Source organism: Methanothermobacter sp. DP, assembly GCF_026692625.1.
Classification (GTDB): domain Archaea; phylum Methanobacteriota; class Methanobacteria; order Methanobacteriales; family Methanothermobacteraceae; genus Methanothermobacter; species Methanothermobacter marburgensis.
The window spans coordinates 235001-1157746 of the sequence record NZ_CP113501.1; the positions used below are offsets into that span (position 1 = coordinate 235001).

A 922746-nucleotide genomic window follows, 5' to 3' on the forward strand; every position below is an offset into this window, starting at 1 on the left:
CTGTGTGCACATGAATATAGCTTCACTGGCGCCAACGGTTACTATTATTGACTCAGGTTCCACATGAACCCGATTTTCTGTTTTGAGTTTCTCTGAGATGGCCTCCCTGAGTTCATCCATGCCCATGTTTGAGGTGTAGTGTGTTATTCCCTCATCCACCGCCTCCTTGAGGGCTTCCCGCACATGTTCAGGTACATTGAAATCAGGTTCACCTATCCCGAGGTTTATTGTGTCGTCACCTGCAACTTCAAACATTTTCCTTATCTCTGAGAGCCTTATGTTCCTTATTCTTGAAGCAAATTCTGTCATCTTAATCGCCCTTCCTCTGCCATGAACAGTGATCCATGCATCCATGGCATCCTGACTCCTCACACCATGGTGTTACTTTCTCCTCCTCCATCCTAATGTATTCTTTCATGAGGAAGTCCTCCCTCAGCCCAAGGTTGATGTTATCCCATGGGAGAGCATCGCCAGGGTTTCTCCTGCTGCAGTGGAGCTCCCATTCCCTGAGGGGCACCTTTGAGAGCGAGGCCCTTTCAATGAGTTTTCCGGTTTCAGGTCCGCCTGTGGAGAGCACATACTGTATGAGTCCACTGCGGGGACTTCCAAATTTAACAGGAATCCCTCCGGTGAGCTTCCTCAGAAGTTTGATCTTCCTCTTCATTTTTCTCATGTCATATTCCATCCACTGGAGGGGGGTGTGCGGCTTGGGAATGAGGGGGTTGATGCTGAAACTCACCATTCCCCTTCTTATTTCATGGAGTCCACGTATGAGGCGCGCCAGGTCCTTTAAGTCTTCCTCTGACTCCCCGGGAACCCCTGTAAGGAAGTACATTTTAACACGAAGACCCATTTTTATAGCAGCCTCTGTTTTTTTAAATATCATGCTATCGCTTATGGGCTTGTTAAGTTTTCTTCGCAATTTAAGGGTTGATTCGGGTGCCACTGTAACTGTTTTAAGTCCCCCTTCAATCAGTGTATCCATGAGTTGGGGTGATAGTGATTCTATTCTGAGTGACGGCATTGAAACCATGAAATCCATATCCACGAGTCTGGAGGAGAGTTCATCTATACGTGAATAGTCAGAGGCAGCGGCACCTATAAGTGAGACCTTACTGTAACCCGTGGCATGGCGGCCCCTCTCTGCAACATCAAGGAGCCTGGGGAGTGATGTCTCACGTTTGGGGCGGTATAGGTAGCCGGACATGCAGAAACGGCAGCCCCGTGAACAGCCCCTTGAAACACCCAGAAGGAATGACCTCCCCAGGGAGGGGACCATCTTTTTATCCTCGGTGACTGGAACTATCTGTCTTACAGGGTGGCATGCCCTGTCCATATCCTCAACAATGACCCTTTCTGCGGAGTTGTCGGGAATGTAAACACCCCTTATGTCCATGAATTCATCAATCTCACGGCGGGGATCATCCAGCTCAAGGTACCGATCGATTAATCTGTTGAGAACCGGCTCAGCCTCACCTATTATGAAGAGGTCAATGAAATCTGAGAGTGGAATGGGGTTGGATGTTATGCAGGGCCCCCCTGCGATTACAAGGGGACCATCACGTTCATCTCTCCTCGGCGAAACACCACCATCCCTCAGCATCTGGAGGATCCTGAAATAGTCCTCCTCGTAGTGCACAGTGAAGCTGATTATATCAAAGTCCCTCAGCGGACTTCCAGATTCAAGGCTTCGTTCGTAGGGGTGTATTACCCGCTCACACCATGCATCATCCCTTGAATTTATAAGATGGTAGATTATATGGTAACCGAGTGAGGATATGGCGGTCCTGTAGGGCCCCGGGTAACAGGATGCGACCCTGACATCAACCCTCCGGGGGTTCTTGATGATGACATTGTATTCCCGAAGCTGCATGATCTATAATTTATAAAGTCATCGCACTTAAAGTGGCCATAACGGGCAGGCTGTCCGCATAATATAAATTTAACTCCAACATAATTAGGGTATTGGCTTCTGAAGATGATAGGATGAAGGTAAAGAAGTACTCACTTGTTGCTGTTGGAGGAACCTTTGACAGATTTCATAAGGGCCACAGAAGGCTCCTTGATGAGGCGTTCCGTGTAGGGAATACCGTGATGATTGGTGTAACATCAGATGAATTTGCATCCGCAAAGGGAGACGATATAGAACCCTGCAGTGTCAGAATGAAGAACCTTGAGGAGTATCTTTCAGATAAGGATACTGAGTACCATATAATGAGGCTGGAGGACCCCTATGGCACTACAGTTACAGATGAACGATTCGATGCCATAGTGGTGAGCAGGGAGACCGAGCCGGTTGCCCATGAAATAAATGAAATAAGAAAAAGAAAGGGATTCAGGGAACTTGATATCATAACCATTGACATGGTGCCCGCAGATGATGGTATACCCATCTCATCCACCCGGATAAGGAGGGGAGAGATAGACAGGATGGGCCATCTGCTTGAGAGGATACGCCATGTCATAAAGAGGAAGAGAAATCAGTGAATCCCGGGGTGTTTACATGAGGGTTAACGTGGGATCAACAAACCCTGTTAAAGTTAAGGCCACAGAGAACGTCCTTGGAAAGATATTCCATGAAATTGAGGTCAGGAGTGTTGAGGTTGACTCAGGAGTATCTGATCAGCCAGTAGGTCTTGAGGAGACTGTTGAGGGGGCCATCAACCGTGCAAGGGGGGCTTTCAGCAACTGTGAGCTGAGTGTTGGCATCGAGTCAGGTCTCCACAGGGTGCCCGGGACAATCACGGGATTTGTGGATCTCCAGTGGTGCGCCATCTATGATGGTGATCATGTAACACTGGGGGTGAGCGCAGGCTTTGAATACCCTCCCCTGGTGGTTGAGGAGGTCCTCTCAGGTAGAGAGGTGGGGGACGTTATGGATGAACTCACAGGTGTGGATGAACTGGGCAGGAAGAGGGGTGCTGTGAGTTTCCTCTCCCATGGGCTACTTGACCGTGTTGGAAATACCGAGCAGTGCGTCCTCATGGCAATGATACCCCGCATGAACCCCTCACTTTATGGTCTTGAATAGGTGGTGTTTTTCCTGGAACTCAATGAAAATGTGAAGATCTTCCTTCTGATGGTACTCATATTCTTCACAGGTTTCATCCTGAGAGCTGACACTGTTCATCTTGGAGACCTCAATGGGACTGAAAGAGCATATCTCACAGATGATCAGGGCCTCCCCTACATGTACGAACTGGACTCCTACTACAACTACCGCATCACAGAGAACTACCTGAAAAACTGTCATCCGGGGGATACACTGAGAGCCGGGATTCCATGGGACTCCTATTCATATTACCCCCCTGGAAGACCCGCTGTCTACCCACCAGTGATATCATGGGTTTCGATAATGCTCTACAGGCTTCTTGACCCCTTCACAGATATGAGTCTCTACGAGCTCTGCTTCTGGTTGCCGGCTGTTGTGGCACCCTTTGCAGGTACTGTGATGTTCTTCCTCATCAGGAAGTATGCTGGTGACGCCGCAGGGTTCGCCGGGGGCATCCTGATGGTCACAGCACCACTCTACTTTGCAAGAACCATCCCCGGGTTTTTTGATACAGACATGTTCAACTGTCTGATGCCCGCTTTAATTGTGCTTTTCTACACGGGTGTGGTGGAATCCCGGGATAAATATGGATACATCACTTCTGGGCTACTCTTTGCGGTTTCCATGCTGCTTTTCTCCCTTTCATGGACAGGATGGCCGTTCATGCTCTATGTTACCCTTGCATCGGCCTTTATCTATACAATCATATCATGGAGGATGGGGGAGCTTGATTTATCGTGCATCAAGAGGCTCTTCCTTCCAGTTTTTCTGGCAGTTCTTCTAATAGGATTATTCAATGGCCCACAGCATCTTTCAGGGATCAACCCCCTCGCCATCCTTGACTCAACATCATCGACAGGACCATGGCCAGATATCTATGAGTCGGTCTCAGAACTTGGCCACCCCTCAGTTGAGGTGTTCCTCTCTGCTGCAGGACCCCTCAACCTGGGGTTCGGTGTTTTCGGGGCTCTTGTGATTATCAGCATCTTCATAAGGGGAGATATGAGGAGGAAACATCTCCCCTCATTCAACCCATTCATCCTCACCCTTTCACTGGTATGGATGATGGCAGGGCTTACCGCATATTATATAAGTGTTCGCTTCGGTATTCTCGCAATAACCCCCCTCACATTCATATCAGGCATATTCCTTGGCGTCATCCTCTCATATATGAGGACCATCAGTGGTAGCTGGAACTTCAGGGCGGATATTCCTGTGATTCTTCTAATGTTCCTCATAATCTCAGTTGCCACCATCGAGGCTGCTGAGATTGGCAGGATTCCCTTTATAAATGATGACTTCGCGGATGCTGCGGCTTTCCTGAAGGATGGGACAGGAGAGGGCACCGTTGTTGTGACTGAATGGAGCTATGGCCACTATATCACAGCCGCCGCAGAACGCCCAGTTCTTTTTGATGGGGGATCACAGAATACCCCGCGGGCCTACTGGATTTTCAGGGCATTTGAGACAGACAATGAGAGTTTATCTGCCGGGATATTAACGATGCTCACATCTTCGGGGGACTCAGCAGTATCACTTCTTGAAAACAGGACAGGAAACACGTCACTAACGGTTCAGATACTCAACGATATCCTTGGTGTTAACAGAAGATCTGCGGAGGAAATCCTCATCAGAAAGTACGGCCTTGACAGGGGGTTTGCAGATAAACTCCTTGGATACACCCATCCCGAGAGAAGGAACTATGTTATTCTAACAACAGAGGGTATGAGGTACATAGGTTACTGGTACCTTTACTATGGATCATGGAACTTCACCTCGGTTACCCCCAGACCCCTCTACGAGGTTGTGGATACCGGGAGGTCTGAAATGCTGAAATCAGTTGATGAGGGCTCCTGGAGGGGTAAGAGACCCTATCGTTTCATAATAAAAGACGGTAACTCTGTGAAAAGGGTTGATGTGGATGAATCCAGCAATTTTTCTGTTATATTCCTCCCAGATGAGGGGGAGGTCATAATTATAGATCGAAGATTTGATGATTCCCTATTCGTGAGACTGGTACTCGAGGAGAATTCCAAATACTTCAGGAAGTTATATAATAATGACAATGTAATCATATGGCAATTAAAATAGATTGACAATTTTAAAGTAATGGTGGATGTGTTATGCAAGAGTCTCTTAAGGTATTCTTATTTATAAGCATAATATTTTTCACTGGATTTATTCTAAGGTCTGACACCGTTAATCTTCATCACTTTAATGCAAGTGAAAAGGATTATCTGACGGATTTTCAGGGTCTTCCATATATGTATGATGCGGATTGTTACTACAATTATCGTGTCACCCTAAATTATTTCAAAAATGGTCACCTGGGAGATAAGTACAATGGAAAATTCAGCTGGAATATTTATTCATATTATCCAGAAGGAAGACCTGCAAATTATCCCCCATTCATCGCATGGTTGGCTGTTTTCTTTTACAATTTTCTTGCTTTATTTGTGAATATAACCCTCTATGAGGCATGTTTTTGGTTGCCGGCAATTATAGCACCATTTACGGGTATAATGCTATTTTTATTAATGAGAAATCATGTTGATGACATTTCAGCATTTATTGCTGGTATTTTGGTGGTCACAACACCCATCTACTTCTCAAGAACAGTAGCTGGTTTCTTTGATACGGACATGTTAAATGTTTTAATTCCTCTTATAATAGTATTATTTTTTCATGGAGGCATTAGAACTGAAAATCTGTTTAAAAAGTATATTAAATGCATTCTTGCAGCGGTTTTTCTACTCCTCTTCTCGCTAACATGGAATGGCTGGGCATTTATTTTTATAATCATAGTTCTAACGTCTTTAATCTATGTCATAGTTCTTAAAGGTAGCGACAAGAGCTCAACGCCTTTCATTCAATTTTTCGCGGTTTTTATTTTGTTTTCTATTTTATTTATAGGGATGTTGAAATTATTCGGCGCGGGTATTTATTTAAATTTTCCCAACACTTCGCTTTTTTTAAAATCGAATTTTAATAATAACTGGCCAAACGCTAATTTATCAGTCTCAGAACTTTCGAAACCATCTTTCATTGAGTTTGTTTGGTTTTTAGGCGGTTTGAATATAGGTTTCGGTATTTTGGGTGTAATTGTAGTGGTCTTAAATTTATTATCAGCAAAGCTGAAGGATAAATCAGATTTGTTTTTCTACCTACTGATGTCAGTATGGCTTTTTGTGGGTCTGATTTCTTATTCTATGAGTATAAGATTCGGCATAATTTCATTCATACCCCTTGTAGCCTTTTCATCGATTTCTATCAACAAAATAATTGGAACTGTTTTTAAATTGAAAAATAACTTTATTAGAATTTTTATATTATTTTTAATTATTTCATCCTTTTTTGTAATTTCAGTAGCTCAAACCCAAGTATTTAAACTGCGACCAGCAGTAAACGATGATTTTGTAGATGCAGCAGCTTTTATAAATAAAACATTTTCATCCCCACCTGTTTTAGTAATGGACTGGAGTTATGGTCATTATTTCACTTCAGAGGGCATCCCAGTTTTAATGGATGGGGGGTGCTTAACTCCTCAAAGGAATTACTGGGTTAGCAGAGCACTTTCTACAGATAATGAGACGCTTTCAAAGAACATATTAATAATGTTATCCTGTAGTGGGGATATTCCTATAGAAATGTTATATAAAAAGACAGGGAATATTTCTTTGACAGCCAATATATTGAATGAGATACTTTCTATGGATAAAAAAGATGCAAAATTAATTCTAATGGAAAAATATGGTATGGATACTAACTTTTCGAATCAATTACTAAATTTCACCCACCCCTCTCCAAAGAAAAGAATTGTTATTCTTACAGGTGACCATGAGATAAAAAGTGGCTACTGGAATTTTTATTATGGATATTGGAATTTTGCTAAATCTCAACCTCAGAAATTTGTTTATTCAGAAGGCGAGATGACATCAACAAATGATACATTAAAACATTATTCAAATAATATGTCTTTGGACTTAAAAAAAAGGTTCGCCTCTTGGAATGGAAAGAGACCTTATGAGGTTATATTAGTATATAAAGACCATAAAGATGAATTTATGGTTTATAATGAGAGTAATCTAGTTTTCATAGTTTTCATGGAAAAAAATAGAGCTTTAGTGGTGGACAAAAAATCTAAAAATTCCCTTTTTATAAAAATTTCTGTCTTAAATGAAGGTACAGAACACTTTAAAAGAATCTACACCAATGGACATGTTAGTTTATGGGAACTTAGATATACTTAATTATATCCATATATTTCGAGGAAAAAGTAGGTCAATCACAGACTAAATAAAAAAGAATTTTTCAAAGTTTGTTGATCGTGGAGTCACGGGCGGTGTTGATTACTTCGCTGATATTTCCCGCTATTGAGCCTGAGATGTTGAAAATGTAGGAGCCTACGGCTATGACTATTACCAGTAACGCTCCTACGATAAGTATCATTTCAGCGCTTATCTGCGCCTCTTCCTCGATCAACAATTCAATCGGCTCTTAAATTGATGCACCCGTTCTGGCGTTCTTCCTAACTTCGTCTATGTCCTGTGCGGCGTTTAGGTTTGATTTGCTGAAGTATGCTCTGTAGATTAGTAGTGCGACGATTGCTATTACAATCACACCACCGAAGAGCAGTATGTATTCAGCTGCGCCCTGTCCGGCTTCATCTTTCAGGAACTTCATAATTTCACACCTCCATTAATTCACCAGTTCTGGCTTGTTCCATCTTATGTTGTTAACCACTTATAAATTTAGCGGATAACCTTTCCGTTTTAACCATCCATTTCACATCGATATAAATATATTTAAATGGTTTTGTTCATAATATCACAAAGGTGATGCTATGCCATGGAAGTACAACATTGACAGGGTAATACTTGAAATCCTCCAGGACGGGGATCTTAGCAGGGCAGAGATTGTGGATAGGATAAGATCCAGAATCGAGTTCAGCGTCACCGATAAGACAATAAATGAGGCCATCTTCAAACTTCTAAAGGCCAGCAGGATAACCGTCACGGGCTATGACCTTGGCATATACAATGGTGTCGATAGGGTGCAGTCCCTTAAACCTGACGGAATAATATTTGGCCTTGTGCAGAGGGATCCCCTTGAGATGAACCTGTTAATAAGAAAACTTGAATCTGAAAACCTGCATGAATCTGAATCCGCGCTTAACAAACTCAGAAAGATCTTCAGGGCTAAAACAGCCGAGATTGGAGTTGACGCTGAGGGTATATTTGGAATGATAGTAAATGAAATACTGTCCCTGGACCCTGACCAGAAGCGTATCATGACACAGAAACTTGCCTATGCCCTGAGTGACGAGGATGATGCCCCTGAGCAGCTCAGGCACCTTATAACATACTTCGAGATCAGGGCAGGGAACATGTGATTATCCAAACATGTTATTATCCGCTGTTTACGCTTTCCCTGACATTGTTGAGGTCCGTGGTCACATTAAGAGGATTTGTTGTTTTTATGTACTCTGTATAGATAATAAGAGTTGCTATAGCAATAACAATCACACCACCAAACAGAAGTATATACTCAGCGGCTCCCTGACCGCATTCATCGAAAACTATGATCACTGAAATCCACCCCAATTATATTTTATACAGCATTTTATAAAAACCGAATCATATAAACTTTCACCCTAAAAAACCTTTTATAAATGAATGCAGATAATAAAATATTAATTTAAACCATAGTAATTCCTGGGAGCGGGAGGCATTCAATGATATATTTACTGGTTACATTTGCTGGAATCTTAATGATATTTGCTGGCCTTTACTTCATGTCCCTTGGCTTTGCAACACCACCAGATATTTTCATGTTCTTTCTGGGGCTCATTCTCTTTGTACCTGGTCTTATAATCACCCTTCTATTTGCAGGAAGAATAGATCTTGAATCTATTAAAGCTGCATCAGAGAAAAAAACCCCTAAAAAGAAGGTTAAACCTGCTAAAAGGGCTCCTGTTAAAAGACAGCCAGCCTTTAAGGCCCCTGAGGCTGTTGAGGGGGCTCCTGAGAAGAAGGTTGTTGGTGTTGGGCGTTCAACTTTGAAGGCTCCTGAGGCTGTTGAGGGGGTTTCAAAAAGGAGAATCCCTTCGATCCTTAAAGAAAAACCAGAAAAGATATCTGAAGTTTCGGAAAAGAGCGTCCCTGAAACATCAGCTGGAGCCAAACCGGTCACAGCCGAAACACCCCGGAAGGAATCAAAGGATATAAAACCCTCTAGTGGTGGGTCATTGGCATCAGAGTCCATAGCTTCAGAGCCGTCAAAGATAGCCCCTATCAGGAAAATCACTCCTGAAAAGGCAATAAGACCTGCTCCCAAAAAGAAATCTCCTGAAATGATTTCAGAAGGCGTTTCTAAATCTGAAAGTACTGAAACTCCCCGTAAAAGGCTGTTCAGCCTTCCAAAACTGAGAAAGGGTAAGGAGGATGTATCTGAGAAGGGCAAGGGTTTACCACCTAAAAAGAAAACACAGAAACCAGCAAAACCCGCCCCGGCCAGAAAAACACCCTCAAAGACAGATAACAGCTACGTGACAGAGAGGCTCAAGAAGCTCAAGCAGGAGTACATCGAGAATGTTGATGATGTTGAGGACCTCCTGGAGGAAAGGCTGGATTCATTCAAGGGGGCCATAAACAGGATAAGGGCCGAGACAAGGGAGCCGAGCATAATATGGTCATTTGATGCATCAGATGTGCAGGATGCAATGAGGGAAACCATAACGGCTGCTGAAGAGAGCGTTGTCCTCATGTACCCCTGGATAAGGAACATAGATGTCTCGGTGCTCAAGAAATTCATGGATACAGAGAGCCGCCTAATAATACAGGAGGCCAGTCTTGATGATGAGGCCTCAGTGGAACTCATAAAGGTCTTAATGGACAATAACGTTGATATAAGGACCATGCCCCATATACATACCGTAGCAGCGGTTGCAGATGATAAGAACGGCCTCATAATATCAACTGACCCGATATATGAGAGTTTTGAGGTTGGTGTTATCTACAAGGACAAGAAATCCATATCTGAAATTAAAAAACTCTTTGAGGAGGCATGGAATCTTTCAGATGAAATCAACCTGGAGGGAGTTTAGTGAAAATTCAGTGGTTTGGACACTCGGCATTTGAGATAACATCAGAGGACACAAAAATACTCATAGACCCGTTCATAAGCAACAACCCTGTCTGCAGCACTGCGGTGGAGGAATTTAATCCTGACATCATCTGTGTAACCCATGGTCACGCAGATCACCTTGGCGATGCGATGGAAATAGCCGATAGGTCAGGTGCTATCTTAATAGCTAACCACGAGCTCTCGGTTTTCTTTGGAAGGCAGGGGCTTGAAAGTAACGGTATGAACATCGGCGGAACTGTTTCTGTTGATGGAATCACCATAAGGATGGTGGATGCCAAGCACTCATCAGATATAGACTTCACAGAGGAGGTCACATCAGGTGGAAGCGCCTGCGGTTACATCATTGAAACCCCTGAGGGGAAGGTGTACCATGCAGGTGACACAGGACTGTTCGCGGATATGAGGGATGTTATAGGTGCCATTTACCGGCCCGAAATTGCACTTCTACCAATAGGGGACCGCTACACAATGGGGCCAGAGGATGCATCCATCGCCGTGGAATGGATAAAACCTGAAATGGTGTTTCCCATGCACTACAACACCTTTCCAGTGATTGAACAGGACCCGGAGATCTTTGCTGAAATGGTAGGGAGAACCTCCCCTGACACAGAGGTCGTTGTCCTTGAGGTTGGGGGAGTCTATGAAGATTAATCATAAAGAAGTGATAAGGATGGCAAATTTTTTCACCAATTTCCTTGATAAACTGCTCGGAAGGAACAAGAAACTGAAGATAGGACTCTACGGTCACCCGAATTCCGGTAAAACAACCCTTGCAAACAGGATGTGCGAGGACTGGCTTGGAAAACCCCTTGGGCTGACCTCAGAGATACCACACGAGACAAGAACGGTGTATAAACAGGAAAGAATCACCATAGAGAGGGATGGGGCGGAGCTTGACTTTGACATCATTGACACGCCTGGAATAGCAACAAAGGTTGACTACAAGAACTTCCTTGAATTTGGGTTGTCAGAGCAGGAGGCCAAGGAACGGGCCAAGGAGGCCACCAAGGGGATAATTGAGGCAATAAAATGGCTCGATGATGTTACTGGCGTACTCCTTGTCATGGATTCATCACAGGACCCTCTGACACAGGCGAATATAACAATAATAGGGAACCTTGAGGCGAGGAAGATACCATTCCTCATAGTTGCAAATAAGATAGACCTTCCAGAGTCATCTCCGGAGAGGATCATATCGGTTTTCCCCCAGCATACAGTTGTCCCTATCTCAGCACTGCACGGTGAAAACACAGAGGACCTTTACATGCAGATGGTTAAAAAATTCAGGTGAGGGGTTAAAATGGATGGCTTGAAAATGGATTTTCTTTCATCAGAGGCTCTTGAGGATAAAAGCAGCATGGAAAAGATCTCAATGATCATAGACCGTGTGAAGGATGGGGACATACTGGTTCTGGAGGGAAGTCTTTCACCCTCAGAGGAGGCTGAACTCATAGAGACCACAATGAGAGAGATCGACATTGAAAACTTTGTGGGAATAGACATATATACACTTGAAAAGGATGAGAAGGCATTTCTGGGACTCTCAAAAAGAAGGACTGTTGGACTCACCATAATAGGACCTGCAAATGTCATGCGGACGGTCAAAAGGAAGTCAAACTTCCTCTCAATGATTGCAGAGATCGGTGATTCAGGTGCATCAGTGCATTAAGTGTGGGGAGAAGTTCAGGTCTTCAGAGGAACTAAAGAATGGATGTCCAAAATGTGGAAGCAGGTACTTCAGGTATGTGGCCGACAGGCGGGACCCTGAACCGGTTGGGGACCCCATTGAGACCATAATGGTGAGGAAGAACGGTATATATGAGGTTAACCTAACCTCCCTACTTGAGGATGACTCAATAATCGTCTCTGATGAGGAGGGCAAATACTTCATTGATCTAAACTTCCTGCTCAAGAAGAATCTTAAGAGAAGGGTTAAATAACCTAATCTCCCGTAACAATGTCACCCTTTCCAGGTGGAAGGACCCTTACAAAGTCCTCAAGCTGGAATAGATTCTCAGGATCAATTTTTGATTTTATGGCCTTTGCAAGGGCCTCTTTTTTGGTGTAACCTGGTTTTACCACGACAAAATTATCTGTTCTTTTTTTCACCGCCGATGGGGGACCGCACATCACTCTTTCCCCATCGTGGTCCACCACACCAACAGCCACCTTAAGGGGAACACCCCTTATGTAATTCCTGGCGCCCCTTATGATGAAGGCTCCCTTTGCAACGAATTCCCCGGACTTGGGAGTCTTCGAAACCTGCTCGGGGTGAACCCAGTAAACATCCAGTGACGTGAAACCCCGGGTCCATGCACTTGAAAATGATGCTGCAAAAACCGCGGCTTCCTGAATGGTTGTTTCGGGGACCTCCCGGCCCTCACTTTTTATAACCACTGATGGGGCCCCATGGATATCTGAGTGGAGGTATATGTCCCTTGGCTCCATATGTCTCTTCACCACCATCTCGTTGGTGCCGGCGTCCCTTCCCCCAATTACAAGGAAGTCGTCTGATGAGATGAACCAGCGGAATTTTTCAAACCAGCGGAGTTTCCTCTTAACCCTTTTCTGCGGGACCATGATGTTTCTGAGGGCATCGTCCCTTCTCTTCTCAACCCTCTCAATTTCTTTCTTTGTTTTCTCGATTGCCTGGAGCACGCCCTTTATTTTCCTCTTGGCTTTCTTGGCCTTTTCATAGTAGACCTCTGCGTTTTCTGGAACCCCCAGCTTCGGGTCAATCCTTATCCTTTCACCGTCAATAAGGAGGGTCATGTTTCCCATCCCATCGATCTCCTGAATCATCTGGGCCTCCGCCATTCCCTTACTGCGGGCATCCGCTATTATCTTCTGTATTTCCTTCCAGGAGTATTTTTCACGGGCATCCCTTATTGTTCTGAGTACTTCCTCAACGGCTGAGTAGTGTGCATATAGGAGGTCACCCTTTCTTGTTGAGGTATCTATTGTGTCCTGGAATTTCTGGAGGGTCTCCCTCTGTATCCTGAGTCGCTTTCTGAATTTCTCAACCTCTTTCTCCCACTCGGCCTCATGGACCTTCCTGAGTTCCTCCCTGAATATTGAACTGAAGAACTCGTCTGCAGCCTCGTTGAAGGTTTCAAAGTACTCCCTCTCCCTATCATGGTACACCCTGAGTTCAATGGGGAGCACGTCACCCTCACCGTTCTTTATGATATGGGGGTTGAATTTGAGGTCACTCAGCGGCTTGAAGAGTTCATTTATTGCAGAGTCGATTTTTTCTATCTCATCTCTGCTCAGGGTGCTGGCTGCTCTGTTCTTGTCGAGACCGGACCTCAGGATGATCTCCTCTGCATAGAGACCCCCAAACCCGTTTCTTGCAAGGGTCCTTATGAGGTCGGTGTCTGAGTTTTTCAGCATCTCCTCAAGTTCACCTATCTCATATCTGAGGGGGTGGAGGCCCCTTGATGGGGGGTACTCATACCTTTCACGGGACGCTATTCGACGGTCACTCCAGGTTTTCCGTTTGAGGGGCAGTATTATCTCCCCTTCCTGGTTCAGGAGTATTATGTTCCCCTTTGAGAACAGTTCCACCACGAGGATGTATTTCTGCTCCTTCTCGATTTCTATCTCCACTATCCTGTCAAAGCTGTGCTGCCGGACCTCCCTCACGATTCCACCCCTGAGGTGCTTTCGGAGGAGCATGGGGAATGATGGGGGAATCTTTGGATTTTCAGGGGGATACTCTGTTCTGTGTATCCTGACACCTGCCTGCATAACCACATCAACCCTTCCCTCGCCTGGCACATGGAATCTGATTATCACAGTGTCCCTGAGGGGTTGATAGGCCTTATCCACCCTGGCACCTGTTAGAATATCATTGAGTTCCCTGGTAACTGCAAAAACATCAACGTTTGACATTGTCTTCATATTCAACACCTCGCAAGAAACAGAAGTCCGACGGCTTTAAGTATTTAATGATGCTATAATAATATCTTTCCATGGTTCAATGGAAAAGTTTTAAGACCATCAATATAATAAAAACTCTCTGGAGGTTTTAATATGGATACTGATGCTAAAATGACTGCCCTTCATGTTCCTGCAGGTATAGTGGCTGCTGTGGTGTCATTTTACCTTTCAAATGGTTCAATAGCAGTTCTTGGAAAAAATCAGGCACTCGGCACCTTCGCGGGCCTTGTGATTCTGTTGATTGTCGGAAATATTGCAGAAAGGTTATTCGGTAAGGAAGAGGTTGGGGGATTCAAGGGGTGGCTCTGGAGTGGTATAGTGCCATTTCTCTTCATCTGGTTCGTTGTATGGGCAATACTCATAACTTCAACCACAATAACCCCATAGATTCCTTTCAACCACCATAACTCTATAGATTCCTCTTTTTCAACCACCATAACTCTATAGATTCCTCTTTTTCAACCACCATAACTCTATAGATTCCTCTTTTTTCAGGCCCAGTAGAATATCCAGGCAAAGACGAATATAAGTGCAAGTACGAATATGAGGGGGGCTATCACACGGCTCACAGCAACGATTGAACTTATGGTTGATACAAGTTCCGTTGAATTGGTGGGGCCGAGGGTATTCAGACACCTTATTCTGACGACCCGGCACCCTGCCCTTACCTCCTCAAGGTCATCAACCGCCTCTGAAACCGCCTTTTTGATCTCCTCTATGATCTCACTCCTTCTGTGTTTTCCGATGGGGTTGTGGCCTCCTGAAAGGGTGTTCACAAAGTGGGTGTCGGTTGTCATCACCTCGGCTTCATCTATGTCCAGCTTCAGAAGTTCCTCCAGTATCTGGTCCCTGAAGCCCATGACCATGTTATTGGCGTCAAGGAGCACGTAGGCGGTCCTCTGTTCTCCGGCCTCAACCACCATGACCATAACTCCACTCTGGCCAATACCATCCTCCTTTGAGAGTCCATCCATTTTCCTCTGGGCACAGCCAACCCTCAGCCTATGGCGGCGTGGAGGGCACTCAATGGAGTCCACAGCATCAAGTAGGTCGAACATTTCAGGGTTACCTGCAAGTATCCGGCCTGTTTCGCCCTGGAATGAGTTGTGACAGTCCACAACAACCACATTTTTTGATCCGCAGCGGCCCCCTGCAAGGTTCATCATTGAAAGCCCCACAGCAAATTCTATGTCATCGAATCCACTGGGGGCCATTGTTGCAAGGATCAGCATGCCATCGCCGAGGAACTGGACCCCGATGGTGGCGCTGTTTCTGGTGTATCTCCTGAATTTACTGGCGCCCTCATGGTACTCCATACCATCAAGTGCCTCCCTGACGGCACCCTCAACCTTTTCCAGTTCCCGCACGGATACCGGGTTGAAGTCATGGGTTGAAGGGCCATGGGCCACCATTGTGAATGTGTCAAATCTCTCAGAGAGTATGGTGGGCATGTTGGCACCGCCTATGGTCCCTATTGGGCCCGGGTGTACAGAGGGGCTTATGAATAGGGCCTTTATATCAGAGCCCCTCTGGAATGCCACCACACCCGCAAGGGTGTCCACGGGTTCACCGATCTCACTGAAGATGCTTTCAAGTTCAGGCGAATCCTCGGTTATATGTGAGAGAAAGAGGCTCAGGAACTCCAGTGAGCCGACCCCAAGGTTCTTTCTCATGGGTGACTCAACCACCATGACAAATGAGTAGATGGCAAGTATGAGCATTGCTGAGGCAACAAGTATCTTCAGTAGAAATCCTATCACACTGAAGTAGCCAATGTTTGTGGCGAGGCTCAGGAATGCCACAACGATGTTCATGCTCACTATGAGAACTGGTTGCACAGAGGATATCAGGGTTGAATTTGTGAAGCTTATGTTTGAGGTTCCCCAGATCACCAGCAGGCGGAAGGCGAATATAACAGCAGAGGCGAGTATTATGGAGTTGAGTATGAGATCGCTCTGCAGTAGGGATGATGCCAGGCACCCCCCAAGGTAGATGAGGGAGAAGATCATCATGGAGAAGAATGCCAGGAACATGGACTGCTTCATCTTCATCCTTCTACCACCCAGCGAGTTGACCCATGGCTGGGTGATGGCACCGGCCATTATTGATGAAAATCCAAGGACAAGCACACCATTGGTTCCCCCATAGAGTATGTCATGGAGTACGCTTATCCCAGGGACCATATCGATTATAAACCCCACAGCACCCACAACGAAGCTTATAAATATCATTGAGAGGAGTGATATTTCGGTTTTCGGGAGGGTCATGATGTACTTTGAGAGATCAGTCACATTCTTTGTGCTTGACATATTCTACCTCAACTAGTTCTGGGATCTACTGGAGAAAGATATTTAAAAATTTGATCCATATTAAATTTATTCAGCAGCATCACTCTTGGCATGCTCTGGAGTTTAACTTTAACTGATGAATGATCCACGTCGTTCTGCAGTGCATCCACTCATAGCTCTCAGAAGGGGAGATGTTTTTATGGAGATAAAACTTAAAACACCACTTTCAGATGAGGTAACCGAACTTAAAGCTGGTGACATCGTTTACATCACAGGAAAGATATTCACGGCCCGTGACAGGGCCCATAAAAGGATAATTGAGAGGGGAGCCCCCTTTGATATTGAGGGCTCTGTTATATTCCATGCAGGACCCATAATAAGGTTTGAAGAGGAACCTGATACCAGCGCTGAGTCGATAACTGAACCACCCGCACGACTCGTGGTTGTGGGGCCCACCACAAGCGGGAGAATGAACCCCTTCCAGCCAGAGGTTATAGAGATGGGTGTGAGGGCGGTTATAGGTAAGGGGGGAATGGATGATAGAACCAGGAATGCCCTCAGAAAAAAAGGCGCTGTTTACCTTGCAGCCGTGGGGGGCTGTGCGGCACTCTATGGCTCGGCAGTTAAAGGTATAGCAGCAGTGCACTGGCTGGACCTGGGGGTGCCTGAGGCTGTATGGGAGCTTGAGGTTGAGGAATTCGGACCACTCATAGTTGCCATGGACTCCGCTGGCAGAAGTCTCTATGAAACCTCAGATGATGAATACGACCTTGAGGTCCAGAGGATACTCGATTGAGCTGTGTGAGCGGAATGTTTGACTTCAGCCTCTCTGAGAACATTAAACTCAATGGACTTGTGGACACCCATATCCACACAGCCCCCGATGTGAGGGATAGATTCATGAATGACATTGAACTTGCTTCCGCCGCACTCAGGGAGGGTATGGAGGCTGTTGTGATAAAGAGCCACACTGAACCCACCTCAGGGAGGGCGGCGCTGACCTCTGAGGTTACAGGGATGAGGGTCATTGGGGGCGTTACACTGAACACTTCGGTGGGGGGCCTCAACCCGGACGCGGTCCATGCTGCCGCCATGATGGGCGGAAGGTTCGTCTGGTTACCCACGGTTTCGGCCGGGAGGGCTGAGGGTGACCTTGATGGTGTTATTTCTGCTGTTGCTGAACATGACATGGTCCTGGGAACCGGGCACCTGAAGCCCCCTGAGATATTCCATGTTCTTGACCTTGCTGCAGATTATGGGGCCGGTAAAATTATCATCAACCATCCACTGACGGGTGTTGTGGGTGCCACCCTGGAGGAGCAGAGGGAGATGTCAAGGCGGGCTTACCTTGAGCACTGCCTTGTGGCCTGCATGCCCCGCCATGATGGGCTTGACTTTGAACGCATAGTCGAATCTGTGAGGTATGTTGGTGCTGAAAGGTGCATAATGGCTACTGACTTCGGGCAGGGCCACAATCCATCCCCCATTGCCGGCATGAAGCAGTTCATATACCTCATGAAGGGGCATGGTTTCTCCCACTCAGATATAATGAGGATGTGCCGGGATAACCCCCTTGAACTGATATCCTGACGTTTTTTAAGAAAATCAGCTTTATTAACGTTATCTTTCTGCTATCAAAAATTATATATGAGAAATTGGATTAAGGGTGAAATCAACCTTTATAACTGTGCGAGTGATATGATGTCCGATAAAAAGATTGAGAATGAGCTTAAAAAGAGAATAAATCAATTTAAAAAACTTTTGAAGAATGATGATGAACGTGAGAACTTTTATAACAACATATGTGGTTCCGAAATCCTTGTGAGGATTGAAATATTTCTCCCCTCAAGCAACCCTGAAAGGTACTATGACGGGCTTTTCCTTTACCTCAATGATGAGGGCAGAATAGTGAACGCAGAGTACTACTACAATGAGGGCGGTGAGGGGGCCATCACACAGCTCGACGATAAATCCCTTGAGGTTGTAAGGGAACTCTTTGAGGATGAACTATCACTTGAGATCGAATAATCAGGGGATTTTCGGGGGGCTACACCGGACTTAAGAAACTTTAACTTTATTTATAATAACTTCAATAATTATTATGATTAAATTTTTTTAGTGGAGGATTCAATACCATGCGAAGTTTTGAAAAACTGACTTCCCTTAAGGAATACATTCCCATCAAGAAAAAGGAGGGCGGTGAAAAGAACATTGGCCTTCTTGTGGATGGGCCGAACATGCTCAGAAAGGAATTCAGTCTGAACCTGGACCTTGTAAGGAAGATAATGTCTGAATACGGGAATATGCGTGTTGGAAAGGTTCTTCTGAACCAGTACGCCTCTGATAAACTGATAGAGGCCATTGTGAACCAGGGCTTTACACCAATTGTCGTGGCTGGAGATACGGATGTCTACATGGCTGTTGAGGCCATGGAACTGATATACAACCCTAATATTGATATAATAGCCCTTATGACACGCGACGCTGATTTTCTACCAATAATAAACAAGGCAAAGGAAAACGGTAAGGATACAATTGTGATAGGCGCCGAGCCAGGTTTCAGTGCTGCACTTCAGAATTCTGCGGACCATGCCATAATCCTGAAACCAGAGAATGGCAGACCAAAGAAGGGGCATGTTGCCGGGGAAACTGATTGAATGGGTGATTTGATGTTCCATGATCACCTGAATGAAGTTAGGCGCAGGGAACACGCCCTCCAGATAATAGGGGAGCGTATTGCCAGCGGGGGCCGTGAGGGAATATATGATCTCACGGGTCTTTCAGGGGGCTTTCCCCTTGAGATGGAGGATATTGGTCTCCTTGAGACGTACGTGGGGCCGGCGGTCTTTGAGGAGAGACTCCAGATAGCTGGCAGAAAGCACATGGGCGGTGAGATGGTGGCCGCCTTTAACAGGACAAGCAGCGCAATACTTGCATCCATCCTGGAACTTGCAGAACAAGGTTCACTGGTTGTGCACTACCTCCCGGAGCTCCCATCCCACCCATCCATCCCGGCAAGCACCCAACTGGCAGGAGCAAGGTACCATGAGACAGATGACTTCACCGAGGATATACCCGAAAACACATCTCTCGTGGTCGTGACCGGTTCGACAATGGACCACCGGGTGATTGATGAATCGGAGCTCAAGAATGTAATTGAAAGGGCCCACTCGGCCGGGGTACCGGTACTTGTTGATGATGCATCAGGCGCCAGGCTTAGGACGGTTCTATTTAACCAGAAGAGGGCATGTGACCTGGGAGCGGACCTTGCAGTTACAAGCACAGATAAACTGATGCACGGGCCAAGGGGGGGTCTTCTCGCAGGAAGATCCGACCTTGTGGAGCGGGTTAAATCAAGGGCCTACCGGTTTGGACTTGAGGCCCAGCCACCACTTATCGCTGCAATGGTGAGGGCACTGGAGAGCTTCGACCCATCTGAAATTCTCAACGCCCTTGAGAGGAAGGAGTACCTTTTTGAGGCTCTGAGGGACCTCAATGTGGAGGAGACACCCACGGGTATCATGATAAAACCGGATTCACTTGAGAAACTCTATGATTCCACATACACCGGTGATGAAATTGGCGTGGCCCTTTCAATGCTGCTCCTCTCTGACCATGGAATAATAACCATACCCGCTGTGGGGATGCCAGGGGCATCAAAGACACTGAGGTTTGACCTGGCATCAAGGGACGCAGAGAGGCTTGAGCCTGAACTTCTGAGGGAGGCAATTGAGGACGCAGTGGATAAACTTTCTGGCATCATCAGCGACAGGAAAATGATGGAGAAACTTATCTTAGGGTCATGAGGTTTTTGTGGGCCTTCATGCGCTGAATGGTTTCTCAATGCCAGGAATAATTTTTTTTATCAAATGAAATTTTTACAGTTTAGCACAAAAACCGAAAATGGGCACATCTGAAAGATTCTGAGTTTATCAGGGAGGTGTCAGGCTGATAGTTATTGATGGATCAGAGGGCGAGGGTGGGGGAGCCGTTGTAAGGGTTTCCACAGCCCTTGTAGCCCTGGAATCATGCAGGATACGGATATACAATATCAGGGCCCGCAGGCCAAGGAAGGGACTGTCACACCAGCACCTCACTGCTGTGAGGGCAATTGCAGAGATAAGCAATGGCAGACTCAGGGGGGATGAACTCGGGTCAATGGAACTTGAGTTTTCACCGGGACGTGTTGAAGGCGGGAAATTTGAATTTGACATAAAAACCGCTGGAAGCACGGGACTTGTCCTCCAGGCCATAATGATCGCTTCCACAGCCTCCAGAGGGGAACTGGATCTAACCGTGAGGGGCGGCACCGATGTCCTCTGGGCACCCACAGCAGACTACCTCAGGGAGGTGACGCTCCCCATCCTTGGTATGATGGGTTACACCGCAAAACTTGAATTAATTGAGAGGGGCTACTATCCCGAGGGTGGAGGTGTGGTCAATGCAACCATTGAGCCATCCACCCTCAGACCCCTGGTACTTGAAGGTGCAGAAATTCACTGTATAAGGGGTGTTTCCCACTCCAGGAACCTTCCGATCCATGTTGCTGAGAGGCAGGCGGAATCAGCCAGAAAGATCCTTGAGAGAACAGGACTCGATGTTGATATACGTGTTGAGGACGCCTCCGGTTCACTGGGAAGGGGCTCGGGTATCACACTCTGGGCCGAGGGTAACACAAGGCTCGGTGCCACTTCACTGGGAAAACCAGGAAAGAGGGCGGAACTGGTTGGGGCGGAAGCCGCAGAGGAACTTCTGGGTTTCATAGAATCTGGCAGAGCCCTTGACAGGTACATGGGCGATCAGATCATCCCCTACATGGCCATCGCAGGAAATTCAAGAGTTTCAACTTGTGAACTCACACTTCACGCAGAGACCAATATAATGCTTGCAGAAAAGATAACAGGAAGGAAATTCAGGGTGGATGGTGAACGCGGGGGGCCAGCCATAATCGAGGCCCTCTGATGGGTATTCAAAAAATCAGGTTAAAGGTGGCACCTGGAGGGCCACCACTATCAGAGGTGTATGCATTCACCGGATATTACTTTGCGGAGTGTTCCATCGTCCAGTTCCAGTATGAGGGCGCCCTCGCTGTTTATGCCGATGGCCTCACCACGGACGATCTCACCCAGCTGCTTCCTTATTTCAACACGCCTGCCGATCGTCTTTGACATCTTCCTCCATTCTCTTAGAATTTTATCCATTTTGCCCTCCTTGAAGGAATCATAGACATCCTCAAAGTTTTTAAGGAACCTTGATATCAGTTCACTGGATTTTATGTCCCTCTGGAGTTCATTCTTAATGGAGGTCGCCCCTTCCCTGAGGTCCTCCGGGAAGTGGCTGATATCCACGTTGGTATCGATCCCCACACCGACAACCACGTATTCGAGGGTATTGAACCTTGCATGGGCCTCTGTGAGTATTCCGCATACCTTTTTATCTCCGATGAGTATATCATTGGGCCACTTTATTCCCACGTCCAGTCCACATTCCTCCTTCAGTGTCCGGGCAACTGCAACACCGGTTACCAGTGTTAGGAGGGGGGCCGTTGATGGGTGAACCTCTGGCCTGAGTATGATGGACATCCATATCCCGCCCTGGGGTGATATCCAGGGTTTACCCCTCCTACCCCTTCCGCGGGACTGGGTCCTTGCAATTACAACTGTACCCTCCGGGGCGCCATCCTCTGCCATCCTCTTGGCCACATTGTTTGTGGAGTCCACCTCATCGAAGCATTTCACTTCATGCCCTATGTACCTGGTTTTTACCTCAACTTCGCATGGATCATAGTAATCCTCCATACCATCACCCCCTTCTTGAGTGCATGTATGCCCCTATGGCTGCAGATATTGCTGCAACCTTCTTTGGTGGTAGAAATGTTGAGTGGAGGCGTTCGACCATCTCCTGGTCCTCTTTGACAATCTTCTGCATCTCAGCGTCTATACCACGCCTGTATTCATCCACAAAGTGTGTGTGAAGTTCCCCCCTCTGGAATGCCTCATTTTTCATTATTGCCTTGTGGAAGGGTATTGTGGTTCTGACACCCAGTATGATGTACTCGCTGAGGGCACGCCGCATACGGTTTATTGCCTCCTGACGGTCCATTCCCCATACTATGAGTTTGGATATCATGGAGTCGTAGAATGGTGGTATCTCATAGTTCATGTAAACCCCGCTGTCAACCCTGACACCTATTCCACCCGGGGATCTGTAACCTGTGATCTTACCGGGGTTCGGGGCGAAATCTGATAGGGGGTCCTCTGCATTTATCCTGCACTCAATTGCATGGCCCCTTATTGTTATGTCCTCCTGTCTGCAGGAGAGTTCCTCCCCTGAGGCTACCCTTATCTGTTCCTTAACAAGGTCCACACCGGTGATCACCTCGGTTATTGGGTGCTCAACCTGTATCCTGGTGTTCATCTCAAGGAAGTAGAAGTCCCCGTTTGAATACAGGAACTCAACTGTCCCTGCATTCTCATAACCTATATACTCGGCGGCCTTAACTGCGGCTGAACCCATTCTTTCCCTCAGTTCAGGGGTCATGATGGGTGATGGTGCCTCCTCCACCAGTTTCTGGTGCCGCCTCTGTATTGAACACTCCCTGTCTGCAAGGTGGATAACGTTTCCATGTTCATCTGCCATCACCTGGAATTCAATGTGACGGGGCTTTTCAAGGTACTTCTCTATGTATACCGTCGGATCCCCGAATGCTGATGCCGCCACAGACTGGGTGGATTCCATAGCCCTTATGAGTTCGTCCTCCTCGTAGACGGTCCTCATGCCTATTCCACCCCCACCTGCTGAAGCCTTTATGATGACAGGGTAGCCGATTGAATCAGCTATCTCAGCGGCCTCGTCAGGGTCACTCACACCCTTATCGGTTCCAGGGATGACAGGGACCCCTGCCTTCTTCATGAGCTTCTTTGATGTTATCTTATCCCCCATGGCCTCGATGACGGAACTTTTGGGACCTATCAGTTTGATTCCGTGTTTTTCACACTCCTCCCCGAGGCCCGGGTTCTCTGCCAGGAAACCATAACCTGGATGGATGGCCTCGGCACCGCTTTCCTCGGCCACATCTATTATCCTGTCTATTCTCAGGTAGCTCTGGGATGGGGATGGTTTACCTATTTCGTATGCCTCATCGGCGTACCTTGTAAAGAGCGCATTCTTATCGGCTTCGGAGTAAACAGCCACGCTTTTTATCCCGAGCTCCCTGCATGCGCGCATAACTCTTATTGCTATTTCACCACGGTTTGCAACGAGGATTTTGCTGAACATCTGACTGCACCCTGAAATTTATAACACATATATATTATATTGGGGTAACTCTTTTTAAGTCTACCACCTTCAGTTATGGTACCATGAGGAGAAAGAGACACCTTGAGATGCTTCTTGAGCGCATCCCTCCCCACCCCCACCCTGACCCGGGCCTTGAACAGTACCTCACCCCGGCACATGTGGCCGCGGAGGTCCTCTGGGCAGCCAGGGCCATGGGGGATATCGAGGGAAGAACCGTTGCGGACCTTGGATGCGGTACGGGTATCCTGGGTATTGGGGCGGCGCTTCTTGGCGCAGAGAGGGTTTACTGTGTGGATGTGGATGCAGCTGCACTTGAAGTTGCAGAGGATGTGGCTGAGGATCTGGGCCTGGGAAACATCCAGTTCATCAAGGCAGATATCCGTGATCATGGGGATCTGGTTAAGGTCACAGGGAGGGTTGATACTGTAGTCCAGAATCCCCCCTTTGGTTCACAGGAAAGGGCTGATAGGGGTGCCGACAGGGTTTTCATGGAGGCGGCATCGGTCATGGGGAGGGTTGTGTACTCATTCCACATGGCAGGCTCTGAGGACTTTGTGAGGCGCTACTATGAGGGTCTGGGGGGGAGGGTGACCCACAGACTCCCTGTTGAATTTCCGATACGCCGCACCTACAGTTTCCACAGAATGGAGGTCTCCAATGTGGGTGTTGTGGTGGTGAGGGTTGTTTTCGGGTGATCTGTTGGTTTGGGGTGGTTTGCTGGTTGAGGGTGTGGGTGTTGTGGTGGTGAGGGTTGTTTTCGGGTGATCTGTTGTTTCATGTGGCTGCTGGTTGATGATCTGCCTCTGGAGTTTAAGCATGGGATTATTTTAGCGCCACCTGTGGGACCTCCAGCGGAAACTTTAAATATGGTTACTGTACAATTTTTAGTACCTATTGCAATCTGCGGTGGATCCGCTCACATTGTATAACGGGATATACGATGTGGTCTGTGGTTTTACTTGCCCAGTCTGCATTGTGGAAATATTTATAAAAGATTAGGACAAAGATTAATAAATGAATAGAGTAGATTTGTCCATATTTATCCCGGATTCGCTGACGGCAGAGACAGGGGATCTCAAAATAAAGACCTACAAGGTGGGTCTTATTGGAAGGGCTGCAGCGATATTCGGGGTTAACCGCATAGTGATCTATCACGATGATGCAGACGGAGAGGCAGGATTTATCAGGGATATCCTGAACTATATGGATACCCCCCAGTACCTTCGCAGGAAGGTTTTCCCGATAATGAAGGAGTTGAAACATGTGGGTATACTCCCACCTCTGAGAACTCCTCATCACCCAACTGGAAAACCCGTGGCTGGAGAATACAGACAGGGATTAACAGTCAAAAGGGTAAAAAAAGGAACTCTTGTGGATATTGGCGCAGATAAACTTGCACTGTGCAGGGAAAAACTCACTGTAAATAGGGTAATGAGTTTCAGGGTTATCCGGCTGGGTAAGGAAATACTGATAGAGCCAGATGAACCAGAGGATAGATACTGGGGATATGAGGTTCTGAGCACCGAACAGGGCCTCTCAAAGAGCCTGAAAACAGTGGATGCCGATGTTGCGGTGGCAACATCAAGGTATGCTTCGCCCATTACTTCTATTCTGGATGAAGTAAAGTCAAAGGTGGAGGGCGCCCGCAGGGTGGCCATCCTGTTTGGCGGTCCTTACAAGGGATTACCAGAGATCGATGCGGATGTGTGGGTTAACACCATTCCAGGACAGCGTACAGAAACTGTAAGGACTGAAGAGGCTGTTTTAGCTACTCTCTCAGTATTCAATATGCTAACTCAGATTGATGAAAAATGAATATGAATGATGTAAGGAGGTAAACTTAAATGGCTAGACATCATCAACCAAGAAAAGGATCAGTTGCATTCAGTCCAAGAAAAAGGGCGGCAAGGGAAACCCCCAGGGTCAAGTCATGGCCCCAGGTGGATGAACCTGGACTGCTTGCCCTGGCAGGCTACAAGGCAGGGATGACCCACGTAATGATGGTTGATAACCAGAAAAATTCCCCCACAGAGGGGATGGAGGTTTCAACTCCAGTCACAATACTTGAGGTCCCACCTCTAACCGTGATGGCCGTTAGGGCCTATGAAAAGACAAGCAGGGGCCTTAAGACCCTTGGAGAGGTCCTGGCCACCGAGACAAAGGAGGACCTCAGAAGGAAGCTCACCCCACCTGCAGAGGACTATGACCAGGAGGCCGCAATCGAAAGGATAAGGTCAAACATGGAATACGTTGCAGACGTCAGGGTTATTGTACACACGAACCCCAGACTCGCAAGCGTACCCAAAAAGAAACCTGAGGTCTTTGAGTGCGGCCTTGGAGGTAAGATCCCTGAGGAGAAATTCGAATACGCGCTGGAAATACTCGGCAAGGATGTGAGGGCATCAGAGATATTCTCCGAGGGAGCCTTCGTTGATGCCATAGCCGTGACAAAAGGTAAGGGATTCCAGGGTCCCGTTAAGAGATGGGGTATAAGGATACAGTACGGTAAGGCTGCAAGAAGCAGTAAGGGAAGACACATAGGGTCACTGGGTCCATGGACACCATCAAGGACCATGTGGACAGTTCCACAGGCAGGGCAGATGGGTTACCACAGGAGGACCGAGTACAACAAACAGATACTCAAGATCGGTGACGCCAGCGAGGCAGACCAGGTAAACCCCAGCGGTGGATTCGTAAGGTACGGTCTTGTCAGGAACGATTATGTAATGGTTAAGGGGTCAGTTCCAGGCCCAACAAAGAGGCTTGTGGTGCTCAGGAAGGCCATAAGGGCTGCAGGTAAGCAGGAAGAGGCACCCCAGATAAACTACATCAGCACAGCATCAAAACAAGGAGTATAAGAGTGGTTCAAAATGAAGATCAAGGTTTATTCCCTAGAAGGTGAAGCCATAGATGAAATGGAACTTCCTGAAATTTTCAATGAGGAGTTCAGGCCCGACGTGATAAAGAGGGCTGTTCTATCAGCACAGACCGCGAGGGTACAGCCATGGGGTCCAGACCCAATGGCAGGTAAAAGGACCTCTGCCAAGTCCTATGGTGCCGGACGCGGTGTTGCAATGGTTCCACGTATAAAGAATGGTTCAAGGGCAGCCTTCGTTCCCCAGGCAGTTGGCGGTAGAAGGGCCCACCCACCGAGGCCACAGAAGAACTACCATGAGAGGATAAACAGAAAGGAAAGGAGACTGGCAATAAGGTCCGCCGTTGCAGCAACAGCCATGAGGGACCTTGTGGAGGCAAGGGGCCACCGCATAGAGAATGTACCCCAGGTGCCCCTGGTGGTTGACGATGAACTCTCCAGAATCAAAAGGACAGCGGATACAAGGGAAGTCTTCAGGAAACTTGGAATCATGGACGACATCGTGAGGGCAAAGGAAGGTAAAAAGATAAGAGCTGGAAAGGGAAAGATGAGGGGGAGGAAGTACAGGACACCCAAAGGTCCGCTCATAGTTGTTGGCGAGGATAAAGGTATTGCGCTGGGCGCAAGAAACCACCCTGGTGTGGACGTTGTTACCGTGGAAAACCTCAACGCAGAACTCCTCGCACCTGGAACCCACCCTGGAAGACTGACCGTCTTTACAAGATCAGCAATAGAAAAACTTGAGGGACTCTTTCAGTAAAAATTAGGTGACGGTGTAATTATGGATCCATATGCTGTTATCATGAAGCCACATGTCACAGAAAAGAGCATGAACCTTATAGATCAGAACAACGAGCTGGCATTTGTGGTTATGAGAAAAAGCACAAAAAAGGATGTTAGAAGGGCATTCGAGGAACTCTTTGCAGTTAAGGTTGAGAGGGTTAACACCCAGGTAACCCCAAGGGGCCAGAAGATTGCCTACATAAAACTGGCAAAGGAACACAGTGCAGAGGATATAGCTGTTAAACTGGGAGTATTCTAGAATAATGAGGAGGATATTCAGATGGGAAAAAGGTTAATATCACAGAGGAGAGGAAGGGGAACTCCCACTTACAGAAGTGCATCCCACCGCTTCAAGGGCAAAATAAAATACCGTGCATACGACTCCCTTGAAAGTGACGGATGTCTCAGGGGAAAGGTCGTTGACATAATGCACGACCCTGGAAGGACAGCCCCTGTTGCCCTTGTGAAATTTGAAAACGGTGAGAAGAACCTCATACTCGCACCTGAGGCTTTAATGCTTGATGAAGAGATTGAGTGCGGGGCAAAGGCAAAGGTCAAACCTGGAAACTCACTTCCACTCAGTGAAATTCCAGAGGGGACACCCATATACAACATTGAAAACAGACCAGGAGACGGAGGCAAACTGGTGAGGTCCTCCGGTACCTACGCTTCTCTAATCACCCATGATGCTGACAAGGCGGTTATTGAACTCCCATCAGGTGAACTCAAGGCACTCAACCCACAGTGCCGGGCAACCGTTGGTGTCGTTGCTGGAGGAGGAAGAAGGGAGAAACCATTCCTCAAGGCAGGTAAGAAGTACCATGCCCTCAGGGCCAAGGGTAAGAAGTCAGTTACAGTCAGGGGTGTTGCCATGAACGCAGTCGACCACCCACACGGTGGTGGAAACAGACAGCACCCAGGTAGGCCAACAACTGTCTCAAGGCATGCTCCTCCAGGAAGGAAGGTTGGTTCAATAGCTGCCAGAAGAACAGGGAAAAGGAGATAAAAAAAGGAGGTGACCTATTGGCACGTAAAGAATTTAGGTATCGCGGCTACACCTTGGAAGAACTGCAGGAGATGCCACTTGACGATGTAATCAAGTTGTTCCCATCAAGGCAGAGAAGATCCCTCAAGAGGGGATTCCTACCAAGGCAGAAGAAGGTACTTGAGAAGATAAGGAAGATAAAAAAAGAGGGAAAGACTGAGGGAAGACCACCGGTCATCAGGACACACTGCAGGGACATGATAGTGCTGCCTGAGATGGTTGGGATGACCTTCGGCATCCACAACGGAAACGAATTTGTGGAGGTCACAATCCAGCCAGAAATGATCGGCTGCTACTTCGGTGAATTTGCACCTACAAGGAAGAAGGTTGAGCACGGAGATCCCGGTATGGGAGCTACAAGATCCTCAATGTTCGTGCCTCTTAAATAAGGAGACTAGACAATGGCTAAGGTTAAATACGCTTATAAAGAGGAAGACAGGTCAAAAACAGCCAGGGCTTCAGCGACTCACCTCAAGATTTCACCAAAGCACGCTGTGGAGATATGCAGGGAGATCCGGGGAATGGAACTCGAGAAGGCCAAAAGATACCTTGAGGAGGTTATCAGGATGGAGAGGCCGGTGGCATTCAAGAGATACAACCGGAAGGTCGGCCACAGGAGGGGCCTCAGCGGATGGGCCAGCGGCCGTTACCCTGTTAAGGCAGCAGGTCAGATACTGAAGGTCCTTGAAAATGCCGAGGCCAACGCAGAGTACAAGGGACTCGACACCGAGAAACTCAGGATAGTCCACATATCCAGCCACCGCGGGCCAGTTATAAGGGGCTGGATTCCAAGGGCCTTTGGAAGGGCCACACCATTCAACACACCAACAACACACGTTCAGATAGTTCTGGGGGAGGCATAGATTTTGATAGAGAAAGATTTTGTCGTTGAAGGGCTCAGAAGGACAAGGATAGACGAATACCTTGAAAAGGAACTTGAAAGGGCAGGCTACGGTGGCATGGATGTTCAGGTCACCCCTATGGGTACAATGGTTGTCGTCTACGCTGAAAGGCCAGGTATGGTAATTGGACGTGGCGGTAAGACAGTGAGGGCAATTACCCAGAAACTCAAAAGCAAGTTCAACCTTGAAAACCCCCAGGTTGAGGTCAAGGAGGTTGATGTGCCTGAACTCAACCCCCGTATAATGGCCCACAAGATAGCTGCCATGCTCCAGAGGGGCATGCACTTCAGGAGGGTTGCATACACCACAATGAGGAGGATCATGGCTGCAGGTGCCCAGGGTGTTGAGGTTACCATCTCAGGTAAGATAAGGGGTGCCCGTTCAGCCACAGCCAAATTCACAGACGGCTACATAAAGAAGTGCGGCGAACCCTCAACCAAACACGTCAAGGAAGGATTCGCAACAGTGCAGCTCAAACCAGGTGTTCTGGGGGTATACGTCCGCATAATGCCTCCCGAAGTTGTACTTCCAGACAAGGTTGAAATAGAGGCTCCTAAAGTAACTGAAACTCCCTCAGAAGAACCTGCAGAACAGGTTGAATCCGTTGAGGAGATTGAGGATCTTGAGAAGGTCGAGGATCTCGAGGAGATAGAGGAGATTGAGGATCTCGAGGAGATAGAGGAGATTGAGGATCTTGAGGAGGTCGAGGATCTCGAGGAAGACCTTGAATCAGCGGAAGAAACAGAGAAAGAGGACACAGATGGTGAAGAATCTGAAAAGTAATATATATGGACAGATTCATATCAGTGAATAATAGAAAGGGATTGAAATGGCGATACTTAGGAGCGAAGAGATAAGGGAAATGGATAGGGAGGAACTCCAGAAGAAGCTGGATGAACTCAAGGCAGAATATGCCAGATACATTTCCAAGAGCGCTGCTGCCGGGATCCATGAAAACCCCGGCAAGATGAGGGAAATCCGAAGAACAATAGCCCGTGTTCTCACCATCATGAATGAAAAATAGAAGGAGAAATAAATGAAAATCTGCGATGTTTGCGGTCTTCCGGAGGAACTTTGCGTCTGTGAGGAAATAGCACGCGAAGTTCAGACATTAAAGGTATACACAGTGAGGCGAAGATTCGGTAAAGTGATGACCATCATAGAGGGCATCGATGAACACGATATTGACATAAAGGAGCTCACAAAGATACTGAAGGCAAGATGTGCCTGTGGAGGTACTGCCAAGAAAGGCCAGATAGAACTTCAGGGGGACCATAAGAAGAAGGTCAAGGAAGTTCTAGCGGATATGGGCTTTTCATCAGACACGATAGAGATAAGGTAGGGGTTTACATTGATAACCCCCCGTAACATTTTCAGACATGAGCTTATTGGCCTTTCTGTGAGAATAGCCAGGAGTGTTCACAGGGACATTCAGGGAATATCGGGAAGAGTCGTGGATGAAACCAGGAACACCCTTAAAATTGAACTGGAGGATGGCAGGGAGATAACGGTTCCAAAGGGAATAGCCGTCTTCCATTTCAGAACACCAGAGGGTGAAGTGGTTGAGATTGATGGTGGAGCTCTGGTAGCTCGTCCTGAGGAGAGAATAAAGAAGAAATTTAGAAAACCATAGTGGTGATAGAATGGTCGGCATTGATGTTCCAGAACCTAAATCTAAATGTAGTGATCCTAACTGTCCTTTCCACGGGGACCTCCCATTGAGGGGTCAGATACTGGAAGGAACTGTCGTCAGTGACAAGGCAGAAAGGACAGTAACCGTTGAAAGGAGTTTCTACAAATTTATACGCAAATATGAGAGATACGAAAAGAGAAAATCCAAGATAAAGGCTCACAAACCTGACTGCATAGATGTCAGGGTAGGGGACACAGTGAAAATTGCTGAATGCAGACCCCTCAGCAAGACTAAGAACTTTGTAGTGGTCGAGGTGAAGGGGGAAGAGTAAGATGAAGGCAATAGCATCCAAGGTTACAAGGGCTTTACCTGTAGGGGCCAGACTCCAGTGTGTTGACAACACAGGCGCAAGGGAAGTTGAGATAATCTCTGTCAGAGGATACAAGGGTGTTCGCAGGAGACTCGCAGCAGCCGGTGTTGGCGACATGGTCGTGGTCTCTGTGAAGAAGGGAACAGTGGACATGAGGAGGGAAGTCCTCAACGCTGTTGTTGTGAGACAGAAAAAGGAATACAGAAGACCTGACGGATTGAGGGTGAAATTCGAGGATAATGCTGCAGTTATAGTGAGCCCAGAGGGAGTCCTCAAGGGTTCAGAGATAAGGGGTCCTGTTGCAAAGGAAGCAGCCGACAGGTGGCCCAGCGTGGGAAGTGCAGCCAGCATAATAGTATAGGGTGATAGAATGTCAAAACAACCCAGAAAGCAGAGGAAATACATTTATGAAGCACCATTACACGCTCGTCGCAAAATGATGAGCGCAGCCCTAAGCAGAGAACTCAGGGAGGAATACGGTAGAAGGTCCCTGCCAGTGAGGAAGGGAGATAAGGTTGAGGTTCTCCGCGGTGACTTCAAGGGACACGAGGGTAAGGTGGAGAAGGTGGACCTCAAGAGGTACAGGGTCTACGTTGAGGGCGCCACAATACAGAAGGTGGACGGAACCTCAGTTTACTTCCCGATACACCCCTCAAACATCAGAATAATTGACCTCAACCTTGACGATGAGAAGAGAATGAAAATATTAGAACGGAAGGGATAAACATGGCGATAATGGCATCAAGAAAGCACCTTAAACGTTTCAGATCACCAAGTCACTGGCCCATTCATCCCAAGGAATACAAGTGGACCGTAAAGCCATCCCCGGGTCCCCATGCAATTGAGGCATCATTGCCCCTGATGATCATTGTGAGGGACATCCTTGGGGTTGCAGACAATGCAAGGGAAGCCAGGAAGATCATAAACAGCGGTGAGGTCCTGGTGGATGGAAGGCCAAGGAAGAACTACAAATTCCCTGTGGGGTTCATGGACGTTGTGAGCATACCCCGCACAGGTGAGGTCTACAGGGTTCTCCCTGATGAAAGGGGAAGGCTGGTCTTACACCCCATTGGTGAGGAGAACGCGGGCTTCAAGCTCTGCAAGATAGTTAACAAGACAACCATCAGGGGCGGGAAAACCCAGCTCAACCTCCACGACGGCCGCAACTACCTCTCAGAGGACGAGTTCCGCGTGGGGGATGTTGTGAAGCTGGCGGTGCCTGAACAGGAAATCCTTGAGAGGATACCCTTTGAGAAGGGCAGCCTTGGCCTTGTAACAGGGGGCCGCCACACAGGTGAAATTGGAAGAATCAAGAAGATAAACATAACCAGGTCATCAATGCCAAACACAGCGGTCATTGAGACCGAAGCAGGGAAGACATTCCTCACACTCAAGGATTACGTGTTTGTCATTGGAAAGGACGAGTCAGTGATCTCACTTCCAGGAGGTAAATAGATGAACCCCATGGAGGAAGTAAGGATATTCAAGGTCACCCTTAACATAGGTGTCGGTGAAGGGGGTGAAAGGCTTGCAAGGGCTGAAAGGCTTCTTGAGGAGATGACAGGCCAGAAGCCTGTGAGGACCCACTCAAAGGTCACAAATCCTGAGTTTGGTATAAGGAAAAAGCAGCCCATTGCATGCAAGGTCACCCTCCGCGGTGAAAGGGCCGAAAAGGTACTCAGAATGTTCCTTGAGGGAATAGGGAACAGATTGAAGGCCAGCCAGTTTGATGAATACGGTAACGTTTCAATGGGTATCGAGGAACACATCGACATACCTGGAATGAAGTACGACCCTGAGATAGGGATATTCGGTATGAACCTTTCTGTGACCTTTGAGAAGCCAGGTCACAGGATAAGCAGACGAAGGATACAGCGCAAAAAGGTTCCTGAAAAGCACAGGGTCAGCCGGGAAGAGGCAATAGACTTTATGAAGGAAAAATTCCAGGTTAAAATAGTCTGAAGGTGATTGTTTTGCCAAGGAAATATGGAAAGGCATCAAGGAAATGTTCAAGATGCGGGGATCACTCTGCCCTGGTCAGAAGATATGGATTAATGCTCTGCAGGCAGTGCTTCAGGGAACTCGCACCTAAAATCGGGTTTAAAAAGTACAACTGAAAGAGGTGTTTACTGTGACTCTTATGGATCCTCTCGCAAACGCCCTGACCAACATAAGGAACAATGAGATAAGGGGTAATGTCAAGTGCAGGATAACCCCTGCATCAAAGCTCATAGGGCGTGTGCTGAGAACAATGCAGAAGGAAGGCTACATCGGGGAATTCGAATACGTTGATGACGGCAGGGCCGGAAAATTCATCGTTGAACTTGAGGGAAACATAAACCAGTGTGGGGTTATAAAACCCAGACACGCTGTTAAAAAGGACGAATTCGAAAAATTTGAGAAAAGATATCTGCCAGCTAAAAACTTCGGGATAATAATCGTATCAACCCCTGAGGGAATAATGACCCATAAAGAGGCCAAGGACAGGGGTATCGGCGGTAGACTGCTGGCTTACGTCTACTAGGTGATAACATGGTTCTAGCAGCTATGATCCGGGAAGAAATACCCATCCCTGAGGATGTTAACGTCACCATAGATGGTGAAGTTAAGGTTAAGGGTCCAAAGGGTGAACTCTCCCGAAAATTTAACCACTCAGAGATATCAATGGCCGTTGAGGACGATAAGGTGGTCCTTGAGGTTAAATTCCCAAAGAAAAAGGACAAGGCAATGATAGGGACAGTTAAGGCCCATATAAACAACATGATAAGGGGCGTCACCGAGGGATTCACCTACCGCATGAAGATAGTGTACGCCCACTTTCCAATGAGTGTGAAGGTGGCAGGGGATAAGGTTCTAATAGAGAACTTCCTCGGGGAACGCCACCCAAGGACCGCAAAGATAGTGGGAGATACAAAGGTCCAGGTAAAGGGCGACGAGGTTGAAGTAACAGGCATCAACAAGGAACACGTGGGACAGACAATGGCGAACCTCGAACAGGCCACCAAGATTAAGGGAAGGGACCCAAGGGTTTTCCAGGACGGCATATACCTTGTGAGCAAGGAGTAGGGATGGTGATTCGATGAGGAAAAAATTTAAACGACAGGAATACGCCCGATACAAAAAACTGGGGGAAAAATGGAGGAGGCCCAGGGGTAAAACAAGTAAAATGAGAAGATATGAAAAGGGCAAACCTGCAATGCCTGCGATTGGCTACAGGAAGCCAAGGGACCAGAGGGGTCTCCACCCATCAGGATATGAGGACATCCTTGTTTCCAGCATGAGGGAACTTGAGGAACTGGACCCTGAAAACCAGGCTGCAAGGATAGCATCAACTGTGGGTGCCAGGAAAAAGACACTCATGCTTGAAAAGGCAAGGGAACTTGGCATAAAAGTTCTGAATCCATAAAATGGGGCTGGAAGGGGTCTTATTTTCCAGTCCAGGGAAAACACTTTAAGGGGATGCCCGATTTTTCGGGTCTATCAGCAAATTGCTGAACACAAGGAGGTTTCTTGAATGAATCTTACTACTCAGAAAAGATTAGCTGCAGACATACTGAAAGTAGGGGTTAACAGGATATGGATTGACCCTGAGAGGATCGACGAGGTCTCAAGGGCAATAACCAGGGACGGTGTAAAGCAGCTAATAAAGGACGGCGCAATAAAGGCTAAACCAAAAAAGGGCATAAGCAGTTACAGGTCAAAAAAGATAGCCCAGCAGAAAAAGAAGGGAAGAAGAAGAGGACCTGGAAGCATAAAAGGTGCTAAGGGCGCCAGAAAACCAAGGAAAGAGGAATGGATGACCACGATAAGGGCTCTGAGGAAGGACCTCAGGGAGATGAGGGACAACCGCGAAATAAACAAGAGCACCTATCGTAAACTCTACAAGATGGCAAAGGGCGGAGCCTTCAAGAGCAAATCTTACATGAAAACCTATGCCCGGGACCACGACATGCTCAGGTAGGAGGGATCTGATTGGCACATGGACCGAGATACAAGATGGCATTTAGAAGACGAAGGGAAGGTAAAACTGATTACCGGGCCCGCTATAAGATGGTGGAAACAGGCAAATCAAGGCTTGTTGTCAGAATAACCACGTATCATGTTATTTCACAGATAATCAACGTGGGAATGGATGGGGACGAAACACTGGTCTCAGCCCACTCAAAGCAGCTCCAGAAAATGGGATGGCTTGGAGGCACAAGCAATACAGCAGCAGCATACCTGACAGGATACCTCTGCGGTAAAAGGGCTCTGAAGGCAGGTATAGAGGAAGCTGTCCTTGACATAGGACTCAGACCTGCCATAAGGGGTTCAAAGGTATTCGCAGCACTTAAAGGGGCTGTTGACGCAGGGCTCAAAGTACCACACGGTGAATCAGTACTTCCCGACGAATCAAGGATAAGGGGCGAACACATAAAGGAATATGCAGAATCCCTTGACGAGGAAGAACGCAAGAAGAGGTTTTCAAGGTACCTTGAAAGGGGTCTTTCCCCTGAGGACCTGCCTGAACACTTTGAAGAAATAAAAAACAGGATAGATGAAGAGGTATGATTATGAACTTCAACATGGAGGAATGGGAGCCAAGGACCAACCTTGGACGCCTTGTGAAGGAGGGTGTCATAACAAGTATCGATGAGATCTTTGAAGAGGGACACCCAATAATGGAACTTGAGATAATCGATGCACTGCTTCCTGACCTCGAGGAGGAGGTCATTGACGTTAACCTTGTCCAGAGGATGCACAAATCAGGAAGGAAGGTCAACTTCAGGGTCATAGTGGCAGTGGGCAACAAGGACGGATACGTTGGACTCGGACAGGGCAAGGCCAGAGAGGTTGGACCTGCAATCAGGAAGGCAGTTGACGATGCAAAATTCAACCTTATAAAGGTCAGAAGAGGCTGCGGTGACTGGGGATGTGTCTGTGGAAGGGAACACACAGTACCCTTCAAGGTCTCAGGCAAGAGTGGAAGTGTCCGCGTAACCCTCATACCAGCACCGGGTGGTGTTGGACTTGCAATAGGTGACGTTGGCAAGACCATAATGAGGCTTGCAGGTATAGATGATGTATGGTCACATACACGTGGACAGACACAGACCACAGTCAACTTTGCCAGGGCAACCTTCGATGCCCTCAAACAGCTGAGCAAGGTAAAGGCAAGCGAAAAGGACCTTAAAAACCTGGGTGTTTGCAGTACCTGAAGGTGATTCCAGATGTTCGCAGTAGTAAGGGTAAGGGGATCAGCGGGTGTCCGAAGGGACATAGCTGACACCATGGAGATGTTAAGACTCAACAGGATAAACCACGCAGTACTGGTTGAGGACACACCCAGCTACCTTGGCATGCTCCAGAAGGCCAAGGACTACATAACCTGGGGTGAAATTGACCAGGAAACCCTGACAGCCATGATAGCCAAGAGGGCAAGAATCATCGGAGGGGAAAGGTTAACCGATGAATACATAAAGGAAAACACAGAGTATGATTCAGTGGAAGAATTTGCAGGGGCTGTCTTCAGGGGTGAGGTTAAACTTGAGGACGCAGGAATAAAACCTGTGTTCAGGTTACACCCCCCGAGAAAGGGATATGAGGCCATAAAAAAGGCCTTCAATGAGGGAGGAAGCCTCGGATACCGTGGCGAGAAGATAAATGACCTCTTGAAGAGGATGATCTAAGCGGAGGAATTACTCATGATCCGAAAAAGACGAAAGATCACAAGGATGAGGGGCTCACGTACCGTGGGTGGAGGATGCTCCAAGAAGAGAAGGGGAGCAGGTCACCGCGGAGGTAGAGGACAGGCCGGTGGACACAAACACCACTGGACATGGATCGTCAAGTACGACCCGAAACACTTTGGAAAGTACGGTTTCAAAAGGCCCCAGAAACTCATAAAGAGGCTGGAAACAGTTAACCTTGCCTACATCGACGAAAGGATTCCTGACCTCCTTGAGAAGGGAATCGCATCTGAAGAGGACGGAATTGTGGTTCTGGATGTAAGGGATCTTGGCTTCGAAAAGGTCCTTGGAAGCGGAAGGATCACACGACCCGTCCACATCAAGGCCCTTGAGTTCTCTGAGAGTGCCGTTGAGAAGATCACAGAGGCCGGGGGAAAGGCTGAAGTGATAGAGTAAACCAGCATTGACAAGGAGTGGAGCAGTTGAAGGAAAAATTTGAGCCCATATTCTCAGTCCTGCCCCAGGTAAAATCACCTGGCTACAGGGTACCATTCAGGGAGAAACTCAAATGGACAGGTATAATCCTTGTCCTCTATTTCTTCCTGGCCCAGATACCACTCTACGGTTTAAGCCCAAGGGCTGTGGACCAGTTCGCCCAGCTGAGGGCTGTTCTTGCAGGAAACTTCGGTTCAATACTCACACTGGGTATAGGACCCATTGTGTCAGCATCAATCATACTCCAGCTTCTGGTTGGAGGTAAGATACTGAAACTGGACCTCTCGAAGCATGAGGATAAGGCCTTTTTCCAGGGACTGCAGAAGCTCCTTGCCATCGTATTCACCTTCTTTGAGGCACTGATCTTTGTACTGACAGGGTCACTGGCACCATCAGCCCCCCAGTTTGTCTGGATACTCATACTGCAGCTCACCATTGGAGGAATACTCATAATATTCCTCGATGAGGTTGTATCCAAATGGGGCTTTGGTAGCGGTGTTGGACTTTTCATTGCAGCAGGCGTATCCCAGGAGATAATTGTGGGTGCCTTCAACCCCCTCTCTGCACCCACACAGCCAGGGGTACCCGCCGGTAGAATAACAGGTTTCCTCTACCTCCTCTTCACAGGGCAGAGTCCTGACTTCCAGTACTACGTCCTGCCTGTACTGGCCCTCATTGGAGTTTTCCTCGTCGTTGTCTATGCCGAGAGTATGAGGGTGGAGATACCCATATCCATGGGAGGGGGTAAGAGGCTCTCAAGGGGCGCTGTCGGAAAGTACCCCCTGCGTTTCATATACGCCAGTAACATGCCGGTTATACTGACAAGCGCACTCCTCCTGAATGTTCAGTTAATGGCGAACGTGTTCCAGAAACTTGGCTACCCCATACTTGGTACTGTAAGCAATGGGCAGGCGGTTGATGGGCTCGCATATCTTCTCACAGCTCCACGCTCAATCGACGCCCTCATACTGGACCCATTCAAGGTACTGTTCTATGCGGTTGTATTCATAGGGCTCTGTGTCCTCTTTGCCTGGCTCTGGGTTGAGATAAGTAACATAGGTCCAAAGCATGTTGCAAAACAGCTTTACCAGATGGGTATGCAGATTCCTGGTTTCAGGAGCAGCAGGGGGCAGTTCGAGAAGATACTGAAACGCTACATACCCACAATAACGATACTGGGAGGGGCATTTGTGGGGCTCCTTGCATTCGTGGCTGACCTGACGGGTTCTCTTGGCGGAGGTACAGGTGTCCTTCTAACGGTGGGTATAGTTTACAGGCTCTATGAGGAGATTGCCCAGGAACAGCTGATGGATATGCACCCCATACTCAGAAGCTTCCTGGGAGATTAGGATAATCTTTTAATCCATGGGAGTGGTACAATGAAGGTTGTTGTAGTTGCAGGTATACCCGGTTCAGGAAGCACGACGGTCCTTGAGAACACCCTCAGGGAGCTTGACTACCTCAATGTGAATTACGGGGATGTCATGCTTGAAATAGCCCGTGAAAGGGGACTTGTTGAAAACAGGGACCAGATGAGAACCCTTGAACCTGGAGTTCAGAAGGAGATACAGAGGGCGGCTGCGAAAAGTATAAGAGAAAGGTCACTGGAAAATAATATAATCGTCGATACACACTGCACCATAAAGACGCCTGCTGGTTTTCTGCCAGGTCTTCCAGTATGGGTTCTTGAGGAACTGGAACCTGACATGTTTGTGCTTGTGGAGGCTGATCCAGAGGAGATCTTCACAAGAAGAATTAGTGATACTTCCAGAAACAGGGATATGGAATCCCTGCAGGAGATCGACCTCCATCAGCAGATGAACAGGGCGGCTGCAATGGCCTACGCCACCCTCACAGGCGCAACAGTTAAGATTGTTAAGAACCACAACAACCAGCTTGAGTCTGCAGTCAGTGAGATGAAGAACATTCTGGAGTAAGATAAAGAGGAAACAAAATGGTTCTTGAAGTCGTATACGGGGCACTGAACGCTGTATTCGGTCCATTCATTGCAATGGACCCGAATCCACAGAACCCCATCCTCACGGTATTCCTGATATCAGCAATAGTGGCCTTTATCATCACACTGGCAAACAAGTTGCTCGTGGACCAGGAAAGGCTCGAAGAACTTAAAGCTGAAATGCAGGAATTCCAGCAGGAGATGATGGAGGCAAGAAAGAAGAATGACATGCAGGCGCTTGAGGAGATCCAGAAAAAACAGATGGAGTTCATGGACAAACAGCGCGAAATGATGACCATGTCATTCAAGCCAATGATAGTCACTTTCGTGCCCATAATCCTTGTCTTCTACTGGATGGGACAGGAACCACACATAGTCAAGACACTGGTGATATTGCCCCAGATTGCATACTATGTCCTTCTTGTCCCGCTGTGGCACATGTTCTATGGCATGCCACCAAACGCCCCATCCTATGCCATAGGATGGCTTGGCTGGTACATCTTATGCTCCTTTGCAATGTCCCAGATATTCAGAAAGTTCATGGGACTTAAAGGTGGAATGTAACTTTATGGAGAGATTGAAATGCCAGAGTTAAGATACAGATCCAGATCATATAAGAGAATCTTCAAGAGAACTCCTGGAGGAAGGACGGTTATACATTACCGCAGAAAGAAACCATCAAAGCATGTATGTGCTGGCTGCGGAAAGCCACTCCATGGTGTTCCAAGAGGAAGACCATACGAGATAAGAAAACTCTCAAAGTCCAAGAAGAGACCCAACAGACCATACGGTGGTTACTACTGTTCAAGCTGCGCACGCAAAGTCTTTAAGAAAGAGGCAAGGTCATAATGATCATAACCATCGGTGGTCTGGCCGGCACTGGCACAACAACCGTTGCCAGGATTCTGTCTGAGAGGACCGGGATACCCTGTGTATCTGCAGGTGATGTATTCAGGCAGATGGCTGCTGAGAGGAAACTTGACATACTGGAGTTCAGCAAACTTGCAGAGGAGAATCCAGAGATAGACATAGAGATCGACAGGAGACAGGCCAGACTTGCAGATGAACATGAGGACCTCATACTTGAGGGAAGACTCTCTGCACACTTTGCAAGGGCGGATCTGAAGGTCCTGCTGATGGCACCCTTTGATGTGAGGGCACAGCGAATAAGTATCCGGGAATCCAAGGACCTGGAGACGGTCAAGAATGAGATCCGGATACGTGAGGCCAGTGAAGCCCAGAGGTACAGGGAGATTCACGGTATAGATGTGGATGACCTTGAGGTATACGACATTGTGATAAACACCAGCCATTTTGACGCTGAAGGCGTGGCTGAAATCATACTAAAAGTTACCGAGGTGATTTAATGGCAGCAATAGAAGTTGGAAGAGTATGTGTGAAAACCGCAGGTAGAGAAGCCGGTGAAAAATGCGTGATACTTGATATCATCGACAAAAACTTCGTTGAAGTTGTGGGTGTCAATGTTAAGAACAGGAGGTGTAACATAGGACACCTTGAACCAACAGAGAAGAAGATAGAGATCAAATCCGATGATGTCGAGGAAATAAAGAAGGAACTGGAATCCCTTGAATAAACCCACCTCTTATTTTTGCAGGTATCCCTCATGGCAGAATTCATAGAGTTAAAGGAGTCACGCACGGACCCTGCATATGGGTGTCCACCCCACGAGAGGGACATTGAGACCCACATATCACATGGCGTTGTTAACCTTGATAAACCATCTGGCCCCACCTCCCACCAGGTGGATGCATGGGTTCGGGACATGCTCCACGCAGAGAAGGTGGGGCATGGGGGCACACTGGACCCCAAGGTTACAGGTGTTCTGCCCCTGGGCATAAACAGGGCGACAAGGGTCATGCAGCTCCTCCTTGAGGCCCCCAAGGAATACGTATGCCTCATGAGGGTTCACAGGGAGGTGGATGAGGACAGGATAAGGGAGGTACTCGGGGAGTTTCAGGGAAAGATCTTCCAGATACCCCCCCTCAAGTCAGCTGTTAAAAGGGAGCTCCGTGTAAGGACCATCTACGATGTTAATATACTTGAGATTGATGGGCAGGATGTTCTCTTCAGGATAGCCTGTGAGGCAGGGACCTACGTGAGGAAGTACTGCCATGATGTGGGTGAGGCCCTTGGTACAGGGGCCCACATGGCTGAACTCAGACGGACACGTGTGGGTCCCTTCACAGAGGAGGGGCTGGTAACCCTCCATGACCTCAAGGACGCCTACCAGTTCTGGGTTGAGGATGGGGATGAGGGATTCCTGAGGGAATGCATCCTCCCAATGGAGTTTGCAGTATCCCATCTTCCCCGTGCCGTCATCCTTGACTCTGCAGTTGATGCAGTATGTCATGGCGCCGACCTTGCACGTGGGGGCATAGCAGGGCTGGATGATAACATAAAGAAGGGCGACACAGTTGCGTTGATGACCATCAAGGGGGAACTCGTGGCTGTTGGTGAGGCACTGATGCCGTCCCTTGATATTGTGGCCGCAGACAGCGGCCTTGTGATTGAGACAGATAAGGTCTTCATGAAGCCCGGAACCTACCCCAGGATGTGGCGCCAGTCTCCATAGCAGTACGCTGGATGTGTTGTCATTCCACACACAGCAATACTTAAATAGGCTTCAATCCATACACTTAAAATGATACATCATATGCCGGGATAGCCTAGCCAGGTAAGGCGCAAGACTGGAAATCTTGTGGAGCTTTGCTCCTCCTGGGTTCAAATCCCAGTCCCGGCGTCGGTTAAAGCAACAATGTTGCACCTACGACTGTTATCTGGAATTCGCAACCCCCGTCCCGCGAATTCACTCTTACTGGAGGTTAATGAATGGAAGAAGAATTCAAACATATGGTTCGTATTGCCAGAAAGGACATTGATGGTAATAAGACCATGGAAAATGCCCTTACAAGTATAAAGGGCGTTGGAAAGGCTCTTTCAAGGGCAATAATCATGTCAGCAGGATACGATCTTAACCAGAGGATAGGTTACCTTTCAGATGAGGAAATAGAGAGGCTTGAAGAGGCCATAAAGAACCCTGCAAAGTACAACATCCCATCATGGATGATCAACAGGCGTAACGATTACGAGACAGGCGAGGACAAACACCTCATAGAGTCAGACCTTGACATGTGCCTCAGAGAGGACCTGAACCGTATGAGGAAAACAAGAAGCTACAAGGGAAGAAGACACGAACTTGGACTACCTGTCAGGGGACAGAGGACAAAGTCCACATTCAGGAAGGGCTCCTCAGTTGGTGTGAGAAGGAAGAAAAGGTAGATAAGGAGAGGTTAAAATGGGACACCCACGTAAGGCAAGAAAAAAGTATGATACTCCACCTCACCCATGGAACGCTGAAAGAATAAAGGAAGAAAACAGGCTCGTGGCAAAGTACGGCCTCAAGAACAAAAAGGAAGTCTGGAAAGCAGAAACAATGGTGAGAAGATACAGGAGGGATGCAAGGTACCTCCTGGGTATATCAGGTGAACACACAAAGAAGGAGAGGGAACAGCTCCTGGGACACCTTGTGAGGGCAGGAATACTCAACGAGGGCGCAAACCTTGAGGACGTCCTTGACCTCACAGTGGAGGACGTGCTCAGGAGGAGACTCCAGACACTGGTTCACAAGAGGGGACTTGCAAGGACAGTGAACGAGGCCAGACAGATGGTGGTTCACGGCCACATAGCCCTCGACGGCAGGAAAATCGACGCCCCAGGATACATAGTTAAAAGGGGAGAAGAGGACAAAATAGGTTTCTACCCATCATCCCCAATGAAAAAACAGATCGAAGCAGCCCAGAACGCTGAATAAATTCAGGGAGAGATAAAATGGCTGAAAAGGAAAAATGGGGAATCGCAAATATTTACTCATCATTCAACAACACAATAATCACCATTACAGACATAACCGGTGCAGAGACCATCACACAGTGGTCCGGTGGTAAGGTTGTGAGGGCTGACCGTCAGGAGTCATCACCCTTCGCTGCCATGGAGGCTGCAACAAGGGCGGCTGATGATGCAAAGGAGAAGGGTATTGTCGGCCTGCACATCAAGGTGAGGGCCCCAGGTGGAAACGGCCCAAGAACACCGGGACCAGGTGCACAGGCAGCCATAAGGGCCCTTGCAAGGGCAGGAATGAAGATAGGCAAAATTGAGGATGTAACTCCCATACCTCATGATGGCACAGGAAGACCTGGAGGTAAGAGGGGAAGAAGGGTCTAAAATGGATATTGCTCTTAAGGAAAAAACTGATACCGAAATGGTCTTTGTGGTCACTGGCGTAACCGTTCCATTCATAAACGCCATAAGGAGGATCTGCATGATGGAGGTCCCCAAACTGGCAATCGAGTACGTTAACATGTACAGGAACGACGCCAGGATGTTTGATGAGGTACTCGCCCACAGGCTTGGACTGGTACCCCTCAAAGCTGACCCTGAATTCATTGAGGGCCTGAAAATGCCTGAGGAGTGTGACTGTGAGGAATACTGCTCCGAATGCAGTGTATCATTCACACTCAAAAAGAAGGGCCCCGGTGTCGTCTACTCCAGGGATCTTCTATCAGAGACACCTGCAGTTGAACCGGTATATCCAGATATACCCCTGGTGAAGCTGGGGGATGAGGATGAGGTTGAACTGGAGGCTGTTGCACAGCTTGGCGTGGGAAGGGATCATGCCAAGTGGGAGCCCACAACAGCATGCGCATACAAGTACTACCCGATGATAACATTCACAGAGGAATGCGATGAGTGCCTGGAATGTGTGGATGCATGTCCAAGGGGAGTCCTTGGGGATGAATCAGGTAAACCTGAGGTACTTGACGTTGAAAACTGTTCAATGTGCAAGAGCTGTGTGAGGGCATGTGATAAAGGGGCCATAGTTGTGGGATATGAGGAAGGCAAGTTCATATTCAGGATAGAGACCGACGGATCAGTTGACCCTAAGGATGTCCTTCTTAAGGCATGTGACATCCTCAGAGACAAGGCAGAAAGGGTAATAACATTTTGTGAAGGAGGCTAAGCCATGGCTAGGAAGATTACCAAGACAAATCCCAATCTCATAAAACTCATACGCAACCTCAGAAAGAAATCATCCCAGGAGGGCGCGGCGATCTGGAAGGACGTTGCAAGGAGGCTCGAAAGACCCACAAGGAACAGGGCCGCGGTTAACATTTCCAAGATAAACAGGTACACAGATGAAAATGAAACCGTCGTCGTACCTGGAAAGGTCCTTGGAAGCGGGAGCCTTGACCATAAGGTTCAGGTTGTCGCCCTATCGTTTTCACAGACAGCCAGGGATAAGATAGAGGGCGCTGGTGGAGAGTGCCTGACACTCGGAAAGATCGTTGAAGAGAATCCAGCCATAAAGAACATCAGGATAATAGAATAAAGGTGTTGCTCATGATCATCAATGGAGAAGGACATATCCTTGGAAGACTGGCAAGCGTGGTCAGCCAGAAACTCCTGGAAGGGGAGGAAGTGGTTGTCCTCAATGCTGAGAAAATCATAATCACAGGCTCAAAGCAGTGGGCATACAGCAAGTACAAGCAGAGGATTGACAGGGCCAGCATATCAAACCCCCGCAGAATGGGTCCAAAGTACCCGAGAAGACCCGACGACATATTCAGAAGAACAGTGAGGGGAATGCTCCCCTACAGGAAATCAAGGGGCAGAGAGGCCTTCAAGGGACTGAAGGCATATGTTGGCGTTCCAAGGGAATTCAAGGACGAAGAAATGGTTGAAATACCTGAGGCCAGGGCAGGTAACATAAAGAAGGGAATGGAGCTTGGAGAGATCTCAGAACTTCTGGGCGCTAAATTCTAACTTAGGGAGTGTAATCATGAGGAAGGTTATTCACACAAGCGGCAAAAGGAAAACCGCCATTGCAAGGGGAACCATCAGCGAAGGTAAGGGTAGAGTGAGGATCAATAAGGTGCCTGTGGAACTCTACACCCCTGAACTTGCAAGGCTCAAGATCATGGAACCACTGCAGCTGGCCGGTGATATCGTTAATGATGTTGACATAAACATCAAGGTTGTCGGAGGCGGAATCGTGGGTCAGGCAGAGGCTGCAAGGATGGTCATAGCCAGGGGCCTCGTGGAATGGACAGGTGACATGGACCTCAAGGAGAAATTTGTCAGGTACGACAGGACAATGCTTGTAGGGGACCCCAGGCGTTCAGAGCCCAAGAAGTACGGTGGACGCGGCGCCCGTGCAAGGAGACAGAAGAGTTACAGGTAGATCAAGCGATAACTTTATATATTTTTATTTTATAAAATTAAAGAGTAGAATGATTCAGTATGATTCCAGTAAGATGTTTAAGCTGCGGAAAACCGGTATCGGCCTATTTCGATGAGTATCAGAAAAGAGTGGCTGATGGAGAGGACCCAAAGGATGTCCTTGATGACCTGGGTCTTAAGAGGTACTGCTGCAGACGAATGTTAATTTCACATGTTGAGACATGGTAGGGGACCGTAGGGTAGCTTGGTCCATCCTCCCAGCCATTGAAGAAGTTTCAGTGCTTTTCAACTGGAACGGGGATGGTCAGCACCGGAACGCTGGAGACCCGAGTTCAAATCTCGGCGGTCCCATCAAAACAATCCAAGAACCTCTATTTTAAGTTTTTCTTGGAGGCAATGAAATGGCGTCAAAAAAACTCACACGTTTTGAAAGGGCTAGGTTGATAGGTGCCAGGGCACTCCAGATATCAATGGGTGCAAGGCCCCAGGTTGATATTCAGGAGTCACTGGACCCTGTTGATATAGCCAGGAAGGAACTTGAAAAGAAGGTAATGCCACTGGATGTTAGAAGAGACAAATAAACTCTAATAAACCACTATTTTTCCATGTAGAGTTTATTGTGAGGTGTTTTTGTGGAAAGTATAATTGAAGATGTTCGAGTAAGAAAAATTCTTGATAGCAGGGGAAACCCAACGGTTGAGGTTGATGTTATAACCTGGAACGGCTTTGGAAGGGCAGCAGCCCCCAGCGGTGCAAGTACAGGTTCCAGGGAGGTCACCGCCTTCCCATCAGGTGGGGTTGATGAGATCATAACAGAGGTTGAGGATATAATCTCATCAGAACTCATAGGAATGGATGCCGTTGACCTGCAGGATATAGACCTCGTTTTAAAGGAGATCGATGGAACCGAGAACCTTTCATCACTTGGTGGAAACACTGTGGTGGCTGTCTCAATGGCAACCGCCAGGGCGGCTGCGTCATCATACAACATGCCCCTCTACAGGTTCCTGGGCGGCAACCTTTCAACCGCCATACCATACCCTCTGGGTAACATGATAAACGGGGGAGCCCATGCCGGAGAGAACGCACCTGACATACAGGAGTTCCTTGTGGTGCCTGTGGGTGCAGAGGACATAACAGAAGCGGTATTTGCAAATGCAGCAGTCCACAAGAAGATAAGGGAACTAATACAGAAAAAGGACCCCTCCTTCACAGGGGGTAAGGGTGATGAGGGAGGATGGGTGCCAAGCCTATCAAACCATGATGCACTGGAGATACAGGTAAAAGCCTGTGAGGAGGTCACAGATGAACTCGGCGTTGAGGTCAGGCCATCACTGGACCTTGCAGCAAGTGAATTCTGGGATCCTGAACTTGAAAAGTATGTCTACAAACAGGAGAAGGTCCAGAAGGACACCGGTGAACAGATAGAGTTTGTCAGGGAGATCATCGAGACCTATGACATGTACTATGTTGAGGACCCATTCCATGAGGGCGACTTCGAGGGCTTCGCGGAACTCACATCACTTGTGGGGGACCGCTGCATCATCTGCGGTGACGACATCTTCGTAACCAACAGGGAGATACTCAGAGAGGGCATAGAGATGGGTGCCGCCAATGCAATAATCATTAAACCAAACCAGATAGGTACACTCACAGACACCTACCTGACAGTCAAACTTGCCCGTGAGAACCGTTACACCCCTGTGGTCTCCCACAGGTCAGGTGAGACAACAGATGATACAATAGCCCACCTTGCAGTGGCATTCGGCGCACCACTCATCAAGACAGGTGCCATAGGCGGCGAGAGGATAGCCAAACTGAATGAACTCATACGCATACAGGAAGAGATTCCATATTCCACCATGGCTGAACTGCCATTTTAACATCAAACTTACTGAGGTGATATATTGTCAGAACTACTGATACCACTAGACAAATACCTTGCAGCAGGACTGCACATTGGAACACAGCAGAAGACAGCTGATATGGAGAAATACATCTACCGTGTAAGATCAGATGGACTCTACGTCCTTGATATAAGGAAAACAAATGACAGGATAATAGCGGCCTCAAAGTTCCTTGCAAAGTATGAACCAGATGATATACTGGCCGTATCAACGAGGCAGTATGGGCAGGAGCCTGTCAGGAAATTCGGTGAGGTGACAGGTGCAAGGACAATACCGGGCAGGTTCATCCCGGGTACACTGACAAACCCCAACTATGCAAAGTTCATTGAACCACAGGTGCTGGTTGCCACTGATCCAAGATCAGATTCACAGGCAATAGTCGAGGCTAAACAGATAGGCCTGCCTGTTGTGGCACTCTGCGACACAGAGAACCTCCTTGGAAATGTTGACATTGCAATACCCGTCAACAACAAGGGTCGTAAGGCCATAGCCCTTGTTTACTGGCTCCTGGCAAGGCAGCTGCTCAGGGAGAAGGGTGTGCTCAAGGAGGATGAGGACCTGGATGTGCCTCCCACTGAATTTGAACTGAAAATTTAGAGTGGTTCTATGATAAGAAGACCTGCAGTGGCGGGAGCTTTCTATGAGCGGGACCCTGCAGCGCTCAGAAGGCGAATTGAGTGGTGCTTCAACCATGAACTGGGGCCAGGTGGTCTGCCAGTCAGGGGTTCCGCCAGGAAAATAAAGGGGGTGATCGCCCCCCACGCAGGTTACATGTATTCAGGACCTGTGGCAGCCCACGCATACCATGAGCTGGTATCAGACGGTATACCTGAAACATTCGTGATAATCTGCCCCAACCACACAGGCATGGGGTCAGGCGTCTCACTGATGCAGAGGGGAGCATGGGAAACACCCCTCGGTGTCGTGGATATTGACAGTGAACTTGCAGAGGCCATTGTAAGGGAATCAGGCATCATTGATATTGAGGGGACAGCCCACCTCGGAGAACACAGCTGTGAGGTCCATGTACCATTCATCCAGTACTTCACAGATAAATTCAGGATAGTCCCCATCACCATGTGGATGCAGGACCAGGAGACAGCCACAGATGTTGGACATGCAGTGGCTGCAGCGATTGAGAGGACAGAAAGGGACGCGGTTGTCATTGCAAGCACCGACTTCACCCACTACAGCCCCGCCGATGTTGCCGGATCCATTGACAGCAGGATAATCGAGAGGATAACCGAAATGGATGATACAGGTATGTACGGTGTTATCACGGAACTCAATGCAACCATGTGTGGTTACGGGCCAGTGGCCGCCAGCATCACAGCATCCAGGATGCTCGGAGCCAGTGAGTGCAGGCTGTTAAAGTATGCCACAAGTGGTGATATAACAGGGGACCAGAGTTCAGTTGTGGGCTATGCCTCCCTTGTCCTGAGAGGCTGAAGGTGAAACCTTGAAGTCACGGGCATCAGCACCTGCCAAGGCCATTCTTTTTGGTGAACATGCAGTTGTATATGGGAAACCGGCGATTGCAGCTGCAATAGATAGAAGGGTGACCGTAACCCTGGGGGATTCATCTGAAAACCGGGTTACCATACCATCCCTGGGAGTTGATTTCAGGTCTGAATCCAGCCCAAGTGGGGGTATTCTTGACTACGTTGGCAGAGCTCTCCAGCTATACCATGACGGGTCACCACTCAGTATCCAGATCGAAATGGAGATACCTGTGGGGTCGGGCCTTGGCTCATCAGCAGCACTCACAGTTGCACTCATAGGGGCCCTTGACGGATACCATGGAAGGGAATCGGAACCTGAGGATACCGCAGCGAGGGCCCACAGGGTTGAACTAGAGGTCCAGGGAGCCGCAAGTCCCCTTGACACCACAGTGAGCACATATGGCGGTCTGGTGTACCTTGACAGTCAGAGGAATGTGGAAAAGGTTAATGCGCGGCTTCATGATCTTGTAATAGCGCACCTGGACCATTCAGGTGACACCGCAGAGATGGTTGCAGGAGTCGCAGAGCTCCGAAGCAGGTTCCCTGATGTCATGGATGGAATCATGGATGCGGTTGAGATGATAACCATGAGGGCATACAGGGCACTTCTGAGTAACAGCCTGGAACCCATAGGTGACCTCATGAACATAAACCAGGGGCTCCTTGACGCCATGGGCGTGTCCACAGGGGAACTTTCAATGATGGTCTATGAGGCCAGAACTGCAGGTGCAGCCGGCTCCAAGATCACAGGTGCCGGGGGAGGCGGAAGCATAATAGCATACTGCCCTGGCTGCGCAGAAGATGTTGCTGAGGCCCTTAACAGGAACTGGAATGCAATGAAGGCCAGGTTTTCAGAAGAGGGTCTGATCCGGTAATTCTTATCAATTAAAGGGGCATCTTGATGATCATTCTTAAAGTAGGTGGAAGTGTAATTACCAGAAAGGACTCTGAGGAACCTGAAATAGATTCAGAAAACCTTCAGAGGATAGCCTCAGAGATTGCAGACGCTTCACCATCATCACTCATGATAATACATGGGGCCGGATCATTCGGCCACCCATTCGCAGGAAAATACAGGATAGGATCTGAAATAAAAAATGAGGAGGAATTCAGAAAGCGGAGATTCGGATCCGCACTCACACAGAACTGGGTCAGAAAACTCAACACACACGTCTGTGATGCGCTCCTTGATGAGGGAATACCGGCGGTCTCCATGCCCCCATCAGCATTCCTGAGGGCAGAGAATGGCCGCATCAGGGATGCTGATCTTTCAATGATAAAATCCTACCTGGAGGAGGGGATGGTCCCTGTAAGTTACGGTGACGTGGTCCTTGACTTAAACACCAGTGTGAGGTTCTCTGTGATATCAGGTGACCAGCTCATAAACCACTTCTCCATCAGGTTAGGGCCAGAGAGGGTCATACTGGGAACAGATGTGGATGGGGTTTACACCAGGAACCCAAAGAAATACCCTGATGCGAGGCTTCTTGACGTTATAGGATCCCTTGATGACCTCGAATCCCTTGATGGGACAGTTAATACTGACGTTACAGGTGGAATGGTTGGTAAGGTGGGGGAACTCCTGGCCCTCGCAGAGAGGGGTATAGAATCAGAGATAATAAATGCAGGTGTACCTGGAAATATCCTGAGGGCCCTCCGTGGAGAGGTTGTGAGGGGCACCAGGATCAGAAAATAGATCATTCATATCACGATCATAACCTGATATTTCAGGGTTACACTTAAGGGAAAATTTGAAGGCCAGATCATAACGATTCAGATCATCAATTAAGGGAATTAAGACACGATCATAACCTGATAGTTCAGGATTATCAATTAAGGGAAATTTGAAGGGCGTTAAAATGATTTCGGATAGAAAACTGGAGCATTTAATCCTGTGCACAAGCTGTGACGTGGAGTACAGGAAGAGCACAGGCTTCGAGGAAATTGAAATAGTTCACAGGGCCATACCTGAGATAAACAGGGAAAAGATAGATATAGGTCTGGATTTCCTGGGTAAAGAGCTTTCATCACCCATAATGATAAGTGCAATTACAGGCGGGCACCCGGCAGCCCTTAAAATAAACAGGGAACTTGCAAGGGCCGCAGAGGAACTCGGAATTGCACTTGGACTTGGAAGCCAGAGGGCAGGTATTGAACACCCTGAGGTTGAAGAGACCTACGCCATAGCAAGGAAAGAGGCCCCATCAGCGATGCTCGTGGGAAACATTGGAAGCTCCCACATTGAATATGCGGAAAGGGCAGTTGAGATGATAGATGCAGATGCACTTGCAGTGCACCTCAACCCCCTCCAGGAGTCAATACAGCCAGGAGGCGACGTGGACTCAACAGGGGCCCTTGAATCCATATCATCAATTGTGAAGTCCATGGATGTCCCTGTAATGGTCAAGGAGACAGGCGCAGGTATATCCTCAGAGGACGCCATAAAACTTGAAGCATGTGGGGTGGCGGCCATAGACGTTGCAGGTGCAGGCGGAACCAGCTGGGCCGCAGTTGAAACCTACCGTGCAGACGACAGATACATGGGTGAGCTTTTCTGGGACTGGGGAATACCCACCGCTGCAAGCACCGTGGAGGTTGCAGAGTCAGTAAACGTGCCTGTGATTGCATCAGGGGGTATACGAAGCGGACTTGACGCTGCAAAGGCCATAGCCCTAGGTGCAACAATGGCTGGAATAGCACTCCCGGTACTTGAAGCTGCAGGCCAGGGTTACAGGTCCGTCATAAAGGTAATTGAAAGGTTTAACGAGGCACTTAAAACCGCCATGTACCTTGCAGGTGCAGAAACACTTGACGATCTTAAAAATTCACAGGTCATAATAATGGGCCGAACCAGAGAATGGCTAAATGAAAGGGGCTTTGAAACAATAAAATACGCCAGGAGGTAATAATTTGAGCGTAGAAGTAATAGCGATCGGCGGATACGAAGAAGTAGGTAAGAACATGTCCGCCGTTAAGGTGGGGGATGATGTTGTAATATTTGACATGGGGATTCACCTTGACAGGGTTCACATACATGAGGACACAGACATTGCAAGGATGCACAGCCTGGACCTCATAGAGAGGGGTGTCATACCCGATGATACACTCATGAAGGATGTTGATGGAAAGGTCAGGGCAATAGTGTTCACACACGGCCACCTGGACCACATAGGGGCGGTTGCAAAGCTGGCCCACAGGTACCAGGCCCCCATAATAGCAACACCCTACACAATAGCACTCATAGAGAGGACCATAAAGGCAGAACGGAAGTTCAATGTCCTCAACACACTCCAGGTCCTCAATGCAGGGGAGAAGTGCCAGATATCCCCCGGGATAACACTGGAGTTCATACAGTCAACCCACAGTATACCACAGTCAGTTATAGCAGCACTCCACACACCGGAGGGTATAATAGTCTATGCACTTGACTTCAAATTTGACGACCACCAGAAGATATCACCACCACCGGACTACCACCGCCTCAGGGAGCTTGGAAGGAAGGGCGTCCTTGCAATGATAGTTGAAACAACCAGGGCCAACGAGAAGCAGGAGGTCAAGACACACTCAGAGAAGGTTGCAAGGATAGTCCTTGAGGATATAATGAAGAACCCCCTTGAGGAGAGGAACGGGATGATAGTGACCACATTCTCCTCCCACATGGAGCGTATACAGGCCATAAGTGACATAGCATCAAAGAGCGACAGGCAGATGCTCCTCCTTGGAAGGTCAATGGAGAGATACTGTGGACTCGCAGAGGCCATGGGCATACTCAAACTCCCGGAGAATGCCAGCATATATGGAAGCCCCAAGGCTGTTAACAGGGCCCTTGCACGTGCAGAGGCAAAGCGTGAGGATTACCTCCTCATCACAACAGGTCACCAGGGGGAACCCGATGCTCTGCTGCCTAGGATAGCCAATGCAAAGACCCAGTTCCGGATAAAGAGGGGTGACAATGTGGTGATATCAGCCCCTGTCATACCCAACCCCATGAACGTTGCAAACAGGAACCTCATGGAGCGTCGCCTGGCATCAAGCGGTGCAAGGATCTACACAAATGCACACGTATCAGGGCATGCAGGTAGGGAGGACCACAGGGACTTCATAAGGATGCTCAACCCCATGCACATAATACCAGCCCACGGAGACCTCAGCATGCTCTCGGCCTACGCCGAGATAGCAGAGGAGGAGGGCTACAAGCTGGGTAACGACATACACATCTTGAGGAATGGACAGGCACAGGTATTTAATGGAGGTATCCGATGACGGAAGTATTAGATATTCTCAGAAAGTACTCTGAAGTGGCCGATAAGAGGATAATGGAGTGCATCAGCGACATAACACCTGATACGCTCCTTAAGGCATCAGAACACCTCATAACAGCAGGTGGTAAGAAGATAAGACCTTCACTTGCACTCCTTAGCTGTGAGGCTGTAGGCGGAAACCCTGAGGACGCTGCAGGGGTGGCTGCGGCCATAGAACTGATACACACATTCTCACTCATCCACGATGATATAATGGATGATGATGAGATGAGGCGAGGGGAACCCTCAGTCCATGTCATATGGGGTGAACCCATGGCCATACTTGCAGGGGACGTCCTCTTCTCCAAGGCCTTCGAGGCCGTCATCAGGAACGGGGACTCAGAAAGGGTGAAGGATGCCCTTGCAGTGGTGGTTGACTCATGCGTTAAGATATGTGAGGGCCAGGCCCTTGACATGGGCTTTGAGGAGAGGCTGGATGTCACAGAGGATGAGTACATGGAGATGATCTACAAGAAGACCGCAGCCCTCATTGCAGCAGCAACAAAGGCAGGTGCCATAATGGGGGGCGCATCAGAGAGAGAGGTTGAGGCCCTAGAGGACTACGGTAAATTCATCGGCCTGGCATTCCAGATACATGACGACTACCTGGATGTGGTAAGTGATGAGGAATCTCTGGGCAAACCTGTGGGCAGTGACATAGCAGAGGGCAAGATGACCCTCATGGTTGTAAAGGCCCTTGAGGAGGCATCAGAGGAGGACAGGGAGAGGCTCATATCAATTCTTGGATCAGGTGATGAGGGTCGTGTCGCTGAGGCCATAGAGATCTTTGAACGCTACGGTGCAACCCAGTATGCCCATGAGGTGGCCCTTGACTATGTGAGGATGGCCAAGGAGCGCCTTGAGATACTTGAAGACTCAGATGCAAGGGACGCACTCATGAGGATAGCTGACTTTGTACTTGAAAGGGAACACTAGGTGATGATGGTGGAGGACCTCGTCTACCGCTACGCACTCATGAATGCTGTTAAGCACAAGGGAAAGGCAAACCCGGGCGCCGTCATGGGGGCCGTTATGAGCAACGAACCTGAACTCAGAAAGAGGGCCCCCGAGGTCAAGGAGGCTGTTCAGGCTGCTGTTGAGAAGGTTAACAGTTTAACACCTGAAGAACAGCAGAGTGAAATGGAGAGGTTAGGCCTTGAAATCAGGGAGAGGAAGCAGAAGAAGAGACAGGGACTCAGGGACCTCCCGGATGTTACGGGTGAGGTTGTACTGAGGTTCGCCCCCAACCCAAGCGGCCCACTCCACATAGGCCATGCAAGGGCAGCCATCCTCAACCATGAATACGCCCGGAGGTATGATGGCAAACTAATACTCCGAATCGAGGACACCGACCCCCGAAGGGTTGACCCGGAGGCCTATGATATGATCCCCTCTGACCTGGAGTGGCTTGGTGTTGAATGGGATGAGACCATCATCCAGAGCGACCGAATGGAGATCTACTATGAGTACACAGAGAGGCTCATAGAGAGGGGTGGGGCATACGTATGCACATGCACCCCCGAGGCATTCAGGGAATTCAAAAATGAGGGGAAGGCCTGTCACTGCCGTGACCTGGGGGTCAGGGAGAACCTCCAGCGCTGGAGGGAGATGTTTGAGATGCCAGAGGGCTCAGCGGTTGTGAGGGTTAAGACAGACCTTCAGCACCCCAACCCCGCCATAAGGGACTGGGTTTCAATGAGGATAGTGGAGGCCGAACACCCCCGCACAAGCACCCGCTACAGGGTGTACCCCATGATGAACTTCTCGGTTGCTGTGGACGACCACCTCCTTGGGGTGACACATGTCCTAAGGGGCAAGGACCACCTTGCAAACAGTGAAAAACAGGAGTACCTCTACAGGCACATGGGCTGGGAGCCCCCTGTATTCATACACTACGGGCGCCTTAAGATGGATGACGTTGCACTGAGCACATCAGGGGCAAGAGAGGGAATAGTCGAGGGCAAATACTCTGGCTGGGATGACCCCCGCCTTGGAACCATCAGGGCCATCGCAAGGAGGGGTATAAGGCCTGAGGCAATAAGAAAACTCATGGTTGAGATCGGTGTCAAGATAGCGGACTCCACCATGAGCTGGAAGAAGATCTACGGCCTCAACAGGAACATACTTGAGGAAGAAGCCAGGAGGTACTTCTTCGCGGCAGACCCTGTTAAGTTTGAAATAAAGGGGTTGCCAGGACCCATCAGGGTTGAAAGACCCCTGCACCCTGATAAACCAGAACTGGGTAACCGCATCCTCGAGCTGAATGGAGACGTGTACCTCCCCCGCGGGGACCTCAGGGAGGGCCCTCTCAGGTTAATAGATGCTGTTAACGTGATCTACTCTGATGGTGAACTCAGATACCACAGTGAGGGCATCGAGGAGGCAAGGGAGCTGCAGGCAGCCATGATACACTGGGTTCCAGCTGAATCAGCCCTCAAAGCAGTGGTCGTGATGCCTGACGCCTCAGAGATTGAGGGTGTCATTGAGGGAGATGCCTCAGAACTTGAGGTTGATGATGTGGTACAGCTTGAAAGATTCGGGTTTGCCAGGGTTGATTCATCAGGGGAGAGACTGGTATTCTATTATGCCCATAAATGAATGGGAATCTCTTTTCAACCATTTTTTGAAGGCCTTTCCAGTGGACAGATTAAACAGTTAGACATCGAAGACGCACGGCTTGTCTGTGAGCGAGATCGTCTTTCAGTGGACAGATTAAACAGGTAGACTCTACTGGGAGCACACATAAATTTAATTATAATGGCGAAAAGATCTGAAACTGTCAGTAGCTCTTCGGGTTCACACTTCGTTCTGGGGGGGTAATGATGAACAGACTTGAACTTGCCAGGAAGTTTTCAGAGTCACTGAATTATCCTGAAATAGAAAAAATAATCCTTTTTGGGTCCGTTGCCAGGGGGGATGATAGAGAGGGCTCTGATATAGACATAATCATAATCTCCACAAAAAAAACTGAAATAAAGGATAAGGTCATAAGGAAGGCGCGCGATATACTCCTCAGTACAGGTGTCCATATCTCAGTTAAGGTCATTTCCCCTGAGGAATACAGGCTTCTGGGGGACACCCATTTCATCTCCAGAATAAGGAAAGAGGGTGTGGTGCTTGGGTGATGAGGAAATTTTGATGGAAAAGGCAGTCAGGAAACTTGAGGCTGCCAGAACACTGTGCGAACATGGATTCTATGGAGATGCTGTAAGCAGAGCATACTACGCAATGTTCTTTGCAGCAAGAGCGCTGCTATCACGGAGGAACATTTACCCGAAGACTCACAGGGGATTGATTTCACAGTTTGGACTCAAATTCGTAAAGAATGGGGGATTCCAGAAGGAGATATTTGACATACTTCTGAGGGCATATGAAGATAGGGAAGAGGCTGATTATGGCATTCTTTCAGAAATAGATCAGAAAGAAGCAATTATTATAATCAAAGGAGCATGGAAGTTCGTTGAGGAATGTAAAAACTTCAGATAATAGCTTGTTGATTGCCCCAGGCACCTTTTATGAGGACTGAAACTGTTTTTTAGTCCCTCGGACTAGGCTGCAGCTGTTTATACAGCAATTTTTATTAACTCCCGCAGACTACATGATAATATCATTCTTCTTCAGGGACCTACCTGAAATTAGTTTCTGAGAGGTTAAATTATGGTGACGGTAAACGAAAACTACCTGCTACTTAAAAGCAGTTACATATTCTCTGAGATAAACAGGAGAGTGGAGGACTTCCAGAGGAAAAACCCCGACGCTGATGTGATAAGGATGGGTATAGGGGATGTTACAAGACCCCTCCCATCCGCGGTGGTGGAGGCCTTCCACAGGGCCGTTGATGAAATGGCACAGGAGGAAACCTTCAGGGGATATGGGCCCGAACAGGGCTACCCATTCCTCAGGGAGGCCATAGCAGAAAACGACTACGCCTCCAGGGGTGTTGAGGTTTCACCCGAGGAGATCTTCATAAGTGACGGTGCAAAGTGTGACACAGGAAACATCCAGGAGATCTTTGGACAGGACAATGTGGTTGCTGTAACAGACCCTGTCTACCCTGTATACGTTGAGAGCAACGTGATGGCGGGAAGAGCCGGCCCCGCAGATGAGACTGGAAGGTATAGCGGTCTGGTGTACATTCCATGCACAGAGGAGAACGGATTCATACCAGCCCTCCCTGAGGAGAAGGTTGACCTCATATACCTCTGCTACCCCAACAACCCCGCAGGAACAGCACTCACAGAGAAGCAACTCGCAGAGTGGGTTGACTATGCCAGGGACAGTGGCAGCATAATACTCTTCGATGCAGCGTACGAGGCCTACATACAGGAGGATGGAATACCCCACAGCATCTATGAGGTGGAGGGTGCAAGGGAGGTTGCAGTTGAGTTCAGGAGCTTTTCAAAGAACGCTGGCTTCACAGGTACAAGGTGCGCCTTCACTGTGGTACCCGAGGAACTGGAGGTCCCCGACAGTCAGGGAAGGATGCACTCCCTGAAGGAGCTCTGGAACAGACGCCAGACAACAAAATTCAACGGGGTCTCCTACCCTGTGCAGAGGGCCGCTGAGGCCGTCTACACACCTGAGGGTCAGAGGGAGATAAGGGAGTCAATAGACTACTACATGGAGAATGCACGGATAATAAGGGAGAGCCTTGAAAGTGCCGGTCTGAGGTACTATGGCGGTGTTAACGCACCATACATCTGGATAAAGACACCCGAGGGCATGGATTCATGGCAGTTCTTTGACATGCTACTCAACGAGGCAGAGGTCGTTGGAACACCGGGTTCCGGCTTTGGACCGAGCGGTGAGGGATACTTCAGGCTAACAGCATTCAACTCCCTTAAAAATACCGTGAGGGCAATGGAGAGGATATCTGAACTCAGCTTCTAGGCTGGTTCTGAAATATAATTTTTTTGATTATTTACCTTCATCAGGGACCGGTTTAAGGTCTCTGGAGTTCTGAAAATATAAATTATTTTTTTGATGGAGATGTCTGGTTTCATCTTCCAGAAAAAATAAATTAGGGGTTTTAATTCATGGCAATGTTTATGGCCCTGTAGGCCACACTGGTCCCCATATTGAGGTCCCTCTGGACTATCGAGCTGCTCTTGGTTTTTGTCCACCGTGACCAGTCGCTCCTTCCATTGAGGTAGCCCCGCTGCATGAGGCTGTAGATGTCCCCTGAAACGTAACTTATTCTGGGTGCAAGGTACGTGGCCTGTTTTTCGTAGCTGTTGTGAAGTGTGGATGACTCTCCACTTACACAGTGAGGTGCTGAAAAAGTGTCTATGATATAGTGGCTTGCAACACCGAAGCAGTAACTGGCATAACTGTAATTCTTGCTTCTGTAGGCGCTTCTACCCCTGTCAAGCCATTTTTTAGCCTCTGTAAAGCTTCTTGGGAAGCTGTGTCTCACAGTGTCATGGAACTTTTCGTCAGGGTCATTGGATCCGTCGATCATGGCGTTAATGTTGATCTTTGATCTCTTGGATGATGGGAGCTTCTCATAGATGGCCTCGGCGGCGTCATAGTGGGTGACGGTCTTCCATGCATAGGAGCAGGGCATCAGCATGAGGACGAGAACGAGAATTAATGACACACCCCTCTTCATTTTAAAACCTCCATGATAAGATGAGGGATGCACATGTATAAATTTTTCCTTAACACGGATTGATGAAAAAATAGAAAAAATAGGGGAGTCACTTTCCTGCTCCGCCCCTGAGGAATCCAAAGGCCACAAGTCCAGCAGCCACAAGGACACCCATGATACCATAGACGTACCATGAGGAGTCAGAGCCGCCGGAAGTGGAGGTTGCATTTGTAACCTCATAGGCCTTCTTACCCTCTGTTGCAGGTTCCTCTGAAACCTCAGATGCTGCACTAACATCAGCCGGTGAAGCACTGTAATCAGCACCAGGTGTGTAACCGGCATGACCTGCGGTACCCTGGGAACCTGAGGGTAAACCACCGGTTGAACCACCCGTGGAGCCACCGGGTATACCTGGTACACCACCCTGGTTTCTGTTCTGGCTTCCGCCATTGTTCACAGGGATGAGGTCTTCACGTGTCCTGTTTGCTGGGATGCTGAATATGTACTGGAGCGCATTCATGGACCCTGTACCCCCTGAGAGGAGTATGTTGAGTTCTTCCCTGTTTATGAAGCGCTCAGCCGCTTTACTGACCGTCGGCAGGGATAGCAGGTTAGGTGATGAGTAGTCGTGCTTGTAGAGCCTGATGTATTCCTCATACATGTTGGATCCGGCTGCGAAGCGTGGGCCCTGCCATGTGATGATTGCAACCCTTCCTGTGTTGGTCTTCTCATCCCATACCACTATGTAGCCCACCATTCCATTCATACCGCCCTCTGTCTCGAGCCTTGTCTCCTCAGTTGTCAGCCTCTGGTTGGAGTAGGTTCCCTGTCCAGCTGAAACCCCCAGGAGCATGAAGAGGATGTCATCCTTACAGTTGTCCAGCGTTGTGACGTAGATGTACTTCTCGTTCTCACCCTTGGGGTAATTCTGGAATATGTAGTCTGCTATGAGGTAACCTGGTGAGCTTCCACCACAGACATGGTTGTGGAAGAGCCAGCCCATGAGGACGTCGAATGGCGGATCGTATGGGAGCACATCCTCTATTATGTAATTTGCTGAACTCTGAACAGTGAATGTTCCTGTTGTGAGGTTGTAGTACATTGACCTGATTATCTTCTGGGTCCCGTTGATTAGGCAGAAATCGAACTTCAGCTGACCCCAGAGTGGTGCATGGACAGGCAGAAGTGTCTTTCTGCTTAACCTTGATCCCAGCACATCGAATATTCCATCCCAGACCGCGCCTGTGTCCTGGCCGTTTATCCTCACATAACCTGCGGATGTCAGCACGAAAAGGTGATAGTCATCCTTTTCAAGGTTTATACCCATTGCCCTGAAGAGCTCCACAGCCTTCTCGGCTGCAAGGCGCCCGATGTTCTTGAGGTCACTGTAGGTGAGGTTTCCTGTGCTGTATGTCCTGTTTGCCGGTGTTGCATTCACGAGGTTTGTCTGGTTCAGTATGTAGTTGAGGTCGAGTCCGGCTGCACTGATGGTTGTATTACCCTTGGTGGGTTCATATCCCATGATATAGTTGACCTGGTCCTGTGTGAGGTTGTCAAATGCGTAGAGGATCTTCACAAGTGATTCAGGACTTGTTGTGAGTTTTTTAACTGCCCATGCATTGAACTTGAGTTCAGAGACCGCTGTGGTCCCGGTTTCCTGTTTGTATTTGTTTATCAGTTCCTGCTGACTGTAGGCCATTATTATGAGGGTTCCTGTCTTTGTCTTTGAGTTCCACCTGATGAATCCAACAATATTGGTGTCCGCCGTTGTGTTGAAACCAACGTAGGCCCTCTTACCTGGTGTTGCGTCCATGGCATATATGAAGACATCATCGTCTGATCCACCGGGCACACCAACAACCTGGTAACTGACACCCTCCAGTGGAAGTCCGAATTCATTGGTTGCAGGGTAATATTTTAGGAGTGTCTCTATCATTGCGTATCCGCTGATGGTACCGAGGCAGACGTGTCCATGGAATGCCGCCTCCCTCAGTATGTCAGGTGATAGTCCGATTGCCCATGCGTTGGCAAGGCTTGCTATGGGGAATGTGTCGCTTCCAAGTTTTTTCTGGAGTGCCTGGTACTGTGCCAGTGTCATGTTCTGTGACACGGTTCCAACGTAGATGGGTGTCATGCTGGCGTTTTTGAAGTATGCGACTATGAGGTCGTTCCCCTTCCTTACGATGAATGCGAAGTCCAGGGGGTCTAGGCGTGTTTTTCTGAGCATCAGGAGGTTACCCTTCCCGTAGCTCACCCTGCCGCGGGCCTGATTGAGTATACCCTCAAGGACGTCCTCTGATGTCTGGTTCCTGTAGTAGGCTGTCCCTGCGGTTGTTATAACCAGTACATCACCTGTTTTTGTGAAGTTCAGGATCTGGTCAGCCTTCTTTGTGATTTCTCTTCCCAGCTTGTAGGCGTCTGTGGCGTTCATCCTGAGGGGGAGGTAAGCGGCGTATTTTGTCCCGTAATCTGCAAGCTGGAATGTGTGTGAGAGTTCCCTGTAGCCGGGGGCCCTGATCTTTATTGTGAACCTTGTGGTGTTTGTGATGTTCCCGTAGGTGAAGAGGATCTTTGTGATGTTGGCTGCCGGGTCAAAGGTCCTTGTGAAGTTGATCCTTGTCCCGTTTTCGTCTGTGAGTTCCTGTATGTCTGGGTTTATCTGGCCGTTGTCGTCGGCGTACTCGTACTTTACATCCACCCCCACCTCACATGCTGTGTCCGCTGCACTCACCGAACCTGTCAGTGTTACAGCAATGAGAAGGGCAATGAAAGCCATGAAATACTGTCTTCTCATAACAATTTTCACCTCCTTCAATTCTTTCATAAAAAATAATGATATTACTAACATATAAATTTTAGTTATTACTAAATTGAGGTAGCAATGGCCAAAAATAATACTCAATTCTGCATGATGATGGAGTATTCGGTGTGAGAATGAAAGACGTTTAAATGGTTTAAAAATATTAAAAATAAAAAGGTGTTTGGAGAAGACGTTTAATGCCTTTATTTCTTTCTTTCTATCCTGATTGAGATTGGGGGTTCAATTTCCTTCTTGCGAATAACCCAGATCGCGGCTCCAAGCACAATGAGGATTATAAGCCATGCGGGTATCACTATGACGGTATCAGATGTCTCTATGGTTTTTGTCTGGTGGTAGCGGCCATAGTTTATCTTTGTCTTTGCGATGTAGGGTCCGAATTCTATCCAACCTGGCTTCCAGGTCTCAACCAGTGTGTAGTTGTCCTCAGGGTATACCACACCCTCGATGGGGACCCTCTGTGTCCCTGTTATACCGGTGAGTTCAATGGCCCCTGTCATGTTTGCCTGCACCGTACCAGTGTTTTTTAGGAGGTAGGTGAATTTACCTGGCATGAAGCTCAGAAGCACCTTGGGTGCGCTGTGGTCTTCAAGTTTCAGTGACTCGATTATTGGTCCCGGGAGCCCCACGTATATGGGCACAACGAGTTCAACGCCCTGGACTATCTGGATGCCACCGGTAACATTCTGCACAGGAAGACCCTTTATGATGATGGCCCCTGCAGCGTCAAGGTAGTTTATCTTCCCTGGTGCATTCACTGTGAATCTGATCTTCCTTGACTCGCCGGGTTTCAGTTTGAATGACGTGTTGCCCTCTATGGTGATCCACTGGGCTATCCCCCTGTCGGAGTATACCAGGTTAACGCTGTCCATGAGGAGCCTCTTCTTTGTTACGTTAACGTTCACCTCTTCCTTACCAATGTTTCTCACTGTGATTTCGCCACTCACTGACTGTCCAGGTTTAAGGTTGTATCTGAAGTCTGCGGGTGAGGCCCAGAGTCCGGTTGCAATTACCGGTGCCGCTGATCCCAGGATGAAGAGAAATATAAGAATTGCAGTTAGATGTCTGGGTTTCATGGTTATCAACCTCTCTAGAAAAAGTTTGACGGTATTTATTAAATAGTTAATGAATGGAAAATGAAAAGGTATTTCTCCAAAAAATAAAGTGGAGATGTTTAAGGTAGTGCAGCGTTGTGTTTAACTGCTGTGTAGAGCAGGTTTATTGAGTATGCCCCGTCTTCTGTGAATGATGGCACCACGAGTTTCATGTTTGTTGTCCAGGTGGTAGGTGTACCTGATCCCTGGGCTGCCTTGTTCATGTTGTCGTATATCTTTATCGCTGAACCATATGGAATCTGGACATAGTTGCCGCTGGCAACGTTGCTGCTTATTGTGAGGTTACCTACACCAATGATATCTGTTGCAGTTCCGCTTCTAAGTGCTGAATCAGTTGCATTGACATATAGGTCGATCTTAACGTTACCAGTGTTCTGTATATCGAAGTTAGGGCTTGTTCCTGTGCTTCCTGCACTTACTGATCCGAAGTTAACGTTAGGCACTACTATTGAAATGGCCTCTGGCACTGTGACGGTCACTGTCTGTGTTGCCGTTGCCGCATAGGATGGTGAACTGTATGCACCGAGTGCCACCACAAACATCAGGGCAACCATAAGCGGGATTACTCCCATTATTTTTTCCCTCATATATATCACCAGTTAATTTTCAGATAAGATTAGTTGTCACGGCCCAGTATATAAATCTTTCGAGATTTGGTGACAGTGGAAACATATAATTAATGTATTTGTGACTATTTTCACAAAATCAGGTTGCGGTGTAGGTAAGGGTCGTTAAGTATGTGCCTGGATCAGTGTATGGTGGCACAGTTATGTAAAGGCTGAGGGGGACACTCTGGGCTCCTATAAACCCTGAGTATGTCATTATGACCTGGTTGGATGTCGTAAAGGACCTCTTGCTTAGGCTGGGTGTGCTGAACTTGAAATTGGTGAGGGGTATTGTGAGTGAACTGTTGGCTGTATTTACAAGGGCACCCGATGCCCTCACAGAGAGGGTATCATCGGATGCAAAAAAGTATATGACGGTTGCTGTTACAGCGTTGCTGTAGCTCCTCTCAATCCCATCGGGGGGTACAGTGCCGAGACTGATGGTGGATGGTTCAACACTTAATGACAACACTGCAAGTGGCTGCACCACACCCCCACGGGGAGTTGAGGTGTTATTCACTGATGAATTGTTTCCTGTCTCATTGACCGCAGCTGCAGTGAAAACACCCATAACCAGCAAGAATAATGTCATAACCGGAATCAGCGCGTTTTTCATAAGATCCCCAACCTACTGTCAATATAAACGGTCGGGTCATATATATTTTTTGATTTTAATCGCAGAGGAGCACATCTGATGGAGCATAGTCTGGTCAGATGCCTCAAATGGGAAATGCTATCCAGAACACCCAAAAACATCTGATGAGTATCGTCTGTTTAGATGTGGTCAAGGACCATCCTTCTCCTCTTATGCCTCCGGAAGTCCAGTGATGTTGAGACACTGCTGAGGTACTTCCTGCTTATCTCCGCAGCCCTCAGTATTTCATCATTTCCTGGCCTCCTGGCACCCAGGCTGTTGTTGTAGCCGACATAACCTGTTATTCTGTAGGGGACGTCCCACTCTGAGAGGAACTCTGCTATCTTTTCAATCTCATCAACATCCACGATTCCAGGGACAAGGACAGTTGAGACCTCCAGTTTACCTGAACCAGCGAGTTTCTCTATGCACTCAAGAACCGGCCGGTTGGATCCCCCTGTGAGCTGCAGGTGTTTCTCATCATCGAGTGCCTTGAGGTCAACATGGACCTCGTGGAATGTACTCTTCCTCAGGATTTCCCATCCTGTGCCATTGGTTGAGATGGTCACGTGGAGGTCCCTGCTGAGGGCCTCTGTGAGTTCAGGGAGGTCCCTCTGCAGTGTGGGCTCACCACCGGCTATGAGCACCCTGTCTATACCCTCCTCTGAACTGATCTTCAGGACACTGTCTGCTATCCTCCCTGCATCGTACTCATGGCAGTTTCTTGGGGTGAAGAAGCAGTACCTGCACCTGAAGTTGCATGTTGGAGTGAGCACCGTTATGATGTCGCTTACAGATATGTGTGATAGCTGGATATCTTTCACCTCGGTATACTATGTTGTCACTTACATGACTGACCCATCCTTCCCCATCTTCCTGATGAGCATCGGGTATACCATGTTGTCACTTACAGATATCTTCGATGGCTGAAAAATTTCAACCCAAATTTACGGTTTATTGCTGTTGTGGTATATATGTGGCGGTCCAGATATGGCATTTCTGGCCATTTTTCCACACGAGGGAACCAACTTCATTATACATCTATATTACGAAGTTATCTCTGTCTGACACAGAAGTACTCAGATACATCAGCCTCAGATAACCTGTGCTCACGCCAGACCTCACACCCACTGCAGAGGCATTCCTCATGGGGATCTATATCCCTGCAAATGGCTTTACCGGTGGAACAGTAGACCCCTGGAACCCGGTCGGTGTCCATGCGCATGGCACTGTCAAGGTCCTGCTGGGTTATGAGGAGCATTATCTTCTTCTTATCTGCCACGCACTGACTCCTGCTCTGGACGGGACACTCAAGGCAGAGGCACCTTCTGATGTTTTCCATACTGAAGTCAACCTGCATGCCATCACCGTAGCTGTATATGTGTCTGCTGCCACTTCATATTTACCCCAGTCCCGAAAAATTTCAATTAATAATCATGATAAACTGAATTTTTTCAAGAAAACAACCTTTATTTAAAACTTTTGTCTTGTAACTTTTAGAAAGTGATATTAATGAAGGTGATCTATTTAATATTGGTAGAATGTGGTCAACCGGGGACTGATCCGGGAGACATTTCTACCGAAGGTGATCTAATGGCTGAGTTATATGAGAAAATGGTAAAAGAGGCCATGATGGCCCAGAAAGCCGATGTGGAAACCATAAAAAAGAACAGAGGAAAGGAGTTTAAAATAAAGGATACAAAGGCCTACCTGGACGTTGTGCAGGACATGAAGGCTGTGGGAGACCAGAGCGAGGCGGTGATAAACCTGCATAAGGACTCAGTGAAGGCCCACTATGAGATACTTGACAGCCTTACAGACACCATAAGACCAGAGGATGACCCCTTCGTTGAACACTACCAGACACCCGTGGTCCTGGAGATACTGAGGGACGAGGACAGTGAATTTGAGAAGAGCCTTGAGGCATTCATAGATGCAATAGGAAGGGCAGAGGCCCTCATCGGAAGGGAGGCAATAAGAAGGTATGGGGGATTCTATGGGCCAACCTGCGTGGTTGACTTCGCCCTCATGCCGGGAAGCACAAGCAACGTGGTGAACAGGATCCTCAGGGAGACAGATATACCTGAGATGCACAAACAGGCGATCCTCTCAGCAAAGTCATGGGGTATGAACACCTCCTATGGTATTGGAGAGGTATTTGCAAATGAGATCGAAAACGGGGCAACCGCTGCAGAGGCGGCAGAGAAGGAAATAGAGATGGTGAAATACATCTACCATGAACCTGTTGAGGCACAGGCAAAACTCATGGACGATCATGGACACGAGTCCTTTGATGTGAGGGAGTACATGTCCCGCTACAGGAAGGAGATGGAGGGGACGGTGAAGGCCGCCATTGATGATGGGGTGCACTACGGCAACATACTCACGGTGCCGGCATACTGCGTCGGTGACATATCACACCACATAGCCCAGTCCACCTACAACATGTGCAAGGATGATGTGGTGATGGCCATAATCGAGGCAACAACCGGGGTTATGGAAAGCACACTTAACAGCGCGGTCAGCTCATTTAAGAGCGAATATGATGTGCTGAGCCTTGCAACCGGTTCATCTGCATGTGCAGTTGAGTACATACTTGAACTCGACGGATTCAATGCAATCGGTGTTGTTGACCTCCTCACCAAGAGGTTCCACAACTATGTCCAGTTATACCCCACAAGGGGGGCTGCAGCAGAGCTCCACAACAGTGACTTCATGGACATGATATACCGTGGATGGACCCACCTGGATGAGGCAAGGAGGATGCTCAACGGAGCAGAGGGTCCCCTTGAGCCAATGGTTGCTGGACATAAGGTTGACCTCTCACCGATACATGAAAACGAGGTTATAATGAACCCGCAGCGCTACACATACCCTGCCTGCGCAATAACCGTGAGGTTCTCAGCCCTCATGAGACTTGCCGATTACCCATGCCTCCTTACAAGTGAACCCGTAACAGCAACCCTCATGACCAACATAATCGCACTCCATAAGGAGAGCGCAGCATCACCTGCAAGGACCTGTAAGAACTGCGCAGCGGCAGCACTGGTGGACTTCAGGCACAACCACTGCCAGTGGAGAGAGGCTGTATAGCCTTAAAACACTTCTTTTTTCGGGTGATAGTATGAAATGCTATGTATGTGCAGAGCAGGGAAAGGACACCGATGCTGTGGCCATATGCATTGTCTGCGGCATGGGCCTCTGCACAGAACACGCAATACGTGAGGAAACCGAGGTATGGAGTGGCGGCTACCCCTTCCCGGCAGAGAAGGTTGGGGGTACCCTGCCAAGGATACTCTGCCCCTACTGCTACAACGTTATGAAGGAGGAATAGCATGGTATCCCTTACAAAAAGGTGCATCGCCGAGTTTATAGGGACCTTCATTCTTGTGTTCTTTGGTGCAGGGTCAGCCGCGGTGACTCTCATGATAGCATCTGGTGGCACATCCCCCAACCCATTCAATATTGGAATAGGGCTCCTGGGGGGACTCGGGGACTGGGTTGCAATAGGTCTCGCCTTTGGTTTTGCAATAGCTGCCAGCATATATGCCCTGGGAAACATCTCGGGCTGCCACATAAACCCGGCAGTCACCATAGGGTTGTGGTCTGTTAAGAAGTTCCCTGGACGTGAAGTTGTACCCTACATCATCGCACAGCTCATTGGAGCTGCATTCGGGAGCTTCATATTCCTCCAGTGTGCAGGTATTGGTGCAGCCACCGTTGGTGGGCTGGGGGCAACGGCACCATTCCCTGGGATCAGCTACTGGCAGGCAATGCTTGCAGAGGTGGTTGGTACATTCCTCCTCATGATAACAATCATGGGCATTGCAGTTGATGAGAGGGCCCCTAAGGGATTCGCAGGGATCATAATTGGTCTCACGGTTGCCGGTATAATCACAACACTGGGTAACATAAGTGGAAGTTCACTGAACCCGGCACGTACCTTCGGCCCCTACCTCAATGACATGATCTTCGCAGGCACTAACCTCTGGAACTACTACCCCATCTACGTCATAGGCCCCATTGTGGGGGCGGTTCTTGCAGCACTCACCTACCAGTATCTCACATCGGAATAACCCACCTTTGTTTTTAGGAGATAAATATCATAGACTCCTCCTGGTTCTTGGGAGGGTTTTCAGTTGGGGTGTGTTGATAAGGAGGAGTGTTGTCAGTAATATGATGGGAACATACCGTTTAAGGTGTTTAGCGCTGGTTGAAGTACCAGTATGATGTAGAGGGGGAGTGCTGTTAGGACCGTCTCAACAAAAATTTTAAGCTGCCCTTTGTGCTGGTTTGAAGTTCTATAACCATAGAGGGAGAGCATGGTAAGCATCAAGAGAAAAACCATGAACTCTGAGGCTCCATGGACATCCAACACATAGAGGAATGAAATTACCATCAAAACCGTGAATAGGCCTAAAAACCTTCTTTCATCAAACATTATAAAACCTCCTGAATAAGGAGGAATGGCGGTACTTTAATACCACCACCCACAATGTGTACGAGGCCCTTTTGAAGGTTCAAAGATGAGATGGGGGCATCCATTGCCCCGGGGACCCCCATACACTGTCCCGGCAAACCATGTAATAAACCTTCCACCAGTTAAACTCCTCACCATGCCATTCATCTCTCCTCTTCAACCGATACTTTCAGTTTTTTTGCTTGCTGTATTTTAATGATGCTTTTTTCTCAATCTTTTGAATTAGTTACTGGCTTGATGGTTAACAGTGTAAAGGCGATATATGCGGTGGCGGTTACTGTAATAGCGATGCATGTGGTCCCCACAACATTTTTGTTGATGGGTGTTTCTGTGAGGATGGCGTTTGTCAAACCTATGAGGTTGAATCCCAGTGTGAACAGGGTGCTGATTAGTAGTGTCCCGGTAAAGTCATGGTCATAGCATCCACCCGTGTCTATGATAACCCCCTTCAAACCAGTCACGAATAGCATAGCAATGACATCTAAAATGAGAATATAGGCTGCTGAATCAACAGGGTCCCCTGAGACAGCATAGAAGAATGGGGCCAGCTCATCCCCCCGCAGCCACCCTGATAGAACTATAGCCGCGGTTATGGCAAAAACCGCCAATAGTGTTAATATAAACCTTTTATATTTCATAGCTTTTCCCCTCTTTTAAAAAATAATTGGTTACTGTTGTATTTAACTAGGAATGTTGGAGTGTTTTATGTTTCCATGTGTTTGATGTATCAGCTGTTTATTTTCTCAATGTAGACGACTTTTATCAGAGGGAGTTCTTTATTTTTGAGTTCAGGTGTGGTTGTGTCCTCTGCAGGGTAGAAGTATTCACCATATGCTTTTATATGGTCCCCCTTTTTTATTGGGGTTGTTCCGGCGTAACTTAGGAGTATGTAGTCTGGTGTGGTGTTGATCTTGAGGGCAATGAAGGTTTCCTGTGGTTTGACACCGTATGATTCCCCCTTTTTATACACTGTTCCCTCAACCCAGACCTTCTGACCGTTGAGGGCGTATGGATCCTCCCTTGAAGTGGAAAGGTCAAGTGCACGGCATTCCTCCTTATATTTCACGGCTTCAGCGCCTGTTAAGGGTTTAGCGAGATCATTTCCACTGGATGGAAGGGGAATACCTGCTATAAGAAGCTCACTCACCCCGTAACCCACAAAAAAGCCAGCAAGCAGACCAAGAATCAGAAAATGCCTTCTATCCATACTTTTCACCTCTTAATGGCTATGACTCTTAGTTCATAGTGCGGATCATAGACTCTGTACCAGCCCCATACTTCTCTGTAAAGTGGAAAAGTTCCAAATATTGTATGTATACCCCCTACAACCTCTTTGTGCCACCCACAGACCCACCGATATTCTACACGCACGTATACTTTCCTGTATTCCGTGTAGCTTGTGTGATATCTTCCTTTTATGTTTTCAATTTCTTCTGGCGATGGTTCTTCTGTGGTGTTTTCTGAGAGGTTATCTCCTGTTCCGTCCGCTGATGTGTTGTTTCCACTTATAAGTAGTGCCATACCACTGTATTCATCTTTAAATTCTTCAAGTGGTCTTGATATCTTCCCGAGGCTGGGGTCTGCCAGTGAAACTGTCTCATTATCCACATCTCTTATGACACTGTAATGACCGTCCATGTAGACTATCATCCCAGGTTTCAGGTTTTCTACAGAAACCCTCTTTGCGACTGCATTCACGCCTTTGGCCTTTGCTGCTTTGATGAGTCCCTGCATTGTTGTTCCGTCTTCTGTGGTTTCGGCGAGGTCTGCGAGCTCATCTTCGGTTGTGTTTATTCCAAGGTTCTGGAGTAGTGTGGCAAGTGCTGCCGGCCCGCAGGTGTAGTTCCTGGTCTGCATAACCACTCCTGTGGTGTCGGCTGTGATGTTATCGTCTATGGTGAACTCTGCTGGATCCGTGAAGTTCCCTTCAGGGTTATCTGCTGTGGATAGTTCCATGGGATCGGTGGGGTTGTTGCTGTTATCCTGTGGGGTTTCTGCGGCCGCAGCAGCGTTAAAAGATACCGTGAGTGTGAGGAGGATCAGCAAACCCCAAAGACACAACTTTCTCATCCATTATCACCACCATAAATTGATAATAAATCTATAAGAAAAACTCATATATATATTATGGTTCACTTTTAATGTATTAACACATGAAGGATCTTTCAGCATCACTCAGCTGGACTCTGGTGATAATCAGCAAATAGATATTAAAATTCTCAGAGAATCCCCCCAGTGACCATCCTGCCCCTTGAAGTACTGGACTGTTATATTGATATTTCCAGTGTCTTTTTCCGGATTTGATGTTATTGGCTCTTTTTCTCATGTAAAAGCCGATGGCTGAGTGTCTCAATTTATTTTTCTGTGTTCAGCCTTGGGATTTTTACTGAAATCAGAAAATAAGGTGTATGTTCCCTGGAGATTCAGGGCATGGTAATTAACCGAATTATTATCCTGGAGACATGATTTCAATAACTAAATGTTCCTTTTCATGGTAGCAAGCTGTTCTTCCCTTCTCTTGAGGCGTGTTGATAGGAGGAAGATCGTTATGGCGACAAACACAAGGAGGAGGAATGAATATCTGTAACCACCGGTTCCTCCAATGGATGCCACAACACCCCCGATCATGGCACCACCCACCAGCTGACCGGCACTTGAAAGTATATTCAGGAGGGCCTGGCCGGAGGCCCTGTGTTCAGGGGAGCCTCAGAAAGCATTATGTACCTCAGAGGGGCCCCTATAACTGTTATGAGGCCAAGGGCCATGAGAACCTCGGCCAGTATGAAGAGTCCCAGGGTGGATGATAGAAGGGCCATCATCAGGCACCCAGTTATAAGTATGAGGCTACCTGAGACCATCACGGTCCTTGACCCAACCCTGTCAAGCAGGAAACCGATAACAGGTGCCCCAAGGGCCATTGTCATCACAAATGGAAGTAAACTGAAACTGGCCATTGATTCTGATAGTGAAAGGGCCAGGAGGGCATAACTTGGTATGAAGACGATGGCCGACTGTGACAGGCCATTACCTGCGGATATTGCAGTTGCAATCCTGACCTCCCTTTCCCTCAGGAGGTCCACCTGTATTATGGGATCCCGGGCACTGTTTTCAACACGCCATAGGATGGGTAGAAGTGCCATGGCGATTAAAAGGGGAAGTGAAACGATTGGTCTTGTGATGCTCCCTGGGATATCTGCTGTATCAAGCTGGTTTATGCCAATGGCCAGTGATGTGACAAGTAAGGCGAGTATGATGGTCCCCAGGACATCAAAACCACCCTCATCATCCTTAACCGTGACGGGGAGTATGAAGAAGCCTGCTATAACAATGATGGCTGCCACCGGGATGTTGATGAGGAACAGCCACTCCCACCCGTAGGGGAGTATGAAACCTGCAAGCACGGGACCTGCTATTGATGAGAAACCGAACACAGATCCAATGATACCGAGCGCCCTGCCGCGGCTTTCAGGTGGGAACGTGTCCCCTATGAATGCACTTGCAACAGGGAAGATACCCCCTGCACTGAATCCCTGAAGGGATCTTCCGAGGATGAGAAGGGGATATGATGGTGATAGTGCTGTTATGGCGGATCCCGCTGCAAAGAGGGTTATGTCAAGGGTGTAAATGTTTCTCCGACCGTACCTGTCTGAGAGCTTTGCCATGACAGGTGTTCCCACCATGAAGAAGAGTATGTATGATGCAAACATCCATGATGCAAGGCGGGGGTCCACATGGAACGATTTCTCGATTGCAGGAAGCGCCGGGCCGATTATTCCTATATCCAGCGCCCCCATGAAGACCCCTGCAAAGAGTAGCACCAGTATAATGTTCCTGCTTTTTGTGTCCATGTGAAATATTCAGTGTTCAACTGATAAATCCTTTGTCAATTTCAGCGGGAAAAGAAGGTTTCTTAAAATTTTGTGTTTAGGATTTGTGAAAAAGAAAGTTTGGGGATTGAAAAGAAAAAAGTTTCAGCGAATCTCACTGGTTTATGAGTTTAAGTCCCGTGATCTCCGCTGTATTGGTGTCCAGTGCACGCAGGTCATCGGGGCTGAATTTCCTTATGTCGTCGTGGCCTGCAAGCTGTGCCAGCATCTTGGCCTCCTCGGTCATGGACTTTATGTAATTGGCAACCCTTCTGGCTGCAAGGTCCACGTCCATCCTTTGCCTGAGGACGGGGTCCTGTGTTGCCACACCAACAGGGCACTTACCTGTGTAGCACATGCGGCAGGCACGGCATCCCATGGCGATCATCGCACCTGTACCTATGTAGACCGCATCTGCACCCATTGCCATGGCCTTGGCAACATCGGCACCGCTTCTGATACCACCGGTTATGATGAGGTCAACCTCATCCTTGAGACCGATGTCATTGAGGCCGTTAACTGCCTGCACAAGGGCAGCGAGGGTTGGAACACCTGTATGCTCTATAACAACCTCAGGTGCAGCACCGGTTCCACCCTCCATTCCATCAACTGAGATCACATCTGCACCGGCCTCGGCTGCGATCTGGACGTCCTCATAGACCCTTCCAGGTCCAAGTTTGACAACGATCGGCACCCTCCAGTCGGTGACCTCCCTGAGGAGTTCTATGTGCTTTGCAAGGTCGCCCTCCCTTGTGGCGTCAAGGAAACGGGCAGGGCTGAGGGCATCTGTTCCTTCGGGTATTCCACGGATCTTTGCAACCTCAGGGCTCACCTTCTCTGCCAGGAGGTGGCCTCCCATTCCTGGCTTTGCGCCCTGACCTATCTTGACCTCTATTGCATCTGCCACGTTGAGGTAATCTGAGGATACACCGAAGCGGCCGCTGGAGTACTGTACCATGAGGTTATCTGCAAGTTCCCTTTCCTCCGGTAGCATTCCGCCCTCACCTGTGTTGGCGCAGGATCCCACGAGGGATGTACCCTTGGCCATGGCCAGTTTGCTCTCCTTGCTGAGGGCACCGAAGGACATACCTGCGATGAGTACGGGTGTCTGGAGGACCAGTGGCTCCTCTGCGAACCTGTCACCCAGCACCACGCTGGTGTTGCAGGGCTCCCTGTACTTGTCAACTGGGGGAATTGATGCCTGGGCAGGGAGTATTATTATATCGTCAAAGTTTGGCAGTCTCCTCTCTGTACCGAATCCCCTGAGGACATATTTACCTGCCTTGGATGTGTACCTGATATCTGCGATTGTCCTTGGGTCCCATATGCTGCCTGCACCGGTTGGCAGGAGAACAGGACATGCTGCAAGACATGAACCGCACATGATACACTTGGCCTTATCGATCTCGGCATGGTCCTCCACAATCTCTATTGCGTCTGTTGGACAGACGATTTCACAGGTACCGCAGAATACACAGAGCCCCTGTGTTGCTGCTGCAAGGTCTGATGATGGTGATGATGGTGTTATTGAGCTTGTACTTGGTTTTTTGATTTCAAAGCCCCTCTGGATGTCGCTCACGTACTCCATAACGTCGAGGGCCTCCAGGCAGCCAGGCTCACAGGCAGCCACACATGCGGGTGTATCCCCCGGCTTTTCCATGCACTGCTGGTCACACTTAACCATCCCATCCTCTGTGTAGGTTATGGCACCTATTGGGCACATGAGCATGCAGAGTTTGCAGCCCACACATGACTCCTGGTCGATCTTCACCGCACCGTTTTCCCTCTGGATGGCATCCCTGAAGCATCCCCTTGCACATGACGGGTCAACACACTGCTGGCATACGATTGCATGGTATCCTGTGTCCATCTTGTTGAGGAATATGGCACTCCTTCCGAGGACCTCCTCACAGGCCTCCACACACTTGTTACAACCATCACATTTTTCAGGTTCTGTTAAGAGTATCTGCACCATTTAAACCACCTAACCGTAGAATGGACGTATCTCCTTGCGCTGTATTTTTTTGAATTCCTCTGGAGAGGCGTCTATTGAGTATCGGCTGAAGAGTGAGGATAGCTTGTCCAGGTCTTCCCTTTCAGGTTCCAGGACCTTTGCATTGGTCCCGGTTTCAAAGTCTCCACCAACGTATATGTTGCCGCCGATTATCCAGTCACCTATATCCCTACCGGTGTCACCGGTTATTATGAGGTCTCCGCTCAGCATGTAGAGACCTGCAAGGTCACCTATGTCTCCATCGATTATGATTACACCGCCCTTGTTGAGCTGCCCTATTCCGTCACCTGCGTCTCCATGGACGACTATTGTTCCGTTGTAGGTTCCAAAACCCACACCATCGTCTGCATCTCCGTGGACGATTATTTCCCCTGCAGTCATGTTGTTGCCAACGTATCTCCCGGTTTTTCCATGAATCTCTATCTTTGGTCCGTGGTTTAGGGCCCCAACGAAGTCACCGAACCTTCCACTGAGGATGAACTCTGCCTCCTCCCTTATCCCCACAACAATGGAGTCAAGTTCAGCGTTGCTCTCTATGCTGAATTTCTTTATGTTCTCCCTCAGCCCTTCCTTTATCTTCCTGTTGATGTCCCTTGTTGAGAGATCATCACCTGCGATTTTCATCTCCTGAACAGTCATCTAACATCCCCTGTTGTTTAATGTTCTTTGATGAACATTTTCCACATGTGATAATTTAAGGATTCCCATTTCTGGAAATCAGACATATACAATTATATATTATAATGAGATTATTATCTACTATACTGAGATCTGTAAATGGTGATGGTATGAAGACACTTGTGAGCAACCTGCGGGGAAGGTGCCTCTTTGATGTGGCTGTGAAGGCCCAGATAGATGGGCTGATATCGGTACAGACAGAGGACTTCAATGACTCATGTCTCGAGAAATTCATAAAGGGAGGCATTATTCGGGTTGAGGGGAGAAACCCCATTGAGGCCGCCAGAAAGATAGCAGAGGTCATAAGGGGGGCTAAAAAGCATGGGGAGGTCTATGTTGCATTTGATGGAAGTGACCTTGGAGGTTTACTCTCGTTTTTAGCCCACCGTGAGGGGGTGGATGGTATCTACACGTGCTTTGGGGATTCTGCGGTGCGTCTTCCCCCACTGAAACTTGACATATCCGATACCAGGCTCAGGATACTAGAAGCTCTTGAGGAGGAAAGCCTCAACGCGGTTTTAATTGCAAGGAAGGTCGGCATTTCAAGGGCTATGGTCTACAAGCATCTCTCCGGTCTGATGGAAATGGGGCTTGTGGAGCAGTCCCAGATGTTTGATAGATACTCCATTACAGATGCAGGTAAACTCGTTATAATCTAATGGAGTTAAGGTACAGGTTTACAAAAAAAGGAGTTGGTTTAAGTTGTGATTATCAACTTACAAAAAAGGAGGTTTGGTTTGAAGTTTGCGGTTATTACCAGAAAAATGTTTATTCCATGGGGTATCCAACCCTGAGCCTGTAGGAAGCCCTCTCACTTATAAGCACAGTACCCGGCACAAAGAAGTCATCGAATTCCGCAACCTTCTGCTTCATACAGGGCTTCAACTCATCCTTGCTGGCATAGGAAGCACATTCATCACTCTCAAGTATACCCTTCCTGACAAGTTCAATGTACCTCATCTTCAGAGTTTCATCATCAAGAACGCTCATCATAATCACCAATATCTACTATATTCCAGCAATATATATATTTTTTGCAGCGCAATCTCCATGAGGTATAAGTATTTATACTACATTGGACAATACTATATACAATGTTCAGAAAAATAAATTTCTGGCATCATGATAAAAAAGAGTTAAGGGGCCTGAAATGATTAAAAGACCTTTAAATTACAGTAAAAATGAGGATAAATATTCCATAATGTTAAAAACGGTTGTTGAACACCTCAGAGATCAGGGATACGATTTAAAGGTGAATAACGGTAAAAAGAAACTCAGACCACGCATGCTGAAGGGGTTCCTGCCTGATGTCCATGCCCTTAATGGCTCCGATGAAATTGTAGTTGAGATAAGCACCGATAATAGTGATATAAGAAAATGGAGAAGATTTGCATACACCGATGGCATCAGGTTCTGGATAGTTGCACCCTACCAAATTGCAGATTCTGTGAAAACATGTGTTGAGACATTTTCAATACCTGCAGAGGTTTACGCCTGTAACGGTACCATGAAACTCAAGCGTGTACTTTAAATTTTTTTTTATTTAGGAGCATTCATCATAAAAAAGTTAAGCTGCACCATAAATTTTTTATTAATTCACACACTATCTCACAAAAGGTTTATATGTGGAGAACATAATTTATTCTATAAAAATTCTCTGATTGTGAGGTTGAGATGAGGTCTATTTTTATAGCCGCGCTCCTGATTCTTATGGCATCACAGATTCAGGGGGCATCGGCCTGGTCTGTAAATAATCACCATGATATTGCAGAGGGGGTCTATCATGCAATGCCCGCTGATGTTCAAAACCGTCTGAGCCTTGATGAGATGAAGAATGGTGCAGACGACCCTGACACGGTTTTCTTTGATTTTGAATATCACGTATATCCATATAACCTTGAAAAGGCCAGGTTCTGGTTAGATCAGGGTAAGATCAGCTATGATTCAGGTAACTACAGTTATGCCAGCTACTGCTATGGTGTTGCAAGCCACTATATCTCTGATGGCATCTGCGGTCCACACACATCCCCTGGATCCAGCAGGTACCTCCACACGGTCTATGAGATACGTGCAATGATGCTTGAACCTGTAATGGTTCCTGTCCCTGATGACCCTGAAATGGAGGCAATGAAACTCTGGAGTTCCTGGGTTTCCGAGGGTGACGACTCATGCATATCTGGGGCACTTGACCTGGCATGCAGTGCATCATATAAGGAGATCATGGAGTCCATAGAGTCATAATACTGTTTTTCTCAAATTTTGAGATTTTAGTGGTGTATGGGCCTAATGGATCTGCTTTAATACTTGTTTTAGCCAAATGTTGAGGCTATCCAGTCACCTGTGTAGTGTGTTATCACTATAATCAGGATTGCCACCATGAGATGCTCACTAAGCACCCTCCAGAGGGGAGCATTCTGTGACCTTGCAATATGCAAACTCAGGATACCCAGAAGTAGAAGGCCCCAGATTACTGACACTGCAATCGCAACTGTCAGGTCCAGTAAAAGAACAGGTAAGAGGAATGTGATGGCAAAGACGAATTTGCTTATGAAGGTTGCAATGGTGGACTCCCACACCTCAATTTCGCTGTGCCGGTTCTCGGACTCCTCGGCGATGTGTATGCCCATGGCATCAGAGAAGGCGTCGGCTATTGCTATTGTGAGCACACCCCCAATCACCGCAAGCCTGGAATGGGTACCTGAATGGAGTCCCACCATAAGTCCAAGGGTGGTTATTATGGCTGATGTAAGACCGAAGCTGAAGCCGGTCTTTAATGAGTGTCTCATGGGTTTATTGGTCCTTTTTAATCATACTATGCTGAAGCCGGTCTTTAATGAGTGTCTCATGGTTATAACTTTATTATTTCATCATTATATCCAGCACGCCTGGTTTTGATTTCTTCTTTTGCCCTCCGAGGATTCCAGATTCGAGAAACTCCCCGTTGGCCCTCCTGTTGATCTCAGTGAAGATCATCCTGTAGGCCTGGCACTGATGGTCGACACCATCTATCCTCCGCACTCCATTTTCGACTGTTATGGCATTGTATGGGCAGCCACCGAGGCAGTATCTGTAGAATTCACAGTCACCGCATTCATCATCAACCATTTTTCTCCAGTCATAGAGGGACCTGAGGGCATCACTTTCATTGAGATCCTCCATGCTGGGCCTGTCAGATACGTTACCCATTATGTAATCCTTCATGCCAACGAAGCGATAACAGGGGTATATGTCCCCATAGGGGTCAACTGCAAAGGTATTTCCCACACAGTCCGCGTGTGTGCACACAACACCCCTGCGGAGGAACGCGCTCTTTGCAAAGTGGTCAATGTTCTGTATTTCGATTTCACCAAAATGCTCAAGGTACCTCTCAAGGAGGTAGAGGAGGAGATCCCCGTACTCCTCTGCGGTTATGGCCCACTCCTCAGGGTCGGGGTTCTTGAGGGATGGGAGGGCCGGGTGGAGCTTCATGTTCATCTTATTCTCAAGGAAGAACTCGAATATATCCTCCTTTCTCCGTATGGAGTAGGAGGTGAATGTGCTTATGAAGCTCACCTTCAGACCGTGCCTCCGGGCTATCCCATAGCCCTTCATGGTTTTATCGAAGTAACCATCACCCCTCTGGTGATCATTTATCTCCCGCGGACCATCAAGGCTTGAGCCGATGGGTATGCTGTACTCTGCAAAGAGCTCAGCCAGTTCGTCGGTCATGAGCCAAAGGTTTGTCTGGATGGCAAACGCGGGCTTTAGAAAATCGAGTTCAGTGGATATCAGCTGCAGGGTTTTTTTGTAAAATTCGTAGCCTGCAAGGAGAGGCTCTCCCCCATGGAATGTGAACGTGGCTGGTTCTCTCCTGAAATCCCTCAGCCATGAAACCATTTCCCTCACGGTTTCAGTGTCCATCACCTTTGAGTCCCGGTCAACACCCCAGCAGTAGCTGCAGTCGGAGGGACAGTTCATTGAGGGGATGATCATAACATGGAATGCCATTCCATCACCTAATCAGCGGTTTCAAAGACATGGCCACACCTTTCACAGACGATTTCCTTCAGGGACGTCCTTGACTTGTGCTCATCCATGAATCTTCTCTTAACAACCTTGTCCCTGCAGCCGCACACAGGGCACTCCTTCAGAAACTCCTCCATCTTCATGTTCAGACCTCTATTATCTCTTCCACCACATATTTACCGCCACAGGGACACTCCTCTATTCTATCCCCAATGTGGTAGGGTGGTGTTTTACCTTCAACTTCAAAGGTTCTCTTAGCCCTGCAGAGGTCGCAGTAAGCTTCGACTATCCACATCATGTACCTAGATATATATGGTCTGATATATAAGGTTGTAAGGGGGTCGTTTTTTTGACTGAGAGTCCAGATTATGAGGTTGAAGTGGAGGACGGTGACTTTGAGATAAGGCGCTATCCAGGGTACATACTGGCGCAGGTGGATGTTGAGGGGAACTTCAGGGATGCGATGCTTAAGGGATTTTCCATCCTTGCAGACTACATATTCGGGAATAACAGGCGCAGGGAGGAGATTCCAATGACATCCCCAGTAACTGGGGTCAGACTGGGAGAGAAGATACCAATGGCAGCGCCGGTAACAGAGGAGAAACTTGATGATGGGGGAGTCTACAGGATATCGTTTACCATGCCATCATCCTACACCCTTGAAACACTTCCAGAGCCCAATGACACACGTATAAGGTTCAGGGCTGAGAAGAATCAGAGGTTTGCGGTCTATAAATTTTCAGGAAGGGTGAATGAGAGAATGGTGGAGGAAAGAACTGGTGAATTCAGGGAGTGGCTCAGAAAAAATTCCATAAAACCCAGATCAGGATTTATAGTTGCCCAGTATAACCATCCTGCAGTCCCCGGTTTCCTGAGAAGGAATGAGATCCTTGTGAAGATATAAGTGGGGGATTCTGATGAATGAGATTGAAAGGAACCGTTACTTCCTGAAGGATAGTATAAGGAAGAGGATAGATTTTTCAAAAACACCCCAGAGCATGGGTGTGGCTGCACCACCATTCGAGAAGCCATGGCGAGAGGATGCTGAAATGATTGACCTCCCGGTACTTGACTGGGCCGAAATGGTGGATGCGAATATTGTAAGCTGCATAAGAAACCGTAAGAGCCGCAGGAGTTACACTGACAGGCCCCTGAAACTTGAGGAACTTTCTTTTCTTCTCTGGGCCACCCAGGGGATAAGGATGGTTGCAGGTCACAGCGCCTTCCGCACTGTCCCATCAGCCGGCTGCAGGCACACTTTTGAAACCTATCTTGCGGTCTTCAATGTGGAGGGCCTTGAGGTGGGTCTCTACAGGTACATACCATCGGTGCACCGGTTGCTGGTGGAGTACCTTGACGATAACCTCTCCCAGAGAATAGTGGAGGCGTCCTTCAATCAGCGCTTCACCGGAGAATCCGCTGTGACATTCATCTGGACCACGATACCCTACAGGATGGAGTGGAGGTATGGTCTTGCGGCCCACAGGGTGATCCTCATTGACGCAGGACATGTCTGCCAGAACCTCTACCTTGCCTGTGAGGCCATAGGTGCGGGTACATGTGCGGTTGCAGCCTATGACCAGGAGTACCTTGATGAGGTGCTGGGGGTTGATGGTGTGGATGAATTCGCCATTTACATGGCGCCGGTTGGAAAGGTTTAAAAAATTGAAGTGTGGTGTTACCTTCACCTTATGAGGAGCCACTAAAAAAATTAGATTTTCACGGATGATGGTAGCTGCATTTTTTTACTGGATGTGTGGGTCCTTGTAATCCCTGAGTACATTCTGAGGAGGTCCCTGTAACCTATTATTCCATTTTCAAATCGTACATAATTCGGTGCCCTCAGATACCTTCTCATGTACCTGTTGACATCGGCTGCAAGTTTCCGGTATTGGGTCCTTGAGAGGTAACCATGGAATGTGCTCTTAACACCAGGATTTGAGGGTCCCCTTACCTTCAGGTATCTTATGGGCCCGTTCATGTAGTCTGTTACCATGAGAAGGAATGTCTCTGGTCTGTAACCATTGTAGGTCCTTTTGAGTTTTCTGCCGTTTTTCAGGTCAGTGTGTATTCCATCAGCCACACGGGCCATAACTGCAGGGTCAATGCTGTGGTAGGCTATGAGTTTGCTGTTGTAGAATCTCCCATTCTTCTGGGTCATCCCGGGGGTTTCATTCAGGATTCTCATGATCTCCGATGCTATGAACCGGCACTTTTCTTCCCAGGAGGCACCGGGACAGTCAATGTTTGGCTGTATGATCCTGACACCTGCGGAGGTGAGGAACCTGTAGGGGTACCTGATACCTGCAAAGTACCTGGTGGAGAAGTTATCGTCCCATGCCCTCCTCAGCATGTAGGTATTTTTGAGGTTGAGTTTCCCGGTGTTTACGAATATCACACCCTTGGATGTGGTTGCTGCAAGTTTAGCGACTTCCCTCATTGCCCCCGGGCAGGAGGCTGCAAGGTAAACCGCTACTCCACCCTGAGGAGCGCAGCTTATTGCACGGCAACCCTCACCAGGTTTCGGGGCTTTGGGGTCCACTGTAACATTGTGTTCACTTTCGTTTTCAATGCAGCTCTTGATGAGGTTGAGGTTTTCAATATCAGAGGAGCTGTTGCCTGTTATGCAGTCTGAGGTGAGAAATATATCAACTGCAGCCGCGCCACTGATATTCACTGAAAAAAGGACAAGGGCTGTCATGAACAGTATAATTCCCTTTAATTGCAAACTATCACCTTTATAAAACTCTATTCGCGGCCCTTTAAGTAATTTTTCAGGAAGATTTATATAAGATGAGGTTCTACATATTAAGCCCCGAATTTTTTCTTATAATCCTTTAATGGTGATAATTTGGTTCCTGAGATAAAACAGAAGTGTTTGATCTGCGGTGAGCAGTGGATTGATGGGAAGGATACATGTCCATACTGCGGAGGCAAAAATAAGACTGCAAGTATAGATTCCAAGAATGATCTTGCTCTGCTGAGATCACTTAACAGCATCCTGAAAAAGGAGAAGGTTTCAGAGTAAACCTCTCAAACCTTTTTATTTGTATATCTGAAAACAGATAGTCCATATCTGCACTGTTTTACGTTTTCCCGTACTGTTGCTGATGCTCTGAAGATTATCTTATGTACTGTTTTATGTTTTCCCGTACTGTTGCTGATGCTCTGAAGATTGTTTTATGTACTGTTTTATGTTTTCCCGTACTATTGCTGATGCTCCAAAGCCCTTTATCTCTTCAAGCATTTCAGGGAATCTCCTTTTATCTATGAGGACGTTGATCTGTGAAAATTCCCTGCCTGGAACGACGGTCGGCTCATCTGAGCAGTACTCCATCTTCATGAGGAACTCAACCACATCCTCTGCCCTGTGGTTTGCTATGTTGAACTTAACATCAAAGTAGTTCCTGGCCTTGGTGGCGCCGTAGAGCTGTTTGAATATCATCTCAGCCTTTTCAAGTTTTTCACCGGTGCATGATGGTCCGGCATAGAGCCCGGCGCTTGATTCCATTATGGTATCAATTATCTTGAGGCCAGCCTTTCTAAGACTGCTTCCTGTCTGGGTGTTGTCCACTATGAGGTCTGCACCCTTGGCGATGTAAACCTCGGTTGCACCATCAGAGTTTATTATCTGGACCATCTCATTGTCGCCATCCCTGAGGCCCCTTATCTGCACCACTGGTCTTGAGTCACCGAAGAGTTCCCTGTAGCCGGGATTCTTCATGAAAAAGTCCCTTGTGAGGTTGGGATACTCTGTGAAGCAGAGTATGGGGGTTTTCCTATCAGCATTTTTCAGGAAGAAGTCCTCCAGTGAGGTGTAGGGTTCCTCTCTGGGAAGTGCCACTATAAGCCTTGTCTGACCGTAATCAAGGTCCCCTATCTTTTTTATGGACTCATCGCCACTGTTTATGGATTCCTCACGCACCCAGTCCTCGCCGATTATTGCAATATCAAGCATTTCACGGTTGAGCTCCACCGGGGCACTCTGGGGCCTTGTGAGGTAAGCCTTTATCTCAGGATCGTTGGTGATCTCTATTTCGTTCTCTTCACGCCCAGGTTCGTAGCCCTTAACCTCATAACCGGCGTCCTTGAAGAGCCTGTAGGTGTTTCCACGATTAACATTGTTTAAACTACCCTTGGGTAATCCCAGAACTATCTTCATAGTTTCACCTGTAATCAGTTGATGATCTTAACCTTTGCAGATCTTTAATGTCCAGTCACCAATTAAGGTGATTTCTTACCATTTCTCAATATGTATCCTTTCAGGGTCAAAAAGGTCCCTTGTACCCGGGTCCTCTGCAGGGTAACCTATGGGTATCACTGAGAAGGGTATAACATGGTCTGGGATCTGGAACAGCCTCCTTATACCCTCAACACGGTCTTCAAGGGGGTATACGCCTGTCCATACCGCACCAAGACCAAGGGAGTGGGCTGCAAGCAGAATATTCTGTGACGCAATGGAGCAGTCCTGCACCCAGAATCCAGGGAATTTTTCAAGGCTGGTGTCACAGCATACTATGATTGCAACGGGGGCATCCTTTACCATTGCCCCGTAGGGATGCACCTCCGGTATCTTCTCAAGCATATCCCTGTTTTTCACCACTATGAAGTGCCAGGGTCTCTGGTCAACCGCTGATGGTCCGCACATGGCCGCCTCCAGGATTTTATGGAGCATTTCATCTGGCACGTCTCTCTTGCTGTATTTCCTTATGCTTCGTCTTGTTTTAATTGCTTCGAGGACTTCCATTTTCCTCACCCTAAAACCTATATGGATGGCGACCTTTATATGTTGGAAGGTTCATAATAGTTCTACAGAATACGAACGAGTGATACCATGAGGGTTGAGGATTTAAAAAAGCCATGTCCTGAGTGCGGTGAAGTGGATAAGGACGTTTCAACGGTTAAATACCCCCAGAATAAGGAAAAACTGAAAGAGGCAGGCATACCTGAGGACCAGGAGATAGTTGGGGCCATAAAGTGCAGTAAATGTGGATATGTATTTGAGTACTGTGAAGGAGGAAAGTGCAGCATAGAGGTCAAGAGGGTTTCCATTGATTAGGAGATTTCAATCGGTGGATGTTTAAGAGACCTTCAGATTCATTGCCTTAGGAGATTTCAATCGGTGGATGTTTAAGAAGCCTTCAGATTCAGTTCCTTCTTATGAATCCAAGAATATCCCTGAAACCTGACCTTTCACTTTTTCTTTCTACCTTTATGTCCTTCACAAAGTCGGCGAGCCAGTCTGCAAGTCTGTATTTCGAAAGACCAGCCGGTTCAACCCATGCAAAGCCCTCATGTTCGTGGCTCAGCTTCACATTACCCGAGGCCTTGCATCTGATTATGATATGAACAGCGTTTATTATCGGGAACTTCTGTTCAACAACCCCCATAACATCACCAGGGGTTATTTCAAGGCCGGTTTCCTCCCTGACCTCCCTTTTAAGGGCCTCCTCAAGGGACTCGCCGGTACCCACCTTTCCACCGGGAAGCTCCCAGGTGGATGGATTGGTCTTTGAATTTTCAGATCTTTTGATTATGAGAACCCTTCCGTTATCATCCTCAATGAATGCCCTCACAGCCAGTATATAAACACTTCCCACCATAAAAATCCCTGTTTATGATTGGGGCTCTAAATATATAAACTGGGTATCGATTGCAATGTTTGCTGGGCTACTTCCAGTCCCTGAACTCAATTGAGAAACGGGTCCCACCCTCTGATTCAACTTTGAGGTTACCATTCAGCTGGTCAGTAAGGCTTTTTACAAGCTGCATACCCATACTGGATGTGCTCTGGAGGTCAAAGTTCTCTGGAAGACCCACCCCGTCATCTTCCACTTCAAGATTGTAACTTTCACCAGTTCTTTTAAACGAAACCCTTATTTTACCTTTCCTTCCCTCAGGGAATGCGTGTTTGATTGCATTTGTGAAGAGCTCATTTACAATGAGTGCCAGGGGGACAACCGTGTTTATATCGAGTTCGGCCTCATCTATATCTGTCTCAAGGGCTATGCGGCCGGGATCCGATAGGAATGTCTGGTAGAGGTCCCTCACAAGTCCCCTCAGGTATTCACCGAAGTCCACCCTCCTGTGTTTACCTGAAGTGTAAAGCCGCTCATGAAGCATGGCCATTGCTCTGGCCTTTGACTGGGCCTCCCTGAAGAGCATGAGATCATCCCTATCCTTCACATACCTTGACTGGATATTGAGGATGCTTGAGATTATCATGAGGTTGTTCTTGACCCTGTGGTTTATCTCCCGGAGGAGCATCTCCTTCTCCTTGAGGGCTCTCTCCAGTTCCATGTTCTTCTTTAGAAGTTCTCTTCTGGCTGCAGAGAGCTGGTTGTTTAGCCTTGTGAGTTCATCAAATAGTTCTTCTCTCACATCCCCACCGGCAGATGGACCAATTTCTGGTGTTTCAGGCAGCTCAGTATCAACAAGGCGGTAGATTTTTATCATATCCTCCTTTCTGGCCGCACCAACAGCGTAGATCCTTTCATCAGCCATGAAACCTGAAAAGTGGTAGGTCTTAAGGTTCTTTAAATTCAGTTCCCAGTTATAGGCGGCCCCTTTATCATTGATTTCCTGGATGAAAAGGGAGGCCTTTGCCTGGCTACCTATGTCCATGAGATCAACGAAGGATTCCATGTTGAGGGGTATGTCGGAGCCATGGTCTATTATCTTCTCAATGGATCCATCCTTCCTCAGGATAAGGAAAACACCCTCAGGTCCATTATTATTCATTCTATAACCTTCAATAGCTTAAAGTCTAAACAGAATCTTCTATTCTGTTTTCAGGAATTCTTCAGCCACCCTCACGGCGCTGGAGGCACTGGCGGCGTGCAGATCGGCTCCGACCTTCCTCCAGAGTTCAGTGTCCACATTGAATGGGTATCCACCCACCATTACAGGGGGAGAATCATCCAGCTCCCCAAGTATTTTTATGAGACTTCTCACGTGTCCAACGTTGAAGGTCATGGTGGCTGATACAGCAACAAGGTCAGGCTTCAGTTCATCCACCATCTTCCTGAAATCCTCCGGTGGTGTGCTGGCCCCCAGGTAAACAGAATCCCAGCCATTGATTTCAAAGAAATCACTGACCATCCTTATTCCTATCTCATGAAGCTCATTGTTAACGCATGCAGCAACAAGCCTGAGGTTCTTCCGCTCTGATGCCTGGTATATGTACGGGTAGAGTTCTGACATTATCATCTGCGTCACTGATGTTGCGTAGTGTTCATGGGCAACCGATATCTGGTTGGTCTGCCATAGCCTGCCGATTTCATGCTGGACAGGCTCAAAAACATGTAGGTATATGTCCTCAACATTCACGCCGGACTTCAGGGACGAGATTATGAGGTCCCGGGCCTTTTTTGCCTCTGTATTCAGAACAAGTTCAAGGTACTTCTCTGCAAGATCCCTCAGGGGCTGATCCCTGATGTAGCTTGGAGGTTTATGTTCCATTTCAAGTTTCCTGAGGGAACCTGAGATGTAACTGGAAGCAAGGGAAGCGGTTTCATCGTCCAGAATTTCCAGCATAACCTTTTCCATACTTTTAAGTGAACCCCTGAGGCACTCTTCAGGAAGCCCAAGGTTCCTCAAAAGCACATCGGCCCAGAGAACGTAGTCCTCAAAAAGTTCTGGACTTGAATTTCTTATCGCCTCCTCCAGGTAGTCCAGATGGTAATTTATGTCCTGTATGCACAATTCCCTATCTTCAGGTCTTACAAGCCCCCTCCCCTTAAGATCGTCATATATGGCGGATACAAGGGATTCCCTTGGGACATTGATCCCCATTAATAACACCCCAATATATTTAAGTTTGGACCCCAATAAGAGATTTATCATTTTTTTGCCGTGTTAAATATGAAGTCATCGGAAGGTTTCAGAATAATTTCAACCACAGGAGAATGTCCGGAATGTGTCTACAGATGCGAGGTTGTCCTTGAGGATCCTGGAGAGATTAAGCTTTACTGCAGGCACCCCCTGGGACCTGGTAGCCCCGCACACTGCATATACTTTAAGAGGGATAGGAAAATCAGCAGATGATCAGCTTTTAAGATTTATTAATTGATACAACATAAAAAAACATATTAATTAAAAATAATTATAATTATTATTCATAATAGATCATCAGGTGTTAAGATGCTTACCTCTGTTCAGAAGGAAATACTCCAGACACTCATCAACCTCTACAGGAATTCAAACGGCAAATCCATTAAGGGTGAGGAGATAGCAGCCATAATGAACCGCAATCCGGGCACAATAAGGAACCAGATGCAGTCCCTTCGAAGCCTGGGACTTGTGAAGGGCGTTCCCGGACCTCGCGGGGGATACAAGCCAACCATAAAGGCCTACCATCAGCTGAACATATCATCAACCGGAAGGGAAACTGCCGTCCCCATCTACAGGGGTGGCGAAAGAATCGATGACCTTTCGGTTGCAAAGATAGAGTTCACAAGCATCCCTGACCCCGGGGAGTGTGAGGCCGCAATAAAACTGGTTGGCAGCATAAGAAAACTTGATCTGGGGGATAGAGTGCGCATAGGCCCAACACCTGTTAACAAACTCATTGTTGACGGGGTTGTAGTGGGGAGGGATGATATGGACAACATAATCCTCCTTGACACCACCGCCATAAGGAGCATACCCAAGAGGACGGTTGAGGAGGTTGCAACCCATGAACTTGTGACACTCCCCCCTGATATCAGTGTGAAGGATGCCGCGGTTAAACTATCATCACTGGGAATCGAGGGGGCCCCGATAGTGGAGGACGATGAGGTGAAGGGCATAGTGACCCTCAGTGACATAACAGCATCCATAGCAGAGGGTACCGAGAACCTGCCTGTTTCAGAGATAATGTCAAAGAATATAATAACGGTTAAACCTGAAATGATGATCTCTGATGCAATAGAAATCATGAACAAACACAATATAGGGAGACTGATCGTTACAGACAGCGAGGGTAAACTTTCAGGTATAATAACCCGTACAGATATCCTTGACAGCATAGCGGGTCTCGATTGAGGCTCAGTTTGTCCTGATTTTTAAGTAAAGATACCGGAAAATCAGATACTGGAGATCTGAATATATTATAGAGATCTGAATATATATTAATGTGCAACAACTCTGTAGTTCTCTGGGTGCTCATGCAAGTTAACTGCATTTATCACTATAACGGGAAGTGTTACTTTTGAATGTGAATCATATGAATATAAAACCTGACATGAAGGCAGGGGACCTTATAAGGGAGATGGGGCGGTCCGGGGTCCTTGGAGCAGGCAGGGTCCACAGGGCAGCAGGACTGCTCCGTGAGATGATTGATGACAGTGAAATGGGAGTATTTATGAGTGTGGCAGGGCCACTGGTTCCCGGCGGGATGAGGAGAATCATAAGGGATCTCATAGATCAGAAGGTTATATCAGCACTCATAACAAGCGGGGCTAACCTTACCCATGACCTCCTTGAGGCCTTTGGAGGGGCCCATTACAGGGAATACGGGTTCGATGATGAAAGGCTTCATGAGGAGGGGATAGGCCGTATAGGTGACATATACACAAGGTCAGAGGACTTTGAGGTCTTTGAAGCCAGGATGCAGGACATCTTTTCATCCATATTTAAATCAAAACCCCATATTTCAATTCAGGAGCTCATTGACGAGATAGGGGCACATCTGAAGGATGAGATGTCCATCATAAGAACGGCCCACATGAGGGGTGTTCCCATCTATGCCCCGGGGATCATCGACAGCATGCTCGGCCTCCAGCTCTGGATGTACACACAGGACAACAGGGTATGTCTAGATGCTGTGAGGGATATGCACAGCCTCTCTGACCTTGTATTCAGCCATGAGAGGATAGGGGCTGTTATACTTGGAGGGGGACTTCCAAAGCATTACACACTGGCATCCACACTCCTAAGGGGTGGTGTGGATGCTGCGATCCAGATAACCATGGATCGAAGTGAAACCGGAAGCCTCAGTGGCGCCCCCCTTGAGGAGGCCAAGTCGTGGGCCAAGGCACAGGCTGGTTCGAATCTTGTAACGGTGATTGGGGATGCAACAGCCCTGTTTCCACTTATACTTTCAGCTGCACTCACTGATGGGGATTGACGGAGGTTTGAGGTCCTTTCATGATTGAACTTCTTTTTCCAGTTTCAGGTTTCCTGATGAAGGTTGCAGATGACGCCGAGGATGAGTGGGGAAGGCCCCTCACAGGCATGGTGGCCGGTGCCCTCTGCGGGTTTTCCTCTGGTGTTCTCTCCACTGCTGATATGGCTGCTGCATGCATATTCCTTGGGATATTTGCAGGCACCCTTCTATCATGTAAGATAGACTGCCCCAGCCACGTGCTTGCCGCAGTGGTATTCCTTCTGGTCCTTTTTTTTGGCGGAGTGCCCTCATTGAGCATCCCTGCTCTTGTTGCATGCACAGCGGGAGCCTACATTGATGAATATGGCAATGATAACCCCAGGGTATACGAAAAGGGCCGTTTTTTCAGGTTTTTCTTTGATTACAGGTTCTCCCTCAAGGCTGTGATAGTCCTCCTTGCTGTTATTTCAATGCTTGGAGTTTCAGATACAGGTTTTGGTCCTGCAACGGTCCTTTTTTTCATACTCTTTGAGGTCGCCTACGAAATTGCAGGAAGAATCAGGATTTAGGGGTTCGCTTGGCCCCTGATTGCATGTTATGTAAACTGTTATGGTGGATAAATAGTCTTGCAGGCTGTTTTTATGGACATTAAAAGTTAAAATGAATTATTTATTTCCTATTGAATCCAGAATCTCACCTGCAGCAGCAGCGGGATCCTCTGCAAGGTAAATTGACCTTCCAACGATCACAGCATCTGCAAATTTCAGTGTTTCAGAGGGGTCTCCACCCTGGGCACCCACACCGGGGGATATGAGGAATGCTTCGGGGCCGATGATCTCCCTGATTCTTGAAAGCCTCTCTATCCTTGTGGAGGGGCCCACATAGTTTTTAACACCCAGTTCAACTCCCATCTCTGCTATTCTATCTGCAGATTTCTGTATGAACATCTCTGCACCTGGATGTGACATCTCTGTCAGCAGGAAAACGTCTCTTTTCATTTCATCTGCAACATCCAGGCATGCACTTACACTATCTGCACCTGTGAATCCATGTACTATCACAGCATCGGCCCCTGCCCTGAAGGTGGCCCTGCATATCTTCTCATTGGTTTCAGGTATATCCGCCACCTTGAAATCGGCTATCACCCTGCACCCAAAGTTCTCCCTGAAGTCCCCGATAACCTCAATACCTGCAGAGAGTACCAGGGGGTAACCTATCTTAACCGTGTCAATGTATTCGGCGACCTCTTCTGTGACCCTGAGGGCTTCACCGGGGTCCATGAGGTCCATTGCAAGGATGAGTCTGTTTTTGATTTTCATGTTAACCACTCTATTGGAGTTATGTTATCTATTTTTCTGGGATTATGTGTTTGATGGTGTGTGGGTATGTGGAATAACAGGGGTTATGTCATTCATCTGGGCAAACACACCTCTCAAGAAAACTTTAATTTAAATCAGAAATTATAGAAAATATTATATACTCATATCTTAAAGTTTACTTTAGAAAGATTCAAGAAGGTGATAAATTGCATATCATGGAAGGATTCCTGCCACCGGAGTGGTGTCTCTTCTGGTATCTACTATCGGCACCGGTCATAGTTTATGGTTTAATCAGGATAATAAGGATTTCAGATGAGAGACCCGAGGCAAAACCGCTTCTTGCAGTTAGCGGTGCGTTCATGTTTGTTCTATCATCCCTTAAACTTCCATCTGTAACTGGTAGCTGTTCACACCCCACAGGTAATGGACTCGGGGCCGTGCTCTTCGGCCCTGCAGTCACATCTGTCATGGCACTCATTGTTCTCATATTCCAGGCGCTGCTCCTTGCCCATGGTGGCATAACAACCCTGGGTGCAAACGTGTTCTCCATGGGTATCATTGGCCCGGTCTGTGCCTGGGGAATCTACAGGATCACAAGGTCAGCAATACCCTCATCTGCCGCGGTCTTCCTTGCAGCATTTCTGGGCGACCTTATGACCTATGTGACAACATCAGTCCAGCTTGCAGTTGCATTCCCAAAACCCGGTTTCATGGAGGCCCTTATGAAGTTCATGGTGATATTCGCCTACACCCAGCTTCCACTGGCGGTTGCTGAGGGTCTTCTTACCGTGGTGATATTTGAGAACATCCTCAAGCTCAAGCCTGATATAATGGAGAGACTTCAGGTTATAGGAAAACCTGCTGTGGAGGGTTAAAATGGATAAAAGACACATCATAATGCTTATTGCAGTTGCGGTGATTGCCATAGCACCCCTTGTAATCTACAGTGGCCTTGGAGAGGATCAGGGATACTTTGGGGGGGCAGATGACAGTGCAGGAGAGGCAATATCTGAAACAGGGTATAAACCCTGGTTCCAGCCAATATGGGAGCCACCAAGTGGTGAGATAGAGAGCCTGCTATTTGCTCTCCAGGCAGCCATAGGTGCCCTCATAATAGGATACGTCTTTGGCTACTACAGGGGGAGGGGAGAATCCCCTGAATAAAAATTTTTTCATGGTGAAGGACGATGAACATATCTGTTGACCACTATGCACATACAAATGGCCTCAGAAACATGAGCCCTGGCTTTAAGATGGCCCTGGCCATTATCACAATGCTCATTTCGGTCCTATCACCAAACCCTGTTATACCCCTCATCATCGCATTTTTAATGACACTCCTGATTCTCTTTGCAGCGGATATACCCGCCTCATACTACCTGCGGTTTGCCGCCATCCCTGTGGGATTCGGTGTCCTGACACTCGTGCTCATGGCGCTGTTCTTTGGTGTGAACCCCCTTGTAACTTTTATGGGTCTCACGGTCTACAGTGACGGCCTGCAGACTGGTATTCTGGTCTTCTCAAGGATACTCGGCGGGTTTTCATGTCTTGCCTTTCTTGCACTCACAACACCCCTCAATGAGGTCTTCCATGAACTTGGAAGGCTGGGTCTTCCAGCGGCTTTCATTGAGGTAGCCCTCCTCATGTACAGGTCAATATTTGTTTTCATTGAGGAGGCATCGGTTATGTACCATGCCCAGGATTCAAGGCTGGGCTACAGTGGTATTAAAAATTCCTACAGGTCCCTGGGGCTCCTTGCAGGTAACCTCTTTATAAGGTCCTGGCTGAGGGGTGAGACGGTGTACCGTTCCATGGAGGCGAGGTGCTATCAGGGGACCATGCCATCCATCAGAAGGCAATCCATTGGAGCCCGTGAAGCGGTTATGATAGCATTATTTGATGGTTTACTTTTAGTGGGGCTTCTTTTCACATCAAAGGGTGTCATCTTCTAATCTGCTTCTGTGAGAATACCACCGGGGCACAGTTAAATATTAAATGAACACTATTCATCATATGGTCAGTTTCCAGTGGTGTGAACATGAAGATTATTGAGGCAGTAAATATCAGGTACACCTACCCGGATGGCACCGAGGCACTGAAGGGTATAGATTTCCATGCAAAAAAGGGTGAGGTGGTGGCCCTTCTTGGCCCCAACGGCGCAGGAAAGTCCACACTATTCCTTCACTTCAATGGCATACTGCAGCCAACCAGCGGGAAGGTACTGGTAGATGGGAAAGAAATCGACTACAGCAAATCAGGGCTCATAGAAGTCAGACAGAAGGTTGGAATCGTATTTCAGAACCCTGATGACCAGCTGTTCGCACCAAGGGTTGACGAGGACGTTGCATTCGGACCCCTCAATATGGGACTTGATGAGGACGAGGTTGAGGAGAGGGTTAAGGACGCCCTGCGGAAGGTGGGAATGTCAGGCTACGAGGACAGACCCCCCCACCACCTGAGCGGGGGTGAGAAGAAGAGGGTTGCAATAGCAGGTATACTTGCCATGAAACCTGATATAATGATACTTGATGAGCCAACCTCCGGCCTTGACCCCCGCGGGGCATCGCAGATACTCAGACTTCTCCATGACCTGAATGAGGAGGGCATGACCATAATCATATCCACCCATGATGTTGACCTGGCACCCCTCTACTCAGACAGGATATACATAATAAGCGGGGGAGAGATAATAAGTGAGGGAACACCCGGAGATGTTTTCTCAGATATAGATACCATAAGGGGCGCCAACCTCCGCCTTCCAAGGATAGCGCATCTGGTGGAGATACTTCAGAAGGAGGATGACCTCCCATTCAGGGAACCATACCCCCTCACGATCGGGGAGGCCAGGAGAAAACTCCGTGACCAGCTGAAATAGGGTGATATCATGATAAAGGTCGGGATCTGTGACACAACCTTTGCAAGGTATGACATGGGTGGTGCAGCCATCGATGAGATTAAAAAGCATGCCACAGGTATAAAGATCATAAGGAGAACGGTCCCGGGGATAAAGGATCTTCCGGTTGCCTGCAAAAAATTAATCGAGGAGGAGGGCTGTGAAATGGTCATGGCCCTCGGAATGCCCGGTCCAGAGGATAAGGATAAGGTATGTGCCCATGAGGCATCCACTGGCCTTATACAGGCTCAGCTCATGACAAACACCCATATACTTGAGGTATTTGTCCATGAGGATGAGGAGGATGACCCTGAAGATCTAAAGGTCCTTGCAGATAACAGGGCAAGGGAACATGCCCAGAACCTCATCATGATGCTCTTCAGGCCAGAGAGGCTGACACGTGATGCAGGGATGGGTATGCGTGAGGGCAAACCTGATGTGGGGCCCCTCTAAATAGGATAGGAGGTGAATCTGATGGTTAAGGTTATTGGAATCTGTGGAAGTCCAAGAAAAAATGGTAACACTGAGATTCTGCTCAGGGAGGCCCTTGAGGCCGCTGCCAGTGAGGGTGCTGAAACCGAGCTTGTGAGGCTCGCAGGCAGGGATATAAACCCCTGCCGGGCCTGTGACTCATGTAAGAGTAAAGGGGAATGCGAGATCGACGATGACCTCAATGAGGTGATTGAGCTTGCAGCAGACGCTGATGGGATAATAATCGGAAGCCCGGTGTACTTTGGCTCTGTAACAGCCCAGACAAAGATGTTCATGGACAGGACAAGGCCCCTCAGGAGCAATTTCAGATTATCAGATAAGGTTGGTGGGGCCATAACTGTTGGGGGCTCAAGGAACGGTGGCCAGGAGACAGCATGTGGCGACATACACAACTTCTTCCTTATACACGAGGCTGTTGTTGTGGGTGATGCGGCACCAACAGCCCACTATGGTGGCACCGGTGTCGGCGGTGCAAAGGGGGAGTCTGCAGAGGATGAAACGGGTATCGAGACATCCAGGAACCTTGGAAGAAAAGTAGCGTCCCTTGCAATGAAGATTCATGGTTAATCAATATATGAGTGAATTTCAATGGTACCAGGGAATGTCACTGTGGTTGTGCCGGCCTATAATGAGGAGAAGACCATAGAGGATGTTCTGAAGGCCCTTCTTGAAAGGGGTTACAGCGTTCTGGTGGTTGACGACGGCTCAAGGGACTCGACGCCAGAGATACTCAGAAGGATGTCCTCCAGGAATGACAGGTTATCTGTCTATACCCACGTCATAAACAGGGGCCTCGGGGCGGCCCTCAGGACGGGTCTGCGGGCTGCCCTGAAGGAGGGGGCAGACTACGTGGTGACCTTCGATGCCGATGGGCAGCATGACCCCGATGACATTGAAAGGGTCTTAAAACCCCTCCTGGAGGGTTCTGCAGATGTGGTTATTGGAAGGAGAGATTTCTCAGATATGCCCCTCTCAAGGAACCTTGGGAATACCATAATGAACCTTCTCACCCTCCTCTTCTATGGGTGCAGAGTCTCGGATTCCCAGTCAGGTCTCCGGGCATTCACATCCAGGGCAGTATCACTTATTGATATAAAAAGCAGGGGCTACGGTGTTTCATCAGAGATAATCGGGGAGATCCGCAGGAATGACCTCAGAATGTGTGAGGTTACCATAAGGACCATATACACGCCTGAAACAATTGCCAAGGGAACAAGCACGTCGGTGGGTATAAGAATACTCCTGAGGCTTCTGCTCAATATATTCCGGAAGATTTAGGTTTTTTATCCATGAATACTTAAAAAGGTGGCGAATTCATGATATACCAGGTTCTGGGAATTTTAATTGGAATTGCAGGGATACTCATCTCTGTTCTGAGGTTCAGGGATTCAAGGACATCCCCTGGTGGCCTCATACTGTGGCTGATACTCTGGGTTTCTGTCATATTCTTCTCACTGAGACCCTCCTTTTCGACTGAAATTGCAAACATCCTTGGAATAGGCCGGGGACTTGATTTCCTCCTCATAATAGGCATACTCGGGGCCTATTATCTCCTCTTCAGGATATACTTAATGGTGGACAGGCTGCAGCAGGAGATAACAGAGCTTGTACATGAGATTGCACTCAGAGGGGATGATGATTAGATCCACTTCCACACTTCAGTGATAGATATGAGAATATGTATCGTGACAGAGTACTTTCCAGCAGGTGAGAAACTGGACATAAGGGGCGGTGCAGAGGCCTGTGCATTCAACGAGGCCCTTAAATTATCAGAGAAGCATGATGTGACGGTTCTAACATCAAGGACGCCTGAAAATCCTGATGGATACACCAGCGGAAATATGAAGGTTATCTGCTGCGGTCCCATGAGGTCCTATGTTCAGGCAGGCTCCATAGGTGAGAGGCTATCATTCATGCTGTCGGCCTACAGGGAGGGCCTGAAACTTGAACCTGACGCTGTTATAGGGTACAATTTCATAACACATCCTGTGGCCTGGATGATAGCAGGGAAAACGAATGCGAAGGCCCTGGCACGTTACCATGATGTCTGGATCGGTGAGTGGCTCAGAAACATTGGTTTTTCAGGAATACTCGGTGAGATACTTGAAAGATACACCCTCTCAAGGAGGTTTGACAGGATAATAGCGGTTTCAGAGTACACCGCCAGGAAGATACTTGAGAGGTACCCCTGGCAGAGGGTCTCAGTAGTCCACAACATGGTGGACTTCAGGCCGCCGCTGGTTGAGAAAAGCACCAGCCCATCCATTGCATGCGTTTCAAGGCTCGTTGAATATAAGAGAGTGGGGGACCTCATAAAGGCGGTTTCAGTTCTCGCAGACGAGTTTCCTGACCTGAAGTGCAGGATAATAGGTACGGGTCCACTGGAGGGGGAGCTCCGGGACCTTGCAGCTGAACTGGGAGTGGATGATAGGGTTGAGTTTCTGGGGTTCGTGGAGAAACATGAGGATGTCCTGAGGGTTATAGCAGAGTCCTGGGTCTTCTGCCTTCCAAGCGTGGTTGAGGGTTTCGGCATAGTTGTTGTGGAGGCAATGGGCTGCGGGACACCCTTCGTGGCTTCAGGTATACCCCCTGTAATGGAGGCAAGCAGGGAGATGGGGGGACTCTTCTTTGAACCCTGCAACTGGAGGGACCTGGCAGATAAACTCAGAGCACTTTTATCTGACACAGAACTCCACGGAAGACTCACAAAGGAGGCAGCAGATGTTTTCAGGGATTACAGTGCAGATGCAATCGGAAAAAAACTTGAGGAGATCCTGAGAGAGGTTACAGGTAACATTTAGATCTTTTCTCTGAGATTGTAGCATCTCCTTTTAAATCAGAGGACATTTCATTTTTTCTGAAAACTCCAACATATTAATAGAGCCGTTGGCATAACTGATATCATGGTTATCTACTTCAGGGGATGTCTTGCAAGGGAAAGACTCACAGAAATAGAGAGGGCTACAGAGAAAATCCTCCAGGCAGCGGGGCTTGAATACAGGGTTATGGATGATGAAACTTGCTGTGGATCAGTACTCCTTAGAACAGGATTTCTTGAGGATGCTGAAAGACAGATTAAGAGGACAGGGAAAATGCTCCAGGGAAGGGAAGTTATCGTATCATGTGCTGGATGTTACCGCACACTCAACGAGGACTACAGGAGTATGGGTTACAGCATAGGGGTGAAGCACATCTCACAGGTTATCCTTGACCTTGTAGATGCAGGGAACATTGAATTTGATAAAACCGCACTTAGGGTGACATACCATGACCCCTGTCACCTATCAAGGCACACAGACGAGAAGGACGCCACCAGGGAGATTCTAAAGGTGTTTACAGATTTCAGGGAAATGGAACACCATGGGAGGGACTCAAGGTGCTGTGGGGCAGGGGGTGGCTTGAGGTCAGCCCACAGGGACATATCAGCCAGGGTTGCATCATCACGTATAGATGAGGCTGAGAGGACCGGGGCAGATATACTCTGCACATCCTGCCCGTTCTGCCGTCTGAACCTTGAATCCACCTCCATGAGGGTAATGGACATAACAGAGCTTCTATCTGAAATTATCAGGGAGGATAAAGGTTGAACGATGATGAAATCCGTCAGATGAGGATATCCTTCAGCAAACTTGACGAGAGGCGTACTGAACTCCTTGACACTCCAGAACTTGATGGGCTGAGAGATAGGGTGGCAGGGATACGTGAACTGGCAGTTGAAAAAATGGAGGAGCTCCTTGCAGAGGCACAGAGACGCTTCAGGGACAACGGTGTTGAGTTCCATCTTGCAGAGGATGCAGAGGAGGCCTGCAGGATAATTCATGAGTCAATTGATGGGGGTCCTGTTGCAAAGTCCAAATCCAACACCCTATCTGAGATAGGCCTTTCCGATTATCTTCAGAGGAAAGGCGTGAAGGTGATTGAGACAGATCTGGGGGATCGGATACTTCAACTTGGAGGAATTAAGAAACCCGCACATCCCGTTGGACCTGCACTTCACCTGGGAGTTTCTGAAATAGCTGAGATAGTAAGGGATAAGCTGGGGGTTGATATTTCAGATGATCCATATGAGATAATGGCGGCTGTAAGGGAGGATATTCTCAGTAAAATCGAATCCTGCACAACGGGAGTGACAGGGGCAAATTCCGTGGCAGCACATGATGGATCGGCTGTGATAGTCCACAATGAGGGTAATGTGGGAAGGTTATCCCTCATGGACACCCACATACTAGTATTCGGGATAGATAAGTTTGTACCTGAAATAGAGGATGCGGTGTCGGTTGTGAAACTCGAGACAGCCTATGCGACGGGTACAGGGGTTCCCTCCTACATCAATGTGATATCAGGACCATCAAAGACCGCGGATATAGAAAAGATGCTCCTCAGGGGCATGTACGGGGCATCAGGGGTCATTGCAGTTGCGGTGGATAATGGCAGATCCTCGGCTTATCCTGAGGCCCTCCTTTGCATAGGCTGCGGCAGCTGCATAGTGACCTGCCCGGTTTACAATGCAATTGGGAACAGATTCGGGTACAGGGGGTACCTCGGCGGCAGGGGAGTTGTTATGAGTTCCTTCCTTGCAGATAGAGAAACAGCGGTTGAATCAGGGCTCTACATGTGCACCCTCTGTGGCCTCTGCACAGAGAAGTGCCCGGTGGGAACGCCAACAGCCTCGCTCATGGAGAGGCTAAGGGGAGAGTGCAATGCCGCGGGCCTCTACCACAGGTCACATCTGAGGGTGGCTGAGAGGATAAAAAGAAGGGGTTCACCACTCTGAAAAGAAAGGTATAAAAGGGTGCTATTCTAGATAAATTAAAAAAATTATCATGTAATGTTTCTTGGGATATCATTCCATAATTTTTACCAGGAGGTTATTGGTTTGCTTCTATTGATAAGTCCAATTAACACAGAGGAGGCACTTGAAGCCATAGAAGGCGGTGCAGACATAGTTGACGTTAAGAACCCCCGTGAAGGATCTCTCGGGGCCAACTTTCCCTGGGTTATCCGCCGGGTCAGGGAGATGACACCCGATGAGATGCTTGTGAGCGCCACCCTGGGTGATGTGCCCTACAAGCCAGGGACCGTGGCGCTGGCAGCCATGGGGGCCCTTGTATCAGGTGCAGACTACATAAAGGTCGGCCTCTACGGGACAAAGAACTACGAAGAGGCGGTTGATGTCATGAAGAACGTTGTGAGGGCAGTTAAGGATGAATCCGACGCAATCGTCGTTGCAGCCGGCTACGCCGATGCCCACCGTGTGGGTGCAGTGGACCCAATGGAGATACCACGTGTTGCTGCAGATTCAGGGGCTGATCTTGCAATGCTTGACACCGCTGTGAAGGATGGTAAGTCACTGTTTGATTTCATGGACATGGAGCAGCTGGAATCATTTGTCTCAGAAACCAGGGACCATGGACTGAAATCCGCCCTTGCAGGGTCAGTTGGAAGGGAGCACCTCAAACCACTCTATGATATTGGATGTGATGTGGTCGGCATAAGGGGTGCTGCATGTGTTGGCGGAGACCGCAACACCGGTAGAATCCACAGGACAGCTGTGAGGGAACTCAAGGAACTGATAGATAGCTTCTAAAATAACCCTGGCGGCCTCTCAGGTGGTTAATAATGTACACGAAAAAATTGAAGGAAGCAGAAACCGGTTACACATTTGATGATTTTCTCCTTCTTCCCCAGGCATCATATGTGGAACCGAAGGATGTGGAGACATCTGGAAGGGTATCAAGGAATATCAGACTCAAAATACCCATAATAAGCTCTGCGATGGACACCGTTACAGAGTACGAGATGGCCATCGCAATGGCCCAGGAGGGCGGAATGGGTGTTATCCACAGGAACATGAGCATCAAGGACCAGGTGGAGCAGGTCAAGAAGGTCAAGAGGTCCGGTGACCTCACCATAAGGGATGTTATAACCATATCACCGGACTCCACCCTCAGGGAGGCCCATGAGATAATGGATCAGGAGGAGATCAGCGGGCTGCCCGTGGTTGAGGATGGAATACTCATAGGTATAATAAGCCGGAGGGACATTGAGCCCATATTCAACTCCGAGGCCGACAGGAAGGTTGACCAGGTGATGACAAGGGATGTCGTCACGGTTGATGAATCGGTAACCCCATCAGAGGCCCTTGACATAGCCTACGAGAACAAGGTTGAAAGGCTCCCTGTTGTGAAGGACGGGAAGATCGTTGGTATACTCACCATGAAGGATATACTTGAGAGGAAGAGGTACCCCAATGCATCAAGGGACAGTGAAGGTTACCTCATGGTTGCAGCAGCCACAGGGCCATTTGACCTTGAAAGGGCCCATGCGCTTGATGAGGCAGGGGCAGATATACTGGCAATTGACAGCGCCCACGGACACAACATGAACCTTGTTAAGAGCGCCGGGAAAATGAAGAGGGAGATAGACGCGGACCTCATAGTGGGTAACATCGCAACCAGGGAGGCTGCAGAGGACCTCATCGCACAGGACGTTGATGGCCTCAAGGTTGGTATAGGTCCCGGGTCAATGTGCACCACCAGGATAATTGCAGGTGTGGGCGTGCCGCAGCTCACCGCCATAGCCGAGGTGGCTGATGTGGCAGCAGAGTACGATGTTCCTGTGATCGCCGATGGTGGTATAAGGTACTCAGGGGATATTGCAAAGGCAGTGGCAGTTGGGGCGGACTGTGTCATGCTCGGAAACCTGCTTGCAGGTACCTATGAGGCCCCGGGAGACGTTGTTGTTATGAATGGCCGTAAGTACAAGCAGTACCGTGGAATGGGGTCCCTGGGTGCAATGACAGGCGGTATAGGTGCCGGGACAGACAGGTACTTCCAGGAGCCCAAGGGCCACATGAAACACACCAAGGTCGTCCCTGAAGGTGTTGAGGGCGTTGTCCCCTATAAGGGAACGGTGAGCGAGGTCCTGTTCCAGTTAATCGGAGGTCTCAGGGCCTCAATGGGATACTGCGGCGCCGCAGATCTCGGTGAGATGAAGGAGAAGGCAAAGCTTGTGAGGATAACCTCAAGCGGTATCAAGGAGAGCCACCCCCACGACCTCCTCATAACCAATGAAAGCCCAAACTACCCCACCCTCAAATAAATCATTTTTTCTGTAATTTCAGATCAATGAAGAACCGTGAACTGAACTCCGCTGTGGTCCTCTGCGGGGGAATGGGCAGGAGAATGGGATCAGATAAGGGCCTTCTTGTGATGGATGGAAGGACCTTCATTGAGATAATAACAGATAGGCTGCTGGAATATTTCACTGAGGTTGCCGTGGTCCTCCGTGACAGCAGGCAGGCAGGTAATTACAGGGATCTTCTTGATTCCAGTATCAGCGTCCTCACAGATGAGGTGCCGGGTGTCGGCCCGCTGGGGGGTATATTCACGGCCCTTGGAAGAATATCAGGTTCCGCGGCCCTCTTTCTCCCCTGTGACTCCCCCCTTGTTACCCGGGAATTTCTCCTGAATATGAAGGATGCCTTCAGGGTTATGGGGGATAGGTGTGATGCCATTGTACCCTGCAGGGATGGTTTACTTGAACCACTGCACTCAATCTACTCGGTAAAAGTAAGGGACCATATAGAGGGTCTGCTCGCCAAAAATGAAAGGAGAGTTAGGGTTCTCCTTGACTCCATTGAATCCTGCCGCCTAGACGCTATCAGTCTGGATCCAACCCTTCGGAGTTTCAGGAACTTCAACCGACCGGAGGACCTCAGGATCTGATATCAACTGTGCGGGGATTCCTTCCCATCTCAAGAACAAACTTATTTACCCTCTCGATCATGTCGATGTAGTGTTCTTTGTGGATTTTCTTCCCATCGACGAGGGCATATTCCGGTAAAGACCCGTACAGATTCTTGAATTCAATTATCTCATTAACCATTTCCCTATACTGCTCAAGGGTCAAACGTTCCATGGATACCAACCATTGGAGTTTTTTTATAATCTCTCCGTCATAATATATAAGTTATGCGATTTTATTTTCAAAACAAGGCATTATTAAAAATTTAAATTAAGATATGAATACATGAGTATCCTTATATTCCTCTTTATGGTGTCTCCGTGCCATGGTAAATTCTCCAGTGTACTGAGATCATCACTCAAGAATTTCCACCCTTGCATCCCTGTTGAAGGGGTTCTTCCTCACGGCAAGTGAGAAGAGGTAGGGGTAGTTTTCACTGAGGTGTTCCATGTATCCCAGCCACTCAGAAACAACGGCAGAGTAGGCCCTCTGGAGGTCACCGGCCAGGTGCTCATAGTCTGTGGGAGGTAGAGATGAGAGGTCCTCTCGTGCCTCGAGTTCCTCCATGAGATGAAAGACCGCCCAGAGCATGTCTGTGAAGCTTTCATGCTCAAGTAGATTGGGGTTTTCAAGAAGCCCCAGAAGAAACTTCCTCCGGGACGTTAGGAAAACTTTCAGGTACTTGAGGAGTTCAACACTTTCAGGTGAACCCAGCTCAAAATCAAATTCGCATCCCCTTATCTCACTGAGCATTCCCTTAAAGTCATCTGGACTCCATGATGCATCTATCTTAAGTTTTGATGCAATCCTATCTGTATTTGACTCGAAGGGGGATACCCTCTTGAGGAATTCGGTGCCCACCTCACTGAAGAACGCCCCCACGACCATGTTGAGTTTCTCGAGTCTCTCAACAAGTTCCCGCCGGGATATGGCGGCCTCCACGATTATGACCACTATAAGAATTTCCAGGGGCACAAATGCAAGGTCTATACCGATATAGAATAGTTCAGTCTCGGGTTTATGGAATATGAAGTAGAGGAGAAGGTAGATGGATGATGATACAAGTACAAGCAGAATCCCCAGCCTGAATTTCCAGTTTAGCCTTGAGTTCCTACCATCACCCTGAGAATCTTAATCTGAATTCTCCGTGTAAATCACTGCAATGGGGTTCTTTGAAACCATCATGGTCCCTCTTTCAAGCACACGACCCCTTGTTATGCTCAGCTCGGTTATGTTAACGTCAAATCCAAGCTCCTTCAGGTACTTAACGGCCTCGCACCTTGTCTCAAGGAGTATTGCGGTTATAAGGATCCTTCCACCATCTCTAAGTTTATCTGTAACCACTTCGAGTATTTCCCCCAGTCTACCGCCGCTTCCCCCGATTACAGCAATGTCCAGTGCATCAATTTCAGAGAGAGCTTCCACCGCATCACCACATATCAGTGTGACGTTATCCCCCAGCCCATGCTTTTTAAGGTTCATCTCCGTTGTTGAAATTGCATCGGGGCTTTTATCGATTGCATAGACCCTTCCAGCCTTCCTTGAAAGTTCAAGGGTCACTCCACCGGTTCCACACCCCACATCAACCGCTGTGTCCCCTTTCCGGGGCTCTGCAAGGCACATGAGGAGGCACCTAACCTCCATGGCTGTTGGTCCCGGTACAGAGGGGTTCTTTATGAATTCATGGTCAGGTATCAACTCACACCACCGTTGCATTCGCTTTAAGGCCTTTTCATATCCTCACTTTTCTGTGAATAAGTGTATTGTGAACAGGAAGTACTGGCTTTAAGGCCTTTTCATATCCTCACCGCTCCACCTTCTGAAGAGTTCATTCTCTATCCCCAGGACGTCCAGCACCTTACCAGCTATGAAGTCGGCGATTTCCTCTATTGATGATGGTCTGTGGTAGAATCCGGGCATTGCAGGGAGTATTATACCCCCCTCCCTTGAAACCCTCAGCATGTTCTCAAGGTGCACGCTTCTAAGTGGAGTCTCCCTTGGCACAAGGACCAGCTTACGCCTCTCCTTGAGACACACGTCAGCGGCCCTTGTGAGTGCATTGCCTGCATATCCATTGGCTATCGCTGATAGGGTCTTCATTGTGCACGGCGCTATGACCATGGCACTGAAACTGGAGGAGCCACTGTTAACTGCTGATGTGAAGTCATCAGAATCAAAGCACTCATCAGCCATCTCCTCCAGGGTTTCAGGGTCTCTTCCAAGTTCGTATCTGATTATATCACGTGCAGTATCGGTTATCATGAGTCCAACATTTTCCCCGGCGTCCTTCAGGGCCCTGAGTATTCTATCCCCGTAGATAACGCCACTTGCACCTGTCATTGCCAGTATTATCATCTGAATCACTTCTGAGTGTTTTTATGTATGATCATTCTTTTTTGATGAGAATTTATCTGATTGAGGTATCCTGGAGGGTTTTATTTTGTTATCCGCCATGATAGGGTATTATTTATCGGAATTTGAGGTAATCAGGTACCGTGAGGCGGAGCTGCCTGGGGTGTGATGGTCTTCTCTCAGGGAGATCCATGTAGTCGTGGAGGCTGAATTCCCTGAATGCTGTGGCGGATTCACGGGGCACGTAGACACAGATATCTGCATGGTTGAACCTCGCCTCCTTCAGCGCCCCCACGAGACTTGATATATGGCTCAGGTTCACAATGGAGTCCCCAACAGAAACCTGGGTCCTCATCTCATCAAACGCAGGGTACTCGGGAAGGTTAACCACAACATAATCAGGGTCCAGGTCCATGTCATCTGCAATTTCCCTCTCGGCCTTTCTTATCTCAGCATCTGTGATCCTGAATACCCTGTGGGGGTCCTCGAGTTCATTGAGTTTCACAGAGTCCACGGTCTTGAGGAGGTCACGGTTATCCAGTCTCCGTATCATATCACCTGCAAGTCCATCCTGCTCCCTGCACATTACGATGAGGTCCATGTCGTCATACCGGTATATCCTGGACTCATCAAGCACCCCCTCAGATATGAGGCTCCTGAGGCACCTCCTGAACATGGAGTTCACGATCCTCGTGGTGTGGTGCTGGTAGACGCTGGGATACATGAAGTACCTTGCAAGCAGGGCAGACTCTGCGGCCTGAACACCCTTCCTGTCAAGGACAAGGTCGTTCTCCATCTTCATATTGTATATCAGCCTTTCAACGTCTATTATACCGTAGGCCACCCCTGTGTAGTGGGAGTCCCGCAGCAGGTAATCCATCCTGTCAACGTCAAGCTCCCCGTTGATTGCCTGTCCAAGGACCCCCTCACCCCTCAGTATCCTCATAACCTGTTCAAGGTCAAACTCCTCTGATATTATCTCACCGAGCACAGATTCCCTTATGAGTTCTCTTGTGAGGCTCTCATGGGACCTTTCAAGGACGCCCTCTGATACATGGGAGAATGGACCGTGACCCACATCATGGAGGAGGGCGCAGAGCCTCAGTATGCTCTTCTTTTCAGGTCCAAGGTTGAGGTGTTCTGCCAGTCTCGATGCCAGGTACATGGCCCCTATGGAGTGTTCGAACCTTGAATGGTTTGCCCCGGGGTATATCAGATTCGTGAATCCCAGCTGCTTTATCCTCCTGAGTCTCTGAAACTGGGGTGTGTCAACAACCCTCACCTCAAATTCGGTGAGTTTCAGGTTACCGTGGACGCTGTCCCTTATGAATTTCATTTTAAGACTCCTAGCCGCCTGACATGATAACGTTCCTGCCGCTGGTGGTGTACTCCTCCTTTTTGAAGTCTATTTCATATTTTGTCCTCTCGATTATCTCTTTAAGGGCATCAAGGGTTTCCCCGCGGTGGGGTCCTGCAACAGCCACCATGAAGAGGGTCTCTGATACGTAGAACTCCCCAACGTAGTGCACAACCGCCACGTCCCTCACAGGGTACTTCTCCATCACATCCTCCACTATCCCCTCCAGTTCCCTCTGGGCCTTTTCAATGTCAGGTGTTGTGAGTACAAGTTTCTCTGTCCTCTCATCATCAACACCACGGACGATACCCTCAAAGGTGAACACTGCTCCGCATTCATCAAGGTAGGGGCTCTTCTTCACATGTTCAAGGAGGTCATCCATTCTGAAGACCTCCTTTTCATCTGTCACCATGACCATCATCTCTGACACCTACACCAGTTCACTAACTTCCTTTTTTGCAAGGTGTTTTATTCTTTCAACACCATTTATTTCCTCTATAACCTCAACCACCGAGTCTGGAAGGAGTGAGCGCCAGTCACCATCATCCAGCATCCTCCGCCTCACCTCTGTCCCTGAGTACCTGTCCCTGTAGAAAAGGGGGGGTGCAGTCACCTCATAGCCGTCCTCACTGAAGAGCCTCTGGACAAGGGGGTTTCCACTGTATACCCTGTCAAATGGGGGTGTCAGCATCTTTATATGTGCAACCCAGAGGGCGTTGCACTCTATATCCTGGACAGGTATGATGTAGTAGCTTGATGCGGGGATACCGTTCTCACTGAGTGCCTTGGTCAGCATCATCACCCTCTCACCGGCGGTGAAGGGGTCCCTGAGGCTGTGGCTCAGCTGGGCGCTCCCGATACATATTATGAGTTCATCAACCTCCCCGAGCACCCTCTTTATAACCTGGAGGTGTCCCCGGTGGAATGGCTGCATCCTTCCAACCAGCAATCCCCTCATTCATATCACCGCATAAAGGTTATTATGTCAGTAAAACTATTAGAACTATAGTGGTTCTAGTATATATTCATGGCAGCACGTTGCTGTAACGATTGGATGAAATTTTCACTGGCAGTTTTTCAGTCACTGCCATGAGATCTGGTATCTTTGAACCTTGAAGGAATGGTTGCGGTGATGCAATGATAAGGGTGGAGAACCTCACAAAGACCTATAAACTTGAGAATGGAGATGAATTCAGGGCACTTTCTGATGTTAACCTTGAGGTTTCTGAGGGCGAAATACTGGGAATACTTGGAATGAGCGGTTCAGGTAAGACGACACTTCTGAGGATCCTGAGGGGTGTTGAACCCTTTGATTCAGGGAGGATAACCCTGGATGATGTAACCGTTGAGGCTGATTCTGGACAGTACTACTTCTCAAAGCTCAAAAAGAAGACTGCGATTCACCTCCAGAGGTCATTTGGGCTCTGGTCGGAGACCGCCCTTCAGAATGTCATAAGGAAGCTGTACGCTGCAAAATATGGTGACGAGTCCATGACGGACTTTGACTTCGCCTATGATGAATTCGGTGAAGAGGCAATGGAACTCCTAAGGGTGGTTGGACTCGACCACAAGGCCGAGCACTTTGCACCTGTCCTCAGTGGTGGCGAGAAGCAGAGGCTCATAATGGCCAGGCAACTTGCAAAAAAACCCAGGGTACTCCTTCTTGATGAACCCGCAACCATGTCATGCCCGGGGACAAAGCAGGAGATACTGGATGCCATAAAGAACATCAACAGGGAACTGGGGGTCACGGTGGTGCTGGTTTCACACCTTCCTGAAGTCCACGAGTACCTTGCAGACCGCCTGGTTCTCATGGAGGACGGGCGCATCGTTGATGAGGGGGAACCCGGGAGGATTATAGAGAGGTTCATGAGGGACATTGAGCCCCCGGTTGACTACACACCCCCCAGCTCAGAGAGGGAGATCCTCAGGGTCAGGGACCTGGCCAAGAGGTTTGTACTCCTCAAGGGCGGGGCAGTTCTTGAGATGAGGGATGTTAACCTTGATATCAGGGAGGGTGAGATAGTATCCATAATAGGGCCCAGCGGGGCCGGCAAGACGGTGCTCCTCCGGATGATCGGTGGACTGGATCTTCCTGATGAGGGTACGGTGGAGTTCAGGCTCAACAGTGAATGGGTTAACATGCATGAACCTGGCGTTAAAAGGATGGGTGTAAGGAGGAAGATGGGTTTCATGCATCAGGAGTTTGCCCTTGTACACCACGCCACCATAAGGAGCCAGATAGCTGCAAGGCTCGGTGTTAAGGGTGAACATGTTGTTGCAGAGGCAAGGAAGAGGGCCGAGGAGCTTGGGATAAGCGATATGGTCCTTGATGTGCTCTACCAGCTCACGGATCTTCCTGAAACAGAGGCCCGATACAGGCTTGAGAAACTTGGCCTCTCACCTGAGATACTTGAGGAGCTCTTCCCGAGTTTCCCTGACAGTGAGGTTAAGAAGTACGCTGAGCCCATATTCAGGGCCCTGGACCTCCCCATGGACATACTTGACAGGAAATCCTATGAGCTCTCAGGGGGTGAGCGGGTGAGGGCGACCCTTGCACTTGTCCTTGCATCAAGGCCCGATGTCCTTGTCCTTGATGAGCCGTTCGGGGACCTTGACCCCATAACACTCAGGATGGTTTCAAATTCCCTCAAGAGGATCAACATGGAGTTCGGGACAACCATAATCATGGTGAGTCACCATGTGGATTTCATAAGGGAGCTCAGCACGAGGGCTGTGATGGTTGAGGACGGCCGTCTTGTAATGGACGGGGAACCAGATGGCCTCTGCGACGAGTTTGTTGAAAGGAGCCATGCAAAATACCTTCAGAGGGTTAAGGGGTGATATAGTGGAATTTGAGAATTTTCCCGTTGAGAATGCACACAGAATACTTACTCCAAGGCCAACGGTCATTGTAACAACGGTGGATGGGGATGGGAATATAAATGCGGCCCCATTTTCCTTCACCATGCCGGTGTCAATTGACCCCCCAATCGTGGCGTTTGCATCTGCACCTAACCACCACACTGCAGTGAATGTTGAGGACACACATGAGTTTGTACTTAACATAACGCCGGTGGATATAATTGATGAGATGTGGATAACCGCCAGGGATCTCCCGGCGGGTGAGAATGAACTTGAGGCCGCGGGTCTTAACTGGATTCCCTCAGAGAGGGTTAAGCCCCCTAGGATAGCCGAGGCGGTTGCGCACCTTGAATGTGAACTCCTACGGATGTGTGAGGTTGGCGACCACAACCTCATAGTGGGCTCAGTTGTGAATGCATCGGTCTGCTCTGGGTGCATAAGGGATGGGCTCCTTGACGTTGAATCGGTTAAGCCAGTCCTCCATGTGGGTGGCACAGTGTTTGTTGTGGGGGATCATGTGAGGCGGATTGAATAGGTGATCTGTGATGTTTGAGAGGATCATGGTTCCAACCGATGGTTCAGAGTATGCAGCAAAGGCAGAGGACCTTGCCATTGAACTTGCAGGGCGTCTGGGGTCCGTGGTTGTTGCTGTGCATGTTATTGATGAGAAGCTGATCTACCCCTTTGATGTCCTTGAGGATGAGGGAAAGGAGATCCTGGCGGCTGTGCAGAGAAAGGGCAGGGAGGCCGGTGTCCAGGTGGATGAGGTCCTGGTATTTGGGAGCCCGGCGCATGATATGAAGAAGATCTCTGAGAAGACAGGGGCGGATCTCGTGGTTATCGCATCCCATGGGCGTTCAGGTCTTGAAAAGCTTCTGATGGGCAGTGTGGCCGAGACCACCCTCAAGACGGTTGAGGTACCGGTACTACTTGTTAAATAAACCTTCCTTTTTTGCTCACCGAAAGGTATATATAAAGGGTATATCATTATTTGATATATCAAAATTTGATATATAGTATTTCGATGTATGAGGTGTTATGTTGAGAAGAGTGTTTAGAGGAATCAGGGAGTACCTTACGGACTGGAAGAACCTGTTAACCCATACCGTTGTGGGTGTGCTTATACTTGCAGTTGCGGTTTATGCCCCTGTAAGTCCCTATGTGAGGATGGGTTTTGTTGGGTGTGTTGTGGGCTTCAATGTGGTGAGGATGAAGTATTTTGACTGAAAAAATTAACATTTCATTTTTATTCTGTTTTCCTGATAAAAAAAATGTAAAATGGGGTTTTTTAGATACTCACGTAGCTGGGGAGTTTCCTGTAACTTCCATAAAATCCCAGGACTTTGCTGTAGAGGTAGACGAGTCTTGTGAAGGGTATTTTCCCATGTCTGGTTGTTGCGTATTTGGGTGCCGTTCCGTATCTGTTTATTGAGTTTCTTATGGTGATTGCTGTGGATATGTAAAGTGATTTTGAGAGTCTGATTGATCTGGTGGTTCCTGTTGAGCCTGTGTAGCCTACGGTTCGTGTGCTGAGTGGTTTCAGGTTGCCTGCGTTGATCTGGATGGTTGCACGTACAAGGAGGTCCAGGAGCTGTGCCATTGTGAATTTTTTTCCTGAGATTGTCACTGAGGATGGGAGTCTTTTGTAGCGTGCATAGTATTTTATGACAGAATTTGCAGTTCCTGAAAGCTGATTTATTGTTATACCTGCAGTTACCAGTTTAGGTGGGAGTGTTCCGATGGTTACATTGTAATGGCCAGGTTGGGTGATTGTTAGTGTGAATTCGATTATTTTTGTTTCTCCGGGGTTCAGGGTGGTTGTCTGGTTTTGTATGGATCTCTGGTTTACCTTGAGGATTGCTGTATAATCGCCTGCAAAGTCTCCTGTGTTGGTGATCATGGCTTTGATTCTGATGTTTAGTGGTGTTATTCCGGTTGTGGGTGTGACTGTTAAGTTGCCTAGTGCGAATGTGGCTGGTTTCAGGACTGTGACTGTGGTGTTTACTGTTTCGTTGTCAACTTCGGCACATACCGTGGCAACACCCCTCGTGTTTAGGCCGGTTAGTGTTGAGGTGGCGGTGCCATCTGTGAAGTTTGTGTCTTCTATCGAACCGAGGGTTGTGGAGAAGTTTGCGGGACCTGTGTACGGGATTAATCCTTCAGATGGATCATGCAGTGCTCCGTTACTGTCGTGCTGGAGGTCCGCGGTTATCTGTGAGTTTCCACCTATTAGGACTGTGCCAGGGTTGGCATTGATTCTCAGGACGATCCATGGGTTGTATGTTACACTTCCTGAGACAAGGATTGAGAAGTCTGGAGTGTTGGAGCCCCACCAGTTGAATCGGGCATCCACAGCACTATTATTTGCGTAGACGTTTATCCCGGTCTGGTCCGGGTTGTTGAATATCCGGCAGAACATGATTCTGGCGGGTTCTGGGCAATCACGCACAATTATTGCTCCAGCAAGGGGTGCTGTGTTGTTGGTGAGTGTGGTGTTTGTTATTGTTAGTGTGGAATTAGTAACTACTTCTATTGCTCCTCCTTGTCTATTTGCTGTGTTGTTGGTGAGTGTGGTGTTTGTTATTGTTAGTGTGGAGGATGAATATGTGATTATTGCTCCTCCTTGTCTATTTGCTGTGTTGTTGGTGAGTGTGGTGTTTGTTATTGTTAGTGTGGAGGATGAATATGTGATTATTGCTCCTCCTTGTCTATTTGCTGTGTTGTTGGTGAGTGTGGTGTTTGTTATGTTTACGTTTGAGAAATTATCTGCGTATATTGCTCCCGCTACATTGGTTGCTGTGTTGTTGGTGAGTGTGGTGTTTGTTATGTTTACGTTTGAGAAATTATCTGCGTATATTGCTCCCGCTACATTGGTTGCTGTGTTGTTGGTGAGTGTGGTGTTTGTTATTGTTAGTGTGGAATAAGTAACTACTTCTATTGCTCCCGCTACATTGGTTGCTGTGTTGTTGGTGAGTGTGGTGTTTGTTATTGTTAGTGTGGAGGATGAATATGTGATTATTGCTCCTCCTTGTCTATTTGCTGTGTTGTTGGTGAGTGTGGTGTTTGTTATTGTTAGTGTGGAGGAATAAGCTGCTTCTATTGCTCCCCCATAGTTTGCTGTGTTGTTGGTGAGTGTGGTGTTTGTTATGTTTACGTTTGAGAAATTATCTGCGTATATTGCTCCCGCTACATTGGTTGCTGTGTTGTTGGTGAGTGTGGTGTTTGTTATTGTTAGTGTGGAATAAGTAACTACTTCTATTGCTCCCGCTACATTGGTTGCTGTGTTGTTGGTGAGTGTGGTGTTTGTTATTGTTAGTGTGGAGTATGAATATGTGATTATTGCTCCTCCATAGTTTGCTGTGTTGTTGCTGAATGTGCTGTTTGTTATTGTTAGTGTGGAGGAATAAGCTATTTCTATTGCTCCTCCATAGTTTGCTGTGTTGTTGGTGAATGTGCTGTTTACTATATTTACATTTGCACAACCTGCGTATATTGCTCCCGCTACATTGGTTGCTGTGTTGTTGGTTAGTGTGCTGTTAATTATCGTTACTGTGCAGAACTCTGCTAATATTGCCCCCCCATTTTTTGCTGTGTTGTTAAAAAATAGGCAGTTTTCGATTGTTAGGGTTGGGTTTTCTATTACTATTGCAGATTTATCGTTTGAGTAAGCATCCCTGATTGTTAAATTTGATAATTTGGAGTCCTTTGTGATTGTGAATAATCTTGGAGTTCCCTCCAGTTTTATGACGGTACCCTCTTTGACTGGCCAGTAATTGTCAGTTTCTTGTCGATGTTCACGTTCCTGTTATCTGGACCGGTGTATTCGCCGTCTGCAAGCCATATAACATCATTGTCTGCGGCCGATCCAGTTGCATTCCTTATACTGGCCTTTGCTGCTGCCCATGAGAGTCCGTCATTGTTGTCATCCCCCCCAGTGGCATTAACATAGATATCCACTGCACTGGCCGTACCAGAAAAGGCTATCGCAATAAGACCCACTAAAATTAAAGGAAGATATCTTTTCATTAAATCAACTCTAAGTCTTGCCCGTACCTTTGGTACAATGTATAATATCGTTTCGGGAACTATTAAAGTTTTTTAGAAACCTTTAAATTTAGCCAGAATATTAGAAGGATTTTTTCGCTGAATTTTTAAACCATGTTACTGTTCAGCAATTTATTTTTAGTTTCTCTGACCTCTTGATGGGTCTCCCCTTAAGAAGGCAATTAAAGGTTTTCATGGAAACTCCATAGATAATTTTAAATTTTTAAAGAGTAATAATAATATAGTGTCCCTAAAATTGAAGAGAAAGGTGTTAAACTTGAAAAGATACAAATGCAGGGTTTGTGGATACATCTACGACCCTGAGAAGGGCGAACCAAGGACAGACACACCACCAGGAACACCGTTTGAGGACCTCCCTGAGACATGGAGGTGTCCGTCATGCGGTGCAAAGAAGAAGATGTTCAAACCACTTGACTGAGAGGTGAATAAATGGACAAATACGTCTGCCAGATGTGCGGATACATCTACGACCCTGAAGAGGGAGACCCCACATCAGGGATAGAACCAGGAACAGCGTTTGAGGACCTCCCCGACGACTGGGTATGCCCTGTATGTGGCGTTGGAAAGGACCAGTTCAAGAAGATGGATTAAATGAAAGCCAGAAGAATTGCAGATGGGGTTTACTACACCGGTATCCTTGACTGGGACCGGAGGACCTTTGATGAGCTTGTAGCCCTCCCAAGGGGCACAAGCTACAACTCATACATCGTCTCTGGAAGCAGTGCCACGGCACTCATTGATTCTGCAGAACCCTCAAAGAGCAGTGAATTCCTGGGGATCATAGGGGAAATGGAAACTGACATCGACTACATAATCTCCCAGCACGCAGAACAGGACCACTCAGGTACAATCCCGGAGCTCCTTGACATGTACCCTGACGCAGAGGTCCTGGGGACACCTGCCTGCATTGAACTCCTAAGGGAACTTTTAAGGATCGATGGAAACTTCAGGGCGATTGAGGATGGCGAGACACTCTCCCTGGGTGATAAGACACTGAGATTCATTGTAACACCCTGGGTGCACTGGCCTGATACCATGGTAACCTACCTTGAGGAGGAGCGGATACTCTTCACCTGTGACTTCTTTGGATCACACCTTGCAACATCGGACATCATGGAGGTGCCTGAGGGTTTCCTGAGGGAGGCCAAGAGGTACTACGCCCATATCATGATGCCCTTCAGCCAGATGGTCACATCCAACCTAAGGAAGATCTCGGACCTTGACATATCACTCATAGCACCATCCCATGGCCCACTGGTACCCATACCAGACCTCATAATCGATGCATACAGGAGATGGACCTCAGGGGGCAGTAAAACGGTGATCGCATACACCACCATGCACAGAAGCACAGAGATCATGGTTGAGAGACTCACAGAGAAGCTCATGGAACTCGATGTGAGTGTAAGACCCATCAACGTTGCAGAGTCCGATACCGGGGAATTCCTCACGGAACTCGTGGATGCATCGGTCCTGGTTGTCGCATCACCCACGGTGCTCACAAGGCCCCACCCGGCAGTTGCATCGGCACTCTACCTTGTGAATGCACTGAGACCCCCGGTGAAGCACATTGCATTGATGGGATCCTACGGGTGGGGGACACTCATTGAATCCGAGGTCAAGGGTCTGCTATCCAATCTGAACGTGGAGTACCTTGAACCAGTCCTTGTGAAGGGCCTTCCACGTGAGGAGGACCTTCAGAGGATAGATGAACTTGCCATTCAGATAAAGGAAATAGGGGGTGAATTAAATGGTAAGTGAAAGGATGCAGGAGGCCCTAAACAGGCAGCTCAACGCTGAACTCTACTCAGCATACCTCTATCTTTCAATGGCCGCCTACTATGAGGCCTCTGACCTCCCGGGATTTGCAAACTGGATGCGTGTCCAGGCCCAGGAGGAACTTGCACACGCAATGAAGTTCTACGACTACCTTGTCCAGAGGGGTGCAAGGGTCGTGCTTGAGGAGATAGAGAAACCACCATTTGAGTGGGAGTCCCCACTGGAGGTATCCAAGCATGTCCTGGAACATGAGAGGAAGGTCACGGGACTCATAAATGACCTTGTTGACCTTGCAATCTCAGAGAGGGACCATGCAACCAACAATTTCCTCCAGTGGTTCGTGGCAGAGCAGGTTGAGGAGGAGGAATCCGCGGGTTCAGTGCTCCAGAAGGTGCGCCTTGCATCGGATTCACCAAGCGGTCTCCTCATGCTCGACGCGGAACTTGGAAAGAGGGTTTATAACCCACCAGCAAATGAAAAGGGGGAATAGTTTATGGGGGAGAAGGTATACGAAGTCAGAAAGGTTAAGAAGAAGGGGCGCGGCATGCCCCTCATAGGGGATAAATTCCCTGAGATGGAGGTCCAGACAACCCACGGGTTGATTAAACTCCCGGCCGAATTCAAGGGAAAATGGTTCATACTCTTCAGCCACCCTGCAGACTTCACACCTGTCTGCACAACAGAGTTCGTGGCTTTCCAGGAGGTTTACCCTGAACTGAGGGAACTTGACTGTGAACTTGTGGGCCTCAGTGTTGACCAGGTATTCTCACACATCAAGTGGATCGAATGGATAGAGGAGAACCTTGATACCGAGATCGAGTTCCCTGTGATAGCGGATACAGGGAGAGTGGCGGATACCCTTGGACTCATACACCCTGCGAGGCCCACAAACACTGTGAGGGCGGTATTTGTGGTTGACCCTGAGGGGATAATCAGGGCGATACTCTACTATCCACAGGAACTTGGAAGGAACATCCCCGAGATCGTGAGGATGATACGCGCCTTCAGGGTCATAGATGCCGAGGGTGTGGCTGCACCTGCAAACTGGCCCGATAACCAGCTCATCGGTGACCATGTGATAGTCCCACCGGCATCTGATATTGAAACCGCCAGGAAAAGGAAAGAGGAATACGAATGCTACGACTGGTGGCTCTGCCATCGCAGCATAGGTGGTGATTAGATGGAGAAAAAATTCTATGAACTCCCTGAACTTCCATACCCCTACGATGCCCTTGAACCATACATATCAGAGGAGCAGCTGAGGATACACCATGAGAAGCACCATCAGGCCTACGTGGATGGGGCCAATGGCATCCTCAGAAAACTCGATGATGCCAGGGAGAATGACGAGGAAGTTGACATCAAGGCGGCCCTCAAGGAACTCTCATTCCACGTTGGTGGCTACGTCCTGCACCTATTCTTCTGGGGTAACATGGGACCCGCAGATGAATGCGGTGGGGAACCAGGTGGACGGCTTGCAGAGTACATAGAGAAGGACTTTGGAAGCTTTCAACGCTTTAAAAAGGAGTTTTCTCAGGCTGCTGTGAGCGCGGAGGGCTCAGGATGGGCTGTCCTCACCTACTGCCAGAGGACCGACAGGCTATTCATAATGCAGGTTGAAAAGCACAACGTCAACGTGATACCCCACTTCAGGATCCTCATGGTCCTGGATGTATGGGAACACGCCTACTATATTGACTACAGGAACGTGAGACCCGACTACGTTGAGGCATTCTGGAACATCGTAAACTGGAAAGAGGTTGAAAAACGCTTCGATGACCTCTTCTAACTCCATTAATTTTTTAAGAACCTTTTATTCTAACTCCCGGGTAGCATTCCGTGATGCATAACATTTATTTTTAAATCACCATAAACATCTAAGAGTTACACTGATTCGGGAATGATTCAGATGATCTGGAACAGGGAAATGGAATGCATAAGCAGGGAGGAACTGGAGGAAATTCAGCTTAAAAGGCTTCAGGACACAGTAAGGAGGGCATATGAAAACGTACCCTACTACCATGAGGCGTTCGAGAAGGAGGGCGTGTACCCCGAGGACATAGAGTCACTGGACGACATCACAAGGTTACCCTACACCACCAAGGACGACCTCCGCAAGGTCTACCCCTTCGGGATGTTCGCTGTCCCCAGGAAGGAGATAGTGGAGGTCCACACATCCTCAGGGACCACAGGAAAACCCGTTGTCTCAGGCTACACCAGGAAGGACATAGAGATATGGAGTGAGGTCATGGCCAGGGGCCTCACAATGATGGGCCTCACAGAGGATGACGTCATCCAGAACACCCATGGCTATGGCCTCTTCACAGGGGGATTCGGGGTCCACTACGGTGCCCAGAAGATCGGGGCTACCGTTATTCCCATCTCAACAGGACAGACAAGAAGGCAGATAGAGATAATGAAGGACTTCGGGACAACGGTCATGATATTCACCCCCTCCTATGGCCTCTACCTCTCTGAAGTTGCAGCCGAGGAGGGCTTTGACCCTGCCGAATCCCAGTTAAAGGCAATAGGATTCGGGGCTGAGATGTGGACAGAGGAGATGAGGGCTGAGATAGAGAGGAGGTTCAATGCACCGGCCTTCAACATATACGGCCTCACTGAAATCATGGGCCCAGGGGTTGCAATGGAGTGCGGTGAGAAGAATGGCCTCCACGTTGCAGAGGACCACTTCTACCCTGAGATCATAGATAAGAACGGTGAAAGGGTCGGACCAGGTGAAAGGGGGGAGCTGGTACTCACAACCCTCACACGGGTGGGGATGCCGGTTATAAGGTTCAGGACAAAGGATATAACCTCAATAGATTATGGGCCATGTGCCTGTGGCAGGACCCTTGCAAGGATCTCAAGGATCACAGGCAGGGTCGATGACATGCTCAAGGTCAGGGGAGTTTCAGTGTTCCCCTCCCAGATAGAGAAGGCGCTCCTCCGCATAGATGGTATTGAGCCCCACTACCAGATAATAGTGACAAGGCCCCACCTCATGGATGAACTTGAGGTGAGGGTGGAGACCTCCCCTGAACTCTTCTCAGATGACATCAGGCAGATGGTGGAGACCAGGGACCGGATCGAGGAGTTCATAGAAAACGAGATAGGCCTCAGGGTTAAGGTGACCCTGGTTGAACCAGGTACGATACCAAGGAGTGAGGGGAAGGCAGTAAGGGTGATAGATAAGAGGAACCTTTAAATTTATGGTGATACCATGAGGGTTAAGCAGATATCAATATTTCTTGAAAACAAGAAGGGAAGGCTCTGGAAGGCACTGAGTACACTTGCAGAGGCAGGTATAAACCTGAGGGCACTATCACTTGCAGATACATCAGAATTCGGGATACTCAGGCTCATAGTCCCTGAACCTGAACGCGCGGCAGATGTGCTTGAGAAGAGCGGCTTTGTTGTTAAGCTGAAAGATGTCGTGGCAGTTGAGATGGATGACAGGCCGGGGGGCCTTGCATCAATCCTAGGGGTCCTCAAGGACTATGACCTGAACCTTGACTACATATACGCATTTGTCCATGAAAAGAAGGATAAGGCGATACTCTTCATGAGTACAGAGGACCTGGATGCCCTTGAAGGGGCCCTGAGGGATGCAGGGATCCGGATGGTTCCACCGGAGGAGGTTTACTCTCTCTGAGCGGAACATTCAACCATATCAGCTGGGGGTCTACTCCCCCTTAACCCTGACATCCTCAACCGAGTACTCTATGCCCTCCTCTTCCAGTTTCTTTGTTATGCTTCTGCTCATCTTACCAACTGCAAGTACGAGGACATTCAGGCCCCTCTTTGCGGCTGCAAGGGCAGCATAGGGGGTTGCAAATTCAAAATCAACATTTAAGTTTAACCTGGTCGCCGCGGCCCTTGAAACTGTCCCCATTATACCTATCCTGTCCTGGCCATGCGTGAGTTCCCTTATCCTTTCAAGGTCGGCTGCCCCTGAACCGCCCTCGGATATCCCCGGGAGAACCGCGATGGTCACCTTTCCCCTCTGGAGGGGTATGGTGCCGCTGAGTTCTGTGAGGGCCACATCCTCGCCCTCTGAGGCACTTTTCATGACTGTGGCGTGGGCTTCCCCGTTGATCCTCCTCCGTGCGTAGAGGACGCCGTCGTGCATGAACAGTTCGACCTCATCACCTGCGTTGAGGTCCTCCCAGGCGATGGCTGGCCAGATGGACTTGTAGGAACTCATGTACTCCAGGACCTCATCGGCGTATTGCCTGAGGCTCACAGCAGCACTCTTGAGCTTCTCACCACCCCTCCGGGTTATCTTGTAGTGGGATCTTCCGCTCCCTGCCTCAACAAGACCCTCTGCTATGAGGCTCTTTATGTTCTCAGACACCGCCTGGACCGTTATTCCCAGTTCATCTGCTATATCCCGTTGCCTCACATAGGGCTGACGCCTTGCTATCTCACTCAGCACCTGGAAACGTGTAAGTTCACCCTTCTTCCTGAAAGCCTTCATCCATTCACCTTCACATTTTCTATGGCCCGGTTAAGGAGTCTGAGGAATTCTTCCTCATTTTCAGCCGGTATATATGCTCCGCAGGCAGTGGCATGACCACCGCCGCTACCTCCCGCCTTCTCCGCCACCCTCTGCATGATTGAACCGAAGTGTATGCCGTCAAATGCAAGGAGGCGGGAGCACCTAAGTGAAACCTTGAGCCCATCACCGGTTTCAGCAAGCCCTATCATGGGCCTCCTCCAGTCACCGTAGCCCAGGAGCATACCTGCAACCGTACCCACCACCGCAGTTTTCACATCTGGGGCATGGAAGTACTGGAGGTTATCCATATCCCTTATGAGTTCCTCCTGCATTATCCGGTCGAGGGTGACTGCCAGGTAGGCCCGGTGTTCCCTGAGGACATACTCGAGTTCCTCCAGTTTTTCATGGCGATCACCCCCGATGATATCCATTGCAAGCTTCCATCTTGAGTTCCGGTTACAGGCGTTTACTGCGGTTGAGAACTCTGATAGGTCCCTGAATACCGTGTACCTCTCCTCTGATTTTAACTCGTAGACCTCACCGAGTATGAGCCTTGGGAGGTATTTATGGTACCTCCTTGGGACCTCATTGACCATCATACGGTATATCTCGTTGAAAAGTTTCCTTTTCTCGTCATCTGTAAGGTCACAGAGCCTCCTCTGGGTTTCACCATTTTTCAGGGGTATGCCCAGGTTCTTAAGCCTTGCTATGCACTCGTTGGTATTGTTTGTTGTTGGCAGGGTGACATCCCCGAAGTATGAGAGGGCACTTACGATGGACCTGGTGTGTCTACCGTAGATTGTAAGGTCACTGCAGCACTCAACCGCACCCTCCCTTATGCTGTCCTCCAGGATCATCCGGTTGGCACCAACCATCTTACCGGTCCTGATGTTCTGCATGTCACCCACTGCGGCAAGGAGACCCATCCAGCTGAGATCAGTGTATCCAAACTGCCTTGCAAGTAGATATGACAGGCCCCCACCTGAGATGCTGGTTGAACCATCCATTCCATAGAAGATGGGATTTATTTCAAGGAGCTCACCCCGTGGAGGTTCAAAGTTCCTCTTCCGCACCGGGGGGTGGTGGTCGAGTATTAGAACACGGGAGCTCCTTTTCATGTTTTCATGGACCATCTGTCCGGATCCAAGGTCACTGAACACTGTGAGATCCGTACCATGTTCAACCTCAGGGACCTCATTGATGTTTATTATGCTGATTTCATGGTCCTTCCCGAGGCCCTCAAGGAGTTTGCTGAGGATGGTTGCCGCTGTTATACCGTCACAGTCTGTGTGACTGTAGACTGTAACCGTCTCAGCATCATCAATCAGTTTACGGGCCCTTCTGAGCGCACCTTCAAGTTCGTCCATGTTCATTATCCCATACCCTCAGTTCTTCTTTGAGGACCTCACAAGCCTTGCAAGTTTTATGAGGAGTTCCCTCTTGCTCCCCTCATATTCAACAATAACCCTCCCTGATGATTCCCACCAGGAGGAAGGGTATGACTTATCAGATTCCATACGGGCTTCAAGCTGGAGTTTTTTTGCGGCCCTGAGTATTTCACTGGCACTTGGGGATTCAACCGCGTATTCAAGGGGCACCCTTCGCCCCTGGCTCCTTGACTTCCGTGAATCGAGATAGGCTGGCCATATTATCATTGTTCACCCTCCATCATCCTCTCTGAAAGTTCGGCTAGCATGTCCCTGACCGTGTACCTCTCTGGGATGACTGCATCAAGACCATACTCCTCAAGTTTCCTGAGGGTTATGGGGCCTATTGCAGCCACTTGTATCCCCCTGAGGGCATGGATAAGATCCCCCTCCTTATCACCTGCAATTTTAAAGAGGTTTTCCACTGTGAGGGGACTTGTGAATGTAACAGCATCCACCTCCCCCTTGAGTATACCCTCTATCATTTCCTCTGCAGGTGCCGTGTCCTCTGGTATCCCTGAGTAATAGGCCTCTGCAACGAGGACCTCTGCACCCATTTCCTCAAGTCCCATAGGGAGGACCCTCCTTGCAGAGAGAGTCCTTGGAAGGGCCACCTGCATCCCCCTGAGGTCGTATTTTCTGAGGGCCTCAAGGAGACCCTCTGCGGTGTAATCTTCAGGCACCAGGTCCACCCTGAGACCCATCTCAGATGCTGCACGGGCGGTCTTGGGCCCTATGACCGCGACAATACAGTCATCCCTGAGTTTTTCATGAAAGTCCCTGCATGTGCAGAAGAGGGATTCAACAGCCGCCGGGGAGGTGAATATAACCAGGTCCCATTCAGGGGCCCTCCGGCACACCTCCCTTAGGGAATCTGTTTTCAGGATCCTCAGCTCGAGGGTTGGGGCGACAAGGGCCCTTCCACCGGCACCCTCGATCAGTTTAACAGCAGCAGATACCCGCTCAGCGGGCCTTGTGAGGGCGATGGTCTTACCCCTGAGACCCTCTAATTTCCCGGTAGACATTAACAACCTCACCCACCACTATGATTCCAGGCGGCCTCAGATCCTTTTCTGCTATGTCCTCAAGGGTGCCGAGGATAACCCTCTCATCCTCTCTTGTCCCCCTCTCAATCACACAGACGGGGGTTTCAGGGGGCCGGTGCTTCATGATCTCCTGCATGTTCTCCCGCACGTTACCCACACCCATGAGTATTATGAGGGTGTCGGCCCTGTAATCCCAGTGAACCTGTTTTTCAGGTTTTGTGGGGTCCTCGTGTCCTGTGACAACAGTGAAGGATGTTGCAACGCCCCTGTGGGTCACGGGAAGCCCTGCAGATGTGGGGACGCCCACAGCGGAGGTCACGCCTGGAATGACCTTTGCCTCAACGCCGGCCTCCCTGAGCGCAAGGAGTTCCTCGCCACCCCTCCCGAAAACGAATGGGTCGCCGCCCTTGAGCCTCACCACTGTTTCATGCTTCTTACCTTCCTCAACAAGTATTCTGTTTATCTCATCCTGTGTTTTGTGGTGTTCACCGGCCTTCTTACCCACGTATATCAGTTTTGCATCTTCAGGGGCGTATCCGAGTATCTCCTCACCTGCCAGTCTGTCATACACTACCACGTCAGCCCTCTCAAGAACCCTTATGGCCTTCAGTGTGATGAGTTCAGGGTCCCCTGGACCAGCCCCAACAAGATAAACCACCATGATAATCACCTTTTTGCTCTGAATCAGATCTTCATTATGCCCCTGAAAAATTTGAAGCCGTCCTCTGATCCGAGTATCATCTCTGAGGCCCTTTCAGGGTGGGGCATCACAGCACATACCAGTCCTGATTCATCGCAGACCCCTGTTATCCCATCAAGGGAGCCGTTGGGGTTTTCACCGTGGAACTGCAGCACGACCTGGTCGTTATCCCAGACCTCGCTGACGTTTTCATGGTAGTATCTCCCCTCTGCATGGGCAACAGGCATCCTTATAATCTCATCCCGTCTGAATAGCCGTGTGAAGGGGGTTCTCGTGGTCTTAACCTGGAGGCTGGTCCACTGGCAGTTGAATTTTGGGTGCTCATTGACGGTGAAGACCCCCGGGACAAGTCCGACCTCCGCCAGGATCTGTGCACCATTACATATTCCAAGAACCGGTTTTTCCTCCTTCACAAGCTCCTTAACAGCGTCCATAACGGGGGTTATGGCTGCAATTGCACCTGCACGCAGGTAGTCCCCGTATGAGAATCCCCCGGGGATTATAACCGCGTCCAGGTGTCCCAGGTCCCGCTGATTCCACCATACATATTCGGGCTCTGCCCCGGCAAGTTCCAGGACATGGTAAACGTCACGGTCACAGTTGGATCCAGGAAACCTTATAACTCCCACCCTCATGTTTCAGCCTTCCATTTCCGTTATACTGAATTCGTAGTCGTGGATAACAGGGTTGCAGAGGAGGCGCTGGCACATATCCTCCACCTCCCGCCTGACATCCTCGGGGCTCTCCTCATCCATGGTGAATGTTATTATGTCACTTGTATCGGTATTTTCAACCTCATATCCAAGGAGTGCCAGGGCCCTCTCAATGGTGGACGCCTCCGGGTTGAGCATACCCTTCTTGAGCCTTATTCTGACCTCAACCATAAATTTCATCCCATCACCTCAGATCTTAACGTTCCATCTTTCAATGTCTTCCCTCTCAAGTATCATCTCAGCAACCCTTCTGTAGGCGCTCACAACGCCCTCCTCTCCCCGGCGGAATATGTCCTTGTCCAGGGGTTTACCGGTCTCCATGTCCCAGAGGCGGCAGGTGTCAGGGCTCACCTCATCCCCCAGACGTATCCTTCCAGAGGAATCCCTTCCAAATTCCAGTTTGAAGTCAGGCAGAATTATGCCCTTTTCTCTGAAGAACTCCACAAGGACGTCGTTTATCTTAAGTGTCATGCTCCTTATCTCTGAGATCTCATCACTGGTTGCTATACCAAGGGCGAGGATTATGTCCTCATTGAGCATTGGGTCGCCGTGCTCATCGCTCTTGTAGTCCATCTGTATGATGGGGGGCCTGAATTCCTGCCCCTCAGTGAAGGGGAACCTTCTAACAATACTTCCCGCTGCAATGTTCCTCAGTATAACCTCTATGGGTATCATGTCAAGTTTCCTTGCGAGCATGCAGCCGGGTTCCGGGAGTTCCAGGTACTGGGTTGGTACACCGGCCTCCTCAAGGACCTCAAATATTTTGGCTGAAATAACAGAGTTATAGTAGCCCTTCATTTCAAGGGTGTCCTTCTTTTCACCGTCACCTGCGGTTATATCGTCCCTGAACCTCACGGCAACGATTTCAGGGTCATCTGTCATGAGAACATCCTTTGCCTTACCACTGTAGAGTGGGCCGTCTATTTTCACGTTCATACTATCACTTTTAAAGCCTTGAGATTAAATCTCTCCTCTAAGACTTATATATGTGTAAATCTTATTAGAGTTATATTACGATTCAGTTTATATAATCTTGTGAACCTTATCATGCTTCTAAGGGTGATTGAATGTGTGGCATTGTGGCTTGTATACTCAAAGATAACAGGGCGGCGCCGGTACTCCTAGAATGCGTCAGAAGACTTGAGTACAGGGGCTATGACTCTGTAGGTATTGCAACGGCAGACCCAATGATAAATATCAAGAAGGACAGGGGTAAAATCGACGAGGTGGACTCAGAACTGGATCTCGCTGATCTACCAGGCAGCATGGGGATAGCCCATGTCAGGTGGGCCACACATGGCCTTCCAACCGCTGAGAACGCCCATCCCCACACAGACTGCACTGGGGAGATAGCGGTCGTTCACAACGGTATAATAGAGAACTACCTGGAGGTTAAGGAGGAGCTTGAATCAGAGGGCCATGTCTTCAGGTCCGAGACAGACACAGAGGTGATACCACACCTCATAGAGAAGTACATGGATGAGGGTATGGACCTTGAAGCCGCAACAGCCACAGCACTCAGAAAACTTAAGGGCGCATATGCCATTGCAGCCATATCCTCCAGGGAACCCGGCAGGGTGGTGGGCGCAAGGAAGGAGAGCCCCCTCATAGTCGGTGTTGGTGATGGCGAGTTCTTCCTGGCCTCGGATGTCCCGGCCATCCTGAACCACACCAAGAACATCATATACCTGGATGACGGTGAGATGGTCATAATTGACGGTGATGTGAGGGTAAGGGACCTTGATGGTAACACGGTGAGTAAGGAGGTCCATTTAATTGACTGGACAGCTGATATGGCTGAAAAGGCAGGATACGATCACTTCATGATCAAGGAGATACATGAGGAGCCAGGGGCCGTCAGGGACACCCTCACAGAGATGGAGGATGTTATGCGGGTGGTGAAGGAGATAGGTGAGGTTGAAAGGGTATGTTTTGTTGCCTGCGGAACCTCCTACCACGCATCACTGGTGGGCAAGTACCTCTTTGAGAGCATCCTGGGCATACCCACTGATGTCATCCTTGCAAGTGAGTTCAGGTACTCTGCACGTGCCCTTACAGACAGGACCCTTGCAGTATTCATAAGCCAGTCAGGTGAAACAGCCGACACCCTCAATGCCCTGAGATCCGCAAATTCAAGGGCCAAGACCCTGGCGATAGTCAATGTCCTTGGAAGCTCAGCAACAAGGGAGGCCCAGCATGTCCTCTACACGAGGGCGGGTCCTGAGATAGGTGTTGCAGCCACAAAGACCTATGTGAGCCAGCTTACCATTATATACATGCTTGTGGCTGCCATGGGGGCCCCTGAGCTCATTGAGAAACTTGAAAGGGTCCCTGCTATCATGGAGGAGGCCCTTGGGGATGAGGATAATATAAGGGGGCTTGCATCCCGCTATAGCAACGTGAGCGACTTCTTCTTCATAGGGCGCGGATTCTCATATCCAACAGCCCTTGAGGGCGCACTTAAACTCAAGGAGATAACATACATCCATGGGGAAGGTTATGCTGCAGGGGAACTGAAACATGGGCCCCTGGCACTCATCGATGATGGGGTGCCTGTTGTTGCCATATCACCCCCAGGGCCATGCCATGACAAGACCCTGAGCAACGTTGAGGAGGTCAGGGCGAGGGGTGCGAGGGTTATAGGTGTTGGGAGCACCCTTGATGAGGCCCTAAGGAAGGAGGCCGATGACTTCATAGGTCTGAGCCCTGAGGTCGATGAGGTGCTCTCACCCCTTGTGTACATCGTTCCCCTGCAGCTACTCTCATACTATGTGAGTGTTGAGCGGGGACTTGACCCTGATAAGCCAAAGAACCTTGCAAAGTGTGTAACCGTTGAATGATGGAGATGACGGGAACCATAAAGAAGTACTATGGGGTCCTGACGCTCTTATGCGTCCTCACAGGTCTATTGTTCCCTCAGTTTTCAGTTTTTTCAGGTTACACGCCCCTGCTTCTTGCATTTCTCGTCTTCTCCCTTGTCATTGAACACAGCCTGAAGGGCTTTGGGAGGATTATACAGCACCCCCAGTTTCTTGGCCTGGTCTCTGTGTCCAATTTTCTGTTATACCCTCTTCTGGGGTCCATTTTTATTAAAATATTCAACTTCAGCGGCGATATGGTTGCTGGAGTCATACTCCTCTCATTTGCACCATCCCCGGTTGTCGCGGCCCTCTGGACCGAACTATCCGGTGCTGACGGCACCCCTGCCCTTTCCGCTGCCCTTACATCCATGCTCCTATCTGTTGCTGTTTACCCCGCTGTCCTCTACCTAATGGGTGTGGCATCACTTTCGGTGGCTTTCAGGGTATTTGAACTCCTTGTATTCACAGTGTTCCTGCCTGCAGTGATTGCCCTCATTCTGAGACTTGAGGAGGAGAGGCTCGTACCTGCAAGGAAGACCCTTAACTTCCTCTCGGCGATACTCGGGCTTGTTATAATCGTTGTCGCGGTTGCCCACATGTCAGGTTCAGTGAGAAATGGTGGGGTCATGGAGATTGTCATTACGGTGTCTGTGATGCTACTTGCAGGTTTCACCTACGGCTTCATTCTCGGGAGGCTGAGAGGGGATGATGGGGCAGCATATGTTTACACGGCGGGTATGCGTGATGGTGTGATCCCTGTTGGTGTGGCCCTCACCTACTTTTCACCTGCAGTCGCACTCCCTGCCACGATTTTACTTGTGGTGATGCCGGTATTCACTGGAATTGTTTACTATCTGGTTAGAGGTGGAGAATAGTAGACAGCCTTTGAGTAACAGTTATTCTTCAATTTTTGGGGACCCTTACATTCCACCTCATTATAAGATACTCTTCAAGGTCGCTATCCTGAACCATTTTCACTTTTTTCCTTTTACGTATAATATGGCCTAGCTTTCTGTATGCATCATACTTTGCTCTGAGGATGACGAACTTTCTTCTCTTCAGATTCAGAAAAACCTGCAGGATCTCTGTGAAAAGGAAAAGTGGAAAATACTTCAACAGAGGTTTGGGGGGCATATTTTTGATGAAGGTCCATGTGTAGTTTCTCCAGTTATGATAGACTGTGAAATCACTTATGAATGGGTTGGTACCACCCTTGTAGTGGTATACTATGGCATCTGGGGTGTACCAGGAGTCCCACCCTGCATTCCTGAGTCTGAGTGCAAGATCAAAGTCCTCATAATAGGCAAAGAAATCCTCATCGAAATATTCGCCATCAACCTCGATATCATCGAGGGCCTCCTTCCGGTATAAACATGCACCGGCACAGCACCCAAGGATTCTGCTGTGTTCATCAAAATTTTCCACGGGTTCATAGGCGCCCCTGTTGAACCCAAGACCGTTCTTTGAGTATTCAAGGCCCGCTGAATCAATGAGATCCTTCTTCTGACCCCATATCATCTTTGCCTGAACGCTACCTGTATTCTCACTTCTTTCGACTTCTTTGATGAGGTTTTCTAGGAAATCCGGGAGAACCACGGTGTCATTGTTGAGGCAGACTATGTACCTGCACTGGGGGTCAGCCATCGCAACCCTTATCCCCTGGTTGTTTGATGCTGCAAATCCGAGATTTTTATCATTTTCAATTAATAGGATCTTCTGATTGATTAGATCCCCAAAATTCTTTTTTACAAAATCAATGGACCCATCTGATGATCCATTGTCAATGAAGACTATTCTGAAGTCAGTGTACGTCTGTTTCATGATTGATCTGAAATATGCGTCGAGAAAGCTGAGCCCATTGAGGTTGGGTGTTATTATGTACGTTTCTGGCATAGGATCACTCTGTATGTGTTTTCAAGTGTACTGACAATTTATCCGGGTTTAATTTTGCTTCAACAACCTTTCTTCAGATTTACTGTAAGTCATTTCGGCAGTATCTGCATTTATGGTACTGATATCCGCCCTTTGCAGTGTATCCCGCTTTAATGTACTTATGCACCAGATTAAGTTGCGATTTAAGACTTAACAGCATGGATTATTCCAACACCTATAATTTCATTGTCCACACGTTTTTTTAGTTTAAAGCCTTTACTTTCTAATGTCTCTATTAAACACGCAGGACCCATTCCTTCTAAAGGATGGTATTCAAGGATGATTTCATTAAAGGGGGATAGATCTGCATTATTTATTATTTCATATTCGCATCCCTCACAGTCCATTTTCAGTAGATAGGGATTACTCACCGGATAATCATTCAGAATCCGTTCTAATGTTATGCTTTCCACTGTAATTCGCTCATCAGCTTCACCATAAGCACTGGAATTACCGCTCCTGTTTATGCCAGGATAGGATAACTCAAGGTATCCTTCACTGGCGCTTACGGCTTTATTCACAAAGGTAATTCGATCGGCTAGATGGGGATTCAGACCTATATTCTGCAGGGCTGTCTGGTAAACTTCCGGGACGGGCTCGAAGGAATAAACCCTGTATCCTTTGCTGGCGAAGTACAGTGCAGTATCACCAACACTCCCACCGATGTCTATGATTATCCTCTCATTTTCTGTAGGGGGGATGTCATATGGTTCTTCAACAAAGGTCTCGAAAATTAGGGATAGGCCCACATTATTCACTCTCAGGGATTTTAAATCTATTATATCCTCGTCTTTTTGATCAAAAAACAATTTAGCTGTTTTTTTAGCGTCATTTCCAAGGTCTTGAGAACAGATGTACAGAATAGCCTCAAAAAAGGAGTTTTTCAGATCATTTTCTGTGAGTTTCACAGCTCCTATTCCTCTGACACCACATTCACATTCTTTAAAAATTCCCAAACGAAATAGTAACACTTTGAAGGGACTATCAGTCACATCAAAAATTTTCCTTGTCCAGTATAACTTTTTGCTGAGGTAATCTATCACAGAATGCCCTCCCCCAATGGATTCAGACGAAATGTTCACTGAGATCAAAAGCCTCAAGAACAGCTCATGTTAATTTTACATACTCAGATATTTAAACTTCAAATCAAATCATAGGTCTGTTGCAGGGATATCTCACAATTAAAAAGAAGGGCAAGCCCTGCCTTGTTTCATGATTGATCTGAAATATGCGTCGAGAAAGCTGAGCCCATTGAGGTTGGGTGTTATTATGTACGTTTCTGGCATAGGATCACTCTGTATGTGTTTTCAAGTGTACTGACAATTTTATCCCATACGAATTTCTCTTCGACAATTTTCCGCCCTTTATATCCCATATTATTCCTTAATTCGCTGTTTGAGAGGATGATATTTATTTTTTCCTTGAGGGAATCTCTATCACAGGGTTCCACAAGGAATCCATTTTCGCCATCATTTATAACCTCAACAACGCCCCCTGACCTGTATGCCACAACGGGCACAGAGCAGGCGTTCGCCTCTGCAAGAACCATCCCGAAGCCCTCCCTTGTTGAGGGAAGTACAAGCACCCTAGCCCCTTTAATCATGGATATGACTTCCCTGTAGCTCAGGTTGTGATGAAATGACACCCTCGTACTGATCCCATATTCATCAACCATCCCTTTCAGCCTGGTTCTCTCAACTCCATCCCCAATTATTTTGAGTTTCAGACCTGGAAACTCACTGCTAAGGGATCTGAAGACTTCGATAAGGTGGTCGACATGTTTGTGGGGGGCTAGTCTGCCCACGAATATTATGTAGTCCCCATTGGCGGGGGGCGTGGAATCAATAAGTTCAAGGTCCACGCCATTGGGAATGATATGTATCCCCTCAGGGGACCTGCCATATAGTTCCATCAGCGCAGATGCAGTGCTCCTGCTCACAGTGACGACACCATCGTAGGGCAGCCTCATGAGGATCCTCTCGAGGACTGATGCTAGTCCTGATGACTGTAACCACTGGTCTCCATGGGAGGAGCTCACATCATGGATGGTTGCAACCATTGGGATCCCACGAAGTCTTGCTGCGAGGAGGGATGGTAGGAGCGGCGAGTATGTCTGGGCGTCTATTATATCGTAATCATTCCTCCATATCCATAGGAATACAGCCAGCATGAACCTCATAAAGTCAAGGGGTTTTCTGAGGGGAGGCTTCCTTATTTTGGGCCCAACATGATACACCTGGATACCCTCAATTTCCTCATGATCAGGGACACCGTGAATCCTCATGGAAACCACGTCAACCTCGTGTCCCCTGCTTACAAGTCTCCTTGCAATTTCAAAGTATCGCCTTTCCCCTCCTCCATTGTAATGGGGTACAAAGAAATCTGACACTATTAGAATCCTCATAAAACCCACTTCTCATTTCCTAGGATTGATTCACTTTCCTTAACTATATATCTATGATGGATAAATAGTAATAATAATACCCGGGTGGTCCTATGAATCCACTGGCCCTGATTTCAATCACTGCTTTTGTGACTGCAACCCTATCTGGAATATACATCTTTGTGAAGAACCCTGAGAGCCGTTTCAACAGGACACTTCTTGCTTTTTCGGCACTCGTCGCATACCTTTCACTCACAGATTTTGGCCTTTACATCTCTGAATCCTATGGGATGGCAGCCTTCTGGGTCAGGATGGGGTTCCTCTGGCCATTCGTGGTTCCGGTGATCCTTCACATGGTAATGATATTCACGGGAAGAATGAGAAGATGGTACACTCTCGCAGCACTCTACGTACCTGCATTTATATTTTCAGCCCTTGAACTGACAACCGGCCTCATAACAGCCGGCCCACTGCTTACAACATGGGGCTGGACCTTCGCAGCATCCAGATCTGCAGCGTATGACCTTTCAACCATCTGGGGACTCGCCGTTGGGATAATTGCACTTATACTTGTTGTGATTCACCTAAGGTCCTCCTCACGTGAAGGGAGGACCCAGGGACTCTACCTTTTCACTGGCCTCATACTTCCCATTGTAACAGGATTTTTGACTGACCTCGTGCTCCCATTGATGGGCATTGAGACCCCATCACTCACAAACCCTGCTGCTGCAGCTGGAGTCTCCATCATAGCCTACGGGGTGCTGAGGTTTCACATACCAGTACTCAGTCCAATAAATGCAGCGATGGACATTGTGAGGAGCATGAACAGTTTTCTTATCATAACAGACCTTGAATTCAGGATATCCTATGTTAACCCGGCAGCCGAGAGGTTAACGGGTTTCAGTGCAGCGGAACTTCTGGGGAGAGGGATAGATGAGGTCATTGAATTTGAGGGTAAACTACCTGAAATGATGGGCTCCATGGTGGAGTCAGCCCTGAAATCAAGGGATGGGCTGGTACCTGTTGTTGTATCCGCCGGGCACATCCATGGAAGTGGGGGTGAACACGTCGGCCTCCTCTTCACAGGCTCAGATATAAGGCCGATAAAGGAGATGGAACAAAAACTTAAAAGGAGGGAGGAACGCCTTGTGCTGCTCACGGAGCACATGGCTGATGGCCTCGGGGAATTTGACAGGGACTTCAACTTCAGATACCTCAGTCCATCAGTGAAGAATATAACCGGTTACGGCCATAGGCACCTCCTCAACAGGTCAGCCATCGAGTTCCTGGATTACGTGCATCCGGATGACCGGGAGAATGTCAGGGACCTTATCATGAGTGATGAGGAAATGCACAGGGCAACATTCAGGATAAAAAGGCCAGATGGAAGCTACAGGTGGGTGGAATACGTTGACAGGCCCATCCGCAGAGATGGTGTTATCAGTGGCTATGTATTCGGCCTGAGGGATATACATGAGCATAAACTCGCAGAGGAGGCCCTCAGGGTGAGCCGGGAGAAGTTCAGGGAGCTTTTCAGGAACATGAATGCAGGGGTAATCGCTTTAGCTCCTTTTAAAGGAGGTTTCAGGGTTTTATCCATGAATCCCGCCGCTGAGGAGATGGAGGGTGTCGTCTGCGGGGACGTGAAGGGAATGGAACTTGAGAGGGCACTTCCAGGAATCGCAGAATCCAGCATCAGAGAAGCCCTTGAAATGGTGACTGAGAAGGATGAGCCACTGCACCTCCACGAGGTTAAACATGGTGAGAGATGGCTTGAAGTGTACATATACAGGCTCTCAACAGGTGAGATTGTCATAATATGCGGGGATATAACCCTCAGAAAGGAGTATGAGGAGAGGCTGAGGTCCTCCATAAGGGAGAAGGAGGCGCTTCTGAGGGAGGTGCACCACAGGGTCAAGAACAACTTCCAGATAATATCCAGCCTCATAAACCTCCAGTTATCTGAGATCCAGGATCCGGCACCCCTCATGGACCTTCAGACCAGGGTTCAATCCATGGCCCTCGTACATGAACTCCTCTATGAATCTGAGGATATAACCAGAATCGACATGAGGCGCTACATTGAGAGGCTCGCATCATCCATCCTGGACAGCTACCATGCAGCGGGAATAGAACTGAATGTCTCGGCCAAGGACGTGACTCTCCCCATCGAGACAGCCGTGCCCCTCGGGCTCATAATAAATGAGCTCATCACAAATTCCGTGAAATATGCATTCAGTGATGGGGGAGAGATCACAGTGGAACTGGAATCAGAGGGTGATGACTTCATACTCACCATCTCAGATAATGGTGTGGGACTTTCACCTGACTTTGTACTTGAGAACTCTGATTCACTGGGCCTGAAACTTGTAGGTGGCCTTGTGGATCAGCTGGACGGGGACCTTGAAATGGATATGGAGGATGGAACCCAATTCAGGGTAAGATTCTCGGTTGTGCCCTACAGGCCCAGAATATAGAAGGGCAAAGTTTAAGTTGAAATGCACTGGATCATTTAACATGGTACTCACACCAAGGGATGATGTTCTGAGGGCTGTTAGAAATTACTTTGAAAGTGAGCGCCGGGATGGGATAAACAGGCGAACTGAAGCATGGCGTTCACTTTCAGATAGTTTCATAAGAACTTCTGATGGCTCATACACCCTGGAGTCAGATTCCGGACGGGAGGCCATGCACACCCGGAGCGGCGCCATAACAGAGTCCTTTGAAAAATTTGTAAGGCCCTCTATACCACCTGATGCAGAGGAAATCAGGGTTCTTGACATCTGTTCTGGCCTCGGGTATAATACAGCGGCTCTCCTTGAATTCACATCTGCCGGTGAGGTTACAGTGGACATGGTGGAGGTTTCCCCTGAGACACTGGCAGCGGCCCTCATCGTCCCATCACCGGTAAAATCCCATGAAATTGTCAGGGCTGCCTATGAGGTCCGCCTTATGGATATGGGAATCATAGGCATGAGGGCATCTCCCCCACCGCCCCCTGAGGTCACCCTGCGGGTTCACTGCGGGGATGCAAGGGAGACGCTCCAGAAACTTGAGGCTGAATACTATGATGCCATCTTCCTTGACGCATTCAGTCCCGGTGTTTCACCTGAACTCTACACGGTGGAGTTTCTATCACAGATAGCCCGGGTTATAAAGCCAGACGGAGTCCTTGCAACCTACACCTCCGCGGCTCCCCTGAGATCCGCCCTTATAGATGTGGGGTTCCATATTGGTGCCGGTCCGGTATTTGGAAGGAAATCTGCAGGCACACTGGCCTCAATGGATCCCTCAAAGATTAAAGAGCCCCTGGACTGGAGGGATGAGAGAATGGCAGCCCTCAGTGATGCAGGGGTACCCTACAGGGATCCCACACTTTCTTCAGATGGTGAAACCATAATTGATAGACGTAGACTTGAGCGCATGGTAGTTCGTGGTGTTACAAGGATTTCATCTGCAGTCAAAACCCCGATCTACCTTGGGGGTTCCGTTGAGGGGGACAGGATAGGGCGCAGAGTCCGGCGGAACCTTGAGGGGATGGGCATATCCGATACGAAGGGAGGGAAGGCACTCTACATAATATGCCCACAGATGGATGAATGTGTATGTGGCTGTGGAGAGGAGAGGGTGGCAACCTCAAGGGAAAGGATACTCTCAATGAGGAGGAGACTACTGGAAGTGGCCAGTTTCAGAGGGTGATACAGGAGAATTCAATCTGATAGTTTCATCGGGTTTTGTAGAGTTCTACTGTATTATTAAAGGATTCAATGCGTTAATATAAGAATTGATAATTGCATATTTATTTGCGGATTCACTGAGTTTAATGTTAACCTTAAGGTAATTTCATATTTTTCAAGCGGATTCGATGAGTTTAATGGCTTAATACGGGAGGATTTCATGTTTGAGATAAGATCAAAGGACAACCTGGGAAGAACAGGTGTACTCAAGACAGAACACGGGGAGATTAAGACACCGGCGCTCATGCCTGTTATACATCCGGGTAAGCAGACCATTGACGTTAAGAGGTTCGGCGCTGAGATCGTGATAACCAATGCCTACATAATCTACAGGAACCCTGAACTCAGGGACGAGGCACTGAGAAAGGGTGTCCATGGACTCATAAACTTTGATGGACCTGTAATGACGGATTCGGGTTCATTCCAGCTATCAGAGTACGGCGACGTTGAGGTTGAAAACCATGAAATAGTCCGCTTCCAGGATGAGATAGGAACAGACATAGGTACATCCCTGGATATACCAACGCCGCCTGGTGTGAGCCACAGAAGGGCCCTTGAGGAGGTTGAAATCACACTTCAAAGGGCCAGGGAGTCCCTTGAGTACAGGGAGAGGATGATGCTCAACGCTGTTGTACAGGGATCAACCCACCCTGACCTCAGAAGGTACTGCGCCTCACAGCTTGCAGAGCTCCCGGTGGAACTCCACCCAATAGGTGCCGTCGTACCTCTAATGGAGTCCTACAGGTACAGGGAGCTGGTTGACGCTGTACTATCCTCTGTTTCAGAACTTCCGCCATCAAGGCCGAGGCACCTCATGGGGGCTGGGCATCCCATGATATTCGCCCTCGCGGCCTCCATGGGATGCGACCTCTTTGATTCGGCGGCCTACATACTCTATGCAGAGGATGGTCGTCTTCTGAGCACAGAGGGGACATATAAACTTGAGAACCTCCAGGAGATGCCGTGCTCATGCCGGGTATGCACGGATTATACCCCATCTGAGCTTCGCGGGATGGAGGCTGAGGATAGAAGGAACATCATAGCTGAACACAACCTTCATGTGAGCTTTGCAGAGATAAGGAAGGTCCGCCAGGCAATTTATGATGGGAGCCTAATGGAACTTGTTGAGGAGAGATGCAGGGCACATCCAAGGCTCCTTGAGGGATACAGGAGGATGTCGGCTTACGTTGAACTCTCTGAGAGATTCGAGCCAAGGTCCAAACGCTCAGCATTCTTCTACACTGGACCAGAATCACTGGGGCGTGTTGAGGTTCACAGGCATCTTCAGTGGGTTAAGAAAAACCTGAAGGGAAGGGTGGCAATCGCAGGCCCATCAAGGAAACCCTACTCATCCAGTTTACCCTCCAGTATCAGTGGTTTTCGCTCAATGAAGCCCCAGTCTGATGGAGAATGGAGTGTGGTGGTTGCAGACGTGCCCTTTGGCCTCATACCCCTTGAACTTGACCAGGTCTACCCACTCGCCCAGAGCGATGCGCCGGGTATCATGGACCTGGAGGCCAGGCACTTCCTGAGGGAACTGATACTCGACCTTGAGGGGGATGTGATCATAAGTGAGGACCTCTGCAGTGAACTCGGACTTCAGCTTCCACACATCTATCCAGGGGAGGTGGAGACCTATGTTGATGACCTTGACCGTATAAGGATGATTGCAGACTACCAGTTCGGTGAGGGATCGGGTAAAGTGCTGTTCCCTGATGATGTGAGGATTGAGAGGAGCCGTAACACAGGGAAGATAAGGCACATATACTCAGGAGAAAAACTGATATGCACCATGAGGGCATCTGACGGCCTCTTTGTGCTCTCAGCCGAGGGTGCCAGGAGACTTCATGATGGCACAGCCTACCCCCGCTGCAGGGTGGCCGTGAATGAGGAGTCTGAACCATTTGCAAGGGAGGGCAGGAGTGTATTTGCAAAGTTTATAATTGACTGCGACAATAATATAAGGGCCGGCGATGAAGTTTTAATTGTTAATGCTCATGATGAACTTCTGGCCACAGGCAGGGCACTTCTCTGTGCCGAGGAGATGATGGACCTCAACCATGGCCAGGCAGTGAAAACCAGGAAAGGAGGATTTTAAATGATACCGGGCATGGGAATGAACCCGAAGCAGCTGAAACAGATGCAGAGGGCCATGAAGCAGATGGGAATGGATATGAAGGACCTCCGTGGCGTTGAGGAGGTTGTGATCAAACTCAAGAAGAAGGAGATCATAATAAAAAATCCCCGCGTGAATGTCATGGACTTCATGGGCCAGAAGACCTATCAGGTGACCGGCAAGGCCCGTGAACGTGACCTTGAAGCTGAGGTTAAGATACCCGAGGATGACATTGAACTTGTCATGAACCAGACCGGTGTAAGCCGGGAAGAAGCCACCAGGGCCCTTCAGGAAACCGGGGGTGACCTGGCAGAGGCCATTATGAGGTTGAGCTGATGGTCTTAATAGCCCATATCTCGGATCTTCATGTGGGCGCACCCAACTTCAAGGAGGACATACTCCTTGAGGCCATAAGACAGATAAATGAGCTTAAACCTGACGCAACCGTTATAACCGGTGACCTTACAGATAATGGCTACTATCTTGAATTCCTGCAGGCCGCCGAGTACCTCAGCGACCTCAGGGGACCCCACATATTTGTTCCAGGGAACCATGATGCAAGGCATGTGGGAAACGAGACCTTTGAGGATGTCTTCAGGTACAGGAAGGGGACCTTTGTTATGGATGACCTCACAATAATAGGACTTGACAGCAGTGAGCCTGACCTCGACTACGGCAAGATAGGGAGGTCCCAGCAGATCTGGATGGAGGAGGAACTTGAGAGGGCCTCAGAGAGGGGACATTTCAGGGTTATAGCCCTCCACCACCACATAATACCTGTTCCCAAGACAGGCCGTGAGAGGAACGTACTTGCAGATGCAGGGGACATACTCTATTCAATAATCAGGAAGGGCGCTGACCTGGTGATATCGGGCCACAAGCATGTCCCCCATGTCTGGAGGGTTGAGGACACTTTCTTTGTAACCGCCGGGACGGTTTCATCCCTTAAACTGAGGGGTAAAGATATTAATTCATATAATACATATTACATTACTGAGGATTCTATAAGAATAGTTCTCAACCAGGTTCAGGGAGAAAGGATTGAACTGGCATCCCACAGCCTGCGGGAATAATCTCATTCAGGTGGTTACTTGAGGGTAATTATAGATGCATCGAACGTCGCCCATTCAAGGAAAAACGACGATGATAGGCCATGCATAGAGAATATACTGTCAGCGGCAGAGGAGCTTGAAAAACTCGGCTATGAACCTGTTATAATTGCCGATGCATCCCTGCGACATGAGATAGATGATAAGGAGAAGTTCAGGAAACTCCTTGAGGAGGGGAAATTCCAGCAGGTTCCCTCAGGTACCACGGCTGATCACTTCATACTCAAGATGGCAGAGGAGGAAGATGCCAAGATACTCTCAAATGATGTATTCAGGGAGTACAAGGACGAGTTTCAGGACATAAACAGCAGGAGGATACCCTACACATTCAGGGATGACAGGATCCTCATAGGGACCTCTGGAAAGCCAAAGAAGGTTAAGAACATCCTCCAGAAAATCTGTAACGAGGCCCTCAAGGAATTCGAGAAAAAGAGGATAGACTCATATAAGGCCAAAAGGGGCAAGAAACTAAGCGGGATAGCCATAGCCAAGGAGGCCATTGACAGGATAAGCAGGAGTCAGGAGGAGGGTCTTGAACCCAAGCTTGAGGGTATATTCATGAAGCTCCCCCTCTTTGAGAAGTTCATGAGCATGGTGGAGGAGGTGGAGCGGACCAGCAACTACATAATATTCGTACTGGTGCACCCTAGGGACTACAGGGAGGCGGTGAAGTACGCAGGTAACATTGCTGTAACGGTTGGTGACAGGCTCAAACTGGAGCACGCCCCCCTGGTGGCTGTAAGGAACGACCTCTTCCTGAAACCAGGCACATTTGAGTTGAACATAATGTACTCTGAGGACGTCATGGAGGAGGCCCCCTACAACGTTAACATAACCATAAATGATCATGATTACAGTTTTGTTAAGAAGAACTCAAGGAACATAGCAAGCACAATCGCAGCCAGGATAGGATCATGGAGGTTCCCCATAGTATCTGTTAAACCCAGCATGCTGCTTGAGAAGCCAGGGGAATTCGATGTGGTTCTTGAAAAGGGAGGCAATGATTGATGGTCATGGATTATCTGCTAAGGAAGATACTGGGATTTTTCATAGGACACAGGGTTCTGAGTATCGGGACCAAGTACATGCCCACCAACAGTACAGAAAGGGAATACGTGGACATGCTCAACTACACAAAGACGATGCTCATAGAGATAGAAAGGGCCCATATCAACACCAGCAACATCTTCGATAACCTCACAAGGGAACTTGGAACCGACAACATCCCCAAGAACAGAAAGTTCATTGAACTCAAACCTGCAGAGAACAGGGTTGACGAGTATGCGCTCCTCAGCAACATAATAATGGGAAGCGACCGCTACCTCTACATTGAGGTCTTCAACGGCGGACGCATAATGGATGAATTCGTGTCCATAATAGAGAAGGAGAAGGGGAGGATCATAGAGAAGAGTTCAAGCGAGATACTCGCAAGGTTCCTCTCCAAGAACGACGCTATAAGGGTCGCCATAAAACTGATAGGCGCAGGGAGCAAAAGGGGGATAAATGTCAGGGCCGCCGCCGGAATGACGGGGGCCGCGGCAATTGAGAGGGCCATAAACCTCAACAGGGAGATAGGTGAGGTTCCGGGTGTTGGTTTCACAAAGCTGGGAGGTGAATTTGCCATAATATTCACCAGTGAATTCGAACCGCTCTCAGGCAGCCCATCATACCGTGACAACTACCTCTTCATTGACATGATCGACTCAACAGGATTCATAGAGCGGTTTGGCCGTGACAGCCTTGTTGAGATAATGAACGATATAAAGGCCTACATGGAGAATGACTGCAGGGGAAAGATCGAGGGTTACCGTGAGGGTGGGGACGACCTCATAGCAAACTTTCCCACAAAGGACATGGCTCTGAGGGCGGGGATAGATTCCGCATGGCATGCAATGGACAACGGAGCCAACATAAGGGTGGGTATCGGAAAGACCAGGCGGGAGGCCGGTGAGAGGGCCCAGATTGCAGACAGCATAAAGCTCTGGAACCCAACATCAATCATGATATTTGATGTTGCAGATGGAATATACGGCTACTTTATCCCCTCACCCTTCACAAGGTCTGTTATTGACTTTCTGATGCATAGGAAGTCTGTGGCGCTCCTGGTGTTCGTATTTGTGTTCGTGGCCACCTTCCTTGGCTGGAATATGGGGCACTGGGAGTTTGGTCTTATCGCAATCCTCCTTGCCGTTATCTATGCTGCCACGGCATGAAAAGGAAAGTTATTTAAGGGTACTTCAAGATAATAATAAGGGGAATTGAAATGAGACCTGAAACCGAGGCTAAAATTATTGTTAGCTTCCTGATTTCCCTCATAGCATTTGGCTGCGGGTCAGGTCTGGGCATTGTTATAGGTCTTTCCAACGATAATATTACTGCAGTGGATATTAACGATACTCCATCCAGTGATGTCCAGCTCTCCCCCAGCAGCACCAACCACCTGCCCCTCAACGGGATAAAGGAGCGCGGCAGGGAGGAAGCCCAGAACAGTTACGGGGAAGTCAATGTTGTTAACAGCAACCAGGGGTCCTCCAACAATACAACATTCTGAGGGGATCCCAATGAACTTTTTTTGGTAGGAGTGGATACTGTGAAAATCAGGTTTATTGAAGGCGGGGTCTGCGCTGTTGATGGAGTGCTCGCTGCAGGTTGCCGCGAAGGTAAATATGGCGTTGGGCTTATCGTCACCAGAAACGCAACTGCAGCGGGTGTTTTAACATCCAACAGGGTCCGGGCAGAACCTGTTAAACTGACAGAGAAGGTCCTTGAGGGCGGCAGAATTTCAGCCATAGTTGCAAACAGTGGAAACGCCAACTGTTTCACAGGAAGAGACGGGATGGATGATGCCCTCAGGATGGCCAGGGTAACAGCAGAATCCCTCCAGGTGGATGCCGGTGAGGTTGCTGTTGCATCAACTGGTGTTATAGGAAGGAGGATGCCCATCGGGAAGATAGGATCCCTCATAAGAAGGGCTGCAGATCAACTTGAAAACTCCCCTGAAGCCTCAGGAAATCTTGCATCTGCAATAATGACCACAGACACATTCCCCAAGGAGGTTGCGGTGGAGTTCCAGCTTGAAGGCGGTGAGACCGCCCGTATAGGTGCTGTTGCCAAGGGTTCAGGTATGATAGCCCCAAACATGGCCACCATGCTCTCCTTCATAACAACTGATGTTGATGCATCACCTTCAGAGCTCAGGGAGGCCCTCAGGAGGGCTGTTGACGAAAGCTTCAACATGCTCATAGTGGACGGGGATGAGAGCACCAATGACATGGTTATAATGACATCAACCTGCAGATCAGGGAGGATAGATGATAACTTCACTGAGGCCCTTGGGGTCGTCTGCAGGGAACTTGCCCGTATGATGGCACGTGACGGTGAGGGGGCCACCAAGTCATTCCAGGTCGATGTTGTGAATGCCAGGACACGGGAGGATGCAAGGAGGGCCGCCAGGGCAATCGCAGGTTCATCCCTCGTTAAGACGGCAATATTTGGGGCCGACCCAAACTGGGGACGTATAGTTGCAGCTGCAGGATATTCAGGTGCAGAATTTGACCCCGATAGGATAAGTGTGACACTCGAATCTGAGAGCGGATCTGTGGGAATAGTTGAGGAGGGGAATGTCCTGGCCTTTGAGGGTACACCTGAACTTGAACTTGCAGAGAGGATAATGGGTGATGATGAGATAAGGATAACTGTTGACCTCAACACCGGCAGTGAATCGGCAACTGCATACGGCTGTGATCTCACCTATGACTATGTGAGGATAAATGCTGAGTATACTACTTAAATTGATGTATTATATTGTGGTGAAGGGTGTTTGAATGAAGACCGTTAACATTCTGGTGGAGGCACTCCCCTACATCAAGAAGTTTCACAAGAAAAAGATAATGATAAAGTATGGCGGCCACGCCATGATAGATGAGGCTGCAATGGACTCGACCGCACGGGATACTGTGCTGTTGAAGTATGTGGGCATGGAGCCGGTGGTTGTCCATGGAGGCGGCCCTGAGATTTCAAGGGCCATGAACAAGATGGGCAAGGAGCCAAGGTTCATAGAGGGACTCAGGGTTACAGATGAGGAGACCATGGAGATAGTCAAGATGGTCCTTGTGGGTAAGATAAACACGAGCATCGTCTCAAAGATATGCTACCATGGAGGAAGGGCCATAGGACTGTCAGGTAAGGACAGCAACCTTCTCCTTGCAAAAAAGAGGGCGCCACATGTTGTTAAGGATAGTGAAACAGGTGAGAGAAGGGAGATAGACCTTGGACTTGTGGGTGAAATTGAATCAGTGGACCCAAGCATAATCAACATGCTCACAGATAACAACTACATCCCTGTGATATCACCCATCGGTGTTGACAGGAACGCCAACACACTGAACCTCAATGCAGATACGGTTGCAGGTGAGGTTGCAGCGGGTATAGGGGCAGAGAAGCTTATAGTCTTAACAGATGTGCCTGGAATACTCGAGGACCCCTCAGATCCCGACACCCTCATAAGGAAGGTGAGTGTTGATGAACTCAGCGACCTTGTAAAGAGCGGTATAGTGGAGGGGGGGATGCTCCCCAAGACACTCACATGCATACAGGCCATAAATGATGGTGTCTCATCGGCCCATATAATAGATGGAAGGGTTGAGCACTCACTTCTACTTGAAATATTTACAAAGAAGGGTATTGGGACTATGATAACCAAGTAACCCTTGGATTATCCATCCAATTCCCCTCTTATGGCCTTGGCCATCTCCATGGTACTGGCACTCCCCCCAAGGTCAGGTGTCATTATCCCCTTAAGCAGTGTCCTTTCCAGTGCTTTCTGTATTTTCTGTGCTTCCTGTGTTTTGTTGAGGTGTTTTAGCATGAGTGCTGTTGTGAGTATCATTGCTGTGGGGTTTGCTATGTTTTTTCCGGCTATCTGGGGTGCTGATCCGTGGACTGGTTCGAATATTGCGTTTTTTTCTCCTATGTTTGCTGATGGTGCCAGTCCGAGTCCTCCGATGAGTCCTGCTGCTTCGTCTGAGAGTATGTCCCCGAATAGGTTTGTTGTGACCAGGACCTGGAATTCCTGGGGCTGTGTTATGAGGTACATGGCTGTGGCGTCCACGTAGTAGTCCTCTGGCTCCATCTCGGGGTAGTCTGATGCCACCCGGTAGAATTCCTCCCTGAACACCCCATCGGTTTTTTTAAGGACATTGGCCTTGTGCACCGCGGTCACACGACTCCAGCCCTCCCTCTTAGCATACTCAAAGGCAAATCGACTTATCCTCCTGGACGCAGAGCGTGTTATGACCCTCCTTGCAACCGCACCATCAGCGGTGAACTCCTCATCACCCACATAGAGGTCCTCAGTGTTCTCCCTCACTATGACAAAGTCAAGGTCCGGGTAAAGGCACGGAACACCCGGAAGGGACTTAACAGGCCTCAAATTCGCAAAAAGATCAAGCTCACGCCTCAATGTAATAATGGCACTCTTCTGGCCGGGCACGGTTGTAACTGCACCAAAGAGTGTTGCATCAGACCTTCTGACGAGTTTCACTGTTTCCTCTGGTATGGTTTCACCGCACTTCATGAAGCACTCATTACCTGCCTCTGCATACACAAATTCCATTTCAAGGTCCAGTCCCCCAAGAACGTGGAGAGCGGCCTCCATAACCTCCTTACCGATACCATCACCGGGTATAACTGTTATCCTGTACATCTGAACACCTTAAGTTTAATTCCATGAATGCAGATTCCATGTGAGATGGTATAATATTTAAGGATCCTATGATAAAAGTATACCCAAGTGGGGGGAATTTTTTCATGCTCAACGTTCTCAGTATCTTTGATTCCCTGAGGGATGATAGAAGCGCACTCAGACACTACAAGAAGAAGCTTCACGAGTACCAGGAACATGAGGCTGAGGTTCTCATAGATATAGGGGTCATCTACCTTGACAGGGGGGAAATAGAGAGGGCAGTGGGAAGCTTTGAGGAGGCCCTTGAAACCTACAGAAAACTCAAATTCCCTGAGGGCGTCGCATATGCCTCTGAACTCCTCGGGGACTCCCTGATGGCTCAGCGGGAATTTGACAGGGCCATGAAATGCTACTCAGAGGCACTCTCAATATACTCGGAGATCAATGGCAAGGTTGCAGATGAACTGAGGGATAAGATATATGAGGCGAGTAAGATAAGGGAGGCGGTGAGTTCAGATGATACTGAACCTGAACCCGTCCAGCACGATTCACAGTCCACAGACATTCAATCTGAGGCCCAGAAAATCTTTAGCCTTGCAGATGACCTCATGGGTATCATTGACGCCTTTGAATCATACGGGAAGTGCTGGGAGGACCGTGACATAGACACCCTCGATTCCAATCTGGAGTCTGCCACAATTATACGTGACCGCCCAACGGAGGCCCTTCTCAATCTTCTGATAGGTCGCTACAGAATGGAGGAGGGTGAGCTCTATGATGCCCTGAAGTTCATTAAAAGGTCCAACAGGATATTCAGGGAGAGTGGAGATTCTGCAGGGCTTGCGGTATCCCTCGTGATCCTTGGAGTTCTCTTATTCCTCATTGATGAGCGTGAAAATCTCTACGATGTATTTAAGGAGGCTCTTGAGATGTTCAGGTCACTTGGACTTGAAGATGCTGAGAAGGTTACAATGAATATCATAAATACCCTCAGCAGGACCTGAAACTCATTTCTTCCCTACCTTTACCTGCATCATGACATTTTAGCCGTATTTTCTGTTTGATAACTGTAATTCATGAAAATCCATGGGCTTCAGCCCACCAGTTTTCCAGGATAAGTATTATGTATCCATGCGAACATAACGAATATAACAGGTGATAACATGCAGAGGAGAGAAAACGTTGCGAGGCTCATTGAGCAGTTAAGGGAAGACGATGAACTCATGAGGGTTCAGGTTATTGAACTCCTCAGTGAGATAGGTGAACCAGCGGTTGAACAGCTCATTGAGGCCCTCGACGATGATAACAAGTTTGTGAGGAGGGGGGCCGCGGCGGCACTTGGTAAGATTGGGGATCCCCGGTCCATAGAACCCCTCATAGAGGCCCTGGCCGATGAGAATAAATGGGTTCGAAGGGACGCATCAACTGCCCTTGCAAAGATGGGTGAAGAGGCAGTGGAGCCCCTCCTTGAGAGCCTCTCAAGTGACGACTGGAAGATAAGGGGTGCTGCCGCATGGGTCATAGGGAACTTCAGGGATGAGAGGGCTGTTGAACCACTCATTGAACTCCTGGAGGATGACAGTGGCTTTGTGAGAAGTGGTGCTGCAAGGTCACTTGAGCAGATAGGTGGTGAACGGGTGAGAGAAGCGATGGAGAAACTGGCAGAGACCGGGACAGGATTTGCAAGAAAGGTCGCCCTCAGCTACCTTGAAACTCACCAGGAGGAGTGATTTTTGAAGGTAAGTATAATTGGGTCAACAGGGCGTGTTGGAAGGGCAACGGCACTGTGCCTTGCAGAGGAGGAGGCTGTGAAGACACTGCACCTCATATCAAGGAGAGAGAGCCTTGAGCAGAACATTGGAGAGGTCCTTGATATGAGCGATGCCCTTGCAGCCAAGGGGGTTTCGGTTAAACTGGAGAACTCTGCTGACATAGAAAATGTCCATGGCTCAAGGATAGTTGTTATAACAGCAGGTGTTCCCAGAACCGCTGATATGGACAGGGATGACCTTGCATTCCAGAATGGGGTTATCGTTGCCGAGTATGCAAGACAGATTGCCAGGTTCGCCCCGGATTCAATTATACTTGTTGTGACCAATCCTGTTGATGTGATGACCTACGTTGCACTCAAGTATTCGGGTTTTCATCCCAGCAGGGTATTTGGCCTTGGAAACCACCTCGACTCCCTCAGGCTCAAGAATTACATGGCAAGGCATTTCAATGTCCATGTTAGCGAGGTTCACACCAGAGTTATCGGGCAGCACGGCCCCTACATGGTCCCCCTTATCAGCTCCACATCAATAGGGGGTATACCCATTGAGCACTATGCAAGGAGGGACTACTTCTCTGGTTACCGGAGGTTCGACCTCAAGAAGACCATAGAGAAGGTTATCAATGCAGGTAGCAACATCATAAGCAGGAAGGGGGCCACCGAGTATGGTCCGGCCTTCGCCATCTCCAACATAGTGACAACGATACTGAATGATGAGCGGAGGATACTCACGGTTTCAACCCTCATGGAGGGCGAGATTGATGGTATCAGGGACGTGTGCCTGGGTGTGCCGGTGAAGCTTGGTAAGAATGGTATAGAGGGTGTTGTGCCAGTCCTAATGGACAGGGATGAGAGGGAAGCATTCAGGGAGGCCGCAAACCATGTCAGAAACTCCACAATGAAGGTTATGGAGTTTCTGGATGAGGAATTCCCACTTTAGTCTCGCTGGTTTTTTTGCTTGATCACGGGCTTTCAGGGTGAAGGTTCTTTCATCCACCCATTTCATTTCACGGGGCCCCATTGTGCGCTGGTTATCTTTCAGGTCAGTACCCATAAGGCTGGACCTGCACTGGCAGCAGGGTCCAATGGCGCCGGTTATCTTTCAGGTCAGGACCCATGATTTTATGGAACCCTTTTAGAGGCACCATGGAAATATTTATATAACTGTTCAATTATAAGTTAATTCAAGACCTGGTTTCTGAACATTGTACATTGAGATTCTGCCGGGTCAGGGTTCAGAGATAACCGGCAACACTTTTCCGGTATATTTATATGGTCATGTGCCAAAAACCTAATCAAAAAAACTGAAAGGAGACACCATGATAAGGATAGGCATTCTTGATCTTCAGGGCGATGTTTCCGAGCACCTCGAGATGACCCGGAGGGCAGTTGAGAGGCTGGATGTGGATGCAGAGGTAGTGAAGGTGAGAACAGCGGAGGACGCATCAGCTGTAGATGCAATAATAATCTCCGGCGGTGAGAGCACCGTCATCGGTAAACTCATGGAGGAGAGAGGGATAAAGGATGTTATCCTCACCGAGAACAAAGCGGTCATGGGGACCTGTGCCGGGATGGTTCTTCTTGCAAGGGAAACAGACTATGAACAGCCCCTCCTGGGACTCATAGACATGAAGGTTAAGAGAAACGCCTTTGGAAGGCAGAAGGATTCCTTTGAGGGGGACATAGAGATACTTGGAAGAAAATTCCATGGAATATTCATAAGGGCGCCAGCTGCCGTCGAAGTGGGTGAGGGGGCCGAGGTACTATCCAGAATCGATGAAGGGATCATCGCAGTGAAGGAGGGCTGCAACCTTGCACTTGCCTTCCACCCTGAACTGGGAGAGGACACCGGACTTCACGAATACTTTATAAAGGAGGTATTGAATTGTGTGGAATAGCAGGAGTGGTCTACAAGGATGGTAAACTTCACAACGTCGGGGCAGACATGACTAGGATGCTCCATGCGCTGCAGCACAGGGGCCCCGACTCAGCGGGTTTCTCAATCTATGGAGGTCTTGGTCTTGAGGAGAACGAGTACCTCCTTAACATTGAGGTTAAAGAAAAGAAGGGGCTTCTTGAGAGGGTCAAGGAAACCGTTGAAACGGTAAGCCCCATAAGGAAGGATGAGGTCATCCCATCAGTTGAGGACTACATAATATACCGCTGCAGGATCACCCTTGAATCATTCTCACAGCTTAAACCACTCATAATGGAGATAGACAGGATAGAGGATGTCATAGTACTCAATGGAAGCCACTCCTTTGAAATGATAAAGGATGTGGGATCTGTACTTGAAATAGCAGACCGCTACGACACCTGGTCAAAGAAGGGCACACATGCCATAGGCCACACAAGGTTCTCAACAGAGAGCATAGTTGACAGGTACCATGCACACCCCTTCCAGAGCTACATCATCCCTGACATAACCGTGGTACACAACGGCCAGATAACCAACTACTGGAAGATAAGGGAACCCCTTGAGAGAAAGGGACACATATTCGAGACAAACAACGACACAGAATGCATAGTCCACTACGTTGCAGATAAACTGGCATCAGGCTACAGCCTTGAGGAGGCACTTGAACAGTCAGTGAAGGACATGGACGGACCTTTCTCATACATAGTCGGAACACCCACCGGCGTGGGAATAGCAAAGGACCAGCTCGGCCTCAGGCCAGGGGTGATGGCAGAGAACGATGAGGTATTCGCGGTTGCATCAGAGGAGGTCTCCCTGAGGGAGGTCATGGATACAACCGAGGTTGAACAGATATCCCCCGGCGAGGTCAGGGTATACGAGATATAGGGTGATATGATGAGGGAAGCAGTAGTTGATGCAGAATCAAAAACCCCCAGGGAGGTTAACAGGGCCATAAAGAGCCTGGCAAAGGACCACGACAGGATAGTGGTTAAAAACCCCAACGCCATGCACTACATCGGCGCGGGACTCACAGAGGACGTGGAGCTCATAATAGATGGTTCAGCCGGATACTTCGCCGCGACAATGATACACGGCCCAAGGGTTAAGATAAATGGTAACGCAGGATGGTTCCCTGCAGACAACATGACAGAAGGTGAGGTCATAATAGAGGGATCCGCTGGAGACGGAGTCGGACAGGGAATCTACGGCGGAACGGTCGTTGTAAGGAAGGGCGCAGGGTCAAGGACAGGAGAGATAATGAAGAACGGAACCATCATCATAGGTGGAAACTCAGGTTTCATGACAGGCCTATTCATGATGGGCGGCCGCATAATAGTCCTGGGGGACCTTGCAGAGGACGCCGGGGAGTCCATCATAAGGGGAACGATATACGTTGGTGGAGAAATAAAAAGCCTTGGAAAGAACGCAAAGGTTGAGGACATAACCCCCGAGGAGGAAGAGGAACTCAGAGGTATCCTCTCAGAATACGGATTTGAACTTGAGGATGAGGAATACCATTCCTTCAGAAAGATTGTCCCAAGAAGCAAAAGGCCATTCTATGGCGAAGAATCGGAGGAAGGATAATGAGCAGATATGCAATGGTCGGAACACCCTGCCAGATAACAGCAGCCACACTGATGAAGGAATATAACGGGGAATCCCCCGTTGAACTCAGAATCGGACTCTTCTGCATGGAGAACTTCTCCTACACCTACCTTAAGGAACTTGCAGAGGAGGAGGGTGTTGACCTCAGGGATGTTTCAGAGTGCCGGATAGAGAAGGGCAGGCTCTGGTTCCACATCAACGATGGAAGCACAGTATCCATACCACTTGAAAGGGCTAGATCCGCAATGAGAAAGAACTGCTCTGTGTGCATGGACTTCACATCAGAACAGTCAGACGTTTCAGTGGGATCTGTGGGTTCACCCCAGGGATGGTCAACACTCATAATAAGGACAGAGAGGGGCCGAGAGCTGGTTGATGGGGCCGCAAAGGCAGGATACATTGAGACAGCGCCCATAACAGGGAAGGGCCTCAAACTTCTTGAAAAACTTGCATCAGGTAAAAAGGAGGAGAACCTTGAGGAGATACAGAGAAGGGAATCAGTTGCAAGGCCCGTCCTATACTGGCGGGTGATGCCCGGGGACCTCTACCTTGAGGAAATTAAGGACTACCAGTTCGATGACCTTAAGTCTGACGTCATCGATGTTGGCGCATGTGTGCTCTGCGGGGCCTGCGAGGCGTCATGCCCGGAGGGTATCGTGAGGATAGAAGACAGAAAACCCGAGGTTAAGGGCGAATGTCCCGAGGGCTGCAACGCATGCTACGTGGCATGTCCCAGGACCTACGTACCCGACAGCATAATAAGTCACGAGTCCGCGGCCGAACCCCTGGGGGAGTACACTGAGATACTCTCTGCAAGGGCCCCCATGTTCAGGGGCCAGGATGGTGGTGTTGTAACCGCACTCCTGATCTATGCCCTCAGGGAGGGAATCGTTGAAGGGGCACTGGTGGTTGACAGGGACCCTGCAATGCCATGGAAACCCGTACCTGTACTGGCAGATGATCCAGAGGATGTTGTGAGGGCTGCAGGTACCAAGTACTCAGTATGCCCGATATTGAAGGTATTAAAGGAGTAAGAGGGGTTAAAGATGCCTTTTAAGGTTGAGAGAAAGGAAGATGTATGTAAGAGGAACTTTGACCGTCCCGGCTGCTGCTGGTACATGTGTGATAACCGGGACGAGTCACTCTGTGCAAACTGCTACTCATGCTATAACAACTGTCCACACGATGTTTACGAGATAATAAACGGGGAACCAGTACCCCTGAGGCATGAAAACTGTGTGGGGTGCCGTATCTGTGAGGAGATGTGCCCCAACAATGCAATAGAGGTCAACGCCGTTCCAGAGGACCGGAGGAATGTATGGTCATTTACTGACCTGCTTGAGATACAGAGGAAATCCAGGGAGGGTTCCTACAAGGTCAGGGGCTGCGGTGCAGTGAGGAGGATACCCACCTTTGACGACCTTGTGATCATACCGGCCCAGGTCTCAAGACCGCCCATAGACAAGTACAGGGAGCCCTGCAATACCCGGGTGGTCCTGGGTGACAGGTTCGCCGAGAACCCCCTTGAACTTGACACACCCATCATGATAGCGGCCATGTCCTTTGGAGCCCTCAGCAAGGAGGCCAAGATAGCCCTTGCAATGGGTGCAACCCTCGCAGGCACAGCCACAAACACAGGTGAGGGGGGAATGCTCCCTGAGGAGCGTAAATACGCCTCAAAACTCATTGCACAGTATGCATCAGGACGCTTCGGTGTCTCTGCAGAGTACCTCAACAATTCAGAGGCCATCGAGATCAAGATAGGTCAGGGTGCCAAGTCAGGTATGGGCGGACATCTGCTTGCAGAGAAGGTAACAGCGGAGGTCTCAAGGATAAGGATGATACCAGAGGGTACCGATGCACTGAGCCCGGCAAGGCACATGGATATAGTCGGGCCAGAGGATCTCAGCATGAAGATATCCCAGCTCCGTGAGATAACCGACTGGAAGGTCCCGATAATGGTCAAGTTCACATCTGGCCGTGTTGCCGATGATGTGAAGATAGCTGCAAAGGCAGGGGCCGATATAGTTGTGGTTGATGGTATGCAGGGAGGTACAGGTGCAGGGCCTGACGTTGTAACCGAGCACTCAGGTATACCCACAATAGCAGCCATAGTGGAGGCCGATGAGGCCCTCAAGGAAGTCAACCTCCGTGATGAGGTGAGCCTTGTTGCAGCAGGTGGTATAAGGAGCGGGGCTGACGTTGCAAAGGCCATCGCACTTGGCGCGGATGCAGTCTACATCGGTACAGCGGCACTTGTCTCAATTGGCTGCCGTGTCTGCCAGATGTGCTACACAGGCACCTGCAGGAAGGGTATTGCAACCCAGGACCCACGCCTCAGGAAGCGCCTTGACTATGTTGAGGCAGGTAAAAATGTTGCAAGGTACATAGAGGCCATGACAGAGGAGGTGTGCATGCTCACACAGCAGGCGGGTAACACTGACGTGAGCAAACTTGAGAAGGATGACCTCAGGGCGCTCACCGTGGAGGCCTCGGCACTTACGGGAGTTAAGATGGCTGGAATGGAGGCACCGGCCCGGTTTTAGCCGCCAGAACATTTAACTTCCCTGATTTTCATTTTTTAAATTTTTCCATTTTTTCTTTTATGAAACCTATTTAAACATGGCAACCCATAGAGTAATAACAGATTTTTTCTGGAGGGAATAACTTGAATGAGTACACCAACAGGTCACTCAGGGTCTATGTTCTCATAGCCGCAACACTATCATCCTTTTTAACGCCATTCATGGGGTCATCCATCAACGTTGCACTCCCTGTGATAGCACTTCAGTTCGGGATAGATGCAATACTGCAGACATGGATTCCAACGGCATTTCTCCTTGCAGCGGCAATCTTTGCCGTACCCTTTGGGAGGATTTCTGAGATATACGGTATGAAGAGGATTTTTATCTATGGAAACCTGATATTCACTGTTTCATCGGTCCTATCAGCATTCTCACCATCTGCCCCTGCCCTCATAGTATTCAGGGCCATCCAGGGTGTGGGATCAGCCATGATATTCGTCACAGGCCTTGCAATGCTCACCCGCGTATTTCCTCCAATGGAGAGGGGTAAGGCCATAGGTATAAACACAGCCGCAGTTTACATTGGCCTTTCGATGGGCCCGGTTCTCGGGGGTTTTCTCACACATTTCCTGGGCTGGCAGAGCATATTCCTTGTCACGGTCCCGGTAACACTCATTGTTCTTGCTGTGTGCCTCCTTAAGGTTGAGGGGGAATGGGCTGATGCCTCAGGGGAAAGTTTCGATGTTCCCGGTTCAATCTCCTACTGTATTTTCCTGTTTCTTTTAATGTATGGATTCTCCGCCCTTCCTGAGGTTGCAGGGGCGCTTATGATAGTTCTGAGTATCCTGGCGTTCGGGATATTCCTTAAAATTGAACTATCATCAGATAGCCCTGTTTTCAATGTGAGGCTCTTCAAAAATCTCAGATTCAGTTTCTCAAGTCTTGCAGCCCTGATAAACTACAGCGCAACCTTTGCAGTTTCCCTGCTTCTGAGTTACCACCTTCAGTACATTAAGGGACTGGACCCTGGCTCCAGCGGACTCATACTCGTCACGCAGCCCATTGTCATGGCCTTCGTGGCCCCCCTGGCAGGAAGGGCCTCTGACAGGTTCAACCCCCAGATACTTGCAGGTATAGGGATGGCAATAAATGCAGCTGCGCTCCTGAGCCTCAGCATCCTTGATAGGGGCACGCCCCTATTTATGATAGTGACATCCCTTCTTGTCCTTGGCCTTGGTTTCGGGTTTTTCTCATCCCCCAACACCAATGCAATCATGGGGTCCGTTGAGAGGAGGGACTACGGTATTGCATCTGCCACAGTGAGCTCCATGCGCCTCATCGGCCAGGCCTTCAGCATAGGTATAGTGACACTCATCTTTGCATTCCTGATAGGGAGGGTTCCAATATCCCCTGCAAATTATGACCTCCTCATAGAGAGCACAAGGATATGCTTCCTGGTGTTCGGGGTCCTATGTTTCATAGGGGTTTTTGCTGCAACAGCCCACAGGAATGACGGCTGATGAGCAGACCCCTAAACTTTTCACAAAAAGTGATTTAATCTACACTTTTTTCATTTTTTTGGAAAATTATTTAAACTATTTTTTATTTAATTTTTATTGAGGGGGGAAATTTTTGAAAGATGATCATCTGAAGGTTTATGTGCTATGCGCAGTGACCCTCTCATCATTCCTTGCACCATTCATGGGTTCATCAATCAATGTGGCCCTCCCCCTTATGGGCGAGAGCCTTAATATGGGACCCTCCCAGCAGACATGGGTTATAATGGCATTTCTTTTAACTGCAAACGTCTTTCTACTGCCATTTGGAAGGTTATCTGAAATATACGGGATAAAGAGGCTCTTCATTTCAGGTAATATCATATTCATCACAGCATCGGTCCTCTGTGCACTGGCACCTGATGCAGCTTCAATCATCCTTTTCAGGGCATTTCAGGGAATCGGGGCCTCCATGGTACTGGTAACAAGGCTTTCCCTAATATCAATGGTGTTTCCGGCATCTGAGCGTGGCAGGGCCATAGGTGTGAATACCGCGGCAATAGATATGGGACTGTTTGCCGGTCCCATCCTGGGAGGTTTTCTGGCAGAGATCATGGGATGGGAGTCCATATTCTTATTCACGGTTCCAGTGGGAATCCTTGTTATACTCATCTCGCTATCCAGAATTGATGACGAGTGGATGGCTGGTGGAAGCAAAAAGTTCGATCTGGAGGGGTCACTCACCTACTGCACATCACTTTTTCTCTTCATTCAGGGATTCTCAACACTTGCAAGTATAAGGGGGCTTCTGCTCCTTGTTCTAAGTTTCCTGGCGTTTTCTCTCTTCATCAAGACAGAAACGCAGGCAAGGAACCCCCTCTTTAATGTTGAGTTATTCAAGAACAGAAGATTTTCCTTTTCATCCCTTGAAGCCCTCGTGGTATTCACATCAACATTTGCGGTTTCCCTGCTTCTCAGCTACCACCTCCAGTACGTCAGGGGACTCAGCCCATCTGCCAGTGGACTTATACTTATAGTTCAACCCCTCATGATGGCCCTGATCGCCCCCCTTGCAGGGAGGATGGCCGATATGGTGAAGCCCCATATTCTGACATCAGCGGGTATGGTGCTGATCTTCATGGCACTCATGGGATTTGCAGCACTGGGCCCTGATACACCTGAAACAGCAGTAATAATGGGACTCATGCTACTTGGAACTGGTATGGGACTTTTCTCATCCCCAAACACAACAAAGATTATGTGTTCAGTTAAAAGGGATCATGCCGGGGTGGCATCTGCCACGGTGACCTCCATGCGACTCATCGGCCAGGCCTTCAGCATGGGTACAGTGACACTCATCTTTGCCTTCCTGATAGGGAGTGTTTCAGTATCCCCTGCAAATTATGGCCTCCTCATGGAAAGCACAAGGATATGCTTCCTTTTATTTGGTATTATCTGTTTCATAGGTCTTGCTACAGCAATCCACAGAAACACTTATTAAATGATCTTATATTGTTTGAGAGTTAAAGGGATGATCTGGGGGTAGCCGCATCAACCGTGAGTTCGATGAGGCTTATAGGCAGATTCTGAAGGGTTACCACCATCTTTTTGATTTTTATGGGGGAGTCACATATTTTACCCTCAAGGATAAATATATTGATTAGGGAACAGGGATCTGCTTCATCATATTTGCCTTGCTATGTATGATGGGGATACCTGCTCTCTTGTGGGTGTTAAAGATGAGGATAAGGGTTCTTAAGGACGGACCATACCTTGTGGAGGGCTCGGTACCACTCTATGAGGAGGTAATTGTAACCGATGAGGATGGACACACAAGGGAATTTGTTGAGAGAAGGGAGTTCCCGCTGAAGGAGAGGTACCTCCTCTGCCGCTGTGGCGCATCAAAGAACAAACCCTACTGTGATGGAACACACACCGAGGTGGGCTTTGATGGTACCGAAACAGCATCAAGGAAGCCCTACATTGAAAGGGCGACCGTGTTCAGGGCGGGGGACCTTGAACTCACCGATGTTCCTGAACTGTGCGACCACTCAAGGTTCTGCCTAAGGGCGGGGGGTATAAGGGAACTCCTCAGGAAAGGTGACGCTGAGAGCATACAGATCGCCATTGAGGAGGCGATGATCTGCCCATCAGGGAGGCTCGTCCTGTGGGACAGGAGGACCGGGAAACCCTATGAAAGGGACTATGAAAAATCAATAGTGGTTATCCATGATAAACAGAAGAAGTGTGAGGGGCCACTCTGGGTCAGGGGAGGTATAAAAATAGAATCAGCCGATGGAAGGGAGTATGAGACCAGAAACAGGGTCACCCTCTGTCGGTGCGGTTTATCTGAGAACAAACCATTCTGTGATGGTAGCCACTGGATGAGTGCAGAGGAGAAACTTGAATTTAAGAGGAAGTGGGGTATTGAGTAGTTTTTTTGTAGAGAAAAAAAGGAAGTTTGAAACCGAGGAAATTTCTACTCCATTTTCCTTTTCATCCACAGGGCCCCTATCAAAAGGCCAACTATGACCCCTATCAGTGCCCCTGAAAGGAAGGGCGTCATAAAGCCGCCGCCCATCTTTTCTGTATTCACTGAGTTGAGTTCAAGTAGTTTCTCCCTGATTGACGCCTCATCGGCACTGCAGTACGTCACCCTGGTTGCAAGTTCTGGATGCCTCTGGAGGAAGGCCCTCACAGTGTCCTGGTAGGCAACCGCAAGTATCTTCTTGTTGGGGTTTCCAAGGGCGTGTTCCAGTTCATGCTCCACATCCGATGGGCTCTGGAAACGGTACACGGTGACGTTGACCCCGGTCTCATCGGCCACTGACCGCGCAAGTTTTCCTGTGGAGTTATCTGCTATTACAATGAATGACTCTGGGGTTATCTCCATTCCATGGGCTGAGACACCGCCGATAAGAAGAAAAATTAATATGAATGCGAACTTTTTCACATGAACCACCTAGACCTTTTCCATTTCAATGAGCTCAGGTTTCATCCTCTCAAGGAATGAGAATATGAACATGCTTGCAGCACCCTCCACGACACCCACGAATATGTAGAAGGGTATGAGTGTTGACATGAGCATTTCAGGACCTGCAACACCCGCTGCCAGGAGTATCATGATGTGGAACGCGGTTGCAATCATTATGCCCAGGAAGGTGGCTGAGAATACAGCAAGGCCCCTGTCAAGTTCACTTAGAACCCTGTAGACCCCATAGGTTCCGATTCCAAGGCTGATACCCATTGTCAGTATATTGGCCCCCATGCTGGTTATCCCCCCCATTCCAAGCATGAAGAACTGGACGAGGAGGCAGAGAACAGCAACCATAACCGCTGTGAGGGGGCCGAGTATTATGGCTGCAAGGGGTATCAGGAAGAAATGCACCGGGACACCGAAAGGTGATGGCACAGATATGGAGGATGCAACCGCAGCGGCCGCTGCAAAAAGTCCTGTTCCAGCTATCCTTTTTTCCTTTCCGGGTTTCTTTGAGAATATGTAGAAGAATATGCCAATGTTCACGAGTGCAACAGCCCAGTAGACTGCTGACTGCCACAGTGGTATGATTCCATCGGGTATATGCACTGTTGAACCTCCGTTAAGTGTTATCGAGTATATTCACTTATTTTGGATATTCAGTTGCGTGGGAACCTGAATGCGGTTAAACCAAAAACCAGGCACAGTCCTGCAAGTGCAGGTATGAATCCGTAATCTGGTTTATTCACATTAACATCTGATGTTTCTGTGGTATTCTCCCTTTCATCTGTAACGTTCTCTTCAGGCAGGGCACTGCTTTCAGCACCGGACTTTCCTGATGAATCTGATGAGTCCAATTTACTTTCATGGGTGGTTTTATGGCCACCTGATGTGCTTGCTTTGCTGCTGCTCTGACCTGAAGGCTTATTGGAAGTGCTGGATGAATCTGATGTGGTGGATGAATCTGATTTACTGTCACCTGAATCCGATGGCTCCTCAATGTAGTAACCATGGCCCGGGTGGGCCCATGCATGATGCGAGAGACCTGCAATCAGTGCAACAGTTGCTAAAATGATAAGGAACCTTCTCATTATATCACCACAGATTAGTTAAAACATCTTCAATATATAAAATCTTTTATTACTGAGAATACTTATAAGAATCTGAAAGTAATACCGAAATGGGGATGTGGTCTCAGAACTCCCATTGATGAGGAGATCTATGATCAAAGGTTAAATGCTCTATGTGATCTAGAAAATTAAAGGAATACAGGGCTGATAGATCAGCCTCTATCCATAAAATAAAAATAAGCCTCTTCTACTTTGAGGACTCCAGAACATCCAGAAGGGCATGCGAGATATCCCTGAAACTGTAACCCTCACTCACAAGGTTTCCCAGGAGCTCGGAGTCACCGTAACTCTTGGATTTAAGGTTTCTACGGAGCACCTCCACAAGGTCCTCCTCGTAACCCCTCCTTATCTCCTGTGGGGATGGCATGTTGCTCTTCTTTATCCTTTTACCTGTGAATGACTGGATTCGCCTTAACCTGTGGACCTCCCTTCCAACAACCAGTGTGAAGGATTTTCCACTTGAACCGGCACGCCCGGTACGCCCTATCCTGTGAACATAGTACTCGTTCTCGAATGGGAGATCATAGTTGACAACGACCTCCACATCGGGTACATGTATACCCCGTGCAGCAACATCAGTTGCAATGAGGAGGTTGAACCTTCCCTTCCTGAAGCGTTCCATGACACGTTCACGCTTTGACTGTGATAGGTCCCCGTGAATTTCATCCACAGAGTAACCCATACGGCTAAGCTGCTTTCTGAGCCTCTGAACCCTCCTTTTGGTGTTGCAGAATATGAGGCCCATTCTGATGTCATTGGATGTCAGTATCCAGTCAAGGAGCTCAACCTTGTCCTCCTCCCTGGTTTTGAAATAGAATTCATCTATCCTGGGGCTGTGCTTTTTCTCTACACGGAGAATCTGGGGGCTCCTCATATACCTCTCTGCGATCCCTAGCACCGGCTTTGAGATGGTTGCAGAGAACAGCAGGGTCTGTCTCCTTTCAGGTACGTGGGATAGTATCCTCTCTATGTCCTCTATGAAGCCCATGTTGAGCATCTCATCTGCCTCATCAAGCACGACCGTGGATACACTTCCAAGGTCCACGGTACCCCTCTCGATATGGTCTATGAGCCTTCCTGGTGTTGCGACTATAACATGGACACCCCTCCTGAGCTCGGCTATCTGACCTCCAATACCCTGGCCACCATAGACCGCAAGCACCCTCACATTAAGGTACTTACCTATCCTCCTTATCTCATCGGTGACCTGCAGACAGAGTTCACGGGTCGGGCAGATCACAAGTGCCTGGGGGACCCTCTCTGGTTCAAGGTTCTCAAGCAGGGGTATGGCAAAGGCTGCGGTTTTCCCGGTCCCGGTCTGGGCCTCCCCAACAACGTCCATACCATCAAGTGTAACAGGTAATGTAAGTGCCTGGATTGGGGTTGTACCCTCAAATCCCATATCATCAAGGGCCCTGTTAATCTCCCCTGAGATATCAAATTCACTGAATTTCAATTCTTTCATTTTTATCTTTTCCTCAATTCTTAAAAATCGATTATTCAATTATCAGCTGCCAGCCGGCAGATCTGAAACATGATAGCCCCAAAATTTCTGCCAGGCACATGATAATTAAAAATCAGCACATATCCATGTTGAACTCCACACTATTTAAAGTAATGGTTTTGGTGTGAATTAATTTTCAGGATTTAGTTCATTCCAAGAACCTGTAATCTGGTTTCAGACGACTCGCGGGATTTTTTCATCGAGAAATAGCCTTATAACACGCATGGGCGTCACTATCATGTTTATCCCTTCATCGTGGCCCTCAACAGGGACACTTTCAATGATCTGCAGCTCATGCACCGTTGTGGCTATGGGGGTATCCCCGCCTATGGCCCCCCGGTCCCTGAGTTCAGATATCTCCCTGTCACCGTATCCTCCCCCCTTACCAAGGCGGTTTCCCTCCAGGTCAACGGCCACGGATCCCTCAACAACAAGGTCAACCTCAGGGAATCTGCTTATGAATGAACCATACCTGTAGGCCCCCCTTATGGTTGATGCGGCTTTGGCATCTGGAACATCCCCTGAGATTAAAAGGTAACCATCCTTTATCTTCGGTGTGGGCATTACAAGGTCCTTTCCATCATCAAGGGCCAGTCTTCGTACTGGGCGCTGGGCAGAATCAGGGGATGAGAATACAACATCTGCTCTCTCCCATTCTATGGTCCTTGAGAGCCTCTCTGCGGCTGCAACTGACCCCTGAAAATCTGGTATGCGGCCATGGGGACGGCTGCTTACACCCCTATCCTTCAGGAGTTTCCAGATCCTCTCCCTGATCATGTTCTTATCCATCATCATTTTTCTCTGCAGACAGATTCAAATGGATCATAGATCCTGTTCAGCATCGTCGTCCACATTCTTCGCTGCACTGACAACCCGTGTACCTGCAATTGCGTCGAGGATCCTCAGACGATTCCTGAGGCGTCCCAGGATAACGTCCAGGATGAGGGGGAACCAGAGTATCCTTGAAAGGTTCCTTATGACAACCTGCTGCCACCTGAGTTCACCCTCCTCTGATATTACAGCGAGACCCATCATCCTCTTACCCACTGTTCCGCCATGGTACTCAAAATAGCTGAAATACAGAAGGGTTATGATGCCAAGGAGGGGGAGCCAGTACCTGTAGATTGAGAAAAGGTTCAGGAGAAGTGCTAATGGATAAAAAAGGACTGTTAAGAGGTACATCACCCCTGTAACCACAAGGAAGTCCAATGCAAATGCACAGAGCCTCTTCTTCTTAAGTTCCATAACACTCCTCCTGTATCAGATCAGCACACCCTTGGAACAGGATCAGCAACAGGGGCCTCAAGTATCCTCCTGCCTCCAAGGCTTGTTTCAAGGATCACATGACTGTCCTGATTCGCTTCACCTATTATCCTTGCGTTTTCACCGTATGGTGCCTTCCGGACGGCTCTGAGGACATCCTCAGCGTATTCAGGGTCGACACCAATGATGACCTTGCCCTCGTTGGCAACCTCATAGGGGTCGATGCCCAGCATCTCAGAGACAGCCCTCACCTCCTCCCTCACAGGGATCATGTCCTCATCAACAACCATCCCGACCCCTGATTTATCTGCGAGTTCGTTGAGGGCATTTGCTATACCGCCCCTTGTGGGGTCCTTCATTGCGGTAACACCACCAACCTCAAGGGCAGCCTCAACCATACCCCATACCGGGGCAACATCCGATTCAAGGTCGGTGTCGAATCCAAAGCCCTCACGGAAGGCCATGAGTGCCATCCCATGGTCCCCCACGCTACCTGTGAGTATGATCTTATCACCGGGCCTCAGTCCTGAGTCCCTTATTATCTCACCACGCTTCACAACACCTATACCCGTGGTTGTTATGACCATCCTGTCCAGTTTACCCCTCTCCATGACCTTGGTGTCCCCGGTTACGATTGACACCCCGGTCTCCCTGGAGACAGCGTCCATTGACTGCACGATCCTCTCAAGATCCTCGCCAGGGAACCCCTCGCTGAGGATCATTGCACTTGCAATTGCAAGGGGCCTTGCACCCATAACAGATATGTCGTTGACTGTACCTGCAACCGATATCTTACCTATGTCACCGCCGGGGAAGAAGAGGGGGTCGACTGTGTGGCCATCGGTACTCATAACTATCTCATAGTCGCCGAGGGGTATGCTTGCACCGTCGTCAAGGTCCTCGAGGCCAACTCCGCCGTTAACCCTCGTGTTATGGATATTGGATAGTATTATGTTTGATATGAGGTCCTGCATCACTTCTCCGCCTGCACCATGGGACATGCCGATCTTCATAGATTCACCTGTACAATCTCTTGCTTATAGGGTATCTTGCTGATGGTATAAAACCTTTCATTGGTGTAATCCCATATTGATTAGGGCAGAGGTTTCCATCAGGACAATATTTTATTTAAAGGAGTTAGGATAGATGGATTCAGTGATCCATAGCATACCCTGGAAGCACAATCTTTTTAAATGGGGGATCCTATACTATAGATAAATTTATCTATACCGAGTCACTGAGTTTCTTAAACTCAGCATTACTGATTCTGATAGAGACTTAGATTGAGGTGAAATAATGGCAATCTGGCAAGGTAAATCAATGAAGAAACCAAGCGGTGGAAGAGCCAAGATGAACCGCGGAAAGAGGAAATACGAACTTGGAAGGGAACCCGCCGAGACAAAGATCGGTGACAGGCGTGTCAGGATGATAAGGACACGTGGGGGCAACACCAAGGTCAGGCTCGCTGCAGATACCAAGATAAACGTTGTTGATCCTGAAACAGGTAAGGTTGAGGTTGCAGAGATAAGGAATGTTGTTGAGAACACAGCAAACCCCCACTTTGTGAGAAGGAACATCATAACAAAGGGCGCTGTTGTTGAAACCAGCCTTGGAAACGTGAGGGTCACATCCAGGCCTGGACAGGACGGCGTAATAAACGGCGTACTTATAAAGGAATAGATTTCCCACCAGAGCCCCTCAACCGGACCCATGGGGTGTTATATGTCAGATAACCTTGAGGCCGAGATACTATCCCAGGTGGAAAGGTTCCTCAAACACATAAACAGCAACCTGCCTGAGGGCATGGAGCTGGAATTTGAGGGCTTTTACAGGAGGGGCTTCTTCGTAACAAAAAAGAGATACGCCTTAATAGAGGATGACACGATTGTTGCAAAGGGTCTTGAACTTGTGAGGCGTGACTGGGCACCGATAGCTAAAAAGACCCAGCAAAAAGTTTTAATGGCCATTCTAAGAGACGGATCCCCTGAGAAGGCTAGAAAGATAATAAGGGATGTTGTACGGCGCATAAGGGGCGGCGAGGTGGAACTGGATGACCTTGCAATCCACACCCAGATAACAAGGGACCTCTCTGAGTACAAACAGATAGGCCCACATGTCATCGCCGCAAAACGATCCCTTGAGAAGGGAAGACGCATTGAGCGGGGATCCATAATCAGGTACATCATAGTTAAGGGAAGGGGCCCCATAAGTCAGAGGGCCTTCCCACTTGAGGATGCTGAGGGCCTGGAGTACGACCCGGACTATTACATTGAAAACCAGGTCATGGCCGCTGTATCAAGAATAATGTCATCTCTCGGCTACTCCACAGAGGATATAAATTCACTCTCATGTGGCGAAAGGCAGAGCAGCCTCGATGCCTTTTTCTAGAAAACAGGAACTTTATTTTTTCATCTGAGATTTCTATTGTATGTTCTGGACCTCCGCTCAGAGTTATAGGCAGAACAGTTTTACATATATTTTACATCATAATATTATCCGCAGAGAAACCAACACTGTTATAATTGATTAACTATAGAGTTTCATTACAGAGAGTAAGGTGGGAAGATGCTGAAGGCGGTTTTCTTTGATATTGATGACACCCTCTATGACACATCAGGATTTGCCAAACTTGCAAGAAAGGCTGCCCTGAATGTAATGATAGATGCGGGTTTACCCCTGACACAGGATGAGGCATACAAACTTCTGAGGGAGATAATCGCTGAGAAGGGCTCCAACTATGATAAACATTTCAATGTACTCACAAAGACGGTTTTCGGTGAGGAAAAACCCCTTCTCATTGCCCTTGGAATGATAACATACCACAACGTCAAATTCGCACTTCTCCGGCCATTCCCCAATACAACATCAACGCTCATACACCTCAAGAGCAGGGGATACAGGCTGGGGGTCATATCAAACGGTATAACAATAAAGCAGTGGGAGAAGCTGATAAGGCTCGGGATACACCACTTCTTCGATGAGGTCGTCACCTCAGATGAGGTTGGCTTTGAGAAACCAAACATAAGGATCTTTGAGGAGGCCCTCAGAAGGATGGGCTGCAAACCTGAAAGGTCCATCATGGTGGGGAACAAGTTCAATGAGGACATACTGGGGGCAACCAACGCGGGAATGTCAGCCATACTCGTCAACTCGGAGCTTACAGATGAAGAACGGGATCTCATTGAAAAGAGGGGCCTTGATGTTACGGTCATCGATGACATCAGCGAACTTAAGGAGATTCTCTAGTTAGGATCTCCACATTTATTTGGGGGGATGGACATGATTTCATGGATAGGGGGATGAGTGATGAACTGTGATGACTACTACCACGACGAAAACATGGTAGAACTCTTTGAGGAGCTGAAACAGCCAAAGACACTTGAGGAACTGGGTTTATCCTACTTCTTTGTGAGGGACCTTGTCCTGAAGATTCTTTTAACATACGGAACGGTTAAAACCCAGCGAATAACTGATATTACCGGCATACACCTGGATATAATTGAGGATGTCCTTGGCCAGATGGAGAAGGATGGTTTCTGCGCCCAGGTGGGCGGAAGCTTCCTCTTCTCCAGTGTTGAGTATACACTGACAAAGAGGGGGGTTGAGAAGGCCCGCCTTGTAATGGAGGAAAACCCTTATATTGGAATGGCCCCTGTGCCCTATGAGAGATACTTTGAGCTGATGGCTAAACAGCTCAGGAACCGTTTCCCAATAAAGATACCCCCAGAGGTTATTGAAAGGGCCTTCAGGGATGTTGTCGGCCTATCATATGCAAAGGAATGTCTTGTTGAGTCATGCACCATCGGGAAGGGGCTTTTTGTTTATGGCGCTCCGGGAACAGGTAAAACCTTCATCATAAGCAAGGCATCGGACCTTCTACCCCCCGTTGTGATTCCCCGCTTTATAGAGTTCAGCGGGAGGGTTATACAGATATATGACCCTGACTTCCACAAGCCCTGTCCCGAAGAACCGGATGACCCCCGCTGGATAAAGATACACGCCCCATTCGTTTTCACAGGTTCTGAACTGAGCCTCAATGAACTTGAGACCACCTACAATATGAATAAGGGTGTGTATGAGACATCCCCCCTGATAAAGGCCAATGGTGGAGTGCTCCTCATTGACGACCTTGGAAGGCAGAGGGATGACCATGAGGTGATCCTCAACCGCCTCATAGTGCCCCTTGAGAACAAGAAGGACGTCATATACATAAGGGGGGTTCCTGTTATATTCCACACACACTTCATCCCCGCATTCTCAACCAACCTTGATGTGAGCATAATGGACGAGGCACACCTCAGGAGGGCGCCCCTCCACATATTCCTCAGAAACCCCCCTGTTGAGAATGTTGCGGAGGTATTCAGGCGCAACCTTGATGCCACAGGTGAGGATTACGATGAAGAGGTTGTGGAAAGAATTAAGATGGTGTACACTCCAGTTGCCGATGGCGGCGAGGGCCTGCAGCCAAGCTATGCGCATGCCCGTGACCTTGCACAGATTGCCCAGGCAGTGAGGATAAACATGGAAAAGGATAGGATCGACCTTGAGGTCATTGAAAGGGCCCTTGATAAGCATGTCCTCATAGCACTCCAGAGGATGGATATCGACATCAGTCAGGTGCATCACAGTGTAAGGACATTCCGTGTTGTGACCCCTGAACCTGAGAGTGCCGAGAGGGTGCTTAAACTCTACGGTGCCCTCACGGTTGCACTGGAGGATGGGGGTGTTCTGGCGGACTTTGAGGACTCAATAAGCCCATCTCAGCTTCTGGCCCATCTGCAGGGCGAGGGTGTTTCTGTGGGAAGGGTTGAGGTGGTGGCTGAAACCAACCGTGAAATCAAGAAGGCCATACTGGAATACAGTGGATGATACTTATGGAGCCGCTCCTGGTTGATGTGCTGGTGGCTGCAGCTGTATCCCTTGGTGTCTGGACGGTACTTGAGCTCCTACCCTCATTGTTTCCCAGGGAGGCGGGGAGGCTTGCAGCACGCATCAGGCCACTCCCATCCAGTGCAGTTGAGATATCCCAGTACCTCAACCTCCTCAGAAGGGGAAGGCCATGGCAGGTCTTCCTGGCCCTTGAGGTTATAGGAGGGCTCTTCAGGATTAAGATCCGTGAACTTGAGTCCCTGAAGTATGAGGAATGGAGGGGGGAGGTTGAATCCCAGAAGGAACGAATGGAGAGGAGGGGGCTCAGTGACGATGAAATACTCCACCTTGAGGCTGGAAGGGAGATGATTCAGAACTCCAATAAAATGAATCTTAAATCAGGGGGTGGTCTTTATTCCAGCCCTGAAGAGGAGGAGTTCATAAGGATCAGAAATCATAAAAAGGACCTGTTACCTGATCTGAGGGATAAGTATTCTGATTTCAGGATATGGGCACTGAAGAACAGGGACATTCTGAGGTATGTGCAGGAGAGGGTCTTCAGAAGGGAGGAACTTGACCTTGAAAACCTGAGGGACCACAGCAGGGAATGGGCCCTCGTGAATATATGGGGGATGGAGCCACCTGAGAGTTACTCTGAGGATGAAATCCTTGAGGATATTCTCCTGTACATTGAAATAAAGGATGATAACATTATCAGTAAATTCGCCCACGGTCTGAGCAGTCACAGCGACTCCCTGAGGTACCTTGATAAGGTTATATCCGCTGTTTCAGCCTGGAAAAGGGAGGGTAGCACCTGAAGATCATTAAACCTCTATCTCAAGTCCTATTGGGCAGTGGTCTGAGCCCATCACCTCTGAGAGTATCCATGACCTTTTAACGTTCTTTGCGAACTCCTCATTCACAAAGAAGTAGTCGAGCCTCCATCCCACGTTTCTCTCACGGGCCCTGGTCCTGTAACTCCACCATGTGTACTGGCCTGGCTCCTTATTGAACATCCTGAATGTGTCAACGTACCCGTTTTCAATGAATTTGTCTATCCAGGCCCTTTCAACCGGTAGAAACCCTGATACGTTGCTGTTCTCCTTTGGCCTTGCCAGGTCTATCTCCCTGTGGGCTGTGTTGAAGTCACCGCATATCACCGTGTTCCTGCCAGCGTCCCGTTCCCTGTTGACGTCTTCGAGGAATGCGTCATAGAATTCAAGTTTGTACTTCAACCTCTCATCTGACATCTTCCCGTTGGGGAAGTATATGTTGTAGAGCAGAAAGTCATCAAAATCCGCAACCTGTATGCGACCCTCAATGTCGAATCTCTCCACACCAAAGCCCTCCCTGAGGGATTTTGGGGGTATCCTTGTGTACATGGCGACTCCACTGTATCCCTTCCTTTCTGCGGGGGTGAAGAAACTCCTGTAACCCTCGACATGCCTTAGCCTTCTGGGGAGCTGGTCGGGACTCGCCTTGGTCTCCTGAAGACATAGGATATCCGGTTTCTCGTCCATGAACCAGTCAAGGAAGCCCTTACGGTATACGGCCCTCAGACCGTTAACGTTCCAGGATATTATCTTGATTTCTGCCATGGTACCACGGGATTATTTCTGTCCTCAGCACCTTAAGTATTGATCATCACATGATGAATGGCAGTATCCTTGCAAAGAGGCCCCCCAGGAAGAGGGCGGTTCCAAGGTTTGCAAGGGTTATTATGGATGTGGATTTCCACCCGAATTCCCGTGCAAGTACTGCTATCGTTGAAAGGCAGGGGAAGTAGAGCATTCCCACGAGGGTGAGTACAAGGATCTGGGGTGCTGTAAGGGCCGCCCCAATATCTGTTCCAACCAGTGAGACAAGCCCCAGGAGGATGAACTCCTTCCTTACAGCCCCAAGGATCAGGAGTATTCCGGCAAATACCGGTAGGTGTAACCAGCCAGCTGTGAGCGGAGCCATGATATTGCTTACTGGATTTAAAAGTCCGAGGGCGTAGAGGAGCTGTATGAGGGCGCTCCCGATTATGTATATGGGGAATACAAGGTATATGAGGGACTTTGTCCTTGTCCAGGTCTGCCTTGCTATGACCCTGAAGGATGGCATCTTGAGGGAGTGCATCTCCATTATAAGGCCTGTAGTCTCCCCGGGAAGCGCCTTCAGTGCAAGTTTACCCATTATGAATATTATGAGGAGGTCCAGGGCGTATAACCCTATGGCCCACCATACACTGACAAAGAGGGCCACAAGCCCAAGTATCAGGATTGTTCTTGCGGCGCAGGGTGCGAAGGATATTGCAAAGGCTGCAAGGAGCCTCTCCCTGGGGGTTTCAAGTATCCGTGTACTGTCGATTGCCGGTACACTGCAACCGTATCCGAGTATAAGGGGTATAAGGGCTTTGCCATGGAGACCTATCTTTCTCATGAAGGCGTCCATCATGAAGGCGACCCTGGTGAGAAGCCCCGAATTTTCGATGTAGGATAGCATGAGGTAGAAGGGTATGACGAAGGGTATCACGAGGGTTAAACCCGCCACTATACCCCCGAAGGCGCCGTTCCATATTATGGATTCAATCGAACCTGAGAACTGGGGGTCAACTGGCTGGAAAAATCCGAATATATTGGTGAGCGTATCTGATAGGAATTCACCCACAACGAAGGTCCAGAGGAGGAGACCTCCAACAACGAGGACCGATGAGATGTAACCGTAGATGGGGTGTGTGAGGAAACTGTCAAGACGCTCTGAGAGGGATGTTTTTATCTCTGATTGTTTCTGCGCCCCTGCTGCTATCATATTTGAGAGCGCGTATCTCTCAGAGGCCATAACAGAGAATGATGGCTCATTGTGTATCCTTTCAACCTGGGCTGCAAGTTCAGCTGCAAGTTTTTTCACGTCGGATGGCATCATGGCGGTTATTTCAGGGTCGTTTTCAAGGAGCTTTATGGCAACCCATCTCTTTGAATAGCCCTCTGGAATTTCAGGGAGTGCTTCCATAAGTGTTCTTATGCGGCTTTCAACCTCCTCCCCGTATTCTATGACCTCTGGTTTTATCTTCTTATCAGCCACTTCAAGGGTTTTCCTGAGGAGCTTCTGGAGTCCCTGGCCCTTAACCGCCACCGTTGATACAACAGGCACACCCAGGGCACCCTCAAGTTTCTTCTCGTCTATCACTATCCCCTTCTGTCTGGCCATGTCCACCTGGTTGATGCAGATAACCATGGGGACCTCCATCTCCATGAGCTGGAGCGTGAAGAAGAGGTTCCTCTCAAGGACAGATGCATCAAGCACGTTTATGACGACATCTGGCTTTTCGTTGACTATGAACTCCCTGGAGACTATCTCCTCCATGGAGTAGGTTGAAAATGAGTATATGCCTGGGAGGTCAATTATGTGGATGTCCCGGCCCTGAAATTTAAGGTAACCCTCCGCCCTTTCAACGGTTTTTCCTGGCCAGTTCCCGACTATCTGGTTTGACCCTGTCAGCTGGTTGAAGATCACACTTTTACCCACATTGGCGTTTCCTGCAAGTGCAACGGTTATCTCAGATTTTTCCATCAGTAAACACGTCCCGGTTGAAATTAGGTTAACAGAAATTCAGCTTTCTGTATCTATGAATACATTGTCTGCTATATCCCTTCCAAGGGCCACCCTTGACCCGCGGACCTCCACCTCGATGGGCCCACTGAGGGGGGCCCTTTTGATCATTCTTATGGGGGCTCCAAGTGTTATTCCCATGTCCATGAGCCTCCTTAAAACCCTGTAGTCCCCCCGTATGAAGGAAACCCTCCCGGCCTGTTTTTCATCCATCTCTGTGAGTGATTTGAGGTTACCCTCCCGGCACCCTATTTCCTCAACATCTGCATCCTTCAGTTCAATGCATTCCCCGCATGTCTGGAATTTGAAGTCGCAGGCAGGGATCGGGTTTGCGTCGGGGCACTCACCTGGCATGTTGAGGAGCTGGCAGAGGGCCCTCTCTGCATCATCTGAGAGCGAATGTTCCATCTCACAGGCCTGTCTGTGTATCCTGTCCCTCCTGATTCCAAGTACATCGTGGAGGAATCTCTCCAGAAGGCGGTGCTTCCTTGTTATTCTCCGGGCTATCCTGTACCCCTTTTCTGTGAGTACCGCCCCTCGGTAGGGGGAGTATTTAACATATCCCTCAGAATCAAGTTTTTTAAGCATCTGGGTTACACTGGCAGGGGCTATTCCCATTTCCTTTGATATTTTCGTTGTGCTGGCATTTTTACTGGATTCTGATAGCCGGTAGATGGTTTCGAGGTATTCCTCTATATTTTCGCTGAGATGCTTCATTAGGTTCACCTAAATGGTTGCTGTTAATTTAGTTAAACCTAATTCAATATAAGGTTTTCTGAATGTTGGCGGTAAGAAGTCTTTCGCAGTTTATCATCAAGTGCTGGTGTGAAAATTAGAGTTTCTGATTGTGGTGTATCTGGAAGGAATTTGTGGGGGTTTTGTTTCTCTGGAGGTCCTGGTGTCACATTCTGACATATAAAGAAAAGAAAAAGGTGGGTTGTTCCTTCCCTGATCATATGGGCAGGACATCCCTTCCATGGGTTTCATTTATAACCTCTGCAAGGCCAACGTACATTGCAGCGGCCCCTGTGAATATGCCCTCATAACCTGCAATGGTTGTTATGATGGTGGAACCTGTGATTTCACCGGCTGTGAGCAGGAAGAAGAGCACTGCGAGGCTTATGAATATCACCTGTATGCCCCTCTTGAGTTTGAGGGTTGCAATGAACATCACCAGTGTAAACAGGCCCCACATGAAGAGGTATGATGCCATTGCAACAGGGTCGGCTGCTGCCGCTGCACTGCCGGCTGTTTCAATGAACTTCAGTTTGGGGATCACAAGCAGAAGTACCAGTGACCACCAGAAGAGTCCATATGAGCCGAATGCAACAGTACCAAAGGTGTTGCCCTTCCTGTATTCCATCACACTTGCCAGTATCTGGGCTATACCCCCGTAGGCGAACCCCATCGCAAGTATCATGCTGTTTATGGGGAAAAGCCCTGCGTTGTGCAGGTTCAGAAGCACAGTGGTTATACCAAAGCCCAGAAGTCCAAGGGGAGCCGGGTTGGCAGTTTTATCTGATATAACCACTTCTTTTTCAGTCATTTTTTTGCCTCCTTCTATTCTTCAAGGGTTGAGGTATCACCTCATCTTCCACGATCTTGAAGTCCTCAATCTCTGTCATTCTATTCTTCAAGGGTTGAGGTATCACCTCATCTTCCACGATCTTGAAGTCCTCAATCTCTGTCATTCTATTCTTCAAGGGTTGAGGTATCACCTCATCTTCCACGATCTTGAAGTCCTCAATCTCTGTCATTCTATTCTTCAAGGGTTGAGGTATCACCTCATCTTCCACGATCTTGAAGTCCTCAATCTCTGTCATTCTATTCTTCAAGGGTTGAGGTATCACCGAGGTCCTTTCCTTCCTCCCTGGCCCTCAGTATTCTCCTCATTATTTTTCCTGACCTTGTTTTTGGGAGCTTATCAACCTGCACCATTTCCCCGATAACAGCCACGGGTCCCAGTTCATGGCGCAGGTGCCTTTTGAGTTCCTCGATGAGGGCTGCGTTTAACTTATGGCCCTTCTTGAGTATGAGGAATGCCTTTATGACCTCCCCCTTGATGGGGTCAGCCTTACCGATGACCGCTGCCTCGGCAACTGCAGGGTGGGCCACGAAGACGGATTCAACCTCCGCTGTACCTATCCTGTGCCCGGCTATGTTGAGGACGTCATCTGATCTTCCCTGTATCCAGAAGTAGCCGTCCTCGTCCTTCCTCGCCATGTCACCTGCGGTGTAGACTCCACCGGGGATCTGTTTCCAGTATACGTTGAGGTACCTCTCCTCGTCGTTGAAGAGTGTCCTGAACATTGCAGGCCATGGTTTCTTTATTACAAGGAATCCACCCTTACCAAGTGGCACAGGGTTGCCCTTCTCGTCAACCACATCCGCCTCGATACCAGGGAGGGGTTTGGTGACGGATCCCGGTTTAAGGGGGGTTACAGGAAGTGGCGCTATGAGGTGCATTCCCGTTTCTGTCTGCCACCAAGTATCGATTATCGGGCACCGTTCCCTTCCAATGTGTCTGTAGTACCACATCCATGCCTCGGGGTTTATTGGCTCACCAACGGTTCCAAGGATTTTGAGGGAGTCCAGGTTGTAGCGTTTCGGGTGTTTTTCACCGAACCTCATGAGGTGCCTTATTGCTGTGGGGGCTGTGTAGAACTTTGTGACACCGTATTTTTCGACTATGCTCCACCAGACCCCGGGGTCCGGGTAGTCCGGGGCCCCCTCATAGAGCAGTGTCGTTGTTCCAAGAAGGAGGGGTCCGTATACAACGTAACTGTGCCCGGTTATCCACCCTATGTCTGCTGTGCACCACCAGAGGTCTCCGTTATGGATGTCAAAGGTCATCTCAAGGGTTGATGCGACCCCCACCATGTATCCACCTGTCGTGTGCAGCACACCCTTTGGTTTCCCGGTACTTCCTGAGGTGTAGAGTATAAAGAGGGGATCCTCTGCATCCATCACCTCTGCCTCGCACCGGTCCTCCTCGCCCTCTATGAGCTTGTCGAACAGCATTTCGCGTCCGCTTATATCTGACATCTCTATGTCTATGTCTGTGTGTTTCACAACAACGGTTGTCTCTATTGTGGGGCACTGGAGTATGGCCTCGTCAACGATTGGTTTGAGTTCTATCACCCCACCCCTTCTGTAGGTTCCGTCTGCTGTTATTATGACCTTGGCCTTTGCATCGTTGAGGCGTTCCACAAGTGCTCCGACGCTCAGACCAGAATAGATGACGCTGTGCACGGCCCCTATCTTTGCACAGGCCAGCATTGAGATAACGAGTTCCGGGCACATGGGTAGGTACATTGCAACGGCGTCGCCCTTTTTGATTCCAAGGCTTTTCAGGGCATTTGCTGTCCTGTTGACCTCTCTGTGCAGTTCATAGTAGGTCAGCTTCTTTTCCTCTCCCCTCTCGTTCACGTAGAGAATGGCGACCTGGTTTCTCTTGTCTGTGTCCAGCCATCTGTCCACGGCGTTGTGGGTCATGTTGATCTTGCCGTTCACGAACCACTTGTAGAATGGCTTGTTGCTCTCGTCAAGTACCTTGTCCCATTTCCTGAACCATTCGAATCTTTTTGCCTTTTCGGCCCAGTATTTCTCATGGTCCTTTCCCTTTTCCAGCTCGGCCTCCCAGTTTTTTATATGGGCCTCCTCCACAATGGTGTAGTGTGGTTTGAAGACCCTTGTTTCCTCCAGGAGAACTGAGGTATCCTTTGACATTTTTCATACCGCCATTTTTTCTTGGGTGATAGTAGTAAGTTTTTCTGGACTTATATATTTTACTATTATTAATCATGATAAATAATAGTAATTTAATAATTTTTATTAAATGCATTGAAAAAAAATTTATTGGGTGTTACATCATTGGGGGCATTCCGCCCATTCCGCCCATTCCGCCCATTCCTTCCATATCCTCTTCGTCCTTTGATGAAACATCAAAGCCCTTAGCTGCTATCATGTCGTCTATGCGGAGGATCATCTCAGCCGCCTCTGCAGCGGACTGGATGGCCTGTTTCTTGACCCTCTGGGGTTCAAGAACACCCTCCTCCTTCATGTCAACGACTTCACCATCGAAAACGTCAAGTCCCATGTAGGGTGACTCCTCGTGGGCAGCCCTGAGGTCCACCAGGACGTCGATGCTGTCGAGTCCAGCGTTCTCTGCAAGGGTCTTTGGAACGATCTCAAGGGCCTCTGCAAAGGCTGAGACCGCAAGCTGCTCCCTGCCACTTATGGTGTCAGCGTATTCCCTGAGTTTCCTTGCTATTTCCACCTCAGGTGCTCCTCCCCCTGCAACAACCTCGCCGTCCTCAATGGTTGAGGCCACAACGCCTATGGCGTCCTCAAGTGCACGTTCCATCTCCTCTGCAACATGCTTTGTGCTTCCCCTGAGGATTATGGAGATGGCCTTCGGGTCCTTACAGTTCTCGACGAATGTCAGCACATCATCAAAGATCTTCTTCTCGTATACAACCCCGGCCTCTCCCAGGTCGTCCTCTGTGAGGTCATCAATGTTCGTAACAAGCCTTGCGCCTGTGGCCTTCTCGATGCGTTTAATGTCGGATTTCTTGACCCTCTTGAGTGCAAGTATGCCCTCACGTGAGAGGTAGTGGAGTGCAAGGTCATCGATGCCCTTCTGGCAGAAGACAACGTTTGCACCGGAGCTCTTTATCTTATCCACCATGTCCCTGATCATCTGCTCTTCCTGTTCAATGAAGGCCTGCATCTGTGATGGGTCTGTCAGCCTTATCTTGGCGTCGGTTTCAAGGTCCTTGACCTCTATCGGGTACTTTAGGAGTGCTATTCTGGCATTTTCGACCCTCTTTGGCATTGAGGTGTCTGCCCTTGCCTTGTCTATTACTATACCGTTCACTATTCTTGACTCGTTAACCGATGCTCCCTGTATCCTCTGTATGTTGATGTTGTCCCTGTCGATTTCACCATCCTCTTCCACCTGCATGACCGCATCCACAACGAGTTCAGCCAGTTTTTCCTTGGCCCTTTCTGAACCCTTACCTGTCATGGCGGTCACCGCAACCTTCATGAGGGTGTCCCTGTCACTTGCCTTGATGGATATATCTTCGAGTATCTCCTGGGCCCTGAGGGCCGCCTGTCTGTAACCCACAGCTATTATTGTTGGGTGAACACCCATTTCAATGAGTTTCTCGGCTTCCTTGAGGAGTTCCCCTGCTATGATGACGGCTGTTGTTGTACCGTCCCCGACCTCGTCTTCCTGGGTCTTTGCCACCTCAACAAGCATTTTTGCGGCAGGGTGGGATATGTCCATCTCCCTGAGGATTGTAACCCCATCATTGGTGATCACAATGTCTCCAAGTGAGTCAACAAGCATCTTGTCCATTCCCTTGGGACCGAGAGTTGTCCTCACTGTCTCTGCGAGAACCTTACCTGCAAGTATGTTGATTCTCTGAGCTTCCTTTCCAACGTAACGGCTTGTGCCCTGTGGTAATATTAATATGGGCTGCTGTCCCTGTGCCATTAAATCACCTCTTAAATAAGTATGCAATTATCGATGGGTTTAAGGTTCTATAAATAATTTGTGCAGGATGCAAGTTACAGCCCGTATTTCAGTTGATGTGAACTGAAAGAAAAAAATGAATGGTTCGAGTTTCTACTGGTTGGGGAAGATCCTTGGAAGGAATGTCTGGCAGAAGTCAGGTGTCAGCTTTGAGGTCTCATGTTCTATCTTTTCAACAATCTCCTCCTCAAGTTCAGGTGTCTTTGATGCCTCAACAGCAAAGCCCTCAGCGTCAATCCAGACCCTCAGTGACTCCTCACCCATCGTCATCTCAAATTCAACCGTTTTACCCCTCTCAATATCACCGAGTATATCATCCATGATCTCATCTGAGAGCTTGAGGAGTTTCCTGCCCTCGGGTTCATAGGTGTTCTTTGATGTTCTGATCTTTTTGATCCTTACAGGGGCGCATCCCTCCTCCCTTATGGTCTTTCGAACCGTCCAGAAGAGGCTCACAACGATTTTCTTCTCAGGGTCATGGCTTCCCTTAAATTTAACGGACTTCATCAGTTACATCTCCTTTATCCTTTTGCCGATCGATTTTCCGATGCTGTAGCAGCGTGCCAGGTCATCATCATCCGGCACGTAGCTGACCTCAAGGGTCTCTGCAACCTCAAACCCTGCGGCGCTGATTTCGTCTTTGAGTGTCCTCACTGCACCTCCACCCCATCCCTTTGATCCGAATACAACTGCCAGCCTCCTGAATCCGGTTCTATCGAATGTGAGCCCCTTGAGGTAGTACATTATGTCCCCGAGACTCGGGAATGGCCCGTTGAACATTGTGGGGCTTCCAATGAATACAGCCTTACTTTCAAGGATGTTCTTTACGATTTCACTCCTTTCATCCTCGTGGAGGAAGTGCATTGAAACATCCACGTCTGCGGCCATGAGCCCCTCTGCGAGTGCATGTGCAAGTATTCTGGTTGAGTAGTGCATGGTATCATAGATTATCGTGGCCTTATCCCTGCACTCCCCTGTTGCCCATGCCGTGTATGCCTCTATGATCTTCATGGGGTCTGTCCAGATCTGCCCGTGGGATGGTGCGATCATCCTGATCTTCTCGAGAAGCCCAAGGTCCTTTACTTCACTGAACTTCCTGAGCACAAGGGGTGATAGTGGTGTTAGCAGATTGGCATAGAACTTCATGGCCGCGTCCATCAGCACGGCTTCAGGAACGTCGGTGTCGAACCTTCTGCTGATGCAGAGGTGCTGGCCAAAGGCGTCATTTGAGAATAGGATCCCATCCTCACCAAGGAGGGTGAACATGCTGTCTGGCCAGTGGAGCATGGGGGCCTCAAGGAATGTTAGGGTCTTTCCCCCGAGGTCAATGGAGTCCCCTGTTTTAACGGTTTTAAATACGGCTTCATCGGGGATGGGATAGTGTTCCCTTAGTCCCTCAGAGGCCTTTTCTGTGCAGATTATTTCTGGTCTGTGGCGCTTCCATACCTCCAGGATTGAACCGCTGTGGTCCCTCTCTATGTGGTTCTGGATTATGAGGTCTATACTTTCATCCCTTCCCTCCCTTTCAAAGGCGTCACTTATCCTTCCAAACATCTGGGGGGATGTTCCAGGGTATGTGTTGTCAATAAGGGCGACCTTATCGTCTCCAAAGACGAGGTACACGTTGTATGTTGTGCCTCCAAGGGTGTAGCCATGGTAGTTCCGTATATCCCAGTCCATGACACCAACCCAGTAGACACCATCTGCAATCTTTACTGCATCAGCCTTCATCTTATACACCATGTACCAGTTATGTCTGCCATTATTATTAAATTATGGCATTTTTTTATGGCCGGGTTTTTCTTGGAGCTGTTTTGCTGATGAGCTGATAGGTGCTGAATAGTAAGCCAGATAGTCTACCCTTGAGTTTTCGCTGCTCTCTTAAATGCTGATCTTATATCTTCATAGTCCTTCCTGTAGAATGGGCAGCTCTCTATGCAGCGGGTGCATCCATCACTGCAGCCGGTGCATCTATCATCAAGTAGCAGAACCGTGGATCCGCAGCACGTCTCAACCTCCACTAGGGCGTCCTGTGGACAGGCCCTTATGCACTTGCCACATCTCCTGCAGTAGGAGGGTATCCATTCATGGTCACCGGAACCATAGGGAAGGTCCGATATTCCTGTGAGGATCGCCGATATCTTCTGGGCCGGGCCTTTCCCTGGGCTTATAAGAAGACCGTTCCTGCCCTTAAAACCTATACCTGCATCCTGTCCAAGGAGGGGGAGGTCTATGAGGCCGCTCATGGGGTGAATGGCCATGGCACCATATCCGTTAATCCTGAGGTAATCAGCCACCCTGAAGGTTAAGTCCGCAAGTTTCTGGTATAGCCTGTCATTCATTTCCCTCGCCTCTCTGCCTGGGGGAGTCAGCACGGCATCGTCGTCCATGTCCACTGTGAGTACCACGGCATTCCGGTAGGGAGGGTCACCGGCAAGGATAACATCGGGTGTCAGCCTGGCGTAGCCAATATTATTGATGCCAAGTGAACGTGCATATTCTTCAAGGCGACCTATGAATTCATCGCCTGCCTTTTCTGATGGATCTTCCGGCTCCGGAACCCTGCATTCATCAGGATACTCCAGAAACCCGCAGCTGCAGCTGCATTCACATTTTTCACCATTGACTGCGGCTGTATCTTCACAGCAGCCAGAGTTTTTGTTCTTCACTGTTCATCACCATCCATAACCATATTCTTATATTTACATATATGAATATATTGGTGTGTGGGTTCAGGGCATTTCTATCGAAAATTTCAGTCGTTCTCTATTTCATTATTTGAATTCTGGGGGGTTTTTCTGGTACTTTCCTGAAATTTAATCGTCCTCTATTTCATATTCGAATTCCCAGAATGGGGTTCCCCGGGACTCCCTGCCCTCAAGGTGCTCCATCTCATGTGAAACACCATAGGCCCCTGAACCTGTGAATTTAAGGGGCTTCCTGAGCCTCTTAAGTTTAATCTTAAAATCAAGGGGATCAAGCACAGCCCTGAGGATGTAATCACCATCCACCACGACCCGGTAGGGTCTCTTTACAAGTTCCCTCTCATTTTTTGAGCCGCACTTCTCGAGCCGGTAAACGGTACCCTCCTCCCTCACCACCCTGGGATTCAGGAAGAGGTAAACTATCTCAAGGGTCCGCCCTGTCATCTCATCCTCATCAAAGCGGGTGACCTTCTCCTTCACAGCCATGAAACGCCCGGAGTTCTTCCTGAGGCTCCAGTCACCACCATACCTGATGGAAAAAAGGAGGGGTATGAATGCATCAGGGGGTATCTGAAGCTCCTCTATAACCCTCTTTTCACTGAGGGTGAACCTCAAGAGTTTCCTGATCTCGGAGTCATCCAATATACCACCTGCTCCCTATGGGGTTCTTCTGAGGTTGAAGTCAGCTATGGCGCTCTCCACCACCCTGATTATGGCGTCATCAAGTTCATCCTGGGAACCGTCCCGCGCAATGGGTATGTTGTCGCAGTAGATGACCTCAAGCCCCGCCTCAAGGGCGTCCTTCGTTGCAACATCAACCGCAGCCGCCTTGAGTTCTGTAAGCATCACATCAGCGTCATCTATGTACCTCTCAATGTCCCGCTGGAGTAGCGGCCTGTTTGAAAGGTGTGGGGTTGTCCCGACGACCCGGCAGCGGTACTCAGACTCAAGGTATTCAACCAGGATATCCTTCACAGAGTCGGGGGCGGTGGTTGCAAATAGGACATTCTTTCCGCTGATATCCCCCAGTGGCTTTGGCCTGAAGACTGTGGTCACAACCTCTGCCTCTGGGTTCACGGATTCTATGAACTCAACGATCTCCTTAACCTTCTCATCATCTGCCATGGGCTCCTCGCACATTGTGAGTATCACAAGATCCGCCAGCCTTATCCTGAAGGGCCCGAAGAAGTTCTTTATATTTATGATGGGCTGGTTTGCGCCAACAAGGACTATGTGTCTGTTGGACTTCACTGGAGGTATTGCAGCCCCGCTTCCCTCGAGGATTATGAAGTCGGCGTCCAGGCTGTTGGCTGTCTCAGCACCCCTCTTCATGTTGGTTATGAACACATCCCCCACCATACCGCCACCGCAGCGCCTGCAGCCAACCGTGAGTATCCGGCTCATGAGGGCGTCCTCCCAGTGGTCAGAGGCTGCATGAACCCCCCTGTCTGACTGCTCCATCAGGAACTCTGGGGTTATTTCTATCCTGTCACCCCTGACTATCTCAGGCTCCTCAGGGCCCCCCCGACCCATCGCCACAACACAGGGGTTGTATTTACGTTCATGGATCAGGCGGGCAGCATAGGCGGATACAGCGGTTTTACCTATCCTCTTACCTGTCCCGAGAATCTTGAGGGACGGTTTTTTGAGTATATCATATTCTGTGAGGGGCTGGAACTCAAAGTCAGGGCCCCTGTAGACAGCACCCTCCTCAAGGACAACCGATGCTATCCTGAACCTCTTTGAGTAGTCCAGGACGGGTTCATCGCTGAGGTCCATAACCGTGTCTGCACCGTACTTTCTGATGAGCCTGGCTATGAGGTCATAGGGTATCCTGTGGGGATCATCACCGAAGTAAACGGGTCTTCCCATCATCTCGGTGTACTCCTCAGGTGATGATGTCCTGAGTTTTTCGGTTCCCCCGATGAAGATCAGTGCCCTGACATCAATGTGCTCCATTGAGTCAAGGGTCTCAACAGCCGCCCTTGTCACAGGGAGGTAGTGCTCTCCATCAACAAGACAGATCATGCTTTCTGTGGCCTTCATAAAAAACACCGTTTATGATATAAGTTGAAGGGAATATTAAAATAGTTGGTTTAGATGGATTAAACGAATATTTTATAGTTGGTTTCTGGCTGGCACCATATCTAAATTAGAAAAATTTAGATTTTGGAGAATGGATTGATGGTCTATTTTGCCTCCAGTTTGGCTTCCATCTTCACGACTTCCTTCCTTGACCGCTTTGCAAGTTCTGAGAGGCCATTTACAACATTTGGTGGGAGGTTGTGCCCTTCCTTTTTTGCAAGGATCTCGGAGATGGCGCTTGAGAGTACAAAAATAGCGTATTTATGTTCGGCCTTTGTGCGGTGGATGTGGTGGGGGCTGATGTTGAGGGAGAAGTACTCTTCGCATTCATCCTTTATATCGTATCCATTCTCGAGGTACTTCAGAACATATACCAGAAATTGGTGCAGTTGTATCATTTCGTCCTTATACATGGTTACCAGCCTCAGTCTCCTTATAAGTGTGTATTAAATTTATTATTTAAAAATTTTGGTGGAGGGACAGCCCCTTTATCAAAATTAAAGATATAATATGAATTAATGTAAAAATTACAGCAGATCGGCGGATATCCCTGAATATCTTCTCTCATCTTCCCATAGTTAAGTTAAAACTGATAAATAAAGTTTTATATTACTGAAACTTTTTAAATTATTAATCATGTGCGGGCGTGGCTTATCGTCTGCAAATTCTTAAAAGTGATGGATCCATAAAACTAACCATTCACCTTAACTTTTCCATGGAGGATCATCCTCATGAGGATAATAGAATTTGATCATGAAAGAGTCGATGAGCTTGTTGAGAGAGCAAGGATTGATGTTGATGAGGTCCTGGGGCCGGTGGCAGATATCATCTCAATGGTGAGAGAGGGTGGTGATGTGGCCCTCAGGGAACTCACAGAGAAATTTGATGGCGTCTCACCTGAAAGCCTCACTGTCAGTCAGGAGGAAATAGAGGCGGCCCATGAAAACCTGGACCCCCAGGTCAGGAAAGCGCTCACTGAAGCTGCAGGGAACATTGAGGAGTTCCACAGGCTCCAGCTGCCCTCTGAGTGGATGGACGAGATCAGACCCGGGGTCAGCGCAGGGCAGATAGTGCGGCCCCTTGACAGTGTGGGTTGCTACATACCCGGTGGAAGGGCCGTTTACCCCTCAACAATACTCATGACCGTTATACCGGCCAGGATAGCAGGGGTTGAAAGGATAGTGTGCTGCACACCCCCGGCATCCGATGGCTCGGTTCCCGACGCTGTCCTTGTGGCGGCCGACATTGCAGGTGCACATGAGATATACCGTGTGGGGGGCGCCCAGGCGGTGGCTGCAATGGCCTACGGTACAGAGACAATCGGGGCGGTGGATAAGATTGTGGGACCCGGGAACATATTTGTTACCGCAGCAAAGAAACTGGTATACGGTGAAGTGGACATAGACTTTCCGGCAGGCCCATCAGAGGTACTCATAATTGCAGATGAATCTGCAGACCCTGAGTACATTGCCCTCGAGATACTGGCACAGGCAGAGCACGACCCCCAGGCTGCAAGTGTCCTTGTGACAGACTCAGAGAATCTTGCAGCCAGGGTGGATGGGAAGGTACGTGAAAATATTAAATACATGGAAAGGGCCAATATCATAGAGGAGTCCCTTGAAAGATACGGAATGATAGTTTTAACTGAGGATATTGACGGGGCCGTGGACTTCAGCAACACCTACGCCCCTGAGCACCTTGTTATAATGACGGATTCTCCTGAAAAAACACTCAAGGGTATCCGTAACGCAGGATCCATATTTCTGGGTGACCTCTCACCTGTGGCGGCAGGGGATTACGGTTCAGGGACCAACCACGTGCTGCCAACGTCTGGCTGCGCCAGGATGTACTCTGGCCTATCAACGGAGTCATTCCTCAAAAAACCAACGGTGCAGATGATAACCAGGGAGGGGCTCCGGAACATCCAGGACACAGTCCTGCGTCTTGCTGAATACGAGGGCCTCTATGCCCATGCCGAGTCATTCCGCAGGAGACTTGAGAGGTGACCTGAATTTACTCTGATAATTCACTTAGCGACAAGAGGTGATCTGATTGTTACTTGGAGATCTTAGAAGGACTCACTACTCAAAGGACATAAAACCTGAAATGGATGGAGAGGAAGTCACTGTCATGGGATGGGTCCATGAGATAAGGGACCTTGGAGGAATAATATTCGTGCTCCTCAGGGACCGTGACGGGCTCATCCAGATAACAGCACCCAGCAAGAAGATTGAGAAGGACCTCTTCAAATCCATTAGAAAGCTCAAAAAGGAATCTGTTGTGGCATTCGGGGGAAGGGTGCAGGAATCAGATAAGGCCCCTGGCGGCTTTGAGATAATACCATCATTCCTGAGGGTTCTGAACCCATCAAAGCAGCCACTGCCACTTGACCCCACAGAGAAGGTGAAGGCCGAGATAGATACAAGGCTCGACGCCAGGTTCCTTGACCTCAGAAAACCATCAGTGAGTGCAATATTTAAAATAAAGAGCAGGATGCTGCACTCAGTCAGGGTATTCCTTGAAGAGAATGGTTTCCTTGAAATCAACACCCCCAAACTTGTTGCATCTGCAACAGAGGGGGGCACTGAACTCTTCCCCATAACCTACTTTGAAAGGGAGGCCTTCCTGGGACAGAGCCCACAGCTCTACAAGCAGATGATGATGTCAACGGGCCTTGACCGTGTCTATGAGATAGCACCCATATTCCGTGCAGAGGAGCACGACACCCTCAGGCACCTCAACGAGGTCATATCCATCGACATAGAGGCCTCCTTCGTTGACCACGAGGATGTCATGAAGATACTGGAAAGGCTGGTTGTGAGGGTCATAGAGGATGTTAACGAGCACTGCAGTGATGCCCTTGAAACCCTGGGCAGGACCCTTGAGGTGCCCGAAACTCCCTTCGAGAGGCTGGAATACGATGAGGCAGTTGAACTGGTAAATTCCAGGGGAGTCCCAATGAAACACGGTGAGGATCTTCCAAGGGCTGCTGAGAAGGCCCTTGGTGAGGTCATGGACGGCTACTACTTCATAACCTCATGGCCAACCGCAATAAAGCCGTTCTATGTGATGCCAGATGAAAACGATCCTGAAAGAAGCTATGCATTCGACCTCATGTACCGGGACCTTGAGATATCCTCAGGTGCCATGAGGGTCCACCAGCATGACCTCCTGGTTGAGAAGATAAGGAGGCAGGGATTGAACCCGGACTCCTTTGAGAGCTACCTTGCAGCCTTTGAGTACGGAATGCCACCCCACGCAGGCTGGGGTCTCGGGGCTGAAAGGTTCAACATGACCCTCACCGGTGTGAATAACATAAGGGAGACCGTGCTCTTCCCGAGGGACAGGAGGAGACTCACACCTTAGGTGATAGCATTGATGGGTGCATCCACAGGCCAGGGCTATGAGATAGCCAGAAAGAGCAGGGAAATAGTCAGGAAACTGATATCTGAGGATCTGGCCTCTCTCAGGGATGAGGAGGCGGCCATAGTTGAGCGCATAGTTCATTCAACCGCTGACCCCGAGTATGCCAGGTTAACAGAGTTCAGCCAGGACTTTGTGGATGCAGCCCTTGATTCACTCAGGACCTCAGGCGAGATACTCACCGACATTGAGATGGTCCGTGCAGGGATATCCAGACCTGCCACCTGCCACATCAGGGACCCTGAGGTCAGAGAGATCGCAAAGAGAAGGGATATCACCAGGGCAGCTGCCTCAATGGAGTACGCTGCAGAGAGGGGCTTCAGGGGGATTGTGGTTATAGGTAATGCCCCAACAGCCCTCATGAAGGTGATTGAACTTACAGCTGAAGGCATAATGGATGTAGAGGCGGTTATAGGGGTTCCTGTGGGATTTGTAGGGGCTGCAGAATCTAAGGAGGCCCTAAGGAAAACCGAAATACCCCACATGATAACCAGGGGCCCCAAGGGAGGCACACCGGTCGCGGTGGCAGCTGCAAATGCTCTTATAGCATTATCAGGGGGAGTGGAGGTTTAGAGGTTCTCCTGAGGATAAGTTTGAAGGGTCCTTAGCATCATCGAGGATTAGAAAGGTTTAGAGGTTCCATCATGAAGTCGAAAGAACTGTTTGAAAGGGCACAGAGGGTTCTTCCAGGTGGCGTGAGCTCACCTGTGAGGAGGTTCGATCCATACCCCTTCTTTGCGGCGGGGGGTAAGGGGTGCATACTGGAGAGTGTTGATGGTAAGAGCTACATTGACTACTGTCTGGCATATGGACCCCTGATACTGGGACACGCACACCCCAGGGTGGTTGAGGCGGTTGAGAGGCAGATAGAGAGGGGCACAACCTATGGTGTACCATCTGAGGGGGAAATAGAACTTGCGGAGACAATAATAGACAGGGTACCCTGTGCCGAGATGGTAAGGTTCATGAACTCAGGCACGGAGGCCACCATGGCCGCTGTGAGGCTTGCAAGGGCATATACAGGGAGAGACAAGATTGTCAAATTTGAGGGATCCTACCATGGGGCCCACGATTACGTCCTTGTAAAACCAGGTTCTGGTGCCGCTGCTGCACCCGATTCACCGGGTATACCTGAGGATACCGTGAAAAATACTCTAACCACGGTCTTCAATGACGAGGAGGCGATGGTTGAGCTCATTGATGGGATGGGGGATGAGATAGCATGCATCCTTGTTGAACCTGTGATGGGTAACATCGGGTGCATAGAACCTGAAAACGGCTACCTGAACTTCCTCAGAGATGTAACGAGGGAGAACGACATCCTACTCATCTTTGATGAGGTCATAACAGGATTCAGGCTGGCAGCAGGTGGCGCCCAGGAGTACTACCGTGTAAAGCCGGACCTCGTGACACTTGGAAAAATAGTCGGGGGGGGCTTTCCCATGGGGGCACTGGCAGGTCCAAGGCAGATAATGGAGAACATTGCACCGGCTGGTAGCGTATACCAGGCAGGCACATTCAATGGAAACCCGGTATCTGTAACTGCAGGTCTTGAAACCCTTAAAATACTTGATGATAAAGTGTATTCCAGTCTTGAGAGGATGGGGTCCCATCTGAGGGCAGGTTTGAGGGATCTCCTCTCTGACATGGACCTTGAGTATCAGGTTGCAGGGCCGGCTTCAATGTTCCAGATATATTTCACTGAGGATGAGGTCAGAAACTACGCCGATGCTAAGAAATCAGACACTGAGCTCTTCATGAAGTACTTCCAGGGACTGCTGGAGAGGGGTGTCTTCATACCCCCATCACAGTTTGAGTGCTGTTTCATATCCGCTGCACACGAAATGGATCATATAAACAGTACACTTGAGACTGCAGAGGATGTGCTCAGCCATTTAAAAAATTAATAATTTCTTTATTTTACGGGCCTTATCTTAACAGTTGGCCGCACTTTACTTGATATTAATTTTTATGTGAATTTTACGGCTATAAAGAAGTATAGGAAGCATATAACCACAAAGATGAGGAGAACCGTGACGGCGGTCCTTAAAAATCTGCTGTTAAGCGTCTTTCCCTCACGTTCAGCAAGGAACTCCCTCTGCTCACGTACCTGTGATATGAAACTCTCTGCCTCCCCTCTGCCACCGGTTATTAGATTGCTGTCTATTATCTCCTCATCAAGGAGTTCGTCCACAATCTTTTTCTGTTCCTTCACATCGTCGATTATTCTCTTCTCGGCCACGAATTCCATGAGGGACCATTTGCCGCTTTTTATCTCCTTAAGTGTTCTCTCCTCATTGTCTATGCTCCTTGAGAGGTTTTCAAGGAGGACTCTTTTCCGGTCACCTTTTCCTGGAATTTCAGGTTCTGGTTCATCTGGTTCCTCATAGAACTCTTCTGGTTCTTCATAGAACTCTTCGAGTGTGCTGTAGTATCCCAGTGAGCCCCCACATTCACAGGAATCAAAATCAGATGGGTCCTCACCAGCTTCCAGCTGGTAGTAGCCCCCGCATTGTGTACATATAAGGTAGCCCCTGGTTTTTCCCATGTTTTCATCGGACAAGGAGATCCCCCAGACATAATATATTACATTATAGTAGTTAAGTTTTGTGTTGAATCATTTATCTTTTCATGCACTGAGGTATCCTGTGATGTTTTTTCAGAAAAATAAATAGTTTTTTATCAGCTGGTCACCCTTTCAAGTCCTGTGGATATGAGGAACTGTATGAAGGCACCTTCGGGTACAACAACGATGTTTCCCTGCTGATACTGCTGTATCCCCGCGTTTACCATGGCCATGTACTTTGAACGGTCCTTTGTGGCATTGAATATTGCCCTCATGAGTGACTGAACCGCAACGCCCCTTGCGGATCCCTGCTGCTGTTCCTCCCTGAGGAATGTTATGCTGTTTCCTGAGACATAACCCTGACCCTCCACATATACAGGACCTATTGCCTGTAGGATGCCGTCCACTGCCTGGGGTGTCACTATCACGACGATATCTGTTTTCACACCGGTATTGTATTCCACTATCTCCTGCGCAAGTCTGGCACCCTTCTCTGTATCGTTTTCCCAGAGGGCGTCATGCAGGAGCCACCTGTTTACTCCCTGCGCCCTCAGTGAAGCCGGGGGTTCTGCTGTTGGATGGGCCATGTTGTGTGGGTAGACAGCCGTTACATTGGTTATGTTACCCTCGTTCATGGTTATTATGAAGGCCATGTCAACGGCCCCTATACCAGGCCTTGGTTCACTGGGGTCTGCGCATAGAAGCAGCACATGTTTTTCTCCCACAAAAACGTTCTGTGAGTTTGTGATGTAGTTTTCATAAGTTACAACTGAAAGACCCAGTATAACTATGAAGAGACCGAGGATTATCTTATTTTTTGTATCCATATTCTTACCTTCCTTTAGCTGATCTGGGGTTCTGGATCACGTAAGAAGTTAACATTGAAAAGCACTGCTCCACATGATTTACGTTAACCTAAATTTTGCCACAATTTATATATATACTTTGGTGTTTATGTATCATGCAGAACTGAATATTTAATACTTCTCAACACATATATTAATGTTGCTGTGGGCCAAGAAACATTCTTAAAAAAGGAGGATGTCACCCCATGAGGATAGTGGCAGGGGCCGGTGAGAACAGGAACATCGAAAGGGCCGCTTCGTCAGTGGAATTTGATGTTGAACTGGTTTACTCCGAGGACGAATTCATAGAAAGGTTAAGAATGGGAAAGGACGCCTATGTGAGGGGTTCCCTCCCATCAGCAGGTATAATGGCGGAACTCAAGAATCATGGGCCCCTGATGAGGGCTTCATGGATAGAGACGGGGAAGGGGAGTTTTTTCCTTGCACCCGTCGGGATAGATGAGGGTGAAACAGTTACCGAAAGGCTCAGAATAGCCACTGCCGCAGGTGACTTCCTCATGAAAACAGGAACCGAGCCATTCATCGGTATAATATCAGGGGGACGGCCAGGTGACCTTGGAAGGTCCCCTGCAGTGGACAGTTCAATCCGTGATGGTGAACTTCTGGCATCAATGGTAAAGGATAAATATGAAGTGAGGCACTACCATATACTGATAGAGGAGGCCGTAAGGGATGGGTGCAACGTCATCATAGCACCCGATGGGATAACAGGTAACCTCATATTCAGATCACTGGTTCTCGTTGGCACGGCCAGAAGCCACGGAGCTGTGGCCCTTGGATTTAATGGGATTTTTGTTGACACATCTAGGTCACAGACTACTGCGGGTTACAGAAGGGCACTTAGATTCGCCCACTGGCTTGCCACCAGTTGGAGAGATTAGATCATCAATTTATAGAATAATTAAAAACTCCAGTCAGGTAGATGGGAAATGTCACCTTTAAAACCTCTTTACAAACTGTATGAGTGGTACATATCGCGCAACCTCAAAAGGGAGAGAATGCCAAGGCACGTTGCCATTATAATGGATGGTAACAGGAGATACTCACGACTCCAGGGCAGCGTCGACCCCATAGAGGGTCACAAGAAGGGTATTGAGACACTGGAAAAGGTCCTGGACTGGTGCGTTGACCTTGGAATAGAGATAGTAACAGCCTATGCATTCTCAACTGAAAACTTTAAAAGGCCAGAAAACGAGGTTAAGGGCCTGATGAAGCTCTTCAAGGAGAACTTTGAGGCCATAGCAAGCAATAAGAAGATCCATAAAAACCGTGTCAGGGTCAAGGCAGTCGGAAAACTTGAACTGCTCCCTGAAGATGTTAGAAAGGCTATAGAGGTCGCTGAGAGGTCAACTGAGGGATACTCTGATCGACTTGTGAACATCGCCATAGGATATGATGGCAGACAGGAGATAGTGGACGCCGCAAGGAAAATCGCCGAGGACGTCAGGGCCGGCCGCATTGACCCTGAGGACATAGACGAGGACATGATAAACAGGAACCTCTACACCGCTGGACTGGAGGACCCCCACCTCATAATAAGGACCAGTGGTGAGGAGCGCCTCAGCGGTTTTCTCCTCTGGCAGTCATCCTATTCAGAACTTTACTTCTGCGACAGCCTATGGCCGGAACTTCGAAAGGTCGACTTCTTAAGGGCCATAAGGTCCTACCAGCAGAGGGAGAGGAGATTCGGTACCTAGATACATTTCAGGCGACTTTTAAGGCTATAAGGTCATACCAGCAGAGGGAGAGGAGATTCGGTACCTAGATACATTTCAGGCGACTTTTAAGGCTATAAGGTCCTACCAGCAGAGGGAGAGGAGATTCGGTACCTAGATACATTTCAGGCGACTTTTAAGGCTATAAGGTCCTAACATGGATATATGGACCTGATACCCATCAAGCTATCAATGGAGGGATCAATATAATAGATGTTCACTGTCACCTGGACTTCAAGGACTTCAACAGGAACCGTGAAGAGGTTATTGAGAGGGCAAAGGGGAAACTCAGGGCAATTATAGATTCGGGTGTTGGACTCGGGGGCAACAGGAGGGCCCTTGCCCTTGCCTCAGATTATCCAGGATTCATATACCCCACCATGGGTTTCCATCCCGCCGACGCATCAAAGGCAAGGCCTGAACTCATAGAGGAGGTGGCGGGGCAGATAGAATCACACATTGACAGGATCGTGGCCATAGGTGAGACAGGGATGGACTTCCACCACACCAGCGATGCTGAGGGAAGAAAAAGACAGGAGGAGGCCTTCAGAATCTTCGCCAAACTTGCAGAGGAACATGAGATGCCCCTGGTCGTCCATGCAAGGGACGCCGAGGAGAGGGCCCTTGAGATAGTACTCGAGCACAGCATACCAGAGGTGGTCTTTCACTGCTACGGTGGCAGCCTATCAACTGCAGAGAGGATAATGGACGCCGGATACCACATATCAATATCCACACTTGTGACCTTCTCGGATCACCACATGAAACTTGTGGCGGAACTCCCGCTGGAGAGCATGCTTACAGAGACCGACAGTCCATACCTCTCCCCTTTCAGGGGGAAGCGGAACGAACCAGCATTTGTGGCTGAAGCGGTTAAGAAAATAGCAGAGATCAAGGAAACCGATGTTGAGGATGTTGACAGGGTGACAACATCCACTGCAGAAAGAATTTTTGGCCTCTGAGGCCATCTGAATTTATTCATCCATCTCCCTGAAAACCTCAGCTGCCGCGGTGACACCATTTATGGCTGCAGGGAACCCTGCATAAACCGCCATCTGGATGAGGACCTCAATTATCTCCTCCCTGCTGCAGCCGGCATTGAGGGCACCCTTCACATGGCCTTTTAACTGTTTTTCAGCCCCAAGGACGGTGAGGGCAGCCACGGTGACAAGTTCCCTTGTTTTAAGATCCAGCGCATCCCTGGAGTAGATGTCACCGTATGCAAATTCAACCACGAACCTTGAAAGATCAGGGGCAACATCCTCAAGTTCATCACGCAGCTTCCTGTAGGAGTCCCTGTGTATCCTCTCAAGTATCTCCATTCCAGCAGTGTATCTGTCCATACTTCAACCTCCCGATCTGGAAACCCCACATGGTTTCCACACTAATTTATAGTATGGTGGCTATAAACCTATAGACTGGAGGAGAAGGTTCATGAGACCATACGTTATACTCAACGCAGCAATGACACTGGACGGTAAGATTGCGACAAAGACAGGTAGCTCTGAGATATCCGGTGAGGAGGATCTCAGGAGGGTCCATGAGCTTCGGAGGGAATGTGACGCCATAATGGTGGGGATAAACACGGTACTTGCAGATGATCCCCGACTCACCGTCCACAGGGTTGATGCAGAGGAAGGGGATAACCCTGTGAGGGTGGTGGTTGACAGCAGGGCAAGGACACCCCTGGATTTCAGGGTCCTCAACGATGAGGCCCCCACTGTGATAGGTGTCTCGGAGAGTGCCCCGATATCAAGGGTTAATGAACTCAGAAAAAGGGCTGAGGTTGTGGTTGCAGGAAAAGACAGGGTGGACCTCCGCCTGCTCCTAGAAAGACTCCATGAGATGGGTGTCAGGAGGCTGATGCTCGAGGGGGGCTCAACCCTCAACTACTCCATGTTGACGGAGGGCCTTGTTGATGAGGTCCGGGTGTGCATAGCCCCCATGATCGCCGGTGGCAGGGAGGCAAGGACACTGGTTGATGGTGAGGGCATAGACGATATGTCCGATGCCATAAAACTCGAACTTGAGAGGTTCTACACCCTGGGGGAGGACCTCATCGTTGAGTACACCGTAAAGAGGTAGATGTGGTTTTCATGCTGGAGAGGATCTATGAGAGGATACTGAGGATAAGGGAAGATGGATGCAGGGACTGCCTGAAGGTTGTCTGCCGTATGGATGACTTTCAGTTCAACCAGCTCATGTCGAGGCTACAGCTGCAGATTGAGATAACCTCCAGGTATAATCCGCCTGTGAGGCCCGCCCTGGATCCCATGATATCCACGGAACTTGGTGTGTACAGGGGTGATGATGAGAACATAGGGAGACTCCTTGGCTACCCTGAGTGCTGCATAAAGAGCTTCTCTGAGAACACCAGGTATGCGATTGATGAGGATCACCTTGCAGAGGTGGATGAACTTGAGGTTCCCCAGGATAAATGCGCCCTTGTGCTCCCATCAGGTTTCATACCATGCAGCCTCAGATGCAGGGAGGCATGGGAGAGGAATCTCATAGCCTTTGCAGACAGGGAGGAGTTTAAGAGGATACTTGAACTTGAGGATGAACTCCGCATGAAGCTCCCCCACTTTCACCTGGCATATGATGAGTATTTTGAGAAGATAATCCTTGATTGAATCCTTTTTTGATTTTTTAGGTTGGATGGGTATTTTGAGAAGAAATAAATTTCCTCGGATGAATCCTTTATTGGAGTGCCAGACAGGAAATCATCTTTCATTTAAAAAATGAATTGAGTATTACTTTTAACACCCTTCTTTTTTAAATTATTCATACTTAAAATCTTTTAATTAAGATTTAAATAGAATCCCATCAAATCTCTTTACGATATTGAATCAGCAAATTATTAAAAAATTTAAAGGAGGTGAAAAAATGAAGAAGTTTCTACTGATAGCACTTATTCTGCTCATTGTTTCAGTTCCATCAGTCTCAGCAGCAGACAACGACACCAACACAACAGAGTCAAAGATGCTGAAGGATACAAACATGGTGGTGCTCATCACAGGATGCGTGGTGGGAACCGTTGACCCCATAATGAATGACGCCTACCGCAACGACCTACTGCCCAGCGGATACAACTTCAGCCTGAAGATATACACCATGGACACCTTCAACCTCAACTCAACGGCATCCAGCCAGTTCAAAAATGACGTGAAGAATGCGGATATATTCTTCCTCTTCACAAGACCCGGTTACCCTGTGACCGGGATGAGCTATGGGACAGAATTCGATGCAGCAGTCGACTTCCAGACCCTCGCAGCCAGCATGAAACCCGGGGCACGAATATTCGTCCTGGGTCCTGTAAAACCCAACGTCACAGGTGTTAATGTGACCAACCTTCCAGCCCATGGTCCGGTCGCAGCACCTGCACTCTCACGGGAGAACATAAAGAGGACGCTCCTGGAGGTCCTGAGGCTCAGCGGGGCCGTTAACCTCACTGCAAACGACACAAAACTGGTTCCTGGAATGCAGGACTTCCTCTACCATCCACTGGCACCACGTGTTTACACAGACAGGGCAGCCTACACAGAATGGTACATGAACACCACCCTCTACAGGCCAGGGGCCCCATGGGTGGGGGTTGCCATACTGAACCGATACTACCTATCGGGTAACATGGACGTCTATGAGACCCTCATACAGAAACTCGAGGTAGAGGGACTCAACGTGATACCCTACTTCTACTGTTCAGACCCCATAGGGGCCTCAAGGCGCTTCTTCATGGTCAACAACAGTTCAGTGATTGACGCCCTTGTTGCCTGTGTACAGTTCGGGTACTGGCCAGACAACCAGACCATAACCTTCTTCACTGACCTCAACGTGCCTGTTCAGGGTCCACTGCCAGTGTTCCTGCAGACCTCCCTGGATGATTACATAAACAGCAGCAGACAGCAGGGCCTCAGGGGTCTGGAGTACTACTGGCTCGCAATGTTTGAGATGCAGGGACGAATAGAGCCAATCCTTATAGGTGGTAACAGGGTATCGGACCCGGACCCGGTAACCGGGGTCACACTCAAGGAATACGTGGCCTATGAGCCCGGGGTAAACCAGCTGGTGGAGCGGACACTGGCCTGGGTGAATCTCAGGAAGAAGGTGAACAGTGACAAGAGGGTGGCCATAGTCTACTTTGACAGCACCCATGATGAGGGGATGCCGGCAACCAATGGCCTCAACCTCTATGGCAGTCTGAGCAACATACTCCTTGCAATGAGGGCAGCAGGTTACACCACAGGAAACGGAAATCTGACCCCCGAGTACATCTATGAACTCATAAACAGGGCTGGAAGAAACCCCAGGAACATGACACAGTCAGAACTCCGGAAACTGGTTGAGGCTGGATGCATCACAGTACCTGTTTCAGAGTACCTCAGGTGGTATTCAAAGCTCCCATTGACCCTCAGGCGCCAGGTTGAGGCAATGTGGGGTCCGGCTCCAGGTAACATCATGGTCTACAACGGCAGCATTGTGATCCCTGGCTTCATGCTCGGCAACATGTTTATGGGTCCGCAGCCGGTCTGGAAGTGGAATGGCACACTCAACAACGGCACGCTACCACCAACACACCAGTTCATAGCCTTCTACCTCTGGCTTCAGAATGGATTCAGGGCCGACGCAGTGGTACATATAGGACAGCACGGCACACTGGAATTGCTACCGGGGCATGTGAATGCCATGACAGAGGATGACTGGCCAAACACCCTCATAGGATCCATCCCCAATATACACCTCCTCAAGATGGAGGACCCCCTTGAGGCTGTTATAAACCCTGCCAAGAGGAGGGCATACGCCGTTACCATCTCATACCTCATACCACCGGTTATGAGGACGGAACTCTACGGCGTATACCAGGAACTTGCAGACCTTCTGGGATCCTACAGCACTGCAGAGACATCAGGGGATAGGGACAGGATGAACGTCCTGGAATCCCTCATAAGGGATGGTGTGAAGAGGGCGGGCCTTGACGTGAGGCTCAACGTGAGTAACTCAACCCCCTTCAGTGTCCTCAGACTGAGACTTGAGGATTACCTCCATGAGCTCACAGAGATCCTCATGCCCTATGGGCTCCACACCTTCGGGGAGCTCCCTGACAGTGAAACCCTTGAGAGGTTCCTGGATGCAATCATATCCTTTGACCCTGCAAACAGGACGGCAAGGAGGGATGAGATAAGAAACCTCCTCATCATGAGTGCCAGCAACGAGATTAACTCACTGCTCAGGGCACTCAACGGGGAATTCATACAGCCAGCTCCAGCGAGAAGCCCCATAATCAACCTTGCAGCGCTTCCAACAGGCCGGAACATGTACACCTTTGACCCATCAGCCATCCCTGACCCCGCCGCTGTGGTAATGGGATCAAGGGCTGCAGAGGAGATGCTTAAACGCCACAGGGAGGCAAACGGTGGAAGGTACCCTGAAACCGTTGCCGTGGATATAGGTGACGTTATATCAACCGGCGGCCAGAGCATCGCAGCCATATTCTACTTCCTGGGTGTTAAACCGGTCTATGAGAGCGGAGCACTCATCGGGACAGAGATCATCCCACTCAGTGAACTTGGAAGGCCAAGGATCGACGTTGTGATAAGCGACTTCCACAACTTCCGCGGGGCAATCCCCGGGGCAATGGACGTCATAGACAATACAATTAAGAGGATAGCGAATCTCAACGAGTCAGCTGAGATGAACTATGTGCGAAAACACTACATTACCCTCAGATCAGGTATCTACAGTGAACTGGTGGCCTCAGGGATGAACAGTTCAGCGGCCGATGCAATGGCGGACAGGCTTGCAAGGACCAGGATCTTTGGGCTGCCACCGGGTGCAGACCCCCATGGTGCGGGTGTCGACAGGATACTCTGGTCACGGGATGACTGGACAGCCGAAGAGCTTGCAGAGACCTACCTCAGCTACTACTCTTATGCCTATGGAAGGGACCTCAACGGCCTCCAGAGCCCGAAACTCCTGGAGTCACTCCTTCGTACAGTTGACGCCAGCATGGTGATAATGCCCTACAGGGCACCCGGAGAGGGAACCTGCCTCTACAGGGTCTCGGTCACCGTGAACTTCATGGTGAACTACCTCACAGGGAGAAACATAAACAGCTACATTGCAAAAACAGCCTACGGAACACCCATCATAAGGACCCTCCAGGAGTCAGCCTACGATGACCTTGCAGTGACGCTCCTCAACCCCACATGGATCCAGGGCAAACTGCGTGAGGGACCATCCGGCAGCGCATCAATAGCACTGCAGGTGAGGGACCTCTTCATGAGTGATGCCCTCGTGGACGTGGCATCAGCAGATGTCTGGAGGAGGATTGCCGACACATTCCTCTTTGACAGTTCTGTGAGGTCACAGCTTGATGCATCAGCCATCCAGATGATAGCACGCTATGTGAGGCAGGCCCATACCAGGGGGCTTGTATCCCTCTCAGGGGCTGAACTTGCAGCAATATCCGAGATGCTGGGTGAGGGGACCTCCACAGACACAGACCAGGGAGACAACCAGGGTTCAGATCATGGAACCACCACAGGATCCCATGGAACAACGGGAAGGGGAGGAAGATCTCCAGGCACCCATGCAGGGGTTCCGGCACAGTCCTCCGCCTCAGAGTCAGGCGCATCATCCCCCGGGGTTGCAGGAGCATCAGAACAGAAATCTGGAAGTGCCTATGAGATCTCAACCCCACAGGCAGAGGAAAAATCAGGCAGCACACAGCTCTACGCTGTTCTTGGCATACTTGGAATCTTCTGCCTTCTCGGAGTTGGCTACTACTTCGGACCCCTCAGAAAATAATTTCATCCCCCTTTATTTTTTTAACGTGTGGCGATCATTGAGTTTTCTGTATAACTCTCTTAAAAGCTGGCTTTTTCATTTACGTCATTGAATTCCACAGATTTCTCAATAGGCCTAATACCTTTCCATGGATCCAGGACTTCCAGAATTAAGATTATAACAGGAATTCCCTATTCCCATCAGGTCCTTAGACTTCATCTTATCTTTCTGTAAATGTAGAGGAGAATCAGGGGGATGGCGATGAGTATGGCGTAATCCAGCGCATGGAACAATGGCCTCAGGGAGGTCCAGCGAGGACCGAGAAGATAACCGGAATATGCAAGGACGAGGCACCATGGCAGGGAACCGGCGAATGTGTAGATAACGAATTTCTTCAGATCCATCCGGGCTATACCTGCAGGGAGGGATATGAAGGTTCTGATAACCGGCAGCATCCTCGAGATGAGGACGGCCTCGTGCCCGTACCTTTCAAACCATTCATCGGCCATCCTGAGTTTACTATCTGTTATCATGATGTAGGGGCCATACCTCTCGAGTAAGGGACGCCCTCCCTTGAAACCCGCAATATAGGCGAGAAGAGAACCCAGAAGGTTACCCAGCGCACCTGCAACTACAACGCCAGTGAGGGTCAGATTCTGCTGCCATGCTATGTATCCACTGAAGGGCATTATAACCTCACTTGGAACTGGAATACAGGCACTTTCAAGGGCCATGAGAAAAACTATACCGGGATACCCGCTTTCCTCTATGAATCTGATCACAGAATCTGTAAGGGTCATGGTTATATCAAGCATGCTGACCCTTTCTCTCATTGACTATATAATTTTTCGGGGGGGATCTGGTTATTCTATGAAAACCTATGGAATAACTGTGGCCTGAAACCCAGTCCCAGCAGGATTTCCTTGTCCTCATCCTTTAATTCGTGCTCTGAAGTTGGGGGGACAGGTTTCCCGTCCCTTGCAAGTATCACTCCACCCTTCCGCTGGGCTCCCATGAATTTACCTGCACTTCCGTTCACTATGAGGTAACCGTCCCTCATATCTATGCCAGAGAAGTCGTCACAGTCACCATCTATGATAACCGTGCCACCACTGAGGAGCGCCCCAGTATTTTTACCGGCGTTACCATTCACCCGGACCGTCCCGTGCCTCATGAGTATCCCGGTTGATAGGTCCACGTCCCCGTTGTGAATCACCTCGGCGTCAACATCAAGCCTGGCGCAGAGGGTGTCTCTGATATGACCATCATCTATGACCATCCTGCCGGGGGTGAATGTAAAATTAACAGGTTTTTCACCCCTGAGGCCCGATTTGAGAATGTCAGTTACTGATAGGAACTTCTTATACCCCCTCCTATCGGATTTAACCTCAACCACGTTCCCCACAGGGTCCTTAACCTTCCCCTTAACGTAAATTGTACCTGAGACCATGCTGATACCCATACGGGTGTCCACATCCCCCTCAACGGTCAGGACACCTACATCCAGGGCGCCGCCGGTTCCCCCGAAGTATGCAAGGTCCGCCCCCATGCTTGAGGCGAGCCTGTGGCCGGCATCCCCCCTCACAACCACCTCACCTCCACCCTTGAGGTGTTCAACAACATCCCTGAAGGTGCAGGATGTGCCCGGGATCCTGTCCTCAGGGTCAAGCTTCTCACCCCTGTGCTGCCAGTGGAAGTTATAGGTGAAATCCGCGATGCAGTCCACCGGCCCGTCGGGTTCAAGTTCAATAACTTCCCTTTCATCCCTCCTCCTTCCAAAGAGTCCGAACATGAGAGCACCTCCACATATTTATTACTCCAACCACAGATTTATATACCCATGCGATTAAGTTCCCTTCTGTTCTATCAATCAAGAGGATGGTAACTTGCCCGGTAAAATGGAGATACTCAGAGCCCTATCTGAGCTGGGAGTGGATACAAGGTTTGTGAGTGTGACAGACAGTGAGGTCCTCATAAACAACCTGCGGTTCTCAAGGTTCTCAAGGAGGAGGGAGGAGGAGTTCAGCTCAAGGTACCCTGAGATCAGGGTTGTAAGGTCAGGGGTCTTCCAGAGGATATGCTCAAGGGCATCCAGGGTCCTGGCATCAACCCTGAGGCCCAGGCTTGGTGTTAGGATCCAGGCCGAAGGTGAGATGGCCCATGCGCTCCATGTGATCCTTGAGCCCTACACAAGAAAGTACGGTATAAGAATCGGTGAGGGGGAGGTCACCGCACTCCCAGCCACACTGGACCACTCCATTGCAGCGGCACTTGAGGATATGGTGAAGGGTGAGCCTATAAGGTACCATCACAGGTCAACATCCAAGGTCATATACCCCCTCTCAACTGTACCTGCAGCGTGGATTGAGTCCTGGCTCGGCACTGAAATCACCATCACCACCAACCCAATCGTGGCGGAGTTCATGGAGTTCTTCAATGAGAATGTACCCCAGTTCAGGGATAAGATGCGGAAGTCCCTTGAGTTCATAGGGGAAAATGGCTGATTTTTACTTATAGATTGCAGCTGTGTGCATGTCTGGAGAAAAGAGGTTTATTGGGGGGGCTGATTTTTACTTATAGATTGCAGCTGCGTTCATGCTTGAGAAAAGAGGTTCCTTGGGGGTTGATTTTACAGGGAAAATAAGGGGGTAAATGAATTCAATGATCACCCTGAGAACTGGAAGAGTGAAGTCTGCTTCTCACGGGGCTTATCATCACCGGAATCTGATCCGGGGGATTTATCATCACCGGATTTACCGGTTTTACCCTTAGACGACTTACTGTCCTTATTCGCGCTCCGGGACTTCTTCTTCTGGGTGTAAAGTGGTCCAGTCTTATCAGATTTTTTACGTGTCTTCTTAGCTTTGGGAGCCTTTATTTTCCTTTTCCTGAACAGTTTAACCTCTTCATCTGTGAGTTCAAGGAATTCCTTCATCTCATAGGCCATCTCATCGTTCTCGAATATTATCTCCATGTAGGGGAACATTGAAATTGCAACCTTGGGTGATATGTGCATCCTCTCAGCCATCTTACCTGCAACACTGTCACGGAGGTTCCTCTGCTTCCTTGTTCTCCCAAGTAACCTGAAGGAGGATGAACCTGTGTACCTGACGAATTTCTTGTAGGTCTTCTCCTTGGCGAGGGCGACACCGGGACCCATGAGATCAGAGGCGTAGCGCCAGTAGGTGTAGTTCCTGCTCCTCACAGCACGGCCAAAGAATATATCTGCATGTGATATCATGTCATAGGCCCTGCTGATCTCATGGGGTTTTTCATATTCCCTTGGAACATTCTCTGCAATGAATTCAAGTACAAGTGTCGGGTCATCATCCACCCTCATGGCCTCCCTGATCTTTGCGAAGTCGCGGCTCTTCAGAACGGCCCTAACGGCGTCGAAGAGATTGGATGCGGAGTCCTTCTCACCCATGCTGAGGAGTTCCTCACCAACCCGCTCCTCACCACTGGCCACCGCCTCAAGGTCATTGATGGCAGAACGCAGATCCCCATGGGACCTCTTTGCAAGTTCCTTGAGGACATCGTCGGGGCACTCGATACCCTCTGCCCGGCATATCCGTTTCAGGGCCGCGGCTATGGATGATGTGTGAACCTTCCTGATGTTTATGACCTTACACTTTGGCTTGATGCTCTGAAGCCTCTTGCTGTAGGGGTCATTGGCGGTTAACACAATCGGATGTCTGCTCTCCCTTAAGATCTTATTTATGGCCTGGACACCCCCCCGGTCCTCGTTGCCGTGTATACCATCCACCTCGTCTAGGATGATCAGTTTGAGGTCATGGTTGAAGAGGGAGTGTGTGGCTGACGCCTCACCGGCAGTCCTCATTATGGCATCCTGTGAGCGCTTGTCACTGGCATTGAGTTCAAGGGTGTCTGAGAACTCCCTACCTATTATGTGTGCTATGGTTGTCTTCCCGGTACCTGGCGGGCCCACAAGGAGGAGTGGTGACTGGGGCTCGCCGGCCTTCCACCCCTTGATCCATTCCTTTATCTCGGCTATTGCCTTCTGGTTCCCGGCCACCTCCTCAAAGGTCCTGGGCCGGTACTTCTCTGTCCATGACATTGATCTACCCTCTCAATGTTCCAGGAACCTTGCGAGGAGGGCTTCAAGCTGTATCCTGGGGTTGGCGCCCTCTCTTATCCTGAAGTCGTACTCTCCAACAGCCTCGATGAGTTTTATGTACCTCTCGCCCTCGATGGATCCCTCCATGGCGAGCCTTGAGAGTTCCTGGTAGATCTGGGTGACCATGTCCTCGCCGCTTATACCCTGGAGGACCATGATCTCCCTGAGCATGTCCCTGGCCTCCATGAACTTCCCGTCCAGGATGGTCATTATCATCTTCCTCACATCCTTTGGCCTGGCCCTTGAGACCACCTCGTAGATGCTGGATTCTGTTATCCTCTCACCCAGTGAGGCCGCTGACTGGAGGATGTTTATGGCCTTCCTGAGGTCACCCTCTGCAAAGTAGACCACCGTGTCAAGGGCCTGGGGCTCGTATTCCAGGCCCTCCTGCTCTGCGATGTACTCCAGGCGGCTTATTATGTGGCGGCCCTTGAGGGGGAGGAACCTGAAGATGGCGCACCTTGACTGTATCGGGTCTATGATCTTTGAGGAGTAGTTACAGGAGAGTATGAATGAGGATGTCTTGGTGTACATCTCCATCTCCCTCCTGAGGGCGTGCTGGGCGTCCTTTGTCATGTTGTCAACCTCGTCAAGGAATATTATCCTGAAGGGCGCCCCCACAGGTTTCAGGCGGCAGAAGTTCTTTATGCTGGTCCTCACGGTATCTATGCCCCTGGCATCTGAGGCGTTCAGCTCCAGGAAGTTCTGCCTCCAGTACTCCCCGAGGATCTCCCTTGCAAGGGCAAGGGCCGTTGTTGTTTTACCAACACCTGCCGGCCCGGTGAACATGAGGTTCGGCATGCTCCTCTCTTCAACGTAGCGTTTGAGGCGTGGTATTATGTGTTCCTGGCCAACGATATCATCAAGTTTCTGTGGTCTGTACTTCTCTACCCAAGGTCCATTCATAAGATCACCGGTAATGGTTAAGAATTATCTTTTCAGTAGGATCAGGATGGGGTTAACATTTCTGGATGATGTGGTATATTCCTCTTTCTGAAGGGGTTAATGGTTACCCACCCCTGCTGAAACATCAGTGAAGGAGTTACACCCCCTGGAGGGCATCAAGAAGGGCCTTTTCCATAACATCCAGGGGAGGCTCCCTCCCGGTCCATATCCTGAAGGCCTCAGCACCCTGATAGAGGAGCATCCTGAGACCTGAAACCGGAACAGCGCCTGCTGCCCGGGCCTCCCTCAGGAGGCATGTCTCCGGGGGGTTGTAGACAAGGTCGTATACAACGAGGCCCTCATGCATGAGTTCAGCTTTTACGAGGGGTTCATCGTCCATGTGGGGGTACATTCCGATGGGTGTTGTGTCTATGAGGATATCGGCCCCCTCCAAACAGGCGGGTATGAGTTCATAGCCACCATGTTTTACCCTGATATCAAGGGCCACCTTAATATCCTCTGCAAGGGCCCTGGCCCTTTCAGGGGTCCTGTTGAGTATGGTTACACTGGCCCCCTCCACTGCAAGCTGGAATGCGCAGGCCCTTGCAGCCCCACCGGCCCCGAGTATGATGACGGAGGACCCATCAACGGATTTCACCTCCTCAAGGGCCCTCAGGCAGCCAGAGGCATCTGTATTGTATCCCCTTATGGTTTCCTCCTCAAACTTCAGGGTGTTCACGGCCCCGATGAGTGAGGCTGTCTCATCAACCTCATCGATGTATTCAAGGACAGACTCCTTGTGGGGTATTGTGACGTTCACACCCCTCACGTTGAGGGCTCCGAGGCCCCTAACAGCTTCTTCAAGCCCTGATGGTTTCACAGGGAAGGGCACATAGGCCCAGTCCATTCCAAGGGCTTTGAACGCCGCGTTATGCATCTGTGGTGAGAGGCTGTGGGTGAGGGGGTAACCTATTATTCCCGTTAGCTGTGTATTGCCTGTTATCAGTTTATCACAACCATCATCCCGTTAATGGCCCGTTTATGGCTCCATTTCAGAATCCTGTTATCAGTTTATCACAACCATCATCCCGTTCCTGACCTGTTTCTGGCTTCATTTCAGAATTATTCCCATCTCTCAGTTTAACACCTTTTCCTCTGCAATATTTATTTATCATCAGCGATAAATATTGTTTCCATCAGTTACCCATCTTGAGAGGGAGGGCGTGACATGCTTGCCAAGCAGAGATTTGTCCTTGATACAACGGCCTTTACAGATAACCAGCTCCGGGAGATGCTGGGTGACGGTGACCTCAACAGGTCAGTGGATACCATGCTCGACATCATCGCAAGGAGCAGGATAAAGCTCAACATAAGCTGTCACATGCCCCCCATAACCTACAAGGAATTCACCGACTACATGACACGGTATGAATGCCCCGAGGAGACCCTGGTGAAGGCCGAGACATGGATAGTCAAGAAGACACCCAACCGCTACGACACCCAGATACCCTCCCAGATATTCTATGAATACGTCCACGATATAAGGGAGAGGATGAACAAGGGGCTCCGGATTTCAGAGACCCTCCTCTGGGAGGCCGGGATACAGTCCATAATCATGGCATCCCGTGGCGTTAATAAGATTGAAATCGAGGGTGAGGTGCTCGGAAAGGCCATAAAGGACCTCAGGAAGAAGTACCGTTCAGCCCTCAGGAAGGGGACCCTTGACAGTGCCCCGGACCTTGACGTCCTCCTTCTTGCCAAGGAGCTCGGTGCCGGTGTTGTGGCTGCTGATGACGGTATAAGGGTCTGGGCAGAGCGCCTGGGACTGAGGTTCCTGAATGCCACATCCTTCCCCAAGATGCTCAAGGAATACCTTAAATATTATGAATGATGAATCTCCTATCATCCCTTTATCATTTTTACTGGAGGAATTACTGCCATGGATATATCAAGACCGCGAGGAACCAGAGATTTTCTTTTCGCTGAGATGAGAAACAGGAAAGAGGTTGAAAACGTACTCAGAAGGACATTTGAGACCTACGGCTACCATGAGATCAAAACACCCATATTTGAGGACCTCAAACTCTTCACAGTAAAATCCGGTGAGGAGGTGGTGAACCAGATCTACCACTTCACAGATAAGGGTGGCCGGGAACTTGCACTGAGGCCGGAACTCACAGCACCGGTCGCCAGGCTCTACATGAATGAGATGCAGCGTGATCCCAAACCGATAAAGATGTACTACTTTGGGAGCTGCTTCAGATATGAGAGGCCCCAGGCGGGCCGCTTCAGGCAGTTCTGGCAGTTCGGCTGTGAACTCATAGGGGGAAGGTCTCCGCTGGCGGAGGCAGAGGTCATAACCCTCGCAGCCGATTCCCTCAGGAGGCTTGGACTTGAGGGGTTCGAGGTCCACGTGGGCCACCTTGGAATCCTCAGGGGAATCCTTAGCAGGGAGAAAATAGAGGATGAACTCCAGGACAGGATAATGGGCATAATAGATAAGGGTGACGTTGATGAACTTGAATCCTGCCTTGACGGGGTTGAAATATCCTCCAAGAGCAGGGATCTCCTCATGAGCCTCATAGGCACACATGGCGGTCCCGAGGTACTTGATGATGTCAGGGGGCTCCTTGAGGGTTACCCGGAGTCCCTCAGCGCCCTTGAGGAGTTCGCTGAACTTGTGGATACCCTTGAGTACTTCGGTCCTGGGGAGTACCATGTGAACCTTGGAATCGCAAGGGGACTCGACTACTACACCGGCGCAGTATTTGAGATTTATGTCCCCAGACTCGGCGCCCAGAGACAGATCTGTGGTGGCGGCACATACAACCTTGTTGAAACCTTTGGGGGCGAAAGGGTTGAATCAACGGGCTTCGCATTTGGCTTCGACCGCCTCATGAATGCCCTTGAAATGGACGAGGGGGACATGAGGATGGTTGACGTCTTCGTGATACCCATACATGAATCAACACTCCCCGAGGCGGTCAGGATCACGCAGGAGATCAGAGGTGTGGGTATAGCGGCTGACATGGATCTTGCAGGGAGAAAACTCCGAAAGGCACTTTCATATGCCGATCACCTTGGGGCAAGGTTCGTGGTCCTCACAGGTGAAAGGGACCTCCAGGAGGGTAAGGTCACATTGAGGGACATGGAGGACGCTTCACAGGAGGCTGTGGATAGGGCTGAGATCGTGGATAGGTTGAAGAAGATCTGCTGTGAATAGGTTGAATCTCAGGTTTAGGTTGTGTATCTTGAAGAAGATAAAAGAGAAGAATAAATGAGTTTTGAATGTCAGGTTTAGGTTATGGATTGGTTGAATATAAAGAGAAGAATAAATCAAGGGAGATGTTAACATTTTAAATTTCAGACATAATATCAATGGCGAGGACCTCATAATTGCAGTGGCACAGGACCACAGGACAGGAGAGGTCCTCATGGTGGCCTACATGAACCGTGAGGCCCTCGAGAGGACACTGGAGACAGGGCTGGCCCACTACTGGAGCACGTCCCGTGGGAAACTCTGGCTCAAGGGTGAGAGTTCTGGACACCTGCAGCGTGTTAAAGACGTCCTTGTGGACTGTGACGCCGACGCAGTTGTGCTGAAGGTGGAACAGGAGGGAGGCGCCTGCCATACAGGTTACAGGTCCTGCTTCTACCGCAGCATTGATGGGGATGAACTCAGGGTCAGGGAGGACGCCGTAAGGGTCTTTGATCCTGATGAAATATATGGAGATGGTTAGATGAAGATCGTTCCAGATACAAGTGTTATAGTTGATGGGCGTATCACCGGCATAGTTCAGGAGGAGGAGTTCAGGGGCAGCGAGGTGATAGTGCCCGAGGCAGTTGTATCTGAACTTGAATACCAGGCCAACCGTGGAAGGGAAACCGGGTTCAATGGCCTTGAGGAGCTGAAGAACCTCCAGAAGCTCCACAAGGAGAACATAATATCAATGATCTTTGTAGGGCGCCGCCCCACAGTGGATGAGATTTCACTCTCAAGGGGCGGTGAGATAGACGCCATGATAAGGGCAACCGCAAGGGAGTACGATGCGCTCCTCATAACCAGCGACAGGGTGCAGGCAGAGGTCGGGAAGGCCCAGGGACTTGACGTCTTCTACATTAAACCAGAGGTCCTGGAATATGAGGAACTTGAGATAAGCAAGTACTTTGATGATTACACCATGTCGGTGCACCTCAAGGAGAACGTCGTGCCCATGGCCAAGAAGGGGCGGCCAGGGGAAATAAGGCTGGTTGAAATAGACAGCAAGCCGCTCAAACATGCAGATATAAACAGGATGGCCCGTGAAATAGTTGAAAGGGCCAAGAGCGACTTCAAAAGCTTCATTGAGATAGAGATGGAGGGCGCCACTGTGGTCCAGTTCAGGGAGTACAGGATATCAATAGCGAGGCCGCCCTTCTCAGAGGCCTTCGAGATAACCGCCGTGAGGCCGGTTGCCAGGGTCTCCCTGGAGGACTACAGGCTCTCAGAGAGGCTGATTGATAGGCTGAGGGACACTGCTAAGGGTGTCCTCATAGCAGGGGCGCCCGGGGCAGGTAAGAGTACCTTTGCCCAGGCCGTGGCAGAGTTCTACAGCAGGGAGATGAGGGCGGTTGTGAAGACCATGGAGTCCCCCAGGGACCTCCAGGTGGGTGACGAGATAACCCAGTACGCGCCCATCGAAAGGGATATGCAGAAGACCGCCGACATACTGCTCCTTGTAAGGCCCGATTACACAATCTACGATGAGCTAAGGAAGACCCGCGACTTCAGGATCTTCGCGGATATGAGGCTTGCAGGTGTGGGTATGGTTGGTGTTGTCCATGCCACAAGGCCAATAGATGCCATACAGAGGATCCTGGGCAGGGTGGAACTTGGTGTGATACCCTCGGTGGTTGACACAACCATATTCATTGAGGACGGAGAGGTGAAGGCTGTCTACGATGTATCCCTCACTGTTAAGGTCCCGACGGGTATGCAGGAGGCCGACCTTGCAAGGCCGGTCATAGAGATAAGGGACCTTGAGTCAGGGGAGCTCATGCATGAGATCTACACCTACGGTGAGCAGACGATAGTCATGGATGTCTCAAAGGCATCCCCTGGTGGACGGAAACCCTCGGCCCACAGGATAGCCGAAAGGGAAATCGAGAGGGAGTTCCGCAAGAGGCTACCCGGTGCAAGGGTCAGGGTTGAACTTGAATCCGATGAAAGGGCAAAGGTCTGGATAGAGGAGAAGTACATCCCCCAGGTAATCGGCAAGAAGGGAAAGACCATCGAGGAGATCGAGAAGAACATCGGTATAAGTATCGGTGTTGAGCCACTTGAGGAGAGGGAACTTGAGGAGACCATTGAGGTTCCGGTGGAACTTGCAGGAAACTACGTGGTCCTCAACTTTGGCAGGGATGCCGTGGGCGTGTCATTCGACATACTGGTTGAGGACGAGTACCTCTTCACAGCAACTGTGGGTAAGAAGGGCACCATAAAGCTCAGAAGGGACATAGAACTTGCAGATATAATCATGGAGGCAGTGAAGCACAACATACCTGTGAGGGCAAGGGTGCGGCCTGAGGCCTAGGTGATCTGGATGAGGATAGGTGTCTCAACACTTGCACTCTCCCCGCTTTCACTGGGGGAGATGCTCACCTGGATTGAGGATGCAGGGGCAGATTGCTGTGAGATAATCTATGAGTACCCCCTGGATGATGTGGAGGTGGCTGACTCCTTCAGCCTTGATTTCACGGTGCATGCGCCCATCTCGGACATAAACATAGCATCCCTCAACAGGGGGATCAGGGAGGCGTCAATAGCTGAGGTTAAATCCGCGGTTGACCTTGCAGTTGAACTGGACTCCGAGGTGGTTGTTGTGCACCCTGGCAGCGTCCCCTTCCTTGGAAGACCCCACAGTGACCTCATAGTTCAGCGGAACCTTGAATCGCTTTCAGTGATATCTGAGTATGCAGAGGACAGGGGTGCCGGAATCTACCCTGAGAACATGCCCCGCCTTGAGGGCCCCCTTCTGAGGGAACTTGAGGATCTCTGGCGGGTTGCAGAGGAACTTGAAATCCAGGTGACACTGGACGCTGCCCACGCAGCAACCATGGGTTACAGTGAAGGGGAGATGGTGTCCCCGAGGGTTGGGCACGTCCACCTATCTGACAACAACGGCGAGGTTGACAGCCACGATGCCCTCGGCGATGGTTCACTGGATTTCAGGGCCATTATTGAGGGTTTAAGGGGGATCGGTTACAGGGGTATTCTCACGGTTGAGGTTAAAACACCCGGTGAGGTTGAGAGGAGTATTGAATTCCTTAGAAGATTATTGATTAGTAATCATGTCTGAGAGAGGTAACCATGGTGATATTATGAAGATCGCAGTTCTTGGTGGAACAGGTGACCAGGGCCTTGGACTTGCCCTGAGACTTGCATTAGCAGGAGAAGAAATAATTATAGGTTCAAGGGACGCTGAAAAGGCTGTAAGTGCAGCTCAGAAGGTCCTTGAAATTGCTGGAAGAGACGACCTCAAGGTTAAGGGTGCCACAAATGCTGAGGCCGCTGAGGAGGCTGAGGTGGCAATTCTGACAGTTCCACTGCAGGCACAGATGGCCACACTTGGCTCAGTTAAGGAGGCAATTAAGGGCAAGGTTCTCATAGATGCCACAGTCCCCATTGACAGCTGTCTTGGGGGCTCAGCGGTGCGTTACATTGACCTCTGGGATGGCTCAGCTGCCGAGAGGGCTGCAAGGTTCCTTGAGGACCAGGGCACAAGGGTAGCGGCGGCATTCAACAATATAAGTGCATCAGCCCTCCTTGACATAACAGGACCTGTGGACTGTGACTGCCTCATTGCCTCTGACCACAGGGATGCCCTCGATCTTGCATCTGAACTCGCAGAGAAGATAGATGGTGTGAGGGCCATTGACTGCGGCGGCCTTGAAAATGCGAGGGTCATTGAGAAGATAACACCGCTGCTTATAAACCTCAACATCAAAAACAGGATTAGGAATGCAGGTATAAGGATCACGAACCTGCCAGAATGATGGAATATCAAAAACAGGATTAGGAATGCAGGTATAAGGATCACGAACCTGCCAGAATGATAGAAATAATATAAAGTTGATTGAAATGGAGATACTCAAAAACACTGTCCACAAGATAACTGAACATGCCATAAACGCAATCGAAAAGGTTGACGAGTCTGAACTTGAGGAGATGATAACCAGGATAATGGATGCCCGTGCCGTTTTCATCGTGGGAACAGGGAGGTCAGAGCTTGTTGGAAAGGCCTTTGCAATGAGGCTCATGCACCTCGGGTTCACGGTTTACGTTGTTGGGGATGTTACAACACCTGCAATAAGTGATGAGGATTGCCTGATTGCCATTTCAGGGTCAGGTGAAACAAAGACCGTCACACTGGCAGCCACCACATCAAAGTCGGTTGGGGCAACGGTCATCGCGGTAACCGCAACTCCCCAGTCAACACTGACAGAGCACAGCGACGTTGTAATATGCATACCAAGCAAAACAAAGGAGGCCTGGAAGTACTACACCTCCGGTGTTTTAAGGGGCGACTACGATGATCTCACACCAATGGGCACACTATTTGAGGACAGCACACACCTCTTCCTGGATGGGCTCATAGCAGAGTTCATGGCAATCCTTGGGAAGAAGGAGAGGGACCTTAAGGAGAGGCATGCTATTATTGAATAGGTTTCTCCTCGGAGGGTCCTTAAGGAGAGGCATGTCATTGTCCTGATATATTCCTTTCCAGGCATGCGTTAATCTCCAGAACAGGATTATCTGTGTATATAAATTATTCCATAATTTAGATATTCCATAATTTAGAGGGGTTTATAGATGGAGGGACAGCTGGGAGACGAGGTTGTAACAATAAAACCGGACTCGGATGCAAGGAGGCTGCACGGCAAGAGCCACTACGGTAAACTCTATGAGGACAGGCTGCAGATTTCACTGATTGAGGCAGCGCACCTCATGGAGAGGGGTAAACTCAAACTTAAGAGGGACGACGATGAGGTATCAATGGAGGAATTCATATCACTCCTGGCTGAGAGGGGCCTCTACAGCAAGTACCTGGTCTACAGGGACCTGAGGAACAGGGGTTACATAGTCAAGACAGGCTTCAAGTACGGTGCAGAGTTCAGACTGTATGAGAGGGGAGGGGCCCCGGGCAGGACACACTCAGCATACCTTGTGAGGGTTATATCAGAGAATGACACCATCCATGCCCTGGACTTTTCAAGCTACGTCAGGGTGGCCCATGGGGTGAACAAGAAGCTCCTCCTGGCCTTCCTGGACGATGAGGAGGATGTAACCTACTACCTCGTTGACTGGATAAGACCATAAGTGCAGGTGATATGATTGATAGACCCGTGGGGATCAGCAAACCTTGAATACATGGATCTTATTGAAAAATTCGGTGTAAGGCCATTCAGTGAAGTCCTTGAGGATGTACCTGAACCCAGCTGGCTCATGAGGAGGGGTATAGTCTTCGGTCACAGGGACTACGACAGGATACTTGAGGCCATAAGGAGTGGCAGCGACTTTGCAGTGGTAACAGGGATGATGCCAAGCGGCAGAATGCACATAGGCCACAAGATGATCGTGGACCAGCTCAGGTGGTACGATAAACTGGGTGCCGAGATATTCATACCCATAGCCGACATGGAGGCCTACTCTGCCAGGGGCATCGACTTTGAGACCTCAAGGAGGATAGCCATCGAGGAGTACATTGCAGGCTACATTGCACTGGGGCTTGACCTCACAAAGGACAACATACACGTCTACCTCCAGTCAGAGAACCTCATGGTGGAGGACCTTGCCTATGTCCTTGCAGGAAAGGTCAACTTCAATGAACTGAGGGCCATATATGGCTTCACAGGATCAACAAGCATGGCCCACATGTACGCCCCCATAATACAGGTGGCAGATATACTCCACCCCCAGCTTGAGGAGCTGGGCGGCCCCAGGCCCACCGTTGTCCCTGTGGGCCCGGACCAGGACCCCCACATAAGGCTCACAAGGGACATAGCCGGGAGGTTCAGGGAGAAGTACGGCTTCATCCTGCCATCATCAACCTATCACAGGTTCATGGGCGGCCTTACCGGGGGTAAAATGTCAAGCAGCAGGCCAAAATCTGCTATATTCCTTAGTGATACCCCTGAGGAGGCTGAGGAGAAGATAAGGAATGCCAAGACCGGTGGAAGGGAGACCCTTAAGGAGCAGAGGGAACTTGGGGGTGTTCCCGAGGACTGCATAATCTATGAGACCCTCCTCTACCACATGTCGGGCTCTGATCCTGAACTTGAGGAGATCTATGAATCCTGCAGAAACGGTACACTTATGTGTGGGGAGTGCAAAAATAATACTGCAGAGTTCATCAGGAAGTTCTTTGAGGAACTTTCCAGAAAAAGAAAGAAGGCCCTTTCCACTGCGGGGAGGGTGCTTGAGGGGTAAAATGAAGAAGGAAAAGTATGAGGGGACACTGGCTTACCTTATGAGGAGCAATGAGACCTTCCTTCTGGCCTCAACCTTCCTGTTCCTCATATCCCTTTTTGCAGGATACGCTTTCTCAGGGGCCATCGAGCCGCTACTGAAGCCAATGATGGACGAATTCAGAAGGAGCATAGCGGAGGGTGAACTGAAACTCTCAACAGTTTCCATATTCCTCCACAACCTCCAGGCCGCCCTGCTCATCTATGGGGGAGGCCTGCTTCTGGGGGTTTTCACGGCACTGTTCCTTATAATAAACGGCCTTTTTATAGGCTTCTTTGCTTCACAGGCCCCACTGGGGGACTTCATAATCCTGACGGCCCCCCATGGAATATTTGAGATTCCAGGGCTCATAATTGCAGGTGCGGCTGGTTTCAGGCTTGCAAGTTTCACCTACCACTTCTTCAGCGATCTATTCACCGAGACATGGTACGGGTCCTTCATAGAAAGGATGGGTCACTTCTTCAGCAGAAACCAGGATGAGCTTCAGGAGTCCCTCATGCTCCTTGGTATAGGGGTTCTGTTCCTTGTGGTGGCGGCATTCGTTGAGGCGAACGTGACACTGGGAATCTACAACTACATAAAGACATCAATATAGGCAGGGGATCCGCAGAAGGACCCCCACAATTTATTCTGATTAATACATTCAATGGATGGTGACTATGTGATAAGGTGCATATCATGCGGTAAGGAGTATGAACTAAACGAGATCATATACACCTGCAGTGAATGCGGGTCAGTGCTGGAGGTTGAATGTGAAGTCGAGGTTTCAAGGGACACATTCAGCTGCAGAAGGCAGAACATGTGGAAGTACAGGGAATTCATGCCTGTGGACCCCTCAAAGATAGTGAGCCTTGATGAGGGTGGAACACCCTTTGTGAGGTGCGATAACATTGGCAGGGAACTCGGCATTGAACTATACGTGAAGGTGGAGGGCTCCAATCCCACAGGTAGCTTCAAGGACAGGGGTATGAGTGTCGGTATCACAAAGGCCGTTGAACTGGGTGTTGATACGGTGGGCTGTGCCTCAACCGGCAATACCTCCGCTTCCCTGGCAGCCTACGCAGCAAGGGCCGGTCTCGGTTGCGTGGTACTCCTCCCTTCAGGTAAGGTTGCCCTTGGCAAACTTGCACAGGCCATGTTCCATGGTGCCCAGGTTTTATCTGTCAGGGGAAACTTCGATGAGGCCCTTGAGGCGGTAACGGAACTTGCCCTCATGGGGGAGCTCTACCTCCTCAACTCGGTTAACCCCTTCAGGCTTGAGGGGCAGAAGACCATAGGCTTTGAGATAGTGGATGACCTTGGCTGGGAGTCCCCGGACCGCATCATCCTCCCGGTTGGTAACGCAGGGAACATATCAGCCATATGGAAGGGTATCTCAGAGTTCCACAGGGCAGGGTTCATTGAGGAGAGGCCAATGATGACGGGTATACAGGCAGAGGGTGCTGCACCTGTGGTTGATGCTTTCAGGAAGGGTAAGATGGAGATTGACCCTGTTAAGAACCCTGAGACGGTTGCGACCGCCATAAGGATCGGGGCGCCTGTGAGTTACCTCAAGGCACTGAGGGCCATCTATGAGTCAGATGGATATGCCGAGACAGTGACCGATGAGGAGATACTATCTGCCCAGAAACTCCTTGCAAGGAGGGAGGGTATAGGTGTTGAACCGGCGTCTGCGGCATCCATAGCAGGCCTCCTGAAACTGGTGGATGAGGGTGTCATTGACAGGGGCGAGCGAGTGGTCTGCGTTGTAACAGGTCACGTACTTAAGGATCCTGACACCGCCATAAGGGCTTCAACAGAACCAGTTGAGGTTGAACCCGATATAAACCAGCTCAGGTCTGTTATAAAGGAAAAGAGGGCGTAATAAACATTTAAATTTTCCATGAATATTTTTTCTGTTTTAAGTTTTTCTATTTTTCATTAGGACACTCTGAGGTTAATCTCTCACCCTCCCGCCACTTGTGAATATACTGATTCTGTTTAGGTGCCACATGAACCAATCAATGAGCCAGAGAGACCTCCAGATTAGCGATATATTTATATAGGATAATATGGATAGATTATAGTACATAAAATGAGGTGGTTAATTATGGAATTGCCAATAGCTCCAATTGGAAGAATAATAAAGAATGCCGGTGCAGAGAGGGTAAGTGATGATGCAAGGGAAGCCCTTGCAAAAGTCCTTGAAGCCAAAGGTGAAGAGATCGCCCTGAATGCAGTTAAACTTGCAAAACATGCTGGAAGGAAAACTGTTAAGGCTTCTGACATTGAACTGGCAGCTAAGAGGATGTAATTCTCACATACATCCATCATTCATTCCCTTTTTGCCTGCGGCAAAACTTTATATGTGATGAGCCCACAATTTTATTTAATCCTTGTTTTCCTGGGTGTCTAACTGGATTATCCGGGATTAATCTAAGTACGATTTCTGATGAAAATCTGTATCCAGCAAGTTTTATATACAGAGAACATATAAAGGGTACTACCCACCTCATGTTAATCCATAACTTGGATTAGTTGTCCAGATTGGTGTAATTACCGATGGATGGTAGAAAAACCAGATGAAAAAGGAGGTAAATAACATGGCAAAGGCAATCTATGTGAAATTTGATGTACCAAAGGAACTGGCTGACAAGGCCGCAGAGGCACTTGAAATAGCCAGGGAAACAGGTAAGATATCAAAGGGTACAAACGAGGTTACCAAGGCAGTTGAAAGGGGAGTCGCACAGCTCGTACTTATAGCTGAGGACGTTGAACCAGCCGAAATAGTGGCTCACCTCCCACTCCTTGCAGAGGAAAAGGAAATACCATACATATACCTTCCAACCAAGGATGAACTGGGTGCAGCCGCAGGTCTCAACGTCGGCACAGCATCAGCAGCCATAGTTGAAGCCGGCGACGCCGAGGACCTCATAAACGAAATAATAGAAAAGGTTGAAGAACTTAAAAAATAGAGGAAAGGCAGAAAAAGCCTTTCACCTTCAATTTAATATAAAGGTGGTTTAATGGAGGAAGCAACTCCAGCAGAGGTTATTGAGGTTCTGAAGAGAACCGGAATGACTGGAGAGGTAATGCAGGTCAAGTGCAGAATCCTTGATGGAAGAGATAAGGGAAGGATACTCACAAGGAACGTCATGGGTCCAATAAGGGAAGGCGATATCCTGATGCTTCTTGACACAATCAGAGAGGCAAAGGAAATCAGGACCCCCTGATCAGGCAGGTGTTTGTAAATGAGAGTCTGTTCATTCTGCCATGAAGAAATAGAACCAGGTACAGGAAAGATGTACGTTAAGAAGGACGGCACAATCTATTTCTTCTGCAGCAGTAAATGCGAGAAAAACATGATCAAACTGGGAAGGGTTCCAAGAAAAGTTAAATGGGTTAAAAAATGATGGAAAAAAGCTTTGTAATGCTAAAACCTGACGCAGTAAAGAGGCGCCTCGCAGGAAGGATAATATCCCGCTTCGAGGATAAGGGACTCAAGATAGTCGCCGCCAGGATGCTCCAGATCCCGGAAGACCTTGCAATGGAACACTACCAGGAACACAGGGAAAAACCATTCTTTGGGGACCTTGTGGACTACATAACATCAGCACCAGTCCTTGCAATGGTCATAGAGGGTAAGGACTGCATCTCCATCATAAGGAAGATGGTGGGCGCAACAAACCCTGCAGAGGCAGAACTTGGAACAATCAGGGGAGACTTCGCCCTTGAAACAGGTAGAAACATAATCCATGCCTCAGATTCTCCAGAATCAGCTGAGAGGGAGATTAAACTTTTCTTTAAGGAATCAGAAATTTGCAGCTACGAGATGCCTGATAGGGAAATGGTATACGAGGAATGAACGCGGAGATTTCAATGAAGATCAGATCACCCATAGTTTCAGTACTCGGACATGTGGATCACGGGAAAACCACCCTACTTGACCATATAAGGGGCAGTGCAGTTGCCGCAAGGGAGGCGGGTGGTATAACCCAGCACATAGGGGCCACAGAGATACCCATGGATGTCATTGAAAACATATGCGGAGATTTCCTTAAAAAATTCTCAATCAGGGAGACGCTGCCAGGACTCTTCTTCATAGATACCCCTGGTCATGAAGCGTTCACAACCCTCCGTAAACGTGGAGGGGCCCTTGCAGACCTTGCAATACTCATCGTTGATATAAATGAGGGATTCAAGCCCCAGACACAGGAGGCCCTCAACATCCTGAAGATGTACAGGACACCATTCGTGGTGGCTGCAAACAAGATAGACAAGATCCACGGCTGGAGGGCCCATGAGGGCCGACCCTTCATGGAGACCTTCAGCAAACAGGACATTCAGGTCCAGCAGAAACTGGACACAAAGGTCTATGAACTTGTGGGCAAACTCCACGAGGAGGGCTTTGAATCAGAGAGGTTCGACAGGGTAACCAACTTCGCCTCACAGGTCAGCATAATACCCATAAGTGCGGTGACCGGAGAGGGAATACCTGAACTCCTCACCATGCTCATGGGACTTGCGCAGCAGTACCTCAGGGAACAGCTGAAGATTGAGGAGGATTCCCCTGCCAGGGGGACCATCCTTGAGGTTAAGGAGGAGACAGGTCTCGGAATGACCATTGACGCTGTTATCTATGACGGCATACTCCGTAAGAACGACACCATTGCCATGATGACATCAACGGATGTCATATCCACCAGGATAAGGTCACTTCTCAAACCCAGACCCCTCGAGGAGATGAGGGAGTCCAGGAAGAGGTTCCAGAAGGTGGACGAGGTGGTGGCTGCTGCAGGTATAAAGATCGTGGCACCTGACATCGACGATGTAATGGCGGGTTCACCCCTCCGTGTGGTGACGGATCCCGAGAAGGTCAGAGAGGAGATACTCAGTGAAATAGAGGACATCAAGATAGACACCGATGAGGCTGGTGTGGTTGTAAAGGCCGATACCCTGGGGTCCCTTGAAGCAGTGGTGAAGATACTGAGGGACATGGATGTCCCCATCAAGGTGGCTGACATTGGGGACGTTTCAAGGAGGGACGTTGTGAATGCAGGAATATCCCTCCAGGAGGACAGGGTCTACGGGGCCATAATAGCCTTCAACGTGAAGGTGATCCCATCAGCGGCCCAGGAACTCAAGAACTCAGACATCAAACTCTTCCAGGGGAACGTCATCTACAGGCTCATGGAAGAATATGAGGAATGGGTCAGGGCCATTGAGGAAGAGAAGAAGAAAAGGTGGATGGATGCGATTATAAAACCTGCAAGCATAAGGCTCATCCCGAAACTTGTCTTCAGGCAGAGCAAACCGGCGATTGGGGGTGTTGAGGTCCTTGCAGGTGTCATAAAGCAGGATTATCCCCTCATGAACGAGGAAGGAGAACCTGTGGGCACCGTTGAAAGCATGCAGGATAAGGGTAAAAACCTCAAATCGGCATCACGCGGCCAGAAGGTTGCAATGGCAATCAAGGACGCCGTTTACGGGAAGACAATCAATGAGGGCGACACGCTCTACGTTGACATACCCGAGAAGCACTACAGAATCCTTGTGGATGAGCTCTCAGGGGATCTCACAGAGGAAGAACTTGATCTTCTGGAGAGGATAGCTGAGATCAAGCGGAAGAAGAATCCTGACTGGGGAATGAAGGCACCATTTTAATTGAAGAAAGGAGGAGATATATTGGCATTTAAGGTTGTGATTTCAGATAAGGAGAAAAGTGTCCAGATGGAGGTAGAACCATCAGAATCAAAGGCCCTCATTGGCCTCACAATAGGGGACGAATTCGATGGTTCAGTAATAGGCCTCAAGGGATACAAACTGAAAATCACAGGTGGAAGCGATAAGAACGGTTTCCCTATGAAGAAGACAGTACCAGGTGCAAGGAGAGTTAGAAGCCTTGTATCAGGTGGCGTGGGATACAAACCTGCACGTAAGGGTGAAAGGAGAAGGAAAACATTCAGGGGAAACACTGTATCAGAGGACATAGTACAGATAAACACCGTGGTCATCGAAAAGGGTGAGAAGCCACTTGAAGAGCTCCTTGGCGCCGATGAGGAATAATAAAAGATTTTATAGGTGTAATCCGTGAAAAATCAATCTGAAATAAACATTGGTCTTGTGGGGCACGTGGACCATGGTAAAACAACCCTTACAAAGGCCCTTTCAGGTGTCTGGACAGACACCCACAGTGAGGAAACCAAGAGGGGCATATCAATCCGTCTGGGCTACGCTGACATAACCTTCAGGAAGTGCCCCCAGTGTGAAGCCCCCATGTGCTACACAACTGCAGAGATCTGTGAGAGGTGCGGCACAGAGACAGAACTTCTGAGGAAGGTATCCTTTGTGGATGCCCCGGGACATGAAACACTCATGGCAACCATGCTCTCTGGAGCCGCCCTCATGGACGGCGCCATACTGGTAATAGCCGCCAATGAGCCATGCCCCCAGCCCCAGACAAAGGAGCACCTCATGGCTCTGGATGTGATAGGGGTTAAGGATGTTATCGTTGTCCAGAACAAGATAGACATAGTCTCCAGGGAAAGGGCCCTTGAGAGTTACAGGGAGATCAAGGAATTCGTGAAGGGTACATGTGCCGAGGATGCACCTATAATACCTGTATCTGCACAGCAGGGCGCCAACATTGACATTCTCATTGAGACAATTGAGGAGAAAATCAAAACACCCGAAAGGGATGTTGATAAGCCTGCCAGGATGTACGTGGCCAGGTCCTTTGATATAAACAAGCCAGGGGTTGACCCTGAACACCTTGCAGGTGGGGTTATAGGTGGCTCACTTGTCCAGGGTAAATTCAGGGTCGGGGATGAGATAGAGATAAAACCCGGCATACAGGTTAAAAAGGACGGTAAACAGTCCTGGATGAGCCTCCACTCCACCATCACAGGCCTTGTGGCAGGGGGAGAGGAGATGGACGAGGTTGGTCCCGGGGGCCTTGTGGGTGTCGGAACCCTCCTTGACCCCTCACTGACCAAGGCAGATTCACTTTCAGGTTCAGTGGCCGGTGAACCCGGCACCCTGCCACCTGTGAGGCACTCCTTCACCATGGAGACCCACCTCCTTGAGAGGGTCGTGGGTACCAAGGAGGAGACCAAGGTGGAGCCCATAAAGACAGGGGAGCCCCTGATGATAAACGTGGGTACCACAACCACCGTGGGTGTTGTTAAATCAGCGAGGGCTGATGACGCTGACGTCGTCCTGAAACTACCCGCCTGCGCAGAGGAGGGTCAGAGGATAGCCCTATCAAGAAGGGTTGGAGCAAGATGGAGGCTGATAGGATATGGTATCATCAAATAGGGTGGTTATAGACACCAATTTTTTATGATACCCCACCAGCTCAGGGTCGACATAGTATCTGAGCTCCGGAGACTCTTCCCGACCCATGAGCTCCTTGTCCCCTCCTTTGTGATAGGGGAACTTGAGGGTATAAGGAGGCATTCAGGTGGTGATGCAAGGATAGCCGCCTCCATTGGCCTTGCCCTTGCACGAAGACCACCATTCAGGGTGGTTGATGAGAAACTCCTTGAGGGCGAATCTGTTGACGATGCGCTTCTCAGGATCTCAGACGTGCTCTGCACCGCTGACCGGGAGCTCAGGGAAAGGGCGAGGTCACAGGGCATACCCGTGGTGTACCTGAGGCAGAAAAAATATCTTGCAGTTGATGGGCATATATAAATAGGAGGTTTTTTATGAATCTGTGGAAGGATATTGAACCTGGACCATCAGTACCAGAGGTAGTATATGCAGTTGTTGAAATACCCAGGGGTTCAAGGAACAAGTATGAATACCACAAGGACCTCGAGGCATTCGCACTTGACAGGGTACTCTACTCACCGGTATTCTACCCTGCAGAGTACGGTATAATACCCAGGACTCTCTATGATGACGGCGACCCCATGGACATCATGGTACTCATGGATGAACCAACATTCCCTGGATGCATCATAGAGTCAAGGCCCATAGGCCTTCTCAGGATGATCGATGGTGGGGACCAGGATGACAAGATCTTGGCGGTGCCCGTGGAGGACCCCCACTACAGTGATGTTAATAATATATCAGACCTACCTGAACACATCCTGAAGGAGATAGCACACTTCTTCCAGGTCTACAAGAACCTTGAAGGTAAGGAGACAGAGATAATTGGATGGGAGGGCGCCGAAAAGGCACTTGAAGCCGTAAACCACTCCATAGAGCTCTACAGAGAGAAATGTATGGAGTAATCTTTTTAATGGGGGATCCCATTGTATTATATAACAAAAATTGTTGATACAGTCAGAATACCTCCAGACCGCTTTGAGGAGCCACTGGAGGAGGTTGCCATAGAGGTTCTCAACGAAACCTACGTTGGAAGGATGGACAGGAACCTCGGCCAGATGATAACCGTAAAGGAAATAGAGGACATAGGAATCGGAAAGGTCATAATGGGTGACGGCGCTGCCTACCATGAGGTGACATTCACAGCCCTCTTCTTCAAACCAGAACTCCATGAGATCGTTGAGGGCGAGGTAATAGAGATTGCAGAGTTCGGAGCATTCGTGCGCATTGGACCGGTGGACGGTCTTGTGCACGTTTCACAGGTTACAGACGATTACATAACCTATGATGCCAAGAAGGGCTCCCTCACAGGTAAGGAGACAGGTAAACGCCTGGATGAGGGCGACCTTGTAAGGGCAAGGATAGTCGCCCTGAGCCTCAAGGGCCGAAGAGAGGGCGTGAAGGTTGGGCTCACCATGAGGCAGCCCGGTCTTGGTAAATTCGAATGGATTGAAGAAGAGAAGAGGAAGAGTAAAAAATGACTGAGAAGGCATGCACAAGGTGTAAGAGAATCACCAGCGACGAACGCTGCCCGGTCTGCAATGTTCCAGCATCCACCAACTGGAGCGGACTGCTCATAATCATAGATCCAGAGAAATCAGACATAGCCAGGGAACTGGATATAAAACTTCCTGGTGAATACGCACTGAGGGTCAGATAGTGTACATTCTACCGGGAAAACTCAGGGCAGAGCTCAAGAAACCCCTTGGAGAGCTCCACGAATCCTTCAGAAACATTGACGTGGGGGATTCGTTTCTCATAACGGTTGGTGATGTCACAACACGCAATGCACTGGAGCATGGCCTGAAACCGGACATCAGCATAATAGATAACAGGATCCAGAGAAGGGATTCTGACCATGAATTCAATGACACAGCAACCATTATCAGATCCACAAACCCGCCAGGTACCATAACAGAGGACCTCTGGAACTCCATCAAAAAGGCCATAGATGGGGCCAGAGCCGGTGAACGCTTCATGATAGTCGTTGATGGAGAGGAGGACCTGGCTGTTTTACCATCAATCTTAATGGCCCCGGCAGACACCGTCATCCTTTATGGACAGCCAAATGAGGGTGTTGTGCTGGTGAGGGCCATGGAAACACGGAAAAGAGCTGAAGAACTCATAAAAAACTTTGAGGAGGCATAGAATGGAGATCAGAATAATCGAGGAAAAGGAAAACCCACTCTTAAATAGAAAGGAGATAAGGTTCGAATGCTTATATGAGGGTGAATCAACACCAAAGGTCCTTGATGTTAAGAACAAACTCGTCGCAATGCTCGACGCCGATAAGGACCTCCTTGTGGTCGACAAGATCGACCAGGGATTCGGCGAGGCAAGGGCCTCAGGGTACGCCAAGATATATGATTCAATGGATAAACTCACCGAGATAGAACCTGAACACGTCATAAAGAAGAACACAGAGGCACAAGAGGAAGAGGAGGAAGAATAGATGAAGAAGTTCGAACTCTACGAGGTAAAGGGGGATAAACTCGTAAGGAAGAACCCCTTCTGTGTGAGATGCTCAAACGGTGTCTTCATGGCTGACCATGGGGACAGGTACGCCTGCGGTAAATGCGGATACACCGAATGGAAAAACAGGGAATAGGTGGAAACTTGAACCTGAGGGCTGGCAGATTAAAGAGAGGTATGGAGGATGAGGCAGCGGAGTTCACCTCATCCCTCACATTCGACCACCACATATTCGAGGCGGATGTTGACTGTAACATTGCACACACAACGATGCTGGCCCATGAGGGTATAATACCTGAGGAAGTGGCAGATAAGATCATAGAAGCCCTTGAAACCCTCAGGGAGGAGGGTGTTGAGGCCCTTGACATGGACCCGTCGGTGGAGGATATCCACATGGCTGTTGAGAACTACGTGACAGCCAGGATAGGTGAAGAAGCAGGGTTCATGCACACAGGTAAATCCAGGAACGACCAGGTTGCAACTGACCTTCGCCTGGCCCTGAGGGAGAAGATAAAAATAATCAGCCACGAACTCCTTGATTTTATTGATAGGATAGCTGAAATGGCACTTGAGCACACAGGGACTGTCATGGTTGGCTACACCCACCTCCAGCATGCCCAGCCAACAACCCTTGCCCACCACCTCATGGCCTATGCCCACTCCCTGAAAAGGGACTATGAGAGGCTCCAGGACACCCTGAAGAGGATTGACATCAACCCGCTGGGTTCCGCGGCCATGACAACCACAACCTTCCCGATAAACAGGGAACTCACAACGGAACTTCTGGGGTTCTCTGATTACATGAGGAACTCCATGGACGCGGTGAGTGCAAGGGACTTCATAGCGGAGGCAATATTTGACCTCTCAGTGATGGCGGTGAACCTCAGCAGGATCTCAGAGGAGATGATACTCTGGAGCACCTACGAGTTTGGTATGATAGAGATCCCTGATGAATTCTCATCAACATCATCGATAATGCCCCAGAAGAAGAACCCTGACGTGGCCGAGATAGCCCGGGCAAAGACCTCCACGGTTCAGGGGGCACTATTCTCTGTACTTGGAATCATGAAGGCCCTCCCCTACACCTACAACAGGGACCTCCAGGAGATCACACCCCACCTCTGGAGGGCCACCGACACGGCACTGTCAATGATCCGTGTCGTGAGGGGGATGCTCCTGGGCATCAGGGTTAACCGGGAACGGGCACTTGAACTTGCAGGGGCCAACTTTGCAACCGCAACGGACCTTGCAGATATCCTTGTCAGGGAGCGCGGCATACCCTTCAGGGTGGCCCACAGGATAGTTGGAAGGCTGGTCACAAGGGCCATTTCTGATGGTCTCAGGCCCTCTGACATAGATTCAGAGTACCTTGATGAGGTGAGCCTTGAGGTCACCGGGAAGAGACTTGAACTTGACCAGGAACTTGTGAGAAGGGCCCTTGATCCACTTGAGAATGTCAGAATGAGGATGGTTCCAGGTGGACCGGCACCTGAGATGGTCAGGGCGGCCATTGATGAAATCAGAGCCTTTGTGGAGTCTGAGAGGACAACTTAAGGGTTATTTTTTTCCAGTGGCCAGAAATTTTATATATTGGCGTATTAGAGGGGCTTTTAAGGGTTATTTTTTCTCACTGAGCAGAAATTTTATATATCATTTTTGACATATAGTTATTACATGAAATCTGAAACTGAAACAAGGGTTGTTGGACTTCTGGCGGTACTCATCGGTATACTGATGATAATATACCCTCAGCTTGTCGGGTATCTGGTTGGTGTGTTCCTCATAGCCTACGGTCTTCTCAAGATATTCAGTTAGTTCTCCGGGAGCCGCAGATACTCCATACGAGTTCCAGGGCCTCACCGGGTTCAAGAACACCGGCACGGGTCTCCCTGAGGACTCTCTGGATTGAGTAGCGCCTCATATGAGGATATCTACGATGGACCTCCCCCAGAAGGGGACAGCCAAACCCTGAAGCGGCCCTGAGACCATAAGGGGATACAGCGGACTTCAGCTCCTGCTTTGAGGCTGCAAAGAGCGCCGGTAGATTAACACGGAGTATACCATCGGTCACCTGGAGGGAACCGTATCCTGTTGAGAGGAGATCACCGAATATCACAGTATCAATTCCCTCATTCTTTATTTGCTCCATGATGACTTCCTCAATCATGGATGAGCACCTGCCGCAGGGGTGGAACCTCCCCTCGAGTGCAGCCCTCTGAAATTCACTGAAGTCCATGCTGATGTACTCGTGCCTCACCCCAAGGGAGGCTGTGAGTTCATCAACAGCCCTCCTGACGTGGCCAGGGAGTACTATGGTGCCGGGGTCAGCAGTGAATGCAGCAGGTTTTAAACCAAGTTTAACGGCCGCTATGAGTGAAAATGAACTGTCAGTACCCCCTGATAGTGCCACAGCAGTGTCGGGCTCTCTGATGGAGTTGCGGGGTGCACTGTCACTTTCTGTGAGAAAGTCAAGTCCCGCCGGGTATTCAAGGCGTTTCTTCAGCGGTTCCTCAAGCAGGGAGAGCACCCTGAAGGATTTCCTGAGTTCAGCCAGTCGCTCAAGTGCAAATTTAACCCGTTCCCTCCTCATGATGAGGTCAATCTCTGATTCAACGTGGATCCTCCTGATACCAAGTCTCTCCCGTAGCCTGCCCACAACCCATCCACCCTTCCCTATTATGATGGACTTATCTGAACGGTCAGGTGCGACTATGAGGAGCTCGTCCCTTTCCCCATTGAATATGACCTTGGCTATCCGCACCTCTGTATTCTCATGGCCTATCTCGGATCTCACTTCCCTTATGAGAACCGCAAGTTCATCTGCATCCATAGAATCCTTCCCGGGATTATTCACCTAGGTGAAGTACCTTTTTATGGTCTGATTAAATGATGGATGATCTGCATGAAGTAAAGTATATTATAGATACGGTCAATATTTAATATAAAGAGTGGATATGGATTTCATCTCCAGGTAGTACCTGAACTTTAATAAAACCGTGTTGGGGGATGTACAGGCAAATGCCAAACATTAAAAGCCTTCTTTTTGGCGATCAGGAAGAAGAATGGGGTTATAAAAGGGAAAGTGAGAATATAATAGTGGGGTATGGCTACAAGAAGTTCAGTAAACCCCCTGTTATAGGTAAAAACCCCCTTCTGCGCTCAAACACCGTGATATACAATGATGTTACCATAGGCGATAACCTCAGAACCGGCCACAACGTCCTAATAAGGGAGAAGACGACCATAGGTGATGATGTACTCATAGGTACAAACACGGTCATTGAGGGCCACTCAAAGATAGGGAGCAATGTCAGCATCCAGTCAAACGTGTATCTGCCCAAGAACAGTTACATAGAGGATAACGTCTTCATAGGACCCTGTGCCTGCTTCACCAACGACCGTTACCCCATAAGGGTCAAGTACAAACTCAGGGGCCCCATAATAAGGCAGGGGGCATCCATAGGTGCAAACTCCACCTTCCTTTCCAGGATCGAGGTTGGTGAGGGTGCAATGGTGGCAGCAGGGGCGGTTGTAACAAGGAACGTGCCCCCATGGTCACTGGCAATCGGTGCACCGGCCCGTATAAAGGCACTTCCTGCCAAGCTTAGGGTTCCCAACAATATTTAGTTTTGTTTCTTTGTATTAACCAGTTATCTTTCCAGTCTGCAGTGACCTCTAGTGATTGAATGAGTTATTCTCTCCTGTAGAGCCCCACTATCCTTGCCTCAGCAAGTACATGACCCTCCATTGCCTCGAGGACGTCCTCCTTACCAGCCCCGGGTTCAAGGTCCAGCATGGTGTCAAGGGCATAGAGTTTGAAGAAGTACCTGTGCACACCGGATGGGGGGCAGGGGCCCCTGTAGCCTAGGGTTCCAGAGTCGTTGTAGCCCTGGACTGACCCATCTGGTAGCCTCCCCATTTCTGGAACATTCTCATCAAGGCCCCCTGTGGCGGGGGGTATGTTGAATATCACCCAGTGTGTCCACACCTTTGAGGGTGCATCAGGGTCGTCACATATGAGTGCAAGGGACCGGGCCTCCTCAGGTACACCATCCCAGGAGAGGGGTGGTGATATGTTTTCACCATCACACGTGTACCTGGAGGGTATCCTTCCACCATCATTGAATGCACGGGTCTTGAGGTTCATGGTATCACCTAACAGATTATATGTTTCCTATCATTAATTATTATTATGGACTACAAGGTTAACTCGGTATCTGATAACAGCGTCTTCGTTGAGACGGAGTCCTACAGAAGGCTCCTTGAAGCCCTTGAGGTTATCAGGGAGTGCCGCGGCAACATACTCCATGTTGTGGGCGCCCCCGGGACGGGTAAATCAGCCAACCTCTACAGGGGTATCCAGGAGGTGGGGCTTGATGTATATGAAGTGCCATGTAACCTTGAGTCAGCGGATGTGGACGCAGATTATGTGTTCAGGCACCTCTTAGATGAGATGAAGGCGGAGCTCGGTGCAGATAACAGGGGGGATCTTTACAGAAAACTTGCTGAATTTGATGCTGTGGTCTTTGCTGACAGGTTCCATGACAGCCACGATTTCTCAGAGTTCACGGGTTTCAGTCAGTGGACAGCCACGGCGGGATCTGAAACACTGAAGTTCTACCTGAAATGCATTCTGGAGTACATCAGAAACAGGGGTGCATTTGGGAACATGAACATAATCTTCCAGACGGCCTGGAGGTTCTACTTGAGGGGTAAAAAGCTGGACATCTTCACAGACATACCCATCCTCTCGTCAGTGCTCTTCCACACCCTCAGAATCCCCTTCAAAGCTGTAAGGATAGATTACACCGTAACTGAAACCTTAAATATAATAAGGGCCCATTCAGGTGCTGATGAGGAAGAGATAAGGCGTTACATAGAATTATATGGATGCAGACCAAGAACTGTTCTGGAGAAGATGAGATCATGCTGAGTACACTCCTACGTTCAACGAGAATGAGCTGGTGTGCAAAGAACATCCACATGTACCTTCTGGCACTCACCTATGCCTCAGATGCAGACCCCATCAGGTTCATTTCAGGACTCTTCACCGTGACGCTCCTCTGGGGGGCTCTCTATTCACTTAACGACTTCACTGACATTGAAAGTGACAGGAACGACCGCATGAAGAGGAGAAGGCCCTTCATAGAGAACCATGTTGAGCCCAGGGAGGTCCTGCTTTTTATAGGCGTCCTTCTCGTGGTATCCACCGTGGTGGCATATATTATCCAGCCGGTATTCTGCCTGATACTCCTTCTCATGGTCCTCAACCAGTTCATCTACACACTCCCACCCCTCAGACTGAAGGACACGCCGCTTGCACCACTTGCAAGTACCGCTACAAACACTGTTCTGAGGCTGGCATCCGCCGCTGTCCTCCTGGGGGGTATTCTCGTTGTCCCGGTCCCGGTCTATGTTTTAATGTACCTTGCAGGTATGGGCACATACCTGATGTACAAGGAGAGAAAGGCCCCGACAACCCTGGTTTCTGTCCTGTTCTGTGTCCTCCTTGCCTGGAGCTACACTGGAGGTTACATCAGTATGCTGCAGGTCCTCCTTGTGATAGTCCCACCCTTCATAGCCACTGTACCACTTTATCTATCCAACTTCACAGAGAGGGAGCGGATGGTGGAGGTGGCTGATCTGATTTACCACAGGGTTCTTGTGGTATTCTACCTGGTATGCATAGCGGTGCTTCTGGTGGGTTAAGATGCTCTTCAGATTTTCTTTTTAGAGTGGAGAATTATTCTGAAAAATCAAATTAGATAAGTTTAGCTAAAATTCTTCCAGAATAGATTAAAAAGATAGTTTGAGTTGGTGGGTTCTTCACTGCCACCCAATATAAAAATTAGAAGAGTTTGCCCAGTTTAATGAGGGCCTTTGGTGAGACCTTTATGAGCTTTTTAACAAGTTCTGTGGTGCTCACCTTCTCAAACTCGACATCCTGGAATGCCTCTGCGATTGAATCGAGTTCACTGTCACTGAGTGTGAGCATGTAGTCCTTGACCTTGAGGTACCTGTCTATCTCCTTCCCGATCTCCTCACGGCAGAGCCTCTCGTATTCACTGAGCCTCTTTTTGCTGACATCACCCTCACTGACCGCTGCAGCAGCAACCCTTCCTGCCAGCATACCACCGGTCATACCGCTTATTATACCGCCACCTGTGAGGGGGTTCACCTGACCTGCAGCGTCCCCAACAACCATGAGGCTGTCTGCCACAAGTTCCTTTGGCATGCCACCAACAGGGTCTCCGCCGATGTTGAGTTCAACAGGCTGGGCGTTCCTTGTTGCCGGGCATGACTCAACGAATTCAAGCAGGTGCTCATAGGCGCTCTTATCGGTCTCTGTTGAGAGAACACCCAGGCCCACGTTGGCGATATCATCACCCTTCGGGAAGATCCAGGCGTATCCACCTGGGGCCACGCTTCCAAAGTAGAATTCGATGCAGTTATTGTCCTCCATCTCCACTCCGACCATCTCGAACTGGGCGGCTGACTCCATGTCCTTGGGTCTTGTGGCTGTGTTGAGGCCGGCCCACCTTGCAACCCTTGACTCGGGGCCGTCGGCTGCAATGACTATCCTGGCCTTTATCTCAAACTCCCTGCCCATGCACTCTGCGCTGACAAGGTATCCATCACCGGTCTTCTCCATCCCGGTTGCAAGGGTCTTCACCATTATCTCTGACCCTGCCCTTGCAGCGTCCATTGCCATGTGCTTGTCAAAGACCTTCCTCTCAAGTATGTATCCTGCCTCTGGCAGCTCCACCTTATCTGAGGTCAGCCATACATCTGTGCCGTTGGGGGAGACCAGACGCACACCATCAAGTTTCTTTGTGATCCAGCGGGGGTTTGGCTCTATCCCCAGGGACTCGAGGCCCCCAACAGAGACCCCCTCGGCACACCTCTTTGGGGCACCTATCTCTGATTTCTTGTCAATGAGGAGTACACTTGCCCCACCCATGGCGGCATGTTTTGCTGCTGTTGAACCGGCTGGTCCAGCGCCAATCACAAGGACATCAACTTCAGTTACCATGTCAATCACCTCTCAAGGGCCCTAACAGGGCACACCTGTATGCATATGTTGCATTCCCTACACTGGTCCTCTGAAAATTTCAGGGAATTCTCCCTGACCTCTATGAGGTTCCGTGGGCACACACCTGCACATTCCCCACAGAACATACACCATTCCTTCACCTTCATGGTTATCAACCTAAAATCAATTCTACAGATCATGAATCTTTAATCATGCGGGTGTTTATACTTTGGGGAGGAAGTATATATATAGTTTCCCAAAAACCCTGACCTGGTAGCCACCTGGCCCACACCATAGTTTCTGATCTTTCAACAGCCTATTATTTATATGTTGAGGGGTGTTGGGATAATTATAAATCATATCCCTGACAATATACTATTATGGGAGGTTGAATATAAAGAAAATTTTATTTCTGTTTCTTGTGGCCGCAACGGTCCTTGTATCTGGTTGTGTGAGTGAGGAGCCACAGTATAAGAGCTTCTCTGACGGAAAACTGAACTTCACATATCCTGCATCATGGGAGACCCTTGACCCTGCAGGGGCGCAGGGGGCCTTCAAGAAGGAGGTGGGAATCTCCAAGGATGTCATAGTTTACCTTGGTAACAGCACCTCAGAGCTTGCAGTTGCAGAGGTAAGTGCAGGCGCGGGTTACTACCTGAAGGATCCTGAAACCGTCAGGAAGGAGATGGCCAGCAATGAGGGTGTTGTATCATCCAGCATAATAAAGGTCGCCGGGCGTAACGCAGCAATGGTGAAGGCCACCGATTCAACGACTCAGACGGTCTTCGTGTACCTGAAACTCAACAGGACAAGCGGCTATGCATTCATGTACAGCGGACCAAAGAATGACGCAACATTTGACTCCATACTTGAGACTGTGAAGTTAGAGTGATCCCATTGGGATCCCTCCTTTTTTATTCCTTCTCACTGGTTATGTGATCTCTCCTTTATGAGCTTCCTCACCTCGCCCATGAACTTTTCTTCACCGACACGTTTCATGGTTGATGCGAGCCTCTCCCTCTGCGGCTTACTTGCATACCTGGTGTAGACCCTGATAACAGCGTCTATGTATTCCAGTATCTCATCAACAGTGTCAACACGGGTCTTTATACCCTCAACCAGTTCCCTACCAGCCTTACCGCCTATGTAGAGTATGTAACCCTCTTCTCTGGCCCTTCTTGCAGTGTGTGGGCACTCCCTTATGCATTTACCGCAGCCAACGCAGAGGTCATGGTTGGTGTAGGATGTCTCACCACGCACGCTTATGGCCTCAACCTTGCAGACCTCGAAGCACCTGCCGCAGCCGTTACAGATTTGCTCAACCGTCTCAGGGAATTCAACACCGGCGACGCCCACATCGTGGATCTGGGGCCTCATGCACCTGTTTGGACAGCCACTCACCGCTATCTTGAACTTGTAGGGTGCCGGCATCTCCCTGAACCTCTCCTCTATGGCACTGCAGATTGCTGTGGTGTCTATGATCCCGCTTCCACAGTTCTCCCTACCTGGACAGGCAAGTGTGGCCCTTACAAGGGGGCCCTCTGAGCCTGTGAGGAGCCCTGCGGAGTTGAGTTCATCAACGGCGTCCTCAACGTCAAAGCCACTCACATCATGGAGCTCATAGGATCCCCTGTTGGTGACCTTGATCCTTGCACCGTATTTTTCGGCGATCCTCACAAGTTCCTTCACCTCTGAGGGGCTGTACCAGCCTGATGGCCGGGCCCTGACCCTTAGGAAGTAGGTGCCATCGGCCCTCCTGGATACACCAGGGTAATCTGAGGTCCAGTAGAAGGAGATGTATTCACCATTCTTTCTCCTTCTCTCAAGTTCCCTCTGGAATCTTTTGAGTTTCAGGTCCCTCATCTTCTCTATTTTTGCAGTGTCTGCACCCTCCATGAGTTCAACCGCACCGACTATTTCAGCGCCCCTCCTGGTTCTCACTATGATGGTTGAGTAACCTTCGGGGCTTCCAGCGGAGCCCACAGAGACGTCTGCAAGGTGGGCGTCAAAGTCCCTGCAGGATCTGCAGCCCTCTGAGATCCTGATGTCCCTGAGGTTCAGGGTTTCCCTCCTATCACCAAGGTCAACCTCAAGTTTACCCCTCCTTATGTTGAATTTTTCAACGTCCTCCATTCTGATACCATTTTCCCTCAGCACCTTTCTGAGGTTGCCATATTCGAATTTCTCGGTGCAGAAGAGGCCTATGAGGTAACGTATCTCAGGGAGTTTCACGGGTTTGCCCTTCCTTCCAAGTTCCAGGTCATGCTTTGCAAGGTAGGGGAAGTACTGGAGTTTTCTGAGGCCGTTTATCTGGCAGGGAAGCCCAACAACCGCTACCCTCTCAATTCCGAGTTCTCCGGCTGTTCTCAGTGCTTCAAGGGTGGATATGCTGTACTTTGACCCGCTTGTTTCCTCAAGGTCCTCTGCCGTCTGCACAAGGAGTGATACAGGTTTCCAGTGTTCGTCACCCACAACGATGGCTCCGTCGATTTCACCCTTCTCAAGGAGGTGCTTTAGGAAAGAGGTCACCACGCCACCGTCCTGGCCCCTGATGGGTCCCCTTCCATGGTAGACCTTTTCCTGGAACTTCTCCCTTATGCTGATCTGATAACCGTCTGAGGAGACCCTGGGGCATACCTCGAAGCACATACCGTGACCGTTTCTGAGGCACTCCTCTCTGAGCTCCGGGCGTCCGTCGAAGGATATGATATTGTTGGGGCATATAACGGCACAGGTACCGCACCTTGCGCAGATTCCTGACTCCACGATCTTTCCAGGTTTCCATTTCCTCTCTGATGGGTACATCTCTGCTATTTTCTCTGGTGGGCCCATCCTCTCCAGGGCCTCGGCTATCACCTCCTCGGTGACATCGGTTTTTCTTGATGCGGCTATTGCCTCTGCACTGTCAAGTATGTGGGTTTTGAGTTCACGGGCAACCTCCTCCCTTTCCTCTGGGGCTAGTCTAAGGGTCGCCCTTTCTATGAATTCATCAAGTTTATTCATTGATATTCCTCCATTATGGTTTCAATTTCATTGAGGGCCTGATTCACTGCCCTGAAAAATTCAAGCCATTTTTTTCTGACCTTCTTACCGTAATCGGTGATTCTGTAATATTTTCTGGGTCTTGCCTCACCTGTCATCCAGCTGCTTTTGAGGATTCCCTCCCCCTCGAGTCTCCTCAGAAGGGGGTAGATGGTTCCCTCTTCGACCCTGAACCCGGATTCTTTGAGTTTCCTGACGATTTCGTATCCGTAAAGTTCCCTTTCAAGGAGACAGACCACTGCGAGCTGTATGGCCCCGCGTCTTATTTCCTTTTCGAATCTTTCACATATGCCACCCATCTCATGACCCTCATATTACACAGATATGTGTTGTGCACATTACTGTGTAGTAAACAGTATATAAGCTTTGTGTCCTCACCCTACACAGATGAATCGTATCAGGGGTAAGGGATAACTGGACACCTGTAACCGGTAAAATGACTCTTTTTGTTCATTGCCATGATGAATGCAGTCTCAGTGATTCAATAACCACAGTTTTATTGTTTTTTCAAAAAATTTTTATGTTTAACCTCCTCAGATAGGTATGAGGTGTTCAGATGGAGTTTGTCCCCTTTAAAAAGGATCTCAACATGAAAAATACTGTGTCCCATCTGATGGGGTTCTTTCTGATTCTCTTCTCATCCGTGGCACTCCTCATGATGGCTGGAGGTGGATGGTCCCCCTGGGACCTCCCCATTCTCCACATGTCTCTTGTGCTGCTTGGTGCATCGATAATTCTCGCCTGCTTCTCCCACAGAAGAACAGCACTTTCCCTATCCATAATGATAATCCCACTCCAGTTCATTCAATTTGCGGGATTTCAGGGTCTGCATACAGTTTTACCTCCACCCCTGCTGGCGGCCTATTCGGTCAGCCTGATTCTACTTATCCGCAGACACTACCATGCCGGGCAGACACTGGCATACATCACAGGAATCATAGCCTATGCCCTGGTGATGACCCACCTCACAGGTGTGGTGGAGGTTGTTGAGGCACTCAGGGTGGACCCCACCATTTCAGCCGAACTCCTCATGGCCGCTCTGGGGTTACTGGGCCTCTATCCCCACAGGGGAGTCACTGAGCCACTCTTCTCAGGAATGATGGGGGGATACACGGCACGGGTGCTCCTTGCAACCATGCTCACAGCCATAACGGTCACAGGAATCCTGATCCTGAGGGGCCGGGACCAGCTACCATTCCCGGCAGAGATATTCCTCCTTTCACTGACAGTGGCGCTCATCATAGTTACCATAACCTTCACAGCCTACAGGCTCAACACAGTTGACCATCAACGCCTCATGAATGAAAGGGGGCTCAGGAGGACACGCAGATTCTTCAGGGATGTGGTTGAGAACCTTGAGGAGGCCGTTGCAGTCATCGATGAAGACGGCAATCCACTGCACCTCAACAGGGCCATGAAAAAACTTGGAATTGACTGCAGATCCATTCATGATAGATTCATGGATGCCAGGGCACCCTCGCACATCAGGAGCCTTAAAGCAGGGGACAGAAACTTCACCGGGTGGTACATTCCCCTGGATGAGGGGGCAATAATCTCCCTCACCGACATAACAGACCTAATGAGGACACAGGAGGAACTCGAGCGGAACATCATGGAGAAGGATGCGCTGCTCCGGGAACTCCATCACCGGGTGAAGAATAACCTCCAGATAATCCTGAGCCTCATAAACATGCAGATAAGATCCGCCGGTGAGGATGCAAGGGAGGCTCTCATCCGGACATCAACCAGGGTTCAGACCCTGGCCGCCATCCACGAATCCGTCTATGGGCTGGGGAGCCTTGCAGAGGTGAAGATGCATGAGTGCATAAGGAGGATAGCAGAAAACCTCAGATCAGTATTTGATGCACTGGATGTTGAATTCCACATAGAAGCCCCACATACCTTCAACGTTGAGACAGCCATGCCACTGGCCCTCATAGTAAATGAACTGATATCCAACTCACTTCAGCATGCGTTTCCTCAGGGCAGAGGCACCGTGAAGGTTGAAATCAGCAGAATGAACTCAGAGTACTGTCTGAGGGTAATGGATGATGGTGTGGGGTTTTCAGGTGAAAAGAGGATGGGCCTCCAACTTGCACTGAACCTCGCCAGGCAGATAGAGGGGGACCTCAGGATACTCCTCAGGGAGGATGGAGGGGGTACAGAGGGCACTGTACCCTTCAGGGAGCTTCACTACAGGAGGAGACTTTAATAGGTGTGCTCTGTAACATTGATTTCTGCACGTCCTGAGGATTATAAATGTGTCCTGCAACATAACATGGCAGGGGATTCATATGCACGTCTATATTCTCTTTGCACATCCATCCAGGACGTCCTTTTCAGGGGAGGTTCTGGAGGCATTTACAGAGGGCCTCAGTGAATCCGGACACACATATGAGGTGGGGGACCTCTACAGGATGAACTTCAGGTCGGAGCTGAGTCAGGAGGAGTACCTCAGGGAGATCAGCCAGGAGGCGGGGTCACCATTACCAGAGGATGTTATGGAGGAGCATGAGAGGATCGGGAGGGCCGATGCCCTTGCGTTCATCTATCCCCTCTGGTGGAGTGACTGCCCTGCGAAACTCAAGGGATGGTTTGACAGGGTCTGGACCTACGGGTACGCCTACTTCTATGAGGATGGAGAGCGGGGTACGAGGATTGATATTGAAAAGGCTGTGGTGCTCTGCTCTGCAGGTCACACAGAGGAAGACCTTGAGGGTACAGGCATTGCAGAGAGCATGCGCAGTGTCATGTTAGGTGACAGGCTGCTGGGGGTTGGTGTTAAGAATGTCACTATGGAGATCCTTGGGGGTATGGTGCCTGGGGATGACTCCTGCAGGGAGATAAACCTCATGAGGGCCCGCAGGGCAGGGAGAAACCTCTGAGGAGAGTATTTCATTTTTAATGGACTAATCTGACCGTGATTATCCTATCTTTCAAACCAGGAATTAGGCCCTCCAGACACCTCCATGGATGGAGTTATAAGATCGGATGTAATTATAGTAATACACATATTATGCTATTCTGAATTTAAATAATATTTAACTATTTATACTTCATACACAGATTTTAGGGTGTCACAGATCAGGGGTGATACCATGAACACAATGACCAGGATAAGCATGTCTCTTCCAAGTAAACTTCTTGAGGAATTTGATGAGGTACTGAGGAACCGTGGTTACCAGTCAAGGTCCAAGGGTATAAGGGACGCCATAAAGGACTACATTGTCAGGTACAGGTGGATGAATGAGATGGAGGGTGAGAGGACAGGGATAGTCTCGGTGATCTACAACCACCACACAGGGGCAATGGAGGAAATAGCCGACATACAGCACCACTACAGGGAGTATATAGACGCTGTCATGAGGGTTCACCTCACAGAAAAACATCGCCTTGAGGTCCTCGTGGTGAGGGGTGATGTTGCAGAGATACGTGAACTCACAGAGAGGACGATGGGTCTACGGGGAGTTGAACACGTGCGACTCACCAGTGTCTCAGCTGAAGAGGAGGTGGAATATGAGAGGTGAATGGTTTAAGAGTTGGATAACTGCAGGGTTCTGAATTTGATTCTGACCTGAGTCACTTATCCTTTCAGGGAAATGCAGGGATGTTATGTAGGTTCAGAGCAGTGTTTCAGGGATTAGATCCGTATCTCCCCTCTTATCAAGTGCTCTATATTTAATCCTCCGGACCCTGAGTTTACAATAACTTCACCCATTCAACAGATTTTATATATGTTCATGAAAAATATTATAATCAAATAAATAATAAATGACATGAAAAAGGGAGAGCTACTGGAGTGTAAAAAGAGCATTTCAATCTTTCAGAAATTTGACACCTCAGTACAATGAAATCAGCAGTTTCATGGAATCTCCAGTTCCCTAAAAAATTAGAGGATGGGGGTGTGTATGAATGCCTGTTCCTGAGGAGGTAAGGGATATCTCTGCATGCTGCTGTACAGTTGGAATTTTGTTCCTCATGTGCCTGGCGATATCCCTCTTTCTCACCCTGCTCCTCACATGATGGAAAGGAGCACATCAGACCATCACTCTATCTCCACCCCACATAAAGTCCCTGAGGGTGTTAATAGGTTACCCCTGGCTGTTAAACCAAAGGAGACTATATCCTCAGGGTAGTATCCATCCTCAAATGCCCAATCTGTTGTTTTAAAGTAGGCGGTTTCTCCAGGTCTCAGAGTCTTCACTGTGGATGAATTGGTGAAGACCGGAGCCATTCCAAGGGCAATGACCTCCCCATATGAGTTATAGCCCTTGACCCATACATAGTCCAGTAGGAGTGTGGCCCTGTACCTGTTCTGGACCACCCCCTCCACCACGTAGCCTCCGCTGGGATCAACCAGCACTGTATAGTTGAGCACCTCTGCCTGAACATCCCCCATGTGGAGGTTGTAGAAATAGGATGACCCATCGCTGTAACCGATGATGAACATCAGGAGCCCCCATATTATGATGAAGGATACCACTATGCTTGCCTTTGTGAAGGTCCCCCTCCTTCTCCACCAGCGCATGAAAAAGTTTCCATTATTTTCTTCTTCACGGAAATCCTCAGCCATTCAGATCACCTTTCTATGCCCATCCGTAACCGGAACATTCTGTTTTAATCCCAATGATGATATCATCGGGGTCGTGACCATCCAGTATGGGTCCCTCCCCCCTGAACTTCACCTTCTCACCTGGCCTTATCTCCCCTGAAACGGTTATGAATGCGGGGACATACAGAACCATTTCTCCACTGGAATCAAAGCCCTTCACTTCCAGGCTCGGGTTGAGCAATATGGGTTTATCATAGTTGTTCTGGATTACCCCCTGGATCTCATATAATCCATCCTGGCCCTTCTGGATTGTGTAGTTTACAATGCTCACCTGGAATGAGTGTTTTTCGTATTCTATTGCTCCATCAAGACCCTTATCGTAACCATAGGAATAGGCGGCGGCTGACCAGATGATTACCCCAAGGACAATGATGGCTGCCCTTGTTAGTGGTCCCCTGCGGTTCCACCAGCCAGCAAACTTTCCAGTTTTCCTATCACTACCATTGGAATCCATCGACATTTAACCACCTTATAACTGAACAGTAATAGTATCGAATCATATAACTTAAATTTTTATATTTTTATTTCATCATTAAAACTTAACATGACAAATAAAAATCTGTGATTGGAGGACGGTGATGGTCCGTGGAAACCTGACCTGCGTAATAGTTCTCTATTACGAAGTTAATCCCTGGCCGGCACCTTATATATGATGTGATTCAGAATTATCAGTGGAACCATGATGGGCATTGACGACCAGAAAATTGAAAAACTTGTGGAACTTCTGGAAAAAAGGGATGAGGTCAGCATTGCATACCTCTTTGGCTCCACTGCAAGGGGGGATAAGGGACCCCTCGGGGACTTTGACATCGGTGTTCTCCTGAAGGAACCCCTGAAGGGATACGATGACCTCAATTTTCAGCTGGAACTCATAGATGAACTTGTATCCTCACTCCGAACAGACAGGGTGGACCTTGTCATAATGAACCGGGCGCCACTTTCCCTGAGTTACAGCATAATCAGGGATGGAATAGTCCTGAAGGACAGTGAGGAGGAGAGGGTGAGGTTCGAGGGACGTATCATGTCAGAGTACCTTGATAGAAGGTACCATAACGACAGGCACATCAGACTGGCGCTCAGGATGATGGCACGTGAGGGTTTGAAGTGAAGGATGAGGTACTATCAAAACTCGAGAAACTCCGGGAGTACCTGGGGATACTCAGGAATTACAGATCACATTCACTTGAGGACCTTAAAAAGGACGTCACCCTCAGGGGGGCAGTTGAAAGGTACCTTGAGGTTTCCATAGAGTACCGTCTCGAGAGATGATCATATCATGGGAGAGGGCGAGAAAACCTGAGACATACAGGGAAGTCATAGAGATACTTGGAGAAATAGGGGTTCTTCCAGGGGATTTTGCAGATAAATTTGCACCAGCAGCTGGTTTCAGGAACATACTGGTTCATATGTATGCGAATAGATGTTGAGAGGGTTTATCTCTACCTTCAACGGGACCTGGAGGATATAGAGAAGTTTGCTGTAATGGTTGCCAGGTATCTGGAGGGGACCGACTGATTAAGCATCCATTATTTGTTATCTGGAGGATCAGTTAACTGCTCTTCAAAATTATTTAACCATATTATGTTATGTATTTCCATCATTTAAAATTTTCAGCTTGCTTTTTTGAAAAAACCTTTAACCAGATTAAACCATAGTATATATATGCACATTCAATGTGCAGATAGCAGGAGATAGGTAAATGATGAAACATCTGTATTTAATAGCTGCCATTGCAGCGTTCCTCATTTTATCAGGAACCGCCTCTGCAGCTGACATCTATGTTAATGCGACTGGGGGGTCTGATGATAATGATGGGCTCTCATGGGCGGCTGCCAAGGCAACCATTGGAAACGCGACCCTCTCCGCGGCCTCAGGCGACTGGATCTGGCTTGCGGATGGTGAATACAGGGGTGTTGGTAACAGGGACGTAGTGATAGACAGGAACCTCACCATCACCGGACAGTCAACCACTGGCACAGTGATTGACTGCGAGGGCCTGGGCAGGGCCTTCAGCGTCCAGCAGGGTGTCAGTTTCACCCTCAGAAACCTCACAGTGAAGAGGGGAAACGAAAACCATGGTGGAGCCATCCTGAACCAGGGTAACCTAACTGTCGAGGGATGCAGGTTCCTTGAGAATATAGGATCCTATGGTGCTGTGATAACAAACAACGGCACATCCTCTGACCATGCTACTGCGAGGATTTCAAACAGCCACTTCGAAAACAATTCCAACACAGGAAACTTTGTAGGGGGTGCTCTTTGCAGTTTACAGTATACTTCAATGGTGGTGGAATCATGCACCTTCATCAACAACACAGTCACCAATAGTGGAGGGGCCATATACAGCACTTTAAGTGATCTCAAAGTAAGGGACAGTGTATTTACAAAAAATGGTGCAGGTGCAGGTGGTGCCATATACAGTGAGTCAGGAAATGCAGAGATCATAAACTGCACATTCTCAGGCAACACAGCATGGTATGGCGGCGGATTCCTTGCAGACAATGCCAATGCAACCGTTGAGGGATGCACCTTTGAGGAGAACATGGCATCAGCACACGGCGGCGCAATCAGAAACAACTACGGCAACCTCACAGTTAGAAGAAGCACATTCACAGATAACAGTGCAGGCTTCGCCGGTGGAGGTATAAGCAATGTCCGGGCCGCCCTGGCAAATATCACAGAGTCCACGTTCACAGGTAACGTTGCAGAGACCTGGAGTCAGGGATCAGCGGTACTCAGCTATTTCACCATTGCGCTGGTCAACTTCTGCCGCATCCTGAACAACCCTGGCGCCGATGTGTTCTGTGAGGACGGCCCGCAGGTGGATGCCAGATTCAACTGGTGGGGGTCCAACACACCGGACTTCACTGAACTCACAGCAGGTGACGTTGCTGCAACGCCATGGATCATCCTTTCACTGGTTGCAAATCCATCAACCGTTACGGTGGGGGGCACCTCCCTCATAAGGGCGGACCTTCTCCATGACAGTACCGGCACACTCCATGCAACCAGTGTACCATACACGGGTGTTGTGGGCTTCGAAACAACCTATGGTACAATCACCGATGCTCTGATGAGCGGTGGGGTTGCATCCTCAACCCTCAGGAACCTCAATGCACCGGGGGTTGCAGTGGTGTCCGCGGTTCTGGACAACCAGGTGGTTAACACCCAGGTAACCGTTAGACCAGCTCCACCAGCAACGGGTATAACCATCAACCAGCTTGTCGCAGCAGCCGTGAACGTCAGGAACCACTACCTGCGCTACCGTAAACTGCCAGCCTCTGTCACAATTGCATCAAAGAGGTACTCCATGGCCCAGTTCCTGGATTTACTTGCACGTGCAACTGTGCAGCTCAACTCAGGAAACCAGAACCCGTTAAGACCACGTGCTGTTGGTTACGCCGGTAGCACTGGCATCTGGAGGTCAGGTAAACTCTCAAGGCCAGCCTACGTGTCAGTGGCAGTAAGTATCAGGAACTTCATAAACAGCCAGGGAAGGGCACCCAGGTATGCCTCAACGGTTTACGGCAGGGTGAGCTTTGCGGGCCTCGTGTACAGATACAGTGAGGTCCTCAGGTTCTACGGTAACAGGGGGAGGCTTCCAAACTACCTGATAATCTAAAACCCAACCCCTTATTTTTTACTTTTTTTTGAATCTCCGTAGAGTTCTAACCTTCTGGTAATAAGTTAAACATGAACACTGTTTCATGGGAGTTCAGTGAAAATTTTTTATCCTATAATCATTATATATACCCAAGGGGGTTTACATGATAAAGATAACCACATGGCTCTTTCTGTTTCTTGTGGGGATAATGCTTATCCCTGGATGTGTAAGCGCAGCCGATATCTATGTCAACGCCACTGGGGGGTCCGATGATAATGATGGGCTCTCATGGGTGGCTGCCAAGGCAACCATTGGAAACGCGACCCTCTCTGCGGCTTCAGGTGATAGGATCTGGCTTGCGGATGGTGAATACAGGGGTGTTGGTAACAGGGATATGCTGATAGACAGGAACCTCACCATCACCGGCCAGTCAACCACCGGTACGGTGATTGATTGTGAAGCAATGGGCAGGGCCTTCAATGTGTCCTCCGGTGCTGTCCTGGTCCTCAGGAACCTCACATTGAGGAATGGCAGTGCATTTGAGGGCGGGGCGGTGATGAACCACGGCGAGCTCCAGGTGGAGAACTGTATCCTCACCTGCAACACCGCAGCCGGGGGCGGCGCCATCTACAGTGACGGTACAGTGAAACTGACTGAAAGCCACCTCATGGAGAACAGCGCAGAGGATGGTGGTGCAGTATACAGTAAGGGGGTCCTTGAGGTTACAGAATCAACCTTCAACGGTAATGAGGCCTCAGGGTGCGGGGGGTCCATATACAGCGCCCCATACTCATCCCTTAACATCAGGGACTCATCATTTGCACTTGGCCATGCAGGGACTGGTGGCGCGATTTACACCGGGGGAGATACAGTTATATGCGACTCCACCATTGCAATGAACACCGCAGACAGCCATGGCGGCGGGTTATATGTGTGGGCAGCAGACGCCACGGAAATCACGGTTACTGTGACCAACTCCATGTTCATGTACAACAATGCAAGCTATGGTGGGGGAATCTCAGGATTCAGAAACCCTGATGATTCATCACTGAATTTACAGGTTTCAGACTCAATCTTCAAGTCAAACCTTGCATATTACGGTGCCGGTATCCATGCAGAAAATGTTAACACCACAGTATCAGGGTGCACCTTTGAGGAGAACGTGGCATCAGCACACGGCGGCGGAATCAGGAACAACTACGGCAACCTCACCGTTAGCAGAAGCACATTCATAGATAACAGGGCAGCATACGCTGGTGGCGGTGTAAGTTCTTTCCTTGCGGTGCTTGCAAATATTACAGAGTCCACATTCACAGGTAACCTTGCAGAGACCTGGAGTCAGGGATCAGCGGTACTCAGCTACTTTACCATTGCGCTGGTCAACTTCTGCCGCATCCTGAATAACCCTGGCGCCGATGTGTTCTGTGAGGACGGCCCGCAGGTGGATGCCAGGTTCAACTGGTGGGGGTCCAACACACCGGACTTCACTGAACTCACAGCAGGTGACGTTGCTGCAGCACCATGGATGGTCCTCACATTAACCACAAATCCAGCGGCTGTTGCTGCCGGGGCCACCTCGGTCATAACAGCCGACCTGAGGCATGACAGTGCCGGGGGATACCATGACACATTCTTCGTCCCCTACACAGGTAATGTGGACTTCTCGGCCACCGCAGGGAGCATCGATGATGCTGTGATGTCCCATGGAACTGCATCCTCAACACTCACAGGTCTGGCAGCACCGGGTACAGTGACAGTGAACGGGGCCCTTGACGATGAAAGCGCCTCAGTGGATGTGGATGTCCTCAAGGTTCCATCAGCCATCACAGTGGAGGACACTGAAACTGTTGAGGGCGACGCATTCAATTTAAGGGCGCGTTTAATGGCACAGAACCCAATCCAAGGTAAGATCATCATTTTCAGAATAAATGGGGTTCAAATGGGGGGTTCAACCACCGGTTCAGATGGATGGGCAACCCTCAACCTTCCAGGCATATTCCCGCCGGGTCTCTACAATGTGACTGCAGAGTTCCAGGGTGATGAACTCCTCAATAACAGTTCATCCAGGGCAGACCTCAGGATCCTCAGGAAGGCTGCATTTGAACTCTCAAACCTCACCGTAGTTCCACTCTCAGGGGCAGCTCCCCTCAGGATCAGTGTCTCCGCCAGGGTCAGGAATACCGGTGAGGCCCCGGGCGATTACCGTGCAGAGCTCCTTGTGAATTCGGTGCCTGTCGCATCAATGGTGATTTCACTTGCCCCCGGCGAATCAGGGGATGTGAAGTTCAACTACACCATCATGAGGGATGGTATGTACCTGGTGACAGTGGGGGGCCTTTCTGCAAGGACGGTTACGGTTAAATCCCAGGGTTTGACTATTAAACAGATTGCAGCTGCCGCTCTGAGTGTGAGGAACCACTATGCACGCTACCGTAAACTACCGGCATCTGTAACAGTGGCCGGTAAGGCTTACAGCATGGCCCAGTTCCTGGATTTACTTACACGCGCCACGGTACAGCTCAGCTCAGGAAACCAGAATCCACTGAAACCACGTGCTGTTGGTTACCTTGGTAGCACAGGCACATGGAGGTCAGGTAAACTCTCAAGGTCGGCCTACGTGTCAGTGGCAGTAAGTATCAGGAACTTCATAAACAGCCAGGGAAGGGCACCCAGGTATGCCTCAACATCCTACGGACAGGTGAGCTTTGTTGGCCTTGTGTACGTATACAGCAGGGTACTGGCGTTCTACGGTACAAATGGTAGGTTACCGGGTGATATAACAATTTAAAACCCTTTATTTATTTTTTGTCTTCAATGATAAGCTCTTCATTTATTCTCAAGGGTCTCAAGGGTTTTTCTGATCTTTTCGGTGAATTCATGAAAATCCCTGAGGTGTTCCCTGAGGATCTGAATGTTATACGGTCATCTATCTTACCATACCTGGACCACGATGTTTCTGAATCCCCTCATTGCCTTTACTTTCCTGAAGGTTTCCTCGTCTATTATTCCGGCTCCAGGGAGGTTCTCAAGCACATCACCATCTGATCCGGGGACACCGAGTTTCAGGTCGGAGTTGAGGATGGAACATATGTCAAAGACATTTTCAACAGCAAACTCAAGCCTCCTGTACATCCCATCCCTTACAAGGCCAAGACCCTGGAACTCCTCAAAGGTTTCAGGAAGGTTATCATCTATAAGATTTACGCTTTCCTCAATCTCACTTATCTTCGTGAGTATGATGGCCTTTCTTATCATGATATTCACCTCATGGGGGCCATGCCGATGTAATCATAGAAGCGGTGTTTGAAGTCATCGAATTCCTTCACTGTCTCCCATGCAATGTCATGGAGGAACCTTTCACTGTCACAGTATATGACCTCACCCCTGAGTACCTGGACCCTCACATAGAGTGGGAGCTGCTGGAATATCTGGACATCGAATATTTCATCCACCTCACAGAGGACCCTCAGCCTGAAATCCGCTGCCTCATCAGGGGTTCCATCATAGTACACTGCAAGGTCTATATCAGACCACCCCTCCCCCCTGAGGGCTGAACCATAGAGTATTATGAACCTGACCCTCTCAGCGTCCTTGAAACTCCTGATCACACCGAGGATCTCATCAATGCGGGTTCTGATAGATTCGTCCATATGGTTACTATGATCCTCATATATCTTAAATTGCTGGTCATGTACTTTCACAGCCAGATAATGATAATAATGCTGCTGATTGAAATGATCAGATCCATGTTCAGAGGGCCAGTGAGGCAAATTGGGAACTCAAATCTACAATCCCGGAATATCGGTGAGGCTGTCGTGGCTGGACTCATGGTACCGGTCCCTGCTATGGTGAAGATAGGTGAATTCACAGGCAAGCTGTCTGGTGGAGACCAGGACGTGGAGCTATAGAATTGGGGAATAGGAATGTGACTGCTGTGAACAAGCTGTCTGGTGGAGCAGGACGTGGAGTCCATCTGGCGTGGGATGAGGGGTAAAGGATAAGTATCATCATGGCCAAGAGAATTACAGTGGTTTCCATGACAGAGGCAGATTTTAAGGATTTCTATGATGTGCTGGTTGAGAACCTTGAGTCCTCCAATGGGGAATACGCATCCTTCATAGACCATGGCCCGAAACTCTTCAAGCTCCTCACGGACTTTCTGGGCTATGAGCACCTCAAGAGCCAGCTCAAACTCAAAATAAGCGCGGCAATAGCCTACTATGTTGTACCCATGGATGTCATCCCCGAGACGGTCCATGGTGCCTACGGGTACATTGACGATATCTTCATAACAGCCTACGTCATAAGGATCCTGGCGGATGTCTATGGCTACGAGTTCCTCTCAGAGTACTGGGAGGGAGAGGAAGACCTTGAGGAGGTTGTTGAACTCTGCTATGAGAGGTCAAAGGAGGTTCTCAGGGAGAAGACAAGCGATGTGCTGGAATATGTGGGTTTGATCTGATCAGCTGTTTTCCCGGACTCTGTTCTCCCAGTTCATGGCCTCAAGGACCCCAAGGATGTCATCAACTGATTCCTTCTCTACAGTCAGTTCAATGAGTAGTTCAAAACACTCATTATTCCTCAGGATCATGCACTTCTTCATTGATGGTAGTAGGTCCCCCAGTTCATTCATGGTATCCATGAGACCGTTACCACTCACAAGTCCGTTCATCATGAGGTTGAGGCTTTCACCGGTGGGGTTTATGTAGATTATCTCCTTTCTGTGGGTAGTGTCCTCTGAGGGGATATGTTCTGATGTTATTTCTTGTTCTGTTGCTGTAACCGGGGTTTCTTCTGACTTCACAGTCAGTGTGTCCAGGGTTTCTTCAGCATCTGATCCATGGTACCTTAGGTAGAGCTCCTCAATTTCGGGATTGTGTTTAAGAATGAATCCTTCGGGGCTCTCCTCAAGGAGGTCATGCTCCTCGAGGGTCCAGATCCCGGCATCTAGGGTTCCGGGTTCATCAAAGTATTCGGCCAGGTCCTCCCTTCTGAAGGGCCCTTCACCAACGACCTCCATGATGTCCCTGAATATGTCCCATGCCAGTATCCGGTCATAGCATTCCCTGCACTCATCTCTTTTCCCATCAACTGTACTGTAGAAGCTGGATTTTTTGAGTTTTCTGCCGCATATTGGGCAGGTTCTGATCATATCTGATTCTGTAACAAGTTCCCCTTCACCATAGGCCTTGTGGAAGGCCTTGAGTTCCTCGTCCGGTTTAAGGGTGTAGGTTTCGAAGGCAGGGTTGCTCTCGATGAGGTCAAAGTCCTGCAGCAGCCAGATATGGCCGGTGATCATAAACCTCTCATCCTCATTTTCTATGATGTCGTCAACAGCGAATTCAACGCCTGGTTCAACAAGCTTTCTTATCTCAGCGAGGGCATCTGCAGCGCAGCGCCTTCTTGAGCATTCCCTGCACATGGGGGAGGTTTCATTGGATGAATTGAATTCTGTGGCGGGCTTCACCTCCCCGCACATTGAGCACTCCAGTTCACCCTCTTCAGGGGCGGCGGTGCTTTCGGTCTGTGCTGACTCATCCTGTACTGATCTGAGCCCTTTAAGCTCCACGTTCTCTATGATGAACTTCTGGACCTCCTCTTCGGGTTTTAACCTGCAGGTACCTGATTCCCCGTCCTGCTCAAGGAGGTTGAACTCTTCGAGTATCCAGATCATGGCTGTGAATTCTGTTCTCTCCACGTCATCCATCCCGGCTGTGTAAACGTCAACGTTAATCTCATCACCGGCTTTAAATGTTCTGAGGATTCTTTCAAGGGATTCAAGGGCATATAGTCTCCTTGAGCATTCCCTGCAGATCCCCTGGGACCTCTCAGTTTCGGTTTCAAGCTCTTTCTGGCAGCCAGAACAGAGTTCAAGGCCACTGACGGGTACTTTAGGTAATAAATCTTTTCGCTGATGGGATTCTACCGCTGGAGCTTCTTCATCTATTTTATCCGTTTCCTCTGCTTTGGTGTTGGGCACGGGTTCATTCTCCAGTATCCCCGTTTTTAGGGCTTTGGGGTTACCATCAGATCCGGCTTCCTGGGTCCATAGGTCATCATTCAGGTTTTCAGGGTGAGGTTCATCCCCGGTTGAATCATGAGATTCGTCCATGGATTCTTCAGGTGTCAGTGTGGCCCTGAGAAGTGATTCGGCTGCAGATTTGAAGCCCAGGTTGAGTTCCATGAAGTCATCGCATTTTTCAGATAACACGTAAAGGGTTCTGAAGCTGTTGAGGCCATGATTCTTTATGAACATCTCCCCTCCACCGGTGACATGCTTCTTTATGAATCCCTCCCTTAGGAGAATCCAGAATAGCAGGGAGCCGAGTTCCTCATCATCCTTAAAGTCATCGAAGTTGAAGGGTCCCCTTCCCTGAAGTGTTTCAATGGCCTTTAAGATTCGATATTTATCGTAGCATTCCCTGCAGACGCCCAGGTTCTCAGCGCCGCAGTTTTCACAGGATGAAGAAGATGATTCACTGCCGCAGGAGAGGCATAAAAGTTTATCTGATTCTCTACAGCAGAGGACGCAGTTATTCATATGGCATACTCCCCTCAATACAGTATAATTATAATGTTTTTACAGCTACTTAAATCATTAACATTTACAGGGTTATAAAAAAATTTATCTATCAATTTTTAGAAACATTCAAATGACTTTAATGCCGTAAAGGGGGTTTTTACATAATAAAACAGAAAAGGCTGGTCCCCATGGGTAAGTCCCGATACTGGCTTCACAGAATAGATGATGATGTCCTTGAAGATATATCTGAGAACCTCGTGATTGGCTCCGTGAGGAAGAGGGGTAAACTTATAAATGAAATCCGATCAGGTGACAGGATATTCTTCTTCAAGCCGATCCCCCTCAATGGTCGGAGGACACTCTCATTTGTTGCATACACCATGGTTGATGAGGTGTACAGCGACCCGAAAACCCTCTATGATTACTATGAATCCCCCAGGAAGCTGAAACTCAAGGGTATAAAATTCTTCAACCCCCCCATACCCTTAGTTAAATTCAAGGATAAACTCGTTTCCCTGGATTCTAAAAAATGGTCATCAGCAACGAAATCTGAGTACAGAAAGATAGATGAGGTCGATTTCAGGACCATAAGGTCCAGGGCAAAGTTCATAGAGAAATTCCCGGCCTACCTTGAGGAGGTATCCTTCAGCATGGATGAATTCATTCTGAACTCCATCATGGGCCTCCACAGCATGCTCAGAAAGGCCGATGGCCGGAAGCAGATGGAGATAAAATCCTTCATAAAACTCCTTGATGAATTCATCCAGTCCTATGGAATTAACAAGTCATATGATGAACTCGAGGAATTCTACTCAATCAACGCCTGGAGGACCGGTATAAAACACTACCCGTCACGGGATCCAGAGAGGATAGTAACACTCTACAACAGCAGAGGGGCTGGAAGAGACTTTGGATTGATATCCCTGGAATAGGAGGCTTAATATGAATGCAGAGAGTATCATAAATGCCCTTAAAAACGGCAACGTCCCCCCGGAGGGGGTGGGCGAGATATGCGTGGGGCGTGAGAGGGAACTGGAGGAGTTCGACAAGATATTCGGTAAGGTTAAGGAGGGGGCTGCGGTAACAAGGTTCCTCAACGGTGAATTCGGGTCGGGGAAGTCCTTCTTCCTGAAACTACTTGAGGAAAGGGCCCTTGCAGACAACTTCGCCGTCGCAAAGGTGACACTCAGCAGGAACGTCCCCTTCAACAAGTTCGAGGTAGTCTACAGGAGCATCGTTGCCGCGCTCCGCTGCAAGACAGGCACATCCCTTGAGCATATAATTGAAAAGTGGACCACACAGCTCCGCATGATGGCCCTAAGGGAAACCACGGACCCCTACCAGCAGGAGAGGATAGTGATAGACAACATAAACAATGACCTCAAGGAGGTCCGTAAACACGCCACAACCTTCGCTGCTGCAATAGAGAACTATTACAAGCTCTCTGCACGGGGTGACCAGGAGACAGCAAAGTATGCCATGGCCTGGCTCAGCGGTGAGAAGAACATACCCTACACCATAAAGAGGCAGTTCGGTGTCAAGGGTGACATTGACAGGGAAAACGCCTTCAAGTACCTTGAGGCCCTCTCCTCATTCCTCAGGGCACTGAAGTACTCAGGGCTCATAATACTCATAGATGAGGCAGAGCACATAATGACCCTACACACAAAGAAGCTGAGGGACACAGCCTACGACTACATGAGGTTCATATACGATGAGTGCAGCCTCGGCAGATTCCACAACACCCTCTTCATATTCGCAGGGACCCCAGAGTTCTTTGAGGACCCCAAGATGGGTGTACCATCCTACACCGCACTGAATGAGAGGATAGAGGACGTCCTCAACACGGAATTCAAGGACCTCAGGAAACCCATAATAAGGCTTGACGGCTTCAAGAAGGACAACCTCATGGAGCTGTCAGATCGCCTCATAACGATGCACGAGGAGGTCTACGAGTGGAAGGCAAAACCTGTCAGGGAGTCCCTTGAGGGTATAATAGCAAGGCATGAGGCCAACGCGGAACTCACAGGTTACATTTCACCGAGAAACTTTGTTAAATCATTCATAAGTGTCCTTGATGTTGTCCAGCAGAACCCTGAACTCCACAGCGAGGAGGAGATCCTTGACCTCTTTGAGGAGAAGGAGATGGAGTTTGAGGAGTTCGAGGACGAGGACTGGGTTTAGTGAGGGTGTAATCTGATGTCCTCCGAGTCACTCAACCCCCGCCTCAGGCACTTCCTCGCCAACAGACTGGGATGGAGGAGCCTGAGGGACGTGCAGAAATCCGCCATTGAAGCCATAGGGAGGGGGGAGGACACCCTCATAGTTGCACCCACAGCCTCTGGTAAGACCGAGGCCGCCATGATACCCGTCTTCAACTCCATACTCACAGAGGGTCTCCCACCGGTCAGCCTGCTCTATGTCTCACCCCTCAAGGCACTCATAAATGACATGCACAGCAGACTGGAGTACTGGGGCAACCACTTCAACCTTGAGGTCATGAAGTGGCACGGGGATGTCCCGCCGGACACCAAGCGGAGGTTCATCAGGAACCCCGCGGACATCCTCCTCATAACACCCGAGTCCCTTGAGGTCATCATGGTGAACAGGAGCCGGGATGAGAGGGAGAGGATCTTCAGAAACCTCCGCTACATCATAGTGGATGAGATCCACTACTTCATAGAGTCAGACAGGGGTGTCCAGCTGAACTCCCTCCTTGCAAGGCTTGAAAGGTACACCGCTGCGAGGCCCCAGAGGATAGGGCTCTCTGCGACGGTTGGAAACCCCGAAGACGTCCTTGAGTGGATGAGCCCCTCGGGTGTTGTTGTAAAGGAGAGCTCTGATAGGAGACTCCAGTACAGAATATTCTCTGGTGGAGAAGCGGGGGTCATTGATGTTTTAAGGAGGTTAACCGGCAGGAAGGTCCTCATCTTCGTCCCATCAAGGAGGGAGGCCGAGAGGTACTACAACATCATAAGAAGGTGCCTGGATGTGGACGTCTTCATACACCACTCCTCCCTGAACAGGGAGTCACGGGAGGAGGCAGAGGAGAAATTCAAATCCATCTCAGCGGCCTTCATGGTTAGCACCAGTACACTGGAACTGGGTATAGATGTGGGTGACATCGACGTGGTGGTACACCTGCGGAGCCCAACAACCGTGAACCAGTTCCTCCAGAGGACCGGGCGGAGCGGCAGGAGGAGCGGCAACCAGAGGACCATCATATTCCATGAGGGTGAGGTGCTCCTCGCCCTCTCGGTTGTCTCACTGGCACTTTCAGGTAAACTTGAGATGCTCAGGATACCTGGAAGGCCCCTTGACATATACTTCCACCAGATCCTGAGCTCGGTGTTTGAGATTGAAAAACCGGGGCCCGCCGAGATATACAGGGGCCTGGGGAGGGCCCATGTATTCTCTGATATAAATCAAGGGGACTTCAGGCACCTCCTTGAATTCATGGGTGAGAGTGACTTTATAAGGAAGCACGGGACCTACCTCTACCATGGCTTCAACTTTGAGAAGGTCTTCGGTAAGATGAACTTCCTGGAGTTCTACTCTGTATTCTACCCAACCTATGAGTTCACTGTTAAGCACGGCACAAAGACCATAGGAACCCTTGACGCATTCTTCGCTGTAAAATACCTTGAGGAGGGTAGGGGCTTCGTGCTTGGCGGTGAAAACTGGATTGTGAGGGAGATAGACCATGAAAAATTCATCGTTAAGGTTAAGCCATGCTCAAGGAAGGCGAATATACCTGACTGGAGTGGTGGCGGCGCCCCTGTGAGCTTTGAGGTTGCAAGGCACGCCTATGACATCCTCCTTGGAAACTTCAACCGGGACATCCTCAGGTGGCTAGATGACGCATCAAGGGAGAGGGTCCTATCTGAGATGGCAAGGGCCTCTGCCGCAGGTTTAACCAGGGATGTTATCCCTGTGAGTGTCGGGTCGGATGTGGAGATCCACACCTTCGGAGGGGAGAGGGTTAACGGCCTCATCTCCGATATATTCAGGATGGAGCATGATGCATACCGTGTCAGGGATGATGCCTTCGCGGCGCGCTTCAGGGCAAAGGTCGACTACGATGACGTGGTATCTACTCTGAATGAGATCCCATCCATCATCTCTGAGGATGACTTCCCCCTCAGGCTCCATGACAGGCTTGACAGGATGGTTAAGAACAAGTTCATAGAGCACCTCCCTGAGGATGTGGCGGCCCATATAAAGTACAGCCTCCTCTACAGGCCGGATGAGCTCATGGGGCTGCTTGAGGCCAGCAGACCTGTTGAGGTGGAGGGCTTCAGGATTCAGGTTTTTCATGGTTCTAAGAAATAGACATTCATGTTCTTTTTCTGGAATTCATGAGCTTCATGAATTCTGGATATGTGAGCTCAGCCTGTTTAAGAATTGATTTCAGGGTTCCGGGGGCGATTTCATCATGAAGAGGTATGATCACAATGAGTTTCTTCCCATTTTCATCTATCTTTTTGAGTTTCACATGACTACCCTTTCCTCCAGAATACGTAAATCCCTCTTTCTGGAGGATCTTACAGAGCTTCACTCCTGACAGTTTTCCTTTTTTGCCAGCCATCTATCTTAACGCTCACATGTTCCTCTTTTTCAGGTACAGTGTAACTGCTTATAAGGTCCTGATACATTTCAAGAACATCCTCGTCGCTAAGGAAGAGTTCAAGCGCCTCCTGGATGTTCTCAAGAGCAATTTCTTTGCTGCTGCCCTGACTGGCTATGTTGAAGGGCTCACATATCGCCACGAACAGGTTTCCCTCTTTTTCAATCTTTACTGGAAGCTCAAGTTTAACTGAGGCCATCCCATCTCACCTGCAGTTCACAGATAACTATTTCTGCATTATTTGATATGAATTGATGGCTTAATATATATTTATGTTGCAGCTGCAACAGTTGCCATGACAACATTTATATGGTGCCATCCAGATAACTTCAGCATCAGAACATTGAGGATGAAGTGATGATCGACAGTGACATACCATTCAGGGGGCTCCTATCAATCATACTCAGAAGCCACCGCGTATTTGTGGCAAGGGAGTTATCCAGCCTGAAACTCACAGACGCACAGGTGGCCTGCCTCTTCAGGATCCACAGGCAACCAGGGGTTACCCAGGATGAACTCTCCTGGTTCTTCCAGGTGGACAAGGGAACCATAGCCAGGATCACAAGGCGCCTGGAGGAGCGGGGACTCATCATGAGAAAACAGGACCCCCAGAACAGGAGGAGGTACATGCTTAGCCTCACAGCTCAGGGGGAGGAACTCATACCCCTCATAATGGAGGTTGAGGACAGGTGGACGGACCTCCTCTTTGAGAACCTCACAGATGAGGAGAGGGATACTCTAATGGAAATGTGCAGGAGACTCGCAGAGGATGCAATGAAGATAAGGGGCGTGGAAGATGACAGAGGGCGTTAAGATAATGAGGGGGGACCCGAGGAGGGCCCTCCTGAAACTCTCAGGGCCGATGATAATCGCGATGCTGCTCACATCCATCTACAACCTGGTGGACGCCATCTGGGTGGCTGGTCTCGGTGGCGAGGCACTGGCAGCCATAGGGTTCGTGACACCCCTCTACATGGTACTCGTGGGGCTATCCAATGGCCTCGGGGCCGGGGCGGCATCATCGGTCTCAAGGTACCTTGGTGCAGGTGACCCCGAGGGCGTCAACAACAGCGCAACCCACACGGTTATAATAACAGCTGCTGTTTCAGTTATCATCACGGTGATCCTTGAACTCCTCCTCGGAGATATACTCCTCTCCCTGGGGGCAGGGGATGCCCTCAAACCAGCCTTCCAGTACGGTAGCGTGGTATTCGCGGGTACCATATTCACACTCTTCACAGGGGCCGCCTACGGGATACTCAGATCCGAGGGTGATGCAAAGAGGCCAATGTATGCCATGGGAATCTCAGCGGTCCTCAACATGGTCCTTGACCCCCTCCTCATATACACTGCAGGGTGGGGTATAGCTGGGGCGGCCTGGGCAACGGTGATATCCCAGCTTGTGGTCTCACTCATTGTAATCTACTGGTTCATGGGGGGAGGGACCTACACCTCCATCGGGATGAAGCACTTCAGACCCGACCGTGGGGTTGCACTCTCAATACTCTCTGTGACTGTACCTGCAAGTGCAGAGTTCTTTGTCATGTCCCTGGTAACAGCGGTACTCAACGGGATACTTACGAAAGTGGGGGGTACCAGTGCAGTTGCAGTGTACTCGGCCGGGTGGAGGATAGTCATGATGGCCATCGTCCCGGTGATATCGGTTGCAACTGCCCTTGTGAGCGTCTCGGGGGTTGCCTATGGTTCAAGGAACTTCAGAAACCTTGAGGTGGTCCATGGTTACTCCATAAGGCTGGGACTTGTAATAGCCGCTGCCACTGCACTTCTCACATTCGTACTTGCCCCCTGGATCTCATGGGTATTCTCCTACTCCCAGGCATCTGCGGACCTGGCACCAAGGATAACCTGGTTCCTGAGGGTCATCTGCCTCTTCTACCTCTTCCTACCACCGGGTATAATGTCAGGTTCCATCTTCCAGGGGGCAGGGAGGGGACTCACATCCCTCACACTCTCGGTTATAAGGCAGGTCCTCCTGGTTGCGGTATTCGCCTACCTCCTTGGTGTGATCCTGGGATTCGGTGAGGTTGGAGTCTGGTGGGGTGTGGTTGCAGGTGACATCGGGGGAAGCCTCATAGCCTACCTCTGGGCAAGGCTCTTTATAGGGAGGCTCAGGAGGTACGGGGACTGATTCCCCCTTTATGAACCCATCATGGTGCTCATGGAGTCTGGCATCCAGCCTCTTCTAGGGCTGCGGCCCCTTGGAGTGGTGGGCCCTGATTTTCCCGAAGGTCCTCTCGTATTCCTCAACCTGCTCCATGAGCCACACTGCAAGTTCCTTCGCTGTTTCCGGTGACATCCTCACCTCATTCTCCACGACCCGGCAGGCACTGATCTTCGAGATTTCTGTTTCCTCGTCCCTGGGGAATAACTCCTCAGAGAAGAGGAGGACGCGGAATTCATTTGATGAAAACCCCCCAAGGGCACCTGTTATGTAGATGGTATTGAGTTCTGAGGATATCACAATGGGGACTTCAACCACATTTCCCACCCTGGCCGCTTGATGAGATGGTCAGTGTGTGTTTTCCTGACTCATTAAGGCTGTAATGTGCAGGGGACGTTCTTCCGGCAGTTGTCTCCATGGGTTCTTCATTCATTTTCCCGGTAATCTCATCGATTTTCCTGATATACTCCTCACTTTCAAGGATTGCAAGGCACACGGCCCTCCTATCATCCATCTTCAGTCTGTAGGCTGCAGCCTTTCCCTCCCTCTTTTCAAGTAATCCAATCTCCATGAGTTCATTCACATGGTTGTAGACGGTCTTTTCGGTCGCGTCAATCATCCTTGCGATCTCCGGGACCTTCAGGTAGTGGCCCCAGTTTTCCAGGAGCTCCTCAAGTATGGATACTCTGTTTGTATCCCCGAATATTTCCCTGAGCACACAGGTCACTGAAAATCACCTTCAGTAATTTATTTTCAATTTATCATTCACTACACATATATCACGGAATTTATGTATAAATTTATCTAAATTTATTTCATTTACTGAAACCAATATTCAGAACACATACGATAATATATATACATATTGAATTATGATAACAGTCCTCATGGATGAGGTTGAGCTGATTATAGATTCAATGGATCCTGCTGAAAGGGAGGTCATGACCGTTGTGGGCCGTATAGGTGGATCCGCCAACAAGAACTTCACAAGACAGACAATCAGGAAGAAGCTGAGGGATGATACACTTCCTGAGGCCGATAGGGCAATTGATTCACTGAGGAGAAAGGGTCTTATAAGGTATTACAGAAAACCAGACAATTTTGCAACTACAAAGCTCGGATTTCTGGTTGCAAGGAAACTCAAAGAAGAATTTCAGAGGCGAAACTTTCCGGATATGCGTATTCTGCTGCTATTCTAATTAAATTGTTATTTTATGGATTTCAGTATGGACTTTTAGCCCTCAAAAAAATGAATGTTTAGGGGAGGACCCTATTCACTGATGGGTGAACCTCTCCCCATCTTCTTCCTTATGTAGACCGCCAGGAGGCCCCCCACGAATGCTGCAAGCACCAGTGAAATGACCATGAGTATCCCTGATATGAGCTGAAGGTAGTCTGCTGGTGCGTATGTGGGCTCAGATGCCAGTCCCATGGGCGCTGCTGCACCTGTCATGTCCCCGCCGGTGTCAGGGAATATCTGTGATATGGCCATGAGGGCCATCATGCCACCGGTGGTTGTTGCCATTAGACCAAGCACACCGACGGCGAGATAGATGAGTACCAGGAACCCTGAGTTCACCAGGGATTCACTGTAGGTTTCAGCACCCAGACCCGCAACGAAGGATTCCACAAGGAGGAAGACGAAGGCCACAATGAATACGAAGAATATTGGCTCCACAGATCCACCCATGAGGGCACCGCCAAGGATTACCGCGGTGAGTGTCCCGGCAACTGCACCCACAAGTATACCAAATACCGAGCTTAAAACATTCAGCTTACTGTTCAGCCACTTCAACAGTGGTTCACCATTTCTATTCACATTGAGTCTCAAATTTACCACCATAAACACTTAATAATTACATTCATGTTTTTTGCTTCATAAAAACCTTTCCGGTTCAGGGAAAACTACTAATAATAAATCAACATATCTGAATTTACTGATGTGTAACCGGTGATGTCATGGAAAGTGAAGAGATGGGAATATTCGAAAGGTACCTCACAGTCTGGGTGATACTCTGCATAATCACAGGGGTTGGGATCGGACAGTTCATACCAGCCTTCCCGACCCTCCTCAACAGGTTACAGTACGCCCAGGTATCCCTCCCTGTGGCGGTGCTGATATGGCTCATGATATACCCCATGATGCTCAGGATAGACTTCTCAAGTATAATAAGGGCCACCAGGGAAATCAGGGGGCTTGCCGTTACCTGCGGGACCAACTGGCTCATAAAACCATTCACCATGTACATCGTGGCATCATTCTTCCTCCTCGGAGTTTTCTCAAATCTGATACCACCTGAACTCGGGAGGGAATACCTTGCAGGCGCGGTACTCCTTGGGGCAGCACCATGCACGGCAATGGTATTCGTCTGGAGCAGCCTCACACGGGGTGACCCGGCCTACACACTGGTGCAGGTGGCGGTGAACGACATAATACTCCTCTTCGCCTACGCCCCCATAGTGGCATTCCTCCTAGGAATCGGTAACATCCAGGTACCCTACGATACCCTCATACTCTCGGTGGTGCTCTTTGTGGTGGTACCTCTACTTGCAGGCTACCTCACAAGGAGGAGGCTCATCACCTCAAGGGGGCCAGAGTACTTCCAGGAGTTCCTGGGTAAATTCGAGAACATAACGGTCATGGGACTCCTCCTCACCCTAATCATAATATTCTCATTCCAGGGGAGGGTCATAATTGAGAACCCCCTCCACATTGCCCTGATCGCGGTGCCCCTCATACTGCAGACCTTCCTGATCTTCACGGTTGCCTACCTCTGGGCCCGCATCTGGAGGCTGAGGCATGCGGTGGCTGCACCGGCAGCCCTCATAGGTGCAAGCAACTTCTTTGAACTTGCAGTTGCGGTGGCAATATCACTCTTCGGCCTCCAGTCAGGGGCGGCCCTCGCCACGGTGGTGGGGGTCCTTGTGGAGGTCCCGGTGATGCTTGCACTTGTGAGGATAGCCAACGCAACACGGGACAGGTTCCCGGCCTGAAAAATTAATTTTTTTGATGTAAAGTAGCCCATTTCTTAGAGGATGTGTTTCATATCCTCTCGGGTCTGAGTCCCTTCCTTTTGAGGTAAGTGTTCCACCTTAAGGCAATGCTGCGGTAGTAGCTGTCCCCTGTTGCCTTCCAGACCCTGTTTGCAAGCTGTACATGGAGCCGGTGGTAGCCCTCACTGGTGAGCCACGCCGGTTTGTAGTATGGGCCGCTCAAAGCATAATACGTCCACCTGCCGCTGTCAAACCTCCAGTTCATCTTCCTGAACGTTGATACGCCTGCCCTGAACAGCCAGTGTGCCCTTGTGTTCCCTGTTTGGGTGTATGCGTTGTGGAGTCCCAGTGTGCAGATCAGGTGGGCGTTGAGGATGTAGTGCTGCCTCAGGAAGTTGTAGTGCAGGTAGAAGTAACCGTAACGTGTATATTTCATGAGACCTGTTGGGGCCTGGAAACTGTTTATCAGTGAATCTGAGATGTCCAGGTACTCCCTGTTACCTGTGAGTCTGTATGCCCGGGCATAGTGGCCTGCGAGGTTTCCCTGGGCGAAACTGTCAAGCCACCCAGGCGCCGAGCCAGAGTATTCGAAGTACATGGGGAATACCGCGAAGCGCATACCCTGGTATGTTCTGAAGCTCACCATGAGTTTCTGCTCATCGAGTACCTCAAGGAATCTGGTCTGGTTGCTTGCACCTGCAAGGTTTGATGCTATGACAGGGTACGGGTTCCAGCCCTTATATTTGTAGTACATGAAGGGCAGGCTGCTCTCATAGTCTGATGGGAAGTTCCTGTAGTATGAGGTGGTGTTGCCGAATACGATTGCCGTGTAACTCTTTGCCGGCGGCAGGCTCCTTGAGAAGTAGGCGTTATTTGCCTGTATGGTTTTGATTTCAACTATCTTCTCATCACTCCTGAGGGGCCTCTTACTCTTGATGCCTGAGAAGACTTTAACGGCGTAACCTGCATCTACGTATGCCTGGTAGTACCTCCTATCACCTGTTGAGGTGTAGCGTGTATAGAGGTGGTTCCTTATTTGCGTGTTATTTTTAACCGCCCCCTTGAGGAGGGAGAGGGACGCCCTCCTAAGTGAGGTGCACCACCGGGTCAAGAACAACCTCCAGATCATAGTGAGCCTCCTGAACATCCAGGCAATGAATGCAGATGAGGATACCCGCCAGGTCCTGATGGATGCCCAGAGCCGGGTGAGGGCGATGGCAATCATCCATGAGACCCTCTATGACAGTGGCGACTTCTCAGGTGTTCTCATGTCCTACTTCATAACCAGGCTGATTGAGAGGCTGATAAGCGCCCATTCGGTCTACGGGGTGGACTTTGAGGTGGATGCCGATGTGAGGCTGAACCTTGAGACCGCAATACCCCTGGCCTGTTCATCAATGAGGCCGTCACCAACTCCATAAGGCATGCGTTCCCTGATGGTAGGGGCATGATACGTGTAAGTATTGATCCAGGTGATGTGATGCACCTCACAGTTGAGGATGATGGTAGGGGTATGGGTGAGGTCCCTGAGGGTACAGTGGGTTTATCCCTCATGAGGGCCCTTGCTGATCAGCTTGACGGGGAATTTGAGATAATCTCTGATAATGGGACTGTGGTATCACTGAGGTTCAGGGAGCTTGAGTATGCCCGTAGAATCTAGCCCCTGGGGTTCATGGAACCTGATAATCAGCTGATAAATAAAAAGAAATAAATAATTGGTTTTTTCAGAATGGTAGTTCTGCATAGTAGCCCTTTATGGTTGCACTCTTCCAGTTCCTTATAACTCCAAGGGAGTTCATGTTGCTTGATGCATCGGCGTTTACCCACTGCCCATTCACGTATAACTGGGCCCAGACATGACCGTAGCTGTTACCAGAGAGGAATGTGCAGGTTGCATGGACGTACCTCGCCTCTATACCTGAAGCCCTTGAGAGGGCCACAAGGAGGTGGGTTATATCCACACAGTTCCCGGTCCTGGTTTTCAGCGTACCGGTGGCACCGTACCTTGTATTGTAGTAGAAGCTGTAGTCTATATGGTCACGCACCCAGTTGAATATGGCTGTTGCCTTCTGCAGTGTCGATGAAAGACCCTTTGTTATGCTAGCTGCAAGGGACCTTATCTCCTGGTTGTAAACAGGACAGTTGGCTGATGATGCAAGGTACTTTCCCCTGAAAATTGAACTGTCGATGGCCACGTTGTCGGGTAGCCTTCCGTTTGCACCCTCAAATGCAACGACCTTTGATAGCAGATAAACCATTGTATTGAAGCTCAGACTCCCTGCACTGGAGGATATGCTGGATGGAGCCCTGCCGTTTGCTGACATGTAGTTCCAGACTTCCGATGCAATTCTAAGGTAGCCGTCCCTCTGAATTGTCCCTGCTGCCACTAGGGTTGTGTTTGATCCCTCATTGAATGACCTGATTTCCAGGTCAGCTCCTGTGAGAAACCCTGCCAGCAGGTAGAGGAACTCAGAGTTTTTGATCTGAACTCCATCTATACTCACGTAACTGGGGAGCCTGTAGTTTGACTCCACAAAACTCTTGAACCTGCTGGCGGCATCCCTTAACATCTCTGCGGTTACTGAATTGGCGGCAGAGGGCATTGTGGTTGCGGATGGTGTTCCACCCAGAAAATCCCTGTCTATCAGGCCGTACCTGAAGAGGGCATATCCGTCTGCACCTCCACTCAGAACCGCGTTTATGTCGGCCCTGAGTTCATCTGCAGGTACTGGTGTCACATCATTGTCTGACCGGTAGGTCTGAAGTCCAGTCCAGACCCGGGCGTTGAGGCTTTTGCTCTTGATGTAGGCCGTCACATTCCCTATCCATGATGTTCCTGTCTTGTATTCGCCCCTGTAGGCCATGGGCACCAGTACGTCAAGGTACTCTGCAAGCTTTGTGTAGTCCTGTCCATAGTAGTAGGCGTTTGAGGCCTTCTCTGGCATCATCGCCGCTGATAGGAGCAGGTCGGGGTTCACTGATTTTATGGCTTCACTTATTTTCTTCACGATTCCTGTTATTGTCTCTGTGGAATTGGGGACCTGGTAGGCGTTTCCCGGATATCTGATGTAGTCCAGGTGCACCCCGCCAACGCCAGGTACACTGATGTAGGAGAGGGCGCGCTTTGTCAGGTTATCTATGAAGTTCTCTGCGTAGGTCCTGTTGTAGCTGTACACTGTTTCGGTGGTCTTAACAGTTTTTGTAACTGTACGGTACTTTATGGTGTACCTTGTCTCCTTAACGTACCTGTAGTATGTCTTTTTAACGTAGCGGTACTTCCAGGTGTATTTCAGTTTACCGCCGTACCTGTACCATACCTTGTACTTCTGTTTCACATACCCTGTGTAGGCCTTCTTCACTGTTACTGTGTAGTAGTACCTGTATGGCTCCTTTACTGTGACCTTCTGTGTCTTTGTAACATTGTAGGCGTATCTTCCGGTTGGGTCAACCCATTTTCCACTGGCATCCTTGAGGCAGATCACCCAGGCGCTCACCCGTATCCCCTGCTCTGATGCATTGCCGAGGAACGAGGTGAGGTTCCTGCTGAACCTTGCGTCATTGAAGGCTAGCTGCTCAAGGAAGACATCCTTTATACCCATCTTTTTGAGTTCTGTGAGGTTCACCCTCCCCATATCGTAGGCCTTAACCCAGATGGCCCCATGGGGTGCGTCTGTTTCCTCTGTCTGGGTGGATGTCCGGTTACCTGTATCATTTGATGTCTGGCTGTCACTTTCCGTTAATGTCATGTTATTGCTGGCTTCTGTCCCATTGAGTGTCCCGTTATCTGATATCTCAACGGCACCTGCTACATTTGAGCCCAGAAATGATAGCACCATAACTAGGGCTATTAGTAGATTCAGTTTTCCCGAAATTTTACCGCCTCCACTGGGGTTTCGGAAACCCCACATACACTCTTAAAAACTGCATTGTATATAAATATTGTGGTCTAAAATCAGGAAAAAAACAATATTAGAGCCTTTTAAATCAAAATAAACACTATGACGTCTTTTTTTCTGGGCCATGCACCGGTGTGGTCTGAGCACGACGTGATTAACTGGGGGACAGATATGAAGGCCCCGATTCAACTTTAGAGCTCTAAAGAGGGCGTATTTTCGGGTGCATGAACCCATGGTCCCCATGGAATTGTCTGTAAATCCCACAGGAAGTCACTGTGGTGCCTCCAGCGGGTGCATGGATTGATCCGAGCACCTTCCAAGGGGTGCTCACTCCTCAAGTTCACAGACACCACTGTAGCAGCTGAATATCTCCCCTGATATTCTCTCTGTTGCTTCACGTTTCTCTGAGACAACGACATCTGCCCCTGCAGTGTATAAATTCTCTGTATTCTCGAATCCCCTTATACGAGCGATTATCTTCATCCTCTCATTCAGTGCCCTGGCCTCATGGATCGCGTGGACCGTTGAACGGTAGTCTGCAATGGCCACCACCATAACTGCGGCTTCCGGGACATTGAAGTGCCTGAGGACACCCACGTGGGTGCCGTCCCCATAGTATACGTTGAGGCCCTCATCCCGGGCCCTCTTGACGGTTTCAGGGTTAACGTCTATGCCTATGTAGGGTATGCCGTGGTCCTCAGAGGTCTCTGCAAGCCTCCTCCCGGTTATGCCCATACCAATGATGATAAGGTGGTCCTCAAGGTTGACCTCAGGTTTACGGTACCTTCTACCGTTCTTTATCCTGGGATGGATATCCGCCTGGATGATCCTCTCTGAGATCCTGGGTGAAAGGGATATGAGGAAGGGGGTGAGGGCCATGGTTATGAGTGAAACCGAGAGGAAGGCCTGGAATGTGAAGCGGTCCATGAGGCCGTACCTGAGCCCTGACTCAGAGAGTATGAATGAGAACTCACCTATCTGTGCAAGGACAACCCCGGTTAGCACCACAACCCTTGCTGAGAACCCCATGATGAAGCCCACGAAGCTGTTGAGGGCAAGCTTTATCATCATAACACCAATGAGTGCAAGGATGATGAGGGGCAGATGCTTGATAAAGAACCCAACATCAAGGAGCATCCCCAGGGATACAAAGAAGAAACTCAGAAAGACCTCCCTGGAATGGCAGTATGGTCCCCTGGGCCCTGTGGGCGTAGTCTGTATTTGCAACGATGAGGCCTGCGAGGAAGGCCCCAAGTGCCGGTGATAACCCTGCACTCCCTGTGAGCCAGGTTACAGATGCACATACGAGTATCACGGTGAGGAGGAATATCTCCCTGCTCTTTGTGGCTGCAACGACATCAAAGAGCCTCGGGACGATCCACCTGGCAGAGAGGAAGGTTCCAAGGAGGACCGCGCCACCTGTAAGCAGGGTGTGAAGGGGTGTCGAACCACCGGCCCCTGAAAGGAATGGTATGGTGAGTATCATGGGCACCGCCGCCACGTCCTGGAATATGAGTATGGCAAGGGAGGCCTGGCCGTGGGGTGTCTCTGTCTCATGGAGGTCCTGGAGGACCTTCAGTACAACCGCTGTACTGCTCAGGGCGATGAGAAAACCCATGAATACCGCCTTTCCAGGGCTCAATCCAAGTATCAGTGTGAGGAATGCCACCATCAGTACTGTGAGTCCTATCTGCAGTGTACCCCCGATGAGGGCGGTCTTCCTGAATTCACCGAACCTCTCAGGGGACATTTCGAGTCCAATGGTGAAGAGCAGGAGTATGACACCGAGTTCTGCGAGGCTCTCTATGCTGCCAGAGGATATGAGGCCAAGGACCGAGGGGCCGGCTATGACCCCTGTTACAAAGAATCCCAGTATGGTTGGAAGTTTAGCCCGGTTCAGCACAATGAGGACGATCAGCGCAAGGCTGAATATGATGACTATTTCCCTGATTAGTGGAACCTCCATGATAACACCCTTTTCTATGATGACCCTGTTCTTATCCATAATCTGCACTTAATCTATAAGTCTTAATTAATAAATTGAAATGGGGATTTTTTTGGCTGGTGGATCCTTTAATGTTTAAAAAAAGAAATAAGGGTTTTTAACCCTTAAAATGGTAAACTCGCGTATATGCCCTTTATCACTGCGCTGGAAGTGTTCCAGTTGTTTACAATTCCAAGGCTGTTTCTTGAGCTCGTTGCATCTGCAGCGTACCATGTATCGCCAACAAGGAGCTGGGCCCACACATGACCATAGGTGTTCCCTGATGTGAAGTTACAGGTTCCATGGACGTACCTTGCAGGGATCCCTGAAGCCCTTGCAAGGGCCACAAGGAGGTGTGAATGGTCCACACAGTTGGCTGTCCTGTTCTGAAGTGTACCCAGGGCACCGTACCTTGTGTTGTAGTAGAAGCTGTAGTTCACATTGTCACGCACCCAGCAGAAGATGGCCGATGCCCTTGAAAATGTTGATGTGAGTCCACTGGTAATGCTCGCTGCAAGGGACTTTATCTTCTCGTTATCCACAGGACAGTTGGCCGATGATGAAAGGTACTTCCAGGTACTCTCGCCCATGTAGGGGTCGTTCTCTGGCCGGTTTTTCAGTGAGGACGCCAGCTTTGTCACGGTCACAGTATTTGGAAGTCTCCTGTTGCTGCTATAGAAGCTCAGAATCCTTGAAACTGAGTATACAAGGCTCTCATACGAGATTCTACCTTTACCTGAACCTGCATAGTTCGGGGCTCTCTGGTTCCTTTCAATGAACCCCTGAACCACGGATGCAATCCTCAGGTACTCATCCCTTTTTATGGTACCTGTCGCATCCCCTGCAGGGTTTGCTGCCTCACCGGCGTTAACCGGTGTTATAGGGGTGTTCTTCCCCAGATTTATCTGGTTGAGGCATTTAACCATTAGATGCAGGAACTGGGCTATACCAAGCCTCTGGTTTGACACCTGCACATACCCGGGTAGGCTCTGATTCTGGTCAATGTACATCTTCAGTGATCTGGCCGCGGAAAGTATCTGTTCCCTTGTGAACCCTGAGTTGCCACTGGCAGCATCGCTGCTGCCGGAATTGTTACTGGCAGGGGTGGATGACTTTACAGAATTCAGTGTGTCAAGTCTGATGTAATTTGGAAGGCGTTGATTTGTCACTTTAAAATTAATTGCCCTTGCAAATAGCCACACAAGTGATTGGAATCCTATCCTCTGGTTCCTGAAGCTGATGTATCCAGGCGCGCCTCCACTCTGGAGCACTCTGCCTGCAACTTCAAGGTAGTCCTTCAGGTAAATTGAGCCTTTGAGCACGGTTCCGGATGTTGCTGACGGTACCTGTACCTGGTTCACTGTGGGTGTCCTGTTGAGGACGTACTGTGCTTCAAGCTGCAGTAGCTGTGCCATGTTAACCTTCACATTCCCCACCTCCACGGTGAGGGGTAGACGCCTGTTCTTCGCAATGAAGGCATTGACACGGACTGCGGCGTCCTCAACATCGGCCCTTGAAACTGATGGGCCCGCTGCAGAGTCCAGAGTTCTCTCATCCCCTGAACTTGCATTAACCTCTGCAACTGTGGAGTCTGACTCCATCACTGTACTGAAGGTCTGTACTGTCATGTTATCAGGAAGCAGTGCTTCTTCACCTTGTGTGTTCTGGGCATAGATCTCTCCGGTATTGAGTAACACCATGCATACAAATAGCAGCATGCACAGCATTTGCATACCACGGGATATACTATCGCCTCCAGAATGCAGGACGGAATCCTGCAACCATATCTCTGTCCCTGATTTTATTTATAAATTGTGATCCTTTCGCGTATGATCAGCTGTGATTTCAATGAATTTGATCCCTCTATTTTATAACATTCCCTTTGGAGTCTGGGAGGCGTCTGCGTCTGCAGGTGATCCATGAATTTTTGATCCCTCTATTTTCAGGCTAAGCAGGTTAAGCCTATACTCTGCTTTCAGGTTATGAGTTAAGAAAAGCGATCGGGACCCCCTTGGGCTCATGTAGTAAGAAAAACCGTCAATGTATCCTGAGGATCCCTTTCCTGAACATTAGAATCTCTTCCGGTACTGTATCTCTGAGAACCTCACCCTGAACTCGGTTCCACTGTCTGAACTGTAATCCAGCTCACCATTAAGCTGATCAGTCAGATTCCTCACGAGGAGCATTCCAAGGCTCTTGAGATCATCCAGATTGAAGTCATCAGGGAGGCCCACACCGTTATCGGCAACCGTAAGGAGGAATCCTTCGCCTTCACGGCTCAGTGAAACACGCACCTCACCTTCACCATCAGGGAATGCATACTTCAAGGCGTTTGTCACAAGCTCATTCACGATGAGGCCCAGGGGCATTATGGTGTCAACGTTGAGGTTGATGTCATCAATCTCAAATATTAGATCCACACTCTGCTCCGGTTTCATGTAGGAGAACATAATGTTCCTTACAAGACCCTCAATGTAACTCCTCACATCGATATCTATGAGGTTTCCTGAACGGTAGAGCTTTTCATGTATCATTGACATGCTCATGATACGCCCCTGGCTGTCCCTCAGCACACCCCTGATTTCAGGGTCATCAATGTAACTGCTCTGAAGGTTCAGGAGACTTGATATCACCTGAAGGTTGTTCTTGACCCTGTGGTGTATCTCCCGGAGGAGCAGCTCCTTCTCCTCAATGGACTCAATGAGCCTCCTCTCATAGAATATCCTCTTCAGTGTTGAGGCGGCCTCACCACCCAGGGTCTCAAGAAACCTCAGCTCATACTCATCAGGTTCATGGCCGTTCATGATGGCAAGGAAACCCAGGTTTCTATCATCGTGCCTCAGTGGAACAGCTATCATATCATCCCTCACAGCCACACCATCCTCAAGGTCCGCCAGGATACCCTCAGGGTCATCAACCCTGAAACCATCACCCATGGGCCATGGGACCCCATCCCTCAGGAGGTAGATAGAACCCTTTGAGAGGCCAAGGTGCTCGTTTACAAGGCTCATGATATTCCTGAAGAGTTCCTCGGGGCTGTTACTGTGGTTTATCATGACTATAGCCTCGTTGAGTGTCCTGAACTCATGCAGGCGCATCCTGGTAAGTTTCTCGGATTTCTCTGTTTCCTCTATCCGGTCCCTCAACCTGATGGTGTGGCGGAGGTCCTGGGCCACCAGGGAATAACCAACGGTATCTGCGCCCTCCCTTATGAGTGAGATGAACAGTTTCACAGGGAGCCGATCACCATCCCGCCTCATGTAATTGATGGATAATGGCCTGTGATGGTAGTCTCCACTGGAGTATGAGGCCCTCGCAGTTATGTCCCTGAATTCTACCTCAATGGTCTCATGGTGTTCGGGTGCAACGATCTCCCTCCAGTCCACTGCAGAGTCCATCCCCAGTTCCTTCTTCGCCCGGTGGTTGAGGCAGATCACCCTTCCATCAGCATCCAGGAGGATGACCAGGTCTGTGACCTTATCTATTATGCTCTCCCCTGCAAGGGATGGGCTCATGGTAACCGGCCGGTAATTGATTATTGCGTGGCATATACCAGCGGATCCCATCATCCCCACAATCTGGCCCAGGGCATTGGTGGTCTGTGGACTGGTGGAGGTGATGAATGAGCTCAGGATCCAACCTGCAATGATGCTGAAGGATGATGAGAGGAATATAAGAGTTGACATCTGCCTCTCACGTTGGGAGGGCGCCCTCCTTGCATGGTTCCATATCATGGAGACGGCGACGGTGAAGTAGCTGACCATGTATATTTCAGGGAATATTCGGATGCTCCCTGCCCATGATAGGGGGCCATGGATGTTCAGGGGTTTGATGAGGGATCCCATGAGGAGTATGTAAATTAATATAAGGGGCGGGATTACTGTCAGCACCGTGAACTTATGGATCCTTTCCTCATCCGCAGAGAGCACAAGGGCAAAGTTCAGGAAAAGGGCGGGCATGAGGATCCAGGCAATACCTGAGAGCATGTAAAGAATGGTTGCATGCATGATGGATTTGGTGGCGTAGATGAGGGCGGATGTGATGGACCATATTGCCATTGTAATGGCTATGAGAAGAAAGATCCACTCAAGATTACTCCTTCTTTCAGTGAGGGGATAGATTCCCACGGTAAGGTACAATACCGATGCCAGTACAGATAGGGTTATGTAGATGTTCATCCTCCCACATCACTCAAGGTATACATAAAATGAGGTGGTATACTGGTATATCATGGTTACCTAACAATAGCTTTACGCTTTTCAGTTAGGTATACTGGTATATCATGGTTACCTAACAATAGCTCTGGGCTTTTCAGTTAGGTATACTGGTATATCATGGTTACCTAACAATAGCTCTGGGCTTTTCAGTTAATTAAATATTGGTGCCGGCAATACAGTTCAATGAAGTCGCTGAAAGTATCAGGTGAGAGCCCTGACCACAGCACAGGGAGCCCTGATTTCAACCGACCTCAAGGTTAATGCACATTAACACCTACAGCCAAGGTAATATCGTTGATATAGATCGGGTCCCGCTTCTGATTTGGAGGATGGATTGATATGGATGTACTTGTGATGGGATACTATGGATGGAATAACACGGGAGACGATGCGATGCTTTATTCACTCCTCGATGGACTCAAGGAGACACTCAGCGATGTGAGATTCAATATAACAGCAGCATCAGAACCCTTTCTGCCCGGCGACCTGGATGTGAGGATCGTACCACCGGGAATATCACCAGCACTTCTGATGGCATTTTTGAGGTCCTCCATGGTTATACTTGGAGGGGGGACACACTTCTTTGATTATGGAAAGACATCCTCAAGGATCATGAGGCTGGCTCAGATATTGATCATGACACTGACTGCAAGATTAACGCGTAAAAGAGTTTACTTCATGGGAGTTGGTATTGAGAGACCCGTTCACCGGTGGAGCAAATTTCTAATTAAGAACACCTGTAGACTTGCCAGTAAAATAGTTGTAAGGGATTCAAATTCCATGAGGGTGCTCTCTGAAATGGGAGTTAATGAGAGGGCTGAACTCTCTCATGATCTGTCATTCTTTCTTAAATATGAAAAAAGGAGGAGAAAGAGGGGATTGCTTGGAGTCTCAGCCATGCCCTACTTCAGGATATATGGGGGGGATGAAAAGAAGGATGAACTCCTGGTGAGGGCCTTTGCCGATGCAATACGCAGCTGGCTGGCACTGGACGATGAAAACACCGCCAGGCTCTTCATATTCAATGGGAGGGAACCCAATGATGATAGGAGGATATCAATGAGGATAGCCAGGGAGGTTAACGATGATAGGGTCCGTGTGGAGGACTACAGACCTGATCCACGCGAAACCATTGCTGCTGTGGCATCATGTGATGCATTCGTGGCCATGAAGTTCCATGCAGCCCTCTTTGCATATCTGAATGATGTGCCTGAAATTATAGTTGAGTATGCAGCTAAAAACAGGGCGCTTGTGGAGGATGCGGGTTTCGGGAGGAATGCAATCATAGATCTGGATGACGTTTGCAACGGGGAACTCTCAGGGAGGGTGGAGGATCTTTACAGAAATCCTGAGGATTACATGGCAGCCAGGAGGGCTTCAGAGATCAGAGGGGAATTCCCGTCATTATCTGATGATTTGCCCTTGGAGGGTCGCTGATGCTACCATTCAGATATCTGAGGTGCTCCGATGAGGGTTATTAACGTTGTTATGCAGAATTATATCGGCGGACCCCAGGTTAGGGTTGTTTCGGTTGCTGAGAAACTTCTTGCTAGGGGAGTGGAGACTGTGGTATGCGCACCATCAGGGCATGATAATCCCCTGGAGGAATACGTAAGGACTCATGGTCTTGAATTTGAGGGGTTCTTCATGCCGGGCCTCAGGGAGTTCAGGGGATTTGGTGATGTAATTAAGAATTTGATATGGGTCCTGAGCGTTCCACTAACTGTCATTCAGATGATAATGATAATAAGGAGGACCCGTGCAGATGTGGTTCATGTGAATGGTGTTCTGAACTTCCAGGCTGCTGTGGCAGGATTCATCTGCAGAAGGAAGGTTGTGTGGCACCTTATGAGTTCCCTCTACCCTCCAGTGGTTCTGGGGATCATGATGCCCATTGTGAGGTTCATCGCCGACGAAATTGTTGTGATTGCCGAGGGACTTGCCACATACTATCTCTCGGAGGGTGATAGGTACACAGTCATATATGAACCAGTTGACCTTGAAAGATTCAGACCGTCACTTTACAGTGATAGACGTGATCATATCAGAGAATCCATTGGACTGTCTCCATCAGATACTGTAGCAGTCTGCATTGCCAATATAAATCCCATCAAGGGGTATGAGTACCTCCTGAAGGCTGTTCCATCGGTTTTGAAATCTGTGAGGGATTTCAGATTACTTGTGGTGGGTGATGTTCCTGAAAGCCAGGGGGAATATTACCGCAAACTCAGGGAGATGGTGAGTTCACTTGAAATTAAGGATGCGGTGAAATTCCTGGGTAGGAGGGAGGACATACCTGAGTTGCTCGCAGCCTCTGACATCTTTGTGCTTCCTTCAATTGCTGAGGGAACTCCCATATCAATTCTGGAGGCCATGGCCATGGGTAAACCGGTAATCGCGACAGATGTGGGTGCAGTGGATGAACAGGTCATTGAGGGTGAGAATGGATTCCTGGTGTCCCCGGCTTCTCAGGATCAACTGGCTGAGAGGATAATTGAACTCTCCCTTAACCAGGACCTGAGGGCATCCATGGGGAGGGCCTCAAGGAGGCTCGTGGAAAAATTTTCACTTGAACGCTGCGTGGAGGAACACATGCGCATCTATGAATCATGAAATGCTATTAATAGCCCTTGCCATGTTGGAAACACGACCTCCTGCCAGTAAATGGAGTGCATATCCATCAGTTCACAGGTCACTTTTAGGGTACAGAGCCTTTAATCTGAATGGATGGGGATCAGCGGGATATGAATCCCCCATGGCTGTTTATTTCAGTGTCATCCTGTCATTTATAGACAATGACTGTTAGATGATCTGGTTTGGATTAAATGTGCCGTCCACCCAGGTTTCTGTAAACTTTATTAACCCCTTTGGCTTATGTTTGATTGATCATCAAGCTAATACATCTCTGATGTATGTGACTCCCCTACCAGTAAAAGGTTAGAACTGTGATATAATGAGGATTTTAAGTGTTATCATCGGAACACCTGATGAAAATTCTTCAATGTGGATGCGGATAAAGAGGCAGGCGGAAATTCTGTCTTCGCTGGGGCATGAAGTTGAATTATGCTTTTACAGTTTCTACAGCAGACATGAGCTGTCATTTGAACCACCCTTTAAGTACTCGGTCATGAGGGTTTCTCCCATCACTGTTCATCTCAAGCACCTTATTAATATTTCACGCGATAGTTACGATCTGCTTTTCTGTAACCTGGCGCCTTCAGCCTTCATATCATCCCTATCGAGGATAAGGGGGATTCCCATTGTACTGGATAATCATGGGGATCTTATAAGTGAAAGGGAATTGTATGAGCCGGGTATTCTGAGTAAAATTTATTATAGCATCGTTTCTTCACTGAGCTTCCGGGCTGCTGACAGGATAATCTGTGTCTCCAGTTCAATGATGGAGGATCTAAGGGAAAGGGGGATTCCAGGTAGAAAGCTGTACTATGTAACCAACGCCACGGATCTGGATCTCTTCAGCCCCCTGGATGAGGAGGAAACAGATAGGGTGAAGTCAGATCTGGGTCTGGAGAACAGGTTAACATTTGGATACATCGGTGCTGATAGTAAATGGCAGGGTGTGGATAATCTCATTGAAACAGGCAGGCGTATTGATGATGATGACCTTCAGTTTCTTTATGTGGGGTTCTCAAGAAACACGGTGAGATCCCATAATGAATTATACCTGCCAAGGGTCCCCTTTGATGAAGTTAAATATTACTATGGGGCCTGTGATGTCCTGGTTCTTCCAAGGCCACCACATAAATCTGCTGAAGTCGCTGCTCCAACAAAATTCGCTGAATATGCAGCCATGGGCAGACCCATATTAACAACTGACGTGGGGGATGCTGCAGATCTGGTTAGAAAATATGAATGTGGCATTGTCGTTGATGACAACAGACCTGAAAACCTTTTGAGGGGTAGAAACGTTTAAATCCCTACCAGAGGATGAACTTGTAAGGATGGGTGAAAATGCCAGGAGGATGGCTGAAGAGGAGTTCAGCATGGAAAAAATGAAGCAGGATTTAAAAAATGTGATTGAATCTCTGGGGGTTTGAATGATATTTAGCATTTATATGTTCTTAGCTGTGTTTACACCAAATCTCTGGGGGTTTGAATGATATTTATTTATACCTATGACAGATCTATAGAGGGTAGCAATGAAGTTTATGAAGGACGGTTCTCAGGACATGATCCTATAAAATTTACAGGACATCTGATACACAGGGTCCATATGGGGCGTTTCACATGATATCAAAGACTAAAAAGATGGATATCATAATATACACGGTTTTACTGGCCTTTACATTGTTCATGGCCCTTAAATTGTTCCAGCTACAGACAGACATAGGAATCTACTACATGGACATATTCCTCTATGTTAACAATGCCATGAAGATGGCTCATCTGGGCCCCGGGGATGCCCTCTACCTTCCCCCATTCTTCCCTGCCATCCTGTCAATCCTGTTCAGGCTGGGCTTCACCGGTGAGAGAACAGTATTTGCAGCTGCAGCAGCCTTCTATGTTCTTGGAATCAGCGGCATGTACCTTCTGCTGCGCCTGAGGTTCAGTGAAATGGAGAGCCTGGCAGGCGCCATCTCACTGGCATCCTTCAGTCTGATCCTGGCATGGGCAGCAACCGGAGCCCTGGATGTTCCTGCAATGGCACTGTCCATATGGGCGGTTTATCTTGCACTCCTTGCAAGGAGGCATGACAGCCGGTTCTACTACCTTGCCTTTCCGGTTTCAATGGCTGCATTCCTCACAAGGTACACATCTGGTCTCATGCTCCTCCCCCTGGCAGTCATAATACTGACTGATCCATCCCTCAGATCAAAGCTGCCGGATATAGGTAAGGGGATCGTGCTGGGAGTCCTACTCTACATCCCATTCGGCTACTTATTCTACAGTTACACCAGAACACCCCTGCCCTTCACGAAACAGTTATCATCCACAGTCACAGGTTCAGCCACCTCCCTAAACCCTGGCTACAGTACCGACACCCTTTACTACCTCAGGCACCTTCCAGAGTACATCTCAGCCATACCCTCACCATCCTATTACCTGGGAGTGATAAATCCGTCCTATTCCGGACCGACAGTCACAGGATTCATAATACTGGCCATCATAGCAGCAGGACTGATCGCACTCATATGGAGGAACAGGGACCTGATATCCATTCATAACTCTGAAAGGAAGATATTATTCATTTTAATATCCGCAGTACTCATAGTAGCCTTTGGAAGACTATCATTTGCACTGAGTGAGGTCCTCATACTCATATGGGCGCTTTCAATCCTGTGGATGAGGGGGGAGACTGATAACATCGACCTGAACCTTGCAATGGCGGTCTGGTTCCTGGCCTACCTCTACATGCACAGCTTCCATCCGGTAAAGGTTGACAGGTACATCATAACTGTCCTGCCACCCCTCGCCTACTCAATATCCCTCTCAGTGAACCAGCTGTCAGCTTCAATCAGATCCATGAGGGCTTCAACCATTCTCTCTGCCGCCATCGCAATACTGATGGTCTCATCGGCACTCCATTACACTGCGGGGATGCCCCATGAGGATGGTACAGTTAAGGCTGAGAAGGAGGCAGCCGCCTGGCTCATGGACCATGACCCATCATACAGGGACAGGGTTATAGCCTCCGACAGGGGTCCTGCCTTCACATGGTACATGAATCACTACGTCTTCACAAGGATAATCCACCATCAGATGCGGGAAATGAGCCTCAGGTACTTCTATGAACTTAAACCATACTACTACATATTCTCGACCGGTAAAACAGAGATCCCCTCAGGGTACAGGGTCATCTATTCAAGGGATGGGGTCTCCATTGCTGAGAGGATCTCATAGGACATGGCGGGAGCACATCCACATTGAAATATTTATATGCTGCGAATTAATATTAGTTTGAGTTAAAAAGGAGGGCATGGATGTTTGAGGCCTGAAGAAGATCCATGTCATTGGTTCATCAGGACATCATGTTAGGTTGAACCTTATTCTAAAAGGTGATTACTGAGATAATATGGAGTGATGCTGATATGGAAACTCAGAGAATACTCGTAACCGGTGGCGCCGGATTCATAGGCACAAACCTTGTCAATGAACTCAGGAACAGGGGCCACGAGGTCCTGGCGGTTGACCTCATGCACACAGAACGCGAGGACTACATGAGGGCCGATGTGAGGGAGTACAGGCAGGTTGAAAGGATCTTTGAGGATGACAGATTCGACTACGTCTACCACCTGGCGGCTGAGTATGGCCGCTGGAACGGCGAGGACTACTATGAGAACCTCTGGAAGACCAACGTGATAGGTACAAAGCACATGCTGCGGATGCAGGAGAAACTGGGCTTCAGAATGATATTCTTCTCCTCTGCAGAGGTCTATGGGGACTACAGTGGAGTGATGAGTGAGGATGTCATGGTCAAAAACCCCATCAGCGATACCTACCAGATGAACGACTATGCCATAACCAAGTGGGCCGGTGAACTCATGTGCATGAACTCTGCAGAGATGTTCGGCACAGAGACAGTCCGTGTGAGACCCGTGAACTGCTACGGTCCCCATGAGAAGTACTCACCCTACAAGGGATTCATACCCATATTCATCTATCATGCACTGCACAGAAAGCCCTACACGGTCTATAAGGGTCATAAAAGGATAATAGACTACGTGGAGGACTCTGTGAGGACCTTCGCAAATATCGTGGACAACTTCATCCCGGGGGAGGTCTACAATGTTGGTGGGCGTACCGAATGGGAACATGATATCAAGGAGTACTCCGACATGGTCCTTGAGGCAGTTGGGATAGATGATTCCATAGTTACCTACAGAGATTCAGAGCCATTCACAACAAAGGTGAAGACCATGGATTTCTCAAAGGCCATCAGGGACCTCAAACACGACCCCAGGGTGCCCCCTGAGGATGGTATCAGGCGCACCGTTGAATGGATGAAGTGGTACTACAGGATAGAGGACTGAAAATGAGGATAGTCGCAGTCATCCCTGCCTTCAATGAGGAGGTGGCCATCGGCTCGGTTGTGCTGCTAACAGGGGAGCATGTTGATGAGGTTATAGTGGTTGATGACGGATCCTCCGACAGAACAGCCCACGTGGCTGAGATGGCGGGTGCAAGGGTCATAAGGCACCACAGGAATATGGGCAAAGGAGCAGCCCTCAAAACAGGATTTGAGGCGGCAGATGCAGATATAATAGTCACCCTCGACGCTGACGCCCAGCACAACCCGGCCGAGATACCCAAACTCGTTGAACCCATACTGAGGGGGGAGGCCGACGTTGTTAATGGAAGCCGCTACCTCCATGGGAGGGACCGGAACACCCCCAGATACCGGAGGGTCGGCCAGAGGATACTTGACAGGACCACCAACATATCAACTGGCCTGGATATAACCGATACCCAGAGCGGTTTCAGGGCATTCTCATCAAGCAGCATACCCCACTTCAGGTTCAGGGACCCGGGTTTCGTGGTTGAAAGTGAGATGCTTGCAGACGCTGCAGAGGCCGGCCTTAGGATAGTTGAGGTTGAGGTCGGCGTGAGGTATGATGTGGATGGATCCACAAGGAACCCCATAAGCCACGGTGTCTCGGTGCTCCTCAAGATCATAGGGGACCTTGAACTCAAGCGCCCCCTCTACTACTTCACACTCCCCGGCCTCATAATAGGGGTTGCAGGGGCAATACTCAGTTTGATGTTCATAAGGGACTACATAAACGGTGCAAGTGTGAATATGGGTCCCACAATAGTGGCTGTGATGCTTACCCTCTTCGGGACATTCTTCATCTTCACCGGCATAATCCTGGATTCCATGAGGCGGATGATAATCCACTATGGAAGGTGACTGAAGACAGATAATGTTAATGGAAGGTGATTATTATGGATGAATTCAGAGCTTATGATGGTAAATGTATTCTTGTAACGGGTGGAGCAGGATGTGTTGGAAGCAACCTCTCAGCGCGCCTTGCAGAGGCAGGAGCCCGTGTGATCATACTCGACAACCTCTCATCGAGCTATGAATGGAACATTCCTGAACATGATAACATAGAATTCGTTAGAGGAGACATACTGGACGACGAGGTCCTGAAACGTGTATTCAAGGAGAGGCCAGAGCACGTCTTCCACCTCGCCGCCCACTTCGCCAACCAGAACAGTGTCGACAACCCTGAAAAGGACCTGCTGGTCAATGGACTCGGCATACTGAAGGTACTTGAGTATGCACAGCTTGTGGGTGTTGAGCGGTTCGTTTACTCATCATCAGGATGCGGTGTCTATGGCCTTGACTCAAGGATACCCTTTGAGGAACATGACATCTCAATATCACTCCACACACCCTACCAGGTTACCAAGCTCCTGGGAGAGCTCTACACCAACTACTTCCACAACCTCTATGATATGCCCATCGTCAATGCAAGGTTCTTCAATGTCTTCGGGCCCGGTGAGGTGCCGGGAAGGTACCGCAACGTGATACCCAACTTCTTCTACTGGGCCATGAACCAGCAGCCATTACCCATAACAGGGGACGGCTCAGAGACCAGGGACTGGACATTCGTGGAGGACATAGTCAGGGGACTCATGGCCATGGGTGTGAGGAGGAAGGCCATAGGCGAGGCCATTAACCTGGGATCAGGTACCGAGCACCAGGTTATTGAGATGGCGAGCATCATAAACGAGCTAACAGAAAACCCTGCGGGTGTTGTCTACAGGCCGCGGAGGGACTGGGACGCCAAGACAAGACTCCTATCATCAATAGACAAGGCCAGAAGACTCCTGGATTATGAGCCCCAGGTGTCCTTCAGGGAGGGACTTGAGCGGACCCACCGGTGGTTCACCGATAACTGGGACCTCATAGTGAAGAGCGCGGAGTTCTGATTTACCAAACTTCTCTTAATGGATGATCACATGAGGATACTGGTCGTACAGGAATCAGACTGGCTGGAGAGGAATCCTCACCAGCAGCACCACCTCTTTGACAGGTTATCTGCAAGGGGCCATGATGTGAGGGTCATAGATTACCCCATCGACTGGAGGAAGGATGACCCTGATGGCCTGATGAACCCCAGGAGGGTCTACAGGGGGGTCCACAAGGTCAGAGAGGATGCCGGTGTGGATGTGATAAGACCCGCTCACATCAAGGCCCCGTTACTGGACTACCTCTCAATACCATTCAGCCATGGCAGGGAGATACGGAGGCAGATAAAGGAGTTCAAACCTGATATCCTAGTGGGATTTGGTCTCATAAACTCCTTCATAGCATCCATTGAGGCTAGGAGGAGGGGGATACCCTTCGTCTATTACCTCATCGACGTGCTATACACCCTGATACCCGAGAGGGCCTTCCAGGGTCTTGGCAGGATGCTCATGAGGAAGACCATCCAGAGGTCTGACCTTGTCCTCACCATAAACCGGAAGCTCGACCAGCTGGCACTGGAGTTGGGGGCAGGGAGGACAGAGGTCATAGACGCTGGCATAGACCTTGCAGAATTCGACCCTGACCTTGACGGTTCACGCATAAGGGATAGGTACGGTGTGGGGGATGATGACATCCTCCTCTTCTTCATGGGTTTCCTCTACAACTTTTCAGGTCTCAGGGAGCTTGCAGCTGCAATGGCTGAGAGGCGCGAGGAATACCCCAACGTGAAGCTGATGGTCGTTGGGGATGGGGATGCATATGATGACCTCAAAGGTATAAGGGATGAGAACAACCTCGATAGCCTCATACTGACTGGAAGACAGCCCTACAATGATATACCTGAATTTTTGGCGGCCTCTGACATCTGCATACTCCCGGCCCACATTGATGAGGAGATAATGCAGGACATAGTCCCCATAAAGCTCTACGAGTACCTTGCAATGGCAAAGCCCGTCATAGCCACAAGGCTCCCGGGCATATACATGGAGTTCGGGGAGGGCAACGGAATCCACTACATAGAGAGGCCTGAGGAGACCCTTGAGGTTGCAGTGGAACTTGCAGACAGGCTCAGGGAGGAGGGCCAGATGGGAAGGCGCTTTGTAGAGTCCAATGACTGGGAGACCATAACCGACAGATTTGAGGTTATACTCCAGGAACTTCTGGAGAATGATAATTAGAATCTGCTGGTCACAATGCAGGGATGCTTTATGAGGATAGTTACTGTGATACCCGCCTTCAATGAGGAGAGGGCCGTTGAGTCAGTTGTGAGGGGCGCCCTTGAACATGGTGATGTGATCCTCGTTGATGATGGCAGCACAGACGGAACAGCAGAACTGGGTGAGGCTGCAGGTGCAAGGGTCATAAGGCACCCTGAAAACCTCGGGAAGGGGGCGGCCCTGAAGACAGGTATAAGGGCGGCACTTGAAGGTGACTATGACGTCATTGTCTTCATGGATGCCGACGGCCAGCATGACCCCTCCCTGATACCTCAACTCGCATCTGCGGTCAATGGTGGCGACTTCATAATAGGATCAAGGTTCCTTGGGAATAAACATGACAGCATGCCCCTCCACAGGCAGCTATCAAACAGGATAACAACGTGGATACTGAGGATGGCCACCGGGTATGAAATAACAGATAGCCAGAGCGGCTTCAGGGCCATATCAGCCAGATGCGCCCACCTGATACTTAACATACCTCACAACGACTACGTTTATGAATCAGAGGCGATATGTAAGACCTCAAGGCACAGATTGAGGATAGCTGAGGTCCCGATAAACTGCACCTACGGTGATGAGAAGTCCTACATAGGAGCTGGGGATGTGCTGAGGTACATCAGATTCATTTTGAGGCTCTTCCTCAGGAGATTCTCTGCTGTTAGAACATGACATGCGGTGTATCCAATGAAGAGGATTTACATCCTTGCACTGAGCATCCTCCTCATAATTTGCCTGATAATATGGATTGGACCCTTCAGGATCATCAGGGCAGCCTCCATGGCTGACTGGAGGATCATAGCCATTGCTCTACTCATCCACCTGGCAGTTGTGGCTGTCAGAAGCCTCAGGTGGGGCTTCATAATAGGTCAGCCCCGCAGAATGGGTGTCAATTTCAAGGTAAAGACCATAGGTCTCTTTGCAGGTAACCTCAGTCCCATGAGAAGCGCCGGTGAGGTTATGAATGCAGTTGCAGGTAAAAAGTTGAATGGCATAGAGCTCTCTGAGGGTTTATCAGCAGGGTTAACCGAGAGATTCTTTGACCTCGGGATAGGGGGGGCTCTGCTTCTCATGGCTGCCGTGATGGTCCCTGTGATAAGGATACTGGCCCTTTTCGGCGCTTTCCTCTCGGTCCTTATAACCTATCTTATCTACATTTTTAACTGGAGGGAGGAGAAGGGATTGAGGATATACCGCAGGATGCACAGGGTCATGGAGAGACTGCCCATCTCTGAGGAGATACTTGAAAACCTCTACACGCGTCTGACAGCAGGTATCAGGGGGATGATAGGTTACACGAGGTCCTACTCAAATTTCAGATCCATGGGTTTAATATTCATCCTCTCACTCCTCTCCTGGTTCATGGAGTGCCTCAGGCTCTACCTGGTCTTCATGGCCTTCAGGGTGGAGATTGCATTCTCAGCGGTTATAATAATATTTCTCCTGGCAAACCTTGTTGGTATACTCTCCGCCCTCCCCGGAGGTATGGGCTCCATGGAGGTCTCTATGACAGGTTTATTTGTAATATTCGGTGTTTCAGAGGTCATGGCAGGCAGTGTAGCCCTTTTGGACCGTATAATATCATTCTGGACAGTCACAGTACTTGGAGCTATACTCTCATCATTCTATGCAGGGGAGATATTTGATGAGGTGAGGTCATATGTCCTTGACATCAGGTCATGACCTTTATGGTGGGTTTGGTCTATATTGACTTTGGTCTGGACTTTCCTATTACCTCTCCCTGATGATTGACCTCAATATATCCCTGTCCACAGAGTCCAGGGCCCCGGTAATGAGTATCCCTGCGATATATGCACCCAGGGCCAGGGGGGCCATGATTGTTATGCTGATGGGTGTTAGAAGCAGTACGATTGAAACTGAGGCCGGCAGGAGGATCCTCCAGGCAGCATGGAGGTCCCTCCATGATGGGCCGAAACCGAGTTTCCGCACTGCGATGAGGAAGAGTATGGTCATGAAGACCTCCGTGATCACTGTGGCAGCGCTAGCACCCATGAAGTCGAATCTGGGGATCAGTATGAGGTTCAGAATCACGTTGAATATGGCAGCAGTCCCTGTGATCTTTGTGACGGTTGTCTGCCTGTTGACTGACCCAAGGAGGCTGGAGGTCACACCGTTTACAAACATGAAGGCGGTTGCGGTTATGAGTACCCTGAGGGCCGCTACAGATTCAAGGTACTTGGCAGAGAAGATCAGCTCTATAATAGGCACTGCAAGGGCAAATACCATGAATATTATGGGTAATGCGATGATTACGAGGTACTTGATGGATCTCCTGTAGGTGAAGCGCAGCGAATCCTCACTTTCAACGTGGAACCGGGACATCACAGGAAATACCGCCGCAGTGTAGACACTGTAGAGTGATACGATCACCGTGAGTAGCCTGTAGGGTGCATTGTAGAGACCCACCGAGACATCACCCTTAATGAGTGAGAGCATCACAGAGTCTATCCAGAAGTATATCATGGAGAAGACACTTGTTATGCCAAAGGGAATGGCCTCCATGATCATTTCACGGCTGAAACTTAAACCCGGTGTGAAGAAACGCCTGGTGAAGATGGTAATGGAGTACAGCAGCGAAAGGATGGCTGCAACCAGGTAGGCCACTGCAACATGGACCACATTACCCCCGAGCCAGACAACGGCGAGGACACCCAGGAGTATAAAGAGGCTGTTGAGGATGTTCCATATGGTCTGATACTCCATCCTCTGGAGGCCCTGGAATAAGCTGTTAAAGAATGAGCTAAAGGAGCTCATAAGCATGTAACATGCTATGATGATGATTACAGCGACTGAGGTGCCGTGGTAGAGGCCTGTGAGTGGCAGGAGCAGTATCATCAGAAATACGATGCATGATAAGATGATACGGTTACCAAGACCTGCAGCCACAAGCTCCCCCGCCCCTGTGGGGTCCCTGGCAATCTCACGGGTGAGGTAGGTCCCGATGCCCAGATCAGCCAGTATACTGAATATTCCTGTAAGTGCGAGGGCGGTTGAGAGTATACCGAAACCGGCGGTTCCAAGGTATCTTGCAAGGTAGACATTCCATACAAAGGCCGCCACGTTTGTGAAGACCGTTGCCAGGAGAAGGAAAAGGGTGTTCCTTGCAAGGGTTCTCACCTGGCTCATTTCAATCCCTGATCACCTTATTCCCGCTCTGAAGTCTTTCCCTGAACCACTCAACGGTCCTCATGAGACCATCCTTAAGTCCAACTTCCGGTCTGAAACCGGCTGAAACGAGCCGTGATGTGTCTGCAAGGGAGTGGCGCACATCCCCGGGCCTCTCATCAAGGTACTCTGGCTCTACATCTGCCTCAAGGATTCCGGAGATTATATCAAAGAGTCTGTTAACTGTAACTGAAGTTCCACCGGCCACATTGTAGATCCCTGATTCAGGGGACTCTGCAAGGTGGATGTTGACCCTTACAACATCCCCAACGTATATGAAGTCACGGCTCTGCTCCCCATCACCGTAGATTTCAGGTGACCTCCCCCTTAGGAGGGAGTCGATGAACCTTGGGATGACAGCGGCGTACTGTGAGTCAGGCCTCTGACGGGGGCCATAGACATTGAAGTACCTCAGTGAAACCGTGCTGAGACCGTAATCCTCAAAGACCTGGCAGTAGTACTCCCCCGCGACCTTTGACACAGCATAGGGTGATAGGGGCATGGGCCTTGCGTCCTCAGAGAGGGGCATTTCGGGGTTGTTCCCGTAGACCGCGGAGGTTGAGGCGTTCACAACCTTCCTGACCCCTGCCCTGCAGGATGCCATGAGTACCCTGAGGGTCCCGGTGGCATTTACCCGGTGACACCTGAGGGGGTCCCTCACACTTTCAGGGACACTGGCGAGGGCCGCCTGGTGGAAGACATAGTCCTTACCCTGAAATACCGCCTCAAGGTCCAGTTCATTGATGCTTCCCCTGATGATTTCAAGGTCATCATGGTGGGGATTACTCAGGTTATCAATTCTCCCTGTTGAGAGGTCATCGATTACAGTGACCCGGTTCCCCCTATCAAGGAGTTCGTCTGTGAGGTGTGAACCTATGAATCCAAGTCCTCCTGTTACAGCTACATCCATATCTCTCATATTTTATCCCTGTCCAGTACTATTAAGTCAACTTTTACATCCATCCATGTTATGATCATTGTCAGATCGCATGGTAGATAAGACTCATAATTTAGGTGTTCGGTGGATGTGAGGGTGTCATGTTACGTTTATGAATAAATGGAGGGACCTGTAGGGTTTTTCTGTTTCAGGTAACCTGTAAAGAAGGAATTCAAGCTTCTGGTCCTCTCCAGCCTCTGTGACAGTGAAATTCACCCTCCTCTCCCACTTCTCACCATTACCCAGTTTTATGGTTTCATTCCTTAAAACATCTCCGCCAAGACGCACCACCATGAGGTAGGTCTCGTTGCGGTACTCACGGTTAACCACACCCACAATTACACCGGCACTTTCACCTGCTGTGAGGTTCTCGGGGTACCCGTAGGCCTTCCCCCCGGGCCCCAGGATATAGAACTCTGTGAACCTCTCAGAGGGTGCCGGGTTGAGGGTTATGTAAACCGTTACCGCAATTAGCACCAAAAGTATGATTGAGAGGAGGAGTGAGATCTTACCGTCCCTTGAGAGGTTACGGGGTGAGGGTATCCTCCTTATGTCAGCAGAGTAGGCGAGTTCCCCGCGCCTCCACCTCCTTATGAATGCGGCTGGAGTGAGTGCAAGGCTGAGGCCTGCCACTGTCCTTGCAAGGAATGGTTTGAATGTAACACCTCCCCCCATGAGGAGTGCGATGACCGAGGTCATGATGATGCTCGTGGAGAATGCCAGAAACAGCCTCTCAGGGATACTGAGCTGCACCCTTTCAGGTGCGATGGCCGAAATCAGTATGTAGCCCGGGATGAAGAGCACCTGGAGGTAGAAGAGCGCCTCACCTATGCCCCCCCTGAAAATTATGATGGTCAGAATGCTCAGGATGGATAGAACCGCAAGGTCACTGAAACCGCCGGTGGAGGTGGTTTTTTCAGGTTCTGAGGAGAATCCATGTTCTGAAAATGCCTTTTTGAGTTCCCCTTCAACATCATCACCTTCGATTTTTTCAGGGGCCCATTCTTTTATTTTTCTCATTTTAAGGGCCCTTTTCTTTATGAGGGAGGGGTCACCCACATAAAGGTCCTCATCTGATATTTCAGGCATCTCAAGGGTGATTTCATCCTCCACTAACCCATATTTCTCCAGGATGTCCATTTCTGACTGCTGAAGGGACTCTATGATTTTTATCCTCTGTCTGGACCTTCTGATGTAGGCTGCAAGGGCTGCCAGTATACCTGTGACCCCAAGGAATATGTGACCATAGCCCCTGGGTACAGGTAAGCATGCTAGGGGTGTCAGGATGGAGACGAAGAGGGCTATTAATCCCACCTGCTTAAGTCTTCTCATCTCCCGCAGCCCTGTTAGGAAGGCTGATGCCACCAGATAGGATGTGCTTACTATGAGGATGAGTGCAAGGAGGAACCTCACATGCCTGAGGTGTATGAGGTGTATGAGGATGGGTGTTGAGGATGATATGATACCTGCAATCAGGAGGTCCCTTGAGGAGAGGCCGAGTCTGATGACTTCATCTTCCTCAGGTCCTTCGCTCTGTTTTTCGCCGGACATTCTTGCAAGTTCCCTTGCGGTTCTTGTCTGGGTATCCTCCTCAGGGGTATCCTTCTTTCTCAGGCGGATTATGAGAGCAATGAGGGGTATAATTATGGCCGGGAGTGCATAAAGTGATCTTGAGTTCCTGAGGGGCGTGTAATTAAGGATGAGGGCGTTGAGTGTGATAAGGAGCATTCCTGCCACCGGGGTGATCAGAATGCTGTCGAGGCCTGTGATGATGAGTATGGTGTAACCTGACACCACTATGGATGATGCTATTCCAAGAACCCTGAGATGAAATAATGGCATGTTTATGAGGATCGCTGATATTATGCCTGTAAATAATAATATAATCTCCCGCCTGAACTTCAACTGAGATTCTCCCGTATGCTGATTGGACTATTTATTATGGGTCGTGGACTGATAAATATTTTCATGTCTGTCACATGTGCCCTTAAGCAGACATATTTCAGTTCAGATGGCGATGCAGATTAAAATAAGGTTACGTGGCTGATTTTATAGCCAGGTGGTATATTCTGACCCTGTATTCCCCGGGCGCGGTGAAGGGTGGAATTGTGAGGTAGATGTCAGCCGGGACAACAGCGTTTCTTTCATCTCTTGCGGTCCAGTTTTTTCTGACGGGCGTGTAGGTTGTTGTGAGTGGTGTTTTGGGGAGGTTTGTGCCGTAGTTGGCGTATTTGAGGTTCTGTATGGGTATGGTTTCTGGTCCCTGGAGGTCTCCTTCTGCTTTTATGTAGAGGTCGATGGGGACGTTGGATAGGTCCTTTATCTGGAGTCCCTGGGGTCCTCCGGGTCAGGTGTATTCTTTTCCGGGTTCCACTGTTGCTGTGAGGGTGAATGAGTTTCCGACCTCCTCTCCCTTCCAGAGGACCATTATCTCCACACTTTCGGGTACGGTTACCCGGACCTCCTGCACTGCTGAAGCCCCACTCACGGGGTTTGTGAGAATAATTAAGAGCAGCATGGGAACAGCAAGGGTTTTTAGATGGATGCCCATACAGATCACCCCATTTTTCTCCTGGAGGTTTCTCTTGTTTCACATGAACTTACAGTTTATCGTGAAATATGTCACCAAAGTGGCTATTATTTAAGCAAATAGTTATTACATAATCTGGAGGAGTACAGAGGCATTCTCTCCTAAAAACAGCGAAAATCGTATTAAAATTCCTCTTCAATACCCGAAATCGGTTTTTAAAAAGATTTATATATGTTGGATTATTATTCTTTTATCATGATTATTCATGTTACATATCTTTCAGGTTACATAACAGGCATTATTTCCTCAATAATCATTTCAGCGATACTGGGGCTGCCTCTGGCACCTGAAAGACCGGCCAGACATTCCTGGACCCCGTCAGCCATCTTCCCGGCACCCATAATTGCCATGGGTCTTGTGGCTATATGCATAAAACTTGGTGTCACAGGTATGTACGGTGGGGTCGATCTTGGTGTGGTTTCAGGGTTTCTGGCAGCTCTCATGACGGCCTACTTCCTTGAGGACATATTCCCCAGACCGGAGGACTTGTGATGAATGAACTTGTTGGAGTTGCAGTCGCAGCAGCAGTATCCTGGCTGAACTTTGTTATCATAGATACATGGATGGGCCTTCCAGAGAAACCAGGTGTCAGGGGGGCCGATTACATTGGAAGGGATATAATGAAAAGGGGGGGAGACCTCGCAGGGGGTTTCTTCCAGGGAAACATAGTCTGCTCACCTGACGCATCTGCAGGCACACTCCTGGGGGCAATTGGCTGTTACCTCATGGGTGTACCTGAGGGAGGCCTTATAGCTGCCCTGCTGGTGTTCATAGGGAATAGACTATGCGCAGACCCTGGATATGCAGGTACGACAGGGGCACTTTCAATTACAGTCATAATAGCAATCTCATCGCTCGCTGGACTGAAACCTGAAATGTTTATTGTGGGAATGGTTATTGCGATAACCACAATACAGGGTTTGAACCACAGGAGATCATCAAGGCTCCTTGGCGCCATAGCCAGGAGGATGGACAGGTACACAGACCTTGAATAGAAGGTGTTGATCATGCTACTCCAGATAACAGGGATAATAGTTGTTCTCATGGCATTGAGGGCACTTCTAGCACAGGACAGGGCAGAGAGGCTGCTTTACCTCAATGCAATGGGTTTCGGGATATCTGCAATGATTGCCCTCTACATTGGAACGGCATTCGGGGCTATCCTTGCAGCTGTCTACTTTGTGGCATCAACAATAACATCCAATGCTATTGCACACACCCTTGACCGTGTAGGGGAGGAAATATTAATCGAGGATTAGGTGAAGATTTGGCTGGTGATGTTTATGAATCCGCTTGACCTCATTAAGGGATTAGGTGAAGATTTGGCTGGTGATGTTTATGAATCCGCTTGACCTTATTAACCTTACAAACACAGGAATTTTCGTGATATTCACAGGTGCCGCAGGCATCATACTACTTCCAAAGCCCCTTGATAAGATAATAATGTTCTCTCTGCTGCAGGGGGGCTTTGTGATGGTCCTTGCGGCGGCCAGATACCTTGACGTGGCCATGGCAGCGGCCCTCTTTGACCCCATATCAACGGTGATACTGCTCATGGCTGTTATGAGGATCAATGATGTGAGGGTAGCGAGGGGTGAGGATCTTGTCTGATGTTCATGTTTACTCTGATGTGAGGGTAGCGAGGGGTGAGGATCTTGTCTGATGTTCATGTACTGGATTTAAGGGGTGGGAAACTTGCTTGAAACCCAGATATGGTTCTACGCAGGGGCCGCACTTGTAATAATAGGCTCCATTGCAACCGTCGCAGGTCCCGGTGTAAGGGACCCCATCGTCAGGATACTGAACACCGAGATACCTGCGGTTGGTGTTTCACTGATATTCCTCACCTACAACCACACACTGGCACTCCTCACCTTCATCGCGGCCACAACAATCATGACACTGGTACTCCTAAGGGCCGTTATAAGGCTCGAGGAGATGGGGGTGGAAGGATGAGCCTTGGAAGAATCCTCAATGAACTGGCAAACCCCAAGAGGATACCCCGTCTATTCGCATTCTCACTTGGACTCGTGCTCCTTGTGGGGTTCCTGGTTCCATTAACACTGAATGAGAACCAGCTCTACCCGAGGCCACTTCCACAGGAGCAGATTAACAGCAAGGACCCCCTGGCACCCTACGACCGCGGCGGGGTTCCGCTCAAGGAACCCGGTGACGTGAAGTCCCAGTACCCCCAGTTTGAGGTTAACCTGGGTAAGATCACGGCCTACCTGTCACCGATAGCGATAGCCATAAAGGGCCTCACCTACTACTTCGGGACCTCAATATACTCATCCCCAGGGGGCCTCATAGATGAGATACTCTACTACACCAGGGGCCTTGACACGGTCCTTGAGTCAAGCATACTCATGATGGCATTCACCATAGCGTCATGGGTCGCCCTTAACTTCACTGTGAGGAGGCGTAAACCATGATGGTACCGGAATTCACAGTTTCACTCTTCGTCCCGGCGGTCTACACGGGACTCATAGCAGGATTCATAGCGCTCCTCGGAATATCATTCCAGAAGAATGACCTCAGCGCACTCATAATCACCGATATAGTGGGAATAGCCATGCTAGTCATCGTTGCAGCGGTTGGAACCGACCTGGCAGAGGCCCTTATACTCCCAGGGCTGGTGGTTGAACTGGCGGAGATAATGGCCATATCAGAGATACTCATCTCAAGGGAGATGAGGATCCGTGGTGAGGTGGAGGAGATTGAACACGTCCCCATGGAACTTGAGGTCTTCAGGACAGCCCCCAACTTCCTGGCCCTTGTACTCATAGCCTACGGCGTGTTCCTCACAGGTTTCACTGGTGGTGCGGTTGCAGGTGCAGGTGTGCTGTTCTACGCCGCAACCAGAAAGGCCCGTGGCCTGCCAGTGGCTGAGTGGAATGGTATAGCGGGTGTCTCAGGTATAACCTGGTGTCTCTGGCTTGCAGGTTTCATAATATTCTTCACGGCACCACAGCTCTGGCTCCCCGCACTATTCCTCTCAGGTTGCGGTATACTCATAAAGGTGGCGAGCAAGATGGGCCTCATCGGGGTCCTTGCGAGGGAGGAGATCAGGGAAGCAGGGGGTGATGAATGATGGATATAGCCTCCCTTGGCGGTGAGCTGCTGGGCCAGATACCCTTCGGGGACATAGTGCTCTACCTCACACCATTCAACCTCTTCATGTTCGCATCTGTCCTCATATTCACATTCCTCATAGCAATAAGCCGGACAGAGACCCAGGTTGAGACAGAGTTCGGGACACTGGGTAACCGGAGGGTTGAGGTTGACACCGCCGAGTTCAGAATCAGGAGATTCCTTGCAATCGTCTGCGGACTTGCAACCGCAGGTGCGATGGTTACAGGTGACCTCTTCAACTTCACACTCTTCGTGGCACTCATAGGGATAGTGAACATAGGGATAGTCTCAGCAGTGAGACAGGTGGATGTGCTTGACGCGGCATTCCAGTATGGACTCATAGCCATGATGGCCTCACTCCCCCTCTTTGGGGGTGCGGCCATGGTGCTTGGTTCATCTGGTACACTGAGCCTCCTTGAACTATCCCACATCGGGGGAAACCCCATGATAAGCTTCGCAACCCTCCTCCTTCTCATGGGGGTTATCGGCGAGACCGGTGTTGCGCCGTTCTATGCAACCAAGGCGGAGATGTTCAGAACACCGGGTTCTCCATTCATACTCATAATACACCTCAGCTCCCTCCTCGTGATTGTGAGGGCAATTGAGGTTTTACTGATAGTTGCACTCTGAAGGTGAGATAATGAATAAACTTAAAGCAGGAAGCCTTACTGCACTCATACTCTCAGGAGCCGGGATAATCTATGCCCTCATATTCAACCCACCGTCATGGGTGGTTTATGGTGTGGCCATATTCCTCATTCCGGTCTTCATACTATCGATAGGGATACTCTCCATGGCTAAGCCAGAGAAGGATGAGGCCGATGAGAGGGTTAATGAACCATTCATAGGGTACTGATGATCATGGAACCATACGTTGCGGTGATGAGATGAATCTGATGGGCAATATCATAGTTAACATTGCAATAGCATTTCTGGTGGGGAGCCTGCTTCTGGGGTTCCAGAGGAAGGTGATGGCGAGGATACAGAGGAGGCCAGGCCCACCTATCATACAGCACCTCCTCCACACCCTCAAGTTCTATATAAAGGAGTCGTCGTTCCCCAGGACGGCTGCCATGCCATTCTATGTGGCTATAGCGGCGACACTCTGCGGTATCTGGGTGAGCGCTGTCATTGTGGGGCCTGTGCTTGAGGGTTCACTGCTGCTCTTCTTCGGGATATACGCCCTCCACAAGATCGTTGAGCACAATGCGGGATCATCATCTGGTTCACCGTACGGTAAGCTCAGCTGTGTCCGTGCAGTGTTTTCTGCTGCAGCCGAGCTACCACTCTTTGCGGTGCTCGCCATCATATACCTGGAGACCAGGACGATGATAATATCTGACATCATAGGCTACCAGAGCATCCACGGGCCACTCCTACTCAAGCTCCCACTGGCGGCCATGATGTTCTTTGTCCTCATACTATCAAAGGCACCCTACTCACCGTTCTCCATAACCAAGGGTAAGGACATAATATCAGGGTATGAGACAGAGCACTTCGGGGTCCTCAGGGGTTACCTGATGATCTCAGAGTCCATAGCATGGTACATGCTCCTCTGGATATTCCTCACGGTATTCGTTGGGGGACTCAGCCTGCCGCTCTACATCCTGGGAATGGTGATAATCACGGCGGTGACGGCATTCATAAACGCAACAACACCCATGCTGAACCCCAACCACTCTGTGGCCATACAGGTCATCCTGGCATTTGTAGGTATAGCAGGGTCCATCATTCTTATGCTCGTAATGTGATAGTAATATTAGAGAGGGGATTTAATGGAGAAAGGTCTAACGGTACTCACGGCACTTGTTGCAGGTGGAGTAATAATCGTGAGCCTGCTTGCAGCCATCATGCAGGGGATATCTGTAATGCCGGTCACAGTTCTTGCAGCAATATTCATGGTTCTCCTGCTCATGTCTGGCAGTGAAAGGTTCTCTGAACTCTCAGAGGAACTTGAAAGGGTTGCATTCTTCGCGGTACTGGCACTCTTCATAATTTCATTCCTGGTCCTCTACAGACCAGTATAATCAAATTCACTGGTGATAACATTGTATGAAATGTACCTGGTATACACGGTTTCATTTATCGCTGGCTCGGTAATCGGTTTACTCTTAAGTTACAGGAAGTACAGGGAGCCATTTGTGAAGGAAAAAATAGACCCACTGGCACTTATAGTGGCCCTCGTGGGGTGGGCTGTGCTTGTGAATGCGGCCCTGGCACCCTTCACCCCCCTTTTAAGGACAGCGGGGTTCTTCATGGTGGCCCTGGTCGCCGGTATGAGGCCAGGGTATGGTAGATACGAGACGGTCATTGGGGCTGCGGTGTCATTCATCATATGGCTCCTGGCCGGGACCCCGGGGTGGTAGTTATGGATGAAGGAGAACTCATGAGGCTCATGAAGAGGAGAATAATTGAAAGTTACCGGTGGCAGGAGGATGTTGTGAAACCACTCTCCAGGGAACTTGAACTTGACCTGGAGGAGTTCCAGGAGATACTCATGGATAAACTGGACATGTCCAGCCTTGAGGCCCTCCACCCCAGATTCGAGTCTGCAAGGCCAAGGTGCATAAAGGAGAGGCTGCACAGTGACCTCCAGCTCTGCTGGCTCGTGGATGTCATGGAGATCGTGGATGCTGAAGATGCGGAAACACTCAAGGATGAGATAACCGAGATGATCCTTGCGGGAGCCGAATACCAGGAGGCCCTTGCCGAGGGGAAGAGGAGGCTCCATGAGATACTCCGAGCTAAAGATTAAAATGATCATAGAAGAGGTAAAGAAGTGCTGGATGCCCTTAAGATTAAGGTGATCATAAAAGAGTAGATGTAGAGGTAAAGAAGTGCTGGATGCCCTTAAGATTAAGGTGATCATAAAAGAGTAGATGTAGAGGTAAAGAAATGTTGGATGCTCTTAAAAGTATTCTGAGGAAAACATCAATCCATGTGTGTCTTGTGAACACAGGGGGGTGCAATGGCTGCGACATAGAGGTCCTTGCACTCCTCTCACCCAGATATGACCTTGAACAGTACGGTATATACGTCCACCAGAACCCCAGGGAGGCTGATGTGATACTGGTGACCGGTGCCGTTACAGAGCAGTGGAGGGAGAAGCTTCAGAGAATATACAGCAAGGCACCTGAGCCAAAGATAGTGGTGGCCCTGGGCAACTGCCCCATCTCAGGGGACGTATTCAACCAGGAGGGCGGGAGCGTCTATGCACCGGTCTCCGACTTCATACCTGTGGACGCAGAGGTCCCTGGTTGCCCTCCGAGGCCCTCCGAGATACTTGAGGCCATACTATCGGTGGCGCCCGATGCAATAGCAGAGAGGGGGAGGAAGAGATGATACTGCCACTTGGACCCATGCACCCCGGCTACAAGGAGCCAATAAGGCTCAAGGTGAAGACCAGGGGTGAGAAGGTTCTTAAGGCCGAGATAGAGTACGGATACGTTCACAGGGGAATAGAGAGGGTCATGAGGAACAAGACCTGGCAGAAGGCCATATACCTCTCTGAGCGGGTCTGCGGGATATGCTCATATATACACACACAGACCTTTGCAGAGGCATTCGAGGCCATATCTGAGGTGGAGGCCCCGCCGAGGGCCCAGTTCCTCCGTGCCCTGACAAACGAACTTGACAGGATACAGAGTCACCTCATCGCAAATTCAACCTACTTCAAGGCCCTTGACCATGAGACCATGTTCATGTACATGCTGGCCCTCAGGGAGCCTGTCATGGATGCCATCGAGTTACTCACAGGTAACCGTGTCAACATGGGCTGGAACGTTGTGGGGGGTGTGAGGATGGACGCCTCAGAGGATCACCTCTCAAGGATAAGGGAGATCATAGTGGACCTTGAAAGGGAATTCGACCGCTACGTTGAAATGTTCGAACACGGGCCACTCATAGGGCTCAGGTCAAGGGACGTGGGTTACATGAGCCAGGAGGAGGCAGAGAAGGCCCGTGCAGTGGGGCCCATAGGAAGGGCCTCAGGTATAAGGTATGACTTCAGGGAGGACCACCCCACCTACCGGGACCACCTGGACTTCAGGACAGTCTGGAGGGACGAGGGAGACAACTTTGCAAGGGTCATGAACCGCTTCGATGAGATAAGGGTCTCAATTGACCTGATAAAGCAGGTGATAGACAATATCCCATCCGGCCCTGTGAGGAGGAAGGTGGATGTGAAGGCGGGCTACGGGGAGTGGAGAAACGAGGCACCCCGTGGCGAGGTGGCCTACATGATTGAGACCAACGGCAACCTCATAAAGAACATCTCCATAAGGACCCCCAGCATCATGAACATCGATGCCTGTGCAAAGTACATGCTACGGGACGTTGCAACCGTTGCAGATGCCGTTGCAACCTATGCCAGTGCAGACCCATGCATAGCATGTGCAGAGAGGGTCGTGGTCCTGGATGAAGATGAGGGAAAGAGGGAGATAATGCTCTAAAAAATTGATCATGTTGATGTCCTATGTCCTCTGTAATATGGTACCTCTACGAGTTTGCCCGTAAATCATGGGCAGAGAAATTTGCAAATGCACATACAGAACACGAGATCCTTGAAAAACCCGAAAGGTTCAGGGATTTCCCCACAGTACATAAGGAGTACTGTATAGGCTGCGGAGCCTGCACCACAGCATGCCCTGCCCCTGGCGCCATAAAACTGGTCCGGGATACTGATACCTCTGAGGAGGAGGGCCTGACCTACCCGGTGATAGTGAGGGGGGCATGTATCAGGTGCGGATTCTGCGCCGAGGTCTGCCCAACCGACCCCAAGACCATAGAATGCGGTGAAAACCACCTCATAAGGGAAGAGTTCACAATCGTACCCTCCGAGAAGCTCTACGTGATAGACGATTACCTCTGCATACGCTGCAAGAAATGCCTGAAGGCCTGCCCGGTTGACGCCATCGTTGAGGAGGACGGCAGGGTCGAGATTGACCAGAGCAGGTGCATAGCATGCGGTGACTGCCTCGAGAAGTGTCCCGTGAAGGGCGCCCTCAAGAGGATACACGTGGCATACGTTGAGGAGCAGAAGATGGTTATAAACCTGGCTGTCAATGAACTGGAGGCGGCCATCGAGGAGCGCAGTGATGATATAAAGAAACTCGGGGCCGGTGAGGTCTACAGGATGAACCAACCCCTGGCACCCCTCCTTGAGAGGGCCCTTGAGATTCTGCCCGATGAGGAGATCACCAGGGACATCCTCGAGATGATAACGGATCGCCTGAAGATGAGGATCATAACATGGAGCCCCGAGAAGTGTGTTCAGTGCAGACTGTGCGTCGATGAGTGCCCATCAGGTGCCATAACCTACTCGGAGGATGAGGGAGTCGTAAGGGACCCTGAAAGGTGCCTCAGGTGCAGCACATGCTACCAGACCTGCCCATTCGGTGTTGCCGGGTACTACGTTGCAAGGTTCCTCATTGACGAGTCCAACGGTGAAGAGGTAATCAGGATCACCATAAAACCGGCGGCGCTTCCTGTAAAGTGATGAGGAGATGATAACATCAGAATCATAATAACTTGCGGCGCTTCTGTAAAGTGATGAGGAGATGATAACATTCCAGCTGCAGCAAAACCCGTAAAGCCCCTGAGGGAAGTTGACGTTGACTATGAAATCGACCATGAGAAATGCAGGAGTTGCCCTGATAAGCCCTGCCTGAATGTATGCCCCGTGGATGCCGTGCACATCGACCCGGACACAGGGGAGGTTGAAATCGATGACCGCTGCTTTGGCTGCGTCCTCTGCAGGGAGGCCTGCCCCTACGATGCCATAAAGATGAAGACAATCCTCGGGGAGCCCATAAGGGAGAATGTCCCTGTGATAAACCCCAGGATCTGCCGTGGCTGCGGTGCCTGTGTATCTGCCTGCAGGACAGGGGCAATACACCTGGCTTCATCAGGGGAGACAGGGGTTCACAGTGAGATAGACGAGGATAAATGCGTAAGGTGCGGCTACTGTGCAAGGGCATGCCCCACAGAGGCCATAAAATACGGTGAAATCCTGCCACGATCCGTGGTGGGTGGAAAGGCCGTTGTGGTTAACCAGAGGGACTGCATAGGCTGCATGACCTGCACCAGGGTCTGCCCATCCAGGGGCGCCATAAAGGTGGGTAAGATCAACAGGCTCCCCTACATAGACCCATCATACTGTGCAAGGTGTGAGGAGTGCATGGATGTCTGCCCATCAGCAGCCATAAAGTACTCCTCCAGAAAGAGGGCCTACGAAAACTTCTCAAAAATCAATAACATGGAGATAGCAGGGGAGATCCTTGAGAGGGAATCAGAGAAACTCGTGAGGAACCTTGGAAGGATAGACTCGGTTCTGAGGAGCGTGAAGCGGAGGTTCACCAGGGATGAACCCGAGTTCAGGGTGGATGTCACAGATGAGATAAGGGACGAAATAGAGGAACTCGTTGACTCGGACCTTGAAATCCTTGAACTCAACCATATAGTGGACTTCACAAAGCCAAAGAGAAGCATAAGGGTCCTTGAGGATAAGTGCATCGGGTGCGGACTATGTATCGATGAGTGCCCGGTTGGAGTTATAGAACCGGTAACACCAGCCCCTGTTGAGATAAAGGATGGATGCGTCTTCTGCGGCCGCTGCAGGGGGGTCTGTCCTGTTGACGCGATTGAAATAACAGAGGAGGGCTTCAGGGCATCTGATGGTCGGATATACCTTGAGAGGAGAATCCTCAGGGGGCCAAGAAGCGGTTCAGTGGAGGTGGATCATGTCATCTGCCAGAGGTGTGGCGTCTGTGTCAACCACTGCCCCGTTGATGCAATGACACTGGATGGTGAGGTGGAGGTTGATGATGAGACCTGCATACTCTGCGGTGAATGCCAGGACATATGCCCGGTCACCGCAGTGAAACTTAACCTGGAGGATGATAACCTTGAATAGGGTCTTTGTGACAGACTGCGAGGGCCCGGTTTCACTGAACGACAACGCCTTTGAAGCCGCGGCCCACTTCATGCCCGAAGGTGACAGGTTCTTCAGGAAGGTCAGCGAATTTGATGACATACTGGCAGATGAGATAAAGAGGCCAGGCTACAATGCCGGGGACACCCTGAAACTCATAGTACCCTTCCTGGTGGCCTATGGCGTCACCGATGAGAAGCTCATTGAGTTCTCAGAGGAGACCCTCAAACTTGTACCCGGCGCAGAGGAGACCCTCGAGCTTGCCATGCAGCTCATGCCATCCTACATCATAAGCACAAGTTACAGGCACTACATAGAGGCCCTCTGCAGGCGCACAGGCTTCCCAGTTGAGAACACCCGCCACACAACACTCACCCTCAACGTCCCGATAGGGGATGATGAAAGGGAGATGCTCATGAAACTCAGGGAGGAAGTCATTGATGGGGACTTCCAGGACCTGGATGAGATATTCTTCCAGAAAATACCACAGATGAGGATAGGGAGGCTCCTGGATGAGGTCAGGACTGTTGGTGGGGACGGTAAGAGGGTCGCCCTCAGGGAGATACTATCTGAACTTGGTTTAACAGCCAAGGCTGCCATGTACGTGGGTGACAGCATAACAGACGTCGAACCCCTCAGGGAACTGAGGGGGAAGGGTATACCCGTCTCCTTCAACGGCAACAGCTACGCCCTCAGGGAGGCCGAGGTTGCCGTCATATCCGAGGATGCAAGGGCACTCCTGCCACTCGTGGACCTCCACTCAAGGTTCGGGAGGAACTACGTAATGGAATTCGTTAAGGCATACTCAGATGACCCTGAAAGGGCCCTTGAATCCTTCAGGGTGGACTTCAGGGTTGCCGAGAGATTCAAGAACATATTCCGGGATTCCTACCCCACCATCACACCCGTGGATGATACCGATGAACTCGTTGAGGAGAGCCTCGCAGTCAGAAAGAGGATCAGAGGGGAGGATGTGGGGTCCCTGGGCTGAATGGATCGTCAGGTGTTGATTATGGAGATTAACGGAACGGTGATCGAGGATACATTCTCAGAGGCCTTCACCGGAAGGTGTGTGAGGGCCACCATAACGGCCCGTGACATGGAAACCGTAAGGAGGGCGGCCTACGATTCAACTGCAACCCCAGGTGCGGTTATAGGTAGAGTTGAGGGTGGTGTTGAATCATTCCTTTCCGCTGATGAAACACCAGATGGAAGGCCAGGGGCCACTGTACAGTTCTACTACGCCCTCCCCGACCTGGAGAAGTTCCAGGTTGAACTCTCCTACAGGATCAGGCAGGACATACTGGTGAAGCCATTCACAGCCCTCTACGATTCCACACCCGACCCTGAGGGGTACATGGATATGATGAAGCATGTGGGCCACTGCGGGGACGGTTATGAGTGGATTGAGGAGTTCAATGGTCGTGAAATGATCAACATCCCAATAGCGGTCCCGGACTTTAAGATCGAATCAAAGCTGGGTTACAGGGATGCGATCATGGGGGCCAACTTCTGGTACATGTGCAGGGACCCTGAAACCGTCCTTGAGGCCGGAAGGGCTGCCATAAATGCTATAGGTGAGGTTGAGGGTGTTGTGACACCCTTCGATATCTGCTCGGCCGCCTCCAAGCCTGAGACCAATTACCCCTGGATAGGCCCCACAACCAACCACCCCTACTGTCCAAGCCTAAGGGACCTCCTTGGCGATGAGTCAAGGGTCCCTGAGGGTGTCGGGTACATACCCGAGATAGTCATAAATGGCCTGTCCCTTGAGGCCCTTGAGGAGGCCATGAGGGTTGGTATAGAGGCTGTCTGCCGCTACGACGGCGTCCTCATGGTGTCAGCAGGTAACTATGATGGTAAACTGGGGGACCACAGGATAGACCTTCATGGTGTTCTCTGATGTTATTCGATGCAGTGGGCCTCGGGGCCCTTAACATGGACCAGCTCCACATGGTTGAGAGGATAGCAGGACCCGATGAGGAGACCTTTGTCCGTGATACAGTGGAGTCCTGCGGTGGATCAGCAGCCAACACCATAATAGGCCTTACGAGGCTCGGACTGAGAACGGCCTTCATAGGCAAGGTCGCAGCTGACAGGGAGGGTTCCATCCTCAGGGAGAACCTGCAGGGGGAGGGTGTCGCCGATTACGTTGCCGTCTCAGGGGAGGGAAGAAGCGGCCGGGTCATGGGATTCGTTGACCCCCAGGGAAACAGGGCACTCTACGTGGACCCCGGGGTTAACGACACGCTCACCATTGATGAGGTCCAGGAGGAGGCACTGAAAACCAGGCTACTGCACCTCACATCCTTTGCAGGATCAGGTATCAGGGTCCAGAGGGAGGTCCTGGAGGTCATCGATGACTCTGTGACAGTGAGCCTCGACCCCGGCCACCTCTATGCAGAGCGGGGCGCATCTGAACTTGAGGGTATCCTTGAGAGGACAGACATCCTCCTGATCAACCGGAGGGAACTGGAGCTCATGACAGGATCCCCTGACCCTGCCATGGCATCGGCAGAACTGGGTGTTGACGTGGTTGTCATGAAGATGGGCTCTGAGGGTGTCAGGGCCTTCGATGGCTCTGAGGTGATGGTTGAGGCACTCGAGACCACCTGCAGGGATACAACAGGTGCCGGGGATGCATTCAATGCAGGTTTCCTCTATGCATGGCTTTCAGGATATGGGCTTGAGGTGTCATGCCTCTTTGGAAACTACCTGGCATCAAGGTGCATAGAGGGCTACGGTGCCATATCGTCCCTCCCAGGTAGGGAGGCCCTTGAGGTTCTGGAGGGGTACCTCAGGGGGGATGTCAATCCGAATACACGCGGCGATTCTGGAAAATAATTTAAGTGAACATGTTTAAAGTAATAGAGGAGGATCATGTTAATCTCTTTAAGGATTGAACAAATACCGGGGTTGTATCATGGATATTGTCTTTAAAAAGAAACTTGATGATCTCCAGAGGGACGTTGCACTGAAGTCGATGGACCTTGAGGAGAGCCCTGAGGAAGTCGGGGTGGAACTTGGAAGGTGCAGTGTTCGCGATAAATTCATAGACATAACACCAAAGTGCGTCAGGTGCAACCTCTGCGTTGAGGAGTGCCCTGTTGACGCAATATCAGATTCATCTGCCTCACGGGCTGCCAGAATACTTGATAACTGTGTTAAATGTGAGATATGTGCCCAGACCTGTCCCGTGAGATGTATAAATGTTGTTGAGAGCACAGCCACAATTGATGAGGATGTCACATACAACCTTGAATACGTGACGATTCCCCACAGAACACTCCGCATGAGGGATATTCAGGTTACAGATAAATGCACCGCCTGCGGCACCTGCGAGAGGTTCTGCCCCACAGGCGCAATAAGGGTGGGGGAAACTGCAGTGGTCGATGAGTCCATATGCATTGGATGCGGTGCCTGCGTCAACGTGTGCCCCTCAGATGCCATAAAACTTGAAAGGGAACTCGGACCTGTCATTGAGACCCGTAGACTCATGGTTGATCAGGATGCATGTGTTGAGTGCCTTGTATGTGAGGAGAACTGCCCCACCGGAGCCATAAGGATTGAGGATGGGGAAGTTGTTGTTGATGGAGATAAATGTATCCTCTGTGAGGTCTGTTCGTCTAAGTGTCCTGTGGCAGCACTTAAACTGGAGAGGTTGTCAGATGAAAGTTAAGGAGATAATGGATAAGGAGTTTATAGCCGTCTCCCCTGGGGACCGGGTTGTTGATGTATCCCTGAAGATGGAGAAGACAAGGAAATTCACAACACCTGTTGTTGATGATGAGGGGAAGCTTGTTGGATGGGTTACAAGCTTTGATGTTATGAGGGGACTCAGGGATGGAGTTGAACTTGTATCCGATGTCATGCAGCCCCCTGAGAGGATAGTCCACGTCAATGAGAACGACCCGGCGCGGCTGGCGGTCCTTGAAACAGCCCACCACAAACTTGTTAGTGTCCCTGTACTGGATGATGAGGGAAGGGTTGTCGGTGTTGTGAGGTCCTTTGACATCGTTGAGACCCTCTCACAGCTCTATGAGATCAAGGTCTACAAGATATTTGAGGCCATGAACAGTGAACTCAAGGGTGTTAGCTGGGACGAACTCATGGAGGCAGCCGCAATCATCACAAGGAGGCGCACTGGTAAGAGGATCAAGCCGAAGGAATACGAGGAGAGGATCAGGAACTCCACATTTGGCGAGGCCATATGGGCTACAGGTGGCCTTGAAAAGTTCTTTGTGGGTCTGATAGCCATAGGTGAACTTGTGATTGCAAGAAAGATTGCGAGGGCAAGGAAGTAATCCCCTTCTTTTTTTATTTCACTAATTCCCTTCTGGACTTTTGAGGGTTTTTTACTGGCGCCTTCTACAATTACTGATATTAAGGAAAACTTATATAATATGACTACATATGAATGTGTATTCATATGTTCAGGTGAATTGTATGGGATGTGAATGCAGCTCATGCTCCCCTGAGGAGGGGGATAAAGATATACAGGTCATCGCAGCATCAGGCGCACTCCTCACAGCAGGAATCATCCTCAGCTTCACAGGCAGTGTGATCTCAATTCCACTGCTACTTGCCGCAGTGGCAGCTGCCGGCTACAGGATATTCCCGGCAGCAATCAGATCAGTCCTCAGGGGACGCTTCACAGTGAACTTCCTCATACTCATAGCAGTCGCCGGTGCCCTTGCACTCGGTGACTACACAGAGGCGGCCCTGGTAACGGTCCTGTATAATATTGCAGAGTACCTTGAGGAGTACGCCCACAGAAGATCCCACAGATCAGTGGAATCGCTCGTAAGACTCAGGCCAAGAACAGCGAGGGTCCTCGGTGATGGGGAGAAAATTTTTAAGGTTGAGGAGGTGACTGCTGGATCAATAATCGGTATAAAACCCGGTGAAACCATTCCACTCGACGGAACAGTCATCAGGGGCAGGTCAAAGGTGGACCAGTCAAATATAACAGGGGAGTCCCTTCCAATAACTGTCCAGGAGGGCAGTGAGGTATTTGCAGGTACCCAGAACCTTGACGGATACCTGGAGGTTCGGGTTATCAGGGAAGCAGATAACACGGTGCTTGCAGGTGTTATTGAAACCGTTAAAAGGGCTGCCACCAGAAGGTCCCGCAGGGAGAGGTTCATAGAACGCTTCGCATCAGTCTACACCCCGGCTGTCATAGCCCTCGCGGTTCTAACAGCAGCGGTTCCCATCATAATGGGGGGATCCATCGGGACATGGGTGTACAGGGCCCTTGTCCTTCTTGTAATCTCATGTCCATGCGCACTCCTCATATCAACACCGGTTGCAATGGTCTCAGGGATGACCGCCGCTGCAAGAAGGGGTATACTCATCAAGGGCTCGGAGTTTCTGGAGGCAATGGCCTCGGTGAGAAACATAATCTTCGACAAAACCGGAACCCTCACAGAGGGATCCCCCAGGGTCACCTCGGTTGAACCCGCTGAGAGGAGGGAGGAGGTCCTCAGGATCGCAGCCTCCCTTGAGAGGAGGTCAGGTCACCCCATCGCAGAGGCCATAGTGGACTCCTACCATGGAGAAACAGATGAGGTCAGTGAATTTGAGTCCATGCCCGGGAAGGGTGTTTCAGGCTACATCAACGGGGTGAAGTACACCATTGGAAGCCCTGAACTTGTCGGTGCCAGTCCAGGTAAGGGGACCACAGTCTACCTTCAGGGGCCAGGGGGAATAGCAGGGAGGATAACCCTCGCAGATAAAATCAGGGATTCCGCCAGTAAGACAATCTCAGAACTCAGGGACAGGGGAATCAGGGTCATGATGCTGACAGGGGACAGCGAGGAGGTTGCAGCTGAGGTTGCAGGTGAACTTGGAGTTGAAAGTTACCATGGAGGTCTTCTCCCTGAGGATAAGATGAAGGTGATTGATGAGGTCAGAAAAGGGGGACCCGTTGCAATGGTGGGTGATGGTGTTAATGATGCACCGGCCCTTGCAGCTGCAGATGTGGGGATAGCCATGGGTGTCCGGGGGTCGGATGTTGCACTTGAAACAGCCGACATAACCCTTGTGGAGGATGACCTTGAGAGGATAGATGAACTCATGGATCTAAGCCGGAGGACCATCCGCACCGTGAGGATCAACACCGCTTTAACGGTTACGGTTAAACTATCCCTTGCAGTCCTCTCTGTCTCTGGCTCGGTGCCCCTCTGGGTCGCGGTTGCTGTGGGTGATATGGGCCTTTCGCTCTTTGTTATAGTGAACAGTCTGCTCATTGCAAGGTACTGAGGCCTATTCAGAATCATTATTATTTTTAGTGAATAGTCTGCTTATTGCAAGGTACTGAGGCCTATTCAGAATCATTATTATTTTTAGTGAATAGTCTGCTTATTGCAAGGTACTGATGTACTGCCGTATTTTTAGATTTTCATGACTCAAATCAGCACTAAAAAAGAATAAAATAGTGGTTTAAAAACCACTAGAAGGGAAGACTTGCGTATGTTCCCTTAATCTTTGCTGTTGCAGTGTTCCAGCTTGATACAGCGCCGAGACTGTTTCGTGAACTTGTGGCATCTGCAGCGTACCAGGTGTCACCCACAAGTACCTGGGCCCAGACATGGCCGTAGGTGTTACCTGACGTGAAGGTGCATGTACCATGCACATACCTGGAAGCGAGCCCTGCAGCCCTGAAGAGGGCCACCAGAAGATGTGAATGATCCACACAGTTACCTGTCCTGTATTTAAGTGTCCCTGTTGCACCGTACCTTGTGTTGTAGTAGAAGCTGTAGCTGATGCTGTCGCGTACCCAGTTGAATATCGCTGTTGCCTTGTCCCATGCAGAGCTGAGACCTGAGGTGAGGCTGGCTGCCAGTGACCTTATTGCCGGGTCATTCACCTGGCAGTTTGCTGTTGCCGAAAGGTACCGGGAGGTGCCCTCACCGCTGTATGGGTCATTCTCAGGTCTCTTCTTAAGTGATGATGATGGGGTCGTTGATGTGGCACTGATCTTCTTCACCGTGACGTAGTTGGGGAGTCTGCCACTTTCAGCGTGAAATGCAAGGATCCTTGAAACCGCGTATATGAGGTTATCACAGGATACCCTGCCGATGGCAGAACTCACATAGTTGGGTGCCCTGCTGTTAGTGTTTATGAACTTCAGCACATTCTCTGCAAGTTTGAGGTAGGCTGACTTTGAGAGCTGCCCCGTCGCTGACCCTGATGGGTTCGGCGCGGCTTTCACTGAACGCACTGTGAGTGAAGCTGATTTTCCTGCACTTTTAAGGAGGTCCTTTAACATCAGGTCAAGGAACTGTGCAACTGTCAGCTTCTGGCTTCCCACTGATACTGTTGATGGCAGCTTACCGTAGGTTTCAATGTACTTCCTGAGGTTAACTGCAGCGCTCAGTATGTTTGCATGGTTCACACCTGAATTATCACCTGCAGCCTGGAACTGGCTGCCTGAATTGCCACTGGCGTTTTCCATGTCTGCATCTGCCACTACAGGTTTTGTGGTGTTAGGTGTATCCACTTCTCTGTCCACTGAAACAGGGGGCTCGGTGTTATCTGCACTCAGATGATCGGCCCCACTAGGCAATGTGCCGTCGCTGTCCGCCATGTCTTCACTGTAACTTTCATTTAAACTGGAGCACTGATCCAGTGACTCTCCAGATTCCACTTCAATCTCGAAAGCTGTATCATCAGCTGCCACTGCATATCCTGCTGTATTCATGAGGAGGATGCATGCAGTGAGCATGCACACCAGTCTCATGTTTACCGAAATTTTACCGCCTCCAATCCACAGTGCCCGGTAGGGTCACTGTGACATTAAAAACTTGAATTTAAGGTTATATATAAATATTTTGGTTTATTTGACTCAAAAAAGCCTTATATGAACCTTTTAAATCAAAATAGGCTTTATGAAATCTTTTTATTTTCATGATAGATGAATATGCTCTCTCCATCTCCATCATGGGCTGAATGACAATTTCCAATCCTTTATCCAGCTGAAAGGCACATATAGAACCTAATATTGCAGCCGGATTTTAATGGGATTCCATTTTAAATATAGGGGCTCTCCAGAGGTGATTTAAGATGCTATGGCGTCTGGCCCACATAATCCTCAAGGGGCACGCGCGATTCAGGAGGCATTAGAAAGGAGCTTGATGCTTTATAGGCCTATTTAACGTCTTATAACGGTTTAAAACGTATTCAAGGGCACAATAGAAATCCTGAAGAACGGGGTTAACTTTATCTACTGATCATTGAGTAATAGGTAAATGGTGATATTATATGATGAGTCGTGAGATGATGGATGCCATCGAAAAGGAACTCGTTTTTGTTGCAACCGCCGATGAGGAGGGCACACCAAACGTGGTCCCCATAGGATTCGCAAGGCCACTTGATGAGAAGACCATCCTCATTGCAGACAACTACATGAAGAAGACGATAAGAAACCTCCATGAAAACCCAAAGATAGCACTGATACCACAGAACGCCAGGGAATGCCCATACCAGTTCAAGGGAACAGTTGAAATCTTCAAATCAGGCAAATACTTTGACATGGTCGTTGAATGGGCCCAGAACGTCATGACAGAACTTGAACCAAAATCCGCCATACTCATGACTGTTGAGGAAATATACTCAGTAAAACCGGGCCCAGAGGCCGGTGAAAAGGTGGCCTGAAGCCCCCAGAGTGACATGGATGTGTGGTATAGCAGGGTTCAGGGGATCGGGCGCCAGGGATAAGGTCGCCGCAATGCTCAACACCATCGGACACAGGGGCCCGGATGCAAGGGGCCTCTACCATGACGGCAGGATCACCATAAAAACCGGTGAGGGGGAGGATGTGCTTGAGGCCCCTCCCTCAGAGGACATTGCACTGGGCCACAACCTCCTCTCAATAGTGGGCGGACCCCAGCCGGTTGCAGGTGATGGTGTTCTGGTCTTCAACGGTGAAATCTACAGTCATGAGCCCACATCTGGAGGGGGTGATGCCCACATCATACTGGACCTCATAGAGGGCCACGGCGGCGACCTTGAGGATGCAATCCGATCTGCAGTCAGTGAACTTGACGGGGACTACGCCTTCATCTACACCGATGGAAAGAACCTTGCAGCGGTGAGGGACCCTGTGGGTGTTAAGCCCCTCTACCATGCAGGGGAGGCCTTTGCATCGGAGAGAAAGGCCCTATGGAGTATAGGTCTGCGGAACGTGGAGAGTCTTCCGCCTGGACACGCCATTATAAATGGAAGGATGGTGAAGCTGCGGGGACTCCCCCGGCCCAGGACATGCACTGAAAGCCCCCATGAACTTAAAGGTCTCCTGAAATCTGCCATCAGGGAGTCGGTAAAAAAGAGGACCCGCGGACTTAAGAAGGCTGCACTCGTATTCTCAGGTGGTGTGGACAGCACCCTCCTCGCGGTGCTCCTCAGTGAATACCTGGACCTCACCCTCTACACCGTGGGCACACCTGGATCGGCGGATGTTGAATTCGCATCAAGGGCAGCAGAGGACCTTGGCATGGACCTCCAGGTAATTGAGGTTACAGAGGAGGCTGTGAGGGGTGCACTCCCCCATGTCCTCGCTGCGATTGAGGTCTACAGTCCAATGCAGATCGCCATTGCCATGCCCCTCTACCTTGCATCCAGGGAGGCGTCGGCTGCAGGCTTCAGGGTTATGTTTTCAGGGCAGGGAGCCGATGAGCTCTTCGCAGGATACCACCGCTACAGGAGGCTCCTTGAGGATGGAAACCTTGAAGAGGCGCTGATGCATGATTTGGAGAACATCTACCATGTCAACCTTGAACGGGATGACGCTGTTACAATGGCAAACTCGGTGGAACTCAGGGTCCCCTTCCTTGACCTGGAGGTTATAGAGTTGGCCCTCAGGGTCCCCACATGCCTCAAAATAACGGGCCCCGATGATGAGATGAGAAAGCATATACTCAGGGAGGTGGCGGCTGAGATGGGAGTCCCTGAGTACATTGCAACAAGACCCAAGAAGGCAGCCCAGTACGGTTCAGGCGTTGATAGGATACTTAGAAGGAGGGTGCTCCCTGGATTCGACCATGAGGCCTTCCTGAGGAAACTCATGAATGAAGGTGGGGTCGCTCAGAGATGAACCCATCAGGGGTTCGCCTCTACGGATTTTGTGTTTCTCCAATCTAAGCATTTATATCCATGCACATCAATAGTAGACTCATATGTTCACATTCACGATTACCTATCACACCAGGAGGAATCAGGCATGAAGATAGAGAAAGAGGCTGAGAAGATCCTCGAGGAATTCTCAAGGGCACTTGAAGACGTCCCCGAACTTGAGGAAACATATTACATCGTCGATAACCTTAACAGGACAAGTGAGGATGAGGTTGAGAAGACCGACCCTGAGAAGATCCTCAGAAACGCCCCGGTGGATGAGGACGGCAACATAGTTGTTGAGAGGGGTGAATGGACCCAGTAGGTGTTAAGGATGCGGTTAAACCTGGTGATTGAACTCCGGGATGCCCCCGGCCAGCTTTTATCCGTACTGGAGCCCCTGGGAAGCTCCGGTGCCAATATAGTGACGGTTATACATGAAAGGGACCGTGAATACGGGCCTATGGTACCTGTACAGCTCACGGTGGAGGGTGACAGGGAAACCCTTGACGCTGCCATCAGCAAACTCCAGGAGAGGGGTGTTAACATAATCGAGATGGACGGCGCCCCCCTCAGGGAGAAATTCACAAGCATACTCGTAGGCGAAATTTCAGAGGGAGACCTCCATGAGGCTGTGGAGGCAATAAACAGCGTCAGAGGGGCCTCAGTATCTGACCTTTCACTCAGAATGTCGGGGGAAAGACAGTCAGCCAGGATAACCGTTGAAGTAGAACATGGGACCAGGGAGAGTGTCCTTGAGAGGATCCAGGAGGCCGCCAGGAGGCATGACCTCCTCCTCATAACAGAGGTCTAGGGGTGATGAGAGTGAGGATATGTCTGATTGGTCTTGGAGCGGTGGGTCAGGGATTCCTCAGGGCGGCCCAGCTCAAGGGTGAATACCTCAAAAAAAGGTATGGTCTGGAGTTAACCTTCACCGGGATTGCTGATTCATCAGGGGCAATTCATGATGGAAATGGTCTTGATATAGCTGAAATCCTCAGACACAAGAAGATGGATGGTGTCGGCAGACACCCCATGGGAGTTGAAGGTATGAGCGGCCTTGAACTCCTGGATGAGGTTGAATATGACTGCCTGGTTGAGGCAACCCCCACCAGCATAATGGATGGTGAACCCGGCAGGTCACTCCTCATGAAGGCCCTCGGGGATGGTAAACACGTTGTAACATCCAATAAGGGGCACCTGGCACTCTTCTACTCTGAACTCATGGAGCTATCCTCAGAGGCCGGTGCCGAGCTCATGTTTGAGGCATCGGTTGGGGGGGCAATGCCCATAATAAACCTTGCAAGGGAGACCCTCACATCCTGCAGCATAGAATCGGTTATAGGGATACTGAACGGCACCACAAACTTCATACTATCTAGGATGACCTCAGAGGGTTCATCCTATGAGCAGGCCCTCCTTGAGGCACAGGAGCTTGGTATAGCAGAGACCAACCCTGCACAGGATGTTGAGGGTACAGACGCCGCATGCAAGGCGGTGATACTTGCCAATGCAATTCTGGGGAGGCCATGCACCCTCAGGGATGTCAGTGTGGAGGGTATCACAGGCATAACCCAGGGGGCCATTGAACTGGCGGCCCAGGAGGGTTACCTCATAAAGCTCATCGCTGAGATATCAGATGATACACTGGAGGTGGGCCCGAGGCTCGTTAGGATGGGGTCCCCCTACGCTGTTGACGGGACGCTCAACATGGCAACCCTCAGGACGGACCTTGCAGGTGAGGTCACAGCCGTTGGGAGGGGTGCCGGGTCCCTGGAGACAGCCTCGGCAATGCTAACAGACACCCTTACCATCTGGCGAAGGCACAGAGAAGTCAGATAATATTTTAATATTTTTTAATGCCAGCAGTAATGATAATGGATTACGTTTTAATCCCTACAGTGATGATCATGAAGTATGTTATTCTTGTTGGAGATGGAATGGCAGATTATCCCCTTGATGAACTTGATGGCAGAACACCGCTCCAGGTTGCGGATAAACCCAACATGGACCAGCTTGCAGCTAGAGGCGCATGCGGACTCCTCAGGACGGTACCTGAGGGCATGGAGGCGGGCTCAGATGTGGCGAATCTAAGCATAATGGGTTACAGCCCCAGGAGGTACTACACAGGGCGGGGACCCCTCGAGGCCGCAAGTATAGGTGTGGAGCTCTCCCCTGAGGACGTTGCATTCAGGTGCAACCTGATAAACGCAGATGAGAGGATAGTGGACTTTAATGCAGACCACATTGAAACAGATGACGCATCAAAGCTCATAGACGCCCTCAACACCCACCTTGAAACCCCCGGAAGATTCTATGCTGGAGTGAGCTACAGGAACCTCTTTGTCATCACGGGACCCAGTTACGCCGATGTGCGCATAGAACCCCCCCATGACATCGTGGGTGAACCCGTGGACCAGCACCTCCCACACGGGTCACCTGAGGCCGACCATATAAGGGGGCTCATGCTCAGCTCAAGGGAGGTCTTTGAGTCACACCGGGTCAACAATGAAAGGATGGCCAGGGAAAAGAGACCGGCAAACATGATCTGGCTCTGGGGCCAGGGTACGAGGCCATCAATGGAACCATTCAGTGAAAAATATGGCCTGAAGGGCGCCACGATAACAGCCGTTGACCTCATAAAGGGTCTCGGTGTATACGCGGGCCTTGAGAACATCCATGTCCCCGGTGCAACAGGTTACCTTGACACAGACTACAGGGCCAAGGGGAGGTACGCAGCAGATGCCCTTGAGGAATACGACTTCCTCTTTGTCCATGTTGAGGCACCCGACGAGGCCGGACACGCAGGTGACGTTGAGGAGAAGATAAGGGCGATAGAAAACATAGACCACTTCGTACTGGGAAGGATACTTGATGCTATAACAGAGTACGATTGCAGGATATCCGTGCTCCCGGATCACCCGACACCCGTCGAGGTGAAAACCCATGTACCTGACCCTGTACCCTACATACTTGCAGGTGATGGTGTTGAACCTGATGGTGTAAAATCATACGATGAATTCTCTGTCAGGGAGGGTTCACTGGGCCTTGAGGAGGGCCACAGACTCATAGAGGTCATGAAAACACTTTAGATTCCGGCTTCAGGGCACGAATTTTTAATAGTGATGAGGCACATAGACTATTCCATTAATCTTATTCACTCAAAGACACATACGCTATTCCATTAATCTTATTCAACCAATCAGGAGTTGGTTCATCTGGCCAAATACATTGTTGTAACAGGAGGAGTTGTAAGTTCTATAGGAAAGGGGATAACAGCAGCATCAATTGGAAGGATACTTAGATCATATGGGCTTTCCGTGACAGCCATCAAGATAGATCCCTACCTAAACTGGGACTCGGGGACCCTCAACCCCTACCAGCACGGTGAGGTCTTTGTTACAGATGACGGTATGGAGACGGACCTTGACCTGGGCCACTATGAGCGCTTCCTGGACGCAGACCTCCCCGGTGAGGCCAACATAACCACGGGTAAGGTTTACCTCTCTGTCATCAACAAGGAGAGGTCCGGCGACTACCTGGGCTCATGTGTGCAGATAATACCCCACATCACCGATGAGATAAAATCCATGATAAGGAGGATTGCAGATAAAAGCGGGGCTGACGTCGTCCTGGTGGAGGTTGGCGGAACCGTTGGTGACATAGAGGGACAGCCGTTCCTGGAGGCCCTCAGGCAGCTCAGAAATGAGGAGGGCCATGAGAATGTCATGTTCGTCCATGTAACCTATGTACCCTATCTGCGGGCTGCAGGGGAATTCAAGACAAAGCCAACACAGCACAGCACAAAGGAGCTCAGGAGTACAGGTATCAACCCTGATATGATAATCTGCCGCAGTGAGATGCCCATAGACTCGTCACTCAAAAAGAAGATAGCCCATTTCTGTGACGTTGAGAAGGAGGCGGTCGTAAACGCACCAGACGCATCATCCATATACGAGGTCCCCCTGGTCCTTGACAGTGAAAATGTCGGCGAATACATAGTGAGGAGGATAGAACTGGATGTTGAGGGTAAAGCGGATCTTAAGGAGTGGAAGGGAATCGTGGAATCCCTCATGATAGATGAGCCTGTGGTGACAGTTGGAATAGTGGGCAAGTACGTGGAACTTGAGGACTCCTACATAAGCATAAGGGAGGCCCTGAAGCACGCCGCAGCCCACCTGGGAATCCGAGTTGAAATTGAATGGATAAGTGCAGATGATGACGTCAGTGTGGATGACCTCAGACACCTTGACTCCATACTTATCCCGGGCGGCTTCGGTGAGAGGGGTATCTCAGGGAAACTCGATGCTGTAAGATTCGCCCTTCAGGAGAAGATCCCCATCTTCGGTATATGCCTGGGGATGCAGTGCATGGTTATAGAATTTGCAAGGCTCAATGGAATGGAGGGCGCCAACAGTACAGAGTTCGACCAGGACACACCCTACCCCGTGATTGACATGATGGAGGAGCAGAAGAGGATAAGGAAGATGGGTGGAACCATGCGGCTCGGCTCCTATGAGTGCAAGGTCAGGGAGGGCACCCTTGCATATGAGGCCTACGGGAAGGAACTTGTAACCGAGAGACACAGGCACCGGTTTGAGGTAAACAATGAATTCAGGGAGGAACTTGAGGAGAAGGGCCTTGTGATTTCAGGGACATCACCCGATGAGTTTCTGGTTGAGATGGTTGAAATCAGGGACCACCCATGGTTCCTTGGATGCCAGTTCCACCCTGAGTTCAAATCAAGGCCAAACAGGGCACATCCACTCTTTGTATCATTCCTGAAGGCGGCATTTGAAAATAGGGAGTCCTGATTCCTTTACTTTATTTTCCCCCATCGATGGGCTCCCATACCGTGACGTCCCCACTCCTCATAACAGCCCTGAACACACCCCCACCATCACCCAGAAGCACCAGCCTCACAAACATTGACCCCTCATACTTCCTCTGGAGTACCACGGTCCGGTTTCTCTGAAGGAGTGCGAATGCAACGATATCTGAATCGGGGTCACCCTCAATAATCCTTGAGATCCCATTCACCAGGTAAAGCCTCGAAACATTCACACCATTTTACACTTCCACAATCATATACAATGCCGCCGCTACTTCTTAGTGGTTCAAGTTAGGTGATGGTACCTGTGGAGTAGAGTGTCTCTGTTCCTGTGAAGTTCCAGCTTCCATACTAGAGTATCCAGTAACCTGTCTATGAGGCGATCGTAGGTTACGGGGACATAATCTGATTTCCGGTTGAGTATGGATTCAACCTTTTGCAGTGCCATCATGGAAGCCATGCCTCTCAATGAGGTAATCAGCACGTTCACCCCTTTCAACACCCAGAACGTCCCCAAGGATAATATTACAAGCATGATAACAGATGTTCTTCTATCAGGTTTTCTAGATTCTGGTTGATTTTTTGTCCTGACGCAATCTCTCCGTATCCACTGTTTGGTTTGTAACCTCTGCATACAATCTGAGATCTCCTCACAAAAACTTAAATATCCTCACTCTGAGAATTAATTAAAAACGAGTCCTGAAATATGAGATTCTCTTACGATGTTTACCATTAGAGGAGTGATTTTATGGTCATGGAACTGATCCCTGTTTTCATAGCGCTTATCGTATGTTTCTATGCCTCATACAGTGATATAAAGAGGGGTTTAATACCCAACCGCCTCACATTTCCTGTTATTGGCCTTGGTCTTGCCTTTAACGCCCTGAGGGCCTACACCGAGGCGGACCCCTGGATATTCATATACACCGCCATCTTCACGGCGGGTATATTTGCCCTTGGCTACATCCTCTGGAGGATGGGTGCCTGGGCCGGTGGTGATGTCAAGCTATTCACAGCCATCACGGCTCTTCTACCATTCCAGCCATCCATTGTGGGTTACACCCTTGGAGGGGTGGCTTTTCCTGTGACAGCAGCTTACCCGTTTCCATTAACACTTATAATAAACAGCATACTATCTCTATTGCCATTCCTTCTGGTATACGTCTTCTTCATAATCTACACATCAAGGAGAGACCTCATGGATGAATTTATGGAACCCCTGAAACAGTACAAGACGAACATGGTCCTCGCCCTTGTGATCACATCGGCGGTGACGCTTACATTCATTGTAACGGACTTCCTCCCATTCCAGATAATAGTGCTCTCACTTATACTCATTTACCTCCTCACCATGGTCATATCACGCCTACCCAACAGGGTGAAGGCGGTGATAGTATCCGTGATAATTGTCTACTCCCTCTACAGGAACTTCGAGTTAACCGTGAGTGGCATTGTTGTACTGTGGGTTTCAATAACCGCAATACAGCTCATAAGAAAGCTCCTGACCTCCATCACAAAGGAGGCCCTGCAGGATACCATGCACCTGGATGAACTCAGGGAGGGCATGATACTCGCCCACACACTCTACAGGAAGGGTGACGAATACTACTTTGATGACACCTCATTCACCGACAGGTTCAGAACCGCTGCAAAGACAGGTGACGTATCCACGCTGACCTACAGGGGCGAACCTGTAATTTCGGCAATGGCCGCCGGCCTAAGGGAGGAGGAGATCCAGACACTAAGGGACCTTGTAGCTGCCGGGAAGATCCGTGATGAGTTCCGTATAAGGAGGGGTCTGCCCTTCGCCCCCGCGATATTTATAGGACTTGTGATATCGCTGCTTGTGGGTGACCTTGCAGTCATACTCTTCAGGGCATTTGACCTGGTATTTTAGCCAAGTATTTAAGAGGCCCTCCACATAAACAAATATCAGTTGAGATATTAAATGTTGAAGGTGATCTGCATGGATAGCAGGGGACAGGTTTCCCTGGAGTACCTCCTACTCATACTCGTGGTCCTCCTTGTGCTGGGTGGTGTGACCATACCCCTCATAGGGAGCTCAATAGAGGCGAGTACAGATGTATCCCGGGCATCGGATGCGAAGGTGGCTGTTCAGACATTATCAGATGCAGCAGATATAGTCTATTCCAATGGTCCAGGGGCAAAGAGGACCGTGAGTTTCTACATACCCGTTGACGGTACACTCATCTTTGCCAATAACAGCGTGATATTCACGGTTACCTACAGTAACGGTACAAGGTCAAATATAACAGCACCCACACAGTACAACCTCACGTCACAGTCAGTGAATGTTCAGAGGGGATGGTACCGCGCGGTGGTTCAGTGGCCACTTAACTCCACAACCGTACTCATAACAAACATAACAAGGACCTAGGAGGGATTTCATGAGTTTCTTCTCAAGACTCGGCAGTGCAGTGATAACTCTATTCACACTCATCGGATCAGCAATCTTTGGAATCATAAGGCTCCCATCTAAGATAAGGAGCATTACATCAGATCTCCGGAAGGGAATCTCAGAGGTTGATGTTGAGGACGTGAGGAAAAGGATTAGGGATAGGGCTGAGTCAATAGGGGAGCGTATCCCAGCCCAGCAGGATGAGGAGGTTCAGGAAATCCTCGAGGAGGCAAGAAACCATGACATCAAAATACCTGAGGACGACGCCCCAATAATCATCAAGGCAGGGCGCTTTGACCCGGCAGAGAAGGAAAACGCGGTCCTCAAACTTCAGCTAACAGCGTCTGGGTTCATCGTGCTCTCGATAATATACGTCTTCAATTTCATCTCCCTCCTTGTATTCATGCCAGCTGCACTTATTCTGCTTGGACTTCTCCTGTACATACTCTATCGCCAGATAAGGGTCATGTACCCCGGGGACTTTGAGGCCTACAGGGACTTTTTCCTGATGTACGTGGCTGTTGGGGTCGTTATAATCTTGGTATCAGGTAATTCTGCCCTCACAATGGCCTTCCCATTTGTATTTTTCCCGGCGCTCACAACACTCCTCTTTGCTGTGCTGGCTGTGGCTGTGGTTTTCCTCATATTCAGAATAAGATATGTGCGGGACTACACCTTCGGTGAGGTTATAGAGACTGGTGAAAACACATCCTATGTCAGGGTTGACTATGATATAAGGAGCAACGTTAAACCAGACGTCTACATCGTTGAGAATGGCGGCTTTGATGTGAAGGTTGGGGATACAGTGAAGCTTGCAGTTGAGGGGTCCGTCATGAGCATGAGGGGTAACAGGCCTGTTAGGATAACCGGTGTGGAAGGGACGTAATCGAATAATAATAATTAATTTTTTCTAGACATGTACCGTGGATGTAACTGGGAAAAGTGGGGAATAGTTTTTCTAGACCTGTACCGTGTATGTCTTATCCCCCAGCCTGACGGTGGTGCTGTTAACAGGCTTTACCCCATTGAGACTTAATAGGGACTCAACGGTCCTGTTTATCACAAATGCCCTGTAATTTGAGGGAATGGGTGTGTCAAAGTACAGAGTTATGGTCCTGTTCTTTCCACCTGTTATGGTTGTCTTTGTGACCTTTACTGGCTTCATGGATACATTGGTGTAGGCAATCTCAGCAACCGCAGATGAGGCACCCTCCCTTGCAGCGGCTGCTATACTGTTCTCCTGGGACTGGGGACCTGCAATTGACGAGAAAACGAGCACGATTATCACTATGAATGAGACGATCAAGAGAAATTCTGCTGAGATCTGACCCCTGAAATCCATATTATATCACCCTCCTACTGATATATGAATGAGCAACTATATATAACATTCCCGGCATAAATAACCACATATAAAGAGAAGGGGATAAAATTGAGGGGTATACTGGCTGATAAAAGGGGTTTTGCATTTTCACTTGACATACTTCTGGCTCTCATACCATTAACCATCATGCTGGGCATACTTGCCGCTGATATGGATAACATAATGTATTTAACACAGAGCACCATCTATCAGAGCGCCATTGACCGTCAGGCATCGGATATAGCAGACGCCCTCGTTGAAAGCTCGGGTGTTCCCCCAAACTGGGAGCAGCTCGGAAACCCCCAGAGCATAGGACTTGCAAGGTATGACCCTGTGAGAAACATGCCCCAGAAGAACTACCTCTCCCCTGCAAAGATAGCTGGGATGAACACGACCAACATGGGGGAACTTGTGGGCCCGGAGTATGGTTACTACATCAACATAAGCACAACTGAGGGCCTCAGTGTTAGAACCCTTGGAACCCTTAACACAAGCGCCCCTGACATTGCAAGGGTTGAGCGTTACGTCCTCACCACCAAGGTGGAGCGTGTGGGTTCAATAGAGGGCCTCATAAGGGATGCGGGGCAGCCAAGGACCTACACAACCAACTTCCCAACCAATGATGCATATCTTAGAATCTACGACTACTGGGTTCTTGTAGTTAACAGGGGATACGATTCAGCATTTGTGGATGTTAACAACAACCGTGTTGTACCCCCCAATGAGATAAACAAGCACATCACAGAGATCAAGAAACAGATAAATGAGACCTACCTCTACAATAACACAACATTCAGGGATAACATACTGAGTGTGAGGACCCAGAGTAACCCGGGGGCATCAATGGATGTCTACATCCTTGCAGCGCCCAAGGGCACCCCCGCAGATCAGATAACGCTTGATAACGTGAGGTTAAGGCCCGCAAAATTTGTCCTGTACCTCTGGTTAAAATGATAAAATTATGATTCGGGTGATCCGTTATGATCCGTGATTTCGGTGATGATGAGGGAGGATTCATATTCACAACCGATGCCGTCCTGGCACTGGTTGTTGTATTCATATTCACAGCATCAATTGTGACATATTTTGCACTTCCAAATTATATGGGGGCCGACCACCAGCACCTTGAGGCGCTGGCAGCGGACGCCCTGGATGTCATGAGACAGGACGGGACGCTGTACTCTGCAGCTGCCATGTACTCCAGGAACAACACGGCAGGTGCCGAGAGCGTGATAAGGTCTGAACTGAGATCGCTACTACCACCAGGTGTTGGGTATGAGTTCAAGATGGGCCCGTATCCGACTCTAAGGAATGACAGCGGGATACTCGTATCAAGGGATACCGCATCCAGGGCCATAGTCATTTCAGGTCCTGAGGAGGGCTGGCTTGGGCGTGCATGGTACAAGATGGAGGAGGTCACACTGGAGGATCAGCAGATAAACTCCACCACAACCGTATGGAACTTCCACAACTGGCTTACCAATTTCTGGAACAGTCTTTACTTAAGACCATACTGGGGATACCAGACCGCACCCCAGAACATTACCTTCTCGGTCCCATCAAGTAACATCCAATGGGGTAAATTTCTCCTTGGCTCATGTAACCGGCGGAACAAGGCATCATACGGGGCCAACATGGTGATAAACAACGTCCCCCATATTGTCAGAAACGATAGTTTCACCTTCCTTAACGTCAGACCTGGAACAACAACTGAACTCATGTACAATTATCAGGGAAACATAACGTCACTTGTGGGCGGCTCAAACAGGTTCTATGTCCAGTTCACCAACATGACCACAACGGGAACCCGGGATTACGATTTGCCATGGTTTTCAATAATAGCAAACTATACAAACACAATAAAGGTGCCGAGGGGTATCATTACCCGCACATACCCCTTCAATGACGCTGCTGGCCTTGCGGTGCCCGAATTAACGGGGCTAGATAAAAATGGGACCATGGGTTACGGCCGTATATATGATCTCAACACGGGTACTGTTACCAACCTCAACACGAGGCGTGTGATAGCATGGAACAGTATGGTGAGACAGAACCATTCGTACTCTGATGGTCTTCCATTTGTAATTACTAATGTTAATGGGGGTGGCGATGATGGATGTGCGGTTAGCGTCACCCGTGACATCCCAATACCTGCGGGTTCAAGGATACTCGATGCCTACACAGTTGTCAACCCATACGGTGGTGTTGACAATGCCCTCGTGGAGGTGTGGAATGGTACCGCCTGGAACGTTGCATTCTGTTCATTCAACTATGGGGGAGTGACCTACAGTGCTGGTGACGGTTACGGTAACGTGCCGGGTATCATATACATCAGGGACTACCTGAGGGCCGGTCGGACAAATAAGGTCAGGGTTACAATATGGGACAACGTCCCTCGCCAGGACTACGACCTTGTGGGTCTTGTAGACTGCTACTCCACGGTCTCCTACACATCACTGCCCATCCAGTGGAACAACTACCCATTTGCAAGCTACCAGAACTCAACCAATGTATCAGCACCCGTAAGGCAGTTCACCATTGGGTCAGATGCCAAGAAGGTTCTGCTCTTCGTGGGGGCTGGACTTGACACCAAAACTATTAAGGTTGAGGTTAAAAACTCAACGAGCGCCTGGACCCAGCTCTACACTGGTCCTGTGCCATTTTCACTGGATATAGGGGCCATTGATGTTGCAGGAAGCAGGATATTCACAACAGGCGGTAACCCTGGAAACTACAGTGCAAGGCCTGGAACCTATAATATACGTGTCACCATAAATTCAGGGCAGGGCTGGGAGTCAGGGGACTCCAATGCAGAGATATACTCAGGTACACGTGTCGCCGTCATATACCCGAAATTCCTTGCAAACATGTGGGCCACAGAATATGCCAACGACGCGTACACGGCCCAGGCCCTTGCAAGGCAGGAGCTCATAGAAATGCTCCAGGCATCAGGCTACAACATAGACCCATCACTTATAAGGACCGAGGCCCTCTACACAGGGGACATACCCAATTCATTACCTGTTAGACTAACACTGTGGAGGAGTTAGATATGAGCATAATCCGTGACGAGGATGGATACGCATTCACACCACTTGCAGTACTCCTCTTCATACCTGTTATTGTAATTGCCATATCCTATGGAAGCATAGTCAATGAGGCCAACATGCTGGCAGCCCTTACAATGGGTGGAGATGTCACTGTAACGGTGGTTGGCTCAATATACACGACAGTTGAAAAGGCTGCGGCGGATGCAGGGCGTAACGCGGCATACAATGCATCAAGGAACGTTATAGATAATGCCGAGTTCTTCCCGGCCGGCACAAGTAAAGCCAACATAACAAGGAACATAGTTGATGCCATAAACGACAACGTCATAAACACCTCACAGGAGCTTGAAAGGCAGACAGGCCGCCAGATCTACATCAACAATATACCCATAACCAATTACACCAACGCCACATTCACCACCTCAGACATTACAATAACACAGAATGACCCCTTCGGGTTCTCAGTGGAGATACGTGGCGGCATACCTGTGAAGGTTGTCCAGAAGGACCAGGTCTATGAGTTCCGGCTGCCACAGGTGTCATCCTATGTGAGCCTCGAGGGTATAGAGGACCCTTACATATGGATAAACACCAAGTTCCGTGCAAGTAACGTGATCTACAAGTACCCCTACTATGCAAGTAATGGTACATATGCAGACTACAGGCTCAATGAGAGCGTCGACAGTGACGGAAGGCTTCAGAACCTCTGGTACTGCCTCAACGGGACCGACAACCCCAGCAACATAACACCAAGACCCTACTACTTCGTGGACCCATATGGCCTTTCATTCTTTGACCGCCTCGAGAACAGGTCATCATCTGCAGATCCTCAGTACACCAGGATGAGCACCTTCATAATAGGTGACCCCCTCCTTGAGGACCACGACGGCAACCAGTACATATCAAAGGTTGACAGGGAGTACTTCCTTGGAATCGCCGGGACAACCATCAAGGTGAGGAACAATGTCATGTACGACCCCCTTGGATGCCCATTCTGCCTCTCAGCAACCTACAAGAACCTTCTGGGGCTTGCAGCAAACAATTACAGTTAAGGTGATTTAATGGATGATGCTGGTGTTTTAAGCATAGACTTCCTCTTTGCCACCCTGATAGCCCTCATCATAATCGCAGGGATGGTAAGCATAGTGGACAGTGAACTCTCAAGGACACAGGCTGGTGAACTTGGGGAGGCCAGGATGATGGGTGAGCGTGTTGTGGGTGCAGTGAATGCAGCCTACACCAATGGCCCTGGATATGCTGTTAACCTCACATTAACCTCTGATTTTCCATACACCATTGAGGTGAGGAATGGCAGGGTCACCGTGTTCTACAATTCAAACACCATCAGCCTCAACCTTATACCCAAGGTCAACGTGACCACCACCAACATGACCCCAGGATTCACATACACTGTGAGGAACCAGAACGGCACAATAACCATAACTAGACTCACCTGAGCAATCAAAAAAGTCTGGAGGATATCTCTTGTTCAGTGATCTCAGATGGGAGTATAAGGCCCTTGCAATCATTGCCATCATAGCGGTTCTTGTAACGGTGTACTCATACAGCTCATTCAATGAGGGGGAGAGGGTGAGGCTCTCTGATTCCACACAACCCGAACCCCAGCCACAGCCTGTACCTGTGAGCGTACCCAACATGACAGATAACAGAACAAACACAACTGAGAATGTTACGGCCGAGGAGGCCAGACAGATAGCCGTAGAGTCAGGCTACACTGCAGGCCAGCCCACAAGGGGCTCAATAAACCTGAACGGCACGGATGTGGAGGTATGGGTTGTCCCCCTCCAGAGGGGTGGGAGGACGGTTAAGGAGGTCTATGTCAGCGTGGGGGGCGGACAGATTGTTGGAAGCAGGGAATTCACCTGAAGCGGTTCTGCAGAATTCGTATTCTATCTCTTTAAGGAGGGAATTCACCTGCCGGGGATAATCACAACATATTTAAGGCCAGCTGAGATACTATTGTAAGTGATTAAAGAGCCCCTCAAAAGGATTCACGGTGAATAAAATGGATGTTCTGAGTGTAATTGTAATGCTGGCCCTATTTTTACTCCTTCTTGCATTCATATTCTCTGCTGGTCTCATGACTCCAGTAATAGGAAGGAAAAACCTCCTTTTTGTGGTATTCATAGGCTTCATTGCAGGGACCGTCGGCGGCGCATTTCTTATTTCACCGGTCTACGATGAGATTCCTGAAATTGCAAGAAGCATATACCTCTCAACATCTGGAGCCACAGAAACAGTAACCGCGGATGTCTCAACAAGCACCGATATAGAGAGGCTCAAGGCGGATCTCGCCTCCCAGGAGGGGGTTGTGGATGTCCACTCTGAGGGGATCGTGATAAAGACAGATAAATTCACAGAGGAACGTAAAAGAATAATAGAGGATAAAATAGCGGTTATAGACTCCAATATAACCTCATGGAAGGTCTACACGAACGGTACCATAATCCTGCAGGTTAAAAGGGGATACAACCCTGTGAATGCCCTTGAGAACCTTGCAGAGTGGCTCATGTACACTGGAGGTATAAACACAAGGTACAGCACGGTCAAACTGGTGGTGGAGGTGAAACCAGAGAATGTCGATGCAGTTGTCTCCTACCTTGAGGCGAGGGACATCGTTGTAACAGGTGTCAGGGGTCCTGCAGAGGATAGGGTGGCTGAGCTAAAGAGGTCTTTACCGGCTAAGTCCAATATAGTGCTTTTCTGCGGGGTTCTTGGAGTGCTGACTGGTCTTGCAGGTGTTTTCATAGATTCCATCATGGGTTTCTTCAGGAAGATTTACATGAAATACAGAGGTGGAGAATGAGATCTGCAGTTCTATATTCCGGGGGTAAGGACAGTACAATGGCCCTCTACCATGCACTCCAGGAGTCTGAGGTCCGATTTCTGGTTTCCATGGTATCAGATAACCCCGAGTCCCACATGTACCACGTGCCAAATATCAAACTCACATCCCTCCTTGCAGAGGCCCTTGGAATACCCCTCATTGAATCCAGGACTGAGGGTGTTGAGGAAAAGGAGGTTGAGGACCTTGCAGAGACCCTTTCCATGCTGAAGGAGAGGGGTGTAGATGCAGTTTACTCAGGGGCACTCTACTCTGAGTATCAGAGGTCAAGGATAGATGAGGTCTGCAGGAGGCTTGGCCTTAAGTCAATGGCACCACTCTGGCACAGGGATCCCATTGATTATATGGAGGAGGTTGTTGACCTCGGATTCAGGGTCATGGTAACAGCGGTTGCAGCTGAGGGCCTGGATGAGTCATGGCTTGGGAGGATTGTTGACAGAAGGATGATCTCTGAACTCGCTGATCTCAGTGAGAGGTACGGTATAAACCCTGCCTTTGAGGGGGGTGAGGCAGAGACCCTTGTCCTTGATGGCCCAATATTTAAGAAGAGACTTGAGATACTTGAATATGAAAAGAAGTGGTTCTTTGATAACGGATTCCTGGATATAAAGAGGGCCGTGCTTGTTGATAAGGACTAGTTTTAAGGGTCGTCCTTGAAGGATTAGTTTTTATATTTTTTATTAGTATCCAGCTGTGCTTGTTGATAGGATTAGTTTTTATTTTTAATCCACACTTTCATCAAGCTCCCCGGATACATCAGGTGCAAGCCAGTCAATGATCCCCATTAGATCATCTGATTCAATCTCGACTATTATATCTCCAAGGGGTGTGATGGGTTCCTCAAGAACATTGACACGTCCTATGAGGGCCGCCTGCTTGTTTATATAAATACGGGTTGATTTGCCCCTCATGTTCTTAATCAGGATTCCCCGGGCGGTTAACCGTATCCTCCGCCTTTCAAGGGCCTCCCTGAGTTCACTGAGACTCTCAGTATTGCCTTCACCCTTCAGGAAATCTCCATCACTCTCAATTTCAAGGTCTGGAAATACGTTCATAACGGCCTCCCTGACCTTTTCAGGGTCCTCTGTTGCTCGCACCGGAACCTCAACCCTCACAGAATCCATCATCTTCCCTCCTCACATAGTTTTCTGAGTATCTTTTTTGCCTGGTTCTTTATCTTCCAGATGGGGCCCTCATTGACTATCATGTAATCTGAGGTTGCTATCACATTCCCTATTCCGAATCCAAGTTCCCTTTCATCTCTTTCAATGAATTCACTGTAACTTGATGAATCATCCTCTCTTCTACGCTTTTTGAGACGTTTGAATCTTGTTTTTCGGGTTGAAAATACAGATATCACCCTGAATCCGGGAAAGTTCTTCCTGAATATTTCAACCTCGTGGGGGCTTCTTATCCCCTCTATAAGGAACCTCTCAGATTTTGCCTTCTGTATCCTTTCAACACACTTCTCGGCAACAACGTATTCACCGTATTCCTCTCTGAGGCGGACAGCCGTCACCCCAGGATCCTCACCGCGTTTTCTGGCTTCATCCCTTATAACGTCACCCATCCTTATAACCTGAAATCCCATGGACTCGGCGACCCTTGATACGACACCCTTACCTGCTCCCGGCATCCCTGAAACTCCAATAACCACCATGTTCACACCTTATGTATTCTTAGGGGGACTCAATCTCTGGATTGTAACGCCTTATATCAAGCAATTTTATGGTTTCCCTCAGGTTTTCTGTGTTATCAAATTTCCTGAGGATCCCCTCAAGTTCCTCCCTTGGGGCATCCCTGAGTTCCCTTACAGCATCTATGAGGGCAGGCAAGGCCCTTACAATGTTATCTGTTATGCTTATACTGGCCCTTCGTGATGTACGTGATAGGGGGTTGAGGTCCACTGTTATGACGGTTTTCCCGGATTTTCTCAGTATCTCGGTCCTGTCGCCATCTTCGAGGGGTACAAGGACTGTATCAGCGCTGTATATGCCATCAGGACTTGCTGTTGCCCTCGGGCTCATTATACCATCTATGTGCATGAGTTTACCTGTTCCAAGGACCTCTGATGCTCCATGTTCCCTCAGAACCTCCTCGATGAGTTTCACTCTTTTCTCTGTCCTGTGAAAGAGGTTTATCTCGATTTTTCCTCCAATCTCCCCTGCAAGTTCCACAACCTCTGCAGGGACAAGGGCCGCAGTGTTGCCGTTAACTGAAATTACAGGGTTCTCTGCAAGGATAAGAGCTGCTGCAGCCGCTTTTATGGCCTTTCTGGCAGGTTCTGTTGTCTCTTCACCCAGCAGGTAGTCAAAGGCTTCACCCCTTCCATGGGCGATCATCCCTGAGTCTGCAAGTATGCCCTTTCGCCAGGCATCTGTTATTTTCTCTCTCTGTATAAGTGAATGGTAGCGTGGATGGTCCCTTGAAATCATGGTACTCTATTGTACCGGACATTTAATAAGTTTATTTCATGTGGTTAAGTGGGTGTCAGCCAAATATTTTATACCAGCTTGAAGATAGAATTAGGAGGAGGAATCCATAATGGAAGAGGAAGTTGAGATCAAAAGAAAACCCAGAAAGCCGGAGTATGGGAGAAGCCTCTGGGGGATCTACCTTGGGTCAATCCTGGTGGTCATAGGTGTTATATGGTTTGCCTTTGCATCAGGCCTTATACCACCCCAGTACTCAAGGTTCTGGCCCCAGGCCCTGCTGGTTATTATCGGGGTTCTTATAATCATAAAATCCATCAGGAACTGAACGGTGATTGTATGAAGGAACTCATGAAGCGTCTCTCACTTGCCAGCGGAGTCTCTGGATTTGAGGGAGAGGTAAGGGATATCATAGCATCTGAACTTGAAGGTCATGTTGATAAGATAGAGGAGGACAGGCTCGGTAACATCATCGCAACCAGGAATGGATCCGGTCCATCGGTCATGCTTGCAGCCCACATGGATGAAATAGGCCTCATGGTGAGGCACATCGATAAGAAGGGCTTCATAAGGTTTTCAAAGATAGGTGGAATCAGTGACCAGATGATACTCAACCAGGCAGTCTGGATCCACGGGGAGAATGGCCCTGTGATGGGTGTCATTGGATCCAAGCCCCCCCACCGGATGAAGGCCGCTGAGAGGAAGAAGGTAACAACCCATGATAACATGTTCATCGATATAGGGGCAGAGTCCCGTGAGGATGCAGAGGAACTTGTCTCTGTGGGGGATCCCATTACATTCCATGCACCCTACAGTGAACTTCCCAATTCCCGATTCACAGGGAAGGCCCTTGACAACCGTATAGGGTGCCTTGTGATGGTTGAGGTCCTTAAAAGGGTTGATACTGATGCAACAGTTTACGGTGTTGGAACGGTCCAGGAGGAGGTTGGGCTGAAGGGTGCCAAGACCTCGGCCTTCAAGCTCAACCCTGACATGGCCCTTGCCCTTGATGTCACAATAGCCGGGGATCACCCCGGTATGAAGGAGGAGGAGGCACCTGCGAAGCTTGACGGTGGCCCTGCTGTCATCCTCACAGATGCGAGTGGTAGGGGTATAATAACCCATCCGAGGGTTAAGGACTGGCTCCTTGAGACCGCAGGGGAGGAGGATATACCGGTGCAGATAGAGGTGAGTGAGGGGGGCACGACCGATGCAACAGCCATTCACCTCACACGGGAGGGTATACCCGCGGGTGTGGTCTCTGTACCCACAAGGTACATCCACACGACGGTGAGCATGGCAAGCATGAAGGACATCGAGATGACCGTTGACCTTCTTGTTAAGGCAATCGAAAGACTGTAAACCCCCCACACCTCTTTTACTATTATTTAACGTTCATTTTTCCGTCAACATAGAATATGTATGGGCTGTCACACCAGTTTTCATATACCTCCACCACATATTTGCTGTCCATAACCACATCGCTGGTCATGATTTTATTCAGAAACTGGCTGACTGTTTCCTCTGAAATTTTCACCCGGCAAGGAAATTCGCACTGTTTTTTCATTTCAAAGACCTTTATTATGACCTTTCTCTTCAACATGCAAACCTCCTTTTGAATAACTTTGATCAATTATGTAATAATGTAATATATAAATTTATCTAATTATTATGTCATGAATTCAGTACAGAAAATTGGTAAACAATGCGAAGGCTTAAAGCTTTAAATAAATGTCCTACTACAAATAATGGCATCATGATAAAATTAAGATAAAATTAATCACTGAGGCTCTCCAATTCATGTAGAGGTAATTTGATTGATGGTGTCTCATTCCTCAGGATTTTCAATGACCTCAAGGCCATTATCTGATATGATGTACGGTACAAATTCAATCGGTGTCCTTGTGCTCCTCATCTTTATAATATCCATAACCCTTTCCCTTCTACCTGTGTAGGGGTTCTCCCTCTTTATCAGTTTTATGGCCCCGTATACCGCGTAGAGGGCTATCTCATTGAACTCCATGGAGGTGGCGCTGTCAAGGATTATCAATGCAGTTATACCCCTCTTCTTTAGTTCGTAGATGAGGAGGTCAAACTGGTCCCGGAACTCATGTGTTGTGAGTTTCTCTGTATGGCTACCTATACTGTCTATCACAAGTACCTCTGTATCCTCAGGGATCTCAGCCAGTATCTTCTGAAGGTTTCCCTTGACAGATTCAATGCCTATGTGTATCTCTGCCTCTGTGAGCCTTGCCCTTATTGCAGAGAGTCCTATGATCTTCAGGGTGCCTGATTCTATCAGTTCATCTATATCCCACCCAAGTGAGGCGCACTGGATCCTCAGGTCAGTCTCGTCCTCCTCTGTTGTAACATAGACTGTCTTAAGGCCCTTTTTTGCGCTCTCAATGGCAAAATGGAGCGCCATGATGGTTTTACCAGCCCCGGCGTCACCTGTTACTAGAATACTCCTCCCCTGAGGGTATCCCCCTATTATATCGTCCAGTCCCTTAACCCCCGTACCTAACCTGGGTATAGCATCCATTATTTACCCCCCTTAATCCATTCAGATACCTTCTATGAATTCGATGTGAGATCCCTCATTACTATACCATATGGAATTCGAATGTGAGGTTCTCGTCCCGGCTCCGCAGTGTTGAGGTCTGTATGACGCTTCCCTTGATGCCGGTCCAGGTGAAGCTCCTCATCAGCATGGCCCTGAATATGAGTGAGAAGATGGGATTCTGACGTGCCTCATTGAGCCAGGGAAACGTTTTAAATTCAAGCACATACCTTGACTTCTCCTTTCGGAGTGTGGTCTCGATTCCAAGGTTCCCGAGAAACCCTGAAAGCCACTTTATGTATGCATTGAAAACCCTCTCGGGCGCCCTGCCAGACCGGATATCCTCAACAACCCCGAGCTTCTCCATCATCCTCTGGAAGTTGGGTTTGAGGTTCTTCTCAAACCTGTCTGCAAAGTTCTTTATGATGGCATTTCTGAGCTGTGGGGGGATTGATGATGCAAAGACTGGCACAGCCGAAACAACGAATCCATAAAGCTGGGCCTTTGACCTCTCACGGATGAGTTCCTCTCTCCTTTTCTCGGCCTCAACCCTCCCTGTGATGTCGTGTCCTATTATCTGGAGGAGGTTCTTCTCGGTTGTTGTCTCAATGGTGGTGGAGTGTATCTCAAAATGGTGCTTCCTTCCCTTTACGTCAACAAGTTCGATTTCAAAGGTCTTATGATCGTGGTTCATGAGGTCAAGGATCTTCTCAAGGACCTCCCTTGATAGGAAACCCTTCCTTTCGAGGATGGAGAGTTTCTTACCCTTTAACTTCTTTCTGTCAAGCCCCGTTAACTCCTCAACGGTTCTGTTTGCAAAGAGTATCCTTGAGTCAGAGTCCAGGAGAATTATGGGGTCGGGTGATGTTTCAAGGAGTGCCCTGTAGCGTTCCTCACTTTCACGGAGTTTACTGTCCATCCTGTGTTTATAGAGGGCCACCTCGATTGCACTGTGAAGCTCACGGTCCTCAAAGGGCTTTATTATATACCCGAAGGGCCCTGTGAGTTTCGCACGGCTGAGGGTCTTCTCATCAGAGTATGCTGTGAGGTAAACAATGGGTATATTCATCTCCTCTCTTATGACCTCTGCCGCCTCTATCCCGTCCATTTCACCCTTAAGCACTATATCCATGAGTACAAGGTCAGGTTTCTCCTCACGGGCAAGTTTTATTGCCTCCTCACCTGAGGCTGCCATGCCAACCACGCGATAGCCGAGGCCCTCTGCCCGGTGCTTGATGTCCATGGCCACTATACTCTCATCTTCCACAACGAGTAAACTTGTAGGTGACATTCAATCCTCCCTGGATATCATCCATCCCCCAAAGTAAGGTTCACACAGTCAATCAGTATTATGTGGATGATCAGTATAAATAATTTGCTGGAAAATTCCGTTATCACCCCATAAAACACTTCCAAACTGCAGAAAACCCTATGGGGGGGATTCAGCCATTATCAACCCTTCTGAAGTGTCTGTATATTCTCTCTGCCACCGGGCGGTTCATGCCCCTTACCGCAGCAAGTTCCTCCACACTGGCATTCCCTATACCCTCAACACTTCCAAAGTGCTCCAGGAGGGCCCTCTTCCTCCTGGGACCAACACCCCTTATACTGTCGAGTTCTGACTCAAGGGATTTTCTGTCCCTGATCCTCCGGTGGTATTCAACTGCAAACCTGTGGGCCTCGTCACGGAGGTGTCTGAGCAGCTGAAGGGCGCCGTCTGATACCTCAACTGGCTCTGAAAGCCCGGGAAGGTATACATCCTCCTCCCTCTTTGCTATGCCCACAACAGGCAGATCCAGACCACATGACCTGAGGGCATCCAGTGCTGCTGAGAGCTGCCCCTTACCCCCGTCAATCAGCACGAGGTCCGGTTTTTCAGTTTCATCACCTGAGTACCTCCTCATGACGAGTTCCCTCATCATGGCATAGTCATCCGGGCCCCTGGTCCTTATACGGTAGCGGCGGTACATTCCAGGGGCGGGTTTACCATCCAGGAAGACGGCGACTGAACCTGTTGCGTGTTCACCACCAATATTGGATATGTCAAGGCCCTCAATCCGTCTGGGAATGGAGGGGAGCTTGAGTTCACCCTTGAGTTCAAGGAGCGCATCCTTCACCTTACCCTTCTGTTGGAGGATGACGGAGGCGTTCTTCCAGGCAATGTTCAGGAGTCTCCTGCCTGAGCCCCCCTCTGGTGAATGTATCCTGACCTCACCACCCCTGAGCTCAGAGAGCCACTCTGCTATGACCTCATCCCCTATGGGGTACTGCACCAGGATCTCTGAGGGGATATAACGGGGGATTGCATAGTACTGCTTGAGGAAGGACTCAAGGATCTCCCTCCTATCTGCTGAGCCCCTCAGCATGAAGTCATCCTTCCCTGTGATCTTACCGTCACGGATCTGCAGAACCACAACGACGGAGTTATCACCACTGGTCTCCAGGGCCACTATGTCCTGGTCGATAGAGTCTGTGAAGGCCGCGTACTGCCTCTCCATAACCTCACGTATTGATTCAATCTGGTCCCGGATAACCGCAGCCCTCTCGAATTCCAGCTTTTCTGAGGCATCGCGCATCTCTGCCTCAAGAGCCTCAATCACCTCCCTGTATCGGCCCTGGAAGAAGAGGTCCACCCTTTCAATGATTTCAAGGTAGTCCTCTCTGCTTATCCCACCATCGCAGGGGGCATGGCAGAGGTCTATCTGGCTGTTGAGGCAGGGCCCATCCATCCTTCTGCAGCTTCTGATTTTGAAGAGGGACTTTATGAACTTCAGGGTCTTCCTCACGGACCCTGTATCGGTGAATGGCCCGTAGTACCTTGCACTGTCACCCCCGATGGTCCTTGTTATGATTACACGGGGGTATTCCTCGTCTGTTATCTTTATGAATGGGTACCTCTTATCGTCCTTGAGGCGGACGTTGTAGGGGGGCCTGTACCTCTTTATTAGGTTGGATTCAAGGATGAGGGCCTCCTTTTCATTCTCTGTGAGGATGTACTCTATGCTGTCAAGGTGCCTCATCATGACCCTGAGGCGGGGGTTCTCGTGTTCCCTGAAGTAGGATGCGACCCTCTTCCTTATTGAGACCGATTTGCCGACGTAGAGGACCCTGTCGTTTTCATCACGGAATATGTAAACGCCTGTCCTGTCTGGAAGTTTCCCTGGATCCCTGACCCTTGTCAACCTATCATCCCTTTAACATTCTAAGACTGCAGATGTATACTCGATGTATCACTCTTCTAACTGCAAAGGTATATATAATGTGACCTGAAAATATATTTTCACCATAAATGGAGTTTCTCATTTTAAGTGATTTGTGATGAAATTTAAACTGGTATCAGATTACAGACCCCTCGGGGATCAGCCAAAGGCGATAAGGTCCCTTGTTGAGGGTATAAACTCCGGAATGAGGGAGCAGACCCTCCTGGGGGTCACAGGGTCAGGTAAGACCTTCACCATCGCCAATGTCATCGAGGAGGTCCAGAAACCAACGCTGGTCATATCCCACAACAAGACACTGGCTGCCCAGCTCTACGAGGAGTTCAGGGAGTTCTTCCCTGATAACGCGGTGGAGTACTTTGTGAGTTACTATGACTTCTACCAGCCAGAGGCCTACATACCACAGACAGACACCTACATAGACAAGGAGGCCTCAATAAACGATGAGATAGACAGGATGAGGCACTCAGCCACCCAGGCGCTCCTATCAAGGGACGACGTTATAGTGGTATCCAGTGTATCCTGCATCTACGGCATAGGGGCCCCCGCAGATTACGGGGAGTTCACCCTCCACCTTGAGGTGGGCTCAACCATCGGGAGGGAAGAGATCCTCTCAAGCCTTGTCAGCATGCAGTACGAGAGGAACGACGTGGAATTCGACAGGGGCCAGTTCAGGGTTCGCGGCGACACCATAGAGATAAACCCTATCCACGGAACACCACCAATCAGGATAGAGCTGTTCGGGGATGAGGTGGACTCCATATCAACCGTCCACAGGGTAACAGGTAAGAGGCTCCAGAAACTGGACCGCATAACCGTATTCCCTGCCAAGCACTTCGTGATCCCTGAGGACAGACTCCAGAGGGCCATAGAGTCAATAGAGGAGGAACTCGAGGATCGCCTCAGGGAACTCAGGACCCAGAATAAACTCCTTGAGGCCCAGCGCCTGGAGCAGAGGACAAGATTCGACATGGAGATGCTAAGGGAGATGGGCTACTGCCAGGGCATAGAGAACTACTCAATGCACCTAAGCGGCAGGAAGTGGGGTGAGAAACCCAACACCCTCCTTGACTACTTCCCCGATGACTTCCTGACGGTCATCGACGAATCACACGTGACCGTCCCCCAGATAAGGGGAATGTACAATGGTGACCGGGCAAGGAAGGAGACACTCGTTGAGTACGGCTTCAGACTCCCCAGTGCAAAGGAGAACCGCCCGCTACGTTTCGACGAATTCCAGGAGAGCATAAACCAGGTGATCTATGTCTCTGCAACCCCGGGTAAATATGAACTCTCCAGGAGCCAGAACATCGTTGAACAGATCATAAGGCCCACTGGCCTCGTGGACCCGGAGGTCAGGATCCGGCCTGTTAAGGGACAGGTTGACGACCTCCTCTCTGAGATAAGAAGGAGGGTTGAACTTGGCCAGAGGGTTCTCGTAACCACCCTCACCAAGAGGATGGCAGAGGACCTCACCGACTATTATTCACGGGTTGGTGTGAGGGTGAGGTACCTCCACTCAGAGATAGATACCCTTGAGCGTGTTGAGATCATAGACGACCTCAGACGTGGTGAATTCGACTGCCTGGTGGGTGTGAACCTCCTCAGGGAGGGACTGGACCTACCGGAGGTTTCACTGGTGGCGATCCTCGACGCCGACAGGGAGGGCTTCCTCAGATCAGAGACCTCCCTCATACAGACAATCGGTAGGGCCGCCAGGAACGTCAACGGCCAGGTGCTGATATACGCCGACAGACTCACGGACTCTGTTAAGGCCGCGGTTGAGACCACCAACAGGCGGAGAAAGCTCCAGATGGAGTACAACCGCAGGCACGGTATAAAGCCAAGGAGCACAAGAAGGACCCTCAGGGAGAAGAAGGAGAAAGAGGAGCTTAAGGCTGAGGAGATACCCCGGGATGAACTTGAAGTCATAATAAAGGACCTTGAGGCCGAGATGCGTGAGGCCGCAAGGAACCTGGAATTCGAGAGGGCCGCGAGACTCAGGGACCAGATAATGTCCCTTAAGGGGTCCTCATCAAAATAAAACCGAACTTCATATGGAATGAGTGGAGATTCTGAGAGTTATGAGTGGAAAGATAGTTATTAAGGGTGCAAGGGAACACAACCTCCAGAACATTGACCTTGAACTCCCAAGGGATAAATTCATCGTTATAACAGGTATAAGCGGGTCAGGGAAGTCTTCACTGGCCTTTGACACCATATACGCTGAGGGCCAGCGGAGATACGTTGAGTCCCTCTCGGCCTATGCAAGGCAGTTCCTGGGGCAGATGAAGAAGCCCGAGGTGGACTACATAGAGGGCCTCTCACCTGCAATATCCATAGACCAGAAGACCACAAGGGTCAACCCCCGCTCAACCGTGGGGACCATAACAGAGATCTACGACTACCTCCGGCTCCTCTTTGCAAGGATAGGTAAACCCCACTGCTACCTCTGCGGAAGGGAGATAGAGCAGCAGACATCAACCCAGATAGTGGACCGTATAATGGAGGACGATGAGGGCACAAGGATTATCATACTGGCACCGGTGGTGAGGGACAGGAAGGGCGAGCACCAGCGGGTTTTTGAGAGGCTCAGGGAACAGGGCTTCGTAAGGGTCAGGGTTGACGGTGAAATAAGGGACCTTGACGAGGAATTCAACCTTGACAGAAACCGGAAACACTCGGTCGATGTGGTGGTGGACCGCCTTGCTGTTAGAAAGGACACGGAATTCAGGAAGAGACTCGCAGACTCTGTTGAAACAGCCCTGGAGATGGGTGAGGGTACACTCCGGGTTCTCTACCATGACACAGGCCAGGAGAGGGTCTACAGTGAACACTTCGCCTGCCCTGACTGTGGCATAAACTTTGAGGAGATAAGCCCACGGATGTTCTCATTCAACAGCCCCCATGGGGCATGTCCAGAGTGCAATGGGCTTGGAAGCAAACTTGAAATCGACCCTGACCTCGTCGTACCCTACCCTGAGCGCTCCATAAATGAGGGGGCCATAGTACCATGGAGCAGGTCAGGTAAGAGGGACAACTACTACCACCAGATGCTGAGGGCTGTGGCAGAGCACTACGGCTTCAGCCTGGACACCCCCTTCGGTGAACTGGACGAGGAACACAGGAGGGCCATCCTCTACGGGACAGATGAGAAGATCCAGTTCGTATTCCAGCGGAAAAACAGAACCTACCGTGTTAACAGGCGTTTCGAGGGTGTTATACCCAGGATGGAAAGGATCTACATGGAGACCAAGTCCAACTACATGAGGACCTACATAGGTAAATTCATGAGCAACCATGCATGCCCGGTCTGTAAGGGTAGCAGGTTGAGGCCGGAGAGCCTATCGGTCACTGTGGGTGGAAAATCAATACACGATGTTGTTGAAATGTCAGTGAGCGAGGCCTACAGCTTCTTTGAGGGCCTTGAACTCACCGGGAGGGAGGAGTACATCGCAAGGGAGATCCTCAAGGAGATACGTGAGAGGCTACGGTTTCTGATTGACGTGGGCCTGGACTACCTTACACTTTCAAGGTCCTCAGGCACACTCTCAGGTGGCGAGGCCCAGAGGATAAGGCTTGCAACCCAGATTGGATCGGGCCTTGTGGGGGTACTCTACATCCTGGACGAGCCCAGCATAGGCCTCCACCAGCGGGATAACATGAGGCTGATTGAGACACTCAAGAGGCTCAGGGACCTGGGGAACACCCTCATAGTGGTTGAACACGACGAGGAAACCATACTCTCCGCTGACCACGTGGTTGACATTGGACCCGGTGCCGGGGAACACGGTGGACACGTGGTTGCAGAGGGGACACCCCAGGAGATAATGGAGGACCCGGCATCCCTCACAGGGGCGTATCTGTCGGGCCGGGAAACAATACCTGTACCCGAATTCAGGAGGGGGCATTCAGGGAAGTACCTCACGGTGAGGGGGGCCAGGGCCAACAACCTTAAGGACATTGATGTGAGGATCCCCCTGGGTGTCTTCACCTGTGTCACCGGCGTATCAGGTTCAGGTAAGAGCACACTGGTCAACGAGATACTCTACAGGGGAGTCTATGAGAGGCTCCACCATAAGCACATGAATGCAGGTGAGCACACCGACATCGAGGGCCTTGAGCACATCGATAAGGTTGTGATGATAGACCAGTCACCAATCGGTAGAACACCACGGTCAAACCCCGCCACCTATACGGGAGTATTCACCCATATAAGGGAACTCTTCGCCCAGACCCCCGAGGCAAAAAAGAGGGGCTACAGGCCAGGCAGGTTCAGTTTCAACGTCAAGGGGGGCCGCTGTGAGGCCTGCAGTGGTGACGGGATAATCAAGATAGAGATGCACTTCCTTGCAGACGTCTATGTCCCATGCGAGGTCTGCAGGGGTAGAAGGTACAATGAGGAGACCCTTGAGGTAAGATACAGGGGTAAGAACATCGCAGAGGTCCTTGATATGACCGTGGAGGAGGCTCTTGAGTTCTTTGAGAGCATACCCCAGGTGAGGAAGAAGCTGCAGACACTCTATGACGTGGGCCTTGGCTACATAAAGCTGGGTCAGCCAGCCACAACACTCTCGGGTGGTGAGGCCCAGAGGGTCAAACTGGCAAAGGAACTTGGGAGGAAGAGCACCGGGAAAACACTCTACATCCTCGATGAACCAACCACGGGACTCCACTTCGATGACATCAAGAAACTCCTCAATGTCCTGGGAAGGCTTGTGGACGCAGGTAACACAGCCGTTGTGATAGAACACAACCTTGACGTTATAAAGTCTGCGGACCACATCATAGACCTTGGACCTGAGGGAGGTGACAGGGGAGGCCTTGTGGTTGCTGAGGGGACACCTGAGGAGGTTGCTAACTCAGGAACGCACACAGGACGGTTCCTCAGGGATGTCCTCAGTGGGGTACAGAATGAGAGGGTCCCTGTGGGACAGGACACTGGAAAGTAGCAGGTTTTGTCTGCTCTCAGTGAGCAGTTTTTATGTTAATTTTTTTATATGGTCTTTTTTAAACCACATGCCTCTTTTATATTCGCTTTTATATTCTTTATCGTAAGATAAAGGTGTTTTACTCTGCTTATCGTAAGATAAAGGTGTTTCACTCCACTCCTTTAAAGGAAATTTTTTATATGATCATCCCCATAAATTTTATGTGGTTATCATGAAATACCGTGAAGACCTTTTGATGATGATTGCAGCGGCAGTTATGATGTTATCCTTCAACTGGATACATGGAATTTTTCTGATTTTACCTCTCATCGCAATCCCAAAACCCTCAGGAAGGGTAATTAAATGGGCTCTTTTTGTTTTTGCAGTATTCATGGCTCTACTCATAATTCAGCCAATGACACGCGCAGTTGGATTCAACATATCAGATGAACTCTTCAGGATAGTCCTCCTGATGCTCTTCACAGTAATGATCGCACTGCTCATTGAAAGGATTGAGAAGGTCCGCTCCCTCAGAAAACTGAACCGTGAACTGGCAAAAAAGGCCGCGGAACTTGAGGATGCCAATAAGGAACTCGAGGCATTTGCATACTCGGTTTCACATGACCTCCGCGTCCCTTTAAGGGCCATTGACGGATTTTCAAGGATACTTGTTGAGGACTATGAGGATAAACTTGATGAGGATGGTCTCAGGGTCATTGGAATAATCAGGGAGAACACGAAGAAGATGGGGCAGCTCATCGATGACATCCTCCTCCTGTCAAGGGCCGGAAGGCAGGAGATGAACCCTGTGACTCTGGACATGAGGGAACTTGCAGAGTCAACCTACCGGGAACTTGCCGCACAGGAAGAAGGAAGGGTCATAGAGTTTTCGGTGGAGGACCTCCCCCCTGCAGTGGCAGACAGGGTACTCATGGGGCAGGTGATGGGTAACCTCCTCTCAAACGCCATAAAATTCACAAGGGACAGAAACCCCGCAAGGATTGAGGTGGGATACATGGACGGGGGCGATGAGCACATCTACTATGTCAGGGATAACGGGGCAGGATTTGACATGAAATATGTGGGAAAACTCTTTGGACTCTTCCAGAGACTCCACAGTCAGGAGGAATTTGAGGGAACCGGCGTGGGCCTCTCAATAGTCCAGAGGATAATAAAGAGGCACGGAGGAAGAGTCTGGGGTGAAGGTGAGGTTGATGCCGGAGCAACAATATACTTCACATTACCAAAGGCGGTGGGATAAATGACAGATGCAGATATACTACTTGTTGAGGACAACCCGACAGACGCTGAACTAACAATAAGGGCACTGAAGAAAAACAACCTTGCAAACAAGCTCCACTGGGTCAAGGATGGTGCAGAGGCCCTTGACTACATATTTGCAAGGGGATCCTACTCTGAGAGGGACCCTGATAACCTCCCGAAGCTCATACTCCTTGACCTCAGGATGCCCAAGGTTGATGGGCTTGAGGTTCTCCAGGAGATTAAGAGAAATGAAAGCACATCCAGAATCCCGGTGGTGGTTTTGACTTCATCCAAGGAGGACCGGGATATAGTTGAGAGCTACAAGCTTGGGGTTAACAGCTACGTGAGCAAACCCGTGGAATTCGATGAATTCATAAACGCGGTTTCAACCCTGGGATTCTACTGGATGATCATAAATCAGCCACCTGAGTAGTTCGCATGGTTTATATTCAGAGGATTTCCAATGTCAGAAAAGGTTAAGGTGCTGATCCTTGAGGATGTCCCCCTTGACGCTGAACTTGTCATAAGGGAGCTTGAGAGGGATGGTATAGACTTCCAACATCTCACAGTTGACAGTGAGGACTCCTTCAGAAGGGCCCTTGAGGAATTCCAGCCAGACATCATCCTGGCCGACCATACCCTCCCCGACTTTGACGGTGTATCAGCCCTGAGGATAGTGAGGGAGAGAGATAATATCCCCTTCATATTCGTGAGTGGAAAGATTGGGGAGGAATTTGCCGTTGAGATGCTGAAGGCGGGGGCAACAGATTATGTACTCAAAAATAACCTTTCAAAGTTACCCCTGGCTTTCAGAAGGGCCCTTCAGGAAGCAGAAGAGGAGAGAAAGGTCCGTGAGGCTCAGAGGGCCCTTAAAGAGAGTGAAAGGAAGTACAGGGCCCTCTTTGAGAAATCAGGTAACCCCATATTAATATGTTCACCCGACGGCACCATAATTGATGTTAACCCTGCTGCAGCGGGATTTCTGAAATCATTTGCTGATGATATAATCGGCAGAAACATCAGTGAATGGATCAGTGAGGAGGACTTCAAGAGGCTCATGGGGGACTGCGAGGGTGGCCCTATGAAGTTCACGGTGGGTCTACGGGGCCGCACCCTTGATGTATCCGTAACAGCGGTTGAGGTGGATGATGAGAAACTTATATACCTGATGGGTAAGGATATCACGGTCCAGAAGAGGATTGAAAAGGAACTTAAGGCCAGCAAGGAGGAGTACAGGGTAATATTTGAGAATACAGGTACCCTCACAATTATCTGTGGCAGTGATATGGTGATAGAGCTTGCAAACAGTGCCTTTGAAAGGTTTTCTGGCTACAGCAAGGGGGAAATACAGGGTTACATGAAGCTCACGGACTTTGTGGATCCCTCTGATGCAGGGCGTATAGAGGCATACCACAGGTTAATGTCCGTTAACCCTGATGCCATACCAAAGAACTTTGAGCTCACACTCAAAAACAGGAGGGGTGAGGAGAGGAACTTCTTTGCAACGACGGTCACCATCCCGGGAAGCAAGAAATGTCTCCTCTCCCTCATGGATATAACCCATAAGAAGTCGGTTGAGAAGCGCCTTCGAGAATCCCTCAGGGAGAAGGAGCTGCTCCTCAGGGAGATACATCACCGGGTCAAGAACAACCTCCAGATAATCTCAACTCTCCTGATGCTGCAGGCATCCATCACAGGAGACCCCCGCCTGAGGGAACTCTACATGGATAGCCAGCACAGGATAGAAGCCATATCGCTCATACATGAAAAGCTCTACGAGTCAAGGGACCTATCACGGGTCAACCTCAGGGACTACATCAAGACACTTCTCAGTGACCTCCTTGACTCATACGGTGCAGATAGAAGTGAGATAGATGTGAGAATCCGCGTGGATGATGTTATGCTTAACATCGAAACAGCAATTCCCTGTGGTCTCATAGTGAATGAACTTGTAACCAACAGTATAAAGTACGCGTTCCCTGATGATGGAGGAGAAATCACGGTGGAGGTTCACAGAAATGGTGACCTTTACACCCTCATCGTTTCAGATAATGGTGTGGGATTGCCAGAGGACCTTGACCTTGAGAATACCAGCACTCTGGGTCTAAGGATTGTGAGGAACCTTGTGGATCAGATAAATGGTGAACTCAGGATAGAGAGGCCTGCCAGGTTCACTGTGAAGTTCCGTGAGGTTGAGTACAGTAAGAGGTTTTAGGTTCAGGATGTGCCCTGCTTTTAAACTGCCACAGGCGGCTTAAAGGTCAGATTTCACATCAAATTTTAAGTTTCAGTGATTCCAGAATGATTGAGGATCATCTGAATTAAAAAGACCTTGGGGAGATTTTATGGCAAAAATTCTTGTTGTTGAGGACGAGGCCATAGTTGCGATGGGTATAAGACACAAGCTTGAGACAATGGGCCATGAGGTGGTGGATACCGTCTCAACAGGCAGGGACGCCATAAGGGCAAGTAAGATACATGAACCGGACCTTGTCCTCATGGATATAGTTCTCAAGGGTGAAATGGATGGGATAGAGGCCGCAAGGGAGATAAGGGACCGCTTTAACATCCCCATAATCTACCTCACAGCCTACGCCGATGAGGAGATGCTGGCACGTGCAAAGATAACGGAGCCCTACGGGTACATTGTGAAACCCTTCAAATCGTCTGAACTCAACGCCAACATTGAGATGGCAATATACCGGCACAGGTCTGCCATGAGGGAAATGGAACTCATGAGGAAGAGGATAATCTCAGACTTCTACAACTTCATCCTCAATGCAATGCCCTCACCAGATGCCGACCGGGATGAGATCAGGGAATTGTTATCAGGGATATTCAGGGATAGGATCATATCTGAACTTAAACCCGGATTTGAATCATATATGGAGGAATCCCCCTACGAGGACACACTTGAGGCATACCTTGCGTGGGTTGCAGATGTATTTGAGAACTTCACTATCAGGGTGGGCTTTCTTGAGGATGATGAGAATGTCTACGTTGAATTTGAGAACTGTCCATGGATTGATGATGCAGGGAAGAACCCTGGATTCTGCCTCAACTGTGAGGCCATTCTCAAGCTGAGCTGGGACTGGAGTGGACTTCCTGGTGATTTCAGGGCACTTGACCATATTGCTGATGGATCAGAGAGGTGCCTCTTCAGGTTCAGCGTGAAGTGATCGTTTCGCTGGACTCAAAAACCATATACCCCACACAAACCTTTCAAAGGTTCAGGTTGAAATAATCTTCTAAGTGGTCTTTAATGAGGAGAACGGGTATCGCAAATCTCCCCCTCCATGGGGGTCATCCACCTGCCTGGCTCATGAGGAGGATGGTCGAACTCTCAGGTGCCATAGCTGAGGTTATAATTGAGGAGTACGGGACCTCTGAGTTCATATCAAGGATATCCGACCCCTTCTGGTTTCAGGCCTTCTCCTGCACCATCGGATTTGACTGGCACTCTTCAGGGACAACAACAACTACTTGCGGGGCCCTAAAATCTGCACTTGACCCCAAAAGGCACGGTATACTGGTTGCAGGTGGTAAGGGAAGGGCGTCCCGCATGACACCAGGGGAAATTGAGGCTGCAGGGAAACTCTTTGACCTTGATTCCTCTCAACTGGTTTATTCCAGCAGGATAGCTGCCAGGGTGGATGGTAACTGTATACAGGACGGTTTCAGCCTCTACCAGCACACCTTCCTTGTTGACGCCGATGGTGAGTGGGCTGTTGTACAGCAGGGACTCAACCCTGATGGAGGATATGCCAGGAGGTACCACTGGCTTGGTTCAGGGGTTGGGGATTATGTTGACTCACCCCACAGCGGGATATCATCGGATAGGACCATGGGGAAGGTCCTTGACATGACCTCACCCACAAGTAGTGGCGCCCGTGAAGTTAGTGTTGACATCGTCTGCGATGGCCCCTCACACCTCAGGGGTTACCTAACAGGACAGAGGACACTCTTTGACTTCAATGTACTTGACATGCCCGGACACCATGAGGTTCTACCTGTGGACCTCACAGAGAGGGACATGGCTGTCCTTGAAAGGGCACACGAGATCCAGCCTGGAAACTATGAGGAACTGGTCATGATTGACGGCCTTGGACCCAAAAAGATCAGGGCCCTGGCCCTTGTTGCCGACCTCGTATACGGTGAGGAGGTAAGCTGGAGGGATCCTGTGAAATACAGCTATGCACATGGCGGCAAGGACGGATACCCGTACCCCGTGGATAGGGATACATATGACAGCACAGTGGATTATCTTAAGGGTGCTCTTGAGGAGGCCAGAATTGACAGAAGGGATCGCCTTAGGGCACTTGAGTCACTTGAAAGATTCTTGAGGGTTTAGTTTTTTTCATTCTTCAGGGTTTAGGTTTTGATGTTCGTCTTCTCAGTAAGTTTTAAGTTTTACTCCAGAAAGATTATATTATTCACTGTTATGACCTATGAGGTGATGGTTTGGTTCAGCGAGTTCTTGTGATTTCAAACATGTATCCAGGTAAGGAAAATGTATCCTTCGGTAGTTTCATCAGGGTCCATGTGAATGCATTCAAACGTTACACGGATGTTGAACAGTTCGTTGTTGCAAACACAGATCAGAGGAAGGGTAAGGTCAGGCTGATATGCAAGTACAGCTCCCTGCTGATTAGATCCATATGGTCTTCCATTTCAAAGAGGTTCGATGTGATCCATGCACATTATGCCTTCCCAACTGGCTTCATAGGGTTAATATGTCACTGGATAACCAGAAAACCCCTGGTCATAACTGTCCACGGCGGCGATATTAACAATCTTGCAAAAAGGAATCGTCTTCTCTTTAAGATCACGGCTTTTGTCCTCAGAAGGGCAGCTGCAGTTATAGCTGTAAGCAGGGACATAAGGGATAAACTCGTGACAGAATTCAACGTTGATGAGGATAGGGTTCATATAATAAATATGGGGGTCAACAGAGAAATTTTCCGGCCAATGGAGAAGAGTGAAACCCGCGAAAAACTTGGTTTAAATAATGATAAAAGGATAATCCTGTTTGTTGGTAACATTATACCCCGAAAGGGGGTTCTGTATCTCCTTGAAGCCATGAGGAATGTTGATGCGGCTGATGTTCAGTGCATAGTTCTGGGGGCCCCTGTGGATACAGGATACATGAATAGGCTCACAGAAATCGCTGATTCACTGGATGCTGATGTGAGGTTCATGGAACCTGTGCCATACGAGGAGGTCGCCCTCTGGATGAACGCGGCTGATATTTTTGTTCTACCCTCCCTTGAGGAACCCTTTGGTCTTGTGGCCCTTGAAGCCCTTGCCTGTGGAACCCCAACCATTGCAACATTGGTTGGAGGTCTCAGGGAATTTGTAAGGGACTCTGAGACAGGCTACAGTGTACCGCCCAGGGATTCTGCTGCAATTGCAGAGAAGATAAACCATATCCTTGACCCTGATAACAGAGAGGAGGTTGAGGCGATCAGAGAGAGGGGCCTTGCAGTGGCAGATTCATTCAGCACAGAGAAGCAGGTGAGGCGGATACTTGAAGTTTACAGGGAGGTTTCATAGATCTCCCTCTGATAATTTATATCAGGTTATTTCATTCTGAAATTAGTGATATGTTTGTTTTTTAGCTGTCTTCTTTGTTTTTGCGTGATTCTATCCTGAAGATCTTTCGCTGCCAGATTCACGGGAATTTAAAGAGAAAAATTTTTATTACTTTTCTAGATTTCATATGCTTATAAGTAATACTTGGATTTTTTTAGTAATTATTAAATACCCTGCTGAGATACACCCAGATGGTGATAGGTTGGATACAGCATACTTTCCGTTTACAGCAATCACAGGCCAGGAGATGCTGAAGAAGGCCCTCGTCCTCAACGCAGTAAACCCTGCAATAGGCGGTGTCCTGATACGGGGGATAAGGGTACAGGAAAGTCAACTGCAGTGAGGGCCCTGAGTGACATTCTTCCAGAAAGAAACATCGTGGATGGCTGCAGGTTCGGATGCGACCCTGATGGATCTGAACTATGCATGGAGTGCCAGGAAAAACTTAAAATGCATGGGAAACTTCAGGTGAGGTCCGCGAAGATGGAGGTTGTTGACCTTCCTGTTTCGGCAACAGAGGACATGGTGGTGGGAACCCTCGACATAAGGAGGGCGCTCCATGATGGTATAAAGGCCCTTGAGCCAGGATTACTTGCAAGGGCCAATGGAAACATCCTCTACATCGACGAGGTCAACCTCCTCGATGACCATGTGGTCAACGTTTTACTTGACGCAGCAGCCATGGGTGTGAACATAGTTGAACGTGAGGGCATATCTGTGAGACACCCCTCAAGGTTCATACTTGCAGGTACCATGAACCTGAGGGGACCTCAGGCCCCAGATAATTGACAGGTTCGGTTTGAGTGTGGATGTGGAGGCCCTCACTGACCCAATGAGAGGATAAATGTCATAAAGCAGGCACTTGATTTCCAGAGGACCCTGAGGACAACCACATCCTGAAGCACAACCTTGAGGACGGGCCGGCGAAGGTTCCCGCAAGGATATTTGGACCGGCACCATCAGAGTATGCAAGCACACTACCCGAAATCATCGATGACGGAAGCTGGAACTCTGAGGATGAACTTGCATCCACCTACATGGAGGAGATGTGTTACGCCCACCTTCCTGGCGGTGTCAGGGAGGCCGGGGATGAGTTCAGGAGGAACCTCCAGAGGGTGGAGGTGGTGGCCCAGGAGAGGGACAACGTGGAGTACGAGGTGACAGACCTAGACCACTACTATGAATTCATGGGTGGCCTCACATCATCCATAAGGAGCCTTGGAGGTTCATGCAGCGTGAGGGTTGTGGACTCAACTGAGGACGAGCTCTACGTTGAGGGCCTTGAGGAAGTCATAGGGAGGGCTGCAAGGTGCAGGGTCCTCAACCCCCGCTGGCTTGACGGGATGCTGGCCCATGATTATCACGGGGCAAAAAACATCAAGGACCGTGTGGAGCACCTCCTGGGCTTCTCAGCCACAACAGGGGCTGTGGAGAACTGGGTATATGATGATGTTGCAGAGACACTGATACTTGACGATGAAATGAGGAGAAGGATCACAGAGAACAACCCCTTTGCAGCGGTCCGTATGGGTGAGATACTCCTTGAAACGGCTGAGAGGGGCTACTGGGACGCACCGGATGAGGTGATTGAGAGGATAAGGGAGATGGTTCTCAACATTGAATATGAACTTGAGTAATGGGTTCATATACGGATTCACTCAATATTACCGGGAAAGAAGAAGAACATTCATTGAGGTACCCCTTTTTTTCTTTAACATAGAAGGTTTAATATACCAAGAAAAGCAATATACATATACAGGCCATCTGCCCTTGTCGTTGAGGATGAGGCAGTGACCGCACTTGAACTTGTAAGGCTGCTTGAATCATGGGGATATGATGCGGTTTCTGTGAGTACCGGGGAGGAAGCCATTGAAACCGCCCTCAGGATGAAACCCGACATCATCCTCATGGACATAGTCCTCCAGTCAGAGATTGATGGAGTAAGGGCCGCAAGCGCCATAAAGAGGGTCATTGATGTGCCTGTGGTGTTCCTCACAGCATATTCCAGCCGCAAGATATTCGAGAGGGCATCTGAAGTTGAGCCGGACGCCTATCTCCTGAAACCCTTCAATTCAAGGGAACTTGCATACGCCCTTGAACTCGCCCTGTACAAGAACAAGATGCAGAAACTCCTCTCCCATGCCAACAGAAGGTACCAGCAGATACTGGATACAACGGGTGAGGGAGTCTGTATATTCAGTTCAGATGGAATTATACAGTACTGCAATAAGAGGATGGCTGACTTTTTATCCTGCAGACGCGGAGATATTACAGGAAAAAGCATCTTTGATTTTGTCCACCCTGGAGACAGGAAAACAATGGAGCGTATTTTTGATTCCTGCCGTAGGGGCGTATCAGGGGAGCGTGAGATCCGCTTCAGGGCATCTGATGGTACCACGAAATGGATGATCCTCTCAGGCCACCCCATAACTGAGTCGTCCCAGTTCAAGGGCGGCTTCTGCATGTTCCGGGATGTAACAGGGCAGAAGATGGTTGAGAGACGTCTTAGAAAGACAAACAGATGCCTGGAGCTTCTGAGCAGAATTAACCTTAAGGCGGCGGTTTCAACCGATCCATCTGAACTCATGAAAGGTATATGCAAACTCCTGGTTGATGGGGGATACTCCCATGCATCATTCAGGACACCTGATGGTGTTACTGAAGGTGAGGGCCCAATACATGATGTCGATCTGAGGGAAGGCATCCACAAAGGTAAGGGCGGGTCAACCGCGGTCATCCAGCTGGAGAACTGCAAAAACCCACTCTACCTCGTGGTTTCAGCGATGAGGATAATCGATGATGCGGAGATGAAATTCCTCAGGGAAATTGCCTCAAGCACAGCAGAGACCCTCAGGAGAATCACCTCAGAAAGTGAACTTGATTCCATTTCAACCAGATACCGTGAGATCTTCGAGAATGCAGGGGACGCCATATTCCTAGCGAAGGATGAAAAAATAATCGATTGTAACAGAACCGCCTTGGAACTCTTCAGGGCCGAAAAGGATGAAATAAAGGGCAAACACCCATGGGAACTCTCACCTGAGTACCAGAGGGATGGGAAGTCCTCAGAATTGGCCCATGCCATTATTGAAAGGGTAATGTCCGGTGAGAGGTGTGAATTCGACTGGCTCCACAGGAAAATCACAGGTGAGGTTTTCCCCACAAGGGTTACCCTCAACAGGTCAGGGGACCTTGTTATGGGCATAGTCAGGGACATGACAGACCTCTACAGAGCCCATAAAAAACTTAGAACTGAACACAGAAAATTCAGGGACCTCCTTGAGTCAATACCAGACCCCACATTCGCAATTGACACCGATGGAAGGGTTATAGCCTGGAACAGGGAAATGGAAAAGCTCACAGGTGTAATGAAAGAAGAAATAATGGGTGAGGGTGACAGGGCATACGCAATTCCATTTTACGGTAAAAGAACCCCGGGACTTCTTGAGTTCATTTTAAAATCTGAAGATGCCCCTGAAAGGTACAGGAATATCAGAAGGGATGGGAATTCAATCTACGCTGAGGTCCATGTGGGGCACATGGGAAGGCACTTCCAGATCAAGACATCTCCCATCTATGATGAACATGAGAAGGTCATAGGTGCCGTGGAGATACTGCGGGATGTTACAGATTACATTGAGACCAAGAAGAAACTCGAGAAATCAAGGGAAAGTTACAGGACAATATTTGAAAACAGGGCCACCCCAACTGCAGTTACAGACGCGGACTTCAATATTCTGAGGGCAAACAGGGTCTTTAAAGAGATCTTCGGCAGATCTGAGGGAATCAATATGGCCGATATCATCCATAAGGGTGACCTTGAGAAACTCCATGAACTCCAGGACAAATGCCGGGCACTCCTCAGGATGAAGGCCGATGATAGGATTCTCCACATGATAGTCCACAGGGGTGATATTCCAGGTTCAGGTCAGGTTGTGCTGAGCTTCAATGATATAACAAAACTCAAAATGTCCCAGCACAAGCTGAGGGATGAACTAAGGGTCAGGATGGTTCTAAGTGAGATATACCCCCATGCGGTTTCTGCTGAGAGTATAGAGGAATTCACAGAGTACATACTTGATGCCGCATGCCAGGTTACAGGTGCAGAGAAGGGTGCCATAAGGCTTAAAAACAGGAGGGAACTTCTGGTATCAGGCAGCCTCAGTAATGAGGAAATTGAGGCAATTTCAGAGGATGGAATCTCATCTGCAGGGGACAGCCTGCGTGTCAGTTCATCATCAGGGGATATGAAATCCGAGATAATCCTCATGGGCGAAAATTTCCATAAATCAGACCTGAGAGCTGTTAAGCACCTATCACAGTATTACCTCCTGGCCGTGAGGCAGCTGGCCTACAGGAAGAGGATGATGGAACATCAGAATCATCTGAGGCTCATAAATGTCATACTCAAATCTGCGGAGACAGATGATCCAGGTATCTTCATGGAACGGGTTCTTGATGCCATCATAAGGTGCCCTGAATTCAGATCAGCGGCAGCCTACATTGAACCCGACCTGCGACTGGAGAGGGGAATGGATGCCCCTGAAGAACTTCCTGATTTTCCTGAAATTAAACTGCATGAAAATTTCGCTGAAATACCCATAATAGTCGATGACGAGGTTAAGGGAACCCTTAAACTGGGTTTAAAGGACGATGAAATCCCAGAAAAAACTGAATTCCTTGAGATACTTGGAGCTGAAATCTCTGATGGAATTCAGAGAATAATGGTGCACAGGCAGATCGTCGAATCCCTCTATGAAAAGGAGGTGCTTCTCCGGGAAATACACCACCGGGTCAAGAACAACCTCCAGATAGTTGCAAGCCTACTCTCACTCCAGTCAGCCTACACAGACAACCCTGAAATCCTGAATATCCTCAGGGATAGTCAGCTGCGGGTGAGGACAATGGCGGTCGCCCATGAAAAGATATACCAGTCAAAGGCCATATCCACCATAAACCTCGGGGAATACCTCAGAACACTTGCAGATGAGATGGTCACACTCCAGTCAAACGACAGAAGATTCATAGAACTCGAGTTTGAATACGACGATATCATGGTGGAGATGGAGAGATGCATCCCCCTTGGCCTCATAACAAATGAGATAATCTCAAATTCGGTGAAACATGCATTCACAGGGGATAGGGGTAAGATAAGCGTATCCATCAGAAAAACCGGTGATAACTGTGTCCTTGAGATATCTGATAATGGCAGGGGCCTTCCAGCGGACTTCAACATAGAGGAACTCAAATCCCTTGGAATGCAGCTTGTGGCAAACCTCGTAAGACAGATCGACGGGGAACTTGAATACGGAAACCGTGATGGGGCCTGCTTCAGGATAACCTTCCCAATTATTGATAGTGCCTCATAATAACCTGCTTTTTGCTGAGTATTGGCGCTTTTTTAACTGTTTCTTCCCATGCCTCTTAGTATCAGTGAGTCCTCCACCTTGGCGATGAATGATCTCATCCTGAGGACCTTATCGGGGCTTGTTGATACGGCGTCGACACCCATCTCAACGAGTTTCCTCACCAGAACGTAATTTGTTGCAGCGTATCCAGCAGCATAGACCTCCACACCCCTTTCATGGCACGCAACAACCACCTCCTCAACCATTCCCAGGACCGCCGGGTGTGATAGATTGAAGATACGTGCAACACGGGTGCTCCTTCTGTCGGCTGCAAGGCTGCACATGGTGAGGTCACTGAGGCCAAGTGAGACAAAATCCACGCCTTCATCAAGGAGTTCATCTATCTGGAGTGCCATGGATGGTGTTTCAACGGATGCACCCACCCTGAGGTCCCTGTGGGGTCTTATGCCTGATTCATCAAGGATTTCAACTGCCTGGACATATTCAGGAATATCCCTTATGAAGGGAAACTTCAGCTCAAGGTTACTGTATCCAGAATCCAGGAGATTTCCCACGGCCTCAAATTCTGCTTTCAGGACCTCAGTATCCCTTAGATCCCTTTTCATGGCCCTCATACCCAGGAAGGGGTTTCTCTCCTGGGGCTCAGTATATCCACGGAGGTGTGTGAGTTCATCTGTCGGAATGTCGAATGTCCTGAAGCATACCGGTTTCGGGTGGAATGCTTCAAGTATCTCCTCAAGACCACTTTCAAGGACCCTGGAGAGTTCACCTTCCTTCAAAAGCAGGTAGGGGTGTTTTCCTGTCTCTATTACCATATTCTCTATTCTTACAGAGCCAACGCCGTCGGCGAATTCAGCAACCCTTGCTGCGAGCCACGGGAAATTCAGGTTCACCATGACCTTTGTGGCTGTCTCATGGAAGCCAATCACATCATCCCTGGACGCCCAGTCCATGACGCCCCGGTAGATGTTCCCGGTTTTACCATCCACAGTGACTATCATGCCCTCCCTGAGGACTCTGGTGGCGGTCTCTGTTCCAAGTACGCACGGTATTCCAAGTTCCCTGAGTGTTATTGCGGCGTGACTCGTGAGTCCACCGTAATCTGCTATAACAGCGGCTGCCCTTTTGATTTCAGGGAGCATATCCCTGGCTATCTTTTTGAGGACAGCCACCTCTCCCCATTCAAGACTGCAAGCATCCTCCAGGTTCCTTATTATACGCACCCTGCCGCTTCGCCTTCCGGCACCGGCACCCACACCCCTCAGGATCTGCATATGGTTTATATATGTTTAATCATGTTAAAATAGTATGCTCAATCTGCACCAGAATTCCTTCCAATTTGAACATTCCAGTAAATTAAAGGAAAAATTAATAAATTTTGGGTTTAGGTAAGAGAAATAATTAAATTTCAGTAGTCTATGTAGTCGAATCTGCTCTCAAGTATCATGACGAGGGCAAATCCGATTATACCAATCACCAAGGATATTATGATGGAGGTGGTATCCACCATCGCTATCTTGTTGTAGGGGAGCCTCAGGGTACCTATCATGAGGCCCACAAGAAATGACATGGTAACGGCCTCATGGTTCCTCAGCAGGTAATCCAGAACCCTTGAGAAGCTCATTATACCGATAGCCGCCCCTGCAAGGAATGTGAATATTTCAACGATGGCCATACGGTTCAGGACACCCAGCATGTACTCATACTGGTTCAGCAGGAGAAGTAGAAATGCACCTGAGATACCCGGCAGTATCATGGCACATATGGCCACGAATCCAGATATGAAGACAACAGGGAGGGTGTGGTTTGCCTGTATCGGGTTGAGGCCCACGAAGAGGTAGGCGAATATGAGACCCAGAGCACCTGATGCCAGGTTTTTGAGTGAAAAACCATCTATCTTCTGGTAGACCACATATGCAGAGGCGAGTATGAGGCCTGAGAAGAATGCGTAGGTGAATGCCACGTAGGTGGTTATGAAGAAGAGTATAACCTTTGATAGTGTGAGAATCGCACAGGCTATACCTGCAAGGAGGGGTACGAAGAGTTCAAAGTCGACCTCCTCCCTCAGGGACTTCCGGGCACCATCAAGGTCGCCGGTGATGAGGGGCTTTATGAATCCGAACCTTATCTTACTTATTGCATGTACCAGTCTCTCATAGATACCTGTTATGAGTGCGATTGTCCCGCCCGAGACACCGGGCATCACATCCGCGCTTCCCATGAAGAGTCCCCTGAGGAATATTGCCAGGAACCCCCTGAGTCTGTCATAGTAATCCATTTGAATCCTCCATGATAATGAATTGAAGAAGATATTTATAACCAGCCACCTTATAAATGTAACCCTACCAGACCTCTGAGGCATGTTTTCTCAGGGCATCCACTATCCTTTTCACCTTGCTCTCACCCAGCATGAGGCGACTCTCCATTATATGCTCCGGGACCTGGCAGGGCTTAAGGATCCTGCAGTGCTCATCCTCCTCCATGATGGTGCAGGATTCGCTGAGGAATGCAACCACAGCATTAACCCATGAGACATAGATATCCCTGGATTCAAGGAATTCCTTGAGGGCTGCGGCATTCCTCTTGGCCTGGTTGGACGGTGACCTGACCTCCTCCTTTCTGAGTTCATCGTTAAGGAACCAGCGGTCACCCTTCACGATGTAGTTCCCTGAATAGGACTTTGTCTCTATCACGTAGACCCCTGTTGGCCCCACAACCACGTGGTCCATGTTCCCGTATGCCCCTGGGAGCTGGATGTCGTTCAGGATGTGATACCCTTCAGGCAGGCGTCTGAGGCAGTTCGTTACTATGAGTTCACCCTCATGTCCCTTTCTCCAGCCCACACCCCTTCTTTCACTGGCCCTGCTCAGTGGTACAGAGAGGGCCATGAGAATGATTCCCAGCAGAAATGGTGTGATGCCCCATGCCGTGCCTGTGACTGTAAGTAATATTCCGGCAGGGGTCATCAATGCCCCTGCAATGAGGATCAGGCGCCCGCCCCTCCAGAGCCTCAGGTATTTATTGGCTTTCCTCTGGGTGTGGGTTTTTTTGATGGATTCAGGGACAACTTTGGTGATTTTACGGTATTCATTGAAGTTTTTAACGTAGAGGAGTGGTGAGCCGCATTCATCACACGTGTGGAATACCCAGAATTCATCCTCACTGTTGATCTGCCAGTAGTGGTTACAGTTCTCGCATATGAGGTAGGCCATGATATCACTTGAAAGAGATTTCCCTTTCCTACTTATAGGGGGGAGGTGATTATATTCTTTTCCATGTGTGCTGTTTTGTGTGCTTATGACAATACTGTCAGTGAATGATAAACAGTGCGGCAACCAGTACCCTTCGAGAGAGGTGGTCATCTACAACATGCCAGGCGGATCAATTAAAACCAGATTTCATATTTGCCCCTTATCTGAATTCATCGGAGTATTTATCCCTAAGGAACCTTAAAATGGATTCTGAATAAAATTCAAAGTCATGAAGTCTTTCATTGAGGATCTCGGCTATGATTGACGGGTCAACGTCGGTGTACATGTGGACGAGGATGTTCCTGAGACCCGCGGCTTCAGAGAACCTTTCTGCAAAATCAGATGGGAGTATGTCGTGTTTTTCAAGGATTTCTATAATGTCCCTGTAGGTTTCTGGCTTCTCAAGGTCTTCCATTGAGATTACCATCTCTCCGACATCAAGAGCTGATTCGATTGCAAGCTGGAGATTTCTTTCTATGGCGGATCGCAGGATATAATCATCCAGGAGTTCCCGCTCTGATACCCTGTGCTCCCGGAGGAAATCAACATAGGATGTCATGGTTTTTATCCGCTCAATTATTCTCTCAGTTTCATTCATTTTTCCATCTTCTCCTTTTCAGGTAATTCCTGAACCATCTTCTGTCGTAGTATCTCCTGTCAAGGTAATCTGAGAGTATCCTCTGCTCGAAGCCCACCTTGAGGGTGGGGTTTTCAGTGAGTGGTCTTCGTGCCTTTATTATCTCATAGTTCAGTTGGGGTGGTGCATCGTTCATTATCACGAGGTCTATCTTGTCGGAGCCGAGAATGGATGTGAGTTCTGATATCATCCTGAGTTTCATCCTGGCCCTTGCGTTCCTGTCAAGTTTATCTTCGAGCAGAACCCCTATGTCTATGTCACTGAGTGGTCCCTCTTTCTCATCTGCAACCGAACCAAAGAGGTATGCCAGCCTGACCTCATCCTTATCCTTAAAATAATTTCCAAGTTTTTTCTGGAGTTCTCTCATGACGCTTCATATTATGTCATGTTTCATTTAATAATCTTTAGGCTGGTGCAGATTCGGTGCGAAATGCAGGTATCTCCATCGTATGAGGTATATGTGGCGATGAATCCGGAGGTTTTTCGGGGCATTTTATTTTCATCACGCAAGACATTAAGATGACCCGGAGCTTTTGAGTGGGACTTCATTTTCATCAGAGCAATATCTTCGTTAAACGTCACTATTACGAAGGTATGTTTAATGGCTACAACCTATTCATCCCTGTCCCTGAAAACCATACTGAATTTCGTACCACCCTCCACATCCAGTGTCATCTTACCGTTCAGCTGGTCGGTGAGGAGACTCACAAGTTTAAGTCCAAGTGTATCGGTACTTGAGGGGTCAATATCCTCTGGAAGACCCACACCATCATCTGCCACCACCAGTTCTACTGAACCGTCGGCCTTTCTCATACCTATGGTTATGGTGCCTCTTCCATCAGGAAATGCATACTTGATGCTGTTGGTTACAAGTTCGTTGATGAGCAGCCCCAGGGGAATGGCGGTGTCCAGGTCAAGTTCTATGTCCTCAATCTCAAGATCTTTCCTGACACTTACCCCATGGGATATGATTATGTCCCCAACCAGTTTCTCCACGTATTCCCTGAAATTGACCCTCTCCAGTGACTCTGACTGGTAAAGGTGTTCATGTATCATGGCCATGGCCTTTATCCTTCCCTGACTCTCCCTGACTATTTTACGGAGTTCTTCATCCCCTATCCTTGAAAGCTGAAGGTTCAGGAGGCTTGATATTATCTGGAGGTTGTTCTTGACCCTGTGGTGTATCTCCCGCAGAAGAACCTCCTTCTCCCTGAGGGACCTGAGTATCTCCTCTTCAGCCTCCCTGATATCTGTGACATCAACAAGTGAAGCCACGATCATTGTGGTTCCGGGGATGGGATCCGCGTTCATCCTTATGTACTTTATGTTACCATGACGGTCACGGAACCTGAAGTTATAGATTCTTGGTGCAAGTGAAGGGTCTTTCATCCAGAGATGGTAATATTCTTCCATTCTCTTGAGGTCCTCGTCTGCTAAGAATTCCCTCCAGCTCTTCTTGCCCTCTATCTCTTCCCTGGAGTAGCCGCTGAGTCTCTCAAATTCCCTGTTAACCATCAGTATGGTGGTGTCCTCATCAACTATGGTTGTCGCAGAACCGGTATTCTCGAATATGCTCCTGTATAAGCGCTCATTCTCCTTAAGCTTCTCTTCGAGCTGTTTACGTTCTGTTAGATCCCTGTAAACCGCGACCACCTCACCTGATGGGAGGCGGTAGACGAAGTTCTCCTTCCATCCGCTTATTCTATCATCACTGTAAAAGGCAAGAGGAAAGTGCTCTGCCCTTCCAGTCCTGTATACTCTCCTTAGAACCTCGAGGAGCCCGAAATCATCCAGACCTGGAAAGACCTCAGTCACCCTCCTTCCCAGTATTTCCTCACTCTTCACGCCCTCAACACGTTCAGCGGCACGGTTGAAATCCCTGATTACGAAGTCCTCGCCATCATCAACCGCCTCATAGACGGCCACGCAGCTATCGATGTACTCGAAGAGTTTCCTGTAGCGCTCCTCCCCAAGGATGATCCTGCTCATGACAAAATCAATGCAGCTTTTAAGGTCACCATCATCCACGGGCTTCTCAATGCAGCCATATGGACAGGTTAATACAAGATTCCCTTCATCCTCAAAGTCTATGAGGTACATGAGGGGGATCCCGGTGTCTCCAGGAACCCAATCACCCACCCTCTGGGGGGTTGTGTATATGAGGATCAGGTCTGATTCAGTTTTCTTGGCATCTTTAAGACTTGTGGCCACATCCACACTGAAACCATGGCGCCTCAGTTTTTCCTCTAAGTCAGGAGCACCATCGCCATCCTTCACGAGAAGAATCCTGAACATTCACCTCAGCCCTTGAGCAGTAATTTATGTTTCATCATCAACCCCTGAATAGCTTTTTGGTCCTCATCTCCTCAAGGTTCAAGACGATACGCTGCAGGTCACCTCCGGGGATGCTCACCATGACATCATCATCCCCCAAGCCCATGTACCTCCTTGAGCCCACATCCCCGAAACCATAGGTCACCTTAGCTGTGAGGTAGGGGAGTGCTGCCATTGAACTGCATATGGGTCCAGAGTCGGCCCCAAGGCCATGTGAACCTGAGTCATAGGCGTTGGCATGGAGGACCTCCATTGCCTGCCTGGCATTGCAGAGGATAAATATGACGTCTGGCTCATATTCAGCAAGTTTAAGGGGGGCGAATATAAGGGCTCTGAAGATACCCGCTTCAACGTTCATGTTACCCCTCCATGAGCGCTGCACCGCCGGTATGTTCCTGTAGACCCCCATGGGCACAAGGAAAGCGCCGCTTCGCATGTTCGCAGGGAACTCGGATGGATCCCTCAGGCCAGTGTACCTTGCACCCCCCATGCACTCCTCCTCATCACTGGTCGCATAGAAGACCTCCCCATTCATTGCCTTCACGAGTTTTTCACAGAACCTTGATTTACCATTCTCCCTTTCAATGTCGGCTGGCTCCCTGACGGACCATTTTATGGCCACAGGTTCATTTTCAAGTTTTAAGAGTTCCTTAAGTTTCTCCCCCAGTTCAATGTGATTCATGGTAACACCACGTTTATCTATATCATGACTGTTCTTATTAGTTTTACCAAAAAATTACAAGTCAAATCAAATTCAGACCTTTTAAAGTTTTTGAATGGATATCAAATATAAAAACTTAAATGTCACTATTTGATTTATAATCTTAGATAAATCATTCTCCCAGACCTTCAGTTACATGTTTAATGTGAAATAAACATCAGGTAATATTAACGGGGGTAATATGGCATTAAAGAAAATTTCCCGGATAAATTTTGGTCTCATGTCCCCTGAGGATATAAGGAAGATGTCCGTTACCAATGTTGTGACACCGGACACCTATGATGAGGACGGGTACCCCATCGAGAACGGGCTCATGGACCCGAGGCTTGGTGTCATAGACCCCAGCCTCAGGTGCAGGACATGTGGGGCCAAGGGTGGTGAGTGCCCCGGGCACTTTGGAAGCATAAACCTGGCAAGACCCGTTATACACGTGGGGTTCGCGGATACAATACACAAGATCCTCAGGTCAATCTGCGGAGAATGCGGCAGGGTCCTGCTTACAGAGGTGGAGATTGAAGAGTACAGGCAGCGGATACTTGAGGCGATGGAGAAGGAGGAGAGCCTCACGCCCATAATAGAGGAGATATACACAGAGGTCAGGCGCTGGGAGTGTCCACATTGTGGGGAGGAACAGGAGGAAATAAAACTTGATAAACCAGTCTCCATCGTTGAGGGTGACTACAAGCTAACACCCAGCGAGGTGAGGGAGAGGCTTGAGAGGATAACCGACGACGACGCACTGATCCTGGGAGTCAACCCCGAGGTTGCAAGGCCCGAATGGATGGTCCTCACAGTCCTCCCGGTTCCACCTGTCACTGTGAGGCCATCAATAACACTTGAAACCGGTGAGAGGTCAGAGAACGACCTGACCCACAAACTCAGGGATATACTCAGGATAAACCAGCGCCTCAAGGAGAACATGGAGGCAGGGGCACCCCAGCTGATCGTCAAGGACCTCTGGGAACTCCTACAGTACCACGTGACAACCTACTTCGACAACGAGGCCTCCGGTGTCCCCCCTGCAAGGCACCACTCTGGCAGACCCCTCAAGACCCTCGCCCAGAGGCTCAAGGGTAAGGAGGGGCGGTTCAGGAGCAACCTCTCAGGAAAGAGGGTTAACTTCTCTGCCCGTACCGTCATCTCACCGGACCCCAACATAAGCATCAACGAGGTGGGAGTCCCTGAGATCATAGCCAGGGAGGTCACAGTACCGGTCTACGTTACAGAATGGAACATAGACCGCATGAGAGAATACATAGAGAACGGGCCCGACGTACACCCCGGCGCCAACTACGTTATAAGACCAGACGGCCGCAAAATAAGGATCTCCACCAAGAACAGAAAGATTATTACTGGAAACCTGAAACCAGGTTACATTGTTGAAAGGCACCTCAAGGATGGTGACATAGTCCTGTTCAACCGTCAGCCCTCACTCCACAGGATGTCCATGATGGCCCATGAGGTCCGCGTCCTGCCCTACAAGACCTTCCGTCTGAACCCGTGCGTCTGCCCCCCATACAACGCAGACTTCGACGGGGACGAGATGAACCTGCATGTACTCCAGACTCAAGAATCAATAGGAGATGCAAGGACACTTATGATTGTCCAGGAGCATTTTCTGTCACCAAGGTTTGGCGGCCCTATCATAGGTTCTATAAATGATCATACCTCAGGTTTATATCTGCTGACAAAAAATGCGGAATTTGATGAAGAGGATGCACTCCAGCTACTAAAAAGGGCTGGAATACCATTACCATCCAGAGAGGGTAGGAAATGGAGTGGGAAAGAAATATTCAGCCTTATACTCCCTGATGATCTTAACACGACCTTCAAGGTAGACTCATGCAAAAAATGCAAGGAATGTCTTGAAGAGGAATGTGAACATGATGCTTATGTTATAATAAGAAATGGAGAGCTCAAGGCTGGAGTAATTGATAAAGACGCTTGCGGAGCATTTTCAGGTAAATTGCTTAATAAAATAATAAGAGAATACGGTGCAAAAAAGGCAAGCGAATTTCTGGAATCCTCAATGAGGCTGGCACTAACATACCTGATGAAAACAGGATTCACAGTAAGCATCAGGGATTTTGAGATTACAGAGAATGCCGAAGATATGATAACTGAAGAGCTCAGAATAGCAGAGTCAAGAATTGACCAGATGGTTGATGCATATGAGAACGGAACGCTTGAACTTCTGTCTGATAAAAGCCCTGAGTTGACCTTGGAGATAGAGATAATGGACATCCTTCGGAATGCAAGGGAAACCTCAGAAAAAATAGTGGAAAACTGCTTGGGCATGGACTGGAATCATGCATTCATAATGACCAGAACCAGTATTAAGTGCTCCATGATCAACCTCACACAGATATCAGCCTTTCTGGGGCAGCAGTCAGTGAGGGGTGGTCGAATAAGCAGAGGATATGATAAGAGAACACTTCCACACTTCAGGAAGGGAGAAATCAGTGCAAAGTCCCGTGGATTCATACACTCAAGCTACATGAAAGGCCTAGACCCCATAGAATTCTTCTTCCACGCTATAGGTGGAAGGGAAGGCCTTGTTAATAAAGAAATTCGCTCTTCACAGAGCGGTTACATGCAGAGGCGTCTTGTAAACGCCCTCCGGGACCTCAAAGTCAACGAGGACGAGAAGGTCGTTGACAACAGGGGATTTATAATACAGACAAGATTTGGTGAGGACGGTGTTGACCCTGCTAAGAGCGACTACGGGAAGATCGTGGACCTTGACAGATTAGTGGAGGAAATAAGGATATCTTCTAAATCGAAGTAGATGATTCCTCAGTTATTTAAGAAAGTGGGCGAAAAGATGTTTTTTGCTGGGGACCTCGCGGAATTGAAATATGAAACTTCTATGGAATGGCCATGATCATATCTTCATGTATTCCTCCTTCTAAGGGCCCCGTACACCCCAATTATGAGCACTGACACCAGGAGAGACACCGCAAGCCATGTGTAGTCATATCCTCCCCTCATTCCCGTGGGTGTAACGTTAACCATTTCAGTGGGTGGTACCACAGCCCTTGAGGGGACCTCACTCACAGCACCTGAAACAGTGTACACAGCTGTTACAGCTGCAGTCTCCATTACACCGCCGTGTTCACCCTCCTCGCCGTGTTCACCCTCCTTGGGTGGCTTCACAGGTGAAACCCCCTGTATCATGAAGATCACTGTACTGTAGACCACGTTCACTCCATCGGTGGCCCTCACAACCAGTGTGTAAACACCCGGTGAACTTACCGGGCCCCCTGTGTAGAGTTTACCGTTGAGTGTTGCGAACCACCCCTCAAGGTTGTCATCGGCAACTGATATGAGGGGTTTAACTGTACCGGTGTACCTTCCACCACCTGATACGCCTGTAACCCTGATAACCGGTGCCCTGCCATCGTATTTGTAGGTTGAACCGTACTGGTCTATGAGGATGCTGAAGAATTTATAGACACCGGGGGTTATGTTACCGGTCCACTCTGAACCTGAGATGGGGTTTCCATCCTCATCGAGGACCTCAACGGTTATCCTGTAAGTGTCTGTGTCAACCCCGAAGGCCTGTATCCTGAGCTCCCCTATACCTGCAGGTATCACCATGACCTGGGGTTCACTGTAGGGGCTGTTGTAGAATGCACTGGCACCGAAGTCGTTGACTATTCTCTGACCCTCAGGGCGTGTGGGGTCATATCCTATCCTGCGGCCGTCAGGTGCTGTTACAAGGAGTGCCACAGGTGAATGCGCTCCAATATATATGCTTGAGGGTTTACCTGCCGTACCCACCTTTATCAGCGGCAAGAGGTTCATTATGTCTGCAGTGGATGTTAGAACCTCTGGAATGAAGTTACTGCTTCTTTTGAGGTAATCCGTCGCACGAATCTCATAACTGGCTATTGCTTTATCCCATGATTCCCTGTCTGAGGTGGGCCAGTTTCTGACTATTCTTCCTATTTTAACCATAGCATCGTAGAAGTTTCCACCTGAAGCGTACCATAGCCTTGATGCCAGAGCTGGAAGTGATGTATCATAGACCGTGACACTGTCTGAGGGTATTAACTTGAAGGTGTTAACATGACCCAGCCATGCACTATAGAAGCTGTCCTCTGCATTGGCATATGCAAGGGCAACATGTGTTGATGCATGTACATCATCCCATCTGGTGAACTTTGTTGCAAGGGCGAAGAAGACCTTGAATGTTGTTATCACCACCATACCATATGGGTTCTTTGAGATTACTTCAAATACCTTATCTCTTATTATATTAAATGACTGGACCCCAATGTGCTTGATGACCTTTAAAGCGATCTCATTCTGGATGCTGTTTATATCGGCGGATAGCATATCCTCTATTGCCTCATGGGTGCTTCCATAAGTGTATGGCAGGATGGCTTCCAGCTGGGGCCTGTAGGCTTCTGTAACCCTGAGTTGCCACATGCATTTAAATAGAAACTCCCAGAGCTCCCTCTGAAACTGCAGTTCTCCAGTTACCAGCTCCGCTATCTTAAGAACATCCTTAACCACCGTGGCCTGGAATGGTTTGCCTGCCTTCTCTGCCTGCATCTTTCTGAGCTTTTCAACAAGATCATTTACCTTGCTGGAACCTGAAATGCCCATTGAGAACCATGATAGGGCTTGCTGGACTCCTGTGAGTGTGGTGGCGGTTGATCCATCACCCAGGATCATTGCGATCATATCCTTTATGACGTCCTCATCATCTGGGATGGGGGCAGGGTTTGAGAAGAGGTAGCTGAGGAATCTGAGGGCCTCACCACTCCATGTATCTGCCCTGTCCTCAACCCATTCGGTCAGTGAGTCGCTTACAAGTTCAGAGTATCCTGGTATGAATTTGCTGTAGAATGCCTTCCTCTCGGCTGCCTGAAATATCGTATATGCAAGGTCAGGGTCCCCCAATTCATAGTAATTGTCTCCAACCTTCTTCAGGACATGTATCTGAAGCAGAGTTCCATATGTTGATTGAAGCGCTGATCCTGAGGGGAGATATGAGGGTGAGCCACCACTTCCTGCCGCCCAGAGGAGGAATATGCAGTAGTCCTCTCCGTTGTACCTGATGGTCTGCCATATTCTTGCCTCACCAATTCTTGTTTGGAATTCCCATCTGTAGGGATCTGGTTTTGGAAGTATTCTACCGTAAATTGTCCTTATATCTGATCCAATATATCCAAGGTAGTTCCTGAGACCTCCAAGTTCCTCTATGGGCGTGAAGTATCCTTTATTCGTTGAGGTGTCATAATATGCTGTACCATTTATTATTCCTCCCTGAGGGGTTCTTATCTGGAGGGTGTTGCCTGTGAAATTTCTAGGATCTAGTGGAACCTTGAAGTGGGCCCATATAGTGGGTCTAAGCGGAACATTTTCTTCTCTTGGGGATGGGTAAACACTATCCACAACTGATTTGATGAATTCAACATTGTCTATCTTTGAGGATACAGATACCGTTTTTTTCAACACAGAGCTCCAGTCTCTTATACTGCCCTGGAACCAGTTAACTGTCTCCCAGACAAATATAACTCTTATATGACCCCTGTTGAGTCCATGGGGTATCTTTAGAATGTAATTATTCCATAACCTTCCATCTGCGCCTCTGGCTGACGCTACACTGTCGTGGACTATTCCACCCCAGTTCACCCAGGGCGCCTCGTGTTTTGCGTAAAGTATTGCAGGGGGATTCAGGGCGCTAAGGAGATCAAAGCCCAGTATACCTGCGGTTCCATTTACCAGGAGACTGTATCCACGGCCATCATCAAAGTATGCCAGTATGGCACCACCCCATCCCCAGTTAATATTTGTTTCAACAGATATGTCAGTCATCCAGAGTGAGAGGAACTCTGCGCCGCTTGCATCAACGAATGGTGTTTCCGCGACGGTGAATGAGAGCTGCCCCCCCATTGGAAGAAATCTGTTTGATGATCTTTCATTGCTTGTTGTAAGAAGAGCTTTACTGGGTCCATCCATGTCACAGTAACCATAGAGGGCACTGCTTCCAGGGAGGAACCTGCTTGATGGGTCTATTCGCAGCTGATGTGTGTGGTTTCCTGAGTAAACCATGATGTCCGGTATGTACTCATACCTTGGAGTAACTGAGGAAAGGTTCACAGGCACCCTCTCAAGGTGATAGAAGCCTGTTTCAAGGGTGTTTCTGTAGCCCCTTCTATCAATGACAGTTAAACTTACCGTATGCGGACCTTCACTGAACTGCCTCTTTATAATGTATTTGAGGGTACACTGATAGAGCTCCGGCCCGATATTTACATTTGGGATTGAATCTATCTCCTTCCCATCGATTTCAAGTATGAATTTATCGAAACCCCCATCTGAGTTTTCCTGAACATTAAATATCATTGTGAGGGTCTCATTTTCACCGGAAGTCATGCCCATGTCTATCTCAGTTATATCTGGTATGGCTGTTATGGTTGAGAAATGGATCTCATCACTTGCCTCATTCCCTGCCCTGTCCCTCACTGTAACCTTCAGAACATGCAGACCAGAGTTAAGGTATTCGTAGGGTACGGGGTTGTACCCAACAAGAACGCTTCCAAGGGATGCGAGGTAATCATATCCATATGGTGTGTTCCCACTCACAACATCTATATAGGTTCTCTCACTGTAGATGAGTCTGTCTGTGATGTTCTGACCGTCCAGCAACACCTCCAGGTTTGCAGGGTTGGGGGCAGGGTACTTCCTTGACTTATGCATTAGATAGGCCCTTGCAAGACCTGAGCATGTGTTATCGATCAACCTGAAACTAAGGAATGTACCTGGACGTGTCGTATCGTTCTCCCGTGGGTTGATGAATTTTATAACGGGTTTTATGGTATCTACCAGTATTTTATGGGCTACGGTTCTGCTGTTGCCCAGTGTATCCGTGAGGTTGAAGAGAAGGGTGTAGTAGCCGTCTGATGGAACTTCCATATTTACATGGAAACTTGTGGATGAGAAGCTGTAACTCACAGTGCCAGCTGAGGACGTCACATTGAAGCCCCCGATTCCAGCGGGATCTGAAAGGAAGCCTGTTATCTCAGGGTACCTTGTGTTGAAAATGTCCGGTCCGGATATGGTAATTGATGGGCCGGTGCTGTCTATAACCGTTGAGAAATAAACTATGTTTGAAAAATAACCATCCATCCCCACGCCCACCATATGGAAAGATACTGGACCATCAGGGAGCCTGATATTATTTACAGATCCATCCCAGCACTTTGTGATATTTTCATTAAAAGTCCCAATGTTAAGGGGTCCCTCATTGAAGTAGAGATAGACACTACTCAATGGTTCAGTGATATTAGCAAATATATTCATGAACCCGTGGATGGGTGAAAATACAGGGGATACGGAGGCATTGTATATCCGTGGCCCATCCTGATTGCTAATACATATCTTCCACTCATAGTCTGAGTAGAGTCCCTGAAGGTCAAATGCCCTTACCTTGATGGTGTGCCAGCCATCTGATAGTGGCCATCTTCCTGGTTCTGCTGTGACTTCAGACATTATCTGCCAGCTACCTGTTAGAATATTGCCTGTTACAGTCCCTGGAATTACAACTCCATCAAAAGTTATGTCAGAGTAATCAGAGAGACCGTTACCAGGGTCATTGATTAATGTGGCTTTTATGGTTAGGGAGGATGGTTTTCTGAAAAAGCTTCCATCGGCTGGGGTTACAGATGTAATAACTGGTGGATTACTTGTTGGTGGCAGGTACTGGAATGTCCAGGTCGCTGTTACCTCACCTGGCACCTCAACCCTGGCTGTGCAGGGGCCCCTGGGGGGCATTGAGGAGGGTGTGAATATCAGCCAGTCCCCTGTCCATGAGAGTATCCCCGGGAGTGGTGTCCCTGTGGGGGCTGTTCCAGGGTAGAGGTTCAGTGTGGCTGCAGCACCATCCCTTCCACCGAAGAGCCTCACACCCACACTCTGAAGTTCCCTGAGGACCTCACCTGGTGAGGGGTACCTGTCCATTACGAAGGTCCTGAAGACAACATCCTGGTGGAGGTGCTCCCCGTTTCCAAGGAGGAAGTAGACGGACTCTGCCCAGCCACTCACATAGGCTGTGAGTACATGGTAGCCAGGTATGATATCGGTGAACTCGAATCTGCCATCGGGGCCCGTGACCATGCTGATGGCACCATCAAGGAACACCTCACCCTGAAGTGGCCCGGCCCAGCAGAGTATCTGGCCCTCAACCATCGTTGATAGGAGTGGCTGAAGCACCTGATCGTGTTCGATATCCTCTCCAGGTCCAGGGAAGAACCAGAGGTCCCTCACAGGTACGTAGCCTGCTTTTTCAAAGTCCAGGGTGTAGGTTCTCCATGGGTACAGTGACTGGAAGCTGTATGATCCATCTGAACCTGTGAGCACTTCAATTTCAAGGTCAACAAATTCACCGATGTAACGTCTGAGGGTCACGGTGACGCCCCCCATGGGAAGGCCGGTTATGGCATCTGTTACTGTACCATGGATGCCTGAGTATGGACCAGGATACAGTATGATCTCCCTGAATAGGGCTGAGTTTTCCTGGAGGTTAACTTCTTCTGATGCAGGCTCATACGGGTGTAGTGCCGCTGTAAGGTTATATGATCCTGATATGGGGGCGGCTATTTCATACCTTCCCTCAGAGTCTGTGATGGTGGATGCAACTGATGTACCATCCATTAAAAGTTCCACAACAGCCCCCTCCAGAGGTGAGGGGTCCCTGTCAAGGTTCGCATGGAGCACCCTACCATAAACTGAGTTTTTAAGGTGCAGTTCAAAGTCCACAGGGATTATGAGGTTGGGTGCAACCGTTGTGGCCTTACTCACGGTTATATGGCTGGGGCTGGAGGTTGTGAAGATGTAGTTTCCGGCTGGAAGGTCGAAGCTGTAGAAGCCGCTGGAATCTGTGATGTTTGAGATGCTGGGGTAACCTAACCTTGATGCTGTGACGGTTATCCCTGAGAGCGGCTCACCCAGGAAGTTCCTTATGTAACCCTGCACCCTGCCTGTTTCCTCCACATCAAGCTGAAGGGTGAAAATTCTGTTCACAGGTAACTCCCAGGGCATAATATCCACGGTGAGGTTCCTGTAACCATCCTTTGAGAATACGAGCCTCATGAGGTTGGCTGTTGTTGCGTAAAGGTTACAGGCAAATTTACCTGAGCCATTTGTCCTTACTGAACTCCATACAACCTGCTGGTCTGCGTTTATGTAGATGAGGTCCACCTTAACATTGAATACTGGAACCCCCACGTCATCAACCACGGTACCCTTTATCTCAAGAGGAACTGTAGTTGGAACCAGTGTGACATTGACAGTCAGGTTCCGGTCCTCTGTGAGGGTGTACCAGTAGCCGTCCCAGTAGTAGTAGTTAGTGGGGTAGATGCAGACATTCCAGTACTCTGAGGCCGGGCAGTGTTCAAATACAGCAAGACCATCTGCACCTGTGGTGCCGCTGAACCTGTCCGGACCATAGAGGTAGACGGTTTCACCGGCCACAGGGTTGCCATTAATGTCAGTAACATTAACCGTGATATTTGAGGGCCAGAGGTCCAGGTGGATGTCCTGGGTTGTGACACCCTCACCCATTAACAGGTAGATGTCTGCGTCACGGTAGTGTGACAGGTAGGTTTTGAGGTGACCTGAGAGGCCTGATACCAGTTCAGGAAAATTCTGGGTTGTGAAGATGTAGAACCCCTCTGAATTCGTGTCGCCCCATATGGATGTGTATCCAGGGTGTGTGTCAGGCCAGAAGTTCAACCTGACACCCCGTAGCGGTGCGCCCATTGAGTCATAGACGTGACCCTGCAGTGTCACAGGAAGCCCCATCCTTATGAGCCTCACAGTCAGTGACTCGCTGCTACCATCAGTGATTGTGAAATTACCGGTGACCGGTACATAGCCGTAGGGCCCCATGGTGTAGGTCCAGAGGCCATCGGGGATGTGGTTGAAGAGTGCAACCCCATCCGCCCCGGTGACCCTGTAGAGGTAGGCGGGTCCATCAAGCTGGATGCCCACTCCACTCAGCGGCTCTCCATCCCAGTTCACTACCTTGAAGGATGCTGAGCCGTCATAGTAGCCCATAACGATGTTATGAACATTTTCAGATGACATGTTCAGGGCTATGACCGCATGGTAGGGTCTGTAGAGTGGGTGATACGCGCGGATGTCATATGTGCCTGTATCTGAGGGTCCAACACCATAGAAGAGGTAATGGCCTCCCTCATCAAGACCCGCTGTCAGCTCAACAGGTTCACCATTCTGGGTGTAGCTGAGGGTAACATCCACGTATACGATGTTATCATCGGGGTCACTCACATAACCCCCAGTGTGGTTTCATGTTCAAGTTCAATTTCCCTGTAATCCCCTGCCTCAGGGACTGTGAAGGTCTCAGCGTAGGGTTTATACATCCACATCTGCACACTGAGTGTCACAGGAACACCTGATGTGAGGAGGGGGTGGTCATCTGTGCTGAAGGCGTACTCCCCACTGGAAGTGGTGTACCTGCTTAACCGGAATGAGCCTGATTCAAGGACAACCTCGGCGCCCTCAATGGGTATTCCCCTATCAACCACGGTTCCCCTAACCTCAACCGGAAGCCCGAGCCTTATGAGTTCAATGCTGAGGGTGTTTTCACCATCAACAACCTGAATTGTTCTGGTTTCAGGGGCGTAGAGTGGATGTGAAACATGAAGGGTGAGTTCTCCTGTTTCGACGGCCAGTTTAACTGAGCCATCCTCACCGGTGTATCCCTCCATTCCAGCGAATGAGATAACAGCATTTTCAACGGGCTCCCCACTTGAGTTGGTGACGTTAACCGTGAGGAGCGCCCTCTCATTCAGGACGATATTAAGTGAGATTTCATCACCTGGCTGCAGGGTGAGGTCACTGCTCCAGGGGTGGTAACCATATGCTTCCACCATCACACCCCTCACGAGGGGGACCTCATCCTCTCTGAACTCAAAGTAGAAGTTACCATAGGGGTCGGTGTACTCTGTGCGGTTCTCGCCCTCAAGAAGGACTGTTACAGGGATACCTGATGGCAGGGTTTCCTGGCCCCTCACAGTGCCCCTGAGGGAGGTGCGGTACTCCATTTCAAAATCAAAGCGTGATGATTCACCACGGTCCATGAGGATGTTGTACCTCTCTGTGAAGAGGTCTCCGCGGAAGGCCACGAGAGCAAGGTAGGCCTGTATTACTCCGGGGTGTTCATCAAAGTATCTGCCGTAGTTCACCATGTATCTGCCAGCAGAATCTGTGTAGTTCTCTGCAATGGTGACGTCCAGCTGGTCACGGACCTCAACGATGACGTTCTCCAGTGGCGCGCCGGAGGCGTCATGGATTGTGCCGTAGAATGAGTTGGGGTATGCAAGTTCAAAGTTAACCTCGAGGGGTTCATTCACGTCAAGAATAAGTGATGATGGGGTGTAATTTTCGGCTGATGCCACAATTTCATAGGTGCCTGGAGGTAGAATAAGGTTGTAGGTTCCCGATGAACTGGTGGTGTTCTCTGCAACTGTCGCACCACCCTGAATGGCCTTAACGGTTGCATTTTCAATCGGGTCCCCATTCCAGGACTTCACTGTCCCGTATGGGTCAATGCCGGGCGGCGGTATTGCCGAGTCGTTGAGTTCAGCGGCGGAAGTTGAGCCTGCCAGGGCAAATAAAGTGAGTAAAAGTATAAGAATTGCAAATCCAGTGCATGCAGCTTCTTTTAAGGAGGATGTTCCATAAAGAAAATCCTTCAAAATTTACCCCCCCCAGAACCCCTTTAATGATTATATTATTCTATCTAGCTGTATTTAAAATTTTTTAATTTAAGATTAAAAAATAAAATTTCTTAAAACAATAGGGCTTTTCATATAAAAATCATATTAAAGTAATATTGGAAATCATAAAACTTAGACCTTTCACCTCAAACCGGCATATGAGAGTATTTCCTCTGTTTTCTCCCCCAGTATCTCCGAGGCCCTCTCCATGCACTCCTCAATCACGTATTCAAGGTCCTCATCACCGGCCCAGTACTCCTCCAGGAACCCGTACCCGTGCCTGGATGCAATTTCCTCAATAACCACGGCGCAGAGGTACACGTCGTCTATGTATCCATGTGGACCATAGATCTCCTCGGGTATCACATCGTAGGGGGCCACCAGGTAGCCCATGGCAGCGGATATCCTCAGCCGCTCATCACTCCCCAGCTCATCATTCCTTAGCACGTCAGCCAGCAGCCGGAAGAGATCCGGGGCGTAGTCCACTATCTTCTCATATTCTCCACGGTAACTGTTAATGTTCTCCCGTAAAACATCATAGAAATGCGTGAAATCCATAAGAAACACCTCAATCACCCATATGCGTAAATTCCATCAGCTATACCCCACAGAAGTTCCTGAATACACACCTTGAGCAGAACTGATTCCTGCGGGGCTCGAAGCACTCACTCCTTATTTTCTCAACTGTCTCCTCTATCCTCTCCCTCACAGTGAAGTTGGGGTCGGAGTCAAATGACATCCTCATGGAGTCCCTTATTGCGTATGCAGAGAGCCTGTCAAAATTGTATCTGTCCCTCAGTGCATACTCATAGGTCCTGAGCTGGTATTCGAGTCCCATCCTCTCAATCCCCCCATGTTCCCGGGCCTTGAAGTCCACAAGCTCCAGTTCACCCTCAGAGTTCCTGATGATGAGGTCGGTCCGACCCTCAATTATTATATCATCGTCGGGTATGGAGAATGGCTCCTCCACCGATACAACCTCCGCTATATGGTCCCTGCTGTCATGGTAGTAGTTGAGGAGTTCCCTTTCAAGGCGCCTCTTTTTCACCTCATCGTCTCTCCCCATGGGTATCCAGCACCTTTCAACGAGTTCCCTTATGAATGCCCCGTTTATGTCCTCTGAATTCTTCATTGCAAGGTGTAACTCTTCGAGGCACCTGTGGAGTATGATACCGTAGCGCTGCATGAATGTTTCAGGGTAGACAAAGCCGTAATGGTAGATCATCATGTACCTGAAGGGGCACTCCTCGTAGGTGAAGAGGGCCGAGAAGTTGATCCTCAGGGGCTCCTCTGACCACTCCCTCTCAAGGCACCCCTCAATGGATGTGCACTCACACTCGTATATCCCGCACTTCTCCCTTAACTCGGTGATGTATGGGGAGATACCCACCTTCCTCGTGTTGATTCTGGGTGCGGTGGAGATGATCAGTGCGTCCTGTGCCCTCGTCATTGCAACGTAGAAGAGCCTACGGTCCTCATCCTCGGGTTCCCCAGATGAGAGAAGCAGTTCCTGGGGGATGGGCACCAGTTCCTTTCTCCTTCTCTTTATACCAGGGAACCTTCCTTTTATGACCGAGCAGATGAACACAACCGGGAACTCAAGGCCCTTTGCCTGGTGGACTGTCATCACCTTCACTGATGCCGGGTCCTCCAGGACGGCCTCGTCGTGGTGGAGGTGCTGGGGGAGGAGGTATAGGTACCAGAGGATGTCCTGTATCCTGGCCCCCGGCTTTATGGTCTCGTACTTGTCTATGAGTGAACTGAGCTTTGCGAGGTTGAATATCCTTGCCCTGCTCTTGTCACTACCATCAAGGAGTAGTCTTCTGAGGTAACCCGTCACCTCCAGTATTCTGTAGAAGGTCTGGAGGACACTCAGTGAGCCCTGTTCAATTTCCTCCCGGATCCGGTTGAGGCCGAGTATCTTCTCTGCATCCTCACCCCTGATACCCGCATCCTGGAGTTCCTGGATTGAGGTGAAATCCGAGAGTTTCACATCCCTCTCAAGGGATTCAAGGGCCTCCAGTGTTTCCTTACCCAGATCAAGGAAGTCGCCCCGGAACATGGAGATGTTCCACCAGCCACCCCATTTCTTACTGAATTTACCATCATAATTGGGGGGGTCCACGTAGGCCAGGAAGTAGAGCATCCTCCTTACCTCGTACCTTTTGAGGAATGACCCGTCACCGCGGACTATGTAGGGGATCCCCTCCCTTCTGAGCTCCCTCAGTACCTTGTCTGCATGGTAGCGCACGCTCCTGAATAGAAGTGCAACGTATCCATAGTCGGGGATTTTGCCTGTGGATTTGAGTTTCTTTATTAAGGATACTATGTTTCGGGCCTCGGAGTTAACATCACGGCTTTTGAGTATCACAACGTCTGTTCCGCCGCCCCTCACAGGCTTTATGGTTTTCCTGTAGTGTCTCTCCCCCCTCATGAACCTGTCGGCTGTGAGCACTATCCCGGCCCTTGACCTGAAGTTGTCCTCAAGGAACACCACCTCTGCATCGTATTTGTCCCTGAACCTTATGAAGTTCTCGGGGGTGGCGCCCCTGAACCCGTAGATGCTCTGGTCCTCATCCCCAACAACGCATATGCTTGATTCGGGTCCTGCTATCCTCCTGAATATCTTCTCCTGGATGGGACTCGTGTCCTGGTACTCGTCGATCATTATGTACCTGTATTTATTTCTGACAGATTCAAGAACATCCTCGTTTGATTTAAGGAGGAGGCAAACCTCCTTTTCAAGTCCAGGGAAGTCTATCTTCTTCTCATCCCTTAGGGCCTTCAGGTATTGGCTGTAGCAGGCTGCCATGCCATGGTATCTCCTCTTATCAGGGTAACGTTTTTTGAGGGCCTCCCTGAGTTCGTCAGGGTCCACGCAGTTCTCGGTGCACCTGTTGAAGAATTCGATTGCCTCATGGACCTCACCCATATTCATGAAGCTGTTGAGGCCGATCCTGTAGAAGACCGATCTGAGGAACATCAGCTGGGACTCCTCGTCCAGGATCTCAAATCCGGCTCCAAGGTCATGTTCCTCGGGGTGCTCCCTGAGTATGGTGCTGCAGAATGAGTGTATGGTTGATATCTGCATGAGTTCGGCGTCCAGTCCAACGCAGTTTATGAGCCTTGACTTCAGCTCATCTGCCGCCTTCTCTGTGAAGGTTATAACAAGTATATTCTCCGGGCTAACACCCTTTCTTTTAACAAGGTAAGCTGTCCTCTCAACAAGAACCCTTGTTTTCCCGGCGCCGGGTCCTGCCACAATTACAAGTGGCCCGTCGGTCTTCTTAACGGCTCTCTTCTGGCTCTCTGTACACGCCTCCCCTTTCCTGCAGAGTGATCCTGTCATCGTGACTGTTTCATAGATTGGGTGGTGAATATATTAATGTTTTCCCCGGTAACAGTGCAGCAATCCCGGTGGTGATATTCTAGTCACCGATTTCTCAAGATGTGTTTTCCTGTGTAACTTTATTAGCTTACCACAGACATACAATCTACAATGAACCCTGCGGACCCCATCCTCAACGCATTCCTTGCAACTGTCTTCACCTGGCTCATGACACTTGCAGGGGCGGCCCTGGTTTTTCTGCCTGTAAGGGCTGAGAGGAAACTCCTTGACTCCTCACTTGGCTTTGCAGCGGGTATAATGATCGCTGCAAGTTTCTGGTCGCTCCTGGTCCCTGCAATTGAACTTTCAGCCCTCAACGGGTATGCCGAGTGGTTACCGCCGGCCCTTGGTTTCCTTGCAGGGGGACTCTTCCTTTCAGGTGTGGATAAGATCATACCCCACCTTCACCCTGGATGCGACCCTGAGGATGCAGAGGGGCTCCCCACCACCTGGAAGAGGAACAGGCTCCTTCTTCTTGCCGTTGCCATACACAACATCCCGGAGGGACTTGCGGTTGGCGTTGCCTTCGGGGCCGCTGCAGCCACAGGTGAACTTGCAGCCCCCATCACCCTGGCCCTGGGTATAGGTATACAGAACCTGCCTGAGGGGGCCGCGGTCTCCCTGCCACTGAGGGGTGAGGGTTTATCCGAATGGAGGAGTTTCACCTACGGCCAGGTATCGGGTCTAGTTGAGATCCTCGGGGGTCTTGCAGGCGCTATTCTGGTTTACTCATTCTCATGGGTCATGCCCTACGCCCTGGGCTTTGCTGCGGGTGCCATGATATTCGTTGTGATAGAGGACATCATCCCCGAGTGCCAGAGTGGTGGTAACACGGACCTTGCAACGGTATCAGCCCTTTTAGGCTTTGTTCTCATGATGATACTTGACCTGGCCCTTTCCTGAAATTTTTTCAGAAATTACCCTGGAAGGATATTCACTATCACATTTTATTAGGGATGTCCTACATAATATTCAGAGGTGATAGTATGGCCAGGGTTACCCGTGAAATGGTTGAAAATTCAGGTATAGATGTGGATGAACTCGTTGAACTCCTTGTGAAGAACGCCGCGGCGGAACTCACAACCTTCTACTACTACACGATACTCAGGGCCAACCTGATAGGCCTTGATGGTGAGGGAATAAAGGAGATAGCGGAATCTGCAAGGATAGAGGACCGTAACCACTTTGAGGCACTTGTCCCAAGGATATACGAACTTGGAGGTGAACTCCCACAGGATATGAAGGAATTCCATGATATCTCAGGCTGCCCCCCGGCATACCTCCCTGAGAAGACCACTGACACCATGAAGATACTTGAGGTCCTTGTTGCCGCAGAGAGGTGCGCTGTGAGGCAGTACACCCACATATGCAATATAACGGCCGGTAAGGACCACAGAACCTATGACCTGGCACTCTCCATACTCCACGAGGAGATACAGCATGAGTCATGGTTCTCAGAGTTCCTGGGTGAGGGCCCATCAGGGCACTTCATGAGGCGCGGTGAAACATCACCCTTTGTGAGGAAATTCCTTGAATAGTCTTTCCCATGGTGCTGGGATGGCTGAGTTAACAACGGAGTATCCTGAAGAAAATGGGGCCAGAAGTGAAGCGGCTGGGTGGTGGAATGAGGGAGTTCACCCCTGATGATCTCAGAAAATTTGATGGAATTTCAGGTCCCGCATACGTTGCATGTGACGGGATTGTCTATGATGTATCAGAGAGTTTCCTATGGAGGGATGGCCGTCACCAGGTCATCCACAGGGCAGGAGGGGATCTCACCCATGAGCTGGAGAAAGCCCCCCATGGCAGGGAACTCCTTGAAAGGTTCCCTGTGGTTGGTACCCTGAAGGTGAAATGAGGGCTTCAGATGGCAGACTTCAGGTGCACGGTATGCAATTACATCTTCCATGAGGAAAATGAGGGTGAATTCGACTCACTCCCAGTGGAATGGCGCTGCCCGGTATGCAACGCACCAAAGGACGCGTTTGTGAGGCTGGGTTCCAGATCCATGGGGACAGGGAGGACGGTCTCTGATGTTTTTATAGAACAGCTTGCAGCCTGGGGAGTCAGGTACGTCTTCGGGATCCCGGGTACATCAACACTGGGACTTGTTGATGCCATAAGAAGGAACAGTGACGTGAAGTACATACAGGTGCGCCATGAGGCAGCGGCGGCATTCATGGCCTCAGCCTATGGCAAACTCACAGGAAACCCTGCAGTCTGCCTGGCAGTCGCTGGTCCGGGGGCATCGAACCTCATAACCGGGCTTCTGGACGCGGCCCTTGACAGGGCACCTGTTATAGCCGTGACCGGACAGGTTGAGACCTACAGGATCGGGACAGGTGCAAGTCAGGAGATAGACCAGCACAGCCTCTTCGAGTCCCTGACAGTGTACAACATGACCCTCATAAGCCCTGATGAGACCCCGGAGATTGTGAGGGAGGCCCTGAAACACGCCATCATCGAGAGGGGTGTTTCTCATATTGATGTCCCCAGGGACGTCCAGACAATGGAGTGCACTGCCGATGTGAGGCCGCTGGCCGGTTCAATCGCCCCGGTATCGGTGACCGCACCCAGACCTCAGCTGAAGGATGCTGCGAGACTAATTGATTCTGCAGAGCGTCCCATAATAATCGCTGGTTTCGGGGCGCTGGAAGCCGCTGAAGGCGTTGTTGAACTTGCAGAGAGGATAGGGGCCGGTATTGTGACCACATTCAGGGGCAAGGGGGTTGTTGACAACGACCACCCCCTTTACCTGGGCTGTCACGGGAGCCTGGGGTCCACTGCGGCTGCAGAGGCCGTCAGGAAATCGGATCTCCTCATTGTTATCGGTTCATCCTTTTCTGACCTCACACAGCTACCCCCTGGGAGGATCCTGCAGATTGACATAGACCCCCTCATGATCGCAAGGCGCCACCCGGTTGAGATGGGCCTTGAGGGCCGATCCTCACTCACAGTACCTGAGCTTCTCTCCATGACCCGCAAGAGGAGGAGGGAGTCCTACAGGGCAGAGCTCAGGGAACTCAGGGAGAGGTGGCTGGGTCTTCTTGAATCTGAAATCGACTCATCCTCAACGCCCCTGAGGCCACAGTACATAATGGCCGTCCTCAATGACCTCCTTGATGAGGGGGCCATCATATCACTTGATGTTGGTGAGAACGGCTGGTGGTTTGGAAGGAACTTCCAGATGAAGGGCACCCAGAGGCTCGTCTTCTCGGGGTACCTTGGCTCAATGGGATTCGGGCTTCCGGCTGCGATTGCGGCGCAGCTGGAGTTCCCCGACAGGGAGGTGGCATGTATAACAGGGGATGGGGGGTTTTCCATGGTCATGGCTGAATTTCTCACCGCTGTGAAGTACCATCTCCCTGTGAGGGTATTCATACTCAACAACAGGAGCCTCGGGATGATAATGCAGGAGCAGCTGGTTGAGGGTTTTCCCACCTGGCAGACCGAACTCCAGAACTGTGACTTCGCAGGGTTCGCTGAAAACTGTGGCGGCCAGGGAATCCGGGTCACCGAACCAGACAAACTGGAGGATGCTGTTTCAGATGCCCTCAGAACAGATGGACCGGTGGTAGTGGACATCGAAACCGACCCGAGACGCTTCATCTGATTACATGGACCGCGGATGCCTTGAATTCAAGCCAGACCTCTGAGCCTGTGGTGATCCCCATCTCATGGAGTGACCCTGCTGTCATGTGGACGGTGAATGTCTCACCACCACACCTGACCTCCAGTTCCTGCAGGGAGCCTGAATCACGTATCGCTTTAACTGTACCGCGGAGCTGGTTCAGTGCACTTGACTCCACCCTCCCCCAGGATACAGTTATATCCTCGGGCCTCACGGTGGCTGAAACCATGCCCTCTGCCTCCTCAGAGGAGTAGATACTCACACCGTCACATTCTATGATGGTTACACCGTCGGGGGTGACCATGGCAGTACCCCTGAGTATGTTCTCTGCACCGACGAACTCTGCAACGAACCTGCTCGCAGGCCTCCTGAACACCTCCCAGGGTTCACCCACCTGGAGGATCCTCCTGTTGAGTATGGCGATCCTGTCAGAGAGTTTCTGACCCTGGATGAGGTCATGGGTTGTGAGTATCACCGTAACGTCAAGCTCAGCTATGACCTCCTCCATCCTCCTTGTGGATACAGGGTCAAGGCTCGATGTTGCCTCATCCAGGAGCACGAGTTCAGGACGGTTTATGAGTACCTGGGCAAGGGCCAGGCGCTGCCTCTCACCACCAGATAGTTCAGTGGTCTTCCTTGAGGCGTCCTCAAGGCCCACCAGTTCAAGGACCTCCTGGACCTCCCGGGCCTCTGGTTTCATCCCCCTCACATGGGGGCCGTAGAGGATGCTCTCCCTTATGGTACCACGAAATACGGGGGTGTTCTGGAATACCATCCCCATCATTCTTCTGACATCCACCTCCCTCTTCTCAGCCACTTTTTCACCCTTGAAGATTATCTCGCCGCTGTCCGGCCTTTCAAGGAGGTTTATTATACGTAGGAGTTTGGTTTTCCCCGCCCCTGTGGGCCCTATGATCCCCAGGGTTTCACCCTCCCTGACCTCAAGGTTCACATCATCCAGGACCCTCACATCCCTGTAGGTCTTTCCTATCCCGTGGAGTTCAAGCACGTTCATGACTATTTCTCCTGGAAGTGGTTCAGTAATGTGTTAACTGCCAGTGATATGATGAGGAGTATTATCCCCAGGGCTATTGAGAGTTCAAGGTTTCCCCTTGAGGTTTCAAGTGATATGGCGGTTGTTATGACCCTTGTGAAGCCCCTTACGTTTCCACCGAGCATTATGGCGACCCCGACCTCTGAGATTGCCCTCCCGAATCCCAGGATGATGGCTGCCATGACAGCGTATCTTGCCTCCTCCAGGACCTTCAGCATGACCTGGAACTCTGTGGCGCCCAGGGATCTTGCAAGGTCCCTGAGCTCCGGTTTAACACTTCTGAGGGCTGTGATGCTGAAGCCTGTGACCAGCGGGAGGATGAGTATGGTCTGGCCGAGTATCATACCGGCAGGTGTGAAGAGGAGGTTGAGCGGACCCAGGGGCCCTGAGCGTGAGATGAGGAGGAATACAAAGAGGCCCACAAGTACCGTGGGGAGGCTGTAGAGGGTCTGTATGATGTTAAGGATGGCTCTTTTTCCTCTGAACTCCCGCAGGTCAATCATCGCCGCCACTGGAACTGCAATTAGAGATGCCAGGACCGTGGATGAGACTGAAATCATGAGGGTCCTTGCTGTTATGTCAATGAATTCAGGGTCAAGTGATGCCATGAGTTCAATGGCCCTTAAGAATCCAGTTAGTATCTCATTCAATTCCCAGCATCTCCTGGAAAATTAAATCAGTTGAAATCTGTAAGTAAAAAGTAAATATTAAGTATTCCTATTAGCTTTTTGGTTCATCCCCTCCAAAGAGGGCTGTGAAGAGTGACTGACCGTATTTATCCTTTCCGTAATCTGCTATGAGTTTCTGGCACTCATCGCTCAGGAGGAAGTCAACAAATTTCTCTGCAGCCACGCTGTTCACACCACTCACCTTCTCTGGGTTCACGGGTATTGCTGCATAGACATTCAGTAGCGCCTTATCCTGTGTGAGGTATGTCACAAGTGTGATGTTGCTTCTGTAGGCAAGGTATGTGCCTGAATCTGTGAGTGTGTAGGCGCCCTTCTGGTCTGCAACCCTGAGTGTGTCCCCCATTCCGCTCCCGGTTTCAATGTACCATGCTGATCCATTGACTGTTGCGTTGTAGTCTGTTACGTTTTTCCAGATCTTTATCTCCCTTGAATTGGTGCCTGAGTTGTCCCCCCTTGATACGAATTTCACAGAGGGGTTTCTGGCTGCTGCCTCAAGGATCCTCCTGAATGCGTCCTCTGCAGATTTAGCTTCACTGATATTCGCGGGGTCACTCTTTGGTCCCACAATGTAGAAGTAATTGTAGGCGAAGGGGTATCTTCCTGTACCGTAACCCTCCTTTATGAACTCCTTCTCCCTGGTTCTGTCGTGCACTATGACGAGGTCGGCGTCGCCCCTTTTTCCCCGCTCAAGGGCTATACCCGTACCACCTGAAACTATCTGCACATCGATGTCAGGGTATTTTTTCTCGAATGCTGCCTCCACACTCTCAAGGAGCCCTGTATCTTCCAGGCTTGTTGTTGTGGATATTCTGAGTATCTGCCTGTTTCCATTGTCTGATATCCCATAAATGGCTGCCCCTATGATCACTGCAATAAGAGCCGCCATAGCAACGTATTTTTTCTCCATGCTTGGAACCTCCATTACAACAGATATACTGTATCGACATGCAATATATATGCATATCGGTTTTATGACGGAATAGGTCGTGTCAGCTATTCAAACAAAAGAGTGGTGATCCTCAAAATCTTAAACTATCGTTACATTTTCTCAAAAAAAGTAAAAAGCAGACCCTAACCCTTATACTTCTTCTCAAATCCTCAAAAAAAGTAAAAAGCAGACCCTAACCCTTATACTTCTTCTCAAATCCTCAAAAAAAGTAAAAAGCAGACCCTAACCCTTATACTTCTTCTCAAATCTTCTCCAAGACCTTGCAATGTAGGGCTCGCACTTATCAAGCTCGGTTAAAAGGCACATCCTTATGGTATCGGTTTTGATCTCCTCCTCACCCTTTATCTTCTCTGTAACGGTCTGGTAGACCTTCTCAATGATCTCCCTCTTCTCCTCAGGACTGTAACCTGCATCAATGGCAGCCTTCTCAAGTGAGGCCCGTATCTTTGATGGGTCGTAGGCCTCCCTGGAACCCCTTCTCTTTATCACATTCATAATGATCACCCTGTATATTATGTTCATCTTTCAATAAATTTTTTTCCAGTTAAAAAAAGGAAGGACCTCATAAAGCTTATTCAGAACAGATTACATAAAAATAAAGGTATTCAAAACACATGGTACTGGAATGACTCCCGGGAAGGGACTATCTGATGATGTATTGTGTACTCGATGAACCTGAATCACCTGGGGGCCTCCTCATGAGGCCGAGAAGTACATCATGGAGAGGTTGAAGGATGAATGAATGCAGAGAGAACGGTTCATGGAAGAGAAAGCTGCTTACGGCAATGAGGATATTCCTTGTGGTTATGGGCCTGATAATAGTGGTCTTCGGGGCCGGGGGCACAAAGGTCTTCGGCCTCATGACGCTCCTTGCGGTGGCCGTGGTGTACCTCCCGGCCCTCAGGCACCCCGATGGCCTCAGCGTCGTCCCTGTTGAGATAGAGATCCTCTTCCTCACCGTGGTTGCACTGGAGTATATACTGGGCAATACCTTTGGCCTGTACGGGAGAATAGCCTACTATGACAAGTTCATGCACTTCACAGTCCCCTTCATAGTGGCCCTAATCGGGATGATGCTCCTCTACACAGCCTACGTCTACGGGAAGATAAGGACCAGTCTCTTCATAATGGCGTTTCTCATAATATTCGTGACGCTGGGCATAGGGGCCCTACTTGAACTGGTTGAGTACGGCTACGACCACCACCTTTACAGGCACATAGAGCACTTCCTCCCCACTGGCCCCACCCAGGGCTCACCTGTCATGGATCCGCTCACCGACACCATGATGGACCTCCTCACAGATCTCATAGGCGGTATATTCGGGGCAGTTACGGGTATAATACTCATAAAAAGGGCTGAGGAGAAGAACTACTGCCTTGATTGGGTTGATGAGATCGCAAGGTTTGAGGGGATAGATGAAGAGGAGGAATAGCTCTGGTATAAAGTATTCTCTAACTTACAGGGATAGAAGACTATCATATGGGTTTCAGTATGTCCCTGTTAAGCTCAAATGACGCTGCAAGGATGAATGCCATCATAACAGGGAGAAGGCAGATTTTAACCACCTCAAACTCCATGAGGGGTATGAACTCCTTTATGAACCTCACACCGATGATTATGGCGCCACTTACAAGTCCCATGGACATAAACCCCCAGACCCCTGATGCGAACCTTGTGAGCATGTAGTTCCTCACAGAAACCACCGCTGCAAGGGTTATGAAGATCAGGGCAGCTGCTTTGAGGAGGATTATTATCATGTCTCAGCCTCCAGTTTCCTGTTGGACCTCAGTGATGCGTAGAGGAATATTGTCGCTGAGAGCATGATGAAAACCCACTCAATGGTCCTCATAAGATCAAATGCCATTATCTCCCTCATAAAACCGAATACGGTTGATATGAAGAGCAGTAAAACTGCAATGGTCATAGGGATCCATCTACCATCACGAGCAGAGACCCTCAACATGTAGATGAGGCTCAGACCTGTTATAAGTGTGGATATGAGCTGGGCCACCTGGAATTCACGTCCATAGGGGATCATGCTATCACCATGTACATATATGTCCCCCAGACAATTTAGTCATTTCCATCATAGTTCAGGACCCTCTCTCAGGGAAGGTTACCCTGAAAACCGCCCCTCCCTCATTGAAGGTTTCAAGTTCACCGTCAAGCTGGCCAACAAGGGCCCTCACGAGGGTCATCCCCAGTGAATCCGATGAACCTGAACTGAAATCCTCTGGAAGCCCCCGACCAGTGTCCCTGTAATCCAGGAGGTAAACCCCACCCTTCAGGTTGAAGCTGATTATGATTCTCCCCTCACCATCAGGGAAGGCGTACTTTACTGAATTTGTGATAAGTTCACTGATTATGAGGGCCACGGGGACCGCCAGCTCAATATCGAGGCTCAGATCATCCACTCTGATGTCCGATACGATACCCGAGGCCCCGTAGGTTGAGAGGAGTTCAGTTGCGAGGCGTGAGATGTAGTTCCTCATGTTTATCTCTGAGAGGGTCTCTGACTGGTAGAGGTTTTCGTGTATCATGGCCATGGATTTTATACGGGTCTGGCTCTCCTCAAATATCCTGAGGTCCTCAGCGTCCCTTATGTAGGGCTTCTGCAGGTTCAGGAGGCTCGATATTATCTGCAGGTTATTCTCTACACGGTGGTGTATCTCCCTTATAAGTGTCTCCCTCTCCCTGAGGGCAGATATCAGTGATTCCTCATAGCGCCTGGCCTCTGTAACATCCCTCACAAGCACAGCCCCGAGACCTGGCATGATACTGAACCTGTAGATCTGAACAACCCTATCACCCTCTATGAGGAACTCATCGTTTCCACGGGCCTCGAGGATCACCTCAGAGCATATATCAGGCATCCTTCTTCCCAGAGCGTCATCCCTTCCAGTGGATGTTATCTCCTCGAGTGCCCGGTTCCAGTAGATGACAACATCTGATTCATCAGTTATTGCTATGCCATCTGATATGTTATCTGCAACTCCCCTGAACCTCATCTCGCTCTCACGGAGCCTCTCTGTGGCCCTCCTCTGGAGGCTTATATCGGTTGCAATGAATACGAACCCAATGGGCTCCCTGAAGCGCCCCCTTATGGGGGATGCTGTGAGAAGAACGTCAGTTGTCCTTCCGTCCGCTGAGGTTATCCTGGTCTCCATCTCAGATGAACTGAAACCCGAGACCACCTCCCTCAGCATCTCCCTGTCGGAGGGGTCAAAAAGATTCCAGAATGGTTTACCCCTCAGGTCTTCGGAGCTGTAGGAGAGCTTCTCATGGATGCTCCTGCCGCAGCTTGTAACCCTCCCCTCGAGGTCCGTTATTATGAGGAAGTTGGGCATCACATCCGATATGCTCCTTGCAGCTATGGCAGGTGAGAGTTCCGGAAAGTCGTACCTCCAGACGCCATAGGCCATGAAGAGCAGTCCAATGGAGAGCATGGTCTGGGTGAACTCCGGGAAGACCAGCCCCATAAGATCCCTGAAGATGAAGTCAGTTGTAAAGCTCACAATAAGAGGCACAAAAAGGCCCATGAATATGTAAAGGGACTCCCTCTTCATGTATCCCTCAGATCTAAGGTAGTCACTGAGGGTGATGGCTGCCGCTGTCAGTGTCACGGTAACCGTCCATAGCGAGAAGAGTGCAAAGACCACAGGGGGTTCAGGGAGGGCGTAGGTCCAGCCATAATATGTGAGTATCGGGCCTGAAATGAAGAGGTCACTTAGAAGCCCCGTTAATATGAATATAACCGCCGGTGCATAGATTACTGCAAGTGCCGGTTTACCCACCCTTCTTCCTGTGTAGGTTAGGGCTGTGTGGAGGAGAATTGCAGGTATAATGGGCCAGAGGAGGCTCAGCCTTAGCCATATGATGGCATCCCCCTGTGCTGACACTGTCCGGTAGACGAACTCGGTGAAGGCCATGAATGATACAGCAACACCAAGGTTGGATACAAGAAGATTGAGGTTATTGCGGGGGTTCCTGTAGTAAATGAATACTGATGTGTAGAATGCAATCACAGATGCAAGGAGGGATATGATTGAGTAGGGGTTCATATACGCCTCCATGCGAATCTAAATGGCGGTATGCTCGCATCACCCAGGCCTGATGGTATCATCCTCAACCACAACCTCACCCCTCCGGGCCATCTCCTCTATGACCTTTCTGATACCTGTGGCAGTCTTCCTGCTGGTATTTTTGAAGCCAAACATCCTTGAGACCCGTGTTACAACCTCATCCATCTCTGAGGTGGACCTCAGGGCTATCCTCACAGCCTCCTCGATCTCCATGGGGGATATGAGTGAGATGTCAACCCTGCCAGTCCTCCTCCTCACCGTGACCGGCATGGACTCTGTGAGGAGCAGGAAGTCGCCGCTTCGCTTGATGTTACCGTTGTTCTCTGCCATCTCAATTGCAGAGTTTATTATGCTCCTGACCCTCCTTCCTGCCCTTCTAAGCCCGCATAACTCCCTTATACGCCTTATAACCTCCTCGACGTGCACAGGACCCTCCATTGATACTATCTCACTCACAACGGATGATATCACAGGTGTAGGGTTTTTGTAGAGGTCTTCTGGTTTTCTTAACTTATCGGTGCTGTACTCAACGTAACTGGCAACATCCTCTCCCATGGATTCATCTGGAAGATCCACTGGTTCTGCTGCATCCTGCTCTTCTATGGTGGACTCAGATGAACCCTCATCAACCTCCGGGGGTTCAGGTTCATCAACCTCCACCTCGGTCCCCTCATGTAGCTCCCTGGATTTCCTGGTCTTCTCAACTATCTCAGAGAGCCCATCTGCGACCTTCCTCTGTGTCTCATCCCTGTTGCGGTACCAGTCCGAGGACCAGAGGTGGATGATGTTCCAGCCCAGGTTCCTGAGGATCTCCTCCCTGAGCCTGTCACGGTCCCTTGCAACCTCCGCCCTGCTGTACATCTCACCATCGGTGAGGATCCCTGCAATGTACCTGCCAGGGTCATCAGGGTCCTTAACCGCGAAGTCAACCCTGAAACCTGCACACCCCACACCCCGGTCAACCTCGAATCCCTGGTCAACCAGGAACTCGTATACCGAATCCTCAAAGAGGCCCTGTGAATTACTGGCGGAATCTGAGTCAAGCACACCTGTCTCGGCGTACCTGAGGAACCTCTTAAGTGCCCTGACACCAAAGGGGGTGCCCGGTCCGGTTTTAAGGTCCGATGCCCTGAAGTTGGTGAAAACCACGCACTTCTCACGGGCCCTGGTTATGAGGACGTTCAGCCTCCTCTCACCGCCCTCCTGGTTCAGTGGCCCGAAGTTGAGGGACATCCTTCCGTTCTCATCAAAGCCGTAGCCCACACTGATGAAGATAACGTCCCTCTCATCCCCCTGTATGGTTTCAAGGTTCTTTATGAAGAATGGCTCATCGGTCTCCTGGTTTATAAGCCGCTCAAGTTCAGGGTTCTCCCGAAGCCTATCCTCAAGGGCCTCGAGGATGGCGTTCATCTGGGCAACAGAGAACGTGCCCACACCGAGACTCCTTGATGTGCCGTACCTCATGAAGTGCTCCTCTATGGCCTCAACAACAGCGGCGGCCTCAAGGGGGTTTGATGAGGTTCTTCCACGTTCATATACCGTGTCTGGAAGGTATCTGAGGTGGAGTCCCAGTTCCTCATCCTCCCTTGAGGGGGAAGGGTACACCAGGAGCCTGTTGTCATAGAACTCCTGATTTGAAACCGCGATCAGGGACTCGTGCCGGCTCCTGTAGTGCCACCTCAGCATCCTCACAGGGAAGCTCCTCTTGCAGAGGTGGAGTATGCTCTCAATGTCAGCCGCGGTGGCCACATCCTCAGAGTCCTCCTCTGATGTGAGCATCTGGTCAAAGAAACTGGTTGGTGGGAGCTGGTTGGTGTCACCCATCACCACAGCGGTCCTGGCCCTGAGGAATGCCCCCAGGGCGTCCTCTGGTTTAACCTGTGATGCCTCGTCGAATATCACAACATCGAACTGAAGTTCGCTGCTCCTTGGGTCAAGGTACTGGGCAATGGAGAGGGGGCTCATCATGAAGCAGGGCTTTATCCTCTTTATAACGCCACCTGCAAGTTTAAGGAGCTTCCTGAGGGGCATGTGCCCCCTCTTACGTGTGAATTCACCGCTGAGGATGCTCTCCTCAGAGTTGGGAGCCGCCCCTCCAAACACGGTGGGCATGTTACTTGTGAGCTGATGTATTAGCCTCTTCCTGTTGAGCTCGATTATCCTGGAGTCAAGCTCCCTGAACTCCCTTATCCTGGCCTCATGGAGGTCACCAATGAAGGTGTAAAGGGAGGGTATCTCCCTGAAAGCCCTCTCAAGGAGCGCATCTGCAAGGTTACCCTCCATTGCGGGCCTTATATCCTCCATGCTGATTATCCCTGACTCTATGAGTGGTATGAATGCTGCGCCGCGGGTCTTCATGCAAAGCCTCTTCTTCTCGAGGTACTGGGACCAGAGGGGGAGGAGGTTGAGGGCCTCCCTCCAGGCCTTAACCCTTGACCTCCATGCCCGGAACGGGACCTCATCCGGTGCTGAGTTGAATATGACATGGGCATGGGTGTTTATCCTTGTCTGGAGCTTTGAGAGTTTATCCTCGAGTTCACTGTGGATTTCGAGGATTTCATGGAATTCGGTGAGAAGTTTATCACCGTCAAGGCCGTCAGAGATGCACTCGAGTGTCCTCTCTGATATGAGGCCCTCAGTGTGGAGGTCCCTGAACCTGACTATCCACTCTGCGGTGGCCCTCAGGTCCTGGATGGATGGGTTTTCCGGGTTCCACATTGAACCGAAGAACCTCTCGGCCACCCCACTGTACCTTTCAAGTTCCCCCCTGAGGCTCATGACATCAATCAGGTTTTCAAGGTCCTCCACAACCTCATAGTCATTTTCAGGGGCCCTTCCAACGTAGAGGGCGTCTATCTCATTTCTTACCTTCCTGTACCTTCCGCTGAGGAACTTTATCCTGCTGGATGACTCCTTTAGGTACTCCCTGAGGAGTGCCTCCAGGTCCACGCTGTGGACAGATTCATGGAACCTGTCGAGTATCTCCCTTCTGCGGGTGTAGGCCTCAAGTTTATCAAGGAGGGTGAAGGCGTCTGCCCTGTAGCGGTCCCAGATCTCTGATTCAAGGACGCCAAGGTCGAAGGGGCGTGACTCTGCAACCACAGAGACAACCTCACCGAGCCTCTCAAGGTCCCCGCTGGTCTTAACGGGGCTGAAACCGTACCTCTCCTGGAATTCCCTTAGTGCGGCCATAAGTCTATCGGTAACCTTCATCACTGACTCCAGGAGGACCTCGAGTTCCCTCACATCGGAGGGTAGCATCATCCCCGGGTCTGTGCCTGACCAGGGGTTCTCATGGAGGGGTGGGAGGAGTTCGGCCAGCTTCGCAAGGTTCCTCAGTTCCACGAGGGCCTCGTCCCACTCATCGGGGGTTATGGTCTCAGGTGAGGGTATCCTGACGAATGGCAGCTCACCATTGAAGTACCTCTCTGAACTCTCCTTCATCCCGAATAACTGGAAGGGTGAGAGCTGTATACTGTACAGTGGCTCATGGAGGGCCCTCCTGTACTCGTTGAGCTCATCGCGCAGTTTCTCAACCCTCCTGAACTCCCTCTCAGCGTCGGGCCTCTCTGCCTCGGCCTCCATGAGTGTTGACTCCAGTTCATTGAGTACGTCCTTCTTCCGGGCCTTGTGGGAGTGGAGTTCAAGGCAGAACCTCCCGAGGCCTATGGAGTCCAGTCTGCTCTTCACAACCTCAAGGGCAGCCATCTTCTCACTAACAAAGAGCACGGTCTTTCCTGCGGCCATGAGCTCGGCTATAAGGTTCACTATGGTCTGGGACTTCCCTGTCCCCGGTGGCCCCTCAACCACAAGGTTCTTACCCGCCTTGACATCCTCTATAACCGCGATCTGGGATGAGTCGGCGTCAACCACGTGGTAGAGGTCCTCGTAGGGGATGCTGTCTATGTCCACCTCCCCATCGTCCTCATCTATTTCGATGGAGAAGAGGGCCTTGATGAGTGGGCGTTCAACTATCTCATCCCAGTTTGAGTAGGATGCCGGGTCAAGGTCCATGTACATGAGGAACTTGGTGAATGAGAAGAAACCCAGCTGGACCTCATCGGTGACCCCCCAGCCATCCATGGATTTCACCGCATCCTCAACCTTCCTGAGGTACTCTGAGATCCCTGATGGGCCCTGGGGCATCCTGAATTCGGGTAGTTCGATTCCCTCCTCCCTGAGCCTGGCCTGGAGTGACATGTTGGTTATGATCTCGCTGCCATCCCAGCGTAGTGAGAATGATGAGCCGGCCCTGCGCCTCTCAAGGACCACCGGAACAAGTATCAGGGGTGCCCTCCTGATGTCAGGTTCATCCGCGGCCATCCACTCAAGGAAGCCCAGGGCGAGGTAGAGTATGTTGTAGCCCTGTTCCTGGATCATCGTCCTGGCCCTCTGGTTGATGTAGAAGAGCCTCCTCTGGAGTTCAGATTCTGTGAGGTCAGTCAGGAGGATGTTCTCATCATCGGGTTTAAGGTCCTCCAGGTCATGGCCGGGGACAACCCCCACTTCACCTTCAGGGTCCTCCAGCTGGTTAACGGTATCCAATTCACCTTCAGGGTCCTCCAGCTCGTTACAGGGGTCAGTCTCCTCTTCAGGTTCCCTCCTTGGGGCCAGTTTCATCTTACCCCCGTTGAGGACAAGGTATGTGTATATGTATTCAGGGTCGTGGTTCACAACCTCAACCGTCCTTGACCTTGGCCTGAAGTTCAGGAGCTGGTTTCGCATTGTGAGGTCAAGGAGTTTCTCCCTCAGGTTCTCAAATTCCCTCTCGATGATCTTCCTCGCAGATTTATCCATTCAGATTCTCCCTCAACAGTTATATCCCGCACCGAGGCACTGGGCCCTACATTCAGATTCTATTATAAAGATCATTAGCTGTCTGCACTCATCCCATCAGATCTTCTTCTCCTGGGGCGTTGTTGTGGCGGCAACCCTGTAGAAGACATAGACGAGGACTATGTCAACCACCCATAAGATGGAGGCTATGATATCATCATTCCAGGGTATCGGGTGGAAGAGGTCAATGAGGTCCATCACCCTCGTGGCTGAGAAGAGTATCATTGAAACAGCGAATACCCTCAGGAGGAGTGTGGTCTCATTGATGTTGGAGAAGAGCATCCCCAGGGCCGCCTCACTGTATCTCAGGTTGTTGAGGAGTATCCTCGCTGCAAAGTACAGGGTCAGGATGGGTGGTATCATGATGAGCCAGCCAGGGACCATCAGGCATCACCCCCCATGACCGCGGCAAGAAGACCAACCGCTACAAGGAGGAAGAGGGCGTTGAGGTTCAGCAGGCCCTCAACCACGAACTCTGACTGTCCTCCCGCGATTGTGAGGCCCACGAGTACCGTGAAGATGGATGATATGAATATGGACGCAGCTATAATCCTGGACTCCCTTTTCTTAAGGAAGAGCATGGAGACCGCAAGTTCCCTGGACCTCAGCTCCGAGATTATCCTGAGACATGAGACTATTATCATGGCACCCAGGATGAGCCCCACCACGTTGTTTACAAGAATCAGGATATCCATCTAAAACACCATCAGATACTATGTTAAAGGGAATATTTATCTATTGGGTTTTTCACCTCCAGAATCCCCATCTGCACCATAACCGTTCAATCAGTGGACCCGGAGTTGATGTGTGAGAGCAGGAGGGCCATGTTGATTATATCCTCCCTGTTGTGCTCCACCACAGGTACAATGGGGCCCGGGTTACCTGTTGAGAGGTAGGTGTGGTAGTAGTCGGGCACATATGCCCCTGGAATGTCAAGGTCCCTCTCCACCCCCAGGATGTGGCTCTCAACCGTGCAGAGCTTGCAGTCAGGGAGACTGCCACCCCAGAGGCGCCTTGATACATGGTAGAGGTCAATGTGACATTGCTCCAGCCGGTTACTCAGGTTATGGAATTCTGACCTTCTCCTTATATATGGGATGTCGAAGCTTGCCCCGTTGAATGTTACAAGAACTGAATCGGGTGGGATGTGCCGGAATATCTCAAGGACGGCGGCCTCCATGGAGGGTTCAGGGGCGAGGCGCTGCCTCACATGGATCTTACCATCCTCAATCTAGGCCATACCTGTGAGTATCACAGGTTCCCCTGAGAGCCCGAGGGTCTCGATGTCAAGGAAGGTGAACGCCCCACCATCAAGGAGTCCTAGAGCAGCGAGCACCCTCTCATCGGATGACGATGCATTGAGGTAACACCTGAGGCTGTGCAGATCCCCTGACTGGATCATGGAAAGGACCCTTGAGGCTTCATACCGGTACCTTTCATGGTCAAGGAGGTCTGGGACCGTGAGGTACCCCTCAGACTTCAGCCTCTCCTCGGTGACGGGTCCAACACCCCTGAGGAGCTTGAGGTCGGAGAGGATGTTATCCGCTGATTCGCGGACCCTGAACTTCACCCTCCTGGTGAAGGATACCTCAAGTGCCTCTGAACCAGCCGCGGTCACCCTGGATGCCCCGATGGCCTCCTCCAGTTCCACCCCATCATACTCCATCATGAGGTCCCATTTGAGTTTCTCAAACATCCAGTATCCCCCATTCAATTCATTCCATTCCTGGCCCTCTCATGGAAGTAATCTGCCATCTCAGCCTCCCCCTGCTCCCTGAGGATGGCCCCCATGAGGTAGCATGCCCCCGCATTACCTGGTTCCTCCTCGAGGATCTCATGCAGCTTCAGCTTGGCATCAGATAGCCTCCCCTCACTGCAGAGGAGTTCAACCTCCTCAAGTACACCAGGGGCCTCCTCACTGCTTTCCTCCTCGGCAACCCCCGAGGCCCTCCCCATGAGGTGTTGGAGTATCATTACGGTGGCGTCTCTGTGGAGGGGTGAATTGTCGTTGCCGCATTTTGGTGAGTAGATGCATGACGGGCACCCGTCACTGCAGCCGCAGGATGAGACAAGTTCAAGTGTGGACTTAAGGAGGTCCTCGAAGACCTCAACACCCTTCTCAGCAAGTCCTATGCCGCCCTCAAAGCCGTCGTAGATGAACACCGTTGCCTCCTGTGTGTCCTGGTGCCATGGGGTTGACAGTCCCCCTATGTCCATCCTGTCGCAGAGCACATGGAGTGGGAACAGTGCTATGAGCGCATGCTCAGCGCCGTGGAGTCCTCCCTCGAATGTTTCATCATCACCGTACCTCCCTTCAACCATCTCCCTGAGAGTTTCTGGTACCGTGAACCAGAGTGCCCTGGTCCTGAACCTGATGGGTGGAAGTTCAAGGTCCCTCTTACCCAGGACCTTACTGTAGTTCATGACCCTGTAGCCGGTGTAGTGCTCTGTAACCTCAACCTCCCCGAAGTTGACCTCAAGGCTTCCCACCCGCCGCCTTCTGAGTTTCCTGATCACCCTGAGCTCTGTCTCCCTGAGAACCGATGTGTGGTACTCCACGTCCCTCCTCTCAACGGTTATCCTCCTCTTCTCCAGATCAAAGTCCCGTACGATGTAGGTGTTGCCGTGGTTCATGAGGACAGCGCCCTCATGGGCCTCCCTGTATGCCTGGGACCGGCTCATGGTCTCAAGTGTCCGGCCCTCACATATCACCGTGAAGGTATCTGATGAGATATCATCCAGGCCATACCTGAACTGGGGGTCGGTGCTGCACACCAGTCCCTCATGTGAGATTTCAAGTTCGCCCTCCCCAAGCATCTCCCCTGCCACTGCCATGCTGAAGTCGTGGTCCAGGAAGTCGTCGAGGGTGAGGGGTAACTCTGAGGCCGCGCAGGCAGTATGGTTCCTGAGTATGAACCTGTTTTCAGGGTTGATTATGGCGTTCTCATGGGGCCTCTCGAAGATGAAGGAGGGGTTCTTCATGATGTACTGGTCCAGGGGGTTCTCGAATGCCACCAGGATAACAAGGGAGTCATTCCTGTTCCTCCCTGCCCTCCCTGCCTGCTGCCAGGTGGATATCATGGTTCCCGGGTACCCTGATATTATGACAGCATCCAGTGAACCGATGTCTATACCAAGCTCCAGGGCATTGGTGGTGGTTACACCCAGGAGCTTCCCGGATCTGAGCCCTGACTCTATCGTCCTCCTCTGATCTGCAAGGTAACCTGCCCTGTAGGATGTCACACGGTTAATGAGCTTCCTGTTTTCCCTGTCAAGCTGCTCCCGGGTCCACCGCGTTACAAGTTCAGCCATCTTCCTTGAAACCGTGAAGCAGAGGGTCTGAACATCCCTCAGAACAAGGTAGGTGAGTATGGATGAGGTTTCAAGGTGCGCCGATGGGTCACCCCTCTTACTGTAGGGGTTGTAGAGTACGAAGTGCCTGGGACCTGAGGGTGATGTGTCCCGTGAGATAACATGGAAATCCAGGCCAGTCAGTTTGCCTGAGAACTCCTCAGGGTTGGCGAGGGTTGCACTTGCAAGGATGAACCTGGGATCTGAACCGTAATGCCTGCAGATCCTCCTGAGCCTCCTTATGAGGAGCGCCACACTTGATCCGAAGACACCCCGGTACTGGTGGGCCTCATCTATCACCACGTACCTGAGGTTACTGTAGAACCTCCTCCACTGGTGGTGCCATGGGAGGATACGGTGGATCTGGTGGGGGTTGGTGAGGACTGCCCGTGAGTTCCCACGTATCCATGGCCTCATATCCCTGGGGGTGTCCCCATCATAGGTTGCCGGGTTCAGTGTGATTCCAAGCTCAGATTCCAGGTGCCTGAGTACCTTCAGCTGGTCCCTTGAGAGTGCCTTGGCAGGGTAGATGTAGAGGGCCGTTGCACTCCCATCAAGGGTTAGGGTCTCCATTATGGGGAGGTTGAAGGCCAGTGTCTTCCCTGAGGCCGTCGGGGTTGTTATGAGGATGTTTTTCCCCTCCCTTATGGCCTCAAGGGCCTCTGCCTGGTGGCGGTAGAGTCTGATACCGTGCCCTTCAAGGTACTCAGTGATGTTGTCAGGTAGGTCGGTGACCTCCGCGTATTCAGCGCGCCTTGCGGGGACCGTCTCAACGTGTTCCACTGCATCCCTGAAGCGCCAGTCCCTGGTGAACCTCTCAAGCACCCTTTTAACCATGTTAATAGAATTGGGGGACGATCCTATTAAATGTTTTTTCAGATCTCAGAATATCCGCCAACTCTGAGTCAGGATCAAGAGACCAGATACTATTAAATGTTTTTTCAGTTCATTGCCCCCTCCCACATGATTCAAAATTAGTATATACATGTAAACTCATATTATTTAACAGTGAAGAGGGGAGTGTTAATATCAGGAGAGTGATTGTGATTATCCTAGCACTTGCCGTTCTTGCGGTGGCAGGCTGTGTCTCAGAGGAATCAGAATACCAGGATCAGGACCTCAATAATTACTCAGATGTGAGTCCAGAGGATTATATCACCTCAGATACAGGTAATGCCTCGGGAACAGGTGAATATGATGCCAGTGGTGTCTGCACCTACGTTGTTGATGGGGACACCATCGATGTTTCAGGCACAGGGAGGATACGCCTTGTGGGTGTCAACACCCCGGAAAGGGGGGAACCAGGCTACAGGGAGGCGAAGGACTTCATGAAATCCATGTGCCTCTCAAGGACAGTGCAGCTCGACATAGACGATGCAAAAAGGCATGATAAATATGGGAGGGTCCTCGCCGTGGTCTACGTTGACGGAGTCAACATAAACAGGGAACTACTGAGGAGAGGGTATGCGGAGGTCATGTACATTCCACCATCCGAGTTCAACCCATATGAATGGACCTGAAATGATAGAGATGGTGTCAGGTACAATGATGCTTAACATTTGAAATTTACATGCAACCTTTAAATGTAATCTTTGATATAAACATGATATAACTGAATTAATCGGGAAGGTTTGTTGATGTCAGAGACAGCATTGATTGACCTGTTTGCAGGTGCCGGGGGACTCACCGAGGGTTTTTTAAGAAATGATTATGAATTTGTATCACATGTTGAGATGGATCTGAACGCAATCAGGACACTTGAAACCCGGTGCCTCTACCATTACCTGAAAAGGGATGGTAATTCTGACGATTACAGCGCGTATCTGATGAATGAGATAAGCCGCGATGAACTCTTTGAGGAACACCCTGAATTCAACAGGGATCTCTACATGAATCTAGAGCTTACAGAGGGAAATAAGAATTGTGTTATAGAACATATTAAGTCAAAAGTGGAAGTTCTTGGATTTGAATCAGTTGAGGGTATCATTGGCGGTCCCCCATGCCAGGCCTACTCCTACGCTGGAAGGGCGCGTAAGAATATGGCGAATGACAGGAGAAATTATCTCTACCTCATCTACCTCTCATTCCTGAAGGAATTTCAACCTGAATTCTTTGTCTTTGAAAATGTCCCGGGAATGATTTCAGCAAAGGAGGGTCTAATTTTATCTGATTTTCAGGAGAAGGTCATCAATCTCGGTTACAATCTTGATGTCAAAATTCGTGATGCCTCGGATTTTGGTGTTCCGCAGCGAAGAAAAAGGCTCATAGTTATAGGACATCGTCTGGAAATGGATGGTGAAATAAATTTTGAAAAATACAGATACAGGGGTACTGTGTGGGATTTACTATCAGATCTACCTCCCCTTGAACCCGGAGAAGGTTACGATGGACCGCAGCGTTATGCAGGAAAGCCTGCACAGCCTCTGAAAGAATCAGGTATAAGGACAGATGGGGATGTGCTGCTCCATCATCAGGCGAGGAATCATAACTCAAGAGATCGTGAAATTTACAGACGAGTGATTGAAGCATGGGAATCTGAAAGAAGAAGACTGAAATACACTGAGCTTCCGCCGGAACTCAGGACTCACAGGAACACCAGCTCATTTCTTGACCGCTACAAAGTCGTTGCAGGTGACCTCCCATTTTCACATACACTTGTTGCTCACATATCCAAGGACGGACACTACTACATCCACCCTGACAGAAAACAGGCCCGTTCTCTGACCGTAAGGGAGGCTGCAAGGATTCAGTCATTTCCTGACAGTTACATATTCGAGGGGTCCCGGACATCGAAGTATCAGCAGATAGGAAACGCTGTGCCACCATTAATGTCAGAGGGGATTGCCCGCAGGATCCGTGAAATATTAAGGGGGGGTCTCTGATCTCTGAAAAAAACCAGCTCATTGATATCCATGCAAAAATCTGTGATTGGGGAAAAAGTAATTTAAGAAAATTTCCCTGGCGTGAACGAAATGATGATTATGGAATCCTCCTGGCTGAAATAATGCTTCACAGAACACGTGCGGAGCAGGTTCTTGAGATCTATGAAGACTTTGTTGAAAGATTTCCGGATTTTAAGTCTGTGTGCGAGGCAGAACCTGAAGCCATAGAAAATGAACTCTCATCACTTGGTCTCAGATGGAGAGCCAGAAATCTCCATAAACTCTCATGTGAGATCGAACGCAGATACGGTGGCGTGGTTCCAAGAAACAAAGGGGAACTGCTTGAACTTCCAGGTGTAGGGAATTACATTTCATCAGCGTTTTTATGTTTTTCAGAGAACATTCCCGAACCTCTGCTGGATACAAACACCGTGAGAATCATCGGTAGATTATTCAACCTTAAAATTAACGATTCATCCCGCAGAAAAAAGGATTTTGAAACACTAATGAGGAGGCTTCTTGAATTTGGTGACTGCAGGCATTTTTCATTTTCCATGATTGACCTCGCAGAGGCTGTGTGCAGACCTTCCAGTCCACTCTGCCATGAATGTCCCCTGAAACTTTCATGCAGCTTTTACAGGAGATCCCATGATGAGACAGATAATGATTGAAGAAATAATAAAGGAGGTTCTTGGACCGCGCGATGGTCCTCAGGAACTTCTGAAGAGTGACCCCTACGATGAATACATAACAGGTGTTATTATTCCAGAAGAATGGAATCCTGTTATGGAAACTGGCCCCGCTGACCCTGATTCTGAAGGTGTTAATGATGGCATGAATTCATCAGAAGAGGACGATCTTTCGGATAACGAAGTATCACCGTCCTCGGAACCATTTATCAGACCCCGATCATTTGGCATGTCATTCATGGTGCCCTCAAACACAGATAAAATGGATGTGTGTGTTACGTGGGGCAGATACACAAAGGACGAAGACAGGAAAATGTGGAGAAGAGAAAGCCATTTCCGCATCAAAAAGATTTCACTTGAAGGTGACAGCACCCATGAATGCATCTATGAAGGGGATGACGGTCGTATAATGATCAGTGTTATGGTTCGCCACGATGGAAACTTCAGAAAGAATGTGCGAGTGATTCTTGTAAACGAACTTCATACCACCAGACGTTCTTACAGACCGGAAACATCATCCTGTATTTTTCAGCCGAGCATCCGTGTTAATGTGGATGGGTGCCCGGAGGCTGCGGGTCATGCCGAAGATTACAAGAATGAGATGAATTTCATCTACAGAAACAGAAAAATTGACGTTATGGGGATTCAATGTTCAGCCGTATCAAAATCCTGTGAATATTCACAGCACATCAATGAAAGCGTTATATGGTCTGATGGTGTTGAGCTGGCTGAAAAGTTCCCTGAAATTCAAAATTTCAGAAAACCAGATTTCAGGACAGAATTTGTACCCCTCTATTCTATCCCAATACCATCCTTTGATATAGAGAATGTTGGTGAACTATCCGCAACGGAACTTTCAGAGGCATGGGATCCAGCTTCACTTTCAGAAATCATAACTCCGCTCATAGATTCATATGAAGAATGGATAGAATCCAACAGAGAAGAATATCTGTCCATGGATGATGAAAAGAAAAAATTTGCATCAGATATAATTGAAAGACAGGAACATGCACTGCAAAGAATCAAAAAAGGATTGGAAATTCTCATAGACCATGATGAAGCAAGACTGGCCTTCTGTTTTGCAAATAAGGTTATATCACTTCAGCATAAATGGGCTGATAGAGACGATGATTTCCTATGGAGACCATTCCAGATTGCATTTTTCCTCATGAACATCGAAGCGATATTCAATCCACAATCTGAAGATCGTGATGTGCTGGATCTCCTGTGGATACCAACAGGAGGCGGGAAGACAGAAGCTTATCTTGCTATCATGGCCTTCACAATCTCACTTCGCCGTCTCAGAGGTTCTCTGGGTTCAGGAGACAGTGGCATATACTATGGGACAGCAGTTATATCGAGATACACCCTGCGACTCCTCACAGTACAGCAGTTCAGAAGAACACTTAGAATGATAACTGCGGCGGAGTATCTTAGAGTTTTCGTGTGCAGGGATGGTCTTCGTGGGTGGAGACCATCTGCCTGTGATATTAAAAAGGACTGGCTTTATGGATCTGTCAGGTTTTCGGCTGGCCTCTGGGTTGGTGGAGGTGTATCCCCACTTCATCTCAGAAAAAGAAATACAGGGGCCATGGACATACTGTTATCCTCTGATGAGAACAGATCTGAAAGTGAGCCAGCACAGGTCATCAAGTGTCCCGCCTGCAATGCCTGGTTGAGTCTTCCCTCATCCTTCAGATGCTTCACTACCTGCCCATGATAACACGATAATCATCGTTGTCAGAAAAAAGAAAGATGATGTGATTTTCGAACCTTCAAAAATCAGGGAGATGTTTCCCGAAATTGTGGATATTATAAGTTCCAGAGAAAACCTCAGGGAAGATCACGAAACACTCACCATAAAATTTTATGAAGGGGATGTTGATCTCTTCCGGATATCCGAAATCATGGAATGTATCGGAAAGTACTTTGAATTCTCTTCACTGAGCTGGCGCAGACCCGGATACTTTGGAAGCTCCTATGATGAAGGCAGAAAAAAAAGAAGATACTCTGACTTTGAAATATGGTGCCCCAACCCTGAATGTCCTCTTAATACAGGAGTTGAATGGATGGAGGGCATTCCCTCAGATGAAAAAGCAGAGTTCCCTGACGGGAACACCTTAAGGAGGTTTGAGGGTCCATTTAAAGAGAACCGGAGAATTCCAGTTCCCGCATACACAGTCGATGAGCAGGTTTATGCAAGATGCCCCACAGTTATCATAAGCACGGCAGATAAGATTGCAAGGCTATCCTTTGAACCAAGGGCAGCTGCAATCTTCGGGAATGTTGATAAATTCAACAGATTTTACGGTTATCACAGAGATGGACTGTATCCTGAAGAGGCTACAGAAAGGAGTAAAAAATATGATACTGCTGTTGACAGGTTTCTGCCTCCCGAACTGATAATCCAGGACGAACTTCACCTCCTGGACGGTCCTCTTGGAAGCATGTTTGGGATCTATGAGGCAGTCGTGGAGTCACTGCTGTGCAGTGGAGGGGTGAGACCAAAATACCTTGCATCCACTGCAACGATAAACAATGCAGGTGACCAGACAAAACTTCTCTTTGGAAGGGATCTGTTCCAGTTCCCCCCAAATGGTCTTGAAATAGAGGACTCATTTTTCGTTAAGGAGGATGATCCCGCCAGCGCATGGGATGAAAAAAAGGGGGGCAGACTTTACATGGGAATCGCAGCACCTGGAAGAGGTCCAATAACACCCCAGATAAGGCTATGGGCCCGTGTTCTCAAAACATCGGCAGAAAACACAGATGATGAGGCCATCAGATATTACTGGACAGTTGTGGGGTACTACAATTCAATAAGGGAACTGGGAGGGGCAATTGCATTTTACAGGGAGGACGTCGTGGAAAGGTTGAAGGAGATTTCAGGTGATGATCCCCGTGATATAGGGCCCGATCCCCTTGAACTTTCAAGCAGGATTGATTCAACTGCTCTGCCACTTGTACTGGACGGAATAGAACGTGATGGGGAACAGGAAGGAACTCCTGAGTATGATGCCATATTCACAACTTCAATGTTCGGTACCGGTGTTGACGTGCCCCATCTATCCCTCATGATTGTCAACGGTCAGCCGAAGACAACCGGATCCTACATACAGGCAACTGGAAGAATAGGACGAAAATATGGCGGTCTTGTTCTGACATTTCTGAATGCTGCAAGACCACGTGACATGAATCACTATGAGATGTTCATGAAGTATCATGCAAGGATTCATGAAAATGTTGAACCCGTGTCCGTTTCACCGTATTCAGAGGGAGCCATGAGCAGGGCCCTTGGACCCGCAGCAGTCGCATTTCTCAGGAATATGCCATTATCCGCCGCCAGCTGGACAGAAAACAAGGAAGGTGACATAATACTTTCTGAAAAAGCCTCTGAAGACATTCAGAAACTCATTGAATCCATGGTGAAACGTGCTGAGAAAATATTTAAAGACAGGACGGAGTCCTCGATCATTAAAACTTCTCTTGAGGAGTGTATGAAGCGGTGGAAAGCTGTTGCCAACGAATCCGATGAACTCCATTTTTCGGAATACACGCAATTTAAAAGACCAGAACACGACGTGGTTCTAGCCACTCCAGCACATGAATATGAAAAACTCAAAACAGTTTTCAGGAATGCCCCGAATTCACTGCGGGATATTGAAGAAACAACAGGTTTTAAGGTGTGAAAATGAGTCATGATGTGCAGCATCTGAGGAGATCCCAGTTCATATTTACCTATGGACCCGGAGCCATACTGGAGGGAAAAAATGGACCCCGGATAATCCCTTCACTGAATCAGGGACTAAGGAATTTATTTACCAGTGAGTACCTCGAAAAATTTGAGGTTACTGACAGCAGGCTTTCTGAGTTCCTCAAGAAAAATGAGGAAATTAATAAGATAAGGCTATTTTCAATACCTAGCAACGCAGCTCTTAACCGTGATGAAAGCCTTTACATCTACAACACATATCCATTTCCTCGCTGGAAAATATGTTATGGAAGAGACAGTGATAAGAATCATTCACCAGTCCTTTACAAAGATGAAAGAGGCGGATGTCCCCTATGCGGATCAGATAAGGCTTCAGCAACACGATTTGTTGCCGCATGTCCTGATGGACATCTTGATGAGGTGCCCTGGCACTATCTTGTTCACAGTGAAAGGACTGGCTGCAATTCGCGGTATTTTTACTGGAAAATTGAGGGACCATCCATTGCACACATAAAGGTTGAATGCCCCGAATGTGGACAGTCATCATCCCTGCGTGATATTTACAGGAAAAAATTCCGATGCACCGGCAGATTTCCTGAAAATGGAGATGGGAATCGTGGAAGTGAAACATGCGAACTTGAAATGAAAACTATTCAGAGACAGTCAACCTCACTGAGGATACCTGTAACACTGACCCTTGTTAAAATTCCCTATAAAAACAAACTCGATGAAATACTGGAGGATCCTGAATTCAGGGGCGGTCTGATTTCCCTGATAAAAACAGGAGTGAATAAAGAAGATCTGCTTTCATATGTTAGAGAAAATAAAGGAGAATATTATCATGACATTGAACATTTTATAACGGAAAGGGGATACGGCGAATTCTGTGAATATGTGCTGAACTTCACTGAGAATAGAACAGCAGATCCTCTTGCAGATGAATTTCAGGCCCTCAGAGAGATGCAGAGCTCTGAAATCCTATCAATGGGAAGACCGGTGGATTTTTCAGTTGATTCTCAGCTTTCTCTTAAAATTATTCCTGTCAGAAAATTGAAGCTCACAACAGTTCAAATAGGTTACTTCAGGAGTCCCTATCTCAAAAAAAATGAAAATTCAGAGGTGCTGCAACCAAGAATTGTAAGAACAGGAGCACGGGATGCACTGTCAGGAACATGGTGGTATCCTGCATTTGAGAGCGCGGGTGAGGGTTTGTTCATAACGGCTGATGTAAGTACAGGTGACCTTTCATCTCCGGATGTGCTGCAGGAGTGGAATGAAAAAAATCTGATTCATGATGAAATTCTGAGAAAAAATAGAAGTGTGACCCCTGAATTTGTATGGTGGCACACACTTTCACATGCTCTTATAAGGGCCGTCTCACTGTATTCTGGCTATGCATCAGCCTCGATAAGGGAGAGGGTCTACTCAGACGGGTGTCATGGAGGCATTCTCCTCTATTCATCATCCATTGGAGATGAGTGCAGTATGGGGGGCCTCTCGGGATGTGCTTCGGAATCCAGATTTGATGAGATATGGAAAATGGCAATGAAAGATCTTGAATTCTGCTCCAACGATCCAATATGCCATCAGAACAGAATTTCAGAGGGAAATTACAATGGTTCAGCATGTCACAGTTGTTTAATGATCTCTGAGACGTCCTGTGAACACAGAAATAGATGGCTGGACAGGCATGTGGTTCTTGGAGATTGATGATTCGTCTGATCCGTCAAAATGGTGAATTAATATGGAACCTGCATATTACTATCATGACTACCCTGTATGCCCAAACTGCAACGAACCTGCGATTACAGGAGCACCTCTCCTGATGGAGGATGATGAAACATTCATGTGCTCCTCCTGCGGCGCTTTCTTCAGCAGGACAATGTATCTTCATAGGCAGGAAAAACTCTATAATCTCCTGAAAAAGTTAAAAGGACCCATAAAAAAGGATCTATCTTTACTCTGGTCAATAAAAAATAATCCAATTGAGAAATCGTATCTGAAATGGCTTCCCCAAATTAGTTCAGGTAAGTACCTGATAACATGGCCCTGGAAGGACGTCAGGTTTATCCCCCTTCTGATATGCGAGTACCTTAGGATTAAGAAAAATGCGAAAATCATTGTTGTTGGAGAAATCCATGATAAAACTGATAGAACTGAATTCGGGCTACCTGACCCCTTCTCAGCATTTGAAAGTCTCCATTACATTGAAAATATGTCCTTTAAATTGAATTCAGAGGATTATAGAGAATTTAAAAGGATAATATCAAAAATAGACAGAAAAAATATCTTCAAAAAGAAAAAAAAGATTCATTACAGAATAAAGGATTTAAAAAACAAACACGTGACAGAAATATCGTTTTATAATCCTGAAATGACCCTGAGAAAATGCAGAAACCGCATTCTAAAACATTACAATAATCTCTATGGCATGGATGCTGTAAAAAGTATTACTCTAAAAAATGAAAAAGGACAGAAAAAAAAGGAAATGATAAACGATGCTGGAATAATCAATATAACAATTGAGGAAAGGTGCGAATGGACTGGGGAAAGGCTTCGTTTTCCAAAATTTGACATGTTCAGTGCAATACTACATTCTGACAGCTTGATAAAGGTCAAAGAGCAATTTAAATATGATTGCATAACTGAAGTCATAAATACTGACATTTCAGGAAATTCAGCGGTTTTTATCTCGCAATTTCTGGAACCTGATTATCTTTTTGGTCTCATTGAAGAATTTAATCCAGATATTGTATTCTTCACCGATTCCGATTTTTTCGTCAATGAAAGGCTTTTCAGGGGACGAAGATGGCGAAAATTTCAGGAATTTATTCTTTCAACGGATCATACTATTCTGATGTTTTCCATCAGACCAGATAGCCGCCACCTTTACAGGGATCTAATGGACAGTTTAACGGCACACACATGGGACTGTGTACCAATCCTTGATATTCTTTTCAGAGAGAAAGATAATTCAATACAATCCCCATTTTCATCATCATTAAGTGAACTATCTCTTAACCCCCAGGATGCTAAAATAGAGTATGTTCATGTTGATGAACTTGATAGAATAGAAGAGACATCCGAGAGGATTCTTAAAGTGAACAATGACAGAACTCTCCGCAAATACCTGAGACATCTTCCAGAAACACCACTCCATCTTTCTGGGCCATACAGGTATTCAATGAAAGGATGGGTCATTGATAACATTCTCAATGAACTTCTGGATACGCCCTTATTTGATGAAGTAAAAAACACATTCGAAGATGTTTATTCAGTTTCATCAAGTTCACAGCAAAATCCGATATTGAATTCAATGAAAGACATCATTGAATCAGAAGTGGCAGCAAATGGAAATCAATCCATATTTGTCGTCTTGAAGTCACGTGAAGAAACAAAAAAACTGAAAAGGATTTTTGAGACTGATGAGGAGAATTCCATAGTTAAAGCTGTTGAGGTATGCACATGGAACGATCTTCCCAATCATTACGAAAAGAATAATTCAGTTGTAATTACAACATCATATCCACCTATAGACTACTCGATGAATGATACACAGGTAACTAAATTCTACTTCATAGGGGGATCCCGCAATCTCAAGAAAATAAAATCAATAGTCGAGAACAGAATCACAGAACAGGTAAAAAAACCTCTACATATCCCAGCCAGAGATGAAAATGCGCCGGCACTGCTATTTGATGTTACAGAAAAGATCAGTGATCAGAAAACTGTTAAAGAGGAAATTCTGAAGTTTGAGAAAGCCCTTAGATCCGAATCGCATAACAGATCATCGCTTCATGAAAGAACCCCTGAAAGACGTAAAAGAACCATAAAGCCCGGTACTGAATGTGTACTTGCCATAAATGAAATGAACGAGGGAATGTTCATACCTCCCCACAGAATCCTGTTTTTTAAGGATGAGTATGCTGATAGAATAGAGCACATCAGAGCCGGAAGCAAAGCAGAAAACCTTCAGAACAGATCCTTGCTGCTGGATGAACATGGATTTTATGCATCATTCAAAATTCTCTTCACACAGTTCATGATAGAAATTGCTCCTCATCTGCAGATAAAAAGATCCTATTATATATGGAACGGATTTGGGGAACTGGTTGAAGATTCCTATGAGTGGCTCAAGAATATGAAAACCGCCGTGGAAAAACTTATGAATACCCATGGCTGCCATGAGGAGCGGGCAAAGGATTACCTTTCAAAATATCTTGTCAAATTTGATTTAAATGCCAGAAATCATGAATATATAAAAACTCACTGGTTGTCTGAGCCAGAGATCATAAAAACGTCAGGGGGTTATGTTCCCATTTTCGACGTTGAACATCCCAAGGGACTTGCAGATGTTGAAAAAATATACATGGCCCTCAATGAACTGTTCCCTGAAATGGGACTCGATGAGGAGCAGGCAAGGAAATCCTACATCGCCTCACTGACACTTCAGGAGATGAGAAGGAAATTCTTAACCGACGGAAAACAATCATTACCTCTAAAACATCACAGACTCTATGATGAACTCTGGAAAGAAATAAAACACGTTCTCAAACGTTCAGGCAAGTTTAAAATAAAGCAGGCAAAAAATGTTAAGGTTAAAATAAGTGCACCGTCAATGAAGATACTCCCAGATTATGAGAGATACATCAGATGAGTTGCAGCTGGTTTTCTTTCCATCTCTCAAGAATTTCCTTTTTAATTTCCATGAGTTCTGCATCATTAAGTATCCTTCCATATCGTGTGATATGACCCCTCAGGACCCGCAGTATAAATGACACCACAGCATGCCCTATCATATCACCCTTAAGGCCATATGGTGGTTCTGAGAGAAACCGCATCTCTTCAACAAGATCAACGTTCTCCTTTTTTGAGAGTTTATCAACGGTGACCTCAACCATTGCCTTAACAGGATGGTATGTGCCGTTCTTCAGGTTGAGTTCCTCATCAACGATCCATTTCCCATTAGTATCACGGAGAAGGTGGGATAGAAAGCGGAATAAACCCTTGCTGGACTTCCCCCTGAACTCATCAAGTGTACTCGAGAGGAAGAATATCTTGAAAACATTTGGATAGTCCTTCCCTATTTTCCAGAGGTTCCTGTTTCCACGTATCTCGGGTATATTCTCAGGGCCGAAGGGGAAAATCCTTCTTGAGAGTTCACTGTTTATCAGCTCACTGACACCGTAGAGCCTATCGCCACCACCTGATTCACCGTTGAGGTACCACCGGAAACCTGACTGCATCATGTCCCCGATCCAGGTCGCGATTATCCTCTCAGCAATCCTTCTGTGCTCACCCTCATCTCTGGTCTCTGCAAGTGTCAGATGATCAAGCAGCAGCTCAAACCTCTCCCCTGCTGGGGCCACATCCGGGCAGATGACTATGACGTTCCTTAACTCATTAAAATTGATTTTAAAATCTGTGTCATCAATTCTAATTAAAAGAAGAAGAGGTATGGCTGAGCCTGGCCCTTTGAACCTCTCTGATGTTAAACCGCGATCTGCGGTCGCACACACTGTGATGAGTTCTCTGAGTGAGGCGCCCCTTATAAAACCATAAATGTCATGAATCCTTTCACCGAATAGCCTCTCAGGGTTCTCCATGAGCGAATCACGTAAGTTCTCCCTTAATCTGATCTCATCAGGGGTCAGGTCCGGCCTATCGGTGTTAAATGTTTTGAGAAAGGTTATATAGATGTCGAGCACTTCAGTGGATGGTGTTTTTTTAAGGTAGATAACCCCCTCGGCAATATTCAGGAGTCCGTAATCCTCAAGTTCTTCAAGAAAACGCTTTAGTGGTTTCTCCTCCAGTCCAAAAACCTTCAGTGGACATCCTGGAACTTCACCAGTTAAAAGATCATTTATCTTTATTTTCCCTGTTTCCAGCTCCTCTGAAAGCCTGTAGAGGCAGTATGCCACCACATGAGGGTCAATATCATTGAGGTGAACCCTTTTAATCTGTCTACCCCTTTTATTTCCTCTGAAAGTAATGAGTTTCCCAAGATGGGAGTGCTCAAACATGTTAATGATGGCTGAGACAGGGTTTTTCAGGGTTGATTCTGTGAGGTCTGGCTCCTCAGATTTCAGAATACCTGTGATCTCATCCTTACCGAGGTACTCGTCAAAACCGATACGATCACAGAATATTCTAACTGCAGGGGAACCATGGTACAGTTCTGCCCATATTATCTGCCAGGCTGATTCAGGTTCCATGAAGTAGATATCACGGATTCTCCTGAAGAGGGGCGTTACCCTTTTTCCTACTATGAGCCCGGCATCCTCAAGCCAGGACTCAACGGCATTTACCTGGATGGGACCGAGGTTATTCCTTTCAGTCCACTTCTCCTCCCAGAGGAAGATGGATGGTAGCCATTCATCCCTCAGACCAAATGTGGAGTATCTGTCAATGCCCCTTTTTGAATTCATCATAGATTAAATACTGGATGATAAAATAAATAAATTTGGGGTGGCTTTCTTGGTTAGATATGTTAATTTGAGGATAGTATCTGATGGGAAAGAGATAGAGGGGCTTCAGGAGCGAATGAAACGTATTCTCACTGAAAGGGCTGACAGAGTCGTTGAGGGTGGAGCGGGTTTTCAGGGTGGTGAAGAGAAGGGGAAGGTTTACTGGATCTCGGACCTCAGGATATGGTACATGACCCGTTTCATCAAGGAAAGCAGGTACTGGAACGGTTTTGGGACGGATGAACCTGCTGAGGGTGAAAACAGGACAATAGTCTGTGAGATAAACTTTCCCCCTGAAGGCATAGATCGTAGAATAGGAGCTGCCTTTGCACGTGACCCCCTTGGAAACTACTACGTGGTTCACAGGGGCAAACTTGGCGGTAATTACAGTAAAAAATTTTTTGAGGATAATTATAATGGCGAGTGGACAGAGGTGGCTGATGGTGACAGAGAAAGCAGGGTTGTGGTGATAGGACCCTTGGACGAGACACTCCCCGAGAATATAAGGGAATTTGTATATGAGGTTAAAAGGATGAAAACAGCTGGAACTGTTTTCAGGGTTTTATCAGATAAAGAAGAGATAGCAAGAACTCAGAAAACCCTTGACAAAATACTGAAATCCCGTGCCAGTGAAATCGTGGAGCCATCAATGGTAAAATTCACATGGCCAGATGCAAAGGAGGCATACTGGATTCCTGATCTTAAAATGTGGTATGTATACAGAGACAGGGAGGGAAGCCATAAAAATGCTTTCGGAACAAATAGGCCGGGAAGCTCCGAAAAACCTGTTGTCTGCACACTCAATATACCCAAGGAGGGTATCAACAGGTATGTTAAGGGCGCCTTTGTAACTGACTCTGATGGCAATCACTACCTCATACACCGTGGAGGCATTTCAGGAGTCAGTAAAGAAAAATTTAAGGAAATATTCCATGAACAGTGGATCAGAGTCACCGATGACGAAGGCCATGACGAAGCGGTTCTCATAGGAAAAATTGATGAAAACATCCCTGAGATGATAAAGAATTTCGTAGACAGGTTCATATGGATAAAAAACTGCGGTTGGGGAATCAGCTTCCATGATTTTCTGAAACTCAGGGGCTACCACTTCAAACCTGAACTCATCGAGAACTTCCTCCTCTCACTCAAGGTGAAGCCCTTCGTGATCCTCACAGGTAACTCAGGGACAGGTAAGACGAAGCTCGCCCAGCTCTACGGCCAGTACATTTCAGCCCCTGAGAGGAAGAGGTACCTCATCGTACCCGTGGGCGCCAACTGGACCGAGAAGAGGCACATATTCGGTTACCTCAACATCATGACAGGTAAATACCAGAGCACACCTGCACTGGACTTCATCAGAAAAGCCTCAAAGGACCCCGAGAATCCATACATACTCATACTCGATGAGATGAACCTCTCACACGTGGAACGCTACTTTTCAGACTTCCTCTCAGCCCTCGAGAGTGGTGAACCCGTACCCCTCCATGACGACCCTGACTGTGACTTTCACTCAGAGATAACACTCCCAGAGAACCTCCTGGTTGTCGGTACCGTGAACGTGGATGAGACAACCTACATGTTCTCACCCAAGGTCCTTGACCGTGCCAACACCATAGAATTCGAGACCCTGAACCCCAGGGAATACCTCCTGGAGGAGGGGGAACCCGGGGAACCTGCTGGGGACCTGGAATTTCTGGAGGACCCCCTCAACCATGACGCCAGTGACCCCGGGGACCTGGGTGGCATCCGTGATGAGCTGGTCCGTGAACTCAGCTTCTTCCATGAGAAACTTCAGAGGGCAGGATTTGACTTCGGTTTCAGGGTAACCATGGAGGTACTGGAATTCATGCGCGCCGCATGGGTGTACGAGGGAAAACCCGCAAAATGGGAAAACTGGGAGCGCTACCTGGACGCCCAGATCAAACAGAAGATCCTCCCCAAGATCCACGGCCCGGAGAGGCTCCTGAAGGACACCCTCAATGAGCTGAAGGACCACTGCGAGGGGAGATTCCCTGACTCCCATGATAAACTGGGGGAAATGGTGGAGACACTGAGGATCCAGCGCTACGTATCATTCATAAGGTAGTTGAAGATGGACTCCGAGATTATCATAGAGTTTCAGATGGGCACCCTGAGGATCAGGGGCGGCCCGGCCCCCAGGGAGATACCTGAGAGAACCATCGAGGTTAACGGTTACCCTGTGAGTCTCATAAACGTCCCCGAGGTTGAAAGACCTGGTCTCAACGCAATCGAGTACTGCCCATACTATGATAACCTCTCAGAGATCATGCTGCTTGAGGAGACCCAGTACCATGTGCTCTTTGAGGGTTCAGGTGAATGTGATGTCCTCCCCTCCCTGAAGAGGGATGCTGTATTCCAGGAGCTCATGTTTCAGTTGGAAGAAAAATCAGCGGGTTTCCTCAACTTCAGGAGCTACGCAGGCAAGTCCTTCCTTGATGTCTCCTCCGGCGACCTCCATGAGACGATACCCGTCGAGGTGCGCTCAAAGAAGATAAACTACCATGAACAGTACCCTGCAATGCTCTCAGACCTTTCAGATGAGATAACCTCCCTCATACTGAACTCCGATTCCCCAATATTCCAGAGGTTCACCGTGGATGAACACTCAGCAAGAACACTGTACGAGGACTTCCTCATCCTTGAGCATATCTTCAGGCCTGAGAACCTCCATGCCGATGCAGAGCACATAAATCAGATGTACTCATCTGGCCTCCGGCGGGAGGTTGAACTGGTGCCTGCAGGCCTGGCAGCCACCGTTGACCCTGAGGAGATCATATCCGTGATTTCAACCCCGGGCAGCATTGATGGGGGTATCCCCAGGGTACTCCCCGAGGTGAGACTCCGTGAGACCCCTGACATCCCCGAGAACCGGTTCTACAGGTACTTTCTTGAGTCAGTTGAGGACCTTATCCTGAGGTTACTTGAAACAGCCCCTGAGGGTTACATAAGGGACTCCCTTGAGGGGTTCCTTGATGATGTCAGGGGATTCCTCTCTGCCCGCTGGCTCATGGATGTGGGTGAACTCAGTGTTCTCCCCCTCAACTCACAGGTCCTCCAGAAGAGGGAGGGTTACAGGGATATACTCAGGTACTTCTTCATGCTGGACCTCTCACTCAGGTTCACCTGGGATGAACTTGAGGATGCCATCAGGGGCTTTGAGAGGAAGCTCAGCGAACTCTACGAGTACTGGTGCTACTTCAGGCTCATAGGGATACTCGAGAATATAACCGGGGACTCCGTTAACCCCTGTGATATCTTTGACCTCAATGACTGGGGTGTGAGGCTCAGGAGGGGGATGTCGGTGCTGAGGTTCAGTATGGGGGATTTGGAAATCGCATTATCCTACAATGGTAGATTCACGAGGAATACCCGTTGCAGTTCCTATTCACTGCCCTTCAGACCAGACTATTCACTTCTCGTGGATGTGGGGGAGTGCACCTACTTCATCCACCTCGATGCCAAGTACCGTTCAACCGTTAACCCTGAGGACTTCTATGATATCGACCTCCGGGACGCCGAGGAGGAACTTGAAAGCCGGTACAGGGATGGGGATGTCTACAAGATGCATACCTACAAGGACGCCATACTCCACAGCATGGGGGCCTACATCCTCTACCCTGGCAGCAGAAGGGTGATATTCAATGAGGAAACCGGAGAGGTCCCTTCTGTGGGTGCATTCCCCATGCGACCCGGTGACTCTGCTGCGGATGAGAAGAGACTCCGTGATTTCATTGAGAGGGCCATCAGGAGAATAGCTGAAGAAAAATAAAGAATTAAAATGGATCATCCGAGAAGGTCACTTAGCCTCTCGGCGCTCCTCTTCATCTCTATCCTGATCATTCCCAGGTTCACATCCACGTCGGTTATCACGACGAGGATCCCCTCACCTGCGTCGATCATGAGGGTCTTACCACGTTTACCCTCAATCATGACCTGCTCGAGGGGCTCATGCTTTATCTCCTCGGCCGACCTCTCGGCTGTACCGAAAACCGCTGAGGCCATTGCACCCACGAGTTCCGCGTCGATGTCACCTGAAACCTCACTCTCTATTATGAGACCGTCCTTTCCAACAACCAGGGATCCGTTAACACCGTTCACCCTTCCAAGGTCCTTGAGTATCCTCTCTATCAACTTCAAACCCCCTATTCAAACATCTTCCTCATGCACCTTCTTATTGTACCCTCAGCTGCACGGTCCCCCATGACGGTTTTGAGTTCACCTGTGAGGGCCTGTGCAGCCACAAGGTCCGTGTGTTTAACATCGGCACCCTCGATCCATTTCATGACATCATCGTTGAGCTGGGAGATCTTCCTGAGGGCTGCGTCCAGTTCCTCCTGTTCATCAAGGAGGTGCATTGACTTTGCGCTTTTCACCAGGAGTTCAGGGTTCATGGCCCTGGCCATTCCATCAACACCTGATGTTTCAACGAGGGATGCCATGGTCTGGAGTGTCATGAGTATCTGCTTCTCAACCATCTCCTCAGGGGCCTTTATTATCTGGGTACCCACGTAGTAGTAGTCCAGGACACCTGCAAGTGCCACCGCAGTGACCAGGGAGCCCATATCTGCAACTGCTGATGTCACATCTGCCGGGACCACGTAGGCTGTCTTACCAGTGCTCTCTGCGAGTTCAGCGCACCTTGAGATCTGTTCATCTGTTGCAATGTCAAGTTCCGCTGTGGGCCTTCCGCCTATAACGTAGTGTTCGTGCTGCGGTGTCCCTGGCACAGCCGCAGGGTGCATTGAGGACACACCTATATCTGTTCTGTCCATTTTTAATTCTTTTTCAAGGACATAGTACAGCACCACCGGTGATACCGTGCAGGTGTTGGCTATAACCGCACCCTCTGGTAGCTCAGGAAGTATATCCCTGGCTATCCTTACGGTTCCCTTTCCGAAGGGTGTGAATAGCACCGCAACATCGGCGTCGGCTGCGGCCTCCTTATCGTTATCTGTGACGGTTACACCTGCTTCCTCAACAAGGTTCCAGTGTTCATCTTCCAGTACGTCCCTTACAGGTTCTGCAAGTGTAACCTCGTGTCCGGCCTGTGCGAATTCCATGGCCATTCTGCTTCCGCCGTATGGAGCCTCCCCGCCGTACTTTTCAGGGAGGTTCAGTTCCTCAGTATATAATTTCTGATTACCAGCACCGTAAACTGTCACCTTCATTGTTATCACTCTTTCATGTGAAAGTCTCCAGAAGAAAAAATAGGTTATGAAAACTCACCCTATTAAAGTTTTTCCATGAATGGGTGGATAATATCATGTTATTACTCATTCAGAACATTGATATTCTATTATTACTTATTCGAAACATTAAATGGAGTTTTAATCTGAAAGATTTCATTTTTCACGCGTGAAAGGTTATAAATAATCCATAATATAGAATTAGTATCCAGTTCATGCTTCCTTAAGGGGGTTTCAATGTGAAAGATCTTCAGAAAGGTGTCAGGGTACTTTTTGAGGTTATAATACTTGTTCTCCTTGGACTTGATGGGCTATCACTGCTTGTCAGCACATTCCTTCCCCTTCAGCCCGGGACATTCTCAAGGATAGTCCTCCTGGACCTCCTCACCAGTATCACGGTTGTGACAGCCTACATACTTCGGCCAGGAGTCCGCGACAGGTGGAACATTCCCGTTGTGATGGTGCCCTTCTACTTCATTGGCGTGAACCTCCTGGGGGCGAACCCTGATTCTGTCATACTTGCAGTTCTGAACCTCATAAAGGTTGTGGGGCTTTTCATTGCATTCAGGGACCTTGCGGGGTCTGTGGGGGAGTTCATAAGGACCAGCCGCCTCGGCTATGGTCTGGGACTCTTTGTATCTGTGCTTTTCGTATTCACAATCGTCTTCTACCTGGTTGAAAGTCCTGTGAACCCCCTTGTGAGGACATATGAGGACTCATTATGGTACGTCCTCCAGACCATCACAACGGTGGGCTACGGTGATATAATACCTGTAACAGCCCTTGGCAGGCTGACCGGTGTGATCATAATGATCAGTGCCATTGCATCCACAAGCCTCATAACCGCTTCTGCGACATCCACCCTCCTTGAGACCCTCAGGAAGGAGCAGGAGAGGATAGAATCTGCACGAAGGGATGAGTTCAGGAGGCTCAGTGATAAGCTGGATGAACTCGAGATGAAACTTGAGAGAATAGAGGATATGCTTGAAAAGGCTAACCTAAAAAAGAGATAAATTAACCCTTCACCGCTGTCCCTGTGGCCGTCACAGCAAGAACCTCTCCACCGAGGCCCCTGAGCACCGTGACCTCAACATCGATGTCAACCACTCCAACGGCCCCCATGGCCTCAGCATTCTGCAGCATGCGCTCAACAGCCAGCCTTCGAAGTTCGGTGATTTCATCAGGTTTCCCCACAGCCTCCCCTGCGGCTATACCAAGCATTTCACCTCCGGCATCATAGCCAAGGGGTATGCTTCCGTTTTTTGGCACCAGAAGGTCACCCACACCCTTACCTGCGAGTCCAAGGAGGTATGTTATGATAGCTGCGAGGAGGAAGTTCACTGCTGTGGGGAAGGCCGCCTGGAAGGCCAGCATCAGACCCCCCACCGTGAACACATTCCACTCAATGGGTTCGGCCGGGAAGAACCAGCCGTAGATGTTCACAGCAAAAAAGACCAGGATCGCGCTTACAGCACCGGTACTTGCCCCGTACTTCCTCCCTGCAATGTATGACTCGACGAATCCTGCAAGGAGGGGGGATACTATGTACATGATGTTGAAGCCGAATACCACAAGCTGGAACCTTACAGAGAGGATGGCTGATAAGAGGCCCGCTCCAAGGCCCGCTGCAACCGCAATGACGGCCCACCTGTACCTCCCCACAGAAAACACCCCGGTTCACTCCTCAAGGGACACCGCTGTCCCGGTGGCGGATACGAGGATCGTGTTACCCATTGTACCCCCGAGGTTGTGGTAGTCAATCCTCACCCCTATAACTGCGTCAGCCCCCAGCTTCTCGGCGGCCTCCCTCATGGAGGATAGGGCCAGTTCCCTTGCCCTTGCAAGTTCCCTCTCATAGGCCGATGTCCTGCCACCAACCACGTCCCTCACACCCGAGAAGAGGTCCTTGTATATGTTGGCCCCTATGAGCGCATCCCCGGTCACGATACCATGGTACCTGCCTATCACCTTACCCTCAACGGTATTCGACGTTAACATGAGCATCACCAAAACCCCCTTCTAACCATATCCAGCTCGTAGTCCCAATATGCAAGGTGTCCCTCCATCATCGACACCCACTCAAAATATATCCACAAGGGGATACATAGTTAACTGTATAGATAAAGGGGGGTTTATATGAGGGAATATTTTTTTCTGCTCCTCATCGTTGTGGCCGTTGCTATCTCAGGATGCACCGTCACAACCGAGGGCAACAATACGGTCCCGGACATACCATACAGGACGTACTCTGACAGTGAGATCTCATTCAGGTACCCTGCGAAGTGGACCTCAGAGAACCTGACGGTTGCAAGTCCAAACAGCATCGCAGCGGTCGCTGACCCATCAGGGGTGGATGAGGCAGGTAACCTTGAGACCCTGGTCATCATACAGAGCATTCCGCTGCCATCAGGGAGGACCCTGAAGGACGTCTATGATGAAACCTACCGGGCCTTTTCAGGTGAGCCAGGTTACAGGCTGATCTCCGAGAGAACGCTCACCGTTGACTGTGTAACCGCATATGAAAACATACACACCATCAACGTGGATGGGGTGACGAAACAGGAACGTGCAACCTGGCTTGAGAAGAACGGGAAGATCTACGTCATACTCTGCGGAACAACGCCTGAGAGGTTCGAGTCTGAAAAGAGGAACTTTGACCTTATCACCTACTCCTTCCAGGTGAAGTGATGAGAACCCTCACATCATCTCCTATCACTGCAACAACATCCAAGTGAAGTTATGAGGCTCATCCCCATACTTTTTCTGGTTATCGTATCTTTATCGTGCTGCACAGCAGGCTACAGGGTCTTTGAGAACCATGAGATCATATTCCACTACCCCGCATCCTGGAGGCAGGTCTCCTTCATTCACCCACCATATGAGGTGGAGCGGGGCTACGAGTATGCAATCACCGTTGCAGAGCCCGGCGGAGACCTCAGGACTATGGTCACAGTTGAAAAGCTGAAGGCCGGCTACAGGTTCCCTGTACCGGATAATCTCACCGGAGAAAGGAAGGTCACAGTGAACGGCTACCGTGGGGTTGAGTTCATTTACCCTGAAAATAGGAGCATGGTGAGGGCCACCATAATTGTCACCCCCATTGGGCAGTATGCGGTGATATGCAGGGCAGAGAGGGGTGACTTTGAAATGGAGAAGGAAAACTTCGACCTTGTAACGTACTCATTCAGGGTGAAGCAGTGAAAACCTAAAAGGTCCCATAGAGCCCTGCTACATGTTCACATATGGAGTGGAAGGTGCACCACCTGCAGAAATCGTTCTTCCTTGCAGGGAATTCCTCCCTCCTCACCCTACCCGCAACCTCAATGAGAACCGCTTCAACATCATCCAGCGGCTCTATCTCATGCCACTCCGAATCCTCAAAGGTGTAGGCCAGAAAGCCATCAAAGTCCTCTTCAAGGGCGTGCCTGTAGAGTCCAAGCTGAAGAGAGATATCAGTTGCCTCTATTCCCTCCCCTGTCATTGCCTTGAAGTCAACGAGTTCCAGTCCGCCATTGGAGTTTTCTATGATGAGGTCTGTCTGACCTGTCAGCATGAAACCATCCCTCATTATACTGAAGGGTTTCTCTGCAGAGATTATTCTGGCTGCACAGGACCTTATATCCTCAATGTAGCGTTTAAGTTTGGATTTGAAGGCATCAAATGCCTCCCTGCTTAAATTCAGATCCCTGAGGGTTTCTGATGCCAGTTCATGTATGTAGCCATCGGTTATGGCCTCACCCCTCATGAGGCGCCTGTTTATCCTCCTGAGGCACTCATGGACCGCCATACCATAGAGCTGGTTCCTGGTTGACGGGACATCGAAGCCGTACTCATAGAGCATCATGTACCTGAATGGGCACGTGAGGTAGGTGTTGAGTTCTGTGAAGCTCATCCTGAAGGTCTCCATGGATTCAATATCCTCCACCTCACAGGTGTTCTTTATGACCTCTATCCGGGCATATTCAGGGTCTATCCTCCCCAGTTTATCGCTTGTTATCCTTGAAGCTGATATGAGGTCCTTTATGAATGGAGAATACCCCATCCTTCCCCGGTGGTTCTCTGTCGCAGAGATTATAAGTATGTCCCTGGCCCTTGTCATACCCACATAGAAGAGTCTCCTCTCCTCAAGGAAATCCTTCCTTTCTGTGCCCTTTCTGAGTTCTTTCGGGATGAACAGGTCCTCCTGATCTTCCCTGTTCCTGCGCAATTTATCATCGGAGGCTTCCTTATGATTCCCCCCATTCCTGGGCAATTTACCATTGAACACTGAGCAGATTATGACAGCAGGAAACTCAAGGCCCTTTGCCCTGTGCATGGTCATGACATTGACCGAGTATGGGTTGTCAAGGAGGATCTGGTCGTACTTCTTAACGCTTCCTGTCATCGCCATCCTCACAAACTCCATGAGGCCCTCAACGGTGGGCTCTGATGACACCCTCTCATAGTCCTTGATTATTGAACTGAACCTTGCAAGGTTGTAGAGTTTCTCCCTTGACTCATCATCACCCATCTCAAGGAGCCTGTGGGGGTACCTGCTGATCTCAAGGATCTCATAGTACCTCTCAAGGACGCCGAGTTCACTGTCTATGAGTCTGTTGAGGGCTACGAGTTTTTCGATGTCATCCTGATGGGTGAATCCAGCTTCCCTGAATTCTTCATGGGTTCTGAATGATCTGAGGTCCTCTTCATCCATATTCCTGATTATCTCAATACTTTCACCCGTTATATCCATGAAGTCGCTCTCGAAATGCTCGGTATTTTCAGGGCTCAGTTTCTTGATTATCCTCCTCCTTATACTCCTTGTGTGGTGGAGGAGCTGTATGATGTAGAGTATCTCCTCCCTGTCAAAGAATCCGCCCTCGCCGTAAACGTTGAAGGGCATTCCCTCCCTTCTGAGTTCATTCATTATCTCGCCTGCATCGTGTTTGACACTCCTGAAGAGGAGTGTCACGTATCCCTGATGGGGAACCACATTGTGATCAACAAGGGCCCTTATTATGCTGACTATGTTGCGTGGCTCGTCCTGGTGGGTGGGGTTGTCAAGGATGAAGACCCTGTTTTTTGAGTTCCTCACGGGTTTTATGGTCTTTGGGTAGTCCCTGTACCCCTCCATGAACCTCTGGGTGATGTCCACTATGCTGGGTACTGAGCGGAAGTTCCTCTCAAGCATCACAACCTCTGCATCGTACTTGTCCTCGAAGCCCAGGAAGTTCTCTGGCGTGGATCCCCTGAAGCCGTAGATGCTCTGGTCCTCATCCCCAACTGCGAATATGTTTTTTCCATCACCTGCAAGGAGCTCCAGGAACCTCTCCTGTATGGGGTTGGTGTCCTGGTACTCGTCAACCATGAGGAACCTGTACCTTGTCCTGAGGTCCTCGAGGACCTCCTCATCACTTTCAAGAAGTTTTACGACCTGCCACTGCATCCCTGAGAAGTCCAGGACCCTCTTTTCCTCCATGAGTTTGAGGTATTTACCATATGCCTTTGCAGCGACGATTTCCATTCTTTTTGAACCATGGGAGCGGTGGTATTCCAGCAGGGCCTCCGGTTCAATCATGTTCTCCTGGCATTCACTGAAAAAGGTCTGGATTTTAAGAAATCGTTCCCGGGGTGTGTGCCTCAATCCAAGTTCTTCCCTGTGGTCGTAGATGAACATGAGCTGTTTTTCCTCATCCAGGACATGGAAGTGGGAACCCAGGGGGTGGTGGTCAGGGTACATGCGGAGTATGCGGTTGCAGAATGAGTGTATGGTGGATATCTGCATCTCCTCTGCCCTTGAACCCACACGCCCCAGTATCCTCTCCTTCAGCTCATCGGCAGCCTTCTTTGTGAAGGTTATCACCACGAGGCTTCCTGGATCAACCCCCCTTTTCTCTATGAGATGGGCCACCCTCTCAACTATGATCCTGGTCTTCCCGGCCCCTGGCCCTGCAACAACCAGCATGGGGCCGGTGAAGTGTTCCACAGCCCTGCGCTGTTCATCTGTGAGCTGGATCTCCCCTCCCATTCACTGCACCACCTGGATGTTATTTCTATGCTATCCCTTTACTTTTATAGTTTTTCTGTTGAATAAGAGCGTATTACAAATTTACTTTAATTAATTAAAAAAATTAGGTGTTTAATTTTCAGGAAAAATCTAATCAATAAAGAGATGTGAAAAATGCGTGTAAAAAACACATTGCAGTGATGCTATTTCTGGTGCCGTTTGCACTAAGAGCACTTTATTAGCGACTAATAGTACATATTGTGAAAACAGAGGCATAATCCAATTTTAAAGATGTTAAAGATTACTTTAAGTCATATAATCTCGCAGCATCAAGTAAAAGCAAATCATGGTCCACAGAAACCTGCTCTACTCCATATATTGCATGGTTTAAATCCGGGCACTCCTCAAAGCAGGTTAACCTGGGATTGCCAGCAGCTGTGGTGTGGCATCCCCCTTTTATTTTTTAGAAAATCAGAAAAATTTAGTTATACTTTTTAATCCCATGGTTTAATAAATAAACTCTTTTCATCAACTTAACCGCAACCTTTATATTCAATAAAATACATATACATTGTTACATATATGATTGTTTTATTCAGTATATTTGTGTATATGGAGGCTCAGTGACCTCCCTCTCTCTTTTAGAGGTGGTATGTTGGACATATTTGAAGGCATAAAATATAATGAGGCTGCAGAGAGAATCCTTAAATCAGGATACACTGGCCTTGAGGGGTGGGAGGAGTTTCTGAAATGCCATCCCTCCCTCTTGGACACCCCGATGGGGCGTAAAACCGCCGAGGATATCCGGATAAAATACTTCACCGACTGGACGTCCCACATACGGTTACGGGACATTATCCTCTTTGAGGCCTTCCAGGAGACCCGTGAAGACCCGGGAGAACATGATACAGAGGAGCTGAAGATGGAGATGAAATCCAGATACCCCCACTTCTTTGACCTCACAGATAAACCCTTTGAGATTAGGAAGGTTGTGGAGGCAACGCTGAACGACCTCGAAGACCCCCAGAGCGGCTGGATGAAGACCTCACTGAAGAAACTGCTGGAGTCAAGCCTGGGGGTTACAGGCAACCTGAGGTCAAGTCCATCGGCGGTATCCCACGGTATTCTATCCATCATATCAGGGTACCTTGAGGGGGCAGAGGATAAGAGGGGGTTCATCCTGGGACTCTTCAACTGGGAGTACGATATCTTCACACCCGCGGTGATAATGGATGATGAGAGGGATGTGGATGCCCTTGAATACCAGGAGACCCTGAGCTCATTCATATCAAACGCCAGGAAATGCCTTAAACTTTCAAGATCCCTTGTTAAAATCCTTGATACCACCTCACCACAGTTTCAGGTGCTTGCAGAGCTCTTCAGGGTTGCCATGTGCCTAACACCTGAATCGACACTTGCATGGCTCCAGAGGGTCTGTGAAACATACGATGTACCTGTTGAGGACCTGAGGGCCGCCCTCAGGGATAACAGCTGATATACCCTCAGAATACCTTTAATTTTTTTATTAAATGCTTACAGGCTCTCAGAGAAGAAATCCAGAATCACGGCGCGTCCCTCTGAAAACTTCAAATCTTTCAGAATACCGGGTTTTAAATTCAATTCTTTCATTAAACAGCTATTTCACTCATATTTGGATAAAATATTTTCAATTATTCAGTAAAAATATTTATATTCAATAATTTACATATACATTACTAGAGTCGGAGTGAATTATCTGGCTGTTAACATTGAGAGGTGATGTTTTGAATGAGATAGTTAAGAGCTGGCTGGAAAACCTGGAGTTCCTCAAACCCCAGGTTTCAGGGCAGATGGAGGTCATCCCGGTAAGGGCACCTGAGGGGAACCAGAACTACCTTACACTGAGAGAGGCAATGGGCAATGACCTCATAAGTATAGGTGAGGTTGACGAATATGGCTCAGTACCAAAGGTACTTGCAGTTAACCGGGCTAATGAACCCGTACTCATAATTGACGGGGAGGAACTGGAGGGTGCCAAACAGAACCGTGTGGCCAACGTCACCGTTCTGGTGCCTGAGAAGTCAGAGACCCTGATACCCGTAAGCTGCGTGGAGCAGGGCAGATGGTCCTACACCTCAAAGGAGTTCAGGGACCCTGAAAGGGTCGCTGCACTCAACGTAAGGGTTACCAAGACAAGGACCGTGACAGAGAACCTTGAGAACATTGGCAGAAGCGCTGAAATAGATGATACACCTGCAGATGAGCATGTCATCCGTGACACCTTTGGGGATAACCGGGAGGTCAACATCAGGAACCAGGAAGAGTTACTGACGGCGTACTGCTCACGCCAGAGCAGCGTATGGGATGAGGTTAACAGGCTTCACAGGAGGACCGGCTCAACCTCAAAAACAGGTGCAATGGCAGATGCCTACAGAAAGAAGAGAAAGACACTGGAGGAATTCAAAAAACCATTCAAACCAGTGAAAGAGCAGAACGGAGTGCTTGTTGCAATTAACGGTAGAATTGCAGGATTTGAACTTGTATCAAGAAGTTCATCCTACAGGAAACTCCATGATAAGATCATAAAGAGTTATGCAATTGAGGCCATGCTCCATGATGAGGTAAAATACGACCCTGTGGACCCTGAAGGCTTCATTGAGAGGATTATGAGCGCAGAGGAACACCGTTACCCCTCCCCAGGCTACGGGATAGACCACAGGTACACTGCCGAGGGTCTTGTGGGCTCAGCCCTGACACATGCAGGTGAGGTCATACACTCGGTGTTCTTCAACCTCCAGGAGGAGAGCAGGAGTATTAGAGGCTACAGGGAGAGGGCTGAGACCATGAGGAGGAACAATCACCAAATTTAACTCCAATAACCCTTTTTTATTCTCAGTGGGAAAAATCCCTGCCCAATAATCTAAAACCCCATCAAATTCTTTTATTATCACTAAACGGCTAAAAAATCCCTCAAGAATAACCGGAAAACCCCCATCAACTTCTTTATTATCAGCAGAATCATTTAACCGGACATCTGAATAACCATATTTAAAATTTGTTTTAAAATAATTAAAGTTAATTTTAAATATTGCCTCCCTTAAAGTAAACCTGAATAAAATTAAAGGGAGGTGAAAATATTAAAAGATTCATCACAGTAATGGCGGTGATACTCGCAGTTGCACTGACGGGCACAGCCAGCGCAGCGGAGGTTTCAGGACACATAAAGGAGATCTACAATGAAACATCAGGAGGATACACCACACTCCAGGACGCGCTGCCAGTGAAGAATGCCACCATCACCGTGATATACAATGGTTCGGTTATCAATGAAACACGAACAGCAGCAGACGGATCCTACAGGGTCACATTCAATGACACATTCCCAGTTGAGGTGAGGATAAGCTACCACACCTACCGTCCGGTGACATACACCGTAACCTCAAGCCGAACACTGAACCACACATTCATGCCGGATATAGCCATCATAAGCTCGGTCCCTGAGAAGGGACGCATACTGAAATCAATGGGTAACAGGAGGATAATCTACCATGACATGTGGGACCCATCCTCGGCGGCCAGTGACTGGATCATGGAATACGTGAACTTCGCCTACCTGGACATGGCAATGCCAGGGACAGGCTGGGGCGACTCCTGGTATCCATACCTCCTGAGGAGTCCCGCGAACCAGAGGAACATGATAGCAGCTGCCTTCGGTTACCCCACAGACACAGACAGCGACCCCTACGGTGGAACAGGCCTGAACCTCCTCGGTGGAACACCGGGAAATGACACGCCCGACACAGTGGAGAATACCTACATTGCAAGTTACTACGCCCTTGCATCAGGAGGGGCAGCCAGGGAGAACCTGGAGAACATGATAAAGTACATCCAGTACCTCCTCGGTGAGACCACCTTCAACCCTGTTGAGAACAATCAGGGGCCGGTTATGGCAGCCCCTGACTGGGGACTCTACCACCCTGACCTTGGAGTCATGAGTGTGGTTGCAGAAAGATCCAGAATAAAGGCCTGGATAGAAAGCAACCCTGGTCTCATACCACCATATGACAGCCTCAGATGGATAGACCAGAACTTCTCAGCATGGGCGGAAGACCAGAGGGCAGATATCTACAGACAGTTCGAGAACTGGTACACTGCAAACAAAAACATGACAGGACCATTCATCGTCGTTGTAAGCTACAGTCCATCACCAACCGTGGACGCGATAATACGCCAGGCAGAGAAACAGGGAAGGGCCATATTCAACCTGTACCAGGGGGCCACAAACCCTGCTGTGAGTTCACTCCTTGAGGAACTGGCCCTTGGTGTTAACGGTAAGGGACCCCTCACAAGGAGGATAGACGCCGTGATATCCCTCTACTCCTGGTCACTCAACTACGCCAACCTGCCATCAGGTGGGGCGCTTGCAGAGTTTGAGAGGATAAACATCCCTGTGATCAAGGGGGTGCAGCTCTACAGCAACTCAAGCCTCACAAACCCGCTGGGTGCCCAGTACGAATGGACATGGCAGGTCACGATACCCGGGTTCGAGGGTGTCTTCTCACCCATCGTTGTGTCCTACACCGACGCATCATGGAACGAAGTTGTGGTACAGCCCGGCGTTGAGAAGATCGTCAAACTGGCCGATGGATGGGCAAGGCTCAGGGAACTCAGTAATTCAGATAAGAAAATCGCGGTGATACTCTACAGTTACCCGCCGGGTAAGGATGGGTTCACGGCATCATACCTGGACGTCTTCAGGAGCCTCCACGACCTCCTGGTGAAGCTCAACGAGACAGGCTACAGGGTTGAAAGGATACCCGACGTGGAGGAGCTCTACAGGATAGTCTCAGAGTTTGGTAACAAGGGGACCTGGGCACAGCCACTCCTTGAAAGGTACGTGAGTGAGCACAGGGCAGAACTGCAGGCCAGCGGACAGCTCCTTGATGTGCAGAAATACCTGGAATGGTTCAGCAAACTCCCTGAAAAACTCAGGTCAGAGGTCCTATCAAAATGGGGTGCCGCACCAGGCAACATAATGACGGTGAACGGCAGCATCGTGATACCAGGTATAATGCTGGGGAACATCTTCGTGACGGTCCAGCCGGCACGTGGATGGGACGAGGTCACAGACTACCACAACCCATACCTGCCGCCACACCACCAGTACATAGCCTTCTACAGGTGGCTGGAGAACGTCTTCAGGGCAAATGCAATGATACACCTTGGAACCCACGGGACACTGGAGTTCCTCCCTGGAAGGATGATAGGGCTCATGGAGGATGACTGGCCATTCCAGCTCACAGGGATACCCAACATCTACCCCTACATAGTCTCAAATCCAGGGGAAGGTATGGTTGCAAAGGACCGGAGCGGGGCACTCATAATCGACCACATGACCCCTGCAATGGTCGAGAGCGGACTGTACGGTAAACTCATTGAGATACATGACCTCATCCACCAGTACGAGAACGCCCTGAAGGTTGGTAACAGCCAGATACTCCCGGCCATTGAGTCCCAGATCAGATCCAGAGCCTCAGAGATGGACTTCAACATGTCAGGAAACTTCACAGATGCCCTGGAGAGGCTTCACCTCAGTCTCCATGAGATAGAATCAGACATAATCCCCCTGGGACTTCACAGCCTGGGAAGGGTGCTTGAGGGTGAGGAGCTGGTTGAGGAGGTTCTCACCATAGCATCATCAAGGTCAGAGTTCCTGGAGAACATCAGAAAAACCCTTTACCCCTCAAAGCCAGTCTACACTGAAATGCTTAAGGACCCCCTGAGATACAGTGACGAGATAGCCTCGGTTAAGAACCTTGCACGAACCTGGATCAGGAACATCATAAACGGCACTGCCCCTGCAGGTATAAACGGCACCGACCTTGAATTCATCAATGAGACAATCAGAAAGATACGTGGAAACACCGAATGGCAGAGCCTGCTTTCAGCCCTTGGAGGGGGCTTTGTGAGGCCAGGCCTTGCAGGTGACCCTGCATGGTGTGATGTGCTTCCAACAGGCGCCAACTTCTACGCCACCAACCCCAAGAAGATGCCAACAAGGGCCGCCTGGGAGACCGCAAAGAAAATCACAGACACCCTCCTTGCAGAGTACTACATGAAGCACGGAAAATTCCCTGAGCTCATCGGAATGGTGATGTGGGGTACCGAGCTTCTGAGGACCGATGGGGTTGCCATTGCAGAGTTCATGTACCTCCTTGGGGTTAAGCCCCAGTGGAACACCAACGGTGACGTCAAACCTGAACCTGTCCTCATGGACGCATCAGAACTCATGATCACAGTGAACGGCGTTGAGATACCAAGGCCACGCATCGACGTATTTGTAACTGCTGTCACAGGTAACCAGCTCTGGATAGACCTCATGAACGCAGCTGTTAAGATGGCTGCAGAGGCAAATGACACCGAAAACTATGTTAAGAGGCACTACAGTGAATGCGGCTCACTGGACCGTGTCTTCGGACTCAGGGGCCTTGTGCTTGAGGGTACAGGGGTATCAGATATGACACCCGCAACCTCAAGGTGGAATACCAGCGCTGAACTTGCAGACGTCTACCTCTCAAGGGTCTCCTATGCCTGGAGGTCAACCCCCGGGGGAGTGGATATACAGCAGAACAGGGGCACCTTCCAGTACCTCCTGGGTAAGGTGAACCTTGTTACACAGAACCTTGACAGCACCTGGAGGCTCATTGACACAGACGACTACTATGACTGGTTCGGTGGAATGGTCCTTGCATCACGCCACCTCGGCGGCAACCCTGACACAGCACTGGTGGATATACGTAACAGAAACACGGTCACAGTTAGGACGGTTGCAGAGGAGATTGAACTTGAGGTGAGATCCCAGCTACTCAACCCGCGCTACATGGACTCACTCCTCAGCTCACCAAGCGGCTGGCTGGAATATGCCTCAAGGTACAAGAATGTGTTCGGTGTGGCCGTCACAACCGGTGCTGTGAGCAATGAATTATGGAAGCAGCTTGCAGTGAACCTCCTGAGTGACAGGTTCAGGGCATCAAGGGACTATGAGGCTGTTGCAACCCAGTCAATGATTGCCTGGGTACTTGAGGCTGCAAGGCGGAACATCTGGAATGCAGATAAGGCTGTCCTGCGGGACCTTGCAAACCGCTACATTGAACTTGCCGGGCAGTATGGTGTGGTGTGCTGCCACCATACCTGTGCAAACATAGTCTTCAATAACTGGGTTGTTAAGGTCTCCTCAGTCAACCAGGCGTCCCTCAAAAGGTTTGCCTCTGCCCTTGCAGCTGCAACAGGCGCATCAGTCAATGTACCGCAGGAAGGAGGTTCAGGGAATCCAGGCCATTCAGGTTCAGACAGTAATGGTGAAAGTGCCGGGATGACAGGACAGAAACCCTCAGGTTCATCAGGTGAATCATGCAGTGGATCATCCGGTTCAGCGGCTGAAAGTCAGAGTTCAGCTACCAATGGTGAAACAGAAAAGGGTGCTGAATCAGGTAAAGCCTATGAGGTTTCAGCATCAACCCAGAGCGGATCATCAGAAACCCAGGTGCCACTTTACGCACTTCTCGGTGTTGTGGCCCTTGTGTTCCTGGTGGGATTCGGTTACTGGAGGGGCAGATAACCCTATTTTATTTTTTTTATTGAATGAAAACTAGATACACCCCATCTGATTCTCAAATTCAACCATGGCCCTTCTAAAAGAAAACTAGATACATCCCGTCTGATTCTCAAGTTCAACAATGACCCTTCTGAGGAGCTCTGAGTCGAGATTCCATTTATCCCCCTGAAGCTCAATGAGGCCCCGGAGTTCAAGTTCCTCAAGTTCGCTGCTACTGGCAGGTATTTCATCCCCTCCAAGGGGGCCCTCCTTTAAAAGACTCAATATATTCTTTTCCCTCAGGGTTAGGCTGTTAAGTTCAGCGATCCATGGGAAGGCTATCTGCTGAAACTTTGCCTTGAAATTCTCCTCAAGGAGCGCGGGACCATATATGATTCCATCGGATAGTACATTCAGAAAGCTGTCAATGAATAGAGGCATGCCCTCTGTGATCTTGTGGATGTATTCTATTCCTGCCCGAACAGCCCTGAAACCAGGTGCCCTGCACCTTATGTACCTTTCTGTGTCTCTTTCTGTGAGGGGTGGCACATCAACAACAGCCGCCCTGGGTAGTTCCTCCTGAATATCCCTTATAAGTCTTCTGCTGTACCTCGCTGCCACAGCACACCTCATGCAGTGCATCTGTGACATCTTCCATGCATCTGTGAAGGTAGATTTTTCAGGGGGCATGCTGTCAAGGAGCAGATTCCACTCCACGGTTCTTGCAAGAACAGTTATCCTCCTGAAGTCAGGTATGCCCTCATGGGTCCTTCTGATATCGGTGCACCTCATATCAATGAAGGTTGTTCTTGCGGGGTTTTCCTCCTGGATTCTCCTGAGAATAGCAGTTTTACCGGAGCCCATCTTACCCGTCACAACCACAAAGCCGGGGTCATTGAGGGCTTCATTAATCCTTCTTATCTCCTTTTCTCTTCCAAAAAAATCGTTTGTCTTGTTTAAAGAGATTATGGGCATTGAGGACACTTTAATTCCTTATAGGTTAAGATGTGTCCATGAAAATGATTTAAAGCACTGCAAGTTCGCCTGCAGAGGTTATCTCAAGTTTTTCACGGTCTATGAACCCCATGTCACGGAGTTCCCTTATGTGGTTGTATGTCATCCCCCTGCTTATACCTATCTTGACTGCAAGGTTCTTAACCGATGTTTCACCGGCCTTGAGTTCCTCAAGGACCTGTTTCTTGGTCTTGGAGATCCCGAAGCTCAGTATTGGGAGGTCTATGAGTTCACTGTCCTCCTCGGTCACGTACACTATGCGCTGGACATCATGGTTCCTGGCATAGCAGCCGAAGAGTGCGCCGAGTGCCTGGGTCTTCCTGCCACCGCTTATGTTAACCACCACGCGCCTTCCGTTGGCCCTTTCCTCATCTATGATCTCAACCATGTCCTTTGCAATGGTGACAACATCATAAAGGCTTGTCTCAAAGGTCGTTATCTCAACGAAGTTGCCCAGGGTGTCTCTGAGGACCTGTTCGACCTGTTCCTTCTCCCTTGGCGCCTTGTCCTCCTTGAGCAGTACAACCTTCTTTGGTGAGAACTGTGTTATGCAGAACATCACCGGCTCAATGGAGTATATTGTGGATATCAGCGTTGTATCCATTATTATCACGTCCCTTAAGTTTTCCTATCCCAAAGATTTGTTCAGGGAAAACAATTCATTAAATATGGTGTTATCTTATTCTGATCATTCTATATATATTTTCCTCTATACAGATTGACATTCAGAAATGACTCCTTTTTTATTCTCAATCATGGGATATCTTGTAAGGTGTCAGTTAAAAGAGGGATATACCCCATTACATTATACCGAATTTGCTCATACCATTCAGATGATGGGTGCTTTATGATGATTGCGCCATCATATGTCATGAGGTATAATGAAGTTAATGGGTGAATGCAGAAAATTCATGATGAAAAATTGTACCACAATTCTTAAAAAATTTATTAATGTAAATGAAAAAAGTAAACATTTAAATATAATAACATGCTTACTGAATAGTTGGCTGAATTGCCATTATTAGAGATGGTGTTGTCCATATGAAGCTAAAGTACTTGTGTCACAGAAAACCAGAGAGAACATTTTCAGTAAGAGGTCACTATTTTCCTGTATGTTCAAGGTGTACAGGCATATACACAGGTGCATTTGCATACTTCCTATACGCATACCTCACAGTGATTGAATATGACATCACTCTGATAATAGCGGCGTTACTTATGATGGTGCCAACATTTCTAGACGGATTCACACAGCTGCTTGGTTACAGGGAAAGCAACAATCTGCTGCGATTTTCAACCGGTCTTGCAGCCGGTGTGGGAATGGGTATACTCACAAAGGCACTGAAATACTTCATACTCCATCTCTGAACAATTCTGGATCAAAAAAGAGGTTGATAAAATGAGCTGGTGGGATGAACAGAGTTCAGCAACCAGGGCAGGTGTTATCATTGGAGCACTGTGTCTTGGTTTTATACTTGTTGTTGCAATAGGCGGGATGATGTCGCCAGACAACACCGCTACTGAAGCTCCCAGTGCAGAAAAATCAAACACACAGGCCCAATCTGAAATCAGGGTTGAGGATATTGAAGTCGTCTCAGAGGGCTATGGAAGTTACTCTGTGAAGGGAAAGATAACGCCACTCAAGGACTTCTCCTACCTTGAGATGCATCTTAAGTGGTATGACTCAGAGGGAAACCTGCTTTACGACAATCCACTCGCATGGAACATCAATGATGCGAAAGCAGGTCAGCCAGTTAAATTCAGCACCATGGACATCATTGACTCAGGAACCCCCATGAAGGTTGAACTGCTGATATTCACTGATCTGGCGGCTGACGATGACTCGGCCATATACAGAACAACCCTGAATGTCTGATGGAGGTGAATTGTAATGAGTGATGCTTTAGAAACATCAAGGACACTTGAACTTGTCCTCGGGATAATTGGGGTAATCTTCGGTTTGCTTGGAGGTCTTTTTGCCATTGTACTTTCGGTTTTCGGCTCTGAACTCCTCTATCTGGGTATCAGTGCAATACTGGCCTCCATTGTGGGGATCATAGGATCAGTATACGTGAGGAACAACCCCAGAAGGGGCGGTGTGATCCTAATAGTCAGTGCTATCTGGCTTCTTATAAGCATATCTGCCTATGCAATCCCTGGAACAGTTTTCCTTGGTATCGCAGGTATTCTCGGGCTGATAAGATAGCCCCCATTTTATTTTTTTAACTGGAGGTGTGCATTTGAAAAGGTGCTCAAACTGTGGATCAGAAAACAGGAGAAATGCTGTCTTCTGTTCCAGCTGCGGGTTTAAACTTAACTCAGGGGGGAGTAACAGCTGGTGGAAAAAGCAGAGCCAGACATCAAAGGTCCTAATAGCGATTACAATCCCATTTATCCTGATTATTGCCATTGCGATTTCAGCAACCGTATTTAGCGATTACGGTACTGAATCCAGTTATGATGGTGTCGATGCAACTGGAGGGTCATCGTTAACAGAATCATACCTCAATAAGTTCAAGGGCAATGGAATCTCATTCAGTTACCCCAAGACATGGACTATTTACACACCAGAAGATAGGAGTTCAGATGCCGTCGTTGATCTTAAATCTTATGATATGGGTATAAACTCCATCATGACCGTCTATAAAAAACCCTACACCCTTGATGCTGAAGCACTAAGGGACATCTGGCTTGAGGTATGTTATGAAAAAGGGGACACCGTGGAATATGTGAAGGAAATCAAGGTTGATGGCAACCGGGCATATGCCATAAAATCATTTTATTATTCAAATGGATGCGGAGAGCATGAGTACATTGTATTCACAGACGGCACATATGAATACTCCCTCCTTTTCACATCTGATGACATCTCACTTATACAGGATGATATAGACACAATTATAAGGAGTTTCAGGGTTGAGTGATATGGATTCCGACAGGATGATTCCGGTTATTGCAGCGGTTATGGTGGCTCTTCTGTTGACAGCCGGTGCACTGCAGCTACTCAGGGGTAGCAGTGTTGCAGACGATAAAGGTGAAGCGGCAACAGTTGAAAAAACCTCAGACGGATACCAGCTGAACCTTCAGGCTGTCCTTGAACTTGCAGAGATGGACTCAGGTAACGGTACAGTAGAATACAGGGGATTCAACTTCACAGGTCCCCAGTTACTGTACATCTTTGCAAGGGGGGTTGTGATGCTGGAACTCAATGAGACAGGAAAGATCCATGTGGGTGAATACAGTGGCCCTGAGGACCCCTATGGATTCATGGATACCGTTACCCTTACAAGGAGCGAATACACCGATATGGCGGAGCGCACATACACATGGATGGACGCCAATGGCAGAAGCCCCAACCATGTTGGTATCTATGTTGAGGGATCCCCCGACATAACCCCATCCCTTGCAAGGAAGATCTTCAGACAGGTTCTGGTTGAATACAGGAGGACAGGGACTCTACCTGAAGTGGTGAGTGCCTAATACCCTTTTCTTTTTATAGAAAACTAATAACCATTGTTGAATAAACAAACTTTTATCCTCAAACTATCAAATGGGAAAATAGTGTACTAATGGAAGTTCAGTATGCAGAGAAAATTGATCCTATCACTCATAATCACAGGAGCCCTAATCACGGTTTACCTGCTGAACCCCTCCCTCCACAGCACAGATAGGAACGAAGCTGTGGTTCTCGGCTCTGATAAGATGGGCACAGTTGAGAAACTTGGACCCTACGGGAACAGGGACTCAGAGGTGAAAATAGCCTACATAACAGGAGTCCACCCCCTTGAGAGGGACTCCCACAGGGCATTGCTGCAGGCCCTTGAGGAGAACCAGGATAAACTGAGGTACACGTACTTCGTATACCGGGTCAACGTTACATTTAAGCCGGAGGACTATGAAAAGGGGAGGATGGCAGGACAGCTCCTTGCACGAAGATACGTGGTTCCCGATGTATCCCGGGACAACTACAGCCTCGCAGTTGATGTGCACTCCAACAGGGGCAACTATGGTATGAGAAGGTTCGTTTTCACGCCACTCCCCCATGAGCAAAGCAGGATGATAGCCCTGAAACTTGCATCCAGGATCAGCTGGCTATCCTACTACTTCCCTGAGTCACAGACAAGCCCCGCCTACGTAACGGAACCCATAATTCAGGGGGGAACACCCGCCATACTGTATGAGAACTACATGTACCAGGACTACTCAAGAACCCTGGAACATGCCAGGGAGTTTGTAATAACCCTTGACTCCACTGACATCCCCTCATAAATCTGACAGAGACCATCCACAATCAGTGCCAGAGAAACCCTGAAAAAACGGGAGATCAGCATGAATGGATGACAGAACCGAGAAATTAATATACTCTTTTTTACATATATTACACTGTGGTTCTGATGATACACTACAGAATGGATCAACCAGATAGGGTGAGGTGCAGTGTCTGCGGTGGAGTTGCAGATGAGGTTGAGGAGACATACCCTGAATCAGGAAATTTCATCCTGGTGATCTACAGGTGCCGCGACTGCGGCCATCTCGAGAAACGACAGTACGGTAAACCCGTGAAGATTATTGATTGAGGTGATCTTGTGGTTGATGTATGCGCTGCGAATGGATATGATGTGATATCAGAAAAACTGAAGACCCTCCTTGGACTTGAAAAGTCCCCGGTGGCTATAAAACTCGTTCTGAGGGAGGATGACCTTCCTGAGGGCGTTGAAAAAATAGAGAAACCTGCAAGGCACTGTGAAATGGTCCAGATGGCCGCTGCAGGAAAATCCTTCTATGCAACTGCAGAGGCCCAGGCATGCAAGGGTGGTGCAGATGCCCTTGGAATAGATGAGGCACCAGAGAAGGTCAAAACAGGGGAGTTCTACTACAACCTTGGCCGCTTTGCAAGCTTTGCATCCGCCAAGAGAACCTTTGATGAGATACCATCCGTTGACCTCAGGTTCTACGCCGCAGTATACGCGCCCCTTGAGGATGCAACCTTTGACCCTGACGTCATAGTCATCATCTGCAACCCTGCCCAGGCAATGAAGATCTCACAGGCCCTCGTCTACACCCTGGGTGGCCGCGTTGAGGCAGACTTCTCAGGTATACAGTCACTCTGTGCAGACGCAGTTGCAGGCCCCTACATGAGGAAGAGGCCAAACATAACCATGGGGTGCAGCGGTTCAAGGCAGTACGCCGGTGTAAGGGATGATGAACTCATCGTGGGGCTCAACGGTGAGAACATAGGTTGTGTTGTCAACGCTCTTGAGGCAATAAGCCAGTAGGATCAATCCATAAAACCGTGGGGTGATGATTGTGGTTGAGACAAAGACCTTCAGGATCCTCGAGGACGTTGCTGACCTCGAGGAGAAGATAAAAAAGTATGAGAGTGAGGCAGACCAGGAACTTGTTATAAACTGGATCTATGACACCCTTGAGATCCTCAGGAGTGTGGGTAAGCTCCTTGAGGAGATTGAGGATAGGCTGGATCTTCTTGAAGAGGAGACCGAGGAAAAAGAATTCTAGGCGCAGTGTCCCCCCTATTTTTTCTTTTAAATGAATAGTTCCAGACCCTGCTACACCTATTTCCTTTTAACTCCAAAATATCCCCTTATTCTGAGGTAATCACTGTAGTGGTTTATATTTACAAGTTCAATGGGGTCTGATGCCTCAACACCGTACAGCCTGATGCCATCATCCACCATCAAACGGAGCAGAGGATTTATATTTCCATCACCCATTGGAAGGTACCTTTTAAGGAGCTCTGAGCTCGCTGCAAGGGGCATCCCGAGGCCCTCGGCGCTATCAAGCCAGCCACTCCTTCCCCTTGCAAGTACCGAAACCGTCTCAGGGTCAGCGTGTTCACTGATCCTCCCCATGGTCTCAGGGGATACTGCAGGCTGGTCTCCGGCGATACAGAGTATGATTTCGCCGGAAGCAGATAGAACACCATTGAGGAGTGATGCCGAGAGTGGAACATCAGGAGGATCATTCCTCACGATCTCCACATCCATACCTGCTATGGCAGCCTCCACCTCCCCTGAATGGTGGCCTGTTACGACGATGCACTCATCCACACACGCCCTGAGCACGGAATCCAGAGTTTTCTCTATTACAGTAACTGAGTTGAGGGGGAGCAGTAATTTGTGGACCGGCTCAAGGCCGAGTTCCTGCATGTCCCTGCACATACGGCTACCCCTCCCTGCCGCTGTAACAACCGCTGAGATCAACTCCACCACCTATGCCGGTTCAAGTCTGTAGATTCTGGCGTATATGGTTGTACCTGCACCTGAACCCGTCGTCCACATCTCAATGAGTACCGGGTACCTTCCTGTGTTTCTGACCTTTATCCCGGTTGCCGGGTTGAATCCGAATAGAACCGCATGGAACTCCCAGGTCATTCCCCTGGGGAGTGGCATCCCTGCGTCAGTTACAACGGCCCTGAGGGCCCTTGCAGGTGGACATGAGCCGTGGGACGCGTATCCACCTGGGGCCTTGGGGTCCCTTGATGCAGTGAACCTGACGGTCTCCTTACCTGAACCCTCACTTCCCGGTGGAATCACAGTGCCATTCCATGCCGCCGCGAATGCCCTTGCATTGAAGGCCCTCTTGTTATCATCGTACTGGGGATATGAGCCCAGGTAGCTCACTGCAGATGATACCAGGACCTTCCTGTAGCCCCCCGTGTACACCATGACAGGCGACCCTGAGGGGTAGTTCTCCATGTACTCAAGGACATCCCCACCGAAGAGTTCCTCTATCCTCGCTGGTGGAACAGGGAGCCTGCCATCGCTGAAGTTGGAGAGCTGGTAGTCCAGAACTATCTCTTCACCCTCATCAGCCCTTCTGAACCACCTCTTTATTCTGTTAACTGATTTGTACCTGTGGGGGACGGTGCTGTTGCTTATACTATCTGCAGGGACAAATCTAACCTTCCTTCCGTTCTCAATGATATCCATACCATTCTCTCTTTTCACCCCATAGGTGTAGGGTGTCTTGTAGGCCCAGAGGAAGACAGGTGGCTCCTGCACCACCAGTTTACCCCCTGAAACCCTCAGTACCCCCGGACCATCCACAGTGGATCTTCCTGAGGGGTCTATCCCGGAGGTCATCTCGGATATCGGGACATGCACAGCCCCTGTGAGGACAGCCTGGAGGAGGTTTCCAGGGTCCATGTAGTTGAATTCATCAAGTATGTAGTCCGGGTGGAGTATGAGAGGGACGCTCCTCACCCTGGACTCATCGATGACGTCCTGGCCCTTCAGTACCGTGCTTCCAGGCTCAAGGGCTGCTATCTCCAGCGGGTGCTGGGGTTCAACACTTCCCTCGATGTATGCACCTGATGCTGTTATGATGGCTGCAAAAATAACCAGTAAAATGATGTGCTTACCTGATATAATCCTCTGCATATCTGAATCCCCCCTCACCGATTATGAGTACGGTGTCATCTGGTTCTGCAATTTCAAGGGCCTTACCGACGGCCTCCTCAACCTGTTCACGGCTCGCTCCAAGGGTCCCCGCCCCAGCACGTTTTCTGCTGGATTCTATATGGACCACCCTCTTACCCAGGATACGGGAGGCTCTCCTTGCAGCATAGGATGCCGGTATAACTGTGTATGCATCCTTCAGGAGCGATGCGATTTCCAGATCACCATCTATTCCGCTCTCAGATGCCACGGTGTTTACGACCATCAGCCTTCCATCGGTACCTTTAAGTTCCTGCATCACCGCCCTCACACCGGCAGGGTTGTGGGCGTAGTCAAGTATGACCCTTGGTGAGTCCATCAGCTTCTGGAACCTTCCCCTCACACCACCGAATGACTCAATTCCCCTCACTATATCATCCATGTCCACGCCAAGTGACCATGCAGCGGCAGCGGCTGCCAGTGCATTGTAGACATTGAAGATCCCTGGTGTCCTGAGTTTCACATTCCTCATCTCGGAGCCTATCACCAGTTTGAATCCATCTGCAGATGCCTCCAGTGCCATAACCTCAGGCTGGGGTCTCCGGTAGCCGCAGACACACTGATAGTCCCCCAGGTGCCCCATGGTCCTGCGAGTATATTTGAGGTTGTTGCCACATTTGGGGCATTCCCTCCCCTCTGGCATGACCGGGGCCGACTCCATACTCTGGATACCATAGAGCACCGCTCTCTCCTCCCTCAGTCCCTCTGCGAATGATGCGACGATGGGGTCATCGGCGTTGAGTACTATGACCTCTGCTGTATCAATGATCTCCCTCTTGCATTCAATGTAATCAGAGAACCTCCTTCCACCTGAAAGGTGGTCCCTTGATATGTTGGTTATGACGCCCACTGAGACCCCTGAGAGAAGGGCTGATTGCCTTATCTCACCCCTCCGCCCGAATGTCCCTATCTCAACCACCGCCACGTCCCCAGGGAGTCTTGCCTGGAGGGCCGGTACCAGTTCGGTGTTGCCCTGTATGTTGAGGTGGTGCTCTGGCACAGTCTTTCCAGCAGCCCTAATTATGGATTTGAGAATACCGGTGGTCGTGGTCTTTCCATTGGTCCCTGTAACTCCAACCACCGGTTTCTCAACAGGGCACATGTTGAGGACGTCCTCAACGCCTATCACATCAGCGTCAAGTCCCCTGATAAGGTCAAGAACCTTCCTGTTATTCTCGAGGGCTGGTGTGATGGCTATGGTGCCAGCGCGCCTGAGGACCTCCATGCTGTGACCCCCAAGGTCAAGTTCTATTCCCTCCTCCCTGAAGACATCCTCGAGGGGTGTGCTTTCCTTGAGATCCGAGACTATTACCCGGTAACCCCTCGCCCTGAGGTTCCTTGCCATGAGGCTTCCCACATTTCCGCAGCCTCCAAGAACAACTATGGAGTCCCTCATTGACTCTATAGCCCTCTCAATATCATTCCTCACATTTTCATAGGCGTTGACAACCCCGGGACCCAGGTGTAGTACCGTATCCCCCTTTTCTGCGATTTCAAGGGCCCTCCTTATGCTATCATATACACTCTCAGTCTTTATGGTTTTATCCCTGCCGGCACCCCTTTCAACTTCAGAGGCCGCTTCAATGTCAATCTTACCTGTTGTCTCATTCTTGGCGCTCACAATTAATACATCAGCTCTTTCACCCAGTATCTGGCCTATCCTGTACTTGTCCCTCACTGTGAGGGTGTCGGGGTTGTCCAGGCTTATTATCAGCCTTCCCTTGAATTCAATGCCTTCAAAGAGTTTCTCCATGCTCTCAGGGTTGTGGGCTGCGTCCATATAAACAGACACACCATCAACCTGATCTATGAATTCAAATCTACCCTTTATACCCCTGAATTCCTCTAATGCATTTTTAATATCCTTAATGTCAAATCCGAGTACCAGTGCAACGGTTATGGCTGCAAGGGCGTTCTCCACGTTGAAGAGACCCGGTACCCTGAGTTTTATCCTCTCTGTAAGGGGGCCGACATGGACCACCCCATCATGTTCCCCACAGTTTAAAGATCCGCAGGTGCTGCAGAGGGCAGTAGGTATCTCTGATACCTTGAGGGTGAACTCTGAGCCCTCAAGACCCCTGAGGTCTATGTCTGTTGCGCTGACCTGTGGTTCTGCCGAGCCACTGAAGGTTCTATCCATGAACTCAACCTTCCTTTCATTCCCCAGACCATAGACCACACTTTTAACCTCAAGGTCATCCAGGAGCCCCGCAATTACCGGATCATCTCCACAGAGCACCAGAATACCCCCCAGGGCTATGAGGTTCTTTATTGAAAAGTTTCTCTCAATGTATTCGTCGTAGTCCCTGAACTCATCCATGTGGTCTGGTGTGAGGTTTGTCACAACACCAGCCACTATTTCAAGGCCATCAGCCATCCTTATGGTTCCATGTGGGAGTTCAAACACGGCCATGTCCCTGTTTCTCACATCACCATTCACCACAAGTTCAACGAGTCCCTCGATGACCAGTGAGTCCTGGATCGATGAGAATGACACCGTCCTGTGGCGTGATGAGAGTATGTGGTCTATCATGTTGGTGGTTGTTGTCTTTCCGTCTGTCCCTGCAACTCCCACCATGGGGATGCCTATGAGCTGGTTCAGGGCCCTCCCTATGTCTGATGTTGTTATGTGAATAAGATCCTTCTCCACACTCTCCAGCATCCCACGTACCGGTGCATCAGAGGGTATGCTGGGTGATACGAAGACGGCGTCGGCCCAGAGCATGTCCTCAATCCTGTGACCCCCGAACCTGAACCTTACACCCTCCCTTTTCATCTCATCTATTCTCTTTCTGGCCTTGGGGGGCAGTTCATCCAGTTCCCTGAGGTCATTCACAAGCACACTGTTTCCAAGGTGTCTCAGCAATCTTGCGGCGGGTCTACCAGCGTTTCCAGCTCCAAGCACAAGCACGTTCATGTTCCTGATCAATTTATGCACCCATAGATCTGTTTTAAGTTAAAAGTATTCATGCTCATGAAGTAATGGTTATTATCAATCCAGGATTTTCCCGGATGCTAAAGAATATGCGGTCCAGTTATTATTATGGGTTATCCATATATACCACTTACGCAGGTGATGCTGTTCATTCACAGGAGGAGATCTCCTCGAGTTTTTCCTGGACCCTGATTATCCTGTCCTGACCGTTTCCGCCCACGAAGATTCTCCGGTATTTCCTGGAAAACTCAAGGACCATACCTGGGATTTCATCAGGGTCATCAACCGTAATGACCTCTGATGGGATTTCAAGGCCCTCGAGGTAGTCCAGTACCATGTCAACCGTGTCATCAAGGCCCGGGAATATCACAAGGACCTCCGGGGGTGACTCTGCAACCTCATCAAGGATATGGAGGCGCCACCTCTCTGACCTCCTGGGGGTCCCGATGAACATGACATCAAAGTCTGATTCTGAGAGCACTGCCCTCAGGGCATGGGGGTTGTCGGTTTTACCTGCGACAACAGATGCTCCATTGATGATGAAGGACCTTATACGGCCCCTCACAGGCTCGAAACTGCCAAGTCCTTCCCTTATGATATCCTCTGGAACCCCAAGATACCTCAGGGCCTCTGATGCGGCCCCTGCGTTCAGTCTGTTGAATCCGCCCTCAACCCTCAGGGGCCCGGTGTACTCGCTGTAGGTCCTGAGAATCCGGGGGGCCTCCCTGAGTTCTCCATCTGACTCCCCGGGGCCGACTACAGCATCCCTTCCCTTCAGGAATTCTGCCATCGTCCTCCTGTAATTCTCCATTGACCCGTGGAAGTCCATGTGGTCCTCGCCAAGGTTTGTGAGGACCACGAGGTCAATGTTGAAGCACTCTGATGCGAATTCCAGGGTCATATCGCAGACCTCCACCACAAGGTAGTCGAATTCCTCCTCAGATGCCCTTAAAAAGAGTTCTGTGTAACCCTCAAATCCGCCGCCAGCATTTCCGCCAAGAAGCACCCTTTCACCTGCACATTCAAGTACGTGTGCTATCATTGTGGCTGTTGTGGTCTTTCCATTGGTCCCTGTGACCACAATGGTTTTGGGCTTCCTGTGGCCCTCAAGGACCCTGCAGAGGAGTTTATCCCTGAACCGCTCCATGAATTCAGTTTTTATCATTGACGGGCTGATTACAACCGCATCTGCAGCCTCTATCTTTTCCGTGTCATGAAATCCAAGGTCAAGGTCAACTCCCTCAGGTTTTGCAGGGATTTCGCGCCGTATGTCACTGGCGTATACGCTGTGACCCCTTCTCTTCAGTGACTCAACTGCCCTTAAACCCTCAGCTCCAAGTCCCAGCACCGCAACCCTCATTGGTTCACCGATATTAACTGTTAATCGTCTCCTGAATCCTCATCATCAGAAACCCCGTATTCCTCCTTGAGCTGGGCTATTATATCCTCGTTCTTTGAAACCTCTGGCCTGAGAGGTTTTTCCTCTTCCTCCCTTGACCTCTTACGTTTACCTATAAATACAATCAATAGGATGACCGCTACAACCGCAAGGGTCACAGCCACCGCAGTCAATATAACCTCCATGCTCACAGGCGGAGTTTCAGAAGCTGCCCCGGGTCCCATTACCACACCTCAGTTTTATATAAATAATCATACAATATATATCTTACATGATAATGAAGGATAGATGTGGACAGGGGGGTGCAGAGTACATACTTCTTTTTGCAGCCATCATAATAATCGCGGTTGCAGCCCTCTACATATACAGCTCCTACTTCAAAATCCCGGGAAACGAGACAGTTGAGGTGAAACTCACAATAACCAACATCGGCCCATCAAAGAGCAAGTTCATCTATGAGGCCAATAACACCACCGGTGGTGGTAGCAGGCACATCGTATCGGGGGACCCTGGTAATCGCTTTTTCCTCCTCCAGCCAGGGTCAAGCAGGACCTTTGACCTTGGCCGGATGAGTGCCGGCACCAGCTTCACGGTTGAGGGTGGTGTCGGTGACCCCAAGGGGGGTACTGCTGACCTTAGGGGTATAGGCCAGATGGGGAGGTGGACACTGAAGATAGGAAACCAGACCTACTCCTGGACCATCAGCGGCCCGTTTGACTACCGTAAGAACCCCACCGGAAGTGTCCTCATGTCATTCTCCATAGCAGGGGGCGGCGGCGCACCCTTCAAGTTCACCGCAGACCAGGCCCAGGTGCGGGGTAACGTATCAAGGTAGGTGCTAGGGATGGAAAAATACAGGAAGGCCACCTTCGGTGCCGGATGCTTCTGGGGAGTTGAGGATGCCTTCAGGAGGGTCAGGGGTGTTGTATCCACCCGTGTGGGGTACATGGGGGGCCACATGGAAAACCCCACCTATGAGGATGTCTGCACCGGACTTACAGGGCATGCCGAGGTTGTTGAGGTCACCTTTGACCCTGCCCTTGTAAGCTACAGTGACCTCCTTGATGTCTTCTGGAGCATCCATGACCCCACCAGCCTCAACAGGCAGGGGCCGGACGTGGGTGAGCAGTACCGTTCGGTGATATTCTACCATGACGATGAGCAGAGGAGGCTGGCGCTGGAGTCAAGGAGAAAGCTTGAGGAGTCCGGAAGGTTCACTGGGAAGATCGTGACGGCCATTGAACCGGCAGGTACCTTCTATGAGGCCGAGGACTACCACCAGCAGTACCTCGAAAAGAACAGGGAGCAAAGGTGCTACCTCAGGAGACTAATCTGAGGGCACTGCACTGAAAGAGAATGTGAAAATAGAAAGGGGGTGAATCTCTAATGAAGGAGGTCAGGGATGATGTTGCACTGGTCCTCTGCGGTGAGGCAGGGCAGGGGATACAGACCGTTGAGGCACTCCTTATAAGGGCCTTCAGGGCCACAGGTTACCATATATTCTCCTCCAAGGAGTACATGTCCCGTGTGCGTGGCGGTGAAAACTCCACCCTGATAAGGGTCTCATCAGGGCCTGTGAGGGCCTTTGTGGACCGTATCGATGTTCTATTTGCCCTGAGCCCGGGGGCGGTGGACCACCTGAGGGAGAGAATCAATGGGACGCTGATTATTGCAGATAAGAGCCTCGGTGAGGAGGACGCCATTGACCTCCCCATACTTGAGGAGGCTGAGAAGCTGGGGGGGCGGATATTCGCTAATGTTGTGGCTGCAGGCGCCGCAGCCCGTCTCTTCAGGGTAGAGGAGAGCGTTTTCGATGATGCCGTAAGGTCACTGTTTGAGCGTAAAGGGCCTGAGATCCTCAATGCAGACCTTAAGGCTGGCAGAAAGGGGTATGAACTTGGTGAGGAACTAAAAGAGCACCTGAAAGTCTCTGTTGAACCGGACCCCTCTGTCAGGAAACACGTAATCCTCAACGGTACTGAGGCCGTGGGTCTCGGGTGTATATCAGGGGGGTGCAGGTTCATGTCATCCTACCCCATGACCCCCTCAAGTCCACTCCAGATATTCATTGCAGAGAATGCCGATGAATTTGACATGGTATTTGAGCAGGCTGAGGACGAGATTGCGGCCATAAACATGTGCCTTGGGGCTTCATATGCAGGTGCCAGGTCACTTGTTGCAACCTCAGGGAGTGGTTTTGCCCTCATGGAGGAGGCCGTGGGCCTTGCAGGGATGATAGAGACCCCTGTTGTCATATACATTGGTCAAAGGCCCGGGCCGGCGGTTGGTCTACCCACGAGGACAGCCCAGGAGGACCTGAACCTGGCTCTCTACTCGGGACCAGGGGAGTTTGCAAGGGCCATATTCGCCCCTGGAAAACTGGAGGATGCCCCTGAAATAGCGGCCCATGCATTCAACCTTGCAGAAAGGTACCAGATACCCGTCTTCATACTATCAGACCAGTACCTGGCAGACCTCTACTACAACCTCCCGGCACCTGAAATCGGTGTGGAGCCAGAGTATCATATCATAGAGACGGATGCCAGCTACAGGAGGTTCAGCCTCACAGAGGACGGTATCTCCCCCCGGGGGATTCCCGGCTACGGCTCTGGACTTGTACGTGTTGACTCAGATGAACATGACGAGGACGGCTTCATAACAGAGGACCTCAATATAAGAAGGAGAATGGTCGAGAAGAGGAATCTGCGCCTTGAAATGCTCAGGGATGATGCACTCCCACCTGAGGTCTGGGGTGACGACTCCAGTGCGGTGATATGCTGGGGCTCCACCTACTGGCCTGTGAGGGAGGCCATTGAGTCATCTGATGCCGAGGTCACCATGGTGCACTTCAGTCAGGTCTACCCCCTGGCACCTGATACCCTTGAGCTTCTCGAGTCATTTGATGTGACAGCTGCCATTGAGAACAACTACCGGGGACAGTTTGCTGATCTCCTTAAACTTGAGGCCGGCTTTGAGGTTGACCATCGACTCAACAGGTACAATGGTATGCCCTTCAGTGTTGAGGAGATAAGGAAATTCATAGGGGAGGTTTTTGTATGAAACCCGAGGACTACGACCTTGAGGCAGACGTGGCATGGTGCCCTGGTTGCGGTAACTTTTCGATTCTCCGGGCCCTCAAGATGGCCCTTGCAGACCTTGATATACCACCTGAGAGGCTGGTGCTTGTCTCAGGTATAGGTCAGGCAGGCAAGCTCCCCCAGTACCTCAAGTGTAACTACTTCAACGGCCTTCACGGGAGGTCCCTCCCGGCTGCTGTGGCAGTAAAGGCTGTGAACCCTGAACTCACAGTTATCGATGTGAGCGGTGATGGCTGCATGTACGGTGAGGGCGGCAACCACTTCATCCACAACATAAGGAGGAACCCTGATATAACAAACATCGTCCATAACAACATGGTCTATGGTCTCACAAAGGGGCAGGCATCCCCCACCAGCCAGCCTGGTTTCAGGACCCCTGTGCAGGTTCACGGTGTCTTTGAGGAGCCCTTCAACCCCCTCGCAGTGGCCATTGCCCTTGGGGCCACCTTCGTTGCCAGGGCCTTTGCAGGTGATATTGAGAGGACAAGGGACATTCTCGTTGAGGCCATCAGGCACCATGGGTATGCCCTCGTGGATATCTTCCAGCCCTGTGTGACCTTCAACCGTGTCAACACGTTCCAGTGGTTCCGTGAGAACACCTACTACACCGACCATGACACCTCAGACAGGATGCTTGCCTTTGAGAAGTCCCTTGAGGGTTACGGTTCAGGGAAGTTTCCGCTGGGTATAATCTACCGTGCTGATGGTGGAGCCACATTTGAGGAGAACCTCAGTATATACCATGGGGATGCAACTCCACTGTGGAGGAGGAGGCATGATCCTGGTAAGCTGAAGGCCCTCCTTGAATCAAAGAGGATGCTTTAACCTGCAGTTTAATTGACCATAATTTTAATCATTGCATTGGAGAATCATGATATGGAAATCAGGCTTTACATAACAGAGGGTGACATTGAGGACCACCATGTCTTCAGGGAGAAACTCAGCCTTTCGGGTCTCAGCTGGAGAGAGACTGACCTCGAGGATGCAGATGCTGTGATAATCCTTGCAGGCCTCTGGGGAACCATGAAAGAAAAGATAATGGATGATGTTAAAAGGGCCCTAAAACTCTCCAAGCCCATAATAACGGTGAGGCCCTATGGCCTTGAGAACGTGCCTGTGGAACTTGAAGAAGTGAGTTCCGAGATTGTTGGATGGAACCCCCACTGCATAGGGGAAGCCATTGAGGATGCAGTTAATCCAGAGGAGAGGAATCAAACCTGAAAATTGATGCAGTTAATCACAGATTAAAATCAGAGTTAAATGAAATCATGATATGGTGAATCCAGAGAATAAGAATTAAACCTGATGAAAAAATAAAGGGGGTTGGCCTCTTTAGGCCGATGATTTAACCACAAACATGCCGGGTTTGCTTGATGTGGGGTGATATATCTTGTTGTAGCCACTGTAGTCATAGTCCACCCATCTACTGCCGCTGTACACCTGTACTGTGCGGTGTCGTGGTGACATGCTCGTGGCGTACTGTATTATACGCACCTTCTTCCCGGCTGATGTGAGTTTTTTATATAAGTATTCACTCATAGCCCAGCAGTCCCCTATGTCTGGATCATAACGGTACGTGCTGGTGCTGTAGGCCGCCCGTACCCTCTTTTTCTTGTAGTACTTATATTTCTTGTAGTACCTTTTCTTCACACTGGTACGGTACGTAGCCTTGACCTTCTTCCTGTAGGTCTTTTTATATTTCTTGTATTTCTTGTACTTGTATGCGGCGTCAACCTTCACAGGTTCCGCCTTTATGGTCTGTGTTTTTGCCACTATTTTTGCGTTTTCTGTTCCAGTATTTGTTGCCTCACTGATGGGCACTGAACCCACAGTGAACATCAGTGCAAAGAGCACTGTGACTGCTTTGAATCGCGTAATTCTATCGCCTCCATGTCCAATACTAACCCTTCAGGTCACTTAGGACACTGAGTCAATGGTTACATCATCATAGTATATAAATGTTTCCATAAAATAAAAGCTCTGAAAGCTCCTTTAATCAAAAAAAGCCACCAGAATCCTTTTCTAATATTCAGATATTCTCTGAGAATCCATCCCACTTTATTTGAAGATAGGGACCATCATGGAATCCCATTTGGAGTTTAGGGGCAGAGGGGCTCCCCGATACGATGGAGATTCAGAAGGTAAATACTGTATAAAGAGTCACTTACAGGGCTTATTTCTGTTAAAGGAAGAACTAGAATGCTCAATAAATTAAAAGCAACATTAAAATGAAAATTTGAATTTAAAATGATTTTAAAGGCTTATATAAATCTAAAGAACTCTTTAAAGTGTCAAAAATGGAAATAAAATTATCTACGGGCTTTTAAAAATTTAGCCCGCCTTCTGTATGGTGGATACCCCATCGGACTTTTCAACCCGGTATATGTGGTCTGCAAGGTTTTCAAGTTCCTCCTCATGGGATACCAGGATTATCTGTCTGGCTTCAAGTTCATCGAAGATGTCCCTGAGCTTGTAGAGCTGCTCCTTGCTGAACCCATCGGTTGGCTCGTCCAGTATGAGTATATCAGAGCGCACATCGGTGAGGCTCTGGACCACCATGTTGAGGGCGAGTCTGTAGGCAAGTGCTATGCTGGTCCTCTCACCACCACTTAGATACTCCAGGTTCTGTTCGTAGCCGTCCTGCTCCACGATGGGTGTGAAGTCCTCGTCAATCCGCACCGATTTATCCGGGTCATCCACCAGGACCCTGAACCATTTCTGGAACCTCTCATTGAACTCATGGTTTATCTGTGCCATCACATGGGTCTCAATGTCAGCTAGTGCAGGGATAAAGTATGATTCAAGCCAGGTCACATGGTCCTTCAGTTCACTGGCACGTTTTCTGAGTTTCTTCTTTTCATCAATTTCAGCGTTAAGCCTTTTGATCTGATCCTCTTTTTCCTCGATTTTTCCCCCAATGGATCCTATCATGTGTTTTCTCTCATCCCTTGATTCCTCACTTTTACTAAGTTTTTCACGGAACTCCCGTATGCTGGCCTCCACCTTATCCCTGTTTTTGAGTGCCTCCTGGTTTTTCTTTATTTCCTCTTTCTTTTCAGCGATGATTGTAGCATTTTCCTCAATCTTCTGGAGGTTCTCTCTGTATTCCCTGCTGGTTTCAGGGTTGAGTTCATGAATTCTTTTTTCAAGGTCCTCTATCTTCGAATCTGATGCTGAAAGTTTGCTTGAATAGTTATTCTCCCTTTCACGGAGGGCTTCCAGGTCCTCCTCAATCTTTCTGAAACGGGATCCCACACCCTCCAGGTCATTGATTATCCTTTCATTTTTATTTATATCTGATTCAATTTTTCTGATTTCTTTCTTCTTATTCTCAAGGTCCTTCTGCTTTTTCCCACATTCGGCTGTCTTCTTCTCAAGTTCCTCCCTGAGTCTACTGAGTTCTGCCCTGGACCGCATGTATTCTCTTACACGTTCAAGTAGTTCTTTTTTATTTTCGATTTTCGCGTCAAGCTCCTTTATCCGGGATTCAATTGACTTTTTCATCTTTATGGCATCTTTGAGTTTATCCTCTATGTACTCAGGGTCCACATTCTGGTCACATGTGGGGCAAACACTGACATCTTTGATGGACATGTAGTCCTCTATCTTCCCAGAAATGGCGCCCACCTTATGCTGGAGATTAGATACCTCTCCCTCAAGTTCCACTATCCCAGCTTTCACTTCATCCTCAGTGTACCCTGGATCCTCCAGGGACTCCAGTTTCCCTATCTCTGATTTGAGGTGGTCAATCTCACCCTTAATTGTGTTGATTTCATGTTCCACATTGTCCCTAACACTTGAAAGGGTATCAAGTTGATTCCCAAGGACTTCAAGCTTGGTAGAAGCATCTCTGAACCTTTCATAGTCCTCTCTGATGGATTTTTTCTCATTATTCATCTTTTCAATATTCTTTCTGAGTGAATCAAGTTCCTTCTGAAGCTTATCTTTCACTTTCTGGCATTTCTGAAGTTCATCAATGGATTTCTTATACTTTTCCTCTATGTCCCTGTTTTTTTCCTTGAGACTATCTGAGAATGAACTCAGGTTTTTAATTTCATTCTGAAGGGATTTTATCTTCTCATCCGCAGCATGGATCCTGTTTTCCTCCTTTTTGAGCTCTTCAAGTTCCAGTTTGAGTTTGCTGATCTCATCCTTGATTCCACTGAGTTCAGCTTCGAGATTTTCCCTCTCAGATTCCAGTTTCCCCTTCTCAGTGATAATATTCTTAAGCTCCCTTTTCTTATCCTCAAGGTCGTAGGATTTATCCGCAAGGCTTTCTACGGATCTATTGATTTTCCGCGAAAGCAACCTGGCATTATCCACTGCTCTGCTGTACTTCTCAAGGTCGAATGCCTTTCTGAGCCTTTCAAGCCGCTCAGTTTTCCCGGTCTCTATTATGCTCTTCATCTGCTCCTGTGGGGTGAAGACCGCGTAACGGTATATCCTGCTCCTGGCCCTTGGATTCAGGGGTTCCCTGTAACCCAGGATGTCAAGTACCTCCGCCTTCAGTTCCTTTGCAGAGAGTTTCCTTCTCCCTGTGGGTGTTCTGATGTAGAGTTCCCCCTGCTGCACCCCCGAGGTGGTCCTTTTAAGTTCCCGGTAGATGGTGTACTCTGCACCATCAACCGTGAAGGTGAGTTTGACTGAACCTGAATTTGCTGTGGCCCTCAGAAGGCTGTCACCCCTCTGGTCACCCAGCCCGAAGAGCGCGAATTCTATTGCAAGTAGAAGCGTGGTCTTACCTGAACCTATATCCCCCTCAAAGAGGGTCACCCCTTCATCAAACTCGACAGTTCCTGATTCATAGCTCCTTATGTTCCTGAGTTCAAGTGAATTGATAATCAAAGAGTATCACCACCAGGATATCAGTTATCTGGATTCACCCGAGAGCAGGTCAACAACATCATCTCTCCTGAGGTCATCGGTTATCATCATCCAGATTCACCCCCATGACGGCCTCTGCTTCCTCAATGATCCGCCTCTCATATTCTTCCTTCTTCTCACCGGGGGCAATCTCATTTTCAAGTTTCCTGAGGAGTTCAAGCGCCAGTGAGTCGCCCGTCTTCATGAGACTTTTGTTTCTGATGTCAAGTCCGGCGAGTTTCTCCCTGAAGATCCTCCTCTCAAGTGCGGGGATGTCACTCTCAGCGACCCTCACCTTCTGTATCTCACGGGTGCTGAGGCCGTGCCTGTTGATCTGGACAACACGGGCCCCCCTGGATTCAAGTTCCCTCCTTATCCATGCCGAATCTATGTCCGAGGTCCTCCCTGAGCTGAGCTCACCCCGGATCTTGAACATCACAACCTTTCCCTTGACATCGTGTTCCCCAATTTCCCTGCCTATGAGGAGGGATGCGTCCTGGGAGTTCTTACCTGTCACATCACATTCCATGTATTCAAATTCAGCTGGCCTTATTGTCCTGAACTGGGGAGTTTTTGCCTTTTCCCTGAATTCAACAAGGTAGTACCCCCTCTCCTCTCCCCTGGCGTTCTCCTCAAGGTCCCCTGCATATGAGCCGAAGAGTGCCCCGGGGTATACTATGGGGCCGTAGCCCTCCTCCAGGTAGCAGCCCTTCCTGTGGACGTGACCCCCTGCATAGTACTCAAGGCCACGGGGGAAGAGGTTGAGGTCAATGGAATCCATCTCTGCAAAATCAACGGGTTTGAACTGGGTTATGGCGCTGTGGAACAGAAATATCCTGAAGCCGTCCTCGGCCTCAAGGGCCTCCCTGTCAAGGTTCCTGAAGTAGTCAACCTCCAGTGCCCTTGACCTCCCTGATAAACCCGTGATCTTTGCCCCGGTCTTCTCATCCACCGTGAACTCCAGCCCCAGCTTCTTCCCGGGGATGGGGCGCACAACCTTCTCTATGACCCCCGCAGTTTCCAGGATGTCTATCATGGAGGTGTTTGATGGGCTGTAGTCGTGGCTCCCATAGTTGACGTAGATTGGGACCCCCTCATCCCTGACCCTCCTGAGTTCCATTGTGGCCCTCTTGACGGTCTCCATGTTTGGGATGTTGGAGTGGAAGAGGTCCCCTGCTATTATCATGAAGTCGACGTCATTCTCCAGTGCATCATCCAGTGCCATCCTGAAGGCCTGGAATTCCAGTTCCCGGAGTTCAGGCTGTTTCTGGGCCCCCAGGTGGCAGTCTGACAGGTGCGCGAATCTGTACATCAGTTTCACCTCATCCTATGAATTCAATGTCATCCTCATCATCCTCATGATCCGTGGATTCAGTGAACTCCTCAAAGAGTGGTATCTTCACGGGTACAGCGAACTTTGTGAATATGCTGCTCACTATGGCCTCACCCTTATCAAGGCTTGCTATTGCCCTGTTATCATCCGAGAGGTCCTGGGATGCGCTTCCTATTATCTCAGCCCTCTCCTGGGCCATCTCATTCCCCAGGATTATCTTGGTGTTCATGTTTGCAAGGACCGTCCTGGGGATGAGGCTTACGAGCTGGGTTATGGCGACCAGGCCTATGTTGAATTTACGGCCCTCCCTTGCAATGGTGCTGTAGATGTTGTTTCCCTGCCTCTCAATGACCTCCTTTCCAAGGACACGGGGGGCCTCCTCTATCACTATCCCTATGATGGGTTTTCTCCTGAGCTCCCCTGTGGACTTGTACTTCTGGTACCTCCTGAAGATCTCACCGGATATCACGCTCCCAACGAGGAGTTCCGCCTCGCCCATGAGCCGGGATGTGTCCACCACAACTATCTTTCCATCCTCGAGGTGTCCTGCTATGTCCTTTATGGTTGATTCGCCACCCACATCCCTGAATACGCCTCCACGGGACTTTATCTCGCCTGTGTCCTCATCCAGGTAGACTCCAAGGATAACATCGAACACCCTTCTAAGTACACTGAGTGTCACAGATTTGACATCGGAAAGCTTCTCCCCTTCAACAATTTTGATGATCCATCTCTCTTTGTAGCAGTTGTGGTACTTTGCAATTGCCTGCTCCTGGGCCTGTGTGAAAGGTATTATACCCTCAAAGTGCTCCGGTCTCAGGGCCCTCAGGTTTATTGCGAGGGTGTTCCCGCCGACCGGTGCATCCGGGGAGTAGTAGACCACGTTACCTGATGGGTGCTTTCCGAGTCCTGCCTCGTTCCTGCCATAGTACTCGTCGTGGGGGTCCAGCACCAGCATGCCCACACGGTCCATATCCGCCAGGCTCCAGAGCATGACCTTCACCAGGTTACTCTTACCCCTACCCGTGGTTGCAGGTATGAGGATGTGGTGGGTTATGGCGTCCAGGGCGTCGATGTAGACCGGTGTCTCAAGGACCTTTGAGCCGCTCCTCACATTCCCCAGGAATACCGGGTTGCGGGGCTTTTCAAGAAAGGCCAGGTCCCCATCCCTTATCCTCCGGACCTCCCTGAAGAACCCCGGGAGGCGTTTGGGTAGCATTGGCTCCCCATCCCTCACATGGAGTATGGGGCGGGCCTCTGCGATGATGTAGTTCCGCAGTTCCGGTTCAAGGAACTCCACGTCCCCCCTGTAACCCTCAAGGTTGAAGCCTGATGCAAGCTCCCTCATCCCCTGGGGTATCTGGGACCTGTATTTGAGGTCCTTGACCTGGAGTATCGTGTAGCCTTCTCCCTCAGCAACAAGGAGGTCTCCCAGTTCCACCGGTTCATCCGATTTCTGCCTTATGAGTACCGCGGCTGTTTCGCCGCCTATTATCTGTCCTGCGATTTCCATCAATCCTCACCTGCATACCTGTTAAGTGTATCGTGGTAATCGAGACTTTCTGTCTCATATTTTATGCCCCTAAGTACTTCGCCATCTCTGATCTGTGACAGGACCCTTCTCCTGTAGATTTCAACCTCATCCCCTGAGACACGGGCCCTCATGTCCACGTCCACCAGCCCGTAGGGGTAGCCAGGGAAGCATGCGTCCCTAGCGTTCAGTGAGAGGGTGGATGCCACGTCCAGTGCCTCATCCCCATCATACTCCCCCAGTATGTCCATGCGGAATATCCTCCCTGCAGGGTTCAGTTTAACCGCCGTGAGGGTGGTGGGCCTGTCTGTCCGGATGGCTATGGGGTGGTAGCACCATGTCCCCTTCACGCCACCCTCTGATGCAAGCCTTCCGATGGCTGAGAGGAGTGAAATTGAAGTGGTGGTGTAGAGGGTGCAGGTCTTTGAGAGCCCCGTCACATGGATCTCACCTGCCCTATCCCCGAGCTTGTTGATGTAGCTGTTTTCCTTCTCGAATGACGCCTGCAGTGAGCCGTCCCTAACCAGAATATCCCCTGCATCGAGTTCATCAAGGGCAGCCAGGGCCATGCTCCACTCTGCAAACCGCCTGGGAAGGCCCTTGAGGGTTGACTCATCAACGGTATCCGTGTCTTCAAGTTCAAGGTGCATGTCATCCTCATCCGGGAGGAATTCCAGGTACTCCTCCCTGATGGGGTGTAGCTGGAATCTGCACATCTCCTCCTCCGGGTTCATGGTCATGACAGAGAAGAATTCAATCCTCGATGGCATCTCTGGCTGGACCCTCTGACCTCCCCTGAAGAGGCCCAGGGCAACCCTGTTGAGCTGGACCGATATCCCTGGTCCTTCCAGTATGGGGCTGTTTCCGCCGTCTATGAAGGCAATGAGCCTTTCATCTCCCCCCTCGATGGGTGTGAAGTTAGCGGTGCTGAATTCATGCGCCCTGTATTTCGCTGACCTGAAGTAGGGTCTTCCAATCCCCGACCTCACTCTATTCTCAAGGGTCTGTGCAATCCTATCAAAAATGTCCAATAAAAAATCCCCCATGTAAATGTTTACTATTGAATAAAAAATAAATATTATAAATAGTTTGTGGTTTTTAATTGAATGGTTCCGTCATCTGAGCGGTCCGGGGATATACCGGGCCTTACCTACTCCTCCGGTTCAACTATGACTGCTGTGCCGTAGGCCAGGATCTCCTGCATTATGTCAGATATGGAGTCTGAGTCGAACCGGACACTTATAACCGCATTGGCCCCGAGTTCACGGGCATGGTCAAGCATCCTCTCAAGGGCCTCCTGCCTTGAGTGCTCCATCATGGTGACGTACTCCTTGATCTCACCACCAACAATGGACCTTAAACCGGCTCCTATCTGACCCCCGAGTCCCCTGCTCCTCACTGTCAGCCCATAAACAAATCCAAGTGTCTCAACAGCCCTGTATCCCGGGACGTAGTTGCTTGTAACGTATACCACGTCACCATGCTTTTCAACTGCAGGTGCTTCTCTTCGCTCCTCAAGCCTTGTGCCGCACTCGTCACAGAAGTTTGAGTCAGCCCCATACTCCTTACCGCAGTTTGGACAGAATTTCTCTGCTGATGGCTCTTTAGTGGAAGCTGAAACGCTACCACCTCTCCTCTCAGCCAGTCTCCTCTTCATCTCTTCACTTGTAACCATAATAACACCACAATTATTTTTATTGCAGATGTATAATAAGGTTACCATGAAATCCGCCATCCATGATTCAGGGGCCGGTGGGATCAGGGAGACGCTCAGGGCACGTATCCCCCCATCGATTCTACCATACATCCCCCTCGTCATCATAGCGTTGCTTTTAATCATCAAACCATACTATCTCTTCCCCACGCATGGTGATCTGGACTTCCACCTCGTTAGGGCAAGGGAGATAATGATTAAACCGCTCCACGGTCTTCTATGGGACTACCTGGTCTACCATCCCATGGGGAGGCCCCTGGGTCATCCTCCCCTACTTCATCTTATATTGGCGGGTCTCTGGACCCTGGGTGGTGTGAGGTTTGCCCACTCCTTCATGTGCATACTGCAGATACTCCTCACCATGTTTACAGCATCATGGGTGTCCTCCAGGTGGTATGGCTGGAGGGCCGGGCTTGTCGCAGGGGCCCTGGTACTCGCATCCCCGCGCCCTGACACCCTCTCTGTTATAATGCCAGCAGCCTATATACCTGTCCTTGTGGTCCTCACAGTTTACCTCTTGTCAGAGGATCGGCTCTCTGCAGCGGTTACAGGGACCCTTGCACTCTGGACCCACTTCATAGCACTCATAACGGTCATCCCGGTGGTACTGGCAGATGGTGTGAGGAGAAACCTCAGGGTGCTTCTCCTGCTCCTGCCATCCTTCATTTTATGGTGGGCATACTTCCTCACAGCGCGGGGGGCCCCCTCTGAGTCCATGAGTGGTGGTTACTTCAGCATCGGCTGGTTTGTGTTCCTGGTGCTCCTCTACTTCGGGGTGCCGGGTCTGTATCTTGTGAGGAATCGGAGGGAGTTCAGGCCCCTGGTGGCCTACATTCTCATAGTACTCCTTGCTGAGGTCCTCTTTGATGATTTATCGAGGGGACTGCAGTACGTGGCACTCCCCCTGGCGGTTGTGGGGGGATACACCGGCTCAAGGTTACTTGAGAACCCCTCATGGGCTGTGAGGCTGGTTACCGGGATTCTCATAGTCTCATCTGCAGTGGTCTTCACTGAGCAGCTCCTGCTCACAGATATAGACTGGTCAGATATTGATATACCCTTTGAAAACCGCTACTACCCCCTCAAGGAGTACCTGGATACACATACGGGTCCCCATGATGTGGTGTGGGCCTCGAATTCAGTTGCAGATAAGGTTGCCTGGATGACAGGTAGGAGGGTCTCCAATGGACGCTACGGTCCCCCACCAGGCTTCAGGGAGACCCCTCAGGAGGTGAATATCTATGAGGAGAATGGAAGGTTTGTTGTGAGGGACCTGAAAAACAGGACCGTGGCCGTTATAAATCCACTCTAAATCCATGATAAATGGGATAGGACCCTGAATACTAATAGATAAACTCTAAATCCATGATAGGGAGGGATCGGTGGATTTTCCATGTCCACCGGGATATCTACTTTCGTATAATCTTCAACTCGATTCCGAGCTGTTCAAAGGTTTCAAGGATCCTATCATACTTCTCCTCTTTCATCTCCCCATCACTGGCCACCATCCTTATCTCTGCCACCGCATCCAGGTTACTGAAGTCCTCGCTGAGGGTCCTCTTGATCTTGATGATATCGAACATGTTGTCGAGGGGGGCTCTGAACTCCAGTTCAATTCCCTTAATCGGTCCATCTCCATTTTCTTCCATGGGGTGCAGTTTCTCATCCGGTGTGAACTCTGGCACTTCCCTGCCATCGACCCTGAACTTACCTGCCCTCACACCCTCCGCTATTGTCTCTCTGAGTTTCTCCTCAACCCTTTCAGGTTCACATCCCTTCTCCTTATACTTCTCTGTATACTCCTCCAGTATTTCACGTGTTGCCCGTTCCTCCCGGGCCAGTTTTTCAAGTTCACTGACATCCACTTCTATGGTATCAGGGGGGCACTTCTCGCAGAGCTCTGGATTCACTATTATCTCAGGTGACTTCAGGGATACAGTGCAGTCCTCATTGAGATGTGTGCAGTGGGGTTCGCCGTCAAGGACGCCGAGGCCAAACAGTCCCCTTCTCACACCCAGCCTTATTGCGTCCCCGAGTACCTCAGGGGAGGTTATCCTCATGGCACCTGGTGTGGTGTAGAGGCTCTTCAGTATCCTCTCGGTCTCAATGTAGTCACCCTCAAGGTACCTCCTCTCAATTATAACTGGCTCCATGGATTCGAGGAGCTTGTCCTCCTCCATGAGCTTGCTCTTTATCTCATAGTCCACCTTGATGTCTGCACCGTAGCTTGCCATTCCCAGGTCCAGTCTCTCGAGTCCTGCCCGTGATGGTACAAGGACTATCCTGTAGAGGTTCCTTATCTTCTCCCTGTCCTCGGCTGAGAGTGCCTTTATCCTCTCCCTGACCTCCCTCTTCTGTTCATCTGTGAGGGATAGCTGCCTGTCTGACTCCACTGCCATCCATGCGAGTCTCGTCTTTATATGGTCAACAAGCTGGTGCCTGTGGGCATCGTCCTCCACCAGGAATATCATGGTATTCCTGTAGACCCTTGGATTTCCACCCTTGGCCTCCAGGAAGCTGCTGCATTCTGTGGAGTCCACGGGTATCACGAGTTTGAGTTTCATGTCATCCGGGACGTCGGATGTTGATGAAGGCCAGATGTAGACGCTGAATATCTTCTTCCCTGTTATCTCACCCAGGAGTCTCCTCTCCTCCTCAGTGACATCCTCGTCCTTTATGTTCTCCTTCTTCCTGAGGACTATGGAGTTGAGGTTGGCCTCCCCTGAGAAGTAGTAGAGGTCCACCTGCCTGTGTATGTAGAAGAGCCTCTCGATCATGCTGTTGAGGGCCTCGTCTATGATGGACATCGGTATCTCCGGTTCAAGGCAGGCCATCTTTATGTCCCTTATGGTTGCCCCGTTCCTTGTTCCGCCACCTGAGAACGAGTATAGGAAGATTGATGTGGCTATCCTTGTGCCTATCCTGTAGGGCTCGTAGCCCTTGAGTTTATGGTCGATGATCCTTGCGCCGGCATCAGGGGATGTTATATCTGAGGCTATGATACTCTCAAAGTTGCTGCCTGTGAACCTGAGGAACTCCCTTTTGAGGTTACCTGAATCGAGTGGGAAATCGGATAACCTTATGACAGGTATGTTCAATGATCTGAGCTGGTTCACCACCATTGCCAGGAGTCTGAGCACCCCCCTTGTCCTCTGGAACTCGGGGAATGAACCCCAGCGCTCATAGAGGACGTCTATGACCTCAGGCTGGAATGGGTAGCTCTTCCTGAATACCTCACGGTACTCTGCTGCATCAATGCCCTCAGGGAGTATCCCCTCAGATTCTGCCTTTTCAATGAAGGTTTCTATCACCTCAGCTGCCGCTGACTCATCTATCCTCCTAAAAAGCCTCGTCCTTATGACAGAGTAGATCTCATCATCCTCCACCGGTGTGAAGATCTTCTCGGTCCTCCCCAGGATCTTTGTGAGCTGATGAAACATCCTCTCTGCTGATTCATCGTAGTGTTCAAGGGAACTTGATGGGAGTGTTACCACCAGTGCAACCCTTTCAAGGGCTGATGCCGCCTGGCTGAGCTCCTGCATGAATGCCAGTAACTGGGCGGCCAGTGTGGACTCGCCCACGGTGACCCCGCTGGCCTTCACGGTGTACTCCAGGAGCTCATCGATGAGTATGAGGACAGGCTGGTTCTCATCCAGAAGCCTCTTTATCTTATCCATACCAGGGGAGGTCATCCCTGAGAGTTCCCTCACCTCTCCACGTAGCTGTCTCTCCATTTCAGCCCAGAGTGTGGTTTCACTTGCGTCCAGGGCGTCGCCTGCCAGTACAACCGTCCTGGCCCCCATCTCCGCTGCCCTGTGGTAGAGGGATATGAGGGTGTGGGTTTTACCCCCACCGAAGGGTGTCTGGAGCTGTATCACCGGGTCGCCGCCTCTGCCCTCGAGTCTGTCACCAACGATATCCATTATGTTCCTGAGTCCACGGGTCATGTAGGTTTTCCTGAAGAAGACCTCAGGGTCCCTGTACTCTGCTGGAGCATCCCCCATGTGGACGCTCCAGAGGTTGGCTGCGAACACGTCGAGGGGAAGTTTTTCCCTCATTATATCCTCATGGGGTTCAGCAATTCTCACAAATGGTTTCATCTCAACCTCCTCCTTAATTTGATTTATACCTGGTTTTTCTTCTTTGAGGGTTTTTATTGTGTTTTAATAGTCCCTGAGTGTTTTCTGTCTGGTTTTTTCTTTGAGATTTTTTATCATGGTGTCCCTGTTCACTATCAATCCCTCGAGCCACTGTTTTTCTTTGCAGTCTGGTAGGAATTCTATTATGGCCTGGGCGACGCGGTAGAATCTTTCATCGGTACCGTAGCCGGTATCAAGGAGCAGTTCCTGGAGTTCCTCCCTCCTGCCCTCACTCCATAATCTGGCTGCCAGGTGGAGTGCGTCTATGAGTTCTGTGGTGTCATGGTCGTCACCCCGTTTATCGGGGCCCAGGACGGTAACCTTACCCCTCTGTATCCTTATGAAGCCTGCCCTGGTGTTCTGGAGGTCTATACCAAGGCTGCCGGCGAGTTTCCTCGCCTCATCGAATTCCACTGTGGAGTTTCCGAAGTTCCACCGGTAGAATAGGTAGAACCTTGTGAGGGCTGAGAGGCCCTCTGCGAACCCATTATCCAGGATCCTCCTTATGGCGAAGTCAGCTGCAACCGCACGTATATCATCCAGTAACCTGGACCCCCGTATCACCTCACCATTGTACTTGAGGATCTCACTGTACTTGCCTATAACCTCCAGGCCGGCCCCTATAGCTGCTATGAAAAAGTCCGGGCCACTTATACCCTCACCCCACAGGTAATCCAGCTTCTCACCCAGAACCTCCTTCAGCTCACCCAGAACCTCCTCATAATAACCTGTGCTCTTCTCAAAATCAGGCTTACGAGCCACGATGTAAATTGAAGAGGCAAGAGCCGCGGATCCCTGGGCACGCATCCGGGCCTTCATCTCGGTGAATATGGGCCATGAAGCCGTCACCATCAGACCAGAATCCAGGAGGGAGTTTATAACGGTCTCCCAGCCATGTGTGGTTTTATGGGCATAGACGATATTGGCTATGCCGCCAGGTTTGAGGACGCGGTGTATCTCCCTGAAGGAGTTCCTGAGCATGGACTCGAACTCCTCCCGGGCCTCATCCATACTCTTATTATTGGTGTAGGCAACCATCTCACCCCTCTTAGGGGTGAGGGGTGTCATGAAGAGGTCAGGGTAAAGATCACCCAGCGCCCTCTTCAACCATACATAGAAGAAATCTGAAAGATACGAATAGGGGACATTATCATAATATGGGGGATCAGTGAAAACCGCGTCGAAATAATTATCATCAAAGGGAAGAGAAACCGCAGAACCCTGAACAACATTAGAAATGGGGTTGGAACTTCTTGAAAAAAATCTTGAAATTTTTTCTAATGTATTTATAGTATATGAAAACTGTTTTACCCAGCCTTGAACGCCTTTTATAACATTAGTTTCGGCATAATCCCAAACCATTGGCAAAGCTTGTCTGCCAAATGTGTGTTCTTGTTTTTCAGCTATGTTATTCCATATAGAGAGAGAACCATTTCTATCAGCCATCCTGTCCAGTCCTAATCCAAGGTAGCTCACCACTGCCTTTGCGTAGTCTTCCGGGTATCCTTCTTGCAGCATTTCCTGGTGGGCCTGGCGGATTTTCTCGGTGAAGGTGATGAGGGCAAGTTTCTGCCGGGCATTGAAAAGATCACCCCAGGTGTCAAGGCCATAATTTCTAACAGAAAATGCTCTTTCAGCCCCACTACCCTTCCCCAGGGGTGTTGGCTCATCAGGGACCGGGTCTATTCCCCAATCCTCCATGAGTTCACTTCTTTTATTTTCCAGGTATTCCCGGGCTTCCAGGTAGGCCTGCAGGTCCTTTTCAGTTGCGAGGCGGTAGGTTTTACCCCTCCGCTTGGGATGCGTGAGTGCCACGGCGATGAGCCTCTCACCCGCCTTACCCTCCTGGAAGAGGCGCCTGGTATCAGAGGCTGGTATGGTTGAACCGCAGACCGGACATTCTACGATGGCCCTTGAAATGGTCCCCTTAGAAAGGTCAAAGTCAGGGTCCTCCACGATCTCAAATTCAACCCCACCACCGGATACCACAGGTTTAAGGGCTATGCTCCTGTTCTTCTTCCTGGCAAGCCAGAACCCTGGCTTTAAAGGTATCTCTGCCTCACAGTCAGGATTCTGGCATGGTAGTGTCCTGGCCCAGATATAGGCCGCGGGGATTGAACCATCATCATCCTCCGGGTAGAAACGTGAAAGCTCCTCACTGGCCTCCCTGAGGACCCATTCCCCCCACCTCTTAACATCCCTCAGAAGCCGGGGTTCAGCATCAGCCCAGGACTCATCAACCCCATACCTCTGGGGGTACTCAAGGATGCACTTCTGTATCAGGACAGCCACCGGGTTAAGGTCCATACTGTAGGTCTCACACCCCAAACGGAGGGCCTCAAGGGGTATGCTGCCACCACCACCAAAGGGGTCCAGTACACGGGGTGGGCGGCCATGATAATCCCTTATATCCCTACGGGCCCTCTCAATCATCCCCTGATTCAAGCTGTTCTCCCATTCACTCAACTCCTCAATGAACCCCTTAACCCGGACCTCCTCCAGGTCATCCTTCGCTGAGGGGATCAGACTGGCGTAGATGGTGGCCCGACTGCTACCCAAGGGCTTTCTTGACCACCAGATATGAAGGGTGGAAATATGACCATGCCTTATATTCTTCTCACGGGCAGAATTCTCCCCAACCTTTGAAACAGGGAAGGTCCTCTCGATAAATCTCTCATCCATGATTATTCCTCCGTTCTCCTTATCTGTTCACCGGGTACGATGTACCTCACTTCCTCTCTCCTCACCGGTTCAAGTTTACCGTATGGGTCCTGGATGGTGATGAGTTCAGGGTCCTCAGTGGCATTGTAGACCACGTAGAGCCAGTAGTTCTCCCTGAACCTCCTGGCCTTGAGCCACTCGTTCTGTGTAAGCTCAATATTATCCCTTCCGCTTCTCGCCTTGACCTCAATGTACCTCACCTCTGACTCTGATGTTGACCTCACATCGAATCCAAGGTTCTCACCTGATACGTCCTCGGGTATCCTTCCATTGCTCCTCTCATATTCCATGGTAACCTTCATTCCTATCATCTCTATGTCCTCCCTGCCAGGGATCTCCGGGGCATCGACGTGTATCATTCCAAGGAGTTCGGGGGGTGATGCTGTGAGGGTCTCCTCCATCTCCATCTCCCTTTCGAGTTCCCTCTTTCTGTGCCTGTAATCCTCGAGTCTTTCCTCCTCGTTTCTTATGGCCAGGGCCATGTCCTCCCCCTCCTCCAGGCGCCTGTAGTATTCGATGAGTTTTGCCTGGGAGGTGTCTATGAGGTACTGTATGGACCTCAGGCCGTACTTCCTCTTTATACCTGTTTTCTTCTTTCTCTCGGCCCTCAGTTTATCCATGTACCTCATCACGGCCCTGGTTGCGGCTGCAGTGGCCCGATCCTCGCTTACATCATCCTCCACCGGGTGGCTGTCTGGTACCAGGTCCCAGAGGATCATTGGGCTCACCTCCACAACCTCCTCTCCGGTGTCGTGGAGGGCGAAGACCCTTTCACCTGCGGTTTCGTTCCTTCCATCTGTGACCCTTCCCCGGTAGAACCATATTGTCCCCCGGTACCTTCCGGATGGGTCCCTGAAGGTTGAGCCCTGGAGGAGCGCGTCTCCAAACCTCTTACCGGTGTACCTTATGGTGGCCTCCAGGAGGGGGTGGCCGAAGGATATGAACTCGTGTTCATCTGTCCCGGGGTTGAAGGTGAGGTTCCTGTATTCTCTCCTCAGTGTCCCGTACCTCCTCCTGAGTTCATCGTTCCAGGTGCGGAAAAGTTCCCGGGGTGTTCTGAGGGTGTAGAGGCCCTTCCTTTCGGTGTACTTCCAGCCCATCCTTCTGAATACCGTTCTGAAGAATTCCTCGACGTACTCGGGTGCGAGTTTCCGCTCCTTTATTATGCGCTGTATGTCCTTCATGCGGGTGTAGTCGACCTCAACTGCAAGCTGCTCATCCATTATCCTCTCAAGGATATCCTCGGATGGTTTGAGGAGTTCATCTATCTCTTCGTCCCTCAGTTCACCCCTGAGGGTCTTCTCTATTATGCCTGAAATGTCGCGTTCGGTGTATATCTCGCCGATTACATCGTAGACCTTATCTGATCCTATGTCCTGGCGGATGCTGTCAAGTTTCTCAAGTAGCCTCCTCATCACGAGGCCCTCGCGGGTGTTCCCCGCTACCAGGTTGTATATGTGGACGTCCCTCCTCTGCTTGTAGCGGTGTATCCTCCCCATCCTCTGCTCAAGGCGGTTGGGGTTCCAGGGGATGTCATAGTTGACCATTAGGTGGCAGAACTGGAGGTTTATACCCTCACCTGCGGCCTCGGTTGCAACCATGACCTGGCAGTTCCTCCGGAAGTCATCCTCGGCGGCTATGCGCTCATCCATGCTCATATCACCGTGGATGGTGCACGCGCTGTACCCCCAGGATTCTATCCTCTCAAGGAGGTAGTCGACGGTGTCCTTTGATTCGCTGAAGATGAGTATCTTCTCATCGCCTATCTCCTCCAGGATCCTCTGAAGCTCCCCGAGCTTGGTCTCGGTCCCTGATTCCAGAAGCCTCTCTGCATCCTCTATAAGTCCCTCCAGGGTCCTCACTTCTGCTTTGAGTTCAGGTAGGGAGTCAGCCAGTGTGCTTCCCTCGAGGATTCTTTCGATTTCCCAGATCTTCCTTTCCTCCAGGTCGCTGTAGTCGCCGGGGACCTCTATCCGGGACACGGATTCAAGGTCCTCCATTAGCTGGAGGCACCTTTCCCTCTTCCTCCTGAGGGACATCATAACAGCGTATATGCTTGATGCCATCCTCCTCTGGAGGAGCATCATTGCAAATGCATGGGCCCTCCTGTCGGTTGAGATGGCCCGGTTGTACTGTTCTGTTATGTAGCGTGAGATCTTATTGTAGAGTTCCATCTCCCTGTCGCTGAGGTTGAAGCTGTGGGTGTGGGTGTACCTCCTGGGGAATATGGGTTTCCCATTGAAGTCCCTGAGTTCCTCCTTCATCCTCCTTATGAAGAGGGGGTTGTCCCTGTTTCTCCTTGCCTCCTGTATGAGTTCAGGGTTTGCGAAAAATCCCGGTCTGAGGAGGTCAAGGAGAAGCCTGAAGGCATCGGGGTCCCCGCTGTGTGGGGTTGCCGTCAGAAGCAGCATGTGGTCTGATGTCCTGGAGAGTATCTGCCCGAGCCTGTACCTCCTTGTTGCATCTGTCCTGTTCTCTGATCTGACCCTCGCACTCATCTTGTGGGCCTCGTCAACCACCACAAGGTCCCACCTTGTTGATGATAGTGATGCCATCACGTCATCCTGCTTTGCAAAGTCAATGGAGGTTATGTAGCTGTTCTCAACCATCCAGGGGTTTTCGCCCTGCCTTGACCTAAGGTATGATCGGTCCACGACAGTGAAGTGCTCCTGGAATTTTTCCCTCATTTCGCGCTGCCACTGGGCCTTGAGGTGGCCCGGTGTTACTATGAGGACCCTGCTGGCGGCGCCCCTGAGTTTCAGTTCCTTTATGATCATCCCGGCCATTATGGTTTTACCTGCTCCGGGGTCGTCGGCTATCATGAACCTCATCTGGGGCATCCTGAGGGCGTAACTGTACACCGCCTCAAGCTGGAAGGGGAGGGGGTCTATGCGGGAGGTGTTCATTGCAAGGTAGCCGTCAAAGAGTGAGGCGTTTCTGAGGCGGTATGCCTCTATTACCATGAAGAATTCGTGGGGGTCGGCCCTGAAGTCCGCTGTTCTCACGGATTCAACCCTTTCAAGGTCATCCATGGTCAGTATGGTGGCTACAGGGGACCCGGTACTGGTTGTAACCCCGTAGACTATTATGTTTTCTCCCTCATCCTCTGCCTTCAGAACCCTGACCGGTTCCGGCCAGAAGGGGCCCCTTATTACAGATCCCTCCTCTATCAGACTACCACCCCTGTAAATGTAATATCTTAATACCTTAAGCTCAAGGTTAGAGTGTCCAATTTTTTCATTTATTCCCTGCATCTATAAATGTTTCCATCCGGTTTTTGGGAACAAGATATTAAGGTGGAACCACTCTAATTTAAATCCATGAAATCCCAGCTGCAGAGGGAGCTGACCCTCTTTGACACGGTTAACCTTGTAATCGGGACCATAGTGGGGGCCGACATCTACATCGTGGCTGCCTATGGTGCAGGTAGCCTTGGCCCGGCCTCCATACTGGCCTGGTTCCTGGCCGGCCTCATGGCTGTGGTTATTGCACTTGCATTCTCTGAGGCCTCCAGGATCCTCCCTGTGACCGGGGGACCCTACGCCTATACATGTGAGACCCTTGGACGTTTCGCGGGTTTCATAACCGGATGGTCCCTCTGGGTTTCCTCGTGGATAGCCATAGCGGTGTTCCCCATAGCCTTTGTCTATTACCTTGAATACTTCATCCCCCTGAATGTCATGTGGGAGGCCCTCGTCAAGGTCCTCTTCATAGCCTCACTCACCCTCATAAACATTGCCGGTGTTGGGAGGGCCGGTAAGGTGAACGATATCCTGACGGTCCTCAAGGTGGCGCCAGTGCTCCTCTTTGCAATCCTGGGGGCGGTGTACCTCGCCCTCAACCCATCAACCCTTGCAGCTAATTACACCCCCCTGGCACCCATGGGCCTCGGGGCCCTTGGCGGTGTCACCGTCCTGGTGTTCTGGGCCTACGTTGGATTTGAACTTGTAACGGTCCCTGCAGATGAGGTTAAGAATCCTGAGAGGAACATACCCCTGGCCATAACCCTCGGGATGGTCTTTGTGATGCTATTCTATCTCCTCACCAATGCTGTTATCCTTGGGCTTGTGCCATGGAGGGTCCTTGCGGCCTCAAACGCGCCCCTCACGGTTGCCGGTTACAGCCTCATGGGTGGATTTGGGGCCCTGATACTAACTGCAGGTGCCGTGTTCTCGATTGCGGGTTCAGAGGAGGCAGGGATGCTCTCAACCGCCAGGCTGCTCTTTGCCATGTCCAGGGATGGTTTCCTTCCCCGTGCCCTCTCCAGGGTGCACGGGAGGTTCGGCACACCCCACGTCAGTATCCTGGTCCAGAACCTCACGGCCCTTGCAGCCGCACTCACCGGTACGGCGGCCGGGCTCATTGAACTATCTGTTTTAACACTTCTACTCCCCTACGCGGCAACCTGCGTTTCACTGGGGATACTTCAAAGGAGAGATGGCGCTAGGGTTCCTGTGAAGAGTGTCCTGGGTGTCCTTATCTGTATTTACCTCCTCCTGAATACAACACCGGGGACCATCATCGCCGGTTTACTCCTGATCATGGGGGGTGTGCCATTATACCTCATATTCAGATGGAAGAACTCAAAGAATAAGGGATGGGGGAAATAAATAAAAGTAGAATTTTTTCCATTGGGGTCTCTCAATGCTGAAAACCCTTAACATCCCTGTAAACTCCCTCAGTGGCTTTCTAGGTGTCACCGTTTTCATGATATTCACGCTGCTTTCAGTTTCAATGTACCCAGAGCCCTACAATCCACTGTACCACTGGCTCAGCAATCTGGTAAAAGTCAATCTACTTCAAGCATGTTTTCTCAGGAAACAGAGACATTCTAGCCGTTTTAAATCCCTCAGTGCCCATCAAGGGCTTGAATTGGCATCTCTACTCCTCTCACCGGGTGGGTGCTTCTGATATCATAAAGCATGCTGGGTCTGGATTCTTATGATTCCACGAAAAACCGGTGAGGCATCTCTAACCCTCCCCCCTGTGGACAGTCTTGGCCCAGCGCCTCTCGCGCCTCCTTAGCATGTGAACTGCTGCGGCCACAAATAGTGGGATGAGGTATAGACAGTAGGCCCAGTACTCAATGGATAACAGTATGGTGCGGGGTATGCTGTAGCCGTCCATCCTTATACCGCTCATTGTGAGGGGGAAGAACGCCACTGTTGATATGAGGCCTATTATAAACGGGGCCTCCATCCTGAATCCAAATCCAGCAAGGTTGAGGATGAATACAATGTACCCCAGCATGACGAATCCTATGAAGATCATGGAGAAGAGGTAGAATATGGCGTCAAGCTTCCTGTGGAGTGCTATGGGGGCATCGATCATCGGGGCAAGGTAGACGAAGAGGGTCTCCAGGTTGCCTGTGAGCCAGCGGGTCCTCTGCCTGAAGAAGGCCGGCCACTCACTCACGGCCTCCTGGAAGACCTCCGCCTCCGGGGAATACCTGACATGGTAGCCCCTGAGCATCAGCTTGACGCTGAGGTTCAGGTCCTCTGTAACCGCGTAACCATCCCAGCCACCTATCTCCTCAACAACCCTCCTCTTAACCAGCTGGCCGTTACCCCCAAGGAAGGCCGGGACATCCATGTTCATCCTTGACCTCATTATCACGTTGCCGAATATGGCGAACTCAAGGTCCTGCATCCTGGTGAGGAGGTTCTCATCTGCATTGTACATCCTCACCCGGGACTGGGCGCCGGCCACATCATCACCGTCAAGGTAGGGGACTATATTCCTGAGGAAGTCCGGTTCAACCCTGGCATCGGCGTCAAAGACCGCTATGATGTCACCATCGGCCAGTGCCACCCCATCGTTGAGGGCGTAACCCTTACCGTTGAAGGCGAAGGGGGCCCTCCTTGTTACAACCTTCAGGTGCCTGTACCTCTTCACCAGTTCCTCAAGGATCTCACCGGTACGGTCAGTTGACCCGTCGTTCACCACTATGATCTCGTAGTTCCTCCTCCCGTTGACATGGTAGTCCAGGGATGAGAGGGTCTCAACGCACCTCTCAATGGTGTTCTCCTCGTTGTTGGCGGGGACTATGATGCTCACCATGGGCATTGAATCTGAAACAGGTTTTTTGGGTTTCCTGTAGCTGAATGAGAGATGCAGGAGACTGTAGACCACCGGTATGAATAGGGTGTACATGAGCCAGGTCATGCTCCGTGTTATGAAGCCGTAGGCTGCAAGTCCGAGTATCACCGATGATACAAAGAAGACTCCGGTCTTCTCTATCTTCATCTCCTCTGCCTTGGTGACTATGACCTCGTGCATCCTCCTTGAGTAGTCCTCCATGTCCCTGATGGTCTGTAGTACCACCTCGATCTCGGCCCTCAGCTGCTCGGTGCTGAAGGGCTTGAGGAGGTAACCGTAGGGTTCCGTCTCCAGTATCCGGGATAGGGTCGAGTCATCTGAGTAGGCTGTCAGGTATATTACGGGGATCCCGTGTTCACCCTGTATCACCTCAGCGGCCTCTATACCATCCATCTCACCACGGAGGTAGACGTCCATGATGACAACATCGGGCTGGAGTTCCGCGGCCGCTGATACGGCGCCCTCACCTGTATCCTCAACCCCCACAACCCTGAACCCTGCATCCTCCAGTTTATGGGAAAGGTCGGCTGCGACGATCGCCTCATCCTCAACCACAAGGACAGCGGGGACTGCCCCTGTCTTCCTCTCCTTCGGAACCTTCAGAAGGTCCCTTATATCCGCACGGTACCTTTTGAGGGCTGTTTCAACTGTCACCCTGAGTGTCCGGTCATCGTAGGGTTTGAGGAGGTAACCGTAGGCTCCGGCCCTCCTGGCCCTCCCTATGGTCTCAGGGTCAGAGTAGGCTGTGAGGAACACCACCGGGACCCTGAGTTCCTTCACCCTCCTAGCCACATCCACACCATCCATCTCACCCCTCAGGACTATGTCCATGAGCACAAGGTCCGGCCTCTTCTCTGCTATCAGCTTAAGGGCCTCTTTACCTGTGGCTGCAACCCCAACGACCCTGTAGCCCATATCCTCCAGTCTCATCTGGAGGTCCGATGCTATGAGTGCCTCGTCCTCCACTATCAGAATTGACGTCATAGACCTCACCTTCAGTTACCAAGCCACCTTCTGAGTTTCCTGATGCCCAGAGTGTTTATTACATCGTCTGGCTCTGCCCAGCCGCGCCTTGCAGTTATAACACCCCACCTGATGTTCTCAAGGGCCCCCCTTGAGTGGGCGTCACTGTTTATTGCGACCCTGCAGCCTGCATCAACCGCCATCCTGACATGGGTGTCCCTGAGGTCCAGGCGGAGGGGGTTGGAGTTCACCTCCAGGGCGACTCCCAGTTCAGAGGCGAGTTCAACCACCCTCTCCATGTCAACCAGGGGGTCAGGTGACCCGAGTATGCGCCCGGTGGGGTGGCCTATTATATCCACAGGGTCATGCTCCATTGCCCTGAGTAGCCTCTCTGTGATGTTCCCGGGGTCATGGATACTTGCAACAACCAGGTCAAAGTCCTGCAGGATTTTATCAGGGACCTCGAGGCTTCCATCATAGAGTATGTTGACCTCGACACCTGCAAGGACCTCAACGTCCTCGATACGCTCGGCGGCCCTCAGGTATGCATCCACATCGTCGATGTACCTTGCATGGTCAGTGAAGGCAATGTACTCCCTCCCAAGGATGGATGCGTACTCTGCCATGTACTCCATCGCATCGATGCCGTCACTGAAGAGGCTGTGCATGTGGAGGTCCCCCCTGATATCTGAGAGGTTTACAAGGTCCGGGAGTTTCCCCTCTGCTGCAGCGGCCACCTCGCCACGGTTCTCCCTGAGTTCAGGTTCAATGTAGGTCAGGCCAAGTGCCTCCAGGACCTCGGCCTCTGTCCTCCCGGCGACCCTCTCATCCCCCCTGAAGAGGCCGTACTCACTGAGCTTCATTGAGGAGGAGATTGCTATCCTCCGTAGCTCCACGTTGAACTCCCATGAGCCCGTGAAGTAGAGGAGTGCCGAGCCAAAGACCTCGTCGTCGAAGACCCTGAGGTCACAGTCAAGGCCCTCCCTGAGGCGCGCAGTTGACTTCCTGGGGCCCTTAACCACGACATCCTCAACAATGTCCATGGAGGTGAAGTGGTCCATGACCCTGCGGGGGTCGGTGGCCGTCACCAGTATGTCGATGTCCCCGACGGTCTCCCGGCCCCTCCTTATGGAGCCCGCCACCTCAACCCTCCTGACACCCTCAAGTTCAAGGAGCTCTGATTTTATCCTGGATGCCAGGGGGACCACGTAGGCGAGGGGTCTCCTGGAGATCCTTGACCTTGCAAGTTCAATGTTACGGAGTATCATTGCCTCCCTCTTCTCACCCATCCCCCTTAGCCTCCTTATACGGTGCCTCCTTGCCTGCTCCTCAAGGTCGTCCAGTGTCTTTATCCCCAGCTCCTCGTAGAGGAGTTTAACCGTCTTTGGACCCACACCCTCCACCGAGAGGAGGGAGTCAAGGTCCACCGGGTATTGCCCTGCCAGTTTCTCAAGGAGTGAGAGTGAACCTGTTGATAGTATCTCCTCTATCTTTGCAGCGATGTTCTCACCTATACCCGGGAGTTCCCTGAGTCTCCCCTGGGCTGCCACATCCTCTATGTCCTCCCCTAGAAATTCCACTGTCCTCGCGGCCCTCCTGTAGGCCTTTGTCCTGAATTCATCGCCCCTGAGTTCCATGTAGTCAGCAACACGGTTCAGAATATGGGCCACCAGATGGTTCTTCATAAGGGCATATATATTGTGCATATTAGTTAACCGTTTTTGCTTTCAGAAAAATGGCAACGCCCTCAATACAACCATGTTTTCGTTGAGTGAATAGATGGTTTACATGCAGATTAAGATGCGGACTCTGAGCTGGGTGAAGCGAGACATCTAGTTTGAAGAAACCAGTGGGAAATTAAAGCATTTATGAACTGATGATTGGCCCATAAGTAGTAGACCTCCGATCCACGAAAGATCAGTAAAATCAAATGGAAGGCCAAAAAAATATTAGAATTCATGAATTACTGGGGACAAAAAACATCAAAAAACTGAATCTTTAGATGTCAGCTACTCTGGATCAGTTAAAAGATAAAATATGACTAGAAAGACTTAGATGCCAGCTATACTCTGGATCAGTTAAAAGATAAAATATGACTAGATGGACCCCATACCCTCAACGATCTCACGGATCTTATCCTCAACGTTTGAACTGTTCTCAACCACGGTACCCGTGACTATGATATCTGCACCTGCACCTGCAACCCTTGCGGCATCAGCACCGGTCCTTATACCGCCACCCACTATGAGTATCTGGTCTGTGCACCTCTTAACAAGGGATATCATCTCCTCAGGCACATGCTGTGGGGCACCTGAACCCGCCTCAAGGTAGAAGAGCCTCATACCAAGGAACTCTGCGGCCATGGCATATGCTGCCGCAATGTCCGGTTTGTTTCTGGGAACAGGCTTTGTATCTCCAACCCAGCCCACCGTACCCCCTGGTTCAACCACAAGGTAACCCATTGGGAGGGCCTCTATCCCCATCTTCTTAACGGCTGGCGCGCCCAGGGCCTGGGCACCTATGATCCAGTAGGGGTTGTTTGAGTTGAGGAGACTCATGAAGAATATCGCATCTGCGTGGCGGCTGACACCTGTGGTGTTCCCGGGGAAAAGTATTATCGGGACATCTATGTTCTCCCTCAGAGCCCCTGCGGTGGCATCCAGTTCACTGGAATCGGTGGTTGACCCCCCGAGCATTATACCATCGGTACCGCCCCTTATGGCGGCCTCTGCGATTTCAACGGCATCCTCAGGGGTCTGCTCCTCAGGGTCGATGAGGGTAAGGTGTATCTTCCTCTCCCCAAGAATATCATGGAAATAATCTTCAACCTTCATTTTGAACACTCAGAAAAGTAATAAATGGGGGAGTGGGGCTGTTTAACCCCTTGGTTCCTTTGCCTTGTACCTTAATCCCTTGTAACCGCACTTCCTGCATGTCTTTGCAGTTGGTGGGTTCCTGGCGTTACATTTAAGGCAGATCTTGATATTGAATAGTCTGTTTTCTGCTTCCTCAAATCTTGCCATAATTAGCCTCCTATGTATTTGTTCTGAATCTCAACAACCTCACGGCTATCCCTAGCCCGGGAGTAAGCTTCAAGAAGTTCACGGTTGAGGTCCAGGAAGTGTGGACCCCACTTGAAGTAGGACATGATGTCAGACGCTATATCTTTCAGTCCAACTATATAAAGGGTTGCCGCCACCGCCTCTGCAGTTGATAGTATGCAGGGCTTTCCATAGTTGGTGGGGTTTGCGGCCACCAGGAACGGCAGCGACCTGTGGTTCCCTGCGGTCTGGAATATGACCGATGACTTTCTTACCTTTTTCCATGAGCAGTCCAGGGCTGCGATGCCCCTCCTCATGACCATGTCACGGTCCTCGGGTGAGACTGCCTTCTCAGAAAAAGGGTTGAGGACAAGTGCACCTCTGGGTATCTGGTTGAGACTATTTACTATTTTAAATTTTCCCTTCCTCCCCAGTTTGAGGCTGGTGCACTTCTTCCTGTCACACTCCTCTGCATGGTATACCACGATTCTCATCAGGGTGATATTGGAATGTCCATGTATAAATAATTTGGATGGATAGGGGATCCTAAGTGGTCTGTCCTAGAACATCTCCCTCTCATGCTCCAGATGGTGTTCCGAAGTAACCTCTGCTAGAACATCTCCCTCTCATGCTCCAGATGGTGTTCCGAAGTAACCTCTGCTAGAACATCTCCCTCTCATGCTCCAGATGGTGTTCCGAAGTAACCTCTGCTAGAACATCTCCCTCTCATGCTCCAGATGGTGTTCCGAAGTAACCTCTGCTAGAACATCTCCCTCTCATGCTCCATTATCCTTGGAACAGCTATGGATGGGTCCTCAAGGTCATGGAGGTCATAGTAACTGCCACCTGAGGCCAGGGCTATCTCCATGTTGAGGTCCCTTCCACCCCTTGAGCCCTGCTCAAAGTTTATGACAGCGGAGGGTATATCCTCCTCCCTGAGCCTGGCTGCTGCTTCAACCGCCTCCCTCTTGGGGTTCCTCTCAACCCCCACGTTTGGCATACCGTCGCTGAGGATAACCATGAACGGGACGTACTCGCTGTGTCTCTTCTCCTCCCTGAGTATCTCAAGGCCCCTCTTTATGCCCTGTGCCATTGGTGTTGTACCACCAACCCTTATGCTGTCAACCGTATCCCTGAATGATGATGCCCGGGCTGTTGAGGGTATTATAACCTTCGCGTCCCTTCCACGGAAACCCACAACACTTATCCTGTCCTTATGCCTCTGGGCGTCCTCTATGAACCTCTCTATGAGGCCCTTGACCCTGGCGGCCTTCTTCTCAGAGAACATGGACCCGCTTATATCCACCACCAGGACGATTGATGCCCTTGCACCGTGTTTGCGTATCTTCTCCCTTATATCGCCGGGTTCTATTTTAAGTTCCCCCCTTGAGGCGGCGGCCCTCAGTGTGGCGTCAACAGCAACGTCACCTGAGCCCCTGGGGAACCTGCTCTTCACGTACCTGCCCTTGGTGGTCTTTGACTCAACCCTTGAACCGTAGAGGCGCTCCTTCTTCTTACCCCTGATCCTGAGGAGCCTCTTTATATCAACGTCCATGTCCTGGGTTTCAGGTTCCCTGCCCTCCACGTCAGCGGCAAGGGCCCCCAGGGATGATGCCGAAGGTGAAGCACCTGAATCTCCACTGCTACCTTCCCCCGGTGAACCCTCTGCAGGGGTTTCATCCTCTTCACCCTCACCTGGGCCACTGCCTGAGTCACCACTTTCTGATTCAGACTCCTCCGACTCCCTTTCACGCTCCATCTCCTCACGGGCCCTCTGCATCTCCCTTCTCGTGTTTTCACGGTTATAGGTCCTTCCAGGTATTCTCTCCCCCAGAACCAGTATTATTGCATCCTCGACGTCCTCCTCACGGACCCTCCTCCTGCCGTTGAAGGCCGCTATGGCCTTTGAGGTCCTCACGATTGCAATATCGGACCTGTGCCCATCGACCCCTGCATCGACACAGACCCTTGCTATCAGCTCAAGGAGGTCGTCGTCAATGGTGACCGCTGGAAGGAGCTTCCTGGCCTCCATTATCCTCTCCCTGAGTTCCCGCTGACTTTCAGCGAACCTCTCAACGAATCCCTCAGGGTCATCCTCGAATTCATCCCTCCGCTTCATTATGAGGATTCTCTGCCTGATGTCGGTGACCGTGCCAACATTTATGTGTATACCTATCCTGTCTGAGAGCTGGGGCCGGAGTTCGCCCTCAGCGGGGTTCATGGTCCCAACCAGGATGAACCTTGATGGGTGCTGAAGGGATATTCCCTCCCTCTCAACTGTGTTCACACCGTAGGCAGCCGCATCAAGCAGGACATCCACCAGGTGGTCGTCCAGTAGGTTTATCTCGTCAACGTAGAGTATGTTCCTGTTGGCCTCTGCAAGTATACCCGGCTCAAGGGCCTTTATACCCTCTGTGAGAGCCTTCCCTATGTCAAGGGAACCCACCACTCGATCCTCTGTTGCACCCAGTGGTAGCTCAACCACCCGCATCTTCCGGTACTCCACCTCCAGGTCACCTGAACGGCACACCTCACATGCCTCTTCAGGTTCATCAGGGTCACAGTTGAAGGGGCAGCCCTTAACTGTCCGCAGCGATGGAAGAAGGTCTGCCAGGGCCCTCACGGCGGTTGTTTTACCTGTCCCCTTATCACCCTTTATGAGTACACCGCCTATCCTGGGATTTATTGCATTGAGTATAAGGGCCTTTTTCACCCTTTCCTGTCCAACTATAGCTGTGAATGGAAAAATAAGGTTCTTCATTAACTCACCTGGTTTTTATAACCATATAATTCTATCTTTATTCTCAATAATAAGTTTTTACGTGGAATGGTATTAAAATGGGGTTCTGGTTTAGGAATCAATCTGGATATGGTGGATGATGGTATTAAAATAGGGGTCCGGAGTAGGAATCCCTCTGGATAAAGTAAATAAGGGATGCCGAAGATAGATTAGGCTGGTGATAGATATGTGCACTGTTGGAGGTCCAATGGCTGATATTGACATCAAGAAGATGAAGACCCGTAAATGTAAGTGCCTTGACTGTGGAAACGAGTTCAAGGGTGTTGGAAGGCGGATAATCTGCCCATCATGCCAGTCAGATAATGTTGAATGTGAAGGCTAGAGGGTGAGTGGTCTGGAATTCAATCTGAGGGATGACAGGATACTCTTTGTGGAGTCGGATTCAGGTACACTTGGCATAATACCGTCCGGCAGGAGGAGAACCCTCTTCATGAATACCCCAGATGACGAGGTCGCCCTGTTTCTTGAACCAGATGACCTCATAGTCATATCCGCATTCAGCTCAGGGGAAAAGGCAAGGAGGGGTATAATGGCCCTCGCCTACCTCCTCCTTGAGATAGAAAATCCCCTTGTTGTTCTCCCTGAGAACCATCCAGGGTCCAGGAGGCTGAAGATGGTGGTCTCTGCCTCAGATACAATAAGACTGAGCTGCGAGATAACCCCTGGCACCCACCCGGACCACCACCTGCTCTGCTCGGTGAGTGAACTCTCAGGGATGGAGATAGTCTCGGAGAATGGCCTGGTTAAACTCTTAAACACGCCACCGGGTATCAGGTCGCGGGTGACAAAACTTGAGTGGTGAGGCGGGAAAACTATTTTTAAGTACACCCACATAAACCATCAACGTAAATGATTATGATCAACGAATTCTATCAGGGAAACTATTTTTAAGTACACCCACATAAACCATCAACGTGAATGATTATGATCAACGAATTCTATCAGATATTCGGGCAGCTGGTATTCATCGCGGGTCTGGGTCTCATTGTGATGCTTGCCTCAAGCCTCTTCCTTGGAAGGCTTCTTCTCAATGAGGACCGCTTGATATTCCCCAGACTCCTCCTTATCACAGTGGACATGTTCTACGGTCCATTCAAGAAGTTCTCAGAGACACTGGGACTCAACAGTCGTATAGTGGACCAGATAGGGGTTGAGGTGAGGAACAAGATCAACGAGAAGAGGTTCCGGTCAATAGACCCCCATGAGAAGGCACTTGTACTGCCCCACTGCCTCAGGAACCCAAAATGTGAGGCAAGGCTTGACAGGACAGGGCTGGTCTGCACAGGGTGCAACCGCTGCATAATAGGTAAGATCAAGGAGCGGGCCGAGAGCATAGGGTACACGGTATTCGTGATACCGGGATCAACCTTCATAAAGAAGATAATGGAGGAGCGGAGGTTCAAGGCGGTCCTCGGGGTGGCCTGCTACCAGGACCTCAACCTGGCCATGATGAAGCTCTCAAGGTTCACACCACAGGGTGTCCCCCTCCTCAGGGACGGCTGCTTCAAGACAAAGGTGGACTTCCGGGCCGTCCTGGAGAAGATGGGGCTTGAAGGTGAGATGAGAAGACCACGTGGTTGCATGAACCAGGTACCCGAGAAAACCCTGGAGCGGTGATAGATTGGACATACCCATCACCGATAACCACATACACGTCGACCCCATCAACGGTGAGGGGCCGAAAGCCGTGGCCCTTAAATTTCAGAGGTCCGGCGGTAGGAGGATGATAATCCCCAACAAGCCATCCTGGACCATAAACGCCGGTACAGACTACAAAAAAACCATGGATACGGTGCTTAGGTACGCTGACATCATCAACCAGGAGACAGAGGTTGAAGCATATGCTGTGGTGGGACTCCACCCGGCGGAGCTATCAAGGCTCCTTGAGGCCGGCCACGACCCTGAGAGGGCCGAGGAAATGATAAGGGAGGGCCTGGAATATGCCCAGTCACTGGTCCTTGAGGGGAGGGCCGTTGCAATAGGTGAGGTTGGAAGACCCCACTACCCTGTCCCCCCTGAGGAGATGGCCATCCACAACAGGCTGATGGTGTATGCCATGGAACTTGCAGCCGAGGCCTCATGTCCTGTGCAGCTCCATACCGAGACCTCGGGACCTGAAGAGTTCAGGGAATTCGCAGGGATGGCCTCTAAAGCAGGTATAAAGAAGCACATGGTTATAAAGCACTTCTCAGGCCCCCTGACAGGAAGGGATGAGAACCATGGACTCACACCATCCCTCATTGCATCCGGGGATGTCATAAGGGAGGGTATCAGGAAGGGGTCAGGGTTCCTCATGGAGACCGACTACCTTGATGATAGCAGCAGACCAGGCGCGGTCCTCGGACCCAAGACCGTCCCCCGGAGGACAGTTGAATTCCTGAATAAGGGTATCTTCACCGAGGAGGACGCCTACAGGATACACCAGGAGACCGTTGAAAGGGTCTACGGTTTATAAATCGCCAAGTTCTGACCTCAGATGTACTCAATGAAATCATATATCACGTCCTCGCCTACGGTTTATAATCGCTAAGTTCTGACCCAACAGTTAATTGTTTATGGATAAAGCATTTCAGAAAAAATAAAATCTGTTAATAACCTTTTGCATCTACCAAAAAAATCTTTTTCAGTGGGATCCCCCAAGGAAGATGCTTACAAGGCCTATCAGGATCCCTATCACAACAACCTCAAGGCTCGTCCTGTAGATGTTCTCCCTTGAAACCCTCCCGAGATAGACACCAAGGACCAGGAGGGCCGCAAGGCACAGTACAACGGTCACAATGGTTGCTGTCATCCTCTCAGATAACACAAGAAATGGGAGTACAGGTACAAAGGAGCCAAGGAAGCTTGAGAATCCATGTGTGAACATGCTCATGTACACGCGACGCCTTGCCTGCTGGTGGATGATGGTATCATCCAGTTTACCCTCATCCATCATCATCTTCCTCTCAAGCTCACGCATTGTCCTTGTTTCTTCAGCCCTCTCACCTATGAATGAACCGAAGGCATTGGACATTGCAAGGGCCACGCCCCCGCTGAGTCCTGTAAGGGCTATGAGGTGGTTGTCCACACTGAGACCACCGGCACCTGCAACTCCACTGGCGGTCAGTGTAACACCCATCACAGCCAGTATACCGTCAAGTGTCCCTAGAGCCACATAGCGGCTCATGTTGATGTACTCATGAAGAAATTCACGTATATCCATCTCTGATCATCCATCATTTCAGTCAATGAGGGCTAACCCCTCCCCAGTTCACTGTGCGCACGTGCAAGGTGGCCGGCTGCAAGGGCACCCATGAGGGATAGTTCACCTGCAAGGACAGCGCCCCCCACGATCTCTGCAAACTCATGGACACCCCCTGAACCCCGGACACCCATGATATCAAGGCACTCGGATGCCGTCTCAAGTCCCGTCCCACCTCCAACAGTTGCAAGGGGCACATCAGGGAGGTTAACGGAAAAGTAAAGGTCACCGTTTTTCTCCTCTGCAACGGTAACCCCGAGGCTACCCTCAACAATATGGGCCTCGTCCTGTCCTGTTGCAAGGAATATGGCGCCTATTATGTTGGCGTAGTGTGCATTGAATCCCATGCTCCCAGCGAGGGCTGATCCCAGGAGATTCTTTGCGGTGTTAACCTCAACAACAGCCTCGGGTGTTGTCTTGAGGACCCTCTCAACCATCTCCCCGGGTACAGTCACCTCTGCACTGATGCTCTTACCCCGGCCCTCAACCAGGTTTATGGATGCGGGTTTCTTATCGGTGCAGAGGTTTCCGCTCAGGGCAATCACATGGGCGCCTGTTTCCTCTGTGAGGAGTTCAAGGGCCTTCTCTGTGGCGATGGTGACCATGTTCATCCCCATGCTATCCCCTGTTGTGTATACGAACCTGGGGTAAACGTAGGGCCCCGCCACGATGATGGGATCTATCTTTATGAGTTTTCCGTGGCTCGTTGTTGACTCAGCCTCCTCCCTGAGGGCATCAATGTTCTCCTGGATCCATTCCCTGAGCTTTAAAGCCTCAACAGCAGAACCAGTCCTTATTACAGGCGCCCTTGTCATAGAGTCACCTGTTATCCTGACAGATGCGCCCCCGGCTCCTGTGATCACAGAGCAACCCCTGTTCACAGAGGCCACCAGTGCACCCTCTGAGGTTGCAAGGGGTACATAGTACTCACCGTCTGCATGTTCACCCTTAACCAGCAGTGGTCCGGCAACCCCCAGGGGGATCTGAACGACACCTATAGGGTTTTCAATGTTCCTCCTTGACGCCCTATCCATGTCAATTGTATAGTGGGATACATGCTCAAGTCTGGCACCTGAGACCCTCTCAATGAACTCCCTTCTTATCCTGACAGCCTCATCAACAGGTACTTGCCTTTCAATTTCATAGAGTTTTATCTTACCCTCAAGGAGGTCATCCATGAGTGACATCAGAGAGCCCCCTCCATGCGCCTGAGTTCCCTGACTATGGCGGATGGCCTGTCAACAACCACTGCACCTGCGGCTTCAAGGGCCTCCCTTTTACTCTGCGCGGTTCCTGCACCGCCCTCTATGATGGCCCCTGCATGGCCCATCCTCTTACCTGGAGGTGCAGTTGAGCCTGAGATGAAGGCAAAGACCGGCTTTGACATGTGGTCACCTATGTACTCTGCGGCCCTCTCCTCGGCGTCTCCCCCTATTTCACCTATGAGGACAACGGCGTCGGTCTGGGGGTCTTCCTCAAACCTCTCAAGGACATCCACAAATCCGAGACCCGTGACAGGGTCGCCCCCTATCCCCACACAGGTGCTCTGGCCGAAGCCCGCCTCTGTGAGCTGGGCAGCGAATTCATAGGTAAGTGTCCCGCTCCTTGAGACTATCCCTATGTTGCCCTCGGTGAAGATGTTTGTGGGCATTATACCCAGTTTACCAACACCGGGGGTTATTATACCCGGGGTGTTGGGCCCTATAACTGTCTTACCCATCCTTTCAGCGTATTCCATTATCTGCATTGAGTCATGGACCGGTATGTGCTCTGTTATTATAACCACAAGGTCAAGGTGCCTTATGGACTCAAAGGCCGCGTCCTTGGCAAAGGGTGCCGGTACGAAGATTATGGATGCATTGACATCCATCTCCTCCCTGACCTCCTCAACCGAGTTGTAGACGCCGAGGCCAAGGAACTCCTGCCCACCTTTACCCGGTGTCACGCCGGCCACTATCCTTGTTCCATATTCAAGCATCTGTTCCGTATGAAATGATCCCTGTTTACCTGTTATGCCCTGAACCAGGCATCTGGTATCCTCATCAAGCAGTATCATGATAAATCCCCTCAATACTATGTTGGTGAAATCTAAAATACTTGGTGATCAGTCAACCCACCAGTGGCCCTGAAAGCCTCAATTCCAGACCCATCGTAACCCCTGTGAGGTACAGGTTCAGACCATGAGTATTCTTGTTCTCTCCTCAAATGGCACCGAAAGGTCGATGAGGTTGCCGTTGAGGAATGCTGTGGCAGAGACTATTACACTTCCGGGTATCACATGTGAGGGTGAGCCCCTCCTTACAAGGTACACGTTCTTGTGTCCAAGGGCTGCCCCCAGCATGGCCCCTGCAACGACCCCGACACTCTCCATATCCTCTATGGTCGCCACAACAACCGGGTCATCGGTCTTATCTGAAACATAACCCACTCCCGGAATCCTGCGGACCCCCGGTTTGATCTCCTGGCTCACATCTGTAACGCCATCCATTCCCCCAGCAGCCTTTATGGCTGAGTTCGCAACATCAGCCACGAATTCTTCACCACCATAGGTGTCAAATGCCAGTATAACCGCATCAGGGTAACGATCCTGCCTCACAAGTGCCTCTGCATAGGATATACCCTCACCTGCACCGTCAGGTTCATCTGATATCCCCTCAAGGTCGCCGAGGCTCTCTGATGAGTCCCTGAGTATCTCAACTATTGCCCTGTTCACGTCCTCCAGCATATCATCCTCTACAAATGCGCTTATAACCACATCGTCGCCTGTTATGTTTGTGAGTGCTGCGCTCTCTGCACCCGCGTCAAGGAGGCCCGGTATCGAGGCCTCCAGTGCATTTATAAGTTCCCTGCTGCAGCTCGTATCATTATCTGATATATCTGCACCTATGGAAGTTATCCTCAAATCAATCACCTGATACCTAATTTGAGGTGCGGGAATAAATAGGTTACAGCAGAACCCTGTGGAATGTGGGTGTTCCTGAGTACCGTGGCGTATGATTGGAATGAAACTGTTGCGATAGCCAGACGTCCCATGCAAAATTTAATTACCAGAAATAACATATAGAGGTTAGTGTAAACTATTGGTTCTCGAGACTCCACAAACTAAGGAGAAATAATTAATGGAAACCATGATATGTGTCCCCATCTTTGAAAGGACATGTGAAGCTGTTATTAAATCCGCGGAAAGGGCCATAGAGGCAGGAGCCGATATCCTGGAGCTCAGAATAGACGCCCTCAAAGGGGCATCGGGGGCTGAGGTGAAAGGGGTCATAGAGGATATTGGCTTTCCTGTAATAGCAACAAACAGATCCCCAGAGGAGGGAGGCCACTTCAGTGGCACTGAATCTGAGAGGATAGAACTCCTGAGCTCCGCTGCCGAGGTGGCCCGATATGTTGATGTTGAACTCAGCACCGACCCTGAGTACATCGAGAGGGTCACGTCCGTTGCCGCCAGGAGCATCATATCCTACCATAACTTCACCGGGACACCATCACTTGAGGCCCTCCTGAGGATAGTCCGGATGGAGAAGGAATTCGGGGACATTGCAAAGGTGGCGGTCATGCCCCGGAACATGGCAGACACCATAGTGGTTCTCCAGCTGCTCTCGGTTGAGGACAATACAATAGCAATATCCATGGGGGAAGCCGGGAAATACACGAGGGTCGCAGCTGCCCTCTTCGGTGCCCCAATAACCTTTGCATCAGCGGACCGTTCAACAGCACCAGGACAGATGGACGTCCGTATCACCAGGAAAATGATTGATGAACTCATGCCGGAGGATTGAAGATGAAGAAGGTTCTGATTATCCTTGCAGTGCTTGTCATCGCTTTTGCAGGTGCATTTTACTATACTGAGAACGCCAATTCGGTTGATATCACAATAAAGACTGACGGGGTTAACATCACGGTCGAGGCAGACACCATATTCTTCCAGAAAACTCCACCTGAGATGGAGCAGAAGATCGGTGAATACATGGCGGACGTCATTAACGACCCTGACAGTACCGTTGAGACAATAAAGGCCAATGTTACAGATATAGCAAGGAGTTACGGCTACAGTAAGGTTGATGTGACCATTGAGTCACAGTTCGGTGTTGACCAGCTCCCCATGCCAGCCGTTGTGAGCGGTGACTCCATGTACCCGACGCTCAGGGATGGGCAGGAACTCATAGTGCTCAAGACAGACGACTACAAGGTTGGGGATATAGTTATAGCCAAGCACCCAGAGTATGGCCTCATCGTGAAGAGGGTGGGTAAGATAGAGCCCACCAGGGTGTACCTTATGAGCGACAACAAGAAGGTTGAGCGCATCTACACACCAACATCTGTGATCGTGAGGACGCCCCTCAACACATGGGTTCCGAAGTCAGCCATTGTGGGTGTTGTGAAGAAGTACTGAAAACACACACTTTCTCCCTAATTCCTACGTACTGAAACCCCAGACCTCCTCCCTAACCCCTTCTACGTTTTCTACTACCTGGAACGATGAAGCTGATGAAGAAACCCGCCATTAGTATCAGTGAAAGTGTTCTGAATGTCTGCCTCATTGCTGAACTCACAGCTGCATTCACGATTTCCCTGTAATCCCCGGTTACCTTGAGCTTTATCTTAGGTCTTTCTGTGTGCATCTTATCCACGTAACTGATTATTGATGCCTCTATCTCCTTCTCAGTTGCACCTGGAGCTAAATCCGAATCCTTCACCGCATCGACAGCACCGTAGAATATTCCTGTGATGAGCAGAACCCCTATGAGGGCCGTTCCAATTGAATACCCCAGATTCTTGCAGCAGTTCAAAAGACCTGAGGCGTCGTTCTCCATGTCAGAGGGCACTGCTGACATGGTGAGGTTCGTGCTCTGTGAAAGGAGAAGCCCAATACCCGATCCAAAGAGGACCGCCCCCGGATGGATGGCCGATACTGTGGTATTGATATGAAGGGTGTTTCCCAGAACGAACGCCCCCAGTGCGGATATCAGGAATCCCACCATTAAAACACTCCTTGCCCCTATCTTAACCGAAATCCTGGATCCCCCTATTGAGAGGATGAAAACCGCCATCGCCGCTGGGAGAAGCGTGACACCGGTCATGAACGGATTCATGCCAAGGACCATCTGGAGGAAAACAGGCATTACAAACAGAAAGCCCGCCAGAGGTATCTGCTGTATAACTGTAATAAGGTTCCCCAGTGCGAATCTGTGGTTTCCAAGAAGTGTAACATCTGATAATGGTTCCTTCCCGATTTTAATCCTCCTGAGTTCCCATAAAAGGAATATTGAAAAAAGAACTATGCCCGCTGCAAGAATTGCTGATGCATAACCCCAGTGACTTGGTCGGTTCATGAGGAGGATGCCCATGACGATCATGGAAAGGGATACAACTGACAGGACAGCCCCCATAATATCAAATTCGCTCCATGATAGCCCCGGTTTTGAATAGGTGATGTAACGCCTTAAAATCAGTATAATAGCTATGAATATGAGTTCAGAACCGAATACAGCCCTCCATGAAAGGTATGTTGTGAATACACCCCCAACTATTGGCCCCAGCGCCGCGCCCATTGCGGCTATACCTCCCCATATGCCAAAGGCAATCACGCGGTCTCTTCCCTCGTAGCGGCTACTGACCATGGTGGTTGTGGCTGGCAGGATAAGGGCAGCGCCCACGCCCTCAAGGATTGACCAACCAAGGAGGAGCATGGCTGCATTGACGCTGAGGGCTGCAATTATGGTACCTGATGCATAGACCATAAGCCCGGTGAAAAAGGCCCTTCTTCTTCCAAGTATGTCCTGTAATTTGCTTCCTGTAAGAAGAAATGATGCTATTACAAGTGCATAAATTGCTATGATGGCCTGCAGTGTTGAAAGGGTTGTATCAAGGTCAACCACGAGTGTCCTGATGGCCACGTTCATGGCTGAAGAATCCAGGACTATTATGAATACCGCTATGCAGGCTACTGATACTACCCCCCATTTTCTGTCTCCATCCAATTTAACCCCCTCCTATCCCCCTAAACTAATCCTGCACCAAAAAATTCTGATACCGAGATTTTTCAAGCACTCTAAATTTAATTAATTTACCATTTATTTAAAATTAGTGTATTAATAATCATTTTTCAGAAAAAATTTGAATTCCAGGATAAAAAATTAATTAGGTGAACTCAGAGAGCCTCTCAATCCTTCTGAGCATGTTTGGGTGTGTTGAGAGAAGTTCAAGTATCCTTGCACCCACACCAACCTTTACTCCACTGTACTTCACTCTCTGAAGCTCGGCCATGCTTATGGTGCCGTCCATGTCAATGTCAAGCTGGCTGAGATCATTTATCTCATTTCTGGCATCGGACACATCGTTAAGGAAGAACGCCTTAACACCCTCAACCTGCTTCAGCTCATCCCTGTCAAATGCAGCGGAGCCATAAACCAGTTTGTAGAGCGCACTTGCAAGTTTGTGTGGCTGACCACCGATCTCCACACTGCCCTGGTCCGCATAGTACTCCCTTGTCCTTGATATGAAGAGGACTATCAGCTGGCCAAGGAAGTAGGCTATGAGTGCCGCGATTCCAACCAGGGTTGCATCGTCGTCCCTGCTGTATATGGTGCTCCAGAATATGTAGTAGCAGATGAGTGGAACCGCGCTCACAAGGGTCATGACTATCATGTCACTGTGCCTTATGTGGGATATCTCGTGTCCAAGGACGGCCCGGAGTTCCTCCTCATCAAGGAGGTTCAGTATGCCCCTCGTTACACATACCCTGCCGTCTGATTTTGTTCTCCCGAAGGCAAAGGCGTTGGGCACTGCAATCTCTGCAATTCCAACCCTGGGTTTGGGTATTCCTGCATTCCTTGCAAGTTCATCCACCATGGCGTGGAGTCTGGGGGCCTCGGCCTCACTGACGTAGTGGACGTTCATTGTGAGTTCCACTATCTTGGGGGAGAGGAGGTACTGAAGGAACACTATGCCAAAACCAAGCAGGGCATAGAACAGTGGACCGCCGAATCCCATGAGGGCCCCTATTGCTATGAGTATGGCGTAGATTATACCAAATAAAAGTGCTGTTGCCAGGAACATCCTTAGCTTCAGTTTCCATGTGCTGAGTTTTCTCATTTTGGCTTTTTCCTCCATCATGGTATTAGTTACAATGAGTTATTTTATTCTGAGGGGATATAAACTTTTTGTTATTTATTGACATCAAATTATTAAAAGTCGGATCACTGCGTTCAGTTATATGGGTGCAGATATATAACCCCAGAGGTGCAGCTAATTAGAAATATTCTTATTAATTTGCCATCATTCCTTTTATCCCTTACTTTTATTTCAACGGTCCATACTGTGATGGCGGGTAACAGAAGGTATTTGGTGAGAAGACATTTTTAGGGTAACAGCTCACGGTGTTGTGTTCCTTCTCTGGGAGGATGTTATCTGGTCGCTGATCTAAATCATTATCACAGTATTTATATATCTTCTTTGACATATTTTCCATTAAATGAGTTCCAGTTGATCAATATGAAGCATCTATGGAAACTTTTAATTATTGTGATGGTATTTGCCCTCATGGGATCCTCACAGGCCGTGCATCTTGGAAACAGGACCTACGGGTACGTTGAAAAGGATTACTACGGGGATCTCAACTCAAACGAAACCATTGCAGTCATCATAGGCGTCCACCCCCAGGAGTCAGGTATACACAGCGCAGTGAGAGAGAAGATTCAGACATCAAACCTCACAAAGAGGTATGTCCTCTACAGTGTCCACGTAACCCGAGACGTGAATGATTACTCAAGGGGCCGTATGAACGGCCAGCTCCTTGCAAGGGACTTCATAGTACCAGATATAAAGAACGAGAAGCCCATGTTCGTCATAGACTGCCATGAGAACCACTACCATAACAGTGGATACGCCTATCCACGATTCCTGGACATAATATCAGAGAACACCGCAACCATCAACTACACTGACCAGATAATAGCCCGCATGAATTTCCTGAAAATCTACAGGCCCCCAAAACCAACAAGCCCCCAGTATGTCACAATACCAATAGCGTCACAGGGTTACAATACAGTGATCTATGAGACATACTTCTATGACACCTACTCACGGAAACTCAGCGACGCGGGTCTTCTGGTAAAAGCACTTGACGGCCTTCAGAGATACACGGCAACCGGGCCCAGTGTAACCTCAAGCAATCCCAAATGGGGGGGTATGACCACAAGAAGACCCCTCATCAGGGTCACATTCTCTGGTCGCATAACACCGGGCAGATACTGGAACAGCATAGCACTCAGGAACCAGTTCGGGAAAACCGTGAGGATTAAAAAGTGGGTGAGCGGCAACACCCTCAATGTGAAACCCCTATCCAGACTCTCAGGAAACAGGTGGTACACCCTCGTGGTGCCCGCTGCAGCACTGGTGGATTCCCCACAGAAGAGGTGGACCCTGAAGTTCAGAACGGGGCGAAGGTGAAGACACATTAAAAATTCACTTATTAAATTCTTTTTTCTAGATCCCCTATCGATTTACCATCATTCACCAGTTTTTCTAATCCTGAAAAAATAAAATTCTTTTTTCTAGATCCCCTATCGATTTACCATCATTCACCAGTTTTTCTAATCCTGAAAAAATAAAATTCTTTTTTCTAGATCCCCTATCGATTTACCATCATTCACCAGTTTTTCTAATCCTGAAAAAATAAAATTCTTTTTTCTAGATCCCCTATCGATTTACCATCATTCACCAGTTTTTCTAATCCTGAAAAAATAAATATAAAGCTCAGAAAAAACCAATCTATTAATCAAATGGCTCAGATGATGCCATTACCCTTAAGAAGTTTTCTGGGGTTCTTAACAAGGGCATCCTCAACCTCTGATTCATTGAGTCCAGCTCCAAGACCCACGCGGCGTGCCGTGTCATAGTCAAGGAGGTCCCCAGGTGCATGGGTGTCGGTGTCAATGACAACCGGAACCCCCACCTCACGGGCAACACCTGCAACATGCCCGTTACCCAGGCAGTGCCCCTTCCTTGCGCTTAGCTCAAGTGTAACACCATTCTCACGGGCAAGTTCAGCATCATCCACCGTTATGAGGCCAGGGTGTGCCAGTATATCAACCTCCGGGCAGCTCACAGCCGCATGATTGGTGCCTGGAATCACAGGTTCAACGATTGTTTCCCCGTGCACAACAATGATCTCAGCCCCCAGGCCCCTTGCCCTCACTGCAAGCTTTTCAATTATCTCAACAGGAGCATGTGTTATCTCAGCCCCCGGTATGACCCTGATGTCCCAGTTATCTCCAATATCCTCAACCGCGTCTATTAGGGATGTTATGGTGTTTATATTCGAGGCGTCTATGTGGTCTGTGATGGCTATGGCCTCATGTCCCAGGACACACGCCCTCCTTGCAAGTTCGGATGGCAGGAGCTCACCGTCACTCAGGAGGCTGTGGGTGTGAAGATCAATCCTCTTTCTGATGTCAGGTCCTCCTTAAAAATCATTATATTTATGTTACAATATACCAGTGAACAGTTAGAGTATGTCCAGGGAAGTATTTAAATGAAGCCCACCGTCTTTGTCCCAGCACATATAACCGGATTCTTTGAGGTTGTAAGGGCCGATGATCCCCTGAGAACAGGTTCCAGGGGCGCAGGGGTAGTCCTTGACCGTGGAGTTGAAACCTCCATAAAGGTCAGGGGTTCCGAAGATAAAACGATTGTTAGGGTCAACGGAAAGAAAGAACACGGGGAATCAGTTAGCCTGCGTTCCCTTGAAATCCTCAGGGAAATCACAGGGTTCAGGGAGGGTGTGAGCATACACCACAGGGTTGATGTCCCCCTAGGGTGTGGTTTCGGAGCATCCGCAGCCTGCGCCCTGGGGAGCGTCCTTGCAGTTGTAAGGGAACTTGAACTCCCTGTCACGGTCAACACTGCAGGTTCAGTGGCCCACAGGGCCGAGGTGGAACTTGGAACAGGGCTGGGGGACCTGATAGCCGAGATGACCGGTGGGATAGTCATAAGAACCCGGGAGGGCCCGCCTGGATACGGGAGGACAGACAGGATCACTGACAGGGGCCTATATGTCTTAACAGAGACCCTTGGGGAGCTTGACACGGCATCGGTCATCGGTGATGAAGCAAAGGTTGGGGAGATAAACCGGATGGGTGCCGGGATGATCCGTAGAATCCTGAGGGAGCCGACACCCAGGATGTTCATGGAACTCTCCCATGAGTTTGCCACAGGAACCTCACTCATAACCCCTGAACTCAGAGAACCCATGGAGGCCCTATCTGAGGGGACGCTGGGGGCATCCATGGCGATGCTGGGTAACACGGTATTCGCCCTGTCAGAAGACCCTGATGCCGGGGGCGATGATGTGTATGGAATTGACTTTTCAGGTGCAAGGTTTCTGTGATGCTGGAGTTAAAGGGTAGAAGACCATCTGGGGGGTTTTATGGGTGATAATGAACATATCTGTGGATTTAGGGGGAAAATACTTTAAATTAAAAGATTATATTAATCACTGTTCCTATCTCTGCATCAGGGGCCCCTGATGAATTGTGTTAAGGGAATGCTCAGGTGAGGCCATGATAAGACTGGTATATGATATAAAAATCTACCGGGACGTCCTCAGGGAGGTCCTGAGGCCCGGGGACACCGTTGTTGAACTGGGGTGCCACATAGGAAACTCAACACGCATAATATCTGACCTTGTGCAGGATGGCAGGGTGGTGGCGGTTGATAACAGCCCAGAGGCGGTTGATGTTATGGAGGCCCTGAGCAGGGAGAGGGATAATGTTGAATTCATATCAGGGGATGTTCGCCTCCATGAAACCCTTGAAGAGGTCTGCAGTATGATTGAATCCTGCGATGTGCTCAGCGTTGACCTTGGAGGGGGTTACCATCCAGATACAACCTTCAAGGTGTACTTCATATGGTCATCCACACTCAAACCAGGGGTCTCCATCATAAGGAACCGGGGCCTCTTGGATTTTGTATGCTCATCCATCACCGAAGAGTCATTCACCTCAGGGTATGGATGGCTTGAGTCAAGTGGGGACGCTGGAATCCCACCAAGGCTCAGGGAATTTAAACTCTGGTCCAGTAAAATCTACAAGGAGGGTGCCCATGATAGGCAAAAGGATTAGAATTGAGAGGATAATCAACAGAAAGACGGACAGGACTGTCATAGTACCCCTTGACCATGGGGTCTCAATTGGACCCGTTAAGGGGATAATAGACATGGCAGGGACCATTGATGAGGTGGCAAGCGGCGGAGCCAACGCCGTCCTCATGCACAAGGGAATGGTGAGGAGCGGACACAGGGGGTACGGGAGGGACATCGGCCTCATAATACACCTCTCCGCAAGCACGGGCCTCGGCCCTGACCCCAACCATAAGGTGCTTGTCACCTCGGTTGAGAAGGCCCTCAAGCTGGGCGCCGATGCAGTATCAGTCCACGTGAACGTGGGATCCGAGAGGGAGCCAGAGATGCTCATAAAGCTCGGTACCGTGGCTGAGATCTGTGACGACTGGGGAATGCCACTCATAGCCATGATGTACCCCAGGGGTGACAGGATAAAGGACGAGCACGACCCTGATGTTGTTAAGCTTGCAGCACGTGCAGGTGCAGAGCTGGGTGCAGATATAATAAAGACCAACTACACCGGTGACCCTGACACCTTCAGGGAGGTTGTGAAGGGCTGCCCTGTCCCTGTGGTGATAGCGGGGGGTCCAAAAATTGAGACAGAGGAGGAACTCCTCCAGATGGTCAGGGACTCCGTCGATGCAGGTGGTGCCGGTGTCGCCATTGGAAGGAACATCTTCCAGGCAGATTCCCCCGCAGATATGACAAGGGCCATTGCAGGTATAGTCCATGACGGCCTTGAAGTTGAGGATGCCGTCAGGATACTCAGAGGTGGCGACTGAGATGAAATTCGCATGGCTGATGGCCCCCGACACCTACTGGGATGAGAAGAAGGCCTTCATAACAGCAGCCCTTGAATCAGGGATAGACCACATAGTGGACACCTCTGATGGCGAGAGGATAAAGAAGCTTGGAAGCCTAACCCTGATATCACCTGAGGAAGAGGCAGACATAGTACTCATTGGAAAGGATGGGGAGGGCGACGGAACCCTGGAACTCCCCGAGACCCTTGATTACTCAAGGGACCTTGAAATGGCAGCTGAGCTTAAATCCGGGGGTAAGGAGGTTGCGGCCTACGTTGAGATAAGGAGCAAGGCCCACGAGAAACTCGCAAGGAAACTGGGCCGTATCGTGGACTACCTCATACTCGTGGGTGAGGACTGGAAGATCATCCCCCTTGAGAACATAATAGCGGATCTCCAGGAAGAGGACGTTAAACTGGTCGCTGCGGTGGCAGATGCCGATGAGGCGAGGGTTGCCCTTGAGACCCTTGAACACGGAACCGACGGTGTACTCATAGAACCGGTGGACATCTCACAGATAAAGGCCATAGCAGAGCTCCTCGAGGAGATTGAAAGTGAAACCTATGAACTCAAGCCCGCCACGGTAACCAGGGTTGAGCCCCTGGGCTCCGGTGACAGGGTCTGCGTGGACACCTGCTCAATGATGGACGTCGGTGAGGGTATGCTGGTGGGCAGCTACTCACAGGGTCTCTTCCTGGTGCACAGCGAGTCCCTTGAAAGCGAGTATGTGGCTTCAAGGCCCTTTCGGGTGAACGCCGGACCTGTCCAGGCCTACGTCATGATACCCGGTGGCAGGACAAAGTACCTCTCTGAACTTGAAACCGGTGATGAGGTCCTCATCGTTGACAGGAACGGGAGGTCAAGGACCGCGGTTGTCGGCAGGGTTAAGATCGAGAAGAGGCCCCTGATGCTTGTTGAAGCAGAGTACGAGGGCGTGAAGGTGAGGACACTCCTGCAGAACGCCGAGACAATAAGGCTCGTGAATGATAGGGGTGAACCTGTATCTGTCAGTGAGCTCAGTGAGGGTGATAAGGTCCTTGTCTACTTTGAGGACTCTGCAAGGCACTTTGGTATGGCCATAACAGAGACCATAATCGAGAAATGAGTCCGGTAGATGGTGGGTTGAATCGCCATCAGCAGCCCACCCCCCCAGATGGGATACTATGTACAGCGTCAGGCTCATAACGCCCTGGGAAAAGGATGAAATCCTGGCTGAACTCTCCAGACTCAGACTCTTTGAGAGGAAGGCCAGCCTCCATGGGGCCTGCGTCAAGCTCCTCACAGATGACGTGTCATTCAAGGAGGAGTGGGAGGACAACTTCAGATTCATGAGCGAAGATGTGAGGCCCCATGCAAAGGTATTCGCTGTGTCAGATGGTGGTGACCTGGAGGTTCTCTACGAGGCAAATTCAAAGACAGTCATAATCAAAAACTGTGATTACTATGGCTGGGTTAAGAGCATAGCCCTTGCAGCGGTTGCCGACTTCTTTGAGGAGTACCATTCAGAGCACCGCCGCTACTCGGTCCATGGATCAGCCCTCGACCGTGAAGGGGAGGGAGTTGCGATCATAGGGCCGCCGGGTACAGGTAAGACGACCCTCACCTATGGCCTGCTCCTTGATGGGGCCTACAGTTATGTTTCAGATGACTGGTTCTTCACCCGCCTCCTTGAGAACGGGGTCCTCGTTTATGCATCCGAGAAGAACTCCTACATCCGGGACGATATGGGGATGGTGTGGAAGGAGTACTCCTCCCTCCTGGAATCTGTGAAACTGGATGCCAGATCCCGGGGAGTCGCAGATGTTGGGATGCTCTTCGGGGGGCGGATAAGGGAGTCCACCACACTCAAGAGGGTTGTTCTCCTTGAGAGGAACCCTGATAACCCCCCAATGAGGAGGCTGGATCCAGATGAGGGTCTGAAGTATCTGCTGGAAAATGACTTCTGCAACCCCCACCAGCTTGTAAGGGATGAGAGAAAGATGGGGCTTCGCAGGAGGTTCTTCAGTGAACTCCTGGGTAGGGTGGACCTCCACATACTCAACACCATTGAAACACCGGCCAGGAGCCTTGAAAGGCTGAAAAAACTTGACAGGTAATACACGGAGGATCATGAAATGAAGGTCAGGGCCTTCCTTGCAGTTGATGTTGACGATGAATTAAGGGAAAGGGTATGTGAGATACAGGATATCCTGAGGGGCGCCGATGCCCAGATAAAATTCGTTGAACCTGAGAACCTCCACTTCACCCTGAAATTCTTCGGTGATGTGGGTGAGGGCAAACTGAAGAGGATAAGGGGGATAGTTGAGGAAACCCTGAAGGGTTATGAACCATTCGACCTTCACGTGATGGGGGCGGGTGTCTTTCCCAGCCCGCGCTACATCCGGGTGGTGTGGCTTGGTGTTGAAAACCCGGGGGTATTCTCAGAGCTGCAGAGGAACCTGGACCTGGAATTTGCCAGGCTAGGATTCCGTAAGGAAAGGGAGTACGTACCCCACCTGACCATCGGCCGGGTCAAGGGTCCGAGGAACCGTGAGAAACTTGCAGCCCTGATAGGGGAGCTTGAGAATGTGGACGCCGGGACCCTCAGGGTTGACAGTGTCTCACTTAAAAGGAGTGAGCTCACACCGGAGGGACCCGTCTACAGTGACCTCGAGGTCTTCAGAATCTGATTAATTTTAATTGATATGGTGGACAGGCAACAGTGTGCACTGAGAATATTAAATGGATAACATGGTGAATAAACATGGACTACAGCAGGATACTTGAGAGTATAAAACCCAGAGGAGAAGAATATCAGCGGGTCATGGAATTATCAGAGAGCCTTGTTGAATGTATAAATGAACTTGCAGCGAGCAGGGGGATCGATGCTGAGGCCTTCCTTGTGGGTTCAGTTGCCAAGGGGACCTGGCTCTCAGGCGGCGCCGACATCGACATATTCATCCACTTCCCCCTGGACACCCCCGAGGATGAACTGAAGGAGAAGGGCCTGAAACTCGGGTACCTCTGCATAGAGAGGTTTCAGGGAGAGGCCGAGGAGAGGTATGCGTCACACCCCTACGTTACAGGACACATAGATGGTTACGAGGTGGACTTCGTCCCCTGCTACAGGATATCCAATGCCTCAGAACTCAGATCCGCCGTTGACAGAACCATACTCCACACCGGGTATATCCAGAGGAACCTTAAGGAGGAGCAGATGGACGAGGTTCTTCTCCTCAAACAGTTCATGAAGTCAACAGGGACCTACGGATCCGAGTTCAGGGTTGGAGGGTTTGCAGGTTACCTTGCAGAACTCCTGGTTCTCCACTACGGGGACTTTGAGGGGGTGCTTAAAGGCGCCCTCAGCTGGAGGCCCGGGTACATCATAGACCTCGAGGGTCATGGTACCGGTGGGGGCTTCCAGGAGCCCCTTGTGGTGGTTGACCCTGTAGACAGGAACAGGAACGTTGCGGCGGCACTCACACTGCAGCGGATGGCTGAATTTGTAACTGCAGCCAGGAATTTCCTTAGGGACCCGAAACCAGAATACTTCAGAAAACCACAGTACACCTCAGATCCCGGTGAAATACTTGAAACCATTGAAAAAAGGGGCTCAAAGGTCATCCTGGTATCCAGCGGGGTGCCTGATGTCCCGGCGGATGCCCTCTACCCCCAGCTCAGGAAGACCCTTGATTCCATAGTCAGGAACCTGGAGAATGAGGGTTTCTCGGTTCTTGGGGCCGACTACTGGAGCGACGAATCAAGTGTCGCTTCTATGCTCATTGAAATGGAAATCTGGACGCTTCCATCCTACAGAAAGAGATACGGACCCCCTGTCTGGTCCAGGCGACACAGTGAGAGGTTCACAGAAAGGCATGAGAGAGTATGGGTTGAGGGCCCAAGGCTTGTGGTGGAATCCCCAAGGAGGGATAGGAACGCGGTTGACTACATTAAAAGGCTCCTATCAAAACCTGAAAGGCTCAAAATGGGAAAACACATACGCAAAGAACTGATAAATGGCTTCAGTGTTGATTTCCTTGAGAATGCCATTGAATCACTGGACCCTGAATTTCTGATGTTCCTTGACGCCTTCCTGAATCCCTGGAAGGCCATCAGAAGATGACATTATGATTCCCTTTCATAAACAAATTTCGGAACGGCACTCTTAAGGGGATCAAACGTCTCAGGGTTCTTAACCTCCATGCATATCATGCTGACCTTTGAGTGGAGTGATGTGGGGAGTCTCAGTATCCTCTTGAGGTCAATTGTGACCTTGGCGTCCACCATCTTCATGTTTATCCCGGCAACCCCGGCAACCAGCCTCGGGTAGACCCTGGGGCCTATCCTCCTCTTGAACTCCCCCCACCTGTCCTCAAGGAGGAGCTCCCTGTTCTTCACAACTTCACGGACCGTCCTTGCTGTGACATTCTCTATCCTCTCATCACCCCTCATGTGGAGGAAGACGTGCTTCGCCCTCTCTGTGAAGACCCTGTGGTACCCGAGGGGGATGGAGAAGTGTTCCATCTCATAGGATTCGCCGCTGTGTATGAATTTCCTCCTGGGCCTGCGTGCGCCGGCAGTGTACCTCAGGATCTCAGCCCTCACCTCTGATCCGAGTTCCATGACCCCTGGGTCAAGGACCCTTATATGGTATCCCCTCCCCGAGTATACCACGTGCACGTCCCCCAGTCCCAGGTCTCCCCTGAGGGTGTCAACCATCATGAGGACCAGTTCCCTTGCCTCATCAAGGCACGTTTCACAGACACCCTCACAGTCACATGACCTCACAGGAAGGTCCTTGGCGTCCACGTCAAAGATGAGTTCAGATCTCTGCCAGCCCCTCCTCTTACCCGGCTCCCTGTAGAAGGCCACGGAGGAGTAGGCTGCAAATGGGAACCTGGCCCTCATGAACCTTGAAAGGCGTTTCTCATCATCGAATACCCTGTACCTGTCGCTGGGGCCCCTGCCTGTATGGTCAAATCCGAACTCCCTCATATGGATGTTCCTGGCTATGAAGTCCGGGAGTTTCCTTACATCCCACTCTTCACGGTAGTATCTCTTCCTCTCAAGGGGTGTTGCGGCCTCAAAGATCCTATCAGTCCTCCCCTTTCTGTTCTGACTTCCCCTTCTGGAGCTCCCACCTCTTCCTGTTGTAGTAGGTGAGGGGGTTGTTGATCCTCCTGCAGAGCTCATCGGGTCTGCAGAGGTCGGGTAGGTGTATTTTGATCTTCTCGCAGCTCATGGGGGTGTACCATTTACTCTCACCCTCATGTTCGGGTTCAGGTTCATCATGGACACCGAACCCCAGCTTCGCGGTTATGTTCAGTTTCTCCTGGGGGTCGTCCTCAAATAGGGGTGGTTCGCACCTTTCTGCTGCCTCGTATATTATGGGGAGTATCTCCTCCCGGATCACCCTGAGGTCGGGGTCAAGGTCTGAAACCTTGAGGGGTGTCCTGTCCCTGAAGACCGAGGGGTATAGCCTTGCATAGGATATGAATGAGGTGAGGAGGAGGACTATGGCGTCGTTCCTGTTACCTGACTTCACACCATCCATGGTTCCCCTTATGCATGGGGGGAATGCTTCCGGGACGAGTTTACCTGGCCCTGCAGATTTAACCGGCCCACCCCTGAATGGTGTGGCCTCATTAACAGTCTCCCTTATCCTGTCTGCTGTTTCAAGGAGGATTGGGTGGGGTTCCACTGTGGAGCTCATCTCAGAGACTCTGGCGATGTATTCCTCTGTCTTCTGCATTATTATGCGGGATATCATTGTCTCCTTGAGTTCCAGGCCCACAAGTGCCTCGTAGAGGCTCCTGGGGTCCCTGTCGGTTATCCGATCATGGAATGTCATGAGGAATTCGTCCTCATCAATCACCACCCTGCCCCTGTGGAGTATGAGGTCCGTGAGCCTCAGCTTACCTGATCCGATGAGTTCTGAGAGTTCCATCCAGCTGGTTCCTTCGGATCCAAGTTCAATGAGGACTTCCTCGATTATTTCATCCCTTTCACTTCCAAGGACCCTGAAGCGGTCCTCCACAAGGGCCCCTGTAGATTCAACGACCAGTCTTACCTCCCGTGAACCCCTTCTGAAACCCGCCCCTGCCGCCTGTGCAAGGACATAGAATGCAATTACATCGTACTCCTCTATCCTGGGGTTCATGAGGTATGCGTAGTCCCCATGATCAAAACCCCTCCTCTGCCTCCTGAGGTACCATTCCAGTCTCTTGATGGCAAGTTCACCTATGCTCCCTGGGAGGAGTGAATTGTCATCAAGGTTCTGGCCCCTTGTACGTTTAACTGTATCCAGGAGCGCATTGCTGGCCTCGAATACCGTGTCAGGGGATCCATAGTTTCTTACAATTTCCCTGGCATCCTCTGAGAATGGGTTTATGAAAAGTGAAGACACCATGTTTAAACTGTTTACCGATGTGACCCATAAAGATATGGGTCCATGCTTCACAGTTACCCATGATATAGCAGTTCAGCAAGGATTCAGCCCAGAAGCCATGAAAAGGCACATATAAACCTTGATGTTCTGAAGGGGCCCCTGAACTGGTTCCATGAAAATGGAGATGGTTTTAAATTCCCTCACATAAATTTATATAGAGGTAAACCGTAAATCTAAACTGTATCTTAATGATATTACTCATCTTATTCTAATCCGTTTCATGATTCAAGGAGGAGTTGAGTTGAGCAAAGTATTTATCACCTGCGCACTTCCCTATGCCAATGGGCCCACGCATCTCGGTCATCTGAGGTCAACCTACATACCTGCAGATATATATGCAAGGTACAGGAGGCTGAGGGGTGACGATGTCCTGTTTGTGTGCGCCACAGATGAACATGGGACACCCATAGCCGTCAAGGCAGAGAGTGAGGGCCTGGAACCCATTGAAGTTGCCACAGAGTACCATGAGATGATAAAACGTGACCTTGAGGAATGCGACATATCCTTTGACAGTTTCACAAGGACAACCGATGATCTGCACTACGAGATAGCCCAGAACTTCTTTCTGAAACTCTATGAGAAGGGTTACATATACGAGAAGGACATAAAACAGCTCTACTGCAACAGCTGTCAGCGCTTCCTCCCGGATAGATATGTTGAGGGGACCTGTCCCCACTGCGGAGGTGAGGGTGCCCGTGGAGACCACTGCGAGAGCTGTGGAAGGCACCTTGAACCCCTCCAGCTTGAGGATCCCGTGTGCATGGTGTGCGGGTCAGAGCCCGTGGTGAGGGATTCAAGGCACTACTTCTTCCGCCTCAGCCAGTTCCAGGATGAGATCAGGGAATGGATTGAGGAATCAGATATGCCCTCAAATGTTAAGAACTACGCCCTGCAGTGGCTGAGGGAGGGCCTCAGGGACTGGATACTCACAAGGGACATGGACTGGGGGGTCCCTGTACCCCTTGAGGGAAATGATGGTAAGATAATCTATGTCTGGGGTGAGGCCTTCCTTGGATACATATCATCTGCTGCAGCCTGGAGCAGGAGAACCGGGAAGCCCTGGAGGGAATACTGGGATGCCGGCGCGGTTCACTTCATAGGAAAGGACATAATATACCACCACGCCATATTCTGGCCAGCCCTACTCATGGCCTACGGGTGCAGAACCCCTGAGAACATAATAGCCGGGGAGTACCTTTCACTTGAGGGGAGGAAGATGTCCACGAGTAAGAACTGGGTTGTCTGGACATCAGATTTCCTTGAAAGATTCCCCAAGGACCTTCTGAGGTACTACCTCACAGTCAACGCCCCCCTGACCAGGGACACCGATTTCTCATGGGACGACTTCCAGAGGAGGGTCAACGATGAACTGGCGGATGTCCTTGGAAACTTCCTCCACCGTACCTTCTCCTTCACAGGGAGGTTCTTTGACGGCAGGGTACCTGAACCATCAGAACTCACAGCAGAGGACGAGGAGTTCCTCAACTCCATAAGAAGAGCCCCTGATACTGTGGGTGAGCTCCTGGAGAACTTCCAGTTCAGGGACGCCCTGATGGCAGTGATTAAACTTGCAAAGAAGGGTAACAAGTACTTCAACGATCAGGAACCATGGAGGGCCATTAAGGAATCACCTGAGAGGGCCTCAACATGCCTCTACCTATGCAACCTCCTTGCGGCCAACCTAGGGAAACTCCTAATGCCCTTCATGCCGTCCTCAGCAGAAAGAGTGCTCTCCATTATGAACATGGAGGATGAATCATGGGGCTTCCATGAACTTGAACCCGGCTGGGTCATAGAGAGGGCCAGGCCCCTCTTCTCAAAGATAACCGATGAGGTAATTGAAGAGGAGAAATCAAAACTCATCAAGGAGGAGGATAGTGTGTCTGAAACCGTGACAATCGATGACTTTGCAGCCCTGGACATCAGGGTGGGTATTATAAGATCCGCTGAGAGAATAGAGGGGTCAGATAAGCTCCTCAAACTCATGATAGACGTGGGTGAAAGGGAAATGCAGGTGGTTGCAGGCCTTGCAGAGAAGTACAGCCCCGGGGATCTCCTTGAAAGGAAGGTTACGGTCCTTGCCAACCTCAAACCCGCCAAACTCTTTGGTGTTAAATCCGAGGGTATGGTCCTTGCAACCGGTGAATCACTGAACATACTGGACCCCGGTGATGCAGGTATCGGTGAACGGATAATGTAGACGTGATACAACCTTCTGATAATTCGGTATGCTGTGCCTGGCTGGAGAATAGTATGAACGAATCAGGTCTAATTGCAAGGTCAGAAAGGTTTCTGGAGAGTATAAGGGATAGAAGAATCTCTGACGACGATCTTAAGTCGCCGGAAGCACTCCTTAATCTCTACATCTACCTCCGGGGAAACCTTGAGGAGCTTCAGGATCTGAAGGAGGCCATGGAGCTGAGGGGCTTCAAGTACCCCTTCAGGTCAATATCCGGGTACAGCACCCACCAGTCCCCTGAAATCGCTGAGGACATCCACGACATAAAGAGGCACGCCCAGTACTTCCGCATGAAGGCATCTGTAAAGAAGAACCTCCTTGACAGGGTTAACTCTGCAATCTCATCCCACAGGATAGCCCTCGGTAACATTGAGGAGTACGTTTTCCTCAAATGCCATGAATGTTCAAGGACCCTGCGGCTGGGGGAGGTGGAGCTCCATGACCCGGAGGGGAGTGTTGAATGCCCCTGTGGATCAGATAACCTGAAGGTCAGGTTCAATGACCGGGCACTATGCAGGCCAGAGATAATACCGCACCTCCCCCTCTCAGGGGATTACATGGTGAAGATGTCCGAGCTGAGCCTCTGGGCCAGGAAGGCCCTCAAGAAGATAATGAGGCTCCTTAAAAATGAAAAGAAGGGGGCTGTAAGATCGGCCACACTGGTTATAAGGGTCCTTGAGGATGGTAGGTGGATCAGAAGGCGCATAACCCTTGACAGTGAAGATGATGACTACGAGAGGATGCTGAGGCAGAGGTATGGGCCAAATGTGAGGGTGGAGCTGATACAGTTCCACAGGAAAAAATCCAGCATAGTGAATGACAGGTACACCAGGACCGCCCTTGCACTTGCATATGCCGGGCTATCCCAGAAGATAATAGATGAGATACGGGATGCGGTCTACAGGGAGAACCTCAGGGATTACGATGCCGTGGAGAGGTACCGGGAGATAGTCTTTGATGCCAGAACATATTCGCCTGATCTCAGGATTTCCGAGGATGAACTCAGTGAGGTACGATTGCAGAGGATGCACAGGCTAATCCATGAAGCAGGTCTTGGTGATGAGAACGGTAACCTGAACCCCCTGCTAAAGGAGGACCTTGAGACAATGGAGGAACTCAAGAGGGAGATCTTCAGGGATGTTCCCGTGAACCTCATTCTCTGGGATGTTGCCTTCTACTACCTTGGAACATCCCTGGACCGCCGCTCCAAGTACTCGGGTCCTTTCCCCAACCTCAGACCCGTACTTGACAGAACACAGGTGAGGACCTTTGATGAGTTCAGCGAGGACGCCCTGGAACTCCTCAGAGGGTACTGGAACTGTGGAATGGTCTACATTGAGAACATGGGGGATGTTCTCATGAGAAAATTTGAAATTGAGGAGAAAATGAAGGGGCTACACATGAAACCTGACCCCCTTGCATTTGGGGCCGCTGTGCTGCACATGGAGACGGATATTGATGCTGAAACATGCGCTGAACTCTTCCATGTGAGTGTGGAGGATTTGGCCGAGGAGGAGAGGAGCATTGAAAACCTGGGTAAGCCATCTACTGACAGGGCTAAAATGTTTCTTAACCTTATAAAAGGTGATTGAGTGGTTTTATGGCAGAAAAGATCCATTTAAATCAGCCTCTTACTTCAAGGCGGATAATTGAGATCCTTGAGAAGAACCCTGACCTCAAGAAGATCACATGTCCCATAAGCCTCTATCACCGTACATCAAAGAGGTACCTTGAGGCCCTTGAGGAAATTGGAGTGGAGGTTGAACCCGTTAAGAGAATTGGGAGACCCCGGAAGTACACAGAAAAGGACGTTAAGATGGTGCAGAACCTTTTAAGGGAGGGTAAGACCCCAAAACAAATTTCGGGTATCACAGATATTCCTCTGAAGACTGTCTACTACCTCAAGGGCGATATGAAACTGAAGAGGGGTAAGAAGAGGAAGTATGATAAGAGTACACGCCTCAGGGTCCGTGAAATGGCCAGAAAGGGCGTTCCAGCCAGAAAGATTTCTGAGGAGCTGGGGATACCCCTCAGAACAGTATACTATATACTCAAGAATGGCTGATTATCTGAAAATTTTATAAACGAATTTATGCAGTTAACTAGTATAGGATAAATCCGGTGATTTTATGGTTCTGAACTTTACACCTGAATATTCATCTGTACTTATCGTATCAATAATCTGCTGTATCATCTCATTTACATCAACATATACAGTTATGCCAAGGCTCATAAGTAAGCTCAAGGATGCCAACGTCGTTGGAAACGACATACACAAAATCTCAAAGCCCATCGTGGCAGAGATGGGTGGTATCGGGATACTCTTTGGGTTCACGATAGGAATGTTTCTGGGGATGTACTTCTTCCCGCGTCTCCACTATGAACTCATGGTGACGCTCCTTGTGATACTACTCGTGGGTATAGTGGGGATGGTTGATGACCTTGTGAGGCTCTCCTCACGTGAAAAACTCTTCCTTCTATTTCTTGCAGGTCTTCCCATAATATGGGTGGCTCCCCCCAATGTTGGAATACTCTACATGATCATGATGCCCATTGCAGTCTCAATAGCATCAAACCTCACAAACATGCTTGCTGGGCTGAATGGTATTGAATCTGGCCTTGGATCAATTGCAATGACGGCCCTTACCGCCTCATGTATCATAATGGGCAAATACAATGTCTCCATAATAACCATGGCGATGCTGGGGGCACTCCTGGCGTTCCTCATCTACAACAGGTACCCCTCAAGGGTATTCCCCGGGGACGTGGGAACCCTAATAATAGGGGCCTGCATAGCCTCCGTTGCATTCATAGGTAGGATCAAGATAATAGCACTCATCGTCCTCCTCCCCAACATCATAGATGGCCTCCTGAAGTTCTACAGTGCAGGTGTCGTTGAGAGACACAGGCACAGGCCCACAGAAATCTCAGAGGACGGTAAACTCATAGCTCCACCTGAGGGATTCAACTCCCTCATAAGATGGATACTTAGAAGACCCATGACCGAGAAGAGGGTTGTGATGATAGTGTGGTCAATTGGGGTATTCTTCGGGGCCCTTGGGGTTCTACTTGCATTCATACTCCCTCTGGACCCATTCTAAGAATCTTTGTGGTCAGAAACTTTAGAACCTTAAGTGGTCAAGTACGTATAAGGAGCCCTAGAACCTTAAGTACGTATAAGGAGCCCTAGAACCTTAATATTCCATGATCTTCCAGAGTATCTGACTTCTTGACCTCAGAAACTGTAGAGTTTATTGAGGAGCTCAAGGGTCACGGACTCCATCTCCCTCTCATCCAGTTTCTGGAAGATCTCAACAGCCCCCCTGAAACCTGATGCAACACCCTCAGGGTTGTTCTCTATGAAGTCGAGGACACCCATGAGGACCATTGCGACGGCAAGTCCCATATCATTGTTTGTCTTTTTGAAAAGATCCTCGGCCTTCTTAAGGTACTTCCTTGACTCGCTGAAGTCCTCATTTTTAAGTGAATAGGTCCCTAGGAGCAGGAGCAATGACGCCTCTGTGGCTGTATCACCAATATCCCTTGCAATCTGGTAGGCCTCCCTTATCTGGGCTATGGAGTCCTCATAGGACTGTGACTGGTACATTGTAAGTGATTCAATCCTTTCCACGAGCCTGTCCAGAAATGGCTGAATGGCACCGAGATCCGCCTCTGCCATCTCAGGTTCAGCTTCCTCCTGGAGGCGGTTGAGGCTTGCTATATCTATGGCCTCCCTGATCTTTTCGACCTCCTTGATCTTTTCCCTCAGATCCTTTCTGAGTGGTGAGTTAACAGAGTTATAAATCCGGAGCGCCTCCTTAAAGTACTCCATTGCAGTTTTGATTTTTCTATCACTGAGGTAGACGTCACCCATGGAGTCGAGGGCAAATGCCATGAGCTCCTCGTCATTCATGTCAGAGGCTACCTTGTAGGCCCTTTCAAGGTAATCAAGTGCCTCCCGGCTATCCCCTTCATCAGCATAAAAGCTGGCTATCCTTATTAGGGTATCAAATTCCTCCTCAAGAAGTTCTTCAAGTTTACGCAGGTACTTCTCCAGTGATTCGCCACCCTCATCCCCCTTGAGAAAATCAAATATGCTCAGAATAATTAATATCATCTTCACAGCCCCGGATGTTCTAATAGAAATTATGTGGATATTAATTTAAATAGATATCCGCTAAAGGGAATCTGACAGTTAAGCATCAGCCCTTGGAAATCTACAGCCAGAATCACCCCACAAATAAAAAGATATTAAGGAGTACCATCAGCCCACCAGAAGGCCCTGTTCACCTATCCTGTAGGGCGCCTCCCTGGTCCCTGTGGGGGTACTGGCAGATATCATGGAGCCATCCATGCGGATGTGCACATCGAAGAGTTCAGGGATCCCCTTCTCTATTTCTGGATCAGCAACCCCATCTGTGTATGCCACCAGTGCTATTCCATTGGCCTCCCTCACACGGTTATTGTAGGCCTTGAGCACCCTGAGCACAAGCCGTGGGGGGTTGAATGCCAGTAGAATTGATGCAGAGTCAAAGGCTGAAAGGAATATTCCAGACTCCTGGTAGAGGCTCCTCGTGGCTATACCAACCTTTACCATGAGGTCTGTGGTGTTTTGAAGGGCTGAATATCTTATGTTTCCTGAATCCTGGGGTTTACCACCCCCAAGTCCGGTTGGAAGATCGATTACATGAAGCTTATCACTGAAGGTCTGTATGAACCAGTTAAAGGCCATCGTGTTCCTCTGAAGGTCCCTGTAGCCGTATTCCGCTGCTATGAAAAGGCACGGGGTTCCTGCCTGGAGTCCCCTGTAGATGAACTCCGTTGCAAGTACGGATTTACCTGCCTTGGGGGGCCCGTGACCAGCATGACTGAACCAGGCTCCAGTTCACCCAGGATATCATCAAGTCCAGCTATACCGGTGGTGTAGTTCTCACTCATGATATCCCTCATGGGTTGACCTTAAGGCCATTATCGTCTATGGTGTAGGGGGCGCTGACCCTTCCAACCCCTATCATGGCCTCAACTGTAAGTTCAGATCCATCGAGGTGTATTATGTTATCCACAACTGCCTTGAGCATGGTCTCAACCTTGGGGTCTGCTGATCCCTCGGTGTAGGTGACAATAGCAGTTCCGCCGGCGTCCTTGATTCTCATTATGTATGCTGTGAGGACTCGGACTATCAGCATCTCATCATTGAATGCCATTAGCGTTGTGAGGGAGTCCAGGACAGACCTGAACATGCTGTAGGCTGCAGTTATGTTCCTTATGGCAACCCCCAGTTTCACCATTATATCGGTAGGGTTATGCACAGATGATGAAAGGTAGGTGTTGCCAGCATCAGATGCCGCTCCTGAGATGCTTGATATCGCGTCTATCACATATAGAAGTTCATTCTCCATGTAGCTCTCAGCATCCATACCAAGAACCTGCATGTTCCTCTTAAGGTCCGCCAGACCATAATCTGTGGATATATAGAGACAGGGTTCACCCCCCGCAGTGAAACCATAACTGAATATGGATTTACCAACCTTCGGGGGCCCATAGACAAGTGTAACAGTATTTTCAGGGATCGCCCCCCCACCAATAAGCTCATCAAGACCCCTTATTCCTGAGGGAATTTTAACAATCATTTAACCACCATAGAGAAGTCCAAGGAGGGTTTCAAGTGCTTCCTTCACTCCCCATCCCTCTTTGAGTGAAACAGGTATTATGGGGACATCACCTCCAAGCTTCATCCTTGTTCTTATCTCATCAGGTGAGAGTGCGCCTGGAAGGTCCTGTTTATTGGCAACCACAACCTTCGGTATCGCCTCTGCCCTTGTCTTTCTTATCATCTCCTTGGCCCTTGCGAAGGTTTCAGGTGCGGTTGAGTCCACCAGTATGAATGCGCCGACAGCCTCCCTTGAGAGGACATCCAGTATGAGGTCAAATCTCTCCTGTCCCGGTGTCCCGAAAATATCCGCCATGAAGCCCTTATACTCGAGGTGACCTATGTCCATTGCAATGGTTGTCGGAAATGCCGAAAGGGCCTTTCTGTCAACCGAAACTGCTTTTGTGGATATGGACTTCACAAAGGTGGATTTTCCTGAATTATAGGGACCAGTCACCAGTATCTTGGGCACATAGACCTTAACGCCACCTGGCTGTACAACAAAGAAGAGGACCATGGTTTCAGGGGGCTTGGACCAGTCAGAATGGGCAACCATGAACCCCTGTCCTATTATGACCCTCTCCTCAATGGTCCGCAGGTCAATGACACAGTCCATGAGTGATCTCAGTTTATCCATAAGCTCCCTTTCATAGTCCCATTCAGTGAAGAGGTAGACAAGGTTGACATCCAGTTCAGAGGCCCTTTTGTTCCATGCCTCAACAATTTCAAGGGTGTCACCATTGCCCAGGTAATCTATGATTACAGATAGGCAGTTTATTACCCCCACACCACCGGGAATATCCTCTATTGCACTCAGAACTGTTTCCTTTATCTCTGAGTAATCACTGACGGTGTAACGCTCCTCTGATGGCATTCCAAGGAAGGGTGAACTTCCATCAACGAAGAACATGTCCCCTTTCTCAATGTGGGGCTCGATGTCCCAGCCATAGGATCTGAATTCATATATTATGCTCTCAGGTTCCTCAACGTTGGTGAATACGAATCCCTTCTCACCCTCAGCAAGTCGTCCGTTGAGCATCTGGTAACCGAATGCCTCATAGTCCACTCCGGGGGATGCTGAGAACATCACAGAAGCCCCCTCCCTCACTCCACCGCCCAGGAGGTCGTCGAGTTTCGGGATGTAAGTCCTCTTCATGTTCACATCTCCCTTAGAATTTCATCGACCTGTGCTGCCCTTGAATCCATTTCAAAGAGCAGCAGACCAAGCTGTGCCTCCGGTTCTGCCAGGGCCGTGAATATGGCCTTCTCACCTGCAGGTTTGAGAATGATTATACCCTTCTCGGTCCTCACGGTTATCTCAGAAACGCCGCCAGTGTTCATCTGCCCTGATGCCGCCTCTGCAGCACCCATTATGGTTGAACAGAGGGCTGAGAATATCCTGGCATCAACATCTGGAGGTGTCCGTGCGTTTATAAGCAGCCCTTCCTTTGAAACAATACCCGCAGCCCTTATCTGACCGACCTGCATAAAAGCAGAGAGCACATCATCCAGTTTTTCCTTCTTTGTTTTGGCCATCAATACACCCCAGTGACTCGGTAACCGGTATCAGGAAGTGTCCCCGGCGATGAGTATTACAGTTTAATTATGTTGTTAACCCTTTATATCAGTTTACATCTGGTCGCGGTGTAATCTAAGGAGGAACCCACACCGCCTCAGATGTTGTGAAAACGTAGTGATCTGAAAGGGCAGGGTTGTGGTAGGTACCTGTAAGGTTCTCTGTCCTGAAGGTCCGTGAGATGGATCTCCTCATGCAGAAGTTCACCCTGTCAGAGAGGGACTCCCTAAGGGAAGGCTCCATAGGTGGGCCAGAGAGCCATGCCCTCAGACGGAACTTCCTCCGTCCGTATGTGCTGTTGTAGCCCTCGTCAATCATCTCAACCCTTAGAACCCTGACATCAGACGGTCTGAGGAGGGCTGGCTTCTGATTCTGGTACTCCTCAAAGGTAACAGCAGGGTAGACTGCAAGGGTGTCAGTAGTAACCCCCTCCAGGGCCCCGGTTTTTGCAGCGGAATGGGCTGCCAGGAGTTCAAGCTGCATTCCAGCCTGAACAGAGATGAGTGTGGCAATGAGGAGCCCGGCACCTGTAAGTAGCAGGTACTCAATGGGTACCTGCCCTTCAGTGCAGCCATAGATATGACCTGCCCTCAAATTTGTCACAGATGAACCCCCCAGGGACTCCTCGTAGATACATCTAAACTCAGAGCCTCACCTCCGAGACCATGATAAGGGTCCTGTTATTCCTGCAGGTGTTCCTTATTGAGTATTTCCTGCCTGCCTCAAGGTTAATTGATGCAGGGGTACCCTTCGAGTCCACTATAAGAACATTGGACATATTTGAGAATCCCCTGTAACCATCTGCCCACCCATAGACCCCTGTTGAGTTGATCCTCAGCCTGTAAGCTGATGTGTGGTTGAGACGGGGAGGGAGTTCAACAACAACCTCACGACCCGGACCCCCTGCAACTGCAAGGTCAACGGCACATGCCACATCATCCATGAGTATGCGGAGTTCAAGAAGTCCATCCTCATGGTTAACACCATCAATCCTTGAACCAGCAATGGCAACCATGATGGATAAAAGCAAAACCATGAAAAAGGTTGATGTTACGGCGTCAGCTGCCAGAACTCCATGTGAATCCATGAGGGTAATTAATAAATTTTTATATATAAATATTACTAACTGGTGTATAGATATAGTTTGATGCACATAAACCTTTACATGTATTCCCTAGTGGTCTTCACAGGGGGGCCCCATAACTTCCATGAAGTTGAGGAATTTGTTGAGGATGCCGGTGGCCTTATAATCCAGAGGGACACATTCAGCGTTCACAGGGGCCAGTACTTCCTGAGAAATGAGGTCAGAGTCCTGTGCATCATTCCCAGCACAGATGAAGACACACTCAGAGAGACCGCCCGCAGGATAAAGGGGGAAATAGAGGGCCTAGATGTTAATCAAGATGTCCTTGAGAGGATACAGTCCCTTCTTGAGGTCTATGATAGGCTTGCAGAAGAACCCTCATGGACCCCCGAAGATGAGATTGCGGCTGATGACGGCCTCCTTGATGAGATGGTTGACATGGAACTCATTGAAAGAAGAAAGATGGGCCATAGGGTCGAGTACCGTCTGCTATGAGATTCTATGCTGACAAAAATTTAGGGGTCCATCCTGCATCAGAGGATCCATGTCATCCAGATTTATGTAGGTGGTCTTTCAGATTAGTATAGGAGCTGGAGGATTTAATATGGCAAATGAAATAAAACAGCTTGTGATAGGTATAAGCAGAGAGGGAGAGATAATCGTAAAGAGTAACAGGGGGAGGATTTACCCGGTTAAGGTATCGCCCGACCTCAGTTTCAGCTGTGAGGACCTCTTCAGGCACACTGATAGGGAACTCTACGCAACAATAAATACTGAGGTTCAGCCATGGGAATGCGTGTCCATTGAATACGTGGAGCCAGAGTAAAATCACCGACCATTTATTTCATTCAGAGACATGGGTTTAGCAGCCACTGACACATGACATGCCACTTAAATAAAATGAGGAGTACAATAGCTGTACTGAAACCAGATACACGAGAAATAGGAGTACAACAATTCAGTGGAGGATATTATGAGGGGAGAGATTCTCATAACCGCCGGAGTAATCCTTATAATCACAGGCATACTCTTAACATTCATTGGAGGAGCCCTCAGCGCCTCCCAGACAAGGGATAAGGGGGAGGTTAAGGCCGCGGGAGTTGTAATGATAGGGCCCGTGCCCATAATCTTTGGCAGCGACAGAAACATGGCCATCACAGGGGTTGTGCTTGCCCTGATCCTCATGGTGGTTGCATACATACTGTTCTACAGATAGGTGTGCTTCCATGAGGATCATAATGGTGGCCTGTGGAGAATACGGCGCCAGGGTGGTTAATACCGTTGCTAAACATGGGCTGGCACCGGACATAGTGGCTGTATTTGATTATGATGACTATTCTGGTGAATTTCTGGATGATCCATCATCACTTCTTCCCCCAGAAATCCCTGATGCAGATCTCACAGTGGCTGCGGGGCTCTTCGGTGACCTTAACCTTGTAGCAGCTGAAATAGCCGTTGAATCGGGATCGAAGGCCATCATAGTGGAATCCCATGCGCCAGGTCAGCTTCCTGAAGGCCTTAAATCTGAAATTTCCGGGATGGTTGAATCAGCCGTCTTCCCATCACCCTTCTGTTCACTTGATACTACAGGAAATCCCTTCATTGACTCATTTGCATCAGGATTCGGGAAGCCTGAGGTGGAGATGGATGTGAAGGAGAGTGTCCTTGCGGTCAGGGTTAAAAGAAGCACTCCCTGTGGTTCCACCTTCTACGTTGCAGAGAGGATAAGGGGTGTTCCCCTCCATGAGGTGGATGTGGCTGCAGGTGAAGGATTCCACAACTACCCCTGCCTGGCATCCATGGAAGCTGACCCTGCACTGGGGGATACACACCTCCACGTTGCAGGTTACCTCACAAGGGAGGCCTTCAAGAGGGCTGCCGGTGTGCCCGGGGTTCATGCCCACGTCGACCCCCGGGAATGCCTGGGAGAGGACTGTGGCTTCCTCTGCATGGATGTCTGCCCCCTTGTCAGGTTATCCATGAATACCATAAGGAAGGGTGGGACTGCAGAGGTGGATCCCTTCTCCTGCGGTGCCTGTGAGAGGTGCGCCAGGGAATGTCCCCACGGAGCCATAGAAATAATAAACCCGCGGCCATGATGGGATCCACAAGGTCATCCATGCCTCCGACGTAAACCTAAATAATGCAGAGGAGATGATAATCTGAAAGGTACAGAAAACCCTGAAGTTAAGGAAAAAATTACAGGTGAGGTTGTATTCATAGGTGCAGGTCCAGGGGACCCTGAACTCATAACACTGAAGGCCATACGGGTTCTTGAAAGGTCCGATGTTGTGATATACGCCGGTTCACTTGTAAACAGAAAGATCCTGGAATACGCGCCAGGTGCAGAGGTCCACAACAGCGCCCATATGGACCTCGAGGAGATAACAGAAATCATGGTGAATGCCTGCAGGGCCGGTAAAACCGTGGCGAGGGTTCACACAGGAGACCCCTCTATTTATGGGGCCATCAAGGAGCAGATGAGGGTTCTTGATGAAAAAGGAATTCCATACAGTGTTATACCTGGCGTCAGTTCCGTTTTTGCAGCCGCAGCCGCCCTGGGGGCCGAGCTTACACTCCCTGAGATTTCTCAGACCGTCATAATAACACGTCCTGCCGGGAGAACACCTGTGCCGCCTTCAGAGAGCCTCGAAGAGCTTGCAAGACACGGTTCAACCATGTGCATATTCCTGGGTGTCCACATGATAGGGGATGTTGCAGAGAGGCTGATGAAGCACTACCCTCCTGACACCCCCGTTGCCGTGGTTAAAAGGGCCTCCTGGCCTGATGAGGAGATTGTGAGGGGCACACTGGCAGATATATCCATGAAGGTGCATGAGGCCGGTATAAAGAAGACAGCCATGATAATCGTGGGAAGGGTTCTTGATCCAGGGGAGTTCAGGGCCTCCAAGCTCTACGACGCCGGATTCAACCACGAATACAGGCCCTGAACAAATCTTATCCTCAAAAATTACTCTTTCCAGCCGGATTCAACCACGAATACAGACCCAAAACAAATCTTATCCTCCTTTTTTAAGTATACCAGAAATCAAAATGTGAAGAGCTTTATGTGGGCCATTCTACCGCAGGCAATGAACCTCTCTGTGAGTTCCCTCACCCTTGAGGACTCTCCCTCAATTATGAAGAGTTCAAGGCATTTCCCGTCCTTGAGGTGACTGTGTATCTGGGTGCTGATTATATCCTCATAGTCATGTTTTATCTCTGTGACCATGTCCTCAGCATTTCTCTGGTGTATGAGGAAGAGAACCGCGTTTATATCTCCCCTCAATTCCTGCATGTTTCTTTTCTCATCTATCAGAAGCCTTGCAGCAGCCCGTATAACATCGGATCTCCCTGAGAATCCCATCTCATCCCTCAGTGCATCTATATCTGCAAGGAGCTTTTCACTGAGTGAAACACTGACCACGACCATGGACTACTCTATTTTAATAAGAATTTATATACTTTATGCTAAATTTTATTAAATTGTGCCCCAAATATTAACAATTTTTATATATTTTCAGGGACATAGATTGGATGGGTGGTTGGATGGAAAAATGGAAGATAGGCGCAATTGCACTTATAACCATACTCTCAGTGGCTGGAATGTACGTCTTCACATCAAAGGCGTCAGAGGAACCCCATCAGGGAAAGCTGATTGTGGCGGTTACAGTAATGCCACAGAAGGAGTTTGTGGAGGCAGTTACAGGTGACCGGGCAGAGGTGGTTGTCCTGGTGCCAGAGGGCGCCGATCCCCACACCTATGAACCTGAACCAGAGACACTCAGGAGGGTGTCAGAGGCCAGAGCATACTTCATTGTTGGATCCGGCCTTGAATTCGAAAACCACTACCTTGATAAAATAAGGACACTTAACCCCAGTATGAGGATAATAAACACTTCAGAGGGGATAAAGTTTATTCCCTCAGCCATTGAAGATTCACATGAATCAGCCGAGAGCCCATACGACCCCCATGTATGGACATCACCCAGAAACGCAATGGTGATGGTGAACAACACACTGAGGGGGCTCCAGGAGATTGACCCACAGCACAGCAGATACTACAGGGAAAACGCTGCGACCTACCTTGAAAGGCTGCATGAACTGGACATGAGGATCAGAATGGAGCTTAAAAACAGAACCGGTGAGAGCATACTGGTCTACCACCCCGCATGGGGCTACTTCTGCAGGGAATACGGGTTAAAACAGGTTGCAATTGAAAGGGAGGGAAAGGAACCCGGCCCGGCAACATTATCACTGATAATCCAGGAGGCCAGAAGAAAGAACATAAGGGTTGTAATTGCATCACCACAGTTCAGCAGGAGGAATGCAGAACTCATTGCAGACGAGATAGGGGCAAGGGTTGCCGTCGTGGACCCGCTGGGGGGAAACTACACCCGAAACATTGAGGAGATACTGAGGGCGCTTCAGGGGTGATGGAAATGCTGGCGGTTGAGATGAGGGATGTCAATTACCACGTGAATGGCAGGCCCATACTTGAGGACATCAACCTTGAGGTACCTGAAGGTGAAATCCTTGCAGTGATCGGACCCAACGGTGGGGGTAAAACAACACTACTGAAACTCATAACAGGACAGATAAGGCCATCCTCAGGGACTGTGAAGGTTCTGGGAAAAAATCCTGAGGATGCCAGGAAAAGGATTGGATACCTCCCCCAGAGGAGTCACTTCAAAACAGATTTCCCCATAAACGTCCTCCAGACAGTCCTGATGGGCACATACAGGAGATTTGAGGCATATACAGATGATGATAGAAAAAGGGCCCTCAGATCCCTGGAAATGGTGGGGATGCTTGATTACAAGGATAGAAAAATTGGTGAGCTCTCAGGGGGAGAGCTGCAGAGGGTTTTCCTTGCAAGGGCCATTGTAAGGGACCCTGATCTTCTCCTCCTTGATGAGCCAACTGCAAGCGTTGACCCGGCCTTCAGGACCTCATTCTACAACCTCATAGATGACCTCAGGGAGAGGATGACGGTGATCCTAGTATCCCACGATATCGGGACGGTCGCACAGCACGTGGACAGTGTGGCGTGCCTTAACCACAGGCTATTCGTCCATGGGACAGTAGAGGAGGCCGTCAGCTGCCTTGAGGATGCATACGGCTGTCCAGTGGAACTCATCGCACATGGGATACCCCACAGGGTGCTCCATGAACACAGGGAGGGGTGATTGCAGTGCTTGAAATCCTCCAGTACCAGTTCATGAGGAACGCCGTGGTCGCAGCGGTACTCGTCAGCATAGCCTGCGGTATAGTTGGAAGCTACGTTGTGACCAAGAGGATAGTCTCAATAAGCGGGGGTATATCACACGCAGCATTCGGTGGTGTGGGGCTGGGGTACCTACTCGGTGTGAATCCGGTGACAGCGGCCATCCCCTTCACCGTTGCAGCCGCTCTCCTTATGGGTAAAATCACGAGAAAAACAGATATAAGTGAGGATACCGCGATAGGTATGCTCTGGTCAGCCGGTATGGCCCTGGGTATACTGTTCGTAAATCTCAGCCCTGGTTATGCCCCTGATCTCTTCAGCTACCTCTTTGGTAACATCCTCATGGTAAGCAGCACAGACCTCTGGACCATGCTCCTCCTTGACCTCATTATAATATCAAGTGCATTCCTTTTCAACAGGGAATTTGTGGCCCTATGCTTCGATGAGGAGTACGCAGAGGTCCTTGGTGTGCCTGCTGACACCTTTTACCTTTACCTGCTTTCACTGGTGGCCATAAGTGTCGTTGTGCTCATAAAGGCAGCGGGCATAATACTTGTGATGGCACTGCTCACGGTTCCGGCGGCTGTTGCAAGGGACTTCAGTACCGATATGGGTGACATAATGGTTAAGGCCTCAATCACAGGTATATTTGCAGCCATGCTGGGCCTATGGGTTTCCTACTGGTTCAATATATCCTCAGGGGCCGTCATAGTCCTTATACTCACACTTCTATTTGGTGCGGCCCGGATACTGAAATCACTGAGGAGTTAATAAGAACCAGATCTATGATCCTATCAAAAAAATACAAAAAATAGATAAAACCCAGGATCACAGGAAGCATATCAAAAAATACATTAAAGAATAGATGAAACCCTAGATTATGAAGTGCGGATCAGACCTCAGGGATACACTGAAATCAGCAATCGGTGACTACCTCAGCATCACACTCATAACCGGGAAGACGTACTACGGTGAGGTCAAGAGGGTTGAGACCGATTATATGAGCCTTGAACTAAAATTAAGGGGTGGTAAAACAACCACCACTGTCATAATACCCCTTGCGCATATTGTGACGATCACCCTCTAGGCGTGAGGACATCAACACCAGCAGTAGTCCCCACGATAACCATATCTGCAAGGCCGGCGAAGATACCATTCTCCACAACACCAGGTATACTGTTGAGATCCACCTCAAGACCTGCAGGGTCATCAATAGCACCAAATGACGCGTCAAGGACAAAGTTGCCGTTATCTGTTACAACGGGGCCGTCCTTTCCCTCACATGATCTGAGGGTTACACTGGCCCCCATGGACTCAAGTCTCATCATAACGGGCCTGCAGGCTGCAGGGATAACCTCAACAGGGAGAGGGAAGGCGCCCAGTCTATCAACAAGTTTTGATTCATCCACTATAACCACGAACCTCCTTGCAGAGGAGTCAACTATCTTCTCAAGTGTATGGGCAGCCCCACCACCCTTTATAAGGTTGAGTTGAGGGTCCACCTCATCTGCACCGTCGACCGCGACATCAACATCGTGTTCTGCAAGACTTGTAACCCCTATACCTGACTCCGCTGCAAGGAACATTGACTGGTAGGATGTGGGTACACCCATAACCTCCAGTTCCTCCTCCCTGACGCGCCTTCCAAGTTCCATTATGAAGTGGTGGGTTGTTGAACCGGTGCCGAGGCCAACGATATCCCCATCCCTTATCTCCTCAACCGCCCTGAGGGCGGCCATCCTCTTGAGATCCATTGTGAACTCCCATTCATTTTTTATTCAGGGGCTTCAAAAGAACCCTTCTCAGTTCATGACCGCCAGGGCACTGTTTTCCAGGTTTTCCAAGATTTTTTACAATCCTGCACCTGTCACCCTCCAGGATGCCCTCTGGGAAACAGAGATCATGCATGCCGCACTCCAGGTCACATTCAGGAAACTCAAATGATATCACTGATCCTTCAAATGCTCCCTTTGCATCTATTAGTGCCTCAACGTTGGATTTTTCAACTTCAATTACCTTCACCTTCTCTCCAAGATGAACCGGGCACTTCTGGTACCTGTCCTTAACATCGGTTATCCTGTAGAGCCTCCCCTCCTCGAGGGGTCCTATGCATGTTGAACTGAACCTGCAGTCCTCGCATTCCTCTGCAGGTCCGCAGAAGAGGAACCTTGACCCCTTCTTTGCAAGTTTTTCGCCAATAAGGGTTATCAATCATATCACTTCCGTTATCTTTGCAAGCCTTTCAGCGGCCTCGCGGGTTAAACCCCTGTCTCCAAGGATGGTGTACCTTTCCTTTCTGATGGTGTGGGCCACTGTAAGTGCCTCTATGATGTATTCAGAGTCGATACCGAGTTCGGCTGCTGTTGTCGGGGCGTTTATCCTTGCCAGGGCGTCCCTTATGAACCTCCAGTCACCGCCGTGGAGGTGCATCATCATTATGGTCCCCACCCCGCACTGTTCGCCGTGGAGTGCAGGTTCAGGTGCCACCATGTCAAGGGCGTGGCTGAACTTGTGCTCCGAGCCACTGGCAGGCCTGCTGCTCCCTGCTATGCTTATGGCTATGCCACTGCTTATGAGTGACTTCACAGCCAGCCGTGCGCTCTCCTCAAGGCCCTCCTTTATTGCGTCGGCAGAGTTTATAATCATCTTGGCTGTCATGAGGGAAAGTGCTGCTGCTGATTCACTGTACCTCTCATTAAGAAGCCTGTGGGCAAGTTTCCAGTCCATTATAGCCGTGTAATTGGATATTATATCTGCACAGCCAGATGCAAGGAGCCTGAAGGGTGCCTTCCTTATGACCTCGGTATCTGCTATCACACCGATGGGTGAGGAGGCCTCAAGGGATGCTGTGCCCTCACCGTTCCTTATGGATGCCCTCGGGGACGCTATTCCATCATGGGATGCTGCGGTGGGCACACTTATGAAGTGCACACCCTCAAGCGTGGCGGCCATCTTCGCAACATCGATAACCTTACCCCCACCCACACCGAGCACAAGGGAGGTGCCATTGAGGCCATCCTGGACCTGGGCCACCGAGGCCATGGTGGCATCCCCAACCGTGACCTGGTCAACCTCGAACCCGGCATCCTGCAGACTATCAATAGCCGTTTCACCGGCAATTTTAAGGGTTCTGGGGCCTGTAACCACCATAACCCTTCCCTCGAATCTGAGGTCCCTGCATATCCTCCCGGTATCCTCTATAACACCGGGCCCTGTGTGTATCTCCCTTGGTAGCTGAATTTTCCTTGGATCCATGTTAACCCTCTGATGGAGTATATTATTTAAGTAGGAGTAATAAAATAATTTTTGATTGGTGTTTATCTCCAGAGAAAAATATACTTTTGCAGAAATTTATCAGAAAAGACCCTAACTGTTATCATGGTGAAAAAATGACAGAGTTCAGTGAATGGTTCCACAATATTTTAGAGGAAGCTGAGATTATAGATCAGAGGTATCCGGTCAAGGGTATGCATGTATGGATGCCCCATGGATTCAGGATAAGGAAAAACACCCTCAATATCCTGAAGAGGATACTTGACAGGGACCATGAGGAGGTTCTCTTCCCGCTTCTTGTACCGGAGGATGAACTGGCAAAGGAGGCCATACACGTAAAGGGCTTCGAGGATGAGGTTTACTGGGTTACACATGGGGGACTCAGCAAGTTACAGAGGAAACTGGCCCTCAGGCCCACAAGTGAAACCGTCATGTACCCAATGTTCGCACTCTGGGTGAGGTCACACACGGACCTCCCCATGAGGTTCTACCAGATAGTTAACACCTTCAGGTATGAGACAAAACATACAAGGCCTCTGATAAGGGTACGTGAGATAACAACCTTCAAGGAGGCCCACACAATACATGCGACCGCCGAGGAGGCAGAGGAACAGGTTGAAAGGGCTATAGATATCTACAGGGAATTCTTCGACTCCCTGGGAATCCCCTACCTCATAACAAAACGGCCCCCCTGGGACAAATTCCCTGGCTCAGACTACACCATGGCCTTTGACACCCTCATGCCCGACGGTAAAACCCTCCAGATAGGTACCGTCCACAACCTCGGGCAGACCTTCGCGAGGACCTTTGAGATAAAATTTGAAAACCCTGCGGGTGAGCATGAGTACGTCCACCAGACCTGTTACGGTTTATCAGACAGGGTAATAGCCTCGGTTATAGCGGTCCACGGGGATGAATCAGGTCTATGTCTCCCCCCCGAGGTTGCAGCCCACCAGGTGGTTATAGTGCCGGTTATCTTCAAGAAGGCCGCGGATGAGGTCATGGAGACCTGCAGGGACCTCAGGGATAGGCTTGAGGATGCAGGTTTCAGGGTGCACCTTGATGACCGTGACCTCAGGGCAGGGAGGAAGTACTATGAATGGGAGATGCGCGGCGTCCCCCTGAGGGTTGAGATAGGGCCAAGGGACCTTGAAAATAATTCCGCGGTTATCTCCAGGCGGGACACCGGTGAGAAGATAACAGCAGACCTTGATGGTATCGAGGACACCCTCAGGGATCTCATGGATGACATCCTCGAAAACCTGAGGAGCAGGGCCTGGGAGAGGATGGAATCAGAGATCCGTGAGGCAGGGACCATAGAGGAGGCCAGGAACATAATAGAGGAGAAGAGGGGTATAATATCCTTCATGTGGTGCGGTGATGAGGATTGCGGCATGGATGTTGAGGAGAAGGTCCGTGTGGATATCCTTGGGATACAGGAGGGTGGAAGCGGTAAATGCATGAACTGTGGTAGAGACGCCCCCTACAGGGCATACCTTGCCAGAACCTACTAGATGGGAGATTGGATGAACGCAAGAATCCTTCTTGTTATCAGCCTGATATTCATCTTCGCATTTGTGAGCGGAGGGATAGGCTACATCACGCTGGGAGGCCCAGACCTTGCATCGGCCTTCAGGGAGGGTAGTGCGGAGGTGATACAGAAGGGAAGCGCCGGTGACGTCCCGAATACGGTTGAAGTAAGGAACACCGGGAACAAGCCTTTGAGGGTGGATACCGGCACCCTTCTCGCCTCAAATACCTCAGGAGACGTTGTGATCGCCACAGATACCCGTGTGAGTCCCGGTTCCGTGGAGGATGTTCCCGCATACTCGGTGGAACCTGAGGAGAGAACCGTGCAGGGGGTTAAACTGGAACCTGCCGGCAAAGCCCCGGCACTCATGGTGGATGTCCTCTCATCATCGAACCCTGCAGATCCATCTGAGGCGTTCACCACACAGCTCAAGCTCTGGGTGCTTGCAAGGGGCGATGAGCTCAACATATACCGTGGAGAAGTTTACGCCATGGTCAAAAAGAGGGATATGCGTTTCTACCAGCTCAGGGAGAACATCACAGCCGTGAGGTCAGAGCTCATGGATGAGTACGGCCTCACAGAGGAACAGCTTTCGGAACTGAACATCACCAGCCCTATCCTCAACCAGACAGAAAGTCCCTTTAAACTGTTCTCAGTACTTGATGCTCTGAAGAACCAGATTGGAGTAAGACAATGAAGACCTGTGCCATAATACCGGTTTCAAGGTTTGCACATGCGAAGACACGCTTATCCCCCACACTTTCACCATCGGAGAGGGAGGGATTGCTCAGGGCCATGCTGATGGATGTCTCAGAGGCCCTCAGGAGACACGTTGACCGTGTGCTGGTGATCAGTGCAGATGCAGATGTCCTTGAATACGCCTACAGCCTTGGAGCTGATATACTTGAGGAGAGGGGTAGAAAGGACCTCAACGGTGCCCTGGAACAGGCTGCTGAGTTCTGCATACCCGAATTTGATAGGGTCATGATAACACCCTCAGACATACCCCTCATAGGGAAAACTGATATCAATGAACTCCTCCACAGGGCATCCCACTTTGATGTTGTGATAGCCCCTGCCAAGGGTGGCGGGACCAACACCCTCATATTCAGACCTGGATCCATGAGGTTGAGGTTCGGTGACTGCAGCTTCTTTGAGCATTTGAGTGAAGCTGAAGGTAGGGGTCTTAGCGTCTCAGTGTATGATTCATTCTACCTTTCACTGGACGTTAACACAGCAGAGGACCTCGGGGAGATAATACTCCATGGGGAGGGGACCCATGCAAGGGAGTACCTCAGAAAACTCAGTTTCACTGTGAGGCCCTCAAGGGGTTCTGACAGGCTTGAGGTTTCAAGATCATTCTAGGTGAGATCATGATGGCGCTTTCAATAGCTGGTTTTGATCCATCGGGTGGGGCTGGGATCCTCGCCGATATCAAGACATTCTCTGCCCTTGGAGTTTACGGTGCAGGGGTTATAACTGCACTCACTGCCCAGAACGTGATTAGGGTTTCTGGTATAAGGCCTGTGCCCCCGGAATTTGTTGCCGAGCAGATCGACCTTGTGATGGAGGACCTGGATATAGTGCATGCCAAGACAGGTATGCTCTACAGTGAGGAGATAGTGCTGACCGTTGCAGAGAGGATCAGGGAGTATGACCTGGGGGTTGTGGTGGACCCTGTGATGGTGGCGGCCTCAGGCGGCAGCCTATCTGCAGGTGGTTTTTCTGATGCGCTCAGAGATCATCTGCTCCCTGAGGCACTCATAGCAACACCCAATGTTTCAGAGGCAGAGAGGCTCTCCGGGGTCTCCATAAGGACCGTGGATGATGCGGTGAGGGCCGCAGGGGTCCTGGGTGAAATCTGCGACGTGATAATAACCGGCGGCCACCTGGGTGGTAATAATGTGCTCTGCATTGACGGTGACGTGTCTGTGCTTGAGGGTGAACTCATAGAGAGCGGGAACACCCATGGAAGCGGGTGCTCATTCTCGGCTGCGACTGCGGCATACCTTGAGATGGGCCTTGAACTGGTTGATGCCCTGCGTGAGGCAGGGGACTTTGTAAGGGAGGCCATAAGGTACGGGCACCATGGTACCCTCAACCAGTTCTGGATGTACGGTGAACAGGTAAGTGCTGAAGACCCGGAAGACTGATTCAGAAGTTTCATATTATTCCTACCACATAAAGCTGTAGAAATGGTTGTTTATCTGCAGAAAGGCATAAACCAGCATATCATTCCAGATAATCATTACACACTCTTTTTTCATGGAAAACTGAAACATTCCAACTTCTTATTCATCAAAACACCTGATTCATCCCCCAAAAAAATTATTTACTCAGAAGTAATTTACCTGAAAGTAAACTAATTTATTCCAGTTCCATGAACCAGAATAATAAAAAGTGATGCCATGATCTGGAACCAGAATGAGAATGATGGGGTGAAAATCAGAGGAAATGCCCAAGGTAACCAGGAAAATTGGATTAGAGCAGCTCATCCCTGAGGTCAATGGTATCCTCAAGGGATGGACCAGTGGATATTATGGTAACCGGAACACCGGTTTCAGATTCTATCTCCTCTATGAAACGTTTCACTTCTGCTGAGAGGTCAGAGTACTCCCTGACACGTTCACATTGAGGGTAGAGTCTGTCGACACATGTAACAGCGATCTGTGTGGCCCCATTGATCATGCAGGACTCCCTGGCCATCTCCATATCAAATAGGCCAATCCTCCTTCTTCTCCCGGTGACTGTCCCGTACTCCTCAAGGCCGAGCTCCTCTGCCTCCTCCTGGCTTATCTCGGTCGGGAAGGGACCCTCACCAACCCTTGTGATGTATGATTTGAAGACCGCTATGACCTCATCAACCCTTGTGGGTCCAATACCCACATCAGCCGCAGCTGTGCTCGCTGTGGTGTCCTTGCTTGTAACATAGGGGTATGTGCCGTAGTAGAGTGAAAGACCGAACCCCTGGGATCCCTCCACAAAGACGTCCTCCCCCTCATCCAGGGCCTCGTTGACCTCCAGGGGGACGTCTGTAAGGAAATCCTCAAGTTCACTCACCTCACGTGCAAGTTTCGCTGTCCTCATGACGCGGTCTGCATTGGCGGGTCCGCACCCTGTACCCGTGCTCCCTATCTTCTTGGAGAGGTAACTGGATGACTGGTCCTGCTCCTTGTGCTTCTTCTCTATTATGGCGCACCTGTAGTCGACACCTGTCCTCTCTGCCACACTGTACTTTGAGAGGTACTCCATTTCATGGAGGAAGACCTCAGGGTCAACCAGGACCCCGGCACCTATGAGGAGCCTTGCATCCTCATGGAAGAAACCTGAGGGTGTGAGGCGGAGTCCGTACTTATCACCCCTGAATTCAACTGAATGGCCCGCGTTGGGTCCCACCCCGGCCCTTGCTATTATTGATGGCCTGTCATTGTAACATAGATAGGTTATGCATTTACCTTTACCTTCGTCACCCCATCCTCCTCCAACTAAAACGGTGCACGTCATACTGATTCTCCTTAAAATTTCTGCCTCTCATATATTAAGGGGTATGCAATAAAAGTTTTTCCCAAAGTGCCACTGAGTTACTCATGCCTTCTTTCTTATTATCCTCTCAAAGAGCATGGGGGTGAATCTCCTCTGGAGTGCTATAAGGACATGCTGCTGGAGGGCCTCCTCCATGGTTTCAAGGGTCAATCTGTCCTCACCCTTCCTTATCCTCACTGCCTGGGCTATCTGGGCTATATCCCTTGCATGGGCAAAGGTTGGCTGGAGGCCCTCGCCTCCCTCGGTCATCGGCCGGTAGACCTTTGCAAACCTTTCAAGGACCTCGGGATCGTATTCCTCCCCCATTGATTCAAGGTTGCGCCTGAAGACCTCCACTATCTCATCCACACTGGGTTTTTCAAGGTGCACATGCAGCGGCGCCCTCCTGAGGTGGGCCTCGTCCATTATTGTTATGTCAAGGTTGGTTGAAAATGCCGGTATGAAGTGAGTGTGGACGACTATTGGGGACCCCTTAACGTAGATCATGTCCTTCTTGTTCTCCAGTGGGACGATGAGGCGGTTCAGGAGGGCGTTGTGGTCCTCCTTCTGCCTTCCAAGGTCGTCGATGAGGAGCACCCCACCATTGGCCTTTATTATGGGTGATGTCTCATAGACACCCTTGTTGGGGTCAAATCTGGTTTCAAGTTTCTCACTTGTAAGTTCGGACCCTGTGAAGACAAATGGGGCGTATATCTTAACCCATCTCGGGTCCTCTGGCTGTTCAGGGCATGCACGGTGGAAGTCAGGGTCATAGAACTGTATGACCTGTTCACTGAACTCCACATACCTTGGTATGACCAGCGGGGGCAGAAGGTCCGACATCTTGCTTGTTATGAAGGTTTTACCTGTACCCGGCGGCCCGTAGATGAATAATCCCTTACCACCTATTGCGGCCTCGATGAGTGTCTTCTTTGCGCTTTCATTTCCCACCACGTCACTGAAGGCCTTATCTATGACCTCCTGGGGAATCATAATAGGGAATCTTCCCTCAAGCTGCCTGCCCATTATTTCAAAGTAGCTGTCATAGCTTACAGGTGCCATCCCCATGTACGGGTTCTCCCTGAGGAGTTTATCCGCCTGTTTCCTTCCCTGTTTCTTGATGGTGTAGGTTACACTGGGGAAGAGGAAGCCCCCACCTGTGGGGGCGCAGAGTTCATCCTTCTCCATCTCCTTGAGGCACTCCTCAAGTATATCCACATGGAGACCGGTTATCTCATGTATCCTGTTAACCTGTATGCTACCGTAGGTTGCTATGATCTTCAGAAGGAGATTTTTTATGAAGTTAACTGAGAGGTCTATCTCATCCAGTGTCTTTGGCTGTTTGAGCAGCTCAAAGAGTTCCTGCATCTTTTCATCATGGTAGTAATCCATTCAACCACTCCTCACCTAAGAATCTGTCTCTCTCATAATATAATAGGTTGGGTAACTTAAGCTTTGGCCATCAGTGAATCTGCCGCCGTACATTATGAGGAGCGGTTATGATTGTACCACTGCAGTTATGTGCCTCACGAAGAGGAATGCCTCAAAAAAAGTATTTTCTGAAGTTCTCTCACATGTAAATTTCAGTTCATCATATTTCAAAGCCATTGCTGACTGGGCCGTCCTATCTGGCTCACACACATATGAATTTCAGTTCATCGTCCAGTTCAATGTTTATCATATCCCTGTTGAGGTAGATCTCCTGGAGGATATCGTCTTCCATGTGGAGGACGTATATGTCAGGCTCTATTTTTTCCATGAAGTCCTCAAATGTGTTATCTGCGAATTCTGTGAGTTTATCAACCACCGTCCCCATAACATTCACCGTGAACTCGTATTCGGCTTCAAGGGGATCCACGAATTCAAATACCATGTCCACGTCCAGCCAGCCCGGTTCCTGGAACGCCTTCGAGATGACTATGAAGTACTCCTTATCAACCGAGATCGAGTCCCTCAGGTAGTCCCTTTTCTTTTCATAGATCCACCACATGAATGATCGGTGTGGCTCAGGGTACCTCTCCTCTATGGCCTCCCTTACGAAACGGTCCATGAGTTCGGGGAGCTTTTCTAGGAAGACCGCCTCATAGAGTGTGTTGAAGACGGTTATGTACTCATCACGGAACCATATCTCCTCTATATGCCTGAGGTACCTCTCCATGATTGCCTGCTTTTTCTCATTATCCAGTTCAGCCAGTCTCAGAAACATCCAAAGCCTCCTTTAATTTTGACGGGACCTCCCCGCCCACCTGTGTGCTGCATAACCCCCATAATAAAGGTGAAAAAGTAAATAATTATCATATATAAGTTTTCTGGTGGTTCAGGTTACTCATGGAACCCGACATGAATGAACGGATTAACTGCGTTAAACTTACCTATTACGAAGATGGCGGTTCTTTAAAAATTTTTACCCCAAAGTTAATAGTAAGGATAGGAGGTGCCAAGCGATTAAGGTGCCCGGAAGAAAACACCGGCCCCATATCAGAGAGGAGAAACTGGATAACATCAGAGGGAATATGAAAATTGTATGTGTAAACTGCGGGGCAGAGAACCCGAAGGACAGTAACTTCTGTTCAGGGTGCGGGAGAAACCTCAAAAGAAGAATCTGCGTCCGTTGCGGTACCGAAAATGCCGATGATGCGGTATACTGCAGAAGATGCGGTATGAAACTTGAGGGTGATGTCGCGGAAGGTTACAGTACTTTCCCCTACAAAAATATGGAAGGCCTCACAGCCCTTGAATTCATAGTCATACTCCTATTCTCACCCCTCGCCGGTTTAATAGGATTCCTTCTATGGTACGGTGAAAAGCCAAGGAAGGCGCGGCAGTCCCTCTCCATAGCCCTGGTGATGTTCCTCTTTGCAATGATCATATTCCTCTTCTAGGGGCAATTCAAATCATTTCTTTATCATTAAGCCGGACACCCTCCATTTCAAGGAGCCGCCTCTTAAGATCGGTGCCCCCCTGGTAACCCCCAGGGCTTCCATCGCCTCTTATAACCCGGTGACATGGGATGATAAGTGGAAAGGGGTTACCTGCCAGTGCCCCTGCCACGCTCCTTGGACTTCCACCTGCAGACTCTGCAACCTCAGCGTAAGAGAGTGTGGAGCCCCTGGGAATGTCAGATACCACAAGGAGGACCCTCCGCTGGTACTCTGTGCATACCCCCCAGTCAAGTACCGAGAGGTCAAAGCGGACGTCCTCACCATCAAGGAACCTCCATATGGAAGCTGTGAGTTCCGCCATGAATTCAGATTCCTGGCCACTGGAGGTGCCATTATCCCCCTCAGATGCAAAAAAGATCCTCTGAACCCTGCCATCTCCACATAAAACAGCGACACATGCAAGTGGATGCCTCAGAATATACATACACTTAAATGTTCTGCTGTTATTATGTATTATACATGGGGGTGTTCTATGGACAGAAACCTCAAGATATTCATCGCAGCAATGATCATTCTTTCGGTTATATCACAGTTTTCAGCCTTCAAAAATGACATTGTATCCCTGATAACTGTAATAACAAACCTTGCAGCATTTCTGGGACTTATATACGCCAGTATCTACGCCAGAAAGGTCTATCCCCACCTCTACCTTACCCTGATACTTTTATCCGCTGGCCAGTTCTTCTCCTTTCTGGGTGACCTTACCTGGTTCATTCTTGAAAGCATACTCCTGCAGAGACCATTCCCATCAGCTGCCGACGTATTTTACCTGATATACTATCCCGTATTCGCAGCTGGAATCTTCAGTGTGCCTGTAAGGAGGTATTCCGACCTCAAATCAATCACGGATCTCATGATAATCCTTGTGGCATCCCTATCAGCGAGCTGGGTTTTCCTTGTGAAGCCAACAGTTCTTGCAGGGGAGAATCTCCTGGAGCTTGCTGTCTCAACACTCTACATCATCGGTGACCTTATCATAATTTTTATGCTCATGGACCTAATTGTAAACAAGCTTGGAAAGTTCCGCTCAAAAACACTCTATATATTCCTCATGAGCATCATCATCCTTATCATCGCAGATATATTGTTCGTTTACCAGGGCATCATCGGAGCTTTTTCTGGAGGTCTTCAGGATCTACTCTGGCCTCTGAGCTACCTGTTACTCCTGGTTGCGGCGGACGAGTTCTTCAGGGAGGACTGGTCAAAACCCGTCTATGTCGAGAGGAGGCTCTCAATTATCACATACCTCCCCCACATATTTATAGTGCTATTCTACCTTTTAACAGTATACAGCATCCTTGAAATTGGTGTTTATCACTCGAATGAACTCATTCTATCTCTTGGGGTCATCATAGTACTTTTCGTCTTAAGACAGCACCTCTCCATGAGGGAAAACCTCACCCTTCTGAATGAGGTTGAAAATGAGAGGAAAAGAACTGAGAATTACCTAGAGGTGGCAGGCTCCCTCATAATGGTGCTGGATGCCAGGAACCGGGTGAAACTCATAAACAGGAGAGGGCTTGAAATCCTTGAATGTGAACGTGGAGAAGTTGAGGGCAAAAACTGGTTCACGGGCTTTGTACCCCCTGAGGACCGTAAGTGGCGCGAGGAACTCTACAACAGTAAGATCAGTTCAGGTGAGGACGGTTACCACCTGACAGGAAATATAATGACCTGTAAGGGTAAAAGAAAGACCGCGGCATGGCAGGTGAGGTTCCTGAGAGAAAATGGTGAGTTCGCAGGGAGCATAATCTCAGGTGAGGATATAACAGAGATTCAAAGGGCCAGAAAAGCCCTTGAGATGAGTGAGAAGAGGTACAGGGAGATATTTGAACTTGCGCCAAGCCCAATAATCTCACTGGGAGAGGAACTCACCATAAGGGACTGTAACAACCGGGCGGAATCCGTTCTGGGATACCAGAAAGAGGATCTTGAGGGAAGAAACCTCAGGGAATTCATCCATCCTGAGGATTCAGATGAAGAGATTGAGGGAAGCCGTCGCCTCCTCAAATCCGATGGTGAAATCATATATGCGAACCTCAAGCTTACACGTGTCGGGGATGAACTCATCCTCATAGTGGAGGACCAGACCGATATAATCAGGTCCCTCAGGGAGAAGGAGCTGCTACTCCGGGAGATACACCACCGTGTCAAGAACAACCTCCAGATAATCTCAAGCCTCCTCAGCATACAGGAGCGCAAGCTTGAATCAGAGGAACTCTCAAGGGTCCTCAGGGAGAGCCGTGACCGTATAAGGTCCATTGCCCTTGTCCACGAGCACCTCTACCGCTCAACAGACCTCACAACAATAAGGATAAGGGACTACCTCATGAACCTTATCTCAAAGATAAGCCAGGGGCAGGTGGAGAAGGGCTCTATCATGATCGAGACAGATATAGAGGACCTTGAATTCAACCTTGAGACAAGTCTCCCTGTTGGACTCATAGTCAATGAACTCGTCACCAATTCACTGGAACACTCAGGTGCAGAGAACATAAGGGTGGAGTTGAGGGGCCTCAATGGATGCTTTGAACTCTTGGTCTCAGATGATGGGAGGGGAGTTGAGTCCCCAGAGGTACTTGAGGGATCAGGTAACATGGGATGGTACCTTGTAAGGGCCCTTTCAGATCAGCTTGACGCCGACATGAACATTGAAACAGGAGGTGGTTTAACCGTCACCCTCAGGTTCAGGGAGCTTGGATACACAGAAAGATACTGAGTGGTATCATGAAGTTTCGAATAACAGACAGGATCCCATCAGCCACCCCAGACATGTCCACGGCTGATGTCCTCAGAAATATAAGGAAAAAAGTTGGGGAATATGACAGCATAGACTACGTCTACGTCCTTGAGGATGGTAAACTTCTGGGTGTCGCATCCATGAGGGAACTTCTCTCCACCGATGGAAAACTCGGTGACCTCATGCGGAGGGACATTATATCCTTAACCCCTGAAGATGACCCGTTTGATATACCCTACCTGGCACTTTCACATGGAATTAAGGCCATTCCCGTGGTTGACTATGAGGGCAGATTTATGGGTGTGGTGACCCATGATGAGATCATAAGGATACTGAAGATGGAGGCCGACCGGGACATCCTGCACTTCGGGGGAGTATTCCACAGGGTCATCGACCAGGAGCCAGGGGCACTGAACATGGTGAGGTCAAGGGTTCCCTGGCTGGTGGTGGGGGTCATAGGTGGTACCATCACAGCGGCACTCATAGGGAGCTTTGAGGACCTCCTATCAGAGTTCATAGCACTGGCATCATTCATACCCATAATGGTTTACATGAGTGACGCCGTCGGAACCCAGTCAGAGGCCCTTATAATACGTAAGATCGCTGTGGACCCCTCAATGAGGCCTCTCCTCTATATTAGAAGGGAGGTTATGGTGGCGGCAGGGATAGGGGCTCTTTCCTCTGCCTTCGCTGGTTTGATGGCGGGTCTTACAAGGATGAACCCTTCACTGGGGTTGATCGTCTTCATATCAATGTTTTTCAGTGTTCTTGCAGCTGTCTTCATATCCACAGCATCCCCCCTGGTATTCCGGAGGCTCGGCTTCGACCCGGCGGTTGCAACAGGTCCCCTTGCAACCATACTCAGTGACTTCACAACAACACTGATATACCTGAGTGTTGCATCATCACTCCTCTAACTAGTAGGGTGGCGAAGGTGGAGGAGTTATGCCAGCATCATCACTTCTGTAACAGGAGGCCTTTCATGGATCATGAAGAGAAAATTGAAGAACTGAAGTTTGAGATAAAGGAGAATGATAAAAGGATAAGGGAACTTGAACTGAAGCTCGCCGATTGCAGGGGACGTGTCGATGAGCTGAGGTCCGAGAAGTCGGAACTGCAGGAGGAGGTCAACAGGCTCCAGGTCATGAAGCTTGACCTCAAGCTCAGGAACATCCAGGAACTCGAGGATGAAAACAACCGCCTCAAGCACAGGATAGAGATAACCAAGGGCCTCCTTGACGATGCCCGGGAAAGGCTTGAGGTTCTTGAGGGCGTTGTGGACGAGTTTCTGAATCAGGGATTAACCGGGAGGTTGATGGGGAGGGAACCTGAAGGTCTACTCTACTACAGGAAAAGGTTCGGGGACTGAAAAATTGCATGAGGATTGAAAATTATTCATCCCTTAGCGGCATTTCCATTAATTTTTTCATAATTTCAATGAAAAGGTGTATATCCACCATGCAACATAATCTATATATCAGATGTTAGGAGTGATTCATATGGAACCATATGGTGGGGGAGATGGCCGCGTAAGGTGGGTGACACCTGCATGGCTCATGGAGAACCTGGAGGATGTTGCAGTAATTGACTGCCAGCCCAACATCCACGACTACATACTTGAGCACATACCAGGGGCAGTTTACCTCAACGAGGGTCTCTTCAGGGAGCCACGTGGTATTGCACCTGCGATGTACATCCCAAAAGACGCCGCAGAAGCAATATTCAGACAGGCCGGTGTTGAAAACAGGCAAACCGTTGTATACACCGCCACCGGCGGAGTCAAGGGATGGGGTGACGGACTCGAGCAGACCATGGTTGCCTACAGCCTTGCAAGGTTCGGACACGAAGAGGTCCTTGTGCTGAACGGGGGATTTGCAGAGTGGAAGAACGCCGGGGGAGAGGTTACAAAGGTCTTCCCTGAGGTGGATGAATCAGATTTTGCTGTTAGAGAGCAGGAGGACTTCTACATAGAGTACCCTGAGTTCAAGAGTATAAAGGATGATGATGACGTCCTGGTACTTGATGCAAGACCAGCAGAGGTCTATGAGGGTCAGGGGCCCTGGATAAAACCTGGCCACATCCCGGGTGCGGTTAACCTTCCATGGGCCAGCCTCATGGACGATGAAAACAAGACACTTCTGAAACCAGAGGATGAAATAAGGGAAATAGTGGAGTCTGTGGGGGCAACACCAGACAAGAAAATCATCTGCACCTGTGGAACCGGAAGAGAGGCCACCAACGAGTTCCTCCTGTTTAAGTGGTACCTCGGATACCCCGATGTGAGGATATATGAGGGTTCATTCACCGAGTGGACCCAGATAGAGGACAACCCAACGGTTACAGGTCCAAACCCATACTGAAACCTCAAATTCCTTTTTTTGTTTTAACTAAAGTCTGTTTTAAGCTCAGTCTTGTATTAACTGAAGTCTGTTTTAAGCTCTGATCCTGCAAAGAGGAGCACCGCCAGGGCTGCGGATACATTGAGTATCATTAGGAAAACTCCCCCTGCGATGGTTGACTGGACAGGGAAGAGGAAGTAGGATAGGTTACCGGTTGTGTGGATTATCATGGTGGCCAGTATGCTCCCTGTTGAGTTGTAAACCCATGTGTATATCACCGAGGCAGATATTATGAGGATCATGAAGCTCCAGAAGGGTACCTGTGACTGTATACTGCCCTGTATAAAGAACAGGGGTATGTGCCAGAGGCCCCAGATGATCCCAATTATTATTGCCGCGTAGATGGGGGAGTGCCTCTCCTGGAGCCTTGGAAGTGCATACCCCCTCCACCCGAATTCCTCCTGCAGAGGACCTCCAAGGAAGAGGATGTAAAGGAACACCAGAGGAACAATTAGGGGGTTAGAGGTCCAGTAGAGGAATGGCTGTGGGTCACCCCAGAGAACACCCAGGTAAAGTGAAAGAGCCGTTATAACAGGGAAGAGGAGGAGGATTATGGCCCACCAGATCCTCGGGAAATCACGTTTAATTCCCTTCCTCAGGAATGCGACAAGCTCATCCCTTCCCCCATACCTGTAGGTCAGGATGATTGCAGCAAGGGTTGGCCCAAAGGCTGCAGGGTTGTAGGGGCTTCTGAGAAAGGACTGAATGGGTTCAGGGAATGTGAAGCCATTTGAGATCATTGCAACGGGTATCCAGAGTATCCATGAAAACAAAAAGGTGACCATTAAAAAGTCTGATATACGCTCACTCTTCAATGCAATCTCCTCCTGGACTTAAAAGGTCATCCATTAACAGAACAGGGTATCTCAGATCATCCTCAATAAAGATACACATTATAGGTTCCACTGATACGGCATTTATAGTTTTTCCGGTTAAAGCGAAGGTTAACCTGAATACAGGCACAATAACCCTTCCATCCACGTTCAGGGCCTCAGCCGAATACGTGAAATCAACAATCTTCATTGACCACCACCACATGAAATTCCTGTAAATCCACAAAGCAATCAAAAATCCGCATAAATCTCACAAGTTCATTATAATTTCCTGAATCCCATAACAAGGTCCCTGAATGGTTTCCTAAGGAGAAACATGGTAAAAACCAGGACAGGTTTCAGTGGCCTGATGCTCATTTCAAGTTCGATTTTTCCGTTCATATCTCCACTGAGGAAATCCGGGACCGCATTTATTTCAATGTTCCTTAAGGAGGATGTCAGTGCTGAAAGGGTCCAGAGGTAACCTGTAATGATTGCTGTGTCAGATGCATCACCGGTTCCCACTGAAACTCTTATCCCGAGCCTCCTTATGGTTATGGAGGATATTGTGGTCCTTAAAAGGTCCATTATGTACCTCCTTGCCCTCCAGGTACTTCTGAAAATCCATTTCATGGCTGCAGGCTTCACTGCACCCCCATCCCCCTTCTTACTTCCCCCATTAAAGCTTCTGGTTAAAATTCTAACCCTCCATAGAGTGACCCCTATTCTGAAGTCGGTTCTCCCCCCATCCCTGACAATCCTCATGATAACAGTATACCTTGATATAAGGGCCAGCAAAACGGCTGCAAGTGAAAATGAGATGATTATGAGGAGGATATTCATGGGCTATCTCATTCTTCGCTCTCAGTTTCAGGTTCACTTTTATCTGAAATCTCCCGTATTATATCTGTAACGGTGGATCCAAGTTCCTGTATGATCCGCCCTGTGCTCCCTGATCTGAGGTCAATCACCCTAACACCCTCCGGGCCCTCAACACCCTTAAGGAGAACTATCATGGCCACTGGTTCAGCTCCAGCAGCAGCACCTGCACCGCTTCCAGAGCCCCCCTCAGACTCAGAGGATGTTCCCTCACCCATACCGGCACCGAACCCGACGCCCATCTTCATGAGTGGTATTAGAACCTTATCCTCTGTCTCGATTGCCTCACCCACAAGGTTCTTCACATCCAGGAGCTTGCGGAGCTCTTCAACTGTTGTTTTAATTGGTTCTTCAATTTTCATTTTAAATCACATTACACTGTATGTATGTTCAACCATATCAGCCTTACCTAGATCAAAACACTTATATGTGCCCCTTTTACAAATTATTAACATTGGAGACGGTAAGATGGATACGAAAATCGTTGCTTTAATTGCTGTGCTTCTCATTGCAGGTGTCTCAGCAGGTGTTTACCTCTTCACCCCAACAGGGAGCACGCATAACATGGGACTTAAAGAAAATGAAAATTTGAGTGAGAAAAAAAATAATACCCCAGGTGCAGCCAAAATCATTGCAACCCAGATCGGCCCCAAGTCTGCAAAGCCAGGTACAAATGTCACCATTAAATGCAGGATAAAAAATGAAGGTACAGGACCAGCAAAGAACGTTACGATCGCATCACAGGACTTTGAAAGGTTCTTTGATGTTATAGCCGCGGGAAAAGAGGTGGAGTTCGAGGCACAGATCTACATACCCACCGAGGAAGAGATTAAGATTGAATTCGGGGAAGAAGCCAGACTAACAAGCCCATACTTCATAGGTGGTTTCGGCGTAACCTACACTGACTTAAGGGGAAAACACAGTTTAACTTCCAATCCTGTGGAGATACCCCTCCAGATCTAATTTATTTTATAACATTCTAAAATCAGGGCCAAAATTTATTTTATAAAAAAGAAAGAACCCATCAATCATAAAAAAAGGGGGGAAATGAATCAATCAGGTTTTTTGACAGGAATCTGAACCTCTGTGAGAAGTTCCGATTCATCCACCTCCAGTGGACTGTTGAGGTAGATCTCAGTTACCGGACCTGCAATTTCATAGCCATTTTCAGTGGCATAATCGATTAAGGCATGGATTGCAGGACCCACCTCAGTGTATGGCCCCTCATGAAGTGTTGCAAGGACCCTGTGGGCAGGTAAATTCTTTATCTTAATTTTTTCAGACGGCTCCGCCTCACCTGCAATGGAGACCCCAATCTCATAGACGAGTTCATCCTCACTTACATCCTCTGGACTGTTATAGTAGGTCCCGTATACACGTCCCATCATCTGCAGTCCATTCCCTATGACCCACTCTGCAACCTCAGCTATGTACTGGGGTATACGGTCATAGCTACCAGAACACTCCCTGTAGGCAACCCGAACCCCTTCAACCATCTTCTCAGTTATCTCCATAAAAGACCTCCCCTTGAGTTATAGTTATGCGTCAAATGATAAAAATTTATCTAAAATGTGTTACTCCACTTCACATCCGGACAAGCACCACGCCCCCAACAACCATTAACAACCCGATGGCCTTCGCCGCCGTTACCCTCTCACCCAGCAGGAAAGCCGCAACTATGAGGGTGAATATGGGGAATGCCGCAACCACGGGTACAACTATTGATGCCTCCCCTGATTTGAGTGCATAGTAATAAAATAGCTGTCCCAGAAGTGCTGCTGATATACCATCCAGTGCCAGGAAGAACCATCCCCTCGGACCCACATCTGAGAGAGCATCGAAACCGCCGCTGAACATCACCCATGAGAGCATGACCACTGTTATGACGGAACTTCTTATTGTAAGCGCGATACCAGGGTTAACGCCCTCAAGTCCTATCTTGCTGAAGATTGGAGCCAGACCAAACATCAATGCTGCAAGGAGCGCAAATAGCACGTAGTTCAATACATCACCTCTGAGGATATGTAACTCAAAGATATGTTGGATTTTCCAATAAAATAATTTTAAGGAAAAGTCTGGATGGATAAAAACAGTGCAGAATACCAGAAAAAAATCAATAAGAGAGTCATAACCTAATTAGAACCCGGCATCAATATTTATCTGCTTCCCCAACAGATATGTTTGATGTGTGGTGTAACAATGATACTCATAGTCGGTGGAGCAGGTTATATTGGTTCACATGTCAATAAGTTCCTCTCAGAGAGGGGATATGAAACCCTCATCCTGGATAACCTCACAAAGGGGCACAGAGAATCTGTAAAGTGGGGCAGATTCATTGAGGGTGACCTGGGCGACAGGAGACTTCTTGGAAGGATTTTAACCAGATACGATGTTGAGGCAGTTATGCACTTTGCGGCGTTCACAGATGTGGGGGAATCTGTCCAGAAACCAGGGGACTACTACAGGAACAACGTGATGAATACCCTGAACCTCCTTGATTCCATGCGGGAGAATGGTGTCAGCAAATTTATATTCTCATCAACATGCGCCGTCTACGGCAACCCATCCGAAATCCCTATAACCGAGGAACACCCCCTCAACCCCATAAGCCCCTACGGAAGGTCCAAACTCATGGTTGAGGAGGTACTCAGGGACTACAGTGATGCATATGGCCTCAGCTATGTATCACTCCGCTACTTCAACGCAGCAGGTGCAGACCCTGAAGGGGAAATCGGGGAGCTCCACGACCCTGAAACCCACCTCATACCCATAGTACTGGATGCCGCAATGGGTCTGAGGGACTCTGTAAGGATCTTCGGGACAGACTATCCCACACCAGACGGGACATGCATAAGGGACTACATACACGTTATGGACCTTGCAGACGCCCACTGGAGAGCCCTTGAATACCTTGAAGGTGAAAGGAGTGGCGTATTCAACCTTGGAAACGGGAACGGGTTCTCTGTGAGGGAAGTCATAGAAACCTGCAGAGAGGTTACAGGTGCCAGTATAAGGGCTGTGGAGGATGAAAGAAGGCCGGGAGACCCTCCAGAACTTGTTGGAAGTTCAGAAAGGGCACTTGAAATCCTCGGGTGGAGGCCCGTTTTCACTGAACTTGAGGAAATCATCAAAACAGCATGGAACTGGCATAGAACTGCAAAAAAATGATTTGATGTGTCCTTATAATTCTCAAGGTGATTGAGATGAAAATTACCGTAACAGGGGATGTAACAGTTGACTGGATCCAGTGGCCTGTCAGGCAGGACGCTGGGGGTTCCATGTTCAACTGGAAAACCCACCTGGGTTTCAAAAGAAGGGCACTTGAGGGTGGTGCCCTCCTCACCGCAAGGATGCTCAGGAGCCTTATGGATGTCAACCACCCATCACTATCGTGCAGACCTGAAAAAACGGATCCTTCAGAGTTCATACACTCATTTGCAGAGTTAAAGCCCTCAGGTGACGGCTACCACGTTAAGAGATTCATGGGCTACACAGGACCAGATGATGGTCTCCCATCGATGCCATTCAGATTCAGGGACGATGATGCAGATATTGTCGTCATCGATGATGCGGGAAATGGTTTCAGAGAAATGAAGGAAAAATGGCCCTCATCCATAATTGATGGTGACCCAACCACAGTACTCAAAATGTCATCCCCCCTATTCAGCGGCAGCCTCTGGGAGCACCTCCTTGAAAGGAAGCGAGAAAACCTTATCCTCATAATAACCATGGAGGACCTCAGGGAGTACGGTGCCAATATAAGCAGGAGACTCTCCTGGGAGAGGACAGCAGAGGACTTCATGTGGCAGATGAAAAACAACCCGACACTTAAGGACATACAGGACCTCAGGATGATCGTCCGCGTTGGACTGGAGGGCGCCATATACTATGATAGGGGTGATGCCAGGTTATTCTACCACCCACAGATATTCGAGGGCAACCTCATCGAGAGGGCCCCAGGTAAAATGCAGGGATGTGGATGCGCATTCACAGCGGGATTCACATCGGCACTGAGCGAAGGACTCGGAATTGATAACTCGGTGAGAAGAGGGATGGCTGCTGCCGCTGAACTCCTTTCCCTGGGGTTTTCTGAGGAACCTGACTACCCCATAGGTGATATATTCAGTTCAGGGGGTGAGGATATCGGCGCCGTTGACATACCCCACCACTCGAAGGGTCTCTGGACAATCGCCGACTCACCACCACTCTTTGATATAGAGGCCGTTTCAAGGTACATCGTGATAAACGGTTACAGGAGAAGAAAATGTCCACTTCCTGTTGCACACTTTGGTAAACTCATAACAGCGGACCGGAGGGAAATTGAGGGTTATCAGAGCATAAGGAATCTCCTGATGGAATACATGAAAAATGAGAACCCTGAAAGACCCCTCTGTATCGGGGTTTTTGGTCCTCCAGGGGCTGGTAAGTCATTCGCTGTGAGCCAGCTGGCTGCAAGTGTGGATCCTGAGAGAATAAAACCCCTGAACTTCAACATATCCCAGTTCAGGGATGAGGATGACCTCATAGACGCCTTTCATCAGATAAGGGATGTGGTTCTTGAGGGTATGGTTCCCCAGGCATTCTTTGACGAATTCGACTCACCCATGATGGGTAAAAGGCTTGGATGGATCAGGTACTTCCTGGCGCCCATGCAGGACGGGGAGTTCCGGGAGGGGGACAGCATGCACCCCCTGGGTAAATCCATACTTGTATTTGCCGGTGGTACAAGCAGCACATTCCAGGAGTTCGAGTCACAGGACCCTGAAATTCTGAGGGAAGCCAAGGTGAGGGACTTCATAAGCAGGCTCCGGGGCTATGTGAATATCATCGGCCCCGATCCACAGCACAGGCGAGACAAATTTTTTATGCTGAGGAGGGCAATACTCTTAAGGTCCATGTTTGAGAGGAAGACCCCACACCTCTTTGATGGGGACGGACGCCTCAGGATCGATGATGGGGTGCTGAATGCATTCCTCAGGATCCCAGAGTACAGGCATGGTGTGAGGTCAATGGAGGCCATACTCGAGATGAGCATGCTGCAGGACGTTAAGAAGTTCGAAAAGGCTTCCCTTCCATCAGCCGGACAGCTGGACCTTCACGTTGATGGGGAACTATTTCAGAGGATGGTCATGAAGAATTAGGTGGTAACTTGGAGAGGCGAAGGATTCTCAGACCAGAGGATTACATTGACAGGATCAGGTACCTTAATCTAAGGGCCGAGGAGTATGCAGAGGCAGGGGACGTGAAAAGAACCGCTGATACACTCTTCAAAATGGGGAGAGAATACCATAAACTTCAGAAGACTGATCTCGCCCTTGAGAGTTACAGGAACGCCCTTGAACTCTACAGGGAGGAACACGACCCGCGCGAGGCTGATGTATCATTCTGCATGGGTAAAATCTATGAGAGGAAGGGTAAACTGAAGAGGGCAGGGTGGTTCTACAACCTTGCAGCGTCAGGTTTCAGAAGGGTAAGCGATCTCAAAAATGAATCAGAGGCTGTTCTACACAGTGCAAGGGTTCTTGAAAGGCTCGGGAAGCATGATGAGGCGATTGATGCATATAAACGTTATAATGAGATCTGTCTAAGGAACCAGGAGAAGGTCAAGGTACTTGTTGCATATGCAAAGATGAAGGAGCTGGAGGATCAGCTCAGTGATGAGTTCCTCAGGTACAACACCTCGGTGCTCCTCCTATACCTTTCCATCCTCGTTATTGCAGAGTACACAACAACCTTTATAAGCATGAAACTGGGGCTTGTGATTCACACAGTGCTTCTCTTTGCCCTCTTTATCCACTCATCACTCTCAAAGAAAAAGATGAAGGTTCTCCTTGCCGCCATGATGATGCTTCCCATCATAAGGATCGTGGGACTTTCAATGCCCCTCACAGTTGTAAAGCACCTCTACTGGTACATAATAATAGCGGTTCCGCTTTTTGCAGCATCAGCAGCCCTCATGAGAACCCAGAAACTCACAAGGGACGATGCAGGATTGAACTTAAGGAGGTTACGGTGGCAGGTTGCAGTTGCACTTACAGGTTTTCCAATGGGGTACATTGAATACCAGATACTCAGGCCAGAGGCCCTCATCCCCCATCTCTCAGTTCAGAATTTTATTCTGGGCTTTACTGTTATGCTCATAGGGACTGGACTTGCTGAAGAACTCCTCTTCAGGGGTATTGTTCAGAGGAACGCCGAAGATGTTATGGGAAAGGTTCCAGGGCTCCTCTATGCATCACTACTATTCACGGCGCTTCATGTGGGCTGGAAATCCGGTTACGACCTTATATTTGTGTTCAGCGTTGCATTGGTGTATGGTATTGTATTCCAGAGAACAAGGAGTATTGCAGGTATAACGGTATCACACGGGATATCAAATTCCATACTCTTCCTTGTAATGCCGTTTCTATGAGTAAAAAAGGACCTTAAAAAATTATATTTTTTTTAGTACTTGGAAATGAGGTCCCTGAGGTAATCAACCAGTTCTGACCTTATCTCATCATCCCTCATGGCAAATTCAAGGGATGTCTTAAGCCAGTCAACCCTGTTACCTATATCATAGGTTTTGCCCCTGAAAACACAGCCATAGACTGTTTTAAGTTCCCTCATGGCATCAGTCAGCTGGATCTCACCCCCAAATCCTGGGGGAACGTTCTCTATGTGATCAAATATTTCACTTTCAAGAACGTATCTTCCCATTATGGCAAGATTCGATGGAGCCTCACTGACGGCGGGTTTTTCTACCATATCCTCTATGCTGTAGATTCCAGCGCTGACCTCCCTCCCATCAATGATACCGTACCTTTCAACCTTATCCCTTGGGACCTCCTCAACGGCAATGGCAGAGGCACCGTACCTTTCATATATGTCCATGAGCTGACGGGTGCATGGGACATCAGATGAGGTTATTGTATCACCAAGGAGAACAGCGAAGGCGTCCTCACCATCTATGTGTTTTCTCGCACAGTATATCGCATCCCCCAGTCCCTTCTGCTCCTTCTGCCTCACAAAGTATATGTCTGCAAGGTCCGAGATGGCCTCAACCTCGTCAAGGTACTCCTTTTTGTTGTTCTTCCTGAGGAAATATTCAAGTTCAAAGGACCGGTCAAAGTGGTCCTCAATTGACCTTTTACCCTTACCTGTTATTATGAGGATGTCGTCTATGCCTGAAGCCACAGCCTCCTCCACAACGTACTGGATTGTTGGTTTATCAAATACCGGTAACATCTCCTTGGGCTGTGCCTTGGTTGCAGGAAGAAAACGGGTCCCAAGACCAGCTGCTGGTATAACTGCCTTCATGAAAAAACCTCCATTTAATAAAAAGAAAAAAAGTTTTTTAACCACCCGCTGCAAGTGTGCATAGAACCGGAGGTGCCAGCTGTGTTATTGTAACGGTTCCGTCCGCGTTTACTGTGATGAGAAGCTCAACATAAACTGACCTTATACCCTTGAGGAACTCAGCGCCCTTTGTGGGATCCTGTGTTATGTTAACCTGGTTTGATGTTATACTGGATAATGAATAGAATACGTGTGAAGCTGTGAGGAGATAAGCGTTTGTCTCATCAGATATTTTATCCTCTGTGCCTGCATTGACTGTCATATTGAGTGTTGCGTTTCCTGTTTTGTTTCCGTGCGGATCAAGCCACATCTTCATGGTGAATGTTGTTCCGGCGGGTAAGGATCCATTGTAGCCAAGTTCCTTGGATAGGTCCACTGAGACCTTTCCGCCAGGCTGGGTCCATGAGTCAATGTAAATGTTTGTAAGTGATCCATCAGCCTTTGATACGTTCTCCGCCACTGCCACGGCATGTACCTGGTGGTCAGTAGCGTGGTTGCTCATTGCAAGAAGTGTGTCGCCTGCTGCAGGGGGTGCCACCGTTGGATTCCTGGTCATAAGGGCTGCTGCGCCCACTATGACAAGAATAGCCACAATTACCAGTATTAAAGCGTTTCTGTTCATTTTAAACCCCCTAGACTATTGTTAGAACCCTGTATATTACGATCGCTGCGAATACTATGAGTAGCGGCAGGATTGCCACATTGGACCCCGAAACCATGGCCTTTATTGTTTCGTTTCCTGTTTCGTCCGAGCTTAAAATCTCCTTGAGAGCAAGGAAACCGATCAGTGCAATCACTGCTATTATGCTGTATGTCATTACATCAGCGGTGGTTACGGTGGTGGTTGTTGTCGTTGTAACGGTAGAAATCATTTCTAACCTCCACTTAATTCTTTTTTTATGGTAATTAATAAAGTTTTCTATTTCTAACCTTAACTTCTTATTTTTTTATGATAATATAATAAAGTTTTTCTATACAGTTAAAATCTTCAATCTATGGAAAGATGAATCCAATTTTAGGTTTTTTTATATAAAGTTAACATCATCATGGAACTATAAGTCCAAATTTCTCTTCCAGAAGACCCCTGAATGTCTCAGCATCCATTCCATGGATCTTCAATGTTTTATGTCTGCTTTTATGACCTGATACTATATCAGTTTTCGTGTTAAAGGCAGATGAAAACTCCTTTATTATCTCCCTGTTGGCTCTGCCCTTCTCTGGGGGTGCCCTTATCTTAACCTCAATTCTCTTCCTCCACTCATTGTAAGATCTGACCTCGAATCTACCTGAAGCAGGGGAGACTTCAATATCCACAAGGAGATCATCTCCCACCTCTCTAAGACAGGACAAAAATAATCACCTCCATTGATTCTGAAGCTGCACTCATAAACGATTTCTTTTCACTGCATCCTTAAAGAATGATTTGCTCTCTTTTCCCCATCAGACCGCAAAGTTTAAATAGTAAAACATAGATAATTTGTTCCACTCCCCGTTAAGCACTGATTTTTCCCATGCAGGGGTGGTCGAGCGGTCAAAGGCGCTAGGTTGAGGGCCTAGTGGGGGAGTCCCTTCGCGGGTTCGAATCCCGTCCCCTGCACTCCTATTTCATGATTAGCACTTTAAAATTCCATCTGAATTCCAATTCATTGGAAAACTGGCAATTGTTAAAAAACAATCGGAACTAATCAGAATCATCATATTCAACTATTATTTGTTAAAAAACAACCGGAACTAATCAGAATCATCATATTCAACTATTATTTCAACAGTGAGGTCCTTGCCCTCCATTAGATCCTTCACTAACCTTCTGTCAAGGTCGCATGCAGCCTTATCAGCCCCTATCATGAGTGTTCTGCCACAGATGTAATTGCTTTTACGGCACACGATATCCGTTGGGTGATCCAGAGTGAGGTCGGGGTGTCCGTAACCAATTATTTCATCAAAACCATTTTCAGTGCGCAGCACGACCCTCACACGCGACGATTCCCCTGCTATGGCAGACCTCATCTCATCAGGAATTGTTGAAACAGAATCCGATGATGAAACACCTATTATACAGTCTGCGGTTTTACCTATTTCAGGGTCAGCTGTGACCTCAAATGTTGTCCTGTGCTCTGCAGTGACGTTGGGGTGACCCCTCGCCCTCAGAGTGTACCTGACCTCAGCCATTCCACCACCACGTGAGTTTGAGGTCCCTGCAGGGCCCCGCAAAAAAAGTTCGACTGGCAAAATCTACTCTGCCTTGGTACCTCCCCATAGGGCTACAAGCCCAACGATAATTTTAAGGGCAGCGTGCCATACCGGGTCCTTGAGAGCCGGGTACGGGATCCCAAGGTAACCCAGTATACCCATGAGTACGAGTATTATACCAATTATGTAAAGCAACCATTTTGCCACTGCCATGGTATCACCCCCAATACCTGGGTGCCCTGCAGAAACCAGAATATAATTAAATTATGAAAAAATATAAATTTTACTAAAAATTTCTTGCAATGATAATAACAGATGGATTTATTACTGGATTCTATGATGAGTGACGTTGATTGATAAAATAAATATTAAAATTATTATGAAGTCACATGAAGGGTACCTACTGCCCTATTTATGGAGGGGTTCTATGAATGATATTAGGAGGCCAAGTCACCATGAAGGGTACCTACTGCCTTATCATAAGGTGCAGCGGAACTGAAACCAGAATCGGAAGCCTCGGCAGGATAAGGTTTCCTCCAGGCTACTACGTGTATGTTGGATCAGGTTTTGGTTCACTGGAGGCCAGAATAAAAAGACATCTGAGGACTGAAAAGAGGATGAGATGGCACATAGACCACCTCCTGAGTGATGCAGAGGTTGTGGGGGTTCTCTACTCCACAGATAAGAGGAGACTTGAATGTGCAGTTTCAGAAAAACTTGAGGGAGACCACTCTGTGAAGGGTTTCGGATGCTCCGACTGCAGATGCAGATCACACCTCCATCACTTCGAAACAAGGGAGGAAGCTGAAAAGGCCGTTGAAAGGGCCTTCAGGGACCTGCATGCTGACCTGAAAAGATGGGATGAAATCTAGGACCTCAAAAGCTTCACTCCAGCCCCCAGCATGAGGACTCCGAATATGATCTTAAGGGCTGCATGCCACCCGGGTTCAGACCCAAGGGTACTTGCAGGGTACAGTGCCCAGACTCCCATTAGGATTATCACAGCACCCACCAGAAGGTGGAAGAGTCCAAGCTGCACATATCTCTCCATATCAATCATCTCCTTTGAAGTTTCTAAAGAACTCCTCAAACTCCTCAGGGTCCATGGGTTCAGGTACCGAGAATTCAGTGTTAAGGTAAACCTCATCTGCCAGTTTCCTGTAAACCTCTGCCTGTTCAGATTCAGGGAACCTCTCAATCACGGTCTTTGCCTCAATTTCACTCTCCTGGACAAGGGGGCTTCTTGGAACCACACCAACAACACGTGAACCTATCCTTGAGGCGAATTCAGAGACAATATCAACCTCATTTCTGATGCCACGGCAGTTACATATGACACCTCCAAGTTTACCCCTCAGTTTCTTTATACCCCTTGCAATGTTGTTTGCAGCGTAAAGGGACATGTACTCCCCTGAGGTTACTATATAGACCTCATCTGCAAATTCCTCACGGAGTGGCACCGCGAATCCCCCGCAGACCACGTCACCGAGTACATCGTATATGACCACATCAATCTCCTCCTCGAATACTCCAAGTTTTTCAAGGAGGTTCATTGCAACGATCACACCCCTCCCGGCACATCCAACACCGGGTTCAGGGCCCCCTGACTCCACACACCTGACACCGCCAAAACCCTCATGGATAACCTCAGAGGCGTCAGGTTTACGGTTCTCCTTGAGTATATCAAGTACCGCAGGGAGCCTTTCACCGTAGAGTGTCCTGGTTGTATCAGCCTTTGGATCACAGCCTATAACGAGTACCCTGTGCTCGGAGGAATAGGCAGCGGCCATATTCGATACAATCGTGGACTTACCTATACCACCCTTACCATAGATCGCTATCCTCTTCATTAAGACACCGATTCAGATTTCATCACTTAACAAATGCGCCTATTATATCGCCCCTTGTTATGATACCCACCAGTTCACCATCTTCAACCACAGGAAGCCTCTTTACATCATGACGGTCCATGAGTTCAGCTGCATCAGAGATGGATGCATCAGGGTGCACCGTTACAACCCTATCACTCATTATCTCCTCCACCAGCATCATGGCAGCCTTCCTGATACCCTTTGCTATCTCATCGTATTCATGTTTCATCCTAACTGGAAGTTCAAGCAGGTCCAGGGGGGATGGCATGAGGAGGTTCAGACTGGGTGAATGGACCTCAATCAGCCTCATTATATCACCCTCACTGATAACACCCACGAGCTTACCCTCATCATCAACAACAGGGGCCCCGCTGATCCTGTTCTCCCTCAGTACCCGTGCGGCATCATGTATCTTACTGTTCCTCTTAACTGTTATGACATCTGTCTGCATGGCATCCTTTACCCTTATCATTAACTCACCCCTCTTTAATATGTGGAGCATCACTTTTAAAAATAACAGTTACTGACGCATACCTGGACATAACAGGATACATAGAGCCATAAGCCCGTTCCCAGGTTAGATGAGTACATCAGAGACATTTAATGTACTGGACCGCACACCAGAATTACCGGCCGCAGTTACGCGCATCAAAGAAATGATTCTGAACCCTGATAACCTCAATCCCTTCTAACCCTGCGGTATACGAGGTCCCCGGGGCGGACCCTATCCTCCACGAGTAGACCAGCCCTGCCAGATTCAACCCTTTCCACAGGATCTCCATCAACCTGAAGGGATTCAACACGCTGTATGAGGGCCCCCGTTGTTCTGCCCTGTATTATGATCTCATCCCCAACCTCAAGTGGCCTCCACAGCCTCACCTCAGCGGCCCCCACCTTCCTGTAGTAATTAACAACCTCCCCCACATCCTGCTTCACATAACTGGATATGTTACCCCCACTACCGGTATCTGGCTCAGAGAAGTACAGACCTGTGCCAAAGCCCCGGTTAAAGGCACCCTCAAGTCTCTCAAGCCACCGGGAATCAAAACTCCATTCGCCTGAAAGGTAAGTGTCAATGGCCTCCCGGTATACTGAGGTAACGGTTGCAACGTAATCCGCTGCCCTCCCACGGCCCTCTATCTTGAGGGCGTCGACACCGGCATCCAGGAGTTCAGGTATATGTTCAACCATACACAGATCCCGGGGACTCAGGATGTAACTCCTTATATCACCGCCAGGGGTCACCTCAAGGTCAAATTCTCCGTCCTCAGATACCAGCTTCCACCTCTTTCTGCATGGCTGAAGGCAGTCCCCGCAGTTGGCGCTTCTACCATAAAGGTATGAGCTGAGGTAGCATCTACCAGATATTGCTGTGCAGAGGGCCCCATGGACAAAAACCTCGATTTCAATGGGTGATTTTGCCGCAATGTCTGAGATCTCACAAAGGGAGAGCTCCCTTGATAGTATGGCCCTGCTGGCGCCCATCTCCCCCAGTATCCTCAGCGTCCTTGTATTTGTAACATTCGCCTGTACACTGACATGGACGTCCAGGCCGCATTCAGATGCAAGCTCCACAGCCGCAAGGTCAGATGCTATCACCGCATCAACACCCGCAGAGTAAAGCTCAGGGAATAATTTCTCGAGTCTCTCAACATCAGAGTCCCTGAGGGCCGTGTTTGTGCATACATAGAGCCCTGCATTGTAGCTGTGGGCTATCTCCGCTGCCTCAGCGACTTCACCGATGCTGAAATTACCTGCCCTTGCCCTCATGTTACAGCCCTCAAGGCCCACATAAACCGCGTCAGCACCCGACTTAAGGGCTGCCATCAGGGATGGGAAGTCACCTGCTGGTGATAGAAGCTCAGGCATTTAGATCACGTTGAAGGATTTATTGAAAAAAGAAACAGTGAAATCAGACATCATGTTCACGTTAAATTTTTATGCTGAACTAGAGGCAGGACCTCAGTGCCTCATATTCCTCTATATCCGAGGGGAGAGGTGTCGGGTAGTCCCCATCCAGGCACCCTGTACACAGGAAGCCCTTCTTGATACCTATGGATTCAACGAGTGACTCGATACTCAGGTAACCCAGGGACTCAACCCCTATTATCTTCCTTATTTCCTCAACATCCCTGCTTGATGCTATAAGCTCCTTCCTGGTTGCCATGGCTATACCATAGTAGCAGGGGGACTTTATGGGGGGGCATCCTATACGGAGGTGTATCTCCTCTGCCCCGGCATCCCTGATTATGTCGATGAGTGCCCTGGAGGTCGTGCCCCTCACTATGCTGTCATCGATGAGCACTATCCTCTTACCCTCAAGCTCCGACCTTATGGGGTTCATCTTGAGTTTAACCGCTGTTTCGCGTTCCTCCTGTGTGGGCATTATGAATGTGCGGCCAACGTACCTGTTCTTTATGAGCCCCTCACCGTAGGGTATCCCTGATGCGCGGGAGTAGCCTATGGCCGCCGGGATTGAGGAGTCAGGTACCGGTACAACCACGTCGGCATCGGCGGGGTGTTCACGGTAGAGGGCCTCCCCTATACTGAGCCTGACCCTGTAGACGTTCCGGCCGTCTATGACGCTGTCGGGTCTTGCAAAGTAGACGTACTCAAACATGCAGTGGGCCCTCCTGGTGTTGGGTGCGTTGGCAACCCAGTAGGACTTTCCCCTGTTGAGGTGCAGTATCTCCCCTGGCTGAACATCCCTCACATGCTCGGCCCCTATAACATCAAAGGCAACGGTTTCAGAGGCAACCATCTGGGTGTTTCCCTTCCTTGCAAATGCCAGGGGCTTTATACCAACAGGGTCCCTTATGACGTAGAGGTCCCCATTGAAGAGGACCACGAGGGAGTAGGACCCCACAAGCTGCTCTGAAACCCTCTTTATTGCACCTATCATGTTGGGTTTTTTTTCGTATTCCCTGCTCAGAAGGTGGCATATCACCTCTGAATCGGTGGTTGATATGAATGAGTGGCCCTCATCCTCCAGTTCATCCCGAAGTTCCATTGAATTTATTATGTCGCCGTTGTGTGCTATGGCGATTTTACCTCCCTGAAATTCACTCCAGAATGGCTGGGAATTCTCAATCCTGGATTCACCGGTGGTTGAGTAACGGACATGACCTATGCCAACATTCCCCTCTAGTTCATCCAGTTTCTCAGGGTCGAAGACGTCACAGACAAGCCCCATCCCCCTGTGGGTCAGCATGTCACATCCGTTAAATGTTGAAATCCCTGCGGATTCCTGTCCCCTGTGCTGGAGTGCATAGAGTGCATAGTAGATCTGGGAGGCCACGCTGATGTTTTTATCCTGTGAGTAAATCCCTACAATACCACATTTGTCTCTCACTTCAGATTCTCCCAACAAGAAGGTTTTAAGTTCCCGGGTCTAGGATGATTCATCATCGGTTTCAGTGAACACCAGGGCCGATTTAACTATTCTGAGCCACTCAACAGCATCCTCCCTTGATGGTGCCGCGATGAAGCCCTGGCCAAGGATTATGCCTTCAGGTTTGATGTGATCAGTTACAAAATAAATCTTCTCAGGGTCATCTGGTTCCTCTCCAAAGGTTTCGCTCCAGAGTTCCCCTATTGAGAAGGTCTCAAGAAGTTCCTTATCTTTAATTTCAGAAAAACGAGTTTTGAGCCGGGAATAATCCTCCTCGAGGACCTTTAATTTCTCCTCGAGGACCTTTATCTCCTCTTTGAGGGATTCTGCTTCCCTCTCACCATCCTCAACTTCACCGAGGAGTTTGATATTTTCATCCCTGAGGGCGCTGTTTTCGGCTACCAGTTCATTAAGCCTCTCCTGACACTCTTCAAGGCTCTCCTTCATGTTCCTCAGATTTTTAACACTGGAGAGTGTCTGGAGTCCGGCCCTTATGATGGCGTTTTCTATTTCCTCCCTTATGAGGTCAGGGTCGAGGTACTCGACGTCATGGCCGTAGGGGAGTTTCATTCTCTCAATGTGCCCTACATGACCCTTAAGGGCTTCACGGAATTTATCAGCCAGTTCCCGCCCTGTCTGGTCAACGTCAGTGGCTATGAGGACAATATCCGCGCCCTCAACAGCCCTCATGGCTATTTCAAGGCTTGTTGTTGGCACTATGGATGATATGGTTATATGGTATTTGGCGCCGAGGGATACCCTCTGCAGTGCCCTTGAAACACTCTCAACGTCAGAGGCTCCCTCAACAATTATCCGCACATCAACAGGGCCCTTGTTATCCATTTATTTCAACCTTTGGCCTGTAATTTTTTTATTCTGCCAGCTGTAGCGCCTTATACGGCGTGATTTCCCGAAGCCGCATGCTGCACATACCTTCTTACGCACGTGGTATGAGTTCTTACCGCAGCGCCTGCACCTTATATGGAGATTCTTGTTACGCTTACCAAATGATGGAGTACCTTTCATGTTCTAATCCTCCTGAAAATCAGTTAAAACTTGTTAATTTAAATATATGCTTTCTTTAATCATATATAAATCAAAGCTGTTCCCGGATCACGGGGATATGTAGACTATGTTATCTCCACGTATAAGGACGGTTCCGAGCCTTCTTGTGACCTCTCCGTCCTCCAGTTCCTCTGCATCATTCAGCACGAGGTTCATATGGAGATCAAAGCTTTTTAAAACTCCCCTGAATTCCCTGTCACCCTTAAGTTTAATGATCACAGGGGAATTCAGTGAATTGCCCAAAGCATCAAGTGGTCTCTGTACGTTAACTCTCTGTGAACTCACATCTATCACCTATCCTAGATTAAAATATGGTCAGATTATATTTAAATCTAACTAACAAGCCAGAATCTTCCAGTCAGATACTCCATTTTTCTATTTTACTAGTATATAAGTTTTCTCACAACGATAATGGCATAAATCTTACTCTTTAAATAAAGGTGATTGCAGATTAGAGGGTAAACTGGTTTAATGGATTAAACCATATAGATATGTAAGGTTCTCATGAAATTTCCAGGGTGTGAATGTGAAGATAAAAAAGAGGTACCATATAAAGAAAAAGAAGATGAAGGAGATTCTCGACCAGATAGGGGAATTCTCCCTGCTCATACCCAGAAAGGCCACCGTTGAGATAATAGAAACAGATGAAAACGACATAATACTCATCAATGGAGAGCCGCTCCTCATGTTCATGGATGAAAGGGTCGTTCCCACCCTGAGGGGGGCCATCCATATGAGGGATATAGAAAAGGGTTATGTGGTGGTTGATATGGGGGCCGTGAGGTTCCTTGCAAACGGGGCCGATGTGATGAGTCCAGGCATAGTTGATGCTGACCCTGAAATTGAGAGAGATGACATCGTCATCGTGGTGGATGAAAAACACCGAAAACCCCTTGCAGTGGGAATAAGCCTCATAAGTGGACCTGAAATGATAGAAAATGACTCTGGAAAGGCCATCAAAACCATCCACCACATTGGAGATGCGATATGGGACCTCGAGGTGTGAAGGGTGGTTGAACTCAACCTTGATGCCGGTAACGTAATCTCAGGGGATGTCCACAGGGTGGGTATACTCGCACTGGGATCACACCTTGAGAACCACGGCCCGGCCCTCCCAATCGACACCGATGCCAAGATAGCATCCTACGTGGCCCTGGAGGCATCCCTCAGAACAGGGGCAAAGTTCCTGGGGATAATCTACGGTGCAACCGAGTTTCCATATGTTAAACACGGCATCCATATTGACAGGGACGAACTCCTGCAAGGAGACCTCAAACCTGTCCTTAGAAAGGCCAGGAAACGCCTGAACATCGACGCGGCTGTTATTGTAAATGGTCATGGCGGAAACCAGCTTGAGGACTGCGTTGAGGATCTCATGGATGAACTTGACATGGAGATAATCTGGAATAACAGGATCGTTGAGATTGAGGGTCCCCACGCAGGAAGCGGTGAGGTGTCCGCTGGAATCATACTGGGCATAGCGGACCTCACGAGACTCGGGGAATGCAGACCAGAACTTTATCCTGAAATAGGAATGATAGGCCTCAGGGAGGCCAGAGAGGCCAATAAGGGGATTGATAGGGCCGCAAGAATCTGTGAAAAGGAGGGTATAAACCCTGACCCTGTTCTTGGCCAGAGAATACTTGATGATGCCATCGAGAGTGTCGTATCCGATGTTAGGGAGCTCCTGGAGATGCTACCCTAGAGGTCCCCATATAACTCTTAATGATGATAAATTTAACAAAAACCGCCCTGAAGGTACTTGAGGAGAGGTACCTCCTGAAGAACGAAAGGGGTGAGGTTGTAGAGACCCCTGAGGAGATGTTCAGGAGGGTTGCCCTGGCAGTTGCATCTGCAGATGAGATGTATGGTTTCGACAGCCATAGGGCAGTGGAACTCTTCTATTCGGTTATGCGGAATCTTGAGTTCCTCCCGAATTCACCCACCCTCATGAACGCAGGTACGCCAATAAACCAGCTCTCAGCATGTTTCGTCCTCCCTGTTGATGATTCAATTGAGAGCATATTTGAATCCCTCAGGAACATGGCAATAATCCACAAATCAGGTGGGGGCGTTGGATTCTCATTTTCCAGACTCAGACCCAGGGGGGACACCGTTGCATCGACGATGGGCGTGGCCTCAGGTCCCGTGTCATTCATGAGGGTATTCGACGTCGCAGTCGAGGTTATAAAGCAGGGTGGACGGAGACGTGGGGCCAATATGGGGGTGCTCCATGTCAGCCACCCGGACATATTCAGATTCATAGAGGCCAAGACATCAGAGGGGCCCCTCAGAAACTTCAACCTCTCTGTTTCGGTCCCTGACAGGTTCATGGAGGACGGGATGGTTGACCTCATAAACCCGAGGACCGGTGAAACCGTTGACTCAGTAGCATCCAGGGAAATATTCAGGAGGATTTTAAAGGCCGCCTGGAGGTCAGGGGACCCCGGGATGATATTCGAGGACAGGATAAACCAGTACAACCCAACACCATCCCTTGGAAGAATAGAGGCAACCAACCCGTGCATATCCAGTGACACCCTGATAATGACCTCTGAGGGTCCTCTCCCTGTAAAGGAACTGGAGGGCAGAGCATTCATGGCGGTTGTCAATGGCTCAGAGTATCCCTCCAGTTCTGGTTTCTTTAAAACAGGTTACAGAGAGGTTTTTGAAATTAAAACCAGGGAGGGTTACAGTTTAAAGTTGACCAAAGATCACCCCTTACTGGTAATGGAGGATAAACCAGTATGGAAGGCCGCCTGCGACCTTGAAAGGGGTGATGTGCTTGTTATGGATTCGGAAAGCAGCTTTAACTCAGGGGAGACGTTCTCCACATTCCTTTATCTTAAAAGTAAGGGTTATGAGGATGTCTATGATGCCTGTGTTGCAGGTGCAAATGCCTTCACTGCCAACGGTTTCATTGTCCACAACTGCGGTGAGCAGCCCCTACTCCCCTATGAGTCATGTAACCTCGGCTCAATCAACCTCTCATTAATGGTCTCAGCTTCAGGTGTGAACTGGGAAAGACTCAGAAGAACCGTCCATACGGCGGTGCACTTCCTTGACAACGTCATAGACGTCAACAGCTACCCTCTCCCTGAGGTCAGGGAGATGACGCTGAAGACAAGGAAGATCGGCCTTGGTGTAATGGGATTCGCTGATATGCTCATAAAGCTGGGTGTCCCCTACAATTCAGGGGAGGCCCTTAGGGTGGCTGAGCGGGTCATGTCCTTCATAGAGGGTGAAGCCAGGAGGGCCTCACTTAATCTTGCAGATGAAAGAGGGTCTTTTCAGGAATTTTCAGGAAGCATGTGGGATGAAATGGGCTTTGAGGGGATGAGAAACGCCACACTGACAACCATTGCACCCACAGGTTCCCTCAGCATAATAGCAGGTACAAGCAGCGGGATTGAACCCCTCTTTGCGGTCTCATTCACAAGAAACATTCTGGGCAGAAAATTCACCGAAATCAATCCCCTGTTTGAAAGAATCGCCAGGGGGCAGCTGAAAAGGGATGCATTTGAAATGATAATATCGAAGGGAAATCTGCAGGGAGTCTCGGGGGTTCCAGATAGAATCAGGAGGCTCTTTGTAACCGCCCATGAGATCGACCCTGTCTTTCATGTTAAGATGCAGGCCGCCTTCCAGCGCCATGTGGACAACGCCGTCTCAAAAACCGTTAATCTGCCGCCTGATGCGTCCATAAAGGACGCTGAGAGGGTATTCAGGGCAGCATATGAACTTGGATGCAAGGGAATAACCATCTACAGGTATGGAAGCAAAATGAATGAGGTTCTGAGGTTTCCTGAATATGCAGGTTCATGCAGGGATATGAGCTGCCCCAATTGATATTATATGGGAGGAGTTCAAGGTGATAAAATGGACACCATATGACCCTGAATCCTCCCTATTTTGATCTAATGGACAGTATATATAGTCTTTCTCATTCAGCTAGACCACCCTGTAGACAACAAAGTCGCTATTCTCATAAACCTTCTCAAGATAAGGGTATTTCAGGCTTGATACATCAACCTTTGATGGATTATAGAAGAGAAAACTGCTGGAAGCATCAAAAGTGAAATTTCCGTTCGCCCTAAGTCTTTTATCAAATACCAGAAAAACGATTCCATTTTTAGTCAGCTCATTCCTCTGAGGGATTTCAGGTTTCTCATATAATAAAGGATTCACGGGTCTGTTTGTATAAGCCATTATAAACCCTGCTGCGAAATAATTTGACATTGAAATGGTGCCCTCTTTATCCTGCTGGCTGAACCATTCTGCAAGTTCAACTTCTGAAGGTGTGGGAGGCGCGATCTTAATTCTTCCATGAGATGTCATAGCACCATAATCAACAACTTCTGTACTTGATAGGTTGCTGAACCCTTGGAAAACAGCAAATAAAAGTACAGCTGCCATTAAAATGCATGCAATATTTTTATTTTTAATTTCAATGATTTCTGCAGTGTATCTTAACCCATGAGCCGCCAGAATGCTCATAGGAATCATTATGTAGATGAGTACCCTATAGGTTATGACATTAACCCCAAAGTAGTATGCCTTTGAGAGAAGGAACATCGAAATAACCCATAAAAGTATAAAACGATCTCTTAAACCGAATCTTTTAATGGAGGGTGTGAGACCAACAAGGGATAGCACTATAACAAGGTAACCCAAGAGATCAGGATATTTCATTATACTGAGGTTTCTTGAAGTCTGTAGTGATGTGCTTACACCACCAGGTCCACCAGTACTTTTAAGGTAAAATGCCGGTGCCCACCATACCGCTGCAATTAAGCCCGCAGTCATAATCAGGATCCCATAACCTTTCAAAGCCTTTTTTATGATACCGACATCTCTTTTAAAGTAGAGTTCAGTTATTATAATTCCGGCTGTGATGAAGGTAATCGCAAAGCCAAGGCAAAAGGTTGCAGCTGGGTGTATAAGTGCAACGATGCCCATTAAAACTCCTGATATGAATGAAGATAGTAATTTATCCTCTTTAAAGAATTCATAGTAAAAGTAAATACTTAAAGGAAGGAATATAAGCGCCATATTCTCTGGCAATGGTGAAACAAGCCTCATTGCAATTGCTCCTGAGAAAAGTATTAAACCTGCAGCTAAACCCACGATTTTATCCTCATAGAACCTTGAGGCAACCAGAGTAACTGATAAAGCAACAAGGCATGCCAAAAATGGCTGTATTATCCTTGCCACGTCAAACATGTTCATTCTAAAGAGATATGCCAGTGCAAGAAGTGTCATGTGAAAAACTGGTGGGTAGTTAATAATAGCTCCCTCAGGTGCATTGTAAACAGGATCAAAAAATGTTGAACCCTTTAACATGTAAACCTTTGCCAGGTGAATATGGTAGAATATATCCCACCCAACTGGCCATGGGTGCCTGAAAGTTACCATAAGAGCCATTAGGAATACTATGAATGACGGTACAAGGTATAGTACTCTCTGATTTGAATTTTCCATTTAATAATCCTCCTTCATAAGGAAGTTGTGATCATGTTATATTTTAAATAAGGTCTATTACCGACGGCATTTAAGTTTTCTTCTTCAATGTGGAATTTGTTGTGCAAGCAGTTAATCGCAGATCAAGAGAAGTATGGTATTAAATGTATATCAATATGAAAAGTTAATCCACATCATAAGTTAAATAACTAGAAAGTTAATATTTACTCAAGTCTAAATGTCTTCAACTGTAGCTGCAGACTCTTAAATTTCTGCAATTTAGTGATAAGCAACTGCTAGAATACTGGAATGGGAGAGATAAAAAATGAAAATCGGTAAATTAACCGTGATCGATGTCGCAATCATTTTATTCCTCGCTTCACTTGTTTTATACGGATTTCTTAAAACCTCAGATATTGATTCAAACATACAGACATTCACATTCGATTCTTCAGAAATGACCAAAGTCCAGATAAAGTACAACGATCTCTACAGTAAGGGAAAAATCATTAACAGTAAAATCAATGGTTATAACTCCTTAACACAGAAAAGAGGGGTAATAAATGGTGAGGTTCTATGGGTAGGAACCATCAATGGGAGGGTAGAAGTTCTCATGAATGTCAGTGGAAAAAAAATACTTGCAGGGGAATACCAGGACAAATTCGCAGATTATTACATAGACTCAATAACACTGGAAGCCACGGGAACCCGGAACGCCACTGATATTATCATAGAACCCATAAAAATCCGGAGAATGTCTGATCTGCTCCTTGATATTCCCTCAAAGTATGAAATGACAACAAACATACCCATAAGCAATGTGGATGTATCAAGATTTCAGGAGCTTTCAAGAGAACTGTACAGCAGAGAAAAACATGTGTCAATAACCCTGGACATCCAAAATGGTAGAATAGAGATCCTCCAGGCAACTCCCGAGGCCATAAAAATATCTGATGAAGTTCTAGGAGATCTAGATGGCCAGACAGATTTCATAACAATAAGAGTATACAATGCAGACAGTAATGTCCTAGAAAAAATAAAAAGCCGCTACAAGATCATCAAGGTAATTAATCTTAGCACATTATAAACTTTTAGTACAGTATAAACTTCGCAGGTATCTTTTATGAGTCATCTTTACAATGCAGCAAGGAATCTATGCAGAAAGGTGGAATTTAACGTCAGGAAAGCATTGATATTCAGATTAATGCTGGGAGTCTTTCTAACTGTTGAAGAAATATGGTTAAAGAGCTTTTTCAGGAGAATATTCCCTTCAAGTAATTTTATGAATTTCCTCAAAAAGAGCAGAATACTCAGAAACCACATATTTTCACCTCCAGCTTTCATCGTGTTTTTCTCAGTATTCATGGGCCTCGCTGCCATTCCTGTCACAGGGCTCCTGCATGTTAACATAATAACTGGTTTTGTATGTTTCTTTGTTTTTTCAATGGTAATACCCGACAGAATTTTGAGGGGAAACAGATACCTGAAAGTTGACATGGAAGATATAAGATCAATTGGCCTTACCCTCTTTCTTATTGGCTTCGCCTTTTTCGCCATAACCATCACATCCGTGAATGGCATTCCTCTCATGAAACCCGCCCTTAGATATCTCCTCAACCCCAGATTAACTATTCCCTCTTTTTTAATGATCCCTGGAACAGCACTGCTATCATCTTACATAATAGATGAAATGCAGAAGAAGCGTATAGAGAGACCAGCTGCTAGGTTTAGAGTCATGATTCTGAACATAATCTGCATTTTTCTCCTGGCTTTACTTGGGTACAGAACACCCCTTGTTGCAGTTATTCTCATAACTGTCATAATGGGCTATTACACAGAGTTATTTGAAGTATGGGAAGTCCTGGGTTTCTTGATGGTGACTTTACTTGTAATCATGGGTATAGGTTATTTCAGATCAGTCGAGGAGTATTCCTTAAGTAACTTGAGCGCTTTAACGTTTTTACAGATGAGGGCTGCCTTCACAATGGGTGTGCTCGACAGATTATCCACCCTTTCAGGGATGACTGGCGTTATGCATGGTAAATTAACCTTGAGTATGGTTCCCGGCCTTGGCAGTGGACCAAGAACACTAATCGGGAAACTGATCTGCTGGAGGACAGGAGTTACAATCACACCCACAATATTTGGACAGATGATCGTGGAATTCGGCACAGCTGGTGTGGCAGCTGGAATGAGTTTGCTTGGCTTAATTTTAGGGTTGGGCTACAGAATAATGCAAAAAACAAGGGATTCCTTTTATGTCATGATCTACTCCCTTATTATGGCCTACTGTCTCATCTCAGTTGAAACCGGAATCCTTGATCAGCTTGTGGTGATTTATATCCTATCTGCAGCTATCGTATACCTTTACAATATATATCTAAATCTATAATGTTCTAAATACGTTTACCCTTTTCGATGGCCCTCGCAATACCTGAACATTCCTTCAAAATAATTCTCTCTTTAAATGCAGAGGCAACCCTTCCAATGGACTCAACTGTTCTCACCATTTTGTCAAGCCAGCTGAAAATATCTCCAGGATACGCCTGAATCTGATATCTTGAGAGAAGCCCCTTACTTATATCCCTGGGGTCCCTGCCACTCATTCTCTCCCAAAGTATATATTCCGACAATTTTCGCTGAATACACCCACAGAAGGGTCTGTCCATGCATTCACAGGAAAGAAAATCCATCTGTATTCCAAGAACAGCCTCCTGTAGATTTTTATCAAGTTTTATGAGATTATCCCCATTGGATATTATATCAAGGGTTGAATCCGCTGTCAATCGGATTGAAACATTGGCGCCAACTGCCCTCGTTAATCCCCTATGCATTCTTCCTGAGAGATACGCGCCCTCAAATGGTTCAAGTTCAACCGCAATATCAAGAGGCTTTTTAGTGGATTTGAGGTTCCTCCTTATGTACTCCGCATCCTCCACATTTAGGAATGATCTTGAGACGGCCATCCCATAATCAGTTGCCCTGAGTTCTCCTTTCCTGCTTATAAGGCCAGATGACTCAAGGAAATCAAGCGCCATGTCTCCACCCATGGTCCATGGCACATCAGGGGTGATGTCATGCTCTGATTCAATGGCCCCCGAGGTTATATCCGCCAGAAGATTTTCAAGAATGTTTTCATCTGTATGTTGAACCTCAACAGGTTCAGGACCGCTTTCAAGGAGCTCAAGGGCCACAGATTCCTCTGAATCACCATCAAATTCCATGCCAATTTCTGCAAGAACATAGACAGCACCCCGGTCATGGTAGGATGGCCTGCCAGCACGTCCAAGCATCTGTGAAAACTCATTTGGGGTGAGCCAGCGGTTACCCATGAGGAGCGTTTCAAATATAACCTGTGATGCCGGAAAGTCCACTCCCGCTGCAAGTGCCGCTGTCGTCACAACTGCGGCGAGTTTCTGGGATGCAAAGGCCTTCTCTATTCGCTGCCTCTCAGAGTAGGATAAACCTGCATGATATGCGGCTGCACTCACCCTGTTCCTTGTGAGGTACTCTGCAATGAGCCTTGTTTTCCTGCGGGAGTTTGTGAATATTATCGTCTGTCCCTGGAACCCCTTCCTTGACTTCGAGGAGAACTCACGTTCTGCAAGCCTCAGTATGATGTTCTTCTTTTCCTCACCGCTCCTTGAGAATATGAGGTGTCTTTCAAGTGGCACTGGCCTTTTATCGTATTCAACCAGCTTCAGGCCAAAATCTGATGCTATTTCCGCGGAGTTTTTGACTGTTGCAGAGAGTGCTATGATCTGTGCGTTCGGGAATAACCTTTTTATCCTCCATATCATGCCGTTGAGCCTTGCTCCCCTATCCTCATCCTCAAGGGTATGTATCTCATCAACCACGACCACGCCCACATCACCGAGGATACCTGCCTTTCCTGACCTCAGGATGTAGTCGATTCCCTCGTAGGTACCAACTATTATATCGGCGTCAGCCACATCGGTATCAGGAATCCGCAGCTCGCCCTTTGCCTTTATCCTGCTCATACCAACCTTTATGGCTGTTTTAAGTCCAAGTGAAGAGTATCTCTTCTTAAAGTCCCTGTACTTCTGGTTTGCAAGGGCAACGAGTGGTGTGAGGTATATGAACCTTTCACCCCTCATTGCCCGGGGGATACCTGCAAGTTCCCCCACAAGGGTCTTTCCACTGGCTGTCGCAGATACAACCATAAGACTAGCGCCCTCAAGGAGACCAGCATCAACTGCCAGTACCTGCACTGGCCTCAGCACCCTGCTGCCCTCCCTTCTTAGAATCCGCTTAAATTTCTCAGGAAGCCCAAGCCTGTCAATGGGCACCTTTGGGGTTCTGTCTGCTGTTGCTGTTACCCTATCATAGAGTGTCAGTTCCTGGTTCGCCAGTGGGTCGAACCTGGGTGACATCATCTCAAGGACCCTCTCAAGGCTTACACCCCTCCTGATCAGCCTCCTGAAGTTTCTGAATGCCGATTTATCCATGCCTGCCAGTTTGAGCTCCCTTCTTATTACCTCATCAACGCACCTTGAGCATATGATCTGGCCCTCATGCTTCGTTGATGCCCTTGAGCTCACAAGGGTCACATAGCCCTCATGGAGGCAGTGCTGGCATACCCTTGCATACCTGTACCTGATACCGTGATTCTCAAGCAGTTCTTCAAGTTCCTCATCCCGCCCTGTTAGAAACACGGCCTGTTTCCTCAGGAGTTTTATGGCCTCTGAGGGTTTTCTGAGGGTTTCCCTTTCATTTTTCTCCACTGTGAACCTTGCTATTCTGGGGCCAGAGGAGGTTTTTTTGATTTTCAGCTTTCCCCAGTAACCTGGCTTTCTTCGGGTGTTTAAGGCACCCCGGGGACTTCCGGCGGGTATAAAATCAACTGATCTTTTCCTTCGATTCAGGACTATCATTATATCTCTCAAAAAATTAAGGGTCAGGAGCCTTCCTTCTTCTTGAGGAGTTCAACTGCCAGCTCCCTGAGTTTGAACTTCTGGACCTTCCCGCTTGCGGTGAGCGGGAACTCATCAACAAAGAAAACGTGTTTCGGGACCTTGTACCTTGCTATCCTCTGGATTGCATAGTCCCTGACATCCTCCTCGAGTATGTCTGCACCTTCCTCCCTGATCACAAAGGCACCGACTATTTCGCCGTACTTCTCATCGGGTATCCCCACAACCTGCACGTCCTTTATACCGGGCATTGTGTGGAGGAACTCCTCGATCTCCCTCGGGTAGATGTTCTCGCCGCCCCTGATGATCATGTCCTTTATCCTTCCAACGATTGAGTAGTATCCATCCTCATCCATCACCGCAAGGTCCCCACTGTGGAGCCAGCCGTCCTCATCTATGGCCTCAGCTGTCATCTCAGGCATCTTGTAGTAGCCCTTCATGACGTTATAGCCCCTGCAGCATATCTCGCCGGGTTCGCCGGGGCCCAGCTCCTCGCCGGTTTCAGGGTCCACTATCTTGACCTCAATGTGTGGTAGGGGTGTTCCAACGGTTTCGACACGCTTCTCGATGGGGTCATCCACACTTGTCTGTGTGAAGACCGGGGATGCCTCTGTGAGGCCGTAGGCTATGGTGACCTCCTTCATGTTCATGTCATTCATGACACGCTTCATTGCCTCTATGGGGCAGGGTGACCCCGCCATGATCCCTGTTCTGAGGGATGAAAGGTCGAACATGTCAAACATCGGGTGTGTGAACTCTGCTATGAACATGGTTGGCACGCCATAGAGTGCAGTGCACCTCTCCTTTTCCACCGCTGCAAGTACCAGGAGGGGGTCAAAGAGTTCTATCATGACAAGTGTCCCCCCATGTGTAAGGATGGCCAGCACCCCCAGAACTATTCCAAAGCAGTGGAACAGTGGCACCGGTAGACACAGACGGTCCTCCTCGGTGAATTTCTGTCTCTCACCGATGTAGTAGCCGTTGTTGAGTATGTTCCTGTGGGTGAGCATTACCCCCTTGGGAAAACCTGTGGTCCCCGAGGTGTACTGCATGTTTATGACATCGGTGTTCTTGAGGGTTGACATCACACTGCGGAGTTCACTGTCAGGGACGTGTTTACCCAGGAGCATCAGTTCATTGGTGTTGTACATCCCCCTGTGCTTCTGGGCCCCTAGGTATATGACGCTTCGAAGTTCAGGGAACCTTTCACTCCTCAGGTGGCCCCTCTCCTGGGTTTTGAGTTCAGGTACCAGTTCATAGAGTGTCTGCACGTAGTCAACGTCCCTGAAACCGTCTATGATGGCTATTGCCTTCATGTCAGACTGTTTCATGACATATTCAAGTTCATGGCTCTTGTAGGCGGTGTTCACCGTTACAAGAACCGCCCCTATCTTTGCTGTTGCAAAGAGGAATGTCAGCCAGTCTGGTACGTTGGTGGCCCAGATACCCACGTGGTCACCCTTCTTTATCCCGATGGATAACAGGCCCTTTGCAAGGAGGTTGACCCTCTCATTGAACTCCCTGTAGGTGAACCTTAGATCCCTGTCAGGGTATACTATGAACTCCTTATCAGCGTACCTTTCAACCTGTTTCTCAAAGAATTCCCCTATTGTTTCCTCAGTGAAAACCATAAATCCACCCTTTCTATGTTAATCCTCTTCCACAAGGTGTTCTTCAAGCTGTGACCTTATATCAGGGGGTATTGGCTTTTTCCTCTGTTCAATGAAATCGTAGTGGACCAGGACAGCCTTCCCCTTTGCCTTTAGTTCCCCGTCCTGCCATGCCTCGTGGCCTATGGTGAAGGATGAGTTCCCTATGTGTGTTATGTAGCTTCTTATCTCCACGTCACTCCCATAGTACATCTGTGCAAGGAAGTCGAATTCTGTCCTTACAAGGATGAGTTTCCACTTCTCATAGCTGAGGTCAAGGTCAGGTGTGAACATCCTGAAGATTGGGTTCCTTCCCTTCTCAAACCAGACCGCCAGGACAGTGTTGTTAACGTGTCTGAGACCATCTATATCCCCAAAACGTGGTGTCACCGTGATTTTGAACATCCTATCAGCCACTAGAATGGTGTGTAGACAACTGCCAGTATCCTTGCATCATTTTCCCCTGCTGCGTGGAGGTGGTGGGGTACCACAGAGTCATAGTATATGCTGTCCCCTTCACCAAGCCTGTACTTCTCCTGTCCATAGATGACCTCTATTTCACCCTCAAGTACGTATATGAACTCTTCCCCCTCATGGGATGATAGTTCGAAGTCGTCGCTGTGGAGTTCAACATCGATCAGGAATGGCTCCATGTGCCTGTCGCTTTTGCCGGCACCGAGGGAGTGGAAGTTGAGGTTGCTTGTATCCGCACTCTCCTCATAGCCTGAGAAGTGTATGACCCTCTGGGTTTTTCCCTTTCTGACTATAACCGGTTCATCCTGAACCCTGTCATCAAGGAGTGTGCCGAGCCTCACTCCAAGTGTCCTTGAGATCTTTATGAGGGGTGTGAGTGATGGTAGAATGTCTCCTTCCTCTATTTTCTTAATGAGTTCCCTATTAACTCCACTTCTTTCTGCAAGTTCCTCCAGTGTGATGTTCTGGTTATCCCTGAGCTGTTTTATTCTTTCTCCCACAGTGTTTGCTGGCACGTGATCACCTTAAAATATGGTCATATGTATCTATTTACTAAAATTTCAGTTTAAAAAAATTGCTGTTTAAAAATGTTCATGAACATAATCTGCCGGTGGATTACTGATCCTGGTTCTGGTCCCTGCTGGCCGTTGCTGTTCTGTTTGTTCTGTTATCAGTATAGAATGTGACCTCTGTCTCATTGGTTGTGTTGTTGGTGACGTTCATTATGTGTTTCCTCAGGATTACCGGCTGAAAATCTGGGTTTCCCATGGGTTCTATTTTCTCATCGGAGGGAAGGATGTCTGTGGGAAATTCAACTGCAAAGGATGGTTTTATGAAGATACATACTGTGGATGAGAAGCCATATGCAATGAGAGCTATCATTAGCACTGCAAAGAGCCTTCCCTTTTTTGTTGAGTTCAATGAAACACCTCTTACTGTTTTTCTCATTTTTCTGATATTTTAATGTTGGCATGGTGCCCGGAAAAAGGTTACCGGCATCCTTATATAGTCTTGTTTATCATATGGATAACAAAAAAAGGAGTGTGATAAGAAATGTTAAATTCCGGTGATACAGCCTGGATGCTGATATCAACTGCCCTGGTAATTCTTATGACCATACCCGGCGTTGCAATGTTCTATTCAGGCCTTACAAAAAGGGAAAATGTCCTTAATACAATTTTTCTATCATTTGTCTCCTTCGGAGTGGTCAGTCTGCTGTGGTTTTTATTTGGCTATGGCCTCATCTTTGGAGGCGACATTTCAGGGATAATAGGAACTCAGATCAGCAGCATAAGCCTTACAGCCCTCAACTCAGCTTCAGAATATGCTCCAACAATTCCAGGGGGCCTTTTTGCAATTTTCCAGATGACATTTGCTGCCATAACCGTTGCCCTGATATCAGGTGCTGTGGTTGAGAGGATCAGGTTTTCATCGTGGATCATCTTCATCCCCCTCTGGTTTACATTTGTTTATGTGCCCGTGGCCCACTGGGTATGGGGCGGTGGATTCCTGCAGAGCCTCGGTGTCTATGATTTCGCAGGGGGAATAGTGGTGCACCTCACAAGTGGTATTGCCGCACTTGCACTCGCACTGGTCATTGGCCCAAGGCACGACCAGAAACTGATGCCACACCATCTTGGATACTCGGTGATAGGCACCGGTCTTCTATGGTTTGGATGGTTCGGATTCAACGCAGGTTCAGCCCTTTCAGCGGGCAACCTTGCCACAGATGCCATGATTGTGACCAACACCTCTGCTGCCGCAGGGATGCTCGGCTGGATGCTGATGGACAGAATCAAAACAGGTAAGCCAACCCTCCTCGGCGCCCTTTCAGGTGCAGTTGCAGGTCTTGCATCAATAACCCCTGCAGCTGGCTTCGTGGATATAGGTGCATCGATTTTCATTGGGTTTCTGGCATCCATGATCTGTTACCTTGCTGTGTCCTGGCTCAAGCCCCTCCTGGGGTATGATGACGCCCTGGATGTTTTCGGAATTCATGGAGTCTCAGGTGTCATAGGAACGATAGGTGTGGGCCTATTTGCAATACCCGCTCTTAACCCCGCCCTCAGTGGTGGTGGTCTCATAACAGGAAGCACCGCACTCCTCACCAGTCAGGTTATCGGTGTTGTTACTGTGGTCATCTACACCTTTACAGTTACATACATTATAGCAAGCCTGCTTAAGAAATGGAGGGGGCTCCGTGTTGAAAGGGAGGATGAGATTCAGGGACTCGACATAAACCTACACGAGGAAACCGGTTACAGACTGACATAATCAGTGATTTAAATAGGAGCAAGAGAATATACATAAAAAGCTTTTCACAGAGAGGTGAAGATCAATGAAGAGGATCACAGCCATTATCAGAAGAGAAAAACTTGAGGATGTGAAGGATGCCCTGGAACTGGTGGGAATTCACGGGATGACCGTCACAGATGTGAGGGGAAGAGGTCAGCAGATGGGTATCCGTGAGAGTTACCGTGGTATGGATTACTGCGTCGACCTGATCCCCAAGGTCCAGATTGAGGTGGTGGTTGACTCAGGGGACCTTGAGAAGGTGATTGAAACAGTGACAGAAAACGCAAGAACAGGAGATATTGGGGACGGTAAAATCTTCATAAGTGATGTGCTTGATGTTGTGAGGATAAGGACCGGTGAAAGGGGAAAAAAGGCCATATAATGATCAAAAATCATGTAAAACCCCTTTTTTAAGGATAATGACAGGAAAAAGGGGGAAAGGCTGTCCAGTGACCAATTAATCCAGAACTCAGCCCTCCCCTGATCTTTATTTAACATTTTGCTGTAAGTTACATTCTTATTTGAACTTATTTTAGTTTCATCCACTTTACCTGAAATTTCAACCGAAATCTTTATATATGAGCATGATCTAAGTGATAGTGTCGGAAGTTGATTTCCGCCTTCCGGTATTGAAGTATAAGATTGTAAAAAAACAGAATAATAACAACAAGTATATGGAGGATGACTCTGATGGACGCGGTTTTAAACTCCGGTGACACGGCCTGGATGCTGATATCAACGGCCCTCGTGATGCTCATGACGGTTCCAGGCGTGGCACTATTCTATGGGGGTTTAACAAAAAAGGAAAACGTGCTCAACACAATGTTCCTGTCACTGATAGCCTTTGCAGTGACAAGCCTCATATGGGTACTCTACGGCTATCAGTTTGCATTTGGAGCAGATATAATGGGACTCATAGGAAGTCCGGCGAACCTATTCATGAATGGCATAGGTGTCGATAAACTCGCAGAACTCGCACCAACGATACCAGACTTCCTTTACATAGCATTCCAGCTAACATTCGCTGCAATAACAGTTGCACTCATATCAGGTGCGATAGTGGAGAGAATGAAATTCTCAGCATGGCTTGCATTCGTTGCACTATGGGTGAGCCTGGTGTATGTACCGGTGGCCCACTGGGTATGGGGCGGTGGATTCCTTGCCCAGCTGGGTGCCCTTGACTTTGCAGGGGGTACAGTGGTCCACATAAACTCAGGTGTGGCTGCACTTGCACTGGTATACCTACTTGGCAAGAGGAAGGACACAAGGCTGCTACCACACAACCTGGGGTACTCAGTGATAGGCGCTGCGCTCCTGTGGTTCGGCTGGTTCGGATTCAACGCAGGTTCGGCCCTAACAGCAGGTGGACTGGCAGCATCAGCCTTCCTTGTGACCAACACCGCTGCAGCAGCAGGTATGATCTCATGGGTGATAATAGACTACCTAAAAACAGGTAAACCCACAGTGCTCGGCGGCATATCAGGTGCCGTTGCAGGTCTTGTTGCAATAACACCTGCAGCAGGATTTGTAACGGTACCCGCAGCAATAATCATAGGCCTGGTCACAAGTGCCATATCATACCTTGCAATATCATACCTCAAACCAAGGATTGGATACGACGACGCCCTGGACGTGTTCGGAATACACGGGATGTCAGGTATATGGGGATCAGTGGCAACAGGTATCTTCGCAGCGCCATTCATAAATGAACTGGGAACAGGCCTCATCTACGGAAACCCTGGGCAGATGACGGCACAGGTAATAGCAGTTGTGATCGTCGCTGTATACTCATTCATAGTTACACTGGTGATAGGAAAACTCCTGGACCTCACAGTGGGCCTCAGGGTAACCGAGAAGGAGGAAATAGAGGGACTCGACACACACCTCCACGAGGAGACAGGATACAGAATCTAGGGGTGATAGGATGAAAGAAGTGGTGGCCATCATAAGACCCGAGAAACTCGAGGAAGTTAAAAATGCCCTTGAAGAGGTAGGGTGCCATGGGATGACAGTGACCGAGGTAAGGGGCCGCGGGAGACAGCTGGGTATAACCGAGAGCTACCGTGGAAGGGACTACAGGATAGACCTCATACCCAAGACAAAGATTGAAATCGTGGTGAATGACGAGGACCTTGAAAAGGTCGTTGATACGATAGTGAAAAGCGCCCAGACCGGTGACATAGGCGACGGGAAGATATTCATATCAGGGGTTGAAGAGGTTGTGAGGATAAGAACCGGTGAAAGCGGTAAAAAGGCCGTTTAAAATCATGAAATTTTTATTTTTTAAAATTTTATCTTTATGAACTGCTGATTTTTCTCTGACTCAATCAATTAACTATTAATAATATAGATACCATACCCCTAATCAGAGAAAAGAGGAGTTGGGGGTTCTTGAAGGGCCAGATAATGCTCATAACACTCATAATGTCAGTATTCTTTCTTGGATGCGCATCTGCAGACATGCAGAACAACACAACCGCTGAAAATATTACACCCAGCAAAATTAGCATGACAGCAGTGGAACCCCTGGGAGTTGAAGTTTATATAGCAGTTAATCCCACAACCCTCAATCTTGGGACCGTCTATCCTGATGGGGTTGAAAGAGAATACTATTCTGCAACAAATGTAGAGATAAAAAACAATGCAGGAAGACTCAGAGTCTATGTGAGAGCCAGCGGCGACCTTAGAGATATTGAAAACAGTTCAAACACAATACCACTCTCAAATCTGAAGTACAGTATAAAATATGATGGACCATATGGCCACATCGACGTTCAAATAAGAAACTTTACAACATCAGACTTTCAGATATGGACACACGTTGGTAGTGTAGATGGTATAATATTACCCGTGAATTATTATCTCACAGTTCCACCCTACACAGACCCCGGTACATACAGCACTGAAGTCATTTACACTGCAGTTTAAACATTCAAAATAAAAAAGGGGATTCACCATCCCCTATCCTGCATTCTACCCTCTTCAGGGATCTCACTGATTTCAAGGCCCCTCATGGCTGTGCCAAGTCCCCTTGAAACCTCCGCTATGACCTCAGGTTCGTCGTAGTGGGCTGTGGCCTCAACAATGGCCCTCGCATATCCCTCAGGGTTATCTGACTTGAATATACCTGAACCAACAAACACGCCGTCGGCACCAAGCTGCATCATGAGTGCTGCGTCTGCTGGTGTTGCAACACCACCCGCTGCGAAGTTGACCACCGGGAGCTTTCCAAGACGGGCTGTTTCCCTCACAAGTTCAAGTGGAGCCTCAATCTTCCTTGCGAATTCCCAGAGTTCCTCTTCCTCCTTGTTCTGGATCTCCCTGATCTCACTCATCATTATCCTCATGTGCCTTACGGCCTCAACGATGTTACCAGTTCCAGGTTCCCCCTTGGTCCTTATCATGGCTGCGCCCTCATCTATCCTCCTGAGGGCCTCGCCAAGGTTTCTTGCACCGCACACAAATGGGACCGTGAACTTCTTCTTGTCTATGTGGAAGCGTTCATCTGCAGGGGTTAGGACCTCGCTCTCATCTATCATGTCAACCCCAAGGGCCTCAAGGACCTGGGCCTCCACGAAGTGTCCTATCCTGACCTTGGCCATCACAGGTATGGACACTGCGTCCATTATCTCCTGGACCTTATTGGGATCGGCCATCCTTGCAACTCCACCAGAGGCCCTTATATCCGCGGGTACCTTCTCAAGGGCCATTACAGCGACTGCCCCTGAGTCCTCTGCAATTGCAGCCTGTTCAGCATTGACAACGTCCATTATAACGCCGCCCTTGGTCATCTTTGCAAATCCCTTCTTGAGTACTTCTGTACCATGCAGCATGATCAATCTCCTCCTGTTAGAATAAACAGCATATTTATATCTGAAAACCAACTGTTAAATATCTTGCCCGGGTTGCTGCTCCCGAAAATATTTAAGATAATGAATCATAACATAAGCAGAGGATGATGAATCATAGCTAGACCAGCAGGTTTTCCGTGATAAAAATGGTGGCAGGAACATTCACAGGGTCTGTGATTTACTCACATGCTGTACCCGCAATTCTTGGATTTACAGGAATGATACTCATATGTAACGGTATGATGGATGATAAGAGGGACCAGGTGCTTGCAGGTCTCGGTTTATTCTTTGCAGCAGGGCTGCTTCCATTCATCATACTTCCCCTGATCCTTGGTATCTAAACCCATATATAGGATTTCTCCTTAAATTTTTCCCTCAAGCTTTTTTGTGGCCATGAGTGATGCGAAGTTTCCGGCAGCCTCAGGGTCAGAGGTCCTCCTCATATGGACATAGGCAGCCATGTATGTATCCCCCAGCCCGGTTGGGTCAAGTTCCCTTTCTGCAGTAACAGCCATTATCCTTATGAGGGACCCCTTATGGGATATCAGGGAGCCCCGGGGTCCGCAGGTTACTATGACCTCACCGCAGTGTTCACTGAGTATCCCAATAGCCCCCATGATGTCACTGGAAACTGTCCGAAGTTCGTTGATGTCAAGAAAAGCTCCACTCCCTGCCTCAAGGACCCGGAGAATTTTCTTCCTGAATTCCAGTCTGACCATGTCTCCCTCAGGGTATCTCAGGTAGCCCTGAAGTCCTGTGTAGAGCCTGTGCCTTTTTCCCAGGAACTCCAGCGTCTCCAGGGGTATGTCTGAGGGCAGAAGAGGCCCTGCAAGGACGGCGGTCCACTCCTCCCCTGCAATTGTTTCAATATCCCCAATTTCAATTGGGTTACTGGCAAAATTGGACCTCTGGATCCTCCTCGAGGTATCCCCGTTATCATAGATATTCTCAAACTCAACCGTTGAGTCCCTGTAAAGGGGTATTATATTTGTACTGGACGGGAATTCACCGAGAAGATACCTGTCAGCCTCTGACAGGGTTACAACTGCCGTGTGGTCAACCCCCAGGTGCGAGAGTAGCCGGGAATAGTAGTAAACGGCGCCCCCCACCCTGGACTCCGTGGAGTTCCTCCTCACTATCCGGTCCCTGCTAACAGGACCAATAAGGAGGTACCTTTCTGTGTTCACCCAGGCCTCACCATCCCCTCATGGAGAGCCCTTCCAACAAGAACCTTCCCCACACCCATGGCTTCAAGTTCAGGTATCTCGTTGGGTAGAACGCCGCCGCCGGGTATCACCCTCCTGATGATTGGCCTGAAGAGTTCAAGGAGGTCCCTGTTGAACCCTGAGGATGTGCCAACCGCCCCCAGGTCAAGGAGTATAACGTCAGACTCATAGCCGAGGAGGAGGTCCCTGAATTCTTCAAGTTCAAGGTCAATGTTCTCTGAGTGGAGTTTCATGTCCTTAACATCCACGCTTACAACGGTCCTCTCTGGGGGATATGCTTTAAGGATGTATTCAAGTTCCTCTGTACTCTCAAGGGTCTCTGTTGCGGCAACAACCCGTGATGCAAACTGGAGCATGAATCTGAATGTCTCCCTGTTTTTTACCCCTGCGTCGAGGGTTACCGGCAGCACATGGTTAACCCTTCCTACGATATCAAGATTGGATCCTGTGCCCTCGATGGCGTCAAGGTCGGCTATGTAGATTGACCGTGCCCCGGCTGCCCTCAGGGAGAGTGCTATGTCCACAGGGTCAGGGGATGATGAGAACACAGTCTCGAGGGGCCTGTAATTTTCACGTTCACCTGATTTGCCGGCTACCGCTATACCTCCCCTCAGATCAATAACAGGAATAACCTCAATCATATGGATACCTCTAAGAAGAAGTTAAATACCAGAACTCAGTTTGAGTTTGAGATATTTAAAGTTTTCAGAGAAAATGGTAAGCCATCATGAACCATTACCATTTGAAGTTTTCAGAAAAACCAAAAATGGGATGGGTGAACTACCTGCACCATTACCATCAAACTTCCAGGAAAAACTGAAAATTAGAAGGTAAGCTACCCCTGTACCATTATCAGCTTACCTGTCTTGGGGTCCCTGTAAACTGTTCCCATCTCAACGTATCCCTGGCCAGATCCCGAACTGGTCTCGGGAGTGTTGTTGAGCTCCTGGCCCTTCTGAACCTCAACTGCCCTTTTCATTGCCTCCATGGTTTCCTGACGCTCCTGTGGGGTCATGTCAGCGAATACAACATTCTGCATGTTCCAGGAGAGCACAAGGAATATGAGGAAGCCCACAGACAGAACCAGCATGGCATCAACCAGGTTTGCACTTCCGGCCATGGGGTCCTCTTCATTTTGATCCGACAGGAGCCTTCGCCGGCGTCTGAGCGGCATTATCCATCACCTCCAGCACTGCCTCGGCCATGGTCTCAAGGTTTGAGAGGTACTCCTCATACCATCTGCGCCTGACCTTTGAGATTACGTAGGCTATACCCCCTGATGCCAGGCCCACGACTGTTGTGTCAAAGGCTATGATGATGGCCTGGGCCAGTGTATTTATATCCCCTGCACCGAGGGCTGCCAAACCTGGCCCCATGGGTATGAGTGTCCCCATAAGACCAAGGGTTGGTCCGAGCCTTGTCACGATGTCCGTCTTCTCGAGGCTCTTTGCAGCCCTGAGCTCCTCGTTCTCTATGAGTTTCCTTGCAAGGGCCTCCCTTGATTTGGGTCCCAGTTCTGAAGTCTCCGCAATATTTGTAAGGACCTCCTTCTGGCTCTTGGGTATCTCCATCGAATTTACAACCTCAATTATCCTCTCAGGGGTTCCTGGATTGGAAATTGATTTTATAGCGGATTCCAGTTCCCTGATGTCAGTCCTTATTCTTCCAGAGTACTCTGACATTAGCCCGCCAAGGGTTATTATTGCATAGACCATGAATAACAGGAGCCCTGCTATAACAGGTATGAGGAGACTCTGGGAGACAACGTGTAGTGCGCCGCTCAGTATTTCACTGCCGGGTACTGCAACCATATCATATCACCTCTCCTTATTCTATGAAAGTGCTCTTTCTCTTGTTAAGGTAAATTCCAAGTCCCATGAGCGCCAGTGTCCCCAGCACAACATAGATTATGGTGTTTATGCCTGGAACCGTCAGTGGCGTCATTTTCATGCTCATGGCGCTGTTCACATTTGGAAGCACAATGGCAGCTGTCAGGAAGTAAAGACCGGCAAAAAGCATGAAGTTGCCCAGCAGAACAGGGTAGGGTTTGTTGATTGCCGATGCGACTCCATTGGCGAAGACATAGAAGAACGCTATGAAGGCTGCCAGAATTATCCCGGAATATTTGCCGAGTGTGATTGCTGATACACCGAGTATGGGTGATACAAGTATTATGCTGACGATCACCGCCCCGAAACAGCAGGGGCAGGGCGCCACCATTGCAACGCACGCAGTCTTTGCTGTGTCCCTCCTGTGTTCCTTCCATTCACGGAGGGTGTGCACACCGGCAAATATCAGAATGGATGCCATTATGATTGTTATCAGTGAACTGTAGGTGTTGAAGAAACCCTGAATCGAGCTCATGTAGGCATTTGCAAGGGCTGAAAGGCCATATATGCCAAGGCCGTAACCCGCAGTTATCAGGGCGGCCATCTTCCTTGATAGCCCCGCGAAACCCATTGCCAGTCCAATCTTCACGCCGAATATCAGTAAAACCGATAGGATTCCCGCCTGCCACAGTAGGTTTGCCATGTCCATGTTCCACACCTTCTCTTTTCAACTTTATAATAATTACTATATAAATTAAATTATTACTATTTCGCAGGATTAAAGCAGTATTTTAATACCATATTTCTTATTACTATTAGGCGCTAATGAGTAATAACTCATTCAAACAATTTTTATTAGAATTAAAGTAAATCTGATATTTAATGTTTTCTAAAAAATAAATTATGGTGGGCCTACCTCCTTCCAGGTCCAAGGAAGTATCCCACACCCACAAGTACCAGTATGGCCGCTATACCTGCCACTCCATATAACGGGAACTCTGTTCTCTGATTGACCGCTGAATGAGTTTCTTTCACCTCATAGGACTTCTGCTGACCTGCCTCTTCACCGGCTGAATCCTGTGAAGATGTTGAAACAGCTGCCTGTGAAGCCACAGAGGTTCTTCCAGCAGAACCATCAGCGGATGTTCTTCCAAAGGATCCGCCACCTGTGGCTGAAGGGCCTGTTGTGGGCCCTGTGGATGGATTCTCACCTGGATTCACATCACCGGATGGTTCAGGTGCAAACACCGAGGCCCCTGTTGCCGCATAGAGTGCTGCAGTGAATTTTTTCCTGAGATCAGAGGACATGTACTGGCTGAGCCACTTCATCAGTTCCCTGTCACCACAGACCGATCCTGAACATGAAACACCATTCTCGGCAACGTAATTTCCAAGGCACTCTGCAATGAATGCAAGCTGCTCACTCCTGGCATTCCACTGGCCCCTGTTTGCCATCTCGGCAAAGTGCGCCAGTATGTCCATTGCGGCGTAGGGGTTCTTTGAATAGGCTGTCTTCAGTCCAAGATTGTATTTATCTGCAACCACAGCGTCATAGTACTCGTCCCAGAAGCCACTGTCAAGGAGTTCAGGAACCGTGTATTCCCATCCCACCAAGTGGGATGTGTACTTGGCTATGGTCCTTGGCCCCTGATACCCCTCATTCATGATTGCCCTGATCCACTCGGGATTCAGATACCTTGTTCTGTATTCAATGGCTATGAACTGCTTGAGTGACATGACCCTGGGATTGCCTGGGTTTGCATATCTCAGTACGTAGAGTTCCGGTGCCCTTCCATTGTTCATCATCTCGATGGCCATTGATAGGCCGCCGAAGTAGTCGAAGTAGTCGTCGTTATCAACAACCCCATACAGGTTGGTGTTTCTGCTGTGGTAGGCCGTTTGAATACCCTTGAGGAGTTCCTTGAAGGTTTCTGGCATTGAAACGCCCCAGGAACGTTCACTGTATGCATGGCTCATCCTGTTGAAGTAGATGTCTGCAAGTTCGCTTCTGTTGTTCCAAGTCCATGACACCTCTGTACCCTTACTGACACCGGCACCGTAATCACCAACAGGCGGTGCGAAGATCCTTGTGATGGCGATTTCACCTGCATCCGTGGCGTTAAGACCCGCCTGCATGTACCTCAGGGTATCATTGATCCAGTGGAGTGCAATGTAGTTGGTGCGCAGAGGCTCGCTTCCCCTGAAGTTTGTATACTTGGCATCGACAAGTGTCTGCAGCACATGGTCAAGTGAGGTTTTAAGTGACGGATAGGTCGCGACGATCTCACTGTATGAAGCGGCAAGGGCAATCCTGTAGGCCCTGTCCATGTTGATGAGGAGCCTCGGGAACAGGTCCCTGAAGAGTCCGCTTGTTGTTACAATCGGATCCACCCTGGGCCTTTCTGTGAAGTTTGAAAGTCCAGATGCTGATCTTACTGCATTGATATCTGCAAGTAACTGTGAGAGTGGTGTGGCCTTAAGGTTGGAAGCTGACCCTGTGGATGACCATGTTGGCTCCACACCCATCAGCCTAAGGACAAATGAGACCATGGTACCGTCGTCACGAACCGTCTCAACACACCAGACAACCGCAGCCACCTTCTCAGGGATCCTGTCAAACTGTGCAAGTGCCATGTCAGCCAGGCGTTTACCCAGATTCCATGCTGTCTTTGTTGGCATCAGGTTCTCTGAGACCGCATAGAAGTTGCTGCCTGTTGGAAGTGCTGAGGGGTTCCTTACAGGGTCATTTCCTGGTCTTGGTGTTATAAATCCGCCTTTCAGTGCATCGAGAAGCGAGTTCATCTCTGAACTGAAGCTCTGGCCTATCAGTGCTGCGTAATCACGTGCCCTGTTGAGAAGCTCAATTACCTGTGAATTGTTTGTAAGGTCCGCTGGTGGTGTGCCACCCATGACCTGCAGTATCCAGCTTATGGTGATATTGTTGAGCTCCTCTGCCTGCAGTGCCGTGAGGTTGTCAAAGTTCCATCCCTTCAGAGATGCTATGAGCCTCTGCAGTGAGGGACTTGATGGGCCGCCATCAGAGGATACCATTGCAGCAGCAAGGAGGGCTATCTCCTCATCGGTCCACCTTAACCCGAAGGTATGGAGACCCACAGGCATGAGTGTCTGCTGGAGCACCACAAGGTAATCCTCAACCCTTTCAATGTCCTCTGCAGTGAAGTTATCTGGACTGATACCAATCTCTGCGGCTATGTTGAGTTTCATGACCATCTTTTTTATTGAACTGAAGTACTCCTGCTTGAGTGGGCTTGCATCCGGTGTCTTTGTATAATCATCGATAAGGGCTCTGAGTTCTGAGAGGTCCCCGTAGAGCTGTGTTGTCTTCATTGGGGGTGTGAGGTGGTCCACTATAACCGCATATCCCCTCCTCTTGGACTGTATGCCCTCACCAACGCCATCCATGATGTAGATGTAGACTGAGGGCTTTGTACCGGCACAAATCTGTGAGAAGTCAAAGTTACTGAGTGCGACCTGCTTTCTTGGGAGCCACTCGTATGTTGCATGTCTGCCTATATGGACCTGGGCATCCGCATTGAACACCGTGTTAACCCATGCATACCATGCAAGGTACTGGTGTGGTGGTGCCACGACCGTGCTGTGGTAGAGTTTATCAACGTCTGCCTCCCATCCCCTCTGGGGTTCAGGGCCAATGAAGACATTGCCAAACATTATACCTGGTATGACGATGTACTTTCTGCCGTTTCTCTCCACTGTCATGACATTACCTGGCGGGGCGCCCCATCCATTGAATCCAGGGACTGCAAGGGACTGGAATTCATTTTTGAAGTTATAGAACATGTTCCATGGTGCATCTGTGCTCTGACCTGTCCTTGCGTTGTTGAGAACTGATTTCAGTGCTTCTGTCATGTTTCTTATGAGAACTGATGCCTGCTGTGCCTTCTCAGGGTAGGTATTTGCAAGTGATATCATCTCAGAGGACCACTTATCAAGGGTATTCAGGGCTGCGGTGTATGCGGTGTCACTGGAGACGTAGCTGAGCGCGAGCTTAACCATCTCCTCAATGTAACCCACAGGACCCTCCACGACCTGTTTTCTCGCAATCGGGTTCAGGCTCTGGAACCATGCATAGTATTCCTCCGCATCCCAGAGGATGATGGAGGTCTTATTTGCAAGTTTCTCGAGTTCCCCCGGTGCCCATGTTGCAACGTTTATTCCCCTTTCGGTGAGGAGCTTCACAAGGTCGTCTGCACTCTGGGGGAAGCCTGAAACAGTGTACCCTGAGCTCTGGAGTGCTCTTAGTATTTCAACGAGAGTTTCAGGTACGTTGAGGTAACTGGCACCTATGTTACCCTTACCTGGAGGGTAATTGTAGTAGATGAGTGCTATTCTTTTCTGGGAGTTTGCCAGGTATCTGAGCCTGACCCAGTTGCTGATTCGCTGCACCAGGTAGTTCATCTGCTCATCTATCGGTGTGTATGCGACTATCTCAACCCCTGTTACACTGTCAATACTCTTTGCCGGTGCGGCAACGAATATGGGCTCTATTATCCCCTGGGTCTCTGGAATGGCTATCTGGTAGTAGGTGTCACTCCAGAGAAGCCCGTCCTCTGATACTATCCATTCACCCTCTTCCCTCTTGGTGGATATCATCGCCCTGAAGACGGGTACATTCATTCTCTCAAGAAGAGCTGCGGTCTGGTTCACAAAGCCAGAACCCAGTGTGAATGTTGTGAAACTCACAAGAGCGTCTATCCTGTACCTGTAGGCTGAGGGGTTGGCCTCATACTCCGCTGCCGTGACCACCCTTGATGGGTTTGCAGGGTCATAGACAAAGAACTTGACCATCGCCGAATAAATGTTGAGTGGCTGTGTACCGTTAACACCGGAATACGCCCCAACAACGGGTATCACGTTCATTCCACTGGCTGTGAGCCTGGCTATTATGCTGTCAAAGTGGGCCATATCCCCTGAAAGGAGCACACTGTCAAGGCCCGCTATTCCAACAGTTGGCCGTGATGCGTTGAGTGGGTATGCTGCAAGGTAATCAGCGAGGCTTGTAAAGACCCTGCCGTCACGGTAGAGCATCTCCGCTGGAATGGTTATGGGTGCTGCAGGTTCCCATTCAGATGGCCAGGTACCCCCATTCATTACTGTGAAGTTCTTAAGAAGCAGCTTGAACTGGTTTTCATAGTTCACGGTTCCCTTCTTTGCATAGTAGAGACCGTAGGTCACCCAGGGTGCAAGCTGCGGGTAAGTATTAACATAGGCCTTCAGACGTGCCTCGTTGGAGTTTTTGAGGTCATAGAGGATTGTGTTCTTTGTATCGGTATTACCAATCACCGCTGCATCTATACCCTGGAATATGCGTACACCGTTGATCTGTGACATGTTTGTGAGGTCAGGGTCACTTTCAAGGACCAGGAATATCTTGTTTGGCCTGTTAGATGCGATTTCAGGGTAGTCACGCATAACATTCCTGAAGTTACCTGAGTCAAAGAGCCACTCTGCAATAACGATATCAGCAGACTCAATGAGGCTTTTAAGTTCAGAGGAGTTCATCCTTGATATCTGTGTGGTGGTTCTCACCTCAAACCTGACCGTCCATGTTGACCTGTTCTGGGGATTGTACCCTGGCTGTGAAGGGTTTATGAGGTCCATGACCTTCTTTGCCGCATCGTTGGTCATCTTGGAACTGGTTGACGAGTGTATGACAAGTACGACAGGATCCCTGATCTCCTGTGTGCTGTTCACTGTCAGGTTTCCGGAATCACCTCCTGCGGTGCTGTTATCTGCAGCTGCCACTGTCTGGCAGAGCATAACCATGAAGAGAACTGCTATCAGTGTAAGTAGCTGTTTTCTCATGACTTTTCACCTCCTTTTATTTTTTTAAATTTACAGTAACCCTCTGAGTTATGTTATTAAAATAAATTATTATTACATAATGGAGAATACTTTAAAAATGAATTATTACTTGAATTGGAATATTACTTAATTTAAATATAAATTGAGAAAAAGTAATAATCATCAGGACAAAAAAATAAAAGGAAGGATGGTCTATTTTCCTGCTCCACCCCTGAGGAATCCGAAGGCCACAAGTCCAGCAGCCACAAGGACACCCACGATACCATAAACGTACCATGAGGAGTCAGAGCCGCCAGAATGGGAGGTTGCATTTGTAACCTCATAGGCCTTCTTACCCTCAGCTTTTGCAGGTTCCTCTGAAACCTCAGATGCTGCACTCACATCAGCCGGTGAAGCACTGTAATCAACACCGGGTGTGTAACCTGAATGCCCTGCAGTACCCTGGGAACCTGAGGGTAAACCACCGGTTGAACCACCCATGGAGCCACCGGGTATACCTGGTACACCACCCTGGTTTCCGTTCTGACTTCCGCCATTGTTCACCGGGATGAGGTCCTCAAGTGTCCTGTTTGCAGGGAGCCCCTTCACATAGGCTATTGGCTGACCACCGGCACCTGAGAGGATCATCTGAAGTTCACTCTCAGTGATGTACCTCTCAGCGTCATAGGTTACAACCGGCCCTGAAATCATATAGCTTGGTGTTTCACCCTTGTAGAGGCTTATGAAACCTGCTATCTGTTTTTCCCTCTTCGCATCGCTGGTCACGCAGTCGTTCACATCGAAGGTCGGCCATTTGAAGTCCAGGACCACTGCCTTTCCAACCTTGTTCTTGCTGTCCCATATAACAAGGATTCCCTCAATGTTACCTCCGTATGCATCCCCGTTTTCAGGGTCGTTATCTGATCCAGGTACACGCAGGTTGAAGTAGGTTCCCTGTCCAGGTGAGACCCCAAGTCGATAGACTATGGCGTCGTCCTTGCAGTAGATGGTGTTACCCAGGTAGATGTAGTTCTCGTTTTCCTTAAGGGGGTAGTTCTTGAATATGTACTCTGTTATCAGGTACCCTGGTGATACACCGGGACAAGCATGGTCGTGGAAGAGGAACGTCAGTACCTGGTCGTATGGTGGATCGTTTCTCCATGCGTTTGCTATGCTCTGTATGTTGAACCAGCCATCCTTTGCAAAGACCTTTGAGACCTTGCTGCTGAGCTGTGTGCTGTTAAGGGTTCTTGGTCCGATGTCATTCACAAATTTACCGTCTGATGCATTGCTTGCAATCAGCTGCCCGGTTGTTGGGTCATAGTAGATGTAGACTGCATCCATTGTCACCCCATCGTAGCCCCTCAGGACGAATGTGAACCAGAGTGGTTTCCAGAGTGGTCTGTGAACCGGGAGAAGTGTTGCCCTGCTGAGCCTTGAACCAAGAACATCGAATACTCCGTCCCAGGCGGCACTCATATCCTGACCGTTAACCCTTGAGTAACCGGCTGATGTGAGTACCACAAGGTCCCTGTCGTCCTTTTCAAGGTTTATACCCTTCTCTGTGAGGAATAGCTGTTTTGCAAGGTTGGCTGCGTCAGCACCGATCTTCCTGATCTGCTCGTATGTCAGGTTACCCCATGTGAAGGTGCTGTTTTCACGGGTCGCATTTGGAAGTCCAAGGCTGTCTATGTAGGCCATGTCAAGTCCATGGGCCACCTGTGGTGGAATCTGGTAGGTTATGTTGTTTACCCTATCTGTCACGTTGGCACCGCTTTCGCTTCCCAGGAGATAGTAGTAGTGGGTCACATTGAGGCCCTTAAGTTCCCTGACTATGGTCACAAGGGATGTTGGGTCCTGTTTCACCCTGGATATGAGCCATGCGTTGAATTCAAGTTCTGTTTTTTTGCCTGTCTGCTGCTGGAACTGTTTCCTGAGTGCCTCCTTGTCGAACTTCATCACTATGAGGTCACCCTTGAGGGTGTTGGGGTTCCACCTTATGAAGCCAACCAGGTTTGTGTCGGCACCTGTGGCCGTGGTGTTGAACCCGCTGTAGGATCCTCCCTTACCTGGTGTGGTGTCAAGGAACATGAGCAGTGAATCGTCATCTGAGTCCCCTGGGACACCCACTGTCACGTAACTTGTTATCTCACCTGGTGAGCCAGGGTTGGTGAAGTCCATGACCGGTGGATAGTACTTTAATAGTGTGAGGCTCATTGCATAACCGCTGATGGTACCGAGGCACATGTGACCATGGAATGCTGCAGCCCTGAGGAGATCAGATGGTGCGCCCTGCATCCATGCGTTTGAAAGGCTTGCAACCGGGAACGCGTAGTTTCCGTATTTGCTTACCAGAAGGTTCCAGTTTGCCTCAGTCATGTTTTTCAGAAGGTCGATTGTGTAAACTGGTTTTCCGTTGACTGTTTTAATTACAACCGGTGATGTGCTTGCATTCTTGAAGTAAACACCCACCAGTGTGCTGCCCCTCTGTAGTATGAAGAACGTGTCCAGGGGGTCAACAGGTGACTTCCTTATTACAAGCAGGTTCCCCTTACCATAGGTTACACGGCCACCTGCCTGGTTTAGTATTCCCTCAATGACGTCCTCTGTGGTATCGTTCCTGTACTTAACAATACCAGCAGTTGTTATGACGAGCACGTTTCCCTTCGAGAAGTTCAGGATCTGATCTGCCCTCCTGGTGATCTCCCTTCCCAGTTTGTAGGCGTCTGTGGCGTTCATTTTAAGTGAAAGCAGTGCATAGTATTTGGTATCCAGTGGATTCGCCGGGTTGGTTGATAGGGTGAATTCATGTACTAGGTCCCTGTAGCCCGGTGCTGTTACCTTTATCCGGAATTTTGTGGTGTTTGTGACGTTCTGGTAATTGAAGATGATCTTTGTCCTGTTGGCTGCAGGGTCAAAGGTCTTTGTGAAGTTGATCTTTGATCCGTTTGCATCGGTGATACAGTTTATGTCAGGGTTGATGCGGGGGTTGTCGTCTGCAAATTCGTACTTTACATCCACCCCCACCTCACATGCTGTGTCTACTGCGCTCACTGAACCCGTCAGTGCGACAGCAACGAGAAGAACCATGAAAACCATGAAATACTGTCTTCTCATAACATTTTCACCTCCTTTAAGTTCTGTAATGTTTAATAATGTACAGAATGAGTAGGAGTAATAACATATATAATTATTTTGTTAATACTTTAGAAACTGATAAAAGGCAAAATGTAATACTTAATTTCAATTAAAAAGGAGGGGATTCATGGGAAGGTCCCATGAACTGATTGCTGGAGGGAAAATTTATTATCAAACACCATAATGGTGTTATAGTTAAAATTGCAAACCAGCCATATTTAATATTTTCTATTTTAATATTCATAATAATTATCGGGCCTAGACTGCCGGAATGGTAATAAAGAGATAATGTGATCTTTAAAAAAGTTCAGATGTTACTGATTTGATCATGACAGAAACATCACGGGCACTTAAAAACAAGCACTGAGGTATTGTTAACCTTACCCGAAGGAAGCACAATCCCCGCCCTTCTGAATCCCGCCACATCCTCATCAGTCACGGGGGCATAGAGAATCGCCCTCATTCCCGTGTAAGTCCTGTATATAACCCTGGTATCAGGGTTCACATACCTGTGGATATTCCTGAAGACCCTCCTCTTGGGTTCTGCAAGGGCAGCCACCATAACAACGTCAAAGTCAAGATCCGCCAGTGCGGTCTCATCACCAGTGATCACATCCACATCCCCAGGTTCAAGCCTCTCTATCACGCCACGGGAGATATCAGCTATCTCAGGTTCAATCTCAACAACATGGACCCTCATACCATAGATATCTGCAAGGAGTATCCCTGTGAGTGGTAGTGGCCCTCCCCCAATGAATACAGCGCGCTCCCCACTCCTGAATTTTCCAAGGGCAGCCTCATTTTTGAGGAGCTGGAGGTACCTTGGGTAGAAGTAGAATGATTCCAGGGTCTCCCATGGCGAATCTGAGTCTTTAACCTCCGCCGCCTTCTCCAGTTCAAGTCTCATGCCAAGGTTAACATAGAAGGTTCTTATGACCCTGAGGGCATGGTTCATATCAGCATCGTCAAGTATGTGCCTGGCTGATTCAAAGTCAATGGATGAATCATGGGCTATCTCCTCGATCTCGTCCAGGAGGGGTATGACCCTGGATGTGTCCATCCTGTCGAAGTGGTGGTCCATCCCCTCAAGCCTCGAGGCTATCCTCTTTATCTTATTCCAGTAGATGTAGCAGCTCATGTGGGGTTCTCCATGATGGTAATTAATTAAACAGCAGTCTTTATAAGACTTCACAGCATATATAATATGTGTACGAAATCAGGTATTACTATGAAGCATGCATGCCCTTAAAAATTAATACTGAATGGTGGTTGATATTATTCTGATTACCATTCCCCAAACAGAAAGTGAAATTGAATCCATAAGAAGATTCCTGTTTGATATGATCAGGCGGGAATTTGGCTACGGGTACATACCCGATTACCACCGGGATATCATGGAATTCAGGGAACACTATCTCAATCCACCGGGGAACACCTTCATCTCTGCCTCTCTGGGTGGAAAGGTAATCGGGACCCTGGGACTCCGCGCCTATGACCGTGAATTTGAGGGCTTCAGTTATGATCCTGAGACAGCAGCAGGTCTGTGGAGGGTCTTTGTGCATGAGGACTACAGGAGACGGGGGATCGCGTCACTCCTTGTTGGTATCGCAGAGGCCCATGCAGCCAGAATGGGGTACAGGAGGATGTACCTCCATACACACAAACATGTGAGGGGTGCACTTGAATTCTGGCTCTCCATGGGCTACAGGGTGACCCTTGACACCGGGAACGAACTCAACACGGTCCACATGGAAAAACCCCTTAAACCTGTTGGAAGTCCAGATAAACTCAGCACAATCCACATGCAGAACCCTTTAAAACCCACAGAGTACTTCAATACTGATGCCTGGAGTAGATATCAAATCTTATTTTGATTAGAAAAGAGGAGGAACAGGGCATCAGATGACATTTTTTTTGAGCGAAAGGATTGTAGCTGGATGCCCTGTTGAGCTGGCTTACTCTGGTAAGCTAGGAGGAATTCATGCTCATATGATGGTTGGCACAGGATATATAAATACTTTTTGAAATAAAATTATTACTTATATTTAAATGATCCAGATCTTAGTATTAATTAATCAGCCTAAATAATTATGAAAAGCCCGTAGTCTAATCATTCCCTGTACCCTTCAAGGAATGACTCCAGTGCCTCGTAAGCAGCATCCACTGCCTCGTCAACAATTCGGGGGTCTGCATCTGAGAGTTCGTCGAGATGAAGCTCGGCGGTGATATCAACATCCAGCCTGTCGGTGTATTCAACGCTCACAGTTATCTCAATATCAACTATCTCCTTTGCTGAGACCCTCTCAAGTATAAAATCAGAAATGGTGTTATAAAGGAAACTGGATATCTCATCCAGATCCCTGTCACTGAGTTTTTTAAGGCTCAATTAGTTACCCATCCCTGGATTGATCCCGGCGCCCTTCATGGCTTCCTGGATGTTAACCTGCATCTCCTGCAGCTTTTTCATCACACGTTCTTCCTGTCGCTGGATGGTTTTCTCCCTTAACTGGAGAGTTTCAAGTTTTTCCTCAAGTTCAGCAGTGATTTCACCCTTATCTACCTTTATAAGGATGTTTCCTGAACTCTTAAATACCTCAGCGTCATCTGCAGCCTTTGAGAGTTCATCAAGGGCCTTCTGTGTTTCATTAATCTGCATTTCAACCGTCTGTTTCTGCACAGATATTGCCTGTGCCTGCTGCTGCAGCTGCTGGAACTGGGCCAGCTGGTGCTGTACATTCTGTGGAAGTTCCATATTATCACCTTTCATTAATTCAATCATGAATCCTGTTTATCTGGAGAAATTAGTTCCATCATATCCAGTGAGAGCCTCACCCAGCGAAGCGACGAGTTTAGGGCCGCCCTGAATGATGCCGGGTCCCGGGCACTGATACTTATGGTTATCCGGCCATCCTCAAGGTCCACTGAAACTGAAGACCTCCCTGATGGAGAATCCATGAACTCTGGCTTAACTGCCCTGTAAACCACTGAAGCGGATTCAGGGTTTCCTGTGGATATGTCAATGAATCCCTGAATTCTCTTAAGACCCACATCACTCACCGGCCTTAAAGTCCCTTATCAGCAGTTTGAACCCTGCAGGTTCGCCAGTGGCATCAAAGAACTCCATAACCCAGGGGTAATCCTCGCCCTCCCTGAGTTCCCAGACGCTCCCTGATGCCCCGGGATCAACCTCAAGGCCCATGATCCTGCAGATACCTTTAAGCTGAGGGGGGCATGATCTTATCCCTGCAGCAGGAGAATCCCGCTCTGATCCCCTGATGTCAAAGGATGGGTTGAACAGGATGTATCCCCTCTCGTCCCCCCTATCACCAAGGAACGTTATCCGGGAGGGGTTTCCGTGTCTTTCAGATACAAGAGCCACGGGTCCTGATGCCTCGATGAGCACGTCCCTGATACTCATCTTGCCCCTGTTGACATATCTCCAGCCCATTATCCTGGAGAGCCTCTGAGAAAACGACCTTGTTCGCTGGGAAGGCTTCCTGGATGTTGTAAGAAGCATCCTACCGTGCCCTTATGGTCCTCTTAACAGGAGGCACCTCCTTGAAGAGGATCCTGTACCTGCACCTCGGGCACTTATTCTCCATGTACTTCTTGGGGTCGATCAGGGTTCCGCACTGGGCGCAGCGGTACAATCTACTTACCTCCAACTATCCTCTTGATGTTACGGGCCGCTGTTTTACCCATCGGGGTTACAGGCAGGTACGCGCCGCCTGTGAATACAGCGCCACACTTTCTGCACTTCCATATGCCCCTGCTCTCCCTTTTAACACCTGGCCTGTCACAGCTGGGGCATACGTGCTTCCTCTTCATCTCTTCTTCAATCTTCTTGACAGCTCTTTTAGCTTTACGACCGTAACGTGGACCGAAACGTCCTGTAATACCAACTTTCTTTGTTCTTGCCATTTTATCACTCCAGTAAATATGATGTTATAGGTATTGTAAGGCGAGTATTTAAGATTTGGGGAGCCACCAGAATATGGTGACCTCCGATTCATCCCAACCATAACTCCTCATGAGAACAGAGCCACCGGAATATGGTGACCTCTGATTTCTCCAGGGGATTCATGGTGCCATTGACTTATCAAGGTACTCGATGAGCTGGGGCACCTTCTCCCTTGCAATGGAAACCGCCCTCAGGACATCATTCCTTGTGAGGGCTCCCTCACCGCCCTTCTGCATGGCGCATATGGAGCCATCCTCTGTCACCCCTATGGACAGCCTTGCAGTGAGTATGTCCTCCTCCTCAAGGCAGGGATCCAGTATTATCTCATCACCAATCTTTGCAAAGGTGCACATGAGGGCCTTCCTGTTGATGGGGAGTGGCTGCATGTTCTCCCTGTCAACCAGGACCTCACCATCCTCAACCTCCGCTGCAGGTATCCTTGTATCCAGGAGCGCTGCCACAGTGGCAAGTACCGCGGCATCAAAGAGGTTGCCATCGTAGTCGATTATGTGAAGGTCCAGGAAGAGCATCCAGACCTTGCTACCCTCTATTATGCAGAGATTTTCAAGGTCTATCATCTGACTCTCCCTTATGCAGCGGTCAACAACCCTTGAGAGTTCAACCGAACGCTCATCAGGGGGTCCCGGCTCAAAGGTTGGTGATGCCATTGGTAGTAGTTCGGAGTTTGTGAGTATCACTCCCATCTCAGGGGTGTCAGGGAATGGTTCGCCTATCTGCGGCTTGACACCAACTATTATCTGTGTGTTGCCGAGTTTGACCCTTGAGGAACCCTCAGCCTTGGATATCACCCCTGTTTCAATGGATATGTCCCTGAACTCATGGAGTGACCTTCCATCAATTCTCTCCTTGTTATTTATAAGGTCTGTTATGCTTTTTCTTGTAATTTCAGGTATTATATCCATTTTATTCACCATACCTCTTTCTGAGGGCCTCTTTCTGAACCTCATGTATTCTGAGGCAACCCTCCACTGCCAGGTCAAGGGCCCTTTCAAATTCATCCTCTGACAGGTTTCCATCGCTCTGGAGAAGTGTGATCTCACGTGTCCTTGGTAGGATTGCAACCGGTACATCTGCCTGTCCGGCCTTGTCCTCCTCCTCAGAGAGGTCAAGGACAACCTGGTCGTTTACCTTACCTGCGGCGCAGGCGACAACCATGTCCCTCATGGGTATCCCGGCATCTGCAAGGGCCACGGATGCTGCTGTGATGCCCGCACACCTTGTACCGCCCTCTGCCTCAAGGACCTCTATGAAGACGTCTATGACGGACCTTGGAAACTTTTCAAGTATCAGTGCAGGCCTAAGGGCCTCCGCGGTTATCTTGGAAATCTCAACAGAGCGCCTGTCGGGACCCGGCCTCTTTCTCTCCTCAACAGAGAATGGTGCCATGTTGTACCTGCACCTTATAACTGCCCGGTCAGGTCGCTGCAGCTTCCTTATCTGTGCCTCCCTTGGCCCGTAAACAGCTACAAGTATCTTGTTGCCTCCAAATTCAAGGTAGGATGAACCGTCAGCCCTTTCAAGTATTCCTGCCTCAATTTTCAGGGGCCTGAGTTCATCAAATGCCCTTCCGTCCTCCCTGACACTGGGGGAGGTTTTCAGCTGATCCTGTGTGATGATACAAATCACCTCGGTTCTTCGGAATTATTTTCATCCTCAACTTCTTCATTCCCTGATTCTTCGCCCTCGGATAATTCCTCTTCATCTTCTTCTACTTCATCAGGGTTTTCTGTTTCTTCTTCCAGCTCTTCAGCATCCTCAACTGGGGTCTCTGCTTCAACCACTTCAGACCCGTCATCCTCATCCAGCTCAGTGGGTTCAGTGCCCGTTAGTCTGTCCAGAAGTTCCCTTACGCGGTCTGTGAGTCCTGATGTGTGGGCCTCACGGTCTATCATCAATATAACCCTCTCGGCTATCCGCTCCATGTCGGGTTCGCCCTTTATCCAGACGACTCCATTCTGGCCCACAACGATATCGCAGTGTGTCTTCTCCTTGACCATGTTTATCATGGATCCCCTTTTGCCTATGAGCCTTGGAACCTTTGTTGGTGTTATGTATACCAAAATTCCGTCCCTGAACTTTCCAAGCCCGCGGCCCTTAAGGCCCAGTTTAACCTTCTTGACCTCGTCCACATCAACTACCCTTAAAAGGAGCACGTCGCCTATTTCAAAGACGTTCTCAAGTTCCCTTTTCTCCTTGCCGAAAACCTCAGATGCTGGCAGGAGCCCGCTGTAGGGGGAGTTTATATCGAGGCCCCACATTGAGAACCTTATATCCGTGATTTCGCCGATCACCACATCTCCCCTCTTGGGGATGTATTTGCTCTGAAGTGGTATCACATTTATCTTCTTATTTCTGACAGAAACAAGTCCAACAAATGACGAACATATTTTTTTGCCCTCTTTGAAGGTTCCCCTGCCTGGGTAGTAATCATTTTCTGCCAGAACCTGACCTGGGACAACCAGGTCCTTTTCATTTACGAGTAACACATTATGCCTCCCTGTTTTTTGAAGGCGAAAAAGGAGAGGAGGGTTTACTTGATAATCCTGGTTTCAACGTTACCGCCGGTGAGTTCATTGATTTTCTGGTAGAAACTATCCTGAAGACCCCCCGGTATCTCAACCACCGCTATCCATGACCCGTCACTCTGCCATTCCTCATTCTTTATTTTCCCGAAATTGGATATCACGCCGTAGGCTGGGCCGGCCCTGTCGCCGGGTATCTTTATGGCAACGGTGACCTTCTCGAATTTTATGGGTATCTTGGTCCTTATGGCCTTCAGGACAATGTTGACCTGCTCATCAACTGTTTTGAATGGATCAACGTGAACCCTTGCTTCCTCCATTGCCTTTTCAATCCTCTTTGGAGGATGAGGAAGTCCGTTCTGGGGGTTTATAGCTTCACGTGCAATCTTACTGATGATTTTTTTGCGTTTATCCTCTATCATCTGTCTTCTCTGTTCTGCAGTGAGCTGTATTGTCCCCCTCTGAAGTATTATGGGTGTTACCTCAAGAGGATCTGCTGTTTCAAAGACCTTCCTCATGGCCTCCTCAGATGCCTTATCACCCTTTCTGGCGTCCCTGAAGACCTCCTGGACCGCCAGAACATCCTCAACACTGACCTCTGAATCCTCTCTCCGAAATTCAGCTGCAAGGTCAGGGTCCACTAGAATTTCGAATCGCTCGCCATGGGATTCGAGCCGGGCGATAACCGCATCTTCAAGGCTGACCATTTTTTACTCCTCTTCCTCCTTTTCCTTCCTGATCAGGAGTTCCTCAACATGGTCCCTGATCTCATCATCAGGAAGCCTTCTGTACTTCTTATCTGCGGCTTCTATAACAGCTATCTCAACACTTTCAGGTGTTGTTTTACCCTCTGTTGCCTCATAGACCGCATCAAGGGCCAGTTCTATTGCCTGGTTAAGGTTCATGTCATCGGTGTATTTCTTCTCAAATTCCTCCATGGCCGCTGGCCTACCGGCCCCTATGGCTGTGGCCTTGTACTCTATTAGGGCCCCGCTGGGGTCTGTTTCAAAGAGTCTGCAGCCCTTCCCGTTTACACCACCTATTATGAGGGCCGTTCCAAAGGGCCTGACACCTCCATGCTGGGTGTACATCTGTTTCATGTCACATATCTTCTTGGCAAGGCTTTCAACCCTTATGGGTTCATTGTAGGTTATCCTGTTTATCTGGGCCTCGAGTCTTGCCTTTTCAATTATGGCCCTTGCATCTGCCACCAGCCCAGATGTTGCGGCCCCTATGTGTTCATCTATCTGGAATATCTTTTCTATGGATTTTGGCTCAACCAGTTTACTTGTGGGCCTTTTGTCCACAACAAGAACTATTCCTTCCTTTGATTTTACTCCCAGAGAAGTGGTTCCTCTCTTAACTGCTTCCCTTGCATACTCCACCTGGAATAGCCTGCCATCCGGGCTGAATACCGTAATGGCCCTATCATATCCTGCACTTTGAAGTGGTTGCATTTTTCTAACCTCTCTTTATTGATGGATAAATCTGGTAATCATGAAACATGTGAACAAATCAGTCAGTATTTATCTTTCTTGGAAGGTTTAATAAACTTTTGTGTTGCAGAGCGCACCGTCCCTGAGAGTCCCAGTATATGGAATACCACCCTTGCCCCGCTGTGGTGGTGTGCCGCTGTGAGGGCAGCCATGACCTTTCCCTCGTAACCCCTCTGGCACTGAAGCACCCCCCTCATCCTTACTGCATCCGGAAAATCACATCGCCAGAGTTTCATGAGCCATAAACGGAAATTTGATGTCTCACATTCACCGTGGAGTTTGAGGCAGCTGTCCCATATGAGGGATACGATTTCATCCCTTGAGAGCTCCCTCTCAGATATCAGTTCAAAGGCGATGTACCTCTTTGGGTTCCTGAGTGTGGGGGGGAGTATCTTCATTCTCATGTCTTCACCGGGGTTCAGTCCTGTTCTTCGTAATCCACAAGCCTTTCCTTCCTATTCCAGTTCTTCCGTTGGCTGTGTTCAGTCCTCTTCCTCATCCTCCACAAGCCTCACACCATCTGCAATCATAAGGGGGCGTTTGCGTGAGTATTCGATTATGGATGATGGTGTTGATGATAGCGCCCTCCCGGCCTCCTGGGGATCCATGCCAAAGCATCCTGCAAGGTTTATGAGGTCACGGGGTGTGCGGAGGTCATATATTGATGATGCCCTGCTTGAGAGTAAGAGTGGAAAATCGAATTTTCTGTGGAGTTTAAGGATGTCCCTGAAGTACTCAAGAACCCTCGCCCTTACCTTGAGCCATGAGCCCATGATATCAGTGGTGACAAGTTCAACTGCAACCCTGTTTCTTGCAGCCTCCCTTGCAAGGACATGGTTCATGCCAGCGTCCCTCCTTGAGGAGTAGGGTGCAGAGAGGACATCCACCTGGGGGTTCTCACAGGCGGCGCGGTTCACCTTCAGGTCACCCCCTGAAACGTATACAACGTCGGCCTTCCTCCTGAAGCGGTTAACCTTGCGCCTCATATCCTGGGGCTTCGAGGCGTTTATCATGACACCGGCTGCCACCTCAAGGCCCCTGATTTCAGGGTTATCCCTCAGGAGTTCAATCTCTGCCTGGAGTCGGCTGTAGGTCTCATAAGGGCATACCAGGACAGCCCCCTGGTAACCGAGACGGGAAGCCTCACTAAGAAGTCTCAGACTGGAATCATGGTCCCCTGCCTGGATGTGGAAGTCAAAGAATTTCATCTGCCTGGATGACCCAGTTATTCGAGCATCCTCCTTGAAGTCAAAGGATTTCATCTGAACCCTGCTGAAATCGGTTATTTGAGCATCTAATGGAAGTTAAAGAATTCATCTGGCTGGATGACCCAGTTATTCAAGTAATTTCCTTATATTCTCAGCTGCAACATCCCTCTTTGCAGGGTAGGCCTCCACCTTGATCTTGAGGTGTATTGCATCACCGTGCCTTACAGGTTTCCAGATCCCCTCAAGGGCCTCCTGTTTATCCAGGCGGATGAACAGGTTACCGTTTTCATCGAAACGGTCCTCGAGTTCATCCATTCTGCCCCTGAAGACCTCAATGAATTTTTCCATGAATTCTCTCAGAGCCCTTCTGCGGTCCACCCTGCCCCTTAAAACCGTGATGGGGTTTCCATGGTAGCCCTCTGCCATTTCCCTTTCAGGTGCTGCTCCGGGTATTATGTTTCTGAGGGCCTCAAGGACCTTTTCCTCGTCCTCGGTACCGTAAACCATGAGACGGTAGGAGATGTTGTGTATCATTTTCCTCTAAAATTAATTAAGTGGGGCTTTACCTTACCTTTTCAGCCCCTTTACCCTTGTTTCGGAGGCCCCTGTTCTTCTTACCTTCACTTGTGAGGCCCCTGAACACACGTCCCCTGTGCTGCTTTTCGCAGATCCAGTTTATTTTGGGGTCATTCTTTATTGCAGGGTGGTTTGGATCAACAAGGATGACCTCATAGAACTTGTATTTTCCGTCCTCCCAGACCCAGTAGGAGTTGAGGACCTCCATGTTGGGGTATTTCCTTGCAACCCTTTCCTCTGCGATCCTCTTTATGCTCTTTGCAGTTGTGATCTTCTTAACACCCATTCTCTTGGGTCTTCTACCTGCCTTGAACCTTGTTTTTCTCTGGCTACCGCGCCTCACACGTGTCCTCACGATTATGTATCCAGGTTTTGCCTTGTAACCAAGTGATCTTGCACGGTCTATTCTTGTTGGCCTTTCAATCCTTTTAATTACAGGGTCCCTTCTCCATTTTGGGGCCCTTTCCCACATAAGCTCCCTTACATAGGAGTCCTTTGGATTTTTCCATGCGTCTTTAACATATTTGTACATTATTTACACCTCTATTTTGTTCGGCTTTACGCCACATCCATGGGATCGTATCCCTTAAAAATAGCGGTTTATGTACTACTACATTTGATGTAGTCACTTAAAAAGTTTACTGTGGATTCCATGAAAAAATCTTTTTATACACGATTTTAGTGTCATTAACCATTTGTGTATGTCTTAATTTAAGTCCATTAAACTAGATTAAGCTGGAATTTAGATCCGGTAAACATGATGCAGATGATCCATAAAATCAAAAAACCATTTTAAATACCATAACATATGTTACCGGTTATTGATTTTGGTGCTAATCTATATCCAAATGGAGGTATATATAATACAGTGTTTGTTTCGGGGGGTTGAATGTGAAGTACGTCAAATTTTGCTCTTTGCTGGTTATGGCTTTTTTGTTTGTTTTGTTTTTTTCTGGAACTTCAGCAGCTGTTTCACGGAATGAAAGAACCGGAAAAACTTATATGACAATCCAGGAGGCTATAGACGATAGTGAAGCCCAGGATACTATAGTGGTGGACGCTGGAACTTACGAAGAAAACATAGTGATAAACAGAGAAAATTTAACTCTGAAAGCAAATGAAACCGTAATAATAGATGGATGGCGTGAAAGAGAACCTGTAATAAATATAATTGCCAACGGATCGAAAATAAATGGATTTACACTGATCAATGGTACTCATGGAATATATTCATCTGCTGGCTGGTGTAACCTGACAAAGAACGTCATAAGACACAACGATATAGCAATCTGGCTAATTGACTCCGATAACAGCGTGATCCAGGAAAATGAAATAACTGATAATACTGGTGGAATAGTTCTAATATCATCAAACAGGAACATTATATCCAGAAATAATATAAGCAGTGAGGGATCTGGAATTTCTCTTGAATCCTCAGCTGAAAACACAATTTCCAGTAACATTATAAGAAACTGTCTCAACGGAATCGAAGCTGGGTTCTCACCTTCAAATGTAATCAGAGAAAACAGAATAGAGGACATAACAGAGAATGCTATTTGCCTTCTGACCTCACTCAACAGTGTCTTAAGGGGTAACTCCATCATCAACGCATCTAGAGCCATTAAAATTGGGGGAGGGGACAACTCAGTTGGCCATTTTATCCAGAACATAGATACCTCAAATACCATTGACGGTAAACCAGTCTATTATCTCACTGGAATCTCCAACAGGGTCTACAATGGAATCCAAATGGGCTACCTTGCACTCGTGGGCTGCAGGAATGTAACCATAAAAAACGTTGCCCTCTCAAAATGTGGTAACGGAATAATACTTGCAAATACAAACAGTTCAAGGATCGAGAACTGCAACATAAGCGATGATGACTATGGTATCTTCCTGTTGCAGTCCAGTAAAAACACTATTCAGAGTAACAGGATACACATGGCCAGGTATGATGGTATTTTTATACACTATTCCAGTAACAACACCATTTTGGGAAATAAAATAAGCTTTAGCGGCAATAGGGGCATACATGTCACAGGTTCATTCAATACAATCTATGGTAATCTTTTATTGAACAATTCCGTGGGATTACTTATATCAACTTACAGCAAGAGTAACAGGATCTATGGAAACAGCTTCATATACAATGGTATTCAGGCGGAAAATGAAGGTGATTTAACCAATCTTTTCAATCTCACGCCACCCACTGGAGGTAACTACTGGAGCGACTACACCGGGAATGATGAAAATGGGGATAACTTTGGGGACACTCCCTACACCTTTAGCGGCGGAGTCGACAGCCTTCCCCTCATCAAAGATCCTCTGCAAAAACTTAAAGTGGTATCCATGGATCCCCCAAACGGTTCCATGAGCATTTCAAGGACAAAAAGCCTTGTAATAACCTTCAGCTCCATTATCATAGCCGGAACTAACTATTACAGCATAACAGTCAGAAAATCTACAGGTGCTCTGAAATCAATCATCCAGAGTATAAGCGGCAACAGGCTCATCATAACACCCGTTGGGGGCTGGGATCCCGGTGTTAAGTTCACAGTCAGAATACCCTTGAATGCCATAGAAAATATTGCAGGGAACACCCTGGAAATGGAATTCACATCACATTTCACATCTGCCATTGCAGTAACAGCCATTGATCCCAGAAGTGGTGCAACAGGTGTTTCAAGGACCAGGGCAATTGTCATAATATTCAGTAACAGCATACTTGCCGGCCCCAGCTACAGATCAATAACTGTAAAAACATCCGCCGGCCGGCTGAAGCCCATCAGTAAGAGAATCATCGGTAACAGGCTCATCATAACACCCGTGGGGAGCTGGAGTGCCCGTACAAGGTACATCATAACTGTTCCAAGGACTGCAGTTAAGACCAGCAGCGGTAACATGATGGCAGCGGATTTCAAATCAGCATTCACAACAAGATAAATAAAAAAATACTTCTTTTCTATTTTTAAATTTTAAGAATACTTATTCTCTATTTTATTTTTGCAAAAGGTGATTTTCAAGAGCTGATTAATAAAAAACTGAATATGACCTTTTTAATTTAAAAAAAGAATTTAATCAGTCCCCAAGGACCTCATAAAGAATCCTCATTGCCTTAACAAATGGTGGGTTACCTGATGTGAGGAGAACAACACGGAGAACGTCAACAATCTCATCCCTTGTAACACCAAATTCATTTATGGCACTCTGTATCTGCTTTTTAACTGCACGGTCATCTGAGTTTGCAGCTGTTATCCCGAGGGCTATGAGTTTCTGTGTCTTGTAGTCAAGAACCTTCCCTGTGTAGGCGGCCTCGTTGAGTTTAACAACTGCCTCGTAGATATCAGGATAGTCCTCCTTCACATGGACCATGCCCTTTCCATAGAAAACATCCTCTTTCATACCTTACACCTCCCGAATCTTATTATGTTCAGCTTGATATTTATAACTAACACCAGCTAAAAAAATAAAAGGTGATTATTCACTGTTTTTCCTGAAATTCTGGGGATTCTGATTTTTTATCTGCTTCTGATGGCTCAGATTTTTTCGATATTTTTTCAGATGCCCTTGAGGGGTCAGAGAGCATCTCTGAGATCCCTGCAATTGAACCCAGAATGCCTGTGGCCTCCACAGGGAGAAGTATCTTTGTGGCCCTTCCATCGGCAACCTTCTCAAGGGCCTCAAGGTACTTGAGTGCTATTATATCATTCGTCGGGTCCCCCTCGTGCATTGCCCTGAAAACCGAGAGTATGGCCTTGGCCTGACCCTCTGCTATGGCTATCTCCTGGTACTTGTTGGCGTCTGCAACCTTCTTTATGGCCTCAGCCTTACCCTCTGCCTCGAGGATGGCTGCCTGTTTATCACCCTCAGCCCTCTTTATCTCTGACTGCTTGTAACCCTCTGCCTCGAGGATGGCCGCCCTCTTCATGCGTTCGGCCTTCATCTGCTTTGACATGGCCTCAACTATGTCTCCCGGTGGCTCTATGCGCTGTATCTCCACACGGACAACCCTGGTACCCCACTTGTCTGTGGCCTCATCCAGGACCTCACGGAGCTGGGTGTTTATCATCTCCCTTGATGTGAGGGTCTGGTCCAGTTCAAGGTCCCCTATTATGTTCCTGAGGTTCGTCTGGGCCAGCTTGGTTATGGCCTGGTAGAAGTCAACCACGTTGTAGACCGCATTGAAGGGGTCAACCACCTCATAGAATATGACGCAGTCCACAACAACGACTGTGTTGTCCTTGGTTATAACCTCCTGTGGTGGTACATCAACCACCTGCTCCCTCATGTCAACCTTTTTTATGGCCTCTATGAAGGGGATTATAACCACGAGGCCGCTTTCGACTGTCCTCTGATATTTACCGAGTCTTTCAACAACACCCTTCTCGTAGGGTCTAAGTATTTTCAGGCTCTTGAATGCCAGTACAAGGAGTACAAGTACAATTATTATTTCAAGCAGCATCTTTCATTCCTCCAGTTTTTCAACGACGAGTTTAACTCCCTCAATTGCCTTCACCTTCACCATGTCACCCTCTTTAAGATCCACGTCTGACCTTGCCCTCCAGGTTTCACCGTCGACCCTCACAAGACCAGAGCTCCTGGGTGTGATTGCCTCTGTCACGGTTCCCTCTCTTCCTATGAGTCTATCTGCAACCGCTTTCTTTGATGGTTCTCCTGTTATGCGCGCGGCGAATGGCCTCGAAATACCAAGGAGGATAACTGAAACAACGATGAATGTAACAAACTGTACCGTTGTATCGAATCCAATGTATCCAAGTGCCGCTGCTGCCAGTGCCCCGAAGGCGAACCAGAGAAGAAAGAATCCTGCTGTCAGCATTTCGCCTATGAGGCATATGGCAGCTATTATCACCCATGACTCAGGTCCCATGATCCCACCACCAGTTAATAATCTACTCCATGTTCATATTATTCACTGTTACCCAGTGTTATTCAACTATTAAATATTGTCACAGTCATGGATATAATCATTTATAATATAAATTTTGAATATAATTATTACATTTATTCAATTAATTTAAATTTTAATAATATTTTTTTATAAAAAAGTATTTATAAGGTGGGTCTCATAATAAATTCAACGGAGGTGGAATTATGAGTGAAGATGAACTGAAATTTCTTGTGCTGGGTTACAGGATCAGTGCGGGTAAAACCCAGAGGGAACTTGCGGATGAACTCGGTGTCCCTGTGGACATTGTAATAGCGATGGAGAACGGCACCTACAGGCACCCAACAAGGAGGCTTCTTAACAGAATCCATGAACTCACCGGGGAATATGAGGTGAAAAGAAGGTACTTCATAAACATTGGAAAGGGTTACAGGCTGAGGGAGAGGCTTGGACCCCAGTTCAGGTACTTTATCCGTGGCCTTGATAAAATGAAGTACATAAGCATGGAAGAGCTTGAGAAGATGCCAGAAGCTGAATGTTACAGCACCATCGGCACTGTGGACCTGGACGCATTTGAGGTTCTAAGGGCAGGAAAGATGTCCTGAAAACCACCTATTTTTTAATATTTGCCATTTTAATCCCTGAAATCAGAAAAAGTGTCCTGAAACCCCTCAAATTATTTATTTTTTGGATTAGTCAACATTATTAAGGTTCGGCTTCATATACCTAAACATGAGGTTCATAACACTCATTCTGAAGAATCCGTTCAGAAGCCGTGCAAGGAGTCTACTTGCAATAACAGGTATCGCGATTGGAATTGCAACCATTGTAACCCTTGGAGTGATAACCGAGGGCCTGAAGGCATCAACAGAGAACACCCTCAAGGCGGGTGGCGCCGACTTCACGATTGTGGAGTCCAATGTCTCGGACATGTTCTTCAGCAAGATAGATGAGGAATACGTGGATAAGGTGCGGAACGTGAGCGGGGTTGAGGACGCCGTTGGAATACTCATGGCTGTACAGCCCCTTGACGACAACCCCTACTTTGTACTGATAGGTATAGACCCTGCCAAGATAAACATGAGCCAGATAAAGATAACTGCCGGCAGGACCCTCACGGATCCAGATGCAGATGAGGTCATAATCGGTAAGGTGGCCTCAGAGAACCATGGCAAGGGTGTTGGTGATACAATAAAGATAAAGAACCGTGAGTACAGTATCGTCGGGATATTTGAATCCGGTGACATGCAGCAGGACGGAGGGGCCTTTATTTCACTCAAAAAGCTCCAGAAAATAGAGGAGAAGGAGGGTAAGGTCACCATGATCTACGTTAAGATGACCAGAAATTCAAGGGTGGAGGACGTCACAGACCGCATCGAGAAACGTTACAGTGACCTCACAACCATAGCCTCACTTGAGGACCTCCAGAGCGTTGACCAGGGCCTGCAGACCATTGACACCGCAACCTGGGCCATATCACTCCTCGCCATAATAATAGGTGGAATTGGAGTTATAAACACCATGATAATGTCTGTATTTGAGAGGACAAGGGAGATTGGAGTTCTGAAGGCCGTTGGCTGGAGGGACCGCAGGATTCTCGTTATGATACTCGGGGAATCTGTGGTTCTGACTGTTATCGCCGGTATTGTGGGTTCAGTGCTTGGTGTTGCAGCCATACAGGTGCTCCTTGAGCTTGGAATGAGGGGATTCATAGAGCCAGTATACAGCACTGAGATCTTCATGAGGGCCTTTGCAGTCGCCCTCAGCGTGGGTGTTCTCGGTGGACTGTACCCTGCCTACCGGGCATCACGGCTCGCCCCCACTGAAGCACTGAGGTACGAGTAGGTGGTTCCATGAAGGCCATAGAGGTGAGAAACCTTAAAAAGAGCTTTGACGGGGGTAAGATAAGGGCCCTTAATGGTGTTGACCTTGAAGTTGAGATGGGTGAGTTTATCTCAATCATGGGGCCATCTGGTTCAGGTAAATCCACCCTCCTCAACATGATAGGCGCCCTTGATGTCCCTGACTCAGGCACCATCAAGGTCGCTGGAAGGGATCTCTCAGAGGAGAGGGACCTGAGTCGTTTAAGGGCCGAGGAGATAGGCTTCGTGTTCCAGCTGCATAACCTCATACCCAGCCTCACTGCCCTCGAGAACGTTGAGATACCCATGTTTGCTGTGAAGCATGTTAACATGGAGGAGCGTGCAATGGAGCTCCTTGAACAGGTGGGTCTGGGGGATAAGGCTGACCGGAGGCCCACGGAACTCTCTGGTGGTGAACGCCAGAGGGTTGCAATTGCCAGGGCCCTGGCCAATAACCCGTCAATAATCCTTGCGGATGAACCTACGGGGGCTCTTGACTCAAAGACAAGCAGAAATATACTCCAGATGCTTCAGAAGCTTCAGGATGAGGAGGGGGTTACCCTTGTTGTTGTCACCCATGAGCCCCATGTGGCTGAAATGGCCTCAAGAACCATAAGGATACTTGATGGTGTGATCGTGGATTGACATAAGCGTAGCCAGGGCGCTTCATAGGCTCTGGAATTTATAAGAAGGTGACTTTAGCTGGACACCACATCAGCTACTGAAATGTAATTTCAGTGCCCCTGTGCAGTAGGCCATTTAAGGTATTAAAAGTACTTATTAATTTTTTAGAGTTTAATGGTCATGAAATCATTTCAAAATCCCTGAATCCCACTTCAAGGTTTTTCCTGGCTGAATGCCAGACCATGGAATCGTTGATTTATCCTCAGATCCCGGGTCAAAGCTCTCCATGCTATCACCATGATCATGCCATCATATGCAATTGTCCTGGGAATCTTGATGATGCGAACTGTTTATCATCATGATCATGCCATCATATGCAACCCAAATTTGATTAATAAGTTCCAACATATTATGAACCATGACTGAAAAACTGACTGTTGCCTGGTGTATCACCGGGGCGGGGGAAAAGCTTACTGAAACCTACGAAATAATGAAGGACATCAAAAAGATCTATGGGGACCGTATCAAAATCGACGTCTTCATATCCAAGGCAGGTGACCAGGTTGTCAAGTACTATGGCCTCTACAGGGACCTTGAGACCAGCTTTGACAGAAAATGGGTTGAGATAAACGCCAATTCACCCTTCCTTGCAGGCCAGGTCCAGCTTGGTAAGTATGACTTCATACTTGTGGCTCCCTGCACCTCCAACAGCACAGCCAAGATATCCCTGAGGATAGGGGATACCCTGGTTACAAATGCCGTTATAATGGCCCAGAAGGCCTCTGTCCCTGTCTACATCATGCCATCGGATTACAGTGAGGGGAAGGTCATCACGACACTTCCAAACGGTAAGAAACTGGAACTCAAAATAACCAGGGAGGACGTTGAACACGTGAAGAGGATATCACGGATGGACAAAACAGAGGTTTTCAGTGACCCTGACAAAATCTACAAGATCTTTGAGGAGTGGACCTACCCAAAGGACCAATGAAAATTTAAAAAATGAATTTAAATTTTTACTCCTGCAGTTCCTGGATGGTCACACCGTAGGTGTAGACCGTCATTCCCTCCTCTTCGGTCTGACTGAAGGGTGCTGTCCCCTTGAAGTAGGCCTTAACCTCACCGGTATCTGCAATGTTCATTGTGAGAGGTTCCATGTCGGTCATTGATTCAAAAAATGCCATTGCGGCCTCTATGTCCCCCTTATCCGGACTTTCAAAGGTTATTGAGAGTGTACCTTTCTGTTTTTCCTTCATCCGGACCCTGCTCTGGTTTATTTCAAAGATGTTTTCGCCCTTATTTTTGTTTCCGCTCTCCTTAACAAAAACCACCGTATCTGACATTTAAACAACCCCCGTATTATTATTGGGCGGGGTGTTTAATATAATTTTGGCCCTCCCTGATTATGTGGCTCCCTTAAAACTTGTATCCGATAAGGCGGAGGAACCTCTTTCTCTCGGCGATGTCCTCCTCATCCTCTATACCCTCAGGTCTGCTGCCATCTATGACCCCCAGGATCCCCCTCCCCTGCTCTGTCTCGGCAATGATGACCTCAACAGGGTTTGCGGTGGCACAGTAGATGTTAACAACCTCAGATACATCCTTTATCCGCTGCAGCACGTTTATGGGGAATGCTTCCCTGAGGAACACTATGAAAGAGTGTCCTGCCCCAATTTCAAGCATGGTCTCTGCTGCAAGCTCCTCAAGTTCCTCATCATTTCCGGCATGCCTCACAAGGCAGTCCCCTGATGCCTCGGCAAATGCAACCCCAAATTTTGCCTGGGGAACCGTGTTCACAATGGCCTCATATATGTCCTCAACAGTCTTTATGAAGTGGCTCTGCCCGAGTATCAGGTTCAGGTCCTCCTGGGGCTCTATTCTGACCGTCTTTATCTCCATGAAAAGACCTCCTTTCAATATATTTTTATTATGTGTAACTTAAATCATTAAAGGAGGAGAAATGTATTTAAGGCAGAAGACATTTATCATTAATAATCATTATTATTTTTTTCTGGCACTGATGAGGTGTAACCATGAAAGAGAAAAGTAAGGAGATTGGTTCCCGTGTAAGGGAACTGAGGGAACTCTCAGAAATCACAGAAGATGAAATGGCCACTTACCTGAACATTGACGTGGAAACCTACCGCCGCTATGAGACCGGAGAGGAGGACATCCCGGCAAGCATACTCTTTGAGATAGCCCATAAGATGGGCGTTGACATGGGACTTCTGCTCACAGGTGAGGAGACAAGGATGCACATCTTCACCGTCACCCGCAAGGGCAAGGGGGTGGAGGTTGAGAGGAGAAAACAGTACCGCTACGAGAACCTGGCAGAGAAGTTCATACACAAGAAGGCCGAACCATTCATAGTCACAGTGGAGCCCCGGGACGGAAAACCAAAGACCAACAGCCACCCAGGACAGGAATTCAACTACGTCCTGGAGGGGCGCATAAGGTTCTACATACACGACAATGAGATAATACTGAATGAGGGGGACTCCATATTCTTTGACTCATCATATGAACATGCCATGGAGGCCCTGGACGGTAAAAGGGCCAGATTCCTTGCAATAATAATGTAGAGGTGTGCCAATGACTGCTCTCATACATGAATTCGTTAACCGTGTTGAATTTGACTCCTACGAGGATTTCCGTGATAATTTCCAGATAAAGATACCTGAAAACTTCAACTTTGCATACGACGTGGTTGACCGCTACGCAGAGATTGAACCCGACAAGACAGCCATCGTCTGGTGCAACGACAGTGAAGATGAAAGGAGGATAACCTTCGGTGAACTCAGGGAACTCTCAGACAGGGCGGCCAGTTTCTTCACCAGGGAGGGTATAGAGAAGGGTGACACTGTCATGCTGACCCTAAAGGCAAGGTACGACTTCTGGTACTCCCTCCTGGGACTTCACAAAATAGGCGCCATTGCAATACCAGCCACACACATGCTCAAGGAGAAGGACATCATCTACCGTATAAGGGAAGCCGATATAAGGATGGTTGTCTGCATAGCAGAGGACGGTGTGCCTGATGTATTTGACAGTGCCATTGATGAAATGGGGGCAGACGTTAAAAGGGTCATCGTCGGTGACCTGGAAAGGGAAGGATGGATAAACCTCAGGAAGGAACTCAGTGATATCCCGGGGGACTTCCAGGTCCCTGAAGACCGCCCCGGTGGAGAGGATACGCTGCTTGTGTACTTCTCATCAGGTACAACAGGTATGCCCAAGATGATAGAGCACGACCACACCTATCCACTCGGCCACATAATAACCGCAAAGTACTGGCAGAACGTCAGGGAGGACGGCCTCCACTACACGGTCGCAGACACAGGCTGGGCCAAGGCCATGTGGGGGCAGATCTACGGGCAGTGGATAGCTGGAAGCGCCGTCTTTGTCTACGACTACGACCGCTTTGACCCCGAAAGGATGCTTGAGAAGCTTGAAAAGTATGACATAACAACCTTCTGCGCCCCTCCAACCATATACAGGTTCCTCATAAAGGAGGACCTCTCACGCTACGACCTATCAGGCATAGAATACGCGGTGACAGCGGGGGAACCCCTCAACCCCGAGGTCTTTGAGAGGTTCAAGGAGCACACAGGCCTGGAGCTCATGGAGGGCTTCGGCCAGACAGAGTGCGTTGTGTGCATAGCAAACTTCCCCTGGATGGAGCCAAAGCCCGGCTCAATGGGCAAACCATCACCGGGCTACCTGGTTGAACTTGTGGACAGGAACGGCGAACCTGTGGATGTCGGTGAAGAGGGTGAGATAGTTATTAAAACAGAGGATGGTAAACCGATAGGGCTCTTCAACGGCTACTACAGGAACCCCGATAAGACATCAGAGGTATGGCACGACGGTTACTACCACACAGGGGACACAGCCTGGATGGATGAGGATGGATACATGTGGTTTGTCGGGAGAACCGACGACATAATAAAGAGTTCAGGTTACCGTATAGGGCCCTTTGAGGTTGAAAGCGCCATCATATCCCACCCATCGGTCCTTGAATGTGCAGTTACAGGCTACCCTGACCCCATAAGGGGACAGGTTGTCAAGGCAACCGTGGTGCTTGCAAGGGGATATGAACCATCAGAGGAACTGAAGAAGGAGATACAGGATCACGTGAAAAGGGTGACAGCACCCTACAAGTACCCCAGGATAGTTGAATTTGTTGATGAACTGCCAAAGACCATAAGCGGTAAGATAAGGCGTGTTGAGATCAGACAGCATGACCTTGAAGGAGACGGTGAAAACCAATGAAGAAGGCCTACCCGGTAATAAACAGGGTCGAATGCAAGGCATGCGAGCGGTGCATAATCGCATGCCCCAGGAAAGTGCTTTACATGAGCAATAAGATCAACGAGAGGGGCTACCACTACGTTGAGTACCGTGGAGAGGGATGCAATGGCTGCGGGAACTGCTACTACACCTGCCCCGAGATCAACGCAATAGAGGTCCACATAGAGAGGTGTGAAGATGGCGACACAGATGGTTAAGGGTAACACCGCCGTGATAATAGGGGCCATGTATGCTGGCTGCGACTGCTACTTCGGCTACCCGATAACACCAGCAAGTGAGATACTCCACGAGGCCTCAAGGTACTTCCCCATGGTGGGAAGGAAGTTTGTGCAGGCGGAATCAGAGGAGGCAGCCATAAACATGGTGTACGGTGCAGCCGCAGCCGGCCACAGGGTAATGACAGCATCCTCAGGGCCAGGTATGAGCCTGAAACAGGAGGGAATATCCTTCCTTGCAGGTGCTGAGCTTCCTGCGGTCATCGTGGATGTCATGAGGGCCGGTCCTGGACTCGGGAACATCGGGCCGGAGCAGGCAGACTACAACCAGCTTGTGAAGGGTGGTGGACATGGAAACTACAGGAACATCGTCCTTGCACCCAACAGTGTACAGGAGATGTGCGACCTCACAATGGAGGCCTTTGAACTGGCAGACAGATACAGGAACCCTGTTATAATACTTGCAGATGCCGTCCTGGGGCAGATGGCAGAGCCCCTTCGTTTTCCTGAAAGGGCCGTGGAGCACAGCCCGGACACATCATGGGCCGTCTGCGGCAACAGGAAAACCATGAAGAACCTCGTAACCTCCATATTCCTTGACTTCGATGAACTCGAGGAGTTCAACTTCTACCTCCAGGAGAAATACGCGGCGGTGGAGGAGAATGAGGTGAGATACGAGGAATACATGGTTGAGGATGCTGACATTGTACTCGTGGCGTATGGTATAAGCAGCAGGGTTGCGAAGAGCGCGGTTGACACAGCAAGGGCAGATGGCATAAATGTGGGACTTCTGAGGCCCATAACGCTATTCCCATTCCCATCAGAAAGAATCAGGGAACTTGCAGAGGGCGGCTGCACCTTCATATCGGTTGAGATGAGCAGCGGCCAGATGAAGGAGGATATAAGGATGGCCTCCGGCTGCAGGGATGTTGAACTCGTAAACAGAATGGGTGGAAACCTCATAGAACTGAGGGACATCCTCAGGAAGATCAGAGAACTCGCGGGGGAATCCAATGACTAAAAAGGTGATCAGGAAACCAGATTCACTCCACGATGTGTTCGAGAGGAAGGGTGGAAGTGCACCCACAGCCACACACTACTGTGCAGGCTGCGGCCATGGAATACTCCACAAACTCATAGGCGAGGCCATTGATGAACTGGGTATACAGGAGCGTTCAGTAATGATAAGCCCGGTTGGCTGTGCGGTGTTCGCCTACTACTACTTTGACTGCGGAAACGTCCAGGTGGCCCATGGAAGGGCCCCTGCAGTGGGGACAGGGATATCACGTGCAGAGGACGATGCCGTGGTCATACTCTACCAGGGCGACGGGGACCTCGCATCCATTGGACTCAATGAGACGATACAGGCCGCGAACCGTGGTGAGAAAATGGCGGTCTTCTTTGTCAACAACACCGTCTACGGTATGACAGGCGGTCAGATGGCGCCAACAACCCTCATAGGTGAAGTGACAGTCACATGTCCCGGTGGGAGGGACCCCCAATATGCAGGTTACCCACTACATATGTGTGAACTCCTCGACAACCTCCAGGCCCCGGTTTTCATAGAGAGGGTCTCCCTTGCAGACCCAAAGAGCATAAGGAAGGCTAAAAGGGCTGTTAAAAGAGCCCTTGAAATCCAGAGGGATGGGAAGGGCTACGCATTCGTTGAGGTACTATCCCCATGCCCCACAAACCTCAGACAGGACGCAGAGGGTGCCGAAAGGTTCCTGAAGGAGGAAATGGAAAGGGAATTCCCTGTGAAGAACTTCAGGGACCGCTCATCCGAGACAGAACCCCTCATAAGGTCAGAGAGTGACTTCTCAAGGGAGAGCCTGGACCGCATATTCCAGATAAAGGAGGACTCGGTTCCAGACCCTGTGGATGACCCGGAATTCAAGGAGGTAAGGGTTAAGATTGCGGGTTTCGGTGGTCAGGGAGTCCTCAGTATGGGACTGACACTGGCACAGGCAGCCTGCAGTGAGGGAAGACACACATCATGGTATCCTGCCTATGGACCCGAACAGAGGGGTGGTACATCCAGCTGCGGAGTGGTTATATCCGGTGAAAGGGTGGGGTCACCGGCGGTTGACACGCCAGATATCCTCGTGGCCTTCAACCAGCCATCCATAGATGAATTTGCAGGTGATGTCAGGGAGGGTGGTATTGTCCTCTACGACACTGCCACCGCAGATTTCAGGAAAAAGGATAATGTCAGGGCCATAGGTGTGCCGGCACTTGAAATAGCAAGGGAACACGGTACAGGGAGAGCTGCCAACACCGCCATGCTGGGTGTTATGATGGCCCTTGGAATCACAGGCCTCGATGAGGAATCCTTCAGGGAGGCCATAAGGTTCACCTTCTCTGGTAAGGATAAGATCATATACATCAACCTCAAAATACTGGAGGCCGGGGCAGAGTGGGCCAGAAAGAACCTTGAGGGGGAATTTTAATGTCATACCGTGGATCAGCCAGGAGATTCCTTGAATCAGCCTCCATAGATGTGGGGGACACCGTTAGGGTGGAGAAACCCGATGTGACCTATGAGGGTATGGTGCTGGACCGTGCAGATGATGCAGATGACCGGCACATCGTCCTGAAACTCAAAAACGGATACAACATTGGGGTTGAAATAAGTGAAGCGAAAATAGAGCTCATCAAGAGGGGTTCAGAGCCAAAAATAGAGCTACCCCCGGTTGATGTGAGTGAGGACCCCAACCTGCCAGATGTGTCCATAATATCAACGGGAGGTACCGTTGCGTCAATAATAGACTACCGTACAGGTGCAGTGCACCCGGCCTTCACCGCAGATGACCTTCTCAGGGCAAACCCCGAACTCCTGGACATGGCAAACATAAGGGGTAAGGCCGTCCTGAACATTCTCAGTGAGAACATGAAACCAGAATACTGGGTTGAAACCGCAAGGGCCGTATACCGGGAGATAGATGATGGTGCAGATGGCGCTGTTGTTGCACATGGAACCGACACCATGCACTACACATCCGCCGCCCTGAGCTTCATGCTCAAAACTCCAGTCCCTATAGTTCTTACTGGCGCCCAGAGGAGTTCAGACAGGCCATCATCGGATGCAAGCCTCAACATACAGTGCTCGGTGAGGGCCGCCACCTCTGATATAGCTGAGGTCACGGTCTGCATGCATGCAACCATGGATGACCTCACCTGCCACCTCCACAGGGGGGTGAAGGTGAGGAAGATGCACACCTCAAGGAGGGACACCTTCAGGAGCATAAATGCCCTCCCCCTCGCAGAGGTAACACCAGGGAGCATCAAAATACTTGACGCTGACTACAGGAAGAGGGGTTCAGCTGAACTGGAACTCCGTGACAGTGTGGAGGAGAGGGTTGCCCTCATAAAGAGTTACCCTGGTATGTCCCCTGATATCATAGAATGGCACCTGGAGAGGGGCTACAGGGGACTGGTCATGGAGGGTACAGGCCTCGGGCACTGCCCCGACACACTGATACCGGTACTCAGGGAGGCCCATGATATGGGGGTTCCTGTTGCCATGACATCCCAGTGCCTTAATGGAAGGGTCAACATGAACGTCTACAGCACAGGAAGGAGGCTCCTCCAGGCGGGTGTCATACCCTGCGCAGATATGCTCCCGGAGGTCGCCTACGTCAAGATGTGCTGGGTCCTGGGACAGACATCTGAACCAGGAGGGGTGCGTGAAATGATGATGGATAACATTGCAGGAGAAATCAAGGATAGGACATCAATAGCATACTTCAGGGGTTGATCAGATGAACTGGGATGAGATAGGACTCAAAATGGGCCTCGAGATACACCAGCAGCTTGATACAGAGAGCAAACTCTTCTGCCCTTGCAGAACAGAACTCATTGACTCAGAACCTGACCACGACATAGTTAGGAACCTCAGGCCAACCCAGAGCGAACTCGGGAAATTTGACAGGGCAGCCTTTGAGGAGGCCATGAGAAAACTTCACTTCCACTACGAGAACTACGATGATGGAACATGCCTGGTTGAGGCGGATGAGGAGCCACCCCACCCCCTCAACAGGGAGGCCCTTGAACTTGCAGTTACAATCGCACTCCTCCTCAACATGAGGGTTGTGGATGAATTCCACACCATGAGAAAGCAGGTCATTGATGGCAGCAACACCGGGGGCTTCCAGAGGACGGGCCTTGTTGCAACCGACGGTCACCTTGAAACACCACAGGGGACTGTTAAAATAGAGAACCTCTGCCTTGAGGAGGACGCCGCAAGGAGGATCAGGGAGACAGAGGATGGTGTTGTATTCAGGCTGGACCGCCTGGGCATACCCCTCGTTGAGATAACCACAGACCCATCCATCAGTGACCCCCAGCAGCTCAGGGACGTCGCATACCAGATAGGCCAGGTGCTCAGGAGCACCCGTGTTAAGAGGGGCCTCGGGACCATAAGGCAGGACCTCAACATATCCATACGTGAGGGGGCCAGGGTCGAGGTGAAGGGTGTCCAGGACCTTGACCTCATCCCCGAGATAGTTGAGAGGGAGGTCAGAAGGCAGCTGAAACTTGTTGAGATAAGAAACACCCTCAGGGAGAGGGGCGCCTCGGTTGAGGAGGATCTGGTTGATGTCTCAGAGGTCTTCGGGGATACTGAGTCAAAGATAATATCCTCGGCAGAGTCAGTGCTCGCTGTTAAACTAAGGGGCTTCCATGGACTGATAGGAACTGAAATACAGCCAGGAAGACGTTTAGGTACAGAGATGGCTGATTATGCAAAGAAGAGGGGCGTTAAGGGGATATTCCACACCGATGAACTCCCAGCCTACGGCATAACCCCCGAGGAGGTTGAAGCCCTCAGGGATGCTGTTGACGCTTCAGAGGATGATGCTGTGGTCATCGTGGCCCATGCTAGGGATACAGCAGAGAATGCCCTCAGGGAGGTCATCAAACGTGCCTGGATGGCCATTGATGGTGTGCCAGAGGAGACCAGGAAGGCCCTTCCCGACGGAAACACCCAGTACCTCAGGCCACTTCCAACCTCAAGCAGGATGTACCTTGAAACAGACATACCGCTCTTCAGCATAGAAGAGGAATTCATCGAAGAGATCCGAAAGAACCTCCCTGAACTTCCATCAGAGAAGAGGGAGAGGCTCATAGAAGAGTACGGTCTCAGTGAGGACCTTGCATCCCAGCTCGTTAAGAGGAACCTTGTTGAGGAATTCGAGGCCCTCGCAGAGTTCAGGGTTGATGTGACCGTGATAGCATCACTCCTCGCCTACACCCTCAGGGAACTTGGAAGGGAGGGCCATGATATGGACAGTATTGGCATTGAGGAACTCAGAGACGTCATCAGACTCCTTGAGGAGGGTAAGGTGTCAAAGGATGCCCTCAGGGACATAGTTGCCTGCATGGCCGATGATGGTCTAACAGCAGGGGAGGCTGCAGAGAAACTGGACCTCCTGCTCCTCACAGAGGATGAGGTTGAGGCTGTGATAGATGAGATCATTGAACTCAACCACGAAATGATCCAGGAGAGGGGTATGGGTGCAATGGGGCCCCTGATGGGTCAGGCCATGGGTAGGCTGCGTGGTAGAGCCGATGGTAAGGTTGTAAACAGGATACTGAACTCAAAAATCCGCGAAAGACTCTAAAAACCCCAACTTTCAAATTTTTTTTAGTTTCTAAAAAGCATGGCCCACCTACTTTTTAATGCAATTTAAACGCCTTAGTCCTGTGAACTCCGCATACTCTTTCTGGTAAGTAATTACTGAAACCCGGGAGCTGAAATTTATTGTGGAACCCGCGGAGATGCCTCAATAAGTCATTTACTGAAAATTATTAGAGTAGAGTTTAGTGCAGGCTTCATGGATGCATTCATGAACCATTTTACTGAAATCTTTATCTCAACCAAAAACCAAGATAAACCGTGAAGGTGGTATGATGACTGATTACGATATAATAGTTATAGGGGCTGGCCCCGCAGGACTAACAGCAGGCATCTACGGTGGAAGGCAGGGAAGCCGTGTCCTAATGCTTGATAAGGGACCTGCAGGTGGACTGGGCCTTGAGGTCCCCATGATGGAGAATTACCCTGGATTTGAGATGATAGCCGGGATGAGCCTCGTCACAAAAATGAAGAAACAGGCAACCAAGGTTGCTGAACTCAGGGAAATGGAGGAAGTGAAGGAGATAGAAAAGGATGACATATTCACAGTCCGAACCTCAAGGGACACCTACACAGCCTCTGCACTGATCTTTGCAACAGGGAGCAAACACAGGCAGCTGGGTGTGCCAGGGGAGAACGACCTCCTTGGGAGGGGTGTTTGTTACTGTGCAACCTGTGACGGCCCACTCTACAAGGGAAGGAAGGTCCTCATGGTTGGTGGAGGAAACAGCGCAGCCCAGGAGGCAGTGTTCCTCAAAAACATAGGCTGTGACGTCAGCATAGTCCACAGGAGAGATGAGCTGAGGGCTGACAGGTACCTCCAGGACAAGCTGAAGGAAATGGGCATCCCTGTGATATGGAACTCTGTTGTAACCGAGATAAGGGGTGATGAGAGGGTTGAGGAGGTCACAATACACAACCGTGTAACAGGCGAGGATGAGGCCCTGAAGGTTGATGGGATATTCATATCGATAGGTGAAGAGCCCCTCAATCAGCTAGCAGTTGAACTGGGTGTTGAGGTGGATGATGGTGGCTACATCATAACAGATAAAAGACAGAGGACAAACATCCCCCTTGTATACACTGCAGGGGATATCACAGGGGGCCTGAACCAGTGGGTAACGGCATGTGCAGAGGGTGCGATTGCAGCAACCTACGCCTACAGTGAAATACAGAGACTCTAAGAATTAAATTCCTTTTGGACCTATATCATTCAGAAAAATAATCATTATCAATCTTTTTAACAGAATAGGAAGCCACCTCGGTTACACCCACACCATGTTCAATCATGAAGTTCGCCATCTGCATACCATCAATTAGCACTATCCTGCTGTCAATTTTGGAGACATATTCCCTTGCACCTTCCGTGAAATTCGATGTAGTTATGAATATACCCTTTCCTGCCCTCTTACCCTGCAGTGCACCCACAAATTTCTGGATCTCGGGACGGGACACTGAACTGTTCCAGCGCTTTGCCTGTATGTAGATAACGTCAAGGCCGAGCCTGTCCTCCTTTATTATTCCATCGACGCCACCATCGCCCTGCCTGCCAATGGCACTTCCTGCATCCTCCCTGGAGCCGCCGTACCCCATCCTCACAAGTAGATCCACAACAAGTCGTTCAAAGAATTCTGGTGAACTGTTCCTGACGATATCCAGGATTTCTGCTGCAAGACCCTTCCTGAGTTCATCATAGGCCCTTTCAAGTCTCTCCTCGGGGGTGAGTCTCTCCCTCCTCGAACCGGCTCTTTTTCGACGCTTTTTACGGGTCTTTCTTGGTTTCCCTGATCCTTCGCGAAACTCTGCAAATTCAGGGAACTGCATCAGAAAATCAACGTCAATGACGGATGGATCCTCTTTGAGAACCTCCAGTCCACGCTCTGTGATATTAAAAAATCCCCTTTTCCTTGATTCAAGGAGACCCGCCTTCTTGAGGTATGTCTTGGCCCAGGAAACCCTGCTTCTGAACTTTGGGGAGCCACTTGGCATGAGTTCGTTTAAATCGTCCGGGGATAACTGGAACTCCTCTGCAAGTTTTTCCATTGCCCCATTTAAACTCTGCTCTCCCTCACCTGCCAGCCTCAGGAGGGGTAACATTATATCCTGAAAATCAGGGACGGCTATATGCACCCCTCCGGTGTCATCTTCCCTCTCTGAGGAAGACATATATCACATAGGCGATTATAAGAACCACTATAACCGGCAGCAGCCAGACAAGAACATAGAATGCCACAACCGCAAGTACAAGTGCAACCAGAATGTAAATTATATCCATGGCCTCCATAATATTTAATTATCCAATGAAATATAAATAGATTTTCAGAATCAGACAGGGAGAATGTTTATGATACTCATCATCAACAATCACGGCCAGTACAACCACAGAATACACAGGACACTCCGGTATCTCCAGATACCATCCAGTCTCGTGCCCAACACAACACCACTGGATGAGATAATCTCAATGGAACCAGATGGCCTCATACTCGGCGGCGGCCCATCACTTGAGATGGCAGGTAACTGTGTTGAATACATCCAGAAACTCGATATCCCGATACTGGGTATCTGCCTGGGCCACCAGCTCATAGCCCTTGCATATGGGGGAGAGGTTGCAACCGCCGAGGCAGAGAGCTACGCCCAGATAGAACTGGAGATACTGGACGAGGACGACATATTCAGGGGCCTGGGCCCCAGGATGAGCGTATGGGCCTCCCACAAGGATGAGGTTAAGAGGCTCCCCGAGGACTTCGATGTGCTTGCAACCTCAAGCATATGTGAGGTGGAGGCCATGAAACACCATGAGAGGCCAGTATACGGTATACAGTTCCACCCTGAGGTCCACCATACACAGGATGGTCACAGGGTCTTTGAGAACTTCCATGAGGTCTGTAAGAACCTCTAAGAGAATTCATTTCATGGCAGACCTCAACGTCAGTCCAAGAGTAAGGTTTCATGGAAAGGCTGACCTTAACATTAAATAGGAGCCGCACAAATAATTAACCAATCATTTTTATCCGGTGATATTAATGCTGAATCCATCTGATTTTATTGAGGAAGCTGTTGAAGAGATAAGAAATACCGTGGGTGATGAAAAGGCAATAATAGCACTCTCAGGAGGAGTTGACAGTTCCGTGGCCTCTGTACTTGCAGGTAAGGCCATAGGTGATAACCTGACAGCGGTCTTCGTTGACCATGGACTCCTCAGGGAGGGTGAGGCAGAATACGTGAAGAAGACCTTCAGTGAGAGGCTTAACTTCCGCTACATTGATGCATCAGAAGAGTTCCTGGGGGAACTTGAGGGTGTAACAGACCCTGAGGAGAAACGTAAGATAATCGGAAGGGTCTTCATTGAGGTCTTTGAACGGGTGGCAGAGGAGATAGGTGCAAGGTACCTGGTGCAGGGTACCATAGCCCCCGACTGGATCGAGAGCGAGGGTAAGATAAAATCCCACCACAACGTTGCACTCCCCCATGGACTGGTACTTGAGATAGTGGAACCCATAAGGGAACTGTACAAGGATGAGGTGCGGGAAATTGGCCTTGAACTCGGCCTTCCCCGTGAGATGATCCAGAGGCAGCCATTCCCTGGGCCTGGACTTGCAGTGAGGATCGTGGGTGAAATAACCAGGGAGAAAATAGAGATATGCAGGAGGGCCAACGCCATCGTGGAGGAGGAGGTCCTTGAAAGCGGACTCCATGAGAGCCTCTGGCAGTACTTTGCTGTGCTTACAGACACCATGGTGACCGGTGTCAAGGGTGATGTGAGGGACTTCGGCTACCTCGTGGTCATAAGGATGGTTGAATCCCTTGATGCAATGACCGCCAGTGTCCCTGAACTCCCCTGGGACCTTGTGAAGAGGATATCAAAGCGTATAACCTCCGAAATACCTGAGGTTACACATGTGGCGCTTTCTGTGAGTGATAAGCCACCAAGTACCATTGAATTTGCCTGAATTAGATTTTTGAAATTTTTGGGACATCCTCTTTTATTCTTTAGTTTCATCCAGGTAAGCTCCCCCTACAAAAGTTCCTTTTATCATGTGTTATGATCCGGTTCTGCAACGCTGCCAGTCATGGATCTGAGATCCCTCTAAAAAGATGAATGATTATAATATAATCTAATATACATTTAAGAACATATTTCCAGTCATGAGTGAAAAAATACCCATATTCTCCGCTGCAGGTGGAAATGTTGAGATGGTTGAAAAAATCCAGTTAACCGTTGAGGAGTGGCGGGAGATACTTGAACCCGAGGCCTTCCGTGTTGCAAGGTGCGGAGGCACGGAACCCCCATTCACAGGTAAATACCATGACTTCCATGGTGACGGTATATACCGCTGCGTGTGCTGCGGTACGGATCTTTTTGACTCAGAAACCAAATTTGATTCAGGCACAGGATGGCCAAGCTTCTATGAGGCTATATCAGAGTACAATGTGGAGTTCAGGGAGGACCGGAGCCTTGGAATGGTGCGCTGTGAGGTCCTCTGTGCGAGGTGCGGCGCCCATCTTGGCCATGTATTCGATGACGGCCCCCTGCCAACAGGTAAGAGGTACTGTATGAACTCAGCGGCACTTAAATTCATCCCAAGGAGCCAGATACGCTGAGGTTCAAATATAGAGGCCTGGAGGCATTTAATGGCTGAGGACTTTGGAAGGTACTGGGTGGCCGGACTCATAATGGCCGTTGCCGGTGGTATGCTGAACACCCTCACCTACATCATAGGAACCTGGAGACCTGAACAATACCCTGAGTGGCTGCTGGGAATACTCACAGGTGCAATAGGGGTCATCATGTTCATCCTGGTACCCTGGATCTACGGGAGGCTAGTGGAGTTCATATACATGAGGTTCATAGCCAGGAGCTGAAGAAAAACCCTAGCTAAACACCCCTGAGTAAGGCCACCCCTGAAGAGCTAGAAGAAACAGAGCTGAAGAAAAACCCTAGCTAAACACCCCTGAGTAAGGCCACCCCTGAAGAGCTAGAAGAAACAGAGCTGAAGAAAAACCCTAGCTAAACACCCCTGAGTAAGGCCACCCCTGAAGAGCTAGAAGAAACAGAGCTGAAGAAAAACCCTAGCTAAACACCCCTGAGTAAGGCCACCCCTGAAGAGCTAGAAGAAACAGAGCTGAAGAAAAACCCTAGCTAAACACCCCTGAGTAAGGCCACCCCTGAAGAGCTAGAAGAAACAGAGCTGAAGAAAAACCCTGGCTAGACACCCATCATTGAAGCTGCCTCGTTGAGGAGCTCATTGGCCTCATTTATCATGAGACCCGCATGGACAAAGTGGTCATCATCACCATCATCATAGAACCTCATGAACTCCCTCAGAGAATCCCTGTAAATCCCCGCCGCCCTGAGGATCGTGCTGTGCACACCCTCCAGTCCAGGATCCGGGACTTCAACCCTTATATCATTGAATATTTCACTTAAGGAACGTTCGATATCCATAAATTCCTCTTTGAGTTCCTCAGGATTCTTCCCGCCCTTCAGAAGGAGAAGGTTACCCCTGAATCGGTTCACATTGTACCCTATCCTCTGGACATGCCTCTGCATACTTTCAGTGTACATAGGACCTCCCCATTTCAATCTAAGTGTCCTTCTGAAAAAATAGATTTCCATTTATTCCCTATATTCAAGTGTACCATGTTCCTGCAGTAGTATCATATGGATGACGTGTATGAGAAGGAGGATATGTTGTGCCGTTCAATCTTATCCCCATCATTTATTTTTTGATCCATATGAGTGTTATGGCGATTATTGTGCCGAACCATACAGCTGCGGGCACTATAGGCTATAAGGCCTGATAAATCCATCTCATTTTTAGGTATGTGAGGAAGGCGAGTATTCCTGCGAAAACCATCGCTGGAATCATTATGTCTATGATTTCATCGTCTGGGTCGCTTAGAACCGCCATCTTATCTAGCAGCCTATATGATATCTGTCTGTTCTTCTCTGATACTGCAGAAAACTTGTACATGTTCTATACAAGAATATAACGAAATAAAATACACCTGAAAAACCAACTCCATAACTCACATGTCAGTAATGGCCGTTATACCCGCCCACCCGTCCAATAGTATAGTCTGCGTCCTCTGCTCCGGGCGCGGGATTTTCATCTATAAAGAGTATCTTATGTAACTTTGTATTTGTCATAAAATGATTCTTGTTTACATAAGATTCTTGAGGAGTTTATTTTGTCATGCTTGAAAATAAAATATGTGGAGGTTGAGAAGAAAACTTTGATAGTCGCTTTTTTGGGAACCTGATATTCCCTTTTGGGTCTGTGCAGTGGGTGTTGATCCACTTTCAGGTTATCTGGGAAGAGGGGGATAAGATTGGGCTGATGGGGGGCTGCTATTTGGAGGCCAAAAATGCCCTGAACCTCTTTATTTTGGTGTTGGCTTGTTGTTGGGTTTAACGCTCCTCAAATATATAACCGAGAAAGAAAAAGTACACCTATTAGGGACATTATAACAAAAAGTGTTTTGATCACCCATTTTCCTCGCCTCTAAACACATTCTTCGACAGAAAATAGATTAGCAAAAACATATTTCCCAGTAAAAGACACGTTAACAATATAATAGGTAGTTTAGGCCCAGTAGGCAGTAAAGCCAACTTACTACCCGTAAACAGTAAAACCAACAAAATTGTAAAACACGATAACGACGCCAAAAACTGAAAAAGCTTAGATGTATGCTGCATCCTCCCACCTCAAACTACCATCAGGGTCTTTGGCGTTCCATGTTGTATGCGATGGGATCCCTCATACTGAAGTCTTGGATTCTTTGATTAAAAGGGTTGCCACTATTAGAGCAAAAATACCTATTAATATTCTGTTTAGGATTATCATTGTTAAAGCAAAGATGTATACTAATATTATGGAGGATTTGGCTAACCATTCCATGTTGAGTTTCCCTATCTTATTTAAGAAGATGAAAGAGATTATGAGGAATGCGAAAGCCCCCACATCCCCTTCATTGACGAAAAAAAATCCAATGGCAAGCAACACACCACCTATAACTCCATATAAGAGAAAATCCAACCTCTTTTTCCGTTCTCCTAAACCTCCTAATATCAGTAATATACAACCTATAAATACTAATATAAAAAGTATACAGCCTATGATTATTCTTGAACCTAACATAGAACCACCCCTTCTTTTTCTCCAATCATTCACTCCACCACAATCGCATTTGAACTAAAGCCAAAACCAAACACAGCTTAGTAGATCTGCCACTGAACCCAACACCCTAGGTAATCAGCACAAATAAAGCTTATCAATCCAAACAAACCACCACCTTAAATATATACTGCCTCATCCCACCGTAGAGTACCATCAGGATTATTCGGTATTTCAATATAGTGTATACAATGATCCTCACCAACATAACTTCTCAACTCATAACCATAAGCCCAGCTACGATGAATCGAAATATACTTCCAGTACTCTTTTGGAAGATAATGATCTCTAAATCTCAATATGTTCTCACCTATCCACATACAAGACCCAATTGGCACTAATATTACACTAGCACCTCCTTTTGACACGTATCCAAAAACAATAAGTAAAATATCTATAATGTCTCTTGGAATGTATGTTTGGTGTTCTATGATGAATTTTTTGATATCGTCTGTGATGAGTTGTGATATTTTTTTATAGGTTTAATATTTTTTCTTTAAGATTTTCCAGTTTTTTTGGGCGTGGGGGGCTGGGGATTCTTTTATTCCCGTATATTAAGGTTACTATGAGTGTTAATGCTGCTAGTATCTTGAAGGGTTCTGACATATAATAAATAAGGATGACGCATGAAATTAAAGTTAGTATGTATATAATGGCTTCTAATCTTTTCTTTTTATCAGGGTATTTTCCAGCCGCCTCACAACCTAAATAATCAGCCACCCCTACCAATATTAGCCATGGAAACGCCAGATTAAAACCTAAAACAATATAACAAGCAATGAAAAGGGAACATAAAATTCCTTCGATGATAAATAACGACCATTTCATATCTTCACTCATGCTTTCAGCCTCAAGGCATCATCATATTTATAGCCTTCACTCTTGTACCATTGCTCATATTCTCTCAGTCCATTAACCAATAAATCCAAACCACCACCCAAACTTGACAAACGAGAGAACCATCCTCCACTTTCCAATCCTCCTAGTATTGTTACAGCACCCAAGAATATCAGTTTTGCATGTTCAATCCTCTCTTTGACAATTTCCCATCCATCAAACCTGTACACCATCCTCCAATTGCATGTTAAATTTTCTAGAACTCCTCTAAGCGGTTCTATAGAACCTAAATAATAATATATGATGCTGGAGCAACAAACAATATACATTTCACCTGGGAAAACAGCCGCCAACAAAGGCCCAAAAGGCAAATCCATAAACCTCTCAACCTCCATAACAATCAGACCAAGTTCTTTGGCCCATTCTGTTTGTTGGTGGTAGTAGCAGTATGCTCCCATGAAAGCATAGATCATGTCCCTTACTATCCCTGTTGCATGGTCTATGATGAGGTATCTTCCCTGCCCGTCACTGATAAGCGCATACTTCGTTTTCTAGGATGTTTAGTGACCTGCCGTTGAGGAGTGTTAGGCCTATTCCTGTTGTGCGGAGGTTTTGATCCTGGGATTTGGGTTTATGGTTGATTTTTTTGGATGGTGAGTTCTTTCAGGGCTTTTTTGGCTTTTTTGTATTCTGGATCTATTTCCAGGGATTTTTCGTAGCATTTTAGTGCTTCTTTGTGTTTGCCGAGTTTTTGTAGTGCTGCTCCTTGCATGTACCATAGTGTTTTGTTTTGCGGGTCTAGTTTGAGGGTTTTCTTGTAGCATTTCAGGGCTTCCTCTGCTTCTTTGAGGTCTTCTAGGATTATGCCTTTCCATTTCCATGCATCAGCGAATTCTGGGTTTATTTCAAGGGCTTTTTGAAAGCATTCCAGTGCATCCTCATATTTTCCAAGTTTCCTGAGGAGTACTCCCTTATTAGCCCATGTTCCATCATCTTCTGGATCTATTTCTAAGGCTTTTTCATAGCATTCTAGTGCCTCATCATATCTCTCAAGTTCTTCAAGGACTACTCCTTTGTTGTTCCATGCTTCTGCTAGTTTTGGATTGTTTTTGAGGATTTTTTCATAGCATTCTAAGGCTTTCTCTGGTTTTTTGAGTTTTAGTAGTGTTATTGCATTGTAGTGGAGGATTTCCGGGTCGTTTGGTCTTGCTTTGAGGGCTTCCTGAATTCTTTGAGGGCTTCTTTGTAGTCTCCACGTTCTAGGCTTGATCGGCCCCCAGCAAGGTGCCATCCAGCCTTTCCCTCGGCTATCCAATCCTTTATCTTCTTAAGGGGGGTCATGCTCCAGCCTCTCTCAACTTCTTTTTCATGTAATCGTTGGGTCCTAGTATGCAAGTTTTTATCGTCTCATGATTCTGATAGGCTTCCTATGCTTGCAGCGGAACCTATTATGGGTTGATTCTTTATTTATCTGTTAGTATAGGTTTACATAAGGTTTTTTCATGTCTTAAGGATTCTAATCGTAAGAATTGCGAGCATCATTAGCCCAAAAATTCTGATCGCCTCTTGATGGCGAATTATCCAATCTTCTTTTTTTCTGAAAAAATACAATAAAACGAAAAGGAGCCCCACGACTAACCAGTCAGTCAACTCAACCTTTGGGCTGTTTAAATATAACAGTTCAAGGAAAAAGATTATGAAAGTAACCATAAAAAGTATATCAAATTTTCTTTCACCTTTTTCAGACCTTTCAATCATTACAACCCCTCTATTTACCTAAATGTATATTGTTTCATTCTCTCTTAGCGTATCATCTGGATTTTTAGGAATCTCCTTGTAGTGTATACAATTATCCGCACCAATGTATGCTTCCAGTTTGTATCCATATATCGGGCCACGATGAAGGGATATATACTTCCAATATTCCCTAGGTAGGTAATGATCCCTTATATTAAGAATCAAATCCCCTTCTGCAATAATACAAAAAACAAGGCTACAGTTGCCACAAAAGATCCTCCTTCTAACATAAAATAACAGCCACCAACCACACCTACTGCATCTAGAATATCCTTTGGGATGTATGTTTGATGTTCCACGATAAATTCTTTGATGCTACCTGTAATGTTGTTGAGTTTGGAGTCTATGTAGGCTATTGTTGTTGCGTATGCTGCCATGTTAACTCTTATGAGGCCCTGACCCACCAGGCCATAACTGATGATTTCCAAAGGTCATGGGATTGTGTGGGGCGGGTTGTATTGGGCTAATAAGGCCTCTTGAAGGCTTTTCTCGCGTTGTCCTTTAAGCCTTCAAAGGTTTGCTGTGCTGTTATCCTAAGAGTGACTTTAGCCTTTCATTTGGAGTTCTTTCAGGGCTTTTTTGGCTTTTTTGTATTCTGGGTCTATTTTCAGGGCTTTTTTGTAGGATTTTTTGGCTTTTTGGTGTTTTCCAAGTTTTTGTAGTGTTTTTCCTTGCATGTACCATAGTGTTTTGTCTTGGGGGTTTAGTTTGAGGGCTTTCTCGTAGCATTTCAGGGCTTCCTCTGGTTTTTTGAGGTCTTCCAGGATTATACCTTTCCATTCCCATGCATCGGCGAATTCTGGGTTTATTTCAAGGGCTTTTTCAAAACATTCCAGCGCCTCCTCATATTTTCCAAGTTTCCTGAGGAGTACTCCCTTGTTAGCCCATGTTTCGTCGTTTTCTAGGTTTATTTCTAAGGCTTTTTCATAGCATTCCAATGCCTCATCATATCTCTTAAGTTCTTCAAGGACTACTCCTTTGTTGTTCCATGCTTTTGCATTTTTTTGGTTTATTTCTAAGGCTTTTTCATAGCATTCTATTGCTTTTTCAGGTTTACCGATTGTGTCAAGGAGCGCTCCTTTGTTGTTCCATGTTCCATCGTCTTGTGGATCTATTTGTAGTGCCCTTCCATAGCATTCCAATGCCTCATCATATCTCTTAAGTTCTTCAAAAATTAGTGCTTTGTTGTACCATGCCTCTACGAATTCTGCGTTTATCTGTAATGCTTTTTCATAGCATTCCAATGCCTCCTCATATTTTCCGAGACTGCGTAATCCGTTACCTTTATTATACCATGCTTTTGCATTTTTTTGGTTTATTTCTAAGGCTTTTTCATAGCATTCTATTGCTTTTTCAGGTTTACCGATTGTGTCAAGGAGCGCTCCTTTGTTGTTCCATGTTCCATCGTCTTGTGGATCTATTTGTAGTGCCCTTCCATAGCATTCCAATGCCTCATCATATCTCTTAAGTTCTTTAAGGACTACTCCTTTGTTGTTCCATGCTTCTGCTAGTTTTGGATTGTTTTTGAGGATTTTTTCATAACATTTTAAGGCTTTCTCTGGTCTTTTGAGTTTTAGTAGTGTCATTGCATTATAGTGCAAGATTTCCGGGTCGTTTGGACTCGCCTTGAGGGCTTTCCTGAATTCTTTAAGAGCTTCTTTGTATTTTCCCTGTTTTAGGCTTGATCGGCCCCCGCTGAGGTGCCATCCAGCCTTTCCCCTGGCTATCCAATCCTTTATCTTCTTAAGGGGATTCATGCTCCAGCCTCTCTCAACTTCTTTTCCAGGTAGTTTTTGAATCCTAGTATGCATGCCTCTATCGCCTCGCGATTCTCATATGTTAACAGGGCCACAACGCCCATTCCGGTGCCTATTATAGTGCCTCCATGTTTTATGGCGCCCACAACATCCCCATCCTTTAAAGCCTCCTTGAACAGCTCCCATTCATCCCTCATGAATTTACCTAAATTATTTATAGCCCTTTCTATATCGTCGGGATCGCCACCAACACTACCACTGCTAACCGCCCTTAGAGTATCTACGGCTTCTCTATACTCATTTACCATTCTACGGGTCCATCCGTCTGACTGTCTTGATAGTATTTCAAGATAGTTTTGTATTGGTTCTGTGTCTCCTGTTAGTAATGTGTAGGTGATGAATGTTGGCAGACCACCTGGTGTTAGTAGTAGTGTCATTATTGCGGCGTCTTTGATGTATGGTAGCCATTCAGGATGCTCCATGATAATATATGTGGCCAGGGTAACAGCCAAACTCAAACCAAGGGTTTCTGGGGCTGAAAGCACACCCAGTTCAAGCACAGCAGCCTCGGCTGTTGAAACACCAGCAACACCAATAAATTTCCACCAACCACTCCCATTCAAAATTTCATTCCCAAGTTTTTTGGCTAGTTCTGTTTGCTGGTGGTAGTAGCAGTATGCTCCCATGAAAGCATAGATCATGTCCCTTACTATCCCTGTTGCATGGTCTATGATGAGGTATCTTCCCTGCCCGTCACTGATAAGCGTGTAATTCCCGCTTTCGAGAATGTTTAGTGACCCGCCGTTGAGGAGTGTTAGGCCTATTCCTGTTGTGGGCGCGCTTGTGGGGTCTGATCCTGGGAAGAGGGCCTCCATCACATAGTATTCTATTGGATTTATAGCTGATGTTCTCGCATAATTGAATGCTTTTATGTTTTCGGGTGTGCCTTCTGCTTTCACGGCCATGTTGTGGTTGCATTCGAGGCTTATCCATGTCCCTGGGCTGTGGTCTCCTGCTGAGACCATCACTGGCATGGTCCTGGTCCATGTTACATTATAGCGCGTGGCTGCTTCTTCTGCGATGAGATCGTGGAGGTATATTACTTCAAGGCCTGTTAGGAATGTTCCGTGGGCTGCCTTTAATGGTCCGGGCTCGTATGTCCTGTTTAGCCACTTTTGTAATGTCTGGTTTGTTATCTTCCCTGTGGCGAGGGTGTAGGTTATGATGGCGTCGTAGTTGCTAGCCTCCCAGATGAGAGTGTCGTTTATTATGATATTGGGTCCTGTTTCTCCTGGTGGGTGTATGTATTGGCCGTTTGTGTAGAGTAGGAGGAGTGTTCTTGTTGATTTGTTCCCTGGGAATGTTATATTGGCTATTGTCACCTTTTCCTCGCCGGGATACTCCACACTGACCTGTAAAGGGTCTATGCACTTGTTATAGTTTGTGAGTATGAATGTCTTTTCTGCCTGGGTTAAATTGAAGTTGTTGAGATATTCATTCACTTGAGGTTCTGCTCCGAGCTTTGTGTAAATTTCTATGAGTCTGTTCAGGCCAGCTATGACTTGCCAGACTATTTCTCTTTGGCTCTGGCTGTTAGCCTGGTAGAATGGGTTAGTGACCTCGGCTAGTTTGTATGCTGTGCCATCCTCCACAAGGAATATTGTTTCATTGAATAGGCCCGAAGCTATAGCCCCTATACTAATCCATTTAACCGTGTCATTGAGCGGAATTTTAAATGTTAAATTTAGGGGCTTCCCAGAGGATGTTGCCGTGGAATTAACATGGACCGTTGCAAGCATAACCTCCAATGTCATAGTCTTCGTGTCTGTTATGCCATAGCCTTGGACTGTTAGGGTTACTTTGTAGGTTCCTGGTTTGTAGGCGTGTACTGGATTCTTCTGGGTGCTTGTGCTTTGGTCTCCGAAGTCCCATTTGTAGTATTGTATTGTCCCTGTACTTTTATCCTGGAATTGGACATTATAGCCTTGTATTGTGTAGGTGTAGTCTGCCCTTGGCCTTACTATAATTCCACCCTTACCTGTAACATATTCTACTGTTACATAGTTTGGTAGTCTTCCTGTGCTGTTGTAGAAGTTTATTATCCTTGCATTGGCATATATTAGGCTTTCTGGGCGGACTTGTCCGATGGCTGTGCTGGCATAATTCGGCGACCTCCCATAGGATTCCATGAAAGCCTTAACATTCTTTGCCACCTGCAGGTATCCTGCTTTTTGGAGTGTTCCTGTTCCTGTTCCACTTGGACTGGGCGGGGAGGCCATACTATTGAATGACAAGCCAACTCTCCTAGCCTGATCGAGGTTTATGATGGTTGTGGATGAGGCGTAGAGGTAGTCGTCTGCCGACACATTCTTACCGTTAATCGCAACCTGTGATGGTATTTTTTCATGTTGTGCGGTGTAGTTTCCGATCAGCTTTGAAGCGTCACAAATCTCATTATAGGATAAACTCACAGCTGAAGAACTGCCCAAAAGACAGAAACAAGAGAGGATTGCCAGAAGAAACAATAACCTCCTCATAAATAACCACCACCATAATATGATAATACATTATAGTATAAAAAGATTACTATCTCTTTTAGGGGCGAAAAATATAAAAGGTGGGGTTTAAGACGAGAGCATGAATCCCATCATTACAAGCTTAAACAGGAAAAAATAGGCACTTACCATCCCCCCCAGATGGGCAAAGAGAAACCTCATTTCTTTACATAATGATTCTTCTAGGGAAATACAGAATTTTTCCTGCTCCCCCATTCTTAGGTGTTCCTACAATATGCAATGGAGAAGTATGAAGTAGGAAGGAAAACACAGGGTAAAAAGATATTTTGGTGAAACCGTGAAAAACACCTATACAAAAATATACTATAAACGATATTGTACATGAGATCAGAAGAAAAAACAAAAACAGGGAAATACTCATTATCTTTAACGAAGTACAGCAGATGTCAAAAAGCACAATGCGAATTTTCTTGATATAAAGAATAAGTTTCAGTGAGGTGTCATAAAAACAATAAATATCCAGAAACCCAGTCCCTCCAATGGGATATGATGACGGGTCAGGTGTACCATAAAAACAATAAATATCCAGAAACAGAGCTTTAACAATGATACGGTCAAAGTACGCCTTCCTCAAGAGGCTCACCAGGGACCTCAAAATGAGGTCCGTGGAGGTGGGAGAGGAGCTTGAGGGGGCCACACCCCCATCGGTATTCATAGGGAGCTGGAACTACCCCAGGGTCTACGCTGGACCCATGATAGCACCCATCCAGGGTGAGGTGGAGATATTTGACTCCCCTGAGAGATGGATACCCGAGAGTAAAACACAGGAGGAGATCATAGACTACCGCCTCAACCTCATAAGGGGCAAGCAGCTAGTGGGAGTCAGGGACCTTGATAACCATCTCGTGGAGAAGCTCCAGGAAATATCCCTCTCATCAGGGGCCATTGAAAGCGAGGCCCAGTTCAGGAGAAAACCAAGAGGCCTGTTTTTCAGTGAGGAGCAGACACCCCACGGCCCCAGCGCAGTCCTTGAGAACTTTGAGATAGAGAACGTCAAATGGGACCGTGAACTTGAAAGGGCCCACTACGACACTGACCTCAGGGCAGATGAGGCAATAGTGGAACTCCACAGAAAGGGAACCCCATTCTCTGCCATCCAGAAGGCCCTCTCAGTTGGTGCACTTGGTGATGCCATGAAAAGGAGGCTTGTCCCCACAAGGTGGTCAATAACAGCCTGCGACAGCACCCTGGCGGACCACTTCCACAGGAGGGTTCTTGAATATGATATCCTGGACACCTACAGGGTCCATGAATTTGAAAGCCTCAAAAACAGATACCTCATACTCCTCACACCCTCAGAGTGGCAGTATGAGTGGATGGAGGCCTTTATAAAGCGTGACGGGCGTGCAATGATATTCTCAGACCATGAAACACTGAAGGGTAAGAGGGAGTACTCAAGGGTTGGTGGCTGCTACTACAGCGCCAGGATGGCTGTCCTTGAGGCCCTTGACAGGGAAGAGAAACAGGCAGGTGCAATCATACTCAGGGAGGCCTACCCGGGCTATGTGCCCCTGGGTGTCTTCAACGTCAGGGAGAACGTTAAAAACGCCATGAATGTAAGGCCACATGAGTTCAACGGCCTTAAAGAGGCCCTTGAATTCATGGACAGCAAACTTAAACTTGGACTTGATGCATTCAGAAGGAGGAGTAACCTGCTGCGGGACATCAGTTCTTCAAGGCAGACAACCCTGGACTCCTTCTTCAGGTGATATCATGAATTCAGAAACCCCAGCAGAGATGATGGAGGATCTTGAACCCCTTAGACTCAGATTCAGAGAACCATCACCTGAAACAAAAAGAGCCATCTGCAAAGCCGCACTCTACAGGGAAATACCAGACCCTGAAAAGAAAATCAGGAGGATCACAGGACACAGATACGCAAGACTCCTCAGCAGCGGGAATGCCGCAATCCTCCTCACTGTATCCCGGCTCGATGGTCCCATCCTCGTGCCTGACCAGGGCGGATGGCGGGGCTTTAAGAGGATACCTGAGATCCTTGGCAGGGAGGTTTTCACGGTCAAGACAGAGATGGGAATCATTGACCCTGAAGTCCTGGAATCACGTCTTGAAGATACAGGGGCCAGGGCAGTTTTTGTCACAAGCTTCGCCGGTTATACAGCGGAGCAACCCATCGCAGAACTCTCAGATATCTGCAGATCCCATGATGCAATCCTGGTTGAGGACGCATCCGGGAGCGTCTCTGACCCCCTTGAAAGGCTATGCAATGGTAAAAAAAGTCACATTATAATTGCATCCACTGGCTCTCCAAAAACCGTTAACGCAAGTGGTGGCGGGTTCATCTCAACCTCCATTCCAGAGTTTGTGCAGCAGGACATGCTACTATCCGCCCTCAAGGCGGATCCATATGTGAGGGCTGCCGTTGCCGCCGAACTTGATGTCGCCAGGAGGAACCTCACAGAGACCCTCAGGGCATGCAGTTACCTCAAAGAAAAACTTGAGGGGGCATTCCACCCTGAAAAAAGAGGTATAAATGTTATAATCCCATCCAGCACCCCCAGGGAGGATGTTAAAACTCTGAGAAAACTTATAACAGCAGATGGCAGGAGCATATTCACAGCATGCCCCTCACCTGACAGGATACTTGAGAGTGCAGTTGCAGTGGAGGTTAAGAACCTGGATGTGGGATGCCTCACCCATGAGAACCTTGAGAGGATGGCGGAGATCATCTCCTCTGTTATATGAAGGTGGAGTATCCTCAAATCCCCATCATAAACTATAAAACCTGGAGCATCGTCGTCCTCTCCATGAGTGCATTCTCAACTCCAACTGTTTTTACCTCCTCCCCAAGACCATAGAGGCTTCTGAGATAATCCTCATCTGGTTCAAGGACCCTGTCATCCCTCTGGAACCGGGAATCAAGGAATTCCTGGACATCAGTCTCGCAGTCCACAAGGATCGCGCAGATCTCCATTTCACCCTTCCTGACACCTAAAAGTTCAAGGGCCCGGCTTATCTGCCTGGTACCTGCAATACGTAGGCATATCTCAATTCCAGGGTCGCTGGAAATATTCTGACCCCTCTCAAAGGCCCTGAGGGCGTGGAGTGCACCATGGAGTGCATGGTCACTCCCTGCAACGGCCCTTGCATCAACAAGCTGGAGTGTGCATGGGAACCCTCTTATCTCATTCAGGAGTTCATCCAGGTCTTCAATGGTTCCACGGTATCCCCTGATATCTATATTCACCTAACCACCCTTCTGATTCTGAGCTGCCTCATTTGCCAGCAGCCTGTTAACACCGCTGAGGAAGGCCTCCACACTGGCCATGATGATGTCAGGCTGGGTGCTCCTGGCACTTATTATCCTGTCACCGTGCCTCAGCTTTATAACAACATCGATGAGGGCATCTGTACCCCCTGTTATGGCGTCCACATGGTACTCCTCAAGGGTGATATCTGCAAAGTCCTCAAGGCTCTTCTTTATGGCAACTATGGCAGCATCCACCGGACCAACCCCTATACCTGCCTCAAGGACCTCATTACCATCCACCCTAAGTTTGACCGATGCTGTGGGTGTCACCCGGTTACCTGAGACTATGGTGACCTCCTCAAGGTCCACAACCTTGTCCTCCATGACCCCGAGAACATCCTCTGCTATGGCCTGGAGGTCCACGTCGGTGACACATTTACCCATATCCCCCAGTGCCTTGACCCTCCTGAATATCTTCATCAGCTTATCCTCATCGACCTTCATTCCAAGCTCATCAAGCCTCTGTCTGAGGGCATGGGTCCCTATGTGTTTGCCCATGACGAACCTTCTCCTGTGGCCAACCATCTCAGGTGTTATTGGTTCATAGGTTTCCGCCTTCTTGAGGACTCCATCTGCATGTATCCCCGATTCATGGGCGAATGCGTTTTCACCGACTATTGCCTTGTTTGGCTGCAGGTATACCCCGGTCATCCTTGCGACCATTCTGGAGGTCTCATAGAGCATCTCGATGTTGATGTTTGTATCAACATCATAGAGTGATTTGAGTGCAACCACAACCTCCTCAAGGGCTGCGTTACCTGCACGTTCACCTATGCCATTGATGGTTGCGTGGACCTCGGATGCTCCTGCCCTTAAACCGGCGAGGGAGTTTGCAACTGCCAGTCCAAAGTCGTTGTGGCAGTGGACACTCAGTGGGACCCCAAGTTCTGAGAGTTCACCGTAGAATTCATAGGAGCGTTCAGGTGTGAGCATCCCCACGGTGTCACAGGCGCATATCCTCTCTGCCCCTGCAGCTATACCCTCAGTGAATACCCTCCTGAGGAATTCCATGTCGCTACGTGTTGAGTCCTCTGCTGAGAGTTCAACCAGGAGGCCATGGTCAACTGCGTACTCTGTGCAGTCCACCGCCTGTTCAAGGACCTCCTCCCTTGTTTTTCTTAGCTTGTGTTCAAGGTGCAGGTCAGAGGTGGGCACAACCAGGTGCACACTGTCAACTTCACATGAGAGCGCGGCGTCTATGTCATCCCTGACAGCCCTTGAAAAGCTGCAGATCTCAGCGTTCAGACCCTCTGATGTGATTCTCCTGATACCTTCCCTTTCACCCTCTGATGTGATTGCTGAGCCGGCTTCGATGATGTCAGCCCCCAGATCATCGATTTTTAGTGCTATTCTGAGTTTCTCCTCCGGGGTAAGGGAAACCCCTGGTGTCTGTTCTCCATCCCTCAGTGTGGTGTCAAGTACTCTAACCTGCAAATTAATCCCTCTTTCAGGTGCTCAGAAAATAGTTATTTTAGATTTTAGTTCCGACACTTATATATGGTTAAGTGTTCAGTTCTGTGCAAAGGATGACTATGGTTAAGCGTTCAGTTCTGTGCAAAGGATGACTATGGTTAAGTGTTCAGTTCTGTGCAAAGGATGACTATGGTTAAGCGTTCAGTCCTCTGCGGTGGAGGGCGCCAAACCGTACCTGTTCACTTCGTAAAATGCGTTGATACCGTTACACGGTTTCAATAACCCTTATAATCCTTGTGAGGCTCCTGTGCATCCTCATGGAGTATTTTTCTCTTACTGTGAACCTATCATCGATGAGTCCCTCAAGGTCAATGTAGTGGGGTGCTGCCATGCATATCACACCATCCTCTTTAAGATTTGAGTATGCTGAGTTCAGGAACTCCCTGTAGAGTTTCTCGCTCCTCTCACCTGCAGTTGATGCTGATATTCCATATGGGGGGTCTGTCACTATTGCATCCACCCCTCCCTCAAGCCTCAGATCCCTGGCATCGGATCTTATAACCTCAAAATCAGTTATACCATAGTGCTGAAGGTTTTTCCGTGTGCCCTCAACCATCCTCCAGTCTATATCCGCACCCATCACCCTCACACCCATGAGGCCTGCCTCTATGAGTATCCCCCCTGTACCGCAGAATGGGTCTAGGAGTCTGTCACCGGACCTCACACCTGCGAGGTTCACCATACACCTTGCAAGTTTCGGACTCATCGAGCCCGGATAGAAGAATGGTCTTCTGTGTGGTTTGGCCTTGTTGAAGTGATCCTTACTTATCTCTGCAAGGCGCAGTGTGAGGATGAATCTGTCGTCAATGAGTACCGGCCTTACAAGGGTCCAGGGATTCTCAAGATCAACCCTTGCTCCTGTCTTATTTTTTATGATGGCCCCAAGTTCTCTCTCAAGTTCCCTTGCATCAACCTCGCCCCTGAGCTTTTTTATCCTCACCGCAAAGCTACCCTTAATATGACTCTTCCAGTCAATTTTCTCTGCAGTCCCTTGAACCTCACCGGTGGTGGAATATCCGGCGACCCGGCAGATTTCATGGGCGTATGCAAGCCTCCCCTTAAGGATTTTCCATGCAGATGGGGGGGCATCCAGAATCACATATCCCATTCCATCCTCAACCAAACTGAATTCTATACCCTCTGACCTCAGAACAGATTTGAGTTCAGCAGAGGGGAGTTCAGGGTGTTCCTGTGAGAGTATGACCATTATTTCCATATGCTGGCCACCTTCCTTGAGATGATGGATGGTATTATCCTGAAGAGGAGGCCACTCTTAAGGAATTCCATTATGAGCGGTGTCTGTATGTCCATGTCCCCGTACCTCGATATTATCTCCTCAGCACCGTACTCCTTCATCTTGAGGAAGATATGGTCGAGGTCCTCATCGGATAGTATCCTGAAGGTCCTCTGCACCCTCATCTGGTTTTTCATCTCAGCCATGTAGAGCTTCCTGCAGGCTTCCGGGTAGTTCTCAAGTAGCCCCATATCATCCTCGAGGGCCATCTGGATGACCTCTGCCGCCACGTGGGCAGCCCTGGATGCAAGAACTATGCCTCCGCCGGTTGTGGGTTTAACCTGTCCTGCGGCATCACCTATCCTGATGCACCTTCCTCCTACAAGTTCCATATCAGGGTCTGGTTCCGGTATGAATCCATGGTGGCTCTCCATGATCCTGAAATCTGTGCTGAGATCTGAAATGAATCCCTTAATAAGATCCTTGAGATTTTTATGGTGTCCGAATGCACCCACACGGGCTGTTTTCTCATCAAGGGGTATTCTCCAGAGGAAACCTGGTGAGAGGCGTGAGTCGACCCTGAGGTCAACAAAGTCTGTGTCCATTTCCTGGTCCCTGAACCTCACAAGGAACTGCCTTGCCGGGTACTTGTTGCGGATAGCGACCTGACCCCTTGCATCCACAAGCACACTGGCCCTAAGAGTTCTTCCATTTACCTCAACCTCGCCTGTGGCCTCACTGAAGTCCCTAACGGCTGTTCCTGTTCTCAGCTCAGCACCTGCTTCGCATGCAAGGTCTGCAAGGTACTGGTCATAGGCTGCCCTGTCAATCACATGTGCCTCGGGCCTCTTCCTGGAAACCCTGAGTTTTATGCCTGATGGTGAATGCAGCACCGCACCCCTTACACTGTTCAGTATTAAGTTGTCCGGGAGTACATTTGCCTCGGTTATCCTGTGGGATATGAGTCCTGCACACTGGAGGGGAACACCCAGTATTTTTTTCCTGTCAAGGACGCCCACCCTGAATCCCATGCTGGCAGTGAGCCTTGCAAGCGTTGAACCCGCCGGCCCGGCTCCCATGATGATGACATCGTATTCAGTCATTCTCATCCTCCTCTCTGGACCTCCTGAATTTCCGTGAATGCCTCTTCATTACTGACTCTTCACTGCCTCCCATTTCATGGGGGGATTCTTCAGGAGTGTTTTCATCAAATCCATCTGTATCCTCCCAGAACTTGGGGTCTGCGAATCCCCGCCCTTTCTGTCTTTCTGATGATAGTTCCCTGAGTATCTCCTCTGCCTCATCAACTGATCGGTGTTCTGTGAAGCGGTTAATGTGGTACTCGATCCTGGCCGGGAATGGGGCATCCTCAAGGATTATGTGGGTATCCTCATGGCCGCCGTGGATCTCTATATCCGCAGAGTCCAGGAGCCTCTCCATGATACCCTGTGAGAAGGATATGTCCACTATCTTGCTGTGGTTCATGTAGAACCTCCTCTTCCTTAAAACTCCACTCTCAACTATAACCCTGTGGTCGGTGATTATGTAGCGCCTGCTCCTCCATGAGATCACATCCCAGAGCACACTGAGCACCAGCAGGATAAAAGCAGCAGTTAAAATCCAGACAACCTTATCTGCAACCGTGAACCCGTACCTCATAATGAGAAGGTTATCAAGGTCCCCTGCAAATTTAACCGCCGCCGGGAAGATGTATATGATGAGTGCAAGGAACAGGATTTTTATGATGGATGACTTTGAGTTGAGGATGAACCTTGGCCGTGTTTCATATAGAACCCTTTCACCTGGATATAACCTCTCCCTGCCAAACATGTTATCACAGTGAACTTACATAGATTAAAAGGAGTTAACTTCACTTTACATTAATTGTATGCATGTGTTTTTATATCTAATGGTTGGTTCAGAAAAGAACTCAGGAATTGAGCATAGGAAGAGGGGCACTGATTAAATGACAGCGGAGAATATAAACATCGGGGAAACCCATATAAGGCTCAGAACCGATATCGAGGACCATGGAGTTGCTGGTTTCATTTTGGGGGAGAGAATGAAACTCATAGGTCATATACAGAGAAATCACGAGTTTTTAACATCCCTTGAACCCATCCATGTGAGTGAGGGGCCCCTGATAGTGAGGATGATGTCCCGTGCATCAGGGAAGGCTGATGTGGGACCAATGGCTGCTGTGGCGGGAACAATAGCCCAGCTATCCCTCATGCACCTCATGGGCCTAGGCTCCAGGTGCAGTATAGTGGACAATGGCGGGGACATCGCCCTCGTGAACAACCGTAAGGTTACCGTGGGACTTTATGCCGGTTCATCATCACTTTCAGGGACCGTGGGTTTTCTCCTGAAGCCAGGTTCCCCCAGGGGTATATGCACGTCCTCTGGTACAGTGGGTCACTCCATAAGCTTTGGCAGGGCCGACTCTGTGACGGTATTCGCATCTGAGGCCAGCACCGCAGATGCCCTTGCAACCTCAATAGCCAACAGTGCGGATGGCCCCGATGATAGATCCGCGGTTGAGAGCGCGCTTGAGAGGGCTGATGACTTTCGTGAGCACTTCAGAGGGGTTATGATTGTGGTGGGTGAGCATGCAGGCACGGTGGGGAAGATACCGAAACTCGTAATGACCGATAGAAAAGCCGTGCTTTCAGACCTCTGGGAGGAAGTCTAACTGAAGATCCTAAAACTAAGCCTTACTCTGGAAGAAATCCAGTTGATAATCAATTAATCTCAGAAAAAAATAATAGGATTACAGCCTCAGATCGCCCATCATTCATCACCTATTCAGAGCTCATAGGGTTCATCACAGGCTGCAGTGTATTTAACCGAACATTACGCCGGTTTCCTGCTTGTATTCCTCTTCCTTCTCGACACCCATTATCTTATCAACGGCGTCCATGAAGTCATTCATCGTGACCTCATCACGTTCCTCCCTTATGGCGAACATACCTGCCTCTGTACATATCGCCTTGAGGTCCGCGCCGGATGCGCCGTCTGTGATCCTTGCAAGGAGTTCAATGTCAACCTCCTCTGCAAGGGCCATTCCAGATGTGTGTATCTTGAGGATCTCCCTCCTGCCGTCCTCATTTGGAAGTGGAACCTCAATGAACCTGTCAAATCTTCCTGGCCTGAGGAGTGCAGGATCCAGGATGTCTGGCCTGTTGGTTGCAGCGACTATACCAACGTTACCCCTGGATTCAAAACCATCAAGCTCTGCAAGGAGCTGCATCAGTGTCCTCTGAACTTCCCTGTCACCGCTTGTTGAACTCTTAAGTCTTTTTGCTGCCACAGCGTCAATTTCATCTATGAATATTATGCTGGGGGCCTTCTCCTTGGCCAGTTCAAAGACTCCCCTCACCAGCCTTGCACCTTCACCTATGTACTTTCTGACGAACTCTGATGCAACTATCTTTATGAAGGTTGCGTTGGTTTCATGTGCAACTGCCTTTGCAAGGAGTGTTTTACCTGTACCCGGGGGTCCATAGAGCAGTACACCCTTTGGTGGTTCTATACCTATCTTTTCAAATAGTTCAGGTTTTTTAAGTGGTAATTCCACTGTCTCCTTGACCTCACGTACCTGTTCCTCGAGGCCGCCTATCTGCTCGTAGGAGACGTCAGGTTTTTCTTCAACTTCCATACCCGTTACCACGGGGTCCTTTTCTGATGGAAGCACGTCGACTATGCTGAATGTCTGCTGGTTGAGTGCAACCCTGGCACCTGGCTCCAGCTGCTTCTTATCAATGAATCTTGAATAGTTTATTACGAAGTGAGGGCCTGTGCTGCTCTTAACTGCGACCCTGTGATCATCAAGAACCTCTGTGATGGTGGCTATGACCAGTGGCGGGGTTCTGAATCTTTCAATCTCACCACGGAGAGATTTAACCTCCCTGTCAAGCCTTGTCTTTTCATTTTCAATTAAAAGTTTATCCTTCTCAAGTTTTCTGATCTTCCACATCAGATTCCTTTTTGTCTTGGAATTCTCCTCTTTAAGCATTCTAATTTCTTTTTTGAGGTCCTCAATCTTTTTTAATACATTCTGGGAGTTATTTTCCATGATTTTAGAACACTCCTATTTAAATTTTGTTGTATACTATCTTGTTTCTAGTAATATTTAAATATTGGGGTGAGATAAAACTAGTATAAAATAAAAAGGGATCTTCATGAGATGCGAGATTTGCGGCAAAAAGATTGTTGGAAAACCTGTGAAGACCAAAATCGACAGTTCAGTGATGGATGTATGCAGAGAATGCTCTAAGTTCGGTAAAATCATCAGGGAACCTTCCAGACCAAGACCCACCAAGGCGGGTGTTAGGAGAGCCCCTAAGAGGTCAAGGAGGCCAATGGAAACCCTATATGAGGTTGTTGAGGGTTACGGTGAGATCATAAGGGCTGAGAGAGAGTCCCGGGGATGGTCAAGGGAGGATCTCGCAGAGAGAATCAATGAGAAGGTCTCAGTCATAAACAGGATTGAATCTGAGAGAATGGAACCCGACATCAAACTTGCAAGGAAACTCGAGAAGCTCCTTAAAATAAAGATCCTGGAGAAATTCGAGGCCGGTGAAGAGGAAAGGATTGAGGTTGGAGGGTTCCGCGGAGCAACCATAGGTGATATAGCAAGAATAAAAAGGGGTTGAATGATTCCCCCTGTGGACACTCACCTCTTTTTATATGAATAATAACCCTTGAGGACCTTCAGAGTGCCGAACATTTCCCTGAGGTCCTCATATTCATCATATTCGCTGCTCACAACAATTATGTGGGCCGGTGGATGTATCCTCCTCACAGCCATTATGGTCTCTGTATCACCCTCCTCAACCTCAACTGCGGCTGCAACCCTGGATCTGGTCCTGAGGTTACCTCCAAGTATGGATGCTGCCATTTTATCTGCGATTTCATGTTTCATTATTCGGGGCCTGCCCCTTACCCTCAGGCCAGCATGTCTTTCAAGATCCGCAAGGGCATTCAGGATCTTATCTCTGCTATCAGCCCTTAATATTATTAGAGACACATTAACCACTTTTTAATGGATTTAAACCCTTCTGAATGAACTTATCAGGCTGCTCCTGAAGAGTACCAGGAGTACCATCACAAAGCCCAGGGCGGTCTGTATGTTGCCCAGGAGATCCAGAAGATTTGAACTTACAGGCAGCTCCATTGGTGGTGCTGTCCGATCGTCTGGTAGTGGTGTGTAGTAGACACCAACCGCCCTTGAACTTGGTTTAACATTTATATCCTTGGGTTCAACGTAGTTCACGCCCACAAGGAATCCGTTCTTTATTGCCCTGTTTATGGATCTTGCTATGGCCTCTGCACTGTAACCATTCTTTCTGACTGAGACCCTCACAATCTCCTGAGTGGTCTGCACAACACCTGCCTCCTCTGTTCCGTACACTGAAACTGAAACAGAGCCGTTGGTCACTGTTATGGCGTCCTTAAGGGCTTCGTATGCATAGATCACCCTGAGTTTACTTCCATCAATCGGGCAGACCTGATAGCTTTCGGCTGCAGGGTAACCTATGCTCCATCCGCACTCATCGCATACCTTGACGTAGGGCTCATCCATTGGATAACCCGTCTCATTGAGGTTCTCAGGGGTGAACATGTCCCCTGTGGATACCCCTGAAACGAGGTTCACTGCACCACCACCGTATTTTTCACCGGCGTCCTTTGCCACCTCCTCGAAGACCTTCCCAACTATGTAGGTGGCTGGGTAACCATCCCTTATCATCTTACCTATGTTCACCGCTGTCTCCTGGTGCACCCTCGTTGCGGTACCATACTTGGGGTTACCATGTGTGTTCCTGAGGTGTATTATTGCACCCTTCTTCCCTGGTGGGAGGACAGCAAGCCCGCCTGAGTATGGTGTCACCGTTATTGTACCATCATTCTCCACGATAACCACATAGGCATCGAAGGATCCGCCAACCGCCGCACCCATACCCGGGCCTCCACACATTACCCTGATCCCCGGGTAACTGTTGGCTGCTGATGCAGCCTCCGCAGCTGTGGCCCCATTCTCAAGGCGGTTTATAACATCCATTATCGCCATGAGCCTTGGTATGGACGCACCTTCACCCCCTGAGAGTACAGCGAATCGTTTCTCCTTGGACATGAGAAATGTGGACTGGAACATGTTCTGTGCAAATGACATACTCCCTGCTGCTGCGCCGTTGGGATCTGCGCCGTTGGGGTCCGTGATTACGATGACGTTCATCGTGGCGGATACAGGACCTATGAGAAGGTTGAATATGAATATAAGGGCGATTAGCCTTGAAATTTTATGCACCGGTTACCCTCCTGTTCTGTTAGTGATTTTAACTGTTGAAAAGTCCTCAATGACATTGACAGTCACTATACCCGTTCTGGTGTCCACCTTCACATCTGCAGCCGCTATTGGCGTGACACGTGTACCTGGAATTGTTGTTCTTTTAACAAATTTCTCCGCGTTTTCTATTGCCTCGCTCAGCGGAACCTTCCTCTTGGATGTTACGAGTATATCCCCCTTTATGTAGCTCCCCGGTCTGAATCCAGCAGCATACACGTTGGTCTTTATGGATGAGAGTGGGACTATATCGTTACCCTTCACTATGACACCAGATATTGGAACTCCCCCCTCATCCTCCATCGATGAGGCATAGGCAAGGTATGTCATCACGCGCCCCGACAGGATGAGTATGAATGCCAGGAGGAGTATCACAAGCGTGTCCCTTCTGATCTTTATGAGCATTACACTTCACCTTTAAACTGCAGTTTCTTACAGTTACTGAATATTAATTCTTGGCTCAAGGTTTATAAAGATTGAGCAACGGCGAGTAACCACCATCAAGTACAAACTGCAAGGCAGCCATGTAAGGGTTTATAAAGATTGAGCAGCAGGAGATGGTGCTGATTGAGATGCTGACAAAATATCCAGCGCCCCTGAAAAGTTAATTCAGGAGCTTTTACGGGTTAAATCTCCTATAACATCCGCTGCAGGGTCCATTCCCTGGGCACCAAGGAGGAGAACCGTGTCAGAGGGTTCTGCATTTTCCAGGACTCTTCTGAGTGCGTCCCTCAGATTTTCAATATGGGTATACCCTATCCCGTTCTCATCCAGGACATGCAGGAAGACCCTCCTCTCGTTTTCAAGTACCCTGTTCTGCTCATCAACAAGGTCGCTGCTTGATGTTACTATGAGCTCCACATCAAGGTCCTTCAGTGACTCTGCCAGGGCCTCCGCATTCATGATGTTGATGTCCTCTCCCCTGGATCCCCTGATGGCATTCACGACCCACAGTCTCCCCTTGAGGTCACAGGCTGCGCTTCTGACCGTTGCCCTTATGCCGTCTGGGTTGTGGGCGAAGTCATCGATGACCCTGGGATTATCCATGAGATGGGTGAATCTCCTTTTAAGTGCCCTGTAAGTTTCAACACCCCTCCTCACATCCTCATATGAGAATCCCAGTTCCAGTGCTGCTGTGATCGCTGCAAGGGTGTTCTGTATGAAGTGTTCACCTGTGAATGGGAGTTCATCTGTCTGAATTATAAGATCATCTCCGCAGTGGATCCCATTCCCAGTGTACCTCACAGGTCCATGGGATCCATAGAAGACCGTCCTGAGGAGGGGGTTGATATCTGCCATTGCCCTGACCCTCTCATCATCAGAGTTCAGTACAGCAACCCCTGAATCCATCGCCCTGAGGGCTCCTGAAACCTCCCTGAAGACGTCATCCACCGATTCAACCAGTCCTATGTGGTCCATAGCAACGTTGGTTATGACAACCATCTCTGGCTGTATTGCTGAGGTCATGAGTTGGGCGTGGTCCCTCATAACCCTTCCAAGCCAGCCCTGAACCTCTGAAACCTCGATGACCATGAATTCCAGCTGCTCCCTGCTGGCGGCCTCTGCTATATGCTGCGCGACTACAGGGTCGATGAGGGTGTTGAACTCGGACCTTGAATCTGTATTGGTGTAGGATGACCTGCCGGCTGTGGTTATGATGTGGTTGATCATGTGGGTGGTGGTTGATTTCCCGTTGGTACCTGTTACAGCTATCCTCCTGGAGGAAGATGCAAACCTGTTTATCGTCCATGATAGTGCAAGGGCATTTGCGATTTCAATACGATCCACAAGGATGATGGGGACATCAAGAACCTTTGAGGCATCGGACCTCAAATCCTGGGTTATTATGGCTGCAACACCCCTTTCTGAGGCAATCTGGATCCCCCTATCGTCAATCCAGTGCCTTATAACAATGTCACCTTCCTCTGCAGCCCCCAGGGTTGTGAATTTACCCCTGAACTCCCCGCCATTTCCCAGGAGTTTTCCTGAAATCCTTCCTGCGATTTCCTCGATGTCCATCCTATCCACCATCCTCTGAGATTTCTGATGAGGGGGACAGCAATCTTGAGAGTTCCACAATGTCCACCCCATACACCATCAGAACGTGAACCCCTGAGAGTTCCACAATGTCCACCCCATACACCATCAGAACGTGAACCCACTGAGGTAGAGTCCAAGTCCGCAGACCGCTGCGGTTATCAGCCAGTATAGTAGCACGATCATCCTTTCAGACATTCCACGGTAGTGGAGTGTGTGGTGCAGTGGCTCCACAGGTAGCCTGATGACTCCTGCACGGTGAAGGAGGCTGATTATAACTGAGACCACAGGGACAGCTATGGCGAGAACACCGAAGTACACCGTATCTGTGAGCATCACCGCCGTTGCATAGCCAGCCCCAAGGGCAAATGAACCTGTGTCCCCCATGAATATGCTGGCAGGGTGCCTGTTGAAGACAAGAAACCCTGCAGAGATCCCTGCAAGAACCACGAATGGAAGCGCGGCTGCAGATAATCCCAGGAGCAGTGCACATGATAGGGAGGCTATGAGCATTATCCCTGAGGCCATACCATCCATACCATCGATAAGGTTGACCGCGTTGATGGCACCCACCATCCCCCCGATAACAATGGGTGCCGCTGCAAGACCCAGATTGAATCCTCCAAGTTTGGTGACAGCGCCACCAATAACAAGGAATACCCCTATCATGAGCTGGGCGAGTATCTTCTCACCCTCACTCACCTCGCTCTTTATGGGTGCCTCACCCACCACCTCAACAAGCCCCCTCTCCAGGAGCTCCTCCACATCCCTTTTTGCCTTATCTGTGGCCGCCCTTGCCTCCTCCCCTGGCTTCAGCACCAGCTGACCAACCTCAAGGGGACCTTCAGATACGTTCCTGATTATCTTCTGGACCTCCTTAACCTTAAGTCCAATGAGGTCGTCGAGGAGTCCCACAATGGCAGATGTGAGGATTATGAGGGCTGTAAGGACAAGGTATGGGTTGTTGCGGTAGATGATGGTTACAAGAAGCACTGCAAGAAGCATGCCAAGGCCCCCCATTGTGGGTGTCCCTGCCTTGTGGCTGTGCTCTGTAACTATTGGCCTGTCCCCGATACCCGCACTTCTCAGAACGTTCCTTATAAAGAGTGTGAAGGCCGCTGACGCGGCGGCACTTATAATGAATGCTGTTAATCCAATCTCCATCATATCACCCTGATTCTCTTCATGATCAGATCAAGCTTCTCCATATTATCAGCCCTTGCTGTGAGTCTCATATGATTCTGAGGCCCGTGCAGCAACCACTTTACCCCCTCAGGCATTAATGATTCAATATTCCCTGGATTGCCCAGTGGTATCTCCACCGCATGGTAATTCTCTCTTTTAAGTTTATTGGGGTTCCAGTCCCCAATTGCCATGTCCACAAGGCTGTGCATTGGATTTATTCCTGTGGCGGCCTCGGAGATGTACCTTGTACCGCTGGGCCTTGTGTTGACCTCTATAGCATAGAGGATGCCCTCCTTGGAGAGTATCATGTCAACGTCCGTGTTCCCCTCGGCTCCAAGGAGTTCAGTTATCCTGGAGGCCATTCTAAGGGCCTCATCTCCACTGAAACCCTCAATGACTGAGGGGGCCCTCTTAACCTTCCCCAGTGGGTGGATTCCCTCTGTACTTGTGGGGCCCTTGTCCACAGCCACAAGGGGGAATGTTTGCCCATCCCAGCGGAGGACCTCCACTGAGATCTCAACTCCCTGTATGTATTCCTCCATGATTGCAGAGTCATGGGAGCTGAGGTATTCATCCACATCAGTATATGAAGATGCAACCTTTATGTTTGATCCCCCCTGCCCCTCCCTCTGTTTAAGGACTGTGGGGAACCCCTTTACCTCATCTGCACTCCCTATCAGAGCATAGCCCGGTGTGTTTATACCATTTTCAGTGAAGAACTCCTTGGTTTTGAGTTTATCTGTGGAGATTTCCGCCGCCCCTTCGCCAGAGGCAACCACTGGAATCCCGTAACTCTCCTCAAGTTCCGTCTTAAGCCTGGCGACGTCCCTCAGGGGACCGTCGACACCGATGAGGGGTACAACTGCGTCAACATCCTCCCTCAGTGCAATTTCCAGGGGTGCCTCCATACCACGGGGCACTATGAAGCAGGAGTCTGCGAGTTCAAGGTTGGGTGCCTCTGGATTTGACTCTGAGAGTATTGTGGTAACTCCCCTTGATGAGGCGTAGTCTGCAACGTCATTGAATAGCCTTGAGCCAATGAATAGGATCCTCATGTTATCACTTAAAAATCAAGAACTGATTTACTGTTTGGGAAGCTATTATAAATAATTTAATACCCTTTAAGTTGGGAGGCTATGATCTAGATCTGGTTTAAATTAGAGGGGCTCTTCTCACAGGATGCCTCATCGATTGCCGAGAGGAGTAAATCTCTGAGTTCATATGCAGCCCCCCTGACCCCTTCAGATAGTTCCATTCCAAATTCAAGGTTTTCTGGCTGAACCCCTATCAGGGTTATCCTGCAGTCGCCCTGCTCCTCAAGGTACCTCACCAGGAATGAAAGGGGCATGGCATGGGTGGATATGCTGTAATCTGATATTCTATCCCTATCAATCAGCATGATGGTCCCTGGCTCTTTACCCATCTCCACCGCGTCGACTATGATTATGTGGCTGGGCCTCTCTGACCTTATCATCCCTGTGAAGTTTTCAGGGACTGTACCTGCATTTATGATCAGATGGCCCCTTTCACTCACATCCCCGGATATGATTGATGCGAGGTATGGTCCGAATCCATCGTCGGACCTCAGTTCATTTCCAACTGTAAGTACAAGGAGCCTGCTGCAGCCCTTCAGAAAGTCACTTAAGCTCTGCTTTAACTGAATCAAGACCACCGCCCATTTTGTATGAGAGCTTCACCCTGAAATAGCCAGCTTCAAGGGTATCCCCCAGGGGCAGGATGAGTGGAGGGTTCATCATGGGTGTTGGGCCACAGATTATATTCTCTGCGGGGACTGTGAAGGAGGTTATCCTTATGGCGTTGAAGGAGTCTGATGCCAAAAGTTTCAGGGTTCCTCTGAATTTTTCAGGTATCCTCCCCCTGAAATCAACCCTGTCATAGACACATAGAGGGCCCGATGAGGGGGCTCTGATGTTTTCATCATATGATATGCTTCCACCCTTAATCATCACAGGCTCCGCCGCATTTATAACCGCGGCGGGTATGACGTTACCTCCATCCTTAAGGAATCTGAGGGCCCTCCTCAAAACCGGGACCTGCTCCTCATCTATCAGTGCAGTGTCCAGCATTTCGCAGATGATTGTATCTGCCCTCTCCTTGAATTCATACTCCAGGGCATCCTCATTCACGACCGTGACATTCTCAAGACCCGAGAGATTCTCCCATGCACATGCCGCTATTCTTGGGTCCCTTTCAATTGCAATGACATGATCCGCGTATTCTGATGCAAAGAATGAGAGGACGCCGCTTCCAGCGCCAAGATCATATGTGAGTCCATGGGCAGCGGAGGCTATTGCCTCATAAAATGCTGAAAGGCGTTCATGGTCCCGCAGGAGGTGCTGGTGGTACGCTGTGACCCTGAATTTCATCCGACCCTTGCCTAGTGTTCATGCTCCACTTTCTGTTCGGTTGATGTGCTTGTGAGCCTTACGTGTTCAACACCCTTGAGCCTCATCATCTTCTCTGTGAGTTCACGGATCTTTGAAACGTCACCCTTGACAACGATCACCTCAAGGCAGTGCTTCTCTGTCATGTGCACATGCATAACCGCATTGATGTATTCACGGTAGTCGTGCTGGATATCCGCAAGATCCTCCATGACCCCGGTGTAGTGGTGGTCATAGATAACTGCAATTATACCGATTCGCTCTCCTTCCATTTCATTCATCCACTGGTACCTGACAATGTAGTCCTTCAGGGCATCCCTTATACCCTTGGACCTTGACTGGTAACCACGATCCCTTAAAACTTCATCAAACTCATTCAGGAGCTTTTTTGGTAGAGACATGCTTATTCGCATCATGGCTATTACCCCACAAGTAATTTTATATGAATTTATGATAGTATTAATCTAAAGTCATATTTAAACTTTTTTTAAGGCATGCAGTATTGTCTGTATGGAACAATCAGTTATTACATGAATAATTAACCTGAATATTTAAATGCATCGGAATGAAGGTCCGGTGCAGCGTCAACTCCAAGGGGCATGCATGGTATCCCGCCACCGGACAGTGCCAATGGAACAACAAAACATAAAAAGATGCCCCATCATAATATTATCCAGTGGAGTTTTTTGAGGGATTATCAATGAAAGTTAAAGAAGCAATGAACCCCGAAATAATAACGGTGAGCCCCGAGACAAGGCCCCTTGAAGCCTTTGAAAAGATGTACAAACACGGTGTCAGAAGACTCTTTGTGCTTGACGATGACGGTAAACCTGTTGGCGTTGTATCCTACACAGACCTCATAGGGGTCCTCGGATCAATAAAACCCGACAGCGAACACCCTGAGAGGGACCTCAAGGTGAGTAACATCATGGTGGATGAGGTTATAACCATCTCAGCCGACGACAACATAGAGGACGCCGCCAACCTCATGCTGAGGGCCGATATTTCAGGCCTCCTTGTGATGGATGACGATAAACCTGTGGGTGTGATAACAAAAACAGATATCTGCCGGCTGGTTGCGGCGGAGATACTGGTACCCTCCTGATTCAGAGGTACAGCAGAGGTTAATACACGATTCCCCTTTCATGATCGGAGATAATCCATACAGAGAATGGTGTGGACACTCCACACATCCATCCCCCTCTGATCAGAGATAATCCATACAGAGGAGGTAACCCTTGAAGATTATAACAAGAAAGGAGAACATGGTCTACAGGGAAATACGGTACATGCAGCTTGATCTCAACGCCCCTGTATCCGAGGAGATGCTTAAGAGGAACCTTGACCTCCCTGAACACGAATACCATGACATAGCAGCGAGCCTTGAGAAAAAAGGGCTTATATCAAGAGAAAACGGGAGGATAGCTGCTGAGAACCCTGATGAAGATGTGCAGGTAATGGAAAGTCAGGAGGAAGTCCGGGAAGCCGAGCTGAACCAGATAGAGGAGAAAACCCTGAAGACCATTAAGGAACTTGGAGGTGGAGGACCTGTTCCCCGTTACCTCCTTGAGGGCCACCTCCTCTATGGTCCCCTGGGGCTCAGCACAAGGCGCATGTACAACGTACTCCTTTCACTTGAAAATAAAAAACTCATAGAGATGGTGGTGCTGGATGACGGGGAATATTACCGCCCCTCAGCCCCCCATGATATGACCAGCAGCTGAACCATCATTTAATCCCCTGCAGGTCTAGAGTTTCAGATCATCCGTCACAGGGAGGCCCCTGAGCCAGCCAAGGTCGCTCTGGTATAGCATCCTTATATCCCTTATATCAAATCGTATCATTGCAAGCCTCTCGATACCCAGGCCAAATGCAGCCACAGGGGTCTCAACACCCAGCGGTTCGAGGACCTCTGGCCTGAACATACCCGCCCCTCCAAGTTCTATCCAGCTCTTCTTCTCAGGGAGGTATATTTCACATTCTGTTGAGAGGTAGGTGTAGGGGAAGTAGGCCGGCCTGAACCTCACCTCAAATCCCAGTTTCCTGTAAAACTCCCTTAGTATGCCCAGAAGGTTTCTGAAGTTAACATCCTCACCTGCGACGATACCCTCAACCTGGTGGAACTCAGGCAGATGCTTGTAGGTTATGGTCTCCCTCCTGAAAACCCTGCCAACAGAGAACATCTTGAGGGGTGGTTCATTCTCCCTCAGGAACCTGGCAGATACACAGGTTGTGTGGGTCCTGAGAACGCTCTGCATTGCAACGTCCCTGTCCCATTCATACTGCCAGCCCTCTGATCCGGTGGAGCCCCCTGTTTCATGGGCACTCTGCACCGCCCTCACAAGATCCTCATCCGGGAGTTCGGTTACTGGGGGATTTTTAACGTAGAATGTGTCCTGCATCTCCCTTGCAGCGTGGTCCTGGGGCTGGAAGAGGCAGTCAAAGTTCCAGAAGGCTGATTCAAGAAGTGGACCCCTTGACTCTGTAAACCCCAGTTTAAGGAATATGAGCCTTATCTCATCAATTATGCGCCTCAGTGGGTGCATCTTACCGGGATAAACCACAGGGTACTCTGCATCAATATTGTAACCCCTGTAGTGAAGCTTCCTCCAGGAGCCTGTCTTCAGGTGCTCGTGGGTGACCTGGGTGGCCTCCTCAGCAATCTCCACACCCCTCTCAAGGAGTTTCCGGCCCTCAGGTGTGAGTTCAATCCTGTGTTTCCTGACCTTTTTAATATCAACTATGCCCTTTCTCCCTGCAAGGTCCTTAAGGGCACCCTTTAAGTGTTCAGGAAGTTCCGCGCCCCTTATAGGCCCTTTATCAAGGAGCATTTTAAGGAGTTTCTCGTCATCTCCACTCTCAGGGGGTTTCTCCTGGGTGGGTGAAACCTTCCCATCGGCTATCCTTGCCCATCCCTTTCTCACAAGCCAGCCTATGGCGATCCCTGATTCAGCCTTATCAAGGCCTGCCCTTCTGGAGAGTTCGGACATCTCAAGTTCCCCCTCCCCGGAGATGATATCGATGACCCTCCTCTCTGGAAGGCCTTCAGTTGCATACACCTTCCCGTCATCTGTGAGTGATATTGCTTCATCTACCTCCTTGATGACCCTCACAAATCCCCTTGATTCAAGTGCGCCCGCTGCACTCATCACGGATTTGATATCCATATTCTGTGACTCTGCTATCTCCTCTGGTTTAAGGGGTTTATCTGAATCTTCAAATGCCTTCAGGACCTTTTTTTCGTAAATGTGAAGCTGATCGATTACCCTATCAGGATCCATATCGATTCCTCCGTAAACTGCTCAATCCAGTTTTTAATCTGTGTTCTGAATAAAATAATCAAGAAGACCCACCATTATGGATGACGCTGTAAGATCCGCTGTTGTGCCCGGGTTTAAACCGCTGCTGTGGAGTTTCCTGTCAAACCTTTCAACACGTTTAAGCCCCGCCTCTGTGAGCACACCGCCCCTGTCAACAATCTCGGCGGCCTCCTCTGAAACCTCCTCTGCTATTTTTTCATCATACTTCCTTGCTATGAGGGTGTCCGGGAACCTTGCAAGTATTGTGAGGAATGTCTGGACAACTGCCCGGTTCATCCCATGTTCCCTGACGGTCGCCTTGAACACCGGGAACCCGACATTGAATGTGACTGGCATCCCCGACGTGAGTTCCCTTGCAATGAGGTCCCAGTCAGAGGACATCTTCAGTGTATCGAAGAGTGTGATTTTCTCATCGAGTATCCTCTGCTGTGATGCAGGGTCATTAACATCGAGGCCTTCATGTTCACCCATACCCCCTGGATTCGCAGCAGAAATGGCTCTGTAGAGATTAACAGCATCTTCAGGTGTTGTCTGAAGTATTAACCTGTTCACCTGTTCCCTTAACCCCTGCAGATCCCCTTCATCAACCATTCCTGCGGCTGCTGAGAGTGGTGTAAGGAGCATGACTATACCCAGGTTTGTGTTGGTGGAAACCCATTTCCCGGTATCCTCCACAGCCCTCAGTATGAGTTCCCCCAGTCCAATGGCTGAGAGATCCAAACTATCCCTCAGATCGACACCCCTTCTAGCTGCAAGGCGCATGGTATCCCCGATGACTATCCCGCTCACCAGGAAGTCCTCATAGACCATGTCATCAAAGTCGCGGGTTCTGTGGACGTTCCCTGGTTTCGGATAGCCGCTGACCTCCAGTACAGATGCTATCTGGGCTATCCTTGAAACATAGAGGGGGTCCACTAGATCACCCCCAGAAGTTCCGGTGCGAAGTGTGAGATTATAAGGTCAGCGCCTGCACGTTTTATTGACAGGATAGACTCATATATCGCCTCTTCAGTAAGGTATCCGTTATCTATGGCCGCCCTCAGCATTGAATACTCTCCGCTCACATTGTAGGCTGCAAGGGGGACCCTGAATCTGTCCTTCACAGCCCCTATCACATCCAGGTATGCCAGGGCGGGCTTCACCATCAGTATATCGGCGCCCTCCTCAAGGTCAAGTTGCGCCTCCATGAGGGCCTCGCTGACATTTGCAGGGTCCATCTGATATGACCTGCGGTCACCGAATGCTGGGGCTGAGAAGACCGCTTCACGGAATGGTGCGTAGAATGCGGATGCATACTTGACGGCATAGGACATTATCAGCGTGTCACTGAAACCTGCATCATCCAGGGCCCGCCGTATAGCTGCAACACGCCCATCCATCATATCTGAGGGGGCAACCACATCTGCACCGGCCTCTGCATGGGAGAGGGCTATCCTTGCAAGGACATCAAGGGTTTCATCATTGACAACCTCCCCATCAACGACGATACCGCAGTGGCCATGGGTTGTGTACTGGCAGAGGCAGACATCTGTCATAACAACGAGTTCTGTCTCCTCCTTCAACCTCCTAACGGTCCTCTGCACAGCGCCATCAGGGTCATATGCTGATGAGGCAAGCTCATCCTTGGTGGATGGCATGCCAAATAAAAGGACAGCTGAAAGCCCCTCATCCTCAAGTCTGGATGCCTCAGAGACCGCATCATCCACAGAGTACCTGTACTGTCCAGGCATTGTGTCTATGGCCTCACGTTCACCCCCTTCAAGTTTTTCACTCACAAAAATGGGGTAGATGAGGTCTGATGAGTGCAGCCGTGTTTCTCGGAGAATGTCACGTATCTGTGGACTCTTCCGCAATCTTCGCATCCTTTTTGTGGGAAACTCCATAATATCACTCACAGGTAACTCTTAAAAGATTGAACAGAATAAATATTACATTTTCACCGCTAAAAAACATAACGCCCGGACGCTGTACTGACCTGAAGGACGTTTCACTGACATCACGATTCAACGTCCACAAGGACCTCAACCCTCCTTACAGCCTCATCAACAGCATCAGGATCCATAACTACTTTCAGGGCATCTTGGGGGCACCTCTCAGCGCATCTTCCGCATATGAGGCACCTCCCGGTATCATGGTGTGCTCCCCCTTCACTGATGGCACCTGTAAAACATGCCTCCTCACAGCGCCCGCAGAGAACACAGCTTTCAGCGTCCCTTACGATACTGACCCCCTCCATTGGTGTTATGGACGACGCTATGTCCTCAGAGAGGAGGGGAGTCATCCTCCAGAGACAGCAGCATTCACAGCAGTTGCAGACAGAAAGTAATTCATCGTGTGGGCCTGAATTGAGCCAGACAGAGTCTATCCTGTTTCTACCTATTATATGGACCAGGCCCGCCTCCCTGCACCTTTCAATGTGATCAAGGGCCTCCTCCTTTGATATGAGGCCTCCAACCTTATCCGATATCCTCAGTGCCCCGGGGCCCAGGAAGAGACAGCCGAGATCATGGGGATAGTCACTGCAACCGGATGAAACCCTGCATATACAGAAGTCCATCCTGAATATGTGCTTTGAGCGAAGTATCATCCTCCTTAAAACATCTGATGGCAGCACGGTACTCTCCGGTGGCTGAAAACTCCTATTTACTTCAACCGACGCGTCCCTGGGTATGACCTGTATATCGTCCCCCTCAAAGAACAGTCTCCTGACAATTTTCCTGAAGGTATCTGACCTTTTGGTGATCCTTGCAAGTTCAAATCTCCTCTGGAACGTTCTTTTTATTATTGCAATGCTCAGATCAGTGAAATCAATCACCTGAATCACCATAGAGTCTCTGTGGGAGGGGATCCCCCTCACCATGAACCCGCCCCCGGTAATACAGTTTTCCGTGCCTCACAATGAGGGCATGGTACTCCTGAAAGACCCTGAAATCAGGTTCAAGGTTTTCTTCAAAGATCCCCTTTATCACCGAATAGCCCTCATCCCCCTCTATAATGCCGGTATGGGATAACATCCTCCTTGTGTACGCATCAACCACGAATTCAGGTTTTCTGTATCCATAGAGGAGGATGGAATCCGCGGTCTCATATCCAACACCCCTTACCCCCAGGAGCTCCTTCCTGGATGGGCTGGTGCCCTCAAGGGAGATGAAGAACTCTGAAATCCCCCTCAGGTATGATGCCTTCTGTCTGTAGAAACCGGCACATCTGATGGCACCCTCAAGTTCATCGTCATCAGCTGCAAGTATATCCTCAGGGTCAAGGGCACCCATTGATGCGAGGTTGCGGAGTGCAGCTGCAGCTGAGTCCCATGACGTGTTCTGGGTGAGTATTGTCCCCGCCATCACCTCAAAGATTTCGGTCTCAGATGATGGTGGAGTGTAGTCGCCAGGGTGGTACCTGAGTTTGAGGGTATCCCTATCAAGGAGCGGCCACCACCCCTGGGGACCATAGAGTTCCATGAGCACCCTGTAGATATCCATGAGCACCTTCATGTATAGGGATAAGTATGGAGACCACAGTTAAAGGTTTAGGTTACAGGCACTGATAGCATGTGGAGGTGTCGCGCCGACTCACCATACTGGAATAGAATGCTGCACCATCACACACCACACACCTCAGATTCTTCAGATCCACAAACACACCGGCCTCAGCTAAGTCAGTTCACAAATTCTCTGGAAAATCTGCACACATCGGCTTCAGCTGATCAGTTTATTAATTAAAAGCTACACAGATAAGTGCATGAAATATGAAATCATAAACAGACCAAGTTACAGTATGGCAAATATCCAGCTTGCAAGCGGTGAAGCCATAAAGGCAGAGGCCGGTGCAATGGTGAGTATGAGCTCCAACATAGAGATCCAGACCGAAACAGGGGGTCTTCTGGGGGCTGTTAAGAGATCCATGCTTGGAGGGGAAAGTATCTTCCTCAACACCTTCCGGTCACAGGGAATGGGTGAGATACAGCTTGCACCATCATATCCAGGAGATGTTGAGGTCATTGAAACCCATGAGACACTCTATGCTCAGAGCGGCTCATTCATGGCGGCTTCAGAGGATGTGGAGATAGATACCAAATTTGGGGGTTTCAAAACATTCTTCGGAGGTGAGGGCCTCTTCCTGCTTAAAGTGAGGGCCTCCGGACCCATATTCCTCTCAAGTTTCGGGGCAATATACCACAGGGAACTTGTGAATGAGAGGTTCGTGGTGGACACAGGCCACATCGTAGCCTTCACAGAGGGCCTTGACTTCCATGTGCGAAAGATCGGAGGACTTAAAAGCACATTTCTCAGTGGAGAGGGACTTGTAGCCGAATTTGAAGGTACAGGAACCGTTTACATGCAGACAAGAAGTGTTGATAGCTTCGTTGGATGGTTAATACCCATGCTCCCCTCAAGGGATTAAATCGATGAATTCATAACTCCATGGTGGTGATTCGGTGGCTGGGAACAGTACCGGCAAAGTATTCAGGGTTACAACCTTCGGGTCCAGCCATGGACCTGCACTTGGGGCGGTTATCGATGGCTGCCCCGCAGGCCTTGAACTGAGTGAAGAGGACATCCAGAGGGAACTAGACAGGAGAAGACCCGGTACGAGCAGTTTAACCACCCCCAGGGGTGAAATGGACAGGGTTGAGATACTTTCAGGGATATTCAAGGGTAAAACAGACGGGACCCCCATAGCCGGAATTGTCAGGAACCGTGACGTTGACTCTGCAAGTTACAGTAACCTCAAGTCGGTGCCAAGACCCGGCCACGGCGACTACACCTGGAGGGCCAGGTTCGGCCACTATGACCACCGTGGAGGTGGCCGTGGAAGTGGAAGGGTAACCATTGGACACGTGATTGGCGGGGCGGTTGCAAAGAAACTCATCGGAACCCATGGTATCCAGGTGAACGCACACGTGGTACAGGTGGGTGACATCAGGGCAGACCGGGTAAACCTGAAACTGATAGGGGAGTACGCAGAGAGAAACCCCGTTAGATGTGCTGATCCCGCTGCGGCCAGGTTGATGGAGAAAGCCATCCTTGATGCTAAGGAAATGGGTGACTCTGTTGGTGGAGTCGTTGAGGTTGTGGCGCTGGGGGTGCCGGCCGGGCTTGGAGACCCTGTCTTCAGTAAACTTGACGCTGACCTTGCAGCCGCACTCATGGGTATCGGGGCTGTGAAGGGTGTGGAGATAGGAATGGGATTTGAGGTTGCAGAACACCATGCCAGTGAAATAAACGACGAGTTCTACATCGCTGGCGGTGAAATAAGGACAACCACCAACACCTCAGGGGGTATACTCGGGGGTATATCCAGCGGCATGCCCATAACTGCAAGGATAGCTGTGAAGCCCACACCATCAATATCGCTGCCCCAGAGAAGCGTCGACCTTGAGAGGATGGAGGAGACCGGGATTGAGATCCATGGAAGGCACGACCCCTGCATATGCCCGAGGGTTGTGCCGGTTGCCGAGGCCGCAGTTGCGATGGTCCTTGCAGACCACATGATAAGGGCAGGTTTCATCCACCCCACAGATATAAGCAAGCAGAAAAATGACGGATAAACTGGTGGAATTCCTTGAGGAGCTCAGCAGGGCGCTTATAGCCTCAGGAAACTCTGTTTCCGAAACTGAAAGAATTTTAAGGGGCGTTGCAGAGTCACAGAATGTGGAGGTTGAGGTTTCGGTCCTCCCAACCATGCTGATAATCAAGGCTGGCGGGGAGACATCACGGATGAGCCTTGCAGCCCAGTCACCCGGTGTGATGCCTCTCCACCAGGTTACAAAGATTTACAGGCTCATTGACGATGTCAGGTCAGGCGGGACTGAAATCAGCGACGCAATTGATGAACTCAGGGAAATAGTGGGTGGACCCCACAGGTTCGGGCGCATGGAATGTTCCTGGGGTACCTGCTTCTCTCGGTGGGGATAGCCTTCCTGATACAGCCTGATCTGAACCTTGTGGTCTACTCCTCCCTTCTAAGCGTGATATCAGGCGCGCTGATAGTGCTGGGTTACGGTAACAGGAGGCTCTCCCTAATCATGCCTGTACTTGCCTCCTTCACGGTTTCAGGTGTTGCATTCTTTCTGATAAGGGCAGGGGCCGTCACAGGTAACCTCACCCTCATTGTACCCCCACTCATATACTTCATCCCGGGGGTCACCCTCACAACGGGCATATATGAACTTGCAAGCGGTGAACTGGTATCAGGATCCAGCAGGGTGATATACGGCTGCATGCTCCTTCTGCTCCTGGTATTCGGTGTTCTGATGGGTATGCAGATCAATGGATTTCCCCAGGAAGAATTCGCGGCAATCAAAATTTCAACACTTAGTTACAGTCCCTACATTGGCGCTGTGCTCTTTGCGGCTGGAATATACCTCTTCCTATCGGTTTACAGAAGCGATTTTCCCTGGATACTCCTTGTGCTCTACACGGCACTTGTTGGTCAGCAGCTTGGAAACACCATGGGGGGTGGGCTTCTTGGGGCCTTTCTGGGTGCCCTCTCCATGACCCTGGTGGCGAGGGCCATTGAGATGGCCGGTAAAACCCCACACTTTGTCACGCTCTACCCCGCCTTCTGGTTCCTTGCACCGGGGTCCATAGGGTTCATAGGACTTGCCAATCTCCTCGGGAAGAACTACCTGACCTCCATTGCTGAGATAACACTCTTTTCAATGACGGTGATTGCAATAGCCCTCGGACTCCTGGTTGGAGCCCTTCTGACCGAACCATTCCATGAAAAAATAAGAGCCCCGAGCGGGGATTGAACCCGCGACCTCGGGATTACGAATCCCGCGCTCTCCCACCTAAGCTACCGGGGCATGTCAAGAATTAATGCATTTTTATTATATAAAATTTTGGTGCTCCAGGTTCTCACCTTTCAGCACCATCTCAGGCAAAATCAGCGGATCATGTTAAAAATGCCGCTCTCATCCAGTTCAATTTTCATCCCATCCCTCGCTGCCAGTGTACGGATCCCTGTGACCTCCTGAACCCTGAATGCCTCCATTTCAGGGTCATTGAGTATCATCTTCATTCCAAGGTGGCTCATCACCGCAAGTCCCGGTTCAACCTCCTCAACGAGTTTTATGAAGTCATCGGTGCACATGTGACCCCTTATATGGTCATTCCCGGGCCTTATGACGCTTGCTATGAGAACATCCGCGTCCCTGTGGTATTCTGAGAGCCCATCAAAGTATTCTGTATCCGATGTGTAGGATACTGTAAGATCACCAGCCCTCAGTTTGAATCCCACCCCTGTGGGGTCTCCATGCACGGTCCCTGTACCCATCACCTCAATCTCCCCTATCTCCACGGTCTCGCCGGGGGATAGTGTCAGGCAGCGAGATTTTCTCTTGTGATAATCTGATATGCAGGGACCCCAGTCCCTGTAGCCATCTATGACACTCACACTACCCACAACAGTCCCGTTCTGGCGGGTCATCCCCCTTGTCATCGCCTCTATGAGTACCTCGGCGTCGGTGTAATGGTCAGTATGTGAATGTGAGACCATGACTGCATCCAGTTTTCTGGGGTCAGCATCGAACTGGTAGGACCTCACAAGGGCACCCGGGCCGGGATCCACATGGATGTTCATTCCACCGATTCCATCAATTCTAAGTCCGCCGGTCATCCTCTTCTGTGTTATGGTGGCGAAATCGTCCGCCACCACTCCCCAGAAATGTTAGCCTCATTTTATATCACCTATCTATGTAATGGGGGGAGATTATAAAAATCTATTCCCCTGACGCATTTCCTAAAACCCTATTCCTCAGTGCGGCAGATTATGACGTCGCACTCAAGTTTTATGTCCCTTCCGTCCACGCAGAGGTTCTCGTTCCTCACAGCGACCCTCTCACCTGCAGCCACCGCAACATCGTCTGAGAGCCTCATGAGAACATTCTCACCGGGGCCTGCAACACGTTTCCATCTGGTGTCGTAGGCCTCGACACCATCTGAAAGTTTTACCTCAACATGGTTGCCGTCCTGACTGATTACACGGCCAACCTCCCCCTCAGTGAGTATTCTGGATGCCAGTTTCATCTCCTCTCTGCGATCAAGCATCTCCTGTTTAAGTTTAGCCCTCCACTTCTGGAGGAGCCGGACGTCCCTAACGATTGTATCGCTGAGAAGCTTATGTGCGCTCCTCTTATCCAGTGAGGGGCTCTTCATGAATATATCATATTTACTGCCAACTGAGGGGGTTCTGGATGAAACGTAATCCATGAGTTCCCTGAAAAGATTTTCAACCTCCTTGAGGGTCGTCTTTGTCTTCCACCTCTTCTTAAGGAACCTGTTTGTCAGTTCCTTGGCCACCTTATTTCCAAAGACGATTATCGCAGTTTCACCCTTCTCCATGCTGGTTATCCTTGAGCCTGTGAGATCTATTATCTGATAGGCGCCTGTTGTTGCGTATATCCTTCTCCTCTTTGTCTCGAATGGGGTTTTCTGGCTTATCTCACCAACAACCACATCCCCCAGGCTTCTCACCTTGGCTGTGTCATCTGTGACCTTTATACTGACACCAAGCTCCGACGCCCTCCTGTGGAGTTCATCGTCACTCTTTATCTTCCCACTGTATAGTTCCTCTTCAAGCTTTTCCCTCTTTGATTTATCCCCAAAGTAGGCTATTCTGCGTTTGTCTCCTGCTATCACGCATCCCCTGGTACTTATGTATGTTATGATGAGACTCATTGTGGATCACCCAACAGGTACCATATTTGATTGGGGAAATAATAAATGATTCGAATCCCCACAGCAGCCTGCCTCTTAATATTAATAAAGCCGGATCAACATAATTGATGTTGAGGGGAGGAAATGAAAGGTAAAGAATTCACTAATTCTCTGATAAATGAAAAGAGTCCCTACCTGCTTCAGCATGCCCACAACCCTGTTAACTGGTATCCTTGGGGGGATGAGGCATTTCAGCGGGCAAGGGAGGAAGAAAAACCCATATTTCTATCCATAGGCTACTCAACATGTCACTGGTGCCATGTGATGGCACGGGAATCCTTTGAGGACCCTGCAATCGCAGACATACTCAATGAAAACTTTGTTGCCGTGAAGGTGGACAGGGAGGAGCGCCCTGACATCGACGCCATATACATGAAGGTCTGCCAGATGATGACCGGGACAGGTGGCTGGCCCCTCACAATCATCATGACACCTGAGGGGGAACCATTCTTTGCAGGAACCTACTTCCCGCCCGATGACCGGGGCGGTGTACCCGGTCTCAGGACAATCCTCGAAAGGGTGGTTCTGCTCTGGAAGAACGACCCGGATGGAATAGCAAAAACCGCCATGGAGGTTGTCAGTGCCCTTAAAAAGTCTGTGGCGAAGGCATCCAAACTCAAACCCGAAACCGTGGATGCGGCGTATGAGTATCTAAGGAGGAACTTCGATACCCGGAACGGCGGTTTCGGATCCTACCAGAAGTTCCCGACACCCCACAACATCTACTTCCTCCTGAGGTATCACCTGAGGCGAGGGGATGATGAGGCCCTGAGGATGGTTAACCTGACCCTCAGGAGGATGAGGTACGGGGGCATATATGACCAGCTGGGCTACGGATTCCACAGATACGCGGTTGAACCCACGTGGACTGTGCCACACTTTGAGAAGATGCTCTATGATCAGGCGCTGATACTGAAAGCCTACCTGGAGGCCTTCCAGGTTACCGGTGATGATCTCTACAAAAAAACCGCCCTTGAGATTGTTGAATACGTTCTTGGAAACCTCCAGTCCCCTGAGGGGGCTTTCTATTCAGCTGAGGATGCCGAGAGTGAGGGAGTTGAGGGTAAGTACTACCTCTGGAGGGCCTCTGAGATACGCGAGGTCCTGGGGGATGACGCAGACGTTGTAATGCGCTACTTCAACGTCCTTGAGGATGGAAACTTTGCAGGTGATGTGAGGGGGGAGAACATACTCCACATCGGCTCCCCAGAGAGGGTTGCAGATGAGTTCAACCTCACGCCTGGTGAGCTCAATGAGATCATAGAGACTGCAAGAAGGCACCTCCTTGAGAGGAGGATGGAGCGACCGGCCCCCGCACTGGACGATAAGATATTAACGGACTGGAACGGCCTTATGCTTGGGGCCCTTGCAGCGTGTGGGAGGATCCTCGACAGCGAAGAGGCCCTGGCCGCCGCAGAGAGGTGCCTCAAATTCATCATGGACAACCTGCACGTGGATGGTGAGCTTCTTCACCGCTACCGTGACGGGGACGCTGGAATAGACGGGAAGCTCGATGATTACGCATTCCTCATCTGGGGACTCCTTGAGATGTATGATGCCACCTTCAGGGAGGGTTACGTTGAGATGGCCCTTGAACTATCAGAATCCCTTGAGAATAGATTCGGTGCCCCTGATGGTGGATTCTATTCAACCGATGACCCCAAGCTAATAGTAAAACCCATGGATGCGACTGATGGTGCTATACCCTCAGGAAACTCTGTGCAGATGCTTAACCTCCTGAGGCTGGGGGGCATCCTCGAGGATGATGATCTAACAGAATCTGCCAGGGACGTAATGAGGGCCTTTGCCGGTGAGGTTGAATCTGCACCGGCAGCCCACACATTCCTTCTCTCCAATTTAGAGTGGGCCACCAGTGGCGGGAGGTCACTCACCGTCGTCTGCAGCGGAAACCCCATTATACCCCTGGAGCTCAGGAAGAAACTGATACCCGACTTCACCATTACCGTTATGCCCCATGACTGGCCCATTGCACCTCCGCACCTCAGGGATAAGGGGGCTCCGTCTGAGGGCTGCGCCTACTACCTCTGTGATGGCAGCAGATGCTATCCCCCGCTGAATGACCCCAGAGACGTCCTGAAACAACTGGGGGTGATCTAAATGGAAATGCACAGACACCATGAAATGGAATACAGGAGGCGGTTCATTATATGCCTCATCCTCACCATCCCTGTTATCCTGCTTGGTGAACTTCCCACAGGGACCGTTCTGGTAAGCTTTGAGGGTAGTGAACTGGCTGTTCTCATCATATCATCCATCATATTCTTCTATGGGGGCTACCCCTTCCTGAGGGGATCCCTGAGGGAGATCTCATCCAGAACACCCGGTATGATGACCCTCATCGCAGTGGCCATAACCGTGGCGTACATCTACAGCCTGGGGGTACTGGCGGGCCTTGATGGTATGACATTCTTCGTTGAACTTGTAACCCTCATTGACGTCATGCTACTGGGGCACTGGATCGAGATGAGATCCGTCCGAAGCGCCTCAGGGGCCATTGAGAGGCTTGCAAGGCTTATCCCCAAGAAGGCCCACCTCCTGGTCGACGGGAAGGTTGAGGATGTGGATGTGGCCGACCTCAAACCAGGTGACATTGTGCTTGTGAGGTCAGCGGAGAAGATACCCACGGATGGAACCGTGATAAAGGGGGAGTCCCATGTAAATGAGGCGCTGCTCACAGGGGAATCAGTTCCCGTCAGAAAGTCCCCCGGTGACCGGGTTATTGGGGGTTCCATCAATACCGGAGGCTCCCTGACCGTGGAGGTGGAGCGTGTTGGTGAGGAATCATTCATCTCCCAGATAATCCAGCTTGTGGGAACGGCCCAGGAGGGAAGGACAAGAACGCAGGTGCTGGCAGACAGGGCGGCATTCTGGTTAACACTTGTTGCCCTTACAGGGGGGGCCCTCACATTCACAGCGTGGTACGCACTTGGTATGGGAGCCTTCTTCTCACTTGAAAGGTCAGTGACGGTCATGGTCACCGCCTGCCCCCATGCCCTGGGACTTGCAATACCCCTTGTGATAGCGGTATCCACCGCAATCTCAGCAGGAAGGGGGATACTCATAAGGAACAGGGAAGCCTTCGAGAACGCCATGAACCCTGATGTTGTTGTCTTTGACAAGACAGGAACACTGACTGTGGGTGAACTCGGAATAACCGATGTCATATCCTTTGACCCTGAAATGGATGAGGGGGAGATACTATCCTATGCTGCAGCCGTTGAGTCAGCCTCCAGTCACCCCATAGCCAGGGGTATAGTTGAGGCCGTGGATGAGGTGCTCCCTGTGGAGAACTTTGCGGCGATAGGTGGAAGGGGCGTCATGGGGCATGTGAACGGCTCAAGGGTGAAGGTACTCAGCCACAGTTACACAGAGGAACTCGGACTCATGGTCAAGGACCCCCGGGTTGATGAACTCATGGAGCAGCCAAAAACCACGGTCTTTGTAACCGTGAATGATGAACTCAAGGGCTGCATTGCCCTTGCAGACGTCATACGCCCAGAGGCAAGGGAGGCCATCAGGATTCTCAAATCAAGGGGTATAAGGTGTATGATGTTAACCGGTGACAGCCAGAGGGTCGCCGAGTGGGTTGCCTCTGAACTTGGCATTGAAGAATACCAGGCCGAACTCATCCCCAAGGAGAAATATGAGGTTATCAGTGATCTGCAGGGTGATGGGCTGAGGGTTGCCGTGGTGGGTGATGGTGTCAACGACGCCCCTGCCCTTGCACAGGCAGATATAGGAATAGCCATAGGTGCCGGGACCGACGTGGCTATTGAGAGTGCCGATGTGGTGCTTGTGAGGAGCAACCCCCTGGATGTTGTTGACCTCATGGACCTTGCATCGGCCACCTACAGCAAGATGAAGGAGAACCTGATCTGGGCCACAGGTTACAACGTCATAGCCCTCCCCCTTGCTGCCGGGGTGCTGTATGGTCAGGGCCTTATCCTGACTCCGGCCATGGGGGCCATTCTCATGTCTGTAAGTACCGTCATAGTGGCCCTCAATGCCAAGACATTCAGCTTCAGGGGACAGAGCGGTTAGGTTCACATGCAGAGAACATAAAATGAAAGGATTTAATATGAGTTGGTGGCATATATTAGATGGGTGAAAAAAATGAAAAGGACCCTGGAGAACCTTACAAAGGCCTTCATTGGTGAAAGCCAGGCTAGAAACAGGTACACCTTCTATGCGAAAATTGCAAAGAAGGAGGGATTCGAGCAGATATCCGAGATATTCCTGACCACCGCGGACAATGAGAGGGAACACGCCAAGTGGCTCTTCCGCCTCATAAATCAACTCAGAGAGGAAGCAGGGGATGAGCCCGAGTCCATTGTTGTGGATGCCGAGGCCCCCCTCATACTTGGAAGTACCGATGAGAACCTGATAGCTGCCATTGCAGGTGAGCACTACGAGAACAGCGAAATGTACCCTGAATTTGCCGATGTTGCAGAGGAGGAGGGGTACCCTGAGATTGCCAAGAGGCTCAGGGCAATAGGAGAGGCAGAGAAGCACCACGAGGAACGCTACAGGAAGCTCCTTAAACTTGTTGAAACAGGCAAGGTTTACAGGAAGGATGAACCTGTGGTCTGGGTCTGCAGGAAGTGTGGCTACGTCCATGAGGGGACAGAGCCCCCAGAGAAGTGTCCATCATGTGACCACCCCGCCAGGTACTTCCAGGTGAAATGTGAGGAGTACTAGAAGGGAAGCCACATGACAGAAAGGAACCAGATATTCCGGTGCAACGTCTGCGGGAACATCGTTGAGGTGCTCAACCCCGGTGCGGGTCAGCTCGTATGCTGCAACCAGCCAATGGAGCTCCTCGTTGCAAGAAGGACAGATGTTGGGCCTGAAAAGCACGTGCCCGTTGTTGAGAGGAGCGGCGATGGAATCAGGGTTAAAATTGGCGAGGTACCCCACCCAATGGAGGAGAACCATCACATACAGTGGGTAGAGGTCATAGCAGGGGAAGAGGTCCACAGGAGGGATCTCAGTCCAGGTGACAGGCCAGAGGCTGAATTCCCTGTTGACCCTGACTCAGAGTTCATGGTGAGGGCCTACTGCAATATACATGGACTCTGGTACTGAGATGGTCCAATCAACCCTTAATTTTTTTAATCCATAGAATGAATTTTGCTGCTCTAAATTTAAATAGGAAGTATCTGGGCATGTATTAGTATCTACGGGATCCTCTGGAGAGTTTTTATGGAAGGAGGCTTTATTTTATGAAAATTAAGTATGTAACAATGATAGTTGAAGATATGGATGAATCCGTCCAATTTTACAGGGATGTAATGGGTTTTGAGGTGGATAGCCACTATGACCTCGGAGATCATGGCGAGATAACCCTCCTCAGGGGTGATGGAGAAACCATGGTGGAGCTCATAAGGAATCCCATCAATAAACACGGACTATTCTCAGTGGGAATGGACGTTGATGACCTTGAAGTCACACTAAGGGAGCTGAGATCCCGTGGGGCAAAGGTTGTAATGGAACCAACACCCATAACGGTGGGAAAACTTGCATTCATAGAGGACCCCAATGGGGTGAGGATAGCCCTGATTCAGCACATGGACAGTGAGTGAAGATTAATTTACAGACTATCTGACTCCATACCAGTGAAGAATCCTGACACCATAAACCCATAGTTACAGACCATCTGGCTCCATAACCACCAGAAAAACTGACCCCTAAACCCAAAACTTTTATTTTTCAAATTATAAAATCCTCTCCATGAAGCGGATCTATCTTATGGCACTCCTTCTTCTTACCGTGAGTGTGAGTGGATGCATAACTTCAGGAAACAGCAGCATCAACCAGCTCACCCCCCAGATAAATGACCATATAAAGAAGGGTGATGCTTATTTCAATGAATCAGCACTTGCAGCAAACAGCTTCAAACTGGACGAGGCGCTTTCAAAGTGTGAACTTGCAGAGAGTGAGTACAGTTCCGCAAGGAGCCTTGCATCCGAGGCCCTGGGTCATGCTAAGGATGCAGGTGACCCCATAGTGGTCAACTACATCGAACTACTGGTCTCTGAGCTGGAGGCAAAACTCAACGCCACCTACCAGCTTAAGAATGCCATACAGATGTTCACACTGAACGATACCGAGAGCGGGAACTCCAATATAGAACTTGCAAATGGTTACATGCTGAGTGCAAAGGAATTTGAAAGAAAAAGACAGGAAATTGTAAATAAAAATCCTGAGAGGTTCAGTTAACCCACAGTACACACTTTTTATAAACCTGAAAGGTTCAGGTCCCCTTATGGGGCCCCTTCAACCTCCAGGAACCTTTCCCCTGTGATCCTAACAGCCAGCGATCCCACGGGTGCTGTGAAGAGTATGGCAAGCACCGCCATTGCGAGTATTGTCTGACCCGCTGCAACCCCCGCAGCAAGGGGTATTGCACCCACAGCTGCCTGCACAGTAGCTTTTGGTATGTAAGCTGCTATACAGAATACCTTTTCCCTCAAATTAAGGTTGGAGCCCCTGAGTGCCAGTAGCACACCCATACTCCTTGCTGCAAGTCCCAGGAGTATCACTGCAAGTCCCAGGAGACCCACCTGGAATATGAGTTTAACGTCAACCGCTGCTCCCACAAGCACGAAGAGCAGTATCTCTGCAAATATCCATACCTTGTTGAATTTCTCAGAGAGTTTGAGTCCTGTTTCAGGCATCCTCTCAAGTATAACAAGTCCCGTTACCATCACACCAACAAGTGCGGCTATCGGGACATGGGCACTGAGTATATCCCCTGCATTTTTAAGAAGTATTGCAGCGCCCAGGATGATGAGCGTCTTCTCAGTGTTTCTTATCTCAAATTTCCTGAAGAGATACACCAGGGCAAGGCCCAGGGCAAGACCTGCAACTATACCTGTCAGAATGGATATCGGGACCCCAAGGGCTTCAACAAGGAAGTTAACCTGCTGTCCCTGATACATGCCCAGGAACACCGAGAAGAGGGTTATTGAAACAACGTCATCCACAGATGCACCTGTGAGTATAATGGTGGGTATGCCCTTGGCTGTCCCCATCCTCCTCTCAATGAAGGAGAGCATCTGTGGGACTATAACCGCAGGTGAAACCGCTGCTATAACAAAACCAAGGATACCCGCCTCTATGAGTGGAAGCCCCAGTATGTAGTGGGCCGCGAACATCACGGCGAAACCCTCAACCACGTCGGGTATGAAACTCATCTTAACCGCTGTCATACCCACCTTTCTGAGGCTTTCAAGGTTTATACCGAAACCAGCCCTCAGAAGGATTATTATGAGTGCTATGACCCTGAGGTCCGGTGAAACGTCCATTATACTCTTTGATATCAGGTTCAGTCCATGAGGGCCTATCAGCATACCAAGTACAAGCATCCCCAGGATTCCAGGTATTCCGATACGGTTGAATGCCCTGCTGAACAGAAGGCCAAGTAAGATAATAACAGCTACGCTGAATGCAACATACTCCAAATTGATACCTCCATCTGGAGGATAGCTCCTCCTACATTTTTTCTGCAGGAGTCATCAGCCAGAAAAAGCGTTTAAAGGTGGACTCCATCACCTATAGGTTGAAGTTTCAGACTGATTTTATATAAGTTTTGCGGTTGCTTTTATCTGGAACCTTCCCCCTATCTTTTCAATACCACCTGCCTTTATCTAGAATCTTGCCCTCCATCCTTTCAATACCAGCTATTACAGCTATGGCAGCTGCCTGGGTTATAACTGAAAACAGGACAACCGCGGGTATCCATACACCATAGAGGTAACCCATAAGAAGGCTTCCTGAAAACCAGGCAACCCCGAACACCATGTTGAAAGTCCCGTAGGCTGAGCCCCTCCTCTCCGGTGGGGAAAACCTTGAGACTGCAGCCCTCATAACAGACTCCTGGGCACCCATACCCACACCCCAGAGTGCCGCGCCAGTAACCGCTGCCAGTGAGCCGCCAAGGAAGGCTAGGGGGGCATAGAGCATGGATATGAATACTGCAAGGGCCATGACCCTGAAACCATACCTGTCAAAGTACCTTCCAAAGATGAGCGCTGATACGGCATCTGTAAGCATGGCAAGGGAATAGAGGACAGGAATCATTGAGGGTTCCAGAACCCCGCTCACTCCAAGGTGGTAACCCACAAGGGGAAAATCAGCGTAACCGAGGGCTATGAAACATACAGCGAGCATATAAATCCAGTAGGAGCCCCTGAATGATGTGTAATCAATCCTGGTTGAGGTTTCAAGTTCACCTGGACGCGGGAAGAGGAGGTAACCTGCAGTTAGAACTGAGAGCGCCATGACCGCTGGAACTGCAAGGACCAGGAACCCCTCCCTGAAGCCTCCGCCAAGTGCCAGAACCATGAAAACTATGAAAGGTCCTGCAACAGCCCCGATCTGGTCAAGTGCCTCATGTATCCCAAATCCAGTTCCATGACCCATAGTGGAGGAGGCATATGATAAAATAGCATCCCTGGGTGGTGTCCTGAGGCCCTTACCCATCCTCTCAATTATTATCAGGAGAACCGCCACCTGCCAGTTACCTGCAAATGCAAGTAGAGGCACGGCGATCAGGTTGATAATGTAGCCTGCAAATGTTATGAACCAGTACCTCCCTGTTCTATCTGAGACATACCCTGAAAGGAACCTTATGAGGTACCCGGAGAGTTCACCGAACCCTGCCGCAAATCCAACCATGAATGCGCTGGCGCCGAGGAAGGCCATGAATGGCCCTGTTATTCCCCTGGCACCCTCATAGGTCATGTCAGCAAGGAGACTCACAATTCCAAGTATAATTATGAATTTAGTTGCCCTATTCATGATAAAGCCCCATCAGAAAAATGAATTTCCCTCCTCTTCCAAATTTAACTGCTTGTAAATCCTGTAACAGAAAATGATAATCACCACTCAACGCCCAGTGAAAAGCATGTAAACCGCCCTGTAGGTGTACTCAGGTTCAGATATACCCATATAAAGTGACCTCCTGAACCCGCCATCAGGGTTTCTCAGTTTCAATATGAAGTCCTCCACGTCATATTTCCTTCCCCTGAGGATCTCATTGAGTCTGAATCCTGCGTAAACCGTCTCAAGGTAGGGTGGATAGGATAGGGGTGTAAAGTTCCACCCACCATCACCCCAGCAGGAATCAGTAAATTCAAGCACATCCTTCCTGCTGAAACTCACACCATGGGCCTCCAGTATCTCAACTGCGAAGTGGGTGTTTATGATGTCTGAGCCGTACCTTCCAAAGCCGCCGTCATCGTTCTGAAGCGAAAGAACCCATTCAGGGACCCCCTCAAGGTACTCGCCATGGAGGCGGAGGACCGAATCCATATAATACGTTATCTCAAGCTTTGATTTCCTGTAGGACCTTCTGAGAAGATCTAGAAACCTCTGCTTTACCCTGAATTCCCTGCCATAATCAGCCAGCAAACTGCACCTGTAGAAAAGTCCCTGTGCAGCAAAGCTACCCCTTGAGTGCAGCTCCTCAAGCCAGTCAAGGGTTCTCCCAATGTCAACAGGGAGAGAATCAATCACCTCAAGGGACTTTATGGCGTAATACGTGTTTTTAGAGTCAGGAAGCCCCTCATAAAGTGTGTAACCCCCTGATTGGTGTCTCCTCCTGTCAAAAAAGTTAATTATCCCCTCAGCTATGGGTGATGTCCCCGACATGTTATTCCTCCGGCTCCACAACAATCAAATATAAATAATGAACACCGCCATTATATAATAAGTTCCTGTTATTTATCATTAAATAAATCGTTTCTATGAGGAATACCATGATCCAGTCATGTAGTGAATGTAAGGGTAAGGGTTACCGTGTTAAAAGTTACAAAATATGCAGCGCATGCCATGGGACAGGCTACCAATCAACAGAGGATATTAAGGACCACTTCAAGGGTGTGTCAAACACTGCAAGGCAGAGATTCGACCTTGAGGAGGCCCATGACGTACCCTGCGAGGTATGCAGGGGAAAGGGTGAGGTCGAGGTGAGGGAACCCTGCCCCGCCTGTGGGGGTAAGGGTGAGGTTAACATATGCCCCTCATGTGGAAAGAGGATAAGTGGCAGGGACGAGTACTGCCCTGACTGCCAGAAGAAGGAACACGTCTACGTCCTCCACCCTGCGTGCACCATCGACGACCTTGAGGTCGGGAGCGTATACAGGGGAAAGATAACGAGGATAGAAAAATATGGCGTATTCGTGAGCCTCAACAGCCATGTCTGGGGGCTCATGAGGGGCCTGTTCCCTGACCACAGGATCGGTGACGAAATATTCGTCAGGGTATCCCATGTGAAGCCCTATAAGGGCGAGGTTGACATGATACCTGCCAGTATAAAGGGACCATATGAGATCGTTAAATTAAAAAAGGACCTCCCAAGGACAAGAATAGCTGATATAGACACCAAGAGTCTTGGTAAAACAGTGAGAATAGTGGGTGAGGTCATACAGATACAGCAGACCTCGGGACCAACAATATTCACAATCTCAGATGAGACAGGGACAACCTGGGCAGCGGCCTTTGATGAGCCGGGCATAAGGGTCTACCCCCACATCCAGATAGGACACATAGTTGAGGTTATAGGTGAGGTTAACCAGCACACCGGCAAGATCCAGATAGAATCAGAGTCCGTTGAACGCCTCATAGGAAAGGATGCCGCTGAGGCAAGGAGGCTCATCGATGAGGCAATTGACAGGAGGGCAGAACCTGAGAGGAAGGACCTGCTCATAGAAAGCGAAACCCTTGAAAAACTGAGGCCGAAACTCATTGAAGCAGCCAAGGCCATAAGAAGGGCAATATACGATGGAAGATCCATACTGGTAAGGCACCATGCAGACGCCGATGGTATATGTGCTGGTGTGGCCATAGAAAAGGCAGTTGTGCCCCTGCTGAGGGAACTGAACCCCAGCACAGATGCAGAGTGGCACTACTTCAAGAGGGCCCCAAGTAAGGCCCCGTTCTATGAACTGGAGGACGTGGTGAAGGACCTCTCCTATGCACTTGAGGACCTGGAAAGGCACGGGCAGAAACTCCCCCTCCTTGTGCTCCTTGACAACGGGTCGACAGAGGAGGACATACTCGCCCTCATGAAGGCAAAGATATATGACATCGAAATAGTGGTCGTGGACCACCACTACCCAGGTGAGGTCACCGATGGAAGGGTGGAGGTTGATGAATACGTTGACGTGCACGTGAACCCATACCTGGTGGGTGGGGACTCCCAGATAACGGCTGGTGCCCTTTCAGTGGAGATAGCCAAGATGATAAACCCTGAGATCACCGAGAGGATCCTGCACCTCCCTGGCATTGCTGCTGTGGGGGACCATGCAAACTCCCCTGAAGCCGAAGGTTACATTGAACTCGCAGGTGAGCGGGGCTATGAACGGGATGAGCTTGAAAAAATAGCAGCCTGTGTTGACTTTGAGGCTTTTTACCTCCGATTCATGAATGGAAGGGGCATAATAGACACCATCCTCGGCCTTGGAAATCTTGATAAGCACAAAAAACTGGTGGACGCCCTCTACAGGGAATACGAGAGAAAGGTTGATACCCAGCTCCGGGCCGCGATACCCAACCTCAAATCCACGAGGCTCCCCAATGGTATACTCTTCAATGTCCTTGACGTTGAGAAGTACTCACACCGCTTCACCTTCCCTGCCCCCGGCAAGACCTGCGGCTTCGTCCATGACTACATGGTCCAGAAGCACGGCGAGGAGACACCAATAATCACCCTTGCCTATGGACCGGATTTCGGGGTTATAAGGGCAACTGACGCTGTGAATGAGAAATTCGGGTTCAACCTCAACGAGATAGTCTGGGAACTGGCAGAGGAGATTCCTGAGGCGGTGATCGATGGGGGTGGACATGAATGCGCAGGGTCACTCAAGTACATTGAGGGCCTCTCAAAGAAGGTTTTATCGGCCTTTGCAGAGAAGGTGGCGTCCCTCAGGGAATAAAAAATCAATTAAAATTTGATATTTTTTCCCTGTAACGCTCTGGGAAACTAGATCTCTAGATTTTAATTTTGAAAGTAGATTGATTCTAAATCTTATTTTAATTGATCAGATATCCTTCATATGCTGAAAAAGTAAAAAATTAGATTGATTCTAAAGCTTATTTTAATTAATCAGGGATTTCTCATGAATGCCTGAAAAAAGTAATTACTCCTAAACATCAGGTTTTTCCCTTTCGTCCATCAGGCTCTTATAGTAGTCGCATTCATCTGCAATGGGACATTCCTCATGCCTTGGACCCACTGGCCTGCAGATGTCCTGTCCGAACTGGACCATGAGGTCATTGAGTTCTATCCAGTATTTCCTGGGTATGACCTCCATGAGGGCCCTCTCGGTCTCCTCAGGTGTCCTGGTGTTCACGAGACCTATTCTGTTTGATATCCTGTGGACATGTGTATCAACAGGGACCGCTGGCTTATTGAATGCATATACAAGCACACAGTTTGCTGTTTTCCTCCCAACACCTGGAAGTTTAAGGAGTTCAGCAATGTCATCAGGGACCCTCCCCCCGTATTCCTCAAGGAGAATCCGCGAAACCTCCCTGATCCTCCGTGCCTTGACGTGATAGAATCCAGCCTTCCTTACAAGCTGCTCCAGTTTCTCAACCGGTGCATATGCAACGTCCTCCATGGTGGGGTACTCAGAGAACAGCCTGGCGGTTGCCTCATCGGTGTTCTCGTCCCGGGTCCTCTGGGAGAGTATTGTCCTTATGAGGACACGGTAGGGGTCCCTGTCCTCAAAGACCCTGAGGGAGTAGAGGCTCCTAAGACCCTCCATTATCCTGTCAATATCCCTGATGGATACCACCGGAAAAAAGAATCAGTTAAGTTTCTGGAGCAGAAGCTGAAGACCGTCCATCAGCCCCTCACCCTCGGTTGCAATGGTGGGCAGAACATCCACATCCCTGTCAATCTCAAGTTCAGAATCATCAAGGTCCTGTTTATTTGAGAACACAACGTATGGGATGTTTTTCTCCTCAAGTTCTGCCATTATCTCCTTCTCAGCCAGGGTTACCCCCCTTGAGTTATCCACCACTATTATGGCGGCATCAAGGCCATTGGAGATGATCTCAAGCATGAACTTGAACCTCTCGTGGCCGGGTGTTGCAAAGAGGTGTATCTTCTCACCGTTAACGATGCAGTTACCATAATCCAGTGCCAGTGTTGTGCCCTTGTACTCAACCTTTGTTATCTTATCACAGAGCTGCTCAAGGGTGGTTGTTTTACCGGTATCATAATCCCCGAAGATTACAACCTTTGTCTCCTTATTTTTCATTATAATCAACTCACACTCAATTTATAGTTAAGTATAATGTCTGAATGCTGTGTCCCTATTTTATGTACCATATTTTATATATTTAATGCTGTGGGAGGTTTATCCGACACCCAATTGACCTCATCCTCTCTGGAAAATCAGGAAACGAAACACTGAAGACCTCACCATCCATTACTGTTATACCCTCCCTGAGGCCTATGAGGGTGAATGCCATTGCAAGTCTGTGGTCGCCGTGGGATGAGACCACCCCACCCCTCACACCACCTTCAATGACCATGCCGTCCCTCAGCTCCTTAACCTCCACTCCCAGTTTTCCAAGTTCAGTGGCGCATGTCCTTATCCTGTCTGTTTCCTTGTACCTTGCATGTTCAACCCCCCTTATCTCGGTTCGTCCATCTGCAAGGGCCCCGAGGACCGCTACAGTTGGGAGGAGGTCCGGGGCGTCATGGAGGTCCACCTGGACACCTGAAAGTTTCCCGGTGGATGATACAACCACGTGGTCATCTCTCACCACAACATCGGCCCCCATCTCCCTGATTATGTCAAGTATGATACGGTCCCCCTGCCTGGAATCCCTGAAGAGGTTCTCAATTCTGACCTCTCCGCCTGCAACTGCAACTGCCCCTGCAAGGTAGGATGCAGAGGAGTAGTCCCCCTCAACCGTGTACTTCCTTCCCCTGTACCTGGATGGTTCAACAGAGAATACCCCATCAGAGTATTCAACCGGGACAGAGAATTTCTCCATCACATCAAGGGTCATGTCAACGTAGGGCCTTGATATGAACTCCCCCTCAACCTTCAGGTCAACACCCTCTGAGAGGGGTGCTGCTATGAGGATCGACGATATGAACTGTGAACTCAGACTACCATCTATTGATGTCTCGCCGCCCCTGAACCCTCCCCTTATAATAACAGGTGGGAGGCCGTTCATCCTTGAGGATACTGCCTCAACACCCAGTGGTTTGAGGGCGTCCAGGAGGGGCTGCATGGGTCTTGTCCTGAGGGACTCATCACCGGTGAGTACAGTGTAGTTCTCTGCAAGGCCAGCCACCGAGGTCATGATGCGCAGTGTTGTCCCTGAATTTCCAAGGTATACAACATCGTCGGGTGTTTCAAGTTCGCCCCCGCTTCCGGTGACAGACCATTTCTCACTGCCCTCTATGTCAACCCCGAATGCCCGGCAGGCCTCCACTGAGGAGAGGGTGTCCTCCGCCACAAGGGGGTCCCTGATCTCTGATATGCCATCTGCAAGAGCCGCCACTATAACTGCCCTGTGTGTGTAACTCTTGGATGGCGGGGCCTTGACCGTTCCTGAAAGTTCAGATGACACATCAACTTTAAGTTCCATTGAAACACCTCGAGGGGATCATCGCACGATTTCTATTATGATCTCAGGTTCATCCATGTTGAGCACGTCGACCCTTTCGCCGGCTGTTCCCACAACCTCCTTTCTGAAGCTTATGTATTCGGCTGTGAGTCTTCTTCCAGCAACCTCTATTTCCCCATTCTCCTGGAGTTCATCGTAGACATCCTGGGGGTCAGATCCCTGGAGATGGGAGATTATGGCGGGGGCGTCTCCCCTGAACTCGGGCCCTATCCTGTCCATTCTCGGTTCAAGTTCCACGACCCTCTCTGTTATTTCAGGTTCGCCCGTCTCAAGGCCCACCTCAGATATATTCATTGTCCCGGCTATGTCCTGGAGGAATGGTTCCAGCATTGCCGCTGAATCCTCATCCGTGTATATGGTGGCTGATCGGAGGGGTGCGTTAAGGGGCATCTTTGATGATGACTTGAACCTCCTGATTTCACCTATAACCGCAACTGCAAGGTCACCCATCCCCTCGATTTCAGGGTCAACCAGCTCAGGTCGGTACTCTGGCCAGGCTTTCACATGTATTGATCCCTCACCGATGTGCTGGTGAACCTCCTCTGTGAAGTGGGGTGTCACCGGGGCAAGGAGCCTGAGGCATGTCTCGAGGACCATCCTGAGGGTGGTCTGGGCTGCCACCCTTGAGGCCTCATCCCCCTCTGAGTACAGGCGGTACTTGACAGCCTCTATGTACTCGTCACAGAAGTCATGCCAGACGAATTTCTGGATCCTCCCCACCGCTGCGGCGAAGTTGTACTCCTCCAGACTCTCTGTAACGTCCCTCACCAGGTTCATGAGCCTGGAGAGTATCCAGCGGTCAAGGGGTCTGAATTCCGCCTCCCTGTCATCTCCCAGGTGGATGCTTATGAACCTGAATGCATTCCAGAATTTCCTGAGGAACTTGTAGCCGTACTTCACGTCCTTCCAGGCAAATGGAACGTCTGACCCTGGCACACTCCCTGCGGCCCAGAGCCTCAGTGCATCGGCGCCGTAGTCCTCAAGGACCTCCTCAGGTGCTATAACATTTCCCCGGGACTTGCTCATCTTGTGTCCGTCCTCCCCGAAGACCATCCCGTTTATCACTATCTCACTGAAGGGTTTCTCACCGGTGAGTGCCATGCATCTCAGTATGGTGTAGAATGCCCAGGTACGGATTATGTCGTGTCCCTGTGGCCTAAGATTTGCTGGGAAGAGGTCCCTGTAGGATTCATCTGGCCATCCTGCAACCGAGAGAGGGGATATTGAACTGTCCATCCAGGTGTCAAGGACGTCCTCCTCGCCAATGAATTCTGTGCTTCCGCATTCACATTTTATCCCTGGATCGTCCCTTGCTGGGTCAACTGGCAGCATATCCTCATCTGCAACGTGGACCCTTCCGCATTCCTTACAGTACCACACGGGTATGGGTGTTGCGAATATCCTCTGCCTTGATATGCACCAGTCCCAGTCCATGGACCCTGTCCAGTTGAGGAGCCTCGTCTTCATGTGTTCGGGCACCCATTCCATTTCCTCAGCAGCCCTTCTAACATCGGGTATGAGTTTCTTTACCGCCACAAACCACTGCTTCTTGACCAGGATCTCTATCGGTGTCTTGCACCTCCAGCAGGTGCCCACGTTCTGCTTGACAGGCTCCTTTCTCAGGAGGAAGCCCTCCCTTTCAAGGTCCTCAACTATCTGTTCCTTGCACTCCCTTATGGTAAGACCCTTATATTTGCCTGCGGCCTCTGTCATATATCCCCTTTCATCTATCGCCTCTATAATGTCAAGGTTATGGCGGTTGACCCAGGTAACGTCCGTCTTGTCCCCGAAGGTACATATCATAACAGCACCGGTACCGAATTCAGGGTCAACATCAGGGTCCTTTATCAGTTTAACCTTCTGGCCGAAGAGGGGTACCTCTATCTCCTTACCCTCAAATTCACTGAATCTCTCGTCATCAGGGTGCACAGCCACAGCCACGCAGGCTGCCATGAGCTCCGGCCTTGTTGTGGCTATCTCTATATCTTCACCACCATCGACAGGGAACCTCACATAGTTGAGGTTTGTCTCGTTCTCAACGTATTCGACCTCTGCAAAGGCTATCGCAGTCTCACACCTTGGGCACCAGTTGACCGGATGCACACCCTGGTATATGAGGCCGTCATCGTACATGCGGAGGAATGAGAGCTGGGTTCTCCTCATGTACTCAGGGGTCATGGTCACGAATTCGTGGCTCCAGTCCTGGCTGAAGCCAAGGCGCTGCATCTGTTCCTTCATCATCTTGATGTTTTCCTGTGTGAGTTCCACACAGAGGCGCCTGAATTCTTCACGTGACACGTCACTCTTCTTTATGTTGTGGGTCTCCTCAACCTTGACCTCCGTTGGGAGACCATGACAGTCCCAGCCCTGGGGGAAGAGGACATCGAATCCCCTCATTCTCCTGAACCTTGCTATTATGTCCATGTAGACCCAGTTGAGTACGTGGCCCATGTGTATGGATCCTGTTGGGTATGGTGGTGGCGTGTCTATGATGTACCTGGGCTTTGTCCCTGACCCTATGAAGCGGTATATGTCATCTTCCTGCCATTTTTTCTGCCATTTAACCTCGTTTTTATGGTTGTAATCCTTTGGGATCTGGTTATCGGTCATCTTATTCTCTCCCTGATAGAAGCTGTGAAGTGCTGGAAAAGTTATATGATAATATTCACTACCCAATCTTTATAAAGATGTTTGAATACTCTAACTTTGTGGAGAAATAAAAGGAGAGCAAGTTCTCATATGGTGAATGCCAATGGAGTTGATCTGGTTCTACATAGCACTCTTCCTTGCAATAAGTGATGAGATACACACGAGGATTCTCTGGAATGTCTTCTTTGACTTCTACATACTTCTTGCCGGGATAATAAAGGAGACCGTCTCATCGAACATCCAGCTGTGGCTGGTCCATGAGGGTCTGGAGGCCCTCTTCCACTTCATAGTGCTGTCCCTTGTGTTTCTCTCATTTGAGATAGGGTTCCTTGCAGCCCTCATACACCTTGTTGTGGATCTTTACCATCAGCTGAGCGGGGTGGACCATGGGTGGCTGTATCACAGGGCCCTCCACTTCACCGTGGAATCGGTTTTCTTCATAATGGTCTTCTCTGCCCTCTAGAAATCCCATTTTCCTTTTAAAACAATTTGATCTGTATTTATCAGTTTCTCTTCAGTGTCACGGAGCCTATGAATTTTGTGTTGGGTATCCGTGGGAGTGATGATGCTGCCACATATTTTCCAAGGAATATTATGTTATCGGGCCTTCCCCTGTTTCTTCCAAGGAGCCTGCCTCCATCAAAGGTTGCGTGAACCCTCAGAAGTGTTGAGTTCTCCCTGCTCAGGGTCTCGTAGAGAAGTATGTTTCGTCTGTTGTATCCCCAGCGGTCTGTCCCGGCAGCATAAACCGCTGCCTTAAGGGGATTTTGACTCCAGCGTGAATAGTAGCCTCTCCGGTAATACGAGGGGCTGTTGGGTACACTTATGTACTCCCCATTCCTCAGCCTGAATACCGAGAGCCTTGAGTATCCCCTCCTGTAAATTGAAACCCCTACCTGACCCCCCGGGCCCCTTATAACAAAGTGTCCGAGGCCGAGTTTCCTCACGAGGCTGTGGGCCCTCTTCATATCATAGGATGTCACGTTGCCGCGCCGGATGATGTCTCCCCCTATAGCCTCAAGGGCCCGGTTTATCCAGACTATATCGGGTCCGCCGGCCCCCATCATCCATCCGCCCTCTGAGATTATAGTGTGGAAGAAGTATCCGTTGACGGTCTTGTATTCCTTCAGGGTTTCCCTGCCATTCCAGACCGTCTTCTGAATCCTGAGGGTGGCGGCATAGGTGGAATCCCGCCTGTAGGCAAAGACAGCGTCACTCTCATTAACATTAACCACCACCGAGCAGCAGTCAGAGTCCACCTCATGGTGATGGGTCCCTGATGAACCCCAAGTACTCCAGCTCTTATTTGCAGGTGTCTGATTTACAGCGGCGGCTGATGCTGCACCCATGAGAATCGCGATTACCAAAAAATATAGCAAAAAAATGTGTTTCAACTTCACACCCCCTTTCTATGTATTCTGTTTCCTTGACTATATGAATTTTGAGATGGGGGCGGGTTAATTATTTATTGGATACCCATGATAATTTGAACCATCATATTTACCGGAGAGATCACCATGCCTGTTATAACGTTGGATTACGATGACCTGAAGGAACTGGGCATTGACATTGATAGAGAAAGGCTCATTGAAGTTCTGCCGATGATGGGGAGTGACATTGAGGACTTTGATGATGAGGGTATTAAGGTTGAATTCTTCCCCAACCGCCCTGACCTCCTCTCGGTTGAGGGTGTTGCAAGGAGTCTCAGGGGATTTCTGGGGATTGAAACAGGCATGCCCCGTTATGATGTTCTTGAATCAGACATTGAGGTGACCGTTGATGAGTCTGTCCTCAATGTGAGGCCCCACCTTGGAATGGCTGTCATTGAAAATGTGAGATTCACAGATAAGAAGCTCAAACAGGTCATGGAGTTTCAGGAGGACCTCCACTGGGTTATTGGACGTGACCGGAAGAAGGTGGCCATTGGTATACATGACCTTGACCGTGTTGAGCCCCCCTTCGTATACAGCGGAGTTGAACCTGAGGGTGTCACCTTCACCCCCCTTGAAAGTGTATGTGAAATGACACCCCGGGAGATACTGGAGGAGCACCCCAAGGGTGTGGCCTATGCACATCTCCTGAGGGACCATGAAATGTATCCCCTCATAACCGATAAGAATGGAGATGTACTCTCCCTCCCCCCCATAATAAACGGGGAACTCACCAAGTTAACCACAGAGACAGAGAGGATACTCGTTGATGTCACAGGCACCGATGAGAGGGCAGTTAACCAGACCTTGAACATCATATGCACATCATTTGCAGAGTCCGGTGGTGTCATAAGGTCAGTAATAGTGAGGCGTCCTGATTCTGAGTTAAGGCTCCCTGACCTCACACCAAAGGAGATGAGTGTCTCTGTATCAACAGCTTCACGCATAACAGGCCTTGAATTTGACGCTGCTGAGATTAAAGGGCTCCTCATGAAGGCCCGTATGGATACATCCGTCGTCTCCCCTGACGAGGTCCTTGCGGTTATCCCTGCCTACAGGGTGGACATCCTCCACGAGGTTGACCTTGTGGAGAACATAGCAACCCAGTACTGTATAGGGAGAATCGAACCCCTAATCCCTGAGGTTGCAACCATTGCAGAGGAGGATAACTGGAACAGGGCCGATAAATTCATAAGGGAGGTTATGGTTGGTCTGGGCTTCCAGGAGGTTATGAGCCTCATGTTAACGAGTGAGGAAAGCCACTACCAGAAGATGAGGCTCGAGGAGGATGAAAGGGTGCAGGTTGCCCAGCCGATTTCACAGGATCGGACCATGATCCGCAAGAGCCTCCTGAATGGTCTCCTTGAATTCCTTGAGGATAACAGGCATGAGGATCTCCCCCAGAGAATATTCGAGGTTGGGGATGTGGTATACATTGACGCTGAAGCCGAGACCCGTACACGTACCGTGAAGAAACTGGCATGTGCAGTCACCCATTCAAGCGCTGGTTTCACCGAGATCAAGTCAATTGCGGCTGCAGTGGTCGAGAACCTTGGATATGAGTTTAGAGTGGAACCCCTTGACCACCCATCATTCATAAGGGGAAGGTGTGCTGCCATTGAATCTGAGGGTGAGTCATCGAGAATAAGAGGGTTCTTCGGTGAGGTTCACCCCGAGGTTGTGACAAACTTCAACCTGGAGTATCCTGTCATTGCCCTTGAAATTGAATTTAAGGAGAAGTGAATATCAACCCAAGCTGAATCCCAGGTCGTTGGGTGTTGTGATCCTCCAGTAGGAAAAATAAATAACCGGGTTATGGTTTACACTGAAACCCTGACACCCATAACCAACATTCAGGGTTTGCCAGCAACCGAAACCCTGATCCTCCTGTTTCTTGGTCCGTCAAGTTCAGCAAAGAATATGCTCTGCCATGTACCCAGGTCCATCTTCCCATTTACCACTGGAATCGTCTGGCTCCCACCAAGGAGCACGGCCCTCAGGTGGGAATCGGCATTGTTATCTATTACATTATGGCCATATGAACCGCCTGAAGGCACCATACCTGTGAGCATTGACTCTATGTCCCCCAGAAGCCTCGTCTCATTTTCATTTATGAATATCGCTGATGTGGAATGCCTTGAGAATACGTTCAGTATTCCCTCCTTTATTCCGGATGCCGCGAGGACCCCTGAAACCATGGAGGTTATATCAATGAGTTCAACCCGCATGGAGGTTCGCAGTGGAATCTCCTCTGTATAAAATTCCATGAAAACACCGGTTTTAGTTATGGCCCTATATCAATAAAAGTTTTGGTGTTCGCCTCACCAGATCATGGGTTTGTGGGGTTCCCCCAGAATCAGATATCAATAAAAGTTTTGGTGTGCACTTACCGCCAACTTCATAAAAAAAGCTATTTGAGCACCCCCGAGAACAGACTGGTAAGCCTGTAGAGGAGGCTTTTATCCTGGTAGAAAGCCCTGTGTGGGCATACCTCCATGCAACAGAGGCAGTTTATGCAGCTGGAGTAGTCAAACTCTGGTACCAGCGCCCCGGACTTCAGGGCGTCGGCAGGGCAGCTCTCAACACATACATTACAGTTCCTGCACCTTTCAGGGTCTATGGCGGGCCTTGACCACCAGAGCTTCATGAGCGCACGTGCAAGGCCCGATGGGAGCAGGTCAAGGGTGTAGTATATGTTGGAGGGCCACTTGAAGTCATCCACCACTTCAGCCTCAAATCCCAGAATCTCTATATCTGAAGGGTCAGGAGCAAGGTTCCTTCTCCGTGCAGCCTCATTCACAGGTACCCTGAACGGATCCATCCCAAGGAGCAGGGGTATGTAAGTGTCAAGTGCCAGTGCATCCTCGGATGCCAGAAGAAGGCCTAGGTGTCTTGGGTCACCTCCTGAGGGACCATTGCCCTCCATCCCCACCACCCCATCCACCAGGGTGAGTGCAGGATTAGTAATCAGGTAGATCTCAAGGAGCTTCTCAGCAAAGTCAGATGGCCCCGGGTGTTCCCTGTGATAATCCGCCTTCCTGAAGCCGGGTACAGCACCGTACATGTTCTTTACAGCACAGGTGAAGATGGTCATGGAGTGGGTCTTGAGCTTGGGGAGGTTGACAACGATGTCGCTGTCTACAACCGGCCTTGAGATGGGGTAGCCCTCCCCTCCCATTATGTATGACCCAGATGCCTCAAAGTTTATGAGTTCAATATCAAGCCTCTCTGCCACGTCAAGTATCCCTGTGGCCCTCCAGAACTTCTCTATATTCCTGAAGGATCCTCCTGGACTGTCCCCAACTCTGACCTCCGCCCCGGTGTCTATGAAGAGCTCTGCAACCGCCTCGATAACCGCTGGATGTGTTGTGACGTGTCTTTCAGGAGGGGCCGCCATGAGCATGTTGGGTTTCAGAAGGACCCTGTCACCGGGTGATGCGAATTTTTTAACACCCCCAAGGTGATCCAGGCACTCCCTAACACCATCCCTGACCTCCTCAGGGTCATAGGACTGGCAGTGAGTTACTGATACTGATGGCATGAACTGCTGCTCCAGAAAAAAAGTTAAGAAAGAAATTAAAGTCCAAAGGACTTCATCAGGAGTTCTTCATTGACGAAACCTGCCCTGAAGACCTCGCCGGTTCTGAGGTCATTTATGACGACCTCTGCTGGTGCGAACATGCCCTTGTCTATCTTGTAGAAGTCGTAGTCCGCTTCCTTGAATACGTCGTAGAATGGTTTACCGTAGCCCTCAGAGGCTGATGATGGCAGGTTCTCTGCAAGGGATTTTATGTCGTCGCCCTCCTCTGATTTTATGTAGTAGTAGGTCCTGCCTCCAAAGAGGACGGCGTCATTGGTTTTACCCATTGCCTTCAGGCTGTCAGGGTCAACGGGGGCTATTGGGGCGATACCTGCGGCGTATTTGACCTTGTTAACATCAAAGTGGAGTGCCTCAAGCATCTTGTAGGTACCGTTCTCCACCACACGACCTGAGATCTGTATTGAACCCACAAGGGATGATGTTGGGGCCACGAGTACGTAAACATTCTCCGGTGAAACATCACATTCCTCTGCAATCTTGTCTGTGACGTCCTCCCCTGGAAGTTTATCTGCTTCAAGGGTGAGAACTGCGATGTCAGCCTCATCCTGGTAGCCTATTTCCTCATAGGTCTCTGCCGGCTTAAGTGCAAGTGCCCTTGCAGGTCCTGACCCAAGGGCAAAGAAGTCACCAACACTGACTGACCAGCCTGCCTTCTGGGCACCCAGTGTTGAGATGGCCGGGAAGTCTGTCTTTATCTTGACTGAGGGCAGGGCGAACCTCTCTGACAGGTCACCGGGTATTGATATGCCCACATCTGCAAGGCCTCCAAGGCACACCGCGGTGTAGAGTTCACCGGCCTTTATGCTACCATCAACGTTAACACCGCAGTCTATGACTGTTGAGCCATTTTCAAGTTTATCAACGCTTATTTTAAGGTCATCTGCACCTTCGATCATCCGGTCAACTATCTTTTTTGCCTCAATGTTCACACTAACCATTTTCAATCACCTCTTTTGCTTCTTTGAAGTTAACCTCATATATATGAGCGCTAATGGAGTGGATGGTTATATGCCCCACCTCAACCCCCACCTCCGATGCAACGTGATCTGCAAGGTAGGCGAGGCCAACGGCGTTGGGGAACCATGCCCCGTAGATGTCGTGGCTGCGCCAGAGTGCCGCGGTGAAGAGCCTCCCCTCTCTCACCTTGAAGTCCACAAGGATCATGCACGGGACCTCATCACTTTCAGTATCTATTTTGGGGTCCCATGTGACCATGGTGGCCCTCCTGGACTCTTTACAGTTTTTCAGTCTCTCTATCGCCCTATCCACCTGGTCCACACCGAAGTGTGCCCTGAGACGGTTACCATAGGTGTATACAAATCCCTTCCTGTCATCTGAGAGGAACTGTTCTGAGTACTTCTCAAGTTTCTCCCCGCTCCAGAAGTACCCCTCAGGGACCCTTATATTGATGAGTGATCTGGCCGGGAGGTGGTAGAAGTCTCCTGACCTGCCGAGGGGGTTTTTTATTGTCACAACCGTATTCATGACCTCCCTTGTGAGGGACCCCCTTTCATCCCTTATCTCTCTCCCCTCACTCATTATCTTCCTAACCAGTTTAAGCCATCCCTCTGCAATTTCATCAACGCTTATCTCATAGGCCATCTTTGAACCCCCTAAAACTCTGATGCGGCCTTCACCATGTTTCTGAGTTTGGCGAATGCCGCCTCCCTTGGAAGTTTCCTCATTCCACAGTCAGGGTCTATGTAGAGGTTATCCTCCCCGACTATATCAGCACCCCTTTCAATAAGGTTTTTTATGGTATCAGTGGACTCAACAGCCTCAGTTGATGTGTCAACGCAGCCGAATCCCAGTTTTTTATCGCCCCTCCATTTATCTGCCAGCACTTCAAGGTTTGATGGTCTTCCTGCAAACTCAAGGTCCAGCATATCAACTGGGAATGTGAGGAGTTCCCCAATAACCCCGCTGATGTCACCGCATACATGGAGGGAGACATCCACATCGAGGGCCCCTGAAATGCGTTTAACAGCCCTTCTTGCTGTCCCCATATCCACCATACCCGTTGAGAGGAATGGTTCATCTATCTGTATCATGACCGCCCCTGCATCCTGGAGGTGTTCGGCCTCAACCCTAAGGGCCTCTGCCATATCCATAATTGCCCTCTCCCTATTCTGGGGGCTGTAGAATCCCTCTATCCTTGATGCGTGCACCATGGTGGATGGTCCTGTGATTATCCCCTTAACACCCTTTGATTCGTCATCTGTAAGTTTTCTGAGTATTTTCATCGCATATATCAGGTCATCTGATCCTATGGAGCCTGCAGGGGGTGTTATCCTTGAAAATATGATTGATACTCCATCCTTTACCATCATGCCACCCATTGCCTCTGCAAAGTGGCCCACCATGTCCCCCCTCACCTGTCCATCTGAGATGATGTCAACACCTGCCCTCACCTGGTCCCTCACTGCAGTCTCTATGGCGGGTCTGCAGGCATCGTAGGCGCCGATGAAACTTGAAATTCGCTCCCTTAATGTTTCAGGTTCCCGGGGGGTTGCTGGGTAGCTTCCAACCACCGTTGTGATCACTCTATCACCGTCAGTGCTCTGCAACTTCAATTATTCTATCTATTTCATCCTCATCCACGGGTATCTCTATGACCGCTGTCCCATAACAGGGCTTTGTGTAGGGTATCATCACGGTTGAGCGTTCCTTATCTATGCCAACAGGTACCGGGGGTATGCCTATTATCCTTGCACCCAGTATCTTCTCGCCGGGCCTTATGTGGACGACCCTCTTTGCCTTTTTCTCAATGAATGCCGCGCATTCCCTGAACCCTGAACGGGTCATGTGGATCTCATAGTCGTCGGACTGCTGCAGGTAGGTCTCTATGCAGAATGACATCATAGCTCCTCCAGGAATCTGTCTATCCTGACCCTCAATGGGGCCGGGTTGTGGTGTGCCCTCGCGGCTATTATCTCGGCTTCTGTACCTTCCATAACAGCATCAACCAGTTTCTCAAGGGTTTCAGCATCCCTTTCAAATACAACCGCCAGTGTTTCTGTATTAAGTATTCCTGCAAAGGTTGCAAGGTACGCTGCGGCGGCATCATTGGGTACAAAACCCACAAGGAATTCATAGTCCCCCTCAGAGAGTTCATTAAGGCAGGAGTCAAGGTCAGTGAGTTCACCAGTGTATACACCCTCTGGATCCGCAACCTGCACAAGCCTTATTGCAGCGGGATTTGCTGTTATGGTAACACTGAACCCCTTCTTCCTGAGTTTATGTGATGTGTAAATTGCCAGGGGAACCTGCACCGGGGACTCCGGGCATCCGAGTATCATCAAAGCTTTCATATATACACTCCCTGAATACTGAATTATTCCTTCACCCCGAATGAAGTGGCGAATATGAGTGAGCTGAGAAATATGAATGTCATGAGAGCTGTTCCGTTTATTGTCCTGTTTATTATGAAGAGTCCTATGAGTGCCTGGGACATGAAGGCTGCAAGTGCGCCTGTGAGGAGGACCTCCCTTCCAAGGTACGTTTTTGAGCCATTTTCCCTCATATCCCGGTACATGTAGAGCATCCTGAGGCCCATGATAATGATGCCCACACACCAGATTAAAAGGAACACCATTGTAATGTAACCAAAGTCGTATGCCCATCCAAATATTCCAGGCACCATGTAATCTATTACATCCTTCTTGTTGACCAGTATGCCATAGAAGACCGGGAAGGGAAGGCCAAAGAAGAGTATCAGCTGGAGTGGCAGTGAAATGTAGCCGTCTGCAAATCCACTTGAGAGTTCACCCCAGTAGGATGACATGGGGTTATGTCCAAGGAGGGTGGTGTTCTTGAGTACAAGTTTGAGGCTTGGAAGTGAAAAGGTTTCAAGCCTCTCTATACGTAGGAGAGGACTTAAAACAGGCATCTGGAGTATTCTTGAGAGTAACTCCAGGCCCCCGAATCCTGCGACCGCGATGAAAGCGAAACCCAGAACCCTCTTAACTGTTATGATGGATTTCTGCCTCATGGACTTGGAGATCAGGAAGAAGCCTATCAGCAGCCCAAGGAGCCACAGGAGAAGGAATGACCTGTGCATGAGACCCCCAAAAACGGTTATGCCCGCCATGAGGATATAAACGAATCCCCTGAGTCCACCCACCTCAACCCCTGAGTCCTCCATGATTGCAAGGGCTGCAAGGGATGATATGGTAACAAGAAGTGCTATGGGGCCAAATGGGTGCGTGAATTCACTCTGCCCGAAGGACATGAAGAGCGCCACAACATCAAGGCCAAATATTATATTGAATCCTATCCCCAGCACAAGACAGAGGAACAGTATCATGCTGAGGGAAAGGGGTGCCAGGTTCAGCAGGAATATCATGGCCGCATACATGAGGATGCCGACCTCTACTATGAACTGAAGGTGATTCTGTGCTATGAGGGCCAATTTAATCCTCCAGAAATTTATCAGATTATCAGATACATCCTTATATTGGGGGTCATCTTAAAAAGTTTTTCCGGAGCCAGAGCACCCGTTGGGGATAGCAGGGATGCATTCCCATGGGTCTTTTAGCATCAGATGAGTCTTCTGAATACCACCATGTCCTCACCGGGGCCATTGTAATCTGCCACCGCCTTCACAGGACCAGCATCGACTGTTTCACCCTCCTCCACCGCCCTGAACCCATTTTTAAGGTAAAATCTTATCGCCCTCTGGTTCACTGGTTTTGTTATAAGGTATATCACATTAACCCCCTTCTGCCTCACAGTTTCTGTGAAGACCTCAAGAAGCCGGGATGCCACGCCCCTTCCCCTGAGGTGTGGTGAGACACAGAGAAGATGAATGTATGCCTCATGAGGGTCGTCCTGGGATATGAATCCCAGGAGAAAGCCAGTGATCCTTCCATCCTCCTCTGCAACAAAGGAAGTGCTGCTGAAGAACCTTGTGAATATATGGTAGATTGAGTTCCTCTCTGTAACCATGGGGGGACATCTGAATGCCAGTTCCGCTATAGCAGTGAAATCCTCCTCCCTCACATTCCTTAAGATCAAGCAAACCACCGGAGATATTAATGAACTGGAGAACTTTTAAGGGGTTAAGTTTAAATATGAAAAGACTTAATGTATACTGTGTTAGGGCTGGTAGCTCAGGTTGGTAGAGCGTCGCCTTGGCATGGCGGAGGCCCCGGGTTCAAATCCCGGCCAGTCCATCAATTCTACTTTTTAGGTCCTGAATCAGCGGCCTCATAGACACTGTCAATTATTATTCTGAAAAGGTCGTCTGTTTTGATTTCCTTCATACCCTTTCGTGAAACAAGAAGCCTCAGTGCCATGTTGACTATCTCGTCAACATCCGTTGACCTGTACATCAGCCCGTTCTCAATGTAGAACCTGTCAACCGAAAGCGGCTTTCCAGGGTAACATGATATGACGGGTGTGCCCAGTAGGGCGGCCTCCCTGTTCATGGTCCCCCCTGCACCGATTACAAGGTCGCACCTCTTCATGAGGCTGAATGTGTCAACCGGCGGCTTGATTATGGTGACATTGTCGTATCCCCTGAAGATCTCTTCCTGTTCCCTGAACCGTGGGATGATGAGGATGTTGGCGTAATCTTTTAGAACCTCCACTATTGGTGTGAGCACAGATTCATGGCAGTCGGCATCCAGGTAGGAGGCCAGCGATGGTTCTGGCCTCATGAGTATTGTCTTCTCCCTTTCAAGTTTCAGGTTCAGGTCCTCGAAGATGTTCTCATTGTACTCAAAGTTCTGGAAGTGGATTATCTCAGATGTCCCCCTGTACCTTGTTATCCTGTTGGGGTCAGCCCCGGTCTTCATTATATCCCAGAGGTCAATGACCTCAGGCATGATTATATGATCACAGAGTGGGAGTGTCAGCTTGTTGGCTGCAATGGCATGTTCATTGTCCAGTACATAGACACTGGGAATTCCGAGACCAAATGTGACCCTCGGAAGCTCTATTGAATGTTTTGAAAGACCAACATCAGGTTTCTCTTCGGCTATAAATTTTGAGAGCTTGTAGGCCCTCTTGGTACTCTCAAGGAGCTTTTCAGCGAGTGTCACACCGTGTTTACCTATCGAGGTGAATTCAAAGCCAAAGAGGTTCATGAGTCTGTGTATATCCCCGAACTTCCTTGCGGTTATGATCACATCCTCCCCCTCGTCCTGGAGGTGGGTGATGATGTCCCTGAAAAACCTCACGTGTGGGGCGTTTGTAATGTCAATCCATACCTTCAAGGGGACCACCATAAAATTTTAATCGGCCATGGCATCCTCAATGGCATCAATTATCTCCTGAACACCTTCACCGGTTTTTAAACTGGTTTTAAGTACCCTTACATCGGGATTGATATGTTTAACATCCTCAACCATCTTATCGAGATCTGCACCAACGGCATCTGCAAGGTCGGCCTTGTTGATAACCACAAGGTCGGCCTCCCTGAATATGAGGGGGTGCTTCTCCACCGTATCATCGCCCTCTGTGGAGCTCACAACAACGACCCTCATATGTGATCCAAGGTCAAAGTCCACTGGACATATGAGGTTACCAACGTTTTCAATGAAAAGGATGTCCACCTCCTCAAGTGGAAGATCCTCAAGTGCGTGTTCAACTAGATGAGCGTCAAGGTGGCATTCCTTACCTGTGTTCAGCCCGACAACCGGCACGCCGTACCTTTCGAACCTCCCGGCGTCAAATTTACTTATAACATCCCCTGCAATGACCGCAACCTTTCTGTCCATGTTCTCAATGAGCCTCTCTATGAGTGTTGTCTTTCCTGATCCTATTGCACCTAAAAAGTCAACTGCAAAGACGTTGGACCTGTCAAGGCGCCTCTGGTTTTTCTTGGCAAGTTTTCTGTTTGCAAGGAGAATATCATTCTGAATTTCAACCTCTGCTATCTTATGCATGGAATTCCTCCTCTATTCCCTCTTCTCAATTTTTATGTTCCTGACGTTGCATTCCCTGCCAGCCATCACCTGGAACTCATGTCCCCCGCATTCAGGGCAGCTTATGACTGGGGCGAAGTGGTCAAGTTCATCGGCCTCAACCACGCCCTCATACCCACATTTGCATTCTATTTCAACCGGGACAACCTCAAGGTTAAAATCTGCCCCTTCAAGTATTGTGCCCTCGCTGAGGACCTCCAGCATGAATCTGATCTGTTCAGGGTTAAGTAGAGTGAGCTGACCGATCTCAACTGTGACCTCCAGGACCTCCACTGCATCGTTTTTCTCTGCAGCATCGATTACTGTCCTTACAATTGCATCGGCCATGGATAGTTCATGCAACCATTTCACCTCTCTGGTCTGACAAAATTTTATAATTAGAATTAATAGAGTTATCTATATAAAAATTGTTAATCATGCATGGTGATTTTTCATGATAATAGGTTGTTCAGCATCACAAAAACTGGCTGCAAGCGTTGCAGATTTGCTTGATGATAAACTGTGCCCAGTTGAAACCCGTAAATTCCCTGATGGGGAGCGTTACATCCGTGTTAAGAGCGAGGTTGATGGTGAGGTCACCGTTGTCCAGTCAACAGGTTACCCCCAGGATGAGAACCTCATGGAACTCCTCTTCATGATGGAGAACCTTAAGGATCTTGGGGCGGATTATGTACGGGCTGTGATACCCTACTTCGGTTACGGGAGGCAGGAGCGGCGATTCAAGAGTGGAGAGGCTGTGTCAGCCAGGATAGTTGCCCGCTTCCTTGAGGCCGCTGGTGCAGATGAGATCATAACCGTGAACCTCCATGAGAACTGCCTCAGCGAATTCTTCAACGTACCTGTAACTGAACTCTCTGCCATGCCCCTCATAGCCAGGCACATCTCATTCCTGGATGACCCTGTGATCATCGCACCCGATAAGGGTGCCATGGGCCATGCCAGGGAGGTCAGCAGCATACTTGGATGTGAATGCGATTACATGGAGAAGGTGAGGCTTTCCCCTGAAACCGTTGAGACCCGGGTTAGGGACCTGGATGTTGAGGGGATGGACGCTGTGGTGGTGGATGACATCATAAGTACCGGGGGTACGATTGTCAACGCCACGGGAATTTTAAGAAACTGTGGGGCCTCAAGCATAACCGTGTGCTGCGTCCACCCTGTCCTTGTGGAGGACGCCCTGCTCAGGATATTCACTGCAGGTGTTGAGAGGGTGATTGCAACGGACACCCTGAAATCAGAGGTGAGTGAGATTTCGGTTGCCCCTCTGATTGCGGAGGCAATAAAATAATTTTTTCATTTTGACCTTAAAACGTGGACCCTCTATAAAAGTAAAAAACAATCAGCTACTTCGAAAGCCCTTCAAAAGTCAAAAAATGGGAAATAAGCCCAGCCCTGAAAAATCAGTGCATGGCTGGCTTCTTCATGATTGATGGTACTATATCACTTATCTTCTGCATCCTCTCAAGGAGGCTCTCCTTGCCCTTACCAATGAGGGCGTGTTCCAGGACGTCACCGAGGGTCTCAACGGGTATTATCTCAACCTTATCCTCATACCTCTTCTCAATCATGACGTCCCCCATGTTGGAGGCTGGTATGAGTACCTTCTTTATCCCTGCCTCTGCAGCCGCCTCTATTTTCCCTGTAACCCCACCCACCGGGAGCACATCTCCACGTATGCTCAGTGAGCCTGTTAGGGCGACTGACTGATCCACAGGTATCTCCTCAAGGGCTGATATGACGGCTGTTGCCACTGAGACGCTTGCACTGTCACCCTCCACACCATCGTATGCCTGGAGGAACTGGATGTGTATGTCATAGTTTGATATGTCTGTACCTGTGTATTTCTTGATGAGGGCGCTTACGTTCTGAACAGCTTCACGGGCAATCTCACCCAGTTTACCTGTGGCGATTATCCTGCCCTCCTCCTTGCTCTGAGCGGGGGCTGCCTCTGCAGCTATCGGGAGGATGATACCGCTCCTGTCACCGATTATTGCAAGTCCATTGACGCGTCCAACCTCGCCGCCCTCTGATTTGAAGACACTGTACTTCTTCTTCTGTACAATGTATCGGTCAGCGATCTGCTGTTCGAGGGTCCTTGAAAGTTTCTTTGCATCCATCACATCCCTGGTCTCAACCAGTTCCGCGCCACGGCTCTTGGCAATGTCCCCTGCAGCCCTCACAAGACCCCCAAGTTCACGGAGTTTGAGTGTGAGTGAATCCTTCTTACCGGCCCTCCTCTGGGCCTCCCTTATTATCTCCTCTATGGCCTCCCTGCTGAAGTGGGGGATCCTTCCATCCTTTTCAACTTCCTGTGCAACGAACTGGACAAGTTTGTCCCTGTTTTCAGGTGTATCAGGCATTGTGTCCTTCATGAAAACCTCGTACCCGTATCCCCTTATCCTTGACCGGAGGGCCGGGTGCATGCCCTCAAGCACCTGAAGGTTACCTGACGCCACGAGAACAAAGTCACATGGGACAGCCTGTGAGCGCACCATTGCACCGCTGCTTGTCTCGCTCTGACCCGTGATGGAGTACTTCTTCTCCTGCATGGCTGTGAGGAGTTCCTGCTGGGTCTTCATCTTCATTGTCCCTATCTCGTCTATGTAGAGGACACCCTTGTTGGCCCGGTGTATCATCCCGGCCTCGACCCTCTCATGTGCCGGTGTGCCAAGACCTCCTGACTGGTAGGGGTCGTGCCTCACATCCCCCAGGAGCGCACCTGCATGGGCACCTGTTGCATCAACGAATGGGGCAATCTGCCTTCCCTCGTTGTTGACCAGGAGCTTGGGCACCATGACGGTGGTCCTTGGCCTGAACTGCTGGAGGGCCAGGAAGACTATACCCGCCGCTATTATGGCTGCAAGGAACTGGTTAACCATGAACCCTAGGACTAGGATGAATGATATTATGAGCATCATGAAGAGGTTCTTCTTCTCATCCTGTGCCCTTGCCCTGTTCTTGTGGTTCATGACTATTTTCCTGCCCTCTCCTGCCGGTACAGTACCTATGAGGGGGTTATTTGGGTCATCTATGTTGGGGTAGACCAGTATATCCTGGAGTTTCTCCCGGGGCAGGAGTTCCGCCATTGCCTTTGCCAGCATTGATTTGCCGACACCGGGTTCACCTATCAATAATACGTTACGCCTCTGTTCTGCAGCCTTTTTTATGGTCTCAACTGCCTCTTCCTGACCTATGATCTGATCTATGAGTCTTTCAGGGACATCTATATCCTTTGAGGTTTCATATGAAAGGCTCCTTCCTGATTCCTTCTTATCGTCAGTACCTTCATATGAAACAGATCCTTCAGTTCTGAAGTTTTTAATGGTGGTTTTCATTTCTATTCAAATGCCTCCATTAAGTGAAGTGGTTAAAATAAAATCACAGTTTATGGTTATCCCTTCTGCCTAAAATATTTTACTTACAAATTTTTATTTTAATATATGGTGATGTCACTTATAAAGGTATCTCCAATTGGTCAGCGGTTTATCTCGGATATGAGGGCAAGGGCATTCTGGATAAATTTCTCAACGATTTTACGGTACTTCTCCTCGCTTGCCCTGAGGGCCTCCTGTGTCCTCTTCATCTCAGTTATATCCCTTGCAATGGTGGATACCCCTATAATCTCGCCATTAACGTCCTTGAGTGGTGAGAGTGAAATGGAAAGCCATATCTCCTCCCCATCCTTCCTGAGCCTTCTGGCCTCAAAGTTTGAAACAAGTTTACCGGATCTCACCTCAGATATGAGGCCCTTGAGCCTTTCAAATTCCTCCTCATCCATGAGAATAGAGACGTTCTGTCCCCTGATCTCATCTGCGCTGTAACCATATATCCTCTCAGCACCCCTGTTCCAGTCAATTATGTTCCCATCAAGGTCATAGCTTACGATGGCATCCCCCGAGGACTCCACGATGGAAGCCAGTCTTTCGAGTTCACGCTGAAACTTCAACCTCTCTGTCACATCCCTGAAGATTGCCCGGCTGTATTCAACCTCACCATCCCTCATGCGGACGTTGACGTTTCCCTCCACAAAGATCTTCTCACCATCCTTTGTTATGAATGCGGTTTCAACCAGGGGAATACTCTCCCCGCTCATTACACGGCTGAAGATCTCACGGCACTCATCCAGCTTGTCGGGGTGTATCACATCAAATATTGTGAGATTCTCAATGTCGTCCTCAGTGTAACCCAGGGTCTCCATCCATGCCCTGTTCACATATACGAATCTGCCCTCAGTGTCAACCGCCTGTATCATGTCATTGGCGTTCTCAAAGAGGTCCCTGAACTGCTCCTCCCTTCTGTGAACCTCATCCTCCATTCTCCGCCTCTCTGAGATATCCCTGATTATTGAGGTCAGGAAAAGATCCCCTGATGTCCGTGCAGGGTTCAGGCTCATTTCAACAGGAAACTCGGTCCCATCTGATCGGAGGGATGTGGTTTCAAAAACCCTCCCTGCGAGTTCGTGCTCCCCCTCCATCCGGTATTCCCTCATCTTGGCCTGGAGATCATCCCTGAGGGATTCCGGAACAAGTAAATCAACCCTTTTACCCTCAAGGGATGTGTATCCAAACATCCTATCTGCAGCAGGGTTTGAGAATACGATAATGCCCTCAGAGTCAACTGTGATCACCCCATCGGGGCTGTTATGTATAACTGTCTCAAATACTGATTTAAGGTCCTCATCAGACAGTAAAGGGCTTTCAGGAGAAACACCGGACATCCAACCATCTCCACATAATAAATCAAATAGACTCAAATAATATTTATGCAGGCAAGGTATTTAAGATTTTAGTGATCAATAGATCTTAGGATCACAGCAGCCCAGAAGTGGTGAAGAAATGAGTTCAAAATGTATAATGGTGCAGGGGACATCATCAAGTGCCGGTAAGAGTGTCCTTGTGGCTGCACTCTGCCGCATATTCTCAAAGAGGGGCTACCAGGTTGCCCCCTTCAAATCCCAGAACATGTCACTGAATTCCTTCACAACCCATGAGAACAGAGAGATAGCGGTGGCCCAGGTCCTCCAGGCAGAGGCTGCAGGTATCAGGCCATCATACCATATGAACCCCATACTCCTCAAACCCAAGGAGGACTTCACATCCCAGGTCATAGTCCACGGTAGACCCGCAGGGAACATGAACTTCCAGGAGTACCAGACAGGGTTCCGGGAAACCGCCCTAAAGGCCATAAAGGAGTCCCTCGATTACCTTAAGGAGCGATATGATATCATCGTGATTGAAGGGGCCGGATCCCCTGCAGAGATAAACATGAGGGGCCGGGACCTTGCCAATATGGAGATAGCCCACCTTGCAGACGCCGATGTTATACTTGTTGCTGATATAGACCGTGGAGGTGTTTTTGCCTCAATTGCAGGCACCCTGATGCTTCTCGATGAACGTGACAGGTCCCGGATAAAGGGTGTTGTCATAAACAAGTTCCGGGGAAACCTTGACATCCTAATGCCCGGTATAGAAAGGATTGAGGAGATCACCGGTGTGCCTGTTCTTGGCGTGCTCCCCTACGATGAGAGCCTGAAGCTTCCTGAGGAGGATTCAGCCTCGCTCGCAGAGCGGAAGTACCGTGGAAGGGGGGATGTGAAGATCGGTGTCATGAGGCTTCCCCGAATATCCAACTTCACAGACATAGACCCCCTTGAGTACGAGGAGGACGTTGCTGTGAGGCTCATAGAGGCCGGTGACAGCCTTGATGGCCTTGACGCCATCATAATCCCCGGCACCAGGAATACCATAAGTGACCTCATGTATCTGAGGGAGAATGGCTTCGCCGATGAGATCAGGGATCTGAGCCGTGAGATACCAGTATTCGGTATATGCGGTGGTTTTCAGATGCTTGGAAGGAGGATCATTGATGAGGGGCTTCAGGAGTCAAAACTGGGAAGCGTGGATGGCCTCAACCTCCTTGACTGCAAAACCACATTCACAGGTGATGGTAAAATAATATCCCAGAGCGCCGGGGAGATAACCGGTTCAGGACTGTTCTCAGGTCTTGCAGGGGAAACCGTTGAGGGCTATGAGCTTCATGAGGGAACCACAGTCCTGGGTGATGTTAAACCCTTCCTGAAGGTGAAGAGGGGCTTTGGTAACACATACACCATGGGATTCGATGGGGCCGCTGATGGGAACGTTGCTGGTACCTACTTCCACGGCATATTCCACAACTTCCGATTCAGGAGGTACTTCACCAACATTCTGAGGGAGAGGAAGGGCCTTGAAAAGCTTGACTATGTTGACGACCACTTCGATGCCTCAAGGAGGTTCTCAATTGACCGCCTGGCTGAGATAGTCGAGGAGAACATGGACCTATCCATCATTGAGGACATCATAGAAGGGGATTAGAAGAAAAAGGGCCCTAATGCATATCCTCCACAAATCCCTTTTTCTTAAAACCTATCCAAAAATTAAGGAATATTCTTAAAAAAATTAAAAAAAGCTTTTTTTATTGGACAGAGTCCAAATCGTTGATTCTATGCTATGAACGGCACCGCGAGTGTTGTAATCACAAGGACCGTCAGGATGATACCCACCACTATCACCGGAATCCCTGCCCTGGGTATGTCGCGGAGCTTAACGTAGCCAGAACCATAGGCCATGGCAACGGTTGGATCAGCCATTGGTAGCATGAAGGACAGCGAACATGCTATGGCAACCGGAACCGCATATATACCCACCGGCTGATGCTGTGCACCTGCAAGGGTCACTGAAAGCGGAACCAGGATCGCTGCAAGTGCTATATTTGACATCACCTGAGTTATAAGCACTGCAAGGACCATGAGGACCAGCATGACAAGAATCGTTGATGGATCAGATCCCAGCATCCTGACAAGGTCATTTATCAGCCATGCGGCGGCACCAGTCTTGAGGAGGGCGCTTCCAAGGGAGAGTGCACCCCCAAAGAACACAATGAGGCCCCAGTCAATATTCTTCTGGGCGTCCTTCCAGGTTATAACACCGGCGAAGATGAACATCACCGCGGCTATCAGTGAAACCGAGTAGCTGTTGATGCCTGTCCATCCAGCTGTCACCCAGAGCAGAATTGCAAATAGGAGTATTCCGGCGCTGACCTTCTCCTCCCTTTTAACCTCGCCAAGTTCCATGAGTTTCTTCCCTATAACTGCGTCACCGTCACATAGGGCTGTGACCTCACTGGGGAATATCCTCATGAGGACAAACCATATTACAAAGAGCATTGCAACTGCAAGGGGGAACCCGAAGATCATCCAGTTGAGGAAGGGTATCTGGGTGTAGGCAGCCGCCATAAGGTTGGGGGCTGTCCCTATCTCCGTCCCGAAGCCACCTGCAAGGGACCCGAATGATGCCCCCAGTATCATTGCCTTTGCATAGTTACTCCTACCCCTCTCAGGCTCAGAACATCCCATTATATCAACTATCTCCTTTATGATTGGAAGGAGCATTGCAAATGCCACCACGTTCTCTATCCACGCTGAGAGGAGGCCCGTGGAGAATATGCTCACAAAGAGGCCCCTCTCGGGTGATGTTCCAAGCCTCCTCAAAAGGTAGTAGGTGAATCTCTGTGCAAGGCCACTCTTCCTTATGGCCTCAGCCATTATGAAACCACCTATCATAAGGAAGAGTATGGGGTTTGCGAATCCTATAACAGCATTTTCAAAGCTCTCAACGCCGATAAGTGGCTGTGCAAAGAGTATTATAAGGGATGTTACCGCAAGTGGAACTGCCTCGGTTGCCCACATTGAAACCGCGAAAACAAGTAAGGATATTGCTGCGTGTCCTGAGGCCTTAAGGCCAGGTAATGGTATCAGGTACACTGCAAGTGCAAGAAGAAAACTCAGAATAAATCCTTTCTTTGCATTCGTAATATTACCTCCTCTTGTTGGTAACTGTAAGTTTCCAGTAGCTTATAATTTTTTACCATATATAAAGAGATTGCCTGTAATACTAAGCCCCTCATTTTGCTGACTACAAGTCCATAGGGAGGTATGCACAGACATAGGTCCTGATGCTTGCAGGTTTCTGCTTGCAATCAATCCATAAGGATGGTCAGCAAAAACTTACATCAGAAAGAGGTAGTGCTTTAACATTTAAATATTCATCAAAAACCATATGAAAGCCAGTATTACAGGCTGGTGGATAAAGTAAATGGCCAGTGAGTTTTTTCCCAGAAATTCAAGTGTATGGTTTCTTCGTGGAAACTCCCAATTCCATCTTCTCCTGTACCCCAGATAAAGAGTATCCCCTGTGAAGATACCAAGGAGTACAACACCAATCCAGGGAAGCATGGGAAAGTAGTCAAGAGTGTAAAATCCAGGGGGCTTAAGCCCAAGCCAGACAAAAAATGGTGTTTCCACCCGCAAGCCTGAAACCCACATACCGGCTGCCAGTGCCAGGAGCGCCCCGATAACCGAGAGTACCCTTCTTCCTGCAAATGGGTATGTGATGATAACAGCAGCACCTATGAAGTGGAGCACCCCGAACACTATGAATCCCTCATGGGGGTATATCCAGGTGGCAGCAGTTATCAGGAGGCCGTAGCTGAATATCCTGATACCCCTCTTAATGTAATGTCCAGGGCACCCAGAACCCCTTCTGGAGTGGCTCAGGCTGAGTGATACTCCCACAAGGAATATAAAGAGAAATGCGGCCAGTCTCCCGGTGAGCCAGATCAGCGGTGAGTTCATATCCAGTTCCACCGCTCCAAGGAAGTTGAGGTCAAAGATCACATGGTATATGATCATCATCACAACAGCGATGCCCCTCAGGGCATCCACCTCATGAAACCTCTCGCTGGACGATGCTTCCCCCATGAATAACCTCCATTTATAAATTGTGTGAGGCCCCGTAAAAGCAGTTCCCACTGCAGGGAGGGCCTCCACAGGGAGTGTTCTGGAAGAAAATAGAAAATTTTATATATGATGATTTCAAACCTTTTCTATGCCTACGAATTGCGGCGTTAGTCCAGCCTGGTTAAGACACTGGCCTGCCACGCCAGCGACCCGGGTTCAAATCCCGGACGCCGCATAGCGGTTGTAGTCTAGTCTGGTTAGGACTCGGGCCTTCCAAGCCCGCGACCCGGGTTCAAATCCCGGCAACCGCATAAAAACTGTTTCTGATGTCAGTAACCTGTTAATTCTAGTGTATATGATAAAATGTTCTTTTACAGTGCCCCATTAATTCACCATAAACCTGTTTCTGGCTGATTTTAACTGTTTATTCCGCTTGAAACTCCATTAGATGTAATCTGCACCTCCCTCCCAGTGGAAGTGACCAGGCATATATCAGCTATATATATTAGAAACCCCGATAGTAGAGCAAAGGATAAGTACTTTAATTCTAGATAATAACAGGATCCAGACTAATATTAATGGTGTGATACTCATGGCTGGAATCGTTGGATATGGAGTTTACGTTCCATCATACAGAATAAAGGTTGAAGAAATAGCGAGGGTCTGGGGAGACGACCCCCAGGCCATATCAAGGGGACTGGTTGTTGAAGAGAAATCAGTTCCAGGTCCAGATGAGGACACCGCAACAATCTCAGTGGAGGCTGCCCGAAACGCCCTCAAAAGAAGCCAGATAGACCCCTCAAGGATAGGGGCCGTCTATGTTGGTTCAGAATCCCACCCCTATGCAGTCAAACCAACAGCAACAATCGTCGCAGAGGCCGTGGAGGCAACTCCTGAAATGACAGCTGCTGACCTTGAATTCGCATGTAAAGCAGGAACCGCAGGTATACAGGCCTGTATGGGACTTGTTGACTCAGGAATCATTGAATACGGCCTTGCTGTTGGCGCAGATACAGCCCAGGGGGCACCGGGGGATGCCCTTGAATACACAGCATCAGCAGGCGGGGCTGCCTACGTCATAGGAAATGAGAACTGTCTTGCAGAGATAAAGGAAACCTACAGTTTCACCACCGACACCCCCGACTTCTACAGGAGGGAGGGAATGCCCTACCCAAGACACGGTGGAAGGTTCACAGGTGAACCAGCCTACTTCAAACATGTTCTTGGCGCTGCAAAGGGCATGATGGAAAAGACGGGCCTTTCTGCAGGTGACTTTGACTACGCGGTTTTCCACCAGCCAAACGGAAAGTTCTACCTGAAGGCAGCAAAAAAACTTGGATTTGAAAGCGAACAGGTGAAACCGGGGCTTTTAACACCGGTAATAGGTAACACATACTCCGGTGCAACACCAATAGGTCTCGCAGCAACACTGGACGTTGCAGAACCCGGGGCAAGGATACTTGCAGTTTCCTATGGTTCAGGGGCCGGGAGTGACGCATTCATAATAGAGGTCACAGACGAGATAGAGAAAAAGAGGGACCTCGCCCCAGCCGTTTCTGACATCATCAGCAAGAAAAAATACGTTGACTATGCACTCTATGCCAAGTTCAAGGGCAAACTCAGGATGGCTTAAGATGGTGATAACATGAGGGATGTAGCAATTATTGGAGTCTCACAGACAAAATTCGGAGAACTCTGGGACGTCTCATTCAGGGACATGATAACCGAGGCCGGCCTCGGTGCCATAGAGGATGCTGGAGTTGAAGGTGCAGACCTCGAGGCCATGTACGTTGGTAACATGTCAGCTGGCCTCTTCATAAAACAGGAGCACATTTCTTCACTCATCGCAGATCATGCCGGTCTAACACCAATACCCTCAACAAGGGTGGAGGCCGCCTGTGCATCAGGTGGACTCGCCCTGAGGAGCGGTATAATGGCCGTGGCATCAGGATACCATGATATTGTGATATCAGCAGGTGTTGAGAAGATGACCGACGTTGTTGACCCCACACCTGCAATTGCAACGGCCTCTGACCAGGAATGGGAGGCCCAGCAGGGTGTAACCTTCCCATCACTCTACGCCATGATGGCAAGGAGGCACATGTATGAGTACGGTACAACGAGGGAACAGCTCGCCATGGTCTCCGTGATAAACCATGAAAACGCCTCAAACAACCCAAGGGCCCAGTTCCCCATGAAGGTCACGGTTGAGCAGGTCATCAACTCAACCATGGTCGCTGATCCGCTCAGACTCCTTGACTGTTCACCCATCTCTGATGGTGCAGCAGCAGTCATACTCTGCCCCGCCGAGATGGCCAGGGAATACACCGATACCCCCGTCTACGTGAAGGCATCTGCACAGGCATCAGGTACCATTGCATTGCACGATAGAAGGGATATAACCCGGATTGACGCCACCGTGAATGCTGCAAGATCCGCATTCAAGATGGCAGATCTTACACCAGGGGACATAGACCTTGTTGAGGTCCATGACTGCTTCAGCATAAATGGTATACTGGCTGTTGAGGACCTTGGATTTGTCGAGAAGGGTGAAGGTGGAAGGGCCTTTGAGGAGGGCATGACCCGAATCGATGGTGACATACCCGTAAACCCCTCAGGGGGTCTCAAGGCACGTGGTCATCCACTAGGGGCCACAGGTATCGCCCAGGCAGCTGAGGTGGTCTGGCAGCTACGTGGTGAAGCCGGTAAAAGGCAGGTTGAGGGTGCTGAGGTAGGTATGACCCACAACATCGGTGGAACCGGTGGTACAGCAGCTGTGCACATATTCTCAAGGTAGCCACCACCACCCCTTTTTTCTGCACTGATAAGCTAAATGACTTTTTCAATTCTATAATAACTCTTTTTATGCTTATATCCATGAAAAACTAAACTGCAATGCCCCTTTTTTTCTCTGAAGGTTCATTATTCCTTAAACCCATAGAATAAGTTCTTACATAGAGAAATGAAAAGTAAATTCCATCTTTGAGATTGTCTTAACTGATGGAGTCAGCAGACTTCCAGCACAGGTTTGTATTTAGAAAACTTAAAAATACTCGAGGTTCAAAAACCTGAAAGTACCTCTATTCTGAATTCACAAGCACATGAAAAGCCTTGTAAAAAAAGAGTATATTATGGGGGTGCCTACATTGGAGGCATTCCGCCCATGTCGCCCATATCCATGTCCTCATCGGATCCGGAGGATGATGCGGCTATAACGTCGTCTATGCGGAGGATCATCTCAGCTGCCTCTGCAGCGGACTGGATGGCCTGTTTCTTGACCTTGTGAGGCTCTATTACACCAGCCTCTTTCATGTCAACGATTTCGCCATCGAAGACGTCAAGTCCCATGTATGGTGACTCCTCGTGGGCAGCCCTGAGGTCCACCAGGACGTCGATGCTGTCGAGTCCAGCGTTTTCTGCGAGGGTCTTTGGAACGATCTCAAGGGCCTCTGCGAATGCTGAGACTGCAAGCTGTTCCCTTCCGCTTATTGAATCAGCGTAGTCCTTGAGCCTCTTTGCGACCTCTATTTCAGGTGCTCCTCCACCTGCAACGACCTTGCCGTCCTCGACTGTTGCTGCAACGACTCCTATTGCGTCTTCGATTGCCCTTTCAACTTCGCTTACAACGTGTTCTGTTGAACCCCTCACAAGTATTGTGACTGCCTTTGGCTCCTTGCATTCCTCAACGAAGATCATCTCTTCGCCTGAGATCTTCTTCTCTGAGACAATGCCTGCTTCGCCTAGGTCGTCCTCACTGAGGTCCTCAATGTTTGTGACTATGCTCGCACCGGTTGCCTTGGAGAGTTTCTCCATGTCTGATTTTTTAACCCTCCTTACTGCAAGGACGCCTGCCTTGGCCAGGTAGTGCTGTGCAAGGTCATCGATACCCTTCTGACAGAAGAGCACGTTTGCGCCTGTCTCGACTATGGAGTTGACCATGTCGCGGATCATCTGCTCTTCCTGTTCAATGAAGGCCTGCATCTGTGATGGGTCTGTTATCCTGATTTCTGCGTCGACTTCTGTCTCTTTGACTTCTATTGGACAGTTCAGGAGTGCTATTTTGGCGTTTTCAACCTTTTTGGGCATTCCTGGGTGAACCCTTTCCTTGTCGATGATGACACCCTGGACGAGTGTTGAGTCGTCCACGGCTGCGCCTTCCTTCTTCTCTATCTTTATGTGGTCCTTCTCGACTTCGCCGTCTTCCTCAACCTGCTGGACAGCGTCAACTATGAGTTCAGCCAGTGGTTCCCTTGCCTTTTCTGTTCCCTTACCGGTCATTGCGGTCATTGCGACCTTTATGAGTGTGTCTCTGTCGCTTGCGTCAATTGCAATGTCGTTGAGTATTTCCTGGGCCTTTTCAGCGGCCTGTCTGTAACCCATTGCAATTATTGTCGGGTGAATCTCCATTTCAAGGAGTGTTTCAGCTTTTTTAAGAAGTTCACCTGCTATTATGACGGCTGTTGTTGTACCGTCACCGACCTCGTCTTCCTGGGTCTTTGCCACCTCAACAAGCATCTTTGCTGCTGGGTGCTCTATGTCCATTTCCTTGAGTATTGTGACACCGTCGTTTGTCACCACGATGTCCCCAAGGGAGTCAACCAGCATTTTGTCCATTCCCTTTGGTCCAAGGGTTGTCCTGACGGTTTCTGCCAGTATTTTACCTGCAAGGATGTTCATTCTCTGTGCGTCCCTTCCAAGGTACCTGCTTGTACCTTCAGGCAGTACAAGAATTGGCTGCTGTCCCTGTGCCATTTAATCACCTCAATTTTTATTATCATTAGTGCATTTATCAATGGGTTAGAGGTTCTATAAATATTTTGCGGTCAATGTATTTATTCAATGGTGACCCTATTTAAATATGGGTAGGACAATGTTTAAATCAGTAGTCCCTGTCTGCCTTTTGGCATTCATGATTTTAATTTTATTAACTGAAGGCTCTTATGCCATTGAAGAAGTTGAGGATCCTCTGAATAGCTCTGATGTTCTCGCTGCAAGTGCCAGAGTTTCCAGTTTTATGGAAAAAAATAAGAGGCTCCCTGAAAACGTCAGTGTGGGTAACAGGACACTTGACACCCCCTCCTATGCCTATGCCCTCAGCAAGGTACTTACAGGTTCAAAGGTGGTGGAAAACCAGACCATTAATGGGCCCCAACTGGATATAAGGCGCATATCAGTGAAACTAACAAAAAATCAGTACCTGGAGATAGCATCAAAATTCCGTAACTTCACATCCAGGACACAATGCTGTCCAGCAACCATCTCCTTCAGTGGGGGTAGGATCGACTTCTACAATGCAGTCTATCTCCTATCAAAGATCGGGCGCTACAGACAATTTCATGGGAAACTTCCCGTGGCCATGCAAATCAGCACCCCACTGCCTTTAAATGCATACCGCATCAATTCCAAAGCCATTGACACAAGGATAAAGAACCTGAAATCCCAGATCAGAAAAACAATTAACCTCATGAACCTTATTAATAAGAGAATCAGATATTCTGGAAACAAAAAAACCATCATGAGGCTTCAGGGAAAACTGAGGTCACTTGAAAAAAAATACAGTTATCTGAATGGTCAGCTCAGATACTATGAGGACCTCAGGAGCAGCCCCTGGTACGTCCCAGCATCCCTCCGACGTTACATAAGGTCCACAGCCCACTGCAACATCAATGATCCCAATATAGTTTACCTTGCCAGGGAACTCTCAGGAAACACCACCCACTCCAATGCACTGAATCTCTTTAGCTGGGTAAGGGACAATATTGACTACTCCTTCTACTACAGGACCCGCTACGGTGCCTCAGGCACACTCAGGTACAGGACAGGAAACTGTGTGGACCAGGCCCACCTCATGGTTGCCCTTGCAAGGACCAGCGGTATACCGGCCCGTTATGTCCGTGGATACTGCAGGTTCATAAGCGGAAACTGGTATTCCCATGTGTGGGCCCAGGTATGGATAAGGGGTCGCGGCTGGGTGACAGCAGACACCACCCACACCATGAACAACCTTGGACATGTTTATAACTGGAACACCAGTGTGTCAGAGGTCAGGGAAGTGCTTCTGGAATATGATCTGCACTGAAACCTTATATCCCCCCATGAGATATCATGATCCATGAAAATCATTGATATGACCCGTAGAATTGAGGATTCCATGCCAGTCTTTCCAGGGGATCCTCCAGTCAGAATAAAGACACTTGAAAATGGAGATTACATTAACTCAGAGATAGAGACAGGATTGCACGCTGGAACCCACATAGATGCACCGGCACATTTAAATTGCTGTGGTGAGACCGTTGATAGGATAGGCCTTGAAAGACTGACAGGGCAGGGCTTCCTTATATCACCCAAAACAGTTAAAATTCCTGATGGAGACATTGCGATTCTGAGAACCGGGTGGGACTCAAAGTGGGGTCTGGATGAATACTTCAGAGACTACAGAGGCATTCCCATGGGTCTTGCAGAGAAACTGGTTGACCATGGAGTGAAGGGGGTGTGCACAGACGGGCCAAGCGTTGACATGCCTGGAGAAACAGCTGTACACAGACTTCTCCTTGAAAACGGGATCTGGATAGTTGAAAACATGAAAAACACGGGTCTGGTTCCAGAAAGATTCAGAATATTCGTTGTTCCCCTGAACGTGAGGGCAGAGGCCTCGCCCGTAAGGGTATTTGCCGTTACAGACTGACCATCATTGAATATGATACTATTTGCCGTTAAAGATCCATCATCTTTCTATTTTCTCCCAGAGCACCCTTCCATCATCTCTCACTGACCTGAAGTAACCCTTCCTTTCAAGGTTCCTCAGTATCTGAACCATGTTCTCAAGTTTCATGTCCCTGAACCCTATTTCATTTAAAAAACTGAGCAGTTCCTCTGCTGTGGATCTTTCATCAGGTAGCAGACGGTAGATCTGTGACTGGAAGGAGGTCAGATCCCTTTCAGGTTTCTGGGTAAGCGCATGGAAGTACTCCCTGTACCTTTTAAGGTCAGATATGCGGGATTCCTTCTCGGCTATGATTGCATTGAGGTCCTGTATTATTTTATCCTTCTCAGCCATGAGACCCTCAAGTTCAGCTATCTTCTGTTCCCTGAGTTTGAGGGTCTCCTCAAGTTTCCTCACCTTCCCTGAGTTCTCTGAATTCTCCCTGCACTTCCTGAGATCCATCTTGAGCTTGCTTATCTCAAGCATGCATGCCTTGACAAGAAGCTTGAGCTGTTCCTTTTCCGAATCCCTCATGAACTTCATGGTACCCCTTTCCCCTTAATTAAATATCACATGGAACCTTAAAAACCTTCCTGAATTCATCCCGGGATACCAGATAGAGTTATATAGCGAAAGAATCTCCACATATTCCCTAAAATGGGAACGAAAACAAAACAATAAGTCCCCCATAAGCATCATTCAAGCCTTTCAAAATTGCAGAGGCCAAAACACTTAACCCTCTCCTCCACCTTCAAAGCCGCAAGGGCACATAGAACTCCAAGGAGTGCCCCTGCAATGACATCACTGGGGTAATGCAGACCAAGGCACACCCTTGAAACACCAACAAGGGAGGCAAGCAGCATGAAAAGCCATAGTCTCCCAAATTTAAAGTAGAGTGCCAGGAACCCGCTGAATGCTGCCACTGTGTGCCCTGATGGCATGGAGTAGCCGCCAACTGTTGTGGTGTGCTTCACCCAGCTGAGAACCTCATAGGGCCTTGGCCTTGCAATAACAGCCTTCAGGAATTCACTGAGAAAGAAGCCCATTAAAAGGGCTGTGAGTGCAATGAACGCGGCCTCCTTCTCATTCTCACCCCCAAAAATGTAGAGTGTGAGGCACAGAAGCACCCAGAAGATCTGGGTTCCGCCAAGGGTTATGATCTGCATCAATGAATCAATAATTGGTGAACTGATTGCTGAATTAAAAAAATAGAGAATGGAGGTATCAATACCCGTAAATGAAAGAAAAGGATGCATCACAAAATAGAGAATGGATGCATCGACACCAGGAAATAAAAAAAATGGATGCATCATTTACAGTATCTCATTTATAAGTTCTGCATTCAGGATCGATGCCCCCGCGGCCCCTCTCACAGTGTTGTGGCCAACAAGGACATATCTAAGACTGTTACTGAATGCCGCATCCTTCCTGAGCCTTCCAACAGTTACAGACATTCCACCATCCCTGTCCCTGTCCATCCTTGGCTGAGGCCTGTTCTCCTCATCCAGGACCATAACAGGTTTTTCAGGTGCTGAGTAGAGCCCCAGTTTCTGTGGGAGCCCCTGGAATCCGTCCATGGCCTCCTTTATGTCCTCAATTACAAATTCATCATCCAGTTCCACGAAGACAGCTTCTGTGTGGCCATCAACAACAGGTACACGGTGGCATGATGCGCTCACACCGAAACTTGCAGGTTTAACCACACCATCATCAAGTTCACCGAGGAGGTGGAGGGTCTCGGTTTCAATCTTCTCCTCCTCGCCTCCGATATACGGGATGATGTTGTCAAGTATAGCCATGGATGGCACCCCACTGTACCCTGCACCTGAAACCGCCTGCATGGTGGAGACATAGACCCTCTTTATGGTGTAGCTGTCATAGATGGGCTTCAGTGTAAGGGTAAGTGCTATGGTGGAGCAGTTGGGGTTGGTTATGATGAACCCATCCCATCCCCTCCTCCTCTGCTGAACCTCTATGAGGTCCAGGAACTCCGGGTTAACCTCAGGGATCACAAGGGGAACATCGGGTTCCATTCGCATTGCACTGGCATTTGAAGCCACGATGTACTTCTCAGCAAATTTTGGCTCAACCTTCCGGGCCACATCTGCGGGAAGTGCAGAGAATAGTATGTCCACGTCCCCCACACTTGCAGGGTCCGTTTCAACAACCTCTATATCCCTTACAGACTCAGGCATCTCACTGTCAAGGTACCAGTTTGCAACCTCCCCGTAGGGTTTCCCCGCGGACCTTGAAGATGCCGCGAGGGTTGTAAGTTCAAATTCAGGATGATTCTCAAGCATCTCAATAAACCGCTGCCCAACCATCCCTGTTGCTCCAAGAACACCAACCTTAACCATAATACCACCTTATCATTTTATTCCAAGCACGTCCCCCATATCCATTATCTTTCCGGGTTCTGCGTGTTCAATGAACCTCACTGCCCTTATAACTCCACCTATAAATGCGTCCCTGCTGTGGGCCCGGTGGACTATTTCAAGGCGTTCACCATCACCTGCAAAGAGGACTATGTGGTCCCCCACTATGTCACCGCCCCTCACAGCATGGACACCTATCTCATCACGGGTCCTCTCACCTGTAAGGCCGGACCTCCCGTGAACCGCTACCTCATCGGGTTTCCGGGAGGTGGCCTCTGCGATAACCTCAAGTGCACGCACCGCGGTACCTGAAGGGGCGTCCTTCTTGTGTCTGTGGTGGGCCTCTATGATCTCAACGTCATAATCAGAGAGTATCGGTGCCAGATCAGAGAGTACCTTGAAGAAGACGTTGACACCCACTGCCATGTTTGGTGAGATAACAGCCCTCAAACCTGTCCTCTCAATGGATTCCCTGATGGTCTGCATCTGTTCATCTGAAAATCCTGTTGTTCCAACCACAAGGTTAACCCCTGCTTCGGTCGCTGTCTTTATGGTTTCAACAGCTGCCGGCGCCACTGTGAAGTCAACGAGAACGTCGGGTTCTGTCTTTCTTAGTGTTTCGGCAAGGTCAGATGCGTCGCTTACCTTAACACCCACTTCGCCTGTGGCTGTGAATTCACCTATATCCCTTCCCTTAAGGGGTGTTCCCGGGGCCTCTATGGCAGCCACAAGCTGCATGTCATCCTCTTCAAGCACCCTCCTTATTATTCCAGACCCCATGCGCCCGCAGGCGCCGGTAACCGCAACTTTGATCATCATAACACCTCAGGGGTTCAGATGAGTGCCAGTTCCTCAAGTACCAGCCTCAGTTTCTCACGGCTGCTGTCCTTTAGGGGTGCTAGCGGCATCCTGACATGACCTGCGGGCCTTCCCATCATGTTGAGGGCCTCCTTGACAGGTACAGGGTTGCTCTCGATGAAAAGGACCTTCATGAGGCTGTAAAGTTCATAGTGGGTTTTCATTGCAGACTCAAAGTCCCCTGAGAGGGCCTCGTTGACGAGTCGGCTCATACGGGCTGGATCGACGTTCGCCACAACAGATATGACACCCTCTGCACCCATTGAGATCATTGGGAGTGTGAGGTTATCGTTACCTGAGAGTATGATAAAATCATCGGTGCCCTGGTCCATCAGCCGTGATTTCAGCATGGAGATCTTATCCAGGTCGGGGCTCGCCTCCTTTATACCGATTATACCGTCGAGCCCTGCAAGTTCAGATACCGTGTCAACGTCGATATCCGTACCGGTCCTTGAGGGCACATTGTAGATTATAAGGGGTATTTCCGATGCCTGCTCCAGCATCCGGTAGTGTTCAATGAGCCCATGGGGCTGGGGCTTGTTGTAGTAGGGTGTTATTACAAGGGCCGCGTCTGCACCTGCGTCCCCTGCATACCTTACAAGGCCAAGGGCCTCCCTTGAGGAGTTGCTCCCTGCCCCAGCAATGGTCTTAACACGCCCGTTAACCTCATCCACAAGTATGTCAATCATTCTCCTCTGTTCCTCATGGGTTATGGTTGCTGATTCACCTGTTGTGCCAGCAACCAGCAAACCATCAACCCCATTCTCAATCAGGTAGTTTATGTTTTCCCGCAGCCCGGCCTCATCCACCCGGTCATCATCTGTGAATGGAGTCACCATGGCCACTACTGTGCCTTCAATCTTCATTCAAGAACACCCCTTACAAGTTCATACGCCTTTTTACCATCATTCCAGTCAACAAATATAACCACAGATGTCTGTGAGGATGAAATTTCAACTATGTTAAGGTCATTATCCCTGAGGGGCTTGGTGATCTCGGATATTATGCCCGGAGTGTCTATGAAGTCAGGGCTGGATATGGTTATCATGGCAATATCCCTTCCCAGGGAGAGTGAACTGAGGTTATCATCTGCAATGACCACATCATGGAGGAGCCTGTGCGCCTCATCGGCGTCCTTCTTATCAACGAATATTGTAACGGAGTTCTGGCCTGTTGAAATTCCTATGATGTTGATGGAGTTCTCTGCAAGCTTTGAGGTTAACTTTGCCAGTATACCGGGCTTGTTGAGTATCTTCTCCCCCACAACCGCAACCACAGATATTGGTTCAGGGTTGAGGGTTGTTGTCTTGACCATCTTATTCTTTGACGGGCCTATGATTTCAGTGCCCGGGGCTGAGAGATCCCCGTGCTCAAAACCTATGATCTTTGCATTGATATCCGGGTCCTTGTATTTCAGGGCATGTGGATGTAGTACCTGCGCCCCATGGGTTGCAAGATCCCTCATCTCCTCAACAGAGATCTTATCAAGCTTCTTTGCGCCCTGCAGTTTATTTGGATCCGTTGACATTACGCCCCCAACATCGGTTACGATTATAACCTCATCCGCCTTCAGGCAGTGTCCCAGGAGGAAGGCTGTGATGTCACTTCCACCCCTTCCCAGGGTTGTTATGTAACCATTGGGGTCCCTACCAAGGAACCCGCACACCACCGGTATTATTCCCTGGTCGAGGAGTTTGAGGAGTTCCTTTGACTTCTTCTCGGTTGCCTCAAAGTCCACCTTAGCATTTAAAAGGTTGCTGTCGGTTATTATTGGCCATTCATCCATGAATGGGTCTATGTATTCAGATTTAACTCCAAGTGCCTCTATTGCAGAGGAGAATATCCTTACACTGGTCATTTCACCCATGGATACTATTTCAGCCAGCTGCTTTTCTGTAACAGCATCTTCCATTGCCTCATCAACTATCTGAAGGAGTTCATCGGTTGTCTTATTGATGGCAGATACAACAACAACGACCTTCTTGCCCTTCATGTACTCCTTCACGACAGAACGGGCAGCTTTTTTAATTCGTCTACCATTTCCTATAGATGTACCGCCAAATTTAGCAACTATTAACTCCATTAACCTTCACAACCTTTTAAATGTTGAAAATGGAAAAAAAATCAAAATTATTTCTGCTGGCTGATTATCCTTGTGATGTAACCTGCTATCTTGTTCCTGAGGTGTTTTGTGCTGACTGTTGAGAACTCCTCCACAAGTTTCTTGTTTTTATCAAAATCAGATGTGAATTTACCTGGGTGAGTTTCTATCAGTTCTTTCGCGATTCTTTTTACAAAGGAAGTTCTTATGTTTCCCATTTCATTGCCTCCTTAACAGTTCTTTCTGTTCAGTTTTGCTTAGATCCATCAGAATCTTCATCAGCTGTATGAGCTTATCCTCATTGATACCATAGGCCCTGGCGATTCTCCGGGTCCTCTCTATGATCTCAAGCTCCCTCTCAGGGTCGAATATTTCCATTCCCAGGGCAACTTTGGCCTCAGCTATCTCACGTGCAAGGGATGTCCGTGAGGATATGAGGTCAAGGATCTCCCTGTCTATTCTATCTATTTCCCTTCTGGACCTTTTAAGGGTTTCCAGTGCTCTGGATTCGTCCATAAAACATTCCCCGAGCTTCAAAGCTTTAAGGGTCACCGGGATCAGTCAAGCACATGTGTACCCTGGTTATCCACTGATGTTACAGTAACATTGCCCTCAAGGTTCTCCCATGAATCAATGACCTTCCCTGCAGAATCCTCATCAGCCAGCGCCACAAAGGCCGGTCCTGTGCCTGAAAGACCCGCTGAGAGGGCACCTGCCTCAAGGGCATCGAGGGCTATTCCCGGATCGAATCCCAGGGATGCACAATAGAGTATCCCGTTGAGTGTCAGTGCACTGTGCACCCTGCCCTCAAGGACCTCCCTGAAGGCCATGTCAACCCAGGGGGCCAGCAGTTTCATCCTCGGGACATCTGATTGTGCAGTCAGTGATTTTCTGTCCGGCATGTATATTAATACCTTTTGATTTTCCATTTCCCTCCTGCAGATTATACGCCTTGCCATGTTATCTGTCACGGTGAGGCCCCCATAGAATGATGCGCTTGCATCATCATAGGCCCCTGTCACCGTCACCCCTGCCCTGAGGGATGCGTCCACTGCCATGTTGAGCATCTCACTTCCATCCATGGGTTCCAGCTGAAATTCCTCTGATATGAGTTCAGAAACCGCCATCACGGTGGCATTGGATGCCGCGCTGCTGCTTGAAAGACCGCTCGCAACGGGTAAATCAGAGGCTGTGACCACCCTCACGCCAGTATCGGCGCCGTAATGCTCGAGGACCATCTCTGTGCATAGCTCTATGAGTGCTGTGTCCGCACCCTCAAGGGAGATACACTCTATACCGGAATCTATGAGTTCTGCCTCTGCCCTGACACTGAGGCCTATCCCGAATGCCGAGCCCCTCCCTGTTGCAATGGCATTTATAACCGTGGCTGATCCAGGTGCTCTTACTGCTTTTCTCAACCTATCACTCCAAACAGTTCATATACCTAGATTATATAAAACTATTTATATAAGGGGTTGCAGTCTAATTAATACAAAAACAGGAAAGTTTAGGATGGGAGGTAACTCTGAAGGTCTGATATCATGGACAGAAACGGTAAGATAGTTGTTGGTTTAATTGTGGTTCTATCAATTGCAGGGCTGGTCATGTCAATTTCAGGGCTCATTGGAGGACCTGAGGGTACTGTGGCAATCATACCGGTTCACGGGGCCATAGCCTATGATTCAGCGGGGTTTTCTGATGCTGTAAGCCCTGATGACATAAAGAATCTTATCGAGGAGGCCAATAGTGATCCGTCAGTTAAGGCCATAGTCCTGGATATAAACAGTCCAGGAGGGACTCCAGTTGCGAGTGAGGAACTGATGGATGCCATAAAAAAATCTGAAAAACCTGTTGTAAGCTGGATAAGTGATTCAGGGACCTCAGGAGCATACCTTGCAGCCTCGGCATCTGACAGGATAGTTGCAAGTCCATCTGCATGGGTCGGAAGCATAGGTGTCATACTTGACCTCACAGACCTCTCTGAGATGTACAGACAGATGGGTATAAACAAGTATGCAATAAAGGCCGGGGAGTACAAGGATATGGGTGCTGATTACCGTATGATAACCGATGAGGAGAGGCAGATGCTCCAGTCAATGGTGAATGAGGAGTATGACTACTTCATAAGGACCGTTGCTGCCAACAGAAACCTCAGCGTATCATATGTGCGTGGCCTTGCAGAGGGAAGGATATTCACTGGAAGACAGGCCCTGAAGAACCGGCTTGTGGATTATACCGGTGGAAGGGACTATGCTGTTGATGTGGCGGCTAAACTTGCAGGTTTAAAGAACTATGACACCGTAACCCTTGAGCCGCCAGGTGGATTCGTGAAGATCCTCTCAAGCATGTTCTCAAAGCTTGGATCTGCAGGTTCAGCAAATACAACAGAACACCTCAAGATCTAAGAAAGAAAGGACAGTACTGGATCCTCAAGTTCAGCAATACAACAAAACAGCAAAAGATCTAAGAAAGAATAAAAGGATAAGTATTTATCCTAAAAGGAGTGAAGAATTATATATCATTCTCACGGAGGTTAGGAAATGGTTGTTAAGATAGAGGTTTTCACATCCCCAACCTGTCCCTACTGTCCAATGGCGATTGAGGTTGTTGATGAGGCCAAGAAGGAATTCGGGGACAAAATAGATGTTGAAAAAATTGACATAATGGTTGACCGGGAGAAGGCAATTGACTATGGTCTCATGGCAGTCCCTGCAATAGCTATAAACGGCGTTGTGAGGTTCGTTGGGGCCCCTGGTAGGGAGGAACTCTTCGAAGCCATAAGCGACGAAATAGAATAGATTACTTTTTCTTCATTAAATTTTAAAGGATTTTTCTGATGAAGGATGAGAGGGTATTCGGGATCACTACGGGGACAGCTGCCACTGCAGCGGCCCTCGCATCACTTCTATGTTTAAGGGGTCGTGTGGTTAAAAGAGTAAATGTTGAAACCCCTTCAGGAAAAATCGATGTGGACGTTGATTCTGTTGAAAGGATCTCCCAGGACACGGCAAGGGCCAGTGTAATAAAGAGGCCCTACGGAGACCCTGATGTTACAGTGAACATCAGCATCATGGCAGAGGTTCAGATCACAGGAACATCTGGAGTCTTAATCAGGGGCGGTGAGGGTGTCGGTACCGTGACAAAACCGGGTCTCCAGGTCCCCCCGGGTGAGGCTGCAATAAACCCAGTCCCCAGGAGAATGATAGAGGATAATCTGAGGAGATACCTCAAGAATGGCGAGGGGGCGATTGTCACGGTTTCGGTTCCCGAGGGGGAGAAAATCGCATCAAAAACCATGAACCCCCGCCTCGGGATTGAAGGAGGTATCTCCATCCTGGGGACAAGTGGCATTGCAAGACCCATGTCCTCCTCAGCCTACAGGAGATCCCTTGCATGTCAGATTGACATTGCAGTCGCCCGTGGATTCAGGGAACTCGTATTCGTCCCTGGTAACATAGGGGAAAGGTTTGCCAGGGAATACTTCAACCGGATTGAGGAGGAACGGATAATACAGATGGCCAACTTCCCGGGCTACATGCTGGGTGAGGCCGCCAAAAAGGGTGTGAAGAGGATCATACTGATGGGCCATGCAGGTAAACTCATAAAGCTCTCTGCGGGGATATTCCAGACAAAGAACTCCATTGCAGATGCCCGTCGCGAGATAATGACAGCACATGCCGCCATCAGCGGTGCAGCGCCAGAGGTTACAGAAAGGATCTTCAACCTTGCAACCGTTGAGGAGATGATCGGTGAACTCGAAAGGGTGGGATTGAGGGAGGATGTATTCAACAGCATCAGCAAATCAATAAGGGAGAGGTGTTCTGAAAGGTTCCCATTTGAAACCGACGTTTTGATCTTCAGCCTGGATGGTAGAATACTCAACTCCAGCTTTAAAACCGCACCTGCCCACAGATTCAGGGACGGCGATCATAATCGTTAGATACCTTCAATAATAGTGATACGATTAGATGTAGACTTTTATCAACTGATGGTAGTGGTTCGCATGAAAGGATTTACCCACACAGATGGAAAATCTGTACGTATGGTTGATGTGGGCTCGAAGGCGGTTGTCAGAAGGACGGCGACCGCTGAAGGTCACATATCACTCACAGAGGACACCCTGAAATTGATCAGGGAAAAAAGGATTGAGAAGGGGAACGTTCTTGCAACGGCCCAGATAGCAGCCATAGCTGCGGTTAAACGGACCTGGGACCTCATACCCCTCTGTCACCCGCTTCCTGTAACAGGGGTTGATGTTGAATTCGATGTAATGGAGGGCGGGATCACCGCCAGGGTAACTGTAAGGTGCGATGGAAAAACAGGTGTTGAAATGGAGGCCCTCACAGGGGTTTCTGTGGCGCTCCTCACAATCTGGGACATGGTCAAAAGTGTTGAGAAGGACGAGCATGGACAGTACCCTGAAACTGCAATCAGTAATATCAGAGTCCTTAAAAAGGAGAAGGCAGAACTGGAAGAAGTGGTTGAATGAAATTTCTGATGCCCGAAATAAGAAAGATCATCACCGACTGCTACCCATATATAAAATCCCTGAACCCAGCCCAGATGAGTGCTGTTGAGGCCGGTTACCTGGAATCAGATGAAAATTTCATCATAGCCATACCAACGGCCAGTGGAAAGACCCTCCTGGGAGTTCTGGCTGCCATTCAAGCCATAATGGACGGTGGGCGGGTTATCTACACCGTACCACTCATATCAATACAGAACGAAAAGGTAAAGGAGTTCAGGGAGCTTGAAAAGCACGGTATAAGTGTGGGTAAGGATCCCCGAACCTCTGACCTGGCGGTGATGGTCTTCGAATCCTTTGATAGCCTCACCCGATTCTCATGGAACACCCTGAGGGAGATTGACCTTCTCATAGTGGACGAGTTCCATATGATCGGGGAGTACAGCAGGGGCCCTGTAATAGAATCCGCCATCACAAGGGCCAGAAAACTGAATCCAACGATGCGCATTGTGGCCCTCTCAGCAACCCTCTCAAATATGGATGAAATAGGGGAGTGGCTAGGTGCCAGAATCGTTGAACACGACTACAGGCCGGTACCCCTCCACCGGGAGGTGCTTGACACCGAGATGTTCGGGGCCCGGGACAAGAATCAGGTTGTCCTGAAGATCCTTGAAAGGTCCATCAGTGAGGACAGCCAGACCCTGGCATTCGTATCCACAAGGAGGTTCACAGAATCCCTTGCATCCTACCTTGCAGATAGGATCAAAAAGAAGATCCCGGGGGACCTGCTGGAGAGATTCGATGAGGTGGCAGAGAGGATACTTGATGTGCCGAGGTCCAGCGGCTCACCCCCAACATCCACCTGCCTGAAACTTGCAGACTGCATCAGGGCTGGTGTTGCATTCCACCATGCGGGCCTCTTCAACAGGCAGAGAGAAATAATAGAGGACGAATTCAGGAGGGGAAACATCCTCATGATCACAGCAACCCCCAGCCTCATGTACGGGGTGAACCTCCCCTCAAGGACCGTTGTGATAAGGGACTACACTAGGTGGACAGGGCAGGGCCCCCAGAGGATCCCTGTATTTGATTATGAGCAGATGTCAGGGAGGGCCGGGAGACCACTCTATGATGATATCGGCTACTCCTACCTCATAGCAAAGAGCCATGACGAGGCCATGGAACTCGAGGAGTACTATGTGAATGGTGAGGTGGAGAGGACCAACTCGAGGCTCATGGAGAACCGGGATGCCCTCTACAGGCAGATAATCGCACAGGTCGCCTCAGGACTTGCATCCACAACTGAAGATCTTCTTGAATTCTTCAGGGAAAGCTTCTACGGCTATCAGATGAGTGAGGGTCCATTCAGCAATGCATTCGGCCTGGACAGTATTCAGTATGAAATAGAAACCGCCACAGAGTTTTTAATGAAGAACAGGATCATATATCCTGGTCCCAGTGGCTTATCAGCGACAGAATTCGGGCTTTTGATTGCAAAATCCAGTTACTCTGTTGAAACAGCCATAAAACTCCACCAGTTCGCATCTGAGATGGATGAACTCGACATCTACCGCCTCATCTACGAGCTGGCAGGGACCCCCGACATTCCACTCATACCGTTCAAGGGGCGGAAGAGCCGTGACCCGGTACGTGAGAGGCTCATGGAACATGGAATATTTGTCATGGATGCAGGTAACAGCGAGGCAACAGCAGCAGCCCTCATTGAGTGGATAAATGAGAGGACGGAGTATGAGATTGAGAACGCCTTCAATGTCTATGCTGCATCAACAAGAAGGACCGCATACGAGGCATCAAGGCTCGTTAAGTTCTTCAAGAGGATCTGTGAAATCCAGGGTGTGTATGGTTACGCAGGGAAACTTGATGTTCTGGCTGCAAGACTCTACTATGGAGTCAGGGATGACATCATTCCACTGGTGGTTGGTGTAAGGGGCCTTGGACGTGTCAGGGCCCGTAAGATTGTTGAAACCTTTGGGGAGGACCTCAGACATGTGCGGAAGGATGAACTCAAACGTATCGATGGTATCGGGGAAAAACTCGCCGAGGCCATTAGAGGATATGCTGAGAGATCCTGCCAGTCTTAAAACCATTTTAAGGGATTGCGCAGCGTCCATCAGCATATTTGACATCATGAGGATCCGTGAATTCATTGAGAGGGAATGCGCCCACGTCCCCAGAGGGTACAGGGAGGCCTATATAAAAACCTATACTGGAATTGCTGTTGAAGCTGTTCTTGCTCTTAAAGGTGGTGTGGGGGATATCACTGCAGATAGAAAAAGCCTTCTGAGGACACTGAAAAGACTATATGATACCTCCAGCCCCCTTATTGTGGTTTTAACCGTTATTTACAGGAATTTTATCCTTTCAGAACCCCTCCACCCTGTGGGGACTCCTTTTCCCGGTGGATACTCAGTCACAGAGGAACATGGGACATACTACTGCCCTGTGAAGGATAAGCAGAAGGATAATCCATCAGCGCTGTGTGATATCTGCATTGCAGAGCAGACCCCCATGACTCAGGAAGATGACTTCTGATCGTGAGAACATGTGAAAACCTAAAGGAGGACCTCAATGATCCGGGCGGATGAGATTCCAGAGAAACTGACAAAAATGGAGCTCCTTGAGATGGTTAAAAAGGAGGCCTCGTCGGTACATATAAAGGATGTGATGGACGCATCGGTTTACCTGAGGGAGGATGCCAGATACATGCCACCAAGGGAGCAGAAGGAGTTCATTGAAAGGTTCACCAGGGCCTTCTTCAACAGGATAAGGGATATAAAGAATGATAAAAACATCTACCCCGGAGAGGTTGACACTGAAAAACTGGCTGAATTCATAGGGTTCCTTGATGAACAGTTAAGGCGTGCCAGGTCACGGCCTGAAAGGTGTTTCCAGAGGATCGCCCGTATAATAACCATCTACGTAACCTTTGTGAGGGAGGAACCAGTCCACCCCGTTGGAACCCGCTTCCCCGGAGGCTTGAGGGTTAGAAGGGTGGGTGATGTCTTCTACTGCCCTGTGAAGGACAGGCAGATCAGCACCCCCACCGCCCTCTGCCGTTTCTGTGTGAGCAGGCAGGACCCTGATGTTCCAGGCGGTCATTCATAGAGAAGAAGACCGATGCCATCAATGACCAGTGAAAGACCAATCAGCCAGGCAAGGAAAACAGGGTTTCTTACGAATACTCCCAGAATGATGTAAAGGACTCCCAGAACCACCACTGATAGACCTGCAACCATTCCTGCTCTGTGTTCCCTGGAGAATAAACTTGCAACACCTGCGATTATGAGGATTATACCTGTGAGGTATATCCAGAATGCCGCAAGGAAACTGAATAGTGTCACGTTACCTGCAAGGGCAGCTGCAAGTATCACACCAAGTATTCCCAGCACAACATAAAGCACACCTGCCCCCTTGCTAACCTTCCATGCGTTCACGCCAAGAAGGAACAGCCAGAGCGCCAGAAAGAGAACCGCAACACCTGTGAGGACACTCAGTGTGAATATTGAAAACACCGGAAAGATTATCACAAGAATACCCAGAATCAGTGTTAAAAGACCTGGAAGTTTTGTCTCAGCCACAATTTCACCCCCTTTAAATTTTTTTATTCTAAACATATATGAATTTAATATACCTGTTTGTATTCAGATATAAATTTCAATATAAATTCGCCAAAAAAGGATTTGGTGGAGGTTCATCCCCCTCCATCACAGACCTCTGAACCCATATCAATGTCTTCAAAGTCCTCTTTCATCCTCTTAAGCTTTTCAACGGTATCAGTTTTTCTTCCTTTTCCAGATCCCCTCTTAAGCTGGGATCTGTCGATTAACTCCAGGTAATTCGCGTTGTACCATAAATCAGAATCTTCAAGGCGGACCCAACCATCACCATCTTCAACCTTGATGGCTGAGATCTCACCCGTCGTTCCGGTACCTGTGTAACGGACAGCCATACCAACCGTCAGTACATTCCCGTTTAAGTCCTTAACCTCCATTGTATCCACCATCATTCAGGGGAAACTTCATTTGACTCATCTTCAGGAGCCTCTTCCGCCTCATCAGCGGCTATTTTAAGTACCACATAGTCTCCAACCCTGCTCACGTTGTCCATGCCAACAATGAATGTCCTCTGTTTAAGGGACAGCTCCCCCTTGGATATTGTAATGGAATTCACAACACCCTTTTCAGGGTCCAGTTCAAGGTCAGAGACCTTCCCTATCTCCATCGCATTCTTATCCAGCACCTTACGACCCAGGAACTCCGTTACCTTCATTTTAACACCACTAAAATCTATGTACCTCATGGTATAAAAAATGATTTATTCATAGCACTCCAATATAATAGCATGGCTGCCGTGAAGATATTCCGGGTTCTTGGAATACCCGTTGAACTCGACATCTCATTCCTCATTCTGATGGTATTCATATACCTCCTCACCTACCTGGGTTTCCTATCACTCAACCTTGCTGTGCTCATAACCCTCGTCTTCGTGGTGGTGGTGATACATGAACTGGCCCACTCCTATGTCGCCCTCAGGTTCGGTGTGAAGATAAGGAGCATACTTCTCCTTCCCATAGGTGGGGTTTCAAGGATGGAGGAGATACCAAAGGTGCCAAGGCAGGAGTTCCTCATATCCATCGCCGGGCCCCTCACCAACATCATAATGGCCATGTTAACAGCGGTACCCCTCCTCCTGAACCTCACTGGACCCATCAGGCCATTCCTTGGAGATTTTCTGGTCGTGAATCTGGTCCTGGCACTCTTCAATCTTATACCCGCCTTTCCAATGGATGGTGGGAGGATACTGAGGGCCATACTCGCTGAACGTGTGAGTTACCTGAGGGCAACCAGAATAGCGGCGAACCTTGGTAAGACCATCGCCGCAATGATGGCTGTCACCGGCCTCTTCTATAACCTCTTCCTGATACTGATAGGACTCTTTATCTACATAGGTGCGGAGCAGGAGTACCAGTCAACCCTAATATCCTCGCTTCTTGAGGGCGTGACGGTGGGGGACGTGATGACCCCGGATCCTGTAACACTCAGACCCGATATGACGGTGGGGGAGGCCCTTGATGTCATGTTCAGAAAGAAGCACATGGGTTACCCTGTAACCACCGGGAATGAACTTGCAGGAATAGTGACATTCCATGACATATCAGAGGCTGCCAGAGATGTGATGGTGGGAGATGTGATGACCACGGAGGTTGTGACTGCCACAGAGGACGAGGAACTCACCTCCGTCCTTGAAAAAATGAACCGCCACCAGCTTGGAAGGCTCCCTGTGATGGGTGACGGTAAACTGAAGGGTATAATTTCAAGGACAGATATAATAAGGACGCTGAATCTTATGAGAAAGGGAATTGAATGAAAAATGCATATTAAGGACGCTGAATCGAATGAAAACATATCTACAGTGAACCTTTACGGTGAAGATAATGAGGGAAGCTTGTCGCCGGATAATCGATGATATAATATCAGGTGAAATAAAAACAAGGAAGGACCTTGAAAGGGCTAAACACAGGGTTTGCCGTGACTTTGGACTTGAAAAATTCATGAGTAACTCAGAAATCCTTGAACATGCTACTCCAGAAGAAAAGAAATTGATCGAAAATCTCCTGAGGAAAAAACCCACCAGGACAATATCAGGTGTTGCCGTTGTGGCAGTCATGTGTCACCCACATGAATGCCCCCACGGAAGGTGCCTGTACTGCCCTGAAAGTGAAAAGGCACCCCCCAGCTACACAGGAGAGGAACCAGCCGCCCTGAGGGCCAGAATGTACGATTTCCACCCCTACAGGCAGGTCTACAATCGCCTTGAGCAGCTCCACAGCATAGGCCACCCTGTTGACAAGGTGGAACTCATAGTCATGGGGGGCACCTTCCCGTCCCACAGCCTCTGCTACCAGGAATGGTTCATATCCAGTTGCCTTGAGGCCATGGTGGACTTTGGAGCTAGACTGAGTGGTGTCAAGGTGGATATGCCCAATCACCACGGTTATGTGAAGGTGGATGACGCCCAGCGGTTCAACGAGACATCGCCGGTTCGTTGCGTTGGGATGACATTTGAGACAAGGCCAGACTACTGCCGGGAGGAGGACGTTGACAGAATGCTCAACCTTGGGGTTACAAGGGTTGAGCTTGGTGTACAGACCATCTACAACTACATCTACCAGCGCATCAGGAGGGGCCACAGCATAGGGGACGTTATAGAGTCCAACAGGATACTTCGGGACTCGGGGATAAAGGTTGCGATGCACCTCATGCCCGGCCTCTTCTCAGACTTTGACCGGGACCTCCGGATATTCAGGAGGATATTCCAGGACCCATCCTTCAGACCTGACATGCTGAAGATATACCCCTGCCTTGTTACCAGGGGCAGCGAACTCTACAGCCTCTGGGAGAGGGGCCTCTATAAACCATACTCCACAGAGGAGGCCGTTGATCTAATCGTCGAGATAAAGAAGATGATGCCCCCCTGGGTGAGGACCATGAGGATACAGAGGGATATACCCTCCCAGCTTATAGTTGATGGTGTCAGAAAGTCCAACCTGGGTGAACTGGTCTACAGGCGCCTTGAGGAGGAGGGTGTCCGATGCAGGTGCATAAGGTGCCGTGAGGTTGGCCATATGAGCCGCAGGGGTGTGAGTGTCAATGAGGATGCAGTTACAGTGATGGTTGAGGAGTACGATGCCACAGGCGGCAGGGAGTTCTTCATCTCAGCCGAGGACCCTGAAAATGATGTCCTCATCGGATTCCTGAGGCTAAGGTTCCCATCAGAAAATGCCCACCGCCCTGAAATAGATGATAAGACCGCCCTTGTGAGGGAACTCCATGTCTACGGTTCAATGATACCCATAGGTGAGCGTCGCGATACCGTTGGACAGCACAGGGGCTACGGTGAGGAGCTACTAAGCCGTGCAGAGGCAATAGCATACGATGGGGGGATGGAGAAAATTATGGTCACAAGCGGGATAGGGGCCCGTGAATACTACAGCAAATTTGGCTACAGAAGGGAGGGCCCCTACATGTCAAAAGAACTCCAGGAGGGTTAAAATGAAGGTTGAAACAGCAGAGGAACTTGCATCACTCATAGACCATACAAACGTAAGGGCAGATGCAACGGTTGCTGATATCGAGAAACTTTGCAGGGAGGCCATTGAGTATGGGTTCAGGTGCGCGGTTGTCACCCCAACCAATGTCAGGCTGGCATCTGAACTCCTGAGGGACAGTGATGTCATGGTCTGCTCTGTTATAGGATTTCCGGCAGGTGTTAACACGCCGGCGGTTAAGGCCTTCGAGGCATCAGAGGCCGTGGATAACGGTGCAGAGGAGGTTGACATGGTAATGAACATAGGGGCACTGAAGTCAGGGCTGAGGGAACTTGTCTATGAGGATATAAGTGGAGTCGTTGATGCCGCAGGCGTCCCTGTCAAGGTTATACTGGAGACAGCCTACCTCACAGACGAGGAGAAGGTGGAGGCATGCCTCATAAGTAAGGATGCTGGTGCCGCATTTGTTAAAACATCTACAGCCTATGGTGGGCTTTCAGGTGCCACAGTGGAGGACGTGAAACTCATGCGTGAGACTGTGGGTGATGAGATGGGTGTTAAGGCAGCCGGCGGTATAAGGGATGCTGAAACAGCCCTTGCAATGATAGAGGCCGGTGCAGACAGGATTGGAACATCAACCGGGGTCCAGATCATGGAGGGGTGGAAGTAGGAGAAAAAGATCGTTTTTCGATCCCGAAAACATTCTCAGAAGGTGATCTGACATGAGGATAAGGATAACCGTAGAGGGGAAGGGTTACGCTGAGGCCGAATTTGATGAGAGAAACCCTGAATCTGCAGAGAGGATCTATGAGAGCCTTCCGCTTGAGGGCCGGGCTCTCCTGTGGATGGAGGAGGTCTACTTTGACATACCAGTCACCCTTGACTATGAGAACCCCTCTGATACCGCCGGTCCGGGGGACATATCCTACTGGCCGCCGGGGTACGCCCTCTGCATATTCTTCGGGTCAACACAGCCCTACTCCCCGGTGAATCATATAGGGAGGGTGACCAGAAACCTTGACCTTTTCTTCAGTGTTGATGAGGGCGACAGGATAATAATAGAAAGAATGGACTAACAAAAAATCAGCGGCCGGAAACGCTAAACGTCCTCTATTTCCCTGTAAAGCGTATCCCTGCTTGCTGGAATCCTTCCCAGGTCCCTCACAACCCTTATTATTTCTTCGGGTTCCGTTCTAACACCATGTGAGGCGCCCGCGGACCTTGATATGTTCTCCTCACCCAGTGTACCCCCAAGGTCGTTGGCCCCTGACATGAGGGCAACCTGTGCAAACTTAAAGCCCAGTTTAACCCATGAGGCCTGTATGTTCCTGATAAGGCCCCTGAACATCAGCCTTGAAACCGCGTAGACCTTGAGGTCATCTGCACCGGTTGCGCCTGCAGCCGCCTTTCCCTCACGGTATATGGGGGCCCTTGGATGCATGAATGGTAATGGGACAAACTCTGTGAATCCCCCTGTTCTCTCCTGAATCTGCCGCAGTATGTCCATGTGTTCAACCCTGTGCTCGGGTCCATCGATGTGACCGTACATCATGGTGCAGGTTGTTGGTATCCCAACCCTGTGTGCTGTCTCTATAACCTCAACCCACTCCCCGGTACTCAGCTTTGTAGGGCATATAACGGCCCTTATATCATCATTGAGTATCTCTGCCGCCGTACCGGGCATTGAACCAAGACCAGCCCTTTTAAGTATCTTGAGGGCCTCCTCAATGGATAGCTCCGCATTACGAGCACCATAGTAAACCTCCATTGGGGAGAATGAGTGGAGGTGCACATGGGGTAGCTCTGATTTTATGGTCCTCACAAGATCCTCATAGAAGTAGGTGTCAAGGCCCGGGTAGAGGCCTCCCTGTATGCAGAGTTCACGGGCACCGTTTTCCACGGCCTTGCGGGCAATTTCAAGGATCCTTTCAGTTTCAAGATAATATGCGTCCCCATCCAGATCATCCCTCTTAAAGGCACAGAACCCGCACTGTCCCGAGCATATATTGGTGAAGTTGATGTTCCAGTTCTCAATGTAGGTTACCCTGTCACCCGCCTCGGACTCCCTGACAGTGTCCGCGGCTATTAAAAGGGCCTGGAGGTCCCTTCCCTTCACATTCATTAAGTAGAGGGCCTCCTCATTGTTGATTGGCTCGTCCATTGCCTTTTCAAGTATTTTTTCTGTGCGGGTTTTGATGTCCATGGTGCCAAACATGCGATTTAGTATCTGGTTCTCCAAGTTTAAAATTTTTGGTTTTGGTGAAATCCATATCCATTTACCCCCATGGGCCCTATGTGGTCCATTAACCCGGCAGAACCAATAAATTTAAATATTAGAGATTACCAGCTTAATTTGGAGGTGAAATTATGGCTGAATTACCAATCGCACCAGTAGGTAGAATAATAAAAAATGCCGGTGCCCAGAGAATAAGTGATGATGCAAAAGAGGCTTTAGCAAAGGCCCTCGAAGACATGGGTGAGGAAATCTCACGCAAAGCCGTTGAACTTGCAAAACACGCCGGCAGAAAAACTGTTAAAGCCACAGACATTGAAATGGCCGCTAAACAGTTATAGGTAGACCCGATAATTCTACCTATTTATTTTTTCAGGGACCAGGTGCCCCCTACCAGATTTAAGCTGTTATGATTCTGTACTGGTTCATGTTTTTTCTTTATAAGCTCAGACTAACATAATAATAAGATGAGGTGATTTTTGATGTCAACAATGGATAACCTGAAGGAAGCATTTGCCGGGGAGTCACAGGCAAACAGAAAGTACCTTGCATTCGCAAGGAAGGCTGATGAGGAGGGTTACCACCAGGTTGCAAAGCTCTTCCGTGCCGCAGCAGCGGCAGAGACAGTCCACGCAATGAACCACCTTGAGGCCATGGAGGCCATCAACAGCACAGAGGAGAACCTAAGGGAGGCAATAGCCGGAGAAACCGCGGAATTCAAGGAGATGTACCCTGGATTCATAGAGGAAGCAGAAGCAGAGGGTGAAGAACAGGCGCGCTGGAGCTTTGACGTTGCAAATAAGGTTGAGAAGATCCACGCTGAACTCTACCAGAATGCCCTCGATAACCTTGGAAGGAACGTTGAGGTGGACTACTACGTCTGCAACTGGTGCGGTAACACCGTTGAGGGTGAGGCACCCGAAAGGTGCGCCATCTGCGGGGCCCCCAAGAAGGAGTTCAGAAAGATAGAATAATTTTCTATCACCTTACTTCTATTTTTCATCAATAACGCCCTTCTCTGTGAAGGTTATCCTGAATGTTGTACCCCCATCTGAAATCATCTCTGCAGTCCCGTCAATCTGGTCGGTGAGGTTCCTTACAAGCTGGAGGCCAAGGGATGGACTGCTCTCCCAGTCAAGATCCGGTGGAAATCCGACCCCATCATCACTAACCTCAATCAGAACGTGTTTATTGCTTCTTTTAACCGAAACAGACACAGTACCTTCACCATCAGGGAAGGCATGCTTCACAGCATTTGTTAAAAGTTCATTGACGATGAGGCCAACGGGTATGGCGGTCTCCACGTCAACTTTCAGTTCATCCACATCCATATTCAGCCTTATCCTGGAATCTGCAGAGTAACTTCTGAACACCTCAGATGCGAGTGTCCTTACGTATTCACCCATATCAATGTTCTTGAGATCCTCTGAACGGTAAAGCCTTTCATGGATCAGGGCCATGGACCTTGCCCTGTTTTCACTCTCCCTGAAGAGGTCCAGGGTCTCTTCATCCTTGGCCTTCCTTGACTGGAGGCTGAGGAGGCTTGAGATTATCATCAGGTTGTTCTTGACCCGGTGGTGTATCTCCTTGAGGAGGAGTTCCTTCTCCTCGAGGGACTTTTCAAGCATCCTCTGTGTCCTCTTGAGGTCTGAGATGTCATGGAGGACCACCAGGGCACAGTCCCTCCCCTCCACATGTACAAGCTTATTGTATATCCTTACGGTGTACTTCCTCCCAAGTGGGTTATGTCCCTTGAAACCGATACAACCACATTTCTACCGCCAATTTCAATAAGGCGGGAGTTCACCTCAACCGGGATCCGGCGGCCGTCCTTTGATATGTAGGTTCTCTCAAACCTTGCGGCCCTACTTTCAAGGAGTGTCCTCATATTATCTGAGATCTCCTCCTCTGTGGGTCCAAGGTCCATGGGGGTCATGTTGAGGAGTTCATCCCTTGAGTAGCCCAGTTTCTCCACAGCGGTCCTGTTCACCTCAATGTAGTTACCTGGCAGACCATTATCCCTTAACTCAACGATGGTTATTATATCATCAACCCCATTGAAAACCGCCCTGAATTTCTTTTCACTTTCCTTCAATGCCTCTTCAGCCTTTTTTCTCTCTGAAATGTCCCTTATAACCGCTGTTACAAAGTTTTCCCCCAGGTAATGCCATCCTGTAATGGATATATCCACAGGAACCCTTTTTCCATCCTTTCTGAGTGCCTCTACATCTGTGATCATCAGAGAAATGTCACTATTTATATCCTGAAAGTTGTGCATGTCCCGGTTTTGCTCTGAGATTATTTTATTGATTTGTTTTCCCTTCATCTCATCTGCAGTGTACCCAAAGATCTTCTCAGCCCCGTGGTTCCATGAAACCACCCTTCCCCGCTCATCAGCGGTTATAATTGCATCCCTTGCTGTCTCCACTATTGTCCTGTATTTCTCCTCGGTCTCACGGACAACCTCCTCTGATTCTTCGATGGACTCTGCCAGGAGTACTGTCATGAGGTTAACAAAGAGCATCACTGAAACCCTCAGAAGGTCCTCATAGAAACCTGAAAGAGATGCCATGATGTTTGTTACAATAAGCACCGTGCCAAGTAATGCCGTTACAAGAAATGACTTTCTCTTAAACCAGAGGGCTGCAAGGACTATTGGTATGTAAAAGATATGTGTGAATACAACCTCAACCCTGAGAAAGATGTGGAAATAGACCGTTGCAGCAACACAGAGAGCTGTGAGTGATGCTACAATAGCCAGCCGGGTTCTTCTATCCCGGTAGTACTGTATCTTCTCAGTAGCAGTAAGAGTCCTATTAACCAATGCCCCCACCCTATCAATAAACCTTGTGTATCTATGTAAAACCATCAATCCCATGATGGTTTCACATTCAGTTATTATTTAAGTTATCAGATTCACTAAAAAGTTTTCCATGAATAGTATGTATGAAGTATTAGAAATACATTTATGGTATATAATAATTGAAAACTTTGTGCTGGAACTCCTGAAACCCCTGATTTTTAACCATTATCATGCCGATGGGGTTTCATTGGGCGTTTCAGGTTCATGGTGCCACCCCATGCCTGTAAGGAGGCTTTTATTCCAGAATCCCCAACCCAGAATGGAAAAGGTTATATATGACTACTTCCATACTTTAGAAGGAACATGGGCCGGTGGTCTAGGGGTATGATACCTCCCTGACACGGAGGTGATCACGAGTTCGAATCTCGTCCGGCCCACTATGCCGTGGTAGTTCAGTTGGGAGAACGCCAGACTGAAGATCTGGATGTCGCTGGTTCAAGTCCGGCCCACGGCACTTATAACCACCTCTTTATCCAGAAACTAATTATATAGTTATTTTTAAGGACATTAAAACATGAGACAAGTCTTAACCTATTTACTTGGTTTTAAAGACCTGCAAACACTCAAGTCAGTTAAGAAATAAAATAAAACCTTACTGGAGGCTATTACTCTTCTGATTCTGCTATAAGGTATGTTCCTGTGGCCCTCTTGATCCTCACACTCCTGAAGGATCCCACCTCGCCATCATGTGTGACAACAGGTATGTATGAGTCTGTTCTGCCTATGAAGCCGCCCTTCCTTCCCCTCTCAACTATGAGGATGTTCTGGGTGGTTCCAACAAGCCTCTTATTTTCCTCCTCTGTGATCCTCCCCTTGAGTTCCTCAACGGCCTTTGATCGCCTCCGCAGTTCCCTGAAGTCTATCTCATCAAGGGAGGATGAGAGGGCGCGTGGCCTGTGTCTGTACTTTGAGAGGTGTATGAAGCCGGGTCTCACCTCCTCAAGGAGCCTGCAGGTGTCAAGGAAGTCATCCTCGCCCTCAGTGGGGTAGCCAACGATTATATCGGTTGCAATGGAGATTTCAGGAATCCTTGACCTGAACCTGTCAACTATCATCCTGAAATCATCCACAGTGTGCCCCCTCCCCATATCCCTGAGTACACGGTCACTTCCACTCTGAACAGGGAGGTGGAGGAAACTGTACACCTTCTCTGATCTGAATGCCTCAACAAGACCATCAAGGTCCCTGAGGACACTCGCAGGGTGCATCATGCCAACACGCACCCTGAAATCACCGGGTATTTCAGTTATTTCCATTATGAGGTCAGAAAGTCTCTCACCTGTATCAGAACCGTATGCTGCAGTATCCTGTGCCGTAAGCTGGATCTCCCTGCACCCAGCCTCAATGGCCTCCCTGGCCTCCTGGACGATGATATCTGATGGGTAACTCTGTATACTCCCCCTTGCAAAGCGTGTGCAGCAGTAGCTGCAGCTTCCACTGCATCCCTCACATATCTGTATGATGTGTATCAGGGGGTTCGACCTCACCCTGGGGACCCCCACCTTCAAATCAGATGTGAAACCGGTTATCCGTTTAACATGACCCTGGTAGGTGGCACGCACAACCTCCGCCGTTCTCATGAGCTGGTGGGGTCCAAGCCATGAGGCATCACCTGATATGGATTCAAGTTTCTGTGGGTCTATTTCAACCATGCACCCGGCAACGATGAGGCCCTTATCAGGGTACATCTCCCTGATCCTCTTTATCCTGTTTATAACCTTGTGCTCAGTGGGATGCTTAACATAGCATGTGTTAAGAATTATCACATCCGCCTCATCAATCCCTGTAAGGAGAGCCCCTGCCTCACTCAGGACGCCCGCCATGATCTCTGAGTCTGCCTGGTTGAATGTGCATCCAAACGTCTCTATGTAAACCCTGATATTGTCCATTAGGAATCCCCTTTAAAAGTCATCTGTAAAATTCCCGCCTAAATACGGGTTCAGTGGAATTTCCAGCCATGTTTACCTATCAATGGAACAAATGCAACTCCCCCCAGGTTCCTGGACCTGTAATCCCCAGAGGAGAGCCTCTCAACAAGAACAAGTTCCTGGTAGAATTTATCAGAACCAACAGGTATTAAAAGTTTTCCCCCAACTTCCAGCTGTTCCCTGAGGGGGTCAGGTATGTGGGGTGCTGCCGCGGTCACATAGATCCTGCTGTAGGGGGCCTCAGGAGGGTACCCCCTACTTCCATCCCCATGTATAACCGTGATGTTATCGTATCCCAGGGCCTCAAGTTTTTGCCTTGCCCTCTCATATAATGAATGTATCCTTTCAACGGTGTAGAGGTGCCCCTCCCTCCCTATTATCTCTGCTATGACCGCCGCATTGTAACCGCAGCCGGTTCCAACCTCAAGGACCTTCATTCCCCTCTCAAGGTCCAGTAGCTCGGCAATCATGGCGACCATGTGGGGTGCGGATATGGTCTGTCCCTCACCTATCGGGAGGGGCATGTCAAGGTAGGCCCTGTGCCTTTCATCTTCGGGGACGAACTCATCCCTTGGAACCTTCTCCATCGCCCTTCTCACGGACTCAGATTTTATGTAGCCCTTATCTATGAGGTCCTGGACCATTCTAAGTCTTTCATTCATCATTGGACCACTAAAAACGATTATGTTCTGCCAGATATCACACGATCATGTCTGTGAGGTCCTGTCTGAACCTGAGGTTTACAGGATAACCATACACCCTCTTAATCCTCCGGGCCGGTACGGAGCCCCTCCTTATCATGCCATCCTCTGTCTTTATGCTCCTGATCTTGAAGACGTGCTCATCTATCTTCATGACATCCCCCACCCGAAACTCAAAGTCCCTGTCCACCTCAACCTTCCTTGAGTAGACCTCACCATGGAGGTCCACGGATATACCAACACGGGCGGGGGCCTCGAGTGAAACAGCCCAGAGAGTCTTAACATCAGCGGCAGTGGCTTTATCAACCCTCTTGCCGCTCTTAAGTTCCAGTGATGTTATTTCAACGAGTTTTCCTGATACGGTGATTGCATCGCCTGTTGATACCTCCTCATTGGGGTATAGATCCACCTCATCCCTGTAGGAGCTTCCATGCTCACTTATTATTATCCTGTGGCTTTCGGGCTTTTCAATCACAAGGCTATCCCTGAAGACCGTCCCGCATTCCTCACATTCAAGTACAAGGTGCTTGACCTTCCTTGATCTGGACTCGTCTGTTCTGCTCTTTAAAACCCTGAATGCCTTTGACCCGCAAATCGGACACTGCATCTATTACCCCTCATACACTTTCCTGTGAATTTAAATGTTTCTCCTATCCTGAACCTTCCTTCAGCGTCCTGATGTAGTGGTTTACAAGGCCGCCGTCCTGGAGTATCGATAGCATGTAGTCGTTGAAGGGCTTCATCTCATACCTCTTTCCAGAGGTGAGGTTCTCAATGAAACCACCCTTGAGATCAACAGAGATTTCATCCCCGTCCGCCGCATCCACACGAGCCATTATAACGGGAAACCCAATGTTTATGGCGTTCCTGTAGAATATCCTGGCAAAGGATTCTGCAATGATCGCGGCGACACCTGCATGTTTAAGGGCCAGCGGGGCCTGTTCCCTCGATGATCCGCATCCGAAGTTGCGCCCGGCCACTATTATGTCGCCCCTCTTAACCTCAGAGGCAAACTCTGACCTTGCACCCTCCATTACATGGGATGCGAGTTCATCAAGGCTGAAGGTCCGCAGGTAACGACCTGGTATGATCATGTCAGTATCTATGTTATCACCGAATCTCCATACTCTTCCCCTTATAACTTCTTCCATCCATATTCCCTCCTGCACTCAGTATCTGATCACAGAGGCCCCCCTGTTACGGCCGCCTGTTGCAAAGGCCTGACCTGAATCCATTATCTCCAGAACCGCATCCACCATATCATTAGCTTTCCCATCTGTGACTGCGTATACTGCGGGACCAAATGAACTCATGCCCGCCCCCGCGGCCCCTGCAGACAACATAGCATCTATTAATCTGTCAATCAGTGGGTCCTGAAGATCCCTTTCAACCTTCTTGAATCCTATCTTCTGTATTTCATTAACAGATTCCCCAAAGGCCTCAATGTCCCCTTCAATGACTGAGGGCATCATCTTCATGAGAATTATGTGTGATAGCCTTTCAACCTCCCTGAGGGGGATGGGGCAGTATTCCTGGAATATGTTAACCTCCTTTTTCCCTGAAACGGATCTCTCAATGTGGGGTATGGCAACCACGATATTCCAGCCCTCAGGAAAATCATATCTTGCAATAACCGGTGGTGGAGAGGCATGTGAGGCAGATGACGGCAGGAAGTCAGACTTTTCACGGGTGCTGTGTCCTGCATCCACTATGAATCCTCCCTTTTCAAAGGAGGCGACACCTATACCTGATGTTCCACCCCTACCAACAATCGCTGCCAGTTCCCTTGCCCTTATACTGACGCCGTGGTACTCTGCGATGAGCTTTGCGGCTGCAAGGGATATCTGGGTTCCCGATCCCAGACCCGAGTGGGCCGGGAACATGCTTTCAACCTTGAAGGCAAATTTTTCATCACTGCCAATGTAACTGAGGGTTCTCTCTGCAGCCGCTGTTATCTTTGAAACATATTCCTCCCTGAGTGAGCTCTCCACTTCACCAGTGAACTCCACAGTGATTTCATCTGAGGCCTTGAGGCCCATGATGAGTTCAGGCTCCCTGAGGGTGATTCCCACCCCTCCATCGAGGCGGCCCCTCCTCCCATTGAGGTCTATGAGGGTGAGGTGTAACCGGGACGGTGTGTTGATGATCAATTCAATTACCACTCCTTCGATTATCCTTTTAGAGGTTTTGAGAACTGTTTTTCAACCTCTGCCCTGTGTATTGAGTTCATGGTACAGAATGGGACTATGCGCCCATCAGGCAGGGCGTAGTGTATGACGCACCTTCTAACCCTCTCAATATCAAAGTTCCATGGGTCCATGAAGTGCATACATGATACCAAGAGCGTGTTGTAGTGGAACTCTCCCAGGGCACTGTATGATCTCTCCCTGAATACTGATGTGAGTATGCTCTTTATATCAACAGACTCCGGCGCCTTTGATTTGTCAAGGGTTTTTGGAAGTTCTATTGTTGATTTTGCGATCAATTTGGCCTTTGCTGCTATTCCACCCTTCTCAAGTTCCTCCCGGCCCTTATCGAGTATCTCAAAGAACCTGTCAACATCGATGAACCTTGTTATTGGGATTATTTTTCCGTCCTCTATGAATATGTATGTGGCTGTACCGCAGTGCTGGTGGCATGTGAATGTAACCTGGGGTTCGCCCTCAATGGCCGCAACGAAGTCGGATATTGGGCGGACAGATGATGCCGGGTAGAAGTCGTCCACCGCTATCTCTGAACCTGTCTGTTCCTCCACGAGTTTCTGGAAGTCGGGTATTGTTATGCGCTGCTCCTCAACCCTGTCGGCCGGGGTTCTTCCTGCAAAGGACACCGGCTGGAAGTTAACGCCCCTTATTATATCAATGTTTTCAATGGCAAACCTTATTATGTCCCCCACCTGGCTGTCGTTGAGGCCCCTGACGAGTGTGGGGACCAGTACTATTCCAAGACCTGCCTTTCTGCAGTTTTCTATTGCCTGTAATTTCAGTGGCAGCAGATTTTTACCCCTGGATACAAGGTAGGGTTCCTCTGTGACCCCATCGAACTGGAGGTAAACCGTGTTGAGCCCTGCTTCCCTGAGTTCCGCTGCGAGTTCAGGTTTCCGCGCAAGTCTCACTCCATTTGTGGCTATCTGAACATGGGTGAAGCCCTCCTCCCTTGCGAGTTTAACGAGCTCCACTATATCCTTCCTCACAGTGGGCTCACCACCCGCGTACTGAATGGCTGGGGTGGGTACGGGTCTGTTTCTGCGGAGATTTCTTAGCATCTCCCTTATCTCTTCATAGGTCGGCTCATAAAGGTACTTTGAAACGGCAGCATTGGCAAAACAGATGGGACATTTAAGATTGCATCGATTAGTAACATCAATAAGACCAAGAACAGTGTGGCTCTCATGTTCGGGGCAGAGACCACAGTCAAGTGGGCATCCCTTCAGGGGATCCGTCTGCGGGTTCAGTAGCCCCTCACCTTCCTCATCATAATCTTCTGCCTTATGGTAGACCTCGGAATTGCTCCAGTAAACACCCTCAAAGTTTCCGTGCTCCGGGCATTCCTTCCTTATTAGAACCCTGCCCTCGTCCTCAAAGACCTCTGCATCGACGGGTCTGAGGCACTCAGGGCAGAGACTCCTTGTTCTCTTTATTACCACAACAGTCACCTGTTTAATTTGAATATTAAAATCATTGAATCAGTTCACTGGCAAATGTTATATACTTGATGTATGAAATTACAAACCCATGCATCCTCTTCTTGGAGCCTGAACTGACAGGTTCTTACGGTATCTCAAATTAAATAATTTTGCGAGGTGTACACGTGAATACCGATATTATCAATATTATAGATGTTCTCTATGTAATATACTTTATGTTACCTGCCTACATGGCAAATATAAGTGGTCTCGTATTTGGTGGGGGCAGACCCCTTGACATGGGTATCACCCTCCGTGATGGCAGGCGCCTCATAGGGGACGGGGTAACCTGGCGTGGCACCGCGGCTGGTACCCTTATTGGACTGCTTGTGGGATTAATTCAGGGTCTTCTTTCAGGTTCAGTTATAATTGGAGCAATAACAGGTATTTTACTTGGATTCGGAGCCCTTATGGGAGATGCTGCGGGTAGTTTCATAAAAAGAAGGCTCAAAATAGATAGGGGTAGGCCTGCGCCCATCCTTGATCAGCTTGACTTCGTTGTCGGGGCCCTGATACTGGTATCTCCCCTGAGGGTACTGCCAGTTGATTACATCATCCTTATAATGCTCATCACACTGGTCCTTCATCTTTCAGCAAACATCATAGCATACCTCATCGGTATGAAGGATGTCTGGTACTGATAATTGGAACAACTGCCCCCAAAAAAGTTTAAGGGTCATGAAAAATGACCCCCACCATTTAATTAAGATAGAACAGAACTGCTTGCCCTCAAAAGTTTAAGGGTCATGAAAAATACTTCATATGCTGATGACCACTCAGGGACCTCATAGACAAGTGTGGGGTAACCTGCGGCAGCAAGTGGTCTTGAGAAGAGTCTTGCAGATGAACTCCTGTACCTTGCTTTTCCTGAGACCGGGTAGTAATTGAAGCCTTCCTTCCTTAGGCTTTCAGCGATCCTCACTGAGGGTTCATCCATCTGTGGTGTTGCAACATAGAATCCTTCCCCATAGCCCGGTGCATGGGCATGGGCGATTATCACAAGGTCATAATCAGATTTCATTACATCAGAGAGGATGTAGGTGGCTGCAAGGCCCTCACCACTGGCCCTGCCCCTGCTGTAATCCATTGGACTGTCCTCAACATTTATACTGTAAAGTGCAACCTCCACAGGGAGAAGTGCGAATGCCCTGCTGGCCCACTGGACTGGCGCAACTGAAACCTCCTCCCGCGGATGTATCCCTGTTACAACGGCCACCTTTATGTTCCGCTCCCCGTAATGTGCATAGACATCCTTTGTAACATATCCCCTGGAATCCGAGCCGATGGTTGAATGGTCAGATAGGTTCATGATTACAAGGGGGGTTACAATGAGGAGGAGAATCCCGGCAATTAAAATCCTTGATTTCAATTCAACCATCCGTCTATATGTTCTGGAGGTAATCTTCCATCAGGAGTGCTGTGCCGACTGCAGGGGCCACTACACACTCCTCCTCTGTCAGGAATTCGTCCATGGTTCTGCATTTGAGGTCAAGAATCTCCGCGGCCCTTTTTGCAAGAACATTCATTCCAAGGCCAGTGGCGATCACCTCATCAAGGTTCTCGCGCTCTGAAACCTCTGCGATTCCCTCTGCTATCTTGAGTATCTGCTGGTGGTAGATGTACTCTGACACCTCAAGTATATCCTCTGGTTCAAGGAGTTCCAGATCTGCGCATAGGACGCGGGCTATCCTGAGCATGCAATCTTCAATGGATCTCCCCGAACCATCAGGTGTGCTGCAGGTGTAGTCGGATTCCCTGATATTGCCGAGTACCCTGTGAACATCGGCCGTTATTGCAAAAAGTTCAGATGAAACCCTGAACCATTTATCATGCAGGGGAACCCTGTCGACTATCGTTGCCACATTGGTTCTCAGTGTACCCGTGTAGACAAGTTCACCAGTTGACAGTCTTTCAAGGTCATTCCTTCCCCTTGCAGCCTCGAATCCGTCCTTCACAGGTATTATGTCCGTTGTTGTGCTTCCCACGTCCACCATTATGCAGTCGCTGCTCATTGCAGAGGCTATCTGTGAGGTGGCAACCCAGTTGGCTGCAGCCACATCCATGGGGTCCCTGACCGCCTCGGAGGCATCCACCATACCAGAGAGGCTCACGTATGCCACTGGAATATCAAATGCGCTCTGGACACTTTCAACTATGTCAATAACTCCCTCTGCCTTGCTTGGGTAGGCGTCCACCAGTTCCGCTGTCATGCACACGCCAACGCCATCAAGATCATCAAGATCATCCCCTGCAAGCTCAATCAGGGTCTCTGAAAGTTCATCACGTTTAAGCCACATGGGGAGGTACCTGAAGTCCACACGGACTTTCTTCATTTCACCATCGGCTCCAAACTCTATTAATGCCATGTCAGTGTTTGCTCCTCCAATATCAAATCCTGCGATCTTCATCAAGGTCAACTCCATACTCTTAATTCCCGGCTTCAGCTCCCCTGCGGATATCCACAACCATGCCGCTGGAACCTTTTCTGAAGTATGCTGTCCCATTAAATTTAATACGCTCTGGAAGTTCACCCATAACAGATTGAAGGACCATATGGCCCAGGTTTCCCTCTGAAATCCTTCTGAGTCCTATGTAGGGTGTCGTGATCCTGGAGTTTATTTCAACAACATAGGGTTTATCTGCAAGTATCATGTCCACACCAACATAGCCCCTCAAACCCTCAATGGATTCCACAGCCCTTCTGGCAACCCTGAAGGCCTCATCCCTCATCCTGTGATTCACAGGGGTGACGCCCCCATTATACTCCAGTGAATCCCCCCTTATGAGGATATTCTGCCTGTTGAGGCTCAGTGGAAGTGCTCTTTTTCCATCAGAGAGCAGGCTCACGCTGACGCTCTCACCCTCAACAAATTCCTGTATTATCATATTCTCAGGGATTTCATGGAGGTTCTCCGGCTCAAGTATCCTTATACCCTGGCAGGCAACACCGTCTGCGGGTTTTATGAGAACCCTTGATGGTAGTTCTTCAAGATCATCACGTTCATAGGTCCTTATGAGGGGAACCACGCCCCTGAGGGCCCTGTAGGTCATCCTCTTATCTGAGCATATGCGGACCGCCTCACTGCCTGAGCCGATAAGAAGTACTCCTGAGTCCTCAACCAGTTCTGTGAGTTTATAGAGTTCCATATCCTCCTCTGCTGCGATGAATATGCAGGCGTCAAATCTATGGAGGTTTGCTCTGAGCCATTTCCTGAGGGAACCTGTGATGATTGTTGGCCTGCAGTTGGACTGGATTTCAATATCAGCGAACTTCTCAGAGAGAAGAAAGTCAATTTCAAGGTTACTGAAGTCAGCAAGAAGAGCCTCAAGCATTGAACGGCCCTCAAGGAATATCTCGGGATCTTCAATCCCTGAGGCAGTTGCATATTCAAATATTAGAAGTTTCAAGGGCGCCCCACACCCCGGAATACTATGCCATGTTCTCTGAATTCTTCAGGATCCAGAACAGGTCTGGTGCAGATGAATATCCCACCAACTATCATCTCAGGGGTTATTTCAAGATATTCAGAATGATCCGTCATGAGAACCACACAGTCAGATTCAAGTGCCTCTTCAAGTGAGACAGGTTCAACACCCATTTTCTTTATCAGCACAGGGTCAACATGGGGGTCGTTGACAACGACCTCAGCCCCCTCTGATATGAGTGCTGCCACAAGGGGCCTTGTTGGTGTCTCCCTTGCATCTGCAACATCACCCTTATAGGCCACTCCAAGAACACCCACCCGTGACCCTGCAAGGTCCCGGCCAGCTGATTCAAGTGCATCCCTTATGATGTTAAGGACATGGAAGGGCATTGATTCATTGACCTCCCTGGCCGTCCTTATGAGTCTTGCTGGTACACCATGTTTCTCTGCCATCTCAACTATGAAGTAGGGGTCTATCGACAGGCAGTGGCCCCCAACACCGGGTCCTGGTGTGTGGAGGTTCACCCTGGGGTGGTGGTTTGCTGCCTCTATGGCCTTTATGGCGTCTATGCCAAGTGACTCGCATATAACTGCAAGTTCATTGGCGAGGGCTATGTTGGTATCCCTGTAGGTGTTCTCCATGAGCTTAACCATTTCTGCTGTTATGATGTCATCCACAACTATTACCTCGCCCCTTGTGACCTTACCGTAAAGTTGAGCTGCCATCTCTGCACTTTTCCCATCTATGCCCCCTATGACCCTTGCATTGTTCTGCATCTCATGGAGTGTGTTGTTTGGAAGGGCCCTTTCAGGTGTGTATGCAAGCCCAAAGTCCCCTGACGCGCGTAAACCTGTTTTTTCAAGTATTGGAAGCACCACGTTCTCGCAGGCCCCTGGAGGTACGGTGCTCTCTATAATCACAAGGTCGCCCTTCTTAAGACCCTCTGAGATGGTCTCTGTCGCGGATATCACAGCAGAAAGGTCAGACGTGTTGTCGCTGTTAACAGGTGTCGGTACCACCACAACCATCACGTTTGATTCCTCTGCAGCGCTAACACCATCGACTGTTGCCCTCAGTTTACCTTTCCCAACAACCTCAGCAACGAGTTCGTCAAGACCCGGTTCAGGGACAGGTGATTTTCCTATGTTGACCTTTTCCACCGTTTCTGTGCTTATGTCAACCCCTGTAACATCAAATCCTGCCCTGGCAAAAAGTGCTGCTGTTGGAAGACCTATGTGTCCAAGGCCAAATACTGCTATCCTGTAATCGTCCATGTCAATTCCTCCATCACCTGTACTCAATCAAAACATCCTTATCCTTCAGGTTAAGTGTATGGGATGGAAAAACCGGTTCTCCTCCAGCATAAACCATCCTTATAACTGCATCATTCCTTTCAGCGAATTCAGCCACCGTGATATTTTCATCCACATGTATAAGCCTTCTTGATGGTGCTTCCATGACCTCAGCGGGTGGTTTCATTGTGAGCCTGCCCTCCATGTGTAGCCGAAGGGTCTCATCCAGTATCCTCTCTGAGGCATGGCCGTCACCGTAGGGATTATCTGCCCTCATCATCCCCTCTCTGAAATCAGGGTCCTCAAGGAGCCTCCTGGCTGTTGCGGTTATCCTGTTCTTATCAGCCCCTACAAGTATGTTACCCCCCGCCTCAACAGTTTCAGGGCGTTCAGTATTGTATCGCAGGGTCAAACAGGGCACATTGAATGTTATGGCCTCCTCCTGGAGTCCGCCGGAGTCCGTGAGTACCATGAACGAGTTTGAAAGGAGAAGAAGGAAATCAAGATAACCCATTGGCTTTTTTAATGTGACGTGCTCCGCCTCGAGCAGTCTGGTGTAGAGGCCAGATTTTTCCAGGTTCTTCCTCGTCCTTGGATGAACCGGGAAGACTATCCTGAATTCATCAAGCTCAAGTATGGCCTCCACTATTGATCTGAGCCTTTCAGGGTTATCCACATTTTCTGCGCGGTGAAGGGTCAGCGCAACAAGTTTTTCGTCCCCCTGAAACTCTGAGAGGATATCTGATTTCTTTGATGCTATCTCAATATTCCTGAGGCAGGCGTCAACAACCGTGTTTCCGGTTACAAATACTGTCTCTGGATCGGCACCCTCCATGAGGAGGTTAATGGCAGATTCCTCGGTGGGTACATAGTAGAGTTTTGAGCAGACATCTGCCACCATCCGGTTTATTTCCTCGGGCATGGTCCTGTCAAATGATCGGAGGCCCGCCTCCACGTGTCCAACGGGTATGTGGAGCTTCACTGCCGCAAGGGCCCCTGCAAGGACAGCGTTTGTGTCCCCCTGTACCATCACGATATTGGGTTCCTCCCTCATGAGGACATCCTCTATACCCCTTAGCATCTCTGCAGTCATGGCCCCATGGCTCCCTGAACCTGCACCTATATTGTAGTCCGGTGATGGGAGTTCCAGGTCAATGAAGAACTGGTCTGACATTTCATGGTCATAGTGCTGACCTGTGTGTATGAGTGTGAAGTCAAGGTTGCGCCTTTCTATCTCATCTATGACAGGGGCCATCTTTATTATCTCTGGCCGCGTTCCCAAAACAACTGCAATCTTCATTTTAACCACTTGAAAAGTCTCATTAATGATTTCTTCTTCTCTGAGCCCTGTATTCAGTTATTACCCTCAGAAGCTCCTCTTCTTCTCTTTTCTTTCTCTTTTCATTTAATCTGTGTTTCCATTTTTTAATTTCTCTATTTAAATCTTGAGTTTTAACTGAGCCGAAATCATCATGTATCTGAATATCAAGGGATTCCCTGGATATGACAGGCACTTCGGCCTCCTCGAAAACCTCAAGGGCCTGGTGGGACATTCTGTCCTCTGTTATAATGGCACAGGGTTTCAGGTCCCTTAATATCCTTGCAGTCTGTGAGCCCCCGCCCTCGGAACTTCTGAGTAGAAGCACGTCACCCCTCTTTATCTTCCACCGGGAACATGCGCTCCTTATACCCTCCCTTGTGAAGCTATCAATTATCTTCACAGGTGATGTGTTTTCCGATGACTCCATGTCCTTTATCTGAAGCAGTGCGTCAAGGTCCCTCTCAAGGGCTTCCCTGCGTTCCCGCTCCCTCGTGTATTTCCTCTGAAGCTTTTCAATGACCTTGAGTTTATGTGATAACTCCCGGTTAAGTAGAAGGTCCCTTGAATATTCATACTGTAACCTTTCAAGCTTTGACTTCAGCTTTGACTTCTCCTTCTCGAGTTTGCTTATCCTTTCCTTAAGGGACCTCCCCTCCCTTTTGAGTTTTTCAATTGTCAGCCTCTGGTGCCTTATAGTTGAACGCTGAGTCCTTATGGTCCTCCTGAGTTTTTCAACGTCTCCGTGGGATTTTTCATCCTCAGCTGAAAATTCGGAGGTTTCTGTCTCAGAAAACTCACCCATAACCCCAGAAGAGATTTTATTTGGCTCTCCAATTTCTTTAAGTGATCTTATTGCTTCTGCAACTGGTTTTCCCATTATAACCAGGCCCTTGACCTCAAGGGTTTCCCCTGCTGTGAGGCCAGCCCCCTCGACCTTCCTATCGATCTGTCTCAGTTTCTTTTCATAATGCCTGTAGGCCCTCAAAGCCGCTGCAAGGGCGTCCCTTTCATGGGAGTTTTCCGGTGCATTCTCAGATTCCCTTAGAAATTCTGATACCAGTTCATTCTTGAATGATACCGTTAAAACCTTCTCCGGAGTATATAATTTAGCGTTGAGCATTGAAGCGATCCTTTTAACCGCTCCGGGAGGGGGATATACGTCCGATGCGACAACTATGGGTTTTCCATATTCTATTATCTCCTCTATTATGCTGGACCTTGAGGCCTCCTTCATGCTTCCAAGGTAGAGAAGTCTCCCCTCCAGGTCTAGGACTGCCAGGCCAACCGTGAGGCCAGGATCAACACCAACTATCGTTAGGGGTTTCGCAGCACCCCTATCAGAATTTCCATTCTGCTGCAGATTATGATCCTCCAGAATTATCGCTTCCCTGGTTACTATATTTATTAATAAATTATTTAGAGTTTTGGATAAACCAGAGGGGAACTCAGTCAGAGTCGCGTATATGTTTCAGGGAATCTCCCATAACCCTCCTGACCATTGACATGTCACGGTACCTCCGGAATTCCTCTTCAAGAAGGGATCTGAAACGTTCAATGGCATATTCATCATGCCTGAGTTTTATCTTAACCCCATATTTGAGGTCCATGAGGATGAGGTTCTCAGGGGGCGCCGGGTCTATGAAAACCCTTTCTTCTGTATCCAGAAGTTTTGCAACATCCTCTGGAGATAGTTCCCCCTCTGAAACCAGTAGGAGGACTCTCACCATTTTGCGTACCATCTGCCAGAGGAAGCTTTCACCGTAGACGTCCACCAGGATGGAGTTCTCATCTTCTGATACTCTGACATCATTTATTTTTCTTATGGGATTCCTGTCCCTCCTCCTCGAGAAGTTGCTGAAGTCGTGGGTGCCTCTGAAGTGTTCAGCTGCCTCGTTCATTGCATCAATATCCATGGACTCCCCCCTGTGTAGAATGTAGCGGTAGTGTCTCTCAAGGGGGTAGCGCACCTTGAACGGGTACATTACAGATGCCCAGGCAAGGACCTTTATGTCAGGGGGGAGGAGGTCGTTTATCTGGTTCACATGGATCTCCTCTTCTGTAAAGAAGCTCACGAAATTCCCCAGTGCATGGACACCCCTGTCAGTCCTGCCTGCTATCTGGAAGCGGGACTCTCCAGGACTTCTGATTACACCGGCCTCTTTCAGGGCATCAAGGAGTTTTCCCTCCACAGTGGGGACATCAGGCTGTCTCTGAAACCCGTGATAGTTGGTACCGATATATGCAACCTTAAGTGCTATCTTCTTCATATTAGATCCCCCTGAACAATGTTACAGAGCAATGGATGCTTTAATTCGTTATTGATGAACATCTGACTATGAAGCATGACTCCTGAAATAACATACACTCCTTTTATAGGCTGCGTCAGCGATATCTGAACCATGATATCATGCCATGTTTTATATGTGATCCACAAGTTATATTTTGATGATTCACTCACTCCGGGGTGGAGGTATGCGACGGCTATGGGGTTATCTAAGTATCATAACTGCAACGGTCTTCTTTGGTATGTCAGCAACCCTTGACAAGATAATGTTATCTGAGATGCACCCCATAACCATCGGGGCCTACACATACCTCATTGCGGGCATTTTTCTTTTCATGGTGAGGCAGTCACCCCTAAAAGAGAATATACTTGACGTGTTAAACAGAACAGGTGGGATAGAGAGCAGAATAACCGGAAGGGATTACCTTTTACTCCTCCTCACAGCACTCCTCAGTACGGTTATTGCACCTGTGCTTTTCCTTACAGGTCTTGGTGAGACAACAGCCGTTAATGCATCCCTCCTTAAACATTGAGGTCCTCTTCATTATTATCTTAGGTTACCTGATTTTCAGGGAGACGCTTAAATTTAAGGACCTCCTTGGAATAATGCTTCTCATAGGTGGCGCCGCCTACCTCGTCAGTGAGGGTGAGTTTCAGAGCCTCTTCAACAATGTGGCGCTGAGCGGCAACCTCCTTGTTATCTCGGCGGCCTTCTTCTGGAGCCTTGACACAGTCCTCAGTAAATTTTTAAGCAAAAAAAGAGACCTCATCCTTCTTTCAGGTATCAAAAGTTCGGTGGGGGGCTTTCTGCTCCTGATTATCATGCTGATTCTCGGTTTGAGCACAGCTCTTCCAACTGAAATGCTCCCCTATGCACTCATGGTTTCGATTTTCAGTATAGGCTGCTCATTCATCCTTATCTACATTGCAGTAAGGGAGATAGGCGCGGCGATGGTGGGGTCCCTGTTCCCCCTATCGTCACTCTTTGGGGCCATATTTGCGTTTTTAATCCTGAATGAACCCTTTTCAGCCATGCAGGTGGTTTCTGGAATTGTGATGCTCACCGGGGTTATAATTCTCTACTGGAACGGCATGAAAAATAGTTCAAGTTGATTTATAATTCTCTACTGAAACAGCACTTGATCAGATTCTGGCCCTCACATCAAACTGGCAGAACGAGTAGCCATTGGTCCAGCAGCGCCTCTCATATGCATCAACCCTTCCCCCAAGTATCTCAGAGAGGGCCCCTGCTATTATGCCTGCCTCAAAGAAGCAGATGGGACGTCCGATGTTTGGAAGGCCCGAACACTCGATGCACTCATAGACCCTTATATCCATCGTGAGGTGCCTTCCGTCCCCCTCTTCAGATATCACGTCAAGTATCCCGAGTTTATGCTCCAGCATTAACTCCCCCAGTGATCTCGTGTCATCTGCAAGGCCCTCCTTTATGAGCGCCCTTCCAAGGTTCATGCCCCCAATGTATGAGACACCTGCAGCTGACCCCGCGATTATATCAGGGATATTGAAGTGGCCTAGGCGGAAGCTGGATACATACTTATCATCCTCTTTGAAAGCTGAAAAATACCTTCTACTTGGATTCAGGAGGTCTCTGAACTCTATACTCTCCTTCAAGGGGCCCCTTGGACCCATAAGAGTTCCATTTCCTGTTTCAGATTTGATTTCATTGTCTGTGATCTTCCTGTATTCCCTGATGAGGGCCCTTAAACCGCTCATTGCAAACACCTATCTATGTCCTAATATATGTTGGTGAAATTCTTAAATATTTTCAGTGAAAACTGGGTATTAGAACAAGAGGATAATATTTCAATGGATTTTCTAATACCCCTCTTACATTACATTGCATCCGTGATTAATATGACCTTCAGAAAGGATAGAATGCTCATAATTCCAGCTGTTGATATAAGAAACGGTAAATGCGTCCAGCTTGTGCAGGGAAAGCCAGGTACCGAGCAGGTTGTGATTGATGACCCTGCTGGTGTGGCAGAGAGATGGGAATCCCTGGGTGCTGAGACCATCCATGTGGTTGACCTTGACGGTGCCCTGGGTTCAGAGAGGAATACCGATATCCTTAAAGAAATCACAGAAAGGGTCTCTGTACCACTCCAGATAGGTGGGGGAATAAGAAGTAAGGTATATGCCTCTGAACTCCTGGATATGGGCTTTGAGAGGATAATACTCGGCACCATGGCCATCGAAAACCCTGAGGTTATAGGGGATCTCTCAGGGGAATACGGTTCAGACCGTATAATGGTCTCACTCGATAGCAGAAACTCAAAGGTTGTTATAAGGGGATGGACAGAGAATATAGAACATACAGCAGTGGAAATGGGCAGAAAACTCCAGGAGAAAGGGGCTGGAAGTATACTCTTTACAAATGTGGACTTTGAGGGTCTTCTCTCTGGATTTGATCCAGAACCTGTGATTGAGCTTGTGAATGCCGTTGATGTACCCGTTGTTTACTCAGGAGGTGTTAGCAGCATTCAGGACATTGATAAGCTCCAGAAAACAGGTGCAGCGGGTGTTGTTATTGGTTCAGCGATTTATAAGGGCAAGATAGACTTCAGGGAGGCCTTAAAATATCAGGAACTGAAATGAACGGATCCATTGATAAGCGAACTGAAATTAAAACCGTCATGGCAACAGGCACATTTGACATAATCCACCCTGGCCACGGGTTTTTCCTTGAGGAGGCAAAGAAACTTGGGGGAGAAAACGCCAGACTGGTGGTTGTACTTGCAAGGGACTCCACAGTAAGGGCGCGCAAGAGGACGCCCATCATAGGTGAAAGGCAGAGACTTGAAGTTGTAAGGATGCTCAAACCCGTTGACGATGCCTACCTTGGAAGTGAAACCGATATGTTTGAGATAGTCCACAGGCTAAAGCCTGATATAATTGCCATAGGCCCCGATCAGAAGTTCGATATCGATGAACTGAGGGATGAACTCAGGAGAAGGGGCCTTAAGTGTGAGGTTAAAAGGGTGGGCAAATACAGAAGATCAGAACTTGACAGTACTTGTAAGATAATAAAAAGGATACGGAATATGGAATTTAATGAGGACGCCCTGAAAAACTGCTAAAAAAATAAAAAATTGGATATTTGAGATTCTAGAATGGTAATTCTGCGTAAACACCCTTTATGAATGCGCTGGAAGTGTCCCAGTTTTTTATTGTGCCGAGCGTGTTTGAGAAGCTTGTTGCGTCTGCGTCATACCATTTTCCGTTGATATATAACTGTCCCCAGACGTGTCCATAGGTGTTTCCGCTTCTAAATACGCATTTGCCATGCATGTACCTTGCGGGTATGTTTGCAGCCCTTGAAAGAGCAACCAGAAGATGTGTGTGGTCACAGCAGTTGGCTGACCGCTTGTGGAGTGTCTCAACCGCACCGTTTTTTGTGTTGTAGTAGAAGCTGTAGTCTATATTATCCCTGACCCAGTTGAATATGCGGACAGCTTTCTCATAGGTTGAAGTGCATCCTGAAGTCAGGTTAGAACTTAGAGAAGAAATTTCAGGATCCGAAACCTGGCAGTTTTCTGTTTCCCTGAGGTAATCACCCATCTCAGCATACCCGATCCGAGTAACCTTTCTGTAGCGTGTCTCTGTAACCCATCTGTAGGTTTTACGGTACTTGGTCACATAGGTGTAGCTGTAGACGTACCTCACCCTGTACTTTCCCTTCCTGTAGTAGTACCTCTTTATGGGTGTCTTAACCTTCACTGTGTAGGGTTTCATGTAGGAAACCTTCACCCTCACAGTATACGGGACATAGTCGTGGTAGGTGTAGCTCACTGTTGTTGATGGAGATACCTTTGTGTACGCAGATGTGCTGGCTGCTGTGCTGTTAACCGTTGCATTGGATGTTACATTTGAATCAGCTGCACTCACATACCCTGCAGGCAACACTGCCACTCCAAGAAGTAGCAGCACTGCAAATATCGAGTGACGCTTAATTTTACCGCCTCCATTGTGGGGGTAACTCTCCCCCGTGGACATTCAAGAATTCTATGCCACTCCATTTATAAGTTTTTGGTCCATTTAAGCAGAATACAACCTTATTTAAATGCATTCCACCAAATTACTAATAAATTAGCAAAGGTGATTGACGTGATCAGTGCGGGTATTATTGGAGCCAGCGGATATACAGGTGGTGAACTCCTCAGATTACTTTATAACCACAGTAAGGTGGAGGTGGTGGCTGCAACCTCAAGGCAGTACAGGGGTCTTCCTGTATCGCGGGTACATCCCCACCTCCAGGACACTGACCTGAAATTCGAGGAGTCCATGGAAAAAATGGACGCGGATATCGTTTTCACGGCCACCCCACATGGAGCCTCCATGAAGATCGTTCCTGATCTGCTAGAGAGGGGTATGCGGGTTGTGGATCTCAGCGGGGACTACAGGTTCCAGGACACAAGTACCTATGAGGAGTGGTATGGGATCAAACATGAAAAACCCCTTGAAGCTGTCTATGGTCTTCCCGAGATTCACCGGGAGGAGATAGAATCTGCAGATCTTGTGGCGAATCCCGGATGTTTTCCCACAGGTGCAATACTTGCATGTCTCCCCCTGGTTTATGAGAAGCTTGCTGACACATTCATAATTGATTCAAAGACAGGTGTGAGTGGTGCCGGTGTGAAGCCAACCCCCCTCACTCACTACCCTGAATGCAGTGACAATGTTACCGCCTACAACGTGACAAGACACAGGCACACACCTGAAATAAGGCAGGAACTTTCAAGGTTCAACCCTGTGAGGCTCAGCTTCACCCCACACCTTGTCCCGGTAACCAGGGGCATCCTCACAACCGCACACGCCTTCCTCAGTGAGGACCTCAGTCAGGATGAACTCAGGGAGATATTCCAGGGCTTCTACGATGGAGAACCCTTTGTCAGGGTTGTCGATGGGATGCCTGTGCTCAGTGCCGTGAGGGGTTCAAACTTCTGCCACATAGGATGCTTTGAGGTGGATGATAACCAGAGGGCCGTTATAGTCTCTGCCATAGACAACCTTGTGAAGGGTGCCTCAGGTCAGGCCATACAGAACATGAACATAATGTGTGGATTCAGTGAGGTGGAGGGCCTTGACTTCCCTGGAATGCATCCATGAGATTCTGGATTCAAGGGAAATATTAAGTGAACAGAAAATTATATTATAAATAAATGGATCAGATTATCTGTTAGGTGATGAAGCTGAGTGATACGATGAAGACATGTGTGATCTACTATTCACGCACAGGAAACACTGCAATGGTGGCAAAGACACTTGCAGAGGAATTGAATGCTGATCTAATTGAAATCAAGGATCTTAAGGATAGAAAAGGATTTTTAAGTAGTTTTAAGTCCTCAATAGATGCGCTTAGGGAATCAAAAACCCCGATCAGTCCAGAAAGGGTTGAACTCTCAGAATATGACCTCATATACATTGGCACCCCAACCTGGGCCGGAAAGCCCTCACCTGCAGTGATAACATTCATTGACAGGGCAGATTTCATGGGAAAGGACGTGATACCCTTTACAACCATGAGCAGACAGGGTGGTGAGGGGGTAATCGAACGCATGTCTGAAAAGATAAGGGCCCGTGGAGGCCGTATAGTGAACTTCTTCATGCAGAAAACCGGCGGAAAGGAACTTATCCAGGTAAGGGAGGATACACTCAAGATTATGGCAGAAAAGGACCTGAAGATATACAGCTCCAGGTGATGAACTGCCAGAGAGATCAGGTGATAACATTGTTTGATAGGATATTCAGATCATACAAGCCGCTCATAGCAATACCTGCAGCAATAACACTGCTGGCCCTTCTCCTTGTGGTTTTCCATGGTCTCAATGAAAGCGTGGACCTCAGGGGCGGGGCGCTCGCAGACCTCACCCTTGAGAAGAGCATCAGTGGTCCGGAACTGGAATCACTCCTCAAGGGTGAACTGGGCCTGGATGATGTGAAGGTGCTCTCTGTGACAGGTAAAAGGGCGACGGTACAGTTCGGTACCGATGTGGATGTTGTCAGGGTGAGTGATGCCCTTAAGGGAACCGCAACCATAAACAGTTACAAGTCAGTAGGCCCTGTCCTGAGCAAGCAGGCACTGAATCAGATATACTGGGCCGTTGGATTTGCATTCCTCTTCATGTCGATCACCGTCTTCATAGTATTCCGGGACCCGATACCCTCCATCGCTGTTATCCTTGCAGCAGCTTCCGACATAATAATAGCGGTTGGTGGGATGTCACTCTTCGGCATACCCCTCTCCCTCGCCTCAGTGGGGGCCATACTCATGCTCATAGGTTACAGTGTGGACACGGATATTCTCCTCACAACAAGGGTCCTGAAGCAGAAAAAGGGGGACATCAACCAGAGGGCTCTCGGGGCCCTGAAGACAGGGCTCACCATGTCCATATCAGCCATAGCCTCAATGACAGCCCTGTACCTGGTCACTGTCTTCCTTATGCCAGAGGCACAGGTCCTGAGTAACATAGCCGCTGTGCTCATAATAGGGCTCCTTGCAGACATCATAACCACCTGGCTCATGAACCTTGGAATTCTGAGGTGGTACCTGGAGGTTAAAGCATGAACAGGAAGGTTTCAAAATTCCTCAAAGATTACAGGGTTATACTTCTCCTTGTCCTTGTTGCAGGCAGTATAGCTGCGGTGTCAACCCTGGGGATCCAGCAGGGTCTTGACCTCAAGGGGGGTTCGCTCATACAGATACAGCTTGAAAAGCCAGTGGATGCTGCCACAATGAATACAGTGACAAGCGTGCTGGACAAGAGGCTCAACATATTCGGTGTCAAGGACGTGAAGGTGCGTGCCAGTGGCGATCAGAACGTCATAGTTGAAATTGCAGGTGTCCAGCCTGATCAGGTTGCAGACATAGTTGGGAAACCCGGTAAATTTGAGGCCAGGATAGGAAACGAGACCGTCCTTACAGGGGCGGATATTGTGAGTGTCCAGGCACCCATAATCACAGCCAATGAATGGGAGGTGCCCTTCAAGCTTTCAACTGCAGGGGCTCAGAGGTTCGCTGAGGCAGCCAGGGGCAAAGCAGGGCAACCAGTCAACATGTACCTGGATGACCGTCTGATCACCTCCCCTGAGATTTCACCGGAGGTTGCAACAGGAAAACCAACCACAGATGTCCGGATAACAGGGGCTGAGAACAGCAAGGAAGAGGCTGAAGCCCAGGCCAAGGAGATAGAGACCCTCCTGAAATCAGGGTCTCTTCCTGTGAAGGTTAAAATTGTTGGTGTGAGCAGTGTATCTGCGGAACTTGGAAAACAGTTTGCAGAGGGTGCACTCATCGCAGGACTCCTCGCTGTCCTTGCAATTGCCGTCATACTCATAATACGCTACAGGACCCCCCTCCTGGTTGTGCCCATCTTCATGACGACCCTTGCGGAACTCATAATCATACTGGGCGCGGCTGCTGTTATAAGGTGGAACATTGACCTTGCTGCAATAGCAGGTATACTGGCAGCCATAGGTACCGGGGTGGATGACCAGATCATCATAACAGACGAGGTGCTGGCAGGTGAGGGCAGGAGAACCAGACGTAAGTTCAGGATAAAGGACGCCTTCTTCATAATATTCGCATCTGCAGGTACCCTGATAGCCGCAATGCTTCCGCTGGCCTACGTGGGCTTTTCAAGGGGTGCCACCGGTATAGGTCTCCTTTCAGGTTTCGCATTCACCACCGTCCTTGGGGTGCTTATAGGTGTGTTCATAACAAGGCCGGTGTATGCAAAGTTCATTGAAACCTTCAATCTGGGGAGAAGGTGATCTGAAGGTGGGTATAAGATGAAGAAACCCTTTGAACTGCGGGTCAAACCAATAAAGAACGGGACGGTTATAGACCATATAACCGCCAACAGGGCCCTCAATGTGCTCAATATCCTTGGATTACCCGATGGAAGGAGCAAGGTGACGGTTGCCATGAACATGGATTCATCCCAGCTTGGCTCCAAGGATATTGTTAAGATAGAGAACAGGGAACTTGAGTCATCCGAGGTGGATCAGATAGCCCTGATAGCCCCGCGGGCCACCATAAACATCATAAGGGATTACAAGATTGTTGAAAAGGCCAAGGTGAGGCTTCTGGATGAGGTTAGGGGCATTCTGAGGTGCCCCAACCCCAACTGTATCACAAACAGCGATGAGGGCGTTGAGAACCGGTTCTATGTCATATCAAAGGAACCTGTGATGCTGCGATGCTATTACTGTGAGCGCCTCATTGAGAGCGAGGAGATAGAATCCCAGTTTTAGGGTGATTCCATGAGAGAGATTAAGGTATCTGCACTGGTCATCATGTTCCTGTTTCTTGTATCACCTGCAGCCGGTGCTGTTTTTGTAACCGATTCATCCCATGCCATTATAACGGCACCTGCGGCAGCCCATACAAAAAGCGGGCTTGTGGTGAGCAGTTACAGTCCAGAGAAATCCGTCCTCAAGTATGTTAAGGGGATGGACACAGTTGTTGTTGGTGACGTCAAGGTTAACGGAACCCGTATCCCTGCAAGGACATCCTCACTTGCACGTTACTGGAGCAGGAGCAACGTGGTTGTCCTTGGAACGGGGTCAGACATCTCAGCAGCCTATGCTGCAATAAAAAATGATGCCCCCCTTCTTATAAGTGGAAAGACGCTGCCATCAGCCACAAAAACAGAGATAAAGCGTTTGAAGCCCAAGAAGATAATCATATGCGCCCCAGCATCAGCCATACCCTCATCATCACTGAAGGGTCTTGGCATACCCTACCAGAGGGTGTGGTATGGCAGTGATTCAGCCACACTGAGCGCCCTCCAGCCAAAATCAGGACCCAGTGTCATGGCACCCAGGTCGCTTCTCCCCGTGGCGATGACACTCTGGAAATCAGGCGTATTCTCCACATCCGCATCAGTTAGAGTCAATGGAACGGTTCTCTGGTCATCATGCTATCCAACCACATCTGTTATAATGAACCGCTACGCTTCAGGTACGCCAGAGACCATATATATAAGCTCAGACAGGTTGAATGGTGTTAATGGAAGAACACTCATGGAATCCATAAAGGCAGAGATAGCAGGGTCAGCCAGGGTTATAATAGATGAGAGGTCACCGGCCCCCGGGGAAGCCGACCGTGCCATTAAGAATGCCCCCCCAGGCTCCCTTGCCGTTTACATAGCAGCCGCATGTCCCGGGACGATGTACAGCACCATCTCAGGGATAAAATCAGGTTACCTCAGATCATACGCCTCCAGGCTCGACGGGGTGGCCTATGTGAACTACGGTAGCCTCAATCTTGAGAAGACCAGCTACCTATCAAGGGCCTGGGATGATAACTTCTCAAACGTCTACTTTGCAGGTATCAGTAAACCCTCAGAGTACCTCAAGACTTCGGGTATCCTTCTCCTGGAACCAAAGGTTTTACCCCAGAGCCAGCAGATTCACTTCACAGCAATGAACCTCATCGACCACGCCTACTCTGCAGATGGTGAGCACCTGAGGACAGTGAATTCATCAGTGTACATCGCAAGGCATGAAATCGATCCAACCACACTCTCAGCAGATGCCCGCCGCATAGTCAGTGGTAACACGACCGAAATGGCTAGGGAGGAGTGGGTCTACCTTGCATCCCAGTACATAGCAGGGCTTCCCATCAGAAAGAACACAACTGCAATATGCGACGCCAGTTCATCAAGCAACACCTACACCGGGACACTCACAAGGGCCGAGTACCGTGACGCCGCAAGGAGGGTCTATGAATTCACAAAGACCAACAGGAGGCTTCCAGCCTATGTCTCAGTGGGTGATAAGAAGCTTGGAAGGGACGAGTACACACTGATGTTTGCACAGATAATCCAGAACCACACAGATAAGAGCAAGATGGTGTTCCCATCATCTGTTAAGGTGGGTGAGAGTCTCATTGACACTGTGGTCCAGTTCATAAAGGACCTCATAACATAGATGTGTCAAAAATCTCTTTTTTAATTTAACCTCTTCATCTCTTTAATTGATATGTTTTTTCTGCAAAAAACGAATGCAGATAATGTTCCATTAAAAAGGAAGGAATAGGTTATTCCTAGATGCCTTTGTCTAAGACTTCGGCTCTGGAAGTTCCCGATAATTACCTCTTTCAGAAGCCTTGAACACCCGATATTTTCCCTGCATGACCTCATCAGATGATGCCGTTGTACTTCAGGAAGGCTATCATCTGGGTGTAGGATTTTGTAACACTCCCCGATGCAACCGAACCATGGGGGGATCTGACCTCAGCTGTAACTGCGGGGATACCTGCAAGGTTGCAGACATCCTCAAGGGCCCCAGGATAATCCTTACCTGCCACCTGTGATGGTATGAGGGCTGATCCGCTGTAGCGGCTCATATAGGATGCCATCCTGTAGCTCTCATAAGTGGGTATCCTTGTGCAGAGAATCGATGTTTTCCCCGGCACTCCACCGGGCCTTGTTGAGTGGAAGTCCCCCACGGCACACACACCCCTTGAAGCAGCCAGCTGAACTATCCTGTTGGATGGTGTGCCCCTCACATTTGCAATGCTGTTGAGGTTCTTACCATTCCAGTACCTGGAACTTCTGGCAGTGGATGAGGGTATGAGGAACGGTACAACGTAGACCGTTCCGTTTATCCTTTTACCTGAAAGATAATTTATGAGTTTAACAGCGGCAATTGAAGCTGGAAGTTCATTTCCATGGACCCCTGCAACCACTATAACTTTCCTGCTACCATTTCCAAATGTGAACATTGGCGTGCCCTTTTTTGCGGCCTGAAAAACCTCTGATGTTACCGATGTGTGAGGGGAGTAGTGCCTGATGTAATAGTTCTTTGATACATCCCCACCGGTACCAGTATAGATGATCTCAGTTTTGAGTGCCGAAGCCACGGGCACAGATGAAAGGAAAAGTGCAAGTGTAATAAGAATCGTTAGAAATTTCAACGGTACTTTCCTCATAATCTTCACCTGCCCTACATTATATTCAGCATCCTATATTGATTTTTGGTTCCAGAAAAAGACCTTTAAAAAAATTGTGTCTCCAGTAGATCCATAGAGCAGAGAAAAAGAGGGTCGTTTAAAAAGATAAAATGTTATATATCAGATGTCAGGTGCCTTGCAAGGCGCCTTGCAAGTGCCATGAGGGTGAGGATCGGCGGAGCCCCTGGTGCCTCAGGCAGAACACTGGCATCGGCCACGAAGAGGCCCTGAATGGATGTTTGAAGGTTTGCGTCCACAACATCCCCTATGGCAGCTGTACCCCCAGGGTGGGCTCCGCGGGGGCGGGTGGATCGTAGGGTATCCGCCCTTACACCTGCCTCAGATAAAATCGTCCCTGCAAGGGCAGCGCCCTCAGCGAGATACCTCACATCCCTCTGGGTGTGGTGCTTCACAACCCTATCGGCCTCCACACGGCCGCAGGCCTCATCCCTTATCTTGACCATGAGCCCCAGGACGTCACCCCTATCCCTATCAGGAAAGAGGAGGGTTGAGAAGTGGGGTGAGAGTATGAAGCCGTCCATTTCAATGAGTGCATTCATCTGGACCTCATCACAGAACCCGATCCCATCAAGTAGGCCCCCCACCGTAACGAAGGTGTCCATGAAGAACTTTCTCCCTGCATCAATACCTGCCCTCATTAGGATTCTGGGGGTCTCAACTGCCCCTGCTGCCAGGACAACGGTTTCATCATGGAAACTGCCTGCTGATGTTTCAAGACCCCTGACCCTCCCCCCTTCCAGAATCAGATCCCTTGCCTCTGTCTCCTTAACCAGCACCGCGCCGTGTTCAATGGCCTCATCCATTAATTCCCTTGCAGACCATTTGGCACTCCTGGGGCAGCCAAAGGAGCATTTACCGCATGGTCTGCATTTTTCGGGCCTTATGAACTTTGGCATCCTCCTGATTTTAAGTCCAAGGGACTCTGCCGCATCCATGATGAGTGCAGTCCCCCTCCCAATGTGTGTATCAGGGAGTTCCCGCACATCAAGTTCCCTCTCAATGGCATCGAGATCATCTGTTATATCAACACCATAATCCTTCAGCGTGTCCTCAAGGACTCTTACGGCGTTACCTGCTGCCACGAGTGTCGATCCACCCACACAGCTTGTTTTAAGGATGTCAGGGTCATCTGAACTCTCATCGTAGCACAGAAATGCATCCCCATCCTGAACGTAGGGACCCCTTTCTATTACGGTAACATCAAATCCTCTCAATGCAAGTTCCCTTGCAAGGGTTGCCCCTGAGGCCCCTGAACCGACTATGAGAACCATAATTCACCTGTTCTTCAGGATCTGAAAACCGGATCCTTGTTTCATTCAAATAGCATTATGGCCCTTGTAGGGCATGAGTTCACACAGAAGCTGCATCCTATGCACTTCTGGTCGTCAATTCTTATCTCCCAGTCATCCTCGATGCATATTGCGCTCACAGGACAGAGCGAGACGCAGGCCCCACAGTCAACGCACTTCTCCCTGTCCTTCTTCACCACCCTCATTGCAGGGTGAACCTCAATTCCAGCATCCTCTATGAACTCTATTCCCTCCTTCTCCTCCGGACCGCTTATCTCAACGAGCATCTTACCCCCGCGGGGTGTGATGTTGGCACGGAGTATGTTGAAGTCAATGTCGTACCTCTTTATTGCCTCTGAGATTATGGATTTGTTAACGATATTAGGTGAGAATTTAAGCCAGGCCTTCATATTGACTCTCCCCTATTCTCCAGTTTTCCTATCAGCCTTGAAATATCCTCTGCTGTGATTATACCCTTCACACGGTTTTCCTCATCCACTATCGGTAAACCTGATATGTTATATTTATCTATGCGTCTTGCAACAACGTCAACGGGTTCATTTTCCCGTGCTACGATTACTCTACGGGTCATTACATCCTTAAGGCTTCTTTTGCCCCTTGCGACCGCATCTGCAATGTCCCATGATGTCACAATACCCCTGAGGATGCCCTGGCTGTCAACAACAGGTATATGGTTTATGTTGTTGTCAACCATCTTCCTCGCCACCTCCCTGAGGTCGTCATCCTCATGGGTCATTATCACAGGTTTGCTCTCGAGTTCCCTCACCATGATGGAGGGCCTCCTTATTTCAAGTGGCTTTGTGGAATGGCCCCTTGATGGTAGGGGTTTTAGGGGTTCTGTGAGGAAGAAATCTCCCCTTTGAATCCATGATTTAAGTTCCTCTGCAATCTCCCTCGCCTTTTTAAGTGATGAAAGTGGGGATGTTGGGACCTCAACACCATTTATTTCAATTTTACCTGATTTGAGCTCCTTATAGTTTGTTTCCATGACAACTGGTCTTGATCTTCTTGGAACACCGTAATCTATCACCCTGCAGACTATTTCCTCATCTGATATTCCTGTTGCCGCCGCTATATCCTCATTGAGCACTGGTATGGGTATCCCCGCCCCAACATAGAGTGTGGGGCCGTACCGTGGCATGGTCGCCCCCCTCACGTATTCAGGGTCCATCTCCTTCATATCACCCCTGACCATGAGGGTCCCTGCAGCTGAAACAGGAACACCATTCTTCCTATCCACATCTGTTGAGTGCTGTGTGCCCTCCCCGATTATATAGCCCTCTGCACCGCAGAGGAATATCTTTGTGCCCACACCGATCGTCTGGAAGTATGGGTCATTGAGGAGGGGGCTCAGTTCCCCTGCACTTGAATATGTCACATTACCGTAATTTGGGAGGAGTGTTCCCATGTAGGTGTAGAGGGTCTCCTGGGTTGAATTGACGGCAACCGCATAGTTCTGGTAGCAGTTTCTGGGGTTCACCATTACCGCCTGGTTTATCGTATCAAGGCTTATGAGGGTCTCCACACTCTTCAATGGGTAGCAGTCGGTACCGTAGGCCTCTGCAACCAGTTCTATCTCCTTTCCCCTTATGAGGTCCTCTATGACATGTGAACCCCCATAGCTGAGGCCTATCTCAGGGTCCCTGTTGGGCTGTGTTGCCCCTATGTATGCGTCCACAGCTGCAAGTCCTGAATATGCCTCCACACCATTCAGGTACGTTTTCGACATCTTTATTGGTGGATCAGAGTGACCAAAGTTGAGGAAAGCGCCTGATGAACACATAGCACCAAATGTACCGGTTGTAACAACATCAACTTCCCTTGCAGCAGCTTCTGGTCCGGTTTCAGCCACAATTGCCGTCATCTCAGCTGCAGTCACGACGACAGCGTCCCCATCCCTGATCTTCTGGTTTATTTCCTCAATTGTTTTCAATATACCACATCCGGTGCTATCTGTAAAATGAACTGATTAGTTGGTATATGGGTGTTCATTTAAATAATTTATCTAATCCACTGAACCTCCCAATCAAGATCTGCCTACTTGCAATGGCATTCTAAACCTTAATGATACCATTCAACTAAACAGGCAAAAGAATCATAAGGCTCCACTTACAGATAAACCTAGAGAAACTTCTTGAAGGCTGATGGGAAATGGATATCGATATGGATCATCTGGAGAGGGTAATCAGCGGTATAGCTGAAAAGGTAGAATACGCAGATTTAAGGGCAGGGACCTCATCTTCAGGTTCAATTATACTCAAGGACGGCAACGTACAGGAGGTCAAGTCAGGAGAGGCTGCCGGGTTCAGAATAAGGGTGCTTAAGAATGGTTCATGGGGATTCGCCTTCACCGATGAACCAGAAGAACTGGAGGGAATGGCAATCCATGCTTTAAAGATGGCAGAATCACTGAGGGGCGATGTTGAGGTTGGTTCACTGCAGCCCAAACAAGATAAGACAACCGTTAAATCATCAAGGGTCCCCTCAGATGTTCCAGCAGATGAGAAAAGGGAGCTTGTATTTGAGGCCCACCATGCGGCATTGGTTGATGGGGTTGTGAGCACCACCGTGAGCTACGTTGATATGGAGAGTTCAACCATTTTCATCAACTCTGAGGGATCCTGCATAGAGATGAACGATTCAAAGGTTGCCCTGTTCCTCAATGCCGTTGCATCCGACGGTGCCAGCATCCAGTTTGGCCATGGTAGCTGCGGCGGCACAGGAGGATTTGAGATACTTGAAAGGGAGGACATCGAAGAATTCGGGCGCAGGACAGGTGAAAAGGCTGTGAGGCTCCTATCAGCAGATTCACCCCCATCAGGACGCTTCCAGGTAATAACAGACCCTGAACTTACAGGTGTCTTCATACATGAGGCCCTGGGGCATGCCGCAGAGGCTGACCTCATACTTCAGGGTGACTCAATCCTTGAGGGCAGGCTCGGTGAGAGGATCGCCTCAGAGTCTGTGACCATAGTTGATGATCCCACCATAGAGGGTTTTGGTAGTTACAGCTACGATGCAGAGGGTGTAGAGGCATCAAGGACCGTTCTTGTGGAGGATGGCACCCTCAGATCACTCCTGAATTCCAGGGAAACAGCCTTCAAGCTCGGGCTTGAACCATCAGGAAATGCACGTTCAGCCATAGGGGACCAGCCCATTGTCAGAATGAGCAACACATTCCTTGAACCAGGGGACCTATCATTTGATGAACTCCTTGAGGATGTGCGTGACGGAATCTACCTCAGGGGTTCAAGGGGAGGTCAGGTTGATACAGGTAAGGGAATATTCCAGTTCAATGCAGCTGAATCATTCAGGATAAGGGATGGTGAGATATGTGAACCCCTCAGGGATGTTTCACTCTCAGGAAACGTTCTTGAGACACTGATGAATGTTGATGGTGTTGGGTCAGATTTCAAACTTGGTATCGGCTTCTGCGGTAAATCCGGACAGAGCGTCCCTGTGGGTGATGGGGGGCCCCATGTGAGAATACTCAATGCAATGGTTGGTGGAACATGAAATCCATATCAAGAGAGGAGGGAAAACTGCTTATTGAAATTGCAAGGAGTGTTATTGAGGAGCACCTGTGCGGCTCCGAAACCTTCAGATTACCATCGGATCTTCCTGACAAATTCAGGGAGAAGAGGGGAGTATTCGTTACACTGGAGAAGAATGGTGAGCTCAGGGGATGCATAGGTTACCCTGAACCGGTAAGGCCCCTCATAGATGCCCTCATCGACGCCGCCATCTCCGCGGCCACACGTGACCCCCGGTTCCCTCCTGTTGAACCCGAGGAACTTGATGAGATAGAGGTTGAGGTCAGCGTACTCACACCACCCAGCCCCATCAGGGTTGAGAATCCTTCTGATTATCCCCAGAGAATAAGGGTTGGTGTTGATGGCCTCATCGTTGAGAGGGGATGGGCCAGGGGCCTTCTCCTGCCACAGGTTGCAACAGAGTGGGGATGGGATGCTGAGGAGTTCCTCTGCAACACATGTATGAAGGCTGGACTCCCACCTGACTGCTTCTATGACCCCCAGACAAGGGTTTACAGGTTTCAGGCCCAGATATTCAGTGAAAGGGATTATGAATAAAAACCCCAAATCATACCCCTGAGCTTCACCACGCATAAATACATATCCAAAGTTATCAATAGAGAAGAGTGATTTTCATGATAATACCAACAGTTCCAACAGCAGATGAACTCCTTGATAAGGGATTCAGGAGGGCCAGAAAGGCCGCATCCCTCAAGAGGAGTTCAAAGATCCCTGGACAGAAGAAGGCCAAGATAATTGAATCCACACGCATCCAGACAGCATGCCAGGTTATAAGGGACCGTCTGAAGATGATCATCCAGCGCATACCCGATATAGAGTCACTGCCAGAGTTCTATCAGGACTACATCGATGTAACAGTGGGTGTGGATGACCTCAAAAAGTCCCTCGGCGCGCTTAACTGGGCTGTCGGAATACTAAATCAGCTTGAATCCGATTACATGAAAAAAATCAAACGTTCAAAGCCATCAGATGCATCCAACCTAAGAAGAGAGGCCTTCGGGAGGATATCATCAGTTGTGAGAAGAATTGAAGGGGACCTTGACTTCCTTGACTTTGCAAAGAACAAACTCAGGAACATGCCAACCGTGGACTTCGATGCATTCACGGTTGTTATAGCGGGCTTCCCAAATGTGGGGAAATCCACGCTCCTCAGGACACTGACTGGTGCAGAACCAGAGGTTGCTGATTACCCCTTCACCACCAAGGGTATACAGATAGGCCACCTTGAACGTAAATGGCGGAAAATCCAGGTAATAGATACTCCAGGTCTCCTTGACCGGCCGGTTGAGGATATGAACAATATTGAACTCCAGGCCATGGTTGCCCTTGAGAACATAGCAGATGTCATACTCTTCATATTTGACGCCTCAGAAACCTGCGGGTACACGCTCGAAAGCCAGTACAGCCTCTACCTTGGCATAAAGGGCGTCTTTGACACCCCAATAATCACGGTTTTCAACAAGATGGACCTTGCAGAAAATGTTAAGTATCTGGAAGAATATATTAATATGGTTGAGGAACCACTGATGGTGTCTGCATTCCAGGGCAGAGGGGTCTCCGAGATAGTAAAAAAACTGGAGGGTTTATATGAAAAAGAAACTGGAAAAACCTATGACAATGTTTGAGAAGAGAAGGCTGATGGCTGAGAAGATGATGGAGGATATGATAAAGAACATGAAAGAGATGCAGAAGGAGTTCGAGAAGAAGATATCAGAGTACACCGAGAACATACCTGAAAAGCTGAACATGGACGTCATAGAAACAGATGATCAGATAATTATAAAGACGGACCTTCCCGGTGTTAAGAAGGAAGATATAAACATAGAACTCACAGAAAATACCATATCCATATCTGCAGTCTTTGAAGAGGAAATTGAGGTCAAGGAGGCCAATTTCGTCAAAAAGGAAAGGAAATACGGTGAGGCAAGAAGGGAGATGAGGCTCCCTGAAAAGATAAAGGTCGAAGAGGCCAAGGCCAAATTTGAAAATGGTGTCCTTACAGTTGAGCTCCCAAAGGTGGAGGTCAAAAAGAAACAGGTCCTCAAGGTGGAATGAACCACCTACTATTTTTTGTTGCCACTGGAACTTTAGGCTGATTTTTGCTGGCTAACTAAAGAAAAAATCGGTTCACGGATTACTTTAAAGAAAGTAATAATTCATTAGTATCTGACCTTGCCGATATGCCTCGTGCTTCCAGGATCCTCACCATTGAAGTGGGCAAGGTAGTATACGAACCACTCAAGGGGAACTGCAAGCACAAATGGTGAGAGCAGTGGACTGAGGTCAGAGTAATCAGACATCCTGAATACTATATTCAGAGCTCCAAGACTCTCACAGAACCTCAAAGCCCGCTCTGTAAGCTCATCACCCGGGAAGCCTGAATCAAGGAATATCACCGGCACCCCCTTCTCCACCCTCTCAATGAGCCCATGCCTGAATTCACCTGAATATAGTGGGCAGGCATGTTTCAGGGCGCCCTCCATGAGCATGGTCATGGCAAGCTTGTATGCCAGTCCATAGTTTGGGCCGCTCCCCATACAGTAGAATATATCCTCCCCTGCATGCTCCTCTGCAAGACCCCTGCAGTCATCCTCGGTGTCCCTAAGGAGCCTCCCGATCTCATCAGGTAGCTCGTCCAGTTCTGAGAGTATCCCCTCAGATAACTCATCGGTGCGCATGTCAAATAATATCCTGTAGAGGGTCAGGAGCTGTGTCATGTAGGTCTTGGTGCCAAGTATGGCCTCCTCTCTGCCGCAGCGGGTTATTATGGTGCTCTGGGACTCAGAGGCCATGGTGCTTTCAGGTTCATTTGTGATGGTCACCGTTTTAAGTCCAAGTTCATTGGCCCTTCTAAGTGCCGCGAGGGTATCTGCTGTCTCCCCGGACTGGGACGTGAATATAACCACAGAGTCCCTTTCCTCAATCTTTCTGTGGTAGTAGAATTCATAGCCTGTCATGACATCAATGTTAAGCTCATAGTTCATTGCAACTGCATCCCTTGCACTGTAGCATGTGGATAGTGAACTTCCACAACCAACAAGGTATATGCGTCTGCAGTCAGCAATATCATTTGATATCTGGGACATTCTGTCCCCTTCAGCTTTAAGGGTCCTTTTAAGTGATTCTGGCTGTTCCATTAGTTCTTTGTACATCCGGTACTTCATTTCATCTCCCCAAAAGTTTTTCATAATCCTCAGCTATTCTAAGGGCCGCCTCTGCAACTTCAACGGCATCTCCTCCAGTGAGTACGATCATTGGCTCCTTACCCCATGCACCCCTGTGGTATATGACATCAGGGGGTGATTCTGAATTTCTTATGGCCTCCTCAACACCCCAGGGTATGGTGCCGCCCTCAACCTCCCGCATCTCTGGGGGTTCCCGGCTACGGTCATATGATGAGACCACCATTCCATGGTCCCCACAGATATCAATTATACTTTCATCAAATTTAATATTAAGTGCGCTTCTCTTCCAGGGAAAGTGCCTGTTGAGGGCTATTATGAAACGGGCCATGTGGGATGATGCCCCAAATTCAGGTTCCCTGCATGCGAAGGCCCTCCCACGGAACTCAGTGATTCTGCCAGGTATCGCCACAACATCTTCGATATCGCGGGGGTTTTCCCGTGCCATTACAAGGTTGGACCTCACCTCGGGTATTAGAATCCCGAAGCATTCAGATGATGAGAGCATATCAAGGGCCATCTTAACGTTCTCTATTTCCATGATATCACTCAAAGAGAATATTCCAGTAAAATAGTTATAGGGAGACCATTAATTTATAAGTATAAGTTTCGAGGTGTCAGTATGGAGAAGGTGAAGGAATTCAGGGGTATAAAGGAACATCTCGGCGTATTCCGGGAGGCTGTTAAGGATGCTAATAGGATCGGTTTTGCAGGTGTACCAGGGGTCTGCACACCCTTTGCCCAGCTATTTGCATACGCCTCAAGGGACAAGGATAACATATTTATACCCAACACAGACTTTAAAAGGGCAAGAACACTGGAATTAACAGAGTACGGGGTTGAGCTTGGTGAAATGAAATCAGAAAAGGTCGATGTCCTCGTGCTGCTGGGGGGACTCTCAATGCCAGGTATAGGTTCAGATATTGAGGACGTTAAAAGGCTCGCCGATGAGGCCCTTGTTGAGGGCGGGATGCTCATGGGAATATGTTACATGGACATGTTTGCAAGGGCCGGATGGTACGACCTCCTTAACTTTGACTGTGTCATAAACGCAGATATAGAGGGTTTCGTCCTCAGAAGGTGATATTTATCGATCTGAAGAGAAAACCTGAAGATGATGGGACATCTGAGGGCACAGGGTACACACAAGAATCCACTCTGACTGCTTTAGATATGGTCCCCGGGCAGCTATATGAGACCATAGTTGTGACATGGGATGAATCAATGAGGGGGAATGCCGCCCCCATTGGGGTCCTCTGCACCGGTGAGCGGAGTGTGACCCTCTACCTGTATCCTGGAACCCACACACTTGAGAATATACTCAGAAACAGAAAATTCACGGTGAACGTGACCCTGGATCCCCTCATCTTCACCGAGGCCACCCTGGGTGATCCTGGTGATGAGATGTTCTCATCCCACAGGGGATACCTTCACCTCGAGGGCACCGATGCATTCTTCACCGCAGAGGTTGAATCCGTTAAGAAGGTGGTGAGGACTGACCGGTACGGTGAAACAGAGATCCACATCGTAAATGCCAGAACCCCTGAGATTTTCAGGGGTGAAGATTTCAGGATCGTCCTCAACAGGGGAATATATGCTGTTATAGAGTCACTCATAAATTACACCCGGGCCGGCTTCATGGACCCCCAGGACCTCATGGGCCGAATCCGTGAAATGAACCGGATTGCAAGGAAGGTGGGGGGACCCCGTGAACGGGAGGCCATGAAAAGGATAATAAGAAAACTTGAATCGAAGGGGTTTAAGTGATCACCCACTGAATACATCCAGAAAAGGCCAATCATCACCCAACAATAACATCTACGAACCGGAATTCATTCACACTGAAGAGACCCCTATCACCTATTTTCAGTTCAGGGATAACCAGAAGTGAGAGGAAGGACATCGTCATGAATGGGGCACTCAGAGTGCAGCCAAGTTCACGCACAAAATCGTTGAGGTCCTCCATCCTGGATGCGACCTCCTCTGCATTTCCATCTGACATTAAACCTGCAACCGGGAGTTCAAGGGTCCTCTGATCATCCTCTGAAACAGCCACAAGCCCCCCGCCTGTTTTTTTGAGTATATCGACAGCCCTCTCCATGAGTTCTGAATCTGTGCCCACCGTAATGACGTTGTGTGAGTCATGGGCCACAGTTGAGGCAATGGCCCCTTCTTTAAGTCCGAAGCCATGAACGAAACCATTGGAGATGTTCCCCTTACCATAACGATCTATAACCGATACCTTAAGTACGTCCAGGGATGGGTCAGGGGCTACGAAACCATCATTTACCCCAAGTCTCTTCTGTAACTCCCCTGTCACTATCTGGCCATCGAATACATCAATTACCCTGACAGTGACCTCATCATCATCTGATTTCACCTTAAGATCCTCTGCAGTGAAATCTGCGATATCAAGACGGTTCATGTTCCTGTGACTGGTTTTAGGGGCTCCCAGGTATCTTCCATTCTCTGCAACAACCCTTCCATCAATGTAGACCCTCTTAACATTGAAGTCCCTTAGGTTATCAACCACCACCATGTCGGCTGCCCTTCCAGGTGCTATGGCCCCTGTGTTGAGATTGTAATGGTCTGCAGGGTTCACGGTGGCCATCTGCACAGCTTTAACAGGGTCAACACCGTATTCAACAGCCCTCCGCAGTATCCTGTCCATGTGACCCCCCAGGAGGTCTGCTGGGTGGATATCATCTGATACCAGAAAGTCACAGTCGACGGCCGCAAGGTCCCTGAGGTTCCTTGCACTGGAGCCCTCCCGTGCCATTATCTTCATTCCAAGTTCCCTCTTCTCAAGGGCCTCTTCGGGGCTCACACATTCATGTTCTGTGGATATACCGGCCCCTATGTATGCACACAGTTCATCACCTGATAGTAGGGGTGCGTGGCCGTCCACCGGCTTATTGAGTTTTTTTGCAGCATCTATCTTCTCCATTACTTTCTCATCCCCTGATATCACACCTGGGAAGTTCATCATTTCGCCCAGTGCCACAACAGAGTCCCTTGAAAGGAGATCATCTATCTCCCTGGCCGAGAGCTCTGCACCTGATGTTTCAAAGGGTGTTGCAGGTACGCAGGATGGTGCAGTGAAGTAAAATTTCAGGGGTGTGTGCGAAGCATCCTCCAGCATGAACTCAACACCCTCAACACCCATAACATTGGCTATCTCGTGTGGATCAGAAACAACAGCGGTGGTACCATGGGGGATTGCGGCGGCTGCAAAGGATGATGGGGTGAGCATTGAGCTTTCGATGTGGACATGGGCATCCACAAATCCCGGGAGGATTATATCGGTGAAGTTCCCCTCCACCCTCCGGACACATGTTATCACGCCACCTGAAAATTCAACCTCTGCAGGGTATATGTCCCCTGTGAAGACGTTGAGGATGTTACCCCTTATCATCTAATCCCCCAGGTTGTTCATCTTTTTGAGTTCATGGAGGAGTATGGGGATGAAGGCACCCACATCTGTAACAACGCTCACAGCCTGTGAACTGCCCCTATCAGAGAGCTTCGTTACGGTTGCCGGGTTTATATCAACGCATATTGTCTTTACACGTGATGGGAGTATGTTTCCAGTGGCTATTGAGTGGAGCATGGTGGCTATCATTATGACCATGTCGAGGTCCTGAACGTACTTCCTCATCTCATTCTGGGCCTCCATGACATCGGTTATGACGTCAGGAAGCGGCCCATCATCCCTTATTGAACCTGCAAGGACAAATGGCACGTCATTCTTTATGCACTCATACATTATCCCTGACCTGAGGACCCCCTTCTCCACTGCATCCCTTATTGAACCGGCGCGGTTTATCTCGTTTATTGCGTTGATATGGTGTCTGTGACCCCTGCTTACGGCCTCACCCCTCTCAAGGTTAACCCCGAGTGAAGTGCCGTACAGGGCTGACTCTATATCATGTGTGGCAAGGGCGTTACCTGCAAAGAGCACATCTATAAAACCACGCCGTATCATCTCTGCAATCACAGGTGCAGAACCTGTGTGCACAATTGCCGGGCCACCGACAAGGCCTATCTTACCCCCCCTCCTTTTAATATCGGTTATCTCAGAGGCTATCTTCTTTATGGTGGTCACAAGGGGTTTCTCACTTGAAACATCACTGCCCATGAATTCAAATACCCCCTGCTTACCCCTGGGCCTCTCGGGTGGTACCACCTTTATTCCTTCCCTTCCAACAACAACCAGGTCCCCCTCCCTTATGTCCCTGATGGGTTTGCACCGGGCAGTTTTTGCCTCAGGGTCAACGACTATCATGCAGTCCATCTCTATCCCCTCAACCTCCAGCCATTCGCCTCCGTGGTAAATGAAGGTCTGATGGTTGGTTGTGGAGTAGAAGTCATCAGGGAGAACCCTGTCCATCGGGGCCCTTTTCAGTTCAACCTCCCTTATCTCTGCTATGGACGCCCCTATCTCACTGAGTTCATCCAGGATCTGGTTGAGGAGTGATGGTGTCTCCGCCTCCACAAGTATCCTTGCATGGCTTGGATCAGATTTTCTCTTTCCTATTTCGATTTCAAGTATCTGGAAATCCCCGCCCATATCCATTATTATATCAAGGGCCCTGGGGAGTATGAGACTGTCAATTATGTGACCCCTGAGTTCCACCTCTCGAGTATTCATGATTTACACCACCGGGATTGATAATTAAATGGTTGGCCAACAAAGTATATAAAATCTGCTGGGATCAGAAAGGGAATCCGGGCTTTTAGATGCTTTAAAGAATTATAAAAGTGTCAGAAGGTCATAGATTATCTTGGCCGCATTCACAGATGTCTGATCCCCAAAGCCGGTGGATGAAACCTCCATCACATCAAAACCAACCACATCCTTCCTGGAGAGAACCTCAACAATATCCTCAAGAACCCATGGTGTGAGACCGCAGGGTGTGGGGTTACCAACGGATGGTGCATATGCCGGGTCAAGTACATCCATGTCGACTGAGATATATACAGGGTCCCTGATACCCTTGAGGGCATCAAGCGTCTCCTCAGGGTTTCGCATTACATCATGGGCCATTATGCATCTTATACCTTTCTCCCTTACAAATTCAGCCTCAGGGGCTGATGCCGAGCGAACCCCGATCTGTATGACCTCTGCCCCGAGTTCATGAACACGCCTCATGACGGTTGCATGGGAGTACCTCTCGCCTGCATAGCGATCCGCCATATCCATATGTGCATCGAGGTGGATAACCACGGGAGCTCTATCCTGGGATATGAGTTCCTCGACCACGGGTAGTGTAACCGTGTGCTCACCACCCAGGGTGATGGGTTTGAGACCCAGATCCAGCACCCCACCTATGGAGTCACCTATGAACTCTGCGGTTCTCTGGAAATTACCCGGCACCACATCCACGTCACCGAAGTCGAAGCATTTAACGCCTGGCTCTCCTGAAAACCTGAGGTTATATGATTCAAAGCTGTAGGATGCCTCCCTCACCGCCAGGGGGCCGAAGCGTGTCCCTGGAACATAGGTGGTTGTGGAATCAAAGGGGACCCCCACCATCCCAAATGAAAGTTCAGGTATCCTCTCAGGGTCCGTTGTTGAAAAAGCAAATTTTAGGGAGTCTTCTGTATGTAAAAGCATTCAGATCAAAAACCTGATTTTATCAGATTGTAAAAAGGAGTTTGTGGGATTATCCCTTGGTCCTCATGAGTTTCCTCTGACCGAGGGCCTCTATGTATTCCACCTCAACACCCTCAACCAGCTGGTCGCTCAGTTCATCAGGTATGGGTGTTTCAAAGGTCTCATAGGTTTCAAGGTCCATCAGCTGGACGTCTCCACCCATTATTGCAAGTACCTGGGCTGTCCTCTTGTCGATTATGGGTATGTCAACCTTTGAGTCAACAGGCTTAACAAAGCTCCTCTTCTGGTTGTCAAAGATCCCAACAGCCTCAACACGGGCCTTTGCTGATCCATGCTTGCCCGGAGATGATGTTGAGATGTTTGTAATCTTTGATGCCTCACCATCAATGATCACGTACTTTCCAACCTTAAGTGTCTTAACTTCAACCACTTTCTTTGACATTAATTTTACCTCCTGTTAGAATGAGTGATATGAGACAGATGTATATCTATTAATCTGGCACATATATAAAAGCTTTATAGAATCATTATCTCCGAATTGTGTGATCGAATTGAATCTGATAAGAAGTGATTGAAATGAAGGTTGCTATAACATCAGGTAGCTCTGAAGGGCCCACCAGGCTCAATGCCTTTGACAATGCACTCCTTGAAGCTGGAATAGGTGACGTGAACCTCATAAAGGTTTCAAGCATACTCCCCCATGCCACGAAAATAGTTGAACTTCCACCCCTTGAACCCGGGTCCATGGTGAACTGTGTGCTCTCATACAAAATATCAGATACCCCCGGTGACCTCATATCCGCCGCCATAGCGGCTGCAACTTCAGATGAGTTCGGATGTGTCGTTGAGAACTCTGCGGTTAACAGAAAACCTGAGGATGTGAGGGAAGAGGCCATCTCAATGGTCAGATACATGATGTCTGTGAGGGGACTTGAAATAAATGAATTAATAGTAGAAGAAACAAACCATGTTGTTGAAGAGTGTGGGGCTGCTGTATCAGCGCTCATCTACCTTGATTGAACTCAAGAAGGGGGTTGAATGGAAGAATCAGACATCTACTACTGGAAGAGCATCGCAGTTAAAATGGCCGAGCAGGTTGAAAAGGCTGTTGCTCCCCTTGTAGGAACTCCAGATGCCGGGGAGATAATCAAAATGGGGGCCGATGGAACACCCACAAAACTCATAGACCTCGTGGCGGAGGATGAGGCCATAGGTGTGCTTGAGAACACCGATCGGCCAGTCACCATAATAAGTGAAGAGATCGGTATTCTCCACATAAACCAGGAGCCCCCGGATGAACCCAGAATAATCTTCGTTGTGGACCCCCTCGATGGTACAAGCAATGCCATAAGAAACATACCCTTCTACGGGATCTCTGTGGCTGTTGCGGAATATATCCCTGGAGGCGACCTCCCCTCCCTCAACAATGTCCTCATGGGCTTCGTGAAGAACTTTGCAACTGGAGACCTTTACTGGGCAATAAGGGGTCAGGGAGCCTTTCTGAATGATAAAAAAATCTGTGCATCAAGCCAGAACTCCCTGGATAGGACCTCCCTCGGTGCATTCATCTACGGCACGAGATTCAGGAGGGTTGATAGCATCTGCAGGGTGATCCGCAGGATGCGCATTCTGGGCTCCGTGGCCCTTGAACTCGCATACGTTGCAAGCGGATCATATGACGCCTTCATGGACCTTAGGGAGAATCTGCGAATAGTGGACATAGCCGCATCCAAGCTAATCGTGGAGGAGGCCGGTGGAGTGGTGACAAATGAGCGGGGCGAATCAATAGACGGTCTGCTAAATGTCAAGGCAAGAACCTCACTTATCGCTGCAGGAAACAAGGAACTCCACAAAAAGATAATGCAGACCCTGGAGGTCATATGATGCGTATAGGTATAATAGCCCGCTTTGATGTGCCCGAAGCCGTTGAACTTGCAGGTAAGGTGGCCTCATTCCTTCTGAACAGGGGTGTTGAGCTGAGCGTTGACCTTAAAATCACAGAAGAACTTCCTGAGCTCCGTGAATACGGAAAGGACATCAGGGACATGGAGGTCGACATGATACTGACCATTGGGGGGGACGGGACAATACTCCGGACCCAGAGCCTCATAGAGGGTAAGGAGATACCGATACTTGGAATAAACATGGGCACAGTCGGTTTCCTCACGGAGGTTGACCCCGAAAATGTCTTCTCGGCCCTGGAGGATGTTCTTATTGGCAACTATGCCGTTGAGAGGAGAACCCTCCTCAGCGTATACCATAACGGTGAACTTCCATCAGCCCTCAATGAGGTTGTTATGATGACCAGGAAGCCCGCCAAGATGCTCCATATAGAGATATCCGTTGACGATGAGGTGGTCGAGGAGCTCAGGGCGGACGGTATAATCATAGCAACACCCAGCGGTTCAACAGCCTATTCCATGTCCGCTGGGGGTCCGATAGTGGATCCCCGTGTGGAGGCCTTCCTTATAGTCCCCATCTGCCCCTTCAAGCTTAGCGCCAGACCACTGGTTGTCTCCAATAAAAGTGTCATCAGGGTCAAGCTCTTGAGGAAGGGTAAGAAGGCCATCGCGGTGATTGATGGGCAGTACGAGGAGGAGATCAACCACATGGAGGAGGTTGTATTCAAAAAGTCAGATCACTGCGCCCACTTTGTAAGGCTCAGTAAGGACTTCTACAGGAAGGTGCGTGAGAAGCTCATAGAGGGGGGCATAGACTCAATAAAGAGTTAAAGCTGATTTTAAGGACCTTTATGATCTCAATGGTTAACCAAAGCCATTTAACTGGACTAACGTTATACAGATGACCAAAGACCTCAAAACCATCTCAAAACCCAAAAAAGGTTAAAAAAGGTTATACAGATGACCAAAGACCTCAAAACCATCTCAAAACCCAAAAAAGGTTAAAAAAGGTTATACAGATGACCAAAGACCTCAAAACCATCTCAAAACCCAAAAAAGGTTAAAAAAGGTTATACAGATGACCAAAGACCTCAAAACCATCTCAAAACCCCTTGTTGTTGACCTCACACATGGTGGAGTTACCATTGCCCGTGAACTGAAAAAAATATCGGACCAGGTCCTGGCATGGGACATATACGGGACACTGAAGGGCTCTGACCATGAAATGCTCCTTGAAATGGGCATCGATGAGGTCGATGGTCCCATAGCCGATTCAACCATAATAGCACCGGTCCACTGCCCGGTTAAAGCTGATATAACCCACCATGAGATAACAGGCCTTCTGCTGGGCCCCTGGAAGGAAGCACGTGGGATACCTGTGGTTGAGGTTACAGGGGTTAAGGGTAAGACAAGCGCAGTGTGGATACTCAGAAAGATCATGGAGAACCTGAATCCCCTCATCCTGAGCAGCCTGGGGTCCTATGCGGGTCCTGAACTCCTCAGGAGGGATATAAGCATAACCCCTGCCAGTATGATTGAGACCGTGAAACTCGCTGGTCCCCGTGATTATGGTTCAGCCATCTTTGAGGTCTCCCTTGGTGGTACGGGCCTTGCAGATGTGGGTGTGCTGACAAATATAGCCGAGGACTACGCCATAAGGAATGGCACATCAAGGGCCAGTTCCGCCAAGAGGCAGATATTCAAAAGCAGGATGGTCTGCTGTGACCTTCAGGCATTCAACAGATACTACCGGAATTTTGGGGATAAGACAAACACATTCTCGGTTGACACCGGTGCCAGTGTCCATGCCACCGATATCAGGTACGGTCTCGATTCCACGGTGGCCACTGTCACTGTGAAAAACCTTAAAACCATTGATGGTAACCGGATCAATACAGAGTTTGGAATTGAAACATTTGCACCTGCAGAGCACCACCTATCAAACGTCCTTGGCGCAGTCAGCGCCGCTCTCACACTTAACCTGGATTTGAAGGACATCCAGCGGGGGGTTAAGGGCTTCCAGGGAATACCTGGCCGCACATCAATCAGAAAAGTGGATGGCACCTGCATAATAGAGGAGGTGAACCCCGGTCTGAATGTGAAGGCCGTCGAGTACACACTGAAAATGGCCGAGGACCTCCCTGATCCTGTGGTGATCATAGGTGGAAGATACGGGGTTACCTGTGAGGATATAGATGAGGACAGACTCTCTGAAATTCTTAGAGAATTCAGTGACCTCAACATCATGTTCACCGATGAACTGGGGTACAGTATAATGAGAAAAACCCATAAAAACAGCCCCTACTTTAAGTCCCCTGATGATGCACTGAAGGCTGCCCTTGAACATGAAACCGTGATCCTGATTTACAGGTCAGAGTACCGTGACCTCTCAAGAAGATGATGAGTAACGCAGTGTATGTAGTCAGAAATTGGGTTTTTTTAATAATCGTGAGTTTTTAAAAACTTATAAATAGGATGCCATAAATTTTTCAAGTGATTAACGTTTACTGGAGATGATTCATTGATAGCTGGAACAAGGGGGAGTCGCCTGGCACTGGTACAGACCGACCACGTCATTGATATGCTCAGCGAAATCTGCGGTGAGAGGATCGAAAGGAGAATCATAAAGACAAAGGGTGACAGAATAAAGGATTCCCAGCTTTACAGTATGGACTCAAGGGGCCTCTTCACAAGGGAACTTGACATAGCAGTCCTTGAGGAGGAGGTTGACTTTGCTGTCCATAGCCTCAAGGACGTCCCCAGTGACCTTGACCCTGAACTTGTGATTGCAGCGGTACCCCCACGGGAATCCCCCAATGAGGTCCTTGTATCCCGTTTTGACTGGGATGAACTTCCCCCCGGTGCTAAACTTGGAACAAGCAGTCTCCGGAGGGAGGCATTCTGCAATCATCACCAAAAAAATTTTAAGATGGAGCCCCTAAGAGGAAATATAGATACTAGGATAAGAAAGGTGATGGAAGGGGAGGTCCATGCAACCATAATGGCCGAGGCGGGTTTAAAGCGTCTAGGACTCGAAAATTGCATTAAAAAAAGATTCACACTGGAATACTTCACGCCCGCCGCTGGGCAGGGGGCCCTGGCTGTTATAACAAGAAGAGACAGTGAACTGAGGGAATCAATTGATAGGATAACCCACTACCCCTCCCAGCAGGAGGTCGCAGCCGAGAAGGCTCTCCTCCGGGAACTGGGTGCCGGGTGCCAGTGCCCACTTGGCGTTATAGCAAGGGCCTCTGATGGAGAGATCAATCTCTATGCTGTTCTTCTAACAAGAGATGGTGAGATACTCAAAAGAGTTAATGTTAAAGGATCTGTTGATAAAGCAGAGGAAATCGGTAAAAAAGCTGCCAAAGAAATGGAGGATTATATTTGAGAAAGATAAATGTGGGTGTAATCGGCGTTGGAGCCATGGGTTACAACCATGCCAGGGTTTACTACAGACTTAAAAATGCGAATCTTATGGCCGTATCCGACATAATGAAGGGAACACTCCAGAAGGTTGCCAACAAGTACGATGCTGTAGGGTATGTGGACTACGAGAACCTCCTTGAGATACCAGAGATAGAGGTAGTCAGTGTCTGCGTGCCAACCACCCACCATTACCGTGTGGTCATGGATGCCCTTGAACACGATAAACACGTTCTTGTGGAAAAGCCCATTGCATTCACACTTGAAGAGGCCAAGGAGATGGTGAAAACAGCCCGCAGGAAGGGTCTGAAGCTGGGGACAGGGCATGTTGAAAGGTTCAACCCTGCTGTTCAGAAGGCAAAGGAGTTAATTGAAAATGATGTGATAGGGGACGTGGTTTCTGCATCTGCAAAGAGAGTCGGCCCATTCCCCCCGAGGATAAAGGACGTTGGTGTTACAATTGACCTGGCGATACATGACCTTGATGTCATGCACTACCTCTTCAGTGAACCAGTGGCAGAGGTATACGCGGTCATGGGGAGCATACTAGAGAAGTGTGAATATGAGGACCATGCAGAGATAATGACAAAGTTCAGAAGCGGGATCACAGGGATGCTTGAAGTTAACTGGCTCACACCCTACAAGAGGAGGAAGCTCGCCATCACAGGAACAGATGGCATAATAAACGTTGACTATATCGATCAGAAACTGGATGTGTACGGAAAATTCGCCCAGGACATCCAGATCAAACATGAGGAACCCCTCAGGAATGAAATCAAATCGTTCCTCTCATCGGTTATCAACGATGAGGAGCCTGAGATAACAGGTGAGGACGGCATATACGCCCTTAGAACTGTACTTGCAGCCATGAAATCTGCGAGGGAACACAGGCCCGTGAAACTTAACGGCGATATTTGAGGTGCTTGTAATGGAAAATGAACTTATAAAGAAAGCTAGGGAACTGAGGAAAAGGGGTTTTACAACAGGGGAAATTGCAGATGAACTGAACGTATCAAAGGATACTGCCAGGTGGCTGACGCTTCAGACCACCAGTTCAGTTTCCCCAAAGGAGGTCCCTGTGGATTTTGCCATCAACTGGGAGAGCCTCGGCGGCAGTTCATCCCGTATGAGGTATGTTTCCGCTGCAATGGCAGACATGGCACTCAAGTATGGTGTTGCAGATGTTGTGCTCGGTATAGCCATAAGCGGCATACCCTTCGCCACCCTCATGGCCGATGTCATGGGGGCTGAGACAGGTCTTGAAACATCCCTTGCCGTTTTCCACCCTGTGAAACACCGGAAGGATGAGGGGGCAGAGGGCGCCATAAGCAGCAACTTTGCAAAGGTCAAGGGCAAGAGGGTTGTGGTTGTTGATGACGTGATAACCAGCGGGAGGACCATAGGTGAGGTTGTAAGGGTCCTCAGGGAGCAGGGAGCCAAACCCCTGGCGGTCACCGTCCTCATAGATAAGAAGGGGATCTCTGAGGTTGATGGTGTACCCGTTGAGTCACTCATAAGGGTCAGCAGACTTGGATGATAAACATCCCAATTTCATTATCCCCACCTTACCCATGAGCACATCCCTAAAGACTTTTTTCATTCTCTAAAAACCTGAAATTTCACTCTAAAGCCTTTTATGGTTTTTATACCCTATTTAACCTTTTAAATGGTTTTAAACCTTAATATCATCCCATTCGATTAAATGTGCTCTCCAGCACCTGTATACTGAACTCCATTTTTTAAATGCATTCAGTGTTCTGCCTAATACTGGGCTGCAGATCAGATGATTGATTAAAAGATTACCACAATCCCATCTAATTTTGAATTATTTTTTCAGATAAAATCGTCAGATATCGATAAGATTTCATTTAAACATAGTTAATACTATGTCAGGCCATGTATATGAAATCGGTTTTCTGAAAAACGTCAAAATTTTAAGGGAATTTTTTTCAGCCCTGAAAGACCTGTTCATTTATGGTGGAATTCTCCCAGCGCTCTGGGGGCCATCACTCCTTCTGGCATCGTCCGCACTTCTTGAAAAACAGTGCAGCCCCATAAACGCAGCGATATCCTTCATGCTCCCCCTAACTGTGTACTCCTACGACTACCTTGCAGACTCCAGAGTGGATTCCCTCACAGACCCCCGGAGGTCCCTTTTCAGCGAGCGGTGGGGTAAATCGATTATTGCATCATGTGCAGTCACACTTATCGTGCTGCTTGGCATATGCAGGGACCCCTTCATAACAGCTCTTACCGTGGTTCTTCTGACAGCAGGGATCCTCTACACAGGATTCTTCAAGAACCTCACAAGAAGAATTACTGGCTTTAAAAACATCTACTTGGCCCTCATATGGAGTTCATGGACCGTTCTACCGGTAGATCCCTGTACCCTCACAGCATCGCACCTCGTGGTGTTCACCTTCATCTTCCTGAAGGTATGCGTGAACACTGCCTTCAGTGATTACAAGGACCTTGAATCAGACAGACTGCAGGGACTCAGAACACTTCCTGCAGTTTACGGTGAAAATGGAAGTTCAGTTATCCTGCAGGTTATAAACGCCACCAGCGCTGTTATTCTGTGTGCAGGTATCCTCCTAAGGCTTGTATCTGGAACCGGTGCTGCTGCAGTGATCCTTGCCATCTACACTGGACTCTACCTGCACTTGAAGGGGGAGATGGATATAAAAAGAGCCACACTCATTGCGGACCTGGAGGGTCCCCTTCATCTAATACTTATTCTGGGATCCCTCAAGGTACCTTTAACCCTCTGAATGCTCAGGGGCGGTACCTCAGTATCGCCCCTATACCCCCAAAGGCCCTCAGGAGCTGCATACCCTCCTCTGTCTCTGTTGATATGATCTCAACCTCGGTTCCAACCTCCTCAGCCATCTCAACCAGGTCATCGATCATATCCCTCCTGTCTGAGAGCCTCATCTGATCGTTACATTCTGGACAGGTTTCAGTGTCCGGTAGATCCTTACCTGTCTTCTCCATGCTGTGACCACATGAGGCGCACTCGTAGGTTCCCCTCTGGTATTTGAGGTCCTCTGAGAGCAGTAGAACCTCAACTGCGCCCATCTGGAGGTGCTGTCGGACCTCCCTCTCACCATAGGATGCAAGTCCATCCTCATTTATTAGTTCCCTGAGGAAGCGCTGGACCAGTTTCTTCTCCCTCATCACATCAATTTCACTCAGGACGTCCATTGACTTGTCGATGACCTCCCTGATACCGAATTCCCCTGTGTATGATGTGTCCACCGTGGTTATGACCTTCTTCTTGAGTTCATGGTGAAGGTAGTCCCCATTGAGGAACTCCTCCTTGGTGTGGCCAGGGCCCCCGAGGATGATGCCCTTGAGGTCCTCTATCTGGAGGAAGGCCTCGTTCATGTGCTCCCCTATCCTCTTGAGGAACTCGTGGGCTGCCAGGTCTATGAGGCGGTCGAACCTCCTCTGGGACTGACCACCCGCCTTGTGCTTACCCGGGACACCGCTTGTGAGGGTCTTTAGGATGTCTATCCTCTTACCCCTGAGGGTTGCGATGGTCGCCTCCTTCCTGTCAAGTACAGCCAGACCATAGGTCTCCTTCTCCTCAAGCATCTCCTTCAGGGGTTCGAGGTAGAACTCCGAGTTACAGTGGTATATGTAGGTCTTTATGGGTTCAGGTGGCTCGAAGACGTAGGTTTCCATCTTCTCTGTACCGGGGCCTCCCCTGGGAACCATCCCCACGAACATCACAAGGCCCTTCTCGGGTGGTCTCGGGAAAAGCTTCAGCCTCTGCATTATAACCTCAATTGCGGACTGCACATTCTTCTTGGTCTGCTTGCTCTTGATGTTGGCGCTCTGGCTCAGCTCCTCCCTCATATGCTTTGCAACGTCACTGATCTGCCTGTCGGGGGGTATGTATACCGATACAAGCTCTGTCCCCCTTCCCCTCTTATCTGAGAGTTCCTGGAGGGTTCTCTTGAATTCGAAAAGCTCCTTTGATGATGGTTCACTCACTATGAATCACTCCTCATGAAAATGATAAAATAAACTGTAACTGTATATGGGGCGGGGTAATTATAAAGTTTACTGGATGTCGGGAGAAAAGATATAAGTGGATTCAGCCATAACTGGAAAGGAAGAGTCAACTAATTTTCACGGTGGATCGTTATGAGAATTGTTATTACCATTGGAGGATCAATCCTGATAAGTGAATTCACACATGAAATGTTCAGGGCATACGCCGATATTCTGAATTCACTGAGGAATGAACATGAACTGTTTGTGGTTGTGGGTGGGGGCAGACCAGCCCGTGATTACATAGGGCTTGCACGAAAACTGGGGGCAGGGGAGGCCCAGTGCGATGATATAGGAATCGATGTCACAAGGTTGAATGCAAGGATCCTGATAACAGCCCTCGGTGAAAGTGCGTACCCATCTGTACCTGAAAACTTCAGGGAGGCCGTCAGGTTTGCAGCGTCGGGCAGAATAGTTGTGATGGGTGGTACCGAGCCTGCCCACAGCACCGACGCAGTTGGGGCGATACTGGCCGAAACAGTTGGGGCCGACCTCATGATAAACCTCACGTCGGTTGATGGTTTCTATGACAGGGACCCCCAGAAGTACCCGGACGCAAGGTTCTACCCTGAGATCAGCGCCAGTGATATGCTGGAGCACCTCAGCGAATCCGATGTGAAGGCCGGTACCTACGAGTTCTTTGACCATACAGCCCTCAAGATGATAAAGAGGTCAGGGATAAAGACCATCATAGCCAATGGCAGTGACCCTGAGAACCTTCTGAGGGCAATCGATGGTGGAGTAGGAACCACTGTTATCCCTGAATAAATGTGGAAACTTAAATTCATCAAAAAATGGAGGTAAAGAGAATGGTTGAACCGCACAAGCACTGTCCTGTATGCAGCACTCCCATACCCATGGACGAGGTGACCTGTTCAGAGAGGTGCCAGGAGATTCTATCAAAGAATCAGCAGAGGGTGAGGAGAACAAGGACAATCTTCTACCTTGTATTCGCGCTTTTCATTGTGGTGTGGGTTGTGCTCTCCATAAAAAGGTAGCTGATTTTATTCGGGTGGCTCACGGTGACCTCAGCACCGCCACCCCATAAACAACAAGTATAAGACCAACTGCGACACCCACGAAGGCAGGGTTGAACGAGAGCGCCCCCATAAGGATGTATATGACCCCCAGGATGGCGCTGATTATACCAGCATTTCTTTTCAGGTAACTCTGGGAACCTGCTGCAAGTATCAGTATCGCCGCAACAAGCAGGAGGATGCCCGTAACGTAAAGCCAGACCCCGGCAAGTTGATTTATGAGGAAGACCCTGAAGACAAGCATGAGGCCAACTGCAAGGGTTATAACTGCAAATATCATCCAGAGTATCCCCACCTCCATGTACCTCCTGGCCATGATGGCATTTGCAAGCATCCACAAACCAAGAGCCGAGAGCACAAGACCCGTGAGTATGCTTATGGCTGTTACACCTGAGATCGGAGATACAAGAAATACAATACCGAGAATAACCGAGAGGAGACCCATCCATTTTTTCAGCATCATCTCACCGGTCTGTTATTATGTTCATCTGATTTTATATATTTTATGAAATTTCATCTGATTTTTACATAAACCTGAGGATCATCTGGATTCGTAACACGTAGAAAGCCATGTAAACTTAAAGGATCATCCTGAAGCCCGTGACAAGAAGCAGGACTATGAAAAGGTACCTTATGTACCTCACATCAATCCTGTGGGCTACCATAACACCAAGACGTGAGGCCGGGACACTCATGAATGCAATGGCCGTGAACTGGACCAGGTTAACGTATCCCACAGAAAACTGGCCCCCCGGTCCGCTCAGGAGATAGGAGACTGTGCCCGATGCTGCGGTCATCGCAATCACAACCGAGGATGTCCCAACAGCCTCAAGGACATCGAAACCTCCAACCAGCACGAGGAGTGGTACGAGGACCACTCCACCACCTATGCCAAGGAGACCTGAAAGGAAACCAGCGATGAAGCCCAGTGAAATGGCGGCATTCCTCTTCCCATGGGAGGGCGAAATCCGGGACGACAGGAGGAGCTGCAGTGAAACAAGGATCAGGAGCAAACCGAATACCGCCCTTAGGACCCCCGCAGGTGATGATGTGGCAGTCAGAACCCCCAGGATGCTTCCGCATACACCGAGAGTTCCCATGGGTATGGCCCTGCCTGCATCAACACAGCCCCTCCTGTAATGTGAGTAAGCCCCTGTTAGGGCAGCTGGGAGAATAACTGCAAGGCTTGTTGCAAAGGCTGTCCTTATTGCTATATCCTCTGGTGTGCCTGAGGACTCCATTAAAAAGAAGAGCACCGGCGCTATTATGAAGCCTCCCCCGACACCCAGGAGGCCTGTTGCAAGTCCAGCCACTATGCCTGTGAGAAGAAGTGCCGCAATATAGAATACCGGATCCATCTTATAACCTGAGGTGTTCAGTCATCAATCATTACCACGATTAATTTATAAGTGACAAGATCCATATCTCTCCCTGCTAATTAAATTAATTTCTTCTGGTGAGTAACTTTGAGATCAGACAGATTCATGGCAGCCGGCATAATCTTCATTGCACTGGCAATCACACTCTTCACCACAGACATCCTCGACCCCATAATAACACCATTCACACATGTATTCCTCATGGGCTCCTCAGAGGGCAAGGATGTGATATTCTTCACCATAATGGGGACCATGTTCCTCCTTGCACCCCTCTTCAGGGAGGGTGGAATTTTTGGCCCTGAAGGCCTCGATAAGAACACCTACCTCTACATCTCGGCGATTGTAGCATTTGTAACATACCTCACCGGCCTTGCAGTTGAGTTGGCACTCCGCCTTCAAATGGGCGTATCACCATTCACGACCTTCATATCAATGAATCCAGCTGCCTCAACAAGCCTGACACACTCCCATGTATTCAAGGCAAGCCTCAGCCCCCTCACCGGCCTTGTAGTGCCTGCCTCATCAGACATCCATACAGGTTCATCACTGGCAGGTCACATCCCATTCCTTCTCCCGGTTACAATCATCTCAATCACAATGATATACATCTTTGGGCTTCTATCAACAGGTGACAGGAGGGATTTCCATGTGGCGATAGTCATATTCGCCACAGCATCCACAATAATAGGTATAATAGACGGGGGACTCTTCTCAACCCCCGCACTTGTCGGGCTATCCGGGATTATAGGTATGAGCGCCCTCAGGGTCCCCTTCAGCCCAGGGAACCTTAAAATACCGGCACTCATAATAGCCTCACTGGTGGTTCTGAGGGTGCTCCTTGGAATCCTGGGGTCAGTGCCCGGGTACTATGAGGTCACCATCATTGAGCCATCCGGCAACCCCAACCTTGAGGGGCTCCCTGTTCTCTCAGAGGAGAGAAAGGGTGATACGCTGGTACTGAAACTTTCACCGGATCAGAACGAGATGGTGCTCCTTGATAGGTTAACCCGCCGCCTTGATGGTAGATGCAGCGGGTTCTTCATGACATGGAACTTCTTTTCATTCTTCTGAAGGAGGATAATGGATGAAACTCAGCATAATCATACCCACATACAATGAGGAGGAATATCTACCGGCGCTGCTTGAGAGCATAAGGAAACAGGACTTTACAGACTACGAGGTTATAGTGGCAGATGCAGACTCTGAGGATAATACCAGGAAAATCGCAGAGGAGTACGGCTGCAGGGTGGTTGAGGGTGGCATGCCCGCAGCCGGTAGAAACCGGGGGGCTGAGGTCGCCAGGGGAGAACTCCTCCTCTTTCTGGACGCCGACCTTGTCCTCACCGACGGGTACCTCAGGGATGCTGTAGAGGAATTCGAATCAGAGGAGCTGGGAATCGCCATAACCCAGATGATACCCCTCTCAACAAGAAGGCGTGACAAGATACTCCACGAATTCGCAAACAGATTCATGATACTCGTTGAATCCATTAAACCCCACGGGGCAGGCTGCTATGGAATACTCACCCGTAAGGAACTTCATGAAAGGGTTGGTGGTTTCGATGAATCCCTTGACTTTGGAGAGGATACCGACTACATTGAGCGCATAGGTAAGATAAGCAGGTTCAGGGTTCTGAGGAAGCCGAGGGTTCTGGTATCCATAAGAAGGCTTGAAAAGGAGGGCCTCAGGAACCTGGCATTCAAGTACACAAAGAGCACGATATATGACTTCATGGGAAAGAAGGTGAGTGCAGGTGACCTCAAATACGAATTCGGGCACTCCAAGAAGAAGAGGGTTCTCTACTCTGTCTGCGGTGAGGGGATGGGACACGCCATAAGGAGTGGTGTGATCCTGGACAAGCTAACGGAAGATCATGATGTCCTCATATTTGCAAGTGACCGCGCCTACAGGTACCTGAGCAGCAAATTTGATAATGTCCATGAGATATACGGCTTCAACACGGTCTATGAGGATAACAGTGTAAATGACATCAAAACATTCGTAAAGGCCATGAAAACATTCCCCAGGGACCTCAAGGAGAACCTCAAACTCCTCTACAGGATAGCGAAAGATTTCAGGCCGGATGTTGTGGTGTCTGACTTTGAGTTCTATGCCAGTGTCATAAGCAACATGCTCAGGATACCCCTGATAAGCATAGACAACATGCACGTCATAACCCAGTGCAGGATAGAGTACCCTGAGAAATTCAGGCGGGACAAGATCAAGGCCGCGGCTGTTGTGAGGTCATTCATTGTGAGGCCCAGGCGATATCTAATAACCAGTTATTTCTTCCCTGAGGTCAAAAACCCCGAGAAGGTATCCATGTATCCCCCTGTCCTGAGGGAGGAGATAATGAATCTTGATCCTTACTATGGGGACCATGTGCTGGTCTACCAGACCAGCAGGTCAAACAGGAGGCTCATTGAGATCCTGAAGAACCTGGACAGGGAATTCATCGTATACGGCTTTGACAGGGATGAAGTGGATGGGAACCTCACCTTCAGGAGATTCAATGAGGACCAGTTCTTCAGGGACTTTGAGTCTGCGGCTGCTGTTATAACAAACGGCGGCTTCACACTGATAAGTGAGGCCCTCTACCTGCGAAAGCCAGTCTACAGTGTTCCTGTTAAGGGACAGTTCGAGCAGATACTCAATGCGGTGTACCTTGAGAAGCTGGGCTACGGCGAATTCCATGAGGAGACAGAAAGGGAGACTCTTGAGGGGTTCCTTGGGCGACTTGACATCTACAGACGGAACCTTGAGGACTATGATGGGGGTAACAACGAGATAATAGATGCCCTTAGGAGGGCAATAGATGAATGTTCAAGGGGATGTTAAACCGCAGAACCGTTCCTGAAGGTTCTTTAGCTGTTTTTCTTATTTTTAAGTTCTGAAGGACTATAAATTGAAAAAAATAGAAGATTATAGTGTCTATCTGAAAATCCATGATTTCAGAACAAGTATACAGAATATAAAGAAAAAATTTATTCTGAATTTCCCAAAAAACAGTGCAAAGAAAGATCCTGATAAAAACTCATTAAAAATTGTTCCTGGTGTAACTAGAGTGTCACACCAAGATCAAGCTGCTCTGTGAGCTCCTTGTACCTGTTCCTTATTGTCACCTCGGTTACACCTGCAACCTCTGCAACGTCCCTCTGGGTCTTGCGCTCCCCTAGGAGGACCGATGCTATGTACAGGGCTGCTGCTGCAACACCGGTGGGGCCCCTACCTGATGTGAGGCCGTTTTCCATTGCCATCTCTATGATCTCAATGGCCTTGGACTGGACCTCCCCTGAGAGTCCCAGTTCACTTGCGAACCTTGGTACGTAGTCAACAGGGGATGTTGGCGGCAGCTTTATGTTGAGTTCCCTTGTTAAGAACCTGTAGGTCCTTCCAACCTCCTTCTTGCTGACCCTTGAGACCTCCGCGATCTCATCAAGTGTTCTGGGGACATTGCAGCTTCTGCATGCCGCGTATAGTGACGCTGCAACGACTCCCTCAATGCTTCTTCCCCTGATGAGTTTGTTCTCAACGGCTCTCCTGTAGACCATTGATGCGGCTTCCCTGACGCTTCTCGGTAACCCAAGTCTTGAGGAGTCACGGTCGAGTTCGCTCAGGGCAAATGCGAGGTTTCTCTCTGTGGCCCCTGAAATCCTTATCTTCCTCTGCCATTTCCTGAGGCGGTACCACTGGGCCCTGTTCCTTGCTGGGATGTCCCTTCCGTAGATGTCCTTGTTTCTCCAGTCTATCATGGTTGATAGACCCTTGTCGTGTATGGTGTAGGTTATGGGTGCCCCCACCCTTGTCCTCTTGTCACGCTGTTCATGGTCAAAGGCCCTCCATTCTGGACCCATGTCAACCAGGTTATCGTCTATGACAAGACCGCACTTTCCACATACTATTTCAGCCCTTTCGTAGTCGCCCCTGAGATCCTCAGAGCCGCACTCAGGGCATTTTGTTTCCTTCTCTATTTCAGAAACATCAGACCTCATTTTCTCCTTCGTTTCCTTCGCCCCCATTTTTTCACATTCTTTATACCCACGTATAAAGTCTCTCCAGCTCGGTTCTCAAACTTTTCAGGTTTTATTGCACGAACTGGTTTTACTGATATGTATGGATTTCGTGTTGGACCGAAGATGTCGTGCACTTTCCCTATCATTCTCCCTTCAGAAGTAAAAACGGGTGCTCCAAGCTGCGGTGTTCTGGCGGAACGTACTATGATTCTTCCCTTGCTGGAGACATGTGAAATATTCCCTAAACTCTTCATAATTCACCGAAAATTTTATATAGTGTACTCTTTACTTACTACTATATAAATGTTTCGATAATTTTATATTAAAACAGTGTTTGATGTACAGGGATGTGCATGGTTTTCTTGAGTCAATCCCCAGGGGCCATTATGTATCTCCCGTAATACAGCGCTGCGAGAAAACCTATAATGGTGGGTGCAAAGTAACTTGCGATTCTATCAACCACACTGGCAGCCATGACATAATCAGCCCCTATCCCTGCAACAGCAAATAGACCCACAAGTATACCCTCCCTCAGTCCAAGGGATCCCGGTAGAAGTGGTAAAAGTGATATCAGGATCCCCACGGTGTATATTATTATAAGGGGCACTGCAGGTGGTGAAACCCCAACTGCCAGGAAGCAAATATAGATGCGGCAAACATCGAGGGCCCACATTCCAAGTGAAACAAAAATGCCCGCCATAAAGACCCTCTTATCAGTTATCGCTGTTGAAAAGCCCTCACTGAACCTGTTTATATAGAATATGACCCTCTCATGTATTCTGGAGAAACTGACATCCCCCTTCCTGAACCTTGAAAACCACTCCACAGCTCTTCTCACAACAGATAGGGCAAGCCTCTGGGCAATATCACGGTTCATTCCGGCATAGATTGCAGCGGAAAAAAATGCTATTGTGAAAAAGATCAGGACACTCACAACAACCCTCGTCCAGATGGATATGCTCCAGGTCATGATGAGGACCGCTGAGAGAATTGATATAACCGCAAAGGGTATGAACTCAAAGACCCTGTCTGCCGTTGAAGACGCGAAACCTATCTCAAATGGCGTCCCTTCAACCTCCCGCAGGAGGTATGCCCTTAGTGGCTCGCCACCTGCGGCCCCTGGGGTTATGTTGTTACCGAAGATGCTTGCAAAAAGAAGCATCATGAGCCTGGGAAACGATGGAGCATCATCAACCAGGTTCAGTATAAGCCTCCATCTCAACGTCCACAGCACAAGTATAAGTGCCTCCAGGAGAAAGTTCAATGCAAGAAAATAGGGGCTGGTCCTCTCAAGGGCCCTCAGAATATCCCCAAAGCCTGCAAATAATCCTATAATGAATATGAGAACAGCAACAGCAATGAAGGAGAGAACTATGGTACGCTTATTCTCCCCAATGTAAGCAAAAACGTCCCTCTCTCCCATGGAAACCCACTACTTCAATCCAAGAATCTCAGAAAGGGTGAAGCCCTCGGCAAGTTTCTCCTTGATGGATGATTCCTTCTTTTTGATTTCCATTGCTGCACGAACAACTTCAGGCACAATCTCAGCGGGAACCACAACCACTCCAGATTCATCTCCAAATATGAGGTCTCCACTCTCAACTCTGACACCGTCGCACTCAAGGGTCACGTTGAGCCCCCCCTCTGCCAGCGGTTCCCCTGCACAGGGGACATAATCCCTGGAGAATACCGGAAATTCAAGTTGAAGAAGTGCATCCCTATCCCTGCAGGATCCGTAGATCACAGCACCTGCTATGCCCTTAGTCATGGCGGTTTTTGATGTGAGCTCTCCCCAGACGGCCATATCATCGCCATCAGTCCCTATGAAAACAACATCACCTTTACCTGCAGCGTCTATGGCCAGTACAGAGGTCCCCCAGTCACTGCTTGATGTGCTTGCGGTCACAGCCCATCCGCAGAGCCTGAGGTTGTTAACAGGCTTTATGGAGTGTATAACCCCACTTATACCTGCCACCGCCTTGAGTGCATCTGAAACCTGGGGGGCTGATATGTCAGAAAGGAGCCTCAGGGGATCCCGCGGGCTGCGGAAACTTCTCAGGCGTTCAATGGGTTTTATGCCCTTTATGGCCATGTAATCAATCCTGAGGAGTTGTAACCTCTTCCACCATGGTTTTTCCAGCTACAACTTCGTCAACGCTGTGAATGGAGCCCCCATAACTCTCAATGGCCCTTGTTATCTCATCAAAATCCAGGTCGTTTCCCTGAATCGTGACCTTGATGTTCTCTGTCTCCTTATCGATCTCCATGAGGGTTATGTTAACACCCTCAACGCCCCTGAGTTCACTCAGGTACTTGGCATATTCAGGTATTATGGGTTCGTGTGGTTTTAGTATATCCAGAACAATTCTTATAAGGCCCTTAGCCACCATCTTTCCTCCATGATTCTTTAAAATGATATGGGTATTATGATAGAAAGGATATTTAAATATAGTCCCATTCCAGCAAGGGACATCTGTGATTATTTTATATATCAGTATCTCCATATAAAATATAGATATTATCAAGCTACTGAAAGGGCTCAATATGTCTCTTATAAAGCTTCAGCAGATAACACATGAAATAAATGAACTTAAGTACCAGGGAGAACTTGGAGTACCCATTCTCATCGAGGGCCGGAAGGACGAGGAGGCCCTCCGGGAACTGGGTGTCGAGGGACCCTTCATAAAGGTTTCAGGATCCATGATGGGACTTTCTGAAATCGCCCTCAGGGCAGCCAGAGCCTCGAGGGTTATCATACTTACAGATTTTGACCGTAAGGGCAGTGAACTTGCAAAAAGATTGTACACTGATATACAGAGCCTTGGAGCAAATCCAGACCTCAGAATACGACGAAGACTCATGGGGATGACCAGAAGATACATCAAGGACATACAGAGCCTTCCTTCATACATCGAAAGGCTGAAGCTGGAGGTATGCCCGTACCCCCTTGATAATATCTGAAAACTGTTATCATCATATTTTTTCAATTTGATAACCAGTTCATTCCTCAAAGGAGGGTTTACATGGGAAAAGAAGAAATAAGTACAACCAAATACCTCATTCACGCTCAAATTAATGCTAACGGAATCGTTGAGAAACCTGATGTTGTTGGGGCAATATTCGGACAGACTGAAGGTCTTCTCAGCAATGACCTGGATCTCAGGGAACTCCAGAAGACAGGTAGAATCGGCAGGATCAAGGTCAACATCACATCAAGGGGTGGTAAATCAAAGGGGGAGATAATCATCCCATCAAGCCTTGACCGTGTTGAAACCGCCATACTCGCAGCTTCCCTTGAAACAATAAACCGTGTCGGACCATGTGAGGCCTACATACAGGTCACAAAGGTTGAGGACGTCCGTGCGGTTAAACGTAAAAGGGTCGTTGAGAGGGCCAAGGAGATATACGCCAGCATGATGGAGGAAGTGACCCCTGAAAGCCTCAGAATGATCGAAGAGGTCAAGGAGGCCATGAGGGTCCATGAAATCACAGAGTATGGTGATGAAAAGCTTCCAGCAGGACCCAACGTTGAGACCTCAGACGCCATACTTGTTGTGGAGGGAAGATCCGACGTCCTCAACCTCCTCAAGTACGGTATAAAGAACGCCATCGCAGTTGAGGGGGTCAGTGTGCCCAAAACCGTTGCAGAGCTCACAAAGAAGAAAACGGTCACAGCCTTTGTCGATGGTGACAGGGGCGGGGAACTGATCCTCAAGGAGCTCCTCCAGGTGGGGGATATAGACTACGTCACAAGGGCACCCAAGGGCAAGGAGGTGGAGGACCTTGAGAAGGATGAGATCATGATGGCCCTCAGAAACAAGGTGCCCGTTGAGCAGTTCTACCATGACCTGGGGATGCAGAAGGAGAAGAAGAAATCAGAGGACAAGATGGTGCTCCTCCGGAATATCCTGAAGGAACTTGAGGGGACAGGAAATGCCGAGATACTCGATGACGCCCTCAATATACTGAAGGAGGTCAAGGTGGAGAACCTCTACGATGAACTAAGTCGCGCCAACAATCACCCCTACGCTGTGGTCTTTGATGGTGTGATAACACAGCGCCTCGTGGACCTTTCCTTTGAAAAGGGGCTCAGATACCTTGTGGCTGTGAGGAGCGGGGACATTGTCAAGAAACCCCACAACCTCAAACTCATAACAGGCCACACCTGAACCCATGGAAGGCATAAAAATGTATGTCGACATGAACCGTGAGTACCTGAAGGATATAAACACAACAGAAGACGTTAAGATACCTGAAGACCCCCTTGAGAGGGTCATAGGGCATGAGGACGTCATGCCCATGATAAAGATAGCTGCAAAGCAGAGGCGGCACCTGCTTCTCGTGGGACCGCCAGGTATAGGAAAGTCCCTCCTTGCACAGGCAATATCATTTCACCTCCCTGAACCATCAGAGGAGATAACAGTTGTCCATAACCCTGAAAGACCTGAAAGACCATTCGTTGAGGTTAAAAACCGCAAGGAAATAGAGGATGAAATTCTTGAGATTGAAAGGGCTGAGGGTGAACTCATAGATCCCCATAGTGTCCCTGAGGCGGTTGCAGAACGCCTGGGATTCAAGTGCATACACTGCGGCGAGTACAGCAGCGCCTACAACAGCATCTGCCCCAAATGTGGCGGCGATAAGTTCTCCCACATTAAGGCAAGGAGGAAACACATCGGAGACCTCCTCGGAATGTTCGAGATGAGTTCAGGGAGCCTCAGCGTGCCCCAGAAGAGGGTCACAACCACCAGGATCATGGATGGTGTTGAGGAGGTTGTGATCTACGAGAGGGTTGGTGGAGACAGCATCAAGGTCCTTGATCAGAGGGCCCTTGAAAAGAGGAGGCAGATGGTTGAAGAGAAACCCAGGAACGTCATAGTCCCCCTTGAGAGGAAAACCTTCATTCAGGCCACGGGGGCAAGTGAAACCGAACTCCTGGGTGATGTCCGCCATGACCCCTATGGGGGACACCCTGACCTGGGTTCCCAGCCCTATGAACGTGTGGTCCCGGGCGCAATCCACGAGGCCCATGAGGGCGTGCTCTTCATAGACGAGATAGTCCACATAGCAGGCCTTCAGAGGTTCATATTCACTGCCATGCAGGATAAGACATTCCCAATAGTCGGCAGAAACCCCCAGAGCGCCGGGAGTTCCGTTAAGGTTGATGAGGTCCCCTGTGACTTCATATTCGTGGGTGCCTGTAACATTGCTGATCTCCAGTACATACTCCCCCCTCTTCGCTCAAGGGTTCAGGGGGAGGGCTATGAGCTTCTCCTGAATACCACGATGCCCGATACTGAGGAAAACAGGGCAAAAATCGCGCAGTTTGTTGCACAGGAGATAGAGCTTGATGGAAAGATACCCCATGCACGGGCTGCCGCTGTGGAACTCCTTATTGAGGAGGCGAGGAGAAGGGCCAGGGCCGTTGATGACATGGATGATGCCCTTACACTCCGCCTCAGGGACCTTGGTGGTGTTGTGAGGATGGCCGGGGACCTTGCGGTAATGGATGGCAGCGAATACATCGAGACCAAGCACATGGAGGTTGCAATAAGGAAGGCTGTTTCCATTGAGGACCAGATCCTCAGGAGGTACAAGAGCTATGAGAAGGCCCTTGAGAAGGACCTCTCAAGTTCACAGAGGATGTCACATCAAAGTTATAACAGTGAGAACATAGATCGAAGCTACATGTGATATGCCACTGATCCGCAAGATTTAAGTGGGCATTTATGGTAGATACCATGAACATGAAGAGAGAGTCAGAGGAAAAACAGGGTCTTCTTGAACGCTACAATTTCCCGGAACTCATTGAGGACTACCTTGTGGAACTTGAAATCAGGAACTACTCCCCCAACACCATCAAAACCTACAGGTCAATTGTTAAAAATTTCTACGAATTTCTGATGGAGGAGGATGACCTCTACGATGATAGAAGGGTTCTGAGGTCCTTCAAGAGGTACATACAGTACCTTAAGAGGGATAAGAACGTCACCCAGAACTACATTTATCTTGTTACCGTTGTTATCAAGAAGTTCTTTGAGTTCAGTGAAATAGACTGCTTGCAGGAGGTCAAGGCTCCCAAGAGGACGAAGTCCCTACCCAAGTCCCTCAATGAGGATGAGGTTATGAGGCTCATAAATGCCGTTGAACTCTCAGATGATGGTTCGGCCATTAAGAGGTTCATAAAGACCAGGGACAGACTGATACTCTCGCTCCTTTATTCTTCGGGTCTCAGGGTCTCTGAGCTTGTTTCACTCAAGGTCAATGATATTGACACCGGTGAGCGGACAATTAGGATAAGGGGTAAGGGTGATAAGGATCGTATAGTCCTGTTTGATGAGAGCACAAGGGACCTCCTTGTGGAGTACCTCAGGGGGAGGATCCATGAGAGTGAGTACCTCTTCCTAAACCGCTTCGGGGACCCCCTCACACCAAGGTACGTCCAGATGATGATAAAGAACTACGCCCGGAAGGCAGGTATAAACAAGAAGGTGACCCCACATATCCTCAGGCATTCCTTTGCAACCCATCTCCTAAAGAATGGTGTGGACATAAGGGCCATACAGCAGCTTCTGGGGCATTCAAACCTTTCAACAACCCAGATATACACCAGTGTGGATATGCAGACCCTTAAAAATGTTTATGACCGTGCAAAGCTCCTCTAGCTTCAATCTTATTTTTCCAGTGGGTTATCCTCAGTGAGTGGTGTCTGATACCAAAAATTATATAAACTACAACAGCAATATATCCATAGATTTGAATATATTGATCTGGAGGTTAAAGGTTGTTACAGGAATTTGCCGATTATGTGACCTACAATCTTATTGGGCTTGAACCCGCATCACACCTGGGAAGCGCTGTTAACTTCTTCATATACGACACCATAAAGATATTCATCCTCCTTGCAACACTCATATTCGTCATATCATTCATAAGGACATACATACCCCCCAACAGGGTCAGAGAGATCCTTGAAAAAAGGCACAAGTATACAGGAAACTTCATTGCAGCCCTTGTAGGTATAATAACACCATTCTGTTCATGTTCTGCGGTCCCGCTATTCATAGGGTTCGTTGAGGCTGGCGTGCCTCTGGGAGCCACATTCTCATTCCTCATATCCTCCCCTATGATAAACGAAATAGCAATAGTGCTCCTCCTGGGACTCTTCGGGTGGCAGATAACCGCATTCTACATCATATCAGGGTACATAATAGCGGTAATTGGCGGTGTGCTCATAGGAAAACTCAAAATGGAAAGCCAGCTTGAAGACTACGTCTATGAGACACTTGAGAAGATGAAGGCGCTGGGCACAGCAGATGTTGAGCTCCCTAAACCAACCCTCAGGGAAAGGTACATCATAGCAAAAAACGAAATGAAGGATATACTCCGCAGGGTCTCGCCCTACATAATAGTCGCGATAGCCATAGGCGGATGGATACACGGCTATCTACCATCCGATTTCCTGCTGCAATATGCCGGTTCAGACAACATCCTCGCAGTCCCCCTGGCTGTACTCATAGGTGTCCCCCTCTATTCAAATGCAGCAGGGACCATACCCCTCATATCAGCACTCATAGAGAAGGGAATGGCTGCCGGAACCGCCCTGGCACTTATGATGTCAATAACAGCCCTATCCCTTCCAGAAATGATAATCCTCAGGAAGGTTATGAAGTCCAGGCTCCTTGGAACATTCATAGCAATACTCGCAGTCTCCATAACACTTACAGGTTACCTATTCAACCTGATAATATGATTGAGGTGATAAGATGAAGATACAGATATACGGTACAGGATGTGCAAACTGCCAGATGCTTGAGAAAAATGCAAGGGAAGCCGTTAAGGAACTGGGAATAGATGCAGAGTTCGAGAAGGTGAAGGACATGGACGAGATACTTGAAGCGGGACTCACAGCTCTCCCGGGACTTGCAGTTGACGGTGAACTCAAAATCATGGGAAGGGTCGCCTCAAAGGAGGAGATAATGAAGATCCTCTCCTGATCCACTTTTTATGGTGAATTCAATGGTCAAGGAAGAAAAGGGTTTTGAGGGTAAAATAAAGGCCATGATCTCCTCAAGGGCCTGCGCATGCCAGACAGGTATCCTTGAAAAGAAAAAATCAGGACTCAGATATGTTAACTGTAAGGGATGCGGCAAACTATTCAAAACCGACAGGGACACAGATTACTGTATGGACTGTGAAAGAAAAATGAAATGATGATCTAAATGGAAATATCATTCATAGGTGGGGGGCGGGTAGTAAGAATAATCATTGGAGGCCTTCAGAGGGTCGGGAGGACTCCAGAGGACGTTATGGTCTGTGACACCGATGGGGGAACACTGAAGAGTCTGGAGGAAGAGTTCAGTGTTAATACATCAACCGACTGCAGAAACGCTGAGGGGGACCTGATCTTCCTGGCGCTCCACCCACCTGTCCTGAAGGATGTCCTCGCCAATATAAAGCCGCCCAGGGATTCCCTGGTGGTATCCCTTGCACCAAGAATAAGCATGGGTTACATGCAGAATGCCATGAACCACCCAAAGGTTGCGAGGGTTATATCCAATGCCCCATCAATCATCAACAGGGGATACAACCCATTCTGCATAGCCACTGAAGCATCCCAATCAGATAAAGAAAATCTGAAATCAATTTTTGACGCTTTAGGAGACTTTCCAGAGGTTGATGAGGAAAAACTTGAGGCATACGCAATTATAACTGCAATGGGCCCCACCTATCTATGGTTCCAGCTGGATGAACTTGAAAGGCTGGCCGTGGACTTCGGGATGGACACCGAAGAGGTCAGGACGGCAGTCTCATCAATGACCCTTGGTGCGGTTGAAGCATTCTACAGCTACCCTCAAAGAGATGTGCTCATGGACCTGATTCCCATAAAACCCATCACCACTGAAGAAGACCATATAAGATCCATTTACAGGGATAAACTCACGGCACTCTACCGGAACCTTAAGGAGAAACTTTAAAGTATTTATGGATGAATTATCTGGAGGTAAAAGATGTATAAACGGATACTGCTTGCAACAGATGGATCCGAATGCTCAAATCAGGCCGCGGAATACGCCATTGAAACCGCCAGGCAGAACCAGGCAGAACTCATAGCACTCTCAGTCACCGAAACAAAGGCACTCCAGAATCTCCCGGTTGAGGAACTAACAAAGAAGGTTACAGAACTCTTCAGAAGGGAATCCGAGGAAGCTCTGGAGAGGGTCGAGGAACTCGCAGGCTCCATGGAGGGTCCTGCTAAGGTTCGGAAGATGGTGCTTGAGGGTCAGGCGGCAGATACCATCCTCAGGGTCGCTGATGAGGAAGGTGCTGATCTCATAGTCGTTGGTGCTTCAGGAAAGCACGCCCTTGAAAGGTTCATTCTGGGGAGTGTCTCAGAGAAGGTTGTAAGGCACTCAACCGTCCCTGTACTGGTGGTCCACAGCAAAAAACAGAAATGCTAGGTAATTGTTATGAGGACATGTTCAGCAGATAAACCAAGCCCTGAACAGCTTGAGAGACTTAAGGAAAGACTTGAAAGGCTACCTGATGATGATAAAATAGAAAGGGATGCAAATGCCCTTAAGGCCCTCGCCGACCCGACGAGGCTCAAGATAATCCATCTCCTATCTGAAGGGGAGCTGTGTGTCTGTGAAATCATGGCAGCACTCGAAAAGCCCCAGCCAACGGTCTCACATCACCTCAACATACTCAAAAGGGCAGGTTTCCTTAAATCAGAGAAGATAGGGGTGTGGGTCCACTACATGCTATCAGATGACAGCCTCCCCTCAAAGGTCGAATACCTCCTGAATGACCTGGAATACTGAAATGGTTCTGGGCATCCAAAGATTTCTTTTATCATGACATTCTGTCACTGTAGACCTGTTCAGTGAATTCAAATGTAAATTTAACTCCCCTTTCAGGTTTTTCCACCCTTATATTCCCCCCAAGCTGCATGGAAAGGTTTTCAATCATCCTGAACCCAAAGGATCCCCCATCCGGGAATCTTACTCCCTCTGGAAGTCCCCTTCCATTATCAGTGTATACCAGCAGGTAGGAGCCATTCATTTTTTCAATGGAAATCGTTATCCTCCCCTCACCCTCAAATGCATGTTTCAGTGAATTTGATATCAGTTCCGATATTATGAGTGCCAGTGGGACCCCAGTGTCCATATTCAGGCACACATCATCTGCCATTATATCCAGACGGACAGATGATGATGCACCATATGATTCTAGAAGCTGGGAGGAGATGCTTCTGAGGTAATCACCAAAATCAATAATGTAGCTGCCACCTGATGGGTACGCCCTCTCATGTATAACCGCGATTGACCTCAGCTGGTTAACGTAGTCCCTGAAGAAGTGCTCCATGGCGGGATCCTCAGCATACCTTATCTGAAGTGAAAGAAGGCTTATGATAAGCTGAAGGTTATTCTTGACCCTGTGGTGAAGTTCTCTGAGAAGAGCTTCCTTCTCAGCTATTGACCTTTTAAGGTATTCATTCAGGGTTCTTTCACGGATGAGTTTAAGTCTGTTCCTCTTTGCCTCATGCTTGTGGATTGCCATCTCAAGGTTGACCTTGAGGTCCCTCTCATGGAATGGCTTCAGCAGGTATGCATAGGGCTCTGTTTCACCGGCCCTCTTGAGGATATCGTTGCTGCTGTAGGCTGTGAGGTATATGATGGGTACGTCCATCTTCTCTGTTATGATCCTCGCAGCCTCTATCCCATCCATTTCACCTGCAAGCATGATGTCCATTATTATGGAGTCTGGCTGGAGGTCCTCAATTCCCTCAAGGAGATCCTCAGCCGAATGAAATATCGCAGGAACCTCATAGCCCTCACCTTCAAGTATAACCCTGATATCCTGGGCCACCAGCTCCTCGTCCTCCACAATGACAACCCTTCTCCTCATCATCAACCACCAAGATCGAATGTGATCCTGAATACCGCGCCATTCTGATTTTCTGCCGAAATTGAGCCCTTAATTCTGCTTAACATGAAATTAACCAGCCTTAGACCGAAACCTGGAGGATCTGAAAGATCAAGGTCCTCGGGTAAGCCAGAACCATCATCGGCAACCATCAGGACCCCTGAACCTTTGAATGATTCAAGTTCAACTTTTATCTCCCCTGAATCTCCGGTACCGTGCTTTATGGCATTTGTTACAAGTTCGTTGACTATCAGACCTATGGAAACCGCGGTGTTGATCCCTGCCTCAATTTCAGCCAGGTTCACCCTGAACACCACATCCCTGCCGCGGCACATGCCCTTAAGTTCACCAATGAGTTCCTCAATGTAGTCAGATAGGTTCACGGCCATCCCGTTTCTGGAGCCATAGAGCCTCTCATGTACGAGGGATATCGACCGCACCCTGTTCTGGCACTCGGTGAATATCTCAAGGGATTCCTCATCATCTATGTACCTGGACTGAAGCCTCAGGAGGCTTATGATAAGCTGAAGGTTATTCTTGACCCTGTGGTGTATCTCAGACATCAAGAATTCCTTCTCCCTAAGAGAGGCCTCCAGGGATTCTCTGATGTTTTTGTCCTCTGTTATATCCTGCTTTATTCCTATCATGGATATGGGGTTCCCGCGGGAGTCAGAGAGTACCTTTGCCCTGAAAAGTACATATGCCACTGAATCATCCCGCACCACCCTGTACTCCGCCTCAAAGGGCTCCTTTTTTGTGATTGAATCAATGAATGACTCCCTGTCTTCAGGGTGGATCCTTGATACCATCTCATCAAGGGTGCCCCCAAAATCATCCTTTCTGATTCCAAGTATCCTCAGGGCCTCATCGGAACATGAAAGTGTTTCTGACTCAAAATTCCACTGCCAGCTTCCGATCTTACCTATCCTCTGAGCCTCCTTCAGCTGCCAGTGACTTTCTGCGAGGGACCTTCTTGTCCTCTCAAGTTCCCTCTCCTTTTCAACCTCCCTTAGGGCTCTTCTTATTGCAACGGGAACCTTTGAGAAGTTGCTCTTAAGAACATAATCAGTGGCCCCACTCTTAAGTGCCTTCACAGCGAATTCCTCACCTATCTTTCCACTCACGAATATGAAAGGCACATCTGGACACAGCTTGCGTGCTATTGCCAGGGCAGAGAGGCCATCAAAGGATGGTAGTGAATGGTCAGCCAGTATAACATCCGGCCTGAATTCATGAAGTGCCCTTACAAAGTCCTCCTCACTTTCAACAGTTTCTGAGATGAAATCAATTCCTGAGCGACTTATCTCCCTCTCCATAAGTTCAACGTCAAGGGGGACATCCTCAAGTATGAGAATCCTGCATGTCATCCTATCCTCTTTTAGCTATGATTCCTAAATGAATGTGTCGAAAAGGTCATATTTATGCGCCGCAGTCATGATCTATAACACCTAAATCTGCTGGGCAAGTCTTATTTATCTGTCTCCCTATAATATACTTATGAGAAAATTCAGAAGACCCCTCGTTGTACTCAGCCGCTGCATCGAACATGATCACTGTCGCTATGACGGCTCAATGATATCCAGCCCCTTTGTGAGGCAGTTCTCTGATTACGCGGATTTCATCACAGTGTGCCCCGAGGTTGAGATGGGTCTGGGTGTTCCAAGACCACCCATACATATAATCATGAAAAACGGGGAATTCAGACTTTTTCAACCCGAAACCGGCAGGGATCTGACAGAGGAGATGAATTCATTCATAAGCTCCTTCCTGGATTCCCTGGATAAAGTCGATGGATTCATATTAAAGAACAAGTCTCCATCATGTGGTATAAGGAACGTTAAGGTCTACATGGGCGCCGGTAAAAGACCTGGCAGCCATGGGGTGGGGTTCTTTGGAAGGGCTGTGATGGAAAGGTTCCCCCACCTCCCCCTTGAGGATGAGGGGCGCCTCAGGAACCTTCAGATAAGGGAGGATTTCCTCATAAAGCTCTACCTGGTGAGGGACTTCCGTGCGGTGAGAGACCTGGCTGACCTCATAGAGTTCCACACGTCAAACAAGCTGCTCCTCATGTCCTACAGTCCAGAGGGGCAGAGAACACTCGGGAGGATAATAGCAGATCAGAAGAACCATGATGACACCCTCAGGAGATACTCCGAAACCCTCTGCAGCGTTATAAAAGACCCTCTGAAACCTGAAAGAATCATAAACAGCCTCCTGCATGCCTTTGGCCACTTCTCATCAGAACTAAATGGAAGGGAGAAGAGTTATTTCCTTGAATCAGTTGAGGGGTACCGTAAGGGGATCATGCCACTTCTTGTGCCCCTCAGCATACTGAGGTCATGGGTCGTGAGATTCAGGGATGACTACCTTAAGGGCCAGACTCTCTTTGAACCATACCCCCGTGAACTTGTTCCTGTAACCCTCATCGTTTGAGGTGGCGGTGATGATACATGATGAGAGGATAAGGAGCCTCAACACTGAAAAACCAGCCAGGGATGGTAAGTATGTCATCTACTGGATGCAGGCCTCGGTGAGGGCACACTGGAATCATGCCCTTGAGTATGCAATTGAAACTGCCAACAGCCTCCATAAACCGCTGATTGTCATATTTGGACTCACAGATGAATTCCCCAATGCCAACTCCCGCCACTACAGGTTCCTCATAGAGGGCCTGAGGGACGTGGAGGATGCCCTCATGAAGAGGGGTGTGAGGCTCGTGGTTGAAGGTGAAAGGCCCCCCTCAGCTGTTATTAAATACGCGGATGAGGCCTCTGCAGTGGTGGTGGACAGGGGATACCTTGACATTCAGAGGGAATGGGTGGATGAACTCGCTGAATCACTCCACATCCCATTGATGCAGGTTGAAAGCAACGTTATAGTACCCGTTGAAACAGCCTCCCCCAAGGAGGAATACTCTGCAGGGACCTTCAGACCAAAGATAACAAGGGAGCTTGAAAGATTCATGGTCCCCCTCCAGGAGCGAAGGCTGGCTGTGGATTCCCTTGACCTTGACCCGGGCCCTGAACTTGATGATGTCACCGGAAAATTCAGGGCCCCTGAGGAACTGGAGCCCTCCAGATTCAGGGGTGGGACCTCTGAGGCAATAAGGCTATTTGATGAGTTTCTTTCAGAGAAACTTTCATGCTTTGAGAAGTACAGGAATGACCCTGTGAAGAACTGCCTATCAAATATGAGCCCGTACCTTCATTTCGGACATATATCACCGCTTTACCTTGCCATGAAAGCATCAAAGACGGGTGAATGCCCTGAATTCCTTGAGGAACTCATTGTGAGAAGGGAACTCAGCATGAACTTTGTGCACTACAGTGAGAATTACAGCAGCATAAGCTGCCTTCCTGACTGGGCCCAGAACACCCTCATGGAGCACGCAAGGGACCCCAGGGAATACGAGTACACCCTCAGGGAATTTGAGGAGGCCAGAACCCATGACCCCTACTGGAACGCAGCCCAGAAGGAGATGGCTATCACCGGGAAGATGCACGGTTACATGAGGATGTACTGGGGTAAAAAGATTCTTGAGTGGACAGATCACCCTGAAAGGGCCTATGACATAGCACTTTGCCTCAATGATAAGTATGAGATAGATGGAAGGGACCCCAATGGCTTCACAGGGGTTGCCTGGTGTTTCGGTAAACATGACCGGGCCTGGGCCGAAAGGGAGATATTCGGAAAGGTCAGGTACATGAATGACCGTGGACTTGAACGGAAATTTCAGATAGGTGAATATGTGAGGAGAGTTCAGGAGCTGGAAGAGTAAATGATGCCAGACATTATTTTATCACAGAGAACATTCCACAGAACAAACACCTAATGAAAAACCCTCACCCAGCAAAACTTTTTTATCATCCTACACCCAATTATCTAAGGGATTCCAATTATTCTCACTCCATGGAGGTTATGATATGAACATTGACCTTGAAGGATACTACAGGATACGTTACAGTCTGTTCAGATGGAGACACAATCAGACATGGATCAGCAAGACAGTCATGGCATTTTTCATGGCCTGTGTAACAGGGATAATGGCCCAGGTTGTGATTCCACTACCCTGGACCCCGGTACCCATCACAGCCCAGACACTGGCAGTCCTCATGTCCGGTGTTGTCCTTGGAAGGTACTGGGGTGGGCTGAGCCAGGTCATATACGTCCTTATTGGTGCCGCTGGAGTGCCCTGGTTTGCCGGTATGACAGGTGGAGCCGCTGTACTGATGGGTGCAACAGGGGGATATCTCATTGGATTCGTTCTTGCAGCGCTGCTGCTGGGCCACTTCGTTGACAGACACATAAGATCAAGGAAATTCACACCGATGCTGGCACTGATGCTTGTTGCAAACTTTGGCCTTATCTACATCCCAGGACTTCTTGTTCTGGGCCTCTGGACCCTGCAGACAACAGGACACATGCCATCAGCATGGGAACTTCTTGTCATGGGGCTTTTACCGTTCATACCCGGCGATCTGCTTAAGATAACAGGGGCTGCAGCAGTTACAAGGGCCATAACACCAAAGGAGCCCTACGGTGAAGAGGTTGACGTCCATAAATTCCCTGAATGGAGGCTGCCCTGAACTGATAATCAGGGCACATCACCTCCTCTGTATGCAGGGGTTTCAGGGATACGGCTACAGCAGGGAATTCATTGATAATATGGAGAGGATCCTCAAGTGGATCCATGATAATCCCAAGAAGCCAATAATGATTGTTGATTTTCCAGATGATATCTGTGCCGCATGTCCATTCCTTAATGGATCCACCTGCCTGCGGGCCGAAGACACCGTGAGGCTCATGGATCGGATGCTCATGGATTTACTGGGTATAAAGAGTGGGGATGAACTGACATCCACAGAAATCGATGGCCTCATCTCCCCCCTCATAGATTCCCCTGAATTAAGTGAGATATGCGGTGAATGTTCCTGGATTGACGTCTGCCTGGTACACAGAAACCCAAGGTGAAAAATAATGATCCGGCGAAAACTCGGTTCAACTGACATATCTACTTCGATACTGGGGATAGGTGTCATGAGGTTCCCCGAGGTGAATGGAAGACTTGAAAGAGGGTCTGCAGCGAAAATTATGGACTTTGCCCTTAAGAACGGCATAAACTACATTGACACCGGTTACACCTACCATGGCGGTGAAAGCGAGGTCTTCGTTGGTGAATTTCTCTCAGAAAATAGTGACTACAGGGACGATGCGGTGGTGGCAACCAAGCTTCCCACCTGGCTCGTTAACAGGAGCGAGGACATGGATGTCTACTTTGAGGAGCAGATGAAGCGCCTCAGAGGCAAAATTGATATATACCTCCTTCACAACCTCAAAAAGGATTCCTGGCTGACCCTCAAGGATATGGGGGTCCTTGATTTTCTTGACTCACTCAGGGATGATGGAATCTATGTTGGATTCTCATTCCATGATACAGCTAACGTATTCTTTGAGATAGCAGACTCATATAGCTGGGATGTCATTCAGGTCCAGCACAATATAGTGGATGACCACCAGGCAAACCCCACCACCCTTGCATATGCCCGCGGACTTGGTGCCGGTACTGTGATAATGGAGCCGCTGAGGGGAGGCTCACTTGTACGTAACATCCCACAGGAGGTCAAGGAGATATATGAAATGGCCAGGACCCCCCGAAAACCTGTGGAGTGGTGTCTTAGGTATCTATGGGATATGGATGATGTTGACGTGGTTCTAAGTGGTATGGGAAGTGTATCAGAGATCAGGGAAAATGTTGAAATTGCATTGAATTCCCAAAAGCTCACGGAAGATGACCGCGAAATTTTGAGGGAAGTTAAAAGGGCCTACCGCATGAGGAAGAGTGTTCCCTGTTCAGAATGCGGATACTGCATGCCCTGCCCTGAGGGTGTTGACATACCCCGCAATTTCAGACTTATGAATGACGTATACAGGTTCATGAGCACCGGGGGCGTGGAAACTGAGTACAGGAAGATCATGGATGCCAGGGAACGTGCATCAAACTGTTCCGGCTGCGGCTCATGCATGCCCTGCCCCCAGATGATCGATATACCCTCTGAACTCAGGAGGGTCCATGAAAAACTTGGATAGGTGAACCCCTTGATTGAAAGGATCAAGTACTCAATCAAGATTGCGGTGATACTCGCTGTGCTTGGCTCAGCCGTCCTCTTTATATGGGGGATGATTGGGAGGATGGCTGTGGACTGGAACGTTCTGAGATCAGCCATTGAAGGTTTTGTTGCATTTGGAATATTCGGATTCATACTGGGATTTCTGATATATGACCTTGAACCCTAAATTTAAATGGAGTTACAGAAGGGCAAAATGGACCTAAAATCTCTGATATGTGACCTTGAATCATAGCTACATGGATAATGACTTATATATCCCCCAACATAGTATTGATAGGGGGTGTGATTTCTTTGAAGGTTCCTGAAAATTTCAACCTCATCGTGACCCTAAGCGGTCAGAAGGGTGGCCCTGCAGGTGAGGAGATAGTTGGCATTGAAGAGATCGATATGGCGCTTTCAAGGTACGAAGGCGAACTCAGGGTCAGGGATTCTGATTTTCCAAATGTCCTGAAATTTGATCTTGATATGGACCCATTTGAGGCTGTTAATATAATCAGGAATTCTCCAACAACTGTAATATCCAAGGTCGTCCCTGTTGAGGCTGTTGTGAGAACAAGGCTGGACAGTATAATCGAAAGGGTTGCGAGCCTGGTATCTGAGAAGGTTAATGCAGGAGAGAGTTTCAGGGTAATCTGTGACCTCCGGGGGCGCAGGTACATAAAGTCTCCAGAGGAGGTCGTTGAAGCAGTTTCAGAGTTTTTAATGGAGAGGTTTCCAGTTAAGGAGTCTGAGGATCCTGACTGGATTATACAGATAGAGGTTGTCGGTGAGGCAACAGGTGTGAGCGTACTCAAGCCCCATGATGTTCTGAAGAAGGGGTGAAATTCACATTTTGATATTAAAAATTAGAAAGGAGGTTTTTTCATGAAAATGAATGCGGGTGTCGTCATGGTTCTTTTTGCCATGGCGGTACTGGCTGGAACGGGTTGTGCTGCGGCTGCTAATGCACCCTTAAAAGTTGCCGTGGCTGGAAATACAGCTATAGAAGATGGTGTTTACTACACCATCAACGGTGCCATGCCCACTGTAAAAAGTACCAAGTACACAGCCCCAATTGTCCTCAACAGGTCACTCAACATAAAGTACATGATAATCAAAAACGGCACAGTGAAATACGGCATAATAAACCACGCACTAACAGGAAACATCACCAACAGAACATACCCCAAACTGATATTCAACCAGACACCAATCATAGAACTTGAAAACGACACATACTACAGGATCAAAAACGGCAACATGACACTCTACAGCGGACCAATCGCCCTGACAGGAAACACAATCCTGAAATACTTCAAAAACAGCACAAACACAACAATGATGGGCATAATCAAAAACACGCCTGCAAAACTGGTCAACAAGGTCAGGATATCAAAGGTTAAGGTCAAGAAATGGTACAAAAAATGGTACAAGAGAGGCGGTAAGTGGAGATACACTTGGAAGTACAGATGGACCTACAAACAGGTGAAACAGGCCTACCAGGAACTTCAGGCCACAGCCTGAGTTCCACAAAAATCTCTTTTTTGGTTAATACTGGATTCTGAAAATTTATATTCAGGATCCAAGATAATGTACATTCACAGGTAATAAAGGAGGTTTAATTATTAAAAAACTAAGAACACTGCCCCTTATTCTCCTCATATCATTCATGATGGCAGGGTGCAGCTGCGGTGCAGATTACACCGTGGACAACACGACCTACATGCAGATATTCACGCCCACAGGGGTCTCAGAGAACTTCACCCTCAACGGTACGGATTACACCCTCCAGGATGGGGATACCATCACATTTCTTGAGGGAATATATGAAAACGTTAACATCTTCATTAACAGGGCCATTAACCTTGTTGCATCGGGCATTGTGCAGCTCAACGGGTTCATTGACGTAAGTTCCTCAGCAAACATAACAGGTTTCAGTGTTAATGGATCAATTGAGTTAAACGGTAACAAAAGCTTCCTTAACAGGACAAACATCACAGGCACACTGGTGGTAAACGGTAACTCGTGTGCAGTCAATGGCTCAGGGATATTCAACTCACCCACATCACTTACCGTGATGGGTGATAATGTAACCATAAGCAACAGTCTCATAAACGCTTCAGCATCACATGGTATCCTTGTGACCGGGAAAAACGCAACAATCACAGGTAACACCATAACGAACAGCAACGGAAGCGGAATTTCAATAAGGGGGGATGGCTGTGTGGCCAGCGGTAACACCATCTACCTCTCAAAGGGGGATGGGATAAGCTCAAATGCATCAGGTGTTTCAATATCAGGCAACAGCATATCCTTCAACTCAGGGCACGGTATAAATTCCTCAGGTAATAGTACAAGGATCACCAACAACACGGTGCTCCGTAACAACCTCACAGGAATCCATTCAACAGGCGGATGGGCAAATATAACCCAGAATACCGTCAAGTACTCAGGTGCCGACGGCATCTATGTTTCAGGGAACGGATCCACTGTGCAGGGATCCTATGCACAGAACAACACCCGCAACGGCATACATGTGGCTGGTCCTGGCTGCTCTGTTATCAGTTCATACTCATATTACAACGGTGAAAATGGGGTTTACTCCACAGGTTCAAATGCATCATTCAGTTCTGTGGATGCAAGTTTCAACAGAAAAAACGGTATATATTCCAGAGGAAGCAATGCCAGCTTCTTCTATATAACCAGCGCATCCTACAATGGTGAGAATGGCATACTCTCAGCTGGACAGAATGCAAGCATGCAGATAATACTGGACGTCTCCTCAAATTCCCATAACGGGATCTCAAGCCTCGGGGACAACGCATACATATGGTTTGTTGAGGTTAAAAATAATGGTCTCAACGGTATCTACTCCGCAGGTAAGGACCTTTACCTTTCATATGTGAGGAACGCCACCAACAACACCCTCAGCGGTATCAACTCAACGGGGATCAATGCCAGGATATTTGACGTCACCGTGAAACTCAACAGGCTGCATGGGCTCTATGCTTCAGGATACAACGCCACGGTGGCATACTTCGAAGCACTGGAAAACCTCAAAAACGGCGTATACCTTACAGGGGCCCGCAGCTACATCGTATCAGGGAACGCCAGCTCAAACCATCAGAACGGAGTTCAGGTTAACGGTGCCGATACAATCGTGAGATCTGTGAATGCAACAGACAATACTGCAGCAGGAATAGCTGTCTATGGTAAGAACTCAATCGTATACAACTGCACATCCCTCAGAAACACCGATGGGATATACACTGCAACAAATTCCAGGATAATCCTGACCAGGGTCTCTGGAAACAGAAACTGCGGTGTAAACGCCAGAGGAACCACAGGTGTGGAGGAAAGCACGGTAACAGGTAACAGGTACGGTGTTTATGTCGCCGGTGCCGGTTCAGTTGTCTACTCATCAACCATAAGCAACAACAGGGGCTACGGCATATACGTCGGGGGCTCATCTGTAACCATCTACCGCAACACCCTGCAGTACAATGGTGGCGACGGCATAACTGCAAGGGGAGGCTATGCAAAGATCTACTACAACACTGCAAACAGAAATAAGGGTTCAGGTATAAACTCAGCCTCATACAGGGCAGTTATAGCATACAACAGGGCTTCATACAACAGTTACTACGGCATATATTCCGCAGGCAAGCGTTCAACCCTTGCAAAGAACACAGCAATCGGTAACAAAAATAGAAATATAAGGAGACTCTAAAATTTTGGGATGACCCCCTCCCCTCTCATTTTTTCAGATACTATGCCCTTGGGTATGAAAATCATCCACTATTTTTCCATTACGGGATCAAGAACCCTAATACCCTCCTCCTTAAAGATCATGAACTCCTCCCTGTTCCTGGTGTGAATGGGATATATGGCCTCCGGTTCCACGTCGAGTATCATCTCCACAAGGTCAGATCTTCCTGCATGACCTGAGGAGTGGAACCTCCTGTACTGTGCTATGCCGAAGTGCCTGAGCCAGTTGCTCTCCCTCTCTGCATCAATTTCCATCTCCTCATTGAAGGGTTCAGTCTTGGACTTGATGTAGGCCGCGCCCTCAGGTTTGATGTCTATGAACTCCTTAAAGTCAAAGTAGTCGCACTGGAAGAGGTACTCCCCTGGTTCCTCCTGGAGGTCCCTGTAGGTTATGATGTTATCCAGTTCAAGGAATTGCCTTTCCCATCCCCTGTAATCCTGAACGATGTATTCCTCAGGAAGGTCAGCTGCAGGTATCCATTCGCCATCAAAGCAGACAGATGCATCCTCACCGATGAGTCCCCATGTTTTACGGGGCATATAGACTGCAAGGTCACTCAGAGGTGGGTAACCGAGATCCTCAAAAAGTCTAATTATGTATGCCTGTTTGAGGCTCACTGCAAGTGTCCTATCTGAGTTTCTGGCGGCCAGATAAAATGTCAGGAACCTGTCAAGGTCTCTTATGGGGTAATTGACAATGACAAGTCCCCTGTGGTGTGAGGCTATATCAGCTGTTCTCCTCTCAATATCCTCCTCGAAGGTGCTATTATCCTGGTCTATCCTTGTCCCCTCTGTTATGAGGATGTTTGGGGAAAACTTCCTGGCCTTTTTAACGAATTTTCTGGATTCATGATCCCTTCGACCCTTAAATCTGATGTCTCCGGTGTATACTATTGCCTCCTCTGATTCTATCAGATACGCGCATGACCCTGGAACCGAATGGTCAACCGGTGCCGGTGTGATGCTGAACTCACCAGCCTCAGACTTCCTGTAAGGCTTTAGAATCCTCAATTGCCTTTCCATCTTAATTTTATCCCTCTTATGTGTTGTGCCGCCACTCCTGGTCTTTTTTTCAGAAAAATGAAATTTGGGTTTGTAGTGAAGAAATTCGCCACCACCCTGGGATGTTTCATCAAGGGCCTTCAGTATAAGAAAGCTCTCCTCCATCATGTAGAAGGGTATATCGTGGCGTATGTACCTGAGGCATCCTGCATGGTCGAGGTGGGGGTGGCTCAGAAGCACCCCTGACACCGCCGGCTCCTCCTCAAACTTCATTCCAAGGTACCTCACCTGGTCCTCACGGTAAACCCCCCTTATCCTTGGGAGGGCCCCAAGCTCCATGAGGTCACCGAGACCGTTGAAGCTCCTTGGCTGCAGGAACTCATCAAAGTAGAGTTCCTCAATGTTGAACCTCATCCCAAAGTCCAGGAATATCCCATCACCGTTGCAGGATACCTCTATCCTGTTACCGCCTATCTCATCAACTCCACCATAGAACCTGAAGTCCATATAAACCACCAGGGGTCAGTATGTGAGGAGTGCCAGGAGAATCAATAAGCCCACCATGCAGAGCATGCACCCAGCGACTCCACCACAGCAATCATCATCCATTCAATCACCTTTATGAGTACCCTACCCCATACCATCAGAGAGACAGCAGAGGCGAGTCCAGATTAAACCATGATGGCTCAATAATATTAATTAATATTAAGCATATTTTATAAATATTTTGCTCATCAGCTTTACATTTAAATGGTTTTATAGATCATGGCTGTGAAGGCGCCACTGACTGAACTTCGATTTTTTTATGCTCGAATATTCTGTAAAGCCTTCCGTCTATAAAAGGTCTCATCAGAAGGCCCCTGCTTGACCTGCGGGCGACTTCATGGGCTGGCTGTTAACAGCCTCGATGATCCCACCGGAGCTGAAACTCTTAGCATCTGGAGTGTGAGCTGGACCTATTTTAGCGGAGCAACTGGACCTTCTGGGATCAGAATGAACGCTGCCAGGGTCCCATATAGCTGCAGGTCAGTTTTTCTGCATTGGCCCCTTTTTAAGGAAGAGAGCATCAATCACTGCACATCATCCTGTGAATTAATTTTTTATATTCGTAATAGTGACCTATTACGAAGGTAGCTGTAGGTCCACACGGACATAAGACCCTGAAAATTAAAACTGACATCTGCATCATTCAGTTCATAAAAAAAGAAATAGGTGATGGATTATTTGCCCGGTTGCCATGTTGCCTCGTTGGATCTGCTGGCCCTTCTCCTAAAGAGGTACATGCCCAGACCCCCGACAGCCAGAATAATTGCCGCATACACAGGTATAAACCAGCTTGATGATGCACTGCCGGGATGCTCCGCTGGATTTACTGGTGATGATGTTCCCTGACCGGTAACCTCTTCGACCACAGCACTGGAGTCATCAGATCTTATTCTTTTCATGATCCACGAAATCACTGAAGCTTTTCCTGCTGTCACTGATCCATAGGAAACTTCTGGTGTGTTCTGAGCCTGGTTTTCTGGAACACTTATACTGCCTACCTGATGGGCATTTCCTGCAAGATCAACAGCATAGTAATAGACTGTCTTTACATGCTTACCCAGTTTGACAGGTGCACTGTAAACATTCCATGTTCTGCCATCAAAGGAATAGAAGATCGTCCCTTCCTCATTGATATCCATGTACAGTGTGGAGTCATCTACTCGCACATTTAAAGATGGTGCTGTAACATCTTCAAAGTCCTTAATATAGCTCACTGGATCACTGGCAGCAATTAATGACTTGAACTCTCCTGATGTCAGAGTTACTGATTTTGCAATGGAATAAGCAGACGTCACTGTACCATAGAGTTCTTTACCAGGGAATGCCTGTGTAATGTACCAGAGAGCCCAGTACATTGTTTTGTAGTAACTGTTAGATGCTGGCTGTATGGCGTTGACTGCATCTTTATTGTAGGATACAAGTATGGCCTTTCCCGTGTTCTTAACAGGATCCCACCTTATGGCAATACCAACTGCACTGGCATCTGATGCTGTTCTGGTTCCTGTCGTGAAATAGTTACCTCTCGCTGCTGAGAGTCCCAGGACCTCCATGAGCACCTGTTCCTTACAGTGAGCAGGCACACCGATGTATGCATAGTACTGCCCATCTGATAGAGGAAGCCATGATCGGATTATGTTGGCAAGCACGTATCCCTGTGCCAGACCGGACCCTGGACATCCACCCCCGGTGGCAGCCAGAGCGAACTCGTAGGGCATAGCATAAGCCCATTGGTTCGCCAGACTCACAATATAGTAGTCCTGCTGTGCGTACTGGGGAATGCTGTATCCATAGGTTGACGCGACTGCGAGGGATTTCTGATAGCCTTCGGTTCCCGTAGCACCGGCAAGGTTTACAGCGCTGATATCAAACACATTGAACTGTGTCCCTCCATATGTGACCGGTCTTATGGCTCCATTACCATCAACAAAAACCGCGTGGAGTGGACCTGTCGTTTCGTCTGGTTTTTTAACGAACACGTACCAGAGAGGTGTCTGCGTACCTCTTTTGAGGGAGTATATGTTTTTAAATTTTATGCCTGTTGCTGATATTATACCATCAATGGCGCCAGCAGAGATTCCCTGTGTCTCTGAGTAACCTGCAGATGTTATTAGAAGATCATCACTGTCAAGCGGTTCAAAACCAGCAGCTTGAAGGGCTCTATTGGCTACCATGACAGCATTAATACCACTGGCATACATTGCACTGTACTCCTCACGTGGGATGACACTGACTGTGCTTATCCACTCAATTGGAGTTACCGGGATGGATGAAATGTATTCGCTGTCAATTCCAGTATCCCATAGTGTTTTAAAGGTCTGATAGTCGATGTTTGTTGCTTTAAGTAACTTGTAGAGTGCTGATGGATTAGTTGCGAGCATTCCTATACACTGAGCATTCTTTATAAGTCCCTGAAGTGTCTCCCCACCATTATATGTCATATCTGAGAGGGTCCAGTAAAACATCACACCTGTCCTTGAGAGAGAATCCCATCTTATGTAAATGTTCTCATGGGAATCATCCGTGTATGCTGATTTGAAGTTATAAAATGTGTCTGAACCTACTGTAACCCACTTCAAAGGCGTTGAATCCATGAAAAACATTGGCAAGTCATCATCACCACCCCCAGTGGAGACTATCACATGATATGATGTTGCATTTGAAGTTAGTGGATAGTTGGCCATGAACTGTTTTGAAGCGGAGTATGCCCCTATAAGACCAGGGCTAACGTTTCCAGTCCACGCAGCCACCTTTAAAAGATCACTGGGTGCGCCAGCATTCCATGCACTCAGCAGGCTCAGCACATCATAACCCAGATTCGCCTTTGCCTGCTGGAACTGGTTTTCAGTCATGTCAAGACCTATGTATACTACGGGTGTTTTTAGCACTTCCCCTGACTGAAGAACTGTGTATTTCCTTGCATAATATCCCTTGCTGTTTTTCACGGCAAATGTGAAGGTTGGGTCATGGTCCGGCTGGTTCATCTGAAAAATCTTTGAATATTTTATAGGAACTGTTTCCATCACGGTCTGTATCGCGTCTTCTGTTGTGGTGTTGGAATACTTGCTGAACCGGCATTTGTTATAAGGATCATATCATCTGCGTTTGATATGTTCAGGGAAGTCTCCGCGTCATTTGAGATGTGGTGTGTAATATCTTCCAGTGGTGTCGCTGAGCTGATACCGGTAAAAAGAAACACTGTTAGCACTGGGATCACTAGAGTCAGAAGTTTGTTTTTCATTTCAATTTTCACCTCCATTTAAATCATAAATATCGAGTTACATTTTTATGTAATTCGTGTATAAATAGGTATGTGAATCCACAGAACTGCAGTACTCTGCCGAGGAGAAAGATCAGTTTTAAAAGAATAACTGGGTGTGAAATGCAGATATGATGATTCATGGATTTAAAAGACTTGAAAGTAAGAGAAACCATGTATACTTAATCCAATCAGGTACAGAAAGTTTCATCGTCAAAGTACACAAAACCAGCGAAAAATCTTACCTCGAATCAGAAAATGTGAAACTACTGAGGGATAAAGGAGTCAGAGTGCCTAGAATACTTGGTGTATCCAAGAATATCTTGATTGAGGAGTTCATCGAAGGAAAAACCATTGGAGACCTGATATCTAGGGCAGACACAACATGGACAGAAAGCCTTGGAAAGTGGTTCTCAGAAATCCACAGTATAAAAAAACAGTCAAAGACCCTTTTAAAAGGTGACTGCAATCTTAAAAACTTCATATTCACAGAAAAAGAAATTTTTGGGGTTGATTTTGAATATATACACTATGGGAATCCCTATGATGATCTTGGAAAACTATGCTTCTTCATAATGGATAGTAACTCACAGATGTCCATGAATGACAAAAAACACCTTATAAAAAGGTTTCTGAGTGCCTATGAAGATCACTCAAAAACTGTTGTAAATCCAAAAATTGTGGCTGAATACATGGAAATCGAGAAGAAAGGGGCCCTGATAAGGAGGGAACGTCATACTCCTAAATGGTTATAATTTGAATAATCGAGCTAGGAGGGATAATTCTGAGTAAAAAAACTTTCCTAACCGAAAGACAGAAAACCGTTCTTGAAATGAGGGAGAGGGGATGGTCCCAGAAGAAGATTGCAAGGGAATTGAAGACCACAAGACAGAACGTGTCAGCAATAGAAAGAAAGGCCATGGAGAACATAGAGAAATCCCGGAACACTCTAGATTTTGTTAAATTCCTAAAATCACCTGTAAGAATACTTTGCAGACGCGGGGATACCCTTGATGAAATTATAAAGAGATTATTGGAAGAATCAAATAAAGAGGGCATACATGTAATACATGACTCAATTACACTCGCATTTCTGATAAGGGAAAAGGCCAGCCACAGGATCGTTCACAGGGTTGTTAAAAGCGATTTTGAAATAGGAGTGACAAGGGACGGAGAAATTATCGTCGATCTAAATTCCTAGAATTTATAAAAAAATTTTTATAGTACCTCCCATATACAACGAGATGCAGATATATGCATATCGTGTGGTGATCAAAGGTGGGGCAGGTCAGAGAATACCTTGATTTAATAAAAAATTTCAGTGGGTTCGCAAGCCCGGGCAGTGTCATAGGAGCTCATATGTTACTAATAGCCAGGAAGGTCCTTGATTTTGAAGTCGATGAAGAAATTTATGTTACATGTGAAACGACAAACTGTTTACCCGACGCATTCCAGGCCATATGCAAATCAACAATAGGAAATGGGAGACTGAATATCCTGGACACTGGAAAAATGGCTGTCATCATCAACAGAAAGGGTATGCCTGGAGAAACAGTCCAGGCTCTTAGAATAATACTGGATCCTGAAAAGACCGTCAATTACCCGATCATACATGAATGGTACATGAACACCCGCAAGGTATCCGCAGAAGAAGTGAATCCAGAACTCATAAGAGCCGGTGAAAATCTATATTCCTGGTATTTTGTTGATGTGATCGTTCCAGAAAAAGAAAAGAAGATAATTGAAATCTGTAATCTTTGCAACGAACCTTTCATAAAAAGAAATGAGCTGGATCTCTGTCCAGCTTGTCTGAAAAGATAAACATGAGGTGAAAAAAGATGGGATTTGTGTTGGTACCAAAATCAGATTTCCAGATACCTCTGGAAGCAGATACCATAAGACCCGATCTGTTTGAAGGGCTGGATCTTGATGAAATTCGTTCCCTTCAAGTATACGAAGGGAACATCAAAAGACCCCTAGGCGAATTTTTTGAGATAGCAGAGACATCCCATGAAGATCAGTTAATACGGATCGATGGGGATGTCAGCAGGGTGAAGTATATCGGTTCAGGGATGAAATCCGGAAAAATCATCATAAACGGCGATGTCGGACTCCAGCTTGGCTGTGAAATGAAAGGCGGTGAAATAGAGGTAAATGGAAATGTTTCTTCATGGATCGGCATGGAAATGCATGGTGGCACCATAAAAATTAATGGAAACGCGGGGGATTATGTTGGCTGCGCATATAGGGGAGAGTGGCGTGGCATGAAAGGAGGTAAAATCATTATACAGGGTAATGCAGGGAACAATATTGGGGGTGGTATGATGGCCGGAGAAATTTATATAGGTGGAGATGCAGGTAATTTCTGCGGCATCCGAATGAATGGGGGTGAAATAACAGTACGCGGGGATGCTGGAAGGGCCCCCGGAGCAGAGATGGTATCAGGTATCATCAAAATTCATGGACGGATCTCCTCTCTCCTCCCGGGATTCAAGGAGATCTCAACATTCAAAGAAGATGGATCCCTTATGATCCTATTCAAAGGAGATCTATCCGAAAAAAATCCGGAGGGTAATCTATACATCAATTATAATAAGAACCTTCACATTCTAGAGAATGAGACCGATGAAGGGAGAGTCATCACAAAAAAGGGAATTAAAGTAATCTACAACAGTGGAAGTACGATCCGTGAAGGGCAGATAATAAAGGGAGGCAATAAACTCACAGATGATTATATAGATGAATGTGCACGCTGCTGTATTAGTCCTGAAGACTATAAGCTCCTAGGTGAACCCGAAAATGTTGTCGTATCATCACATGGAAATGAAGTTGTTCTGAGAGCTGTTGAGGACCCTGGAATCCAGATGGGAACAATATTCATACCCAGAGGTATATGGGCCAATGTGCTAACGCCACCGTATACCGAGTCAACCGGTTCCCCAATGTATAAAGGAGTGCCGGTTTATCTTAGAAAGGCTTCACAAGGTGAAAGGATCCTGAGTGCCGAGGAACTTGTAGAGGAATACGGGGTGGGAAAATGAGCGTCTATAAAAATGTGACATGTCCCGTCTGCGGAGGGTCTTGTGATGACATAGAGGTTCTCTATGATGGGAAAACAATAAAAACAAGGAATGCTTGCAGGATGGGGAATGCAAAGTTTCAGGAGATGGTCAGCTCCCACAGAATACTTAGACCCCAGATTAAAACTGAAAGTGGTTTCAGATCCGCAGAATGGGATGAAGCCCTTGACGCTGCAGCAGAGATACTTACAGAGTCAAAAAGACCAACCCTATTCATGGGTAGTGAGATGTCAACTGAAGCCATGGCTGCAGGTCTTGAACTTGGTGAGTATCTAAATGCCATGGTGGATTCAAATGCAACCATATGTCATGGCCCCACATTAATGGGAATCCAGGAAGCTGGACAGAGCGCTGCTACGGCAGGTGAGATAAAGAATAGAGCTGACGTCATCATTTATTGGGGTACAAATGTTATGGACTCCATGCCTCGCCACATGTCACGTTACAGCATATTCATGCGCGGATTTTTCAGAGAACGTGGTAAAAAAGATAGAACTGTCATCTCCGTGGATCCCCGTGAAACAGCAACAACTAAAGCCTCCGATATCCATCTGCAGCTGAAACCAAACTCAGATTATGAACTTTTTTCAGCACTGCTTACAGTTATAAGGGGCAATGAACCGCACAGGAGTATTGAGAGTATAACAGGGATATCAGTTGAAACCATAAAGGAAGTCGCAGACATAATGCTGAATGCGCAGTTTGGAGCCATCTATGGAGGTCTTGGACTTGCATCATCAGAAGGTAAGCATAGAAACGTTGAGATGGTTCTCAAACTGGTAGCTGCACTTAATGAACACACCAAATTTACAATAGGAGCCATAAGAGGTCATTGTAATGTCGCAGGATTTAATCAGGTGGCTTCATGGGAATATGGTTTCCCCTTTGGTGTTGATTTTACAAGGGGTTATCCACGCTACAACCCCGGAGAAACAACTATAGTCGATCTTCTCCAGAGAAAAGAATCCGATGCAGTCCTCGTTATATGTTCAGATCTTGGAGCTCACCTCCCCAAAGAATGCGTTGAGTATATGAAAGAGATTCCTGTAATATGCATAGATATTGCCCCATGTCCAACAACACTTGTATCCGATGTTGTGATCCCTGGAGTTATTGATGCTATGGAGTCCAGCGGCACCTTCTACCGCTTTGACAATGTTCCCATCCACCATAAGGCATTCACAACATCACCATTCCCTGAAACAGAGAGCAACGAACATACTCTTAGACAGATCCTTGAGAGGGTTAAATCAATTAAAGGCGAATAAATATCTGCTAACCATTTTTATTTTTTTCTCCTATGATACGGACATTCGTGGCTTTAATCAGAACTTGAAACTCTTCGCCCGTTCTTATACCAAGCTCAGTGACTGCGCCTGGAGTTACAGCCGAGGTCAGAACTATATCCCCTATCCTCAAGTTTACATAAACAATCCTTGAAGTTTCTATAATGTCTTCAACTGTACCCTTGAAGATATTCTGTGCAGATGCCATAAACGGATCAGCTGCTATCATTATATTTTCTGGTCTGATGGAAAGTATCACAGACCCCTCCCCGCAGTCAACTGTCCTGAAGATATTTGAATTAACATTTACAGAGGTGAGCCCATTCACCTGGCCTTCAACAGTCCCTTCAAGTATATTAGCACCCAGAAAATCTGCAACAAAGTAGGGCGATGGTTTATTGATGACTTCCTCCTTTTTACCCATCTGAATGATTTTTCCATGATTCATCACCGCCACCTTATTTGAAAGCCACCATATATCATCAAGGTCATGTGTAACATGGATCACAGTGGTTTCAAAATTATCCCTGATATCTGCGATAAGTTTTCTTAGGGATATCTTTGTTCTCTGGTCAAGGGCACTGAATGGTTCATCCATCAATAGCAATCGGGGATTCACTATGATTGCCCTTGCTATCGATGCCCTCTGGAGCTCACCTCCACTGAGGGTTCCAGGGTATCTATTCAGTACGTGATCTATACCCATCATAGCTGCGATTTCATGGACTTGTCTGTGAATATTTTCCTTCATCTCTGTCTGCTTACGAAGGCCGTAGGCTATATTCTCCTCCACGGTCATGTGAGGGAAGAGACAGTGGTCCTGATATACTATGCTAACATCACGTTCCTCAGGTGGGAGGGTGGTTAGATCCGCCCCATCAAGAGATATCGTCCCCGAAATCGGTTCAAAGAATCCCATGATGGTCTCAAGAAAGATAGACTTACCACTACCAGTCGGGCCGATTATAACAAGATAATCTCCCCTCGAAAGGTGGAGTTCATCTACCCTGACTACAAATTCGCCAAGGTCGATTTCTAAATTATCTATATCCAGAAAACTCATTCCCATAAGCCCCCATTTTTTCAAGGAAAAATATTGTTATGAATGAAATTATCATAAGGAAGATACCGGATGCCACAGCCATCTCCACGTTTCCATAGGATAAATTAAGATACAGAGATATAGGGAGAGTATCTGTTTTCTGATAGGTACCTCCGGCAACTATCAGTACCGCTCCAAAGCAGCCTATGCACCTTGAAAAGGTAATTATTGTTGCAGCTAATATTCCATCCCTGGATAAAGGGATCATGATATTTCTGAACGTCTCAAATTCTGTATATCCAAGGGAACGGGAAACAAATTTGAGTCTCCTATCGATGTTACAGAATGTTGAGTAACATATTCTGACCGTATACGGTAAAGAGACAAAGAACTGTGCACAGATGACTCCAAGATCCGTGAAGACTATCTGAATACCGAGTCCATCCATCATATAATTTAGAGGGGTGTTTCCAAGAAATATGAGAAGCATTATACCTATAAGAATTTCAGGGAATGCTATAGGAATATCCAGCACTGTTTTAACAATGGATTTCCCTCTGAAGGAGTCCTCTGATAGTGAATAAGCAATGAGCAGCGCAGATAACATCACAATCAGTGTTGTTATAGTGGATGTTAAAAGAGATAATTTCACTGAGTGGATCATATCAGCACTTCTGAATGAATCCAGGATGGATTGCGGAGAGGATACTGTCCAGAGTGAAATACATATTATAAAAAATGCGGCCACAAAGATGACCGCAAAGAATCTGCAAGTACCTCTGAAAATACTCACTCGCTCAATGGACAAAACCGTTCAACTCCCATCAGTGCTGCTAACCCTGCTATCGTTGTTCCATAAAATATTACTCTTTTATCTGATGCCATGGCCATGATATCTTCAAATGTACCGTTAGCTACAGTAGAACCGGTTACCACTAAAACATCAGAATTCTGAATTATCTTCTTATTGCATTTTTTTGCATCAAATACATCTACACCATATTTTTTACCCTTATTTCCAGGATTCAGATCTGTAACCCGCAATCTGTCTCCAAATGTCTCGTGAAGTTTCCTTACAAACGCCGGTTGAAACCCAAGCAAAGCAACTCTGTCATATCCCAGCAATTCAAGGTAATCTGAAAGTAATTCAGCACACCTTTCAGGAGTGTTTCCAGTGCAGTGAACTGTCCTATCAATGAAACCCTTCTTCCTCATGAGTGCATTGAAAGTAGCTATCAAACACGATTGTTTCCCTTTTACTAAAAGTTCCCCGAGGGTTCCTCTGAAATGAGTGGGAGTAGCTGTGAAGCACTCCCCTACAGTACCATCTTCAAGAGTCGCTCTGAGCATGACCTCTCTCCCCTCAACAAGAGGATAATCCTTGATGGTTGATGTATCAAGGAGAGGGTTCTTCACAGAGATCTCGACATATGTGGACTCCATGGCTGACGAATGTATCAGATAGTTCATCTTATCCCTGATAAACTCATGTATCATGGTATCAGATCCTGGTTTAAATCAGGAAATGACTCTGAACCCCCATTTTTCCCATATAACCCTTGCCTCATCTGATTTAATGTATTCAACGAATTCTTTTGATGTTTCAACGTTTCCTGAAATTGAAGTGACCGCTGCGGGTATTGTCTGGTTCTTTGCTCCCTCGATTTCAATCATTTCCAGCTTTGATTTACTGTTGTTCCATGTCAACATGTCCTCCCATATTATAACTGCATCTACCTGTCCTGAAAGGATGTATGTTAAGAGCTGATTAACTGTTGGAGTCTTTGCAACTAAATTTTCATTTATATTTACGCCCTCTTTATCAAACATTTTCTGGGCGACTTTGCCTATCGCGCATGCCTTGGGATCTCCTATCGCAACTCTCACGTTCTCTTTACCCAGATCTTTAAGGGAGGTTATGTTCTTCGGATTTCCCCTTTTAACGGCTATGACCGGTTTATGCGAGGTCACATTCACAATGGTATCATTGATTATGTAACCCTTTTCTTTTGCCTTGTCCATTGTCGTATATTCGCCTGTTATGAGTACATCGCCCTTTTTTGATGTCATCAGTGTTGCAAGAAGTTCTCCTGAACCCCCATACTGAACATTAACCTTTTTTCCTGTCTTTTTCTCAAAATTAGTTATTATCTCATTCATTGGTTTCATGAGCCCTGCCCCTGCAAGGACTGTGATCTCTGATCCCTTCATAGTCTTTGAATTTCCTGTGATAAGATACGCTCCTGTAACCGCTGAAAGGATCAGCAACCCTATTACAAACGCCATTATCTTCTTATCCATGATCAGGCCTCCATTACCCTGTAGATTATTCCTCCATCTTTTTCATGTAACATACCCTCATTGAACCTTATTTTCTTTAGAATATTAACAGGATCAGTTATTTCAACCCCGGCAATCATATCAACCCCGTATTCAAAAAAAACATCTGTCATTGGCGTTGTGGGTCCTATGATAGCCACAAAAGCATCAAGTTCTGCCAGTGCAAGGTAACGTTCTGTGCTGTGATTGACCAGTGTGCTGCCAGTCACTGCAAGTACATCAACCCGGGGGATAATCTGTTCAGCCGCTGTTTCAGGAAAAACACCCCTTTTAGGATTGACCTTAAATGGATTGATCTCCAGAATATAGAACTCGTCCGAAACCGTCCTTATCCTGTCAGTGTAGCGGCGTGGGAATTCACCCACCATAGCGATTTTTCGATTTCGGCATTCCTCCATCAGTATATCAAATGCATTGCATCGTTTACCACCTCCCTCGATCACTGAGTTAACAGTAGCAATTCCCAGGCTGGAATAAAATGGGTCCCATGACCTTGAAAGTTCAAGTAATTCATGAGTCATCTCTGGAATTTCAAAATCTCTGATGAATCCATTATTACTGGCTATACCGCAGGAGCTGCTCCAAACAGCCGTCCATGATCTGCCTATGGCCACATCCCTTACTCTGATTTCAGGCATGTTCTCAATCTCATCCAGTATATCATCAAGTATCATAATAGCACCAGTATAATGGCAATTTCGGGCATTTATTTCTGGAGTGCCGTCTTTATGATGTGTTCCCATGCCACTGACTTTAGATTCCTGATCCTTAGTTCAGACCTTTCAATAGAGAGGAGTCCATCGGGACAGACACTGGAGCATGCTCCGCAGAATACGCAGAATTTCTCATCGATCCGGGCAGTACCATTTATTATACTGATTGCATTACAGGGACAAACATCCACACACGCGTGGCATGACTCACCCCTGCATCGCTCATCTGCCTGGCCTATGGTTCCTCTGATGGGTTTTTTAACGGTGATCGCATTTGCCGGGCATATTTCCATACACCAACCACAGTGAGCACATTTTTCATCAATTGTTATGACAGCACCCTCAACAGTGGCCTTCAGTTCCTCCTTATACATGCATGTCAGACAGCTCATACGGATGGCGCCAACAGGACATATCCTTTTGCATATGCCGCAGTAGAGACATTTATCCTCATCCACCCGGATTCCATCGGCTATCGCCATATTTGATGAATCCGGGTCTCTCCAGCTTATTTCAATGGCTGATACAGGACACATAGCTGCACATTCACCACAATAGATGCATTTTTCCATTGATACATTTATCTCCCCTTTTACAAGGGATTTACGTTCAGGAAGATCCCTGATGGTTAAGAGTGCATTCCTTGGACATGCATCGGCGCAATTACCGCATAAAAAGCATTTTTCGTCATCAATTTCAAGTTTAAAGTCCCAGAACGGATATTCATCGGCGCCCCTTATGCTTTTACCATCCTTCTGGAGATCTATGGCTCCGAAGATGCATACTGAAGCACATAACCCACATAGAACACACTTCTCCTTGTTGAAGGACACTCTGTTCATTTTGATTAAACCCCTAGCTATTGGGAGAAGAGGAGCTATATCTATAGCGTCCACAGGGCATGTCTCTGAACATAACCCACAACCCGTGCATAGATCCGGATTGTAATTCAGTGTCCTCCTTTCAGAACCCATCCTTTCATTAACCAACATCAGTATCTACCTCAGAAATAGCGCCGTTTGGGCAGTTAGAGATGCAAAGCCTACAATTATCACATTTATCATTTATCACAAGGGGAAATCCGTTGTCCTCAATTATTGCATCCTTTTCACAGATGAGAATGCAGAGGCCTTTTCCCGCGCAGTTTTCAACACCGCTACATTTCTCCCTATTGATGACTATCATAGACCAACCTCGAAATGTAATTTTTTGCATATCGTATATTCCAAAAGTCCATATATAAATCTTTCTTAATGGACCTCATGAAAACAGTACTGTTTTACATGGCAGCTGAAGACCCCCGCAGTTATAATGGATATCCTCACATATTTCCTGAAAAATAAAAAATTAAAATTAATCTGTTCTTCCAGGTCCAAAGAAGTACCCCAGACCTAGAAGGCCCACTATCGCCACTATACCAACTATGGCATAGACAGGTAGCCCGGTCTCCGGGTTAGCTGAACCTGAGGCGCTGCTGACCTCATAGGCCTTACCCTGGTTTTCGCCCGCTGAGGAATGAGTTGCTGCCTCCACTCCAGGTGCTGATGTTGAAACATCTGAACCCTGTGATTCCTCGTGATGTGGCTCCCCCTTGTCTGCTGATGTACCCGGTGCCTGTGGCTGTCCTGGATTTGATGGTGCTGTCGGTGTGGATCCTCCATCGGGGGATAGTGCGAATGCTGAGCTCTTCGTGGCAGCGTAAAGCTTCTCCCTGACCCTTGAGAGAAGGTCCGGGTTCATGTACTGCATGACTCACTCATTAATACACGCATAATAAAGGTTAATCTGGAAAGCCCTTTAAATGTTCAAAAAATCGGAATCGATCAATCAACTGAAGAGGCCATTTAGTGCCATTCAATGCACCGGTTATGTAAAATTATATTTAATAAATTAATCACAGGGTGCTAGATCTCCAGGGTTACCCTGAGGGGTATATGATCAGATAACCTTGGCCTGGTCTCTATAATTTCACCTGCCGGAGGGTGCCAGACGTCAAGGATCTTCACTCCTTCCGGGACAAAGAGGTAATCAATCTGGTATTTCCCCCCGTTAGGTGTCATGAATGTGAATGGATCTTCCTCCTCCCTGAGAACATCCCTGAATCCAAGTTCAGAGAGTCTTCCGGTCATCTCCTCTGCAAGGAGTGCTAACCTCCTCAGGGATGGGCTGAAGTTTTTATTGATGTTGAAATCACCGCCAATTATGATCAGGTCCTCTCCCTCCTCAATGTAGTTATACAGGAGGTCAAGGAACTCAGAAAAGTCACTATCTGCTGGCCCAATGTAATTGTATATGCTAAAGAGGGAAAGACTATTTCCTCCGATTTCTATTCTGCAGGAAACATAAAAATCTTCTATACAGTGGTTGTCTGAGATTTCAAGGTAGTTCCTTTTCATGGAATCCAGCATGAGATCCTTATGAAGAAGTAATGTGTTCATCTCCCCGCGGAAGGTATGGTAATTCCACCTTACCTCATTGGGTATCATGTAGACCTCCTGGAAAAATCCTGCATCAAATTCCAGTTCCCCCATATAACTCCAGAGTTTCCTCCGCCTGTAGGATGCCCGGTTCAGGTTCCATGTCAGAACCTTAAGTTCCATTCAATCACCCCCAGGTTCAGGTTCCATGTCAGAACCTTAAGTTATCCTATAGAAAATTGTGATGCCCATTAATTTAAACACAACCGGAAACATTTATATGGGAAGAATGTAATATATTACCTAAACATGTAATATATTACCATAGGAGTTTTTGAGAAGATGAAAATAAATAAGATCCATACACTAACAGCCCTCATAACACTTATGGGGCTCTTTGCAACACTATCTGGCCTCCTGGACCAGAATACATACATCAACGACTCATTATCAGCAACTGCACAGATGATGGGCCAGGACCTCGTGACACTCACCACAGGGATCCCCCTCCTAATCATTTCAGCATACCTTAGCCGTTCCTCGGCCAAAGCCAGGCTGCTGTGGATGGGTGGAATGTTCTACTTCACCTACACCTATGCCTCCATGGCCTTCCTCGCATCCTACAACAGTCTCTTCCTCCTGTATGTGGGCATACTTGCCTTATCACTCTACGGCCTCATGGGAGAGCTGTTCACAACCACCTACAGGGTTAAGGTTGATGAAAAAAAATCAGGCTTCACAGCCATCTACCTCACCCTCACCGGATTAATGCTGGCAGCCATGTGGATCAAGATGATCACAGATTCCCTGATAACCGGCATGGCCCCGGGGGCCCTTGAGGGCTACACAACCCTCGTCATACAGGCACTCGACCTCGGCGTCGTGGTTCCAGCGGCCCTCCTCACATCATACTTCCTCCTGAAGAGAGAAGTGTGGGGCTACATACTTGCACCGGTATTCCTTGTCAAGGTATCATTACTGGGAACAGCCATACTCTCAATGGTGGCCTTCATGGCCATGGAGGGGGTCCCATTCAGCTGGGGGCAGGCTGCCTTCTTTATGGTCCTCACCTTCACAGGCCTGGCCGTCACCGGGATTTTCTACCGGGGAATGGCAATCACATCAGGGAGGTTGACACTGGATGAAGGATATGCAGGCAATACGGGATGAACACCGGGAGACAAGGGAGTCCATGGAGAGGTACATACTGGTAGCCCTCTTCCTCATCGAGCAGCGCTGGAGCTACATAGTGAGCCGCGAGTTCCGCGAAGATGGCATAACAGCAAAGCAGTGGCTCTTCATGGTGATCCTTGGAAACGTCTTTGAAAGGCCCCCCTCAATGCAGGAGATGGCTGATGCCATGAGCACCACCCACCAGAACGTCAAGCAACTTGCAGTTCGCCTTGAGGATAAGGGACTCCTGAGAATAAAAAAGGACCCTGAAAACAGGAGGATCCTGCGCCTCGAGCCAACAGGGAGGTTCCATGAGTTCTGGGCTGGTAGAGATGAGAGAGACTCCGCCACCCTGAAATCCCTCTTCGATTCACTTGACGATGAAGAGGTCAAAAGCCTGTTTAACGTATTTTCAAAGCTTGAGGAAGCCTCAAAGCAGCGATATATGGAATACCGTAAGAGATGAGCATATGCTAAGAAAAAGATTTGAAATGGAAGTTAGAGAAGAACTCAGAAAGGTTTATAATCTGAATGAGAGGGAACTACCAGGGTTACTTGCAGGATACCTTGAATCCTCCGGTCTCCCCCATGACCCTCAAAACCTCCTGATCAGGTGGGCTGACTCAAAAATAAGGAGAGGACCCCGCTGGATGAATGTGGACATGACCCAGATCAACACTCCAGCACCCTTCAGGAGCGTTTACATAAAGGGCCGTTTTTTAGGAATACCCCTTGAGGGCCTTGACATATATTCCGGAGGCCATGGAGAGATGACCATCAGGGCACTGAAATTTCTGAAGGTCGCAGAGGAGCGTGGAGATCCTATGGACGTGTCAGCCCTTGTAACTCTACTCTCAGAGGCCCCATTTCTCCCATCCCTATTCCTTGCAGAGTGTACGGAATGGTCACAGCTGGATGATGAAAGGGTTGAGGGTAGAATCAGGGACCATGGCATCACTGCCAGTGGTCTGTTCACCTTCGATGAGCATGGAAGGTTCCTGAAATTCTATACAGAGGACAGGTACTGTGTAGAGTTCAACATGGAGCAGCACCCCTGGAGTGTTGAGGTGCTATCATACAGGGATGCCGGGGGTTTTATCTATCCCGCGGAGTGCACAGCAACATGGCACCTCCCGGAGGGTGACCTGAAGTACTTCCATGGAAGGATCAGAGACGCAAAGTTCAACATAAGGACGCTTTAACTGTCCGGATCACTCCAGGATTGAAGAAAATTCAGGGCACTTTAAATATATTATGAAACATAGGAGATACTGTTATGAAAGAACTCTATCCATTCATTTTCAGAAGAAAGTCCACGAGAAAGTACAGGGGCCCTGCATCAGAGGATGAGCTCAGGGAAATTGAGGACCGCCTTGAGAAACTTGAACCCCTGCTGGAGGATGTTGATACCGAATTCAGGCTCCTGGAGAGGGATGATGTGAGGACCCGGATGCAGCAGCCGGCCCCCCACTATATAGCAGCCTTCTCAGATGGCTATGTGGGGAAGGTGAATGTGGGATTCATGCTCCAGCAGATGGACCTCAGAATCTCAGGCATGGGCCTCGGGAGCTGCTGGCAGGGGATCCCACGGCTGAGGGCTCATGTGAAGTCTGAACTTGATTTTGTCATACTCCTGGCCTTTGGTGCTGCAGCTGAACCCGTCCACAGGGAGCACTCCGAGTTCAGGAGGAAGCCCCTCAGTAAGATAACGGACATGGAGGGGATGGATGACGTCCTCGAGGCCGTGAGACTTGCACCCTCAGCTGTCAACAACCAGCCATGGTACTTCACCGGTGGAGATGGAAAGATCCATGCCTACTGCCAGGTGCAGAGCCCCCTCAAGAGGCGCCTTGTGGGGAGGTGGAACCCCATAGATATGGGGATAGCCCTTGCACACCTCAGGATCTCACTTGAATACCACGGGTACCGGTCTGAATTCAGAATCCTCGACGGGGTGGATGAACTTAAAAACTACAGCTACACCGGTACATTCATCTATGGGGACTGAAAATGGAGAATAAAGCTCTGGTGGAATTCCTGGGGGATAAGGAATTTAGAAACTCTGAGTTCGTGGCTGGCATTGTAGCCAACCTCGTCCTCCTCTACATCATAAACAGTGTGATGAACTGGGATATCTCCTTCATTGCAGATTCCTTCAGGGACCTTATACCATTATTAAATGCTGTGATAGGAGCCAATCTGGCTGCGAATGCCTGTTTCCTCATCTACGGGAGGCAGTGGTTCTGGACGTTCATGCAGATCATCCTGAGTGCACTGGGGTACCTTATGGTCTCATCCCTTTACAGTGTATTCCCCTTCACCTTCAGGAACATCTATGTGTTCTACTCTGTCAGATTCGCCCTCCTTGTTGCAATGGTCGTCCTTGCGGTCGCCGTATTCCTTCATGGCCTCAAATTTGTGCTGAAGTTCGTCCTGAAGATTGACCTGGAATAGAATTCGGGAATCAGTCCCTGAATATGGCTGAGGCCGTGTTCATTGCAGAGCCGGCCCTTATCAGTGCCGCCACCGCCGCGGCCTCTGCCAGTTCCCCCTCTGTTATACCTGCCTCAAGGGCCTCCTCTGCGTGTCTCCGTGTGCATGCATCACACCTGACTGCAACCGAACATGCCACCGATATGAGAAGTTTCTCCCTCTCTGTGAGTTTACCCTCAGATCTAACTGCTTCCCTGAAGTTTTTGAATGATTCTGCAACTTCAGGTAGTTCCCCAAGAAATCTGTCTGCTCCTGTCTTCATGTTCCTTAAGCTGACATCATCACTTAAATACCTTCAGGGTATGGGTATGCCGTGGGGGCACCTTGCCGGGTTCCTCAGGTACCTCATGAGTGCCAGCTCTGTTTCCCTGAAGAGCTCGTGCTTCATGCGGGAGGCCTCCTCATAGGATGAGTCGAGGTCCATTCCAAGGACGTTGTGGAAGAAGCACTCCAGGATCATGTGCCTCCTCAGAACCATCTCTGCAATCTCCCTTCCCTCATCTGTGAGTTCAGCCCCCAGGTATGGGTGGTAGATGACAAGGCCCATTTCATGGAGTCTCTTGAGCATCTGGGTTACACTGGCTGGTCTGACGTTCATCCTTGATGACAGGTCAGAGGTTTTAACGATCCCGTGACTACTTAACCTGTATAATGTCTCGAGGTAGTTTTCCATGCTCCTTGTGAGTTCCATAAAGACACCAATTGAATATATATTCAAAACCTATTTAAGTTTTGTCATTTATATTCATGAAAGGTGATGGATGTGCTTGAGATACGCGTGCATGAGATAAGGGGTAAGTGCCCGGTGCACCGGGAGGGGGACCGGATAACAGTTGACGACCCTGAGATAGACCTTGAAAGGACAGACGCCCTCTGCACACACGCCCTATCCACGATCCTGCACTACACCACAATCCTTGAGAGGAACTGGTGTCCTGTGGAACTTGGACTCACAGTGGACGGCGACGAGGAGCACGCCTACATGCAGTGCGTGGACCCTGGCGAACCCTACACAGATGGCGGCACAGTCATATTCCAGGTTAGGGGACTCAGATAAGCTGGAAGGGAAACCATGTTCTCAGACTGCAGATTCGGCTCCGTGACCTACAGGGGACGTGAATACAGATCAGACATCGTGGTGCACGTTGATGGGAGTGTGACACCAAGGAGGAAGGAGATATCAAGGAGGAAATACGGGACATCCCATGTCATGGCAGAGGAGGAACTTGAGGAACTCCTGGAAGAGAAACCTGAATCCATAATCATAGGCTCAGGGGTCCATGGAGCCCTTGAAACCGGGTTCAGATCAGATGCAACAGTTCTTCCCACCTGTGAGGCCATAAAGAGGTACAATGAGGAGAGGAGTGCCGGTAGGAGGGTTGCGGCCATAATACATGTGACCTGCTAATCGACAAGGCCCTCCATGTAAAGCCGGGCCCAGTAGTACCTCAGCATCCTCCTCCTTTCGGTGCAGTCCGGCATCTCAGATTCGAGGATACCCCAGAACCTCGGGCTGTGATTCATCTCCCGGAGGTGGGCCAGTTCATGGAGCACCACGTACTCCACCATCCTGTCCGGGAGATGGGAGAGGAGGGTGTTGAAGCTCAGATTGCCCCTGGAGCTGCAGCTACCCCAGCGGGACCTCATCCTCCTGAAACGGACCCTCCCATATTCGACGCCCAGGACATCAGAGTAATGGTCCAGGAATCCGCTGACCAGTGATCTCAGTTCCTTATCCCGCCGGTACTCCAGTTCCATGTCAGATGCCCTCTCAAGCATCTCATGGAACTCATGGATCTTCCTCTGGATCCAGTCACTCCTGGATGATAGAACCTCCATGGGGTCCCCGGTGAAATCTGCGGGGAGTATCAGGCGCAGGCTGTCGAATCTCAGCTCAATCCTCGGGTTCTTAACCCTCCTGTATATGACCTCACATCTGACCTCCAGGTCCCCGGCCATGAATCTGTCCATTTTATCACTGATACCTCTCAAATATTTTCATAAGATCTTCCTGTGCTTCATCGGCGATCTGCCTTCTTTTGGGCGCATCCTTCGGGAGGTTCCTCAGGAGGAAAACCCTTATGATTCTCATAACATTCCTCTTAACGCTCTCCTGGGACGTCCATCCAGGGAATATGTTCCCATCAACCTCCTCTGTAAGGGCAACAGCATATTCCTTCAGTTTATCCTCTGGTATACCTCTACCCCTGAGGGTCATCAGGACCGCGAACTCCTTCTCGTCAAGACCGAGCTCCTTCATTCTGCGCTCCTCCTTCCAGATCTCTCTTATGATGGCAGCGCCCTCCCTGTAGAGTTCCTCGTAGTCCATGGTTTTCTCCCTCCACTGTTCCAGGAGGCGTTCAACCTTTTCAGCCACCGATTCATAGATGGGGTTCCTTGTGCCATTCCTGAGGACATATGAGTTGAGTGTGTAGACTGTTAAGGCAGCCTTATCCCTTATATCCCTGACCTTCCTGAGGTTTTCAAAGTAATCGGAGTCAAATTCTATTACCGGGAGTTTACTTTCTATTTCCCTGAACTCTGTGGTCCTGTGGATGTATTTGAGGGTTTTCTGGTAATACCTTTCAGTTTCGGCTTCAACTGATGGTTTCCTTGATACGACTCTCTGATAGTATGTGTAGATGACCGTGAGCCACCTGTAATCCTTGAGGCCATGCCTTATGAAGGGCTGGTCAGAGAGCAGCTCGAAGAGCCTTCTGAGTTCACGGTAATTCTCTGTGAATTTCTTTTCGAGTTCTTCATCAGAGGTTATGAGTTCAACCGCGTCGGAGAGGACCTCAATATCCATCCCATCCCATTCAAGGTCGCTGAAGATCCTGAGGGTCTCCCTGAGTAGCTCCTCGTATTCCCTCTTCATGGATTCCATATCGTATACTGCGCCCTCATACTCCTCCTTACTGTAGAGCTCAAATGCGCGCCTCAGTTCCGCCCCCATGACTCCAATGTAATCTATTATGAGGCCTGCCTCCTTGACGTCCCTGTAGGGTCTGTTTGTTCTTGCAACTGCCTGCAGCAGTCTGTGTTCCTTCAGTGGCTTGTCGAGGTACATGGTCTGGAGTATGGGTGCGTCGAATCCTGTGAGGAGCATATCCGTCACTATGAGTATCCGGGGGTTCCTATCAGGGTCCCTGAACCTTTCCAGTACCAGGTTTTTAATCTCATGGTGGTTCCTGCCATGGTATTTATCCATGAGTTCCTCATCATAGGCCCTTATTATCTCCTCGTCCCGTGGAGTGTAGGTCATTACGATCTCAGAGTACTCTGGTGGGAGGTGCCTGTCGAGTTCCCTCTTGTAGAGGACGCATGCCCTTCTGCTTGGAGCCACAACCATGGCCTTGAATCTTCCATCGATGTTCTCTTTGAAGTGTTTCGCGATGTCCTCTGCTATTAGCTCTATCCTGCGAGGGTTCTCGAGGATGGTTTTTATGGTGTCCAGTTTCCTTTTAACAGATTCCTCAACGTCCTTCCTTATGGATTCTGGCAGTTCCTCGAATTCCACACCGATGAATGCCTCCAGGTGCTTCCTGTCAAGGTGGACGTCACCTGCGAGTCTCGGCTGATAGGTTATCTTCACGGTGAAGCCGTCCCTTATGGAGTCTGTTATGAAGTACTGGTGGATGTATTTCTCTTCGGGGGGGTATGCGAACCTATCATAGGTGTCGCGTTCCCTCTTTGATATGGGTGTTCCTGTGAAGCCGAAGAAGAACGCTGATCTCAGCATGTCCTTCATCTGGGCTGCCAGGAGGCCATACTGACTCCTGTGGGCCTCATCAATGAAGACTATGACGTTCTTCCTGTCCATTATGGTTTCTCCTCCATGTTCCCTGAGTTCGGCTGTTATATCATCAAGTTTGTCTGTGAATTTCTGTATGAGTGTTATGAAGAGGCCCCTCTTTCCCCGGTAGTCATCGCTGGCTATTGTTCTCTTTAATTCTGCTATGGATTCTATTCTCTCAGGCTGGTGGATTTCCAGTGCCGCGAGTTCTGCGTATAACTGTTCCTCAAGTTCTCTGCGGTCCACTATGAAGAATACTGTTGGGTTCTCCAGTTCCTTCATCCTGTAGAGTTTACTGGCCGCGAATATCATTGTCAGGGTTTTGCCTGATCCCTGCCAGTGCCATATAAGGCCCCTGTTCCTTTTATCTTCTCCCCTGATGTTCCTCAGGACCCTTTCAACTATCCTCTCAGCTGCATGGTACTGCATGTGCCTTGCTATTACCTTGGTTGTTGATCCGAATTCTGTCCTTATGTAGATGTAGTTCCTGATGAAGTCGAGCACCCGTTCTGGTCTGAGGAGTGGGAGTATATCTGCGGCAGGGAGTCCTGTATGGTGCTCATGGTCCTGTTTTCTGGATTGTGGAGGGAGTTTACCATCCGTCTCATTCCACTCGAAGGTGGGGACCTCATCAAGCCAGGGAACTACCGGGAAGTACCTTGCAAAGTCTTCAGCAGCGACACCCATCTGTACGTATTTGTAGAGTTCCGGTACTGTCTTCTCATAGTCCTTTATCTGCCGGTAGGCGTCCGCCCATGTCTCTGACATCCCCACGGGGTTTTTGAGTTCTATGTTCACGAGGGGGATGCCGTTGATGAAGAGCATTATGTCTGTCCTTATGGTCTGGTCACCGCGACGGAATACGACCTGCCTTGATGCTGTGAATGAGTTGTGGCCCGGGGTATCGTGGTCAAGGATTTTGACCTTCCTGGGTTCCCCTGTTGTGGCAGATTTTATGTAAACGCCATTTTTAAGGTATTCAAGTATCGATTTGCATCCCTCAATGCTTGCTGCTTTACCCCGGAGCTCCTGGATGACCTGCTGTATATCATCATCCTCTATATACTGGTTGATCCTTCTTATGGAGTCTATCAGCTCAGATTCTATGAGGGGGTTTTCAGGGTCATCCCTCCCAAGTTCGGCGGCCGGTATATCATTCCAGCCCATTCCCCTCAGTTCCTTCATGAAGTAGTCTTCAAGGGCCTCCTCATTTAATTTCATGTTCTATCCCCCCTATGATGTTATTCTGACCCTCCTTTTACCTGTCAGGAGGTCGTTCATGAGCCCCCTCTTTATATTTTCAAGTTTAACCTTCCTCTCCGTGAGGAGCTCGAGCCTTCTGTCCACATCCTGGAGTATCTCTGAAATCCTTTTCTGCTCCTCAAGAGGGGGAAGAGGGACTTTAAAGTTATTGATGAATGTTTGAGTTATAATAGGGTGAGTTGTCTTTGTTGCAAATCTTTTAAGATCTTTAAATTTAATTAAATAAAACATGAAATGCACATTGACACGCTTTGAATCATAGGATTCAGTATAAATAGCATTATCACTGACCCAAACACATCCTTTTGAGAGGTGGACCTCGCCAGAGGATCCCACTCTCCCAAATATCAGTGCCTTATCCTTAGTTTTCAAATAATTGGAAGTTAATCCCATTTTTCCATTAGCACCATATATTGGTATTTCTCCCTCATTCAAAACAGGGGGCCTTTTTCCATTTTTAAAAGTGAATAAATCACCTAACTTAACAACATCCCAATCCACAGGAATCCTGCCAACAGGGGAATCCTTAAATTCCGTATGGTTGATGCCCTCCATCAGAAGCCTCTGCATGAGACCCCTCTTAAGTTTCTCTGTAACCCCTATCTCCTTATTAACCTTCTCTATCGCACCATCAACATCCTGGAGTATCTCTGAAATCCTTTTCTGCTCCTCAAGAGGAGGAAGAGCCATCCTAAATTTACTAATTGCTTTCCACGATGTCCTTGGATGGTTAGTTCCTGAAGTCGTAGATACTGCTCTTTGAATAAATTGATTTGTATGAATAAAATAGATAAGAAATTCAGGAATTATCCTATCGGAGGGTGTTAAGACTATTAAATCCGTTGAACAAATTCCATTTATATCCGCTAATACTGCTTTATCGAGATACGGTCTCAGTTTACCATATAAAATATCTCCAGTGTAAAATCTGTACTTTGTACTGCGGATACCTTCATCAGACACATATTCACAAAGTTTAGTTTCTCCAGATCTTATATGTTCTAACCCAACAAAATTATTTTTACCTTCCCCCGCGGGTTGAATGGACTCTCTTCTCTGATCCACAACCTCACCCAAACTGACAACATCCCAATCCACAGGAATCCTGCCAACAGGAGAATCCTTGAATTCCACAGTATTCACATTTTCACCCCCATATACCCAAGTTCATCCAGGTAACCCCTTATCCTCTCATCAACTTCGGCGAGTTCCTCCTCGATCTCGGAGAGGCGCATCCACTCACCTGCCACATCAATATCCTCGAGCTCCTCCTCAGGGAATGCGTAGAGCGGCACGTTCAGATTATAATCATTCTCACGGATCTCATCAAGGTCGACAACCCTTGAGAATCCATCATCACCCTGGAACTCCCTGTAGGCCTCAAGTATCCTCTCAATGTTCCCGTCAGATAGGATGTTCAGCTTCCTGACCTCAGGGTGCTTCTCATACTCCTCACCTGCATTGATGAAGAGGACCTTACCCCTCCTTTCCTCATCCTTATCCTTGTTGAGGATTATTATTGCCCCCGGGGCACCTGTATTGTAGAATAATTTTTCAGGGAGAAGTATAACCGCCTCTATGAGGTCGTCCTCCAGTACAGCTGACCTTATACTCTTCTCACGGCCACCCCGGAAGAGGCAACCATTATCTATAACCACACCTATCCTCCCGTCATCCTTGGCAGAGGCTATCATGTGCTGTATCCATGCCCAGTCAGCGGACTGCTTGTTCACAAATCCGTACCTGAATCTCTCCCTCCAGTAATCTCCCTTCTTGAGGGTGTCCTCACCGTAACCATCCTGGTTCCATGGTGGGTTGGCTATCACTACGTCGAACCTCATGATCCCGTCTGATTCCTTGAATTTGGGGTAGAGGAGTGTGTCACCATGGGCTATGTGGTGGTCCTTTATGTCATGTATGTACATGTTCATTGATCCTAAGGCCATTGTCTTCCTGTTGACCTCCTGTCCGTAGAGGAAGAGCCTTTCGGCCTCACCATAGGTCTCCTTAACGTACTTGTGGGATATTATGAGCATGCCATTGGACGCTGATGCCGGGTCGTAGACGCTTTCGCCGGGTTTTGGGTCGAGTATCTCGACCAGTAGCCTTATAACCTCCCTGGGTGTGTAGACCTCGCCCTCCTTGGCCTTGGTTGGGGCGAAGTATCTCAGTATCCATTCATAGGCGTCTCCAAGGATGTCGGGGTCAACGTTTGTGAGTTTCTTCTCACTGAATAGTTCAACGAGCTGCCTGAGTATCTCCCGGTTCTCCTGGCTCTGTGTGAACTCCACGAAGTCAAAGGCGTCCACCACGTCCTTGAAGGCGGGGTTGAGTTCTGCGAGGTTCTTGAGGGCCCCTGCAAATTTTATGGGCAGGTTCTCAACGTCCTTCCTTATGTTGTCCCAGAGGTACTCCTCCTTTATGTCAAGGTCATGGTATGCACTGTTACGTGCCTCAAGCCTCGCCTCCTCCTCACTGAGGCCATACTCCTTTATGGCATCCTCATATGCCTTCTGGTATTCCATCATCCACTTGTCACTCATCTGTTTCATGAACAGGAGGACCAGGATGAACTTGTAGTCGACCCTTGTCCTTATGAGGTCTGCTGCCCCCTTGAGTATCCTCTCTATGTCTGCACGGCCAAGTTTATCGTCCTTGAGGGTGAGGTAATCCTGTATGATCTCTGATTTGGGTCTGAGCATGTAGATCCTTCTTCTCTCATCATCGGGATCCTTTCTTGTCTCTATCCATCCCTTCTTCCTCATCTCGGATATTGCAGCTGAAAGGGACTTTTCATCAATTAGATGTTCCTTTCCAAGTATTTCAAGGGCCTCGGTGCTCCTGAATTCCCGGTCCTCAAATTTATCCCAGAGGAGGTCATATTTTTCTTCAAGCCATTTTGGTAGTTTCATATTATCACCTTCAGTTAAGGTGGCAGTCCTGCCTGCAATGATCCCGGTCCAGATTATACAAGCTAATTGACTTACCACTTGTATAATTTATACCTTTTAATATAAATATCTTTGTGCGGTATGGCGCTGTAAACCCATTACATAGCATGTCATTTCAAGGTCCAGGTTCATTATCCTCATCATCATCCTTATATTCCAGTCCACAGAAATATCACCCCGGAGTGTTAAACATGAAGGTTCCAAGATGCATGAGTACACAGCATCCAGACAACGTTAACCCGCCGTTCTTTGCAGAAGAACCTGAACTGGGTGGTGAAGACGAGATAAGGGAGGCATACTACGTCTTCTCACACCTGGGATGTGACGAACAGATGTGGGACTGCGAGGGCAAGGAAGTGGACAACTACGTTGTAAAGAAACTCCTCACAAAGTACCAGGCCTTCTTCAGGGACCATGTCCTGGGTGAGGATCTGAGGCTCACCCTCAGGGTGCCCAACCCCACAGTTGAGAGGGCCGAGGCAAAGATACTCCTTGAGACCCTTGAGAGCATACCCAGATCCTATGACACCGCAAGCCTCTTCTACGGGATGGACGCAGCCCCGGTCTTCGAGGTCATCCTCCCCATGACCTCATCAAGCAGCTGCCTCAACCGGATCCACAGCTACTACCTGGACTTTGTGAAGGGTAAGGAGAGGCTGCAGCTCGCAGATGGTGTGACCGTCAAGGAGTGGATAGGTGAATTCCGGCCCGACGAGATCAACGTTATCCCCCTCTTCGAGGACCATGAGGGGATGCTGAACGCCGCCAAGATCACAGGCGAGTACCTTGATGGTAAGGATATCCCGGAGCAGAGGGTCTTCCTTGCAAGGTCAGACCCCGCCATGAACTACGGTATGATATCAGCCACACTCCTCAACAGGATAGCCCTCTCAGACTTCCGGGACCTTGAGGAAGAGTCAGGAGTTAAACTCTACCCCATAATAGGTATGGGCTCAGCTCCCTTCAGGGGTAACCTCCGCCCCGATAATGTGGAGGACGTTACCTGGGAGTACCGTGGCGCCTACACCTTCACTGTCCAGTCATCCTTCAAGTACGACCATGAACCATCAGATGTCATCAGGGGCATAAAGAAACTCAGGTCTGTTAAACCGGGCAGGGCAGCTGAAATCGAGCGTGAAAGTGTCCTGGAGATAATTTCAGCCTACTGCAGGGAGTACAGGAGGCAGGTCATGGACCTCGTGGACATCATAAACAGGGTTGCGAGGTACGTGCCCGGCAGGAGGAAGAGGAAGCTCCACATCGGACTCTTCGGATACTCCAGGAGCATGGGAAACGTTTCACTCCCAAGGGCAATAACCTTCACAGCGGCCCTCTACTCGCTGGGGGTTCCCCCGGAGCTGCTCGGGTTCAACGCGCTATCATCAGGTGACCTTGAATTCATTGAGGAGGTCTACCCGGGTCTTGGAAGGGACCTCCATGACGCTGCAAGGTACGCCAACCCTGAATCACCATTCCTCAGCCCTGAGGTTAAATCATCCTTTGAGGAGTACCTTGAACCTGAGTATGATGAGGGACACATGAAGACCACAGAGGAGATCATAAGGGCCCTCAGAATCAACAGGACAGCCAACCTCCAGGAGCTCATCCTTGAGGCTGCAAGCCAGAGGAAGTTCCTCGGCTGAAACCCTCCACCATTTTTTGTGCTGAGCAGAGAGCTGCCCCCCATAAACTATTTTTTCAATTCTGAAAGCATCCATACACATCCACTGTAAGACCACCCGGCCTTCCCACGGGTTCTGGCATCAGTCTACCCACTGTTCCTGACGGACCCGCTGATATAGAATTCTGGCATCACCATCCCCACCCTTCCTTACTGACCTGTTGATACATTAAAATAGCTTCACTGACATAACAATAATGTGGGGGTGTTTTATGGACAACATTGAAAGAATTAAAATGATTGAGAAGTCCCCTATAAGTTTTGAGGGGCTGAGGAAGCTGAACATAGCGGCCGGGTCCCTGCACCTGATCCAGGGGCTTCTGATGGTTGCGCTGGGTTACCTGCTCACCTGGGACAGGGACATCTACACGTTCTACCTGAAGTTCAAGATACTCTCACTGAATCCGCCGTCATTCCAGGTCCTTCCCAGCCCTGAGGTGGCATTCACCGTGAGCTACCTCGGGGTGATCCTTGCATCCTTCCTCCTGATATCTGCGGTGGCCCACTTCACAATAGCCTTCCTCAGGAATGAGAGTTACGTTGAGAACCTGAAGAGGGGTATGAACCCCTACCGCTGGTACGAGTATGCTCTCTCAAGTTCAATAATGATAGTGATACTGGCCACCTTCGTGGGGGTCTGGGACCTCTGGTCACTTGTGATGATCTTCGTCCTCAACGCATCGATGATAATGTTCGGCTACCTGATGGAGAAGATCAACCAGTACACCGAGAAGATCGACTGGTCACCCTACCTCCTGGGGTGCATCTCCGGCTTCACCCCATGGGTGGTCATTGCAGCCTACTTCATCGCCGCCCTGGGCTCCGCCGAGACACAGCCACCGGACTTCGTCTACCTCACACTGCTCATCTACTTTGTGATGTTCAACACATTCTCCGTCAACATGCTGCTGCAGTACAGGGGTGTCGGTAAATGGAGGGACTACCTCTACGGTGAGAGGGTCTACATCATACTGAGCCTGGTTGCAAAGACCCTGCTGGCCTGGCTGGTGTTCATAGGGGTGTTCTCACCCTTCTAGTTCTATTTTTTAACCCCTTTTTCTGGAGGCATCTGGGGGTCAGCCACCACACTTTAAGAACCGCAAAGTATTTATAGGGGTTCCATGTAACCTTATCTTGCCGATATAAGCTCTTTTTAAGCATAGTCCCGTGGGGTAATGGCAATCCTGATGGACTCTGGATCCATCGATAGCGGTTCGACTCCGCTCGGGACTATCCCCCCATAACACCCCCTTTTATCGAAACCTATTTATGAAGAACATCACCACCTAATAACTGTTATAGTCCCGTGGGGTAGTGGTAATCCTGCTGGGCTTTGGACCCGGCGACAGCGGTTCGACTCCGCTCGGGACTATCAAACCACTGATTCTGTGTCCAAAATGGAGGAAATACTTGTAATAGGCGTCAACACCCGACCGGTGGTTGAATCAGCCTTCAGGTTAGGGTACAGGGTCTACTCTGCAGGTTACTACTGCACAGCAGACTTCAAGCACTACACCGAAAGAAGGTGCATACTGAGGGAGCGTAGCGGTGAAAGCTGCGGGAGATTCCATGAGAACTTCACTCAGGAGAAGCTCCTTGAAGCAGCCTCAGATTTCATAGAAAGGGCTGATGGTATAATCCCCCTCACAGGCGCACCCCCCATTCCAGGGAGGAAGGTCCTCGGTAACTCCAGGGTTGATCACGTGGAGGACAAGTACCGCCTCTACAGGAGGATCAGGAACTCATACCCCACACCCGAGACACACCTCATCAGTGACCCTGCCGAGGCAATGGAGATTGTAGCTGCAGGGGAGAAGAAATACATCGCAAAGCCGGTTTCCGGTGCTGGAGGCTTCGGTGTCACCGAGTTCCGCGAAGGTGATGGGGAGTTCCTCCTCCAAGAGTACATCGAGGGTGTCCCTGTGAGTGCCTCTGTTCTTTCAACCGGAGAGGAGGCCATCACGGTTCTGACGAGCAGGCAGATCATTGACAGGGGCGTCCCTGGATTTGAGGGGCAGTTCGTCTACGCCGGTAACATGACACCAGGGCCCTCAGGGGAGATTGAGGATCTTGCCAGTGACCTCATACTTGACCTCTCCCTGCGCGGATCCAACGGCGTCGACCTCATAATGAGGGACTCCGAGCTGTATGTCATAGAGGTCAACCCCAGGATACAGGGGACCTTTGAGTGTGCTGAAGCCTCCCTGGGGATAAACATGGTGGATGCCCATATCAGGGCATGCATGGGCGAGCTTATAGAAAAACCGGACCCGGTGAGGTATGCTGTTAAGAGGATACTCTATGCCCCGGCAAGGTGCCTGGTGGGTGAGATAAAAACCATGGGGGTCCATGACCTTCCGGTCCCGGGGGCCATAATTGAGGAGGGTGAACCCCTGCTGACCGTCCTGGCCTCCCATAACTCCATGGAGGCCGCTGAGAACCTTGCATCAACCATCTGCTCCAGGGTCAAGAAAGAACTCCATTACCTCCAATGCCCCACACCTCGACCACAGGGAGCATGAGAATATATTGTCAAGAAAGAACTCCATTACCTCCAATGCTGAGAACCTTCTGCTCCATTAAAGAACCCTACTTTAAGGGGACAAACTGCATATCCTAGGGTTAAGAAGAAGGTGGATTTAAGATACCTCTGGAGCAGATCCTTAAGGTATCTTCCATGAATTTGCAGCTGCTTATCCGGCTCTTGCAGTACCCATACTATCCAATGCCGCTTATATATCCCCCTGTTTTTCAGTGTCCATGTACTCTCCAGTGCCCATTTTCCCCTGATATGATCATCTCAGGTGACTGGATCTGGTGTCCTGCACTCAGAACCCTGTGCATGGAGATCCTCCGATAACATGAATCACCGCGGGACAGGGCGGGCATCAGATTATGCCAAGCAGTAGAAGTATCAGTATTATGGTACCTATCGTTATGAGCACTGTGCTCAGAATCATGCCACCTGTCATTAAAAGGAAAAGTTTGGCCCTCCTATCAGGGTCCTTAAGGTACTCCTTAAGCGGATCCCTGCTCATTCCATCAACCTCCTTAGAGCTCCCTCACAAGGAACATGTACTGTGTAACCGTTGGAAACCTCGCCCTCAGCACCCTCATCTCAGGTCTGTAGATGTAGATCTCATCACCCTCATCATCCCTCTCAAGGACCTCCGAGACCACCTTCACCTCAATATCACCGGCGATCCTTGCACCCGAGGTCTCAGATTCTATCTCGATGTATATCGGGAGCCTCAGCCTCCTTGCCTCATCCTCAGTCAGCATCCCCCTGAGGTCTTCAAGTTCAGCCCATTTGAACCTGTGCCTGGTGCCATCAGCCCCTGTAACATGGGGCCTGTCCTCCCTGAGGAGCTCCTCCAGGGTCTTCCTCCTTGAGGGGAGATGACGGTTGAGGTTAAAGATCTCCTTCTTCATCAGCCTGTCTGATCTGTCACCTCTCATCCTATTAGGCTATGTTTTATATTCTATAAAACATTAATATCTTAGTGGAGGGTGTACCTTGGATATCGATATCGAGCAGTGCCGGGAAAATGATAAGATAAAGGAGATAATAAGCGGCAGCGGACTCCCCATAAAGTATATAAAACTTCTTTTAAGGCTCTCGGACGGGATATACATAAACGGCGTCAACTACAATGTGAAGATAGAAGATGACATGGTCTCAGTCATCCTCATATCCTCCAAGCCCGAGAACAGGACAGGGGTTTTCAGGACAGGGGCCCTCACCAACATATTCTACCGTGTACGTGAAATGGAAAAGGAGCATGAGGAGATAAAGACCGAGACCCGGGCCAGTGGTAACCTCATAGAGTTAAGGATACATCTCCAGTAGGGGTGATGGTTGATGGATCCTGAGGACTATCACAGGATTCTCACCGAACTTGCAGACTTCCGGGACCTTGACACGTCCACGATAGCCTCCATAAGGAGTTCCCTGGTGGAACTGAAGGATAGAAGGGACCAACTCCTTGAGATCAGAAAGAACCTGAAGAGGGATATCAGGGGCGTTGAGAGATACTACCTTGAACGGATGACCGAGGTAAGGAATGATGTTGAGGAGCTGAGGGAGGGCTCATCAAGACTCAGAAGGATCATTTCAGGTAACCCCGCCACTGCCCAGGCCAGGGCCATGAAACAGCTGAAGATGAACCGTGAAGCACTGGTGGAAACCTACCGGGACCTCCTGGAGTACACAGAGGAACTCACCGAGCACATTGAGGACCTGATGATTGAACTCTATGAGGAAATGAAAGGCTTCCTGGGATAAACCATTTCTGGAAGAAAGGCCTCAGGATTCATGGGACTCTATCCAGAGAATGGAATTATCTGCACGGCCCAGTATACGAATGGTACGTTTAATACGACGAAATCTATTCCCTATGCCGAATCCGGATAAGTGTAGTGAAGTGAGAGAAAATCAGGGGTCACTCATCACATAAAACATTCTCTGAGCGTTGGAACTGGAGCAACTTTAAAAATAAATATTAGTGGGTTAATTCAACCGGTAGAATTATGAGGACACCCAGGAGGTCGTTCCTGCTGATTTTCCCGTCTGCAGCAGCTACGAAGGTTGCATGGTCTGCCTTACGGTCCATGCTTATGGGTAGGGGTGTCTCCTCCCCTGCAGCTATCGGATGACCCAGGGGGTTCGTGGCGTAGGCACACATGAAGACTATGTGGTTTGCCGGTATACTGACCTCCTTGATCTTAACCGGCTTTGCCTCGCCGGCCCTGACCTCAACGTCCTCGTCTGCAATGATGGCCCTGAGGTTCCCGTAGACCTCACCCATCCTGAAGTCCACGAGTTCCCTCCTGTATTTCTCCTCGGCCTCGCGGACCTGGCCGAGCCTTGTAAGTATTCTAACCATCACTCCATCTCCATGGATTTTTTGATCATCTTCAACCTGACAAAGTTCTCCCTCTCCATCTCCTCGAGCCTCATCTCAATGTACTTGACGGTGTTCTTGAGCCTCGGGATTATGATGTGCTCAAGGGCGTTGACCCTTCGCTTGGTTGATTCTATCTCACCGGCAAGGAGCCTTATGGTCTTCTCGATCTCACCGAGTTCTATTATGAGTGCCAAGGACTCCTCGAATTTCCTGGCTGCCTCGTCAAGTTTAACTGATGTGTCCACAAAGCCATAGCCACGCTCAACCACCGTCCTCCTGGTTGCACGGGCATCCACAACAGGGACCACGACACCCATTATGCTCCTTGAGTCTATGTCAACCTCCACTGACTCCCTCACTGACATGGCGGCCCTCTCAACTGCGGCATCACCCATGAGTACCTGGGCCTCTGTGAGGTCCATGAAGGCCTCCCTGAGGTGCTCCTCCACCTTTTCACGGGAACCCTTAACCCTCTCAAGGATGTTGAAGAACTCCATTATAAGGGCGTTCCTCTTCTCCTTGAGGAGACTGTAACCCTTAACAGCGAGTTTCTCCCGCTGCTTGAGTTTCAGGAGCTCCATCCTCGTTGGGTTGATCCCCTCAATCATTTCCTGTGCCATCTGCTACCTCTCCTGAAAAAATATGTTGGGTGTTTATTCTGCACCCGGGAGGTACTTGGGTATGTGCTCCTCGCGGACCCTCTTGAGTTCGGATCTTGGCAGGAGTGACAGGAGCTCCCAGCCAAGGTTGAGGGTCTCCTCTATGGAGCGGTCCTCATCACGTGCCTGGGTGATGAAGCGTTTCTCAAATTCATCGGCGAATTTGAGGAACTTCCTGTCCCTCTCTGTGAGGGCCTCCTCACCCACAACAGCCATGAGGTCCCTTAAATCACGACCCTCGGCGTAGGCACTGTAGAGCTGATCAGAGACACCACTGTGGTCCTCACGTGTCCTTCCCTCGCCGATACCGCCACTCATGAGCCTTGAAAGTGATGGCAGCACATCCACCGGTGGGTATATACCCTTACGGTGGAGGTCACGGCTAAGCACTATCTGGCCCTCTGTGATGTAACCTGTGAGGTCAGGTATCGGGTGGGTTATGTCGTCCTGTGGCATCACAAGTATTGGCATCTGGGTGATTGACCCCTCCTTGCCAACTATACGACCTGCCCTCTCATAGAGGCTTGCAAGGTCAGTGTACATGTAACCAGGGTACCCCCTTCGACCTGGGACCTCCTCCCTGGCAGCTGATATCTCCCTGAGGGCCTCACAGTAGTTTGTAAGGTCAGTGAGGATAACCAGCACGTGCATGTCGTGTTCAAAGGCGAAGTACTCTGCTGTTGTCAGAGCCATCCTCGGGGTGATGATACGCTCAATTGCAGGGTCGTCTGCAAGGTTCATGAATACTGTAACCCTTTCAAGGGCGCCTGTCCTCTCGAAGTCCCTCATGAAGTAGTTTGCCTCTTCGTGGGTGATACCCATCGCCGCGAAGATAACCGCAAATTCACTCTCCTCTGCAAGCACCTTTGCCTGCCTTGCGATCTGTGCAGCCAGCTCGTTGTGGGGAAGCCCTGAACCTGAGAATATCGGGAGTTTCTGACCCCTCACAAGGGTGTTCATCCCGTCGATTGTGGATATACCTGTCTGTATGAACTCCGCAGGGAACTCCCTTGCAGCGGGGTTCATTGGGCTACCGTTGATGTCGAGTTCCTTCTCAGGGATGATTTCAGGGCCGCCGTCTATTGGTTTCCCTGTACCGTCGAATATACGACCCATCATGTCAAGGGATACGCCGATCTTGGCTGTTTCACCTGTGAACCTTATCTTTGTGGTCTCTGTGTTGAGGTCACTTGTACCCTCAAAGACCTGGACGACCGCCAGGTCCTCCTTTACCTCAAGGACCTGTCCCCTTCTCTTCTCACCTGTGGGTGTTTCAATCTCCACTATCTCACTGTAGGCAACCCCTTCAACACCCTCAACAATCATCAGAGGCCCTGAAACCTCTGTGACGGTGGTGTATTCTCGGGTTTTGATGTTAACGTTCATCTTCACACCTCACCACATTCCTTGACGATCCTCTCCTGGATCTCCTTGATTCTTGCCGGGAATTCATCTTCGGGTATGTACTTCATACGCCCTATGTCCTCCTTGACCGGGAGGGCTATGATGTCCGCTGCTGGCGCACCCTTCTCAAGTGCTGCTGTTGCATTCTTGTGGAACATTATGATTGTCCTTAGCATCTCGAACTGCTTTGATGGTGAGCAGTATGTGTCAACCTCATGGTAGGCGTTCTGCTGGAGGAAGTCCTCCCTTATCATCCTTGTTGTCTCAAGGGTTATCCTCTCCCTGTCTGGAAGTGCGTCGGGTCCCACGAGCTGGACGATCTCCTGGAGTTCTGCCTCCTTCTGGAGGAGCGCCATTGCCTCGTCCCTTGTGGCCCTCCATTCAGGGTCAACGTTTTTGGCCCACCATTCCTCGACGCTGTCAACGTAGAGTGAGTAGCTCTGGAGCCAGTCAATGGATGGGAAGTGACGCTTGTCTGCAAGGGATGCGTCAAGTGCCCAGAAAACCTTACAGATCCTGAGTGTGTTCTGTGTGACAGGCTCTGAGAGGTCACCACCTGGTGGTGAAACCGCACCAACGACTGACACGGATGCAACCTTGTCCTCTGAACCCACGGTTGTAACCCTTCCTGCACGCTCATAGAACTGTGCGAGCCTGGATGCCAGGTACGCCGGGTATCCCTCTTCACCGGGCATCTCCTCGAGCCTTCCTGAGATCTCCCTCATGGCCTCTGCCCACCTTGAGGTGGAGTCAGCCATGAGCGCAACATCGTATCCCATGTCCCTGAAGTACTCTGCTATGGTTATACCCGTGTACACACAGGCCTCCCTTGCAGCCACAGGCATGTTTGATGTGTTTGCTATGAGAACAGTCCTGTCCATGAGGGGGTTACCTGTCTTTGGGTCCTCCAGTTCAGGGAATTCCTTAAGGACCTCTGTCATCTCGTTACCCCTTTCACCGCATCCAACGTAGACGATTATGTCTGCGTCGGCCCATTTTGCAAGCTGCTGCTGGGTAACGGTTTTACCTGACCCAAATGGCCCTGGTATTGCGGCTGTACCACCCTTGGCGACTGAGAAGAATGTGTCCTGTGCCCTCTGACCTGTTATGAGTGGCACGTCCGGGTCAAGTTTCTTCTTGTATGGCCGGCCCTTCCTCACAGGCCACTTCTGGAGCATCTGCACCTTAACGGTGCCCTTATCGGTTTCCACCTCTGCTATATCATCAAGGACCGTGTATTCGCCCTGGGGCACTATCTTTGTGAGTTTACCCTCAACGTTTGGTGGGATCATTATCCTGTGGGTTATTGAGGATGTCTCCTCCACCTCACCGATTATGTCCCCACCCTTAACCATCTGACCCTCCTGGGCCACTGGCTTGAAGGTCCACTTTTTATCCTTTGGGAGTGATGGTACATCCACTCCCCTTTCGATGTAGTCTCCGGTGAGTGCCTTGATGTCCTCGAGGGGCCTCTGTATCCCATCGAAGATTGAACCCAGTATTCCAGGTCCGAGTTCCACTGATAGAGGGCCGCCTGTTCTCTCAACGGTCTCCCCAGGTTTTATACCTGCTGTTTCCTCGTAGACCTGGATGGTTGCTGTGTCACCCTCAAGTTCAATGATTTCTCCTATGAGCTTGTCTTCACCCACCTTGACCATTTCGTACATCTGGGATCCTCTCATCCCCTCGGCGATGATAACAGGACCCGCTATTTTTATAATCCTTCCTTCCTGTGTCATTTTACCATCTCAACCCCAATAACTCTTTTAATAAGGTCCCTCAGTGGATCGGTTTCACGTTCTGAGGGCCCTGTTTTATCAGGTATCTCTATTATCATTGGCAGTGCGCTTGAACTTGTGGTTTCCTCAATAAATTCCCTCAGTTCATCCCCAATCTTTTCTGTGACGATTATTATGGAGAAGCCTTCGCCTATAAGGTTCCTTATGGTTTCCTCTGCCTCGTCAGGTGTCTCCACGACGTAACCTTCCCTGACGCCTCCGAGTCTGAACCCTGTCACGGTGTCCCTGTCACCGACCACTGCAATATTTGAACTCATACCAACATCTCCTTAACCATTGATTCAGGGAACCCGGGCTCCCTCTTGCTTCTTGCTATGACCTTGAGGTTTCGCACCTCGGTTTCCTTCCTGCTGAGGAATCCTATCATTGGTCCCACCCCGAAGGGCTTCTTGAGTGCGAAGTTCCTGGCCATCCTGTTGAGGTTGTCCTCAAGGACGCGCTCGAAGACCGCCACTGAACCTGTTGATGTGTACTCTGATAGTGCCTCTGACAGGATCTGCCCGTAGTCTGTCCCCTCAAGGCCGCTTATAACTCCACTGACGTCCTCTGCCTCCATGAGGTCCTTGAGCTTCCACTCCCTCAGCTGGTAGCCCTGGGGTACTATGTATGGGCTTATGTCATCGTAGCTGAGGCCGTCTGCCTTTGCACGGAGTATCATCCTGAGGTTGGCCACGTCCACCTGTGTACCGAAGTAGCTGTGCAGAATCTTCGTGTTGTCATCTGAGGGGCTTCCAACTGACCTTATGAGGTCCTCCAGGAATTTCCTGTCAAGGGCCGCCTCGATTGGGAGCAGCATACCTGTTTCCTGGTACTGGGAGAGTGCGTCCTCCAGTACCTCCGCATATTCTGTCCCCTCAAGGCCTGTTACGACCTCCTGAACACTTGAGGCATCCACCAGTCCCTCTATGACCTCGTAGATCTCCCCTGCAGGTACTATCAGGTTCACTGTCTCCTCAGCACTTAGACCAGCGTCCTTTGCTGTTATGAGGCTCTTTATGTTCCTTATATCCCACTTCCTGAGGTTTGCCCTGAAAGGATCCCTTATGGATGCGGGCGCTATCTTTGATACTGTCTCATAGGTCTCTGCAAGCTGACTTTCAAGTGCCTTCTCAATTGGGAAGCGGTCAACGTAGCCTGCATAGTCAGGGAGTCCTCTGAGGTAGTTTTTGAACTCCTCCATTGACTCTGTCTCAAGGATCTCTGAGAGCTGTTTCTCGTTTATCAGTCTCCCGATACGTGCCCTGACTCTGGCGTTGGGGTATGCAAAGGGGAATAAATCTAATATAGGCCTTATAGTTGCTATTACAACAATAGCACCTATAATTGCCCCTCCAAGGAGGAGTACGCCTATAAAAGATTCTATTGAAGGGAATCCAAGCGCTGTTACAATTGTTGTGATGCTGTCAGCCATCTGTTATCTCCCCTTTCATTGGAAAAGAACCCTGGCCACCTCTGAACGTAGAGCCTTTTTGAAGCGGGACATCCTGGCCTCTACTGTATTGTTAACCTCAACCAGTCCATCCTTTGTCCTTACCACTGCTCCTCCAATGGTCCTGATACTGTCTCCAACCTCCAGGGTTGTTTTTTTACCTGTCTCGGCTTCCACTTCAGCTGCGATTTTATCAAGGCCAAGGTCAAGGGAGTCATCACCCTCCTTCATGCTGACGGTGAGTTCTCCCCCTCCTATCTCAACCGCGGCCTCCTTTATCATTGCCTTCAGGGCACTGACGTATTCATCTGAGGATGCGGATGCCAGCTTTTCAAGTTCCTCCTCGGCCTTTCTGAAGGCCTCCTGTATTACCTCTTCCCTTGCCTCCAGCTCTGCACGCCTTGCGTTCATCTTGGCCTCTGAGATTATCTGCTGGTACCTCATATCGGCCTGTTTCCTGGCTGACTCCAGGATTCGTTCGCTGGCCATTCTGGCCCTTTTCTCACCTTCCTCTAGTATACCGGCGGCTTCCTTTTCAGCTTCCTGAATGATGGCGTCTGCCTTTGCCTGAGCCTCTGACATTATACTGGAGACAATTTTTTCGGCTCCGGAGCTCATCTAATTAGCCTCCTAGTATTCCGCCGAAGACCATGAGGAGTATGGCGATCAGGAACCCGTAAATAGCCTGTGTCTCTGAAAGGGCTGAGAATATGATACCCCTCGCAAACATATCAGGGTCCTCAACAACTGCACCAACTGATGATGCTGATGTTATACCCTGACCCATACCTGAACCCAGACCTGCGAATCCTATGGCTGCACCTGCACCCACAGCCACAAGTCCGGCTGTTACATCCAGGCCCTTTCCTCCTCCAAGGAGTCCTGAGAACACCAGGAGAAGTATGGCGATCAGGAACCCGTAAATAGCCTGTGTCTCTGGCAGGGCTGAGAATATGATACCCCTCGCAAACATGTCAGAGTCCTCTGCAACTGCACCCACACTTCCTGCGGCTGCTATACCCTGACCTAATCCTGATCCAAGACCTGCGAATCCTACTGCAACTCCAGCACCTATTGCTGCTAAAGCAGTTCCTAATGCTATTTCAACCATTCTATTTACCTCCTTATCTTAGTGAAGTTTCTTTCAGCACGAAATGCGTTGAATTTGTTTTTTCCACCCAGATAGAACTGGGCAAAGAATTCCACATAATGCAGACGAAGTGAGTTTATGAAGGCACCAAGGCTCTGGAAGGCGTTGTTGGCAAGGTGCCCGAACACGAATATTATCGGGGCCAGAATGACTCCAATGACCGGTATCATCTCATAGCTCAGTCCTGTGAGGATGTTAACGGTCATCGCTATACCCCCTGTTGATAGACAGAGGGCCAGGAGCCTTGCGTATGATAGGAGTGTACCCAGGAACCCTGATACATCCATGAGGCCAAATAGGCCGTTGTAGTAGAGCAGCATTGCAGCTGCCAGGATTATCACTGGCGCCCCGAGGAACATTCCCCCGAAGATGTAGAGGATGATACCCAGTTCAAGTATCAGCCAGACTATCTGTGACCCGAGGGCCTCCCTCATGTTCCCGAGCCTTATGTTGTTTCTTGCCCCCAGGATTAAACCGAAGTTGATGTGCAGCACACCAACAGTGAGTGCCATTATGAGTATGTTCTGGGGGTTCACAAATGCGTCTATGGCCGGTATGACCGTTGGCAGCTGAATGTTCAGGAACCGTGGAAAGAAGTCCCCTATGAATCCATTGGTGACCATCCCGAGGATGAAGGCCCATACACCACAGGACATCATTATTATACCGAAGTCCCTCATGAACCGGTTGACCTTACCAAGGCCCCGGTAGAGTATGAGTCCTATGAGTGCATCCAGTATACCGTACCCTGCATCCGTCAGACAGAACCCGAAGAAGAACGGGAACACGAAGGCCATGAAGATCGTTGGGTCGATCTCGTTGTACTTCAGTGGGGAGTACATCTCCACGAAATTCTCGTAGGGTTTGGCGAATCTGGGGTTGTCCAGAAGCACCGGGACCTCCTCAGGGTCTGGTTCCTCAAGTTCGGTGACACAGTGACCCTCAGATGACTCCTCAACAACTTCGATGGCCCTATCTGCCTCCTTGAGGGGCACCCATGCCTCCAGCATCACCGTCTTCTCGGTTTCACCGAAGAGTGAGAAAACCTCGTTTCGCTCCTTCTCGATTTCAAGCTGTTCCTTGAGGACAAGGAGTTCGTCCTCCCATTCGCTGTTTATCTCCCTCAGCTTTGAGATTATCTCACTTCTTTCCCCTTCAATTTCCGCAATGCGTGCCTCTGAGGAGGATATGACCTCTGATGGTCTTCCGCTGAGTTCGCTGATCTCGAAACGCTCAAATTCCATTCGCCTGAGGAGTGAGGTCACACTGTCCCCATGTTTCCTGAGGGTTATTATTATTAAAATGCGCTCTGCCTTGCTTTCCCCCTCTGCATCGAACAGTATCAGTTCATCTGTGATCTCTGAGAGCTTTTCCCGGATTTCATCCAGGTTTTCAGAGGGTATTCTCCCGGCGATTCCGGTTATGTACTCTGAATCATGGAGATCGGCAAAATCAATATCAAATTCTTTCAGTTTCTCTGCAACAGATAGGCTTGATTCAAGGCTTGCTTTTTCTGAATCAAGCTCATTCAATTTTTCCTCCATAACCCTGGTCTCTGATTCGACCTTCCCCAGGAGCTCATCGGCCCTTTTCAGGAGTGATTCTGTGTCCAGTTCCTCAACCTCCCTCTTATCAAAGACAGGGGGGTTGATGAACTCCCTCAGGGTATCCCTGAGACCCTTCTCCTGGGCTGCCACTGAGCCAAGGAAGTCCAGGATACCGCTGGTTTTCATGAGGAGAGATGATACTCTTCCTGTGTATGGCGTTGCCCTCGATGGTTTAAGGATCTGGCGCCACTCTGCATCCTGCTGGATGCGCTCTGAGATGTCATCGATCTGGGTTATTCCCTCCTCATGCAAGGACCGAACCACTGAATCCGAGTACTGGTCCAGGGTTATGATCTTGAGTTTTCGCATCCTTGCCGGTAGAAACATGTTACTCACACTACAAGATACTTTTCACGATAATGCTGGCGGCCTCAGGGACCCTGCCCATTGCCGCTGACTTCATTGTCTCCACTTCACGCTTCGCCTTCCCTGAAATGCTGATGGCTTCCTTTCTGGCCCTTTCCTCTGCTTCCATTATGAGCTCGTCGCCCTTCTCACTGGCCTCCCTTTCAGCCTTTTCAAGGATTTCACTGGACCTGGTTATGGCGTCATCGATTAGCTGGGATGATTTTTCTCTGGCCTCCTGAATTAACCTGTCAGCGTCATTTTCAGCCTTCTTTATGGTAGTGATAGCTTCCGATATGGTTGTCATGTAAATCACCCTATTAATGCAAAGGTCTATTTAGGGGTATATTTATCTTTTACTATTTTATTCCAGAGTTTATGATACTCAACTAAACCTATTCGGTGAACAAAGCCTTTTGAATCCCTCCCTTGATTCATTAAATCATATTATGATATTTAAATGAATTTAAGAGTGTCATAGAGGTTATTATGTACCATAAAATGATTTTATGCTGCCTGAAGGTTTCTGCTATTCAGGCATCGGTTCAAGGTCTGCCCCGGCAGAGAGATTCTTCTCCTCCTCGCCGTCGTAGTGTATTTCCTCGATGTCGAAGAATTTTCTGAAGGCTGGTTCACGCACCTTCTCCTCGTATACGTGGGATATGAGGCCTGGCAGCCGTCCTATCATGAAAACCCCTGCCCCTGTGCGCCAGTCAAAACCCATATCTGAGAGTATACCTGCGTTGGCACCATCAACATTCATCCTGACACCCTTACGCTCAAGGAGTACGTTCTGAACCTCAATCGCAAGCCTTGTATGGGGGCCCACACAGTCATACTCCTCAGCAAGGTCCAGGAGACGCACAGCCCGGGGATCCGCATTATGATACCTGTGCCCGAACCCGAGCACCTTCCTGTTCCTTCGCAGATGATCATCCACCAGCCTCACAGCAGCCTCAGGAATCTCATCCTCAGATTCACACCCTGCAACCGTCTCCTGGAAAAGCTTCATGGACCTCTCAATAGCCCCGGCATGATTCTTACCAAAAGCCAGAAGACCACCCGCTATACAGGCATGCACCGGAGAACCAGCAGAGGCAATCATACGGGCAGCCTGCGTACTGGGCGGTGTCACACCATGATCACAGAAAGACACCAGGACAGCCTCAAGCATCCTCGCAACATTACCCGGCGGAAGCTCACCCCGAATCAGCAGGTAAACCATCTCAGAAAAAGAAACACCACCAATCAAATCCTCCTGAGAATAACCCCTGGTAACAATCCGATTAGGCTCAACCCTCGTAATGGAAGTCCTCCACTTCGGGGAACCCATCCTGAATACGTTTTCAAGTGAATCCTTTCCTATAGCCATTCATTCACCTCAGAGATCTACAGTTTTATGGTTGCCCTTCTCGGCTCCACACAGCATGCCAGCCTCATTGAGACTATTCTGACACCGCTGGCCCTTTGAGGCCCCACATTCACCAGGGAACCAAGGGCTGTTGTGGATCCCCCAAGACCCAGGGGTCCTGTTCCGGTACTGTTAAGGGATTCTGTAATGTAATCCTCAATTTCAGACTGCTCATCAAGGCTTCCAGTGGCCATTGCCCTGAGCATAAGGCCTGTGGCCTCAAAATGAGTTCTCCCAATACCTATAACAGGTATGCACGGGGTGCATCCAAGTAAAGGGACCTCTGTTTTCATCCATGTCAGAACTTCCTCAAATACTTTTCTATAACTGTGTCTGTGAAAAACCCTCCTGGTCCTCGCCCTTATCTCAGGACCGCCTCCAAGGAGGAGAACATGGATTCTGACCTCATCTCCCGGGACTGAGTCAACAAGGAATGGTGCAGGGGGAAGTTTTGATGGGTCACTGTAGAGACCCCTGCTCTGCTCTATCCTCTCAATCTCATCGCCACGCACCGCCATTGGCCTTCCTGGAAGTTTGAGTAGGCCCTCAGCAATCCCCCTCCTTATGAGGTTGAAAAAGCCGGCGGGGATGAAGGAGTCCTCACCCACCTCCACAAGGACATGGGGTATTCCGGTGTCATCACAGAGGGGTCTGCCGCTTTCTTTGGCTATCCTGGCATTCTTAATGAGAAGTTCAAGGATCCATGCGGCCTTTTCATCCTCTTCCCTCTCAAGTGCCCGTTTATATGCCCTCATAACATCCGGTGGCGTGGTTGTGCCGGCCTCCACAAGGGCATCCCTCACCCTTGCTGCTATATCCAATCTACCTTCCCCCCACAGGTACCGCCAGGTCCTCTCCTGATGAAAACACCGCTTCAGGGTAGTAACGCTCTATCATGTCCCTAACAAGTACAACCTGCCTTATCCTCTCACGGGCCTGTGACTCTGTGGTGTCCCATCCATGGTGTCCAGCCACAGATCCCCCTGTTTTGAGGTAAACCGGCGATGCATACCTTATGATATCAGGGACCTCATAGTGCCTTATGAATCCACCGGATGATTTGGGGTTCTCTGTGTGGACATCGATTGAAATGTCAGTGGCCTCCCTTATCGCTGCAAGCATGGGTATCTGGAGGTCCCTCACAGGGTTGAGGGAATCGGCGCCTATATCCTGAAGTAGCCGTGCTGATGCAGGGTTACCGTGCCCGCAGTGGGCTGAAACCTTGAAGTGGAGGTCCGCTGGAAGTTCACCGTCACCACGCATCCTCCCCAGAACCCATAGGAGTCCCTCATCATAGACCACTATGCCCCTCACGCCCAGTTCAGCCGCTCTCCTCACATCCTCAACCGCATAAACCAGGTTGTCGTATCCCCTCAGCCTGTAACCTATCCTTGAGCCCTCCGGGGTCCTTGCAGATGCACTTGTATCGTAGGTTGCCCGAGGACCCACACTCAGGAAGAGTTCTATATCGGCTTCACGGGCCATTTCAGCCATCTCCTCAATCTCACCGTCGGTTAGGAGCATTATACCCTTTGTCTGGGTTACCCTGTGGACCCTGACGTCGTGTTCTTCCATTGCATCAAGGAGGGCCCTCATGGCCCCAGGTCTCTGTATCCCGGGGACCTCAAAGCGGTACTGTCCACCGTCACTGAATCTCTTCTCTGATTCACCTTTGGGAACTCCTATTCCGATTCTATCAAGGTATCTGCGGGTTTTTTCCAACTTTTCACCTCCAGTTTTAATTATACCCTTTAATCAGTAGCCCATGAATGTTCTGAGCATGTGTAAACCTAAGGAGCCACCATCAGCTCGCTCCAATGCATCAATCAAGGACCTCAGAGATTACCTCTGAGGTTGTCTCTGACCATGCACCCCTGAGGACCCCCAGTTTATCTCTCCTGTAACCCGGGTTCAGGAGGGCGAACTTCTCAAGGACGTCCTCCCAGGTGTAGGGGTCCTCTGGTTCCCCTGATGGGAGCTCTCTGAAGGCCGTGTGAACACTACCATCCCTGAGTCTCACCGTAACACGTGCAGGTCTCCTGTTCTTCATTCCCTGCATCTCTGGATCCACCATTATTCTGATCTTTGATGCCGTCTCCCTGACATCAGATGTTATCTCAAGATCCTCAATGTTCAGATCCCCTTTCTCCATGAGTATGGCCAGTGAAACAGGCAAACTCTGCCTCACCGCCTCAATGGTTTTTGGGGAATAGTTGTCGTGTTCTGCTGCAACCTCATAGGTCTCCACAAGGACATCATGGATCTCTGATGCGGAGAATCTGGTCATTTCAAGTATCTCAAGGGCGCAGTCAAGGGCGGAGTGGAGGTGCCTGCAGACAGGGTACCTCTTGAGGTAAACGTCTCCTATGTGGAACACGCCAGTTTCAGGTGCTCCTGATGGAGACTGGCACATTGCATTGATGAATCCCTCCTTTCCCTCAATTATGGACTCTGCCCCGGTGAAACCCTCCGATGCAAGCTTTGCAGATATAAGACCTGAATGGGCCGCCCTCCCGGCGTGAAGGTGCTTGCCCATTGACCCTGAATGGTCTGACTCAAGGAGTCCTGCTGCCTGGGTCCCTGCAAGTCCCAGTGCATTGACTGTCTCCTCGAAATCAAGGCCCATTACGCTGGCTGCGGCTGCGGCGGCCCCAAACGTGCCACAGGTACCTGTGGTGTGGAAGCCCCTCCCCCTGTGACCGGGGTTTGCGAGGAGACCCATGAAGATGGCCACCTCATAACCTGCCACAACCCCTGCTATGAACTCCCTGAACTCTGCATCCATGGCCTCTGCAGCTGCCAGGGCCGCGGGGATCACGCATGCCCCCGGGTGCAGCTGGGCCCCCCTGTGGCCGTCATCAAGGTCAAGATTATGGGCGAATATACCATTCAGAAGGGCTGCTCTTTCATCGGAACCTCTTCCATGGCCTATGACCGTCACATTGCCCTGCCCGGTGCCAAGTGCCCTTAGAGCTGAGATTCCGCTCCTTTCCTCTGAACCCCTGAGTGCGACTCCCATGAAGTCCAGGATGCATATCCTGGCCTTTTCAATGATTTGGGGAGGCAGATCAGTGTATGAGAGTGATGATGCAAATTGCGCGAGCTTTGCGGTTATCATTGATGCTACTATGTTGCCTTTAAATATAACAGTGATTGTTATAAAGGTTCCTATTTTTTATTAACTCCTGCTGAGGATATTCACCTGCAGGGGTTCCGTTTATTTAAGTCAATCAGGGTATCTGCCCCCCCTGATTCCCATTCTGACAAGCTGCTTTGAGAGATGTCTCCTGGCGCAGGTGGGAACCTCATAGTACCCCTCCCTGACCGGCCTCTCAAGTACCCTCTTAACCTTCCTGGAATTTCTTAGCCTCCGTCCGCAGGAGGGACACTTGAATCCCTTATTCCTGCCTGCAGATTTCATGCGCCTGCCACAGGTGCAGAGGGGGTTCTCCTCAACGTAGAGTTCAGATGCCCTCTCAAGGCGTATCTTTTCAATGTTGAGTGTCCCCTGGGCCCCGATACCCCCATAAACCGTGACCATGTCCCCAGGTATGAGTTCAAGGATAACCTTCCTGAAGTCCTTTGTTGGCTCATATGCGCCACATTCGATTTCTCCTGAAGCATCGCCAAGTGTGAAGAAGACGTGGCCACCCTCGATTACCTTTGGTCTGTCGAGCACCTCACCTCTGACACGGTAACAGCCAAAGGTTTCCATGGCAGCTATGCTGGGGGCGTCCTGTATATGCTGATCTGTGTGCTGGTTTGTCTCGAAGATGCAGAACCTCTCTATCTCCTCAGAGACATCAACCATCTCCATCGCCCTCAGAAGCACCTCAGGGGATTCTCCCCTGATACCATACAGTATGGGGCATGGCGTATGCGGTTCTATTGCAATGTAGTCCCCGTCAATGTTATCGAAGGTCTCCCTACCGGTCTCAGAGTCCATGAGTCTGACTGATTCAGGATCTATCTGGCGGGGTTTACCATAGTTTTCAGGGACCCTGTAGGTGAGAAGTTCGTATGTACGGTCCTCCAGAGGGCATCCAATGGCTGCGAGAGCCCCTATGATCCCACGCCCCTTCTTGAAGCCATGAACCTCTGCCCCAACATCCTCTGCAACCCTGAGCGCGTCTTCGATTTTAATTATTCTCCTTATGGCTGATATGGCAAATTTTCTCATGGAATCAGTGATTTCTCCCGTATAGAAGACCACTCCAGGGTTTGTTCTGTCATTATCAAGTTCTGCAAGTTCCTCAACCCTTTGAAGGACTTTATTCTTGATCTCTCTGATTTCATCCTCTGATTCAGCCTTTATGGTGAATGCCACTGCCCCGTTACCCCTCGTTTTATGGGGTGCGAAGGGGTTTAGTCTTATGAGGCGCGGGTAACCGTCAGGAGAGAAACCACAACTTTTAAGTTCATGGATTATAAAGCATGATATATAGGTTGTGCACATCCCATCCGGGGAGTCAGTATCATCTATACCCACATGAATTCTATACATTAAATCACCTGGTGATCCAGTTGGATAAATCTGTTAAAAGAGAACATGTATTAAGGGAGATACATGAACTTCTTGTCAACAACGGATTTGAAACATCCCATATATATGAGCGGAGCTGTTTTGACCTGATGGCGAGGAGAAAGCTCCTGCTACTCCTACTTAAGGTCCTTGTGAACATTGATGGTATAAATAGTTTGCAGGCCCATGAGATAAAAACCCTTGCACACACGTTCCTTGCATCACCACTCCTCATCGGTATAAGGTCAAAGACAGAGTACCTTGAGGAGGATGTTGTCTATGAGAGGCATGGCATCCCTGTTGTTGCCCCTGAGACATTCAGGAACATTGTTGTTGATGGTGAGTGCCCTGAGGTGATAGCTGACCGCGGGGGCTACTATGTGCACATAGATGGGAGAACCCTGAAGGAGGTCCGTGAGGAATACAGGCTATCACTTAAGGACCTGGCAGACCTCGCCCATGTATCACGCAAGACGATCTACAAGTATGAGAATGGACTTGCAAGGGCCTCAGCCGAAACAGCCATGGTACTTGAGGAACTGCTCAATGTGCGAATAACACTCTCAATTGACATCTTCAGTGTGCCTGAGAGGGGGGATGTGGAGATAAAACCTTCAGGTAGGCTGGGTGATATTGGATTCGGGATGATCGAGACCCAAAGGACCCCCTTTGATGCCGTTGCAAAGGAAATGGAATTTGAGAGGACCGTCATAACGGACCTTGAAAAGGGGAGAGATTCGAGGACCCTCAGGAGGATGGCTGTACCCCTGCGGGATCTGTCACTCATAAGTGGCTCAGAATCTGTTTTTATCATTGACAGCCCCCGTATAAGGGAGAACCTTGAGGGTGTCCCTGTGATCAAGAGCTGGGAGATAAATGAGATGGAAAGCAGCAGGGACTTCCTGAAGGTAATAGCAGAAAGGAGGACCTGCAGCTAGCAGCTGAAGAATTTTTGCACCCTCATCGATCCTCTATGCTGCTGGCATGGTTAAAGTCTTCCATCCCTTTCGAGTTTTATGAACATTGATCCACCCATTCTTTTCATCAGTACAGTACCATATTTCACGGCCATTCAAGATCACCACAGGGGACACCTTCAACAGTCAAAAAACCCTTTTATATTTTGAAAATATTTTATTTGCGCTAGCTGAACCCTTTAAAACCTGTAATATCCTCCATGCTTTTTTGATAGCGTTCTCAGCCAGTGCTGCAGCAGCCAACAATGCAGGTATAGAGAATACTCCTATGCCGTCCCATTGAAAAGGACAGGCACAGGATATGGCACCATAAAGGCCGCCATAGACGACACAGTAAGAGTGGAAACAGGACCATGCACAGAAAAACATCCAGATAAACAAGAAGCAGAAGGAAAAGCGATTTAATGAAAACGCCTCATAGGAATCCATATATTCCACGATGACAAAAATGTTGTAGGGTACCATTGTTTATCCTGGCTTACTGCCAAAATTCACAGTAGCTGTGAAAATCTGGGCAGCTCATCGCCCCGACAGAGATATGTATCAACGGCTCATCCCCACCATGAGCCCCGCTCTTCCATCAAACACCCCCAACAGAGAGACTTATCAGCTCAGAATTTTATTTTATGTACCTACCTCTGAAAAACCAGTACGATGAAAAAATCTCCATATCATATCCCAAAGAGTTCTCTGAAGGTTTCACCTGCCTCAGATACCGATGCAACACCAACTGCAACCATGTCCACATATTCAAGACTTTCTATGAACTTAAATGCTTCAGAAGGAGGTATTATCCCGGCTGCAAGGACCTTCTCAGCAACCACGGTTTTTCCAAGTTCATCAAGAAGCTTTCCGAGTTCCATCCGTTCATCCTCAAGGAAAACCGGGAAATCTGTCATGTAGCCAAGTCTGTTGATGGGGACCATGTAGAGCTCAAAGTTATCAATACCCTCATCAATCAGCCTCCCTGTTGTCTTCCGGGGCATGGTTGTGGCAAGACCCCTGAGCATCCCTTCCACCTCATCAAGGAGCTCAGAGACCCTGGATGCCGGGAGTAAGTCCGTGTAGTGTTCATCAAGAAGCACTGCGGTGGACCCCAGTTGAGATAGAGTCTCAAGGTCCTCTTCAAAGTGTTCATGTCTCACAGTACCCATGAGGGTCAGATCACAGCCAGCATCCCTCACCATCTCAAGGGCCTCAAGGACCTGATTCTCAGGTATGACCTGGAAACCCCTCACACCCACATCATATGCTCCCATGATAACCTCCGCAATATTTTCAGGCTTCCTTTTGAGGTCCATCTCATAGAGCCTCGATCGATGCCCAAAATAGGGTGCTGCAGTGAAGGGTGCGCTTCCCAGGAACGCCTCCGGGAGTTCAATTCCATTAACACTGACCGAACCTGTGAACATGATAACGTCCTCCTCATAACACCAATAATTATAATATACACTACCTCTATAGATTCTCTATCATTCTATAAAATCTTCATTGTGATAAGTGTGGTGAAATTATGCCAGAGATGAAAGTTCTTATTGCTGATTCCATCAATGAGAAGGGAATATCCGAACTTGAAGAGGTGGCGGAGGTTGTGGTTAACACAACCATAACACCCGAAGAGCTCCTTGAGGCCATAAAGGACTTCGATGCCATAGTTGTCAGGAGCCGGACCAAGGTCACAAGGGACGTCATAGAGGCAGCCCCCCGCCTCAAGATAATCGCAAGGGCGGGTGTGGGTGTTGACAACGTGGATGTTAAGGCCGCCACAGAGAGGGGTATAATGGTCATAAATGCCCCTGAGTCAACATCCATAACAGTTGCCGAACATTCAATAGGCCTCATGCTGGCCCTTGCAAGGAAGATCTCCCTTGCAGATAAATCCGTAAAGGAGGGTAAATGGGAGAAGAACAGGTTCATGGGTATAGAGCTCAACGGCAAAACCCTCGGTATAATCGGTATGGGCCGTATAGGTTCACAGGTTGTTGTGAGGACAAAGGCCTTCGGAATGGACATACTGGTCTATGACCCATACATAAGCAGGGATGCCGCCGAGGAGATGGGTGTGACCGTCACGGACCTTGAAACCCTCCTGAGGGAATCAGACATCGTAACCATACATGTCCCCCTAACACCTGAGACAAGGCACCTGATCTCAGATGATGAATTCAAACTGATGAAGGAAACCGCATTCATAGTTAACTGTGCCCGTGGCGGTATAATCGATGAGGAAGCCCTCCACAGAGCCCTCACAGAGGGCGAAATAGCTGGCGCAGCACTTGACGTCTTTGAGGAGGAGCCTCCAGAGGGCAGCCCTCTCCTTGAACTGGAAAACGTGGTCCTGACGCCACACATAGGAGCTTCAACCGCCGAGGCCCAGAGGGACGCTGCAATAATAGTTGCAAATGAGATAAAAACCGTTTTCCAGGGAGGTGCCCCGAGGAACGTCCTCAACATGCCAGTGATGGATCAGGAGACCTACAAGTCCCTCAGACCCTACACCGAGATCGCAGAGAAACTGGGCAGCATCATCACACAGGCCCTGCCCGGTAACATAGAGAAACTGGATGTCACATACTGCGGTGAACTTGCAGAGATGCAGTTCGACATCCTCACAAGGACCATGCTTCAGGCCATACTCAACCCCATACTCACAGAACCTGTGAACCTCATAAATGCCCCGGCAATTGCAAAGAAGAGGGGTATCATGGTTACAGAGGCCCGAAGGTCAGAGGCTGATGGCTACAGGTCCATCATAATGGTAAGGGCTGTCTCCGACAGGGGCGAGTTCAGCGTGGAGGCCACCCATATCAAGGAACCCACGATAATCGGTATCAATGGCTACAGGGTGGATGTGAAGCCAGAGGGTACCATGATAATAGCACGCTACAGGGACCTCCCGGGTACCATAGGGGCCATTGGAACCAAGCTGGGCGAGCACCAGATAAACATAGCCACCATGCAGGTGGGAAGGAAGGAGATCGGTGGCGAGGCGGTCATGGTCCTCAAGGTTGACCAGAGTGTCCCCTCTGAGGTCATAGATGAGGTCAAGAAGCTTGAGAACGTGGACGATGCTGTTGCAATAGAAATATAACTTGCTCTCAATCCTGACCTCAGGAACTGGGGGTAACCCCCTTCCTTTTATTTTGAATGATGACCTCCAATCTGCTGCCATCATATTGCCTGTTTTCGCACCCTACACTGATAACGGTGTGAATATACCAACTCAAAACAATATTAGAAGCTTCATTCCCAGCGTTCATAACCGGTATGAATATACCATCTCAAAACAATTTTAGAAGCTTCATTCCCAGCGTTCATAACCGGTATGAATATACCATCTCCTGATCGGTTCCAGCTGATGAATGGAAACTCAGAACTTACATTCAATTAGCAGCAGAGTCCAGATAGAAAAAACATTGGAAGGACCAATACAATCAAGGTTAATTTCTGGAAATTCAAAAAATACCAGCCAACATTCAATGCGTTTTTGATTTTATATGTTCTAATCCAATCACAGATAAAATCCCATCATATTATGTGAAAATTCAAGCTAATGATCAACATTATTATGAAAGGTTATCATCTGGCTCAACCACCTGGAAATCAACAGGAACGCCCTCTCTAGTATAGGCTGCCACAGTATCCATACTATATGGGTATGCTATTATCATATGGAAAAGGCCATTTTTTGAGAAGAACTGCATATCAGCACCCGATGGTAAATTGCTGGGACCCGGATGGGAGTGCACCGACCCCACAGTACCTGTGAATGGTGGGAGCATCAGGACATCCATGACAGCACCCTCATCAGAGGTCCTTGATGGGAGGAATATGAGGCCCGTGATGTGAAGGGCATCACCCTCCTGTTTTCCCTCAAGGAGCGCCACAAATTCGTGGGGATGTGACTTTTTTGCGATCTCCAGGGCCTCCTCAATGACATCGGAATCAACCAGCACTCTCCTTACCGGTTTCACATCCATAAAATCAAGGATCCTTTCAATTAAACCCATTCTATCAGGCACTCTCTGATCCGTTGTCTTCCTTCAAACCCTTGAGCCCCTCAAAGAATTCCTCTGTGAAGAGGGGAAGCTCCATGTCGACCCTCACCCTCATCCTCACAGCAGAGACCTCCCTGTCGGTGATGGGATTGTAGCCCCTCACCTTCACCGGAGCCCTGTAGACCCCTATACCCCTTCGCTGCCATGCGGGCACCTCTGAGATGTTCAAACCCCTCTCAAAGAGCAGTTCATGGAGGGAATCCGATTTCATCCCATTCAGAGTTCTCGCAGCATCATCTCTATCCATTTCATCCCTCAGTGTCCAGTATGCATAGCTGTTGAGGCAGTTTCTCCAGGCCTCATTCTGCCTTGACCTGAAGTACTCCCAGACCAGCTCCCTGCCCAGTGGTATAACCCTGCAGTCAAATGAAACAGGTTTATCAAGTGATAAACCCCTGCTGACGGCCCCGAGTGTAAATGATGACGATAAAAAAGCCGGGAAGACCGAGTCAAGCTTCTCAACCCTTCCAGAGAATGGAACAGAATCCAGGAGTACATTGATCTCATCAGAGAAAGTGTATATGAAGGATGGACTGAACTCATTCATGATCTCAAGGCATGCTGAAACCATGAGGTCACGGAAGACATCATCATAGGGCCTCCTGAACCCTGCCTTTGCTGTTAACCTGTGGAAGCCCCTCCCATCAAGCCTCAGTATTATGCTGGAGGATGGTGGCACCCTGAGGTTTGAGTAGATTTCATGTTCTCGCATCATGCCATCAGGTTCCAATGCGCATGTTCTCACTGAGGGATTTAAGGAGTCTTATGGCGGAATATGCGGCCATCACACTTGTCTTGGGGTTTATGGAGCACCTGACATTCTCTGTTATTGTCTTGAACTCCCCGAAGTCCCCCTTAACGGTCAACTCATGGACGTTACGGTCAACTGCAGGGTCTGCTATTATCTCAACATCAATATCCCGTCCACAGGCGATACTGATGGTTGCAGCCACATTTATGTTAAGGGGAAACCTCTTAACGGCCTCTGATGCCTTCCCAGTGTAAAGGACCTTCTTCTCATCCATGCTGATTCCCAGGGACCGTGGGGGTTTCCTTGTAACAAGTTTAACTGACTCTATACTGCCCATGGATGCCGCCTTAAGACCATCGAGACCCACTATTGCCCCTGAGGGTACATGTATCTCAGCGTTATTCTCTGAGGCCTTCTTCTCAAGCAGACCCCTTAATTCAGGGTCCATGAGGGCACCTACACTCATAACGATGACGTCCCTGCCGGCCTCAAGTATCCCGGGGACCAGTTCCCTCACAGCCTCAGGTGATGCGGCCTCCACCACAAGGTCAACGTGGGGGATCATGTCTGCAACATCAAGGACCGCGGTCCCGTTCACCATGGACGCCAGGTTCTCTGCCCTCTCAAGGTCCCTGTCATAGAAGAATCCCAGTTCAACGGGCACCTTGCCGTCCCTCACGAAACCCGCTATAAGGTTGGCTATTGCACCGCAGCCCACTATACCCACGATCATGTCATCACACAGAAAGAATCAGGATTCAATGGGGTTTACCTTTTTCTCCGCTGAAACATCAGGAGATATTATGAGTATATCTCCAACCGCCTGGACACGTTCATAGTTTATGTCTATGATTCCCTCCTCCTGTATGGGTCTTATCTCATCTGATGATTCAGGGACTATCCTTATGCTGGTCTTGAGGACATCCTTTATACCCACATTCTTCTTATCGTGTCTCATTGGACGGACCTTCAGTGTTGATACACGTCCCTTTTTGATGTTGAGAACAACGTCCTGAACCCTTCCAACGTACTTACCCCTTGAGGTGTATATTTCAAGTCCATATAGACTGGATAATTCAACCATCTTTCCACCACCGGCAGTTTAAACATGTAGCGCTGCTGCATAACCTGCTGTTGGTTAATATTATTGTTCATAGCTTAAATAGTTATAGGGAAATAACAGATTACTGAAGTGGCAGGAAAAGGCTGTTGCTGGAATTAAAAAAATGATTCTGGATTGTGATTGAAATGTGGGACACCAGTAAGGATTACAGGCTCATGGTTGCAGTTAAGGCAGTTGACCTCTTCAGGAGGGCCCTGGAGGCAGGGGGTTTCAGGGGGCAGTGGAAGAAGAAACCGGCCATCCAGGCCGCCTCTGAGATTGAGAGGATACTGCAGAGCCTCATATACTCATACCTTGAACCCGAGGACCTTGCAGCAAGTCCTGAGATGATGAGTATTGAGGAAAAACTTAAGGAGATAACCGATGCCCTGGGGGGTGAGGACTGGAGCCGTAAATTCCTTGATGGGGCCTCAAGGGATGAGAGGGAGAGGGTTGAGGAGAACATAGCAAAGGTGAAGTTCTTCATGAACACCATCGGAAACCTTAGGGGTCGGCTGATGCTTGGAAAGATATCAGATCCTGTTATTGCAGTTGATATAGTTGCAGGTGAGGTTATGAGTGTTGGGGGGCACCCATCTGCGGATAAACTTCAGATCTGCAATGTTAATGTGGGTGGAAGGTCCATAAAGGTGGTTACAAATGACCCTGATGTAAGGGAGAATGACAGGGTGGCGGTGGCCCTTTTACCTCCCCAGAAATTCATGGGTGTTGTTAGTGAGGGCATGTTCCTTGGTGCCGACGGTGTTCTGAGGGGCGTTGAAGGGATCCCTGGTGAAATGCCCAGGGGGATACCTCTTGAGGCGCTTAACGAGACAAGGAACCTCGTGGAGGAGTTCCTGGCTGGTTAACTCCTCCATGGCTCCCTGAGAATCGCCCTGCACACTTCATATCTGCAGCTTCCGCAGTCCCTTGGCAGACCGCATCCTGCTTTTCTCAGACGGTCCTCAAGCTTCAATTCTGATAATGGGTAGTATCCTGAATAATCAACCCTTTCAAGGCCCTCTGCCCTGCAATCATCCACGAGTTTCTCCATAAGTTTTCTGCCTGGTCCCCTGTGGTAGTATAGAAGGAAGTTCGGTCTGAAACCTATGAGGCGGTAGGGGATCTCTGGATTTATTTCTGCAATGAATGATGCTATCTCACCTATCTCATGGTGGTTTATACCGGGTATCACAACCGTCCTGAAGACCCGTATCTTTTCAGGGAATTTCTCTGCAAGGTAGGCTGCGTTGCGGAGTACAGGAGCCACTGGTGCCCCTGTCAGGTTTCTGTGGAGTTCATCTGAAATGGCCTTTATCTCAAAACTGAAGAGTGAGGTGAACCTTATGATGCGTTTTAATGTTTCAGGTGTTTGAAAGCCATTTGTTGCCACCATGACATCAGCATCGCATTCACCTTTTATTTCATGCAGCATCCTTTCGATGTAGGGTGTGTGTATTGTGGGTTCCCCGCCAGTAAAGCTCAGATTTGATATACCATGTGCTTCAAGTTCCCTCAACGCCTCCAATGCCAGATCCTCAGGTTTCACATGACCCCTGTAGACCCACCCTGAGTCAGGGTACTGTGATATCCTGTAGGCATTGCAGTAGGCACACCTGAAGGGGCAGGACAGGAGGGTTATCGAGTAACTTTTCAGGACATCTGTAATTGATGTGTAGGCGATCTCAGTCTCCGCAGCCCCGCAGACGCCCCTCTCACCTGCGGAACGGTTTGCCCCGCACCTCCATTCACATAGCTTGCAGTTCATTAGTTCGTCCATAAAACAAGTATAGGTATCTCTGTTAATACATTTTCCAAAAAATGTAAAAATAAAATGGATCAGGCTATCTGCCAGAAGCTGCTGATCCTCTTAACGTACCTGTAGGTCCAGTAGTAACTCCACTTGTATCTCCATTTGCCCCTGTACCTGTACCATTTTTTGTACCACTTTTTAACCTTTTCCTTGACATAGTAGCTGAGGGTTACCGGTTTCATAACAGTGTAGGTGGCTGAGGACACTGCAGAGGATGCTCCGTTAACAACAGCGATGAATTTTAGTGTCGCTGATTTTGTGAGGAGAACTGGTGCTGTATATTTTGTGCTGTTAACAGTTGGATTTGACCCGTTAAGGGTGTAATAGATCACTGACCCCTTTGGACCTGTCAGTGTCACTGTTACATTGTTCATGTAGATACCGGGAACTGGTGATGCTGTCGGTGCTGAGGGGGTTGATTCGACACTGAAAGGTACCATGTCATTGACTGTAACATTGTAGAGCCCTGCTGGGAGGGTGTATGTGAATGTTACAGGGACAGTTTGACCTGTTGGGACGTTCACAGTTTTTGTATCCTTAACCTCACCGTTGACCCTGAGTTCTGCTGTGAATTTGTCTTCAATACCGGTGTTTGTGACATTAACTTTGACAGTCACATCAAGGGGTGCGTTGCCAGATGCTGGTGTGACCGTCAGGTTTTTCAGGGTGAAGTGTGGCTGCAGGTCCACTGTGAGCTGGGTTGAGTTGAGTACGGTTTCATTTTCAGGTCCACTGGCGCCCATATGGAAGGCCACTGAGTTTGCCCTCACCGTGAATACCTTGCCCTTTGCATTTTCAATTGCAAAGAGCCACCTGTAGCTTTTGCCGTCCTCCATGTACAGTTTTGCAGCTCCCTGAGGTACCGGTGCATTTGTGAATGAACTGAGCCAGACGGTGCTAACACCCTCAGGGACCGTGTAGTTTGCAAAGGGTCCGCTGAGGTCACCTGTGTAGTACCATTTTATTTCTGAGCCTGTTATGTTACCGCTTACGAGTTCAAGTTTTGCATCAACGGCTAAACTCTGATTAACATCCTGAAGGTTATCACTGTAGTTTACATCCACAATTATCTGTGCCGGGTCAGATGCATTCTGCTGCATCTTCAGGCTCACGGCATTGGGTATGGCTGTCGCCGATGCTCCTGAGATGCCCGCTGCAACTACAAGGAGAAGCATCAATGACAGCAATTTATATTCAGTTTTCAATGTTTCACCTCCACATAGCTGTAAAAATGTTTATTCATATATCTAATATAAAAACTTTTTTGAATTTATAAAATAGTTTCACCTCCACATAGCTGTAAAAATGTTTATTCATATATCTAATATAAAAACTTTTTTGAATTTATAAAATAGTAAATTTTATATTTTTTTATTGAGATAAAAATCTGTTATTTCAAATTTATAATGGCTTAATTTAATTTAAATGTTTACTATCTCTCCATATAATTAAAAGTGAACTGAAATATGCTTATAGCCATTTTTAATTAACATCGTCAATTCAAATGGTTCAAATAAGACATGTTCTTCTATTATTAAAAAAATAAATAATATGGTTTTTTTATTAAAGAATTGGAAAATATAAGACCCTGTTTTCAGCCAAAAGCCCCGGCATTATTCCTTAAATAGCGATGATCCTTCGGTTAATACAAATGCTGTTAAATGTTGATGGGACATGTGAAATCATCTGCTGTTTAAAATCACAAGTTTGGTCCGGGTCATGTCCTCTATTGCGTACTTAACGCCCTCCTTTCCCATTCCACTGCACTTGAAACCGCCAAATGGCATATGGTCCACCCTGAAGGTGGATTGTTTGTTCACAAGAACTGTGCCAGCCTCGATCTCAGATGCCATCTTCAGGGCGGTTCTTATGTTCTCAGTAAAAACCCCTGCCTGAAGTGCATAGCATGTACCATTTGCAATCCCTACAGCCTCATCAGCATCAGAAAACCTTATAATCGGGGAAACCGGCCCAAAGGTTTCCTCTGAAACAACCTCCATCTCAGGACGCACATGGTCAAGGACGGTGGGCTCAACAAAGTTGCCACTCCTTGACCCCCCATGGAGAAGCTGGGCACCATCATCAACGGCACCCTCAATTCGCCTTTCAACCTCAATGGCCGCCTCCTCATTTATAAGGGGTCCTATATCAGTTTTCGGGTCAAGTGGATCCCCGGCCCTTAACCTGCGGGTTTTATCCACAAGTTTATCTGCAAATTCGTCGGCCACATCTTCATGGACCACCATCCTCTTAACCGCGATGCAGACCTGTCCAGAGTAGAGATAGGAACCCCTCACCGCGGCCTCAACTGCAGAGTCAATGTCTGCGTCATCCATGACGATGAGGGGATCGTTGCCTCCCAGTTCAAGTGTTACCTTCTTCATTGAGGCCCTCCGGGATATGTATCTTCCAACCTCCACACTGCCTGTGAATGTTATTTTATCCACGAGGGGGCTATCTATTATAAGATCTCCCATCTCCCGGCCCCTCCCTGTTAGAGCATTAACAGCCCCCTGCGGGAAGTGTTCATTCAGTATCTCACAGAGTCTAAGTGCGGAGAGGGGCGCCTCAAGTGAAGGCTTGAGAACAGTGGTGTTACCTGCTGCCAGGGCAGGTCCAACCTTGTGGATGGCGAGATTGAGTGGATAGTTAAATGGGGTTATCGCGGCCACGACCCCCAGGGGGATTCTTACAGTGAATCCAATAAGACCCTTCCCGCCAATACCCGCATCCATGGGTATTGATTCGCCGTAGAGCCTTCCTGCCTCCTCTGCACATAGACGTGCGGTTTCGACTGACCTTTTAACCTCATCACGTGAGAACCTTATGGGTTTACCTGACTCCAGGGTTATGAGCCTGGCAAGTTCATCCATCTCTGCCCTGAGCTCATCAGCAACATCATGGAGGTTCTCCGAGATGCGCCTGGCAGAAAGATCAGACATGGCACCTTTTGCACGGTGGGCCGCCTCAAGGGCCCTCAACACATCATCCCTGCCTGCGATGGATACAGTGTCAACCTCCCTGCCATTGAAGGGGTTCCTGACACTGAAACGGTTATCTCCCCCCACGTATTCACCATCAATGATCATGTCCATATGACCACCTTAAAATTAGAACTTCTTCTTGAGTCCCTTAATGGAGTTGGTGACGTTCTGAACATCAGAGTTCATTGCAGTCTGCGATGAGCTCACATAGTTGCGGTACCACACCACCGCAAAGGTCACGATGACTATTATACCTCCAAATACAAGTATCAGCTCGGCTGACCCCTGACCTGAATCATCAGCAATTAAACCCCCTGACAAAACCTTAACCTCCTATGGTGCCATGCTTCCAACAAGGCTCAATCCAAATTTGCCTATAACATAGAATATTGCGTAGGCCACGATTGAAAGTGGCACAGAGAACTTAACACCCTTCCTTGCGCTCCCATACATTATGATGCCAATCAGCAGTCCAGCGATTATGGAGTGTATTATGATGTAACCTGCAGCGGCGATCTTGGCGGCGCCAAGGATGGGGTTGGGTTTCCCCACAGACTCCATGAATCCCGAGTAGACCATTATCATTCCAAGGGCGAATGGTGCCGCGATTATGGCGGCGACAATAAGGAACATCACAGACATCATAACATTGGCCTTCCTCTCCCTCTTGAGTGCCAGAACCGCCCTGAGATCCTCTGCAACTGTCTCAATTACATCAGATAGGCTTCCTCCTGCCCTTCTACCCTCAAGGATCATCCTGAATGTCCTGTCAAGGTTCTGGGATTTGAGCCGTTCGCTCATGGAGAGGATGGCATCATCGAATGTCCGCCCGATCTTTATCTCAATAACCGCCCTCCTGAGTTCATCGTAGAGTGGTCCCTCACCCTGTTTGGATACGTCCTCCAGGGCCGATTCAAGGCCTACCCCTGCCCTCAGCAGTGATGCTATCTGACGGAGGAAGTCGGGGGTTGACTGCTCAATGGCATCAACACGCCTCTCCATCATGACAAAGATGTAGGCCCCAAGAAGGATTGATGGCATGGAGAATCCCACAATTACTGCAAGGATAACATTCAGACCTGTAACTGCGGCTACAACTGATCCAAGAACAGCGAAGAGTGCCCCAGCGAGAAATGCAAGAGTTATTATCTCAGATGCCTTCACATAAAGGCCAGTCCTTATGAGCGTTTCCTGCACCCTGAGGAGCAGTTTATCAGGTAATATGCTCTCCAGGGCCTCGCTCACAGGTTTCAATGCTGCCGGTAATACTGCCATCTGCACACCACTTGAAGTCCTTACCGTTACTAATTATTTACAGCCTATTATTTATACTATTATTTCACTGCCAGAAATTGTGGAAGGTCACAGGGGACAGCACCACCTTCTATATCCACGTGGTTGAAGGATGCCGGTGAATGTGGAGATCCTAACATGGGACAGCACCACCTTCTATATCCACGTGGTTGAAGGATGCCGGTGAATGTGGAGATCCTAACATGGGACAGCACCACCTTCTATATCCACGTGGTTGAAGGATGCCGGTGAATGTGGAGATCCTAACATTGGACAGCGCCACCTTCTATATCCACCCCAGGTGATCAGGTAGGCGGTTCATTACCCCGCCACCCACAACGAACATGTCCTCCACCCTCACACCGAATTCACCGGGAAGGTATATCCCTGGTTCAATGGTGAGGACCATTCCCTCAGTGAGAACCGTTTTATCGTCGGCTGAAAGTGATGGCCTCTCATGAACCTCAAGTCCAACACCATGGCCGCTTGAGTGTATGAAATTATCAGCGTAGCCATATTCATCTATAACACCCCGCACTGCACTGTCAACTTCACATGCCCTTACACCAGGTTTAGCTGCCCTCAAACCCTCCCTTTTGGCTTCAATCAGTATATCCAGGACCTCATGTTCCCGTTCACTCTCCACGAATGTCCTTGTGGTGTCGGAGTGGTAGCCGCTGTGAACAGCGCCCCAGTCAACCAGTAAAGGGGAACCTAAATCGTTAGAGGTGGGTACCGCATGGGGCATGCTTGACCTTGAGGCCGATGTTACGATGGTGTCGAATGAAACCCCCTCTGAACCTCCAAGACGCATAATGTAGTCCAGTCTGGCGGCTATCTCAGATTCGCTGCCATGGAATTCAATTTCCTTAAATGATTCCTCGGCAATTTTAAGGGCTTTATCCATCCTTCCTATCTCCTCCCTGTCCTTGACCATCCTAAGCTCTGCGATGGGATCCATCACCTGAAAGTCACTGCCAAGACCGATTCTCTCAACGAGACCCACCGGAATGGAGGGTTCAACCGCAAGTGCCCCGGGTTCAACCATGTCAGACACATCAGATACTTTCTTAAAGACATCAACATGAATCCCGCATCCCTCTGCTGACTCGATGTCCATTTCATTTACAAAGAGAACCGGTTCATCAGTCAGGAACAGGAAGGCCGTGACCGTTGGCATGAACCCTGTGAGATAGTATATGTTCTCCCTCTTTGTTATGAGTGCCATGTCAGCTTTACCGGAGATAGTTTCAAGTGCCCTTTCAATCCTTTCCAAGTACATCACCCAGACTTTCCATAACAGCTCTTTTAATGACCAGTTCAAGTTCATCCATAACCTCATCGGGTGCCCTGCACTCAATGGGTAAAGGTATGTGACCAAAGTCAGGGTCCCGGAAGACCTCCCCTCCAAATTTCACAGGTCTCCTGTAGCGGGGGATGAAGTGCCAGTGCACCTCTGGGTCCGGATTTTCAGACCTGAAAGCCGAATTTTTAAAGCAGCTCCAGTTGAAGAGGTCCGGACCAAAAAGGCTCCCCACAGCGGATTCAAGTGCACTCACCACCACTGAGAAGTCAACCCACTCATCGTTGTTTAGTTCAGATAGGTCCCTGCATTTCCTCCGGAGGGCCACCACACAGGTTGCAAGGTAGCGCTGGCTCGGTGCAAGGTAAACAATCCATTTGTCTGTGCTGGCAATTTCACGACCATAATAACCATCAACCCCACAGTACTCACAGACCGCCATATGATCACCGCTAAAATCTATGGACAGTGTAACACCCAAGTTTTATATTGATCATTACACCTAATTTATATGTATGTAGCCATCACCGGCATCTGCACAGGTGGTTAGGATGGGGGAGCTTCGGAAATTTGTGACGGCTGAATTTGTTTTTGGAAACGGGGCCAGGTTCCTGGCTGGAAGATACGCTTCAAACCTCGGGGCCAGCAGGGTCCTCCTTGTAACAGATCATGGTATAATGGGGACTGGACTTGTGGATGATGTTACAGGTAGTCTCAGTGAGGAGGGCCTTGATTATGTCATATTCAGTGATGTAACACCAAATCCCCGCGACCATGAGGTCATGGATGGTGCTGAGGTCTTTGATGCAGAGGAGTGCAACATGATAGTTGCGCTGGGCGGCGGAAGCCCCATTGACTGTGCAAAGGCCATGGGTGCTGTTGTATCCAACAGGATGAATGTGCTGGATTTTGAGGGTGTTGACCGCATCCCCATACCATCGGTTCCAATTATATGCATCCCCACAACCGCCGGTACAGGTGCAGATGTATCACAGTTTGCGATAATCATGGATACCCGCAGGAGGGTTAAGATGGCAATCATAAGCAAGGCAATGGTGCCTGATGCATCCCTAATAGACCCGGAAACCACTCTCACCATGGATGGTGAGCTGACAGCTGCGACGGGTATGGATGCCCTGGCACATGCCATTGAGGCGTACGTATCCAATGCAAGCTTCCACCTGACCGACCTCAACGCCCTCGACTCAATAGGCATCATAAACCGCGCCCTGCCCCGGGCTGTACTTGAACCAGATAACATGGATTACCGTGAGGATATGATGCTTGCAAGCCTTGAGGCGGGTCTTGCATTCTCCAACGCCAGTCTGGGACTTGTGCATGCCATGGCCCACAGCCTCGGTGGGATGCTGGACATACCCCATGGTGAGGCAAATGCTCTCCTCCTTGAATACGTTATTGAATTCAACTTCAAAGCCGCAAGGGAGAGGTACCTCAAGATCGCAGAGACCATGGGACTCAGTGGTTCGGGTCTGGAAGAACTCAAGGAGCACATGAGGGAATTAAGGGAGTCCCTGGGAATTGATATGACACTTGGGGACCTTGGTGTTGATGAGGAGGACATCCCATCCCTTGCAGAGACCTCGATGAGGGATCCCTGCATAGTTACAAACCCTGTCCTGCCAGAAAAGGCGGATGTTGAGGAGATATTCAGGAGGGCCCTCCATGGGCCTTGAGGGTGATGAAATGTCTGATAGGGAGTGGGAAACCCTCAGGGAGAAGATAATAGGGTTCGGTGAAAAATCCATAAGGAAGAGCTACTATCCCCGTCTTCAGGAGTCACTAGCAGAGCTCAGTAGGTTCAGGAAACTGTTTGACTGTACAGATGACGCCATATTCCTGGTTAAAACGCCTGGAGGCGAACTTAAAGACGCCAACCGCTCAGCCTGCACAAGGCTGGGGTATTCAACCCATGATATACCCGGCCACAGTATCTATGATCTTCTGCCTGAGGACATGCATTCCCGCTTCAAAGGTATCCTTGAGGGTAATGATGAGAGGATAACAATGGAGGGGCACCTTATAAAAAGGAACCGTGAAATGATACCTGTTGAGATAAAGGTAGATATGGTTGATTTTGATGGTGAAAGGTACGCGGTCCTGGTGGCCAGGGATATAACCGAGAGGCTGAAGATGGAGGGGGAACTCAGGAAGTCCCTGAGGGAGAAGGAGGTACTTCTGAGTGAGATACACCACAGGGTCAAGAACAACCTCCAGATAATTTCAAGTCTCCTGAGCCTCCAGAGCCACAGCATCAAGGACCCCACTTGCAGGAATATCCTTGAGGAAAGCCAGGACAGGATAAGGTCAATGGGACTCATACATGAGCAGCTATACCGTTCAGGTGATTTCAGCTCCATAGACTTTGGAGTGTACGCCTCCAGACTCCTGAAGAACCTCCAGAGGTCATATTCCCATGGAAAGGATATAGAACTCTCGCTTGAAGCCGATGATATAAAGGTGAGCCTTGAGACCTCAATTCCCCTGGGTCTCATACTGAGTGAACTGGTAACCAATGCACTCAAACACGCCTTCAGAGGAAGGGATAGGGGCAGAATCACTGTGAGACTTAAAGAGAGGGACTCTGACTGTATTCTTGAGGTGAAAGACGACGGTGTGGGGTTCAATAAGGAGGATCTCAGGAATAGCAATTCCCTTGGCTTCAAACTTGTTGAAATCCTCACAGAACAGCTTGAAGGAACCCTCACCTTTTCAGGGGAGGACGGCGGATTTTTCCGGATAGAATTCAGGGAACCCCACTACGCCAACAGGATGTCAGTGGATTCTGAGAAATAATCCTCTGAAAAGATATTTTAATTTTTCCAGACAGTAAAATCAAGTGATTGTTCTTAAATCTTCCCATGTAATAGAAATGCAGTTTCAATCCAGCAATGGAAAGCATTATAAGCCCTGTCCCATGTTAATATAAACATGGTCAGATTCAGTAAGGGAGAGGTAAGGGATATCCTGATCTCAATGGTTGTTATCGCCGGAGTATTTGCCTATGTATTCTCAGGTAGAAACCTGCAGGTAGCACTGATTCTGCTTCCGGCAACCCTCGTTACTGTGGGACTTGGATTTGTCCTCCATGAAATCGCCCATAAGTTAATAGCAATAAGGTATGGATTCTGGGCCGAATACAGGCTGTGGCTCGAGGGCCTCATACTGGCGCTTGTAACCTCCTACTTTGGATTCGTATTCGCAGCCCCAGGGGCCGTTTACATTCATGGAAACTACATTGACAGGGACGTTAACGGGAAGATATCCATTGCAGGACCCCTCACCAACATAATGCTGGCTCTAATATTCCTCATGGCATCATCTGTACTTCCATCACCACTTCGCGATGTTGCTGTACTTGGATACGCCGTTAACAGCTTCCTTGCCCTCTTTAACCTCATACCCATCGCCGTACTTGATGGTGCCAAGGTCTTCAGATGGAACCCCCTCATATGGCTCATTGCAGCCGCATCTGCATTCGCACTCACATTCAGCAGCATGTTCTAAGTGATCGAGATGTTCCGGGATATTCCTGTTAAGTATGTTGGATGCACCCACCGGGCCATGAAGCCCTCAGAAACACTCAGGGCGTTCAGGGAAAAACTCAGGGCCATAGGTGTCACAAGGATAACCGAGATAACGCACCTCGACCGTATAGGCATACCTGTATTCTCAGCCATAAGGCCGACAGCGGAGGAGGGTGCTGTTAGCATATACGCAGGTAAGGGCGCCACCAGGAAACAGGCAAGGGCCTCTGCAATGATGGAGGCCTTTGAAAGGTACTCTGCCGAGAGAAGTCCCCTGGACGAAACACTGATGGCCCATCCATCTGAGATGGATAAACGCCTGGACCCTGAAGCACTTATTCTTCCACAAAACGCTGATACAGACTCTGAAGTTGAGTGGATAATTGCAGAGGATATAAAAAGCCAGAACAAGATTCATGTGCCTGCAAATGCGGTTTTTCACCCTTACAATCCCCCCGAGGGCTGTGTGAGTCTCTTCAGGTCCAACACCAATGGCCTTGCATCCGGGAACGTCCTGGAGGAGGCCATATTCCACGGCCTCATGGAGGTGATAGAGAGGGACGCCTGGAGCCTCTTTGAGGCGAGAAGGGGTCCCCGAATAGAAATTGATTGTTCGGGGACAGATAACAGGATAATAACGTGTCTCCTTGAAAGGTTCCAGAGGGCGGGGGTTGAGATAACACTGGTGGATCTCACCGCTGACACCGGCGTTGCAACGGTTGCTGCAGTTGCCGATGATGTTGTGCTCAGGGACCCTGCTCTACTCACCATGGGCGTGGGGACCCACCTTGACCCTGAAATTGCAGTTATAAGGGCCCTCACAGAGGTTGCCCAGAGCCGGGCCACCCAGATACACGGCACCAGGGAGGACACCGTAAGGGCGGAGTTCATGAGGAGGGCCGGCTATGAGAGGATGAAGAGGCTGAACAGGCACTGGTTCTCTGAGCCCGATGATACCATTGCACTTGAGGATATGGAGGACCTCTCAACAAGGTCATTCCAGAGGGACCTTGAGATTACCCTGGGTAAACTGGAGAGGGCGGGCCTGAAGCAGACACTCTATGTGGATCTAACCCGTGATGTTGGTGTTCCCGTTGTAAGGGTCATTGTACCGGGACTTGAGGTTTTCTCTGTTGACCCTGAAAGGGTGGGGGGGCGCATAAGGCCCTCCAGGTGAAAATATCATAGGTCACACAGATGAAATGATTAAGTGACCCTACGCACTAGATAATCCATATGCACAGCAGAAAGATCATAATATTTACAGGGCCATCACTTTCCCACAGTGAGGCATCAGATATCCTCAGGGCAGATTACAGACCCCCTGTGAGGCGGGGTGACGTCCATGACGCTCTCCCTGAGAAACCAGACATAATAGGGATAATTGACGGTGTATTCCATCAGAGTCCAGCAGTGGGGCACCGTGAAATCATTGAGGCCCTCAGGATGGGTGTTACCGTTGTTGGGGGTGCCAGTATGGGGGCACTAAGGGCTTCTGAACTCCATGACCTGGGGATGGTGGGAGTCGGCCGTATATTCAGGGCCTACCTAAACGGTGAGCTGGAATCTGATGATGACGTTGCAGTTGCCTTCAACCCTGAAACCCTTGAGGCCCTCTCTGATTCCCTTGTGAGCATTCATTTTAACTTTAAAAGGGCCCTTGAAAGGGGCATCATAGGTGAAGATTACTTCAGAGAACTCATGAAAATCGCTAAGGATCTATTTTATCCCCTCAGGACCTACAGAAGGATTCTGCATGATGCAGAGATACCCGAAAACAAAAAGGCATCCCTCATGTCATTCCTTGAATCTGAAGGTAGGGATATAAAAAGGGAGGATGCAATTGAGGTTATAAAATACATTAAGGGGCTGGTAAGCTCTGATCAGGATCATGGATGTGAAACTCATGGATCTTGAATCAAAGATAAAAAGGGTGAAGGATGCCCTTAAGGGCCGAAGGGTTGCTGTTGGATTCTCAGGTGGGGCTGATAGCACAGCACTGCTTGATATTGCAGGGGATTCTGCTGATGCGGTTGCTGCATTCACAGTTGACACAGGTGTTATGCCCCGTGGCTTCATAGAAAATGCCTCATCAATTGCCAGATCCCTTGGGGTGGAGCACTTTATAATAAACAGGCCGCTCCTTGAAAACCAGGAGTTTGTGAGTAACACCCCAGAGAGGTGCCTTGTATGCAAGAACATCATATACAGTTCAATACTCCATGAGGCCAGAAAGAGGGGTTTTGAGGCGGTCCTTGATGGCACAACCGCAAGTGACATGTTTGAGGACCGTCCTGGCACCCTGGTTAACCATTTGCTGGGTATAGAGACCCCTCTACTCGATGCGGGGATTACACGGAGTGACGTCCTTGAATATCTCAAAAAAAGGAACCTTGAATACTCAGAGAATACCACATGCCTTGCAACAAGGATAAAGGATCAGGATATAACGCCTGAACGGATAAACAGGGTCTCATATGCTGAAACCCTCGTCAGGGGGCTCTACGGTGAGGGTACCGTGAGGGTCAGGCATGAGGGGGACTCTGCAATAATAGAGGTTGATGAACCTGAGAGGCTCCTCAATGCAGCAAATCTGAGGCATATAGAGAATGAGTTGAGGGCCGTCGGGTTTAAGAGGGTGCTCCTGGACCTCACAGGCTACAGGAAGGGTGAGGATGACATTGTATTCTACAGGCCCTGCAGGGATGCTGAATCAAGGATAATGTTCGAGGTTAAGCTGCCCTACCACATCAGTGTAAAAGAAACATGTGAAAAACTGGAGGAGAGGAATCCCCGATGCTCAGAGAAGATGGGTGTTGTCATGGTTGAGGTGGGTGATAGTAACGTGACCATCTTCAGGAACGGGAAGATAGTGGCAAGAAGGGTGAGGGACAGGGAAGATGCTGAGGAGGTGCTCCTTGAGGTGCTGCCACACATCATAAGGGAGCATGAGGACATGCAGACACAGAACCACTCCCAATCAGGAACATAGTGGGCCAGTGATAAGTCATCCAATATCCTGTGAATATAAGGCCGCTGACCTGATGAGAAACACGATTGTCCAGTCACAGCTAATGTGGGGCCTCAGATTATGGTTGCATTGGATTGTCCTGTCACAGGACCCTCTGAACATTCTCATTAACCCTCCTTCTGAAGGAGGTGATCTTCTGAAGGAGGCCCCTTGAATCATCACCCTTTAAAACAAGTCCGGAGGGTGTGCTGAACTCAATCCCATCGGCACTTATCCCATTGAAAATTATCTCAACCTCACTGGAGTCATCAGGGAGGTCATTTGTCCTCACGGTGTAATCAAGCAGTAGCTCATCATGGGGGAGTACCTCAGAGATGGACCTCTTCAGTGCCATCTCAAGTACATCCAGCAGTGTCTCAATAACCGGCAGGTCATACCACCAGCAGTAGCCGAGTAGCATCTTGATCTCTATATCCCTTATTGAGACCTCACCATGGTTCTTAGCCGCCGCCCTCAGAAGGCCCTTTGAGGCCTTCAGTGTTATCCTCTGGTCACTCATTTGAATCAATCAGAGCATTTATAAGGTCATTGGCCCTTGCAAGCCCGGTGAGGTTTCCCTCATAGTCTATGATGGGTATCTGTTCAATGTTCCTCCTCTTCATCTTCCTTGCGCAGGAGGTGACCGTGGTTGAGGTGGTTGCGGTGACTATATCTGTGGTCGCAACATCCCGGACCTCCTTATCAGGGAATTTGAGCTGGTTTTTTATAACGTAGAGCACATTTTTGCTGTCCCAGGACCACCTGTCCCCCTCTGTACCCACAGATGTATTATGAACGGTACTTTCAGAAACAACCTCGCTCTCATTTATGAAGTCGGTCTCTGTGAGGACCCCTGAGAGTTCACCGCTGTTGTTGAGGGCCAGGAGGACCTTCAGCCCAAAGTACCTCATTATCTCAAATGCCACACTGAGGGGTGTTCTATCCCATGTTGTGGGGATGTTCCTTGTCATGTAATTCTCCACGGGTTCATCGATTTCCATCTCTGCAATTGCACCTGCAACCAGGTCATAGCTTGTCACTATACCCACAAGCCTGTCCTGGTCCACAACAGGGACCCTCCGGATGTTCCTCTCAAGCATCCTCTCTGCAGCCACCCTGACGTCATCGTCTGGGGCGACTGTGACAGGATTCCTCGTCATTATCAGCGCTATCTGCTCCTCATCCGGATTCTCAACAAGGTCTGATCTTGTTATTATCCCCACAAGTTCCTCTGTCCCCTTCTTAACTACTGGAAGCCCTGATACATTCTCCTTTCTCATGAGTTCAAGGGCTGTTGACCTGTTTCCTGGAACAGTTACATAGTGTATTTTCTCTGACATTATCTCCTTTACAAGCATGACCAACACCAGAAGCGAGTCGGTTAAAAAAAATGGTTTTCAGTGAACAACAAGGACCGGGCAGCCTGCTGACCTTACCACCTTTTCTGCCACGCTGCCCAGCAGGAATCTGTCAAGGCCGTGTTTGCCTGAGGTTCCCATGACCACGAGATCCACGCCCTCCTTCTCCACTGTCCTTAGTATGGCCTCTGCAGGTGAACCCTCATCGGTCCTGAGTGTCAGTTTAACACCTGCCCCTGATTCCTCAACAAGCTTCTTAACGGCTTCAAGGGACCTTGATGCCTCCTCCTCGAGCATTTCCCTCAGCCTTATTATAAGGTCGTCTGCCGGGAGACCCACGAGGGATGATGTCTCCATAACTGTTAAAGCAATTATCTCGGCTCCACTTTCCCTGGCAATCCATATAGCATGTTCAGCTGCCTTGTTGGCATGTTTTGAGCCGTCGGTTGGGAGCAGGATTTTACTGTACATAGCCTCACCTCTTAACTAGTTTACCTTTTATTATTAAATATATTATATTTTTCGATTCAGTACGGTTTATGATGGAGAGGTAGGGGTCAGCGGATAGTTTCTCGGTGATCATGAGGTCCGCGGGAAATCCTTCCTCAATAACACCCCCACCTGTTATCCCCAATGAGTTAACGGTTGCCATCCTCAGCACCTCAAGTGGTGGGAAGTACTCAGCTGTGGATCCCCTTGTAACCTTCAGGGTGTACTCCATCTCCCTGAGGAGGTCCGGCGAGTTGAACATGACGTTGTCTGTGCCAAGAAGGAGATTTATGCCCATCTCATGCATCCTCTTAACTGGGGGTATGCCTGCTGAGAGCGCCCCGTTGGATCTGGGGCAGAGCACAACCGAGGCCCCTCTTTCCCTTACAGTTTCAAGGTCATCCTTGACTGGATTTGTGAGGTGCACCAGAAGCTTAAATCCGGCATCCACAGCCCTTTCAACCTCACTCCTGCCTGTCTCTTCAAGTGACCTCCTCTGGGATTCGGGGTGCTCTGCAACGTGAATCGATGCAATCTTACCCATCCTTTCACATTCATCAACGATTATGCGGGCTGCCTCATCAGTTATCTCTCCCATGCCACTTGGTGCAAACCCATCGGATAACTCAAGGATCCTCCTCACAGCTCGCCTGATCTCAGCATTTGATGCTTCAGGGTCAAAAACCGCAGGGTCCCTCCCGAGTATCATTCCCCTCAGTGGGAGATCAGCCATTGCTTCAGTGAGGAGTTCAACACCCTTAACACCACCCTCCCTGTAGTCAATGAATGATCCTGTGCCATGTGCCATCATGTCAGCCATCACATCCTTCATGGCTGCCTTGAGTTTCCAGTGTGGTGATGATTCAAGTATCCTGTGTTTCAGGCCATTTGGAGGTCTCACTATATCCTCAAGTGGCCTCCCATCACCAACGTCCATTGCAACTGAATCTCCAAGGTGCACGTGGGAGTTCACAAGGGCAGGTGCAACTATTAGGTCTGATGCATCAATCCTGTTGCTTCCCGGGATCCTATCAGGGGTTATCTCGGCTATGATGCCATCCTCAATGAGGAGGTTTGTCCTCTCAGGTCTCAGACTTGCACCACGGAGGACAGTCCCGTTTTCAACAACAAGCATATTTGAGTATTGGTTCTTGCCATATTTTATTCTTTGTGAGTTCAGGAGGAGAATAAAAAAATGAAGTTTAAATTCAGACATCTACTGTGAGTTCATGAAGAAATAATTAAAAATAATTTTTCAGAATTTCCTGATGTTGTTTGTTTCTGATTTCTCAGAGACCTTGCCGTAGTAGTCTGTCTTAACCGTGCCCCGTGAGTATTTGTAGTATGTCTTTAGTGTGACCGTCGCGCCAGGGTTAAGTGTGCCTGTGTACACCTGTTTATAGTTCCTTGTTGAGTAGCTGCCATACCACACCCTTGTGTAGAAGTTTCTGGCTGCAGCTGTCCCCTGATTCTTAACGTATATGTAGAGTGTGCTTCCAGATTTTCTTGTTCCCGTTACCACAAGGTCGGGTTTTGGGTTTCCAACCGTGATTGTCTTCTTCTTAACTGAGATTAATCCATTGCTATCCGTTGCTGTCAGTGAAACTGTGTAGTAGCCCTCCCTTGCATAGGTGTGGGTGACCTCTTCACATGCTGCTGTTGAGCCGTCGCCGAAGTTCCACTTGAGTGTTAATGTGTCGTTATCAGGGTCATATGCTGTTGACCTGAAGGTGAATGTTCGAAGTGATGTTGAACCGCTGTAGGTGTATGTGAAGTCCACCACTGGTTTGCTTCCTGTGAAGTTGGGTTTGACCTTGTTTCTGTACCACTCCTCTGCGGCGGCATCATCATACGGTGTTGTATTGCTGGCCCCTGGGAAGGTGCCATTCCAGTCCCCCACAAAGGTCGCATATCCATGGTCGTTGCGCCAGATGGTTGTGCCATTGTAAACTGTGCTCTTATTTATAACCTCAAAGTTCTGCTGGTTGGCATCATAGAAGTTCCTGGAGCCGTTCAGGAAGTCGTATATTATCTCTGCACCATCCCATGCTGTGGCATAGTAGTTGGCGCCTGAACCTGTGAACATCCTTGAGAAGTGGTAGATGGTCTCTATGGGGTTTTTAACCTCATAATCCTCAACCCAGCCAGTTGAGAAGCATGCGTGGAGTAATATTACAGGTATTCCTTCCTTGAAGGGTAGGTAAAATGTCTGTCCATTGACCTGCACCATGTCACCCGCACCCCATATGTAGCCGTCACTTGCAACCAGTGAGAATGGGGGGCTGGCATAACCCCCACGGCAGTCGTAGTTTCCTGACATGTATCCGCCATGCCCCGCGTATATCACAGCATCTGCACCGTACATGCCCTTGAGTATGTTCTTAACGGTTGCATTTCCCTTGTAGAGTTCAACTACCTGGTAACCCCTGTTCTTGAGGGTTGTTGCAACCTTCTTTGCCTCCTCATACATGCAGCTGCTATCTGAGAGGCTGTCTGCAACTATGAGTATGTGGGCCTCTGATAGGGGTAATGCAGTGAGTGATAATATTATAAATGCAGCGAGCATGAGTTTTCCATATCTCATGTTCTTCACCGCCACATTCTATAATATCACAATAGTTTAAAATTTAAAAGAAAATTGGTGCCATGTATCACATCCCATGGTATTCGTCAAGGGACTTCACAGTTATCCTCCCAAGTCGAACAGCCTCAATGGCATTGAGGGCCGCCCTTGCCCCGGCGAGTGTCGTAACGTAGGGTATTCCAAGTTCTACTGCCATTCTCCTTATTAGATAGCCATCGTCGGCTGACTGCTTCCCTGATGGTGTGTTGATTATGAGACCAACTTCACCATTGAGTATGGAGTCCCTTATGTTTGGTGACCCCTGGCTCACCTTCCTCACGACCTCTATATCGGCTATGTCACTGACCGCCCTTGCTGTCCCACGGGTTGCCATGATCCTGAAGCCCAGGTCACTGGCCTTTTTAACGATGTCGGCTATCTTGTCCTTATCCTGGTCCCTGACGCTTATGAATACCTTGCCCTCTGTGAGGAGGTCCATGCTGGCAGATAGCTGGGACTTGTAGTAGGCTATCCCAAAGTTCTCATCGATACCCATTGCCTCGCCGGTGGATTTCATCTCAGGGCCAAGCACAGAGTCTGCCCCTGGCAGTTTTATGAATGGGAACACTGACTCCTTCACCGCCACATGTTCTATCTCCTTCTCCTCTGTTAGTCCAAGGTCCCTGAGCTTTGCCCCCATCATCAGCCTTGCAGCAATCTTGGCGAGTGGAACACCGGTGGCCTTGCTGACGAACGGAACGGTACGGCTGGCCCGGGGGTTCGCCTCGAGTATGTAAACTGCCGGGTCAGAGTCGGGTTTCACCGCGTACTGGATGTTTATTAAGCCCACAACATCAAGTTCAAGGGCCAGTTTCCTTGTGTACTCCTTTATGGTTTCAATTATCTCCTGTGGGATGCTCTGGGGTGGTATCACACATGCCGAGTCCCCTGAGTGGACCCCTGCCTCCTCTATGTGCTCCATTATCCCCCCAATGTATACGTCGGTTCCATCAGAGAGTGCGTCCACGTCAACCTCTATTGCATCCTCAAGGAACTTATCCACCAGGATGGGATGTTCGGGGGATACCCTCACAGCCTCCTTCATGTACTCCTCAAGTTCCCTCTCATCGTAGACTATCTCCATTGCCCTTCCACCGAGGACATATGATGGCCGTACAAGTACAGGGTAGCCTATGCGTTCAGCCACCTCCCTTGCATCCTCAAAGGACTTGGCGATTCCGTAGGGTGCCTGTGGTATCCCCAGCCTATCCAGGACACGGGTGAACCTTTCACGGTCCTCAACCCTGTCTATGCTCTCATGTGGTGTTCCCAGTATCCTGACACCCTCCTCTGCCAGGGGTACGGCAAGGTTTATGGATGTCTGGCCCCCAAACTGTACCACGACGCCCTCAGGTTTCTCCTTATCTATCACGGCAAGGACGTCCTCCAGTGTGAGGGGTTCAAAGTAGAGCTTATCAGATATGTCGTAATCTGTACTCACGGTTTCAGGGTTGTTGTTGACCATTATGGTCTCATAACCATCCTCAGTGAGGGCCATTGCCGCATGTACACAGCAGTAATCGAATTCTATACCCTGACCTATCCTTATTGGACCTGAACCTATGATGAGGACCTTCTTCCTGTCTGAGACCTCAACCTCATCCTCAAGGTCATAGCAGCCATAGTAGTAGGGTGTTTTCGCCTCAAATTCGGCTGCGCAAGTATCAACCATCTTGTAGACAGGTTTTATATTATTCTTGAGCCTTAGGGACCTTATTTCTGATTCTGCAAGCCCTGTTATTGATGCCAGCCTTGAATCTGAAAACCCCATCCTCTTTGCCTTGAGGAGGACCCTGGGATCCCTCAGGGATTCTCTGTTGAGGGATGACTCAAAGTTCACTATGTTCAAGATCTTCTCCAGGAAAAAAGGGTCTATCCTCGTAAGTTCATGTATCTCCTCTATACCCATACCTTCCTTAAGGGCTGTGTAGATCTGGAACAGCCTGAGATCAGTGGGGTTCTCAAGGTCCTTCCTTGTGTAGGGTATCTCCATGAAGCCATCAGCGCCTATATCAAGGGATCTTATGGCCTTGTTAAGGGACTCCTCAAGGGTTCTTCCTATGGCCATGACCTCCCCTGTGGATTTCATCTGAACCCCTATCTCCCGGCTTATACCCCTGAACTTATCAAAGGGCCACCTTGGAATCTTTGTCACAATGTAGTCGATGGATGGTTCAAAGGATGCCGGTGTCTCCTTTGTTATGTCATTCTCTATCTCATCGAGGGTCATGCCCACGGCAATCTTAGCGGCGATCTTGGCTATGGGGTAACCTGTGGCCTTTGATGCCAGTGCACTGCTCCTGCTCACCCTCGGGTTCACCTCTATGACCTTGTACTCCCCGGTCTCCGGGTGGACAGCGAACTGTATGTTACAGCCCCCCTCAATCTTGAGGGCCCTTATGATCTTTATTGCCGCGTCCCTCAGTCTCTGGTTGTCCTCGTCACTGAGGGTCTGGGCCGGTGCAACCACCACGCTCTCCCCGGTGTGTATGCCCATGGGGTCGATGTTCTCCATGTTACAGACGATTATACAGGTGTCGTTGCGGTCCCTCATGACCTCATACTCGAATTCCTTCCAGCCCATGACAGACTGGTCTATGAGGACCTGGTTGATGAAACTCATCTCAAGGCCCCTTGTGGCTATCTCAATGAGTTCATCACGGTTGTGGGCCACCCCCCCGCCTGTACCCCCAAGGGTGAACGCGGGCCTCACTATAACAGGATAACCTATCTCTTCAACAGCTTCAAGGGCCTCTTCAACTGAATTTACCGCTCTTGCTGCGGGCACTGGCTCGTTGAGTTTCTTCATGAAACTGTCAAAGAGGTCACGGTCCTCAACGTTTCTTATGGTCTCAATGGAGGACCCTATAACCCTCACACCCTCAAGGGCACCCATCTCTGCAAGGCCTGTTGCAACGTTGAGGCCTGTCTGTCCCCCCATGGTTGGGAGTACTGCGTCGGGTTTCTCCTTTTCGATTATCTTTGCAACTATCTCAGGTGTGAGGGGCTCCACATAGACCCTGTCAGCCATTTCCATGTCGGTCTGGATGGTAGCAGGGTTTGAGTTCACAAGTACAGTCTCAATCCCCTCCTCCCTCAGTGATTTGCATGCCTGAGAACCTGAATAATCAAATTCAGCAGCCTGCCCTATCTGTATAGGGCCGGATCCTATGATAAGTACCTTGTTGATGCTTTCATCCCGCGGCATTTTATCCCCATCTTCCTCTTATACTAGTACTCTTTCATAACACTTACAAGACGATCAAAGATGTTCATGGTATCATGTGGTCCTGGTCCTGCCTCAGGGTGGTACTGGACACTGAAAACCGGGAGTTCCCTGTGCTCTATTGCCTCAGGTGTCCCGTCGTTGAGGTTCAGCTGTGTGATCTCAATATCCGTCCCCCTTACTGAGTCCGGGTCGATGGTGAACCCGTGGTTCTGGGATGTTATTGAGACCGTGCCTGTCCTGAGGTCCTTCACCGGCTGGTTTATACCTCTGTGCCCGAATTTCATCTTGTATATGCTGGCCCCGAATGCAAGGCCGATTATCTGCTGTCCAAGACATATCCCGAATATGGGCAGCTGTTCTGATAGTGTTCTGACCGTGCTTATGGCCTTCTTCACCCTTGTGGGGTCACCAGGTCCGCTTGATATTAGGAGTGCGTCAGGGTCATATTCCATTATTTCCTCTGGCTCCATTCTGTAGGGCACAACAGCAACACCAACATCCCTTTCAAGGAGGGCTTTTATGCTGTTTCTCTTGATTCCGCAGTCAACTATAACAACCCTCCTCTCTGCGTCCTCATTCATGGTGACCGGTTCGGTAACACATACCTTGTCCACAAGGTCAATCTCGGTTATATCTGGCTGATTCACTGCCAGTTCAAGGAGTTCATCATCATCAATCTCCTCTGTTGCAAGGGCACCCTTCATGGTACCCCTCTCCCTTATCTTTATTGTGAGAGCCCTTGTATCAACACCCGCTATGCCAGGGATTTCATATTCCTCAAGGAACTCTGAGAGTGTCTTTTCTGATAGCTGATGTGAGGGTTTCTGGCATTCCTCCCTCACTATCAGGCCCTCGGCCTTTATCCCATCTGACTGGTACCATTTCTCAGATATTCCATAGTTGCCCTGCAGGGGGTAGGTTGGCATGAGTATCTGGCCCTTGTAGGAGGGGTCGGTGAGCGACTCAACATAACCCGTCATCCCAGTTGCAAATACAACTTCTCCCGTCTTCACTGTTTCAAATCCAAATGCCTCTCCTTTTATTATTGTACCGTCTTCCAAGGCTAATTTTGCTTCCCTAAACATTTCACCACCGTGATCATGACTTCTGACTGATTAGATTAATTTAATATTCATGACCATAAGGAGAATCCCCTCCAGAGTGGAGATCCATCCTCATCACCACAGCGTCCTCTCCATCCTCATAGTAGTTTGCTATAACCTTCTCCTCACTGAAGCCAAGGGCCCTGTAGAAATTTATGGCCCCTCTATTCTTTGCCCTTACCTCCAGTTTAATATTTTTAATATGAAATTTTTCAAATATACCTATGGCTGTCCTCACAAGTTCCGCCCCGACACCCTGGCGGCGGTAATCTTTATCAACTGCAAGTGAGATAATATGACCTTCATCCTCAAACCGGATCCAGAATATTATGAATCCAACGACCCTACCATCCTCCTGGGCCACGAGGAAACCTGCTCCAAGGTTGTAGATGTCCCTCAGGAGGTGTGCCGGGTAGGGATCAGCAAATGATTCCCTCTCAATCTTCAGGACCGTTTTGAGGTCCTGTGGTCTGAATTCCCTTACTATCATCTCTATCTCCGTGGTACAATGTGGAAAGATCTTGCACTTTACATAATCAGGAGCTCGCAGCCATCCGACCGTGTTGTTGAGGTTGGTGCCGGTAGATTCCTGTATGTTTCAGATTATATCATGAAACATTCAAAAGTTGATTTGGTTCTAACAGATATTAAACCTTCCCGTGGAGACATAATTTATGATGACATCACATCACCGGACATGGATATCTACAGGGATGCCGTCACCATATACTCCATAAGACCCCCATCTGAACTCCACAACCCCCTTATGATGGTAGCGGACGCAGCCGGTGCCCGGCTGATAATAAAACCACTCACTGGGGAAAATATCGCCACAGAAAAACCTATGAAACTTGTAAATTACAGAAAAAGCTTTTTCTACGAGTACAGTCCATAAACCATCTGATTTTTTATGATGTCCTCAAAAGCGGCTTACCTGAGATGATATATGATTCATAGGTGATCCCACCACAATCACACCACTTCATTAATAATATATACTTTATAAACTGGATAATGAATGTCACTGGGTAATCCAATTCAAAAAATATCATGATCCTAGATCTCAAGAAAATTACCAAAATAAATTGAAAAGTGTTAAAAATGAAATGGGCCACGATGAGTGTAAAGGAAGTCTTGAAGGAACTTAAAACGTCAGAAAATGGTTTAAATTCAGATGAAGCAGCCAGAAGACTTGAAACTTATGGTAAAAACGAACTGGTTGAGGAGAAAAAGGCAGGTCCCCTCAGAATGTTCCTTGCCCAGTTCATGGATATACTCATCATACTACTCATACTTGCGGCTGTGGCATCCTACTTTGTGGGTGATGTGCTCGATTCTGCAGTCATACTCTTCGTGGTGGTTGTGAATGCCACAGTTGGCTTCATACAGGAATACAGGGCCGAAAAAGCAATGGAGAAACTCAAGGGCCTGGTATCAACTGAGGCCACGGTTATAAGGGATGGTATGACCCAGAAAATACCCGCCTCTGAGCTCACAATAGGAGATATTGTAATCATAGAGGAGGGAGACAATGTACCTGCAGACATCAGACTCATAGAAGCCTATGACCTCCGCATAGACGAATCCACCCTCACAGGAGAATCCATACCCGTCCAGAAGACACATGAAGACCCTGAGGATGAAAGGGATGTTATCGCATTCATGGACTCTGACGTTGTATCAGGTCGCGGTAAGGGTGCCGTAATAGCGGTGGGTATGGATACATCAATAGGCAGGATAGCCGAGATGATACAGGAGGATGAGGGTAAGACACCTCTGCAGGAGAAGATAGCCTCCCTTGGAAAAAACCTCGGGCTCATAGCGGTGGTTGTATGTGCCATGGTATTCGCCATACAGTTCCTCCGCGGACTTCCACTGGTTGACACCTTCATGACCGCTGTTTCACTTGCAGTTGCCTCCGTACCTGAGGGCCTTCCCGCCATACTGACACTGACCCTTGCACTGGGTATGCAGAGGATGGCCAGGAGCAATGCCATTGTAAGGAGGCTCCTTGCAGTTGAAACCCTTGGTTCATGTTCGGTGATCTGCACCGACAAGACGGGTACACTCACCCATAACCGGATGACCGTGAGGGAATCAGAGCTCACCTCACCGGAGATGGCACTCCTTGTATCAGCACTCTGCAACAACGCCACAATCTCAGATGATAGGGTCATAGGGGACCCAACCGATGCAGCCATGCTGAGCTTTGCGGATGAAAATGGATACAGCAGAAAGGAGCTTGAGGAGAAATACCCCCGTCTCATGGAGATACCCCTTGACAGTAAAAGGAAGAGGATGACCACCATAAACCAGCTGGCTGACGGGCGATACCTCCTCATCAAGGGGGCCCCTGAGATAATACTCGGCAGATGCAGTTACGTGGATTATAACGGCTCCCTGAGGGCCATGGATGATGATGAACTGGCTAAATGGATGTCCAGGCTCAACGATATGACATCAAGGGCCCTCCGTGTCCTGGCCCTTGCATACCGGAAACTGCCTGATGGCGATGAGGAGGAGAGGGACCTTGTGTTCGCTGGCCTCGTCGGTATGATGGACCCTCCACGAAAGGAGGCTGCCGAGGCCATAGAGACCTGCAGGAAGGCGGGTATAAAGGTTGTTATGATCACAGGCGACCACAGGGACACTGCGGTTGCCATAGCACGCGAACTGGGGCTCATGGATGATGGTCTGGCCCTCACAGGAAGGGAACTCGATGATCTCTCTGATGATGAATTCGAGGAGATGGCGGAGGACGTGAGGGTCTATGCCCGTGTCTTCCCTGAACAGAAGGTCAGAATAGTTGAGGCCCTCCAGAGGAGGGGCCACGTGGTTGCCATGACAGGTGATGGTGTCAACGACGCCCCCGCCCTCAAGAAGGCCGCTATAGGTGTTGCCATGGGCAGCGGGACGGACGTTGCAAGGGAATCCTCTGACATGGTGCTCCAGGATGATAACTTCGCAACGATAGTTAAGGCGGTGAGGGAGGGGCGGACCATCTTCGATAACATAAGGCGCTTCGTTAAGTTCCAGCTTTCAACAAACGTCGGGGCCATCCTCACAATCGTATCGGCATCACTCATCAACCTTCCTGTGCCATTCAACCCGATACAGATACTCTGGATAAACATAATAATGGACGGTCCCCCTGCACAGTCCCTGGGTGTTGAGCCCCCTGAATCCGATATAATGCTCAGAAAACCGGAGAGGGAGGATATAATGCCAAGGCGGAACCTGCTGCGTATAGTAATTGCAGGTGCTGTCATGGCGGCGGGGACGCTGGGGCTCTACATGTACATGCTCTCCTCAGGGAACGGTGTTGAGCGGGCGATGACAGTTGCATTCACGGTCTTTGTGATGTTCCAGATATTCAACGTATTCAACTGCAAGTCAAGGACCGGATTTTCCAACAGGACTCTCCTTGTTGCTGTTGCAGCCTCTCTCCTGCTGCAGATCCTTGTGGTCTACCTTGCACCCCTTGAGGGTGTGTTCAGGACCGTCCCCCTCACGGTTACAGACTGGATCCTCATAATCGCAGTGGCTTCCCTCATACTGATTGCGGAGGCCATCATGAGGCTTGCTGACGGGCGGGAATGACCTATGAATGTTATTGTGATGGCAGGGACCAGGGATGCCCGGAGAATCATAGAAAAACTCTCAAGGGATCCTCGAATTGATATAACAGCCACAGCAACCACCGAATACGGTGCTGAGCTTGCTGAAAGTTCAGGGGCATTAAGAACAGTCAGAGGGCCCCTTGACAGGTCCGGGTTGAGCGGACTGATAGATGAAATCGGTGCTGAACTCCTCATAGACGCCACCCACCCCTTCGCGGCAGGGGCCACTGAAAATGCACTCCTGGCATGCCATGACACCGGAATAACCTACCTGAGGTTCGAAAGACCACTGCTGGATGTTGAGGGGGTCATAAGGGTTGACTCATTCAGGGAGGCCGGGGAGGTGGCCTCATCACTCCTCAGGGAGGGTGAGGTGGCGATGCACCTTGCAGGGGTCTCAACACTACCTGAGGTTCTTGAGTCACTGGATCCAGAGAGGGTTGCCGTCCGGGTCCTGCCACAGACCTCATCAATTGAGGCATGCCACAGGCTCGGGGTGCCCCCCGAACAGATCATCGCAATGCAGGGCACATTCTCCCCAGAGATGAACAGGGTGCTCATGAAGGAATACCGTGCAGGTGCGGTTATCACCAAGGACAGTGGTGAGACAGGGGGTCTCCGTGAGAAGGTTGCCGCTGCATCAGAGCTTGGAATACCCATCATCCTCGTTGAGAGGCCAAGGGTTGACCTGAAAGGCGAGACGGTATTCCATGACATTAATGAACTTGTGGAATATGTCACAGAGATCCTGAATAAAAAAGAAACTGATAACTGCCTTTAAATCCTAAAGAATAAGCGCTAAAAGGATAATAAAAAATAAGCTAATAAATACTTTTAAATCTTTAAAGAATAAGTTCAGCGGTTTTCAAAGAGGACAACCTCAACCTCCTCTCCCTCATTGAGTATCTCAACGTTCTTTGGCACCTCAATGTATCCATCGGCCCCTGCAAGGGCTGCTATTGCACCGGAATCCCTGAATATTGGCCTTGCATACTGGCCATCAACCCTCACAAGTGCATACTGGACCCTGCCCCTTGATGAGTGGAATCTCTCGGCAAGTTTAAGTGTCTTCACAGAACCCTCAGGGGCTTTTATTCCCGAGAGTTCCCTGAGGAATGGTTCTACAAGTGACCTGAAAACCAGAAGGGCTGCAACCGGGAAACCAGGAAGCCCAACCACCATCTTACCGTCAACCACTCCCACTATGGTGGGCTTACCCGGTTTCATGGAGATGCCATGAATGACCACCTCACCAAGATCCTCAAGCACATCCGCCAGGACATCACCCGCCCCCGCAGAGGTGCCACCTGAGGTTATAACGAGGTCCGCTTTACCCAGCCCCTCAATGAGGGCACTTCTGAGTTCATCGTAATCATCCCTCACTATACCCCCACCGCTGACACTGCAGCCGGCATCCCTGAGGGCCGCCGATATTCCCAGAGAATTTGAATCAAATATCTTTGCAGGCTCAAGTCTCCCCGAGGGCTCAATGAGCTCATTACCCGTTGATATGACATGTACCCATGGTTTCGATACAACCCTCACTGAGGTGACCCCTGCAGCTGAAAGCGCCGCGATCTTGTCGGGTGAGAGCACCTTTCCGCCCCCCACAAGTACACTCCCCGCCCTAATATCAGATCCCGTCGCCGCGATATGCTGCGATGGGTATGCAGGCCTCTGGATGTAGACTTCCCCACCAATAACCTCAGTGTACTCAACCATGACAACTGCATCGGCACCCTCAGGTACAGGCGCCCCCGTACTTATCCTGATGCATGAACCGCTTTCAACCCTCCTTGATGGTAAAGAACCTGCCTCAACCGTCTCGATACACCTGAGCCTCACAGGTTTCTCATCGCTTGCCCCGAAGGTATCTGAGGCCACCACCGCATACCCATCCCTGGATGCCCTGTCAAATGGTGGCAGGTCGATGGGGCTTTCAACATCCTCTGCAAGTACCCTCCCAAGTGCATCATCAATATTAACGGTTTCGGAACCTCTACTGTAAAGTTCCCTGAAGAGATCTGCCATTATCCCCCTTGCATCGTCCAGATCGATTATATCAAGAAATTCGACTCCCATTGGATCACCATGAAAAGCAGTCTAAGCAATTTATTTATATCTGCACCGGTAATAAATTATACTGTCTATTTCTTTGATTGCTGAATGTGTAATCGCATTAGAATCAAAGTTAATCAACGAAAAAAAGAGGAGGAGAGTATTTGAGTAGAGGACATCAGACACAGGAAGTTAGGCGTGTGAGGACGCCCAGGAAGGGCGAGATACCTGGAGTTGTTGAGCAGATAATGGGGCACGGGAAGCTCAAGGTGAGGTGTGCCGATGGCCATATAAGGCTCGGCAGGATCCCTGGCAAGATGAAGAAGAGAATATGGATCCGTGAGGGTGACGTTGTACTTGTGAAGCCATGGGAGTTCCAGAGCGAGGAGAAGGCCGATATAGTGTGGAGGTACACCCGTACAGAGTCCAACTGGCTTGAGAGGAAGGGCTACCTCAAACTCTGATTGTCCCGAGAGAAGTTGATTTTAATGGATCCTGAAGAAACAGGGCAGGCCCCTGAACTCAGGGCACTTAAATCAGGGGCTGTGGATAGGGTGGACTCTGATCTTGGACGGATGGAGGCCGCCAAGAGGTTGAAGGGTGTTGAGGACCGTCGGGTGGGAAGTGAGGTCTTTGATGAGCTTACCCTCAAAACACTCTACAAGCTCGCCAACTCAGGTTACCTTGCGGTGCTCAATGGCGCTGTGAGCACAGGTAAAGAGGCGAATGTCTTCAAGGGCATAACAGATAAAGACGAATTTGTTGCTGTCAAGATCTACCGTGTCGCCACATCTGACTTCAGGAAGATGCAGTACTACATACAGGGGGACCCGAGATTCAGGGTGAGGACAACCAACAGACGCCAGCTTGTCCAGGCCTGGGTTAACAAGGAGTTCAGGAACCTGAAAAGGGCCCTGGAAGCGGGTGTCCGTGTGCCAGAACCCGTGGTTGCAAGGGACAACATCCTCATAATGGAGTTCATCGGGGATGATGGTGAACCGGCCCCCACCATGAGGGAGGTTCCACCTGATGACCCTGAGAGGGCCCTTGAGTTGATAGTTGAGTACATGCACCGCCTCTACACTGGTGCAAGGCTTGTGCATGGGGATCTGTCGTTCTTCAACATACTGAACCATTCAGGAGAACCAGTTATAATTGATGTATCCCAGGCAATGCTCCTTGACCACCCACTGGCCATGGAACTTCTTGAAAGGGATATAAAGAATGTGGTCCGTGACTTTAAAAGGCTGGGGGTCAGTGTAAGTGAGGATGAGATAAGGAAAAAAATTAAAAAAGAACCGGAGCCCCCTGCAAAAATCAACACCCCGGAAAAGAATTAAAGAACCACGGAAAACCACAACCTGACAGAAAGAATTAAAAAAGAAAACCGTGAAACATTACCTGGAACCTGAAGAGAAGGATCCATCCCCCGATAACAGAGCATAAATGGAAACTCCACTGGATACTTTACAGAAAGTTATTGTAGGTTTTATAAACGTTTATCCTTATTTATTCATTGAGGTGAATCAGATGCCCACCGAGGAATATCTCAAAATACCCCGAGAAAGGGTTGGAGTTCTGATAGGTAAGAATGGTGAGGTCAAGGCACAGATTGAACGTCTAACGCAGACAGACCTTGAAATTGACAGCGAAACCGGTGCAGTTACACTCATACCCCATGATGAACTCGACGACCCCCTGTCACCATGGAAGGCAAGGAACATAGTTAGGGCCATAGGACGTGGCTTCAGCCCTGAGGTTGCCCTCCGGCTCCTGGATGATGATGTTGCCCTTGACATCATCAAGATAACCGACTATGTCGGTAAATCCAAAAAGGCCATAGCAAGGCAGAAGGGTCGTGTAATAGGTAGGGGTGGTATAACCAGACGCATAATCCATGATATGACAGGTGTGGATATATCGGTCTATGGAAAAACCGTTGCACTGATAGGTGAATTTGAAAAACTCTCTGTTGCAAGGGAAGCCGTTGAAATGATACTTAATGGCGCCAGACACAAGTCTGTGTACGCATTTCTTGAAAAGAAGAAACAGGAAATGAAAATGAAGGAGTTTCAGGAAGGCGTTAAATTCATGTAAACTCCACCATAAACCTGTTTTTTGTGAGGGCAAATTTCAATTATTTCACATGTATCGCCCGAACTATGCTTTCTGTAATAGTTACATCTAGGGGTATAAGTTTATATGCTATAAGTTACACATATCTGTATATGAGCATGGTATCCCATGTGTATTATCCTGTGAAAAATTATTTAAGGAGGCGAACTTTTGGCTAGGCAAGCTTTGGATCTCTTTGACGAAGGATTCCAGGAACTCACCCCCTCAGAATTCTTCAGGAAAAACAAGCAGATGCTGGGTTTTACAGGAAAAATAAGGTCACTGACGATAGTTTTTCATGAACTCATAACAAACAGTTTTGACGCCGCAGAGGAGGCAGGTATACTCCCTGAGATCAAAATAGATCTCAAGAGAATTGGTAAGGACCACTACATCCTAAGACACCAGGACAACGGCCCCGGGATACCTGAAAAGTACATTCCAAAGGTATTCTGTACCATGTTCGCCGGGTCCAAATTCAGGAACATCCAGTCCAGGGGGCAGCAGGGACTTGGATGCAGTGGTTGCGTGCTATTATCCCAGATGACCACAGGTAAGCCCATAAAGGTCATATCAGGGACCAGGGAAAACGGCGAACTCAAGGGGGTCAAAATGACCCTCAAGATGGACGTTAAGAAGAACCAGGGCCTCATACTCGAAAAGGAGGAGGTGGAGGTTGAGGACACAGGGGTCTGCATAGAACTCCACTTCAAGGACGTCTCCTACTCACTATCAGAGCAGGGGGCCTACGAGTACATAAGGAGGACAATGATAGCTAACCCCCATGCAAAGATAATATTCAATGACCCCACAGGGAACCGCTACGTCTTCAACAGGGCATCAGACGTCATCCCGCCAATGCCAAAGGAGGTCCTCCCGCACCCATGGGGTGTCACAGCCGATGACCTCATATTCATGGCAAAGCACACAGACAAGAGACGCTTCAGAAGCATGCTTACAAGCAACCTCTCAAGGATGTCCTCCAAGAAGATAAAGGAACTCGAGGAACTCACAGGAATAGACCTCAACAAGCGCCCCAAGGACATGAAGTGGGAGGAGGCCGAGAAGATAGTTGAGGCCTTCAAGAAGATGAAGTTCATGTCACCACCAACCTCAGGCCTCATACCCATCGGGGAGGAGCAGATTGAGAAGGGTATGAGGGAGATACTCCAGCCAGAGTTCACCGCCACCGTGACAAGGAAACCCAAAACCTACCGTGGGGGTATAGCCTTTGTGGTTGAGGCCGGTATAGCCTACGGCGGAAACTCCGGTAGAATGGTTGGTGACCAGAGGAAGGCCGAGATAATGAGGTTCGCCAACAGGGTCCCCCTCACCTTTGACGCCGGTAGCTGCGCAATAACCGAGGGTGTTAAGAGCCTTGACTGGAGGCGCTACGGCATAAGGGACCTTGAAAATACGCCGCTCACCATATTCGTGAATATCGTATCAACCAACGTCCCGTACCTCTCAACAGGTAAGCAGAGCGTGGCACCTGAACCTGAAATACTCCATGAGATCAGGCAGGCCACCATGATAGCTGCAAGGAAACTCTACAAGTACCTCAGGAAGAAGAAGGCCGCCAAGGAGGAGGCTGAGAGGGCCAAGGTATTTGAAACATACGTTCCGGTGATCATAAAGCAGGCGGCTCTCCTGGCAGAGAGGGAGGCACCTGATTACAGGGAACTCCTGGACACAGTTACAAGAAGGGCAAAACTTGAAATTCTGGGGGAATCACTAGATGAATAGAAGGGAAATAGCCATTAACAAACTTAAAAGTCTTGGGGATGTCATACTCGACGATGTGAGCCGGGGGAGGATCCCCAGGATAAAGGTCCCATCAAGGGGTACATCCAACATAATCTATGATGAAGAGAAGAGGCACTACATCCTGGGTGACCGCTACGGTACACGTTCAATGGGTAATGTGAAGCAGATAAAGAAGATAGGTCAGATGCTATACACCGCAAACTTCTGCAAGGACCTTGTGGCGAGGGAGAAAACCGCCACCCTCAGGGAGCTCTACTACATCTCAGAGGGATGGGAGGTGGACTTTGCAGACCAGCAGGAATCCAACATCGTTGGAGAGGACCTTGAGGTTACCCTGGGAATGACCAGGGAGGAGCTGGGCCTCATGCCAGAGGAGGACGGCGCATCTGTCTACGGTGCCCTGACGGTCCGTGAGGGTGACATAGAGATAAACGCCCTCAGATCTGGCAAATCAGGTTACAACATATCACCCACCATAGATGAGGTTGAATTCGTGGATCACGATGTTGAACGTGTCATTGCGGTAGAGACAATGGGTATGTTCCACCGTCTCGTGCAGGAGAAGGCCTACAAGAAGTTCGACGCCCTCATCGTTGGGCTTAAGGGTCAGGCCGCAAGGGCAACCAGGAGGTTCATAAAGAGGGTCAACGAGGAACTGGACCTTCCAGTGTACATCTGTAACGACGGAGACCCATGGGGATTCCACATCGCCATGGTCATAATCTCAGGGAGTGCGAAGCTCGCCCATGTGAACCACCAGCTTGCAACCCCGGATGCAAAGTTCCTGGGGGTTACGGCAAGTGACATAATAAACTATGACCTCCCCACAGATCCCCTCAAGGACATCGATGTGGTGAGGCTCAAGGAACTCCTGAACGATCCAAGGTACAGGGATGAGTTCTGGAAGACCGAAATAAAGAAGATGCTGAAGATCGGTAAGAAGGCAGAACAGCAGTCCTTCTCTAAGTATGGTCTTGAGTACGTGGTTGACACGTATCTTCCAGAGAAACTTGAAGCCGTGGAGAACCAGTAAAACTGTTCTCCATAACTTTTGTTTTTATTTATTTTTCTTATAGAATAACAGAATTCCTCATGTCTTAAACTCAACTGGTTTTATGTTTATCAACAAGTCACTCAGTCAGAGATAACTATAAACCTAAAGTCCCAGCTCAACCAGAGATAACTATATAAAATAATCAATGAGAAATTAATATCAGATTACACCTTTAAACTTAAGAGGTTCCTCTGGGAACAGAAGTTTTCAGGGGATAGGAGGTTTCTTTAATGATATCTGTAGCCATTAACGGGTATGGGACAATAGGAAAGAGAGTCGCCGACGCTGTGGCTGCCCAGGACGACATGAAGGTCGTTGGTGTCAGCAAAACAAAACCTGATTTTGAGGCGAGGGTTGCAATTGAAAAGGGCTATGACCTCTATGTAAGCATCCCTGAACGTGAAAAGCTCTTTGATGATGCAGGAATCCCTGTGAGCGGTACCGTGGAGGACATGCTGGAGGAAGCAGACATCGTTGTTGATGCAACACCCGAGGGCATCGGTGCCAAGAACCTTGAACTGTACCGTGAAAAGGGGATAAAGGCCATATTCCAGGGTGGTGAAAAGCACGACGCCATTGGACTCTCATTCAACTCCTTCACAAACTACGAGGAGTCACTGGGGGCCGACTACACAAGGGTTGTTTCCTGTAACACCACAGGCCTCTGCAGGACCCTCAAACCAATAGATGACCTCTGCGGAATAAAGAAGGTGAGGGCAGTGATGGTAAGAAGGGGTGGCGACCCTGTACAGGTGAAAAAGGGTCCAATAAACGCCATTGTACCGAACCCCCCAACTGTCCCATCACACCACGGACCTGACCTCAAAACCGTCATGAAGGGTGTCAACATCCACACCGTTGCACTCCTTGTCCCCACAACACTGATGCACCAGCACAACATAATGGTGGAACTGGAGAACCCTGTGGACGCCGATGAGATAAAGGCGAAGCTAGACGAGACCACCAGGGTCATGCTTGTAAGGGCCTCAGAGGGCCTTGCATCAACCGCAGAGATAATGGAGTACGCCAAGGAACTTGGAAGGTCAAGGAATGACCTCTTCGAGATACCCGTCTGGGAGGAGTCCATAAACGTGGTTGAAGGGGAACTCTTCTACATGCAGGCGGTCCACCAGGAATCCGATGCCGTCCCAGAGAGTGTGGATGCAATAAGGGCCCTCCTTGAACTTGAAGAGGACAACATGAAGTCCATAATGAAGACCAACAGGGCCATGGGCATACTCTAAAAACCAATTTTTTTCTATTTAACCCTTTAACCGGGTGTTTTTTTGATAAGGGTTGGTCCTGCAGGGAACCCCGTGGGTTACCGTGGCAGTACAGTCAGTGTTTTCAGAAAGATCAGGGCCATGGGACTTGACGCCTATGAGTACCAGGCAACCTATGGCCTCAGGTTGAAGAAGGAAAACGCCCTTAAAATTGGTGAAAATTCCCGGAAGAATGATATACTTGTCTCAATGCACGGCCCCTACTATATAAACCTTTCATCAGCCAAGGAGGAGACCATAGAGAAATCAATTGACCGGCTCTTTGACTGTGCTGTTGCAGGGGAGTGGATGGGTGCTTACCGTATTGTATTCCACCCCGGCTTTTACGGTGACCTGGGGAGGAGAAGGGCATTTGAACTCTGCAGGAAGTCACTTGGGGAACTGATCTCAAGACTTGAAAGTGCCGGTATCAGGGACTTCACCCTTGCACCTGAGACCACCGGTAAGAGGTCACAGGTGGGAAGTCTAGAGGAGATTATAAGATTCTCAGAGGAATTTGATAACGTCATGCCCACCGTGGACTTTGCACACATACATGCAAGGGGCGGTGGGTGCATAGGGGGCGCCAGTGATTACAGGAGAATACTTGAGGAAATTGAGGGAAGACTGGGAGTGGAGCACCTCCACTGCCACTTCACAGGTATAGAGTACACAGATGCGGGAGAGAGAAAGCACCACACCCTATCCGAAGGCTTTGGTCCTCCTGTTGAGCCCCTCCTTGAGGTGCTGGTTGATGGTGGATGGGATGCCACCATAATCTCCGAGACACCCAGAAAGGATGAGGATGCAAGGAGGATAAAGACCCTCCTTGAGGATTACCTCAGCAGGTGATGCTGGTCCAAGGGAGAAAGTGGGCGGCCTGCATTAAAATACACACCCCAACTTTTTTTATATGTCTGCATGAAGTTTACCAGAAACCTATACTGGGGTTCCGGGGGTTTATCGAATTAACTGCATTGAATGTGCTGAAAGTACAGATCCGCGGAGTGTACCTAAAACTTTATACACCCCCATGCACAATTTACCTATGATGAGTTTATTTCTTGAGTATATCACAGTATCAGAACTTGTTTCTGAAGAACAGGTGATGTGGTGAAATTCAATAACATAGTCTATGACCCCCAGCTAACAGATAAAAAGTTTCCTGTGAAGGCCTCTGATCCTGAAAGGGAGGCGAAACTTGTTGTTCTCCAGCCGGTTGGATACCCCTTCGTATGCAACCTGATGGAGTCCCCAAGGATAGATGCCGTTAACAAGGAACTCTTTGAGATCTATGCAAGGGACCAGTGGGAGGGTTTCAGTGCAACTGAGGGTTCCTATCTATTTGACCAGAAACTGCTCCCTGACTATGCATTCAAGATAATACGGGCCCACCCTGACGGTTCAAAGATAACCCGGAACACCTCCATTATACTGCTGGAGAACGAGAGGGAGGAGTTCCATGAGGTGAAAAGTGATATCACCATGGACGATGTTATCGGTCAGGAGGACGCCAAGATAAAGTGCAGGATAATCATGAGGTACCTTGAGGACCCGGACAGATTCAGGGACTGGGCGCCCAGGAACGTCCTCTTCCATGGAAGCCCGGGTACAGGTAAGACAATGCTTGCAAAGTCCCTTGCAAATGAACTCAGGGTACCCCTCTACCTTATAAAGGCCACAAGCCTCATAGGTGAGCATGTGGGTGACGGTGCAAGGCAGATACATGAACTCTATGAACTGGCATCAAAAACTGCCCCATCAGTTATATTCATAGATGAGATGGACGCAATTGGCCTCGACCGGAGATTCCAGTCCCTCCGTGGGGACGTCTCAGAGGTGGTTAACGCACTCCTAACCGAGATGGATGGTATAAATCAGAACTGGGGTGTTGTAACCATAGGCGCGACCAATAACCCTGAACTTCTTGATAATGCAATAAGAAGCCGTTTTGAGGAGGAAATAGAGTTCAGGTTACCTGGGGATGATGAGAGGCGGATGATGCTTGAGAAATACATTGAGACCATGCCCCTGGATGTGGATTTCTCCCTGGATAAACTTGTTAAACTGACAAAGGGAATGTCCGGAAGGGATATAAAGGAGAGGGTGCTTAAAACAGCCCTCCACAGGGCACTGGCAGATGAAAGTCCAAGGGTGGAGCGTGAACACATAGAGTATGCTCTTAAGGAGCGTGATCTGAAGGGCGAGCCCAGGCACATGTTCGCCTAGATCAATTTTTTAATTTTATAAAATCCGTTTAAACTTTAATTTTTTTTAGTGGTTAAAGAACTCCATGAGTACAAAAACCAGATTCACTACAGTCCTTTCCTGGTTAAAGAACTCCATGAGTACAAAAACCAGATTCTCTACAGTCCTTTCCTGGTTAAAGAACTCCATGAGTACAAAAACCAGATTCTCTACAGTCTTTTCCTGGTTAAAGAACTCCATGAGTACAAAAACCAGATTCTCTACATGAAGAGATCAGAAAATCCAAAAAAACCTAAGATTCCTCACAATCAAAGAGCTCAGAACAGATCCTCAAGAACTCTTTATCATCCCTCTCTGCGGCATCCCTGATTTTGAGTGCGATATCATGGAATATCTTATCAACTATTGACCTTGTGAGGCCCTCAACAACCCTCTCAGGGTCCTTGCTGTTTTCAATTTTCTTAATTGCCTTACCTGCCTCCCTCTGCCGGAGGGACTCCATGCGCCCCCTTATTTCAGCAAGAAGTGGCTCCACATCCCTGTGCTTCATGGACCTCAGGAGGAGTTCAAGTTCAGCCCTCACTATCTCCTCGGCCTCCCTTGCCTCGGCCTCCCTCCTCTTGCGGTTCTCCTCGGCCACGCCCCTGAGGTCATCGATTGTGAATAGCCTGACTCCAAGTTCCCTCACGGATTCCTCTATATCCCGGGGGTTGGCTATGTCCACCATCACAATGCTGGACCTCCTCTCAGGTGGTATCGCCTCCATGACACGCTCACGGGTGAGTATGTAGTGGGGTGAACCTGTGGCACTTATAACAACATCTGCATCCCTGAGGGCCCTGTTGAGCCTGTCGAAGTGTATTGCATCACCACCGAGTTCGCATGCAAGCTGGTAGGCCCTCTCATATGTTCTGTTTGCAACCATTATTGCCTTGAGGTGCTTTTCGGCGAGGGCGCGTGCAACCAGTGTCCCCATTTTACCGGCCCCTATAACAAGGACCTTCTTGCATTTGAGGTCCCCGTGTATTGACTCTGCAAGATCAACAGCCGCCGATCCTATTGAGACGGAACCCCTGTTTATCTTCGTCTTCCGCCTCACGGTCTGTCCCACGTGGACCGCCTTGGTGAACACCATATCAAGAAGGGGCCCGCAGGTACCCTCACGTAGGGCCTGTAGCCTTGCAGCCTTTATCTGTCCAAGTATCTGGTCCTCCCCGATTATCATTGATTCAAGACCTGAAGCCAGTCTCAGAAGGTGTAGAAGGGCATCCTCATCTTTTTCAACTGTAAATCCATTAAAATCAAATTCAGGTGGGGCCCCTGTGAGGTGAAGGTAGTACTCGACCCTGTTGCAGGTCATCAGGGGCACCTTCTCGGTCACGGCTCCAAGGGCCTCAAGTTCACCCACAATCTCCTCTATCCTGCCTGATGCTGTCTCCATGGTCTTCACATCAGATGTCTTGTGGTCGAGTCTTATGTTAAGAATCACCTGAAGCCCCCCTATCCATGATTATATCCCGCGCCCTCCTTATGGCACCCTCCATGTCGCCGGCTTCAAGTTTTTCCTTTACCATTTTATCCTCTGAGATCTCATAGAGAATTCTGCGCCTCTTTCTGTGATCCGGAACCTTTTCCATGAGCATGCGGCGGGATACATCCTGAACCTCAATCATTAGTATATCCTCTGGTTTTATGACCTCCTGGATCCTCCTGCGGAGGTATTTTGCCATAAGTGGACTCTTTTTCCCTGTGAATACTGAGATTGAAACATCCGCTATTTTGAATGTCGATGGGACAACCACGTTACCCCTTGATGGGTTATCTGCCCTGTTAAGGAGTTTGCCCCCTGCAAGTTCAGTTACCCTTTCATTGAGGCTTCTATCGGGACTTGCGGCAACTATGAGGTCTGCCTTCTTAATCCACTCCCCGAGTTTTTCCTCGGCTATTGAAACAGCGCCTTCAACTTTCTGTCCAAGAACCGCAACCTCTGCGCCGGCCTCGATGAACCTCATCGCCCTTCTTCTTCCAACTTCCCCTGAACCCACCACGAGTACCCTCTTACCTTCCATGTCAATGTAGAGGGGTGTGAGGGACATTTTACCATCCGTCAGAGGGATTTCATTCTGAGTATCTTCATTGCTGTTCTGAGGTCATTGTCTGCCTCGGCAAGGGCCTCCCTGGCCTCCTCAAGGGATACATCAAAGGCGTCTGCCAGGGCCTTCACGCTGTCGGTGTCAGGTTCAGAGGTGCCCACAAGTTCCTCTGAGAGCCTCTTTTTGAGTTCCATGTACTCCTCGGTTGTCATGTTGATCCTCTTCATTGCCATGTCCCTGAGTGGACAGGGCTTTGAGGGCTTGCAGCACCAGACGAGTGAACCGAAGCATGTCCCCTGGCCCTCGCCGAGCCTTGTATTTCTTGCGAATGACTCCTTGATTTCAATGTAATCCTGTGGTGTCAGTCCCGCCTCTTCGAGTGCTATCATTATTGGGCAGGGCTTCACCGGTGGGCAGCAGAATGTAAGCGCCCTTTTATCACCACCCCTGCAGACATGGGATGGTGCGTCGCTCCATACCAAATACAGTCCTCCTTTATTAATTATGTTTATTCTGTTAATAATGATTCATTACATGGTGGCTGAAATAACACCACTTAATGCCTTTAACAGCTTTTTTGATAAATAAATTGTGGTTTGCAGATAATAAAGGGGTTATTCTCTGAGCATCCCCCTCTTCTCATCGGGTGTGAGGTCCCCGACGATTGACTCGGGTTCACCCGTCTTGAGGATTCTGCCTCCCCTCATGAGGGATGCCCTGTCACAGACATCAAGGACGAAGTCCATGTCATGTGAAATTATCAGGAAGGTCTGATTCAGTTCCTCTCTGGCCTTAAGTATTGAATCTGTAACCTGCACCCTGGTTATGGGGTCCATGGTACCTGTGGGCTCATCAAGTATTATTATCCTTGGCTCCCTGATGAGGACCTGGGCAAGGGCGACCCTGTGTCTCTCACCACCTGAGAGCTCGTCAGGGTACTTATCAAGGAGGTTCTCTGCGTACTCCTCATCAAAGCCCACGGCCTTGAGGACATAGATTGCCTTCATCCTGGCAAACTCCGCCGGGAGCTCAAGGCTGATTGCCTCTGTGAGGTTACCCAGCACATCCCTGTGGGGGTATAGGCTGTACTCCTGGTGGAGTATCCCAAGGTAGGGTGTCACACGGCCACGGCCCAGGGGCCCCTTCTCGGTCATGTCTATCCATTCATCACCCAGTCTCACACAGACCTTCCCGCTGCTTGGCTCGGTTATTCCGATTATTATCCTCGAGAGCGTCGTCTTACCGGCCCCGCTGAGTCCCACGACACCAAAGATTTCCCCCTCATAGACTGTGAGGTCAACACCGTCAACCGCCTTTACAACACCCCTGTCAATGGAGTAGTAGTGCTTCTTAACATCAACCATCTTTATGATGGGGGTTTCCCTTTCAAATTCCTTAACCTTCTCAGGTGCGGGCACCTGTTCCATGAAACTGGCAACCACGTCATCAGGGTCTCCCTCCTCAATTATCTCACCCTTCTCGATCCATATGGCATAATCAGAGAGGTCCCTCATGACCTCGGGCCAGTGGGAGGTTATGATCATGGTTATTCCCTTATCCTTGACACCTTCAAGGAGTGCGTCGTGTATGAGCTCCGCTGTCTGGGGGTCAAGGGTACCGGTTGGCTCATCAGCCAGAAAAACCATGGGCTCCTTGGCCAGCTGCCTTGCAAGGACAACCCTCTGCTTTTCACCCCCACTGAGGTCCCTTGCAATGTGGGTTATCCTGTGGCTCATCTGAACCATTTCAAGGAGGTCAAGGGCATGGTAGAGGGCCGTTTCATATTCAAGATCCGGCATTGACTTTATGACGTTATCGATTACCGTGTCATCCTCATAGAGGGCGAATGTCCTCTGGAGCATTATGGCTATTCTTCTCCTGACGGCGGCGAAGGTCTTCTTGTCACAGTTCCAGAAGTCCACCTCCCGGACTGAAAATTTTGAGCCGCATCCACATACCTTACCCTCAAAGGATGGGGGTTCAACTCTGAGGCATTCAGGGCAGATTGCCACATTGTAGATGACACGACCGCTGTCGGGCCTGTATTCCTTCATACCCCTCAGCATGTTTATGAGAACAGATTTTCCTGCCCCACTTCTTCCCAGTATCCCCAGGACCTTGCCCTCATCGATTTCAATGCTGATGTTTTTTAGAACCTCGACACCCTTAAACTTCTTTGTGACATTTTCCAGCTTTATGAAAGACATGTGCTCACCCTCAGTTGCTAAAATTAACGTTACCAGTGAAAGATGAATCTGTATTATTCTTTTGATAAAGGGACTATTAAAATTTTCTAAATTTTTAGTCCAGATTAAATCTGATTTCCCTGAGATTGAAGTCTATCCTGCCCTGCATTGCAGCTCTTGCAATTGATACTGCATCTGCACCTGCAGCAAGCATTGAAGCGGCGGATTCAGGGTCTCTCACTGAATTGTTACCTATTAGGACCGCATTCCTTAAGCTCTGTGAAACTTCACCCACGAGTTCAAGGTCGGCCCTATTTTCACCTGGTTTCATTGCGTCCAGGTGAATGTAGCCTGCCCCAAGGTCATCAAGCATTCCTGCAATGTCAGCCGTATCAACTCCAGGTACGTTTCCCCGTATCTTGACAGAGACCTCTGCATTGGCTCCCTTCACAACCTCAGATGTGAGGTCCTCCAGGAATTCAGGGTCATGCAGCATCGCCTGTCCGGCACCCAGAGAGGTTATCTCCGGCTGTCTGCAGTGTGCATTTATCTCAACAATATCCACTTCCTCAATGGATGATATCTCTATGATGGGTTCAGGGTCAAGGGCCCTGAGGTTCACCGAGACCAGCACCTCAAAACTGTCCTTTATCCTTGATGCCTCAGATTCTACTATGGATTTAAGTTCAGAAGAGTCAAAATCAAATTCAGGTCTGCCCCTCCGGGCTATTAGCCTTCCAGCCCTGGATGTTTCCTCATCTGCATTGTAGCCGCCCAGTGTAACAGCATCGAAACCATAGGGGATAAGTTTCATGCAGAATTCTGCATCGGTTATACCTGCCATTGGGGCCAGGACAATTATGCTATCAGCAACCATGGGTTTTTGGTTAGAAAATCTTGATAATGCAGGACCTCATCCAGCTATTCCTTCATCACATGGACCAGGTCATATGTGAAGCCGCCCCTTATCTCCTCAAGGGCCAGGTCTGCCAGGTTAGCGGCCTTCTCCGCTGTTGGTGCCTTCCCGATACCTGCCTTGAGTGCAACGTTTATCTCGTCATCTATCTCATTGAGTATGCGAAGCAGGCCCTGAGGTTCAAGGCCGTTGCAGGGGGACATGAAATTATCCCCCCCTATGAAGAATAGAAGGGCGCCCTCCTTTATGAGTTTCTTCATCAGGAAGTGCTGGACCCGGTTAACAATGAATGATGTGTCATAGGCCGGCACAATGTCGGTCATGGTCTCTGTGATGCCATTTATATCAATATGTGCAATCTGCACATGGCCCTCTTCCACAAGACCATCTATTGCAAGGACCTCCTTCCTGTCCTCTGACTGGGCTCCTCCATGACTCTGAAGAGCCCTTGAAGCGTTTCTCTGGGCATCATATGGTGTCTCAGCGGCCCCAACACCCATGCTCACGGTTATGGGGTAACGGTTACCTATGGACCTCTGTATCCTTCTGTGGTCCTCCACTCCTATACCATTGGTGATGGCGAGCATGTTATCGAATCTTGTGAAGAAAACAAGTCCCTGGCGGGCAGCAAACTGGCGCTGAAGGTCAGCGTAAAGTTCTGCCTGGAGTATCTGAAGATCAGCCTCATTACGTGGGGCTGGTGTGACTGTCCATGGCCCATAATTGTCTATCTGAATTAAGGTCATCTGTATCATAATATTTCACCCAAAAGTATTCTGGCCAACATTATTTTATCCCCTATGTTTTCCATGATGGTCTTTGTTATCGTTACCTCTTTTATTAGTTTTTCTATTTCCGTCTTGAGGTTTGAGTCGGCCTCATCAATCACCAGCATGTCAAGAAAATCACTGTACATCTCTGCAAGGCCGAGACTTGAGGCCTCATAGCCTTTAGCTCCCATGAATTTCCCGGCGGGCCCACTGAATGGTCTACTACCGAGAAATGGGGATATTCCAGCTACCCATGAATCCCTGAGGGCATCCCTCACACCCTCTGTTCTGAGGATGGGTCCTATGGATGTCACAGGATTGGATGGTCCCACTATGACCCTTTCGGCAGATTCAATCGCCTCTAAAACCCCTGGTGCCGGTTTAACCCTGCTGAACTGAACATCCAGGACCTCAGGCTCTGACCTCCTCTCCACAAGGAACTCGTGGAACCCCATCTCGCCCTCATCTGTAATTATCCTGATATCGGATTCCTGGTTGCTCATGGGGATAACCCTTGATTTCACACCAAGTGCCCTGCACTGGTTTTCCACCACCCTGTGGAGTGGCATGTCCCTTAAAAGGAGGGTTTTCTGTATCTTGAATGCCCGGTCAAGGTCGCCTATCCTCAGGAGCTCCGGGCATCCAAGTTCATGGAGCCTCTCATGGGTTATGAACGTGTCGCCCCGGACCCCATACCAGGTATCCTCGTTTATTATCCCTGCCAGGGTGTAGATAACTGTGTCGATGTCAGGTGCGACGTAGACTCCCGAGAAATAGTCGTTCTCAACGGTGTTAACTATCACCGTAACCTCAGAGGGGTCCACAACCCTCACAATGCCCTGCAGGAGTTTCGGTGTGCCTGTACCCCCAGAGAGGACTGTTATCATTGAACCACCTAATCCCTGAAGACATCAAGTTCCCGGGGCCTTAAAAGTTCCATTGCGCTGCCAGTGGCGCGGAGGTGCCCCCATGGGTAACCCCTTATTATGACGGCGGGTACGCCCTCATCTGCCTGTCCCATCACAAGGGATGCTGCGGCTGCCAGTTCATCTGCAACCGCCACCCTGGTTGTCTGGAGGCTCCTGCCATAAAGGTCCAGTTCACCCTTCCTGTCCCACAGCGGTGAAATGCCAGCGACTCCAACTGCAACACCGACAGCCCCCTCCCTGAAGGGCCTTCCCTGTGTATCGGAGATTATGACGGCCATTTCCCTCCCTGTGAGTTCCTGAAGAGCCTCAAGTATCCTCCTGGCGCTTCCGTCTGGGTCCTCGGGGAGTGGGGTTGCCAGTCCATCCTCAACATTTGACTCGTCAATACCCGCATTGGCGCATACAAAGCCGTGCCGGGTTTCAGATACTATGAAGTCATGACCAACCTTTATTATCTCTCTGGACTCCTTAAGGATTGCCTCAACGAGTCTGGGGTCCTTACCTGTCCTTGATGCTATTTCAAGTGCCGCCCTGGATGGCTCAATTCTCCTGAGGTCAATGGTGTTGCCCTCTGCCTTTGCCACCAGTGTTTCAGCGATTACTACTATGTCACCATCAAGGAGTTCCATGTCCGAGGATTTCAGGGCGTCCACTATGAGGGCTGCTATGTCATCACCCTCTGAGACAAGTGGTAGACCCTCCACTCCAGTTAGGGTTATCTGCATTTAAGCACCGGAATTCATTTTTCTCCTGTAGCCAGCTTCCAGCCATCTCCTCTGTTGAATGCCGCTGCCGAGGTAACAGGGTGTGTGAATGCCGCGAAATCTCCGCCGCCAAGTATGAACTCTGCCGCCTCCTCCGCATTTCCGGCTTCAAAGGTGGTTTCTGCTGGTTCTGTCTGCTCATATGTTGATATGTACATTGAAACGCCTTCAGGGACCCTTCTGACGTTTATCCCATCCTCTGTAACTATTCCTATGAATGCATCCGAGTCATTGATTGCCGCCGCGATTCTTGGGGTGTTGAGTTCATCCTTCTCATAGTCCATTGTAAGGAGCGAGAATCCCAGGGCGTCCTTCAGGTTCATCCCGAGGGATATCTTATCTGCAATGGTATCTGTATGGGAACCGTTGGATACAACCGCAGTCCCATCAACTATCCTTATGCAGTTGTATGCTATGTAGGGGTTTTTGAATACGTCACCCTCACAGCCCTCAACTGGTACAATCGCAACCCTTTCGTCAAGGAGCCTTGCAGTCCTGTTTGGGAAGGATCTGCTTGAGACCCGGTATGCCACGAAGGATCCGCTGCTGTTTCTTCCAACTGCCAGTATTCTTCCAAGATACATCATATCACCTGCAAAATTATGATGGTGTTTTAACCGCCTTATCGACCGGAAGGTCTGGTGGTGCTGTTATGATTATTGCCCCCTCCCTGGGCCTTATTATTATTTCACCCTCATCTATGACCCTGGTGTGGACGGCCACTGCACTGTTCTTTATGTGGCTGGACATGTCAATGCCATTAACCGTTACCCGCCTCAGGCCTGCGACAGGTATGAGGTAGTACTCTGATGGCCCTGTGTTTTCACTTATCTGGGGCTTTCCTTGTGCCTCACCTGCTCCCCCTGAAAAGGTGGTTGTTACCACAAGGAAAATCAGTATTGTGAAGAGTATATCGATGAAGGGAACCATGTTGAACCTTGGCCTTCCATGGACCTTGTTCCTGTACCTCTCAGTATCCAGGACCATTTTATCACTGCCGCAGCTTACTTTCAATGATCTCGGCGCTCTTACCGCACCTTTCGAGTATTATGTTGTTTATGCTCTTCTCAAGCATGCTGGGCTTGAATGCCACCACAAGGTTTGCCTCAGGGTCATCAACCGTCCTCACGCTGACAACACCATCCGATTCCATGAGGGCCCCGACCACATCATCAACGTCTCCATCAACCCTTATCCTCATTATGGCGTACCCCCAGTTTGTCATCTTCTTTATGAGTTCAATCTTGTCTATCTCATCGTCTATCCTGCCTGTTATGTAGGAGTAGAGGGGCATGAGGATTATGGCAACTGCCAGTCCAAGTATTGTGGTTATAAGTGCAACATAGATTCCCTCAGCCATTGCAGCAGGATCAGCGTTAACACCAAGGGCCCTGAATGTGTACCATATTCCTATGACGGTCCCTATAAGACCCAGCATTGGGGCGACCTCTATTATTGTTCTTAGCGTCCCAAGACCCTTTGTCATGTTGCTCATCTCAACAATGAAAACGCGCTCCATCGCATCCTCAACCTCTGAACGGTTCCTGTAGCCTATCTTGAGGGCCTCTGATATTATCTTTGATACTGGATTCTGGTACTGCCCTATTTCCCTGAGTGCCTCAAGTGCTCCGCCCTTCTCCATGGATTCATTGACTTTACCTATTATCTGGGGTGTGCTAACACGTGAAATCTTTCTTAGGTAGTGTATCTTCTCAATGGACGTGATAAAACCATAGACACCTGTGATTGCTATTATGTATGTTATTACACCGCCGCTGCGGAACATTTCAAGTACTGTGCCAAAGAAGTTGAAGACTGGTTCGAGAAACATTTTTCTGCCTCACCTGATGGGTATTTACCGGAGAGGATATATTTAAAAATAGTGGTCTGGCTGTATTAATGATTAAATCAGTTTTTCCTCCTCTTCTGGACCGTGGCCCATGACTTCCTCACGAAGTCCGGGAGTTCATCGTAGCTGAATGATTCCAGGAAAGCCCTGGTGCGTGGGTCGCTGGGATAACCGGAACCCATGTCCCCCAGTTTTCTGTTCAGCTTCTGTATCCTCTCTATTTCAAGGTCCCTTTCAACCTTGGCGATTATTGAGGCCGCTGCAACGGGGTAATACTTTGCATCTGCACCGTGCTCGGCCTTCACCTCGATGTCCCCGAAGTGGGACCTTATCTCCTCAGCCAGCCTCTCTGGTTTAACATCCACAGAATCTATGATGACAGAGTCCGGCTGTGCCTCGGCTATTATCCTCTTTATTGCTATCTTCTCTATCTCATTTAGGTTGAAGCCCTTCTCACGCATCCTGTCAATATCCGATGCGGATATCTTAACCGTGAACACCCTTGAAATCCTTCTTATCTTCCGGGCGAGAAATTTTCTCCTTTCGGGTGTGAGCTTCTTTGAGTCCTTTATACCCATTTTCCGGAGTATCGAGAACTTCCTCTCAGGGACCATGACACCGGCCACGACAAGGGGGCCTATTACGGGACCCCTTCCCGCCTCATCAATTCCAAGAACCTTCATCAGATCAGAAAAAATAATTATTATTTCATTGCCTTGAGCCTTACCTCAGGTTCAAGTGCCCTTGGTTCTGCAGCAACTATCGCGGCTCCCTTGGCAACCACTGTCATGGGGTCATCTGATATCTCGGCAGGAATGCCAACCTCGTCCAGGATCCTCTCCCTGAGGCCCCTGAGCTGTGAGGTTCCACCCACAACAACAGTCTTGTTGTAGACCCCTGAGATGAGTTCAGGTGAGAGCCTTTCAAGTACCGCTGCTATGGAATCCACTATACCCTTTACAACAGGCTCAGCAGCCTCTGCAACCATTTCAGAGTCAATTTCAACCTTTTTAGGTTTGTTTGTCTCCATGCATTTGCCTATAACCACTGTTTTGAGGTTTTCAAGATCCTCATTACACTTGACCATACCAACCTCTATCTTTGCCTTCTCTGCCTCATGGATGCCTATCTCAACATTGTACTTCTCCTTCACCAGTTCAACAAGGTTGGTGTCAATATCATCCCCGCCGACCCGGATTGTCTCAATGTCGGTTATGCCTCCAAGGGATATCACAACAATGTCACTGGAACCGGCCCCTATGTCAACAACCATGGTCCCTGATGCCTCTGCTATTGGCAGACCGGCCCCTATGGCGGCTGCAAGGCCCTCACTTATAACCAGAACATAATTTGCCCCGGCCTTTCTTCCTATCTCCTCAACGGCGTTTCTTTCAACCTCTGAGGCGTCCCCTGGTATACCTATAACTATCCTGTCAATGGACTCAGAATCTCCTGCCCCCATCTCCATTGCATATACAAGGAGGGCCTCTGCCTGTGCAACGCTCTCAATAACACCCTTCCTCAGCGGTCTCACAGCGATTATGTCCTCAGGGGTTCTTCCAAGCATCATCTTTGCCTCTTCACCCACTGCAAGGACATATGATGGGTCCTCCTTCTTGACGGCAACCACAGAGGGAATCTTATAGATATCAAATTTATCCCCTGCTGGTTTGGCAACCACGGTGTTGAGGGTACCCAGGTCTATTCCGAGTGTATTGGTGATTGCACTCTTCCTTTCCGGTTTCTCTTCAGATCTTTTCTTTCCAAATGAAAACATACTACTCCTCCTCAAATATATCTCTAAAGTCAACTGCAAATATGTTGTTGCGGGATGCTATCTCATTTATCCTCTCAACATCCCCGGATTCATGAACAGATATAAGCAGTGTCACCAGGACAACGTCTGTAACCTTGAAGAGGGGGTCGATTATATTTCTTATAAATCCCGGAAGCCTCTCTGTAAGGTAGACGTCTGTCTCTATAAACCCGCTCGTTCTGTCCTCAAGGATGAAGGAAAAACCTATTTTATTCCTTTCAGCCTCCCCTGCAAACTTTTTCATATAGTTCTCAGGGGCGACAAGAAGCACAAGGTTGGGTTCGTTCTCAACGTAATATGGGGCTATCTTTATATAGGCCCCTCCCTTTTCCTTGCAGATAAGTGAAAGATCCCTTATCTTATTGCTTTCGCCATAAAGCATTATTAAATCAAAGCGTTTTCTTAAAAAGGAATCCTTGATGGTAACGTGTTCCCTGAAGAGTATCTTTACAAGATCCCTTGAGGTGATTGCCTCGTAGGCCACAGAGTTGACCATTTCCTCATTACCTGCAATCACACACCACAGCCTGTCTGAACTCTGGGCTGTTGAAACATGTGCTGCCTTTCTGAGAACCTTTATCTTACTCTCTATCATCACCATCACATCTACTCTAAAAGGAACTTAAAAGAAAGTTCCTCTGCTCCAGAGGAAACACCTGCATATCAATCACAGATTACATTTAATCTTCAGCACATGACTATATATATGTTTCACTAATATTATTCAACATCCAGTGAGGTGCTGATTTCCTGAAATACCACAGCCCCTGTGAGGTTCATTACAGTTACTGATGAATGTAAAACAGAGTGTTACTCTGCAAAAGGGTCTTCATGTGCCTCTACAACATAATAGGTGAATTGTGTGTTTGTGAAGGGCGTTGCAAAAAGAGCCAGTTTCCTCATAAGTGTGGCCACCATTCCATTTCTCCTGGGCTACCACGCGGTCAGTATACTCATGTTCAGCCTCATAGCATTCATGATGCAGTTCTTCAGGGACCCTGAAAGAAATATTCCCTCTGAAGATAACATCATCGTTGCCCCCGCAGATGGTAGGCGTTTATCCGGCAAGATAGACCGTATAAAAAGGGTAGGGTCCGATTATCCCCTCATTGACAGGATATTCCCCAATGGTGGTGAGGCTATTCTCATAAGCACCTTCATGTCACCATTTGATGTTCATGTGAACCGGGCCCCTGTTTCGGGAAGGGTGATATACACAGAGCATACTGACGGTAAATTCAGGGTTGCACGTTCACGTGTCCTCACCGAAAATGAAAGGAACCTTATCGTGATAGAAACAGAGCATGGCAATGTTGGGGTGGTGCAGATAGCAGGGTTCATTGCAAGGAGGATCGTTCAGTACGTCAATGAGGGAGACTATGTTGAGCGGGGGAGCCGTATAGGTATGATAAGGTTCGGCTCAAGGGTAGACCTCATACTGCCAGAAAACTGTGAGGTGCTTGTGAAGACCGGTTCAAGGTCTGTTGCCGGTGAGACCGTGGTAGCAAGGTTCGTAAAGCCTAAATCAGACCGCAAAAATTAATTAGTCAGACACAACCATATACAACTCTGCAGGTGGCGCTGATGAATGACAAAAAAATAACATCCTTCATATCATTACCTGATGTTTTATCGATTTTAAATGCCTCTTCAGGCTATTTTTCCATTTTAATGTCCATTCAAGGGGATTTTAGTGCCGCATCTATTCTGATGCTTCTGGCTGTCATTTTCGATTCGCTTGATGGGTGGGTTGCACGCCGAACCGGTAGAGTTGATATTCATGGATTTGGCAAAAACATGGACTCCCTTTCAGATGTAATCTCATTTGGTGTTGCCCCAGCCATCCTTATCTACCTAACAAGTGCTGATTTTCGATATATTAATATATTAGTAGGTCTCTTAATAGTAATATGTGGCATACTGAGACTCTCAAGGTTCAATGTTCTCACAGGGGGTGGGAAGAACTTCACGGGACTTCCAATACCCGTGGTGGCGGTTGTTGTATCATCATTTTATCTCACAGGATTCTACAGTGAGAAGGTTGTGGGGGCAATGCTGCTCGCTGTCGGTATCCTCATGGTCAGTAGCATTGAATACCCTCGTGTGGGGGGTAAAATGGCCTCTATTGCTTTCATACTCATAACAGCAGCAATTGTAACAGGCATAACTGGAATTCTCACTGTTCCCACAGCAATCATACTTTTTATGGCCACTGTGGCATACATTGCAGTGCCTATAACACCAATGAGACGTGATCTGAATGCTTGATAAGATTAAAGGTAATGAAAAGGGGAATAAGAATAATCCTCCTGATCTCCGGAAAAACAACAGAAAAGGTGACTCGAAAATTGGAGACAAACTCAAGGGACTTGTGGGTAAATTCGGTGGCGGTGAGGGCTCGGATAAGAAAAAACCCAGACCCATGCCAAAACCCAGGCCCCGGCTGAAAACCCCTGAAGAGCCAAAGGCCAGAAAACCCCCTGAAAAACCTCTCAGGGGTGGTGAACAGCCTAAACCCAGACTTACACCACCACCCAAACGACCTGGAGGCCCATCAGGAGGTATAGGTCGAAAAATTCCAGACGAGGACCAGAAAACCCTCGTTGGTGCCCTTGTGTTTGGTGTTATTCTCATGGTCCTTGCTGGTGCAGGCTACTACTTCCTGGTCTACCAGCCATACCAGGAGGTGCTGCAGAACGCCAAGGCCACAAAGATCGCTGAGGTGGACGCACTCTTCAAGGGTCCCCTTGCAACCGACCCCCAGAAGCAGGCCATACTTGCACAGATAGATGCCGCTGTTACACCAGAGGAGGCCCTGGCGGTTGATGTTGTGGGTCCCGCAACACAGTCATGGCGTACCTATCAGAACCAGCAAATAAATATAAAGAAGGACCGTGTCGGCAGGGTAATGGTTAATTACACAGATAACGGCCAGCAGAAGCGTGTGATAATGAAGGTTGCTGATGCAAAGAAATTTGTGAGCCAGGCCGATGCGACCGTGCTTGCAAATACGCAGATCCAGACCCCTGATACCGTTGCTGTGCCAATAATGATCACGAGACTGCAGGCTGCAGGCGGCCTTATAAGTGTGGGTAACATGGTCGACGTCTACCTCAACCAGAACGCCACCGGCAACAATACATCAGCTGCAGCATCAACACCAAGAATAAGCGGGGCTACTGTACTTGCAATTCTCAGATCCAAGGACAGCGGTACAGTGGACGCGCGCATACTAAACACTCAGCGGTTAACACTAAACACAATAACCTCACAGAGCGAAAATGAAAGAACATCATCAACAGATGTGGAGCAGCTCCTGCGGGCGGCTGCCTCAGGTGGTCTGAATGAAGCCGAGATCAATGCCATACTCCAGAACTACGGTATAAGGCTGTCCAACTATGAGAGGTCATCAAATCTGGGAGAGCTTGACGCCAACTACCTCATAATACTCGAGGTCCCAAGGGAGGATGTCCTCTTCCTGATACAGAACATGAACAGCATCGTTCTGACTGTGCCAACACAGAACGCCCCTGACTGGATGATCAGGGAGCTTCAGAGCATATACGGCTGACTAAGCCGAAAAATTTATTAAATTTTTATTTAATATTCTAGGTGGGGATGTTTATGAAAAAATGGGTGTATGTTGTTATAGCTGCTGTTTTCATGCTTTCCATTCTGAGAGTCTCTGATACAGGATCAGCTGCCAAGGAGACATGGGTTTCTGAAAAACCATCTGCAACCAGTTTCAGGTTGAAGGATCTGACCGCTGTTATAACCGTAAAAATAAAGAACAATGACAACAACGTCCAGTACTTCAAGATAGGGCAGGTATACCAGGGAAGTCTTTCAGAGAACAGTACAATTAAATGGCTCATCCAGTGGACGGATCCAGCGGCGGTTAAAATGGTCAAGTCAAGGACGCCTGAACTGGGGGGTGACTACGGCTGGAAGGTGAAACCTGGGGAGACAAAAACCGTGTCATTTGGCCTCAGGGCCACGGGGGATATGGGTGAAATACCCAGTTACATCGTTAATGTTGAGTCAGATGACAGCAATTACTGGCCACTTATAAATGAGCCGGGCCTCATGTCCTCATGGTTCATGCCCAATGAGATAGAGGTCCTAAACCCATCACTGGATCTCAGATACTGGAAGGGGACCTTTGGCTTCACTCTGATCAACATCGATGAAGAGAAGGTTTCAGGTATCGTGAGGGCCCCCATTGCCCCTGCAAACTCAAAACTAGTGTACAGTTCACCCAAGGCATTTGTGGATGATGACCTCTTTGTAAGCACACAGGTTGCTGCATGGGATGTCACAATGGACCCAGAGACTTCACAGAGGTTCGTATACACCTACGAATGGCCCGCTAAGGTAAGCGGAGGTAACGGTTCAACCAGTGGTGGAGGTTATTACCCACCAAGCAGCCTTCAGGGGACAACCGGTTCATCATCTGTTCCAGGTGCTAAGACAGGTGCCCCCTACGGTCCACTGGTGATAGGTGTGCTTGTGACTGCAGCCGCAGTTGCCTACACAAGGATCATACGTTAATCATCCCACCTTAATTTTTTATGGGGACATTCATGAGGCTGGCAACTTTTCTGATAATTGCAGGCATGTTTATAGTGTCACTATACGCCCTTCTTGAGGTGAGTTTCTACTCCTCACAGGTAATTGTTCAGAACCCTGACATCAGGGCTCCGGTCATTGAGATACCCTCCATTAACCTGCAGGAGACCATCAACAACCGATCCGTTTTCTATGGGGTCTACCATGAACCCATGTCCTATCTCCCTGGTAACAGAACCGTCATACTCTTCGGACACAGGACACTCTACGGCTCACCCTTCCTGAACCTTGATAAATTGAAGCCGGGGGACGAGGTCAACCTTAACTGGCCGGGTGTTGGCCTTGCGACTTACCGGGTTAATCGATCATTCATCGTGCCAGCATCCTACCAGATCTCAGTGAATCAGGGGGCGAGGCTATTTCTCATCACATGCCACCCCCTTGGATCAACAAGGGAGAGGCTGATAGTTGAGTGTAAACTTGAAGGCATAAAGCCCTACCAGCGAAACCTCAAGGTTGAGAACCCCAAGAGGTACTATGCGCTACTCATAATACTCGGATTCCTTGGGGTTGGTCTTCTGATCACCAGACTCTATCCTGTTTATGAAGATAGGAGACTTCTCCTTGCAGCGGTAATCAGCCTCACACTCTTCCTGCTGCTGGGTTACATCTTCCCGATCCCCCCAGAGTTCATATCAGAGAAACTCATTGAATTCAACAGCATATTTGGACTTTAGTGAAGCTTAAGGTGTTTAAAATGAGAGAACCGGGAGAAGAATACTTTTCAAATCTGTCAGACAGGGAAAGGGCCATATTTGAGGGCGGCATAAGTATGGGTGCCCTCTTCCACCAGTTCGTTGGAACCCCTGTTAACCTTGAAACCGTTGAAGTCCTTGAGGGTGCAATTGCCGAATCAATAAAGCTCCAGCCGGCAATCAGGGATGCAGAGGTCCATATAGACAGAGGCATGGTAAGGGAGGCTACTGGAGAATTTGGTTATGTCTCCCTCACCGGTGAGATGCTAAGGGTGAGGTTAGACGTTGAATATGGTTCATCAAGGATAACGATCTGCCTCGAGTACCTCGATGAACTGAGGTATCCCCTCATGTATATAAAGGATTGATGTTGTAATGGCTGCGAATCTGCATCCAGCTGCATGAGGTATCCCTCATGTATATAAAGGATTGATAGTGAAACTTCAGGGTCCGCACTGATGGACCAAAAAATCTATCTTGATTAATTATTTAAATTCTGAAAGCAAAGCTATGATAAGAACATTGATGGAAGATTACCATGATAAAGATAGATTCAGATCTCTGTAAGGGATGTGACATATGCAGGGAGTTCTGCCCGGAAGGGGTTTATGTAAGGTCAGAGGAACTCAACAGGAAGGGAGTGCATGAACCCATCCCTAAAAATCTGGATAAATGTACGGGATGCAAGCTATGCATGCTAATGTGTCCTGATCAGGCGATAGTGGTGTATGACGATGACTGAGGAGTACTTTATTCAGGGAAACGATGCCTGCGCCCGTGGTGCCATAAGTGCCGGCTGCAGGTTCTTTGCAGGTTATCCCATCACACCATCAACAGAGATAGCTGAAGAAATGGCTGTTCTCCTTCCAAGGGAAGGTGGAGTCTTTGTTCAGATGGAGGATGAGATAGGTGCCCTCGGGGCAGTTATAGGTGCTGTGTGGGGGGGTGTTAAGGGAATGACCGCCACCTCAGGGCCGGGCTTTTCCCTCATGCAGGAACATGTGGGATACGCTGCCATGACAGAAACCCCCCTTGTGATTGTGGATGTCCAGAGGGGTTCACCTTCAACCGGACAGCCAACAATGGCATCCCAGAGCGATATGATGCAGGCAAGGTGGGGTTCGCATGGGGACTATGAAATAATAGCCCTCTCACCATCCTCTGTGCAGGAGTGCTTCGATTTCACTGTTAGGGCATTCAACCTTGCAGAGGAATACAGGGTGCCTGTGGTGGTCCTCAGCGACGAAATAGTGGGCCATATGAGGGAGAAGATAACCATACCCGACAAGGTGGAGATCAGAAAGAGAAAGTCACCCACAAGTCCCCCAAGTGAGTTCATCCCATTCAAACCCAATGGAGACTTCATCCCTGAGATGCCGGCCTTTGGGGATGGGTACAGAGTACCTGTGACGGGACTCACACATGATGAGAGGGGGTACCCTGATGCTTCAAACCCTGAGGGCCACGAAAAACTCGTGAAGAGACTCTGTGACAAGATACTGAATCACAGAGATAAAATAGTGGATGTTGAGGAGGTTTGGACAGACGATGCGGATATAACAGTCATCTCATACGGCGCCCCCTCACGTTCAGTTGCAACCGCAGTTAAGATGGCCAGGTCCGAGGGTGTGAGGGCAGGTTACATCAAGATAAACACGCCATGGCCGTTCCCTGAGACTGAAATCCAGAAAGCCGCTGAGTCATCAAGGAAGCTTCTGGTTGTTGAAATGAACCTCGGGCAGATGTTCTATGAGGTTCAGAGAGTTGCCTCAGGCATGGCCGGGGTGGAACTGCTTCCAAAAATTGGTGGTGAGATCCACCGCCCCGATGAGATCCTAAACAAAATTATGGGGATGAAATGAAGGGTGCGCAGATGAATGTAAGAAACAAGCCCACCATTATAATGATGAAATGAAGGAGTGTCCAGATGAATGTAAAGGAAAACCCATACCTCAAGTACCTCAGAAGGGACAGGCTCCCCCACATATTCTGTGCAGGCTGCGGTAACGGGATAGTGCTCAACACTTTCTTTAAGGGCATGGAAATGGCTGGAGTTGACTTTGACAGCATTGCAATGGTTTCAGGTATAGGCTGCTCATCAAGGATCCCTGGTTATGTTAAATGCGACTCGCTCCACACAACCCATGGTCGGCCCATAGCCTTCGCAACCGGACTCAAACTTGCCAACCCCTCCCTGAATGTTGTGGTGTTCACAGGGGATGGTGACGCCGCAGCCATCGGCGGAAACCATCTCATACATGGGGCAAGAAAGAATATTGACCTCACAGTGATCTGCATAAACAACAGCATATACGGAATGACCGGGGGGCAGATAAGCCCCACATCCCCGGAGGGGAGTTTCGGTACCACAGCCCCATACGGTGCACTTGAGGACCCATTTGATCTCTCTGAACTCGTCAGGGCCGCAGGTGCAAGTTACGTTGCAAGGTGGACAGCTGCCCACCCGCTGCAACTTGCAAACTCCATAAAGAAGGGACTCAAGAACAGGGGTTTCTCATTCATAGAGGCTGTTTCACAGTGCCCAACCTACTTCGGAAGAAAGAACAGGATGCGTTCCCCGGTTGAGATGATGAAATTCATGAAGGAAAACAGCATCAACCGGCGGAAAGCCCTCAAAATGGATCCCGAAGAGGTCAATGGAAAACTCATCATCGGTGAATTTACCAATGCCCCACGCCCTGAACTATGTGACAGGATCTATGAGATGGTTGAAGAAAAATCCGGAAAAATTGATATAATCAAATCAGCCTACAGAGATGATTGAAGTGAGGAAGGAAATCAGAATTGCTGGATTCGGTGGTCAGGGTGTTATACTTGCAGGAATAGTTCTGGGTAAAGCTGCAAGTTTATATGATGGCCTTTACGCTGTACAGACCCAGTCCTATGGACCAGAGGCAAGGGGTGGTGCCTCAAGGGCAGAGGTTGTTATAAGTGACGAGGAGATAGACTACCCCAAGGTCCAGAGCCCTGACATACTCGTTGCAATGTCACACCAGGCACTTCTGACCTACATGGATGATCTCAAAGCCGGCGGGACCCTCATCGCAGACCCTGACATGGTCATCGAGAATGAAATCCAGGACTTCGTGGATGAGAGGAACATCAGTTACTTCCGTGCACCTGCCACTAGGACAGCCGAGGAAAAGGTCGGTATAACCATCGTGGCCAATATGGTGATGATAGGGGCCCTCACAGAGGCCACTGGAGTTGTAAGTGTAAGGGCCGCTGAGGAGGCCATAAAGAACAGTGTGCCTCCCGGCACTGAGGAGAAGAACATCATGGCATTCCAGGCAGGTCGTGAACTCATCATGGAGGGACAGAAATGAAGTTTTACGAGTACAGCGCCAAGGAACTCTTCAGGAGTGAGGGCATACCCGTCCCAGAGGGATCCGTTGCCAGGACCCCCCAGGAGGTATCTGAGGTCGCTGAGAATATTGACTCAGAGGTTGCCATCAAGGCACAGGTCCTAACCGGTGGCCGGGGAAAGGCGGGTGGTATAAAATTTGCAACACCAGAAACTGCGGCTGATGTTGCTTCTGATCTCCTCGCATCCCGGGTTAAGGGCGAGGAGGTTAAATCTGTCCTGGTTGAAAGGAAGATACCCATCGACAGGGAGTTCTATGTGAGCGTCGTTATTGATAGGGCAGCCAGGATGCCCCTTATAATGGCAAGCAGTGAGGGCGGGGTTGATATTGAGGAGCTTGCAGCAGAATCCCCCGAGAAGATAGTGCGATACCATGTAAACCCCCTTGACGAGTTCCTCCCCTACGAGGCAAGGGAGATCGCAAGGAAGATGGGTCTTGAAAGTGAACTCATACCAAAGGTGGGGGCTGTGATATGGAAGCTCTACCATCTCTTCAGGAAGTACGATGCGAGGCTTGCCGAGATAAACCCTCTTGTACTTTCAGGTGATGATGTTATTGCAGCAGATGCAAAGCTTGAGGTGGATGATGACTCCATCTACCGTCACCGTGAATTCATGGAACTGGATGAGTATGAACCAGAGGAGTTTGCCTTTGTTAAACTTGAGGGTGATATTGCAGTAATAGGGAATGGTGCTGGCCTTACCCTCACCGCCATGGACCTCATAAAACTGAAGGGGGGTGAACCCGCCACCTTCCTTGATATAGGTGGTGGTGCCTCAGAGGACATCATAAGGAGGGCCATAAACCTGGTAATATCCCACCCTGATGTGAAAGTGGTGTTCCTGAATGTGCTTGGCGGTATAACAAGGGCTGACGATGTTGCAAGGGGTGTTGTGAATGCCCTGAAGGATGCCGAGAGGGATGTGCCCCTTGTAATAAGGCTCACAGGAACCAATGAGGAGGAGGGACAGAGGATCCTCACAGATGCAGGGATCCCCTTTGAGACTTCCCTTGAGAGGGCCGCTGAGAAGGCTGTTGAAATATCAAAGGCCCTCTGAAAGAATGTTTAATTTTTCATGACAAGGCTTCAATATCAGAACACCCCATCTATTTAATTTCCATGAGCTACTGCTCCAGGGCATCTATGAGTTCATCGAGCCATCTGAGCCATTCAGTGTACTTCATGCTGGGGTATGACATGTCTGCATTTGGATGCATGTACCTGCAGAGGGTCACTGTTTTAAGGTGGGGTGCAAAGGCCTTGAGGGTTGAAAGGCCCTGTGAACCTATGTAATATGGGACACCTATGAAGCATACAAGGTCATAGTTGCCATTTCCATCGAAGCCCTCCCAGTCAGGATTTTTGAGGTTGTTTACAAGTTCGATTACCCCTATTATGTTTTTCCTTCTCAGTTCATTTAGCCTGAGACCTGATCCTCCGGTTAGGGCAACATCCATTTTCCCTTTTTTTATTATTTTAACTATCCTGTCCAGTATATCATGGGGAAGGTCATTTACCAGTGACCCCACCACCATGAGTGGTCTTTCAGACTTTTTTATGGCCGATGCAACCATTTCAGGGGGCATGACGGTCGCATTCCTTATTGATGTTAGAGCTGGATTCCATGCGGTCATGCTTTCACAACATTTAAATACTTCCTTTACAATTATAATGATTAATAATGATATTTATAGTTGATGGCATATGGTGACAGCATGCCCAGAGCATCAAAGGATATAATAAATGTTAAGGGATTTCACCTTGAATTCGGTGAAATTGACGAGTACCTCAAAAGAAAGTCATACTATGGCAAGAGGGTATCTGTGGACTACGATGAGCTTAGAAAATGGGACCTCAATCTCCTATCCCATTTCAAGCCATTCTATGCGCCCCTCTGTGACCTATGCTGCATGTGCACCTACGGCAAATGTGACCTTCTGGGTAAGAAGGGTGCCTGCGGTATAAACCTCGAGAAACAGCAGGCAAGGGAGGCCCTATCAACTGCAGTTATAGGTGCATCGGCCCATGCAGCCCATGCAAGGCACCTTGTGGACACCCTTATCGAGAAAAAGCCCACATCAGAACTCCATTATGATAGTTCAATAGACATAAAGACACCAATATCCACCACAGTAACCGGTGTGGAACCTGAAACACCAGAGGACCTCGACAGGATAATGACATACATAGAACGGGAGCTCACAAATCTCATGGCCTCAGTTCATACCGGGCAGGAGACTGAAGTAACCGATTTCGAGTCAAAGGCCCTCCATGCTGGTATGTTAGATACCATGGCGCTTGAACTGGCCGAGATAGCACAGATAAACCAGTATGGACTCCCCACAGGCAAAGCAGATACACACATGCTGGAAATTGGAATGGACGTTATAGACAGCACAAAACCTGTCATACTCTGCATAGGACACAACATAGCGCCCTCAGCTGAGATAATAGACTACGCAGAGGATATCGGTGCTGAGGAGGAAATCGAGATCTGTGGCCTCTGCTGCACAGCCATGGAGATGGGAAGGTACTCAAAATCATCAAAGATAGTTGGGCCCATATCAAGGCAGCTCACCTTCCTCAGATCAGGTATCCCAGATGTGGTTGTACTGGATGAACAGTGCATACGGTCAGATGTATATGAGGTGTGCGGTGAAATGGGGATGGTTGTGATCGCAACAAGTGACAAGTGCAGTATGGGCCTTGAGGATATGAGTGAGGAGAACCCCTACAGGATAATAAACCGGATACTGCAGGAAAAAATACCAGGGGTTCTTATAAAGGATGAAAAAAAGGTTGCCATGGTCGCTGTGAACCTTGCACTTCAGCTTACCCGTGGCAGGGACCCCGAAACATCAGACCGTTTCAGGGTGAACTGTGTGAGGTGCTCACCCTGTGATTCAAACTGCACGCCATCCAGGAAACCCGAAAAACAGGAAGATCTTGACCTGAATTCTGTGCTGGGATACTGTGAACTCTGTGGAGAATGCAACCGTGTCTGTCCGGCAATGCTGCCCATCATGGAGGCAATAGATGATGCAAAGAACGGTGACCTCCGCGCCATAGGGACCCTCTATGAAAGCTGCAGTGGCTGCGGCCGGTGCATGGAGGTATGCCCGGTGGGAGTGCCAATCCTGGATATCATAAGAGAATCACGTGGAGAAACCCCTGAAAGATTCCTCATAAGGGCAGGCAGGGGGCCGGTCCAGGATATAGAGATAAGGAGGGTGGGTGCCCCGATAGTGTTCGGTGATATACCCGGCGTCATATCACTTGCAGGATGCTCCAACTACCCCTCAGGTGAAAGGGATGTGCAGATAATCGCTGAGGAGTTTCTTAAGAGGGGCTATATAGTCCTTGCAGCAGGATGTGCAGCCATGGATATAGCCCTCACACATGATGATGAGGGCAAAACACTCTATGAAAAATACCCTGGAGACTTCGATAGGGGAGGACTTCTCAACCTCGGCCCATGTGTCGGGAACTCCCATGCAATTGGAAGCGCCATAAAGATAGCCAATATATTCGCAAGGGTGCCCATGAAGGGAAACACCGTTGAAATAGCAGATTACATACTCAACAGGATAGGTGTCTGTGTGATAGGATGGGGTGCCATGTCACAGAAGGCATTTGCAATAGTCACAGGTGCAAACAGGTGGGGAATACCCGTCGTCCTGGGACCCCACGCATCAAAGTATCGCAGGCTTTACCTGGGTGAATCCAGCCCAAGGGTGATAAGGGATAAATCTGATGACAGCATGGTCCCATCTGAACCGGCCCCACCCCACCTCACCTACGCGGCGGAGAGTATCAACGAATGCCTTGTAATGGCTTCAAAGATGTGCATAAGACCCAACGACACACCCCGAGGGCGAATGGTGAAGCTAAGCAACTACGTTGACCTCCACCTGAAATATTACGGCGATCTACCCGCAGATATTGACCTCTTCGTAAGGAATGAGAGGGAGATCCCCTACAAGCATAAAGATGATATACTGGAGATACTGAGGAAAAAGAACTGGAAACCACGTGAGCCGGTAAAGGAGCCCACAATCATCAGGTGAATCCCATGGGCGGAATAGTAATTAAAAATGAGCTGATGTGCTCAGGCTGTGGCCTCTGTGTCAGGGCCTGCCAGCAGGTTCATGGCAAGAAAAAAATGAAGTACGCAGAAAAACCTGTGTTCTGCAGACAGTGCAGCGACGCCCCCTGTTTAAGGGCCTGCAGGGTTGGCGCCTTTAAGATAATAAATAAGATTCCTGTCATTGACCCTGAAAGGTGTGTTGGCTGCAGGCTCTGCCTTGAGGCCTGTCCTGAAGGATGCATAATATTTGAAGATCTGGTGGCAGACAAGTGCGTCCTGTGCCTTGATGCTGACGTTCTGATTCCGGCATGTATTGAGGCATGCCCCAGCAGTCTTCTCAGAGTGGAAATCAGCAAACACCACTGAATGATCCTCTTCACAGCCTCATGGGAGTTGAATGATAGGGGGACCATGTCATCGCAAACACCACTGAATGATCCTCTTCACAGCCTCATGGGAGTTGAATGATAGGGGGACCATGTCATCGCAAACACCACTGAATGATCCTCTTCACAGCCTCATGGGAGTTGAATGATAGGGGGACCATGTCATCGCAAAGATCACTGAATGGTCCTCTTCACAGTGACGGTATGTGCCATTACCAGGGCGGATATTATTATATAGGTGAGCAGGGCCGATGAGTTAAAGGACCTGTTGAATATGAAAAGGCCCACCAGGCTCTGTGAGAGAAACGCTGCGAGTGAACCTATGAGAAGGGCCTCCCTTCCCAGGTACATTCTGCTCCCATTGAGCCTCTGCTCCTGGTATTTTTTAAGAACCCTGAGGCCAGAGAAGGTGACTATCATGACCCATCCTAGGAGGAAGAGCAGACCAAAGAACCCTGCATCAAAGGCCACCGCAAATATACCTGGCAGCATGTAGTCTATGTAGTCCTTCTTTACAACCAGAACACCATAGAATATGTGGTAGGGGAGGCCAAGGTTCTGTATCATGGTAACTGGAAGAGTGATGTAACCATCGGCGCCACCAAGGCAGGCTGATTTCCAGTAACATGACCCCTGGACATGCCCCCAGAATGTGGTATTCTTAAGTACCAGCGAAAGGCTTGGGATGGTGTTCTCCTCAAGCCTTGTGATCCTGAGCATGGGGCTTAGAACACTTTTATGGAGAACCTTCGATAGGAACTCCATCAGTGCAAATGCTCCTGCACCTGCAAGAACAAATGATAGAACCGATTTTTTGGTTATCCTTGTGCTTCTCCTGAAACTCTTTGACATGAGCAAGTACCCGAAAGCCCATCCGAGGAGCCATAAAACCAGGAAGGAGCGGTGCATGAGTCCCCCTGCAATTGCTATTATGAAGAAGAGGAGCAGGGAGAGTTTCTTAACCGATGTAGACCTTATACCTGCCTCTGTGAGGAGATTTGATGATGCCACCATTGTAACCCAGAATAGAACCGCAAATGGGCCAAAGGGGTGTGTGAACTCGTGGTGTGAGAGGAATGGAAGGAGGAGAAAGGCGGCGTCAAATGAGAATATTAGAGCCAGTATAACCGTTATTACCGTTCCAAGGAACATCACAAGACTCAGAGGCACTGCAACCACATTGAAGAGGAGTATTATGCCAACGTGGATTATCACTGCAACTTCAAGTATGAACTGAAGGTTATTCTGAGCTATAAACATGATATGGATATTGTATTAACCTACAATATATATCATTCTCCGATGCGGCCATCTGAATTGATGGATCACCAGGCCATGGACAGAGAAAGTAACTGAAATGATGCCATCCCCTTGATCAGTGAGCATGAACAAAAAAGAGTTTATGGGGACGTCATCCCCACAATGTAGTCATAGATGCTCTGGAGAAATGCATAGATCTGATCAAGGATCCCTGATCCTCCAAACTGCTGACTCACACTTTCAAGCCTTTGTTTAAATTCCGTGAGGTTTCCCTGAACCCTCTGGGATGCTGAAACCGAATCTGCAACCTGCTGAACTTGATTTTCTGTTAGGTTGATATTCATCTGCTGTGAAACATCAACGACAATGTTCTTTATCTCATCAGGGTTCTGAAGGTTCTGATCCTGTGTTCTGTTCTTGACCTCATCAAAGAGCTGTGCCACCTCATCACCGGTTGCGTTGGTTTCATTCACAAGCCTGCTCTGGAGGTAGATCTCCTCAACAGATGCCTTCTTGGCCTCTTCAGGTATTTTTTCACCCACAGCAACCTCATATGACTTCAGGACACCTGCAAGGGCTGCCTCCCCTGAGGCAGGTACCGGGGATGTTACAACCACGTAGCCGCGGTCAATACCAGATGACCTTAGGGCACTGGCATACATCTCAGGGGTCACGACCCTTATTTTACTGGTATCCACAGAAACCTTGATTCCCTCTGAGTATGAGAGGTCAACCATGGCACAGGAAAGTATCTGTGATGGCGAATATACACGACCTGTAACTCCTTTAGAAACCTCATTTACCTCAGATGCTGTTACAATCTTTATATTTGCGCTATTGATATCCTTATCGGTCTTTGACTTGAAGTAGTCCATCACCGCGTTCCGGTATGATGGGTTGCTGTCTGTTGCCTCCCCGAGTGTCACAGAGAACCCTGAGACCGCGAACACCGGTGCGGTTACCATGAATGTAACCAAAAGCGCAATTATAAGTCGTCTCATAACAATACCTCCAGTTATTAATTAATACCTGAGGAGATATTTATATGTATTAATCTGTGGCCACAGCAAGCACTTACTACATAACAAGCGCCAAATAAAAGCAAAAACGCCAAAAATAAAAATAAAGTCCTTATTACATGATAAGCAAAAAAGTCACAGCAGAAATGTAAAAACCACTATGCCAGGAGAACAACCCTGCTCTCCCTTGACTCATCAACGATCTCCATTCCACAGCTCTCTGCAATGCTATCTGCAAATTCATGAACCTCATAGAAGAGGGGCATGTTGTCAATTTCAAGCCTTTTCCTTGAGTACCCGATGTACATGTAGGCCTTGACCTCAACAAAATCTGGCTGGGCCCTTTCTATCATTCTGGCGAACATTTCGGGTTTCTTCATGTTGATGTCCCTGACAGCTGTTATACGCAGAACCTTCCTGCAGTTAAAGGATGGCATGATCTCAAGGGACCTGTTGAGAAGATCCCATGCGTCAGGGATCTGGGGTCTGCATAGTTTCTCGTAGGTTTCCCTGTCAGGGGCGTCAAGTGATATGTAGAGCTGTGTTGGCTCAACAGAGAGTGCCTCAAGATTGCTGGATGCAAGGCCGTTTGTTACAAGGAAAGTTGTGAAGTTCCTCTTATGGAACTCTGCAAGGAGCCCATCCATGTCTGGGTAGAGGATGGGTTCACCTGCAAGGGATATTGCAGCGTTCGTTGGATCCTGGGCCTCAAGGACCTTTATCTTATCTGCCCTTTCATTGCCAAAGTAACCGCAGAGGAGTTTCCTCTGGGCCTCAATCGCCCCCTCAATTATATCCGACGGCTCATCATGGGGGCCATTCCATGCCGTTTCTGTTGAAGAGAGGTCCCTCCAGCAGAAAAGACATTTTTGCTGGCAGAAAGGTACACTGGGAGACATCTGAAGGCACCTGTGGCTCCTGATACCATAGAACTTCTCCTTGTAACAGACGCCCTCATTGATTATGCTTTTCTTTGTCCAGAGGCAGGTTTTAACTGCTGAATGCCTGTTCTCACCTACAAAACGGTATCCCATTCTTTCCATTCTTCTCTGAGATTCTTCCGCATACATTGCCAACCCATCTCAAAAGATCCTTGCTGATACACTGTTAATTTTCGTTGTGATTTATGTAATATATATTATAAGATTGATCCTGGATGTGGGTCACATGAACTGATAGACAAATGCTTCATAACTTAATACTTGTGCCCACATCAATATTAAATATCTGTGATCTTTAACGGTATCTTAAAATTCCATTCATGCATATACTCCTTTTTAAGTGGTTTTAAGAGTTTTAAAGCGTTTAAAAGAAGCATATTTTATCTAAAATTATTGAACAGATTTAAAAGCCATTCAATCATTTTTAAGCCACCATAATTCCCTTTTGGATGAAATAAAACATTTAAGAAAAGAATTGGAGACCCGCAATCAATTCTTTACCAGATGCTCCCAAATCCAGAAATAAGCCATATATAAGCCTTTTTGTCTTATTCGGGAAACAAAAGTTTATATATATGCTTGATGTGATTAAGGTCCATGGTAAGGTCCGGCGGGTATAGCCTGCCATTATCGGAGGCGGTAAAATTAAGAGACACTCGCGTTATCTCGCTCTACTTGCACTTGCAGTAGCAGTGAGTACCATACCATTTGGACAGATGGAATTTCTGGAATCCGGTGGCGAAAAGATAAAGACAAAATCAGCATCCACCCCAAAGGTTGATGCGGCCTCAAAGTACAGGAAATACAGTAAGGTCTACGCCAAATCAAAGAAAAAGATAAAGAAGAAGTACAGGACAAAGGCAACCTACACCACAACAACAAAGAAGAAGTACAGGACAAAGGCGACCTATAAAACCACAACTCACAAGAGGTACCGTACAAAGGCAACCTACACAACAACCTCCAAGAGGGCATACACAAGGGCGGCGAGTTCCGAAGATCTGGATGATCTCCAGGGCGATGAGGGACTTGAAAAACTTGCATCATACATCAACAGAAACTTCAACCATCGATCTGGAGGTCCTCACACCGCTGAGGGTGTTGAAAGGACAGGATACGGAGACTGCTGGGGGCTCTCTGACTGGTCAGCAAAGAAACTTGCTGCAAACGGTTACAAGGTGAAGGTGGTCCAGGGAGCCACATCTGCATCATCAAGACACAGATGGCTACACGTATACTCTGAGGGAAGGTGGACAAGCTTTGAACCGTCACTGGTAACCAAACGTTATGGAAGTAAACATTATACTGCAACCTGTGGGCGCGCAACGACTGTTGTGAAAACCTACAACATGTAGTATAATGTTTACTACCTTTTTTTATTCCCACCAACAATCTTCTAACCAAATTATACACCATGCCTCTTTTATTCTCAGCAACAATTTCTCTGAAAACCTGAAAAAATTCATTATATGCTTTACCCTGCTCTTTCATTCCATAACAGAAGTTCCCAGCAAACAATCAAGAATGGCATATTTTTATAACACATCAACCATACCTATGAAACATCAGAATCATGCCGGAGGATTTGGAGTTGATGGAAACACCTATCGTCATACTGAATTTTAAGACCTACACTGAGTCCACAGGTAAAAGAGCCCTTGAACTTGCAGGTGCCTGTCAGGAGGTTGCAGATGAAACAGGCGTTAACATCGCAGTGGCGCCCCAGCACATGGACCTCCAGCCGGTGGCTGAGGCCGTGGATATACCTGTACTGGCCCAGCACATCGACCCCATAGAGGCCGGAGGGCACACAGGAGGCGTCCTTGCAGAATGTGCCCTGGAGGCAGGGGCGGCGGGTACCCTCATAAACCACTCAGAGAAGAGGATGAAGCTTGCAGACATTGAAAATGTCATATCAAGGACAAGGAAACTTAACATGACCTCAGTCGTATGCACCAACAATGTGAGCACCACAGCGGCCGCAGCAGCACTTAAACCAGATTTCGTGGCTGTTGAACCCCCTGAACTCATAGGGTCAGGCATACCTGTTTCAAAGGCAGAACCAGAGGTTATAACAGGAAGCGTCAGTGCGGTGCAGGATATAAACCCTGATGTCAGCGTCCTCTGTGGTGCTGGAATATCCACCGGTGAGGATATGAGGGCTGCCCTCGACCTTGGGGCCGAGGGTGTTCTTCTTGCCTCGGGCATCATACTCGCAGAAAGCCCAAGGGACGCACTCCGGGACCTTGTAAGCAAAGTGTGACGGTGATCCCGTGTCCTTCAAATTCAGAACCATGGATGACCTTGAGGTTGAGGGGAAAACTGTGCTTGTGCGTGTTGACATAAACTCGCCGGTGGATCCCCAGAGCGGCGCAATACTCGATGATACAAGGATGAGGCTCCATGCAGAAACCATAAGGGAGCTTTCAGATAGAGGTGCCAGGACAGTCATAATGGCCCACCAGAGCAGACCAGGAAAGAAAGACTTCACAACCCTTGAACAGCACTCCCATAAACTCTCAGAGATACTTGGAAGGCCTGTCAGGTACGTGGAGGACATATTCGGATCCGCCGCAAGGGAGAATATCAGAGAGCTCAGGAACGGCGAGATACTCCTCCTCGAGAATGTGAGGTTCTACTCAGAGGAGGTGCTTAAGAGGGAACCTGAGGAACAGGCAGAGACACACCTTGTGAGGAAACTCACACCCCTCATTGATTACTTCATCAACGACGCCTTTGCAGCTGCCCACAGATCCCAGCCATCACTGGTGGGCTTTGCCCTGCGGGTACCCTCAGCGGCTGGCAGGGTCATGGAGCGTGAACTCAGAACACTCAGGAGTGCCCTTGAAAACGTTGAAAGGCCCTGTGTCTATGTACTGGGTGGTGTGAAGGTGGATGACTCCATAATGGTCATGAAGAACGTCCTTGAGAATGGCAGCGCAGACCTTGTACTCACAACGGGCCTTGTTGCCAACATATTCCTTGCAGGCTGTGGTGTTAAAATCGGGAAGGTGAACATGGATTTCATCAAAAACAGGGGCTACTGTGACTTCATAAAGGTTGCGAAGAAGCTGAAAAAGAGGTTCCCTGAGAAAATACTGGTTCCCATTGATGTTGCAATCAGCCGGGATGGAAAAAGGGTGGATGTACCCGTGAAAAAGATACCCAACCACCCCATACAGGATATAGGTATGGAGACGATAAAACTTTATGCTGAGAGGATACGTGAGGCCAGGACCCTGTTTGCAAATGGTCCTGCAGGTGTATTTGAAAACCCTGACTTCAGCATAGGCACCGAGGATATACTCAATGCCATCTCCTCATCTGAGGGTTTCTCAATAATAGGTGGGGGTCACCTTGCCGCTGCAGCCGCCAAAATGGGCTTTGAGGATAAGATAGGTCACATAAGCAGTGGGGGAGGTGCCAGCATAAGTCTACTCGCAGGTGAGGATCTGCCTGCTGTAAGGGTGCTTGAGGAGTCCGCACCCCACTAACCCCAATGGGAGGTGCTGAACCTCCCCTCCATGGTGCCCCCTAGATCAACCACAAACTATATAAATGAGTAGTTACTAACATTGGAAATGCCTCGGTAGCTCAGTCTGGTGGAGCGCGAGACTTGTAATCTCGTGGTCGCGGGTTCAATTCCCGTCCGGGGCTTCCTACGGGGACCATAGGGTAGCTTGGTCGATCCTTTGGGCTTTGGGAGCCTGAGACCCCGGTTCAAATCCGGGTGGTCCCATCCAAAAAGCTTAAATATACATCACCCCCAATGATGTATATCAACCCGCCTTAGCTCAATTGGCAGAGCATCGGACTGTAGATCCGAGGGTTGCTGGTTCAAGTCCGGCAGGCGGGACTTCACCAACAGTGTGAAAGCTTTAAATACTAGAAAAATAGAACTCATAACATGTATGTCATACAGCAATAGTAAAGTATATAAGCAGGTAACGAGAGAACACAGTAATGCTCTCATTCTGAAGACCTGCCCTGGTGGTGTAGGGGCTATCATGCGGGCCTGTCGAGCCCGCGACTCGGGTTCAATTCCCGGCCAGGGCGTTCCTTCAGGGCCCGTAGCTCAGTCTGGCAGAGCGCTTGGCTTTTAACCAAGTGGTCGCGGGTTCAATTCCCGTCGGGCCCGCTATCTAATTTTACGGTGACTTTTTATCTGGAGGACTAAATTGTGAAGAGGGAAATCTTGAAACACCATCTGGTTCCGGAACACGTGGTTTTAAATGATTCTGAAGCAAAAAGGGTGCTGAAAGAACTGGATGCCCATCCAGAACAGCTTCCAAAAATAAAAACAACAGACCCTGTGGTGAAGGCCATAGGTGCTAAAAGGGGGGATATCGTGAAAATAATCCGTAAGAGTCCAACTGCCGAAGAATTCATTACATATAGGCTCGTGCAGGACTAATTTTTCGGGTAAAACCGTAAGCTCATAATTCAATCATCTAATTTGTTTTGGAGGAAGTCCATGAAAAAAAGTGCATGGGGATTGGTAGACGCGTTTTTTGATAAATACGACCTTGTGGACCACCACATACATTCCTACAATGACTTCGTGAGTAACCGTATACAGGAGATAATAGACACAAGCGAACCCATAGAACTGGAACAGGGAAAGTACCGTGTGGAGACAGGGAAGGTAAGCATAGAAAAACCCTTCATCAAGGAGGCGGACGGCTCAAAGAGCAAGATATACCCGACAGAGGCCAGGCTCAGGAATTTAACCTACTCGGCCCACATGAACCTGGAGATGAGACTCATAAAGGAGGGGGGTCCAGAAACAGAATTCGAAAAGGTCTACATCGGTGAACTGCCTGTTATGCTGAAATCAGAGATATGCCACCTGCATGGCCTCAGCAGAAATGAACTCATTGAAAAGGGCGAGGACCCTGCAGACCCCGGCGGATACTTCATCGTCAACGGTTCAGAGAGATCAATCGTCACCATGGAGGAAATAGCCCCAAACAAGATAATACTTGAAAGGATAGGGGAAGAGGATGAAAACAGGGCCAGGGCAATAGTCACCTCTATAAGAAGTGGTTTCAGGGCCAGGATATCCCTTGAATACAGGAAGCCAAGGAAGAGCGGGGTGTTCCTCAGGATATCATTCCCCTACGTACCAGGAGAACTCCCGCTGGTGATACTGCTAAGGGCCCTTGGACTTGCAACCGACCAGGACATCATAACAAGCATATCAGATGACTTCAACTACCAGATGATCGCAGCCGACGACATACAGGTCTCACTGGACAAGCTGAACCTCAAAAAGGATGAAATGGAGAAACTTGAGGAGGAGGAGAGAAGGGAGTACCTTGTAAGGAGCGCCATAAGATACATCGGTAACCGGGTCGCCAAGGGCATGACCGAGGACTACCGGATAAAAAGGGCTGAGGATGTCATAGACCGCTACCTTCTCCCCCACATAGGAACAGAACCAGATAAGAGGCTGGAGAAGGCAATATACCTGGCTGAGATGACCGAAATGCTCCTCCAGGTTATATCCGGTGAGCGAAAGCCCCACGATAAGGACCACTACACCAACAAGAGGCTCAGGGTTTCAGGTGACCTCATGGAGGACCTCCTGAGGGTGGCCTTCACAAGTCTCAGCAGGGACATGAGCTACCAGCTGGAGAGGAGCCTTGCAAGGGGTAAGGAGCCCTCAGTCAAGCAGGCTGTGAGGTCAGACGTCCTCACAGAGAACCTCAAACACGCCATAGCGACAGGTAACTGGGTTGGTGGAAGGGCAGGTGTGAGCCAGCTCCTGGACAGAACAAGTTACATGGGTACACTATCCCACATGAGAAGGGTTGTCTCCCCCCTCAGCAGGAGCCAGCCACACTTCGAGGCAAGGGACCTTCACCCGACACAGTTCGGTAAGATCTGCCCCAACGAGACCCCCGAGGGTCCAAACTGTGGTCTTGTCAAGAACCTCGCCCTCCTTGCAAAGATATCCGAGGGTTCAGATGCCAGGGAGGTTGAGGAGGTAATCAAAAAAATGGGGGTTCTGAACTAATTTTTCCACCGGGAGGCTGTTAAGTGAGTAAAACCAAGATTTACATTAACGGGAAACTTATAGGGACCTGTGAAAACCCTGAAGAATTTGTACAGGAGATGAGGGATAAGAGGAGATCAGGAGAGGTCTCCCCTGAGATGAACATAACCCATTACCCTGAAAACCGCGAGATATACATATTCACAGACCCTGGAAGGGCCAGAAGACCCCTGATTATTGTGAAAGACGGAGAACCTCTTTTAAAGGAGGAGCACCTTGAAAAACTTGAATCAGGGGAAATGGAATGGGATGACCTCATAAATGAGGGCATAATAGAGTATCTGGATGCCGAGGAAGAGGAAAACGCCTACATAGCAATGAGTCCAGAGGACCTCACAGATGAACACACCCACCTTGAGATAGACCCCTCCACCATGCTGGGGATATGTGCAGGTATCATTCCATTCGCAAACCACAACTCATCACCGAGGAACACCATGGAGGCAGGGATGACCAAGCAGGCCCTTGGTCTCTATGCATCCAACTATGACCTCAGGACAGATACGCGTGCACACCTCCTCCACCACCCCCAGGTCCCCATAGTCAAGACAAGGATAATAGATGTGACCGGCTACGATGAGAGGCCATCAGGTCAGAACTTCGTTGTGGCCGTAATGTCCTATGAGGGCTACAACATGGAGGACGCGCTGATACTCAACAAGACATCCCTTGAGAGGGGACTTGCAAGGTCATCATTCTTCAGATCCTACGAGGCCGCAGAGCGAAGATACCCCGGTGGTCAGGAGGACCGCTTCGAGATACCTGAGAAGGGGGTCAGGGGCTACAGGTCAGAAAGCGACTACAGACACCTTGACGAGGACGGCATAATAAACCCCGAGGCAGTTGTATCATCAGGTGACGTCCTCATAGGTAAAACATCACCACCAAGGTTCCTTGAAGAAATTGATGAATTTGGAACAGTGGCGGAGCGTAGAAGAGAAACCTCAGTAACCGTTCGACACGGTGAGAAGGGAATAGTTGATGCTGTCCTCCTAACAGAAACCGTTGAGGGCAGCAGACTCGCCAAGATAAGGGTGCGGGAACAGAGACAGCCAGAGCTCGGTGACAAATTCGCATCAAGGCACGGTCAGAAGGGTGTTGTGGGCCTCATAGTATCACAGGAAGACATGCCCTTCACAGAGGACGGTGTTGTGCCCGACCTCATAGTAAACCCCCACGCCATACCATCAAGGATGTCAGTTGGGCAGGTCCTTGAGATGCTTGCAGGTAAGGCCGCATGCATGGAGGGCCGCAGGGTGGACGGAACACCATTCACCGGGGAGGACGAGAGGGACATAAAGAAGGCCCTCCGGGCCAATGGATTTGAAAGTGCAGGTGTGGAATCACTCTACAACGGAATAACCGGTGAAAGAATAGAGGCGGAAATATTCATAGGCGTGGCCTACTACCAGAAACTCCACCACATGACAACAGACAAGGTATACGCAAGATCAAGGGGTCCTGTGCAGGTCCTCACAAGACAGCCGACCGAGGGAAGGGCCAGGGAAGGAGGTCTCAGATTCGGTGAAATGGAAAGAGACTGTCTGATTGCCCATGGAGCAGCGCTCGCCCTGAAGGAAAGGCTTCTTGATGAATCAGATAAATACGAGGCACTGGTATGTACCGAGTGCGGTATGATAGCAATCTACGACAAGATAAGGGATAAGAAGTACTGTCCAATATGTGAGGACTCAGAGTCATTCCCTGTGGAGATATCATACGCCTTCAAATTACTCCTTGATGAGCTTAAGAGTCTATGCATCTTCCCAAAACTCATACTGGAAGACAAGGCATGATTACAGATTTGAGGGAATAAATCAAAGGAGAGAATACCTTGAGCGGAATTTTAAAGAAAATTTCCCGGATAAATTTTGGTCTCATGTCCCCTGAGGATATAAGGAAGATGTCCGTTACCCAGGTCGTGACACCTGACACCTATGACGAGGACGGGTACCCCATCGAGAACGGGCTCATGGACCCGAGGCTTGGTGTCATAGACCCCAGCCTCAGGTGCAGGACATGCGGGGCCAAGGGTGGTGAGTGCCCCGGGCACTTTGGAAGCATAAACCTGGCAAGACCCGTTATACACGTGGGGTTCGCGGATACAATACATAAGATCCTCAGGTCAATCTGCAGGAAATGCAGCAGGGTCCTGCTCACAGAGGTGGAGATTGAAGAGTACAGGCAGCGGATACTTGAGGCCATGGAAAAGGAGGAGAGCCTCACACCCATAATAAAGGAGATATACACCGAGGCCAGGCGCGAGAAGTGTCCCCACTGTGAGGAGGAACAAGGTGAGATAAAACTCGATAAACCTGTCTCCATTGTTGAAAATGACTATAAACTTAAAAGCAAGGAAATAAAAGAACTCCTAGAAAAAATAAACAAAACGCAAATCGGCAAAGCAAAAGAACTCCTAGAAAAAGAAGAATATAACCTAACAAAAGCAGAAATCGACGAAATACTAGAAAAAATAGAAGAATCAACAAAATGCTACTGTATAAAACTAGACCAAGAATATTATTGCCTAACAAAAGCAGAAATCAAAAAAATACTAGAACTAGACCAAAATTCTATCAATAACATCATAAACATCCTCAACAAATTATCCGCCGAAAAAACCAAAGAACTCCTAGAAAAAATAAACAAACCAGATGCCCCCAAAGCAAAAGAAATCATAGAAAAAGAATATTATTGCCTAACAAAAGCAGAAATCAAAAAAATACTAGAACTAGACCAAAATTCTATCAATAACATCATAAACATCCTCAACAAATTATCCGCCGAAAAAACCAAAGAACTCCTAGAAAAAATAAAAGAAATCATGGACAATGGCCTAACAAAACAAGAAATCGAAAAAATACTGGAAAAAATAGAAGAATCAGCAAAATGCTACTGTATAAAATTCCCGGACAAAAACGACAAAAATTTAATTGATAATATCAGGAAGCTCCTTAATAAAAAAGAGAAATTGTCCATCGAAAAAACCAAAGACCTCGTGGGAAAAATAGAGAATATTTTGCGGAGTGTAATGGTCCCAGAAGTAAGGGAACTAGTTGAAAACAATGACCTAACTCAAAAAGAAATCGACAAAATACTGGAGAAAATAGAAGAGTACACCAAAACCTCCGACAAATTTTGCTGTATTAATATAAGAGATGTTAGAAGGGTTCTTGACAGAATAGATTACAAGCTAACACCCAGCGAGGTGAGGGAGAGGCTTGAGAGGATAACCGACGACGACGCACTGATCCTGGGAGTCAACCCCGAGGTTGCAAGGCCCGAATGGATGGTCCTCACAGTCCTCCCGGTTCCACCTGTCACTGTGAGGCCATCAATAACACTTGAAACCGGTGAGAGGTCAGAGGACGATCTGACCCACAAACTCGTGGACATCCTCAGGATAAACCAGCGCCTCAAGGAGAACATGGAGGCAGGGGCCCCCCAGCTGATCGTCGAGGACCTCTGGGAACTCCTACAGTACCACGTGACAACCTACTTCGACAACGAGGCCTCCGGTGTCCCCCCTGCAAGGCACCGCTCTGGCAGACCCCTCAAGACCCTCGCCCAGAGGCTCAAGGGTAAGGAGGGGCGGTTCAGGAGCAACCTCTCAGGAAAGAGGGTTAACTTCTCTGCCCGTACCGTCATCTCACCGGACCCCAACATAAGCATAAACGAGGTGGGAGTCCCTGAGATCATAGCCAGGGAGGTCACAGTACCGGTCTACGTTACAGAATGGAACATAGACCGCATGAGAGAATACATAGAGAACGGGCCCGACGTACACCCCGGGGCCAACTACGTTATAAGGCCAGACGGCCGCAAAATAAGGATCTACAATGAGACCAAGGATGTTGTCCTTGAGAACCTCAAACCAGGTTACATCGTTGAAAGGCACCTCAAGGATGGTGACATAGTCCTGTTCAACCGTCAGCCCTCACTCCACAGGATGTCCATGATGGCCCATGAGGTCCGCGTCCTGCCCTACAAGACCTTCCGCCTGAACCTCTGCGTCTGCCCCCCATACAACGCGGACTTCGACGGGGACGAGATGAACATGCACGTATTCCAGACCGAGGAGTCAAGGGCAGAGGCCAAGACACTCATGCGTGTACAGGAACACATCCTTTCCCCAAGGTTCGGTGGTCCCATCATCGGCGGGATACACGACCATATATCAGGCGCCTATCTCCTTACAAGGAAGAGGGCTGTTTTCAGTGAGGATAAGGTTTTCCAGATCCTCAAGAAGGCAGGGCTGCCCCTACCTGACAGGAGGGGTCGTGACTGGACAGGTAAGGAGATATTCAGCATGGTCCTGCCTGATGACCTCAACATGGTCTACCGGGCCGAGATATGCAGGAAATGTGAGGAATGCCTGGAGATGGACTGTGAAAACGATGCCTATGTTGTCATAGAGAACGGGAATCTCATATCAGGTGTTATTGATGAGAAGGCCTATGGTGCATTCGCCGGTAAAATACTTGACCACATCGTCAAGGAATACGGCACAGATGAGGCAAGAAAATTCCTTGACTCCGCGACAAAGCTTGCGATTGCAGGTATAATGCATGCAGGATTCACCACAAGTACCAACGATGAGGAGATCCCTGAGGAGGCCCGTGAAAGGATAGAGGCCCATCTGAGGAACGCTGAGGCCAGGGTTGACCAGCTTATTGAGGCCTACGAGAACGGAGAACTCGAACCACTCCCCGGTAGAAGCCTTGAGGAGACCCTGGAGATGAAGATAATGCAGGTTCTGGGTGAGGCCAGGGACAAATCAGGGGAGATAGCAGAGAGCTACTTTGACATGGATGAAAACCACGCGGTCATAATGGCACTCACAGGTGCAAGGGGGTCAATGCTCAACCTCACACAGATAACAGCCTGTGTGGGGCAGCAGTCAGTTAGGGGTGGACGAATAAGCAGGGGATACGATAACAGGACACTCCCACACTTCAAGAGGGGTGAACTCGGTGCCAAATCCCGCGGATTCGTACACTCAAGTTACAAGGATGGTCTCGACCCCATAGAGTTCTTCTTCCACGCCATGGGGGGAAGAGAGGGACTTGTGGATACAGCCATCCGTACAGCCCAGAGCGGTTACATGCAGAGACGTCTTGTAAACGCCCTCCAGGACCTCACAGTCAACGAGGACGGAAAGGTCGTTGACAACAGGGGAGTTATAATACAAACCAGATTCGGGGAGGACGGCGTTGACCCTGCCAAGAGCGACTACGGAAAGATCGTGGACCTCGACAAACTCGTAGAGGAAATAAGGCTCAAATCAAAGGGGTAAGGTGATTCTGTGCAGGAAATTATAACTAAGATAGAGGATTATTCCTCAAAGAACGGGATCCTGCTTCCAGATCCTGTGGTGGAATATGTTGCCAGGATCGCTGAGGAGGAAAAACTGAAGGAAGCAGATCTTTATGAAATGGTGAGACTCTTCAGCAGGATCTCAGAGAGAAACCAGGGTCTTGAAGGAGACGAGCTCCTCGACGCAGTTGAGGACGAATACCAGCGCATCCTGAAGGTCCAGGAACTTGTTAAAAGGAAGAGGACAAAGTTTCCGCCGGGACTCATTGAAGAAATAGCCGAGGCAATGAAGAAACACAACCTCAGCGACGATGAACTGGATGAACTTATAAGAAGGGTCAGGAGGGCCTATGAGAGGGCAAAGGTTGAGGCCGGTGAGGCGGTTGGGACAGTCGCAGCCCAGTCAGTCGGTGAACCGGGTACCCAGATGACAATGCGTACCTTCCACTACGCAGGGGTGGCGGAACTCAACGTTACCCTGGGTCTCCCAAGGCTCATCGAAATCGTGGATGCCAGAAAGAAGATATCCACACCAACCATGAGTATCTACTTTGAGGGTGACCTCAGGTATGATGAGGAATTTGTGCGAAAAAAGGCCAACAAGATAGGTAAAAGCGCCCTCAACGATGTCCTCAAAAACTTCAGCATCCAGTACGCAGATATGGCAGTGGTTGCAGAACTGGACGAGGAGAAGATCCTTGAAAAACACCTTGAATATGATGATATAATAGCAAAGGTGGAAAAAACTTTTAAGAAAGTAGAAATAGATAACAGCATACTGAGATTTGAACCCCAGAAACCCACCATAAGGGAGCTCAGGTTACTGGCTGATAAGGTGAGGAAACTCCAGATAAGTGGGGTTAAAAATATAGGAAAGGTGGTTATCCGTAAAGAGGATGATGAATGGGTAATCCATACAGAGGGTTCAAACCTTGGAGCTGTTCTTAAAGAAGAGGGTGTGGATAAGGTCCGGACGACAACAAACGACATACACGAAATAGAAACAGTTCTGGGCATAGAAGCAGCGAGAAACGCGATAATACACGAAGCAAAAAGAACCATGGAGGAACAGGGTCTCACAGTGGACATACGTCACATAATGCTTGTTGCAGATATGATGACTGCTGATGGTTCTGTTAAATCCATTGGAAGGCATGGTATAAGCGGTGAAAAGGCAAGCGTTCTCGCAAGAGCTTCTTTTGAGGAAACAGGTAAGCACCTTCTGAGAGCAAGTATCAGGGGAGAGGTGGACCACCTCACTGGTATCATAGAGAACATTATTATAGGACAGCCTATACCTCTGGGTACAGGTTCTGTTAGTGTTGTGATGAAAGAAAGAAAATAGGAGGCAGTAGATGGACATAGATAGAGGAATACGAGTCGCTGTAGATACTGGTAATGTTATCCTTGGATCAAAGAGGACAATTCAGAGCCTCAAACTGGGTAAGGGTAAGCTGGTGGTAATGGCCAGTAACATACCAGAGGACCTCAGAGAGGACATAGAATACTACGCAGAGCTATCAGATATTCCGGTTTACACCCATGAGGGCACCAGCGTTGAACTGGGATCTGTCTGCGGTAAACCCTTCACAGTGGGGGCGCTCTTAATCCAGGATCCAGGTGATTCAACAATACTGGAAATGGTGGGGTAGGTTGCTGTGACCATCAAATTTACCACAAACGAGATAAGATACATTGCACTCTTTGAGAGCATGACCGGTGCAATGGTGAAGGACTGCATTGTGGATGACGAAAACGGCAAGGTAACATTCCTTGTGAAAAAGGGTGATATGGGCCTTGCCATTGGTAAAAAGGGAAGTACAGTGGCCAAGGTTCAGAAGGCGCTCGACAAGGGTGTTGAGGTAATCGAACACTCCAGTGACCCCGTGGAGTTCATAAAGAACCTCATGGCACCCGCCAAGATAAGGAGCATCAGGATACTGCAGAAGGAAAACGGTGAAAAGATAGCCACAGTGGAAACCGACCCAAAAAATAAGAGAATCGCCATTGGACGCGGCGGACAGAACATTGAAAGGGCCAGGCTACTGGCCAGAAGACAGCACAACATAAGCAATATTATAATAAAATAAATCTTATAGGAGGAATCTTATTTGCCAGGATTATTCGCAGCAAAAAAACTCAAAAGCAAGAGGCAGAAATTCAGATGGAAGGACACCCACTACAAGAGGAGATCACTCCGCCTTGATGTTAAGGCTGACCCCCTTGAAGGCGCACCCCAGGCAAGGGGTATAGTGATTGAGAAGGTGGGTATAGAGGCAAAACAGCCAAACTCAGCAATAAGGAAATGTGTGAGGGTCCAGTTAATCAAAAACGGTAAACAGATCACAGCCTTCGCACCTGGAGACGGCGCTATTGGTTTTATTGATGAACACGATGAGGTCGTTGTTGAGGGTATTGGTGGACCATCAGGAAGGTCCATGGGTGATATTCCCGGTGTCAGGTGGAAGGTTACAAAGGTCAACAATGTTTCCCTGCAGGAAATGGTTAAAGGGAAAATAGAAAAACCTGTGAGGTAATCCTTATGAGTTTAGTTTTTGATAAATGGGAACTGGAGGAAGTCAAGGTTGAGGATATGGGCCTTGCAAAGTACATATGCCTTGACAGTATCCTGGTTCCCCACACAATGGGAAGACACGTTAAGAGGCAGTTTGCAAAGTCAAAGGTTTCAATAGTTGAGAGACTGATAAACAAGGTTATGAGGACCGAGAGGAACTCAGGTAAAAAGAACAAGGCCTACAAGATAGTGAAGGAGGCCTTTGAAATCATAAACCGGAGGACCAAGGAGAACCCGGTCCAGATCCTTGTTAAGGCCGTTGAAAACACCTCCCCACGGGAGGAGACCACAAGGATCAAGTACGGTGGTATAGGTTACCAGGTTGCAGTTGACATATCCCCACAGAGAAGGGTGGACCTGTCCCTCGGATTCATAACCAAGGGCGCAATGCAGGCAGCATTCAAGAACAAGAAATCCATAGAGGAGTGCCTGGCAAACGAGATAATGCTGGCTGCAGAGTATGACACAAGAAGCTTTGCAATCCAGAAGAAGGAAGAGAAAGAAAGGATAGCCAGATCCGCACATTAAACTTACAGGTGGTTTTAGTGAGCAGACGTGCAAAAATGATTAGCAAGATTAAGGAGCTCATGTACCAGCCAGAATACATCCGTAACATCGGTATAGTGGCACACATCGACCATGGTAAAACAACCCTCTCAGACAACCTCCTGGCTGGTGCAGGGATGATCTCCGCCGAACTGGCCGGGGATCAGCGTTTCCTTGACTTCGATGAACAGGAACAGGCAAGGGGTATCACCATTGACGCGGCAAACGTTTCAATGGTCCACTCCTATGACGGAGAAGAATACCTCATCAACCTCATAGACACCCCGGGTCACGTGGACTTCGGTGGTGACGTTACAAGGGCCATGAGGGCTGTGGACGGTGCCGTTGTTGTCGTATGCGCAGTTGAGGGTATAATGCCCCAGACAGAAACCGTGCTGAGACAGGCCCTCAAGGAAAACGTTAGACCCGTCCTCTTCATCAACAAGGTTGACAGGCTCATAAATGAACTCAAACTGGACGCCAGTGAGCTCCAGGAAAGGTTCATAAAGATCATTGCCAATGCAAACAAACTCATCAAGAACATGGCCCCTGAGGAATTCAGGGACAAATGGCAGGTCCGTGTGGAGGATGGAAGCGTTGCCTTCGGTTCAGCATACCACAACTGGGCCATAAACGTCCCGATAATGCAGGAGACAGGTATAAACTTCAACGACATCTACCAGTACTGTACGGATGACAACCAGAAGGAACTCGCCCAGAAGGTGCCCCTCCACCAGGTGCTCCTGGGAATGGTGGTTGAGCACCTACCAAGCCCTGCCAAGTCCCAGGCATACAGGGTGCCCATCATATGGTCAGGGGACCTTGAGAGCGAGGAAGGGCAGGCCATGCTCAAAACAGACCCCGACGGCCCCCTTGCGGTTATGGTTACAGATGTCAGTATAGACAAACATGCAGGGGAAGTTGCAACCGGACGTGTCTACGGTGGTACAATAGAGAAGGGAAGCGAGGTCTTCCTTGTTGGTTCACACAGCAAGGCACGTGTCCAGCAGGTCGGTGTCTACATGGGACCCGAGAGGGTCAACACCGACAAGGTTCCTGCAGGTAACATAGTCGCAATAACCGGTGCAAAGAACGCCGTTGCAGGTGAAACCATCTGTGACACAGGAAGGAAGATAAAGGCATTCGAGGGCCTCGAACACATATCAGAACCTGTGGTTACAGTTGCGGTTGAGGCCAAGAATACCAAGGACCTTCCAAAACTCATAGAGGTCCTCAGACAGGTTGGTAAGGAGGACCCAACAGTAAGGGTTGAGATCAACGAGGAGACCGGTGAGCACCTCATCTCAGGTATGGGTGAACTCCACCTTGAGATCATAGCCTACAGGATAAACGAGAAGGGTGTTGAGATAGAGACCTCAGAGCCCATAGTGGTGTACAGGGAAACGGTTTCAGGAACCGCGGGCCCGGTTGAGGGTAAATCGCCCAACAAGCACAACAGATTCTACATAGAAATTGAACCCGTCGAAGAATCAGTGATGCAGGCGATACAGGAAGGTAAGATAAAAGAGGGCCGCGTCAAGGGTAAAGAAGCCGCGAAAGACTTCATAGAGGCAGGTATGGAGAAGGAAGAGGCCAGAAGAGTCTGGGACGTCTATGAGAAGAACCTCTTCATCAATATGACCCGTGGTATCCAGTACCTCGACGAGATAAAGGAACTCCTCCTTGATGGTTTCGAAAGCGCAATGGACAACGGCCCCATCGCCAAGGAAAAGGTTATGGGTGTTAAGATAAAGCTCATGGACGCCAAGATCCATGAGGACGCAGTCCACAGGGGTCCGGCCCAGGTTTTACCCGCCATAAGGAAGGGTATATTCGGTGCCATGATGTCTGCCGAGCCCACAGTGCTTGAACCCATACAGAAGGTGTTCATCAACGTGCCCCAGGACTACATGGGAAGCGCAACCCGTGAAATACAGAACAGGCGCGGGCAGATCGTCAACATGACCCAGGAGGGTGACATGGTAACCGTTGAATCCGTGGTGCCTGTGGCAGAGATGTTCGGATTCGCAGGTGATATCAGGTCAGCCACCGAGGGAAGATGTCTCTGGTCAACAGAGAACGCTGGATTCGAGAAACTGCCAAATGAACTGCAGCACACAATAATAAGGGAAGTGAGGACCAGGAAGGGTCTAAGTCCTGAGCCATACAGGGCAGACCACTACCTGGGTTAACCCCATTAAACTTATATAATTAAAAGGAATATAGGAAATTACCTTAGACAAACAACACGTGTAGGTGTTGAATCTAGATCAGGCTAAATCATCACATATGGAGGTATAATATGGCTAAAGAAAAAGAACACATGAACCTGGCGTTTATTGGACACGTAGACCACGGAAAATCCACACTAGTGGGACACCTGCTCCTCCAGGCAGGGGCAATCGCCGAGCAGCAGCTGGCTGACGGTGAGGACAAGTTCAGGTTCGTCATGGACAGACTCTCCGAAGAAAGGGAAAGGGGAGTTACAATCGACCTTGCACACGCAAAATTCGAAACAGACAAGTACGAATTCACCATCGTGGACTGTCCTGGACACCGTGACTTCGTTAAGAACATGATCACAGGTGCATCCCAGGCAGACGCCGCAGTCCTTGTGGTTGCAGTTGACGACGGTGTAATGCCCCAGACCAAGGAGCACGTCTTCCTATCAAGGACACTGGGTATAAACCAGCTCATAGTGGCCATCAACAAGATGGACCTGGTCAACTACGACGAAGAAAAATTCAACGCCCTCAAGGATGAGGTTGCAGCCCTCATCAAAACAGTCGGTTACAAGCCAAGCGACGTTGAATTCATACCACTCTCAGCCTTCGAGGGTGACAACATAACAGCCAAGAGCGACAACACACCATGGTACAAGGGTAAAACACTCGTTGAAGCACTCGACGACCTTGAAGCACCTGAAAAACCTGTGGACCTTCCACTGAGGATACCCATACAGGACGTCTACTCCATCACAGGTGTGGGTACAGTCCCAGTTGGACGTGTGGAGACAGGTGTCCTCAAGAAGGGTGAAAACGTCATATTTGAACCAGCAGGTGTCAGTGGAGAGGTCAAATCCATCGAAATGCACCACGAGATGATCGACCAGGCAGAACCCGGTGACAACATAGGTTTCAACGTAAGGGGTGTCGGTAAAAACGACATCAGAAGGGGAGACGTTGCAGGACACCTGGACAACCCACCAAAGGTTGCCAAGGAGTTCACAGCACAGATCGTCGTTCTCCAGCACCCAGGTGTCATAACAGTCGGTTACACACCTGTATTCCACTGCCACACAGCACAGGTTGCCTGCACATTCCTTGAACTTGTGCAGAAAATGAACCCTGCAACAGGTCAGGTCGAAGAGGAAAACCCAGACTTCCTCAAAACAGGTAACGCTGCTGTCGTGAAGGTCAAACCAACCAAGCCACTGGTCATTGAAAAGATAAAAGACATCCCACACATGGGAAGGTTCGCCATAAGGGACATGGGACAGACAGTGGCTGCTGGAATGTGTATAGACCTTGTACCAGCAAAATAAATCCCATCCCTTCCCTTTTTTAAAGGAGGATTCAGATGCACAAAGCAAGGATTAAACTCACAGGGACAGACCCTGAAAAACTGGCATACGTCTGTGACCAGCTGAAGAAGATCGCTGAGAGGACAGGCGTGGACATGTCAGGCCCAATACCCCTCCCAACCAAGAAACTTGTGGTCCCAACAAGAAAATCACCTGATGGTGAGGGAACCGCAACCTGGGAGAAATGGGAGATGAGGATCCACAAGAGACTTGTGGGTATAGAGGCCGATGAAAGGGCAATGCGTCAGGTCATGAAGGTCAACGTACCTGACAACGTCAGCATAGAAATAGAACTCAAGAGTTAACTGGGGTGCAAACCCCTATAACTAAATTCAGGGACCAAAAACTATATAAATAAGAGTTTATCAATCTCTTTTATCTGATGTTGCCGGGATAGCCTAGCCAGGTAAGGCGCGGGACTTGAGATCCCGTGGAGATTCTCTCCGCCTGGGTTCAAATCCCAGTCCCGGCGCTTAAAAACCTTTTTCTAAAACTAATAACTTATTCTGCCGGGATAGCCTAGCCAGGTAAGGCGCAAGACTGGAAATCTTGTGGAGCCATGCTCCGCCTGGGTTCAAATCCCAGTCCCGGCGTAGAATAAGAATTTAAAATATAGGAGAAAGAGACCGCCATTAGAGTGGCGGTCTGGACCCTTAAAAAAAGTAATCAGGTGTTTTCATCGGGTTTATTTTTATTCAGATCCTCAGAAGGCCTTAAAATGAGGGGCTCCTCATCAATTGCCCCTGAGTCATGCACCACACACTCCCCTATTCTTTCTCTTATTGCAGCGGGATCCTCAACATCTACCATGTCAACAAGTTCCACCTGCCTTCGGAACCTCTCTATGGCCTCATCAGGCATGTTCTCTATGTAGGGGATGGCACCGGTGGCCCCGATTATCCTCCCGGTTTCTCCATCAACCCCATTGCTGTGGAGGGCCTTCATGGTCTGACCAGTGATGTGACCCATGACCTCCGCACCGCATACAAGAAGGAATCTGAGGTTGGGGTTTGCAATTACATTACCAACGACCTTCTCTATTCCAAGGTTCTCTGTGTGCAGTGGACCTGAAATAGCTGCGCCTGCCCTTACAGGCTCATCTTCCATGTGGGACCCGAGGGTGACAACCGCAACCGGACTTTCGGCATCACCAACCACATAGTCCCCAACTATGTGTGGCCAGTCCTCGGGTACCGGTTTCTTGTCAACCATTACAAACACCTCCTTAACCATCAGTTAATTTTTAACTTCTGGTTAAAGTTTAACTTGTAGTTAAAAGTATATAAATCTTCCGGTAAAAGTCTTTTAAAGCTGCAGAACAGATATCCTACAGATACAGAAAAGGTGAATCAAGATGGCCCCGACTTCCAGGAGAGAACGTGAAAGGCAGAAAAGACAGATGCAGATAATAAGGGCTGCTGAGAAGGCATTCTTTGAGAGGGGCTACGACAATGTGACCATGGATGAAATAGCAGAAAAGGCGGAGGTCAACAAGGCACTCCTCTACTACTACTTCAAAAATAAGGAGGCCCTTTTCTTCGCCGTTAACCTCTACGGTGTAAGAATACTCCACAGGATGTACTCAGAATGTTCAAAACTTGAAACAGACGGTTACGGCAAGGTGAAGGCCATGGTAGACGCCCTTTACAGATTCTCAAAGGAACACCCCGACTACTTCAGGATATACTGCTACAGTGGCACAGAAAGATTTGAGATGAGCGAAGGTGAGGATGCAAGGGAGATAGTGGACCTCCGCACTGGGATGTGGCGGCTCATGGTTGAGGCAATCATAGAGGGTATGAAGGACGGCAGCATTCGCAGTGACCTTGACCCGGTTGAGCTATCCATATACATTCATACACTGGCCATAAATTCCCTGAACCTCGACCTCACATCAAGGATGGTTCTTGAGGCCAGAGAAATCGGGAGGGACAGATTCTGGAGGGACCTTGAGATATTCCTTGAATCGGCCCTGAAAAATCAGAAGCCAGAAAGCAGAGAGCCATGAATAGCAGCCACAACATAAATAACTATATAAGGTTTTAGATACAATCTGTATTTAAAGTAACGATAAGATGTGAGGAAAAGAATGAATATGGATGATGAAGTTAACTTCGTGATAATAGATAACAGCCAGGAAGATAAGAAGAATCTTGGACTCCTGGTGGACGGTCCAAACATGCTCAGAAAGGAATTCTGCTCAGACCTTGACTTTGTTAAGAACCTCCTGGTTGACAGGGGAAACCTCAGGGTGGGTAAGGTCCTCCTCAACCAGTACGCCTCAGATAAACTCATCGAGGCAGTTGTAAACCAGGGATTCTCACCCATGATAGTCGCCGGGGACGTGGATGTCCAGCTTGCAGTGGAGGCCTTTGAACTCATACACAACCCCCATATTGATGTGGTTGCACTGATGACACGAAATGCAGATTTCCTCCCCCTAATAAACATAGCAAAGGAGAATGGAAAGGAAACCCTTGTTATAGGTGCAGAGCCCGGGTTCAGCATAGCACTCCAGAACTCGGCAGATGACTCCATAAAACTCATAGGTGAAGGTGTCTGATGGTGTACTGGAGAATACTGATACCCACAGATGGTTCAGATGACGCCAGGAAGGCAACAGAACACGCATTCAGAATTGCAGAGATGAGCGGTGCAGACATCCTCGGGATAAGTGTAGTTGACACATCCTACAGGAAAGTCTGGGATGAAGATATCAGCAGACGCATTGAAAGGATACTCAGAAAACAGTCAGAGAAGGCAATATCCATCCTCAAGGACGAATTTTCATCAATGCAAGAAAATGGTAGAATGAAGGAGTGCAAACTCGATACCCAGATACTTGAGGGCAACCCTGCAGAGGTTATCCTTGAGACAATGGAGGACGAGGATGTGGACCTGGTCGTCATGGGCAGTTCAGGTAAACACGGCCTCGACCGTATAATATCCGGAAGCATAACACGAAAGGTTCTTAAATCTGCAGAAACCCCCATACTGGTCGTTGGTTAAATACATGAAGGTGATTCAATGATAGGAAAAAAGACATTAAGTGATGAGAAACTGGCGCTTATAACCTTCAGCGGACCCCTAAACAAAACCCGTGAACTCATTGAAGAGGTGAGAGACTTCATCTCAACAGAGGACCTTGAAATAGCAGGTGCCCCGGTGGTGATATTCTACACAAGCCCCCTCAAAGATGATGGCCGATATGATGTGGGAATACCTGTAAAGGGCGAATCAGAGGGGGCCGGTGACATTAAAATTGTTACGATCCCCGAACACACCGTCATATTTAAAGAATACACTGAAAATCGAAATGAAGCCTATGAGGAGCTCATAGCTTACGCAGAGGAGAACGAAATTGACATAATAGGGGCTCCACGGGAGATATACCGTGAAAAGATAAGGGAAATACAGTTCCCTGTTATACTATAGGGAATTCCCTGTTTATTGATTCAATTCCTGTTCTTCTTAAGTAAAATGCGGTTCATGATTTAACTGCATTTCCCATGACAAAAATTCAATCCCTGTTTTTTTCGATGATCTCCCTGAAGGAGTCAATGACATACTGAACCTGTCCATCGGTCATCCCATAGACACTGCACTTGAACCATTTGGTCTGACCCCTTCTTATACCCACAATCCTTCTCTTCTTAAGTTCCTCGTAGAGGAAGAAACCCTTCCTGGGATGTGAAGATGCGATATCGTGGAATACAGGGGTTTCAAACCTCACAAGGTCATGTTCCTTGGGCCTCTTACCAATCTGCCTTATACCCCCCATCTCCTCAAGTTCAGAGACAAGTCTCCGGGTTTTTTTAATCTCATCATCCCACCGGGAAACCCTCTCCACAACGTGTGGAAGGGAAGCCATGAGGGTGGCAAGTGGTGCTCCACGTGATGTGCAGCCCAGCATCTCAATCTCCTTCTTCTCATGCCTCCCTGACCTTCTGAGGAGGGTGTCCTCCCATTCAGACCTCATCCCAAGAACACCTATCGGTCCAGAGGCCGCCATGCTCTTGTGCCCGCTTCCAACAACAAAGTCCGCTCCGATCTCTCTGAGCTTAACAGGAAGACGACCCATGGAATAGGCGCAGTTCAGGAGAAGTGGGACACCCATCTTTCTGCATATTCTGGCTATCTCAGCTGCATCGGTGAGGTTACCGTAATTACCATCCACATGTGTTAGAACTGCAAGTTTAACATCAACCCTGTCAGCGGTCTCCTCAAGGACCTCCCTGTAGGCCTCAGGTTTTATCTCATAGTCAGGGTATCCTATTGATGGGACCTCAACAATCTCAAGGTTGTTTCTCTCTGCAGCGAGGTGTGTTGTGTAGTGTGCGTTTCCATCTGCAACGATGGTGTCACCAGCCTCGCAGAGGGCATGCATCACCGCAAATTTACCCTCCCTTGCCCCATGAACCGTCCTGACAGCATCTGCGTCTATGAAATCTGCAAGATCATCAAGGAAACTGTTCACAGCCGGCCTTGTAACCTGGTCCAGTCTTCCAGCGCAGTAATCACAGACACTGTAGCCATCCCCAAATTCATAGAGGGCCTTCCTGGCGGCTGCAGGTAAAACACCACCCCTCTGGAGGGGGTTGAGGTTGAGGTTGTCCCTCTCAAGTGACCTTGTAATACCATAATCAGCACATTCCATAATCAATCACCCAGTAAATCAATGATCCTCCTGTAAACATGATCGCGGCTCTCAGGGTCCACAACAAATACTCTTATGTCACCCCTCTTTCTTATACTTTGAACAAGTTTTCTGTGGACCGCTGCAACCACAGTAACTTCTGAATCCAGCGCCTCATCCACAGCCCTCCTGAAACTCTCACTCTTAAGTTCCATTGGGGCTATCTCATCTATCAGAACACAGTCGTCCTCCTTCAAAGCCCTCATTATCGCCGGAACAGCGATTTCATCAATAACCTCAACGTTCACACCGTACCTTCCAACCCGCGGCCCCCTGCTATCCACCGAGGCAAGAAGACCCCTTCTACCTGATTTTATATCCACAACCTCAAAGCCAACCCTTGATGCGCCCTCCCTCACCTCCGGGGTGAATATGCCACCAGTAGAAAGACCCTCGAGTTCCAGGTGATCCTTTATTCTCTCAATAAGGGTGCTCTTCCCGCTTCCAGGTCTTCCTGTTATTAAAATATTCACCTGGCTCACCTCAACTATCCTCAGATAAGATTTTCAATACCCTCCCTCAGAGCCCATCGCCTCGCCTCTTCAAGTTCATACCTGGATGGATAACGGTTCAGTTCAGGGTACCGTGATGCCCTGTAGAGGGGCCTGTACTGGCCCATGATGTTCATTACGGTGTCTTTTCCAAGGTTATCCGCGACCCATGATATGATGGGTTTTGTGCAGCACTCAAGGTGCCCTGGAATCACCAGGTGCCTTATTATCATATCCTCTCCCCTTATTCTGCGGTGATTTTCTGATACGACCTCAAAGTAGTTCCTTACGCCGGCAAGTTTCAATGCACAGTCACTGTTGCCAAATTTGAAGTCGGTGAGGTAGAGGTCCGCGATACCGCTCAGGAGCCTCATGGATTCCTGTGAGAGGTACATGTTGCTGTTCCACACCACAGGTACGCTGATGGATATCAGCTGGAGGACACGTAGAATGTAGGGTAGTGCAGGGGTCGGGTCTCCCCCAACGAAGTTGACGTTGGCTGAGCCCATCCGCCTCCGCTCCTCTATGAGGGCTGCGAGTCGGTCCTCAGGGATGCTGACACCCACAGATGGGTTCTGTGATATGTCCCAGTTCTGGCAGAAGACACAGTTCATTGTGCAACCCGAGAAGAAGATCGTGTGACTGGGCACCAGCGGTGCCTCCTCACCGTAGTGCAGGAACTCCGATGCAACCCTGGGTGATGTGACACCACATCGTCCAGGTTTCAGCTTACGATCAACACCGCATCTCCAGTGGCAAAGTGAACAGTTCCTGAGCATTCTGTCTCCAATTTCAATTTTCAGATCAAGGAATGATTTCCTGCACTCCCCCGAACACTCAAAGCCCTGCTCTATTCTTTCATGTTCCCGCCAGAGTTCACTGGTCTCTGACTCCCTGCTGAAGGATGCTGGAGTGGCCTTTGCCTCAAGAAATCTTGCATCCTTCCTTCCATCCCTCACATCAAGGTAGTGGCCAAGAGCATCTTTCAGTGACATTTTAACCTGTTACATGGATTCCCTCAACAATGAGGGGTGCTGTTACAAAGTCTCCAATCTGCCTTCTCTCAAGGTCTGTGGATGAGACGGTCTTCATGAGCTCGAATATGTTACCAGAGAGCATTGCCTTCTTCACTGGCGTGAATTCGCCACCATTCACAAGGAAGGCGTTGTTGGCCTCAACCGAGAAGTCACCTGAGATGGGGTTTGCTGTGTGGGCACCCAGCACATCAGTCACGTATATCCCGCTGAAATCATCAACTGGAACCTCATCCCCAAATTCAAGGACGAAGTTTGTGGTTGAAACCAGGGGTATGTCAGAGTAGCTTCGAAGCCCGTTACCTGTACTCTCACATGCCCCCTTAGATGCGGTGTAGATGTTATGTATGTAACCCTCAAGGACTCCATCAGCAACAAGGAGTGTTCTCTGGGATGGCGTGCCCTCCCCATCAAAGGGTGATGAGCCAAGACCACCCCTCAGTGTACCATCATCGTATATGCTCAGTTCAGAGGATGTTATTTCAGTGCCGATCCTATCAGCCAGGATGGATCTCCCCCTCTGAACGTTATCTGCACTGAATGCCGAGGCAAATGTGCCGAGCAACCCTGCAGCTGCATGGTAATCCAGTACAGCTGACATCCTTCCGCTCTCAACATTTTCACCGCCAAGGGAATCCCTCGCTATCCTGCAAGCTCTTCCAGCTATCCATTCAGGGTCTATGTCCATGCTGCATGATGAATCAGACTCATATGCTGTTGTCCTGGACCCATTTTTCTCGGCATTCACCGATATGTATGCTGAGAATCCTGTTGACCTTGATGAAGCCTCAACACCCTCCGAGTTCAGGATGAATGTTTCAACCATGGATGCTGAAAACCCTCCGCTTGTTGGTCTGCAGCCCTCATCAAGTGTTTTATCAACCATGACCTCTGCGATGCTGGCAGATTCCCCAACGTCCAGTTCCAGGAATGATGCGTCAAAGATATCCTTCACGGTGGGGTAGCTGGCCGGCTCTGAGAACCCAAAATTTTCATCTGGATCGGCAAGCCTGAGATTCTCTGTGGCCATTTTAACGGCTCGCTGGAGATTCGATGGATCTGAAGTGTATGCAAAGCCCATCCTACCCCCCTTAAGTACCCTTATACCGACACCTGTCATGGATTCTATCTTACCAAAGTCTATGATGTCCCTCTGAACCTGCACCTCAACTGCATGTTCCCTTTCAATGTAGACCTCAGCCATCTCAGAGTTCCTTAAGGCCAGCTTTAGGGCCTTTTCAGCGAAATCAAACATCAGATATCCACCCCGGCAAATTTATGGATAGCCTCCCTAACTCCATCACCATATTTCCCTGCAGTCACATAATCTGCCATTTCCCTGAGCTCAGGGGCTGCATTGGCAACGGCCACACTGAGGCCCGCTCTTTCAAGGAATTCAATATCGTTCTCACTGTCCCCTATTGCCATGACATCAGACATTTCAATCCCCATAGACTCTGCCACAAGTTTCAGGGAAGAGCCCTTATTTACCTTGGGGTCTGTAAGGTGCACTGCAAAGCCCGTGTCATAGACCTCCACATCAAATCCCTCAAGGGCCTCCCTGATGGCCTGAACAGGGATGTCCCTGGTGATTGCAACCTCAGATAACCTGAGATCAGAGAACTGGACCTTACTAACAGGGTAAATCTCTCTAAGGTGATTGTAGGCGGTTTCTGCCTTTTCGATGTCACCCAGGACCCTTATATCCCCATTAGAGTATATCACGCCACCATTTTCAGCCACAACACCACCACTTGTCCCTATAAGGACGGATGTTGCCATTGCAAAGCACAGGACATTCCCTGTCACGATTATGACAGGGATTCCTTTTCTTTCAGCGCCCCTGAGGGCCCTGAGAGCACTGATGCACAGTTTTCTGGAGCTGTCGGTTATTGTGCCATCTATGTCAACTGCAATGGCCCTCATCACTGCACCCTGAATGAACTGTAGCGGTAGGCTATGTTGCAGGTTCCCTCCCTTGAAACCATACAGGCCCCCACAGGGTTCGTGGGTGTGCACTGGGTCTTAAAGAGTGAGCATTCCTCTGGCCTTGCAACACCCCTCAGTATTGCGCCGCATATGCAGCCAGTTGGCACCTCAACGGCGTCAGCAACATCAATATCGAATTTTTCCCTTGCATTGAACTCTGAAAATTCATCCCTGATCTCATATACAGATTCAGGTATGACCGGGAATCCCCTCCACTCCCTCTCAGTTATGCGGAAAACCTCATCCATCGCCTCCTGGGCCTTTATGTTACCCTCAGGTTTCACTGCCCTCTTATATTCATTCTCAACCTTTGCCTCGCCCCTTTCGATCTGCCGGAGTATCATGTACACTGCCATTAGTATGTCAAGGGGGTTAAATCCTGCTATGACCTGCGGTATTCCGTAGTCCCTTGAGAAGGGCTCATAGGGTTTCATGCCGATTATGGTTGATACATGGCCCGGCTCTATGAGGGCATTGAGGTTAACCTCACCTGATTCTATGAGGAATTTGAGTGCCGGAGGTATCAGCCTGTGGCAGGATAGGACTGAAAAGTTCTCTGGTGGGCCTGATAGTATCTCCGATGCTGTTGTTGGTGCGGTGGTCTCAAAGCCTGCTGCCATGAAGACCACCTCCCTGTCAAGTTTTCTTGCTATATCCACGGCATTTCCCACTCCGTAGACTATTCTGACATCGGCGCCCTCGGCCCTGGCATCAGCAAGCGACCCCTCCGAACCAGGGACGCGGAGCATGTCACCGAATGTTGTGATTGTAACGCCCTGCCTTGCAAGTTCGATGCACTCGTCTATCTCCCGGGCAGGTACGCAGCAGACAGGGCACCCCGGCCCGGCCACCACCTCAACCTCATCCGGGAGTAGTGATCTTACTCCATGCTGCATTATAGTGTGTTCATGTGAACCGCAGACGTGCATTATCTTAACAGGACGTGATATCTCATGTATCCTTGAAACCAGTTCCCTTGAAAGATTCTTCATAGGCTACCACCAAATTACAGTTAAGGTCTATTTATCATGATCCATATATATAACTGGCAGTGGATTTATTAAGCACGGGGATTAATCATGACATCCATCATCCTAATATTAATCTTCTGCGCCTCACTGATCGGTGTTATAAGATCAGCGGACATCTTTGTGGACAGGATCGTAATATCGGGAGGGCACTTGGAATATCCCAGATAATACTTGGAGTTTGTAGCTACAGGGACATCTCTCCCGGAATTCGAGTCCGCCATGATCTCTGTCCTTACAGGTAGCCCTGAACTCGGTGTGGGCGTGGTGATAGGTTCAAACATATGGAACATTGCAGGTATCATAGGAATATCTGCCATTCTCTCCTGTGCTGTTACAACAAACAGGGATGAGATCCAGAGGGATGGACTATTCGGGCTTCTCAGCATCCTGATACTTTCATCTTTCATGCCCATGGGACCCCCTCGGCCCGCTTACAGTGCCGTTCTCCTCAGCATCTAGGTGTTTACCTTTTAATTCTTATAAAGAAGCAGAGGAAATATTACACGAGCCACCTCATAGAGGTGGTGATGCTGGATGGAAGACCATTGTAACTGCAGTTTTAAGTTTCGCCGCCTTGTGGTGTTCTGCAGGGTACTGATTTACAGCGCAGTTGAAATTGCCGTTGTTCTCCATATTCCTGAGATGATAGTCGGCCTTTTTGCCCTTGCCATCGGGACAAGCCTTGCTGAACTTGTTGTCGCCGTTAACTCCGCAAGGAAGCATATGTGCAGCCTCTCACTGGGCACGGTACTGGGGACTAACATATTCAATATCCTAGGCTAGTTTCCATCTTTATTCGTTAGAATACCGGTCGAGGCCCTCTCAATTGTGCTTGATGCCCCAATTTTGATAGTTTTGACAGTTATTGTAATTGTACTTCATGTGGACGGATATGGAGCTTAGAAGAGGGAAGAGTCGTGCTTCATAACATAATTTATGCGCTTAAGAATAGCAATCACTTGAATAAATAAAAAAATAAAAGGAAAGGGTTTATTTTCTCCTGGATATCGCTGAACCTGCTGCCACAAGAAGCATTCCTGCAACAAGTGCAGTTAAAGGTGCTCCTGTTGGCTTCATCGGTACAGGTCTAGGTCCTGGTGATGGTCCCGGAGATGGGCCTGGACCTGGTGATGGTTCAACATCGATCTCGACATCTGTGGTGTTGTTGCCCCCGCTTGAACCTGAGCTCACGGTTGCAACGTTCACGAATGTGCCGCGCCTTATGAGCTGGACCACGATGTCGAGGACTGCGCTTGAGCCTGCTGGGAGGTCGCCTACCATCCAGACACCACTTGCAGGGTTGTATGACCCCATGGTGGCGTTGGAGGATATGTACCTCATGGCATCTGGCAGCTTGTCGGTAACCATTGTGTTGAGTGCTGTGTCGGGTCCATTGTTGGTTACTGTTATGGTGAACCTTACGTTCTGACCAACGCGCACAGCCCTTCTATCCACTGTCTTGTTAATGGTGAGCTCTGCCCTTGGGTTAACAGTTACAGTGGCATTGGCACTTGTATCCGGATTCGGGTTGTAGGTATCCGCCACTACATCCGCAATGTTAACCAGAGTGGTGTTACTAACAGCAACCCTCGCAACAACTTCAAGCGTTGCAACAGCATCCTTAACCACTGAACCCACAATCCAGGCACCAGTCACACTGTCATAAGTACCCTGACTAGCAACATGGCTCAGATACACAAGACCCACTGGAAGCAGATCCGTAACAACAACACCAGCCGCAGTATCAGGACCATCATTCCTCACTGAAACCGTGAACCTCACAGTATCAGTGAAGTTAGCAACAGTCGCATTGACCACCTTATCAATCACCAGATAAGCAGCCGCAGGTACCCTAACCGTAACCTCAGCAGTATTGTTCTCAGGGTAAGGATCAAACTCTTCACCCACAGCAATAACCCTGTTTATAACATCACCAGTCCTATTCACAAGAACAGTGAAGTTCAGAGTCGCTGATGAACCAGGCAGAAGATCCCCAACTATCCATATGCATGCAAGTGGGTAGCATACTCCCTGTGATATCGCATGAGACACGTAGACAAGTCCTGCAGGTAGGCTCTCTGTTAAAGTGATTCCTGTTGCATTATCAGGTCCATTGTTCATGACAGTCACATAGAAGGTTATCAGATCACCGAAATTCGGTGTGCTATTACTAACCGTCTTAGTGACCGCAACATCCGCAGATGGTTTCACAGTGAGTACAGCTGTGGCATTGTTGTTTGAAATATCTGGATCGTACTGGTCGTCGGCTGATGCATTCACATAGTTGGTGAAGATACCAGCAGCATTTGCAAGTACCTCAAGTACTAGGGTTGCTGATGAGCCATTTGCGAGGTTGCCCACGGTCCATACGCCACCAGCGAAGGTTCCCTGTGATGCTTCTGAACTCAGGATTGTGAGTGCTGCCGGTAGTATATCAGTTACTGCAACCCCTGTTGCATCGTTTGGTCCGTTATTTGTAACGGTAACAGTGAAGTTGGTGCGCTGCCCATTGTTGATAGGTGTTAAAAGGACCGTCTTCTGAACCGCGATGTCTGCAAGTGGACGTCCGTTAATT

At 49.0% G+C, this 922746-nt stretch carries 972 protein-coding genes, 18 tRNA genes, 4 pseudogenes and 1 riboswitch (2 of these 995 only partly in view); of the genes and pseudogenes, 547 read left to right on the top strand and 447 right to left on the bottom strand.

The features are described from left to right. Together gntC and OXN82_RS01265 are read right to left on the bottom strand one after the other, a co-directional pair. Positions 1-354, bottom strand: the start of a protein-coding gene (gntC, locus tag OXN82_RS01260; RefSeq protein WP_374892054.1) for a guanitoxin biosynthesis PLP-dependent (S)-gamma-hydroxy-L-arginine cyclodehydratase GntC. 810 nt of this gene lie to the left of the window's left edge; only the first 354 of its 1164 coding nucleotides appear in the window; its start codon is at positions 352-354; the stop codon falls past the left edge of the window. Beyond that, a complete protein-coding gene (locus OXN82_RS01265) occupies positions 311-1873 on the bottom strand; it encodes a radical SAM protein (RefSeq protein ID WP_321211650.1) in 1563 nt (520 codons plus the stop codon). Before OXN82_RS01265 ends, gntC begins: the two co-directional genes overlap by 44 nt. Positions 1874-1986: 113 nt before the next feature. On the opposite strand from OXN82_RS01265, the gene OXN82_RS01270 reads away from it, so the two are divergent. The 4 genes from OXN82_RS01270 to OXN82_RS01285 all read left to right on the top strand — a co-directional run bounded on the left by OXN82_RS01270 (position 1987) and on the right by OXN82_RS01285 (position 7302). Continuing rightward, positions 1987-2487, top strand: a complete 501-nt coding sequence (locus OXN82_RS01270) for a phosphopantetheine adenylyltransferase (RefSeq protein ID WP_321211651.1) — start codon at positions 1987-1989, stop codon at positions 2485-2487. A 16-nt stretch (positions 2488-2503) separates the two neighbouring features. Beyond that, positions 2504-3031 carry an inosine/xanthosine triphosphatase gene (yjjX, locus tag OXN82_RS01275; RefSeq protein ID WP_321211652.1) on the top strand — a complete coding sequence of 176 codons (528 nt, stop codon included), beginning with the start codon at positions 2504-2506 and terminating at the stop codon, positions 3029-3031. Between the two features lie 3 nt (positions 3032-3034). After that, positions 3035-5143 (top strand): STT3 domain-containing protein, encoded by a 2109-nt coding sequence (locus OXN82_RS01280; protein ID WP_321211653.1) that lies wholly within the window; start codon positions 3035-3037, stop codon positions 5141-5143. Positions 5144-5316: 173 nt separating this feature from the next. Next, positions 5317-7302: an STT3 domain-containing protein gene (locus OXN82_RS01285; protein WP_414855693.1), complete on the top strand. Its 1986-nt coding sequence runs from the start codon at positions 5317-5319 to the stop codon at positions 7300-7302. Positions 7303-7363: 61 nt separating this feature from the next. Here the strand turns inward: OXN82_RS01285 and OXN82_RS01290 are convergent, their stop codons facing one another. Continuing rightward, positions 7364-7534 carry a class III signal peptide-containing protein gene (locus OXN82_RS01290; RefSeq protein ID WP_231855303.1) on the bottom strand — a complete coding sequence of 57 codons (171 nt, stop codon included), beginning with the start codon at positions 7532-7534 and terminating at the stop codon, positions 7364-7366. 15 nt (positions 7535-7549) lie between these two features. Then, a complete protein-coding gene (locus OXN82_RS01295; RefSeq protein ID WP_321211657.1) occupies positions 7550-7735 on the bottom strand; it encodes a Flp family type IVb pilin in 186 nt (61 codons plus the stop codon). 160 nt (positions 7736-7895) lie between these two features. On the opposite strand from OXN82_RS01295, the gene OXN82_RS01300 reads away from it, so the two are divergent. Further along, entirely contained in the window at positions 7896-8444 is a 549-nt protein-coding gene (locus OXN82_RS01300) for a hypothetical protein (protein WP_321211658.1), read from the top strand. 16 nt (positions 8445-8460) lie between these two features. Here OXN82_RS01300 and OXN82_RS01305 read toward each other — a convergent pair whose 3' ends face one another. Beyond that, complete coding sequence (locus OXN82_RS01305; RefSeq protein ID WP_147671064.1) at positions 8461-8640, bottom strand: class III signal peptide-containing protein; 180 nt, start codon at positions 8638-8640, stop codon at positions 8461-8463. 182 nt (positions 8641-8822) lie between these two features. Here OXN82_RS01305 and OXN82_RS01310 point away from each other — a divergent pair, with 182 nt between their 5' ends. Genes OXN82_RS01310 through OXN82_RS01330 form a run of 5 tightly spaced genes read left to right on the top strand, consistent with a single transcriptional unit; the run spans position 8823 to position 12138 of the window. Next, positions 8823-10157: a hypothetical protein gene (locus OXN82_RS01310; RefSeq protein ID WP_321211659.1), complete on the top strand. Its 1335-nt coding sequence runs from the start codon at positions 8823-8825 to the stop codon at positions 10155-10157. Next, entirely contained in the window at positions 10157-10849 is a 693-nt protein-coding gene (locus OXN82_RS01315) for a metal-dependent hydrolase (protein ID WP_321211660.1), read from the top strand. The genes OXN82_RS01310 and OXN82_RS01315 overlap by 1 nt, the downstream gene beginning before the upstream one ends. 19 nt (positions 10850-10868) lie before the next feature. Further along, positions 10869-11489, top strand: a complete 621-nt coding sequence (locus OXN82_RS01320) for an Era-like GTP-binding protein (RefSeq protein WP_048176708.1) — start codon at positions 10869-10871, stop codon at positions 11487-11489. A 9-nt stretch (positions 11490-11498) separates the two neighbouring features. Further along, a complete protein-coding gene (locus OXN82_RS01325; RefSeq protein WP_013295298.1) occupies positions 11499-11867 on the top strand; it encodes a DUF2073 domain-containing protein in 369 nt (122 codons plus the stop codon). Continuing rightward, positions 11851-12138: a Zn-ribbon domain-containing protein gene (locus tag OXN82_RS01330; protein ID WP_048176442.1), complete on the top strand. Its 288-nt coding sequence runs from the start codon at positions 11851-11853 to the stop codon at positions 12136-12138. Before OXN82_RS01325 ends, OXN82_RS01330 begins: the two co-directional genes overlap by 17 nt. Before the next feature lies 1 nt (position 12139). Here OXN82_RS01330 and rqcH read toward each other — a convergent pair whose 3' ends face one another. Then, positions 12140-14101: a ribosome rescue protein RqcH gene (rqcH, locus tag OXN82_RS01335; RefSeq protein ID WP_321211661.1), complete on the bottom strand. Its 1962-nt coding sequence runs from the start codon at positions 14099-14101 to the stop codon at positions 12140-12142. 132 nt (positions 14102-14233) lie between these two features. On the opposite strand from rqcH, the gene OXN82_RS01340 reads away from it, so the two are divergent. Beyond that, a complete protein-coding gene (locus OXN82_RS01340) occupies positions 14234-14527 on the top strand; it encodes a DUF5379 family protein (RefSeq protein ID WP_048176445.1) in 294 nt (97 codons plus the stop codon). Positions 14528-14631: 104 nt separating this feature from the next. On the opposite strand, the gene OXN82_RS01345 is transcribed toward OXN82_RS01340, so the two are convergent. Next, entirely contained in the window at positions 14632-16449 is a 1818-nt protein-coding gene (locus OXN82_RS01345; protein WP_321211662.1) for a DUF2070 family protein, read from the bottom strand. A 178-nt stretch (positions 16450-16627) separates the two neighbouring features. Here OXN82_RS01345 and OXN82_RS01350 point away from each other — a divergent pair, with 178 nt between their 5' ends. The 6 genes from OXN82_RS01350 (at position 16628) to rtcA (ending at position 21390) form a co-directional block, all read left to right on the top strand. After that, positions 16628-17224 (top strand): FumA C-terminus/TtdB family hydratase beta subunit, encoded by a 597-nt coding sequence (locus tag OXN82_RS01350; RefSeq protein WP_321211663.1) that lies wholly within the window; start codon positions 16628-16630, stop codon positions 17222-17224. A gap of 5 nt (positions 17225-17229) precedes the next feature. Continuing rightward, positions 17230-18018: a DUF6282 family protein gene (locus OXN82_RS01355; RefSeq protein WP_321212128.1), complete on the top strand. Its 789-nt coding sequence runs from the start codon at positions 17230-17232 to the stop codon at positions 18016-18018. A gap of 171 nt (positions 18019-18189) precedes the next feature. Continuing rightward, positions 18190-18456 (top strand): hypothetical protein, encoded by a 267-nt coding sequence (locus OXN82_RS01360; RefSeq protein WP_238523396.1) that lies wholly within the window; start codon positions 18190-18192, stop codon positions 18454-18456. Positions 18457-18563: 107 nt separating this feature from the next. Continuing rightward, complete coding sequence (locus OXN82_RS01365) at positions 18564-19085, top strand: TIGR00288 family NYN domain-containing protein (protein ID WP_321211664.1); 522 nt, start codon at positions 18564-18566, stop codon at positions 19083-19085. Positions 19086-19094: 9 nt separating this feature from the next. Next, positions 19095-20234 (top strand): TIGR03576 family pyridoxal phosphate-dependent enzyme, encoded by a 1140-nt coding sequence (locus tag OXN82_RS01370; RefSeq protein ID WP_321211665.1) that lies wholly within the window; start codon positions 19095-19097, stop codon positions 20232-20234. A gap of 151 nt (positions 20235-20385) precedes the next feature. After that, on the top strand, positions 20386-21390 hold the full coding sequence (gene rtcA / locus OXN82_RS01375; protein ID WP_321212129.1) for an RNA 3'-terminal phosphate cyclase: 1005 nt from the start codon (positions 20386-20388) through the stop codon (positions 21388-21390). A 50-nt stretch (positions 21391-21440) separates the two neighbouring features. Here rtcA and OXN82_RS01380 read toward each other — a convergent pair whose 3' ends face one another. Continuing rightward, positions 21441-22226, bottom strand: coding sequence for a biotin--[acetyl-CoA-carboxylase] ligase (locus OXN82_RS01380; protein ID WP_321211666.1), 786 nt, complete (start codon positions 22224-22226; stop codon positions 21441-21443). A 4-nt stretch (positions 22227-22230) separates the two neighbouring features. Next, entirely contained in the window at positions 22231-23706 is a 1476-nt protein-coding gene (locus tag OXN82_RS01385) for an acetyl-CoA carboxylase biotin carboxylase subunit (protein WP_321211667.1), read from the bottom strand. 83 nt (positions 23707-23789) lie between these two features. Between OXN82_RS01385 and OXN82_RS01390 the strand changes: the two genes are divergently transcribed. From OXN82_RS01390 to OXN82_RS01665, 56 genes are all read left to right on the top strand, one after another. Further along, positions 23790-24422, top strand: a complete 633-nt coding sequence (locus tag OXN82_RS01390; protein ID WP_321211668.1) for an METTL5 family protein — start codon at positions 23790-23792, stop codon at positions 24420-24422. Between the two features lie 319 nt (positions 24423-24741). Continuing rightward, the gene (locus OXN82_RS01395; RefSeq protein WP_321211669.1) at positions 24742-25542 is read left to right on the top strand and encodes a putative RNA uridine N3 methyltransferase; all 801 of its coding nucleotides are present in this window, start codon (positions 24742-24744) and stop codon (positions 25540-25542) included. Positions 25543-25571: 29 nt separating this feature from the next. Further along, on the top strand, positions 25572-26585 hold the full coding sequence (gene rpl3p / locus OXN82_RS01400) for a 50S ribosomal protein L3 (protein WP_321211670.1): 1014 nt from the start codon (positions 25572-25574) through the stop codon (positions 26583-26585). 12 nt (positions 26586-26597) lie between these two features. Continuing rightward, positions 26598-27362 carry a 50S ribosomal protein L4 gene (rpl4p, locus tag OXN82_RS01405; protein WP_321211671.1) on the top strand — a complete coding sequence of 255 codons (765 nt, stop codon included), beginning with the start codon at positions 26598-26600 and terminating at the stop codon, positions 27360-27362. Positions 27363-27383: 21 nt separating this feature from the next. Further along, entirely contained in the window at positions 27384-27644 is a 261-nt protein-coding gene (locus OXN82_RS01410; protein ID WP_048060727.1) for a 50S ribosomal protein L23, read from the top strand. Between the two features lie 21 nt (positions 27645-27665). Beyond that, complete coding sequence (locus OXN82_RS01415) at positions 27666-28391, top strand: 50S ribosomal protein L2 (RefSeq protein ID WP_013295316.1); 726 nt, start codon at positions 27666-27668, stop codon at positions 28389-28391. Positions 28392-28408: 17 nt separating this feature from the next. Beyond that, positions 28409-28819, top strand: a complete 411-nt coding sequence (rpsS, locus tag OXN82_RS01420; protein WP_074358568.1) for a 30S ribosomal protein S19 — start codon at positions 28409-28411, stop codon at positions 28817-28819. Positions 28820-28831: 12 nt separating this feature from the next. After that, positions 28832-29293, top strand: coding sequence for a 50S ribosomal protein L22 (gene rplV / locus OXN82_RS01425; protein ID WP_321211674.1), 462 nt, complete (start codon positions 28832-28834; stop codon positions 29291-29293). 3 nt (positions 29294-29296) lie between these two features. Beyond that, positions 29297-30115, top strand: a complete 819-nt coding sequence (locus tag OXN82_RS01430) for a 30S ribosomal protein S3 (protein WP_321211675.1) — start codon at positions 29297-29299, stop codon at positions 30113-30115. Positions 30116-30161: 46 nt separating this feature from the next. Then, a complete protein-coding gene (rpmC, locus tag OXN82_RS01435; RefSeq protein WP_013295320.1) occupies positions 30162-30356 on the top strand; it encodes a 50S ribosomal protein L29 in 195 nt (64 codons plus the stop codon). Positions 30357-30368: 12 nt separating this feature from the next. Beyond that, complete coding sequence (yciH, locus tag OXN82_RS01440; RefSeq protein WP_010875652.1) at positions 30369-30674, top strand: stress response translation initiation inhibitor YciH; 306 nt, start codon at positions 30369-30371, stop codon at positions 30672-30674. Positions 30675-30683: 9 nt separating this feature from the next. Further along, entirely contained in the window at positions 30684-30965 is a 282-nt protein-coding gene (gene rnp1, locus OXN82_RS01445; RefSeq protein ID WP_013295321.1) for a ribonuclease P protein component 1, read from the top strand. Between the two features lie 10 nt (positions 30966-30975). Beyond that, positions 30976-31296, top strand: a complete 321-nt coding sequence (locus OXN82_RS01450) for a 30S ribosomal protein S17 (protein ID WP_010875654.1) — start codon at positions 30976-30978, stop codon at positions 31294-31296. A 1-nt stretch (position 31297) separates the two neighbouring features. Beyond that, positions 31298-31696, top strand: coding sequence for a 50S ribosomal protein L14 (locus OXN82_RS01455; RefSeq protein ID WP_013295322.1), 399 nt, complete (start codon positions 31298-31300; stop codon positions 31694-31696). A gap of 9 nt (positions 31697-31705) precedes the next feature. Next, a complete protein-coding gene (rplX, locus tag OXN82_RS01460) occupies positions 31706-32059 on the top strand; it encodes a 50S ribosomal protein L24 (RefSeq protein WP_013295323.1) in 354 nt (117 codons plus the stop codon). A gap of 2 nt (positions 32060-32061) precedes the next feature. Next, positions 32062-32790, top strand: coding sequence for a 30S ribosomal protein S4e (locus OXN82_RS01465; protein ID WP_013295324.1), 729 nt, complete (start codon positions 32062-32064; stop codon positions 32788-32790). Continuing rightward, positions 32791-33297: a 50S ribosomal protein L5 gene (locus tag OXN82_RS01470; RefSeq protein WP_013295325.1), complete on the top strand. Its 507-nt coding sequence runs from the start codon at positions 32791-32793 to the stop codon at positions 33295-33297. A gap of 2 nt (positions 33298-33299) precedes the next feature. Continuing rightward, positions 33300-33452 (top strand): 30S ribosomal protein S14, encoded by a 153-nt coding sequence (locus OXN82_RS01475; RefSeq protein ID WP_010875659.1) that lies wholly within the window; start codon positions 33300-33302, stop codon positions 33450-33452. Positions 33453-33466: 14 nt separating this feature from the next. Continuing rightward, positions 33467-33859: a 30S ribosomal protein S8 gene (locus tag OXN82_RS01480; RefSeq protein WP_013295327.1), complete on the top strand. Its 393-nt coding sequence runs from the start codon at positions 33467-33469 to the stop codon at positions 33857-33859. Positions 33860-33867: 8 nt separating this feature from the next. Next, positions 33868-34401, top strand: coding sequence for a 50S ribosomal protein L6 (locus OXN82_RS01485; RefSeq protein WP_321211676.1), 534 nt, complete (start codon positions 33868-33870; stop codon positions 34399-34401). A gap of 13 nt (positions 34402-34414) precedes the next feature. Next, positions 34415-34741: a 50S ribosomal protein L32e gene (locus OXN82_RS01490; RefSeq protein ID WP_321211677.1), complete on the top strand. Its 327-nt coding sequence runs from the start codon at positions 34415-34417 to the stop codon at positions 34739-34741. Between the two features lie 108 nt (positions 34742-34849). Then, entirely contained in the window at positions 34850-35296 is a 447-nt protein-coding gene (locus tag OXN82_RS01495) for a 50S ribosomal protein L19e (RefSeq protein WP_013295330.1), read from the top strand. 11 nt (positions 35297-35307) lie between these two features. Then, entirely contained in the window at positions 35308-35886 is a 579-nt protein-coding gene (locus OXN82_RS01500; protein WP_321211678.1) for a 50S ribosomal protein L18, read from the top strand. A gap of 2 nt (positions 35887-35888) precedes the next feature. Next, positions 35889-36533 carry a 30S ribosomal protein S5 gene (gene rpsE / locus OXN82_RS01505; RefSeq protein ID WP_013295332.1) on the top strand — a complete coding sequence of 215 codons (645 nt, stop codon included), beginning with the start codon at positions 35889-35891 and terminating at the stop codon, positions 36531-36533. Between the two features lie 12 nt (positions 36534-36545). Beyond that, positions 36546-37004 carry a 50S ribosomal protein L30 gene (gene rpmD / locus OXN82_RS01510; protein ID WP_237780071.1) on the top strand — a complete coding sequence of 153 codons (459 nt, stop codon included), beginning with the start codon at positions 36546-36548 and terminating at the stop codon, positions 37002-37004. Positions 37005-37019: 15 nt separating this feature from the next. Continuing rightward, positions 37020-37460 carry an uL15 family ribosomal protein gene (locus OXN82_RS01515; RefSeq protein WP_321211679.1) on the top strand — a complete coding sequence of 147 codons (441 nt, stop codon included), beginning with the start codon at positions 37020-37022 and terminating at the stop codon, positions 37458-37460. A gap of 17 nt (positions 37461-37477) precedes the next feature. Further along, the gene (gene secY / locus OXN82_RS01520) at positions 37478-38848 is read left to right on the top strand and encodes a preprotein translocase subunit SecY (RefSeq protein WP_321211680.1); all 1371 of its coding nucleotides are present in this window, start codon (positions 37478-37480) and stop codon (positions 38846-38848) included. Between the two features lie 30 nt (positions 38849-38878). Then, positions 38879-39436 carry an adenylate kinase gene (locus tag OXN82_RS01525; RefSeq protein ID WP_321211681.1) on the top strand — a complete coding sequence of 186 codons (558 nt, stop codon included), beginning with the start codon at positions 38879-38881 and terminating at the stop codon, positions 39434-39436. 17 nt (positions 39437-39453) lie between these two features. Next, positions 39454-40020 (top strand): EMC3/TMCO1 family protein, encoded by a 567-nt coding sequence (locus OXN82_RS01530; RefSeq protein ID WP_013295337.1) that lies wholly within the window; start codon positions 39454-39456, stop codon positions 40018-40020. Between the two features lie 18 nt (positions 40021-40038). After that, positions 40039-40305: a 50S ribosomal protein L34e gene (locus OXN82_RS01535; protein ID WP_013295338.1), complete on the top strand. Its 267-nt coding sequence runs from the start codon at positions 40039-40041 to the stop codon at positions 40303-40305. Further along, positions 40305-40823: a (d)CMP kinase gene (gene cmk / locus OXN82_RS01540; protein WP_013295339.1), complete on the top strand. Its 519-nt coding sequence runs from the start codon at positions 40305-40307 to the stop codon at positions 40821-40823. The genes OXN82_RS01535 and cmk overlap by 1 nt, the downstream gene beginning before the upstream one ends. After that, the gene (locus OXN82_RS01545; RefSeq protein ID WP_013295340.1) at positions 40823-41050 is read left to right on the top strand and encodes a 50S ribosomal protein L14e; all 228 of its coding nucleotides are present in this window, start codon (positions 40823-40825) and stop codon (positions 41048-41050) included. Before cmk ends, OXN82_RS01545 begins: the two co-directional genes overlap by 1 nt. 30 nt (positions 41051-41080) lie before the next feature. Beyond that, positions 41081-42049 carry an RNA-guided pseudouridylation complex pseudouridine synthase subunit Cbf5 gene (locus OXN82_RS01550; RefSeq protein ID WP_321211682.1) on the top strand — a complete coding sequence of 323 codons (969 nt, stop codon included), beginning with the start codon at positions 41081-41083 and terminating at the stop codon, positions 42047-42049. Between the two features lie 83 nt (positions 42050-42132). Further along, a tRNA-Ser gene (locus OXN82_RS01555) sits at positions 42133-42217 on the top strand. A gap of 89 nt (positions 42218-42306) precedes the next feature. Beyond that, positions 42307-42756, top strand: coding sequence for a 30S ribosomal protein S13 (locus tag OXN82_RS01560; protein ID WP_013295342.1), 450 nt, complete (start codon positions 42307-42309; stop codon positions 42754-42756). Positions 42757-42772: 16 nt separating this feature from the next. After that, the gene (gene rpsD / locus OXN82_RS01565; protein ID WP_321211683.1) at positions 42773-43288 is read left to right on the top strand and encodes a 30S ribosomal protein S4; all 516 of its coding nucleotides are present in this window, start codon (positions 42773-42775) and stop codon (positions 43286-43288) included. A gap of 17 nt (positions 43289-43305) precedes the next feature. After that, entirely contained in the window at positions 43306-43698 is a 393-nt protein-coding gene (locus OXN82_RS01570; RefSeq protein ID WP_013295344.1) for a 30S ribosomal protein S11, read from the top strand. A 1-nt stretch (position 43699) separates the two neighbouring features. Next, positions 43700-44494, top strand: coding sequence for a DNA-directed RNA polymerase subunit D (locus OXN82_RS01575; RefSeq protein WP_321211684.1), 795 nt, complete (start codon positions 43700-43702; stop codon positions 44492-44494). Between the two features lie 3 nt (positions 44495-44497). Beyond that, positions 44498-44863: a 50S ribosomal protein L18e gene (locus OXN82_RS01580; protein ID WP_013295346.1), complete on the top strand. Its 366-nt coding sequence runs from the start codon at positions 44498-44500 to the stop codon at positions 44861-44863. Positions 44864-44874: 11 nt separating this feature from the next. Next, the gene (locus OXN82_RS01585) at positions 44875-45297 is read left to right on the top strand and encodes a 50S ribosomal protein L13 (RefSeq protein WP_013295347.1); all 423 of its coding nucleotides are present in this window, start codon (positions 44875-44877) and stop codon (positions 45295-45297) included. 16 nt (positions 45298-45313) lie between these two features. Next, complete coding sequence (locus tag OXN82_RS01590; protein WP_300479401.1) at positions 45314-45715, top strand: 30S ribosomal protein S9; 402 nt, start codon at positions 45314-45316, stop codon at positions 45713-45715. A 59-nt stretch (positions 45716-45774) separates the two neighbouring features. Continuing rightward, positions 45775-45942 (top strand): DNA-directed RNA polymerase subunit N, encoded by a 168-nt coding sequence (locus OXN82_RS01595; protein ID WP_321211685.1) that lies wholly within the window; start codon positions 45775-45777, stop codon positions 45940-45942. Further along, positions 45943-46065: transfer RNA gene (locus tag OXN82_RS01600), tRNA-Pro, on the top strand. Positions 46066-46115: 50 nt separating this feature from the next. Beyond that, the gene (locus OXN82_RS01605) at positions 46116-46295 is read left to right on the top strand and encodes a DNA-directed RNA polymerase subunit K (RefSeq protein WP_013295350.1); all 180 of its coding nucleotides are present in this window, start codon (positions 46116-46118) and stop codon (positions 46293-46295) included. A 51-nt stretch (positions 46296-46346) separates the two neighbouring features. Beyond that, positions 46347-47597 (top strand): phosphopyruvate hydratase, encoded by a 1251-nt coding sequence (eno, locus tag OXN82_RS01610; RefSeq protein ID WP_321211686.1) that lies wholly within the window; start codon positions 46347-46349, stop codon positions 47595-47597. A gap of 24 nt (positions 47598-47621) precedes the next feature. After that, positions 47622-48218, top strand: coding sequence for a 30S ribosomal protein S2 (gene rpsB / locus OXN82_RS01615; protein ID WP_013295352.1), 597 nt, complete (start codon positions 47622-47624; stop codon positions 48216-48218). A 9-nt stretch (positions 48219-48227) separates the two neighbouring features. Further along, positions 48228-49070, top strand: coding sequence for an AmmeMemoRadiSam system protein B (amrB, locus tag OXN82_RS01620; protein WP_321211687.1), 843 nt, complete (start codon positions 48228-48230; stop codon positions 49068-49070). Positions 49071-49080: 10 nt separating this feature from the next. Then, positions 49081-49998: a mevalonate kinase gene (mvk, locus tag OXN82_RS01625; protein WP_321211688.1), complete on the top strand. Its 918-nt coding sequence runs from the start codon at positions 49081-49083 to the stop codon at positions 49996-49998. A 26-nt stretch (positions 49999-50024) separates the two neighbouring features. Then, positions 50025-50819 carry an isopentenyl phosphate kinase gene (locus OXN82_RS01630; protein WP_321211689.1) on the top strand — a complete coding sequence of 265 codons (795 nt, stop codon included), beginning with the start codon at positions 50025-50027 and terminating at the stop codon, positions 50817-50819. A 163-nt stretch (positions 50820-50982) separates the two neighbouring features. Further along, positions 50983-52029 (top strand): type 2 isopentenyl-diphosphate Delta-isomerase, encoded by a 1047-nt coding sequence (fni, locus tag OXN82_RS01635; protein ID WP_321211690.1) that lies wholly within the window; start codon positions 50983-50985, stop codon positions 52027-52029. Positions 52030-52033: 4 nt separating this feature from the next. Then, entirely contained in the window at positions 52034-53386 is a 1353-nt protein-coding gene (locus OXN82_RS01640) for an RNase J family beta-CASP ribonuclease (protein ID WP_321211691.1), read from the top strand. Next, positions 53383-54360: a short chain isoprenyl diphosphate synthase IdsA gene (idsA, locus tag OXN82_RS01645; protein ID WP_321211692.1), complete on the top strand. Its 978-nt coding sequence runs from the start codon at positions 53383-53385 to the stop codon at positions 54358-54360. Before OXN82_RS01640 ends, idsA begins: the two co-directional genes overlap by 4 nt. A 3-nt stretch (positions 54361-54363) precedes the next feature. Next, positions 54364-56022, top strand: a complete 1659-nt coding sequence (gltX, locus tag OXN82_RS01650) for a glutamate--tRNA ligase (RefSeq protein WP_374892064.1) — start codon at positions 54364-54366, stop codon at positions 56020-56022. Positions 56023-56246: 224 nt separating this feature from the next. Next, complete coding sequence (locus tag OXN82_RS01655) at positions 56247-56549, top strand: nucleotidyltransferase domain-containing protein (protein ID WP_013295360.1); 303 nt, start codon at positions 56247-56249, stop codon at positions 56547-56549. Beyond that, entirely contained in the window at positions 56542-56910 is a 369-nt protein-coding gene (locus OXN82_RS01660) for a HEPN domain-containing protein (protein WP_321211694.1), read from the top strand. Before OXN82_RS01655 ends, OXN82_RS01660 begins: the two co-directional genes overlap by 8 nt. Positions 56911-57078: 168 nt before the next feature. Continuing rightward, positions 57079-58314 carry an LL-diaminopimelate aminotransferase gene (locus OXN82_RS01665; RefSeq protein ID WP_321212130.1) on the top strand — a complete coding sequence of 412 codons (1236 nt, stop codon included), beginning with the start codon at positions 57079-57081 and terminating at the stop codon, positions 58312-58314. Positions 58315-58453: 139 nt separating this feature from the next. Here OXN82_RS01665 and OXN82_RS01670 read toward each other — a convergent pair whose 3' ends face one another. The 7 genes from OXN82_RS01670 to OXN82_RS01700 all read right to left on the bottom strand — a co-directional run bounded on the left by OXN82_RS01670 (position 58454) and on the right by OXN82_RS01700 (position 65546). After that, positions 58454-59035, bottom strand: coding sequence for a zinc dependent phospholipase C family protein (locus OXN82_RS01670; protein WP_321211695.1), 582 nt, complete (start codon positions 59033-59035; stop codon positions 58454-58456). A gap of 88 nt (positions 59036-59123) precedes the next feature. Then, positions 59124-61808 carry an FmdE family protein gene (locus OXN82_RS01675; RefSeq protein ID WP_321211696.1) on the bottom strand — a complete coding sequence of 895 codons (2685 nt, stop codon included), beginning with the start codon at positions 61806-61808 and terminating at the stop codon, positions 59124-59126. A 209-nt stretch (positions 61809-62017) separates the two neighbouring features. Next, positions 62018-62908 carry a hypothetical protein gene (locus OXN82_RS01680; RefSeq protein ID WP_321211697.1) on the bottom strand — a complete coding sequence of 297 codons (891 nt, stop codon included), beginning with the start codon at positions 62906-62908 and terminating at the stop codon, positions 62018-62020. A gap of 98 nt (positions 62909-63006) precedes the next feature. Continuing rightward, complete coding sequence (locus OXN82_RS01685; RefSeq protein ID WP_321211698.1) at positions 63007-63534, bottom strand: hypothetical protein; 528 nt, start codon at positions 63532-63534, stop codon at positions 63007-63009. Positions 63535-63652: 118 nt separating this feature from the next. Next, positions 63653-64144, bottom strand: coding sequence for a hypothetical protein (locus tag OXN82_RS01690; RefSeq protein ID WP_321211699.1), 492 nt, complete (start codon positions 64142-64144; stop codon positions 63653-63655). Positions 64145-64326: 182 nt separating this feature from the next. Next, positions 64327-65010 carry a GTP 3',8-cyclase MoaA gene (locus OXN82_RS01695; protein ID WP_321211700.1) on the bottom strand — a complete coding sequence of 228 codons (684 nt, stop codon included), beginning with the start codon at positions 65008-65010 and terminating at the stop codon, positions 64327-64329. Between the two features lie 230 nt (positions 65011-65240). Further along, on the bottom strand, positions 65241-65546 hold the full coding sequence (locus OXN82_RS01700; RefSeq protein ID WP_321211701.1) for a DUF2769 domain-containing protein: 306 nt from the start codon (positions 65544-65546) through the stop codon (positions 65241-65243). Positions 65547-65779: 233 nt separating this feature from the next. Here OXN82_RS01700 and OXN82_RS01705 point away from each other — a divergent pair, with 233 nt between their 5' ends. Genes OXN82_RS01705 through aqpM form a run of 3 tightly spaced genes read left to right on the top strand, consistent with a single transcriptional unit; the run spans position 65780 to position 68262 of the window. Beyond that, positions 65780-67279 (top strand): DUF2193 domain-containing protein, encoded by a 1500-nt coding sequence (locus OXN82_RS01705; RefSeq protein WP_321211702.1) that lies wholly within the window; start codon positions 65780-65782, stop codon positions 67277-67279. 31 nt (positions 67280-67310) lie between these two features. Continuing rightward, positions 67311-67520 (top strand): DUF2180 family protein, encoded by a 210-nt coding sequence (locus OXN82_RS01710; RefSeq protein ID WP_147671048.1) that lies wholly within the window; start codon positions 67311-67313, stop codon positions 67518-67520. A gap of 1 nt (position 67521) precedes the next feature. Next, complete coding sequence (gene aqpM / locus OXN82_RS01715; protein WP_321211703.1) at positions 67522-68262, top strand: aquaporin AqpM; 741 nt, start codon at positions 67522-67524, stop codon at positions 68260-68262. A 92-nt stretch (positions 68263-68354) separates the two neighbouring features. Here aqpM and OXN82_RS01720 read toward each other — a convergent pair whose 3' ends face one another. From OXN82_RS01720 to OXN82_RS01755, 8 genes are all read right to left on the bottom strand, one after another. Continuing rightward, positions 68355-68627, bottom strand: coding sequence for a hypothetical protein (locus OXN82_RS01720; RefSeq protein ID WP_321211704.1), 273 nt, complete (start codon positions 68625-68627; stop codon positions 68355-68357). A gap of 248 nt (positions 68628-68875) precedes the next feature. Beyond that, positions 68876-69304: a hypothetical protein gene (locus OXN82_RS01725; protein ID WP_321211705.1), complete on the bottom strand. Its 429-nt coding sequence runs from the start codon at positions 69302-69304 to the stop codon at positions 68876-68878. An 89-nt stretch (positions 69305-69393) separates the two neighbouring features. Next, entirely contained in the window at positions 69394-69873 is a 480-nt protein-coding gene (locus tag OXN82_RS01730; protein WP_321211706.1) for a hypothetical protein, read from the bottom strand. Between the two features lie 5 nt (positions 69874-69878). Beyond that, positions 69879-70736, bottom strand: a complete 858-nt coding sequence (locus OXN82_RS01735; protein WP_321211707.1) for a C39 family peptidase — start codon at positions 70734-70736, stop codon at positions 69879-69881. Between the two features lie 405 nt (positions 70737-71141). Next, a complete protein-coding gene (locus OXN82_RS01740) occupies positions 71142-71294 on the bottom strand; it encodes a hypothetical protein (RefSeq protein WP_321211708.1) in 153 nt (50 codons plus the stop codon). A gap of 38 nt (positions 71295-71332) precedes the next feature. Continuing rightward, on the bottom strand, positions 71333-72514 hold the full coding sequence (locus OXN82_RS01745) for an MFS transporter (RefSeq protein WP_321211709.1): 1182 nt from the start codon (positions 72512-72514) through the stop codon (positions 71333-71335). 133 nt (positions 72515-72647) lie between these two features. After that, positions 72648-74507, bottom strand: a complete 1860-nt coding sequence (locus tag OXN82_RS01750) for a glutamate synthase-related protein (protein ID WP_321211710.1) — start codon at positions 74505-74507, stop codon at positions 72648-72650. Positions 74508-74516: 9 nt separating this feature from the next. Next, positions 74517-75185: a GXGXG domain-containing protein gene (locus tag OXN82_RS01755; protein ID WP_321211711.1), complete on the bottom strand. Its 669-nt coding sequence runs from the start codon at positions 75183-75185 to the stop codon at positions 74517-74519. A 149-nt stretch (positions 75186-75334) separates the two neighbouring features. Between OXN82_RS01755 and OXN82_RS01760 the strand changes: the two genes are divergently transcribed. After that, positions 75335-75883 (top strand): ArsR family transcriptional regulator, encoded by a 549-nt coding sequence (locus OXN82_RS01760; protein WP_321211712.1) that lies wholly within the window; start codon positions 75335-75337, stop codon positions 75881-75883. Positions 75884-75992: 109 nt separating this feature from the next. On the opposite strand, the gene OXN82_RS01765 is transcribed toward OXN82_RS01760, so the two are convergent. Next, positions 75993-76214, bottom strand: a complete 222-nt coding sequence (locus OXN82_RS01765) for a hypothetical protein (protein ID WP_147671043.1) — start codon at positions 76212-76214, stop codon at positions 75993-75995. 160 nt (positions 76215-76374) lie between these two features. Here OXN82_RS01765 and OXN82_RS01770 point away from each other — a divergent pair, with 160 nt between their 5' ends. Both OXN82_RS01770 and OXN82_RS01775 read left to right on the top strand, forming a co-directional pair. Next, complete coding sequence (locus tag OXN82_RS01770) at positions 76375-76755, top strand: hypothetical protein (RefSeq protein ID WP_321211713.1); 381 nt, start codon at positions 76375-76377, stop codon at positions 76753-76755. 143 nt (positions 76756-76898) lie between these two features. After that, a complete protein-coding gene (locus tag OXN82_RS01775; protein ID WP_321211714.1) occupies positions 76899-77465 on the top strand; it encodes a zinc dependent phospholipase C family protein in 567 nt (188 codons plus the stop codon). 68 nt (positions 77466-77533) lie between these two features. Here the strand turns inward: OXN82_RS01775 and OXN82_RS01780 are convergent, their stop codons facing one another. From OXN82_RS01780 to OXN82_RS01795, 4 genes are all read right to left on the bottom strand, one after another. After that, entirely contained in the window at positions 77534-78010 is a 477-nt protein-coding gene (locus OXN82_RS01780; RefSeq protein WP_321211715.1) for a hypothetical protein, read from the bottom strand. Between the two features lie 73 nt (positions 78011-78083). Next, positions 78084-79211, bottom strand: a complete 1128-nt coding sequence (locus OXN82_RS01785) for a TIGR04083 family peptide-modifying radical SAM enzyme (RefSeq protein WP_321211716.1) — start codon at positions 79209-79211, stop codon at positions 78084-78086. Positions 79212-79219: 8 nt separating this feature from the next. Continuing rightward, positions 79220-79372 carry a TIGR04165 family Cys-rich peptide gene (locus tag OXN82_RS01790; protein ID WP_321211717.1) on the bottom strand — a complete coding sequence of 51 codons (153 nt, stop codon included), beginning with the start codon at positions 79370-79372 and terminating at the stop codon, positions 79220-79222. 2 nt (positions 79373-79374) lie between these two features. Further along, the gene (locus tag OXN82_RS01795) at positions 79375-79524 is read right to left on the bottom strand and encodes a hypothetical protein (RefSeq protein ID WP_321211718.1); all 150 of its coding nucleotides are present in this window, start codon (positions 79522-79524) and stop codon (positions 79375-79377) included. 54 nt (positions 79525-79578) lie between these two features. On the opposite strand from OXN82_RS01795, the gene OXN82_RS01800 reads away from it, so the two are divergent. Together OXN82_RS01800 and OXN82_RS01805 are read left to right on the top strand one after the other, a co-directional pair. Beyond that, on the top strand, positions 79579-80133 hold the full coding sequence (locus tag OXN82_RS01800) for a heme-binding protein (protein ID WP_321211719.1): 555 nt from the start codon (positions 79579-79581) through the stop codon (positions 80131-80133). Positions 80134-80146: 13 nt separating this feature from the next. Continuing rightward, a complete protein-coding gene (locus OXN82_RS01805; protein WP_321211720.1) occupies positions 80147-80890 on the top strand; it encodes a SagB/ThcOx family dehydrogenase in 744 nt (247 codons plus the stop codon). 50 nt (positions 80891-80940) lie between these two features. Here the strand turns inward: OXN82_RS01805 and OXN82_RS01810 are convergent, their stop codons facing one another. Continuing rightward, entirely contained in the window at positions 80941-81957 is a 1017-nt protein-coding gene (locus tag OXN82_RS01810; RefSeq protein ID WP_321211721.1) for a pseudomurein-binding repeat-containing protein, read from the bottom strand. A gap of 123 nt (positions 81958-82080) precedes the next feature. Here OXN82_RS01810 and OXN82_RS01815 point away from each other — a divergent pair, with 123 nt between their 5' ends. Beyond that, the gene (locus tag OXN82_RS01815; RefSeq protein WP_300479643.1) at positions 82081-82257 is read left to right on the top strand and encodes a hypothetical protein; all 177 of its coding nucleotides are present in this window, start codon (positions 82081-82083) and stop codon (positions 82255-82257) included. A gap of 111 nt (positions 82258-82368) precedes the next feature. On the opposite strand, the gene OXN82_RS01820 is transcribed toward OXN82_RS01815, so the two are convergent. Both OXN82_RS01820 and OXN82_RS01825 read right to left on the bottom strand, forming a co-directional pair. Further along, positions 82369-83391, bottom strand: coding sequence for an ATP phosphoribosyltransferase (locus tag OXN82_RS01820; RefSeq protein ID WP_321211722.1), 1023 nt, complete (start codon positions 83389-83391; stop codon positions 82369-82371). A 75-nt stretch (positions 83392-83466) separates the two neighbouring features. Beyond that, entirely contained in the window at positions 83467-83976 is a 510-nt protein-coding gene (locus tag OXN82_RS01825) for a nitroreductase family protein (protein WP_321211723.1), read from the bottom strand. An 87-nt stretch (positions 83977-84063) separates the two neighbouring features. On the opposite strand from OXN82_RS01825, the gene OXN82_RS01830 reads away from it, so the two are divergent. Next, the gene (locus tag OXN82_RS01830) at positions 84064-84288 is read left to right on the top strand and encodes a TIGR04165 family Cys-rich peptide (protein WP_048174901.1); all 225 of its coding nucleotides are present in this window, start codon (positions 84064-84066) and stop codon (positions 84286-84288) included. Positions 84289-84376: 88 nt separating this feature from the next. Here the strand turns inward: OXN82_RS01830 and OXN82_RS01835 are convergent, their stop codons facing one another. The 3 genes from OXN82_RS01835 to OXN82_RS01845 all read right to left on the bottom strand — a co-directional run bounded on the left by OXN82_RS01835 (position 84377) and on the right by OXN82_RS01845 (position 87023). Then, positions 84377-84832: an NUDIX hydrolase gene (locus OXN82_RS01835; RefSeq protein WP_321211724.1), complete on the bottom strand. Its 456-nt coding sequence runs from the start codon at positions 84830-84832 to the stop codon at positions 84377-84379. A 67-nt stretch (positions 84833-84899) separates the two neighbouring features. After that, the gene (locus OXN82_RS01840; RefSeq protein ID WP_321211725.1) at positions 84900-85970 is read right to left on the bottom strand and encodes a sensor histidine kinase; all 1071 of its coding nucleotides are present in this window, start codon (positions 85968-85970) and stop codon (positions 84900-84902) included. Between the two features lie 39 nt (positions 85971-86009). Beyond that, positions 86010-87023: a B12-binding domain-containing protein gene (locus OXN82_RS01845; protein WP_321211726.1), complete on the bottom strand. Its 1014-nt coding sequence runs from the start codon at positions 87021-87023 to the stop codon at positions 86010-86012. 69 nt (positions 87024-87092) lie between these two features. Between OXN82_RS01845 and OXN82_RS01850 the strand changes: the two genes are divergently transcribed. The 4 genes from OXN82_RS01850 (at position 87093) to OXN82_RS01865 (ending at position 89885) form a co-directional block, all read left to right on the top strand. After that, positions 87093-87275: a hypothetical protein gene (locus tag OXN82_RS01850; RefSeq protein ID WP_321211727.1), complete on the top strand. Its 183-nt coding sequence runs from the start codon at positions 87093-87095 to the stop codon at positions 87273-87275. Between the two features lie 96 nt (positions 87276-87371). Next, positions 87372-88253, top strand: coding sequence for a CBS domain-containing protein (locus tag OXN82_RS01855; RefSeq protein WP_321211728.1), 882 nt, complete (start codon positions 87372-87374; stop codon positions 88251-88253). A 166-nt stretch (positions 88254-88419) separates the two neighbouring features. After that, positions 88420-89337 (top strand): deoxyhypusine synthase, encoded by a 918-nt coding sequence (locus tag OXN82_RS01860; protein ID WP_321211729.1) that lies wholly within the window; start codon positions 88420-88422, stop codon positions 89335-89337. Between the two features lie 20 nt (positions 89338-89357). After that, a complete protein-coding gene (locus OXN82_RS01865; protein WP_321211730.1) occupies positions 89358-89885 on the top strand; it encodes a hypothetical protein in 528 nt (175 codons plus the stop codon). A 96-nt stretch (positions 89886-89981) separates the two neighbouring features. Here OXN82_RS01865 and pyrF read toward each other — a convergent pair whose 3' ends face one another. Then, complete coding sequence (gene pyrF / locus OXN82_RS01870; RefSeq protein ID WP_321211731.1) at positions 89982-90635, bottom strand: orotidine-5'-phosphate decarboxylase; 654 nt, start codon at positions 90633-90635, stop codon at positions 89982-89984. Between the two features lie 206 nt (positions 90636-90841). On the opposite strand from pyrF, the gene cbiM reads away from it, so the two are divergent. The 14 genes from cbiM (at position 90842) to OXN82_RS01940 (ending at position 101747) form a co-directional block, all read left to right on the top strand. After that, the gene (cbiM, locus tag OXN82_RS01875; RefSeq protein WP_321211732.1) at positions 90842-91510 is read left to right on the top strand and encodes a cobalt ECF transporter S component CbiM; all 669 of its coding nucleotides are present in this window, start codon (positions 90842-90844) and stop codon (positions 91508-91510) included. A gap of 1 nt (position 91511) precedes the next feature. Continuing rightward, a complete protein-coding gene (locus tag OXN82_RS01880; RefSeq protein ID WP_321211733.1) occupies positions 91512-91799 on the top strand; it encodes an energy-coupling factor ABC transporter substrate-binding protein in 288 nt (95 codons plus the stop codon). A gap of 23 nt (positions 91800-91822) precedes the next feature. Beyond that, positions 91823-92587, top strand: a complete 765-nt coding sequence (cbiQ, locus tag OXN82_RS01885) for a cobalt ECF transporter T component CbiQ (RefSeq protein ID WP_321211734.1) — start codon at positions 91823-91825, stop codon at positions 92585-92587. 86 nt (positions 92588-92673) lie between these two features. Further along, positions 92674-93510, top strand: a complete 837-nt coding sequence (locus tag OXN82_RS01890) for an ATP-binding cassette domain-containing protein (protein ID WP_321211735.1) — start codon at positions 92674-92676, stop codon at positions 93508-93510. A 12-nt stretch (positions 93511-93522) separates the two neighbouring features. Further along, on the top strand, positions 93523-93981 hold the full coding sequence (gene ribC, locus OXN82_RS01895; RefSeq protein WP_321212131.1) for a riboflavin synthase: 459 nt from the start codon (positions 93523-93525) through the stop codon (positions 93979-93981). Positions 93982-94002: 21 nt separating this feature from the next. Beyond that, complete coding sequence (locus OXN82_RS01900) at positions 94003-94587, top strand: flavodoxin family protein (protein WP_321211736.1); 585 nt, start codon at positions 94003-94005, stop codon at positions 94585-94587. 21 nt (positions 94588-94608) lie between these two features. Beyond that, entirely contained in the window at positions 94609-95298 is a 690-nt protein-coding gene (locus tag OXN82_RS01905) for a glycosyltransferase family 2 protein (protein ID WP_321211737.1), read from the top strand. 38 nt (positions 95299-95336) lie between these two features. Beyond that, positions 95337-95663, top strand: a complete 327-nt coding sequence (locus OXN82_RS01910) for a DUF2304 domain-containing protein (RefSeq protein WP_321211738.1) — start codon at positions 95337-95339, stop codon at positions 95661-95663. Positions 95664-95690: 27 nt separating this feature from the next. Then, complete coding sequence (locus OXN82_RS01915; protein WP_321211739.1) at positions 95691-96821, top strand: glycosyltransferase family 4 protein; 1131 nt, start codon at positions 95691-95693, stop codon at positions 96819-96821. 102 nt (positions 96822-96923) lie between these two features. Beyond that, positions 96924-97607, top strand: coding sequence for a (Fe-S)-binding protein (locus tag OXN82_RS01920; RefSeq protein ID WP_321211740.1), 684 nt, complete (start codon positions 96924-96926; stop codon positions 97605-97607). Continuing rightward, positions 97604-98794: an LUD domain-containing protein gene (locus OXN82_RS01925; RefSeq protein ID WP_321211741.1), complete on the top strand. Its 1191-nt coding sequence runs from the start codon at positions 97604-97606 to the stop codon at positions 98792-98794. Before OXN82_RS01920 ends, OXN82_RS01925 begins: the two co-directional genes overlap by 4 nt. Before the next feature lie 102 nt (positions 98795-98896). Next, positions 98897-99607, top strand: coding sequence for a (5-formylfuran-3-yl)methyl phosphate synthase (locus tag OXN82_RS01930; protein ID WP_321211742.1), 711 nt, complete (start codon positions 98897-98899; stop codon positions 99605-99607). 32 nt (positions 99608-99639) lie between these two features. Continuing rightward, a complete protein-coding gene (guaB, locus tag OXN82_RS01935; protein WP_013295411.1) occupies positions 99640-101121 on the top strand; it encodes an IMP dehydrogenase in 1482 nt (493 codons plus the stop codon). Positions 101122-101147: 26 nt separating this feature from the next. Next, entirely contained in the window at positions 101148-101747 is a 600-nt protein-coding gene (locus OXN82_RS01940) for a molybdenum cofactor guanylyltransferase (protein ID WP_321211743.1), read from the top strand. Here OXN82_RS01940 and OXN82_RS01945 read toward each other — a convergent pair. From OXN82_RS01945 to OXN82_RS01975, 7 genes are all read right to left on the bottom strand, one after another. Then, on the bottom strand, positions 101737-101940 hold the full coding sequence (locus OXN82_RS01945; RefSeq protein ID WP_013295413.1) for a pseudomurein-binding repeat-containing protein: 204 nt from the start codon (positions 101938-101940) through the stop codon (positions 101737-101739). The genes OXN82_RS01940 and OXN82_RS01945 overlap by 11 nt on opposite strands. A 180-nt stretch (positions 101941-102120) precedes the next feature. After that, a complete protein-coding gene (locus OXN82_RS01950; protein WP_321211744.1) occupies positions 102121-102741 on the bottom strand; it encodes a hypothetical protein in 621 nt (206 codons plus the stop codon). A 156-nt stretch (positions 102742-102897) separates the two neighbouring features. Further along, the gene (gene cbiT / locus OXN82_RS01955; RefSeq protein WP_321211745.1) at positions 102898-103464 is read right to left on the bottom strand and encodes a precorrin-6Y C5,15-methyltransferase (decarboxylating) subunit CbiT; all 567 of its coding nucleotides are present in this window, start codon (positions 103462-103464) and stop codon (positions 102898-102900) included. An 87-nt stretch (positions 103465-103551) separates the two neighbouring features. Further along, positions 103552-104121: a UbiX family flavin prenyltransferase gene (locus OXN82_RS01960; RefSeq protein WP_321211746.1), complete on the bottom strand. Its 570-nt coding sequence runs from the start codon at positions 104119-104121 to the stop codon at positions 103552-103554. A 112-nt stretch (positions 104122-104233) separates the two neighbouring features. Continuing rightward, on the bottom strand, positions 104234-105454 hold the full coding sequence (locus OXN82_RS01965; protein WP_321211747.1) for an HD domain-containing protein: 1221 nt from the start codon (positions 105452-105454) through the stop codon (positions 104234-104236). Positions 105455-105464: 10 nt separating this feature from the next. Beyond that, positions 105465-105896: a molybdenum cofactor biosynthesis protein MoaE gene (locus tag OXN82_RS01970; protein ID WP_321211748.1), complete on the bottom strand. Its 432-nt coding sequence runs from the start codon at positions 105894-105896 to the stop codon at positions 105465-105467. A 9-nt stretch (positions 105897-105905) separates the two neighbouring features. Beyond that, positions 105906-106433 carry a nicotinamide-nucleotide adenylyltransferase gene (locus tag OXN82_RS01975; protein ID WP_013295419.1) on the bottom strand — a complete coding sequence of 176 codons (528 nt, stop codon included), beginning with the start codon at positions 106431-106433 and terminating at the stop codon, positions 105906-105908. 179 nt (positions 106434-106612) lie between these two features. Between OXN82_RS01975 and OXN82_RS01980 the strand changes: the two genes are divergently transcribed. The 4 genes from OXN82_RS01980 (at position 106613) to OXN82_RS01995 (ending at position 109567) form a co-directional block, all read left to right on the top strand. Next, positions 106613-108319 carry an ABC transporter ATP-binding protein gene (locus tag OXN82_RS01980; protein WP_321211749.1) on the top strand — a complete coding sequence of 569 codons (1707 nt, stop codon included), beginning with the start codon at positions 106613-106615 and terminating at the stop codon, positions 108317-108319. 4 nt (positions 108320-108323) lie between these two features. Next, positions 108324-108875: a flavin reductase family protein gene (locus OXN82_RS01985; protein WP_321211750.1), complete on the top strand. Its 552-nt coding sequence runs from the start codon at positions 108324-108326 to the stop codon at positions 108873-108875. A 10-nt stretch (positions 108876-108885) separates the two neighbouring features. Beyond that, complete coding sequence (locus OXN82_RS01990) at positions 108886-109281, top strand: universal stress protein (RefSeq protein ID WP_147671023.1); 396 nt, start codon at positions 108886-108888, stop codon at positions 109279-109281. A 97-nt stretch (positions 109282-109378) separates the two neighbouring features. Continuing rightward, entirely contained in the window at positions 109379-109567 is a 189-nt protein-coding gene (locus OXN82_RS01995; protein WP_370005135.1) for a hypothetical protein, read from the top strand. 61 nt (positions 109568-109628) lie between these two features. Here OXN82_RS01995 and OXN82_RS02000 read toward each other — a convergent pair whose 3' ends face one another. Both OXN82_RS02000 and OXN82_RS02005 read right to left on the bottom strand, forming a co-directional pair. After that, on the bottom strand, positions 109629-112085 hold the full coding sequence (locus tag OXN82_RS02000) for a right-handed parallel beta-helix repeat-containing protein (protein WP_321212132.1): 2457 nt from the start codon (positions 112083-112085) through the stop codon (positions 109629-109631). Further along, complete coding sequence (locus OXN82_RS02005; protein ID WP_321211751.1) at positions 112082-112339, bottom strand: hypothetical protein; 258 nt, start codon at positions 112337-112339, stop codon at positions 112082-112084. Before OXN82_RS02005 ends, OXN82_RS02000 begins: the two co-directional genes overlap by 4 nt. Positions 112340-112661: 322 nt before the next feature. On the opposite strand from OXN82_RS02005, the gene OXN82_RS02010 reads away from it, so the two are divergent. The 8 genes from OXN82_RS02010 to OXN82_RS02045 all read left to right on the top strand — a co-directional run bounded on the left by OXN82_RS02010 (position 112662) and on the right by OXN82_RS02045 (position 117836). Further along, positions 112662-112823, top strand: a complete 162-nt coding sequence (locus OXN82_RS02010; protein WP_013295425.1) for a rubredoxin — start codon at positions 112662-112664, stop codon at positions 112821-112823. 11 nt (positions 112824-112834) lie between these two features. Further along, positions 112835-112996 carry a rubredoxin gene (gene rd, locus OXN82_RS02015; protein WP_013295426.1) on the top strand — a complete coding sequence of 54 codons (162 nt, stop codon included), beginning with the start codon at positions 112835-112837 and terminating at the stop codon, positions 112994-112996. Then, complete coding sequence (locus OXN82_RS02020; protein ID WP_321211752.1) at positions 112997-114166, top strand: FprA family A-type flavoprotein; 1170 nt, start codon at positions 112997-112999, stop codon at positions 114164-114166. It abuts the gene before it with no gap. Further along, positions 114156-114674 (top strand): ferritin, encoded by a 519-nt coding sequence (locus tag OXN82_RS02025; protein ID WP_048174980.1) that lies wholly within the window; start codon positions 114156-114158, stop codon positions 114672-114674. Before OXN82_RS02020 ends, OXN82_RS02025 begins: the two co-directional genes overlap by 11 nt. A 3-nt stretch (positions 114675-114677) precedes the next feature. Continuing rightward, complete coding sequence (locus tag OXN82_RS02030; protein WP_321211753.1) at positions 114678-115364, top strand: peroxiredoxin; 687 nt, start codon at positions 114678-114680, stop codon at positions 115362-115364. Continuing rightward, entirely contained in the window at positions 115365-115973 is a 609-nt protein-coding gene (locus tag OXN82_RS02035; RefSeq protein ID WP_321211754.1) for a superoxide dismutase, read from the top strand. Between the two features lie 120 nt (positions 115974-116093). After that, on the top strand, positions 116094-117389 hold the full coding sequence (locus OXN82_RS02040) for a phenylacetate--CoA ligase (protein ID WP_321212133.1): 1296 nt from the start codon (positions 116094-116096) through the stop codon (positions 117387-117389). Positions 117390-117404: 15 nt separating this feature from the next. Next, positions 117405-117836, top strand: coding sequence for an ACT domain-containing protein (locus tag OXN82_RS02045; RefSeq protein ID WP_321211755.1), 432 nt, complete (start codon positions 117405-117407; stop codon positions 117834-117836). 30 nt (positions 117837-117866) lie between these two features. On the opposite strand, the gene OXN82_RS02050 is transcribed toward OXN82_RS02045, so the two are convergent. From OXN82_RS02050 to purC, 8 genes are read right to left on the bottom strand one after another with little or no spacing between them, the layout of a single operon-like run. Next, the gene (locus OXN82_RS02050) at positions 117867-118661 is read right to left on the bottom strand and encodes a MarR family transcriptional regulator (protein WP_321211756.1); all 795 of its coding nucleotides are present in this window, start codon (positions 118659-118661) and stop codon (positions 117867-117869) included. After that, positions 118658-120055, bottom strand: coding sequence for a single-stranded-DNA-specific exonuclease RecJ (recJ, locus tag OXN82_RS02055; protein ID WP_321211757.1), 1398 nt, complete (start codon positions 120053-120055; stop codon positions 118658-118660). The genes OXN82_RS02050 and recJ overlap by 4 nt, the downstream gene beginning before the upstream one ends. A 12-nt stretch (positions 120056-120067) precedes the next feature. Beyond that, a complete protein-coding gene (locus tag OXN82_RS02060) occupies positions 120068-120337 on the bottom strand; it encodes a signal recognition particle subunit SRP19/SEC65 family protein (protein ID WP_048174995.1) in 270 nt (89 codons plus the stop codon). Continuing rightward, positions 120334-121134: a uroporphyrinogen-III synthase gene (locus tag OXN82_RS02065; protein ID WP_321211758.1), complete on the bottom strand. Its 801-nt coding sequence runs from the start codon at positions 121132-121134 to the stop codon at positions 120334-120336. Before OXN82_RS02065 ends, OXN82_RS02060 begins: the two co-directional genes overlap by 4 nt. Then, positions 121100-121816: a uroporphyrinogen-III C-methyltransferase gene (gene cobA / locus OXN82_RS02070; protein ID WP_321211759.1), complete on the bottom strand. Its 717-nt coding sequence runs from the start codon at positions 121814-121816 to the stop codon at positions 121100-121102. The genes OXN82_RS02065 and cobA overlap by 35 nt, the downstream gene beginning before the upstream one ends. Before the next feature lie 23 nt (positions 121817-121839). Then, the gene (gene purQ / locus OXN82_RS02075) at positions 121840-122490 is read right to left on the bottom strand and encodes a phosphoribosylformylglycinamidine synthase subunit PurQ (protein ID WP_321211760.1); all 651 of its coding nucleotides are present in this window, start codon (positions 122488-122490) and stop codon (positions 121840-121842) included. 3 nt (positions 122491-122493) lie between these two features. Further along, positions 122494-122748: a phosphoribosylformylglycinamidine synthase subunit PurS gene (purS, locus tag OXN82_RS02080; protein ID WP_237780164.1), complete on the bottom strand. Its 255-nt coding sequence runs from the start codon at positions 122746-122748 to the stop codon at positions 122494-122496. Between the two features lie 9 nt (positions 122749-122757). Continuing rightward, a complete protein-coding gene (purC, locus tag OXN82_RS02085; protein WP_321211761.1) occupies positions 122758-123504 on the bottom strand; it encodes a phosphoribosylaminoimidazolesuccinocarboxamide synthase in 747 nt (248 codons plus the stop codon). Positions 123505-123635: 131 nt separating this feature from the next. Here purC and glmS point away from each other — a divergent pair, with 131 nt between their 5' ends. Both glmS and OXN82_RS02095 read left to right on the top strand, forming a co-directional pair. Further along, positions 123636-125408, top strand: coding sequence for a glutamine--fructose-6-phosphate transaminase (isomerizing) (gene glmS / locus OXN82_RS02090; RefSeq protein WP_321211762.1), 1773 nt, complete (start codon positions 123636-123638; stop codon positions 125406-125408). After that, a complete protein-coding gene (locus tag OXN82_RS02095) occupies positions 125408-126304 on the top strand; it encodes a hypothetical protein (protein ID WP_321211763.1) in 897 nt (298 codons plus the stop codon). The genes glmS and OXN82_RS02095 overlap by 1 nt, the downstream gene beginning before the upstream one ends. Positions 126305-126332: 28 nt before the next feature. Here OXN82_RS02095 and OXN82_RS02100 read toward each other — a convergent pair whose 3' ends face one another. From OXN82_RS02100 to OXN82_RS02110, 3 genes are all read right to left on the bottom strand, one after another. Then, positions 126333-127322: a glycosyltransferase family 2 protein gene (locus OXN82_RS02100; RefSeq protein ID WP_321211764.1), complete on the bottom strand. Its 990-nt coding sequence runs from the start codon at positions 127320-127322 to the stop codon at positions 126333-126335. A gap of 182 nt (positions 127323-127504) precedes the next feature. Continuing rightward, on the bottom strand, positions 127505-128404 hold the full coding sequence (locus OXN82_RS02105) for an FkbM family methyltransferase (protein WP_321211765.1): 900 nt from the start codon (positions 128402-128404) through the stop codon (positions 127505-127507). Positions 128405-128628: 224 nt separating this feature from the next. Next, a complete protein-coding gene (locus OXN82_RS02110) occupies positions 128629-129765 on the bottom strand; it encodes a glycosyltransferase family 4 protein (RefSeq protein ID WP_321211766.1) in 1137 nt (378 codons plus the stop codon). A gap of 92 nt (positions 129766-129857) precedes the next feature. Between OXN82_RS02110 and OXN82_RS02115 the strand changes: the two genes are divergently transcribed. The 10 genes from OXN82_RS02115 to argB all read left to right on the top strand — a co-directional run bounded on the left by OXN82_RS02115 (position 129858) and on the right by argB (position 141412). Then, positions 129858-132221, top strand: coding sequence for a PAS domain S-box protein (locus OXN82_RS02115; protein ID WP_321211767.1), 2364 nt, complete (start codon positions 129858-129860; stop codon positions 132219-132221). Positions 132222-132261: 40 nt separating this feature from the next. Beyond that, complete coding sequence (locus OXN82_RS02120) at positions 132262-133443, top strand: tRNA (5-methylaminomethyl-2-thiouridine)(34)-methyltransferase MnmD (protein WP_321211768.1); 1182 nt, start codon at positions 132262-132264, stop codon at positions 133441-133443. Between the two features lie 198 nt (positions 133444-133641). Continuing rightward, complete coding sequence (tgtA, locus tag OXN82_RS02125) at positions 133642-135579, top strand: tRNA guanosine(15) transglycosylase TgtA (RefSeq protein WP_321211769.1); 1938 nt, start codon at positions 133642-133644, stop codon at positions 135577-135579. Further along, positions 135580-135933 (top strand): nascent polypeptide-associated complex protein, encoded by a 354-nt coding sequence (locus tag OXN82_RS02130; RefSeq protein ID WP_237780173.1) that lies wholly within the window; start codon positions 135580-135582, stop codon positions 135931-135933. Then, entirely contained in the window at positions 135933-136670 is a 738-nt protein-coding gene (locus OXN82_RS02135; RefSeq protein WP_321211770.1) for a metallophosphoesterase, read from the top strand. The genes OXN82_RS02130 and OXN82_RS02135 overlap by 1 nt, the downstream gene beginning before the upstream one ends. An 18-nt stretch (positions 136671-136688) precedes the next feature. Next, entirely contained in the window at positions 136689-137714 is a 1026-nt protein-coding gene (locus OXN82_RS02140; RefSeq protein ID WP_013295451.1) for an NYN domain-containing protein, read from the top strand. Continuing rightward, the gene (locus tag OXN82_RS02145; protein ID WP_147671969.1) at positions 137714-138919 is read left to right on the top strand and encodes a hypothetical protein; all 1206 of its coding nucleotides are present in this window, start codon (positions 137714-137716) and stop codon (positions 138917-138919) included. Before OXN82_RS02140 ends, OXN82_RS02145 begins: the two co-directional genes overlap by 1 nt. Before the next feature lie 50 nt (positions 138920-138969). Then, positions 138970-139257, top strand: coding sequence for a hypothetical protein (locus tag OXN82_RS02150; protein WP_013295453.1), 288 nt, complete (start codon positions 138970-138972; stop codon positions 139255-139257). 45 nt (positions 139258-139302) lie between these two features. Next, positions 139303-140496, top strand: a complete 1194-nt coding sequence (argJ, locus tag OXN82_RS02155) for a bifunctional ornithine acetyltransferase/N-acetylglutamate synthase (RefSeq protein WP_414855697.1) — start codon at positions 139303-139305, stop codon at positions 140494-140496. Between the two features lie 34 nt (positions 140497-140530). Continuing rightward, positions 140531-141412 (top strand): acetylglutamate kinase, encoded by an 882-nt coding sequence (gene argB, locus OXN82_RS02160; RefSeq protein WP_321211772.1) that lies wholly within the window; start codon positions 140531-140533, stop codon positions 141410-141412. An 8-nt stretch (positions 141413-141420) separates the two neighbouring features. Here the strand turns inward: argB and aksF are convergent, their stop codons facing one another. Then, on the bottom strand, positions 141421-142410 hold the full coding sequence (gene aksF / locus OXN82_RS02165; RefSeq protein WP_321211773.1) for a homoisocitrate dehydrogenase: 990 nt from the start codon (positions 142408-142410) through the stop codon (positions 141421-141423). A gap of 104 nt (positions 142411-142514) precedes the next feature. On the opposite strand from aksF, the gene OXN82_RS02170 reads away from it, so the two are divergent. The 11 genes from OXN82_RS02170 (at position 142515) to OXN82_RS02220 (ending at position 154139) form a co-directional block, all read left to right on the top strand. Continuing rightward, positions 142515-143393 carry a tetratricopeptide repeat protein gene (locus OXN82_RS02170; protein WP_321211774.1) on the top strand — a complete coding sequence of 293 codons (879 nt, stop codon included), beginning with the start codon at positions 142515-142517 and terminating at the stop codon, positions 143391-143393. Between the two features lie 159 nt (positions 143394-143552). Further along, the gene (locus tag OXN82_RS02175) at positions 143553-144119 is read left to right on the top strand and encodes a HEAT repeat domain-containing protein (RefSeq protein ID WP_013295458.1); all 567 of its coding nucleotides are present in this window, start codon (positions 143553-143555) and stop codon (positions 144117-144119) included. 3 nt (positions 144120-144122) lie between these two features. Next, entirely contained in the window at positions 144123-145100 is a 978-nt protein-coding gene (locus OXN82_RS02180) for a malate dehydrogenase (protein ID WP_048175039.1), read from the top strand. Positions 145101-145479: 379 nt separating this feature from the next. Beyond that, positions 145480-146058 carry a pyridoxal 5'-phosphate synthase glutaminase subunit PdxT gene (gene pdxT / locus OXN82_RS02185; protein ID WP_321211775.1) on the top strand — a complete coding sequence of 193 codons (579 nt, stop codon included), beginning with the start codon at positions 145480-145482 and terminating at the stop codon, positions 146056-146058. After that, positions 146046-146963 (top strand): class II glutamine amidotransferase, encoded by a 918-nt coding sequence (locus OXN82_RS02190; RefSeq protein ID WP_048175046.1) that lies wholly within the window; start codon positions 146046-146048, stop codon positions 146961-146963. Before pdxT ends, OXN82_RS02190 begins: the two co-directional genes overlap by 13 nt. A gap of 9 nt (positions 146964-146972) precedes the next feature. After that, positions 146973-147662 (top strand): GXGXG domain-containing protein, encoded by a 690-nt coding sequence (locus tag OXN82_RS02195; RefSeq protein ID WP_048175049.1) that lies wholly within the window; start codon positions 146973-146975, stop codon positions 147660-147662. Beyond that, a complete protein-coding gene (locus OXN82_RS02200; RefSeq protein ID WP_321211776.1) occupies positions 147662-148717 on the top strand; it encodes a Coenzyme F420 hydrogenase/dehydrogenase, beta subunit C-terminal domain in 1056 nt (351 codons plus the stop codon). The genes OXN82_RS02195 and OXN82_RS02200 overlap by 1 nt, the downstream gene beginning before the upstream one ends. Before the next feature lie 12 nt (positions 148718-148729). Then, positions 148730-150229 carry a glutamate synthase-related protein gene (locus tag OXN82_RS02205; protein WP_048175055.1) on the top strand — a complete coding sequence of 500 codons (1500 nt, stop codon included), beginning with the start codon at positions 148730-148732 and terminating at the stop codon, positions 150227-150229. 122 nt (positions 150230-150351) lie between these two features. After that, positions 150352-151728, top strand: a complete 1377-nt coding sequence (locus tag OXN82_RS02210; protein WP_321211777.1) for an MFS transporter — start codon at positions 150352-150354, stop codon at positions 151726-151728. Between the two features lie 112 nt (positions 151729-151840). Next, on the top strand, positions 151841-153205 hold the full coding sequence (locus tag OXN82_RS02215; RefSeq protein ID WP_321211778.1) for an MFS transporter: 1365 nt from the start codon (positions 151841-151843) through the stop codon (positions 153203-153205). Positions 153206-153443: 238 nt separating this feature from the next. Beyond that, positions 153444-154139 carry a CDGSH iron-sulfur domain-containing protein gene (locus OXN82_RS02220; RefSeq protein WP_231855309.1) on the top strand — a complete coding sequence of 232 codons (696 nt, stop codon included), beginning with the start codon at positions 153444-153446 and terminating at the stop codon, positions 154137-154139. 44 nt (positions 154140-154183) lie between these two features. On the opposite strand, the gene OXN82_RS02225 is transcribed toward OXN82_RS02220, so the two are convergent. From OXN82_RS02225 to hypE, 7 genes are all read right to left on the bottom strand, one after another. Then, positions 154184-154657, bottom strand: a complete 474-nt coding sequence (locus tag OXN82_RS02225; RefSeq protein ID WP_173402623.1) for a hypothetical protein — start codon at positions 154655-154657, stop codon at positions 154184-154186. Between the two features lie 9 nt (positions 154658-154666). Further along, positions 154667-155290, bottom strand: a complete 624-nt coding sequence (locus tag OXN82_RS02230) for an energy-coupling factor ABC transporter permease (protein ID WP_321211779.1) — start codon at positions 155288-155290, stop codon at positions 154667-154669. Between the two features lie 50 nt (positions 155291-155340). Next, the gene (locus tag OXN82_RS02235; RefSeq protein WP_321211780.1) at positions 155341-155772 is read right to left on the bottom strand and encodes a hypothetical protein; all 432 of its coding nucleotides are present in this window, start codon (positions 155770-155772) and stop codon (positions 155341-155343) included. Between the two features lie 226 nt (positions 155773-155998). After that, the gene (locus OXN82_RS02240; RefSeq protein ID WP_321211781.1) at positions 155999-157276 is read right to left on the bottom strand and encodes a DEAD/DEAH box helicase; all 1278 of its coding nucleotides are present in this window, start codon (positions 157274-157276) and stop codon (positions 155999-156001) included. Positions 157277-157489: 213 nt separating this feature from the next. Next, positions 157490-158110 (bottom strand): 5-formyltetrahydrofolate cyclo-ligase, encoded by a 621-nt coding sequence (locus OXN82_RS02245; RefSeq protein WP_321211782.1) that lies wholly within the window; start codon positions 158108-158110, stop codon positions 157490-157492. Between the two features lie 27 nt (positions 158111-158137). Further along, positions 158138-158560 carry an RDD family protein gene (locus tag OXN82_RS02250; RefSeq protein WP_321211783.1) on the bottom strand — a complete coding sequence of 141 codons (423 nt, stop codon included), beginning with the start codon at positions 158558-158560 and terminating at the stop codon, positions 158138-158140. A 20-nt stretch (positions 158561-158580) separates the two neighbouring features. Beyond that, positions 158581-159591: a hydrogenase expression/formation protein HypE gene (gene hypE, locus OXN82_RS02255; RefSeq protein WP_321211784.1), complete on the bottom strand. Its 1011-nt coding sequence runs from the start codon at positions 159589-159591 to the stop codon at positions 158581-158583. A gap of 283 nt (positions 159592-159874) precedes the next feature. Between hypE and OXN82_RS02260 the strand changes: the two genes are divergently transcribed. The 5 genes from OXN82_RS02260 to OXN82_RS02280 all read left to right on the top strand — a co-directional run bounded on the left by OXN82_RS02260 (position 159875) and on the right by OXN82_RS02280 (position 164265). Beyond that, positions 159875-160258 (top strand): 30S ribosomal protein S8e, encoded by a 384-nt coding sequence (locus OXN82_RS02260; protein WP_013295475.1) that lies wholly within the window; start codon positions 159875-159877, stop codon positions 160256-160258. A gap of 42 nt (positions 160259-160300) precedes the next feature. Then, positions 160301-160966 (top strand): DNA polymerase PolB subunit 2, encoded by a 666-nt coding sequence (gene polB2, locus OXN82_RS02265; RefSeq protein ID WP_321211785.1) that lies wholly within the window; start codon positions 160301-160303, stop codon positions 160964-160966. 177 nt (positions 160967-161143) lie between these two features. Further along, positions 161144-161824 carry a TIGR02253 family HAD-type hydrolase gene (locus OXN82_RS02270; RefSeq protein WP_013295477.1) on the top strand — a complete coding sequence of 227 codons (681 nt, stop codon included), beginning with the start codon at positions 161144-161146 and terminating at the stop codon, positions 161822-161824. 60 nt (positions 161825-161884) lie between these two features. Beyond that, the gene (locus OXN82_RS02275) at positions 161885-163447 is read left to right on the top strand and encodes a YifB family Mg chelatase-like AAA ATPase (protein WP_321211786.1); all 1563 of its coding nucleotides are present in this window, start codon (positions 161885-161887) and stop codon (positions 163445-163447) included. Beyond that, positions 163444-164265, top strand: a complete 822-nt coding sequence (locus tag OXN82_RS02280) for a hypothetical protein (protein ID WP_321211787.1) — start codon at positions 163444-163446, stop codon at positions 164263-164265. The genes OXN82_RS02275 and OXN82_RS02280 overlap by 4 nt, the downstream gene beginning before the upstream one ends. Positions 164266-164271: 6 nt before the next feature. Here the strand turns inward: OXN82_RS02280 and xth are convergent, their stop codons facing one another. The 13 genes from xth to OXN82_RS02345 form a co-directional block, all read right to left on the bottom strand. After that, on the bottom strand, positions 164272-165045 hold the full coding sequence (gene xth / locus OXN82_RS02285) for an exodeoxyribonuclease III (RefSeq protein ID WP_321211788.1): 774 nt from the start codon (positions 165043-165045) through the stop codon (positions 164272-164274). Between the two features lie 46 nt (positions 165046-165091). After that, positions 165092-167002 carry a ferrous iron transport protein B gene (gene feoB / locus OXN82_RS02290; protein ID WP_321211789.1) on the bottom strand — a complete coding sequence of 637 codons (1911 nt, stop codon included), beginning with the start codon at positions 167000-167002 and terminating at the stop codon, positions 165092-165094. 39 nt (positions 167003-167041) lie between these two features. After that, positions 167042-167758: a DtxR family transcriptional regulator gene (locus tag OXN82_RS02295; RefSeq protein WP_321211790.1), complete on the bottom strand. Its 717-nt coding sequence runs from the start codon at positions 167756-167758 to the stop codon at positions 167042-167044. 235 nt (positions 167759-167993) lie between these two features. Then, a complete protein-coding gene (locus OXN82_RS02300) occupies positions 167994-168587 on the bottom strand; it encodes an acetate uptake transporter (protein WP_013295483.1) in 594 nt (197 codons plus the stop codon). Continuing rightward, on the bottom strand, positions 168580-168876 hold the full coding sequence (locus OXN82_RS02305) for a hypothetical protein (protein ID WP_321211791.1): 297 nt from the start codon (positions 168874-168876) through the stop codon (positions 168580-168582). Before OXN82_RS02305 ends, OXN82_RS02300 begins: the two co-directional genes overlap by 8 nt. Beyond that, a complete protein-coding gene (acs, locus tag OXN82_RS02310) occupies positions 168866-170770 on the bottom strand; it encodes an acetate--CoA ligase (protein WP_321211792.1) in 1905 nt (634 codons plus the stop codon). Before acs ends, OXN82_RS02305 begins: the two co-directional genes overlap by 11 nt. A gap of 136 nt (positions 170771-170906) precedes the next feature. Continuing rightward, positions 170907-172544, bottom strand: a complete 1638-nt coding sequence (gene thsA / locus OXN82_RS02315; protein ID WP_321211793.1) for a thermosome subunit alpha — start codon at positions 172542-172544, stop codon at positions 170907-170909. Positions 172545-172676: 132 nt separating this feature from the next. Beyond that, the gene (locus tag OXN82_RS02320; RefSeq protein ID WP_321211794.1) at positions 172677-173090 is read right to left on the bottom strand and encodes a hypothetical protein; all 414 of its coding nucleotides are present in this window, start codon (positions 173088-173090) and stop codon (positions 172677-172679) included. A gap of 3 nt (positions 173091-173093) precedes the next feature. Then, the gene (locus OXN82_RS02325; protein ID WP_321211795.1) at positions 173094-174314 is read right to left on the bottom strand and encodes an FprA family A-type flavoprotein; all 1221 of its coding nucleotides are present in this window, start codon (positions 174312-174314) and stop codon (positions 173094-173096) included. Between the two features lie 125 nt (positions 174315-174439). Then, positions 174440-175252: a 4Fe-4S binding protein gene (locus OXN82_RS02330; RefSeq protein WP_321211796.1), complete on the bottom strand. Its 813-nt coding sequence runs from the start codon at positions 175250-175252 to the stop codon at positions 174440-174442. Between the two features lie 147 nt (positions 175253-175399). Next, positions 175400-175930 (bottom strand): RimK/LysX family protein, encoded by a 531-nt coding sequence (locus tag OXN82_RS02335; protein WP_048175109.1) that lies wholly within the window; start codon positions 175928-175930, stop codon positions 175400-175402. 15 nt (positions 175931-175945) lie between these two features. Continuing rightward, positions 175946-177334 carry a cyclic 2,3-diphosphoglycerate synthase gene (locus tag OXN82_RS02340; RefSeq protein WP_321211797.1) on the bottom strand — a complete coding sequence of 463 codons (1389 nt, stop codon included), beginning with the start codon at positions 177332-177334 and terminating at the stop codon, positions 175946-175948. 143 nt (positions 177335-177477) lie between these two features. Continuing rightward, positions 177478-177786 carry a UPF0058 family protein gene (locus tag OXN82_RS02345; protein WP_147670984.1) on the bottom strand — a complete coding sequence of 103 codons (309 nt, stop codon included), beginning with the start codon at positions 177784-177786 and terminating at the stop codon, positions 177478-177480. 318 nt (positions 177787-178104) lie between these two features. Between OXN82_RS02345 and hisD the strand changes: the two genes are divergently transcribed. The 4 genes from hisD to hemL all read left to right on the top strand — a co-directional run bounded on the left by hisD (position 178105) and on the right by hemL (position 182703). Then, positions 178105-179379, top strand: a complete 1275-nt coding sequence (gene hisD, locus OXN82_RS02350) for a histidinol dehydrogenase (RefSeq protein WP_321211798.1) — start codon at positions 178105-178107, stop codon at positions 179377-179379. A 100-nt stretch (positions 179380-179479) separates the two neighbouring features. Further along, positions 179480-180739, top strand: a complete 1260-nt coding sequence (gene aspS, locus OXN82_RS02355) for an aspartate--tRNA(Asn) ligase (protein WP_321212134.1) — start codon at positions 179480-179482, stop codon at positions 180737-180739. 12 nt (positions 180740-180751) lie between these two features. Next, complete coding sequence (locus OXN82_RS02360; RefSeq protein ID WP_321212135.1) at positions 180752-181369, top strand: cobalt-precorrin-8 methylmutase; 618 nt, start codon at positions 180752-180754, stop codon at positions 181367-181369. A gap of 71 nt (positions 181370-181440) precedes the next feature. After that, on the top strand, positions 181441-182703 hold the full coding sequence (gene hemL / locus OXN82_RS02365) for a glutamate-1-semialdehyde 2,1-aminomutase (RefSeq protein WP_048175129.1): 1263 nt from the start codon (positions 181441-181443) through the stop codon (positions 182701-182703). 62 nt (positions 182704-182765) lie between these two features. Here hemL and OXN82_RS02370 read toward each other — a convergent pair whose 3' ends face one another. Together OXN82_RS02370 and OXN82_RS02375 are read right to left on the bottom strand one after the other, a co-directional pair. Then, positions 182766-183359 carry a hypothetical protein gene (locus OXN82_RS02370; protein ID WP_321211799.1) on the bottom strand — a complete coding sequence of 198 codons (594 nt, stop codon included), beginning with the start codon at positions 183357-183359 and terminating at the stop codon, positions 182766-182768. Between the two features lie 119 nt (positions 183360-183478). Beyond that, positions 183479-184189, bottom strand: a complete 711-nt coding sequence (locus tag OXN82_RS02375) for a DUF4012 domain-containing protein (protein WP_048175134.1) — start codon at positions 184187-184189, stop codon at positions 183479-183481. Positions 184190-184413: 224 nt separating this feature from the next. Here OXN82_RS02375 and mtxX point away from each other — a divergent pair, with 224 nt between their 5' ends. The 3 genes from mtxX (at position 184414) to OXN82_RS02390 (ending at position 186905) form a co-directional block, all read left to right on the top strand. Then, positions 184414-185109: a methanogenesis marker protein Mmp4/MtxX gene (mtxX, locus tag OXN82_RS02380; protein WP_321211800.1), complete on the top strand. Its 696-nt coding sequence runs from the start codon at positions 184414-184416 to the stop codon at positions 185107-185109. Between the two features lie 48 nt (positions 185110-185157). Further along, the gene (uppS, locus tag OXN82_RS02385; protein WP_321211801.1) at positions 185158-185925 is read left to right on the top strand and encodes a polyprenyl diphosphate synthase; all 768 of its coding nucleotides are present in this window, start codon (positions 185158-185160) and stop codon (positions 185923-185925) included. Positions 185926-186209: 284 nt separating this feature from the next. After that, on the top strand, positions 186210-186905 hold the full coding sequence (locus tag OXN82_RS02390; RefSeq protein ID WP_321212136.1) for a YchF/TatD family DNA exonuclease: 696 nt from the start codon (positions 186210-186212) through the stop codon (positions 186903-186905). A gap of 12 nt (positions 186906-186917) precedes the next feature. On the opposite strand, the gene OXN82_RS02395 is transcribed toward OXN82_RS02390, so the two are convergent. Next, on the bottom strand, positions 186918-187286 hold the full coding sequence (locus OXN82_RS02395; RefSeq protein WP_160323370.1) for a carboxymuconolactone decarboxylase family protein: 369 nt from the start codon (positions 187284-187286) through the stop codon (positions 186918-186920). Between the two features lie 91 nt (positions 187287-187377). Between OXN82_RS02395 and OXN82_RS02400 the strand changes: the two genes are divergently transcribed. The 3 genes from OXN82_RS02400 to OXN82_RS02410 all read left to right on the top strand — a co-directional run bounded on the left by OXN82_RS02400 (position 187378) and on the right by OXN82_RS02410 (position 192750). Further along, positions 187378-188028 (top strand): 2,5-diamino-6-(ribosylamino)-4(3H)-pyrimidinone 5'-phosphate reductase, encoded by a 651-nt coding sequence (locus OXN82_RS02400; RefSeq protein ID WP_048175146.1) that lies wholly within the window; start codon positions 187378-187380, stop codon positions 188026-188028. Positions 188029-188039: 11 nt separating this feature from the next. Continuing rightward, positions 188040-188576: a DUF483 domain-containing protein gene (locus OXN82_RS02405; protein ID WP_321211802.1), complete on the top strand. Its 537-nt coding sequence runs from the start codon at positions 188040-188042 to the stop codon at positions 188574-188576. A gap of 253 nt (positions 188577-188829) precedes the next feature. After that, a complete protein-coding gene (locus OXN82_RS02410; protein WP_321211803.1) occupies positions 188830-192750 on the top strand; it encodes a cobaltochelatase subunit CobN in 3921 nt (1306 codons plus the stop codon). 194 nt (positions 192751-192944) lie between these two features. On the opposite strand, the gene OXN82_RS02415 is transcribed toward OXN82_RS02410, so the two are convergent. Further along, positions 192945-193544, bottom strand: a complete 600-nt coding sequence (locus OXN82_RS02415; protein WP_321212137.1) for a DedA family protein — start codon at positions 193542-193544, stop codon at positions 192945-192947. 53 nt (positions 193545-193597) lie between these two features. Continuing rightward, positions 193598-194521 carry a hypothetical protein gene (locus OXN82_RS02420; protein ID WP_321211804.1) on the bottom strand — a complete coding sequence of 308 codons (924 nt, stop codon included), beginning with the start codon at positions 194519-194521 and terminating at the stop codon, positions 193598-193600. A gap of 94 nt (positions 194522-194615) precedes the next feature. Between OXN82_RS02420 and OXN82_RS02425 the strand changes: the two genes are divergently transcribed. Beyond that, the gene (locus OXN82_RS02425; protein ID WP_321211805.1) at positions 194616-195233 is read left to right on the top strand and encodes a hypothetical protein; all 618 of its coding nucleotides are present in this window, start codon (positions 194616-194618) and stop codon (positions 195231-195233) included. A 161-nt stretch (positions 195234-195394) separates the two neighbouring features. On the opposite strand, the gene OXN82_RS02430 is transcribed toward OXN82_RS02425, so the two are convergent. The 3 genes from OXN82_RS02430 to OXN82_RS02440 form a co-directional block, all read right to left on the bottom strand. After that, positions 195395-196807, bottom strand: coding sequence for a replication factor C large subunit (locus tag OXN82_RS02430; protein ID WP_321211806.1), 1413 nt, complete (start codon positions 196805-196807; stop codon positions 195395-195397). Positions 196808-196819: 12 nt separating this feature from the next. Then, positions 196820-197773 carry a replication factor C small subunit gene (locus OXN82_RS02435; RefSeq protein ID WP_321211807.1) on the bottom strand — a complete coding sequence of 318 codons (954 nt, stop codon included), beginning with the start codon at positions 197771-197773 and terminating at the stop codon, positions 196820-196822. 136 nt (positions 197774-197909) lie between these two features. Beyond that, the gene (locus OXN82_RS02440; protein ID WP_321212138.1) at positions 197910-198758 is read right to left on the bottom strand and encodes a shikimate dehydrogenase; all 849 of its coding nucleotides are present in this window, start codon (positions 198756-198758) and stop codon (positions 197910-197912) included. Between the two features lie 222 nt (positions 198759-198980). On the opposite strand from OXN82_RS02440, the gene OXN82_RS02445 reads away from it, so the two are divergent. From OXN82_RS02445 to OXN82_RS02580, 28 genes are all read left to right on the top strand, one after another. Continuing rightward, entirely contained in the window at positions 198981-199643 is a 663-nt protein-coding gene (locus OXN82_RS02445) for an RNA ligase partner protein (protein ID WP_048175168.1), read from the top strand. Positions 199644-199691: 48 nt separating this feature from the next. Next, on the top strand, positions 199692-200975 hold the full coding sequence (gene hisS, locus OXN82_RS02450) for a histidine--tRNA ligase (protein ID WP_321211808.1): 1284 nt from the start codon (positions 199692-199694) through the stop codon (positions 200973-200975). A gap of 112 nt (positions 200976-201087) precedes the next feature. Continuing rightward, a complete protein-coding gene (gene hisI / locus OXN82_RS02455; protein ID WP_048175174.1) occupies positions 201088-201492 on the top strand; it encodes a phosphoribosyl-AMP cyclohydrolase in 405 nt (134 codons plus the stop codon). After that, positions 201493-203325, top strand: coding sequence for a PINc/VapC family ATPase (locus OXN82_RS02460; RefSeq protein ID WP_321211809.1), 1833 nt, complete (start codon positions 201493-201495; stop codon positions 203323-203325). A 9-nt stretch (positions 203326-203334) separates the two neighbouring features. After that, positions 203335-204090, top strand: coding sequence for a sugar phosphate isomerase/epimerase (locus tag OXN82_RS02465; protein WP_321211810.1), 756 nt, complete (start codon positions 203335-203337; stop codon positions 204088-204090). A 22-nt stretch (positions 204091-204112) separates the two neighbouring features. Further along, a complete protein-coding gene (gene npdG, locus OXN82_RS02470) occupies positions 204113-204787 on the top strand; it encodes an NADPH-dependent F420 reductase (RefSeq protein WP_048175178.1) in 675 nt (224 codons plus the stop codon). An 85-nt stretch (positions 204788-204872) separates the two neighbouring features. Then, positions 204873-205457 carry a 6-phospho-3-hexuloisomerase gene (hxlB, locus tag OXN82_RS02475; RefSeq protein ID WP_300478055.1) on the top strand — a complete coding sequence of 195 codons (585 nt, stop codon included), beginning with the start codon at positions 204873-204875 and terminating at the stop codon, positions 205455-205457. Positions 205458-205604: 147 nt separating this feature from the next. Further along, positions 205605-206111 carry a tRNA-intron lyase gene (gene endA, locus OXN82_RS02480; RefSeq protein WP_321211811.1) on the top strand — a complete coding sequence of 169 codons (507 nt, stop codon included), beginning with the start codon at positions 205605-205607 and terminating at the stop codon, positions 206109-206111. 15 nt (positions 206112-206126) lie between these two features. Beyond that, a complete protein-coding gene (locus OXN82_RS02485; protein WP_321211812.1) occupies positions 206127-207221 on the top strand; it encodes a tryptophan--tRNA ligase in 1095 nt (364 codons plus the stop codon). Between the two features lies 1 nt (position 207222). Beyond that, positions 207223-207855: a stage II sporulation protein M gene (locus OXN82_RS02490; protein ID WP_321211813.1), complete on the top strand. Its 633-nt coding sequence runs from the start codon at positions 207223-207225 to the stop codon at positions 207853-207855. Positions 207856-207921: 66 nt separating this feature from the next. Continuing rightward, positions 207922-209124, top strand: a complete 1203-nt coding sequence (gene thrC / locus OXN82_RS02495) for a threonine synthase (RefSeq protein ID WP_321212139.1) — start codon at positions 207922-207924, stop codon at positions 209122-209124. Positions 209125-209349: 225 nt separating this feature from the next. Further along, complete coding sequence (gene hmtB / locus OXN82_RS02500) at positions 209350-209553, top strand: histone HmtB (RefSeq protein ID WP_013295523.1); 204 nt, start codon at positions 209350-209352, stop codon at positions 209551-209553. A gap of 289 nt (positions 209554-209842) precedes the next feature. Next, positions 209843-210214, top strand: coding sequence for a 50S ribosomal protein L7Ae (gene rpl7ae / locus OXN82_RS02505; RefSeq protein ID WP_048176479.1), 372 nt, complete (start codon positions 209843-209845; stop codon positions 210212-210214). 51 nt (positions 210215-210265) lie between these two features. Then, complete coding sequence (locus tag OXN82_RS02510) at positions 210266-210472, top strand: 30S ribosomal protein S28e (RefSeq protein WP_013295525.1); 207 nt, start codon at positions 210266-210268, stop codon at positions 210470-210472. Between the two features lie 18 nt (positions 210473-210490). Next, a complete protein-coding gene (locus OXN82_RS02515; RefSeq protein ID WP_013295526.1) occupies positions 210491-210652 on the top strand; it encodes a 50S ribosomal protein L24e in 162 nt (53 codons plus the stop codon). Further along, positions 210649-211104 (top strand): nucleoside-diphosphate kinase, encoded by a 456-nt coding sequence (gene ndk / locus OXN82_RS02520; RefSeq protein WP_300478063.1) that lies wholly within the window; start codon positions 210649-210651, stop codon positions 211102-211104. The genes OXN82_RS02515 and ndk overlap by 4 nt, the downstream gene beginning before the upstream one ends. A gap of 14 nt (positions 211105-211118) precedes the next feature. Then, positions 211119-212903, top strand: a complete 1785-nt coding sequence (infB, locus tag OXN82_RS02525; RefSeq protein ID WP_321211814.1) for a translation initiation factor IF-2 — start codon at positions 211119-211121, stop codon at positions 212901-212903. Positions 212904-212924: 21 nt separating this feature from the next. Beyond that, the gene (locus OXN82_RS02530) at positions 212925-213305 is read left to right on the top strand and encodes a 30S ribosomal protein S6e (RefSeq protein WP_237780243.1); all 381 of its coding nucleotides are present in this window, start codon (positions 212925-212927) and stop codon (positions 213303-213305) included. A gap of 24 nt (positions 213306-213329) precedes the next feature. Further along, a complete protein-coding gene (gene eif2g / locus OXN82_RS02535; RefSeq protein WP_321211815.1) occupies positions 213330-214556 on the top strand; it encodes a translation initiation factor IF-2 subunit gamma in 1227 nt (408 codons plus the stop codon). A gap of 24 nt (positions 214557-214580) precedes the next feature. Beyond that, entirely contained in the window at positions 214581-214934 is a 354-nt protein-coding gene (locus tag OXN82_RS02540) for a twitching motility protein PilT (protein ID WP_321211816.1), read from the top strand. A 14-nt stretch (positions 214935-214948) separates the two neighbouring features. Next, positions 214949-215479 carry an inorganic diphosphatase gene (locus tag OXN82_RS02545; RefSeq protein WP_321211817.1) on the top strand — a complete coding sequence of 177 codons (531 nt, stop codon included), beginning with the start codon at positions 214949-214951 and terminating at the stop codon, positions 215477-215479. A 30-nt stretch (positions 215480-215509) separates the two neighbouring features. Continuing rightward, positions 215510-216055, top strand: a complete 546-nt coding sequence (gene rpoE, locus OXN82_RS02550; RefSeq protein WP_171770409.1) for a DNA-directed RNA polymerase — start codon at positions 215510-215512, stop codon at positions 216053-216055. Next, positions 216052-216234, top strand: coding sequence for a transcription elongation factor subunit Spt4 (spt4, locus tag OXN82_RS02555; protein WP_013295534.1), 183 nt, complete (start codon positions 216052-216054; stop codon positions 216232-216234). Before rpoE ends, spt4 begins: the two co-directional genes overlap by 4 nt. Then, entirely contained in the window at positions 216234-216722 is a 489-nt protein-coding gene (locus OXN82_RS02560; protein WP_321211818.1) for a GTP-dependent dephospho-CoA kinase family protein, read from the top strand. Before spt4 ends, OXN82_RS02560 begins: the two co-directional genes overlap by 1 nt. Position 216723: 1 nt before the next feature. Further along, positions 216724-217026 carry a 30S ribosomal protein S24e gene (locus OXN82_RS02565; RefSeq protein ID WP_321211819.1) on the top strand — a complete coding sequence of 101 codons (303 nt, stop codon included), beginning with the start codon at positions 216724-216726 and terminating at the stop codon, positions 217024-217026. Continuing rightward, positions 217027-217182, top strand: a complete 156-nt coding sequence (locus tag OXN82_RS02570) for a 30S ribosomal protein S27ae (RefSeq protein WP_013295537.1) — start codon at positions 217027-217029, stop codon at positions 217180-217182. It begins immediately after the preceding gene. A gap of 8 nt (positions 217183-217190) precedes the next feature. Next, positions 217191-218600, top strand: a complete 1410-nt coding sequence (argH, locus tag OXN82_RS02575; protein ID WP_321211820.1) for an argininosuccinate lyase — start codon at positions 217191-217193, stop codon at positions 218598-218600. 120 nt (positions 218601-218720) lie between these two features. Next, a complete protein-coding gene (locus tag OXN82_RS02580) occupies positions 218721-218861 on the top strand; it encodes a DUF3096 domain-containing protein (RefSeq protein ID WP_171770393.1) in 141 nt (46 codons plus the stop codon). On the opposite strand, the gene OXN82_RS02585 is transcribed toward OXN82_RS02580, so the two are convergent. Beyond that, positions 218854-219876 carry an ATPase gene (locus OXN82_RS02585; protein ID WP_321211821.1) on the bottom strand — a complete coding sequence of 341 codons (1023 nt, stop codon included), beginning with the start codon at positions 219874-219876 and terminating at the stop codon, positions 218854-218856. The two genes, OXN82_RS02580 and OXN82_RS02585, sit on opposite strands and share 8 nt — an antisense overlap. A 188-nt stretch (positions 219877-220064) precedes the next feature. Here OXN82_RS02585 and OXN82_RS02590 point away from each other — a divergent pair, with 188 nt between their 5' ends. Then, a complete protein-coding gene (locus OXN82_RS02590) occupies positions 220065-220673 on the top strand; it encodes an acyltransferase (RefSeq protein ID WP_048175191.1) in 609 nt (202 codons plus the stop codon). 64 nt (positions 220674-220737) lie between these two features. Here the strand turns inward: OXN82_RS02590 and OXN82_RS02595 are convergent, their stop codons facing one another. Next, entirely contained in the window at positions 220738-221193 is a 456-nt protein-coding gene (locus OXN82_RS02595) for a YbhB/YbcL family Raf kinase inhibitor-like protein (RefSeq protein ID WP_321211822.1), read from the bottom strand. Positions 221194-221238: 45 nt separating this feature from the next. On the opposite strand from OXN82_RS02595, the gene OXN82_RS02600 reads away from it, so the two are divergent. Together OXN82_RS02600 and OXN82_RS02605 are read left to right on the top strand one after the other, a co-directional pair. Then, the gene (locus tag OXN82_RS02600; RefSeq protein WP_321211823.1) at positions 221239-221979 is read left to right on the top strand and encodes an ATP-binding protein; all 741 of its coding nucleotides are present in this window, start codon (positions 221239-221241) and stop codon (positions 221977-221979) included. Continuing rightward, entirely contained in the window at positions 221973-222755 is a 783-nt protein-coding gene (locus OXN82_RS02605; RefSeq protein WP_321211824.1) for a UbiA family prenyltransferase, read from the top strand. Before OXN82_RS02600 ends, OXN82_RS02605 begins: the two co-directional genes overlap by 7 nt. A 139-nt stretch (positions 222756-222894) precedes the next feature. On the opposite strand, the gene OXN82_RS02610 is transcribed toward OXN82_RS02605, so the two are convergent. Both OXN82_RS02610 and OXN82_RS02615 read right to left on the bottom strand, forming a co-directional pair. Beyond that, the gene (locus OXN82_RS02610; RefSeq protein WP_321211825.1) at positions 222895-224079 is read right to left on the bottom strand and encodes an NAD(P)/FAD-dependent oxidoreductase; all 1185 of its coding nucleotides are present in this window, start codon (positions 224077-224079) and stop codon (positions 222895-222897) included. 5 nt (positions 224080-224084) lie between these two features. Continuing rightward, positions 224085-224246, bottom strand: coding sequence for a 4Fe-4S binding protein (locus tag OXN82_RS02615; protein ID WP_013295546.1), 162 nt, complete (start codon positions 224244-224246; stop codon positions 224085-224087). Between the two features lie 221 nt (positions 224247-224467). Here OXN82_RS02615 and OXN82_RS02620 point away from each other — a divergent pair, with 221 nt between their 5' ends. Then, complete coding sequence (locus OXN82_RS02620; protein WP_321211826.1) at positions 224468-224971, top strand: hypothetical protein; 504 nt, start codon at positions 224468-224470, stop codon at positions 224969-224971. A 32-nt stretch (positions 224972-225003) separates the two neighbouring features. On the opposite strand, the gene OXN82_RS02625 is transcribed toward OXN82_RS02620, so the two are convergent. Both OXN82_RS02625 and OXN82_RS02630 read right to left on the bottom strand, forming a co-directional pair. Then, the gene (locus tag OXN82_RS02625) at positions 225004-227082 is read right to left on the bottom strand and encodes a Coenzyme F420 hydrogenase/dehydrogenase, beta subunit C-terminal domain (protein ID WP_321211827.1); all 2079 of its coding nucleotides are present in this window, start codon (positions 227080-227082) and stop codon (positions 225004-225006) included. After that, positions 227079-227420 (bottom strand): PadR family transcriptional regulator, encoded by a 342-nt coding sequence (locus OXN82_RS02630; RefSeq protein WP_321211828.1) that lies wholly within the window; start codon positions 227418-227420, stop codon positions 227079-227081. The genes OXN82_RS02625 and OXN82_RS02630 overlap by 4 nt, the downstream gene beginning before the upstream one ends. A gap of 257 nt (positions 227421-227677) precedes the next feature. Here OXN82_RS02630 and OXN82_RS02635 point away from each other — a divergent pair, with 257 nt between their 5' ends. The 3 genes from OXN82_RS02635 (at position 227678) to nikR (OXN82_RS02645) (ending at position 230648) form a co-directional block, all read left to right on the top strand. Then, positions 227678-229333, top strand: a complete 1656-nt coding sequence (locus OXN82_RS02635) for a sensor histidine kinase (protein ID WP_321211829.1) — start codon at positions 227678-227680, stop codon at positions 229331-229333. Between the two features lie 82 nt (positions 229334-229415). After that, the gene (locus OXN82_RS02640; protein ID WP_321211830.1) at positions 229416-230006 is read left to right on the top strand and encodes an NAD(P)H-dependent oxidoreductase; all 591 of its coding nucleotides are present in this window, start codon (positions 229416-229418) and stop codon (positions 230004-230006) included. Between the two features lie 222 nt (positions 230007-230228). Beyond that, a complete protein-coding gene (gene nikR / locus OXN82_RS02645; protein WP_321212140.1) occupies positions 230229-230648 on the top strand; it encodes a nickel-responsive transcriptional regulator NikR in 420 nt (139 codons plus the stop codon). A 518-nt stretch (positions 230649-231166) separates the two neighbouring features. Here nikR (OXN82_RS02645) and OXN82_RS02650 read toward each other — a convergent pair. Then, a complete protein-coding gene (locus OXN82_RS02650; protein WP_013295554.1) occupies positions 231167-231694 on the bottom strand; it encodes a hypothetical protein in 528 nt (175 codons plus the stop codon). A 13-nt stretch (positions 231695-231707) separates the two neighbouring features. Then, complete coding sequence (locus OXN82_RS02655) at positions 231708-232193, bottom strand: hypothetical protein (RefSeq protein ID WP_321211831.1); 486 nt, start codon at positions 232191-232193, stop codon at positions 231708-231710. A gap of 219 nt (positions 232194-232412) precedes the next feature. Here OXN82_RS02655 and mntA (OXN82_RS02660) point away from each other — a divergent pair, with 219 nt between their 5' ends. The 5 genes from mntA (OXN82_RS02660) to OXN82_RS02680 all read left to right on the top strand — a co-directional run bounded on the left by mntA (OXN82_RS02660) (position 232413) and on the right by OXN82_RS02680 (position 238125). Continuing rightward, positions 232413-232841: a type VII toxin-antitoxin system MntA family adenylyltransferase antitoxin gene (gene mntA, locus OXN82_RS02660; RefSeq protein WP_321211832.1), complete on the top strand. Its 429-nt coding sequence runs from the start codon at positions 232413-232415 to the stop codon at positions 232839-232841. After that, positions 232838-233002 (top strand): hypothetical protein, encoded by a 165-nt coding sequence (locus OXN82_RS02665; protein WP_321211833.1) that lies wholly within the window; start codon positions 232838-232840, stop codon positions 233000-233002. Before mntA (OXN82_RS02660) ends, OXN82_RS02665 begins: the two co-directional genes overlap by 4 nt. After that, a complete protein-coding gene (locus OXN82_RS02670) occupies positions 232999-233160 on the top strand; it encodes a DUF86 domain-containing protein (protein ID WP_321211834.1) in 162 nt (53 codons plus the stop codon). The genes OXN82_RS02665 and OXN82_RS02670 overlap by 4 nt, the downstream gene beginning before the upstream one ends. 275 nt (positions 233161-233435) lie before the next feature. Then, the gene (locus OXN82_RS02675; RefSeq protein WP_321211835.1) at positions 233436-235355 is read left to right on the top strand and encodes a hypothetical protein; all 1920 of its coding nucleotides are present in this window, start codon (positions 233436-233438) and stop codon (positions 235353-235355) included. A 145-nt stretch (positions 235356-235500) separates the two neighbouring features. Further along, the gene (locus OXN82_RS02680) at positions 235501-238125 is read left to right on the top strand and encodes a pseudomurein-binding repeat-containing protein (protein ID WP_321211836.1); all 2625 of its coding nucleotides are present in this window, start codon (positions 235501-235503) and stop codon (positions 238123-238125) included. A gap of 143 nt (positions 238126-238268) precedes the next feature. On the opposite strand, the gene hepT (OXN82_RS02685) is transcribed toward OXN82_RS02680, so the two are convergent. Continuing rightward, the gene (gene hepT, locus OXN82_RS02685; protein WP_321211837.1) at positions 238269-238592 is read right to left on the bottom strand and encodes a type VII toxin-antitoxin system HepT family RNase toxin; all 324 of its coding nucleotides are present in this window, start codon (positions 238590-238592) and stop codon (positions 238269-238271) included. Positions 238593-238597: 5 nt separating this feature from the next. Next, positions 238598-238987, bottom strand: a complete 390-nt coding sequence (locus tag OXN82_RS02690) for a nucleotidyltransferase domain-containing protein (protein ID WP_321211838.1) — start codon at positions 238985-238987, stop codon at positions 238598-238600. On the opposite strand from OXN82_RS02690, the gene OXN82_RS02695 reads away from it, so the two are divergent. Then, positions 238988-239245: a hypothetical protein gene (locus tag OXN82_RS02695; protein ID WP_321211839.1), complete on the top strand. Its 258-nt coding sequence runs from the start codon at positions 238988-238990 to the stop codon at positions 239243-239245. A gap of 101 nt (positions 239246-239346) precedes the next feature. Next, the gene (locus tag OXN82_RS02700; RefSeq protein ID WP_321211840.1) at positions 239347-239799 is read left to right on the top strand and encodes a YkvA family protein; all 453 of its coding nucleotides are present in this window, start codon (positions 239347-239349) and stop codon (positions 239797-239799) included. Here OXN82_RS02700 and OXN82_RS02705 read toward each other — a convergent pair whose 3' ends face one another. Then, on the bottom strand, positions 239800-241878 hold the full coding sequence (locus OXN82_RS02705; protein ID WP_321211841.1) for a hypothetical protein: 2079 nt from the start codon (positions 241876-241878) through the stop codon (positions 239800-239802). A gap of 170 nt (positions 241879-242048) precedes the next feature. Here OXN82_RS02705 and OXN82_RS02710 point away from each other — a divergent pair, with 170 nt between their 5' ends. From OXN82_RS02710 to OXN82_RS02720, 3 genes are read left to right on the top strand one after another with little or no spacing between them, the layout of a single operon-like run. Next, positions 242049-242792 (top strand): EVE domain-containing protein, encoded by a 744-nt coding sequence (locus OXN82_RS02710; protein WP_321211842.1) that lies wholly within the window; start codon positions 242049-242051, stop codon positions 242790-242792. Positions 242793-242802: 10 nt separating this feature from the next. After that, positions 242803-244044 (top strand): BREX system ATP-binding domain-containing protein, encoded by a 1242-nt coding sequence (locus OXN82_RS02715; protein ID WP_321211843.1) that lies wholly within the window; start codon positions 242803-242805, stop codon positions 244042-244044. Between the two features lie 15 nt (positions 244045-244059). Beyond that, on the top strand, positions 244060-246192 hold the full coding sequence (locus tag OXN82_RS02720) for a DEAD/DEAH box helicase (protein ID WP_321211844.1): 2133 nt from the start codon (positions 244060-244062) through the stop codon (positions 246190-246192). Positions 246193-246196: 4 nt separating this feature from the next. Here the strand turns inward: OXN82_RS02720 and OXN82_RS02725 are convergent, their stop codons facing one another. Both OXN82_RS02725 and OXN82_RS02730 read right to left on the bottom strand, forming a co-directional pair. Further along, positions 246197-246355 carry a type II toxin-antitoxin system HicA family toxin gene (locus OXN82_RS02725; protein WP_300478112.1) on the bottom strand — a complete coding sequence of 53 codons (159 nt, stop codon included), beginning with the start codon at positions 246353-246355 and terminating at the stop codon, positions 246197-246199. A gap of 49 nt (positions 246356-246404) precedes the next feature. Continuing rightward, complete coding sequence (locus OXN82_RS02730) at positions 246405-246686, bottom strand: type II toxin-antitoxin system HicB family antitoxin (RefSeq protein WP_321211845.1); 282 nt, start codon at positions 246684-246686, stop codon at positions 246405-246407. A 158-nt stretch (positions 246687-246844) separates the two neighbouring features. Between OXN82_RS02730 and OXN82_RS02735 the strand changes: the two genes are divergently transcribed. Then, positions 246845-247300, top strand: coding sequence for a MarR family transcriptional regulator (locus OXN82_RS02735; protein ID WP_321211846.1), 456 nt, complete (start codon positions 246845-246847; stop codon positions 247298-247300). Then, positions 247284-248636 (top strand): MATE family efflux transporter, encoded by a 1353-nt coding sequence (locus tag OXN82_RS02740; protein ID WP_321211847.1) that lies wholly within the window; start codon positions 247284-247286, stop codon positions 248634-248636. The genes OXN82_RS02735 and OXN82_RS02740 overlap by 17 nt, the downstream gene beginning before the upstream one ends. Positions 248637-248690: 54 nt before the next feature. Here the strand turns inward: OXN82_RS02740 and OXN82_RS02745 are convergent, their stop codons facing one another. Together OXN82_RS02745 and OXN82_RS02750 are read right to left on the bottom strand one after the other, a co-directional pair. After that, positions 248691-248987, bottom strand: a complete 297-nt coding sequence (locus OXN82_RS02745) for a DUF3467 domain-containing protein (RefSeq protein ID WP_048175222.1) — start codon at positions 248985-248987, stop codon at positions 248691-248693. Then, positions 248980-249396, bottom strand: coding sequence for a winged helix-turn-helix domain-containing protein (locus OXN82_RS02750; RefSeq protein ID WP_048175223.1), 417 nt, complete (start codon positions 249394-249396; stop codon positions 248980-248982). Before OXN82_RS02750 ends, OXN82_RS02745 begins: the two co-directional genes overlap by 8 nt. Positions 249397-249556: 160 nt before the next feature. On the opposite strand from OXN82_RS02750, the gene OXN82_RS02755 reads away from it, so the two are divergent. Next, the gene (locus tag OXN82_RS02755) at positions 249557-249868 is read left to right on the top strand and encodes a hypothetical protein (protein ID WP_321211848.1); all 312 of its coding nucleotides are present in this window, start codon (positions 249557-249559) and stop codon (positions 249866-249868) included. A 71-nt stretch (positions 249869-249939) separates the two neighbouring features. Here OXN82_RS02755 and OXN82_RS02760 read toward each other — a convergent pair whose 3' ends face one another. After that, positions 249940-250464, bottom strand: coding sequence for a hypothetical protein (locus tag OXN82_RS02760; RefSeq protein ID WP_321211849.1), 525 nt, complete (start codon positions 250462-250464; stop codon positions 249940-249942). Positions 250465-250628: 164 nt separating this feature from the next. Here OXN82_RS02760 and arsB point away from each other — a divergent pair, with 164 nt between their 5' ends. Beyond that, positions 250629-251663, top strand: a complete 1035-nt coding sequence (gene arsB / locus OXN82_RS02765) for an ACR3 family arsenite efflux transporter (RefSeq protein ID WP_321211850.1) — start codon at positions 250629-250631, stop codon at positions 251661-251663. A gap of 49 nt (positions 251664-251712) precedes the next feature. Here arsB and OXN82_RS02770 read toward each other — a convergent pair whose 3' ends face one another. After that, positions 251713-252774: a D-glucuronyl C5-epimerase family protein gene (locus tag OXN82_RS02770; protein WP_321211851.1), complete on the bottom strand. Its 1062-nt coding sequence runs from the start codon at positions 252772-252774 to the stop codon at positions 251713-251715. Between OXN82_RS02770 and OXN82_RS02775 the strand changes: the two genes are divergently transcribed. Both OXN82_RS02775 and OXN82_RS02780 read left to right on the top strand, forming a co-directional pair. Beyond that, a complete protein-coding gene (locus OXN82_RS02775) occupies positions 252725-253084 on the top strand; it encodes a sensor histidine kinase (protein ID WP_321211852.1) in 360 nt (119 codons plus the stop codon). The two genes, OXN82_RS02770 and OXN82_RS02775, sit on opposite strands and share 50 nt — an antisense overlap. A 26-nt stretch (positions 253085-253110) precedes the next feature. Then, on the top strand, positions 253111-253323 hold the full coding sequence (locus tag OXN82_RS02780; protein WP_321211853.1) for an ATP-binding protein: 213 nt from the start codon (positions 253111-253113) through the stop codon (positions 253321-253323). Positions 253324-253387: 64 nt separating this feature from the next. Here the strand turns inward: OXN82_RS02780 and OXN82_RS02785 are convergent, their stop codons facing one another. The 5 genes and pseudogenes from OXN82_RS02785 to OXN82_RS02805 form a co-directional block, all read right to left on the bottom strand. Further along, positions 253388-255571 carry a transglutaminase domain-containing protein gene (locus tag OXN82_RS02785; RefSeq protein ID WP_321211854.1) on the bottom strand — a complete coding sequence of 728 codons (2184 nt, stop codon included), beginning with the start codon at positions 255569-255571 and terminating at the stop codon, positions 253388-253390. A 315-nt stretch (positions 255572-255886) separates the two neighbouring features. Next, positions 255887-256486, bottom strand: a complete 600-nt coding sequence (locus OXN82_RS02790) for an NAD-binding protein (protein WP_414855698.1) — start codon at positions 256484-256486, stop codon at positions 255887-255889. Beyond that, positions 256478-257564: pseudogene (locus OXN82_RS02795) on the bottom strand (cation:proton antiporter); the annotation flags it as partial. The pseudogene OXN82_RS02795 and the gene OXN82_RS02790, both read right to left, overlap by 9 nt. Before the next feature lie 104 nt (positions 257565-257668). Continuing rightward, positions 257669-259270: a pseudomurein-binding repeat-containing protein gene (locus tag OXN82_RS02800; RefSeq protein WP_321211857.1), complete on the bottom strand. Its 1602-nt coding sequence runs from the start codon at positions 259268-259270 to the stop codon at positions 257669-257671. A 342-nt stretch (positions 259271-259612) separates the two neighbouring features. Beyond that, positions 259613-261721: a histidine kinase dimerization/phosphoacceptor domain -containing protein gene (locus tag OXN82_RS02805; protein WP_147670911.1), complete on the bottom strand. Its 2109-nt coding sequence runs from the start codon at positions 261719-261721 to the stop codon at positions 259613-259615. Between the two features lie 378 nt (positions 261722-262099). Between OXN82_RS02805 and OXN82_RS02810 the strand changes: the two genes are divergently transcribed. From OXN82_RS02810 to OXN82_RS02855, 10 genes are all read left to right on the top strand, one after another. Then, the gene (locus OXN82_RS02810; protein ID WP_147670910.1) at positions 262100-263197 is read left to right on the top strand and encodes a polysaccharide pyruvyl transferase family protein; all 1098 of its coding nucleotides are present in this window, start codon (positions 262100-262102) and stop codon (positions 263195-263197) included. A gap of 30 nt (positions 263198-263227) precedes the next feature. Then, positions 263228-264373 (top strand): glycosyltransferase family 4 protein, encoded by a 1146-nt coding sequence (locus tag OXN82_RS02815; RefSeq protein WP_147670909.1) that lies wholly within the window; start codon positions 263228-263230, stop codon positions 264371-264373. Between the two features lie 388 nt (positions 264374-264761). After that, positions 264762-265694: a glycosyltransferase gene (locus OXN82_RS02820; RefSeq protein WP_321211858.1), complete on the top strand. Its 933-nt coding sequence runs from the start codon at positions 264762-264764 to the stop codon at positions 265692-265694. A 314-nt stretch (positions 265695-266008) separates the two neighbouring features. Beyond that, a complete protein-coding gene (locus OXN82_RS02825; protein WP_321211859.1) occupies positions 266009-267622 on the top strand; it encodes a glycosyltransferase family 39 protein in 1614 nt (537 codons plus the stop codon). Positions 267623-267810: 188 nt separating this feature from the next. Next, positions 267811-268752, top strand: a complete 942-nt coding sequence (locus OXN82_RS02830) for an NAD(P)-dependent oxidoreductase (RefSeq protein ID WP_321211860.1) — start codon at positions 267811-267813, stop codon at positions 268750-268752. A gap of 2 nt (positions 268753-268754) precedes the next feature. Continuing rightward, complete coding sequence (locus OXN82_RS02835; protein ID WP_321211861.1) at positions 268755-269630, top strand: glycosyltransferase family 2 protein; 876 nt, start codon at positions 268755-268757, stop codon at positions 269628-269630. Positions 269631-269665: 35 nt separating this feature from the next. After that, a complete protein-coding gene (locus OXN82_RS02840) occupies positions 269666-270658 on the top strand; it encodes an SDR family NAD(P)-dependent oxidoreductase (RefSeq protein WP_321211862.1) in 993 nt (330 codons plus the stop codon). 30 nt (positions 270659-270688) lie between these two features. Next, a complete protein-coding gene (locus tag OXN82_RS02845) occupies positions 270689-271876 on the top strand; it encodes a glycosyltransferase (protein ID WP_321211863.1) in 1188 nt (395 codons plus the stop codon). A 30-nt stretch (positions 271877-271906) separates the two neighbouring features. Further along, the gene (locus OXN82_RS02850; protein WP_147670901.1) at positions 271907-272587 is read left to right on the top strand and encodes a glycosyltransferase family 2 protein; all 681 of its coding nucleotides are present in this window, start codon (positions 271907-271909) and stop codon (positions 272585-272587) included. A 15-nt stretch (positions 272588-272602) separates the two neighbouring features. Further along, complete coding sequence (locus tag OXN82_RS02855; protein ID WP_321211864.1) at positions 272603-273598, top strand: UPF0104 family protein; 996 nt, start codon at positions 272603-272605, stop codon at positions 273596-273598. 48 nt (positions 273599-273646) lie between these two features. Here the strand turns inward: OXN82_RS02855 and OXN82_RS02860 are convergent, their stop codons facing one another. From OXN82_RS02860 to OXN82_RS02875, 4 genes are all read right to left on the bottom strand, one after another. Continuing rightward, on the bottom strand, positions 273647-275062 hold the full coding sequence (locus tag OXN82_RS02860) for a flippase (protein ID WP_321211865.1): 1416 nt from the start codon (positions 275060-275062) through the stop codon (positions 273647-273649). Position 275063: 1 nt separating this feature from the next. After that, on the bottom strand, positions 275064-276020 hold the full coding sequence (locus OXN82_RS02865; RefSeq protein ID WP_321211866.1) for an SDR family oxidoreductase: 957 nt from the start codon (positions 276018-276020) through the stop codon (positions 275064-275066). 117 nt (positions 276021-276137) lie between these two features. Next, positions 276138-277880: a DUF1616 domain-containing protein gene (locus OXN82_RS02870; protein WP_321211867.1), complete on the bottom strand. Its 1743-nt coding sequence runs from the start codon at positions 277878-277880 to the stop codon at positions 276138-276140. Between the two features lie 505 nt (positions 277881-278385). Then, on the bottom strand, positions 278386-278589 hold the full coding sequence (locus OXN82_RS02875) for a hypothetical protein (RefSeq protein ID WP_321211868.1): 204 nt from the start codon (positions 278587-278589) through the stop codon (positions 278386-278388). 234 nt (positions 278590-278823) lie between these two features. On the opposite strand from OXN82_RS02875, the gene OXN82_RS02880 reads away from it, so the two are divergent. The 23 genes from OXN82_RS02880 (at position 278824) to OXN82_RS02990 (ending at position 294955) form a co-directional block, all read left to right on the top strand. Beyond that, complete coding sequence (locus tag OXN82_RS02880; protein ID WP_242451181.1) at positions 278824-279120, top strand: energy-converting hydrogenase A subunit A EhaA; 297 nt, start codon at positions 278824-278826, stop codon at positions 279118-279120. Further along, positions 279120-279623 (top strand): hypothetical protein, encoded by a 504-nt coding sequence (locus OXN82_RS02885; protein WP_321211869.1) that lies wholly within the window; start codon positions 279120-279122, stop codon positions 279621-279623. Before OXN82_RS02880 ends, OXN82_RS02885 begins: the two co-directional genes overlap by 1 nt. 12 nt (positions 279624-279635) lie before the next feature. After that, positions 279636-279887 (top strand): DUF2109 family protein, encoded by a 252-nt coding sequence (locus OXN82_RS02890; RefSeq protein WP_013295605.1) that lies wholly within the window; start codon positions 279636-279638, stop codon positions 279885-279887. A 79-nt stretch (positions 279888-279966) separates the two neighbouring features. Beyond that, positions 279967-280239 (top strand): DUF2108 domain-containing protein, encoded by a 273-nt coding sequence (locus tag OXN82_RS02895; RefSeq protein WP_321211870.1) that lies wholly within the window; start codon positions 279967-279969, stop codon positions 280237-280239. A gap of 84 nt (positions 280240-280323) precedes the next feature. Then, positions 280324-280584 (top strand): EhaE family protein, encoded by a 261-nt coding sequence (locus OXN82_RS02900; protein WP_321211871.1) that lies wholly within the window; start codon positions 280324-280326, stop codon positions 280582-280584. Next, on the top strand, positions 280581-281060 hold the full coding sequence (locus OXN82_RS02905; protein ID WP_321211872.1) for an EhaF family protein: 480 nt from the start codon (positions 280581-280583) through the stop codon (positions 281058-281060). The genes OXN82_RS02900 and OXN82_RS02905 overlap by 4 nt, the downstream gene beginning before the upstream one ends. Next, complete coding sequence (locus tag OXN82_RS02910) at positions 281057-281719, top strand: EhaG family protein (RefSeq protein WP_321211873.1); 663 nt, start codon at positions 281057-281059, stop codon at positions 281717-281719. The genes OXN82_RS02905 and OXN82_RS02910 overlap by 4 nt, the downstream gene beginning before the upstream one ends. Continuing rightward, positions 281719-282390, top strand: a complete 672-nt coding sequence (locus OXN82_RS02915) for a proton-conducting transporter membrane subunit (RefSeq protein WP_321212141.1) — start codon at positions 281719-281721, stop codon at positions 282388-282390. The genes OXN82_RS02910 and OXN82_RS02915 overlap by 1 nt, the downstream gene beginning before the upstream one ends. 10 nt (positions 282391-282400) lie before the next feature. Further along, positions 282401-282616: a DUF788 domain-containing protein gene (locus tag OXN82_RS02920; protein WP_321211874.1), complete on the top strand. Its 216-nt coding sequence runs from the start codon at positions 282401-282403 to the stop codon at positions 282614-282616. A 31-nt stretch (positions 282617-282647) separates the two neighbouring features. After that, complete coding sequence (locus tag OXN82_RS02925) at positions 282648-283511, top strand: respiratory chain complex I subunit 1 family protein (protein WP_321211875.1); 864 nt, start codon at positions 282648-282650, stop codon at positions 283509-283511. A 24-nt stretch (positions 283512-283535) separates the two neighbouring features. Continuing rightward, complete coding sequence (locus OXN82_RS02930; protein ID WP_321211876.1) at positions 283536-283787, top strand: energy-converting hydrogenase A, subunit K; 252 nt, start codon at positions 283536-283538, stop codon at positions 283785-283787. A 30-nt stretch (positions 283788-283817) separates the two neighbouring features. Beyond that, positions 283818-284126 (top strand): DUF2104 domain-containing protein, encoded by a 309-nt coding sequence (locus OXN82_RS02935; RefSeq protein WP_321212142.1) that lies wholly within the window; start codon positions 283818-283820, stop codon positions 284124-284126. 2 nt (positions 284127-284128) lie between these two features. After that, positions 284129-284515, top strand: coding sequence for a DUF1959 domain-containing protein (locus tag OXN82_RS02940; RefSeq protein ID WP_321211877.1), 387 nt, complete (start codon positions 284129-284131; stop codon positions 284513-284515). 140 nt (positions 284516-284655) lie between these two features. Continuing rightward, positions 284656-285102 (top strand): NADH-quinone oxidoreductase subunit B family protein, encoded by a 447-nt coding sequence (locus tag OXN82_RS02945; protein WP_237779551.1) that lies wholly within the window; start codon positions 284656-284658, stop codon positions 285100-285102. Then, a complete protein-coding gene (locus OXN82_RS02950; RefSeq protein ID WP_321211878.1) occupies positions 285099-286211 on the top strand; it encodes a nickel-dependent hydrogenase large subunit in 1113 nt (370 codons plus the stop codon). Before OXN82_RS02945 ends, OXN82_RS02950 begins: the two co-directional genes overlap by 4 nt. 23 nt (positions 286212-286234) lie before the next feature. Beyond that, entirely contained in the window at positions 286235-287257 is a 1023-nt protein-coding gene (locus tag OXN82_RS02955) for a 4Fe-4S binding protein (RefSeq protein ID WP_321211879.1), read from the top strand. A 99-nt stretch (positions 287258-287356) separates the two neighbouring features. After that, complete coding sequence (locus OXN82_RS02960; protein WP_414855699.1) at positions 287357-288673, top strand: 4Fe-4S dicluster domain-containing protein; 1317 nt, start codon at positions 287357-287359, stop codon at positions 288671-288673. Continuing rightward, positions 288657-289682 carry an energy-converting hydrogenase A, subunit R gene (locus tag OXN82_RS02965; protein ID WP_321211880.1) on the top strand — a complete coding sequence of 342 codons (1026 nt, stop codon included), beginning with the start codon at positions 288657-288659 and terminating at the stop codon, positions 289680-289682. Before OXN82_RS02960 ends, OXN82_RS02965 begins: the two co-directional genes overlap by 17 nt. A gap of 21 nt (positions 289683-289703) precedes the next feature. Continuing rightward, on the top strand, positions 289704-290594 hold the full coding sequence (locus OXN82_RS02970; RefSeq protein WP_321211881.1) for a formylmethanofuran--tetrahydromethanopterin N-formyltransferase: 891 nt from the start codon (positions 289704-289706) through the stop codon (positions 290592-290594). Next, positions 290594-291535: a carbohydrate kinase family protein gene (locus tag OXN82_RS02975; RefSeq protein WP_321211882.1), complete on the top strand. Its 942-nt coding sequence runs from the start codon at positions 290594-290596 to the stop codon at positions 291533-291535. The genes OXN82_RS02970 and OXN82_RS02975 overlap by 1 nt, the downstream gene beginning before the upstream one ends. 79 nt (positions 291536-291614) lie before the next feature. Then, positions 291615-292370: a 4Fe-4S binding protein gene (locus OXN82_RS02980; RefSeq protein ID WP_321211883.1), complete on the top strand. Its 756-nt coding sequence runs from the start codon at positions 291615-291617 to the stop codon at positions 292368-292370. Further along, complete coding sequence (locus OXN82_RS02985) at positions 292360-292995, top strand: HPP family protein (RefSeq protein ID WP_013295624.1); 636 nt, start codon at positions 292360-292362, stop codon at positions 292993-292995. Before OXN82_RS02980 ends, OXN82_RS02985 begins: the two co-directional genes overlap by 11 nt. A 142-nt stretch (positions 292996-293137) precedes the next feature. Continuing rightward, a complete protein-coding gene (locus tag OXN82_RS02990) occupies positions 293138-294955 on the top strand; it encodes a cation-translocating P-type ATPase (protein ID WP_321211884.1) in 1818 nt (605 codons plus the stop codon). Positions 294956-295145: 190 nt separating this feature from the next. Here the strand turns inward: OXN82_RS02990 and OXN82_RS02995 are convergent, their stop codons facing one another. Beyond that, positions 295146-296435: a pseudomurein-binding repeat-containing protein gene (locus tag OXN82_RS02995; RefSeq protein WP_321211885.1), complete on the bottom strand. Its 1290-nt coding sequence runs from the start codon at positions 296433-296435 to the stop codon at positions 295146-295148. Positions 296436-296956: 521 nt separating this feature from the next. Here OXN82_RS02995 and OXN82_RS03000 point away from each other — a divergent pair. From OXN82_RS03000 to pyrG, 7 genes are all read left to right on the top strand, one after another. After that, positions 296957-297349 carry a pyridoxamine 5'-phosphate oxidase family protein gene (locus tag OXN82_RS03000; RefSeq protein WP_321211886.1) on the top strand — a complete coding sequence of 131 codons (393 nt, stop codon included), beginning with the start codon at positions 296957-296959 and terminating at the stop codon, positions 297347-297349. Positions 297350-297368: 19 nt separating this feature from the next. After that, positions 297369-298787 carry an asparagine synthetase B gene (locus tag OXN82_RS03005; RefSeq protein ID WP_321211887.1) on the top strand — a complete coding sequence of 473 codons (1419 nt, stop codon included), beginning with the start codon at positions 297369-297371 and terminating at the stop codon, positions 298785-298787. A 126-nt stretch (positions 298788-298913) separates the two neighbouring features. Further along, on the top strand, positions 298914-299129 hold the full coding sequence (gene gatC / locus OXN82_RS03010) for an Asp-tRNA(Asn) amidotransferase subunit GatC (protein ID WP_147670876.1): 216 nt from the start codon (positions 298914-298916) through the stop codon (positions 299127-299129). A 24-nt stretch (positions 299130-299153) separates the two neighbouring features. Then, the gene (locus OXN82_RS03015; protein WP_321211888.1) at positions 299154-299618 is read left to right on the top strand and encodes an allosteric regulator of homoserine dehydrogenase; all 465 of its coding nucleotides are present in this window, start codon (positions 299154-299156) and stop codon (positions 299616-299618) included. A gap of 5 nt (positions 299619-299623) precedes the next feature. After that, on the top strand, positions 299624-300646 hold the full coding sequence (locus OXN82_RS03020; protein WP_414855694.1) for a homoserine dehydrogenase: 1023 nt from the start codon (positions 299624-299626) through the stop codon (positions 300644-300646). Positions 300647-300714: 68 nt separating this feature from the next. Continuing rightward, positions 300715-301896 carry a cofactor-independent phosphoglycerate mutase gene (locus OXN82_RS03025; protein WP_321211890.1) on the top strand — a complete coding sequence of 394 codons (1182 nt, stop codon included), beginning with the start codon at positions 300715-300717 and terminating at the stop codon, positions 301894-301896. 117 nt (positions 301897-302013) lie between these two features. After that, positions 302014-303618: a glutamine hydrolyzing CTP synthase gene (pyrG, locus tag OXN82_RS03030; protein WP_321211891.1), complete on the top strand. Its 1605-nt coding sequence runs from the start codon at positions 302014-302016 to the stop codon at positions 303616-303618. 10 nt (positions 303619-303628) lie between these two features. Here the strand turns inward: pyrG and OXN82_RS03035 are convergent, their stop codons facing one another. Beyond that, positions 303629-303868 (bottom strand): hypothetical protein, encoded by a 240-nt coding sequence (locus tag OXN82_RS03035; protein ID WP_321211892.1) that lies wholly within the window; start codon positions 303866-303868, stop codon positions 303629-303631. 53 nt (positions 303869-303921) lie between these two features. Then, the gene (locus OXN82_RS03040) at positions 303922-304095 is read right to left on the bottom strand and encodes a hypothetical protein (protein ID WP_321211893.1); all 174 of its coding nucleotides are present in this window, start codon (positions 304093-304095) and stop codon (positions 303922-303924) included. A gap of 288 nt (positions 304096-304383) precedes the next feature. On the opposite strand from OXN82_RS03040, the gene OXN82_RS03045 reads away from it, so the two are divergent. The 3 genes from OXN82_RS03045 (at position 304384) to OXN82_RS03055 (ending at position 306940) form a co-directional block, all read left to right on the top strand. Continuing rightward, positions 304384-305532, top strand: a complete 1149-nt coding sequence (locus OXN82_RS03045) for an A24 family peptidase C-terminal domain-containing protein (RefSeq protein WP_321211894.1) — start codon at positions 304384-304386, stop codon at positions 305530-305532. A gap of 69 nt (positions 305533-305601) precedes the next feature. Continuing rightward, on the top strand, positions 305602-306033 hold the full coding sequence (locus OXN82_RS03050; protein ID WP_321211895.1) for a class III signal peptide-containing protein: 432 nt from the start codon (positions 305602-305604) through the stop codon (positions 306031-306033). 10 nt (positions 306034-306043) lie between these two features. Continuing rightward, on the top strand, positions 306044-306940 hold the full coding sequence (locus OXN82_RS03055) for a DUF2101 family protein (RefSeq protein ID WP_321211896.1): 897 nt from the start codon (positions 306044-306046) through the stop codon (positions 306938-306940). Positions 306941-307012: 72 nt separating this feature from the next. Here OXN82_RS03055 and OXN82_RS03060 read toward each other — a convergent pair whose 3' ends face one another. Then, entirely contained in the window at positions 307013-307396 is a 384-nt protein-coding gene (locus OXN82_RS03060; RefSeq protein WP_321211897.1) for a hypothetical protein, read from the bottom strand. Positions 307397-307486: 90 nt separating this feature from the next. Between OXN82_RS03060 and OXN82_RS03065 the strand changes: the two genes are divergently transcribed. From OXN82_RS03065 to OXN82_RS03095, 7 genes are all read left to right on the top strand, one after another. Further along, positions 307487-308371, top strand: a complete 885-nt coding sequence (locus OXN82_RS03065; protein WP_321211898.1) for a hypothetical protein — start codon at positions 307487-307489, stop codon at positions 308369-308371. Between the two features lie 26 nt (positions 308372-308397). Then, complete coding sequence (locus OXN82_RS03070) at positions 308398-310467, top strand: hypothetical protein (protein WP_321211899.1); 2070 nt, start codon at positions 308398-308400, stop codon at positions 310465-310467. Positions 310468-310469: 2 nt separating this feature from the next. After that, positions 310470-311519: a hypothetical protein gene (locus OXN82_RS03075; RefSeq protein WP_321211900.1), complete on the top strand. Its 1050-nt coding sequence runs from the start codon at positions 310470-310472 to the stop codon at positions 311517-311519. Between the two features lie 9 nt (positions 311520-311528). After that, positions 311529-311924, top strand: coding sequence for a hypothetical protein (locus OXN82_RS03080; RefSeq protein WP_321211901.1), 396 nt, complete (start codon positions 311529-311531; stop codon positions 311922-311924). 28 nt (positions 311925-311952) lie between these two features. Then, positions 311953-312354 (top strand): hypothetical protein, encoded by a 402-nt coding sequence (locus OXN82_RS03085; RefSeq protein WP_321211902.1) that lies wholly within the window; start codon positions 311953-311955, stop codon positions 312352-312354. Between the two features lie 139 nt (positions 312355-312493). Next, positions 312494-313294: a hypothetical protein gene (locus OXN82_RS03090; RefSeq protein ID WP_321211903.1), complete on the top strand. Its 801-nt coding sequence runs from the start codon at positions 312494-312496 to the stop codon at positions 313292-313294. Beyond that, complete coding sequence (locus OXN82_RS03095; protein WP_321211904.1) at positions 313291-313971, top strand: TIGR00289 family protein; 681 nt, start codon at positions 313291-313293, stop codon at positions 313969-313971. Before OXN82_RS03090 ends, OXN82_RS03095 begins: the two co-directional genes overlap by 4 nt. 84 nt (positions 313972-314055) lie before the next feature. On the opposite strand, the gene OXN82_RS03100 is transcribed toward OXN82_RS03095, so the two are convergent. Genes OXN82_RS03100 through OXN82_RS03110 form a run of 3 tightly spaced genes read right to left on the bottom strand, consistent with a single transcriptional unit; the run spans position 314056 to position 315768 of the window. Further along, a complete protein-coding gene (locus OXN82_RS03100) occupies positions 314056-314460 on the bottom strand; it encodes an RNA-binding domain-containing protein (RefSeq protein ID WP_321211905.1) in 405 nt (134 codons plus the stop codon). Beyond that, on the bottom strand, positions 314457-314993 hold the full coding sequence (locus OXN82_RS03105; protein WP_321211906.1) for an AAA family ATPase: 537 nt from the start codon (positions 314991-314993) through the stop codon (positions 314457-314459). The genes OXN82_RS03100 and OXN82_RS03105 overlap by 4 nt, the downstream gene beginning before the upstream one ends. A 19-nt stretch (positions 314994-315012) precedes the next feature. Further along, complete coding sequence (locus OXN82_RS03110; RefSeq protein ID WP_321211907.1) at positions 315013-315768, bottom strand: 4-phosphopantoate--beta-alanine ligase; 756 nt, start codon at positions 315766-315768, stop codon at positions 315013-315015. Positions 315769-315877: 109 nt separating this feature from the next. Between OXN82_RS03110 and OXN82_RS03115 the strand changes: the two genes are divergently transcribed. Continuing rightward, the gene (locus OXN82_RS03115; RefSeq protein ID WP_321211908.1) at positions 315878-316093 is read left to right on the top strand and encodes a hypothetical protein; all 216 of its coding nucleotides are present in this window, start codon (positions 315878-315880) and stop codon (positions 316091-316093) included. A gap of 11 nt (positions 316094-316104) precedes the next feature. Beyond that, positions 316105-317127 (top strand): M42 family metallopeptidase, encoded by a 1023-nt coding sequence (locus tag OXN82_RS03120; protein ID WP_321211909.1) that lies wholly within the window; start codon positions 316105-316107, stop codon positions 317125-317127. Between the two features lie 22 nt (positions 317128-317149). Here the strand turns inward: OXN82_RS03120 and OXN82_RS03125 are convergent, their stop codons facing one another. The 4 genes from OXN82_RS03125 to uvrC form a co-directional block, all read right to left on the bottom strand. Further along, positions 317150-317398: a hypothetical protein gene (locus OXN82_RS03125; RefSeq protein WP_321211910.1), complete on the bottom strand. Its 249-nt coding sequence runs from the start codon at positions 317396-317398 to the stop codon at positions 317150-317152. A 195-nt stretch (positions 317399-317593) separates the two neighbouring features. Then, a complete protein-coding gene (locus tag OXN82_RS03130; protein ID WP_321211911.1) occupies positions 317594-318307 on the bottom strand; it encodes an ATPase domain-containing protein in 714 nt (237 codons plus the stop codon). A 61-nt stretch (positions 318308-318368) separates the two neighbouring features. Beyond that, positions 318369-319616, bottom strand: coding sequence for a methanogen output domain 1-containing protein (locus OXN82_RS03135; protein ID WP_321211912.1), 1248 nt, complete (start codon positions 319614-319616; stop codon positions 318369-318371). Between the two features lie 151 nt (positions 319617-319767). Beyond that, entirely contained in the window at positions 319768-321507 is a 1740-nt protein-coding gene (uvrC, locus tag OXN82_RS03140; RefSeq protein ID WP_321211913.1) for an excinuclease ABC subunit UvrC, read from the bottom strand. Positions 321508-321640: 133 nt separating this feature from the next. Here uvrC and uvrB point away from each other — a divergent pair, with 133 nt between their 5' ends. From uvrB to OXN82_RS03200, 12 genes are all read left to right on the top strand, one after another. Beyond that, positions 321641-323587: an excinuclease ABC subunit UvrB gene (uvrB, locus tag OXN82_RS03145; RefSeq protein ID WP_321211914.1), complete on the top strand. Its 1947-nt coding sequence runs from the start codon at positions 321641-321643 to the stop codon at positions 323585-323587. Between the two features lie 40 nt (positions 323588-323627). Next, the gene (gene uvrA, locus OXN82_RS03150) at positions 323628-326495 is read left to right on the top strand and encodes an excinuclease ABC subunit UvrA (RefSeq protein ID WP_321211915.1); all 2868 of its coding nucleotides are present in this window, start codon (positions 323628-323630) and stop codon (positions 326493-326495) included. Between the two features lie 211 nt (positions 326496-326706). Beyond that, positions 326707-327735: a sensor histidine kinase gene (locus OXN82_RS03155; RefSeq protein WP_321211916.1), complete on the top strand. Its 1029-nt coding sequence runs from the start codon at positions 326707-326709 to the stop codon at positions 327733-327735. After that, positions 327736-328170: a response regulator gene (locus tag OXN82_RS03160; RefSeq protein ID WP_300479176.1), complete on the top strand. Its 435-nt coding sequence runs from the start codon at positions 327736-327738 to the stop codon at positions 328168-328170. A gap of 30 nt (positions 328171-328200) precedes the next feature. Next, complete coding sequence (locus OXN82_RS03165) at positions 328201-329952, top strand: histidine kinase dimerization/phosphoacceptor domain -containing protein (RefSeq protein ID WP_321211917.1); 1752 nt, start codon at positions 328201-328203, stop codon at positions 329950-329952. Between the two features lie 130 nt (positions 329953-330082). Next, positions 330083-330916 carry a methanogen output domain 1-containing protein gene (locus OXN82_RS03170; RefSeq protein ID WP_321211918.1) on the top strand — a complete coding sequence of 278 codons (834 nt, stop codon included), beginning with the start codon at positions 330083-330085 and terminating at the stop codon, positions 330914-330916. An 83-nt stretch (positions 330917-330999) separates the two neighbouring features. Then, the gene (locus tag OXN82_RS03175; protein WP_321211919.1) at positions 331000-332088 is read left to right on the top strand and encodes a DUF763 domain-containing protein; all 1089 of its coding nucleotides are present in this window, start codon (positions 331000-331002) and stop codon (positions 332086-332088) included. A gap of 110 nt (positions 332089-332198) precedes the next feature. Further along, positions 332199-333290, top strand: coding sequence for a glycosyltransferase family 4 protein (locus OXN82_RS03180; RefSeq protein ID WP_321211920.1), 1092 nt, complete (start codon positions 332199-332201; stop codon positions 333288-333290). Positions 333291-333531: 241 nt separating this feature from the next. Further along, positions 333532-333672: a hypothetical protein gene (locus OXN82_RS03185; protein WP_321211921.1), complete on the top strand. Its 141-nt coding sequence runs from the start codon at positions 333532-333534 to the stop codon at positions 333670-333672. Then, complete coding sequence (locus OXN82_RS03190; RefSeq protein WP_321211922.1) at positions 333669-334118, top strand: ATP-binding protein; 450 nt, start codon at positions 333669-333671, stop codon at positions 334116-334118. Before OXN82_RS03185 ends, OXN82_RS03190 begins: the two co-directional genes overlap by 4 nt. A 107-nt stretch (positions 334119-334225) precedes the next feature. After that, a complete protein-coding gene (locus OXN82_RS03195) occupies positions 334226-334966 on the top strand; it encodes a cobaltochelatase subunit CobN (protein WP_321212144.1) in 741 nt (246 codons plus the stop codon). Between the two features lie 153 nt (positions 334967-335119). Next, positions 335120-338698: a PAS domain S-box protein gene (locus OXN82_RS03200; RefSeq protein WP_321211923.1), complete on the top strand. Its 3579-nt coding sequence runs from the start codon at positions 335120-335122 to the stop codon at positions 338696-338698. A gap of 32 nt (positions 338699-338730) precedes the next feature. Here the strand turns inward: OXN82_RS03200 and OXN82_RS03205 are convergent, their stop codons facing one another. From OXN82_RS03205 to OXN82_RS03235, 7 genes are all read right to left on the bottom strand, one after another. Then, complete coding sequence (locus OXN82_RS03205) at positions 338731-339972, bottom strand: putative PEP-binding protein (protein WP_321211924.1); 1242 nt, start codon at positions 339970-339972, stop codon at positions 338731-338733. A 134-nt stretch (positions 339973-340106) separates the two neighbouring features. Continuing rightward, positions 340107-340919 carry a DUF368 domain-containing protein gene (locus OXN82_RS03210; RefSeq protein WP_321212145.1) on the bottom strand — a complete coding sequence of 271 codons (813 nt, stop codon included), beginning with the start codon at positions 340917-340919 and terminating at the stop codon, positions 340107-340109. Positions 340920-341040: 121 nt separating this feature from the next. Further along, a complete protein-coding gene (locus OXN82_RS03215) occupies positions 341041-341910 on the bottom strand; it encodes a nuclease-related domain-containing protein (protein WP_321211925.1) in 870 nt (289 codons plus the stop codon). A gap of 199 nt (positions 341911-342109) precedes the next feature. Further along, positions 342110-342547, bottom strand: coding sequence for a type VII toxin-antitoxin system HepT family RNase toxin (gene hepT / locus OXN82_RS03220; protein ID WP_321211926.1), 438 nt, complete (start codon positions 342545-342547; stop codon positions 342110-342112). Beyond that, positions 342540-342953, bottom strand: coding sequence for a type VII toxin-antitoxin system MntA family adenylyltransferase antitoxin (gene mntA, locus OXN82_RS03225; protein WP_321211927.1), 414 nt, complete (start codon positions 342951-342953; stop codon positions 342540-342542). Before mntA (OXN82_RS03225) ends, hepT (OXN82_RS03220) begins: the two co-directional genes overlap by 8 nt. A 245-nt stretch (positions 342954-343198) precedes the next feature. After that, positions 343199-344881: a PAS domain S-box protein gene (locus tag OXN82_RS03230; protein ID WP_321211928.1), complete on the bottom strand. Its 1683-nt coding sequence runs from the start codon at positions 344879-344881 to the stop codon at positions 343199-343201. A 37-nt stretch (positions 344882-344918) separates the two neighbouring features. Further along, positions 344919-345602, bottom strand: a complete 684-nt coding sequence (locus tag OXN82_RS03235; RefSeq protein WP_321211929.1) for a DUF169 domain-containing protein — start codon at positions 345600-345602, stop codon at positions 344919-344921. 220 nt (positions 345603-345822) lie between these two features. On the opposite strand from OXN82_RS03235, the gene OXN82_RS03240 reads away from it, so the two are divergent. Next, positions 345823-348429, top strand: coding sequence for a DNA-directed RNA polymerase subunit A' (locus tag OXN82_RS03240; RefSeq protein ID WP_321211930.1), 2607 nt, complete (start codon positions 345823-345825; stop codon positions 348427-348429). 104 nt (positions 348430-348533) lie between these two features. On the opposite strand, the gene OXN82_RS03245 is transcribed toward OXN82_RS03240, so the two are convergent. From OXN82_RS03245 to OXN82_RS03260, 4 genes are all read right to left on the bottom strand, one after another. Beyond that, positions 348534-355946: a collagen binding domain-containing protein gene (locus tag OXN82_RS03245; RefSeq protein WP_321211931.1), complete on the bottom strand. Its 7413-nt coding sequence runs from the start codon at positions 355944-355946 to the stop codon at positions 348534-348536. Continuing rightward, positions 355943-357376 (bottom strand): carboxypeptidase-like regulatory domain-containing protein, encoded by a 1434-nt coding sequence (locus OXN82_RS03250; RefSeq protein ID WP_321211932.1) that lies wholly within the window; start codon positions 357374-357376, stop codon positions 355943-355945. The genes OXN82_RS03245 and OXN82_RS03250 overlap by 4 nt, the downstream gene beginning before the upstream one ends. Positions 357377-357538: 162 nt before the next feature. Further along, entirely contained in the window at positions 357539-357955 is a 417-nt protein-coding gene (locus tag OXN82_RS03255) for a YkvA family protein (RefSeq protein ID WP_147671944.1), read from the bottom strand. 40 nt (positions 357956-357995) lie between these two features. Further along, positions 357996-360746: an ATP-dependent DNA helicase gene (locus tag OXN82_RS03260; RefSeq protein ID WP_321211933.1), complete on the bottom strand. Its 2751-nt coding sequence runs from the start codon at positions 360744-360746 to the stop codon at positions 357996-357998. A gap of 150 nt (positions 360747-360896) precedes the next feature. On the opposite strand from OXN82_RS03260, the gene OXN82_RS03265 reads away from it, so the two are divergent. The 4 genes from OXN82_RS03265 to OXN82_RS03280 all read left to right on the top strand — a co-directional run bounded on the left by OXN82_RS03265 (position 360897) and on the right by OXN82_RS03280 (position 364398). Then, a complete protein-coding gene (locus OXN82_RS03265; RefSeq protein ID WP_147671943.1) occupies positions 360897-361688 on the top strand; it encodes a ZIP family metal transporter in 792 nt (263 codons plus the stop codon). Positions 361689-361771: 83 nt separating this feature from the next. Then, positions 361772-362323, top strand: coding sequence for a DNA protection during starvation protein (gene dps / locus OXN82_RS03270; RefSeq protein WP_013295686.1), 552 nt, complete (start codon positions 361772-361774; stop codon positions 362321-362323). Between the two features lie 65 nt (positions 362324-362388). After that, positions 362389-362643: a cytochrome b5 domain-containing protein gene (locus tag OXN82_RS03275; protein ID WP_238523409.1), complete on the top strand. Its 255-nt coding sequence runs from the start codon at positions 362389-362391 to the stop codon at positions 362641-362643. A gap of 9 nt (positions 362644-362652) precedes the next feature. Continuing rightward, the gene (locus tag OXN82_RS03280; RefSeq protein ID WP_321211934.1) at positions 362653-364398 is read left to right on the top strand and encodes a thiamine pyrophosphate-dependent enzyme; all 1746 of its coding nucleotides are present in this window, start codon (positions 362653-362655) and stop codon (positions 364396-364398) included. Here OXN82_RS03280 and OXN82_RS03285 read toward each other — a convergent pair. From OXN82_RS03285 to OXN82_RS03300, 4 genes are all read right to left on the bottom strand, one after another. Further along, complete coding sequence (locus tag OXN82_RS03285) at positions 364391-365431, bottom strand: ABC transporter ATP-binding protein (RefSeq protein ID WP_321211935.1); 1041 nt, start codon at positions 365429-365431, stop codon at positions 364391-364393. The genes OXN82_RS03280 and OXN82_RS03285 overlap by 8 nt on opposite strands. A 2-nt stretch (positions 365432-365433) precedes the next feature. Next, a complete protein-coding gene (locus OXN82_RS03290; protein ID WP_321211936.1) occupies positions 365434-366120 on the bottom strand; it encodes an ABC transporter permease in 687 nt (228 codons plus the stop codon). Positions 366121-366190: 70 nt separating this feature from the next. Then, positions 366191-367066, bottom strand: a complete 876-nt coding sequence (locus OXN82_RS03295) for an extracellular solute-binding protein (RefSeq protein WP_013295693.1) — start codon at positions 367064-367066, stop codon at positions 366191-366193. 264 nt (positions 367067-367330) lie between these two features. Further along, entirely contained in the window at positions 367331-367603 is a 273-nt protein-coding gene (locus tag OXN82_RS03300) for an ATP cone domain-containing protein (protein ID WP_013295694.1), read from the bottom strand. 239 nt (positions 367604-367842) lie between these two features. Here OXN82_RS03300 and OXN82_RS03305 point away from each other — a divergent pair, with 239 nt between their 5' ends. Beyond that, complete coding sequence (locus OXN82_RS03305) at positions 367843-368541, top strand: hypothetical protein (RefSeq protein ID WP_321211937.1); 699 nt, start codon at positions 367843-367845, stop codon at positions 368539-368541. Positions 368542-368584: 43 nt separating this feature from the next. On the opposite strand, the gene OXN82_RS03310 is transcribed toward OXN82_RS03305, so the two are convergent. The 9 genes from OXN82_RS03310 to OXN82_RS03350 form a co-directional block, all read right to left on the bottom strand. Continuing rightward, positions 368585-368866, bottom strand: coding sequence for a hypothetical protein (locus tag OXN82_RS03310; RefSeq protein ID WP_321211938.1), 282 nt, complete (start codon positions 368864-368866; stop codon positions 368585-368587). Beyond that, complete coding sequence (locus OXN82_RS03315; protein WP_321211939.1) at positions 368863-369147, bottom strand: hypothetical protein; 285 nt, start codon at positions 369145-369147, stop codon at positions 368863-368865. Before OXN82_RS03315 ends, OXN82_RS03310 begins: the two co-directional genes overlap by 4 nt. Before the next feature lie 55 nt (positions 369148-369202). Further along, complete coding sequence (locus tag OXN82_RS03320) at positions 369203-371170, bottom strand: histidine kinase dimerization/phosphoacceptor domain -containing protein (protein WP_321211940.1); 1968 nt, start codon at positions 371168-371170, stop codon at positions 369203-369205. A 39-nt stretch (positions 371171-371209) separates the two neighbouring features. After that, a complete protein-coding gene (locus OXN82_RS03325) occupies positions 371210-375988 on the bottom strand; it encodes a DUF3320 domain-containing protein (RefSeq protein ID WP_321211941.1) in 4779 nt (1592 codons plus the stop codon). A gap of 96 nt (positions 375989-376084) precedes the next feature. Next, positions 376085-376411: a hypothetical protein gene (locus tag OXN82_RS03330; protein ID WP_321211942.1), complete on the bottom strand. Its 327-nt coding sequence runs from the start codon at positions 376409-376411 to the stop codon at positions 376085-376087. Further along, entirely contained in the window at positions 376411-376722 is a 312-nt protein-coding gene (locus tag OXN82_RS03335) for a hypothetical protein (protein WP_321211943.1), read from the bottom strand. Before OXN82_RS03335 ends, OXN82_RS03330 begins: the two co-directional genes overlap by 1 nt. An 86-nt stretch (positions 376723-376808) precedes the next feature. Continuing rightward, positions 376809-377237, bottom strand: a complete 429-nt coding sequence (locus OXN82_RS03340) for a ribonuclease H-like domain-containing protein (protein WP_321211944.1) — start codon at positions 377235-377237, stop codon at positions 376809-376811. A gap of 21 nt (positions 377238-377258) precedes the next feature. Next, positions 377259-377723, bottom strand: a complete 465-nt coding sequence (locus OXN82_RS03345) for a hypothetical protein (RefSeq protein WP_321211945.1) — start codon at positions 377721-377723, stop codon at positions 377259-377261. Between the two features lie 14 nt (positions 377724-377737). Beyond that, entirely contained in the window at positions 377738-380215 is a 2478-nt protein-coding gene (locus tag OXN82_RS03350) for a DEAD/DEAH box helicase (RefSeq protein WP_321211946.1), read from the bottom strand. A gap of 317 nt (positions 380216-380532) precedes the next feature. Here OXN82_RS03350 and OXN82_RS03355 point away from each other — a divergent pair, with 317 nt between their 5' ends. The 7 genes from OXN82_RS03355 to OXN82_RS03385 all read left to right on the top strand — a co-directional run bounded on the left by OXN82_RS03355 (position 380533) and on the right by OXN82_RS03385 (position 391318). Continuing rightward, positions 380533-380898, top strand: coding sequence for a thermonuclease family protein (locus OXN82_RS03355; protein ID WP_414855700.1), 366 nt, complete (start codon positions 380533-380535; stop codon positions 380896-380898). Positions 380899-381015: 117 nt separating this feature from the next. Further along, entirely contained in the window at positions 381016-382260 is a 1245-nt protein-coding gene (locus tag OXN82_RS03360; RefSeq protein ID WP_321211947.1) for a DNA cytosine methyltransferase, read from the top strand. Between the two features lie 122 nt (positions 382261-382382). Further along, positions 382383-382931 carry a DNA glycosylase gene (locus tag OXN82_RS03365; RefSeq protein ID WP_321211948.1) on the top strand — a complete coding sequence of 183 codons (549 nt, stop codon included), beginning with the start codon at positions 382383-382385 and terminating at the stop codon, positions 382929-382931. Further along, positions 382909-384669: a hypothetical protein gene (locus OXN82_RS03370; protein ID WP_321211949.1), complete on the top strand. Its 1761-nt coding sequence runs from the start codon at positions 382909-382911 to the stop codon at positions 384667-384669. Before OXN82_RS03365 ends, OXN82_RS03370 begins: the two co-directional genes overlap by 23 nt. A gap of 70 nt (positions 384670-384739) precedes the next feature. Continuing rightward, positions 384740-386638, top strand: a complete 1899-nt coding sequence (locus OXN82_RS03375; protein ID WP_321211950.1) for a helicase-related protein — start codon at positions 384740-384742, stop codon at positions 386636-386638. A 2-nt stretch (positions 386639-386640) separates the two neighbouring features. Continuing rightward, positions 386641-388371, top strand: coding sequence for a DrmB family protein (gene drmB / locus OXN82_RS03380; protein WP_321211951.1), 1731 nt, complete (start codon positions 386641-386643; stop codon positions 388369-388371). A 34-nt stretch (positions 388372-388405) separates the two neighbouring features. Continuing rightward, positions 388406-391318 (top strand): hypothetical protein, encoded by a 2913-nt coding sequence (locus OXN82_RS03385; protein ID WP_321211952.1) that lies wholly within the window; start codon positions 388406-388408, stop codon positions 391316-391318. Here OXN82_RS03385 and OXN82_RS03390 read toward each other — a convergent pair. Further along, positions 391311-393089 (bottom strand): hypothetical protein, encoded by a 1779-nt coding sequence (locus tag OXN82_RS03390; protein WP_321211953.1) that lies wholly within the window; start codon positions 393087-393089, stop codon positions 391311-391313. The genes OXN82_RS03385 and OXN82_RS03390 overlap by 8 nt on opposite strands. Positions 393090-393138: 49 nt before the next feature. Between OXN82_RS03390 and OXN82_RS03395 the strand changes: the two genes are divergently transcribed. Together OXN82_RS03395 and OXN82_RS03400 are read left to right on the top strand one after the other, a co-directional pair. Next, a complete protein-coding gene (locus OXN82_RS03395; RefSeq protein WP_321211954.1) occupies positions 393139-395214 on the top strand; it encodes an McrB family protein in 2076 nt (691 codons plus the stop codon). A 6-nt stretch (positions 395215-395220) separates the two neighbouring features. Beyond that, on the top strand, positions 395221-396918 hold the full coding sequence (locus OXN82_RS03400) for a DUF2357 domain-containing protein (RefSeq protein ID WP_321211955.1): 1698 nt from the start codon (positions 395221-395223) through the stop codon (positions 396916-396918). A 14-nt stretch (positions 396919-396932) separates the two neighbouring features. Here OXN82_RS03400 and OXN82_RS03405 read toward each other — a convergent pair whose 3' ends face one another. Further along, entirely contained in the window at positions 396933-397280 is a 348-nt protein-coding gene (locus OXN82_RS03405; protein WP_013295713.1) for a roadblock/LC7 domain-containing protein, read from the bottom strand. A gap of 11 nt (positions 397281-397291) precedes the next feature. Next, complete coding sequence (locus tag OXN82_RS03410) at positions 397292-398317, bottom strand: H(2)-dependent methylenetetrahydromethanopterin dehydrogenase-related protein (protein ID WP_147671923.1); 1026 nt, start codon at positions 398315-398317, stop codon at positions 397292-397294. A gap of 257 nt (positions 398318-398574) precedes the next feature. Here OXN82_RS03410 and OXN82_RS03415 point away from each other — a divergent pair, with 257 nt between their 5' ends. Next, positions 398575-399348 carry an ion channel gene (locus OXN82_RS03415; RefSeq protein ID WP_147671922.1) on the top strand — a complete coding sequence of 258 codons (774 nt, stop codon included), beginning with the start codon at positions 398575-398577 and terminating at the stop codon, positions 399346-399348. A gap of 1 nt (position 399349) precedes the next feature. On the opposite strand, the gene OXN82_RS03420 is transcribed toward OXN82_RS03415, so the two are convergent. Both OXN82_RS03420 and OXN82_RS03425 read right to left on the bottom strand, forming a co-directional pair. After that, the gene (locus OXN82_RS03420; RefSeq protein WP_147671921.1) at positions 399350-399997 is read right to left on the bottom strand and encodes a heavy metal-binding domain-containing protein; all 648 of its coding nucleotides are present in this window, start codon (positions 399995-399997) and stop codon (positions 399350-399352) included. 15 nt (positions 399998-400012) lie between these two features. Beyond that, the gene (locus OXN82_RS03425) at positions 400013-400339 is read right to left on the bottom strand and encodes a YbjQ family protein (RefSeq protein ID WP_147671920.1); all 327 of its coding nucleotides are present in this window, start codon (positions 400337-400339) and stop codon (positions 400013-400015) included. A 132-nt stretch (positions 400340-400471) separates the two neighbouring features. Between OXN82_RS03425 and OXN82_RS03430 the strand changes: the two genes are divergently transcribed. After that, a complete protein-coding gene (locus tag OXN82_RS03430) occupies positions 400472-401023 on the top strand; it encodes a PsbP-related protein (RefSeq protein WP_160323076.1) in 552 nt (183 codons plus the stop codon). Between the two features lie 51 nt (positions 401024-401074). Next, positions 401075-401536 carry a hypothetical protein gene (locus OXN82_RS03435; protein ID WP_160323077.1) on the top strand — a complete coding sequence of 154 codons (462 nt, stop codon included), beginning with the start codon at positions 401075-401077 and terminating at the stop codon, positions 401534-401536. A 4-nt stretch (positions 401537-401540) separates the two neighbouring features. Here the strand turns inward: OXN82_RS03435 and OXN82_RS03440 are convergent, their stop codons facing one another. Beyond that, positions 401541-404342, bottom strand: coding sequence for an ATP-dependent helicase (locus OXN82_RS03440; RefSeq protein WP_160323078.1), 2802 nt, complete (start codon positions 404340-404342; stop codon positions 401541-401543). A 634-nt stretch (positions 404343-404976) separates the two neighbouring features. Here OXN82_RS03440 and OXN82_RS03445 point away from each other — a divergent pair. From OXN82_RS03445 to OXN82_RS03455, 3 genes are all read left to right on the top strand, one after another. Continuing rightward, positions 404977-405816 (top strand): hypothetical protein, encoded by an 840-nt coding sequence (locus tag OXN82_RS03445; RefSeq protein ID WP_147671916.1) that lies wholly within the window; start codon positions 404977-404979, stop codon positions 405814-405816. A 268-nt stretch (positions 405817-406084) separates the two neighbouring features. Continuing rightward, positions 406085-407170, top strand: a complete 1086-nt coding sequence (locus OXN82_RS03450) for an ARPP-1 family domain-containing protein (RefSeq protein WP_147671915.1) — start codon at positions 406085-406087, stop codon at positions 407168-407170. 287 nt (positions 407171-407457) lie between these two features. Further along, entirely contained in the window at positions 407458-411918 is a 4461-nt protein-coding gene (locus OXN82_RS03455; protein ID WP_321211956.1) for a cobaltochelatase subunit CobN, read from the top strand. A gap of 84 nt (positions 411919-412002) precedes the next feature. Here OXN82_RS03455 and OXN82_RS03460 read toward each other — a convergent pair whose 3' ends face one another. Then, positions 412003-412869 carry an ATP-binding protein gene (locus OXN82_RS03460; RefSeq protein WP_321211957.1) on the bottom strand — a complete coding sequence of 289 codons (867 nt, stop codon included), beginning with the start codon at positions 412867-412869 and terminating at the stop codon, positions 412003-412005. A 49-nt stretch (positions 412870-412918) separates the two neighbouring features. Then, positions 412919-413512, bottom strand: coding sequence for a CRISPR-associated transcriptional regulator Csa3 (locus OXN82_RS03465; RefSeq protein ID WP_013295725.1), 594 nt, complete (start codon positions 413510-413512; stop codon positions 412919-412921). Between the two features lie 437 nt (positions 413513-413949). On the opposite strand from OXN82_RS03465, the gene OXN82_RS03470 reads away from it, so the two are divergent. The 9 genes from OXN82_RS03470 (at position 413950) to OXN82_RS03510 (ending at position 418425) form a co-directional block, all read left to right on the top strand. Next, complete coding sequence (locus OXN82_RS03470; RefSeq protein ID WP_147671913.1) at positions 413950-414276, top strand: DUF2085 domain-containing protein; 327 nt, start codon at positions 413950-413952, stop codon at positions 414274-414276. 31 nt (positions 414277-414307) lie between these two features. Then, positions 414308-414784 (top strand): hypothetical protein, encoded by a 477-nt coding sequence (locus OXN82_RS03475; RefSeq protein WP_321211958.1) that lies wholly within the window; start codon positions 414308-414310, stop codon positions 414782-414784. Positions 414785-414799: 15 nt separating this feature from the next. Further along, positions 414800-415114: a DUF4064 domain-containing protein gene (locus OXN82_RS03480; protein WP_321211959.1), complete on the top strand. Its 315-nt coding sequence runs from the start codon at positions 414800-414802 to the stop codon at positions 415112-415114. Between the two features lie 34 nt (positions 415115-415148). Then, the gene (locus OXN82_RS03485) at positions 415149-415832 is read left to right on the top strand and encodes a PsbP-related protein (RefSeq protein WP_321211960.1); all 684 of its coding nucleotides are present in this window, start codon (positions 415149-415151) and stop codon (positions 415830-415832) included. 1 nt (position 415833) lies between these two features. Continuing rightward, entirely contained in the window at positions 415834-416388 is a 555-nt protein-coding gene (locus tag OXN82_RS03490) for a pseudomurein-binding repeat-containing protein (protein ID WP_321211961.1), read from the top strand. A 102-nt stretch (positions 416389-416490) separates the two neighbouring features. Next, on the top strand, positions 416491-417177 hold the full coding sequence (locus tag OXN82_RS03495; protein WP_321211962.1) for a hypothetical protein: 687 nt from the start codon (positions 416491-416493) through the stop codon (positions 417175-417177). Between the two features lie 125 nt (positions 417178-417302). Continuing rightward, on the top strand, positions 417303-417485 hold the full coding sequence (locus tag OXN82_RS03500; protein WP_300478357.1) for a hypothetical protein: 183 nt from the start codon (positions 417303-417305) through the stop codon (positions 417483-417485). Between the two features lie 9 nt (positions 417486-417494). Continuing rightward, entirely contained in the window at positions 417495-418184 is a 690-nt protein-coding gene (locus OXN82_RS03505) for a DUF169 domain-containing protein (RefSeq protein WP_321211963.1), read from the top strand. A 25-nt stretch (positions 418185-418209) separates the two neighbouring features. Then, entirely contained in the window at positions 418210-418425 is a 216-nt protein-coding gene (locus OXN82_RS03510) for a hypothetical protein (protein ID WP_242451117.1), read from the top strand. A 56-nt stretch (positions 418426-418481) separates the two neighbouring features. Here OXN82_RS03510 and OXN82_RS03515 read toward each other — a convergent pair whose 3' ends face one another. From OXN82_RS03515 to OXN82_RS03535, 5 genes are all read right to left on the bottom strand, one after another. Next, complete coding sequence (locus OXN82_RS03515; RefSeq protein WP_321211964.1) at positions 418482-419135, bottom strand: NTP transferase domain-containing protein; 654 nt, start codon at positions 419133-419135, stop codon at positions 418482-418484. A gap of 3 nt (positions 419136-419138) precedes the next feature. Continuing rightward, the gene (locus tag OXN82_RS03520; protein WP_321211965.1) at positions 419139-420308 is read right to left on the bottom strand and encodes a hypothetical protein; all 1170 of its coding nucleotides are present in this window, start codon (positions 420306-420308) and stop codon (positions 419139-419141) included. Further along, a complete protein-coding gene (locus tag OXN82_RS03525) occupies positions 420286-423294 on the bottom strand; it encodes a Mur ligase family protein (protein ID WP_321211966.1) in 3009 nt (1002 codons plus the stop codon). Before OXN82_RS03525 ends, OXN82_RS03520 begins: the two co-directional genes overlap by 23 nt. 154 nt (positions 423295-423448) lie before the next feature. Continuing rightward, positions 423449-424660, bottom strand: a complete 1212-nt coding sequence (locus OXN82_RS03530; RefSeq protein ID WP_321211967.1) for a Mur ligase family protein — start codon at positions 424658-424660, stop codon at positions 423449-423451. Between the two features lie 20 nt (positions 424661-424680). Next, positions 424681-424923 (bottom strand): hypothetical protein, encoded by a 243-nt coding sequence (locus OXN82_RS03535; protein WP_321211968.1) that lies wholly within the window; start codon positions 424921-424923, stop codon positions 424681-424683. 47 nt (positions 424924-424970) lie between these two features. Between OXN82_RS03535 and OXN82_RS03540 the strand changes: the two genes are divergently transcribed. Genes OXN82_RS03540 through OXN82_RS03560 form a run of 5 tightly spaced genes read left to right on the top strand, consistent with a single transcriptional unit; the run spans position 424971 to position 429018 of the window. After that, entirely contained in the window at positions 424971-425534 is a 564-nt protein-coding gene (locus tag OXN82_RS03540) for a class III signal peptide-containing protein (RefSeq protein WP_321211969.1), read from the top strand. A gap of 9 nt (positions 425535-425543) precedes the next feature. Beyond that, a complete protein-coding gene (gene msrA / locus OXN82_RS03545) occupies positions 425544-426035 on the top strand; it encodes a peptide-methionine (S)-S-oxide reductase MsrA (protein WP_321211970.1) in 492 nt (163 codons plus the stop codon). 50 nt (positions 426036-426085) lie between these two features. Further along, on the top strand, positions 426086-427759 hold the full coding sequence (locus tag OXN82_RS03550; RefSeq protein WP_321211971.1) for a 2-oxoacid:acceptor oxidoreductase subunit alpha: 1674 nt from the start codon (positions 426086-426088) through the stop codon (positions 427757-427759). Beyond that, a complete protein-coding gene (locus tag OXN82_RS03555) occupies positions 427756-428622 on the top strand; it encodes a thiamine pyrophosphate-dependent enzyme (protein WP_321211972.1) in 867 nt (288 codons plus the stop codon). The genes OXN82_RS03550 and OXN82_RS03555 overlap by 4 nt, the downstream gene beginning before the upstream one ends. Positions 428623-428673: 51 nt before the next feature. Further along, positions 428674-429018, top strand: a complete 345-nt coding sequence (locus OXN82_RS03560) for a hypothetical protein (protein WP_321211973.1) — start codon at positions 428674-428676, stop codon at positions 429016-429018. A 111-nt stretch (positions 429019-429129) separates the two neighbouring features. On the opposite strand, the gene OXN82_RS03565 is transcribed toward OXN82_RS03560, so the two are convergent. The 7 genes and pseudogenes from OXN82_RS03565 to OXN82_RS03595 all read right to left on the bottom strand — a co-directional run. Then, positions 429130-429636, bottom strand: a complete 507-nt coding sequence (locus tag OXN82_RS03565) for a hypothetical protein (RefSeq protein ID WP_321211974.1) — start codon at positions 429634-429636, stop codon at positions 429130-429132. A 492-nt stretch (positions 429637-430128) separates the two neighbouring features. Next, positions 430129-432642 (bottom strand): SMC family ATPase, encoded by a 2514-nt coding sequence (locus OXN82_RS03570; protein WP_321211975.1) that lies wholly within the window; start codon positions 432640-432642, stop codon positions 430129-430131. Between the two features lie 73 nt (positions 432643-432715). Then, complete coding sequence (locus OXN82_RS03575) at positions 432716-433972, bottom strand: exonuclease SbcCD subunit D (protein ID WP_321211976.1); 1257 nt, start codon at positions 433970-433972, stop codon at positions 432716-432718. Between the two features lie 10 nt (positions 433973-433982). Next, positions 433983-435506, bottom strand: coding sequence for an ATP-binding protein (locus OXN82_RS03580; RefSeq protein ID WP_321211977.1), 1524 nt, complete (start codon positions 435504-435506; stop codon positions 433983-433985). Then, on the bottom strand, positions 435506-436555 hold the full coding sequence (locus OXN82_RS03585; RefSeq protein WP_321211978.1) for a DNA double-strand break repair nuclease NurA: 1050 nt from the start codon (positions 436553-436555) through the stop codon (positions 435506-435508). Before OXN82_RS03585 ends, OXN82_RS03580 begins: the two co-directional genes overlap by 1 nt. Before the next feature lie 119 nt (positions 436556-436674). Continuing rightward, on the bottom strand, positions 436675-436998 hold the full coding sequence (locus OXN82_RS03590; RefSeq protein WP_237780020.1) for a heavy metal-binding domain-containing protein: 324 nt from the start codon (positions 436996-436998) through the stop codon (positions 436675-436677). A 72-nt stretch (positions 436999-437070) separates the two neighbouring features. Continuing rightward, positions 437071-437346, bottom strand: a pseudogene (locus OXN82_RS03595) (hypothetical protein); the annotation flags it as partial. On the opposite strand from OXN82_RS03595, the gene OXN82_RS03600 reads away from it, so the two are divergent. Beyond that, positions 437228-438550: a hypothetical protein gene (locus tag OXN82_RS03600; protein WP_321211979.1), complete on the top strand. Its 1323-nt coding sequence runs from the start codon at positions 437228-437230 to the stop codon at positions 438548-438550. The pseudogene OXN82_RS03595 and the gene OXN82_RS03600 overlap by 119 nt on opposite strands. A 97-nt stretch (positions 438551-438647) precedes the next feature. Here the strand turns inward: OXN82_RS03600 and OXN82_RS03605 are convergent, their stop codons facing one another. From OXN82_RS03605 to OXN82_RS03615, 3 genes are all read right to left on the bottom strand, one after another. Then, positions 438648-441338 carry an ATP-binding protein gene (locus tag OXN82_RS03605; RefSeq protein WP_321211980.1) on the bottom strand — a complete coding sequence of 897 codons (2691 nt, stop codon included), beginning with the start codon at positions 441336-441338 and terminating at the stop codon, positions 438648-438650. A 63-nt stretch (positions 441339-441401) separates the two neighbouring features. Then, the gene (locus tag OXN82_RS03610; protein ID WP_321211981.1) at positions 441402-444059 is read right to left on the bottom strand and encodes a DUF1156 domain-containing protein; all 2658 of its coding nucleotides are present in this window, start codon (positions 444057-444059) and stop codon (positions 441402-441404) included. 2 nt (positions 444060-444061) lie between these two features. Continuing rightward, positions 444062-447352: a helicase-related protein gene (locus tag OXN82_RS03615; RefSeq protein ID WP_321211982.1), complete on the bottom strand. Its 3291-nt coding sequence runs from the start codon at positions 447350-447352 to the stop codon at positions 444062-444064. 66 nt (positions 447353-447418) lie between these two features. On the opposite strand from OXN82_RS03615, the gene OXN82_RS03620 reads away from it, so the two are divergent. Further along, positions 447419-448708 carry an amino acid permease gene (locus OXN82_RS03620; RefSeq protein ID WP_321211983.1) on the top strand — a complete coding sequence of 430 codons (1290 nt, stop codon included), beginning with the start codon at positions 447419-447421 and terminating at the stop codon, positions 448706-448708. A gap of 361 nt (positions 448709-449069) precedes the next feature. Here OXN82_RS03620 and OXN82_RS03625 read toward each other — a convergent pair whose 3' ends face one another. From OXN82_RS03625 to OXN82_RS03650, 6 genes are all read right to left on the bottom strand, one after another. After that, positions 449070-451181 carry a response regulator gene (locus OXN82_RS03625; RefSeq protein ID WP_321211984.1) on the bottom strand — a complete coding sequence of 704 codons (2112 nt, stop codon included), beginning with the start codon at positions 451179-451181 and terminating at the stop codon, positions 449070-449072. 11 nt (positions 451182-451192) lie between these two features. Then, on the bottom strand, positions 451193-452845 hold the full coding sequence (polX, locus tag OXN82_RS03630) for a DNA polymerase/3'-5' exonuclease PolX (RefSeq protein ID WP_321211985.1): 1653 nt from the start codon (positions 452843-452845) through the stop codon (positions 451193-451195). A 411-nt stretch (positions 452846-453256) separates the two neighbouring features. Next, complete coding sequence (locus OXN82_RS03635; RefSeq protein ID WP_074358951.1) at positions 453257-453994, bottom strand: geranylgeranylglyceryl/heptaprenylglyceryl phosphate synthase; 738 nt, start codon at positions 453992-453994, stop codon at positions 453257-453259. A 42-nt stretch (positions 453995-454036) separates the two neighbouring features. Then, complete coding sequence (locus OXN82_RS03640; protein WP_010876192.1) at positions 454037-454183, bottom strand: 50S ribosomal protein L40e; 147 nt, start codon at positions 454181-454183, stop codon at positions 454037-454039. A 2-nt stretch (positions 454184-454185) separates the two neighbouring features. Continuing rightward, positions 454186-454695, bottom strand: coding sequence for a DUF367 family protein (locus OXN82_RS03645; RefSeq protein ID WP_013295761.1), 510 nt, complete (start codon positions 454693-454695; stop codon positions 454186-454188). 266 nt (positions 454696-454961) lie between these two features. After that, the gene (locus OXN82_RS03650) at positions 454962-456962 is read right to left on the bottom strand and encodes a VWA domain-containing protein (protein WP_321211986.1); all 2001 of its coding nucleotides are present in this window, start codon (positions 456960-456962) and stop codon (positions 454962-454964) included. 196 nt (positions 456963-457158) lie between these two features. Between OXN82_RS03650 and OXN82_RS03655 the strand changes: the two genes are divergently transcribed. The 4 genes from OXN82_RS03655 to OXN82_RS03670 all read left to right on the top strand — a co-directional run bounded on the left by OXN82_RS03655 (position 457159) and on the right by OXN82_RS03670 (position 459456). Continuing rightward, entirely contained in the window at positions 457159-457323 is a 165-nt protein-coding gene (locus tag OXN82_RS03655; RefSeq protein WP_171770386.1) for a hypothetical protein, read from the top strand. Positions 457324-457326: 3 nt separating this feature from the next. After that, on the top strand, positions 457327-457803 hold the full coding sequence (locus tag OXN82_RS03660) for a hypothetical protein (RefSeq protein WP_013295764.1): 477 nt from the start codon (positions 457327-457329) through the stop codon (positions 457801-457803). A 116-nt stretch (positions 457804-457919) separates the two neighbouring features. Next, complete coding sequence (locus OXN82_RS03665) at positions 457920-458618, top strand: DUF116 domain-containing protein (RefSeq protein ID WP_147671885.1); 699 nt, start codon at positions 457920-457922, stop codon at positions 458616-458618. A 4-nt stretch (positions 458619-458622) separates the two neighbouring features. Further along, positions 458623-459456: a TatD family hydrolase gene (locus OXN82_RS03670; protein ID WP_321211987.1), complete on the top strand. Its 834-nt coding sequence runs from the start codon at positions 458623-458625 to the stop codon at positions 459454-459456. A gap of 168 nt (positions 459457-459624) precedes the next feature. Here OXN82_RS03670 and OXN82_RS03675 read toward each other — a convergent pair whose 3' ends face one another. From OXN82_RS03675 to OXN82_RS03690, 4 genes are all read right to left on the bottom strand, one after another. Continuing rightward, complete coding sequence (locus OXN82_RS03675; RefSeq protein ID WP_013295767.1) at positions 459625-460203, bottom strand: TIGR00267 family protein; 579 nt, start codon at positions 460201-460203, stop codon at positions 459625-459627. Positions 460204-460235: 32 nt separating this feature from the next. Continuing rightward, a complete protein-coding gene (gene hmgA / locus OXN82_RS03680) occupies positions 460236-461429 on the bottom strand; it encodes a hydroxymethylglutaryl-CoA reductase (NADPH) (protein WP_321211988.1) in 1194 nt (397 codons plus the stop codon). Next, positions 461429-462298, bottom strand: coding sequence for a succinate--CoA ligase subunit alpha (gene sucD / locus OXN82_RS03685; RefSeq protein ID WP_013295769.1), 870 nt, complete (start codon positions 462296-462298; stop codon positions 461429-461431). The genes hmgA and sucD overlap by 1 nt, the downstream gene beginning before the upstream one ends. 117 nt (positions 462299-462415) lie before the next feature. Next, on the bottom strand, positions 462416-463144 hold the full coding sequence (locus OXN82_RS03690) for a hypothetical protein (RefSeq protein WP_147671883.1): 729 nt from the start codon (positions 463142-463144) through the stop codon (positions 462416-462418). 217 nt (positions 463145-463361) lie between these two features. Here OXN82_RS03690 and aroD point away from each other — a divergent pair, with 217 nt between their 5' ends. Then, positions 463362-464027 carry a type I 3-dehydroquinate dehydratase gene (gene aroD, locus OXN82_RS03695; protein ID WP_321211989.1) on the top strand — a complete coding sequence of 222 codons (666 nt, stop codon included), beginning with the start codon at positions 463362-463364 and terminating at the stop codon, positions 464025-464027. A 350-nt stretch (positions 464028-464377) separates the two neighbouring features. Beyond that, a pseudogene (locus tag OXN82_RS09090) lies at positions 464378-464506 on the top strand (S24/S26 family peptidase); the annotation flags it as partial. Positions 464507-464693: 187 nt separating this feature from the next. Here OXN82_RS09090 and OXN82_RS03705 read toward each other — a convergent pair. Next, on the bottom strand, positions 464694-466229 hold the full coding sequence (locus OXN82_RS03705; protein WP_321211991.1) for an MFS transporter: 1536 nt from the start codon (positions 466227-466229) through the stop codon (positions 464694-464696). A 160-nt stretch (positions 466230-466389) separates the two neighbouring features. Then, positions 466390-467343, bottom strand: a complete 954-nt coding sequence (locus OXN82_RS03710) for a zinc metalloprotease HtpX (protein ID WP_147672040.1) — start codon at positions 467341-467343, stop codon at positions 466390-466392. A gap of 432 nt (positions 467344-467775) precedes the next feature. On the opposite strand from OXN82_RS03710, the gene OXN82_RS03715 reads away from it, so the two are divergent. Further along, on the top strand, positions 467776-468699 hold the full coding sequence (locus OXN82_RS03715) for an Ig-like domain-containing protein (protein ID WP_255503713.1): 924 nt from the start codon (positions 467776-467778) through the stop codon (positions 468697-468699). A 337-nt stretch (positions 468700-469036) separates the two neighbouring features. On the opposite strand, the gene OXN82_RS03720 is transcribed toward OXN82_RS03715, so the two are convergent. After that, a complete protein-coding gene (locus OXN82_RS03720) occupies positions 469037-469702 on the bottom strand; it encodes a histidinol phosphate phosphatase domain-containing protein (protein WP_147671879.1) in 666 nt (221 codons plus the stop codon). 81 nt (positions 469703-469783) lie between these two features. On the opposite strand from OXN82_RS03720, the gene OXN82_RS03725 reads away from it, so the two are divergent. The 7 genes from OXN82_RS03725 (at position 469784) to cca (ending at position 476275) form a co-directional block, all read left to right on the top strand. After that, positions 469784-470638, top strand: a complete 855-nt coding sequence (locus OXN82_RS03725) for a pantoate kinase (protein WP_321211992.1) — start codon at positions 469784-469786, stop codon at positions 470636-470638. 172 nt (positions 470639-470810) lie between these two features. After that, on the top strand, positions 470811-471371 hold the full coding sequence (locus OXN82_RS03730; RefSeq protein WP_321211993.1) for a class I SAM-dependent methyltransferase: 561 nt from the start codon (positions 470811-470813) through the stop codon (positions 471369-471371). Next, positions 471352-472152 carry a 2-amino-3,7-dideoxy-D-threo-hept-6-ulosonate synthase gene (locus OXN82_RS03735; RefSeq protein ID WP_321211994.1) on the top strand — a complete coding sequence of 267 codons (801 nt, stop codon included), beginning with the start codon at positions 471352-471354 and terminating at the stop codon, positions 472150-472152. The genes OXN82_RS03730 and OXN82_RS03735 overlap by 20 nt, the downstream gene beginning before the upstream one ends. A gap of 19 nt (positions 472153-472171) precedes the next feature. After that, on the top strand, positions 472172-473278 hold the full coding sequence (locus OXN82_RS03740; RefSeq protein ID WP_321212147.1) for a 3-dehydroquinate synthase II: 1107 nt from the start codon (positions 472172-472174) through the stop codon (positions 473276-473278). Between the two features lie 58 nt (positions 473279-473336). Beyond that, a complete protein-coding gene (locus tag OXN82_RS03745) occupies positions 473337-474269 on the top strand; it encodes a hypothetical protein (protein WP_321211995.1) in 933 nt (310 codons plus the stop codon). Between the two features lie 18 nt (positions 474270-474287). After that, positions 474288-474842 (top strand): RNA 2',3'-cyclic phosphodiesterase, encoded by a 555-nt coding sequence (gene thpR / locus OXN82_RS03750; protein WP_321211996.1) that lies wholly within the window; start codon positions 474288-474290, stop codon positions 474840-474842. Between the two features lie 74 nt (positions 474843-474916). Then, complete coding sequence (gene cca, locus OXN82_RS03755; protein ID WP_321211997.1) at positions 474917-476275, top strand: CCA tRNA nucleotidyltransferase; 1359 nt, start codon at positions 474917-474919, stop codon at positions 476273-476275. Between the two features lie 2 nt (positions 476276-476277). On the opposite strand, the gene priS is transcribed toward cca, so the two are convergent. Together priS and OXN82_RS03765 are read right to left on the bottom strand one after the other, a co-directional pair. Next, entirely contained in the window at positions 476278-477243 is a 966-nt protein-coding gene (priS, locus tag OXN82_RS03760; protein WP_321212148.1) for a DNA primase catalytic subunit PriS, read from the bottom strand. Between the two features lie 4 nt (positions 477244-477247). After that, positions 477248-478561: a DNA primase gene (locus OXN82_RS03765; protein WP_321211998.1), complete on the bottom strand. Its 1314-nt coding sequence runs from the start codon at positions 478559-478561 to the stop codon at positions 477248-477250. Between the two features lie 280 nt (positions 478562-478841). On the opposite strand from OXN82_RS03765, the gene metG reads away from it, so the two are divergent. The 4 genes from metG (at position 478842) to OXN82_RS03785 (ending at position 483940) form a co-directional block, all read left to right on the top strand. Next, the gene (metG, locus tag OXN82_RS03770) at positions 478842-480800 is read left to right on the top strand and encodes a methionine--tRNA ligase (protein ID WP_321211999.1); all 1959 of its coding nucleotides are present in this window, start codon (positions 478842-478844) and stop codon (positions 480798-480800) included. Positions 480801-480853: 53 nt separating this feature from the next. Further along, the gene (locus OXN82_RS03775) at positions 480854-482431 is read left to right on the top strand and encodes a DUF530 domain-containing protein (RefSeq protein WP_321212000.1); all 1578 of its coding nucleotides are present in this window, start codon (positions 480854-480856) and stop codon (positions 482429-482431) included. 8 nt (positions 482432-482439) lie between these two features. Further along, positions 482440-482904 carry a DUF1699 family protein gene (locus tag OXN82_RS03780; RefSeq protein WP_321212001.1) on the top strand — a complete coding sequence of 155 codons (465 nt, stop codon included), beginning with the start codon at positions 482440-482442 and terminating at the stop codon, positions 482902-482904. Between the two features lie 64 nt (positions 482905-482968). Continuing rightward, a complete protein-coding gene (locus tag OXN82_RS03785; protein ID WP_321212002.1) occupies positions 482969-483940 on the top strand; it encodes an MraY family glycosyltransferase in 972 nt (323 codons plus the stop codon). Positions 483941-484074: 134 nt separating this feature from the next. Here the strand turns inward: OXN82_RS03785 and OXN82_RS03790 are convergent, their stop codons facing one another. From OXN82_RS03790 to OXN82_RS03825, 8 genes are all read right to left on the bottom strand, one after another. Further along, positions 484075-484956, bottom strand: coding sequence for a tetratricopeptide repeat protein (locus OXN82_RS03790; RefSeq protein ID WP_321212003.1), 882 nt, complete (start codon positions 484954-484956; stop codon positions 484075-484077). A gap of 147 nt (positions 484957-485103) precedes the next feature. Beyond that, on the bottom strand, positions 485104-485652 hold the full coding sequence (locus OXN82_RS03795; RefSeq protein WP_321212149.1) for an ATPase: 549 nt from the start codon (positions 485650-485652) through the stop codon (positions 485104-485106). Beyond that, positions 485610-485789, bottom strand: coding sequence for a hypothetical protein (locus tag OXN82_RS03800; RefSeq protein ID WP_321212004.1), 180 nt, complete (start codon positions 485787-485789; stop codon positions 485610-485612). Before OXN82_RS03800 ends, OXN82_RS03795 begins: the two co-directional genes overlap by 43 nt. Then, positions 485786-486469 (bottom strand): RAD55 family ATPase, encoded by a 684-nt coding sequence (locus OXN82_RS03805; protein WP_321212005.1) that lies wholly within the window; start codon positions 486467-486469, stop codon positions 485786-485788. Before OXN82_RS03805 ends, OXN82_RS03800 begins: the two co-directional genes overlap by 4 nt. Then, positions 486470-487645 (bottom strand): ATPase domain-containing protein, encoded by a 1176-nt coding sequence (locus tag OXN82_RS03810; protein WP_321212006.1) that lies wholly within the window; start codon positions 487643-487645, stop codon positions 486470-486472. 2 nt (positions 487646-487647) lie between these two features. Next, positions 487648-488025, bottom strand: coding sequence for a roadblock/LC7 domain-containing protein (locus OXN82_RS03815; RefSeq protein ID WP_013295793.1), 378 nt, complete (start codon positions 488023-488025; stop codon positions 487648-487650). A 115-nt stretch (positions 488026-488140) separates the two neighbouring features. Next, the gene (locus OXN82_RS03820; RefSeq protein WP_321212007.1) at positions 488141-488668 is read right to left on the bottom strand and encodes a hypothetical protein; all 528 of its coding nucleotides are present in this window, start codon (positions 488666-488668) and stop codon (positions 488141-488143) included. Between the two features lie 40 nt (positions 488669-488708). Next, positions 488709-489152, bottom strand: coding sequence for a hypothetical protein (locus OXN82_RS03825; RefSeq protein WP_321212008.1), 444 nt, complete (start codon positions 489150-489152; stop codon positions 488709-488711). Positions 489153-489230: 78 nt separating this feature from the next. Here OXN82_RS03825 and OXN82_RS03830 point away from each other — a divergent pair, with 78 nt between their 5' ends. From OXN82_RS03830 to cobM, 5 genes are all read left to right on the top strand, one after another. Next, positions 489231-489644 (top strand): methyl-coenzyme M reductase family protein, encoded by a 414-nt coding sequence (locus OXN82_RS03830; protein ID WP_321212009.1) that lies wholly within the window; start codon positions 489231-489233, stop codon positions 489642-489644. 109 nt (positions 489645-489753) lie between these two features. Continuing rightward, positions 489754-489975 (top strand): hypothetical protein, encoded by a 222-nt coding sequence (locus tag OXN82_RS03835; RefSeq protein ID WP_321212010.1) that lies wholly within the window; start codon positions 489754-489756, stop codon positions 489973-489975. 147 nt (positions 489976-490122) lie between these two features. Further along, positions 490123-490365, top strand: coding sequence for a TIGR00304 family membrane protein (locus OXN82_RS03840; protein WP_013295798.1), 243 nt, complete (start codon positions 490123-490125; stop codon positions 490363-490365). Between the two features lie 10 nt (positions 490366-490375). Beyond that, entirely contained in the window at positions 490376-491248 is an 873-nt protein-coding gene (locus tag OXN82_RS03845) for a DUF166 family protein (protein ID WP_321212011.1), read from the top strand. 99 nt (positions 491249-491347) lie between these two features. Then, positions 491348-492100: a precorrin-4 C(11)-methyltransferase gene (gene cobM / locus OXN82_RS03850; protein WP_321212150.1), complete on the top strand. Its 753-nt coding sequence runs from the start codon at positions 491348-491350 to the stop codon at positions 492098-492100. 98 nt (positions 492101-492198) lie between these two features. Here the strand turns inward: cobM and OXN82_RS03855 are convergent, their stop codons facing one another. Beyond that, positions 492199-492582, bottom strand: a complete 384-nt coding sequence (locus OXN82_RS03855) for a CopG family ribbon-helix-helix protein (protein ID WP_321212012.1) — start codon at positions 492580-492582, stop codon at positions 492199-492201. A 116-nt stretch (positions 492583-492698) separates the two neighbouring features. Here OXN82_RS03855 and OXN82_RS03860 point away from each other — a divergent pair, with 116 nt between their 5' ends. The 4 genes from OXN82_RS03860 to OXN82_RS03875 all read left to right on the top strand — a co-directional run bounded on the left by OXN82_RS03860 (position 492699) and on the right by OXN82_RS03875 (position 495463). Then, entirely contained in the window at positions 492699-493586 is an 888-nt protein-coding gene (locus tag OXN82_RS03860; RefSeq protein WP_321212013.1) for a metal ABC transporter solute-binding protein, Zn/Mn family, read from the top strand. Between the two features lie 5 nt (positions 493587-493591). Beyond that, complete coding sequence (locus tag OXN82_RS03865) at positions 493592-494338, top strand: metal ABC transporter ATP-binding protein (protein WP_321212014.1); 747 nt, start codon at positions 493592-493594, stop codon at positions 494336-494338. Positions 494339-494343: 5 nt separating this feature from the next. Then, positions 494344-495147, top strand: coding sequence for a metal ABC transporter permease (locus tag OXN82_RS03870; protein WP_321212015.1), 804 nt, complete (start codon positions 494344-494346; stop codon positions 495145-495147). 109 nt (positions 495148-495256) lie between these two features. Beyond that, positions 495257-495463, top strand: a complete 207-nt coding sequence (locus tag OXN82_RS03875; RefSeq protein WP_321212016.1) for a hypothetical protein — start codon at positions 495257-495259, stop codon at positions 495461-495463. Here the strand turns inward: OXN82_RS03875 and rpiA are convergent. The 3 genes from rpiA to OXN82_RS03890 are packed head-to-tail and all read right to left on the bottom strand — an operon-like array spanning position 495453 to position 497631. Continuing rightward, positions 495453-496130: a ribose-5-phosphate isomerase RpiA gene (gene rpiA / locus OXN82_RS03880; RefSeq protein WP_321212017.1), complete on the bottom strand. Its 678-nt coding sequence runs from the start codon at positions 496128-496130 to the stop codon at positions 495453-495455. The genes OXN82_RS03875 and rpiA overlap by 11 nt on opposite strands. Before the next feature lie 13 nt (positions 496131-496143). After that, on the bottom strand, positions 496144-496587 hold the full coding sequence (locus tag OXN82_RS03885) for a UPF0179 family protein (protein WP_321212018.1): 444 nt from the start codon (positions 496585-496587) through the stop codon (positions 496144-496146). After that, positions 496588-497631, bottom strand: coding sequence for an NAD(P)-dependent glycerol-1-phosphate dehydrogenase (locus OXN82_RS03890; protein WP_321212019.1), 1044 nt, complete (start codon positions 497629-497631; stop codon positions 496588-496590). A gap of 134 nt (positions 497632-497765) precedes the next feature. Between OXN82_RS03890 and proS the strand changes: the two genes are divergently transcribed. Genes proS through thiD form a run of 4 tightly spaced genes read left to right on the top strand, consistent with a single transcriptional unit; the run spans position 497766 to position 501333 of the window. Then, positions 497766-499163: a proline--tRNA ligase gene (gene proS, locus OXN82_RS03895; protein WP_321212020.1), complete on the top strand. Its 1398-nt coding sequence runs from the start codon at positions 497766-497768 to the stop codon at positions 499161-499163. 12 nt (positions 499164-499175) lie between these two features. After that, entirely contained in the window at positions 499176-499877 is a 702-nt protein-coding gene (locus OXN82_RS03900; RefSeq protein WP_321212021.1) for a hypothetical protein, read from the top strand. Next, positions 499874-500545 carry a 2-phospho-L-lactate guanylyltransferase gene (gene cofC, locus OXN82_RS03905; RefSeq protein WP_321212022.1) on the top strand — a complete coding sequence of 224 codons (672 nt, stop codon included), beginning with the start codon at positions 499874-499876 and terminating at the stop codon, positions 500543-500545. Before OXN82_RS03900 ends, cofC begins: the two co-directional genes overlap by 4 nt. Positions 500546-500553: 8 nt before the next feature. After that, positions 500554-501333, top strand: a complete 780-nt coding sequence (gene thiD / locus OXN82_RS03910; RefSeq protein WP_321212023.1) for a bifunctional hydroxymethylpyrimidine kinase/phosphomethylpyrimidine kinase — start codon at positions 500554-500556, stop codon at positions 501331-501333. 328 nt (positions 501334-501661) lie between these two features. Here thiD and OXN82_RS03915 read toward each other — a convergent pair whose 3' ends face one another. The 3 genes from OXN82_RS03915 to OXN82_RS03925 form a co-directional block, all read right to left on the bottom strand. Next, positions 501662-502684 carry an adenylosuccinate synthetase gene (locus OXN82_RS03915; protein WP_321212024.1) on the bottom strand — a complete coding sequence of 341 codons (1023 nt, stop codon included), beginning with the start codon at positions 502682-502684 and terminating at the stop codon, positions 501662-501664. An 81-nt stretch (positions 502685-502765) separates the two neighbouring features. Further along, positions 502766-504094: an ATP-binding protein gene (locus OXN82_RS03920; RefSeq protein WP_321212025.1), complete on the bottom strand. Its 1329-nt coding sequence runs from the start codon at positions 504092-504094 to the stop codon at positions 502766-502768. Between the two features lie 241 nt (positions 504095-504335). Beyond that, positions 504336-504908, bottom strand: coding sequence for a hypothetical protein (locus tag OXN82_RS03925; protein WP_321212026.1), 573 nt, complete (start codon positions 504906-504908; stop codon positions 504336-504338). 122 nt (positions 504909-505030) lie between these two features. Between OXN82_RS03925 and OXN82_RS03930 the strand changes: the two genes are divergently transcribed. Together OXN82_RS03930 and OXN82_RS03935 are read left to right on the top strand one after the other, a co-directional pair. Then, the gene (locus OXN82_RS03930; RefSeq protein WP_321212027.1) at positions 505031-505219 is read left to right on the top strand and encodes a hypothetical protein; all 189 of its coding nucleotides are present in this window, start codon (positions 505031-505033) and stop codon (positions 505217-505219) included. Beyond that, positions 505216-505584, top strand: a complete 369-nt coding sequence (locus OXN82_RS03935; protein ID WP_321212028.1) for a zinc ribbon domain-containing protein — start codon at positions 505216-505218, stop codon at positions 505582-505584. Before OXN82_RS03930 ends, OXN82_RS03935 begins: the two co-directional genes overlap by 4 nt. Before the next feature lie 7 nt (positions 505585-505591). Here OXN82_RS03935 and OXN82_RS03940 read toward each other — a convergent pair whose 3' ends face one another. Next, positions 505592-506068, bottom strand: coding sequence for a methylated-DNA--[protein]-cysteine S-methyltransferase (locus OXN82_RS03940; protein WP_321212029.1), 477 nt, complete (start codon positions 506066-506068; stop codon positions 505592-505594). Between the two features lie 48 nt (positions 506069-506116). Here OXN82_RS03940 and OXN82_RS03945 point away from each other — a divergent pair, with 48 nt between their 5' ends. The 4 genes from OXN82_RS03945 to OXN82_RS03960 all read left to right on the top strand — a co-directional run bounded on the left by OXN82_RS03945 (position 506117) and on the right by OXN82_RS03960 (position 510744). After that, entirely contained in the window at positions 506117-508363 is a 2247-nt protein-coding gene (locus OXN82_RS03945) for a PAS domain S-box protein (protein WP_321212030.1), read from the top strand. Positions 508364-508371: 8 nt separating this feature from the next. Further along, positions 508372-509301 (top strand): magnesium transporter, encoded by a 930-nt coding sequence (locus tag OXN82_RS03950; protein WP_321212031.1) that lies wholly within the window; start codon positions 508372-508374, stop codon positions 509299-509301. A gap of 65 nt (positions 509302-509366) precedes the next feature. Next, positions 509367-509753 carry a hypothetical protein gene (locus tag OXN82_RS03955; RefSeq protein WP_321212032.1) on the top strand — a complete coding sequence of 129 codons (387 nt, stop codon included), beginning with the start codon at positions 509367-509369 and terminating at the stop codon, positions 509751-509753. A 130-nt stretch (positions 509754-509883) separates the two neighbouring features. Then, positions 509884-510744: a sulfurtransferase gene (locus OXN82_RS03960; protein ID WP_321212033.1), complete on the top strand. Its 861-nt coding sequence runs from the start codon at positions 509884-509886 to the stop codon at positions 510742-510744. A gap of 56 nt (positions 510745-510800) precedes the next feature. On the opposite strand, the gene OXN82_RS03965 is transcribed toward OXN82_RS03960, so the two are convergent. From OXN82_RS03965 to OXN82_RS03980, 4 genes are all read right to left on the bottom strand, one after another. Further along, positions 510801-511598 carry a type II CAAX endopeptidase family protein gene (locus OXN82_RS03965; protein WP_321212034.1) on the bottom strand — a complete coding sequence of 266 codons (798 nt, stop codon included), beginning with the start codon at positions 511596-511598 and terminating at the stop codon, positions 510801-510803. Further along, positions 511588-511806 carry a hypothetical protein gene (locus OXN82_RS03970; RefSeq protein ID WP_321212035.1) on the bottom strand — a complete coding sequence of 73 codons (219 nt, stop codon included), beginning with the start codon at positions 511804-511806 and terminating at the stop codon, positions 511588-511590. The genes OXN82_RS03965 and OXN82_RS03970 overlap by 11 nt, the downstream gene beginning before the upstream one ends. 71 nt (positions 511807-511877) lie before the next feature. Next, positions 511878-512438 (bottom strand): DUF2953 domain-containing protein, encoded by a 561-nt coding sequence (locus tag OXN82_RS03975; RefSeq protein WP_321212036.1) that lies wholly within the window; start codon positions 512436-512438, stop codon positions 511878-511880. A gap of 8 nt (positions 512439-512446) precedes the next feature. Then, complete coding sequence (locus OXN82_RS03980; protein WP_321212037.1) at positions 512447-512836, bottom strand: GerW family sporulation protein; 390 nt, start codon at positions 512834-512836, stop codon at positions 512447-512449. A 106-nt stretch (positions 512837-512942) separates the two neighbouring features. On the opposite strand from OXN82_RS03980, the gene OXN82_RS03985 reads away from it, so the two are divergent. After that, positions 512943-513437 (top strand): hypothetical protein, encoded by a 495-nt coding sequence (locus tag OXN82_RS03985; RefSeq protein ID WP_321212038.1) that lies wholly within the window; start codon positions 512943-512945, stop codon positions 513435-513437. Between the two features lie 89 nt (positions 513438-513526). On the opposite strand, the gene OXN82_RS03990 is transcribed toward OXN82_RS03985, so the two are convergent. Further along, positions 513527-513988 (bottom strand): GyrI-like domain-containing protein, encoded by a 462-nt coding sequence (locus OXN82_RS03990; RefSeq protein WP_321212039.1) that lies wholly within the window; start codon positions 513986-513988, stop codon positions 513527-513529. 70 nt (positions 513989-514058) lie between these two features. Further along, complete coding sequence (locus OXN82_RS03995; protein ID WP_321212151.1) at positions 514059-514469, bottom strand: EamA family transporter; 411 nt, start codon at positions 514467-514469, stop codon at positions 514059-514061. Positions 514470-514673: 204 nt separating this feature from the next. On the opposite strand from OXN82_RS03995, the gene galE reads away from it, so the two are divergent. From galE to OXN82_RS04010, 3 genes are read left to right on the top strand one after another with little or no spacing between them, the layout of a single operon-like run. Beyond that, a complete protein-coding gene (galE, locus tag OXN82_RS04000) occupies positions 514674-515642 on the top strand; it encodes a UDP-glucose 4-epimerase GalE (protein ID WP_321212040.1) in 969 nt (322 codons plus the stop codon). Between the two features lie 35 nt (positions 515643-515677). Next, positions 515678-517615 (top strand): hypothetical protein, encoded by a 1938-nt coding sequence (locus OXN82_RS04005; protein ID WP_321212041.1) that lies wholly within the window; start codon positions 515678-515680, stop codon positions 517613-517615. A gap of 8 nt (positions 517616-517623) precedes the next feature. Further along, entirely contained in the window at positions 517624-518886 is a 1263-nt protein-coding gene (locus OXN82_RS04010) for a type II CAAX prenyl endopeptidase Rce1 family protein (RefSeq protein ID WP_321212042.1), read from the top strand. 32 nt (positions 518887-518918) lie between these two features. Here OXN82_RS04010 and galU read toward each other — a convergent pair whose 3' ends face one another. From galU to OXN82_RS04030, 4 genes are all read right to left on the bottom strand, one after another. After that, positions 518919-519773 (bottom strand): UTP--glucose-1-phosphate uridylyltransferase GalU, encoded by an 855-nt coding sequence (gene galU / locus OXN82_RS04015; RefSeq protein ID WP_321212043.1) that lies wholly within the window; start codon positions 519771-519773, stop codon positions 518919-518921. Between the two features lie 37 nt (positions 519774-519810). Then, entirely contained in the window at positions 519811-520434 is a 624-nt protein-coding gene (locus tag OXN82_RS04020) for a hypothetical protein (protein WP_321212044.1), read from the bottom strand. 10 nt (positions 520435-520444) lie between these two features. Continuing rightward, positions 520445-520684 (bottom strand): hypothetical protein, encoded by a 240-nt coding sequence (locus OXN82_RS04025; protein WP_013295836.1) that lies wholly within the window; start codon positions 520682-520684, stop codon positions 520445-520447. Positions 520685-520856: 172 nt separating this feature from the next. Next, entirely contained in the window at positions 520857-521162 is a 306-nt protein-coding gene (locus OXN82_RS04030; protein ID WP_321212045.1) for a DUF167 domain-containing protein, read from the bottom strand. 163 nt (positions 521163-521325) lie between these two features. On the opposite strand from OXN82_RS04030, the gene OXN82_RS04035 reads away from it, so the two are divergent. Further along, positions 521326-521409: transfer RNA gene (locus OXN82_RS04035), tRNA-Leu, on the top strand. Between the two features lie 134 nt (positions 521410-521543). Here the strand turns inward: OXN82_RS04035 and OXN82_RS04040 are convergent. Together OXN82_RS04040 and OXN82_RS04045 are read right to left on the bottom strand one after the other, a co-directional pair. Then, on the bottom strand, positions 521544-521981 hold the full coding sequence (locus OXN82_RS04040; RefSeq protein WP_321212046.1) for a DUF371 domain-containing protein: 438 nt from the start codon (positions 521979-521981) through the stop codon (positions 521544-521546). Between the two features lie 63 nt (positions 521982-522044). Next, positions 522045-522215, bottom strand: a complete 171-nt coding sequence (locus OXN82_RS04045) for a hypothetical protein (RefSeq protein ID WP_187239630.1) — start codon at positions 522213-522215, stop codon at positions 522045-522047. 218 nt (positions 522216-522433) lie between these two features. On the opposite strand from OXN82_RS04045, the gene OXN82_RS04050 reads away from it, so the two are divergent. Further along, complete coding sequence (locus tag OXN82_RS04050) at positions 522434-522874, top strand: GIY-YIG nuclease family protein (protein WP_321212047.1); 441 nt, start codon at positions 522434-522436, stop codon at positions 522872-522874. Here OXN82_RS04050 and OXN82_RS04055 read toward each other — a convergent pair. From OXN82_RS04055 to OXN82_RS04090, 8 genes are all read right to left on the bottom strand, one after another. Continuing rightward, a complete protein-coding gene (locus tag OXN82_RS04055) occupies positions 522871-523053 on the bottom strand; it encodes a hypothetical protein (RefSeq protein ID WP_321212048.1) in 183 nt (60 codons plus the stop codon). The two genes, OXN82_RS04050 and OXN82_RS04055, sit on opposite strands and share 4 nt — an antisense overlap. Before the next feature lies 1 nt (position 523054). Beyond that, complete coding sequence (gene cfbC / locus OXN82_RS04060; protein WP_321212049.1) at positions 523055-523852, bottom strand: Ni-sirohydrochlorin a,c-diamide reductive cyclase ATP-dependent reductase subunit; 798 nt, start codon at positions 523850-523852, stop codon at positions 523055-523057. A 22-nt stretch (positions 523853-523874) separates the two neighbouring features. After that, positions 523875-524345 carry a CBS domain-containing protein gene (locus tag OXN82_RS04065; RefSeq protein WP_147671836.1) on the bottom strand — a complete coding sequence of 157 codons (471 nt, stop codon included), beginning with the start codon at positions 524343-524345 and terminating at the stop codon, positions 523875-523877. 206 nt (positions 524346-524551) lie between these two features. Beyond that, the gene (locus OXN82_RS04070) at positions 524552-525742 is read right to left on the bottom strand and encodes a peptidase U32 family protein (protein WP_321212050.1); all 1191 of its coding nucleotides are present in this window, start codon (positions 525740-525742) and stop codon (positions 524552-524554) included. A 79-nt stretch (positions 525743-525821) separates the two neighbouring features. Beyond that, positions 525822-527225: an amidophosphoribosyltransferase gene (gene purF, locus OXN82_RS04075; protein WP_321212051.1), complete on the bottom strand. Its 1404-nt coding sequence runs from the start codon at positions 527223-527225 to the stop codon at positions 525822-525824. 39 nt (positions 527226-527264) lie between these two features. Next, positions 527265-528107, bottom strand: a complete 843-nt coding sequence (locus tag OXN82_RS04080) for a toprim domain-containing protein (protein ID WP_321212052.1) — start codon at positions 528105-528107, stop codon at positions 527265-527267. After that, on the bottom strand, positions 528108-528290 hold the full coding sequence (locus OXN82_RS04085) for a 50S ribosomal protein L37e (RefSeq protein WP_013295845.1): 183 nt from the start codon (positions 528288-528290) through the stop codon (positions 528108-528110). It abuts the gene before it with no gap. Positions 528291-528377: 87 nt separating this feature from the next. After that, positions 528378-528614, bottom strand: a complete 237-nt coding sequence (locus OXN82_RS04090) for an LSm family protein (protein ID WP_013295846.1) — start codon at positions 528612-528614, stop codon at positions 528378-528380. 235 nt (positions 528615-528849) lie between these two features. On the opposite strand from OXN82_RS04090, the gene OXN82_RS04095 reads away from it, so the two are divergent. From OXN82_RS04095 to OXN82_RS04105, 3 genes are read left to right on the top strand one after another with little or no spacing between them, the layout of a single operon-like run. After that, positions 528850-529335 (top strand): RNA-binding protein, encoded by a 486-nt coding sequence (locus OXN82_RS04095; protein WP_321212053.1) that lies wholly within the window; start codon positions 528850-528852, stop codon positions 529333-529335. Between the two features lie 3 nt (positions 529336-529338). Then, positions 529339-530034: a 2-amino-5-formylamino-6-ribosylaminopyrimidin-4(3H)-one 5'-monophosphate deformylase gene (arfB, locus tag OXN82_RS04100; protein WP_321212054.1), complete on the top strand. Its 696-nt coding sequence runs from the start codon at positions 529339-529341 to the stop codon at positions 530032-530034. A gap of 20 nt (positions 530035-530054) precedes the next feature. Next, a complete protein-coding gene (locus OXN82_RS04105) occupies positions 530055-532178 on the top strand; it encodes a ribonucleotide reductase N-terminal alpha domain-containing protein (RefSeq protein ID WP_321212055.1) in 2124 nt (707 codons plus the stop codon). Between the two features lie 102 nt (positions 532179-532280). Here OXN82_RS04105 and OXN82_RS04110 read toward each other — a convergent pair whose 3' ends face one another. Then, entirely contained in the window at positions 532281-533810 is a 1530-nt protein-coding gene (locus OXN82_RS04110; RefSeq protein ID WP_321212056.1) for a hypothetical protein, read from the bottom strand. Positions 533811-534114: 304 nt separating this feature from the next. Between OXN82_RS04110 and OXN82_RS04115 the strand changes: the two genes are divergently transcribed. Both OXN82_RS04115 and OXN82_RS04120 read left to right on the top strand, forming a co-directional pair. Beyond that, positions 534115-534876, top strand: coding sequence for a hypothetical protein (locus OXN82_RS04115; protein WP_321212057.1), 762 nt, complete (start codon positions 534115-534117; stop codon positions 534874-534876). A 78-nt stretch (positions 534877-534954) separates the two neighbouring features. Beyond that, positions 534955-536181, top strand: a complete 1227-nt coding sequence (locus OXN82_RS04120; RefSeq protein ID WP_321212058.1) for an oligosaccharide repeat unit polymerase family protein — start codon at positions 534955-534957, stop codon at positions 536179-536181. A 4-nt stretch (positions 536182-536185) separates the two neighbouring features. Here the strand turns inward: OXN82_RS04120 and OXN82_RS04125 are convergent, their stop codons facing one another. From OXN82_RS04125 to OXN82_RS04145, 5 genes are all read right to left on the bottom strand, one after another. Further along, complete coding sequence (locus tag OXN82_RS04125) at positions 536186-538684, bottom strand: DUF5814 domain-containing protein (protein WP_321212059.1); 2499 nt, start codon at positions 538682-538684, stop codon at positions 536186-536188. Between the two features lie 23 nt (positions 538685-538707). Further along, on the bottom strand, positions 538708-540354 hold the full coding sequence (locus OXN82_RS04130; RefSeq protein WP_321212060.1) for an AMP-binding protein: 1647 nt from the start codon (positions 540352-540354) through the stop codon (positions 538708-538710). 18 nt (positions 540355-540372) lie between these two features. Beyond that, the gene (locus OXN82_RS04135) at positions 540373-540777 is read right to left on the bottom strand and encodes an acyl-CoA thioesterase (RefSeq protein ID WP_147672033.1); all 405 of its coding nucleotides are present in this window, start codon (positions 540775-540777) and stop codon (positions 540373-540375) included. 11 nt (positions 540778-540788) lie between these two features. Next, positions 540789-541361, bottom strand: a complete 573-nt coding sequence (locus tag OXN82_RS04140) for a helix-turn-helix domain-containing protein (protein ID WP_013295857.1) — start codon at positions 541359-541361, stop codon at positions 540789-540791. 100 nt (positions 541362-541461) lie between these two features. Further along, entirely contained in the window at positions 541462-541767 is a 306-nt protein-coding gene (locus tag OXN82_RS04145; RefSeq protein ID WP_321212061.1) for a hypothetical protein, read from the bottom strand. Positions 541768-541899: 132 nt separating this feature from the next. Between OXN82_RS04145 and OXN82_RS04150 the strand changes: the two genes are divergently transcribed. The 5 genes from OXN82_RS04150 to OXN82_RS04170 all read left to right on the top strand — a co-directional run bounded on the left by OXN82_RS04150 (position 541900) and on the right by OXN82_RS04170 (position 546069). Next, positions 541900-543120, top strand: a complete 1221-nt coding sequence (locus OXN82_RS04150; RefSeq protein WP_321212062.1) for an ammonium transporter — start codon at positions 541900-541902, stop codon at positions 543118-543120. Positions 543121-543184: 64 nt separating this feature from the next. Then, entirely contained in the window at positions 543185-543523 is a 339-nt protein-coding gene (locus OXN82_RS04155; RefSeq protein ID WP_321212063.1) for a P-II family nitrogen regulator, read from the top strand. Between the two features lie 308 nt (positions 543524-543831). Then, the gene (locus OXN82_RS04160; protein WP_321212064.1) at positions 543832-545055 is read left to right on the top strand and encodes an ammonium transporter; all 1224 of its coding nucleotides are present in this window, start codon (positions 543832-543834) and stop codon (positions 545053-545055) included. A gap of 10 nt (positions 545056-545065) precedes the next feature. Then, entirely contained in the window at positions 545066-545404 is a 339-nt protein-coding gene (locus tag OXN82_RS04165) for a P-II family nitrogen regulator (protein ID WP_321212065.1), read from the top strand. Positions 545405-545532: 128 nt separating this feature from the next. Continuing rightward, positions 545533-546069 (top strand): hypothetical protein, encoded by a 537-nt coding sequence (locus tag OXN82_RS04170; RefSeq protein WP_321212066.1) that lies wholly within the window; start codon positions 545533-545535, stop codon positions 546067-546069. Positions 546070-546092: 23 nt separating this feature from the next. Here the strand turns inward: OXN82_RS04170 and pdxS are convergent, their stop codons facing one another. Next, positions 546093-546974 (bottom strand): pyridoxal 5'-phosphate synthase lyase subunit PdxS, encoded by an 882-nt coding sequence (pdxS, locus tag OXN82_RS04175; protein WP_321212067.1) that lies wholly within the window; start codon positions 546972-546974, stop codon positions 546093-546095. A gap of 164 nt (positions 546975-547138) precedes the next feature. Between pdxS and OXN82_RS04180 the strand changes: the two genes are divergently transcribed. Then, positions 547139-547333 carry a hypothetical protein gene (locus OXN82_RS04180; RefSeq protein WP_300477116.1) on the top strand — a complete coding sequence of 65 codons (195 nt, stop codon included), beginning with the start codon at positions 547139-547141 and terminating at the stop codon, positions 547331-547333. Positions 547334-547354: 21 nt separating this feature from the next. On the opposite strand, the gene OXN82_RS04185 is transcribed toward OXN82_RS04180, so the two are convergent. From OXN82_RS04185 to OXN82_RS04220, 8 genes are all read right to left on the bottom strand, one after another. Continuing rightward, positions 547355-548179: a PfkB family carbohydrate kinase gene (locus OXN82_RS04185; RefSeq protein WP_321212068.1), complete on the bottom strand. Its 825-nt coding sequence runs from the start codon at positions 548177-548179 to the stop codon at positions 547355-547357. Then, positions 548176-548859, bottom strand: coding sequence for a HisA/HisF family protein (locus OXN82_RS04190; protein WP_321212069.1), 684 nt, complete (start codon positions 548857-548859; stop codon positions 548176-548178). Before OXN82_RS04190 ends, OXN82_RS04185 begins: the two co-directional genes overlap by 4 nt. Before the next feature lie 194 nt (positions 548860-549053). Continuing rightward, the gene (locus tag OXN82_RS04195; protein ID WP_237779774.1) at positions 549054-549392 is read right to left on the bottom strand and encodes a DUF2149 domain-containing protein; all 339 of its coding nucleotides are present in this window, start codon (positions 549390-549392) and stop codon (positions 549054-549056) included. Then, positions 549349-550029 (bottom strand): MotA/TolQ/ExbB proton channel family protein, encoded by a 681-nt coding sequence (locus tag OXN82_RS04200; protein ID WP_321212070.1) that lies wholly within the window; start codon positions 550027-550029, stop codon positions 549349-549351. The genes OXN82_RS04195 and OXN82_RS04200 overlap by 44 nt, the downstream gene beginning before the upstream one ends. 16 nt (positions 550030-550045) lie before the next feature. After that, positions 550046-550756, bottom strand: coding sequence for a DUF2162 domain-containing protein (locus OXN82_RS04205; RefSeq protein WP_321212071.1), 711 nt, complete (start codon positions 550754-550756; stop codon positions 550046-550048). Between the two features lie 203 nt (positions 550757-550959). Continuing rightward, positions 550960-555891 carry a cobaltochelatase subunit CobN gene (locus OXN82_RS04210; protein WP_321212072.1) on the bottom strand — a complete coding sequence of 1644 codons (4932 nt, stop codon included), beginning with the start codon at positions 555889-555891 and terminating at the stop codon, positions 550960-550962. A gap of 192 nt (positions 555892-556083) precedes the next feature. Then, positions 556084-558960 carry an FmdE family protein gene (locus OXN82_RS04215; RefSeq protein ID WP_321212073.1) on the bottom strand — a complete coding sequence of 959 codons (2877 nt, stop codon included), beginning with the start codon at positions 558958-558960 and terminating at the stop codon, positions 556084-556086. Between the two features lie 388 nt (positions 558961-559348). Further along, positions 559349-560146, bottom strand: coding sequence for a nicotianamine synthase family protein (locus OXN82_RS04220; protein WP_321212074.1), 798 nt, complete (start codon positions 560144-560146; stop codon positions 559349-559351). A 202-nt stretch (positions 560147-560348) separates the two neighbouring features. On the opposite strand from OXN82_RS04220, the gene OXN82_RS04225 reads away from it, so the two are divergent. Then, positions 560349-560882: a GNAT family N-acetyltransferase gene (locus OXN82_RS04225; RefSeq protein ID WP_321212075.1), complete on the top strand. Its 534-nt coding sequence runs from the start codon at positions 560349-560351 to the stop codon at positions 560880-560882. Between the two features lie 236 nt (positions 560883-561118). Here the strand turns inward: OXN82_RS04225 and OXN82_RS04230 are convergent, their stop codons facing one another. From OXN82_RS04230 to OXN82_RS04300, 15 genes are all read right to left on the bottom strand, one after another. Further along, the gene (locus OXN82_RS04230) at positions 561119-561394 is read right to left on the bottom strand and encodes a DUF3194 domain-containing protein (RefSeq protein ID WP_321212076.1); all 276 of its coding nucleotides are present in this window, start codon (positions 561392-561394) and stop codon (positions 561119-561121) included. Further along, a complete protein-coding gene (locus tag OXN82_RS04235) occupies positions 561395-561760 on the bottom strand; it encodes a prefoldin subunit beta (RefSeq protein ID WP_147671820.1) in 366 nt (121 codons plus the stop codon). 23 nt (positions 561761-561783) lie between these two features. Beyond that, positions 561784-562056 carry a KEOPS complex subunit Pcc1 gene (locus tag OXN82_RS04240; protein WP_321212077.1) on the bottom strand — a complete coding sequence of 91 codons (273 nt, stop codon included), beginning with the start codon at positions 562054-562056 and terminating at the stop codon, positions 561784-561786. 1 nt (position 562057) lies between these two features. Further along, positions 562058-562525: a ribosomal biosynthesis protein gene (locus OXN82_RS04245; protein ID WP_321212078.1), complete on the bottom strand. Its 468-nt coding sequence runs from the start codon at positions 562523-562525 to the stop codon at positions 562058-562060. 1 nt (position 562526) lies between these two features. Beyond that, the gene (locus tag OXN82_RS04250; protein WP_048901205.1) at positions 562527-562658 is read right to left on the bottom strand and encodes a DNA-directed RNA polymerase subunit P; all 132 of its coding nucleotides are present in this window, start codon (positions 562656-562658) and stop codon (positions 562527-562529) included. A 1-nt stretch (position 562659) separates the two neighbouring features. Beyond that, a complete protein-coding gene (gene rpl37A, locus OXN82_RS04255) occupies positions 562660-562929 on the bottom strand; it encodes a 50S ribosomal protein L37Ae (protein WP_010876320.1) in 270 nt (89 codons plus the stop codon). A gap of 159 nt (positions 562930-563088) precedes the next feature. Next, positions 563089-563904, bottom strand: a complete 816-nt coding sequence (gene rrp42 / locus OXN82_RS04260; protein ID WP_321212152.1) for an exosome complex protein Rrp42 — start codon at positions 563902-563904, stop codon at positions 563089-563091. Further along, positions 563894-564616: an exosome complex exonuclease Rrp41 gene (rrp41, locus tag OXN82_RS04265; protein WP_321212079.1), complete on the bottom strand. Its 723-nt coding sequence runs from the start codon at positions 564614-564616 to the stop codon at positions 563894-563896. The genes rrp42 and rrp41 overlap by 11 nt, the downstream gene beginning before the upstream one ends. Next, entirely contained in the window at positions 564613-565476 is an 864-nt protein-coding gene (rrp4, locus tag OXN82_RS04270; protein ID WP_321212080.1) for an exosome complex RNA-binding protein Rrp4, read from the bottom strand. The genes rrp41 and rrp4 overlap by 4 nt, the downstream gene beginning before the upstream one ends. A 44-nt stretch (positions 565477-565520) precedes the next feature. Beyond that, positions 565521-566219, bottom strand: coding sequence for a ribosome assembly factor SBDS (locus OXN82_RS04275; protein WP_013295889.1), 699 nt, complete (start codon positions 566217-566219; stop codon positions 565521-565523). A 3-nt stretch (positions 566220-566222) separates the two neighbouring features. Then, positions 566223-566969, bottom strand: a complete 747-nt coding sequence (gene psmA / locus OXN82_RS04280) for an archaeal proteasome endopeptidase complex subunit alpha (RefSeq protein ID WP_013295890.1) — start codon at positions 566967-566969, stop codon at positions 566223-566225. Positions 566970-567031: 62 nt separating this feature from the next. Further along, entirely contained in the window at positions 567032-567406 is a 375-nt protein-coding gene (rnp2, locus tag OXN82_RS04285; RefSeq protein WP_370005937.1) for a ribonuclease P protein component 2, read from the bottom strand. A gap of 84 nt (positions 567407-567490) precedes the next feature. After that, positions 567491-568270: a ribonuclease P protein component 3 gene (gene rnp3 / locus OXN82_RS04290; protein ID WP_321212082.1), complete on the bottom strand. Its 780-nt coding sequence runs from the start codon at positions 568268-568270 to the stop codon at positions 567491-567493. Between the two features lie 72 nt (positions 568271-568342). Further along, positions 568343-568750 (bottom strand): RNA-binding protein, encoded by a 408-nt coding sequence (locus tag OXN82_RS04295; RefSeq protein WP_321212083.1) that lies wholly within the window; start codon positions 568748-568750, stop codon positions 568343-568345. A gap of 28 nt (positions 568751-568778) precedes the next feature. Then, the gene (locus OXN82_RS04300) at positions 568779-569324 is read right to left on the bottom strand and encodes a 50S ribosomal protein L15e (RefSeq protein ID WP_321212084.1); all 546 of its coding nucleotides are present in this window, start codon (positions 569322-569324) and stop codon (positions 568779-568781) included. A gap of 359 nt (positions 569325-569683) precedes the next feature. Here OXN82_RS04300 and OXN82_RS04305 point away from each other — a divergent pair, with 359 nt between their 5' ends. After that, on the top strand, positions 569684-571735 hold the full coding sequence (locus OXN82_RS04305) for a NosD domain-containing protein (protein WP_321212085.1): 2052 nt from the start codon (positions 569684-569686) through the stop codon (positions 571733-571735). Between the two features lie 135 nt (positions 571736-571870). On the opposite strand, the gene OXN82_RS04310 is transcribed toward OXN82_RS04305, so the two are convergent. The 3 genes from OXN82_RS04310 to OXN82_RS04320 form a co-directional block, all read right to left on the bottom strand. Continuing rightward, positions 571871-572194 carry a carboxymuconolactone decarboxylase family protein gene (locus OXN82_RS04310; RefSeq protein WP_013295896.1) on the bottom strand — a complete coding sequence of 108 codons (324 nt, stop codon included), beginning with the start codon at positions 572192-572194 and terminating at the stop codon, positions 571871-571873. Between the two features lie 79 nt (positions 572195-572273). Beyond that, positions 572274-573254 carry an SPFH domain-containing protein gene (locus tag OXN82_RS04315; protein WP_321212086.1) on the bottom strand — a complete coding sequence of 327 codons (981 nt, stop codon included), beginning with the start codon at positions 573252-573254 and terminating at the stop codon, positions 572274-572276. Between the two features lie 3 nt (positions 573255-573257). After that, positions 573258-573680, bottom strand: coding sequence for an NfeD family protein (locus OXN82_RS04320; protein WP_321212087.1), 423 nt, complete (start codon positions 573678-573680; stop codon positions 573258-573260). 224 nt (positions 573681-573904) lie between these two features. On the opposite strand from OXN82_RS04320, the gene OXN82_RS04325 reads away from it, so the two are divergent. The 4 genes from OXN82_RS04325 to afpA all read left to right on the top strand — a co-directional run bounded on the left by OXN82_RS04325 (position 573905) and on the right by afpA (position 577175). Beyond that, positions 573905-574303, top strand: coding sequence for a helix-turn-helix transcriptional regulator (locus tag OXN82_RS04325; RefSeq protein ID WP_321212088.1), 399 nt, complete (start codon positions 573905-573907; stop codon positions 574301-574303). A gap of 127 nt (positions 574304-574430) precedes the next feature. Next, entirely contained in the window at positions 574431-575543 is a 1113-nt protein-coding gene (locus OXN82_RS04330) for an ABC transporter permease (RefSeq protein WP_321212089.1), read from the top strand. Positions 575544-575551: 8 nt separating this feature from the next. Next, entirely contained in the window at positions 575552-576205 is a 654-nt protein-coding gene (locus OXN82_RS04335) for an ABC transporter ATP-binding protein (protein ID WP_013295901.1), read from the top strand. A 397-nt stretch (positions 576206-576602) separates the two neighbouring features. Next, positions 576603-577175 carry an archaeoflavoprotein AfpA gene (gene afpA, locus OXN82_RS04340; protein WP_300488881.1) on the top strand — a complete coding sequence of 191 codons (573 nt, stop codon included), beginning with the start codon at positions 576603-576605 and terminating at the stop codon, positions 577173-577175. Between the two features lie 25 nt (positions 577176-577200). Here afpA and OXN82_RS04345 read toward each other — a convergent pair whose 3' ends face one another. Both OXN82_RS04345 and OXN82_RS04350 read right to left on the bottom strand, forming a co-directional pair. Further along, positions 577201-577527 (bottom strand): hypothetical protein, encoded by a 327-nt coding sequence (locus tag OXN82_RS04345; RefSeq protein ID WP_321212090.1) that lies wholly within the window; start codon positions 577525-577527, stop codon positions 577201-577203. Between the two features lie 73 nt (positions 577528-577600). Beyond that, positions 577601-578083 (bottom strand): adenosine-specific kinase, encoded by a 483-nt coding sequence (locus tag OXN82_RS04350; RefSeq protein ID WP_321212091.1) that lies wholly within the window; start codon positions 578081-578083, stop codon positions 577601-577603. Positions 578084-578217: 134 nt separating this feature from the next. Here OXN82_RS04350 and OXN82_RS04355 point away from each other — a divergent pair, with 134 nt between their 5' ends. The 8 genes from OXN82_RS04355 (at position 578218) to trxB (ending at position 587529) form a co-directional block, all read left to right on the top strand. After that, positions 578218-578766 carry a helix-turn-helix domain-containing protein gene (locus OXN82_RS04355; RefSeq protein ID WP_321212092.1) on the top strand — a complete coding sequence of 183 codons (549 nt, stop codon included), beginning with the start codon at positions 578218-578220 and terminating at the stop codon, positions 578764-578766. Between the two features lie 10 nt (positions 578767-578776). Then, positions 578777-580456, top strand: a complete 1680-nt coding sequence (locus OXN82_RS04360; RefSeq protein ID WP_321212093.1) for an AMP-binding protein — start codon at positions 578777-578779, stop codon at positions 580454-580456. Beyond that, entirely contained in the window at positions 580453-580692 is a 240-nt protein-coding gene (vorC, locus tag OXN82_RS04365) for a 3-methyl-2-oxobutanoate dehydrogenase subunit VorC (RefSeq protein WP_013295907.1), read from the top strand. The genes OXN82_RS04360 and vorC overlap by 4 nt, the downstream gene beginning before the upstream one ends. Further along, positions 580673-581731 carry a 3-methyl-2-oxobutanoate dehydrogenase subunit VorB gene (gene vorB, locus OXN82_RS04370; RefSeq protein WP_321212094.1) on the top strand — a complete coding sequence of 353 codons (1059 nt, stop codon included), beginning with the start codon at positions 580673-580675 and terminating at the stop codon, positions 581729-581731. Before vorC ends, vorB begins: the two co-directional genes overlap by 20 nt. After that, positions 581724-583160: a 2-oxoacid:acceptor oxidoreductase family protein gene (locus tag OXN82_RS04375; RefSeq protein WP_321212095.1), complete on the top strand. Its 1437-nt coding sequence runs from the start codon at positions 581724-581726 to the stop codon at positions 583158-583160. The genes vorB and OXN82_RS04375 overlap by 8 nt, the downstream gene beginning before the upstream one ends. Further along, positions 583160-584467, top strand: a complete 1308-nt coding sequence (gene gatD, locus OXN82_RS04380) for a Glu-tRNA(Gln) amidotransferase subunit GatD (RefSeq protein ID WP_321212096.1) — start codon at positions 583160-583162, stop codon at positions 584465-584467. Before OXN82_RS04375 ends, gatD begins: the two co-directional genes overlap by 1 nt. 4 nt (positions 584468-584471) lie before the next feature. Continuing rightward, a complete protein-coding gene (gatE, locus tag OXN82_RS04385; RefSeq protein WP_321212097.1) occupies positions 584472-586331 on the top strand; it encodes a Glu-tRNA(Gln) amidotransferase subunit GatE in 1860 nt (619 codons plus the stop codon). 289 nt (positions 586332-586620) lie between these two features. Continuing rightward, positions 586621-587529, top strand: a complete 909-nt coding sequence (gene trxB / locus OXN82_RS04390) for a thioredoxin-disulfide reductase (protein ID WP_321212098.1) — start codon at positions 586621-586623, stop codon at positions 587527-587529. Positions 587530-587554: 25 nt separating this feature from the next. Here the strand turns inward: trxB and OXN82_RS04395 are convergent, their stop codons facing one another. Continuing rightward, positions 587555-588511, bottom strand: coding sequence for a restriction endonuclease (locus OXN82_RS04395; protein ID WP_321212099.1), 957 nt, complete (start codon positions 588509-588511; stop codon positions 587555-587557). Then, complete coding sequence (locus tag OXN82_RS04400; protein ID WP_013295915.1) at positions 588486-588629, bottom strand: hypothetical protein; 144 nt, start codon at positions 588627-588629, stop codon at positions 588486-588488. Before OXN82_RS04400 ends, OXN82_RS04395 begins: the two co-directional genes overlap by 26 nt. 60 nt (positions 588630-588689) lie before the next feature. Here OXN82_RS04400 and OXN82_RS04405 point away from each other — a divergent pair, with 60 nt between their 5' ends. From OXN82_RS04405 to OXN82_RS04420, 4 genes are all read left to right on the top strand, one after another. Beyond that, positions 588690-589247 carry a GMP synthase subunit A gene (locus tag OXN82_RS04405; RefSeq protein WP_321212100.1) on the top strand — a complete coding sequence of 186 codons (558 nt, stop codon included), beginning with the start codon at positions 588690-588692 and terminating at the stop codon, positions 589245-589247. 124 nt (positions 589248-589371) lie between these two features. Then, positions 589372-590298, top strand: a complete 927-nt coding sequence (gene guaA, locus OXN82_RS04410; RefSeq protein WP_321212101.1) for a glutamine-hydrolyzing GMP synthase — start codon at positions 589372-589374, stop codon at positions 590296-590298. A 196-nt stretch (positions 590299-590494) separates the two neighbouring features. Then, positions 590495-590950 (top strand): peptide-methionine (R)-S-oxide reductase MsrB, encoded by a 456-nt coding sequence (gene msrB, locus OXN82_RS04415; protein WP_321212102.1) that lies wholly within the window; start codon positions 590495-590497, stop codon positions 590948-590950. Between the two features lie 30 nt (positions 590951-590980). Further along, positions 590981-591211 (top strand): hypothetical protein, encoded by a 231-nt coding sequence (locus OXN82_RS04420; protein ID WP_321212103.1) that lies wholly within the window; start codon positions 590981-590983, stop codon positions 591209-591211. A 343-nt stretch (positions 591212-591554) separates the two neighbouring features. On the opposite strand, the gene OXN82_RS04425 is transcribed toward OXN82_RS04420, so the two are convergent. The 9 genes from OXN82_RS04425 to OXN82_RS04470 form a co-directional block, all read right to left on the bottom strand. Then, a complete protein-coding gene (locus tag OXN82_RS04425; RefSeq protein WP_321212104.1) occupies positions 591555-591914 on the bottom strand; it encodes a hypothetical protein in 360 nt (119 codons plus the stop codon). Positions 591915-593109: 1195 nt separating this feature from the next. Next, entirely contained in the window at positions 593110-593490 is a 381-nt protein-coding gene (locus OXN82_RS04430; protein WP_321212105.1) for a hypothetical protein, read from the bottom strand. A 510-nt stretch (positions 593491-594000) separates the two neighbouring features. Then, the gene (locus tag OXN82_RS04435) at positions 594001-594366 is read right to left on the bottom strand and encodes a hypothetical protein (RefSeq protein WP_321212106.1); all 366 of its coding nucleotides are present in this window, start codon (positions 594364-594366) and stop codon (positions 594001-594003) included. After that, complete coding sequence (locus OXN82_RS04440; RefSeq protein ID WP_321212107.1) at positions 594363-594821, bottom strand: hypothetical protein; 459 nt, start codon at positions 594819-594821, stop codon at positions 594363-594365. The genes OXN82_RS04435 and OXN82_RS04440 overlap by 4 nt, the downstream gene beginning before the upstream one ends. A 173-nt stretch (positions 594822-594994) precedes the next feature. After that, positions 594995-595654 carry a tetratricopeptide repeat protein gene (locus OXN82_RS04445; protein WP_321212108.1) on the bottom strand — a complete coding sequence of 220 codons (660 nt, stop codon included), beginning with the start codon at positions 595652-595654 and terminating at the stop codon, positions 594995-594997. 209 nt (positions 595655-595863) lie between these two features. Further along, the gene (locus tag OXN82_RS04450; RefSeq protein ID WP_010875709.1) at positions 595864-596121 is read right to left on the bottom strand and encodes a hypothetical protein; all 258 of its coding nucleotides are present in this window, start codon (positions 596119-596121) and stop codon (positions 595864-595866) included. Between the two features lie 200 nt (positions 596122-596321). Then, positions 596322-596537 carry a hypothetical protein gene (locus OXN82_RS04455; protein ID WP_238374210.1) on the bottom strand — a complete coding sequence of 72 codons (216 nt, stop codon included), beginning with the start codon at positions 596535-596537 and terminating at the stop codon, positions 596322-596324. Positions 596538-596705: 168 nt separating this feature from the next. Then, positions 596706-597971 carry a tetratricopeptide repeat protein gene (locus OXN82_RS04465; RefSeq protein ID WP_414855695.1) on the bottom strand — a complete coding sequence of 422 codons (1266 nt, stop codon included), beginning with the start codon at positions 597969-597971 and terminating at the stop codon, positions 596706-596708. Beyond that, a complete protein-coding gene (locus OXN82_RS04470) occupies positions 597914-600454 on the bottom strand; it encodes a pseudomurein-binding repeat-containing protein (RefSeq protein WP_321212109.1) in 2541 nt (846 codons plus the stop codon). The genes OXN82_RS04465 and OXN82_RS04470 overlap by 58 nt, the downstream gene beginning before the upstream one ends. Before the next feature lie 584 nt (positions 600455-601038). Between OXN82_RS04470 and OXN82_RS04475 the strand changes: the two genes are divergently transcribed. Beyond that, complete coding sequence (locus OXN82_RS04475) at positions 601039-602202, top strand: Nre family DNA repair protein (RefSeq protein ID WP_321212110.1); 1164 nt, start codon at positions 601039-601041, stop codon at positions 602200-602202. Between the two features lie 4 nt (positions 602203-602206). After that, the gene (locus OXN82_RS04480; RefSeq protein ID WP_321212111.1) at positions 602207-603196 is read left to right on the top strand and encodes a DegT/DnrJ/EryC1/StrS family aminotransferase; all 990 of its coding nucleotides are present in this window, start codon (positions 602207-602209) and stop codon (positions 603194-603196) included. A 31-nt stretch (positions 603197-603227) separates the two neighbouring features. Here the strand turns inward: OXN82_RS04480 and cgi121 are convergent, their stop codons facing one another. From cgi121 to OXN82_RS04505, 5 genes are all read right to left on the bottom strand, one after another. Further along, entirely contained in the window at positions 603228-603698 is a 471-nt protein-coding gene (gene cgi121 / locus OXN82_RS04485; RefSeq protein ID WP_321212112.1) for a KEOPS complex subunit Cgi121, read from the bottom strand. Further along, positions 603699-605195 carry a 2-isopropylmalate synthase gene (locus tag OXN82_RS04490; protein ID WP_013295935.1) on the bottom strand — a complete coding sequence of 499 codons (1497 nt, stop codon included), beginning with the start codon at positions 605193-605195 and terminating at the stop codon, positions 603699-603701. A 244-nt stretch (positions 605196-605439) separates the two neighbouring features. Continuing rightward, the gene (locus tag OXN82_RS04495) at positions 605440-606450 is read right to left on the bottom strand and encodes a TIGR01177 family methyltransferase (protein ID WP_321212113.1); all 1011 of its coding nucleotides are present in this window, start codon (positions 606448-606450) and stop codon (positions 605440-605442) included. Next, entirely contained in the window at positions 606441-607571 is a 1131-nt protein-coding gene (locus tag OXN82_RS04500; RefSeq protein ID WP_321212114.1) for a geranylgeranyl reductase family protein, read from the bottom strand. The genes OXN82_RS04495 and OXN82_RS04500 overlap by 10 nt, the downstream gene beginning before the upstream one ends. Continuing rightward, positions 607564-608298 carry a PH domain-containing protein gene (locus OXN82_RS04505; RefSeq protein ID WP_321212115.1) on the bottom strand — a complete coding sequence of 245 codons (735 nt, stop codon included), beginning with the start codon at positions 608296-608298 and terminating at the stop codon, positions 607564-607566. The genes OXN82_RS04500 and OXN82_RS04505 overlap by 8 nt, the downstream gene beginning before the upstream one ends. Positions 608299-608434: 136 nt before the next feature. On the opposite strand from OXN82_RS04505, the gene OXN82_RS04510 reads away from it, so the two are divergent. Beyond that, positions 608435-609160, top strand: coding sequence for a UPF0280 family protein (locus OXN82_RS04510; protein WP_013295939.1), 726 nt, complete (start codon positions 608435-608437; stop codon positions 609158-609160). A 150-nt stretch (positions 609161-609310) separates the two neighbouring features. Here the strand turns inward: OXN82_RS04510 and OXN82_RS04515 are convergent, their stop codons facing one another. Further along, complete coding sequence (locus OXN82_RS04515; RefSeq protein ID WP_013295940.1) at positions 609311-610543, bottom strand: proteasome-activating nucleotidase; 1233 nt, start codon at positions 610541-610543, stop codon at positions 609311-609313. Positions 610544-610649: 106 nt separating this feature from the next. On the opposite strand from OXN82_RS04515, the gene OXN82_RS04520 reads away from it, so the two are divergent. Then, entirely contained in the window at positions 610650-611123 is a 474-nt protein-coding gene (locus tag OXN82_RS04520) for a multiprotein bridging factor aMBF1 (RefSeq protein ID WP_013295941.1), read from the top strand. 20 nt (positions 611124-611143) lie between these two features. Here OXN82_RS04520 and OXN82_RS04525 read toward each other — a convergent pair whose 3' ends face one another. The 9 genes from OXN82_RS04525 to nikR (OXN82_RS04565) all read right to left on the bottom strand — a co-directional run bounded on the left by OXN82_RS04525 (position 611144) and on the right by nikR (OXN82_RS04565) (position 618854). Next, on the bottom strand, positions 611144-611497 hold the full coding sequence (locus OXN82_RS04525; protein WP_013295942.1) for a DUF356 domain-containing protein: 354 nt from the start codon (positions 611495-611497) through the stop codon (positions 611144-611146). Positions 611498-611518: 21 nt separating this feature from the next. Beyond that, positions 611519-612703, bottom strand: coding sequence for a hypothetical protein (locus OXN82_RS04530; protein WP_321212153.1), 1185 nt, complete (start codon positions 612701-612703; stop codon positions 611519-611521). A 75-nt stretch (positions 612704-612778) separates the two neighbouring features. Continuing rightward, the gene (locus tag OXN82_RS04535; RefSeq protein WP_013295944.1) at positions 612779-613216 is read right to left on the bottom strand and encodes a hypothetical protein; all 438 of its coding nucleotides are present in this window, start codon (positions 613214-613216) and stop codon (positions 612779-612781) included. A gap of 204 nt (positions 613217-613420) precedes the next feature. Further along, on the bottom strand, positions 613421-614830 hold the full coding sequence (locus tag OXN82_RS04540) for a Mur ligase family protein (protein WP_013295945.1): 1410 nt from the start codon (positions 614828-614830) through the stop codon (positions 613421-613423). 126 nt (positions 614831-614956) lie between these two features. Continuing rightward, complete coding sequence (locus OXN82_RS04545; RefSeq protein WP_321210819.1) at positions 614957-616015, bottom strand: glycosyltransferase family 4 protein; 1059 nt, start codon at positions 616013-616015, stop codon at positions 614957-614959. Beyond that, positions 616012-617088, bottom strand: a complete 1077-nt coding sequence (locus tag OXN82_RS04550) for an ATP-grasp domain-containing protein (RefSeq protein ID WP_321210820.1) — start codon at positions 617086-617088, stop codon at positions 616012-616014. Before OXN82_RS04550 ends, OXN82_RS04545 begins: the two co-directional genes overlap by 4 nt. An 86-nt stretch (positions 617089-617174) precedes the next feature. Then, positions 617175-617705, bottom strand: a complete 531-nt coding sequence (gene hycI, locus OXN82_RS04555) for a hydrogenase maturation peptidase HycI (RefSeq protein WP_321210821.1) — start codon at positions 617703-617705, stop codon at positions 617175-617177. Beyond that, on the bottom strand, positions 617671-618420 hold the full coding sequence (locus tag OXN82_RS04560) for a methyltransferase domain-containing protein (RefSeq protein WP_013295949.1): 750 nt from the start codon (positions 618418-618420) through the stop codon (positions 617671-617673). The genes hycI and OXN82_RS04560 overlap by 35 nt, the downstream gene beginning before the upstream one ends. Positions 618421-618431: 11 nt before the next feature. Next, the gene (gene nikR, locus OXN82_RS04565; RefSeq protein ID WP_013295950.1) at positions 618432-618854 is read right to left on the bottom strand and encodes a nickel-responsive transcriptional regulator NikR; all 423 of its coding nucleotides are present in this window, start codon (positions 618852-618854) and stop codon (positions 618432-618434) included. A 284-nt stretch (positions 618855-619138) separates the two neighbouring features. Here nikR (OXN82_RS04565) and OXN82_RS04570 point away from each other — a divergent pair, with 284 nt between their 5' ends. Both OXN82_RS04570 and OXN82_RS04575 read left to right on the top strand, forming a co-directional pair. Beyond that, positions 619139-619543, top strand: coding sequence for an HPP family protein (locus tag OXN82_RS04570; RefSeq protein ID WP_013295951.1), 405 nt, complete (start codon positions 619139-619141; stop codon positions 619541-619543). Between the two features lie 133 nt (positions 619544-619676). Continuing rightward, a complete protein-coding gene (locus OXN82_RS04575) occupies positions 619677-620162 on the top strand; it encodes a hypothetical protein (protein ID WP_321210822.1) in 486 nt (161 codons plus the stop codon). Between the two features lie 24 nt (positions 620163-620186). Here OXN82_RS04575 and OXN82_RS04580 read toward each other — a convergent pair whose 3' ends face one another. The 5 genes from OXN82_RS04580 to OXN82_RS04600 form a co-directional block, all read right to left on the bottom strand. Then, positions 620187-621719 carry a phenylalanine--tRNA ligase subunit alpha gene (locus OXN82_RS04580; protein WP_321210823.1) on the bottom strand — a complete coding sequence of 511 codons (1533 nt, stop codon included), beginning with the start codon at positions 621717-621719 and terminating at the stop codon, positions 620187-620189. Between the two features lie 33 nt (positions 621720-621752). Further along, the gene (locus OXN82_RS04585; protein WP_321210824.1) at positions 621753-622673 is read right to left on the bottom strand and encodes a triphosphoribosyl-dephospho-CoA synthase; all 921 of its coding nucleotides are present in this window, start codon (positions 622671-622673) and stop codon (positions 621753-621755) included. Next, positions 622673-623641 carry a porphobilinogen synthase gene (hemB, locus tag OXN82_RS04590; protein ID WP_321210825.1) on the bottom strand — a complete coding sequence of 323 codons (969 nt, stop codon included), beginning with the start codon at positions 623639-623641 and terminating at the stop codon, positions 622673-622675. The genes OXN82_RS04585 and hemB overlap by 1 nt, the downstream gene beginning before the upstream one ends. A gap of 113 nt (positions 623642-623754) precedes the next feature. Then, positions 623755-624573, bottom strand: coding sequence for a 4Fe-4S binding protein (locus tag OXN82_RS04595; RefSeq protein WP_321210826.1), 819 nt, complete (start codon positions 624571-624573; stop codon positions 623755-623757). Further along, complete coding sequence (locus OXN82_RS04600; protein WP_321210827.1) at positions 624566-625252, bottom strand: endonuclease III domain-containing protein; 687 nt, start codon at positions 625250-625252, stop codon at positions 624566-624568. The genes OXN82_RS04595 and OXN82_RS04600 overlap by 8 nt, the downstream gene beginning before the upstream one ends. A gap of 247 nt (positions 625253-625499) precedes the next feature. Here OXN82_RS04600 and OXN82_RS04605 point away from each other — a divergent pair, with 247 nt between their 5' ends. The 3 genes and pseudogenes from OXN82_RS04605 to OXN82_RS04615 all read left to right on the top strand — a co-directional run bounded on the left by OXN82_RS04605 (position 625500) and on the right by OXN82_RS04615 (position 628515). After that, positions 625500-626162 (top strand): TIGR00266 family protein, encoded by a 663-nt coding sequence (locus OXN82_RS04605; RefSeq protein ID WP_147671786.1) that lies wholly within the window; start codon positions 625500-625502, stop codon positions 626160-626162. Positions 626163-626196: 34 nt separating this feature from the next. Further along, positions 626197-627309 carry a chorismate synthase gene (aroC, locus tag OXN82_RS04610; protein WP_321210828.1) on the top strand — a complete coding sequence of 371 codons (1113 nt, stop codon included), beginning with the start codon at positions 626197-626199 and terminating at the stop codon, positions 627307-627309. After that, positions 627299-628515, top strand: a pseudogene (locus OXN82_RS04615) (threonine/serine ThrE exporter family protein). Before aroC ends, OXN82_RS04615 begins: the two are co-directional and overlap by 11 nt. On the opposite strand, the gene OXN82_RS04620 reads toward OXN82_RS04615, so the two are convergent. The 3 genes from OXN82_RS04620 to OXN82_RS04630 all read right to left on the bottom strand — a co-directional run bounded on the left by OXN82_RS04620 (position 628497) and on the right by OXN82_RS04630 (position 630442). Next, positions 628497-628569 (bottom strand) — tRNA-Thr (locus OXN82_RS04620). The pseudogene OXN82_RS04615 and the gene OXN82_RS04620 sit on opposite strands and share 19 nt — an antisense overlap. An 80-nt stretch (positions 628570-628649) precedes the next feature. Beyond that, the gene (locus tag OXN82_RS04625) at positions 628650-629417 is read right to left on the bottom strand and encodes an MBL fold metallo-hydrolase (RefSeq protein WP_370005794.1); all 768 of its coding nucleotides are present in this window, start codon (positions 629415-629417) and stop codon (positions 628650-628652) included. Between the two features lie 95 nt (positions 629418-629512). After that, positions 629513-630442 (bottom strand): DUF2121 family protein, encoded by a 930-nt coding sequence (locus tag OXN82_RS04630; protein WP_321210830.1) that lies wholly within the window; start codon positions 630440-630442, stop codon positions 629513-629515. Between the two features lie 123 nt (positions 630443-630565). Here OXN82_RS04630 and OXN82_RS04635 point away from each other — a divergent pair, with 123 nt between their 5' ends. From OXN82_RS04635 to OXN82_RS04660, 6 genes are all read left to right on the top strand, one after another. Then, positions 630566-632599 (top strand): thioredoxin domain-containing protein, encoded by a 2034-nt coding sequence (locus OXN82_RS04635; protein ID WP_321210831.1) that lies wholly within the window; start codon positions 630566-630568, stop codon positions 632597-632599. Further along, on the top strand, positions 632600-634543 hold the full coding sequence (locus OXN82_RS04640) for a copper-translocating P-type ATPase (protein ID WP_321210832.1): 1944 nt from the start codon (positions 632600-632602) through the stop codon (positions 634541-634543). A gap of 72 nt (positions 634544-634615) precedes the next feature. Beyond that, positions 634616-635200 (top strand): rubrerythrin, encoded by a 585-nt coding sequence (gene rbr, locus OXN82_RS04645; protein ID WP_321210833.1) that lies wholly within the window; start codon positions 634616-634618, stop codon positions 635198-635200. A gap of 12 nt (positions 635201-635212) precedes the next feature. Further along, positions 635213-635587, top strand: coding sequence for a desulfoferrodoxin (locus tag OXN82_RS04650; RefSeq protein WP_013295966.1), 375 nt, complete (start codon positions 635213-635215; stop codon positions 635585-635587). A 137-nt stretch (positions 635588-635724) separates the two neighbouring features. Beyond that, positions 635725-636084 carry a VOC family protein gene (locus OXN82_RS04655; protein WP_321210834.1) on the top strand — a complete coding sequence of 120 codons (360 nt, stop codon included), beginning with the start codon at positions 635725-635727 and terminating at the stop codon, positions 636082-636084. Between the two features lie 148 nt (positions 636085-636232). After that, positions 636233-636721, top strand: coding sequence for a hypothetical protein (locus tag OXN82_RS04660; RefSeq protein WP_321210835.1), 489 nt, complete (start codon positions 636233-636235; stop codon positions 636719-636721). Positions 636722-636765: 44 nt separating this feature from the next. On the opposite strand, the gene OXN82_RS04665 is transcribed toward OXN82_RS04660, so the two are convergent. The 3 genes from OXN82_RS04665 to OXN82_RS04675 form a co-directional block, all read right to left on the bottom strand. Continuing rightward, complete coding sequence (locus OXN82_RS04665; protein ID WP_321210836.1) at positions 636766-637965, bottom strand: sodium:proton antiporter; 1200 nt, start codon at positions 637963-637965, stop codon at positions 636766-636768. Positions 637966-638003: 38 nt separating this feature from the next. Then, positions 638004-638066: riboswitch (Fluoride riboswitch) on the bottom strand. A 65-nt stretch (positions 638067-638131) separates the two neighbouring features. Then, a complete protein-coding gene (locus OXN82_RS04670; protein ID WP_321210837.1) occupies positions 638132-639304 on the bottom strand; it encodes an MFS transporter in 1173 nt (390 codons plus the stop codon). 87 nt (positions 639305-639391) lie between these two features. Then, positions 639392-640156, bottom strand: coding sequence for a prenyltransferase/squalene oxidase repeat-containing protein (locus OXN82_RS04675; RefSeq protein WP_321210838.1), 765 nt, complete (start codon positions 640154-640156; stop codon positions 639392-639394). A gap of 107 nt (positions 640157-640263) precedes the next feature. On the opposite strand from OXN82_RS04675, the gene OXN82_RS04680 reads away from it, so the two are divergent. After that, positions 640264-642441, top strand: coding sequence for a DHH family phosphoesterase (locus OXN82_RS04680; protein WP_321210839.1), 2178 nt, complete (start codon positions 640264-640266; stop codon positions 642439-642441). Positions 642442-642651: 210 nt separating this feature from the next. On the opposite strand, the gene OXN82_RS04685 is transcribed toward OXN82_RS04680, so the two are convergent. From OXN82_RS04685 to OXN82_RS04700, 4 genes are all read right to left on the bottom strand, one after another. Continuing rightward, positions 642652-643275 carry an endonuclease III domain-containing protein gene (locus OXN82_RS04685; protein ID WP_321212154.1) on the bottom strand — a complete coding sequence of 208 codons (624 nt, stop codon included), beginning with the start codon at positions 643273-643275 and terminating at the stop codon, positions 642652-642654. 42 nt (positions 643276-643317) lie between these two features. Further along, complete coding sequence (locus OXN82_RS04690; RefSeq protein WP_013295975.1) at positions 643318-643773, bottom strand: GTP-binding protein; 456 nt, start codon at positions 643771-643773, stop codon at positions 643318-643320. Positions 643774-643855: 82 nt separating this feature from the next. Further along, entirely contained in the window at positions 643856-645121 is a 1266-nt protein-coding gene (gene aroA, locus OXN82_RS04695; protein ID WP_321210840.1) for a 3-phosphoshikimate 1-carboxyvinyltransferase, read from the bottom strand. Between the two features lie 18 nt (positions 645122-645139). Continuing rightward, a complete protein-coding gene (locus tag OXN82_RS04700) occupies positions 645140-647770 on the bottom strand; it encodes a valine--tRNA ligase (protein WP_321210841.1) in 2631 nt (876 codons plus the stop codon). Between the two features lie 142 nt (positions 647771-647912). Between OXN82_RS04700 and OXN82_RS04705 the strand changes: the two genes are divergently transcribed. Further along, positions 647913-648272, top strand: coding sequence for a hypothetical protein (locus tag OXN82_RS04705; RefSeq protein WP_013295978.1), 360 nt, complete (start codon positions 647913-647915; stop codon positions 648270-648272). A 40-nt stretch (positions 648273-648312) separates the two neighbouring features. Here the strand turns inward: OXN82_RS04705 and OXN82_RS04710 are convergent, their stop codons facing one another. Next, positions 648313-649176 carry a hypothetical protein gene (locus OXN82_RS04710; RefSeq protein ID WP_321210842.1) on the bottom strand — a complete coding sequence of 288 codons (864 nt, stop codon included), beginning with the start codon at positions 649174-649176 and terminating at the stop codon, positions 648313-648315. A gap of 150 nt (positions 649177-649326) precedes the next feature. Between OXN82_RS04710 and pheT the strand changes: the two genes are divergently transcribed. Continuing rightward, on the top strand, positions 649327-650982 hold the full coding sequence (gene pheT, locus OXN82_RS04715; protein ID WP_321210843.1) for a phenylalanine--tRNA ligase subunit beta: 1656 nt from the start codon (positions 649327-649329) through the stop codon (positions 650980-650982). A gap of 110 nt (positions 650983-651092) precedes the next feature. On the opposite strand, the gene OXN82_RS04720 is transcribed toward pheT, so the two are convergent. The 9 genes from OXN82_RS04720 to OXN82_RS04760 all read right to left on the bottom strand — a co-directional run bounded on the left by OXN82_RS04720 (position 651093) and on the right by OXN82_RS04760 (position 657856). Beyond that, a complete protein-coding gene (locus OXN82_RS04720) occupies positions 651093-651506 on the bottom strand; it encodes a secondary thiamine-phosphate synthase enzyme YjbQ (RefSeq protein ID WP_321210844.1) in 414 nt (137 codons plus the stop codon). A 143-nt stretch (positions 651507-651649) separates the two neighbouring features. Next, on the bottom strand, positions 651650-652780 hold the full coding sequence (locus OXN82_RS04725; RefSeq protein ID WP_321210845.1) for a DUF362 domain-containing protein: 1131 nt from the start codon (positions 652778-652780) through the stop codon (positions 651650-651652). Between the two features lie 35 nt (positions 652781-652815). After that, positions 652816-653778, bottom strand: coding sequence for a methenyltetrahydromethanopterin cyclohydrolase (gene mch / locus OXN82_RS04730; RefSeq protein WP_321210846.1), 963 nt, complete (start codon positions 653776-653778; stop codon positions 652816-652818). Next, on the bottom strand, positions 653771-654442 hold the full coding sequence (locus tag OXN82_RS04735; RefSeq protein ID WP_321210847.1) for a thymidylate synthase: 672 nt from the start codon (positions 654440-654442) through the stop codon (positions 653771-653773). Before OXN82_RS04735 ends, mch begins: the two co-directional genes overlap by 8 nt. A gap of 11 nt (positions 654443-654453) precedes the next feature. After that, on the bottom strand, positions 654454-655383 hold the full coding sequence (locus OXN82_RS04740) for a methionine synthase (protein ID WP_321210848.1): 930 nt from the start codon (positions 655381-655383) through the stop codon (positions 654454-654456). A gap of 10 nt (positions 655384-655393) precedes the next feature. After that, complete coding sequence (locus tag OXN82_RS04745) at positions 655394-655699, bottom strand: DUF1894 domain-containing protein (protein WP_321210849.1); 306 nt, start codon at positions 655697-655699, stop codon at positions 655394-655396. Further along, entirely contained in the window at positions 655699-656151 is a 453-nt protein-coding gene (locus tag OXN82_RS04750; protein ID WP_321210850.1) for a DUF1890 domain-containing protein, read from the bottom strand. Before OXN82_RS04750 ends, OXN82_RS04745 begins: the two co-directional genes overlap by 1 nt. 23 nt (positions 656152-656174) lie before the next feature. Continuing rightward, entirely contained in the window at positions 656175-657251 is a 1077-nt protein-coding gene (locus OXN82_RS04755) for a hypothetical protein (protein ID WP_013295989.1), read from the bottom strand. 128 nt (positions 657252-657379) lie between these two features. Continuing rightward, complete coding sequence (locus OXN82_RS04760; RefSeq protein WP_370005847.1) at positions 657380-657856, bottom strand: GNAT family N-acetyltransferase; 477 nt, start codon at positions 657854-657856, stop codon at positions 657380-657382. An 84-nt stretch (positions 657857-657940) separates the two neighbouring features. On the opposite strand from OXN82_RS04760, the gene OXN82_RS04765 reads away from it, so the two are divergent. Beyond that, positions 657941-658014, top strand: a tRNA-Ala gene (locus tag OXN82_RS04765). Positions 658015-658020: 6 nt separating this feature from the next. On the opposite strand, the gene OXN82_RS04770 is transcribed toward OXN82_RS04765, so the two are convergent. The 3 genes from OXN82_RS04770 to hypA are packed head-to-tail and all read right to left on the bottom strand — an operon-like array spanning position 658021 to position 660111. Next, positions 658021-659067, bottom strand: coding sequence for a DUF354 domain-containing protein (locus tag OXN82_RS04770; protein ID WP_048901293.1), 1047 nt, complete (start codon positions 659065-659067; stop codon positions 658021-658023). A 9-nt stretch (positions 659068-659076) separates the two neighbouring features. After that, positions 659077-659730 (bottom strand): hydrogenase nickel incorporation protein HypB, encoded by a 654-nt coding sequence (hypB, locus tag OXN82_RS04775; RefSeq protein ID WP_013295992.1) that lies wholly within the window; start codon positions 659728-659730, stop codon positions 659077-659079. A 12-nt stretch (positions 659731-659742) separates the two neighbouring features. Then, positions 659743-660111 (bottom strand): hydrogenase maturation nickel metallochaperone HypA, encoded by a 369-nt coding sequence (gene hypA / locus OXN82_RS04780; RefSeq protein ID WP_321210852.1) that lies wholly within the window; start codon positions 660109-660111, stop codon positions 659743-659745. A 91-nt stretch (positions 660112-660202) separates the two neighbouring features. On the opposite strand from hypA, the gene OXN82_RS04785 reads away from it, so the two are divergent. Continuing rightward, entirely contained in the window at positions 660203-661057 is an 855-nt protein-coding gene (locus OXN82_RS04785) for a ribose-phosphate diphosphokinase (protein WP_321210853.1), read from the top strand. A 112-nt stretch (positions 661058-661169) separates the two neighbouring features. On the opposite strand, the gene lonB is transcribed toward OXN82_RS04785, so the two are convergent. Further along, positions 661170-663104 carry an ATP-dependent protease LonB gene (gene lonB / locus OXN82_RS04790; protein ID WP_321210854.1) on the bottom strand — a complete coding sequence of 645 codons (1935 nt, stop codon included), beginning with the start codon at positions 663102-663104 and terminating at the stop codon, positions 661170-661172. Positions 663105-663244: 140 nt separating this feature from the next. Then, positions 663245-664486, bottom strand: coding sequence for a PAS domain S-box protein (locus tag OXN82_RS04795; protein ID WP_321210855.1), 1242 nt, complete (start codon positions 664484-664486; stop codon positions 663245-663247). 118 nt (positions 664487-664604) lie between these two features. Here OXN82_RS04795 and cobQ point away from each other — a divergent pair, with 118 nt between their 5' ends. Then, positions 664605-666122, top strand: a complete 1518-nt coding sequence (cobQ, locus tag OXN82_RS04800; RefSeq protein ID WP_321210856.1) for a cobyric acid synthase CobQ — start codon at positions 664605-664607, stop codon at positions 666120-666122. 128 nt (positions 666123-666250) lie between these two features. On the opposite strand, the gene OXN82_RS04805 is transcribed toward cobQ, so the two are convergent. Both OXN82_RS04805 and OXN82_RS04810 read right to left on the bottom strand, forming a co-directional pair. Further along, positions 666251-667570, bottom strand: coding sequence for a DASS family sodium-coupled anion symporter (locus OXN82_RS04805; RefSeq protein WP_321210857.1), 1320 nt, complete (start codon positions 667568-667570; stop codon positions 666251-666253). 273 nt (positions 667571-667843) lie between these two features. Beyond that, positions 667844-668566, bottom strand: coding sequence for a heparan-alpha-glucosaminide N-acetyltransferase (locus tag OXN82_RS04810; RefSeq protein ID WP_321210858.1), 723 nt, complete (start codon positions 668564-668566; stop codon positions 667844-667846). A 140-nt stretch (positions 668567-668706) separates the two neighbouring features. Here OXN82_RS04810 and OXN82_RS04815 point away from each other — a divergent pair. The 4 genes from OXN82_RS04815 (at position 668707) to OXN82_RS04830 (ending at position 671342) form a co-directional block, all read left to right on the top strand. After that, positions 668707-668780: transfer RNA gene (locus OXN82_RS04815), tRNA-Gly, on the top strand. A gap of 2 nt (positions 668781-668782) precedes the next feature. Beyond that, positions 668783-668856, top strand: a tRNA-Gly gene (locus tag OXN82_RS04820). A 281-nt stretch (positions 668857-669137) separates the two neighbouring features. Further along, positions 669138-670178 carry a hydroxymethylglutaryl-CoA synthase gene (locus OXN82_RS04825; RefSeq protein WP_321210859.1) on the top strand — a complete coding sequence of 347 codons (1041 nt, stop codon included), beginning with the start codon at positions 669138-669140 and terminating at the stop codon, positions 670176-670178. 12 nt (positions 670179-670190) lie between these two features. Continuing rightward, on the top strand, positions 670191-671342 hold the full coding sequence (locus OXN82_RS04830; protein ID WP_321210860.1) for a thiolase domain-containing protein: 1152 nt from the start codon (positions 670191-670193) through the stop codon (positions 671340-671342). A gap of 344 nt (positions 671343-671686) precedes the next feature. Here OXN82_RS04830 and thsA (OXN82_RS04835) read toward each other — a convergent pair whose 3' ends face one another. Continuing rightward, positions 671687-673297, bottom strand: a complete 1611-nt coding sequence (thsA, locus tag OXN82_RS04835; RefSeq protein ID WP_321210861.1) for a thermosome subunit alpha — start codon at positions 673295-673297, stop codon at positions 671687-671689. 157 nt (positions 673298-673454) lie between these two features. Here thsA (OXN82_RS04835) and OXN82_RS04840 point away from each other — a divergent pair, with 157 nt between their 5' ends. Both OXN82_RS04840 and OXN82_RS04845 read left to right on the top strand, forming a co-directional pair. Next, the gene (locus OXN82_RS04840; protein WP_321212155.1) at positions 673455-674624 is read left to right on the top strand and encodes a transglutaminase domain-containing protein; all 1170 of its coding nucleotides are present in this window, start codon (positions 673455-673457) and stop codon (positions 674622-674624) included. A 33-nt stretch (positions 674625-674657) separates the two neighbouring features. After that, positions 674658-675230, top strand: a complete 573-nt coding sequence (locus OXN82_RS04845; protein ID WP_321210862.1) for a cyclase family protein — start codon at positions 674658-674660, stop codon at positions 675228-675230. A 39-nt stretch (positions 675231-675269) separates the two neighbouring features. On the opposite strand, the gene OXN82_RS04850 is transcribed toward OXN82_RS04845, so the two are convergent. The 9 genes from OXN82_RS04850 to OXN82_RS04890 form a co-directional block, all read right to left on the bottom strand. Continuing rightward, positions 675270-675791, bottom strand: a complete 522-nt coding sequence (locus OXN82_RS04850; protein WP_321210863.1) for a hypothetical protein — start codon at positions 675789-675791, stop codon at positions 675270-675272. A gap of 152 nt (positions 675792-675943) precedes the next feature. After that, the gene (locus tag OXN82_RS04855) at positions 675944-676414 is read right to left on the bottom strand and encodes a phosphatase PAP2 family protein (protein ID WP_321210864.1); all 471 of its coding nucleotides are present in this window, start codon (positions 676412-676414) and stop codon (positions 675944-675946) included. Positions 676415-676561: 147 nt separating this feature from the next. After that, on the bottom strand, positions 676562-677605 hold the full coding sequence (gene asd / locus OXN82_RS04860) for an aspartate-semialdehyde dehydrogenase (RefSeq protein ID WP_321210865.1): 1044 nt from the start codon (positions 677603-677605) through the stop codon (positions 676562-676564). A 12-nt stretch (positions 677606-677617) separates the two neighbouring features. Beyond that, on the bottom strand, positions 677618-678439 hold the full coding sequence (dapB, locus tag OXN82_RS04865; protein WP_321210866.1) for a 4-hydroxy-tetrahydrodipicolinate reductase: 822 nt from the start codon (positions 678437-678439) through the stop codon (positions 677618-677620). A gap of 17 nt (positions 678440-678456) precedes the next feature. Continuing rightward, the gene (dapA, locus tag OXN82_RS04870) at positions 678457-679347 is read right to left on the bottom strand and encodes a 4-hydroxy-tetrahydrodipicolinate synthase (protein ID WP_013296009.1); all 891 of its coding nucleotides are present in this window, start codon (positions 679345-679347) and stop codon (positions 678457-678459) included. Beyond that, positions 679344-680564, bottom strand: coding sequence for an aspartate kinase (locus OXN82_RS04875; RefSeq protein WP_013296010.1), 1221 nt, complete (start codon positions 680562-680564; stop codon positions 679344-679346). The genes dapA and OXN82_RS04875 overlap by 4 nt, the downstream gene beginning before the upstream one ends. Positions 680565-680611: 47 nt before the next feature. After that, positions 680612-680800, bottom strand: a complete 189-nt coding sequence (locus tag OXN82_RS04880; protein ID WP_013296011.1) for a 30S ribosomal protein S17e — start codon at positions 680798-680800, stop codon at positions 680612-680614. 1 nt (position 680801) lies between these two features. Then, positions 680802-681098, bottom strand: coding sequence for a chorismate mutase (locus OXN82_RS04885; protein ID WP_013296012.1), 297 nt, complete (start codon positions 681096-681098; stop codon positions 680802-680804). Between the two features lie 41 nt (positions 681099-681139). After that, positions 681140-682000: a shikimate kinase gene (locus tag OXN82_RS04890; protein WP_013296013.1), complete on the bottom strand. Its 861-nt coding sequence runs from the start codon at positions 681998-682000 to the stop codon at positions 681140-681142. A 123-nt stretch (positions 682001-682123) separates the two neighbouring features. Here OXN82_RS04890 and sppA point away from each other — a divergent pair, with 123 nt between their 5' ends. The 7 genes from sppA (at position 682124) to OXN82_RS04925 (ending at position 688173) form a co-directional block, all read left to right on the top strand. Further along, positions 682124-682987: a signal peptide peptidase SppA gene (gene sppA / locus OXN82_RS04895; RefSeq protein WP_321210867.1), complete on the top strand. Its 864-nt coding sequence runs from the start codon at positions 682124-682126 to the stop codon at positions 682985-682987. Between the two features lie 135 nt (positions 682988-683122). Then, entirely contained in the window at positions 683123-683380 is a 258-nt protein-coding gene (locus tag OXN82_RS04900; RefSeq protein WP_013296015.1) for an MJ0307 family thioredoxin, read from the top strand. A 38-nt stretch (positions 683381-683418) separates the two neighbouring features. Beyond that, positions 683419-684522 (top strand): cobalt-precorrin-5B (C(1))-methyltransferase CbiD, encoded by a 1104-nt coding sequence (gene cbiD, locus OXN82_RS04905; protein WP_321210868.1) that lies wholly within the window; start codon positions 683419-683421, stop codon positions 684520-684522. 63 nt (positions 684523-684585) lie between these two features. Further along, entirely contained in the window at positions 684586-685071 is a 486-nt protein-coding gene (moaC, locus tag OXN82_RS04910) for a cyclic pyranopterin monophosphate synthase MoaC (RefSeq protein ID WP_321210869.1), read from the top strand. Then, positions 685068-687149, top strand: coding sequence for a DEAD/DEAH box helicase (locus OXN82_RS04915; RefSeq protein WP_321210870.1), 2082 nt, complete (start codon positions 685068-685070; stop codon positions 687147-687149). Before moaC ends, OXN82_RS04915 begins: the two co-directional genes overlap by 4 nt. Next, positions 687124-687600: a DUF2115 domain-containing protein gene (locus tag OXN82_RS04920; RefSeq protein WP_321210871.1), complete on the top strand. Its 477-nt coding sequence runs from the start codon at positions 687124-687126 to the stop codon at positions 687598-687600. The genes OXN82_RS04915 and OXN82_RS04920 overlap by 26 nt, the downstream gene beginning before the upstream one ends. Positions 687601-687636: 36 nt before the next feature. Further along, the gene (locus tag OXN82_RS04925; protein ID WP_321210872.1) at positions 687637-688173 is read left to right on the top strand and encodes a DUF2115 domain-containing protein; all 537 of its coding nucleotides are present in this window, start codon (positions 687637-687639) and stop codon (positions 688171-688173) included. Here OXN82_RS04925 and OXN82_RS04930 read toward each other — a convergent pair. From OXN82_RS04930 to OXN82_RS04940, 3 genes are all read right to left on the bottom strand, one after another. Continuing rightward, on the bottom strand, positions 688164-688646 hold the full coding sequence (locus OXN82_RS04930; protein WP_321210873.1) for a DUF308 domain-containing protein: 483 nt from the start codon (positions 688644-688646) through the stop codon (positions 688164-688166). The two genes, OXN82_RS04925 and OXN82_RS04930, sit on opposite strands and share 10 nt — an antisense overlap. A gap of 113 nt (positions 688647-688759) precedes the next feature. Then, entirely contained in the window at positions 688760-689059 is a 300-nt protein-coding gene (locus OXN82_RS04935; protein WP_321210874.1) for a DUF2098 domain-containing protein, read from the bottom strand. A gap of 11 nt (positions 689060-689070) precedes the next feature. Then, complete coding sequence (locus tag OXN82_RS04940; RefSeq protein ID WP_321210875.1) at positions 689071-689337, bottom strand: PRC-barrel domain-containing protein; 267 nt, start codon at positions 689335-689337, stop codon at positions 689071-689073. 72 nt (positions 689338-689409) lie between these two features. On the opposite strand from OXN82_RS04940, the gene OXN82_RS04945 reads away from it, so the two are divergent. The 4 genes from OXN82_RS04945 to OXN82_RS04960 all read left to right on the top strand — a co-directional run bounded on the left by OXN82_RS04945 (position 689410) and on the right by OXN82_RS04960 (position 693192). Then, on the top strand, positions 689410-690435 hold the full coding sequence (locus OXN82_RS04945) for a M50 family metallopeptidase (RefSeq protein ID WP_321210876.1): 1026 nt from the start codon (positions 689410-689412) through the stop codon (positions 690433-690435). 67 nt (positions 690436-690502) lie between these two features. Continuing rightward, positions 690503-692119 carry a tRNA uridine(34) 5-carboxymethylaminomethyl modification radical SAM/GNAT enzyme Elp3 gene (locus OXN82_RS04950; protein ID WP_321212156.1) on the top strand — a complete coding sequence of 539 codons (1617 nt, stop codon included), beginning with the start codon at positions 690503-690505 and terminating at the stop codon, positions 692117-692119. Position 692120: 1 nt separating this feature from the next. Beyond that, positions 692121-692786 (top strand): deoxyribose-phosphate aldolase, encoded by a 666-nt coding sequence (gene deoC, locus OXN82_RS04955; RefSeq protein ID WP_321210877.1) that lies wholly within the window; start codon positions 692121-692123, stop codon positions 692784-692786. Between the two features lie 52 nt (positions 692787-692838). Next, a complete protein-coding gene (locus tag OXN82_RS04960; RefSeq protein ID WP_321210878.1) occupies positions 692839-693192 on the top strand; it encodes a cyclophilin-like fold protein in 354 nt (117 codons plus the stop codon). 23 nt (positions 693193-693215) lie between these two features. Here OXN82_RS04960 and cofH read toward each other — a convergent pair whose 3' ends face one another. Then, complete coding sequence (cofH, locus tag OXN82_RS04965; protein ID WP_321210879.1) at positions 693216-694331, bottom strand: 5-amino-6-(D-ribitylamino)uracil--L-tyrosine 4-hydroxyphenyl transferase CofH; 1116 nt, start codon at positions 694329-694331, stop codon at positions 693216-693218. Between the two features lie 152 nt (positions 694332-694483). Between cofH and hmtA1 the strand changes: the two genes are divergently transcribed. Continuing rightward, positions 694484-694690: a histone HmtA1 gene (gene hmtA1 / locus OXN82_RS04970; RefSeq protein ID WP_013296030.1), complete on the top strand. Its 207-nt coding sequence runs from the start codon at positions 694484-694486 to the stop codon at positions 694688-694690. A 141-nt stretch (positions 694691-694831) separates the two neighbouring features. Next, positions 694832-695323, top strand: coding sequence for a rubrerythrin family protein (locus OXN82_RS04975; RefSeq protein ID WP_321210880.1), 492 nt, complete (start codon positions 694832-694834; stop codon positions 695321-695323). A gap of 18 nt (positions 695324-695341) precedes the next feature. Here the strand turns inward: OXN82_RS04975 and OXN82_RS04980 are convergent, their stop codons facing one another. Beyond that, complete coding sequence (locus tag OXN82_RS04980) at positions 695342-696043, bottom strand: sensor histidine kinase (protein ID WP_321210881.1); 702 nt, start codon at positions 696041-696043, stop codon at positions 695342-695344. A gap of 23 nt (positions 696044-696066) precedes the next feature. Continuing rightward, the gene (locus tag OXN82_RS04985) at positions 696067-697173 is read right to left on the bottom strand and encodes a PAS domain S-box protein (RefSeq protein WP_321210882.1); all 1107 of its coding nucleotides are present in this window, start codon (positions 697171-697173) and stop codon (positions 696067-696069) included. A gap of 118 nt (positions 697174-697291) precedes the next feature. Here OXN82_RS04985 and OXN82_RS04990 point away from each other — a divergent pair, with 118 nt between their 5' ends. The 3 genes from OXN82_RS04990 to OXN82_RS05000 all read left to right on the top strand — a co-directional run bounded on the left by OXN82_RS04990 (position 697292) and on the right by OXN82_RS05000 (position 697666). Continuing rightward, positions 697292-697540 carry a hypothetical protein gene (locus OXN82_RS04990; protein WP_321210883.1) on the top strand — a complete coding sequence of 83 codons (249 nt, stop codon included), beginning with the start codon at positions 697292-697294 and terminating at the stop codon, positions 697538-697540. After that, positions 697518-697589: transfer RNA gene (locus tag OXN82_RS04995), tRNA-Val, on the top strand. The genes OXN82_RS04990 and OXN82_RS04995 overlap by 23 nt, the downstream gene beginning before the upstream one ends. Positions 697590-697593: 4 nt before the next feature. Then, positions 697594-697666, top strand: a tRNA-Phe gene (locus tag OXN82_RS05000). A 151-nt stretch (positions 697667-697817) separates the two neighbouring features. Here the strand turns inward: OXN82_RS05000 and OXN82_RS05005 are convergent. The 6 genes from OXN82_RS05005 to tes are packed head-to-tail and all read right to left on the bottom strand — an operon-like array spanning position 697818 to position 703487. After that, positions 697818-699101, bottom strand: a complete 1284-nt coding sequence (locus OXN82_RS05005; protein ID WP_321210884.1) for a tRNA (N(6)-L-threonylcarbamoyladenosine(37)-C(2))-methylthiotransferase — start codon at positions 699099-699101, stop codon at positions 697818-697820. A 50-nt stretch (positions 699102-699151) separates the two neighbouring features. Continuing rightward, entirely contained in the window at positions 699152-699805 is a 654-nt protein-coding gene (locus OXN82_RS05010) for a protein-L-isoaspartate O-methyltransferase (RefSeq protein ID WP_321210885.1), read from the bottom strand. Positions 699806-699839: 34 nt separating this feature from the next. Next, the gene (locus OXN82_RS05015) at positions 699840-700448 is read right to left on the bottom strand and encodes an HVO_0476 family zinc finger protein (protein WP_321210886.1); all 609 of its coding nucleotides are present in this window, start codon (positions 700446-700448) and stop codon (positions 699840-699842) included. Positions 700449-700491: 43 nt separating this feature from the next. Next, positions 700492-700992 (bottom strand): homoaconitase small subunit, encoded by a 501-nt coding sequence (gene hacB / locus OXN82_RS05020; RefSeq protein WP_321210887.1) that lies wholly within the window; start codon positions 700990-700992, stop codon positions 700492-700494. An 18-nt stretch (positions 700993-701010) separates the two neighbouring features. Next, positions 701011-701991, bottom strand: a complete 981-nt coding sequence (locus OXN82_RS05025) for a beta-ribofuranosylaminobenzene 5'-phosphate synthase (RefSeq protein ID WP_321210888.1) — start codon at positions 701989-701991, stop codon at positions 701011-701013. Positions 701992-702011: 20 nt separating this feature from the next. Continuing rightward, positions 702012-703487, bottom strand: a complete 1476-nt coding sequence (tes, locus tag OXN82_RS05030; protein ID WP_321210889.1) for a tetraether lipid synthase Tes — start codon at positions 703485-703487, stop codon at positions 702012-702014. A gap of 164 nt (positions 703488-703651) precedes the next feature. On the opposite strand from tes, the gene OXN82_RS05035 reads away from it, so the two are divergent. Continuing rightward, complete coding sequence (locus OXN82_RS05035) at positions 703652-704167, top strand: CDP-2,3-bis-(O-geranylgeranyl)-sn-glycerol synthase (protein WP_321210890.1); 516 nt, start codon at positions 703652-703654, stop codon at positions 704165-704167. Positions 704168-704229: 62 nt separating this feature from the next. Here the strand turns inward: OXN82_RS05035 and OXN82_RS05040 are convergent, their stop codons facing one another. From OXN82_RS05040 to truA, 7 genes are read right to left on the bottom strand one after another with little or no spacing between them, the layout of a single operon-like run. Further along, positions 704230-704904 carry a hypothetical protein gene (locus OXN82_RS05040; protein ID WP_321210891.1) on the bottom strand — a complete coding sequence of 225 codons (675 nt, stop codon included), beginning with the start codon at positions 704902-704904 and terminating at the stop codon, positions 704230-704232. Between the two features lie 4 nt (positions 704905-704908). After that, on the bottom strand, positions 704909-705934 hold the full coding sequence (locus tag OXN82_RS05045; RefSeq protein ID WP_321212157.1) for a hydantoinase/oxoprolinase family protein: 1026 nt from the start codon (positions 705932-705934) through the stop codon (positions 704909-704911). Between the two features lie 19 nt (positions 705935-705953). Beyond that, entirely contained in the window at positions 705954-706934 is a 981-nt protein-coding gene (locus tag OXN82_RS05050) for an ATP-grasp domain-containing protein (RefSeq protein ID WP_321210892.1), read from the bottom strand. Continuing rightward, positions 706931-708226, bottom strand: coding sequence for a nucleotide sugar dehydrogenase (locus tag OXN82_RS05055; RefSeq protein ID WP_321212158.1), 1296 nt, complete (start codon positions 708224-708226; stop codon positions 706931-706933). The genes OXN82_RS05050 and OXN82_RS05055 overlap by 4 nt, the downstream gene beginning before the upstream one ends. A 13-nt stretch (positions 708227-708239) precedes the next feature. Next, complete coding sequence (gene wecB / locus OXN82_RS05060; RefSeq protein WP_321210893.1) at positions 708240-709544, bottom strand: non-hydrolyzing UDP-N-acetylglucosamine 2-epimerase; 1305 nt, start codon at positions 709542-709544, stop codon at positions 708240-708242. 22 nt (positions 709545-709566) lie between these two features. Then, positions 709567-711030: a DUF460 domain-containing protein gene (locus tag OXN82_RS05065; RefSeq protein ID WP_321212159.1), complete on the bottom strand. Its 1464-nt coding sequence runs from the start codon at positions 711028-711030 to the stop codon at positions 709567-709569. After that, positions 711011-711832: a tRNA pseudouridine(38-40) synthase TruA gene (truA, locus tag OXN82_RS05070; protein ID WP_321210894.1), complete on the bottom strand. Its 822-nt coding sequence runs from the start codon at positions 711830-711832 to the stop codon at positions 711011-711013. Before truA ends, OXN82_RS05065 begins: the two co-directional genes overlap by 20 nt. Before the next feature lie 205 nt (positions 711833-712037). Between truA and OXN82_RS05075 the strand changes: the two genes are divergently transcribed. Further along, positions 712038-712382, top strand: coding sequence for a DMT family transporter (locus OXN82_RS05075; protein WP_321210895.1), 345 nt, complete (start codon positions 712038-712040; stop codon positions 712380-712382). Continuing rightward, positions 712360-712962, top strand: a complete 603-nt coding sequence (locus OXN82_RS05080; protein WP_321210896.1) for a DMT family transporter — start codon at positions 712360-712362, stop codon at positions 712960-712962. The genes OXN82_RS05075 and OXN82_RS05080 overlap by 23 nt, the downstream gene beginning before the upstream one ends. 30 nt (positions 712963-712992) lie before the next feature. Here the strand turns inward: OXN82_RS05080 and OXN82_RS05085 are convergent, their stop codons facing one another. After that, positions 712993-713583 carry a V4R domain-containing protein gene (locus OXN82_RS05085; protein ID WP_321210897.1) on the bottom strand — a complete coding sequence of 197 codons (591 nt, stop codon included), beginning with the start codon at positions 713581-713583 and terminating at the stop codon, positions 712993-712995. A 141-nt stretch (positions 713584-713724) separates the two neighbouring features. Here OXN82_RS05085 and hisA point away from each other — a divergent pair, with 141 nt between their 5' ends. Beyond that, a complete protein-coding gene (gene hisA / locus OXN82_RS05090; protein WP_321212160.1) occupies positions 713725-714465 on the top strand; it encodes a 1-(5-phosphoribosyl)-5-[(5-phosphoribosylamino)methylideneamino]imidazole-4-carboxamide isomerase in 741 nt (246 codons plus the stop codon). 26 nt (positions 714466-714491) lie between these two features. Further along, positions 714492-714947: an adenylyltransferase/cytidyltransferase family protein gene (locus OXN82_RS05095; protein WP_321212161.1), complete on the top strand. Its 456-nt coding sequence runs from the start codon at positions 714492-714494 to the stop codon at positions 714945-714947. Positions 714948-714975: 28 nt separating this feature from the next. Here the strand turns inward: OXN82_RS05095 and OXN82_RS05100 are convergent, their stop codons facing one another. After that, positions 714976-715863 (bottom strand): transglutaminase family protein, encoded by an 888-nt coding sequence (locus OXN82_RS05100; protein WP_321210898.1) that lies wholly within the window; start codon positions 715861-715863, stop codon positions 714976-714978. Between the two features lie 111 nt (positions 715864-715974). Between OXN82_RS05100 and argC the strand changes: the two genes are divergently transcribed. The 6 genes from argC to OXN82_RS05130 all read left to right on the top strand — a co-directional run bounded on the left by argC (position 715975) and on the right by OXN82_RS05130 (position 721803). Next, positions 715975-716976, top strand: a complete 1002-nt coding sequence (gene argC, locus OXN82_RS05105) for an N-acetyl-gamma-glutamyl-phosphate reductase (RefSeq protein WP_321210899.1) — start codon at positions 715975-715977, stop codon at positions 716974-716976. A 95-nt stretch (positions 716977-717071) separates the two neighbouring features. Continuing rightward, complete coding sequence (locus OXN82_RS05110) at positions 717072-717569, top strand: flavodoxin family protein (RefSeq protein WP_321210900.1); 498 nt, start codon at positions 717072-717074, stop codon at positions 717567-717569. A 29-nt stretch (positions 717570-717598) separates the two neighbouring features. Further along, positions 717599-718435, top strand: coding sequence for a protein translocase subunit SecF (locus OXN82_RS05115; RefSeq protein ID WP_370004357.1), 837 nt, complete (start codon positions 717599-717601; stop codon positions 718433-718435). Next, on the top strand, positions 718432-719640 hold the full coding sequence (locus OXN82_RS05120) for a preprotein translocase subunit SecD (protein ID WP_321210901.1): 1209 nt from the start codon (positions 718432-718434) through the stop codon (positions 719638-719640). Before OXN82_RS05115 ends, OXN82_RS05120 begins: the two co-directional genes overlap by 4 nt. A gap of 18 nt (positions 719641-719658) precedes the next feature. Further along, positions 719659-720123 carry an aspartate carbamoyltransferase regulatory subunit gene (gene pyrI, locus OXN82_RS05125; protein ID WP_321210902.1) on the top strand — a complete coding sequence of 155 codons (465 nt, stop codon included), beginning with the start codon at positions 719659-719661 and terminating at the stop codon, positions 720121-720123. A 9-nt stretch (positions 720124-720132) separates the two neighbouring features. Beyond that, positions 720133-721803 (top strand): pseudomurein-binding repeat-containing protein, encoded by a 1671-nt coding sequence (locus OXN82_RS05130; protein ID WP_321210903.1) that lies wholly within the window; start codon positions 720133-720135, stop codon positions 721801-721803. Positions 721804-722014: 211 nt separating this feature from the next. Here the strand turns inward: OXN82_RS05130 and OXN82_RS05135 are convergent, their stop codons facing one another. From OXN82_RS05135 to OXN82_RS05150, 4 genes are all read right to left on the bottom strand, one after another. Continuing rightward, complete coding sequence (locus OXN82_RS05135; protein WP_321210904.1) at positions 722015-722806, bottom strand: succinylglutamate desuccinylase/aspartoacylase family protein; 792 nt, start codon at positions 722804-722806, stop codon at positions 722015-722017. Between the two features lie 134 nt (positions 722807-722940). Continuing rightward, positions 722941-724119 carry a GMC family oxidoreductase gene (locus OXN82_RS05140; RefSeq protein ID WP_321210905.1) on the bottom strand — a complete coding sequence of 393 codons (1179 nt, stop codon included), beginning with the start codon at positions 724117-724119 and terminating at the stop codon, positions 722941-722943. A 41-nt stretch (positions 724120-724160) separates the two neighbouring features. Continuing rightward, positions 724161-724547 carry a 4Fe-4S binding protein gene (locus tag OXN82_RS05145; RefSeq protein ID WP_321210906.1) on the bottom strand — a complete coding sequence of 129 codons (387 nt, stop codon included), beginning with the start codon at positions 724545-724547 and terminating at the stop codon, positions 724161-724163. Continuing rightward, positions 724544-726091, bottom strand: coding sequence for a homocysteine biosynthesis protein (locus OXN82_RS05150; protein ID WP_321210907.1), 1548 nt, complete (start codon positions 726089-726091; stop codon positions 724544-724546). The genes OXN82_RS05145 and OXN82_RS05150 overlap by 4 nt, the downstream gene beginning before the upstream one ends. Before the next feature lie 218 nt (positions 726092-726309). Between OXN82_RS05150 and OXN82_RS05155 the strand changes: the two genes are divergently transcribed. The 4 genes from OXN82_RS05155 (at position 726310) to OXN82_RS05170 (ending at position 729767) form a co-directional block, all read left to right on the top strand. Further along, positions 726310-727674: a TldD/PmbA family protein gene (locus OXN82_RS05155; protein WP_321210908.1), complete on the top strand. Its 1365-nt coding sequence runs from the start codon at positions 726310-726312 to the stop codon at positions 727672-727674. Next, on the top strand, positions 727671-728249 hold the full coding sequence (locus OXN82_RS05160) for a TIGR00296 family protein (RefSeq protein WP_321210909.1): 579 nt from the start codon (positions 727671-727673) through the stop codon (positions 728247-728249). The genes OXN82_RS05155 and OXN82_RS05160 overlap by 4 nt, the downstream gene beginning before the upstream one ends. Before the next feature lie 77 nt (positions 728250-728326). Next, positions 728327-729337: an NOG1 family protein gene (locus tag OXN82_RS05165; RefSeq protein ID WP_321210910.1), complete on the top strand. Its 1011-nt coding sequence runs from the start codon at positions 728327-728329 to the stop codon at positions 729335-729337. Next, entirely contained in the window at positions 729330-729767 is a 438-nt protein-coding gene (locus OXN82_RS05170) for an Hsp20/alpha crystallin family protein (protein WP_321210911.1), read from the top strand. The genes OXN82_RS05165 and OXN82_RS05170 overlap by 8 nt, the downstream gene beginning before the upstream one ends. 104 nt (positions 729768-729871) lie before the next feature. On the opposite strand, the gene OXN82_RS05175 is transcribed toward OXN82_RS05170, so the two are convergent. Further along, on the bottom strand, positions 729872-730876 hold the full coding sequence (locus OXN82_RS05175; RefSeq protein WP_321210912.1) for an SIS domain-containing protein: 1005 nt from the start codon (positions 730874-730876) through the stop codon (positions 729872-729874). Between the two features lies 1 nt (position 730877). After that, positions 730878-731435: a thiamine-phosphate synthase family protein gene (locus OXN82_RS05180; protein ID WP_321210913.1), complete on the bottom strand. Its 558-nt coding sequence runs from the start codon at positions 731433-731435 to the stop codon at positions 730878-730880. Between the two features lie 81 nt (positions 731436-731516). Between OXN82_RS05180 and OXN82_RS05185 the strand changes: the two genes are divergently transcribed. Then, complete coding sequence (locus OXN82_RS05185) at positions 731517-731978, top strand: DUF2124 family protein (protein WP_321210914.1); 462 nt, start codon at positions 731517-731519, stop codon at positions 731976-731978. Then, a complete protein-coding gene (locus OXN82_RS05190; protein ID WP_321210915.1) occupies positions 731975-732661 on the top strand; it encodes a DUF447 domain-containing protein in 687 nt (228 codons plus the stop codon). The genes OXN82_RS05185 and OXN82_RS05190 overlap by 4 nt, the downstream gene beginning before the upstream one ends. Before the next feature lie 34 nt (positions 732662-732695). On the opposite strand, the gene ade is transcribed toward OXN82_RS05190, so the two are convergent. The 4 genes from ade to eif5A form a co-directional block, all read right to left on the bottom strand. Then, positions 732696-734309 carry an adenine deaminase gene (gene ade, locus OXN82_RS05195; RefSeq protein WP_321210916.1) on the bottom strand — a complete coding sequence of 538 codons (1614 nt, stop codon included), beginning with the start codon at positions 734307-734309 and terminating at the stop codon, positions 732696-732698. After that, the gene (locus OXN82_RS05200) at positions 734310-735545 is read right to left on the bottom strand and encodes a TIGR00300 family protein (RefSeq protein ID WP_147671698.1); all 1236 of its coding nucleotides are present in this window, start codon (positions 735543-735545) and stop codon (positions 734310-734312) included. 102 nt (positions 735546-735647) lie between these two features. Then, complete coding sequence (speB, locus tag OXN82_RS05205) at positions 735648-736511, bottom strand: agmatinase (protein ID WP_321210917.1); 864 nt, start codon at positions 736509-736511, stop codon at positions 735648-735650. Positions 736512-736560: 49 nt separating this feature from the next. Beyond that, positions 736561-736953, bottom strand: coding sequence for a translation initiation factor IF-5A (gene eif5A / locus OXN82_RS05210; RefSeq protein ID WP_147671696.1), 393 nt, complete (start codon positions 736951-736953; stop codon positions 736561-736563). 134 nt (positions 736954-737087) lie between these two features. On the opposite strand from eif5A, the gene OXN82_RS05215 reads away from it, so the two are divergent. The 8 genes from OXN82_RS05215 to OXN82_RS05250 all read left to right on the top strand — a co-directional run bounded on the left by OXN82_RS05215 (position 737088) and on the right by OXN82_RS05250 (position 744609). Continuing rightward, a complete protein-coding gene (locus OXN82_RS05215) occupies positions 737088-737531 on the top strand; it encodes a pyruvoyl-dependent arginine decarboxylase (protein WP_160322678.1) in 444 nt (147 codons plus the stop codon). 18 nt (positions 737532-737549) lie between these two features. Continuing rightward, on the top strand, positions 737550-738395 hold the full coding sequence (locus OXN82_RS05220) for a bifunctional fructose-bisphosphatase/inositol-phosphate phosphatase (RefSeq protein ID WP_321210918.1): 846 nt from the start codon (positions 737550-737552) through the stop codon (positions 738393-738395). After that, positions 738392-739243 carry an NAD(+) kinase gene (locus OXN82_RS05225; RefSeq protein ID WP_300476708.1) on the top strand — a complete coding sequence of 284 codons (852 nt, stop codon included), beginning with the start codon at positions 738392-738394 and terminating at the stop codon, positions 739241-739243. Before OXN82_RS05220 ends, OXN82_RS05225 begins: the two co-directional genes overlap by 4 nt. Positions 739244-739490: 247 nt before the next feature. Next, positions 739491-740813: a coenzyme F430 synthase gene (gene cfbE, locus OXN82_RS05230; RefSeq protein WP_321210919.1), complete on the top strand. Its 1323-nt coding sequence runs from the start codon at positions 739491-739493 to the stop codon at positions 740811-740813. 120 nt (positions 740814-740933) lie between these two features. Next, positions 740934-741803: a hydroxymethylbilane synthase gene (gene hemC, locus OXN82_RS05235; protein WP_321210920.1), complete on the top strand. Its 870-nt coding sequence runs from the start codon at positions 740934-740936 to the stop codon at positions 741801-741803. Further along, complete coding sequence (locus tag OXN82_RS05240; RefSeq protein WP_321210921.1) at positions 741800-742756, top strand: Gfo/Idh/MocA family oxidoreductase; 957 nt, start codon at positions 741800-741802, stop codon at positions 742754-742756. The genes hemC and OXN82_RS05240 overlap by 4 nt, the downstream gene beginning before the upstream one ends. Before the next feature lie 10 nt (positions 742757-742766). Then, complete coding sequence (locus OXN82_RS05245; RefSeq protein ID WP_321210922.1) at positions 742767-743375, top strand: orotate phosphoribosyltransferase-like protein; 609 nt, start codon at positions 742767-742769, stop codon at positions 743373-743375. 349 nt (positions 743376-743724) lie between these two features. Beyond that, complete coding sequence (locus OXN82_RS05250) at positions 743725-744609, top strand: UbiA family prenyltransferase (RefSeq protein WP_321210923.1); 885 nt, start codon at positions 743725-743727, stop codon at positions 744607-744609. 4 nt (positions 744610-744613) lie between these two features. Here OXN82_RS05250 and prf1 read toward each other — a convergent pair whose 3' ends face one another. Then, complete coding sequence (gene prf1, locus OXN82_RS05255; protein WP_321210924.1) at positions 744614-745837, bottom strand: peptide chain release factor aRF-1; 1224 nt, start codon at positions 745835-745837, stop codon at positions 744614-744616. A 153-nt stretch (positions 745838-745990) separates the two neighbouring features. Here prf1 and pyrH point away from each other — a divergent pair, with 153 nt between their 5' ends. Continuing rightward, on the top strand, positions 745991-746665 hold the full coding sequence (gene pyrH, locus OXN82_RS05260; RefSeq protein WP_321210925.1) for a UMP kinase: 675 nt from the start codon (positions 745991-745993) through the stop codon (positions 746663-746665). Between the two features lie 41 nt (positions 746666-746706). After that, positions 746707-746895: a DUF2116 family Zn-ribbon domain-containing protein gene (locus OXN82_RS05265; protein ID WP_013296085.1), complete on the top strand. Its 189-nt coding sequence runs from the start codon at positions 746707-746709 to the stop codon at positions 746893-746895. A 19-nt stretch (positions 746896-746914) separates the two neighbouring features. Here OXN82_RS05265 and OXN82_RS05270 read toward each other — a convergent pair whose 3' ends face one another. Next, on the bottom strand, positions 746915-747394 hold the full coding sequence (locus tag OXN82_RS05270; protein ID WP_321210926.1) for a DUF308 domain-containing protein: 480 nt from the start codon (positions 747392-747394) through the stop codon (positions 746915-746917). A 118-nt stretch (positions 747395-747512) separates the two neighbouring features. Next, positions 747513-748292, bottom strand: coding sequence for a sulfite exporter TauE/SafE family protein (locus OXN82_RS05275; protein WP_321210927.1), 780 nt, complete (start codon positions 748290-748292; stop codon positions 747513-747515). A 108-nt stretch (positions 748293-748400) separates the two neighbouring features. Between OXN82_RS05275 and OXN82_RS05280 the strand changes: the two genes are divergently transcribed. Beyond that, positions 748401-749384: a hypothetical protein gene (locus OXN82_RS05280; RefSeq protein ID WP_321210928.1), complete on the top strand. Its 984-nt coding sequence runs from the start codon at positions 748401-748403 to the stop codon at positions 749382-749384. Positions 749385-749397: 13 nt separating this feature from the next. Further along, positions 749398-751152 carry an MJ1255/VC2487 family glycosyltransferase gene (locus OXN82_RS05285; RefSeq protein WP_321210929.1) on the top strand — a complete coding sequence of 585 codons (1755 nt, stop codon included), beginning with the start codon at positions 749398-749400 and terminating at the stop codon, positions 751150-751152. 221 nt (positions 751153-751373) lie between these two features. On the opposite strand, the gene OXN82_RS05290 is transcribed toward OXN82_RS05285, so the two are convergent. The 5 genes from OXN82_RS05290 to OXN82_RS05310 all read right to left on the bottom strand — a co-directional run bounded on the left by OXN82_RS05290 (position 751374) and on the right by OXN82_RS05310 (position 754717). After that, positions 751374-752306: a transcription initiation factor IIB gene (locus OXN82_RS05290; protein ID WP_147672016.1), complete on the bottom strand. Its 933-nt coding sequence runs from the start codon at positions 752304-752306 to the stop codon at positions 751374-751376. Beyond that, on the bottom strand, positions 752303-752581 hold the full coding sequence (locus OXN82_RS05295; protein WP_147671680.1) for a Gar1/Naf1 family protein: 279 nt from the start codon (positions 752579-752581) through the stop codon (positions 752303-752305). The genes OXN82_RS05290 and OXN82_RS05295 overlap by 4 nt, the downstream gene beginning before the upstream one ends. A gap of 113 nt (positions 752582-752694) precedes the next feature. Next, on the bottom strand, positions 752695-753750 hold the full coding sequence (locus tag OXN82_RS05300) for a UPF0104 family protein (RefSeq protein ID WP_321210930.1): 1056 nt from the start codon (positions 753748-753750) through the stop codon (positions 752695-752697). A gap of 9 nt (positions 753751-753759) precedes the next feature. After that, positions 753760-754419, bottom strand: a complete 660-nt coding sequence (locus OXN82_RS05305; RefSeq protein ID WP_321210931.1) for an RraA family protein — start codon at positions 754417-754419, stop codon at positions 753760-753762. Between the two features lie 4 nt (positions 754420-754423). After that, entirely contained in the window at positions 754424-754717 is a 294-nt protein-coding gene (locus tag OXN82_RS05310; protein WP_013296094.1) for a DUF211 domain-containing protein, read from the bottom strand. A gap of 154 nt (positions 754718-754871) precedes the next feature. Here OXN82_RS05310 and OXN82_RS05315 point away from each other — a divergent pair, with 154 nt between their 5' ends. From OXN82_RS05315 to OXN82_RS05360, 10 genes are all read left to right on the top strand, one after another. Then, positions 754872-755288, top strand: a complete 417-nt coding sequence (locus OXN82_RS05315; RefSeq protein WP_321210932.1) for a toprim domain-containing protein — start codon at positions 754872-754874, stop codon at positions 755286-755288. Positions 755289-755350: 62 nt separating this feature from the next. Continuing rightward, on the top strand, positions 755351-756496 hold the full coding sequence (gene dnaG, locus OXN82_RS05320; protein WP_321210933.1) for a DNA primase DnaG: 1146 nt from the start codon (positions 755351-755353) through the stop codon (positions 756494-756496). Between the two features lie 19 nt (positions 756497-756515). Continuing rightward, on the top strand, positions 756516-758021 hold the full coding sequence (locus OXN82_RS05325) for an ATP-binding protein (protein ID WP_321212163.1): 1506 nt from the start codon (positions 756516-756518) through the stop codon (positions 758019-758021). Positions 758022-758056: 35 nt separating this feature from the next. Next, complete coding sequence (gene xerA / locus OXN82_RS05330; protein ID WP_321210934.1) at positions 758057-758992, top strand: site-specific tyrosine recombinase/integron integrase; 936 nt, start codon at positions 758057-758059, stop codon at positions 758990-758992. A gap of 119 nt (positions 758993-759111) precedes the next feature. Further along, a complete protein-coding gene (locus OXN82_RS05335) occupies positions 759112-760080 on the top strand; it encodes a permease (RefSeq protein ID WP_321210935.1) in 969 nt (322 codons plus the stop codon). 13 nt (positions 760081-760093) lie between these two features. Beyond that, positions 760094-760324: an MTH895/ArsE family thioredoxin-like protein gene (locus OXN82_RS05340; protein ID WP_013296100.1), complete on the top strand. Its 231-nt coding sequence runs from the start codon at positions 760094-760096 to the stop codon at positions 760322-760324. A 22-nt stretch (positions 760325-760346) separates the two neighbouring features. Further along, positions 760347-760541, top strand: a complete 195-nt coding sequence (locus tag OXN82_RS05345) for a hypothetical protein (RefSeq protein WP_147671672.1) — start codon at positions 760347-760349, stop codon at positions 760539-760541. A gap of 8 nt (positions 760542-760549) precedes the next feature. Next, the gene (locus OXN82_RS05350) at positions 760550-761305 is read left to right on the top strand and encodes a pyrroline-5-carboxylate reductase family protein (RefSeq protein ID WP_321210936.1); all 756 of its coding nucleotides are present in this window, start codon (positions 760550-760552) and stop codon (positions 761303-761305) included. Positions 761306-761338: 33 nt separating this feature from the next. After that, entirely contained in the window at positions 761339-761788 is a 450-nt protein-coding gene (locus tag OXN82_RS05355; protein WP_321210937.1) for a universal stress protein, read from the top strand. 9 nt (positions 761789-761797) lie between these two features. After that, complete coding sequence (locus OXN82_RS05360; protein ID WP_147671669.1) at positions 761798-762151, top strand: ArsR/SmtB family transcription factor; 354 nt, start codon at positions 761798-761800, stop codon at positions 762149-762151. Between the two features lie 31 nt (positions 762152-762182). Here OXN82_RS05360 and OXN82_RS05365 read toward each other — a convergent pair whose 3' ends face one another. Together OXN82_RS05365 and OXN82_RS05370 are read right to left on the bottom strand one after the other, a co-directional pair. Continuing rightward, a complete protein-coding gene (locus OXN82_RS05365; RefSeq protein WP_321210938.1) occupies positions 762183-763238 on the bottom strand; it encodes a histidine kinase dimerization/phosphoacceptor domain -containing protein in 1056 nt (351 codons plus the stop codon). Positions 763239-763240: 2 nt separating this feature from the next. Continuing rightward, complete coding sequence (locus OXN82_RS05370; protein WP_321210939.1) at positions 763241-764623, bottom strand: sensor histidine kinase; 1383 nt, start codon at positions 764621-764623, stop codon at positions 763241-763243. Positions 764624-764753: 130 nt separating this feature from the next. Between OXN82_RS05370 and OXN82_RS05375 the strand changes: the two genes are divergently transcribed. From OXN82_RS05375 to OXN82_RS05415, 9 genes are all read left to right on the top strand, one after another. Further along, complete coding sequence (locus tag OXN82_RS05375) at positions 764754-765689, top strand: DUF523 and DUF1722 domain-containing protein (RefSeq protein WP_321210940.1); 936 nt, start codon at positions 764754-764756, stop codon at positions 765687-765689. A 10-nt stretch (positions 765690-765699) separates the two neighbouring features. Then, positions 765700-767034 (top strand): deoxyribodipyrimidine photo-lyase, encoded by a 1335-nt coding sequence (gene phrB, locus OXN82_RS05380; RefSeq protein WP_321210941.1) that lies wholly within the window; start codon positions 765700-765702, stop codon positions 767032-767034. A 145-nt stretch (positions 767035-767179) separates the two neighbouring features. Further along, a complete protein-coding gene (locus OXN82_RS05385; RefSeq protein WP_321210942.1) occupies positions 767180-767842 on the top strand; it encodes a biotin transporter BioY in 663 nt (220 codons plus the stop codon). Beyond that, on the top strand, positions 767796-768227 hold the full coding sequence (locus tag OXN82_RS05390) for a DUF1284 domain-containing protein (protein ID WP_321210943.1): 432 nt from the start codon (positions 767796-767798) through the stop codon (positions 768225-768227). Before OXN82_RS05385 ends, OXN82_RS05390 begins: the two co-directional genes overlap by 47 nt. 6 nt (positions 768228-768233) lie before the next feature. After that, entirely contained in the window at positions 768234-769343 is a 1110-nt protein-coding gene (locus OXN82_RS05395; RefSeq protein ID WP_321210944.1) for an aldo/keto reductase, read from the top strand. Beyond that, the gene (locus OXN82_RS05400; protein ID WP_321210945.1) at positions 769344-769550 is read left to right on the top strand and encodes a hypothetical protein; all 207 of its coding nucleotides are present in this window, start codon (positions 769344-769346) and stop codon (positions 769548-769550) included. A 125-nt stretch (positions 769551-769675) separates the two neighbouring features. After that, positions 769676-770206 carry a THUMP domain-containing protein gene (locus tag OXN82_RS05405; RefSeq protein ID WP_321210946.1) on the top strand — a complete coding sequence of 177 codons (531 nt, stop codon included), beginning with the start codon at positions 769676-769678 and terminating at the stop codon, positions 770204-770206. Between the two features lie 42 nt (positions 770207-770248). Next, complete coding sequence (locus tag OXN82_RS05410; RefSeq protein WP_321210947.1) at positions 770249-770887, top strand: chitobiase/beta-hexosaminidase C-terminal domain-containing protein; 639 nt, start codon at positions 770249-770251, stop codon at positions 770885-770887. Positions 770888-771032: 145 nt separating this feature from the next. Further along, a complete protein-coding gene (locus OXN82_RS05415) occupies positions 771033-773093 on the top strand; it encodes a right-handed parallel beta-helix repeat-containing protein (protein WP_321210948.1) in 2061 nt (686 codons plus the stop codon). A 68-nt stretch (positions 773094-773161) separates the two neighbouring features. Here OXN82_RS05415 and OXN82_RS05420 read toward each other — a convergent pair whose 3' ends face one another. The 3 genes from OXN82_RS05420 to OXN82_RS05430 form a co-directional block, all read right to left on the bottom strand. Then, the gene (locus OXN82_RS05420) at positions 773162-774640 is read right to left on the bottom strand and encodes an MBL fold metallo-hydrolase (RefSeq protein WP_160322659.1); all 1479 of its coding nucleotides are present in this window, start codon (positions 774638-774640) and stop codon (positions 773162-773164) included. 713 nt (positions 774641-775353) lie between these two features. Next, positions 775354-777699, bottom strand: coding sequence for a hypothetical protein (locus OXN82_RS05425; RefSeq protein WP_321210949.1), 2346 nt, complete (start codon positions 777697-777699; stop codon positions 775354-775356). Further along, a complete protein-coding gene (locus tag OXN82_RS05430; protein WP_321210950.1) occupies positions 777699-777935 on the bottom strand; it encodes a hypothetical protein in 237 nt (78 codons plus the stop codon). Before OXN82_RS05430 ends, OXN82_RS05425 begins: the two co-directional genes overlap by 1 nt. A 131-nt stretch (positions 777936-778066) precedes the next feature. Between OXN82_RS05430 and OXN82_RS05435 the strand changes: the two genes are divergently transcribed. From OXN82_RS05435 to OXN82_RS05455, 5 genes are all read left to right on the top strand, one after another. Continuing rightward, positions 778067-778690: an RIO1 family regulatory kinase/ATPase gene (locus tag OXN82_RS05435; RefSeq protein ID WP_013296113.1), complete on the top strand. Its 624-nt coding sequence runs from the start codon at positions 778067-778069 to the stop codon at positions 778688-778690. Positions 778691-778719: 29 nt separating this feature from the next. After that, positions 778720-779136 (top strand): DNA-binding protein Tfx, encoded by a 417-nt coding sequence (tfx, locus tag OXN82_RS05440; RefSeq protein WP_074359241.1) that lies wholly within the window; start codon positions 778720-778722, stop codon positions 779134-779136. A gap of 77 nt (positions 779137-779213) precedes the next feature. Beyond that, on the top strand, positions 779214-779756 hold the full coding sequence (locus tag OXN82_RS05445; RefSeq protein ID WP_010876550.1) for an FmdE family protein: 543 nt from the start codon (positions 779214-779216) through the stop codon (positions 779754-779756). 17 nt (positions 779757-779773) lie between these two features. Next, positions 779774-780976: a formylmethanofuran dehydrogenase subunit C gene (locus tag OXN82_RS05450; RefSeq protein WP_013296115.1), complete on the top strand. Its 1203-nt coding sequence runs from the start codon at positions 779774-779776 to the stop codon at positions 780974-780976. Next, a complete protein-coding gene (locus OXN82_RS05455; RefSeq protein WP_010876552.1) occupies positions 780973-782283 on the top strand; it encodes a formylmethanofuran dehydrogenase subunit B in 1311 nt (436 codons plus the stop codon). Before OXN82_RS05450 ends, OXN82_RS05455 begins: the two co-directional genes overlap by 4 nt. Positions 782284-782290: 7 nt before the next feature. Here OXN82_RS05455 and OXN82_RS05460 read toward each other — a convergent pair whose 3' ends face one another. The 9 genes from OXN82_RS05460 to OXN82_RS05500 all read right to left on the bottom strand — a co-directional run bounded on the left by OXN82_RS05460 (position 782291) and on the right by OXN82_RS05500 (position 788996). Further along, a complete protein-coding gene (locus OXN82_RS05460; RefSeq protein WP_269889816.1) occupies positions 782291-783364 on the bottom strand; it encodes an ATP-binding cassette domain-containing protein in 1074 nt (357 codons plus the stop codon). Then, entirely contained in the window at positions 783342-784007 is a 666-nt protein-coding gene (locus tag OXN82_RS05465; protein WP_321210951.1) for an ABC transporter permease, read from the bottom strand. Before OXN82_RS05465 ends, OXN82_RS05460 begins: the two co-directional genes overlap by 23 nt. 125 nt (positions 784008-784132) lie before the next feature. Next, positions 784133-784840, bottom strand: a complete 708-nt coding sequence (locus OXN82_RS05470; RefSeq protein ID WP_321210952.1) for a Rossmann-like domain-containing protein — start codon at positions 784838-784840, stop codon at positions 784133-784135. A gap of 21 nt (positions 784841-784861) precedes the next feature. Continuing rightward, positions 784862-785644 carry a molybdate ABC transporter substrate-binding protein gene (gene modA, locus OXN82_RS05475; protein ID WP_286709205.1) on the bottom strand — a complete coding sequence of 261 codons (783 nt, stop codon included), beginning with the start codon at positions 785642-785644 and terminating at the stop codon, positions 784862-784864. Between the two features lie 2 nt (positions 785645-785646). Then, on the bottom strand, positions 785647-786357 hold the full coding sequence (locus tag OXN82_RS05480) for a Rossmann-like domain-containing protein (RefSeq protein WP_010876558.1): 711 nt from the start codon (positions 786355-786357) through the stop codon (positions 785647-785649). Between the two features lie 32 nt (positions 786358-786389). After that, a complete protein-coding gene (fwdF, locus tag OXN82_RS05485; protein ID WP_013296119.1) occupies positions 786390-787388 on the bottom strand; it encodes a tungsten-dependent formylmethanofuran dehydrogenase subunit FwdF in 999 nt (332 codons plus the stop codon). Beyond that, positions 787378-787581, bottom strand: a complete 204-nt coding sequence (locus OXN82_RS05490; protein WP_048175579.1) for an ATP-binding protein — start codon at positions 787579-787581, stop codon at positions 787378-787380. The genes fwdF and OXN82_RS05490 overlap by 11 nt, the downstream gene beginning before the upstream one ends. A gap of 168 nt (positions 787582-787749) precedes the next feature. Next, positions 787750-788145, bottom strand: a complete 396-nt coding sequence (locus OXN82_RS05495; RefSeq protein WP_048901217.1) for a hypothetical protein — start codon at positions 788143-788145, stop codon at positions 787750-787752. A gap of 155 nt (positions 788146-788300) precedes the next feature. Next, a complete protein-coding gene (locus OXN82_RS05500) occupies positions 788301-788996 on the bottom strand; it encodes an endonuclease/exonuclease/phosphatase family protein (protein ID WP_013296121.1) in 696 nt (231 codons plus the stop codon). A 159-nt stretch (positions 788997-789155) separates the two neighbouring features. Between OXN82_RS05500 and OXN82_RS05505 the strand changes: the two genes are divergently transcribed. From OXN82_RS05505 to OXN82_RS05525, 5 genes are all read left to right on the top strand, one after another. Further along, positions 789156-789983, top strand: coding sequence for a hypothetical protein (locus OXN82_RS05505; protein WP_013296122.1), 828 nt, complete (start codon positions 789156-789158; stop codon positions 789981-789983). After that, positions 789955-790452 (top strand): MarR family transcriptional regulator, encoded by a 498-nt coding sequence (locus OXN82_RS05510; protein ID WP_048901218.1) that lies wholly within the window; start codon positions 789955-789957, stop codon positions 790450-790452. Before OXN82_RS05505 ends, OXN82_RS05510 begins: the two co-directional genes overlap by 29 nt. Positions 790453-790456: 4 nt before the next feature. Then, positions 790457-791188: a DUF6544 family protein gene (locus tag OXN82_RS05515; RefSeq protein WP_013296124.1), complete on the top strand. Its 732-nt coding sequence runs from the start codon at positions 790457-790459 to the stop codon at positions 791186-791188. A gap of 74 nt (positions 791189-791262) precedes the next feature. Then, positions 791263-791994 (top strand): nitroreductase family protein, encoded by a 732-nt coding sequence (locus OXN82_RS05520; RefSeq protein ID WP_013296125.1) that lies wholly within the window; start codon positions 791263-791265, stop codon positions 791992-791994. A 2-nt stretch (positions 791995-791996) separates the two neighbouring features. Continuing rightward, a complete protein-coding gene (locus OXN82_RS05525) occupies positions 791997-792440 on the top strand; it encodes a hypothetical protein (RefSeq protein WP_013296126.1) in 444 nt (147 codons plus the stop codon). Between the two features lie 10 nt (positions 792441-792450). On the opposite strand, the gene OXN82_RS05530 is transcribed toward OXN82_RS05525, so the two are convergent. Continuing rightward, positions 792451-792741, bottom strand: a complete 291-nt coding sequence (locus OXN82_RS05530) for a carboxymuconolactone decarboxylase family protein (protein WP_013296127.1) — start codon at positions 792739-792741, stop codon at positions 792451-792453. 33 nt (positions 792742-792774) lie between these two features. Next, a complete protein-coding gene (locus tag OXN82_RS05535) occupies positions 792775-793170 on the bottom strand; it encodes a metal-dependent transcriptional regulator (protein ID WP_013296128.1) in 396 nt (131 codons plus the stop codon). 66 nt (positions 793171-793236) lie between these two features. On the opposite strand from OXN82_RS05535, the gene OXN82_RS05540 reads away from it, so the two are divergent. Beyond that, on the top strand, positions 793237-793536 hold the full coding sequence (locus tag OXN82_RS05540) for a TIGR04076 family protein (protein WP_048901219.1): 300 nt from the start codon (positions 793237-793239) through the stop codon (positions 793534-793536). Between the two features lie 15 nt (positions 793537-793551). Further along, positions 793552-793887 (top strand): Mth938-like domain-containing protein, encoded by a 336-nt coding sequence (locus OXN82_RS05545; RefSeq protein WP_010876571.1) that lies wholly within the window; start codon positions 793552-793554, stop codon positions 793885-793887. Here the strand turns inward: OXN82_RS05545 and OXN82_RS05550 are convergent. From OXN82_RS05550 to OXN82_RS05565, 4 genes are read right to left on the bottom strand one after another with little or no spacing between them, the layout of a single operon-like run. Next, on the bottom strand, positions 793884-794450 hold the full coding sequence (locus tag OXN82_RS05550; RefSeq protein WP_010876572.1) for a M48 family metallopeptidase: 567 nt from the start codon (positions 794448-794450) through the stop codon (positions 793884-793886). The two genes, OXN82_RS05545 and OXN82_RS05550, sit on opposite strands and share 4 nt — an antisense overlap. Positions 794451-794454: 4 nt before the next feature. Beyond that, complete coding sequence (locus OXN82_RS05555) at positions 794455-797496, bottom strand: HsdR family type I site-specific deoxyribonuclease (protein WP_321210953.1); 3042 nt, start codon at positions 797494-797496, stop codon at positions 794455-794457. 12 nt (positions 797497-797508) lie between these two features. Further along, positions 797509-798681 carry a restriction endonuclease subunit S gene (locus tag OXN82_RS05560; RefSeq protein ID WP_048901220.1) on the bottom strand — a complete coding sequence of 391 codons (1173 nt, stop codon included), beginning with the start codon at positions 798679-798681 and terminating at the stop codon, positions 797509-797511. Next, the gene (locus OXN82_RS05565) at positions 798678-800450 is read right to left on the bottom strand and encodes an N-6 DNA methylase (protein WP_048060928.1); all 1773 of its coding nucleotides are present in this window, start codon (positions 800448-800450) and stop codon (positions 798678-798680) included. The genes OXN82_RS05560 and OXN82_RS05565 overlap by 4 nt, the downstream gene beginning before the upstream one ends. A 230-nt stretch (positions 800451-800680) precedes the next feature. Here OXN82_RS05565 and ppcA point away from each other — a divergent pair, with 230 nt between their 5' ends. From ppcA to OXN82_RS05590, 5 genes are all read left to right on the top strand, one after another. Beyond that, complete coding sequence (gene ppcA, locus OXN82_RS05570) at positions 800681-802132, top strand: phosphoenolpyruvate carboxylase (protein ID WP_321210954.1); 1452 nt, start codon at positions 800681-800683, stop codon at positions 802130-802132. A gap of 250 nt (positions 802133-802382) precedes the next feature. Beyond that, entirely contained in the window at positions 802383-803207 is an 825-nt protein-coding gene (gene heR, locus OXN82_RS05575) for a heliorhodopsin HeR (RefSeq protein ID WP_013296133.1), read from the top strand. A 124-nt stretch (positions 803208-803331) separates the two neighbouring features. Then, positions 803332-803403 (top strand) — tRNA-Gln (locus OXN82_RS05580). 67 nt (positions 803404-803470) lie between these two features. Then, positions 803471-803542 (top strand) — tRNA-Gln (locus tag OXN82_RS05585). Between the two features lie 25 nt (positions 803543-803567). Continuing rightward, on the top strand, positions 803568-804692 hold the full coding sequence (locus OXN82_RS05590; RefSeq protein WP_321210955.1) for an ATP-grasp domain-containing protein: 1125 nt from the start codon (positions 803568-803570) through the stop codon (positions 804690-804692). A gap of 366 nt (positions 804693-805058) precedes the next feature. Here OXN82_RS05590 and OXN82_RS05595 read toward each other — a convergent pair whose 3' ends face one another. Together OXN82_RS05595 and OXN82_RS05600 are read right to left on the bottom strand one after the other, a co-directional pair. Next, positions 805059-805208 carry a hypothetical protein gene (locus OXN82_RS05595; RefSeq protein ID WP_013296136.1) on the bottom strand — a complete coding sequence of 50 codons (150 nt, stop codon included), beginning with the start codon at positions 805206-805208 and terminating at the stop codon, positions 805059-805061. A 13-nt stretch (positions 805209-805221) separates the two neighbouring features. Continuing rightward, positions 805222-805629, bottom strand: coding sequence for a DUF61 family protein (locus OXN82_RS05600; RefSeq protein ID WP_010876580.1), 408 nt, complete (start codon positions 805627-805629; stop codon positions 805222-805224). Positions 805630-805687: 58 nt separating this feature from the next. On the opposite strand from OXN82_RS05600, the gene OXN82_RS05605 reads away from it, so the two are divergent. Both OXN82_RS05605 and OXN82_RS05610 read left to right on the top strand, forming a co-directional pair. Beyond that, positions 805688-806020, top strand: a complete 333-nt coding sequence (locus OXN82_RS05605; protein WP_013296138.1) for a hypothetical protein — start codon at positions 805688-805690, stop codon at positions 806018-806020. A gap of 12 nt (positions 806021-806032) precedes the next feature. Continuing rightward, positions 806033-806455, top strand: a complete 423-nt coding sequence (locus OXN82_RS05610) for a hypothetical protein (RefSeq protein ID WP_321210956.1) — start codon at positions 806033-806035, stop codon at positions 806453-806455. A 217-nt stretch (positions 806456-806672) separates the two neighbouring features. On the opposite strand, the gene OXN82_RS05615 is transcribed toward OXN82_RS05610, so the two are convergent. The 15 genes from OXN82_RS05615 to OXN82_RS05685 all read right to left on the bottom strand — a co-directional run bounded on the left by OXN82_RS05615 (position 806673) and on the right by OXN82_RS05685 (position 821385). Next, entirely contained in the window at positions 806673-807056 is a 384-nt protein-coding gene (locus tag OXN82_RS05615; RefSeq protein ID WP_048060931.1) for a DUF22 domain-containing protein, read from the bottom strand. After that, positions 807056-807697, bottom strand: coding sequence for a V-type ATP synthase subunit D (locus OXN82_RS05620; RefSeq protein WP_321210957.1), 642 nt, complete (start codon positions 807695-807697; stop codon positions 807056-807058). Before OXN82_RS05620 ends, OXN82_RS05615 begins: the two co-directional genes overlap by 1 nt. A 33-nt stretch (positions 807698-807730) precedes the next feature. Next, entirely contained in the window at positions 807731-809122 is a 1392-nt protein-coding gene (locus OXN82_RS05625) for an ATP synthase subunit B (protein ID WP_147671650.1), read from the bottom strand. Between the two features lie 2 nt (positions 809123-809124). Further along, complete coding sequence (locus OXN82_RS05630; protein WP_321210958.1) at positions 809125-810879, bottom strand: ATP synthase subunit A; 1755 nt, start codon at positions 810877-810879, stop codon at positions 809125-809127. Further along, entirely contained in the window at positions 810876-811196 is a 321-nt protein-coding gene (locus OXN82_RS05635; RefSeq protein ID WP_147671648.1) for a V-type ATP synthase subunit F, read from the bottom strand. Before OXN82_RS05635 ends, OXN82_RS05630 begins: the two co-directional genes overlap by 4 nt. Beyond that, positions 811193-812350, bottom strand: a complete 1158-nt coding sequence (locus OXN82_RS05640) for a V-type ATP synthase subunit C (protein ID WP_147671647.1) — start codon at positions 812348-812350, stop codon at positions 811193-811195. Before OXN82_RS05640 ends, OXN82_RS05635 begins: the two co-directional genes overlap by 4 nt. Positions 812351-812365: 15 nt before the next feature. Further along, on the bottom strand, positions 812366-812986 hold the full coding sequence (locus tag OXN82_RS05645; protein ID WP_321210959.1) for a V-type proton ATPase subunit E: 621 nt from the start codon (positions 812984-812986) through the stop codon (positions 812366-812368). A 4-nt stretch (positions 812987-812990) separates the two neighbouring features. Continuing rightward, entirely contained in the window at positions 812991-813479 is a 489-nt protein-coding gene (locus OXN82_RS05650) for an ATP synthase subunit K (protein WP_013296144.1), read from the bottom strand. 5 nt (positions 813480-813484) lie between these two features. Beyond that, positions 813485-815452: a V-type ATP synthase subunit I gene (locus tag OXN82_RS05655; RefSeq protein WP_321210960.1), complete on the bottom strand. Its 1968-nt coding sequence runs from the start codon at positions 815450-815452 to the stop codon at positions 813485-813487. A gap of 10 nt (positions 815453-815462) precedes the next feature. Then, positions 815463-815777 (bottom strand): ATP synthase archaeal subunit H, encoded by a 315-nt coding sequence (gene ahaH, locus OXN82_RS05660; RefSeq protein ID WP_321210961.1) that lies wholly within the window; start codon positions 815775-815777, stop codon positions 815463-815465. Positions 815778-815999: 222 nt separating this feature from the next. Beyond that, positions 816000-816842 carry a citryl-CoA lyase gene (locus OXN82_RS05665; protein ID WP_321210962.1) on the bottom strand — a complete coding sequence of 281 codons (843 nt, stop codon included), beginning with the start codon at positions 816840-816842 and terminating at the stop codon, positions 816000-816002. 17 nt (positions 816843-816859) lie between these two features. Next, complete coding sequence (locus OXN82_RS05670) at positions 816860-817702, bottom strand: fumarate hydratase (protein WP_321210963.1); 843 nt, start codon at positions 817700-817702, stop codon at positions 816860-816862. A 1-nt stretch (position 817703) separates the two neighbouring features. Continuing rightward, positions 817704-818603, bottom strand: a complete 900-nt coding sequence (locus tag OXN82_RS05675) for a peptidase (RefSeq protein WP_321210964.1) — start codon at positions 818601-818603, stop codon at positions 817704-817706. A 100-nt stretch (positions 818604-818703) separates the two neighbouring features. Beyond that, positions 818704-819999 (bottom strand): MmgE/PrpD family protein, encoded by a 1296-nt coding sequence (locus OXN82_RS05680; RefSeq protein WP_321210965.1) that lies wholly within the window; start codon positions 819997-819999, stop codon positions 818704-818706. Between the two features lie 108 nt (positions 820000-820107). Further along, the gene (locus OXN82_RS05685) at positions 820108-821385 is read right to left on the bottom strand and encodes a tRNA(Ile)(2)-agmatinylcytidine synthase (protein ID WP_321210966.1); all 1278 of its coding nucleotides are present in this window, start codon (positions 821383-821385) and stop codon (positions 820108-820110) included. 20 nt (positions 821386-821405) lie between these two features. Here OXN82_RS05685 and OXN82_RS05690 point away from each other — a divergent pair, with 20 nt between their 5' ends. Further along, the gene (locus OXN82_RS05690) at positions 821406-822341 is read left to right on the top strand and encodes a transcriptional regulator (protein ID WP_321210967.1); all 936 of its coding nucleotides are present in this window, start codon (positions 821406-821408) and stop codon (positions 822339-822341) included. Between the two features lie 165 nt (positions 822342-822506). Here the strand turns inward: OXN82_RS05690 and OXN82_RS05695 are convergent, their stop codons facing one another. Both OXN82_RS05695 and OXN82_RS05700 read right to left on the bottom strand, forming a co-directional pair. Beyond that, positions 822507-822845 (bottom strand): hypothetical protein, encoded by a 339-nt coding sequence (locus OXN82_RS05695; protein WP_321210968.1) that lies wholly within the window; start codon positions 822843-822845, stop codon positions 822507-822509. A 206-nt stretch (positions 822846-823051) separates the two neighbouring features. Then, the gene (locus tag OXN82_RS05700; protein ID WP_321210969.1) at positions 823052-823792 is read right to left on the bottom strand and encodes a hypothetical protein; all 741 of its coding nucleotides are present in this window, start codon (positions 823790-823792) and stop codon (positions 823052-823054) included. A gap of 110 nt (positions 823793-823902) precedes the next feature. On the opposite strand from OXN82_RS05700, the gene serA reads away from it, so the two are divergent. Next, complete coding sequence (gene serA, locus OXN82_RS05705; RefSeq protein WP_321212164.1) at positions 823903-825471, top strand: phosphoglycerate dehydrogenase; 1569 nt, start codon at positions 823903-823905, stop codon at positions 825469-825471. A gap of 475 nt (positions 825472-825946) precedes the next feature. Here serA and OXN82_RS05710 read toward each other — a convergent pair whose 3' ends face one another. The 4 genes from OXN82_RS05710 to OXN82_RS05725 are packed head-to-tail and all read right to left on the bottom strand — an operon-like array spanning position 825947 to position 828273. Beyond that, the gene (locus tag OXN82_RS05710; RefSeq protein WP_321210970.1) at positions 825947-826390 is read right to left on the bottom strand and encodes a Mov34/MPN/PAD-1 family protein; all 444 of its coding nucleotides are present in this window, start codon (positions 826388-826390) and stop codon (positions 825947-825949) included. A gap of 4 nt (positions 826391-826394) precedes the next feature. Then, complete coding sequence (locus OXN82_RS05715) at positions 826395-827150, bottom strand: tRNA(His) guanylyltransferase Thg1 family protein (protein WP_321210971.1); 756 nt, start codon at positions 827148-827150, stop codon at positions 826395-826397. Positions 827151-827157: 7 nt separating this feature from the next. After that, a complete protein-coding gene (locus OXN82_RS05720; RefSeq protein ID WP_321210972.1) occupies positions 827158-827922 on the bottom strand; it encodes an aspartate dehydrogenase in 765 nt (254 codons plus the stop codon). An 18-nt stretch (positions 827923-827940) separates the two neighbouring features. Then, positions 827941-828273: a PRC-barrel domain-containing protein gene (locus OXN82_RS05725; protein WP_321210973.1), complete on the bottom strand. Its 333-nt coding sequence runs from the start codon at positions 828271-828273 to the stop codon at positions 827941-827943. A gap of 164 nt (positions 828274-828437) precedes the next feature. Between OXN82_RS05725 and OXN82_RS05730 the strand changes: the two genes are divergently transcribed. Beyond that, positions 828438-829160: a tRNA-binding protein gene (locus OXN82_RS05730; RefSeq protein WP_321212165.1), complete on the top strand. Its 723-nt coding sequence runs from the start codon at positions 828438-828440 to the stop codon at positions 829158-829160. Here the strand turns inward: OXN82_RS05730 and OXN82_RS05735 are convergent. From OXN82_RS05735 to OXN82_RS05765, 7 genes are all read right to left on the bottom strand, one after another. Further along, positions 829157-830071, bottom strand: a complete 915-nt coding sequence (locus OXN82_RS05735; protein ID WP_321210974.1) for a radical SAM protein — start codon at positions 830069-830071, stop codon at positions 829157-829159. The two genes, OXN82_RS05730 and OXN82_RS05735, sit on opposite strands and share 4 nt — an antisense overlap. A gap of 59 nt (positions 830072-830130) precedes the next feature. After that, a complete protein-coding gene (locus tag OXN82_RS05740; RefSeq protein ID WP_321210975.1) occupies positions 830131-831279 on the bottom strand; it encodes a chitobiase/beta-hexosaminidase C-terminal domain-containing protein in 1149 nt (382 codons plus the stop codon). A 507-nt stretch (positions 831280-831786) separates the two neighbouring features. Further along, a complete protein-coding gene (locus tag OXN82_RS05745; RefSeq protein ID WP_321210976.1) occupies positions 831787-833199 on the bottom strand; it encodes a lactaldehyde dehydrogenase in 1413 nt (470 codons plus the stop codon). Between the two features lie 15 nt (positions 833200-833214). After that, positions 833215-833409: a class III signal peptide-containing protein gene (locus OXN82_RS05750; RefSeq protein WP_321210977.1), complete on the bottom strand. Its 195-nt coding sequence runs from the start codon at positions 833407-833409 to the stop codon at positions 833215-833217. Between the two features lie 12 nt (positions 833410-833421). Beyond that, positions 833422-834363 carry a type II secretion system F family protein gene (locus tag OXN82_RS05755; RefSeq protein WP_321210978.1) on the bottom strand — a complete coding sequence of 314 codons (942 nt, stop codon included), beginning with the start codon at positions 834361-834363 and terminating at the stop codon, positions 833422-833424. Positions 834364-834667: 304 nt separating this feature from the next. Beyond that, the gene (locus OXN82_RS05760) at positions 834668-835657 is read right to left on the bottom strand and encodes a M24 family metallopeptidase (protein WP_321210979.1); all 990 of its coding nucleotides are present in this window, start codon (positions 835655-835657) and stop codon (positions 834668-834670) included. After that, positions 835644-836126, bottom strand: a complete 483-nt coding sequence (locus tag OXN82_RS05765; protein WP_321210980.1) for an HIT family protein — start codon at positions 836124-836126, stop codon at positions 835644-835646. The genes OXN82_RS05760 and OXN82_RS05765 overlap by 14 nt, the downstream gene beginning before the upstream one ends. A gap of 109 nt (positions 836127-836235) precedes the next feature. Here OXN82_RS05765 and ercA point away from each other — a divergent pair, with 109 nt between their 5' ends. The 6 genes from ercA to larE all read left to right on the top strand — a co-directional run bounded on the left by ercA (position 836236) and on the right by larE (position 842221). Next, on the top strand, positions 836236-837378 hold the full coding sequence (gene ercA / locus OXN82_RS05770; protein ID WP_321210981.1) for an alcohol dehydrogenase-like regulatory protein ErcA: 1143 nt from the start codon (positions 836236-836238) through the stop codon (positions 837376-837378). 10 nt (positions 837379-837388) lie between these two features. Further along, a complete protein-coding gene (locus OXN82_RS05775) occupies positions 837389-838498 on the top strand; it encodes a sensor histidine kinase (protein WP_321210982.1) in 1110 nt (369 codons plus the stop codon). 135 nt (positions 838499-838633) lie between these two features. Then, positions 838634-839209: a site-2 protease family protein gene (locus tag OXN82_RS05780; protein ID WP_321210983.1), complete on the top strand. Its 576-nt coding sequence runs from the start codon at positions 838634-838636 to the stop codon at positions 839207-839209. A 9-nt stretch (positions 839210-839218) separates the two neighbouring features. Beyond that, positions 839219-840406 carry a YcaO-related McrA-glycine thioamidation protein gene (locus OXN82_RS05785; RefSeq protein WP_321210984.1) on the top strand — a complete coding sequence of 396 codons (1188 nt, stop codon included), beginning with the start codon at positions 839219-839221 and terminating at the stop codon, positions 840404-840406. Between the two features lie 59 nt (positions 840407-840465). Further along, entirely contained in the window at positions 840466-841146 is a 681-nt protein-coding gene (locus OXN82_RS05790; RefSeq protein ID WP_321210985.1) for a TfuA-related McrA-glycine thioamidation protein, read from the top strand. Continuing rightward, complete coding sequence (gene larE / locus OXN82_RS05795; protein ID WP_321210986.1) at positions 841121-842221, top strand: ATP-dependent sacrificial sulfur transferase LarE; 1101 nt, start codon at positions 841121-841123, stop codon at positions 842219-842221. Before OXN82_RS05790 ends, larE begins: the two co-directional genes overlap by 26 nt. Positions 842222-842342: 121 nt before the next feature. Here the strand turns inward: larE and OXN82_RS05800 are convergent, their stop codons facing one another. The 8 genes from OXN82_RS05800 to rimI all read right to left on the bottom strand — a co-directional run bounded on the left by OXN82_RS05800 (position 842343) and on the right by rimI (position 851531). Continuing rightward, positions 842343-842759, bottom strand: coding sequence for a hypothetical protein (locus tag OXN82_RS05800; RefSeq protein ID WP_321210987.1), 417 nt, complete (start codon positions 842757-842759; stop codon positions 842343-842345). Beyond that, entirely contained in the window at positions 842752-843597 is an 846-nt protein-coding gene (locus OXN82_RS05805) for a CBS domain-containing protein (protein ID WP_321210988.1), read from the bottom strand. The genes OXN82_RS05800 and OXN82_RS05805 overlap by 8 nt, the downstream gene beginning before the upstream one ends. 39 nt (positions 843598-843636) lie before the next feature. Then, entirely contained in the window at positions 843637-844068 is a 432-nt protein-coding gene (locus tag OXN82_RS05810) for a universal stress protein (protein ID WP_013296175.1), read from the bottom strand. Between the two features lie 4 nt (positions 844069-844072). Further along, positions 844073-845221 carry an amidohydrolase family protein gene (locus OXN82_RS05815; RefSeq protein WP_321210989.1) on the bottom strand — a complete coding sequence of 383 codons (1149 nt, stop codon included), beginning with the start codon at positions 845219-845221 and terminating at the stop codon, positions 844073-844075. A gap of 120 nt (positions 845222-845341) precedes the next feature. Continuing rightward, on the bottom strand, positions 845342-846670 hold the full coding sequence (locus tag OXN82_RS05820; protein ID WP_321210990.1) for a PKD domain-containing protein: 1329 nt from the start codon (positions 846668-846670) through the stop codon (positions 845342-845344). Positions 846671-846737: 67 nt separating this feature from the next. After that, positions 846738-849917: a carbamoyl-phosphate synthase large subunit gene (carB, locus tag OXN82_RS05825; RefSeq protein WP_321210991.1), complete on the bottom strand. Its 3180-nt coding sequence runs from the start codon at positions 849915-849917 to the stop codon at positions 846738-846740. Between the two features lie 23 nt (positions 849918-849940). Then, on the bottom strand, positions 849941-851023 hold the full coding sequence (gene carA, locus OXN82_RS05830) for a glutamine-hydrolyzing carbamoyl-phosphate synthase small subunit (protein ID WP_321210992.1): 1083 nt from the start codon (positions 851021-851023) through the stop codon (positions 849941-849943). A gap of 40 nt (positions 851024-851063) precedes the next feature. Then, positions 851064-851531: a ribosomal protein S18-alanine N-acetyltransferase gene (gene rimI, locus OXN82_RS05835; protein WP_013296180.1), complete on the bottom strand. Its 468-nt coding sequence runs from the start codon at positions 851529-851531 to the stop codon at positions 851064-851066. 18 nt (positions 851532-851549) lie between these two features. Between rimI and OXN82_RS05840 the strand changes: the two genes are divergently transcribed. From OXN82_RS05840 to cobK, 3 genes are all read left to right on the top strand, one after another. Further along, on the top strand, positions 851550-851936 hold the full coding sequence (locus tag OXN82_RS05840; RefSeq protein ID WP_321210993.1) for a UPF0146 family protein: 387 nt from the start codon (positions 851550-851552) through the stop codon (positions 851934-851936). Positions 851937-852142: 206 nt separating this feature from the next. Further along, a complete protein-coding gene (locus OXN82_RS05845; protein ID WP_321210994.1) occupies positions 852143-854641 on the top strand; it encodes a calcium-transporting P-type ATPase, PMR1-type in 2499 nt (832 codons plus the stop codon). A 3-nt stretch (positions 854642-854644) separates the two neighbouring features. Beyond that, positions 854645-855442 (top strand): precorrin-6A reductase, encoded by a 798-nt coding sequence (gene cobK / locus OXN82_RS05850; protein WP_321210995.1) that lies wholly within the window; start codon positions 854645-854647, stop codon positions 855440-855442. A gap of 74 nt (positions 855443-855516) precedes the next feature. Here cobK and glp read toward each other — a convergent pair whose 3' ends face one another. Next, complete coding sequence (gene glp / locus OXN82_RS05855; protein ID WP_321210996.1) at positions 855517-856743, bottom strand: gephyrin-like molybdotransferase Glp; 1227 nt, start codon at positions 856741-856743, stop codon at positions 855517-855519. 140 nt (positions 856744-856883) lie between these two features. Here glp and eif1A point away from each other — a divergent pair, with 140 nt between their 5' ends. The 8 genes from eif1A (at position 856884) to OXN82_RS05895 (ending at position 865146) form a co-directional block, all read left to right on the top strand. Beyond that, positions 856884-857183: a translation initiation factor eIF-1A gene (gene eif1A, locus OXN82_RS05860; RefSeq protein WP_013296185.1), complete on the top strand. Its 300-nt coding sequence runs from the start codon at positions 856884-856886 to the stop codon at positions 857181-857183. 24 nt (positions 857184-857207) lie between these two features. Continuing rightward, entirely contained in the window at positions 857208-858059 is an 852-nt protein-coding gene (locus OXN82_RS05865; RefSeq protein WP_321210997.1) for a serine protein kinase RIO, read from the top strand. 190 nt (positions 858060-858249) lie between these two features. Beyond that, positions 858250-858816, top strand: a complete 567-nt coding sequence (locus OXN82_RS05870) for a KH domain-containing protein (RefSeq protein ID WP_321210998.1) — start codon at positions 858250-858252, stop codon at positions 858814-858816. A gap of 189 nt (positions 858817-859005) precedes the next feature. Continuing rightward, positions 859006-860580, top strand: a complete 1575-nt coding sequence (gene top6B / locus OXN82_RS05875; RefSeq protein WP_321210999.1) for a DNA topoisomerase VI subunit B — start codon at positions 859006-859008, stop codon at positions 860578-860580. Then, positions 860573-861634 (top strand): DNA topoisomerase IV subunit A, encoded by a 1062-nt coding sequence (locus OXN82_RS05880; RefSeq protein ID WP_321211000.1) that lies wholly within the window; start codon positions 860573-860575, stop codon positions 861632-861634. The genes top6B and OXN82_RS05880 overlap by 8 nt, the downstream gene beginning before the upstream one ends. 251 nt (positions 861635-861885) lie before the next feature. After that, the gene (locus OXN82_RS05885; RefSeq protein ID WP_321211001.1) at positions 861886-862899 is read left to right on the top strand and encodes a phosphorylating glyceraldehyde-3-phosphate dehydrogenase; all 1014 of its coding nucleotides are present in this window, start codon (positions 861886-861888) and stop codon (positions 862897-862899) included. A gap of 42 nt (positions 862900-862941) precedes the next feature. Further along, positions 862942-863769, top strand: a complete 828-nt coding sequence (locus OXN82_RS05890) for a deoxyribonuclease IV (RefSeq protein ID WP_321211002.1) — start codon at positions 862942-862944, stop codon at positions 863767-863769. Between the two features lie 261 nt (positions 863770-864030). Further along, complete coding sequence (locus OXN82_RS05895) at positions 864031-865146, top strand: AAA family ATPase (RefSeq protein WP_414855688.1); 1116 nt, start codon at positions 864031-864033, stop codon at positions 865144-865146. Positions 865147-865417: 271 nt separating this feature from the next. Here the strand turns inward: OXN82_RS05895 and hemA are convergent, their stop codons facing one another. The 14 genes from hemA to OXN82_RS05965 form a co-directional block, all read right to left on the bottom strand. Continuing rightward, the gene (hemA, locus tag OXN82_RS05900) at positions 865418-866614 is read right to left on the bottom strand and encodes a glutamyl-tRNA reductase (protein ID WP_321211004.1); all 1197 of its coding nucleotides are present in this window, start codon (positions 866612-866614) and stop codon (positions 865418-865420) included. Beyond that, positions 866604-867221: a bifunctional precorrin-2 dehydrogenase/sirohydrochlorin ferrochelatase gene (locus OXN82_RS05905; RefSeq protein ID WP_321211005.1), complete on the bottom strand. Its 618-nt coding sequence runs from the start codon at positions 867219-867221 to the stop codon at positions 866604-866606. The genes hemA and OXN82_RS05905 overlap by 11 nt, the downstream gene beginning before the upstream one ends. Before the next feature lie 11 nt (positions 867222-867232). Then, a complete protein-coding gene (locus OXN82_RS05910; RefSeq protein ID WP_321211006.1) occupies positions 867233-867700 on the bottom strand; it encodes a methanogenesis marker 9 domain-containing protein in 468 nt (155 codons plus the stop codon). Between the two features lie 132 nt (positions 867701-867832). Further along, on the bottom strand, positions 867833-869425 hold the full coding sequence (gene atwA, locus OXN82_RS05915; RefSeq protein WP_321211007.1) for a methyl coenzyme M reductase system, component A2: 1593 nt from the start codon (positions 869423-869425) through the stop codon (positions 867833-867835). Between the two features lie 94 nt (positions 869426-869519). Next, positions 869520-870281: an MJ0144 family RNA dihydrouridine synthase-like protein gene (locus OXN82_RS05920; protein WP_321211008.1), complete on the bottom strand. Its 762-nt coding sequence runs from the start codon at positions 870279-870281 to the stop codon at positions 869520-869522. 44 nt (positions 870282-870325) lie between these two features. Further along, positions 870326-871075, bottom strand: a complete 750-nt coding sequence (locus OXN82_RS05925; protein WP_321211009.1) for a GTP cyclohydrolase III — start codon at positions 871073-871075, stop codon at positions 870326-870328. Next, entirely contained in the window at positions 871072-871977 is a 906-nt protein-coding gene (cofD, locus tag OXN82_RS05930; RefSeq protein WP_321211010.1) for a 2-phospho-L-lactate transferase, read from the bottom strand. Before cofD ends, OXN82_RS05925 begins: the two co-directional genes overlap by 4 nt. Positions 871978-871985: 8 nt before the next feature. Next, complete coding sequence (locus OXN82_RS05935) at positions 871986-872744, bottom strand: coenzyme F420-0:L-glutamate ligase (RefSeq protein ID WP_321211011.1); 759 nt, start codon at positions 872742-872744, stop codon at positions 871986-871988. Between the two features lie 14 nt (positions 872745-872758). Further along, a complete protein-coding gene (purO, locus tag OXN82_RS05940) occupies positions 872759-873367 on the bottom strand; it encodes an IMP cyclohydrolase (RefSeq protein ID WP_147671583.1) in 609 nt (202 codons plus the stop codon). Between the two features lie 16 nt (positions 873368-873383). Next, positions 873384-873770, bottom strand: coding sequence for an ExbD/TolR family protein (locus tag OXN82_RS05945; protein WP_321211012.1), 387 nt, complete (start codon positions 873768-873770; stop codon positions 873384-873386). Positions 873771-873774: 4 nt separating this feature from the next. Further along, on the bottom strand, positions 873775-874614 hold the full coding sequence (locus tag OXN82_RS05950; protein ID WP_321211013.1) for a MotA/TolQ/ExbB proton channel family protein: 840 nt from the start codon (positions 874612-874614) through the stop codon (positions 873775-873777). A 77-nt stretch (positions 874615-874691) separates the two neighbouring features. Further along, the gene (gene rnhB, locus OXN82_RS05955; protein WP_321211014.1) at positions 874692-875315 is read right to left on the bottom strand and encodes a ribonuclease HII; all 624 of its coding nucleotides are present in this window, start codon (positions 875313-875315) and stop codon (positions 874692-874694) included. A gap of 20 nt (positions 875316-875335) precedes the next feature. Next, the gene (locus tag OXN82_RS05960; protein WP_321211015.1) at positions 875336-876409 is read right to left on the bottom strand and encodes a rod shape-determining protein; all 1074 of its coding nucleotides are present in this window, start codon (positions 876407-876409) and stop codon (positions 875336-875338) included. A gap of 1 nt (position 876410) precedes the next feature. Then, entirely contained in the window at positions 876411-877043 is a 633-nt protein-coding gene (locus tag OXN82_RS05965; RefSeq protein WP_321211016.1) for a hypothetical protein, read from the bottom strand. A gap of 267 nt (positions 877044-877310) precedes the next feature. Between OXN82_RS05965 and OXN82_RS05970 the strand changes: the two genes are divergently transcribed. From OXN82_RS05970 to sucC, 11 genes are all read left to right on the top strand, one after another. Further along, on the top strand, positions 877311-877991 hold the full coding sequence (locus OXN82_RS05970) for an archaetidylserine decarboxylase (RefSeq protein ID WP_013296207.1): 681 nt from the start codon (positions 877311-877313) through the stop codon (positions 877989-877991). A 41-nt stretch (positions 877992-878032) separates the two neighbouring features. Further along, entirely contained in the window at positions 878033-878716 is a 684-nt protein-coding gene (locus OXN82_RS05975) for an archaetidylserine synthase (protein ID WP_321211017.1), read from the top strand. Beyond that, complete coding sequence (locus tag OXN82_RS05980) at positions 878709-880019, top strand: DUF515 domain-containing protein (protein ID WP_321211018.1); 1311 nt, start codon at positions 878709-878711, stop codon at positions 880017-880019. Before OXN82_RS05975 ends, OXN82_RS05980 begins: the two co-directional genes overlap by 8 nt. A 53-nt stretch (positions 880020-880072) precedes the next feature. Continuing rightward, entirely contained in the window at positions 880073-880999 is a 927-nt protein-coding gene (locus tag OXN82_RS05985; RefSeq protein ID WP_321211019.1) for a hypothetical protein, read from the top strand. A 32-nt stretch (positions 881000-881031) separates the two neighbouring features. Further along, positions 881032-881754 (top strand): sortase, encoded by a 723-nt coding sequence (locus OXN82_RS05990; protein ID WP_321211020.1) that lies wholly within the window; start codon positions 881032-881034, stop codon positions 881752-881754. A 20-nt stretch (positions 881755-881774) separates the two neighbouring features. Beyond that, positions 881775-882140, top strand: coding sequence for a dihydroneopterin aldolase family protein (locus tag OXN82_RS05995; RefSeq protein WP_321211021.1), 366 nt, complete (start codon positions 881775-881777; stop codon positions 882138-882140). A gap of 170 nt (positions 882141-882310) precedes the next feature. Further along, a complete protein-coding gene (locus tag OXN82_RS06000) occupies positions 882311-882514 on the top strand; it encodes a ferredoxin family protein (RefSeq protein WP_147671569.1) in 204 nt (67 codons plus the stop codon). After that, on the top strand, positions 882507-883634 hold the full coding sequence (locus tag OXN82_RS06005; protein ID WP_321211022.1) for a 2-oxoacid:acceptor oxidoreductase subunit alpha: 1128 nt from the start codon (positions 882507-882509) through the stop codon (positions 883632-883634). Before OXN82_RS06000 ends, OXN82_RS06005 begins: the two co-directional genes overlap by 8 nt. 65 nt (positions 883635-883699) lie before the next feature. Then, positions 883700-884557 carry a 2-oxoglutarate synthase subunit KorB gene (korB, locus tag OXN82_RS06010; protein ID WP_321211023.1) on the top strand — a complete coding sequence of 286 codons (858 nt, stop codon included), beginning with the start codon at positions 883700-883702 and terminating at the stop codon, positions 884555-884557. Between the two features lies 1 nt (position 884558). Beyond that, positions 884559-885119 carry a 2-oxoacid:ferredoxin oxidoreductase subunit gamma gene (locus OXN82_RS06015; RefSeq protein WP_321212166.1) on the top strand — a complete coding sequence of 187 codons (561 nt, stop codon included), beginning with the start codon at positions 884559-884561 and terminating at the stop codon, positions 885117-885119. Beyond that, positions 885116-886216, top strand: a complete 1101-nt coding sequence (gene sucC, locus OXN82_RS06020; protein WP_321211024.1) for an ADP-forming succinate--CoA ligase subunit beta — start codon at positions 885116-885118, stop codon at positions 886214-886216. The genes OXN82_RS06015 and sucC overlap by 4 nt, the downstream gene beginning before the upstream one ends. A 67-nt stretch (positions 886217-886283) precedes the next feature. Here the strand turns inward: sucC and cdhB are convergent, their stop codons facing one another. Further along, complete coding sequence (gene cdhB, locus OXN82_RS06025) at positions 886284-886793, bottom strand: CO dehydrogenase/acetyl-CoA synthase complex subunit epsilon (RefSeq protein WP_147671567.1); 510 nt, start codon at positions 886791-886793, stop codon at positions 886284-886286. An 81-nt stretch (positions 886794-886874) separates the two neighbouring features. Between cdhB and cdhA the strand changes: the two genes are divergently transcribed. Further along, positions 886875-889226 carry a CO dehydrogenase/acetyl-CoA synthase complex subunit alpha gene (cdhA, locus tag OXN82_RS06030; protein WP_321211025.1) on the top strand — a complete coding sequence of 784 codons (2352 nt, stop codon included), beginning with the start codon at positions 886875-886877 and terminating at the stop codon, positions 889224-889226. A 5-nt stretch (positions 889227-889231) separates the two neighbouring features. Continuing rightward, a complete protein-coding gene (locus OXN82_RS06035; protein ID WP_147671561.1) occupies positions 889232-889612 on the top strand; it encodes a 4Fe-4S dicluster domain-containing protein in 381 nt (126 codons plus the stop codon). A gap of 194 nt (positions 889613-889806) precedes the next feature. On the opposite strand, the gene OXN82_RS06040 is transcribed toward OXN82_RS06035, so the two are convergent. From OXN82_RS06040 to twy1, 3 genes are all read right to left on the bottom strand, one after another. Continuing rightward, on the bottom strand, positions 889807-890892 hold the full coding sequence (locus OXN82_RS06040; protein ID WP_147671559.1) for a hypothetical protein: 1086 nt from the start codon (positions 890890-890892) through the stop codon (positions 889807-889809). A gap of 140 nt (positions 890893-891032) precedes the next feature. Further along, positions 891033-891893, bottom strand: a complete 861-nt coding sequence (locus OXN82_RS06045; protein ID WP_147671557.1) for a DUF1002 domain-containing protein — start codon at positions 891891-891893, stop codon at positions 891033-891035. 176 nt (positions 891894-892069) lie between these two features. Beyond that, positions 892070-892981: a 4-demethylwyosine synthase TYW1 gene (twy1, locus tag OXN82_RS06050; RefSeq protein WP_321211026.1), complete on the bottom strand. Its 912-nt coding sequence runs from the start codon at positions 892979-892981 to the stop codon at positions 892070-892072. Positions 892982-893544: 563 nt separating this feature from the next. On the opposite strand from twy1, the gene OXN82_RS06055 reads away from it, so the two are divergent. The 22 genes from OXN82_RS06055 to OXN82_RS06160 all read left to right on the top strand — a co-directional run bounded on the left by OXN82_RS06055 (position 893545) and on the right by OXN82_RS06160 (position 911523). Continuing rightward, positions 893545-894207: a transglutaminase domain-containing protein gene (locus OXN82_RS06055; RefSeq protein ID WP_321211027.1), complete on the top strand. Its 663-nt coding sequence runs from the start codon at positions 893545-893547 to the stop codon at positions 894205-894207. Between the two features lie 239 nt (positions 894208-894446). Further along, positions 894447-895115: a triose-phosphate isomerase gene (gene tpiA, locus OXN82_RS06060; protein ID WP_321212167.1), complete on the top strand. Its 669-nt coding sequence runs from the start codon at positions 894447-894449 to the stop codon at positions 895113-895115. Between the two features lie 10 nt (positions 895116-895125). Then, positions 895126-896346: a phosphoglycerate kinase gene (locus OXN82_RS06065; protein WP_321211028.1), complete on the top strand. Its 1221-nt coding sequence runs from the start codon at positions 895126-895128 to the stop codon at positions 896344-896346. 89 nt (positions 896347-896435) lie between these two features. Next, positions 896436-896509: transfer RNA gene (locus OXN82_RS06070), tRNA-Thr, on the top strand. Between the two features lie 7 nt (positions 896510-896516). Further along, positions 896517-896591: transfer RNA gene (locus OXN82_RS06075), tRNA-Pro, on the top strand. A 44-nt stretch (positions 896592-896635) separates the two neighbouring features. Further along, positions 896636-896708 (top strand) — tRNA-Tyr (locus OXN82_RS06080). A 128-nt stretch (positions 896709-896836) separates the two neighbouring features. Continuing rightward, positions 896837-896908 (top strand) — tRNA-Asp (locus OXN82_RS06085). A gap of 8 nt (positions 896909-896916) precedes the next feature. Next, positions 896917-896990 (top strand) — tRNA-Lys (locus tag OXN82_RS06090). A gap of 42 nt (positions 896991-897032) precedes the next feature. Then, entirely contained in the window at positions 897033-897266 is a 234-nt protein-coding gene (locus tag OXN82_RS06095) for a DNA-directed RNA polymerase subunit H (protein WP_013296229.1), read from the top strand. Positions 897267-897326: 60 nt separating this feature from the next. After that, complete coding sequence (locus OXN82_RS06100; protein WP_321211029.1) at positions 897327-898871, top strand: DNA-directed RNA polymerase subunit B''; 1545 nt, start codon at positions 897327-897329, stop codon at positions 898869-898871. Positions 898872-898894: 23 nt separating this feature from the next. Continuing rightward, the gene (gene rpoB / locus OXN82_RS06105) at positions 898895-900706 is read left to right on the top strand and encodes a DNA-directed RNA polymerase subunit B (protein ID WP_321211030.1); all 1812 of its coding nucleotides are present in this window, start codon (positions 898895-898897) and stop codon (positions 900704-900706) included. 38 nt (positions 900707-900744) lie between these two features. Further along, the gene (rpoA1, locus tag OXN82_RS06110) at positions 900745-904206 is read left to right on the top strand and encodes a DNA-directed RNA polymerase subunit A' (RefSeq protein WP_321211031.1); all 3462 of its coding nucleotides are present in this window, start codon (positions 900745-900747) and stop codon (positions 904204-904206) included. A 306-nt stretch (positions 904207-904512) separates the two neighbouring features. Continuing rightward, entirely contained in the window at positions 904513-905571 is a 1059-nt protein-coding gene (gene rpoA2 / locus OXN82_RS06115; protein WP_414855701.1) for a DNA-directed RNA polymerase subunit A'', read from the top strand. A gap of 10 nt (positions 905572-905581) precedes the next feature. Then, positions 905582-905878, top strand: coding sequence for a 50S ribosomal protein L30e (locus tag OXN82_RS06120; protein WP_321211033.1), 297 nt, complete (start codon positions 905582-905584; stop codon positions 905876-905878). 6 nt (positions 905879-905884) lie between these two features. Then, complete coding sequence (locus OXN82_RS06125; protein WP_013296235.1) at positions 905885-906316, top strand: NusA-like transcription termination signal-binding factor; 432 nt, start codon at positions 905885-905887, stop codon at positions 906314-906316. A gap of 21 nt (positions 906317-906337) precedes the next feature. Beyond that, positions 906338-906763, top strand: a complete 426-nt coding sequence (locus OXN82_RS06130; RefSeq protein WP_013296236.1) for a 30S ribosomal protein S12 — start codon at positions 906338-906340, stop codon at positions 906761-906763. Positions 906764-906768: 5 nt separating this feature from the next. Further along, positions 906769-907329: a 30S ribosomal protein S7 gene (gene rpsG, locus OXN82_RS06135; protein ID WP_013296237.1), complete on the top strand. Its 561-nt coding sequence runs from the start codon at positions 906769-906771 to the stop codon at positions 907327-907329. A gap of 17 nt (positions 907330-907346) precedes the next feature. Next, positions 907347-909539, top strand: coding sequence for an elongation factor EF-2 (locus tag OXN82_RS06140; protein ID WP_321211034.1), 2193 nt, complete (start codon positions 907347-907349; stop codon positions 909537-909539). Between the two features lie 110 nt (positions 909540-909649). Next, on the top strand, positions 909650-910891 hold the full coding sequence (gene tuf / locus OXN82_RS06145) for a translation elongation factor EF-1 subunit alpha (RefSeq protein ID WP_321211035.1): 1242 nt from the start codon (positions 909650-909652) through the stop codon (positions 910889-910891). Between the two features lie 35 nt (positions 910892-910926). Beyond that, positions 910927-911235 carry a 30S ribosomal protein S10 gene (rpsJ, locus tag OXN82_RS06150; protein ID WP_237779397.1) on the top strand — a complete coding sequence of 103 codons (309 nt, stop codon included), beginning with the start codon at positions 910927-910929 and terminating at the stop codon, positions 911233-911235. A gap of 82 nt (positions 911236-911317) precedes the next feature. Further along, positions 911318-911402: transfer RNA gene (locus tag OXN82_RS06155), tRNA-Ser, on the top strand. Between the two features lie 36 nt (positions 911403-911438). After that, positions 911439-911523 (top strand) — tRNA-Ser (locus OXN82_RS06160). A gap of 73 nt (positions 911524-911596) precedes the next feature. On the opposite strand, the gene mtrA is transcribed toward OXN82_RS06160, so the two are convergent. Next, positions 911597-912142, bottom strand: a complete 546-nt coding sequence (mtrA, locus tag OXN82_RS06165) for a tetrahydromethanopterin S-methyltransferase subunit A (RefSeq protein ID WP_321211036.1) — start codon at positions 912140-912142, stop codon at positions 911597-911599. 142 nt (positions 912143-912284) lie between these two features. Here mtrA and OXN82_RS06170 point away from each other — a divergent pair, with 142 nt between their 5' ends. The 4 genes from OXN82_RS06170 to OXN82_RS06185 all read left to right on the top strand — a co-directional run bounded on the left by OXN82_RS06170 (position 912285) and on the right by OXN82_RS06185 (position 914365). Further along, positions 912285-912938 carry a TetR/AcrR family transcriptional regulator gene (locus OXN82_RS06170; protein ID WP_147671532.1) on the top strand — a complete coding sequence of 218 codons (654 nt, stop codon included), beginning with the start codon at positions 912285-912287 and terminating at the stop codon, positions 912936-912938. Positions 912939-913019: 81 nt separating this feature from the next. Continuing rightward, positions 913020-913493, top strand: coding sequence for a TIGR00288 family NYN domain-containing protein (locus tag OXN82_RS06175; RefSeq protein ID WP_321211037.1), 474 nt, complete (start codon positions 913020-913022; stop codon positions 913491-913493). Then, the gene (locus tag OXN82_RS06180) at positions 913493-913939 is read left to right on the top strand and encodes a universal stress protein (RefSeq protein WP_321211038.1); all 447 of its coding nucleotides are present in this window, start codon (positions 913493-913495) and stop codon (positions 913937-913939) included. Before OXN82_RS06175 ends, OXN82_RS06180 begins: the two co-directional genes overlap by 1 nt. Positions 913940-913957: 18 nt before the next feature. Then, positions 913958-914365, top strand: a complete 408-nt coding sequence (locus OXN82_RS06185; RefSeq protein ID WP_321211039.1) for a transcriptional regulator — start codon at positions 913958-913960, stop codon at positions 914363-914365. Between the two features lie 85 nt (positions 914366-914450). Here the strand turns inward: OXN82_RS06185 and pscS are convergent, their stop codons facing one another. From pscS to hypD, 6 genes are read right to left on the bottom strand one after another with little or no spacing between them, the layout of a single operon-like run. Further along, positions 914451-915587, bottom strand: a complete 1137-nt coding sequence (gene pscS / locus OXN82_RS06190; protein WP_321211040.1) for an O-phospho-L-seryl-tRNA:Cys-tRNA synthase — start codon at positions 915585-915587, stop codon at positions 914451-914453. A gap of 2 nt (positions 915588-915589) precedes the next feature. Then, entirely contained in the window at positions 915590-916099 is a 510-nt protein-coding gene (locus OXN82_RS06195) for an NTPase (protein ID WP_321211041.1), read from the bottom strand. A gap of 20 nt (positions 916100-916119) precedes the next feature. Beyond that, a complete protein-coding gene (locus OXN82_RS06200; RefSeq protein WP_321211042.1) occupies positions 916120-917112 on the bottom strand; it encodes a radical SAM protein in 993 nt (330 codons plus the stop codon). A gap of 1 nt (position 917113) precedes the next feature. After that, positions 917114-918406, bottom strand: a complete 1293-nt coding sequence (locus OXN82_RS06205; protein WP_321211043.1) for a TldD/PmbA family protein — start codon at positions 918404-918406, stop codon at positions 917114-917116. Beyond that, positions 918406-919077: a phosphoglycolate phosphatase gene (locus tag OXN82_RS06210; protein ID WP_321211044.1), complete on the bottom strand. Its 672-nt coding sequence runs from the start codon at positions 919075-919077 to the stop codon at positions 918406-918408. The genes OXN82_RS06205 and OXN82_RS06210 overlap by 1 nt, the downstream gene beginning before the upstream one ends. Further along, positions 919077-920132 (bottom strand): hydrogenase formation protein HypD, encoded by a 1056-nt coding sequence (hypD, locus tag OXN82_RS06215; RefSeq protein ID WP_321211045.1) that lies wholly within the window; start codon positions 920130-920132, stop codon positions 919077-919079. The genes OXN82_RS06210 and hypD overlap by 1 nt, the downstream gene beginning before the upstream one ends. Before the next feature lie 210 nt (positions 920133-920342). On the opposite strand from hypD, the gene OXN82_RS06220 reads away from it, so the two are divergent. Together OXN82_RS06220 and OXN82_RS06225 are read left to right on the top strand one after the other, a co-directional pair. Further along, complete coding sequence (locus OXN82_RS06220) at positions 920343-920630, top strand: hypothetical protein (RefSeq protein WP_321211046.1); 288 nt, start codon at positions 920343-920345, stop codon at positions 920628-920630. A 75-nt stretch (positions 920631-920705) separates the two neighbouring features. Beyond that, on the top strand, positions 920706-920954 hold the full coding sequence (locus OXN82_RS06225; RefSeq protein ID WP_321211047.1) for a hypothetical protein: 249 nt from the start codon (positions 920706-920708) through the stop codon (positions 920952-920954). Positions 920955-921161: 207 nt separating this feature from the next. On the opposite strand, the gene OXN82_RS06230 is transcribed toward OXN82_RS06225, so the two are convergent. Then, positions 921162-922746: the end of a DUF11 domain-containing protein gene (locus OXN82_RS06230; protein ID WP_321211048.1), read on the bottom strand. 2861 nt of this gene lie beyond the right edge of the window; 1585 of the gene's 4446 nt are visible here — the last part of the coding sequence; its start codon lies off the right edge, out of view; its stop codon occupies positions 921162-921164.

Excerpts from the sequence above, each read along its gene's own strand:
- OXN82_RS01265 (WP_321211650.1), bottom strand. The coding sequence starts at position 1,873 with ATGCAGCTTCGGGAATACAATGTCATCATCAAGAACCCCCGGAGGGTT.
- OXN82_RS01270 (WP_321211651.1), top strand. The coding sequence starts at position 1,987 with ATGAAGGTAAAGAAGTACTCACTTGTTGCTGTTGGAGGAACCTTTGAC.
- yjjX (WP_321211652.1), top strand. The coding sequence starts at position 2,504 with ATGAGGGTTAACGTGGGATCAACAAACCCTGTTAAAGTTAAGGCCACA.
- OXN82_RS01285 (WP_414855693.1), top strand. The coding sequence starts at position 5,317 with ATGTATGATGCGGATTGTTACTACAATTATCGTGTCACCCTAAATTAT.
- OXN82_RS01295 (WP_321211657.1), bottom strand. The coding sequence starts at position 7,735 with ATGAAGTTCCTGAAAGATGAAGCCGGACAGGGCGCAGCTGAATACATA.
- OXN82_RS01300 (WP_321211658.1), top strand. The coding sequence starts at position 7,896 with ATGCCATGGAAGTACAACATTGACAGGGTAATACTTGAAATCCTCCAG.
- OXN82_RS01310 (WP_321211659.1), top strand. The coding sequence starts at position 8,823 with ATGATATTTGCTGGCCTTTACTTCATGTCCCTTGGCTTTGCAACACCA.
- OXN82_RS01320 (WP_048176708.1), top strand. The coding sequence starts at position 10,869 with ATGGCAAATTTTTTCACCAATTTCCTTGATAAACTGCTCGGAAGGAAC.
- OXN82_RS01325 (WP_013295298.1), top strand. The coding sequence starts at position 11,499 with ATGGATGGCTTGAAAATGGATTTTCTTTCATCAGAGGCTCTTGAGGAT.
- rqcH (WP_321211661.1), bottom strand. The coding sequence starts at position 14,101 with ATGAAGACAATGTCAAACGTTGATGTTTTTGCAGTTACCAGGGAACTC.
- OXN82_RS01340 (WP_048176445.1), top strand. The coding sequence starts at position 14,234 with ATGGATACTGATGCTAAAATGACTGCCCTTCATGTTCCTGCAGGTATA.
- OXN82_RS01345 (WP_321211662.1), bottom strand. The coding sequence starts at position 16,449 with ATGTCAAGCACAAAGAATGTGACTGATCTCTCAAAGTACATCATGACC.
- OXN82_RS01350 (WP_321211663.1), top strand. The coding sequence starts at position 16,628 with ATGGAGATAAAACTTAAAACACCACTTTCAGATGAGGTAACCGAACTT.
- OXN82_RS01365 (WP_321211664.1), top strand. The coding sequence starts at position 18,564 with ATGCGAAGTTTTGAAAAACTGACTTCCCTTAAGGAATACATTCCCATC.
- OXN82_RS01380 (WP_321211666.1), bottom strand. The coding sequence starts at position 22,226 with ATGGAGGATTACTATGATCCATGCGAAGTTGAGGTAAAAACCAGGTAC.
- OXN82_RS01385 (WP_321211667.1), bottom strand. The coding sequence starts at position 23,706 with ATGTTCAGCAAAATCCTCGTTGCAAACCGTGGTGAAATAGCAATAAGA.
- OXN82_RS01390 (WP_321211668.1), top strand. The coding sequence starts at position 23,790 with ATGAGGAGAAAGAGACACCTTGAGATGCTTCTTGAGCGCATCCCTCCC.
- OXN82_RS01395 (WP_321211669.1), top strand. The coding sequence starts at position 24,742 with ATGAATAGAGTAGATTTGTCCATATTTATCCCGGATTCGCTGACGGCA.
- rpl3p (WP_321211670.1), top strand. The coding sequence starts at position 25,572 with ATGGCTAGACATCATCAACCAAGAAAAGGATCAGTTGCATTCAGTCCA.
- rpl4p (WP_321211671.1), top strand. The coding sequence starts at position 26,598 with ATGAAGATCAAGGTTTATTCCCTAGAAGGTGAAGCCATAGATGAAATG.
- OXN82_RS01410 (WP_048060727.1), top strand. The coding sequence starts at position 27,384 with ATGGATCCATATGCTGTTATCATGAAGCCACATGTCACAGAAAAGAGC.
- OXN82_RS01415 (WP_013295316.1), top strand. The coding sequence starts at position 27,666 with ATGGGAAAAAGGTTAATATCACAGAGGAGAGGAAGGGGAACTCCCACT.
- rplV (WP_321211674.1), top strand. The coding sequence starts at position 28,832 with ATGGCTAAGGTTAAATACGCTTATAAAGAGGAAGACAGGTCAAAAACA.
- rpmC (WP_013295320.1), top strand. The coding sequence starts at position 30,162 with ATGGCGATACTTAGGAGCGAAGAGATAAGGGAAATGGATAGGGAGGAA.
- yciH (WP_010875652.1), top strand. The coding sequence starts at position 30,369 with ATGAAAATCTGCGATGTTTGCGGTCTTCCGGAGGAACTTTGCGTCTGT.
- OXN82_RS01450 (WP_010875654.1), top strand. The coding sequence starts at position 30,976 with ATGGTCGGCATTGATGTTCCAGAACCTAAATCTAAATGTAGTGATCCT.
- OXN82_RS01455 (WP_013295322.1), top strand. The coding sequence starts at position 31,298 with ATGAAGGCAATAGCATCCAAGGTTACAAGGGCTTTACCTGTAGGGGCC.
- rplX (WP_013295323.1), top strand. The coding sequence starts at position 31,706 with ATGTCAAAACAACCCAGAAAGCAGAGGAAATACATTTATGAAGCACCA.
- OXN82_RS01465 (WP_013295324.1), top strand. The coding sequence starts at position 32,062 with ATGGCGATAATGGCATCAAGAAAGCACCTTAAACGTTTCAGATCACCA.
- OXN82_RS01470 (WP_013295325.1), top strand. The coding sequence starts at position 32,791 with ATGAACCCCATGGAGGAAGTAAGGATATTCAAGGTCACCCTTAACATA.
- OXN82_RS01485 (WP_321211676.1), top strand. The coding sequence starts at position 33,868 with ATGGTTCTAGCAGCTATGATCCGGGAAGAAATACCCATCCCTGAGGAT.
- OXN82_RS01490 (WP_321211677.1), top strand. The coding sequence starts at position 34,415 with ATGAGGAAAAAATTTAAACGACAGGAATACGCCCGATACAAAAAACTG.
- OXN82_RS01495 (WP_013295330.1), top strand. The coding sequence starts at position 34,850 with ATGAATCTTACTACTCAGAAAAGATTAGCTGCAGACATACTGAAAGTA.
- rpsE (WP_013295332.1), top strand. The coding sequence starts at position 35,889 with ATGAACTTCAACATGGAGGAATGGGAGCCAAGGACCAACCTTGGACGC.
- rpmD (WP_237780071.1), top strand. The coding sequence starts at position 36,546 with ATGTTCGCAGTAGTAAGGGTAAGGGGATCAGCGGGTGTCCGAAGGGAC.
- OXN82_RS01515 (WP_321211679.1), top strand. The coding sequence starts at position 37,020 with ATGATCCGAAAAAGACGAAAGATCACAAGGATGAGGGGCTCACGTACC.
- OXN82_RS01525 (WP_321211681.1), top strand. The coding sequence starts at position 38,879 with ATGAAGGTTGTTGTAGTTGCAGGTATACCCGGTTCAGGAAGCACGACG.
- OXN82_RS01530 (WP_013295337.1), top strand. The coding sequence starts at position 39,454 with ATGGTTCTTGAAGTCGTATACGGGGCACTGAACGCTGTATTCGGTCCA.
- OXN82_RS01535 (WP_013295338.1), top strand. The coding sequence starts at position 40,039 with ATGCCAGAGTTAAGATACAGATCCAGATCATATAAGAGAATCTTCAAG.
- cmk (WP_013295339.1), top strand. The coding sequence starts at position 40,305 with ATGATCATAACCATCGGTGGTCTGGCCGGCACTGGCACAACAACCGTT.
- OXN82_RS01545 (WP_013295340.1), top strand. The coding sequence starts at position 40,823 with ATGGCAGCAATAGAAGTTGGAAGAGTATGTGTGAAAACCGCAGGTAGA.
- OXN82_RS01550 (WP_321211682.1), top strand. The coding sequence starts at position 41,081 with ATGGCAGAATTCATAGAGTTAAAGGAGTCACGCACGGACCCTGCATAT.
- OXN82_RS01560 (WP_013295342.1), top strand. The coding sequence starts at position 42,307 with ATGGAAGAAGAATTCAAACATATGGTTCGTATTGCCAGAAAGGACATT.
- rpsD (WP_321211683.1), top strand. The coding sequence starts at position 42,773 with ATGGGACACCCACGTAAGGCAAGAAAAAAGTATGATACTCCACCTCAC.
- OXN82_RS01570 (WP_013295344.1), top strand. The coding sequence starts at position 43,306 with ATGGCTGAAAAGGAAAAATGGGGAATCGCAAATATTTACTCATCATTC.
- OXN82_RS01575 (WP_321211684.1), top strand. The coding sequence starts at position 43,700 with ATGGATATTGCTCTTAAGGAAAAAACTGATACCGAAATGGTCTTTGTG.
- OXN82_RS01580 (WP_013295346.1), top strand. The coding sequence starts at position 44,498 with ATGGCTAGGAAGATTACCAAGACAAATCCCAATCTCATAAAACTCATA.
- OXN82_RS01585 (WP_013295347.1), top strand. The coding sequence starts at position 44,875 with ATGATCATCAATGGAGAAGGACATATCCTTGGAAGACTGGCAAGCGTG.
- OXN82_RS01590 (WP_300479401.1), top strand. The coding sequence starts at position 45,314 with ATGAGGAAGGTTATTCACACAAGCGGCAAAAGGAAAACCGCCATTGCA.
- OXN82_RS01595 (WP_321211685.1), top strand. The coding sequence starts at position 45,775 with ATGATTCCAGTAAGATGTTTAAGCTGCGGAAAACCGGTATCGGCCTAT.
- OXN82_RS01605 (WP_013295350.1), top strand. The coding sequence starts at position 46,116 with ATGGCGTCAAAAAAACTCACACGTTTTGAAAGGGCTAGGTTGATAGGT.
- amrB (WP_321211687.1), top strand. The coding sequence starts at position 48,228 with ATGATAAGAAGACCTGCAGTGGCGGGAGCTTTCTATGAGCGGGACCCT.
- OXN82_RS01630 (WP_321211689.1), top strand. The coding sequence starts at position 50,025 with ATGATCATTCTTAAAGTAGGTGGAAGTGTAATTACCAGAAAGGACTCT.
- fni (WP_321211690.1), top strand. The coding sequence starts at position 50,983 with ATGATTTCGGATAGAAAACTGGAGCATTTAATCCTGTGCACAAGCTGT.
- idsA (WP_321211692.1), top strand. The coding sequence starts at position 53,383 with ATGACGGAAGTATTAGATATTCTCAGAAAGTACTCTGAAGTGGCCGAT.
- gltX (WP_374892064.1), top strand. The coding sequence starts at position 54,364 with ATGATGGTGGAGGACCTCGTCTACCGCTACGCACTCATGAATGCTGTT.
- OXN82_RS01655 (WP_013295360.1), top strand. The coding sequence starts at position 56,247 with ATGAACAGACTTGAACTTGCCAGGAAGTTTTCAGAGTCACTGAATTAT.
- OXN82_RS01670 (WP_321211695.1), bottom strand. The coding sequence starts at position 59,035 with ATGAAGAGGGGTGTGTCATTAATTCTCGTTCTCGTCCTCATGCTGATG.
- OXN82_RS01675 (WP_321211696.1), bottom strand. The coding sequence starts at position 61,808 with ATGAGAAGACAGTATTTCATGGCTTTCATTGCCCTTCTCATTGCTGTA.
- OXN82_RS01680 (WP_321211697.1), bottom strand. The coding sequence starts at position 62,908 with ATGAAACCCAGACATCTAACTGCAATTCTTATATTTCTCTTCATCCTG.
- OXN82_RS01685 (WP_321211698.1), bottom strand. The coding sequence starts at position 63,534 with ATGAGGGAAAAAATAATGGGAGTAATCCCGCTTATGGTTGCCCTGATG.
- OXN82_RS01690 (WP_321211699.1), bottom strand. The coding sequence starts at position 64,144 with ATGACATTATTCTTGCTGGTTATGGGTGTTTTCACTGCAGCTGCGGTC.
- OXN82_RS01700 (WP_321211701.1), bottom strand. The coding sequence starts at position 65,546 with ATGCAGGTTGACTTCAGTATGGAAAACATCAGAAGGTGCCTCTGCCTT.
- OXN82_RS01705 (WP_321211702.1), top strand. The coding sequence starts at position 65,780 with ATGGCTGAGTTATATGAGAAAATGGTAAAAGAGGCCATGATGGCCCAG.
- OXN82_RS01710 (WP_147671048.1), top strand. The coding sequence starts at position 67,311 with ATGAAATGCTATGTATGTGCAGAGCAGGGAAAGGACACCGATGCTGTG.
- aqpM (WP_321211703.1), top strand. The coding sequence starts at position 67,522 with ATGGTATCCCTTACAAAAAGGTGCATCGCCGAGTTTATAGGGACCTTC.
- OXN82_RS01720 (WP_321211704.1), bottom strand. The coding sequence starts at position 68,627 with ATGTTTGATGAAAGAAGGTTTTTAGGCCTATTCACGGTTTTGATGGTA.
- OXN82_RS01725 (WP_321211705.1), bottom strand. The coding sequence starts at position 69,304 with ATGAAATATAAAAGGTTTATATTAACACTATTGGCGGTTTTTGCCATA.
- OXN82_RS01730 (WP_321211706.1), bottom strand. The coding sequence starts at position 69,873 with ATGGATAGAAGGCATTTTCTGATTCTTGGTCTGCTTGCTGGCTTTTTT.
- OXN82_RS01735 (WP_321211707.1), bottom strand. The coding sequence starts at position 70,736 with ATGAGAAAGTTGTGTCTTTGGGGTTTGCTGATCCTCCTCACACTCACG.
- OXN82_RS01740 (WP_321211708.1), bottom strand. The coding sequence starts at position 71,294 with ATGATCGGGGGTGTTGTGGCATCCATTGGAGGAACCGGTGGTTACAGA.
- OXN82_RS01745 (WP_321211709.1), bottom strand. The coding sequence starts at position 72,514 with ATGGACACAAAAAGCAGGAACATTATACTGGTGCTACTCTTTGCAGGG.
- OXN82_RS01750 (WP_321211710.1), bottom strand. The coding sequence starts at position 74,507 with ATGGTGCAGATACTCTTAACAGAACCTGAAAAATGTGATGGTTGTAAC.
- OXN82_RS01755 (WP_321211711.1), bottom strand. The coding sequence starts at position 75,185 with ATGACTGTTCAGGAGATGAAAATCGCAGGTGATGATCTCTCAACAAGG.
- OXN82_RS01760 (WP_321211712.1), top strand. The coding sequence starts at position 75,335 with ATGAAGACACTTGTGAGCAACCTGCGGGGAAGGTGCCTCTTTGATGTG.
- OXN82_RS01765 (WP_147671043.1), bottom strand. The coding sequence starts at position 76,214 with ATGAGCGTTCTTGATGATGAAACTCTGAAGATGAGGTACATTGAACTT.
- OXN82_RS01770 (WP_321211713.1), top strand. The coding sequence starts at position 76,375 with ATGATTAAAAGACCTTTAAATTACAGTAAAAATGAGGATAAATATTCC.
- OXN82_RS01775 (WP_321211714.1), top strand. The coding sequence starts at position 76,899 with ATGAGGTCTATTTTTATAGCCGCGCTCCTGATTCTTATGGCATCACAG.
- OXN82_RS01780 (WP_321211715.1), bottom strand. The coding sequence starts at position 78,010 with ATGAGACACTCATTAAAGACCGGCTTCAGCTTCGGTCTTACATCAGCC.
- OXN82_RS01785 (WP_321211716.1), bottom strand. The coding sequence starts at position 79,211 with ATGGCATTCCATGTTATGATCATCCCCTCAATGAACTGTCCCTCCGAC.
- OXN82_RS01790 (WP_321211717.1), bottom strand. The coding sequence starts at position 79,372 with ATGAAGATGGAGGAGTTTCTGAAGGAGTGCCCTGTGTGCGGCTGCAGG.
- OXN82_RS01795 (WP_321211718.1), bottom strand. The coding sequence starts at position 79,524 with ATGTGGATAGTCGAAGCTTACTGCGACCTCTGCAGGGCTAAGAGAACC.
- OXN82_RS01805 (WP_321211720.1), top strand. The coding sequence starts at position 80,147 with ATGAATGAGATTGAAAGGAACCGTTACTTCCTGAAGGATAGTATAAGG.
- OXN82_RS01820 (WP_321211722.1), bottom strand. The coding sequence starts at position 83,391 with ATGAAGATAGTTCTGGGATTACCCAAGGGTAGTTTAAACAATGTTAAT.
- OXN82_RS01825 (WP_321211723.1), bottom strand. The coding sequence starts at position 83,976 with ATGGAAGTCCTCGAAGCAATTAAAACAAGACGAAGCATAAGGAAATAC.
- OXN82_RS01830 (WP_048174901.1), top strand. The coding sequence starts at position 84,064 with ATGAGGGTTGAGGATTTAAAAAAGCCATGTCCTGAGTGCGGTGAAGTG.
- OXN82_RS01835 (WP_321211724.1), bottom strand. The coding sequence starts at position 84,832 with ATGGTGGGAAGTGTTTATATACTGGCTGTGAGGGCATTCATTGAGGAT.
- OXN82_RS01840 (WP_321211725.1), bottom strand. The coding sequence starts at position 85,970 with ATGAATAATAATGGACCTGAGGGTGTTTTCCTTATCCTGAGGAAGGAT.
- OXN82_RS01845 (WP_321211726.1), bottom strand. The coding sequence starts at position 87,023 with ATGGGGATCAATGTCCCAAGGGAATCCCTTGTATCCGCCATATATGAC.
- OXN82_RS01850 (WP_321211727.1), top strand. The coding sequence starts at position 87,093 with ATGAAGTCATCGGAAGGTTTCAGAATAATTTCAACCACAGGAGAATGT.
- OXN82_RS01855 (WP_321211728.1), top strand. The coding sequence starts at position 87,372 with ATGCTTACCTCTGTTCAGAAGGAAATACTCCAGACACTCATCAACCTC.
- OXN82_RS01865 (WP_321211730.1), top strand. The coding sequence starts at position 89,358 with ATGATTGAACTTCTTTTTCCAGTTTCAGGTTTCCTGATGAAGGTTGCA.
- pyrF (WP_321211731.1), bottom strand. The coding sequence starts at position 90,635 with ATGAAAATCAAAAACAGACTCATCCTTGCAATGGACCTCATGGACCCC.
- OXN82_RS01880 (WP_321211733.1), top strand. The coding sequence starts at position 91,512 with ATGGATAAAAGACACATCATAATGCTTATTGCAGTTGCGGTGATTGCC.
- cbiQ (WP_321211734.1), top strand. The coding sequence starts at position 91,823 with ATGAACATATCTGTTGACCACTATGCACATACAAATGGCCTCAGAAAC.
- OXN82_RS01890 (WP_321211735.1), top strand. The coding sequence starts at position 92,674 with ATGAAGATTATTGAGGCAGTAAATATCAGGTACACCTACCCGGATGGC.
- OXN82_RS01900 (WP_321211736.1), top strand. The coding sequence starts at position 94,003 with ATGGTTAAGGTTATTGGAATCTGTGGAAGTCCAAGAAAAAATGGTAAC.
- OXN82_RS01905 (WP_321211737.1), top strand. The coding sequence starts at position 94,609 with ATGGTACCAGGGAATGTCACTGTGGTTGTGCCGGCCTATAATGAGGAG.
- OXN82_RS01910 (WP_321211738.1), top strand. The coding sequence starts at position 95,337 with ATGATATACCAGGTTCTGGGAATTTTAATTGGAATTGCAGGGATACTC.
- OXN82_RS01915 (WP_321211739.1), top strand. The coding sequence starts at position 95,691 with ATGAGAATATGTATCGTGACAGAGTACTTTCCAGCAGGTGAGAAACTG.
- OXN82_RS01920 (WP_321211740.1), top strand. The coding sequence starts at position 96,924 with ATGGTTATCTACTTCAGGGGATGTCTTGCAAGGGAAAGACTCACAGAA.
- guaB (WP_013295411.1), top strand. The coding sequence starts at position 99,640 with ATGTACACGAAAAAATTGAAGGAAGCAGAAACCGGTTACACATTTGAT.
- OXN82_RS01940 (WP_321211743.1), top strand. The coding sequence starts at position 101,148 with ATGAAGAACCGTGAACTGAACTCCGCTGTGGTCCTCTGCGGGGGAATG.
- OXN82_RS01945 (WP_013295413.1), bottom strand. The coding sequence starts at position 101,940 with ATGGAACGTTTGACCCTTGAGCAGTATAGGGAAATGGTTAATGAGATA.
- OXN82_RS01960 (WP_321211746.1), bottom strand. The coding sequence starts at position 104,121 with ATGATAATACTGGCAATGACAGGTGCAAGTGGCGTTATCTACGGGGAT.
- OXN82_RS01965 (WP_321211747.1), bottom strand. The coding sequence starts at position 105,454 with ATGAAATTCATAAGGGACAGCGTCCACGGTAACCTGAAACTCACCGAA.
- OXN82_RS01970 (WP_321211748.1), bottom strand. The coding sequence starts at position 105,896 with ATGATGGTCATGGTGACAGATGAAAAGGAGGTCTTCAGAATGGATGAC.
- OXN82_RS01975 (WP_013295419.1), bottom strand. The coding sequence starts at position 106,433 with ATGAGGGGATTGCTGGTTGGAAGGATGCAGCCATTCCACCGGGGACAC.
- OXN82_RS01980 (WP_321211749.1), top strand. The coding sequence starts at position 106,613 with ATGATAAGGGTGGAGAACCTCACAAAGACCTATAAACTTGAGAATGGA.
- OXN82_RS01990 (WP_147671023.1), top strand. The coding sequence starts at position 108,886 with ATGTTTGAGAGGATCATGGTTCCAACCGATGGTTCAGAGTATGCAGCA.
- OXN82_RS01995 (WP_370005135.1), top strand. The coding sequence starts at position 109,379 with ATGTTGAGAAGAGTGTTTAGAGGAATCAGGGAGTACCTTACGGACTGG.
- rd (WP_013295426.1), top strand. The coding sequence starts at position 112,835 with ATGGACAAATACGTCTGCCAGATGTGCGGATACATCTACGACCCTGAA.
- OXN82_RS02020 (WP_321211752.1), top strand. The coding sequence starts at position 112,997 with ATGAAAGCCAGAAGAATTGCAGATGGGGTTTACTACACCGGTATCCTT.
- OXN82_RS02025 (WP_048174980.1), top strand. The coding sequence starts at position 114,156 with ATGGTAAGTGAAAGGATGCAGGAGGCCCTAAACAGGCAGCTCAACGCT.
- OXN82_RS02030 (WP_321211753.1), top strand. The coding sequence starts at position 114,678 with ATGGGGGAGAAGGTATACGAAGTCAGAAAGGTTAAGAAGAAGGGGCGC.
- OXN82_RS02035 (WP_321211754.1), top strand. The coding sequence starts at position 115,365 with ATGGAGAAAAAATTCTATGAACTCCCTGAACTTCCATACCCCTACGAT.
- OXN82_RS02040 (WP_321212133.1), top strand. The coding sequence starts at position 116,094 with ATGATCTGGAACAGGGAAATGGAATGCATAAGCAGGGAGGAACTGGAG.
- OXN82_RS02045 (WP_321211755.1), top strand. The coding sequence starts at position 117,405 with ATGAGGGTTAAGCAGATATCAATATTTCTTGAAAACAAGAAGGGAAGG.
- OXN82_RS02050 (WP_321211756.1), bottom strand. The coding sequence starts at position 118,661 with ATGAAGGCTTTCAGGAAGAAGGGTGAACTTACACGTTTCCAGGTGCTG.
- recJ (WP_321211757.1), bottom strand. The coding sequence starts at position 120,055 with ATGAACATGGACGAACTTGAAGGTGCGCTCAGAAGGGCCCGTAAACTG.
- OXN82_RS02060 (WP_048174995.1), bottom strand. The coding sequence starts at position 120,337 with ATGATAATATGGCCAGCCTATCTCGATTCACGGAAGTCAAGGAGCCAG.
- OXN82_RS02065 (WP_321211758.1), bottom strand. The coding sequence starts at position 121,134 with ATGTCTACCGGGAAATTAGAGGGTCTCAGGGGTAAGACCATCGCCCTC.
- cobA (WP_321211759.1), bottom strand. The coding sequence starts at position 121,816 with ATGGTGGTTTATCTTGTTGGGGCTGGTCCAGGGGACCCTGAACTCATC.
- purQ (WP_321211760.1), bottom strand. The coding sequence starts at position 122,490 with ATGAGGGTGGGAGTTATAAGGTTTCCTGGATCCAACTGTGACCGTGAC.
- purS (WP_237780164.1), bottom strand. The coding sequence starts at position 122,748 with ATGAAATTTATGGTTGAGGTCAGAATAAGGCTCAAGAAGGGTATGCTC.
- purC (WP_321211761.1), bottom strand. The coding sequence starts at position 123,504 with ATGAACGTGAAAATAGACGGCCCACTCTACAGTGGTAAGGCAAAGGAT.
- glmS (WP_321211762.1), top strand. The coding sequence starts at position 123,636 with ATGTGTGGCATTGTGGCTTGTATACTCAAAGATAACAGGGCGGCGCCG.
- OXN82_RS02095 (WP_321211763.1), top strand. The coding sequence starts at position 125,408 with ATGGAGATGACGGGAACCATAAAGAAGTACTATGGGGTCCTGACGCTC.
- OXN82_RS02100 (WP_321211764.1), bottom strand. The coding sequence starts at position 127,322 with ATGCCAGAAACGTACATAATAACACCCAACCTCAATGGGCTCAGCTTT.
- OXN82_RS02110 (WP_321211766.1), bottom strand. The coding sequence starts at position 129,765 with ATGAGGATTCTAATAGTGTCAGATTTCTTTGTACCCCATTACAATGGA.
- OXN82_RS02115 (WP_321211767.1), top strand. The coding sequence starts at position 129,858 with ATGAATCCACTGGCCCTGATTTCAATCACTGCTTTTGTGACTGCAACC.
- OXN82_RS02120 (WP_321211768.1), top strand. The coding sequence starts at position 132,262 with ATGGTACTCACACCAAGGGATGATGTTCTGAGGGCTGTTAGAAATTAC.
- tgtA (WP_321211769.1), top strand. The coding sequence starts at position 133,642 with ATGTTTGAGATAAGATCAAAGGACAACCTGGGAAGAACAGGTGTACTC.
- OXN82_RS02130 (WP_237780173.1), top strand. The coding sequence starts at position 135,580 with ATGATACCGGGCATGGGAATGAACCCGAAGCAGCTGAAACAGATGCAG.
- OXN82_RS02135 (WP_321211770.1), top strand. The coding sequence starts at position 135,933 with ATGGTCTTAATAGCCCATATCTCGGATCTTCATGTGGGCGCACCCAAC.
- OXN82_RS02145 (WP_147671969.1), top strand. The coding sequence starts at position 137,714 with ATGGTCATGGATTATCTGCTAAGGAAGATACTGGGATTTTTCATAGGA.
- OXN82_RS02150 (WP_013295453.1), top strand. The coding sequence starts at position 138,970 with ATGAGACCTGAAACCGAGGCTAAAATTATTGTTAGCTTCCTGATTTCC.
- argB (WP_321211772.1), top strand. The coding sequence starts at position 140,531 with ATGAAGACCGTTAACATTCTGGTGGAGGCACTCCCCTACATCAAGAAG.
- aksF (WP_321211773.1), bottom strand. The coding sequence starts at position 142,410 with ATGTACAGGATAACAGTTATACCCGGTGATGGTATCGGTAAGGAGGTT.
- OXN82_RS02170 (WP_321211774.1), top strand. The coding sequence starts at position 142,515 with ATGCTCAACGTTCTCAGTATCTTTGATTCCCTGAGGGATGATAGAAGC.
- OXN82_RS02175 (WP_013295458.1), top strand. The coding sequence starts at position 143,553 with ATGCAGAGGAGAGAAAACGTTGCGAGGCTCATTGAGCAGTTAAGGGAA.
- pdxT (WP_321211775.1), top strand. The coding sequence starts at position 145,480 with ATGATAAGGATAGGCATTCTTGATCTTCAGGGCGATGTTTCCGAGCAC.
- OXN82_RS02195 (WP_048175049.1), top strand. The coding sequence starts at position 146,973 with ATGAGGGAAGCAGTAGTTGATGCAGAATCAAAAACCCCCAGGGAGGTT.
- OXN82_RS02200 (WP_321211776.1), top strand. The coding sequence starts at position 147,662 with ATGAGCAGATATGCAATGGTCGGAACACCCTGCCAGATAACAGCAGCC.
- OXN82_RS02205 (WP_048175055.1), top strand. The coding sequence starts at position 148,730 with ATGCCTTTTAAGGTTGAGAGAAAGGAAGATGTATGTAAGAGGAACTTT.
- OXN82_RS02220 (WP_231855309.1), top strand. The coding sequence starts at position 153,444 with ATGAGGATAAGGGTTCTTAAGGACGGACCATACCTTGTGGAGGGCTCG.
- OXN82_RS02235 (WP_321211780.1), bottom strand. The coding sequence starts at position 155,772 with ATGAGAAGGTTCCTTATCATTTTAGCAACTGTTGCACTGATTGCAGGT.
- OXN82_RS02240 (WP_321211781.1), bottom strand. The coding sequence starts at position 157,276 with ATGAAAGAATTGAAATTCAGTGAATTTGATATCTCAGGGGAGATTAAC.
- OXN82_RS02245 (WP_321211782.1), bottom strand. The coding sequence starts at position 158,110 with ATGATGATGGATAAGAACATGATCAGGGAGAGGATCTGGAAACTCCTG.
- OXN82_RS02250 (WP_321211783.1), bottom strand. The coding sequence starts at position 158,560 with ATGGAACTTAAGAAGAAGAGGCTCTGTGCATTTGCATTGGACTTCCTT.
- hypE (WP_321211784.1), bottom strand. The coding sequence starts at position 159,591 with ATGAAGATCGGCATGTCCCATGGTGCAGGCGGAGAAGTGATGCAGGAC.
- OXN82_RS02260 (WP_013295475.1), top strand. The coding sequence starts at position 159,875 with ATGGCAATCTGGCAAGGTAAATCAATGAAGAAACCAAGCGGTGGAAGA.
- polB2 (WP_321211785.1), top strand. The coding sequence starts at position 160,301 with ATGTCAGATAACCTTGAGGCCGAGATACTATCCCAGGTGGAAAGGTTC.
- OXN82_RS02270 (WP_013295477.1), top strand. The coding sequence starts at position 161,144 with ATGCTGAAGGCGGTTTTCTTTGATATTGATGACACCCTCTATGACACA.
- OXN82_RS02275 (WP_321211786.1), top strand. The coding sequence starts at position 161,885 with ATGAACTGTGATGACTACTACCACGACGAAAACATGGTAGAACTCTTT.
- OXN82_RS02280 (WP_321211787.1), top strand. The coding sequence starts at position 163,444 with ATGATACTTATGGAGCCGCTCCTGGTTGATGTGCTGGTGGCTGCAGCT.
- xth (WP_321211788.1), bottom strand. The coding sequence starts at position 165,045 with ATGGCAGAAATCAAGATAATATCCTGGAACGTTAACGGTCTGAGGGCC.
- feoB (WP_321211789.1), bottom strand. The coding sequence starts at position 167,002 with ATGGAAAAATCTGAGATAACCGTTGCACTTGCAGGAAACGCCAATGTG.
- OXN82_RS02295 (WP_321211790.1), bottom strand. The coding sequence starts at position 167,758 with ATGAAGCATCTCAGCGAAAATATAGAGGAATACCTCGAAACCATCTAC.
- OXN82_RS02300 (WP_013295483.1), bottom strand. The coding sequence starts at position 168,587 with ATGACTGAAAAAGAAGTGGTTATATCAGATAAAACTGCCAACCCGGCT.
- acs (WP_321211792.1), bottom strand. The coding sequence starts at position 170,770 with ATGTCAAAGGATACCTCAGTTCTCCTGGAGGAAACAAGGGTCTTCAAA.
- thsA (WP_321211793.1), bottom strand. The coding sequence starts at position 172,544 with ATGGCACAGGGACAGCAGCCCATATTAATATTACCACAGGGCACAAGC.
- OXN82_RS02320 (WP_321211794.1), bottom strand. The coding sequence starts at position 173,090 with ATGAAGTCCGTTAAATTTAAGGGAAGCCATGACCCTGAGAAGAAAATC.
- OXN82_RS02325 (WP_321211795.1), bottom strand. The coding sequence starts at position 174,314 with ATGAAGGCTGATGCAGTAAAGATTGCAGATGGTGTCTACTGGGTTGGT.
- OXN82_RS02340 (WP_321211797.1), bottom strand. The coding sequence starts at position 177,334 with ATGAAGGCCACAGAAAGCATGATCTGTCTTGTTGATGGAGAGCACTAC.
- OXN82_RS02345 (WP_147670984.1), bottom strand. The coding sequence starts at position 177,786 with ATGTATAAGGACGAAATGATACAACTGCACCAATTTCTGGTATATGTT.
- hisD (WP_321211798.1), top strand. The coding sequence starts at position 178,105 with ATGAGGATAATAGAATTTGATCATGAAAGAGTCGATGAGCTTGTTGAG.
- aspS (WP_321212134.1), top strand. The coding sequence starts at position 179,480 with ATGGATGGAGAGGAAGTCACTGTCATGGGATGGGTCCATGAGATAAGG.
- OXN82_RS02360 (WP_321212135.1), top strand. The coding sequence starts at position 180,752 with ATGGGTGCATCCACAGGCCAGGGCTATGAGATAGCCAGAAAGAGCAGG.
- hemL (WP_048175129.1), top strand. The coding sequence starts at position 181,441 with ATGAAGTCGAAAGAACTGTTTGAAAGGGCACAGAGGGTTCTTCCAGGT.
- OXN82_RS02375 (WP_048175134.1), bottom strand. The coding sequence starts at position 184,189 with ATGGATACAAAAAATAAGATAATCCTCGGTCTCTTCATAGTTATACTG.
- mtxX (WP_321211800.1), top strand. The coding sequence starts at position 184,414 with ATGAGGATAGTGGCAGGGGCCGGTGAGAACAGGAACATCGAAAGGGCC.
- uppS (WP_321211801.1), top strand. The coding sequence starts at position 185,158 with ATGTCACCTTTAAAACCTCTTTACAAACTGTATGAGTGGTACATATCG.
- OXN82_RS02395 (WP_160323370.1), bottom strand. The coding sequence starts at position 187,286 with ATGGACAGATACACTGCTGGAATGGAGATACTTGAGAGGATACACAGG.
- OXN82_RS02400 (WP_048175146.1), top strand. The coding sequence starts at position 187,378 with ATGAGACCATACGTTATACTCAACGCAGCAATGACACTGGACGGTAAG.
- OXN82_RS02405 (WP_321211802.1), top strand. The coding sequence starts at position 188,040 with ATGCTGGAGAGGATCTATGAGAGGATACTGAGGATAAGGGAAGATGGA.
- OXN82_RS02410 (WP_321211803.1), top strand. The coding sequence starts at position 188,830 with ATGAAGAAGTTTCTACTGATAGCACTTATTCTGCTCATTGTTTCAGTT.
- OXN82_RS02415 (WP_321212137.1), bottom strand. The coding sequence starts at position 193,544 with ATGCTTGATATAACCATGACCCTTACAGATTCTGTGATCAGATTCATA.
- OXN82_RS02420 (WP_321211804.1), bottom strand. The coding sequence starts at position 194,521 with ATGTTCGGACTCTTTGGAAGGAGGAGGGATGAAAGGGAAGTTATTGAA.
- OXN82_RS02430 (WP_321211806.1), bottom strand. The coding sequence starts at position 196,807 with ATGTCATGGACAGAGAAGTACCGGCCCAGGACCTTTGAGGAGGTGGCC.
- OXN82_RS02435 (WP_321211807.1), bottom strand. The coding sequence starts at position 197,773 with ATGAATGGACCTTGGGTAGAGAAGTACAGACCACAGAAACTTGATGAT.
- OXN82_RS02445 (WP_048175168.1), top strand. The coding sequence starts at position 198,981 with ATGCTTGCCAAGCAGAGATTTGTCCTTGATACAACGGCCTTTACAGAT.
- hisS (WP_321211808.1), top strand. The coding sequence starts at position 199,692 with ATGGATATATCAAGACCGCGAGGAACCAGAGATTTTCTTTTCGCTGAG.
- OXN82_RS02460 (WP_321211809.1), top strand. The coding sequence starts at position 201,493 with ATGAAGATCGTTCCAGATACAAGTGTTATAGTTGATGGGCGTATCACC.
- OXN82_RS02465 (WP_321211810.1), top strand. The coding sequence starts at position 203,335 with ATGAGGATAGGTGTCTCAACACTTGCACTCTCCCCGCTTTCACTGGGG.
- npdG (WP_048175178.1), top strand. The coding sequence starts at position 204,113 with ATGAAGATCGCAGTTCTTGGTGGAACAGGTGACCAGGGCCTTGGACTT.
- hxlB (WP_300478055.1), top strand. The coding sequence starts at position 204,873 with ATGGAGATACTCAAAAACACTGTCCACAAGATAACTGAACATGCCATA.
- endA (WP_321211811.1), top strand. The coding sequence starts at position 205,605 with ATGGAGGGACAGCTGGGAGACGAGGTTGTAACAATAAAACCGGACTCG.
- OXN82_RS02490 (WP_321211813.1), top strand. The coding sequence starts at position 207,223 with ATGAAGAAGGAAAAGTATGAGGGGACACTGGCTTACCTTATGAGGAGC.
- hmtB (WP_013295523.1), top strand. The coding sequence starts at position 209,350 with ATGGAATTGCCAATAGCTCCAATTGGAAGAATAATAAAGAATGCCGGT.
- rpl7ae (WP_048176479.1), top strand. The coding sequence starts at position 209,843 with ATGGCAAAGGCAATCTATGTGAAATTTGATGTACCAAAGGAACTGGCT.
- OXN82_RS02510 (WP_013295525.1), top strand. The coding sequence starts at position 210,266 with ATGGAGGAAGCAACTCCAGCAGAGGTTATTGAGGTTCTGAAGAGAACC.
- OXN82_RS02515 (WP_013295526.1), top strand. The coding sequence starts at position 210,491 with ATGAGAGTCTGTTCATTCTGCCATGAAGAAATAGAACCAGGTACAGGA.
- ndk (WP_300478063.1), top strand. The coding sequence starts at position 210,649 with ATGATGGAAAAAAGCTTTGTAATGCTAAAACCTGACGCAGTAAAGAGG.
- infB (WP_321211814.1), top strand. The coding sequence starts at position 211,119 with ATGAAGATCAGATCACCCATAGTTTCAGTACTCGGACATGTGGATCAC.
- OXN82_RS02540 (WP_321211816.1), top strand. The coding sequence starts at position 214,581 with ATGATACCCCACCAGCTCAGGGTCGACATAGTATCTGAGCTCCGGAGA.
- OXN82_RS02545 (WP_321211817.1), top strand. The coding sequence starts at position 214,949 with ATGAATCTGTGGAAGGATATTGAACCTGGACCATCAGTACCAGAGGTA.
- spt4 (WP_013295534.1), top strand. The coding sequence starts at position 216,052 with ATGACTGAGAAGGCATGCACAAGGTGTAAGAGAATCACCAGCGACGAA.
- OXN82_RS02565 (WP_321211819.1), top strand. The coding sequence starts at position 216,724 with ATGGAGATCAGAATAATCGAGGAAAAGGAAAACCCACTCTTAAATAGA.
- OXN82_RS02570 (WP_013295537.1), top strand. The coding sequence starts at position 217,027 with ATGAAGAAGTTCGAACTCTACGAGGTAAAGGGGGATAAACTCGTAAGG.
- OXN82_RS02580 (WP_171770393.1), top strand. The coding sequence starts at position 218,721 with ATGAAATCTGAAACTGAAACAAGGGTTGTTGGACTTCTGGCGGTACTC.
- OXN82_RS02585 (WP_321211821.1), bottom strand. The coding sequence starts at position 219,876 with ATGGATGCAGATGAACTTGCGGTTCTCATAAGGGAAGTGAGATCCGAG.
- OXN82_RS02590 (WP_048175191.1), top strand. The coding sequence starts at position 220,065 with ATGCCAAACATTAAAAGCCTTCTTTTTGGCGATCAGGAAGAAGAATGG.
- OXN82_RS02595 (WP_321211822.1), bottom strand. The coding sequence starts at position 221,193 with ATGAACCTCAAGACCCGTGCATTCAATGATGGTGGAAGGATACCCTCC.
- OXN82_RS02600 (WP_321211823.1), top strand. The coding sequence starts at position 221,239 with ATGGACTACAAGGTTAACTCGGTATCTGATAACAGCGTCTTCGTTGAG.
- OXN82_RS02605 (WP_321211824.1), top strand. The coding sequence starts at position 221,973 with ATGCTGAGTACACTCCTACGTTCAACGAGAATGAGCTGGTGTGCAAAG.
- OXN82_RS02610 (WP_321211825.1), bottom strand. The coding sequence starts at position 224,079 with ATGGTAACTGAAGTTGATGTCCTTGTGATTGGCGCTGGACCAGCCGGT.
- OXN82_RS02615 (WP_013295546.1), bottom strand. The coding sequence starts at position 224,246 with ATGAAGGTGAAGGAATGGTGTATGTTCTGTGGGGAATGTGCAGGTGTG.
- OXN82_RS02625 (WP_321211827.1), bottom strand. The coding sequence starts at position 227,082 with ATGAATAAACTTGATGAATTCATAGAAAGGGCGACCCTTAGACTAGCC.
- OXN82_RS02630 (WP_321211828.1), bottom strand. The coding sequence starts at position 227,420 with ATGGGTGGCATATGTGAAAGATTCGAAAAGGAAATAAGACGCGGGGCC.
- OXN82_RS02635 (WP_321211829.1), top strand. The coding sequence starts at position 227,678 with ATGGAGTTTGTCCCCTTTAAAAAGGATCTCAACATGAAAAATACTGTG.
- OXN82_RS02640 (WP_321211830.1), top strand. The coding sequence starts at position 229,416 with ATGCACGTCTATATTCTCTTTGCACATCCATCCAGGACGTCCTTTTCA.
- nikR (WP_321212140.1), top strand. The coding sequence starts at position 230,229 with ATGACCAGGATAAGCATGTCTCTTCCAAGTAAACTTCTTGAGGAATTT.
- OXN82_RS02650 (WP_013295554.1), bottom strand. The coding sequence starts at position 231,694 with ATGGCTGAGGATTTCCGTGAAGAAGAAAATAATGGAAACTTTTTCATG.
- OXN82_RS02655 (WP_321211831.1), bottom strand. The coding sequence starts at position 232,193 with ATGTCGATGGATTCCAATGGTAGTGATAGGAAAACTGGAAAGTTTGCT.
- mntA (WP_321211832.1), top strand. The coding sequence starts at position 232,413 with ATGATGGGCATTGACGACCAGAAAATTGAAAAACTTGTGGAACTTCTG.
- OXN82_RS02670 (WP_321211834.1), top strand. The coding sequence starts at position 232,999 with ATGATCATATCATGGGAGAGGGCGAGAAAACCTGAGACATACAGGGAA.
- OXN82_RS02675 (WP_321211835.1), top strand. The coding sequence starts at position 233,436 with ATGAAACATCTGTATTTAATAGCTGCCATTGCAGCGTTCCTCATTTTA.
- OXN82_RS02680 (WP_321211836.1), top strand. The coding sequence starts at position 235,501 with ATGATAAAGATAACCACATGGCTCTTTCTGTTTCTTGTGGGGATAATG.
- hepT (WP_321211837.1), bottom strand. The coding sequence starts at position 238,592 with ATGATAAGAAAGGCCATCATACTCACGAAGATAAGTGAGATTGAGGAA.
- OXN82_RS02690 (WP_321211838.1), bottom strand. The coding sequence starts at position 238,987 with ATGGACGAATCTATCAGAACCCGCATTGATGAGATCCTCGGTGTGATC.
- OXN82_RS02695 (WP_321211839.1), top strand. The coding sequence starts at position 238,988 with ATGGTTACTATGATCCTCATATATCTTAAATTGCTGGTCATGTACTTT.
- OXN82_RS02700 (WP_321211840.1), top strand. The coding sequence starts at position 239,347 with ATGGCCAAGAGAATTACAGTGGTTTCCATGACAGAGGCAGATTTTAAG.
- OXN82_RS02705 (WP_321211841.1), bottom strand. The coding sequence starts at position 241,878 with ATGAATAACTGCGTCCTCTGCTGTAGAGAATCAGATAAACTTTTATGC.
- OXN82_RS02710 (WP_321211842.1), top strand. The coding sequence starts at position 242,049 with ATGGGTAAGTCCCGATACTGGCTTCACAGAATAGATGATGATGTCCTT.
- OXN82_RS02715 (WP_321211843.1), top strand. The coding sequence starts at position 242,803 with ATGAATGCAGAGAGTATCATAAATGCCCTTAAAAACGGCAACGTCCCC.
- OXN82_RS02720 (WP_321211844.1), top strand. The coding sequence starts at position 244,060 with ATGTCCTCCGAGTCACTCAACCCCCGCCTCAGGCACTTCCTCGCCAAC.
- OXN82_RS02730 (WP_321211845.1), bottom strand. The coding sequence starts at position 246,686 with ATGGCCTCAGTTAAACTTGAGCTTCCAGTAAAGATTGAAAAAGAGGGA.
- OXN82_RS02735 (WP_321211846.1), top strand. The coding sequence starts at position 246,845 with ATGATCGACAGTGACATACCATTCAGGGGGCTCCTATCAATCATACTC.
- OXN82_RS02740 (WP_321211847.1), top strand. The coding sequence starts at position 247,284 with ATGACAGAGGGCGTTAAGATAATGAGGGGGGACCCGAGGAGGGCCCTC.
- OXN82_RS02755 (WP_321211848.1), top strand. The coding sequence starts at position 249,557 with ATGGATGAGGTTGAGCTGATTATAGATTCAATGGATCCTGCTGAAAGG.
- arsB (WP_321211850.1), top strand. The coding sequence starts at position 250,629 with ATGGAAAGTGAAGAGATGGGAATATTCGAAAGGTACCTCACAGTCTGG.
- OXN82_RS02780 (WP_321211853.1), top strand. The coding sequence starts at position 253,111 with ATGATACGTGTAAGTATTGATCCAGGTGATGTGATGCACCTCACAGTT.
- OXN82_RS02785 (WP_321211854.1), bottom strand. The coding sequence starts at position 255,571 with ATGTGGGGTTTCCGAAACCCCAGTGGAGGCGGTAAAATTTCGGGAAAA.
- OXN82_RS02790 (WP_414855698.1), bottom strand. The coding sequence starts at position 256,486 with ATGGACCGCTTCACATTCCAGGCCTTCCTCTCGGTTTCACTCATAACC.
- OXN82_RS02800 (WP_321211857.1), bottom strand. The coding sequence starts at position 259,270 with ATGCTGTGCATGCTGCTATTTGTATGCATGGTGTTACTCAATACCGGA.
- OXN82_RS02805 (WP_147670911.1), bottom strand. The coding sequence starts at position 261,721 with ATGAACATCTACATAACCCTATCTGTACTGGCATCGGTATTGTACCTT.
- OXN82_RS02810 (WP_147670910.1), top strand. The coding sequence starts at position 262,100 with ATGGATGTACTTGTGATGGGATACTATGGATGGAATAACACGGGAGAC.
- OXN82_RS02815 (WP_147670909.1), top strand. The coding sequence starts at position 263,228 with ATGAGGGTTATTAACGTTGTTATGCAGAATTATATCGGCGGACCCCAG.
- OXN82_RS02820 (WP_321211858.1), top strand. The coding sequence starts at position 264,762 with ATGTGGATGCGGATAAAGAGGCAGGCGGAAATTCTGTCTTCGCTGGGG.
- OXN82_RS02825 (WP_321211859.1), top strand. The coding sequence starts at position 266,009 with ATGATATCAAAGACTAAAAAGATGGATATCATAATATACACGGTTTTA.
- OXN82_RS02830 (WP_321211860.1), top strand. The coding sequence starts at position 267,811 with ATGGAAACTCAGAGAATACTCGTAACCGGTGGCGCCGGATTCATAGGC.
- OXN82_RS02835 (WP_321211861.1), top strand. The coding sequence starts at position 268,755 with ATGAGGATAGTCGCAGTCATCCCTGCCTTCAATGAGGAGGTGGCCATC.
- OXN82_RS02840 (WP_321211862.1), top strand. The coding sequence starts at position 269,666 with ATGGATGAATTCAGAGCTTATGATGGTAAATGTATTCTTGTAACGGGT.
- OXN82_RS02845 (WP_321211863.1), top strand. The coding sequence starts at position 270,689 with ATGAGGATACTGGTCGTACAGGAATCAGACTGGCTGGAGAGGAATCCT.
- OXN82_RS02850 (WP_147670901.1), top strand. The coding sequence starts at position 271,907 with ATGAGGATAGTTACTGTGATACCCGCCTTCAATGAGGAGAGGGCCGTT.
- OXN82_RS02855 (WP_321211864.1), top strand. The coding sequence starts at position 272,603 with ATGAAGAGGATTTACATCCTTGCACTGAGCATCCTCCTCATAATTTGC.
- OXN82_RS02860 (WP_321211865.1), bottom strand. The coding sequence starts at position 275,062 with ATGAGCCAGGTGAGAACCCTTGCAAGGAACACCCTTTTCCTTCTCCTG.
- OXN82_RS02865 (WP_321211866.1), bottom strand. The coding sequence starts at position 276,020 with ATGAGAGATATGGATGTAGCTGTAACAGGAGGACTTGGATTCATAGGT.
- OXN82_RS02870 (WP_321211867.1), bottom strand. The coding sequence starts at position 277,880 with ATGCCATTATTTCATCTCAGGGTTCTTGGAATAGCATCATCCATAGTG.
- OXN82_RS02875 (WP_321211868.1), bottom strand. The coding sequence starts at position 278,589 with ATGGGCATCCATCTAAAAACCCTTGCTGTTCCCATGCTGCTCTTAATT.
- OXN82_RS02880 (WP_242451181.1), top strand. The coding sequence starts at position 278,824 with ATGATTATTCATGTTACATATCTTTCAGGTTACATAACAGGCATTATT.
- OXN82_RS02885 (WP_321211869.1), top strand. The coding sequence starts at position 279,120 with ATGAATGAACTTGTTGGAGTTGCAGTCGCAGCAGCAGTATCCTGGCTG.
- OXN82_RS02890 (WP_013295605.1), top strand. The coding sequence starts at position 279,636 with ATGCTACTCCAGATAACAGGGATAATAGTTGTTCTCATGGCATTGAGG.
- OXN82_RS02895 (WP_321211870.1), top strand. The coding sequence starts at position 279,967 with ATGAATCCGCTTGACCTTATTAACCTTACAAACACAGGAATTTTCGTG.
- OXN82_RS02905 (WP_321211872.1), top strand. The coding sequence starts at position 280,581 with ATGAGCCTTGGAAGAATCCTCAATGAACTGGCAAACCCCAAGAGGATA.
- OXN82_RS02910 (WP_321211873.1), top strand. The coding sequence starts at position 281,057 with ATGATGGTACCGGAATTCACAGTTTCACTCTTCGTCCCGGCGGTCTAC.
- OXN82_RS02915 (WP_321212141.1), top strand. The coding sequence starts at position 281,719 with ATGGATATAGCCTCCCTTGGCGGTGAGCTGCTGGGCCAGATACCCTTC.
- OXN82_RS02920 (WP_321211874.1), top strand. The coding sequence starts at position 282,401 with ATGAATAAACTTAAAGCAGGAAGCCTTACTGCACTCATACTCTCAGGA.
- OXN82_RS02925 (WP_321211875.1), top strand. The coding sequence starts at position 282,648 with ATGAATCTGATGGGCAATATCATAGTTAACATTGCAATAGCATTTCTG.
- OXN82_RS02930 (WP_321211876.1), top strand. The coding sequence starts at position 283,536 with ATGGAGAAAGGTCTAACGGTACTCACGGCACTTGTTGCAGGTGGAGTA.
- OXN82_RS02935 (WP_321212142.1), top strand. The coding sequence starts at position 283,818 with ATGTACCTGGTATACACGGTTTCATTTATCGCTGGCTCGGTAATCGGT.
- OXN82_RS02940 (WP_321211877.1), top strand. The coding sequence starts at position 284,129 with ATGGATGAAGGAGAACTCATGAGGCTCATGAAGAGGAGAATAATTGAA.
- OXN82_RS02945 (WP_237779551.1), top strand. The coding sequence starts at position 284,656 with ATGTTGGATGCTCTTAAAAGTATTCTGAGGAAAACATCAATCCATGTG.
- OXN82_RS02950 (WP_321211878.1), top strand. The coding sequence starts at position 285,099 with ATGATACTGCCACTTGGACCCATGCACCCCGGCTACAAGGAGCCAATA.
- OXN82_RS02955 (WP_321211879.1), top strand. The coding sequence starts at position 286,235 with ATGTCCTCTGTAATATGGTACCTCTACGAGTTTGCCCGTAAATCATGG.
- OXN82_RS02965 (WP_321211880.1), top strand. The coding sequence starts at position 288,657 with ATGATAACCTTGAATAGGGTCTTTGTGACAGACTGCGAGGGCCCGGTT.
- OXN82_RS02970 (WP_321211881.1), top strand. The coding sequence starts at position 289,704 with ATGGAGATTAACGGAACGGTGATCGAGGATACATTCTCAGAGGCCTTC.
- OXN82_RS02975 (WP_321211882.1), top strand. The coding sequence starts at position 290,594 with ATGTTATTCGATGCAGTGGGCCTCGGGGCCCTTAACATGGACCAGCTC.
- OXN82_RS02980 (WP_321211883.1), top strand. The coding sequence starts at position 291,615 with ATGGATATTGTCTTTAAAAAGAAACTTGATGATCTCCAGAGGGACGTT.
- OXN82_RS02985 (WP_013295624.1), top strand. The coding sequence starts at position 292,360 with ATGAAAGTTAAGGAGATAATGGATAAGGAGTTTATAGCCGTCTCCCCT.
- OXN82_RS02990 (WP_321211884.1), top strand. The coding sequence starts at position 293,138 with ATGGGATGTGAATGCAGCTCATGCTCCCCTGAGGAGGGGGATAAAGAT.
- OXN82_RS02995 (WP_321211885.1), bottom strand. The coding sequence starts at position 296,435 with ATGAGACTGGTGTGCATGCTCACTGCATGCATCCTCCTCATGAATACA.
- OXN82_RS03000 (WP_321211886.1), top strand. The coding sequence starts at position 296,957 with ATGATGAGTCGTGAGATGATGGATGCCATCGAAAAGGAACTCGTTTTT.
- OXN82_RS03005 (WP_321211887.1), top strand. The coding sequence starts at position 297,369 with ATGTGTGGTATAGCAGGGTTCAGGGGATCGGGCGCCAGGGATAAGGTC.
- gatC (WP_147670876.1), top strand. The coding sequence starts at position 298,914 with ATGAAGATAGAGAAAGAGGCTGAGAAGATCCTCGAGGAATTCTCAAGG.
- OXN82_RS03020 (WP_414855694.1), top strand. The coding sequence starts at position 299,624 with ATGAGAGTGAGGATATGTCTGATTGGTCTTGGAGCGGTGGGTCAGGGA.
- OXN82_RS03025 (WP_321211890.1), top strand. The coding sequence starts at position 300,715 with ATGAAGTATGTTATTCTTGTTGGAGATGGAATGGCAGATTATCCCCTT.
- OXN82_RS03040 (WP_321211893.1), bottom strand. The coding sequence starts at position 304,095 with ATGGCTTCCATGATGGCACTGCAAAAGGTTGAATCCATACTCAACCGG.
- OXN82_RS03045 (WP_321211894.1), top strand. The coding sequence starts at position 304,384 with ATGGTCATGGAACTGATCCCTGTTTTCATAGCGCTTATCGTATGTTTC.
- OXN82_RS03050 (WP_321211895.1), top strand. The coding sequence starts at position 305,602 with ATGGATAGCAGGGGACAGGTTTCCCTGGAGTACCTCCTACTCATACTC.
- OXN82_RS03055 (WP_321211896.1), top strand. The coding sequence starts at position 306,044 with ATGAGTTTCTTCTCAAGACTCGGCAGTGCAGTGATAACTCTATTCACA.
- OXN82_RS03060 (WP_321211897.1), bottom strand. The coding sequence starts at position 307,396 with ATGGATTTCAGGGGTCAGATCTCAGCAGAATTTCTCTTGATCGTCTCA.
- OXN82_RS03070 (WP_321211899.1), top strand. The coding sequence starts at position 308,398 with ATGATCCGTGATTTCGGTGATGATGAGGGAGGATTCATATTCACAACC.
- OXN82_RS03075 (WP_321211900.1), top strand. The coding sequence starts at position 310,470 with ATGAGCATAATCCGTGACGAGGATGGATACGCATTCACACCACTTGCA.
- OXN82_RS03080 (WP_321211901.1), top strand. The coding sequence starts at position 311,529 with ATGGATGATGCTGGTGTTTTAAGCATAGACTTCCTCTTTGCCACCCTG.
- OXN82_RS03090 (WP_321211903.1), top strand. The coding sequence starts at position 312,494 with ATGGATGTTCTGAGTGTAATTGTAATGCTGGCCCTATTTTTACTCCTT.
- OXN82_RS03095 (WP_321211904.1), top strand. The coding sequence starts at position 313,291 with ATGAGATCTGCAGTTCTATATTCCGGGGGTAAGGACAGTACAATGGCC.
- OXN82_RS03100 (WP_321211905.1), bottom strand. The coding sequence starts at position 314,460 with ATGATGGATTCTGTGAGGGTTGAGGTTCCGGTGCGAGCAACAGAGGAC.
- OXN82_RS03105 (WP_321211906.1), bottom strand. The coding sequence starts at position 314,993 with ATGGTGGTTATTGGAGTTTCAGGGATGCCGGGAGCAGGTAAGGGTGTC.
- OXN82_RS03110 (WP_321211907.1), bottom strand. The coding sequence starts at position 315,768 with ATGATTTCAAGGGACCATCCACGCTACCATTCACTTATACAGAGAGAG.
- OXN82_RS03115 (WP_321211908.1), top strand. The coding sequence starts at position 315,878 with ATGGAAGAGGAAGTTGAGATCAAAAGAAAACCCAGAAAGCCGGAGTAT.
- OXN82_RS03120 (WP_321211909.1), top strand. The coding sequence starts at position 316,105 with ATGAAGGAACTCATGAAGCGTCTCTCACTTGCCAGCGGAGTCTCTGGA.
- OXN82_RS03130 (WP_321211911.1), bottom strand. The coding sequence starts at position 318,307 with ATGGATGCTATACCCAGGTTAGGTACGGGGGTTAAGGGACTGGACGAT.
- OXN82_RS03135 (WP_321211912.1), bottom strand. The coding sequence starts at position 319,616 with ATGTCACCTACAAGTTTACTCGTTGTGGAAGATGAGAGTATAGTGGCC.
- uvrA (WP_321211915.1), top strand. The coding sequence starts at position 323,628 with ATGAGTGGAAAGATAGTTATTAAGGGTGCAAGGGAACACAACCTCCAG.
- OXN82_RS03155 (WP_321211916.1), top strand. The coding sequence starts at position 326,707 with ATGAAATACCGTGAAGACCTTTTGATGATGATTGCAGCGGCAGTTATG.
- OXN82_RS03160 (WP_300479176.1), top strand. The coding sequence starts at position 327,736 with ATGACAGATGCAGATATACTACTTGTTGAGGACAACCCGACAGACGCT.
- OXN82_RS03165 (WP_321211917.1), top strand. The coding sequence starts at position 328,201 with ATGTCAGAAAAGGTTAAGGTGCTGATCCTTGAGGATGTCCCCCTTGAC.
- OXN82_RS03170 (WP_321211918.1), top strand. The coding sequence starts at position 330,083 with ATGGCAAAAATTCTTGTTGTTGAGGACGAGGCCATAGTTGCGATGGGT.
- OXN82_RS03175 (WP_321211919.1), top strand. The coding sequence starts at position 331,000 with ATGAGGAGAACGGGTATCGCAAATCTCCCCCTCCATGGGGGTCATCCA.
- OXN82_RS03205 (WP_321211924.1), bottom strand. The coding sequence starts at position 339,972 with ATGCAGATCCTGAGGGGTGTGGGTGCCGGTGCCGGAAGGCGAAGCGGC.
- OXN82_RS03210 (WP_321212145.1), bottom strand. The coding sequence starts at position 340,919 with ATGGGAAGCGCGGATGTGATGCCCGGTGTCTCGGGCGGGACAATCGCA.
- OXN82_RS03215 (WP_321211925.1), bottom strand. The coding sequence starts at position 341,910 with ATGGCCTACCTCATATGCGAGAACTGTAACCACTACTGGCAGATCAAC.
- hepT (WP_321211926.1), bottom strand. The coding sequence starts at position 342,547 with ATGAATGAAACTGAGAGAATAATTGAGCGGATAAAAACCATGACATCC.
- mntA (WP_321211927.1), bottom strand. The coding sequence starts at position 342,953 with ATGAGAGAACTCCAGAAAAAACTTGGAAATTATTTTAAGGATAAGGAT.
- OXN82_RS03230 (WP_321211928.1), bottom strand. The coding sequence starts at position 344,881 with ATGTTCAGGATTCTTCTCGTGAAGGATGGCGATGGTGCTCCTGACTTA.
- OXN82_RS03235 (WP_321211929.1), bottom strand. The coding sequence starts at position 345,602 with ATGAATCACATTGAACTGGGGGAGAAACTTAAGGAACTCTTAAAACTT.
- OXN82_RS03240 (WP_321211930.1), top strand. The coding sequence starts at position 345,823 with ATGGCATTAAAGAAAATTTCCCGGATAAATTTTGGTCTCATGTCCCCT.
- OXN82_RS03255 (WP_147671944.1), bottom strand. The coding sequence starts at position 357,955 with ATGGATTTCACGCATTTCTATGATGTTTTACGGGAGAACATTAACAGT.
- OXN82_RS03260 (WP_321211933.1), bottom strand. The coding sequence starts at position 360,746 with ATGACAGGATCACTCTGCAGGAAAGGGGAGGCGTGTACAGAGAGCCAG.
- OXN82_RS03265 (WP_147671943.1), top strand. The coding sequence starts at position 360,897 with ATGAACCCTGCGGACCCCATCCTCAACGCATTCCTTGCAACTGTCTTC.
- dps (WP_013295686.1), top strand. The coding sequence starts at position 361,772 with ATGGCCAGGGTTACCCGTGAAATGGTTGAAAATTCAGGTATAGATGTG.
- OXN82_RS03280 (WP_321211934.1), top strand. The coding sequence starts at position 362,653 with ATGGCAGACTTCAGGTGCACGGTATGCAATTACATCTTCCATGAGGAA.
- OXN82_RS03285 (WP_321211935.1), bottom strand. The coding sequence starts at position 365,431 with ATGAACGTGCTTGAACTCCACGGGATAGGAAAGACCTACAGGGATGTG.
- OXN82_RS03295 (WP_013295693.1), bottom strand. The coding sequence starts at position 367,066 with ATGGAGAAAAAATACGTTGCTATGGCGGCTCTTATTGCAGTGATCATA.
- OXN82_RS03300 (WP_013295694.1), bottom strand. The coding sequence starts at position 367,603 with ATGAATGTGATAAAGAGAAGGGGTTCCAGGGAGGCCTACGACCCATCA.
- OXN82_RS03305 (WP_321211937.1), top strand. The coding sequence starts at position 367,843 with ATGAATGAATGCAGAGAGAACGGTTCATGGAAGAGAAAGCTGCTTACG.
- OXN82_RS03310 (WP_321211938.1), bottom strand. The coding sequence starts at position 368,866 with ATGATAATAATCCTCCTCAAAGCAGCTGCCCTGATCTTCATAACCCTT.
- OXN82_RS03315 (WP_321211939.1), bottom strand. The coding sequence starts at position 369,147 with ATGATCCCCTATGGACGTGAATTCCAGGTGGCCCAGCTCATATCCACA.
- OXN82_RS03320 (WP_321211940.1), bottom strand. The coding sequence starts at position 371,170 with ATGAACCCCTACTCAATCATATCCCTCCTTGCATCTGTGATTGCATTC.
- OXN82_RS03325 (WP_321211941.1), bottom strand. The coding sequence starts at position 375,988 with ATGGATAAATCTGCGAGGAAGATCATCGAGAGGGAATTTGAGAACCTG.
- OXN82_RS03330 (WP_321211942.1), bottom strand. The coding sequence starts at position 376,411 with ATGGTCCCTGGCTGGCTCATCATGATACCACCCATCCTGACCCTGTAC.
- OXN82_RS03335 (WP_321211943.1), bottom strand. The coding sequence starts at position 376,722 with ATGGATATCCTGATTCTTGTAAACAACGTGGTGGGGCTCATCCTGGGT.
- OXN82_RS03345 (WP_321211945.1), bottom strand. The coding sequence starts at position 377,723 with ATGTTTGAGAAACTCAAATGGGACCTCATGATGGAGTATGATGGGGTG.
- OXN82_RS03350 (WP_321211946.1), bottom strand. The coding sequence starts at position 380,215 with ATGGTTAAAAGGGTGCTTGAGAGGTTCACCAGGGACTGGCGCTTCAGG.
- OXN82_RS03360 (WP_321211947.1), top strand. The coding sequence starts at position 381,016 with ATGTCAGAGACAGCATTGATTGACCTGTTTGCAGGTGCCGGGGGACTC.
- OXN82_RS03365 (WP_321211948.1), top strand. The coding sequence starts at position 382,383 with ATGCTTCACAGAACACGTGCGGAGCAGGTTCTTGAGATCTATGAAGAC.
- OXN82_RS03370 (WP_321211949.1), top strand. The coding sequence starts at position 382,909 with ATGATGAGACAGATAATGATTGAAGAAATAATAAAGGAGGTTCTTGGA.
- OXN82_RS03375 (WP_321211950.1), top strand. The coding sequence starts at position 384,740 with ATGTTTCCCGAAATTGTGGATATTATAAGTTCCAGAGAAAACCTCAGG.
- drmB (WP_321211951.1), top strand. The coding sequence starts at position 386,641 with ATGAGTCATGATGTGCAGCATCTGAGGAGATCCCAGTTCATATTTACC.
- OXN82_RS03385 (WP_321211952.1), top strand. The coding sequence starts at position 388,406 with ATGGAACCTGCATATTACTATCATGACTACCCTGTATGCCCAAACTGC.
- OXN82_RS03390 (WP_321211953.1), bottom strand. The coding sequence starts at position 393,089 with ATGAATTCAAAAAGGGGCATTGACAGATACTCCACATTTGGTCTGAGG.
- OXN82_RS03400 (WP_321211955.1), top strand. The coding sequence starts at position 395,221 with ATGGACTCCGAGATTATCATAGAGTTTCAGATGGGCACCCTGAGGATC.
- OXN82_RS03410 (WP_147671923.1), bottom strand. The coding sequence starts at position 398,317 with ATGAAGGTGACAGTTTACGGTGCTGGTAATCAGAAATTATATACTGAG.
- OXN82_RS03425 (WP_147671920.1), bottom strand. The coding sequence starts at position 400,339 with ATGCTCATGTTAACGTCGAATACCGTTGAGGGTAAGGTGATAGGCAGG.
- OXN82_RS03430 (WP_160323076.1), top strand. The coding sequence starts at position 400,472 with ATGAGGGAATATTTTTTTCTGCTCCTCATCGTTGTGGCCGTTGCTATC.
- OXN82_RS03435 (WP_160323077.1), top strand. The coding sequence starts at position 401,075 with ATGAGGCTCATCCCCATACTTTTTCTGGTTATCGTATCTTTATCGTGC.
- OXN82_RS03440 (WP_160323078.1), bottom strand. The coding sequence starts at position 404,342 with ATGGGAGGGGAGATCCAGCTCACAGATGAACAGCGCAGGGCTGTGGAA.
- OXN82_RS03455 (WP_321211956.1), top strand. The coding sequence starts at position 407,458 with ATGGCGGTGATACTCGCAGTTGCACTGACGGGCACAGCCAGCGCAGCG.
- OXN82_RS03460 (WP_321211957.1), bottom strand. The coding sequence starts at position 412,869 with ATGCCCATAATCTCTTTAAACAAGACAAACGATTTTTTTGGAAGAGAA.
- OXN82_RS03465 (WP_013295725.1), bottom strand. The coding sequence starts at position 413,512 with ATGGATACAACGCTGATATCCACAATATACTCCATTGAGCCGGTGATG.
- OXN82_RS03470 (WP_147671913.1), top strand. The coding sequence starts at position 413,950 with ATGAAGCTAAAGTACTTGTGTCACAGAAAACCAGAGAGAACATTTTCA.
- OXN82_RS03475 (WP_321211958.1), top strand. The coding sequence starts at position 414,308 with ATGAGCTGGTGGGATGAACAGAGTTCAGCAACCAGGGCAGGTGTTATC.
- OXN82_RS03480 (WP_321211959.1), top strand. The coding sequence starts at position 414,800 with ATGAGTGATGCTTTAGAAACATCAAGGACACTTGAACTTGTCCTCGGG.
- OXN82_RS03490 (WP_321211961.1), top strand. The coding sequence starts at position 415,834 with ATGGATTCCGACAGGATGATTCCGGTTATTGCAGCGGTTATGGTGGCT.
- OXN82_RS03495 (WP_321211962.1), top strand. The coding sequence starts at position 416,491 with ATGCAGAGAAAATTGATCCTATCACTCATAATCACAGGAGCCCTAATC.
- OXN82_RS03500 (WP_300478357.1), top strand. The coding sequence starts at position 417,303 with ATGATACACTACAGAATGGATCAACCAGATAGGGTGAGGTGCAGTGTC.
- OXN82_RS03510 (WP_242451117.1), top strand. The coding sequence starts at position 418,210 with ATGATTGTGGTTGAGACAAAGACCTTCAGGATCCTCGAGGACGTTGCT.
- OXN82_RS03520 (WP_321211965.1), bottom strand. The coding sequence starts at position 420,308 with ATGCAGAGGATTATATCAGGTAAGCACATCATTTTACTGGTTATTTTT.
- OXN82_RS03530 (WP_321211967.1), bottom strand. The coding sequence starts at position 424,660 with ATGAGGGTTGCGGTGCTGGGACTTGGAGCTGAGGGTTTAAGGGCAGTT.
- OXN82_RS03535 (WP_321211968.1), bottom strand. The coding sequence starts at position 424,923 with ATGGGACCCGGGGCAGCTTCTGAAACTCCGCCTGTGAGCATGGAGGTT.
- OXN82_RS03540 (WP_321211969.1), top strand. The coding sequence starts at position 424,971 with ATGATAATGAAGGATAGATGTGGACAGGGGGGTGCAGAGTACATACTT.
- msrA (WP_321211970.1), top strand. The coding sequence starts at position 425,544 with ATGGAAAAATACAGGAAGGCCACCTTCGGTGCCGGATGCTTCTGGGGA.
- OXN82_RS03550 (WP_321211971.1), top strand. The coding sequence starts at position 426,086 with ATGAAGGAGGTCAGGGATGATGTTGCACTGGTCCTCTGCGGTGAGGCA.
- OXN82_RS03555 (WP_321211972.1), top strand. The coding sequence starts at position 427,756 with ATGAAACCCGAGGACTACGACCTTGAGGCAGACGTGGCATGGTGCCCT.
- OXN82_RS03560 (WP_321211973.1), top strand. The coding sequence starts at position 428,674 with ATGGAAATCAGGCTTTACATAACAGAGGGTGACATTGAGGACCACCAT.
- OXN82_RS03565 (WP_321211974.1), bottom strand. The coding sequence starts at position 429,636 with ATGTTCACTGTGGGTTCAGTGCCCATCAGTGAGGCAACAAATACTGGA.
- OXN82_RS03575 (WP_321211976.1), bottom strand. The coding sequence starts at position 433,972 with ATGTACAGATTCGCGCACCTGTCAGACTGCCACCTGGGGGCCCAGAAA.
- OXN82_RS03580 (WP_321211977.1), bottom strand. The coding sequence starts at position 435,506 with ATGGAAATCGCAGGACAGATAATAGGCGGCGAAACAGCCGCGGTACTC.
- OXN82_RS03600 (WP_321211979.1), top strand. The coding sequence starts at position 437,228 with ATGTATAATAAGGTTACCATGAAATCCGCCATCCATGATTCAGGGGCC.
- OXN82_RS03605 (WP_321211980.1), bottom strand. The coding sequence starts at position 441,338 with ATGAAACCATTTGTGAGAATTGCTGAACCCCATGAGGATATAATGAGG.
- OXN82_RS03610 (WP_321211981.1), bottom strand. The coding sequence starts at position 444,059 with ATGGATGAGAGATTTATCGAGAGGACCTTCCCTGTTTCAAAGGTTGGG.
- OXN82_RS03615 (WP_321211982.1), bottom strand. The coding sequence starts at position 447,352 with ATGCAGGGAATAAATGAAAAAATTGGACACTCTAACCTTGAGCTTAAG.
- OXN82_RS03620 (WP_321211983.1), top strand. The coding sequence starts at position 447,419 with ATGAAATCCCAGCTGCAGAGGGAGCTGACCCTCTTTGACACGGTTAAC.
- OXN82_RS03625 (WP_321211984.1), bottom strand. The coding sequence starts at position 451,181 with ATGACGTCAATTCTGATAGTGGAGGACGAGGCACTCATAGCATCGGAC.
- polX (WP_321211985.1), bottom strand. The coding sequence starts at position 452,845 with ATGAAGAACCATCTGGTGGCCCATATTCTGAACCGTGTTGCTGACTAC.
- OXN82_RS03635 (WP_074358951.1), bottom strand. The coding sequence starts at position 453,994 with ATGAAGGTTGAAGATTATTTCCATGATATTCTTGGGGAGAGGAAGATA.
- OXN82_RS03640 (WP_010876192.1), bottom strand. The coding sequence starts at position 454,183 with ATGGCAAGATTTGAGGAAGCAGAAAACAGACTATTCAATATCAAGATC.
- OXN82_RS03645 (WP_013295761.1), bottom strand. The coding sequence starts at position 454,695 with ATGAGAATCGTGGTATACCATGCAGAGGAGTGTGACAGGAAGAAGTGC.
- OXN82_RS03650 (WP_321211986.1), bottom strand. The coding sequence starts at position 456,962 with ATGAAGAACCTTATTTTTCCATTCACAGCTATAGTTGGACAGGAAAGG.
- OXN82_RS03665 (WP_147671885.1), top strand. The coding sequence starts at position 457,920 with ATGATTATGATCAACGAATTCTATCAGATATTCGGGCAGCTGGTATTC.
- OXN82_RS03675 (WP_013295767.1), bottom strand. The coding sequence starts at position 460,203 with ATGGATATACGTGAATTTCTTCATGAGTACATCAACATGAGCCGCTAT.
- hmgA (WP_321211988.1), bottom strand. The coding sequence starts at position 461,429 with ATGTCACTCATGGATGACCTCCTTGAGGGTAAGATAAAACTCTATGAA.
- sucD (WP_013295769.1), bottom strand. The coding sequence starts at position 462,298 with ATGATACTGCTTGATGAGGATACCAGATGCCTGGTTCAGGGCATAACA.
- aroD (WP_321211989.1), top strand. The coding sequence starts at position 463,362 with ATGGAAACCATGATATGTGTCCCCATCTTTGAAAGGACATGTGAAGCT.
- OXN82_RS03710 (WP_147672040.1), bottom strand. The coding sequence starts at position 467,343 with ATGAGAAAACTCAGCACATGGAAACTGAAGCTAAGGATGTTCCTGGCA.
- OXN82_RS03715 (WP_255503713.1), top strand. The coding sequence starts at position 467,776 with ATGGTATTTGCCCTCATGGGATCCTCACAGGCCGTGCATCTTGGAAAC.
- OXN82_RS03725 (WP_321211992.1), top strand. The coding sequence starts at position 469,784 with ATGAAGCCCACCGTCTTTGTCCCAGCACATATAACCGGATTCTTTGAG.
- OXN82_RS03730 (WP_321211993.1), top strand. The coding sequence starts at position 470,811 with ATGATAAGACTGGTATATGATATAAAAATCTACCGGGACGTCCTCAGG.
- OXN82_RS03735 (WP_321211994.1), top strand. The coding sequence starts at position 471,352 with ATGATAGGCAAAAGGATTAGAATTGAGAGGATAATCAACAGAAAGACG.
- OXN82_RS03740 (WP_321212147.1), top strand. The coding sequence starts at position 472,172 with ATGGCCCCCGACACCTACTGGGATGAGAAGAAGGCCTTCATAACAGCA.
- OXN82_RS03745 (WP_321211995.1), top strand. The coding sequence starts at position 473,337 with ATGTACAGCGTCAGGCTCATAACGCCCTGGGAAAAGGATGAAATCCTG.
- thpR (WP_321211996.1), top strand. The coding sequence starts at position 474,288 with ATGAAGGTCAGGGCCTTCCTTGCAGTTGATGTTGACGATGAATTAAGG.
- cca (WP_321211997.1), top strand. The coding sequence starts at position 474,917 with ATGGACTACAGCAGGATACTTGAGAGTATAAAACCCAGAGGAGAAGAA.
- OXN82_RS03765 (WP_321211998.1), bottom strand. The coding sequence starts at position 478,561 with ATGGTGTCTTCACTTTTCATAAACCCATTCTCAGAGGATGCCAGGGAA.
- OXN82_RS03775 (WP_321212000.1), top strand. The coding sequence starts at position 480,854 with ATGAACGAATCAGGTCTAATTGCAAGGTCAGAAAGGTTTCTGGAGAGT.
- OXN82_RS03780 (WP_321212001.1), top strand. The coding sequence starts at position 482,440 with ATGGCAGAAAAGATCCATTTAAATCAGCCTCTTACTTCAAGGCGGATA.
- OXN82_RS03785 (WP_321212002.1), top strand. The coding sequence starts at position 482,969 with ATGGTTCTGAACTTTACACCTGAATATTCATCTGTACTTATCGTATCA.
- OXN82_RS03790 (WP_321212003.1), bottom strand. The coding sequence starts at position 484,956 with ATGATATTAATTATTCTGAGCATATTTGATTTTCTCAAGGGGGATGAG.
- OXN82_RS03800 (WP_321212004.1), bottom strand. The coding sequence starts at position 485,789 with ATGAGGGATATCATGAGTGAGAACTACACCACCGGTATAGCTGGACTT.
- OXN82_RS03805 (WP_321212005.1), bottom strand. The coding sequence starts at position 486,469 with ATGATTGTTAAAATTCCCTCAGGAATAAGGGGTCTTGATGAGCTTATT.
- OXN82_RS03810 (WP_321212006.1), bottom strand. The coding sequence starts at position 487,645 with ATGAAGAGGACTTACATCCCGAAACTCGACGACCTCCTGGGCGGTGGA.
- OXN82_RS03815 (WP_013295793.1), bottom strand. The coding sequence starts at position 488,025 with ATGGCCAAAACAAAGAAGGAAAAACTGGATGATGTGCTCTCTGCTTTT.
- OXN82_RS03825 (WP_321212008.1), bottom strand. The coding sequence starts at position 489,152 with ATGGATTCACATGGAGTTCTGGCAGCTGACGCCGTAACATCAACCTTT.
- OXN82_RS03830 (WP_321212009.1), top strand. The coding sequence starts at position 489,231 with ATGTATTCCCTAGTGGTCTTCACAGGGGGGCCCCATAACTTCCATGAA.
- OXN82_RS03835 (WP_321212010.1), top strand. The coding sequence starts at position 489,754 with ATGGCAAATGAAATAAAACAGCTTGTGATAGGTATAAGCAGAGAGGGA.
- OXN82_RS03840 (WP_013295798.1), top strand. The coding sequence starts at position 490,123 with ATGAGGGGAGAGATTCTCATAACCGCCGGAGTAATCCTTATAATCACA.
- OXN82_RS03845 (WP_321212011.1), top strand. The coding sequence starts at position 490,376 with ATGAGGATCATAATGGTGGCCTGTGGAGAATACGGCGCCAGGGTGGTT.
- OXN82_RS03855 (WP_321212012.1), bottom strand. The coding sequence starts at position 492,582 with ATGGTCGTGGTCAGTGTTTCACTCAGTGAAAAGCTCCTTGCAGATATA.
- OXN82_RS03860 (WP_321212013.1), top strand. The coding sequence starts at position 492,699 with ATGGAAAAATGGAAGATAGGCGCAATTGCACTTATAACCATACTCTCA.
- OXN82_RS03865 (WP_321212014.1), top strand. The coding sequence starts at position 493,592 with ATGCTGGCGGTTGAGATGAGGGATGTCAATTACCACGTGAATGGCAGG.
- OXN82_RS03875 (WP_321212016.1), top strand. The coding sequence starts at position 495,257 with ATGAAGTGCGGATCAGACCTCAGGGATACACTGAAATCAGCAATCGGT.
- rpiA (WP_321212017.1), bottom strand. The coding sequence starts at position 496,130 with ATGGATCTCAAGAGGATGGCCGCCCTCAGGGCGGTTGAGGAGATAAGG.
- OXN82_RS03890 (WP_321212019.1), bottom strand. The coding sequence starts at position 497,631 with ATGGATCCAAGGAAAATTCAGCTACCAAGGGAGATACACACAGGGCCC.
- proS (WP_321212020.1), top strand. The coding sequence starts at position 497,766 with ATGACAGAGTTCAGTGAATGGTTCCACAATATTTTAGAGGAAGCTGAG.
- OXN82_RS03900 (WP_321212021.1), top strand. The coding sequence starts at position 499,176 with ATGAACGCAAGAATCCTTCTTGTTATCAGCCTGATATTCATCTTCGCA.
- cofC (WP_321212022.1), top strand. The coding sequence starts at position 499,874 with ATGAAGACCTGTGCCATAATACCGGTTTCAAGGTTTGCACATGCGAAG.
- thiD (WP_321212023.1), top strand. The coding sequence starts at position 500,554 with ATGATGGCGCTTTCAATAGCTGGTTTTGATCCATCGGGTGGGGCTGGG.
- OXN82_RS03915 (WP_321212024.1), bottom strand. The coding sequence starts at position 502,684 with ATGACGTGCACCGTTTTAGTTGGAGGAGGATGGGGTGACGAAGGTAAA.
- OXN82_RS03920 (WP_321212025.1), bottom strand. The coding sequence starts at position 504,094 with ATGGATTACTACCATGATGAAAAGATGCAGGAACTCTTTGAGCTGCTC.
- OXN82_RS03925 (WP_321212026.1), bottom strand. The coding sequence starts at position 504,908 with ATGTTTCTGAGACTGGCTGAACTGGATAATGAGAAAAAGCAGGCAATC.
- OXN82_RS03930 (WP_321212027.1), top strand. The coding sequence starts at position 505,031 with ATGGAACCCGACATGAATGAACGGATTAACTGCGTTAAACTTACCTAT.
- OXN82_RS03935 (WP_321212028.1), top strand. The coding sequence starts at position 505,216 with ATGAAAATTGTATGTGTAAACTGCGGGGCAGAGAACCCGAAGGACAGT.
- OXN82_RS03940 (WP_321212029.1), bottom strand. The coding sequence starts at position 506,068 with ATGTATATTCTGAGGCATCCACTTGCATGTGTCGCTGTTTTATGTGGA.
- OXN82_RS03945 (WP_321212030.1), top strand. The coding sequence starts at position 506,117 with ATGGACAGAAACCTCAAGATATTCATCGCAGCAATGATCATTCTTTCG.
- OXN82_RS03950 (WP_321212031.1), top strand. The coding sequence starts at position 508,372 with ATGAAGTTTCGAATAACAGACAGGATCCCATCAGCCACCCCAGACATG.
- OXN82_RS03955 (WP_321212032.1), top strand. The coding sequence starts at position 509,367 with ATGGATCATGAAGAGAAAATTGAAGAACTGAAGTTTGAGATAAAGGAG.
- OXN82_RS03960 (WP_321212033.1), top strand. The coding sequence starts at position 509,884 with ATGGAACCATATGGTGGGGGAGATGGCCGCGTAAGGTGGGTGACACCT.
- OXN82_RS03970 (WP_321212035.1), bottom strand. The coding sequence starts at position 511,806 with ATGAAGATTGTTGATTTCACGTATTCGGCTGAGGCCCTGAACGTGGAT.
- OXN82_RS03975 (WP_321212036.1), bottom strand. The coding sequence starts at position 512,438 with ATGAATATCCTCCTCATAATCATCTCATTTTCACTTGCAGCCGTTTTG.
- OXN82_RS03980 (WP_321212037.1), bottom strand. The coding sequence starts at position 512,836 with ATGAAAATTGAAGAACCAATTAAAACAACAGTTGAAGAGCTCCGCAAG.
- OXN82_RS03985 (WP_321212038.1), top strand. The coding sequence starts at position 512,943 with ATGGATACGAAAATCGTTGCTTTAATTGCTGTGCTTCTCATTGCAGGT.
- OXN82_RS03990 (WP_321212039.1), bottom strand. The coding sequence starts at position 513,988 with ATGGAGATAACTGAGAAGATGGTTGAAGGGGTTCGGGTTGCCTACAGG.
- galE (WP_321212040.1), top strand. The coding sequence starts at position 514,674 with ATGATACTCATAGTCGGTGGAGCAGGTTATATTGGTTCACATGTCAAT.
- OXN82_RS04005 (WP_321212041.1), top strand. The coding sequence starts at position 515,678 with ATGAAAATTACCGTAACAGGGGATGTAACAGTTGACTGGATCCAGTGG.
- galU (WP_321212043.1), bottom strand. The coding sequence starts at position 519,773 with ATGAAGGCAGTTATACCAGCAGCTGGTCTTGGGACCCGTTTTCTTCCT.
- OXN82_RS04020 (WP_321212044.1), bottom strand. The coding sequence starts at position 520,434 with ATGAACAGAAACGCTTTAATACTGGTAATTGTGGCTATTCTTGTCATA.
- OXN82_RS04025 (WP_013295836.1), bottom strand. The coding sequence starts at position 520,684 with ATGATTTCTACCGTTACAACGACAACAACCACCACCGTAACCACCGCT.
- OXN82_RS04040 (WP_321212046.1), bottom strand. The coding sequence starts at position 521,981 with ATGGCTGAGGTCAGGTACACTCTGAGGGCGAGGGGTCACCCCAACGTC.
- OXN82_RS04045 (WP_187239630.1), bottom strand. The coding sequence starts at position 522,215 with ATGGCAGTGGCAAAATGGTTGCTTTACATAATTGGTATAATACTCGTA.
- OXN82_RS04050 (WP_321212047.1), top strand. The coding sequence starts at position 522,434 with ATGATATTAGGAGGCCAAGTCACCATGAAGGGTACCTACTGCCTTATC.
- OXN82_RS04055 (WP_321212048.1), bottom strand. The coding sequence starts at position 523,053 with ATGGAGAGATATGTGCAGCTTGGACTCTTCCACCTTCTGGTGGGTGCT.
- cfbC (WP_321212049.1), bottom strand. The coding sequence starts at position 523,852 with ATGAAGAGGATAGCGATCTATGGTAAGGGTGGTATAGGTAAGTCCACG.
- OXN82_RS04065 (WP_147671836.1), bottom strand. The coding sequence starts at position 524,345 with ATGATAAGGGTAAAGGATGCCATGCAGACAGATGTCATAACAGTTAAG.
- OXN82_RS04070 (WP_321212050.1), bottom strand. The coding sequence starts at position 525,742 with ATGCCTGAGCTTCTATCACCAGCAGGTGACTTCCCATCCCTGATGGCA.
- OXN82_RS04080 (WP_321212052.1), bottom strand. The coding sequence starts at position 528,107 with ATGGATAACAAGGGCCCTGTTGATGTGCGGATAATTGTTGAGGGAGCC.
- OXN82_RS04085 (WP_013295845.1), bottom strand. The coding sequence starts at position 528,290 with ATGAAAGGTACTCCATCATTTGGTAAGCGTAACAAGAATCTCCATATA.
- OXN82_RS04105 (WP_321212055.1), top strand. The coding sequence starts at position 530,055 with ATGATGATAAATTTAACAAAAACCGCCCTGAAGGTACTTGAGGAGAGG.
- OXN82_RS04110 (WP_321212056.1), bottom strand. The coding sequence starts at position 533,810 with ATGGAAAATTCAAATCAGAGAGTACTATACCTTGTACCGTCATTCATA.
- OXN82_RS04115 (WP_321212057.1), top strand. The coding sequence starts at position 534,115 with ATGAAAATCGGTAAATTAACCGTGATCGATGTCGCAATCATTTTATTC.
- OXN82_RS04125 (WP_321212059.1), bottom strand. The coding sequence starts at position 538,684 with ATGATAGTCCTGAATCGAAGGAAAAGATCAGTTGATTTTATACCCGCC.
- OXN82_RS04130 (WP_321212060.1), bottom strand. The coding sequence starts at position 540,354 with ATGGTTTTCACTGAGGAAACAATAGGGGAATTCTTTGAGAAACAGGTT.
- OXN82_RS04135 (WP_147672033.1), bottom strand. The coding sequence starts at position 540,777 with ATGTTCAAAATCACGGTGACACCACGTTTTGGGGATATAGATGGTCTC.
- OXN82_RS04150 (WP_321212062.1), top strand. The coding sequence starts at position 541,900 with ATGTTAAATTCCGGTGATACAGCCTGGATGCTGATATCAACTGCCCTG.
- OXN82_RS04155 (WP_321212063.1), top strand. The coding sequence starts at position 543,185 with ATGAAGAGGATCACAGCCATTATCAGAAGAGAAAAACTTGAGGATGTG.
- OXN82_RS04160 (WP_321212064.1), top strand. The coding sequence starts at position 543,832 with ATGGACGCGGTTTTAAACTCCGGTGACACGGCCTGGATGCTGATATCA.
- OXN82_RS04165 (WP_321212065.1), top strand. The coding sequence starts at position 545,066 with ATGAAAGAAGTGGTGGCCATCATAAGACCCGAGAAACTCGAGGAAGTT.
- pdxS (WP_321212067.1), bottom strand. The coding sequence starts at position 546,974 with ATGCTGCATGGTACAGAAGTACTCAAGAAGGGATTTGCAAAGATGACC.
- OXN82_RS04180 (WP_300477116.1), top strand. The coding sequence starts at position 547,139 with ATGGTGGCAGGAACATTCACAGGGTCTGTGATTTACTCACATGCTGTA.
- OXN82_RS04190 (WP_321212069.1), bottom strand. The coding sequence starts at position 548,859 with ATGATTGAGGTTATTCCTGTTATTGATCTGAGGGGAGGTATAGCGGTA.
- OXN82_RS04195 (WP_237779774.1), bottom strand. The coding sequence starts at position 549,392 with ATGCCGCTCAGACGCCGGCGAAGGCTCCTGTCGGATCAAAATGAAGAG.
- OXN82_RS04200 (WP_321212070.1), bottom strand. The coding sequence starts at position 550,029 with ATGGTTGCAGTACCCGGCAGTGAAATACTGAGCGGCGCACTACACGTT.
- OXN82_RS04205 (WP_321212071.1), bottom strand. The coding sequence starts at position 550,756 with ATGGACATGGCAAACCTACTGTGGCAGGCGGGAATCCTATCGGTTTTA.
- OXN82_RS04210 (WP_321212072.1), bottom strand. The coding sequence starts at position 555,891 with ATGAGAAAACAGCTACTTACACTGATAGCAGTTCTCTTCATGGTTATG.
- OXN82_RS04215 (WP_321212073.1), bottom strand. The coding sequence starts at position 558,960 with ATGGTTCTTCTCGTTGCTGTCGCACTGACGGGTTCAGTGAGCGCAGTA.
- OXN82_RS04220 (WP_321212074.1), bottom strand. The coding sequence starts at position 560,146 with ATGAGCTGCTACATCTACTGGAATAAGATAAAGAGGATAGCCTCGAGG.
- OXN82_RS04225 (WP_321212075.1), top strand. The coding sequence starts at position 560,349 with ATGATCAGGCGGGAATTTGGCTACGGGTACATACCCGATTACCACCGG.
- OXN82_RS04235 (WP_147671820.1), bottom strand. The coding sequence starts at position 561,760 with ATGGAACTTCCACAGAATGTACAGCACCAGCTGGCCCAGTTCCAGCAG.
- OXN82_RS04245 (WP_321212078.1), bottom strand. The coding sequence starts at position 562,525 with ATGCTTCTTACAACATCCAGGAAGCCTTCCCAGCGAACAAGGTCGTTT.
- rpl37A (WP_010876320.1), bottom strand. The coding sequence starts at position 562,929 with ATGGCAAGAACAAAGAAAGTTGGTATTACAGGACGTTTCGGTCCACGT.
- rrp42 (WP_321212152.1), bottom strand. The coding sequence starts at position 563,904 with ATGGTGAATAAAATGGATATAATACCTGAAATTACAAGAAAAAGCATA.
- OXN82_RS04275 (WP_013295889.1), bottom strand. The coding sequence starts at position 566,219 with ATGGTCAGCCTTGAAGATGCGGTTATCGCCCGGCTCGAATCCCATGGC.
- psmA (WP_013295890.1), bottom strand. The coding sequence starts at position 566,969 with ATGCAACCACTTCAAAGTGCAGGATATGATAGGGCCATTACGGTATTC.
- rnp2 (WP_370005937.1), bottom strand. The coding sequence starts at position 567,406 with ATGAAGATACTCCCCCCCACACTCAGGAACCCAAAGAGGTACATCGCC.
- rnp3 (WP_321212082.1), bottom strand. The coding sequence starts at position 568,270 with ATGAAATCCTTTGACTTCAAGGAGGATGCTCGAATAACTGGGTCATCC.
- OXN82_RS04295 (WP_321212083.1), bottom strand. The coding sequence starts at position 568,750 with ATGATACACAACATCTCCTACCGTCTCATGGTTTACGGTACCGAGGAC.
- OXN82_RS04300 (WP_321212084.1), bottom strand. The coding sequence starts at position 569,324 with ATGTACAAATATGTTAAAGACGCATGGAAAAATCCAAAGGACTCCTAT.
- OXN82_RS04310 (WP_013295896.1), bottom strand. The coding sequence starts at position 572,194 with ATGAAAGAGGATGTTTTCTATGGAAAGGGCATGGTCCATGTGAAGGAG.
- OXN82_RS04315 (WP_321212086.1), bottom strand. The coding sequence starts at position 573,254 with ATGCTGCTTGAAATAATAATTGTACTTGTACTCCTTGTACTGGCATTC.
- OXN82_RS04320 (WP_321212087.1), bottom strand. The coding sequence starts at position 573,680 with ATGGGACCTGAGTCATGGGTGATAATAGCTGCCATATGCCTCATAGGC.
- OXN82_RS04325 (WP_321212088.1), top strand. The coding sequence starts at position 573,905 with ATGAGTGAAGATGAACTGAAATTTCTTGTGCTGGGTTACAGGATCAGT.
- OXN82_RS04330 (WP_321212089.1), top strand. The coding sequence starts at position 574,431 with ATGAGGTTCATAACACTCATTCTGAAGAATCCGTTCAGAAGCCGTGCA.
- OXN82_RS04335 (WP_013295901.1), top strand. The coding sequence starts at position 575,552 with ATGAAGGCCATAGAGGTGAGAAACCTTAAAAAGAGCTTTGACGGGGGT.
- afpA (WP_300488881.1), top strand. The coding sequence starts at position 576,603 with ATGACTGAAAAACTGACTGTTGCCTGGTGTATCACCGGGGCGGGGGAA.
- OXN82_RS04345 (WP_321212090.1), bottom strand. The coding sequence starts at position 577,527 with ATGTCAGATACGGTGGTTTTTGTTAAGGAGAGCGGAAACAAAAATAAG.
- OXN82_RS04350 (WP_321212091.1), bottom strand. The coding sequence starts at position 578,083 with ATGGAGATAAAGACGGTCAGAATAGAGCCCCAGGAGGACCTGAACCTG.
- OXN82_RS04355 (WP_321212092.1), top strand. The coding sequence starts at position 578,218 with ATGAAAGAGAAAAGTAAGGAGATTGGTTCCCGTGTAAGGGAACTGAGG.
- OXN82_RS04360 (WP_321212093.1), top strand. The coding sequence starts at position 578,777 with ATGACTGCTCTCATACATGAATTCGTTAACCGTGTTGAATTTGACTCC.
- vorC (WP_013295907.1), top strand. The coding sequence starts at position 580,453 with ATGAAGAAGGCCTACCCGGTAATAAACAGGGTCGAATGCAAGGCATGC.
- vorB (WP_321212094.1), top strand. The coding sequence starts at position 580,673 with ATGGCGACACAGATGGTTAAGGGTAACACCGCCGTGATAATAGGGGCC.
- OXN82_RS04375 (WP_321212095.1), top strand. The coding sequence starts at position 581,724 with ATGACTAAAAAGGTGATCAGGAAACCAGATTCACTCCACGATGTGTTC.
- gatD (WP_321212096.1), top strand. The coding sequence starts at position 583,160 with ATGTCATACCGTGGATCAGCCAGGAGATTCCTTGAATCAGCCTCCATA.
- gatE (WP_321212097.1), top strand. The coding sequence starts at position 584,472 with ATGAACTGGGATGAGATAGGACTCAAAATGGGCCTCGAGATACACCAG.
- trxB (WP_321212098.1), top strand. The coding sequence starts at position 586,621 with ATGACTGATTACGATATAATAGTTATAGGGGCTGGCCCCGCAGGACTA.
- OXN82_RS04395 (WP_321212099.1), bottom strand. The coding sequence starts at position 588,511 with ATGTCTTCCTCAGAGAGGGAAGATGACACCGGAGGGGTGCATATAGCC.
- OXN82_RS04400 (WP_013295915.1), bottom strand. The coding sequence starts at position 588,629 with ATGGAGGCCATGGATATAATTTACATTCTGGTTGCACTTGTACTTGCG.
- OXN82_RS04405 (WP_321212100.1), top strand. The coding sequence starts at position 588,690 with ATGATACTCATCATCAACAATCACGGCCAGTACAACCACAGAATACAC.
- guaA (WP_321212101.1), top strand. The coding sequence starts at position 589,372 with ATGCTGAATCCATCTGATTTTATTGAGGAAGCTGTTGAAGAGATAAGA.
- msrB (WP_321212102.1), top strand. The coding sequence starts at position 590,495 with ATGAGTGAAAAAATACCCATATTCTCCGCTGCAGGTGGAAATGTTGAG.
- OXN82_RS04420 (WP_321212103.1), top strand. The coding sequence starts at position 590,981 with ATGGCTGAGGACTTTGGAAGGTACTGGGTGGCCGGACTCATAATGGCC.
- OXN82_RS04425 (WP_321212104.1), bottom strand. The coding sequence starts at position 591,914 with ATGTACACTGAAAGTATGCAGAGGCATGTCCAGAGGATAGGGTACAAT.
- OXN82_RS04430 (WP_321212105.1), bottom strand. The coding sequence starts at position 593,490 with ATGTTAGGTTCAAGAATAATCATAGGCTGTATACTTTTTATATTAGTA.
- OXN82_RS04435 (WP_321212106.1), bottom strand. The coding sequence starts at position 594,366 with ATGAGTGAAGATATGAAATGGTCGTTATTTATCATCGAAGGAATTTTA.
- OXN82_RS04440 (WP_321212107.1), bottom strand. The coding sequence starts at position 594,821 with ATGGGAGCATACTGCTACTACCACCAACAAACAGAATGGGCCAAAGAA.
- OXN82_RS04445 (WP_321212108.1), bottom strand. The coding sequence starts at position 595,654 with ATGGCACCTTGCTGGGGGCCGATCAAGCCTAGAACGTGGAGACTACAA.
- OXN82_RS04450 (WP_010875709.1), bottom strand. The coding sequence starts at position 596,121 with ATGATTGAAAGGTCTGAAAAAGGTGAAAGAAAATTTGATATACTTTTT.
- OXN82_RS04455 (WP_238374210.1), bottom strand. The coding sequence starts at position 596,537 with ATGGCAGCATACGCAACAACAATAGCCTACATAGACTCCAAACTCAAC.
- OXN82_RS04465 (WP_414855695.1), bottom strand. The coding sequence starts at position 597,971 with ATGCATACTAGGATTCAAAAACTACCTGGAAAAGAAGTTGAGAGAGGC.
- OXN82_RS04470 (WP_321212109.1), bottom strand. The coding sequence starts at position 600,454 with ATGAGGAGGTTATTGTTTCTTCTGGCAATCCTCTCTTGTTTCTGTCTT.
- OXN82_RS04475 (WP_321212110.1), top strand. The coding sequence starts at position 601,039 with ATGATACGGTCAAAGTACGCCTTCCTCAAGAGGCTCACCAGGGACCTC.
- OXN82_RS04480 (WP_321212111.1), top strand. The coding sequence starts at position 602,207 with ATGAATTCAGAAACCCCAGCAGAGATGATGGAGGATCTTGAACCCCTT.
- OXN82_RS04495 (WP_321212113.1), bottom strand. The coding sequence starts at position 606,450 with ATGGAAATAATGGTCATACTCTCACAGGAACACCCTGAACTCCCCTCT.
- OXN82_RS04500 (WP_321212114.1), bottom strand. The coding sequence starts at position 607,571 with ATGACTGAATACGATGTCATCATCATGGGAGCCGGGCCGGCGGGTTCA.
- OXN82_RS04505 (WP_321212115.1), bottom strand. The coding sequence starts at position 608,298 with ATGTTTGGCAGGGAGAGGTTATATCCAGGTGAAAGGGTTCTATATGAA.
- OXN82_RS04510 (WP_013295939.1), top strand. The coding sequence starts at position 608,435 with ATGACAGCGGAGAATATAAACATCGGGGAAACCCATATAAGGCTCAGA.
- OXN82_RS04515 (WP_013295940.1), bottom strand. The coding sequence starts at position 610,543 with ATGGAAAATAACTCCCAGAATGTATTAAAAAAGATTGAGGACCTCAAA.
- OXN82_RS04520 (WP_013295941.1), top strand. The coding sequence starts at position 610,650 with ATGAGATGCGAGATTTGCGGCAAAAAGATTGTTGGAAAACCTGTGAAG.
- OXN82_RS04530 (WP_321212153.1), bottom strand. The coding sequence starts at position 612,703 with ATGAACGTCATCGTAATCACGGACCCCAACGGCGCAGATCCCAACGGC.
- OXN82_RS04535 (WP_013295944.1), bottom strand. The coding sequence starts at position 613,216 with ATGCTCATAAAGATCAGAAGGGACACGCTTGTGATACTCCTCCTGGCA.
- OXN82_RS04540 (WP_013295945.1), bottom strand. The coding sequence starts at position 614,830 with ATGGACATCGAGGAAATCGCAGGAAGGATTTCAGGAAAACTCCTGGGA.
- OXN82_RS04545 (WP_321210819.1), bottom strand. The coding sequence starts at position 616,015 with ATGATGGAGATTGGATTAACAGCATTCATTATAAGTGCCGCCGCGTCA.
- OXN82_RS04550 (WP_321210820.1), bottom strand. The coding sequence starts at position 617,088 with ATGAGGATCCTATTCATTGGCTCAAGGCTATTCAATGACGTTGCAGAC.
- OXN82_RS04560 (WP_013295949.1), bottom strand. The coding sequence starts at position 618,420 with ATGAAATTCAGGGTCACAGCGTACCACCAGCACCTCCTGCGGGACCAT.
- nikR (WP_013295950.1), bottom strand. The coding sequence starts at position 618,854 with ATGATGCGAATAAGCATGTCTCTACCAAAAAAGCTCCTGAATGAGTTT.
- OXN82_RS04570 (WP_013295951.1), top strand. The coding sequence starts at position 619,139 with ATGAAAGTTAAAGAAGCAATGAACCCCGAAATAATAACGGTGAGCCCC.
- OXN82_RS04580 (WP_321210823.1), bottom strand. The coding sequence starts at position 621,719 with ATGGATCCTGATAGGGTAATCGATCAGCTTCACATTTACGAAAAAAAG.
- hemB (WP_321210825.1), bottom strand. The coding sequence starts at position 623,641 with ATGGAGTTTCCCACAAAAAGGATGCGAAGATTGCGGAAGAGTCCACAG.
- OXN82_RS04600 (WP_321210827.1), bottom strand. The coding sequence starts at position 625,252 with ATGAAGGTGCTCATGGATATCTACAGGGTGCTCATGGAACTCTATGGT.
- OXN82_RS04605 (WP_147671786.1), top strand. The coding sequence starts at position 625,500 with ATGAAATATGAAATCATAAACAGACCAAGTTACAGTATGGCAAATATC.
- OXN82_RS04630 (WP_321210830.1), bottom strand. The coding sequence starts at position 630,442 with ATGAGTCTCATCATAACATACATAAGTACCAGGGGATGCGTGATAGCA.
- OXN82_RS04635 (WP_321210831.1), top strand. The coding sequence starts at position 630,566 with ATGAAAGGTAAAGAATTCACTAATTCTCTGATAAATGAAAAGAGTCCC.
- OXN82_RS04640 (WP_321210832.1), top strand. The coding sequence starts at position 632,600 with ATGGAAATGCACAGACACCATGAAATGGAATACAGGAGGCGGTTCATT.
- rbr (WP_321210833.1), top strand. The coding sequence starts at position 634,616 with ATGAAAAGGACCCTGGAGAACCTTACAAAGGCCTTCATTGGTGAAAGC.
- OXN82_RS04650 (WP_013295966.1), top strand. The coding sequence starts at position 635,213 with ATGACAGAAAGGAACCAGATATTCCGGTGCAACGTCTGCGGGAACATC.
- OXN82_RS04655 (WP_321210834.1), top strand. The coding sequence starts at position 635,725 with ATGAAAATTAAGTATGTAACAATGATAGTTGAAGATATGGATGAATCC.
- OXN82_RS04660 (WP_321210835.1), top strand. The coding sequence starts at position 636,233 with ATGAAGCGGATCTATCTTATGGCACTCCTTCTTCTTACCGTGAGTGTG.
- OXN82_RS04670 (WP_321210837.1), bottom strand. The coding sequence starts at position 639,304 with ATGAATAGGGCAACTAAATTCATAATTATACTTGGAATTGTGAGTCTC.
- OXN82_RS04675 (WP_321210838.1), bottom strand. The coding sequence starts at position 640,156 with ATGTCGGGGACATCACCCATAGCTGAGGGGATAATTAACTTTTTTGAC.
- OXN82_RS04680 (WP_321210839.1), top strand. The coding sequence starts at position 640,264 with ATGATCCAGTCATGTAGTGAATGTAAGGGTAAGGGTTACCGTGTTAAA.
- OXN82_RS04685 (WP_321212154.1), bottom strand. The coding sequence starts at position 643,275 with ATGGAGGGTCTTAGGAGCCTCTACTCCCTCAGGGTCTTTGAGGACAGG.
- OXN82_RS04690 (WP_013295975.1), bottom strand. The coding sequence starts at position 643,773 with ATGAAAAATAAGGAGACAAAGGTTGTAATCTTCGGGGATTATGATACC.
- aroA (WP_321210840.1), bottom strand. The coding sequence starts at position 645,121 with ATGGAACTTAAAGTTGATGTGTCATCTGAACTTTCAGGAACGGTCAAG.
- OXN82_RS04700 (WP_321210841.1), bottom strand. The coding sequence starts at position 647,770 with ATGACCGATAACCAGATCCCAAAGGATTACAACCATAAAAACGAGGTT.
- OXN82_RS04705 (WP_013295978.1), top strand. The coding sequence starts at position 647,913 with ATGGAGTTGATCTGGTTCTACATAGCACTCTTCCTTGCAATAAGTGAT.
- pheT (WP_321210843.1), top strand. The coding sequence starts at position 649,327 with ATGCCTGTTATAACGTTGGATTACGATGACCTGAAGGAACTGGGCATT.
- OXN82_RS04720 (WP_321210844.1), bottom strand. The coding sequence starts at position 651,506 with ATGGAATTTTATACAGAGGAGATTCCACTGCGAACCTCCATGCGGGTT.
- OXN82_RS04725 (WP_321210845.1), bottom strand. The coding sequence starts at position 652,780 with ATGCCATCAGTATCAGTAACTCACTGCCAGTCCTATGACCCTGAGGAG.
- mch (WP_321210846.1), bottom strand. The coding sequence starts at position 653,778 with ATGGTTAGTGTGAACATTGAGGCAAAAAAGATAGTTGACCGGATGATC.
- OXN82_RS04735 (WP_321210847.1), bottom strand. The coding sequence starts at position 654,442 with ATGGCCTATGAGATAAGCGTTGATGAAATTGCAGAGGGATGGCTTAAA.
- OXN82_RS04745 (WP_321210849.1), bottom strand. The coding sequence starts at position 655,699 with ATGTCATTCTGCATAGAGACCTACCTGCAGCAGTCCGACGACTATGAG.
- OXN82_RS04750 (WP_321210850.1), bottom strand. The coding sequence starts at position 656,151 with ATGAAAGCTTTGATGATACTCGGATGCCCGGAGTCCCCGGTGCAGGTT.
- hypB (WP_013295992.1), bottom strand. The coding sequence starts at position 659,730 with ATGCATAAGATAGCAGAGGTTGAAATTCAGAATGATATTCTCCTTGCA.
- OXN82_RS04785 (WP_321210853.1), top strand. The coding sequence starts at position 660,203 with ATGATAATAGGTTGTTCAGCATCACAAAAACTGGCTGCAAGCGTTGCA.
- lonB (WP_321210854.1), bottom strand. The coding sequence starts at position 663,104 with ATGAAAACCACCATTAAAAACTTCAGAACTGAAGGATCTGTTTCATAT.
- OXN82_RS04795 (WP_321210855.1), bottom strand. The coding sequence starts at position 664,486 with ATGTCCGGTGTTTCTCCTGAAAGCCCTTTACTGTCTGATGAGGACCTT.
- cobQ (WP_321210856.1), top strand. The coding sequence starts at position 664,605 with ATGAGTTCAAAATGTATAATGGTGCAGGGGACATCATCAAGTGCCGGT.
- OXN82_RS04810 (WP_321210858.1), bottom strand. The coding sequence starts at position 668,566 with ATGGGGGAAGCATCGTCCAGCGAGAGGTTTCATGAGGTGGATGCCCTG.
- OXN82_RS04825 (WP_321210859.1), top strand. The coding sequence starts at position 669,138 with ATGGCTGGAATCGTTGGATATGGAGTTTACGTTCCATCATACAGAATA.
- OXN82_RS04830 (WP_321210860.1), top strand. The coding sequence starts at position 670,191 with ATGAGGGATGTAGCAATTATTGGAGTCTCACAGACAAAATTCGGAGAA.
- thsA (WP_321210861.1), bottom strand. The coding sequence starts at position 673,297 with ATGGCACAGGGACAGCAGCCAATTCTTGTACTGCCTGAAGGTACAAGC.
- OXN82_RS04840 (WP_321212155.1), top strand. The coding sequence starts at position 673,455 with ATGATTTTAATTTTATTAACTGAAGGCTCTTATGCCATTGAAGAAGTT.
- OXN82_RS04845 (WP_321210862.1), top strand. The coding sequence starts at position 674,658 with ATGAAAATCATTGATATGACCCGTAGAATTGAGGATTCCATGCCAGTC.
- OXN82_RS04850 (WP_321210863.1), bottom strand. The coding sequence starts at position 675,791 with ATGAAGTTCATGAGGGATTCGGAAAAGGAACAGCTCAAGCTTCTTGTC.
- OXN82_RS04855 (WP_321210864.1), bottom strand. The coding sequence starts at position 676,414 with ATGCAGATCATAACCCTTGGCGGAACCCAGATCTTCTGGGTGCTTCTG.
- asd (WP_321210865.1), bottom strand. The coding sequence starts at position 677,605 with ATGGTTAAGGTTGGTGTTCTTGGAGCAACAGGGATGGTTGGGCAGCGG.
- dapB (WP_321210866.1), bottom strand. The coding sequence starts at position 678,439 with ATGATCAAAGTTGCGGTTACCGGCGCCTGCGGGCGCATGGGGTCTGGA.
- dapA (WP_013296009.1), bottom strand. The coding sequence starts at position 679,347 with ATGAAGATTGAAGGCACAGTAGTGGCCATGGTGACTCCATTCACAGAT.
- OXN82_RS04875 (WP_013296010.1), bottom strand. The coding sequence starts at position 680,564 with ATGGAGTTAATAGTTGCTAAATTTGGCGGTACATCTATAGGAAATGGT.
- OXN82_RS04880 (WP_013296011.1), bottom strand. The coding sequence starts at position 680,800 with ATGGGAAACATAAGAACTTCCTTTGTAAAAAGAATCGCGAAAGAACTG.
- OXN82_RS04885 (WP_013296012.1), bottom strand. The coding sequence starts at position 681,098 with ATGGACGAATCCAGAGCACTGGAAACCCTTAAAAGGTCCAGAAGGGAA.
- sppA (WP_321210867.1), top strand. The coding sequence starts at position 682,124 with ATGGACAGAAACGGTAAGATAGTTGTTGGTTTAATTGTGGTTCTATCA.
- OXN82_RS04900 (WP_013296015.1), top strand. The coding sequence starts at position 683,123 with ATGGTTGTTAAGATAGAGGTTTTCACATCCCCAACCTGTCCCTACTGT.
- cbiD (WP_321210868.1), top strand. The coding sequence starts at position 683,419 with ATGAAGGATGAGAGGGTATTCGGGATCACTACGGGGACAGCTGCCACT.
- moaC (WP_321210869.1), top strand. The coding sequence starts at position 684,586 with ATGAAAGGATTTACCCACACAGATGGAAAATCTGTACGTATGGTTGAT.
- OXN82_RS04915 (WP_321210870.1), top strand. The coding sequence starts at position 685,068 with ATGAAATTTCTGATGCCCGAAATAAGAAAGATCATCACCGACTGCTAC.
- OXN82_RS04920 (WP_321210871.1), top strand. The coding sequence starts at position 687,124 with ATGCTGAGAGATCCTGCCAGTCTTAAAACCATTTTAAGGGATTGCGCA.
- OXN82_RS04925 (WP_321210872.1), top strand. The coding sequence starts at position 687,637 with ATGATCCGGGCGGATGAGATTCCAGAGAAACTGACAAAAATGGAGCTC.
- OXN82_RS04935 (WP_321210874.1), bottom strand. The coding sequence starts at position 689,059 with ATGGAGGTTAAGGACTTAAACGGGAATGTACTGACGGTTGGTATGGCT.
- OXN82_RS04940 (WP_321210875.1), bottom strand. The coding sequence starts at position 689,337 with ATGAAGGTAACGGAGTTCCTGGGTCGTAAGGTGCTGGATAAGAATGCG.
- OXN82_RS04945 (WP_321210876.1), top strand. The coding sequence starts at position 689,410 with ATGGCTGCCGTGAAGATATTCCGGGTTCTTGGAATACCCGTTGAACTC.
- OXN82_RS04950 (WP_321212156.1), top strand. The coding sequence starts at position 690,503 with ATGAGGGAAGCTTGTCGCCGGATAATCGATGATATAATATCAGGTGAA.
- deoC (WP_321210877.1), top strand. The coding sequence starts at position 692,121 with ATGAAGGTTGAAACAGCAGAGGAACTTGCATCACTCATAGACCATACA.
- OXN82_RS04960 (WP_321210878.1), top strand. The coding sequence starts at position 692,839 with ATGAGGATAAGGATAACCGTAGAGGGGAAGGGTTACGCTGAGGCCGAA.
- cofH (WP_321210879.1), bottom strand. The coding sequence starts at position 694,331 with ATGTTTGGCACCATGGACATCAAAACCCGCACAGAAAAAATACTTGAA.
- hmtA1 (WP_013296030.1), top strand. The coding sequence starts at position 694,484 with ATGGCTGAATTACCAATCGCACCAGTAGGTAGAATAATAAAAAATGCC.
- OXN82_RS04975 (WP_321210880.1), top strand. The coding sequence starts at position 694,832 with ATGTCAACAATGGATAACCTGAAGGAAGCATTTGCCGGGGAGTCACAG.
- OXN82_RS04990 (WP_321210883.1), top strand. The coding sequence starts at position 697,292 with ATGTATGAAGTATTAGAAATACATTTATGGTATATAATAATTGAAAAC.
- OXN82_RS05005 (WP_321210884.1), bottom strand. The coding sequence starts at position 699,101 with ATGGACAATATCAGGGTTTACATAGAGACGTTTGGATGCACATTCAAC.
- OXN82_RS05010 (WP_321210885.1), bottom strand. The coding sequence starts at position 699,805 with ATGATGAATGAAAGACTTAGAATGGTCCAGGACCTCATAGATAAGGGC.
- OXN82_RS05015 (WP_321210886.1), bottom strand. The coding sequence starts at position 700,448 with ATGCAGTGTCCGATTTGCGGGTCAAAGGCATTCAGGGTTTTAAAGAGC.
- hacB (WP_321210887.1), bottom strand. The coding sequence starts at position 700,992 with ATGGAAGAAGTTATAAGGGGAAGAGTATGGAGATTCGGTGATAACATA.
- OXN82_RS05040 (WP_321210891.1), bottom strand. The coding sequence starts at position 704,904 with ATGGTTGAATTGAAATCAAGGATTTTAATTGCCGGGATTCTCCTCCTC.
- OXN82_RS05045 (WP_321212157.1), bottom strand. The coding sequence starts at position 705,934 with ATGAAGATCGCAGGATTTGATATTGGAGGAGCAAACACTGACATGGCA.
- OXN82_RS05055 (WP_321212158.1), bottom strand. The coding sequence starts at position 708,226 with ATGGACGATTACAGGATAGCAGTATTTGGCCTTGGACACATAGGTCTT.
- wecB (WP_321210893.1), bottom strand. The coding sequence starts at position 709,544 with ATGAAGATTGCAGTTGTTTTGGGAACGCGGCCAGAGATAATAAAGATG.
- truA (WP_321210894.1), bottom strand. The coding sequence starts at position 711,832 with ATGAAGAAGATAGCACTTAAGGTTGCATATATCGGTACCAACTATCAC.
- OXN82_RS05075 (WP_321210895.1), top strand. The coding sequence starts at position 712,038 with ATGCGACGGCTATGGGGTTATCTAAGTATCATAACTGCAACGGTCTTC.
- OXN82_RS05080 (WP_321210896.1), top strand. The coding sequence starts at position 712,360 with ATGCATCCCTCCTTAAACATTGAGGTCCTCTTCATTATTATCTTAGGT.
- OXN82_RS05085 (WP_321210897.1), bottom strand. The coding sequence starts at position 713,583 with ATGAGCGGTTTAAGGGCCCTCATCAGGGAATACAGGAAGATCACAGAC.
- hisA (WP_321212160.1), top strand. The coding sequence starts at position 713,725 with ATGACCTTCAGAAAGGATAGAATGCTCATAATTCCAGCTGTTGATATA.
- OXN82_RS05100 (WP_321210898.1), bottom strand. The coding sequence starts at position 715,863 with ATGTCCACGGGGGAGAGTTACCCCCACAATGGAGGCGGTAAAATTAAG.
- OXN82_RS05110 (WP_321210900.1), top strand. The coding sequence starts at position 717,072 with ATGAAGACATGTGTGATCTACTATTCACGCACAGGAAACACTGCAATG.
- OXN82_RS05120 (WP_321210901.1), top strand. The coding sequence starts at position 718,432 with ATGAACAGGAAGGTTTCAAAATTCCTCAAAGATTACAGGGTTATACTT.
- pyrI (WP_321210902.1), top strand. The coding sequence starts at position 719,659 with ATGAAGAAACCCTTTGAACTGCGGGTCAAACCAATAAAGAACGGGACG.
- OXN82_RS05130 (WP_321210903.1), top strand. The coding sequence starts at position 720,133 with ATGAGAGAGATTAAGGTATCTGCACTGGTCATCATGTTCCTGTTTCTT.
- OXN82_RS05135 (WP_321210904.1), bottom strand. The coding sequence starts at position 722,806 with ATGAGGAAAGTACCGTTGAAATTTCTAACGATTCTTATTACACTTGCA.
- OXN82_RS05140 (WP_321210905.1), bottom strand. The coding sequence starts at position 724,119 with ATGGTTCTCATAGTCGGTTCAGGGGCCTCAGGGGCAACCCTTGCAAGG.
- OXN82_RS05145 (WP_321210906.1), bottom strand. The coding sequence starts at position 724,547 with ATGAAGGCCTGGCTTAAATTCTCACCTAATATCGTTAACAAATCCATA.
- OXN82_RS05155 (WP_321210908.1), top strand. The coding sequence starts at position 726,310 with ATGGATATCGATATGGATCATCTGGAGAGGGTAATCAGCGGTATAGCT.
- OXN82_RS05160 (WP_321210909.1), top strand. The coding sequence starts at position 727,671 with ATGAAATCCATATCAAGAGAGGAGGGAAAACTGCTTATTGAAATTGCA.
- OXN82_RS05165 (WP_321210910.1), top strand. The coding sequence starts at position 728,327 with ATGATAATACCAACAGTTCCAACAGCAGATGAACTCCTTGATAAGGGA.
- OXN82_RS05170 (WP_321210911.1), top strand. The coding sequence starts at position 729,330 with ATGTTTGAGAAGAGAAGGCTGATGGCTGAGAAGATGATGGAGGATATG.
- OXN82_RS05175 (WP_321210912.1), bottom strand. The coding sequence starts at position 730,876 with ATGAAGTACCGGATGTACAAAGAACTAATGGAACAGCCAGAATCACTT.
- OXN82_RS05180 (WP_321210913.1), bottom strand. The coding sequence starts at position 731,435 with ATGGAAATAGAGAACGTTAAGATGGCCCTTGATATGCTCTCATCATCT.
- OXN82_RS05185 (WP_321210914.1), top strand. The coding sequence starts at position 731,517 with ATGGAGAAGGTGAAGGAATTCAGGGGTATAAAGGAACATCTCGGCGTA.
- ade (WP_321210916.1), bottom strand. The coding sequence starts at position 734,309 with ATGATAAGGGGTAACATCCTCAACGTCTTCACAGGGGACATATACCCT.
- OXN82_RS05200 (WP_147671698.1), bottom strand. The coding sequence starts at position 735,545 with ATGAATACTCGAGAGGTGGAACTCAGGGGTCACATAATTGACAGTCTC.
- speB (WP_321210917.1), bottom strand. The coding sequence starts at position 736,511 with ATGCTTTTACATACAGAAGACTCCCTAAAATTTGCTTTTTCAACAACG.
- eif5A (WP_147671696.1), bottom strand. The coding sequence starts at position 736,953 with ATGTCAAAGAAAGTGGTTGAAGTTAAGACACTTAAGGTTGGAAAGTAC.
- OXN82_RS05215 (WP_160322678.1), top strand. The coding sequence starts at position 737,088 with ATGAAGGTTGCTATAACATCAGGTAGCTCTGAAGGGCCCACCAGGCTC.
- OXN82_RS05220 (WP_321210918.1), top strand. The coding sequence starts at position 737,550 with ATGGAAGAATCAGACATCTACTACTGGAAGAGCATCGCAGTTAAAATG.
- OXN82_RS05225 (WP_300476708.1), top strand. The coding sequence starts at position 738,392 with ATGATGCGTATAGGTATAATAGCCCGCTTTGATGTGCCCGAAGCCGTT.
- cfbE (WP_321210919.1), top strand. The coding sequence starts at position 739,491 with ATGACCAAAGACCTCAAAACCATCTCAAAACCCCTTGTTGTTGACCTC.
- OXN82_RS05245 (WP_321210922.1), top strand. The coding sequence starts at position 742,767 with ATGGAAAATGAACTTATAAAGAAAGCTAGGGAACTGAGGAAAAGGGGT.
- OXN82_RS05250 (WP_321210923.1), top strand. The coding sequence starts at position 743,725 with ATGTCAGGCCATGTATATGAAATCGGTTTTCTGAAAAACGTCAAAATT.
- pyrH (WP_321210925.1), top strand. The coding sequence starts at position 745,991 with ATGAGAATTGTTATTACCATTGGAGGATCAATCCTGATAAGTGAATTC.
- OXN82_RS05265 (WP_013296085.1), top strand. The coding sequence starts at position 746,707 with ATGGTTGAACCGCACAAGCACTGTCCTGTATGCAGCACTCCCATACCC.
- OXN82_RS05270 (WP_321210926.1), bottom strand. The coding sequence starts at position 747,394 with ATGCTGAAAAAATGGATGGGTCTCCTCTCGGTTATTCTCGGTATTGTA.
- OXN82_RS05275 (WP_321210927.1), bottom strand. The coding sequence starts at position 748,292 with ATGGATCCGGTATTCTATATTGCGGCACTTCTTCTCACAGGCATAGTG.
- OXN82_RS05285 (WP_321210929.1), top strand. The coding sequence starts at position 749,398 with ATGAAACTCAGCATAATCATACCCACATACAATGAGGAGGAATATCTA.
- OXN82_RS05290 (WP_147672016.1), bottom strand. The coding sequence starts at position 752,306 with ATGAGGTCTGATGTTTCTGAAATAGAGAAGGAAACAAAATGCCCTGAG.
- OXN82_RS05295 (WP_147671680.1), bottom strand. The coding sequence starts at position 752,581 with ATGAAGAGTTTAGGGAATATTTCACATGTCTCCAGCAAGGGAAGAATC.
- OXN82_RS05300 (WP_321210930.1), bottom strand. The coding sequence starts at position 753,750 with ATGGGAGAGAGGGACGTTTTTGCTTACATTGGGGAGAATAAGCGTACC.
- OXN82_RS05305 (WP_321210931.1), bottom strand. The coding sequence starts at position 754,419 with ATGGCCATAAAGGGCATAAAACCCATTGAACGCCTGAGAAGTTTCCGC.
- OXN82_RS05310 (WP_013296094.1), bottom strand. The coding sequence starts at position 754,717 with ATGGTGGCTAAGGGCCTTATAAGAATTGTTCTGGATATACTAAAACCA.
- OXN82_RS05315 (WP_321210932.1), top strand. The coding sequence starts at position 754,872 with ATGTCTCTTATAAAGCTTCAGCAGATAACACATGAAATAAATGAACTT.
- dnaG (WP_321210933.1), top strand. The coding sequence starts at position 755,351 with ATGGGAAAAGAAGAAATAAGTACAACCAAATACCTCATTCACGCTCAA.
- OXN82_RS05325 (WP_321212163.1), top strand. The coding sequence starts at position 756,516 with ATGTATGTCGACATGAACCGTGAGTACCTGAAGGATATAAACACAACA.
- xerA (WP_321210934.1), top strand. The coding sequence starts at position 758,057 with ATGGTAGATACCATGAACATGAAGAGAGAGTCAGAGGAAAAACAGGGT.
- OXN82_RS05340 (WP_013296100.1), top strand. The coding sequence starts at position 760,094 with ATGAAGATACAGATATACGGTACAGGATGTGCAAACTGCCAGATGCTT.
- OXN82_RS05345 (WP_147671672.1), top strand. The coding sequence starts at position 760,347 with ATGGTCAAGGAAGAAAAGGGTTTTGAGGGTAAAATAAAGGCCATGATC.
- OXN82_RS05350 (WP_321210936.1), top strand. The coding sequence starts at position 760,550 with ATGGAAATATCATTCATAGGTGGGGGGCGGGTAGTAAGAATAATCATT.
- OXN82_RS05355 (WP_321210937.1), top strand. The coding sequence starts at position 761,339 with ATGTATAAACGGATACTGCTTGCAACAGATGGATCCGAATGCTCAAAT.
- OXN82_RS05360 (WP_147671669.1), top strand. The coding sequence starts at position 761,798 with ATGAGGACATGTTCAGCAGATAAACCAAGCCCTGAACAGCTTGAGAGA.
- OXN82_RS05365 (WP_321210938.1), bottom strand. The coding sequence starts at position 763,238 with ATGAGGAGAAGGGTTGTCATTGTGGAGGACGAGGAGCTGGTGGCCCAG.
- OXN82_RS05370 (WP_321210939.1), bottom strand. The coding sequence starts at position 764,623 with ATGACATGCAGGATTCTCATACTTGAGGATGTCCCCCTTGACGTTGAA.
- OXN82_RS05375 (WP_321210940.1), top strand. The coding sequence starts at position 764,754 with ATGAGAAAATTCAGAAGACCCCTCGTTGTACTCAGCCGCTGCATCGAA.
- phrB (WP_321210941.1), top strand. The coding sequence starts at position 765,700 with ATGATACATGATGAGAGGATAAGGAGCCTCAACACTGAAAAACCAGCC.
- OXN82_RS05385 (WP_321210942.1), top strand. The coding sequence starts at position 767,180 with ATGAACATTGACCTTGAAGGATACTACAGGATACGTTACAGTCTGTTC.
- OXN82_RS05395 (WP_321210944.1), top strand. The coding sequence starts at position 768,234 with ATGATCCGGCGAAAACTCGGTTCAACTGACATATCTACTTCGATACTG.
- OXN82_RS05410 (WP_321210947.1), top strand. The coding sequence starts at position 770,249 with ATGAAAATGAATGCGGGTGTCGTCATGGTTCTTTTTGCCATGGCGGTA.
- OXN82_RS05415 (WP_321210948.1), top strand. The coding sequence starts at position 771,033 with ATGATGGCAGGGTGCAGCTGCGGTGCAGATTACACCGTGGACAACACG.
- OXN82_RS05420 (WP_160322659.1), bottom strand. The coding sequence starts at position 774,640 with ATGGACTTCAGGTTCTATGGTGGAGTTGATGAGATAGGCGGTAACAGG.
- OXN82_RS05425 (WP_321210949.1), bottom strand. The coding sequence starts at position 777,699 with ATGGAAACAGTTCCTATAAAATATTCAAAGATTTTTCAGATGAACCAG.
- OXN82_RS05430 (WP_321210950.1), bottom strand. The coding sequence starts at position 777,935 with ATGGAGGTGAAAATTGAAATGAAAAACAAACTTCTGACTCTAGTGATC.
- OXN82_RS05435 (WP_013296113.1), top strand. The coding sequence starts at position 778,067 with ATGATGATTCATGGATTTAAAAGACTTGAAAGTAAGAGAAACCATGTA.
- OXN82_RS05450 (WP_013296115.1), top strand. The coding sequence starts at position 779,774 with ATGGGATTTGTGTTGGTACCAAAATCAGATTTCCAGATACCTCTGGAA.
- OXN82_RS05455 (WP_010876552.1), top strand. The coding sequence starts at position 780,973 with ATGAGCGTCTATAAAAATGTGACATGTCCCGTCTGCGGAGGGTCTTGT.
- OXN82_RS05460 (WP_269889816.1), bottom strand. The coding sequence starts at position 783,364 with ATGAGTTTTCTGGATATAGATAATTTAGAAATCGACCTTGGCGAATTT.
- OXN82_RS05465 (WP_321210951.1), bottom strand. The coding sequence starts at position 784,007 with ATGATCCACTCAGTGAAATTATCTCTTTTAACATCCACTATAACAACA.
- OXN82_RS05470 (WP_321210952.1), bottom strand. The coding sequence starts at position 784,840 with ATGATACATGAGTTTATCAGGGATAAGATGAACTATCTGATACATTCG.
- modA (WP_286709205.1), bottom strand. The coding sequence starts at position 785,644 with ATGGATAAGAAGATAATGGCGTTTGTAATAGGGTTGCTGATCCTTTCA.
- OXN82_RS05480 (WP_010876558.1), bottom strand. The coding sequence starts at position 786,357 with ATGATACTTGATGATATACTGGATGAGATTGAGAACATGCCTGAAATC.
- fwdF (WP_013296119.1), bottom strand. The coding sequence starts at position 787,388 with ATGTTGGTTAATGAAAGGATGGGTTCTGAAAGGAGGACACTGAATTAC.
- OXN82_RS05490 (WP_048175579.1), bottom strand. The coding sequence starts at position 787,581 with ATGATAGTCATCAATAGGGAGAAATGTAGCGGTGTTGAAAACTGCGCG.
- OXN82_RS05495 (WP_048901217.1), bottom strand. The coding sequence starts at position 788,145 with ATGCAGTACATGAACCCGGACCTTCTCTCAAGGGTCAGGGAGAAGCTT.
- OXN82_RS05500 (WP_013296121.1), bottom strand. The coding sequence starts at position 788,996 with ATGGAACTTAAGGTTCTGACATGGAACCTGAACCGGGCATCCTACAGG.
- OXN82_RS05505 (WP_013296122.1), top strand. The coding sequence starts at position 789,156 with ATGAAAATAAATAAGATCCATACACTAACAGCCCTCATAACACTTATG.
- OXN82_RS05510 (WP_048901218.1), top strand. The coding sequence starts at position 789,955 with ATGAAGGATATGCAGGCAATACGGGATGAACACCGGGAGACAAGGGAG.
- OXN82_RS05515 (WP_013296124.1), top strand. The coding sequence starts at position 790,457 with ATGCTAAGAAAAAGATTTGAAATGGAAGTTAGAGAAGAACTCAGAAAG.
- OXN82_RS05520 (WP_013296125.1), top strand. The coding sequence starts at position 791,263 with ATGAAAGAACTCTATCCATTCATTTTCAGAAGAAAGTCCACGAGAAAG.
- OXN82_RS05525 (WP_013296126.1), top strand. The coding sequence starts at position 791,997 with ATGGAGAATAAAGCTCTGGTGGAATTCCTGGGGGATAAGGAATTTAGA.
- OXN82_RS05530 (WP_013296127.1), bottom strand. The coding sequence starts at position 792,741 with ATGAAGACAGGAGCAGACAGATTTCTTGGGGAACTACCTGAAGTTGCA.
- OXN82_RS05535 (WP_013296128.1), bottom strand. The coding sequence starts at position 793,170 with ATGGAACTCACAAGGAGCATGGAAAACTACCTCGAGACATTATACAGG.
- OXN82_RS05540 (WP_048901219.1), top strand. The coding sequence starts at position 793,237 with ATGGATGTGCTTGAGATACGCGTGCATGAGATAAGGGGTAAGTGCCCG.
- OXN82_RS05545 (WP_010876571.1), top strand. The coding sequence starts at position 793,552 with ATGTTCTCAGACTGCAGATTCGGCTCCGTGACCTACAGGGGACGTGAA.
- OXN82_RS05550 (WP_010876572.1), bottom strand. The coding sequence starts at position 794,450 with ATGGACAGATTCATGGCCGGGGACCTGGAGGTCAGATGTGAGGTCATA.
- OXN82_RS05555 (WP_321210953.1), bottom strand. The coding sequence starts at position 797,496 with ATGAAATTAAATGAGGAGGCCCTTGAAGACTACTTCATGAAGGAACTG.
- OXN82_RS05565 (WP_048060928.1), bottom strand. The coding sequence starts at position 800,450 with ATGAAACTACCAAAATGGCTTGAAGAAAAATATGACCTCCTCTGGGAT.
- ppcA (WP_321210954.1), top strand. The coding sequence starts at position 800,681 with ATGAAGGTTCCAAGATGCATGAGTACACAGCATCCAGACAACGTTAAC.
- heR (WP_013296133.1), top strand. The coding sequence starts at position 802,383 with ATGGACAACATTGAAAGAATTAAAATGATTGAGAAGTCCCCTATAAGT.
- OXN82_RS05590 (WP_321210955.1), top strand. The coding sequence starts at position 803,568 with ATGGAGGAAATACTTGTAATAGGCGTCAACACCCGACCGGTGGTTGAA.
- OXN82_RS05595 (WP_013296136.1), bottom strand. The coding sequence starts at position 805,208 with ATGAGCAGGGATCCGCTTAAGGAGTACCTTAAGGACCCTGATAGGAGG.
- OXN82_RS05600 (WP_010876580.1), bottom strand. The coding sequence starts at position 805,629 with ATGAGAGGTGACAGATCAGACAGGCTGATGAAGAAGGAGATCTTTAAC.
- OXN82_RS05610 (WP_321210956.1), top strand. The coding sequence starts at position 806,033 with ATGGATCCTGAGGACTATCACAGGATTCTCACCGAACTTGCAGACTTC.
- OXN82_RS05615 (WP_048060931.1), bottom strand. The coding sequence starts at position 807,056 with ATGGTTAGAATACTTACAAGGCTCGGCCAGGTCCGCGAGGCCGAGGAG.
- OXN82_RS05620 (WP_321210957.1), bottom strand. The coding sequence starts at position 807,697 with ATGGCACAGGAAATGATTGAGGGGATCAACCCAACGAGGATGGAGCTC.
- OXN82_RS05625 (WP_147671650.1), bottom strand. The coding sequence starts at position 809,122 with ATGAACGTTAACATCAAAACCCGAGAATACACCACCGTCACAGAGGTT.
- OXN82_RS05630 (WP_321210958.1), bottom strand. The coding sequence starts at position 810,879 with ATGACACAGGAAGGAAGGATTATAAAAATAGCGGGTCCTGTTATCATC.
- OXN82_RS05635 (WP_147671648.1), bottom strand. The coding sequence starts at position 811,196 with ATGAGTTCAAATATTGCAGTGGTCGGTGACAGGGACACCGTGACAGGG.
- OXN82_RS05640 (WP_147671647.1), bottom strand. The coding sequence starts at position 812,350 with ATGGCTGACAGCATCACAACAATTGTAACAGCGCTTGGATTCCCTTCA.
- OXN82_RS05645 (WP_321210959.1), bottom strand. The coding sequence starts at position 812,986 with ATGAGCTCCGGAGCCGAAAAAATTGTCTCCAGTATAATGTCAGAGGCT.
- OXN82_RS05650 (WP_013296144.1), bottom strand. The coding sequence starts at position 813,479 with ATGGTTGAAATAGCATTAGGAACTGCTTTAGCAGCAATAGGTGCTGGA.
- OXN82_RS05655 (WP_321210960.1), bottom strand. The coding sequence starts at position 815,452 with ATGTTTCTACCGGCAAGGATGCGAAAACTCAAGATCATAACCCTGGAC.
- ahaH (WP_321210961.1), bottom strand. The coding sequence starts at position 815,777 with ATGACAACCATATCGGAAGCTATCACTACCATAAAGAAGGCTGAAAAT.
- OXN82_RS05665 (WP_321210962.1), bottom strand. The coding sequence starts at position 816,842 with ATGGCTATAGGAAAGGATTCACTTGAAAACGTATTCAGGATGGGTTCC.
- OXN82_RS05680 (WP_321210965.1), bottom strand. The coding sequence starts at position 819,999 with ATGATAACCGCAAAGCTCGCGCAATTTGCATCATCACTCTCATACACT.
- OXN82_RS05685 (WP_321210966.1), bottom strand. The coding sequence starts at position 821,385 with ATGTATAGAATTCATGTGGGTATAGATGATACTGACTCCCCGGATGGG.
- OXN82_RS05695 (WP_321210968.1), bottom strand. The coding sequence starts at position 822,845 with ATGGTACCCTACAACATTTTTGTCATCGTGGAATATATGGATTCCTAT.
- OXN82_RS05700 (WP_321210969.1), bottom strand. The coding sequence starts at position 823,792 with ATGTTCACAGGTTCGGTCAGTGTTAATGGAATTGAACTCCCGGAGGCG.
- serA (WP_321212164.1), top strand. The coding sequence starts at position 823,903 with ATGAAAGTTCTTATTGCTGATTCCATCAATGAGAAGGGAATATCCGAA.
- OXN82_RS05710 (WP_321210970.1), bottom strand. The coding sequence starts at position 826,390 with ATGGGTTTAATTGAAAGGATCCTTGATTTTATGGATGTGAAACCGGTA.
- OXN82_RS05715 (WP_321210971.1), bottom strand. The coding sequence starts at position 827,150 with ATGCGAGAACATGAAATCTACTCAAACCTCAGGGTGCCACCATCCTCC.
- OXN82_RS05720 (WP_321210972.1), bottom strand. The coding sequence starts at position 827,922 with ATGATCGTGGGTATAGTGGGCTGCGGTGCAATAGCCAACCTTATAGCG.
- OXN82_RS05725 (WP_321210973.1), bottom strand. The coding sequence starts at position 828,273 with ATGGTTGAATTATCCAGTCTATATGGACTTGAAATATACACCTCAAGG.
- OXN82_RS05730 (WP_321212165.1), top strand. The coding sequence starts at position 828,438 with ATGTGGGACACCAGTAAGGATTACAGGCTCATGGTTGCAGTTAAGGCA.
- OXN82_RS05735 (WP_321210974.1), bottom strand. The coding sequence starts at position 830,071 with ATGGACGAACTAATGAACTGCAAGCTATGTGAATGGAGGTGCGGGGCA.
- OXN82_RS05740 (WP_321210975.1), bottom strand. The coding sequence starts at position 831,279 with ATGCTTCTCCTTGTAGTTGCAGCGGGCATCTCAGGAGCATCGGCGACA.
- OXN82_RS05745 (WP_321210976.1), bottom strand. The coding sequence starts at position 833,199 with ATGGACATGATCATTGATGGTGAATACGTGGGGGGAGATAACCGTTTC.
- OXN82_RS05755 (WP_321210978.1), bottom strand. The coding sequence starts at position 834,363 with ATGGCAGTATTACCGGCAGCATTGAAACCTGTGAGCGAGGCCCTGGAG.
- OXN82_RS05765 (WP_321210980.1), bottom strand. The coding sequence starts at position 836,126 with ATGGCGGTCTGTGAGTACTGTGGGGTTGATGGTTATTATGGTCGTGAA.
- ercA (WP_321210981.1), top strand. The coding sequence starts at position 836,236 with ATGGGGGAGCTTCGGAAATTTGTGACGGCTGAATTTGTTTTTGGAAAC.
- OXN82_RS05775 (WP_321210982.1), top strand. The coding sequence starts at position 837,389 with ATGTCTGATAGGGAGTGGGAAACCCTCAGGGAGAAGATAATAGGGTTC.
- OXN82_RS05780 (WP_321210983.1), top strand. The coding sequence starts at position 838,634 with ATGGTCAGATTCAGTAAGGGAGAGGTAAGGGATATCCTGATCTCAATG.
- OXN82_RS05785 (WP_321210984.1), top strand. The coding sequence starts at position 839,219 with ATGTTCCGGGATATTCCTGTTAAGTATGTTGGATGCACCCACCGGGCC.
- OXN82_RS05790 (WP_321210985.1), top strand. The coding sequence starts at position 840,466 with ATGCACAGCAGAAAGATCATAATATTTACAGGGCCATCACTTTCCCAC.
- larE (WP_321210986.1), top strand. The coding sequence starts at position 841,121 with ATGGATGTGAAACTCATGGATCTTGAATCAAAGATAAAAAGGGTGAAG.
- OXN82_RS05800 (WP_321210987.1), bottom strand. The coding sequence starts at position 842,759 with ATGAGTGACCAGAGGATAACACTGAAGGCCTCAAAGGGCCTTCTGAGG.
- OXN82_RS05805 (WP_321210988.1), bottom strand. The coding sequence starts at position 843,597 with ATGCTTGTAAAGGAGATAATGTCAGAGAAAATACACTATGTAACTGTT.
- OXN82_RS05810 (WP_013296175.1), bottom strand. The coding sequence starts at position 844,068 with ATGTACAGTAAAATCCTGCTCCCAACCGACGGCTCAAAACATGCCAAC.
- OXN82_RS05815 (WP_321210989.1), bottom strand. The coding sequence starts at position 845,221 with ATGCTTGTTGTTGAAAACGGGACTGTCCTCCGTGGTGCAAGTCTGAGA.
- OXN82_RS05820 (WP_321210990.1), bottom strand. The coding sequence starts at position 846,670 with ATGAGATATGGAAAACTCATGCTCGCTGCATTTATAATATTATCACTC.
- carB (WP_321210991.1), bottom strand. The coding sequence starts at position 849,917 with ATGCCGCGGGATGAAAGCATCAACAAGGTACTTATCATAGGATCCGGC.
- carA (WP_321210992.1), bottom strand. The coding sequence starts at position 851,023 with ATGTTTAGGGAAGCAAAATTAGCCTTGGAAGACGGTACAATAATAAAA.
- rimI (WP_013296180.1), bottom strand. The coding sequence starts at position 851,531 with ATGATAGTAAGGGAATTCAGACCACAGGACCTCAAAACGGTCCTGAAG.
- OXN82_RS05840 (WP_321210993.1), top strand. The coding sequence starts at position 851,550 with ATGTGGAAAGATCTTGCACTTTACATAATCAGGAGCTCGCAGCCATCC.
- OXN82_RS05845 (WP_321210994.1), top strand. The coding sequence starts at position 852,143 with ATGAAATGGGCCACGATGAGTGTAAAGGAAGTCTTGAAGGAACTTAAA.
- cobK (WP_321210995.1), top strand. The coding sequence starts at position 854,645 with ATGAATGTTATTGTGATGGCAGGGACCAGGGATGCCCGGAGAATCATA.
- glp (WP_321210996.1), bottom strand. The coding sequence starts at position 856,743 with ATGGGAGTCGAATTTCTTGATATAATCGATCTGGACGATGCAAGGGGG.
- OXN82_RS05865 (WP_321210997.1), top strand. The coding sequence starts at position 857,208 with ATGGATCCTGAAGAAACAGGGCAGGCCCCTGAACTCAGGGCACTTAAA.
- OXN82_RS05870 (WP_321210998.1), top strand. The coding sequence starts at position 858,250 with ATGCCCACCGAGGAATATCTCAAAATACCCCGAGAAAGGGTTGGAGTT.
- OXN82_RS05880 (WP_321211000.1), top strand. The coding sequence starts at position 860,573 with ATGAATAGAAGGGAAATAGCCATTAACAAACTTAAAAGTCTTGGGGAT.
- OXN82_RS05885 (WP_321211001.1), top strand. The coding sequence starts at position 861,886 with ATGATATCTGTAGCCATTAACGGGTATGGGACAATAGGAAAGAGAGTC.
- OXN82_RS05905 (WP_321211005.1), bottom strand. The coding sequence starts at position 867,221 with ATGTCCCTCACACCCCTCTACATTGACATGGAAGGTAAGAGGGTACTC.
- atwA (WP_321211007.1), bottom strand. The coding sequence starts at position 869,425 with ATGTCTTTCATAAAGCTGGAAAATGTCACAAAGAAGTTTAAGGGTGTC.
- OXN82_RS05920 (WP_321211008.1), bottom strand. The coding sequence starts at position 870,281 with ATGGTTGCTGATAGCATAATTGTCCTGGCCCCAATGGCAGGTATAACC.
- OXN82_RS05925 (WP_321211009.1), bottom strand. The coding sequence starts at position 871,075 with ATGATACAGATGACCTTAATTCAGATAGACAATTATGGGCCATGGACA.
- cofD (WP_321211010.1), bottom strand. The coding sequence starts at position 871,977 with ATGATAACAGTCCTCTCTGGGGGTACAGGCACACCGAAACTCCTGCAG.
- OXN82_RS05935 (WP_321211011.1), bottom strand. The coding sequence starts at position 872,744 with ATGCAGATAACCCTAACTGGAGTGGAGGGTCTACCACTTGTCTCAGAG.
- purO (WP_147671583.1), bottom strand. The coding sequence starts at position 873,367 with ATGTATCTTGGAAGAATACTGGCAGTTGGAAGAAACAGCAGCGGATCC.
- OXN82_RS05945 (WP_321211012.1), bottom strand. The coding sequence starts at position 873,770 with ATGGTCCTGGATACTGAGAGGTACAGGAACAAGGTCCATGGAAGGCCA.
- OXN82_RS05950 (WP_321211013.1), bottom strand. The coding sequence starts at position 874,614 with ATGTTTCTCGAACCAGTCTTCAACTTCTTTGGCACAGTACTTGAAATG.
- rnhB (WP_321211014.1), bottom strand. The coding sequence starts at position 875,315 with ATGAAGGTTCTTGGAATTGATGAGGCGGGAAGGGGTCCCGTAATAGGC.
- OXN82_RS05960 (WP_321211015.1), bottom strand. The coding sequence starts at position 876,409 with ATGTTTTCATTTGGAAAGAAAAGATCTGAAGAGAAACCGGAAAGGAAG.
- OXN82_RS05965 (WP_321211016.1), bottom strand. The coding sequence starts at position 877,043 with ATGATAGAGAGTAAGATAAAGGTTCTCAGAAAGGCAGCACATGTTTCA.
- OXN82_RS05975 (WP_321211017.1), top strand. The coding sequence starts at position 878,033 with ATGAATGACAAAAAAATAACATCCTTCATATCATTACCTGATGTTTTA.
- OXN82_RS05980 (WP_321211018.1), top strand. The coding sequence starts at position 878,709 with ATGCTTGATAAGATTAAAGGTAATGAAAAGGGGAATAAGAATAATCCT.
- OXN82_RS05985 (WP_321211019.1), top strand. The coding sequence starts at position 880,073 with ATGAAAAAATGGGTGTATGTTGTTATAGCTGCTGTTTTCATGCTTTCC.
- OXN82_RS05990 (WP_321211020.1), top strand. The coding sequence starts at position 881,032 with ATGAGGCTGGCAACTTTTCTGATAATTGCAGGCATGTTTATAGTGTCA.
- OXN82_RS05995 (WP_321211021.1), top strand. The coding sequence starts at position 881,775 with ATGAGAGAACCGGGAGAAGAATACTTTTCAAATCTGTCAGACAGGGAA.
- OXN82_RS06000 (WP_147671569.1), top strand. The coding sequence starts at position 882,311 with ATGATAAAGATAGATTCAGATCTCTGTAAGGGATGTGACATATGCAGG.
- OXN82_RS06005 (WP_321211022.1), top strand. The coding sequence starts at position 882,507 with ATGACTGAGGAGTACTTTATTCAGGGAAACGATGCCTGCGCCCGTGGT.
- korB (WP_321211023.1), top strand. The coding sequence starts at position 883,700 with ATGAATGTAAAGGAAAACCCATACCTCAAGTACCTCAGAAGGGACAGG.
- sucC (WP_321211024.1), top strand. The coding sequence starts at position 885,116 with ATGAAGTTTTACGAGTACAGCGCCAAGGAACTCTTCAGGAGTGAGGGC.
- cdhB (WP_147671567.1), bottom strand. The coding sequence starts at position 886,793 with ATGACCGCATGGAATCCAGCTCTAACATCAATAAGGAATGCGACCGTC.
- cdhA (WP_321211025.1), top strand. The coding sequence starts at position 886,875 with ATGCCCAGAGCATCAAAGGATATAATAAATGTTAAGGGATTTCACCTT.
- OXN82_RS06035 (WP_147671561.1), top strand. The coding sequence starts at position 889,232 with ATGGGCGGAATAGTAATTAAAAATGAGCTGATGTGCTCAGGCTGTGGC.
- OXN82_RS06040 (WP_147671559.1), bottom strand. The coding sequence starts at position 890,892 with ATGTTTATAGCTCAGAATAACCTTCAGTTCATACTTGAAGTTGCAGTG.
- OXN82_RS06045 (WP_147671557.1), bottom strand. The coding sequence starts at position 891,893 with ATGAGACGACTTATAATTGCGCTTTTGGTTACATTCATGGTAACCGCA.
- twy1 (WP_321211026.1), bottom strand. The coding sequence starts at position 892,981 with ATGTATGCGGAAGAATCTCAGAGAAGAATGGAAAGAATGGGATACCGT.
- tpiA (WP_321212167.1), top strand. The coding sequence starts at position 894,447 with ATGGAAACACCTATCGTCATACTGAATTTTAAGACCTACACTGAGTCC.
- OXN82_RS06100 (WP_321211029.1), top strand. The coding sequence starts at position 897,327 with ATGAAAAAAAGTGCATGGGGATTGGTAGACGCGTTTTTTGATAAATAC.
- rpoA2 (WP_414855701.1), top strand. The coding sequence starts at position 904,513 with ATGAAGAAACACAACCTCAGCGACGATGAACTGGATGAACTTATAAGA.
- OXN82_RS06120 (WP_321211033.1), top strand. The coding sequence starts at position 905,582 with ATGGACATAGATAGAGGAATACGAGTCGCTGTAGATACTGGTAATGTT.
- rpsG (WP_013296237.1), top strand. The coding sequence starts at position 906,769 with ATGAGTTTAGTTTTTGATAAATGGGAACTGGAGGAAGTCAAGGTTGAG.
- tuf (WP_321211035.1), top strand. The coding sequence starts at position 909,650 with ATGGCTAAAGAAAAAGAACACATGAACCTGGCGTTTATTGGACACGTA.
- rpsJ (WP_237779397.1), top strand. The coding sequence starts at position 910,927 with ATGCACAAAGCAAGGATTAAACTCACAGGGACAGACCCTGAAAAACTG.
- mtrA (WP_321211036.1), bottom strand. The coding sequence starts at position 912,142 with ATGGTTGACAAGAAACCGGTACCCGAGGACTGGCCACACATAGTTGGG.
- OXN82_RS06170 (WP_147671532.1), top strand. The coding sequence starts at position 912,285 with ATGGCCCCGACTTCCAGGAGAGAACGTGAAAGGCAGAAAAGACAGATG.
- OXN82_RS06175 (WP_321211037.1), top strand. The coding sequence starts at position 913,020 with ATGAATATGGATGATGAAGTTAACTTCGTGATAATAGATAACAGCCAG.
- OXN82_RS06180 (WP_321211038.1), top strand. The coding sequence starts at position 913,493 with ATGGTGTACTGGAGAATACTGATACCCACAGATGGTTCAGATGACGCC.
- OXN82_RS06185 (WP_321211039.1), top strand. The coding sequence starts at position 913,958 with ATGATAGGAAAAAAGACATTAAGTGATGAGAAACTGGCGCTTATAACC.
- pscS (WP_321211040.1), bottom strand. The coding sequence starts at position 915,587 with ATGGAATGTGCTGATTATGGTATTACAAGGTCACTTGAGAGGGACAAC.
- OXN82_RS06200 (WP_321211042.1), bottom strand. The coding sequence starts at position 917,112 with ATGTCACTGAAAGATGCTCTTGGCCACTACCTTGATGTGAGGGATGGA.
- OXN82_RS06205 (WP_321211043.1), bottom strand. The coding sequence starts at position 918,406 with ATGTTTGATTTCGCTGAAAAGGCCCTAAAGCTGGCCTTAAGGAACTCT.
- OXN82_RS06210 (WP_321211044.1), bottom strand. The coding sequence starts at position 919,077 with ATGAGGGCCATTGCAGTTGACATAGATGGCACAATAACCGACAGCTCC.
- hypD (WP_321211045.1), bottom strand. The coding sequence starts at position 920,132 with ATGAAGAATCTTTCAAGGGAACTGGTTTCAAGGATACATGAGATATCA.
- OXN82_RS06225 (WP_321211047.1), top strand. The coding sequence starts at position 920,706 with ATGGAAGACCATTGTAACTGCAGTTTTAAGTTTCGCCGCCTTGTGGTG.